This is a genomic window from Acetobacter oryzoeni (assembly GCF_004014775.2).
GTDB lineage: Bacteria > Pseudomonadota > Alphaproteobacteria > Acetobacterales > Acetobacteraceae > Acetobacter > Acetobacter oryzoeni.
This window is the reverse complement of sequence record NZ_CP042808.1, coordinates 346,029-1,266,307: the sequence shown is the minus strand read 5'-3', so window position 1 is coordinate 1,266,307 and position 920,279 is coordinate 346,029. Positions and strand designations below refer to the sequence as shown.

At 55.8% G+C, this 920,279-nt stretch carries 859 protein-coding genes, 8 tRNA genes, 3 pseudogenes and 1 riboswitch (2 of these 871 cut by a window edge); of the genes and pseudogenes, 389 read left to right on the top strand and 481 right to left on the bottom strand.

The annotated features are described in order from the left end of the window. Nucleotides 1-1,146, top strand: the 3' portion of a protein-coding gene (locus EOV40_RS06035) for a gamma-glutamyltransferase family protein (RefSeq protein ID WP_128105331.1). It extends 447 nt beyond the left edge of the window; 1,146 of the gene's 1,593 nt are visible here — the last part of the coding sequence; its start codon lies beyond the left edge, outside the window; the stop codon is at nt 1,144-1,146. Here the strand turns inward: EOV40_RS06035 and guaD are convergent. Further along, nucleotides 1,143-2,465: a guanine deaminase gene (gene guaD, locus EOV40_RS06030; RefSeq protein ID WP_128105330.1), complete on the bottom strand. Its 1,323-nt coding sequence runs from the start codon at nt 2,463-2,465 to the stop codon at nt 1,143-1,145. The two genes, EOV40_RS06035 and guaD, sit on opposite strands and share 4 nt — an antisense overlap. Before the next feature lie 4 nt (nt 2,466-2,469). After that, entirely contained in the window at nt 2,470-3,372 is a 903-nt protein-coding gene (locus EOV40_RS06025) for a LysR family transcriptional regulator (protein ID WP_006115357.1), read from the bottom strand. A gap of 156 nt (nt 3,373-3,528) precedes the next feature. On the opposite strand from EOV40_RS06025, the gene EOV40_RS06020 reads away from it, so the two are divergent. From EOV40_RS06020 to xdhC, 8 genes are read left to right on the top strand one after another with little or no spacing between them, the layout of a single operon-like run. Continuing rightward, nucleotides 3,529-4,947 (top strand): NAD(P)-binding domain-containing protein, encoded by a 1,419-nt coding sequence (locus EOV40_RS06020; RefSeq protein WP_128105329.1) that lies wholly within the window; start codon nt 3,529-3,531, stop codon nt 4,945-4,947. Nucleotides 4,948-4,974: 27 nt separating this feature from the next. Next, nucleotides 4,975-5,868, top strand: a complete 894-nt coding sequence (gene puuE, locus EOV40_RS06015; RefSeq protein WP_128105328.1) for an allantoinase PuuE — start codon at nt 4,975-4,977, stop codon at nt 5,866-5,868. After that, on the top strand, nt 5,865-6,374 hold the full coding sequence (gene uraD / locus EOV40_RS06010; RefSeq protein WP_050819806.1) for a 2-oxo-4-hydroxy-4-carboxy-5-ureidoimidazoline decarboxylase: 510 nt from the start codon (nt 5,865-5,867) through the stop codon (nt 6,372-6,374). The genes puuE and uraD overlap by 4 nt, the downstream gene beginning before the upstream one ends. Then, nucleotides 6,371-6,703 carry a hydroxyisourate hydrolase gene (uraH, locus tag EOV40_RS06005; protein ID WP_050819805.1) on the top strand — a complete coding sequence of 111 codons (333 nt, stop codon included), beginning with the start codon at nt 6,371-6,373 and terminating at the stop codon, nt 6,701-6,703. The genes uraD and uraH overlap by 4 nt, the downstream gene beginning before the upstream one ends. Nucleotides 6,704-6,706: 3 nt before the next feature. Next, nucleotides 6,707-8,167, top strand: a complete 1,461-nt coding sequence (locus EOV40_RS06000; RefSeq protein ID WP_128105327.1) for a nucleobase:cation symporter-2 family protein — start codon at nt 6,707-6,709, stop codon at nt 8,165-8,167. A 36-nt stretch (nt 8,168-8,203) separates the two neighbouring features. Further along, entirely contained in the window at nt 8,204-9,685 is a 1,482-nt protein-coding gene (xdhA, locus tag EOV40_RS05995; protein ID WP_128105326.1) for a xanthine dehydrogenase small subunit, read from the top strand. Further along, on the top strand, nt 9,678-12,023 hold the full coding sequence (xdhB, locus tag EOV40_RS05990) for a xanthine dehydrogenase molybdopterin binding subunit (protein WP_128105325.1): 2,346 nt from the start codon (nt 9,678-9,680) through the stop codon (nt 12,021-12,023). The genes xdhA and xdhB overlap by 8 nt, the downstream gene beginning before the upstream one ends. 13 nt (nt 12,024-12,036) lie before the next feature. Continuing rightward, complete coding sequence (gene xdhC, locus EOV40_RS05985) at nt 12,037-12,852, top strand: xanthine dehydrogenase accessory protein XdhC (protein ID WP_128105324.1); 816 nt, start codon at nt 12,037-12,039, stop codon at nt 12,850-12,852. Between the two features lie 4 nt (nt 12,853-12,856). Here the strand turns inward: xdhC and EOV40_RS05980 are convergent, their stop codons facing one another. From EOV40_RS05980 to EOV40_RS05960, 5 genes are read right to left on the bottom strand one after another with little or no spacing between them, the layout of a single operon-like run. Then, complete coding sequence (locus tag EOV40_RS05980) at nt 12,857-14,212, bottom strand: AtzE family amidohydrolase (protein WP_128105323.1); 1,356 nt, start codon at nt 14,210-14,212, stop codon at nt 12,857-12,859. After that, the gene (locus EOV40_RS05975) at nt 14,209-14,397 is read right to left on the bottom strand and encodes a DUF4089 domain-containing protein (RefSeq protein WP_128105322.1); all 189 of its coding nucleotides are present in this window, start codon (nt 14,395-14,397) and stop codon (nt 14,209-14,211) included. The genes EOV40_RS05980 and EOV40_RS05975 overlap by 4 nt, the downstream gene beginning before the upstream one ends. A 12-nt stretch (nt 14,398-14,409) precedes the next feature. Next, nucleotides 14,410-14,814 (bottom strand): oxalurate catabolism protein HpxZ, encoded by a 405-nt coding sequence (gene hpxZ, locus EOV40_RS05970; RefSeq protein ID WP_128105321.1) that lies wholly within the window; start codon nt 14,812-14,814, stop codon nt 14,410-14,412. A 19-nt stretch (nt 14,815-14,833) separates the two neighbouring features. After that, nucleotides 14,834-16,075: a pyridoxal-phosphate-dependent aminotransferase family protein gene (locus tag EOV40_RS05965; RefSeq protein ID WP_128105320.1), complete on the bottom strand. Its 1,242-nt coding sequence runs from the start codon at nt 16,073-16,075 to the stop codon at nt 14,834-14,836. Between the two features lie 2 nt (nt 16,076-16,077). Next, nucleotides 16,078-17,403 carry an allantoate amidohydrolase gene (locus EOV40_RS05960; protein ID WP_128105319.1) on the bottom strand — a complete coding sequence of 442 codons (1,326 nt, stop codon included), beginning with the start codon at nt 17,401-17,403 and terminating at the stop codon, nt 16,078-16,080. A gap of 329 nt (nt 17,404-17,732) precedes the next feature. On the opposite strand from EOV40_RS05960, the gene EOV40_RS05955 reads away from it, so the two are divergent. Both EOV40_RS05955 and EOV40_RS05950 read left to right on the top strand, forming a co-directional pair. Further along, nucleotides 17,733-20,072, top strand: coding sequence for a TonB-dependent receptor (locus EOV40_RS05955; RefSeq protein WP_128105318.1), 2,340 nt, complete (start codon nt 17,733-17,735; stop codon nt 20,070-20,072). Between the two features lie 62 nt (nt 20,073-20,134). Next, the gene (locus EOV40_RS05950; RefSeq protein WP_208729282.1) at nt 20,135-21,508 is read left to right on the top strand and encodes an 8-oxoguanine deaminase; all 1,374 of its coding nucleotides are present in this window, start codon (nt 20,135-20,137) and stop codon (nt 21,506-21,508) included. A 20-nt stretch (nt 21,509-21,528) separates the two neighbouring features. Here EOV40_RS05950 and EOV40_RS05945 read toward each other — a convergent pair whose 3' ends face one another. The 4 genes from EOV40_RS05945 to EOV40_RS05930 form a co-directional block, all read right to left on the bottom strand. Next, nucleotides 21,529-22,659, bottom strand: coding sequence for an isopenicillin N synthase family dioxygenase (locus tag EOV40_RS05945; protein ID WP_128105317.1), 1,131 nt, complete (start codon nt 22,657-22,659; stop codon nt 21,529-21,531). A gap of 111 nt (nt 22,660-22,770) precedes the next feature. Further along, nucleotides 22,771-23,538: an ABC transporter permease gene (locus EOV40_RS05940; protein ID WP_087652095.1), complete on the bottom strand. Its 768-nt coding sequence runs from the start codon at nt 23,536-23,538 to the stop codon at nt 22,771-22,773. A gap of 3 nt (nt 23,539-23,541) precedes the next feature. Next, nucleotides 23,542-24,333: an ABC transporter ATP-binding protein gene (locus EOV40_RS05935; protein ID WP_050819791.1), complete on the bottom strand. Its 792-nt coding sequence runs from the start codon at nt 24,331-24,333 to the stop codon at nt 23,542-23,544. 37 nt (nt 24,334-24,370) lie between these two features. Beyond that, on the bottom strand, nt 24,371-24,901 hold the full coding sequence (locus EOV40_RS05930; protein WP_128105316.1) for a DUF2165 family protein: 531 nt from the start codon (nt 24,899-24,901) through the stop codon (nt 24,371-24,373). A gap of 148 nt (nt 24,902-25,049) precedes the next feature. Here EOV40_RS05930 and EOV40_RS05925 point away from each other — a divergent pair, with 148 nt between their 5' ends. Together EOV40_RS05925 and EOV40_RS05920 are read left to right on the top strand one after the other, a co-directional pair. Then, entirely contained in the window at nt 25,050-26,063 is a 1,014-nt protein-coding gene (locus tag EOV40_RS05925; protein ID WP_128105315.1) for an ABC transporter substrate-binding protein, read from the top strand. Further along, the gene (locus EOV40_RS05920; protein ID WP_128105314.1) at nt 26,060-27,430 is read left to right on the top strand and encodes an amidohydrolase family protein; all 1,371 of its coding nucleotides are present in this window, start codon (nt 26,060-26,062) and stop codon (nt 27,428-27,430) included. Before EOV40_RS05925 ends, EOV40_RS05920 begins: the two co-directional genes overlap by 4 nt. A 31-nt stretch (nt 27,431-27,461) precedes the next feature. Here EOV40_RS05920 and EOV40_RS05915 read toward each other — a convergent pair. Beyond that, a pseudogene (locus EOV40_RS05915) lies at nt 27,462-28,338 on the bottom strand (PhzF family phenazine biosynthesis protein). A 16-nt stretch (nt 28,339-28,354) separates the two neighbouring features. Continuing rightward, a complete protein-coding gene (locus EOV40_RS05910; RefSeq protein ID WP_208729280.1) occupies nt 28,355-29,269 on the bottom strand; it encodes a ketopantoate reductase family protein in 915 nt (304 codons plus the stop codon). Between the two features lie 218 nt (nt 29,270-29,487). Between EOV40_RS05910 and EOV40_RS05905 the strand changes: the two genes are divergently transcribed. After that, complete coding sequence (locus EOV40_RS05905; RefSeq protein WP_128105312.1) at nt 29,488-30,792, top strand: aromatic amino acid transport family protein; 1,305 nt, start codon at nt 29,488-29,490, stop codon at nt 30,790-30,792. Nucleotides 30,793-30,852: 60 nt separating this feature from the next. Here the strand turns inward: EOV40_RS05905 and EOV40_RS05900 are convergent, their stop codons facing one another. Continuing rightward, complete coding sequence (locus tag EOV40_RS05900; RefSeq protein ID WP_050819785.1) at nt 30,853-31,194, bottom strand: zinc ribbon domain-containing protein YjdM; 342 nt, start codon at nt 31,192-31,194, stop codon at nt 30,853-30,855. A gap of 214 nt (nt 31,195-31,408) precedes the next feature. On the opposite strand from EOV40_RS05900, the gene EOV40_RS05895 reads away from it, so the two are divergent. Next, entirely contained in the window at nt 31,409-32,524 is a 1,116-nt protein-coding gene (locus tag EOV40_RS05895; RefSeq protein WP_128105311.1) for an S-(hydroxymethyl)glutathione dehydrogenase/class III alcohol dehydrogenase, read from the top strand. Nucleotides 32,525-32,539: 15 nt separating this feature from the next. Here the strand turns inward: EOV40_RS05895 and treF are convergent, their stop codons facing one another. The 3 genes from treF to EOV40_RS05880 all read right to left on the bottom strand — a co-directional run bounded on the left by treF (nt 32,540) and on the right by EOV40_RS05880 (nt 37,267). Next, a complete protein-coding gene (gene treF / locus EOV40_RS05890; RefSeq protein WP_128105310.1) occupies nt 32,540-34,591 on the bottom strand; it encodes an alpha,alpha-trehalase TreF in 2,052 nt (683 codons plus the stop codon). A 65-nt stretch (nt 34,592-34,656) separates the two neighbouring features. Next, a complete protein-coding gene (locus EOV40_RS05885) occupies nt 34,657-36,468 on the bottom strand; it encodes an ABC-F family ATP-binding cassette domain-containing protein (protein WP_128105309.1) in 1,812 nt (603 codons plus the stop codon). Nucleotides 36,469-36,517: 49 nt separating this feature from the next. Further along, nucleotides 36,518-37,267, bottom strand: coding sequence for a response regulator (locus tag EOV40_RS05880; RefSeq protein WP_128105308.1), 750 nt, complete (start codon nt 37,265-37,267; stop codon nt 36,518-36,520). A 187-nt stretch (nt 37,268-37,454) separates the two neighbouring features. Here EOV40_RS05880 and EOV40_RS05875 point away from each other — a divergent pair, with 187 nt between their 5' ends. The 12 genes from EOV40_RS05875 to glpK all read left to right on the top strand — a co-directional run bounded on the left by EOV40_RS05875 (nt 37,455) and on the right by glpK (nt 51,355). Continuing rightward, a complete protein-coding gene (locus EOV40_RS05875; protein ID WP_244297024.1) occupies nt 37,455-37,901 on the top strand; it encodes a sigma-70 family RNA polymerase sigma factor in 447 nt (148 codons plus the stop codon). Between the two features lie 106 nt (nt 37,902-38,007). Continuing rightward, nucleotides 38,008-38,601, top strand: a complete 594-nt coding sequence (locus tag EOV40_RS05870) for a sigma-70 family RNA polymerase sigma factor (RefSeq protein WP_050819779.1) — start codon at nt 38,008-38,010, stop codon at nt 38,599-38,601. A 74-nt stretch (nt 38,602-38,675) separates the two neighbouring features. After that, nucleotides 38,676-38,888, top strand: coding sequence for a NepR family anti-sigma factor (locus tag EOV40_RS15235; protein ID WP_050820404.1), 213 nt, complete (start codon nt 38,676-38,678; stop codon nt 38,886-38,888). 101 nt (nt 38,889-38,989) lie between these two features. After that, nucleotides 38,990-40,672, top strand: a complete 1,683-nt coding sequence (locus EOV40_RS05860; RefSeq protein ID WP_050820403.1) for a sensor histidine kinase — start codon at nt 38,990-38,992, stop codon at nt 40,670-40,672. Between the two features lie 92 nt (nt 40,673-40,764). After that, nucleotides 40,765-42,486: a thiol reductant ABC exporter subunit CydD gene (gene cydD / locus EOV40_RS05855; RefSeq protein ID WP_128105306.1), complete on the top strand. Its 1,722-nt coding sequence runs from the start codon at nt 40,765-40,767 to the stop codon at nt 42,484-42,486. A 2-nt stretch (nt 42,487-42,488) separates the two neighbouring features. Beyond that, nucleotides 42,489-44,183 carry a thiol reductant ABC exporter subunit CydC gene (gene cydC, locus EOV40_RS05850; protein ID WP_128105305.1) on the top strand — a complete coding sequence of 565 codons (1,695 nt, stop codon included), beginning with the start codon at nt 42,489-42,491 and terminating at the stop codon, nt 44,181-44,183. A gap of 78 nt (nt 44,184-44,261) precedes the next feature. Continuing rightward, entirely contained in the window at nt 44,262-44,639 is a 378-nt protein-coding gene (locus EOV40_RS05845; protein ID WP_050819776.1) for an OmpA family protein, read from the top strand. 4 nt (nt 44,640-44,643) lie between these two features. Further along, nucleotides 44,644-46,524: a DNA helicase RecQ gene (gene recQ, locus EOV40_RS05840; RefSeq protein WP_128105304.1), complete on the top strand. Its 1,881-nt coding sequence runs from the start codon at nt 44,644-44,646 to the stop codon at nt 46,522-46,524. Next, the gene (locus EOV40_RS05835) at nt 46,521-47,291 is read left to right on the top strand and encodes a DeoR/GlpR family DNA-binding transcription regulator (RefSeq protein WP_128105303.1); all 771 of its coding nucleotides are present in this window, start codon (nt 46,521-46,523) and stop codon (nt 47,289-47,291) included. Before recQ ends, EOV40_RS05835 begins: the two co-directional genes overlap by 4 nt. Before the next feature lie 140 nt (nt 47,292-47,431). Further along, nucleotides 47,432-48,952, top strand: a complete 1,521-nt coding sequence (gene glpD / locus EOV40_RS05830) for a glycerol-3-phosphate dehydrogenase (RefSeq protein ID WP_128105302.1) — start codon at nt 47,432-47,434, stop codon at nt 48,950-48,952. 45 nt (nt 48,953-48,997) lie between these two features. Beyond that, the gene (locus EOV40_RS05825) at nt 48,998-49,828 is read left to right on the top strand and encodes an MIP/aquaporin family protein (protein WP_012812917.1); all 831 of its coding nucleotides are present in this window, start codon (nt 48,998-49,000) and stop codon (nt 49,826-49,828) included. A gap of 27 nt (nt 49,829-49,855) precedes the next feature. After that, the gene (gene glpK, locus EOV40_RS05820) at nt 49,856-51,355 is read left to right on the top strand and encodes a glycerol kinase GlpK (protein WP_050819772.1); all 1,500 of its coding nucleotides are present in this window, start codon (nt 49,856-49,858) and stop codon (nt 51,353-51,355) included. Between the two features lie 63 nt (nt 51,356-51,418). On the opposite strand, the gene EOV40_RS05815 is transcribed toward glpK, so the two are convergent. Continuing rightward, nucleotides 51,419-51,937, bottom strand: coding sequence for a copper chaperone PCu(A)C (locus EOV40_RS05815; protein ID WP_128105301.1), 519 nt, complete (start codon nt 51,935-51,937; stop codon nt 51,419-51,421). Between the two features lie 138 nt (nt 51,938-52,075). Here EOV40_RS05815 and nrdR point away from each other — a divergent pair, with 138 nt between their 5' ends. The 3 genes from nrdR (at nt 52,076) to thiL (ending at nt 54,100) form a co-directional block, all read left to right on the top strand. Continuing rightward, nucleotides 52,076-52,552: a transcriptional regulator NrdR gene (gene nrdR / locus EOV40_RS05810; protein ID WP_050819770.1), complete on the top strand. Its 477-nt coding sequence runs from the start codon at nt 52,076-52,078 to the stop codon at nt 52,550-52,552. Between the two features lie 65 nt (nt 52,553-52,617). Then, nucleotides 52,618-53,142, top strand: a complete 525-nt coding sequence (gene nusB, locus EOV40_RS05805; protein WP_003624286.1) for a transcription antitermination factor NusB — start codon at nt 52,618-52,620, stop codon at nt 53,140-53,142. Then, nucleotides 53,111-54,100 (top strand): thiamine-phosphate kinase, encoded by a 990-nt coding sequence (thiL, locus tag EOV40_RS05800; RefSeq protein WP_128105300.1) that lies wholly within the window; start codon nt 53,111-53,113, stop codon nt 54,098-54,100. The genes nusB and thiL overlap by 32 nt, the downstream gene beginning before the upstream one ends. Before the next feature lie 24 nt (nt 54,101-54,124). Here thiL and EOV40_RS05795 read toward each other — a convergent pair whose 3' ends face one another. Beyond that, a complete protein-coding gene (locus EOV40_RS05795) occupies nt 54,125-55,273 on the bottom strand; it encodes a hypothetical protein (protein ID WP_087652106.1) in 1,149 nt (382 codons plus the stop codon). A 31-nt stretch (nt 55,274-55,304) separates the two neighbouring features. Between EOV40_RS05795 and EOV40_RS05790 the strand changes: the two genes are divergently transcribed. Continuing rightward, nucleotides 55,305-56,144, top strand: coding sequence for an SDR family NAD(P)-dependent oxidoreductase (locus EOV40_RS05790; RefSeq protein WP_196332639.1), 840 nt, complete (start codon nt 55,305-55,307; stop codon nt 56,142-56,144). Nucleotides 56,145-56,218: 74 nt separating this feature from the next. Here EOV40_RS05790 and EOV40_RS05785 read toward each other — a convergent pair whose 3' ends face one another. The 3 genes from EOV40_RS05785 to EOV40_RS05775 all read right to left on the bottom strand — a co-directional run bounded on the left by EOV40_RS05785 (nt 56,219) and on the right by EOV40_RS05775 (nt 57,358). Next, entirely contained in the window at nt 56,219-56,476 is a 258-nt protein-coding gene (locus tag EOV40_RS05785) for a hypothetical protein (protein ID WP_244297012.1), read from the bottom strand. Nucleotides 56,477-56,581: 105 nt separating this feature from the next. Beyond that, entirely contained in the window at nt 56,582-56,842 is a 261-nt protein-coding gene (locus tag EOV40_RS05780; protein WP_003624276.1) for a hypothetical protein, read from the bottom strand. A gap of 442 nt (nt 56,843-57,284) precedes the next feature. Continuing rightward, a tRNA-Cys gene (locus EOV40_RS05775) sits at nt 57,285-57,358 on the bottom strand. Between the two features lie 153 nt (nt 57,359-57,511). Here EOV40_RS05775 and EOV40_RS05770 point away from each other — a divergent pair. The 5 genes from EOV40_RS05770 to msrA all read left to right on the top strand — a co-directional run bounded on the left by EOV40_RS05770 (nt 57,512) and on the right by msrA (nt 63,917). After that, nucleotides 57,512-58,228: a protein-L-isoaspartate O-methyltransferase family protein gene (locus EOV40_RS05770; RefSeq protein WP_244297011.1), complete on the top strand. Its 717-nt coding sequence runs from the start codon at nt 57,512-57,514 to the stop codon at nt 58,226-58,228. A gap of 120 nt (nt 58,229-58,348) precedes the next feature. Beyond that, nucleotides 58,349-59,788, top strand: coding sequence for a TolC family outer membrane protein (locus EOV40_RS05765; protein ID WP_128105298.1), 1,440 nt, complete (start codon nt 58,349-58,351; stop codon nt 59,786-59,788). 36 nt (nt 59,789-59,824) lie between these two features. Then, a complete protein-coding gene (locus EOV40_RS05760; protein WP_128105297.1) occupies nt 59,825-60,466 on the top strand; it encodes a DUF2497 domain-containing protein in 642 nt (213 codons plus the stop codon). Nucleotides 60,467-60,607: 141 nt separating this feature from the next. Continuing rightward, the gene (locus EOV40_RS05755) at nt 60,608-63,301 is read left to right on the top strand and encodes a valine--tRNA ligase (RefSeq protein ID WP_128105296.1); all 2,694 of its coding nucleotides are present in this window, start codon (nt 60,608-60,610) and stop codon (nt 63,299-63,301) included. A 79-nt stretch (nt 63,302-63,380) separates the two neighbouring features. Further along, nucleotides 63,381-63,917, top strand: a complete 537-nt coding sequence (msrA, locus tag EOV40_RS05750; RefSeq protein ID WP_128105295.1) for a peptide-methionine (S)-S-oxide reductase MsrA — start codon at nt 63,381-63,383, stop codon at nt 63,915-63,917. A gap of 12 nt (nt 63,918-63,929) precedes the next feature. On the opposite strand, the gene EOV40_RS05745 is transcribed toward msrA, so the two are convergent. From EOV40_RS05745 to EOV40_RS05725, 5 genes are read right to left on the bottom strand one after another with little or no spacing between them, the layout of a single operon-like run. Then, a complete protein-coding gene (locus EOV40_RS05745; protein ID WP_128105294.1) occupies nt 63,930-65,285 on the bottom strand; it encodes an ABC transporter ATP-binding protein in 1,356 nt (451 codons plus the stop codon). A gap of 15 nt (nt 65,286-65,300) precedes the next feature. Next, nucleotides 65,301-67,049, bottom strand: coding sequence for an ABC transporter permease (locus EOV40_RS05740; protein WP_128105293.1), 1,749 nt, complete (start codon nt 67,047-67,049; stop codon nt 65,301-65,303). After that, a complete protein-coding gene (dut, locus tag EOV40_RS05735) occupies nt 67,046-67,525 on the bottom strand; it encodes a dUTP diphosphatase (protein WP_050819761.1) in 480 nt (159 codons plus the stop codon). The genes EOV40_RS05740 and dut overlap by 4 nt, the downstream gene beginning before the upstream one ends. 35 nt (nt 67,526-67,560) lie before the next feature. Continuing rightward, nucleotides 67,561-68,790, bottom strand: a complete 1,230-nt coding sequence (gene coaBC, locus EOV40_RS05730; protein ID WP_128105292.1) for a bifunctional phosphopantothenoylcysteine decarboxylase/phosphopantothenate--cysteine ligase CoaBC — start codon at nt 68,788-68,790, stop codon at nt 67,561-67,563. A gap of 11 nt (nt 68,791-68,801) precedes the next feature. Next, on the bottom strand, nt 68,802-69,584 hold the full coding sequence (locus EOV40_RS05725; protein WP_128105291.1) for a class I SAM-dependent methyltransferase: 783 nt from the start codon (nt 69,582-69,584) through the stop codon (nt 68,802-68,804). Between the two features lie 29 nt (nt 69,585-69,613). Here EOV40_RS05725 and mutM point away from each other — a divergent pair, with 29 nt between their 5' ends. From mutM to gyrB, 6 genes are all read left to right on the top strand, one after another. Beyond that, the gene (gene mutM, locus EOV40_RS05720) at nt 69,614-70,453 is read left to right on the top strand and encodes a bifunctional DNA-formamidopyrimidine glycosylase/DNA-(apurinic or apyrimidinic site) lyase (protein WP_128105290.1); all 840 of its coding nucleotides are present in this window, start codon (nt 69,614-69,616) and stop codon (nt 70,451-70,453) included. Nucleotides 70,454-70,590: 137 nt separating this feature from the next. Next, nucleotides 70,591-70,860 carry a 30S ribosomal protein S20 gene (rpsT, locus tag EOV40_RS05715; RefSeq protein WP_012812907.1) on the top strand — a complete coding sequence of 90 codons (270 nt, stop codon included), beginning with the start codon at nt 70,591-70,593 and terminating at the stop codon, nt 70,858-70,860. A 339-nt stretch (nt 70,861-71,199) separates the two neighbouring features. Continuing rightward, on the top strand, nt 71,200-72,633 hold the full coding sequence (dnaA, locus tag EOV40_RS05710) for a chromosomal replication initiator protein DnaA (protein ID WP_128105289.1): 1,434 nt from the start codon (nt 71,200-71,202) through the stop codon (nt 72,631-72,633). Between the two features lie 115 nt (nt 72,634-72,748). Beyond that, nucleotides 72,749-73,873, top strand: a complete 1,125-nt coding sequence (gene dnaN, locus EOV40_RS05705) for a DNA polymerase III subunit beta (protein ID WP_087651339.1) — start codon at nt 72,749-72,751, stop codon at nt 73,871-73,873. 45 nt (nt 73,874-73,918) lie between these two features. Continuing rightward, entirely contained in the window at nt 73,919-75,067 is a 1,149-nt protein-coding gene (gene recF, locus EOV40_RS05700) for a DNA replication/repair protein RecF (protein WP_128105288.1), read from the top strand. A gap of 90 nt (nt 75,068-75,157) precedes the next feature. Next, nucleotides 75,158-77,596, top strand: coding sequence for a DNA topoisomerase (ATP-hydrolyzing) subunit B (gene gyrB, locus EOV40_RS05695; protein ID WP_128105287.1), 2,439 nt, complete (start codon nt 75,158-75,160; stop codon nt 77,594-77,596). A 110-nt stretch (nt 77,597-77,706) separates the two neighbouring features. Here gyrB and kdsA read toward each other — a convergent pair whose 3' ends face one another. From kdsA to tpiA, 4 genes are all read right to left on the bottom strand, one after another. After that, a complete protein-coding gene (gene kdsA, locus EOV40_RS05690) occupies nt 77,707-78,540 on the bottom strand; it encodes a 3-deoxy-8-phosphooctulonate synthase (protein WP_128105286.1) in 834 nt (277 codons plus the stop codon). After that, nucleotides 78,537-80,171, bottom strand: a complete 1,635-nt coding sequence (locus EOV40_RS05685) for a CTP synthase (protein ID WP_128105285.1) — start codon at nt 80,169-80,171, stop codon at nt 78,537-78,539. Before EOV40_RS05685 ends, kdsA begins: the two co-directional genes overlap by 4 nt. Nucleotides 80,172-80,312: 141 nt before the next feature. Next, nucleotides 80,313-80,621, bottom strand: a complete 309-nt coding sequence (secG, locus tag EOV40_RS05680) for a preprotein translocase subunit SecG (protein ID WP_128105284.1) — start codon at nt 80,619-80,621, stop codon at nt 80,313-80,315. Between the two features lie 26 nt (nt 80,622-80,647). Then, nucleotides 80,648-81,388 carry a triose-phosphate isomerase gene (gene tpiA, locus EOV40_RS05675; protein WP_128105283.1) on the bottom strand — a complete coding sequence of 247 codons (741 nt, stop codon included), beginning with the start codon at nt 81,386-81,388 and terminating at the stop codon, nt 80,648-80,650. A 248-nt stretch (nt 81,389-81,636) separates the two neighbouring features. Here tpiA and EOV40_RS05670 point away from each other — a divergent pair, with 248 nt between their 5' ends. The 13 genes from EOV40_RS05670 to EOV40_RS05610 all read left to right on the top strand — a co-directional run bounded on the left by EOV40_RS05670 (nt 81,637) and on the right by EOV40_RS05610 (nt 95,592). Next, nucleotides 81,637-83,556, top strand: a complete 1,920-nt coding sequence (locus EOV40_RS05670; protein WP_128105282.1) for a SurA N-terminal domain-containing protein — start codon at nt 81,637-81,639, stop codon at nt 83,554-83,556. Beyond that, a complete protein-coding gene (gene trpE / locus EOV40_RS05665) occupies nt 83,553-85,094 on the top strand; it encodes an anthranilate synthase component I (RefSeq protein ID WP_128105281.1) in 1,542 nt (513 codons plus the stop codon). Before EOV40_RS05670 ends, trpE begins: the two co-directional genes overlap by 4 nt. Before the next feature lie 58 nt (nt 85,095-85,152). After that, nucleotides 85,153-85,749 (top strand): anthranilate synthase component II, encoded by a 597-nt coding sequence (locus EOV40_RS05660; protein WP_128105280.1) that lies wholly within the window; start codon nt 85,153-85,155, stop codon nt 85,747-85,749. Further along, nucleotides 85,749-86,861, top strand: a complete 1,113-nt coding sequence (trpD, locus tag EOV40_RS05655) for an anthranilate phosphoribosyltransferase (protein WP_128105279.1) — start codon at nt 85,749-85,751, stop codon at nt 86,859-86,861. Before EOV40_RS05660 ends, trpD begins: the two co-directional genes overlap by 1 nt. A gap of 17 nt (nt 86,862-86,878) precedes the next feature. Beyond that, a complete protein-coding gene (trpC, locus tag EOV40_RS05650) occupies nt 86,879-87,745 on the top strand; it encodes an indole-3-glycerol phosphate synthase TrpC (RefSeq protein ID WP_128105278.1) in 867 nt (288 codons plus the stop codon). A 52-nt stretch (nt 87,746-87,797) separates the two neighbouring features. Further along, on the top strand, nt 87,798-88,226 hold the full coding sequence (gene moaC, locus EOV40_RS05645; protein ID WP_238331198.1) for a cyclic pyranopterin monophosphate synthase MoaC: 429 nt from the start codon (nt 87,798-87,800) through the stop codon (nt 88,224-88,226). Nucleotides 88,227-88,353: 127 nt separating this feature from the next. Continuing rightward, on the top strand, nt 88,354-89,364 hold the full coding sequence (gene pdhA / locus EOV40_RS05640) for a pyruvate dehydrogenase (acetyl-transferring) E1 component subunit alpha (RefSeq protein WP_128105277.1): 1,011 nt from the start codon (nt 88,354-88,356) through the stop codon (nt 89,362-89,364). A gap of 8 nt (nt 89,365-89,372) precedes the next feature. Next, entirely contained in the window at nt 89,373-90,728 is a 1,356-nt protein-coding gene (locus EOV40_RS05635; RefSeq protein WP_128105276.1) for a pyruvate dehydrogenase complex E1 component subunit beta, read from the top strand. 11 nt (nt 90,729-90,739) lie between these two features. Beyond that, nucleotides 90,740-91,984 (top strand): pyruvate dehydrogenase complex dihydrolipoamide acetyltransferase, encoded by a 1,245-nt coding sequence (locus tag EOV40_RS05630; RefSeq protein ID WP_128105275.1) that lies wholly within the window; start codon nt 90,740-90,742, stop codon nt 91,982-91,984. Between the two features lie 30 nt (nt 91,985-92,014). Continuing rightward, nucleotides 92,015-93,427 (top strand): dihydrolipoyl dehydrogenase, encoded by a 1,413-nt coding sequence (gene lpdA / locus EOV40_RS05625; RefSeq protein ID WP_128105274.1) that lies wholly within the window; start codon nt 92,015-92,017, stop codon nt 93,425-93,427. 121 nt (nt 93,428-93,548) lie between these two features. Continuing rightward, nucleotides 93,549-94,529, top strand: a complete 981-nt coding sequence (gene lipA / locus EOV40_RS05620) for a lipoyl synthase (protein ID WP_128105273.1) — start codon at nt 93,549-93,551, stop codon at nt 94,527-94,529. Next, nucleotides 94,529-95,017, top strand: a complete 489-nt coding sequence (locus EOV40_RS05615; RefSeq protein ID WP_128105272.1) for a type II toxin-antitoxin system RatA family toxin — start codon at nt 94,529-94,531, stop codon at nt 95,015-95,017. Before lipA ends, EOV40_RS05615 begins: the two co-directional genes overlap by 1 nt. A 149-nt stretch (nt 95,018-95,166) precedes the next feature. Continuing rightward, nucleotides 95,167-95,592 (top strand): hypothetical protein, encoded by a 426-nt coding sequence (locus EOV40_RS05610; RefSeq protein WP_128105271.1) that lies wholly within the window; start codon nt 95,167-95,169, stop codon nt 95,590-95,592. 56 nt (nt 95,593-95,648) lie between these two features. On the opposite strand, the gene EOV40_RS05605 is transcribed toward EOV40_RS05610, so the two are convergent. The 4 genes from EOV40_RS05605 to EOV40_RS05590 are packed head-to-tail and all read right to left on the bottom strand — an operon-like array spanning nt 95,649 to nt 99,303. Further along, complete coding sequence (locus EOV40_RS05605) at nt 95,649-96,161, bottom strand: CinA family protein (protein ID WP_128105270.1); 513 nt, start codon at nt 96,159-96,161, stop codon at nt 95,649-95,651. A 17-nt stretch (nt 96,162-96,178) separates the two neighbouring features. Then, nucleotides 96,179-96,655 (bottom strand): phosphatidylglycerophosphatase A family protein, encoded by a 477-nt coding sequence (locus tag EOV40_RS05600; protein ID WP_128105269.1) that lies wholly within the window; start codon nt 96,653-96,655, stop codon nt 96,179-96,181. Between the two features lie 4 nt (nt 96,656-96,659). Then, the gene (locus tag EOV40_RS05595) at nt 96,660-98,633 is read right to left on the bottom strand and encodes a lytic transglycosylase domain-containing protein (RefSeq protein WP_128105268.1); all 1,974 of its coding nucleotides are present in this window, start codon (nt 98,631-98,633) and stop codon (nt 96,660-96,662) included. A 58-nt stretch (nt 98,634-98,691) separates the two neighbouring features. Next, on the bottom strand, nt 98,692-99,303 hold the full coding sequence (locus tag EOV40_RS05590; RefSeq protein ID WP_128105267.1) for a TerC family protein: 612 nt from the start codon (nt 99,301-99,303) through the stop codon (nt 98,692-98,694). Between the two features lie 171 nt (nt 99,304-99,474). Between EOV40_RS05590 and purB the strand changes: the two genes are divergently transcribed. The 9 genes from purB (at nt 99,475) to EOV40_RS05545 (ending at nt 106,296) form a co-directional block, all read left to right on the top strand. Further along, nucleotides 99,475-100,824 carry an adenylosuccinate lyase gene (purB, locus tag EOV40_RS05585; RefSeq protein ID WP_012812894.1) on the top strand — a complete coding sequence of 450 codons (1,350 nt, stop codon included), beginning with the start codon at nt 99,475-99,477 and terminating at the stop codon, nt 100,822-100,824. Between the two features lie 154 nt (nt 100,825-100,978). Beyond that, on the top strand, nt 100,979-101,746 hold the full coding sequence (gene purC / locus EOV40_RS05580; protein WP_003630621.1) for a phosphoribosylaminoimidazolesuccinocarboxamide synthase: 768 nt from the start codon (nt 100,979-100,981) through the stop codon (nt 101,744-101,746). A gap of 28 nt (nt 101,747-101,774) precedes the next feature. After that, nucleotides 101,775-102,017, top strand: coding sequence for a phosphoribosylformylglycinamidine synthase subunit PurS (gene purS, locus EOV40_RS05575; protein WP_128105266.1), 243 nt, complete (start codon nt 101,775-101,777; stop codon nt 102,015-102,017). After that, a complete protein-coding gene (locus EOV40_RS05570; RefSeq protein WP_003630617.1) occupies nt 102,014-102,385 on the top strand; it encodes a Rap1a/Tai family immunity protein in 372 nt (123 codons plus the stop codon). The genes purS and EOV40_RS05570 overlap by 4 nt, the downstream gene beginning before the upstream one ends. Continuing rightward, nucleotides 102,382-103,083, top strand: coding sequence for a phosphoribosylformylglycinamidine synthase subunit PurQ (gene purQ / locus EOV40_RS05565; protein WP_128105265.1), 702 nt, complete (start codon nt 102,382-102,384; stop codon nt 103,081-103,083). Before EOV40_RS05570 ends, purQ begins: the two co-directional genes overlap by 4 nt. Next, nucleotides 103,080-105,284: a phosphoribosylformylglycinamidine synthase subunit PurL gene (gene purL / locus EOV40_RS05560; protein ID WP_087651346.1), complete on the top strand. Its 2,205-nt coding sequence runs from the start codon at nt 103,080-103,082 to the stop codon at nt 105,282-105,284. Before purQ ends, purL begins: the two co-directional genes overlap by 4 nt. Nucleotides 105,285-105,310: 26 nt before the next feature. Next, nucleotides 105,311-105,541, top strand: a complete 231-nt coding sequence (locus EOV40_RS05555; protein WP_006115272.1) for a BolA/IbaG family iron-sulfur metabolism protein — start codon at nt 105,311-105,313, stop codon at nt 105,539-105,541. A gap of 26 nt (nt 105,542-105,567) precedes the next feature. Beyond that, entirely contained in the window at nt 105,568-105,906 is a 339-nt protein-coding gene (gene grxD / locus EOV40_RS05550; protein WP_003630611.1) for a Grx4 family monothiol glutaredoxin, read from the top strand. A 72-nt stretch (nt 105,907-105,978) separates the two neighbouring features. After that, nucleotides 105,979-106,296, top strand: coding sequence for a hypothetical protein (locus tag EOV40_RS05545; RefSeq protein WP_089178941.1), 318 nt, complete (start codon nt 105,979-105,981; stop codon nt 106,294-106,296). A gap of 60 nt (nt 106,297-106,356) precedes the next feature. Here the strand turns inward: EOV40_RS05545 and EOV40_RS05540 are convergent, their stop codons facing one another. Beyond that, nucleotides 106,357-106,806: a YraN family protein gene (locus EOV40_RS05540; RefSeq protein ID WP_208729308.1), complete on the bottom strand. Its 450-nt coding sequence runs from the start codon at nt 106,804-106,806 to the stop codon at nt 106,357-106,359. On the opposite strand from EOV40_RS05540, the gene cls reads away from it, so the two are divergent. Beyond that, nucleotides 106,805-108,232: a cardiolipin synthase gene (cls, locus tag EOV40_RS05535; RefSeq protein ID WP_128105263.1), complete on the top strand. Its 1,428-nt coding sequence runs from the start codon at nt 106,805-106,807 to the stop codon at nt 108,230-108,232. The two genes, EOV40_RS05540 and cls, sit on opposite strands and share 2 nt — an antisense overlap. 3 nt (nt 108,233-108,235) lie before the next feature. Here the strand turns inward: cls and EOV40_RS05530 are convergent, their stop codons facing one another. Both EOV40_RS05530 and EOV40_RS05525 read right to left on the bottom strand, forming a co-directional pair. Then, nucleotides 108,236-108,919, bottom strand: coding sequence for an endonuclease/exonuclease/phosphatase family protein (locus EOV40_RS05530; protein WP_003630606.1), 684 nt, complete (start codon nt 108,917-108,919; stop codon nt 108,236-108,238). Then, nucleotides 108,916-110,007 carry an AI-2E family transporter gene (locus EOV40_RS05525; protein ID WP_050819732.1) on the bottom strand — a complete coding sequence of 364 codons (1,092 nt, stop codon included), beginning with the start codon at nt 110,005-110,007 and terminating at the stop codon, nt 108,916-108,918. Before EOV40_RS05525 ends, EOV40_RS05530 begins: the two co-directional genes overlap by 4 nt. A gap of 69 nt (nt 110,008-110,076) precedes the next feature. Between EOV40_RS05525 and EOV40_RS05520 the strand changes: the two genes are divergently transcribed. Together EOV40_RS05520 and metC are read left to right on the top strand one after the other, a co-directional pair. After that, on the top strand, nt 110,077-111,018 hold the full coding sequence (locus EOV40_RS05520) for a sulfurtransferase (protein WP_128105262.1): 942 nt from the start codon (nt 110,077-110,079) through the stop codon (nt 111,016-111,018). Beyond that, a complete protein-coding gene (metC, locus tag EOV40_RS05515) occupies nt 111,015-112,223 on the top strand; it encodes a cystathionine beta-lyase (RefSeq protein ID WP_128105261.1) in 1,209 nt (402 codons plus the stop codon). Before EOV40_RS05520 ends, metC begins: the two co-directional genes overlap by 4 nt. A 21-nt stretch (nt 112,224-112,244) precedes the next feature. Here metC and EOV40_RS05510 read toward each other — a convergent pair whose 3' ends face one another. The 4 genes from EOV40_RS05510 to EOV40_RS05495 all read right to left on the bottom strand — a co-directional run bounded on the left by EOV40_RS05510 (nt 112,245) and on the right by EOV40_RS05495 (nt 116,434). Then, the gene (locus tag EOV40_RS05510; RefSeq protein ID WP_128105260.1) at nt 112,245-113,756 is read right to left on the bottom strand and encodes a YifB family Mg chelatase-like AAA ATPase; all 1,512 of its coding nucleotides are present in this window, start codon (nt 113,754-113,756) and stop codon (nt 112,245-112,247) included. Nucleotides 113,757-113,758: 2 nt separating this feature from the next. After that, nucleotides 113,759-115,018: a phosphoglycerate dehydrogenase gene (serA, locus tag EOV40_RS05505; protein ID WP_050819730.1), complete on the bottom strand. Its 1,260-nt coding sequence runs from the start codon at nt 115,016-115,018 to the stop codon at nt 113,759-113,761. A gap of 103 nt (nt 115,019-115,121) precedes the next feature. Continuing rightward, a complete protein-coding gene (locus EOV40_RS05500) occupies nt 115,122-115,919 on the bottom strand; it encodes an inositol monophosphatase family protein (RefSeq protein ID WP_208729278.1) in 798 nt (265 codons plus the stop codon). Next, nucleotides 115,916-116,434, bottom strand: a complete 519-nt coding sequence (locus EOV40_RS05495; protein WP_128105258.1) for a c-type cytochrome — start codon at nt 116,432-116,434, stop codon at nt 115,916-115,918. The genes EOV40_RS05500 and EOV40_RS05495 overlap by 4 nt, the downstream gene beginning before the upstream one ends. A 108-nt stretch (nt 116,435-116,542) precedes the next feature. On the opposite strand from EOV40_RS05495, the gene EOV40_RS05490 reads away from it, so the two are divergent. The 4 genes from EOV40_RS05490 to smpB are packed head-to-tail and all read left to right on the top strand — an operon-like array spanning nt 116,543 to nt 119,588. Beyond that, nucleotides 116,543-117,277 (top strand): 3-deoxy-manno-octulosonate cytidylyltransferase, encoded by a 735-nt coding sequence (locus tag EOV40_RS05490; protein ID WP_087651349.1) that lies wholly within the window; start codon nt 116,543-116,545, stop codon nt 117,275-117,277. A gap of 7 nt (nt 117,278-117,284) precedes the next feature. Beyond that, nucleotides 117,285-118,181 carry a prephenate dehydratase gene (locus EOV40_RS05485; RefSeq protein ID WP_128105257.1) on the top strand — a complete coding sequence of 299 codons (897 nt, stop codon included), beginning with the start codon at nt 117,285-117,287 and terminating at the stop codon, nt 118,179-118,181. 10 nt (nt 118,182-118,191) lie between these two features. After that, entirely contained in the window at nt 118,192-119,082 is an 891-nt protein-coding gene (dapA, locus tag EOV40_RS05480) for a 4-hydroxy-tetrahydrodipicolinate synthase (protein WP_128105256.1), read from the top strand. Further along, nucleotides 119,082-119,588, top strand: coding sequence for an SsrA-binding protein SmpB (gene smpB, locus EOV40_RS05475; protein WP_003628823.1), 507 nt, complete (start codon nt 119,082-119,084; stop codon nt 119,586-119,588). The genes dapA and smpB overlap by 1 nt, the downstream gene beginning before the upstream one ends. A gap of 103 nt (nt 119,589-119,691) precedes the next feature. Here smpB and EOV40_RS15450 read toward each other — a convergent pair whose 3' ends face one another. Further along, nucleotides 119,692-120,369, bottom strand: a complete 678-nt coding sequence (locus EOV40_RS15450; RefSeq protein WP_006115255.1) for a cold-shock protein — start codon at nt 120,367-120,369, stop codon at nt 119,692-119,694. A gap of 379 nt (nt 120,370-120,748) precedes the next feature. Between EOV40_RS15450 and EOV40_RS05465 the strand changes: the two genes are divergently transcribed. The 10 genes from EOV40_RS05465 (at nt 120,749) to mltG (ending at nt 129,987) form a co-directional block, all read left to right on the top strand. Then, nucleotides 120,749-121,810, top strand: a complete 1,062-nt coding sequence (locus EOV40_RS05465) for a lipid A deacylase LpxR family protein (protein WP_004449120.1) — start codon at nt 120,749-120,751, stop codon at nt 121,808-121,810. A 214-nt stretch (nt 121,811-122,024) separates the two neighbouring features. Beyond that, a complete protein-coding gene (locus tag EOV40_RS05460; protein ID WP_128105255.1) occupies nt 122,025-122,387 on the top strand; it encodes a hypothetical protein in 363 nt (120 codons plus the stop codon). A 200-nt stretch (nt 122,388-122,587) separates the two neighbouring features. Beyond that, on the top strand, nt 122,588-123,337 hold the full coding sequence (locus EOV40_RS05455; protein WP_050819723.1) for a glycine betaine ABC transporter substrate-binding protein: 750 nt from the start codon (nt 122,588-122,590) through the stop codon (nt 123,335-123,337). Between the two features lie 17 nt (nt 123,338-123,354). Next, a complete protein-coding gene (locus tag EOV40_RS05450; RefSeq protein WP_128105254.1) occupies nt 123,355-124,614 on the top strand; it encodes a class I SAM-dependent methyltransferase in 1,260 nt (419 codons plus the stop codon). Nucleotides 124,615-124,643: 29 nt separating this feature from the next. After that, the gene (locus EOV40_RS05445) at nt 124,644-125,159 is read left to right on the top strand and encodes a YdcF family protein (RefSeq protein ID WP_128105253.1); all 516 of its coding nucleotides are present in this window, start codon (nt 124,644-124,646) and stop codon (nt 125,157-125,159) included. 174 nt (nt 125,160-125,333) lie between these two features. After that, on the top strand, nt 125,334-126,278 hold the full coding sequence (fabD, locus tag EOV40_RS05440) for an ACP S-malonyltransferase (RefSeq protein ID WP_128105252.1): 945 nt from the start codon (nt 125,334-125,336) through the stop codon (nt 126,276-126,278). A 22-nt stretch (nt 126,279-126,300) separates the two neighbouring features. Next, nucleotides 126,301-127,044, top strand: coding sequence for a 3-oxoacyl-[acyl-carrier-protein] reductase (gene fabG / locus EOV40_RS05435; protein WP_050819718.1), 744 nt, complete (start codon nt 126,301-126,303; stop codon nt 127,042-127,044). Between the two features lie 304 nt (nt 127,045-127,348). Beyond that, a complete protein-coding gene (locus tag EOV40_RS05430; protein WP_003628807.1) occupies nt 127,349-127,588 on the top strand; it encodes an acyl carrier protein in 240 nt (79 codons plus the stop codon). Nucleotides 127,589-127,652: 64 nt separating this feature from the next. Next, nucleotides 127,653-128,963: a beta-ketoacyl-ACP synthase II gene (gene fabF / locus EOV40_RS05425; protein ID WP_208729276.1), complete on the top strand. Its 1,311-nt coding sequence runs from the start codon at nt 127,653-127,655 to the stop codon at nt 128,961-128,963. Then, the gene (gene mltG, locus EOV40_RS05420; RefSeq protein ID WP_128105250.1) at nt 128,953-129,987 is read left to right on the top strand and encodes an endolytic transglycosylase MltG; all 1,035 of its coding nucleotides are present in this window, start codon (nt 128,953-128,955) and stop codon (nt 129,985-129,987) included. Before fabF ends, mltG begins: the two co-directional genes overlap by 11 nt. A gap of 54 nt (nt 129,988-130,041) precedes the next feature. On the opposite strand, the gene EOV40_RS05415 is transcribed toward mltG, so the two are convergent. The 12 genes from EOV40_RS05415 to EOV40_RS05360 form a co-directional block, all read right to left on the bottom strand. Then, nucleotides 130,042-130,887 (bottom strand): lipid-binding SYLF domain-containing protein, encoded by an 846-nt coding sequence (locus EOV40_RS05415; protein WP_004449106.1) that lies wholly within the window; start codon nt 130,885-130,887, stop codon nt 130,042-130,044. Nucleotides 130,888-130,978: 91 nt separating this feature from the next. Continuing rightward, nucleotides 130,979-131,806, bottom strand: coding sequence for an inositol monophosphatase family protein (locus EOV40_RS05410; RefSeq protein WP_006115241.1), 828 nt, complete (start codon nt 131,804-131,806; stop codon nt 130,979-130,981). Between the two features lie 93 nt (nt 131,807-131,899). Beyond that, the gene (locus EOV40_RS05405) at nt 131,900-132,823 is read right to left on the bottom strand and encodes a lysophospholipid acyltransferase family protein (protein ID WP_128105249.1); all 924 of its coding nucleotides are present in this window, start codon (nt 132,821-132,823) and stop codon (nt 131,900-131,902) included. Then, complete coding sequence (gene lpxK / locus EOV40_RS05400; RefSeq protein ID WP_128105248.1) at nt 132,820-133,815, bottom strand: tetraacyldisaccharide 4'-kinase; 996 nt, start codon at nt 133,813-133,815, stop codon at nt 132,820-132,822. The genes EOV40_RS05405 and lpxK overlap by 4 nt, the downstream gene beginning before the upstream one ends. Further along, the gene (locus EOV40_RS05395) at nt 133,809-135,833 is read right to left on the bottom strand and encodes a glycosyltransferase N-terminal domain-containing protein (RefSeq protein WP_208729274.1); all 2,025 of its coding nucleotides are present in this window, start codon (nt 135,831-135,833) and stop codon (nt 133,809-133,811) included. Before EOV40_RS05395 ends, lpxK begins: the two co-directional genes overlap by 7 nt. Before the next feature lie 15 nt (nt 135,834-135,848). After that, nucleotides 135,849-136,337: a DUF934 domain-containing protein gene (locus EOV40_RS05390; RefSeq protein WP_012812882.1), complete on the bottom strand. Its 489-nt coding sequence runs from the start codon at nt 136,335-136,337 to the stop codon at nt 135,849-135,851. Further along, the gene (locus EOV40_RS05385) at nt 136,324-138,015 is read right to left on the bottom strand and encodes a nitrite/sulfite reductase (RefSeq protein ID WP_128105246.1); all 1,692 of its coding nucleotides are present in this window, start codon (nt 138,013-138,015) and stop codon (nt 136,324-136,326) included. Before EOV40_RS05385 ends, EOV40_RS05390 begins: the two co-directional genes overlap by 14 nt. Nucleotides 138,016-138,048: 33 nt before the next feature. Beyond that, complete coding sequence (locus tag EOV40_RS05380) at nt 138,049-138,390, bottom strand: DUF2849 domain-containing protein (RefSeq protein ID WP_003628795.1); 342 nt, start codon at nt 138,388-138,390, stop codon at nt 138,049-138,051. Between the two features lie 191 nt (nt 138,391-138,581). After that, on the bottom strand, nt 138,582-140,462 hold the full coding sequence (cysC, locus tag EOV40_RS05375; protein ID WP_128105245.1) for an adenylyl-sulfate kinase: 1,881 nt from the start codon (nt 140,460-140,462) through the stop codon (nt 138,582-138,584). A 28-nt stretch (nt 140,463-140,490) separates the two neighbouring features. Further along, entirely contained in the window at nt 140,491-141,285 is a 795-nt protein-coding gene (cysD, locus tag EOV40_RS05370; RefSeq protein WP_050819711.1) for a sulfate adenylyltransferase subunit CysD, read from the bottom strand. 64 nt (nt 141,286-141,349) lie between these two features. Next, nucleotides 141,350-142,114: a phosphoadenylyl-sulfate reductase gene (locus EOV40_RS05365; RefSeq protein WP_128105244.1), complete on the bottom strand. Its 765-nt coding sequence runs from the start codon at nt 142,112-142,114 to the stop codon at nt 141,350-141,352. A gap of 323 nt (nt 142,115-142,437) precedes the next feature. Then, a complete protein-coding gene (locus EOV40_RS05360) occupies nt 142,438-142,713 on the bottom strand; it encodes a putative hemolysin (protein WP_087651354.1) in 276 nt (91 codons plus the stop codon). Between the two features lie 169 nt (nt 142,714-142,882). Here EOV40_RS05360 and bioB point away from each other — a divergent pair, with 169 nt between their 5' ends. From bioB to EOV40_RS05340, 4 genes are read left to right on the top strand one after another with little or no spacing between them, the layout of a single operon-like run. Further along, nucleotides 142,883-143,893, top strand: a complete 1,011-nt coding sequence (gene bioB, locus EOV40_RS05355) for a biotin synthase BioB (RefSeq protein ID WP_050819709.1) — start codon at nt 142,883-142,885, stop codon at nt 143,891-143,893. A 3-nt stretch (nt 143,894-143,896) separates the two neighbouring features. Beyond that, the gene (gene queE, locus EOV40_RS05350; protein ID WP_128105243.1) at nt 143,897-144,547 is read left to right on the top strand and encodes a 7-carboxy-7-deazaguanine synthase; all 651 of its coding nucleotides are present in this window, start codon (nt 143,897-143,899) and stop codon (nt 144,545-144,547) included. 2 nt (nt 144,548-144,549) lie between these two features. Then, on the top strand, nt 144,550-145,290 hold the full coding sequence (gene queC / locus EOV40_RS05345; protein ID WP_128105242.1) for a 7-cyano-7-deazaguanine synthase QueC: 741 nt from the start codon (nt 144,550-144,552) through the stop codon (nt 145,288-145,290). Next, the gene (locus tag EOV40_RS05340; protein WP_128105241.1) at nt 145,283-145,831 is read left to right on the top strand and encodes a 6-pyruvoyl trahydropterin synthase family protein; all 549 of its coding nucleotides are present in this window, start codon (nt 145,283-145,285) and stop codon (nt 145,829-145,831) included. The genes queC and EOV40_RS05340 overlap by 8 nt, the downstream gene beginning before the upstream one ends. Before the next feature lie 49 nt (nt 145,832-145,880). On the opposite strand, the gene EOV40_RS05335 is transcribed toward EOV40_RS05340, so the two are convergent. Next, entirely contained in the window at nt 145,881-147,380 is a 1,500-nt protein-coding gene (locus EOV40_RS05335; RefSeq protein WP_128105240.1) for a malate:quinone oxidoreductase, read from the bottom strand. Nucleotides 147,381-147,667: 287 nt separating this feature from the next. Here EOV40_RS05335 and EOV40_RS05330 point away from each other — a divergent pair, with 287 nt between their 5' ends. After that, nucleotides 147,668-148,102 carry an OsmC family protein gene (locus EOV40_RS05330; RefSeq protein ID WP_128105239.1) on the top strand — a complete coding sequence of 145 codons (435 nt, stop codon included), beginning with the start codon at nt 147,668-147,670 and terminating at the stop codon, nt 148,100-148,102. A 20-nt stretch (nt 148,103-148,122) separates the two neighbouring features. Here the strand turns inward: EOV40_RS05330 and aroC are convergent, their stop codons facing one another. Both aroC and fabI read right to left on the bottom strand, forming a co-directional pair. Then, nucleotides 148,123-149,193 (bottom strand): chorismate synthase, encoded by a 1,071-nt coding sequence (aroC, locus tag EOV40_RS05325; protein ID WP_003623525.1) that lies wholly within the window; start codon nt 149,191-149,193, stop codon nt 148,123-148,125. Between the two features lie 9 nt (nt 149,194-149,202). Continuing rightward, entirely contained in the window at nt 149,203-150,042 is an 840-nt protein-coding gene (gene fabI, locus EOV40_RS05320) for an enoyl-ACP reductase FabI (RefSeq protein ID WP_003623523.1), read from the bottom strand. Nucleotides 150,043-150,188: 146 nt separating this feature from the next. Between fabI and pdxH the strand changes: the two genes are divergently transcribed. Continuing rightward, complete coding sequence (pdxH, locus tag EOV40_RS05315; RefSeq protein ID WP_208729272.1) at nt 150,189-150,869, top strand: pyridoxamine 5'-phosphate oxidase; 681 nt, start codon at nt 150,189-150,191, stop codon at nt 150,867-150,869. A 53-nt stretch (nt 150,870-150,922) separates the two neighbouring features. Further along, on the top strand, nt 150,923-151,801 hold the full coding sequence (locus EOV40_RS05310; protein ID WP_087651355.1) for a universal stress protein: 879 nt from the start codon (nt 150,923-150,925) through the stop codon (nt 151,799-151,801). Between the two features lie 51 nt (nt 151,802-151,852). Here the strand turns inward: EOV40_RS05310 and EOV40_RS05305 are convergent, their stop codons facing one another. The 8 genes from EOV40_RS05305 to EOV40_RS05270 are packed head-to-tail and all read right to left on the bottom strand — an operon-like array spanning nt 151,853 to nt 159,708. Further along, the gene (locus tag EOV40_RS05305) at nt 151,853-152,647 is read right to left on the bottom strand and encodes an MBL fold metallo-hydrolase (RefSeq protein WP_128105238.1); all 795 of its coding nucleotides are present in this window, start codon (nt 152,645-152,647) and stop codon (nt 151,853-151,855) included. Between the two features lie 31 nt (nt 152,648-152,678). Then, nucleotides 152,679-153,491, bottom strand: a complete 813-nt coding sequence (locus EOV40_RS05300; RefSeq protein ID WP_128105237.1) for a TatD family hydrolase — start codon at nt 153,489-153,491, stop codon at nt 152,679-152,681. Beyond that, nucleotides 153,491-155,029, bottom strand: coding sequence for a methionine--tRNA ligase (gene metG, locus EOV40_RS05295; RefSeq protein WP_128105236.1), 1,539 nt, complete (start codon nt 155,027-155,029; stop codon nt 153,491-153,493). Before metG ends, EOV40_RS05300 begins: the two co-directional genes overlap by 1 nt. Then, nucleotides 155,026-155,970, bottom strand: coding sequence for a DNA polymerase III subunit delta' (locus EOV40_RS05290; protein WP_050820392.1), 945 nt, complete (start codon nt 155,968-155,970; stop codon nt 155,026-155,028). Before EOV40_RS05290 ends, metG begins: the two co-directional genes overlap by 4 nt. Nucleotides 155,971-155,974: 4 nt before the next feature. Next, on the bottom strand, nt 155,975-156,619 hold the full coding sequence (gene tmk, locus EOV40_RS05285; protein ID WP_128105235.1) for a dTMP kinase: 645 nt from the start codon (nt 156,617-156,619) through the stop codon (nt 155,975-155,977). Nucleotides 156,620-156,622: 3 nt separating this feature from the next. Further along, nucleotides 156,623-157,843: a D-alanyl-D-alanine carboxypeptidase family protein gene (locus tag EOV40_RS05280; protein ID WP_050819699.1), complete on the bottom strand. Its 1,221-nt coding sequence runs from the start codon at nt 157,841-157,843 to the stop codon at nt 156,623-156,625. 6 nt (nt 157,844-157,849) lie between these two features. Continuing rightward, entirely contained in the window at nt 157,850-158,716 is an 867-nt protein-coding gene (locus tag EOV40_RS05275; protein WP_128105234.1) for a septal ring lytic transglycosylase RlpA family protein, read from the bottom strand. Then, nucleotides 158,713-159,708, bottom strand: a complete 996-nt coding sequence (locus tag EOV40_RS05270; RefSeq protein WP_128105233.1) for a lytic murein transglycosylase — start codon at nt 159,706-159,708, stop codon at nt 158,713-158,715. The genes EOV40_RS05275 and EOV40_RS05270 overlap by 4 nt, the downstream gene beginning before the upstream one ends. Nucleotides 159,709-159,936: 228 nt before the next feature. Between EOV40_RS05270 and EOV40_RS05265 the strand changes: the two genes are divergently transcribed. Both EOV40_RS05265 and EOV40_RS05260 read left to right on the top strand, forming a co-directional pair. Further along, nucleotides 159,937-160,503, top strand: coding sequence for a DedA family protein (locus EOV40_RS05265; protein WP_128105232.1), 567 nt, complete (start codon nt 159,937-159,939; stop codon nt 160,501-160,503). Beyond that, nucleotides 160,500-161,564 carry an ATP-grasp domain-containing protein gene (locus EOV40_RS05260; RefSeq protein WP_128105231.1) on the top strand — a complete coding sequence of 355 codons (1,065 nt, stop codon included), beginning with the start codon at nt 160,500-160,502 and terminating at the stop codon, nt 161,562-161,564. The genes EOV40_RS05265 and EOV40_RS05260 overlap by 4 nt, the downstream gene beginning before the upstream one ends. On the opposite strand, the gene EOV40_RS05255 is transcribed toward EOV40_RS05260, so the two are convergent. Further along, nucleotides 161,565-163,091, bottom strand: coding sequence for an amino acid permease (locus EOV40_RS05255; RefSeq protein WP_128105230.1), 1,527 nt, complete (start codon nt 163,089-163,091; stop codon nt 161,565-161,567). A 15-nt stretch (nt 163,092-163,106) separates the two neighbouring features. After that, nucleotides 163,107-163,955: an undecaprenyl-diphosphate phosphatase gene (locus tag EOV40_RS05250; RefSeq protein WP_050819694.1), complete on the bottom strand. Its 849-nt coding sequence runs from the start codon at nt 163,953-163,955 to the stop codon at nt 163,107-163,109. A 123-nt stretch (nt 163,956-164,078) separates the two neighbouring features. Between EOV40_RS05250 and EOV40_RS05245 the strand changes: the two genes are divergently transcribed. Continuing rightward, on the top strand, nt 164,079-164,537 hold the full coding sequence (locus EOV40_RS05245) for an MlaD family protein (RefSeq protein ID WP_128105229.1): 459 nt from the start codon (nt 164,079-164,081) through the stop codon (nt 164,535-164,537). 99 nt (nt 164,538-164,636) lie between these two features. After that, a tRNA-Met gene (locus EOV40_RS05240) sits at nt 164,637-164,711 on the top strand. A 163-nt stretch (nt 164,712-164,874) separates the two neighbouring features. On the opposite strand, the gene EOV40_RS05235 is transcribed toward EOV40_RS05240, so the two are convergent. Beyond that, the gene (locus tag EOV40_RS05235; RefSeq protein WP_050819693.1) at nt 164,875-165,306 is read right to left on the bottom strand and encodes a DUF4167 domain-containing protein; all 432 of its coding nucleotides are present in this window, start codon (nt 165,304-165,306) and stop codon (nt 164,875-164,877) included. A 258-nt stretch (nt 165,307-165,564) separates the two neighbouring features. Then, nucleotides 165,565-166,443 carry a peptide chain release factor N(5)-glutamine methyltransferase gene (gene prmC, locus EOV40_RS05225; RefSeq protein WP_128105228.1) on the bottom strand — a complete coding sequence of 293 codons (879 nt, stop codon included), beginning with the start codon at nt 166,441-166,443 and terminating at the stop codon, nt 165,565-165,567. A gap of 37 nt (nt 166,444-166,480) precedes the next feature. On the opposite strand from prmC, the gene EOV40_RS05220 reads away from it, so the two are divergent. Continuing rightward, nucleotides 166,481-166,945: a hypothetical protein gene (locus EOV40_RS05220; protein ID WP_128105227.1), complete on the top strand. Its 465-nt coding sequence runs from the start codon at nt 166,481-166,483 to the stop codon at nt 166,943-166,945. Here EOV40_RS05220 and prfA read toward each other — a convergent pair. The 6 genes from prfA to EOV40_RS05190 all read right to left on the bottom strand — a co-directional run bounded on the left by prfA (nt 166,942) and on the right by EOV40_RS05190 (nt 174,264). Next, nucleotides 166,942-168,000 (bottom strand): peptide chain release factor 1, encoded by a 1,059-nt coding sequence (prfA, locus tag EOV40_RS05215; RefSeq protein ID WP_128105226.1) that lies wholly within the window; start codon nt 167,998-168,000, stop codon nt 166,942-166,944. The genes EOV40_RS05220 and prfA overlap by 4 nt on opposite strands. After that, nucleotides 167,997-169,247 carry a histidine--tRNA ligase gene (gene hisS / locus EOV40_RS05210; RefSeq protein ID WP_167506849.1) on the bottom strand — a complete coding sequence of 417 codons (1,251 nt, stop codon included), beginning with the start codon at nt 169,245-169,247 and terminating at the stop codon, nt 167,997-167,999. Before hisS ends, prfA begins: the two co-directional genes overlap by 4 nt. 124 nt (nt 169,248-169,371) lie before the next feature. Then, entirely contained in the window at nt 169,372-170,532 is a 1,161-nt protein-coding gene (gene ispG / locus EOV40_RS05205; protein WP_050819690.1) for a flavodoxin-dependent (E)-4-hydroxy-3-methylbut-2-enyl-diphosphate synthase, read from the bottom strand. A 136-nt stretch (nt 170,533-170,668) separates the two neighbouring features. Next, nucleotides 170,669-171,943: a helix-turn-helix domain-containing protein gene (locus tag EOV40_RS05200; RefSeq protein ID WP_208729270.1), complete on the bottom strand. Its 1,275-nt coding sequence runs from the start codon at nt 171,941-171,943 to the stop codon at nt 170,669-170,671. Next, nucleotides 171,936-173,018, bottom strand: a complete 1,083-nt coding sequence (locus EOV40_RS05195; protein ID WP_208729306.1) for an NAD(P)H-dependent flavin oxidoreductase — start codon at nt 173,016-173,018, stop codon at nt 171,936-171,938. The genes EOV40_RS05200 and EOV40_RS05195 overlap by 8 nt, the downstream gene beginning before the upstream one ends. Continuing rightward, the gene (locus EOV40_RS05190; RefSeq protein WP_035362166.1) at nt 173,011-174,264 is read right to left on the bottom strand and encodes an aspartate kinase; all 1,254 of its coding nucleotides are present in this window, start codon (nt 174,262-174,264) and stop codon (nt 173,011-173,013) included. Before EOV40_RS05190 ends, EOV40_RS05195 begins: the two co-directional genes overlap by 8 nt. 172 nt (nt 174,265-174,436) lie before the next feature. Here EOV40_RS05190 and ubiG point away from each other — a divergent pair, with 172 nt between their 5' ends. Beyond that, the gene (ubiG, locus tag EOV40_RS05185) at nt 174,437-175,177 is read left to right on the top strand and encodes a bifunctional 2-polyprenyl-6-hydroxyphenol methylase/3-demethylubiquinol 3-O-methyltransferase UbiG (RefSeq protein WP_128105222.1); all 741 of its coding nucleotides are present in this window, start codon (nt 174,437-174,439) and stop codon (nt 175,175-175,177) included. Nucleotides 175,178-175,230: 53 nt separating this feature from the next. Here ubiG and EOV40_RS05180 read toward each other — a convergent pair whose 3' ends face one another. The 5 genes from EOV40_RS05180 to EOV40_RS05160 form a co-directional block, all read right to left on the bottom strand. Then, entirely contained in the window at nt 175,231-176,493 is a 1,263-nt protein-coding gene (locus EOV40_RS05180; RefSeq protein WP_128105221.1) for a lactonase family protein, read from the bottom strand. A 31-nt stretch (nt 176,494-176,524) separates the two neighbouring features. Beyond that, entirely contained in the window at nt 176,525-177,037 is a 513-nt protein-coding gene (locus EOV40_RS05175) for a DUF2147 domain-containing protein (protein WP_050819686.1), read from the bottom strand. Between the two features lie 132 nt (nt 177,038-177,169). Then, the gene (locus EOV40_RS05170) at nt 177,170-177,655 is read right to left on the bottom strand and encodes a DUF1178 family protein (RefSeq protein ID WP_128105220.1); all 486 of its coding nucleotides are present in this window, start codon (nt 177,653-177,655) and stop codon (nt 177,170-177,172) included. Nucleotides 177,656-177,674: 19 nt separating this feature from the next. Beyond that, a complete protein-coding gene (gene grxC / locus EOV40_RS05165; protein WP_050819684.1) occupies nt 177,675-177,941 on the bottom strand; it encodes a glutaredoxin 3 in 267 nt (88 codons plus the stop codon). Between the two features lie 49 nt (nt 177,942-177,990). Then, the gene (locus EOV40_RS05160; RefSeq protein ID WP_128105219.1) at nt 177,991-178,758 is read right to left on the bottom strand and encodes a ComF family protein; all 768 of its coding nucleotides are present in this window, start codon (nt 178,756-178,758) and stop codon (nt 177,991-177,993) included. Between the two features lie 72 nt (nt 178,759-178,830). Here EOV40_RS05160 and EOV40_RS05155 point away from each other — a divergent pair, with 72 nt between their 5' ends. Next, nucleotides 178,831-179,706, top strand: coding sequence for a methyltransferase domain-containing protein (locus tag EOV40_RS05155; RefSeq protein ID WP_128105218.1), 876 nt, complete (start codon nt 178,831-178,833; stop codon nt 179,704-179,706). An 11-nt stretch (nt 179,707-179,717) separates the two neighbouring features. Here EOV40_RS05155 and moaA read toward each other — a convergent pair whose 3' ends face one another. The 4 genes from moaA to EOV40_RS05135 all read right to left on the bottom strand — a co-directional run bounded on the left by moaA (nt 179,718) and on the right by EOV40_RS05135 (nt 183,595). After that, nucleotides 179,718-180,734, bottom strand: a complete 1,017-nt coding sequence (moaA, locus tag EOV40_RS05150) for a GTP 3',8-cyclase MoaA (RefSeq protein ID WP_128105217.1) — start codon at nt 180,732-180,734, stop codon at nt 179,718-179,720. A 137-nt stretch (nt 180,735-180,871) separates the two neighbouring features. Further along, nucleotides 180,872-182,281, bottom strand: a complete 1,410-nt coding sequence (pgmG, locus tag EOV40_RS05145) for a phosphoglucomutase/phosphomannomutase PgmG (protein WP_128105216.1) — start codon at nt 182,279-182,281, stop codon at nt 180,872-180,874. Beyond that, nucleotides 182,281-183,171 (bottom strand): UTP--glucose-1-phosphate uridylyltransferase GalU, encoded by an 891-nt coding sequence (gene galU / locus EOV40_RS05140; RefSeq protein WP_003623457.1) that lies wholly within the window; start codon nt 183,169-183,171, stop codon nt 182,281-182,283. Before galU ends, pgmG begins: the two co-directional genes overlap by 1 nt. Before the next feature lie 337 nt (nt 183,172-183,508). Then, nucleotides 183,509-183,595: transfer RNA gene (locus EOV40_RS05135), tRNA-Leu, on the bottom strand. A gap of 72 nt (nt 183,596-183,667) precedes the next feature. On the opposite strand from EOV40_RS05135, the gene lipB reads away from it, so the two are divergent. Further along, nucleotides 183,668-184,369, top strand: a complete 702-nt coding sequence (lipB, locus tag EOV40_RS05130) for a lipoyl(octanoyl) transferase LipB (protein WP_050819678.1) — start codon at nt 183,668-183,670, stop codon at nt 184,367-184,369. Here the strand turns inward: lipB and EOV40_RS05125 are convergent. Together EOV40_RS05125 and EOV40_RS05120 are read right to left on the bottom strand one after the other, a co-directional pair. After that, entirely contained in the window at nt 184,350-184,922 is a 573-nt protein-coding gene (locus EOV40_RS05125) for a LolA family protein (RefSeq protein ID WP_087651361.1), read from the bottom strand. The genes lipB and EOV40_RS05125 overlap by 20 nt on opposite strands. Beyond that, the gene (locus EOV40_RS05120) at nt 184,922-185,260 is read right to left on the bottom strand and encodes a BolA family protein (RefSeq protein ID WP_128105215.1); all 339 of its coding nucleotides are present in this window, start codon (nt 185,258-185,260) and stop codon (nt 184,922-184,924) included. Before EOV40_RS05120 ends, EOV40_RS05125 begins: the two co-directional genes overlap by 1 nt. A 51-nt stretch (nt 185,261-185,311) precedes the next feature. On the opposite strand from EOV40_RS05120, the gene EOV40_RS05115 reads away from it, so the two are divergent. From EOV40_RS05115 to cobT, 3 genes are all read left to right on the top strand, one after another. After that, nucleotides 185,312-185,932 carry a J domain-containing protein gene (locus EOV40_RS05115; RefSeq protein ID WP_080986783.1) on the top strand — a complete coding sequence of 207 codons (621 nt, stop codon included), beginning with the start codon at nt 185,312-185,314 and terminating at the stop codon, nt 185,930-185,932. A gap of 88 nt (nt 185,933-186,020) precedes the next feature. After that, nucleotides 186,021-187,028: a cobaltochelatase subunit CobS gene (gene cobS / locus EOV40_RS05110; protein WP_128105214.1), complete on the top strand. Its 1,008-nt coding sequence runs from the start codon at nt 186,021-186,023 to the stop codon at nt 187,026-187,028. A gap of 13 nt (nt 187,029-187,041) precedes the next feature. After that, on the top strand, nt 187,042-188,958 hold the full coding sequence (gene cobT, locus EOV40_RS05105) for a cobaltochelatase subunit CobT (protein WP_128105213.1): 1,917 nt from the start codon (nt 187,042-187,044) through the stop codon (nt 188,956-188,958). A 30-nt stretch (nt 188,959-188,988) separates the two neighbouring features. Here cobT and EOV40_RS05100 read toward each other — a convergent pair whose 3' ends face one another. Together EOV40_RS05100 and EOV40_RS05095 are read right to left on the bottom strand one after the other, a co-directional pair. Further along, a complete protein-coding gene (locus tag EOV40_RS05100; protein WP_128106194.1) occupies nt 188,989-190,434 on the bottom strand; it encodes a pyridoxal phosphate-dependent decarboxylase family protein in 1,446 nt (481 codons plus the stop codon). A gap of 24 nt (nt 190,435-190,458) precedes the next feature. Continuing rightward, the gene (locus EOV40_RS05095) at nt 190,459-191,454 is read right to left on the bottom strand and encodes a bile acid:sodium symporter family protein (RefSeq protein ID WP_012812847.1); all 996 of its coding nucleotides are present in this window, start codon (nt 191,452-191,454) and stop codon (nt 190,459-190,461) included. Between the two features lie 36 nt (nt 191,455-191,490). Here EOV40_RS05095 and EOV40_RS05090 point away from each other — a divergent pair, with 36 nt between their 5' ends. Further along, the gene (locus EOV40_RS05090) at nt 191,491-192,441 is read left to right on the top strand and encodes a DUF945 family protein (protein WP_128105212.1); all 951 of its coding nucleotides are present in this window, start codon (nt 191,491-191,493) and stop codon (nt 192,439-192,441) included. Between the two features lie 52 nt (nt 192,442-192,493). Here the strand turns inward: EOV40_RS05090 and mfd are convergent, their stop codons facing one another. Beyond that, entirely contained in the window at nt 192,494-195,970 is a 3,477-nt protein-coding gene (gene mfd / locus EOV40_RS05085) for a transcription-repair coupling factor (protein WP_128105211.1), read from the bottom strand. A gap of 78 nt (nt 195,971-196,048) precedes the next feature. Further along, entirely contained in the window at nt 196,049-196,378 is a 330-nt protein-coding gene (locus EOV40_RS05080) for an FAD assembly factor SdhE (RefSeq protein WP_003623435.1), read from the bottom strand. A gap of 69 nt (nt 196,379-196,447) precedes the next feature. On the opposite strand from EOV40_RS05080, the gene recG reads away from it, so the two are divergent. Further along, nucleotides 196,448-198,595, top strand: coding sequence for an ATP-dependent DNA helicase RecG (recG, locus tag EOV40_RS05075; protein ID WP_128105210.1), 2,148 nt, complete (start codon nt 196,448-196,450; stop codon nt 198,593-198,595). 12 nt (nt 198,596-198,607) lie between these two features. Here recG and EOV40_RS05070 read toward each other — a convergent pair whose 3' ends face one another. The 5 genes from EOV40_RS05070 to EOV40_RS05050 all read right to left on the bottom strand — a co-directional run bounded on the left by EOV40_RS05070 (nt 198,608) and on the right by EOV40_RS05050 (nt 201,751). Beyond that, nucleotides 198,608-199,213, bottom strand: coding sequence for a thiamine phosphate synthase (locus EOV40_RS05070; protein ID WP_003623431.1), 606 nt, complete (start codon nt 199,211-199,213; stop codon nt 198,608-198,610). After that, nucleotides 199,210-199,986 carry a thiazole synthase gene (locus EOV40_RS05065; RefSeq protein WP_042786617.1) on the bottom strand — a complete coding sequence of 259 codons (777 nt, stop codon included), beginning with the start codon at nt 199,984-199,986 and terminating at the stop codon, nt 199,210-199,212. Before EOV40_RS05065 ends, EOV40_RS05070 begins: the two co-directional genes overlap by 4 nt. Nucleotides 199,987-199,990: 4 nt before the next feature. Then, nucleotides 199,991-200,188 carry a sulfur carrier protein ThiS gene (thiS, locus tag EOV40_RS05060; protein ID WP_128105209.1) on the bottom strand — a complete coding sequence of 66 codons (198 nt, stop codon included), beginning with the start codon at nt 200,186-200,188 and terminating at the stop codon, nt 199,991-199,993. Between the two features lie 13 nt (nt 200,189-200,201). Further along, complete coding sequence (thiO, locus tag EOV40_RS05055) at nt 200,202-201,173, bottom strand: glycine oxidase ThiO (RefSeq protein ID WP_050820386.1); 972 nt, start codon at nt 201,171-201,173, stop codon at nt 200,202-200,204. Between the two features lie 101 nt (nt 201,174-201,274). After that, nucleotides 201,275-201,751, bottom strand: coding sequence for a DUF3429 domain-containing protein (locus EOV40_RS05050; RefSeq protein WP_128105208.1), 477 nt, complete (start codon nt 201,749-201,751; stop codon nt 201,275-201,277). 182 nt (nt 201,752-201,933) lie between these two features. Between EOV40_RS05050 and eno the strand changes: the two genes are divergently transcribed. Together eno and EOV40_RS05040 are read left to right on the top strand one after the other, a co-directional pair. Then, nucleotides 201,934-203,214: a phosphopyruvate hydratase gene (gene eno, locus EOV40_RS05045; protein WP_128105207.1), complete on the top strand. Its 1,281-nt coding sequence runs from the start codon at nt 201,934-201,936 to the stop codon at nt 203,212-203,214. Between the two features lie 170 nt (nt 203,215-203,384). Then, a complete protein-coding gene (locus tag EOV40_RS05040; protein WP_006115173.1) occupies nt 203,385-203,714 on the top strand; it encodes an FtsB family cell division protein in 330 nt (109 codons plus the stop codon). Nucleotides 203,715-203,827: 113 nt separating this feature from the next. Here EOV40_RS05040 and rpmG read toward each other — a convergent pair whose 3' ends face one another. Beyond that, on the bottom strand, nt 203,828-203,995 hold the full coding sequence (gene rpmG, locus EOV40_RS05035; protein WP_003623017.1) for a 50S ribosomal protein L33: 168 nt from the start codon (nt 203,993-203,995) through the stop codon (nt 203,828-203,830). Nucleotides 203,996-204,064: 69 nt separating this feature from the next. Here rpmG and EOV40_RS05030 point away from each other — a divergent pair, with 69 nt between their 5' ends. Together EOV40_RS05030 and lexA are read left to right on the top strand one after the other, a co-directional pair. Then, nucleotides 204,065-205,339, top strand: coding sequence for a molybdopterin molybdotransferase MoeA (locus EOV40_RS05030; RefSeq protein WP_128105206.1), 1,275 nt, complete (start codon nt 204,065-204,067; stop codon nt 205,337-205,339). An 85-nt stretch (nt 205,340-205,424) separates the two neighbouring features. Beyond that, nucleotides 205,425-206,075: a transcriptional repressor LexA gene (gene lexA / locus EOV40_RS05025; RefSeq protein ID WP_128105205.1), complete on the top strand. Its 651-nt coding sequence runs from the start codon at nt 205,425-205,427 to the stop codon at nt 206,073-206,075. A 49-nt stretch (nt 206,076-206,124) separates the two neighbouring features. On the opposite strand, the gene bioD is transcribed toward lexA, so the two are convergent. From bioD to EOV40_RS05010, 3 genes are read right to left on the bottom strand one after another with little or no spacing between them, the layout of a single operon-like run. Then, nucleotides 206,125-207,519, bottom strand: coding sequence for a dethiobiotin synthase (gene bioD, locus EOV40_RS05020; RefSeq protein WP_128105204.1), 1,395 nt, complete (start codon nt 207,517-207,519; stop codon nt 206,125-206,127). Continuing rightward, a complete protein-coding gene (locus tag EOV40_RS05015) occupies nt 207,516-208,208 on the bottom strand; it encodes an alpha/beta hydrolase (protein WP_128105203.1) in 693 nt (230 codons plus the stop codon). The genes bioD and EOV40_RS05015 overlap by 4 nt, the downstream gene beginning before the upstream one ends. Further along, nucleotides 208,208-209,389 carry an aminotransferase class I/II-fold pyridoxal phosphate-dependent enzyme gene (locus EOV40_RS05010; RefSeq protein ID WP_128105202.1) on the bottom strand — a complete coding sequence of 394 codons (1,182 nt, stop codon included), beginning with the start codon at nt 209,387-209,389 and terminating at the stop codon, nt 208,208-208,210. The genes EOV40_RS05015 and EOV40_RS05010 overlap by 1 nt, the downstream gene beginning before the upstream one ends. Before the next feature lie 56 nt (nt 209,390-209,445). On the opposite strand from EOV40_RS05010, the gene EOV40_RS05005 reads away from it, so the two are divergent. After that, nucleotides 209,446-210,729, top strand: coding sequence for an adenosylmethionine--8-amino-7-oxononanoate transaminase (locus EOV40_RS05005; RefSeq protein WP_128105201.1), 1,284 nt, complete (start codon nt 209,446-209,448; stop codon nt 210,727-210,729). 12 nt (nt 210,730-210,741) lie between these two features. On the opposite strand, the gene EOV40_RS05000 is transcribed toward EOV40_RS05005, so the two are convergent. From EOV40_RS05000 to EOV40_RS04975, 6 genes are all read right to left on the bottom strand, one after another. After that, complete coding sequence (locus tag EOV40_RS05000; RefSeq protein ID WP_128105200.1) at nt 210,742-211,212, bottom strand: molybdenum cofactor biosynthesis protein MoaE; 471 nt, start codon at nt 211,210-211,212, stop codon at nt 210,742-210,744. Nucleotides 211,213-211,217: 5 nt separating this feature from the next. After that, the gene (moaD, locus tag EOV40_RS04995; RefSeq protein WP_128105199.1) at nt 211,218-211,481 is read right to left on the bottom strand and encodes a molybdopterin converting factor subunit 1; all 264 of its coding nucleotides are present in this window, start codon (nt 211,479-211,481) and stop codon (nt 211,218-211,220) included. 63 nt (nt 211,482-211,544) lie between these two features. Next, entirely contained in the window at nt 211,545-212,072 is a 528-nt protein-coding gene (locus EOV40_RS04990) for a hypothetical protein (RefSeq protein ID WP_128105198.1), read from the bottom strand. Nucleotides 212,073-212,257: 185 nt separating this feature from the next. After that, entirely contained in the window at nt 212,258-212,827 is a 570-nt protein-coding gene (pgsA, locus tag EOV40_RS04985; RefSeq protein ID WP_050819661.1) for a CDP-diacylglycerol--glycerol-3-phosphate 3-phosphatidyltransferase, read from the bottom strand. Nucleotides 212,828-212,929: 102 nt separating this feature from the next. Beyond that, nucleotides 212,930-214,843: an excinuclease ABC subunit UvrC gene (uvrC, locus tag EOV40_RS04980; protein ID WP_128105197.1), complete on the bottom strand. Its 1,914-nt coding sequence runs from the start codon at nt 214,841-214,843 to the stop codon at nt 212,930-212,932. 257 nt (nt 214,844-215,100) lie between these two features. After that, a complete protein-coding gene (locus EOV40_RS04975; RefSeq protein WP_128105196.1) occupies nt 215,101-216,162 on the bottom strand; it encodes a dipeptidase in 1,062 nt (353 codons plus the stop codon). A gap of 105 nt (nt 216,163-216,267) precedes the next feature. Here EOV40_RS04975 and EOV40_RS04970 point away from each other — a divergent pair, with 105 nt between their 5' ends. Beyond that, a complete protein-coding gene (locus tag EOV40_RS04970) occupies nt 216,268-217,080 on the top strand; it encodes an exodeoxyribonuclease III (RefSeq protein WP_128105195.1) in 813 nt (270 codons plus the stop codon). Nucleotides 217,081-217,134: 54 nt separating this feature from the next. On the opposite strand, the gene EOV40_RS04965 is transcribed toward EOV40_RS04970, so the two are convergent. Together EOV40_RS04965 and EOV40_RS04960 are read right to left on the bottom strand one after the other, a co-directional pair. Next, complete coding sequence (locus EOV40_RS04965; RefSeq protein ID WP_128105194.1) at nt 217,135-221,364, bottom strand: translocation/assembly module TamB domain-containing protein; 4,230 nt, start codon at nt 221,362-221,364, stop codon at nt 217,135-217,137. Further along, nucleotides 221,364-223,292, bottom strand: a complete 1,929-nt coding sequence (locus EOV40_RS04960; protein ID WP_087651371.1) for an autotransporter assembly complex protein TamA — start codon at nt 223,290-223,292, stop codon at nt 221,364-221,366. The genes EOV40_RS04965 and EOV40_RS04960 overlap by 1 nt, the downstream gene beginning before the upstream one ends. 252 nt (nt 223,293-223,544) lie before the next feature. Here EOV40_RS04960 and EOV40_RS04955 point away from each other — a divergent pair, with 252 nt between their 5' ends. The 8 genes from EOV40_RS04955 to EOV40_RS04920 all read left to right on the top strand — a co-directional run bounded on the left by EOV40_RS04955 (nt 223,545) and on the right by EOV40_RS04920 (nt 234,800). Further along, entirely contained in the window at nt 223,545-224,636 is a 1,092-nt protein-coding gene (locus EOV40_RS04955; protein ID WP_050819655.1) for a lysophospholipid acyltransferase family protein, read from the top strand. 171 nt (nt 224,637-224,807) lie between these two features. Beyond that, nucleotides 224,808-226,226 carry a tRNA (N6-isopentenyl adenosine(37)-C2)-methylthiotransferase MiaB gene (gene miaB, locus EOV40_RS04950; protein WP_128105193.1) on the top strand — a complete coding sequence of 473 codons (1,419 nt, stop codon included), beginning with the start codon at nt 224,808-224,810 and terminating at the stop codon, nt 226,224-226,226. After that, the gene (locus tag EOV40_RS04945; protein ID WP_208729268.1) at nt 226,211-227,311 is read left to right on the top strand and encodes a PhoH family protein; all 1,101 of its coding nucleotides are present in this window, start codon (nt 226,211-226,213) and stop codon (nt 227,309-227,311) included. Before miaB ends, EOV40_RS04945 begins: the two co-directional genes overlap by 16 nt. Before the next feature lie 16 nt (nt 227,312-227,327). Continuing rightward, complete coding sequence (gene ybeY, locus EOV40_RS04940; protein ID WP_003622984.1) at nt 227,328-227,834, top strand: rRNA maturation RNase YbeY; 507 nt, start codon at nt 227,328-227,330, stop codon at nt 227,832-227,834. Continuing rightward, nucleotides 227,831-228,775, top strand: coding sequence for a hemolysin family protein (locus EOV40_RS04935; protein WP_050819653.1), 945 nt, complete (start codon nt 227,831-227,833; stop codon nt 228,773-228,775). Before ybeY ends, EOV40_RS04935 begins: the two co-directional genes overlap by 4 nt. 72 nt (nt 228,776-228,847) lie before the next feature. After that, on the top strand, nt 228,848-229,468 hold the full coding sequence (locus tag EOV40_RS04930; protein WP_050819652.1) for a thioredoxin domain-containing protein: 621 nt from the start codon (nt 228,848-228,850) through the stop codon (nt 229,466-229,468). Nucleotides 229,469-229,507: 39 nt separating this feature from the next. Then, nucleotides 229,508-234,055 (top strand): AAA family ATPase, encoded by a 4,548-nt coding sequence (locus tag EOV40_RS04925; protein WP_128105192.1) that lies wholly within the window; start codon nt 229,508-229,510, stop codon nt 234,053-234,055. Beyond that, on the top strand, nt 234,042-234,800 hold the full coding sequence (locus EOV40_RS04920) for a hypothetical protein (RefSeq protein WP_050819650.1): 759 nt from the start codon (nt 234,042-234,044) through the stop codon (nt 234,798-234,800). Before EOV40_RS04925 ends, EOV40_RS04920 begins: the two co-directional genes overlap by 14 nt. A 92-nt stretch (nt 234,801-234,892) precedes the next feature. Here EOV40_RS04920 and EOV40_RS04915 read toward each other — a convergent pair whose 3' ends face one another. After that, nucleotides 234,893-236,410 carry an acetyl-CoA hydrolase/transferase family protein gene (locus tag EOV40_RS04915; RefSeq protein ID WP_003628680.1) on the bottom strand — a complete coding sequence of 506 codons (1,518 nt, stop codon included), beginning with the start codon at nt 236,408-236,410 and terminating at the stop codon, nt 234,893-234,895. Between the two features lie 307 nt (nt 236,411-236,717). Here EOV40_RS04915 and EOV40_RS04910 point away from each other — a divergent pair, with 307 nt between their 5' ends. From EOV40_RS04910 to gltA, 4 genes are all read left to right on the top strand, one after another. Beyond that, nucleotides 236,718-237,449: a metallophosphoesterase gene (locus EOV40_RS04910; protein ID WP_128105191.1), complete on the top strand. Its 732-nt coding sequence runs from the start codon at nt 236,718-236,720 to the stop codon at nt 237,447-237,449. A gap of 66 nt (nt 237,450-237,515) precedes the next feature. Further along, nucleotides 237,516-237,845, top strand: a complete 330-nt coding sequence (locus EOV40_RS04905) for a chorismate mutase (RefSeq protein ID WP_128105190.1) — start codon at nt 237,516-237,518, stop codon at nt 237,843-237,845. 9 nt (nt 237,846-237,854) lie between these two features. After that, complete coding sequence (locus EOV40_RS04900; RefSeq protein WP_128105189.1) at nt 237,855-238,379, top strand: SixA phosphatase family protein; 525 nt, start codon at nt 237,855-237,857, stop codon at nt 238,377-238,379. Nucleotides 238,380-238,531: 152 nt separating this feature from the next. Next, on the top strand, nt 238,532-239,842 hold the full coding sequence (gltA, locus tag EOV40_RS04895; RefSeq protein WP_012812828.1) for a citrate synthase: 1,311 nt from the start codon (nt 238,532-238,534) through the stop codon (nt 239,840-239,842). A 161-nt stretch (nt 239,843-240,003) separates the two neighbouring features. Here gltA and EOV40_RS04890 read toward each other — a convergent pair whose 3' ends face one another. Then, nucleotides 240,004-240,243 (bottom strand): hypothetical protein, encoded by a 240-nt coding sequence (locus tag EOV40_RS04890; protein ID WP_003622965.1) that lies wholly within the window; start codon nt 240,241-240,243, stop codon nt 240,004-240,006. Between the two features lie 246 nt (nt 240,244-240,489). Between EOV40_RS04890 and EOV40_RS04885 the strand changes: the two genes are divergently transcribed. Both EOV40_RS04885 and EOV40_RS04880 read left to right on the top strand, forming a co-directional pair. Next, on the top strand, nt 240,490-241,245 hold the full coding sequence (locus EOV40_RS04885) for an orotate phosphoribosyltransferase (protein WP_012812827.1): 756 nt from the start codon (nt 240,490-240,492) through the stop codon (nt 241,243-241,245). Nucleotides 241,246-241,249: 4 nt separating this feature from the next. Continuing rightward, a complete protein-coding gene (locus EOV40_RS04880; protein ID WP_128105188.1) occupies nt 241,250-242,119 on the top strand; it encodes a glutamate racemase in 870 nt (289 codons plus the stop codon). 13 nt (nt 242,120-242,132) lie between these two features. Here the strand turns inward: EOV40_RS04880 and EOV40_RS04875 are convergent, their stop codons facing one another. Next, nucleotides 242,133-243,203 (bottom strand): polyprenyl synthetase family protein, encoded by a 1,071-nt coding sequence (locus tag EOV40_RS04875; RefSeq protein WP_050819645.1) that lies wholly within the window; start codon nt 243,201-243,203, stop codon nt 242,133-242,135. Nucleotides 243,204-243,320: 117 nt separating this feature from the next. Here EOV40_RS04875 and EOV40_RS04870 point away from each other — a divergent pair, with 117 nt between their 5' ends. Beyond that, entirely contained in the window at nt 243,321-244,076 is a 756-nt protein-coding gene (locus tag EOV40_RS04870) for a tRNA1(Val) (adenine(37)-N6)-methyltransferase (protein ID WP_128105187.1), read from the top strand. Between the two features lie 5 nt (nt 244,077-244,081). On the opposite strand, the gene EOV40_RS04865 is transcribed toward EOV40_RS04870, so the two are convergent. The 3 genes from EOV40_RS04865 to EOV40_RS04855 all read right to left on the bottom strand — a co-directional run bounded on the left by EOV40_RS04865 (nt 244,082) and on the right by EOV40_RS04855 (nt 248,285). After that, nucleotides 244,082-245,101, bottom strand: a complete 1,020-nt coding sequence (locus EOV40_RS04865; protein WP_128105186.1) for a ribonucleotide-diphosphate reductase subunit beta — start codon at nt 245,099-245,101, stop codon at nt 244,082-244,084. 72 nt (nt 245,102-245,173) lie between these two features. Continuing rightward, nucleotides 245,174-247,105 (bottom strand): ribonucleoside-diphosphate reductase subunit alpha, encoded by a 1,932-nt coding sequence (locus EOV40_RS04860; RefSeq protein ID WP_050819643.1) that lies wholly within the window; start codon nt 247,103-247,105, stop codon nt 245,174-245,176. Between the two features lie 199 nt (nt 247,106-247,304). Then, nucleotides 247,305-248,285, bottom strand: coding sequence for a Gfo/Idh/MocA family protein (locus EOV40_RS04855; protein ID WP_128105185.1), 981 nt, complete (start codon nt 248,283-248,285; stop codon nt 247,305-247,307). Between the two features lie 235 nt (nt 248,286-248,520). Between EOV40_RS04855 and secD the strand changes: the two genes are divergently transcribed. Together secD and secF are read left to right on the top strand one after the other, a co-directional pair. After that, on the top strand, nt 248,521-250,086 hold the full coding sequence (secD, locus tag EOV40_RS04850; protein ID WP_208729266.1) for a protein translocase subunit SecD: 1,566 nt from the start codon (nt 248,521-248,523) through the stop codon (nt 250,084-250,086). 12 nt (nt 250,087-250,098) lie between these two features. Then, nucleotides 250,099-251,049 carry a protein translocase subunit SecF gene (gene secF / locus EOV40_RS04845; protein WP_128105183.1) on the top strand — a complete coding sequence of 317 codons (951 nt, stop codon included), beginning with the start codon at nt 250,099-250,101 and terminating at the stop codon, nt 251,047-251,049. Nucleotides 251,050-251,122: 73 nt separating this feature from the next. Here secF and EOV40_RS04840 read toward each other — a convergent pair whose 3' ends face one another. Together EOV40_RS04840 and mscL are read right to left on the bottom strand one after the other, a co-directional pair. Next, entirely contained in the window at nt 251,123-251,527 is a 405-nt protein-coding gene (locus EOV40_RS04840) for a hypothetical protein (protein WP_244297009.1), read from the bottom strand. Nucleotides 251,528-251,613: 86 nt separating this feature from the next. Next, nucleotides 251,614-252,093 (bottom strand): large conductance mechanosensitive channel protein MscL, encoded by a 480-nt coding sequence (gene mscL, locus EOV40_RS04835; protein ID WP_012812821.1) that lies wholly within the window; start codon nt 252,091-252,093, stop codon nt 251,614-251,616. A 289-nt stretch (nt 252,094-252,382) separates the two neighbouring features. On the opposite strand from mscL, the gene rpmE reads away from it, so the two are divergent. The 3 genes from rpmE (at nt 252,383) to EOV40_RS04820 (ending at nt 254,136) form a co-directional block, all read left to right on the top strand. After that, nucleotides 252,383-252,613: a 50S ribosomal protein L31 gene (gene rpmE / locus EOV40_RS04830; protein WP_050819638.1), complete on the top strand. Its 231-nt coding sequence runs from the start codon at nt 252,383-252,385 to the stop codon at nt 252,611-252,613. Nucleotides 252,614-252,795: 182 nt separating this feature from the next. Beyond that, nucleotides 252,796-253,302, top strand: coding sequence for an Hsp20 family protein (locus tag EOV40_RS04825; protein ID WP_012812820.1), 507 nt, complete (start codon nt 252,796-252,798; stop codon nt 253,300-253,302). Nucleotides 253,303-253,545: 243 nt separating this feature from the next. Continuing rightward, nucleotides 253,546-254,136, top strand: a complete 591-nt coding sequence (locus EOV40_RS04820; RefSeq protein WP_050819637.1) for a DUF1013 domain-containing protein — start codon at nt 253,546-253,548, stop codon at nt 254,134-254,136. A 69-nt stretch (nt 254,137-254,205) separates the two neighbouring features. On the opposite strand, the gene EOV40_RS04815 is transcribed toward EOV40_RS04820, so the two are convergent. Continuing rightward, the gene (locus EOV40_RS04815) at nt 254,206-254,370 is read right to left on the bottom strand and encodes a YdcH family protein (protein ID WP_080986859.1); all 165 of its coding nucleotides are present in this window, start codon (nt 254,368-254,370) and stop codon (nt 254,206-254,208) included. A gap of 239 nt (nt 254,371-254,609) precedes the next feature. On the opposite strand from EOV40_RS04815, the gene EOV40_RS04810 reads away from it, so the two are divergent. Genes EOV40_RS04810 through EOV40_RS04800 form a run of 3 tightly spaced genes read left to right on the top strand, consistent with a single transcriptional unit; the run spans nt 254,610 to nt 256,575 of the window. Next, the gene (locus EOV40_RS04810) at nt 254,610-254,816 is read left to right on the top strand and encodes a YdcH family protein (RefSeq protein WP_003622940.1); all 207 of its coding nucleotides are present in this window, start codon (nt 254,610-254,612) and stop codon (nt 254,814-254,816) included. Between the two features lie 44 nt (nt 254,817-254,860). Next, complete coding sequence (gene purE / locus EOV40_RS04805) at nt 254,861-255,409, top strand: 5-(carboxyamino)imidazole ribonucleotide mutase (RefSeq protein WP_128105181.1); 549 nt, start codon at nt 254,861-254,863, stop codon at nt 255,407-255,409. After that, a complete protein-coding gene (locus EOV40_RS04800) occupies nt 255,406-256,575 on the top strand; it encodes a 5-(carboxyamino)imidazole ribonucleotide synthase (RefSeq protein WP_128105180.1) in 1,170 nt (389 codons plus the stop codon). The genes purE and EOV40_RS04800 overlap by 4 nt, the downstream gene beginning before the upstream one ends. 34 nt (nt 256,576-256,609) lie before the next feature. Here EOV40_RS04800 and EOV40_RS04795 read toward each other — a convergent pair whose 3' ends face one another. Both EOV40_RS04795 and EOV40_RS04790 read right to left on the bottom strand, forming a co-directional pair. Next, a complete protein-coding gene (locus tag EOV40_RS04795; protein ID WP_128105179.1) occupies nt 256,610-257,410 on the bottom strand; it encodes a JAB domain-containing protein in 801 nt (266 codons plus the stop codon). Further along, nucleotides 257,371-258,195 carry a JAB domain-containing protein gene (locus EOV40_RS04790; RefSeq protein WP_128105178.1) on the bottom strand — a complete coding sequence of 275 codons (825 nt, stop codon included), beginning with the start codon at nt 258,193-258,195 and terminating at the stop codon, nt 257,371-257,373. The genes EOV40_RS04795 and EOV40_RS04790 overlap by 40 nt, the downstream gene beginning before the upstream one ends. A 45-nt stretch (nt 258,196-258,240) precedes the next feature. Here EOV40_RS04790 and EOV40_RS04785 point away from each other — a divergent pair, with 45 nt between their 5' ends. From EOV40_RS04785 to EOV40_RS04765, 5 genes are all read left to right on the top strand, one after another. Then, nucleotides 258,241-260,472, top strand: a complete 2,232-nt coding sequence (locus EOV40_RS04785; protein WP_128105177.1) for an ATP-dependent helicase — start codon at nt 258,241-258,243, stop codon at nt 260,470-260,472. Continuing rightward, entirely contained in the window at nt 260,472-261,392 is a 921-nt protein-coding gene (locus EOV40_RS04780) for a 50S ribosomal protein L11 methyltransferase (protein WP_128105176.1), read from the top strand. Before EOV40_RS04785 ends, EOV40_RS04780 begins: the two co-directional genes overlap by 1 nt. Before the next feature lie 40 nt (nt 261,393-261,432). Then, nucleotides 261,433-263,214 carry an aminopeptidase P family protein gene (locus EOV40_RS04775; protein WP_128105175.1) on the top strand — a complete coding sequence of 594 codons (1,782 nt, stop codon included), beginning with the start codon at nt 261,433-261,435 and terminating at the stop codon, nt 263,212-263,214. 97 nt (nt 263,215-263,311) lie between these two features. Continuing rightward, a complete protein-coding gene (locus tag EOV40_RS04770; RefSeq protein WP_019090131.1) occupies nt 263,312-264,343 on the top strand; it encodes an isocitrate/isopropylmalate dehydrogenase family protein in 1,032 nt (343 codons plus the stop codon). A gap of 98 nt (nt 264,344-264,441) precedes the next feature. Further along, nucleotides 264,442-265,179 carry an NUDIX hydrolase gene (locus EOV40_RS04765; RefSeq protein ID WP_128105174.1) on the top strand — a complete coding sequence of 246 codons (738 nt, stop codon included), beginning with the start codon at nt 264,442-264,444 and terminating at the stop codon, nt 265,177-265,179. Between the two features lie 18 nt (nt 265,180-265,197). On the opposite strand, the gene EOV40_RS04760 is transcribed toward EOV40_RS04765, so the two are convergent. Then, nucleotides 265,198-266,745, bottom strand: coding sequence for a peptide chain release factor 3 (locus EOV40_RS04760; protein WP_128105173.1), 1,548 nt, complete (start codon nt 266,743-266,745; stop codon nt 265,198-265,200). Nucleotides 266,746-266,844: 99 nt separating this feature from the next. Beyond that, entirely contained in the window at nt 266,845-267,462 is a 618-nt protein-coding gene (rpsD, locus tag EOV40_RS04755; protein WP_003622919.1) for a 30S ribosomal protein S4, read from the bottom strand. Between the two features lie 272 nt (nt 267,463-267,734). Between rpsD and EOV40_RS04750 the strand changes: the two genes are divergently transcribed. Then, complete coding sequence (locus EOV40_RS04750) at nt 267,735-268,286, top strand: HdeD family acid-resistance protein (protein WP_012812810.1); 552 nt, start codon at nt 267,735-267,737, stop codon at nt 268,284-268,286. Between the two features lie 78 nt (nt 268,287-268,364). Here EOV40_RS04750 and EOV40_RS04745 read toward each other — a convergent pair whose 3' ends face one another. Further along, complete coding sequence (locus tag EOV40_RS04745) at nt 268,365-270,965, bottom strand: cation:proton antiporter (protein ID WP_050819628.1); 2,601 nt, start codon at nt 270,963-270,965, stop codon at nt 268,365-268,367. A 268-nt stretch (nt 270,966-271,233) separates the two neighbouring features. Here EOV40_RS04745 and EOV40_RS15220 point away from each other — a divergent pair, with 268 nt between their 5' ends. Further along, a complete protein-coding gene (locus EOV40_RS15220) occupies nt 271,234-271,473 on the top strand; it encodes a hypothetical protein (protein ID WP_230844495.1) in 240 nt (79 codons plus the stop codon). 122 nt (nt 271,474-271,595) lie between these two features. Next, entirely contained in the window at nt 271,596-273,299 is a 1,704-nt protein-coding gene (locus tag EOV40_RS04730) for an ABC transporter substrate-binding protein (RefSeq protein ID WP_128105171.1), read from the top strand. Nucleotides 273,300-273,396: 97 nt separating this feature from the next. Here EOV40_RS04730 and pstS read toward each other — a convergent pair whose 3' ends face one another. The 5 genes from pstS to rpmI form a co-directional block, all read right to left on the bottom strand. Further along, nucleotides 273,397-274,443, bottom strand: coding sequence for a phosphate ABC transporter substrate-binding protein PstS (gene pstS, locus EOV40_RS04725; protein ID WP_080986779.1), 1,047 nt, complete (start codon nt 274,441-274,443; stop codon nt 273,397-273,399). A gap of 20 nt (nt 274,444-274,463) precedes the next feature. Beyond that, nucleotides 274,464-276,923: a phenylalanine--tRNA ligase subunit beta gene (gene pheT, locus EOV40_RS04720; protein ID WP_128105170.1), complete on the bottom strand. Its 2,460-nt coding sequence runs from the start codon at nt 276,921-276,923 to the stop codon at nt 274,464-274,466. 3 nt (nt 276,924-276,926) lie between these two features. Continuing rightward, complete coding sequence (pheS, locus tag EOV40_RS04715) at nt 276,927-277,997, bottom strand: phenylalanine--tRNA ligase subunit alpha (protein WP_128105169.1); 1,071 nt, start codon at nt 277,995-277,997, stop codon at nt 276,927-276,929. Nucleotides 277,998-278,161: 164 nt separating this feature from the next. Continuing rightward, entirely contained in the window at nt 278,162-278,521 is a 360-nt protein-coding gene (gene rplT / locus EOV40_RS04710; protein ID WP_003622900.1) for a 50S ribosomal protein L20, read from the bottom strand. A 14-nt stretch (nt 278,522-278,535) separates the two neighbouring features. After that, complete coding sequence (rpmI, locus tag EOV40_RS04705; RefSeq protein ID WP_042786675.1) at nt 278,536-278,736, bottom strand: 50S ribosomal protein L35; 201 nt, start codon at nt 278,734-278,736, stop codon at nt 278,536-278,538. Nucleotides 278,737-278,958: 222 nt separating this feature from the next. Here rpmI and EOV40_RS04700 point away from each other — a divergent pair, with 222 nt between their 5' ends. From EOV40_RS04700 to EOV40_RS04685, 4 genes are all read left to right on the top strand, one after another. Further along, on the top strand, nt 278,959-280,431 hold the full coding sequence (locus tag EOV40_RS04700) for a mannitol dehydrogenase family protein (protein ID WP_128105168.1): 1,473 nt from the start codon (nt 278,959-278,961) through the stop codon (nt 280,429-280,431). 400 nt (nt 280,432-280,831) lie between these two features. After that, nucleotides 280,832-282,160, top strand: coding sequence for a c-type cytochrome (locus tag EOV40_RS04695; protein ID WP_128105167.1), 1,329 nt, complete (start codon nt 280,832-280,834; stop codon nt 282,158-282,160). Between the two features lie 20 nt (nt 282,161-282,180). Beyond that, nucleotides 282,181-282,657: a (2Fe-2S)-binding protein gene (locus tag EOV40_RS04690; protein WP_003622889.1), complete on the top strand. Its 477-nt coding sequence runs from the start codon at nt 282,181-282,183 to the stop codon at nt 282,655-282,657. Then, nucleotides 282,650-284,977, top strand: a complete 2,328-nt coding sequence (locus tag EOV40_RS04685; protein ID WP_128105166.1) for a xanthine dehydrogenase family protein molybdopterin-binding subunit — start codon at nt 282,650-282,652, stop codon at nt 284,975-284,977. The genes EOV40_RS04690 and EOV40_RS04685 overlap by 8 nt, the downstream gene beginning before the upstream one ends. Nucleotides 284,978-285,103: 126 nt before the next feature. On the opposite strand, the gene EOV40_RS04680 is transcribed toward EOV40_RS04685, so the two are convergent. The 5 genes from EOV40_RS04680 to EOV40_RS04660 are packed head-to-tail and all read right to left on the bottom strand — an operon-like array spanning nt 285,104 to nt 291,325. Continuing rightward, on the bottom strand, nt 285,104-285,547 hold the full coding sequence (locus EOV40_RS04680; RefSeq protein WP_019090116.1) for a SufE family protein: 444 nt from the start codon (nt 285,545-285,547) through the stop codon (nt 285,104-285,106). After that, nucleotides 285,547-286,860 (bottom strand): ATP-dependent protease ATPase subunit HslU, encoded by a 1,314-nt coding sequence (gene hslU / locus EOV40_RS04675; RefSeq protein WP_128105165.1) that lies wholly within the window; start codon nt 286,858-286,860, stop codon nt 285,547-285,549. Before hslU ends, EOV40_RS04680 begins: the two co-directional genes overlap by 1 nt. After that, entirely contained in the window at nt 286,860-287,459 is a 600-nt protein-coding gene (hslV, locus tag EOV40_RS04670) for an ATP-dependent protease subunit HslV (RefSeq protein ID WP_128105164.1), read from the bottom strand. The genes hslU and hslV overlap by 1 nt, the downstream gene beginning before the upstream one ends. A gap of 46 nt (nt 287,460-287,505) precedes the next feature. Beyond that, on the bottom strand, nt 287,506-289,506 hold the full coding sequence (locus tag EOV40_RS04665; protein ID WP_050819618.1) for a response regulator: 2,001 nt from the start codon (nt 289,504-289,506) through the stop codon (nt 287,506-287,508). Next, nucleotides 289,490-291,325, bottom strand: a complete 1,836-nt coding sequence (locus tag EOV40_RS04660) for an ATP-binding protein (RefSeq protein ID WP_128105163.1) — start codon at nt 291,323-291,325, stop codon at nt 289,490-289,492. The genes EOV40_RS04665 and EOV40_RS04660 overlap by 17 nt, the downstream gene beginning before the upstream one ends. A gap of 251 nt (nt 291,326-291,576) precedes the next feature. On the opposite strand from EOV40_RS04660, the gene EOV40_RS04655 reads away from it, so the two are divergent. Next, nucleotides 291,577-291,972: a hypothetical protein gene (locus EOV40_RS04655; protein WP_050819616.1), complete on the top strand. Its 396-nt coding sequence runs from the start codon at nt 291,577-291,579 to the stop codon at nt 291,970-291,972. Between the two features lie 52 nt (nt 291,973-292,024). Here EOV40_RS04655 and EOV40_RS04650 read toward each other — a convergent pair whose 3' ends face one another. After that, a complete protein-coding gene (locus tag EOV40_RS04650) occupies nt 292,025-293,146 on the bottom strand; it encodes a zinc-ribbon domain-containing protein (RefSeq protein ID WP_128105162.1) in 1,122 nt (373 codons plus the stop codon). Between the two features lie 121 nt (nt 293,147-293,267). On the opposite strand from EOV40_RS04650, the gene EOV40_RS04645 reads away from it, so the two are divergent. The 3 genes from EOV40_RS04645 to EOV40_RS04635 are packed head-to-tail and all read left to right on the top strand — an operon-like array spanning nt 293,268 to nt 295,623. Beyond that, nucleotides 293,268-294,050, top strand: a complete 783-nt coding sequence (locus EOV40_RS04645; RefSeq protein WP_128105161.1) for a cell division ATP-binding protein FtsE — start codon at nt 293,268-293,270, stop codon at nt 294,048-294,050. Next, the gene (locus tag EOV40_RS04640) at nt 294,047-294,994 is read left to right on the top strand and encodes a cell division protein FtsX (RefSeq protein ID WP_050819614.1); all 948 of its coding nucleotides are present in this window, start codon (nt 294,047-294,049) and stop codon (nt 294,992-294,994) included. Before EOV40_RS04645 ends, EOV40_RS04640 begins: the two co-directional genes overlap by 4 nt. 44 nt (nt 294,995-295,038) lie before the next feature. Continuing rightward, nucleotides 295,039-295,623 carry a YdcF family protein gene (locus tag EOV40_RS04635; RefSeq protein WP_128106192.1) on the top strand — a complete coding sequence of 195 codons (585 nt, stop codon included), beginning with the start codon at nt 295,039-295,041 and terminating at the stop codon, nt 295,621-295,623. A 6-nt stretch (nt 295,624-295,629) separates the two neighbouring features. On the opposite strand, the gene fghA is transcribed toward EOV40_RS04635, so the two are convergent. Continuing rightward, a complete protein-coding gene (gene fghA, locus EOV40_RS04630) occupies nt 295,630-296,496 on the bottom strand; it encodes an S-formylglutathione hydrolase (protein ID WP_128105160.1) in 867 nt (288 codons plus the stop codon). 143 nt (nt 296,497-296,639) lie between these two features. Here fghA and EOV40_RS04625 point away from each other — a divergent pair, with 143 nt between their 5' ends. From EOV40_RS04625 to EOV40_RS04615, 3 genes are all read left to right on the top strand, one after another. Next, nucleotides 296,640-297,515 carry a bestrophin family protein gene (locus EOV40_RS04625; protein ID WP_050819612.1) on the top strand — a complete coding sequence of 292 codons (876 nt, stop codon included), beginning with the start codon at nt 296,640-296,642 and terminating at the stop codon, nt 297,513-297,515. A gap of 65 nt (nt 297,516-297,580) precedes the next feature. Then, nucleotides 297,581-298,171: a CarD family transcriptional regulator gene (locus EOV40_RS04620; protein WP_003622862.1), complete on the top strand. Its 591-nt coding sequence runs from the start codon at nt 297,581-297,583 to the stop codon at nt 298,169-298,171. 138 nt (nt 298,172-298,309) lie between these two features. Then, entirely contained in the window at nt 298,310-299,914 is a 1,605-nt protein-coding gene (locus EOV40_RS04615) for a tetratricopeptide repeat protein (RefSeq protein ID WP_128105159.1), read from the top strand. An 85-nt stretch (nt 299,915-299,999) separates the two neighbouring features. Here the strand turns inward: EOV40_RS04615 and EOV40_RS04610 are convergent, their stop codons facing one another. Continuing rightward, nucleotides 300,000-301,388 (bottom strand): penicillin-binding protein activator, encoded by a 1,389-nt coding sequence (locus EOV40_RS04610; RefSeq protein WP_128106191.1) that lies wholly within the window; start codon nt 301,386-301,388, stop codon nt 300,000-300,002. Between EOV40_RS04610 and rsmI the strand changes: the two genes are divergently transcribed. Beyond that, complete coding sequence (gene rsmI, locus EOV40_RS04605; RefSeq protein ID WP_128105158.1) at nt 301,376-302,344, top strand: 16S rRNA (cytidine(1402)-2'-O)-methyltransferase; 969 nt, start codon at nt 301,376-301,378, stop codon at nt 302,342-302,344. The two genes, EOV40_RS04610 and rsmI, sit on opposite strands and share 13 nt — an antisense overlap. 3 nt (nt 302,345-302,347) lie before the next feature. Here rsmI and EOV40_RS04600 read toward each other — a convergent pair whose 3' ends face one another. Continuing rightward, the gene (locus EOV40_RS04600) at nt 302,348-303,562 is read right to left on the bottom strand and encodes a BaiN/RdsA family NAD(P)/FAD-dependent oxidoreductase (protein ID WP_128105157.1); all 1,215 of its coding nucleotides are present in this window, start codon (nt 303,560-303,562) and stop codon (nt 302,348-302,350) included. 4 nt (nt 303,563-303,566) lie between these two features. Then, entirely contained in the window at nt 303,567-304,286 is a 720-nt protein-coding gene (locus EOV40_RS04595) for a glutathione S-transferase family protein (protein WP_003622857.1), read from the bottom strand. 133 nt (nt 304,287-304,419) lie between these two features. Here EOV40_RS04595 and minC point away from each other — a divergent pair, with 133 nt between their 5' ends. The 3 genes from minC to minE all read left to right on the top strand — a co-directional run bounded on the left by minC (nt 304,420) and on the right by minE (nt 306,400). Beyond that, nucleotides 304,420-305,118, top strand: coding sequence for a septum site-determining protein MinC (minC, locus tag EOV40_RS04590; protein WP_012812794.1), 699 nt, complete (start codon nt 304,420-304,422; stop codon nt 305,116-305,118). 140 nt (nt 305,119-305,258) lie between these two features. Then, the gene (gene minD / locus EOV40_RS04585; RefSeq protein ID WP_003622855.1) at nt 305,259-306,074 is read left to right on the top strand and encodes a septum site-determining protein MinD; all 816 of its coding nucleotides are present in this window, start codon (nt 305,259-305,261) and stop codon (nt 306,072-306,074) included. After that, nucleotides 306,071-306,400 (top strand): cell division topological specificity factor MinE, encoded by a 330-nt coding sequence (gene minE, locus EOV40_RS04580; RefSeq protein WP_050819607.1) that lies wholly within the window; start codon nt 306,071-306,073, stop codon nt 306,398-306,400. The genes minD and minE overlap by 4 nt, the downstream gene beginning before the upstream one ends. A gap of 96 nt (nt 306,401-306,496) precedes the next feature. Here minE and EOV40_RS04575 read toward each other — a convergent pair whose 3' ends face one another. Continuing rightward, nucleotides 306,497-307,216, bottom strand: coding sequence for a GntR family transcriptional regulator (locus EOV40_RS04575; RefSeq protein WP_050819606.1), 720 nt, complete (start codon nt 307,214-307,216; stop codon nt 306,497-306,499). Then, on the bottom strand, nt 307,216-309,066 hold the full coding sequence (locus EOV40_RS04570; protein ID WP_128105156.1) for an ABC transporter ATP-binding protein: 1,851 nt from the start codon (nt 309,064-309,066) through the stop codon (nt 307,216-307,218). Before EOV40_RS04570 ends, EOV40_RS04575 begins: the two co-directional genes overlap by 1 nt. 587 nt (nt 309,067-309,653) lie before the next feature. Here EOV40_RS04570 and EOV40_RS04565 point away from each other — a divergent pair. The 6 genes from EOV40_RS04565 (at nt 309,654) to rsmA (ending at nt 318,373) form a co-directional block, all read left to right on the top strand. Beyond that, a complete protein-coding gene (locus EOV40_RS04565; protein WP_128105155.1) occupies nt 309,654-311,312 on the top strand; it encodes a porin in 1,659 nt (552 codons plus the stop codon). Nucleotides 311,313-311,423: 111 nt separating this feature from the next. Next, nucleotides 311,424-312,629 (top strand): LPS export ABC transporter permease LptF, encoded by a 1,206-nt coding sequence (gene lptF / locus EOV40_RS04560; protein WP_080986777.1) that lies wholly within the window; start codon nt 311,424-311,426, stop codon nt 312,627-312,629. Between the two features lie 16 nt (nt 312,630-312,645). Then, nucleotides 312,646-313,758, top strand: a complete 1,113-nt coding sequence (gene lptG, locus EOV40_RS04555) for an LPS export ABC transporter permease LptG (RefSeq protein ID WP_050819603.1) — start codon at nt 312,646-312,648, stop codon at nt 313,756-313,758. A gap of 6 nt (nt 313,759-313,764) precedes the next feature. Beyond that, on the top strand, nt 313,765-316,092 hold the full coding sequence (locus EOV40_RS04550; protein ID WP_080986858.1) for an LPS-assembly protein LptD: 2,328 nt from the start codon (nt 313,765-313,767) through the stop codon (nt 316,090-316,092). 81 nt (nt 316,093-316,173) lie between these two features. Then, nucleotides 316,174-317,538 carry a peptidylprolyl isomerase gene (locus tag EOV40_RS04545; RefSeq protein WP_003622844.1) on the top strand — a complete coding sequence of 455 codons (1,365 nt, stop codon included), beginning with the start codon at nt 316,174-316,176 and terminating at the stop codon, nt 317,536-317,538. A gap of 4 nt (nt 317,539-317,542) precedes the next feature. Then, nucleotides 317,543-318,373 carry a 16S rRNA (adenine(1518)-N(6)/adenine(1519)-N(6))-dimethyltransferase RsmA gene (gene rsmA / locus EOV40_RS04540; protein WP_128105154.1) on the top strand — a complete coding sequence of 277 codons (831 nt, stop codon included), beginning with the start codon at nt 317,543-317,545 and terminating at the stop codon, nt 318,371-318,373. A 6-nt stretch (nt 318,374-318,379) separates the two neighbouring features. Here the strand turns inward: rsmA and EOV40_RS04535 are convergent, their stop codons facing one another. The 8 genes from EOV40_RS04535 to EOV40_RS04500 form a co-directional block, all read right to left on the bottom strand. Further along, a complete protein-coding gene (locus tag EOV40_RS04535; RefSeq protein WP_128105153.1) occupies nt 318,380-319,591 on the bottom strand; it encodes an SAM-dependent methyltransferase in 1,212 nt (403 codons plus the stop codon). Between the two features lie 100 nt (nt 319,592-319,691). Beyond that, nucleotides 319,692-320,297, bottom strand: coding sequence for a 50S ribosomal protein L9 (gene rplI, locus EOV40_RS04530; RefSeq protein ID WP_128105152.1), 606 nt, complete (start codon nt 320,295-320,297; stop codon nt 319,692-319,694). Nucleotides 320,298-320,308: 11 nt separating this feature from the next. Beyond that, a complete protein-coding gene (gene rpsR / locus EOV40_RS04525; protein WP_003622836.1) occupies nt 320,309-320,584 on the bottom strand; it encodes a 30S ribosomal protein S18 in 276 nt (91 codons plus the stop codon). A gap of 6 nt (nt 320,585-320,590) precedes the next feature. After that, complete coding sequence (rpsF, locus tag EOV40_RS04520) at nt 320,591-321,052, bottom strand: 30S ribosomal protein S6 (RefSeq protein WP_050819597.1); 462 nt, start codon at nt 321,050-321,052, stop codon at nt 320,591-320,593. Nucleotides 321,053-321,218: 166 nt separating this feature from the next. Then, complete coding sequence (locus tag EOV40_RS04515; RefSeq protein ID WP_128105151.1) at nt 321,219-321,800, bottom strand: GNAT family N-acetyltransferase; 582 nt, start codon at nt 321,798-321,800, stop codon at nt 321,219-321,221. Next, complete coding sequence (rpoD, locus tag EOV40_RS04510; RefSeq protein ID WP_128105150.1) at nt 321,790-323,781, bottom strand: RNA polymerase sigma factor RpoD; 1,992 nt, start codon at nt 323,779-323,781, stop codon at nt 321,790-321,792. Before rpoD ends, EOV40_RS04515 begins: the two co-directional genes overlap by 11 nt. Before the next feature lie 145 nt (nt 323,782-323,926). Continuing rightward, the gene (gene dnaG / locus EOV40_RS04505; RefSeq protein WP_128105149.1) at nt 323,927-325,768 is read right to left on the bottom strand and encodes a DNA primase; all 1,842 of its coding nucleotides are present in this window, start codon (nt 325,766-325,768) and stop codon (nt 323,927-323,929) included. A 96-nt stretch (nt 325,769-325,864) separates the two neighbouring features. Continuing rightward, nucleotides 325,865-326,320 carry a GatB/YqeY domain-containing protein gene (locus EOV40_RS04500; protein WP_128106190.1) on the bottom strand — a complete coding sequence of 152 codons (456 nt, stop codon included), beginning with the start codon at nt 326,318-326,320 and terminating at the stop codon, nt 325,865-325,867. A 235-nt stretch (nt 326,321-326,555) separates the two neighbouring features. On the opposite strand from EOV40_RS04500, the gene carA reads away from it, so the two are divergent. From carA to EOV40_RS04455, 9 genes are all read left to right on the top strand, one after another. Next, complete coding sequence (gene carA / locus EOV40_RS04495) at nt 326,556-327,956, top strand: glutamine-hydrolyzing carbamoyl-phosphate synthase small subunit (RefSeq protein WP_128105148.1); 1,401 nt, start codon at nt 326,556-326,558, stop codon at nt 327,954-327,956. Between the two features lie 16 nt (nt 327,957-327,972). After that, a complete protein-coding gene (carB, locus tag EOV40_RS04490; RefSeq protein WP_050819592.1) occupies nt 327,973-331,227 on the top strand; it encodes a carbamoyl-phosphate synthase large subunit in 3,255 nt (1,084 codons plus the stop codon). Nucleotides 331,228-331,376: 149 nt separating this feature from the next. Continuing rightward, nucleotides 331,377-331,850, top strand: a complete 474-nt coding sequence (greA, locus tag EOV40_RS04485) for a transcription elongation factor GreA (RefSeq protein WP_080986776.1) — start codon at nt 331,377-331,379, stop codon at nt 331,848-331,850. A 1-nt stretch (nt 331,851) separates the two neighbouring features. Beyond that, complete coding sequence (locus EOV40_RS04480; RefSeq protein ID WP_087651388.1) at nt 331,852-333,048, top strand: threonine ammonia-lyase; 1,197 nt, start codon at nt 331,852-331,854, stop codon at nt 333,046-333,048. A gap of 160 nt (nt 333,049-333,208) precedes the next feature. Next, complete coding sequence (gene gpmI / locus EOV40_RS04475) at nt 333,209-334,747, top strand: 2,3-bisphosphoglycerate-independent phosphoglycerate mutase (protein WP_128105147.1); 1,539 nt, start codon at nt 333,209-333,211, stop codon at nt 334,745-334,747. Continuing rightward, a complete protein-coding gene (locus tag EOV40_RS04470; protein ID WP_128105146.1) occupies nt 334,748-336,214 on the top strand; it encodes a murein hydrolase activator EnvC family protein in 1,467 nt (488 codons plus the stop codon). A 178-nt stretch (nt 336,215-336,392) separates the two neighbouring features. Then, the gene (locus EOV40_RS04465) at nt 336,393-337,838 is read left to right on the top strand and encodes a S41 family peptidase (protein WP_128105145.1); all 1,446 of its coding nucleotides are present in this window, start codon (nt 336,393-336,395) and stop codon (nt 337,836-337,838) included. A gap of 20 nt (nt 337,839-337,858) precedes the next feature. After that, nucleotides 337,859-338,950, top strand: coding sequence for a divergent polysaccharide deacetylase family protein (locus EOV40_RS04460; protein ID WP_050819586.1), 1,092 nt, complete (start codon nt 337,859-337,861; stop codon nt 338,948-338,950). Beyond that, nucleotides 338,947-339,459, top strand: a complete 513-nt coding sequence (locus EOV40_RS04455; protein WP_050819585.1) for an RNA pyrophosphohydrolase — start codon at nt 338,947-338,949, stop codon at nt 339,457-339,459. Before EOV40_RS04460 ends, EOV40_RS04455 begins: the two co-directional genes overlap by 4 nt. A gap of 74 nt (nt 339,460-339,533) precedes the next feature. Here the strand turns inward: EOV40_RS04455 and EOV40_RS04450 are convergent, their stop codons facing one another. The 5 genes from EOV40_RS04450 to EOV40_RS04430 all read right to left on the bottom strand — a co-directional run bounded on the left by EOV40_RS04450 (nt 339,534) and on the right by EOV40_RS04430 (nt 346,133). Then, nucleotides 339,534-341,111, bottom strand: coding sequence for a DHA2 family efflux MFS transporter permease subunit (locus EOV40_RS04450; RefSeq protein ID WP_050819584.1), 1,578 nt, complete (start codon nt 341,109-341,111; stop codon nt 339,534-339,536). Further along, entirely contained in the window at nt 341,108-342,313 is a 1,206-nt protein-coding gene (locus tag EOV40_RS04445) for an HlyD family secretion protein (RefSeq protein WP_087651391.1), read from the bottom strand. The genes EOV40_RS04450 and EOV40_RS04445 overlap by 4 nt, the downstream gene beginning before the upstream one ends. 173 nt (nt 342,314-342,486) lie before the next feature. After that, the gene (locus EOV40_RS04440) at nt 342,487-344,280 is read right to left on the bottom strand and encodes an ABC transporter ATP-binding protein (protein WP_050819582.1); all 1,794 of its coding nucleotides are present in this window, start codon (nt 344,278-344,280) and stop codon (nt 342,487-342,489) included. Between the two features lie 57 nt (nt 344,281-344,337). After that, on the bottom strand, nt 344,338-345,531 hold the full coding sequence (locus EOV40_RS04435; RefSeq protein ID WP_128105144.1) for a CCA tRNA nucleotidyltransferase: 1,194 nt from the start codon (nt 345,529-345,531) through the stop codon (nt 344,338-344,340). Further along, nucleotides 345,528-346,133 (bottom strand): DUF1285 domain-containing protein, encoded by a 606-nt coding sequence (locus EOV40_RS04430; RefSeq protein ID WP_050819580.1) that lies wholly within the window; start codon nt 346,131-346,133, stop codon nt 345,528-345,530. The genes EOV40_RS04435 and EOV40_RS04430 overlap by 4 nt, the downstream gene beginning before the upstream one ends. A gap of 82 nt (nt 346,134-346,215) precedes the next feature. Between EOV40_RS04430 and EOV40_RS04425 the strand changes: the two genes are divergently transcribed. The 5 genes from EOV40_RS04425 to EOV40_RS04405 are packed head-to-tail and all read left to right on the top strand — an operon-like array spanning nt 346,216 to nt 353,867. Further along, nucleotides 346,216-347,253 (top strand): AAA family ATPase, encoded by a 1,038-nt coding sequence (locus EOV40_RS04425; RefSeq protein ID WP_128105143.1) that lies wholly within the window; start codon nt 346,216-346,218, stop codon nt 347,251-347,253. A 5-nt stretch (nt 347,254-347,258) separates the two neighbouring features. Further along, on the top strand, nt 347,259-348,242 hold the full coding sequence (locus EOV40_RS04420; protein WP_128105142.1) for a DUF58 domain-containing protein: 984 nt from the start codon (nt 347,259-347,261) through the stop codon (nt 348,240-348,242). After that, complete coding sequence (locus EOV40_RS04415; RefSeq protein WP_128105141.1) at nt 348,239-351,034, top strand: DUF4159 domain-containing protein; 2,796 nt, start codon at nt 348,239-348,241, stop codon at nt 351,032-351,034. The genes EOV40_RS04420 and EOV40_RS04415 overlap by 4 nt, the downstream gene beginning before the upstream one ends. Further along, on the top strand, nt 351,031-353,175 hold the full coding sequence (locus tag EOV40_RS04410; RefSeq protein WP_128105140.1) for a VWA domain-containing protein: 2,145 nt from the start codon (nt 351,031-351,033) through the stop codon (nt 353,173-353,175). The genes EOV40_RS04415 and EOV40_RS04410 overlap by 4 nt, the downstream gene beginning before the upstream one ends. Nucleotides 353,176-353,198: 23 nt before the next feature. Continuing rightward, complete coding sequence (locus EOV40_RS04405) at nt 353,199-353,867, top strand: ankyrin repeat domain-containing protein (protein WP_128105139.1); 669 nt, start codon at nt 353,199-353,201, stop codon at nt 353,865-353,867. 61 nt (nt 353,868-353,928) lie between these two features. Here EOV40_RS04405 and EOV40_RS04400 read toward each other — a convergent pair whose 3' ends face one another. From EOV40_RS04400 to EOV40_RS04390, 3 genes are all read right to left on the bottom strand, one after another. Then, a complete protein-coding gene (locus tag EOV40_RS04400; RefSeq protein WP_003622780.1) occupies nt 353,929-355,032 on the bottom strand; it encodes a site-specific DNA-methyltransferase in 1,104 nt (367 codons plus the stop codon). Further along, the gene (locus tag EOV40_RS04395) at nt 355,029-355,676 is read right to left on the bottom strand and encodes a ribonuclease HII (protein WP_080986775.1); all 648 of its coding nucleotides are present in this window, start codon (nt 355,674-355,676) and stop codon (nt 355,029-355,031) included. The genes EOV40_RS04400 and EOV40_RS04395 overlap by 4 nt, the downstream gene beginning before the upstream one ends. A 110-nt stretch (nt 355,677-355,786) precedes the next feature. Further along, on the bottom strand, nt 355,787-356,092 hold the full coding sequence (locus EOV40_RS04390) for a CsbD family protein (RefSeq protein ID WP_003628207.1): 306 nt from the start codon (nt 356,090-356,092) through the stop codon (nt 355,787-355,789). Nucleotides 356,093-356,204: 112 nt separating this feature from the next. Here EOV40_RS04390 and EOV40_RS04385 point away from each other — a divergent pair, with 112 nt between their 5' ends. The 5 genes from EOV40_RS04385 to EOV40_RS04365 all read left to right on the top strand — a co-directional run bounded on the left by EOV40_RS04385 (nt 356,205) and on the right by EOV40_RS04365 (nt 367,067). After that, complete coding sequence (locus EOV40_RS04385; protein ID WP_128105138.1) at nt 356,205-357,599, top strand: MFS transporter; 1,395 nt, start codon at nt 356,205-356,207, stop codon at nt 357,597-357,599. 174 nt (nt 357,600-357,773) lie between these two features. After that, nucleotides 357,774-359,009 (top strand): efflux RND transporter periplasmic adaptor subunit, encoded by a 1,236-nt coding sequence (locus tag EOV40_RS04380; RefSeq protein ID WP_050819573.1) that lies wholly within the window; start codon nt 357,774-357,776, stop codon nt 359,007-359,009. Next, nucleotides 359,006-362,197 carry an efflux RND transporter permease subunit gene (locus EOV40_RS04375; protein ID WP_128105137.1) on the top strand — a complete coding sequence of 1,064 codons (3,192 nt, stop codon included), beginning with the start codon at nt 359,006-359,008 and terminating at the stop codon, nt 362,195-362,197. Before EOV40_RS04380 ends, EOV40_RS04375 begins: the two co-directional genes overlap by 4 nt. Beyond that, nucleotides 362,194-365,502, top strand: coding sequence for an efflux RND transporter permease subunit (locus tag EOV40_RS04370; protein WP_128105136.1), 3,309 nt, complete (start codon nt 362,194-362,196; stop codon nt 365,500-365,502). The genes EOV40_RS04375 and EOV40_RS04370 overlap by 4 nt, the downstream gene beginning before the upstream one ends. Continuing rightward, nucleotides 365,502-367,067 (top strand): efflux transporter outer membrane subunit, encoded by a 1,566-nt coding sequence (locus EOV40_RS04365; RefSeq protein WP_128105135.1) that lies wholly within the window; start codon nt 365,502-365,504, stop codon nt 367,065-367,067. The genes EOV40_RS04370 and EOV40_RS04365 overlap by 1 nt, the downstream gene beginning before the upstream one ends. 85 nt (nt 367,068-367,152) lie before the next feature. Here the strand turns inward: EOV40_RS04365 and EOV40_RS04360 are convergent, their stop codons facing one another. The 47 genes from EOV40_RS04360 to EOV40_RS04130 all read right to left on the bottom strand — a co-directional run bounded on the left by EOV40_RS04360 (nt 367,153) and on the right by EOV40_RS04130 (nt 407,979). Further along, nucleotides 367,153-367,329, bottom strand: a complete 177-nt coding sequence (locus tag EOV40_RS04360; protein ID WP_003622765.1) for a DUF1328 domain-containing protein — start codon at nt 367,327-367,329, stop codon at nt 367,153-367,155. Nucleotides 367,330-367,393: 64 nt separating this feature from the next. Next, nucleotides 367,394-367,627, bottom strand: coding sequence for a hypothetical protein (locus EOV40_RS04355; RefSeq protein WP_050819569.1), 234 nt, complete (start codon nt 367,625-367,627; stop codon nt 367,394-367,396). An 83-nt stretch (nt 367,628-367,710) separates the two neighbouring features. After that, nucleotides 367,711-368,529, bottom strand: a complete 819-nt coding sequence (locus EOV40_RS04350; RefSeq protein ID WP_128105134.1) for an ABC transporter ATP-binding protein — start codon at nt 368,527-368,529, stop codon at nt 367,711-367,713. Further along, a complete protein-coding gene (locus EOV40_RS04345; RefSeq protein ID WP_050819567.1) occupies nt 368,517-369,281 on the bottom strand; it encodes an ABC transporter permease in 765 nt (254 codons plus the stop codon). The genes EOV40_RS04350 and EOV40_RS04345 overlap by 13 nt, the downstream gene beginning before the upstream one ends. Further along, entirely contained in the window at nt 369,278-370,339 is a 1,062-nt protein-coding gene (locus tag EOV40_RS04340) for an ABC transporter substrate-binding protein (RefSeq protein ID WP_050819566.1), read from the bottom strand. The genes EOV40_RS04345 and EOV40_RS04340 overlap by 4 nt, the downstream gene beginning before the upstream one ends. Nucleotides 370,340-370,514: 175 nt before the next feature. Then, nucleotides 370,515-370,940 carry a 50S ribosomal protein L17 gene (gene rplQ / locus EOV40_RS04335; protein ID WP_006116036.1) on the bottom strand — a complete coding sequence of 142 codons (426 nt, stop codon included), beginning with the start codon at nt 370,938-370,940 and terminating at the stop codon, nt 370,515-370,517. Between the two features lie 34 nt (nt 370,941-370,974). Then, nucleotides 370,975-371,994, bottom strand: coding sequence for a DNA-directed RNA polymerase subunit alpha (locus EOV40_RS04330; protein ID WP_003622752.1), 1,020 nt, complete (start codon nt 371,992-371,994; stop codon nt 370,975-370,977). 109 nt (nt 371,995-372,103) lie between these two features. Next, complete coding sequence (gene rpsK / locus EOV40_RS04325) at nt 372,104-372,496, bottom strand: 30S ribosomal protein S11 (RefSeq protein ID WP_003622750.1); 393 nt, start codon at nt 372,494-372,496, stop codon at nt 372,104-372,106. Nucleotides 372,497-372,562: 66 nt separating this feature from the next. Then, nucleotides 372,563-372,940 (bottom strand): 30S ribosomal protein S13, encoded by a 378-nt coding sequence (gene rpsM, locus EOV40_RS04320; RefSeq protein ID WP_006116037.1) that lies wholly within the window; start codon nt 372,938-372,940, stop codon nt 372,563-372,565. A 113-nt stretch (nt 372,941-373,053) separates the two neighbouring features. After that, a complete protein-coding gene (locus EOV40_RS04315) occupies nt 373,054-373,722 on the bottom strand; it encodes an adenylate kinase (protein WP_087651398.1) in 669 nt (222 codons plus the stop codon). Continuing rightward, complete coding sequence (gene secY, locus EOV40_RS04310; RefSeq protein WP_003628215.1) at nt 373,719-375,077, bottom strand: preprotein translocase subunit SecY; 1,359 nt, start codon at nt 375,075-375,077, stop codon at nt 373,719-373,721. The genes EOV40_RS04315 and secY overlap by 4 nt, the downstream gene beginning before the upstream one ends. A 135-nt stretch (nt 375,078-375,212) precedes the next feature. Continuing rightward, nucleotides 375,213-375,701: a 50S ribosomal protein L15 gene (rplO, locus tag EOV40_RS04305; RefSeq protein WP_050819563.1), complete on the bottom strand. Its 489-nt coding sequence runs from the start codon at nt 375,699-375,701 to the stop codon at nt 375,213-375,215. Between the two features lies 1 nt (nt 375,702). Continuing rightward, a complete protein-coding gene (rpmD, locus tag EOV40_RS04300) occupies nt 375,703-375,888 on the bottom strand; it encodes a 50S ribosomal protein L30 (RefSeq protein WP_003622738.1) in 186 nt (61 codons plus the stop codon). Then, nucleotides 375,881-376,456 (bottom strand): 30S ribosomal protein S5, encoded by a 576-nt coding sequence (gene rpsE / locus EOV40_RS04295; protein ID WP_006116042.1) that lies wholly within the window; start codon nt 376,454-376,456, stop codon nt 375,881-375,883. Before rpsE ends, rpmD begins: the two co-directional genes overlap by 8 nt. Before the next feature lie 15 nt (nt 376,457-376,471). Then, nucleotides 376,472-376,834: a 50S ribosomal protein L18 gene (gene rplR, locus EOV40_RS04290; protein ID WP_042786744.1), complete on the bottom strand. Its 363-nt coding sequence runs from the start codon at nt 376,832-376,834 to the stop codon at nt 376,472-376,474. Continuing rightward, the gene (gene rplF / locus EOV40_RS04285; RefSeq protein WP_003622732.1) at nt 376,834-377,367 is read right to left on the bottom strand and encodes a 50S ribosomal protein L6; all 534 of its coding nucleotides are present in this window, start codon (nt 377,365-377,367) and stop codon (nt 376,834-376,836) included. Before rplF ends, rplR begins: the two co-directional genes overlap by 1 nt. 10 nt (nt 377,368-377,377) lie before the next feature. Next, on the bottom strand, nt 377,378-377,776 hold the full coding sequence (gene rpsH, locus EOV40_RS04280; RefSeq protein WP_003622730.1) for a 30S ribosomal protein S8: 399 nt from the start codon (nt 377,774-377,776) through the stop codon (nt 377,378-377,380). Between the two features lie 9 nt (nt 377,777-377,785). Continuing rightward, the gene (rpsN, locus tag EOV40_RS04275; protein WP_003622728.1) at nt 377,786-378,091 is read right to left on the bottom strand and encodes a 30S ribosomal protein S14; all 306 of its coding nucleotides are present in this window, start codon (nt 378,089-378,091) and stop codon (nt 377,786-377,788) included. 80 nt (nt 378,092-378,171) lie between these two features. Further along, nucleotides 378,172-378,741, bottom strand: coding sequence for a 50S ribosomal protein L5 (rplE, locus tag EOV40_RS04270; protein WP_128105133.1), 570 nt, complete (start codon nt 378,739-378,741; stop codon nt 378,172-378,174). 10 nt (nt 378,742-378,751) lie between these two features. After that, nucleotides 378,752-379,072, bottom strand: a complete 321-nt coding sequence (gene rplX, locus EOV40_RS04265; RefSeq protein WP_128105132.1) for a 50S ribosomal protein L24 — start codon at nt 379,070-379,072, stop codon at nt 378,752-378,754. Then, on the bottom strand, nt 379,072-379,440 hold the full coding sequence (gene rplN, locus EOV40_RS04260) for a 50S ribosomal protein L14 (protein ID WP_012812770.1): 369 nt from the start codon (nt 379,438-379,440) through the stop codon (nt 379,072-379,074). Before rplN ends, rplX begins: the two co-directional genes overlap by 1 nt. An 18-nt stretch (nt 379,441-379,458) precedes the next feature. Then, nucleotides 379,459-379,728, bottom strand: a complete 270-nt coding sequence (rpsQ, locus tag EOV40_RS04255; protein ID WP_042786748.1) for a 30S ribosomal protein S17 — start codon at nt 379,726-379,728, stop codon at nt 379,459-379,461. A 13-nt stretch (nt 379,729-379,741) separates the two neighbouring features. Beyond that, nucleotides 379,742-379,978, bottom strand: a complete 237-nt coding sequence (gene rpmC, locus EOV40_RS04250) for a 50S ribosomal protein L29 (protein WP_003622719.1) — start codon at nt 379,976-379,978, stop codon at nt 379,742-379,744. Nucleotide 379,979: 1 nt separating this feature from the next. Continuing rightward, a complete protein-coding gene (gene rplP / locus EOV40_RS04245; protein ID WP_035351612.1) occupies nt 379,980-380,396 on the bottom strand; it encodes a 50S ribosomal protein L16 in 417 nt (138 codons plus the stop codon). 18 nt (nt 380,397-380,414) lie between these two features. Further along, nucleotides 380,415-381,092 carry a 30S ribosomal protein S3 gene (gene rpsC, locus EOV40_RS04240; protein ID WP_003622715.1) on the bottom strand — a complete coding sequence of 226 codons (678 nt, stop codon included), beginning with the start codon at nt 381,090-381,092 and terminating at the stop codon, nt 380,415-380,417. Nucleotides 381,093-381,095: 3 nt separating this feature from the next. Continuing rightward, complete coding sequence (rplV, locus tag EOV40_RS04235) at nt 381,096-381,506, bottom strand: 50S ribosomal protein L22 (protein ID WP_003622713.1); 411 nt, start codon at nt 381,504-381,506, stop codon at nt 381,096-381,098. Nucleotides 381,507-381,512: 6 nt separating this feature from the next. Further along, entirely contained in the window at nt 381,513-381,791 is a 279-nt protein-coding gene (gene rpsS / locus EOV40_RS04230; RefSeq protein WP_012812769.1) for a 30S ribosomal protein S19, read from the bottom strand. Between the two features lie 13 nt (nt 381,792-381,804). Then, the gene (rplB, locus tag EOV40_RS04225; RefSeq protein ID WP_003628218.1) at nt 381,805-382,635 is read right to left on the bottom strand and encodes a 50S ribosomal protein L2; all 831 of its coding nucleotides are present in this window, start codon (nt 382,633-382,635) and stop codon (nt 381,805-381,807) included. 16 nt (nt 382,636-382,651) lie between these two features. Further along, nucleotides 382,652-382,987, bottom strand: coding sequence for a 50S ribosomal protein L23 (locus tag EOV40_RS04220; RefSeq protein ID WP_003622708.1), 336 nt, complete (start codon nt 382,985-382,987; stop codon nt 382,652-382,654). Then, entirely contained in the window at nt 382,984-383,598 is a 615-nt protein-coding gene (rplD, locus tag EOV40_RS04215; RefSeq protein ID WP_128105131.1) for a 50S ribosomal protein L4, read from the bottom strand. Before rplD ends, EOV40_RS04220 begins: the two co-directional genes overlap by 4 nt. 4 nt (nt 383,599-383,602) lie before the next feature. Then, a complete protein-coding gene (gene rplC, locus EOV40_RS04210) occupies nt 383,603-384,286 on the bottom strand; it encodes a 50S ribosomal protein L3 (RefSeq protein WP_003622704.1) in 684 nt (227 codons plus the stop codon). Between the two features lie 10 nt (nt 384,287-384,296). Next, nucleotides 384,297-384,605, bottom strand: coding sequence for a 30S ribosomal protein S10 (gene rpsJ, locus EOV40_RS04205; RefSeq protein WP_007282720.1), 309 nt, complete (start codon nt 384,603-384,605; stop codon nt 384,297-384,299). Nucleotides 384,606-384,713: 108 nt separating this feature from the next. Next, nucleotides 384,714-385,904, bottom strand: a complete 1,191-nt coding sequence (gene tuf, locus EOV40_RS04200; protein WP_042786750.1) for an elongation factor Tu — start codon at nt 385,902-385,904, stop codon at nt 384,714-384,716. Nucleotides 385,905-385,994: 90 nt separating this feature from the next. Further along, the gene (gene rpsG, locus EOV40_RS04195) at nt 385,995-386,471 is read right to left on the bottom strand and encodes a 30S ribosomal protein S7 (protein WP_006116053.1); all 477 of its coding nucleotides are present in this window, start codon (nt 386,469-386,471) and stop codon (nt 385,995-385,997) included. A gap of 14 nt (nt 386,472-386,485) precedes the next feature. Then, a complete protein-coding gene (rpsL, locus tag EOV40_RS04190; RefSeq protein WP_003622698.1) occupies nt 386,486-386,857 on the bottom strand; it encodes a 30S ribosomal protein S12 in 372 nt (123 codons plus the stop codon). Between the two features lie 338 nt (nt 386,858-387,195). Continuing rightward, a complete protein-coding gene (gene rpoC, locus EOV40_RS04185) occupies nt 387,196-391,371 on the bottom strand; it encodes a DNA-directed RNA polymerase subunit beta' (RefSeq protein ID WP_128105130.1) in 4,176 nt (1,391 codons plus the stop codon). Nucleotides 391,372-391,464: 93 nt separating this feature from the next. Continuing rightward, a complete protein-coding gene (gene rpoB, locus EOV40_RS04180; protein ID WP_050819559.1) occupies nt 391,465-395,637 on the bottom strand; it encodes a DNA-directed RNA polymerase subunit beta in 4,173 nt (1,390 codons plus the stop codon). A 219-nt stretch (nt 395,638-395,856) separates the two neighbouring features. Next, on the bottom strand, nt 395,857-396,231 hold the full coding sequence (rplL, locus tag EOV40_RS04175; protein WP_006116056.1) for a 50S ribosomal protein L7/L12: 375 nt from the start codon (nt 396,229-396,231) through the stop codon (nt 395,857-395,859). Between the two features lie 100 nt (nt 396,232-396,331). After that, complete coding sequence (rplJ, locus tag EOV40_RS04170; RefSeq protein WP_050819558.1) at nt 396,332-396,850, bottom strand: 50S ribosomal protein L10; 519 nt, start codon at nt 396,848-396,850, stop codon at nt 396,332-396,334. Between the two features lie 279 nt (nt 396,851-397,129). Next, a complete protein-coding gene (rplA, locus tag EOV40_RS04165) occupies nt 397,130-397,822 on the bottom strand; it encodes a 50S ribosomal protein L1 (RefSeq protein WP_003622682.1) in 693 nt (230 codons plus the stop codon). Nucleotides 397,823-397,828: 6 nt separating this feature from the next. After that, a complete protein-coding gene (gene rplK / locus EOV40_RS04160) occupies nt 397,829-398,263 on the bottom strand; it encodes a 50S ribosomal protein L11 (RefSeq protein ID WP_003622680.1) in 435 nt (144 codons plus the stop codon). Between the two features lie 104 nt (nt 398,264-398,367). Further along, the gene (locus tag EOV40_RS04155) at nt 398,368-399,978 is read right to left on the bottom strand and encodes an efflux transporter outer membrane subunit (protein WP_128105129.1); all 1,611 of its coding nucleotides are present in this window, start codon (nt 399,976-399,978) and stop codon (nt 398,368-398,370) included. Continuing rightward, nucleotides 399,975-401,327: an efflux RND transporter periplasmic adaptor subunit gene (locus EOV40_RS04150; RefSeq protein WP_050819556.1), complete on the bottom strand. Its 1,353-nt coding sequence runs from the start codon at nt 401,325-401,327 to the stop codon at nt 399,975-399,977. The genes EOV40_RS04155 and EOV40_RS04150 overlap by 4 nt, the downstream gene beginning before the upstream one ends. Continuing rightward, entirely contained in the window at nt 401,324-404,497 is a 3,174-nt protein-coding gene (locus tag EOV40_RS04145; protein ID WP_128105128.1) for an efflux RND transporter permease subunit, read from the bottom strand. The genes EOV40_RS04150 and EOV40_RS04145 overlap by 4 nt, the downstream gene beginning before the upstream one ends. Nucleotides 404,498-404,594: 97 nt before the next feature. After that, on the bottom strand, nt 404,595-405,986 hold the full coding sequence (locus tag EOV40_RS04140; protein ID WP_080986773.1) for a sensor histidine kinase: 1,392 nt from the start codon (nt 405,984-405,986) through the stop codon (nt 404,595-404,597). Further along, a complete protein-coding gene (locus EOV40_RS04135; RefSeq protein WP_050819554.1) occupies nt 405,973-406,704 on the bottom strand; it encodes a response regulator transcription factor in 732 nt (243 codons plus the stop codon). Before EOV40_RS04135 ends, EOV40_RS04140 begins: the two co-directional genes overlap by 14 nt. 3 nt (nt 406,705-406,707) lie before the next feature. Beyond that, the gene (locus EOV40_RS04130) at nt 406,708-407,979 is read right to left on the bottom strand and encodes a DNA recombination protein RmuC (RefSeq protein WP_050819553.1); all 1,272 of its coding nucleotides are present in this window, start codon (nt 407,977-407,979) and stop codon (nt 406,708-406,710) included. Nucleotides 407,980-408,215: 236 nt separating this feature from the next. Between EOV40_RS04130 and EOV40_RS04125 the strand changes: the two genes are divergently transcribed. Together EOV40_RS04125 and EOV40_RS04120 are read left to right on the top strand one after the other, a co-directional pair. After that, complete coding sequence (locus tag EOV40_RS04125; RefSeq protein WP_087651402.1) at nt 408,216-409,484, top strand: MFS transporter; 1,269 nt, start codon at nt 408,216-408,218, stop codon at nt 409,482-409,484. A gap of 199 nt (nt 409,485-409,683) precedes the next feature. Continuing rightward, nucleotides 409,684-410,082 carry a hypothetical protein gene (locus tag EOV40_RS04120; protein WP_050819551.1) on the top strand — a complete coding sequence of 133 codons (399 nt, stop codon included), beginning with the start codon at nt 409,684-409,686 and terminating at the stop codon, nt 410,080-410,082. 39 nt (nt 410,083-410,121) lie between these two features. On the opposite strand, the gene bcp is transcribed toward EOV40_RS04120, so the two are convergent. Next, nucleotides 410,122-410,610, bottom strand: coding sequence for a thioredoxin-dependent thiol peroxidase (bcp, locus tag EOV40_RS04115; RefSeq protein WP_128105127.1), 489 nt, complete (start codon nt 410,608-410,610; stop codon nt 410,122-410,124). 80 nt (nt 410,611-410,690) lie between these two features. Further along, nucleotides 410,691-413,768 carry a bifunctional [glutamine synthetase] adenylyltransferase/[glutamine synthetase]-adenylyl-L-tyrosine phosphorylase gene (locus tag EOV40_RS04110; protein WP_208729264.1) on the bottom strand — a complete coding sequence of 1,026 codons (3,078 nt, stop codon included), beginning with the start codon at nt 413,766-413,768 and terminating at the stop codon, nt 410,691-410,693. Between the two features lie 116 nt (nt 413,769-413,884). On the opposite strand from EOV40_RS04110, the gene EOV40_RS04105 reads away from it, so the two are divergent. Next, a complete protein-coding gene (locus EOV40_RS04105) occupies nt 413,885-417,070 on the top strand; it encodes an AsmA-like C-terminal region-containing protein (RefSeq protein ID WP_208729299.1) in 3,186 nt (1,061 codons plus the stop codon). 29 nt (nt 417,071-417,099) lie between these two features. Here EOV40_RS04105 and EOV40_RS04100 read toward each other — a convergent pair whose 3' ends face one another. The 4 genes from EOV40_RS04100 to aat all read right to left on the bottom strand — a co-directional run bounded on the left by EOV40_RS04100 (nt 417,100) and on the right by aat (nt 419,879). Beyond that, nucleotides 417,100-417,651: a hypothetical protein gene (locus EOV40_RS04100; RefSeq protein ID WP_128105125.1), complete on the bottom strand. Its 552-nt coding sequence runs from the start codon at nt 417,649-417,651 to the stop codon at nt 417,100-417,102. Between the two features lie 46 nt (nt 417,652-417,697). Further along, nucleotides 417,698-418,327 carry a hypothetical protein gene (locus EOV40_RS04095; protein ID WP_128105124.1) on the bottom strand — a complete coding sequence of 210 codons (630 nt, stop codon included), beginning with the start codon at nt 418,325-418,327 and terminating at the stop codon, nt 417,698-417,700. 1 nt (nt 418,328) lies between these two features. Next, the gene (locus EOV40_RS04090; RefSeq protein ID WP_208729262.1) at nt 418,329-419,144 is read right to left on the bottom strand and encodes a DUF4412 domain-containing protein; all 816 of its coding nucleotides are present in this window, start codon (nt 419,142-419,144) and stop codon (nt 418,329-418,331) included. Between the two features lie 93 nt (nt 419,145-419,237). Then, nucleotides 419,238-419,879 carry a leucyl/phenylalanyl-tRNA--protein transferase gene (aat, locus tag EOV40_RS04085; RefSeq protein ID WP_128105123.1) on the bottom strand — a complete coding sequence of 214 codons (642 nt, stop codon included), beginning with the start codon at nt 419,877-419,879 and terminating at the stop codon, nt 419,238-419,240. A 177-nt stretch (nt 419,880-420,056) separates the two neighbouring features. Here aat and EOV40_RS04080 point away from each other — a divergent pair, with 177 nt between their 5' ends. Together EOV40_RS04080 and EOV40_RS14970 are read left to right on the top strand one after the other, a co-directional pair. After that, complete coding sequence (locus EOV40_RS04080; RefSeq protein WP_128105122.1) at nt 420,057-421,031, top strand: 2-hydroxyacid dehydrogenase; 975 nt, start codon at nt 420,057-420,059, stop codon at nt 421,029-421,031. Nucleotides 421,032-421,046: 15 nt separating this feature from the next. Then, complete coding sequence (locus EOV40_RS14970; protein WP_167506847.1) at nt 421,047-421,223, top strand: hypothetical protein; 177 nt, start codon at nt 421,047-421,049, stop codon at nt 421,221-421,223. A 68-nt stretch (nt 421,224-421,291) separates the two neighbouring features. Here the strand turns inward: EOV40_RS14970 and EOV40_RS04075 are convergent, their stop codons facing one another. Further along, nucleotides 421,292-422,149 carry an EcsC family protein gene (locus EOV40_RS04075; RefSeq protein WP_050819543.1) on the bottom strand — a complete coding sequence of 286 codons (858 nt, stop codon included), beginning with the start codon at nt 422,147-422,149 and terminating at the stop codon, nt 421,292-421,294. Nucleotides 422,150-422,375: 226 nt separating this feature from the next. Here EOV40_RS04075 and EOV40_RS04070 point away from each other — a divergent pair, with 226 nt between their 5' ends. Together EOV40_RS04070 and EOV40_RS04065 are read left to right on the top strand one after the other, a co-directional pair. Further along, a complete protein-coding gene (locus EOV40_RS04070; RefSeq protein WP_128105121.1) occupies nt 422,376-423,053 on the top strand; it encodes a hypothetical protein in 678 nt (225 codons plus the stop codon). Between the two features lie 115 nt (nt 423,054-423,168). Continuing rightward, nucleotides 423,169-423,504: a TIGR01244 family sulfur transferase gene (locus EOV40_RS04065; RefSeq protein WP_003622634.1), complete on the top strand. Its 336-nt coding sequence runs from the start codon at nt 423,169-423,171 to the stop codon at nt 423,502-423,504. 108 nt (nt 423,505-423,612) lie between these two features. Here EOV40_RS04065 and EOV40_RS04060 read toward each other — a convergent pair whose 3' ends face one another. Next, nucleotides 423,613-424,032, bottom strand: coding sequence for an EVE domain-containing protein (locus EOV40_RS04060; protein ID WP_050819541.1), 420 nt, complete (start codon nt 424,030-424,032; stop codon nt 423,613-423,615). 2 nt (nt 424,033-424,034) lie between these two features. Next, nucleotides 424,035-424,328 carry a YciI family protein gene (locus EOV40_RS04055; RefSeq protein WP_003622630.1) on the bottom strand — a complete coding sequence of 98 codons (294 nt, stop codon included), beginning with the start codon at nt 424,326-424,328 and terminating at the stop codon, nt 424,035-424,037. A 171-nt stretch (nt 424,329-424,499) separates the two neighbouring features. Here EOV40_RS04055 and EOV40_RS04050 point away from each other — a divergent pair, with 171 nt between their 5' ends. From EOV40_RS04050 to ccmI, 7 genes are read left to right on the top strand one after another with little or no spacing between them, the layout of a single operon-like run. Further along, nucleotides 424,500-425,273 (top strand): heme ABC transporter permease, encoded by a 774-nt coding sequence (locus EOV40_RS04050; protein ID WP_006116085.1) that lies wholly within the window; start codon nt 424,500-424,502, stop codon nt 425,271-425,273. Then, nucleotides 425,270-425,431 (top strand): hypothetical protein, encoded by a 162-nt coding sequence (locus EOV40_RS14965; protein WP_003622625.1) that lies wholly within the window; start codon nt 425,270-425,272, stop codon nt 425,429-425,431. The genes EOV40_RS04050 and EOV40_RS14965 overlap by 4 nt, the downstream gene beginning before the upstream one ends. Continuing rightward, a complete protein-coding gene (gene ccmE, locus EOV40_RS04045; protein ID WP_050819540.1) occupies nt 425,428-425,958 on the top strand; it encodes a cytochrome c maturation protein CcmE in 531 nt (176 codons plus the stop codon). Before EOV40_RS14965 ends, ccmE begins: the two co-directional genes overlap by 4 nt. 37 nt (nt 425,959-425,995) lie before the next feature. Then, nucleotides 425,996-427,981 carry a heme lyase CcmF/NrfE family subunit gene (locus tag EOV40_RS04040; RefSeq protein ID WP_050819539.1) on the top strand — a complete coding sequence of 662 codons (1,986 nt, stop codon included), beginning with the start codon at nt 425,996-425,998 and terminating at the stop codon, nt 427,979-427,981. Beyond that, nucleotides 427,978-428,559: a DsbE family thiol:disulfide interchange protein gene (locus EOV40_RS04035; protein WP_128105120.1), complete on the top strand. Its 582-nt coding sequence runs from the start codon at nt 427,978-427,980 to the stop codon at nt 428,557-428,559. Before EOV40_RS04040 ends, EOV40_RS04035 begins: the two co-directional genes overlap by 4 nt. Then, nucleotides 428,556-429,047, top strand: a complete 492-nt coding sequence (locus tag EOV40_RS04030; protein ID WP_050819537.1) for a cytochrome c-type biogenesis protein — start codon at nt 428,556-428,558, stop codon at nt 429,045-429,047. Before EOV40_RS04035 ends, EOV40_RS04030 begins: the two co-directional genes overlap by 4 nt. Next, complete coding sequence (ccmI, locus tag EOV40_RS04025) at nt 429,044-429,775, top strand: c-type cytochrome biogenesis protein CcmI (RefSeq protein WP_128105119.1); 732 nt, start codon at nt 429,044-429,046, stop codon at nt 429,773-429,775. Before EOV40_RS04030 ends, ccmI begins: the two co-directional genes overlap by 4 nt. A gap of 28 nt (nt 429,776-429,803) precedes the next feature. Here the strand turns inward: ccmI and EOV40_RS04020 are convergent, their stop codons facing one another. Further along, complete coding sequence (locus EOV40_RS04020; protein ID WP_050819536.1) at nt 429,804-430,331, bottom strand: hypothetical protein; 528 nt, start codon at nt 430,329-430,331, stop codon at nt 429,804-429,806. Nucleotides 430,332-430,404: 73 nt separating this feature from the next. After that, nucleotides 430,405-430,779: a YidB family protein gene (locus tag EOV40_RS04015; protein ID WP_050819535.1), complete on the bottom strand. Its 375-nt coding sequence runs from the start codon at nt 430,777-430,779 to the stop codon at nt 430,405-430,407. A 241-nt stretch (nt 430,780-431,020) separates the two neighbouring features. Between EOV40_RS04015 and EOV40_RS04010 the strand changes: the two genes are divergently transcribed. Continuing rightward, the gene (locus EOV40_RS04010) at nt 431,021-433,207 is read left to right on the top strand and encodes an FUSC family protein (protein ID WP_128105118.1); all 2,187 of its coding nucleotides are present in this window, start codon (nt 431,021-431,023) and stop codon (nt 433,205-433,207) included. 111 nt (nt 433,208-433,318) lie between these two features. Further along, nucleotides 433,319-435,523 (top strand): FUSC family protein, encoded by a 2,205-nt coding sequence (locus EOV40_RS04005; RefSeq protein WP_128105117.1) that lies wholly within the window; start codon nt 433,319-433,321, stop codon nt 435,521-435,523. A gap of 5 nt (nt 435,524-435,528) precedes the next feature. Here the strand turns inward: EOV40_RS04005 and EOV40_RS04000 are convergent, their stop codons facing one another. The 10 genes from EOV40_RS04000 to EOV40_RS03955 all read right to left on the bottom strand — a co-directional run bounded on the left by EOV40_RS04000 (nt 435,529) and on the right by EOV40_RS03955 (nt 448,864). Beyond that, on the bottom strand, nt 435,529-436,563 hold the full coding sequence (locus EOV40_RS04000) for an ion channel (RefSeq protein ID WP_087651409.1): 1,035 nt from the start codon (nt 436,561-436,563) through the stop codon (nt 435,529-435,531). A gap of 122 nt (nt 436,564-436,685) precedes the next feature. Next, a complete protein-coding gene (locus EOV40_RS03995; protein WP_128105116.1) occupies nt 436,686-438,062 on the bottom strand; it encodes a discoidin domain-containing protein in 1,377 nt (458 codons plus the stop codon). A 28-nt stretch (nt 438,063-438,090) separates the two neighbouring features. Further along, on the bottom strand, nt 438,091-439,029 hold the full coding sequence (locus EOV40_RS03990) for a hypothetical protein (RefSeq protein WP_128105115.1): 939 nt from the start codon (nt 439,027-439,029) through the stop codon (nt 438,091-438,093). Next, nucleotides 439,026-439,976 carry an MlaD family protein gene (locus EOV40_RS03985; protein ID WP_050819530.1) on the bottom strand — a complete coding sequence of 317 codons (951 nt, stop codon included), beginning with the start codon at nt 439,974-439,976 and terminating at the stop codon, nt 439,026-439,028. The genes EOV40_RS03990 and EOV40_RS03985 overlap by 4 nt, the downstream gene beginning before the upstream one ends. Further along, nucleotides 439,976-440,677, bottom strand: coding sequence for an ABC transporter ATP-binding protein (locus EOV40_RS03980; protein WP_003628257.1), 702 nt, complete (start codon nt 440,675-440,677; stop codon nt 439,976-439,978). Before EOV40_RS03980 ends, EOV40_RS03985 begins: the two co-directional genes overlap by 1 nt. A gap of 1 nt (nt 440,678) precedes the next feature. After that, the gene (locus tag EOV40_RS03975) at nt 440,679-441,575 is read right to left on the bottom strand and encodes an MlaE family ABC transporter permease (protein ID WP_128105114.1); all 897 of its coding nucleotides are present in this window, start codon (nt 441,573-441,575) and stop codon (nt 440,679-440,681) included. Continuing rightward, nucleotides 441,572-443,890: an adenylate/guanylate cyclase domain-containing protein gene (locus tag EOV40_RS03970; protein ID WP_128105113.1), complete on the bottom strand. Its 2,319-nt coding sequence runs from the start codon at nt 443,888-443,890 to the stop codon at nt 441,572-441,574. Before EOV40_RS03970 ends, EOV40_RS03975 begins: the two co-directional genes overlap by 4 nt. A 171-nt stretch (nt 443,891-444,061) precedes the next feature. Then, nucleotides 444,062-445,552: a Ppx/GppA family phosphatase gene (locus tag EOV40_RS03965; RefSeq protein WP_050819526.1), complete on the bottom strand. Its 1,491-nt coding sequence runs from the start codon at nt 445,550-445,552 to the stop codon at nt 444,062-444,064. Between the two features lie 97 nt (nt 445,553-445,649). Beyond that, nucleotides 445,650-447,935 (bottom strand): RNA degradosome polyphosphate kinase, encoded by a 2,286-nt coding sequence (locus EOV40_RS03960; protein ID WP_003625169.1) that lies wholly within the window; start codon nt 447,933-447,935, stop codon nt 445,650-445,652. 161 nt (nt 447,936-448,096) lie between these two features. After that, nucleotides 448,097-448,864 carry a P-loop NTPase family protein gene (locus tag EOV40_RS03955; RefSeq protein WP_003625165.1) on the bottom strand — a complete coding sequence of 256 codons (768 nt, stop codon included), beginning with the start codon at nt 448,862-448,864 and terminating at the stop codon, nt 448,097-448,099. Nucleotides 448,865-448,975: 111 nt separating this feature from the next. On the opposite strand from EOV40_RS03955, the gene purM reads away from it, so the two are divergent. The 6 genes from purM to EOV40_RS03925 all read left to right on the top strand — a co-directional run bounded on the left by purM (nt 448,976) and on the right by EOV40_RS03925 (nt 455,803). Next, nucleotides 448,976-450,058 (top strand): phosphoribosylformylglycinamidine cyclo-ligase, encoded by a 1,083-nt coding sequence (gene purM / locus EOV40_RS03950; RefSeq protein ID WP_128105112.1) that lies wholly within the window; start codon nt 448,976-448,978, stop codon nt 450,056-450,058. Beyond that, entirely contained in the window at nt 450,055-450,678 is a 624-nt protein-coding gene (purN, locus tag EOV40_RS03945) for a phosphoribosylglycinamide formyltransferase (RefSeq protein WP_003628267.1), read from the top strand. The genes purM and purN overlap by 4 nt, the downstream gene beginning before the upstream one ends. Nucleotides 450,679-450,723: 45 nt before the next feature. Continuing rightward, complete coding sequence (locus EOV40_RS03940; RefSeq protein ID WP_050819524.1) at nt 450,724-452,046, top strand: RsmB/NOP family class I SAM-dependent RNA methyltransferase; 1,323 nt, start codon at nt 450,724-450,726, stop codon at nt 452,044-452,046. 73 nt (nt 452,047-452,119) lie between these two features. Further along, nucleotides 452,120-452,797, top strand: a complete 678-nt coding sequence (rpe, locus tag EOV40_RS03935) for a ribulose-phosphate 3-epimerase (RefSeq protein WP_128105111.1) — start codon at nt 452,120-452,122, stop codon at nt 452,795-452,797. Between the two features lie 99 nt (nt 452,798-452,896). Further along, a complete protein-coding gene (locus EOV40_RS03930; RefSeq protein WP_128105110.1) occupies nt 452,897-454,684 on the top strand; it encodes a heparinase II/III family protein in 1,788 nt (595 codons plus the stop codon). Between the two features lie 9 nt (nt 454,685-454,693). Further along, a complete protein-coding gene (locus EOV40_RS03925) occupies nt 454,694-455,803 on the top strand; it encodes a glycosyltransferase family 4 protein (RefSeq protein WP_128105109.1) in 1,110 nt (369 codons plus the stop codon). A 26-nt stretch (nt 455,804-455,829) separates the two neighbouring features. Here EOV40_RS03925 and EOV40_RS03920 read toward each other — a convergent pair whose 3' ends face one another. The 6 genes from EOV40_RS03920 to EOV40_RS03895 form a co-directional block, all read right to left on the bottom strand. Next, nucleotides 455,830-456,348: a hypothetical protein gene (locus EOV40_RS03920; RefSeq protein WP_012812746.1), complete on the bottom strand. Its 519-nt coding sequence runs from the start codon at nt 456,346-456,348 to the stop codon at nt 455,830-455,832. Nucleotides 456,349-456,507: 159 nt separating this feature from the next. Then, entirely contained in the window at nt 456,508-457,182 is a 675-nt protein-coding gene (dnaQ, locus tag EOV40_RS03915) for a DNA polymerase III subunit epsilon (protein WP_128105108.1), read from the bottom strand. Then, complete coding sequence (gene coaE / locus EOV40_RS03910; protein WP_128105107.1) at nt 457,179-457,766, bottom strand: dephospho-CoA kinase; 588 nt, start codon at nt 457,764-457,766, stop codon at nt 457,179-457,181. The genes dnaQ and coaE overlap by 4 nt, the downstream gene beginning before the upstream one ends. Before the next feature lie 16 nt (nt 457,767-457,782). Further along, nucleotides 457,783-458,649, bottom strand: coding sequence for a shikimate dehydrogenase (locus EOV40_RS03905; protein ID WP_128105106.1), 867 nt, complete (start codon nt 458,647-458,649; stop codon nt 457,783-457,785). Then, the gene (locus EOV40_RS03900; protein ID WP_128105105.1) at nt 458,646-459,425 is read right to left on the bottom strand and encodes an N-formylglutamate amidohydrolase; all 780 of its coding nucleotides are present in this window, start codon (nt 459,423-459,425) and stop codon (nt 458,646-458,648) included. The genes EOV40_RS03905 and EOV40_RS03900 overlap by 4 nt, the downstream gene beginning before the upstream one ends. 102 nt (nt 459,426-459,527) lie before the next feature. Next, nucleotides 459,528-459,848 carry a hypothetical protein gene (locus EOV40_RS03895; RefSeq protein ID WP_003625146.1) on the bottom strand — a complete coding sequence of 107 codons (321 nt, stop codon included), beginning with the start codon at nt 459,846-459,848 and terminating at the stop codon, nt 459,528-459,530. Nucleotides 459,849-460,087: 239 nt separating this feature from the next. On the opposite strand from EOV40_RS03895, the gene argH reads away from it, so the two are divergent. From argH to EOV40_RS03860, 7 genes are all read left to right on the top strand, one after another. Next, nucleotides 460,088-461,536, top strand: a complete 1,449-nt coding sequence (gene argH, locus EOV40_RS03885) for an argininosuccinate lyase (protein WP_128105104.1) — start codon at nt 460,088-460,090, stop codon at nt 461,534-461,536. A 3-nt stretch (nt 461,537-461,539) separates the two neighbouring features. Further along, nucleotides 461,540-461,683: a hypothetical protein gene (locus EOV40_RS14960; protein WP_019089984.1), complete on the top strand. Its 144-nt coding sequence runs from the start codon at nt 461,540-461,542 to the stop codon at nt 461,681-461,683. 116 nt (nt 461,684-461,799) lie between these two features. Then, nucleotides 461,800-463,143: a diaminopimelate decarboxylase gene (gene lysA, locus EOV40_RS03880; protein WP_128105103.1), complete on the top strand. Its 1,344-nt coding sequence runs from the start codon at nt 461,800-461,802 to the stop codon at nt 463,141-463,143. Continuing rightward, nucleotides 463,140-465,941 carry a DUF4175 domain-containing protein gene (locus EOV40_RS03875; protein WP_128105102.1) on the top strand — a complete coding sequence of 934 codons (2,802 nt, stop codon included), beginning with the start codon at nt 463,140-463,142 and terminating at the stop codon, nt 465,939-465,941. Before lysA ends, EOV40_RS03875 begins: the two co-directional genes overlap by 4 nt. 87 nt (nt 465,942-466,028) lie before the next feature. Continuing rightward, on the top strand, nt 466,029-467,015 hold the full coding sequence (gene galE / locus EOV40_RS03870; RefSeq protein ID WP_128105101.1) for a UDP-glucose 4-epimerase GalE: 987 nt from the start codon (nt 466,029-466,031) through the stop codon (nt 467,013-467,015). A gap of 16 nt (nt 467,016-467,031) precedes the next feature. Further along, on the top strand, nt 467,032-467,766 hold the full coding sequence (locus tag EOV40_RS03865) for a trypsin-like serine peptidase (RefSeq protein ID WP_208729297.1): 735 nt from the start codon (nt 467,032-467,034) through the stop codon (nt 467,764-467,766). 112 nt (nt 467,767-467,878) lie between these two features. Further along, nucleotides 467,879-468,862 (top strand): zinc-dependent alcohol dehydrogenase family protein, encoded by a 984-nt coding sequence (locus EOV40_RS03860; protein ID WP_128105099.1) that lies wholly within the window; start codon nt 467,879-467,881, stop codon nt 468,860-468,862. Nucleotides 468,863-468,877: 15 nt separating this feature from the next. On the opposite strand, the gene EOV40_RS03855 is transcribed toward EOV40_RS03860, so the two are convergent. Next, nucleotides 468,878-469,210 carry an ArsR/SmtB family transcription factor gene (locus EOV40_RS03855; RefSeq protein ID WP_128105098.1) on the bottom strand — a complete coding sequence of 111 codons (333 nt, stop codon included), beginning with the start codon at nt 469,208-469,210 and terminating at the stop codon, nt 468,878-468,880. A gap of 96 nt (nt 469,211-469,306) precedes the next feature. Between EOV40_RS03855 and EOV40_RS03850 the strand changes: the two genes are divergently transcribed. Next, nucleotides 469,307-470,398 carry an NADH:flavin oxidoreductase/NADH oxidase gene (locus tag EOV40_RS03850; RefSeq protein WP_128105097.1) on the top strand — a complete coding sequence of 364 codons (1,092 nt, stop codon included), beginning with the start codon at nt 469,307-469,309 and terminating at the stop codon, nt 470,396-470,398. A 59-nt stretch (nt 470,399-470,457) separates the two neighbouring features. Here the strand turns inward: EOV40_RS03850 and panB are convergent, their stop codons facing one another. After that, nucleotides 470,458-471,276 (bottom strand): 3-methyl-2-oxobutanoate hydroxymethyltransferase, encoded by an 819-nt coding sequence (panB, locus tag EOV40_RS03845; protein ID WP_012812736.1) that lies wholly within the window; start codon nt 471,274-471,276, stop codon nt 470,458-470,460. Between the two features lie 185 nt (nt 471,277-471,461). On the opposite strand from panB, the gene EOV40_RS03840 reads away from it, so the two are divergent. Next, nucleotides 471,462-471,547 (top strand) — tRNA-Tyr (locus tag EOV40_RS03840). A gap of 314 nt (nt 471,548-471,861) precedes the next feature. After that, a complete protein-coding gene (locus tag EOV40_RS15215; RefSeq protein ID WP_244297001.1) occupies nt 471,862-472,113 on the top strand; it encodes a hypothetical protein in 252 nt (83 codons plus the stop codon). A 390-nt stretch (nt 472,114-472,503) separates the two neighbouring features. Here the strand turns inward: EOV40_RS15215 and EOV40_RS03830 are convergent, their stop codons facing one another. Beyond that, a complete protein-coding gene (locus EOV40_RS03830) occupies nt 472,504-473,043 on the bottom strand; it encodes a cupin domain-containing protein (RefSeq protein WP_128105096.1) in 540 nt (179 codons plus the stop codon). Between the two features lie 191 nt (nt 473,044-473,234). Then, nucleotides 473,235-473,861 (bottom strand): TetR/AcrR family transcriptional regulator, encoded by a 627-nt coding sequence (locus EOV40_RS03825; protein ID WP_128105095.1) that lies wholly within the window; start codon nt 473,859-473,861, stop codon nt 473,235-473,237. Between the two features lie 88 nt (nt 473,862-473,949). Here EOV40_RS03825 and EOV40_RS03820 point away from each other — a divergent pair, with 88 nt between their 5' ends. The 4 genes from EOV40_RS03820 (at nt 473,950) to EOV40_RS03805 (ending at nt 477,791) form a co-directional block, all read left to right on the top strand. Further along, entirely contained in the window at nt 473,950-475,368 is a 1,419-nt protein-coding gene (locus tag EOV40_RS03820) for a coniferyl aldehyde dehydrogenase (protein ID WP_208729260.1), read from the top strand. Nucleotides 475,369-475,527: 159 nt separating this feature from the next. Beyond that, the gene (locus EOV40_RS03815; protein WP_128105093.1) at nt 475,528-476,427 is read left to right on the top strand and encodes a delta(1)-pyrroline-2-carboxylate reductase family protein; all 900 of its coding nucleotides are present in this window, start codon (nt 475,528-475,530) and stop codon (nt 476,425-476,427) included. A gap of 116 nt (nt 476,428-476,543) precedes the next feature. Continuing rightward, nucleotides 476,544-477,194, top strand: coding sequence for an oxygen-insensitive NAD(P)H nitroreductase (nfsB, locus tag EOV40_RS03810; RefSeq protein ID WP_128105092.1), 651 nt, complete (start codon nt 476,544-476,546; stop codon nt 477,192-477,194). Nucleotides 477,195-477,437: 243 nt separating this feature from the next. Next, nucleotides 477,438-477,791: a hypothetical protein gene (locus EOV40_RS03805; protein ID WP_128105091.1), complete on the top strand. Its 354-nt coding sequence runs from the start codon at nt 477,438-477,440 to the stop codon at nt 477,789-477,791. 9 nt (nt 477,792-477,800) lie between these two features. On the opposite strand, the gene EOV40_RS03800 is transcribed toward EOV40_RS03805, so the two are convergent. From EOV40_RS03800 to EOV40_RS03780, 5 genes are all read right to left on the bottom strand, one after another. After that, nucleotides 477,801-478,436, bottom strand: coding sequence for a LysE family translocator (locus EOV40_RS03800; protein WP_004449023.1), 636 nt, complete (start codon nt 478,434-478,436; stop codon nt 477,801-477,803). Between the two features lie 142 nt (nt 478,437-478,578). Continuing rightward, nucleotides 478,579-479,100: a DUF4232 domain-containing protein gene (locus tag EOV40_RS03795; RefSeq protein ID WP_128105090.1), complete on the bottom strand. Its 522-nt coding sequence runs from the start codon at nt 479,098-479,100 to the stop codon at nt 478,579-478,581. Nucleotides 479,101-479,203: 103 nt separating this feature from the next. Then, on the bottom strand, nt 479,204-480,088 hold the full coding sequence (locus EOV40_RS03790) for an S-methyl-5'-thioadenosine phosphorylase (protein ID WP_003628301.1): 885 nt from the start codon (nt 480,086-480,088) through the stop codon (nt 479,204-479,206). After that, the gene (locus tag EOV40_RS03785; RefSeq protein WP_050819503.1) at nt 480,075-480,866 is read right to left on the bottom strand and encodes a cytochrome c1; all 792 of its coding nucleotides are present in this window, start codon (nt 480,864-480,866) and stop codon (nt 480,075-480,077) included. Before EOV40_RS03785 ends, EOV40_RS03790 begins: the two co-directional genes overlap by 14 nt. Beyond that, on the bottom strand, nt 480,863-482,047 hold the full coding sequence (locus EOV40_RS03780; protein ID WP_128105089.1) for a cytochrome b: 1,185 nt from the start codon (nt 482,045-482,047) through the stop codon (nt 480,863-480,865). Before EOV40_RS03780 ends, EOV40_RS03785 begins: the two co-directional genes overlap by 4 nt. Nucleotides 482,048-482,226: 179 nt before the next feature. Between EOV40_RS03780 and hemF the strand changes: the two genes are divergently transcribed. Further along, nucleotides 482,227-483,141 carry an oxygen-dependent coproporphyrinogen oxidase gene (gene hemF, locus EOV40_RS03775; protein ID WP_128105088.1) on the top strand — a complete coding sequence of 305 codons (915 nt, stop codon included), beginning with the start codon at nt 482,227-482,229 and terminating at the stop codon, nt 483,139-483,141. A 10-nt stretch (nt 483,142-483,151) separates the two neighbouring features. Next, complete coding sequence (locus tag EOV40_RS03770; protein WP_128105087.1) at nt 483,152-484,363, top strand: hypothetical protein; 1,212 nt, start codon at nt 483,152-483,154, stop codon at nt 484,361-484,363. Here EOV40_RS03770 and EOV40_RS03765 read toward each other — a convergent pair. From EOV40_RS03765 to EOV40_RS03750, 4 genes are all read right to left on the bottom strand, one after another. Continuing rightward, the gene (locus EOV40_RS03765) at nt 484,343-484,975 is read right to left on the bottom strand and encodes a Smr/MutS family protein (protein ID WP_128105086.1); all 633 of its coding nucleotides are present in this window, start codon (nt 484,973-484,975) and stop codon (nt 484,343-484,345) included. The two genes, EOV40_RS03770 and EOV40_RS03765, sit on opposite strands and share 21 nt — an antisense overlap. Nucleotides 484,976-485,110: 135 nt before the next feature. After that, nucleotides 485,111-486,538 (bottom strand): cytochrome-c peroxidase, encoded by a 1,428-nt coding sequence (locus tag EOV40_RS03760; protein ID WP_050819498.1) that lies wholly within the window; start codon nt 486,536-486,538, stop codon nt 485,111-485,113. Between the two features lie 134 nt (nt 486,539-486,672). Then, complete coding sequence (locus EOV40_RS03755) at nt 486,673-487,530, bottom strand: DNA-methyltransferase (RefSeq protein ID WP_128105085.1); 858 nt, start codon at nt 487,528-487,530, stop codon at nt 486,673-486,675. Beyond that, complete coding sequence (locus tag EOV40_RS03750; protein ID WP_050819496.1) at nt 487,527-488,207, bottom strand: Tim44/TimA family putative adaptor protein; 681 nt, start codon at nt 488,205-488,207, stop codon at nt 487,527-487,529. The genes EOV40_RS03755 and EOV40_RS03750 overlap by 4 nt, the downstream gene beginning before the upstream one ends. A 46-nt stretch (nt 488,208-488,253) precedes the next feature. Between EOV40_RS03750 and EOV40_RS03745 the strand changes: the two genes are divergently transcribed. Then, nucleotides 488,254-488,886: a histidine phosphatase family protein gene (locus tag EOV40_RS03745; protein ID WP_080986767.1), complete on the top strand. Its 633-nt coding sequence runs from the start codon at nt 488,254-488,256 to the stop codon at nt 488,884-488,886. 126 nt (nt 488,887-489,012) lie between these two features. Next, on the top strand, nt 489,013-489,510 hold the full coding sequence (gene secB, locus EOV40_RS03740; protein WP_003628317.1) for a protein-export chaperone SecB: 498 nt from the start codon (nt 489,013-489,015) through the stop codon (nt 489,508-489,510). A 61-nt stretch (nt 489,511-489,571) separates the two neighbouring features. On the opposite strand, the gene EOV40_RS03735 is transcribed toward secB, so the two are convergent. Beyond that, on the bottom strand, nt 489,572-490,300 hold the full coding sequence (locus tag EOV40_RS03735; protein WP_128105084.1) for a uroporphyrinogen-III synthase: 729 nt from the start codon (nt 490,298-490,300) through the stop codon (nt 489,572-489,574). Nucleotides 490,301-490,309: 9 nt separating this feature from the next. Further along, entirely contained in the window at nt 490,310-491,383 is a 1,074-nt protein-coding gene (gene hemC, locus EOV40_RS03730; protein WP_128105083.1) for a hydroxymethylbilane synthase, read from the bottom strand. Between the two features lie 145 nt (nt 491,384-491,528). Here hemC and tsaD point away from each other — a divergent pair, with 145 nt between their 5' ends. Next, complete coding sequence (gene tsaD, locus EOV40_RS03725; protein WP_128105082.1) at nt 491,529-492,635, top strand: tRNA (adenosine(37)-N6)-threonylcarbamoyltransferase complex transferase subunit TsaD; 1,107 nt, start codon at nt 491,529-491,531, stop codon at nt 492,633-492,635. Beyond that, nucleotides 492,632-493,453, top strand: a complete 822-nt coding sequence (locus tag EOV40_RS03720; RefSeq protein WP_128105081.1) for a 23S rRNA (adenine(2030)-N(6))-methyltransferase RlmJ — start codon at nt 492,632-492,634, stop codon at nt 493,451-493,453. The genes tsaD and EOV40_RS03720 overlap by 4 nt, the downstream gene beginning before the upstream one ends. A gap of 14 nt (nt 493,454-493,467) precedes the next feature. Here the strand turns inward: EOV40_RS03720 and EOV40_RS03715 are convergent, their stop codons facing one another. From EOV40_RS03715 to EOV40_RS03705, 3 genes are read right to left on the bottom strand one after another with little or no spacing between them, the layout of a single operon-like run. Further along, nucleotides 493,468-494,205 carry a MarC family protein gene (locus EOV40_RS03715; RefSeq protein ID WP_003628324.1) on the bottom strand — a complete coding sequence of 246 codons (738 nt, stop codon included), beginning with the start codon at nt 494,203-494,205 and terminating at the stop codon, nt 493,468-493,470. A 57-nt stretch (nt 494,206-494,262) separates the two neighbouring features. Continuing rightward, entirely contained in the window at nt 494,263-496,350 is a 2,088-nt protein-coding gene (locus EOV40_RS03710) for a lysylphosphatidylglycerol synthase domain-containing protein (protein WP_128105080.1), read from the bottom strand. Nucleotides 496,351-496,370: 20 nt separating this feature from the next. Next, complete coding sequence (locus EOV40_RS03705; protein WP_128105079.1) at nt 496,371-497,996, bottom strand: lysine--tRNA ligase; 1,626 nt, start codon at nt 497,994-497,996, stop codon at nt 496,371-496,373. A 158-nt stretch (nt 497,997-498,154) separates the two neighbouring features. Here EOV40_RS03705 and EOV40_RS03700 point away from each other — a divergent pair, with 158 nt between their 5' ends. Further along, nucleotides 498,155-498,910 (top strand): competence/damage-inducible protein A, encoded by a 756-nt coding sequence (locus EOV40_RS03700; RefSeq protein ID WP_050820370.1) that lies wholly within the window; start codon nt 498,155-498,157, stop codon nt 498,908-498,910. Between the two features lie 56 nt (nt 498,911-498,966). On the opposite strand, the gene EOV40_RS03695 is transcribed toward EOV40_RS03700, so the two are convergent. The 3 genes from EOV40_RS03695 to EOV40_RS03685 form a co-directional block, all read right to left on the bottom strand. Then, complete coding sequence (locus tag EOV40_RS03695; RefSeq protein WP_050819488.1) at nt 498,967-499,923, bottom strand: acetyl-CoA carboxylase carboxyltransferase subunit alpha; 957 nt, start codon at nt 499,921-499,923, stop codon at nt 498,967-498,969. A 74-nt stretch (nt 499,924-499,997) separates the two neighbouring features. Continuing rightward, the gene (locus EOV40_RS03690; RefSeq protein WP_128105078.1) at nt 499,998-500,918 is read right to left on the bottom strand and encodes a site-specific tyrosine recombinase XerD; all 921 of its coding nucleotides are present in this window, start codon (nt 500,916-500,918) and stop codon (nt 499,998-500,000) included. A gap of 3 nt (nt 500,919-500,921) precedes the next feature. Next, entirely contained in the window at nt 500,922-501,260 is a 339-nt protein-coding gene (locus EOV40_RS03685) for a hypothetical protein (RefSeq protein ID WP_004448996.1), read from the bottom strand. A 62-nt stretch (nt 501,261-501,322) separates the two neighbouring features. Here EOV40_RS03685 and aroB point away from each other — a divergent pair, with 62 nt between their 5' ends. From aroB to EOV40_RS03655, 6 genes are all read left to right on the top strand, one after another. After that, nucleotides 501,323-503,056 carry a 3-dehydroquinate synthase gene (aroB, locus tag EOV40_RS03680; RefSeq protein WP_128105077.1) on the top strand — a complete coding sequence of 578 codons (1,734 nt, stop codon included), beginning with the start codon at nt 501,323-501,325 and terminating at the stop codon, nt 503,054-503,056. A 344-nt stretch (nt 503,057-503,400) separates the two neighbouring features. Beyond that, a complete protein-coding gene (locus EOV40_RS03675) occupies nt 503,401-504,531 on the top strand; it encodes an OmpA family protein (protein ID WP_050819486.1) in 1,131 nt (376 codons plus the stop codon). Between the two features lie 99 nt (nt 504,532-504,630). Next, complete coding sequence (locus EOV40_RS03670) at nt 504,631-505,134, top strand: GtrA family protein (RefSeq protein ID WP_050819485.1); 504 nt, start codon at nt 504,631-504,633, stop codon at nt 505,132-505,134. A gap of 172 nt (nt 505,135-505,306) precedes the next feature. Next, entirely contained in the window at nt 505,307-507,952 is a 2,646-nt protein-coding gene (gene alaS, locus EOV40_RS03665; protein WP_128106187.1) for an alanine--tRNA ligase, read from the top strand. Nucleotides 507,953-508,034: 82 nt separating this feature from the next. Next, entirely contained in the window at nt 508,035-508,724 is a 690-nt protein-coding gene (locus tag EOV40_RS03660; RefSeq protein WP_050819483.1) for a phosphatidylserine decarboxylase, read from the top strand. A 12-nt stretch (nt 508,725-508,736) separates the two neighbouring features. Then, nucleotides 508,737-509,642 (top strand): CDP-alcohol phosphatidyltransferase family protein, encoded by a 906-nt coding sequence (locus tag EOV40_RS03655; RefSeq protein ID WP_050819482.1) that lies wholly within the window; start codon nt 508,737-508,739, stop codon nt 509,640-509,642. Here the strand turns inward: EOV40_RS03655 and EOV40_RS03650 are convergent. Genes EOV40_RS03650 through EOV40_RS03620 form a run of 7 tightly spaced genes read right to left on the bottom strand, consistent with a single transcriptional unit; the run spans nt 509,631 to nt 516,923 of the window. Beyond that, nucleotides 509,631-510,128, bottom strand: a complete 498-nt coding sequence (locus EOV40_RS03650; protein WP_012812682.1) for an NADH-quinone oxidoreductase subunit B family protein — start codon at nt 510,126-510,128, stop codon at nt 509,631-509,633. The genes EOV40_RS03655 and EOV40_RS03650 overlap by 12 nt on opposite strands. A 35-nt stretch (nt 510,129-510,163) precedes the next feature. Further along, nucleotides 510,164-511,660, bottom strand: coding sequence for a hydrogenase large subunit (locus EOV40_RS03645; RefSeq protein ID WP_128105076.1), 1,497 nt, complete (start codon nt 511,658-511,660; stop codon nt 510,164-510,166). A 1-nt stretch (nt 511,661) separates the two neighbouring features. Continuing rightward, a complete protein-coding gene (locus EOV40_RS03640; protein WP_128105075.1) occupies nt 511,662-512,795 on the bottom strand; it encodes a hypothetical protein in 1,134 nt (377 codons plus the stop codon). Further along, a complete protein-coding gene (locus tag EOV40_RS03635; RefSeq protein ID WP_128105074.1) occupies nt 512,792-513,382 on the bottom strand; it encodes a hypothetical protein in 591 nt (196 codons plus the stop codon). The genes EOV40_RS03640 and EOV40_RS03635 overlap by 4 nt, the downstream gene beginning before the upstream one ends. Beyond that, a complete protein-coding gene (locus tag EOV40_RS03630) occupies nt 513,379-514,395 on the bottom strand; it encodes a hypothetical protein (protein WP_128105073.1) in 1,017 nt (338 codons plus the stop codon). The genes EOV40_RS03635 and EOV40_RS03630 overlap by 4 nt, the downstream gene beginning before the upstream one ends. Then, on the bottom strand, nt 514,392-516,125 hold the full coding sequence (locus tag EOV40_RS03625) for a hypothetical protein (RefSeq protein ID WP_128105072.1): 1,734 nt from the start codon (nt 516,123-516,125) through the stop codon (nt 514,392-514,394). The genes EOV40_RS03630 and EOV40_RS03625 overlap by 4 nt, the downstream gene beginning before the upstream one ends. A gap of 24 nt (nt 516,126-516,149) precedes the next feature. After that, nucleotides 516,150-516,923, bottom strand: a complete 774-nt coding sequence (locus EOV40_RS03620) for a methyltransferase domain-containing protein (RefSeq protein ID WP_128105071.1) — start codon at nt 516,921-516,923, stop codon at nt 516,150-516,152. Between the two features lie 82 nt (nt 516,924-517,005). On the opposite strand from EOV40_RS03620, the gene gloB reads away from it, so the two are divergent. Then, entirely contained in the window at nt 517,006-517,731 is a 726-nt protein-coding gene (gene gloB, locus EOV40_RS03615; protein ID WP_128105070.1) for a hydroxyacylglutathione hydrolase, read from the top strand. 10 nt (nt 517,732-517,741) lie between these two features. On the opposite strand, the gene EOV40_RS03610 is transcribed toward gloB, so the two are convergent. Continuing rightward, a complete protein-coding gene (locus EOV40_RS03610; protein ID WP_128105069.1) occupies nt 517,742-518,818 on the bottom strand; it encodes a DUF2125 domain-containing protein in 1,077 nt (358 codons plus the stop codon). 342 nt (nt 518,819-519,160) lie between these two features. Continuing rightward, nucleotides 519,161-519,871, bottom strand: a complete 711-nt coding sequence (locus tag EOV40_RS03605; RefSeq protein ID WP_128105068.1) for a lysophospholipid acyltransferase family protein — start codon at nt 519,869-519,871, stop codon at nt 519,161-519,163. 181 nt (nt 519,872-520,052) lie between these two features. Here EOV40_RS03605 and ahcY point away from each other — a divergent pair, with 181 nt between their 5' ends. Further along, entirely contained in the window at nt 520,053-521,342 is a 1,290-nt protein-coding gene (gene ahcY / locus EOV40_RS03600) for an adenosylhomocysteinase (RefSeq protein ID WP_128105067.1), read from the top strand. A 174-nt stretch (nt 521,343-521,516) separates the two neighbouring features. After that, on the top strand, nt 521,517-522,002 hold the full coding sequence (locus EOV40_RS03595) for a DUF3597 domain-containing protein (protein ID WP_080986766.1): 486 nt from the start codon (nt 521,517-521,519) through the stop codon (nt 522,000-522,002). 142 nt (nt 522,003-522,144) lie between these two features. Here EOV40_RS03595 and EOV40_RS03590 read toward each other — a convergent pair whose 3' ends face one another. The 5 genes from EOV40_RS03590 to zapE form a co-directional block, all read right to left on the bottom strand. After that, entirely contained in the window at nt 522,145-523,179 is a 1,035-nt protein-coding gene (locus EOV40_RS03590) for a L,D-transpeptidase (protein WP_050819472.1), read from the bottom strand. A 65-nt stretch (nt 523,180-523,244) separates the two neighbouring features. Further along, nucleotides 523,245-524,969, bottom strand: a complete 1,725-nt coding sequence (gene lpdA / locus EOV40_RS03585) for a dihydrolipoyl dehydrogenase (protein WP_128106186.1) — start codon at nt 524,967-524,969, stop codon at nt 523,245-523,247. An 80-nt stretch (nt 524,970-525,049) separates the two neighbouring features. Then, on the bottom strand, nt 525,050-526,294 hold the full coding sequence (odhB, locus tag EOV40_RS03580) for a 2-oxoglutarate dehydrogenase complex dihydrolipoyllysine-residue succinyltransferase (protein WP_050819470.1): 1,245 nt from the start codon (nt 526,292-526,294) through the stop codon (nt 525,050-525,052). Between the two features lie 110 nt (nt 526,295-526,404). Beyond that, nucleotides 526,405-529,278, bottom strand: a complete 2,874-nt coding sequence (locus EOV40_RS03575; protein ID WP_128105066.1) for a 2-oxoglutarate dehydrogenase E1 component — start codon at nt 529,276-529,278, stop codon at nt 526,405-526,407. Nucleotides 529,279-529,487: 209 nt separating this feature from the next. Next, entirely contained in the window at nt 529,488-530,837 is a 1,350-nt protein-coding gene (gene zapE, locus EOV40_RS03570) for a cell division protein ZapE (protein ID WP_128105065.1), read from the bottom strand. A gap of 17 nt (nt 530,838-530,854) precedes the next feature. Between zapE and EOV40_RS03565 the strand changes: the two genes are divergently transcribed. Next, nucleotides 530,855-531,193, top strand: coding sequence for a carboxymuconolactone decarboxylase family protein (locus EOV40_RS03565; protein WP_050819467.1), 339 nt, complete (start codon nt 530,855-530,857; stop codon nt 531,191-531,193). Nucleotides 531,194-531,203: 10 nt separating this feature from the next. Here the strand turns inward: EOV40_RS03565 and EOV40_RS03560 are convergent, their stop codons facing one another. Beyond that, nucleotides 531,204-533,402, bottom strand: a complete 2,199-nt coding sequence (locus tag EOV40_RS03560; RefSeq protein WP_128105064.1) for a ComEC/Rec2 family competence protein — start codon at nt 533,400-533,402, stop codon at nt 531,204-531,206. 38 nt (nt 533,403-533,440) lie between these two features. On the opposite strand from EOV40_RS03560, the gene gltX reads away from it, so the two are divergent. The 10 genes from gltX to EOV40_RS03510 all read left to right on the top strand — a co-directional run bounded on the left by gltX (nt 533,441) and on the right by EOV40_RS03510 (nt 547,162). Continuing rightward, a complete protein-coding gene (gene gltX / locus EOV40_RS03555) occupies nt 533,441-534,847 on the top strand; it encodes a glutamate--tRNA ligase (protein ID WP_050820368.1) in 1,407 nt (468 codons plus the stop codon). After that, nucleotides 534,840-535,781: an aspartate carbamoyltransferase catalytic subunit gene (locus EOV40_RS03550; RefSeq protein WP_128105063.1), complete on the top strand. Its 942-nt coding sequence runs from the start codon at nt 534,840-534,842 to the stop codon at nt 535,779-535,781. The genes gltX and EOV40_RS03550 overlap by 8 nt, the downstream gene beginning before the upstream one ends. Further along, nucleotides 535,778-537,070 (top strand): dihydroorotase, encoded by a 1,293-nt coding sequence (locus EOV40_RS03545; RefSeq protein ID WP_128105062.1) that lies wholly within the window; start codon nt 535,778-535,780, stop codon nt 537,068-537,070. The genes EOV40_RS03550 and EOV40_RS03545 overlap by 4 nt, the downstream gene beginning before the upstream one ends. After that, the gene (plsY, locus tag EOV40_RS03540; protein WP_050819464.1) at nt 537,070-537,711 is read left to right on the top strand and encodes a glycerol-3-phosphate 1-O-acyltransferase PlsY; all 642 of its coding nucleotides are present in this window, start codon (nt 537,070-537,072) and stop codon (nt 537,709-537,711) included. The genes EOV40_RS03545 and plsY overlap by 1 nt, the downstream gene beginning before the upstream one ends. A 30-nt stretch (nt 537,712-537,741) precedes the next feature. Continuing rightward, entirely contained in the window at nt 537,742-538,980 is a 1,239-nt protein-coding gene (gene dprA, locus EOV40_RS03535; RefSeq protein WP_128105061.1) for a DNA-processing protein DprA, read from the top strand. A 29-nt stretch (nt 538,981-539,009) separates the two neighbouring features. Then, complete coding sequence (topA, locus tag EOV40_RS03530) at nt 539,010-541,703, top strand: type I DNA topoisomerase (RefSeq protein ID WP_128105060.1); 2,694 nt, start codon at nt 539,010-539,012, stop codon at nt 541,701-541,703. 6 nt (nt 541,704-541,709) lie between these two features. Then, nucleotides 541,710-543,740, top strand: a complete 2,031-nt coding sequence (locus EOV40_RS03525) for an RNB domain-containing ribonuclease (protein WP_128105059.1) — start codon at nt 541,710-541,712, stop codon at nt 543,738-543,740. Between the two features lie 46 nt (nt 543,741-543,786). Next, nucleotides 543,787-545,445, top strand: a complete 1,659-nt coding sequence (locus tag EOV40_RS03520; RefSeq protein ID WP_196332633.1) for a S41 family peptidase — start codon at nt 543,787-543,789, stop codon at nt 545,443-545,445. 10 nt (nt 545,446-545,455) lie between these two features. After that, nucleotides 545,456-545,797 carry a DUF1491 family protein gene (locus EOV40_RS03515; RefSeq protein ID WP_128105058.1) on the top strand — a complete coding sequence of 114 codons (342 nt, stop codon included), beginning with the start codon at nt 545,456-545,458 and terminating at the stop codon, nt 545,795-545,797. 129 nt (nt 545,798-545,926) lie between these two features. Then, a complete protein-coding gene (locus EOV40_RS03510; RefSeq protein WP_196332536.1) occupies nt 545,927-547,162 on the top strand; it encodes an OmpA family protein in 1,236 nt (411 codons plus the stop codon). 101 nt (nt 547,163-547,263) lie between these two features. On the opposite strand, the gene cysK is transcribed toward EOV40_RS03510, so the two are convergent. Next, complete coding sequence (cysK, locus tag EOV40_RS03505) at nt 547,264-548,265, bottom strand: cysteine synthase A (protein ID WP_196332535.1); 1,002 nt, start codon at nt 548,263-548,265, stop codon at nt 547,264-547,266. 138 nt (nt 548,266-548,403) lie between these two features. Here cysK and EOV40_RS03500 point away from each other — a divergent pair, with 138 nt between their 5' ends. Beyond that, on the top strand, nt 548,404-548,853 hold the full coding sequence (locus EOV40_RS03500) for an RrF2 family transcriptional regulator (protein WP_050819456.1): 450 nt from the start codon (nt 548,404-548,406) through the stop codon (nt 548,851-548,853). 123 nt (nt 548,854-548,976) lie between these two features. On the opposite strand, the gene EOV40_RS03495 is transcribed toward EOV40_RS03500, so the two are convergent. Further along, nucleotides 548,977-549,504: an Ig-like domain-containing protein gene (locus EOV40_RS03495; protein WP_128105057.1), complete on the bottom strand. Its 528-nt coding sequence runs from the start codon at nt 549,502-549,504 to the stop codon at nt 548,977-548,979. Between the two features lie 389 nt (nt 549,505-549,893). Here EOV40_RS03495 and EOV40_RS03490 point away from each other — a divergent pair, with 389 nt between their 5' ends. From EOV40_RS03490 to EOV40_RS03480, 3 genes are all read left to right on the top strand, one after another. Further along, nucleotides 549,894-550,421 carry a hypothetical protein gene (locus EOV40_RS03490; RefSeq protein ID WP_050819454.1) on the top strand — a complete coding sequence of 176 codons (528 nt, stop codon included), beginning with the start codon at nt 549,894-549,896 and terminating at the stop codon, nt 550,419-550,421. 105 nt (nt 550,422-550,526) lie between these two features. Further along, nucleotides 550,527-552,566 (top strand): DNA topoisomerase IV subunit B, encoded by a 2,040-nt coding sequence (gene parE, locus EOV40_RS03485; protein WP_128105056.1) that lies wholly within the window; start codon nt 550,527-550,529, stop codon nt 552,564-552,566. Between the two features lie 69 nt (nt 552,567-552,635). Beyond that, a complete protein-coding gene (locus tag EOV40_RS03480) occupies nt 552,636-553,562 on the top strand; it encodes an EamA family transporter (protein ID WP_128105055.1) in 927 nt (308 codons plus the stop codon). 24 nt (nt 553,563-553,586) lie between these two features. Here the strand turns inward: EOV40_RS03480 and EOV40_RS03475 are convergent, their stop codons facing one another. The 12 genes from EOV40_RS03475 to EOV40_RS03420 all read right to left on the bottom strand — a co-directional run bounded on the left by EOV40_RS03475 (nt 553,587) and on the right by EOV40_RS03420 (nt 565,718). Next, the gene (locus tag EOV40_RS03475) at nt 553,587-555,104 is read right to left on the bottom strand and encodes a complex I subunit 4 family protein (protein ID WP_128105054.1); all 1,518 of its coding nucleotides are present in this window, start codon (nt 555,102-555,104) and stop codon (nt 553,587-553,589) included. Nucleotides 555,105-555,222: 118 nt separating this feature from the next. Beyond that, nucleotides 555,223-557,157 carry a DNA mismatch repair endonuclease MutL gene (gene mutL / locus EOV40_RS03470; protein ID WP_128105053.1) on the bottom strand — a complete coding sequence of 645 codons (1,935 nt, stop codon included), beginning with the start codon at nt 557,155-557,157 and terminating at the stop codon, nt 555,223-555,225. Nucleotides 557,158-557,174: 17 nt separating this feature from the next. Continuing rightward, nucleotides 557,175-557,705 carry a DUF3035 domain-containing protein gene (locus EOV40_RS03465; RefSeq protein ID WP_050819450.1) on the bottom strand — a complete coding sequence of 177 codons (531 nt, stop codon included), beginning with the start codon at nt 557,703-557,705 and terminating at the stop codon, nt 557,175-557,177. Nucleotides 557,706-557,751: 46 nt separating this feature from the next. Beyond that, the gene (lspA, locus tag EOV40_RS03460; RefSeq protein ID WP_050819449.1) at nt 557,752-558,267 is read right to left on the bottom strand and encodes a signal peptidase II; all 516 of its coding nucleotides are present in this window, start codon (nt 558,265-558,267) and stop codon (nt 557,752-557,754) included. Then, on the bottom strand, nt 558,264-561,179 hold the full coding sequence (ileS, locus tag EOV40_RS03455) for an isoleucine--tRNA ligase (RefSeq protein WP_128105052.1): 2,916 nt from the start codon (nt 561,177-561,179) through the stop codon (nt 558,264-558,266). Before ileS ends, lspA begins: the two co-directional genes overlap by 4 nt. Nucleotides 561,180-561,351: 172 nt before the next feature. Further along, nucleotides 561,352-562,299 (bottom strand): bifunctional riboflavin kinase/FAD synthetase, encoded by a 948-nt coding sequence (locus EOV40_RS03450; RefSeq protein ID WP_196332534.1) that lies wholly within the window; start codon nt 562,297-562,299, stop codon nt 561,352-561,354. A gap of 3 nt (nt 562,300-562,302) precedes the next feature. After that, nucleotides 562,303-563,007, bottom strand: a complete 705-nt coding sequence (gene mtnC, locus EOV40_RS03445; protein ID WP_128106185.1) for an acireductone synthase — start codon at nt 563,005-563,007, stop codon at nt 562,303-562,305. A gap of 11 nt (nt 563,008-563,018) precedes the next feature. Next, a complete protein-coding gene (locus tag EOV40_RS03440; RefSeq protein ID WP_003628423.1) occupies nt 563,019-563,564 on the bottom strand; it encodes a 1,2-dihydroxy-3-keto-5-methylthiopentene dioxygenase in 546 nt (181 codons plus the stop codon). Then, nucleotides 563,561-564,184 carry a methylthioribulose 1-phosphate dehydratase gene (locus EOV40_RS03435; RefSeq protein WP_128105051.1) on the bottom strand — a complete coding sequence of 208 codons (624 nt, stop codon included), beginning with the start codon at nt 564,182-564,184 and terminating at the stop codon, nt 563,561-563,563. Before EOV40_RS03435 ends, EOV40_RS03440 begins: the two co-directional genes overlap by 4 nt. A 33-nt stretch (nt 564,185-564,217) precedes the next feature. Beyond that, nucleotides 564,218-564,475, bottom strand: coding sequence for a twin-arginine translocase TatA/TatE family subunit (locus EOV40_RS03430; RefSeq protein WP_128105050.1), 258 nt, complete (start codon nt 564,473-564,475; stop codon nt 564,218-564,220). 128 nt (nt 564,476-564,603) lie between these two features. Further along, nucleotides 564,604-565,062: a CHAP domain-containing protein gene (locus EOV40_RS03425; protein WP_128105049.1), complete on the bottom strand. Its 459-nt coding sequence runs from the start codon at nt 565,060-565,062 to the stop codon at nt 564,604-564,606. Then, complete coding sequence (locus tag EOV40_RS03420) at nt 565,059-565,718, bottom strand: RecX family transcriptional regulator (protein WP_050819443.1); 660 nt, start codon at nt 565,716-565,718, stop codon at nt 565,059-565,061. Before EOV40_RS03420 ends, EOV40_RS03425 begins: the two co-directional genes overlap by 4 nt. Nucleotides 565,719-565,917: 199 nt before the next feature. Here EOV40_RS03420 and EOV40_RS03415 point away from each other — a divergent pair, with 199 nt between their 5' ends. The 7 genes from EOV40_RS03415 to EOV40_RS03380 all read left to right on the top strand — a co-directional run bounded on the left by EOV40_RS03415 (nt 565,918) and on the right by EOV40_RS03380 (nt 574,580). Beyond that, on the top strand, nt 565,918-567,165 hold the full coding sequence (locus EOV40_RS03415) for an aspartate aminotransferase family protein (protein ID WP_208729256.1): 1,248 nt from the start codon (nt 565,918-565,920) through the stop codon (nt 567,163-567,165). Nucleotides 567,166-567,176: 11 nt separating this feature from the next. Next, a complete protein-coding gene (argF, locus tag EOV40_RS03410; protein ID WP_050820365.1) occupies nt 567,177-568,163 on the top strand; it encodes an ornithine carbamoyltransferase in 987 nt (328 codons plus the stop codon). A 4-nt stretch (nt 568,164-568,167) separates the two neighbouring features. Continuing rightward, nucleotides 568,168-568,485, top strand: coding sequence for a hypothetical protein (locus EOV40_RS03405; RefSeq protein ID WP_050819440.1), 318 nt, complete (start codon nt 568,168-568,170; stop codon nt 568,483-568,485). Between the two features lie 124 nt (nt 568,486-568,609). Next, nucleotides 568,610-569,560, top strand: a complete 951-nt coding sequence (hslO, locus tag EOV40_RS03400) for an Hsp33 family molecular chaperone HslO (RefSeq protein ID WP_128105047.1) — start codon at nt 568,610-568,612, stop codon at nt 569,558-569,560. 135 nt (nt 569,561-569,695) lie between these two features. Continuing rightward, complete coding sequence (locus EOV40_RS03395; RefSeq protein ID WP_128105046.1) at nt 569,696-570,655, top strand: hypothetical protein; 960 nt, start codon at nt 569,696-569,698, stop codon at nt 570,653-570,655. 100 nt (nt 570,656-570,755) lie between these two features. Further along, a complete protein-coding gene (hrpB, locus tag EOV40_RS03390; RefSeq protein WP_128105045.1) occupies nt 570,756-573,323 on the top strand; it encodes an ATP-dependent helicase HrpB in 2,568 nt (855 codons plus the stop codon). A 138-nt stretch (nt 573,324-573,461) separates the two neighbouring features. Beyond that, complete coding sequence (locus EOV40_RS03380; protein WP_128105044.1) at nt 573,462-574,580, top strand: S1C family serine protease; 1,119 nt, start codon at nt 573,462-573,464, stop codon at nt 574,578-574,580. Nucleotides 574,581-574,596: 16 nt separating this feature from the next. Here EOV40_RS03380 and EOV40_RS03375 read toward each other — a convergent pair whose 3' ends face one another. Continuing rightward, the gene (locus EOV40_RS03375) at nt 574,597-575,451 is read right to left on the bottom strand and encodes an aldo/keto reductase (RefSeq protein WP_050819435.1); all 855 of its coding nucleotides are present in this window, start codon (nt 575,449-575,451) and stop codon (nt 574,597-574,599) included. A 106-nt stretch (nt 575,452-575,557) separates the two neighbouring features. Here EOV40_RS03375 and EOV40_RS03370 point away from each other — a divergent pair, with 106 nt between their 5' ends. After that, on the top strand, nt 575,558-576,004 hold the full coding sequence (locus tag EOV40_RS03370; protein ID WP_050819434.1) for a DNA polymerase III subunit chi: 447 nt from the start codon (nt 575,558-575,560) through the stop codon (nt 576,002-576,004). Between the two features lie 61 nt (nt 576,005-576,065). Here EOV40_RS03370 and EOV40_RS03365 read toward each other — a convergent pair whose 3' ends face one another. Continuing rightward, entirely contained in the window at nt 576,066-577,550 is a 1,485-nt protein-coding gene (locus EOV40_RS03365; protein WP_128105043.1) for a leucyl aminopeptidase, read from the bottom strand. A gap of 143 nt (nt 577,551-577,693) precedes the next feature. Between EOV40_RS03365 and cysQ the strand changes: the two genes are divergently transcribed. The 4 genes from cysQ (at nt 577,694) to EOV40_RS03345 (ending at nt 581,600) form a co-directional block, all read left to right on the top strand. Next, on the top strand, nt 577,694-578,464 hold the full coding sequence (gene cysQ, locus EOV40_RS03360) for a 3'(2'),5'-bisphosphate nucleotidase CysQ (protein ID WP_012812650.1): 771 nt from the start codon (nt 577,694-577,696) through the stop codon (nt 578,462-578,464). Nucleotides 578,465-578,553: 89 nt separating this feature from the next. Further along, the gene (locus EOV40_RS03355; protein ID WP_128105042.1) at nt 578,554-579,555 is read left to right on the top strand and encodes an L-threonylcarbamoyladenylate synthase; all 1,002 of its coding nucleotides are present in this window, start codon (nt 578,554-578,556) and stop codon (nt 579,553-579,555) included. Continuing rightward, nucleotides 579,552-580,115, top strand: coding sequence for a hypothetical protein (locus EOV40_RS03350; protein WP_050819432.1), 564 nt, complete (start codon nt 579,552-579,554; stop codon nt 580,113-580,115). The genes EOV40_RS03355 and EOV40_RS03350 overlap by 4 nt, the downstream gene beginning before the upstream one ends. 15 nt (nt 580,116-580,130) lie before the next feature. Beyond that, nucleotides 580,131-581,600 carry an FAD-binding oxidoreductase gene (locus EOV40_RS03345; protein WP_080986762.1) on the top strand — a complete coding sequence of 490 codons (1,470 nt, stop codon included), beginning with the start codon at nt 580,131-580,133 and terminating at the stop codon, nt 581,598-581,600. A gap of 89 nt (nt 581,601-581,689) precedes the next feature. On the opposite strand, the gene EOV40_RS03340 is transcribed toward EOV40_RS03345, so the two are convergent. From EOV40_RS03340 to EOV40_RS03330, 3 genes are all read right to left on the bottom strand, one after another. After that, entirely contained in the window at nt 581,690-582,157 is a 468-nt protein-coding gene (locus tag EOV40_RS03340; protein WP_003628451.1) for a hypothetical protein, read from the bottom strand. Nucleotides 582,158-582,190: 33 nt separating this feature from the next. Further along, on the bottom strand, nt 582,191-582,847 hold the full coding sequence (locus EOV40_RS03335) for a hypothetical protein (RefSeq protein WP_128105041.1): 657 nt from the start codon (nt 582,845-582,847) through the stop codon (nt 582,191-582,193). A gap of 274 nt (nt 582,848-583,121) precedes the next feature. Beyond that, nucleotides 583,122-583,688 carry a cob(I)yrinic acid a,c-diamide adenosyltransferase gene (locus EOV40_RS03330; protein ID WP_128105040.1) on the bottom strand — a complete coding sequence of 189 codons (567 nt, stop codon included), beginning with the start codon at nt 583,686-583,688 and terminating at the stop codon, nt 583,122-583,124. A 70-nt stretch (nt 583,689-583,758) separates the two neighbouring features. On the opposite strand from EOV40_RS03330, the gene EOV40_RS03325 reads away from it, so the two are divergent. Together EOV40_RS03325 and EOV40_RS03320 are read left to right on the top strand one after the other, a co-directional pair. Then, complete coding sequence (locus EOV40_RS03325) at nt 583,759-584,217, top strand: DUF423 domain-containing protein (RefSeq protein WP_128105039.1); 459 nt, start codon at nt 583,759-583,761, stop codon at nt 584,215-584,217. Continuing rightward, complete coding sequence (locus EOV40_RS03320; RefSeq protein ID WP_128105038.1) at nt 584,214-585,188, top strand: SAM-dependent methyltransferase; 975 nt, start codon at nt 584,214-584,216, stop codon at nt 585,186-585,188. Before EOV40_RS03325 ends, EOV40_RS03320 begins: the two co-directional genes overlap by 4 nt. A gap of 64 nt (nt 585,189-585,252) precedes the next feature. Here the strand turns inward: EOV40_RS03320 and EOV40_RS03315 are convergent, their stop codons facing one another. Further along, a complete protein-coding gene (locus EOV40_RS03315; protein ID WP_128105037.1) occupies nt 585,253-585,540 on the bottom strand; it encodes a hypothetical protein in 288 nt (95 codons plus the stop codon). A gap of 10 nt (nt 585,541-585,550) precedes the next feature. Further along, a complete protein-coding gene (locus tag EOV40_RS03310; RefSeq protein ID WP_174714313.1) occupies nt 585,551-586,126 on the bottom strand; it encodes a hypothetical protein in 576 nt (191 codons plus the stop codon). A 99-nt stretch (nt 586,127-586,225) separates the two neighbouring features. Between EOV40_RS03310 and EOV40_RS03305 the strand changes: the two genes are divergently transcribed. Further along, nucleotides 586,226-586,489, top strand: coding sequence for a DUF1653 domain-containing protein (locus EOV40_RS03305; RefSeq protein ID WP_244296996.1), 264 nt, complete (start codon nt 586,226-586,228; stop codon nt 586,487-586,489). Nucleotides 586,490-586,513: 24 nt separating this feature from the next. On the opposite strand, the gene acs (EOV40_RS03300) is transcribed toward EOV40_RS03305, so the two are convergent. Beyond that, on the bottom strand, nt 586,514-588,436 hold the full coding sequence (acs, locus tag EOV40_RS03300; RefSeq protein ID WP_128105035.1) for an acetate--CoA ligase: 1,923 nt from the start codon (nt 588,434-588,436) through the stop codon (nt 586,514-586,516). A 217-nt stretch (nt 588,437-588,653) separates the two neighbouring features. Then, complete coding sequence (locus EOV40_RS03295) at nt 588,654-589,088, bottom strand: DUF4148 domain-containing protein (protein ID WP_003628464.1); 435 nt, start codon at nt 589,086-589,088, stop codon at nt 588,654-588,656. Nucleotides 589,089-589,630: 542 nt separating this feature from the next. On the opposite strand from EOV40_RS03295, the gene EOV40_RS03290 reads away from it, so the two are divergent. The 3 genes from EOV40_RS03290 to EOV40_RS03280 all read left to right on the top strand — a co-directional run bounded on the left by EOV40_RS03290 (nt 589,631) and on the right by EOV40_RS03280 (nt 595,068). Then, complete coding sequence (locus EOV40_RS03290; RefSeq protein ID WP_087651437.1) at nt 589,631-590,344, top strand: GntR family transcriptional regulator; 714 nt, start codon at nt 589,631-589,633, stop codon at nt 590,342-590,344. A gap of 109 nt (nt 590,345-590,453) precedes the next feature. Next, on the top strand, nt 590,454-594,179 hold the full coding sequence (gene putA / locus EOV40_RS03285; RefSeq protein WP_128105034.1) for a bifunctional proline dehydrogenase/L-glutamate gamma-semialdehyde dehydrogenase PutA: 3,726 nt from the start codon (nt 590,454-590,456) through the stop codon (nt 594,177-594,179). Between the two features lie 205 nt (nt 594,180-594,384). Beyond that, the gene (locus EOV40_RS03280; protein ID WP_050819423.1) at nt 594,385-595,068 is read left to right on the top strand and encodes a YoaK family protein; all 684 of its coding nucleotides are present in this window, start codon (nt 594,385-594,387) and stop codon (nt 595,066-595,068) included. A gap of 29 nt (nt 595,069-595,097) precedes the next feature. Here the strand turns inward: EOV40_RS03280 and EOV40_RS03275 are convergent, their stop codons facing one another. The 5 genes from EOV40_RS03275 to radA all read right to left on the bottom strand — a co-directional run bounded on the left by EOV40_RS03275 (nt 595,098) and on the right by radA (nt 601,005). After that, nucleotides 595,098-596,468 carry an amino acid permease gene (locus EOV40_RS03275; protein ID WP_004448887.1) on the bottom strand — a complete coding sequence of 457 codons (1,371 nt, stop codon included), beginning with the start codon at nt 596,466-596,468 and terminating at the stop codon, nt 595,098-595,100. Nucleotides 596,469-596,537: 69 nt separating this feature from the next. After that, nucleotides 596,538-598,133 carry a hypothetical protein gene (locus EOV40_RS03270; protein ID WP_003628469.1) on the bottom strand — a complete coding sequence of 532 codons (1,596 nt, stop codon included), beginning with the start codon at nt 598,131-598,133 and terminating at the stop codon, nt 596,538-596,540. 751 nt (nt 598,134-598,884) lie between these two features. Further along, nucleotides 598,885-599,157: a hypothetical protein gene (locus EOV40_RS03265; protein WP_050819422.1), complete on the bottom strand. Its 273-nt coding sequence runs from the start codon at nt 599,155-599,157 to the stop codon at nt 598,885-598,887. A gap of 328 nt (nt 599,158-599,485) precedes the next feature. Further along, a tRNA-Gly gene (locus tag EOV40_RS03260) sits at nt 599,486-599,559 on the bottom strand. Nucleotides 599,560-599,613: 54 nt separating this feature from the next. Then, nucleotides 599,614-601,005 (bottom strand): DNA repair protein RadA, encoded by a 1,392-nt coding sequence (radA, locus tag EOV40_RS03255; protein WP_128105033.1) that lies wholly within the window; start codon nt 601,003-601,005, stop codon nt 599,614-599,616. A gap of 265 nt (nt 601,006-601,270) precedes the next feature. Here radA and EOV40_RS03250 point away from each other — a divergent pair, with 265 nt between their 5' ends. The 4 genes from EOV40_RS03250 (at nt 601,271) to EOV40_RS03240 (ending at nt 605,728) form a co-directional block, all read left to right on the top strand. Further along, nucleotides 601,271-602,056, top strand: a complete 786-nt coding sequence (locus tag EOV40_RS03250; protein WP_003629138.1) for an MlaE family ABC transporter permease — start codon at nt 601,271-601,273, stop codon at nt 602,054-602,056. Then, a complete protein-coding gene (locus EOV40_RS03245; RefSeq protein WP_080986758.1) occupies nt 602,053-602,841 on the top strand; it encodes an ABC transporter ATP-binding protein in 789 nt (262 codons plus the stop codon). Before EOV40_RS03250 ends, EOV40_RS03245 begins: the two co-directional genes overlap by 4 nt. 88 nt (nt 602,842-602,929) lie before the next feature. Continuing rightward, nucleotides 602,930-603,079, top strand: a complete 150-nt coding sequence (locus tag EOV40_RS14955) for a hypothetical protein (protein WP_167506844.1) — start codon at nt 602,930-602,932, stop codon at nt 603,077-603,079. Nucleotides 603,080-603,310: 231 nt separating this feature from the next. Then, nucleotides 603,311-605,728, top strand: coding sequence for a mechanosensitive ion channel domain-containing protein (locus EOV40_RS03240; RefSeq protein WP_128105032.1), 2,418 nt, complete (start codon nt 603,311-603,313; stop codon nt 605,726-605,728). 62 nt (nt 605,729-605,790) lie between these two features. Here EOV40_RS03240 and EOV40_RS03235 read toward each other — a convergent pair whose 3' ends face one another. From EOV40_RS03235 to gmk, 5 genes are all read right to left on the bottom strand, one after another. After that, nucleotides 605,791-606,582, bottom strand: a complete 792-nt coding sequence (locus EOV40_RS03235) for a nuclease-related domain-containing protein (protein WP_128105031.1) — start codon at nt 606,580-606,582, stop codon at nt 605,791-605,793. Between the two features lie 179 nt (nt 606,583-606,761). After that, nucleotides 606,762-608,264 (bottom strand): replicative DNA helicase, encoded by a 1,503-nt coding sequence (locus EOV40_RS03230; RefSeq protein ID WP_128105030.1) that lies wholly within the window; start codon nt 608,262-608,264, stop codon nt 606,762-606,764. Nucleotides 608,265-608,336: 72 nt separating this feature from the next. After that, nucleotides 608,337-609,521: an AGE family epimerase/isomerase gene (locus EOV40_RS03225; RefSeq protein WP_128105029.1), complete on the bottom strand. Its 1,185-nt coding sequence runs from the start codon at nt 609,519-609,521 to the stop codon at nt 608,337-608,339. Further along, nucleotides 609,518-610,951: a bifunctional D-glycero-beta-D-manno-heptose-7-phosphate kinase/D-glycero-beta-D-manno-heptose 1-phosphate adenylyltransferase HldE gene (hldE, locus tag EOV40_RS03220; RefSeq protein WP_128105028.1), complete on the bottom strand. Its 1,434-nt coding sequence runs from the start codon at nt 610,949-610,951 to the stop codon at nt 609,518-609,520. Before hldE ends, EOV40_RS03225 begins: the two co-directional genes overlap by 4 nt. 5 nt (nt 610,952-610,956) lie before the next feature. Beyond that, nucleotides 610,957-611,610 carry a guanylate kinase gene (gene gmk, locus EOV40_RS03215; protein ID WP_050819413.1) on the bottom strand — a complete coding sequence of 218 codons (654 nt, stop codon included), beginning with the start codon at nt 611,608-611,610 and terminating at the stop codon, nt 610,957-610,959. Between the two features lie 99 nt (nt 611,611-611,709). Here gmk and EOV40_RS03210 point away from each other — a divergent pair, with 99 nt between their 5' ends. Then, entirely contained in the window at nt 611,710-612,528 is an 819-nt protein-coding gene (locus EOV40_RS03210; RefSeq protein ID WP_167506843.1) for an SDR family NAD(P)-dependent oxidoreductase, read from the top strand. A 55-nt stretch (nt 612,529-612,583) separates the two neighbouring features. Then, nucleotides 612,584-613,936, top strand: a complete 1,353-nt coding sequence (locus tag EOV40_RS03205) for a purine-cytosine permease family protein (RefSeq protein ID WP_128105026.1) — start codon at nt 612,584-612,586, stop codon at nt 613,934-613,936. Here the strand turns inward: EOV40_RS03205 and rlmB are convergent. Next, complete coding sequence (gene rlmB, locus EOV40_RS03200; RefSeq protein ID WP_128105025.1) at nt 613,870-614,712, bottom strand: 23S rRNA (guanosine(2251)-2'-O)-methyltransferase RlmB; 843 nt, start codon at nt 614,710-614,712, stop codon at nt 613,870-613,872. The genes EOV40_RS03205 and rlmB overlap by 67 nt on opposite strands. A gap of 204 nt (nt 614,713-614,916) precedes the next feature. Between rlmB and EOV40_RS03195 the strand changes: the two genes are divergently transcribed. The 5 genes from EOV40_RS03195 to lptB are packed head-to-tail and all read left to right on the top strand — an operon-like array spanning nt 614,917 to nt 619,271. Further along, nucleotides 614,917-615,570 carry a ribonuclease D gene (locus EOV40_RS03195; protein ID WP_128105024.1) on the top strand — a complete coding sequence of 218 codons (654 nt, stop codon included), beginning with the start codon at nt 614,917-614,919 and terminating at the stop codon, nt 615,568-615,570. Nucleotides 615,571-615,618: 48 nt separating this feature from the next. Next, nucleotides 615,619-616,632 (top strand): KpsF/GutQ family sugar-phosphate isomerase, encoded by a 1,014-nt coding sequence (locus EOV40_RS03190; protein WP_128105023.1) that lies wholly within the window; start codon nt 615,619-615,621, stop codon nt 616,630-616,632. Continuing rightward, entirely contained in the window at nt 616,629-617,366 is a 738-nt protein-coding gene (gene lptC / locus EOV40_RS03185) for an LPS export ABC transporter periplasmic protein LptC (RefSeq protein WP_128105022.1), read from the top strand. The genes EOV40_RS03190 and lptC overlap by 4 nt, the downstream gene beginning before the upstream one ends. 1 nt (nt 617,367) lies before the next feature. Next, nucleotides 617,368-618,447, top strand: coding sequence for an LptA/OstA family protein (locus EOV40_RS03180; protein ID WP_128105021.1), 1,080 nt, complete (start codon nt 617,368-617,370; stop codon nt 618,445-618,447). Between the two features lie 2 nt (nt 618,448-618,449). After that, nucleotides 618,450-619,271: an LPS export ABC transporter ATP-binding protein gene (lptB, locus tag EOV40_RS03175; RefSeq protein WP_128105020.1), complete on the top strand. Its 822-nt coding sequence runs from the start codon at nt 618,450-618,452 to the stop codon at nt 619,269-619,271. On the opposite strand, the gene EOV40_RS03170 is transcribed toward lptB, so the two are convergent. Both EOV40_RS03170 and EOV40_RS03165 read right to left on the bottom strand, forming a co-directional pair. After that, complete coding sequence (locus EOV40_RS03170) at nt 619,268-620,107, bottom strand: MOSC domain-containing protein (RefSeq protein WP_128105019.1); 840 nt, start codon at nt 620,105-620,107, stop codon at nt 619,268-619,270. The two genes, lptB and EOV40_RS03170, sit on opposite strands and share 4 nt — an antisense overlap. A gap of 32 nt (nt 620,108-620,139) precedes the next feature. Continuing rightward, on the bottom strand, nt 620,140-620,442 hold the full coding sequence (locus tag EOV40_RS03165; protein ID WP_050819407.1) for a hypothetical protein: 303 nt from the start codon (nt 620,440-620,442) through the stop codon (nt 620,140-620,142). A gap of 346 nt (nt 620,443-620,788) precedes the next feature. Here EOV40_RS03165 and hpf point away from each other — a divergent pair, with 346 nt between their 5' ends. Further along, nucleotides 620,789-621,409 (top strand): ribosome hibernation-promoting factor, HPF/YfiA family, encoded by a 621-nt coding sequence (gene hpf / locus EOV40_RS03160; protein WP_128105018.1) that lies wholly within the window; start codon nt 620,789-620,791, stop codon nt 621,407-621,409. 92 nt (nt 621,410-621,501) lie between these two features. Here the strand turns inward: hpf and EOV40_RS03155 are convergent, their stop codons facing one another. Together EOV40_RS03155 and EOV40_RS03150 are read right to left on the bottom strand one after the other, a co-directional pair. Further along, entirely contained in the window at nt 621,502-621,768 is a 267-nt protein-coding gene (locus EOV40_RS03155; protein WP_003622604.1) for a hypothetical protein, read from the bottom strand. A gap of 18 nt (nt 621,769-621,786) precedes the next feature. Continuing rightward, nucleotides 621,787-622,296: an Hsp20 family protein gene (locus EOV40_RS03150; protein WP_035362006.1), complete on the bottom strand. Its 510-nt coding sequence runs from the start codon at nt 622,294-622,296 to the stop codon at nt 621,787-621,789. Between the two features lie 238 nt (nt 622,297-622,534). Between EOV40_RS03150 and def the strand changes: the two genes are divergently transcribed. The 3 genes from def to truA are packed head-to-tail and all read left to right on the top strand — an operon-like array spanning nt 622,535 to nt 624,838. After that, entirely contained in the window at nt 622,535-623,095 is a 561-nt protein-coding gene (def, locus tag EOV40_RS03140) for a peptide deformylase (protein WP_042788625.1), read from the top strand. A gap of 19 nt (nt 623,096-623,114) precedes the next feature. Continuing rightward, nucleotides 623,115-624,053, top strand: coding sequence for a methionyl-tRNA formyltransferase (gene fmt / locus EOV40_RS03135; RefSeq protein WP_128105017.1), 939 nt, complete (start codon nt 623,115-623,117; stop codon nt 624,051-624,053). After that, nucleotides 624,050-624,838, top strand: a complete 789-nt coding sequence (gene truA / locus EOV40_RS03130; RefSeq protein WP_128105016.1) for a tRNA pseudouridine(38-40) synthase TruA — start codon at nt 624,050-624,052, stop codon at nt 624,836-624,838. The genes fmt and truA overlap by 4 nt, the downstream gene beginning before the upstream one ends. A gap of 23 nt (nt 624,839-624,861) precedes the next feature. On the opposite strand, the gene EOV40_RS03125 is transcribed toward truA, so the two are convergent. The 8 genes from EOV40_RS03125 to rpmH form a co-directional block, all read right to left on the bottom strand. Next, nucleotides 624,862-625,485, bottom strand: coding sequence for a hypothetical protein (locus tag EOV40_RS03125; RefSeq protein ID WP_128105015.1), 624 nt, complete (start codon nt 625,483-625,485; stop codon nt 624,862-624,864). Beyond that, nucleotides 625,482-626,657 carry a succinyl-diaminopimelate desuccinylase gene (gene dapE, locus EOV40_RS03120; protein WP_128105014.1) on the bottom strand — a complete coding sequence of 392 codons (1,176 nt, stop codon included), beginning with the start codon at nt 626,655-626,657 and terminating at the stop codon, nt 625,482-625,484. Before dapE ends, EOV40_RS03125 begins: the two co-directional genes overlap by 4 nt. A gap of 38 nt (nt 626,658-626,695) precedes the next feature. Next, nucleotides 626,696-627,544 (bottom strand): 2,3,4,5-tetrahydropyridine-2,6-dicarboxylate N-succinyltransferase, encoded by an 849-nt coding sequence (gene dapD / locus EOV40_RS03115; RefSeq protein WP_003622584.1) that lies wholly within the window; start codon nt 627,542-627,544, stop codon nt 626,696-626,698. A gap of 135 nt (nt 627,545-627,679) precedes the next feature. Then, complete coding sequence (argB, locus tag EOV40_RS03110; RefSeq protein WP_099541129.1) at nt 627,680-628,597, bottom strand: acetylglutamate kinase; 918 nt, start codon at nt 628,595-628,597, stop codon at nt 627,680-627,682. Between the two features lie 31 nt (nt 628,598-628,628). Continuing rightward, nucleotides 628,629-629,312 carry a ribosome biogenesis GTP-binding protein YihA/YsxC gene (yihA, locus tag EOV40_RS03105; protein WP_003622581.1) on the bottom strand — a complete coding sequence of 228 codons (684 nt, stop codon included), beginning with the start codon at nt 629,310-629,312 and terminating at the stop codon, nt 628,629-628,631. Further along, complete coding sequence (gene yidC, locus EOV40_RS03100; protein ID WP_128105013.1) at nt 629,309-631,060, bottom strand: membrane protein insertase YidC; 1,752 nt, start codon at nt 631,058-631,060, stop codon at nt 629,309-629,311. Before yidC ends, yihA begins: the two co-directional genes overlap by 4 nt. A 122-nt stretch (nt 631,061-631,182) precedes the next feature. Continuing rightward, nucleotides 631,183-631,563: a ribonuclease P protein component gene (gene rnpA / locus EOV40_RS03095; RefSeq protein ID WP_050793129.1), complete on the bottom strand. Its 381-nt coding sequence runs from the start codon at nt 631,561-631,563 to the stop codon at nt 631,183-631,185. A 23-nt stretch (nt 631,564-631,586) separates the two neighbouring features. Continuing rightward, nucleotides 631,587-631,721: a 50S ribosomal protein L34 gene (rpmH, locus tag EOV40_RS03090; protein WP_003622574.1), complete on the bottom strand. Its 135-nt coding sequence runs from the start codon at nt 631,719-631,721 to the stop codon at nt 631,587-631,589. A 121-nt stretch (nt 631,722-631,842) separates the two neighbouring features. Between rpmH and EOV40_RS03085 the strand changes: the two genes are divergently transcribed. After that, complete coding sequence (locus EOV40_RS03085) at nt 631,843-632,271, top strand: hypothetical protein (RefSeq protein WP_208729252.1); 429 nt, start codon at nt 631,843-631,845, stop codon at nt 632,269-632,271. Nucleotides 632,272-632,279: 8 nt separating this feature from the next. On the opposite strand, the gene gloA is transcribed toward EOV40_RS03085, so the two are convergent. From gloA to folK, 20 genes are all read right to left on the bottom strand, one after another. Then, nucleotides 632,280-632,672 carry a lactoylglutathione lyase gene (gene gloA, locus EOV40_RS03080; RefSeq protein WP_128105011.1) on the bottom strand — a complete coding sequence of 131 codons (393 nt, stop codon included), beginning with the start codon at nt 632,670-632,672 and terminating at the stop codon, nt 632,280-632,282. 24 nt (nt 632,673-632,696) lie between these two features. Next, a complete protein-coding gene (locus EOV40_RS03075) occupies nt 632,697-633,554 on the bottom strand; it encodes an LpxI family protein (RefSeq protein ID WP_128105010.1) in 858 nt (285 codons plus the stop codon). Then, nucleotides 633,551-634,408: an acyl-ACP--UDP-N-acetylglucosamine O-acyltransferase gene (lpxA, locus tag EOV40_RS03070; RefSeq protein WP_050820354.1), complete on the bottom strand. Its 858-nt coding sequence runs from the start codon at nt 634,406-634,408 to the stop codon at nt 633,551-633,553. Before lpxA ends, EOV40_RS03075 begins: the two co-directional genes overlap by 4 nt. Nucleotides 634,409-634,541: 133 nt before the next feature. Beyond that, nucleotides 634,542-634,952 carry a 3-hydroxyacyl-ACP dehydratase FabZ gene (fabZ, locus tag EOV40_RS03065; RefSeq protein WP_003622563.1) on the bottom strand — a complete coding sequence of 137 codons (411 nt, stop codon included), beginning with the start codon at nt 634,950-634,952 and terminating at the stop codon, nt 634,542-634,544. Nucleotides 634,953-635,065: 113 nt separating this feature from the next. Further along, nucleotides 635,066-636,151, bottom strand: coding sequence for a UDP-3-O-(3-hydroxymyristoyl)glucosamine N-acyltransferase (lpxD, locus tag EOV40_RS03060; protein ID WP_128105009.1), 1,086 nt, complete (start codon nt 636,149-636,151; stop codon nt 635,066-635,068). 2 nt (nt 636,152-636,153) lie between these two features. Continuing rightward, a complete protein-coding gene (locus tag EOV40_RS03055; RefSeq protein WP_050820353.1) occupies nt 636,154-637,026 on the bottom strand; it encodes an OmpH family outer membrane protein in 873 nt (290 codons plus the stop codon). A 4-nt stretch (nt 637,027-637,030) separates the two neighbouring features. Further along, nucleotides 637,031-639,535 carry an outer membrane protein assembly factor BamA gene (gene bamA / locus EOV40_RS03050; RefSeq protein WP_050819396.1) on the bottom strand — a complete coding sequence of 835 codons (2,505 nt, stop codon included), beginning with the start codon at nt 639,533-639,535 and terminating at the stop codon, nt 637,031-637,033. 85 nt (nt 639,536-639,620) lie between these two features. Continuing rightward, on the bottom strand, nt 639,621-640,733 hold the full coding sequence (gene rseP, locus EOV40_RS03045; protein ID WP_128105008.1) for an RIP metalloprotease RseP: 1,113 nt from the start codon (nt 640,731-640,733) through the stop codon (nt 639,621-639,623). A gap of 31 nt (nt 640,734-640,764) precedes the next feature. Beyond that, a complete protein-coding gene (dxr, locus tag EOV40_RS03040) occupies nt 640,765-641,922 on the bottom strand; it encodes a 1-deoxy-D-xylulose-5-phosphate reductoisomerase (protein ID WP_128105007.1) in 1,158 nt (385 codons plus the stop codon). Nucleotides 641,923-641,997: 75 nt separating this feature from the next. Continuing rightward, nucleotides 641,998-642,834: a phosphatidate cytidylyltransferase gene (locus EOV40_RS03035; RefSeq protein WP_128105006.1), complete on the bottom strand. Its 837-nt coding sequence runs from the start codon at nt 642,832-642,834 to the stop codon at nt 641,998-642,000. Beyond that, a complete protein-coding gene (gene uppS / locus EOV40_RS03030) occupies nt 642,831-643,571 on the bottom strand; it encodes a polyprenyl diphosphate synthase (RefSeq protein ID WP_128105005.1) in 741 nt (246 codons plus the stop codon). Before uppS ends, EOV40_RS03035 begins: the two co-directional genes overlap by 4 nt. Before the next feature lie 62 nt (nt 643,572-643,633). Then, on the bottom strand, nt 643,634-644,155 hold the full coding sequence (frr, locus tag EOV40_RS03025; protein WP_044583078.1) for a ribosome recycling factor: 522 nt from the start codon (nt 644,153-644,155) through the stop codon (nt 643,634-643,636). Nucleotides 644,156-644,301: 146 nt separating this feature from the next. After that, nucleotides 644,302-645,039 carry a UMP kinase gene (gene pyrH, locus EOV40_RS03020; RefSeq protein ID WP_050819392.1) on the bottom strand — a complete coding sequence of 246 codons (738 nt, stop codon included), beginning with the start codon at nt 645,037-645,039 and terminating at the stop codon, nt 644,302-644,304. Between the two features lie 113 nt (nt 645,040-645,152). Next, nucleotides 645,153-646,055 (bottom strand): GTPase Era, encoded by a 903-nt coding sequence (era, locus tag EOV40_RS03015; protein WP_128105004.1) that lies wholly within the window; start codon nt 646,053-646,055, stop codon nt 645,153-645,155. A gap of 6 nt (nt 646,056-646,061) precedes the next feature. Further along, nucleotides 646,062-646,778 carry a ribonuclease III gene (rnc, locus tag EOV40_RS03010; protein WP_128105003.1) on the bottom strand — a complete coding sequence of 239 codons (717 nt, stop codon included), beginning with the start codon at nt 646,776-646,778 and terminating at the stop codon, nt 646,062-646,064. A 14-nt stretch (nt 646,779-646,792) separates the two neighbouring features. Continuing rightward, entirely contained in the window at nt 646,793-647,599 is an 807-nt protein-coding gene (gene lepB / locus EOV40_RS03005; protein ID WP_128105002.1) for a signal peptidase I, read from the bottom strand. Nucleotides 647,600-647,687: 88 nt separating this feature from the next. Further along, the gene (gene acpS, locus EOV40_RS03000; RefSeq protein WP_003622537.1) at nt 647,688-648,095 is read right to left on the bottom strand and encodes a holo-ACP synthase; all 408 of its coding nucleotides are present in this window, start codon (nt 648,093-648,095) and stop codon (nt 647,688-647,690) included. Beyond that, nucleotides 648,092-650,464 (bottom strand): RelA/SpoT family protein, encoded by a 2,373-nt coding sequence (locus EOV40_RS02995; protein ID WP_208729250.1) that lies wholly within the window; start codon nt 650,462-650,464, stop codon nt 648,092-648,094. The genes acpS and EOV40_RS02995 overlap by 4 nt, the downstream gene beginning before the upstream one ends. 5 nt (nt 650,465-650,469) lie before the next feature. After that, complete coding sequence (gene rpoZ, locus EOV40_RS02990; protein WP_050819388.1) at nt 650,470-650,841, bottom strand: DNA-directed RNA polymerase subunit omega; 372 nt, start codon at nt 650,839-650,841, stop codon at nt 650,470-650,472. Between the two features lie 90 nt (nt 650,842-650,931). Beyond that, nucleotides 650,932-651,444: a 2-amino-4-hydroxy-6-hydroxymethyldihydropteridine diphosphokinase gene (gene folK / locus EOV40_RS02985; RefSeq protein WP_128105000.1), complete on the bottom strand. Its 513-nt coding sequence runs from the start codon at nt 651,442-651,444 to the stop codon at nt 650,932-650,934. Between the two features lie 156 nt (nt 651,445-651,600). Between folK and EOV40_RS02980 the strand changes: the two genes are divergently transcribed. From EOV40_RS02980 to EOV40_RS02970, 3 genes are all read left to right on the top strand, one after another. Further along, the gene (locus EOV40_RS02980) at nt 651,601-652,224 is read left to right on the top strand and encodes a LabA-like NYN domain-containing protein (protein WP_003622527.1); all 624 of its coding nucleotides are present in this window, start codon (nt 651,601-651,603) and stop codon (nt 652,222-652,224) included. Between the two features lie 158 nt (nt 652,225-652,382). Next, on the top strand, nt 652,383-653,069 hold the full coding sequence (locus EOV40_RS02975) for a carbonic anhydrase (protein WP_087651453.1): 687 nt from the start codon (nt 652,383-652,385) through the stop codon (nt 653,067-653,069). Beyond that, complete coding sequence (locus EOV40_RS02970) at nt 653,002-653,967, top strand: exonuclease/endonuclease/phosphatase family protein (RefSeq protein WP_128104999.1); 966 nt, start codon at nt 653,002-653,004, stop codon at nt 653,965-653,967. Before EOV40_RS02975 ends, EOV40_RS02970 begins: the two co-directional genes overlap by 68 nt. A 76-nt stretch (nt 653,968-654,043) precedes the next feature. On the opposite strand, the gene EOV40_RS02965 is transcribed toward EOV40_RS02970, so the two are convergent. From EOV40_RS02965 to EOV40_RS02920, 10 genes are all read right to left on the bottom strand, one after another. After that, on the bottom strand, nt 654,044-655,384 hold the full coding sequence (locus EOV40_RS02965) for a DEAD/DEAH box helicase (RefSeq protein ID WP_128104998.1): 1,341 nt from the start codon (nt 655,382-655,384) through the stop codon (nt 654,044-654,046). 456 nt (nt 655,385-655,840) lie between these two features. Continuing rightward, nucleotides 655,841-656,446, bottom strand: a complete 606-nt coding sequence (gene metW / locus EOV40_RS02960; RefSeq protein WP_019089810.1) for a methionine biosynthesis protein MetW — start codon at nt 656,444-656,446, stop codon at nt 655,841-655,843. Next, nucleotides 656,446-657,621: a homoserine O-acetyltransferase MetX gene (gene metX, locus EOV40_RS02955; protein WP_087651454.1), complete on the bottom strand. Its 1,176-nt coding sequence runs from the start codon at nt 657,619-657,621 to the stop codon at nt 656,446-656,448. The genes metW and metX overlap by 1 nt, the downstream gene beginning before the upstream one ends. Nucleotides 657,622-657,747: 126 nt before the next feature. After that, complete coding sequence (gene lepA, locus EOV40_RS02950; protein ID WP_050819382.1) at nt 657,748-659,553, bottom strand: translation elongation factor 4; 1,806 nt, start codon at nt 659,551-659,553, stop codon at nt 657,748-657,750. 125 nt (nt 659,554-659,678) lie between these two features. Continuing rightward, on the bottom strand, nt 659,679-660,323 hold the full coding sequence (locus EOV40_RS02945; RefSeq protein WP_128104997.1) for a S24/S26 family peptidase: 645 nt from the start codon (nt 660,321-660,323) through the stop codon (nt 659,679-659,681). Further along, the gene (locus EOV40_RS02940) at nt 660,320-660,574 is read right to left on the bottom strand and encodes a hypothetical protein (RefSeq protein ID WP_128104996.1); all 255 of its coding nucleotides are present in this window, start codon (nt 660,572-660,574) and stop codon (nt 660,320-660,322) included. Before EOV40_RS02940 ends, EOV40_RS02945 begins: the two co-directional genes overlap by 4 nt. 111 nt (nt 660,575-660,685) lie before the next feature. After that, nucleotides 660,686-663,100 carry a glucose/quinate/shikimate family membrane-bound PQQ-dependent dehydrogenase gene (locus EOV40_RS02935; RefSeq protein WP_128104995.1) on the bottom strand — a complete coding sequence of 805 codons (2,415 nt, stop codon included), beginning with the start codon at nt 663,098-663,100 and terminating at the stop codon, nt 660,686-660,688. A 204-nt stretch (nt 663,101-663,304) separates the two neighbouring features. Continuing rightward, on the bottom strand, nt 663,305-664,411 hold the full coding sequence (locus EOV40_RS02930; protein WP_128104994.1) for an energy transducer TonB: 1,107 nt from the start codon (nt 664,409-664,411) through the stop codon (nt 663,305-663,307). Nucleotides 664,412-664,494: 83 nt separating this feature from the next. Beyond that, complete coding sequence (glnA, locus tag EOV40_RS02925) at nt 664,495-665,940, bottom strand: type I glutamate--ammonia ligase (protein ID WP_003622499.1); 1,446 nt, start codon at nt 665,938-665,940, stop codon at nt 664,495-664,497. Between the two features lie 105 nt (nt 665,941-666,045). Beyond that, a complete protein-coding gene (locus EOV40_RS02920) occupies nt 666,046-666,384 on the bottom strand; it encodes a P-II family nitrogen regulator (RefSeq protein ID WP_003622497.1) in 339 nt (112 codons plus the stop codon). Nucleotides 666,385-666,621: 237 nt separating this feature from the next. On the opposite strand from EOV40_RS02920, the gene EOV40_RS02915 reads away from it, so the two are divergent. Further along, nucleotides 666,622-667,797: an aminotransferase gene (locus EOV40_RS02915; RefSeq protein WP_128104993.1), complete on the top strand. Its 1,176-nt coding sequence runs from the start codon at nt 666,622-666,624 to the stop codon at nt 667,795-667,797. A gap of 72 nt (nt 667,798-667,869) precedes the next feature. Further along, nucleotides 667,870-667,945: transfer RNA gene (locus tag EOV40_RS02910), tRNA-His, on the top strand. Between the two features lie 270 nt (nt 667,946-668,215). Here the strand turns inward: EOV40_RS02910 and EOV40_RS02905 are convergent. Continuing rightward, nucleotides 668,216-670,258, bottom strand: a complete 2,043-nt coding sequence (locus EOV40_RS02905) for a hypothetical protein (protein ID WP_244296993.1) — start codon at nt 670,256-670,258, stop codon at nt 668,216-668,218. Nucleotides 670,259-670,643: 385 nt separating this feature from the next. Between EOV40_RS02905 and EOV40_RS02895 the strand changes: the two genes are divergently transcribed. The 3 genes from EOV40_RS02895 (at nt 670,644) to EOV40_RS02885 (ending at nt 674,526) form a co-directional block, all read left to right on the top strand. Continuing rightward, nucleotides 670,644-671,864, top strand: a complete 1,221-nt coding sequence (locus EOV40_RS02895) for an NADP-dependent isocitrate dehydrogenase (RefSeq protein WP_128104992.1) — start codon at nt 670,644-670,646, stop codon at nt 671,862-671,864. A 163-nt stretch (nt 671,865-672,027) separates the two neighbouring features. After that, complete coding sequence (locus EOV40_RS02890; protein WP_003622489.1) at nt 672,028-673,044, top strand: NAD(P)/FAD-dependent oxidoreductase; 1,017 nt, start codon at nt 672,028-672,030, stop codon at nt 673,042-673,044. 225 nt (nt 673,045-673,269) lie between these two features. Then, the gene (locus EOV40_RS02885) at nt 673,270-674,526 is read left to right on the top strand and encodes a D-amino acid dehydrogenase (RefSeq protein ID WP_128104991.1); all 1,257 of its coding nucleotides are present in this window, start codon (nt 673,270-673,272) and stop codon (nt 674,524-674,526) included. 184 nt (nt 674,527-674,710) lie between these two features. Here the strand turns inward: EOV40_RS02885 and EOV40_RS02880 are convergent, their stop codons facing one another. Continuing rightward, nucleotides 674,711-675,022, bottom strand: coding sequence for a hypothetical protein (locus tag EOV40_RS02880; RefSeq protein WP_128104990.1), 312 nt, complete (start codon nt 675,020-675,022; stop codon nt 674,711-674,713). A 354-nt stretch (nt 675,023-675,376) separates the two neighbouring features. Continuing rightward, nucleotides 675,377-677,194, bottom strand: coding sequence for a translational GTPase TypA (gene typA / locus EOV40_RS02875; RefSeq protein ID WP_050820348.1), 1,818 nt, complete (start codon nt 677,192-677,194; stop codon nt 675,377-675,379). A gap of 141 nt (nt 677,195-677,335) precedes the next feature. Here typA and EOV40_RS02870 point away from each other — a divergent pair, with 141 nt between their 5' ends. Together EOV40_RS02870 and EOV40_RS02865 are read left to right on the top strand one after the other, a co-directional pair. Beyond that, nucleotides 677,336-677,836, top strand: coding sequence for a hypothetical protein (locus tag EOV40_RS02870; protein WP_080986854.1), 501 nt, complete (start codon nt 677,336-677,338; stop codon nt 677,834-677,836). A gap of 64 nt (nt 677,837-677,900) precedes the next feature. Then, a complete protein-coding gene (locus EOV40_RS02865) occupies nt 677,901-679,055 on the top strand; it encodes an MFS transporter (protein WP_050819372.1) in 1,155 nt (384 codons plus the stop codon). A gap of 13 nt (nt 679,056-679,068) precedes the next feature. On the opposite strand, the gene EOV40_RS02860 is transcribed toward EOV40_RS02865, so the two are convergent. The 5 genes from EOV40_RS02860 to EOV40_RS02845 all read right to left on the bottom strand — a co-directional run bounded on the left by EOV40_RS02860 (nt 679,069) and on the right by EOV40_RS02845 (nt 684,028). Beyond that, complete coding sequence (locus EOV40_RS02860) at nt 679,069-680,283, bottom strand: SMP-30/gluconolactonase/LRE family protein (protein WP_128104989.1); 1,215 nt, start codon at nt 680,281-680,283, stop codon at nt 679,069-679,071. 14 nt (nt 680,284-680,297) lie between these two features. After that, entirely contained in the window at nt 680,298-680,435 is a 138-nt protein-coding gene (locus tag EOV40_RS15125) for a hypothetical protein (protein ID WP_196332528.1), read from the bottom strand. Next, nucleotides 680,428-681,888, bottom strand: a complete 1,461-nt coding sequence (pyk, locus tag EOV40_RS02855; RefSeq protein ID WP_087651461.1) for a pyruvate kinase — start codon at nt 681,886-681,888, stop codon at nt 680,428-680,430. Before pyk ends, EOV40_RS15125 begins: the two co-directional genes overlap by 8 nt. Before the next feature lie 32 nt (nt 681,889-681,920). Next, a complete protein-coding gene (locus tag EOV40_RS02850) occupies nt 681,921-682,937 on the bottom strand; it encodes an SH3 domain-containing protein (protein ID WP_128104988.1) in 1,017 nt (338 codons plus the stop codon). 278 nt (nt 682,938-683,215) lie between these two features. Beyond that, nucleotides 683,216-684,028, bottom strand: coding sequence for a HesA/MoeB/ThiF family protein (locus EOV40_RS02845; RefSeq protein WP_128104987.1), 813 nt, complete (start codon nt 684,026-684,028; stop codon nt 683,216-683,218). A gap of 193 nt (nt 684,029-684,221) precedes the next feature. Between EOV40_RS02845 and EOV40_RS02840 the strand changes: the two genes are divergently transcribed. Continuing rightward, a complete protein-coding gene (locus EOV40_RS02840) occupies nt 684,222-684,833 on the top strand; it encodes a DUF2939 domain-containing protein (RefSeq protein WP_128104986.1) in 612 nt (203 codons plus the stop codon). A 122-nt stretch (nt 684,834-684,955) separates the two neighbouring features. Here EOV40_RS02840 and EOV40_RS02835 read toward each other — a convergent pair whose 3' ends face one another. Next, nucleotides 684,956-685,186, bottom strand: coding sequence for a DUF3126 family protein (locus EOV40_RS02835; protein ID WP_012812599.1), 231 nt, complete (start codon nt 685,184-685,186; stop codon nt 684,956-684,958). Nucleotides 685,187-685,262: 76 nt separating this feature from the next. Here EOV40_RS02835 and EOV40_RS02830 point away from each other — a divergent pair, with 76 nt between their 5' ends. The 3 genes from EOV40_RS02830 to EOV40_RS02820 all read left to right on the top strand — a co-directional run bounded on the left by EOV40_RS02830 (nt 685,263) and on the right by EOV40_RS02820 (nt 690,181). Then, a complete protein-coding gene (locus tag EOV40_RS02830; RefSeq protein ID WP_208729248.1) occupies nt 685,263-685,919 on the top strand; it encodes a hypothetical protein in 657 nt (218 codons plus the stop codon). A 247-nt stretch (nt 685,920-686,166) separates the two neighbouring features. Beyond that, a complete protein-coding gene (locus tag EOV40_RS02825) occupies nt 686,167-688,032 on the top strand; it encodes an alginate export family protein (protein WP_128104985.1) in 1,866 nt (621 codons plus the stop codon). Nucleotides 688,033-688,210: 178 nt separating this feature from the next. Further along, nucleotides 688,211-690,181, top strand: a complete 1,971-nt coding sequence (locus EOV40_RS02820; RefSeq protein ID WP_128104984.1) for an OPT family oligopeptide transporter — start codon at nt 688,211-688,213, stop codon at nt 690,179-690,181. On the opposite strand, the gene EOV40_RS02815 is transcribed toward EOV40_RS02820, so the two are convergent. Together EOV40_RS02815 and EOV40_RS02810 are read right to left on the bottom strand one after the other, a co-directional pair. Further along, on the bottom strand, nt 690,178-692,502 hold the full coding sequence (locus EOV40_RS02815) for a hypothetical protein (protein WP_128104983.1): 2,325 nt from the start codon (nt 692,500-692,502) through the stop codon (nt 690,178-690,180). The genes EOV40_RS02820 and EOV40_RS02815 overlap by 4 nt on opposite strands. 56 nt (nt 692,503-692,558) lie before the next feature. Then, on the bottom strand, nt 692,559-693,374 hold the full coding sequence (locus EOV40_RS02810) for a universal stress protein (protein WP_050819362.1): 816 nt from the start codon (nt 693,372-693,374) through the stop codon (nt 692,559-692,561). A 249-nt stretch (nt 693,375-693,623) separates the two neighbouring features. Between EOV40_RS02810 and EOV40_RS02805 the strand changes: the two genes are divergently transcribed. Then, entirely contained in the window at nt 693,624-694,421 is a 798-nt protein-coding gene (locus EOV40_RS02805) for an alpha/beta fold hydrolase (RefSeq protein ID WP_128104982.1), read from the top strand. Between the two features lie 30 nt (nt 694,422-694,451). Here EOV40_RS02805 and EOV40_RS02800 read toward each other — a convergent pair whose 3' ends face one another. Then, nucleotides 694,452-696,110, bottom strand: coding sequence for an NAD(P)/FAD-dependent oxidoreductase (locus tag EOV40_RS02800; RefSeq protein WP_128104981.1), 1,659 nt, complete (start codon nt 696,108-696,110; stop codon nt 694,452-694,454). A gap of 219 nt (nt 696,111-696,329) precedes the next feature. Here EOV40_RS02800 and EOV40_RS02795 point away from each other — a divergent pair, with 219 nt between their 5' ends. The 6 genes from EOV40_RS02795 to EOV40_RS02770 all read left to right on the top strand — a co-directional run bounded on the left by EOV40_RS02795 (nt 696,330) and on the right by EOV40_RS02770 (nt 703,605). After that, nucleotides 696,330-697,502, top strand: a complete 1,173-nt coding sequence (locus EOV40_RS02795) for a cation diffusion facilitator family transporter (protein WP_128104980.1) — start codon at nt 696,330-696,332, stop codon at nt 697,500-697,502. 57 nt (nt 697,503-697,559) lie between these two features. Beyond that, a complete protein-coding gene (locus EOV40_RS02790; RefSeq protein WP_128104979.1) occupies nt 697,560-698,525 on the top strand; it encodes a cation diffusion facilitator family transporter in 966 nt (321 codons plus the stop codon). Nucleotides 698,526-698,648: 123 nt separating this feature from the next. Then, nucleotides 698,649-700,043 (top strand): chloride channel protein, encoded by a 1,395-nt coding sequence (locus EOV40_RS02785; RefSeq protein ID WP_050820345.1) that lies wholly within the window; start codon nt 698,649-698,651, stop codon nt 700,041-700,043. 87 nt (nt 700,044-700,130) lie between these two features. Continuing rightward, entirely contained in the window at nt 700,131-701,135 is a 1,005-nt protein-coding gene (locus EOV40_RS02780; RefSeq protein WP_050819357.1) for a CobW family GTP-binding protein, read from the top strand. Next, nucleotides 701,132-702,187, top strand: a complete 1,056-nt coding sequence (locus EOV40_RS02775; RefSeq protein ID WP_128104978.1) for a WD40 repeat domain-containing protein — start codon at nt 701,132-701,134, stop codon at nt 702,185-702,187. Before EOV40_RS02780 ends, EOV40_RS02775 begins: the two co-directional genes overlap by 4 nt. Nucleotides 702,188-702,321: 134 nt before the next feature. Beyond that, a complete protein-coding gene (locus tag EOV40_RS02770) occupies nt 702,322-703,605 on the top strand; it encodes an NAD(P)/FAD-dependent oxidoreductase (protein WP_050819355.1) in 1,284 nt (427 codons plus the stop codon). Nucleotides 703,606-703,874: 269 nt separating this feature from the next. Here the strand turns inward: EOV40_RS02770 and EOV40_RS02760 are convergent, their stop codons facing one another. From EOV40_RS02760 to EOV40_RS02740, 5 genes are all read right to left on the bottom strand, one after another. Continuing rightward, nucleotides 703,875-704,066, bottom strand: a complete 192-nt coding sequence (locus tag EOV40_RS02760; RefSeq protein WP_012812590.1) for a hypothetical protein — start codon at nt 704,064-704,066, stop codon at nt 703,875-703,877. Between the two features lie 30 nt (nt 704,067-704,096). Then, entirely contained in the window at nt 704,097-704,651 is a 555-nt protein-coding gene (locus EOV40_RS02755; protein ID WP_012812589.1) for an Hsp20/alpha crystallin family protein, read from the bottom strand. 202 nt (nt 704,652-704,853) lie between these two features. Beyond that, a complete protein-coding gene (locus EOV40_RS02750; protein ID WP_128104976.1) occupies nt 704,854-706,020 on the bottom strand; it encodes an acetoin dehydrogenase dihydrolipoyllysine-residue acetyltransferase subunit in 1,167 nt (388 codons plus the stop codon). Nucleotides 706,021-706,023: 3 nt separating this feature from the next. Then, on the bottom strand, nt 706,024-707,052 hold the full coding sequence (locus EOV40_RS02745; RefSeq protein ID WP_019089856.1) for an alpha-ketoacid dehydrogenase subunit beta: 1,029 nt from the start codon (nt 707,050-707,052) through the stop codon (nt 706,024-706,026). Between the two features lie 47 nt (nt 707,053-707,099). Continuing rightward, entirely contained in the window at nt 707,100-708,095 is a 996-nt protein-coding gene (locus EOV40_RS02740) for a thiamine pyrophosphate-dependent dehydrogenase E1 component subunit alpha (protein WP_050819352.1), read from the bottom strand. A gap of 238 nt (nt 708,096-708,333) precedes the next feature. Here EOV40_RS02740 and EOV40_RS02735 point away from each other — a divergent pair, with 238 nt between their 5' ends. The 4 genes from EOV40_RS02735 (at nt 708,334) to EOV40_RS02720 (ending at nt 713,403) form a co-directional block, all read left to right on the top strand. Beyond that, nucleotides 708,334-708,558, top strand: a complete 225-nt coding sequence (locus tag EOV40_RS02735; RefSeq protein ID WP_196332525.1) for a hypothetical protein — start codon at nt 708,334-708,336, stop codon at nt 708,556-708,558. A gap of 70 nt (nt 708,559-708,628) precedes the next feature. Beyond that, complete coding sequence (locus EOV40_RS02730; RefSeq protein WP_003622408.1) at nt 708,629-710,242, top strand: inorganic phosphate transporter; 1,614 nt, start codon at nt 708,629-708,631, stop codon at nt 710,240-710,242. Between the two features lie 55 nt (nt 710,243-710,297). Further along, nucleotides 710,298-711,215, top strand: a complete 918-nt coding sequence (gene ppk2 / locus EOV40_RS02725; RefSeq protein WP_128104975.1) for a polyphosphate kinase 2 — start codon at nt 710,298-710,300, stop codon at nt 711,213-711,215. A gap of 457 nt (nt 711,216-711,672) precedes the next feature. Further along, entirely contained in the window at nt 711,673-713,403 is a 1,731-nt protein-coding gene (locus EOV40_RS02720) for a Hint domain-containing protein (RefSeq protein ID WP_128104974.1), read from the top strand. 82 nt (nt 713,404-713,485) lie between these two features. Here EOV40_RS02720 and EOV40_RS02715 read toward each other — a convergent pair whose 3' ends face one another. Together EOV40_RS02715 and EOV40_RS02710 are read right to left on the bottom strand one after the other, a co-directional pair. Beyond that, nucleotides 713,486-714,073, bottom strand: a complete 588-nt coding sequence (locus tag EOV40_RS02715; protein ID WP_128104973.1) for a hypothetical protein — start codon at nt 714,071-714,073, stop codon at nt 713,486-713,488. Nucleotides 714,074-714,217: 144 nt separating this feature from the next. Beyond that, nucleotides 714,218-716,674 (bottom strand): TonB-dependent receptor, encoded by a 2,457-nt coding sequence (locus tag EOV40_RS02710; protein WP_128104972.1) that lies wholly within the window; start codon nt 716,672-716,674, stop codon nt 714,218-714,220. A gap of 191 nt (nt 716,675-716,865) precedes the next feature. Between EOV40_RS02710 and EOV40_RS02705 the strand changes: the two genes are divergently transcribed. After that, nucleotides 716,866-719,013, top strand: coding sequence for a M13 family metallopeptidase (locus EOV40_RS02705; RefSeq protein ID WP_208729246.1), 2,148 nt, complete (start codon nt 716,866-716,868; stop codon nt 719,011-719,013). Nucleotides 719,014-719,137: 124 nt separating this feature from the next. After that, the gene (locus EOV40_RS02700; RefSeq protein ID WP_050819348.1) at nt 719,138-720,343 is read left to right on the top strand and encodes an energy transducer TonB; all 1,206 of its coding nucleotides are present in this window, start codon (nt 719,138-719,140) and stop codon (nt 720,341-720,343) included. A 109-nt stretch (nt 720,344-720,452) separates the two neighbouring features. Here the strand turns inward: EOV40_RS02700 and EOV40_RS02695 are convergent, their stop codons facing one another. Then, the gene (locus EOV40_RS02695) at nt 720,453-722,147 is read right to left on the bottom strand and encodes a Hint domain-containing protein (protein WP_128104971.1); all 1,695 of its coding nucleotides are present in this window, start codon (nt 722,145-722,147) and stop codon (nt 720,453-720,455) included. A 120-nt stretch (nt 722,148-722,267) separates the two neighbouring features. Then, nucleotides 722,268-722,468: a hypothetical protein gene (locus EOV40_RS02690; protein ID WP_128104970.1), complete on the bottom strand. Its 201-nt coding sequence runs from the start codon at nt 722,466-722,468 to the stop codon at nt 722,268-722,270. Here EOV40_RS02690 and EOV40_RS02685 point away from each other — a divergent pair. The 3 genes from EOV40_RS02685 to EOV40_RS02670 all read left to right on the top strand — a co-directional run bounded on the left by EOV40_RS02685 (nt 722,467) and on the right by EOV40_RS02670 (nt 724,417). After that, nucleotides 722,467-722,907 (top strand): acyl-CoA thioesterase, encoded by a 441-nt coding sequence (locus tag EOV40_RS02685; RefSeq protein WP_019089870.1) that lies wholly within the window; start codon nt 722,467-722,469, stop codon nt 722,905-722,907. The two genes, EOV40_RS02690 and EOV40_RS02685, sit on opposite strands and share 2 nt — an antisense overlap. A 232-nt stretch (nt 722,908-723,139) precedes the next feature. Then, nucleotides 723,140-723,964 (top strand): ferritin-like domain-containing protein, encoded by an 825-nt coding sequence (locus tag EOV40_RS02675; protein WP_050819345.1) that lies wholly within the window; start codon nt 723,140-723,142, stop codon nt 723,962-723,964. 69 nt (nt 723,965-724,033) lie between these two features. Next, nucleotides 724,034-724,417, top strand: coding sequence for a VOC family protein (locus tag EOV40_RS02670; RefSeq protein WP_003627013.1), 384 nt, complete (start codon nt 724,034-724,036; stop codon nt 724,415-724,417). 127 nt (nt 724,418-724,544) lie between these two features. On the opposite strand, the gene crcB is transcribed toward EOV40_RS02670, so the two are convergent. The 3 genes from crcB to EOV40_RS02655 all read right to left on the bottom strand — a co-directional run bounded on the left by crcB (nt 724,545) and on the right by EOV40_RS02655 (nt 726,416). Next, nucleotides 724,545-724,979, bottom strand: coding sequence for a fluoride efflux transporter CrcB (crcB, locus tag EOV40_RS02665; protein WP_003627014.1), 435 nt, complete (start codon nt 724,977-724,979; stop codon nt 724,545-724,547). 10 nt (nt 724,980-724,989) lie between these two features. After that, nucleotides 724,990-725,766 carry an SDR family NAD(P)-dependent oxidoreductase gene (locus EOV40_RS02660; RefSeq protein WP_128104969.1) on the bottom strand — a complete coding sequence of 259 codons (777 nt, stop codon included), beginning with the start codon at nt 725,764-725,766 and terminating at the stop codon, nt 724,990-724,992. A gap of 140 nt (nt 725,767-725,906) precedes the next feature. Beyond that, nucleotides 725,907-726,416 carry an RrF2 family transcriptional regulator gene (locus tag EOV40_RS02655; protein WP_128104968.1) on the bottom strand — a complete coding sequence of 170 codons (510 nt, stop codon included), beginning with the start codon at nt 726,414-726,416 and terminating at the stop codon, nt 725,907-725,909. A gap of 81 nt (nt 726,417-726,497) precedes the next feature. On the opposite strand from EOV40_RS02655, the gene EOV40_RS02650 reads away from it, so the two are divergent. After that, complete coding sequence (locus EOV40_RS02650) at nt 726,498-726,872, top strand: DUF488 domain-containing protein (protein WP_128104967.1); 375 nt, start codon at nt 726,498-726,500, stop codon at nt 726,870-726,872. 363 nt (nt 726,873-727,235) lie between these two features. Continuing rightward, complete coding sequence (gene purU, locus EOV40_RS02645) at nt 727,236-728,141, top strand: formyltetrahydrofolate deformylase (RefSeq protein WP_003627019.1); 906 nt, start codon at nt 727,236-727,238, stop codon at nt 728,139-728,141. A gap of 90 nt (nt 728,142-728,231) precedes the next feature. Here purU and EOV40_RS02640 read toward each other — a convergent pair whose 3' ends face one another. Beyond that, nucleotides 728,232-728,552 carry a hypothetical protein gene (locus EOV40_RS02640; protein ID WP_050819342.1) on the bottom strand — a complete coding sequence of 107 codons (321 nt, stop codon included), beginning with the start codon at nt 728,550-728,552 and terminating at the stop codon, nt 728,232-728,234. Between the two features lie 249 nt (nt 728,553-728,801). Between EOV40_RS02640 and EOV40_RS02635 the strand changes: the two genes are divergently transcribed. Then, nucleotides 728,802-729,344 carry an RcnB family protein gene (locus EOV40_RS02635; protein ID WP_128104966.1) on the top strand — a complete coding sequence of 181 codons (543 nt, stop codon included), beginning with the start codon at nt 728,802-728,804 and terminating at the stop codon, nt 729,342-729,344. A 125-nt stretch (nt 729,345-729,469) separates the two neighbouring features. Here the strand turns inward: EOV40_RS02635 and pnuC are convergent, their stop codons facing one another. The 13 genes from pnuC to EOV40_RS15210 form a co-directional block, all read right to left on the bottom strand. Further along, entirely contained in the window at nt 729,470-730,033 is a 564-nt protein-coding gene (gene pnuC / locus EOV40_RS02630; protein ID WP_128104965.1) for a nicotinamide riboside transporter PnuC, read from the bottom strand. Beyond that, entirely contained in the window at nt 730,033-731,283 is a 1,251-nt protein-coding gene (locus EOV40_RS02625) for a phosphotransferase enzyme family protein (protein WP_128104964.1), read from the bottom strand. Before EOV40_RS02625 ends, pnuC begins: the two co-directional genes overlap by 1 nt. A 2-nt stretch (nt 731,284-731,285) precedes the next feature. Continuing rightward, nucleotides 731,286-733,787: a TonB-dependent receptor gene (locus EOV40_RS02620; RefSeq protein ID WP_208729244.1), complete on the bottom strand. Its 2,502-nt coding sequence runs from the start codon at nt 733,785-733,787 to the stop codon at nt 731,286-731,288. Nucleotides 733,788-733,793: 6 nt separating this feature from the next. After that, nucleotides 733,794-735,056: a cation:proton antiporter gene (locus EOV40_RS02615; protein ID WP_050819337.1), complete on the bottom strand. Its 1,263-nt coding sequence runs from the start codon at nt 735,054-735,056 to the stop codon at nt 733,794-733,796. Nucleotides 735,057-735,128: 72 nt separating this feature from the next. Beyond that, the gene (locus EOV40_RS02610) at nt 735,129-735,575 is read right to left on the bottom strand and encodes a hypothetical protein (RefSeq protein ID WP_050819336.1); all 447 of its coding nucleotides are present in this window, start codon (nt 735,573-735,575) and stop codon (nt 735,129-735,131) included. 122 nt (nt 735,576-735,697) lie between these two features. After that, nucleotides 735,698-736,267 carry a phage fiber-tail adaptor protein gene (locus EOV40_RS02605; RefSeq protein ID WP_128104963.1) on the bottom strand — a complete coding sequence of 190 codons (570 nt, stop codon included), beginning with the start codon at nt 736,265-736,267 and terminating at the stop codon, nt 735,698-735,700. A gap of 6 nt (nt 736,268-736,273) precedes the next feature. Further along, nucleotides 736,274-736,963, bottom strand: coding sequence for a hypothetical protein (locus EOV40_RS02600; RefSeq protein WP_244296992.1), 690 nt, complete (start codon nt 736,961-736,963; stop codon nt 736,274-736,276). Then, nucleotides 736,887-737,159 (bottom strand): hypothetical protein, encoded by a 273-nt coding sequence (locus EOV40_RS02595; protein ID WP_244296991.1) that lies wholly within the window; start codon nt 737,157-737,159, stop codon nt 736,887-736,889. Before EOV40_RS02595 ends, EOV40_RS02600 begins: the two co-directional genes overlap by 77 nt. A gap of 35 nt (nt 737,160-737,194) precedes the next feature. Further along, nucleotides 737,195-738,172, bottom strand: a complete 978-nt coding sequence (locus EOV40_RS02590) for a hypothetical protein (RefSeq protein ID WP_244296990.1) — start codon at nt 738,170-738,172, stop codon at nt 737,195-737,197. Beyond that, on the bottom strand, nt 738,157-738,318 hold the full coding sequence (locus tag EOV40_RS14945; RefSeq protein ID WP_167506842.1) for a hypothetical protein: 162 nt from the start codon (nt 738,316-738,318) through the stop codon (nt 738,157-738,159). The genes EOV40_RS02590 and EOV40_RS14945 overlap by 16 nt, the downstream gene beginning before the upstream one ends. A 23-nt stretch (nt 738,319-738,341) precedes the next feature. Beyond that, the gene (locus EOV40_RS02585) at nt 738,342-738,797 is read right to left on the bottom strand and encodes a hypothetical protein (RefSeq protein ID WP_128104962.1); all 456 of its coding nucleotides are present in this window, start codon (nt 738,795-738,797) and stop codon (nt 738,342-738,344) included. Nucleotides 738,798-738,835: 38 nt separating this feature from the next. Next, nucleotides 738,836-739,273, bottom strand: coding sequence for a phage tail fiber protein (locus EOV40_RS02580; protein ID WP_042786888.1), 438 nt, complete (start codon nt 739,271-739,273; stop codon nt 738,836-738,838). A 2-nt stretch (nt 739,274-739,275) separates the two neighbouring features. Further along, complete coding sequence (locus tag EOV40_RS15210; protein ID WP_128104961.1) at nt 739,276-740,013, bottom strand: DUF3383 family protein; 738 nt, start codon at nt 740,011-740,013, stop codon at nt 739,276-739,278. Between the two features lie 158 nt (nt 740,014-740,171). Here EOV40_RS15210 and trhO point away from each other — a divergent pair, with 158 nt between their 5' ends. Beyond that, a complete protein-coding gene (trhO, locus tag EOV40_RS02570) occupies nt 740,172-741,224 on the top strand; it encodes an oxygen-dependent tRNA uridine(34) hydroxylase TrhO (RefSeq protein WP_128104960.1) in 1,053 nt (350 codons plus the stop codon). Here the strand turns inward: trhO and terL are convergent. The 3 genes from terL to EOV40_RS02555 are packed head-to-tail and all read right to left on the bottom strand — an operon-like array spanning nt 741,221 to nt 743,418. Then, nucleotides 741,221-742,675 (bottom strand): phage terminase large subunit, encoded by a 1,455-nt coding sequence (terL, locus tag EOV40_RS02565; RefSeq protein WP_087651479.1) that lies wholly within the window; start codon nt 742,673-742,675, stop codon nt 741,221-741,223. The genes trhO and terL overlap by 4 nt on opposite strands. A gap of 34 nt (nt 742,676-742,709) precedes the next feature. Beyond that, entirely contained in the window at nt 742,710-742,889 is a 180-nt protein-coding gene (locus EOV40_RS02560; protein ID WP_050819318.1) for a hypothetical protein, read from the bottom strand. Further along, a complete protein-coding gene (locus EOV40_RS02555) occupies nt 742,876-743,418 on the bottom strand; it encodes a hypothetical protein (RefSeq protein WP_128104959.1) in 543 nt (180 codons plus the stop codon). Before EOV40_RS02555 ends, EOV40_RS02560 begins: the two co-directional genes overlap by 14 nt. Before the next feature lie 163 nt (nt 743,419-743,581). On the opposite strand from EOV40_RS02555, the gene EOV40_RS02550 reads away from it, so the two are divergent. Further along, nucleotides 743,582-744,229: a hypothetical protein gene (locus EOV40_RS02550; protein ID WP_087651480.1), complete on the top strand. Its 648-nt coding sequence runs from the start codon at nt 743,582-743,584 to the stop codon at nt 744,227-744,229. Here EOV40_RS02550 and EOV40_RS02545 read toward each other — a convergent pair. Then, entirely contained in the window at nt 744,226-746,322 is a 2,097-nt protein-coding gene (locus tag EOV40_RS02545) for an acyltransferase family protein (RefSeq protein ID WP_128104958.1), read from the bottom strand. The two genes, EOV40_RS02550 and EOV40_RS02545, sit on opposite strands and share 4 nt — an antisense overlap. Nucleotides 746,323-746,411: 89 nt before the next feature. Here EOV40_RS02545 and EOV40_RS02540 point away from each other — a divergent pair, with 89 nt between their 5' ends. Both EOV40_RS02540 and EOV40_RS02535 read left to right on the top strand, forming a co-directional pair. Next, complete coding sequence (locus EOV40_RS02540; protein ID WP_244296989.1) at nt 746,412-748,109, top strand: B12-binding domain-containing radical SAM protein; 1,698 nt, start codon at nt 746,412-746,414, stop codon at nt 748,107-748,109. A gap of 612 nt (nt 748,110-748,721) precedes the next feature. Beyond that, nucleotides 748,722-749,822 (top strand): Hint domain-containing protein, encoded by a 1,101-nt coding sequence (locus tag EOV40_RS02535; RefSeq protein WP_230844461.1) that lies wholly within the window; start codon nt 748,722-748,724, stop codon nt 749,820-749,822. A 79-nt stretch (nt 749,823-749,901) separates the two neighbouring features. On the opposite strand, the gene EOV40_RS02530 is transcribed toward EOV40_RS02535, so the two are convergent. Further along, nucleotides 749,902-750,462: a recombinase family protein gene (locus tag EOV40_RS02530; RefSeq protein ID WP_128106180.1), complete on the bottom strand. Its 561-nt coding sequence runs from the start codon at nt 750,460-750,462 to the stop codon at nt 749,902-749,904. Between the two features lie 312 nt (nt 750,463-750,774). Between EOV40_RS02530 and EOV40_RS02525 the strand changes: the two genes are divergently transcribed. Continuing rightward, a complete protein-coding gene (locus EOV40_RS02525) occupies nt 750,775-752,538 on the top strand; it encodes a Hint domain-containing protein (protein WP_128104957.1) in 1,764 nt (587 codons plus the stop codon). Between the two features lie 87 nt (nt 752,539-752,625). Here the strand turns inward: EOV40_RS02525 and EOV40_RS02520 are convergent, their stop codons facing one another. The 4 genes from EOV40_RS02520 to EOV40_RS02505 are packed head-to-tail and all read right to left on the bottom strand — an operon-like array spanning nt 752,626 to nt 755,232. After that, nucleotides 752,626-753,165: a hypothetical protein gene (locus tag EOV40_RS02520; RefSeq protein WP_050819313.1), complete on the bottom strand. Its 540-nt coding sequence runs from the start codon at nt 753,163-753,165 to the stop codon at nt 752,626-752,628. Nucleotides 753,166-753,208: 43 nt separating this feature from the next. Then, on the bottom strand, nt 753,209-753,712 hold the full coding sequence (locus tag EOV40_RS02515; RefSeq protein ID WP_301273090.1) for a hypothetical protein: 504 nt from the start codon (nt 753,710-753,712) through the stop codon (nt 753,209-753,211). Between the two features lie 18 nt (nt 753,713-753,730). Continuing rightward, the gene (locus EOV40_RS02510) at nt 753,731-754,576 is read right to left on the bottom strand and encodes a winged helix-turn-helix domain-containing protein (protein WP_128104956.1); all 846 of its coding nucleotides are present in this window, start codon (nt 754,574-754,576) and stop codon (nt 753,731-753,733) included. Continuing rightward, on the bottom strand, nt 754,576-755,232 hold the full coding sequence (locus EOV40_RS02505; RefSeq protein ID WP_128104955.1) for a hypothetical protein: 657 nt from the start codon (nt 755,230-755,232) through the stop codon (nt 754,576-754,578). Before EOV40_RS02505 ends, EOV40_RS02510 begins: the two co-directional genes overlap by 1 nt. A 157-nt stretch (nt 755,233-755,389) precedes the next feature. Here EOV40_RS02505 and EOV40_RS02500 point away from each other — a divergent pair, with 157 nt between their 5' ends. After that, nucleotides 755,390-756,241, top strand: coding sequence for a LexA family transcriptional regulator (locus tag EOV40_RS02500; RefSeq protein WP_050819310.1), 852 nt, complete (start codon nt 755,390-755,392; stop codon nt 756,239-756,241). A gap of 167 nt (nt 756,242-756,408) precedes the next feature. After that, entirely contained in the window at nt 756,409-758,433 is a 2,025-nt protein-coding gene (locus EOV40_RS02495; protein WP_128104954.1) for a Hint domain-containing protein, read from the top strand. Between the two features lie 42 nt (nt 758,434-758,475). Here EOV40_RS02495 and EOV40_RS02490 read toward each other — a convergent pair whose 3' ends face one another. Beyond that, complete coding sequence (locus EOV40_RS02490; protein WP_050819308.1) at nt 758,476-758,694, bottom strand: hypothetical protein; 219 nt, start codon at nt 758,692-758,694, stop codon at nt 758,476-758,478. A gap of 122 nt (nt 758,695-758,816) precedes the next feature. After that, the gene (locus tag EOV40_RS02485; protein WP_128104953.1) at nt 758,817-759,473 is read right to left on the bottom strand and encodes a LysE family translocator; all 657 of its coding nucleotides are present in this window, start codon (nt 759,471-759,473) and stop codon (nt 758,817-758,819) included. Nucleotides 759,474-759,707: 234 nt separating this feature from the next. On the opposite strand from EOV40_RS02485, the gene EOV40_RS02480 reads away from it, so the two are divergent. The 3 genes from EOV40_RS02480 (at nt 759,708) to EOV40_RS02470 (ending at nt 763,454) form a co-directional block, all read left to right on the top strand. Further along, a complete protein-coding gene (locus EOV40_RS02480; RefSeq protein WP_128104952.1) occupies nt 759,708-761,159 on the top strand; it encodes a Hint domain-containing protein in 1,452 nt (483 codons plus the stop codon). A 379-nt stretch (nt 761,160-761,538) separates the two neighbouring features. Continuing rightward, the gene (locus EOV40_RS02475; RefSeq protein ID WP_128104951.1) at nt 761,539-763,038 is read left to right on the top strand and encodes a Hint domain-containing protein; all 1,500 of its coding nucleotides are present in this window, start codon (nt 761,539-761,541) and stop codon (nt 763,036-763,038) included. A 131-nt stretch (nt 763,039-763,169) separates the two neighbouring features. After that, a complete protein-coding gene (locus tag EOV40_RS02470) occupies nt 763,170-763,454 on the top strand; it encodes a hypothetical protein (RefSeq protein ID WP_128104950.1) in 285 nt (94 codons plus the stop codon). 43 nt (nt 763,455-763,497) lie between these two features. Here EOV40_RS02470 and EOV40_RS02465 read toward each other — a convergent pair whose 3' ends face one another. Next, complete coding sequence (locus EOV40_RS02465) at nt 763,498-763,932, bottom strand: lysozyme inhibitor LprI family protein (protein ID WP_128104949.1); 435 nt, start codon at nt 763,930-763,932, stop codon at nt 763,498-763,500. Nucleotides 763,933-763,957: 25 nt separating this feature from the next. Continuing rightward, on the bottom strand, nt 763,958-764,824 hold the full coding sequence (locus tag EOV40_RS02460) for an NmrA family NAD(P)-binding protein (protein ID WP_128104948.1): 867 nt from the start codon (nt 764,822-764,824) through the stop codon (nt 763,958-763,960). Between the two features lie 99 nt (nt 764,825-764,923). Between EOV40_RS02460 and EOV40_RS02455 the strand changes: the two genes are divergently transcribed. The 3 genes from EOV40_RS02455 (at nt 764,924) to EOV40_RS02445 (ending at nt 767,117) form a co-directional block, all read left to right on the top strand. Continuing rightward, a complete protein-coding gene (locus EOV40_RS02455; protein WP_128106179.1) occupies nt 764,924-765,241 on the top strand; it encodes a hypothetical protein in 318 nt (105 codons plus the stop codon). A 90-nt stretch (nt 765,242-765,331) separates the two neighbouring features. After that, entirely contained in the window at nt 765,332-766,582 is a 1,251-nt protein-coding gene (locus tag EOV40_RS02450) for an FAD-dependent oxidoreductase (RefSeq protein ID WP_128104947.1), read from the top strand. A 4-nt stretch (nt 766,583-766,586) separates the two neighbouring features. After that, entirely contained in the window at nt 766,587-767,117 is a 531-nt protein-coding gene (locus EOV40_RS02445; RefSeq protein ID WP_128104946.1) for a c-type cytochrome, read from the top strand. 84 nt (nt 767,118-767,201) lie between these two features. Here EOV40_RS02445 and EOV40_RS02440 read toward each other — a convergent pair whose 3' ends face one another. The 5 genes from EOV40_RS02440 to EOV40_RS02415 form a co-directional block, all read right to left on the bottom strand. Further along, nucleotides 767,202-769,418: a TonB-dependent siderophore receptor gene (locus tag EOV40_RS02440; protein ID WP_050819300.1), complete on the bottom strand. Its 2,217-nt coding sequence runs from the start codon at nt 769,416-769,418 to the stop codon at nt 767,202-767,204. Nucleotides 769,419-769,844: 426 nt separating this feature from the next. Next, entirely contained in the window at nt 769,845-770,534 is a 690-nt protein-coding gene (locus EOV40_RS02430) for an invasion associated locus B family protein (RefSeq protein ID WP_128104944.1), read from the bottom strand. A 63-nt stretch (nt 770,535-770,597) separates the two neighbouring features. Further along, complete coding sequence (locus EOV40_RS02425; protein WP_003626226.1) at nt 770,598-770,975, bottom strand: hypothetical protein; 378 nt, start codon at nt 770,973-770,975, stop codon at nt 770,598-770,600. Nucleotides 770,976-770,981: 6 nt separating this feature from the next. Continuing rightward, nucleotides 770,982-771,656, bottom strand: coding sequence for a GIY-YIG nuclease family protein (locus tag EOV40_RS02420; RefSeq protein ID WP_128104943.1), 675 nt, complete (start codon nt 771,654-771,656; stop codon nt 770,982-770,984). A 257-nt stretch (nt 771,657-771,913) separates the two neighbouring features. After that, nucleotides 771,914-773,317: a Hint domain-containing protein gene (locus tag EOV40_RS02415; RefSeq protein ID WP_128104942.1), complete on the bottom strand. Its 1,404-nt coding sequence runs from the start codon at nt 773,315-773,317 to the stop codon at nt 771,914-771,916. Nucleotides 773,318-773,570: 253 nt separating this feature from the next. On the opposite strand from EOV40_RS02415, the gene EOV40_RS02410 reads away from it, so the two are divergent. Beyond that, nucleotides 773,571-774,395 (top strand): META domain-containing protein, encoded by an 825-nt coding sequence (locus tag EOV40_RS02410; protein WP_050819296.1) that lies wholly within the window; start codon nt 773,571-773,573, stop codon nt 774,393-774,395. Nucleotides 774,396-774,494: 99 nt separating this feature from the next. Here the strand turns inward: EOV40_RS02410 and EOV40_RS02405 are convergent, their stop codons facing one another. Beyond that, complete coding sequence (locus EOV40_RS02405; protein ID WP_128104941.1) at nt 774,495-775,808, bottom strand: Fic family protein; 1,314 nt, start codon at nt 775,806-775,808, stop codon at nt 774,495-774,497. Nucleotides 775,809-776,180: 372 nt separating this feature from the next. Here EOV40_RS02405 and EOV40_RS02400 point away from each other — a divergent pair, with 372 nt between their 5' ends. After that, nucleotides 776,181-776,681, top strand: coding sequence for a CHRD domain-containing protein (locus tag EOV40_RS02400; protein ID WP_050819295.1), 501 nt, complete (start codon nt 776,181-776,183; stop codon nt 776,679-776,681). 114 nt (nt 776,682-776,795) lie between these two features. Here the strand turns inward: EOV40_RS02400 and EOV40_RS02395 are convergent, their stop codons facing one another. From EOV40_RS02395 to EOV40_RS02385, 3 genes are all read right to left on the bottom strand, one after another. Further along, nucleotides 776,796-777,230, bottom strand: coding sequence for a hypothetical protein (locus EOV40_RS02395; protein ID WP_050819294.1), 435 nt, complete (start codon nt 777,228-777,230; stop codon nt 776,796-776,798). Between the two features lie 110 nt (nt 777,231-777,340). After that, a complete protein-coding gene (locus EOV40_RS02390; RefSeq protein ID WP_128104940.1) occupies nt 777,341-777,733 on the bottom strand; it encodes a DUF805 domain-containing protein in 393 nt (130 codons plus the stop codon). A 93-nt stretch (nt 777,734-777,826) separates the two neighbouring features. Continuing rightward, on the bottom strand, nt 777,827-778,777 hold the full coding sequence (locus tag EOV40_RS02385; RefSeq protein ID WP_128104939.1) for a hypothetical protein: 951 nt from the start codon (nt 778,775-778,777) through the stop codon (nt 777,827-777,829). A gap of 244 nt (nt 778,778-779,021) precedes the next feature. On the opposite strand from EOV40_RS02385, the gene EOV40_RS02380 reads away from it, so the two are divergent. Next, a complete protein-coding gene (locus EOV40_RS02380) occupies nt 779,022-779,708 on the top strand; it encodes a YoaK family protein (RefSeq protein ID WP_128104938.1) in 687 nt (228 codons plus the stop codon). Nucleotides 779,709-779,740: 32 nt separating this feature from the next. Further along, the gene (locus EOV40_RS02375) at nt 779,741-780,541 is read left to right on the top strand and encodes a hypothetical protein (protein ID WP_128104937.1); all 801 of its coding nucleotides are present in this window, start codon (nt 779,741-779,743) and stop codon (nt 780,539-780,541) included. A 66-nt stretch (nt 780,542-780,607) separates the two neighbouring features. Here the strand turns inward: EOV40_RS02375 and EOV40_RS02370 are convergent, their stop codons facing one another. After that, nucleotides 780,608-780,796, bottom strand: coding sequence for a hypothetical protein (locus tag EOV40_RS02370; protein ID WP_128104936.1), 189 nt, complete (start codon nt 780,794-780,796; stop codon nt 780,608-780,610). Nucleotides 780,797-781,061: 265 nt separating this feature from the next. Here EOV40_RS02370 and EOV40_RS02365 point away from each other — a divergent pair, with 265 nt between their 5' ends. Next, nucleotides 781,062-781,241: a hypothetical protein gene (locus EOV40_RS02365; RefSeq protein WP_128104935.1), complete on the top strand. Its 180-nt coding sequence runs from the start codon at nt 781,062-781,064 to the stop codon at nt 781,239-781,241. 100 nt (nt 781,242-781,341) lie between these two features. Here EOV40_RS02365 and EOV40_RS02360 read toward each other — a convergent pair whose 3' ends face one another. Together EOV40_RS02360 and EOV40_RS02355 are read right to left on the bottom strand one after the other, a co-directional pair. Next, a complete protein-coding gene (locus EOV40_RS02360; RefSeq protein WP_208729240.1) occupies nt 781,342-781,788 on the bottom strand; it encodes a hypothetical protein in 447 nt (148 codons plus the stop codon). A gap of 5 nt (nt 781,789-781,793) precedes the next feature. Then, complete coding sequence (locus EOV40_RS02355; RefSeq protein WP_020944560.1) at nt 781,794-782,090, bottom strand: YggT family protein; 297 nt, start codon at nt 782,088-782,090, stop codon at nt 781,794-781,796. 135 nt (nt 782,091-782,225) lie between these two features. Here EOV40_RS02355 and EOV40_RS02350 point away from each other — a divergent pair. Then, nucleotides 782,226-782,301 (top strand) — tRNA-Ala (locus tag EOV40_RS02350). 430 nt (nt 782,302-782,731) lie between these two features. On the opposite strand, the gene EOV40_RS02345 is transcribed toward EOV40_RS02350, so the two are convergent. The 3 genes from EOV40_RS02345 to EOV40_RS02340 all read right to left on the bottom strand — a co-directional run bounded on the left by EOV40_RS02345 (nt 782,732) and on the right by EOV40_RS02340 (nt 784,452). Beyond that, complete coding sequence (locus EOV40_RS02345; RefSeq protein ID WP_128104933.1) at nt 782,732-783,586, bottom strand: hypothetical protein; 855 nt, start codon at nt 783,584-783,586, stop codon at nt 782,732-782,734. A 132-nt stretch (nt 783,587-783,718) separates the two neighbouring features. After that, nucleotides 783,719-783,868 carry a hypothetical protein gene (locus tag EOV40_RS14940; protein WP_167506841.1) on the bottom strand — a complete coding sequence of 50 codons (150 nt, stop codon included), beginning with the start codon at nt 783,866-783,868 and terminating at the stop codon, nt 783,719-783,721. A gap of 341 nt (nt 783,869-784,209) precedes the next feature. Beyond that, nucleotides 784,210-784,452 carry a hypothetical protein gene (locus tag EOV40_RS02340; RefSeq protein WP_050819245.1) on the bottom strand — a complete coding sequence of 81 codons (243 nt, stop codon included), beginning with the start codon at nt 784,450-784,452 and terminating at the stop codon, nt 784,210-784,212. A gap of 273 nt (nt 784,453-784,725) precedes the next feature. Between EOV40_RS02340 and EOV40_RS02335 the strand changes: the two genes are divergently transcribed. Further along, nucleotides 784,726-785,994: an MFS transporter gene (locus tag EOV40_RS02335; protein WP_128104932.1), complete on the top strand. Its 1,269-nt coding sequence runs from the start codon at nt 784,726-784,728 to the stop codon at nt 785,992-785,994. A 29-nt stretch (nt 785,995-786,023) separates the two neighbouring features. Here EOV40_RS02335 and EOV40_RS02330 read toward each other — a convergent pair whose 3' ends face one another. Next, entirely contained in the window at nt 786,024-786,779 is a 756-nt protein-coding gene (locus tag EOV40_RS02330) for an HNH endonuclease (RefSeq protein ID WP_128104931.1), read from the bottom strand. A 108-nt stretch (nt 786,780-786,887) separates the two neighbouring features. Here EOV40_RS02330 and EOV40_RS02325 point away from each other — a divergent pair, with 108 nt between their 5' ends. Further along, nucleotides 786,888-787,115, top strand: coding sequence for a hypothetical protein (locus EOV40_RS02325; RefSeq protein WP_128104930.1), 228 nt, complete (start codon nt 786,888-786,890; stop codon nt 787,113-787,115). 14 nt (nt 787,116-787,129) lie between these two features. On the opposite strand, the gene EOV40_RS02320 is transcribed toward EOV40_RS02325, so the two are convergent. Next, nucleotides 787,130-788,227 carry a class I SAM-dependent methyltransferase gene (locus EOV40_RS02320; protein ID WP_128104929.1) on the bottom strand — a complete coding sequence of 366 codons (1,098 nt, stop codon included), beginning with the start codon at nt 788,225-788,227 and terminating at the stop codon, nt 787,130-787,132. Between the two features lie 107 nt (nt 788,228-788,334). Here EOV40_RS02320 and EOV40_RS02315 point away from each other — a divergent pair, with 107 nt between their 5' ends. The 4 genes from EOV40_RS02315 to EOV40_RS02300 all read left to right on the top strand — a co-directional run bounded on the left by EOV40_RS02315 (nt 788,335) and on the right by EOV40_RS02300 (nt 793,481). Next, nucleotides 788,335-789,417, top strand: coding sequence for a glycosyltransferase family 61 protein (locus EOV40_RS02315; protein WP_128104928.1), 1,083 nt, complete (start codon nt 788,335-788,337; stop codon nt 789,415-789,417). A 104-nt stretch (nt 789,418-789,521) separates the two neighbouring features. Further along, nucleotides 789,522-789,983, top strand: coding sequence for a (2Fe-2S)-binding protein (locus EOV40_RS02310; RefSeq protein WP_050819239.1), 462 nt, complete (start codon nt 789,522-789,524; stop codon nt 789,981-789,983). Next, nucleotides 789,980-792,172, top strand: a complete 2,193-nt coding sequence (locus EOV40_RS02305; protein ID WP_128104927.1) for a xanthine dehydrogenase family protein molybdopterin-binding subunit — start codon at nt 789,980-789,982, stop codon at nt 792,170-792,172. The genes EOV40_RS02310 and EOV40_RS02305 overlap by 4 nt, the downstream gene beginning before the upstream one ends. 4 nt (nt 792,173-792,176) lie before the next feature. Then, nucleotides 792,177-793,481, top strand: a complete 1,305-nt coding sequence (locus tag EOV40_RS02300) for a c-type cytochrome (RefSeq protein ID WP_128104926.1) — start codon at nt 792,177-792,179, stop codon at nt 793,479-793,481. A 101-nt stretch (nt 793,482-793,582) separates the two neighbouring features. Here EOV40_RS02300 and aldA read toward each other — a convergent pair whose 3' ends face one another. From aldA to EOV40_RS02240, 12 genes are all read right to left on the bottom strand, one after another. Further along, nucleotides 793,583-795,031, bottom strand: a complete 1,449-nt coding sequence (aldA, locus tag EOV40_RS02295; RefSeq protein ID WP_128104925.1) for an aldehyde dehydrogenase — start codon at nt 795,029-795,031, stop codon at nt 793,583-793,585. A 105-nt stretch (nt 795,032-795,136) separates the two neighbouring features. Beyond that, on the bottom strand, nt 795,137-796,003 hold the full coding sequence (locus EOV40_RS02290) for a LysR family transcriptional regulator (RefSeq protein ID WP_128104924.1): 867 nt from the start codon (nt 796,001-796,003) through the stop codon (nt 795,137-795,139). A gap of 6 nt (nt 796,004-796,009) precedes the next feature. Then, a complete protein-coding gene (locus tag EOV40_RS02285) occupies nt 796,010-796,906 on the bottom strand; it encodes an aldo/keto reductase (RefSeq protein WP_050819234.1) in 897 nt (298 codons plus the stop codon). Between the two features lie 84 nt (nt 796,907-796,990). Further along, nucleotides 796,991-797,743: a hypothetical protein gene (locus EOV40_RS02280; RefSeq protein WP_128104923.1), complete on the bottom strand. Its 753-nt coding sequence runs from the start codon at nt 797,741-797,743 to the stop codon at nt 796,991-796,993. A gap of 128 nt (nt 797,744-797,871) precedes the next feature. Continuing rightward, the gene (locus tag EOV40_RS02275) at nt 797,872-798,462 is read right to left on the bottom strand and encodes a thioredoxin domain-containing protein (RefSeq protein ID WP_012812484.1); all 591 of its coding nucleotides are present in this window, start codon (nt 798,460-798,462) and stop codon (nt 797,872-797,874) included. 48 nt (nt 798,463-798,510) lie between these two features. Next, nucleotides 798,511-799,890: an outer membrane beta-barrel protein gene (locus EOV40_RS02270; protein ID WP_196332614.1), complete on the bottom strand. Its 1,380-nt coding sequence runs from the start codon at nt 799,888-799,890 to the stop codon at nt 798,511-798,513. A gap of 110 nt (nt 799,891-800,000) precedes the next feature. Continuing rightward, nucleotides 800,001-800,510 carry a c-type cytochrome gene (locus tag EOV40_RS02265; protein ID WP_050819231.1) on the bottom strand — a complete coding sequence of 170 codons (510 nt, stop codon included), beginning with the start codon at nt 800,508-800,510 and terminating at the stop codon, nt 800,001-800,003. A 2-nt stretch (nt 800,511-800,512) separates the two neighbouring features. Continuing rightward, the gene (gene mauA, locus EOV40_RS02260; protein WP_003625995.1) at nt 800,513-801,100 is read right to left on the bottom strand and encodes a methylamine dehydrogenase (amicyanin) small subunit; all 588 of its coding nucleotides are present in this window, start codon (nt 801,098-801,100) and stop codon (nt 800,513-800,515) included. Continuing rightward, nucleotides 801,087-801,689, bottom strand: a complete 603-nt coding sequence (locus tag EOV40_RS02255) for a redoxin family protein (protein ID WP_208729296.1) — start codon at nt 801,687-801,689, stop codon at nt 801,087-801,089. Before EOV40_RS02255 ends, mauA begins: the two co-directional genes overlap by 14 nt. Further along, nucleotides 801,689-802,231, bottom strand: a complete 543-nt coding sequence (locus EOV40_RS02250; RefSeq protein WP_006117006.1) for a MauE/DoxX family redox-associated membrane protein — start codon at nt 802,229-802,231, stop codon at nt 801,689-801,691. Before EOV40_RS02250 ends, EOV40_RS02255 begins: the two co-directional genes overlap by 1 nt. Then, a complete protein-coding gene (locus EOV40_RS02245) occupies nt 802,228-803,433 on the bottom strand; it encodes an amine dehydrogenase large subunit (protein ID WP_128104922.1) in 1,206 nt (401 codons plus the stop codon). Before EOV40_RS02245 ends, EOV40_RS02250 begins: the two co-directional genes overlap by 4 nt. 133 nt (nt 803,434-803,566) lie before the next feature. Continuing rightward, nucleotides 803,567-804,496 (bottom strand): LysR family transcriptional regulator, encoded by a 930-nt coding sequence (locus EOV40_RS02240; RefSeq protein ID WP_050819228.1) that lies wholly within the window; start codon nt 804,494-804,496, stop codon nt 803,567-803,569. Nucleotides 804,497-804,558: 62 nt separating this feature from the next. Here EOV40_RS02240 and EOV40_RS02235 point away from each other — a divergent pair, with 62 nt between their 5' ends. Then, entirely contained in the window at nt 804,559-805,095 is a 537-nt protein-coding gene (locus tag EOV40_RS02235) for a PACE efflux transporter (RefSeq protein WP_080986746.1), read from the top strand. A gap of 80 nt (nt 805,096-805,175) precedes the next feature. On the opposite strand, the gene EOV40_RS02230 is transcribed toward EOV40_RS02235, so the two are convergent. Then, nucleotides 805,176-806,627 (bottom strand): hypothetical protein, encoded by a 1,452-nt coding sequence (locus EOV40_RS02230; protein WP_128104921.1) that lies wholly within the window; start codon nt 806,625-806,627, stop codon nt 805,176-805,178. A gap of 336 nt (nt 806,628-806,963) precedes the next feature. Here EOV40_RS02230 and EOV40_RS02225 point away from each other — a divergent pair, with 336 nt between their 5' ends. The 3 genes from EOV40_RS02225 to EOV40_RS02215 all read left to right on the top strand — a co-directional run bounded on the left by EOV40_RS02225 (nt 806,964) and on the right by EOV40_RS02215 (nt 808,940). Continuing rightward, complete coding sequence (locus EOV40_RS02225; protein ID WP_087651538.1) at nt 806,964-807,197, top strand: (2Fe-2S)-binding protein; 234 nt, start codon at nt 806,964-806,966, stop codon at nt 807,195-807,197. Nucleotides 807,198-807,263: 66 nt separating this feature from the next. Continuing rightward, nucleotides 807,264-808,235, top strand: coding sequence for an NAD(P)H-dependent glycerol-3-phosphate dehydrogenase (locus tag EOV40_RS02220; RefSeq protein WP_128104920.1), 972 nt, complete (start codon nt 807,264-807,266; stop codon nt 808,233-808,235). A gap of 156 nt (nt 808,236-808,391) precedes the next feature. Further along, nucleotides 808,392-808,940 (top strand): Dps family protein, encoded by a 549-nt coding sequence (locus EOV40_RS02215; RefSeq protein WP_087651539.1) that lies wholly within the window; start codon nt 808,392-808,394, stop codon nt 808,938-808,940. Between the two features lie 130 nt (nt 808,941-809,070). Here EOV40_RS02215 and EOV40_RS02210 read toward each other — a convergent pair whose 3' ends face one another. The 4 genes from EOV40_RS02210 to msrB all read right to left on the bottom strand — a co-directional run bounded on the left by EOV40_RS02210 (nt 809,071) and on the right by msrB (nt 813,141). Next, entirely contained in the window at nt 809,071-810,687 is a 1,617-nt protein-coding gene (locus EOV40_RS02210) for a bifunctional aspartate transaminase/aspartate 4-decarboxylase (protein ID WP_050819223.1), read from the bottom strand. Nucleotides 810,688-810,800: 113 nt separating this feature from the next. Continuing rightward, nucleotides 810,801-812,009, bottom strand: coding sequence for an AI-2E family transporter (locus tag EOV40_RS02200; RefSeq protein WP_050819222.1), 1,209 nt, complete (start codon nt 812,007-812,009; stop codon nt 810,801-810,803). A gap of 194 nt (nt 812,010-812,203) precedes the next feature. Beyond that, nucleotides 812,204-812,641: a DUF4112 domain-containing protein gene (locus EOV40_RS02195; protein ID WP_128104918.1), complete on the bottom strand. Its 438-nt coding sequence runs from the start codon at nt 812,639-812,641 to the stop codon at nt 812,204-812,206. A gap of 32 nt (nt 812,642-812,673) precedes the next feature. Next, nucleotides 812,674-813,141 (bottom strand): peptide-methionine (R)-S-oxide reductase MsrB, encoded by a 468-nt coding sequence (gene msrB / locus EOV40_RS02190; protein ID WP_050819220.1) that lies wholly within the window; start codon nt 813,139-813,141, stop codon nt 812,674-812,676. Between the two features lie 168 nt (nt 813,142-813,309). Here msrB and EOV40_RS15205 point away from each other — a divergent pair, with 168 nt between their 5' ends. After that, nucleotides 813,310-814,731 (top strand): cryptochrome/photolyase family protein, encoded by a 1,422-nt coding sequence (locus EOV40_RS15205; protein ID WP_128106178.1) that lies wholly within the window; start codon nt 813,310-813,312, stop codon nt 814,729-814,731. A gap of 59 nt (nt 814,732-814,790) precedes the next feature. Here the strand turns inward: EOV40_RS15205 and EOV40_RS02180 are convergent, their stop codons facing one another. After that, on the bottom strand, nt 814,791-817,598 hold the full coding sequence (locus EOV40_RS02180) for a Hint domain-containing protein (protein ID WP_244296983.1): 2,808 nt from the start codon (nt 817,596-817,598) through the stop codon (nt 814,791-814,793). Nucleotides 817,599-817,600: 2 nt separating this feature from the next. Then, nucleotides 817,601-817,783, bottom strand: a pseudogene (locus EOV40_RS02175) (autotransporter strand-loop-strand O-heptosyltransferase); the annotation flags it as partial. Between the two features lie 617 nt (nt 817,784-818,400). Here EOV40_RS02175 and EOV40_RS02170 point away from each other — a divergent pair. Genes EOV40_RS02170 through EOV40_RS02155 form a run of 4 tightly spaced genes read left to right on the top strand, consistent with a single transcriptional unit; the run spans nt 818,401 to nt 824,047 of the window. After that, nucleotides 818,401-819,867 carry a sodium:solute symporter gene (locus tag EOV40_RS02170; RefSeq protein ID WP_128104917.1) on the top strand — a complete coding sequence of 489 codons (1,467 nt, stop codon included), beginning with the start codon at nt 818,401-818,403 and terminating at the stop codon, nt 819,865-819,867. Between the two features lie 21 nt (nt 819,868-819,888). Next, the gene (locus tag EOV40_RS02165) at nt 819,889-820,821 is read left to right on the top strand and encodes an N-acetylmuramic acid 6-phosphate etherase (protein WP_128104916.1); all 933 of its coding nucleotides are present in this window, start codon (nt 819,889-819,891) and stop codon (nt 820,819-820,821) included. Beyond that, complete coding sequence (locus EOV40_RS02160; protein ID WP_128104915.1) at nt 820,821-821,807, top strand: N-acetylglucosamine kinase; 987 nt, start codon at nt 820,821-820,823, stop codon at nt 821,805-821,807. The genes EOV40_RS02165 and EOV40_RS02160 overlap by 1 nt, the downstream gene beginning before the upstream one ends. Then, nucleotides 821,804-824,047 (top strand): beta-N-acetylhexosaminidase, encoded by a 2,244-nt coding sequence (locus tag EOV40_RS02155; protein ID WP_128104914.1) that lies wholly within the window; start codon nt 821,804-821,806, stop codon nt 824,045-824,047. The genes EOV40_RS02160 and EOV40_RS02155 overlap by 4 nt, the downstream gene beginning before the upstream one ends. Nucleotides 824,048-824,066: 19 nt before the next feature. Here EOV40_RS02155 and EOV40_RS02150 read toward each other — a convergent pair whose 3' ends face one another. The 6 genes from EOV40_RS02150 to EOV40_RS02125 form a co-directional block, all read right to left on the bottom strand. Further along, nucleotides 824,067-824,828 (bottom strand): ABC transporter ATP-binding protein, encoded by a 762-nt coding sequence (locus tag EOV40_RS02150; protein ID WP_128104913.1) that lies wholly within the window; start codon nt 824,826-824,828, stop codon nt 824,067-824,069. Beyond that, nucleotides 824,822-825,835, bottom strand: coding sequence for a FecCD family ABC transporter permease (locus EOV40_RS02145; RefSeq protein WP_128104912.1), 1,014 nt, complete (start codon nt 825,833-825,835; stop codon nt 824,822-824,824). The genes EOV40_RS02150 and EOV40_RS02145 overlap by 7 nt, the downstream gene beginning before the upstream one ends. After that, the gene (locus EOV40_RS02140) at nt 825,832-826,743 is read right to left on the bottom strand and encodes an ABC transporter substrate-binding protein (protein WP_128104911.1); all 912 of its coding nucleotides are present in this window, start codon (nt 826,741-826,743) and stop codon (nt 825,832-825,834) included. Before EOV40_RS02140 ends, EOV40_RS02145 begins: the two co-directional genes overlap by 4 nt. Then, on the bottom strand, nt 826,743-828,914 hold the full coding sequence (locus EOV40_RS02135) for a TonB-dependent receptor plug domain-containing protein (RefSeq protein WP_128104910.1): 2,172 nt from the start codon (nt 828,912-828,914) through the stop codon (nt 826,743-826,745). Before EOV40_RS02135 ends, EOV40_RS02140 begins: the two co-directional genes overlap by 1 nt. Nucleotides 828,915-829,049: 135 nt before the next feature. After that, a riboswitch (cobalamin riboswitch) is annotated at nt 829,050-829,281 on the bottom strand. A 52-nt stretch (nt 829,282-829,333) separates the two neighbouring features. Beyond that, the gene (locus tag EOV40_RS02130) at nt 829,334-831,043 is read right to left on the bottom strand and encodes a Na+/H+ antiporter (RefSeq protein WP_050819210.1); all 1,710 of its coding nucleotides are present in this window, start codon (nt 831,041-831,043) and stop codon (nt 829,334-829,336) included. A 65-nt stretch (nt 831,044-831,108) separates the two neighbouring features. Next, on the bottom strand, nt 831,109-832,032 hold the full coding sequence (locus EOV40_RS02125; RefSeq protein ID WP_128104909.1) for a LysR family transcriptional regulator: 924 nt from the start codon (nt 832,030-832,032) through the stop codon (nt 831,109-831,111). Between the two features lie 158 nt (nt 832,033-832,190). Here EOV40_RS02125 and EOV40_RS02120 point away from each other — a divergent pair, with 158 nt between their 5' ends. The 3 genes from EOV40_RS02120 to EOV40_RS02110 all read left to right on the top strand — a co-directional run bounded on the left by EOV40_RS02120 (nt 832,191) and on the right by EOV40_RS02110 (nt 836,086). Next, a complete protein-coding gene (locus tag EOV40_RS02120; RefSeq protein ID WP_128104908.1) occupies nt 832,191-832,964 on the top strand; it encodes an SDR family oxidoreductase in 774 nt (257 codons plus the stop codon). A 218-nt stretch (nt 832,965-833,182) separates the two neighbouring features. Further along, entirely contained in the window at nt 833,183-835,444 is a 2,262-nt protein-coding gene (locus EOV40_RS02115; RefSeq protein WP_042787013.1) for a TonB-dependent receptor, read from the top strand. A 129-nt stretch (nt 835,445-835,573) separates the two neighbouring features. Further along, complete coding sequence (locus tag EOV40_RS02110; RefSeq protein ID WP_003630104.1) at nt 835,574-836,086, top strand: hypothetical protein; 513 nt, start codon at nt 835,574-835,576, stop codon at nt 836,084-836,086. A 103-nt stretch (nt 836,087-836,189) separates the two neighbouring features. Here the strand turns inward: EOV40_RS02110 and EOV40_RS02105 are convergent, their stop codons facing one another. Beyond that, complete coding sequence (locus EOV40_RS02105; protein WP_003630102.1) at nt 836,190-836,726, bottom strand: DUF1269 domain-containing protein; 537 nt, start codon at nt 836,724-836,726, stop codon at nt 836,190-836,192. A 379-nt stretch (nt 836,727-837,105) separates the two neighbouring features. Here EOV40_RS02105 and EOV40_RS02100 point away from each other — a divergent pair, with 379 nt between their 5' ends. The 3 genes from EOV40_RS02100 (at nt 837,106) to EOV40_RS02090 (ending at nt 839,779) form a co-directional block, all read left to right on the top strand. Then, nucleotides 837,106-837,573 (top strand): hypothetical protein, encoded by a 468-nt coding sequence (locus EOV40_RS02100; protein ID WP_012812457.1) that lies wholly within the window; start codon nt 837,106-837,108, stop codon nt 837,571-837,573. A gap of 194 nt (nt 837,574-837,767) precedes the next feature. Further along, a complete protein-coding gene (locus tag EOV40_RS02095) occupies nt 837,768-838,187 on the top strand; it encodes a hypothetical protein (RefSeq protein ID WP_050819208.1) in 420 nt (139 codons plus the stop codon). 143 nt (nt 838,188-838,330) lie between these two features. Further along, nucleotides 838,331-839,779, top strand: coding sequence for a hypothetical protein (locus EOV40_RS02090; protein WP_128104907.1), 1,449 nt, complete (start codon nt 838,331-838,333; stop codon nt 839,777-839,779). Between the two features lie 3 nt (nt 839,780-839,782). On the opposite strand, the gene EOV40_RS02085 is transcribed toward EOV40_RS02090, so the two are convergent. Both EOV40_RS02085 and EOV40_RS02080 read right to left on the bottom strand, forming a co-directional pair. Next, a complete protein-coding gene (locus EOV40_RS02085) occupies nt 839,783-840,385 on the bottom strand; it encodes a histidine phosphatase family protein (RefSeq protein ID WP_050819206.1) in 603 nt (200 codons plus the stop codon). Nucleotides 840,386-840,396: 11 nt separating this feature from the next. Beyond that, a complete protein-coding gene (locus EOV40_RS02080) occupies nt 840,397-841,329 on the bottom strand; it encodes a ribose-phosphate pyrophosphokinase (protein WP_050819205.1) in 933 nt (310 codons plus the stop codon). 122 nt (nt 841,330-841,451) lie between these two features. On the opposite strand from EOV40_RS02080, the gene EOV40_RS02075 reads away from it, so the two are divergent. The 6 genes from EOV40_RS02075 to EOV40_RS02050 all read left to right on the top strand — a co-directional run bounded on the left by EOV40_RS02075 (nt 841,452) and on the right by EOV40_RS02050 (nt 846,872). Then, the gene (locus EOV40_RS02075) at nt 841,452-842,483 is read left to right on the top strand and encodes an ABC transporter permease (RefSeq protein WP_128106176.1); all 1,032 of its coding nucleotides are present in this window, start codon (nt 841,452-841,454) and stop codon (nt 842,481-842,483) included. 5 nt (nt 842,484-842,488) lie between these two features. Then, nucleotides 842,489-843,295 carry an ABC transporter ATP-binding protein gene (locus tag EOV40_RS02070; RefSeq protein ID WP_128104906.1) on the top strand — a complete coding sequence of 269 codons (807 nt, stop codon included), beginning with the start codon at nt 842,489-842,491 and terminating at the stop codon, nt 843,293-843,295. A 144-nt stretch (nt 843,296-843,439) separates the two neighbouring features. Then, on the top strand, nt 843,440-844,936 hold the full coding sequence (locus EOV40_RS02065) for an MATE family efflux transporter (protein ID WP_050819203.1): 1,497 nt from the start codon (nt 843,440-843,442) through the stop codon (nt 844,934-844,936). After that, the gene (locus EOV40_RS02060) at nt 844,929-845,138 is read left to right on the top strand and encodes a hypothetical protein (protein ID WP_003625103.1); all 210 of its coding nucleotides are present in this window, start codon (nt 844,929-844,931) and stop codon (nt 845,136-845,138) included. The genes EOV40_RS02065 and EOV40_RS02060 overlap by 8 nt, the downstream gene beginning before the upstream one ends. A gap of 13 nt (nt 845,139-845,151) precedes the next feature. Beyond that, on the top strand, nt 845,152-845,730 hold the full coding sequence (locus tag EOV40_RS02055) for a YqaA family protein (RefSeq protein ID WP_003625105.1): 579 nt from the start codon (nt 845,152-845,154) through the stop codon (nt 845,728-845,730). Between the two features lie 134 nt (nt 845,731-845,864). After that, nucleotides 845,865-846,872, top strand: coding sequence for an SDR family oxidoreductase (locus tag EOV40_RS02050; protein WP_128104905.1), 1,008 nt, complete (start codon nt 845,865-845,867; stop codon nt 846,870-846,872). Nucleotides 846,873-847,062: 190 nt separating this feature from the next. On the opposite strand, the gene EOV40_RS02040 is transcribed toward EOV40_RS02050, so the two are convergent. From EOV40_RS02040 to EOV40_RS02030, 3 genes are all read right to left on the bottom strand, one after another. Then, nucleotides 847,063-847,458: a hypothetical protein gene (locus EOV40_RS02040; protein WP_050820326.1), complete on the bottom strand. Its 396-nt coding sequence runs from the start codon at nt 847,456-847,458 to the stop codon at nt 847,063-847,065. A gap of 89 nt (nt 847,459-847,547) precedes the next feature. Continuing rightward, nucleotides 847,548-848,453 carry a 4-(cytidine 5'-diphospho)-2-C-methyl-D-erythritol kinase gene (locus EOV40_RS02035; protein ID WP_128104904.1) on the bottom strand — a complete coding sequence of 302 codons (906 nt, stop codon included), beginning with the start codon at nt 848,451-848,453 and terminating at the stop codon, nt 847,548-847,550. Next, on the bottom strand, nt 848,450-850,312 hold the full coding sequence (locus tag EOV40_RS02030; RefSeq protein ID WP_128104903.1) for a tetratricopeptide repeat protein: 1,863 nt from the start codon (nt 850,310-850,312) through the stop codon (nt 848,450-848,452). Before EOV40_RS02030 ends, EOV40_RS02035 begins: the two co-directional genes overlap by 4 nt. Before the next feature lie 156 nt (nt 850,313-850,468). Here EOV40_RS02030 and EOV40_RS02025 point away from each other — a divergent pair, with 156 nt between their 5' ends. Both EOV40_RS02025 and EOV40_RS02020 read left to right on the top strand, forming a co-directional pair. Beyond that, complete coding sequence (locus EOV40_RS02025; protein WP_128104902.1) at nt 850,469-851,323, top strand: uracil-DNA glycosylase; 855 nt, start codon at nt 850,469-850,471, stop codon at nt 851,321-851,323. A 224-nt stretch (nt 851,324-851,547) separates the two neighbouring features. Beyond that, a complete protein-coding gene (locus EOV40_RS02020) occupies nt 851,548-853,509 on the top strand; it encodes a transglycosylase SLT domain-containing protein (protein WP_128104901.1) in 1,962 nt (653 codons plus the stop codon). A gap of 120 nt (nt 853,510-853,629) precedes the next feature. On the opposite strand, the gene EOV40_RS02015 is transcribed toward EOV40_RS02020, so the two are convergent. Continuing rightward, on the bottom strand, nt 853,630-855,012 hold the full coding sequence (locus EOV40_RS02015; protein WP_080986744.1) for a hemolysin family protein: 1,383 nt from the start codon (nt 855,010-855,012) through the stop codon (nt 853,630-853,632). 160 nt (nt 855,013-855,172) lie between these two features. Next, nucleotides 855,173-856,384 carry an adenosyl-hopene transferase HpnH gene (gene hpnH, locus EOV40_RS02010; protein ID WP_050819197.1) on the bottom strand — a complete coding sequence of 404 codons (1,212 nt, stop codon included), beginning with the start codon at nt 856,382-856,384 and terminating at the stop codon, nt 855,173-855,175. Between the two features lie 423 nt (nt 856,385-856,807). Between hpnH and dxs the strand changes: the two genes are divergently transcribed. From dxs to murA, 9 genes are all read left to right on the top strand, one after another. Further along, nucleotides 856,808-858,835 carry a 1-deoxy-D-xylulose-5-phosphate synthase gene (gene dxs, locus EOV40_RS01995; protein ID WP_087651752.1) on the top strand — a complete coding sequence of 676 codons (2,028 nt, stop codon included), beginning with the start codon at nt 856,808-856,810 and terminating at the stop codon, nt 858,833-858,835. Nucleotides 858,836-858,838: 3 nt separating this feature from the next. Next, nucleotides 858,839-859,492 carry an ABC transporter substrate-binding protein gene (locus tag EOV40_RS01990; protein WP_128104900.1) on the top strand — a complete coding sequence of 218 codons (654 nt, stop codon included), beginning with the start codon at nt 858,839-858,841 and terminating at the stop codon, nt 859,490-859,492. Nucleotides 859,493-859,568: 76 nt separating this feature from the next. Beyond that, nucleotides 859,569-860,738, top strand: coding sequence for a bacteriohopanetetrol glucosamine biosynthesis glycosyltransferase HpnI (gene hpnI / locus EOV40_RS01985; protein ID WP_128104899.1), 1,170 nt, complete (start codon nt 859,569-859,571; stop codon nt 860,736-860,738). A 133-nt stretch (nt 860,739-860,871) separates the two neighbouring features. Then, the gene (hpnJ, locus tag EOV40_RS01980; RefSeq protein ID WP_019088455.1) at nt 860,872-862,302 is read left to right on the top strand and encodes a hopanoid biosynthesis associated radical SAM protein HpnJ; all 1,431 of its coding nucleotides are present in this window, start codon (nt 860,872-860,874) and stop codon (nt 862,300-862,302) included. Nucleotides 862,303-862,401: 99 nt separating this feature from the next. Continuing rightward, nucleotides 862,402-863,289: a hopanoid biosynthesis-associated protein HpnK gene (hpnK, locus tag EOV40_RS01975; RefSeq protein WP_003630033.1), complete on the top strand. Its 888-nt coding sequence runs from the start codon at nt 862,402-862,404 to the stop codon at nt 863,287-863,289. A 288-nt stretch (nt 863,290-863,577) separates the two neighbouring features. Then, nucleotides 863,578-865,383, top strand: a complete 1,806-nt coding sequence (locus EOV40_RS01970) for a carbohydrate porin (RefSeq protein ID WP_050819193.1) — start codon at nt 863,578-863,580, stop codon at nt 865,381-865,383. 106 nt (nt 865,384-865,489) lie between these two features. After that, the gene (locus EOV40_RS01965; RefSeq protein ID WP_003624963.1) at nt 865,490-865,720 is read left to right on the top strand and encodes a hypothetical protein; all 231 of its coding nucleotides are present in this window, start codon (nt 865,490-865,492) and stop codon (nt 865,718-865,720) included. Beyond that, nucleotides 865,711-866,265, top strand: a complete 555-nt coding sequence (dcd, locus tag EOV40_RS01960) for a dCTP deaminase (RefSeq protein WP_012812446.1) — start codon at nt 865,711-865,713, stop codon at nt 866,263-866,265. The genes EOV40_RS01965 and dcd overlap by 10 nt, the downstream gene beginning before the upstream one ends. An 8-nt stretch (nt 866,266-866,273) precedes the next feature. Next, a complete protein-coding gene (murA, locus tag EOV40_RS01955; protein WP_128104898.1) occupies nt 866,274-867,536 on the top strand; it encodes a UDP-N-acetylglucosamine 1-carboxyvinyltransferase in 1,263 nt (420 codons plus the stop codon). Between the two features lie 66 nt (nt 867,537-867,602). Here murA and EOV40_RS01950 read toward each other — a convergent pair whose 3' ends face one another. The 7 genes from EOV40_RS01950 to budA form a co-directional block, all read right to left on the bottom strand. After that, nucleotides 867,603-868,607 carry a multidrug resistance efflux transporter family protein gene (locus EOV40_RS01950; protein ID WP_128104897.1) on the bottom strand — a complete coding sequence of 335 codons (1,005 nt, stop codon included), beginning with the start codon at nt 868,605-868,607 and terminating at the stop codon, nt 867,603-867,605. Between the two features lie 191 nt (nt 868,608-868,798). Next, a complete protein-coding gene (locus tag EOV40_RS01945; RefSeq protein WP_003624971.1) occupies nt 868,799-869,389 on the bottom strand; it encodes a LutC/YkgG family protein in 591 nt (196 codons plus the stop codon). Then, nucleotides 869,386-870,789 carry a lactate utilization protein B gene (locus EOV40_RS01940; RefSeq protein WP_003624973.1) on the bottom strand — a complete coding sequence of 468 codons (1,404 nt, stop codon included), beginning with the start codon at nt 870,787-870,789 and terminating at the stop codon, nt 869,386-869,388. Before EOV40_RS01940 ends, EOV40_RS01945 begins: the two co-directional genes overlap by 4 nt. Continuing rightward, nucleotides 870,786-871,529: a (Fe-S)-binding protein gene (locus tag EOV40_RS01935; protein WP_128104896.1), complete on the bottom strand. Its 744-nt coding sequence runs from the start codon at nt 871,527-871,529 to the stop codon at nt 870,786-870,788. Before EOV40_RS01935 ends, EOV40_RS01940 begins: the two co-directional genes overlap by 4 nt. A gap of 31 nt (nt 871,530-871,560) precedes the next feature. Next, entirely contained in the window at nt 871,561-873,255 is a 1,695-nt protein-coding gene (locus tag EOV40_RS01930) for a thiamine pyrophosphate-dependent enzyme (protein ID WP_128104895.1), read from the bottom strand. A gap of 330 nt (nt 873,256-873,585) precedes the next feature. Next, entirely contained in the window at nt 873,586-875,274 is a 1,689-nt protein-coding gene (alsS, locus tag EOV40_RS01920) for an acetolactate synthase AlsS (protein WP_128104894.1), read from the bottom strand. Between the two features lie 81 nt (nt 875,275-875,355). Further along, on the bottom strand, nt 875,356-876,162 hold the full coding sequence (budA, locus tag EOV40_RS01915) for an acetolactate decarboxylase (RefSeq protein ID WP_003624984.1): 807 nt from the start codon (nt 876,160-876,162) through the stop codon (nt 875,356-875,358). A 96-nt stretch (nt 876,163-876,258) separates the two neighbouring features. Here budA and EOV40_RS01910 point away from each other — a divergent pair, with 96 nt between their 5' ends. Then, a complete protein-coding gene (locus tag EOV40_RS01910; protein WP_035365910.1) occupies nt 876,259-877,200 on the top strand; it encodes a LysR family transcriptional regulator in 942 nt (313 codons plus the stop codon). A 5-nt stretch (nt 877,201-877,205) separates the two neighbouring features. Here EOV40_RS01910 and EOV40_RS01905 read toward each other — a convergent pair whose 3' ends face one another. From EOV40_RS01905 to EOV40_RS01870, 8 genes are all read right to left on the bottom strand, one after another. Further along, nucleotides 877,206-878,084: a sulfurtransferase gene (locus EOV40_RS01905; RefSeq protein ID WP_128104893.1), complete on the bottom strand. Its 879-nt coding sequence runs from the start codon at nt 878,082-878,084 to the stop codon at nt 877,206-877,208. A gap of 111 nt (nt 878,085-878,195) precedes the next feature. Beyond that, entirely contained in the window at nt 878,196-878,651 is a 456-nt protein-coding gene (locus EOV40_RS01900) for a 23S rRNA (pseudouridine(1915)-N(3))-methyltransferase RlmH (protein ID WP_128104892.1), read from the bottom strand. A gap of 55 nt (nt 878,652-878,706) precedes the next feature. Continuing rightward, nucleotides 878,707-879,129, bottom strand: coding sequence for a ribosome silencing factor (rsfS, locus tag EOV40_RS01895; RefSeq protein ID WP_042787045.1), 423 nt, complete (start codon nt 879,127-879,129; stop codon nt 878,707-878,709). A 134-nt stretch (nt 879,130-879,263) separates the two neighbouring features. After that, nucleotides 879,264-879,956, bottom strand: coding sequence for a nicotinate-nucleotide adenylyltransferase (locus EOV40_RS01890; RefSeq protein WP_128104891.1), 693 nt, complete (start codon nt 879,954-879,956; stop codon nt 879,264-879,266). 40 nt (nt 879,957-879,996) lie between these two features. After that, a complete protein-coding gene (locus tag EOV40_RS01885; RefSeq protein WP_050819186.1) occupies nt 879,997-881,322 on the bottom strand; it encodes a glutamate-5-semialdehyde dehydrogenase in 1,326 nt (441 codons plus the stop codon). A gap of 84 nt (nt 881,323-881,406) precedes the next feature. Beyond that, on the bottom strand, nt 881,407-882,501 hold the full coding sequence (gene ychF / locus EOV40_RS01880; RefSeq protein WP_050819185.1) for a redox-regulated ATPase YchF: 1,095 nt from the start codon (nt 882,499-882,501) through the stop codon (nt 881,407-881,409). Then, nucleotides 882,501-883,082, bottom strand: a complete 582-nt coding sequence (gene pth, locus EOV40_RS01875) for an aminoacyl-tRNA hydrolase (protein WP_003625001.1) — start codon at nt 883,080-883,082, stop codon at nt 882,501-882,503. Before pth ends, ychF begins: the two co-directional genes overlap by 1 nt. Nucleotides 883,083-883,178: 96 nt before the next feature. After that, nucleotides 883,179-883,793 (bottom strand): 50S ribosomal protein L25/general stress protein Ctc, encoded by a 615-nt coding sequence (locus EOV40_RS01870; RefSeq protein ID WP_050819184.1) that lies wholly within the window; start codon nt 883,791-883,793, stop codon nt 883,179-883,181. A 160-nt stretch (nt 883,794-883,953) separates the two neighbouring features. On the opposite strand from EOV40_RS01870, the gene EOV40_RS01865 reads away from it, so the two are divergent. The 3 genes from EOV40_RS01865 (at nt 883,954) to EOV40_RS01855 (ending at nt 888,041) form a co-directional block, all read left to right on the top strand. Beyond that, complete coding sequence (locus EOV40_RS01865; protein ID WP_128104890.1) at nt 883,954-885,021, top strand: threonine aldolase family protein; 1,068 nt, start codon at nt 883,954-883,956, stop codon at nt 885,019-885,021. Nucleotides 885,022-885,143: 122 nt separating this feature from the next. Beyond that, nucleotides 885,144-886,931, top strand: a complete 1,788-nt coding sequence (gene aspS / locus EOV40_RS01860; protein ID WP_050819183.1) for an aspartate--tRNA ligase — start codon at nt 885,144-885,146, stop codon at nt 886,929-886,931. 96 nt (nt 886,932-887,027) lie between these two features. Continuing rightward, nucleotides 887,028-888,041, top strand: a complete 1,014-nt coding sequence (locus EOV40_RS01855) for a cell envelope integrity EipB family protein (RefSeq protein ID WP_128104889.1) — start codon at nt 887,028-887,030, stop codon at nt 888,039-888,041. A gap of 69 nt (nt 888,042-888,110) precedes the next feature. On the opposite strand, the gene EOV40_RS01850 is transcribed toward EOV40_RS01855, so the two are convergent. The 9 genes from EOV40_RS01850 to EOV40_RS01810 form a co-directional block, all read right to left on the bottom strand. Then, a complete protein-coding gene (locus EOV40_RS01850; protein WP_128104888.1) occupies nt 888,111-888,659 on the bottom strand; it encodes a hypothetical protein in 549 nt (182 codons plus the stop codon). Continuing rightward, nucleotides 888,656-889,948, bottom strand: a complete 1,293-nt coding sequence (locus EOV40_RS01845; RefSeq protein ID WP_128104887.1) for an aminopeptidase — start codon at nt 889,946-889,948, stop codon at nt 888,656-888,658. The genes EOV40_RS01850 and EOV40_RS01845 overlap by 4 nt, the downstream gene beginning before the upstream one ends. A 150-nt stretch (nt 889,949-890,098) precedes the next feature. Beyond that, nucleotides 890,099-890,665 (bottom strand): DUF1643 domain-containing protein, encoded by a 567-nt coding sequence (locus EOV40_RS01840; RefSeq protein ID WP_128104886.1) that lies wholly within the window; start codon nt 890,663-890,665, stop codon nt 890,099-890,101. Between the two features lie 96 nt (nt 890,666-890,761). Beyond that, complete coding sequence (locus tag EOV40_RS01835; RefSeq protein WP_128106175.1) at nt 890,762-891,880, bottom strand: thylakoid lumen protein; 1,119 nt, start codon at nt 891,878-891,880, stop codon at nt 890,762-890,764. A 70-nt stretch (nt 891,881-891,950) separates the two neighbouring features. After that, the gene (locus EOV40_RS01830; RefSeq protein ID WP_128104885.1) at nt 891,951-893,213 is read right to left on the bottom strand and encodes an MFS transporter; all 1,263 of its coding nucleotides are present in this window, start codon (nt 893,211-893,213) and stop codon (nt 891,951-891,953) included. Nucleotides 893,214-893,438: 225 nt separating this feature from the next. Then, nucleotides 893,439-895,427: an acetate--CoA ligase gene (gene acs, locus EOV40_RS01825; protein WP_128104884.1), complete on the bottom strand. Its 1,989-nt coding sequence runs from the start codon at nt 895,425-895,427 to the stop codon at nt 893,439-893,441. A gap of 55 nt (nt 895,428-895,482) precedes the next feature. Further along, complete coding sequence (prpB, locus tag EOV40_RS01820) at nt 895,483-896,415, bottom strand: methylisocitrate lyase (protein ID WP_128104883.1); 933 nt, start codon at nt 896,413-896,415, stop codon at nt 895,483-895,485. After that, nucleotides 896,412-897,578 carry a bifunctional 2-methylcitrate synthase/citrate synthase gene (prpC, locus tag EOV40_RS01815; RefSeq protein WP_050819175.1) on the bottom strand — a complete coding sequence of 389 codons (1,167 nt, stop codon included), beginning with the start codon at nt 897,576-897,578 and terminating at the stop codon, nt 896,412-896,414. The genes prpB and prpC overlap by 4 nt, the downstream gene beginning before the upstream one ends. A gap of 32 nt (nt 897,579-897,610) precedes the next feature. Beyond that, nucleotides 897,611-899,173, bottom strand: a complete 1,563-nt coding sequence (locus EOV40_RS01810; RefSeq protein ID WP_128104882.1) for an MmgE/PrpD family protein — start codon at nt 899,171-899,173, stop codon at nt 897,611-897,613. A 131-nt stretch (nt 899,174-899,304) separates the two neighbouring features. Here EOV40_RS01810 and EOV40_RS01805 point away from each other — a divergent pair, with 131 nt between their 5' ends. Then, entirely contained in the window at nt 899,305-900,720 is a 1,416-nt protein-coding gene (locus tag EOV40_RS01805) for a helix-turn-helix domain-containing protein (RefSeq protein WP_087651747.1), read from the top strand. A 288-nt stretch (nt 900,721-901,008) separates the two neighbouring features. Here the strand turns inward: EOV40_RS01805 and EOV40_RS01800 are convergent, their stop codons facing one another. Then, the gene (locus EOV40_RS01800; protein ID WP_128104881.1) at nt 901,009-901,689 is read right to left on the bottom strand and encodes a YfdX family protein; all 681 of its coding nucleotides are present in this window, start codon (nt 901,687-901,689) and stop codon (nt 901,009-901,011) included. Between the two features lie 149 nt (nt 901,690-901,838). On the opposite strand from EOV40_RS01800, the gene EOV40_RS01795 reads away from it, so the two are divergent. Next, nucleotides 901,839-902,186, top strand: coding sequence for a DUF3147 family protein (locus tag EOV40_RS01795; protein WP_050819171.1), 348 nt, complete (start codon nt 901,839-901,841; stop codon nt 902,184-902,186). A 114-nt stretch (nt 902,187-902,300) separates the two neighbouring features. Here EOV40_RS01795 and EOV40_RS01790 read toward each other — a convergent pair whose 3' ends face one another. Then, nucleotides 902,301-903,086 (bottom strand): DNA/RNA non-specific endonuclease, encoded by a 786-nt coding sequence (locus tag EOV40_RS01790; RefSeq protein ID WP_128104880.1) that lies wholly within the window; start codon nt 903,084-903,086, stop codon nt 902,301-902,303. A gap of 144 nt (nt 903,087-903,230) precedes the next feature. On the opposite strand from EOV40_RS01790, the gene EOV40_RS01785 reads away from it, so the two are divergent. Further along, nucleotides 903,231-903,623 (top strand): hypothetical protein, encoded by a 393-nt coding sequence (locus EOV40_RS01785; RefSeq protein WP_128104879.1) that lies wholly within the window; start codon nt 903,231-903,233, stop codon nt 903,621-903,623. 324 nt (nt 903,624-903,947) lie between these two features. Here EOV40_RS01785 and EOV40_RS01780 read toward each other — a convergent pair whose 3' ends face one another. Then, a complete protein-coding gene (locus EOV40_RS01780) occupies nt 903,948-904,160 on the bottom strand; it encodes a hypothetical protein (protein ID WP_128104878.1) in 213 nt (70 codons plus the stop codon). Nucleotides 904,161-904,313: 153 nt separating this feature from the next. Then, nucleotides 904,314-905,138, bottom strand: coding sequence for a glycosyltransferase family 32 protein (locus tag EOV40_RS01775; RefSeq protein ID WP_244296976.1), 825 nt, complete (start codon nt 905,136-905,138; stop codon nt 904,314-904,316). Between the two features lie 212 nt (nt 905,139-905,350). Between EOV40_RS01775 and EOV40_RS01770 the strand changes: the two genes are divergently transcribed. Continuing rightward, complete coding sequence (locus EOV40_RS01770) at nt 905,351-906,079, top strand: DUF1796 family putative cysteine peptidase (protein WP_128104876.1); 729 nt, start codon at nt 905,351-905,353, stop codon at nt 906,077-906,079. A gap of 86 nt (nt 906,080-906,165) precedes the next feature. Here the strand turns inward: EOV40_RS01770 and EOV40_RS15445 are convergent, their stop codons facing one another. The 8 genes and pseudogenes from EOV40_RS15445 to EOV40_RS14935 all read right to left on the bottom strand — a co-directional run bounded on the left by EOV40_RS15445 (nt 906,166) and on the right by EOV40_RS14935 (nt 909,129). Continuing rightward, nucleotides 906,166-906,288, bottom strand: a complete 123-nt coding sequence (locus EOV40_RS15445) for a hypothetical protein (RefSeq protein WP_280114346.1) — start codon at nt 906,286-906,288, stop codon at nt 906,166-906,168. Beyond that, complete coding sequence (locus EOV40_RS01765) at nt 906,285-906,485, bottom strand: hypothetical protein (RefSeq protein WP_128106174.1); 201 nt, start codon at nt 906,483-906,485, stop codon at nt 906,285-906,287. The genes EOV40_RS15445 and EOV40_RS01765 overlap by 4 nt, the downstream gene beginning before the upstream one ends. A 48-nt stretch (nt 906,486-906,533) precedes the next feature. Continuing rightward, a pseudogene (locus EOV40_RS01760) lies at nt 906,534-907,005 on the bottom strand (hypothetical protein); the annotation flags it as partial. After that, nucleotides 907,002-907,199, bottom strand: coding sequence for a hypothetical protein (locus tag EOV40_RS15200; protein WP_244296975.1), 198 nt, complete (start codon nt 907,197-907,199; stop codon nt 907,002-907,004). The pseudogene EOV40_RS01760 and the gene EOV40_RS15200, both read right to left, overlap by 4 nt. A gap of 80 nt (nt 907,200-907,279) precedes the next feature. Then, nucleotides 907,280-907,516: a hypothetical protein gene (locus EOV40_RS15195; RefSeq protein ID WP_244296973.1), complete on the bottom strand. Its 237-nt coding sequence runs from the start codon at nt 907,514-907,516 to the stop codon at nt 907,280-907,282. Nucleotides 907,517-907,615: 99 nt separating this feature from the next. Then, complete coding sequence (locus tag EOV40_RS01750; protein ID WP_128104875.1) at nt 907,616-908,275, bottom strand: hypothetical protein; 660 nt, start codon at nt 908,273-908,275, stop codon at nt 907,616-907,618. A 12-nt stretch (nt 908,276-908,287) separates the two neighbouring features. Beyond that, nucleotides 908,288-908,965 (bottom strand): hypothetical protein, encoded by a 678-nt coding sequence (locus tag EOV40_RS01745; RefSeq protein ID WP_128104874.1) that lies wholly within the window; start codon nt 908,963-908,965, stop codon nt 908,288-908,290. Further along, nucleotides 908,965-909,129: a hypothetical protein gene (locus tag EOV40_RS14935; RefSeq protein WP_167506840.1), complete on the bottom strand. Its 165-nt coding sequence runs from the start codon at nt 909,127-909,129 to the stop codon at nt 908,965-908,967. The genes EOV40_RS01745 and EOV40_RS14935 overlap by 1 nt, the downstream gene beginning before the upstream one ends. Before the next feature lie 118 nt (nt 909,130-909,247). On the opposite strand from EOV40_RS14935, the gene EOV40_RS01740 reads away from it, so the two are divergent. The 7 genes from EOV40_RS01740 to EOV40_RS01710 all read left to right on the top strand — a co-directional run bounded on the left by EOV40_RS01740 (nt 909,248) and on the right by EOV40_RS01710 (nt 912,709). Beyond that, the gene (locus tag EOV40_RS01740) at nt 909,248-909,514 is read left to right on the top strand and encodes a hypothetical protein (RefSeq protein WP_128104873.1); all 267 of its coding nucleotides are present in this window, start codon (nt 909,248-909,250) and stop codon (nt 909,512-909,514) included. 8 nt (nt 909,515-909,522) lie between these two features. Next, nucleotides 909,523-909,702 carry a Lar family restriction alleviation protein gene (locus EOV40_RS01735; RefSeq protein WP_167506839.1) on the top strand — a complete coding sequence of 60 codons (180 nt, stop codon included), beginning with the start codon at nt 909,523-909,525 and terminating at the stop codon, nt 909,700-909,702. Further along, on the top strand, nt 909,699-910,070 hold the full coding sequence (locus tag EOV40_RS01730) for a hypothetical protein (protein WP_128104871.1): 372 nt from the start codon (nt 909,699-909,701) through the stop codon (nt 910,068-910,070). Before EOV40_RS01735 ends, EOV40_RS01730 begins: the two co-directional genes overlap by 4 nt. Further along, nucleotides 910,067-910,630: a hypothetical protein gene (locus EOV40_RS15100; RefSeq protein ID WP_208729238.1), complete on the top strand. Its 564-nt coding sequence runs from the start codon at nt 910,067-910,069 to the stop codon at nt 910,628-910,630. The genes EOV40_RS01730 and EOV40_RS15100 overlap by 4 nt, the downstream gene beginning before the upstream one ends. Beyond that, the gene (locus EOV40_RS01720) at nt 910,627-910,995 is read left to right on the top strand and encodes a hypothetical protein (protein ID WP_128104870.1); all 369 of its coding nucleotides are present in this window, start codon (nt 910,627-910,629) and stop codon (nt 910,993-910,995) included. Before EOV40_RS15100 ends, EOV40_RS01720 begins: the two co-directional genes overlap by 4 nt. After that, nucleotides 910,992-911,423, top strand: a complete 432-nt coding sequence (locus tag EOV40_RS01715) for a DUF3310 domain-containing protein (RefSeq protein ID WP_128104869.1) — start codon at nt 910,992-910,994, stop codon at nt 911,421-911,423. The genes EOV40_RS01720 and EOV40_RS01715 overlap by 4 nt, the downstream gene beginning before the upstream one ends. Before the next feature lie 383 nt (nt 911,424-911,806). Next, complete coding sequence (locus tag EOV40_RS01710; protein WP_244296971.1) at nt 911,807-912,709, top strand: site-specific integrase; 903 nt, start codon at nt 911,807-911,809, stop codon at nt 912,707-912,709. Nucleotides 912,710-912,838: 129 nt separating this feature from the next. On the opposite strand, the gene EOV40_RS01705 is transcribed toward EOV40_RS01710, so the two are convergent. Next, nucleotides 912,839-912,913, bottom strand: a tRNA-Val gene (locus EOV40_RS01705). 68 nt (nt 912,914-912,981) lie between these two features. On the opposite strand from EOV40_RS01705, the gene EOV40_RS01700 reads away from it, so the two are divergent. From EOV40_RS01700 to EOV40_RS01690, 3 genes are all read left to right on the top strand, one after another. Further along, nucleotides 912,982-913,908, top strand: a complete 927-nt coding sequence (locus tag EOV40_RS01700; protein ID WP_128104867.1) for an N-formylglutamate amidohydrolase — start codon at nt 912,982-912,984, stop codon at nt 913,906-913,908. Between the two features lie 105 nt (nt 913,909-914,013). Then, complete coding sequence (htpG, locus tag EOV40_RS01695) at nt 914,014-915,891, top strand: molecular chaperone HtpG (RefSeq protein WP_128104866.1); 1,878 nt, start codon at nt 914,014-914,016, stop codon at nt 915,889-915,891. A gap of 257 nt (nt 915,892-916,148) precedes the next feature. After that, nucleotides 916,149-916,676: a DUF2501 domain-containing protein gene (locus EOV40_RS01690; protein ID WP_128104865.1), complete on the top strand. Its 528-nt coding sequence runs from the start codon at nt 916,149-916,151 to the stop codon at nt 916,674-916,676. A gap of 73 nt (nt 916,677-916,749) precedes the next feature. On the opposite strand, the gene mazG is transcribed toward EOV40_RS01690, so the two are convergent. Then, on the bottom strand, nt 916,750-917,727 hold the full coding sequence (gene mazG / locus EOV40_RS01685; RefSeq protein WP_128104864.1) for a nucleoside triphosphate pyrophosphohydrolase: 978 nt from the start codon (nt 917,725-917,727) through the stop codon (nt 916,750-916,752). Between the two features lie 72 nt (nt 917,728-917,799). On the opposite strand from mazG, the gene argC reads away from it, so the two are divergent. Both argC and EOV40_RS01675 read left to right on the top strand, forming a co-directional pair. Continuing rightward, complete coding sequence (argC, locus tag EOV40_RS01680) at nt 917,800-918,720, top strand: N-acetyl-gamma-glutamyl-phosphate reductase (protein ID WP_087651707.1); 921 nt, start codon at nt 917,800-917,802, stop codon at nt 918,718-918,720. Nucleotides 918,721-918,762: 42 nt separating this feature from the next. Then, complete coding sequence (locus EOV40_RS01675) at nt 918,763-919,494, top strand: SDR family NAD(P)-dependent oxidoreductase (protein ID WP_128104863.1); 732 nt, start codon at nt 918,763-918,765, stop codon at nt 919,492-919,494. Nucleotides 919,495-919,592: 98 nt separating this feature from the next. On the opposite strand, the gene EOV40_RS01670 is transcribed toward EOV40_RS01675, so the two are convergent. After that, a protein-coding gene (locus EOV40_RS01670) for a Hint domain-containing protein (protein ID WP_128104862.1) crosses the window boundary here: on the bottom strand, nt 919,593-920,279 show its final stretch. It continues 738 nt past the right edge of the window; 687 of the gene's 1,425 nt are visible here — the last part of the coding sequence; the start codon falls outside the window, past its right edge; the stop codon is at nt 919,593-919,595.

The following is a 920,279-nucleotide window of genomic DNA, read 5'->3' as shown; positions in this document are numbered from 1 at the left end:
GAAGCAGAACTTCTGGCCTCCAAGCAAAATGAGCTTTTGCAAAATGAGGATTTTGCGCAATCCTATGCGCCCGATGGCAAATTGTTTCAACATGGCATGGTGCGCAAGAACCCAGCATTAGGGCATACGCTACGTCAACTCGCTCAAGATGGACTGCAAAGTTTCTATACTGGAACGACCGCGCAAAACCTTTTGCAGGATCTACAACGAATAAGCAGCCCCTTAAGCTCTGAAGATTTTTCATTACATGAGGCCGTCTTCAGGAAACCGCTTTCCGCAAAGCTGAAACATGCCCAGCTTTACAATGCGCCACCTCCAACGCAGGGTGTGGCATCTTTGGCTATTCTACGGCTATTTGAAAAACTGGGTGTACAGGAAGGCGAGGGATTTGCCCATATACATGGGTTGGTAGAAGCAACAAAACAGGCTTTTCTGTTCCGCAATGCCCATGTGGGTGATCCACGATGGATGACAGAAGACGCTCAGGCTTTTCTGGACAATGAAGAGCTTTGCACAAAACTGGCGCATAAAATTGACATGCAGCGTGCTTCCCCGTGGCCTCAGCCTTCACAGGCTGGAGATACGACATGGATGGGCGCTATTGATTCCTCTGGCGTTGCCGTAAGCATGATACAAAGCCTGTATTTTGAGTTTGGATCTGGCGTTTTTCTGCCGCAAACGGGTGTTCTCTGGCAAAATCGCGGTGCCTCCTTCCAACTGAAGGAAGGCGCATGGAATGCCTTTGTGCCGGGACGCAAGCCTTTCCATACCCTTAACCCGGCACTCGCACATTTTGATGATGGCCGCGTGATGGTTTACGGCACAATGGGGGGCGAGGGCCAACCTCAAACACAGGCTGCGGTTTTCACCAGATATGCACACTTTGGCATGCCTTTGCAGCAGGCTGTTACGGCGCCTCGGTGGTTGTTGGGCCGCACATGGGGCAGTGAAAGCCAATCCTTGAAAGTGGAAAGCAACATGGATGCGGGCGTTGTGGCTAAGCTGGAAAAAGCAGGCCACCCCGTAGAGCGTGTTGCACCTTTTTCTAGTATGATGGGGCATGCAGGCGCTATTGTAAGGCATGCCGATGGTGTGCTGGAAGGTGCGGCTGACCCGCGTAGCGATGGATGTGTGGCGGCTTTTTAAGGCCGCTCATACACAGCTTTCCCATTCACCCATGTTGCTTTTACGCTGCGGTCATCCCCCAAGATCATCAACGGGAAAAGCATATCCTGCACCGCCTGGCAGTGGGCTGTTCTTTGCGCAAGCATGGGTGTAGCGGCTGGATCCAATATACAGAGATCAGCCTCTATTCCGGGTGCAATACGGCCGATTTTTGTATCCAGTTTAAGCGCTTCTGCGGCTCCAGCCGTTGCAAGCCAAAAAGCCTGAATGGCTTGCAACCGTTCTCCGCCAGCCATGAGTGAAACTTTATAGGCTTCGCCCATTGTGCCGAGCATGGATAACGTTGTGCCAGCACCAACATCTGTGCCCAGCCCAACATGAACGGGCCGGTCTGACCGAATGGCGTCAAACAGCTTGAATAAGCCGCTCCCTAAAAACAGATTGGAGGTTGGACAATGTGCAAGTGTACACCCGGCATGATGGCAGTGCTGAAAATCTGTTTCCTGCAAATAAATACCATGCCCAAAAATAGAACGTGCTCCAACCAAACCTGCTTGCGCATAAACATCCAGATATGAAGCGGATTCTGGAAACAAGCTGGAAACAGCTTTAATTTCATCCATATTTTCCGCCAGATGTGTTTGCATAAAGACATCGGAATGGCGCGTGAGCAGATCTCCAGCCATTTCGAGTTGTTCTGGCGTGCTGGTAATGGCAAAGCGAGGCGTTACGGCATAAAGCTGGCGGCCTTTATTGTGCCAACGTTGGATTAAAGCGGTTGAATCATCATATCCACTTTTGGCGGTATCACGCAGGTTGTCTGGAGCATTGCGGTCCATCAGCACCTTGCCCGCAATCATGCGGGTTCCACGTTTTTCTGATTGTCTGAAAAACGCATCCACCGATTGCGCATGCACAGTGCAATATACAGCCGCCGTGGTTGTGCCATTCTGCAAAAGCTCGTCCAGAAATGCACTGGCAACTACTTCTGCGTAAGTGGAATCATCAAACCTGGCTTCAGTTGGAAAAATATACTGCTCCAACCACGGCAAAAGCTGCTGCCCCCACGAGGCAATAGCGGGCATTTGTGGATAATGGACGTGCGTATCAATAAACCCGGCAGAAATAATGCTATCCGGGTAATGCGTAACCAGAACTGCCTTATCCAGCTTGGGTGCAAGGGCCGCATAAGGCCCGCAGTCCGTTATGCGGCCAGCTTCCATTACAATCAGGCCGTCTTCTTCAACGCTCAAACTTTCTTCCGGGGGCACCATAAAAGGATTGCCCTTGAAAGTGATGTAGCAACCCCGAATAGCCGTTTTTGCAGAAGAGACTGACATGATTTTATAGCTGTTCCAGAAAGAAATTTTCAATTTCACTAATAATAAACCGTGCTGCCGTAGAAAGCTGGCGAGAACGATCTACACACAAAGCCAAGGAAAGTGGCGTAAGTTTTTTATGCACGATAGGGGTGAAAGCCAGCTGATTTTTTTGCACCTCATCATAGGCATCCAGATAACTTAATATCCCAATACCTGTACCTTCCAGCACCAGAGATTTGATCATCTGAATATTATCTGCGCGTGCAACAGCGGCTATTTCTATCCCTGTTTCCGCTTCCAAAAGCCCAATGGGCCGCCAAAGTGCAAGAGGAGGAGAGGGCACAATAACCGGATATTCCGCCGCCACACTAAAGCGTGCCTCACTCAACGCTGCAACGGGGTGAGACGGCAGAGAAATAAACCCTAGCGGGATTTCCTTATGTGCCCGCACGGTCAATTCCCGCATGTGGCTTGGATTGAACATCAGGGCAAAATCTGCGTGTCCCTTTACCAAAAGCTCTCCCATATTCTGGCTTTTGCGTACATGCACACTCACCAGAATACCTGGGTGACTTTCACGCAACCGCCCCAGAAGAACCGGCAGAAAACCTTTGGTGAGCGCATCCGGGATAAGAATATCCGCCGTGCCTTGCCGCAGGCCTTTAAGGTTATCTAGCTGGATTTTAAGCGTATTTAAGTCTCGCGACCAATGGCGGCAGGATGTTAAGAGTAACTCTCCGGCGGTTGTCAGGCGCAGGCCCGTTGGCAGGCGCTCAAACAACAGCGTGCCCAGCAATTTTTCACCTTGAAGAATCTGCCTATCAATAGCGGAAGCGGCAATATGCAGTTCGTCCGAAGCCTTACGGATTGAGCCATGCTGAGCAACAGCCATGAAGTAACGAAGAAAACGGGAAAAAACTGGCATTTGCTTTTGCTCTCATTTTGCGAACGCACCATGCTGAATTATGTCATATACAAGAACGATGCGGATGTGAAACATTATGCTTGATTTTATCGTCGTTGTCAGGGGCATGAATCAGATTGTTTTCGGGCAACGCATATTTCGGACTGATATGCAGGCATGGAACAGCTTAATAAACGTGTGCGTGATGATCTCGCAAAAATTCAGTATGCAACAGGCAATTGGTGCATTCCCCGCAAGCATGATGGCGAAGATGTTCTGGATGTTGCTATTATTGGCGGCGGGCAGGGTGGTCTGGCCACCTGCTTTGGGCTGAAGCGGCGCGGCATTACAAACACCTGTATTTTTGATACAGCCCCTAAAGGGGGAGAAGGACCATGGATTACGTTTGCACGTATGCTAACACTGCGTACGCCCAAATATGTTACTGGCCCGGACCTCGGTATCCCCAGCCTGACACCTCAATCCTGGTATGAGGCCCGCTACGGTGCTGCCGCATGGCATACGCTGGATAAAATCTCCCGTCAGGATTGGCAGGCTTATCTGGATTGGGTGCGTGATGTTCTGGAACTGCCCGTAAAAAATGAGCATGAACTGGTAGATATTGAGTGGCAGGACAACCTGCTGAAACTGACATTTTCATGCGCTGGCGGTGTGCAAAAACAGGTTTGGGCGCGTAAAATTGTGCTGGCAACCGGTATTGAAGGCGGTGGCGCATGGCATGTGCCAGACTTCATTACCAAATCACTGCCCAAAACACGTTATGCCCATACGCACGAGCAGATTGATTTTGAAAAACTGCGTGGCAAACGCATTGGCGTTCTTGGGGCTGGGGCCTCGGCTTTTGATAACGCTGCAACAGCTTTGGAACATGGCGCCAAGCAGGTGGATCTGTGCCTGCGCCGCAAAAAAATTCCATCTGTAAATCCCTATCGCTGGATGGAAAATGCCGGGTTCCTCAGCTATTTTTCAGAACTGGATGATCTGGTGCGCTGGCGCTTCATGCGGCGGATTTATGATCTCAACCAGCCACCCCCGCAGGATACGTTCTGGCGCTGCCGGAGCCATAAAAACTTTGCCTTCCATACGGGCACTCCGTGGCTTTCCGTAAAGGAGGAAGGCAAGGAAGTGGTTGTGACCACACCACATGGTGAAATGCGGTTTGACTTCCTGATTATTGGCACCGGTTTTGTAATTGATCTGGCCCAGCGGCCAGAACTGGCCAAACTGGCACCACATATTGCCCTCTGGCGGGATTGTTTTGCCCCACCGGAAGACGAACAGAGCACACTTTTGGGCAGTCACCCCTATCTGGGCGAACGCTTCCAGTTTCTGCCGCGCAATGCGTCTGATCCGCTGGCTCCCATGCTTGCGGCTATCCATAACTTTACATTTTCTGCCACACCCAGCATGGGGCTTTCTGGTTCCTCCATCAGTGCCATGCGCTTTGGGGTGGAAAAACTAACCTTTGGCATCGGGCGTGATCTGTTTGTGCAGGACGGTGAAAAACACCTGCAAAGCTTGCTGGATTACAACGTAGATGAATTGGTTAGTCTGGAACCTCCTCAGTGTGTTTGATGATGTGTTCTGGAAGGTAGGGAAATAATGCAGAATTACCCGCGCGATATGGTTGGATACGGCGCTTGCCCGCCGGATCCTCACTGGCCGAATGCGGCCCGCATAGCCGTACAGTTTGTTGTGAATTACGAAGAAGGTGCCGAAAACTCTGTTCTTCACGGAGATAAAGGGTCCGAGGCCTTTCTTTCGGAAATGATCGGCACAACGTCTATCGTAGGCGAACGCTGCATACAGATGGAAAGTCTGTATGAATATGGCAGCCGCGCGGGGTTCTGGCGCTTACACCGGTTGTTTGAAAAGGCAAGCATAAAGCCCACCGTATTTGGTGTGGCAACAGCCATGGCGCGTAACCCCGCAGCCGTTGCCGCCATGCAGAAAAGCGGGTGGGAAATTGCCTCCCACGGCTTGCGCTGGATTGATTATCAGCATGTGCCCGAAGATGTTGAGCGCGAGCATATTCGGCAAGCCATAGCGCTCCATACGCAGGTTACGGGGCAGCGCCCCCTAGGCTGGTATCAGGGGCGCACAAGCCCCAACACAGCACGCCTTGTGGCTGAAGAAGGCGGCTTTGTTTACGATGCAGATTCCTACGCAGATGACCTTCCGTATTATGATAGAACACATGGCAAGCCACAGCTGATTGTGCCTTACACACTGGACGTAAACGATATGAAGTTTGCGGCCCTGAACGGCTTTACGGAAGGCGAACAGTTTTTCCGCTACCTGCGAGACTGCTTTGACATGCTGTATCAGGAAGGCGGGCGCATGATGTCCGTTGGCCTGCATTGCCGTTTGGCAGGCAAACCCGCGCGGGCATTGGCTGTTGCCAAATTCATACAGCATATCCAGCAATATGAAGATGTATGGGCACCAACCCGCCTGGAAATTGCCCGGCATTGGCAAAAGGTGCACCCGGCATGATACCCCTGCAAGATGTCAACACGCTCTCTCCTCAACAGTTTGTTGAAGCATTTGGCGGCATTTACGAGCATTCTCCGTGGGTGGCAGAAGCCGCTGCAAAGCAGCGCCCCTTTGCCTCCATGCAGCAGATGAAACACGCTTTTTCTCAAGCCGTGCAACAGGCTCCAGAAAGCCAGAAGCTGGCTTTGGTACGTGCTCACCCGGAACTTGGCCACCGTATGGGCATAGACCCGGACCTAAGCGCTGAATCAACGCAGGAGCAGGGGAGTGCCGGGTTAGATAAGCTCTCTCCCGCAGAATACAGGCAACTGCGTGATCTGAATGATGCGTACCAGAAAAAGTTTGGCATGCCGTTTGTTATTTGTGTTCGACAAGCCACCAAAGCCGTTATTCTGGAAGCCATGGAACAACGTCTAACAAGCTCTTTTACGGAAGAGCTTGCAGAGGCGCTAAAGCAGATTGATGCAATAGCAGCCCTGAGATTGCAGGATAAGGTGCAGGCATGAGCTCTCTTTCCACACATGTGCTCAACACAGTTTCTGGCCGCCCGGCCAGCGCTGTGCAGATCCGCCTTTTTGCGGGCGATACCCTTGTGTTTACGGGGCTAACAAATGCCGATGGCCGGTGTGCGGAGCTCAGAAGTCTTGAACTCAAATCCGGCACGTATCGGCTGGAATTTGAAATAGGCGCCTATTTTCAGCAACAGGGCATGAACCTGCCAGAACCACTATTTCTGGACGTCGTGCCAATTGTTTTTGGGTTGGGTGAGGCCATGCACGCCCATGTGCCGCTGCTTGCTGCGCCTTATGGTTATTCCACTTACAGGGGAAGCTGAAAGATGAAAGCTGCCAGAAACGTTCCGCAAGCGGTTCATCCTGTAGATGAATTCCTGCCTTTCTGGCAGTTGGGTGTTTATGGGTTGCAGCATGTGCTCACATTCTATGCTGCATCCGTTATTGTGCCCATTCTGCTTGCCAGTGCTCTTGGGCTTTCGCACGATGCCTTGGAACACCTTATTGAAGCCGATCTATTTACCTGCGGCATTGCCTCTCTTATTCAGGCCGTAGGTATTGGCCCGCTTGGGGTAAAATTGCCGCTTTTGCAAGGGGTTACCTTTGTTTCCGTCACCCCCATGATCGCCATAGGCACGGCTGCCGGGGGCGGGATTGAAGGGCTGCATCAGATTTTTGGCGCAGTTATTGTTGCAGGCATTTTTTCCTACTTTGTGGCGCCGTTTTTCTCACGCCTGATCCGTTTTTTCCCGCCTGTTGTCACCGGGTCTGTCATTCTGGTTATCGGGCTGGCTCTGCTGCCGGTGGCTGCCAATGATATTGTGAATGGCCAAGGCACGGGCACCATGCAAAACCCTGTCAGCCTGCGTAATGTTGCGTATGGCTTGGGCACGCTGCTGTGCATTCTGGCTGTTCAGCGTTTCTTCAAAGGTTTTATTGGCACCATTGCTGTGCTGGTCGGGCTGATTATGGGCACGCTGGTGGCATGGGTTTTAGGAGACGCGCATTTTGGAGATGTGTCATCCGCTCCATTACTAACCATTGTGCGCCCGCTGTATTTTGGCATGCCCAGCTTTCATATCGTGCCCATTCTCTCTCTGATTATCGTGATGATGATTTCCATGCTGGAAACAACGGGCGATGTGTTTGCCACCGGCGCGATTGTGGACAAAAAGATCACTCCGCGTGATATCACCCGCGCTATTCGGGCAGATGGGGCAGCCACAATGCTGGGGGGTATTTTTAACTCCTTCCCCTATACCTGCTTTGCCGAAAACGTGGGCCTTGTGCGGCTTACGGGCGTAAAAAGCCGCTGGGTTGTAGCTGCTGCAGCTCTTATCATGATGGTTATGGGCTGCCTGCCCAAACTGGCTGTGCTGATGGCCTGCGTGCCTCTGCCAGTGCTGGGCGGCGCTGCCTTGGCCATGTTTGCTGCTGTGGCTGTGGTGGGCATTCAAACCTTGGCGCAGGTTGATTTTGATAACCAGAATAACGGCATTATTGTTGGCACCAGTGTTGGCTTGGGCATGCTTGCTACGGCACAGCCCCACATTGCAGACCACTTTCCGGCATGGGCCCAGATCATCTTTGGCAGTGGCATCACACTGGGGGCCATGTCCGCCATTATCCTGCATCTGATCTTCAATCACGGCACGCATGATGCTGTTGAAGCAGACGTAGAGGCCGCCCCGCAGCCAGCTACCACTCACCCGGAAATGTGGAAGAATGTTGTTGTGATCTCGGAAGATAAACTGGGCTCTCGGCCTCCCAAATCCTGCTCCAGATAAACCCTGACCCTATACTTCTTCTACAGAGACCAAAAAATGCGACACCATATAAGGTTTTATCTGGGTCAGACTTTGCACGAAGTGTCTGATCTTTCTCCCACTCACACAGTATTGGACTGGCTACGTGACCAAAAAGGGCTAACCGGCACCAAGGAAGGCTGTAATGAAGGAGACTGCGGCGCCTGCACAGTTATGGTTGTACGCCTTGAAAATGGCCAACTGACATGGCGTAGCGTAAACGCCTGTATCCAGTTTTTATGGATGCTGGACGGTGCCCAGCTTTTTACAGTTGAGCATTTGCAAAACCCGGATGGCTCACTGCATCCAGTGCAGCAGGCTATGGTCGATCTGCACGGGTCTCAATGCGGGTTTTGTACACCGGGCTTTGTAATGTCCATGGTAGCTTATGTACAAAACGGCGGGGGAGATGATCCTAAAGCCATAAATACAGCGCTTGCTGGCAATTTGTGCCGCTGTACAGGATATGCCCCCATTATCCGCGCCATGCAGCAGGCACGCCGTATTATGGTGCAGCAGGGCAACCGTTTTGACGTGGAGAAACAGGACATAATCCTGCGCCTTTCTGCCTTACAGGATGGCAGCAGTGTAGATATTCAAAACGCCCATGGCCGCATCACTCTGCCAGCCAATTCCGATGTGCTTGCTGCCGTTTATCAGGAAAGCCCCAAGGCCACTCTTGTTGCTGGCGCTACAGATGTTGGCTTGTGGGTTACCAAGCATTTGCGCGATCTGCCGCATGTTATTGCTGTAAGATCTGCCAAGGATCTGCACAAACTCGAGCAGCGTGATGGCGGTTTGTGGATAGGCGCAGCCGTAACATACACGCAGGCTCTTCCTGCCTTGGCAACGCACCTGCCAGATGCGTTGGAAACCGTAAAACGCATTGGCTCTACGCAGGTCAGAAATGCCGCTACTGTTTGCGGCAATATAGGCAATGCCTCACCCATTGGGGACGGACCACCCTTGTTTATAGCCGCCAGTGCCGTGCTACATTTACGGCAAGGCGATACACGGCGGCAGCTTCCGTTAGAAAACTACTTTGTAGAATACGGAAAGCAGGACCGACAGCCCGCTGAATTTATAGAAAGTATTTTCATACCGGATCAATCTGCCCAAACAATTATGCGGGCCTACAAGGTTTCCAAACGGTTTGATCAGGATATTTCTGCCATTATGGCTGCCTTTGCGGTTTCCATAAATGCAGAAGGCAAGATAACAGAAGCGCGTCTGGTTTTTGGCGGAATGGCGGGCATTCCCTGCCGCGCCAAAATGGCGGAAAAAGCTTTGGTTGGCCAAAAGTGGAATACTGCAGCGTTAGAAGCCGCACGCACAGCCATACAGGATGACTTTACGCCCTTAACAGATATGCGGGGCAGTGCGTGGTATCGCTCCACTGTATCCGCCAACCTGTTAACGCGCTTTTTTGAAGAAACAGCCCATCAAGGAAGTGCTCAACCTATCTGCCTGGAAGGTTGGAGGGAGATTTCCCATGCTTAAAAAGCATATAAACGAGCCTCAAACTGTTCCCGGTGGCGCAACACAAAGCCTGAAGCATGAAAGTGGGCGCCTGCACGTTTCCGGCAAGGCAACGTATATTGATGATATTCCCACACCCGCAAATGTTGTGCATGTGGTGCCCGGGTTAAGCACCAAGGCCCATGCTCGCATTGTTTCTATGGACCTAGAGCCCGTTAAGAATTTTCCCGGCGTTTTGTGCGTGCTTACTGCCCAAGATGTGCTGGGGGAAAACCAGGTTAGCCCCGTAGGCGCGGGGGATGAACCTCTTTTGGCCACTGATGAGGTTTTTTATTACGGCCAGCCCATTTTTGCCGTTGTGGCCGAAACACGCCTGGCAGCCCGCAAAGCCGCGCGCAAAGCCAAGATTGTGTATGAAGACCTGCCAGCAGTTCTTTCCGTTGAAGAGGCCCGCCAAAAAGGCGGAGACATGGTGTGCCGTCCGCTTGAAATGGTGCGCGGCAATGCTGAAAGTGCTCTAGAAAATGCTCCCAAACGGCTTTCCGGGCGCATTACAGTTGGGGGGCAGGAACAGTTTTATCTGGAAGGACAAGCCGCACTCGCTACACCGGGCGAAGAAGGGGAGATGCGTATATGCTCCTCCACACAGCACCCCACAGAAACCCAGCACATGGTGGCGCATATTCTTAACCGCCCCAGCAATTTGGTAACTCTAGAGGTGCGCCGTATGGGCGGCGGCTTTGGTGGTAAGGAAACGCAGGCAAATGCTCCGGCCTGTCTGGCTGCCTTGGCCGCAGAAATAACCCAACGCCCCGCAAAATGCCGCCTTGATCGTGATGATGATATGATCATGACAGGCAAGCGGCATGACTTTGTGATTGATTATGACGTTGGTTTTGATGCGCAAGGGCATATTCAGGGCGCAGATATGCTGCTGGCCGCACGGTGCGGATGGTCTGCTGATTTATCTGGCCCGGTAACAGATAGAGCGCTATTTCATGCAGATAACGCCTATTACTATCCGGATGTGCGGTTGCGGTCAGAACCCTTTCGCACCAACACGCAATCCAACACAGCATTCCGGGGCTTTGGTGGCCCCCAAGGCATTGCTGCCGCCGAACGGGTTGTAGAAGAAATTGCCTTTGCCACGGGGCTGGACCCGCTGGATGTGCGTTTGCGCAACACTTACGGCACGCAAGACAAAAACATCACGCCGTATTTCATGACCGTGGAAGATTCCATTTCCCGGGAAATCATGGAACAGCTTGCTGAAGAATGTGATTACCGTAAACGCCGTGAGGAACTCCGTGCCTTTAACCGCACCAGTCAATACATTCGCCGCGGCATAGCCCTTACGCCCGTTAAATTTGGCATTTCCTTTACTGCCACGCATTTCAATCAGGCAGGCGCTCTGGTGCATGTCTATACGGATGGTTCCGTGCAGGTAAATCACGGCGGCACAGAAATGGGGCAGGGGCTGCATACCAAAATGGTGCAAATTGCCATGCGGGAATTTGGCCTGCCCGAAAACCGCGTGCGCATTACGGCCACAACCACAGGCAAGGTGCCCAACACATCTGCCACAGCAGCATCCAGCGGGGCAGACCTAAACGGCATGGCCGTGCTGGATGCCATCAGCAAAATTAAGGAACGGCTTATCAGCTTTGCCGCCACGCATTGGCAGGCGCCAGAAAGCACCGTGCATTTTGGAGCCAATGGCGTGCAGGTGGGGGAAAACTGTATTCCGTTTGTGGATGTGGTGAAGGCCGCCTATATGGCCCGTGTTTCGCTCTCTTCATCCGGTTTTTACAAAACACCCAAAATTTCGTGGGACCCGAAAACCGGCCGCGGCCGCCCATTTTACTATTTTGCCTACGGAGCCGCCTGCGCAGAAGTTGCGGTTGACCTGCTAACCGGTGAAAACCGCATGGAGCGCGTGGATATCCTGCATGATGCCGGGCAATCCCTAAACCCAATTTTGGATATTGGCCAAATTGAAGGGGGCTTCATACAAGGGGCAGGGTGGCTGACAATGGAAGAGCTGGTGTGGGATCAAACAGGCCGGCTGCGTACACATGCCCCCAGCACCTATAAGATTCCGGCCTGCTCAGACAGACCGCCGATTTTTAATGTGAAGCTGCTTGAGAACTCCCCCAACCGGGAAGAAACCATCTTCCGTTCCAAAGCTGTGGGGGAACCACCTTTTGTGCATGGGCTGGCGGTATTGCATGCCATCTCGGACGCCATAGCAAGCATTGCGGACTATCGCATCTGCCCGCAACTGGATGCACCAGCCACACCAGAGCAGATTTTACGCACAGTCGAGCGGCTTAAAAAACAAAAGGACATGCCTCACTAATACGGAGCTGATCATGCGAGAGGTTGCAAGGGTTCTTCAACACTGGCACCGCCATCCAGAACAGCTCATTCTCGTGCGTGTTACGGAAGCCAAAGGTTCCACCCCGCGTGAAACGGGTGCCTTCATGCTGGTGGGCACCTGTTTTCTGGCCGGAACTGTGGGTGGTGGCGCATTGGAGCATGAATGCGTTGCACAGGCACGCCAGATGCTGTGCCAGCACGAAAAGCTGCGTGAACATGAATTTATTCTGGGTGGACAAAATACCAACCAGTGCTGCGGAGGCTGGGCACGCGTGCGGCTGGAGCGTGTAACACCAGATATTGTGGACGAACTGGAAAACAACATTCGGCAAGAACTTGAAGCGCGCCCGGTGCTGCTGATGTTTGGAGCGGGCCATGTTGGGCGTGCCTTGGCCTATAGCTTGGCACCGCTACCCCTGAGGTTGATTTGGATAGACCCCAGAGAACACGAATTTGGCCCTGTGCCCGCAGGCGTAGAAACACGCATAACAGACCAATGGGAACCAATATTGCACACTGCACCTGCCAAAGCAGGCGTGCTGGTGCTTACACCCAGCCACACCTTGGATGCGTTAATTATAGAATCTGCTCTTTTGCGGGATGATCTCTCTTACGTGGGGCTTATTGGCTCTGCCACCAAACGCAGGCGGTTTGAACACAGCTTCCGCCAGCTTGGCATGGAAGAAGAGCGCTTACAGTCCCTCATTTGCCCCATAGGAGAGCGTGGAATCAGGGATAAACGGCCAGAAGTTATTGCCGCCCTTGTTGCGGCGGAAGTGGTGGAGCATGTGCTCCACCCATCCCCATAACTGTTTAGGCCATTTCTTTTTCTGGCAGGGACACGCACCCTGCCAAACCGCTTTTCTTCAGAGCCCGCGCAACACTAAACAGCGCGGCTTCCTGCCCCGGAGCAGCAACAAGCTGCAAGCCAAGCGGCAAAGAGCCTGTATTTTTCAAGGGCAAGCACAATACAGGCAAGCCTGGCAGGCTAAGCGGTTGCGTAAACAGGCCCAGATTAGCCCTGGCGGATACAGGTTTGCCGTCCACCATAACAGTGGGTTGGTCTAGCAAAGGCGCTTCCCCCATAACAGCAGGTGCTATGAGAACATCTGTTTTCTGGAAGAGTTCGTGGATTTTTTCACGAAACCAGTTTCTAAAACGCTGAGCCTGCAGATAGGTGGATGATGGCAACAAGGCTCCGGCAATCAGACGGTCTCGCGTGGCAGGGTCATATTCTGCTGCCTGTTTGCATAGGCGCGGCAGATGCAGGTTTCCGCCTTCTGCTGCGGTTATCAGAAAAGATGCTGCACGTGCACTTGCCACTTCTGGCAATTCAACCGTGCTGGTAGTTTGCAGGCTGGCGCAAACACGGTCCAGCGCTGCCACAAGGGCAGGCGCCAGATTGGATGCAAACCATCCCCCCAATCTGGAAATCCGCAGCGTATCAGCTGCTGGTTCTGGCGCTGGTGTGCTGCCATCCATCACGTAAAATGTTGTAATCAGATCATCCAGAGAGGATGCAAAGCTGCCTACTACATCCAAGCTGGCAGAAAACGGATAGGCACCAGCGCGGGGCAGGCGGCCAAAAGTAGGTTTTATCCCCCACACACCGCACAATGATGCCGGAATACGAATAGATCCGTTGGTATCAGACCCAAGAGCAAAAGGTAGAAAACCCGCAGCAACAGCCGCAGCAGACCCACCGGAGGACCCCCCAGCCATACGGGCCAGATCATGCGGGTTATGGGTTGTGCCGTAATGAGCATTTACGGTTGCAAAACCGTAAGCAAACTCATCCATGTTCAATGTTGCAACGGGAATGGCCCCAGCAACTTTAAGCCGCTGCACAATGGCGGCATCTTTTTGTGCAGGCGGCATATTGCGCAGTACAACAGAGCCTGCCGTGGTCACGTGGCCTGCAATATCAAACAGGTCCTTCACGCCAAATGGCACACCCGCCAATGGGGGCAAAGTTTGGCCCGCCTGCCGCATGGCATCTATTTTCTGGGCCTGTAGCAAGGCCTCATCTGCAAAAAGATGCGTGACACTCTGGATACCATGATCCTGTGTACGCAACGTATTTAATGTTTCCTGAATGATGGAAACTGCACTTTTTTTACCAGAGCGAATAGCCTCCGCAATGGCATGCGCGCTGGAAAAACGGGTCATGGAATGTACTCGTATGCTGGTTCACACGTATCGGGCAGGGTGTGCTGTTCAACCAGTTTGGCATAGTGCGCCAAAAGGGCGGAATTGCTGATAACCCCCGGCAGACATGTGGGAGAAAGATCTAGCCCTATGGCTATTGCGCGTGCGTGCACAAGATTTTCCTGATCAGAGGAAGGGGCGGTCATGGGCCTATTTCCTTATAAAGCAGGTCTTTCGGTTTCTGGCCGCGCCGCCATGAGTGATACATGGGCTGCCAGAATTTTCCATCCATTGTCAGTCCGTATCCATGTCTGCATCTGACGGCCGATACGATCCGACCCTTCACGCTGGAATTCCAGACTGACAACAGCACTTTCAGTGCCAATGGCGGTAATGGTGCGCCGCAGGTTACGGCGTGGCGGGCTTCCTCCTTTTCTGGAGCGGCGAAACGCTGCTATTTCTTCCGCTCCATACAGGTTCTCCCCCACGCCGTAGCGCACCACTTCCGGGCCATTCCAGAACAGATCATCCAGAACTTGCACATCATTTTCGGCCAGAGCGCGTTCATAAAGGTCTGAACAGGCTTCAACCTGCCGGAGTGTTTCTGGATTATTCAGTTCCATTGCACTTTACTCCGTTAGTTTACGGCCAAGCTGCCATGGCAGCATCCACCGCAGCGCCGCGCGGAGGCTTAAACCCTTCAGCAGCCAAAGCCGCTTCCAATGCACCCAATGTCAGCAACACTTTGTGTTTAACGGCATTGTAACCCATGGTGCCAATGCGCCAGATTTTGCCAGTAAGCGGGCCAAAAGCCGTGCCAATTTCAATGCCAAAATCATCCCGCATACGCATGCGAACTTTGTCTCCATCCACACTGGCTGGAATCCACACGCCTGTAACGTTAGCCATACGGTGTGCATCATCACCAAAAATGGTCAGCCCCATTGCGCGCAGGCCCGCAATAAGCGCCGTACTGGCCATTTTGTGGCGGGCAAAGCGGTTTTCCAGCCCTTCTTCCAGCACAATACAGGCAGCCTCTCTGGCGCCGTACAACATGGTGGTGGCTTCGGTATGGTGGTTCAGCCGCTTTTCAGACCAGTAATCCATCACCATGGCCAGATCGAAATAGTTGGAGGGAATACGCGGGCGCAGCCCATCCGTAAGGCTTGCACTGCGAATACCGGCCTCTACATGGCGGCGTGCCATAATGTGCTCGGCAGCCCGATCCGAAATGGTAATGGGGGCAGAACCCGGCGGCCCGCCCATACATTTTTGCAAACCGCCGGAGATCACATCAATCCCCCACTGATCGGTACAAACCGGCACGCCACCCAGTGTGGCCGTAACATCTGCATAGGAAAGAACATTGTATTTTTTACACAATGCGCCAACACCATCCAAAGGCTGCGCCATTGTGGTGGAGGTATCACCGTGAATACAGGCCAGAACCTGCGGCTTATGTTCCTGCAATGCCGCTTCTATCTGCTCTAGCGAGGCCACTTCACCCCACGGCAGATCCAACGTGCAGATTTCTGCCCCTATGCGCTCTGCAATTTCTGAAAGCAGCAAACCAAAGCGACCAGCCCGCACAATAAGAATTTTCGCGCCCGGTTCCACCAGAGAAACAAGAGCCGCTTCAATACCGGCACGGGCCGTGCCATCTACCAGAAATGTCCATTTATTCTGTGTCATGAATACCTGACGGTACAGCGCCATGGTTTCATTCATGTATTCCGTCATTTCCGGGTCAAACTGCCCCAGCATATCGGCAGACATGGCACGCAAAACACGCGGGTGAGCGTTAATGGGGCCGGGGCCCATCAAAAACCGTTGGGGCGGATCAATCTGTTTGAACATTGGTGAAATCATACGGGTTTGCTCCATGATTAAGCGGCTTTTTCTGATGGAATATTCTGGATAAAATCGCACATGACACGTAAAGCCGTTTCTACATCTTCATCCTGCACTGCTTCGGCAGGGTTGTGGCTTATGCCTTTTTCACAGCGGATAAACAGCATGCATACAGGGGTAAGGGCAGCCATGATCATGGCATCATGCCCGGCACCACTTACCAGCGCATAAGCCGGTTGCCCCGTGACTGTTTGAATGGATGATGCCAGAATATTGCTAAGTTGCGGGTTACACGGTGTGGCGGAAAGATCATGCTGAAGTGCAAGTTCCATTTCCACACCGCGTTTTTGGCTGATCTCGTGCAAGGCTTGGGTTAGTGTTTCTGCGACTTTGTTACGCACATTTTCGGTGCCCGCACGCACATCAATACTAAACTCCACCCAGCCCGGCACAATATTGGGCGCACCGGGCTTTACACTCATTTGCCCAACGGTTGCCACCAGATCATCAGGCCCTGATTGCGCAATTTTTTCTATGCAGGAAATGGCTTCAGCAGCAGCAGCCAAGGCATCCTGGCGCAAATGCATGGGCAATGTGCCCGCATGCCCGGCCATGCCTTTCATTGTCACCTTAAACCGGTATTGCGCGGCAATAGACGTCACCAGCCCAACGGCATGGTGCGTGCTTTCCAGAACAGGCCCCTGTTCTATATGCGCTTCAAAATACGCCAGAACCTGAGAGGGCTTATAGCTGGCCTCCAGATATTGCGCAGGGTCTAGCCCACTTTCCTGAAGTGCTTGCTGGATACTGGTGCCTTGAGCATCCTGTACATCTGGCAACGCATCCAAAGATCCCGCTACAGCGCGGGATGTTAGCATGGAAACAGGAAAGCGCGATCCTTCTTCATCCCCAAAACCGATCACCTCTATGGCGAAGGGGAAACGCTTTTGCTGTGCATGAAAGCTGGCAACGGCCTCTATGCCCAAAATAACGCCTAATGTGCCATCATACTTGCCTGCGTTTTTCACACTATCAAGGTGAGAACCAATCAGCAGGGCAGGGGCGTTGGGCGCAAGACCTTCATAACGGCCAATCAGATTACCTGCAGCATCTATCCGGCAATGCATGCCGGCATCTTCCATCCATTCACGCACCTGCTTCACTGTCGCCGTATAGGCGGGGGATAGGTAGGAGCGGAACAGGCCATCCGGTATATCTGAAAAAGGAGGGTGCGCTAAAAAGTCACACCGTTGCACTGCCCTTTTCCCGGACGCATCTGCAACACGTAAAACATTGGGCAGGATTTGCATACGGGCCTCTGGGGTTAGGAGGTCAATCAAAAGCGTTCGTTCTTGCGCCATATCAAGGGCGAAACAAACTATACGCAGGTTTTTTCCGTTCTCTCAAAAGCAAAAAAAGCAATGTTGCATTGCCAAATTCAGATCAGGTGGCGCTCTTAAAACAGCAACAAGAAAGTGCCTTTTTTATTTTTGTGCGTTCGCTTATAAGCCTATATATATCGATATCGTATCGTTTTATAGCCCGCTGCCCGGAGCCTTAATCTCATGTCGGAAGCTTACTCAAATATCTCTGCTGATTTTCAAATTGCGGCTCTTGCACAGGCCAATTTGAAAAAAAAGGCCTTGTGTTCCTGCATCGTTGTTAAGCTTCCCTGCTGAGGAATTTTCTCATGTCCTTTCGGATTATTGCGCCAGCCCGCCCAGTTCTGTCCCGACTGACATATCGCCAACATCTGGCAACGTTGTCCTGCCTTGTCAGTGCTGTTGGGTTTTGTGCTAGTCTTTCTACGGCGCAGGCACAAACGGCCACGGCAGCCAAAAAATCATCCCAGCTCACACGGGCATCTGCAACATCTTCCGCTGCACATGTGCGCCCGCGCTCCACAAAAGCGATTGAGGCACACGGAACTGAAGAAGTTTCGGTGGGGTCCACACGCCGCAAGCGCAATGGCGGCGGCGGCATGATGCGGCTTGAAACAGCTCCCCATGCGGTGCAGACGGTCACCAAAGAATATATTGATATGCGCAGTCCCGTTTCCACATCTCTGGATCTGGTTAAAAACCTGCCGAGTGTGAACGTGACCACCCCGGATACATCGGGCATGCAGGGCGGGCAGGTGCAGACACGCGGCCTGACAGACCGTGACATGGCCATTATGGTGGATGGCATTTCTGCCGGGCAGGCAAAATATCTTGCAGAAATCATTGATTCAGAAAACGTGGATGAAGTGAGCATCACACCCGGCAGTGCGGCGCGTGATCTGCCCGTTATGTCTGCTGCCGGCGGGGTGATGAACTCCAAATCCCATATCTCGTCCCACAAATTTGGCGGTATGACGGATTTTTCCTACGGCACCAACAACCTCTCGCGCGAGTTCATCCGCCTTGATTCCGGTGATATCGGCAACAGCGGTATCCGTGGCTACTTCTCCTTTTCCAACACGCATGCACGCAGCTGGATGGGTTCTGGCATTAACGAGCGTAAGCATATTGATTTTGGCGCCCGCAAGGATTGGGAAAACGGGTCCAACGCCAACCTGTTTATCTCATGGAACTCTGCTGACTGGACAATTGATAACTACCCCACAGAAGACCAGTTCATGCGGTACAAGCACACGGGGCAGGGTTGGGATCGCTCATCCCATCCGGGTAACGCGAACTACTGGAAGAACAACGCTGACCACTGGAACCAGATCTTCCTGAGTGCGCCTATCCACACCGTTATTACAGACAAGCTGTCCTTCGATCTGCACCCATACCTTACCTATGGGCAGGGCTGGAGCGCCAAACCCAATGGCGCAGAAGCCAACTCTGCGGGTGATATGCAGAACACGATTGGCTACTTTCAGGAACATGGTGACCGCGTAGTGGGTGCCACGGCATCACTCGGCTACGATATTGACAAGCACAACCACCTGACCTTCGGTTACTGGTATAACAACAGCCAATCAGACCGCAGCTACCCCACCAGCTTTGCCATGCCTGCAGGAGGCGCACCCAGCCCGAACTGGTCTCAATATCGCATTGATAAAGGTGATCGGCAGGTTGCGGGATATGAAATCCACTCGCTGTTCATTCAGGATACAGCCAAGTATCTGCATGACAAACTGCTGATTAACGGCGGCTTCAAGTTTGTGATGTCCAACGCGTGGAACAAGGATTACTACGGCAGACAGGGGCGTAACAGCACGGCACCATTGCCGCAGCTTTCCATCAGCTACAACATCAATGATCAGAACCAGATTTATGTGAATGCGGAAGGAGATTACCGTCAGCCAACAGAAAACGATATGGGCTGGCTGTACACGGATGTGCCGATCCTGAAAAACCAGTACTCCATCAAGGAAGAACTGGGTTACCGCTACCACAACCGCTACATGATGATGGATCTGTCATTCTTCAACTACAACGTGACCAACCGTGTGGTTGACCAGTATATGGGTATGAACAACTACCGCCCGTTCTCCATCGGCAGCCAGACCATGCGCGGGCTGGACTTCATGATCGCCGGGCGTGAGATCCACGGCTTCAGCCCTTATGCCTCTGTGGAGTATCTGCACGCCACGCAGGACAGCAACGTGTTCGATCCGTACCAGAACGTCATGCTGCATTCCAAGGGCACGCAGGCCATTATGGCGCCACGCGTTATGGCCAACTTTGGTTTGACGTATAAGTATAAAGGCTTCTTTGCCAACGGTTCCGTCCATTACACCGGCCCGCAGTCCGTCAGCGTTGCCGGAGACCAGAGAATACCAGGTTACGTGACCAACAGCCTGACAGTTGGGTATCACTTCAAGCCATTTGGCTTTGTGAAGTCCCCCACTTTCCGGTTGAACTTCACCAACCTTACGGGCTCCATTGTGCGCACAGGTGCCATGGGCGCTGTTTACAGCAAGCATGATGCCGGCACGGTTTATAGCGGTAGTTCCGCTGCTTATACAGGTTACGGCAATACCTTTATGGTGGAACCACGCTTCTCCATGACAGGCACGATCTCTACCTCTTTCTAATACCGTCCTGAACAAACTTAACGCCCCTCTCTTTGCAACAAAGGGAGGGGCTAGGTGTTTTTATGATGTCACGTAGATACTTGCTGAAAAACGCCCTGTGCCTCGTCACGATGGATGATGCCCGGCAGGAGCTGAAAAACGGGTGGATCGTGACAGAGGGGCGGCAGATTGTCGCCCTTGGTGGTATGGAAGACCCGCATCCTCCCGCGGATGACGTGCTGGATATGTCTGGCCATGTGGTTATGCCCGGCATGGTGAATACGCACCACCACATGTACCAGTCCTTAACCCGGGTTATTCCGCAGGCTCAGGACGCATCCCTGTTCCAATGGCTGCAAACGCTTTATCCCATCTGGGCGCGCCTTACGCCAGACATGGTAAAAGCCTCCACGCGCACGGCCATGGCAGAACTGCTGATGTCTGGTTGCACCACAACCAGTGATCATCTTTACCTTTTCCCCAACGGATGCCGCCTTGATGATGAAATTGAGGCTGGGCTTGAAATGGGTATGCGCTTTCATGCCTGCCGCGGCAGCATGAGTGTTGGAGAAAGTGCAGGGGGGCTGCCGCCGGATAGTCTGGTGGAAAAAGAAGCCGACATTCTGCGTGATACGCTACGCGTGATTGAAACGTACCATGACCCGGAACCGCTGGCGATGCTGACCGTAGGCGGCGCGCCATGTTCTCCTTTTTCTGTTAGCCGGGAACTCATGCGTGACATGGCAGAGCTAGCCCGCACCACAGGCACCCGGCTACACACGCATCTGGCCGAAAACCAGCATGATGTAGCTTACAGCAAGGAACGCTTTGGCCAGACACCTGCAGAATATGCAGAAGATGTTGGCTGGGTTGGTGCCGATGTATGGCATGCCCATTGCGTTAAACTGGATGCTGCAGGGATGGCCCGCTTTGGCCGAACAGGTACGGGAATAGCGCATTGCCCATGTTCCAACATGCGCTTGGCATCTGGCATTGCCCCCATTTGGTCTATGCAGAAGCAGGGCGTTCCTGTCGGGTTGGGGGTTGATGGATCTGCGTCTAATGATGGCGCGAGCATTCTGGCAGAAGCACGGCAAGCTATGCTGGTTTCCCGTCTATTATCTGCTCAGGATGAACAAGCCATGATGCTTAAAGCGCGTGATGTGTTGACTTTAGCCACACGCGGAGGGGCCAGAGTTCTGGGCCGCACTGATATTGGCCAGTTAACGGTAGGAAAAGCGGCCGACATTATTGCGTTTGATATGCGCAAGCTGGAATACACCGGCGCATTAAGTGACCCGGTAGCAGCCCTGGTGTTCTGCACCCCATCTTCCGTTGCCTTTAGTATGGTTAACGGCAAGGTGCTGATACAGGACGGCCATTTTACAAAGCTGGATGTGAATATGATTATAGAACAGCATAACCGTCTGGCACAAAAACTGTATGAGGGAAGTTAACCTTCCCCCATACGCACCCATTACTTGTGCTTTTGCACAAAGTTGGCATGTAGGCGCTGGTAGATGTAGTCTTCCGCTGTAATTGGCGGGTATTTACCTTCTGGCCCTTCAATAACAGCCTCCCGATTTGCCTGACAGAAAAAGGGAACAGACAAACGCGGGCCAAGGTATTCGCCTGGTTGCGGCATACGCACGCGGTGGAGGGTGGACTTCAGTTTATCATCACTCCAACGCATCAGCATGTCACCAATATTGCAGGTGACAGCTCCTGCCACGGGTGTCACTTCTGTCCACGCATTGGATGAAATTTCATTGCCAGGGCAAAGCTGCAAGCCGCCTTCACCTTCACGCAGGTGCAGGAGTGTCAGGCAATCAAAATCTGAATGCGCACCTGCACGCCATTGCTTGAAATCTTCCGGTTTGGCGTTTTCCATGCTCATGTAGTGGATAAGGCGTAAGGTGCACTGATACCCCGGAGAAGATCTTTTACAGCACTCTGCAAAGAAATCTTTTTCAAACCCAAGTTTTTCTGCAAAGCAGGACAGTATTTTCATGGCAAGCTGCCAGTTATCTTCCTCAAATTGCAGAAGTTTTGCCTGAAATCCGGGAAGAACCTGCTCATCCGGCCACAGATTATCCATTTCCGGCAAAGTAATCTGGTAAGATTCCTTGTTATCTGGCGTGCCGGTGGAAGGCCGTACCTGAGAGCAATATTCCCAGCCCGCATTTACGGTGGGCTTCTTTTTGAAAACTTCCTTTTCAGACATAGGAAGAGCAAAAAACCTTTTTGCCTCCGCAAAAGCGTTATCAATGTCTCCTAACGAAATTCCGTGATTGATAACCTGAAAAAAACCATCCTGAGTTGCGGCATTCCACAGATCATCCGCAATCTGGGCGCGTCTGTTCTCATAGTCTGAAAAATCTATAACAGGGATGGAGCGGACGGAGGTTGTGCCCATGCTGCCTATAGTGGCCTCACGCTTGAGCTCTTCCATAGGGTAATCCGGGGTGGTTTTGGTATTCAGGGTCATGGCGTTTCTCACACAAATTGCAAACTGGCCCATAGGGCGTAGCAGTTGGTGCAAACCAGCATGTGGGAAAGCGTGTTTTCTAGCGGCCAAAGCTTCCCCCATGCTGAATAAGACCAACATGGTGGAGCAATGCCCAGAATATTTCTATTCCGACCGCTTCTACTCACTTGTTGTAGTATAGATCTTTATGTTTCGATAAGTCAACAAAATGATATTGCCAATACTCTATTTCTAGTGCTGAACACGGTTATGCAAAACAAGCTTTCTGATACTGCTTGTGGCCATATAAAGGGCAAGGCCGGTAAGGGTAATCATGAACAACGCAGCAAACATGCGTGGAATATCCATCTGGAATCCAGCCTGCAAAATCTCGTAAGCCAAACCGGCACTGTTGCCACCCGTGCCAGCCACAAACTCGGCCACCACAGCGCCCACAAGGGCCAAGCCGCTGGAAATTTGCAAGCCCGCCATAAACATGGGCAGAGCACTGGGTATTTGCAGGCGCAAAAGTGTTTTCAGGCGTGAGGCCTTGTGCATACGGAAAAACGCTTCCAACCCCGGATCAACACTTTTAAGACCTTGCAACGTATTGGAAATAATAGGGAAAATAGCAATCAGCGTGGCGCAGATAACAAGTGCCAACAGTGTTGTTTTTACTAAAATAATAATCAATGGGGCAAGAGCCACCACAGGTGTAACCTGCATGAGCACCACATAAGGCATCAGGCTGCGTTCAATAAGCGGATGCTGCACCAGCACAAAAGCAACCAGAACACCCAGAACTACGGAAACACAGAGTGCTGCCAATGTAACGGTAAGCGTACTGTAAAGCGCGTGGCAGAGCGTATCGATATTGCTGAACAAAGAACGCGCAATATCAGATGGTGCCGGCATAAGATAAGGCGGAATATGCCAGAAATAACAAACACCCTGCCACAACAGCAAAAACAGAATGCCAACAGCAAGGGGGGCAAAAATGGATATCAGGCGGGCAGGCATAAGTTAGGCCACCTCTGCAAGAAGGGAAGAGTGAGATGCCTCAATAAGCAGTTTGCTCAGGTCCTGGCATATCGTGGCAAATGTATCGCTGAGGCGAAATTCCTCATTTCTGGGAATGCTTGGGTCAATTTCATATTCGGCAAATATCCGGCCCGGATGTGCCGCCATAACCATCACGCGGGTGGAAAGAAAAGCCGCCTCATACAAAGAATGCGTTACAAACAACAGGGTAAGGTCATCCTTGGCGCATAGCGTGGCCATGTCCTCATCCAGCCGGTTGCGCGTTAATTCATCCAAAGCGCCAAAGGGTTCATCCATTAACAGCAGGTTAGGGCGCGTGACCAATGCCCGCGCAATGGAAACACGCATCTTCATCCCGCCTGAAAGCTGGGCGGGAAAGCGCTCTGCCGCATGGGCCAAGCCTACAATTTCCAGCGCCTGCTGCACGCGTGGCGCTGATACATCAGGAGAAATCCCTTCCAGATCTAACGGCAAACGTACGTTTTTGCGCACCGTGCTCCACGGCATAAGCGTGGGTTCCTGAAACACAAAGGACAGGCGGCGATTTTCCTTACCAACTTCTGCAAACCCTTTGTTCCACCACGTCAAATGCCCGGAAGAGGGTTGGTGTAAGTTGGCAATCAGCTTCAGCAATGTGCTTTTGCCGCAACCAGAAGGGCCAATTAGGCCAATACGTTCCTTGGGGTGAATATCCAAGGTAATAGGTGCCAACCCCTGAACACCGTTTGGAAAGGTTTTTTCAGCAGATTGAATGCTGATAACGGTTTCTTGCATGATCTATCCAAACTTTGCAGAAGAATAAGGCGGTAGGTTATTCGGGCTGCTGCACGTAAATGCACACAGCCAGCATGGTTATAAAAAAGCGGAATGCAGGTTGCTGGCCGTTCCATGTCTGTGATTGCCACATAAGAAACCACTCGGCCCCCACAACAGAAAAACCAAAAAACCAGATCAGAAACCCCAAAACCGTGGCTGCTGGCACAAACTTTTTTGCGGCTTTAAAGGCATCTTCCGGGGCCCAAAGGCGCGCGCTCATCTGATAAGCTGCAATGGCAAAAAGCAGACCGGTTACGGCTTCCCCCAAAATAATCAGGCCGTAAAACAGGTGCCACAGAACAGGTTGGGATATGGCGCGCCACATCAGGCTGTTGCCGCGGAATGTTGTATCCATGCTAAGAACATGGCGCACAAACTGAAAGTTCGAGTTGTAATCAGTAACGTTATTCAGCGCGACAATCAGGCCAAACGCACCCAATGCTCCCACCATGATGGTTTTAGCCAGCCGAGAAATAGCAACTGGGGAAGAAAAAGCAGAGAGACGCGGCATATAACATTCCTGCATAGAAATGATTTATGCAGTTTAGGCCATTCAATCCTGCGAAGATCAAGGGGTAAATCGTTACAAAAAAAGCAATGAAGCGTGCTCTATTTTACAGCTTCCCAAACGCGCACGTTCTGTATGAACATACCGAATACGAAATAAACAGATCATGCCAGTGCAGGAATTCGAGATGTCTCTTACACGTCGAACATTGCTTTCAGCTGCTGCGGCATCGTCTGTTGCGGCATTTACGCCGTTTAAACGTGCACAGGCCGCAACGCCGGTCAGGCTGCTACTATCATGGTTTGCACAGGCAGAAGTAGGCGGGTTTTATCAGGCTCTAGCTAAAGGATTTTACGCGCAGGAAGGGCTGGATGTACAGATAGATATGGGCGGCCCGCAGGTAAACACCATGCAGATACTGGCGGCTGGCCGTGCAGATTTTGTAACGGGTTATGATTTTCAAACCCTGCGCGGCATACAGGGCGGCATGCCGTTACTTACTGTCATGTCCTCTTTCCAGCATGATCTGCAAGGGTTGATGACGCACGATAACATTACAGATCTGGCCCAGTTACGTAATCATCCCATTCTTATTTCCAGCCCGGCCCACGCATCCTATTGGGGGTGGTTGTGCAAGAAGTTTGGTTACAGCCCAGCACAGGCAAAACCCTATACTTTTAACCTGCAACCATTTTTTCTGGACCCGGAAATGGCGGTGCAAGCCTATGCCTCCTCGGAACCCTACGAGGCCCAGCAGCGCAATGTGCCTGTAAAGTTTTTTCCATTTGCAGATCTGGGCTATCCACCATACGGCACACCAGTGCTGACCACGCATGAATTTGCAGACAAAAATGATGCCACCACGCAAGCCTTCGTGCATGCATCTCTATTAGGGTGGCAGGATTACATGCGTGACCCAGAGCCCGGCAATACCCTGATACGCAAAGCCAACCCACGCATGACAGAAGGCCAGATTATGTTTGGCCATAGTGCCATGGCCAAAGCCAACGTGGTGGAAGGCGGAGATACAAAAACATTAGGCCTAGGCTGTATGACAGAAGCCCGCTGGCAGGCAACATATCAATTCATGGTGGATAATGATCTGCTGGATAAAACCGTAAACTGGCAATCCGCCTTTACAACCAAATTTACAGACCGCGCCAAGGTGATGCCCGCATGAATGATCTGGTTATTCGCAATGCATCCGGCATTCTTACAGGCCTGAAAGGCCCGCAGGAACGGCGTAAGGGAGATATCCGCATACGGGCAGGGCGTATTGTCAGCATTGGGCATGTTCCCGAACAAGCGGGCGATACAGTTCTGGATGCAAAAGGTGGCGTGATTACACCGGGCTTGGTTTCTACCCACCACCATCTTTTTCAGAGCATGTTGAAGGGTATCCCTACCGCCATTAACGCGCCGCTTGAAAAATGGCTGCGTTTGGTCCCCAACACATATTGGCGCTATTTGGATGAAGACACACTGCAAACGGCCGCCCAGGTTGGTATGGTGGAACTTCTTCTCTCCGGCTGCACAACGGTAGTGGATCATCACTATCTATTCGCCCGCAGCTATCAGTATGATCCTGCCGCTGTGCTGTTTGAAACAGCAGAAAAGCTGGGCATGCGGCTGGTTCTGGCCCGCGGTGGCACCACACGAACCCGTAAGTTTGATACGGATGAAATTGTTCCAGCCCCCACAGAAACGCTGGATGAAATGCTCAAACGGGTGAGTGATCTGGTCAGCCGTTACCATGATCCGGCGCCAGATAGCAGCAGACGCATTGCCATAGCGCCCAACACCCCCACATGGGGCGTAACGCCGGATGAACTGCGTGCCCTTGCTGAAGGCGCACGTAGCATGGGCATTGGCCTGCACACGCATCTTTCAGAAACAGAAAATTACGTAAAATACTGCAATGAGGTGTACGGCATGCGCCCCGTTCAGTTTGTGGGGGAGCATGGCTGGCTGGGGCCAGATGTCTGGTTTGCCCATTTGGTGCACCTTGATGCCAGCGAAATAGCACTTCTGGCCCAAACCCAAACAGGCATGGCCCATTGCCCGCAAAGCAACGGGCGGCTGGGGTCTGGCATTGCACCTGCACCAGCGTTGGAACAGGCAGGTGGGCGTGTTTCTCTGGCGGTTGATGGTGCGGCCTCAAACGAGGCCTGCGATATGGGCGCAGAAATGCACACAGCATGGCTTTTGCACCGCTTTGTGCATGGCGCGGGTGCTATTCGTTGTGAAGATGTTGTGCGTTGGAGTTCGCACGAAGGTGCGCGTATTCTAGGGCTACCAGATATAGGAACCGTAGCGGAAGGTATGGTGGCGGATCTGGTTGTGCATGATATCAACCATCCACGTCATGCCGGGTTGGCGGATCCGCTGATTGCACCCGTAGCCTCTGGTGCTGCCTGCGTTCGCCACGTGCTCAAAGCGGGTAAGCCTGTTGTGTATGATGGCATGGTGAAAGGTGTTGATGTGCCAGAGCTCATGCAGCATTCGCGCCAAGTTGTAAAACGTCTGGCGCAAGCTGTATCTGCGTAAAATAAGGAAAGCGTTTTAAAAACTGCGATTGTTAGGTTTTTAAAACGCCATCCACTGCCGTTACACATTGGCCGCCAATGGTTATTTGCCCATCATCTGCGTGAATATGCACTGCAATGCGGCCAGAGCGCCCAAGGCAATGCCCTTGTGTTGCCGTATAATCGCTACGCCCTTTGGGAAGAAGGCCAAGCGCCTGACGGAATACGGCTACACTGGCATTTCCGCTGCCACAAACAGGATCTTCCTGCACGCCTTGGGAGCAGGCAAAAGAGCGCACTTCTATTTGTGCATTATCTGTTGCATGAGGCCCAAAAACTGTAATGCCGGTGGCACCAAGGCTGTGTTCAAACGCCGCAGAGCGCCCGAAATCCGGGCGCAGAGCCAGCACTTTAGATGCGCTGGAAAGCTGCGCAACAATCCACACAACCCCCATATCCACAATCATGGGGGTAATTTTACGCTCAACTGTTGCACCCAGAATGCCCTCCAGCCTTTCAATCTGGGCAGGGTTTAAAGGGGTAAGCTTTGCTGGCGGCACGGAAAAAGAGAGCGTTCTGTTTGCGCCATCTCCCTCTACAGCCAGTTCTACAAGCCCAACGCCGCATTCCTGCACCAGCACACCATTGCGAGGCACAGCGCGCCCAGCTTCTAGCGCGGCATGCGCGCTGCCAAGGGTGGGGGTGCCCGACAAATGGGAGTTCATGCTTGGGGGTGAAAATGCGTAACCGATAATCGGCTTGCGGGTTTGTAGGAGGCAGCAGAAATGTGGTTTCAGACAGATTTGTCCAACTCGCAATAGCCTGCATGGTTTTGGTATCCAGCCCATCCGCATCCAGCACAACAGCTACCGGGTTACCCAGCAAAGGTGTTTTTGTAAAAACATCTACAACTTTGTACGCACGTTTCATGATGCTGTTATGCCTTTCAGGAATCTGCGGGGTGGATAGAAGATAACAGAGATAAAATCAGATGGTTCAGTGGAACATCAATTCCATGTTTTTCTGCCGCTTTTACAACGTAACCGGTTAAAGCTTTATACTCCAACTCTCGTCCGGCCAGCCGATCCTGCAACATGGATGTGATACTCTCTGCCGGTATGGTTTGCAGCCATAACAGAATATCCTCTACATGCTGTGCAGTCAGTTTTGCGCCTTCGGCTTGCCCAACCTTTACGGCTTCGGCCATAATCTGTCGGGCTGTCGCCTGAATGGCAGGATCTCGCATGACCCCTGTGCGGCGGCCAGTCAGCGTGGTTATAGGATTGGCCGTAATATTTGCCAGCAATTTCAACCACAACGCAGTCGTGATATCTGCTGTTATCCCAACCCGCATATTTCCTGTTTGCAGAACGTCCGCAAAATATTGTGCAGCCGCACCTTCTGGCACGCATAAATCCTGCGCACCAATACGTTTTAACGTGACCTTGCCTGGGGCTGAACGTTGCGCGTTAAAGTAAACAATAGCCGGCAGAATGTGGGCCTGTGGCGCATAGGCTGCTACGCGCTCTTCCTGCCCAAGCCCGTTTTGTGCAACAAGAATAGTAGCGCTGGCCCGATTAAATGCGCGCAAGCAAGCGGATACATCTTGGGTTTGATAAGACTTCACTGCCAGAATAGCGGCATCGCAAAGGCCAATATCTGCCGGTGTGGCTGCATGTCGGATAGGGTATGTATGCGTGTTTGCCCCTTCGGTTTCTTCAATTTGAGAAAACCGCACCCGCGCTCCATACACCACAACCTGCCATCCGGCCCGAACAAAAGCGGCCGCCAGGCAAAGCCCAACGGCTCCAGCCCCAATAAGGGCAATAGTCTTGGGGGCTGAAACAGGCTGTGTGTGCATTTTTATCAAAACAATACAATCAGAGGTGGGAGGGCAAAAACGCCCCATACCATACCTCATACCCAAACAAAGCGTATCTGCCACAAACCTCTTTAACTTGGGATACAATTAACTATTTTTATTCGTTAAATTATCGGATCACATCATTTTTGTTGTTTTATGAGTTCTCTCAATCTACTCGTTCTATAAATGAGATCACCTAGATAACGGAAACCTTTATGCAGCCTCCAGATACGCGCACATCAAACGCCGGAGCCGATGCGCTTTCCCCACAGCAATGGAAAGAAGCTACACGGTTTGATGGCACTGATATCGGCTGGATTGTCATAAGCATTGGCATGGCCATTGGTGCGGGCATTGTGTTTTTGCCCGTGCAGGTGGGGCTGATGGGCGTATGGGTTTTTCTGCTATCAGCCGTGGTTGGATACCCGGGTATGTATCTGTTTCAGCGGTTGTTTATCAACACCTTGGCTTCTGCGCGCGTAAGCCAGACCTACCCGGATATGATCTCCAGCTATCTGGGCCGGGGTTGGGGCACTTTGTTGGGTGCACTGTATTTTGTCATGCTGGTTATATGGATGTTTGTATATGCCACCGCCATTACGCGCGATAGTGCATCTTACCTGCACAGCTTTGGCATAACACAGCATCTGCTTTCCAATTATGCGTGGTACCCGCTTATTCTACTCACTGTTCTGGTAGGTTTGGCATCTCGCGGGGAAAAGCTGCTGTTCCGCATGTCTTCCTTTATGGTCATCACTAAACTGCTGATTGTGGCGGCCATGGGTGTTTTCATGATCCCGCGCTGGAACACCGCTAATCTTGGTGCATTACCGCCTGTTGGCACGCTGATAACAAAAGCGGTTATCACACTGCCTTTTACACTTACGTCTATTTTGTTTATTCAAACCCTCAGCCCTATGGTCATTTCCTACCGGGCGCGGGAAAAATCTCCTGAAGTGGCGCGTTACAAGGCCTTGCGGGCCATGAATATTGCTTTTGCAATCCTGTTTGTAACGGTCTTTTTCTACGCAATTTCCTTTACTCTGGCCATGAAGCCGAGTGATGCCATTGCTGCGTACCAGCAGAATATCTCTGCCTTGGCCATTATCGCACAGGTGTTTCCGGCAAGTTCCATTAGCCTGATTGGCGTTATCCTAAATCTTTTTGCCGTTATGACAGCATTTTTTGGGGTGTACCTTGGCTTTCGGGAAGCCAGTGTAGGTATTTTCAGTTCCATGCTTGGGCACTGGGTTAAACCCGGACATCTGCACCGCAACTGGGTTCAATACGGCGTTATGGGGTTTGCCATTCTGCTCTCATGGGGGGCGGTGGTTGCCAATTTGCCGGTATTGTCTTTTACAACCTTCAGCAGCCCAATTTTTGGTATTATTGGCTGCCTGTTACCCGTTTGGCTGGTAATAAAAACACCTGATCTGCGCAAATATCGCAAACCCAGCCTGATATTTATTACCCTGATAGGCATTCTGCTGTGCATCTCACCCTTTTTGGCGTGGATGTAAAAAACACAGCCTAACAAACCAGAGGGCACATATTTGAAAATGCGCCCTCTGTGTAAATAATCAGGATTTTTTCACAAATTCTGATTTCAGGTTCATCGCGCCAAAGCCAGCAATTTTACAGGCAATGTTGTGGCCATCGCTCGCATCCACCAGCCGAATGTTCTTCACCTTGGTGCCGCCTTTAACAGCCTGAGAAGACCCTTTAATTTTCAGGTCTTTCAAAACCGTTACCGTATCACCATCTGCAAGCTGGTTTCCGTTGGCATCCAGCACAACAGATGAATCTTCCGCTCCGGCAGTATCCGCTTGGGTTTCTTCATTCCATTCATGGGCACATTCCGGGCAAACCCACAAATTTCCATCATGATAGGGATACTCGGAACCACAAGAAGGGCACTTCATTTTCTCATCCTTTAATTTCTCCATCTGAAATCCTGATCCTGAAGGGCAGGGCAGAAGGTGTTTTTGATAAATACCATTTATGATGGAGAACGCGAAATACCACGATGTTTATGTTTGAGGGAAATTGTGATGCCTTAACCCCGAACTCTCAATATCAACAGGCAAGAGGATATGGCAGATTACTGCCAGCCTTGAGGAACAGGAGAAGGTTTTCATGAAATCACGCGCCGCAGTTGCATTCAAACCGGGCCAGCCTCTGGAAATTGTTGAAATTGACGTAGCCCCCCCACAGGCGGGGGAAGTTCTGGTTAAAATCCTGAACACTGGCGTTTGCCATACAGATGCCTTCACTCTTTCTGGCCAAGATCCGGAAGGGCTTTTTCCCGTTGTGCTGGGGCATGAAGGCGCAGGCATTGTAATGGAAGTGGGTGAAGGCGTTACCAGCGTAAAGCCGGGAGACCACGTTATTCCGCTATACACAGCAGAATGCGGTAAGTGTGAGTTCTGCACCTCTGGCAAAACCAACCTGTGCATTGCTGTGCGCGCCACACAGGGCAAGGGCGTAATGCCCGATGGCACCAGCCGTTTTTCCTACAAAGGCCAGCCGCTTTACCACTACATGGGATGTTCCACCTTTAGTGAATACACAGTGGTTGCTGAGGTTTCCCTAGCCAAGATCAACCCCAAATCCAACCCCGAACATGTTTGCCTGCTGGGCTGTGGGGTTACCACTGGCATTGGGGCCGTACACAACACGGCCAAGGTGCAGGAAGGAGATTCCGTAGCTGTTTTTGGCTTGGGCGGCATCGGGCTGGCCGTTATTCAGGGTGCCCGCCAAGCCAAGGCCGGGCGCATTTTTGCCATTGATACCAACCCGGACAAGTTTGAGCTGGCCAAGGCTTTTGGAGCCACAGATTTTATCAACCCGAAGGATTACGAAGCCCCCATTCAGCAGGTCATTATTGAAATGACAGGTTGGGGCGTGGACCACAGCTTTGAATGTATCGGCAATGTGGAAGTTATGCGCGCGGCTTTGGAATGCGCACATCGTGGCTGGGGCCAATCTGTTGTTATTGGCGTGGCCGGCGCGGGGCAGGAAATTTCCACCCGTCCGTTCCAGTTGGTAACGGGGCGTACATGGAAAGGCACAGCGTTTGGCGGTGTTAAGGGCCGTACTCAGCTGCCCGGCATGGTGGAAGATGCCATGGCAGGCAAAATTGAGCTGGCCCCGTTTGTAACCCACACCATGCCGCTGGAAGATATCAACACAGCATTTGACCTGATGCACGAGGGCAAATCTATTCGGAGTGTTATCCACTACACTCCGTAACACATTGGCCTGTGCTTACTGATTGTCTGGTTTTTCTGGCTGATCAGTATGCTGGACCGGTTTATCTGATGATGGCGCACTGTGCGGGGCTTCCTGCGCAGGCGCATCGTCATCATCACCATCATCATCCTTGTTGAATTGCTCCATATTGAGGGATGATAGCGGCACACCGCGCAAAGGAGAGCGCTCTTCCACCGGAATTTCCGGGCCTTTGGCATCCCACGCATCAATCGGGGGTAGGGGCTGCTGAGAAGGCTGATCCGCCAGCGGGTTGTTATCCAACACCTGCCGCGTATTTTGCGGGTAGCGGTTCATAAAGCCCACCAAGGTGCCGTTCGTCCAACCAAAGCCAATCTGCATGGGGTATTCCCCACCACCTTTACCGCCTGTTGGGCTGATTTCGGTGGCAGAAACATCGTATTTTTCCAGCAACACACCGCTGCGTTCAAAGGTGCCAATCACGCGGGCCATCCAGCGGCGTGCAATATCAGCCGCAAATTCATGATGCCCGTATTGTTCCAACCCTTTAACGGCCATCCATTCCAACGGCGCCCAGCCATTGGGGGCATCCCACTGTTGGCCTGTTGGGTGCTCGGTTGCTGTTAGGCCGCCCACATGCAGCAAGCGCGTTTTAAGCGTTTCGGCCACCGCATCAGCCTGGTTTACACTGGCCTGATGCAGGAACAGCGGCATGGACGTCGCAATGGAAAGAATGTCCGTCTGCCGCCCGGTGCGCCAGTTATAATCAAAATAGGCACCCTGTTTTTCGTTCCATAAAAACCGGTTGATGCCAGAGCGCAAAATTTCTGCCTGCTGCGCGTAGTAGGCCGCCTTATCTTCCTGACCATTCAGTGCGTACGCATGAGAGAGCGTCTGATCCAGATGCACCATCAGACAGTTCAGCTCAATAGTCAGCAACGATGTGGTCTGGATTGTTGTAAGCGTTTTGCCATCAGCCAGCCAGCGCGATGAAAAATCCCACCCGCTTTCTGCCGCAGCACGCAAATCACGCCAGACTTCGCCAGAAGGGCGGCTTGTTTCCTGCGCTGTGGCCATATCCTGCGGCCAGCTTTCATCACGCGGGGCGCTGCGTGTATCCCAATGACGGAACATCAGGGTGCCATCTGGCAGGCGCACTACATGGTGGCGTGCCATACCCGGCGGCAGATTGGCGGCACCTAATGTCCAGTAATCATATTCCTTCTGCAATTCTGGCAGGAAGGAGGTATAGGCAATTTGCCCATCGTGGCTGGCTAGCAAATCCAGCATGAGGGAAAAGAATGGTAGGCCAGAACGGCTGAGGTAATAGGTGCGGTTGCCGTTGGGCATATGCCCGTACGTGTTAATAAGCGATGCAATATCGCGCACCATATCACGCATGAGGTCCACATGATCATCCTCATACAGGCCGATCATGGTGAAGTAGCTGTCCCAGTAATAAATCTCTGCAAACCGTCCGCCCGGAACAATATATTTATAGGGCAGAGGCAGCAGGGTAGACCATGACATGGCCACGTCCGGGTCTCGTGTAAGCACATCCCACATGCCGGAAATATAATCACGCACGCTTTCATCGGGCTTGCGCGTATAGGCGGCAGAGCGCAGGGCTGGGATGGTAAAATGGTCTGTTACAAAGTCTTTGAGGTTAAAGCCCGGCTTATCTTTTTCCTGCTTCCAGAGTGCCACCAGATCTGTAGGTGAGCGATCGGGCACAATGTCTGAAACCACTTTGGGGTCTGTAAACATGCGTGTTTGATGGATGGCCGCAAAAAGCCCATCAAACGCAATAGATGGCGGGCGGATATCCTGTTCCACCATTGCTGGCGCTTCAGTCTTGCTTTTGGCCATAACTTCTGGCGCTTTCGGCCCCTCCGGCTTTGGGGCTTCTGGCTGCACGCTCCCCGGCGGTAAAGGCGCCAGACTGAGCAATGGTTGCGCACCTTCAGCATCTGCAGCGGCAGGCGTATCCTGCGCATACGCCATTGGCGCTGCGGTTAGGAGGGCAAGAAGCGCCACACTGCATACAGGAAGAGTGCGCTTATAAAGAGAACCAGTAAAACAGGGCATACCAAAACATAGGCACTGGCGCTGCCTACCTGCAAGTCGAAGATGGTTGAAAAATGCGCCAGCCCTTAGTCTGCCTGCAGGGCCTCGCGCTTCATTTCCAGTTCCAGCCAGCGTTCTTCAGATTCAGCCAGCTTGTCTTCCACCTTTTGCAAATCGGCCGAAATCTTTTCAAACTGCGCCGGATTTTTTCCATACAGGTCTGGGTCAGCCAGTTTTTCACGCAGGGTTGTGGCCTGCGCTTCCAGCTTTTCCATTTCCTTGGGCAGATTATCCAGCGCGAACTGGTCCTTATAACTCAGCTTTTTGGCTGGGCCGCGTGCTGGTGCTGCCTCTTTGCTGGGTTTGGCAGGTTCATTTTCCACCACGGCGGCAGTTGTAAGAGGCTTCTGGTGCCGTTGGGCCAGCATATCACTGTAACCACCGGCATATTCTATCCAGTTGCCATCTCCCTCCGTTGCCAGAACAGATGTGGCAACCCGATCCAGAAAATCACGATCATGGCTTACAAGCAGCACTGTGCCTTCATAACTGGCCAGCATATCCTGCAAGATATCCAGTGTTTCCAGGTCCAAATCGTTCGTCGGTTCGTCCAGCACCAGTAGGTTGGAGGGTTTGGCCAAGGCACAGGCCAGCATCAAACGCCCGCGCTCCCCACCAGAAAGAGCGCTTACCGGTGTACGCGCCTGTTCGGGCCGAAAGAGAAAGTCTTTCATATACCCAATAACGTGGCGCTTTTCCGTGCCAACCTGCACCATATCACCGCCACCTTCGGTAAGAGTATCAGCCAAGGTGCGTTCTGGGTTCAGGCTCCGGCGCTGCTGGTCCAGCGTAACCATATTGAGGGAAGGACCAAGAGAGATGGTGCCACTATCGGGTTGGTCCAGCCCCGTGAGCATACGCAGCAATGTGGTTTTGCCTGCACCGTTGGCACCAACAATACCCAGCCTGTCTCCGCGCAAGATGCGCAAGTCCAGATGGCGAACCACCTGTTTTTCACCCCACGCCTTGCTGATATCTTCGGCCACAGCCACCAGCTTACTGGATGTTGCAGCAGCCTGCGTGTTCAGGGTGAGGGTGCCAGGTGCCCGAATGGCCTCCTTACGGGCTGTACGCAAATCTGCCAGTTCCCGCACACGGCGGACGTTACGTTTACGGCGTGCCGTAACACCATAACGCATCCAGTCTTCTTCGCGCGCAATCTGCCGGTCCAGCTTGTGCGCATCGCGCTCTTCCTGTTCCAGAACCTCTTCACGCCAGGCTTCAAACCGTCCAAAACCTTCATCAAGCCTGCGGGTGATGCCCCGATCCAGCCACACAACAGACCGTGAAAGAGTGGAAAGCAGGCGTCTATCATGGCTGATAATAACCATGGCGCAGCCAAGGCTCAGCAGTTCGCGCTCCAGCCATTCAATGGTCGGCATGTCCAGATGGTTGGTGGGTTCATCCAGCAGCAGTACATCAGGGGCTGCTGCCAGCACCCCGGCAATGGCGCAGCGCCGGCCTTCACCACCAGAAAGGTTTTGCGTGTTTTCCTTGCCTGTCAGCCCTAACGCATCCAGCAATGGCGCGGCGCGCCATGCCATGTCCGGATCTGCAATCTGATCCACCACGTAATCTGCTGTTGTGGCATAGGCGGTTAAATCCGGCTCCTGCGGCAGATAGCGCAGAGAGGCTCCGGGCTGCACAAAAACAGAACCTGAATCCGGCTGAATAACACCAGCCGCAATTTTAAGGAGAGTGGACTTACCCGAACCGTTTCTGCCTACAAGGCACAAGCGCTCACCCCGCCCGACGGCAAAGCCCGCGCCATCCAGAAGTGGGTTCCCCCCCAGAGTAAGAGTGATGTCCTGAAGGTGGAGTAAAGGAGGATGCGCCATGCTTAGAAAAGATAATCCGAGTTATGAAAGAGCAATGAAGGCCCGTTAGTTACACGGCCTGTGTGCGTGCGCTGCTAACGGCCTGATACGTGGCTACGGCAAGGGTGAGGGGGTCAAACGGCTTGGTAATGACAAAACTGGGTTCCATGGTTTCCCCAGTCAGCAAGCGTTCAGGATACGCGGTTACATAAATAACCGGCACATTGAAGGAGGAGGTAATTTCTGCCACCGCCTGTATGCCATCTCCACCCGGCCCAAGGTTAATATCTGCCAGAATAAGCCCCGGCTTGGTTTCCTTGGCCAGTTTTACCGCATCGGCCTGTGTATGGGCTATGCCTGCAACCTGATGCCCACATTGCAGCACAAGCTGTTCGATATCCATGGCGATAATGGGTTCATCCTCAATAATCAGCACGGATGTCTGCACATTCTTGTGTAGGCGGCCCTGTGCGTCTTCCAGTTCCTGCTCCGCCTGTTTGGTGGATACGCCTGTAATCCGCGCGGCCATTTCAACCGGCACTTCTTCCAGCGTGATCAGCAGCAAAAGCTGGCGCTGTGTTACAGAAAGCCCTGCAACATCATATTCCGCAGCAAACCCTTTACGAGAAAATAGCCCTGAAATTGCCTCATAGAGCTGATAGAGGGGTGTAAAGCCTTCCTTCAGCCGTTGCGCAGAAAGGCCGCGCAGGCTTTCGGCCACCAGCAGATCACCTTCTGGTTGGCTGCCTGTCAGCGCACGCGCATAACGTCTGCCATAAGGGAGGGCCCGGATCAGGCCGTCACGCAGCGACTCTGACATGGCAAGTCTCCTTCATAATGGGTCATGACAAAAACATGCGAGAACGCGATGATGCACGCGCACCGGCTTTCCGGAAAGGGGATTTATCCTGACTCGCACTCCACATTCCACCCATGTTGCCACGCGGCGCACGTTTCGCACAGAACTTCTTGCAATTATCCCTGCATTACGTGGGTTTGCACGCTTTCTGGCGCGTGATTCCGCCATTGCCGATGATCTGGTGCAAGATACAATTGTGCGTGCTCTGGACAAGGCAGATGGCTTTACACCGGGCACAAACCTGCGGGCGTGGTGCTTTGCCATTTTGCGCAATCTTTTTTTGGAGCAGCACCGCCGCGGGCGCAGGGAGCGCATTGCGCTGGAAGATTACGGCCACCAGCCTGCATCCACCTCCGAATCGTCTCCGCATACGCAAACCGAAATGCAGGAGCTTGAAAGCCTGTTGTGGCAGATATCTCCGCTCTTGCGTGAGGCTCTGGTGCTTGTTGGCGCGCAGGAGCTGACATACGCAGAAGCCGCAGAAATATGCGAGGTGGAAGTGGGCACCATGAAGGCGCGCGTTTCACGCGCACGGGCCGCACTCAAGAAAGTCATGGCCACGCAGGACAAACAAACCGACCCGAAAAGCTCATAAATCTGAAGCTCTCGTTTTCGTGAACACTCGCTTGTTTTTGAATGTAACCTTTTCACTCCGCCGAACATTGAAGGGGTAAGAGATCCACAAGGCGGAGAACACAAAAATGACAGCCTCTTTCCATGATCAGGTTATCGCTATCCTCCCCAAACTGCGCGTGCAGGCATTGGCGCTCACCCGCAATCGTTCTGTAGCCGAAGATCTTGTGCAGGATACTGTGTGCAATGCTCTGGCAGCGCAGGAAAGCTTTGTTATGGGCACCAATTTTGCCGCATGGATGCACCGTATTCTGCGTAACCGTTTTATCTCTGATCTTCGCAAAAAGCGTGAGGTCGGGAACATTGATGATACCCCTCAGTCTCTGCTGTCTGTCAGCGGGCGGCATGAAGACAGATTGGCCCTGAAAGAACTGGATGCAGCACTTGCACGGCTGCCAGACGACCAGCGGGAAGCTTTGGTCTTGGGAGTTCTGGAAGGGATGAGCTATCAGGAACTGGCAGACATTGCCGGATGCGCTGTGGGTACAGCAAAAAGCCGGGTTTTTCGGGCACGTCGGCAGCTGGAAGTCTGGCTGATGGGAGAAGAGGACATTGGTGTTTCTGACAAAACAGGTTCAGAATCCACCACCAGAACATCTTCTGCTCGACGGAAAACCCGCACGGCCCGCAACACAACGCGTAACGCACAGCAGACGGCATAAATGCAATGGCGTACGATACTGATGTCAGGGATCCAAAGCCCGCAGAGTCGTGCAAACACAGCACCCAACAGGTCATGCCCGAATGGATGGTATGGCAGAAACCGGAGTTCAGGATGGGAAAAAGGAAAGACGATACCCAATCCCGAAAGCCGAAAAAAAAGCGGGATAAAGCTTTTGACCTCTGGCTGAAGCGTGGCCTGCACCAGATGTTTGATAACGTTGTGAATGAACCCGTGCCTGAAGAACTGCTTAAGCTGATTCAGGAAGATCGAGAAAAACAGGATTAAGCACTTTGCATATCAGTGGGCGAGGGGAAGGCCCTGCAAGCCGGGTAGCGGCCTCCCTTCTGTCTGGTTTAGGGCGTATTTTCAGCACCACAAGCGCACGGATGCGGCTGCTGATCTGCCTTTCAGCTGTTCCTGTTATTGCCATTGGCGCTGTGCTGGCTCTGCATAATTACCGCGAAGTTACTCTGGGCAGTGCGCAACGTGCTGGCAACGCCATTATGCGGCTGGACCTGCAATTCCGCCACGATACAGACAGATTACGTAGCGCCCTTGAAACCATAGGCCATATGGATCTGACACCGGATCAGATTGTGCATGCCCTCCGGCTTATGGAAACCATTAGTGGGCAGCGTTACTGCTTTCTTTCCGTGCTGGATGATGAAGGAAAACCCATTCAATCCGTTTCCCCCCAAGGGCGGGGATGTGCGGAGGTAGGGGCTCTTTCCATGCCAACAGATGTACATTCCACATTGCTTGAGGCCGTGCAGACCAGTGGCGGACCGGGGGAAGGTGGCGCTTTTTTGCGCATTACCGTGCCAGCAGGTTTTTTGGCCCTCCCTGAAGCACATGGCTATCTGATGGGCATTCTCCAGATATCCCGGCAAAGGGCGTATCTGGGCAGCGCCTCCGGCTGGCAGGTTTTTGCAGAAGATGACAACCCCATACAGGCGTGGCTGCTCATGCATAATGGGCAGTTGTTGCCTGTATGTTCGGATTGCGGGTGGCAATCTCCACCACCTTCCATCGTGCATGAACTCAAGAATGCGCTGGAAAACAGTGAGCGCAGCATTATCACGCTCCCCACCGGGTTGGGGGGGTATGCTCTCGGGGCTATTGCTGGTGGAGCAGATATTCTGGTTTCCACCCAGCGCACATCCATGGAATCTGATGCCCTGCATACCATGATCCTGCAAATTGTAGGGCTGGTATTGCTACTGGTCATCGGCCTGGTTGCCGTTACGTTAGCGGCCAATATTGTGTTGATAGGCCCTTTGCGTCGCCTCACATATTCCGTGCAGAAATGGCAGATGGAAGGGATTTTTGATGCACGCATCACCCGCTCCATGCCACTTGAACTCCAGCGCCTTGGGCAGGCTTTTACCCGTGCCACACGCCGCCTTTCTCGCCATGAAGCACGGCTCAAAAAGGCAATGGCGCATCAGCAACTGCTAATGAAGGAAGTGCACCACCGCGTTAAGAACAATCTCCAGATTGTGGCCTCCTTGCTCAACCTGCAGGCCAACCAGATTGAACACCCGGAGGTGCGGGCAGAATTTGCCCTCGCGCGTGATAGAATTCGTGCACTGGCAACACTGCATCGGACACTCTACGCAGAAGATGCCCTGAACAGCCTGAACATGTCTGTTTTTCTCAAAGAGCTTTGTGAGCAGACACTCCACATTGCCGGAGAATCAGAATCTGGGCGCATGACGCTGGACGTGGTTTCAGACAGTTTCTGGATGGACCCGGATCAGGCTGTGCCTCTCGCCCTGATTGTTACGGAGATTATCACCAACTCCATTAAATATGCTTTCCCCGATGGGCAGAAAGGCACGATTTTTGTGCGCCTGCACCGCAGCCATGGCCAACTTACCATGCAGGTTGGAGATAACGGCGTAGGGTGTGTATGGGAAGAACCGCCAATACATCAAGGTATTGGCCTTAAACTCATTCACGCATTTGCGCGCCAGCTTAAGGCAACACTTACGTATAAGGGGGAAGGCGGCGTGCAATATACGTTGGTCATGCGCCTGCCAGAAAACCCACCAGAGACCAAAAAATAAGACAAAAAATACACGCTATGCCCAGATTGCAGCAGGGGTTGGCTTTCTAAACTGTTTGCGTCTTGCGCCTGTCGGTATAAACGCCTTGTGTTATGAGCAACGAGAAAGCAGCAATCCGCAACTGGACACGGACACAATCGCGTCTGGGGCGTCAGGCAGCGCGATCAGTGGTTGGAGCCGGGCTGCTCTCCAGTCTTGTCGGTATAGGACAAGTCTGGTGTGTGGCCGTTGTGCTGGGGCATGCCCTGGTAAACTGGAAAATGGCAGAAGCCGCAGGCCCCATGCCTGTATGGCCTTTTCTGGCCTTTCCTGTTCTGGCCATTCTACGCGCTTTGGTTATGGTTCAGGCCGATACAGGTGCCGCACGTGCAGGCATTGCCGCACGCCGCCGGTTACGTGGTGAGGTTCTGGCCTCTGTTCTTACAGGTGGGCCTGCACTGTTGCGCCGCGTGCATAGCGGTGTGCTGGCTTCCACCATTGTAGACCGTGTGGAAGCGCTGGACGGCTTTTTTGGCCGCTGGATTCCTGCTTCTATTCTGTGGATTGCAGCACCTGTTGCCATTCTTATCCCCATAGCCTTTGTGCAGCCTCATGCAGCTCTGGTTCTGGGTCTGTGCGGTATCGCCGTACCTTTTGGGCAGGCACTGTTCGGTATTGGGGCGGCTGTGGCTTCCCGCAACCAGTTTCTGGCCATGACACGCCTGCAGGCGCGTTTTCTGGACCGGGTTAAAGGCATTGCCACCATTGTGCTGGCAGGCCGGGCAGAAGATGAAACCCGCAAGCTGGGTGATGCCGCTGAAGAACTGCGCCAGCGCACCATGAAAGTGCTGCGGGTTGCGTTTCTGTCTTCCGCTTCCATCGACTGCGCCATGGTTGTTGCTTTGATCGCCATTGCCATTATGGATGGCAGGCAGGCTCTGGCCTTACAGGCGGAGGGGAGTGCTCCGGCATTGGTGCATGCCGTTACAGCAGGGCTGTTTGTCCTGCTGGCTGTGCCCGAGTTTTTTGCGCCTCTACGTGGCTTGGCTCTTGCTTATCAGGACAGGGCACATGCCCAAGGGGCCGCAACGGCTGTTCTGGAACTGCCTGAAGCTCAGGATCGCCCTGCGCCTGAGGGTGCACGCACCGTCAACGCCAATGGCGTGATGGTTTCCTTTGATGATGTCAGCTTTTCGTGGGACCCGGCACGTGGTCTGGCGCTAGACCATGTCAGCTTTACCGTGCCTGCAGGTGAAACTTTGATTCTGGCAGGGGCTTCAGGCTCCGGCAAATCCACCATCATGGAATTGCTGCTGGGCTTTATTCAGCCCGATACAGGGCGCGTTCTGTTTAACGGTGCACCGCTGGATAGCATTGTGCCAGACGCACTGGCACGCATGGTTTCTTGGATTGGGCAAAAACCCGTTCTGTTTGCCGGCACCCTGCGCGAAAACATTCTGTTTGCAAAACCTGATGCCAGCGATGCCGAACTTCAGGCCGCGCTAAAATCTGCTGCGGTTGACCAGTTTTTGCCCAGCCTGCCCGAAGGGCTGGAAACTCGGATTGGGGAAGGTGGGTTTGGTCTTTCCGGTGGGCAGGCTCAGCGTATTGCCATTGCCCGCGCTTACCTGAAAAATGCCCCGGTGCTGCTGCTGGATGAACCCACAGCGCATCTGGACCCGGCAACAGAAAAAAGCGTGTTTGAAAGCCTGCAACGCTTGGCCGTAGGCCGCACCGTTATTCTGGCCACCCATTCTGCCGCCGTGCATATGTTTAAAGGCCGCCGTATAGATCTGGCCGGTGGCCGCGTTATCAGCCGACAGGGAGCAGCCTGAGCATGACCTCTCTCCCTAACCCACGCCCCACAGGGGAACTAACAGACTGGCAAGCCATCCGCACCGTTTTTGCGCTTTGGCGCAAACAGGGCGTGCGCCTTGCGGGTGGTATTGTTCTGGCTCTGCTGGCCTTGGCTTTTGGGCTGGCCCTGATGCAAACTTCTGGTCTGCGTTTGGCCGGTTGCGTTATGGGCGAAATTGTTGTTGCCACAGCCGCCTTGCGCTGGATTGGTGCAGGCCGTGTGATCCTGCGTTATGCAGAACGCCTGTTCGCGCATGATGCCATGTTCCGCGCGCTGGCTGATTTGCGCGTATGGTTTTTCCGCTCCCTCGCACAGGGCGCTGCTGCCGGGCTGGGCTTCCGCCGGGCTGGGGATATGCTTTCCCGCCTTGTTTCAGACATTGGCACGCTAGATGGGCTGTACCTGCGAATTGTCATGCCGCTTATCTGCGCCTGTGTAACATTCCCCGCTTTGGTCATTATTGCGGGCCATGCCAGTGTGCTGCTGGGCTTTATGGTGGGGCTGCTGTTTGCCTGCTCTGCTTTTGTAGTGCCGTGGATGATTGCGCGTTCCAGCCGCGCATCTGCCAGCCAGATTGTGCATCATCTGGCCCATTTGCGCATTACGGTGCTGGATCTGGTAGGGGGCCTGCGTGAAATCCGCGCCTTTGGTGCAGAAGGCCGTATGCTGGCGCGTGTGCAGGCGGCAGATGCAGCACTCCTGCAAGATCAGCTGCGTCTGGCACGGCGGGCTGCCCTTGCCAATGCCATGGCTTTTCTGGCCGGGCAGATTGCCGTGTTTGCTGTGCTGCTAAGCATTGGCGGCCTATTTGCAGAGCACATCCCTGCGCTTGAAGGTGTGGGCATTCTGTTCCTAACCGTTGCTGCTTTTGAAAGTGCCGCAGCACTCACCCGCGCTGGGTTACAGGCTGGCGCAATGGGGTCCGCAGCACGTCGCGTGGTAGAAGTGGCTGAACAGCCATCTGCCATCAGCATTCCGGCATCTGAGCAAACAGATGCACCGCTAGACACACATATTCATGTAGAAGGCGTAAAATTCCGCTGGGCTGCAAATCGCCCATGGGTGTTTGATGGCCTTACGCTGGATATTCCCGCAGGTACGCGCGTAGCTATTTTGGGGCCATCTGGCGTGGGTAAATCCAGCCTTGCGGCGCTACTCCTCAAAGCAGCTACGCCAGAAGCAGGCACCATCACGCTGGGCGGGGAGGATATTTCGCGCATTAAGGCAGACTCTCTACGCCAGCGTATCGCATGGCTTTCTCAGGCCACCCATCTGTTTGATGATACCATCCGCGCCAACCTGCTATTGGGCCGCCCGGACGCCACGGAAGAAGACCTATGGCGGGCGTTGGAAGAAGCCGCCATTGCAGATGTTGTTCGCAACCTGCCAGAAGGGCTGGACACATGGCTGGGTGAAGGTGGGGTACGGCTATCTGGCGGGCAGGGGCGGCGTATTGCGCTGGCCCGTACATTGCTTACACAAGCACCCATCATGATTCTGGATGAACCGGCAACCGGGTTGGATGCCCAGACCGAGCAAGACTTCCTGCGCACACTCAACACCGTTACAGAAGGGCGCACAGTTATCCTTATTGCCCACCGCCTGACTGGTGTGGAAAAGCTGGACCGTATCTGGCGGCTTTCTGCCGGAATTGCCAAAGCTGCCGTTGCGTAAGCAAATCTATGTTGACGTAATGGCCCCAGCAGGGCACCAGTTAGGAAATAATTACATATCTTGATTAGGACATTTTATATGCGCCGCTTGCTTCCTGTTGCTGGTCTCTGCCTTTTGGCTGCCTGTGCTGGCAATGCACCACGCAAATACGTGGTTTTCTTTTCCGCTCGGTCAACAGAGCTGGATGACAATGCTCGCAATGTCCTGTTGCAGGTGGCGGACGAATCCAGAAAGCATCCTTCCCGCATTGTAAAAGTGGAAGGTTATGCACACGCAGGACATGATCTTTCTGCCGATGCTCTTCTGGCCATTCAGCGCGCCAAGGCTGTTGCCCAGCAGCTGAGCGAAGATGGCGTGGCGGGTGATCATATCGTCCAGACCCCACGCGCACCTTCCAGCAGCGAAGGCATGCAGGTTGGCTCCCGCCGCGTGGAGATTGAACTGGCCAACCCCTGATAGAATGACAGAAACCGGCTCCATATCCACGCCCTCTCAGTTTTCACATAGCAGGCTGGAACGGGACCGGTTTGCTGGCAAACCGCCGCAGGAAGTCCTGCAGGCGGTTTTTGGCTTTCCGGGTTTTCGCAGCCTTCAGGCGCAAGCCGTTGAATGCGTTATGGAAGGCAGAGATACACTGGTGCTTATGCCAACCGGCGGCGGCAAAAGTGTCTGTTACCAAATCCCCGCCCTCTGCCGGGAAGGCATGGGGCTGGTTATTTCCCCCCTTATTGCTTTGATGGATGATCAGGTTGCGGGCCTGCGCCAGCTTGGCATTAACGCGGCGGCTCTCCACTCTGAACTGGAAGGGGATGAAGCCGCCAAAATCCGTTCAGATCTGGCAAACGGGCGGATAGACCTGCTGTATATTTCCCCAGAACGGCTGCTTTCATCCGGCACGCTGGACCGGCTGGTGCGCATACCGCTTTCGGTTATTGCTATTGATGAAGCCCATTGTATTTCAGCTTGGGGGCATGAGTTCCGGCCAGAATACCGCGCACTTACAGCATTGCCGCGGCATTTCCCGCATGTACCGCGTATTGCCCTTACTGCCACAGCAGATGAACGTACGCGCGAAGATATTCTGGCGGCGCTGGATATGCCGCATGCCGAAGTGCTGGTTTCCAGTTTTCATCGGCCTAATCTCAACATTTCCGTACAGCCCAAAGCGTCTGAAACGCGCCAGCTTATTACGGCGTTGGAGCGGCATAAGGATGCAGCCAGTATTGTGTATTGCGGCAGCCGTGCGCGTACAGAGCGCATGGCCGCTTCTCTGCGTGAACGTGGATGGCCAGCGCTGGCGTATCATGCCGGACTTTCCCCTATAGAAAAACGCGCCGCATTGCTGCGTTTTCGTTCTGGTGAACCCCTTGTTATTGTGGCCACCATTGCCTTTGGCATGGGTATAGACAGGCCCGACGTACGTGCCGTTGTGCATCTGGATATGCCAGCCTCGCCCGAAGCCTATTACCAGCAAATTGGCCGAGCAGGGCGCGATGGCCTACCATCAGACACACTCCTGCTTTACGGCGGGGAGGACATGGCCCGTGCACGTTACTGGCTGGATCAATCTGCTGCACCAGAGAGCGAAAAGCGGATTATGCGCAGCCGGTTGGAAGCCATGATTGCGCTGACTGAAACCACAAGCTGCCGCACCCGCGCCTTACTGCACTGTTTTGGTGAAGAGCTGGCCGAACCCTGTGGCCATTGCGATAACTGCCTGCACCCGGTGCTGACATTTGATGGCACCGAAGCCGCACGCAAGTTGCTTTCTGCCGTGTATCGCACAGGGCAATGCTTTGGCGCGCTACATGTTATCGGTGTATTGCGCGGCAAAACCACAGAAGCCATTACGCGGAATGGGCATGACAAGCTGACCGTGTGGGGCATTGGCAAGGATAAAAGCGAGCAATTCTGGCGCGGCGTGGTGCGCCAGCTTATAGCCCGTGGCGCCTTGCGCACAGAAGGCCAGTACGGCGGCCTGATTTTGAACCAGAATGTAGCCCGGCCCATTTTGCGCGGAGAAGAAGAAGTTCACTTACGGGCAGACCCTGTTGTGGAAACAACCAGCCGGTTATCAGACCGCGGCAGCCAAAGCACAGGCATAGCCCTTACAGAAGATAGCAAAGCGCTGTTTGATGCCTTGCGCCAATGGCGCCGGGAAGAAGCGCAAGAGCAGGAGATTCCACCTTACGTTATCTTCCATGATTCCGTGCTACGCGATATCGCCATGGAAAAACCCTCAGATCTGGATGAACTGGGCGATATCAAAGGGGTAGGGCGCTCCAAGCTGGAACGGTACGGAGAAGCCGTGCTGGAGGTTCTTGAAACAGCGCAGGCATGACACAGGCAGTGCAACAACGTCGGTTTCGTATTCTCAAGCTGGTGCAGCAACATGGCTACGCAACCAGTGAAGATCTGGCGCGTGAGCTCAATGTTACGGTGCAAACCGTGCGGCGAGACGTCAATACCATGGCGGCGCAAGGGCTTTTAGCGCGGCATCATGGCGGGGCCAGTTCCCTTTCACCTTCAGAAAACATTTCCTATTCCGATCGGCAAATCCTGAACCTGCGCGAAAAGGAAGCTATTGGGCGCAATGCCGCACAGGCTATTCCCAATGGGGCATCGCTTTTCATCAACATCGGCACCACCACAGAAGCCTTTGCCCAGTCTCTCCGCACCCATAAGGCGCTGCGGGTTATTACCAACAATATTCATGTTGCTACACTTCTGGCCCCAGCTCCTGAATGTAGCCTGATTATTACGGGTGGCCATGTGCGCCTGCGTGATGGTGGCATAGTTGGCCCCACAGCCGCCGCCATGATTGAGCAATACCGGGCAGATTTTGGTGTAATCGGCATTAGCGGCATAGATGAAGACGGCACATTGCTGGATTTTGATGCCGATGAAATTAACGCCGCGCAGGCGATCCTACGCAATGCGCGCACTGTTTTTTTATTGGCAGATCATACCAAATTCCGCCGCAGACCCATGGCACGGGTTGGGCATATTACACAGGTTAACGCGTTTTATACCGATCAACCGCCACCTGCGGGCATTCGCGCTCTGCTAAAAGAGCACGGTGTAAAGCTGCATATTGCCCAGCCGTGATCGTTCTTTTTCGTAAAGGAAAGCGGAGAAGGCTGTTAAAAACCGCCATCTGGCCATATTGACGCCATTCTTCTTGCGTTTTCTTTTCGAATACGAATAAAAGACAGAAGTTTGCGTTCTGACCGAAACCGGAAGAAACCATGACCACACCTACTGCATCTCCCGCCCGCATTTATGATCTGCTCATTGTTGGAGGAGGGGTAAACGGCGCAGGCATCGCACGAGATGCTGTTGGCCGTGGCGCCTCTGTTCTGCTGGTAGAGCAGGATGACCTTGCCAGCTATACATCATCTTCCAGCACAAAGCTGATCCACGGCGGGCTGCGTTACCTGGAATATTACGAATTCCGCTTGGTGCGCGAAGCACTGATGGAACGCGAACGCCTGCTGAAAATGGCACCGCATATCATGTGGCCGCTTCGGTTCGTGTTGCCACATTCCAAGCTGGTTCGTCCGGCATGGATGCTCAAGGCTGGCCTGTTCCTTTACGATCACCTTGCTTCCAACATGACACTGCCGAAGTCTCGCGGTATTGATTTCCGCACGCACTCATCCGGCGCGGCGCTGAAGCCCGAATACACCAAAGGCTTTGTGTATTCCGACGGCTGGGTGCAGGACAGCCGCCTTGTGGTGCTGAATGCCATGGATGCCGCCGAACGTGGGGCAGATGTGCGCACACGCACACGCCTGATTGCCGCCAGCCGCGCCAACGGCGTATGGGAAGCCACGCTGGAAGACCGCGCAACCGGCAAAACTACAACCGTACGCGCCAAGGCGCTGGTTAATGCTGCTGGCCCATGGGTTGCACGCCTGCTGGCCGATACGCTGAAGATCCCGAACTCCAAATCGGTTCGGTTGGTCAAAGGTAGCCACATTATTGTGCCGCGCGTGTATGAAGGCCCGCAGGCTTACATCTTCCAGAACCCGGATAAGCGTATTGTGTTCGCCATTCCGTATGAACAGAAGTTCACGCTGATTGGCACCACCGATATTCCGTGGAAGCAGGAACCGGGCAAAGTGGAAATTGCGCCCGATGAAGTGACCTACCTGTGTGAAAGCGTAAACCGCTACCTGAACGTGCAGGTAAAAGAAAGCGATGTGGTGTGGAGCTACGCTGGCCTGCGCCCGCTGTATGATGATGCCTCTGCCAACGCTTCTGCCGTCACGCGTGATTACGTGCTGGATCTGGATACGCAGGATGGTGCGCCGCTGCTTTCCATCTTTGGTGGTAAGATCACCACTTACCGTAAGCTTGCCGAACACGCGCTGGAAAAACTGGCACCTGTTCTACCCGCAGTGGGCGGCCAGAGCTGGACTGCACAGGAAGTTCTGCCCGGCGGTGACTTGGGTGACGGTGGGTTTGATCAGGCTTTGGCACGCCTGCGCCGCACAGCACCATGGCTGCCGGAAGGTCTTGCATGGCGCCTGATGCGCAATTATGGCAGCCGGACCTACGAAATTATTGGTGAAGCCAATAGCATGCAGGATATGGGTGAAGTGCTGGGCGGTGACCTGACATCGCGTGAAGTGGATTATCTGATTTCTCGTGAATGGGCACGCACGGCCGAAGATGTTCTGTGGCGCCGCAGCAAGCTGGGCCTGCATCTGAACGATGCAGAAAAAGCCAATGTTGAAGCATATGTCGGGAAGAAACTTGCCTGATATCTGAGAACCATAGATACGTCCTTTCCAACAACAAAAATAATAATGAGGAAGGTCATGGAAAAAACAGGAAAAGCCCTGCTAGGGGAAATGATAGCCGAATGTCTGGCTGTTATGATTATTGTGACTATTGGGGATTCAGTGGCAGCAATGTTCTCGCTGTATGATCCCAGCCCCTACAAGCAGGCTTACTGGGGTGTTGCCATTACATGGGGGCTGGCCGTTACGCTGGCCATCTATGTAACTGGCTCTGTATCTGGCACGCATGCCAACCCGGCCGTTACGCTGGCCTTGGCATGCTACCGTGGATTTTCCTGGAAAAAAGTAGTGCCTTACTGGGTGGCACAAATTGGCGGCGGCTTTTTAGGGGCCTCGCTTGTGTATGCCCTCTATGGCTCTGTCATCCAGCATTACGCGCTCGCCAATCATCTGGACTGGGTGAATGATGGCGCGGCTTCTGGCGTTTTCTTTACCCATCCCGGTGATTTTGTAACCCCACTTCATGCCATGATGAATGAGGTTATCCTGACCGCCATTTTGGTGCTGGGTATTTTTGCCATTACCTGTGAATACAATACCGTGGCCCCACAAGCCAATTCTGGCGCGCTGATTATTGGCCTGCTGGTGGCCATTCTGGGCGCATCTTCCGGCTTTCTGGAAGGGTGGGCGCTTAACCCTGCGCGTGATCTTGGGCCGCGCATTTTCTGTTTTGTTGCAGGATGGGGACGTGCCGCGTTTCCTTCCCCCGGCAATTATTGGTGGATGCCTATTGCTGGCCCCATGGTGGGCGGTTTAGTGGGTGCCACACTTTACCAGACACTTCTCCGCCCATTTATGCCCGCACGGGCCCGGGTGACCACGACGGCGGCCGACTGACCGCAACACGCAGAAGGATACTCCTTAATGAGCAAGCAAGACTGTGTCCTGGCTATTGATCAGGGAACGACATCAACACGCAGCATTGTCTTTGATCGTGATGCGCAGGAACTCGCTGCCGCCAGAGAGGAGTTTGCACAGCATTACCCCAAGGCTGGTTGGGTGGAGCACTGCCCCGAAGATATCTGGAAAGATGTTGTAAGCACCGCGCGCGCAGCACTGGAAAAATCTGGCGCAGCAGACCGGGTGGCAGGCATTGGCATTACCAACCAGCGCGAAACCATTGTGGTGTGGGAACGCGCTACCGGCAAGCCTATCCATCGCGCTATTGTCTGGCAGGATCGGCGTACGGCCAATGTGTGCCAAAAGCTGCGGGATGAAGGTGCAGAAACACTGGTGCGTGAACGCACCGGCCTTTTGATTGACCCGTATTTTTCTGCCACCAAACTGGCATGGCTGCTGGATAACGTGCCTCAGGCCCGCGAGCGTGCAGAAAAGGGTGAACTGGCGTTTGGCACCATTGATTCCTTCATTCTGTGGCGTCTGACTGGCGGCAAGGTGCACGCAACGGATGTTACCAACGCATCTCGCACCATGCTGTTTGATATCCACCGCCAACAGTGGGATGAAGACCTTCTGCGTCTTTTCCGCGTACCTGCCGCACTTCTGCCAGAAGTGAAGGATAGCAGCTGCATTTATGGTGAAACCGTGCCGGAACTGTTCGGTCGGCCTATTCCCATTGCTGGCATTGCAGGGGATCAGCAGGCCGCTGTGGTAGGGCAGGCGTGTTTTACACCCGGCATGGCCAAGGCCACTTATGGAACGGGCTGCTTTTTGCTGCTGAATACGGGGGACAAACCCGTAACATCACGCAACCGCATGCTCACCACCATTGCCTACCGCATCAATGGCAAAACCACCTATGCGCTGGAAGGCTCCATCTTTGTGGCCGGTGCAGCCATCAAGTGGCTGCGTGATGGGTTGCATTTGATTACCCATGCCTCTCAAACCGATGATATGGCCACGCGCGTGCCAGACAGCCACGGCGTTTATATGGTGCCGGGTTTTGTAGGCCTTGGCGCCCCGCATTGGGACCCGGACGCACGCGGGCTTATCTGCGGCCTTACGCTGGATTCAAGTGCCGCGCATATTGCCCGCGCAGCTCTGGAATCCGTGGCGTATCAGACGCTCGATCTGGTAACCGCCATGATGCAGGATGGCGGTGGCACCACAGATAGCATTCGCGTAGATGGCGGCATGTCTGCCAATGACTGGTATTGCCAGTTTCTTGCAGACATGCTGCAGGCCAAGGTGGAACGCCCACGCAATGTGGAAACCACTGCTCTGGGCGCAGGCTTTCTGGCAGGCATTGCAACAGGTGTGTGGGATAGTGAGCAGACCGTGGCATCTGAATGGGCACGGGGCGCTCTGTTTGAACCCAAAATGGAAAATGAACAGCGCCGCACCATGATTGCCGGGTGGCATCAGGCTGTTAAGCGCACCCTCAGCACCTATACGGGGGGCTGAAACCACAATTTCTGGCAGGAAGCTCTTTCCTGCCAGAATGGCGTTTTACTGAATTAAACGTGATCAGTCTGGCTTGTGGTCACTTTCTGCATCTGTGCCTGCATCCTGCACAGGGATAGAAACAGTTTTTGAAGACCCGCCCATAAATGTGAATGTAAACTGCACGTTCTGATTGGCATGCACGTTATTGGAAAGGCCAAAGCAGAGCAGGTGGTAACCGCCCGGCGGAAACACCAGTGTAGAATTGCCGGGTAGGGCAAGGTGGGTAAACAGCACCCGAGTGCCACCTGTGCTTTCCTGATCAGCATGATGCCCAACCAGTTTCTGACAAACAGGAGAGCTTACACCCGTAAGCAGATGTGCTGTTTCACTGGAATTGGACAAAGAGAAATACACCGTTGCTGGCTCTCCTTCCGGTGCCAGATGCAGTGATGTGTTAAATATGCTAATATCTTTTTGCGCATCCGCCTGATCGGGCAAAACGGGCAGGGGAGGCTGATTATCGGCCCAAGCCTGTGGTGCGGCATAGGGTAAACAAGAAAGAGCTGCACAGAATAGAACAGCAAAATGGCTGCGTTTCATAATTTCTCCATCCAGATGGACCGCCACATGGTATGGACGAAACGGCCCAAAAGAAATAAGTGGTGCCTTTACATACGCGCTCTTTTAACAACAGAAAACGCCAGCCAAAAATGCGCCTGAGGGAAGGTTGATACCACCATGCGTTGCCCTTTTTGCGGGAACCCAGATAGTCAGGTCAAGGACAGTCGCCCCAATGAGGAAGGACTGGCCATTCGGCGGCGGCGTGCATGCCTGTCCTGCGGGCAGCGTTTTACCACAGTAGAACGCGTGCAACTGCGCGAACTGGTTGTGGTGAAAAACGATGGCCGGCGCGCGCCCTTTGACCGGGAAAAAATTGCACGCTCCATCCGCATTGCCCTGCGCAAACGCCCTGTTTCGGAAGAACAGATTGAGCAGATTGTAACTGGCATTGTGCGCCAGCTTGAAGGGAATGGGGAAACCGAGGTGACATCCACCCGCATAGGGGAACTGGCAATGGATGCCCTTAAGGAAGTGGATGGCGTTGGATATGTGCGGTTTGCAAGCGTGTACCGCGATTTTACGGAAGCCAAGGATTTTTCGGAAATTCTGAACCTTATGGAAATAGGTGGCGCCCCAGCCCCCGGAAAAGACTAGACCTTAGAACAGAAAAACGCCATGAAACCCGGCTTTGCAACTGACTAGCCGGGCAGGAGGGATGGATGACAGAATTACAGGATGAACCCCGTTTGAAAGGGGCACAACGCCCCCGTACGGCAGCACGCGTTGCCGCTGTGCAGGCCCTGTTCCAGATTGACCAGAATGGAGACCGCCCAGAAAACGTTATTGAGCAGTTTCTGGTCCATCGGTTTGGCACAACGCTGGATGGCGCAAGCTATGAAGATGGCTGCATTCCAGAAGCCGATACGCAGCTTTTCAGCCATATTGTGCGGCTGGTCACCTCCATGCGCACGCAGGTTACGCAGGAAGTTGAAAAAACACTTCCAGAAACATGGCCCATTGCACGGCTAGACCCGGTATTGCGCGCATTGCTTCTGGCTGCTGCTGCAGAAGCCACAGAAGGTGATGCACCTGCTCCTGTGCTGATCAATGAATACATGGACGTAGCCCATGCGTTCTTCTCTGGTGACGAACCGCGCCTTGTGAACGGCGTTCTGGATACGCTCTTCAAACGTCTGGCGGCTGAACGGAACCATGATACAGAACAAACCCAGCAGCCAGACTGATCTGCCGCAGGAATTTGCGTTTATCCGGCAGCATTTTTCTGCTCTGGCTGGTGCTGCTGCCCTTGAGTTGAGGGATGATGCCGCTGTTTTCACGCCGCCAGAAGGGCGGGAATTGGTGATTGCAGCGGATGGCATGGTGGAAAATGTTCATTTTCTGCCAGATGATCCACCAGAAACCATTGGCCGCAAGCTGCTACGCTGCAATCTGTCTGATCTGGCAGCCATGGGCAGTCGCCCAGAAGGTTGGCTACTAACGTTTGCGCGGCCGCCCCATATTACCGAACAGTGGGTAGCGCAGTTCTGTAAGGGGCTGAAAGCGGATCAGGAGCAATTCGGGCTTCAGTTATTGGGGGGTGATACAACCTCTACCCGTGGCCCGCTGGTGTTATCCCTGACCATTCTTGGTTCTGTGTTGCCGGGGCAGGCTATCCGCCGACAAGGCGCACAAGCTGGCGATGGCTTGTGGGTTACCGGCACCATTGGCGATGGTGCGTTGGGCTTACGCGCCCTTCAAGGTGAAATAGCTGATCCATCCGGGTATCTGGCACAGCGTTACCGTCTGCCGCAGCCCCGTATTGGTTTGCCTTTATACGGCCTTGCCTCTGCTGCCATGGATATTTCAGACGGCCTGCTACAGGATGCAGGGCATTTGGCGCGTGAAAACACATTGCATGTGACCATCCACGCAGAGGCCGTGCCTCTATCAGACGCAGCCCGCCAAACCAGCCCAAAATGGCTGGAAACGTGCCTGACTGGCGGCGATGATTATGAGATCTTATTTGCCGTTCCTGCTCAGCACGAAGCCACGTTGTTAGAAAACGGCACGTTAGATACTGTTTGCGGCCCCGTACAAGTCACCCGTATAGGGGAATTTACGCAGGGACCTACAGGCGTAACGGTTTTGGATAGCGCAGGCAAAAACCTGCAATTCCGTTCCCACGGGTGGAGCCACCTTTAGGCGTTCCACCCGCCAGAGTGCGGTTTATTCCGTCAAAAGTTTTTCGTACATCCGGTGCCGTTTGTAAGGCGTGGGAGAAATGCGCTCAATTAGCTTGCGCAGTCCTTCATGCGTTTCCAGCACCCAACCAAGCTCAATGCTGCGGTAAGGCAGCACGTGGCCACGCTTCATCAACTCATCAATAATCAGGGCTGGCAGCATGGCACGCAGGGCGGTGCCAAGATACTTTTTGCGCACACCCAGCAACACCACACGTGCAGACCGGAAATCATGGCTGACCACGCGTGAAGCCAGCTTGAGCCAGCCAAGCGGAGAGGGTGCGCCACCCAGATCACCACTGATATCAAACATGTTGGGAATAACCAGCGCAATGGCTGCGGGTTCTCCCGCCACTTCAGCCAGCACATACTGCTCTGGCCGCAAGATGGGCTTAAGCGCCTTGAGCAGGCTTTTCACCTCATCCTGTGTAAGGGGAATGTTCCCCCATGTATCAGACCACGCATCATTATAGATCTCGCGCAGGATTTCGGCGTCTTCATTCACCTTGTCCTTACGCAGGCCGCGCATGGTAATAGCTCCCAGACGCTGCCGGATATTGGCAGGTATCTGGTTTGCACGCTCGGCAGAAGGGCTGGTTTCCATCCGGTAGGACAGCAGATCCACAGCACGTTTAAACCCGGCAGCCTCAACCGCGGGGCCAAGGGTTTTGGGGTGCCACGGTATGCCTATCATGGGGGGCTCATCCTGCCCCTCCACCATAATCCCGGATTCACCATTGCTATTCAGTGTCCACGGGCCACGTATGCGCTCAACTTTGCGCAGCTTCAGCCATTGTGTGGCGGCTTCAAGCAATGGGGCCACACATTCCGGCTCCAGCGTATCCAGCGCACCAAAAAAGCCCGTGCGCGGGCCGGGCTGCTTAAGAGCCAAGGCATCTATCTGGGCAGATATACGCCCAATGGGCTTTCCATTCCGCCACGCCAGAAAATAACAAGCAAAGCCGTGCTCAAAAAATGGTGCATGCGTGGGTGAAAAAATATCCCGCTGCTCCATATCTAAAGGAGGCACATAACTCGGCAAGCCATCGTAAAGAAGGCGTGGAAGTTTTATAAAGAGAGAAAGCTGGCGTGAACCCGAAACAGGTGTAACCGTAATCTGAGTGGGGGAAGACATTGCCACTCCGTTGTGTGAAAGCCAAAAGCCAGTGGGTGATGCCTTATTACGCAGCATTGGGAAAGGGAAAAGTGTGAAAGTTGTTGCGAACGGAAAACACACCGCACGCTCTGTTCTGCTAACTGGGGCCACCGGCGGAATTGGAATGGAACTGGCCAAACGCTACGCACGGCCGGGCCGAACCCTGATATTATGGGGTAGAAATCCCGAACGCCTGACAGAAATTGCCACAACGTGCTGCGCACGCGGCTCTGCGGTTTTTACCCGCCAGATTGATCTGTGTGACGGTGAGGCCGCTCTGGCAGCATTTGAAGCCGATTATGCGGACCATAAGCCTGATCTGGTTATTCTGGGGGCTGGGCTATCTGACATACAGCCGTTAGGCAGCATGACAGAAGACCCGCAAAAGGTATTAAAACTTGCGCAGGTGAATTATGCCACACCCGTAGCCTTGGCCACGGCTGCTGCCCAGAATATGATCCCCAATGGGGGCGGGCACATTGCCCTTATTGGCTCCGTTGCTGGGTTTTACGAGCTTCCATGCTCTCCGGCCTATAGCAGTTCCAAATGTGGGTTGGATTTCTTTGCACGCGCGGCAGGTCTGGCGTGGGAAGATAAAGGTGTGGGCCTAACGCTGATTGTGCCAGGCTTTATAGACACCCCCATGAGCCGCAGGCTGGAAGGGCCGCGCCCATTTCTGGTTTCGGCCAAAAGTGCTGCGCGCCGCATTATCCGGGCCATTACCAAACAAAAGAAAGTTTATATCTTTCCGTGGCCGTTTAGGGTACTGCGGGTTCTTGAGCGACTGCTGCCGCAATGTCTGCGTGAACGTATCTTACGCAGCCTGATTGTCGGCCAGAAAGAGCGATAATAAGTTTTTGCCTGAGAGCTTGTGCTGCTTAAAAAAAAAAAGTAAAGCACAAGCTTGATGGGGGCAAAAAAACCTTAGCTATCACCACCCGGTAATCTGCCTTTTCCAACCCATAGAATGAGAGGAGGCAGGAAAAAATAAAATGCCATGATAAAAATAAGATCTCGCACCAGATAAGCCAGATCAATATGCAGGCCGAAATGGCAGATCAGGTTGGCCAAACCCAGCATAAAACAGACACATAAAAACGCACCTGCGCTGGCATAAATTGATCGCCCAGCGTTTACCTGTTCTACTTTTTCCAGAAAAACATCGGCAAATTTTTTCTGCACAAGCCAAGCCCTTTCTTGCGAAATGTTTATACCCGGCATGGCAAACCGGAGCCCAAGATATGTGGGCAGCAGCACCTTTTACAGATTCGCTGCCCGCAGTATCTTTTATTCCGCAAAATTTGGAAGCGTGATGTTCTGATCTTTTGCCACCTTCTGAATGGCAACCTTGGTCAGGCCCAGCAGGTTGGCGGTATCAACAAACGCCGCATCAGCACTTGCGCCCGGCGTGGGGGGCAGGGTGACCGTTACAGAAAATTCAATATTCTGATCCTGCTTTGTAAAGCACAGCTTTGCCTTGGTGCTTCCGTCCTTCTGCACCTTAACGGAACGCAGAACGCCATTCTGTGCTGTTGTGTCATTACTCACGAGAGTATTCCTTTGCAAAATTATGACAGCAGGAATGTGAACGCAGCAGCCACAAGAGGCAACGCTTCTACCTGCACCCCAGACCACCCAAAATATGCAGACTACCCAAGGGGTTCTGAACGCACATTGCGCCCAATGTGCCTGCAACCGGACAGCTTTTATGAACTCAGCAAGTATTTATGGTGGGTGCGACAGAGGTTGAACCTGTGCCCTCCGCCGTATGAAGGCGATAGAGTTGCCAAATAAAAACTGTTTTTTACACGCCTGTACAGCACTTCAAGCGTCATAACCGATTTCTGCTCGGATTCACACGCAGATAGAGACTTTCCGAATCGGTCAGTTTTTCAGACTTATTTTTTGGGCTTTAGTATACGAGCAAGAACTGACAACCGCAGTTTTCTGCGGAAAATGTCAAGCATTGTCTTTTAGCTTCGTAGGGAGATGGAGGTCTGGGCGGGAATCGAACCCACATTCGCGGATTTGCAGTCCGCTGCATCACCATTCTGCCACCAGACCATCGGGTGATGGGGTGCCTTATCTCCTGTTCTGGCGGATTGGTCAAGCCGTTGTGTTGTGCGAATTTTAAATCAGTGTGTCACAAAACGTTTTGCCCTTGATCTGGCAGGAACCGCAAAGGGCATAAACCTTAACCGCAAGGGATAGGAAAACGTGACATTTCAAGCCGCAATACAGCAGAATTCCTACCCAATGCCGTATCCAAAAGATAAAGATATGGAAACCGCACGCAACCTTATGGTGGACGATCAGCTTCGTCCCTCAGAAATTACAAACCTCTCATTATTATCGGCCATGCGGGAATTGCCGCGTGAATGTTGCGTTATGCCCGATCAGCAATCTGTAGCTTATGCAGATATCACACTCCCTCTGGGCCAAGGGCGCGTGCTGCCTCAGCCGCTACTTACAGCGCGCCTCACTCAGGCCGTTCTACCGGTAGAAAAGGCGCGGGTTCTTGTTGTGGGGGCAGCCACCGGCTACACGGCAGCACTTTTTGCTGCGCTGGGCGCTCATGTTACAGCCCTTGAAGCCAACATACATCTTGCCGAACAAGGGCAACATTTTTGCCAACAAGAAGCTTTAAATGTTTCATGGGTCATTACCCCCCTCAGCGAAGGCGCGGTAGGCAATGCACCTTATGATGTCATTTATTTTGATGGCGCCATTCTGCATTTTCCCGCTTTTTGCGCCGCGCAACTTGCCGCATCCGGCACCATGGCTGGCGTAATGGCCTCTTCCAACAAATTGGCAAAAGCCTTTGTTGCCAGGAGAGAGCCAGAAAGTGCATCCAGTTTTATTGTCACTAACCTTTTTGAAACACAGCTTCCCTTACTGCCAGATCTTGCCGCGCCCATTACTTTTGAATTCTAGAAATAAACTTTTAGAAAGATATTCTGCCGCAGCTGATTACAAATTTGTAGAAATAGGTTCAGTATCGTGGCATGAGCAGTGCCTTAAGCGGCAATACGGTAACTGAATCAGGAGTATCAGATGCGGCGTATTTGCGGAGCAGGGGTAGGTATGGCTGTTTTGCTATGCAGTTCCACTGCATGGGGACAGAAATACGATGGCAGTGGTTCGCCAACCTTTGTACCACACACGCTGCAGGAAGCGCTTGCCGCGGCCTATCTGACAAACCCGACCCTTCAGGAAGCCCGCGCTACCTTACGTGCGACAGATGAACAGGTGCCAACCGCTTTGGCTGGCTGGCGCCCCACTGTCAGTGGAACAGTAGGCCTGACGTACTATAACGGTGTAAACGATTATCAGGGGGAGGCAGATCAACCCGCCACTGGCTATATTCGTAAGTATAACACCCCAGGCTACACAGCAGGCGTAACTGTCAACCAGCCCTTGTATACAGGCGGCAAAACCACCTCCTCGACACATCAGGCCGTCAACAAGGTTATGGCGGCCCGTGCGCACCTGATTTCCACTGAACAGCAAGTGTTCAAGCAAGTTGTTAATGCATATGTGTCGGTTATTGAGGATGAGCAGCTTTTACAGTTGAACATCAACAACGAACGCGTGCTTCAGCAACAGCTTCGCGCAACGAATGAACGCTTCCGGGTAGGGGAAATTACGCGTACAGACGTTGCGCAGGCTGAATCTGCTTATGCAACAGCCAAGGCTACCCGCCAGCAGTCTGAAGGCACACTCCAGACTGCGCAGGCCACATATATGCAAATTGTGGGCATGGCGCCGCCGCCTAATCTGATGCCACCGCAACCTCTGGTATTGCCAGTTAAAAATGAACAGATGGCCGCCGCCATGGCGGTTAAAAACAATCCTGATGTTATCAATGCACTGTTTACCGAATCTTCCCAAAAAGATGCGGTATCTGTTGCAATGTCGGCAATCATGCCCAAAGTTTCCGCCACTGTGGCTTATTCTAGGCAGGTTAACCAAGGCCTGAATAACCAGATTGATGAAAACAAATACGCCATGATCAACTTCAATATTCCGGTTTATCAGGGCGGTTCGGAATACGCGGCCGTAAGGCAGGCTAAGCAACAAGCGCAGGCAGCTCACCGTGAAGTTGATGTACAGCGCAGAACCGCCGCGCAGGATGCCGTTTCAAACTGGCAGAAGCTGGTTGCCTATCAAGCTGCAATCACTAGTAACCGGGCTGCCATTCAGGCAGGCACCGTGGCGTTGGATGGGGTAGAACGGCAGGCTATTGTGGGCACCAGCACCACGCTAGAAGTCTTGCAGCAACAGCAAACTCTGCTGCAGGCACAAGTCGCTCTTGTGCAAAGCCTGAGCAACATGGTGCTGACTTCTTACAACGTTGCAGCCGCCATTGGCCGCCTAACGGCGGTCGATCTCAAGCTGAATGTTCCTCTTTATGATGACAAGGCATACTATAACGCTGTAAAAGATCGTCTTTGGGGGCTGAACGATTATGCGGTCAGCCAACCAGGGCGCTAAAAGCTGAACAGCAAGGGTAAGGGCAGGGGTTATTGTATGGCATCGTCACAGGATTCATCTGAAGGTACAGGTAAATCAGTAGCAGATGTGCTGTCTTCTATCCGACAGACCCTGCATGATGAACATCTGGCAGCCATGGCTCCCCCTTCTTCGGACACAGACTCCGCTGAGGGTGATGAAGACGACGATATGCTGGTTCTTTCACCTTCCATGATGGAAGGGCTTGTGCAGGAAGCAGAGCCGGATCATCACTCCAGCCAGCCCGACAATTCGGCTCATCATTCAGTCAATATGGGAGAAGACGCGGCTCTTGTGCAGTCATCACCTATCGCTCATGATGACGGTATTCTATCCGTAACCGATCTGAGACAGATCCCGCTAACTGAAAAGGCAGAACACGATATGTCTGGTCCTCTCCCTATCCCCCTGAATGACGAAACCATGTCAGATACATCAAATTCATTCGCTGTTCTGCAGAAAACCCTGCAGGATAAGTATCTAAGAGAGCATGAGGAGAGAAAAGTGGCTATTTCACATGAAGGGTCTCTGACTGTTGAAGATATCGTGCGCCAGGAAGTGCGCGTATTCCTTAAAAAGTGGCTGGATGCACATCTTGCAGGCATCGTGCAGGCTGCTGTCCGTAAGGAAGTGGAACGTCTGACGCAGCGCGGTCTGTAATACCGGAAATCAGACACACCGTTGCTGGGTGAATGCACACATTTCAGTAACGGGTGCGCTGCATAAAACCGGATGATTGCTCTGCAAAGGCGGAGGCAGTACATGCCTGCCGCCTTTTTTACGTTGTGTGGTGGAATACATATGCTGAACAAGTCTTTTGAGCCGGCCCAAATAGAAACACGCCTGTACGAATTATGGGAAAGCAGAAAGGCATTTTCTGCACAGCCCAACAGCGGCAAAAAGCCGTTCACCATTATGATTCCACCGCCGAATGTTACCGGCACCCTGCACATGGGCCATGCCCTGACCATGACATTGCAGGATACACTTATCCGCTGGAAGCGCATGCAGGGGTTTGACACCCTGTGGCAACCCGGCACAGACCACGCAGGCATTGCCACCCAGATGGTGGTGGAACGTACCTTGGCCACCGAAGGTAAAACCCGCCAGGAAATGGGCCGCGATGCGTTTATTGAACGCGTGTGGGAATGGAAAGAGCAGTCCGGCGGCGGCATTACAAAGCAGCTGCGCCGCCTTGGGGCATCGCTCGATTGGCCGCGTGAACGTTTTACGATGGATGAAGGCCTTTCCCGCGCAGTGCGGGAAGTGTTTGTAACCCTTTACAACGAAGGGCTGATTTATCGTGACCGCCGGTTGGTGAACTGGGACCCGGTTTTCCGCTCCGCCATTTCCGATCTGGAAGTGGAAAGCAAGGATGTTGCCGGTAACCTGTGGTATATTCGCTATCCGGTTGAAGGCGCAGAGGATGCAACAATTACCGTTGCCACCACGCGGCCAGAAACCATGCTGGGCGATACTGCAGTAGCTGTTCACCCAGAAGATGAACGCTATAAAAGCCTGATTGGTAAATCCGTTCGCCTGCCGCTTACTGGCCGTCTGATCCCGATTGTGGCGGATGAACATTCGGACCCGGAAAAAGGCACGGGTGCGGTTAAAATTACCCCCGCGCACGATTTTAATGACTTCGAAGTCGGCCGTCGCCACAACCTGCCCATGATCTCTGTTCTGGATGATCAGGCCCGTGTTGTGCTGGACGAAATTGAGCAGGACCTGAGCGCGGTTGAAGGCTTGGCTGACCCGGCTTTTGTACGCAGCCTGTCTGGCCTTTCCCGCGAGGAAGCACGCAAAACCATTGTCGCTCGTCTGGAAGAAGATGGCTGGCTGGAAAAAATCGAACCCCATCGCCATCAGGTGCCACATGCCGAACGCGGTGGCGCGGTTATTGAGCCACGCCTGACCACACAGTGGTATTGCGATGCCGGAAAGCTGTCTGGCCCAGCGGTAGAAGCCATTACATCTGGTCGTGCCAGCTTTATTCCCAAACAGTGGGAAAATACCTTCTTTGCATGGATGCGTGATATCCAGCCGTGGTGCATTTCGCGCCAGCTTTGGTGGGGCCACCGTATTCCTGCATGGTACGGGCCAGATGAGCATGTTTTTGTGGCGCATGATGATGCCGATGCACAGGCGCAGGCCAATGCCCATTACGGCAAGGCAGTAGAACTGCGGCGTGATGAAGACGTGCTGGATACGTGGTTTTCTTCCGCCCTGTGGCCGTTCTCCACACTTGGCTGGCCAGATAAAACACCAGAACTTGCCCGCTATTACCCCACTGATGTGCTGGTAACAGGCTTTGACATTATCTTCTTCTGGGTTGCCCGAATGATGATGATGGGCCAGCACTTCATGCACGATGTGCCGTTCCGCAACATCTTCATTCATGGCCTTGTGCGCGATGAGCACGGGCAGAAGATGTCCAAGAGCAAAGGCAACGGCATTGATCCGCTGGAACTGATTGAGCAGTACGGCGCGGATGCCATGCGCTTTACCATTTGCGCGCTTACCGGCATTGGGCGAGACGTTAAACTGGGCCGTAAGCGGGTAGAAGACTACCGCGCGTTCATCACCAAGCTCTGGAATGCCGCACGCTTCTGCGAAATGAACGGCGTTAAACCTGTAGAAGGGTTTGATCCGGCAACCGTGAAATCTCCGCTGGGCCGCTGGATTATTGCGGAAGCTGCTGCTGCCATTACAGAAGCAACGCGGGCGCTGGATTCCTACCGTTTTGATGAATATGCGCTCAGCTGCTACCGCTTTGTCTGGAACCGCTTCTGTGACTGGTTCCTGGAGTTTGCAAAGCCCATCTTCAACTCTACGGATGAAGCCGAAGCAGCCGAAATTCGCGCTGTAGCGGCTTATGTTCTGGGCGTTATCCTGCGTCTGTTGCAGCCTGTTATTCCGTTTGTAACGGATACGCTGTGGCATTCCTTTGGGTATGGGGAAGAAGGTAGCCTCATTTCTGCTAGCTGGCCGGAGCCTGTCGTGCCTGCCGGGGCAGAAGCCGCTCAGGCAGAGTGCGATCAGATTATCCGCCTGATTACGGAAATCCGCACGGTGCGCGCAGAAATGAACGTGCCGCCAGCACAGAAAGCCCCGGTCTTTTTGAAAGACGCCTTGCCGCAAACCTTGGAACACGCACAGCGTTGGCAGGAAGCCATTGGCCGTATGGCCCGTGTTTCGGAAATTGCACCATTGCAGGGTGATATTCCGCATGGTTCCGCACAGGCTGTGGTGGATGAGGCAACCCTTATTATCCCGCTGGCCGGGCTGATTGATCTGGATGCCGAACGTGCTCGCCTGAAAAAGGAACTAGGCAAGGCGGAAGATGAAGTTGCCAAAACCGAAAAGAAACTTGGCAATGAAAACTTTGTCACCCGCGCCAAACCGGAAGTGGTGCAGGAAATGCGAGACCGACTGGAAGCCCAGCAGGGCGAATGTGTGCGCCTGAAGGCCGCTCTGTCTCGCATCGGGTAACAACCGCGCGAGCCGATATAGCCTGCTGGCTTAATTGCTGGCAGGCTATTGCCCACACAAGAAAGGGGAGGACAGAAGCATGGAAACAGCAATATTAGGCGGTGGATGCTTCTGGTGCCTAGAAGCCGTTTACCGCGGCATGAAGGGCATTCTCTCCATTGCGCCGGGTTATGCTGGCGGCACTGTGCAACACCCTACCTACCAGCAGGTGTGCACTGGGCAGACTGGCCATGCCGAGGTTATTCGGCTGGAGTTTGACCCGAGCATTATCAGTTACGCTGAAATTCTGCGCATCTTCTTTATTATGCACGACCCCACAACCCTGAACAGACAGGGGAATGACAAGGGCACGCAGTATCGCTCCGTTATTTTCTATGAAAATGACCAGCAAAAACAGATTGCAGAACGTACGAAGCAAGACATCGCGCAGGAAAAAATCTGGGGCGATCAGCCTGTGGTGACGGAAATTCAACCTCTCACCACTTTCTGGCCTGCGGAAGAAGCGCATTTTGATTATTACGCCCGCAACCCTATGGCGGGGTATTGTCAGGTGGTTATCAGCCCCAAAGTGGCTAAAGCCCGCAAGGAATTTGCGCGTTACTTTAGCCCCGCATAAAGAGCAGACTGCTTATTCGGAAGTTGCATCTTCCAGAAAGAAGCGGTCTCCTTCTTCATCATAGTCAAACAGTTCCGCAAACCGGCCCCAGCCAATAATGGTCTGGAGTGTCTGGCGTGCGTAATCGGCAGACATGCTGTCTTCCAGCTCACTACGGAAGCGCTCTGCCTTAATGCTGTGCGTAGGGCGTTCATCCAATAGGGTGCAGATCATCCGCACCAAGGGCACGTTATGCAGCAGCGCATGGCCCATAATGGCTTTGCGCTCATCCAGATCACTCAGAACAAAATGCACGCCCTCATTGGTGAGCAGGATATCACCATCTTCCAGCTCTGCCAGACGCAAGAGTTCCAGAGATTCACCTAATGGAAACAGATCATCCAGCTCAAGCTGAAGTTTTTCTGCCAATACCGGCAAATCAGCTCGCCCATTTAGAGGGGGTGCGGCCAAGGCCTCCATCATCCCAATCATCATAGTGATGGAAACCGGCACCAAAGCCCGGAAGGAGCGGGTGAGGGCAGCCCCCTGCGGCGCGCCGCGACGTGCCAGATCTGCTTCGGAAACAATAGGGGCACGTTGCGTCATCAACGCGTAAATGTGGTCCACCAATTGGCGGAACTCTGCATCTTCGCGGTTGCGTGGGTGTGCAAACGGCACGTGCAACACATGCGCAATGCGTCCGGGGTTGGAAGACGCAATCACGATGCGATCACACATCAGCACGGCTTCTTCAATATTATGCGTCACAATCAGCATGGATTGAACCGGCAGCTTTTCTTCCGACCAAAGCTCAATCAGGTCTGTCCGCAGGTTTTCCGCTGTCAGCACATCCAAGGCAGAAAAAGGTTCATCCATAAGTAGCAGATCAGGATGCACCACCAAGGCGCGCGCCAGCCCCACGCGCTGCTGCATGCCGCCAGAAAGCTCCTTGGGCCACGCGTTTTCATAACCGCCAAGCCCAATCAGATCTATGGCATCATCAACCAGCTTGTCTCGCTCTGCCGCAGGCACGCCGCGCGCATCCAAACCTAGTGCTACGTTTTCCTCCACCGTCATCCACGGGAACAGGGCGAAGGACTGAAACACCACAGCAATTTCCTGCGTGGGTTTGCGTAGCGGCTGCCCTTTCCACAACACCTCACCAGATGAGGGCGGCAACAAACCTGCCAGAATACGCAGCAGGGTGGATTTGCCAGAACCAGACCGTCCAAGCAGCCCCACTATTTCTCCGGCATGCAGGGGCAGGCTGATATTATCCAGCACCTGCACATCGGCGGCGCTGTCCTTATGGTAAAAACGGCTGACATTGCGTGCTTCTGCCAAAACAGAGCCGGATGGAAATGTTTTTTTCTCTGGGCCAGATGCCATTGCTATCTATCCGGTTCAGTTCAGTTTCAGGCGGCGTGCCACAAAGTCAGACAAGGGGCGCCATACCAAAGCGTTGGTGAACATGACAAATACACACATCACCACCGTACCCAACCCAACATTGCTAATGTTTCCAAGCTGAGTGCTTTGCGCAACATAGGCGCCCAAGCCATGGGCCGTTAAGGTTGTTTCTCCCCACTGCGCCACTTCAGATGCAATGGCTGCGTTCCATGCGCCACCTGCGGCCGCCATAACGCCTACAAGGTAATAAGGGGCAATACCCGGCAGGATGATGCGCCGCCACCAGAACCAGCCTCTCACTTCAAGATTGCGGCCAACTTCCAATAGATTGGATGGGAAGGAGGACGCCCCGGCAATAACGTTGAACAGGATGTACCACTGCGCACCCAAAATCATCAGAGGGGTGAGCCAGATATCCGGGGTTAAGTGGAAATGCACAATCACCACCACAAACACCGGAAAGAACAGGTTTGCAGGAAAAGCCGCCCCATACTGCGCCAGTATCTGTGCCCGCCGAGCGCGCGTTGGGTCCAGACCGCACCAGATACCTACAGGCACCCAGATTAACGAAGCCAGCACCAGCATGCTGACCACACGCACCAATGTTATACCGCCCAACCCAAACACATAGGCAATCTGGCCAAGCGTATAATGTGTATGGGCGTAGTCCCACACTTGCCATGAAGCCCCAAGGCAGACGAGCAGAAGAAAGCCCCACCACAGCCAGTCTGCGCCACCATTATTCTCCTCGGCATTGACCAGCACAGAATTAGGACGAGAGCCCAGAGGCAAATAGCTAATCCGCCGCCCAACAGAAAGCAGGGCATTCCCGCACATCCGCAGCAAACGCGTGCGGCGCACGAGCCGCAAAAACCATGGTTCTACAACCTGGGTTGCGTTCACACTTTCCAGCCTGAAACGTGTGGCCCATGCCGCCAAAGGCCGGAACAGCACCTGGTCGTACACCAGAATAACACCCATCATGGCCACAATGGCTGCAGCTACGGCACCAATATTCTGGTGATCTATGGCCATACCCACATAGGAGCCTATGCCCGGCAGAGTGATATCCGTGCTGCCAACGGTAATGCTTTCAGAATACACCACCATGAACCAGCCACCGGCCATGGACATCATGGCGTTCCACACCAGAGATGGAATGGTGCAAGGCACTTCCAGCCGCCAGAACTTCTGCCAGCTTGTCAGGCCAAAGCAGCGGGCGGTTTCTTCCAGTTCAGGCGGCACAGACCGCAGGCCCTGATACATGCCCAACGCCATGTTCCATGCCTGACTGGTAAAAATAGTGAAAATGGCAGCACACTCTGCACCCAGTATGCGCCCCGGGAATAACCCCAGAAAAAACGTAATGGTGAAAGACAGAAACCCAAGGATGGGGACAGATTGCAGCACATCCAGCAGCGGCACCAAAATCTGTCCTGCACGCCTGCTTTTTGCCGCCAGCGTTGCATACACAAACGTAAACACCAGTGAGCACGCCAAAGCCGCAAACATGCGTATGGTGGTGCGTAGCGCGTAACCGGGCAGGTGCCACATATCCAGATGTATGGGCATGCTGGCTGGGGCCACCAATGGGCCCAGCATGTGCCTTACCGCGGCCCCAAGCGCTATTGCCGCAGCGGCCAGACACAAAAGCAGCAGGGCATCTGCGCTGTTCAGATAACGTAAAGGCAGAGAAGACGAACCTTGTGGCCTAGGTACAAGGTTCATCCAGCTTCTGTTCATGGCACTCCGGTTCCCGTGCTGCCAAACCCACCTGCGCCGCGCTGTGTTTCATCCAGTTCATCACATTCGGCCCACACCACGCGTGTCACGGGTGCCACAACAGCCTGAGCAATGCGCATGCCGCGCTCAATGGTAAACGGAGCCTGCCCGGCATTCAGCACAATAACGCCCAGTTCTCCGCGATAATCTTCATCCACTGTTCCGGGAGAGTTGGGGAGAATGATGCCGTGCTTAAGGGCCAGACCAGAGCGCGGGCGCACCTGAAGTTCATACCCACGAGGCAGAGCAATACGCAGCCCGGTTGGCACCAGCACCCGTGCGCCGGGCAGCAATACTACGGGCTCTACTACCGCAGCTAACAGGTCCATCCCCGCAGCGCCTGCTGTGGCGTAGGAAGGTAAGGGCAAATCTTGCGCATGAGGGAGGCGTTGCACCTGCACACTAAGATCAGCCGAAGGAGAAATGGGTGCAGACATCAACAAGCCTCTATAAAAATTTCAAAAACACTCTATCAGGATTCTGTAAACCAATCTGCCATGCGGGAAGCAAGCCTTTGTGCAACTTCTTCCTTGGGCATGTGTGGCCAGCGCTCGCTCCCTTGGGCGGTTATCAGAACAACCTGATTACTATCACCCCCCATAATGCCTGTGCCAGCACTTACATCGTTTGCAACAATCCAGTCACATCCCTTGCGCTGGCGCTTGGCGGTTGCGTGTTCTTCAACCTTTTCCGTTTCAGCCGCAAACCCCACAACAAGCGCTGGCCGCTGTGGGCTGGGGGCTGAAATTTCGGCCAGAATATCTGGGTTAGGCACCAGCCGAATAGGGGCGGGCACATCATCCCGGCTGATTTTTTTGATTTTTTGCCCAGCCTGCACCTCAGGCCGCCAATCTGCTACCGCTGCGGTGCAAACTGCTGCATCAAACGGAGCGGCGGCCTTCACACATTCCAGCATCTGGCAGGCCGTTTCGCACGGAACACACGTCACACCGGCAGGAGCGCGTAGCGTAGTTGGGCCACTTACCAGCGTAACTGTTGCCCCAAGGTCTGCCAACGCTGCCGCAATGGCATAGCCCTGCTTACCGGATGACCTGTTGGCTAGATACCGTACAGGATCCAGCGGTTCATGCGTGGGGCCTGCCGTTACCAGAACAGATTTATCCACCAAAGGGCCATCCTGCTGTTGCTGATGGCGAAAAAAGGCCAACACGGCATCCAATATATCGGCAGGTTCGGGCATACGGCCTGCACCAAACTCACCGCAAGCCATGGGGCCAATAGCTGGTGGCACAATATGCACACCGCGCTGCTGCAACGTGGCCACATTATCCTGCGTGGCAGCGTGTTCCCACATTCTCACATTCATGGCGGGAACAGCCATGACAGGCGCATCTGTGGCCAATAAAAGCGTGCTGGCCAGATCATCCGCCAGACCTGCTGCCATGCGTGCCAACAAATTGGCAGACGCAGGACAAACAAGAACCAGATCTGCCCAGCGGGAAAGCGCGATATGCCCCATTTCCTGCTCAGCTGTTAACGAAAAGAGGTCTGTATAAACCGGCTCCTCAGTTAACGCTTGCAGGGTAAGTGGAGTTACAAACTGGCCTCCCCCTTCCGTTAACACGCAGCGCACCTGCATGCCCGCACCTTTAAGCAGGCGCACCAGCTCCGGCGCCTTGAAGGCGGCAATACTGCCGCCCACAATGAGCAGAATGGAACGGGGAGGCAAAGCCACATCCATACCTTTTGGCCTTACACGCGCCAGCCGGAATGAATGGCCGCAATACCGCCGGAAAGGGACTGATACCGCACATGAGAGAACCCGGCCTCACGGAACATATCCGCCAGAGTGTCCTGATCTGGGAAAGTGCGGATGCTTTCTGCCAGATACTGGTAGCTATCACGGTCCTTGGCAATCAGGTTGCCCATGGCAGGCAATACCTTGAAAGACCACGCATCATAAATAGGGGCCAGAGCTGCCACCTGAACGCGGGAAAATTCGAGACACAGAAAACGCCCACCGGGCTTGAGTACACGCCGCGCTTCACGCAGCACGGCCATTTTATCTGTGCAGTTGCGCAGGCCAAAAGCGATGGAAACCCGATCTACTGACATATCACGCAGTGGAATGGCTTCTGCATCCACAACGCAAAAAGACAGGTCAGAGACAAAACCACGATCAATGGCCCGGTCCCGCCCAACAGACAGCATGCTGCTGTTGATGTCGGTCATGATAGCGGAACCACCGCCACCCTTCAGCCAGCCAAAGGTGATATCACCCGTGCCACCGGCCAGATCCAACAAAGACATGCCGGGCTGCGGGCCAAGCTCTGTTACAAAAATACGCTTCCATACCCGATGGATGCCAAGGGACATGATGTCATTCATCACGTCATACTTGCCGGCGACGCTATCGAACACGTCACGAACAAGGTTTTTCTTTTCTTCCTTCCTTACGGAACGGAAGCCGAAATCCGTTTCTTCCACTGTTGCGTCAGAAGAAGCGGGGGAGGGCGTAAAGCTGTTGTCGGTCATGGGGTTCCCCTATACCCTGCTTTTTAGCCATGCCGGAACTCCCTGAAGTAGAAACCGTAATGCGCGGGATGCAGATTGCCCTGCAAAACGGTACCATCCAAGAAGCAATTGTGCGCCGTCACGACCTGAGATGGCGGATTCCTGCCGATTTCTCACAAACAATCAAAGGCCGCCGGATAGAAGGCTTTCGTCGCCGGGGCAAATATATTCTTATGCGCCTGTCTGGTGGAATGTCCATAATCTGGCATTTGGGCATGTCTGGGCGCGTGCTTCTCGATTCTCCAACCGAGCCGTTACGGCATGAGCACGTCGTGCTGATTCTGCAGGACGGGAAGCGCTGCGGGTATATAGATCCGCGCCGGTTTGGAATGCTGGATCTGGTGCCCACCGATCAGGAAGAGACCTACCCATTGCTGGCAGGTATGGGGCCTGAGCCACTTGAGCCTGATTTTACCCCCCAAACTTTATTGGCTGCCAGCAAGAACAGGCGGATGCCTATCAAACCTTTTCTGCTTGACCAGAAGGTTGTGGCGGGGTTGGGCAATATTTATGTGTGCGAGGCCTTGTTTCGGGCTGGCATTGCTCCAACCATGCCAGCTTGCAATCTTACCTCCCCCAAAGCCCGCAAGTTGGTGCAGGCCATACGGGATGTGCTGGAAGAGGCCATAGAAGCGGGAGGTTCCAGCCTGAAGGATTATGTGCGCCCAGAAGGCGGGCTCGGATACTTCCAGCACGCATGGCGGGTATATGGGCAAACGGGCAAACCATGCCCCAATTGCCCCGGCGCGCCCGCATGCTCTGGCGTGCAGCAGATAACACAGGCCGGACGATCCACATTTTTTTGTCCCCAAAGGCAGAAAAACGGGTAAAATCCTAGTGGTCGGCACGGAAGAAGCTTGACGGAAGGCGCTTAGGTGCATTACAGCACCGCTTACTCTTTTGGGTAGCGCGTTCCGGCGTGTCTGCCCTTTTAATCTTTCTTAAGTGCTGGACAGAATAGAAACTCATGGCGAATATCGCTTCGGCGCGTAAGCGCATCCGGCAGACCGCGAAGCGGACTGCTCGTAACACCGCCCGCAAATCCCGCATGCGTACTTTCATCAAGAAAGTAGAAACCGCAGTTGAAGCTGGTGATCATGGCGCTGCGCGCGAAGCACTGCGCCTTGCTCAGCCAGAAATCCAGCGTGCGGCCACCAAGGGCGTTATCCACCACAACACTGTGGCCCGCAAGATTTCCCGCCTGTCTGCCCGTGTGAAAGCACTGGCTCCGGCCTGAGGAAAGTGCGGGGCCACCTAATGGTGGCCATCTGACGCTTTGAGATAAAGCCGAATCATCACCTAGATGGTTCGGCTTTGTTTTTATCACCACCTTGGCTGGATAAAGTGCAAGCAGGGCTGGCAGCATGAAATATTGATTGCTCCATTTGCTCTCACTGCTTTACCTTGCTGGATGGCTTGGCGCTGTTCGGGCTATCTTTTTGCAAGATAAAAGCAAGCCTGCACCATAGGCTGCCAAGGCCGTTACAGATGTTGCACAGCACCGGCAGCACACTTGCCGCCAGTTTTGTGAATTGCGTGAACCCATTCGCGCCTTAATGACCGCTCGGGAGCAAAAATGACAATCGGAGTGGACGATGACGAAAGCGCCTTTTCCCGGCTTGAAGACGGCAAGGGGCTTGAGGAATCGTGGCTGCGTATCTGCGCCCGCCTGAAGGGCGAAGTTGGCGAAGTTGAATACCGCACCTGGCTGACCAAAATTGCGCTGGGCCCGATTGATGGCGATGAAATCACCCTGCTTTTACCCACACGCTTTTTGCGCGATTGGGTGCGAAGCCAGTATGGTGACCGCCTGAGTGAACTGTGGAACCAGGAAATACCCAATATCCGCCGGGTAGAGTTGCAGGTTGCCCGCGCTGGTGATCCTGCCCCCATACCGTTGGAAGATATTCCCGGCGCCAGTGCAGCAACACCCGCGCAGGAAGAGGCAACCCCAGCAGCACGCACCGCGCCAGAAGTGCGGAGTGATTTGGTAACCGCGCTGGATAGCCGCTTTACGTTTGATACGTTCGTGGTGGGCAAGCCAAACGAATTTGCTTATGCCTGCGCCCGCCGTGTTGCAGAAAAGCCCTCCAGCGTTGGGTTTAACCCGCTGTTTCTTTATGGCGGCGTTGGGCTGGGTAAAACGCACCTGATGCACGCCATCGGGGCCGAGCTGATCCAGAGCGGCAACGTGTCTGTGGCCTACATGTCTGCCGAAAAGTTCATGTATCGGTTTATTGCGGCCATTCGCTCTCAGTCCACCATCGAGTTCAAGGAACAACTGCGCTCCGTTGATGTGTTGATGATTGACGATCTGCAGTTCCTGATCGGCAAGGACAACACGCAGGAAGAGTTTTTCCATACCTTTAATGCGCTGGTGGATGCCGGGCGGCAGATTGTGGTTTCGGCTGATAAATCTCCATCCGATCTATCGGGACTGGAAGATCGGCTGCGCACGCGTTTGGGCTGCGGCATGGTGGCAGATATTCACGCCACTACGTTTGAATTGCGTATTTCCATTCTGGAATCAAAAGCTGCTGCGTCTGGCGTTGTGGTGCCCGGTAAGGTTCTGGAGTTTCTGGCGCACAAAATCACGTCCAACGTGCGTGAACTGGAAGGCGCGCTTAACCGCCTGATTGCTCATGCCAACCTGTTTGGGCGCCCCGTTACGCTGGAAGCTACGCAGGAAGTGCTGCACGATATCCTTAAGGCACACGACCGGCGTGTGACGATTGAGGAAATCCAGAAAAAAGTGGCAGAGCACTGGAATATCCGCCTCACAGACATGTCATCCGCCCGTAGGGCGCGCAATGTTGCGCGGCCCCGGCAGGTTGCCATGTATCTGGCCAAGCAGCTTACAAGCCGCTCGCTGCCAGAAATTGGGCGCAAGTTCGGTAATCGTGACCACACAACCGTTATGCATGCGGTAAATCGCGTTACGGAACTTATGGGGCTGGATGCAGCTTTTGCAGAAGATGTGGAACTCCTACGGCGGATGCTGGAAAGCTGAAAACGTAGAGATTCCAAAGGGATTGACTGATAACGCCCACCTGTTACTTTTCGAGGTGGAAAAAGCGGATGCCTCTTGCAAAACAGAGGCCCTGTCTTGCAGGAAAGAGGGTTAGATGAAGTTTTCGGCGGAACGCGCAACACTGCTTAAGGCGTTGGCCCATATCCAGAGTGTTGCGGAAAAGCGTAACACCATACCCATTCTAGCCAATGTTCTTATTCAGGCAGCTAACGGACAGCTCAGCCTGAAAGCCACAGATATGGAAATTGAAGTGGTTGAGGAAGTTCCCGCCAAAATCACGCGGGAAGGGGCCACAACGGCCCCCGCAGCTGTTTTGTACGAAATTGTGCGCAAGTTGCCCGATGGCGTGGATGTAGAACTGGATCAGGCCGATAGCGAAGGCCCACTTCTGCTGCGTGCCGGCCGCTATGCCACCCGCCTGAACGTGCTGAGCGTGGATGATTTTCCATCCATGGGGGCTGGGGATTTCCCGCATCGGTTCAAATTGCCTGCCACTACACTGCATTCGCTCATAGACCGCACACGGTTTGCCATCTCCACCGAAGAAACCCGCTATTACCTGAACGGTATCTTCCTGCATGGCACGGAAGTGGATGGAGAACCGAAACTGCGCGCCGTGGCGACTGACGGGCACCGTCTGGCCCGCGTAGAAGCTGACTTGCCTGCGGGTGCTGCCGGGATGCCGGGCGTTATTGTCCCGCGCAAAACAGTGGCCGAAGTGCGCAAGCTGATTGATGAAGCGCCGGAAGAAGTGGAAATTGCACTTTCTGAAACGCGCATCCAGTTCACGGCAGGGCCAGTTACACTCACATCCAAGCTGATTGACGGCACGTTCCCTGAATATGAACGCGTTATCCCACGCAACAACACACGCATTCTGCGGGTTGGTAAAAAAGACTTTGCCGATGCCGTGGCCCGTGTTGCTGCCATTAGTCAGGAACGTTCCCGTCCGGTAAAGCTAACGCTCGAGCCCGGCTTGCTTACTCTGTCTGCCAGCAGTGCCGAACAGGGGGTGGCCAAGGAAGAACTGGATGACAACCGCATTTCCTACGATGCAGAAGGGTTGGAAATCGGCTTTCAGGCCCGCTACCTCAACGACATCACAGATCAGGTAGAAAAAGAGGTGGAATTTGCGTTTGCTGATAGCGCATCCCCCACCATTGTGCGCGATGTAGATAGCCCATCCGCACTGTATGTTCTCATGCCGATGCGCGTGTGATCCGCTTTTTTGCTTTAACACTTACGGCCTGCCAGTATTGCCCAAATGCAGGCAGGCCAGCAGAAGCAGCGTGGCATGCCCCGGCTTCTTAAACTTACGCTTTCCAATTTTCGCAATTACGAACGGCTTGTATGGTCTCCCGATTCAAGCCTGTTAGTACTAACGGGTGAAAACGGCAGCGGCAAAACCAATTTGCTTGAAGCGGTTTCTCTTCTCTCTCCGGGCAGAGGCCTGCGCGCGGCACCCCTTACACAATTCGGCCGCATGGGTGCAACCAACTGGGGCATTTCTGCGCGCATTGAAACTGAAGATGAGTTTCTTGAACTGGGCACCGGTACACAAGGGGGGCAGGAGAGGCCTCGCCGCGTTTTTTTACTAAATGGGCGGCAGATCCGGGGGCAGGAGGCGTGGGAAGATACCCTCGCCACTGTGTGGATCACCCCGCAGATGGACCGGTTGTTTAGTGAGGGCGCATCCGGCAGACGGCGCTTTCTGGACCGTCTGGTTATGGCAGTTACGCCCCACCATGCGCGAGAACTGGCAGCGTATGATCGCGCCATGACACAACGTAACAAACTGCTGCAAACACGCTTTTCCGAACACTCATGGCTATCCGGGCTAGAGGCATCCATGGCGCGGCATGCTGTGGCTGTTGCCGCGGCTCGGCAAGAGACCGTGCGCCAGATTTGCCATTACGCCCAAAATGGTCTGGGGGCTTTTCCTGCTGCCATTGCAACATTGGAATGCGCTGTAGCCCAAAAACTGGAAACATCTCCAGCACTGGCCGTAGAGGACTGGCTGCGCGAAAAACTCGCCGATCTGCGCGAAGATGATGCAGCACGTGGCCGGGCCACATTTGGCACGCATCGCAGTGATTTTCTGCTGGAAGATCTTTCGTCCAGACAACCCGCTGCACTAGCAAGCACCGGGCAGCAAAAATCCTTGCTTATTGGTGTTGTGCTGGCACATGCCCGGCTTGTAACGGATTATCGTGGGCAGCCCCCCATCTTGCTCATGGATGAACCTTTGGTGCATCTGGATGCCGCGCGCCGGGCCTCATTACTGGAAATTGTGCAGGATTTTCGCACAACCGTGTTGCTTACCGGCACAGATCAGGCGCCTTTTGCCCCCCTTAAGCAGACTGCCCAGTTTGAAACCCTGAAAAACGGAGCTTTTTTGCTCTCAGGGTCATAAAACATGCTGCTCAATCTGGCCCCAGAGGTTTGATCAGGGTATAAGAATAAAAGGTTTTTTGTTCTTTCCTGTACGGAGCGTACCGTTCTTATGACCGACCTCTCTCAGCCCACGCCATCTGCCGTTTCCGAAGAGTATGATGCCGCGTCGATCTCTGTGCTGAAGGGGCTGGATGCTGTCCGTAAACGGCCCGGCATGTATATTGGTGATACGGATGATGGTTCCGGCCTGCACCACATGGCGTTTGAAATTATTGATAACGCGGTGGATGAGGCTCAGGCTGGTTTTGCATCTCGCTGCGTTGTCACTTTCAATGCAGATGGCAGTGTGAGCGTGCGTGATAACGGGCGCGGCATTCCTACGGATATGCATGCTGAAGAAGGCATTAGCGCTGCTGAAGTGGTGCTGACCCGCCTGCATGCTGGTGGCAAATTCAACCAGAACTCCTACAAGGTTTCTGGCGGTTTGCACGGCGTGGGTGCCGCTGTGGTGAATGCGCTGTCCGAATGGATGGAAGTACGCATCTGGCGCAACGGGCAGGAACATTTCATTCGCTTCCAGCACGGTGAGCGTGATGCCCCGCTGGAAGTGGTTGGCCCTTCTTCCGAACCCTCTGGCACGGAAGTCACTTTCAAACCCAGCAGTGAAACATTCCCCAAAACGGATTTTGATTTCACCATTCTGGAGCGCCGCCTGCGTGAACTGGCCTTCCTGAACTCCGGGCTAGAAATTGTGCTGCGTGATGCACGCGTTACCCCCGTGCGGGAAGAAAAATTCTTTTACGAAGGCGGGCTGGAAGCTTTTGTAAACTGGCTGGATCGGTCTCGTACCTCGCTGTTTGCCCCGCCCATTACCGGCAGCCTAGAAAACCCGGATAACGGCATTAAGGTAGAGTTTGCTCTGACATGGAACGATAGCTTCCATGAAACCATGCTGTGCTTCACCAACAACATTCCGCAACGCGATGGTGGGGCCCATCTGGCAGGTTTCCGTCAGGCGCTTACCCGTGTTGTTGGTAAATATGCAGAAAGCATTGCCAAAAAAGATGCGCTCTCCCTGCAGGGGGAAGATATGCGTGAAGGGCTGACGGCTGTTCTGTCCGTTAAAGTTCCAGACCCCAAGTTCTCATCCCAGACCAAGGACAAGCTGGTTTCTTCCGAAGTGCAGCCCGTTGTGCATGCCGCAGCAGCCGACATTATCAGCCACTGGTTTGAAACCCACCCCAAAGAAGCAAAAATTGTTATCTCCAAGGTGCTGGATGCTGCCTCTGCGCGTGAAGCCGCCCGTAAGGCGCGGGAGCTAACACGCCGCAAGGGTGTACTGGATGTTTCCTCGCTTCCCGGTAAGCTGGCAGACTGTCAGGCGCGTGACCCCGCCAAAGCTGAACTGTTTATTGTGGAGGGTGATTCCGCAGGCGGTACCGCCAAGCAGGGACGTGACAGACGCTTTCAGGCCATTCTGCCGCTTAAGGGTAAGATCCTGAACGTAGAACGTGCACGGTTTGACCGTATGCTGGGTTCTGCCGAAATTGGCACGCTTATTACCGCATTGGGCACAGGCATTGGCCGTGGTGAGCCAGAGCAGGGTGGTTTTTCTATTGAGAAGCTCCGCTACCACCGCATTGTCATCATGACTGACGCTGACGTGGACGGCTCTCATATCCGCACACTGTTGCTGACTTTCTTCTTCCGCCAGATGCCGGAACTGATCGAACGCGGTTACCTCTATATCGCCCAGCCGCCTCTTTACCGCGCCAAACGCGGGAATGAAGAAACTTATCTGAAAGACGATGCAGCACTTGAGCAGTATCTGCTCAACAAGGCCCTGAGCAACGCCAGCTTTGTTTACACGGATAAACGCGTTGTAAGTGGTGAAGAACTGGCAGCAGACCTTCCGTTCATCCGGCAGGCGGCGCAGGCCATCAACCGCCTTTCCAACCGTATTCCTTCCTGGATTATTGAGCAGGTAGCCTTGGCTGGCGCGCTGACAACGGATGTAGAGCAGCTCCAGCAGCGGATGCCCGCACTGCAGCAGCGCCTTGATGCGGCATCTGCTGAAAATGAAAAAAGCTGGAAAGCCGTTGCCAGCACCGATGGTGTGGAACTGGCCCGCAATGTGCGTGGAGTAGGGGAAGTGTACCGCATTGACCCAACCATGTTGGCCAGTAACGACGCCCGCTGGCTGACCATGCAGGCAAACCGCCTGCAAAAAGACTTTGCAGAGGGCGTGGCGTTGAAAAACGATACCACCGAGCACCAGCTGAGCGGTCCGGCTGATCTTTACGCCCGTCTTCTGGCTCAGGGCCGCCGTGGGCTGACCATCAACCGCTTTAAAGGTCTGGGCGAAATGAATGATGCCCAGCTTTGGGAAACCACGCTGGATCCGGCCATGCGCACACTGCTGCAGGTACGTGTAGGTGATGTGGAAGAAGCAGGCGATGTTTTCACCACCCTGATGGGCGATATTGTTGAACCGCGCCGTGACTTCATTGTCGGCAACGCACTCAAGGTTGCCAATCTGGACGTCTAATACCCGCACAAACAAGGGAGAGAATTTATCTCTCCCTTGCAGAAGCTACAAAAAAAGCCGCAGCCTGAATAATCAGGTTGCGGCTTTTTGCTGGAAAGCAAGCTGGCTGCTTACCCCTTAATGAGAGCATCAATCTGTTTAAACTGCTCCAGCAAGGCAGGCAGGCTTTTAAGTGGCAGCATGTTGGGGCCATCGCTCGGTGCTTGGTCCGGGTTCTCATGCGTTTCAATAAACAGAGATGCCACACCAATTGCCAAAGCTGCACGAGAGAGCACAGGGGCAAACTCTCGCTGGCCGCCAGATGCGCCACCCAAACCACCGGGCTGCTGCACAGAATGCGTGGCATCAAACACAACTGGGCAACCGGTTTGAGCCATAATGGGCAGGCCGCGCATATCGTTTACCAGCGTATTATAGCCAAAGCTGGTGCCGCGTTCGCACAGCATGATGCGATTATTACCGGTGGAGGCAATTTTGGCCGCCACGTGCTTCATATCCCACGGAGCAAGAAACTGGCCTTTTTTCACATTGACCGCAGCACCAGTTTTACCAGCAGCTAACAGCAAATCCGTCTGGCGGCACAGAAAAGCAGGAATTTGCAGCACATCTACAGCTTCAGCCACAGGGGCGCACTGTTCTGGCGCGTGCACGTCTGTCAGCACCGGAATATCCAGCGTGTTGCGCACATTTGCCAGAATATCCAGCCCTTCTGCCATGCCAATGCCACGTGCGCTAGAAATGCTAGTGCGGTTGGCTTTATCGAACGAACTTTTATAGATCAGCCCGATACCAGTCTTCTGGCAGATTTCCTTCAGCGCTGTGGCTGTTTCCATGGCATGAGCCGCAGATTCAATCTGGCACGGCCCGGCGATCAGCACAAAAGGCTGATCGTTCCCGATGTACAAAGACCCAAGCTGGAAATCTGAACCCAATGCCTGCGTCATGCTTTTTTAGCCTTTTCCAGTGCAGCTCCCACAAAACCGGCAAACAGCGGATGCGGTGCAAATGGCCGAGACTTCAGTTCCGGGTGATACTGCACAGCAATGAACCACGGATGATCTGGGTATTCCACCACTTCTGGCAAGATGCCATCTGGTGAAAGACCAGAGAACTTCATCCCGGCTTTTTCAAGCTGATCCTTGTAATGAATATTCACCTCATACCGGTGGCGATGCCGCTCACGGATGGAAGTTGCGTTATACACTTCCGCTGCGCGGGAACCTTCAATCAGCTTGGCAGGGTAGGACCCAAGGCGCATGGTGCCGCCCAGTTCTCCGCCTTCGCTCCGGCGCAGGCGTTCGTTACCGCGTGCCCATTCCGTCATCAGGCCTACCAGAGGCTCTTCCGTATAGCCAAATTCAGTGGAAGACGCATTGGGCAGGTTTGCCAGATTGCGGGCGCATTCAATAACCGCCATCTGCATGCCAAAGCATATCCCAAGAAACGGAATACCTTTTTCACGCGCAAAGCGAATGGCTTCAATCTTGCCCTGAGACCCACGCTCACCAAATCCGCCGGGCACCAGAATGGCATCTACATCGCCCAACTTGGCTTCCAGTGATGCAGGATCTTTTTCAAAAACCTCGGCATCCACCCAGTCCAGAACAACCTTGGTGCGGTGGGCAATGCCACCATGTAGCAGGGCTTCGTTCAGAGATTTGTAGCTATCCAGTAGGGCTGTGTATTTGCCAACCACGGCAATACGCACCTCGTTATCCGGGTGACGGATGGCATCTACAATCTTTTCCCACCCTGTCAGATCTGGTTCTTCTGCATGTGGCAGACCGAAGTAACGGAGCACTTCGGTATCCATACCTTCTGCGTGGTAGGAGAGGGGGCAGGAGTAAATGGTGTCCACATCCCGCGCGGCAATAACGGCTTCTGGCCGCACGTTACAGAAGTTGGCAATCTTGCGCCGTTCTGTTGGTGGAATGGGGCGATCACACCGGCACAGCAGAATTTGCGGCTGAATACCCACATTCTGCAATTCCTTAACGGAATGCTGGGTCGGCTTGGTTTTCAGCTCACCCGCAGAAGGGATCCACGGCAGCAGCGTAAGGTGCACAACCATGGTCTGATCCGGGCCCAGATCATTGCGCAGCTGACGGATCGCTTCCAGAAACGGCAGGCTTTCAATATCGCCAACTGTGCCGCCAATTTCCACCAATACGAAATCCAGATCATCCGTATTGGCCACAACAATATCTTTAATGGCATCCGTAATATGCGGGATAACCTGCACGGTTGCGCCCAGATAATCACCACGCCGTTCACGCGCGATAACGTCTGAATAAATCTTACCTGTTGTGGTGTTGTCTTCCTTGGAAGCATTCACCCCTGTGAAGCGTTCGTAGTGGCCAAGATCAAGATCTGTCTCGGCACCATCCTCAGTCACAAAGACTTCCCCGTGCTGGTAGGGGCTCATGGTGCCGGGATCAACGTTCAGGTAGGGATCAAGCTTGCGTAGGCGCACTTTGTAGCCACGCGCCTGCAACAGGGCAGCAAGGGCAGCAGATGCAATGCCTTTGCCAAGAGAGGATACCACACCACCGGTGATAAAAACAAAGCGGGTCATGAGCAGACTTCCTACACGGACATGGCCGGGCGGGTAAAGATGGACAAACGCAAACTACCGCATGCCACAGGACATGCGGAGCTGAAGGGATAAAAGGGCTCTCTCCTCACACATGGCGGAAAGGAGAGAGTAACCTGCATTTTACGGATGCGCCGGAGCAGCAGGCGCGGGCGTGGTGGCTGCCGGGGGCTGGGCCAGAATATCGTGCCCTTCACCCGTAACAGAGCCTTTGTAAAGCACGGCCAGCAACAGGGAAAGCAGCATGAACACACCAGCCAGCACAGCCGTTGTGCGCGTAAGCAGGTTGGCTGTTCCACGGCCGGACATGAAAGCCCCCATGCCCTGGCTGCTGCCAATTCCAAGGCCACCGCCTTCACTCCGCTGAATTAGCACAACGCCAATCAGGGCTATGGTCACACAGAAATGCAGGATCAGCAGGGCTGTGGTCATGTCAGATTCCAGATCAGAACAGCAAATCAGGCAGCAGATGCTGCGCTGACGATGGAAAGAAACGCGTCCGCCTTAAGGCTGGCGCCGCCAACAAGCGCACCCGCCACTTCAGGAATGGGCAAGATGTTGGCCGCATTCCCGGCGTTTACGGACCCTCCATACAGGATTTTGATGACTTTTCCAGCCTCTCCAAACTGCCGCACCAATTCTTCACGCAGGAATTTCATGGTTTCGGCTATCTGATCGGTGGTGGCAGCAAGGCCTGTACCAATTGCCCAGATGGGCTCATACGCCAGAATACCGTTGAAACCATCGGGCAGGGAACCCTTGATCTGCCAACCCAGCGCATCAAAGTGCTCACCGGTTTCGCGCTGATCTTCTGTTTCACCAATACAGACAATAGGGGTGAGCCCGGCTTTGGCAGCGGCCATGGCTTTTTCACGCACCGTTTCGTCCAGCTCACCATGTTCCTGACGGCGTTCTGAATGGCCCAGAACAACATAAGACACGCCCAGATCGGCCAGCATGGGGGCAGAAATATCACCCGTATGCGCCCCAGAAACTTCCTGATGGCAATCCTGCGCACCCAGCTTTACCGGTGTGGGCTTAAGCATATCTGTTAGCAGCCCAAGCTGGGTAAAGGGCGGGCATACCACAACATCTGCGCTGTTGGCGGGCAGGCCGCTGGTAATAGCCTTGACGAGTTCCTGCGAATCACGGCTTAGGCCATTCATTTTCCAGTTGCCGACAATAATCTGTCTGGTCATGCCCTGCTCCTTGCCTGTAGCGCGCCATGCCAACGGGCACGCGCGTTTTACAATATGGTTCTTCCATGAAGGCTAAACCATAGACGCACCCTTTGGGGCAAGAGAGCAGGCGCCTTATTCTTGCCTGTCTGGCGTGCAGGCACGGTTATGTCTGGTCAAGCACCGCAGCTACCCTTATGGTGCCGCGCCTGTGCATACCCTTTTGTGGTATGGTTTTTTTTAAAGCATAGCTGTGGATCCATCGGGTCATGATTTCCTATCTACGTCGCGTTTTTGTTGAGTCCTGGCTGGGCCGGGTGACTGCAATTGTCATTTTTCTGGCGTTTGTCGGCTGGGGAATAGGCGATGTTATGGGCTATATGGGGGAAGAAACAGATGTTGTTGCCAAAGTGGGGCAACAGCAGGTTTCTGCCGATGATCTGGCCACAGCCCTGCAATCTGAACTACCAACTATTGCGCGCCAGATGGGGGTGACGGACCCATCGCAAATTCCTCTGGCCATGCAGCGGCAGGTTGCCTACCAGATTCTGCACCGCCTGATTGGGCAGGCAGAACTGCTGAACACTGCACAGAAGCTGAAAGTGGCCGTGCCTGATTCGGCCGTGCGGGATGAAGTGTTCTCGCTCCCTTATTTCAAAGGGGCCAATGGCCAGTTTGACCGCGCCAGCTTTAATCAGAAACTGCGTGACCGCGGGCTAACCGAGCAGCGCTTTTTGGATATGGTGCGGAATGATCTGACAACCCGCACCATTCTGCAGCCTTTGGCACAGGCTGGCAGCGTTTCCGACACAATGCTTCAGCGTTTTCTCACCTACGGTGCAAAAACGCGCGTGGTGGATTTTGTAAGCATTCCGTTTGACGCACAGCCCACACCCAAAGCGCCAGACGATGCTGTGCTCCAGCGCTATTACAACAACCATCCGTGGATGTTCCGCACGCCGGAATTGCGCCATGCCAAAATTGTGGTGCTTTCCCCCCAAACAGTGGCAGACAGCATCACCTTGGATGAAGCTGACATCAAACGCATTTATGATGAGCAGAAATCCCGCTACAACGTGCCAGAAACGCGCGATATTCAGCTGATAACCCTGCAAAATCAGGCGCAGGCAACCGCCATTGCCAATGCATGGAAAGTAGGTGGCAACTGGCAGGCTATCCAGAACAGCGCAAAAGATGCCGCAGCGGTAGAAATGCCAAATGCACGCCCATCCACCATTCCTTCCGCCACCTTGCGGCAGGCGGTTTTTCAGGCACCTGAAGGACAGGTGAGTGATCCGCTTAAAACAGAAGGGGGATGGGCTGTTTTTCGCGTTACCAAAATAACGGCTCCGCATACCACGCCGTATGAGGATGCCAAAAAAGACATTCTCTCACAGTATCGGGCCGCTGTTGCGCCATCGGTTGCGGGTGAACGCAAACGCAAACTGCAAGATGCCCTTGCAGGCAAAGGGCTGGATGCCATTCCGGCTGATCTGGGTGCTGTTGCTGCCGCTGGCACACTGGATGCACAGGGCCTGACTGCAGATAAGGAACCCGCACCGCTGCCTGCATCGGGCAAGCTGCGTGAAGCCATTATCCACCAGATTTTCACGCAAAAACCCGGCGCTCGCGCAACGCTTGTTGATGGGCCAGACAACAGCAGCTTTGCTGTGGAAGTAGATACCGCAACGCCAGCAGCGCCACGCACCTTTGAGCAGGCACATGCAGATGTTCTGGCCGCATGGCAGGCAGAAGCCCGCAAACATGCCGCAAATGAGCAGGCAACAAACCTGTATCTGGCAGCCAAAAACAAGCAGGCTCTGGCAGCAACAAACGCACCGGGCACACAGATGACGCGGGATGCGGCATTCTCCTACGCCAAGCCCAACAAAAATATACCAGATGCATTGATGGACTATCTGCCGCGCATGCAGCCGGGGCAGGCAGTTATGGCGGAAGATGATGGCCACTTCCTTGTGGCGGTTGTTACAAAACTGTTCGTGCCCAATCCGCCAGCGCCTGCCGATGGCGTGCAGCGCCTGAAAGATTCTCTGGCGCAGGCCGATAGTGATGATCTGGTTGCCAGTTACGTTGAAGCATTAAGCAAACGCACGCCGCCCCACATTAATGAACGCGCCGTTATGGCCACACTATCTGCAGCCGGATTTGGAGGAGCAGCCACGCCATGAGCATTACCGCACGCATTGCGCCTTCACCCTCTCGGCAGGAATGTGAGGCCGCTTGGGCGCAAGGTCTGCCTTCTGTTGTGTTCTCTGTAGAAGCCGCAGATCTGCTTACGCCGGTTTCAGCCTATCTGCGCCTTGCACGCTTTGATAGTGGCACAGGCAAAAACACGCTGTTGCTAGAAAGTGTAGAAGGCGGTACATCCCGCGGGCGGTATTCTGTTATTGCCCTCAAACCGGATATCATCTGGACCTGCCATAACGGGCAGATCACCTTGGATGAAAACCCGGAAAACCCGGATAGCGCCCCGCGCATTCTGACAGAAAAGCCGCTGGAAAGCCTGCGTGCACTCATCCACGCCACGCGTCTGGAGCTGCCCGAGGGTGTGCCCCCTATGGTGGCGGGCCTGTTTGGGTATCTGGGCTATGACATGGTGCGCCAGATGGAGCATCTGCCAGATGCCCCACCGGATGACCTGAACCTGCCTGAATCCATTCTGATGCGTCCCGGTCTTTTTGCTGTGTTTGACACGGTGAGTGACGAACTCATTCTGGCCGCACCCGTTCGCCCGCAAAAAGATGAAACCGCAGGGCAAGCTTGGGATAAAGCGCAAGACCTGCTCCGCCGTGCGCGGGAATGTCTGGCAGGGGCGCTTCCGCCTTTACCCAAACCGCCAGAAAACCTGCCCGAACCTGCCGAGCCGCGCTCCTCATTCAGCAAGGATGAATTCTGTCAGGCTGTTGAGCGTATTCAGGATTATATTGCCGCCGGCGATGCCTTTCAGGTTGTGCCCAGCCAGCGTTTTTCCACACCGTTTCCGCTGCCATCTCTGGCGCTGTATCGTACGCTGCGGCGCATCAATCCGGCGCCATTCCTGTTCCATCTGGATTTTGGTGAGTTCTCGCTTGTCGGCTCCTCGCCCGAAATTCTGGTGCGCTTGCAGAATGGCACCATGACGGTACGCCCACTTGCGGGCACGCGCCCACGCGGCAAAACGGCCGAGGAAGATCTGCGGCTTGAAAAAGACCTTCTGGCCGATCAGAAAGAATTAGCCGAACACCTGATGCTGATAGACCTTGGCCGTAATGATGTAGGCCGTGTCAGCATTCCCGGCACGGTGAAAGTAACGGAACGATTCGTCATTGAGCGTTTCAGCCACGTCATGCACATCTCTTCCAACGTGCAGGGCACGCTCAAGCCAGAACTGGAAGCGCTGGATGCTCTTGTGGCCGCTTTTCCCGCAGGCACACTTACGGGCGCGCCTAAAATCCGCGCCATGGAAATTATTGATGAAGTTGAGCGCACCCGCCGCGCCACCTATGCCGGGTGCATTGGCTATTTTGGTGCTGGCGGCAACATGGATACCTGTATCGGGCTGCGTATGGCCGTTGTAAAAGACGGGCAAATGCATGTGCAGGCAGGCTGTGGCGTAGTAGCAGACAGTGTGCCCGAAACAGAATATGAAGAAACACGCCATAAAGCGCGCGCCGTATTCCGCGCCGCAGAAGCTGCGCTGGAACAGGCAAGGGCTGGGCGTTCCTAATGCCGCTTCTGTTTCATTCTTATTTGACCCCAACAGCACATAAGGTCATCATTCGGCCATGATCCTTCTGATCGACAATTATGACAGCTTCACCTTCAACCTCGTTCACTACTTGGGTGAACTGGGTGTGCAGTGTGACGTACGCCGCAATGATACCCTGAGTGTGGAAGATGCGCTGGCTCTTAAGCCAGAAGCCATCGTGCTTTCTCCCGGCCCATGCTCCCCCAATGAGGCGGGGATCTGCTGCGATCTGATATCTGCCGCAGCCGGCAAGGTGCCAGTTTTTGGGGTGTGCTTGGGGCATCAGGCTATTGGGCAGGTGTTTGGCGCAGAAGTAGTGCGTGCACCTACGCCCATGCACGGCAAGGTCAGCCCCGTTTTTCATAACGGGCAAGATGTTTTTGCAGGACTACCCAACCCATTCAATGCCACGCGCTACCATAGCCTCACGCTTGAACCCGCCAGCATTCCTGATGCTCTGGAAGTTACGGCGTGGACGGAAGACGGCGTGATTATGGGTGTGCGCCACCGGCAATATCCTATTTTGGGCGTGCAGTTCCATCCAGAAAGCATTGCCTCGGAATACGGTCATGATCTGATGAAAAACTTTCTTTCCATCGCTGCTGCCTGGAAAGAAAAACAGGCCGTTGCCTGATGCCTGTTCCCACTCAGGACACCACGCCTCAGCAGGCAGGTGAACAGTTTTTTTCCTCCATTCTGGCACGTGTCGCTGAAGGACAGACACTCAGCGCAGCCGAAGCAGAAGCCGCTTTTGGCGTGATTATGGATGGCCTGATTGCACCAGAGCGTATTGCGGCTTTTCTTATGGCCTTACGCGTGCGTGGGGAAACACAGGAAGAACTGCTGGGCGGTGTAACCGCCTTGCGCGCCCGTATGCACAGCGTACCCGCCATGCCAACCGATACAATAGACGTATGCGGCACGGGCGGAGACAATTACGGCACGCTGAATGTATCCACCGCCGTGGCGTTTGTAATGGGTGCGCTGGGTGTGCCTGTTGCCAAGCATGGCAACAGGGCTATTTCCTCCCGATCAGGCGCTTCCGATGTGCTGGCCGCGCTGAGTGTGCCGCTTTCTGCACAGGCTGAAGTGCTGGCGGAACAGATGCAAGCGCATAAGGCCGTCTTTTTATCTGCCCCGCACCATCACCCCGCCATGCGTTTTGCTGCCCCGGTACGTAAAGCCCTGGGTGTGCGCACGCTGTTTAACTTGATGGGCCCTTTGGTAAATCCGGCGGGTGTTAAGCGGCAACTGGTGGGCGTGTTCTCACCCACATGGCTAGAGCCGATGGTCAATGTGCTCAAAAATCTGGGCTCCCAGAAAGTCTGGGCCGTATGCGGCCTGCCATCAGACGGGCAGGGCGGCATTGATGAAATTACGCTGGCAGGCCCCACGCAGGTTATGGCGCTAGAAAATGGTGCCATCTGCCCGTTTTCCATTACGCCGGAAATGGCTGGCCTTGCCTATGCCCCCGTTAGCGCCATATTGGGGGGAGATGCCCAATATAACGCACAAGCTCTGGAAGCTTTGTTGCATGGCGCACCCGGGGCATATCGTGATACAGTGGTTTTGAACGCCGCCTGCGCACTCCACGTGGCAGGGCGGGTAACGCTCCTGCGGGACGGACGCATTGATCCGCAGGCCTTGCGGGAAAGTGTGGCTCTGGCTGCACGCCCACTGGATGATGGCACGGCTTTGGCGGTGCTGAATGGTTTGCGTGCTTCCACCCCGGATGCACGCGCCTGAGACATGACAGGATAATCATGAACGATACACCACTCGCGTCCTCGGCAGGTTCTGCTCCGGACATTCTTGCCAGCAAGATTGACGAACTGCCGGATGTTCTCTCCCGCATCTGCGCACGCACCAAGCTGGAAGTTGAACATCGCTCCACCCTGATGTCCCTTAAGGAAATCACGGCCAAAGCGCAGGAAACCAAAGAGGCCCCACGCGGGTTTGGTCGGGCCCTGAAGGAAAAAGCTGCGGACCGTGCCGTTGGCCTGATTGCAGAAATCAAGAAGGCTTCTCCTTCTGCCGGTATCCTGCGTGAAACCTATGATCCTGCAGAAATTGCCGCAGAATACGAGCAAGCTGGCGCAGCCTGTATTTCCGTGCTGACGGAAAGCTCCTGCTTTCATGGTGATAATGAAGATCTGGGCAAGGCGCGGGCGGCATGCTCCCTTCCAGTTCTGCGCAAGGATTTTATCCTTGATCCATGGCAGGTTTATGAAAGCCGCATGATCGGGGCAGATTGCATTCTGCTGATTATGTCCATCCTGTCCGATGAAATGGCGCTGGAACTGGTTGACCACGCCAAAGGGCTGGACATGGATGTGCTGGTGGAAGTGCATGATGAGGAAGAACTCAACCGCGCCCTTGCGCTGGATACCTTCCTGATCGGTATCAACAACCGCAACCTCAAAACACTTCAGACCAGTCTGGATACCACGCGGGAACTTTCTCCGCTTGTGCCGCCGGATCGGATTATTGTGTCTGAAAGCGGTATTAAAACGCATGAAGATATCGTTCAGCTTTCTGGCATCGGTGTAACGGGCTTTCTGGTAGGTGAATCCCTGCTGCGTAATCCGCACCCGGGAGATGCAGCCAAAAAACTTCTGGGGCTGGCCTAACGTGGCCTCCTCTCCAGCACTCACACATCTGGATGCGGCGGGACATGCCCATATGGTGGATGTTTCCGCCAAGGCTGCCACACGCCGCAAGGCTGTTGCCACCGGGGCTATTATTATGCAGCCCCAAACGCTGGAAATGATCCTTTCAGGCGCAGCGCCAAAAGGTGATGTTCTGGCAACAGCCCGGATTGCTGGCATTATGGCCGCAAAAAAAACAGCCGATATTATTCCGCTCTGCCATCCGCTTAGCCTGAGCAGTGTAACAGTGGATCTGGCGCCGAACGATAACAGGATCGAGATTACCGCAACTGTTACAACAACCGGCGCAACCGGGGTGGAAATGGAAGCGTTAACCGCCGTGTCTGCTGCAGCCCTTACACTTTATGATATGTGCAAAGCAGTTGACCGCGGCATGCAGATAGAAAATATAAAGCTCCTTCACAAAAGTGGAGGACGCTCAGGAGACTACAACGCTGCATAATGAATCACGCGAAACACCATGCGGTTTTACTGGGCCTTTAGGAAATACCTGAAGATCTGGAAACGGATGCCGCTGTTACGCACCATTTATTACGAACTGTTTACATATCGCAGAAGGTTCATCACGCATGGGAACGAACGCCAAACAGGTCGGTAAGGCAGGGAATAATGGTCCTTCCTTAACACGAGACCAGTTTCTTAAAGCCTACTATGACATGCTTCTGATCCGCCGCTTTGAAGAAAAAGCCGGGCAACTTTACGGCATGGGTCTGATTGGCGGTTTCTGCCACCTGTATATCGGGCAAGAAGCTGTGGTGGTTGGTATCCAGATGAGCCTGAAAGAAGGCGATAAGCTGATTACATCTTACCGAGATCACGGCCAGATGCTGGTGGCCGGTATGACCCCCCGCGGCGTGATGGCAGAACTGACGGGCCGCTCTACCGGGTATTCCCACGGTAAGGGTGGCTCTATGCACATGTTCTCCCGCGAGAAGAACTTTTACGGTGGCCACGGCATTGTTGGCGCGCAGGTTTCTCTGGGCATCGGGCTGGCATTTGCCAACAAATACCGTGATACGGATGAAGTTTCCGTAGCTTATTTTGGTGATGGCGCAGCCAATCAGGGCCAGGTTTACGAAAGTTTCAATCTGGCTGCTCTGCTCAAGCTCCCCTGTATTTTTGTTATTGAAAACAACCGTTACGGTATGGGCACCGCTGTTGAGCGGGCGTCTGCATCGCACGAACTCTACAAAAATGGCGAGCCGTGGGGCATTCCCGGCAAGCGGGTGGATGGCATGGATGTTGCCGCCGTATATGCCGCAGCAGAAGAAGCCGTAAAGCATTGCCGCGCAGGAAAGGGGCCTTACCTGCTGGAGATGATGACATACCGCTATCGTGGCCATTCCATGTCTGACCCGGCAAAATACCGCACGCGAGATGAGGTGGATGAAGTCCGCAAAACGCGTGATCCCATTGAACACGTTAAACACATCCTGCTGGATTCTGGCGTGACAGAAGCAGAACTGAAAACCATGGAAACCGAGATCAAGGGCATCGTGAACGACTCTGCGGAATTTGCGCAGACCAGCCCGGAACCAGATCCGGCCGAACTTTATACGGATGTTGTTCTGGAGGCTTGAGCATAAACATGGCGACTGAAATTTTAATGCCCGCCCTTTCTCCTACCATGACAGAGGGCAAACTGGCCCGCTGGCTGAAAAAGGAAGGGGACGCCGTAAATAGCGGTGACGTTCTGGCCGAAATTGAAACCGACAAAGCCACAATGGAAGTAGAAGCCATTGAAGAAGGTATTCTAGGCCGTATTCTCACAGCAGAAGGCACTGAAGGTGTGGCTGTGAACACACCTATCGCCATTTTGGTGGAAGAAGGTGAGGCGGTGCCAGATAATATCGACACGCCTCAAAACACTGCGCCTGCAAAAGCCGCGCCTGCAGCACAGCCAGCCGCATCTGCTCCCGTAAGCGCACCAGTATCTGCCCCGGTGGAAGAAGAAAAAGACTGGGGCGAGACGCAGGAAATTACTGTGCGTGAAGCACTGCGCGATGCACTGGCTGCCGAATTGCGGCGTGATCCAGACGTGTTCCTGATGGGTGAAGAAGTTGCTCAGTATCAGGGCGCTTACAAAATCTCCCAAGGCCTGTTGCAGGAATTTGGTGAGAAGCGCGTAATTGACATGCCTATTGCCGAACACGGCTTTACAGGCATGGCCGTGGGCGCTGCTCTTACTGGCCTCAAGCCCGTTGTAGAGTTCATGACCATGAATTTCTCCATGCAGGCTATTGACCATATCATCAATTCCGCAGCCAAAACGCTGTATATGTCTGGCGGCCAGATGGGGTGCCCCATTGTGTTCCGTGGGCCAAACGGCCCTGCATCCCGCGTGGGTGCGCAGCATTCTCAGTGTTACGGTAGCTGGTACGCCCATGTGCCGGGCCTGAAAGTGGTTGTGCCTTGGTCTTCCGCAGATGCCAAAGGCCTGTTGCGCGCCGCTATCCGTGACCCCAACCCCGTTGTGGTGCTGGAAAACGAAATTCTTTACGGGCGCAAATTCCCTTGCCCGATTGATGAAGATTTCATTGTGCCCATCGGCAAGGCCAAGATCGAACGCGCTGGCTCGGATGTCACAATTGTTGCGTTCTCCATTGCTGTTACCACGGCGCTGGATGCTGCGGCTGAGCTGGCCAAGCAAGGCATTGAGGCTGAAGTGATCAACCTGCGCAGCCTGCGCCCGCTTGATACAGATACAATTGTAGAAAGCGTAAAGAAAACCAGCCGTCTGGTTACGGTAGAAGAAGGCTGGCCGTTTGCAGGTATTGGCGCGGAAGTTGCCATGCAGGTGATCGAACACGCGTTTGATTGGCTGGATGCCCCACCGGCCCGTGTAACGGGTGTGGATGTGCCCATGCCGTTTGCCGCTAATCTGGAAAAACTGGCCCTGCCACAGCCTGAAGATGTGGTTAAAGCCGCACTTGGCCTGATGTGAGGGAATGACAGATGGCGACTGAAATTTTAATGCCCGCCCTTTCTCCTACCATGACAGAGGGCAAACTGGCCCGCTGGCTGAAAAAGGAAGGGGACGCCGTAAATAGCGGTGACGTTCTGGCCGAAATTGAAACCGACAAAGCCACAATGGAAGTAGAAGCCATTGAGGAAGGTATTCTGGGCCGTATCCTTATTCAGGAAGGTGCAGAAGGTGTTGTGGTCAACACACCTATCGCCATTCTGGTGGAAGAAGGCGAGGCGGTGCCCGATAACATCGACACACCTCAAAACGCGGCATCTGCTGAGCCAGCCCCTGTGCCGCAACCTGTCGCTTCAGCACCAGTAGCAACGCAAGCAGCACCTGCACAGCGGGCAGATAAACCTGTTGGCCGGGTTGTGGCATCTCCGCTTGCGCGGCGCATTGCACGCCAGAAGAATATTGATCTGGCAGCCATTAAAGGCACTGGCCCAAATGGCCGCATTGTCAAACGGGATGTGGAAGCGGCTCTTAACAAAGCCCCAAGTGCAGGGCAGGTAGCTTCTACCCTGCCTGCATCTGGTGGCAGCAGCGCTGTGCCGCACACCACCATGCGCAAGGTTATTGCCCGCCGCCTGAGTGAATCCAAAGCCACCATTCCGCACTTCTATGTTTCCATAGATGTAGAACTGGATGCACTTCTGGCTTTGCGTGCGCAGCTTAATGCCATGTCTCCGGCAGAAGGGGCGGATGCTTTCAAGCTGTCTGTAAACGACATGCTTATTAAGGCTTCTGCCGTTGCCCTCAAGCAGGTGCCGGAAGTGAACGCGTCTTACACCGAAGAGGCCATGATCCTGCACGAAGATGCAGATATCTCGGTTGCCGTTTCTCTCGATGATGGGCTGATCACGCCTATCGTCAAACAGGCAGACCGCAAGAGCCTGAAAGATATCAGTCAGGAAGCCAAGGATCTGATTGCCCGCGCCCGCGCTAGCAAGCTGAAGCCAGAGGAATTTCAGGGCGGTACGTTCTCCATCTCCAACATGGGGATGTACGGCGTGAAAGATTTTGCCGCCATTGTTAACCCGCCGCAGGCGGCCATTCTGGCTATTGCAGCAGGAAAAAAACAGGCTGTGGTGAAAGGGAATGAGCTGGCTATTGCTACAGTCATGACCGTTACCCTCTCGGTGGATCATCGCGTGGTAGATGGCGCTGCGGCAGCCCGTTGGCTTTCTGCTTTCCGTGCAGCGGTTGAATCTCCGCTTTCACTCGTTCTCTAACCGCACGGCTTTCTGAGGATCAGGCATATTATGAGCCAGACTGATTTTGATATCATCGTTATTGGCGGTGGGCCGGGCGGTTATGTGGCGGCACTTCGGGCAGCACAACTCAAGCTTTCCGTTGCTGTGGTGGAAGCCAACCATCTTGGGGGTATCTGCCTGAACTGGGGCTGTATTCCCACCAAGGCATTGCTGCGCGCTTCCGAGATCAACCACCTGCTGCATGATCTGGGCACATATGGCTTTAAAGCTGATGGCGTAAGCTTTGATTTTAAAGCAATTGTTGCACGCTCTCGTGCTGTTTCCAAACAGCTTGCATCTGGTGTGCAGCACCTGCTGAAAAAAGCCAAAGTTCCTGTTTTTAAAGGATTTGGTAAGCTGGACGGCGTTGCGGCCGGTGGCAAGCGCAAGGTGCTGGTGCAGCCGGAAAGTGGCGCACCACAAAGCCTTACCGCCAAGCACGTTATTCTGGCCACAGGCGCACGTGCGCGTGCATTGCCGGGGCTGGAAGCAGACGGAAAACTTGTCTGGTCTTACCGGGAAGCCTTGGTGCCAGATGAACTCCCCAAACGGCTGCTCGTTATTGGGTCTGGCGCTATCGGCACGGAATTCGCCTCTTTCTATCGCAACATGGGGTCTGAAGTTACGCTGGTAGAAGTTGCGCCGCGTATTCTGCCCGTGGAAGACGAAGAAATCAGCGCCTTGGCCCGCAAGGAATTTGAAAAACAGGGCATGCGCGTTCTTACCAGCGCCAAGGTTGGGGCGCTGAAAAAGGGCAAGAACGATGTGACTGTGCCGGTGGAAGTAGGCGGTAAAACGGAAACCATTACCGTGGACCGCGTTATTTCTGCTGTGGGCATTGTGGGTAATGTTGAAAATATCGGGCTGGAAGGCACCAAGATTAAAGTAGACCGCACACATGTGGTTACCGATGATCTGTGCCGCACAGGTGAACCCGGCGTTTACGCTATTGGTGACTTGGCAGGGGCCCCGTGGCTTGCCCATAAAGCCAGCCATGAAGCTGTGATGTGTGTTGAAGCCATTGCTGGCAAAACCGTGCATCCCATTGATGTTACAAAAATTCCGGGCTGCACATATTGCCGGCCTCAGGTGGCTTCTGTTGGGTATACAGAAGCGCGCGCCAAGGAAGCCGGTTACAAAGTGCGCGTTGGCAAATTCCCGCTTATGGCTAACGGCAAAGCGCTTGCCATGGGTGAGCCTGAGGGCATGGTGAAAACCGTATTTGATGCCCAGACAGGCGAACTGCTGGGCGCGCATATGATTGGCGCGGAAGTTACGGAAATGATTCAGGGCTTTGTTATTGCTCGCACGGCAGAGCTGACTGAAGCCGAGCTGATGGAAACCATTTTTCCTCATCCCACCATTTCTGAATCCATGCACGAAGCCGTTCTGGCCGCTTATGGCGGGGCGCTTCACTTCTAGTTTTGGTGTATCATCTCAAGGGTTTGATGTTGCCAAAGCACTATCTGGAGCGTTCCTGCCTTGACGCCACGGCAGGAGCGTTCCAGTTCTGTGGTAACCCTTGGCAAAAGCGGGCAAAGATATGTCTATTCGCGTTGTGATTGATCATCGAACAGGAGGCAGCAGCCCCAACAAGCTGCGTCATCCAGAAAAAGCACACCGGCCAGACAACCCCATAGCCCGCAAACCGGACTGGATACGCGTTAAGGCACCCAACCACCCAGTTTACCACGAAACACGCGCGTTGATGCGCAGCAACAAACTGGTAACCGTGTGTGAGGAAGCTGCGTGCCCCAACATTGGGGAATGCTGGTCTCAGCGCCATGCCACCATGATGATCATGGGGGAAATCTGCACCCGGGCCTGTGCATTCTGCAATGTGACTACCGGCCTGCCGCATGCGTTGGATGAAGATGAACCCACCCGCGTGGCAGAAGCCGTAGCACGCCTTGGGCTACGGCATGTTGTGATTACATCCGTAGATCGGGATGATCTGGAAGATGGGGGCGCGCACCATTTTGCCCGCGTTATTCATGCCATCCGTGCAGCGGCACCAGAAACAACCATTGAAATCCTGACACCAGATTTTTTACGCAAAAAGAACGCGTTAGAAGTGGTTGTTGAAGCACGGCCTGATGTTTTCAACCACAATCTGGAAACCGTGCCACGCCTGTATCCGACCATTCGGCCGGGGGCTCGTTATTACCAGTCCTTGCGGTTATTGGACCGGGTTAAACAGCTTGATGCCTCCATTTTTACCAAATCCGGGCTGATGCTTGGGTTGGGGGAAGAAAAAATGGAACTCGCTCAGGTCATGGATGATCTGCGCGTGGCAGATGTAGATTTTATTACAATGGGCCAGTATCTCCAGCCTACAGTCAAACATGCCCCAGTTGCACGTTTTGTTACCCCGGCAGAGTTTGAGGATTACGGCACAATGGCACGCGTAAAAGGCTTTTTACAGGTTAGCTCCAGCCCGCTTACGCGCTCCTCCTACCATGCCGATGCCGACTTTGCCGCACTGCGTGATGCACGCAATGCCCGTCTGAAGGAGGATCAGTAATGCCACAGCACGCAGAAAAGCGTGTTTTACCTTATCGCCCGGATCAGATTTTTGATCTTGTTGCCGATGTTGGCCAGTATCCCAAGTTTCTGCCTTGGTGTGTTGCCGCCAAAGTGCGCACTCGCACCGCCACAGAACTTGTTGCGGACTTAACCATTGGTTTTGGCCCGTTCCGGGAAAGTTTTACATCGCGCGTCACCCTAGACCGCCCATCATCCATTACCGTTCGGTATGAGCGCGGGCCTTTTAGGTATTTGCGCAATATCTGGAAATTCACTGCAACGCCTGAAGGCTGCCTTGTAGAGTTTTTTGTGGATTTTGAGTTCCGTTCGCGCATTTTGCAGGCGGCTATTGGTGTTGTATTTACAGAAGCCACAAGGCTGATGGTTTCTGCCTTTATCAAACGTGCGCGGGAAGTATACGGGCCGCCACAAACGCCAAGCACCAACACAGCAACAGCCTGTACCAGTGAACACCCCGCCACCTGAAAGCAGCGCGGATATTTTCTTTGGTTTATTCCTTTGTTTCGGTTGAAACCCTGCTTATGATACGCGCAGGCAATTTTCTGTAACCTATTGTGGAATATGGGAATTGCCTGTGAAAAGGCGATTCAACCTTATTGAAGGAATATATCCATATGAAAAAACTTTTTGCTGCAGCTCTGCTGGCATCTTCTGCAACTCTGGCTGTTATGCCAGCTATGGCTGCTGAAACCGCAACGCATCATGGTATGCATGCGCACCATCACCATGAACATTGCCTGAAAGGCAAATGTGCCGCAGGTGAAAAAGCTGCACAGAACAACGGTGATGCTGAAACAGCAGATCTGAACGCCAAAAGCCTGGCAGCAGCACAGAGCAATCAGGTTCCTGCCATTGCTGGCGCAGCACCTGCCGTAACAGCTCCAGCGGCTCCAACTCTTACCGCACCAAGCGTATCTGCTCCTGGCATTCCGGCCCCGGTCGCTGCTGGCACAGGCGTAAAAGCACCAGCTCTGCCTACAGCGCCTACTGCTACGGCGCCAACAAATGCTCCGCTGCCGGCTCCTGTTCCGGCTCAGTAATCTGAGTGGCGTGCTGCTGTCGGACCTGTTTCGGCAGCAGCATTTTATTGGTGATTTTAGCTCAAACGCTGTAAAATCAGTTCAAACGCATGTAATGCCGCTTGCGCTCTTATATCTTCCCGCCCGCCTGAAAAAATCTGCTTGTCCGAGATAACAGCACCATCTTTCTTGGCTGTGGCAAACCATACAAGCCCTACGGGTTTTTCCTCTGATCCGCCACCCGGCCCAGCAATACCAGAAATAGCGACAGAAACAGTTGCAAGTGGAGAGGCTGCTAACGCACCTTCAGCCATTTTTTCCACGGTTTGTGCACTTACGGCCCCGTGCTTTTCCAATACTTTAGCCGGAACGCCCAGCACCTTTTGCTTCATGATATTGGAATACGTGACAAACCCGCCTTCCGTAACATCGGAAGAACCGGGAAAATGCGTCAACATGGCCGCAGCCAAACCACCTGTGCAGCTTTCTGCTGTTACCACGTGTCCATCTATCTGCCGTAAACGGGCCAGCACACGCTCAGCTGCTGCCAACACAGAGAGCTCTGAAAAAGATGCATCAACCGCAGACATGGCCCAAACCTTTCCGCTTAGTGTGATGAGCGCCCCACAACCGTGCGCACGCCTTTTACACATAACGCTGCCATAGCGCCTGCAACTACATCGTCCCCCATCACACCTGTGGCATCATGCCGTTTATCCAGCACACCAACGGGGCCGGGCTTTGTAATGTCAAACAAACGGAAAAAGGCAAACGAGAGCAGAGGGTACATCCAAAACCATTTTTCACGGGCCTGTTCCTCTGTTTTGGGCAGGCACGCCAGCAGGGCTATCCACATACCGGCCACTTCATCAATCACAATCCAGCTGTGATCTTCGCCTTTGCCACTGCGTTTTGTGGCCCACCAACCCACCACGGTGACAACAGCAATACCTGCCACCAAAAGCCGTGGGCGCTTTAACAAAGGCAACCCCATCACCAGTGCAGCCAAGGAACCAACCGTACCCGGTGCGCGGGGGGAAAGCCCACACCCACCAAATGTTGCTATCAGCCGTGCCATATCCATTTTATTAGTTCCCCAATGCCACATAGATGGTCATGTTTTCCCACACACGCTGCACGTAATTCCGCGTTTCGGAATAGGGAATACTCTCAATCCAGTCGATCATCTCTTCGGCCGAAGCGCCGTTCTGGGCTGGGTTGCCAGCTGTGCTCAACCAGCGTGCCAAACGGGTAGGGCCTCCATTATACGCTGCGGCCATATACGGCACCACAGCCCCAAAGCGGGATTGAATATGCTCCAGATAAGCTGTGCCTAAACGCATGTTGTTTTCTGGATCATGCAGCCCGGCAGCCGTTGCTGCTGAGGTCGGCAGGCCCGTTACACGCAGCATATCTCCTGCAGTGGAAGGCTTAAGCTGCATAAGCCCAATAGCGTTAGAGGGGCTAACGGCATCAGGGTTAAAGTTACTTTCCTGCCGCATCAAACCGAGTGCAACGCCCGCAGGCAACGTGCTGGATGGCGGCGTATAAGGTAGCGGCCAGCCAGAACGCAGCAAAAATACGCCATCTCGGCCCGCATGGCGGGAGACTGTTACGGCGATATCCGGCAAGCCCAACTGCGCAGACAAAGAGGACAGTGCCAGACGCTGCGGCGTACTTGTAACCTGCTGTTCCAGCATGTTCATAAAGTCTCGCGCATGGGGGCGATCTCCCCATGAAACAAGAATTTGCGCTGCCTGCGCCAGTTCACTGCCAGAAACGTAAACATCTTCTGATGTGGTTGTTTCCGGGTCACGCTCAGCTTTCAGGCGCGTGCGGGTTTCCTCTGGCACATTTGCGGGGTCCAGCAGCACATTGTTGCGGCCTTCCAGTGCAGCGGCTGCCATTTGCCCATAAAATGTACCGGGCAGGGCCGCAGCCTGCTGCCAATTTGCGTGGGCCGAAGCGGAATCTCCTGCCGCAGCACGCGCCCGCCCAAGCCAATAAAAGCCGCGGCTACGCGTAATAAGGGCTGAAGACTGCGCAAGCGGGCGGAAAAAAGTTTCTGCTGTTGCCGGATCATGCTGCAGGCGCAGGGCAATCCAACCGGAAAGAAACTGTGCATCCAGCCTGTTTGTTGGTGTGGTCGCGGTATCATTTGCCACAGCAAAAGCATCTGCGGCACGACCAGCCTGAATCAATTCACGCGCCAGCGTATCTCGTTCCCGCCAGAATGAGGCACCATGTGTGCTGCGTTCGGCATCTACACCAGCGCTTTTCCATAGCGCCACGGCTTCATCATAACGCTGCTGTTTGCGCAGCCAGCGCGCATGATCAAGAATAAGGTAAGGGTCAGACCTCTGGTTGGCGGGTAGGGCGGCTAGCAGTGTTTCTGCGGCCGGATCATCGGCACGGAAAGCCAGGCGGGCCTGCGCCAGTGGCTGCTTTTGGGCCGAAAGAGTGGGCAGGGTTTGCTTGGCTGCCACAACTAACCCATTTTTTTCTTCACGATCAAACCGCAACCAAGAACGTTCTGGCGTGATGGCCGATGCAAAGTTGCTTTGCAGGGCTGCAGCGGCGGAGCTGGCATCATTCCCATTTACCCAAGCCTGTGCGGCTTCTGCATTCAAGCGTTTGCTTAAATCCGCCGAGGCCGGAACCTGCGTGGCACATTGCGCAAGGGCAGGGCCATATGTCAGATTTTGTGTGGCACACAGCCGGGCCAGCACGGCTGGATCTGTTTCCTTGGCCAATGCCAGTTGCATGCGTGATGTCAGCAACTGCCATCGGGGCCATACCGGACGTGTTTGCAGGAAATCAGCATAAGCCTGCGCACTGTTCTGCGAGGATTTCACCAACCCCAGCCAGACCGTCAACCGGCTAGCGACATCACTTGTAGGGGGGGTGCCTTGGGCGGCCTGCTGCTCCGTCGGCCAAGCCAAACGGTTTTCAGAGGCTCCCTGCTGTTCTGGCGAGGAGGACGAGCAGGCGCTCAGCCCCATGCACGCCAGAGAAACAGCCGCCACAAAGCGGTATCGGTACGAAATCGCAAAACGTCTCATACCGCAGAATCAGCGCGTTTCCCGCGCCTTGGCAAGTGCTTTCCGCACCAGCCTCCAATCAGTGGGGCAAATGCCCCCAAACTTCGCCGCCACCTTTCACAATCAGCTCAATGGCAACGGCCAGAACAATCAGCAGGCCAACCCAGGAAATCCATTTATATTTATCCAGCAGCCGCGCAATAACAGACGCCGCCAGCCCCATAAGCAGCACGGAAAGCGCCAGACCGGCTATAAGAATACCCGGATGCTCCCGCGCAGCACCGGCAACAGCCAGCACGTTGTCCAAGCTCATGGACAAATCAGCTATCAGGATACGGAAAATCGCTTTTCCCAAGCTGGCTGGTGGAGCAGGGCCTGCATCAGCATCGGCATGGCTTTCCCGCATTTCGCGGTACATGCGCCAGCATACCCAAAGCAGCAAAAAGCCGCCGGCCAGCGTAAGGCCCACAATTTCCAGTAGCCGCACCGCCACCAACGCCAGCAAAATACGGATAACAGCCGCCAGCCCTACACCGGCAAAAATGGCTTTCCGCCGCTGCGCGCCAGAAAGAGACCGCACCGCCATACCAATAACAACGGCGTTATCCCCCGCCAGTGTCACATCAATCAGCACAACCTGCAAAAAGGCGACAAATGCTGTCAGGCTGAAGGAATCCAGAAAGCCGTTCACGTGAGCTCCGATTCGAAAAACAGGGCGCAAAATGCGCCCGAAAAGGCGGCAGTTTCGGGAAGGAACACAAAAAGTCAAAGTTTTCCGCTTTGCGGGCAGACGAAAGGCACGAAATCCGCTAGAGAGACGCCACCTGTTGGCTTTATTGTTTTGGTTAAGGAATTCTGCGTTATGGTGCCGCGTTATACTCGCCCCGTCATGGCCGCCATCTGGTCTCCCACAAACCGCTATCGCATCTGGTTTGAAATTGAAGCGCTGGCGTGTGAAGCCATGGCTGAATATGGCACCGTGCCAAAGGAAGCCGCCAAGGTTGTGCGCGAAAAAGGCGATGCCGCAATGGCTGCCTTCTCTGATGCCGATCTGGCCCGCATTGATGAAATTGAAGCCGAAACCCGGCACGACGTCATTGCCTTCCTGACATGGCTGGCAGAAAAGGTTGGCCCGGAAAGCCGCTTTGTGCATTTGGGCATGACATCATCCGATGTGCTGGATACCTGTTTGGCCGTGCAGCTTGTGCAGGCAACAGACCTGCTGCTGAAAGATCTGGATGGTGTTCTGGATGCGCTGAAAACACGCGCTTTCGAACACAAACATACCCTCACCATTGGCCGCAGCCACGGTATTCATGCCGAACCCACATCTTTCGGGCTGAAGCTGGCTGGCCATTACGCAGAATTCGCCCGCAACAAAGAACGGCTTGAAACTGCGCGTGCTGAAATTGCCACCTGTGCCATTTCTGGTGCTGTGGGCACCTATGCGCATCTGGACCCGCGCGTTGAATCCTATGTGGCAGAACGTCTGGGCCTGAAGCCGGAAACCGTTTCCACGCAGGTTATCCCGCGTGATCGGCATGCCGCTTACTTCTGTGCTCTGGCTGTGATTGCCAGCGGCATTGAACGTCTAGCCATTGAAGTGCGCCATCTCCAGCGTTCTGAAGTGCGTGAAGCCGAAGAATTCTTCCATAAGGGCCAGAAAGGCTCTTCCGCCATGCCGCACAAGCGCAACCCGGTGCTGACAGAAAACCTGACAGGTCTGGCCCGCTTGGTACGTGCGGCCGTTATTCCGGCGCTGGAAGACGTAGCCCTGTGGCATGAACGCGATATCAGCCATTCTTCTGTAGAACGGAACATCTGCCCAGATGCCACCATCGGGCTGGATTTTGCCCTTGTGCGTCTGTCTGGCATGATCTCCAAAATGCTGGTGTATCCAGACCGTATGGCCGCCAACATTGAAAGCCTTGGCGGTGTTGTACATTCCGGCGAAGTGCTGCTGGCACTGGCCAAAGCTGGTCTTTCACGCGAGGATGCCTACCGGATCGTGCAGCGTAACGCCATGGAAACATGGACCAAACTGGGCACGCCGGAATGCAAGACCTTCCGTGAAAATCTGGATGCAGATCCGGAAATTTCTGGCCGTATCTCCCCCGACGTTCTGGATGCAGCAATGGATAGCCGCCAGCACCTGAAGGCGCTGGATACGCAGTACGAAAAAATCTTTGGTGAAACAGGGCCCCGCCAGTAAGCAGGCTCCCCTGTCATAGCAGGATATATCTTCCTACCCGGAAGCCTGCTATGAACCATATCCTAGCATGTAAGGGGCCATACTGGCTGGCCCCTTGAACAACAGCCAGTTCTGCCCGAACTGGCTTACCCTTTTTCGACAGGTAAGGATCATCATGGCCCGTCGGCGTCAGCTTTATGAAGGTAAAGCCAAAATCCTTTTTGAAGGCCCCGAACCTGGCACCCTTGTGCAATATTTCAAGGACGATGCCACAGCAGGGAACGGCGCAAAAAGCGGCGTAATTACCGGGAAAGGCGTTCTGAACAACCGTATCAGTGAATTTCTGATGCTGCGGTTGCAGGAAATCGGCATTCCCACGCACTTTATCCGCCGCATCAACATGCGTGAGCAGTTGGTAAAGGAAGTGGAAATTATTCCGCTAGAAGTGGTTGTGCGCAATATTGCCGCTGGCAGCATTTCCAAGCGCTTTGATATTCCCGAAGGGGAGCGTCTGCCACGCCCGATTGTGGAATTCTATTACAAGAATGACGCGCTGGGTGATCCTCTGGTTTCAGAAGACCACATCATCGCCTTCGGCTGGGCCTGCCCGCACGATATGGAAGAAATTACCGGCATGGCCATGCGGGTAAATGATTTTCTGTGCGGCCTGTTCAGCGGTATCGGCATCCAGTTGGTAGACTTCAAACTGGAGTTTGGCCGTATCTGGGAAGGCGAAGATATGCAGATTGTGCTGGCAGATGAAATCTCGCCAGATAACTGCCGCCTGTGGGATATGCACACAAACGAAAAACTGGATAAAGACCGCTTCCGCCGCGATATGGGCAACGTAAAAGAAGCCTATCAGGAAGTGGCGCGCCGCATGGGCATCCTGCCAGAAAACGGGGCAGGCGGAGATATGAAGGGGCCGGAAACGGTCCAGTAACCACGCTGGTGGCAACGGGAGCTTGAAAATGAAGGTACGTGTAACCGTCATGCTGAAGGACGGTGTTCTGGATCCGCAGGGCAAGGCCATTAGCCACGCATTGCAGACACTGGGTTTTGATGGCGTGCAGGATGTGCGCGTGGGCAAGGTGATTGAGCTGGATCTGCCCGGCGCAAAAGCCGAGGAAGCCCTGAAAAAGGCCTATGCCATGGCGCGTGATCTGCTGGCCAATCTGGTAATTGAAGATTACTCTGTAGAGGTGGCGGAATGAAGCGCACCCTCCTTGTAACTTTGGCTTTGGCATGCGCGGCACCGGGCTTTGCCCATGCCCAGCGCATTGCGCCCATGAAGGCAGGCAACTTTGCCCGCCTTTGCACGCGCGCCACCAGCGCTGGCATTTGCGATGCCTATATTGGCGGCCTGACGGATGGTGTCTCTCTTTCCAAGATCAATGATCGGAACGAGGGTGATCCATCTGCGCCTGCTGGTTTTTGTGTGCCTACCACAGAAACCATGCCCGTTATGCGTTCCAAGGTTCTCGCCTGGCTGAAAGCGCATTCTGAAACACTGGACAAGCCGGTTGGTGAAAGCGTTTTTGCCGCCCTGCATGCCTCTTATCCGTGCAGTGTGAAAAAATGAAAGCAGCAATTATCGTATTCCCCGGCACGAACCGGGAGCGCGATATGGCCATTGCCCTCAAGCGTGTTACAGGGCAGGCCCCGCGCATGATCTGGCACCATGAAACAGATCTGGGAGATACCGATCTGGTCGTGCTGCCAGGTGGTTTTAGCTATGGCGATTATCTGCGCTGTGGTGCCATGGCCGCGCATTCTCCCATTATGGGGGCTATCAAAGCCTTTGCCCAAAAGGGCGGCCATATTCTGGGTGTATGCAACGGCTTCCAGATTTTAACGGAAACAGGGCTTCTGCCCGGTGCACTGTTGCGCAACGCCAACCTGCGCTTTCTCTCTCAGGATTGTTACCTGAAGGTGGAAGCAGAAAACACGCCTTTCACGCACAAGTGGAAAAAGGGCGATGTTTTCCGCACCCCGCTGGCGCATGGTGATGGCAATTACACGGCAGATATTGCCACGCTGGAACGGCTTGAAGGTGAAAGCCTTGTGGCGTTCCGCTATGCCGATGCCAAGGGCAACGTGCAGGCGGATGATGCCGCCAGCAACCCCAATGGCAGCGTTAACAGCATTGCGGGCATTCTGAGCGAAAACAAACGCATTTGCGGCATGATGCCTCATCCAGAAGATCTGGTTGATCCTCTGATGGGTGGTGAAGATGGTCTGCCGTTGTTCCAAGGTCTGGTGGAGGCTGTAGTCCGGTGAATAAGCCTGTAACCGTTGATGAATCTCTCGCCCGTGAATTCGGGCTGACATCTGAGGAATACGGCCGCGTGCTGTCCATTATGGGCCGCACCCCCAGCCTGACAGAACTGGGCGTGTTCTCTGTGATGTGGTCGGAACACTGCTCCTATAAATCTTCCCGCAAGTGGCTGCGCACGCTGCCAACCAAGGCGCCGTGGGTTATTCATGGTCCCGGTGAAAATGCTGGTGTGGTGGATATTGGGCAGGGCTATGCCGCCATCTTCAAGATGGAAAGTCATAACCACCCATCCTTTATCGAGCCCTATCAGGGTGCGGCCACGGGTGTTGGCGGTATTCTGCGCGATGTGTTCACCATGGGCGCACGCCCCATTGCCAACCTGAACGCCCTGCGTTTTGGCAGCCCGGAAAACCCCGTAACCCGCCGCGTGATTGATGGCGTGGTGCGTGGCATTGGCGGCTATGGCAACTGCGTGGGCGTGCCCACCGTAGGCGGGGAAATCAACTTCCACCCGGCCTATGATGGCAACCCGCTGGTAAATGCCATGACGGTTGGTTTGGCCCGTAAGGACCGTATCTTCCTTTCCGCTGCGGCAGGTGTTGGCAACCCGGTTGTTTACGTGGGCTCCCGCACAGGGCGTGATGGTATCCATGGTGCCACCATGTCTTCCGCCGAGTTTGATGAAGATGCACTTTCCAAGCGCCCCACGGTGCAGGTGGGTGACCCCTTCATTGAAAAGCTGCTGATTGAAGCCTGTCTGGAACTGATGGCAACAGATGCCATTGTGGCTATTCAGGACATGGGCGCTGCAGGGCTGACATCTTCTTCCGTGGAAATGGCGGGCAAGGGCGGCGTAGGTATCGAGCTTGATCTGGATGCCGTGCCACAGCGTGAGCCGAACATGACGGCTTATGAAATGATGCTGTCTGAAAGCCAGGAACGCATGCTGATGGTGCTGCGCCCTGACCGGACAGACGTGGCCCGCAAGATCTTTGAAAAATGGGAACTGGATTTTGCCATTATCGGGCATCTGACAGATACCGGCCACATCGTCGTCAAGCACAAAGGGCAGTTGGAAGCCGATATTCCGCTGGACCCATTGGCAGAGCAGGCCCCCATTTACGATCGCCCAGCAACACCACCCAAGGCGCCGGCTCCGCTGGAAGGCGTGCATGCACCGCTTTCTTTGGATGCCACGTTGCTGAAGCTGGTTGGCTCTCCAGATCTGGCCTCCCGCGCATGGGTATGGAACCAGTATGACAGCACTGTAGGGGGGCAGACAGTCCGCCGTCCGGGTGCGGCTGATGCAGCTATTGTGAAGGTGGAAGATACAGACATCGGTCTGGCCATCACCACAGATTGCACCCCGCGCTACTGTCAGGCAGACCCAAAAACGGGTGGAGCACAGGCTGTTGCAGAAGCATGGCGTAACCTTACAGCTACTGGCGCGCGCCCGCTGGCCGTAACGGATAACCTGAACTTCGCCAACCCGGAAAAACCCGAAATCATGGGCCAGTTTGTGGCCGCGGTTGAAGGGATGGGGGAAGCCTGTACAGCGCTGGATTTCCCGGTCGTGAGCGGCAACGTGTCTCTTTATAACGAAACACGAAACCCAGATGGTTCCACCACCGCCATTCTGCCCACACCCGCCATTGGCGCTTTGGGCGTTCTGGATGATGTGAACAAGGCTGTTGGCCTTGGCATGCAGCCAGAATCTGACGTGGTGCTGATTGGTGAAACCAAGGGTGAACTCGGCCAGACCATCTGGCTGCGTGAAATCCTTGGTCAGGAAGCTGGTGCACCACCGCCGGTCGATCTGGCTGCTGAAAAACGCAATGGTGACTTTGTGCGCAGCGCCATTCTGGATGGCACCATTACCGCATGTCATGACATTGCTGATGGTGGCATTATGGTTGCCGCCGCAGAAATGGTGATGGCAAGCGGCATTGGATGTGAGCTGGAAAGCCCAGATTCCGGCATCCGGCCAGAAGCCTTCTGGTTTGGTGAAGATCAGGCCCGCTATCTGGCTTGTGTGGCAAACGGCAAAGCCCTGTGCGAACGCGCTCAGGCAGCTGGTGTGCCAGCACGCATTATTGCCCGCTCAGGCGGAAATGATTTGATTCTGCCCAGCGGCGTCACCATATCCGCAGCACGCCTAAAAACGGCCCATGAAGCGTTTTTCCCGACGCTGATGGGCAACTAACAAACAAGCGGGAAGGAAGCAGACCGATGGCAATGTCCGCCACAGAACTCGAAACCTATATCCGGCAGGCTTTTCCGGATGCCCAGATCAAGATTGATGATCTGGCAGGGGATGGTGATCATTATGCCTGTTCCGTGGTGAGCGAAGCCTTCCGGGGCCTTTCACGCGTGCGGCAGCATCAGCTTGTCTATCAGGCCCTGCAGGGCCACATGGGCGGCAAGCTGCATGCGCTGGCGCTTACAACTTCTGCTCCCTAATCACTTAGCTTTAAGGATATCAGACCATGACAGATACAGCACAGCAGCGCATCAAGCAGGACATTGAAGCCAACCCCGTCATGCTGTTCATGAAAGGGGATGCCGATTTCCCTCAGTGCGGTTTTTCTGCTCGCGTTGTGCAGATTCTCCAGCACCTTGGCGTGCCTTTCAAAACCGAAAATGTGCTGGCTGATCCGGCCATCCGTCAGGGCATTAAGGATTTCTCAAACTGGCCGACAATTCCCCAGCTTTACGTAAAAGGGGAATTCATTGGCGGGTGCGATATTGTCACCGAAATGTATCAGTCTGGTGAACTGCAAAACCTGTTCAAGGAAAAAAATATTCCTTGTAACGCCCCAGCCTGATTTTTGGGTTGTCAAGTGGGGGTGGGACTGTATAGTTCCTAAAGAAAAGAGAAACAGGTTGGGATCAGATTAATGAAACGAGTTGCGGTTGTACGTGGCGCTCTTGCTCTTACAGCACTTGGCGTAGGGTTGGTCACCACTTCTTCCTCTGCTCGGGCAGAACGCATTATTTCTGATCTGGAAGCCAGTAAGCTGACTTTCGCGGCGCTTACAGCAGCGCCGCCGCCGGTTGTGCATCATGTCCGGCATGTTGCTGCGGCCAAGTCCTCACACCGTGTTGTTCTGGCTGCAGCCCAGCACGGCAAGGCCCATAGCATGGTGCGGCTTGTAAGCTACCACCCAGCGCATGCGGTTTCTGCACATAGTGTTAAACGCCGCCATCGCACCTGATTTTTTCTCTTTTACACCCACGCATGTTTTAAAGGCGCTCCTGTTACGGAAGCGCCTTTTTTACATTTGGCGGATAACATCCTCCAACCGTTGCATTCTGCCTGCATCATCAAACACAAACAGATCAAAACGCATTTCTTCATATTGCCAATAAGGGTGCTTTTGCAGCAGACATTCGGCCGCACGGAACAAGCGCCGCTGTTGTGCTGGCTGTAAACTTACCAAGGCTTCTTCTATAGAACGCCGTTTTTTTACTTCCACAAAACACAGAACTGCTGCTTTACTGGCTACAATATCAATTTCACCGCGGTGGGTGCGGGCTCGGCGCAAAAGCACGGTCCATCCGTCTTGTTCCAGCCAGTCACAGGCTTGCTGTTCGGCTGCCACACCTTGCGTGTAGGCAACACTGCCGCGTCTTTGTTTCTGCAAAAATGCTGGCCCCTGTTTTGCAGCCACTTTGTTCGGTATCTTATAGCCCAGCCCATTTTGTGTGAGCATTTTACCTATCATGTTGCCAGACTTGTCCATTTCACCTTTTACGCTTGTGCTTACAGTTATCAGGTTTGTGCTGGTTGTTGCTGTCGGGTTGCACATTCTTCTTACAAAACGCAACACGGCATCTGCTATCGGGTGGATAGGCGCGTGTGTGTTTATGCCTATACTGGGTACAACCCTTTATCTGATGTTCGGCATCAACCGCGTAACCCGCTTGGCCAAAAAGCTGGTTGGAGATCGTTCTCCCCGCCGGTTGGAAATAGATCAACCTTCATCTTGGAACAGAGAGCTGGAAGGGCAGTTTGCGCCATTAGCCCTTATGGTGGGTAAGCTGAGCAGTCGCGCTCTGGTCGGTGGCAATTCCATCATTCCATTGCATGATGGAGATGGCGCATACCCGCATATGCTGGATGCCATAGAAAAAGCCAGCAAAAGTATCCTGCTGTGTTCCTATATTTTCAGAGATGACAAAGTAGGTGGCCTGTTTGCAGATAAACTGGTTGCTGCCCATAAACGTGGCGTGCAGGTGCGTGTGCTGGTTGATGGCATAGGTAGCGGTTATTTTCTTTCTCCCCTTTACCATCGGTTGCGGCGGGCAGGGGTGCCGTGCGCGCGCTTTATGCATTCTTTGTTGCCGTGGCGGATGCCTTTCATCAATTTGCGCGATCACCGCAAAATTCTGGTGGTAGATGGGCGTATTGGCTTTTTAGGCGGGCTGAATATTGCGGATGAAAACATGGTTTCCCGCAAACCCAAGCACCCGGTATCGGACACTCATTTTAAAGTGGAAGGTCCGGTTGTCCGCCAGTTGGCCGAAGCCGCTGCGTGGGATTGGTATTTTACCACGCAGGAGCGCCTGCATGGTGATCTGTATTTTCAGGAACACAAAAGCACAGGCGAATCACTGGCACGTATTGTCACGGCTGGGCCGGATACAGATCTGGAAAAAATAGAATACACCATGTTGCAGGCCATTACGCTGGCCCGCAAAAACGTAAGGTTGATGACACCTTATTTTCTGCCGGGGCAACGCCTGATGTCCGAGCTGGGGCTAGCGGCTCTTCGCGGTGTGCAGGTTGATCTTGTTATCCCCCACCAGAGCAATCATCTCCCGCTGGATTGGGCGTGTGCTGCCAATATTGCACCTTTGCTCAATGCCGGGGTGCGCGTCTGGCTGGCCAATCCACCCTTTAACCATTCCAAGTTAATGGTGGTAGATAGAGCTTGGTCTTGTGTGGGAAGTTCCAATCTTGATATTCGCAGCCTCAGGCTGAATTTTGAAATCAATATGGAAATCTACGATACCGTATTGGCCGAAATGCTGGATGATTTTATCACCAAACACCGCAACAAACGGCTCACACATTATGATCTGGATAACCGTAACAAGATCATCCAGATCCGAGATGCGTTTGCCAGATTGTTTATGCCCTATTTGTAAAAATTACAGCCCAATCAAAGGCCGTAAAGTGACCGCAATAGGCCGGTGATCCGAGGCAAAAACCGGCAGAACACGTGCGCTTAAACACTGCATGCCTTCCACCAGGCACCGGTCAATTCTAATAGGCAGCAAATCTACCATCCGATGCGTAGGGGCCTTAGGCCCAACATCCTTAAAACCGGGTACCAATGTTGGGCCCAACAGGTTGAAATCCCCCAAAATGGCACATGGGGGAGAAAGCAGGGTGGCCAAACGCCGCAACTGCTTACGGTTTAACATCTGCCCATGAGACAGATGCACATTGGCCAGAGAAAACTTTTCATACTCAATAATCTGGGCATGGCGCTTAAACAGCGGGCCAGAAGGAATGGTGCAGGCTCTGGGCGCGCGCGCAAACGGAATACGGCTCCAACATGCCACACCATGAATACGCCCCGGCTGCGGGTTACGCGCATAGTGGCCACCAATTACATCTGGCAGCACGTCTATTTCTACCGTGGCCTCCTGCATCAGCAGCACATCGGGCTTTTCGGCCTCAATAAGGGCGGCAATGTCATGCACGGTTGCCCCCGTGCGGCGCAGCAGGTTCCAGCTAATAACCCGCACGCCCTCCATATCGCAGGCAACAAAGGAATGGGCTGACTTGCGACGCGCAAACTCAACCAGCCGAGAGAGTGGACGCCTCATGATGTCAGAGTCCTTTTTTCATCCTGCGTAAGAGGTTGCGCGGCTTCATCTGCTGCAAATTCTGTTGTGAGCGTAAAACCAATAGCCAGCAGAATAGGCCCCAGAAAAATGCCTACACCGCCAAAAGCCAGAAGGCCGCCAATAACACCCAGCACTGTCAGCAAATAGGGAAGCTTACTGCCCCGCGCAATAAACAGCGGGCGGATAAGATGATCTGCTCCCGAGATAACCAAAACACCATAAAGCAGCAGTAAAATGCCTTTTCCCGGATGGTGCATACCAAACAGCCATAGAGCGGCAGGTATCCACACCAACGGAGCACCTATAGGAAAAACTGCCAGAAATGCCGCCAGCACACCTAAAATAACAGCTTCTCCAACCCCTAACAGCCACAGGCCCAAACCTGTGAGAATACCCTGTATGATCGCGGTGCCTAAAATGCCATACACTGTTCCGCGTACCGTGCTGCCCACAATATGTAGATGCCGCCCGGCCTGATGGCCTGCAATACGCACCATAACGGCTTGCACCGTATCCCATAACATGGGGCCGCTGAGCCAAAAAAAGAAGGCAATAAACAGCGCCATAACCAGATGCAGGGCACCATTGGCCATGCGCATCAACACTTCAAGGAGAGATTGAATGATCTCACCCGCATAGGGGCGCAGTTCATCCCCCACAGAGCTGATGTTACGGCTCCAGCGCTCCCAATGATGGCTGATATCCGGCCCAAACGCCGGCAGTGATGCAATCCAATGGGGCAGGGGTGGCAGTTCATGAATAGTGCCAACAAACGCCATAACCTGCCGCGCCCAGCGTGGGCCGGATGATACGCAGGCAGATGCCAGAAATGCCAGCGGCAACACCACACCAACGGCGCATAGCAATGTCATGGTCAAACTGGCAGCGTTTGGCCCCATGCGGCGGCGCAAATGCTGGAACAATGGCCACGTTGTATAAGCCAGCACGCCCGCCCACAGCAGAGCAGAAGAAAAGGGTGCAAGCACCAGAACGCACCCATACGTAATGCCGCCCAAAAGCAGCAGCCGCATGATGCGTTCGGTAGAAGCGGGCTGACCAGTTGCCATTCAGCCATTAAATCATGAAATCTGGATTTTGTCTGGTGTGAAAACAAAACTTCTCCATGCACACTCAACATGCCGCACCATGATGTTTTGTTTGCCAGTCAGACAGGGCTGTGTGATCTTTGCGCTAGAATATTCAGAATAACAATGGGTCAGACAGCCGATATGTCACCTCTTATTTCCACACAAAAACTGGCCGAAATGCTTGGCTCCTCCGGCGTGCATGTGCTGGATGCAACTGCCCTCTTGCCCGGAGAAACCTTTAACCCGCAGCAAAGTTTTGCCGCTGCGCATATTCCCGGTAGCCGGTATTTTGATATCGAACTGTTTTCTGATCCAGAAAGCGCCTTGCCGCATACTGCCCCTTCCGCCGCGCGGTTTAGCCACCTGTTTGGCAGGCTTGGCATAACGGCACAGGATACCGTGGTTTTTTATGATCAGGGCAATGTGGCATCGGCTTGCCGCGGGTGGTGGTTAACGCGCCTGTTTGGGCATGAACACAGTTTTATTCTGGATGGCGGATTGCCCGCATGGGTGCGTGATGGACACCCAACAGAAGCAGCAGCTCCTACTGCCGCATTGCCGGCCCCTTATCAGCCACGCACATGTTATACGCATATTGTGGGTCTGGGGGACATGCTGGATATTGTAAAACACGGCGCACGCCCCATTCTGGATGCCCGCAGCGCTGCCCGTTTTTATGGTGAAACTCCAGAACCTCGGCCCAATGTCGCTTCGGGCCACATGCCGGGTGCGCGCAATATGCCTTATAAAAACCTGCTGAATACAAAAGGGCAGTTTTTACCTCCTGAACAGTTGCATACTCTATTTGCGCAAGCAGGCATTACGGAAGCTGATACCCCCGTAACCACCTGCGGCTCCGGCATGACCGCCGCCGTGCTGACAGCAGGTTTGGCTATTGCCGGGCTTAATATGGGTGCCTTGTATGATGGATCCTGGGCAGAATGGGGCAGCTTCCCCAATGCGCCCGTAACAGTGGAACGCACAGCATGACAGACGAAAACAGAGTTTCCGCCGGCTGGCTTAAACTTGCATCTTCCCTCAGCCATGTTGCCCGCCCACAAGCAACAGAGGCAGGTACCTATGTAAACCTGCCACTGGAACGTGGCTCTACCGTTGTGTTTCCATCCTTGGATGCCATGCAGCAGACGGGCCGCAAACGGTATGAGCATGTCAGTATTTATGGGGCCATGGGCTCGCCCACTCAGCATGAGCTGGAAAAAGCCATTGCCACCATAGAAGGCGGCACGGATACGCAAGTGGTCTGTTCTGGTCTGGCAGCTTGCACCACGCCGCTTCTGGCTTTTCTCAAAGCCGGAGATCACTGTCTGCTGGCAGATAACGTATATGGCCCAACCCGGCGCTTTGCAGAAAATATGCTCAAACGCTTTGGGGTGGAAATTTCTTATTTTCCACCCTGTGCGGATGCCGCAACCATAACGGCCCTTATGCGCCCCAATACGCGTGTGGTGTTTACAGAAAGCCCCGGTAGCCACACGTTTGAGGTGCAGGATGTTGCCATGCTGGCAGAAGTTGCCCATGCGCATGGTGCCTTGTTGTTTTTAGATAATACATGGGGCTTTGGCATTTTTGCGCCATTTAAACACGGCGTGGATGTGTCTATTCAGGCGCTTACAAAATACCCGGCTGGCCATTCTGATGTGATTGCTGGTGCCATTACTGTTGCCGATACACGCCTGTGGCATACATTGCGTGATGCTGCCATTCAGATGGGGCAGGTAGCTGGGCCGGATGAGTGCTGGCTTACGTTACGCGGCCTGCGCACCATGGGCGTGCGGTTGGCTCAGCAGGCAAAATCTGCCCTGCACATTGCCAAATGGCTGCAAACGCGACCGGAAGTAGCCCGCGTGTTACACCCCGCATTACCAGAATGCCCCGGCCACACATATTGGAAGCGTGATTTTACCGGAGCAGGCAGCCTGTTTGGTGTTGTACTGAAGGCCGATTACACAGTGCAGGACATGCAGCGCATGATTGATGCCCTGAAGATGTATGGCATTGGCGCATCGTGGGGAGGATATGAAAGCCTTATTCTTCCTACCACGGGTGGCATTACCCGCAGCGGTGAATCCCCTGTACAGGCTGGCCCAGCTTTTCGCCTTCAGATTGGTCTGGAAAACCCGGATGATCTGATTGCTGATCTGGAACAGGGCTTGCAGGTTCTTAAAAGCGCCTGACCAATTTTCTACCAGCCGGGGTTAGTTAGCAGAGCCCCGGCTGCGATAGGTGGCTGCTTCTGCCACATGCTGGGGCTGAATATCCAGCTCTCCTGCAAGATCAGCAATGCTGCGTGCTACGCGTAACATGCGTGTATACCCGCGAGCGGAAAACCGAAATCTGGCCGCTATGGCTTGCGCCATGTTCTGCGCTTCTGCTGATACGCATAAATCTTCCAACGCGGCTTCTGCGTTCTTGCGCGCACCTTGTCGCTCTGCCTGCATCTGGCGCGCGCACCACACACGCTCTGCCACTGTTGCGCTGTTTTCTCCCGGTGGGCCTGCCATATAGCCCAAGGGTTCATAGGGCTGCATGGCCAGATGCATGTCTATTCTGTCCAGCAATGGGCCAGAAAGACGGTTCATGTAATCCTCACCACAGCGCGGGGCTTTTCTACATTCCCGGCTGGCATCACCCAGATACCCACAACGGCACGGGTTCATGGCCGCAATAAGCTGAAAGCGGGCAGGGTAGGTTACATGCACGGCAGCACGCGCAATGCTAATCTGGCCGGTTTCTAACGGTTGCCGTAGCGCCTCCAAGGCCGAGCGAGAAAATTCTGGCAATTCATCTAAAAACAACACACCCCGATGCGCCAGACTGATTTCACCCGGCCGCGCACGAGCACCTCCGCCCACTAAAGCGGGCAGACTGGCCGAATGGTGCGGATCACGAAAAGGGGGGCGCCTTATGGGCCGGCCACCAAGCAATAAACCCGCTGCACTATATATGCGCGAAACATCCAGACTCTCTGCCACAGAAAGATCTGGCAGCAGGCTCGGTAAACGCGCAGCCAGCATGGATTTACCCGCACCCGGCGGCCCACTGAGCAATAGGGAATGCCCGCCTGCCGCTGCAATTTCCAGCGCACGGCGGCCTGTTTCCATCCCGCGTATATCCGCCAGATCGGGTTCAGACACCGGTTCATCTTCCTGCGCAGAAAACGCTGGAGGAGACAAAACCTGCAATCCGTTAAAATGATTGATAAGTGCTAGCAAATCTGGTGCGGCCAGAATGGAAATATCCCCACCACACAAGGCTTCCTGCCCTTGTGCCGCAGGGCATACCAAACCCAAATTCATGGAAGCTGCTTCTAGGGAAGCAGAAAGCACACCCGCAACCGGGTTGAGCCGCCCATCTAGAGAAAGTTCGCCCAAAGCGGCATACCGCGCCACTTCCTCACCCGGTATCACCCCCATGGCCGTTAGCAACGCCAAGGCTATGGGAAGATCGAAATGCGATCCTTCCTTGGGAATATCCGCGGGAACAAGATTAACCAGAATACGCTTGGCAGGCAGGGCAAGCCCGATGGAAGTAAGCGCCGCACGCACACGCTCACGCGCTTCTGCTACGGCTTTATCCGGCAGGCCAACCATTAAAAAGGCAGGCAAACCGCTGGAAATCTGCACTTCCACCCAAACGGGGCGGGCTTCTATGCCGCAAAAGGCAAAGCTACGGATGCGGGAATTGAGTATTCCCGCCCCGATAGACACGCTTATTTACCTTTGTAAATCAGGCGTGCGCGGATTGTGCCTTCCAGACCGCGCAGAGCCTGAAGAAGACGATCATCCAGTTCCGTGTTGCCGCCGGTATCGGCTTCAATCACCACGTAACCGATTTCTCCATCCGTCTGCAGGAACTGCGCCGTAACGTTGCAATCTGCGTTCATGAAGATTTCGTTCAGGCGCATCATCATGCCCGGCACATTGCGGTGCGCGTGCATAAAGCGCGTGCCACGTGGGCTTTGCGGCAACTGAACGCCGGGGAAGTTCACGGAACCGAATGTGGACCCCACATCGGAATATTCCACCAGCTTGCGCGCCACTTCCACGCCAATGCGTTCCTGCGCTTCCACGGTGGAGCCACCAACATGTGGGGAGAGGATAACGTTATCCAGCCCCTGCACAGGTGTTTCCAGCTTGTCATTCGGGCCTTTGGGTTCCTTGGGGTACACGTCAATAGCTGCACCCAGCAGATGGCCGCTTTTCAGTGCTTCTGCCAGCGCATCCAGATCAACCACGTTGCCACGTGCGTTGTTGATGAGGAAAGAGCCTTTCTTCATCGCCTTGATCTGGGCTTCACCCATTAGGTTCTTGGTTGTGGGCAACTGCGGAACATGCAGGCTAACAACATCGCTCTGTGCCAGCAGATCTTCCAGCGTTTCTACTGGCAGCGCATTCCCGTGGCCCAGCTTGTCCACCACATCGTAATACACAACGCGCATGCCAAAGGCTTCTGCCAGCACGGAAAGCTGGGAACCAATAGAGCCATAGCCGACAATACCCAGCGTTTTACCGCGTACTTCCCAGCTATTATGGGCGGATTTGGACCACTTACCTTCATGGCATTCCACAGAGCGTGGGAAAATACGGCGCATGAGCATGACAATTTCGCCCATCACCAGTTCCGCCACGGAACGTGTGTTGCTGTAAGGTGCGTTAAAAACGGGGATACCGTTCATGCGCGCAGCTTCAAGATCAACCTGATTGGTGCCGATGCAGAAGCAGCCAATGGCCATAAGCCGGTCTGCGCCATCCAGCACTTCCTTGGTCAGCTGCGTGCGGGAACGGATGCCAACAATATGCACACCTTCCAGCGCCTCTTTGAGGGCATCGCCCTCCAGCGCGCCTTTATGACGCACAACGTTTTCATAACCGCTGGCTTTAAGAAGGGCGACGGCACTATCGTGGATACCCTCCAGCAGCAGAATGCGGATCTTGTCCTTGGGGAGAGACAGGTGCGTGCTTGTGCTCATGTGGAACCGACCAAATAGCTGTTGTGCCGAGCGGCAGACCTATCTCAAAAACTACAAAATTGATAGGGCCGCCGCATGAGAGATAAAGAAAAGATACCGAAATCTAGCGATCTGCCTGCAAGGTTGCCACGGCTTGCTGATGTAAAGATGCCGAACCAGCCGCCAGCACTGTACGGTCTCCATCCATCCGTAAGGGTGTGCCATCCCATGCTGTTATCACGCCACCTGCGCCTTCAATAACGGGCACAAGGGCAGCCCAATCCCACGGATTCATGTCACATTCCGCGATCAGATCAATCTGCCCCAAAGCCAGCAGGCCATAGGCGTAGCAATCTCCCCCCCATGTCATGCGCTTGGCGCAGGCTTTCAGGGTTTTCCAGCCGGTGTGCGGGGCCAGTTCCAGCATTTCGGGGGATGTGCAGGACATTTCCGCAGCTTCCAGCGCCACGTTCTGGCGTGTGGCAGGCCGACCGCCCAGCGGTGATGAAAACTGCGTAGGCTGGCCTTTCACACCCAGCCAGCGTTCATTCAGCACCGGCTGATCCAACAGCCCCAACACCGGCACACCATGATGGCAAAGGGCAATAAGTGTTCCAAACATGGGGCGACCCGTTACAAAAGCCCGCGTGCCATCTACCGGGTCCAGCAACCATTGCCACGGAGCCTCTGCGTTTTCATGGCCGAACTCTTCACCAAACACGCCATGATCGGGGAGGCGTTCAGCCAGAATGGCACGCATCACCCGTTCTGCGCTGCGGTCTGCAATGGTTACGGGGCTTGCATCCTTTTTATCATCCACAGTCACATCTCGTCGGAACCACGGGCGCACGACCGTGCGGGCGGCATCTGCCATCATGGTGGCGACATCAGTAAAAAGACCGAGTTCTTCCGAATGTGTCATGGTGTGCATCCTGCCTGCGCGGGCACAGCCTGCCCGCCGAGAGTGTGAAGAAATGCAATAACATCCGCCCGTTGGGCGGGATCTGGTATACCGGTGAGAGACATACGCGTGCCGGGCGCAAAGCGGGCAGGAGCCATAAGCCAATCTGCCAGCATCTGGTCTGTCCAGTGCTGGCCTGCATGCTGCCGCAACGCTGCAGAATAGGTGTACCCTGTGCATGAGGCCACACCACGCCCGGCAACACCGGCCAGCGGTGGCCCGGCATTTTCCGCAGCCCCTCCAGCCAAGGCGTGGCACTGCGCGCAAACCTGCCTTACGGTTGCACCACCACGCTGCGCATTGGCCTGCACCATTAACGGCGCAATAGGTACGGGCTCTAACCCCGGCAGGGAAAAAGCAGGGCGGGCAGGGGCTGTATCTGGCACGGTGCTACGTGCGGCAAACACACATGTTGCCAGCACTGCCGCACTGAGTACGGTGGAAACCGCTATTCTGTTCAGAAACCTGCCATCCATGCCCGGGAGGCACCTCGTTTTCTGCCGGTTGCGTTTACCGTGCAGCTTTCATAAACTGCGCGCCGCTTTCAACCGGCTATAGGACGAGCCGCTTTTCGGAGCAAGCTGATGGTTTCTTCTCTTGTTGTCATACCTGCCCGGCTTGCTTCCACTCGCCTGCCAGGAAAACCGCTGGCAGACATTGCTGGCCGCCCCATGGTGCTGCGTGTGTGGGATGCAGCCATGGCCGCCAATATTGGCCCGGTTGTGGTGGCCGCCGCGGATCAGGAAATTTATGATGCCGTAACCGCAGCAGGTGGCACCGCGATTCTAACAGACCCCAACTTACCTTCCGGGTCAGACAGAGTATGGCAGGCCACCCAAGCGTTTGATCCTGACGGCAAATATGACGTGCTGCTGAACCTGCAGGGAGACCTGCCAACATTTGAGCCACAGGCATTACGTGCGGTTATGGATGTTATGGCCAACCCAGCGTATGATGTTGGTACACTGGTTGCGCCCGTAACATCGGATGCTGAAAAAAACGCACCCTCTGTGGTGAAAGTGGCCTGTGATTTTTCAGAGGATACGCAAACAGCGCCCGCGCTTTATTTTTCCCGCCAGCCTATTCCGTGGGGCAATGGGCCGCTATGGCACCATATTGGTGTGTATGGATGGCGCCGGGCTGCGTTGGAGCGGTTTGTAGCTCTGCCACCATCTGGCTTGGAAAAGCGTGAAAGTCTGGAACAACTTCGGGCACTGGAAGCTGGCATGCGTATTGGCTGCACACGCCTTGCATCAGCACCATTTGGGGTGGATACACCAGAAGATCTGGAACGCGCACGCCGTGCATTTGGAGCATAATTGAGGCATGACACAAAAGGTTATCGCCTTTCAGGGCACACCGGGCGCGTATTCAGATCTGGCCTGCCGTAACGCCAAACCAGGGTGGAAAACCCTGCCATGCCGTACCTTTGCTGATGCCATTGATGCTGTGCATCAGGGCCGGGCAGATCTGGCCATGCTAGCGTGCGAAAACAGCTTGGCGGGGCGCGTGCCGGACATCCATTCCCTGTTGCCAGCTTCTGGCCTGCAAATTGTGGGAGAGCACTTTCAACGAGTGGAACACTGCCTGCTGGTTGTGCCCGGCACCCGTATGGAACAGGTGCGGCGCGTGCATACGCACCCTGTAGCCTTGGGGCAGATCAGAAACCTGATCCGTGATTACAATCTGGAACCCGTGGCCGAGTTTGATACGGCTGGTGCCGCAGAGTTGGTAGCTTTATGGAAAAAGCCGGAAGAAGCCGCTGTAGCTTCTGCTCTGGCGGCAGAACTCTATGGGCTGGAAATTCTTAAAAAGAACGTGGAAGACGCAGACCACAATACCACGCGTTTTTACATTGCTTCCCGCACAGCAGATCGTCCGCCAGTAGAAACCCCCAATGTGATGACGACGTTGATCTTCAGTGTCAAAAACCAACCCGGCGCGTTGTATAAAGTGTTGGGTGGGTTTGCCACCAACGGCGTCAACATGACCCGGCTAGAAAGCTACATGTCTGGTGAAACCTTTGCCGCCACCCGTTTTTTGCTGGATGTTGATGGTCATCCAGATGATATACGGTTGAGCAAAGCACTGGCAGAACTTGATTTTTTTGCACAGAACACCACAATTCTAGGTGTCTACCCTCAATCGCCCTTCCGCCAGCGTACCCCTGCCGAAGGGCAGGACACGCCGCGCAGTGTGCCGGCACATGCCATTTCAGGATAAGTGACTGCCCATGTCTGATACCTTTTTCTCCGGGTCTATTACCGCGCTGATTACCCCCATGAACCGGGACGGCAGTCTGGATTTTGCCTCGTTCGAAAAACTGGTGGACTGGCAGATCCGTGAGGGTACGTCTGCCTTGTGTGCTGTTGGCACAACGGGGGAAAGCCCAACCCTTTCTCATGCTGAGCACCACGCGGTAGTGGAGCGTACCATTAAGGTATCGGCCGGGCGGGTTCCTGTTATTGCAGGCGCAGGTTCAAACAGCACATCCGAAGCCATAGATCTGGCGCAGTATGCTGAAAAAGCCGGGGCAAATGCTGTGTTGGTGGTAGCGCCATATTACAACAAGCCCACGCAGGAAGGGCTTTACCGGCATTACATGGCTATTGCAGATGCCATTTCCATTCCGGTTATTCTTTACAATATTCCGGGCCGTTCCATTGTTGATATCAGCGTGGAAACAATGGCGCGTCTGGCGCGGCACCCCAATATTATTGGCGTAAAAGATGCCACAGCAAATCTTTTGCGCCCATTACAGGTGCGTCGCGCAGTAGAAAAACGCTTTAACCAGCTTTCTGGGGAAGATGGCACTGCCGTAGCTTTTCTGGCTGCAGGTGGTGATGGCTGCATTAGCGTAACCGCCAATGTGGCGCCTGCCTTGTGTGCCAATGTGCAAAAGGCGTGGCAGGAAGGCCGCACGCAGGATGCCATTGCCATTCAGGACAAGCTTCTACCGTTGCATGATACGCTGTTTTGCGAAAGCAATCCGGCCCCGGCCAAATACGCAGCCAGCCTGCTAGGGCTTGCGGGAGAAACCTGCCGTCTGCCGCTTGCTCCCCTAACCGAACCTTCTCGTGAGAAAGTACGCGCTGCCCTTGTTGATGTCGGGCTACTGAACTGATGAGCTCCAAATCTGGAAAATCTGCCAAAAGCTCCATGATCTCTCATGGCATGGTGGCGCAAAACCGTAAGGCGCGCTTCAATTACAATATTCTGGAAACCATTGAAGCCGGGCTTGTGCTGAAGGGCGCTGAGGTTAAGAGCCTACGCCTTGGCCGTGCCACCATTAACGAAGCCTTTGCTGGCGAACGGGATGGAGCACTCTGGCTGTTTAACAGCTATATTCCTGAATATCAGGGCGGTGTTCTCTCTCGCTTTGATACGCGCGCGCCACGCAAGCTGCTGATGCACCGTAAGGAAATGCGCAAGTTTATAGGTGCCATTGCCAAGCAGGGCGCAACACTTGTGCCTTTAAATGTGCATTTTAATGATAGAGGCTTGGCAAAAGTTACGCTCGGCTTGGGCGTTGGCAAGAAAAGCCATGACAAGCGGCAGAGTATTGCAGACAGAGATTGGCAGCGTGATAAAGCGCGCCTGATCCGGAATAAGGGGAAGGGAGACTACTAACCTCTCTTTCCCGTTTGCCTGTTTAAATATTCAATCAGCCAAGCATAAAAAAAACCCCGGCAAAACCGGGGTTTTTTCTTGAAACCTAATTCTAAAATCAGGATCAGGCCGGAGAAACTTCAGCAGCTTCCGGGCCTTTCTGGCCCTGAACCACCTTTACGTTTACACCCTGACCTTCGTTCAGTGCGCTCAGGCCAGACCGTTCAAGAGCAGAAGCGTGAACGAAAATGTCCTTGCCACCGCTTTCCGGTGTGATGAAGCCAAAGCCTTTGACAGAGTTGTACCATTTTACGGTACCACGTGTGTCTTCAGCCATGGACAGATCCGGGGCAGGGCGGCCAGCCGGACGGCTGCCAAAACCGGGGCGCGGTGCACGGGGGCGTTCTGGCTGAGCGGTGCTTTCGTCAACGGAAATAACTTCCGCAACCTGGCGACCTTTCGGGCCCTGGCCAATCCGTACAACCAGTGTCGCACCGGGGCTTACACCCTGATGGCCTGCCTGAGAGAGTGCATTGGCGTGCAGGAATACATCACCGGTGCCATCTGCCAGTTCAACAAAGCCGAAGCCTTTTTCACTGTTGAACCATTTAACAGTTGCACCAACTTCCGGCCCGGAAGCCACAACCTGCGGACCACCAGCGCCACGGCGCGGTGCAAATCCACCACGGTCACCGCCACCAAATGCTGGGCGCTCACCAAAGGAAGGCATGGACATGTAATCGTCATCAAATCCGCCGCGGCGAGGAAAACGAGAGCTGCGGTCGGTCCTGTTACTTTTCAACGGTCTTGATCCTGGAGTACGGAGAAGGCTGAAGCTTCTCCCGATATTGAAAAACGGGCAGTTTGCCGGAATGGGTTGACACGTTTACGTATTTTGAAGAAAACGCCACCGTTCCCGTTCCTGAAAGCTGCAAATGCGCCCACTGTTTCCGTAGCACAGCCAACAGCGTGCGACTATAGGAAAGCATGAAATTGGCGGGAGTTTCACACACTTTTCTTAATCTCACAGTTATGTGATACCTCCGCCCCCATAACCGCCTGATGCTGGCATGATAGCCACAGCAAGACAGGATAAGGGGAAACGGGCTTTCTTGTGCGGGTATTATCCATTAAGAACAGCCTAGAATCATGCCCGCACATGGCCAAATGGAAGAAAAAGCATGCCCGTAGTTTTAAAACGGCTTCGCGCACGGCGCCTTGCCCTTGCGTCTCTTATGCTGGCAGGGGCATCCGTGTGTTCTCTTTCTTCCGCCAAAGCGACTCCTGCCTCTGATAACAAAGGCACATGGACTCTTCAGGGTGAAAACGATGCCATCACCACCCTGAAAGGTACGTCGGACCAATACTATACCAGTGGCCTGCGCTTTAACTGGACATCCGGCACCAATACGCTGCCCACACCCATTGCCGCCATTAACAAGGCCATTTGGGGGGAAGGGGTGCAGCGTATCAGCATAGGCTTGCAGCAGCTTATCTTTACGCCGCGCAACACGCAGGTTTCCAGCCCGTGGGCTCCGGGGCAGGCGCAAACTGCCCGCATTAATGATAGGCCCTATTCCAGCCTGCTGCTGGGCACCGTAAACCTTATTAATGATACGGATAGAACCCGCAGCGTATTTGGCATTCAGTTTGGTATTATGGGGCCGGGCGGCTTGGGCGAGCAGCTCCAGAACGGATTCCATGGCCTGATTGGCGATACCAAAAACCAGGGCTGGTCTCATCAGCTTAAAAACCAGCCCATCTTTCAGGTGCAGGGTGGGCGTATCTGGCGTTTGCCTTTGGCGCATGTGTTTGGCGTAGAATTTGATATGCTGCCATCCGCCGCTGCAGCCATTGGTGATTACCAGATTTATGGCCGCATTGGGGATGTGTTTCGTATTGGGCAGGGGCTGGATAGTGATTTCGGCACACCTACCATTCAGGCCTCCGGCACAGATGGCACAGATGCCTATAAATCTCGGCGTCCTTTTTCATGGTACATCTTTGGTGGCGTAACGGGTGAGGCCGTTGGGTATGATGCCTCATTGCAAGGCAACACCATGCGCAGCAATTCCCTGCATGTGATTAAAAAATGGGATGTGGGTGAAATTCACGCCGGTTTGGCCTTTATGTTCTGCGGTTTGCGCATTTCCTACAGTCAGGTCTGGCAGACACAGCAGTTCACCACAGCCAAGTCTGGCCTGTTTAACTATGGCTCATTAATGGTTTCGGCAAAGTTCTGATTCTTTTTTCTGCATCGCAGAAAGGCGTTTGCACAAAAAACAGGCATAAAAATTGTGCAATTTGCGTGTATTTGTGTTTTTTTCGTCACGAGGTCTCGAACCTGCCTGCTTTTGAGGCGTTAACATTCGTTTTCTCATAGCGTAGCGCGCTGCGGCTCTTTTACACTCCAAACATCAAGACCGAACCGGGATTGTAAGGGGGATAAAAGAAACCATGCCGCGCACAACAACATCTTCTCAGCAACACACCTGCCAGATCATCCCATTCCAGATGGAGATCACATCCCGCCAGCAGGCTTACCTTACCCGTTGGGTTCAGGCTGCTCAGCCCATGGGCATTTGCGATGCGGATGTTTTTGTATCTGAACAGAAGCAGGCCGGCGTTTCCGCTGGTTATGTTGTGGTATGGGTGCGCGAAACGCCAGATCCGGCTTACCAGATTTACTGCCACGGCAACCGCTGGATTGTTATGGATGCTATCCGTGATAATAAACTGGGCAGCTTTAACACCTTTGCAGATGCCCTGAACATGATCCGCCCCGTCATGCCGCGCGAACAGGGTATTGTTGCCGCTTAAACGCCCCAGTTTAAGGTATTATTCCGGTTGGCCGCCTTCTTCCCTTACAAGGGAAGGGCGGCTTTTTTTTGCCCTTTGCCTTGCACCAAATCATTACGAAATCCTGTTATTTCCATTTCAGGGATTGCCTCATGGGTTTCTCCTGCTGCAAGGACTACGCAGACCATCACCAGTTCGAGCAGATCTGAAAGGATCCTGAGATGACAAGCCTGACCCTCGCATACCCCGAAACCACCGTGCATGAGGCTACGGCAGCAGCAATCATCCGCGTTCTGGAAGCCAATGATGTAGAGCCGGATATTGTCACTGGCCCTAAAGACGTGCTGACAGACATGCTCAAAAAGGGTGAGGTTGATTTTTACGTGTCTGCATGGCTGCCGGATGAAGATGCGGGCATGCTGGCCCCCGGTATTCTGCCTCTTGGCAATTTGTTTCGCCCAGCGGCTCATTGCTGCATTTCTGCAGAAGATACACCGCTGACATCTCTGGATGATGTGGCACAGGCTGGGCCAGAACTTTCCCGCACCATTATCACGCCTGCATCCCTGCAAAAGCACATGGAAAACGTGTTGCAGCAGTATGGGCTGGATACTGCAGGATTCAGCCTGAAAGTGCTGCCGGATGAAGAAGCTCTGGCAGAGCTGAACGCTGCCCTCAAGCGGGAAGAACTGGTGCTGATGCCGTTGTTTCAGCCTTGCTTCCTGTTCCACATTGGCGGTTTCCGTATTCTGAACGACCCCAAGAATGCACTGGGAGGCGAACAGGATGCACGCATTCTGATCCGTGCAGAAACCAAGGATGAAATGGAGCAGGACCTTCTGGACGAACTGGATGAACTGATGCTGAGCGCCAAAATTATCAGCGCCATGGATTACGCCATGCGTGTTGAAGGCATGACAGCCGATGAAGCGGCAGAAGCCTGGCAGCGCGGCAAACTGCTGCCCCGCTAAGGAAAGGCCGCGCCAGCATGACAGATCAATCCCCCGCCGATACGCGCGATTCCAGCCTTGCCGCCCAGTATGAGGCGTATCCATACCCGGAAAGAAACCCACAGGATGAGGCCAAGCGCCTTTTAATAGGCAGCCCCAGCCACCTGCGGGAAATTGACTACTGGGTTTTTGGTGCCAAACGCCCACAAAGCCAGCCTTTGCGGGCACTGGTGGCGGGGTGCGGCACGGGGGATGGTGCCATCATGCTGGCAACACACCTACAACGCGCCGGACGCCCCGGTGAGGTTGTGTGTGTGGATCGCTCCCAAAAAGCGCTCTCCATTGCACAGGCGCGGGCAGAGGCGCGAGAGCTGGCAAATATCCGCTTCATTCAGAGCTCTCTGACAGAGCTGGATGGGCTGGATCTGGGCCTTTTTGATTATATTGATTGCTGTGGTGTACTGCATCATCTGCCTGATCCTGATGCAGCATTAGCCATGCTGGAAAAGCACCTCGCTCCCGGTGGTGGAATGGGGCTAATGGTCTATGCCCCTTATGGGCGCACAGGCGTTTACATGGTGCAGGATGCACTGGAAAAAATTGCACCGCATTCTGAAACGCCACAAGCGCGGCTGGATATGGCGCGCCGCGTCATGCGCACGCTGCCGGCTACTGCATGGTTGCGGCAGAATGGCAACTTTGGAGATCATCTCTCTGGCGGCGATGCAGGATTGTATGATCTGCTGCTGAACCCGAGAGATCGTGCTTATACCGTTACCGAGTTTTTGAATTTTCTCGACAAAGCCGGTCTGGAACCATCCTGCCTGATGGAACCGGCGCGGTATGATCCAACCCTGTTTTTGCCAGACCCACGCCTGCGTGCACGCATCAGCGGCCTACCATGGCAGCAGCAGGCCGCCATAGCGGAAGATCTGGCGGGCAATATGGCCACGCACGTTGCCTATGTTGTACGCAAAGGCGCGCGCGTTACACCTCCAGACCCGCTAGATTTTGCGGCTGTGCCAATAATGCGTGAAATACCGGGGGTAGAGTTGGCCAAACAGATGCGGCCAGATCACACACTACCTTTTGCGTTTGGCACATTGATTGTGCCCATTCCCTTGCCGCCACAAATGCGCGGCATTCTGCCATTAATTGATGGTGAACGCACTGTTGGCGCCTTGGCAGAGGCCGTGGCCCCACGTGGTATTTCGGAAAGCAAGTTCCGCAAAGTGTGGGCTGAAGGCTTTACCACTCTGGAGCGGCTTAACCGCGTGCTGTTACGTCCTCCATCCTGATTGCACCCATTGCGGGGAGGAGATTTGAAGTGTCAGCACTGCCCGTAATTATTTTTGGTGCAGCCCTCAATCCAGATGGCGGCCCTTCTGTAGCGCTCCTAAACCGTGTACATTCAGCACTTGTGTTTGGCGCTGCACATGGGCCCGTTATGTATATTCCCACAGGTGGCGTGCCACAAAATGGCCAGACAGAAGCAGATGTTATGGCTTCCTGCCTGTTAAAGGCCGGCGTTGCTCCAGACACTATTTTGCCCGAACCCACGGCGGGAGATACGTTTGATTCCGCCATTGCCTGCACACGTTTGTTGCGTCAGGCAGGGTATTCTACGGCTCAGCCCATAGCTGTTGTTTCCAGCCCCTTGCATCTGCCGCGCTGCGTTTTGCTTATGCGCCTTGCAGGCTGGAAAGTGCAGGCTGTGCCTTTTTTACGTGCACAGCCGCATGTGCCCAACATGCGCAAAAAACTCCTGCGTATCGCGCATGAATGCCTTGCCCTGCCGTGGGATGCACTGCTTGTTCTGGGCTGGCGTATTGTGCGGCGCTAAACTGCGCCGTATTCTGCCGCCCGATTTCCTGCCGGTCTGCGTTTTGCGTGGCTTCCTTTTTACAGGCCGCCATTTTGCGCAAAACATAACAAAGCAGCCCGCGCAGTTCATGATCTTGCCAAAACAGGTGGCTTCCATCCGTCTGGCAAGGAAAAATTTGGAACAGTGAGTATCATGGCCGTTTACGCATTTGTTTTTCCCGGACAGGGCAGCCAGTCTGTTGGTATGGGGCAGGAACTTGCAGAAGCTTTTCCTGCGGCACGTTCTGTTTTTGAAGAAGTTGATGACGCCCTGGGCGAAAAACTCTCCAAAATCATTTTTGAAGGCCCGATGGAAAGCCTGACCAGCACAGAAAACGCCCAGCCTGCACTTATGGCGGTTTCCATGGCTGTTCTGCGCGTTCTGGAACAGGATGGCGGCTTGGATCTTGCCGGCAAAGTTACGCTGCTGGCCGGGCATTCACTGGGTGAATATTCTGCTCTGGCTGCTGGGCGCGCCTTTGGTGTGGCAGAAGCCGCACGCCTGCTACGGCTGCGCGGGCAGGCCATGCAGAAAGCTGTTCCCGCAGGGGAAGGCGGCATGGCAGCCCTGATTGGCGTTACATTGGCACAGGCAGAAGACATCTGCTCCAAAGCCTCTGCCAAAGGCGATGTGGAAATTGCCAACGATAACGGCGGCGGCCAGATTGTTATTTCCGGCAAGAGCGCAGGCATTGATGAAGCCATTGCCATCGCCAAGGAAATGAAGATCAAGCGCGCACTTAAGCTGCCGGTTTCAGCTCCGTTCCATTCTTCGCTCATGAAACCAGCAGAAGATGTGATGGCCGAAGCACTGGCCAAAGCCGAAATTGCCGCCCCAATTGTGCCCGTAATTGCCAACGTAACAGCCGAGCGTGAAACCGATGCCGATACGATTCGGCAAAACTTGGTACGTCAGGTTACTGGCCGTGTGCGTTGGCGCGAAAGTGTGGCCGCTATGGTGGGCATGGGCGTAGATACGTTTGTAGAAATTGGCGCAGGTAAAGTGCTTTCCGGCCTTGTGCGCCGCATTGATTCTGAAGTGACTGGCCTTTCTGTGGGAACGCCCGCCGATATCGAATCTTTCCTGAAAACTTTGTGAAAACAGCGGGTAAATACATATCATGTTCAAACTGGACGGAAAAACAGCACTGGTTACAGGCGCAAGCGGTGGCATTGGCAGCGCAATTGCGCGCCTGCTGCACGCACAGGGCGCAAAAGTGGTGCTGTCTGGCACGCGTGAAGCCGTGTTGCAGAAACAGGCAGAAGAACTGGGGGAAGGGCGCGCATTCTACGTGGCTGCCAACCTTTCTGACCCGGCAGAAGCCGATGGGCTGATTGCCAAGGCAGAAGAAGCTGCTGGAGCACCCATTGATATTCTGGTGAACAACGCAGGCCTAACGCGCGATATGCTGGCCCTGCGCATGAAAGACGAAGACTGGGATCAGGTTCTGAATGTTGACCTGTCTTCTCCTTTCCGGCTGTGCCGCGCAGCGCTTAAGGGCATGCTGCGCCGCCGGGCAGGGCGTATTATCAACATTTCCTCGGTAATCGGCTCTACCGGCAATGCCGGGCAGGCCAACTATGCTGCTGCAAAAGCTGGCATTGTAGGCATGAGCAAATCCTTGGCGCAGGAAGCCGGGCCGCGTGGCGTAACAGTAAACGTGGTGGCTCCGGGCTTTATTGTGACCCCCATGACAGACGTTCTGCCAGACGCACAAAAAGAAAAACTTCTGGGCGCGATTCCGCTGGGGCGTCTGGGCCAGCCAGAAGATGTGGCTTCTGCCGTGCTGTATCTGGCATCGGACGAAGCTGCATGGGTTACGGGCACCACGCTGCATGTAAACGGCGGTATGGCAATGGTTTAAGGGGTAACGCCCTTAAACTTGGCCTCTGCATTTGTCTGCGCAGAAGAGAGGGTGCAAAATCCTTTCAGATGTGGCAGACAGACTATACAAACACGCACATGGCCAAGGGGCCGGAAGAAAGTCTTTTCCGGTTTGCCTTGGCTTGTGATGGAAAAACGTGCTAAGCGCCCGCAACCCCTGTTGCTGGGGAAGAATAACGGAAGCAGTGCTGTTTTCTATTCTTCTACCAATAGGGGTTGTGGTAGAGCAGGCACCAGAACAACCTGCCCGCATGTAAAACCGGGCCTATGGGATACAAAGACAGATGAGCGAAATCGCTGATAAGGTTAAGAAAATCGTGGTCGAGCATCTCGGCGTCGAGGAAAGCAAGGTCACACCGGATGCATCGTTCATCGATGACCTGGGCGCTGACAGCCTTGATACCGTTGAGCTGGTGATGGCGTTTGAAGAAGCCTTCAATGTCGAAATCCCGGAAGATGCAGCGGAAAAAATCACCACCGTTAAAGATGCTATCGATTACATCGAAAAGCAGAAAGCTGCCTGATTTTCAGGTACTTTTGCGTTTAACGGAAACTGTAGGTCCCTCTGCTATTTGAGGGACCATATACGTGCAGAACAGGGAGCGGGCTGGTTTGTTGCAGTCGGCCGGAGTAAATTCTGGACGGAGACGGGTAGTCGTCACCGGAATGGGCATCGTCGGACCTCTGGGTCTGGGCGTTGAAAACGTATGGTCACGTCTGATTGCAGGCGAAAGCGGGATTGGTAGAATCACGCAGTTCGACCCAAGCGATCTGCCGGCCCATGTGGCTGGGGAAGTGCCGGAAGGGCCGACCGCAGAAGGAAAGCTTACACTTTCCGAGTGGATTTCCCCCAAAGACCAGCGCAAAATGGACCGCTTCATTCACATGGGGCTGGTGGCAGCAACGGAAGCGGTTGAGGATTCCGGTTGGAAACCCGAAACCGAAGAAGATAAATGCCGCACCGGTGTGATGATTGGCTCTGGCATTGGTGGTTTGCAAACCATCTATGATGCCTCCATTACCGTGCATGAAGGTCGGGCACGGCGTCTTTCGCCGTTCTTTATCCCGTCCGCTCTCATCAATCTGGTTTCTGGCCATGTTTCCATCAAATATGGTTTTCAGGGGCCAAATCATTCAGTTGTGACAGCTTGCGCCACCGGTGTGCATGCCATTGGTGATGCCGCGCGCATTATCATGTTTGGTGATGCCGATGTAATGGTGGCAGGTGGGGCAGAAGCAACCGTTTGCCCATTGGGTATTGCTGGTTTCTGTTCAGCCCGCGCGCTGTCCACCGGCTTTAATGACACACCCGGAAAAGCCTCCCGCCCATGGGATAAAGACCGTGATGGTTTTGTAATGGGTGAAGGTTCCGGCGTTGTGGTGCTGGAAGAATACGAACACGCCAAAGTTCGTGGCGCCAAAATTTATGGCGAAATTATCGGCTACGGCATGTCTGGTGATGCATACCACATTACCGCACCGGCAGAAGGCCATTACGGGGCATACCGCGCCATGCGCGCTGCACTGAAAAGTGCAGACCTTACCCCGGCAGATATCAACTACGTTAATGCTCACGGCACCTCCACAATGGCGGATGATCTTGAGCTGGAAGCCGTTGAACGTCTGTTTGGTGATGATGCCCGTAAGCTGGCCATGTCTTCCACCAAATCTGCAACAGGCCACTTGCTTGGCGCAGCTGGTGCAGTGGAAGCCATTTTCTCCATTCTGGCTATTCGGGATAACGTGGCACCGCCTACGCTGAACTTGGATAATCCATCGCGTGAAAGCGTGATTGACCGCATTGCCCACACGGCGCAGCAACGGGAAATCAACGTGGCTCTTTCCAACAGCTTTGGATTTGGCGGCACAAATGCCAGCCTGATTGTGCGTGGCGTCTAAACCGAAAAAGAAGCCTGCAAAACAGCCTGCCAAAAAAGGCCGTGCTGCCCTGAAATGGCTAGGGGGCCTGTTTCTTCTTTCTGCTTTGGCAGGGGGAGGAACAGGTTTTTTTGCATGGTATAACTATACAAAACCGGGGCCTCTGCCAGTGGCTACGGATGTTGTGGTGCCACATGGTGGCTACGCCAGCACGATAAGCGCGCTACAACAAGCACAGGTTCTGCCGTCTGGCTGGTTTGCAGATAAGCTGTTTGTAACAGCCATTTCTCTTACGCGTAAAAGTGGCCAGCTACACGCTGCAGAACTGCATTTTCCACAACATGTTTCCATGCAGAATGTGCTGTTTATTCTGCGGCACGGCAAACCTGTTTTACATAAGCTGACCATTCCTGAAGGGCTTTCTGCCCACCAGATTCAGGCCGTTATTGCCTCTGCCCCTTTTTTGGAAGGCGAGGCGCCTCTGCCAGCAGAAGGCAGCACATTACCGCAAACCTATAATTATCTGCGAAATAGCCAGCGTGTGGATATTGTAAAGCGTGCACAAAACGACATGCAAACAGCGCTGGATACTATCTGGCAAAAGCATGATCCAGCTTTGGATGGAATTATATCCTCACCGCAGGTTCTGCTTGTGCTGGCTTCCCTGATAGAAAAAGAAACAGCCTTACCTGCAGAAAGACCCATGGTTGCGCGCGTTTTTCTAAACCGCCTGCAAAAGGGCATGAAACTGCAAACAGACCCAACCGTGATTTATGCCATAACACATGGCAATCCACCGCTGGGGCGCGCACTTACACACACAGATCTCGCTACGCCAGATCCGTATAATACGTATGCTGTTACGGGGTTGCCTCCCGGGCCTATTTGCTCACCCGGCATGTCTTCATTAGAGGCAGCGGCACATCCAGCCAGTGGGGATGCTCTTTTCTTTGTGGCAAACGGCAATGGTGGGCATAATTTTTCCACCACTCTGGCCGAGCATAATCGGAATGTTTCTGCTTTTCGGCAGCATAATACGCATTAAGCGCTTTCCACCCTCACGGGTAAAAAGCGCTTAATACTTCAGCATAGAAAAAACTTATCTAGAGGGGCTCAGGCTTTCCTGCTTGATGCCACCACCGCCAGATGCCCCAACCGTATCTGCTGCCAGAGCATCTGCATCGCTCTGAGAAACCGTGTTGCTGTTAGATGCGCGTGAGGATGTAGAAGACGCGCTGACATTTTTTGCCATAGCGGCATAACGCATCAGCACACTCCGCAGGGGGTCTGCATCCGGGTTGTTCACACGCATGCTCACCACAATATCTTCCGGCCCAACGCTCTGCTTGTAGTATTCACGGTTGGCATCACTGTTAACTGTCAGCTTGCTGCCGCCCAAGGAAGCACCGGCAAACACACCCTGAGATTTCTGAGCAATCAGAATATCCGTATTGCGTGCGCCCGCATTTCCCTTAGCAACTGCCGTGCTCATGCTGGCAAAAGAGGCCCCAGCATTGGAAGAAAACTGGAACTGGCTATCAAGCAGGGCCTGCAAGCCGCGATCCGTCATGACAAAGAAAACAATCTCGGAACTCTGCACCCCAAACTGCAAACCAAAGGATGCGGTGCTAAGGGTGTAAAATGCCGGGTCAGACCATGAACCACGCGCATCGCGCGCCAGCAGCAGGCAGCCACCATGCGCGCCACCAAATGCAATAGACATGCGGAACATATCTGGGCACACCATCACGGCACGCGCCTTGGCCAGATTGGTTACCATCGGGCTTTGGCCGGTTGCGCCTACAAAAACATCCTGTACGCTCAGGGCAGCCTTATCAACCAGCGCCTGCGGCTTATCAGCCGCCTGAGCAGGTGCCGCAACGCACAGAGAAAACGCAGCAGCCAAAGCCAGAGAAGCAGAAGAGAGGTGAGTAACCAGACGCATGCCGGAATTCTCCACAATAAGCCGGTAAATATGATCTGCTAGAAAGCACGCTTTTGTGGCCGCAGAAAGGCCCAGCGTACATGTTTTTCATTTATGCTAGCGGAATGGACACAGCCTCGGAAAGAGCCTGCGCAATATGTGGGTTTGCAGCCATAATTGTAGCTGGCCCCGTAAGCCCACCTTCCTGCAAAAAGGGTGAAACACGCGCACCGGCTTCTGCCAGCAAGGGCAGGGCGGCGGCTACATCCCACAAGTTAATAACAATTTCGATATAGCCATCCAGCCGCCCGCTTGCCACATCAGCCAGCGCCAGCGCACCACAGCCGCCAGAACGGGGCATGGTGCCCATTGCCATAATGGCATCCATTTTTTCCATGAATACAGGTTTGGGCACTCTGTTGCTCCAACCCATTTCAATCATGGAACTGGCGGGGTCTTTTACCGGAGAGGCCTGAATACGCTTGCCATTTAAAAATGCGCCATATCCACGCAGGGCAGTGTAAACTTCACCCAATGCTGGGGCATCAATCACACCGGCAACGGGTTCATCCCCATCTAGCAGGCCGAGTGAAATACACCACCGGCAACGGCCACGGGCATAGTTGGACGTACCATCAATAGGATCCACCACCCAACGCAGGCTACCTGTACGGGCCACGCCACCTTCTTCGCCCTGAAAGCCATCATCAGGGAAAAGAGCTTTCATGCGGTTGGCAATAAAGGCTTCTACCGCGCCATCTGTTTCTGTCAGCCAATCCTGCGCAGATTTTTGCGAGGCCTGCGGCCCACCCGGTGGCGGACGCATGGCCATGGCCATTTGTGCGGCATCGTGCACCACAGCCCGCGCGGCTTCCAAACGTGTGGCAAGGGCTGGGCTGGGTGAAGACATATTGCTGTAACTCCTGATAAAATAAGGCATTAAAGACTGAGCGCATCATACGCCTTTACGTGTGGCAAGACGAGCGCGCAGGCCTGCATTCGGCCCATGCCTTACATGCACACACCCAAAAAACTAGGCCTTGCGCTTATAAAGTTCCTTGGGCCAACGCCGGTGTAACCACAGCCAGCTTTCTGGCTTGCGCCTTATCCATGTTTCAAGGCGATCATTGATCATCTGCGCCAATGTGTGCAGATCTTGCTTGCGGTCTCCCGTATCAGGCAGATCCAGCGGTGGCTCAACCACAATACGCAAACGGGCAGGGCCAAGGCGTTCCACATAGCCAGGAATAACCGGGCATCGATACCGCAGCGCCATGGCGGCAAGGGCAGGGGCTGTCATGGCCGGGCGACCAAAGAATGAGACCTCAATGCCGTCATTCATTTTCTGGTCAACCAGCATACCCAGCCTGCCTCCCTTGGAGACATAAGAGAGTGCCTCACGCGCACCTCTAGCCCCCTTGGCAAACAATGGCACGGGCGTGTTGCCCATGGCTTTATCACGCAAACGGCGGATCATGCCATCTATCAGCGGGTTGCCTGCGGCCCGGTAGAAAGAGGCAAAAGGCGTGCCATGCCGGGCTACTCCGGGGGGCAGCATTTCCCAGTTTCCGATATGGCCGGATACAAACAGAACAGACCCACCCTTGCGCGCCTGTTCCTCCAGATATTCAGCACCCTGAACCTCAAAACCCGGGCCAAAAGGTGTGTTTTCCTGCAAATCTGCAATATGAGGTAGCTCCCCCACCGTGCGTCCCAGATTTTCCCACACACCATGCACAATCTGGCGGCGCTGCTGAGGGCTGAGCTCTGGCATAGCGAGTTCCAGATTGCGATATGCCACATTAGAAACCGGCAGTTTAGGGCCAATAAAGCGGCAGACACTCCCCGCAACATTGGATGCGGTGGCAGGGCCAAGCCATGTCAGAAACTTCAGCAAACCGCTTGCCAAAAGAGCCTCTGCCTGCAGCAAGGCAGCGGTGAGGGCTTTGCTGCTCATTCTGCTGCCCCGTTCAAAAACTGGTCCAGCAAGACTTCTGGTGCAGCAGGGTTCTGCCATACCAATTCTACACCTACGGTTATCACTTTCTGGCGGAAGTATTCAGGCAAACGCACGGCATCCTTGGGTGTTGTCACCAAACGCGCCTGCAGAGAAACAGCCATGCCTGCCAGACGCGCCAAATCCTGTTGTTTATAAAAATAATGATCAGGAAAGGCTACGGTCTGCGCTAATGCAATATTGCAGTTTTTAAGCCCTTCAAAAAACTTTTCTGGCCGCCCCAACCCAGCAAACGCCACACAACGCTGCCCTTGCAACATTCTAACCGTATCAGACTGCCGAAGTTCTGCCCGCATAAGATGCGGTGCCATTTTGCCAAACCGTTCCTGAAAGCCTGTTTTATCCGGCCCAATCAAAACTGTAGCCTGTGCCCGCGCAAAGGCCTGCAATGACTGCTCCCTTAACGGGCCGGCTGGCAAAACATGGCCATTACCCAAGCCAACACCACCATCCACCACCAGCAAGGAGAGATTTTTGTAGAGGGATGGATTTTGAAAGCCATCATCCATCAATAGGCAATCCGCGCCAGCAGCCACAGCCATACGCGCAGAAGCTGCACGGTCTGCCCCAACCCATACAGGGCAAAGCTGTGCCAGCAATAAGGGTTCATCCCCTACATCCTGCGCGGTGTGTTGTGCAGGGTTTACCCGTGTTGTGGTGCGTAGGCGCCCACCGTATCCGCGCGTGAGGATGTGAGGGGTTTTGCCCCGCTGGAGCAGGCGAGATGCCAGATCCAGCACCACCGTAGTTTTACCTGTGCCGCCTACAGAAATATTCCCGCAACACAACACGGGCACCGGTGCTGCCCAGCCCATCTGGCGCTGTTTACGTGCGGTTATTGCCGCCACAATGGCAGAAAAAGGAGATAACAGGAGCGGCCTTATTTTGGCAGAAGGCTGGCTCCAAAACGCAGGGGCCCGTAACCTTACCATATCTGCGCTAGAATATGCTTTGCCAGACGTTCTGGCAGATTTGCATTGGCCGTAGCAATGCGCTGCACATTATCTGCAAGCTGCTGCCGTTTGCCAGGATTTGCGAACATATCTCGCACCCATGCAGCCAGTTCCTGCGCAGTGCTTACAATTGTAATGCCTGTGGCCATGTGCGCAAAGGCATCTGCAAAGTTCTGCACCAATGGGCCAGATGTAATGGCACATCCTAACCGAGCAGGCTCGTACGGATTATGTCCGCCACCACCATCCAATACACCGGGCAGACTGTTGCCAATAAACACGCACGATGCCAGACGGAAAAACAGCCCTAATTCACCTAGCGTATCGCACACCCAAAGCAGATCATCTTCTGTAGGCATTTGCCCGGCACCACGGCGCGGCACATAGCCCAGCATCACACTTAAATCTGCCCCGCGCTCTGGATGGCGCGGAATAACCAGAACCAGCACATCCGGGTAATCTCGCCGGATCAGCTTGGCAGCCTGCGCAATCTGTTGTTCTTCACCCTGATGGGTGGAAACCGCAGCAAAAATCCTGCGGCCTGCCAAACGTTCTTTCAGACGCGCCAATTCAGCCTCATCCACCGGCAAGGGTGGGGCTGCGGTTTTCAGGTCTCCCGTTTCAAGCAGCTTGGTCGCACCCAGTTGTTTCAGGCGCTGGGCATCTTCATCCGAGCGTGCAGAAACCCACGCAAAACGCTCCAGCATCCGCCGCGCCACACGCCCCATACGCTGCCACCCCTTAAAGGAAGATGCAGACATACGGCCATTGACCAGCATGACGGGAATATTACGCGTATGGCACAGCCCCAGCATGTTGGGCCATAATTCGCTTTCCGTAAAAACAGCGGCTTTTGGCTGCCAGTAATCTAAAAAGCGCTTGCCCCAACGCGGTACGTCCAGCGGCATGAACTGATGCACCACACGCGGGTGCGTAAGACGCTGCGCCAATAGCCGTGCAGCCGTAACCGTGCCAGTTGTAACCAGCACTTGAAAATCTGTTTTCTGCGCCAGACATGCGCAAACAAGTGGCAGGATAGAAACGGTTTCTCCCACACTGGCGGCGTGGAACCATATCAGATTAGCGTTACCCCGAGAGCGTGAAGGAAAACCCATTTTTTCCCGCACGCGGGATGGAATTTCCTTTCCCTTGGTTTGCCGCCATCTCAGAAAAAAGGGCAGAGCAGGGGAAAGCACAGTAGCCGCCACCTGCCACACGCGCGAAGGCATAAGGGAAAGCGGGCTAAGGGCCACCTTTTCCTGCGAGTAGCCTGCAGGAGAAGACATGCTGGAAGGCTGTTGCGCAAGATGCATCATGTTATCCAGCGCGTGTTCCAACTTTTGGGTAAATGTTTCGCCGCCGCTGCCTTCTTCCTGATTATGCCGCTGCATATCTATAGGAGGCGCACAGGCCATGGTGCCGTGCCCAAAAGGCAGCGGGAAAATCATTTTATCCCATGTTTTCAGCCGTATGCCTGTGCATGTTGCACCCACCAGCACAATCGGTTTGCCTGCCAGTTTGGCAAGGGCCAGCGTGCCCTGCTGCGCCTGCCGGCGCGGGCCACGCGGGCCATCGGGCGTAATGGCAACAAGGGTGGCATTGCGCAAGCTTGCGCGCATCCGCCTGAGAGCTGCGGCCCCACCTTTGTTTTTTCCTTTGGAATCTGATGATCCGGCAATGGACCAGATACGCCACGGGGCCACCACATCTGCAATCATGCGGCCATCACGGTTGCGGCTTATCAGCACACGTAGGCGGATATGGGGGTTTTGGGGTTCAGCCCACCACCACAAGGCTGGTGTAAGGGGCAATATTTCGTGCCAGAAAGCTACAACCGCTGTTTGCCCATTCTGGCTGGTTAACAGCGGCCATGCCTGTTCGTTTACCCGAAATGTCCATCGCGTTGTTTTAAGGGCAAACCCCAAGTACTGGCGTAAACTCCATACGCCAGCCTTGCGGGCCATATTTTTGCAATCTGTCTTCAGGGCGCGCAGCATAATCACGCAGCCTGATTAGGAGAGAAATCTCCTGAATGCAAAGCCTTCCGGCTTTTCGTTCAACACAGAAGGCTGATAGGCGATGGTGAAGCGATGATGCGCTTTTTCCCACACATCAATCTTGCTACCTTCCGGAATAACCACCTGATCAACCCCGCAACGCAGCAGGAATTCGTATTGATCAGGCAGGAAATGCCCGGTTACACGAATTTTTCCCGCATAATGCAGATGTTCACGTAAGCTGCGCGCCTGCGTGAAGGCCCGTCCATCGCGGAAAATGGGGAATGTCAGACACACAACATCAAGCCGGGGCAGGGCGGCTTTAAGGTCTTCCACCTGTTCATCCTGCTTGAGCAGAACGCCCAGACGCCCATTGCCATTACGGCCCAAACCTTCTGCCAGACGCGCCAGCGGCACCAGCACATCACCTTCCGGCAATGGCTGATCATCCTGTGCGATCAGCCATGTATCTTCAATAATCTGGCCGTTTTCAAACAGGGGCATAAGCTGCATCCTTGAAGGGGGCTGTGCCAAGACGGCGGCACGTATCAATAAACCGTTCTCCGGCCTCACGCTGGGCCAGATATGTATCTATGATCCGCGCCACGGCATCAACCGTTTCATCTTCAGAAAGTGCAGAGCCCAGAATCTGCCCGACAGAGGCATCTTCCATCGCGCTGCCACCCAGAGTGATCTGGAATGCTTCTTCACCCCGTTTATCAACACCCAGAATACCGATATGGCCCGCATGATGGTGCCCGCAGGCATTGATGCAGCCAGAGATATTCAAACGCAGGTGGCCAATTTCCTGCTGGAGTGTGGCATCTCCAAAGCGTTCGCTCAGCTTTTGTGCAATGGGGATGGAACGTGCATTGGCCAGTGCGCAATAATCCAGACCGGGGCAGGCAATAATGTCTGTCACCATCTCGATATTGGCCGTGCCCAGCCCGTTTGCCTTAAGGATCTGCCACAATTCATGCAGCGCATCCTGGCGCACATGGCCCAGAACCACATTCTGCAAATGCGTAATGCGCAGTTCACCAAAGCTGTATTTATCTGCCAGATCAGCCAGCAGATCCATCTGGGCAGATGTTACATCCCCCGGAATTCCGCCAACCGGCTTGCAGGATATGGTAACGCATGCGTAGCCGGGCTGTTTGTGAGCATGCGTGTTGGTGCGCACCCATGCATCAAATTGCGCATCGGCTTTCTGTTGGGCGGCCAAAGCATCTGCCGCGCCATTTTCTGCCTGAAACTCTGGCGTGCCAAAGCGGGCCTGAATGGCCGCAACAATTTCTGCTGGCAGGCGATAGCGTGCCCGATCCATAGCCGCAAATTCTGCGTTTACCTTGGCCAGAAAAGCCTCTGCGCCCAAGGCCTGCACCAGTATCTTGATACGGGCCTTGTACATGTTATCACGCCGCCCGTATTCGTTATAAACACGCAGCACGGCTTCCAGATACGCAATCAGGTCTTCTTCTGGCAGGTCATCACGCAGCTTTACACCCACAATAGGGGTGCGGCCCAAGCCACCGCCAACATACACTTCAAACACGGCACGGCCGTTTTCACCCTTACGGGCCAGCAGGCCGATATCATGAAAGCGTGCAGCAACGCGGTCCTGCTTGCTGCCAGAAATGGCAATCTTGAACTTACGCGGCAGGAACGTGAATTCCGGGTGCAGGGTAGACCACTGGCGCAGGATTTCAGCATGCACGCGCGGGTCCAGCACCTCATCCGCCGCAGCGCCAGCAAACTGGTCTGACGTAACATTACGGATGCAGTTACCGCTGGTTTGAATGGCGTGCATTTCTGCATCAGCCAGCACGTTCAGGATATCGGGCGTATCTTCCAGCTTGATCCAGTTGAACTGGATATTCTGCCGTGTGGTAAAGTGCCCGTAATCCCGATCATACGTTCTGGCGATATGTGCCAAGGCGCGCATCTGGGATGAGCTGAGCGTGCCATAGGGAATGGCCACACGCAGCATATAGGCATGCAACTGAAGGTACAGGCCGTTCATCAACCGCAGGGGTTTGAACTCTTCTTCGGTCAACTCCCCAGCGATACGACGCTGAACCTGATCCCGAAACTGCTCAACACGCTGCTTGAGAAACGTACGATCAACATCATCATACGCGTAACGGCCAACCGGAAGGGCAGGCTGGGTGGAATGAGACATGGCTTTAACTGTGTCCGTCTTGCTCTGCTGGTATCAGGCGCTGGCGTGTTGCGCAGCCTGCCATGCAGGTGTGAATTCGGCATGAACGCTTGGCCCAAGGGCACGAATACGCTCCCGCGTGGTTATGGGCAGCAGGCCAGACGATGTTTGCTCGACCTGTACACCATACACCCCAACCACTTCATCCGCGGCAGCTTTTGCGTTCTGGCGGGCCAGAACCTGTTCCATTTCCGCATTGGGGAAAGGATGCGCCTGCTGGATAAAAAGCTGCCACTTACCTTGCGCATCCAACCATACAATACGCCCATCAAGCAGACGGTTGGCTGTAACAACGCTCAGCCCCTGTTCATCCCGCCGATTATTTCTCCGATCCAACGCTTATCCCTTTCTGCCCCGTGTGCAGGTTCAGAATTACACAACAGATGCGAGAATATCAATATACCACGAATCAAAAACGTATCTTGAAGCACCCCCGGCACCTCAAGATACACATATGCTCTTAACAACCGCCTGCAAGGGCAAATAAGGCGGGTACTTTACACCCGCCTTATCAAACCAGAACGCAATCAGGACTGCGCGCGAGCACCCGTTTTGTTACGCACGGTGTCTTCTACAAAAGTCACCAGCGTTTTTGTGGCTGCTTCTACGCTATCCTTACCTGTTACCAGCCGCAGAGCAGGTGCGGCAGGGGCTTCATACGGGGCATCAATGCCCGTAAAGCCGCTGATTTTTCCTGCACGGGCGGCTGCATACAGGCCTTTGGGGTCACGCTGTTCGCAGGTACCAAGATCGGCATCTACAAACACTTCCTCAAACCCGTCCCCAATAATCTGGCGAGCCAGATCACGGTCAGAACGCAGTGGGGAAATCAAGGCCACAATCACAACCTGACCGGCATCACGCAGCAGGCGTGCCACTTCCGCAGCCCGGCGCACGTTTTCTGTCCGATCTGCTTCAGAAAAGCCCAGATCCTTGCACAGGCCGGCACGCAGCGTATCACCATCCAGCACGGTCACATCCACACCATCTGCAAACAGACGGGTTTCTGCCGCACGGGCCAGCGTGCTTTTACCAGAGCCAGACAGGCCTGTCAGCCAGAACACAGAGCCTTTATGGCCCTTGGCGCGTTCACGGTCCTGCACGGTAACGGTGCTGGCACTTGGGTGAATAACCTTTTCACCATCTGCAATGCTGGCTGGGCCAATAATGGGTGCGCCACCTACAATACGCTGCTGGCGGTCAACCAACACACCGCGGCCATCCGTCGTGCCGGGGGTGAACGGGTCAAACTGAATGTTTTCTGCCGCAGACAGCACGATTTCCGCAAAACCTTCGGGCGGAACTTCGGTGCCGGGATGTTCTGTCAGATCATCCAGATCTACCACTTTATCAATGGCCGTCACAGTAACGGCATGTTCTGCCGTGGCCAGACGCAGGCGGAAATGCTCACCCATACGCAGCGGTTCCTGACGCAGCCAGAACAGACGCACCCGCACGCGGGAAGCTTCCATAGGCGCAGCATCGGCATGGTGCAACAGGTCACCACGATCGGGAATAACGTCTGGTTCCAGCGTTACTGCAATGGATTGCCCGGCAGAGGCAGACACATGCGGTGCCGTATACCAGCTTTCAATCGAAGCAATGCGGGCAGGGGTTTTTTGCGTGCCGATAATAACCGTATCGCCCACACGCACACGGCCACGTTCAACACGGCCAGCCACATAGCGGGTGTTATCAAACCGATACACATCCTGCACGGGCAGGCGCAGCGCCAGTTCGGAGCGGGAAGCGGGTGAGGGCACGCTGGCCAGAGCTTCTGTGAGCGTAGGGCCTTTATACCACGGAGAGCGTTCTGAGCGGCTGGCAATGTTATCACCATCACGCGCAGAAGCCGGAACAAACAGAGCAGCTTCCAGCCCCAGCTTGTTCAGCAGTTCCGTTACGGATTTTTCGACCGCTTCCACCTTGGCCTGATCGAAATCAAGCAGATCCACCTTGTTCAGCAGCACAATAACGTGGCGAATGCCGATAAGGTGCAAAAGCATGGCGTGGCGGCGTGTTTGTTCACGCGCACCTTCCTGCGCATCCACCACCAGCACGGCGGCTTCTGCATCGGCGGCACCTGTAATCATGTTACGCAGGAACTGGCGGTGTCCCGGTGCATCCACAATCACAAATTCGCGCTGGCCCAAACGGAACGGAATACGGGTGGAATCAACCGTAACACCCTGATCGCGCTCGATCTGAAGGGAGTCCAGCAGGAAGCTCCATTCAATCTTCAGACCACGCTTTTTGGACGATTCAATAATCTGGGCAACCTTGCCATCCTGAAGGCTGTCCGTATCGTGCAGCAAACGCCCAATAAGGGTGGATTTGCCGTGGTCAACATGCCCCACAATCACGATTGGCGTGGCGGCATCCTGAGATGAATAAACTTTTTCGCTCATGATATTCTATTTCCAGTCCACGCCGTAATCAGAGATAACCCGCCACACGCAGGCGTTCAAAAGCATCTTCGGATTCATGATCCATTGCGCGGCCTGCGCGTTCAGATGTTTTGGTTGTTTCCAGTTCTTCAATCACTTCCGCCAGAGTGGAAGCGTTGCTTTCTACCGGGAAGGTGATGTCTGAATCACCCAAGGAGCGGTAACGCTTGCCGTTTTTAGCGAAATACAGATCAACCAGCGGAATGCCTTCACGCTCGATATAGCGCCAGATATCGATTTCACGCCAAGCCAGCAGCGGATGCACGCGAATGTGCATGCCTTCTTCGTGCGGCGTTGCGTACTGGTCCCAGAATTCGGGCGGCTGGTTACGGATATCCCATTTATGGCTGGCACCACGCGGGCTGAAAACACGTTCCTTGGCGCGTGTGCCCTGCTCATCACGGCGGATACCTGCGATGACACCCTGCAGCTTGTGCTTTTCGATCATGGCTGCAAGACCTGCCGTTTTACGTGCAGCAGAACGGGCAGCAGGAGGCAGGGAGGGGTCCATATCTTCTACCGGCGGGCACTCGCCCAGCAGCAGGTTAAGGTCCCACTTTTTGGCGTATTCATCGCGGAATTTGTACATTTCCGGGAACTTCTTGCCGGTATCAACATGCATGACAGGGAAGGGAACCCGGCCCAGAAACGCCTTTTTGGCCAACCAGACCATCACATTGGAATCTTTACCCAAAGACCACAGCATGGCCAGAGGTTTGAGCTTTCTGTACGCTTCTCTCAGAATGAAAACGCTCTGAGCTTCGAGTTGATCAAGATGATCCATGTTTCCGTTTCCGTAACCCTGTGTATGACACGATGCGGCTGAGGGTAAAATCAGCCAAAACCCGTTAGTGTTTGATGTGGATACCGCATTCGGTTTTGTTCAACCCGGCCCAGCGCCCGGCCCGTGCATCCTGCTCACCATTGACAGGTTGCGTGCACGGGGCGCAGCCGATGGAAAGATAGCCTTCCGCCACCAACGGGTGAGGAGGCAGCCCCCGGCGCTGCATTTCCTGCGTAATGTCTTCCGCACTCCAAAATGCAAGAGGGTTGAGCCGTAGCTGCCCATCTTCTCGTAATTCCACAATTTCCAGCGTAGATCTTGTAACGGCCTGCCCACGCTTACGCCCGGTCACCAATGCCTCATAAGGCAGAGAGGCCACTTTTAGAGGCTCCACCTTGCGCAAGGCGCAGCAGGCATCAGGATCAAACGCCCATAATTCCCCGGTAGGATCTCGATTTTCGACCTGCTGGGGCTGGGGCGCTACATCCTGAACGTTGGAAAGATGCAGAAAATCCGCCAAATTCCGCCGATATTCGAGGGTTTGCGGGAAGTGTTTTCCGGTATTCAGAAACAGCACTTTCATGGCCGGATCGGCCTCTGCCACCATTGCCAGAAGCAGCGCAGATTCCGCCCCGAAAGAGGAGAGAACAGCCAATCTGTCTCCCAAAAGCTCACTGGCCTTGCGCAGCAGCAGAACTGGGTTCTCCTGCACAGGCTCAAGCTGCTTTGCTATGGTCGCTGTATCATCAGAAAGAGCGGTCACTACACACAAACCCGTATGACAGAAAATGTAATTAACGATGTGATACAGATATAATAAGGAACCCACAACCCAAAATTCAACGCCGCAAGGGTCATATTCCCCAATTAACTATCATAATGGATAGTTATATACGCGATCCCTCATGCGCTCATGTTTTATAGTGCATTTTGTTGGCATAATATATCTTATACAATTTATGGCCGTTTCGAAAATACTCCGGTCGATCCATCATATCCACACCGCATGCTTTCACATGCTCATTCTGACGCCCTAAAATCCTGAAATCGATCCACCCTACCGCCTAAAGCGCTCAAAATGCTCGATGCAAAGCCCCCCTCACGGGTCAAAACGCTCTGCATCGGGCCAAAAATCATGTTCGATCGATCAGATTACTTTTTGGGCGCTGGATTGTCCCTGCGGAACAGTTCCCATTCTTCCATCACGCTGCCGTCTGGCAGATGGCAGTAGCTGATCTGCCCCTTGTCTGTGCTTTCGGTGCTCAGCGTGCCGCCTTTCTTGATACAATAGACTGCAGCCGGATTTGGCATCCGCAACGGCCGCACCGCACGGTTGGCATTTTCTTCATGCTGTTCATGACAGCCACCCAGAAGTCCGGTAATTGCAACAGCAAGAACCGCGCCGGAAACGCCTTTTTTTGCAGACATTTTGTTCTCCTTCATTCCAGCCGCATCATGACAAGCTGAATTATAAACATTTAGTATGGCGTATAGCCCTGAATATGTCTTTAACACGCAACGTGAAAACTGGCCTTACTGCGATAAAAAGGCTATAAATCACTTTCCTTCTCTATAAATCTGGTTCGGTTTGCACTCCATGCCTGATGGTTCTTCCCCGCTCGCTCACTCTTCTGTCACCTCCTCTTCGGAAGTCCGCCATGATTGGACGGTCGCAGAAGTTCAGGCTCTGCTTGACCTGCCGTTTCCTGAACTGATGTTCCGGGCGCAAACACTGCATCGCGCTACGTTTGATCCCACGGAAATCCAGATTTCCACGCTGCTTTCCATCAAAACGGGTGGCTGCCCGGAAGATTGCGCCTACTGCCCACAAAGCGCCAAGCATGAACAAGGCGTAAAGGCAGATAAGCTGATGGCTGTTGAAGCCGTGTTGACCGAAGCCAAAAAAGCCAAGGCCGCTGGGGCCAGCCGTTTTTGCATGGGTGCGGCCTGGCGCTCCCCCAAGGAGCGTGATCTGGATACCGTGTGCGCCATGATTGAAGGCGTAAAGCAACTGGGCATGGAAACCTGTGTCACACTAGGCATGCTGGATAATGCGCAGGCCCATAAACTGCATGATGCCGGGCTAGATTACTACAACCACAATCTGGATACTTCCCCCGAATATTATGGGGAAATCATCAGCACCCGCACCTATCAGGAACGACTGGATACGCTTTCCAACGTGCGGGATGCCGGCATCAATGTGTGCTGCGGTGGCATTGTGGGATTGGGTGAAAATGAATCGGATCGCGCTGGCCTGATTACGGCCCTCGCCACCCTGCCCGCACACCCTGAAAGCGTGCCAATCAATCTGCTGGTTAAGGTGGAAGGCACGCCACTGGCCAAAGCGGACGAAGTAGAGCCACTTGATTTTGTGCGCATGATTGCCGCTGCACGCATTACCATGCCCAAAAGCCGCGTGCGCCTTGCCGCTGGCCGTGAAAACATGAGTGATGAAACTCAGGCACTCTGCTTTTTAGCTGGCGCCAACTCCATCTTCTATGGTGAACGCCTGCTGACCACCCCCAACCCACAGGCCACGCGTGATAGAGCCCTGCTGGATAAGCTTGGTATGCACACAACAGGCATTAGCCTGCCTTCTGCATAATTCATGACATATTCGGTTAAAGAAATTTTCCTTACCCTTCAGGGTGAAGGTGGACAGGCTGGTCGCGCGGCTGTTTTCTGCCGTTTTACGGGCTGCAACCTCTGGTCTGGGCGGGAGGAAGATCGGGCTAAAGCCATCTGTCAGTTTTGCGATACCGATTTTATCGGCACAGATGGCGTAAACGGCGGCAAGTTTGAAAATGCGGCCGAACTGGCGGCAACCATTGCCAGTTTCTGGCCGCACCCCACGCAGGATGCAAAAGCAACCGGCCAAAAACTGGTTGTTTTTACAGGGGGTGAACCCCTGCTCCAGCTTGATACCACCCTGATAGACGCCATGCACGCCCAAGGCTTTAGCATTGCAGTGGAAAGCAACGGCACAGTAACCGCGCCCGCAGGCATAGACTGGCTATGCATCAGCCCCAAAGCCGGAGCTGAGCTGGTGCAAAAATCGGGAACCGAGTTGAAGCTCGTATTCCCGCAGCCGGACATTGACCCTGCTGCTCTGGAAAATCTTGATTTCCAACATTTCTGGCTTCAGCCTATGGATGGGCCGCAACAGGCAGCCAACACCCAAGCCGCTATTGAATACTGTCTGACGCACCCTTTATGGGGGCTTTCACTCCAGACCCACAAGCTTATCGGAATACCTTAATCATGCCCCTTCCTGCCCGTGATAAACAGGAATCTGCCCTTGTTCTTTTCTCTGGTGGCCAAGATTCTGCAACCTGTCTGGCATGGGCGCTGGAACGCTATGGGCGCGTAGAAACACTGGGGTTTGATTACGGCCAGCGCCATGCGGTTGAGCTAGAATGCCGTGCCAGTATTCGCCAAGGGCTTGCGCATCAGAATCCCGTCTGGGCTGAGCGTTTGGGAGAAGACCACACCCTGCCCTTGCACGCGCTGGGCGAGGTTTCTGAAACATCCTTAACGCGAGATGCTGAAATCAGCATGGCAGAAAACGGCCTGCCTAATACATTTGTGCCGGGCCGAAATCTGATTTTTCTCACTTTTGCGGCTGCTCTGGCGGCACGGCGTGGCATTAAGCACATTGTTACCGGCGTGTGCGAAACTGATTATTCGGGCTACCCGGATTGCCGGGATGACACCATCAAGGCCCTACAGGTTGCGCTCAACCTTGGCATGGAATCCCGCTACGTTCTGCACACCCCCTTGATGTGGCTGGATAAAGCCGAGACATGGGAACTGGCGGAAGAGCTTGGCGGGCAACCGCTTGTTGAGCTGATCAACAAAGAAAGCCACACCTGTTATTTGGGAGAGCGCGGCACATTGCACGCATGGGGGCATGGGTGCGGCACCTGCCCCGCCTGCCAACTGCGCAAATCTGGGTGGGATGACTACGCAGCCCACAAAAAAGGCACACAGACACATGCCTGATCTTGTTTTTACCCGCCGTTTTTCCATGGGCCATCGGCTTATTCATGGTGCGAGTGAAAGCTGCGCCCTGCCCCACGGCCATAACGAGTTTGTAACCGTACGCCTGAAACCCACAGCTTTTGCGCCGCTGGATGGCAAAGGCAACATGCCGGTTTCCTTCCAGAAAGCCAAAAGCACATGGCATCGATTTGTAGATGAAAAGCTGGATCATGCCCTACAACTTGCAGAGGATGATCCATTGCTGGCGTGGTTTCAAACCAACGAGCCAGCCCGCGCGGCCCGTATTGTCATTACGCCGGGAGACCCCACCACAGAATTGATGGTCTGCCTGCTTATGGCCAAGATCAACGCCTTTCTGGCAGCAGAAGGCGGCCTGCTATGGTGTTCTGAGCTGAGCATTCAGGAAACACCCACCAACACAGTCTCTTTTTCCGGCAATCCGGCAGAGTTTATCCCTGCCCCACGACCGCCAGAAAATTGCTGGTGGAACCGGGCGGATATGAGCATATCCGACACCAATAGCCCGGTTACCTTTATCTAATAAAACGCAATAAGAGCCTGCCGCAATAACAGGCAGGCTCTATGCAGTATCAGGCTTCTTTCAGCCCCAGAACATTGGTGGTTTTATCAAATAGCTGCGCACAGAGTGCCGGATTATCTGCCAGTTTCTGGCCATAGGATGGGATAATCTGCTTCAGCTTTTCTTCCCACTCAGGCAGCTTGCTGGCAAAGCACTTTTTCAGAACTGTCAGCATAATTGGGGCGGCAGTTGATGCACCCGGAGAAGCTCCCAGAAGTGCAGCCACAGATCCATCTGCGCTGGAAATAACTTCCGTACCAAATTGCAGAACACCGCCTTTTTTGGCGTCTTTCTTGATAATCTGCACGCGCTGGCCAGCCACAACCAGTTCCCAATCCTTGGCCTGTGCATCGGGAATAAAGTCCCGCAGCGCCTTGATCCGATCGTTGTGGGACTGCATGACCTGTTCGATCAGATACTTGGTAAGCGGCCAGTTATCACGGGCCACAGCCAGCATGGCGCTGATGTTGCTTGCCCGAATGGAACGCGGCAGATCCATTAAGGAACCGTTTTTCAGGAACCGGGTAGAAAAGCCCGCATATGGGCCAAACAGCAGCGCTGGGGTGCCGTCTATCATGCGTGTATCCAGATGCGGAACAGACATGGGCGGCGCACCAACAGAAGCCTTGCCGTAAATCTTGGCATGGTGCTGTGCAATCAGGTCCGGGTTGGTGCAACGCAGGAACTGCCCGCTAACCGGGAATCCACCCACACCGCGAGATTCCGGGATACCCGTTTTCTGCAACAGCGGCAGAGCACCACCACCACCACCGATAAAGACAAACCGCGCCTTAACCTCACGTTCCGTATTCAGGCGCGTATCCTGTACCTTGATAACCCAGCGGCCATCTGCATCACGGCGGATATCATGCACCTCGTGCTTGGTGTGCAATGTGCAGGCTGGCGTGCTGACCAGATAGGTAAACAGCAAGCGCGTAAGTGCACCAAAGTTCACATCCGTGCCGCGCAGGCTGCGCGTGACAGCCAGATTTTGGCCCGCGGGGCGGTTACGCATAATCAGCGGCGCCCACTGCGCAATCTGTGCCTGATCCTGCGTAAACTCCATGCCGGAAAACAGCGGGTGTTCGCTCAGCGCCTTATAACGCGCTTGCAGGAAGGATACGTTTTTATCCCCCCACACAAAGCTCATATGTGGCACGGGGGTCAGAAAATCTCGCGCAGAAGCCAGAATGTTCTGCTCAACCAGATACGTCCAGAACTGGCGGGAAACCTGAAACTGCTCGTTTACGTTGATAGCCTTGGAGATATCAACGCTGCCATCTGCCTGCTGTGGCGTGTAGTTTAGCTCACACAAAGCAGAATGGCCTGTGCCGGCGTTGTTCCAGGCGTTGGAACTTTCTTCCGCCACGCTATCCAGGCGTTCAAAAATGCTGATGCTCCAGTCCGGCTGAAGCTGCCGCAGCAGGGTTCCCAGCGTGGCGCTCATGACGCCCCCACCGATCAGGACGACATCAACAGAAGAAGCGGTATCGGTCGTGGTGGAACTCATCGTGGTCTCCGCATTGTCAGCCGTATCTGCCTTTTGCACCTTACATGCTGGCAGGGCTGGATCCATACCTGCACATGCCCCCAACTTCTTTTGCATGCAAGAAAGAAGTATGCGCGCGCGGCAGGCCTTTAACTGGAAAGCATTATAGGCACATCGTTGCGCTCTCGCCTGCTCATCTCTGCGAGAGCATGGCAGCTTTTCCTGAACCATTCCCCCGTAAGAGCGTTTGGGCTGCTAACCGTTAGGATGGTTTTCTAACATTCACACATAAATGAAAAGGTTTGGGTATGAGCATTATCAAATACGGTTCCGCACATTGGGAAGGTTCCATCAAGGAAGGCAAAGGCACAATTTCCACCGAAAGTGGAGCCTTAAAAGACCAACCTTACGGCTTTAACACCCGCTTTGAAGGCAAGCCCGGTTCCAACCCGGAAGAGCTTTTGGGCGCTGCCCATGCCGCCTGTTTTTCCATGGCTTTTTCGCTCATTCTGGGTGAAGCGGGGCTGACTGCTTCTGCCATTGATACACGCGCAGACGTGAACCTGAACAAAAAGGATGACGGGTTTGAAATAGATAAAGTCAACCTCACCCTTAAGGCGCGTATTCCGGGCGCAACTGCGGATCAGTTTGAAAAACTGGCTACAAAAGCCAAGGAAGGCTGCCCGGTTTCCAAACTGTTCAAAGGGGCCTCCATTACCTTGGAAGCCACTCTGCTAGACTAATAAGGTGGATGGGTGGGCTTTTAGCCCACCTGTGCCCGGTGGCGCATTAGATGGTCTGCCAACACGCAGGCCATCATGGCTTCACCCACTGGTACGGCACGAATACCCACACATGGGTCATGCCGGCCTTTGGTAATCACTTCCGTTTCCTTGCCATCGGTTGTGATGGATGGAACCGGCGTGAGCATGGAGCTGGTTGGCTTAACGGCAAAGCGAGCCACAATAGGCTGGCCGCTGGAAATACCGCCCAAAATACCACCTGCGTGGTTGGCGCCAAAAGTCAGCTTGCCATCTCGCATATACAACGGATCTGCATTTTCCTGCCCCGTGAGGGATGCAGAAGCAAAGCCATCTCCAATTTCAACGCCTTTGACGGCATTGATGCTCATAAGAGCCGCAGCCAGATCTGAATCCAGCTTACCGTAAACAGGGGCACCTAAACCGGCAGGCACACCCTCAGCCACAACCTCAATCACGGCACCAATGGAAGATCCCGCCTTGCGAATACCTGCAAGATATTCTTCCCATTCCGCCACAACACCGGCATCTGGGCAGAAAAAGGGATTGCGGTTTACCTCTTCCCAATCCCAACGCGTGCGGTCGATATCATGCGGGCCAAGCTGCACCAGCGCAGCACGAATACGCACGCCATCGCCCAAAATCTTGCGGGCCACAGCGCCAGCGGCCACACGGCAAGCCGTTTCACGCGCAGAGGAACGCCCGCCACCACGATAATCACGGATGCCGTATTTCAGATCATACGTCAGATCAGCATGGCCGGGGCGATATGTACGGGCAATATCGCCGTAATCGCGCGAGCGCTGATCTGTGTTTTCGATCATCAGAGAGATAGGCGTGCCTGTTGTCTGCCCTTCGAACACGCCAGACAGAATACGCACCTGATCCGGCTCTTTACGCTGTGTGGTAAAGGCGGATTGCCCCGGCTTGCGCTTATCCAGAAACGGCTGAATATCTGCTTCTGTAAGCGCCAGACGTGGCGGGCATCCATCCACAACACAGCCAATGGCCGGGCCGTGGCTTTCACCCCAAGTGGTCACACGGAAAAGCTGTCCGAAGGTATTGTAAGACACGGCGCGCCCTCAGTCCCCAGCTACAGAAATATCAGGAGCAGTTGGGTTTTTCATGCCCACAACATGGTAGCCGCAATCCACATGGTGCACTTCACCCGTTACGCCGGATGAAAGATCAGACACCATATACAGGCCAGCGCCACCCACTTCTTCCAACGCCACGTTGCGTTCGAGCGGTGAGTTGTACTGGTTCCACTTCAGAATGTAGCGGAAATCCCCAATGCCGTTGGCGGCAAGGGTTTTGATCGGGCCTGCGGAAATGGCGTTTACGCGGATGCCATCACGCCCCAGATCTGTTGCCATATACCGCACAGAAGCTTCCAACGCAGCCTTGGCAATGCCCATTACGTTGTAATGCGGCATCACCCGTTCTGCACCCAGATAGCTCAGGGTTAGCAAGGAGCCACCATTTTTCATCAGCTTGGAAGCGCGCTGCGCAACGGCCGTGAAGGAATAGCAGGAAATATCCAGCGCCTTCAAAAACGCTTCACGCGGGGTATCAACATAGCGCCCACGCAGGAACTGCTTGTCTGCCCAACCAATGGCGTGCACCACAAAGTCAAGCTCACCCCATTCTTTTTCAATGGTGGCAAAAGCGGCATCAATGGCGGCGTCATCTGTAACATCGCAAGGCAGAACCAGGCTGGAGCCTACGCTTTCTGCCAAAGGCTGCACGCGCTTGCCCAGAGCTTCGCCCTGATACGTAAACGCAAGCTCCCCACCCTGTGCCGCAACGGCGGAGGCAATGCCCCATGCAATGGAACGATCATTAGCGACACCCATTACCAGACCCTTCTTGCCCTTCATGAGCGTTCCCTGAGCAGGCAATGTGGCGTTGGGAGAAGACATGCGTGACCTCAACCTATTTTCTGTTGTTCAAATATCCGAATGTTCGCTGGTTGGTCGCATACACGCGCTATTGAAACAAGAGCAAAGCGACACACATGCTTCAAACCCGGTGAACGTAGGAGTATGATAACAGGCGTAAAGCTGCAATGCCGCAGCTTTACGTAAACGAACACGAATTGAGTCCGAGCATGACGGAAACCTCACCTTCTCCCGCAACCCTCCCATTAGACAGTCAGCCTCTGATTGATCTGGCAGCCAACCCGTTTACGCTGTTTGAGACATGGATGAAGGAGGCGGAAAAGACAGAGGTGAACGACCCCAACGCCATGGTGCTGGCCACCGCCACGCGGGATGGCAGACCATCGGCCCGCATTGTGTTACTTAAAGGGGCAGACCATAAAGGGTTTGTGTTTTATACCAACACGCACAGCCGCAAGGGGCGTGAGCTGGAAGAAAACCCGCACGTAGCCCTGCTGTTTCACTGGAAAAGCTTGCGCCGCCAGATTCGGATTGAAGGGGCTGTTACCCCCGTAACACCGGAAGAAGCCGATGCGTATTTTGCGAGTCGGAGCCGTGTTTCCCGCCTTGGTGCTGTAGCATCGGATCAATCCCGCCCGCTGGCAGACCGCGCCGTATTTGAAGAACGCCTGAAACAGGCGGAAGAAGCATACCCGCAAGACCCCATTCCCCGCCCGGCCAACTGGTCTGGCTACCGGGTAAACCCGGAATATTTTGAGTTCTGGCAGGAACGGCGCTTCCGCTTGCATGATCGCGCTGTATGGGCACGTAATGGAAACGATTGGGATGTTACGCGTTTATATCCGTAAGCGCACAGCCACTTGAAACGTATTATTTTAAAAGACAGCGGAGAAAAATAAGAATGAAAGATGTTCGTAAAATTCTGCTGCCGCTTCCCAGCACATCCAATGCTGAAGCCGCACTGATCCGAGGCTATAACTTTGCCCGCCGCTTTGGCGCTCATCTGGCTGTGCTGCATATTCGTCCAGATGGGCGGGAAATGGCGCCGCTGGCAGGTGAAGGCCTTTCCGGCGCCATGGTGGAAGACCTGATGCGCTCTGCCGAGCACGAAGGCGCACGCCATGCGCATGAAGTGCACGCCCTGTTTGAACGCTTTGTGGCAGCGCATCCAGATATTCAGGTGGTGCCGCCACGCGGCCCCTTCCCGATGGATACGCCAACCATCAGCTTTAACATTCTGCGCGGTGCGGAAAGTGAAATTGTGCCTGCGCAGGCACGCTTGTCTGACTTCACGCTCGTGCCGCACCCCGATTCAGGTGATGCTGTTTCATCTTCCGAAACCCTGCATGCCGTTCTGTTTGATAGCGGACGCCCGGTGGTTATTGCCCCGCGCACACCGCCCAAAGGGCTTATCAAGCGTGTTTGCATTGCATGGAACGGCACGGCAGAAGCCTCGTCCGCTCTGCGTGGCGCTCTGGCATGGGCATTAACCGCAGATGCCGTACGCGTGCTGCACTGTGGAGATTACCAGCGCCGCGGCCCCACCGCGCAAGATGTGGTGGATTATCTGGCTATTCACGGCATTACGGCGGATTGCGTGGAGTTCCCGCCCGTGGATCGAGATGTGGGCAAAGGGCTGGAAGCTGCGTGTAAAGACTTTAATGCCGACATGCTGGCCATGGGTGCTTATTCGCACTCTCGCCTACGCCAGCTCATTCTGGGGGGTGTTACCCGTTATACGCTGGAACATGCCGACATTACGGTGCTGATGAGCCGCTAAGGCCCAAAACGTGCAGAGGGTTTGCCAAAACAAACCCTCTCTCGGTTTCTTTTAAGGGTCAGCAACCTCAAACACTGCGCCATCCCATGCCGGTTCCATACCTGCGGGAAGATGGTCCTGCATCCACTGCCAATCCATATCCGGGCCCATATGGGTGAGTATTATGCGGCGTGGATTAATAGCCTGCTGCCATTCCAGCACGCGTTCCAACCAAGCATGTGCACTATGGGGCTGGCGTTGGAAGCAATCCACCATCCACGTATCTACCCCACGCAGAACTTCTACAGAGTCTTCGGGAAACTCCATCACATCAGTGCTGTAAACAAAATCTCCACACCGCACACCAGTCGAGCCAACACGGCCATGTACCTGCTCAAACAGGGTAAACTCCGTACCGCTTATGGTAACAGGCTGCCCCATTTTTACCGGGTGTGCTTCCACCACAGCACGGAAAAAGTTTGGTGGTGTCCACGGTTTGAACACATAATCAAACCGCCGCTGAATATCTTCCAGCGTTTGCGCTGCTCCATAAGCGTGTAGAGGCTTTTCAATCACGCGGTTAATGGCGCGCACCTCATCCAACCCGGCAATATGATCCGCATGGGCATGGGTGAAGATAATGGATTCAAAATCCCTAATGCCATTCGCCAAAAGCTGGGTACGCAAATCCGGCCCCGTATCCACCAATACGCCAGCACCATTTTTTAACCGCAGCAGAATGGAAGAGCGTGTGCGGGTGTTCCGGGGTTCCTTCGGGTTACATGCGCCCCAGATTCCGTGACCATCGGCACCACCAACCATGGGCACTCCAGCAGACCCACCACACCCCAGAACTGTAATTTTCATACCCGTTTCTCCCGCATTCTCTTGGCAACCATCACACTGCCTTGCGGAATAACCGGTAGAAGTTTTCTGTGGTCATGCGTGTGAAATCTGGCAGTTCCATGCCGCGTTCCTGTGCAATCCGGGCGGCCGTATGCGCCACAAAAGCCGGCTGATTGCGCTTACCGCGCTTTGGCACGGGAGCGAGGTAGGGAGAATCGGTTTCCACCACAATGCGATCTGCCGGAAGATCGCGCGCAACAGCCCGGATTTCATCGCATTTCGGAAATGTGGCGATACCTGAAAAACTGACATATCCGCCCAGATTAACCACACGCTGCGCCAGTTCCGGGCCAGAAGCAAAACAATGCAGCAAAATGGGAAAAGCCCCTTTTGCATGTTCTTCCTCTAAAATTGTGGCCACATCTTCGTCTGCCTGGCGAGCGTGGATAATAACCGGCACATCCAGTTCCCGCGCGGCACGAATATGCTGGCGAAAATACTCGTGCTGAAGTGGGCGCACATCTTCCTTGCCGTGGAAGTAATCCAGCCCGGTTTCACCAATGCCAATCACTTCAGGCACATCTGCAATGGCCACAATATCCGCCACAGTGGGCAGAGGTTCTTCCTCTACATGGTCTGGATGTGTGCCAACGGTGCACCATACGCGCATATCTGGCGTATCTAGCTTGGCCAGCGCCTTTTGTTGCGGTGCACGGGCCAAGCGGGTGCCGATGGTAACCATCCCGCTCAAGCCCGCCTCTTTGGCGGCCTCAAGCAGTTCTGGCATTTCCTCGGCTGAAAAATGATCAAGATGGCAGTGAGAATCTATTAACCCTGCCAGCTTTGTAACGTCCTCTGTCATCATTATGCCTGTTCGGGCTCAACATAGCGGGGAAAGATACCCTGCGGCACCGGAAGCTGACGCCCACCGGGCAATGGCGTTTCCAGCGCGGCAAAGCTGCGTTCTTCTGCCGTAACGGCAAGCTGATCCAGCATGCGCTCCATGCTCTGCGGCATGAAAGGCTGAAGCATGGTGGCAATACCACGCAGGGCATCCACCAACACGCGCAGAACATCCTTCATGCGTTCGGGATCTGTTTTGCGCAGCGCCCACGGGGCCTGATGATCGATATACGCGTTGCAGGCGCGGATAACCTTCCACACATCTTCCAGCGCATCTGTCAGAGCGCACCGCTCAATCTGAGATTTCAACAGATCTGGCAGCACCATCACCTGCCCCAGCAGATGGGTATCTTCCTCTGTCAGCTCACGCCGTTCTGGCAGAATGCCGCCGCAGTTACGCGCTACCAGAGAAAGCGTGCGCTGGGCCAGATTGCCCAGATCATTCGCCAGTTCCACATTGTTGCGCATAATCAGCGCCTTGCGGGAAAGATCACTATCCCCACCAAAAGGCACTTCGCGCAGCAGGAAGAAGCGAACCGCATCCAGCCCGAATTCCTTTACCAGATCACGCGGGTCCACCACATTGCCCAGAGATTTGCTCATCTTCTGGCCTTCAATGGTCCACCAGCCATTGGCAAACACCTTGCGCGGCAATTCAATACCAGCAGCCATAAGGAAGGCTGGCCAGTAAACGGCATGGAAGCGTGCAATATCCTTACCAACCAGATGCAGGTTGGCAGGCCAGAATGCCATGCGCGGTGCGTTGGTATCTGGGTAGCCCAGAGCGCTCAGATAGTTAGCGAGCGCATCAAACCACACGTACATAACGTGCTTATCATCACCCGGAACAGGAATGCCCCATTTGAAGCTGGTGCGGCTAATGGAAAGATCACGCAAGCCCTGTTTGACAAAGCTGACAATCTCGTTCCGTGCGCCATGTGGGCCCAGAAAATCCGGGTTGTTTTCATACAGCTCCAGCAGCCGATCCTGATACTCGGATAGCTTGAAGAAGTAAGAGGGTTCCTTCACCCATTCTACCGGCGCACCTGTGGGAGCAACTTTTTTGCCATCCGGGCCGGGCACCAGTTCATCTTCACCGTAAAAGCATTCATCACGCAGGGCGTACCAGCCCTCATACGCGCCCAGATAAATGGCCCCGTTATCAGCCACCTTCTTCCACAATGCCTGCGTGCTGGTAATGTGGCGTGGTTCTGTGGTGCGGATGAAATCATCATAAGAGATGTTCATGGCATCGGCCATATTGCGGAAATCGGCCGAAACCCTATCTGCAAAACTTTTGGCATCCGTGCCGTTGGCCTGCGCGGCCTGCTCTACCTTCTGGCCGTGCTCATCCGTGCCCGTCAGAAAGAAGACCTCATCCCCTGCCAGACGATGAAAGCGGGCCATCACATCCGCAGCAATAGACGTGTAAGCGTGGCCGATATGGGGCGCTCCGTTCACGTAATAGATGGGCGTAGTTACATAGAAACGACGGGTCATTCTCGGCTCGCAATCGTCATAGCTTCAAGCAGGGCTTCCTGTTTATCCAGATTAAAGCGTTCCGTCTCGGCGTGCTTGCGCATGGTGGCTTCCCACGCATTGGCCAAGGCCACACATTGCGGGTTGCCCTGCCGCGCCGCCTGACGGGCCTGTATCTGGAGTGTGTCTGATAACAGGCTGAAAAACAGACTGAAACCATAATCCCTGCGCAAAATGGTTTCTGCAACCTCATAGCTGCGTAATGGCGTAATACCCTGCACCACTTCGTGCACAAGGCTGGCAATTTCACCACCCTTATCTGCCAGCAATGCCAGAGCACGCCCGGGCGCGCCGTGGGCCTCTGCCATAACGCGCTGTATTTCTGTATCCGAAGCCTCTGGAGCCTGCGCACGCAGCACGGCAGACATATCTGCAGCATCCAGCGGGGCAAGTTCCAGCTTGCGGCATCGGCTACGGATGGTAGGCAAAAGCCGCCCCGGAGCAGAACAGGTTAACAGCAATACCGTAGCGGGTGGTGGCTCTTCCAGAATTTTCAGCACGGCGTTAGCGGCGCTGCGGTTCATGTATTCCGCACCATCCACAATCACAACGCGCCACCCACCTTCTGCCGCTGTGCGCCGCAAAAAGAAGTTAATGGGGCGCACATCATCCGCCACAATCTCGCTGCGATATTTCTGACGTTTTTCATCAAACCCACGGGCAACCACCAGCAAATCTGCATGGGTAGCGGCAGAAACGCGCCGCCCAGCGGGGCTTAGTTCATCTTCCCCACCCAGCAAAATACGTGCCAGCCGGAACGCGAATGTAGCCTTGCCAATGCCCGGTGGCCCCGTAATTAACCATGCATGAGGCAAACGCCCCCCCTGCATGGCCTGCCGAAACGCCTGCAAAGCGGCCTGATGCCCACACAGTTGCAAAGATGCCAAGCGTGGTTCCTGCACGCCCTCAGCCCCCGGCATGGGCCAGACGGGTCTGGATATCTTTCAGAATCTGGGCGTTCACCTGCTCTGCCGAATGGACGGAGGTATCCACCACCACCACCCGTTGCGGCTCGGCCTTGGCAATATGTGCAAACCCATCTGCCAAACGGGCATGAAAATCCTCGTCCGCCTGTTCATACCTGTCTGTTGGCGCACCACGTGCAGCCAGACGTTGGCGGGAGACGGCACGCGGCGCTTGCAGCAGAAAGGTTATATCTGGCTGCAAACCAAGCTGTTTTTGCAGTGCTTCAATCAGGCTTAAAATAGCCGGATCACCATTGGCGCGCCCGTAACCCTGATACGCCATGGTGGAATCGGTAAAGCGATCACACAGCACAATCTGCCCGGCCTTAAGGGCGGGCAGAATGACCTGATCAACATGATCATACCGTGCCGCAAAATGGGTGAGAATTTCTGCCCGAGCAGAGAGCGGATTTTTACCAAAAAGCAAAAGCTGGCGCAGATCTTCCGCCCCGGCAGAACCTCCCGGCTCACGCGTGGCCAGAACTTTCTGGCCTTGCGCTTCCAGATTTTCCTTCAAAAGCCGCAATTGGGTGGATTTTCCCACCCCTTCTGCGCCTTCCAACGTTACGAACATGCCACAAGCCATGGATTACAGGTGCAGCCGACGTGCAGCCCGCCCCAAAAAGCCCAGTGCCGGCACACTCTGCCCGGCTTGCACCGGAATACTGGCCTGCCGCCCACCGGGGAGCGACACTGTAAGTTGGCCCACAACCTGCCCGGCCTGCACAGGCGCAATAATCGGGCCGTTATAGTCCAGCGCCAGATGCGTGCCATTGCGCCAGCCATGTGGCAGAAGGATTTTGAAATCCTGCGCAGCCACCAGCGGCACTGTCTGGGTTACGCCCATCCATACCGGGGCCTGCTCCAACACATCGCCTTTGCTGACAATCTGTGCGGTTTCAAAATTGGCAAAAGCCCAGCCCATCAGCCGTTCAGCTTCACGCCCACGCGCTGCGGAAGATGGCAGGCCGTTAACAGCCAGCACAACACGCCGCCCTTCACGCTCGGAAGATGCACACAGGCCAAAACCACCTGCATCTGTGTGGCCGGTTTTCAGGCCATCGGCCAAACCTTTAACCACCAGAGAGTTCCGGTTTTCCTGCCGGATTTTGTTGAACAGGAACTCTTTTTCCGAGAAGAAGTGGTAATATTCCGGGAAATCATGGATCAGACGCAGGGCCAGATAGGCCACATCCCGCGCAGACATGTAATGATTTTCTGCCGGCCAGCCGGTTGCGTTCATGAAGTGTGAATTGGTCAGCCCCAGCTTGGTGGCTGTATCATTCATCAGCGCCACAAACTGCTCTTCCGAGCCGGAAATGCCTTCTGCAATCACAATACAGGCATCATTACCGGACTGGATGACCATACCCTGAATAAGATCCTGCACACTCACGCTCTGCCCCAAGGGCACAAACATGCGTGAACCCTGCATACGCCATGCGCGTTCACTTACGGGCAACATCTGATCCAGCTTCAGGCGGCCAGATTTGAGCATGCCAAATGTTACGTACGCCGTCATCATCTTGGTAAGGGATGATGGAGGCATGCGCTCATCTGCATTTTTCTCAAGCAGTGTGGCACCGCTATTGTAATCCAGAATGCAGGCCCAGCGTGCCTGTGTGTCCACCGGCCCCACGGGCGTGGTGGCGGGTGTATCCGCCCCCGGCACAGCAGGCTGGGCCGCCGCAGGTGCTGCACCTTTGGCCGCCGCGCCGTGGTGGCGAGGCCGTGCCATGGCATCAAGCGCATAGGCACCAGAGAAAAGGGCAGCGCCCCCTGCGAGTAAGAACCGTCGAGTCTGCAACATTTTTCCCTATTCGACGACGATATGAGATCCGGTTAAACCAGTAGCAAGTGCCCGCTTAAGGGCGGCATCTGCTTCGCTTATAGTCGCAAAAGGCCCGTAGCGCACAGCCCACATGGTGCTGTGCCCCAAAAACACAGGCCGAACGCTGGCACCTTGTGCCGCCGCCTGCCGCATGGCGGCCAAGCGAGATGTAAAATCCATGGTTTCCACCCACAGCATGCTGGACACAGGCGCGCCCTGCATAACAGTGGCTGGCAGATCTGCCAGCACCACCTTGCCCGGCGCAGGTGTTTCCTGCGTGGTGTTATCTGCCAGAACTGTAAGGCCCTGCCTATCCACTGGCGCGTTACCTAATGCCGTTTGTTGCACTTTTTCCAGCGGGGCCGCACTAATCTGCAACATGGGGCCGCCGGGCAGCACCTCGGCAAACTGCCTGCTGGCCATTTCATCTTCCACCACCTGCACACGTGCAGGCTCCTTACCCACGCCAAGCAAATCTGCAGCACGTGGGGAAAGGCCGATCATGCGCCCCGGATCATTCGGGCCACGATCATTCAGGCGGATCACAATCTGCCGCCCGTTATCCAGATTGGTCACGCGCACCACGGCGGGCAGCTGTAATGTCTGATGGCTGCCCGTCATGCTGGCAGCGTGCCAGACCTCACCATCCGCTGTCAGATGTCCTTCGGCCTGCGCAGGTTCCCTTACAGCCAGGCCTGTGCCTTGCCATGCAAAGTCTTCGCGCGGGTAAAACCACTTGCCGCCTGCCTGCCAGGCCGGCCCAACTGTATAATGCAGATCCTGCTGTGCCACGGGCTGCGGGCGCGAACAGGCCAGCACTGCCAGGCACCCTACAAGGGCGAGTTTTTTCACGTTATTGCATCACCAAGAAGCCCTACACCCAGCGCGTAGAAATCGGAGGGGTTGTAGCGGCGGATCACGTTAAAATTATGATAGACGATAAAGGCTTCGCCCCCCACCCCATCCGGGCGGATAATCGCACCTTCCTGCACGGCGGTTGAAAACTGCCCCACGCGTGGCCGCACACCCTGCTGCGCCCACCATGAAATGGGATGCACAGCCGTACGGCCAATTTGTGCCTGCGTTATGGTATCCGGCAGCAATACTTCCTCACCCCACGGCTGGCCGGGCAGCCAATGGCACTTGGCCAGATAATTGGCGATAGAGGCAAAAACATCGGCTTCATTATGCCAGATATCGCGCCGCCCCCCTTCCGGGTAGCTGGCCGCGTAACGCAGATAGGCGCTGGGCATGAACTGCGGCTGCCCCATAGCCCCTGCATAGCTGCCCAGCATACCTGCTGGTGTGATATCACCCTGCCCCAGAATGCTCAGCGCCTTCATGAGTTCTGAGCGGAAAAAGGCCGAACGCCGACCATCATAAGCCAGAGTCGCCAAGGCATCGATCACATGGAATGTGCCCATGCGTGTGCCATAAGCAGATTCCAACCCCCAGATCCCCGCAATGGCCCCTTTATCAACACCATATGTGGAACTGATACGGTTGAGCAGCGCTGTACGTTGGCCAACAGCCGCAAGCCCATCGGAAATTTTCTTTTCCGTAAGAACCCGATCTTTGTATTGCGCCCATGTCAGGGTGAATTCTGGCTGATGCCGGTCTGCCTTCAGCACCTTGGCGTTTGGCTGGGTGGTGAGTGCGAGGGCCTGATCCACCACTGCGGCAGAAATACCCTGCCCTATGGCTTCACGCCGCACGCCTGCCAGAAAGGTGGCATAACTGGATGAGGCTGCAGGGTGTGGGAGAGTTGCCGCCGTTGTGCGGGCCAATACAGGTGTGGCGAACAGAGCAGAAGCCCCACCAACAAGAAGTTTTCTTCGTAGCATTAAGGCTTCACGCTTCTGATCTGTGTAACATTCACTGCCATAGAATATAGTGGAATAAGGCCTTTGTCAGGCCATCTTCTTTATTCCCTTATTTTGGGCGCAAACACATGCACCAATAGACCCCACACCCTCTTGACAATACTGTCACAAAAGAGCCTGTTGGAGCCCTGCTGATACTCTTAAAACCTTCAAGACCGTGCTGTTCTGGCCGGAGAGAGATACCCTTCTTTGCTGGATCAGTTTCTGGAACTTACCGCCGCTTACCCTTTTGCGCAGGTTGTTATCGTTATTCTGGCTACATTTGTGCTGGAAGATGCGGCCACGGTTATTACGGCCATTCAGGTTAACCTCCACACACTCTCACCCATTACAGCACTTATTGCTTTGTATATTGGCATTGTAACTGGCGATGTGGGGCTTTACGGCTTGGGCTATCTGGCTGCACGCTGGAAGCCCGCCCAAAGATGGGTGAACACATCACAAATGGAAAACCAAAAAGTCTGGCTTTCCAAAAACCTGTTCTGGGTTGTATTTGTCAGCCGCTTTATTCCGGGCACCCGGTTGCCGCTTTACACGGCAAGCGGTTTTTTTAACGCGGGTTTGCCTGTATTTACCGCCGCCACATTTCTGGCCACACTTATCTGGACAACCGCATTATTTGCGCTTTCGCTCCATGTTGGTGGGTTTATTCTGGACCATCTTGGCGCATGGCGCTGGGCTGGGCTGGCCGGGTTTGTGTTGGTTATTTTCTTTATGGGCCGTTTGATTGCCCGAGCACAGAAACAGAAGACATGACACAGGCCGAAAAACAGCCTTCTCCTCTCTCCCTTTTTGAATTCTGGCCTGGTTGGGTTTTTTACACCCCCGTTGTGGCATACTGGATTCTGCTGGGCCTGCGCTATGGGGATGTTACCCTGCCCACAGCCGCCAACCCGCGTATTGAAACTGGCGGCCTGTGCGGTGAAAGCAAAAGCAGCATTCTGGATATGGCCGGTAATTATGCCAAACGCTGGATTGCTCCTTATGTCACGCTCCCAACAGACACGCATGACCTTGCGCGCGCTCACGCAGCCATGCAGGCCAAGGGGCTTACGCTACCTGTCGTGGTGAAGCCCGATATTGGGTGCAATGGCACCGGCGTAAAACTGGTGCGCACGGAAGAAGAACTGAAAGCAGCCCTCGCCGCCTTTCCGCGCAAGATCCGGCTGGTGATACAAAAGCTGATTCCGTGGAAGCACGAAGCCGGGCTGTTTTATATTCGTCACCCTGACAGCCCTATGGGGGAAATTTCATCCCTCACCTACAAGGATATTCCGGCCCTGCGCGGGAATGGGCGCGATACGGTGCTGCAATTGCTGCAAAAAGATAGCCGCACCAGCAAAGTGCTGCACATCTACACACCGCGCCTTACCCACTGCCTGCACGAAGTTTTGCCAGATGGTGATGAACTGGAGCTGGTTTTTGCGGGCAACCACTGTAAAGGGGCCATTTTCCGCAACGGCAAGGCCGACATTACGCCGGAACTCACACGCCAGATTGATGCCATTATGCAGGATATTCCCGATTTTCATTTCGGGCGTATTGATGTGAAGTTCCGTTCTGCTGAAGCACTACGTGAAGGCAAGGATTTTGAGATTATCGAAATCAACGGCGTAGGCTCAGAAGCCATCCACATTTGGGACTCTCGCACCACACTGCGTGAAGCCTATGCAGCCCAGTTCCATCATTACCGGGAAAGCTTCCGCATTGGCGCCAAAAAGAAGAAGGCTGGCTGGTCTCCCACCAATTTGTGGGAAGGCGTGCGCCTGTGGCAGCGCCAAAAGCGACTTTTGGCTTCCTACCCGTTGAACGACTGATTATTTGGCTTTTTCGCGCTGTTCCCGCCCCAAGCGGGAATGGACGTGACCATAAAACCGATAGCTGGCCCACCCTATCCCGGCATAAGTAAGCAGCAACAGCAAAGGGATAGGGTCTCCCTTATACAGGGCCAGCATCATATCCACGCAAAGCGGCGCCACCATGGTTGCGCAGAAGAAAATCCCCAAAAGCGGCACATAGCCCAACCAGATTCCGCGCACGGTAAAACCACCCCACGGCACACTGAAACGACGTGGAATTTCCGGCGCCTTGTTGCGCACCCAGATAACGGTAAAGCACACAATACCAAACGCCACGGCTGTGCCGAGGCTGACCAGATCACCAATAATATCAATCGGCAACGTAGCGGTAGCCAGCGCCACACCAAGGCCCAGCACAATGCTGCCGATCCACGGTGTTTGAAAACGCGGATGCAACTTGCTGAACATTGGCATCAGCAACCCATCTTCCGCCATGGCAAAAAAGATGCGGCTTTGGGCATATAACAGCCCCATCAGCACGGAACACAGGCCAATAACGGCCCCCAGCTTTACAAACAAAGCCAGCCATGGCTGATGCATGGCGTTAACGGCTATAGCCAGCGGGTCTGCCACATCCAGCGTCTGCCACGGCACCACGCCTATCAGCACGGCAGCCACAATCATGTACACAACCGTGCAGATGATAAGTGAAAGCACAATGCCAACTGGCACATCGCGCCGGGGGTTTCGTGCCTCCCCAGCTGCAGTGGAAACAGCCTCAAACCCTACATACGCAAAAAAGATAACCGATGCGGCACGGAAAATACCGGGGAAGCCAAACCGAAAACCGCCTTCGTATTTGGGAATAAACGGCGTCCAGTAAGAGGGATGCACCTCCCACACACCCAGCGCTACAAACAGCGCCAGAACACCCACTTTGAGAAAAACAATCAGCGCATTGATTTTGAAGGATTCACGCACCCCTAACACCAGAAGCAAAGAAACCGCCAGAATAGAAAATGCGCCTACGGCATCCATGCGCCAGCCCGCAGCAACGTGGCGGGATGCACCTTCAAACGCAACTTGCAGCGTGGTGGTGGAAAGTGCCGATGGCACATGCACGCCAAAGTCCTGCAAAAGGCTGACAGCGTACCCCGAAAACCCAGCCGCCACACCTGCGCAGGAAATGCCGTATTCCAGCAAAAGCAGCCACCCTACAGCCCATGCCCAGCGCTCCCCCATAGAGACATAGGCATACGTGTAGGCAGAGCCAGAAACCGGCATGGAGGATGCCAGCTCCCCATAGGAAAGAGCCGTAAAAAGGCAGGCAACCCCTGCCACAATAAAGGACAGAAGAATAGAAGGCCCGGCATAATTGGCAGCGGCCGTGCCGGTCATGACATAAATGCCCGCACCAATAGTGGAGCCCACACCCAACATAGTGAGCTGTAAGGGCCCCAATGTTCTGCTTAGGCGTTGGGTGCTGTTTTCCTTTTCAATACGCTGTAAGGATTTACGCCGTGACGAACCAGAAAGATCTCCCATCAGATTATTTCTGGATCAGTGCATAAAATGGAACAGAATGGTCGCAATACCGCCTACGCCCATGCAGTACCAAGCAAAGGGGGAAAGCGCCCATCTGTCGTGATCACGGAAATACCGCATCAGAAAAGCGGTGCTGAACAGTGCAGTCAGGCCAGAAACAACGGCCGCCACCAAGGCAATACGCATCTGGCCCGGTTGTAGGTCCAGATGCCGCATCTTGAAGGCTTCACGCACCGTGGCGGCCAGAATAACCGGCTGGGCCATCAAAAAGGAAAAGCGTGCTGCCGTATCATGGTGCAAGCCGCGTAGCAGGCCACCGCAAATGGTTGCGCCAGAGCGCGAAAGCCCCGGGAAAAATGCAAGGCACTGAAACAGGCCGATAATCACCGCATCGCGCGATGTCATGCTGGCAACAGAGTTCACGTTTTTGCGCACCATACTGCTGCGCAACCGTTCCACCACCAGCAAAAGCAGGCCGTTCAAAAACAGAAAGATGGCTGCGGAAGAAGCTGAGCCAAACAGATTGCGCAGGAAGTGCTCAAACAACCCGCCCACCACAACAGCCGGAATGGTGGCCACAATCAGCAGCCACAGAATATGCAGGCTTTCCATTTGCATGCGCTGCCCGCAACTGCCACTGGCCCCCTTAAAAATGGCCAACCAGTCTTTCCAGAAAAAAACCAGCAGCGCCACGGAGGTACCCAGATGCAGCATAACCAGAAACGGCAAAAAAGCCGGATCATGCGGATCGTACGACCAATGGAACAGCGCCGGCAGAATAACAGCATGTCCAAGGCTACTTACGGGAAAGAGTTCTGTTGCTCCCTGAAGAAGAGCGATAATGATAGCCTGAAGAAACGACATATGCAGTTACAACCCACGCTGGCACAACTTTGCTGCCTGTCCTTGCACCATGCGCCACCATGCTGCAAGGATTCATGCTAAGTCTTGTACCACAACATCATTATTCAGGATGAAAACACACCCATGAGCAGGCAAAACCGTGCAGGCGCGTGTCTTTTTAGCGGAGCAGTTCTGGCAGCCACTCTGGGTTTTGCCGTTTATGCGCATGGCACCCAGAAATCTCCGGGCACAGATAGCTACGCCCTCTCTGCCCGCTTTGTTTCTGCCAACGGGCTGGAGCGTGGCGCGGATGTAGATATTGCAGGCGTAAAAGTTGGCCGCGTATCTTCCATCACGCTGGACCCAGCCACCCAGATGGCCTTTGTGCACTTTACACTGGATGGTGCCCTGCATTTACCGCAGGACAGCACACTCACAATCAGCAGCGCCACGCTTTCATCTGAAAACGCGTTGATGATTGAACCTGGCACATCCTCCACCATGGTACCACCCAACGGAATGCTGACACATACGCTGGAGCCCACAAGCCTTGAGCAACAGGTGAGCAATTACATCTTTGGTGCCGGAAATCTGGGGCAGTAAGCCCGTATATTCTCTTATCTGATTATTTTTATAACAAAATACGCCAAACCGGGTTGACGACATTACGGAGAATCAGGTAGATCAGCGCCAACACAGTATGGCGGCGTAGCTCAGTGGTAGAGCAGGGGAATCATAATCCCTTGGTCGGAGGTTCAAATCCTTCCGCCGCTACCAATTCCCTTAAAAAACAATACACTCAACAAACACCAAGCCTAGGGCTTGCAGTGTTGTGTGTAGAATGTTGATGGCTTGAAACAGCCTTCAAACACATACAGCCAGACCTCGCCTACCCCGCCTCCAGATACCGGAAGCAGGGCAGCAAGGGATCTGAAGATTTTTAGCCTTCGGAAAGTTCAGGCTGAGGTTCAGATTCTTCCCGAACGTCGGGCTGAGGATCCTGTTCCTGCCGGTCTTCACCTTCCTCATTTGCCTGTGCAGCAGCACGCTGCTGGCGGGCGGCAAGGCGCTCGGCGCGTTCTTGCTGGCTTTGCTGCGCAGCTTGCGCCATGGCATTCATGATACGGAAATAATGTTCAGCATGCTGGAAGTAACCTTCCGCTGCCACGCGGTCTCCGCTGCCTGTGGAATCACGGCCAAGCTGGAGGTATTTTTCAAAAAGCTGCTGGGCTGTGCCACGTACGCGCACATCCGGGCCATGACTATCAAAAACATGATTCCTATTCATCGGAATCTGTCCATTCAGTTGTCGGGAACTCCCATTGCTCCCGTTGGAACGATGGTGTCTTGTCCGCATCCGTTTTACGTTCATGGGTTTATCACAGCGCTTTCCTGTTCAGGGCACTTTGGCATAAAGAAACAGTCCTGTATTAAAAAGGTATGCTTCCTGAGTGAAGGCCGAATTGTTTTTTCGGAATGGGCTTTATGTAAGGCAACATATAAAGTGTTGCCAAATGAAAGGCCCCCTTGCTGCTTTAATTTCTGATGCAGTGATTTTAGATTTTTACATCTGCTACAGAAGCAAGCTTGAGCAGTGTAGCAACCCAGGCACATAAAGCCAAGTTATTTTTCACGCCTGTTTTTCCAGCACCACAGCGCGGGCAATGCCTGCCAGATCGGCTTTTACATCCACCACGCGCAAGGCATTGGCGCTTGCCAAGGCGCGTAAATCGGCCTCCTGCCCTATGCCAATTTCCAGCACAGCCAACCCACCATCAGCCAACAAAAATGGCAGACGGCTGCAAATATAGCGGTATGCCGTTAACCCATCATCCCCACCATCCAGCGCGCGTACGGGTTCATGTTCACGCACTTCCGACATAAGGTCGGCCAAATCCGAAGTGGGAATATACGGTGGGTTGCTCAGCACCACATCAAAACGCATGCCTGGGGCCAAAGCAGCATCCCACTCCGCCACCATAAACAACGCGCGATCCTGCATATCGCAACGTTGGGCATTGCCATGCGCCAAAATGGCAGCCTGCGGGTTAATATCCACCCCCACCCCATGCGCCTTAGGGTATTCGGCCAAAGCTGCCAGCAGTAAACAGCCCGTGCCTGTGCCTAAATCCAGAATATTCAACGCTGATGCCTGATCCGAGCGATACTCCAGAAGGCTTGTAATAAGTGTTTCTGTATCTCCACGCGGCACAAGGCTTGCTGGCGATACGGCCAAATCCAAACTCCAGAACCCTTTGCTACCGGTAATATAGGCAAAAGGCTCATGTGTTGCGCGGCGCTTTACGTAAGAAAAGAAAGGCTCACTTGGCACGTTTTCTGTTGGGGAGCGTGCCAGAAGTTGCTCTGGCGTAAGAGAAAGCGCATGAATAAGCAGTAATCGGGCTTCCCGCCGCGGGCCTTCAATACCGGCTTGCGCCAGAAGCTGCGTACCCTCACGCAACAGTTGCGCTATGGGTTGGCAGGGAGCTTTTTTTTCTGCTGTATTCACGCACGCAACCTTGATGGATTGATCTGGTTAGACATCAATGCCCCAATTTTTCCGCTGCATCCAGCACACAACCACCTGCTTGCTCACCCTTTTGGCAATGCTGCCATTTTCCTACGCATATGCAGGTGAGTTTACGGTAACAGACGGCAAAGCTGATGCTGAAATTTCAGAAGTTTCACGCATTTATCTAGATGGCAAACTTGTCAGCGTGATCCGGCTGGATGACAAAAATCAGGAAAAAACGGTAAAAATCACCACCCCTATGGGCCGGTTAGACCACACCTATACCTTATGTGGTGAGATCACCATTCGCTCCCCCGAAGGGCGGGTGGAAACCCATGAGGTGGATAGCGATGGCACGCTCCACAACCCCGATGGCCACCATTTTTATGCCTTGGGTTCTGACAATTTTACCGAATTCTTTTTAACAGACCCCAATGCGCCAGAAGCGGCAGAGCATCATCCCGGCCGTTCTGGCGTATGTGCGGCACCTATTAGTTAAAAACCTTCAGCCGCCAGCAATGCTGCCTGTTCTTCCTGCGTGAGGGCATCCACAAACTCATCCAGTTCCCCCAACATGACACGATCAATTTTATAAAGTGTCAGGTTGATCCGATGATCTGTGACACGCCCCTGCGGGAAGTTATAGGTACGAATACGCTCTGATCTATCACCCGTACCAACCTGAGAACGCCTGTCTGCCGCCCGGTTGGCGTGCGCCTGCGCCCTTTCACGTTCATACAAACGCGCCCGCAGAATTTTCATGGCCTTGGCGCGGTTCTTATGCTGGCTTTTTTCTTCCTGCATGGAAACCACAATGCCACTGGGCATATGGGTAAGGCGTACGGCACTTTCCGTCTTATTCACGTGCTGCCCACCCGCGCCAGAGGCCCGAAACACATCTACCCGCAGGTCTGTTTCATTAATATCCACATCCACTTCTTCGGCTTCCGGCAATACGGCTACCGTAACTGTGGATGTATGAATACGGCCCTGGCTTTCGGTAGCAGGCACACGCTGCACCCGGTGCACACCGGATTCATACTTCAACCGCGCAAACACGCCTTTGCCGTTAATTTCGGCAATGCCTTCACGCAAACCGCCCAGCTCACTTTCGTCATAATCCATAACGGTAAAGCGCCAGCCATTCAGATCGGCATAACGGCGGTACATATCAAACAGCTCGGCAGCGAACAGGCCGGCTTCATCGCCCCCAGCTGCGGGGCGCAGTTCCAGAATAGCACTGCGCGCATCTGCCACATCTTTTGGCAGCAGAGACAGGCGCACATCCTTTTGCAACTGCGGAAGTTGCTCACGCAGTTCAGCCAGCTCAGCTTCTGCCAGTTCCTTCATTTCTGGATCTGCCAGAAGTTGCTCAGCTTGCTGAATGCCGTCTTCCACCCCGCGCAGGGCATTGATACGCGCCACAACGGGTTCGATTTCAGCATACTCGCGTGAGGCCTGCGTAAAGGCCTCACCATTCAGCCCACTTGCTAGCTGCGCTTCCAGTTCAAGCGCGCGGCTAACAATCTGGTCTAACCGTTCGTCAAACTTCATGCCGCAAATACGTCTTGCGCTTTAGAAAGCAGCGTATCGCGAGAGACTTCCTGCTCCGCCCCTGTTTCCATGTTTTTCACACGGAACAGACCTTTAGCCAGTTCATCTTCACCAAGGAAAAGCACGTGGCTGGCGTTCTGCTTGCCTGCACGCTCCATGCGTTTGCGCAGTGAGCCCTTATAGCCAATTTCTGTTCTCACGCCCTGCCCGCGCAAACCCTGCAAAATCTGCACAACTGCGCTTTCATCCGGCGTGCCAACGGGCACCAGCACAACCGAGCGCGGTGCTGCGGGCACTTGCTCCAGCAGCATGGACAGGCGCTCAATACCCGCAGCCCAGCCAATAGCAGGCACTTCCGGGCCGCCCATCTGTTTCACCAAGCCATCATACCGGCCACCAGCCAGCACCGTGCCCTGAGACCCCAAGCGGTTGGTCACGAACTCAAACGTGGTGTGGTTGTAGTAATCCAGCCCGCGCACAATGCTGGGGTTTACGGTGTAGGCAATACCAAACACATCCAGCTTGTTGCGCAGATCATCCCAGAACGCACGTGCTTCTGGCGTAAGGAATTCCGCCATCATGGGCGCATCCGCTACCAGAACCTTGTCGCCCGCATCCTTGCTATCCAGAATACGCAGCGGATTCTTTTCCAAGCGAGTCAAGCTGTCTTCGGACAGTTTGTCCTTATGAGCAGAAAAATACGCCACCAGAGCATCACGCCACGCATCACGGCTGGCGGCATCACCCAACGTATTCAGTTCAAGGGTAACGTAATCTGCAATACCGAGTGCCTTGAGCACTTCGTACCCCATGGCAATGGCTTCTGCATCTGCCAGAGGTTCTGCTGCGCCCAGAAGCTCTGCACCAATTTGGTGAAACTGGCGATACCGCCCTTTCTGGGGCCGTTCATGCCGGAACATGGGGCCAGCATAAAACACTTTTTGTGGGAGAGACTGCGTAAGCGCATTGGTCACCAAAGCGCGGCAAATGGCTGCCGTGCCTTCTGGCCGCAATGTCAGGCTTTCACCATCCCGATCGCTGAAGGAATACATTTCCTTGGAAACAACATCGGACGTATCCCCCAAGGAGCGGGAGAAAACCCGCGTATCTTCAAAAATCGGGGTTGCCCATTCATCAAACCCGTAAACACCTGCAATCCGGCGCGCTGTATCTACCACATGCGCGTGGCGGCGCTGGTCTTCTCCAATAAGGTCGTGCGTTCCTCTTACGGGCTGAATGCTGCTCACGAATACATATTCCCACACCACGGCACCCGTCACCTTGGCTGGCGTGGTGTTTTTTGCTGTTTAAATGGCACGTCTACCCCTGCCCGCACCTTTTGGCGCACAGCAGGGGAAGAATGTTGAATGCTTAGTTGGCGGATGCCATGTCTGGCAGTTCCTGCGCCTTGCCTTCCTGCTTTTCCTTGGCTTCTTCTGCCTGAATAGCAGCAACGCGCTCTTCTACCAGTTCTACAACATGTTCGATCATGTCAGCCGCAGGCACGGTATGATCCTGCTTGCCGCCGGCATACACCATATGGCGGCCAGAACCACCGCCGGTTACGCCCAGATCTGTCAGCAGGGCTTCACCCGGGCCGTTCACCACGCACCCGATGATGGACAGGGTAAGCGGGGTTTTAATATGTGCCAGCCGGTCTTCCAGCGTCTGCACTGTTTCCACCACGTTAAAGCCCTGACGTGCGCAGGATGGGCAGGAAATAATCTTAACGCCACGGTGGCGCAGGCCGAGGGACTTCAGAATATCCCAGCCCACCAGCACTTCTTCTTCCGGTGCAGCGGAAAGAGAAACACGCATGGTGTCACCCACACCGGCCCACAGTAGATTACCCAGACCAATAGAGGATTTTACAGTGCCGGCACGCTTGCTGCCTGCTTCTGTAATACCAATGTGCAGCGGATAATCGCAGGCTTCTGCCAACTGCTGATAAGCCGCCACAGCCATGAAGACATCCGATGCCTTCACGCTGATCTTGAATTCACGGAAGTCATGGTCTTCCAGAATTTTAGCGTGTTCCAGAGCGCTTTCCACCAGCGCATCGGGGTTGGGCTCACCGTATTTTTCAAGCAGATGCTTTTCCAGTGACCCGGCGTTTACACCAATACGGATGGAACAGCCGTAATCCTTGGCGGCCTTAACCACTTCACGCACACGCTCGGCGCTGCCGATGTTGCCGGGGTTGATACGCAGGCAGGCGGCACCTGCTTTTGCAGCTTCAATAGCGCGTTTGTAGTGGAAGTGAATATCGGCCACGATAGGCACGTTCACTTCCTTTACAATTTCTTCCAGCGCTTTGGTGCTTTCTTCATCCGGGCAGGACACGCGCACAATATCCACACCTGCCATTTCTGCACGGCGAATCTGTTCGATTGTGGCCTGCGCATCGGTGGTGAGGGTGTTGGTCATGGTCTGGACGGAAATCGGCGCATCACCACCGACGGCTACCTTGCCGACATGGATCTGCCGAGATTTCCGACGCTCGATATGCTGGTAAGGCCGGTAGCCGCTCATTTTACATCCTTTTGTCGAAAACGACAGTTGAGGGAAGCTGCCGTGTTCGGCCACACGGCGTTCTCCATTGCGTTTGGTGTTTTCCTGCCAAAATCAGGACCATTTGGCTACACATAATACGCGCGAGGGTGCCATTCTAGTGCGAACCCATGCCCTGAAGCTGGCGCGCATTCAAATCATCAGCGCTTGGTTCGGCTTGCACGGGTGCGGTCCGGCGGCGTGGCCGGGGTGCAGTTTCCTTGGGCTTAAGCGCCTGTTCCGAGGCTGCCAGATCTGTCTGCGCATCTGTTGTTGTTCCTGATACCGCATTGGGCACAGGGGCTGCAACATCTGCATGCGCAGGCGGTATGACAACATTATTTTGCGCAGCAGGTGCGGCCAATGTACCATCACGCACACCTTGTGGCGTGAGCACCATTTTGCGGCGTACGGCACCATTCCGCCCCAAAGGTGCTGTAACCAGTTCTCCCATACGCAAAACCACACCACCGGCATTGCCTACGGTAAGGCTATAAGGCCCACCCTCAACCGGCACATTCCATTCCTCATCAGGTTGCAGAATGTGGTCATACACAACCTTGCCGTTGGCATCCTTCACCTGCACCCAACTGGCGGCCAAGGCCTTCAGCACGATCTGATTATCTGCAACGGCAGCAGAAGGAACTTCTGGCGTTGCAGGAGGTGGCGTTTGCACATTGGGTTGCTGGGGTGTTTGCGCAACTGTCGCACCAACATCCTCACCCGGCTGGGGTGTGTCTGGCGCTACACCATTTTCAGGCGAAGCACTTGTCGCACCTTGTGCATTCAATGCCTGTTCGGCACTGGGCGGCTTAGGCTGCGCAGATGGCGGCAAAGGTGCCGGAACGGCACTTTTATCGGGTAAAATGGAAGCCACTTGCGGAGAAGGCGCATTATGCGTCTGCTCACCGGGCAGAAGGCTTGCCACAGGCGGCACGCGCTCAGGTGCAGGGGGCGTGTGCCCCGTAAAATAATACCAGCCCACATAGCTGGCCAGAATAACCGCAAGCCCAAGAGAGATGGACACAGCCGGCGGAATACGCCGGTCCGGCGGTGGATCTGGAAACACAAGTTCTGGCTGCCGAATGGCGTTGCGCGTTTCCAGCCTGTAACGCTCCACCATGGGGGTTGGATCAAACCCCAAAGCCTGCGCATAGGCCCGCAAAAACCCAAGCGTGTACACTTCCGCCGGAAGCACATCCGCTTTTCCGGTTTCCAGCGCATCCAGATACGCATCACGGATGCGCAGATACGCGGCAACATCCTCCAAGGACCAGCCAAGCTGTTCGCGGCGTTTGCGCAGCGCGCCCCCTACCCCGTATGTACCAATATCGGGGAGCGGAGGCAGAGCAGCCGGCTGCTCCTGTTCAGAACTTGGGGCGTTTTCAGCCATCAGCATCCATACGGCGTTGTTGACGGATCAGCGCTATCACGGCCTGATCTATCAGGTCAGCAATAATCTGGGCCACTGGCTGCACGGATTTTACCATGCCAACAGATTGCCCGGCCATAACAGAGCCTTCTTCCACATCCCCTTCAATAACCGCACGCCGCAAAGCGCCAGCCCAGAAATGTTCGATTTCCAGCTGAGCATCTTCCCGCGTGAGATCACCGGCCTGAAAGCGGCGGATAACATCTGCCTGATGCGCCACAAATTTGCGCCCGCCCTCATTGCTGATAGCCCGCACCGGAATAACCGGAAAGCGCTCATCAAGCTGCACCGAGGTTGTGGCATCTCGCGCATTGGCTCGCACAAAAGCTTTTTTAAAGTTTTCGTGGGCAATGCTTTCCTCTGCCGCGGCAAAACGTGTGCCGAACTGACCACCAGCAGCACCCTGCTCCAGATAGGAAACCAGCGCATCACCACGGCCAAGGCCGCCAGCCACAAAAACCGGCACGTTCTGAATATGCGGCAGAATTTCCTGCGCCAGCACAGTCAGGGAAACGGGGCCGATATGGCCGCCTGCTTCTGCGCCTTCAATCACCAGCGCATCCACGCCCATCTTGATCAGCCGCTTGGACAACACCAATGCAGGGGCGAAACCAATAACCTTGGCGCCACCATCCTTGGCAGCCTTAATGGCTGAGCTGGGCGGAATACCACCTGCCAGCACAATGTGGCCCACCTTGGCATCCAGACAGATCTGCACCAGCTCATCCAGCTTGGGGTGCATGGTAATCAGGTTCACACCAAAAGGCCGGTCTGTCAGCGCACGGGTGGCGGCAATTTCCTCAGCCAGACGGGCTGGTTCCATTGCGCCACAGGCAATCACGCCAAACCCGCCTGCGTTGGAAATGGCGGATACAAGATGGCGTTCACTCACCCAAGACATCGCCCCGGCCAGAATGGCATAAGGCGTGCCCAGAAAATCCGTTCCACGCTGCCACAGCTTATCCAGCCGTGAGCGGGCGCGTTGCCATTCTTCTGATGTTGGCGCGGGGTTCAGGCTGCTTGCAATATCAGACATCATCAAGACCATAGGCCGTGTGCAGCGCACGCACTGCCAGTTCGGCATATTCTGCTGCCACCAGCACGGAAACCTTGATTTCGCTGGTGGAGATAGCCTGAATGTTGATGGAGCGTTCAGACAACGTGCGGAACATGGTGCTGGCCACACCTGCGTGAGAACGCATGCCGCTGCCAACTACGCTCACCTTCACGATATCCGGGTCTGTTTGCAGTTCTTCATACTGCACAGCGCCACGCACGCTTTCCAGAATGCTGATAGCACGCGGCAGATCGGTCTTGCTGGTGGTGAAGGTCATGTTCGTGGTGCCATCGGCACCCGTGCTCTGCACAATCATGTCCACATTCACGTTGGCTTCGCTCAGCGGGCCAAAAATTGCCGCCGCAATGCCCGGACGGTCAGGAATGCGCCGAACCGACAGCTTGGCTTCATCACGGGAGTAGGCAATGCCGGTGACCAGTTTCTTTTCCACGATTTCGTCCTCATCCACCACCATAGAGCCAGGAAGGTGACCTTCCATCACTGCGGGGCCATCTTCAAAGCTGGAAAGCACCTGCACACGCACGCGCTCACGCATGGCAAGGCCTACGCTGCGTGTTTGCAGCACCTTGGCGCCAACAGATGCCAGCTCCAGCATTTCTTCATACGTAATTTTGTCCAGCTTGCGCGCCTTGGGCACGATTCTGGGATCTGTGGTGTAAATACCATCCACATCTGTGTAGATATCGCACCGATCTGCCTTAATGGCAGCAGCAAGCGCCACGGCAGATGTATCCGAGCCACCACGCCCCAGCGTGGTTACGCGGCCATCTGGCCCCACACCCTGAAAACCGGCCACAACAGGCACCATACCTTCGGCCATGCTGCCCAGTAGGCGTGCGCCATCTATCGAATCGAGGCTGGCCTTGCCGTGCAGGGAATCCGTAAGAATGGGCACCTGCCACCCGGCAAAGGAGCGAGAAGGCACGCCAAGTTTTTGCAGGGCAATGGCCAGCAAACCGCTGGTAACCTGCTCACCCGTTGCCACAACGGCATCGTATTCGCGCGCATCATACAAAGGAGAAAGAGACTGACAGAACCCAACCAGACGGTTGGTTTCCCCTGCCATGGCTGAAACAACCACCAGCACATCGCAGCCTGCGTCTTTCTGTTTTTTGACGCGTTCGGCCACGGCTCTGATACGGTCAAGATCCCCCACGGATGTCCCGCCGAATTTCATGACAATCCGGGGTGCGGAACCGGACATAGCTTTATTCTCCACCAAACAGGCCGTAAAACGCATTGCACCAGCCCTTCCCGCCACCTGCATAGCGGAAAAGACGCATGGGAACGGTTGCGCTGCTTCACAAGCCGCGTCACATACCTCTCCCGGCCCCCTTTCGTCCAGCGGGGAGACCAGCAGGAAAGGAATTTGTTGTATGCACGCCACCCGAGAGGAAGCGCCTTCCTCTGTTTCTTCCGAGGAAATTGCCCGCTTTAGTGCTCTGGCAGACAAGTGGTGGGATCCAACAGGCCCCATGCGCCCCCTACATGCCATGAACGGCCTGCGGATTGAATGGGCCAGCCGCCACCTGCCCCTGCGGGGCCGCAAATCACGCAAGCCGCATGTGCTGGATATTGGCTGCGGTGCCGGACTGGCCAGTGAGGCCCTTGCAAAAGCCGGGTATGACGTATTGGGGCTGGATGCATCGGCCAATGGCATTGCCGCCGCGCAGGCGCATCTGGAAGCCAACCCGCTTCCTGCCGGTTCTGGCACGCTGCACTATCGTCAGGGCAGCGCAGAAGAACTGGTGGCTGAACATGCCAAGTTTGATGCCGTTATGGCTTTAGAAATTATAGAGCATGTCACTGATCCTGAAGCATTTATGATCATGCTGGCTCAGCTTGTAGATGCCAATGGCACAGTTATTGTTTCTACCATGAACCGCACCCTGCGCTCTTTGGCTGTGGGCAAGATTGGGGCGGAATATCTGCTGCGCCTGTTGCCTGTGGGCACGCATGAATGGCGTAAGTTCATTCAGCCTTCCGAACTGGGCCGCTATGCCCGCACCGCTGGCCTGCGGATGGTCGCCATTTCTGGCATGGCACCCGGTATTGGTAGCTGGAAAGAAACGCGAGACTTGGGCATTAACTACATCGCAGCCTTCAAAAAAGACTGATATATAATTTACTTTATTATCAGCATGTTTCTGACACTTTCTTACGCACAAAGTTAAGCAGGAAGTGTCAGAAACTCAAAGCAGGTTGGGCTTCCAATAGGAGTAAAATCCCACGTAAAGCCAATCTTGCCTGTGGTTTTATCTACCCGGAAAGATGTGATGGAATCACTCCGCTGATTGGCTACGAACAGATAGCTACCAGATGGATCAAATTTGAGCGCACGCCCGTAATCGGCATGAGTCCAGATTTCGTCCACCAGTGTCAGGCCACCATCTTTGGCCACCTGAAACACCGCAAGGGAATCGCCCAAACGGTTGGAGACATAAAGAAAATGCTCATCGGGTGAGAACAGAATGCCCGCAGCCAACGTGCTGCCCCGGAAATGAGCCGTCAGGCTGCTTACAGCCTGTTGCGGGGCGATATCCCCTGTTTTGGCATCAAAGTTCGCTACCACCACCTTGGAATCCTGCTCGCACAGAATGTACAGGCGCAAGCCATCGGCAGAAAACTGGAAATGCCGCGGGGCTGAACCAGCTGTCATGGTAGTAAACGGCTTTTTGGCCGGGAACAGACGCCCCGTATCCAAATTGATGCCATATACATACATTCTGTCCAGACCAGCATCTGCCACCGCCACAAAGCGGCCAGAAGGATCTGTGTGGATCATATGCGGGTGAGAGCCTGAATGATCGCTTATGGCAAAATTGCCCGGCGGATTATCCGAAGCCCTATCAGGCATGCGTGGGCCAGTATTATGGACCAGGGTTGTCATTGCCCCTAAGGAACCATCTTTCTGCACACGCAGCAGCGCAAAGTTGCCCCCCGTATAGTTGGCAACCATAACGTATTTGCCAGAGGGATGGACGCTCAGATGCGCCGGATCTGCCCCACCGGAAGAAACGGTATTCAGCTTTGTTAACGCACCCGTACCATGATCTACCGAAAACGCCGTGACAGCTCCGGTATTTTTTCCTTCAAAATCATTGATTTCGTTAACGGCGTAAAGGAAACGCTTATCTGGAGAAAACGCAATGAACGACGGGCTGGCAACATCTGTAAATGTATTCAGATGGTTGAGAGAGCCTGTTTTACGGTCCATTTCAAAAACCGTAATGCCATCTCCATTGCCGCCCGGTGGGCCGTGCTGCGTATAACCGCCTACATAACATAAAATACGCTCTGGCTGCGGTGGCGTTGTGGCATCCTGCTTATCAGGCGCAGGCGTATTATCGTCTGCCCGTGCATAGGCGCTTCCTAAAAAACCACACGCCAGACTACCCAGCCCGAAAGCACGACGCGAAAACGAGCCGCTCATAATCCTGTTTTTCTCCTTGGTTCGCGTATGCTCAGGGCATCTTGCAGACTGGCCCCATAGGCGGGCCGGAATAACGTGTCCATGTCTGGGTTTCACCAAAAATGGGCAGGCCCAGATAGCCGCGCAGCTTTAGAACACCAGATTGGGGAGACCAGATGCGCGCGTCATACTTATGGCCGCTATCGGGGTCCAGAATATTCCCCTCCCACTTGTTCTTTTCATCTTTCAAGGGGCGAAAATCCGTTAGCATCAATAGGTTGCACTCGGTTTTTCCGTCATGCCCCTTGGGCACATCCGTACCATCGTAACGCAGCCCAATTAGCCGGCCACAAACGGTTTCCCCGCATTTTTCAATTTTAAAAACGCCGTCATGATCTTGGCTCAGCCAATAGCCCATCAGGCTATCTTCGCCACCCATGGCAGCAGAATCCGCCTTGGCAGGCTGAGAAAGTGCAGGAAGCAGCGCCGCAGATATGCCTAATACAGACGAAAGAAAAAAAGCCTTAATTCCAGTTTGAACGCCGCGCGTCATGAAGTTTTTCATGCTCTCTTTCTCCTTCGCCCAGCCCTGTTTCCAACATACACTTTTTTACATAACTGGCTGGCCTGCCCTGTTAATTTGGGCACCGTAAGCACTGCCTGCCACCCCTGGCACTGTTCCGACAACCCCGAAAAATCAGCTGTCGGTCTTGCGTACCCACGGAAGCGGCAGCACATCAACCCCTTCATCTTCCAGCATTTCGCGCTCTGATGCCGTCATATCCCCATAGATGCCGCGCTCTGGCGCTTCTCCATGATGAATACGCAGGGCCTCATCCGCAAAATTGGAACCTACGTTTTCGCAGTTTTCTTCCACCACGGCTCTGATCTGGCGCAAAGCGTTCATCAGATTATCTGGCGTTACAGGTTCTGGCTGTTGCGTTGCGGCAGGCGCTGCCGGTTGTTGCTGAGGCGTTGCTTCAGACTGCGAAGTTTCCACTTTTTTCGGGCGCGAGCGCCCCTTTACAATAGCGGGCGCCATAAGGGCCTGTTCCACTTTGGACGAGCCACAGATGGCGCAGCTCAGCAGATTTTCCTGCTTTAGGCGTGCAAAAGCGGCGCTATCTCGGTACCAGCCTTCAAACGTATGTCCGTTTGCGCAACAGAGCTGATAACAGATCATCCGCTTTTACCTCCCGCCTTCAGTTTTCGCCCAAGCCCAAAGCGGCATCCAGCTTGCCTTGCCGCTCTAGTGACATCAGATCATCACATCCACCCAAGCACTTATCCCCTACAAAAACCTGAGGCACTGTTGTGCTGCCACCAGAACGGCGGATGGCATCTTCGCGTTCCTGCGTACCGCGGGGTGCGTTAATTTCCTTAAACGGCACCTTTTTGCTTTCCAGCAGCGCAACTGCTCGCACGCAAAAAGGGCATCCACGTTGTGTGTAAATTTCGATTTCAGGCATAAGCGTATTCCTTGTGCATGTTTGAAAGCCCGGTTCTGACACCGAGCATCTATTCTGGCAGGTTTATATCAACTTCTGGCCGCGCAGGCACCAGCCCCGCAACCAAAAGGCTAACATGACATACCCCCGCTTGCTTTAACGCCTGTACGCAGGCCGTAGCAGTGGCACCCGTTGTGAGCATATCATCCACCAATACCACAGAACGCCCCTGCAATTTTTGCTGCCATTTGGGCCTGAATGTAATGGCGCTTTGCATTTCCTGCTGCCGTTCCTTGCGAGAAAATCCAGCTAATTTTGTTGTTGCGCGCGTACGCATAAGGGCATCTGGCGCGACCTGTAAATGCTTTATGCGCACCACTTCAGCCGCCAACAACGCCGCCTGATTATAACGGCGCCTCAGCAAGCGCCACCTATGCACTGGCACAGGAATTAACAACACATCTGGGGGCAGAATATCCTGCCCAATCTGTGCCATACGTTGCGCCAGAAACCGGGCATTTTCTGTTCTATCTGCATATTTAAGCTGTAAAATCAGGTCTCTGGCAGCTGTTGTATAAACAAAAGCTGCCCGGGCCTGTTGCCATGCGGGATGGTGTTGCTCACACGCTGCGCACAAACCCGTATGCCCCAAACTTTCCTGCGAGGGCTGAGGCGTTGCACAGGCATTGCAAAATGGACGGCTGATAGGCTGTAAGCGACCAAAGCAGGATGCGCAGGTAAGCCCATGTTGGGCCACATCTGCCCCACACAACACGCAACTTGGCGGATACAAAATATCCATCAAAGCGGTGCCCAGCTTGCGTATCTTCACCTGCATTTCTGGGGTTCACGCAAAATTTCCCGGCCTCTGTGCTTGGCAAACCACAGGGAAGCACGCACATGTTGCAAAATGGATGTGCCCGTAATTTTTGATCGCAAAGCTGTAAGACTGCACCGTGAGCGTGCTGCCAGCACCCAGCGCACTACTGCCCCTATACTGGAAGCCGCAGCGGATATTTTGTTAGATCGGCTGGATGATGTCATGCGTTCATTTTCTAGCGCGCTGGATATTGGTGGGCGGGGCATTATCTGCCAAGGGCTGAAAAATAGAAATATTCCAACCATTGCGTGTGACCTTTCTGAAGCACAGGCTCGTTGTGCCTCAACCCCAAGCATATGTGCAGATGAAGAGCGCCTGCCCTTTGCCCACGGCAGTTTTGACCTGGTGGTTGCCAGCCTTTCCCTGCATTGGGTGAATGATCTTCCGGGCCTGTTCCACCAAATTCGCTCTATCCTGCGTCCTGATGGGCTTTTTTTGGCCAGCATTCCCATTTTGCCCACGCTGCGACCATTGCGACAGGCCTTGGAAATGGCCGAACTGGCTTTAAGCGATGGTGTTTCCCCCCGCGTATCACCACTACCCACACAGCAAAGCTGCGTTTCCCTGCTTCAGCGTGCCGGGTTTGCGCTGCCTGTGGTCGATACGGAAACATTGGAGCTACGTTACCGCTCCTTACGGGCATTGATGACAGATTTACGCGCGGCGGGAGAAACGAACGCTCTCGCCTTACGCTCTCGTGCCACACCTCCTCGCCTGCTGTTTCCAGCGGCGGCGCATGAACTGGAGGATGAAAAGGCAGGAAGTTTCTGCATGCCATTACATATGGCAATACTTGCTGCGTGGTCTCCCTCTGGCAATCAGCCGCAACCGCTTACACCGGGGCAATTTACGCACTCGCTACACGATGTGCTGCAACAGCAGCCACGCCCTTTAACCAAACAATAAGCGAATGGTTTTTAACCGCCCGTAACGCTCATATGCCGCTGTGGGCCGGAGACATCGGCTTCTGATGCGCCCAGCAGAAAATCATGCCCTTTGGGTTTGCGGTCAATGGCATCCTGAATAGCTCTTTCCAATGCGGCATCATCTGCGCCAGCCCGTATCAGACTGCGTAAATCGGCCCCATCTTCCTGCCCCAAGCAGGTATAAAGCCGCCCCGTGCAAGACAACCGCACCCGGTTACACGTTGCGCAGAAATTATGGCTCATAGGGGTAATCAGCCCCAGCCTTCTGCCGGTTTCTCCTACGCGCAAATATCGGGCTGGGCCACCAGTAACATCTGGAATGGGCGTAAGTGTCCAGCGTTTGGATAAATCAGCCTTTACATCCAGCAATGGCAGATAGCGGGATGTGCGATCTTCCCCCGTATCTCCCATTGGCATGGTTTCAATCAGGCACAAATCTGCGCCTATTTCTCCGCACCATGCCAGTAGCGTATCAAATTCATCATCATTCACACCGGCCATGGCAACGGTGTTGATACGCAGTGCTAACCCGACATCCCGCGCGGCACGTATGCCTTCCAGCGTGGCAGCCAGCTTACCCCTACGCGTTATTTTGGCAAAGCGTGCCTCATCCAGCGTATCCAGGCTGACATTCACACGGCGCACACCGGCATCAAACAAGGTTTGCGCATACTGGGCCAAATGGCTGCCATTGGTTGTGAGAGTGAGTTCTTCCAGCTGGCCGCGATTATCGGAATGTTTGAGCCATGAGCCCAGTTCCTGAAAAAACGGGCCGATATCACGGCGCACCAAAGGCTCTCCGCCTGTTATACGCAGGCGGCGCACACCGTGCTGCACAAACACACGGCATAGGCGCAGCAGTTCATCATAATCCAGAACATCTGAGCGCGGCAGAAAGGTCATGCGTTCGGCCATGCAGTATGTGCACCGCATGTCGCACCGGTCTGTTACCGATACACGCAGGTAAGAAATCCGCCGCCCGGCAGGGTCCGTTAAAGAGGACAACATTGGTTCTCTATATCAGAAACCAGCCCCACATAAAACGACAGTTTGAAGGTTGGTAACGGAAAAACACATTGCTTGTGATAGCAAAGCGGACAGCCCCGAAGAGCCGTCCACTTTACCTATGAGCCCAACCTAAAAACTTAGTGGCCAGAGCTGTTACCTGAAAAATCAGGCCGCGACAGACCAGAAAGTTCAAGCTGCTTCGCCAAAGCTTCCTTCAAGCGTTCCAGACACGCTTCTGTCGGACCTTCTGCACGCGCAACCAGGACGGCCTGCGTGTTAGAAGCCCGCAGCAGCCACCAGCCATCTGGCGTATTCACACGCACACCATCAATTTCGGAAACATCAGCACCTGCCTTACGCAGACGTGCGGCAACTTCCTCAATAACCTTGAACTTGCGGCGGTCATCACACTCAAAACGTAATTCCGGGGTGGATACGGTTTTGGGCAATGCTTCACGAAAAGCAGAAAGCGGTGCATCCATCCGGGCAACAATATCCAGCACGCGCACACCGGCGTACAGGGCATCATCAAAGCCGTACCATTTATCTGCAAAGAAGATATGGCCCGACATTTCACCTGCCAAAGGTGAACCCGTTTCCGCCATTTTGGATTTGATAAGCGAATGGCCCGTACGCCACATCAATGGCTTGCCACCGGCTTTTGCTACTTCATCAAACAGCACCTGACTGGCCTTGGCATCCGCAATGATGGTGGCCCCGGAATGGGATTTTAACACATCGCGCGCCAGCAGAATAAGAAGCTGATCACCCCACAGAATGCCGCCTGTATTATCCACCACGCCAATGCGGTCTGCATCACCATCAAATGCAATACCCAAATCAGCCTGATGCTCACGCACAGAGGCGATAAGCTGTTCCAGATTTTTGGCAACCGTTGGGTCTGGATGATGCACGGGAAAAGTGCCGTCAATTTTGGCGTTCAGCACAATGTGCTCGCCCGGCAGCTTTTTTACCAACATTTCCAGAACTTCACCGGCGGAACTGTTGCCGTTGTCCCAGACAACTTTCAGCTTGCGCTGTCCGCCAACGTAATCCCTTACAAGGCGTGCTACATAGTCTTCACGAATATCCACATCGCGCACGGTGCCTTTTTCTTCTGGCACCACATCGCCCTTGGCAGATAAATCCCCCAGCTCCCGAATCTGGGCACCGAAGAAAGGCTTGCCAGCCAAGGTGATTTTAAAGCCGTTGTGATCTGGCGGGTTATGGCTGCCTGTCACCATAACGGCGCCATCAGCCTTAAGAATAACAGATCCATAATATAGCAACGGTGTGGGGCCACGCCCCACACGCATTACATTTAGCCCGCACGCTACGGCACCTTGCACCAATGCCTTCTCCAATGCAGGAGAAGACAGGCGGCCATCATAGCCCACAACCAGCGTTTTACCGCCATTGCGGCGCACAAGGCTGCCAAAGGTGCGGCCAATGGCAAACGCATCATCGGTTGAAAGGGTTTTACCAACAATGCCACGAATATCGTATTCGCGCAGGCTGGTAGATTCAAACCTATGCGCAAAAGACATCAGATTTTATCTGTGTATTTTTTCAGAAATTCCTTCACGCCATCAGCAAGATCAGGCCGTTCCAGAGCAAAGGCTACCTGTGCTTCAAGGAAGCCAAGCTTGTTGCCGCAATCATAGCGGGTGCCTTCATAACGCAGACCGTGGAAAGGCACCTGACCAATGGTTTTTGCCATGGCATCTGTAAGCTGCACTTCACCACCTGCACCTTTTTCCAGCTTGGAAAGATACGGCATAACTTCTGGTGTCAGCACATAACGGCCAATGATGGACAGGTTGGAAGGCGCATCTTCCGGCTTTGGCTTTTCAACCAGACCCTTCACTTCAACAAGGCGGCCATCATCCTTGCCTGTATCCAGAATACCGTAACGGTTTGTCTGTTCACGCGGCACTTCTGTCACCGCCACAACGCTGCCGCCTGTTTCATTATAGGCATCGGCCAGCTGCTTCAGGCAACCCTTGCCGGGTGCGGCTTGCACAATATCATCGGGCAGCAGGATAGCGAACGGATCATCCCCAATAAAGGAGCGCGCGCACCAGATGGCGTGCCCAAGGCCCAGCGGTTCCTGCTGACGCACAGCAATAAGAGAACCTGCTTCAATAGAACTGGGTTCCAGTGCTTTTAGGCAATCAATCTTATTGCGTTCTCTCAGCGTGTCTTCCAGCTCATAAGCAATATCAAAGTAATCAATAAGGGAGTCCTTACCGCGGCCTGTAATCAGGCAGAACTCTTCAATCCCGGCTTCACGCGCTTCATCAATCGCATACTGAATCAGCGGCCTGTCAACAACAGGCAGCATTTCTTTTGGCATGGCCTTGGTTGCGGGCAGAAAGCGCGTTCCCAATCCCGCAACAGGCAGGACTGCTTTACGTAAAGGCTTGGGTTTGGACACGAATACAACACCTTAAAAAACGGGTTAAACCTCAACCATCAGAACCACCTTGTCCGCAGAGAGCACCCTGCCCACAACACGGCTCATCAAGAATGCAACAAAACCCGCCCAACGCGCAAAAACGCGTGTGCGTGTTTTAGGCCACACTCTACATGGCTTTTATTTTACACATCTAAAACCATGCGCCTATTCTAAAAACCGGAAAAGAGAGGCGTGAATATGACAATTCATGCACAAAAATGCAGAATTATACTCTGGCAGAACAGATATGCGCCCAACAGGCAGAAGCTTCTGCTGCTGTTTACTGCTCTGATTTTATTTTGTTTTTGAAGAAATATGGTGCGGCCGAGAAGACTCGAACTTCCACGGGGTATTCCCCCACAAGCACCTCAAGCTTGCGCGTCTACCATTCCGCCACGGCCGCACGTGACAATCGGTACCAGAAGAGCGATACCGTTGGTGAACAGCCCTATAGCCGAAGCAGGAACGTGCGGCAATGACAAAAGAACAAATTTTATGGGAAATCAGCAAAAAACTGGTTCCATACCCTCAAGCACTCAGTCGCATGGAAAGCATGGCCCGCAGCATTCGTGCAGATGAAGCTACAGAACGGGTGTGGTTACTGGAGCATCCACCCCTTTATACTTCAGGCACATCCGCCAAGGCAGAAGATCTTTTTAACCCTGCACATTACCCCACCTATCACGCAGGCCGCGGTGGGCAGTGGACATATCATGGACCGGGACAAAGAACCGCTTACGTGATGCTAGATCTGCAACGCGCCCACGGCCCCGTACCGGGAAGAGACCTGCGGGCTTATGTGCACGCTTTAGAATCGTGGGTGATTGGTGCTTTGGCCCATTTTGGCATTCATGGTGAAGTGCGCGAAGGCCGTGTGGGAGTATGGGTAACAGACCCCAAAACCGGGAAAGAGGAAAAAATTGCCGCCATTGGGGTGCGTGTTTCCCGCTGGGTGAGCTGGCACGGTGTTGCCATCAACCTAGACCCCAACATGGCGGATTTTGAAGGCATTGTACCCTGCGGAATTAGGGAATACGGCGTTACCAGCTTTCGCAAGCTGGGGCTTTCCACCACCATGCAGGAACTGGATCAGGCACTGGCCCAATCCTGGGCCAACACATTTGGCAGCGTGCCTTCTCCTTTACAGGAAGTGGCCGTTACACAGGGTCCAGACTGATGGAGATAACGTGCCTGCGTTCATCCACAATCTGGATGGAAGAAAGCGCAAGCCTGTTTGCCACGTCATGAAAAACCAGCGTGACCAACCCCTGTGATGGATTATCCGTGCGTGTGAGCGAAAGCTGCAACACGCCGGGTTGCTTTTGCACGTTGGTAACAGTAACGGCGCCAGACAGCACAACAGGATTATCCAACAGCAAACCCAGCGGGTTATGCGCCAGACCAATACGGGTTTGGGAACCCTGCTGGGCATCTGTAAAGACGGCATGATGGCCAGAAGCCCGAAGCTCCATTTCATGCGGTGCCGTATAGTGCATGTACAATGATCCGGGCTTGTAGGTAATTAACCCACCGCCCCGGCTGCCATTAGGCCATGTTTGAAGAAACGGTGCGTTCTCCAAATCCACAGTGCGGAAATAATTTTCCACACGGGCAACATCGGCATTTTTTGCGCCGGATGTGCCCTGCATGGTCTGCCCCGCGCAAGCAGCCAACGCCAATGGTGCCAGCACGGCAAATGCACGACGGTTTAATTTCAGGCCTTTGCGCATTATGCCACCTTCTCGGCTTCCTGCGGTGTGCGCAGGGTAAGAGCCAACGCATGCAAACCACTGGAAAATTCAGGGGCCAGTGCCTCATGCACCATGCGGGAGCGGTTCACACGGTTCACACCTTCAAAAGCTGCGGAAACCATGAGCACCCGAAAATGCGTTTCCGTGGCACCGGCTTCTGGCCCACGCACCATGGCTTTATGGTGGGCGTGGCGGTGGCTTTCATCTTCAATTTCCAACACAATGGGGTTGAATGTTTTTTCAAGAACATTACGAACCCGCTGCATACGCACACCTTCTGCCTTGGAAAGAGCCGAAGAATCTGAAAGACTGGTCATATCCCTGTTTACCCCTTGCTACAGATGCTTTTGCACCGCACATAACGCTAAATGATTAAACGTAGGAACACCCGCCCCCGCGCGTTCGATCCTGATCCTGACGCGCCAGCACGTTGCTGTGACATGCCTAGCTGTCAGGAGCCGGCCGGTTACCGTGCGCCCCGCTCACGCGATGCACTGAACCAGTATTACTGGTTCTGCCTCAACCATGTTCGGGAATATAATGCGCGTTGGGATTATTACAAAGGCATGAGCCCCGGCCAGATTGAAGCGCACCTACGCGCAGATATCGGGTGGGACAGGCCTACATGGGCCTTTGGCCAAAGTGCCAAAGGTGCAAAACGCGCCACACCGAATGAAGAGGATATTCTGGACCCGCTGGATATTCTGGGCCAGAACCGCCGCTCCCGCGCAGAGCGCGCACGTGCGCAAGCTTATCAGGAACGTGTATCGGCTCCTGCCGCGTTGCGGGAACCTTTGGCCATTCTGGGGCTTTCTTGGCCTGTAAGTATGGAAGAGGCCAAAAGCCGTTACCGGGCACTGGCGCGCAAGCACCACCCGGACACCAATAACGGAGACCGGAATGCCGAAGAGCGGCTTAAAAAAATCAATGTTGCCTTCACGATTGTGAAGACCCATCTTTTAACCGAAAGCCTCGAAAAAGCGCTGTGATGATGTATGCTGCATTCAAGGCATCATATATTTCCGGTAGCTTTGCCTTTTTTCTTTCCTGTCAGACAAAGAGCGCAGACATATAGCCATGACGGATATTTCCAGCCAGTCCAACGCTTCCGAACTCCCATCCATTTCAGCCATTTCCGTACCAGATATGGAAGTCAGCGTGCGCGATGTGTTCGGCCTTGATTCTGACATGAAGGTGCCTGCCTTTTCCATCCGCACAGAACATGTGCCTGAAGTGGACAAGGCTTATCTGTTCGACCACGACACCACGCTGGCCATTCTGGCAGGCTTTGCCTTCAACCGCCGCGTGATGGTGCAGGGTTTCCATGGCACCGGCAAATCCTCCCACATTGAACAAATTGCCGCGCGCCTGAACTGGCCGTGCATCCGCATCAATCTGGATAGCCACATTTCCCGTATTGATCTGATTGGCAAGGACGCCATTGTGGTGAAGGACGGCCAGCAGATTACCGAATTTCAGGAAGGCCTGCTGCCGTGGTGCCTGCAACGCCCCTGCGCACTGGTGTTTGATGAATACGATGCAGGCCGTGCAGATGTGATGTTTGTGATCCAGCGCGTGCTGGAAGTGGAAGGCAAGCTCACCCTTCTGGACCAGAACCGTGTGATCTCCCCCAACCCGTTCTTCCGCCTGTTTGCCACGGCCAACACCGTTGGGCTGGGTGATACAACCGGGCTGTATCACGGCACGCAGCAGATCAACCAGGCCCAGATGGACCGGTGGAATATCGTAACCTCCCTGAACTATCTGCCGCATCAGCAGGAAGTGGGCATTGTGTGCGCACGCCTTGACATTGCGGAAGATGACAAGGCCGAGCGCGATAAAATTGATAACATGGTGGCGTTGGCGGCCCTTACCCGCTCCGGCTTTATGGCGGGAGATCTTTCTACCGTTATGTCACCCCGCGGGGTTATTGCCTGGGCAGAGAATGACCGTATCTTTAAGGATGTGGCCTTTGCCTTCCGCGTAACCTTCCTGAACAAGTGTGATGAAGCCGAACGCAGCATGGTGGCGGAGTATTATCAGCGCTGCTTCAACACCAGCCCGCTGCCCGGCCGCACTGCCTGAATCGGATTTTTTCATGGCTGAGCGCACCAAAGGTCCATCCTCCCCCAACACACCGCCTTTCTCTCGGGAACAGGCGGAAAAACGGGTGGACACTTTCAAGCAGGCCACATCTGCCGCTTTACGCGCCATTGGCGGGCAGAAAGAGGCAGATGTTTCCTTCCACAGCGGCAACATGCCTCTGGCTCCGATCAGCCTTGGGGAAAAAGTCCGGTTACAATCTCCTTCTCTCAATTTAAGTGAGGAGGAAATGCAGCGTATCCGTGGTGCGGCAGATGCGCAGGCCCTGCGCCTGAAGCACCATGACTTTGCCCTGCACGCCGCCCGCCAACCTGCTGAAACGCAGGCGCGCGATGTGTATGACGCACTGGAACAAGCCAGAATTGAATCTGTAGGCGCACGCCACATGAAAGGCGTGGCCGCCAACCTGCGCCACCGGCTTGAGCAAGATATCCGGGCATCCGGGCTGGACCGGATGAAAGATGCCTCTCAGCTTTCCCCCGTTGTGGGGCTGGAACTGCTGGCGCGTGAGAAACTGACAGGCCAGCCAGTGCCAGAACCGGCTCAGGCCATTCTGGAAAAATGGAAGCAGACCCTCTCCCCAGAAGCCCTGAGTGCGCTGGATGAAATGGCCAAGCACCAGACGGATCAAGCCGCATATGCGCGTGCCAGCCGTCAGCTTATGGCTGCCTGTGCCCTGACAGAAGATGATACGGCATCCGAAGATATGGATGCCGATAATGAGTCTTCCGAAGCAGCAGATTCGCAGGACGATTCAAACCCACCGCCCCCGGATCAGGAAGAAAACACATCTCCCCAGCAGGATGAGCAGGAAGAGGAAATCTCTCAACCTCAACTCATGGCTGGCAGCAGCGAATCTTCTACTGAATTTGCAGAAGAAGAACACGATGCCAGCATGGGCGAAGGCACGGGGGAAGCCTCAGGCCCGGGCAGCCGGCCGGAAAATGAATCTGGCCTGACAGCCAAAGGCTACCATCCCTATACCACCCGGTTTGATGAAGAAATTCGCGCAGAAGAACTGTGTGACCCTGAAGAACTCTCCCGCCTGCGGCATCAGCTTGATCTGCAATTGGCCACCTTGCACGGAGTTGTGTCTCGGCTTGCCAACCGGCTCCAGCGCCGTTTGATGGCGCAGCAGACACGTTCTTGGTCTTTCGATCTGGAAGAAGGTATTCTGGATGCGGGCCGCCTATCCCGCATTGTGGTCAACCCCATGCTTTCCCTTTCCTATAAGCAGGAGAAGGATACGGAATTCCGCGATACGGTTGTCACCCTGCTCATTGATAATTCTGGCTCCATGCGGGGGCGGCCCATTTCTGTTGCGGCATCCTGCGGAGATATTCTGGCCCGTACGCTGGAGCGCTGCGGCGTAAAGGTGGAAATTCTGGGCTTTACCACCCGCGCATGGAAAGGCGGCCAAAGCCGGGAACTCTGGCTGCAAAACGGCAAGCCGCCAGAACCGGGCCGCCTGAATGATTTGCGCCACATTGTTTACAAATCAGCCGATATGCCGTGGCGGCGTGCCCGCACCAATCTGGGCCTGATGCTGCGTGAAGGCCTGCTGAAAGAAAACATAGATGGTGAAGCCCTGCTATGGGCATGGAACCGTATCAGAAACCGGCAGGAAGCCCGTAAGATTCTGATGGTGATTTCAGACGGTGCCCCGGTGGATGACAGCACGCTTTCCGTCAACCCGGCCTCTTATCTGGAAGACCACCTGCGCGCTGTAATTGATATGATCGAAAACCGCAGCGCGGTGGAATTAACAGCCATTGGTATCGGGCATGACGTGACGCGCTATTACCAAAAGGCCGTTACCATTACAGATGCGGAGGAACTGGGGGGCACAATGCTCCAGTCCCTCTCCGCTCTGTTTGAAGAGAAACGCCGCCCGCGCAAACGCGCACGTTAAGGGCAAAAGTGCCGCCTGCTGACCTTGTATTTAAGCCAGCGGGCGGCCCAAGCGGGCTTGAACCATATCAGCCAAGCCAGCCAGCATAATATCTGCATCTTCCTTGGTGGTGCGGTGGTTTACGATAGCCGCACGAATAGCCAACTTGCCGTGAATGCGCGTAGTGGACGGGGCCGCAATACCACTTTCCTGAAGGTCCTTCACCAGTTCCGCATTCAGCGTATCCAGATCACCCACATCAGGCATATCCACCCGAAAACACACAATATTCAGCGTTACGGGAGCCAGTAGCGTAAGGCCAGGCGTGGCAACCACGCGAGATGCCAGATATTGCGCCACCGCACAGGATTGCGCCACCACATTACCCAACCCTTCGGTGCCAAACCCCGCCAGCGTGAACCACACCTTAAGCGCCCGAAACCCGCGCGAAAGATCTGGCCCAAAATCACAAAACCACGGAGCATCCGCAGCCAATCCACGATCCTCGCGCGAGAGATAGGCTAAGGACTGCGCAAACGTTGCCGCCTGCCGTCCCTGTTCCCGCACCAGCACGCAGCCTGCATCGTAAGGCACTTGCGCCCATTTATGAAAATCAAAGGCAAGGCTATCGGCCCGCTCCAGCCCCTTGAGCAATGGGGCGTAATCTGGTGCCAACTGCACCAACGCGCCAAAAGCCCCATCAACATGGAACCAGAGCTTTTCAGCCTTTGCGTAATCTGCCAGTTCATCCAGCGGGTCTACGCTGCCAGTATCCACGGTGCCTGCTGTGCCAACAACCAGAAAAGGCTCGTATCCATCCGCCCTGTCCTGCGCCACCATGCGGCGCAGCGCCTGCATATCCATACGGAAGGCAGCATCCACCGGCACGCGGCGCAGGGCCTTCATGCCCAGCCCGGCCATATCAAATGCACGGGCCACACAACCATGCGCCGTTTGTGCTGCGTATCCTACCAGTTTGCAGCCTGCCACGCCTTGCTCACGCAAAGCCGTGCCATCGGGCACTGCGCGGCTGGCTGTCAGAATAGCAATAAAATTGGCCATGGAAGAACCGGTAACCAGCACACCGCTTGCTGTATCTGGAAAACCGAACATTTCCGCCGCCCAGCGGATAACCATGCGCTCTACTTCAACCGGAGCATGGTTACGGCCACCCAGATTGGCGTTTAAGCCAGCGGCCAGCATTTCTGCCAGCATGCCCTGTGCCGTGCCACCACCATGTACCCACCCCATAAAGCGCGGGTGCCGATTGCCCACAGCATAAGGTGCCACTGCCTGAGAAAACTGGTCATACAACCCATCAAGCGGTTGTGCGCCTTGGGGCAAAGGAGCCAGTTTGAAGCTCTGCCGCAGCGTGTCCGGCATAGGTTGCCATACCGGACCTTTTGCCACGTTTTTTATGGACTCAAGCATGTCATCCAACATGCGGTGGCCTAGCGTGCGCAATTCTTCCCAGTTTTCTGGATCTAACCCGGCCACTTCTGTTTTCTCCAATATCCGTATTCAGGATGCGTGTCGTATCTCTGGCGTTTGCTCATGCTGTTCTGCCTGCTGTGTCATGCGGGCAAAACGGCGGGCCAGAACGGCGCATACAAAAAGCTGGATCTGGTGATACATCATAAGTGGCAGAACAATCATCCCCACCGATGCGGGCGGGAACAGCACGTTGGCCATAGGCACGCCAGATGCCAGCGTTTTTTTGGAGCCACAGAACACCACGGCAATTTCATCTTTAAGGGGCAGGCCAAAGGCGCGGCCAGCAAAAATGGTAATGCCCAGCACCACAAACAGCAACACGGCATCTACCAGTGCAATCACACCCATTTCTGCCACGGGCAGCTTGTGCCACAGCCCTTGCATCACGGCATCACTAAACGCCGCATACACCACCACCAGCACAGAGCCTCGGTCTGAAAAAGAAAGCAGCTTTTTATTACGGTGCGCCCACGGGCCAAGCCAAGGCTGCAACACCTGCCCCAAAATAAAGGGCAGCAAAAGCTGATAAACAATATCCAGCGGGTTACCAGCCGCACCACCATGCTTGCTAAGAATAAGCCCCACCAACACTGGCGTAATAAAAATGCCCAAAACGTTAGAAGCCGTGGCCGCACATACCGCCGCAGGCACATTGCCCCCACCAATGGAGGTAAACGCAATGGAAGACTGCACGGTGGAAGGCAGGCAGCACAAAAACAGCACGCCCATCCAGATTTCTGGCTGCATCAGATTAGGCAGAAGCGCGTGGCCCAATAGCCCCAGCAGCGGGAACAACACAAAGGTGCAGCACAGAATAAGCAGGTGCAACTTCCATGCCACCAAGCCATCCACCACCGCCTTGCGCGAAAGCCTTGCTCCTTGCAAAAAAAACATCAGGGCAATCAGGCCAATGGAAAGCCACCTAAAAACCGGAACAGCCGCCCCATGACAGGGAAAGAACGTTGCCAGCAGCACAGCGCTGACCAGCCCCATTAAAAAGGGGTCCAATTTCAAAAACCGCACGCGCCTGACCTTTCGTTCTTCTTTCTGGTTGCCTGCATGTTTTACTTACGGCACCCTTTAACTGAAATGAAACAGTATACTTTCCTGTCCCTCTCCGTTCTCGGTGCTGTGAGCATTTATGCCACAGTTGCTGCGGCTCCGGCTTTTGCGGCCCCTCCTTCTGGCTGCGCGGTGGTTTCCCGCGCTTCTGGGCAGGAAACGGCGCAAGGTGTTACCTACCAGAATCTGGTGTTACGCACCCCAGATGGGGGCACTACCTTTAAGGCAGGCCACGTTACCCTGCATGGTTCTGGAGAAACGCCCGAAGCCACGCATGATCTGGCAGATGCGGCCTCTCTGCTGCTGATGTCCGCCATGACGGGGCATCACAATGCCGCGTGCACGGATTGGCTGAACACACAGGGCAAGCGCGTGCTGGCGGGCCTTCAGGCAGGCAAAAGCTATGATCTGACATGGCAGAACGCCACGCTCACGCATGGTGCCGCACAGGTAACTGTCAACACTGCGCGCTATCAGATGCAGGGTGGCAGTGCCACGGCCTCGGCATCATTGGGGATGGATGGGGTAAGTTTCCATAACGTTGCTAATCAGGATCTACTGCCCACAGCGGCTCATGCCACGTTCTCCCTCCCCGCGGCAGAAGTGCCCGCCCTTATGAGCGCCATTGGGGGCCGCAGCGCCAGTGCTCCGGCTGTGCATGCTACCATTTCCAGCTTTGATGCCACACAGGGTGATGCCTCCCTACACGGCAATGGCGTGGCAACTCTTACAGGCAATGTGAACAACACATCAGCCTCTGGTCATCTGGAAATTACCAATCTGGAAACCCTGATTGATAAAGCCCGTACTGCCAAGCAGATGAAGCTGGCCGCAGGCATGGTTGTGGCCCGTTTGGTAAGCCACAAACATGGTGAGCAGAATACGTGGGACACCAAATGGGAAAGCGGTGTGCTGACCGTAAATGGCTTCCCCATCCCGCTAAAATAAACAAAATGGCCGGAGGGATTGCTGTTAAGCCCCTCCGGCCATCTGGGCCTTGTCAGGCCATTTCCATCACTTTTTCGCACATACCGGCCAGATCCTTCAGCACGCGCCGGGCCAGATCTATGCGCTGCACGTTGGTGAGTTCGCGCACAACCGCCATTTTGTGGTCTGGCCGGAGGCGCACTGTGCCATCCTTCCATTTACCCATCCACTGCACCAACCCGGCCGGGTTGCGGAAGGTATTATTGCGGAATTGTAGCACCATGCCCTTGGGGCCAGCCTCAACACGCTCTACCCCGGCCTGACGGCACAGGCGTTTAAGCTCCACAATATCCAGAAGGTTCTTGACCTCCGGCGGCAGGGCGCCAAAGCGGTCTATCAGCTCGGCTTCCATGGCTTCCAGTTCCGCATCAGATGCCAGCGCACTGATACGGCGGTATAGCCCAAGCCTTACGGGCAGATCTGTCACATACTCATCCGGGATCAACACCGGCAGGCCCATAACAATGTTGGGCGTCCAGTCCCGATCCTCTGCGGCTCGGCGGTTCTTATCGGAGCGCAGGTCGGCCACGGCATCTTCCAGCATCTGCTGGTAAAGTTCGATCCCCACTTCGCGCACATGACCGGATTGCTGATCGCCCAGCAGATTACCCGCACCACGCAAATCCAGATCGTGCGAGGCCAGCGTAAAGCCAGCGCCCAGCGTATCCAGCGTTTGCATCACTTCCAGCCTCTTTTCTGCGGAAGCTGAAAGCACATGTGTTTGTGGCCATGTCAGATAAGCGTAGCCTCGCTGCTTGCCACGTCCCACGCGCCCGCGCAGCTGATAAAGCTGCCCAAGGCCGAACATATCTGCCCTATGGATAATAAGCGTATTCACCGCAGGCATATCCAGCCCGCTTTCCACAATATTGGTGGAGAGCAGAATATCGTATTTGCCGTCTGAAAACTCGGTCATCACCCGTTCCAGCTCGGTGGCGGAAAGGCGACCATGCGCCTGTATCAGCCGGGCATCGGGCACAATAGCAGTCAGCCGTTCAGCCAGCCTATCCAGATCCTCAATACGCGGGGCCACACAGAAAATCTGCCCACCACGGAAGCGTTCACGCTGGATGGCTTCCCTTATCACCACGCTATCAAACGGCATGATGAAGGTGCGCACTGCCAGCCTGTCTGTTGGTGGGGTGGCAATCAGGCTCATTTCACGCACGCCGGAAAGCGAAAGCTGGAGCGTACGCGGCAATGGTGTGGCGGAAAGTGTGAGCACATGCACATCTTCGCGCAGGGCTTTCAGCTTTTCCTTATGAGACACGCCAAAATGCTGTTCTTCATCAATAATCAGCAATTCGAGTGAGGCAAACTGAACCGTTTTGGCCAGCAGTGCGTGCGTGCCGATAACAATGTTTACGCTACCATCTGCAATGCCCTTGCGCACTGCTGTGGCTTCCTTACCCGTTACCATACGGGAAAGCTGCGCCACCTTGATGGGAAAGCCCTCAAACCGCGCGGCGAAGGTACGGTAATGCTGCCGGGCCAGAAGCGTAGTGGGCACCACAACAGCCACCTGCCCGCCTGACATGGCCGCCACAAAGGCCGCGCGTAAGGCTACCTCGGTTTTACCAAAGCCCACATCACCACATACCAGACGATCCATTGGCCGGCCGGAGGACATATCCTCCAGCACATCGGCAATGGCACGTGCCTGATCATCCGTTTCCACAAATGGGAAGCGGGCACAGAACTCATCCCACTGCCCCTCCGGCGGAACCAGTTCTGGCGCTTCCTTTAGGGCACGCATTGCTGCGGTTCTAATAAGCTCACCCGCCATATCGCGGATGCGCTTTTTCATTTGCGATTTACGGTTCTGCCATGCCGTGCCGCCCAGCTTATCCAGCGCAACCCCTGCCTGGTCTGACCCGAAGCGGCTCAACAGTTCGATATTTTCTACCGGCAGGTAAAGTTTCTGTCCGCCATCATACAGCAGGCGCAGGCAATCATGCGGGGCCACGCCTACGCTTACGGTTTCCAGCCCATCATAACGGCCAATCCCGTAATCCTGATGCACCACCAGATCACCAGCAGAAAGTTCGCTGGCTTCGGCAATCAGTTCATCTGCACGGCGGCGGCGGCGTGGTGGGCGGCCAATACGCTCACCCAGCAGATCCTGTTCGGAAACAAATGCCAGATCATCCGCTACAAAGCCGCGTTCCAGACCAAGGGTAAGCAAACCCACCGGGCCGGGCTTGGCTTTATGGGCCTGTTCCCACGTCTCATATGTCTGGGTGGGTACGCCGTGTTCACGCAGCAATGTGGCAATGCGCTCTCGCGAACCTTTGGTCCATGCCGCCACAAAGGCGCGGCGCTTTACCTGCGCCCATTCCTTTACCTGATCCCCCAATAGCGTAAACACCTGCTCACGCTGGGCACCGGGCACAATTTTGGAGAACATCTTACCGGGGCGGCCACCTACATCCACCCCTCCGGCACCATCGGGCTGCGCATAGGGGCTAAATGCTACCACAGGCACGCGGGACAGGCAGGCATCCCACCCTTTTTCATCCAGATAGAGCAGATGCGGAGGCAGCGGACGGTAGGGTATTTCCCCTTCCCGCACAGGCTGACGGCGGGCCTGATAGTGATCTTCTATCATTTCCAACCGGGATTTCAGCACATCTTCAGCCTGATGTTCCAGCGAAACAGCAACATCTGGCAGGTAATCAAACAACGTTTCCAAATGATCATGGAACAAGGGCAGCCAGTGTTCGATACCTGGATGCCTGCGCCCATCTGAAATATGCTCATAAAGCGGATCAGACGTGGCAGCAGGGCCGAAGGCATCACGCCAGCCGGTGCGGAAGCGTGAAATGCTTTCCTTGTCCAGAGAGAATTCAGAAACGGGGCAAAGTGTCAGCCCATCGCGCTTGGCCGTAGAGCGTTGGGAACCGGGATCAAACGCGCGGATGTTTTCAACCTCATCCCCAAACAGATCAAGCCGCAGGGGTTCACCTGCACCGGCGGGGTACAGATCAAAAATACCCCCGCGGGTTGCAAATTCCCCGGCTTCCATCACCGTATCCGTACGGGTGTAACCATTGGCAATCAGCAGCTCGATCAGAAAGCCCTGATCCAGACTTTCCCCCGTGCGGATGGAAAGTGATTGCCCCTCAAACGTTTTACGCGGGGCAACACGCTGCACCACAGCGTTAACCGTAGCCAGCACAAGCCGTGGGCGGCCTTTTGCGGGTTCCAGCAGACGCGTAAGGGTGGAAACACGCTCGGCCACAATGGCAGGGTTGGGAGAAACCCTGTCATACGGCAGGCAATCCCATGCGGGAAAGCGCAGTACATCCACATCAGGCGCCACAAAGGCCAGCATATCATTCAGGCGGGCCATGGCGGCATCATTGCGCGCAATATGCAGCACCGGGCCTTTATGATCCCGCGCACGACGCGCCAGCAAAAGGGCATCATACCCTTCTGGCACGCCCCATACGGTTGCTATCCGCTTTTGTGCGCCTGTCTGTGCTGTCATCCCGGTATCCGCCTGTTCTTAAATACGCAAACCCCGCAAGCTGCCAGCATACCTGTGCCGGAGCCTGAAGGGTTTTTATTAACCGCCGCGCCTGATACGGCTATCTTCCACCATACGGCGTAACATGGGGGTGGCTTTCTCTTCCGGCAATGGCAGGCGGCCAAACAGCCAGTCTGTCAGTTCCGGATCTGGCATTTCCAAAATGTTTTCCATGTCCGTCAGTTCTTCTGCCGTCATGGTATCTGCATTGGCTTCTACAAAGCCGCCAATCAGAATATCTGTTTCAAACGTGCCCCGATGGTTGGCACGGAACTTCAGCCGCCGCCTGCGGGCAGCCAGATTATCTTCCGCCACGCCAGATGCGCTGGAGGAAGATGAGGGAGAAGAAGCTGTAAAATTGTCTTGCATGGCGCTGGTATCCTATACCGTTGCTAAACCTGTCTGTCAGCCTGCCAAACAGAGGCTTGTGTATCGCTTGTGTCCAGTCCCCTTTCCTTCACATCCTCTTCGGTTCCTGGGCAAGATGGCAATTCTGCCCTAGCCCCATTACTGGCCCCGCTTGAAAGCCTGCCTGGCGTCAGCACCGCACGCGCCAAGCTGTTGGGCCGCATTGCAGGCGGACGCAGGGTAATGGACCTGCTGTTCTGCCTGCCCGAAAGCATTACAGACCGCAGGCTGCGCCCCACACTGGCGCAACTCAGGCCCGATACAATCGCAACCGTTACAGGCGTGGTGCAAGATATTCGCAGCCCCGCACCGCGCACCCGCCAGCCGTGGCGGGTAATGATTGATGATGCCACGGGTGTGCTGGAAGTCGCCTTCTTTTCCCCCTGGCAGACCAAACAGGTTGTGAAGGGAGAAAGCATTGCCCTTTCCGGCAAGGTAGAACGCTTTGGCGATAAGCTGACCATCACATCCCCCGATTACCTGGTCCCCGCAAACCAGATAGAGCGCATTCCGCTGCTAGACCCCGTTTGGCCCCTTACGGCTGGACTGTTTACCGGGCAGGTGCGCATGGCCATGGCAGCCGCCCTCCGCCTTTTGCCGCCCAACCTGCCCGAATGGCATGACAAGGCCCTTATCAAACAAAAAAACTGGCCGGATTTTGCCACGGCCCTGAACTGGATGCACTTTCCAGACACCATTCCCGATAGCGCACAGGGGGATGCGTGGCATGGAAACCGCACACGTGCGCAGGCGCGTTTGGCATGTGATGAACTGCTGGCAGACCAACTGGCCATGCGCATTGCCCAGCAGGCATCCCGCGCCCGGCCTGGCCGTAGCCTGAATGGTGATGGCCACTTGCAAAAGCAGGCCCTCGCCAGCTTTGGGCATGAGCTAACCTACGGCCAAAAACATGTGCTGCGTGAAATTGAAGCCGATATGGCCACCCCGCACTGCATGAGCCGCCTTTTGCAAGGCGATGTAGGCGCAGGCAAAACGCTTGTGGCCCTTATGGCCATGCTGCGTGCGGTGGAATCTGGCACTCAAGCCGCCCTTATGGCCCCAACAGAAATACTGGCCCGCCAGCACGCAGCTACGTTCCGCCGGCTTGCCCCCGTGCCGGTGGCGTTTTTATCCAGCTCCGTTAAAGGCAAGGCGCGCAAACAAACTTTGCAGGATATTGCCGATGGCACCGCCAAGCTGGTGGTGGGCACCCATGCGCTTGTGCAAGACGGCGTAAAATTTGCTGATCTAGGGCTGGCCGTGATTGATGAGCAACATCGCTTTGGGGTCGATCAACGTCTGGCATTGGTGGAAAAAGGCCGTGATGCCGATATGCTGGTGATGACGGCAACCCCCATCCCCCGCACGTTGTTGCTCACCCGCTTTGGGGAAATGCAGATCAGCCGGCTGGAAGGCAAACCGGCTGGCCGTAAGCCTGTGCGTACATCCCTACACAGCCTTGGCAACTTTGAAGATGTGCTGGCAGGCATTGGCCGCGCGCTGGACAAAGGTGCACAGATTTTTTGGGTGTGCCCGCTGGTTTCTGAAAGCGAAGCCATGGATCTGGCTGCCGCCGAGGCCCGGCATGCGGCTTTGGTTGAGCGGTTTGGAGATAAAATCGGGCTGGCGCATGGGCAGCAGGATGCCAATGTGCGTGAGGACGTGCTGCAAGCCTTTGCCAAAGGTGAAACCCGCATGCTGGTGGCCACCACCGTAATTGAAGTGGGCGTGGATGTGCCCTCCGCCACAATTATGGTGATAGAACATGCAGAACGCTTTGGGCTGGCGCAGTTGCATCAACTCCGTGGCCGTGTGGGGCGTGGGGCAGATGCCTCCTTCTGCCTTATGCTGCATGATGAAGGCTTGGGCCTAACGGCACGCCGCAGGCTTTCCTGCCTGAAGGAAACGGAAGACGGCTTTTTAATTGCGGATGAAGATTTTCGCCTCCGTGGCGGAGGTGAGGCAACGGGCCGTCGCCAATCCGGCCTTCCCGATTATCGTATGGCGCCGGAAATGCTGGTGGATATGCTGTTAGACACAGCACATGATGAAGCCACGGAGATTCTCCCCGATGGCCCACCCACCAGCGCGCCAGAAAAGAACTTGCCGGTAGCAGCCCGCATTTTGCTGACGTTATTTAACAAAACCGACGCCGCGCGCATTTTCAGCGGCGGCTAAACGGTTGCAGCTTTAGCCTTCTACGGCTGCCAGCCACGCCTTAACCTGCCCTTCCGGGTCTGGCTGGCGAATAAAGGCAGATACGGCAGAAACACTATCGGCCCCGGCCTCAATGCACGCCCAGGCGCGTTCCAGCGTAATGCCGCCAATGGCAACCAGTGGCAGGTTGCCAATCAGCTTGCGCCATTCTGTCAGCTTCAGTGGGCCTTGGGGGCCAAACGCCATTTTTTTCAGCTTGGTTTCCCATATAGGGCCAAGGGCCACGTAATCCGGGTTGCAGCTTAGAGCGCGATCCAGCTCTTCATGGCAATGGGTGCTAATGCCAAGGCGGATACCGCCTTTGCGAATGGCGGCCAGATCTGCCGTATCCAGATCTTCCTGCCCCAGATGAATGTAATCTATGCCTTCATCCAGCGCGATCTGCCAATAATCGTTCAACACAAGGCATACGCCGTGCTGTTTGGCATAGGCATGGCCTTGCCGAATTTCTGCGCGCAGGGCGTCTTCTTCCATATCCTTCAGGCGGAGCTGAATAAAGCGTGCACCTGCACCGCCCAGCCTGTCCACCCATGTGGCGCTATCAACAACGGGATAAATCTTTTGGGGCAGAGCTGTCATGCCAGCATGGCCTTTCCTGCAACGGGAGTAGAAGGAACAGCCATATCGCGCTCTTCCATTGGGTCTGCAATACGGGCCAGCTCCCCGGCCTCTACCGCCAGACGAAACGCACGGGCCATATTTACGGGGTCTCCCGCCTTGGCCACGGCGGTGTTTATCAGCACCGCATCATAACCTAACTCCAGCGCCTGCGCGGCGTGGGAGGGCACACCAATACCGGCATCCACCACCAATGGCACACCGGGAAAATGCGCCCGCATGGCCCGCAGGCCGAACACGTTGTTCAAACCCTTGCCAGAACCAATAGGCGCACCCCACGGCATCAGCACCTCGCACCCCACGGCCAGAAGTTTTTCCGCCACCACCAAATCTTCCGTGGTGTAGGGGAACACCTTGAAACCATCTTCGGTAAGAATACGCGCGGCCTCTACAAGCCCGAACACATCTGGCTGGAGCGTATCCAGCTCCCCAATCACTTCCAGCTTCACCCAATCCGTACCGAACACTTCCCGCGCCATGTGCGCAGTGGTGACGGCTTCCTTAACCGTGTGGCAACCCGCCGTATTTGGCAGCACCGGCACCTTGAGTTCCTGAATGAGAGACCAGAACGCCTGCCCGGCACGCTCCCCCGCAGATTCGCGGCGGAGGGAAACAGTTACAACACCCGGCTGCGCAGCCAGCACGGCATCGCGCAAAATCTCGGGGGATGGATACTGGGCCGTACCCAGCATGAGTGGCGAGACAACATCCTGCCCGTAAAATGAAACAGCCATGCCCTCAGCCCCCTTGCATGGGGGCAACAATTTCAATTTGCGCCCCTTCTTCCAGCGGCGTTTCATTGCGCGTTGCCTTGGGCACAAACCGACCATTCAGCGCAGTAGCAATGCGTGCACTGCTATAGCCGAGCTCATCTATCAGGGCCGCCAGTGTTTTGGCAGAAACCTCGTGCGCTGTATCGTTAACCACAACTTTCATCGGGCGTTGCTCCTTAGGCCTGTGGGCCGAATATCAAGTCTGCCGCCTCCCGCGCCCGAGCGGGAGAAAGCAGAAAACCGTGCCGGTACATACCGTTGATATAAATGCGTTTTCCATCCTGCACCACGCGGGGCATGTTATCTGGGTAAGACGGACGCAAACCTGTGCCCATTTCCAGAATTTCCGCCTCGGCAAAACCGGGGTGCAGGGTCCATGCCGCGTTCAGAAGTTCCATCATGGAACGCACCGTCATGCCGCCAGCATTTTCGCTTTCAATCATTGTGGCCCCGACCATGAACACATGGTCAGCCCTTGGCACAATGTAAACCGGTATGCGCGGGTGCAGCATACGCACAGGCCGATGCAAGGTGACATCCGGGCAGCGCAGTAGCAACATTTCACCCCGCACGCCTCGCAGATTGTCCAGCTTTTCACGCGCAGCAAGGCCGGTGCACTCCACCACCCAATCAAACGTGGCTTCATCCGGGCAGGTTTCACCAAACTCGGCGTGGCCTCCCAGTTGTTCCAACCGTGCCAGAAGAGCCTTTAAGGCCTTGCGCGGGTCCACATGCCCTTCATCGGGAAAGAACAGCCCTTTATGGAAACGGCCTGCCAGATCGGGCTCAAGCTGAGTGATTTCTACTGTGCCTACCGTCTGAAAATGCGATGTGCGACGGCCAAAGCGGGCAATTTCCCCCACATCTCGCGCAGGTGCCAGCACAAGGCTACCTTCACGCGTGACATCGGGCACATGCTCGGCCCACCACTCTACCGAATCGATGGATTGGGCGGTGACTTCCTCTGGCGCAGATTCGGCCTCGCACCACGGGGCAAGCATGCCACCTGCCATCCATGAAGCCCCGGCCCCCACGCGGCCTCCGCTTTCATACAGGGTGACATCGCCACCCCGTTCAGCCAATGCTACGGCGGCTGTCATACCCGCCACACCGGCCCCTTTTACCAGAATGCGCGGTTTGCCGTTCATACTTTCTACCTTGCCTCCGTTACTGGCGCTGTGCTGCTGCATCTGGGCGTTATAACACGCCTCAAACCCTGCTTCTGCAAGGGCTTATGCCGCTTTAGTGTTTAGAATGCCCGCACAAGCAGCACCATAAGCAGGCAACATTCCGTTACCGCCGTGGCAATCCAGCGCATGCTCATATAGCCGGGCGGCAACCAGCCACGCTGCCATGCGCTACGTTCAGCCAACGCCACCAGCGGAAAAAACGCTGCCAGAATAATCACCCCGGCAAGCGGCACCCATGCATAGGCCAAGTAAGCCGCAATCCACCCGGCAAAAGCGGGCACCACACCCAAAACCAAACGCAGATTATCGGCCCTGTCTGCCCCGCTTGTCAGAATGGCGCGATCAAGCTCCAGCGCCAGCCCCCAATGCACGGCCCCGATAAAAGATAGGCTTACTGCCCCGTAAATCACCAACGCCATCAGCAGATTGGGCACAGGTACGCCGGAATCGAAAAACACAATGCCGCATGTGCAGGCAACAAAGGGCAAGAGCCCTGCTGCCATAAGCACCACAGCCAGAAATGGAAGTTTTTTCATGAACGTGCAGCAGGCCCTTACCTGATAATTTCATACCCAATATGGTTGACAGAAAAGCCCAACAGGCGGCCACTAGCAACCGTAGGCAGGTTTACCCTGCCCACCGTGTTCCGCCCGGAACCAAAAAAAATAACACCGGCTTCTGCCGCCAGAGGCCAGACAATAAAGGAACGGAAACACCAATGAGTGCCATTGTTGACATTATCGCACGTGAAATTCTGGACAGCCGCGGCAACCCAACGGTTGAAGTAGATGTGGAGCTGGCATCCGGCGCCAGAGGGCGTGCGGCTGTACCTTCTGGTGCCTCAACCGGTGCGCATGAAGCCGTAGAACTGCGCGATGGTGACCCCAAGCGGTTTGGTGGCAAGGGTGTTCTCAAAGCTGTTGAGAACATTGAAAACGAAATTCTGCCCACGCTACAGGGTGCCGAATCGGCAGATCAGATCGATATCGACAACGCCATGATTGATCTGGATGGCACACCCAACAAAAGCCGCATGGGTGCCAACGCCATTCTGGGTGTGTCCCTCGCCATTGCCAAAGCCACGGCAGCCGAACTGCATGTGCCACTCTACCGCTACATTGGTGGCGTGTTTGCCCATGTTCTGCCCGTGCCAATGATGAATATTGTCAACGGTGGTGAACATGCAGATAACCCCATTGATATTCAGGAATTCATGGTGCAGCCGGTGGGTGCGCCTACTGTGGCCGATGCCATCCGCTGGGGTTCGGAAATTTTTGCCCAGCTGAAAAAGGCCCTGAGCGCTGCTGGCTACAACACCAATGTTGGGGATGAAGGCGGCTTTGCCCCCGCCCTTAAATCTGCCGATGAAGCACTGGGCTTTATCACCCGTGCCGTGGAAGCCGCAGGCTACCGCCCGGGTGAAGACGTGACCTTTGCGCTGGACTGCGCCAGCACCGAGTTCTTCAAGGACGGCAAATACAACCTGAAGGGCGAAGGCAAGGTATTCGATTCCGCTGGCATGGTGTCTTACCTGTCTGACCTTGTAAGCCGTTACCCGATTGTTTCCATCGAAGACGGCATGGCTGAAGATGACTGGGAAGGCTGGGCCCTGCTGACGCACGAACTGGGCAAGAAAATCCAGCTGGTTGGGGATGATCTGTTTGTAACCAACCCGGAACGCCTGCGCCGCGGCATTCAGGCTGGTGTTGCCAACTCCCTGCTGGTGAAGGTCAACCAGATTGGCACGCTGACAGAAACACTTCAGGCTGTGGAAATGGCGCATCGCGCTGGCTACACCGCCGTGATGAGCCATCGCTCTGGTGAAACAGAAGATTCCACCATTGCTGATCTGGCTGTGGCCACAAACTGTGGGCAGATCAAAACCGGCTCCCTTTCCCGCTCCGATCGGACAGCCAAATACAACCAGCTCATCCGTATTGAGCAGGAACTGGCAACTGCTGCACGCTATGCAGGCCGCACCATTTTAAAAACCGCATAAACCACAGCGCTTTTGGCGCAACAGGTTGCAAAAAAGCCGCTCTCCCACCCGGAGGCGGCTTTTTTCATGCGCTCATGCCTTGGCGCTGCCACACTTCATGGTTTAGACAGAAAGACAGACCCAGAGGTGCAGGCTAAACTGCACAGAACCAGAAAAAAGGCAGCGCCAGAGTGCAGATCGGTCGTTTCATTCGTCGCACAGTGCGGGCGGTTGTGCCCCCTTTGGTTTTTCTTGGCATTGCAGGCTATTTTGGCTGGAACGCAACGCAGGGTGATCACGGTATTCAGGCTTACAAGCAGCAATTGGGGCTGCTGGAACAGGCCAAACAATCCAAACAGGATGCCATTGCCGAGCAGGCTGCATGGCACCGCCGCGTAAACGGCCTGCGTGAACAATCCCTGGATACAGATATTCTGGATGAACGCGCCCGCGCCATGCTGAACATGGCAGACCGGAATGATATTGTTGTGCCCTACGATAGGCGAGACCCGCTGTTTTAAGCGCCTCCCCTTAATATCTGTGCCGGATAACATATTCTTTCGGCACAATCAGGCATAAAAAAAACGGCGCCCGAGAGCGCCGTTTTTTTCATCCATATTCCGAAGAATGCAGATTATTTGATCTTGGCTTCGCGGAACACGACGTGCTTGCGAGCAACCGGATCGTACTTCTTCAGTTCCATTTTACCGGTGTGCGCACGAGCATTTTTCTTGGTCACGTAGAAGTAACCGGTGTCCGCCGTGGAGACGAGACGGATCTTGATAACGTTGGTCTTGGCCATGACTTCCTCAGCAGAGCATGATGTACGGAGCCGCATAAACGGCACCGACGGTGTTCAAGTGCCGGCAAAATGCGCATACAAGTGCAAAAGGTCAAGTATTCTTGCATCAAAGCGGTGCAACAGGCCAAAAAAGGAGGAATTTTTATGCTGGATGTGGCTGTTGCGCGCGCCCGAATTCTTAAAAACCTAAAAACATGCGGGCAGGAAATTGTGCTGATTTCGCAGGCATGTGGCCGCGTGCTGGCCCAGCCCGTTCATGCCCGCACGGCCAACCCACCGGTTTCTGTTTCCGCAATGGATGGATATGCCGCAAAAGCGGAAGATGCGCTGGAAGGCGCGGTTTTGCGCATTGTGGGCGAAGCCCCCGCAGGCCACCCATGCACTGTTACAGTGCAGAAGGAGGAATGTGTACGGCTATTTACCGGCGCGCAAATTCCCGCTGGCGCAGATACCGTTATCATTCAGGAAAACGTGCAGCGTGAAGGTGATCACGCCAAGCTGACGGCCCCGGCACGCCAAGGGCAGTATATTCGCCAGCAGGGGCAGGATTTTCAGAAAAACGATGAGTTGTTGCCAGCTGGGCGCAGACTCGGCCCTCGAGATATCGGGTTGGCTGCTGCAGGCGGGCATGTGTGGCTTACGGTTTCGCGCCGCCCACGCGTAGGTATTCTGGCCACAGGTGATGAAATTATCCTGCCCGGAGACCCAGCCCCGGCAGATGGCATTTTCAATTCCGCCACCTTCATGGTGGCTGCCCTCCTACAACAGCAGGGCGCAGAAACCATTATGCTCCCCATTGCGCGCGACAATATGGAAAGCCTGACAACCCAGTTCCGCCAAGCTGCCTCGTTGGATATGCTGGTGAGCATTGGTGGTGCAAGCGTGGGAGATTACGATCTGGTGCGCCCTGCTCTGGCCGAAATCGGGCTACAGCAGGATTTCTGGAAAATTGCCATGCGCCCCGGCAAACCGCTTATGTCTGGCCGGCTGGGTAATACGCCCATTATTGGCCTGCCCGGTAACCCCGTGGCCGCCATGGTGTGCTCCATTGTGTTTGTAACACCTGCCCTGCACGCTCTTATGGGGCTACCCGTTGGCGATGAACTCCAAACAGAACCCGCCATTCTGGGCTGTGATGTGAAAGAAAACGATGCCCGGCAGGATTTTTTACGCGCAACACTTGCGCCCTCCCCGCAAGGCGCTGTACCTGTGGCCACGCCTTTTTCCCGGCAGGATTCAGCACAGCTGAACATTCTCAAGCAAAGCCAGGTTTTGGTAATGCGTGCCCCCTTTGCTCCGGCACAAAAAGCAGGCACACCCTGCCAGATAATCCGCCTGCCCTGATCGCTCCCTTGACATAAAAAGAGAACTTATGTAGAACAATCGCAAGATTTTTTTTCATTACGACAGCCGCTTTTTGAGGTGCGATATGCTGACGCGCAAACAGCACAAACTCCTGCTTTTTATTGATTCGCACCTCAAACAAACAGGTTTCTCACCTTCCTTTGATGAAATGCGTGAGGCTATGGGCCTGCGCTCCAAATCTGGCATTCACCGGCTTATTTCCGGGCTGGAAGAACGCGGGTTCTTGCGCCGTCATCACCATCGGGCGCGGGCGCTGGAAGTTATTCAACTGCCAGAAATGCAGGAACTGCCACCCAACGTGGTGCGTGCCAGCTTTACACGCCCCAAAGCCGAAACCGTACGAATCCCGCTTTATGGGCGCATTGCCGCAGGCCTACCCATAGAAGCCGTGCCTGATACCACCCATGCGCTCACGGTTCCTGCCGAAATGCTGGGCAGCGGTGATTACTACGCGTTGGAAGTAGCCGGAGATTCCATGGTGGATGCTGGCATTCTGGATGGTGACAACGTCATTATCCGCCGCACAGATCAAGCCGAAAATGGGCAGATTGTGGTGGCGCTAATTGATGAGCATGAAGTTACGCTCAAACGCCTGCGCCGCAAGGGCAACATGATTGCGCTGGAACCTGCCAATTCCAGCTACGAAACCCGTATTGTTCCGGCTGAAAAGCTGCGTATTCAGGGCTGCTTGGCTGGGTTGATCCGTCAATATTAAGGCAAATACCTGCGGGGCAAAACTTACCCTGCAGGTATCTGTTTTTCTATTACTGGCAGACATCGTCCCACTGCGGGAAAAGCTTCGCCAGTTCAGACACCACATCTGGTGTAATTTCCGCACAAAACGGCACTTCTGCCAGAATACGCACCCTGCCTTTTTGCGCGATTGTCTCACGGTTTTCTGCATTCAGTGGGCCACTTAGCACCACACCAGCCACGGCAATGTGCCGGGCACGCAAGGCTTCCAAGCTCAACAAAGTATGGTTAAGCGTGCCAAGCTCACTCCGCGCCACCAGCACTACGGGCAAGCCCCAGCGTTGGGCCAGATCAATCATCATCAGGTCTGGCGTTGCAGGCACCATCAGGCCGCCTGCGCCTTCTACAACCAGCGGCTTATCTGCATCACCTTGTGGCAGCGCCAGTTGGGCGGGATCAACCTGCACACCTTCTGCACGCGCTGCAGCATCGGGAGAAAGGGGCGCAAGAAAAGCCCCTGCGGGTTTGAAGCAAGGCGGATCTCCGGCAAGGTGCTTCACTGTAGGGGTATCCCCTTCCTCATCCGCCAAACCGCTTTGCAAGGGCTTCCAATAAGCCCCCTGCCAGCACCGCACCAAGCAGGCGGAAACCAGCGTTTTGCCAATGCCAGTATCGGTGCCCGTTACAAATACGCCTTTGCGTGGTGGCTTACGGAAACAGGCATACCCAACACGCCATGTAATGGCGCATCCTGCTTGCTGAAACCGCAAAGCAACGCGGCGCAAATATGTAGAAGATAACGGCACAGCGCCATCGCGCGGAACAGATGCGCCTGTAGCCTTCAGATGCCGTACAAAATCCAGCCCATCTGCAAAAGCCTGCACAATATCCTGCTCTGCCCAACCACCAGAAAACGCAGGCGGGCACCAACTTTGCACAGCGGTTAATTCTGGGTAAACCGGAGTTGCTGCCTGTTGTCCTTCTTGCTTACAGGCCTGTTGCCATTCAGCAAATGTGCCGTCCAGCAATGTAGAAACCGCAAGCACACCACCCGGAGCCAGAAGCTTTGCAAGAGTGCGCAAAACCTTTGCGGGTTCTGGTAACCATTGCATAATCAGATTGCCACAAATCAGATCAAATGGGCCGTTCACATCTGGCGTGGTCGCGTCCATCTGATGGTAGGAAACACTTTCCCCTAACCGGCTTTTAGCCCGCGCGAGCATATTTGGCGCAAAATCCGTTGCCAGAATATCTGCATCAGGCCAGCAAGCGCGCAGATGTTCGGTTAGCAACCCAGTGCCGCAACCAATTTCCAAAATACGCAGGGGCTTTTTGGCATCCATGCTGGTGTGTATGCGCTGGAACAGTTCACGCGCTGCCACACGTTGCACCGTGGCTGCTTGATCATACTTTTCGGCGGCATCAAAACTTTGGCAAATACGCACAGCGCGGGTGGGTGTTTTCATCGTTGTTGTTCCATCCTGTTGCGCAGCGTTTCCAAAAACCAGGCACATTCGACCGGGTGCGTTTGAGGCAACAGATGCCCTCCGTTTTCCACCCATTTTATATGAGCTGGAGCAGGAAAAGAGGCTTTAGTCATACTGGGTGAGGCAATGTCATCCTGCCGCCCTGCCAACACATCTAACGAGCCACACGGCAAATCTGCCCGCACATCTTCTGTGCACAGAAGATCCAGCCCATGCACCAGTTTTTCTGGCTGGCAGCGTGCGGCAAAAACAGGCGATGCTCCACAGCGCTGGCGGAAATCATTTACCACCGCAGCAGGTTCTCGCCCCAAGCCGCGTATCATGCGTTGCACAATGCGTGGCGCCACACCTTCAGAAAAACCTTCTCGGCTGGCAAAGCAGGCAAACGTGTTGATACCTGCAAACCGGCTCCCTGCCGGCAAAACGCCCTGCCTGCGTTGCATCATCAGCCACATAAAGCCGAGGGAATGGCCAATCCCCAATATGGGCTGCTGTTTTTGGCATACATCATCCAGCGTAATCGCTTTTGTAACACCGCTCGCCTCTGGCTTTAAAAAACCGAGGTCCAACGTTACTGCATCTGCCCAGTTCAGTTGCGCAAGCGCGGGTTGCCAGAACTCCGGCCCAAATGCCCAACCGTGAACAAACACAGGTAAAAGCCGCGCCATTACGCCAAACCTTTGCTGGCACGTATGAACGTATCAGCCAGCGCTTCCATTTGCGCCCATGTATGGTTGGCATGAAAAACCACCCGCAAACGGCAGCCGCCTGGTGGCACCGTGGGGGGACGAATAGCCACGGCCAGAAAACCAGCCTCTAACATCTTCTGGGCCAGAGTGCGCGCCTGTGGCTCCTGCCCTACCAGAATGGGCACAATCTGGGTGCTGGATGGCCCTGTATCCTGCCCCGCATCGTGCATTTTCTGGCGAAAGCTGGCGGCAAGTGCGGCAACATGCGCACGCTGGGCGTCCATTTGCGGCAGCAAATCAAGTGCTGCATCAACAGCCCCCAACACCAAAGGAGAAGGCGCTGTAGAATAGATAAAGCCAGAAGCCGCGTTATCGAGCCATCTGCATAGTCCTTCGGAGGCAGCAATAAATGCCCCCATACTGCCCAAGGCCTTGCTGAAGGTGCCTATCACCACATCGGCTAGCCCATTTGCCAACCCGGCACCTTCTGGCCCCAATATACCGGTTGCGTGGGCTTCATCCACACATAGCAGAGCGTCATATTTTTGGGTGACCTCATGCAGCGCGGCAATATCCGCTACATCGCCATCCATGCTGAACACGCTTTCTGTCAGCACAATACGTAGGCCGGTGCCTTCGGTTTTCTGAAGCAGGTTTTCAAGATGCGCCACATCATTATGGCGGAACCGAATCGGGCGTATACCAGCCGCTGCACAACCATGATACAGGCTGGCATGGATAAGCTTATCCGCCAGAATAACGGCGGGTGCCCCACATACCTGCACAGAAAGCCGTGCCAAAGCTGGCACTAGGGAGGCATTGGCCTGCCAGCCGGAAGAAAACAAACGTGCCGCCTGCATGTGCTTTAGCCGCGCCACACGTTTTTCCAGCATACAAGCCTGCGAGGATGTGCCTGTTACCAACCGGGAGGCACCGCTGCCGCTGCCTTCTGCCTGTGCCCAAGAACACGCCCGCTCACGCAACAAGGGATGCATGCGCAGGCCCAGATAATCGTTGGACGAAAAATCTGTGACCACAACGCCATCTGAACGCTTGAGCAGCGCCCCCCCGGCATATTGCCATTGCTGACAGGTGCGCAAACGCCCCTGAGCAGACAGATCTGCCAGCCCCTTCTGGAAAAGATTATCAAACCGCGTCATGTAACATGTGGTGCCGCAGCCTGAAGGGCGGGTCAATCATCTACAGGGAACATTCCATGACAGAAGCTTCCGGCTCATCTCTATCTTCCATGCCGGAATGGTACACGCAGGGCCTGCCCCATATCTGGCTACCTTATAGCCAGATGAAAACAGCCCCGGCGCCACTTGCCGCCGCACGCACGCACAACACCCGCATAACCCTAACCGATGGCCGGGAACTGGTAGATGGCGTGGCCGCGTGGTGGACAGCCTGCCACGGCTATAATCACCCTCATATTCGCCAGGCTGTATGCCAGCAGATGGAAACCATGCCTCATGTGATGTTTGGCGGCATGGTGCACGAACCCGCCCTGCGGCTGGCCAGCAGATTATGCGCCATGTTGCCGGGAGATCTGGAGCGGGTGTTTTTTACGGATTCAGGCTCGGTTTCCGTAGAAGTGGCCATGAAAATGGCCATTCAGTACCGCCTGAACAAAGGGCAGACCAAACGCACCAAGATGCTGGCCTTCCGGGGTGGCTATCATGGGGACACACTGGCCACCATGTCTGTTTGTGACCCGGAAGAAGGCATGCACCATCTGTACGGTTCTGCCCTGATGGAGCACGTGATCTCCCCTCTGCCAGTCGATGAAGCCAGCACCGCTGTATTTCTAAATCTGCTGGCCAAACATGCGCACGAACTTGCCGCCATTATAACCGAGCCTTTGGTGCAGGGTGCTGGCGGCATGCTGTTTCATGCCCCGCAAACACTGCGCACTTTGCGCAAAGCTGCGGATGACCACGATGTGCTGCTGATTTTAGATGAAATCTTTACCGGCTTTGGCCGCACCGGCACCATGTTTGCCTGCGAACAGGCTGGTATTGTGCCCGATATTATCACGCTTTCCAAAGCGCTTACGGGCGGCACCATGGCCCTTGCTGCCACAGTGGCGCGGCGGCATGTGTTTGAGGCTTTCCTTTCTGATAACCCCGAACACGCGCTGATGCACGGGCCAACCTTTATGGCCAACCCACTGGCTTGCGCCTGCGCCAATGCCTCGCTTGATCTGTTTGAAACCGAGCCCCGCCTTCAGCAAGTGCAAGATATCAACACGTTTCTGACTGAGGCGCTGGAACCCTGCCGCACCCTGCCCGGCGTAAAGGATGTACGCACACTTGGGGCCATTAGTGTTGTAGAACTGGAAAAGATCAATAACCCGGATGCATTGCGGCAGCGTTTTATTGCCGAGGGCGTATGGATACGCCCCTTCCGCAATATTGTTTACCTAACACCCGCGTTTACAATTGAAAAACAGAATTTACGCAAACTAACAGATGCCATTTACAAAGTATTACCCTGAAAAACCGTAAGGTCAGGAAGATGAAGGCGTTGTATGCATCCATGCTGCCGCAGCGTGTTCATCTTCTTCCCGCGCATCCACCCATGCCGTATGGCCGTTGGCGAACTCTTCTTTTTTCCAGAACGGCGCGCCGGTTTTAAGCCGATCGATCAAGAACGATGTGGCCGAAAGTGCCGCGGCCCGATGTGCCGCAGCAGTGCCCACCAGCACAATAGGCGCACCCACTTCTAACCTGCCAACCCTGTGTATGAGCGTACATCCAAGCAGATTGAAGCGCTGCATGGCTTCCTGCGCAAGCTGGTTAAGGATTGTTTCTGTCATGCCCGGATAATGTTCCAGCGTCAGGCTCAGCAAACCATCTCCGCCACGCACCTGCCCTATAAACAGACCCATACCGCCAACTTGTTCAGAAAGGCTGGAAAGGCGCGCGGTTTCAGCCCCTGTATCAAAAGCTGCCTGCTGCACCAAAACACGAACAGACATGCGTATCAGCCGCCTGTCATGGGGGGGAAAAACGCAAGCTCATCACCAGCTTGCACACAGGTATCAAACCCACCCAACTTTTGGTTGATGGCAACACGAATGCGCGGTGTGCCGGCAAACACCTCATCCAGCTTTGCATCATGCTGGCGCAGCTCCTGCACCAACGCCGCAACAGGCATAGTAGTGGATGGCAGCGTAACCCGCTGGCTTTCACGCCCCAATTGCTCACGCAGGGCGGCAAAATAAAGAATATTTACGGAGCCTGTCATGGCCTGCCTGCCGTGGTTTGAGTTTTCAGCCGCTTCATCCGCTACGCTCAAACAGCGTAAGCGTTAATGGTGCACGGTGGAACGGTTATCCTTGATGGTGCTAACGGATCCATCTGGTTGGATCAAGGTAATGGTGCCGTCATCATTCGGAATTTCGATAGGTGCACCTACACCACGATGCGCCCCGTATTTGCTGGAAACATCCGGCTCTACATCTGGCAGTTTACCCGCTGTACCACCCCCAATAACGCCGTGGCGAATATCTTCTTTTTCGCCAATGCTCATTTCCTCACCATCAGGAAGCTGGGGGCCATTCGCCACCTCTCCACCCAGCACAGTACCTACGCGGTCTTTTTCAACATCTTCCAGCGTAGGCAGTGGCGTTGGAGGGCCGGGCCACATATTGCCACCTTCTGGCAGAATGGGAATATCTACAGCAGATTGCCCCCTGATCCGCCGCATATTAAGGTCTTCCCCCGATGGGGCATTGGGATTTTCGCCCGGAAGCGTTGCTGTATCCGATACAAACTTGTCAAAGCCTGCACATCCGCTCACGATCATACATAAACCTAGAAGAGCGGCTTTTCGCATGCCCTGACTCCGCAATCATCATCTTTCAATAGCAGGCGAATCATTCCCTGCCTGCGATTGCGGCCCTTTAGAACCGCACCTCATGCTAAATAACGGTTTATCCACCAGACACAAGGCGATGCGGCAAAATGAAGTTATTTTTCTGGAATAGATGCAGCGTATTACTAAAATAGTAACGAAGTTTTTTACATTTCAACATGGCGCAAACCGGTTGTTAAATAATCCCAGCCGGTTATCAATGTAAGCACCGCAGAAATCCAAAGTAATACAGCACCAATAAGCGCAACTGGTAGCCACGGCATACCCAGTAAAGCGCCAGTTCCATCACCCGCCAGCAAAAAGCCAATGGCTGTCATTTGGAAGCCGGTTTTCCATTTTGCCAAACGGGTTACGGGCAGGCGCGCATGCCGCTCTGCCAGATATTCCCGCATACCGGAAACCAGAATTTCACGGCACAGAATAATAATGGCTGGCCATAGCCCCTGATAAGGCAGACGCGCAAAACCAGCCAGCACCATCAGGCATGCCCCAACCAGCAGTTTATCTGCAATGGAATCAAACATGCGCCCGAAATCTGACATCTGATGGCGTGAACGCGCCAGCTTACCATCAAAATAATCGGTTATTCCCGCCAGAATGAACAGCAGACACGCCAAGGCATCTGTACGCGGGCTTCCCCATGCAGCCAGAGTGACCACTATGGGTATGGCTACAATACGCGAAATTGTCAGGACATTCGGCAGATCTGTCAGCATTGCGGAATATAGTAACCTATTTCCTGCACTGCTGGAATGGCTTATGCTATCGCAAAGGTGTCAGGCACCCAGAATTCTTGTGCAATGCTCATATGCCAATGCTCATTCTGGTGTCCAGTCTGGGTGAAAATGGCCGTAAATGGCCCGTGCAGTTTCTCGGCTGATACCGGGTGCGGCTTCCAGTTCTGCCAAACCGGCTTGTTTGATCGCACGTGCTGAACCAAATGTGTTCAACAGCAGCTTTTTACGCGCCGGCCCAATACCGGGCACATCATCCAGTTCAGATTTCACCAACGTTTTGGATCTGCCAGACCTATGGGTGGTAATGGCAAACCGGTGCGCCTCATCACGCAGCCGCTGTAAATAGTACAGTACAGGGTCGCGCAAATCGAGCTGGAACGGCTCCTTGTCCTCTGTATAGAACCATTCCTTCCCGGCATCACGGTCTGGCCCCTTGGCAATGCCCACAAGCTTTACGCCTGTTACACCCAGATCATCCAGCACACTGCGCACGGCAGAATATTGCCCGGCACCCCCATCAATCAGCAGCACATCGGGCCAGTTGGAAGTATCCCCCTCTTCCGCTTCTTTCAAAGCACGGCCAAAGCGGCGCTCCAGCACTTCGCGCATCATGCCAAAGTCATCCCCTGGTGTAACGGGACCTTTGATCTTGAACTTGCGATACGCCTTGCGGTTAAAGCCCTCCGGCCCACCCACAATCATCACCCCATAGGCGTGCGAGCCCTGAATATGGCTGTTATCATACACTTCTATGCGTTCTGGCGGCGCATCCAGCCCCAGAACATCTGCCACGCCTTGCAGCAATTTGGCCTGCCCTGCGGTTTCTGCCAGCTTGCGGCTTAACGCATCCCGCGCGTTGGTTACCGCATGATCAAGCACCTGCTTTTTCTCACCCCGCTGTGGTGTCAGAATTTCTACCTTGCGGCCACGCCGGAGAGAAAGCGCCTCCGTCAGCAGCAAAGATTCCGGCAGTTCATAATTCACCAAAATCTGGGCCGGGCATGGCTTGTCATCATAAAACTGCGCGATAAAGGCAGAAAGCACATCTGCGGGTGCGGCATCCTGCGTATGGGCCGGAAAGAACGAGCGGCTGCCATTATTGCGCCCACCGCGAATGAAAAACACCTGAATACAGGCGTGTCCGGCCTCCTGCCACAATGCCAGCACATCTGCATCCTGCAAAGATGCCGGGTTGATCACGCTGGATTCCTGCATCTGTGCCAGCGCACGAATACGATCTCGCAGCACGGCCGCACGCTCAAAATCCAGCGCTTCTGCGGCGACATTCATTTCCTGCCCCAAGGTTTCGCGCAGCGCCGTATCCTTGCCAGACAGGAAATCCCGCGCCTGTTCTACCAGTTGCCCATAGGATTGCTGATCTATCCGGTCCACACATGGGCCAGAACAGCGTTTGATTTGATAAAGCAGGCATGGGCGGGTGCGGGCGTTAAAAACCGCATCTGTGCAGGAGCGCAGCAGAAAAACGCGCTGGATCAAGTTGAGCGTCTGGTTAACAGCCCAAGCCGAAGCAAACGGCCCCCACAGGCTGGCTCCTTTAACGGCCTTGCCGCGGTGCTTGGCAATTTGCGGGAACGCATGTGCATCTGTCAGCATCAGCCACGGGTAGCTTTTGTCATCCCGCAGCAGAATGTTGAAGCGCGGCTTCATGCGCTTGATGTAGTTGGCCTCCAGCAGCAGCGCTTCCGCTTCCGTGTGGGTGGTCACAATTTCCATTGCCACCGTTTCGGAAACCATGCGCCGCAGCCGTTCGGGCAGGCGGTTGATATGGGTGTACGATGTTACCCGCTTTTTAAGTGCTAAGGCCTTACCAACGTACAGCACCTCTCCCTTAGCCCCGAGCATACGATACACGCCGGGTGAAAGCGGCATGGTTTTAAGCGCATGCCGAATGGCCTCCACCCCTTTTACGGCAGGGGCTGCCTGTTCCTGCGCCACAGGCAGGGTGTCTGAAGGGGTAGAATCAGCTGTCATCATACGCTCTTGGTCGAAAGGGAAATTTCATCCACCGTTTTTGTGGATAACTCTGTGGAACAGCTGGGGCTGACTCATCATAAACCGCAGAAAGTCGGCCCTTTCAACAGATTGCACAGTTTTTGATCATTCCTGCCAACTCACTGATTTCAAAAGATTTAATGTGTTGCGGTTTTTTGACACCCTGCGGTTTTTGAACTTTTTGTTGAAAATACGCGATGTCAAGACAGGAAGTGGACAATTTTTGCAGTTTTTTGTTCTCATGCAATCCTGCTTTGTTCTGCCACCTGTTCCGCCTTTTCCAACACGCGCAGGAAGTTTTCTCCCCAGAAGGCCGCAATTTCACTTTTGTCATAACCACGGCGCATCAACTCGGCAGTGATGTTCACGCCCTGCGTGGCGTTCTGCCAATCTTCCAGCGCGCCACCACCATCAAAATCTGAGGAAATACCTACGTATTCTGGCCCTAGCCTGCGCACAACGTAATCAATATGGTCCACCAGATCGGCTACAAAACCCTGCCGTTTGCCTTCCTCCGGCTTGGGCTTCAAAAATGCGGGCATGGCTGTAATCTGGATAACACCGCCACTTTCCTTCAGCGCATCCAACTGCTCATCATCCAGATTGCGCGGGTGATCACAAAGCGTGCGCACGCAGGAGTGACTGGCCACAACAGGGGTGGCAGAAACCTGCACAGCCTGAAGCATGGTTTGTTTGGATGAGTGAGATACATCCACCACAATGCCAAGGCGGTTCATTTCAGCAATCGCTTCACGCCCAAGGACGGAAAGGCCGTGGTGGCGCTGTGGTGTATCCCCCAGACTTGGGCGATGAATGGCCGCATCTGCCAGAGCGTTATGGCCATTATGAGTTAGGGTCACATACCGCGCACCTTTGGCCCGAAACTGCTTGAGCAATGCGGGGTCATCCCCCATGCCGTAGCCATTTTCCACTGCCGGAACAACAACCAGCACACCTTCTTCAAACGCAGCACGCATATCCGCCACAGTGGAGCATACACGTGCGCTTATGCCATGATGAGTGCCCTGCATGCGGCCTATGGCATCCAGCATGGCCCAGCACTGCTGCTGCGCCTGTGCGTGGCCTTCGCGGTCTATAGCTGCCTGAGCAATATATGCCACAAAGCACCCGGCAGACATGCCGCCCTGCTGCATTTTTGGCAGATCTACCCGCCTGTCTGCCGTATTCTCAAACGCATCATTCCGATCAGGCCACGGAATATCGATATGGCTATCCAGAGTGAACAAGGCACGGTGCAGCGCAACTGCATCCGCAGATACGGAAGAAGGTTGAGTTGTCATAATCTAAAAAATGGCCCTGTTACATGAAATTACAAGGGAACAGCCGGGTTCCATCTGCCCCACTTATGCGCCTGTTTTTGCTTGCCCTGCAAACCGCAATCCGTCATGCCACGGCACATGCGATTAGTAACATGGAACATCAATTCCCTCCGCCTGCGCCTGCCTCTGCTCGAAAAGCTGGTGCGGCATCTCGCCCCAGATGTTGTGTGCCTACAGGAAACCAAGGTGCCAGACCCTTTGTTTCCCGAAGATGGCGTAAAGGCTCTGGGTTTTGAGCACCTGCATTATCGGGGCATGAAAGGCTATAATGGTGTGGCCATTCTTTCTCGCCATCCGTTAAAGCCCGTCACGCAAACGCCAGTATGGTATGGCAAGGAAGATTGCCGCCACGTGGCCGCCACCGTATGCGCGCCAGAAGGTGAAGTGGAACTGCACGATTTTTACATTCCTGCAGGTGGGGATGAGCCAGACCCGGAAACCAACCCCAAATTTGCCCACAAACTGGCGTTTGTTGAGGAAGTGACCGAGTGGTTTCAGTCTCGCCCTCTCAACCGCACGGTGCTGGTGGGAGACTTCAACATCGCACCACTTGAGCACGATGTATGGAGCCACAAGCAGCTTCTTAAAATTGTCAGCCACACCCCACCGGAAACAGAGCGCCTAAACCGCTGGCTGCAAACCGGCTTTGTGGACGCCATGCGCCATTTTGTACCAGCAGACGAAAAACTTTATACGTGGTGGTCTTACCGCAACCGGGACTGGAAAAAATCTAACCGCGGCCGCCGTCTGGACCACGTATGGATGACGCCTGACCTTCTGCCCAACCTACACGGCATGACGGTTGTGCGTGAGGCGCGAGATTGGGAAGGCCCCTCTGACCATGTGCCGGTCGTGGTAGATTTCAGCCTTTCAGACTAACGCACGGTTTGAGGCGCCTGTTAGAAAGAGCGCCTCAAACTCTCGTCTCACTGTTTAATAACGATACTGCCACAACAGCCCAACACTACTGCCCGGATCATTTTCCGGGGTGGTAAAGCCGGTGACTGTACCGCCTGTGCCCACTGTTGTGTTCAGCTTGAGGTGCTTTGTTAGATCAACCTGCACCTGCGCCTGCGTGCCAGAACCAGATGTGGCCTGCTTGGCACCTACGTAAACGCCTTTCATCACGTATTTGCCTGCCTCAACGCTGGTGCCACCATTCCCTACGCCGGAACCGCCGCCAATGGCCAAGCGGTCCAGATGCAGGGTTTTACGGATGGTGCCCATGGGGTCAAACGGCGTAAGCCCTGTAAGTGTGGCCAGTGCTGTGCCCAGTTCCACCATCTGCGTGGAGGAAAGCGAGTGCGCATCTGTGCCAAATAGCAGCATAGCCAGAACCTGATCCTGCGGCAGGGGCGGCATGGATTCAAATGTAATCTTGGGTGCGCTGGCATAACCGCCCACCTTGAGCATGGCTGTTTGCCCCTGCACGGCACGATCGGCTTCAAAGTCCAACGTAGGGTCCATTTTATGGCCAACGCCAGAGCCATTAAAGGCCACCCGCCCTTTGGTGAAGTTGAGCGAAATACCGGCCAGGTCAAAGTTGCCGCGCTTGAGGTCAAACCCGCCGCTTACAAGCGGGGCCTGCGTTGTGCCGCCAACTTTCAGCCTACCGGCCATTTCTGCATCAAGGCCATGCCCGCGCACAAAGAACTTGCCTGGTGATGTGACATTCAGGTTCAACCCTATCACGGCAGACTTTGTGCTTTCCGCTTTGGCTGCTTCTACCTGTTTTTGCTCATCACCGGGGCGCACAACATCCAACCGCGCTACGGAAGATGGCAAGGAATTGGGAATGTTAATTTCCACACGCCGCAAATCCACCGTGCCATCAACATCCATGCGGGTTTGCACCTGCCCTTTTACGGCAATATCCGCGTTCATCACCGCTGTTAACAGGTCACTGGAAATGGGCCGGGCATCATGGGCCTGCAAGTGAATATCCAGCGGCATGCCGGGGGAGCCTATGCCCACAAACCCGGTTACGCCCAAGCTGCCATCACCTGCCTTGGCCGTCAGGTTCTGAATAACAACCCTATCGTTCTCTCCCACCACGCGGCCATTGATATTGGCCAAATGGAAGCCTTGGGCAAAATCCTGCACATCGGCATCGCGCAGATCCACCGTGCCAGTTACGCGGGGGGAGGACATAGTGCCTGCAACCAGCAGCGCCATTTGGGCTTGCCCCAACGCCTGCCGCGCCTGTGCCCCCAGAATGCCATTGGCAATACTTAAATCCAGATTGCCATTCACGCGCAGGTTCATCGGCCCGGTTTTGTTCAGCGGGGCCGTGCCAGCCACATTCATGTTCAGCTTGGGGCCTGCTCCGGCTGCCACCTGCACTTTGGCAGAACTGCCAGCCAGATTGGCAGCCGCATCTACATGCAATGGCGGGATGGAAGCCGCGGCAGAACTGCCAGCCATGCGCAAATCTCGCCCGGTCAGCTTCACCTGCCCTTGGGGGGCATTTAGCGTTCCCGCCACCTTGGCCTGAACAGAAACCGTGCCAGATGCCTTGAAATCTGGCGCAAATGGATGTGCCAGCGCGGGCGTTACATTGCGAATGTCCGCCGTAACAGCCAAAGAGGGTTTGATCTTGCCAGCAACATCAATGGTGGCAGGCTGGCTACCAGCAGTTACCAACGTGGCCCGCAGCCGATCAACCCCTATAGTATCCCCGAATGAGACCAGCGCAGGCGCCAAAAGGCGCAGTGTTTCCTGCTTGGCGGTAGCATTCAGCCGCTGCACTTTCACCTGCTTGGCAGGCAGGTTCAACAGAGCTGCAGTATCCAGCATCAATGGGCTGCCAGACCAGCTTGCTGGGCCCACCTGGGCTGTTAGCGCCATAGCATTATCCGGCCCTTTGGCACTCAAGCGCGCCTGCCCGGTTACGCCAGAAGCAGAAAGACCGCCCAGTTTAAGCGTAAGATCAGCATTGGGGTGAGCTGCCGGGTCTTTTACCGTGCCGGCCAGAGCCAGAGAGCCAATTTTTACGCTGGGCATGGCCACGTTGCCATCCAGCTTAAGGGCAACCTGAGGTTTATCTGCCACCTGCGTGGTTTTAACAGAGGCCGCCAGCGCGCCAGAAATAGCCTGCCCGATAAGCGGACGAAAATCTGCCAAGCGCCCCACCTTGAGGTCCAGCGTACCCAGCGGCACCACCTCCCCTGTGGGGAGAGACAACTGCCCCTGCCCGGCCACGCTGTTCCATGACAGTTTGCGAATATCAACCTGCCTGTCACCCTGTGCGCTTTGGGCTAATGCCACATCCAGCAACAATGGTGCGCGGTTAAGCGTGCCATGTGCCTGCACTGTGCCTTCTGGCGCTGTGGGCAGATGCTGTACATTGGCATCCAGCTCTATTGGGCCGCGCGGCATGGTGGCGGTGCCGGGGTCCCCCTTCGCATGGAGGGTAGCGGTAAAATCCTGCATCGGGCCTTTGGCCTGCAAGGCCAGCGTAAGCGCCCCACGCAGGGAAGGTAACGCCCGCGCCAGATCTGTTAGGCCCAGATCAAACGCCAGATCCATATCCCGGCCTGTATTCACCTGCCCGCCACCTTTAAGGTTCAGGGCACGGCCATCTACACTCAGGTTTTGCAGGTCAATCTGCTTGGCCGCTGGCAGTTTATCCTGCGCAGCCAAGGGCCGCATGGTGGCCGTAAGGGCAAATTTGCCATCCGGCCCAATCAACCCTGCTGCCTGGGGCTGTCCACCCGTAATGGCCAGCGTGCCATCTGCGGTAAGATGTGTATCTCCTTCCGGCTTTGCTGGAAGGTCAAACTGCGCGTTCATGCCTGCACTGCCACGCAAAGGCGTGCCCGCCATTTCACCAAACGGCAGCAAATCTGGCAGCTTTAACGCCACCGTGCCGCGCTGTGGAGCGGCAGACTGCACATTGCCAGAGAGATTTAACAAAGGGTGAGAAAGCGTAAAGGCCAGCGGTTTTCCGGGTTTTTGTGGCTCCAACTGCGCATCAAGCTGCAACGGGGCAGAAGCCAGCAGCGTTGGTGCCTTACCCGGCAGGCGCACGCCATCTGCCGTTGCCACCACATGCAGCAAATTGGCCATATCGGCACTGCCGTTCTCACCCGAGAACTGCACTTTCAGCGTGCCTACACCTGCCCCAGATGCGGCGAGCTGATCCACCTGCACCTGCGCTGTGCCCAGCGGTGCGGCCATTTTACCGTGCAGCTGCGCCCCTAAATGAATACCCCCCCATGCCAGATCGGGCGAAAGGGACATGGCTGGCGCATCCACCTCGGCATTCAGGTTACCCAGCTTTTCGGCCAGCAGGTCCAGCACGCCATCTGCATGGGCTTTTATATCCCCGGCAGAAGCGGCAAAACCCAACACCGCGGCTGATGGTGGGCCATTGATATCCAGCTTGAGTGCCAATGGCACCAATTGCGGCATTTTCAGGCGTGTGGCAGCAAAACCATCCGTGCCCTCACTGGCATCCAGATGCAGGCCCAGCTTGCCTTTGCCTGTGGTGGTTGCCAGATCAATCTGCCCGGCAGCATCCAGCCTTTTCAGGTGTAGGGCAATATCCGCCCCCGGCAGAGAAGGCAGGCTTAGCCCATTGATAACCGGATCAATATTCGAAATTCTGCCACGCCCGGCCAAAGCAAAACTGGCAGGAGAGCCCGCAAGCGCCGCCCCCACATTAATACGCCCCACCGCAAGCTTGCGAATATCCACGCCCAGATGCAGCGCAGAAGGTGAACTTTTAGAAGGTGTCGCGGGCTTGGCCGGATCAGACACTGGCAGACGCGGAATATCCAGCTCATCTGCCGTAACAGCGTAAATACGTGCCGTACGCCCGATTATAGCCAGAGGTGACCAGTTAAGCGCCACGTTATGCAGCGTAAGCCAAGCACCCTGCTTATCGCGAATTTCCAGCGTATTCAGCCGAAAGTTATCTGGAAAGCGCCCAGACATACCCGTAAGCCCGATCATCCCCCCCGTAAGGGAGGATGTCTGATGCATGAGCATCTTGCGCCCCGGGCCGGTATTGGCCCCCACCAGCAAAACAGCCACGGCAAGGCCGGTAATACCAACCAGAGAACCGCCGGTTATAAGGGCAATACGCCCCACACGCCGCCAGAGTGGGCGGGCAGGTTTATCTGGTGTGCGCGGCAGAATGGGTTCTGGCGTATCGGCCATTAGAATGTCTCCCCAAGGCCGATATACAGATCCCACTTATCCCCACGTGGGGCGCGGTTAAGGGGTACGGCAACATCCAGCCGAATGGGGCCAATGGGCGTATAATACCGCACGCCGCCACCGGTGCCCACACGCAGCTTGCCCGTAAATGGCAAACTGCTGCTGCCAACCTGACCGGCATCTATAAACCCGGCCATGCCCACATTGCCTATAATCCTTTGGCGGAACTCGGCACTTCCGGCATCCAGAGAGGTTCCACCAATAGCATAGCGTGTGTTTTTATACTGTGGCCCCACGCCCTGCCAGCGGAAGCCGCGTACCGTGGAACTCCCCCCTGCATACAGGCGCTGATCTGGCGGAATATCCCACGTGCTGGCACCCTGAATACTGCCAACCATGCCGCGGAAAGCCAGAACACTGTTGCCCGGCTTGCTAATGCCCAGATGGTGCAGGTCAAAATAGGTAGAGGCCGTGCCGTTCAGGATGGCAAAAAACGAGGTGCCACTGCCTTTGTTGCCCAAGGAAACAGATGGCGTAATGCTCATGCTGGCGCGTACGCCGTGCGTTGCAGGTTCAATAGGGTTACCCACGCCGGTATTATCAAACATGACGGAAAGCGGGGCAGAAATAATGGTGTAATCACGCGTTACATCAAACTGTTCGATCTTTTCCTGCTCGGCCATCAATCCAAAACTGCCGTTCCAGTTTTTGGCCAACGGGCGCGTAATGCCACCACGAATCAAAAACGCCGTCTGCCGGTAAGACCAGAACAACTGCCGCAGCCCTTCAATACGTGCGCTCAAATTCTGATTGCGTTGCAGAAAATCGGGTTTGAAGAAATCTGCATACACATCATACCCCAACCCTTGCTGGGCAGAACCGCCAAGGCCGGTAATCAGTGCGGTAAGGCGCAGGCGCTCTGCATTGCCCAGCAGGTTATAATGTGTCCATGATCCACCCGCACGGGCACCCAAATCTGTGGAATACCCCCCTTCCGCCGCTACGGAATGGCGCTTGGCTTCCTTAAAGCTGAAATCAAGCGGCATGGTGCCATCCACTGCGTAGGTGGAGGCATCCTGCACCGTTACGTTGGAAAATACCCCAACGGAGGCCAGATCCTGCCGCGCGTTTTCAATTTTAGAGGGCTGATAAAGCTGCCCTTCCTGCACTGTCATACGGCGGCGCACGAACTTTTCATGCACCTGCTTCAGGCCGGTTGTGTCTATCTTGCCAATATTTAGCACCGGGCCCGGCGTTACGGGGTAGGTAATGTTCAGCGTATGTGTGGTGGGCTCCAGATAGGCTTTGGGTTTTTCCACCGTGGCAAGAGCGTGCCCATCTTCACGCAGGGCGTCCATCAGGTTACTGCCACCATCCAGCACCGTTTTGGCAACCGCAGGCTGGCCCGGCGCAAGACCAAAGGCTTTTTTCTGGGCATCCGTCAAAACAGGTGGTTTGCCAGTTTTATCATCCACCAGTGTAACGGTGCCCAGATGAAACAGTGGGCCTTTATCCACCTTCACCTCGGCCTGAATTTTCTCACCCGATGGCACGGATTCGATCCATTGTGAAAGAGCGGGAGACATCCCGTCCATCTTCACGGCATCCTTGCCGCCATTCCGGCTGAGGGTGATATGCACCGTGCCTGCGTAATAGCCGCAGCTTTCCAGCGCGGTGCGCAGGCGGTCATACTCATTCCGCACACGCCCGGCCAACGCAAACGGCCCCACCGCATGCGTGGACTGGAGAGACTGGAGATCGGACGAGCTTTTGATAGCCGTATCCAGATCAGCCTCTCCCGTAGGCACCAGCTTGGTGGTGTAAGGCTGTGGGTCTGCCGCCCAGGACCAAGACAGGCAGGACGATGCACCCCACAAGGCGGCACCAGCCAGAACACGATTCGCAGTGAGAGCAAGCCTGTTCAGCATGTTGTTCTTGCGTGTCCTCACTAAAATCTGCCTGCACCTATTTGCCAAAGTTCTGCTTACAAACCCTTTTATGCACATACCATGACAAAAATGCGGTGCCGAAGCCGAAAACAGCTTCTGTTACGCTTAAATTGGCTGATGGATTGTCCAGCCGCCTAAAATCGCGGTAAGAGAGCGCATGCTTTTTCATTCCATCTGCGCCGCTGCCGGGCGCGTTTGTCCGACAGAGCTGTGTCTGGCAGAAATGAAACGATGACACCACGCCCGTCTGACCAAACCCGTCCCCCCTATGCTTCCCCCAAAAAGAAGCCCAATGGCCTTTCCCCTTTACCTGCGTGGGTGGAAGCCTATTTCCGCCGTACGGCAGATTTAAGGGCGGCCCTGCGCCTTGGTGCGTTGGTTGTCTGGGTGCCACTTTCTGTTGGTTTTGAAGCGTGCCTGCTGCTTGTGCCCGGCACACCCAAAATCCGCTGGACACGTGTGATCTGGGGCGTGCTGTGCCGTATTATCGGGTTGCAGATCCATGTTGTGGGCCAACGCGTGGGCACGGTGGGTGGCCTAAAGGCCCGCCAGCGGGGTGAACGGCCTGTTATCTATATTTGCAACCACATGTCCTGGTTGGATGTGCCGGTGCTGGGCACCATTCTGCCCTCCGTGTTTGTGGCCAAAGGCGATATTGAAAAATGGCCCATCATGGGTTTGGTCTCCCAAATCGGGCGTACCATTTTTGTCAGCCGTCAGCGCAGCACCACCGGGCGTGAGCGTGATGAAATGATCCGCCGCATGGTGGAAGGGGATAATCTTGTCCTGTTCCCGGAAGGTACATCGTCCGATGGTTCGCGCGTGTTGCCATTCATGTCCGCCTTTTTTGCTATCGCAAAACTGCCACGGCTGAAGGAAGGCATGGATAAAAGCCTTCTGCCCATCACGTTTGAACCGGGCATGACGCCTCTTATCCAGCCCGTATCCCTTGTGTATGACCGGTTGGAAGACCTGCCTATTTCCCGCCTCCGCCGCCCTGTATTTTCATGGTACGGTGATATGGACCTTGGCCCCCATGTATGGGCCTTGCTGAAGTGGAAGCGCTCCCGCGCAACCGTGTTGCTACACGAGCCGCTGGACCCAGATATGTTCCCCAGCCGCAAGGCTCTGGCACAGGCTGCATGGAAGGCCGTTTCCATAGGTGCGGCAGAACTGCGCCAGAACCGCAAGCCTACGGTTATAAAAGGCCGGTTTAACCCCGCCACCCTGCCCGCCAATTTTCTGCCGCCTTCTGTCAAGAAAGCCAAAAGGATACTTGACAGAACCGCCTCCTTTTTTGCTTCAATACGTATAAGACTTTAGGCAGCAAAACGGGTGGCTGTTGCAGGCCACCAAACCCATAAGGAACATTCGGTCTGTTAAGCGCCAGAATACTTTTTGGCCGTTCTGACATCTCCACTATTCTCGCCTTGGTGAGAAAAGAGGCTTGACCTGCACGCGCTCTGGCCCGATTTCCTCCACCTGCCGCATGGAATGGGCCAGCGGCATAGCGGAGCGCCTGCCATCATGACCGGAACCCCAGCCAACACATCCCCTGCCCGTGGCCTGCACGTTATTACGTGGGGTTGCCAGATGAATGTGTATGATAGTGCACGTATGGGGGATGTTCTGCGGCCACTCGGCTATCAGCCTGTTGCCACACCAGATGCGGCAGACATGATTATCCTGAACACCTGCCACATCCGGGACAAAGCGGCAGAAAAGGTATTTTCAGAACTCGGCCGCCTACGCAAAATCAAGGAAGCGCGCGAAACAGCCGGGCAGCAAACCATTATTGCCGTGGCCGGATGCGTGGCGCAGGCCGAGGGGCAGGAAATTCTGGCCCGCGCGCCGTATGTAGATATTGTGCTGGGGCCGCAAACCTATCACCGCCTGCCAGAAATGGTGGCCCGGGCAGCGCGTGCCGGTGGCGCCGTTATTGAAACGGATTTTCCCGCAGAACAGAAATTCGATTTTCTGCCAGAAGCGGAAGCTCCACAAACCGCAGGCAATTACACGGCTTTCCTGACCATTCAGGAAGGGTGCGATAAATTCTGCTCCTTCTGCGTAGTACCTTACACGCGCGGGGCAGAAAGCAGCCGCCCAGTGCTTTCCGTGTTGGCAGAAGCACGCCGGATGGTGGAAAGCGGTGTAAAGGACATTAGCCTGCTGGGGCAGAACGTAAATGCCTATCATGGTGAAGGGCCAGATGGCTCCACATGGGGTTTGGCCCAACTGGCCTATGAGCTTGCCAAACTGCCCGGCCTTTCGCGCATCCGTTACATGACATCCCACCCGCGGGATATGGATGATGCGCTAATAGCCGCCCACCGTGATCTGCCGCAGCTTATGCCCTTCCTGCATCTGCCGGTTCAGGCGGGGTCTGACCGTATCCTGCGTGCCATGAACCGTGGCCACACGGCAGATGAGTATCGGGATATCGTGCGCCGCCTGCGTGAAGCCCGGCCTGATCTTGCTCTTTCATCCGACTTTATTGTGGGCCACCCCGGTGAAACGGATGAGGACTTTGAAGCCACCATGCATCTTGTGCGTGATGTTGGCTTTGCGCTGGCTTATTCCTTCAAATACTCCCCTCGCCCCGGCACCCCCGCCGCAGGTGCTGGCATGCAGGTGCCAGAGGATGTGAAGGACGCCCGCCTGCAAGCCTTGCAGGCCCTGCTGCGTGAACAGCAGGATGCCTTTAATGCAACACTTGTGGGCAAAACCATTCCTGTTCTGTTTACCTCAGAAGGACGGAAACCGGGGCAGATTGCCGGACGTTCTCCGTGGTTGCAGCCTGTGCATGTTTCTGGGCCCAAGCATCTGATTGGCAAGGAACTGCCCGTGCGTATTGTTGAACGCCTGACCAACTCCCTGTCCGGCGTTTTAGAAGAGGAGTGTGTGTCCGCTTGAGTAGCACGCGTATTTCCGCCTCACCCCGCATGGCTGCAGAAATGCCCCATGCCTCTGCTACCCTGCAGTTTGAAGATAACACCCTTCTGGCGCGCCTTGTGGGAGACCACGACAAGCACCTGCGCTGCCTGGAAGAAGGTTTGGAAGTGGAGGTTGCCCGGCGCGGCAACCGCATTTCCATCCAAGGTGTGCCTGAACAAACGGCCCGCACACGTGCGGTGCTGAGCGTGCTGTACCAAAAGCTGGCAGCAGGCGAAAACGTGGATATCAGCAGCATAGAGGCCGCCATACGCATGTCCCGCCCGCCCCAGAACACCACCACCAGCATTCTTTCCAACACCCCGCAGGCTGCCCCGGAAATAGAAGGCGATCTGCCCGTTATCCGTATGCGGCATGGCAATATCGAGCCCCGCTCCCCCGGTCAGGCCGCGTATATGAAAGCGCTGGCCAAAAAGGAGCTGGTGTTTGGCATCGGCCCAGCAGGCACGGGCAAAACCTATCTGGCCGTAGCGCAGGCTGTGGCCATGATGCAGGCAGGCTCCATTGATCGGATTATTCTTTCCCGCCCTGCTGTAGAAGCCGGTGAGCGCTTGGGCTTTTTGCCCGGAGATATGAAAGACAAGATCGACCCCTACCTGCGCCCACTATATGATGCCCTTTACGACATGCTGCCGGGGGATCAGGTCGTGCGGCGCATGGCATCGGGGGATATTGAGGTTGCGCCGCTAGCCTTTATGCGCGGGCGCACGCTTTCTCATGCATTTGTTATTCTGGATGAAGCCCAGAACACCACCATCGCGCAGATGAAAATGTTTCTGACCCGCCTTGGCCCCGGCTCCCGCATGGTGGTGACGGGTGATCTCACACAGATCGATCTGCCAGCAGGCACCACCTCCGGCCTGCGTGATGCGGTAGAAACGCTTGAAAACGTCAAGGGAATTACCATTTCCCGCTTTGATTCAACAGATGTGGTGCGGCATAAGCTAGTCGCCCGCATTATTGAAGCCTATGATGCAAAGGCGACGGCTGTAAGGGAACCCTCCCGTAGCAAGGGCCGTCAGGAGAAAAATGGAACCGCCAAGTAGCCCCGCCCATATCTCTATGCAGGATATGGATGCCCCAGAAAAAAGCCTGCCTTTTCAGGCTGTTTTTTCCGATGAGCAGAACGAAGGCCCTGAAATCCTTATCCGGGATAGGCGCTGGCGCTCTTATGTGCACAACCCGGAACAGTTGGTTTGGCGCGCCTTGGCCGCCTGTTCAGAATATGGCGGCCTGCCCGATACTGTTGTGCTTGCAACAGACCGGGAGGTGCGCGAACTGAACGGCCGCCACCGTGGCAAGCACCGCCCCACCAATGTGCTGACGTTTGAACCTCCGCCCGGCATTACCGGTGGAGACATTATTCTGGCGCTGGAAACCGTGGTGCGCGAAGCCCGCAAAGCCGGCAAACCTGTTGCAGACCATCTTGCGCATCTGGTCATTCACGGCAGCCTGCATCTGGCCGGGTATGACCACCACCACCCCGGTGAAGCGCGCGAAATGGAAATGCTGGAATCCCGCCTGCTTTCGCGGCTCAGGGTTCCCAACCCTTGGAAGCCCCGATCATGAGCGAACACGATTCCTCCTCAGACAAGCAGGAAGCCAGCAGTCGCGGCCTGTTTTCCTTTTTCCACCGCAAAAAACATCAGACCGATCTGCGCAGCTCCATTGCCGCACTTGTGCAGCAGGCTGCGGATGAGCCTGAAGAATCTGCCACGGGTGAAAAACCGGAGCTAGACAGGCAGGAACGCGCGCTTATTGCCAACGTGCTGCGCCTGCGCAACATCTCGGCAGATGATGTAATGGTGCCCCGCGCCGATATTGTGGCCATGCCGGTTTCCATCAGTCTGGATGAAGCGCTGGCCATGATGCGGCGGGAAAACCATTCCCGCATGCCGGTGTATCGCGATCAGTTGGATGATATCGTTGGCATGATCCATGTGAAGGATCTGATTGCCTATGTTGGCACCAGCGAGGCCTTTAATCTGGAAGTGCTTTTGCGCCAACCGCTGATGATTGCGCCGCAAATTCCGGTGCTGGACCTGCTGTTGCAGATGCGCCAGCGCCAGACCCACATGGCGCTGGTAATTGATGAATACGGCGGCATTGATGGTTTGGTAACCATTGAAGATCTGATTGAAACCATTGTGGGTGACATTTCGGATGAGCATGATGAGCCCGCTATTGTCATGATCACCCCTCGCCCCGATGGATCTTTTGATATAGATGCGCGCTGCCCGATTGAAGAATTTGAAAAAGCCATCGGCCCCATTCTGACAGACAGTGAGAGAGAGGCCGAAATTGAAACCGTTGGCGGCCTTGTGTTCCGCATGGCTGGGCATGTGCCCACCCGTGGTGAAGTGCTAACGCATGAAAATGGCTATCTCTTCCGCGTGCTGGATGCAGATGCCCGTCATATCCGCCGTGTGCGCGTGCGCAAGCTGGCCGAGCAGTCTGCAACACCCACTCCGGCCGAAACATCTGCTGCCACGGATAAATCTGTGGGTTGACGGCAGAGCAAATCTGCCGTCATGCCTTTAACCGCTTACTGATTTGCACCCACCAAGGGAGACCGGATTTCCATGTCTTTCACCCGCCGTTCCATTCTCGCTGCCGGAAGTCTGGCCGTTGCCTCCACTGCCCTGCGCGGTATTTCTCTGGCGGCAGATGCCACGGATACACGCTTTACCCCGCGTGAACTGGGCAACCCCAACGCCAAGATTGTGGTGGAAGAATGGTTCTCCCTTACCTGCATTCATTGTGCACACTTTGCAGAAAACACCTTCCCACAGGTGCAGAAAGAACTGATTGATACCGGGAAAATCCGCTACGTTTTTCATGATTTCCCCACAGATCAGCTTGCAACGGTTGCCGCCATGGTAGCCCGCACCCTGCCGCCAGAACGGTATGAGCCTTTCTGCTCCTCCCTGCTTTCCAGCCTCGATCGCTGGGCCTACATCAAGGAAGGCAGCCCGAAGGATGAGCTGAAGAAAATGGCGGCCTTTGCCGGCATGCCGGGCGATACGTTTGAAAAAGCCATTGCTGATCAGCAGCTCATGCAGTTCATCCTGAACCAGCAGACGGAAGCGCAGGACAAATTCCATTTTGATTCCACCCCCACCTTCCGCTTCAATAACAAGGAGCAGGTGTCCAGCGCGCTGACTTATGAGGACTTCACCAAATATTTGGCTAAAGCCAGCTAAGCCTACGCATGTTGTCCTGAGCCCGCGCCCTATACCTGCATGACAGTTCGTTTCGTTCGTCTGCGCATTGTCGGATTCAAAAGTTTTGCGGATCCGGTAACGGTGGAAATCCTGCCCGGGCTGACAGGCATTGTCGGCCCCAATGGGTGTGGCAAATCCAATGTGGTGGAAGCCCTGCGCTGGGTGATGGGTGAATCGTCCGCACGTTCCCTCCGTGGGGGGGAAATGGATGATCTTATTTTTGCAGGCACCACGGGCCGCCCTGCCCGATCTTTAGCCGAAGTTACTGTTACGCTGGAAGGCACCAAGGGCTTTGGCCCCGCTGCCTTTGCAGATATGGACGAACTGCAGATTACCCGCCGGGCAGAACGCGGGTCTGGCAGTGATTACCGCATAAATGGCCGGCCCGTACGTGCGCGAGATGTGCAAACCCTGTTTGCCGATCTGGCATCTGGCGCACGCTCTTCTGCCATGGTCAGCCAAGGCCGCGTGGCCATGCTGGTTGGCGCGCGGCCAGAAGAACGCCGCACCATTTTGGAAGAAGCCGCAGGCATTACCGGCCTGCATGCCCGCAGGCATGAAGCGGAACTCAAACTGCGTGCCACAGAATCCAACCTGACACGCGCAGAAGACCGCCGCCAGCAACTTTCAGACAGGTTGGATGGACTGGCCGAACAATCCCGCGATGCCAGCCGTTACCGTGAACTTTCCGCCGCGTTGCGAGAAGCCGAAACAGAACTTCTGGCCGTGCTGCATGCCCGCGCTCGGCTGGCTGTAGAGCGCGCCATTGATAACGCCGCCCGCGCCCGCAAAGCCCTGACCGAGCATGAAGAAGCCGCAGAAAGTGCTGTGGTTGCCGAATTTGAAGCCAACAAGGTTTTACCCGGCGCCAGAGAAAAAGCCGATGCTGCCCGCACCGCGCTGGAACGGTGCCGCGTATTGGCTGAAGGCGTTGCACGGGAAGAAGAACGCGCCGCCACACAGGCCAATGATGCCGCAGAACGCCTAAAACAGCATGAGGCCGATGCAGACGCAGCCAAAACCCGTCTGGATGATGCCGCAGCAACGCTTGAACGCCTGAAGGCCGAAAAAGCAGAAACAGAAGCTGCTATTACCTCACTGCCTACGCGCACGGCAGAAGCAGAGGCAAAGCAGCAGGCATTGGCCAAAGAGCTGGTAGAAACAGAGCAGAAACTTGCCCAGCTTACCGCCGAACTTAACACAGCGCGCGCGGCACATGATCGCGCAGCCGAAAATCTGACGGCAGCACAAAACCACCATGCCCGTATTGCGGCAGCATACACAGCATTACAGGCTGAGCTTGCATCGTTAGAGCAGCAACTGCCGGATGCAGAGGCCATTCAGGCTACACAAAAAGCTGTAGAAGATGCCCAAGCCGCTTTCCAGAACGCCAAAACCACACTGGATACGGCAGAACGCACACGGTCTGAATGCAATGTCGCACTTTCCGTTGCGCGCAATAATGCACAGGCTGCGGAGCAAGCGCTAACCGAACTCCGCCGCACGCTGGAACAGGCGCGCACGCGGCTTGTTTCCCTCAAGGCTGATCTGGCCCAAGCGGAAAAACGCCATGCCGATACACTTGCCGCTTTGGTTGATGAAAGCATCCGGCTTCAACTCAAGCAGGAAACCGATGCTGCCGCCCAAGCCGTGCAGGCTGCGCGTGACGCACTGGAAAAAGCCGAAACAGAACGGCTGAACACCAACACAGCCCTAACAGATGCCAGCCGCGCCGCGCAGGAAGCCGAAGCCCAGCGCCGCAATGCAGAAAACACCCTGCGGGCCGCCGAATCCTCTCTTAAACGCGCAACGCAGGAAGCCCAGACCCTAACGCAGGCGCTGGAAAAAACACTGGCAGAAGCCCCGCCAGAAGATGCGCTGAAGCAAGCGCGGGAACAACGCACCACGCAAGAACAGGCCCTGCAAAAAGTTGTGCAGGCGCTGGAAACAACCGAACATAACCTGCAACAACACCGGCAGGAACAAACACAAACACAGCAGCAGCTTACCACCCTGCATGCCGAACTTACCCGCCTACGCGCACAAGCTGAAGGCTTGGCCGAAGCACTGGGGAATGAGAAAGAAGCCTCGGCTGAACCCATATCCGCGCAGATCACCGTTCCCGAGGAATATGAAGTTGCGCTGGCTGTAGCACTCACAGATGGGCTGGATGCCCCCGCAGCAGACAATGCCCCCCGTGGCTGGCATTTGCTAAAAGATGCAACTGCCGCACCTCTGCCCGGCAAAGCTGTTGCCCTTAAATCCGTTATTACCGCACCGCCAGAACTGAACAGGGTGCTGGCATATACTGGCGTTGTACCCGATGGCACAGATGGTGCCAGTTTGCAGGCACAACTTCTGCCGGGGCAATGTCTGGTCTCTCGCGCAGGGGATTTATGGCGGTGGGATGGCTTTTACACCCGCGCGGGTGAACCCGATTCCTCTGCCCGCAGGTTGGCCCAACGCCGTATTCTGCGTGAAACCTCGACCCGCATCGCAGAAATGGAACAGCACGTTCCGCAAGCCGAAGAAAAAGCCGTAGCCGCCCGCACCAACGTGCAAGCCGGAGAAAAACAGGCTCAGGAACAGCGCGTAGAGCGCAGCAAGCTGGAACAGAGCCTGCAAAAAGCCCGCACGCAGGAATCCGAGTTAGAACGCCAACACACGTCTTTCCGGGCAAGGTTAGATGCGCTTCGCCCCCAACAGGAGCGCGCGCTTGCTGCTAAAACCGAGGCTGAATCGGCCTTGGCTACCGCTACAGCAGCACAACAGGCCTTACCTCCGGCGCAAAACTTTCAGCAAGCTCTTACCACCGCGCGGGAACAGCATACAGCCGCGCAAAAAACGGAGCAGGACTGCCGCACAGCTCTTAAACTGGCGGAACAGACCTTCCAACGCGTCCAGCAAAAACAGACCCAAACAGAAAACCAGCACACAGCCGCCACAACGCGGCTGGAAACGCTTGCACCAGAACGCCAGCGCCTACGCCAGAATCTGGAAGCGGAAGAAGCCAATGTTCTTGAACTTGAGCAGCGCCTCACATCTGCTCAAACAGAAAATGCCACAGCCGCGGCCCTGAAAGACGCACAAGATAATCTGGAACAGGCGCAACAGGCTTTTCAAACGGCCTCATCCACCTTTACCCAAGCTGAACAGGCGGCCCAAGCCAGCACACAGCAGCAGCAAAAAATGCAGGAGCAGGCCCTTACCCTGCGCAGCCGCATTGCCGCCCTGACCCCTCGGCTAGAAGAATTGCAGCAAGAGCAGCAGGACGCACAAGACAAACTCACAACCGCCACACAAACAGAAGCCCAAACAGCAACTGCCCTGCCGCAAGATGCCGAGGAAACGCTTGCCCATCTGCACACGCAACGCGCGGCCCTTACCAGCCAGCTAGAAGCCACGCGAGAACTGCGCGCCACGCTGCAGGCTGAAGCCTCAACGCTGGAAACACGCCTGACATCTCTTGTGGCCGCAGAAGAAGAATGGAGCCAACGCGCCACCACAGCCAACGCAGAAGCTGAAAACGCAGCCCAGCGCGTGGAAGCGGCACGTAATGAACACACCAAGGTTTCAGAACTTCCGGCCGAAGCGCAACGCCAGAAGCAGCAAACCCTTTCAGCATTGGAAGAGGCTGAAGAAGCCTACGCACAGGCCGATAAAATACGCGCTGAAGCCGAATCTGCCTTAAATGCCGCCAATGAACAGCGCCGCCGCACAGAAGCCGAACTAAACACAGCACGTGAAAACCTGCTGAAAGCCGATGCCAAAAGTGAACAGGCTCAGGCTATTCTGGATCAGCTTTTGGCAGATACCCCCACCCCACCGCGCCAACCCACGGGGGATCTAACAGAAGCTGCCGAAAGCTCCCTGCGCCGTAAGATCTCTCGCCTCACGCGTGAACGCGAAGATATGGGACCGGTTAACCTGCGTGCAGAAATTGAAGCAGAAGAAGCCTCTACCCAAGCGCGCACGCTGGCAGATGAGATTGCTGACCTTGAAGCCGCCATCAGCCGCTTGCGTGGCTCCATCGGCACACTAAATAAGGAAGGGCGTGAACGGCTGATGGCTGTGTTCACGCAGGTAGATCACCACTTCCAGTCTTTGTTCACCCGCATGTTTGGCGGCGGGCGGGCGCATCTGGGGCTGGTGGGGAGTGATGATCCGCTGGAAGCCGGGCTGGAAATTTACGCCCAGCCGCCGGGCAAAAAGCTTGCTACACTTTCCCTTCTTTCGGGGGGTGAACAAGCTTTAACCGCATTGTCATTGATTTTCGCGGTTTTCCGCTGTAACCCTGCACCAGTATGCGTTCTTGATGAAGTGGACGCACCGCTGGATGATGCCAATGTGGGCCGCTTTAGTGCCCTACTTGGTGATATGGTAACCGAAGCGGGAACCCGTTTTCTGGTGGTAACCCACCATCAGTTAACTATGGCCCATATGGACCACCTGTTTGGTGTCACCATGCAGGAGCGAGGCGTAAGCCGCGTGCTTTCAGTTGATCTGGCACGGGCTGCTTCCATGGCTGGCCAGAATGATAAGGAAGAACCGAATGTCGCATCCTGAAAAGGCGGCTGACATCTCTGTGCAACAGAGCAGCAAGTCTTCTCGTGGCTGCTTTAAAAAGATCGCTCTGGCTGTTGGGCTGTGCGTGGCAGTGGGTACAACGCTGGTTGTGCAACACTCCAAGGCCTATGGCATTATGGCACGCATCCACCACGGGCTGATTGTTTGCACACCGGGCACAGGGCTTGTAACCACCCCGGTTTCCACCTCCTCCCCGCATGATGGCGTGCCTTCCATGCTGCGGCTGGAACTTGCCAATGGGCCAGATGGGCGCGTTATGGTGGAACCCGGCTCTAACGAGCTGGAAGGCGTGCTGGCCTCTGCCCACCACTCCAACACATTGCTCATGCTGGATATCAACAGTGCCAGTGCAGATAATGTGGTGAAACTGGTGCGCAAAACCCGGATGCGGGACAGGGTTATTCTGGTGCCTTCAGACCATAAGGACACAGAAACCGTTCTGCATGCCGATTCCAAAATTATGGTTGCCATTCCCGTCAATTCCGAGCGGGATGCCTATGCCGCCCATAAGCTGGCTGGCCGCCACCCTTATGCCGCGTATCTTTCACCCTCCGCCACCCCGCACCTGTTTGCGCTGACGCACCGCGATGCCGAAGCCATTATTACGGATAATCCGGGTGCTCCCAAAGGCTCCACCAGCGAGTTTCTGGCTGAACGGCCCGTAGATATCATGATTACGCAGCAGCCTACGCAACTGGCCGATACAACAGCCAACAAGAGCTGAGCATAAAAAGGCTTCTTCCCACCTCTCATGAGAAGATGCAGGAAGAAGCCTGAAAAAAAAAAGAGGCAGAAAACCTGCCCCTCTCCTTCATTTTAAGCAGGCATCATGGAGCCTGTTTCAATAAACCGCTGATGCCAGGAAAGAGCTTCCGTCAGCAGGTGTGGTGTATGCTTGCCAAAGGAGTTCTTAAGCGCGCGGTCAAAGTAATCCTGCAGCATTGGCCGGTAATCCGGGTGTGCACACTTGGAAATAATTTCACGCGCACGCTGCACGGGTGAAAGCCCACGCAAATCTGCCAGACCCTGCTCGGTTACAAAAATCTGCGCATCCTGCATGATGTGGTCCACATGCGCGGCCATAGGCACAATGGCAGAAATCTTGCCGCCTTTGGCCGTGGAGGGAGACAGGAAGATGGATAGGTAGGAACTCCGGGCAAAGTCACCCGAACCACCAATACCATTCATCATCTTGGAGCCCATCACGCGGGTGGAGTTTACGTTGCCGTAAATATCCGCCTCAATCATGCCGTTCATGGCAATACAGCCCAAACGGCGGATAATACCGGGGCTGTTGCTGACATCCTGCTGGCGCAGAATGATCTTGCTCCGGAAGAAATCCATACGGTTGTTAATTTCTTCCGCCGCTTCCGGGCTGAGTGAGAAAGACGTGGCAGAGGCAATGCGCATGCGGCCAGAATCCAGCATGGCCAACATGCCATCCTGAATAACCTCACTATACCCTACCAGATTTTCAAACGGGCCTTCCTTCAGCCCTTCCAGTACGGCGTTGGCCACGTTGCCTACGCCAGACTGAAGCGGCAGAAGTGATGGCGGCAGACGGTTCTGTTTGACTTCATGCCCAAAAAAATCAAGCAGATAGCCCGCAATGGCCTTGGCTGTATCATCCGGCGCAGCAAATGGGGCATTTCTGTCCCGATCATTCGTGCGCACAATGGCGGCAATCTTGTCCGGGTTTACACGTAAAACCGTGCCGCCCACACGCTGGTCTGCCCGCACAATCGGCACAATATCACGCGTTGGCGCACCACTTACGTTGCCATCCCAAATATCATGAATGCCTTCCAGCGCCGGGTTCTGCCATTCATTCACTTCAATAATGACCTTGTCAGCCAGATTGAGGAATGTCTGGGAGTTACCAACAGAAGATGTGGGTACAATGCCGCCATCTTCCGTAATGGCTGTCGCTTCCACCAAAGCAATGTTGAACTTGCCGTAATTGCCCTGAATGGCACGGCCAGCCACCTGCCCCAGATGGTTATCAAAATATTCTGTTTCACCCGCATTGATACGGTTGCGCATGGTGGCATCCGTATTGAACGGTGAACGGAAATAAACCCCGTTGGCCTTTGCCAGCTCACCATCCAGCTGCGGGCCGGTAGAGGCTCCCGTAATCAGGCTGATCTGGTATTTCTCACCCCGATCATGCGCAGCCTCCATCCGGCGGGCCAGCGCCTTGGGTACTTCCTTGGGGTAGCCTGCACCAGTAAAACCACTGGTGCCCACCACATCACCGTGTTTGATCAACTCGGATGCGGTTTCTGCCGGACATACTTTACTGCGCAGCGCGACGTTCCGAATGCGCTCTGTCATGAGAGGGCTTCCTGTTCTTTTTCAAACTGTTCCGAATTCCCGAAAGCACAGACCACCAAGAAGACACCGCTGCAACTGTTTGAAGCCGCTCCAACACATTCTTCTACCTGTGGCATGTTATCCTTCCGTTTCAGGCTGTTTTTTCAAAAACCCGATTGCCCGTATAACGTAAGCGCAAACAGATCGTGCTGGCGCGTCACATACTTGTGCATGATCTGGAGGTAAATGAAAAAAAACTTGCTGTTCCAGTTCCTGTTTGATCTCGAAAAGCCTACATGGAAGTAAGGAAATAACGGATTAAAACACCATGCTTGAGCTGCTTCCCCCTGACGGAAACGTGAAAGATGCAATGCGAAACGGACTCCGCATTGTGGGGGACGTGCATGGAGATCTGGACGCTTTCCGCCACGCCGTTGCCACAGACCGCTTTGTGATTCAGCTGGGTGATCTGGTAGATTACGGGCCAGACAGCGCAGGTGTTTTGCGGCTGATGTTGCAGGTGATGCATGAAAAACGTGGCCTGTTCTTAATTGGCAACCATGATCGCAAACTTGGCCGCGCCCTTATGGGCAAGCGTTTGCGCTCTACCCCTCATCTGGAAGACACGCTGGCGCAGCTTTACCGGCCAGAAAACACAGATGTGCTGCATGCCCTTTTACCTGTGCTGGAAAACGCCCCCGCGTGGCTGGTGATGGGCCAGATCGTTTTTGTACATGGCGCGTTTGACCCACGCATGTTGATGGAGCCACCTCCACCACCGTTGGGCCGCGTGACCTACCTGCTTTCCCGCGCATTGTTTGGGGAAACCACAAACCGCATGCAGCCAGATGGATACCCCGAACGCACACTTAACTGGGTAAACACTATTCCAGCCGGATACACCATCTATTGCGGGCATGATCAGCGCTCCACCAATGGCTGCCCGCTGGCCATTCCCGGCCGTTCTGGCGGGCAGGCCATTTTTGTAGATACGGGTGCGGGTAAAGGGGGACATCTGGCATGGCTAGACCTGCCCCCACCTTTTGTGGAAAAAGCCTGAACAGACTTTACCAACCACAGCGCATCTTACAGGCGCTGGTGCATATTCTGACAGAACCGGAACAGCATGACCGTGACAGACGACCAGTCCATCTCCCCCACTCAGGCCCTTCAGGACCTGCGCCGCAGCATTGATAATATCGATTCCGCCCTGGTTTCCATGCTGGCGGAACGTTTCCGCTGCACCAAGGCCGTGGGGGCGCTTAAAGCACGCTACAACATGCCGCCGGCAGACCCTGCGCGTGAGGCCCAGCAGATTGCCCGCCTGCGCAAACTGGCAGAAGATGCGCATCTGGACCCGGACTTTGCTGAAAAGTTCCTGAACTTCATTATCCATGAAGTTATCCGGCATCATGAAGCCATCGCACGGCAAACAGCCGCAGCTCCCAAAGCGTAAGGCCCACGCATGCGCCGCCTTGTTCTGCTTCGCCATGCTGAAGCGGCTTCCGCCCCTTTAGGAGATTTCAGCGCCGAAGCTGATATGAACCGCCCCCTTACACCTGTGGGACAAGAGGCGGCACGCCGCTGCGGGCAGTGGCTGGCAGCGCAGAATATTGTTCCTGACAGCATTATATGTAGCCCGGCCTTACGCACGCGGCAGACCTTGGCAGGTGCGCTGGCGGCTCTACCTGCTACGCTTCCTGCTCCAGATTACTGTGCAGATATTTACGAAGCCATGCCCGAGGCTTTGTTGGCACGTATTCAGCAGGTGCCCGATTCAGCTTTTACCGTGCTGATGGTAGGGCATAATCCGGGTATTTCCTTATTAGCCCACCACTTAGACATGCAGGCCAGCGAACTGGACCAGGGATTCGCGCCAGGGGCCGTTGCCATTTTTGAAATGTATGGAAGCGACACATTGCCAGATATGACACGCTGGCAAATGTGCGATGGCCAAAGCATGCATTTGCACACATTCGCGCGACCCTAATCCCAAAAAACTGTGGTTTTCCAAGCATACTCCGTTCCGATAACGCTTCGTTTATCGCCGGCAATCTTCCGGTTTCCTTTTGAATAGGTGACAAAGTGGAACGAGCAGGCCGCAGCAGCGACCGTGGCCCAAACATGCAAAAGGAAACACTAATGAGCGCGTCGCAGAAAGAAGGTAAGCTATCTACCGCTACCATTTCGGTTGGTGGGAAGTCCGCCGAAATGCCTGTGCTTTCAGGCACTCTGGGACCGGATGTTGTCGACATCCGCAAACTTCCTGCGCAACTGGGCGTTTTCACGTTTGACCCAGGTTACGGGGAAACAGCCGCCTGCAACAGCAAAATTACCTTTATTGATGGTGACAAGGGCGTTCTGCTGCACCGTGGTTACCCCATTGCCCAGCTGGCGGAAAATGCTTCCTATGAAGAAGTTATCTACCTGCTTCTGAATGGTGAACTGCCCAACAAGGCACAGTACGACACCTTCACCAACACCCTTACAAACCATACGCTGCTGCACGAGCAGATCCGTAACTTCTTTAACGGCTTCCGGCGTGATGCCCACCCAATGGCCATTCTGTGCGGCACGGTTGGGGCTTTGTCTGCCTTCTACCCAGATGCCAACGATATTGCCATTCCCGCCAACCGGGATCTGGCAGCCATGCGGCTGATTGCCAAAATCCCAACCATTGCGGCATGGGCTTACAAATACACGCAGGGCGAAGCCTTTATCTATCCGCGGAATGATCTGAACTACGCAGAAAACTTCCTGTCCATGATGTTCGCGCGCATGTCCGAACCTTACAAGGTCAACCCTGTTCTGGCCCGTGCCATGAACCGGATTCTGATCCTGCATGCCGATCATGAACAGAATGCTTCTACCTCCACCGTGCGCCTTGCCGGTTCTACGGGTGCCAATCCATTTGCATGTATTGCTGCGGGCATTGCCGCCCTGTGGGGACCTGCCCACGGTGGCGCCAATGAAGCCGTGCTGAAAATGCTGGCGCATATTGGCAAAAAGGAAAACATTCCCGCCTTTATTGCGCAGGTAAAAGACAAGAACAGCGGCGTGAAGCTGATGGGCTTTGGCCACCGCGTTTACAAGAACTTCGACCCGCGCGCGAAGATCATGCAGCAGACCTGCCACGAAGTGCTGACAGAACTGGGCATTAAGGATGATCCGCTGCTGGATCTTGCTGTTGAGCTGGAAAGAATTGCCCTGAGCGATGATTACTTCGTGCAGCGCAAGCTCTACCCGAATGTGGATTTCTACTCCGGCATTATTCTCAAGGCTATGGGCATCCCTACCAGCATGTTCACCGTGCTGTTTGCCGTGGCCCGCACCACCGGCTGGGTTAGCCAGTGGAAGGAAATGATTGAAGAACCGGGCCAGCGTATCAGCCGCCCTCGCCAGCTTTATATTGGCGCACCGCAGCGTGACTATGTGCCGCTTGCCAAACGCTAAAAGCGCCTAAACCCCAAAAGCCGGTTTTCCTTAAGGGAGACCGGCTTTTTGTTTGCTCTGCTTTTCAACAGCCACAAAACACACCGAAACATTCAGACATAAAAAAACGCATGCCCTTGCGGAACATGCGTCTGATTACATCGGGCTATACCCTTGGTGCGTTAGTTGCAATCACACCCTTTGGTTGGCCCGGAATCCATGCGGACAACATGATGATCAATCCATTCGGACACAAGGCGGCGCGCCTCATTCACTGATGCTTCAGGATGATGAATGCGGTACAGGGTGGTGCAGGCATTAAATGCCGTAACATCTGCTGTCCCCACTTCGCGCAGTTCCTTGTAAGCCGTTATAACGGCCCGCTCACACTTGCGCGCGATACGATTAGCTTCGGCGGCCACGGCATATTCCTTAACTGATAATCAATCTTAACTGGAGATGATTAAACGCTACATCCGCCATATAAGCAAGGTGCAAAAATCAATTCCGGGGCTTTTGAACATCACAAGTTTTTCACCCATATGCTGCCCACGTCTTTATCTGGCATGCATATGCAGGAAAACTGCCATATCAGGCATGGATTTTCCAAGCCTGCGGCGTTATTCCAAACATATATAGACAACCGCCAAATTCAAGGACATGCGCACATGACATCACCCTCAGGCGTGGCCTCTGCCCACCCCGCTGAGACCAGCGACTGGGACCGCGACGCGGCCCTGACCACCGCACGCCTGCTGCTGGAAATCAAAGCCGTAAATTTCCGCCCAGAAGACCCCTACACCCTGACTTCTGGCTGGAAATCCCCCGTCTATATTGATTGCCGCCGCATTATCTTCTTCCCCCGCGCCCGTGCCAAAATTATGGAACTTGGGGTGGAAAAAATCGGCCGCCACGTTGGGTATGAAAGTCTGGATGCCGTTGTGGGTGGTGAAACCGCAGGTATTCCGTTTGCCGCATGGATGGCAGACCGCATGATGCTGCCAATGGCTTATGTGCGCAAAAAGCCAAAAGGTTTTGGCCGCAACGCCCAGATTGAAGGCGATGTGCCCGAAAACATGCGCACCCTGCTGGTAGAAGATCTGACCACCGATGGTGGCTCCAAAGTGCAGTTTGCCAATGCGCTGCGCAATGCGGGCGCCATTATCAACCACGCATTTGTTGTGTTCTATTACGGCGTTTTCCCCGGTGCACAGAACACGCTGGCAGAAATGAACGTCTCCCTGCATGCCCTGTGCACATGGTGGGATGTGCTGGAAGCATGCTCCACACGGCCATACTTCTCTGAAGAAGCTGCATCTGAAGTACGGCGTTTTCTGGAAGATCCTTGTGCCTGGTCTGCCCGCCACGGTGGTGTTGGCACCTTGGAAGAAGCTGCTGCATTTAAAGCCAACAAGGATAAATAAAACGGTGCAGATAGATGGCCTTGCCCTGTCCGGCCCCCGGCATATTCTGGCGTTTGATTCCGGAATTGGGGGGCTGGGTATTGCCAGGGCCATTCAAGCGCTGGCGCCAGATATCTGCATAGATTATCTGGCCGACACCGCCATTTTTCCATATGGCGAACAGGATGACGATTTTCTGATTGAGCGAATCGTCTCCTTACTTTCCCAAGCTATTCGGCGGCTCCAGCCCCAAGTTGTCGTGGTGGCCTGCAACACGGCCAGCACATTGGCGCTGGAAGCCCTGCGCGCTGCGTGGCCTGATATGCCTTTTGTAGGGTGTGTTCCGCCCATACGCTGGGCAGCACGCATCACCCAAACCAAAGTGATCGGGCTGCTTGCCACGCGTGCAACTGTGCGCCGGCCTTACCTTTCTCGCCTCCATGCGCTTTACGCGCCGGAATGCACACTTATTGCCCACGCCGCACCCGGCTTGGCTGGATGTGCGGAATTGGCCTTCCGTGGGCAAGATGTGTCTGATTCTACGCTTTTGCGAGAAATTGAAGGGCTGTTTGTTCACCCGGATTCTAACCGGCTGGATGTCGTAGGTCTTGGCTGCACGCATTATACCTTCGTGCTGGACCGCTTACGTGCGCTCTCTCCACCCGGTTTAACGTGGCTAGACCCCGCCCCCGCCGTGGCGCAGCATACCTGTAACCTACTGGCGCATTTGCCACAGAAAACCCACGCACATCCCTGCGCATGGTTTACGGCTTTGCCGGATGATCAAGCCCTATTCACGCACTTAAAACCTTACAGGTTTAGTGCTGCCGTATTATGGGAAGATGTGAATGAGGTAGAAGCCAGCTATTACTCACCCGTAATAGCCAGCCCCTAATATACAGCCGCCCTTAACGTTCGCGGCTGGCAGAATAGCTGGCAGTTTCCAGCAGCAAGTTCTTCAATGTGTCATCTGGGAACATGGAAAGATTTTCACGCGCTTTGGCTGCGTAATCTTCCGCACATTTCAGGGTAATCCCAATTGCATTTGTTTTTGCAATACGGTCCAGCGCTGCTTCCAGATCTCCGGGGTGCTGGTCACATTCCTCAATCACCCGGCGCCAGAAAATGCGGTCTTCCTCATTCCCTGCTTCGTAAGCTGCCAAGACAGGTAGGGTGACTTTCCCTTCACGGAAATCATCCCCCACTTCCTTGCCCAGAGTGGCCTGATCTGCCGCATAGTCCAGCGCATCATCTACAAGCTGGAAAGCCATGCCCAAATTGGCGCCATACATGCGCAATGCTTCACGCTGTTCTGGTGTAGCTTCACCAATGACAGCGCCAGATTCGCACGCAGCCGCAAAAAGCGCAGCGGTTTTGCCGTAAATGACCTGCAGATACTGATCCACCGATGTGGAGAGATCGTTCTGCGTGGTCATCTGCATGACCTCACCTTCCGCCAGTGTGGCAGAAGCCGCAGACAGAATCGCCATCACACCCAGCGAGGCATCGGCTGTCAGAATCTGGAAAGACCGCGCAAACAGAAAATCCCCCACCAGCACGGAGGCCTTGTTGCCAAAAATGGCATTGGCACTTGCCAGCCCACGCCGAAGCTGGCTGTCATCTACCACATCATCATGCAACAGCGTGGCTGTGTGAATGAACTCCACACACGCGGCAATTTCTACATGCCGCATGCGCCCATCCTGATTGTTGTAGCCGCACATTCTGGCCGCAGCCAGAGTGAGCAACGGCCGCAGCCGCTTACCACCAGCCGCCACCAAATGGGCCGCAAGCTGCGGTATAAGTGCCACGGGGCTTTGCATACGGTCTACAATGACCTGATTGCAGGCAAGCATGTCCGACGCAAGATAATCGGCCAGCGCTTTCAGGCCTGCTTCTCCTGGTTTACTCACTGAAACTCCAGATCCATCCTGGCTTGTGGTTCTGCCTGTTTCTGACAGACTGATTGCAACACCCAAACGTTTTATCCCCCAGCCATGGGATGAGTTGACGTTCTTCTATATGCGAGGCACCTGAAAAACGGTCAAGCGCCTACGAATTCAAGCCAGCCAGACACATAGCTCCCATCGGAAACCATGCCAGCTCGTTTTGCCATCACTCCCGGAACGCTTTTGCGTGGCCGTATCTCCTATAGTCAGTTTCTGCAAGGCTACCGCACCGGGCTGGAACCCGTGCTTATGGCCGCCGCCGTACCGGCCCGCACAGGCCAGCATGTGCTGGAAATTGGCTGTGGCGCTGGGGCTGGGCTACTTTGCCTGCTCCACCGCATTCCCACCATTCATGGCACGGGTGTGGAAAAAGAAAGCGATACAGCAGCCTTGGCCCAGCAAAACATGGCCGCCAACCAGCAGCAGAATATCAGGATTCTGAACGCCACATTTCCCGATGTTTTTCTGGCAGATACGCCACAGCCCGAACAATATTTTGACCACTGCATGGCGAATCCGCCGTGGCATGCCCCTTTAGGCACGGCTTCGGCACATCCGCGGCGTGATCTGGCCCGGCGTATGGGGGCAGATACTTTACCTACATGGATTGCGGGGGCGGCCCGAATCCTACGCCATAAAGGCAGCCTTACACTCGCCCTGCCCGCAGCTTTGGCCGACCAAGCCATTTTCTGCCTAAGCAAAACTGGGTTTGGTGGCGTTACGCTGTATCCCTTCTGGCCCAAGGCCGGGCGGGAATCGCGCATTGTGTTGGTGCAGGCCCGTAAGGGCGTAAAAAGCCCTGCCCGTGTTCTGGCAGGGCTGGTGCTGCACGAAGCAGATGGAGCTTTTACCCCCACGGCCCGCACAGTGCTGGAAGAAGGTGCCCCGTTGCCGGGGCTGTAACCTGCTTATTCGAAAACCGAGTTTTCGAAGGCTTCTTCCCACGTGCCAGAGGTGGAGGCTCGGCTGTATTCCGTAGCGCGGTTTTCGAAGAAGTTGGTGTGTTCCACCGCATTCAACATATCATCCAGCCACGGCAGCGGGTTGGTTGTGGTGTTGTAAATCGGCTCCAGCCCAAGCTGGGTCAGGCGGCGGTCTGCAATAAAGTGGATGTAGGTTTTCACCTGCTCCGCATTCAGCCCTTCTACAGCACCCATTTCAAAGGCCAGATCAATAAAGGCCTCTTCATGCTCCACAATGGTGCGGCAGATATCTGTCAGTTCCGTACGCAGCTGCTCTGTCCACAGTTCAGGATTTTCCTGAATGAACACGCGGAACAGGCGGATAATGGAGAGGCAGTGCAGTGTTTCATCACGCACAGACCATGACACAATCTGCCCCATGCCCTTGAGCTTGTTGAAGCGCGGGAAGTTCAGCAGAATTGCAAAAGATGCAAAAAGCTGAAGCCCTTCCGTAAAGGCCCCAAAGGCTGCCAGCGTTTTGGCGATTTCATGCTTACTGTCCACAGTGAACGTCTGCATGTAATCGTATTTATCCTTCATTTCCTTATATTTAAGGAAGGCGGAATACTCGGTTTCGGGCATACCGAGCGTATCCAGAAGGTAGCTGTAAGCTGCAATATGGATGGTTTCGATGTTAGAGAACGCTGAAAGCATCATCAGCACTTCCGTGGGCTTAAACACACGGCTGTAGTGCTTCATGTAGCAGTTGTTCACTTCCACATCGGACTGGGTGAAGAAGCGGAAAATCTGCGTAACCAGATGCTGTTCACCTTCGTTTAAAACGCGGTGCCAGTCCTTCACGTCATCAGCCAGAGGCACTTCTTCCGGCAGCCAGTGCAGGCGCTGCTGCGTCAGCCACGCATCATACGCCCACGGATAGCGGAACGGCTTGTAAACCGGGTTAGCTGTCAGCAGGTCAAACTTCTGTTCCTGCTGCGGCTCCTGACCAGATATATGCTCGCTCATGCTGCCCCCTTTTGACGGCAACACTCAGGATGCCGTCACATTTCTTTTGTAAGGAGCTTTCATACCCAATGCTTACTGGCAGGCCAAGCATTCTTCGTAGTCATTCCCGCTTGATGCGGAACCTGACGATGCTTGAGATGAATCCACATTCATCACGTCATTCTTGGCCAGAACATTGCTGACTGTATCTGCACGCTGGATAGACAGGCTGCGGCAGTAATACAGAGATTTCAGGCCCTTTTTCCAAGCCATGTAATGGATCTGGTGCAGATCCCGCTTATGCACGTCAGCAGGCAGGAACAGGTTAACGGACTGCGCCTGGCAGATAAACGGCTGGCGGTCTGCCGCATGCTCCACCACCCAACGCTGATCCAGCTCAAACGCGGTTTTAAACACGTCCTTTTCCTGCTGGGTCAGAAAATCCAGATGCTGCACGCTGCCCTTGCTGGTGGTGATGGAAGACCACACCTCCGGCGTATCCTGCCCTTTTTCTTCCAGAAGTTTCTGTAGATGACGGTTACGCACCGTGAAGGAACCGGAAAGCGTTTTCTGCAAGAACACATTGGCCGCAATCGGCTCAATTCCGGGGCTGGCATTGCCAGCAATAATGGAAATGGACGCCGTGGGCGCAATAGCCATCTTGTTAGAAAAGCGTTCCATAATGCCGTATTCTTCAGCATCCGGGCATGGGCCGCGCAGTTCCGCCAACTTGCGGGATGCCGCATCCGCCTGCTCACGAATATGCTTGAAAATCTTACGGTTCCAGACTTTTGCTATCACGCTTTCAAACGGCACGTTGCGGCTTTGCAGGAAGCTATGGAACCCCATAACACCCAGCCCAACAGAACGTTCACGCATGGCCGCATATTTGGCGCGGTGCATGTCTTCTGGCGCGCGGTCAATGAAATCCTGCAACACGTTATCGAGGAACAGCATGACGTCCTCAATAAACTGCGGATTATCTTTCCACTGATCCCATGTTTCCAGATTGAGGGAGGAAAGACAGCACACTGCTGTACGCGCCTTACCGTGATGATCGATCCCGGTTGGCAGCGTAATTTCGGAACACAGATTAGAGGTTTTGACTTCCAACCCGGCCAGCTTGTGATGTTCCGGCCGCGCGTTGTTCACGTGGTCAGAATACACAATGTAGGGCTCGCCCTGCTCCATACGGGCCGTCAGAATACGGATCCACAATGCACGGGCAGAAATCTTGCGGATAACGCTGCCATCCTTGGGGGATATCAGCGCCCATTCATCATCGCTTTCCACCGCCCGCATAAAGGCGTCTGACACCAGCACACCATGATGCAGGTTCAGCGCCTTACGGTTGGGATCTCCCCCGGTGGGGCGACGCAGTTCGATAAATTCTTCAATTTCCGGGTGCCAGACCGGCAGATACACCGCAGCAGACCCACGGCGCAAAGACCCCTGAGAAATCGCCAGCGTGAGGCTATCCATCACGCGGATGAACGGAATAACGCCGGATGTTTTGCCGTTGCGGCCAACATTTTCACCAATGGAGCGCAGGTTGCCCCAGTAGGACCCAATGCCACCGCCCTTACTGGCCAGCCAGACATTCTCGTTCCACAGGTCAACAATGCCTTTCAGGCTATCGCTGGCTTCGTTCAGGAAGCAGGAAATCGGCAGGCCGCGTGATGTTCCGCCGTTAGACAGAACTGGCGTTGCCGGCATGAACCAGTGCTTGCTGATGTAATCATAAATACGCTGGGCGTGGGCTGCATCTGCCCCGTAATAGGAGGCCACACGGCCGAACAGATCCTGATACCCTTCATCTGGCAGCAGGTAACGGTTATCCAGCGTGGCCTTGCCAAAAGGTGTCAGCAGCGCATCACGAGAGCGATCTACCCGCACCTGATGGTGGCCGGGCAGCTGCACCATATCTTCCATCTCACCAGCGTTGAACAGATCGGGCTCCCCAGCTTCTGCGCCCCCGGACGAGGAACGACGAATGTCATTTTCCTGTACGTCAATCAGGGTCATGGCTGGGTTACTCCGCTATTTTCTGCGTCAATTTTGGGGTCGGATGGGGAGGCTTTGCCTCCGCACCATATCTCGTGCTTGTGCTCCATCTCGCCCCCTATATCTAGTGAAATTTTACACACAAAGCCAGAAAAAGGGGCTTGATATTTTGAAACTGGCGGTTTTCTCCCGCTTCTGTGGCGCGGTTTCCTGTTCGGTTTTATTCGGCCCGAATCAGTCCGGAAAGCTCCATCCGGCGGCGAGATTCGGCAATACCATCTGCCACGGCCAGAGCCGCCGCCAGAGCACGCCGACCAGCATTTGCGTCCACCACCACAGGGGCACCATCCAGGCACGCAGCAACAAAAGCTTCGTGTTCGGCCAAGAGCGAATCATGCTCTTTCCATGTGATGTGCTCGCGCCGGAATCCCCCCGTGCCCGGCAACGGCAGGCCGCGATCACGGCCAATCATCGTCAGTTCCCGCTTTACGAAATCGGCAGACAGGTAACCTTCCTCAGAAAACAGGCGCATGCGCCGTTCTGTTTTAAGTGAAATGCGGCTGGCGGTAATGGTGGCTACACAGCCGTTTTCAAACCGCACTCGCGCATTGGCAATATCTTCATGCGCCGAGCTTACAGCCGCACCCAAGGCATCCACCTGCGCAATGGGACTATCTACAATAGCCAGAACCAGATCCAGATCATGGATCATCAGATCCAGAATAACCGATACATCGGTGCCGCGCGGCTTGTAGGGAGCAATACGTGTGGCCTCTATATAAAGCGGCCGGGTGATGCGCTGGGTAATGGCATCGTGCTCGGCAGAATAACGCAGCAGGTGCCCAACCTGACAGACCAACCCACTTTCCTGCGCCAGAGTTACCAAAAAGTCGGCCTGCTCCAGCGTGGCGGCTATGGGTTTTTCCACCAGCACATGCTTGCCGGCCCGCAGGGCCTGTACCGCCAGTTCAAAATGAAATTCCGCAGGCGCAGCCACCACTACGGCATCGCACGCCGCCAGCAGGGTATCTACATCCTGCATAACGGGGCATCCGACTTCCTTCGCTACCAAGGCGGCGCGCTTGCTGTCGGGGTCAAACAGCCCCACCAGTGTTTCCCGCGCAACGTGGCGCACTTTCAAGGTATGAAAACGTCCGAAATGTCCGGCTCCAATTACGCCAACCTTAAGTGTTTCAGCCATGAAATCCGCCTTCTTTTTATGCCCTATAAGACTGCATGCAGGCGTAGCACCCCCGCAGCCGAATGCAAGACGCCCCCAACAACAGGCAGCCCTGCCGCAAACTGATGCAGTTTGGCCACGTACATCTTGGTGTGGCGACCATACAACAGGTATGAAACGCGAATAATGCAGCACAACGGTTGCATCCCGCCAGCCGGGGCGGCATGTTCCCGGCAAGAAAACTGCAAGCGATCAGGTGAGAATGTATTACAGCCGCCTCAAACTGGCCTCGGTGCTGGGCGTGTGCCTGTTGGGCCTGCTGCTGTGCCTACCCAACGGTATGCGCAAGCCTTTCCCTTCCATACCATGGCGTCAGATCCATCTGGGGTTGGATTTGCGGGGCGGGTCTTACCTGCTGATGCAGGTTGACCTTAAAAGCCTTACGCATGACAGGCTCCAGACACTGGCGGAAAACACGCGTGATACCCTGCTGAAATCTCAGCTCGGCTATCAGAACATCAACGTGGATGCCGACAAAAACACCGTCTCCTTCCAACCGCGTGATGCGGCTGAGGCAGATGCGGATGTTGCCACGCTGGACAAGCTGCCCCGCGTTGTGCCCAATGAATTCAGCGTAAAAAAGCAGGATGATGGCACAATCGCCCTCGTGCTTTCCGCTGATGCTATTAAGGCCCGCGCGCGGGAAGCAGTGACACAGTCTATTGAGATTGTGCGCCGGCGTATTGATGGCACAGGTGCGGTTGACCCCGAAATTACCCGTCAGGGTGATGATCGGATTGTGGTGGAACTGCCGGGCATCAGTGATCCGGAGCGAATCAAGGCGCTGCTGGGCACCACAGCCAAAATGACCTTCCGGCTGGTAGATTCCAACCCGCTGCACGCCACATATCCACCACCGGGTGTCAGCCTTGTGCCCATGGCCAACCCGGCTGAAGGCGGCCCCCTGCCCGTTTTTGACCACGTGGATGTGGATGGCACAGACCTGACAAACGCAGGCGCTGTGATTGACCAGCAGACGGGCGAATGGGCTGTCAGCTTCTCGTTCGATTCAGTTGGCACGCGGGCTTTCTCATCGGTTACGCAAACCAATGTTGGCAAACGCTTTGCCATTGTTCTGGATAACAAGGTGATTGAAGCCCCCGTTATCCGCACCCCCATTACAGGCGGCAACGGGCAGATTACGGGTGGGTTTGATGCCCAGAAAGCCACGGATCTGGCGCTGATGCTGCGTGCTGGCGCGCTGCCTGCACCTTTGAGTGTGGTAGAACAGCGCAGCATTGGGCCATCCCTTGGGGCCGATTCCATTCGGGCTGGCATTCTCAGCCTTGGCGTTGGCTTCCTGCTGGTTGTGGTTTTTATGGTTCTGTTTTATGGCCGCTTTGGCTGGTACGCAGATATTGCCCTGCTGGCCAACCTTGTGCTGATGGTAGCTATTCTCTCACTGTTTGAAGCCACCCTTACGCTGCCGGGTATGGCGGGTATGCTGCTGACCTTGGGCATGGCGGTGGATGCCAATATCCTGATTAACGAACGCATACGCGAAGAAGTGGCCCGTGGCCGCACGCCTCTGGCCGCCATGCAAACCGGGTTTGAACGCGCCACTTCCACCATTGTAGATAGTAATGCCACGGCCTTTTTGGCCCATGTCATGCTGTTTGTCTTTGGCACGGGGCCGGTGCGTGGCTTTGCGCTAACCATTACCATTGGTATTGCCACCACGCTGTTCACCACCCTGCTGCTTTCCCGCATGCTTATGGCCCGCTGGTATGCGCGTACGCGCCCTGCCAGCCTGCCTGTCTGAAGCGAGGCCATTATGTTCGGACGTCCTCTTCTGCGTTTTGTACGCAAAGACACGCAGATCAACTTCATGCGTGGCCGGTACATGGGGCTTATTGTCTCGGCCGTGCTTTCCATCGCCTCTATCATTCTGTTCTTCCATCCCGGCCTCACGCTGGGGCTGGATTTTAGAGGCGGCATTGTGGTGGAAGCCAAAACCAGCGGCCCGGCAGATTTTGCCAAGCTGCGTTCGGCATTGGCGGCACAGCATATCTCTCACGCATCGCTTCAGGCTTTTGGGGCCCCTGATGATGTGCTGATTCGCCTTGATGCTGGTGATGACCAGAATACCGATGCCGTGGTGGATACTGTGCGCCGTGCCGTTACGGAAGCACAGCCGGGCACCACCATTTTGCGGGCAGATGCGGTTGGCGCTTCTGTTTCTGCCGAGTTGTTCCGCAATGGCATGCTGGCTCTTGGGCTCAGCTTGGCCATGATTCTGGTTTACATCTGGTTCCGCTTTGAATGGGAATTCGCCCTTAGCGCCGTGATCACACTGGTTTTGGATCTTACCAAAACCATGGGCTTTCTGGTGATTACCGGTTTTGAGTTCGACCTTGTGATGGTGGCCGCCATTCTGACCATTCTGGGCTATTCCACCAATGATAAGGTGGTGGTGTATGACCGCGTGCGTGAAAACCTGCGCAAATATCGCACCATGCCGCTGATGGACCTGATCAACCTCTCCATCAACGAAACACTGAACCGTACCTTGGGCACATCCTCCACCGTGTTTTTGGCGGCCCTTCCGCTGGCACTATGGGGTGGCGCTACGCTTTCCGGTTTTGCTTGGACAATGCTGTTCGGCATTGTGGTGGGCACCTCCTCCTCCATCTTTATTGCAGCGCCGTTGCTGCTGTTTATGGGGGAAGGCAGATTGAAACGTGGCGCCAAGGCAGGCCCTACCCCGGCGCAGCAGAAAAGCTGATACGTCTTTCTTCTTGGTATCAAGCCAATAAAAAAACGGAGCAGGTTTTACACCTTGCTCCGTTTTTTTGTGCCTAGCGCATGAAACCGGGAGTTGATGGCGGCGGTAAAAGAATGGGGTCAGACAAAGCGGGGGAAAGAGGCTGTGTGGGCTGCTCTACCGCGCCAATAAAATCTTCCACCTTATGCCCTGCCTGCCGCAGCGTACGCCGGGTTGGTTTATCCCGAAACGCCAGAATGGCCACAAGCGCATTTCTGTCTGTTTTAATGATATTGAACACTTGGTCCGGTGGCAGATCTTCTGTCATCATCCGCCCGCGCGCCATGCCATTGGCTATCACGTAACTGTACAACAGCGTGCGCGGTGTTTCCTGCACCTTCAGCCCGCGTGAGCTTTGGCACCCTGCCAGCCCTAAAATGGCCAGCACGCCAACTGCTGAACGAAAAAAAACCGGAAAGCCGGATCGGGAGCGCTTCATATAAGAAGCATATCCCATATCCTACTTTCCGGGAACAGATCACACAGCCGCCATTTTAGACCCATGGCGGCAAGCGCAAGGCTTAATTAGCCCTGATGCGGTGCCTGATCTTTATTGTTAGCAGCCAGTTCATCACGAATCTGCTCAAGCAGAACTTCGGTTTTGGAAGGCGGCGGCGGTGCCTTGGGCTGTTCATCTTCACGTACATGCAGGCGTGTCAGGGCCTTCACCATCCAGAAAATAGCCATAGCCACAATCAGGAACTGGATAACGGCGTTCAGGAACAGGCCAACGTTCAATGTAACCGCGCCAGCTTTCTGGGCTTCTTCCAGAGTAGCCAGATGCGGGCCTTTAAGGGTGATGAACAGGTTGGAAAAATCAATCCCGCCGATAAGCAGACCAATCAAGGGGTTGAAAATATCTTTTACCAAACTGTTTACAATTGATGTAAATGCAGCACCAATAATAACACCAACTGCCAGGTCAACAACATTGCCGCGCATGATAAATGCCCGGAACTCGCCCACCCAACCTGGGGCATGGACGTGAGATTTAAGATCAGCCATACAAAAATTCCTGTGAAATACTGGGAAATCCGCTCAGAAGTAGCCGTTTTACCGCTTTTTCCTCAAGCCCTTGTATCAGAATTGACACATTTTTCTTAATATTTGAGGTATTCTGTAGCACAAAAGCTGCACAAACGCTGTTATTTGCCTATTATATGCTTCACTTCATTATCATGCCCACCAAGGCAAAATGAACGGTTGATCCAGCATACGCATTTCGTTTATATGCACGGCAATCTTGGCCCGGTCGGTATCGGGCCCTTTCTGCTGTAACGAAAGAACCAGTTTCATGAAACCCGGCATTCACCCCGATTATCACGAAATCACTGTTGTCATGACTGACGGCACGGAATTCAAAACGAACTCCTGCTATGGCAAGGCTGGCGACACGCTCCGTCTGGACGTTGACACCAAGTCTCATCCGGCTTGGACAGGCGTGCAGCGCATGCTGGATACCGGGGGCCAGGTTGCCAAGTTCAACAAGCGTTTTGCTGGTATTGGCACCCGCAAAAAAGGCTGATTTTTCAGTTCTTTGCGTATGCAGAAAAGCCCTGCCTCTTGAAAAAGAGCGCGGGGCTTTCCACGTTCAGGGGTATGGAAATGCCCGCATATGGGGTTTCCGCCAAAAAACGCTGCCGGGCAGATTGCCTTCGGGGGTCTTGGCAAAACCGGCAGAACCTTGCTGAACGAGGAGGTTCTTACATGAGTTACGATTTTACACCGCTATTCCGCACTGCAATTGGCTTTGACCGCCTTGCACAGGTGATGGATTCTGCAGCCCGCTCACCGGGCAATTCCAGTTTTCCACCGTACGATATCGCTAAAACGGGAAATGATAGCTACACGCTCACCATGGCTGTGGCTGGTTTTGGGCCGGAAGATATAGAGCTGGTGGTGCAGGATAACACGCTTGTTGTTTCTGGCCGTGTGAATGCCCCGCAAGATGAAGGCGAAATCCTGCATCGTGGAATTGCGCGGCGTGCGTTTGAGCGCCGCTTTGCCTTGGCTGACCACGTTGAAGTGACCGGCGCGGAAATGAATAACGGGCTCCTGCGCATTACAGTGCAACAGATTATTCCCGAAGCACTCAAGCCACGGCGTATTCCTGTTAAAACTGTAAGCACCACACCGGCAGAACGTGCGGTAGCAACCGAGCAGAAAAATCAGGCACCGCAACAGCCCCAGCATTCCATTGCCACAGCAGCCTGATTGCTGAAGTTTTACCAATACGTTCCATATGGGCTTAGCAAGGGGGAAACTGCGGTTTCCCCTTATTTAATTGTGTAGAATATTGATCCGTTATGTGTATTGCGGCTTGACCTGAAGCAGCCACTCCCCCCATATCGTGGCACAGATGCGCGCCGGCAGGCACGCAGGCCTGCGGAACACGTTCCGGGCCGTCAAGTTCCCGGTGCCTGCGCAAGCGCCGCCCGACGACAGGAATACAAAATCATGACGACCCTACCGTTAATGCCCAAAGCAACTGCTGTGTGGCTGATTGAAAAAACTGCTCTCAGTTTTGAACAGATTGCCGCTTTTTGCGGTATGCATCCGCTGGAAGTGCAGGCCATTGCTGATGGTGAAGTGGCACATGGTATTGTGGGTTATGACCCGGTTGCGAATCACCAGCTGAAGCAGGAAGAAATCCAGCGTTGTGAAAAAGACCCCAACGCACGGCTGAAAATTCTGCCTTCCAACAACCCTGTGCGCCGTCGCTCCAAGGGGGCGCGTTATACGCCTGTTGCCAAACGTCATGATCGTCCAGATGGCATTGCATTCCTGCTGCGCAATTATCCGCAACTGAGCGACCAGCAGGTTGTTAAGCTGCTTGGCACCACCAAGGATACCATTGCGAAAGTACGCAACAAGCAGCACTGGAACACCCCCAACATCAAACCGCGTGATCCGGTAACCGTGGGGCTGTGCAGCCAGACAGATCTGAATGCTGCCGTGCATGAAGCCAATATGCGTCTGGAACGCGAAGGGCAGGAAATTCCTGCGCCTGTAACAGATACCGAAAGCTTTAGCGCTTCCGAAAACTGATTGAATGATGCCTGAGGCAGAAGGATTGATCTTTCTGCCTCAGAAACATTTAAGCTGCCAAATACGGCATCAGGCCGAAAGGCGCTCTATTTCTTCCTTTATTCGTAGCTTTTGTAATTTCAGGCACATCAGCACGCGCTCGTCCGGTCTGGGGCGTCCGCCTTCGCTCATAATTTTCTGATCAATACGGAAATGGCGGGATTTAAGACTCTCGATCCTTGAAAGGCGTGTCATTTGGGTGCCTCCACTCGATTGATGACCCCTAAACGCTAGCGTACCGAGAATAAGAAAGTTCATGTTAATTTCATATATCGCGCCCTGCTGGCATGCAGCCTGAGCATGGAAGTTTTTTTGTAATCCTGGCTGGCGTCCGGCTCTTACATGGTAAACACTGCTTCGGGCATGCTATTCACTCTGCGGGCGGCCAGACCCGGCGCGCGATTCCGCATTAGTGGTGAAGGAGACAGGACATCATGCTGCGAGATCGCGATTTACTGCTTGCCCAACTGCATGAACTGCGTAGTGAACACAGAGATCTGGATACAGTTATCAGCCGGATGGCGCATGAAACCACCTTTATTGACCAACTGTATCTCCAGCGGCTTAAAAAGCGTAAACTCCTGTTAAAAGATCAGATCACCAAGGTTGAAAGCCTTCTGATCCCTGATGATATCGCCTAAACCATTCCGTTTCAGACTTTAGAAAACCCGGATAGATACCTACCGTGAGCGAAACTGCCCCCCTGCCCTCCGCTTCCGATGCTTTAGAAGATAAAGCAGCCTCTGCCCCAGTTGTGGGGATTATCATGGGCAGCCAGTCAGACTGGGAAACCATGCGCCATGCAGATGCATTGCTGACAGAGCTGGAAATCCCGCACGAAACTCTCATTGTTTCAGCACATCGCACGCCAGATCGGCTGGCGGATTACGCACGTACGGCAGCCGAACGCGGGCTGAATGTGATTATCGCCGGAGCCGGCGGGGCCGCCCATCTGCCGGGCATGTGCGCGGCATGGACACGCCTGCCCGTGCTGGGGGTTCCGGTAGAATCTCGCGCGCTTAAAGGCATGGACAGCCTGCTTTCCATTGTGCAGATGCCCGGCGGTGTGCCCGTAGGCACGTTGGCTATTGGTGCACCCGGGGCTAAAAACGCAGCCTTGCTGGCGGCCTCTATTCTGGCACTGCATAACCCCGCCCTTGCCGCACGCCTTGAAACATGGCGCGCACTACAGACAGCCTCTGTCCCCAACTCCCCTATTACCGAAGATAAATGACCTCCTCACATTCTCCGCTTAAGCCCAATGCAGTTATCGGCATTGTGGGTGGTGGCCAGCTTGGCCGCATGTCTGCCATTGCTGCTGCACGCCTTGGGTTTCGGACGCATATTCTGACAACCGAGGCCGATGGCCCGGCGGCTCAGGTTTCTCACGCCGTAACATGCGGCAAGTATGATGATCCGGCAGCACTGGATGCGTTTGCCAGTGCTGTTGATGTTGTCACCTTTGAGTTTGAAAACATCAGCGCTGATGCGTTAGACCTTTTGGCCAAACACTGCCCTGTGCATCCTTCCGGCCATATTTTACGCATCAGCCAGGACAGATTGGCTGAAAAAACTTTTTTTGCTTCGGCTGGCATTCCATTAGCGCCGTGGCATGCCGTTACAGACGTAAAAACGCTGCACGAAGCCGCAGAAAAAGTTGGCTTGCCGCTGATTCTCAAAACCACCCGCAATGGATATGATGGCAAAGGCCAGCGCCGCGTGCATCATATCCATGATCTGGAAGAAGCCTTTAACGCTCTCGCACCACATCCTCTGGTTGCAGAAGGTATGGTGGATTTTGCCTGCGAGATCAGCGTTATGGTGGTGCGCAGTGCAGAGGGTACGGTACGGTGCTTTGATCCAGCCCTGAACCGGCACTGGAACGGCATTCTGGACCTTACGCTGGCTCCAGCCCCTATTGATCCCAACATTGCCGCGCAGGCTGTAAAACTGGCCACCACCATTGCCGAAAAGCTGGAATTGGTAGGCATTCTGGGCGTTGAAATGTTTGTTGATCGCACCGGTAACCTGCTGGTGAATGAAATGGCCCCCCGCCCCCATAATTCGGGCCATTGGACCATGAATGCCTGCCCGCAGGATCAGTTTGACATGCATATCCGTGCGGTTGCAGGCTTACCTCTGCCTCATGCTGTGCGCCATTCTGATGCAATCATGAAAAATCTGGTTGGGCCGGAAGATATGGCTCTGTTGCCGCAGATTATGGCCACACAAGGCTTTATTCCACATTTATATGGCAAGGCAGAAGCCCGCGTTGGCCGCAAAATGGGGCACGTAAATATCCTGTTCCCCTACGGTGCGCTACCCGGCAATTTGGGTATTCAGGATGCCTTGGGGCCACTGGCCACCAAAACAGCCGCCCCGGAACCTGAAGAAGACTAAGCCGCCAGTTACAGCATTGCGTGAAGCCAAGGGCTTACAACAGCCCAGCTTCACGCATGCTCAACAGTTTTTCTCCGGCAACAATAATATGATCCCATACATGGATATTCATAATTTTTGCCGCGCCACAAATTTGTGTTGTCATCACCACATCATCGGCTGAAGGCGTTGGGTCTCCACTTGGGTGATTATGCACCAACACCAGCATAGTGGCGTTAAGCTGCAAAGCGCGTGCTACAATTTCCCGCGGGTAAACAGGTGTATGGTCTACCGTGCCCTGCCCCATAACATCATCAGCCAGTAGCTCGTACTTGTCATTCAAAAACAATACGCGCACCTGTTCGCGCTTTTCCGGCCCCATAACAGCCCGCAAATACGCATAAAGCTGTGCGCTATCGGCCAATATGCCAGAACGGCGCAATCTTGCACGCTGAATGCGTAATCCAGCCTCACGCACAAGCATAAGCAAAACACGCACGGCTTCTGGCAGCGCCTTTATGCTTTTACTTGGCTCATGCCAGCTTATAGCTGCCATAACTGCGGAAATGCTTCCGTACTCATGTAATAAATTACGTGCTTGTTCCTGTGCTTTGCCACTACGTGGCTGCGCTTGTGCTATCAACCTGCATAATAGAGCAAGGTCTGTTTCTTCTGCTGCAGCGAGTTCCGGCGCAGCACCACCATACATTTCCGCTGGAAGCGCAATGGCTTCCGCAGTTGAAACATTCAGCCGAAAATGTGTGGCATCAGCAAATTGACTTGTGGGTTTTTTTTCAGATTTTGCAGATGGGCGCTTCAAGATTTCGGCCCTGTATGGTGGTTGAAGCTGCGCCATTCGCCACATCCAATGGCAATATGGTCGTGCACCTCTACGGCCAATAATGGTGCACTGCGCTGTAATTCCCTTACAAAAGGTGCGTTTTGCGCAAGGGTTTGATCCAGCGTTTGATCTTCTGCCACCCAATCCACCGTTACCAACGCACAGGCATGCAAAGCTAACGCACGTTGCAAGACCAGCGCGACCGCTTGCCGAATACAAGCCATGGTTTCATGGCTGCTACCCTCATGCAAAAAAGCTGGCACAGCTTCATCGGCAATTAACTGGTTACGGCTATCCAGAAATAAAGCGCGCACCTGCCCTCTGGGGGCATTTGCCAAGTATACATCTGCATATTCTAAAATACTGTCCCAGTTTCCCAAAAACTGGCGTGTTTCCTCACCATTTTCTGGCAACCTGTCTGCCACACAGGCCACATCCTGCAAAACTGCCGCACTTGCGCGCGTAATGCCGCTAATCTGGCGCAGATTTTCTTCCCCCGCTTCCAGCACAGCCTGCAAAGACCCAAAGACATTGATAAGGTTTTTGGCCAGCGGCTTTGTATCTTTACGTGGAATCCCGACATAGAGCAGCATTTCCAGCAATTCATAATCCGCCAAGGAAGCCGCACCCTGTGCCAACACGCGCTGGCGCATACGTTTGCGATGCCCTGTCGGGCCGGTGCTTTCAAAAACAGGCATGGCACCTTGTTGCACGTTTAAACAACCGTGGGTTGTGTCGGTCTTTACTGCAAAGCAGCCGGGCTTTTTTTGCCTTTTCTGCTCTGCTGACTGTCTCCCCATTCCATTGCTCCGTTTGGCCTGAAGCGCACATGCTTATATAAAGGCATGGTGAATACGTCCGAACACCCCTCCGCCCCGCTTTTTTCATCTCCGTCTGCCTCGGGTGACAGTTATCTGGCTCGTCTCAACCCCGAACAGCGCGCAGCTATTGAAACAACGGATGGCCCTTTGCTGGTACTGGCTGGTGCTGGCACAGGCAAAACACGGGTTTTAACCACCCGCTTTGCGCATATCCTGCTAACAGGCCGCGCCAAGCCGTGGCAGATCCTGACAGTAACCTTTACCAATAAAGCTGCGCGAGAAATGCGTGAGCGTATCGGCCTGCTTTTGGGCAGCCCGGCAGAAGGGTTATGGTTAGGCACATTTCATGCCCTTTGCGCGCGTATGCTCCGCCGCCATGCTGAGTATGTGGGGCTGACCCAAAGCTTTACCATTCTGGATACGGATGACCAGTTGCGCCTGCTCAAGCAGGTTATGGCGCCGTGGCAGATTGATATCAAACGCTGGCCTGCTCCGGGCCTTTTGGGCGTGATCCAGCGTTGGAAAGACCGAGGGCTTACACCGGAACGCATTACCCCCACCGAGGACTCGGACTTTGCCAATGGCCATGCCCGCGCCATTTACACCGCGTATCAGGCCCGCCTGAAGCAGCTGAATGCCTGCGATTTTGGTGACCTCATGCTGCATGTGACCGAAATTTTGCGCACACGGCCTGATGTGCTGGCCCAGTATCACCGCCTGTTCCGCTACATTCTGGTGGACGAGTATCAGGATACCAACACCATTCAGTATCTCTGGCTGCGCCTGCTGGCCAAACATGCAGAAGGCCCGGCCAACATCTGCTGCGTGGGGGATGATGATCAATCTATCTACTCATGGCGCGGTGCAGAAGTTGAAAACATCCTGCGGTTTGAAAAAGATTTTCCCTCCGCCAAGGTTGTGCGGCTGGAACGCAATTATCGCTCCACCCGGCATATTCTGGGGGCAGCAGCAGGGCTTATTGCCCATAACAGCGAACGATTGGGCAAAACACTCCGCCCTGGTCGAGAAGATGCAGAAGGTAAAAAGGTTAGCGTTCTAGGGGTATGGGATTCGGATACAGAAGCCCGCATGGTGTGCGAGCAGGCCGAAAAGCTGCGCGCACAAGGCCACGCCCTAAAGGAAATTGCCATTCTGGTGCGTGCGGGCTTTCAAACCCGTGCATTTGAAGAACGGCTGATGCAAACCGGCCTGCCTTACCGCATTGTGGGCGGCCTGCGTTTTTATGAACGCGCAGAAATACGTGATGCACTGGCCTACATGCGCGTGCTGAGCCAACCTGCGGATGATCTGGCTTTTGAACGCATTATCAACGTGCCCAAACGCGGTGTTGGCCCGGCCGGGCTGCAAAAGCTACATGCAGCAGCCCGCGCCAATAACCTGCCCCTTACAGGTGGTACGGAAAAACTGCTGGAAGATAACACCCTTAAAGGAAAATCTGCCGCCCATTTACGCCAGTTGATGGAAGCCTTTGCCAGCACGCGCGATATTCTGGCGCGTGAAGGCCATGTGGTGGCCGTAGAACACCTGCTGGAAGAAAGCGGGTATCTGGACATGTGGCGGCAGGATCGCTCCCCCGATGCGCCGGGGCGGTTGGAAAACCTGAAAGAACTAACGCGCGCACTGGCCGATTTTGGAACTCTGGGCGAGTTTCTGGAGCACGTTGCCCTTGTTATGGATCATGATGAAAACGGGCAGGATGATTACCTGTCCATCATGACTCTGCACGGCGCCAAGGGGCTGGAGTTTGATACGGTATTCCTGCCCGGTTGGGAGGAAGGCGTTTTTCCCTCCCAGCGCACGCTGGATGAAGGGGGCCTGAAAGGGCTGGAGGAAGAACGCAGGCTGGCTTACGTGGGCATTACGCGCGCACGGCAGGAAGCCATTATCTTTCACGCAGGCCGCAGACGCATTTACGCCAACTGGCAGCCCTCCATGCCCAGCCGTTTTCTGGACGAGCTGCCAGATGAACACGTGGTCCGCCATGATGAGGGCGGCGGGTTCCAGCGGCAGGGCCTGAACCTTTCCGAATCCGTGTTTGATAACGGCCCCATTATTGCCCGCCGCAGAAAAGACCCCATGCTGGAGGCCGCACCGGCCCTGCAACTGGGTGACCATGTGCGCCACCCCCGCTTTGGCGAGGGCATCGTTATTTCGGCAGATCGGCACCATGTTGAAGTGTCTTTTGAATCTGTCGGTACCAAACGTCTTCTTTCATCCTTTATCGAGAAAATCTAATGGCCCCTCCTACCCGCCGTCATGCCACCAGCCTTGAAACCATTTCTGTCACTGTGCCGGAAGCGGCGGTGGAAGCTTACGAAAACGCCATTGGCAGCGTATGCGCCACGGTAGGTATTTTTGAAGCCAACCCGGAAGGCACCCAGTGGCGGGTAGAAGGCGTAAAAGACACCGGGCACCGTGAGGATGAACTGGCAGCCGCCCTTGTGCTGGCTGAACTGACAACAGGCGTAAGCGCCCCACTGGAACGCACTAGCACAGAAGCCGAAGGCTGGCTGGCCCGCACGTATGAGGCTTTTCCTGAACAGGAAGTGGGCCGCCGTTTTGTGGTGCGCGGCACGCATTTGCCCGATTCCAAAAACGCCACCCGCATTGTGCTCACGCTGGATGCTGGCGTGGCCTTTGGCTCGGGCGAGCATGGTTCCACCCGCGGCTGCCTGCGCGCGCTGGAACGTGTGGCTTACCGCCGCCCCCGCCGTATTCTGGATTTGGGTTGCGGCACCGGTATTCTGGCCATGGCCGCAGCAGCATTGCTGCACCAAAAGGTGCTGGCAGTGGATATTGAGCCGTGGTCTGTGCGTGTGGCGGCACAAAACGCCAAACGCAACCAGCTTAACCGCGCCATGACATGCCGCCTGGGCAATGGGTGGCAAACCCCCGCCATCTGGAAGGCCGCGCCGTTTGATCTAGTTTTTGCCAATATTCTGGCCCGCCCCTTGTGCCTGATGGCCAAGGACCTGGTACGGTATCTGGCCCCCGGCGGCACGGTTATTCTGGCCGGGCTGTTGCGCACACAGGTGCGTATGGTGCTGGCCGCGCATCGGCGGCAGGGGCTGGTGCTTGAGCAGGAACTGCATGAAGGCGAATGGGCTACCCTGATCCTGCGCCGCCCGGTTCTTCCTATTCGAAAAACAGCCTGATCGGCCTTTTCTTTTCCTATCTTTTCAGGACACGGTTTCCATGGCGTCTGCATCCTCTACCCGTCTTGCCGCATTGCGCACCCTTTTGCAAAACGAGGGGCTGGATGGCCTGATTGTGCCCCATAGCGATGAGTTTTTGGGGGAATACACACCAGCCTGTGCAGAACGTCTGGCATGGTTAACAGGTTTTACAGGCAGCGCAGGCACAGCCATTGTGCTGCCCCATACTGCCGCCGTATTTTCTGATGGTCGTTACATTACCCAGATGGATCAACAGGTGGATGGCACATGCTGGCAACGGCTACATATTAGCCAGACACCTCCGGCCACATGGCTGAAAGAACAAGCCAAACCAGAAACCCGCGTGGGGTATGACCCGCGTGTGATGAGTGTGGCGGAGCTGCGCCCGTTTGCAGCCCAAAGCGGGGTAACTCTGGTGCCCACATCCCGCAATCTGGTGGATGATATCTGGACCGATCGACCAGCTTTTCCCTCGGCCCCAGCCTGCATACATCCGCTTGCTTTTGCTGGCCGAAGTTCTGCTGAAAAGCGGCAGGGAATTTCTGCAATTCTGACGCAGAATGGTCAGGATGCCGCTGTTCTGAGTGATTCAGCCTCTATCGCATGGCTACTGAATATTCGTGGCTCCGATATCCCCTGCACACCTGTGGTGTTGGCCTTTGCGTTGGTGCATGCAAACAGTTCGGTAGACCTGTTTATAGAGCCAGAAAAAGTTTCGGCTAACGTTAAGGAATGGCTTGGCTCTTCCGTGCGCGTGCATGCGCCGCAGGAGATGGAGCAGGTTCTGGCAACCCTGAAAGGCAAAACCGTTGGCGTGGACCCTGCCAGCAATGCTGTCTGGTTTGGGCAAACCCTCACCCGCCATGGCGCCACGCTGCAGGAAGCACCAGACCCCTGCCTGCTGCCCAAAGCCCGTAAAAACAAGGCGGAACAGATGGGCATGCGCACAGCCCATCTGCGTGATGGCGTAGCGCTTTGCCGCTTTCTGCATTGGCTGGATACAAAAGGCCGCAACTGCACAGAACTTGAAGCCGCCACACAGCTTGATGCCTTCCGTGCCGAAGGGAAGGATTACAAAGAAGAATCCTTTCCGGCCATTTCCGGTTCCGGCCCCAATGGGGCCATTATTCATTACCGCGTCACGCCGGAAAGTGACCGGAAATTACAGGATAACGAAGTTTACCTGATTGATAGCGGTGGCCAGTACCCTGAAGGCACAACAGATGTTACCCGCACAATCTGGACAGGCCCCGATGCGCCATCTGCCAGCCTGAAAGACGTATTTACCCGTGTGCTCAAGGGGAACTTGCGCCTTGGTCGCGCGCGTTTTCCGGTGGGCACCAAAGGCCATGCGCTAGATGCACTGGCACGGTTTGACCTGTGGCAGGCCGGGCTGGATTATGACCACGGCACCGGCCACGGTGTGGGCAGCTTTCTTTCCGTGCATGAAGGGCCAGCCCGTATTTCCAAAATGCCTTCTCCCATTACGCTTGAAGAAGGCATGGTGATTTCCAACGAGCCGGGCTTTTACAAACCCGGCGCCTACGGCATCCGGCTGGAAACACTGGTGATGATCCGCCCCGGCAACATACCGCATTCGGACCGGGCTTTTCTGGAATTTGAAACCCTTACACTGGCACCTTTTGACAGACGGTTGATTGACCTCACCCTGTTAGGCCCGGAAGATACCGCCGTGCTGGACGCGTACCATGCTCAAATCTTGGATCAGGTAGGCCCTCACCTGCCATCTGATGCACAGAAATGGCTGAAAACGGCATGTGCGCCTCTCAAGAGGGCGTGAGAGGCGGAGTCTTTCCCCGCTGGTCACGAAATTGAGAATCGCATGCACCGTAAAACGGGCGCAAAACAGGCTACGAAGTTGAAGGGAGCTTCTCAGAATGACGACAGACAGCAAGACCATTCCAGCCACTCTTATTGCAGGTGATGGCATCGGCCCTGAAATTGTTGAATCAGTTACCGAAATTCTGGATACCGTTGGGGCCCCATTTGTATGGGACCGCCAGCTGGCCGGTATGGCGGGTGTGGACGCGGTAAATGACCCGCTGCCCAAGCAGACAATTGAAAGCATCCGGCGCACGGGCCTGGCCCTGAAAGGCCCGCTGACAACTCCAGTTGGTGGTGGGTTCAAATCCATCAACGTAACCCTGCGTCAGGAATTTGGCCTGTTTGCCAACCTGCGCCCAACCAAAACCATCATTCCCGGTGGTCGGTTTGATGATATCGACCTTGTTCTGTTCCGTGAAAACCTTGAAGGTTATTACGCAGCAATGGAACATTACATTCCGGTGGGGGATGACCCCAAGGGCATTGCGCTAAGCTCCGGCTTTAACTCCCGCGCAGAATGCCGCCGGATTGTAAAGTTTGCCTTTGAATATGCGGTAAAGAACAACCGTAAAACGGTAACCATTGTTCACAAGGCCAATATCCTCAAACTGCTGACAGGCCTGTTCCTTGAAGAAGGCCGCAAGGTTGCAGAAGAATACAAGGGCCGCATTGAATTCAATGAACGGATTGTAGATGCCTGCGCCATGCAGCTTGTTATCAACCCATGGCAGTTTGATGTGATTGTGACCACCAACCTGTTTGGTGACATCCTTTCCGACCTTACGGCCGGTCTGGTGGGTGGCTTGGGTATGGCACCGGGTGCAAACATTGGTGAAAAAGCCGCTGTGTTTGAAGCCGTGCACGGTTCTGCACCAGATATCGCAGGCAAAGGCATTGCCAACCCGCTGGCTCTGCTGCTGGCAGCCGTTATGATGCTGCGCCATGTAAACCGTAATGATCTGGCTGACCGTATTGATGCCGGTATCAAAAAGGTTATCACCAACGGTACAGTGCGCACGAAAGATCTGGGCGGCAATGCCTCCACAAAGGATCTGACAGCAGCTCTGAAACAGGCCGTTGCCTGATATTGAGCAGTCTGGCTGTTCAAAAAAACCGATTGCGATGGAAAGGGAGCCCCAGTGGCTCCCTTTTCTTTTGGCCACACATCGCATTAGGGTAAGGCATGATCCGTTCTTTTGGTGGCCCGTGGCCTGCCCTGCCCCTTTCTGCTTCCTGCCGTATTGATGTGGAAGCCCCACCTCCGGCGGCTCCGGCAGATATTGAGCAGGAAATCACACATCTATGGCAGCAAGCCTGTACAACAACGCCAGCCCTGTTTAATGGCTGCGTATTTTCTGCATCCTGCGTAACGCGCACAGCCATTAAAGGCTATTGGACAGAGTATCGCCGCGTATTTGCACAAATGAAGAACCCCGCACTTTTTCCATTTTTGCGCCTGCAACCATTAGCCGTGGTGGGGCTGGTGCATACGCCAGATGGATACGTGTTGGGCAGGCGCAACCCATCTTCCATTTATCAGGGAAATTTCTGGCAAAGCCCGCCCGCTGGCAGCATTGAAAAACGCACCAACACGCAAAACGTCAATTTAGCCGAGCAGATTTTAGCAGAGGCCACAGAAGAATTGGGGCTGGATGCAAAAAGCCTACAGGTTGGGCCGCCACTTATGGCAGTGCGGCACCCTCATACCCGCGTGTTGGATATTGGGCTTGTGTTGGAAACGCAGCTTGCTTTTAAAAAAGTGGAAGAAAGCTGGAAACAGCATGCCAATAAAGAATACGACATGCTGGCCTGCGTGCCTGCCCTAGATATTACAACATGGCTGGGGCAAAACACCATTTTACCAACCAGCCAGTATCTTTTGCAGCATGATGTAAAAAGCAGAATGCCGCGCACCTTATGATACGCGGCATTGCATAACTTATTTAATTTCCACACCAATCTGCTTGATATCATGGAAGCTGATATCCGGGTTCTGCTCCTCTGTACGGCGCATCATAAATGCTGAAGTAGCCAGAAATACCGGATCATCATCCAGATCATCCGCCATGGCGGAGCGATGTGCTGCGGCAAAGGCCTCAATTTTCTCACGCGGGCCGGTAATCCAGCGTGCCAGAGAATAAGGCGTGGAATCAAAGCCAATAGCCACGCCATATTCCGCCTTCAGGCGAGATTGCAGCACATCAAGCTGCAAGGTGCCCACAACGCCCACAATTGGCTGCGCGCCATCTTGCGGGCGGAACAACTGCACCACGCCTTCTTCTGCCAACTGCACCAGCGCCTGCTTGAGCTTTTTGGCCTTCATGGCATCATCCAGCCGCACGCGGCGCAGAATTTCCGGGGCAAAGTGTGGCACGCCGGTAAACTGGATGTCTTCACCTTCTGTCAGTGTATCGCCAATACGCAAGGTGCCGTGGTTGGGAATACCCACCACATCGCCTGCAAAGGCTTCTTCTGCCAGATGTCGATCCTGCGCAAAAAAGAACTGAGGCGTATGCACGGCAAAGCTTTTGCCCGTACGCGTGTGCTTAAGGCGCATGCCACGGCTGAGCTTGCCGGAACAGATACGGGCAAAGGCAATACGGTCACGGTGGTTGGGGTCCATATTCGCCTGAATTTTGAACACCAGCGCCGTCATGTTTGGCTCTGTGGCCTTTACCACGCGGGTTTCTGCCGCTTGGTCACGCGGTGGTGGGCCAAAGGCCACCAATGCGTCCAGCAGATCGGTCACCCCGATTTCCTTGATCGCACTCCCGAAGAATACGGGGGTAAGATGCCCGGCATCGAAGGATTCTTTATCAAACTCTGGCAGCGCGGCTTCTACCAGTTCCAGTTCCTCACGCATCTGCACAAGGCGGGCATCATCTTCTGGCAGATCAACCGTTGTGTGCAGCTTTTTGGTGAGAATATCGTACGTACCAACAAATGTGGCCGCACGCCCAACCGGCCATGTGGCGGGTGATGTATCCAGCGCGAGGGAGGATGCAATTTCATCCAGCAGGGCAAACGGGTCCTGCGCCTCACGGTCCATCTTGTTGATGAAGGTCACAATCGGAATATCGCGCAGGCGGCAAATCTCGAACAGTTTGCGTGTCCGATCTTCAATACCCTTGGCGGCGTCAATCACCATTACGGCGGAATCAACGGCTGTTAGGGTACGATAGGTATCTTCGGAAAAGTCTTCATGTCCGGGCGTATCAAGCAGGTTAAACACACAGCCGCCGTAATCGAACGTCATCACTGAACTGACAACGGAAATCCCGCGGTCCCGCTCAATGCCCATCCAGTCAGACCGTGTGCGGCGGCGCTCACCCTTGGCGCGCACGTTGCCCGCCATCTGAATAGCCCCACCTGCCCGCAATATCCGTTCTGTCAGCGTGGTTTTACCGGCATCCGGGTGCGAGATAATAGCAAAGGTCCGGCGGCGGGTAATGTCACTGCTAAGAGGGGGGGATGCGGTATCAGACATAAGGGCTCTGTTCCGAAACAAACATGAGTAAAAACGGCAAACGCCGGATGGAGAGAAACCCCTCCACCCGGCGCGGCATAAAACGAACCTAAACGCCGATTAACGGGAGTAGTATTCGACCACCAGATTCGGTTCCATCTGCACCGGATACGGCACATCGGAAAGCTGCGGGCCACGCAGATACGTGCCCTTCATCTGGCGATGATCTACTTCCATGTATTCCGGCACATCGCGTTCGGAAGACTGAGCGGCATCCAGAACGATAGCCAGCTGCTTGGACTTTTCACGCACTTCGATAACGTCACCATCCTTCACGAGGTAGGAAGGAATGTTCATCTTCTTGCCGTTAACCAGAATGTGGCCGTGGCTGATGAACTGACGGGAAGCGAACGGCGTGATAGCAAACTTCATCCGGTACACAACGGCATCCAGACGGCGTTCCAGCAGGTTGATCAGGTTTTCAGACGTATCACCCTTGCGGCGCACGGCTTCCTGATAATAGCGGCGGAACTGCTTTTCTGTAATGTTGCCGTAGTAACCCTTCAGCTTCTGCTTGGCCATCAGCTGAACGGAGAAGTCAGACGGCTTGCCCTTACGGCGCTGGCCATGCTGGCCCGGGCCATATTCGCGACGGTTAACCGGAGATTTGGCGCGACCCCACAGGTTTACACCAAGGCGACGGTTAATTTTATACTTGCTCTCAAGGCGCTTGCTCATAGTGCGCTCTTCTCTCTTAACAGGCGGAACATCGGGCAGATGTCCGTCGTTACACCGGTAGTCTCCGTCCACCACGGATCGGAGCGGGCGCAAACCGTATTACCAGCGCGGCATGTTGCCCTGCTGGCCGATTTGTCCACATTCCCGGCAATGGAGGCAGGAATTACGAAACCCCGGGCGCAGTGTCAACTTTTTCCGTTGCGCTTTCTGCCATTCTGCAGTGCATAGTCGTGCCATCGGTACATAAAATTGAAAAGAAAGGATTGCTCAGCATGCCATTTGCTAAAAAATGGGGGCTATTTGTGGCGTTGGGTCTCGCCCTGATTGTATTGGGCTTTATTGCCTGTATTGATGCGGTTTCCGTCACCCTTGCCAGCACCATCTTTATTGGCGCGCTACTGATTGTGGCAGGCATTATGCAGGTGGTACATGCCTTTGCCGTGCGGGATTGGGGTGGCTTTATTTTCTCCCTGCTGTGCGGGCTGCTTTACGCCGCTGGTGGTTACCTTCTTATAGAAGAACCAGCCACAGGCTCTGTTGCCATTACCATTTTTGTATCTGCCTGCTTTGTGGTTGTGGGTGTGCTGCGCTGCGTTCTGGCCCTGCAGGCACGGGGTATGCCCGGCTGGGTGATCATTCTGGGTAGCGGGCTTATCAGCCTGCTTGTAGGCCTGTGCCTGTACTTTACCCTGCCGTGGTCTGGTCTGTGGCTGATTGGCACATTTGTTGGGGCAGAACTGATTGTAAGCGGCATAAGCTGGCTGCAAATTGGCCTTGCCCTGCGCCAGAGCAATTCCCTGCCGCCGCCCATTACCCGCCTGTAAAACTTACGGCGTGTTCTACAAAAACGGCGCGGGCCTATTGGCTCCGCGCCGTTTTTTATGCCCGCATGATAAGGCCATTTATTCCTTTGTTTCGGATGAAGGCGGTAGCTGGCTTTTGGGTGCCAACAGCATCAGCGCATCCTTGCCTGCATCCTCATCCACCTTACGGTTTGCACCGGGCAAAAGCGCAATAGGCCGCTCTCCGGCTTCACGCTTGCGCAAGATGTTCTGAATATTTTCCAGCACCACGGGGTAATCTTCAATCAGGCGTTGGAAGCGGCTGGCTGTAATCACCATAAAATGCCCAAACTGCACGGCGCGAATAGTGCCGGGGCAGCGCCAGCCATGCAATGCCTCCTGCGCGCCTATCAGATCCCCTGCGCCATACAGCACATCGGCCCCGGCCACGTGGCTTTCTGCCAAACCCGCGCTGATAAAGTAGATGGCGCGCATCTTGCGCCCCTTGCGGCAAATCACCTCCTGCGGGGCCACAAAGCGTAGCGATGTGGTGGTGGCCAGATCATGCAGCTCTGCCCCTGGCAGGCCCTTGAAGATAGCAGCATGCTTCAGGCGGTCTTCTATACCGCTGCGCAGATCAAAGCTCATCCGCTTGACCAGACGGTGTCTGCGGCGTTCCAGCTCTTTCAACAATTCGCGGCTGAGTTCATCACTGATAAGGGATTCTGAAAGCAGGGTTGTGTATTCTTCGCTTTCCAGACGCAAGGCGATCTGACGGAAAATCCGGTTTTCCAGCGCCTCGGCATAGCCGTGATAATGCAGGCGCAAGGTTTCCAGTGCCTCATCCAGCAGCTTGCGCTGGCGGGAAAGCACCTCAGCCACAATTTCTCCAATACGGCTGCCCAATGTGGGCTCCAGCCGTTCGTGCATGAAACGTGTGAGCGAGATGGAAATAAAATGCGCCACCATCAGCATTTCAAACCGCTCCGCCATGCACAGCATTAGCGGCCGATCCAGACGCAAATGATTATGCACCCACTGTGCGGCCTTAAAGCGTAAGGAGGGGCTAAGCCGTTTGCGCAACGCCCGCACATAGCCCAAGCGCCCTTCCAGCCGTGCACCATCAATAGCTGCTTCGGAAGACCGCAACAGTGTTTCCATCACACGGCGGGAAAGCCCCTGCATGCGGAACAGGTCCAGCAGCATGGAACGTTCCTGACTGGCAATGGTGATCAGCGCCAGATTAACGCGCTGGATATCAGACAGTGCGCGGTCAAACTCGTTAGCGGCCTGCTCTTCCTCTGCCCGGCGCGCCAGATGATCAACAACCGAGCGCGTGGCATCGGCACTGAAACCCAGTTCATCCCCCAATTCCTTGGCGCGGGCGCACACATTGCCTAGCCCGATGCTGAGCACCTGATGGCGCATGGCCTCATCAATGGGGGAAAGCCGATCCAGCTTGAGAAACAGCACGAGTGAACGCAGCGTGGTGCCGTTAACAAGCAGCGTGATCAACACAAAGCCAGTGGCAATAATACCGATAAAATGCGCAACAGGCGTGGAAACGTGCTCGTTTTCCGTAACGGCCAGCGCCAGAGCCAGCGTAATGGCCCCGCGCAAACCACCCCATACCATTGTCACCTTGAACGGTGTGGGCACGGGTGGAGAAAGGCGTGTCCATGCCAAGAGCGGCAACATACCAAACACCACAGCCGCACGTGCAGCCAGCCCCGCCACACTAGCAATAAGGATAAGCACCCAGTCCCACCGCGTCATGCCCACCAGCAGGCGCGGCACCAGCATGGAGGCCAGCACAAACACCAAGGACCCTGCCCAGAACACCAGCTGTTGCCAAAGCTGATTGAGAAACAGCCACGTTTGAGGCCGAATGGTGGATGGTCCGTAAACAGAGAGCGTAAGCCCAGCAGCAGCCGTAGCCACCACACCGGAAACCCCCAAAATTTCATCTGAAAGGATGTACACCACATAAGGCAGCGCCACAGTTAGCGTGATTTCTGCTGCCGAACTGGCGATGGCGGACATCATGACCAGCGTGAGACGCCCGACAACCACCCCGACAATCAGCGCCCCCACAAAGGAGACCACGAAGGAGATCAGCGCATCACCCAGATGAATGGCTTTGTGCAGCGTGACGGAGGGCAGAAGGATAGAGAAGATGGAAATAGCCGCAGCATCATTCAGCAGCGCTTCACCTTCCACCAACCGCGTCAAGCGTGTTGCGGCCCCGATATCCCGGAAAATCCCGGCCACAGCGGAAGGGTCCGTCGTCGCCACAATGGATCCAAGCAGCAGGCAGACCACAAGCGGCATCTGGGCAAAGGGGTAAAGCGCAAAACCAATAGTGGCCGTGGCAATAACAACTGCCACCACAGCCAGCAGCAAAACGGTGCCTGTTTCATGCGCCAAGCGCCGTACATCAATAGCCAACGCCCCCTGAAACACCAGCGCAGGCAAAAAGATAAGCAGAAACTCTTCACTATTCAGCGGGAAATCAAGCAGCGCTTCTGCAATGCCATTGAAGGCCGAGGTGTGAGAACTGCGTAACGCAACATCAGCCAAGGAGCCGATGATAATGCCCACAATAGCCAGCAAAACCGTTTCAGACAGTTCCAGCTTGCGCGCAATGGGCTGCACGGTGCTGACCACCACCAAAAGCAATGCAATAACAAGCAGTACCGCTGCCAGACCCGTTACCGCCATGCCACGCTATTCCCTATATCCAACACCAACATCCATCCTGCTCCCGCCGTTATCATCATGATAAGGCAAGGACATGGCAGCTTCTGTGCCATATACGCGTTATCCCTAACATGGCATGCCCTGCACTAGCCATATTGCCCACGGCATTGGCCTCATTATTCACGCATTTTCTTGCCATTATGTGAACGTATCGGGCCTGTACGCCACATATGAGCATCTACCTGCTTTGTTCTTGGCGAACACACCCAAACAACGCTATGCTGGAGGTATGATGAAACAGTTTTCTTCATTGCGGCGCGCCCATAAGGCCGCCCTTATGTTACTGGCCGGGTTTGGGCTTGCCGCCTGTGCGCATGATCCACACCGGCACTATTACCACCCCGGCTCAAACCACGGGCGCGCGGCGCCTGGCTGGTACCGCCCCCCTCTTACGCCCCAGCAGGGATCCAACCCGTATAAGCACTCCACCACCAATTATGGTGGCGGCGCAATGCGCTATGACCAGTAAGTTTGTACGAATCTGCATCATTATCGCCACGATAGTTGTGGGGATCATGATGGTGTCGTCCCTTTACAAAAACCTTAGCGCGTTGATGACATCCCCATCCCCTGAAGCGGCAATGGAGCAGAATGCTGGCCAGTAAATCTGGCAAGCTGTTTCGCTCTGCCTGTTTTTGTGTGCTGCTTGCAGCTGGCACAACAAAAGCAGGCATGGCCGCAGATGTTTCAGATGCTCCATCCTCCCCCCATATGGGTGGCACTTTGCGTCTGGTTGCGGCTTCTTCCGGCGGCACGCTGGACCCCCAGATCAATTACTCCGGCAAATACATCAATCTGTTTGCCAATGTGTATGATGGATTAACCACCTTCCGCAAAGCAGATGGTCTGGCCGGGGCAGATGTGGTGCCAGATTTGGCGGAAGAACTTCCGCACCCCGAAGATGGCGGCCTAACCTATACCTTCCGCCTGCGTGAAGGCATTACCTTTTCCAACGGTCAGCCCGTTACCACGGCTGATGTTGTGGCGTCCTTCCGCCGCATCTTTCGTGTAGGTAGCCCAACGGCCGGGGCTTTTTACGGTGCCATCAAAGGTGCTGATGCCTGCCTGCGCAGCCCAACAGACTGCAAACTTGAAGGGGTTATAGAAAACCCCGCCACCCGCAGCATCACGTTTCATCTTACAACGCCTGACACAGAATTCCTGCATAAGCTGGCATTTACCCACGCCGTTATTTTACCAGCCAACGCGCCAGACCATGATACCGGCAACGTGCCTTTGCCCAGCACCGGCCCCTACCAGCTTACTGCCTATGACCCAAACCGGTTTTTGAAGCTGGAGCGCAATCCGTATTTCAAGGAATGGAACGCACAGGCGCAGCCTTTTGGTTACCCGGATCGGATAGACTATACTTTTGGCATACCAGATGAAGCTGCCGTAACCGCCGTAGAAAACGGACAGTATGACTGGATGGCAGACCCTATTCCCCTAGACCGATTGGGAGAATTGGGCAGCCGCTTTACTGGCCAGACGCATGTATTGCGCCATCCGGCCATGTATTTTCTGCCCATGAACATGCGCGAAGCCCCTTTTTCTTCCCTCAAGGCGCGGCAGGCCGTCAATTACGCGCTAAACCGCAAGGCCATGGCCATTTTATATGGTGGCCCCGGCATTGCCCGCCCGCTATGCGGCATGTTGCCTTCCACTTTGTCGGCATCCTCTACGCAATGTTTTTACACCAAGGATGCCTCTCCTGAATCTCCTGCCCCCATGTGGCGTGGCACAGATATGGAAAAAGCACGCAATCTGGTGCGTGAAAGCGGAACATACGGCCAGAAAGTGACCGTGATTGCCGCCAACACCAGTGTTGATCTGGCCATGGGCGCATGGGTGCGGGACATGCTGCAAAACCTTGGCTACCGTGCCAATCTGCGCCCACTTAGCAGCGCACTGGCTTTTTCCTACATGCAGAATTCGGATAACCATGTGCAAATTGGCGTAGCCTCCTGGTCTGCCGATTATCCATCGGCTTCCAACTTTTTGGATGCTTTATTGGGGTGTGAAAATATTCACCCCAGTTCAGACAGTTCCATCAATATTCCCGGATTTTGTAACCGGGATGTGCAAAGCCTGATGGATAAAGCCAAAACGGATGTAAGCCTGAGCGCACAGGCGCAAAATGCCTTGTGGCAGGAGGCAGACAGGCGGGTTATGGAGCAAGCCCCTGTAGCTCCTGCCATTGAAAAAGATGCTGTTATTTTAACATCCCCACGCCTGAAAAACCTGCTGTTTACAACCGTAAACCAGCTTTTGTTTTCTCAGGCATGGGTTCAGTAACTTATCCCGCGTAGCGCGTTATCCACAGAATCTGTGGATGAAACGTGGGACAACCGCAGGATGAACGCGGGAAGAACCGGATAACCAGATTATCCGCCTATTTCAGCCGCTCCAGAACGGCATCCCGCACAACTGGAGGCAATGGCACGTAGTCCAGCTCCCGGCTGGCGGCTTCTCCATCCTTTACGCCCCAACGGAAGAACGTTCTTACAGCATTTCCGTGGTTTGCCTCATTCGCCTCACGCGGTACGAGCGCATAAGTGGTGGTAACAATCGGCCAGCTTCCGGCGCCATCTGCATCACAGAGCGAGGCTGTCATGTCTGCATGGTCCCACGTGGCATTTTCCGCAGCCCGTGTAAAACTGGTAACAGACGGCACCACAAATTCCCCGGCCCGATTTTGCAGAACAACGGTGGAAAGATGGTTGCGTTCTGCATAGGCATATTCCGCATACCCCACACTGCCTTCCGTATTTTTAACGTAAGAAGCAATGCCATCATTCCCACGGGCACCTGCGCCAACTGGCCATGCAACAGATGTGCCACGCCCTACCTGTTTCTCCCACGTGGGAGAAACCCGGCCAAGATATTCTGTAAACACGTAGGTTGTGCCAGACCCATCTGCCCGATGCAGCGGAGCCACGGGCAGATCCGGCAATGTAACACCGGGGTTGAGCGCTACAATGCGCGGATCATTCCACTGCGTGATGGAACCATCATAAATCGCTGCCAGAACGGGGCCGGTAAGGCGTAAGGCGCCTTCAGGCACGCCCGGCACATTGGCAATAACAACAATGCCACCAATAGCGGTGGGAAACTGGAGCAAATGCCCCGCCTCCAACCGCGCATGAGACATAGGAGCATCGGATGCCCCAAAATCTACCGTGCCAGCCAGAACCTGATTTTGCCCAGCGCCGGAGCCAATGGTCTGATAATTCAGCTGCACACCGGTTTGCGCCGCAGAATGCGCTGACCATGACTGATACAGGGGCGCGGCAAAGCTGGAACCGGCCCCTGTAATCTGCTCGGCCTGCGCCTGTGGCAAAACAGCGCCCGCCAAGCCACACAACAAGGCAGAGAGGGCAGCAGTTTTCTTCCAACTCATAATTTTTGCCCTACCCGCCATGATGCGCTTTTCCTTCATACAGCCCTGCTCCTTCCTACTTAACGCAGGGTTGCGCCTGTTGCCTTGGTAACAGCGGCAACAATTTTTTCAGACACAGCTTCCAGTTCCGCATCTGTCAGGCTTTTATCCATGGGCTGAAGGGTCACTTCCACACCGATGGAGCGATGCCCTTCTGGCACATGCGGGCCTTCATACACATCAAACAGGCTTACATCTGCCACAAGCTGGCGCTCTGCCCCGCGCACGGCCCGCAACAGTTTTTCACCCGGTACATCACGTGCCACAACAAATGCAAAATCACGCCGCACGGGCTGGAACGCAGAAAGACGCGGTGCGGCTTTCTTTTTACGTTTGGGGTCTGGCACCACATCCGGCATCAGCTCAAACCCGACAACCGGCACATCAATACCTTCGGCCTGAAGCAGAGAGGGATGCAACTCACCAAAATAGGCCAGAACGTTTTTAGGCCCCTGCCGCAGCACGCCAGAACGGCCGGGGTGGTACCAACCCGGTGCATCTGTGGTGGTGCTGATGGCATCTGGGTTAACGCTAAGCTGCTGGAGCAGCTCCAGCGCATCTGCCTTGACCGCCCAGAGAGAAACAGCCTGCCCCGCCTGCCCCGGATAACGCGGTGTATGGCCAGAGCGCACACCAGCCACCACTGGCTGCTGGCCGTTTTCTGCAAACGCCGGGCCAACTTCAAACAGCCCCAGATCACCCCATCCGCGTGCACTGTTGTGCTTAACCGCAGCCAACAGGTTGATCATGGGTGTGGGGCGCATCTGGTCCAGATCAGACGCAATAGGGTTAAGCAGACGCAGGGATTCCGGCGCACCACCAAATCGCTCAGCTGCCTCATGCGAAACGAAGGAGAAACCGACTGTTTCTGTTAGCCCACGTGCGGCCAGAAAGCGCCGTGCCAGTGCCAGACGCGCCTGCCGAGGTGTGAGTGCTGCTTCTGGCACAACCACCACAGATGGCAGCGGCACTGCAGGCACAGCATCCAGCCCTTTCAGGCGCAGCACTTCTTCAACCAGATCACTTTCTGATTCTATGGCCACAACGCCTTCCGCAGCCTTGGCTGCCACATCAGCCGGAATACCTTCGCCCTGTGCCAGAACAGGCTTTTGGGCAATATCATTCCGCCATGATGGCACGCTCACACGCACTTGCGTATTGGTGCGTTCCTGCACCTCAAAGCCCAGCTTTTCCAGCAGATCCACGCTTTCATCAGCAGGCACATCCAGACCACCCAGATCACGCACACGGGCAAAGCGCAGCGTGGCATCACGCTGCCATGCAGGCTGTTCACCGGCAGAAACAACTTCGCTGGCCTCACCACCGCACAGATCAATAATCAGGCGTGTTGCAGCTTCCAAAGCCGAAACCGGCAGCGCCTGATCTACCCCGCGTTCAAACCGATAGCTGGAATCTGAAGAAACACCCACGCGGCGGGCGCTCAGAGCAATTTTCACAGGGTCAAACAGTGCGCATTCCACAAATACATCTGTGGTTTCTGCTGTGGCACCTGTGGCCTCACCGCCCATAATCCCGGCCAGAGACTGCACGCCAGCCTGATCTGCAATCACGCAGTCTTCCGGGCCAACTGTGTAGTCCTGCCCATCCAGCGCACGAAACTGCTCGCCTTCGCCACGGCAAATTGTCAGCTTGCCACCAGAAATTTTGGCGGCATCAAACACGTGCAGCGGGCGGCCGAGATCGAAACAGAAATAGTTGGTAATATCCACCAGTGCAGAAATCGGGCGCAGGCCAATGCTTTCCAACTTGCGCTGCAACCATTCCGGGCTGGGGCCATTTTTTACACCACGAATAGTGCGGCCCAGCACCCACGGGCAGGCTTCCGGGTAGGAAATATCCCACACCACGGGGGAATCAAACTTGCCTTCCACCGTTTCTGCCAGCCATGGGCGCAACGTGCCCAGCCCGGCAGCGGCCAGATCCCGCGCAATGCCACGCACACCCAGTGCATCACCCCGGTTAGGGGTAATAGCGATGTCGATCACCACATCATCAAGGCCAGCAAAATCAGCATAGGACTGGCCGGGAAGCGTATCTTCCGGCAGTTCTGCAATGCCGTTGCTTTCTTCACCAAGGCCCAGTTCACGCAGGGAGCACAGCATACCGCCGCTGGCTTCACCACGGATCTTGCCTTCCTTGATGGTAATATCCAGCCCCGGCACATAGGTGCCCGGCTTGGCAAAAATAACGGCTAGCCCCTTGCGTGCGTTGGGGGCACCACACACCACCTGCACGTCCTGAAAACCGGGGCCTGCATCTACCCGGCATACCTGTAGGCGGTCTGCATTGGGGTGCGGCTGGGCATCCAGAATACGGGCGGTTAAAAATGGCTCAATTGCCGCACCGCGGTTTTCTACACTTTCAACTTCAAGCCCGATCTGGTTCAGCTTCGCGCAGATTTCTTCCAGCGTGGCCTGCGTATCCAGATGGTCATACAACCAAGATAGCGTGAACTTCATTCCTCACACCCCCTCATGCAGTAGCGCGGGCGCAAGTGGGTCCGACCCATAATAGCGCAGCCAGCGGATATCACTTTCATAAAACGAACGCAGATCGGGAATACCGTTCTTCAGCATGGCCAGCCGCTCAATGCCCATACCAAAGGCAAAGCCCTGCCATTCACGCGGGTCCAGCCCACAGTTGGCCAGCACACGGGCGTGAATCATGCCTGCACCCAGCACTTCCAGCCAGTCTTCCCCACCACCGATCTCACCGGTTTTGCGAGACCAGCCAATATCCACTTCCAAAGAAGGTTCGGTAAATGGGAAGTAGGAAGAACGGAAGCGCACCGGCAGTTCCGGCTTACCAAAAAACGCCCGCAAAAATTCAATCAGGCAGCCCTTAAGGTGCCCCAATGTAATGCCCTTGCCCACAACCAGGCCTTCGCACTGGTGGAACATGGGGGAATGCGTGGCATCATGATCCGCCCGGTAAGTGCGGCCCGGCACAATTACGCGGATAGGCGGCTTTTGCGCCAGCATGGTGCGGATTTGCACGCCAGATGTCTGGGTACGCAGCACACGCGTTACGTCCAGCCCCGGCTGTGGCGGCAGATAAAACGTATCATGATCCGTGCGGGCAGGATGATGATCAGGCGTGTTGAGGGCGGAGAAGTTGTGCCAGTCGGTTTCGATATCCGGCCCTTCTGCCACCTTAAAGCCCATGGCGCCAAAAATGGCGGTCATTTCTTCAATCGTGCGGCTGATGGGGTGCAGGTAGCCACGTTCCACCGGCGGTGGTGGCAGGGTAACATCTACCCGCTCGGCAACCAGACGGGCTTCCAGCTCTGCGGCTTCCAGTTCTTTGCCGCGCGCTTCAATCGCGCGGGTTAGTTCATCACGCAGGCGGTTCAGCGCCACACCACGGGCTTTGCGTTCATCGGGCTGCATTTTCCCCAGCGCTTTGAGCAAAGCCGTCAGCCTGCCGGATTTTCCCAGTGTGCTGACACGCACGGCATCCCATGCTTTCAGGTCTGTGGCGCCAGCCAGTTCGGACAGGACTTCCTGCCGCAGAATCTCAAGATCGTTGCTCATGAAACCTCACGCGAGGAGAAAATGCTTACCGGGCGGATACAATCTCCCGCAGCGGGAGAAAAGCCCCAAGAGGGAAAACCACATCTTCCCTCACCGGCACCAAGCAAAAAGGCCGCCCACGTGGGACGGCCTTTTCTTCAACCTTATCGTATCAGACAGGCAGATCAGGCAGCCAGAGCAGCCTGAGCCTTCTTTACGATTTCAGCAAAGGTTGCGGCATCATCAAACGCAATGGCGGCCAGCACCTTACGGTCGATTTCGATACCAGCCTTGTCCAGACCGTTGATGAAACGGCTGTAGGTCAGGCCATGTTCGCGCACCGCAGCGTTGATACGCTGAATCCACAGAGCGCGGAATTCACGCTTTTTGTTGCGGCGGTCACGGTAAGCATAGCGCAGTGCCTTTTCAACACGTTCCAGCGCAATGCGATAGTTGGTGGAGGAGCGGCCGCGATAACCCTTGGCCAGTTCCAGAACCTTTTTATGACGAGCAAGGGTGGTAACACCCCGTTTTACACGTGCCATGAATCAGATGCTCCTTATAGCCCGTAGGGGGCCCACTGCTTGACGGTACGACCGTCCTGCGGGGTCATGGTCTGCGTGCCGCGTGCGGAGCGCTTCATTTTCTGAGGGCGCTTGATAAGGCCGTGGCGCTTACCGCACGGACCAGAGAGCACCTTGCCGGTTGCGGTGATTTTAAACCGCTTTTTGACCGACGACTTGGTCTTCATCTTGGGCATTTCAACACTCCTGAACAAATCTGGATAACGTCACCTTAAAATAATTAAGGCAACCAACCACGGCCGGGCATGCCCTACAAGCCCGGACGCGTGTGCGAATGCGCTCCCTTAACGGAAAGCCCCATCACTTTCAAGCCTCACATACGCAGCTTTCTTGCTTATGCTGCGTTTTGCCCCAACATTATGCCCAACAGATATTTTAAAGCGAGGTACACGGTTTTCATGATCCCTCTTTCCAACGCCACACTGCATCAGCTTCCTGCTCAGGTTACAACGCCGCGCTATGATCGGCAGAAAACCACGGCAGGCATTGCACATCTTGGCGTGGGCAATTTTCATCGCGCCCATCAGGCCATGTATATCAACAAAGTTCTGGAGCGTGCAGGCCAGCAAGGTTGGGCCATTGTTGGCGTAGGCCTGCGCAATACACCGCGTGAAGATAAGCGCGCTGCCATTATGGCAGAACAGGACAACCTGTACACACTCACCGCCTTTGCGCCCGATGGCACGCATGAAACCAATGTTATCGGCAGCATTATAGAATATGTGCACGCAGCCAAAGATCGCGCTGCCGCCATTAAGCGCCTGACAGACCCGGATATTAAAATTGTCACCCTCACCATTACAGAAGGTGGCTACTACCTGGATGCTGAAGGCAACTTCACGCTCGATCACCCTGATATTAAAGCAGATTTAGCACGTGATGTGCCCGAAACGGCTTTCGGGTTGGTATGTGAAGCCCTGCGCCAGCGGCGCGAAAGCGGCACCGGCCCCTTTACGGTGCTCAGTTGCGATAACCTGCGCCATAACGGCAAAGCTGCCCGCACGGCTTTTTGCACCTATGCCACTGCGCGTGACCCTATTTTAGGTGCGTGGATGAAAGAAAACGTCACCTTCCCATCCAGCATGGTGGACCGGATTACACCTTCTGTTGGTGAAGCAGACATTACGCGCCTGGATGCCCTGACGGGCGTTGCTGACCAGATGCCCATTTTTGCGGAAGATTTTACGCAATGGGTGATTGAAGACAATTTCTGCGATGGTCGGCCAGAACTGGAAACGGTGGGCGTACAGTTTACAGATGACGTTGGGCCTTATGAGCAGGTAAAACTGCGGATGCTCAATGCCTCCCACTCCATGCTGGCATTGCCCGGCGTGCTGATGGGGTATGACACTGTGCCACATGCCATAGAAGACACCTTGCTACTGGGCCATCTGGAACGTTTTCTGGCAGAAGACGCCTCACCCTTCATTACACCGCCCAAAGGTGTTTCTCTGGCACAATATGCTCAGCAGGTATTGCACCGCTTCCGCAACCCTGCGGTGGGCGATCAGCTTTTGCGCATTGCTTCCGATAGCGGCTCCAAACTGCCCGTGTTCCTGACAGATACTGTCAATGGCGTTCTGGGCTCCAGGCGCGATCATTGGCGGCTGGCGTTTGGCACGGCGTGTTTTCTGGAATATCTGCGTGGCACTACGGATAAAGGCACGCCCTATACCATTACAGAACCCGCCATTAACGCAGAACAACTTGCGCTGGCCCGTGCAGAAGATCTGGCCACAGGGTTGCAGATGACCGTTTTTGCAGGCTGGAACCTGAAAGATCATCCCGAGTTTGCAACTGACGTTGTGAAAATTCGCCAGAGCATTCGCGCACAGGGCACACACAAAACCCTTGCCCAGCACGCAGGCTAATCTGCCTTAGGCCTTTATGCCGCCTTCCCGTTGCGCTCTCTCTGATAAACCGAATACGGCCATAGCAGAGAGGCGCAGCGGCCTTTTCCATCGCAAAAATATGATTTCTTTCAAGAACTGAACGCATGGCATACATGCAAAATCAACGCTTAACTATATACGATAAAATATAGATAAAGACGAAACCCCTGTTTTTCTGCAATATTCTCGGCAGACAAATAAATCTTATTCAGATTTCACTGTAATACAGTGGAACCTATGCGTTTATTTACATCGCAATTCCAGATAAGAATCGTCCTGAATCAAGAAACGAACCTCAGACGCTGATCCATCGGCTCATGGCGCGTAGGCTTACGTGTTGCCCGCCAGATGGTACGTTTTTCACGGGATTGGGGGTAGAGTGATCAAACGTCTTCTAGCGGGAGTAGCCGCGGCCGGGGTCCTTGGGGGGCTCGGGTTCTTATATTATGCATGGTATCCACCAATTGCCCCGATTGAGCGGCCAAACCCAGCCAGCTTTTCTGTCGAGCAGATAGAGCGCGGGCGGATTGTGGCGGCTGAAGGGTATTGCGCAGAATGTCACACCCGCACAGATAACGGCGGCGGGCCGGAACTGGCGGGTGACTATAAAATGGATACCCCGTTTGGGGCCATCTATTCTTCCAACATCACACCAGATGTTGAAATGGGCATTGGCGCTTGGTCGGAAGAAGCCTTCCGCCGCGCTATGCACCTTGGTGTGTCCCGCAAGGGCGTGCATCTGATCCCGGCTTTCCCGTACGATCATTTCACCAAGATGACGGATCAGGATATTTCCGATCTGTATGCCTACATCATGACACGCCCGGCCGTGCATATGTCTCGCCGCCCGAACGAGCTGCCCTTCCCGCTCAGCCTGCGTATTCTTCAGGCTGGCTGGAAACTGCTGTATCTGCGCCCCGGCGTGTACAAGCCCGACCCACGGCATGATGCATTGTGGAACCGCGGTGCCTATCTGGCCGAAGGCAACGCCCACTGCGGCGCGTGCCATACCCCGCGTGACCTTATGGGAGCCGAAAAGAAAGGCTCCGCCTACGAAGGTGCCGTGGTGGATAACTGGATTGCGCCCGCCCTTAACGAGCACAACCCAACCCCCACCACATGGACGGAAGATGAGCTGTTCCAGTATCTGCGCTTTGGCGTAGCACCGCTGCACGGCCCGGCTGGTGGGCCTATGTCCCCCGTGCCGCATCGCTTCCTTTCCACCGTGCCGGAAGAAGATGTGCACGCCATTGCGCATTACTTTGCGGATGTGGACCACGCTGCCGAGCGTGAAAAGAACGACAAGGCCGCCTTGGCCCGCGCCATGGAAGCTTCCAAAACCGATCTGATCGGCCCGAATGTGGACCCGGACGCAAAGCTGTATCAGGGTGCCTGTGCGGCCTGCCATTACAATGCAGCGCCCACGCCTGTTCTTGGCCGCCCGGATCTGGCGCTGAACAACGCACTGTGGCTGGATGAACCCACAAACCTGTATCAGGTCATGCTACGTGGGCTTACGGCGGAAGAAGGGCAATCTGGCGTAGCCATGCCCAGCTTCTACAATGCGCTGTCCGACAAGGATATGGCCCGCATTGCCGCCTATCTGCGCCGCACCCGCACCACACTGCCACCGTGGACAAACCTTGAGAAAAAGGCCGCTGAAGTGCGCAAGACCGTCCAGCCAGTTCCAGTCAATTCTTCGCACTAAGACGGAACACGGAGCAAGAGATGATAAAGTTCAAACTCAATGGCCGTGACGTTTCCGTCGATGTGCCAGAAGATACCCCTCTGTTGTGGGCCCTGCGTGATGATCTGGACCAGACAGGCACAAAGTTTGGTTGTGGCGTAGGCCAGTGCGGTGCATGCACCGTGCTGGTGGGTGGCCGTGCCACCCGCTCCTGCATTACGCCCATTAGCTCCATTGAAGGCGCTGATGTAACCACCATTGAAGGCCTGCACCCAGAAGGCAAACACCCTGTGCAGGAAGCCTGGAAGGATATTCAGGTTCCGCAGTGTGGGTACTGTCAGTCCGGCCAGATCATGCAGGCTGTCAGCCTTCTGAAAGATTATCCCGACCCGACGGATGAGCAGATTGATGGCGTAATGGGCGGCAGCCTGTGCCGCTGCATGACGTATGTGCGCATCCGCAAGGCAATCAAGAAAGCGGCCGCCGCCATGCAGAAGGAGGAGGCATCTCATGGGTAAGCTGGAACGCATTGCAGCCCGGCAGGATCGGGCCGCAGGCCGTGGGCCCACGCGCCGCGGTTTTCTGCTTACGGCCATGGGCTCGGCCTTTATGTTCGGCTTTGCGCGGCAGGGTAATGCTGCGCAGGTTTACCCGCAGGCCGCAGGCAATCTGCCCGCCGGTGGTGCGTTTGAACCCACAATCTGGTGCTCCATTGCGCCGGATGGCTGGGTGAACGTGAACGTTATTCGTGCAGAAATGGGCCAGCATGTTGGTACCGCCCTTGCCCGGATTATTGCCGATGAAATGGAAGCAGACTGGAACAAGGTTAAGATCACCTACGTGGATACAGACCCCAAATGGGGCCTGATGATTACAGGTGGTTCTTGGTCTGTCTGGCTCACGTGGGATCAGTTCCGCCAAGCTGGTGCAGCAGCCCGCACCGTAATGGTGGAAGAAGGTGCACGCCTGCTGGGTGTGGCGCCTTCTGCCTGTATTGCACGTAATGGGCAGGTTATTGCGGGCAAGCGCTCTATTTCCTACGGCGAAATTGTAAGCCGTGCGCACCCCACCCGCACCTTTACGCCAGATGAAATGGCCAAGCTGCCGCTCAAACCTTCATCCGAACACCGGCTGATCGGGCGTGAAGTTAAAGCGCTGGATATTCCTTCCAAAACAGATGGCACGGCCATTTATGGCATTGATGCCAAGTTGGAAGGCATGGTGTATGCTCGCCCCAAAATGCCGCCCACGCGGTATGGCTCCAAAGTGGTTTCTGTTGATGATACGGAAGCCAAAAAGGTTAAGGGCTATATCCGCTACATTGTGCTGGATGATCCTTCCAACACAGTGCCGGGCTGGGTTGCGGTTCTGGCTTCCTCCTACCCTGCGGCCATCCGCGCAACAGATGCCCTGAAAGTAACATGGACACCGGGTAAAACCGCCAACGTGACCGAACAGGACATTATTGAGCACGGCCGCAAGCAGATTGCCGAAAAAACCGGCGGTTCGCGCATCTTTAATGATGCCGGAGTGGATGAAGCGCTGGCCAAAGCCGATAAGGTAGTGGAACGCACCTATACGTGCTCTTCTGTGCTGCATTATCAGCTGGAACCCATGAACGCTCTTGCCCGCCTGCACGAAGGCAAGTGGGAAGTGCATTGCGGTAACCAGTGGCAGACCCTGTTCCTGCCCGTTATTGCCAAGGCGCTTCAGGTTCCTGAATCCGATGTGGTGATGCGCAGCTACCTGCTGGGTGGTGGTTTCGGCCGCCGCCTGAATGGGGATTACGCAGTTCCCGCCGCGCTCATTTCCAAGGCACTGGGTGGCAAGCCTGTTAAACTGGTGTTTACCCGGTCTGATGACGTGCTGTTTGATTCCATCCGCTCACCGTCCATCCAGACAGTGCGCGCTGGTGTGAACAAGGATGGTTCCATCAACGGGTGGGAACATCATGCTTCTGCCGGCTGGCCAACAGGCGTGATGGCTGCTGCCTTTATGGAAAAAGGTGAAGACGGCAAACCATACGATCAGTTCGCCATTGCAGGCGCTGACCACTGGTACGATGTCGGCCCCATTCTGGTGCGCGCACTGGATAATGATCTGGCCGATGCCACCTTCCGCCCCGGTTGGCTGCGTTCGGTCAGCTCCGGCTGGACACCTTGGGCGCATGAAAGCTTTTTGGATGAACTGGCCCATGATTATGGGAAAGACCCGGTTGATTTCCGCCTTGGGCTTCTCACGTGCAAGGGCCGTAATGCGGGCAGTGCTCCCAACTCTGTTGGTGGGGCATCCCGTCAGGCCAATGTGCTTAAAAAGCTGGTAGAAAAGTGCGGTTACGGCAAAGTCAGCCTGCCTAAAGATACGGCCATTGGCATTGCCACCACCTTCGGGCAGGAACGCAACATGCCAACATGGACAGCAGGCGCCGCACAGGTGCATGTTGACCGCGAAACAGGCGTTGTCACCTGCCAGAAAATCTGGCTGGTGCTGGATGCTGGCACGATTATCGACCCAGACGGCGCCTTGGCCCAGACCGAAGGCGGCGCACTGTGGGGCCTGAGCATGGCGCTGTTTGAAGGCACGGAAATTGAAAATGGCAACGTGCGTGACCGCAACCTGAACACCTATACGCCCCTGCGTATTACAGATGTGCCGGATATGGATATTGAATTCCTGCCCAGCACAGAAAAACCCATGGGGCTTGGTGAACCGGGTGTAACCACCATTGCACCAGCTATTGGCAACGCCATTTTCAATGCTGTTGGTGTGCGTATGCGGCATCTGCCCGTACGCCCGGCTGACATCTTGAAAGCGCTGAAAGAAAAAGGGAACGCCTGATTTTTCAGGCACCCGCTTTTCTGTAAAGCAGGCATAAAAAAAACCGGCGGCTGGATTTTTCCAGCACGCCGGTTTTTTATTTGAAATTGCACCACCTTCATAAAGGCGGCGCAATTCACATTCAGTTCAGGCCACAGCAGAAGCTGCAACGGAACGAATAGCCCGCGCCATCGCTTCCACCCCGTTACCTCGGTTGGTAGAAAGAGCCTGCACAAGCCCCAGATCACGCAGGAACTTGGGGTCTGTTGCCTGAATTTCTTCCTTGGATCGGCCGGAATATACGCGCAATAGCAGGGCCACCAGCCCGCACACTATGGCGGCGTCAGACAGGCCTGCAAAATACAGTTTGCCGTCCTCTTCCTTTTCTTCCAGCCATACCTGGCTTTGGCAGCCAGGCACGCGGTGGGCATCATCACACCATTCTTTGGGGAATGGGGGCAGCTTGCGCCCCATTTCTATGATGTACTGATACCGCTCCATCCAATCATCAAAGATTTCCAGCTCATCACGGATGGCTTCAATAGCTTCTTCTGCCGTATCTTCCTGCGGCGTTACAAATGGTGCTTCCATTACAGAATAAACCTGCTCAGATCTCCCTTGCGCGCCAGTGGCGCGACTTTTTCCTGCACCATTGCAGCATTTACTTCCACGGTTTCGCCCTTACGGTCCGATGCCGTGAAAGAGACATCTTCCAACAATCTTTCCAGCACTGTGGCAAGACGCCGCGCCCCAATATTTTCTACGCGGTCGTTAATATCTGCTGCCAGTTCAGCCAGCGCATCTATGGCATCATCCGTAAAGTTCAGGGTTACGCCTTCTGTGCCCATCAGCGCGATGTACTGCTTGAGCAAAGAATGCTCCGGGTCTGTTAAAATACGGCGCAAGTCTTCACGGCTGAGCGGCTGCAATTCCACCCGAATAGGCAAACGCCCCTGAAGTTCTGGCAACAGGTCAGACGGCTTGGCCAAATGGAACGCGCCAGAGGCAATAAACAAAATATGGTCTGTATTCACCGGGCCATGTTTGGTGGAAACGGTTGTGCCTTCAATCAGCGGCAGAAGGTCACGCTGCACACCCTCGCGGGAGACATCACCACCCTTTGCCCCGCTTTCTGATGCACGGGCACATACCTTGTCTATCTCATCTAAAAAAACAATGCCGTTTTCCTGCGCATTGGCCACGGCTTCCCGCGTAAGGGCCTCACCATCCAGCAGACGGTCTGCTTCTTCACGCTTCAGATATTCGCGTGCCACAGAAACCTTGAGCTTTTTCTGCTTGGGGCCACGGTTCATGAAGGCTTTCATCATATCGCCTACATTAATGGCCTGCCCCGGCACGGCTCCGGGCATATCACTGCTTCCGGCAGGGGCCTGCTCGGTTACGGCAATATCAATTTCCTTATCTTCAAGCTGGCCGCTGCGCAGCATGCTGCGGAATTTGCTTTTTGTATCAGCAGAAGATCCTTCCCCCGCCAGCGCATCCACAATGCGTTCTTCCGCTGCCTGCTGGGCTTTTTCTTCAACATCTTTGCGGCGCGATGTTTTCAGCATGGTGATGGAAACTTCCACCAGATCACGCACAATGCTGTCTACATCACGGCCCACGTACCCCACTTCGGTAAACTTGGTGGCTTCCACCTTCAGGAAAGGGGCTTGCGCAAGTTTTGCCAGCCTACGGGCAATTTCCGTTTTACCGCAGCCGGTAGGCCCGATCATGAGGATGTTTTTGGGCACAACCTCCTCACGCATACCTCCAGAAAGCTGCGCACGCCGCCAGCGGTTGCGCATGACAATAGCCACGGCCCGCTTGGCATCCTGCTGACCGACAATAAACCGGTCCAGTTCGCTTACAATTTCACGCGGAGAAAAGTTAGGAGCATCCATTACCGGCTCTCCTGATCTGAGGCTGCCTTGAGTGTTTCCACCCGGACAGAATGATTGGTGTAAACGCAGATATCAGCAGCAATCTTCATAGACCGCCGCACAATTTCCTCTGCCCCAAGCCCATCAACCGTCAGCAGCGCACGGGCTGCGGAAAGAGCATAATTGCCGCCTGACCCAATAGCGATAATGCCATCTTCTGGCTCCAGCACATCACCATTACCTGTAAGGGTAAAGGAATGTTCGGCATCTGCCACGGCCATCATGGCCTCCAAACGGCGCAGGTAACGGTCTGTCCGCCAATCCTTTGCCAGTTCCACACAGGCGCGCTCAAGCTGATTGGGGTAGCGTTCCAGCTTGGCTTCCAGACGCTCAAGCAGGGTAAAGGCATCTGCTGTAGCACCCGCAAAGCCCGCCAGAATATTATCCTGCGGGCCTATGCGGCGCACCTTACGGGCATTGCCCTTAACAACCGTGCTGCCCAGCGTGACCTGACCATCGCCCGCCATGGCAACTTCGGTCCCGCGCCGCACGCAGAGAATGGTTGTCCCGTGCCAGCCGACGGGATCATGAGATGAGGAAGCTGTGTGAAAAGTATGCATGATCTTCCTCAGATAAGCCTTATTCCGCCCAGAACAAGGGGTTGGCCTATGCAGCCAGCATGGCCTTTACATCTCCTAAAAGCGCATCACGCGTGTAGGGTTTGTGCAGCACGGCCACACCTTGGGGCAAAATACCCAGATCTGCGTAGCCTGTTACAAACAGCACTGGCAGCTCTGCCCGTTCGGCATGGATACGTTGTGCGGCTTCGCCCCCGTTCATGCCGGGCATCATCACATCCATCACCACAAGGGCGATATCCGGCCTGTTGCGCACGGTTTCCACGGCCTCTGCGCCACTAGCCGATTCCAACACCTCATATCCTGCACGGCTCAGAAAACCTGCCGTTACTGCGCGCACGCCCGGTTCATCATCCACAACCAGAATAGCGCGGCCCTGCGGCGTGGCTGCCAGCGTGCGCATATTGGCGGTGGCATTGCCAGAAACACCTGCCGCGGGTGGAATGGATGCTGAAAGCTGCGCATCCATGGCCGGGAACCACAATTCCACGGAGGTGCCACCACCCGGTGTGCTTTCCACACGCACTTCGCCGCCGCAATGGCTGATAAAGCCGTAAATCATGGACAGGCCCAGCCCAGTACCCTGTCCCATATCCTTGGTAGTAAAGAACGGATCAAAAATGCGGGCGCGCATTTCTTCCGTCATGCCCACGCCTCTGTCCGAAACCTGCACAACCACCCATGCCCCGGCATGATCCTTGCCCACATGGCGGCCTAACAACCGCGCAACCTGCCGCACAGAAACACTGGTGCTGCCGCCCTCCGGCTGTGCGTCTATGGCATTAATGCACAGGCTGAACACCGCCAGTTCAAGCTGCACGGGGTCTGTCCATACAGGTGGCAGAGGTTCTTCGGGCAGTACAAACTGCACGCTGCTGAAGCGTCCGCTACCTTCTACCGAGGCGGAATCCAGTGCATCACGGATATCTTCTGGCACCTTGCCCTGCTTCATGAAGCCCTGAAGGTTTTGCATCACCTCCTGCACTTCCACCCTCTGGCACACCAAGTGGCGCGGGCGGCTGAAGTCTAGCAGTTTGCGCGTAAGAGTGCCCCCTCGGCGGGCGGCTTCCATGGCGTTTTGATATAGCCGTGCCACGCCCGGCTCTCGCGGGGGTTCCAGATCCTGCACCAGCTCCAAAGAGCCCTGAATAGCGGTGAGCAGATTGTTAAAATCATGCGCAATGCCGCCAGCCAATGTGCCAATGGCCTGCATTTTCTGGGCCTGCCGCAAACGCTGCTCCAGCCCCAGCAGGTCTGTTACGTCCCGATCAATCAGGATGGAATAATCAGACAACAAGCCCGAACGCACAGGGGCATTACGCAGGCTATCAAGCCGCACGCGGGTCAGATCATGCCAGCGGTTTTGTCCATCAGGCCCCGGAAGCTGCAAGACCTGCTGATCCCGCCCGGATGTTTCCAGCGCCTGCCGCGCTTCTTCCAGACTTTCCTGCCGTGGGCCGTTTACCAGGTCCTCTTCTTTCTGGCCCAGGCATTCGGCAACGCTGCGGCCAAACTCCCGCGCCATCTGCTGGTTCAGACGGATAAAGCAGCCATCCTGATCTTTAAACGCCAACCCAAATGGCAGGTTTTCCAATAGCCCGCGTAGCAAAAGCTGTTCGCACTCCAGTTCTTTTTCCAAAAAATAGCGCGCGGCAGCCTGCCCCACCATGGAAAGAAGTGTTTCATCATCCCACGGTTTGTACGCAAAAAAGGAAATCTGCCCCCGGTTCAGCGCGGCTTCTACGGCGGAGATATCGGCATATCCCGTTAGCAAAATGGCCCCTGCGCCGGAAATATCCCGCGCCTGCGCCAAAAAGACATCACCCGTCATGCCGGGCATACGCTGGTCCGAGATAATAACCGCTACATCCGGGTTTTCACGCAGTAACGCCAAACCCTGTTCTCCTGATGAAGCAGAAAGAACATGGTAGGCACCTTCCAGCAGGTCTGTCAGCGCAACCAGAATCTCCGGTTCGTCGTCCACCACAAGCACGATGGGACGCTGTTTCAGGTCAGGCAACGTTATCACCGCGCCTCTCCTCTCCTGCTCTGTATGGCACGCGAAGGGTGAAACAGGCGCCCCCCAACGTGCTTGCATTGGTTACAACAACATTGCCGCCGTGGGCCTGCACAACACCATATGCGGTGGCCAGCCCAAGCCCCGTACCAGACCCTACAGGTTTTGTGGTAAAAAACGGTTCAAAAACACGTTCCTGCAGCTCTTTGGGCACGCCCGGCCCGGTATCGCTTATCTGGATCACGTATTCTTCACCTTTACCGCTTTCAGCTTGCTCCAAAAACGAGGTGATAAGGATACGATCTGCGTGGGAAAGCGTGGGGTCGGCGCTTTGAATCGTCTCGCGCCGTTTATCCAAAATGGCATCTGCGGCATTGCTGACGATATTCATGACCACCTGATTAACCAGCGCTGCCTGACACACCAGTTCCGGCGGGGCCTCCAACTTGCAGGTAACTTCAATATCCTGCCCCAGCTTGGGGGCAAGCAGTGTAAGCACCATGCCTATGGCTTCGGGCACATCCAGACGGCGGAACTCACCTTCCTCCAGCCGGGAAAAACGGCGCAGACTGGCCACCAGATCCCGCATGCGTGAAAGACCGATAAGGGAGGCTGAAAGACGCTCACTCCCCTTTTGCAATGCGGTTTCCGCCGTAACCAGATCTTGCGATCTGACGGCATGCAGCGCCTTGACCATACTGCGCTTGACTGTGTTTTCATGCGCCAGAACAAACGCCAGCGGGTTATTGAACTCATGCGCGATTCCGGCGGCCAGTTCCCCCAATGATGCCATTTTGGCGGACTGCACCAGTTTGGCCTGCGCCTCTATCAATTTGCGATTAGCGGCCGCCAGATCGGCATTCACGCGCCGCAAAGCATCGGCCAGCGCCATACGTGCACGGGCACTTTCTATATGTGCTTCCTCGCGCCGGGCTTCGTCCTGCAATGTTTTACGCCGCACAAGGCTGCCAATACGGCTTACCAACAAATCTACAGGTGTATCTGCATCCAGCAGATCATCTATTCCGGCATGAAATGCGCGTGCCACCTGTTCACCAGAAAGGCCGCCGTGTTCCACCATGCCCATAATGCGCGTGCACTGGCGGCTGCGCCTGCGAAAAGCCGCTATGGTGCGCGCAAGTGCTAAGCCATCAAACGCCGGGCAAGCCAAGTCCACCACCACACAATCCGGGCAAGCGCGGCTACTGGCAATACCGGAAAGATCCAGTTTTTCCGGGTCTTCCACCAGCAGGGCATCTTCCCCATTCTGTTGCAGAAGTTCCACCAGATAAGGCTGGCCGCCTCTGATCGGTTCAAAATCTGCGGGTTTCTGCCTATCAGACCACGCCCATAATACACCGCCCGGTGCTGTCATGATCACGATGCGCGGCTGACGAAATACCACACCCTCGCGCCCGGCCAGGTCTTCATCATATTCACGCAGCAGCGCGCAGATACGGAAAACCAGCAAAAGCGGATTATCCGCCATGCTGAAGCAACAATCTGCCCCGCGTTCCAGAATTTCGGCTTCCTGCCTGCTGTTGGCCTCTGGCAACAGCACAACAACCGGGATACCACGCGTGGCCGCATTTAACCGCAAACGCTGGCAAAGCTGGGTTGCGGGCATATCTGGCAACCGTGCGGGCACAACCAGAAGATCAGGCAGATCTTCATCAAATCCGGCAAAAGCAGAACGACCATCTGCCACGCTTTTTACACGCAACCCACGCGCCTGCAGCAAGGTTTCAAGATGCACCTGCCAAGCCGCGTCCACCCCGACAAACAGGATGGAGCAGGAAAGAAAATCCATAATTTTACCGGCCACCGGCATAAAATCCGCTGACGTGCCCTTCCGAGAGGTCAGTGTAAAAAATGCACCTTAACAAAACTCTGCCCTCACACCCTCATCGCGAATGCGTTACCCATATGAAAACATGTCTTGCATCCGTCATATGGCTATCCATTGGCATGCTTTACCCTGTGCCTGTATATATAGGGCAAGAATAGTCCGCCTGCGCGCTCTGTGGGTTGGATACAACACAACCACTCGGCCCATTTACTGCCGGCAAGGAACCAATACCTATGGACCCGCGCATGCCTCTTTCTTCCCAGTCTTCTGCTGCTTACCGATCTGGCGCTTCTGGCTTTGCCCTTGTGCGCACAGCCATTTGGTCTGTCTGTTATTTTGCGTTCTATTTTGTGCAACAGATTGCCGAGTTATTTGCCCCATTGCTGCTGATTGCAGGTGTGGCATGGGCCGCGCTGCCCGCGCTGGTTGGCGCTCTTTCCAAATCCGCTGCATCAGCAGACCCGCAAGCACGTGATGCCATTGCCAATGTGGCTTCCGCTATTCCGCATCATCTTGCCATTGCCGGGCATGATCTTACAGCAAGCGGCCTGATCTGGGATGGTATTATGCTTATGGCCTTGGCAGCCGCAGGTGCCACACTGGCAACACTGGCCGGGCGCAGCATGTAAAAGCTGCACACTGCCGTGCGTACACGTTAGGTGCGTCTTTTTGTATCAGGCCTTAACCGGCCCGATGCAGACGCGCTGCCGCAGGCCATGCGTGCACAATGGCATTCCACCAATGCCAGATAGCCACAAAGCCGATAACAGCCAGCACTACGCTGAGAATCCAGGCTATTTTCCAGAATTTTTCCGTTAAAATCAGCCCGCGCACATCAAGTTTGCGCGCAGATGGCGCTTTGGGTTGGGCAACGTGCGCCGCTGCACTTTGAGCATAGGCCTGCGCCACTTCTGGCCGCACTTTGGGCAGCCCCATAGGCCGAGGCGTGTTTGCAGCCCCCACTTCTGGCACCACTTGTGGTGCAGAAGGTTCTGCCGGGGGTGAGGCCCTGCGCAAAGGCTCAGAGCGTTGGCCCATTTGCGCAGCAGTTTCTTTTGGCTGCGGCGGCTCCGGTGCAACTACGGGGCTAGATGGCGCGGCAGGTTTTGTAGCCGATGGCAGCGTTGGTTCAACATGCGGCGGCACATATGGCGGAGGTGTTTGCGTAACATGCACCTGCCGCACTGTTGTTGGCTGCGGCACTTCCGGCACGGGCTGCGGTGCAACTGGTTCTTCTGGCTCTGGCGCAGGTGTGTGTTCCGGCTCGACGACAGGTTCCGGTTCAACCACAGGCGCGCTGGGAACTTCCGGTTCTGGTTCCGGTGGTGGTTCTGGAACAGGCTGAGGTTCTGGCTGCGGCTGAACGGGAGCTTCTGGTGCTTGGGGTTCAACCGGCGCAGGTTCTTTTGGTGTTTCCTCGGCAACGTGTTCTGGAGCTGGCTCTTGCGGCGCCGGAGGTTCCGTTACAGGCGGGTGCTCCGAATCCGGTTCATCAGCAGGAGGAGCTTCCGAAGGTTCTGAAGCGGGGGCTACTTTTTCTTCCGGCGCGCTATGTGGTGCTGTTGCTTCTGGTGGAGCAGACTGCGGTTGAGCGTGTTCATGCGGCACAGGCTCCGCAACAGGTTCTGGCTGCGACTGCGGGAGCTGAACCCGCCATTTAACGCCACAGGCAGAGCATTTGAGCATTTGCCTTTTGGCAAGAAGAGCCTCTGGAACCTGATAGGCCACACCGCAGGAAGGACAGACGATCTTCATGAACACTCTCTTGATACAAGGCTGCCTTCCTCCCTGCGCCTGCTGCACGCAGATGCGAGGCTAAGGCATCGAACGGAAGAACAGATTTGGCATCTCCCTTAGCACAGGTAACACCCGTTCGCGCCAGACATCGCGCCAAAAAGATGGAACATGCCGTTTATTAGGCAGTATGTTGTGTCTTTCAATCGACACTCCCCCTGCCTCTCGGTTACACTACACATATGCAACAATTGTTCCGCTTTATGCCACTTCCGTTCCTTATGGTTCCAGCATGATCCGTCTGGAAAACGTTTCATGGCGGCGGGGCAAAAAGCAGAATACGCAGGTATTGTCCGATCTTTCCTTCTCTATTCCGCAAGGGGGATTCCGCTGGCTTCTTGGCCCATCGGGCGCAGGCAAAAGCAGCCTGTTAAGCCTGCTGCACCTTGAAACACTCCCCACAGAAGGGCGCATGCTGCTTTTGGGCAAGCCTGTTTCCAAGGCAGAAAAGCGTGCACATTTTGTGCGCCTGCGGCAGAGAATCGGCATGGTGCATCAGGATTACAAACTTATCCCCGGCCTGAGTGTTGCGGATAACGTGGCCCTGCCTTTGCGCCTGCAAAAACGCCCTGAAGATGAAATTCAGGATGAAATTCACGCCATTCTAAAATGGGTCGGTTTGGGTGAGCGCCTGAATGCCCCCGCGGCCAGCCTTTCTGGTGGGGAGCAGCAACGTACAGCCATCGCCCGCGCCATTATCCACCGCCCCGGCCTGATTTTGGCAGATGAACCCACCAACGCGCTGGAAGAAAGCCAAGCCCACCGCCTATTGGATATGTTTGCCGAACTGAGCGACATGGGCACCACCATGGTTGTGGCAACGCATAATGAGGCCCTAATCCGCAGGCTGGAACGCCCGGCCCTGTATCTGGAGCGTGGCCGGCTGGTGCAGGATGAAGGGGCAACGGTATGATGATGCCCTTTTCTGGCCGTAAGGACGGTCTTTCTGTTTCTGAAGCGCTGCCCGACCGCAGCCTGTTTACGCTTGTGGCCATGATGAGCTTTCTGGCTGCCTTAACGCTTGCCGGGGCAACAGGTGCGCGCGCACTTTCTGCCCGCTGGGCCGGAGGTGCAGCCCAGCTTGTAACTGTGCAGGTGCCAGACCCTGATCAACCCCTTACTCCTGCCAGCAAAAAAGAGCCCACAGGCCCCACCCGTGCGGAAGCTGTTTTGGCAGACCTCAACACCCTGCCTCCCGGCTCGGTGATGCACCGTTTGGATAAAGAGGAACTGGCACGGCTTTTGGAGCCATGGCTGGGTGAGGCCGATAACTCCGCCCTCCCCCTGCCAGCCATTATCCGCATTCGTTTGCCAGATAACGCGCAGGTACCCAACGATCTGGAACAAACCCTTACTGCGCATGTACCCGGCACCATTGTGGAGCATAATGCAAGCTGGGGAGAACGCCTGAAAGCACTGGCCAACAGCCTTTTGGCCTGCGCAGGTTTGGCTTTGCTGACCGTTGGCGGCATTGCCACGCTTGTAACCGGCCTTGCCACACGTGCGGGCCTTTCAACCCGGCGCGATATTATTGAAATCCTGCACGGGCTGGGGGCATCCGATGGCTATATTGCAGGCCGTTTTGCATGGCGCACGGCCATGCTGGGGCTAGGCGGCAGCTTAGCTGGCACTGTTCTGGCCATGGTGCCTTTGCTGGTGCTGTTCAGAATGGCAGCGCCTTTTGCCAATATCTCGCTCCAGTCTGACACGCTGTTGCTGCCCGATTGGCAAACCCTGCAAAACATTATTCCAACGGATATGCTGGTTGCCTTTGCCGCACTGCCATTTGTTGCTGCCTTTATTTGCTGGATTACAACACAGAGCATGGTGCGCCTATGGCTGCGGCGGCTCCCATAATCCCTCAGCGCAAGCCATCCGGGCCGCGTCCTTCTGGCCCGATCATGCTTTTCATTCGGCTTTCATTCCGGCTGATCTTATTGGCCTGCCTTGCCTTTACCGGTGGGTTTGGCTGGTTTGTAAACGATGCCCTGCGCCCGCCGGGCTATTTGCCCCATGCAGATGGCATTGTTGCCCTTACAGGTGGCGCAGGCCGCATTGACACATCGCTTAATCTGCTCGCACGCAATCAGGGTGAGAAACTGCTGATTTCGGGGGTGGATACCCAAACCACATTGGGTGAGATTTTACCGCCCACCGCCCCTCCGGCTTTGGCGGAGCGCATTACTCTGGGCTATCAGGCTCGCTCCACCATTGGCAACGCGACAGAAACAGCCGTTTGGGTTGCAGATAACCATATAACGTCGCTTATCGTTGTAACGGCCAGTTACCACATGCGCCGTGCCTTGCTGGAACTCAGCCGCACATTGCCGGATGTAACCCTGTATCCTTATCCGGTGTTGCCACCCGCCATGGAACATCCTTTGCACCGTTCCTCTTTGCGGCTTCTGGCTTTGGAGTATCTTAAATGGCTGGGCGCACTGGGGGGATTGACCTCTTCCAGCCTCAGCCGCGCCCTGCACTCCTAAAAAAGTTCAGCCTGCCTTTAGGTTCGCCGCATGGTAGCGCAAATGGTCGGCCACAAAGCTTTGCACAAACCAGTAGGAATGATCATACCCCGCGTGCTGGCGTAGGTTCAGCTTTTGCCCAGCCTGCTCCGCTGCGTGTTGCAAGTGCCATGGCTGAAGCTCGCGTTGCAAAAACTGGTCAGCCTCACCCTGATCAACCAGAATGGTGTTGGGGTGTTTGTAACCATCTTCTAACAAGCTCACCGCATCATACGCGCGCCAAGTGGCCTGATCTGGCCCCAGATACGCGGTAAATGCCTTTTGCCCCCACGGCACTACGGCCGGATGCACAATAGGCGCAAAAGCGGATATGGATTTCCAGAATGTTGGCGCACGCAAGCCATGTATCAGCGCCCCATGCCCGCCCATGGAATGGCCCATAATGCCACGCCGCGCACTATCCAACGGCAAGGCCTGTTCTACAATTTCTGGCAATTCCTGCGCGATATAACTGCCCATGCGGTAGTGTTTGCACCAAGGCTGCTGCGTGGCATCCAGATAAAACCCGGCACCTGTGCCTAAATCCCAATCCTTATCTTCTTCCGGCACACCTGCGCCGCGTGGCGATGTATCTGGCGCCACCAATGCCAGCCCCAAACGTGCCGCCTCCGCCAAGGCTGTGGATTTGATAAGGAATGTTTCTTCTGTGCAGGTAAGGCCGGCCAGCGCATACACAACAGGCACCTTTTGCCCGGCACAGGCTGTTGGCGGCAGGAACACACCAAACCGGGCTGAAAGCCCCAGAGTATGAGAAAAGTGCTCGTAAAACTGTATCTTGCCACCATGGCACAGATGCTCTTCACGCAGTTTCAAGCCGGTTGGTTGTGTTGCCATTCTCCCCTCCTGATCTTTCAAAAATCCGCAATCGTGCTGAAAAATATGAAATAAATATATGTATTGTTAAGAAACTCCCTTTTTCGTGCCATGTTGATATAGGTTCAGGCAAGAACGCTTTTCTGACACGCGGAGATTTGTGAATGATTGTTGACCAAAGGGTCGGGCTACGCATTATCGGGAAAGAAATTCTAGGTGTTATCCTGCTAATGGCAGGGTGGGATTTAATTGTAGTTGTGCTTTTTCAGGTGTTCCATCAGGAATGGATGGAACAGCCCAGCCTGCCGGTTTCTCTTATTGGGTCTGCACTGGCATTGTTTATGGGGTTCCGCAGCAACAGCGCCTATGCACGCTGGTGGGAAGCCCGCACATTGTGGGGTGCCATTACCAACAACTGCCGCTCCTTTGGCCGACAGGCCGGAACATTGCTGGGAGACCGGCATGATCTGATGTACGCCATTGCCGCCTACCCCCATGCCCTGCGCATGGCTTTGGGGAAGGAAGATGCTTCGGCCGATATTCAACGCCTGCTGCCACCTTATATGCAGGATGCCATTGTTAATTACCGGAACAAGCCCAACGCCATTTTGTATCAGATTGGGCTGGGTGTGACGGAGGAAGTGAATAAAAAGGGCATTGATGGCGCAGTACATGGGCAGATAGACCGCATTTTGTCCGATATCGCCAACGCCCAAGGCGGGCTGGAGCGTATTCGCAACACACCTTTGCCCATGCAGTTTTCGGCTTTGCCACGCACATTGGTAAACATCTTTTGTATCGTGTTGCCCCTTTCCATGGTGCAGACGCTGGAATGGATTACACCGCTGGGCTCATCTCTGGTGGGGTGCCTGTTTTTGGTGCTGGATAAAAGTGCGAACGACCTGCAGGAACCTTTTTCTGGCACACCGCACGCGCTGCCCATGGCAACAATGGCACGCAATATTGAAATTGACGTTACCCAACCAACCGGAGACCCAACAGCACCGCCCCTTAGTGCTGTAAACGGCGTACAATACTGAATAGCAGAACCGCAGTTTTCTCTTTTACAAGACAACGCTGCGGTTTTATGCTATAAGCTATCGCTATGAACACGTTCAGAGCACCTCCTAAAGGCGGCGTGACAGACGCCATGGCACGCACCGCTGCAGCTGCTACGGCAGCCCAGGCAAAAACAAAAGTAAAGGATGAAGATCCTTTTGAGGAAGGCGATGCCATTGTCTATGCCGCCCATGGCGTGGGGCGGGTAGACCGGATAGGGGTTGATGAAATTGCCGGAACGAAGCTGGAAGTCATCCAGATTTCCTTCCCCGGCAACCAGATGACACTGCGCATCCCGCTCAGCAAGGCCCGTAAGGCTGGCCTGCGCAAAATTGTCTCGCGCGAGATTGTGGATAAGGCCATGGCCATTATCAAGGGCAAGCCGCATGTCAGCAAAGGCATGTGGGCCCGCCGCGCCGTTGCGTATCAGGAAAAAATCAACTCGGGTGATCTGGTTCAGATTGCCGAAGTGCTGCGTGATCTGCGCCGCAATGTTGATAGTCTGGATGGCAGCTTTAGCGAACGCAAGCTGTTTGAAGCTGCGCAGGAACGTTTTGTGGCCGAGGTGGCCGTTTTGGAAAATAAAGACCCAACTGAAGTTCTGGAATCCCTGACTGCAGTTATGAAAGCTGCCTGAACCTTTTACATTCCGTTACTTTATTTATTCAGGTTCATCGCCCGGCATGATACACTATCGTGTCGGGTTTTTTCTTGCCTACACATTATCTCGCTCGTGTTATTCATTCTTCTGTTTTGAACGATACCTAATGCCATCATGAACACTCCTGCTGCTTCTGCCTCTCCCCTGCCCGATCAACTGACATTCCGGCGCGCGCGTGCAGAAATTGCTGCGGGCCATTTCAATGAAATGCTTGCCGTTCTGGAGCCATTGAGCGCAAGCGACAATGATCTGGCTAAAACCTTGTATGCGTATTGCCTTGCAGGCACAGATCAGCCGCAAAAAGCTGCAGAAATTCTGTGCGATATTGCCTCCCGTCATGCTGGCACAGAACACCCGCTACAGGCACTGAGTGATCTGATAGCAGAACTGGACAAACGCCCTCTGGCGGAAGCCACATGCCGCGCCGCCCTTGAATGCACGCCACAGGATGCCCGTATCTATGATATTCTGGGCAACCTACTGGTGCAGTGCGGGCAACTTGATGAAGCCATCAGCCTGTTACGCCATGCCATTGAGCTGCGGCCTAACAGCATGCATTCCCACAACCTACTGGCCATGGCACTGCTTGAAAAAGGCTGTTTTGATGAAGCCTTGGCTCATCTGCAAGATGTTCTCAAAACGCAGCCAGATCATGCCGGCACACTTTCCAACATCGGATGTATGCTGGCAGGCAAAGGGCGGTTGGATGAAGCGCTGGATTACTACCGCCGCGCCATTTCCCTCCGCCCTACAGAACCACAAATCCGGCTGAACCACTCCATTACGCTGCTTAAAGCCGGGCGTTATGCGCAGGGTTGGGCAGAACATGAATGGCGCTTACGCCTGCCCGGCCATACCAGCCTGCCGCCAAGCACTCTTATGCCTTCGCTTGGACCAAATACAGATATTCGGGGCAAGCGCATTCTGATTACGCAGGAAGAAGGGCTTGGCGATACCTTAATGTATCTGCGTTACATCAAGCCACTTTCAGATCGGGGGGCTATTCCGCATTTGTGGGTGCCTGAAACACTGGGAGAACTCTGTAAGCGGGTTGTTGGCGCACACATTGTGCAGGTTGGCGGCACCACGCCACCCTTTGATTGGCACTGCCCGTTTATCAGCCTGCCCCGCGTTTTTGCGGCTACATCGGATGCCATGGGGGCCCCTGTGCCCTATTTGCGCGCAGATACCCTAAAAGTGCGCGAACTGGCACAATTCCTGCCTGAAAATGATAATCTGAATGTCGGGTTGGTATGGGGCGGTGCACCACGGCCCAATACCATTTCCGCCCATATTGTTGATCGCAGACGCTCTTTAAACCTGCATACCCTCTCGCCTCTAGGGGATATAGAAGGCATCAATCTCATCAGCTTGCAAAAAGGCCCCTATGCCGAGCAGATGAATGATCCACCACCCAACATGGTGTTGTATGATCCCACACACCACTTCCATAATATGGATGACACCGCGGCCTTCATCATGTCTCTTGATGTTGTGGTTACGGTAGATACATCTGTGGTGCATCTGGCTGGTGGGTTGGGCAAACCGGTTTTGCTGATGGATCGGTACGATAACTGCTGGCGCTGGCTCAGTGGGCGCACAGATAGTCCGTGGTACCCGACCTTGCAGATTATCCGTCAAACCACCCCGCGAAAGTGGGATGATGTGATAGAACGCGTTGCCGAGGTTTTAACCATTCTGGCACAGCACAAAAAATAATTTCTTTTATGCACTGTAAATAAAAAGGGCTGCCTGAAAATACATCAGGCAGCCCTTTTGCGCATTTATTACAAATACAGCCAGATCAGCCAGATATTGCACTGGCCTTTGCTGGAGCGCTCTGCATTTTGGCGGGGCTACCACCCCCAATCACTTCAAACACACCCAAGGCGCGGCGCACGCGCCCATCGGGCAGCAGCGTGAACGGGCCATTTACGCCAGAAAACCCATCTGGCCGTGTAAGTGCACTTGCCGGATAGCCAGCAACACCACTCTGCGCCACGGTTTTGGCCACATTGGCAGCATCGTAAGACAAATCTGCCAAGGGCTTGGGCATATGGTGGTTAACTGCCATAAAGCGCGTTACAAAAGCTTGGCGGGATGAAGGATCTGGCGCAGCATACCATGCACCTTTAATGGCCCCCAACTTGGTGGCAAACGCGGCCCACAGGCCCGGCCCCATAATCCGTACGGATGGCAGGCTGATCTGGGTTTCATTCAGCGCCACAATCACGTTTTTCAGGTTCAGGCCAGTATCACCCAGCAGCAGCGCATCAAACGGTGGCGCCTCCAGCTTGGGCGTTTCTGCCTTGGGGGCATCTGTTGGCGCAGCGGAATTGCCATCCGTGCCCAATGCAGCCGCCAGATTAGAAGGCAGTTTGTCTGCCGTTTTAGCAGCATTTGCATCTGCCGAGGCGGCTTCTGGCGTGTAAGGAGCAGGCTCACTGCTGCTGCCTTTAGCAGCCTGCAGGCGCGTATCGTAATTGGAAATATCACGCAGGCTCTGCGAAATGCTGGCCGCCGTACCGGAGTGATACACAATGGTGGGCGCTGGCAGCCCCTGATCATGGCAAGCAGACTGCAACCCATTACCCAGTGCATGGCCCAGCGGGTTGTTAGGCAGAAGAGCTGCAAACTTGCGCCGCCCATCCTGCCGCGCCTGTTCTACCAGCCGCTGCACCTGATCTTCCGGCGTGATACCCATGATCCACACACCAGAACGGGCCTGAGAAATATCACTGGTAAAAGCCAGCACCGGAATACCGGCAGATTGCGCAGCCGGTGCGGCCACTGCGGTATCACCACTGGTGAGCGGGCCAAGCAGCAGGCCATCTCCAGCACTTACTGCGGCGGTTGCCGCACCAGATGCGCCACCGGCTGCGGCTGTGTCATGCACATCCAACTGCAGCCCTGTGGAAGCTGTCGAGGCCGTGGTGCCAACTGCAAGCTGTGCGCCTGCCAGCAATTCATGCCCCAACCCGGCGTTTGGACCGCTCAGAGGCAACAAAACCCCAATTTTATGGCTGGCAACAGGCTTGGAAACCCCACCGCCAGCAGAGGGAGATTGGTCTGCACAGCCAGCCAAAGCCATGCCTGTTATGCCCAACGCAGCCAGACCGGCCTTGCGCCATGTCTGTTTTCCCGCCAGACCTTGGCTGGCAAGTCCAGACAGGAGCGAACATGCACGCGTCATCATCAAGATCGTCCTCCACAAACAACCGGCCTGATGAACACCGCGACCGGACTTTCCCCCTGCATAGCGAAGGAAAGCCGCCAAGTCATGCGCCTTCTTCCCCCGGCCTTACGCTGGTTGCCACACCCATTGGCAATCTGGGGGACTTCAGCCCACGTGGTGCTCAAGCTCTTGCAAGTGCGGATCTGATTCTGTGCGAAGATACGCGCACCACAGCCCGGCTGCTGACAGAACGCAGTATTTCTGCCCGCACAGAAGCCCTGCATGAACATAATGAACGTCAGCGTATTCCCGGCCTGATTGCCCGCTTGCAGGATGGGGCCAATATTGCGCTGGTTTCTGATGCAGGTATGCCTCTGTTGTCCGACCCCGGCTTTCGCCTTGTGCGGGCCGCCATAGAAGCCAACGTGCCGGTTACGGTCGTGCCCGGCCCTAACGCAGCACTTACAGCGCTTGTGCTTTCTGGCCTGCCGCCGCATCCGTTCATGTTTATTGGCTTTCCGCCCCCGCGCTCATCAGCCCGCAAGGAAAGTTTTGCCAAGCTGCATGCGGCCGAACGTGCTGGCCTGAGCGCCACCCTGATCTGGCACGAAGCCCCGCACAGGCTGGCTGAAACTCTAGCCGATATGGCGGAAATTTTTGGCCCCACACGTCCCTGTGCCGTAGCGCGGGAATTGACCAAGAAGTTTGAAGAAGTACGGCGTGATACCGTAGGTGAACTGGCCGCTTTTTACGCCACCACTCCACCGCGCGGAGAAATAACCGTATTGCTTGGCCCAGCCGAGCCAGAACAGACATCTGAAGATGATCTGGACACCACCCTACGCAGCCTGCTGGAAACACATTCTGTTAAAGATGCCGCAGCATTGGCGGCAACGGCAGCGGGCTTACCAAAGCGCACTGTTTACACACGCGCTCTGGAACTGGCTGCCGAAATTAAGGCTGCAAAAAGCTAAAACCTATCCGGCGCGAAACTGCGCTGCGGCTTCCCCCGCAGCGTGGCCGCTGGCCCATGCCCAGTGGAAGTTATAGCCACCCAGCCAGCCCGTAACATCTACAGCCTCACCCACCATAAACAGGCCGGGCACAGATTCTACCTGCATGGAGCGGGAAGACAGCGCACGTGTATCTACCCCACCACGCGTCACCTCTGCTTTGGCAAAGCCTTCTGTGCCTGTGGGGAAAAGCTGCATATTCTGCGCACGCTGTGCCAAGGCCTGAATATCTTTATCTGCCCATTCCGCCATAGGCCGGTCAGATGCCTTTTGCGCTGCCAAGGTCGCCGCCAAACGCTGGGGCAACCATCGGGCCAAAGCTGCAGGAGCCTTGGCTTTGGAGCCAGCTTTTTTCAGCCCCATCAGCAATGCAGCCAAATCCTGCCCCGGCAGCATATCCATCTTTACGGCCTGCCCTGCCTGCCAATAGGAGGAAATCTGCAACAAGGCTGGGCCAGAAAGCCCCCGATGCGTAAACAGCAAGGCCTCATCAAACGCTGTTTTGCCACAGCTTACACGCACGGGCAGAGAAACACCTGCCAGTGTTTTCAACCAGCCATCCTCAGGCTGATCAAACACCAGTGGCACAAGCGCGGGTTCTGGTTTGATAACGGGCACATCAAATTGCCGGGCCACATCATACGCAAAGCTGCTGGCTCCCAATTTGGGAATGGAAAGCCCACCCGAGGCCAAAATAACGGCCTTTGGCTGAAACTCACCTGCAGAACTCTCGACCCGAAAAGCATCACCAGAGCGGCTGACATGGCGAATACGTGTGTCTGTAAGAATACGCACACCCGCTGCAGCACATTCTGCCAGCAGCATGGACACAATATCCCGCGCTGAATGATCGCAAAAAAGCTGGCCCAGCTTTTTTTCGTGCCACGCAATGGAATGTTTGGCCAAAAGCGCCAGAAAATCTTCTGGCTTATAGCGGCTGAGCGCTGATTTTACGAAATGCCGGTTGGCAGACAAAAACCGATCTGCCCGCATTTCCGTATTGGTGAAATTACAACGCCCACCGCCGGAAATAAGGATTTTGCGCCCTACCTCCGGCCCATGTTCCACCACAACAACGCTGCACCCGCGCTGGCCTGCCGTTATGGCGGCCATAAGCCCTGCGGCACCGCCGCCAATAACCAGCACATCTGGCGCGTGCCACGCCGTTTGGTGTTTCAAAAGATCAGAAATCCAGGTTAGTGTAATATTCAGGCGGCGTTATGCCAGAAACCCGATCGGCCAGAAGCGGACGGAAACAGGGGCGAGACTTCATGCGTGCGTACCAATCGCGCACGGCAGGCACCTTGCTCCAGTCGATATCGCCAATAAAATCCAGGCAGGACAGATGCCCGGCGGCCGTAAAATCTGCCAGAGACAGAAAATTACCTGCAAGCCAGTTCCGGTTTTCTGCCAGATCGTTCACGTATTTCATCAGCGGGCGCATGGCGGCATAGGCCTCACGCAGTGCGGTGCCATCGGGGTTACCACGGCCGCTCAGGCGCTTCATCACCCGTTCATCAATAAACCGGCCAGAAACTTCGCGCGCAAACAGCGTATCAAACCACGCCATCACACGACGCACTTCCACACGTTCTGCCAGCGTACGCCCCAGCAGCGGCGTATCGGAATATGCTTCTTCCAGATATTCGCAGATCACATACGAATCCGGCACAATCAGCCCGTTATCTTCCACCAGAACCGGCACATCACCTGCTGGGTTCATGGCCAGAAATTCGGGCCGGTGCTCCCATGCCCGTTCAATAATGGCCTCAAACGGCAGGCGCTTTTCCGCCAGTACAAGCCGAACAGTACGGCTGGCAGGAGAGAGGGGAAAATGAAAGAGGGTACGCATACCCGATGATTTATGCCATTGCCTGCCCCAGCGCCAGAGGGAAAACAGCATGAAAGCACATCAAATTCCCACCATCCCCTTGCCTTCATGCATCCAATGCGTAACAGACACTTCCCAACTGCACTGTAACGCCATTATCCTGTGCATCTGTTATTCCTGATCTTTATTTCGAGAGCGGCTGTTCTTGTCCGGCACACATCCCCCACTCCCCCGTATCCGTATGTCCGGGCGCTCTTTTCTGGCGCTCACCCTCACGCCAGAAGCCCCGCTGGAAGATTGGCTGGTGGCGCTGGATCATCAGATCACGCGGTCTGTTGGCTTTTTTGCTGGCAAGCCTGTCATTCTTGATCTGAGCATGATGCAGGCCGATACCCCCAACCTTGCCTTTTTGCTGCCAGCGCTCAAAGAACGCGGCATACGCGTGCTGGGCATAGAAAACGGTGATCGCTCATGGCCAGCCGTAGCTGATTGGGAATGGCCAGAAAGCCCGGTCGGTGGCCGTTCCTCCGGCCCCATTACCGCGCCGGAAGAAGAACCCGAAGGCCCGCCAGAACCCACAACCCTACTGATAGAAGACCCGGTGCGCTCTGGCCAGCACATTGTCTGGCCAGATGGTGATGTGGTTATTCTGGGCGCTGTGGCCTCTGGGGCGGAAGTTTCTGCCGGCGGGTCTATCCATGTTTATGGTGCCCTGCGCGGGCGGGCCATTGCAGGCATTGGCGGGCACGGCAATGCCCGCATTTATACCCGCAATCTGGCTGCCGAGCTTGTCGCCATAGATGGATTCTATGCCACGGCGGAGGAAATGGACCCCGCCTGCACAGAAAAACCCGCACAGGTTTTACTTTCGGGGGAAGCCCTTTTGTTCCGTCCGCTGCCCTAAAAAACGTAAAGAAAAAGAAAACTAACGCCAAACAGACATTGGCAGTTTTCTTTTTAGATGCAGCTTGTCATGTTATCGCCATACAAGGTCATCATGGCTTCAATCCAGATGATCCCGCAGAGATATAAAAAGGAATACTGATGGCAAAGGTTCTGGTCGTCACGTCAGGCAAAGGTGGTGTGGGTAAAACTACAACCTCCGCAGCCTTGGGAGCCGCACTGGCCAAAACCGGCCAGAAAGTTGTGCTGGTAGATTTTGACGTCGGGCTGCGTAATCTTGATCTGGTTATGGGGGCAGAACGCCGCGTGGTGTTTGACCTGATTAACGTTATTCAGGGTGACGCCAATCTGGCACAGGCGCTTATCAAGGATAAGCGGATTGATACCCTCTCCCTTCTCCCGGCCTCCCAGACGCGGGATAAAGATGCCCTGACAACAGAGGGCGTTGCCAAGGTTATTGAAGAACTCCGCAAAAAGTTTGACTGGGTGATCTGTGATAGCCCCGCAGGTATTGAACGCGGCGCGCAAATGGCCATGCACCATGCAGATATGGCTGTTATTGTCACCAACCCGGAAGTTTCCTCTGTGCGAGACAGTGATCGCATGATCGGCATGCTGGACAGCACAACGGAAAAAGCCAAAAGCGGCAAAAAAATTGAAAAACACCTGCTGCTGACACGTTATGACCCCCAGCGCGCCGCACGCGGTGACATGCTGGCTACGGATGACGTGCTTGAAATTCTTTCCATTCCACTGCTTGGCATTATTCCAGAAAGCCCGGATGTTCTGAAAGCATCCAACGTGGGTGCCCCTGTTACCATTGCTGAACCGGAAAGCGCCCCAGCCCGCGCCTATGCAGAAGCAGCGCGCCGCCTGTTGGGTGAAAAAGTGGAAGTTACCATTCCAACTGAACGCAAAGGCCTGTTTGACTGGCTGTTCAAACGGAGAGTCTCATGACCTTCCTCTCCAACCTCTTTAAGCGCCGCTCCTCTGCTCCCGTTGCGCGGGATCGGTTGCAGATTTTGCTGGCGCATGAACGCATCAGTGTGGGTGACGGCAAGGATGACTTGCTGGCTCAGCTGCACCGCGAGATCATGGAAGTTATCAAGCGGCACGTTGCTGTTGATCAGGACAAGGTTCAGATCAAGCTGGACCGTGGTGCGCATTGCTCCATGCTGGAAATTGATGTGGAAGTGCCGGGTCTGTCTGACAAGGCAGACAACAAGGCCAAAAATGCTGCATCAGGCAAACCTTCGGCTGGCGGCAAAACCAAACCGGCCTGATTGTCTAGCTTTCGTGTAGGGGTGTTTGCCCACACATAAATATACAAGCCTGCCTCATCTTCATGGTGTGGCAGGCTTGTATATTTTACTTCATATTCAAACTGTTACCGGCTGTTCTTCGGGCAGCAAAGGCTCCAGCCATTCTCTGGCTTGCAGAAAATCACGCTGCAATGCGTCTGTTGCAGCATCCACATCGCGCTTTTCAAACGCAGCCAGAATTTGCAGATGCGGATGGTTAGGGTCTGCCGGGCTAAGTGTGGGCAAGCTGTTAGCTGCCGCATAAATTGGCCCCATACGCGCCCATAACCCGCGGATAATCCCTACCGTAAACAACAGGCGTGAAAAGCCTGCTGCAGTACTATGGAAAATGGCATTGGCCACAGCCGTGGCGTGTGGATCTGCTTTTTCATAGGCCACAATAAAATCCCGATGCTTTTCACGCAGCACCGCAATTTGTTCGGGGGTAATATGCGCAGCCAGATCTCGGGTTATACGGCCTTCCAGATCACCCCGCACGCCATGAATTTCCAAAAACAGAGTACGCGTGGTGGTGGGTACACGGGCCGTATTGCGTTCATCCAGTTCCAGCGCCTGCTCTGAAACCAAGCGTAACAATGCCTCACGCACCGGGGTCGGGCTTAACTCCAATGAAGCTGCAAGCGGGCGTAAAACCAGGCGCTCACCACCTTGATAATGACAGTAAATCAGCCTGTCGCGTATCTGCTGGTAAGCGTAGGCTGCAAGAGCACCTCGTGCTTCACCACGCCCTTCGGGTCGCAGGTTTTTCCACGCCTGTGGTGTTTGTGTCGTTATCATTATGCGTGTGTCATCTGCCTGTTAAGAAACTGCCTGTAAGGGCCATCCTGCTGTTCAAGCTGTGCAGGAGAACCATCCTCAATAATCCTGCCTTCCTGCATCACAACGATTCTGTCAAAGTTTTGTAAGGTGGAAAGTCTGTGCGCTACAGCAATAACCGTGCGCCCAACCATCAGCCTGTCCAGCGCTTGCTGCACATGTTGCTCGCTTTCTGTATCCAGCGCGCTGGTGGCTTCATCCAAAATAAGAATGGGGGCATTGCGTAAAAAGGCACGCGCAATGGCAATACGCTGGCGCTGTCCGCCAGACAGCTTCACGCCCCTGTCCCCTACAATGGTATCAAACCCTTCAGACAGTTCCTCAATAAATGCAGCACATCCGGCAGCCGCGGCAGCAGCACGCACTTCTGCATCCGTAGCATCAGGCCTGCCGTAGCGGATGTTTTCCATTACAGAGCGATGCAGCAGAGAAACATCCTGCGGCACAATGGAAAGGCAGGCCCGCAGCGCATCTTCTGTAAGATCACGAATATCCTGCCCGTCTATCAACACACTGCCAGACTGCACAAAACGCATACGCTGCAACAGGGCCAGCACTGTGCTTTTGCCAGAACCAGAACGCCCTACCAGCCCCACGCGGGTGCCTGCCTGAATATGCAGGTTAAAATGGTCCAGCACCGCAGCGCCACCCGGATACGCAAACACCACGTCCCGAAACTGCACATCACCCAGCACAGGGCCCTTCATCGGCACGGCGTTTTCGGCATCTGGCATATCATGCGGCACCAGCAGCGAGGAAAGCACTTCTGAAAGCCGGGCATTATGCTGGATGGTTTCTACCATAGACAAAGCCAGATCTCGCGTGCCGTGCAGAATGGCAAAGCCCAGCGTGATAATCATAACCACCTGCCCCACGGTGGCCTGCTGCCATTGCCACAGCAACACAGCCCAGATAAGCAAACCCGTGGTAAGCACAGCCGTTAACAACGCATGGATCATGCGCAGCTTTTCCATATAGCGCAGAGACTTCAGGCGTTCGCCCATTTCCCGTTGCGTCAGAGCATTAAACCGTTCGCGCTCACGGTTGCGCATACCAAAGGCCCGCACCAGCGCGATGTTGCCCATCACATCCAGTGTTTCACCTTCCAGCCCGGCGGCTGCGGCTGCGTAATCTCCGTGCAGTTTGCGGCCCCTTACGGCCAGACGGAACATGAGAAAACACAGGCCAACAGCCAAAACCACAGTTACGCTGCCCATAATGGTGCTGACAGACAACATCAGCGCAACAGAAAGCAGAACGTTCAGGCTGGGGGGCAGCACGCTCCATGCCAACAGATTCTCTATGGTGAAGCTGACATTGCCAGCGGTCGCAATACGCGCGGCAAGAGATGTGGGCATGCGGTCTGCAAAATAAGCCGGAGAATGACCTGTGAGAAAACGGAACAGATCCTGCCGGATATCCCCTGTAACCGCGACAAAAGTGCGGGCCGCAAACCACCCCGCAATACGCCAGGAGATATTGTCTGCCACAATCAGGCCGATCAGCACCCCAACGGCAGACCACACAGCCATAACATCTCCCGTGGGGGATGTGCCTGTCATAAGGTCCACCAAGCGGCGGATACTGTTGGATGATAGCACAATGCAGCCAATGGCCAGCCCTACGGAGCCAAATACCAACGCATGCCCCACAGGCCGGTGCCGCATATAACGCAGCAGAAAGGCTACAGGCCGCCCGGCATAGTGTGGCAATTCTTCATCCGGCACAGTTATGACGGGTTGAGCAGAAACAACCTGCTGCTGAGCGCCTTGAGGCAAAGCCTGACTGTGTTTTTCTTTTTCCGCCGACACTGTGTTTGCTTTCGTTACTGATTTGGCAGAACAACACGCCCCGCCCGGCCAAGTTTGAATTCAGGACACCAAAATGTGCAGTGCAGCGCGAACACGGCGGCATAATGGCAAACCGTGTTGCAAGGTACTGCAATTACGGAAGAATTCCTGCGCCCTTTTGCGCCGCCACTTACAAACAGGGCCTGAAGGGCATGTAAATTATTGTTATAACAATAAAAATTCCGTGATGATGGGAACTTTTGTACGCGCACTTTTCTTCACTTTTTGTGCTGTGTGTATAGCATTTTATAGCCAAAACTGCTTACGTCATTTTTAATTCATACTGTTTTCCGCTCTGTTTCCAACGCAGAGAATCAACTTATAATTCCTTGATATTAAAAATTATTATTTATTCTATTCCGTTATGGAACCAATACGTTTTGCCGCTCGCACAGCAACGCACGGCCGGAAATTTTCTACCAATGCATTCGGTTTTGCTGCATCGTTACCCCCACAGCTCACACATCTGCTGCCTTTTTACGCCGTATTGACGGCAGGAAGTCTGATCCACAGTAAGAGAGAGCAGGTTTTTAGGGGAGCACAGTTTTATGGCATCGGGAAAAAAGGCGCTGGTTGCCACGGTTATGGCCGCATCGGTTGCTGGTTCGCCTGCCATGCTGCCAAAAGCTGCTCTGGCTGATGATTATAGCGATCTGCTGGACGTGCTGCGCGCCAAAGGCAGCCTGACCAAGCATGAATACGACACGCTGCTTGCCAAACATGTGCGCCACTCTGCCCCAGCACAAACCGAGCGTGCATCTTCAGGCGGCAGAGGTGGTTCTGGCTCTGGCCGCATGGCAGCGGCTTCGGGCACACGGCACCGCATGGTGGCTCATGCCGGACACGGTGCGGGCAGTGATGAATACGAACCCGGCATCAAGTTTGACCCCGGCGCAGAAGATTCCGGCATGCGGGCCGAAAGTGCTGCAGAACGCGCAGAAGCCAGCGCACGCTCTGCTGAAGAAGCTGCCAAATCTCTTAAAGGCAACGATGTGGTGCGCGTGGCAAAATACGTGCCCGGCAAAGGCCTTACCTTTATGGCAGGCCCCATCAACATCAACCTTTCCGGCTTTGTAAACGGGTTTTACACTTATAACAGCCCCGCTGGCGGGCAAGCTGTGGCTGGTGGTGTTTCTACCGGTTCCAGCGGGTTTGATTCTTCTGCCGTACGTAACGGCCTGCTGCCTGCCGGCTTTGTGCTCAAGCTTAGCACCGTGCAGCGCGGCATGGATATTTCTGCCGTTCTGGGCATGTATCCGGGCATTGATAACGCCAAGAACGGGGCCTTTAACGCCAACACGGGTGGTAGCCCCGTTGGGCTTGGCACTGCTGGTATCGATCTTCGTCAGGTTTACGTCACGTTTGGCAACAAGAATATCGGCACATTCAAGGTCGGGCGTGATCTGGCACTGTTTGGCTCCGATGCCATCCTGAACGATGCCACGCTGCTGAGCGTGGGGGCTTCTGGCAACAATGCTGCGCCGGGCAACACATCTCTGGGCCGTATTGGCGTGGGTTATGTGTATGCAGACTGGATCCCGCAAATTTCCTATGCCTCACCTACAATCCACGGTTTTCAGGGCACCGTTGGTATCTTCCAGCCGCTGGATGAGTTCAATTTTGCCGGGGGCAATCTGTCTGCCTCTTCCGAGCATCATTCCTCCCCCATGGTGCAGGGCAAAGTTACGTATGATTTCAAGGTTGGCGAGGTGCAAACGCGTATCTGGGCCAGCTTCCTGATCCAGCATCAGCAGGGCCTGCAAAGCACGTTGCTGAATACGGACAGCCGCAAGGGCGCCATGGCAGAAGCTGGCGATATCGGCACCAAGGTCACCTACGGGCCGCTTGAAGGTGTGGCCTACTACTACCGCGGCAGCGGGCTGGGCACGACCGGGCTGTTCTTTGATGGCGTTGGGCAAAATGGCCGTAAACGCGCATCCGAAGGGTATTACGTGCAGGGTGCCTACCACGTGACCAAAAGGCTTAAGCTGGTGGGCAGTTACGGCGTGAGTAATCTGTATCAGGCTCCGGGCGAAAACAGCCCCACCCTTGTGCGGCGCAACCAGTCTGAAGTTGGCGCTGTCTTTTACAAGCTGACAGACTGGCTGAATCTGGTGGGCGAATACACGCATACATCTTCTGCCGCCCACGGCCCTTACAAGGAAAGCGACAACACAGCTGCTGGTGGTGTGATTCTTCTATTCTAGAAATTCCGCGGAAACCGAAAAAAGAAAACGCAGATTTTTGAGAGTTTGCGCCAATAAAACTGTCAGTTTTTAAGAAAAACCGCGCCAGAGCAACATGCCTCCACCTGCTTTATGCATGATAAGGCTGTTGCCTCCCGCACAGGTGAAGTAGATAACAGACGTATGACCGTCCGTTCACTTCAGTCTTGGCTGAAATCGCGTTTCCTCACGCTGGACAGGTATGTGTTCCACCAGCTTATGGTGGCACTGCTGGCAACCACCGGGGGGTTGGCCGCGCTCATCTGGCTTATGCAGTCTTTGCGCTTTGTCTCTCTGGTCGTGGACAGAGGGCTTTCGCTGCGTGTGTTCATTGAACTCACCAGCCTGCTCATTCCCTCCTTTGTGGCAGTGGTGCTGCCGATTACCACTTTTGTGGTGAGCCTGTTTGTATATCAACGGCTGGCGGGAGACCGTGAACTTACGGTTATGCAGGCGGCTGGGCTTTCACAGTTCGCTCTGGCAAGGGCGGGGCTTGGCTGCGCGCTTATGGCCACCATTATGGGCTTTTTGCTCAACTTGTGGATTGTGCCCACATCCTACCATGCCTTCCGGCAATACGAATTTGATATCCGCAACAAGATGGCCGCCTTCATGCTGCAAGAGGGAGTGTTTACCAAGGTTTCGGATGCCATGACGGTTTATATCCGCTCCCGCAGCCACGATGGCACGCTACACGGCATTATGGTGGAAGATGATCGGCAACCGGGTAATCAGGCCACAATTCTGGCCAATCATGGGTCCATGATGATCGTGAATGATACCCCGCGCGTGATCCTGTACGATGGCTCCAGACAGGTGATCGACCATAAAACAGGCCGCCTGAACATGCTGGTTTTCAAGCAGGATTCCATGGATTTGTCTTCCGCACATCAGGAAGACGCCCGGTTTAGGGATGCTGCTGAAATGTCTTTGGGGGAACTGCTGCACCCAGACCCCCAACAGGTTTCTGAGCGCGATACAGGCAAGTTCAAGGTAGAAGGCTGGCGCCGCCTGACATCCCCCCTTACCTGCTTTTCCTTTGCCATGGTGGGGCTGGTTGCCGTGCTGCGCGGGGCTTTTTCCCGCTACGGCAATATCAAGCGGCCCCTTGCTGCGGTGCTGACAGTTGTGGGGCTATTGGCTATCAACCTGTTGCTGCAAAATCTGGCCAGCCGAAACATGGCCCTTATCCCGCTTATTCCGCTTGTGGCATTACTGCCGGGGCTGATATGCGCAGGCATACTGTTCATTCCGGAAATGCTGGCAGATCGCGCCTCTGCCCGTCTGACACAAAACTGAAGGGGCTTCCGGCCTGATGATTGTTGCCGTTACCCTCTCCCGCTATATCGCGCGGCAGTTTGTGTTTTCTGTTGTGGCAATGATTGCCTCCCTTACCGGCATTGTCTGCCTTTTTGACTTTATTGACCTGCTGCGCCGCGTGGCCACCAAGCCTGATGTTTCCACCAATGTGGTGACAGAAATTGCAGCGCTTCACGTTCCCTATTTTGCCACGGAAATTCTGCCTTTTGGCATGCTGCTGGGCGGGATTGTGTGCTTCTGGCGGCTAACCCGTTCTTCCGAACTGATTGTAGCGCGTGCGGCTGGTATTTCTGCATGGCAGTTTTTGACCGCCCCGGTTGCCTGCGCCATGCTGATTGGCGCTGTTTTTACCACTCTGGTTTCTCCGGTCTCTTCATCCATGTACCGCCGGGCGGAAGAGCTGGATCAGCAATATCTGCGTACCGGCGGTGGGCCACTTAGCCTCTCCAGCGGCTCCTTATGGTTGCGGCAATCAGATAGCCAGTATGATCCACACGGCGTGGCCATGCTGCATGCGCGTGGCGTGCAGCTTAAGGATGGCTTGCTCCGTATCCGTAATGTGAGCGTGTTCCGTCTTGATCATCAGGACAAGCTGATGATGCGAATCGAAGCCCCTGAAGGCTATCTGGGAACATTGAAATGGATTTTAAGTGATGCCTCGGTCGTGCGGCCGAATGATTTGCTGCACCCCGTTGGCCAGATTGATTTGCCCACAGATTTAACGGTCAACCGTGTGCAGGAAAGTTTTTCTTCCCCCGAAACGCTTTCCGTCTGGGCGCTGCCGGGCTTTATTTCCCTGCTTGATCGCTCTGGTTTTTCGTCTATTCGGCATCGTATTCATTTTCAATCACTGCTGGCATTGCCTATGCTGGCGGGCACAATGGCACTGGTTGCGGCGGGTTTTTCCATGCGTCCATCACGGCGCGGAGGCGTTGCCCGCATGATCGGGTCTGGCGTTGCGGCTGGTTTTCTGCTTTTCACCGTATCCAAGGTTGCAGAGCAGTTCGGTAATTCGGGGGCACTTCCCCCTATGCTGGCTGCATGGGCCCCTACGCTGGCTGGGTTGTGTCTGGCTGTTTCGTTGCTGCTTCATTTGGAGGATGGCTGATTGACCGTGGCCCGCCGGCCTTTCCGCAGCCCTTTGCTGCGCCGTCGTTCCACCCTCAGTGCGGCCACCGCATTGGGGAGCATGGCCGCGTGCCTTTTTTTCAGCCCGCCCAAACATGCGCATGCGCAGTTCCGCCCGCAGGTGATGCACCTGAATACCGGCCGCCCGACATCTCCCGATGAACCGGCAACCTTTCAGGCCGATAAGGTTGACTACAACGATGTTGAGCACACCGTTACCTGGACTGGCAACGTCCAGGTCTGGCAGGGCGACCATGTGCTGCGAGCAGACCGCATTGTGTATGACCGCGATACCGGCGTTATAGCTGCACGCGGCAATGTGGCCACCATCCAGCCAGATGGTTCCGTGCTGTACACCCATTATGCCGAACTTTCGGGCGGCATGAAGGATGGCATCATGATGCACGTGAATGCCACCATGCAGGACAACGCCAAACTGGCAGCCAACGGCCTGCGGCGCACGGCAGGCAAGATTAACGTGATGAGCCGCGCCGTTTATACGGCCTGCGAAATTTGCGAAAAAGACAAAACCCGCGCGCCCTTCTGGCAGTTCCGCGCCTATGACGCCACGCAGGATCTGGAACATCAGAAGATCGACTTCCGTGATGCCTATCTGGATATTCTGGGCATTCCAGTTATCTACCTGCCCTATTTCTCCATGACAGACCCCTCCGCCAAGCGGCACAGCGGGTTCCTCATGCCCGGCATCACACCGCATGACCGTTACTTGGGCACGTATTTCACCATCCCGTATTACTGGGTGATTGATGATCAGTCTGATCTGACTGTGCAGGGCCTGTTCTCTACCAAAACAGGGCCACAGATCAGCGCGCAGTACAGAAACTTCTTCAACTTCGGCAAGATCAACATTCAGGGCGGTCTGGCTTACGATACGCACCGCAGTAACAGCTATACCAACGGCTTTGGTGATGATGTGGGCCGTGGCGGCAACCATGGTGTGCAGGGCTATCTGTTTGCCCGCGGCCAGTTCTCTATAGACAAGCACTGGCGTGCTGGTGCCAACATCAATCTGGCCACCTCTGCTGACTATATGCGCGATTATCGTGTGCAGGGTTACGGGTCTGACACCCTGAACTCCAACGCCTATATTGAAGGCTTTGGCACGGGTTCTTACTCTCGTATTGATGGGCAGTACTATCAGGGCCTGAACAAAGGTGTCATTCACAACACCGATCTGCCGTGGGCACTCCCACGTTATACCTATAGCTTTGTTGGCCAGCCCGATGCATTGGGCGGACGTACCAGCGTAAACACCACCGATTTTTACGTGTATCGTGAAAACGGGACTGCCGATCAGCGCGGTGAATTGCAGCTAAATTGGGATAGGCTGTGGCGCTCCCGCCAAGGGCAGCAATTTCTGCTGACATTGCGGCTTGATTCCATGGTCTACCGCGCCCGCAAGCTGTACCAGCAGCCCAACTACTATAAAACTGCACGCACGATTGTAAGCGGACAGGTACTGCCAACCATTGCATTGAAAACAAACTGGCCGTTTGTCCGCAGCTTTGAACATGGCCGTGGCACGCAGTTGATCGAACCTATTGTGCAGGCCATTTACGCCCCCAATACCGGCATGGGCGCAACGGACATGATTCCGAACGAAGACAGTATGTCCTATGAATTTACGGATTCAACGCTGTTCTCGCTCAACCGCTATCAGGGCACAGACAGGCTGGATGGCGGCCTGCGCGGTAACATTGGGGTGCATGCCAACTGGACATGGGATGGCCATGAAGTGGACCTTCTGGCCGGTGAAAGCTTCCAGGAACATATCGAACATGATCGCCTGCCCTATTCTGGCCTAGACCATCATATTTCGGATATTGTGGCGCGCGCCCGTGTTTCACCCAACGAATATTTTGATTTCAACGCCCGTATGCGGCTTGACCCCTACACCGGCAAATTCAACTTTGGTGATGCTCTGTTCAGCGCCGGGGTGCCGCATTTCCGTATCCGTGGCGGGTATGTGTATGAGCCGGTAACACCCTATTACTATTTCGCCACCAACTATCGCTCCTACAACCCGAACCAGCTGTACACTGTACGCACAAACGAAATCAGTGGCGGCTTCTCTTCCGACTGGGATAACTGGCATCTTTCCGGCTTTGCGCGCCGTAGCCTCTCCCGTCGTGAATTTGTCTCTCTGGGTGGAGATATCGGATATACGAATGACTGCTTCGGGCTCGATTTCATGTATCTCAAGCAGTACACCACCATTGGTGGGCAGCAGCGTAACTCCACCTTCCTGTTCACCCTTAGCCTGAAAACGCTTGGGTCTTTCGGCCTTAAGTAAGAACTGCTTCAAAAATGCCTCGCGCTCCGGTATCAGGGAACAGAGTTCCCGATCTGGCAGAAAGCTGAAAGACTGTTCCGTATGCGCCTGCGTTCCCTTGCACTGGCCTGTTGTTCCCTTGCCGCGCTTACTGTTCCCGCCATTGCTGGCGCACCGTACGCGCAGGCAGCAACACGGCACACCTCCAGCGCGGCAACGCAGCAAACAGCAACACCGGCCCAGCCAGAACCAGATGATATGATTCTGGCGGTTATCAACAGTATTCCGCTGACCAAGCGCGATGTTGATAACCGCGGCAAACTGTTTGCCCTTTCTACCGGCCTGCCCCTTACGCCTGATCTGATGGCACGGCTGCGGCCCCAGATTATCCGCCAGCTTATTGATGAACGCCTGCGCACGCAGGAAATTCTCAGCCGCCATATCAACGTGCCGCCCGAACAGATTGCGGGCGCCATTACCAATATTGAGCGGCGCAACGGCATGCCCGAAGGCACATTGCGTGAGCATCTGGCGCAAGATGGCGTATCCCTCACCACGTTGATCGACCAGATCCGGGTGCAGATTGGCTGGATTCAGGTGCTCCGGCAGGAGTTGGGCGCGCGCTCACGCGTATCTGCGCAGGATATTGCCCAGCGTCAGGCCGCGCTCAAGCGTGAGGAAGGCCGTACGGAATACGAGCTGGCCGAAATTTTTGTAAAAGTGGAAGATCCCCGGCACGATCAGGAAGAGCTGGATTTCACCAACACCGTTATTCAGGAACTGCGTAAGGGTGCGCCCTTCCCCATTGTTGCTGCTCAGTTTTCTCAAAGTCAGACAGCGCTGGATGGTGGGTCCATGGGCTGGGTGCAGGAAGATGAGCTTGACCCCGCAGTGGTTCAGGTGGTGCGGCAGATGCCCGTGGGCGTTGGGGCTATTTCCAACCCCATCAAGGTGCCGGGCGGGTATGTTATCATCACCCTTAATGGCAAGCGTGTTATCGGGCACGAAATGGGCCACCTGATCACCATTCGGCAGGTGTTCCTTTCCTTTGATACACCGCTAGACCCGCAGCACATTACGCCGCAGCAGGAATCTACGCTGCAAAAGGCCATGCAGGTTATCCAGAACACCCATAGCTGCACGGAAATGGAAGCCCTTAACAAGGCCGAAGGCGAAAAGCGCCCCACAGATCCGGGTGAAATGCCGCTGGAACGCCTGAACCCACAAATGCAGTCTCTGCTGGCTGATCTGCCCGAAGGCAAGGTATCGCGCCCTCTGGTCTCGCGCGATGGGATCGATCTGTTGATGGTCTGCACCAAAAAGGAAAAGAACTTTTCCAACCGCTCACCCAGCGAAATTGCTGACCAGTTGATGAATGAACGTGTGGAACAGGCCGCCCGCCAGTTGGATAGTGACCTGCACCGCCGCGCCATTATTGACAAGCACATCAAGCTGAAGGGGGTATAAGGCCCTGTCTGCCCCTCTGGAAAGCCTGCGCGATGTTATCCATCGGCACGGGCTGGATGCACGCAAAGCCCTTGGCCAGCACTTTCTGCTTGATCCGGGTGTAACAGAACGCATTGCAACACTGGCAGGCAACCTGAAGGGCCGCCACGTTGTGGAAGTTGGCCCCGGCCCCGGCGGGCTAACGCGTGCCCTGCTGAACGGCCCAGCGGAATCCGTAACGGCGGTGGAGCTTGATAGCCGCGCAGTGCTGGTTATTCAGGAACTGGCAGGCTTTTACCCTAACCGCCTCAAGGTGGTGGAAGCCGATGCCCTAAAGTGCGACCTTACAGAGCTATGCCCCGCACCACGGCAGATTATTGCCAACCTGCCTTACAATGTGGCCACACCATTGCTTATTGGCTGGCTGCGCCAAGGTAATGCGTGGGAACGGCTGACACTGATGTTCCAGTTGGAAGTGGCAGAACGCATTTGCGCCGCCCCCAACAGCCAACATTACGGGCGCCTTGCGGTGCTGGCCCAATGGTGTGCAGATTGTGCGATTGTTATGAAGCTGCCGCCGGGTGCATTTTCACCCCCTCCAGCTGTATGGTCTGCCGTTGCCAGCATTACACCTCATGCCCAGCAACCTGAGCCTGCTCTTTTTAAAGCAATGGAACGGGTAACGGCAGCAGCCTTTGGGCAGCGGCGCAAAATGCTGCGCGGTGCCTTAAAAGGCCTGAACGGTGATAAGCTTTTGGCGGCCGCAGAGATAGATGGCACGCGCCGCGCAGAAACTCTGGATGTTGCAGAGTTTGCCCGCTTGGCGCGCGCGCATTTTGCCCTATCGGCTCAATAAAGCGCCTTATTCTTTTTCGGCTGCGGCAATGTAATCCCGTGTAAACGGCACGGCAGAAATAGAACGTGAAAGCTGGAGCTGGAAGTTCATGTGCCCCTGCACACGAAAAGCCAGTTCGGCGGCGTTAAGGTAAAATTCAAACATCCGCGCAAAGCGTTCATCATACAGCGCAACAGCTTCCGCACGCTTGGCCTCAAACCGCTCACGCCAGATGGCAATGGTTTTTGCGTAATGCAGGCGCAGGATTTCACAATCCGTTACCCACAGGCCAGTAGGCTCAACTGCGGCAAAAACCTCGCTCAGTGCTGGAGAATACCCACCGGGAAAGATATATTTGTTCACCCACGGGTTTGTTGTGCCCGGCCCATCACTGCGACCAATGGAATGCACAAGGGCCACGCCATCTTCCACAAGTGCGTTTTTGATAACATCAAAGAACTGCCGGTAATGCCCAACGCCCACATGCTCGAACATACCTACCGAGACAATGCGGTCAAACCGCCGGTGCAGGTTGCGGTAATCCAGCAACTCAAACCGCACGCGCCCTTCCAGTCCTTCATCCTTGGCGCGTTGGCGGGCAAAAGCCAACTGTTCTTGGGAAAGGGTAATGCCGGTAACAATCGCACCGTAATCCTTGGCCAGCGTAAGGGCCATACCGCCCCAACCACACCCAATATCCAGCACCTCCAAACCCGGCCGATCTAGCAGCAGCTTGGCCGCAATATGGTGCTTTTTGGCCTCTTGCGCCTCATCCAGCGTTTCTGTGCCATGGCGGAAATAAGCGCAGGAGTATTGCCAATCTTTATCCAAAAACAAAGAATACAGGCGGTTATCCAAATCATAATGATGCGCCACATTCTGCTGCGCACGCTTGATTGGGTTAAACTGAATCCACCCACGGCGCACATACCGCAGAGCCGATGCCAGACGTTCTGCCACATGGCCACCGGGGCGCATGGCGTTCAGCATCAGCACATCCAGCAGATTGTAGAGTGTGCAATCCAGCGGATCGAGGTGAGAGTCCATATAGGCTTCACCAAAACCCAGCCCCGGATTGATCACCATTGCCCGCACGGCAGCCTGATTATGCAGAACCACACCGGCTGAAGGGCCGGGATTACGCCCTTTATAAAGGCTTGTGGTGCCATCCGGCCAGCGCACCTGCAACTGACCATCTGCGATAAAGTGTTGCAGAATGCGATCAAGAACTTGCTTCATGCCGCGTCTCCTTCAGAAAATTGATTGCAGCATACGCGCAAAAAAAAAGCCCGGAAAAGAATTTTCCGGGCTTCTTCCGCATGAAAATGCAAACGGCAAATTAAGCGTTAGCTTCTGCCGGTGCAGCTTCTGCTTCAGCAATTTCTGCTGGGTCGGTAATGAGTTCGCCTTCAACAACGGCATCATCACCAGAAATTTCAGCTTCTTCTTCAGGAGAAGCTGCTTCGCCACGTGCCTGACGTTCTGCTTCTTCTTCAGAACGCGCCACGTTAACGATAACCGGCACAACCACTTCCGGGTGCAGCGCGATTTTCACTTCATACAGCCCCAGAGACTTAATAGGGTGAGCAAGGAAAACCTGCTGACGGGAAATGGTGAAGCCTGCTTCCGTAACAGCCTGCGCAACGTCACGCGTGCTGACGGAACCATACAGGCTGCCGCTATCACCAGCCTGACGGATCAGGATGACAGCCAGACCTTCCATCCGTTCGGACAGACGTTCAGCTTCTTCACGACGCTTGATGTTCTGTGCTTCCAGCTGAGCGCGTTCACGCTCAAAACGGGCACGGTTGGCATCGTTTGCACGAATAGCCTTGCCCTGTGGCAGCAGATAGTTACGGGCAAAACCCGGACGTACCTTCACCACATCGCCCATCTGACCCAGATGTTCGACGCGCTGAAGCAGGATTACTTCTGTAGCAGCCATTGATCGCTCCCTCAGCTTACAACGTAGGGAAGCAGAGCCAGGAAGCGGGCACGCTTGATAGCCTGTGCCAGTTCACGCTGCTTCTTTGCGGAAACCGCCGTGATGCGGCTCGGCACGATCTTGCCACGTTCGGACAGGAAGCGGCTGAGCAGACGCACGTCTTTATAATCGATCTTCGGCGCGTTGGGGCCGGAGAACGGGCAAGACTTGCGACGACGGTAGAACGGACGACGCGCACCCACGGCCGGGCGACGGGCGGCGGGGTTTACTTCCATTGTATCAGACATTCTGGATTACTCCGCTGCTGCGTTGTCAGCTGGCTGTTCAGCGTTGCTGCGGTCTTCACCACCGCTGCGACGGCCACGGCCACTTTCGAAACGACCACCGGCCTGCTTAGGACCACGGAAGCCGCCACGGTCACCACGGTCATCACCCTTGCGGGACAGAACCGGAGACGGAGTTTCGTCGATTTCTTCAACGCGCAGTGTCAGCAGACGCAGAACGTCTTCGTTCAGAGCGAGCTGGCGTTCAATTTCTTTCACCAGTTCAGAACGTGCTTCCAGACCCAGAAGAGCGTAGTGGCCCTTGCGGTTCTTTTTGATACGATAGGCAAGGCTGCGCAGGCCCCAGTACTCGCGCTTGCGCACGGCACCGCCATCGGCTTCGATCTGGGCGGCAATACCATCAAGAATGGCATCCACCTGCTGCTGGGAAATATCATTCCGCGCAATCAGCACGGTTTCATAAAGTGGCATGTTGACTCCCTTCGGATACAATCAACCCACCCGTGCCGAACCCTTCCGGCCTACGGTGCCACAGAGTTTTAAAATCTGAAGCTGCGGGTATAGCCGGGCCAATGCCATGAACCCGGCAGGGAAAGAGCAGTCTCAATCATATTTACGCAGCAAAAGCAAGAGAGATTCATACACGCAGATGCTGAGGAACGGGAATGCCCAGCCGATCTGGCACATCCCATACCTCTTGCACGCGGCGCATAATCTTGAAACCTGCCTGCTGATACAAAGCCAACGCCCGCGGATGATCTGCCGTGCAGGTGTTGACGCGCACAGATTGCGGGCCGCCCTGCCATGCCAAACGCAGCACGTTATCCAGAAAAGCGCGCCCCACCCCTTGGCCAATCGCTTCAGGAAAAAGACCAAAATAAGAAAGGTTTACAGATTGCGGGTCTGCCAGATCCAGTTCGAAAAAACCACGGATCTGCTGCTTTTGCCGCAACAGGCCAATGTTGACAGGCGCTGTTTCCAAAAAACGCGCCAAAGTGGCATCTGATGCCGCCTGCCGCATCCACCAGCAATAGTCTCGCCCAACCCGATCCTGCAAAAGCCGATACCCAGCCACATCGGGCCGAAGATGCTCCTGCACATGCCATCCTTCTGGCAACACCAGAGGCGCGTGCTGCGGCGGAGAAAACATGCGCATGAAGGTCACAACCACCTTCATGCGCGTTGTGGATTCGGGGTTAAAGTTTAGATCAGTTATCATCCAGGAAGGAACGCAGCTTACGGCTACGGCTTGGATGTTTGAGCTTACGCAGGGCCTTGGCTTCAATCTGGCGGATACGTTCACGCGTTACGTTAAACTGCTGGCCAACTTCTTCCAGCGTATGGTCGGTGTTCATACCAATACCAAAGCGCATACGCAGCACGCGTTCTTCACGCGGGGTAAGAGAAGCCAGAACACGGGTTGTGGCTTCACGCAGGTTGGTCTGAATAGCGGCATCCAGCGGGATAATAGCTGTTTTATCCTCGATGAAATCACCCAGATGGCTATCTTCCTCATCCCCGATCGGGGTTTCGAGGGAGATGGGCTCCTTGGCAATTTTCAGTACCTTGCGCACTTTTTCCAGCGGCATACCCAGCTTTTCAGCCAGTTCTTCCGGCGCAGGTTCACGCCCGATTTCATGCAGCATCTGGCGGGAAGTACGCACCAGCTTGTTGATCGTTTCGATCATATGCACCGGAATACGGATTGTACGAGCCTGATCCGCAATGGAGCGCGTAATAGCCTGCCTGATCCACCACGTTGCATAGGTGGAGAACTTGTAGCCACGGCGGTATTCAAACTTATCCACCGCCTTCATCAGGCCGATATTGCCTTCCTGAATCAGATCAAGGAACTGAAGGCCGCGGTTGGTATATTTTTTGGCAATGGAAATAACCAGCCGCAGGTTGGCTTCAATCATTTCCTTTTTAGCGCGGGCAGAATCACGCTCGCCACGGGCTACCGTTGCATATACACGGCGGAATTCACCAATCGGCAAACCCGTTTCCTGCGCCAGCTGTGCAACCTGATCACGCAGCCCCACCACCGTATTGGCGTGCTTGGCCACAAAGTTCTTCCATGAACGACCAGACAGGCCAGAAACCATGTCCATCCAGCCCGGATCAAGCTCACGGCCACGGTATTTCAGCAAGAAATCTTCACGCGAGACACGGCAGCTTTCTGCCAGACGCAGCATACGCCCTTCCAGCATGTTCAGCTTCTGGAACATCTGCTTAAGCTGGGCTACCAGATCTTCAATCCGGTTATTATGCAGGTGAACCTGCTCTACCTTGCCCACCAGTTTTTCGCGCAGGGCAACGTAGTTTTCTTCAAAATTGCCATCAACATCTTCACCAGATGTCAGGGCTTCAATCCGCTGCACCTGCAACTTGCGCAGTTCGGCATAAAGCGGCTCAATTTCATCAAAATGTGCCAGAATTTCGGGCTTGAGCTTTTCTTCCAGCGCAGAAAGGGAAAGGCCGCTACCTTCGCTTTCAATATCGCCTTCGCCCTCATTTTCGGGTTCTTCTGTTTCTTCCGCATCAGAATCAGATTCGGCTTCGCTAAACGTGCCGTCTCCGCCTTCTTCCAACGGGTTGCCACCACTTTGCATGGCTTCCAGATCCACAATGTCACGCAGCAGCATTTCATTGTTACGGATCATCTCATGCCAGGAGATGATGGCGCGGAATGTCAGCGGGCTTTCACACAAGCCGCCAATCATTTCATCCCGGCCAGCCTCAATCCGTTTGGCAATGGCAATTTCGCCCTCGCGGGAGAGCAGTTCCACCGTGCCCATTTCGCGCAGATACATACGCACGGGGTCATCCGTACGGCCTACGCTTTCGGCGTTTACGTTACCGGTTGGGCTTTCGGATTCAGCTTCGGCTTCGGTCTCAGCTTCTTCCTCTGCATCTTCGCTTTCAGCGGCGGCTTTTTTGGGTTCAGCCTCTTCATTGTCGTTATCTTCGTTTTCGACAACCTGAATACCCATTTCAGACAGCACGGCCATAATGTCTTCAATCTGTTCAGAAGACATTTTGTCCTGCGGGAGAACGGCATTGAGCTCATCAAACGTGATGCACCCGCGCTCACGCCCTTTGGCAATCAGTTTTTTGACTGCAGAAGACCGCGTATCAAGCAGGGTGGTATCACCATCCTGTTCCTGCGCTGCGTTGGTTGATGCCGTTTTTGTCGCCATGCCAGACCTGCTCCTCCCCGCCCGCATCCGAACAGAATGCAGAACGACCAGTTTACTATGTACTGCTCTCTTTTCAGGGCGGGCAGGACGTGGGATATCCTGCGCGTGAAGTCAAGGGGAACACGCCCTGAACACATTTGTTGTCTTATAGCTCGGTGTCGTCCACACCGCCGCGTTTCAGGCGCTCCATTGCCTCTAGCCGCGCCTGTAACCGTTGCCATTCAGCGGAATCTCCGCCTTTTTCAACAAAACGCGCAATCTCACGATTTACTTCCTGAATAAATTGCGGCCCGTAGAGCAAACCATAAAAATGCCACCACTGTGTTCTTGCCGCAACAGTGTGTGCCGGGTCTTCTGCATCACTTTCCGACATCGCAGAGTAGCTTTCACGCATGACAGCGCGAATGGTTTCCTCCGCCCCTTCCGCCTGTAACCATGCATATAATGCCGCAGCATTGTCTGGCAACTCACCCTCGGCAGAAAGATCCAGCAACAGGGCACGCACCTCGGCAAATTCTTCTGGCAAATCCAGCCGACACAGAGCTTCCTCCACCTCCGGCACCAATACGGGATGAAACAGCAACAACTCCAGCATCAGGCGCTGGCGCTCTCGCGCTTGATCCATGTTAACTGGCACGGCACCAGGCACCGAGGCTGGCACATTGGCTTTACGCCCCTGCGGCCCGTTCCATTTGCCGCCACCGCCACGCCGGAAGGTTGTAAAAAACCGATCCAGCAATGTGGAGCGATATTCAGACGCCAGCATTTTATCTGGAATAAGGGCGGCAACTTCCGTGAGCCTACGCCGCAGGGCTGCGCGCTCTTCCGGCCCCGGATTGTTGATGCCTGCGCTCAGCAGATCGAACAGCACTTCAGATAGAGGCTGCGCTGCAGCAAACATCTCCGCCACAGCCTGCTGCCCGCGTGTGCGCACCAGGCTATCTGGATCTTCTCCATCTGGCAGGAGGCAAATGCGCAGGGAATAATCCTGCTTGAGCAGCGGCAGCCCGGTTTCCGCCGCTTTAACTGCCGCCCTGCGCCCGGCTGCATCCCCATCAAAACACAGAATGGGTGCACGATCGACCTGCCAGAGCGCCTCTAGCTGTTCAGGCGTTAATGCTGTGCCCAGCGGGGCCACAGCCCCCGTAAAACCGGCCTGATGTAGGGCAATAACATCCATATACCCTTCCACCACCACCAGATCCGGCGCCAACACACCTTTGGGCCGCGGCGCACGCACAGCAGCGCGGGCACGATCCAGCCCGAACAACAGCCGCCGTTTGGAAAAAACAGGGGTTTCCGGCCCATTAAGGTATTTGGGCTGCCCATCACCCAGAATACGCCCACCAAAGGAAACCAACCGCCCTTTGCGATCCCGAATGGGGAAAGTGACTCGCCCCCAGAACAACTCGCCCTTGGGGTGGCCGTGCTCATCCACCCGCATCAGGCCAGCTTCAGCCATCATCTCGGGTGTAATACCTTTGGGCGCGAGGGCAGAAACCAGTTCTCCCCGCCGCTCGCTCGCCCAACCCAAGCCAAAGGTTTCCAGCGTTTCCCGCGTGAGACCGCGCCCCAGCAGGTAATCCAGCCCGGCGCGCCCTTCCGGCTTGTATAAAGCGCGGGACCAAATTTCCTGCGTAGCAGCCAGCACATCTTCCAGCGAGCGCACATGCGCCACTTCTTCCTGCGTGCGGCGCGTATCCTTTGGCACTTCCATGCCTGCGCTGGAGGCTAATTCCTCTACAGCTTCAGGGAAGTTCTTGCCTTCCATCTGCATGACAAAGGAGATGACATCTCCATGCACGCCGCAGCCAAAGCAGTGGAAATGATCATCATATACGTAAAAGGAAGGCGTTTTTTCACCGTGAAAGGGGCAACACCCTTTCCAGTTCCGCCCGGAGCGGGCCAGCTTGACCCTGCGCCCGATAACGGACGCAATGGGCGTGCGGGCCCGCAATTCATCCAGAAAAGCTGAATCAATCGCCATTGACTGTCCGTTTCATCAAGCGGCCCGACCGAGCGGCACAAAGCCACCCCAGATCGGGCCGATACTTATTTCTGCAATATGACGTTTAAAAAACGCTTAGCCCAGACGCGCTTTGACAGCAGCACTGGCTTTGCCCATATCCAGCGCCACGCCGAACTTGTTTTTCAGTTCAGCCATCACCTTGCCCATATCCTTCAGGCTTTCGGCCTTTACGGCAGAAACGGCTTCATCCACCGCAGCCTTCAGGGAAGCTTCATCCATTTCTGGCGGCAGATAACCACGGATGACATTAATTTCTGCTTCTTCCTTTTCCGCCAGTTCAGGGCGGCCGCCATCACGGTACATGCCAGCAGATTCCGTGCGGGACTTTACCATTCCGCGCAGGGCGGCAATGGCTTCGTTTTCATTCAGGCCTTCCTGCCCTTTGGCGCGGCCTGCAATTTCCACATCTTTCAGCTTGGCCGTAATCATCCGGATTGTGGCCACACGGGCGCTTTCGCCTGCTTTCATGGCTGTTTTCAGGTCTGCCATCAGGCGTTCACGTAATGTCATTTCCATATGCTCCGCTCTTTCTGTGCTGCAATCGGGCGCACCTTATCACCGGGTTTCGTAAAAAAAACATTCAGGCAGGAAATTAAAGTGCCACCCCGCCCTGCGCGGCACGTATGCAACACTGCGGGAAAAAACTTCCCACCCATTTCCACCACCCCATCTTGCGGGTGGGAAATTTCTTCCCACCTTGGAAATCGAGTGCTAAAAGACGGCTTCGGGAGGCACAAGCACGCACATGCCCTTGTCCATAGATACCATTATCGCCCGGATTGGCGGCCCAGATGCCACAGCCAAGCTGACAGGCGTTGGCACAGAAGCCATCCGCAAATGGCGGCAGGCGCAGGCTATTCCGCCCCGCCACTGGCCAGTTATTGCGCAGGCCACCGGCCTTTCCCTGGAAGACCTCCAGCCCATTCCGACAGACCGACCCTCCCCCCATGCGGGAGATAGCAAGACAGGATCATCCATGCCCGACGCCCGCCCCGAAGGCGCCACCGCCGCGCTTGTTCTCGCAGATGGAACCGTATTGTGGGGGAAAGGCTTTGGCGCTTTTACCTCCAAACCCTCCATTGGCGAAATCTGCTTTTCAACCGGCATGACCGGGTATCAGGAAACACTGACGGACCCATCTTTTGCCGGGCAGATCATTACCTTCACCTTTCCCCATATCGGGAATGTGGGCGCAAATGCCGAAGATGATGAAGCCGCAAAAGTGTTTGCCCGCGGCCTTGTGGTGAAGGAAGACCCCACAGCACCGGCCAACTGGCGCGCAACAGAAAGCCTTGATACGTGGCTGAAGGAACGCGGCGTTTCCGGCATTGCCGGTGTGGATACCCGCTCCCTCACCCTGAAAATCCGTGACAAGGGTGCGCAAACGGCCGCGCTGGTTTTCCCGCAGGATGGCAAGTTTGATCTGGATGCCGTTTTGGCAGAAGCCAAAGCATGGCCCGGCCTTGAAGGCATGGACCTTGCCAAGGAAGTGACCTGCGCCGCCCCATATGCGTGGACAGAAAGCATGTGGGAATGGCCCAAAGGCAGCAAGGAAGCCCCCACAAACCGCCGCAAGGTTGTGGCTGTAGATTACGGTGCAAAACGTAACATCCTGCGTTGCCTTGTGGCCGCTGGATGCGACGTAACCGTTGTGCCCGCCACCACTACGGGTGAAGAAATTCTGGCCCTTAAGCCAGAAGGCGTGTTCCTATCCAACGGCCCGGGAGATCCGGCAGCAACTGCCACATATGCTGTGCCCGCCATTAAAGCTGTGCTGGATGCTGGCGTGCCACTGTTTGGCATCTGCCTTGGCCATCAGCTTCTGGCCCGTGCGTTGGGTGCAAAAACATATAAGATGGAACGCGGCCACCGCGGGGCCAACCAGCCGGTGCAGGATCTGGCCACCAAACGGGTGGAAATTACCAGCCAGAACCACGGGTTCGCCGTGGATGCTGATACCCTGCCTGCCGATGCCCATGTGACGCATGTCAGCCTGTTTGATGGATCAAACGAAGGCTTGGCATCAGACAAGTATCCGGCGTTTTCCGTGCAGTATCACCCCGAAGCCAGCCCCGGCCCGTCTGACAGCTTCTATCTGTTCAAACGCTTTGTCACCCTGATCGACCTTAACAGCGCCAAGAAATAACTGGAACGAACGTATCATGCCCAAACGGACAGACATCCGCTCCATCCTCATCATCGGCGCTGGCCCCATTGTTATCGGGCAGGCGTGCGAGTTCGATTACTCTGGAGCACAGGCCTGTAAGGCCCTGCGGGAAGAAGGCTACCGGGTTATTCTGGTAAACTCCAACCCGGCCACCATTATGACAGACCCCGGCCTTGCGGACGCCACCTATGTGGAACCCATTACGCCGGAAGTGGTGGAACGCATTATTCTCAAGGAAAAGCCAGATGCCGTGCTGCCTACCATGGGTGGCCAGACAGCGCTGAACACCGCCATGGCGCTGCATGCCTCGGGCTTTTTGACCAAGCATAACGTGGAACTGATTGGCGCAGACGCCGAGGTGATTGACCGGGCGGAAGATCGCCAGAAGTTCCGCGAAACCATGGATGCCATTGGCATTGAAAGCCCGCGCAGCTTTATTGCCCACACGCTGGCAGAAGCGCACGATGCGCTTAAGCAGATTGGCTTTCCCTCCATTATCCGCCCTTCCTTCACCATGGGTGGTTCTGGCGGTGGCATTGCCTATAACCGTGAAGAGTTCGACCAGATCGTGCTTTCCGGGCTAGATGCCTCCCCCACCACGGAAGTGCTGGTGGAAGAATCCGTGCTGGGCTGGAAAGAGTATGAAATGGAAGTTGTGCGCGATAAGGCGGACAACTGCATTATCATCTGCTCCATTGAAAATATTGACCCCATGGGTGTGCATACGGGTGATTCCATCACCGTTGCCCCGGCACTCACGCTGACAGATAAAGAATATCAGCGCATGCGTGATGCCTCCATTGCCTGCCTGCGGGCCATTGGCGTGGAAACGGGTGGTTCCAACGTGCAGTTTGGGGTGAACCCCAAAGATGGCCGCATGGTGGTTATTGAAATGAACCCCCGCGTGTCCCGCTCCTCTGCGCTGGCTTCCAAGGCTACGGGCTTCCCTATTGCCAAAGTGGCAGCCAAGCTGGCCGTTGGCTACACGCTGGATGAGCTGAAAAACGACATCACGCGCACCACCCCGGCTTCCTTCGAACCCACCATTGACTACGTGGTGGTGAAGATTCCGCGCTTTACGTTTGAAAAGTTCCCCGGCGCACCGGCTCTGCTTTCCACCTCCATGAAATCGGTTGGGGAAGCCATGGCTATTGGCCGCTCCTTCCCCGAAGCCTTGCAGAAGGGCCTGCGCTCCATGGAAACCGGCCTGCACGGGCTGGACCCAGTGGAACAGCCCGGTGATGGTGGAGAAGATGCCTTCCGCGCGGCTCTTTCCCAGCCCAAGCCGGAACGCATCCTTATGGCTGCTCAGGCGCTGCGTGCTGGCCTTTCCGTGGATGACATTCACGAAGCCTGCAAGTTTGAACCCTGGTTCCTGCGTGAAATGGAAAAAATCATTCATGCAGAACGGGAAGTGGAAAACCACGGCCTGCCGAAGGATGCCCAGAGCCTGCGCCGCCTGAAGGCCCTTGGCTTCTCGGATGTGCAGCTTTCCCGCCTGTCTGGCACGCAGCCTGAAGAAGTGGCCAAACTGCGGGCAGAAGCTGACGTTACGCCGGTTTACAAGCGCATTGATACCTGTGCGGGTGAGTTCGCATCCTCCACCCCGTATATGTATTCTACTTACGAAGGGCAGTTTGCGCCGCCAACCTGTGAATCCAACCCGACAGACCGGGAAAAGATTGTTATTCTGGGTGGTGGCCCCAACCGTATCGGGCAGGGTATCGAGTTCGATTACTGCTGTGTTCATGCCGCTTACGCCCTGCGTGAAGCTGGTTATGAAACCATCATGGTCAACTGCAACCCGGAAACGGTTTCTACCGACTATGACACATCCGACCGTCTGTATTTTGAACCGCTGACGGCTGAAGACGTGATCTCCCTTATCCGCTGCGAACAGCAGAAAGGCACGGTTAAGGGCTGCATTGTGCAGTATGGCGGGCAGACACCTCTCAAGCTTTCTCGTGCTCTGGAAGCCGCAGGTATTCCGCTGCTGGGCACCCCGGCAGACGCCATTGACCGGGCAGAAGACCGTGAACGCTTCCAGACCATGCTGCACAAGCTGGGCCTGCGTCAGCCAGAAAACGGCATTGCCCGCACGCCGGAAGAAGCCGAAGCCGTGGCCGAAAAGGTTGGCTACCCGGTTGTGGTGCGCCCTTCCTACGTGCTGGGTGGCCGCGCCATGGAAATTGTGTACGACCGTAACGGCCTGCAACGCTACATGCGCGATGTGCTGACAATGGCCGGGCACGATATTTCTTCCGGCCCGATCCTGCTTGATCGGTACCTGAACGAAGCCATTGAAGCTGATGTGGACTGCATTGCAGACGGCACGGATGTGTATGTGGCTGGCGTGATGGAACACATTGAAGAAGCAGGTATCCATTCTGGCGATAGCGCTTGCGCCCTGCCGCCCTATACCCTCTCCCCCGCGATTGTAACTGAGCTGAAAGCCCAGACAGAAGCCATGGCGCGGGAACTGGGCATTGTGGGCCTGATGAACGTGCAGTACGCCATCAAGGATCAGGAAATCTTTGTTCTTGAGGTGAACCCACGCGCATCCCGCACCGTGCCGTTTGTGGCCAAGGCAACGGGTGTGCCGGTAGCCAAGATTGGTGCGCGCGTTATGGCTGGCGCCAAACTTTCCGGCTTTAATCTGGATGACCGGGCCGTGGTGCCGCATGTTGCGGTCAAGGAAGCTGTATTCCCCTTCAACCGTTTTGCGGAAGTAGACACCATTCTGGGGCCAGAAATGCGCTCCACGGGTGAAGTCATGGGGCTGGATACATCTTTCGAGCGTGCCTTTGCCAAATCCCAGCTTGGGGCTGGCGTTAAGCTGCCAACCTCCGGCACGGTGTTCCTTTCCGTGCGTGAAAGTGACAAACCTCAGTTGCCGCCGCTGGGCCGCCTGCTGGCTTCCATGGGTTTCCGTATCATGGCCACCCGCGGCACAGCCAAAAAGCTGCGCGATTCCGGTATTGAGGTGAACCTTGTGAACAAGGTGCTGGAAGGCCGCCCACATTGTGTGGATGCCATTCGCTCTGGTGAGGTGCAGATGGTTATCAACACGGCACAGGGTGCGCAGTCTGTGGCAGACAGTTTTGATATCCGCCGCTCTGCCCTTGTGCTGGGTATTCCACACTACACCACCATGGCCGGAGCGCGGGCTGCAATTCATGCAATTGCGGCAATGCGTGAAGGACCGCTTGATGTTGCGCCACTTCAGTCATACTTTAGTGGAACATTCTAAGCTAAAGGCGCGGGCATAACCCGCCCGCGCCCCCTTAGCCATGTTCGGGTGGCAGCCTGCTTTCAGGTTATGCCTTGCCCGTGTAACTGTTTAACTTTTGCGCCGGAACCCGCTGGTTCCGGCTGCTTTTTTAAGTCTGGGGATGCGTCTTGCAGAAAACTCCAATGACGGGCAAGGGCCTGCTGCAGCTAGAAGATGAGCTGCGCAAGCTGAAATCAGAAGAACGTCCGGCAGTTATCCGCGCCATTGCGGAAGCCCGTAGCCACGGCGATCTTTCTGAAAATGCGGAATATCACGCAGCTCGGGAACGACAGTCCTTTATTGAAGGCCGCATTCTGGAGCTGGAAGAACTTATTTCCACTGCAGAAGTTATTGATCCCACAACCCTTTCTGGCAAGCAGGTCAAGTTCGGGGCCACTGTGTGCCTTGTGGACGAAGATACGGACAAGGAAATTACGTACCAGATTGTTGGCCTGCATGAAGCAGACATCAAACAACACCGCATTTCCATTTCCTCCCCACTTGCCAAGGCGCTGATTGGCAAGGAAGAAGGCGATACCGTTTCTGTGCCCGCACCGGGCGGAGATCGGACTTACGAAATCCTTTCCGTCAAATTCATCTAATATGATCACGTTTGAGGATGTCACAGCCGCGGCAGATCGTATCCGTGGCAATGTGATCCGCACGCCCACCATTGCATCCCACGCGCTTTCCAAGGCAACCGGGGCCGATATTACCCTTAAGCTTGAAAATCTTCAGGCTGTTGGGTCGTTCAAGGAGCGTGGTGCCGCCAACAAACTGGCACTGCTTTCCCCCGAAGAGCGCAGCCGTGGTGTCATTGCCGTATCTGCTGGCAACCATGCACAGGGTGTGGCCCGCCATGCCAGCCTGCTGGGTATTGATGCTGTTATTGTCATGCCCAAGTTTACGCCGGCAGGCAAAGTGGTGCGCACCCGCAACTGGGGGGCACGTGTTATTCTGGAAGGCGAAAGCTTTGCAGAAGCCCTGATGTTTGCAGAAGACCTGCAAGCGCGTGAAGGCCGCACCTTTATCCATCCGTATGATGACCCCGCAGTGATGGCGGGCCAAGGCACCTGCGCGCTGGAGCTTTTTCAGGATGCCGGGCCATTGGATGCGCTGGTGGTGCCTATTGGTGGTGGTGGCCTGCTTTCTGGCTGCGCCGTGGCGGCCCGCGCCATGCGCCCGGATATCAAGCTGATTGGCGTGCAGGTGGAAAAGTATGATTCCCTTTGCGCCTTCCCCGGCCCTGCTACGCACCCCAATGGTGGCGCCACCATTGCGGAAGGTATTGCCGTTCTGCAAATTGGCCGCCAGACGGATGAAGTTATCCGCAAGCTGGTTGATCAGGTTCTGGTTGTTTCTGAATCCGCTATTGAAAACGCCATTACTCTGCTGGCTGAAGGCGCCAAGCAGGTTAGTGAAGGCGCAGGCGCTGCCGGGCTTGCTGCCCTGCTAACCTACCCGGATATGTTCCGCGGTAAAAAGGTTGCCCTGCCTGTTTCTGGCGGAAACATTGATAGCCGTATTCTGGCCAACACCCTGCTGCGCGCCATGCTGCGTGATGGCCGCATTTTGCGCCTGATTATGGAAATTCCAGACCGCCCCGGTGTTCTGGCCGATATTTCCAAAAGCATCGGGGAAGCTGGCGGCAATATTATTGAAGTTTCGCACCAGCGCCTGTTTGCTGCCCCTTCCGTGCAGGCAGCGCAGTTGGAAGTGATGATAGAAGCGCGAGACCCAGAACACGCTGCCCTTATCACGCAGGAACTGGGTAAATCCTACATTGTGCGCCGCGCCTGAAAACTTTTAGGTGTTAAGGCTTTTACAAGGGGCAGCTCCAGTATTGGGGCTGCCCTTTGTGTTTGGGCATATGGGCACCTGCTGCACTTGCCCTCTTTGTCTTCATGCAATTTGGTGGCATTATTCACGCATAAACAAAAAACATAAAAAGGCTTAACCTATGACCTCCACATCGCACCCACAGAAAAGACCAGTCATGCTTGTCATCCTTGATGGGTTTGGATGGCGAGAGGATCTGTCAGACAACGCGGTGCAGATTGCCCGCACCCCCAATTTTGACAAGCTGTGGCAGAACAGCCCGCACAGCTTTGTGCGCACCAGTGGTGAAGATGTAGGCCTGCCTGAAGGGCAAATGGGCAATTCCGAAGTTGGGCATCTGAACATTGGTGCTGGCCGTGTGGTGATGCAGGAACTGCCGCGCATTTTCACCGCCATTCGGGATGGCAGCCTTGCCCGTAACCCGGTGATGGAAAACTTTATTGCCACGCTGAAAAAAAGCGGCGGCACCTGCCATTTGATGGGCCTTGTTTCTCCCGGTGGTGTGCATTCCCATCAGGATCATGCTGTCGCGCTTGCGCGCATTGTTGCCCAAGCTGGTGTGCCAGTGGCCTTCCACCTATTTACAGATGGGCGCGATACGGCCCCACGCTCCGCACAGGAGTTTTTGGAAAAACTGCGTGCTGATCTGCCTTCTTCCGTAAAGCTCGCCACCATTTCCGGCCGTTACTACGCCATGGACCGCGACAAACGGTGGGACCGGGTAGAAAAAGCCTACAACGCCATTGTCAGCGCAGAAGGCCCAAAAGCTGCCACCCCAGAAGATGTGGTAAGCAACGCCTATCAGGCCGATATTTCGGATGAGTTCATCATCCCCACCGTGCTGGAAGGCTATACCGGCATGAAGGATGGAGATGGCATTCTCTCCTTCAACTTCCGTGCAGACCGCATCCGCCAGTTGATGGATGCCCTGCTGGAGCCTGATTTTGACGGCTTTGCACGCAGCAAGGTTGTGCAGTTTGCCGCCGCTGTGGCCATGACACATTACAGCGATACGCTTTCCAAACGCATGTCCATTCTGTTCCCCCCAGAAGAACTGACAAACCTGTTGGGGGAAGTTGTCTCCCGCGCAGGCCTCAAGCAGATCCGTATGGCGGAAACGGAAAAATACCCGCACGTCACCTACTTCATGAACGGTGGGCGCGAAATGCTGTTTGAAGGGGAAGATCGTATTCTGGTACCCTCCCCCAAAGTGGCCACCTATGATCTTCAGCCGGAAATGTCTGCCCCGGAACTGACGGACAAAGCCGTAGCGGCCATTAAAAGTGGTGAATACGACTTGCTTGTTCTCAACTTTGCCAACCCGGATATGGTCGGCCACACAGGCAAGCTGGATGCTGCCGTAAAGGCCGTGGAAGCCGTGGATACCGGTTTGGGCCGCATTGCGCAGGCCATAGCAGAACAACATGGCGCGCTGCTGGTAACGGCAGATCATGGTAACTGCGAAACCATGAAAGACCCCAAAACCGGCGGCCCGCATACATCACACACGCTTAACCTTGTGCCCTTTATTGCCTATGGCTCGGGCGCATCTGCCCTGCGCGATGGCGGCAGGCTGGCAGATATTGCCCCCACGCTGCTGGCTCTTCTCAACCTGCCAAAACCTGCGGAAATGACGGGTTCTTCCCTGCTTGAACGCTGAATGAAACGTATCCGGCCTTTTTCTTCCCCTGTCTGCCCTTCTTCCCACTGGGGAAAACTGGCCGGATATACGGCGCTTCTGGTTGCAGCCCCTGCTTTGCTGGCGGCCTACCCGGCAATGCCCTTACAGGCTGCAACCACACATCATAAAAAAGCAGCCACGGCACATCATGCCACACAAACTACGGCCAAAACCCCTGCGCGGGAAAGCAAAGCCCGCAGCACACATGCGCGCAAAAGCAAAACGGCCGCAGAACCTTCCGTTATGTCCGATCGTTCAGTGCGCGAAGCACAGGCTGCCGTAAATGCGGCCCATGCGCAGCATGAGGCCATGGAGCAGGAAAAAGCGCGCCAAGCCGCCGCAGTTACGCAATCTCGCAGCCAGAATGAGGCAGCTCAGGCCGCAGCGGCAGAAGCCAAAAACCGTGCGCTTGCACTTTCTGCTGCAACGGTAAACGCGACATCGCAACTTCAAAGCACCGAGCAGCAAATTGCTGATCTGCAAGATCAGATTTCGGATGTGAAAAAGGAGCAGGCATCTCTTCAGGCAGCCTTGGTGCAGGATGCCCATGCGCTTGCCCCTATTCTGCCTTTGGCGGAACGTCTTTCTCTTTATCCATCAGATACCTTGCTGGCTGCCCCCATGCCGCAGGGTGATGCCATTACCGGCTTTTTGGTTTTGCGCGGGCTTTCCCGGCAGATGGAGCAGGAAGCCGAAGGCATGCGCGCCCGTCAGGCTCGGCTGGCTGCATTAAATACCACGCTTACAAACAAGCTGGCTGAATTAAACCAGCTTGAGCAAACCCAAAGCCACCAGCGCGATACCGTGCGCCAACAGGCTGCCCTTGCGCGGGAAGCACAAAAACAGGCGTCTGCCACTGCCGTGAACACCACGCATCAGCTACAGGCCGCCACACAACGCGCGGCCAGTTTGCAGGATGCTGTTTCTAAACTGGATGCCCTTCAGGCACAGGCCGAATCTGCCCTGCAAAAGGAAATAGCTGCCGCAGAACGTGCGCATGAGGCCGCGCGGGCAGAAGCTGCACGCCGCAAAATGGCCGCTATGGTAAAAACACAGGGCCCGGGGCTGGCCGAGCATCCCTCTGCCGGGTCTGGCCTACGGCCCGTTGCGGGCACGCTTATTTCTACTTGGGGGTCTGCCACCGAATCTGGCCCCGCTACGGGTATGACGTATCGCACGCCCCCCGGTGCCAGCGTGCGCGCGCCCTGTGCTGGCACTGTGGATTTTGCAGCCCCGTTCCGCACCTATGGGCAAATGCTTATTTTGAATTGCGGCCGCCATTACCGCTTTATCATGGCGGGCCTAAGCGGACTGGCCGTAGATATGGGCCAGAGTTTGACAAAGGGCGCACCTATAGGACAGATGGGCAGTTCCGGAGGCTCTGGCACACTGTTCATTCAGTTGCGCCATGGGCAGAAAACCATCAATCCCGCGCCGTTTCTGTAATGGCAGAAAACACGCTGGCACTTTGCCAAGCAGGAGCACAAAGGTTACTCTGCCCAACCAACGCCAGAACATCTGGTTATGCGCGTAAAACCTTGGCCACACCCCTATTGTGCTGGCTGAAAAGACAGGAAGAACACGCAAGGGCCACATACAGCCCTGCGACAGGAGAGACGATCGCATGAAGTTCCGCACAGGTCTGATGTTCGGCGCCACTGCCTTAACCGGCCTTGCCCTGGCTTTTCATCCGGGCCACTTTTCTGGCTCTGCCCTTGTAGCTTCCTCCGCGCAGGCTGCCACTGCGCCAGATGCCACACCCACCACAAACCACGCTGAAACATACCGGCTTCTCACACTGTTTGGCACGGTTATGGACATGATCCGCCAACAGTATGTGGAACCTGTTTCAGACCGTGATCTGATTACAAATGCGCTGAATGGCATGTTGAGCGGGCTGGACCCGCACAGCTCCTACATGACGCAAAAACAGTATGATGACATGATGGTGCAGATGAAGGGCGAGTTCGGCGGCCTTGGTCTGGAACTTCAGCAGCAGGATGGGCATATCCGCGTTGTATCCCCCATTGATGGCACACCGGGTTTTCGGGCTGGCATCAAGCCGGGTGATTACATTATTGCCGTAGATGGCCACCCGATTGACGGCACCCCGCTGGACGAAGCCGTGAAGAAAATGCGCGGCAAGGCCAACACCAAAATTACCCTGACACTGGTGCGCGAAAAAACACCCAAGCCAATTGTGGTGACGCTAACGCGTGAAGTGATTCACATCGATGTAGTGAAATCCGCGCTGTATGACCGGGTGGGGTATATCCGCGTGGCACAGTTTAACGAAACCACGGAAAAAGAACTGCTGAAGGCTTATAACAGCCTTAAACAGCAGGCTGGTGGCAAGCTGGCCGGGCTGGTGCTGGATCTGCGGAATGATCCGGGCGGCCTGCTGGATCAGGCTGTGGATGTTTCTTCCAACTTCATTCGCTCGGGTGAGATTGTTTCCACCCGCTCGCGCAACCCCAAAGATAGCCAGCGTTGGGATGCCCACGGCACCGACATTACTGATGGTCTGCCGCTGGTGGTGCTGATTAACGGTGGCTCCGCTTCTGCTTCCGAAATTGTTTCCGGCGCGTTGCAGGATCATCACCGGGCTGTGCTGGTTGGCACACGTTCCTTCGGTAAGGGGTCTGTGCAGTCCATTATCCCCATTCCGGGTAACGGTGCCGTGCGGCTGACCACCGCACGTTACTATACACCTTCTGGCCGCTCCATTCAGGCGCTGGGCATCACGCCCGATATTGTGGTGAAGGAAACGCGGGAAGACCCGGCCTTCAGCCTGCGCGAAGCTGATCTGGAACATATTCTGAAAAATCAGGGTGGCAACCAGACCAAAGCACAGCCGCGCACAGATCTGCCTGCCATTGCCAAGGATATTCCAAACGAACCGCCAGCAAACTGGCCGGAGTTTGAATACGATAAGCCTGCAACAGACTTCCAGCTTCAGGAAGGCCTGCGCATTGTGCGCTTTATGGCGGGCCTGCCTTCTCCTGATCCGGCTGCATCTCTGCCACCTGCCAAGCAACCCGCCAAAACGGATAGTGCAACGCACCACTAAGGGCGCGAAAGGGAAAGGCCATGCACACTCCATCGCTCTGGCAGCAACTGCCCTCTAACGGGCGCGCCTTTATCCGCTTTTGGGGCGGGTGCGCCACAGCTGCTGTGGCGCTTGCCATAGGGTTACAGGTTATGGGGCCGCCCGGCCTTTCCATTGAGGGGCAGGATATTGATGTTTCGGCAGATTCTGCTGCCAAACAATCCTCCCCCGCGCAGCGCACCACCATTCCGGGGCCGCAGGCTGATCTGCTGGAAAGCAAGAATGGGCCGGGGGGCTTTCCCCTCCCCAAAGTGGGTGCGCATGATCGCACACCCAAAAAGGTTTATGCCGCCCCTGCAGTGGATGTGCCACCCGGCACCCCCATGGTGGCATTGCTGATTGATGGCATAGACCAGACAGATGACCTGACAACCGAAGCCATAAACTCCCTGCCCGGCCCGGTTTCTCTGGGCATTTCACCTTATGCCGCCAACCCTGAAGAATTGATGAACGCAGCACGCCAGCACAGGCATGAAACGCTGCTTTCTCTCCCCATTCAGGATAACGCCACCAAGAACACAGATGCCGGCCCCAAGGCACTTGGGTTGCTGCTTTCACCCCAGCAGAACATGGATAATCTGAACTGGGCGCTTTCTCATCTGGCGGGCTATGTGGGTGTTACCAACGCCTTTGCAGGCCAGAATGGTGGCAGTTTCCCGCAATCTGAAAGCTTTAAATCTCTGGTAAAGGCCATAGACCAACGTGGTCTGCTGTATCTGGATGCCACACCCGGCACACAAACCGAAGGGGCTAGCAGCACCGCCACCGCTGATGTGGTGGTGAACACGGATACGGATATTGTCAACATTGATATCCAGTTGCTGAAACTCCAGCAAATGGCACGGCAGAACGGCCGCGCCATTGGCATTTTGGGGCCATTGCGGCCTGTGGCCATGGCCTGCCTGCGCGCGTGGTTGCCGCACCTCAAAGACATGGGCATTGCGTTGGTGCCAGTCAGCCAGATTGTTCTGCCGCCAGATATGTCTGCTTACGGCCCAGCCGCTGCAGACGGCAGCATGCATGTGAACCTTTCCAACCCACGTGTGCAGCAGCAAGGCCAGCCGCAACAATGACAGACGCAAGCTCTCCGTCCCTTCCGTATCGCCCTAATGTGGGGGCCATGATTTTTCATGCTGATGGACGCATTTTTATTGCCCGGCGCACGGATATGCCCGGCGCTGGCGGCCCATTGAGCGAAGGCACATGGCAATGCCCCCAAGGCGGCATTGATGCCGGAGAAGACCCCCAAAAGGCCGTACTGCGCGAAGTGGCGGAAGAAATTGGCACAGATAAAGTGCGTATTCTGGCCGAACATCCAGAATGGATTACGTATGATCTGCCCCAGCACCTTATAGGCCGTGCATTGGGTGGAAAGTATCGGGGCCAGACACAAAAATGGTTTGCCTTGGCTTTTGAAGGCACAGATGCCGATATCCGGCTGGATGCCCAAACCCCAGCGGAATTTGACGCATGGCAATGGATAGAGCTTGCCACTCTGCCCCAGCAGAATGTCGGGTTTAAAAAACCGATTTATGAACGCTTGGTGCAGGATTTTGCACAATTTGCAAAACCCCGCGCATAAACATAACGCATAATAAAAAGCTCCCTGCCCAACCATAGTCAGGGAGCTTTTTTATTGGCTTTTTGCTGCGCTTTTTAGTGTGCGCCAGTCGTTTTGCCGCTGCCTGTAATGGCAGAAAACAGGAAGCAGAACGGCACGCACAGGAACGAGCCGATACCCAAGATCATAAACACTTCGTTGTAAGAAAGCATGGCCACCTGCCGGGTAAATTCCTGAAACAGGGTATGCTGGGCAATAGCCTGTGCGGCACCAGGGGCGTATCCGTGGGCTGTGGCAACACCTTTGGCCTGTGCCAGATAATCATTATACGGCTGATGGTACGGTGTCATCCACTGCACCATGTAAGACTGATGCGCCTGCCGCCGCTCTGTAAGCAGTGCCGTAGCACCAGAAATAGCCAAAGACCCCAACACGTTACGCGCCATACTGAACAGCGCCGAGGCATCTGCATTCAGCTTTTCGGGAATAGTGGAATACGCAATGGTAGAAAGCGGCACAAACAGAAAGGCCAAACAGGCCGTCTGGCTCATGCGGAACAGCATGAGGTGATGGAAATCCAGCAATGGCAGCAAATGGGCAGACCAGAACAGAGCGATGCCCATAAGCCCAAAACCCAGTGCAATCACATTGCGCACGGGCATGAGCGTCATCAACTTACCCACAATCGGGATCAGGAAGATAACGGCAATCCCGCCCGGAGAAAGCAGCAAACCAGAAATTGTGGCCGTGTAGCCCATAACCTGCTGGGCAAACTGCGGAACAATAATGGCGGATGCATAAAGCAGCGCGCCCATTGCCCCCATAAGTGCTGTGCCCACCGCAAAGTTGCGGTCCTTGAACACGCGCAAATCCACCGCCGGGTTTTTGGCATGCAGCAACCACAAAATGGCGCCACCAATGCCCAGAAACGCCAGAACGCCCATAATACGAATGAAGGTGGAACCAAACCAGTCTGCATCCTCACCACGGTCCACCATCACTTCAAGGCTGGCAAAACCAATGGTAATCAGGCTGATGCCAATGGCATCTACCGGGGCTTTCTGTTTACGCGCCCATGGTGGATCTTCCACCAGCGCCATCACACCAACGGTTGTAAGAAACCCGAATGGCACGTTGATGAAGAAAATCCAGCGCCATGAGAAGTTATCGGTAATCCACCCACCCAACGTTGGGCCAATAACCGGCCCCACAACCGCTGCAATGGCGGTAAGGCCAAACGCTGCGGCACGCTTTTCGGGCGGGAAGCTATCCAGAATAATGGATTGCTGGTTGGGCTGAAGCCCTCCGCCAAAAAAGCCCTGCATCAGACGAAAAATAACCAGTTCTGCAAGACTGGTAGCCGTACCACACAAAAACGATGATACGGTGAACATAACAATACAGATAAGAAAGTAGTTTTTGCGGCCAAAAACCTTACCGAGCCACCCAGAAATTGTCAGCACAATCCCGTTGGCTACCAGATAGGCCGTGAGTGTCCACGTCGCATCATCATACGTGCTGGATAGGCTCCCTGCGATATGCGGCAGGGAGACGTTCACGATGGTTGTATCCAGAATTTCCATGAACGCCGCCATGGTAACAACAAAGGCGACAGTCCATGGGTTATGCTTCGGCTTCCACCCGCCGGGGGCTACTTCGGCCTGTGTGCTCATTGCGCAGCCGGGGCCGGAGTTGCAGGTTCTGCCCCATCACGCGGCGGGGCATCAGAATGGCCTTCTGTATCAACATGCACAGTAGGCACTACGGACATACCAAGTGCCAGCGGCTGGTTGGGGTCCAGACCATCATCAATCAGGATTTTAACAGGCACACGCTGCACAATTTTTACGTAGTTGCCTGTTGCGTTTTCTGGCGGGAAGGCACTGAACTGCGCGCCCGTGCCCTTTTGCAATGAATCAATATGCCCATGCACCTTAAGGGATGGATAGGCATCAACCTTGATATCCACCTTCTGGCCGGGCTTCATGCGGGTAATCTGGGTTTCCTTGTAGTTGGCCACCACCCACACTTCTGGCTGTACAATGGACAGTATATTCTGCCCCTGCTGCACGTAATTGCCCTGCTCCAGATTACGCTGAGAAATCCAGCCATCATGCGGGGCACGAATTTCTGTCCATTCCAGATTCAGGTTTGCTGTTTCCAGCCGGGCCTGCGCAGTTTTAACCGCGGCCTCTTCCTGACTGATCTGGATAGCGGCGTTCTGAATATTGGGCTGCACGGGCATGGCCATCTGCACGGCACCCTGTGCGGCTATCACGCGGGCCTTGGCGGCATCCAACGCCGCGCGGGCGGAATCTATATCCTGCTGCGAGGTTGCTGCACGTTCCACCACATGCTGGCGGCGAAAATCTGTTTGCGCCTTAAATTCCTGCGCCTTGGCGGCTTCTAGCTGACCTTTTGCCTGCAACAGCTTACCGGGGAACTCCAGCATGGCCACCATGTGCATCATGTCACTGGCGTTTTTGGAGGCCTGCGCACTTTCAACCTGTGCAGCAGCCTGATCTCGCGCTGCTTTCCAGTCTCGGGGGTCTATGCGGGCCAAAAGCTGGCCTTTGCGCACAAACTGGTTATCGTTCACCAGCAGTTCCGTCACATACCCACTCACATGCGGTGCAATGGTAATGGCACGCCCTGCGGTAAAGGCGTCATCCGTTTCCACTTCATTGCGAGTCATAAACCAGTACACACCGGCACCTACAGCCAGTACGGCAATAACCCCAGTGAGAATAATCTTGCGGCGGGGATTTTCTTTTTTCTTTTCTTCTGGCTTGGCTGGTGCGCCGGTATTTGCGGAAGACTGGTCGTTGTGGTCGTCTGTCATACTGTTCCCTGCCATCTCAAACGCACGGCGCATACCCTGCTTTTTCGGTCACTCTTTCTCTGACCGAACTGGTCGGTCAGAGTTGTGGCATGTTCACAGGCGGGCATCAAGTCGCACATGGTATTCAGCACACGTGCAACCTAGGTTTTTCATGTTTTGCTGTAAAAAAGACGCAGTTTGCTACTGCCTGATCTGCAGTGCTGGCCTTAGCGTTCCAGCCCCTGCGTTCTGACCAAACGCGCATACAGGCCATTTTGCGCCATGAGCTCATCATGGTTTCCGCATTCCACGGCATGCCCTTCCTGCATCACCACCACCAGATCAGCCGAACGCACGGTAGAAAGACGATGAGCCACAACAAGCGTGGTGCGCCCTTGACGCAGGGTTGCCAAGGCATCCTGCACTGCGGCTTCGTTTTCACTATCCAGCGCGCTTGTGGCCTCATCCAGCAGCAGAAGGCGCGGGTTACGCAGCAGTGCACGTGCCAAGGCCACACGCTGCCTTTGGCCGCCAGAAAGGCGCTGCCCGCCCGGCCCCACTATGGTTTCATACCCTGCGGGCAAAGCCAGAATAAACTTTTCAGCCGCTGCGGCCTTGGCTGCGGCCTGCACTTCTTCTTCCGTAGCTGTGGGGCGGCCTATCAGAATATTGTCGCGCACAGAAAGATCAAACAACAAAGGGTCTTGGCTAACATAGGCAATGGCATCTCGCAGGCTGGCCAGCGTGAGATCACGCAAGTCCTGCCCATCCAGCAAAATGCGGCCAGATGTTACATCATGCAGGCGCGGCACCAGAGAAAGTGCGGTGGACTTACCTGCCCCAGATGGCCCCACCAAAGCGACAGTAAAACCGGGCTTGGCCTCAAAATTCAGGCCAGAAAGGCCAACCCGCCCATCTGGGTAAACAAAACCTACGTTTTCAAAAACCAGATCACCCTGCCCGGCACAAAGAGGCACAGCATTCGGGCTATCGGCCACAGCCGGTTTTTCATCAATAATTTCAAAAATGCGCACAAGGCCGGCCAAACCTTCCTGCAAGGCAGCATTCAAGGCGCCCAATGCACGCAGAGGGCGCGCTGCCAGCAACAAAGCAGCCACAAAGCCGGAAAAATCTCCCAACGTGGCGCCACCCATAGCCGCACGCCAGCCTGCAAAACCCAATACGGCTGCCACGGCTGAGCCACCCAGTGCTTCCAGCAAGGGGTCAACACGCGCACGGCCCCGCGTAATGCGCAACATGGCCTGATGCAGATGATCAAAAGAAATAGCAGCGCGCTCTTCCTCGCGCTGTTCAAGCCGATACACACGTACGGTGCGCGCCTGACTGAAGCTTTCCGTTAGAAATGCGGCTGTTTCCCCAATCCGTTCCTGCATGCCGCCAGAAGCGCGACGCACACGCTTGCCCAGTTTTTGAATAGGCACTGCGGCAATAGGGTAAAGCAGCCCGGCAATCAGGCTAAGTTCCCAATCCATGTAGAACATGGAGGCAATCAGCCCCACCACGGTCACAACATCACCCAGCGAGTTCACGGCCCGGATCATGGCTTCACGGATGGAAACGGCATCCGTGGTAAAGCGGGCTGCCAGCTTGGCCGGAGCCTCGCGCTCTACATCGGTAATATCTGCCTGCACCAGATGCGCGAACATCTCGCTTTGCAAACCGCGAATAACCTTGAGCACCAACCCTTGAGACGCCAGCGTTTGCGCGTATTGGGAAATGGATTTGGCAACCGTAATCAGCACCACCAGCAACGGCACCTGATACAGAATGCGGGAATCGTGGCTAGAAAACATATCCAGCGCGCGCTGGATAACCAGCGGATACAGCGCCGTAAGCCCGGCGGTTAACACCGTAAGCAGCACAACAGCCGTAAGGTTACCGGGATAATGGCGCACCTGCTCCCGCCATAACCTCCTCAGAAGCACGCGGGTATCATCCGGCAACAAATCGCGGGATGAACGGGACGAACGGGTAGAGGAAGCAGATGCTTGTGACGTCATGCGCTCTTCTCTAACAGCCTCCCCCCCTTCCACGTAAGAGGCTGGTGCATGGTTTTATTATGGCAACGCTTTCGCCCGTCTTAACGCATGGGCCAAACAGGCCTGTTTATCCGCCGTGCAGCCGCCCTGTTGCCACCAGTTGCGCACATCTTTCAGCACCAGCCCAACATGTGGCCCCGGCTGGCAACCTGCCTCCAGCAGATCTCGCCCTGCTAGGGGGAACACAGGTATTTCAAGCTGCGCCAAACGTTGGCGCAGTTCTGTGCCCAAAACATCAGGATGTCGCGCCTGATACAACCAACTGCGTGCAATCAAAATATCCGGCGGAGTATCTGCCAATAAGTGGCGTAATTGCGCATCAGACATATCGGGCAAAGGCACGGGTTCAGCCCGCATGGCCTTCAGACGCGCGGCTTCAGCGCGAGAGAATTTGAGGCGGCGCGCCAGATCCGCACTTTTTTCTGGCACCAAAGCCGCCAACCGCAGCAAGGCATCTGCTGGCGGATGGCACGCCATTAACTGCGCAAACAAAGGCACATTCGTACCTTCTGGCAGCAGAACAGGCAAAATACCGGCCTGCTGCATCAGATACACAACTTCCAGCACCTTCGGCCCAGCCAGAATACGCTTGAGTTCAGACCATATACGCTCAACAGACAGGCCGTTCAGCAATTCTGCCTGTGCGGTAATGGCGTGCATGGCCTGTGCATCTGCCTGCCCACGCCCGTAGCGCCCCCAGAAGCGAAGAAAACGCAAAATACGCAGGGCATCTTCCTGTATCCGCAGCGTGGCATCGCCTACAAAGCGCACAGTTCCATCTGCCAGATCATGCTGGCCGCCAAAATAATCGTGCACAGTGCCCGTGCTGTCACAGGACATGGCGTTGATTGTAAAATCACGGCGCGCGGCATCTTCTTGCCAATTGTCTGTCCAGCACACCACGGCGTGGCGTCCGTCTGTTTCCACATCTCGCCGCAGGGTTGTAATTTCATAGGGCGCGGAATCGATCACCGCCGTGACCGTGCCATGCGCCAGCCCTGTGGGCACAACTGTCATACCCTGTGCCTTCAGGCGCTGCATGACCTCCTCGGGCGGTTGAGGCACTGCCAGATCAACGTCCGCAATGGGGCGCTCCACCATCAGGTCACGCACCACACCACCGACAAGACGCGCTTCAGGCAGCACGGCCCATATCTGCTCCAGCGCATGCAGGCGCGCAGGCTCCAAGCGGTCCAATAAAGTTGGGGTCATGCGTCGCAATCTGTGCCGGATGTTTGCCTGGCCAGCGGAAAAAAGCAGCCGCAGCTCCAAACGCCCATGCAGGGAATACCCTGGCACATGCCCGGCTCTGCCAAAGCTGCCAGTTCGTACCACACCGGGCGAGATAAACGCGCCTCTAGCGGAAAGTGCCGGTTATCGCCTTCCCGCAGCCGAATGTAAGGGGGGCAGCTCTCCGGGCAGGCTTCTGGTGGCATGTTCCAATCTGTCCGAATCGGGTGCTCCGGTCCGGCCACCACCACTTCATCCATATTGGTGCGAAAACACAGGCGCTGCATTTTGCCGCAGCCCGTCCAATCCAGCTCTACCGCCAGAAAAGGCACGTCTTCCACCTCAATATACCCGGTCTCAAAAGGGGAGCGCAGCAGGTATGCCCCTTTTTCATCCCGCGTGAGCATGGAGCCAAACATGCACAGCATGGCCTTACGCTTTATGGGCGTGCCCCGATAAAGCCACACACCATCACGCCGCACCAGAAAAGGCAGATATCCCAAGTCGTGCCTTTTTCTTTCCGGGCTTTCCTGATGCCCCGAACAGGCAAGACTGTCGCCACTCACTGCGTGTTCGCCTTTCACTGGCCTATCATCCTGTAATACGTGTCCATACCGTCATCCTGATGATATAGGGATGATACCCCGCTTGATGTAAGCCCCGTATGTGCTTCACACTGGAACCATGACCGCATCAGACGCATCGCAGCCCGCGCAACAGCCCTCCTCTCCTCCCGAAGTGCGGGAGGCAGACCGTATCTGCGAACGGCTGCAAGCCGTGCAGCAGGAAACCTCTCGCATTGTTTTTGGCCAAAAACAGGTTATCCGCCAAACACTTGCCACCATTCTGGCTGGTGGGCATGCGCTTTTGGTGGGCGCACCCGGTTTGGGCAAGACATTGCTGGTCACAACTTTGGGAACAGTGCTGGGGCTTGATTCGCGCCGCGTGCAGTTTACGCCAGACCTTATGCCCTCCGACATTACGGGCAGTGAAATTCTGGATGAAGATGCATCTGGCCATCGCAGCTTCCGCTTTGTGCCCGGCCCCGTGTTTTGCCAACTGCTGATGGCGGATGAAATTAACCGCGCCAGCCCGCGCACGCAGTCTGCCCTGTTGCAGGCCATGCAGGAACACCGCGTAAGCGTGGCCGGAACGGAATACCCCTTGCCGCGCCCCTTCCATGTTCTGGCCACCCAGAACCCTATGGAGCAGGAAGGCACCTACCCGCTGCCAGAAGCGCAGCTTGACCGCTTTATGCTGCAAATCCCGCTCTCCTTCCCTGATGAAGCAGCGGAACGGCAGATGCTGCTGGCCACCACTGGTGCACAAACCGAGCAGCCTCAAACCCTGATGGACGCCGCAAGCCTGCTGGAAGCACAGGCACTGGTGCGCCGCATTCCGGTGGGTGAAAAAGTGCTGGATGCCATTCTCAATCTGGTACGCAACGCCCGACCAGAAACCACGCAGGATGCCACCTTGCGTGAACAGATTGCATGGGGCCCCGGCCCACGTGCTGCCCAAACGCTTATGCTGGCCACCCGTGCGCGTGCTTTGCTGGATGGTAGGCTTTCCCCCAGTCTGGATGATGTTGCGGCACTGGCACAGCCTGTTCTGGCCCACCGTATGGCGCTGACTTTTGCCGCCCGTGCTGAAGGTGTGCAGATTCAGGATGTAATCTCCCGCCTTCTGCAACAGCTGGGTTAAAGCCATTGCGCGGCCCATCTTTTCTTACCGCCGCATTCCGCCGCAATAAGGCTGGCACCACACAGGCACCGCATTTTGCCATGCAGGCAGATGCGTCTGTTGCCATCGGGCAACCTGCTGCCCTTACCCAACAGGCGCAGGCTTTGGCAGCACGCATGCCCGATCTGATTGTGCAGGCCAACCGCACAGCCGCCACGCTAGCAGCCGGGCAGCACCCGCAACAGCGTGCGGGATGGGGCGATACCTTCTGGCAATATCGCCCGGCCCAACCGGGGGAACCTGCCGCGCACATAGACTGGCGACAATCTGCCCGTAGCACCCACGCCTATGTGCGCGAAACAGAAGCCGAAAGCGCGCAAACCATTCTGTTATGGTGTGATCTTTCTGGTTCCATGAACTGGCAATCCCGCACCAACATTCTCACCAAGTTGGAAAGCGCCATTCTGCTTACGCTGGCAATGGCCGCCGCTCTTGCCCGCGGAGGAGAGCGCATTCGCCTGCTTTCCTCCTCTGGCATGGTGCATTTGCCTTCTGGTGGCAGCCTGCTGGAACGTCTGGCATTGGCTTTAGTATTTCAGGCATCCACACCGCAAAAAAATGCCCTACCCGCCGCAGCCGCATTACCGCGCCACGCGCATTTGCTGCTGGCCAGTGATCTGCTGTGCGAAACAGACGCCCTGCGTGGGCTGCTCCATCAATGCGCGGCCCGTGGTGTGCGTACGCATGTGCTGCATATTGCAGACCCGGCCGAACTTTCACTCCCCTATGAAGGGCGTGTTGAATTTACGGGGCTGGAAGGCGAACCGCCCATAGAGCTGCCCCATGTGCAAACATTGCGTGCAGATTACACCCATCTGGCATCAGCACGCAGCGGCCAGATTGAACAAATGGCCGTAAGCCTTGGGCATGATTATCTTTGCCATGTAACAGATACCCCAGCCACACCCACACTGTTGGCCCTGCATAATCTGATGGGCCGCCGGGTATGATATTTCTGGCTCCCCTTGCCCTGCTGGGGCTTCTTACGCTGCCACTGGTGTGGTGGCTTGTGCGTGCAACACCGCCGCGCCCACGCCAACAGGCATTTCCGCCCGTAAAACTGCTGGCCAGCCTGAAACCACGCCAGACCGAAGTCGCACGCTCTCCGCTCTGGTTGCTGCTGTTGCGCCTTTTGGCTGTTACCTTGTTGGTGTTTGGCCTTGCCCGGCCTGTGCTGCCGGGGCATAATGCCGCCCAGCAAGGCTCTGGCCCGGTGCTGCTTGTTATAGATAACGGCATGTTCAGCGCCGCAGACTGGAACGAACGGCTAGCTACTGCACAAAACCTTCTGGATGATGCCGAGCGCGCCAAACGCCCTGTGCTGTTGCTGACAACCGCACCAGAAGCAGAAACATCCGCTGCAGAAAACCTCGCCCCTCTGCCAGTTGCACAGGTACGGCAGCACTTGAACGCGCTGCGGCCCGAACCTTGGCAAGTGGATCGATCAGCTTCCGCTCATACACTGGAACATCTGACAGCACAGGCATTTGGCAGCGTTCTGTATCTGGCGGATGGCATAGCCACCCCCGGCGATAATGCCTTTACGCACGCCCTGCAAAGTTTAGGCCATGTGCGCGAAGTGCGCTTTCCACACCAAAATGCTGTGGCTTTGGTGCCAATGGCCGATAAAGGCAGTAACGTCATGGCCCGCTTGGTGGCAATGCCAACGGCGGCTCCACGCGCCTTTAACGTTGTTGCACACACGCAAGATGGTGGCACGCTGGCTGTTGTGCCCGTAACCCTGCCCGCACAATCCGCCTATGCCGATATTTCGGTAAACCTGCCAGCCGCTGTGCGTAACCGTATAGACACGCTTACACTTGCGGGCACGGCCAGCGCGGCCACCACGGTGCTGATGGATGAAAGCAGCCGCCTGCATCCGGTCGGCCTTCTGGCTTCTGGTGGCGCAGATACACCTTTGGTGGGGTCTTTGTTCTATCTGCGCCGCGCCCTTGCACCTTCTGCCGAATTGCATGAAGGCACGCCAACAGCTCTTTTAAGCCGCCCACTTTCTGTTTTAATCGCGCCCGATGGCACGTTGGCAGACCCGGAAACACGGGAAAAAGTGCGCGAATGGGTGAAAAATGGCGGCACGCTTATCCGCTTTGCTGGCCCAGCCCTTGCCGGTGCTCAGCATGATGAGGCTGCCGAAAGCGCAGAAAGCGAAAACACCCAGCCACCTACACAAGACCTGCTGCCCGTTGCCTTGCTGGATGGCGCACGCCAACTTGGCGGTTCCATGACATGGGGCACGCCACAAAAACTTGCTCAGTTTGATGCAACCTCTCCCTTTGCCGGGTTGGTGCCCCCCAATGATGTTACGGTCTCACGGCAGGTTCTGGCCCGTCCCTCCGCTACACTGACTGAACATACATGGGCCCGACTGGCAGATGGTACGCCACTGGTAACGCACGCAACGTTGGGCAAGGGAGAGATTGTACTGTTCCATGTCAGCAGCACCACGGATTGGTCTAACCTGCCGCTTTCCGGGTTGTTTGTCTCCATGCTGCAACGGCTGACAGACCACGCAAACGGCGTGAGCGTACCTGCGGATGATGCCATATTGCAGCCAGCCCTTACGCTTGATGGCGCAGGCGTTGCTGGCTCTCCGCCACCATATGCTCGTGGCCTGAAAGCCTCTGCCTTTGCCACCACGGATGTATCCCCCGCGCACCCACCCGGCCTGTATGGCCCCGGTTCTGGCCGCCGCGCCTTGAATGCAGCAGATCATATTACCGCGCTGCATTCTGAAAGTGCTGTGGGGGTTATTACAGACCCCGCAGGCCAACAGCCGGATGTGCCGCTTGGGCGCTTCTGCCTTCTGGCTGCTCTTGTTCTGTTGTTGCTTGATGGTGCTTTGGCGCTACTCATGCGTAAGGGATTTTTGGCGCCCAAACGCACCAACGTGGCCGCCATGGTTATGGGGGGCATGCTGCTTGGTATGGCTGTTCCTGCCCATGCAGCAGATACACAGCCACTTGCCCCTGCGCCGCAAGCTACGCCCCCCGTGCCCGGAGCGGCACTTGAAACACGTCTGGCCTATATTTTAACGGGGCATGCAGATGTAGATGAGGCCTCCCGCCAAGGGCTTCAGGGACTGGCAGATTTCACCAATGCCCGCACATCTGCCGTGCTGGGCCACCCTGATGGCGTGCACCCCGAAACGGATGATCTGGCGTATTACCCATTGCTATACTGGCCCATTACGCCAGATGCCCATGCCTCCCCCGCCATGATAGCCGCACTCAACCGCTTTATGGCGCATGGTGGTATTTTGCTGATTGATACCCAAGGGCAGGACACACCAGACAGCACCTCAGATGATGCCAGCTTTGCCGGCGATGCCCCGGGCACACGCGCCGCCCTGCGCCGTGCCACAACAGGGCTGACAGTGCCACCACTTGTGACCATGAATGACCATCACCTGCTGGCACATACCTTTTACCTGCTGCATGATTTTCCGGGCCGCTATGCTGGCCAGCCCATATGGGTGGCGCGTGAAGGTGATGCGGGGAATGATGAAGTCAGCCCCATCATTATCGGCTCGGCAGATTGGGCACATGCGTGGGCGGTTGATCCATCTGGCAACACGCCCTTTGCGGTTATTCCCGGTGGGGCGGAGCAGCGTGTGCAGGCCTATCGCTTTGGGCTGAATATTGTCATTTACGCGCTTACCGGCAGCTACAAGGCGGACCAGGTACACGTGCCCATGCTTCTGAAACGGCTGGAAGACCGGCCATGATGAACAGTTTGATGCAATCTATCGGTTTTGCGCCATTGCTGCCTTTATGGCTGCTGGCTGTGCTTGGCGTTGCGGGCGTGCTTCTTTGTGCGTGGAGCCTGTATAACGGCGCGCGCGGGGCCTTGTTGCGCCTGGCCGCACTTGCCTCACTTCTGTTCTGGCTGGCAGGCCCGCAGCACCTGCGTGAAAGCTGGCATAGCCTGCCCCAAACCGCCCTGATGCTGGTAGATCAATCCCCCTCCATGTCTATCGGGCAGCGGGCGGCTATTGCCCGGCAGGCTGCGGATGCATTGGCGCATATGCAGGTGGATGGGCTGAATATTCGCACCATTACAGTGCGCCAGAACGGGCATGATGGCACACGCCTGTTTGAGGCATTAGATCAGGCCGCGGCAGATATCCCGCCCGATCAGCTTGCTGGCGCCATGATGGTTACAGACGGTCAGGTAGCTGATGTTCCGGCCAACCTGCCTGATCGCCTGCGCCCGCGCACCGCTACGGGGGAACAAACCACCCTGCCCCTGCATGTGGTGCTGACTGCCAAAGGTGAGGAAACAGACCGCAAGCTCCAGATACTGGAAGCACCGCCCTACGCTATTGCCGGGCAACCTGCACATTTGCGCGTATTGGCCGAAGATTCCGGCCCCAACACGCACACCGGCACGCCAGCAGAACTGACCCTGCGTGTAAATGGGGAAGAACCTGTGGTTATTCCTGTTGTTACAGGCACGCCGCAGGATATCAGTATTCCCGTTGCCCGACCGGGGCAGATGCTCATCAGCCTTTCGGTTTCTCCTTTAGAGGGGGAAGTCTCACAACTGAATAATCAGAGCATCACCCATATTATGGGCATTCGGGATAGGCTGCGGGTTTTGCTGATTTCCGGCACACCCAACCAAGGGGAACGTGTCTGGCGTAGGCTGCTGAAAGCCGACCCTGCGGTGGATCTCATTCACTTCACCATTTTGCGCCCACCAGAAAAAGATGATGGCACGCCGCTATCTGATCTGGCTTTGATTGCTTTTCCCGTAAAGGAACTGTTTCAGGACAAGATCAACCAGTTTGACCTGATTATTCTGGATGGTTTTGAAAACCGTAGCATTCTGCCCCACAGTTATTTGGAAAACATTGCCAATTTTGTGCGCCGTGGTGGCGGGCTGTTGCTGACAGCCGGGCCGGAGTTTGTAGGCTCCGGATCACTTCAGGAAACACCTGTGGGCGATGTACTGCCCGCACATGTACCACTGGAAACTGGCATGGTGGAACACCAGTTCCGCCCCCGGTTAACGGCTCAGGGCCGCCAACACCCTGTAACGGCGGCTCTCTCTGGGGCGCCAGATGCAAATGTGCCGGATAGCACAACAACCGTTGCCGGTGCATGGGGCCCATGGTACCGCGCCCTCAAGCCAGACAGCACACATGGTGAAGTGCTGATGAGCGGGCCAGATGCCGCCCCCCTGCTGGTGTTGGACCGGGTAGATCAGGGCCGCGTGGCCCTCTTGCTTTCTGACCAGATCTGGCTTTGGTCTCGCGGGGAAGGTGGTGGCGGACCGCAGGCGGAATTGCTGCGCCGGATTTCCCATTGGCTCATGAAAGAGCCAGAGCTAGAAGAAGAACAACTGGCCGCCAGCATTACCGACAACGTGTTAACCGTAACACGCCACAGCATCAGCACCGAAGCCACACCACCTGATGTAACCCTTACGGCACCTTCGGGCACACATACAACGCTACACCTGCATGCCGCCCCGCAGGATGGCAGCCAAACGGCAACCTTGCCTGCAAACGAAACAGGCATTTGGCAGATAACGGATGGTGCACACACTGCCTACGCAGCCCCTGTACAAAGCGATATCCGTGAAATGACAGATTTACGGGCCACGGCCACCAAGCTGGCACCTATGGCGCAACAATCGGGCGGAGGAGTGTTCTGGCTGGGTGCACCCGGGCATTTGGCCATACCAACCATTCGGATGGCAGAATCTACCACTCTGCACGGCGCAGATTGGCTGGCCTTTCCGCAGCGTGGTGCACATATTGTTACGGGTAAAAGTGCAGAGCCGTTATTGCCAACATGGAGCATGCTGCTGCTATCCCTCACCTTCCTTTTTGCTGGATGGTGGCGTGAAGGCCGAAATTGATACCAGCAGGGAAAGAGCGAGGTGTGCGGTCTCTCCACTTTCGCACCATTATACGGTGTGATAGCATGACGCATACGTGTAATGATGGACAGACAATGACCCGTTTCTGCCGCCTTGCTTCTTCTGCCATGCTTATGGGCAGTTTTGCCTGCTTTGCCACCTCTCCTGTCTGGGCGCAGGCACAAGGGGGCGATGAAGCAGCCGCAGCTGAAGACGCCAAAAAGGCGGAAGACGCACAGGCTGCCAAACGGGCCGCCCCGCCCACCAATATTCCCGGTGCATCAGGTCTGGATGAAGATGACGGGGATAAATCCAACAAGGATGTGGAACCCACAGCGGCTTTGTTTGATGCCATCAACCGTGGCAGCATTTCTGCTGCAAAAGATGCCATTAACCGTGGGGCAGATCTGAACGGGCATAATATTCTGGGCCAGACACCGCTGGATATGTCTATCGACCTCAACCGAAACCCCATTACCTTCCTGCTGCTTTCCCTCCGCACACCGGCTGATAATCCGCGTTCTTACGGTGGCAGCATGGATGATGGGGGCGCGGAACCTGTTGTTTCTGGCGGCATCAACAATGCCCGTTATGAACAGGAAGAACAGAAGCGCATTCAAGAACGGCGTTACGATAGCACCGGCGGCACTGCACAGCCTTCTGTTGGCTTTTTGGGCTTTGGTGGCAGCTAAAAAAGCTGCCTTTTTATATCTGTTTTTAAAGTATTTTCTTGATTGTCAGAAAGAAGCGCAGTTAGGCCTGCGCTGTTTTCTGGAGTGTTTCCTGCCGCAGCACATCAAGCTGCAACAGTTCCCCTGCCCGTTCAAAATGCCAGAATGTCCAGCCATTGCAGGATGGGGCGTTTGTAAGCTGCGCACCCAGCTTGTGAATAGAGCCGCGCTTGGTGCCATTTACCAGCGTGCCATCGGGTGAAACGGTGGCATGCACACGGCGCTTTTTGTCACACACCACTGTGCCAGCGGCAATCACTCCCTGCTCCACCAATGAGCCAAAAGGAATACGCGGGGCTTCGCGCTTGTCCTGTGTGGTCTGCACGGCATCGGCTTCCAGCGGTGTTTCAGCAGCCACACGCGCCATGGCAGCTTCTACGTAATCCGGGTGGCGTTCAATACCAATAAAGTGCCGCCGCAAACGGCGTGCCATGGCAGCCGTGGTGCCCGTGCCGGAGAATGGGTCCAGAATAACATCATTTACTGTGGTGGAGGCCAGCAACACGCGGTGCAGCAGGCTTTCCGGCTTTTGGGTGGGATGCAGCTTCAGGCCGTGTTCATTCCGCAGGCGTTCATTACCTGTGCACAGGGGCAGATACCAATCTGAGCGCATCTGCACATCATCATTCAGGGCCTTCATGGCCTGATAGTTAAAGCGGTAGCGGCTATCCTGCCCACGCGCGGCCCAGATGAGGGTTTCATGCGCGTTGGTAAAGCGCCGACCACGGAAATTGGGCATGGGGTTGGATTTACGCCACACAATGTCATTCAGAATCCAAAAGCCCAGATCCTGCAAAATGGCGCCAATGCGGTAGATATTGTGGTAGGAGCCAATCACCCAGATTGTGCCATCCTTGTGCAGCACGCGGCGGGCTTCTGCCAACCATGCACGGGTGAAGCGGTCATATTCTTCCAGATCGGAGAATTTGTCCCAATCATCATCCACGCCGTCCACCAGCGTATCATCCGGGCGGCGCAGTTCCCCACGCAGCTGAAGGTTGTACGGCGGATCTGCAAACACGCAATCTACAGAGCCAGAAGGCAGGGAGCGCATGGTCTCCACACATTCACCACGGAGGATCTGATCAAGAGGGAGTTCCATGGATGCTGATTTTGCGCCGCTCATACCTGCTTCTCCGCCGAATAATGTTCTTCTAGCTGCCGGCGCACTGTGCCGAACGTCTTTCTGTGGTGCGGTGTAATACCCACGCTGATCAGCGCCTTGCGATGAACAGCCGTGCCGTAGCCCGCGTTTTTCTCCCAGCCGTAATCAGGCCAGCGTGCATCCAGCCGGGCCATAGCGCGATCACGCACCACCTTGGCCACAATAGATGCCGCAGCAATAGACAAGCTTACCCTGTCTCCGCCCACAATGGCCTGTGCAGCGCAGCCAAAATCCGGCAGCTTGTTGCCATCCACCAGCACATGGTCTGGCAGGCGCGGCAGGCGGCCTACCGCCCTTTGCATGGCCAGATGGGCTGCATGGTGGATGTTCAGCTTATCGATTTCCGCAGTGGAGGCCGCCCCAATGCCGATTTCAATACCCGGCACCTGTGGCAGGCGTTCCGCTATGGCTTCGCGCACAGCTGGTTTTAATTTTTTGGAATCATCAATAACGGCGGCAAGATCAGCAGGTACACCAGCGCCAAACACCACTGCGGCAGCAACCACGGGGCCTGCCAGCGGGCCACGGCCCACTTCATCCACCCCGGCCACTCGGCCGCCCAGTTGCTGTTCCCGCGTAAAGTCCGGCATTGCCCCTCTTTCCATCCATTTGATGCGACTCGGCTAAATTAACCGAGTCGCATCAACTGCGACTCCGCAGAGAAGGAGAAGCATTTTTTTACCTAGGAGCGCAAGAGTCCCGGTAAACTAATTTTTCAAGAACGCTTGCGACGGGGGAAGATCAGCCAGCCCAGAACAAGGCCAATGGCAGACACAATACCCAATGAAAGCAGGGGTTTATCACGCACAAAGGTGGCTGCCTTTTCCAGCACGCCTTCACCTTCTTCGTACAGGTCTGCAAAATCCTGCTGCATGTGGCCAGCAAACTGATCGAACTTGCCTTCAGCCTGCATGCCAATGTTACCTGTCAGACCACCCACGGCATCCTTCACATGGCCTTTGGCATCTGTTGCTGCGCCTTCAACCTTGCTTTCAACATTTTTGATTTTATCTTCAGCCATGACTTTTTCCTTAAACTTTGAGTGCAATCCTGCCCGCCTGCTTGCCGTAACAAAACAGTGCTTGCAGGATCATAGGTTGCATCAGACCGCAAAAACACGTTTCTGACTAGGCATGCCACGCCCGACCAAAGCGCAGTTCACCGCCCTGATCGTTGCCTCCATGATGTTTATGGAACAGCTTGATGGCACCATTCTGGCAACAGCTCTGCCTTCTATCGCTAACAGTTTACACGTTGATACAGTTGCAACCTCTGTTGCACTTACATCGTATATTATTGGTCTGGCCATTTTCATACCGGCTTCTGGCGCGTTGGCAGACAGGCTGGGCAGCCGCTCCGTGCTGATGGTGGCCATCTGCATTTTTGTAACCAGCTCCCTGCTTTGTGCGCAGGCAAACTCCCTGCCCTTTCTGGCCTGCATGCGCACGCTACAGGGCATTGGTGGTGCCCTTATGGTGCCCATAGGGCGGCTGGTGATTATCCGCAGCACACCGCGTGATCAGCTTGTACGCACCATGACATGGATGATGCTGCCCGCCACGCTTGGCCCCTTGCTAGGCCCGGTGGTGGGTGGATTTATCACCACATGGTTTTCATGGCGGTGGAACTTTTACCTCAACATTCCCATCGGGTTGGTTGGGCTGGGGCTGACGTGGCGCTTCATTCCACAAATTTATGAACCCACTCCCCCGCCGTTTGATTTGAAAGGTATGGTGTTGGCCGGTGGCGGGTTGGCTCTGCTTTCTGTTTTTGCAGAACTGTTCAGCCACGCTGAAGGCTCTATTACTTTGCGCTTGGCCATGCTGGGGGCTGGCTGCCTTTTGATGGCCATTTACTGCATCCACGCCTTTCGCATTCCCGCGCCATTGCTGGACTTCCGGCTGATGCGTATTCCCACGTTTCGGATTTCGGTTTTTGCGGGCGCAGCCTCACGCGTGGCTGTTGGGTCTCTGCCTTTTCTTATGCCGTCTTTCCTGCAAATCGGTATGGGGCTGAATGCCGCACAAAGCGGGTTGGTCACATTTACAGCGCCTATTGGGGCGTTACTAACGCGCCCCTTTGTGCCAGCCATTCTCAAACGCTGGGGCTTCCGCAGAGTGCTTATGTTTAATGGTGTTTCTGCGGCTGTTGTTTTTACATTGGTGGCCAGCTTTCGGCTGCCGCATGCGTTGTGGCTTTTCTCACTTATCCTGGCATGTGCGGGCGCTGCGCAAGCTATCCAGTTTTCCGCCTACAACACCATTGCCTACGCGGATGTGCCTGCAAGCAGCATGAGTGCAGCAACCAGCCTGTATTCCACCATGCAGCAGATCATGCTTTCTGCTGGCATATGTATTGCTGCGGGCACGCTTACGGTGCTGGGGCAAATATATGGCCACACCACACCCACTTTGGGTGATTTTTCCGCCGGCTTTCTGGTAACTGGGGCTGTATCTCTGCTGGCGGTGCCTTTTGCGGCAAGCCTTGCGCCTTCTGCCGGGGCCTCCATGAGCGGCAACAAGCACTAAAAAAACGTAACAAGCCCTTCCCATATCCATGTGGTACGTTTTACGGTGAAAGCAGGATTTTCTGCTTTCCGGCACATATCAATTCCTTCAGATGGATTATAAAACCTTATTCTGGCCTTTATTTTCCTGTCTGAACCAACACTCCTTATTTTCAGGTAATACGCAGCGCGCCACATGGATGAACATCAGCCAGCCTCTCCCGCTTCTCCGTCTTCACCATCTCCGCGCCCTCCCCGTAAAAAACGGATGTTACTTGCAGGCATAGCTCTGGCAGGTGCGTGCGTACTGGCCTTTGCGTTCCTGCGCCCGCACGGAGATACCAGCAGCGGAACGCATAAAAAAGGCAAACACCACACTGCGGATGCATCGCAAGCGCAGCCCGTGGCCGTGCAAACGGTGCATAGTGGTTCCATGCCCGTGGTGTTTACAGAACTGGGCACGGTGGTCCCCATTACCAACGTAACGGTGCAGACCCGCGTGGAAGGCTACCTGATGAACGTGCTGTTTACTGAAGGGCAGCACGTACACAAAGGCGATCTGCTGGCACTGATAGATACCCGCCCCTATGAGGTGCTGCTGGCCCAATATGAAGGCCAGCTTGCCGCAGACAAGGCCCAGCTTGCACAGGCCCGTGTGGATAGCGCGCGTTACCAGCGCCTGATCCGGCAAGACAGTATTGATGCCAAAACGGCCAAGGATCAGCAGTTTGTTGTGCAGCAGCTGGAAGGCACAGTAAAATCCGATCAGGCACTGGTGGATAACCAGAAGCTCCAGATCACCTACTGCCATATTATTGCGCCTGTAGATGGCCGGATTGGCATACGCGCCGTGGATAAGGGCAACTACGTTACAGCGGGCCAATCTGGCGGCTTAGCCATTCTCACGCAGATGCAGCCTATTTCCGTCATCTTCACACTGCCGCAGGACCAACTGCCGGAAGTGGCGGAAGAGTTACGTACCCAGAAGTCTCTCCCTGTAGAGGCATGGAACAGTTCCAACACGCAAAAAATTGCTGATGGCACCGTCAGCACGTTGGATAGTGAGATAGATACCTCCACCGGCACCGTGCGCCTGCGTGCCATCTTCCCCAACACGGATGAGCATCTGTTCCCCAATCAGTTTGTAAATGCGCGCCTGTTGGTCAAAACACTTAATAACGTGCTGCTGCTGCCCACCACAGCAGTGCAAACCGGCCCCACCGGCCAGTTTGTTTACGTTGTAAAGGCCGATAACACTGTTGAGGTACGGCCCGTTACCACCGGCACATCGGATGGCAACAACATTGTTGTACCTACCGGCCTAAAAGATGGTGACAGAGTGGTAACAGATGGCACAGACCATCTGCGCGCCGGCATTAAAGTCACCATTCCTGCACAAACCACTCCAGCATCGGATCACGCGGCAAAGTGAACCCATCAGCCCTTTTTATTCGCAGGCCGGTTGCCACTACTCTGCTTATGCTGGCCATTTTTATGGCTGGCCTGCTGGGCTACCATTTTCTGCCCGTTTCCGCCCTGCCTCAGGTAGATTACCCAACCATTACGGTTGAAACATTCTACCCCGGCGCCGGGCCGGATGTGATGTCCACCTCCGTTACCGCACCGCTGGAAACCCAGTTCGGCCAGATGCCGGGGCTGGACCAGATGACATCACGCTCATCTGGTGGGGCATCGGTTATTACTCTGCGCTTTGCGCTTGATACCTCCATGGATGTGGCGGAGCAGGAAGTTCAGGCCGCCATCAACCAGGCCAACTCTCTGCTGCCAACAGATCTGCCAGCCCCTCCGGTTTACGCCAAGGTAAACCCGGCAGATACACCTGTGCTTACGCTGGGCATTACATCCTCCACCATTCCGCTGCCCGAAGTGGAAGATTACGTGGATACCCGTCTGGCGCAAAAGATCAGCCAGATTTCCGGCGTGGGGCTTGTGACGCTTTCTGGTGGTAACCGCAAGGCCATTCGGGTGCGCGTGAACATACCCAAGCTGACCTCCTACGGCATGGATCTGGACACGTTGCGCACCACCATTGGCAACGTGAACGTAAATTCCCCCACCGGTACGTTTGATGGCCCGCAAAAGGCCGCCACGTTGCAGGTGGATGGGCAGATTACCAGCGCAGATGTGCTGCTTAATCAGGTAATCGCCTATCAGAACAACGGCCCCATTCGCCTGCGTGATGTGGCAACGGTGGTTGTGGGTGCAGAAAACACGCAGCTTGCGGCGTGGTCCAACCTGACACCTGCACTCATCATGAACGTGCAGCGCCAGCCCGGCGCCAACGTGATTTCTGTGGTGGACAACGTAAAGGCTACCCTGCCTGCCCTGCGGGAAACGCTGCCTCCGGGCATTGATATTACCCCGTTAACAGACCGCACAACCACCATCCGCGCCTCTGTTTCCGATGTGCAGGGTGAACTGTTTTTATCCCTCGCGCTGGTTGTGGCGGTTATTTTTGTATTCCTGCGCAATATCCCAGCCACCATTATTCCCAGCCTGTCTGTGCCGCTTTCCATTATCGGCACGCTGGCGGTGATGTATCTGCTCGATTTCTCGCTGGATAATCTGTCCCTCATGGCGCTGACCATTGCCACCGGCTTTGTGGTGGATGATGCCATTGTCATGATCGAGAACATCTCCCGCTACGTGGAAGCAGGAGAAGACCGGATGACAGCCGCCCTGAAAGGGGCCGGGGAAATTGGCTTTACCATTATCTCGCTTACAATTTCGCTGATTGCGGTGCTGATTCCGCTGCTGTTCATGGGCGATGTGGTGGGCCGCCTGTTCCATGAATTTGCGCTTACGCTGGCTGTTACCATCATTCTGTCTGCCGTGGTCTCGCTTACGCTGGTGCCGATGATGTGTGCGCGCATTCTTTCCGAACGTGTGCATGATGCCGGATCTGCCACTACGGCATTCCAGCGCTGGTCTGCCCGGATGGAAGACTATACGGAAAAGCTGATTGCCGGGTATGACCGCATGCTGGATGTGGTGCTGGCCCACCGCGTGCTCACTCTGTGCGTGGCTGTAGGTACGCTGGTGCTTACGGGCGTGCTGGCATGGGTTATTCCCAAAGGTTTTTTCCCCGCGCAGGATACGGGGGTTATTCAGGGCATCTCCGTTGCCTCACAAACCATCTCTTTCGAGAGCATGAAGCTGCATCAGCAGGAACTGGCCAAAGTGCTGCTGAAGGACCCGGATGTGGTCTCGCTCTCCTCCTTTGTCGGGGTGGATGGGCAGAACGCAACACTCAATCAGGGCCGGTTCCTCATCAACCTCAAACCGCATGATGATCGCACAAGCACTGCGGCACAGATTGCCCGCCGGCTGGCAGATGAAACCGCACAGGTAGCGGGTATCAAACTGTATATGCAGCCTGTTCAGGACCTTTCTCTGGATACAACGGTTACGGCTACGCAATACCAGTTTTTGTTGGAAAACCCGGAATACAGCGCCTTTAAAATATGGGTGCCAAAGCTGCTGGACCGCCTGAAGCAGGAACCTGCGCTTTCTGATGTAACATCGGATTTGCAGGCATCTGGGCTGGTGGCAAAGGTAACGCTGGATAGAGCCACCGGGGCGCGCTATTCCATCACGCCGCAAACCGTTGATAACGTGCTGTATGACAGCTTTGGCCAGCGGCAGATTTCCACCATCTATACGCAGTCCAACCAGTATCGCGTTATTCTGGAAGCGGACCCTCGGTTCCAGACCAACCTTACCTCACTCTCCCAGCTTTACCTGCCGGGTATTAGCGGCAATTCGGGGGAAAGTGTTTCTGGCCCCACACGTTCGCCCACCTCCGGATTGGTGCCGCTGGCTGCCGTTACCACCGTTACGCAGGAAACAGCGCCCCTGCTGCTTACGCATTTTGGGCAGTTCCCCGCCACCACCATTTCCTTCAATCTGAGCGATGGTTACGCGCTGGGGGATGCCACGGCCGCCATTCGCAAGGTGGAAAAGGAAATAGGGCTGCCCTCTGCTTTCCAGACATCGTTCCAAGGCACGGCGGCAGCGTTTGAAGGCTCGCTCAGCAACGAACTGTTCCTTGTGGCAGCGGCGCTGATAGCCGTGTACATCGTGCTGGGTATTCTTTACGAAAGCTTTGTGCACCCGGTTACCATTCTGTCCACCCTGCCCTCCGCCGCCATTGGTGCGCTGCTGACGCTGATGATTGCAGGTGTGGATCTGGATATTATGGGCATTATCGGCATTGTGCTGCTGATTGGCATTGTGAAGAAAAACGCCATCATGATGATCGACTTCGCGCTGGAAGCCGAGCGCGAGCATGGCATGGACTCCCTGCAATCCATCCGCACCGCCGCCACACTACGTTTTCGCCCTATTTTGATGACAACCCTTGCCGCCATGCTGGGCGCCGTACCTATGGTAATCTCACACGGCACGGGCTCGGAACTGCGTTACCCTCTGGGGCTGAGCATTATTGGCGGGTTGGCACTCTCCCAATTGCTTACGCTGTTCACCACGCCGGTTATCTATCTGGCGCTGGATACGCTGGCCCATAAGTTCAATAGCATGCGGCATCGGCACAACCAGCCTTCTGCCCCACCTCCGGCTGATGGACATTCCGCGCCATGAGCATAAGCCGGCTGTTTATTGACCGGCCCGTGGCCACCATTCTGCTTACGGTGGCCATGTTGCTGGGGGGCATTTTAGGCTACCGCACATTGCCGGTATCTGACCTGCCGAATGTGGATTTTCCGGTTATTATGGTGCAGGCCACGCAGGCCGGTGGCAGCCCCGAAGAAATTGCCAGCTCCGTAGCGGCCCCGCTGGAACGGCATCTGGGCCAGATTGCGGATGTGACGGAAATGACGTCACAGTCCTCACAAAACACCACGCGCATCATGCTGCAATTCTCCCTCTCGCGCGATATCAACGGCGCTGCGCGAGATGTGGAGGCCGCCCTTCAGGCCGCCCATGCGGATATGCCTTCCTCCCTGCGGCAAAACCCAACGTACCGTAAAGCCAACCCCAACGGCGCGCCCATTCTGATTTTAACCCTGACATCAGATACACATACGCGCCCGCAGCTTTATGATTACGCCACCAACGTGCTGGTGCAGCATCTTTCCTCCGTGGCGGGCGTTGGGCAGGTAGAAATCAGCGGGAGTGCACTGCCGGCTATCCGTGCAGAAATAAACCCCCTGCCGCTTTACCGTTATGGCATCAGCTTTGAAGACGTACGCGCAGCCTTGGCCTCGGCCAATGCCCATACCCCCAAAGGTATTATTGACCAAGGCGGCATGCGCTTTACGCTGGATACGAATGATCAGGTCAGCAAGGCGCAGGATTATCGGGATCTGATTATTGCATGGCGCAATAACCGGCCCGTGCGGTTGGCAGATATTGCCCAAGTGCGTGACAGCGTGGAAGACCTGCGCAACGCCGGCTATTACAACGGGCAGGACTCCGTTATTGCCGTTGTGTTCCCACAAGCTGGGGCCAACGTGATCCATACGGTGGATCAGATCAACGCCAAACTGCCCATGCTCAAGGCCGCCCTGCCCGGTGGGGTGGATTTGCATGTGGGGCTTGATCGTTCCCTTACCATCCGTGCCTCTTTGGCGGATACACAGCTTACGCTGGTTATTTCCGTGGTGCTGGTTGTGCTGATGGTGCTGCTGTTCCTGCACTCTGTCAGAATGACGCTTATTCCCGCCATTGTGGTGCCAGCCTCCATTGTAGCTACGTTTGGGGTGATGGCGCTATTTGGCTATTCGCTGGACAACATGTCCCTTATGGCGCTTACGGTTTCCACCGGCTTTGTGGTGGATGATGCCATTGTGGTGGTGGAAAACATTGCCCGCTACATAGAACAAGGCCTTCCCCCGCGTGAGGCTGCCATAAAAGGCAGTGGCGAGGTGGCGTTTACCGTTTTCTCCATTTCCATTTCGCTGATTGCGGTTTTTCTGCCCATTCTGCTGATGGGTGGCCTTGCGGGCCGGTTATTCCACGAATTCGCCATGACGGTCAGCATCACCATCATTATTTCCATGGTGCTGTCTCTCACCCTTACGCCCATGATGGCCGCTTACCTGCTGGCCCCACGTGCTCCGGCGGTTGAAACACAGGAACACCCTCCGCTTTCTGCCCGCGTGGCGGCACGCATTACGCGTGCGCTGGATAAACTGCAGGCTGGATATGCACATTCACTGGATGTGGCGCTGCGGCATAACAAGCTGGTGTTGCTGAGCCTGCCTTTTACGCTGGTGCTCATTGTGGCGCTGTTTATCCTTATGCCCAAAGGCTTCTTCCCGGTGGAAGATACGGGCCTGCTCATGGGGCATTTGCAGGGCGATCAGTCCATCTCTTTTGGCGCACTCAGCAAAAAACTGGCTGATGTGCAAAAGGCTATTCTGGCAGAGCCGGAGGTGCAGAGTGTTTCCTCCTTTATCGGCGGGCGTGGTTCATCCAACCAAGCCAATCTGTTCCTGCAGTTGCAGGATAAAAGTAAGCGTTCCGATACACCAACAGACCTTATCAACCGTATCAGCAAGCGGCTGAGCAAACTGGTGGGGGCTGATTTCTTCCTGATGGAACCGGGCGCCGTACGTGCAGGTGCCCGGCAGAGCAATGCCTCCTACCAATATACATTGGAGGGTGAAAACGCCTCCGAGCTTTATACGTGGACTGAAAAACTGCTAAGTGAGCTCCGCCATCATACGGAACTGACAGATCTTTCATCCGACGTGCAGCAAGGCGGTTCCGCCATGAGCGTGGATATAGACCGTGATACCTCCGCACGTGTCAGCATCACGCCCCAGTTGCTTTCCAACACGCTGTATGATGCCTTCGGCCAACGTGCGGCCTCTGTTATTTACAACAGGCTCAATCAGTATCGTGTAGTTATGGAAGCCGATCCGGTGCTGTGGTCCAACCCCCATAGCCTGATGCAGGTATGGGTGAGTGTGGCCGGCGGCACAGCAGGCGGTGGCACACAATCCAACACCATACGTGTGCGCAACACGACCGGGCTGGATGCAGCCGGCAACAGTTCAGCATCCTCACTGAGTTCGGAATCCTTCAAAAACCAGATTGCCAACGCACTGGCTGGGGGTGCCGGGGCTTCTAACGGGTCTGCCGTCAGCACATCCTCAGAAAGCATGGTGCCGCTTACCCTGGTTTCGCAAATTGTGCAGACACGCACGCCCCTTTCGGTCAACCATCAGGGTATGGCGGTGGCTTCCACCATTTCCTTCAATCTGGCCAAAGGGGTTTCGCTCAGCACGGCAACGCAGATTATCAATGCGGTTCAGGTTACGCTGCACATGCCTTCCACCATCCACGGCAGCTTTGCGGGGAATGCCGCACAGTTCCAGAAAGCCGTGAATGATGAGCCCCTGCTGATACTGGCAGCCCTATGCGCCGTGTATATTGTGCTGGGCATTCTGTACGAAAGCTACCTGCACCCGCTCACCATTCTTTCCACCCTGCCTTCTGCAGGTGTGGGCGCGCTGCTGGCGCTGCAACTGGCTGGTGAAGAGTTCTCGCTCATCGCTATGATCGGGGTGATCCTGCTGATTGGCATTGTGAAGAAAAACGCCATCATGCTGGTGGATTTTGCCCTTGTGGCAGAACGCGAACATGGCATGTCTTCACTTGAGGCCATTCGTACAGCCTGCCTGCTGCGCTTCCGCCCCATTATCATGACATCCGCTGCCGCAGCACTGGGGGCTGCGCCGCTTATGATCACCAATGGCTATGGGGCAGAACTGCGTCACCCGTTGGGCATTGCCATTGTGGGTGGGTTGCTCGTCAGTCAGGCCCTTACGCTTTACACTACCCCTGTTATTTATCTTACGCTTGATACGTGGCGGCTGCGTGTTCAGAAAATACGCCTGCGCTCTTTCTTTTCTCGCACCTCCCGGCAGGATAGCTGATGGTTTCGCCTTCTTTTTCCAGCATGATGCTCAAACACAAAAAACTGTCCCGCCGTGCTGCCAGCCTTATGGCGCCACTAGTGCTGATGGGTTGCATGGTTGGCCCCAATTACAAGCGGCCCGCGGCCATTATCTCTCCCAAGTTCAAGGAGTTGCGGCCTGCCCCCGGCTGGAACTACGCGCAGCCCAGTTTGGCGGCCATTCCCAAAGGTGCGTGGTGGACGCTGTATAATGATCCGTTGTTGAACCAGCTTGAATCTCAGGTTGAAATCAACAACCAGAACGTGGCGCAGTATGAGGCCAGATACCGCAATGCCCGCGCCGCCATTAACGCCATCCGGGCACAACTGTATCCGACCTTAAGCGGTGCCCTCTCCTTCAACCGGCAGAGCTCTGGCCGTGGGTCACGCTCATCGGGCACGATTATCAATTACGGAGATACAACCTCCTCCGTTGCCTCCAACACCACAGAAAACACCTATGCCATGGGTGCTTCAGCATCGTGGGATCTGGATTTGTGGGGCGCTATCCGCCGCCAGATTCAGGCTCAGGTAACCGAGGCTCAGGCTTCTGCGGCGGATCTGGCCAATGCCAAGCTCTCCTATCAGGCGCAGTTGGCCACCGCCTATTTCAACCTGCGGTATCAGGACAGCCTGCACGATCTGCTGCAAAAGAACGTAGATTTTTACGAACGCTCCTACCAGATTACCAAAAACCAGTACGACGCTGGCACGGCCGACCCCACCACCCTGATGCAGGCCAAAACGCAGCTTGAACAAACCCGCGCCCAAGCCACAGCAACAGATGCCGCGCGTGCTGGGTATGAGCACGCTATTGCCATTTTAATGGGTAAGGCCCCGGCAGATCTTTCCATTCCACATGGTGCGCTTACGCGGGATATTCCGGCCATTCCCGTCGCTGTGCCCTCCGAGCTTTTGCAACGCCGGCCTGATGTTTCTGCCGCAGAACGCAGGATGGAAGAATATAACGCCCAGATTGGCGCAGCCCTTGCCGCCTTTTACCCGGACGTAAAACTGACAGCCAGTTACTCCTACAGTGGTGACCCAGTGGGGGCACTGGTGCAGGTGGCCAACCGTATTTGGGCGCTTGGGGCTTCCGCCACGGAAACCCTGTTTGAAGGCGGTGCACGCACTGCCGCCGTGCGTGAAGCCGAAACCAATTATAATTACTACGTAGCTGCCTACCGCCAGACAGTGCTAACCGCCCTGCAACAGGTGGAAGATCAGCTTGCCAACCTGCGCGTACTGGCAGACCAGGCCGACCAGCAGGCTGTTGCGGTAGAAGCCGCCAACAAGGCTGTGCAGATTTCCTTCAACCAGTACATGGCTGGCACCCAGATTTACACCACAGTGATTACGGCGGAAGTAACGGCCCTTTCCAACGCGGAAACGGCGCTGCAAATCCAGCAAAGCCGTATTCTGGATTCCGTGACGCTCATTGAGGCGCTTGGTGGTGGGTGGGATGCATCCTCCCTGCCCAGCAAAGATTCCATGCAAACCGATAATCCGCTTCTGCCTTCGTTTATTCAGAAGGACAAAAACTAGGGTCTACGTCATTCTGCAGCACAAACAAAAACCCCCGGCCTTTCCAGACCGGGGGTTTTTTCATGCTCTGATTATTCAGGAGCGGTTATTTTGTAATGGCGCGCCCAGCCAGCAAGGCCACCACCAGGAAAACAACAAAAAGAATAATTGCAATAAAGAACAGGATTTTTGCCATTCCCGCAGCTGCAGTGGAAATGCCGCCAAAACCGAACAGCCCTGCAATAAGGGAAATAACCAGAAAAAACAGTGCCAGCTTCAGCATGTAATCATCTCCTTTATACTCTCAGGCAGAATTTTTCTGACTGAAAGACATCTATTAAAAAACCTCAGCGTCGCCGACGCAGCAGGCCGCCAACAATAAAGCTGAAAATCCCCACAACCGGCAGGACCAGGAATGGCCGGTCAATCACCACATCTTTCACTGCTTCTGTTGCAGCGCAACGCTTGCCCGGGTTCATTTCATCATAACTGGGGAGCTGGCTGAACAAGCCTTCCGCACCATCCTGAACACGGCCAATACCTTCTTCCAGCGCGTAATCCTTTGTGTTGTCATCGCTCATGCGATGTCTCCCCGTTTTGTTGCATGTGAACGCACGACACCCCGTAAAGGATGCCGTGTTGTGTTTATTTATATGCTTTTCAACTAAATTTCAGCAGAACGCCAGTACGGAGCGCCACCGGGGTCTTTTTCCCCTGCAATCATGGCCCGCAAACGGGCGGCATAGGTTCTAAAAACCGTGCTTTCGGGGTTTCGTTCATCCATCGTAATGGCAATTTCACCCGTAATGCCCGCTGGTGGGCCACCTGCCAACACCACCACACGTGTGGCAAGGCGCAAGGCTTCCTCAATATCATGCGTAACAAACAGCACGGTTTTATGTGTTTGCTGCCAGATACGCTGGAGTTCTTCTTGCAAGCTGCTGCGTGTAATAGGGTCCAGCGCGCCAAAGGGCTCATCCATCAACAGCAGATCAGGGTTGACCGTAAACGCACGTGCAACCCCCACACGCTGGCGCTGGCCGCCAGACATACGGCGGGGCCACCGGTCTGCGGCATCTTCCAGCCCCACCAGCTTGAGAGCATCCATGGCGCGTGTGCGCTTTTCTTCACGCGTTAGGCCCAAGCCTTCCAGCCCGAACTCTACATTTTTCAGCACAGAGCGCCACGGCATCAGCCGTGCATCCTGAAACACCAAGGCACGCCTGCGCCGCTTGGTGCCTGTTTCCTCTGCATCCGTTGTGCAGGCCGAACCACCTACTATGCCTTCTGTAGGCTGCATGAGCCCCATAAACACGCGCAACAGTGTGGATTTGCCCACGCCAGATGGGCCTAAAAGCGCAACAAACTCCCCCTGCTCCAATGTCAGGCTCACATTGCGCAGTACAAAATTGGCCCCACCATCATGCGAAAGGCCAACATTCTCCAAACTGGCAACACTATGTTTTTCGCTCATGGTTGCCACCTCAGCACGCGCTTTCTTACAAACCCGAACAGGAAATCAGTTACCGCATAAAGCAGCGCCATGGTGAGCATGTAAACAACCACAACATCGGTTGCCAGCAAGCTGGAAGCCTGCATCATCCGCGCGCCAATACCCGGCACACCAAACAGCTCTGCCGCCACAACAGACATCCAGCCCTGCCCCAAGCCTGTGCGTAAGCCAGACATTAGGCCGGGAGAAGCCGCAGGCAGCACCACTTTGAATAAACGGCCGAAAAAGCTGCCATGCCCAAAAGCGGCTGCCAGTTCATACAGCTCTGGGTCCACCCCGCGCACGGCGCTATGCGCTGCGTAAAAGTTGATCCAGAAAACTGAAATGGCGATAACAAAAGTGGCGCCAGATGTGTTCAGACCAAACCACAAAATGGCAAAAGGCACCCACGCCAAGCCGGGCACAGGCCGCAGAAGCCGCACTATGCCCTCCAGCAAGCCATCTACAACGGCCACCATGCCGCACAGAATGCCTAACCCAGCCCCCAGCACAGAACCAATAAGCAGGCCCAACAGATAATGATGCAGACTATCCAGAATGGCCTGCTGCCAAAAACCCCCGCGCACTTCATCCAGCCAGGCTGGCCCAAGTGAACTGGGAGCAGGCACCATACCAGAAGGCAGCAACCCTGTGCGGACTGCTGCCTCCCATCCTCCAAAAAAGACGATAAGCCCGGTAAGACCTAACGCCCATTTTGTTGAAAACGAAACTTTATCCCTCACTGCTGGCTCTGCTTCCACATCTCCAGATCAAACAGGCCATCCACTGGCTCGGCTTTGCGCAAAAGCCCCTGCTCAACCTCAAAATCCTGCAACTGGCGCACGCCTTCTACAATACGCGCAGGATCGCTCACAAAATGCTGGGCAGAGCGCGCAAGAGCTTTTTGCAACACTTCTTCCTTCAGCATACCGCCACCCAGTGCCGTGCGCACAAAAGGAGCAGCTTCATCCGGGTGCTGGGCCACCAGAGTGTTGGCTTTAACAAACAGGCCTGTCAGCGTTTTTGCCCAAGGCACTTCTGTTGGTTTGACAATAGCCAGCACGGAACCCGGCTGATCTGGCAACATATCATGCCCAGTAGCCAGAATACGTGCATCTGGAATGCGGGTTTTAACAACGGTTAAAGAAGGTTCGCGCAATACAGCGGCATCCACCGCGCCAGCCAGAAAAGCCTGCTGTGCGGCATCAATATCTACACCGGCAATGTTGATAACAGAGGCCGGCTGCGCAATATCGAGGCGTTTTTGCAGCCAATAACGCAGCATGATATCCGGCACAGAACCAGCTGGCTGTGCTGCAACTCGTGGCAGATGGCCCTGTTCCTGCTTGAACTTGGCAAAGCCATCCTTAATGACCTGAGCAGACAGACCGCCTTCCTGTCCCTCTGGCACCATTTGCGCCAATGGACCACGCGCCACCAGCTCCAGTTCCTCAACCGAACCGGAAGCTACAACCTTAACATCCACGCCATGTGCACGTGCCTGCAACAACGGCAGCACACCCGCCACGTAGGCATCAATCCGCCCGGATACCAAAGCCTGAATAGCCTGCGGGCCAGAGCCAAAGCGCACAAGCTGCAAGTCCAACCCGGCCTGCTTGGCCCAGCCTTCACCATCCAGAACAAACAGGGCGGATGAGCCCAGAACAGGAATATACCCAATACGCACCGGGGTTCCGGCCCGTGCCTGCTGTGTCAGCCCTACAAAAAGCAGGCTGATCACCAGCATAATCCGCAGAAAAACTCGCCTCATAATGCCACCGTGTTTGTTTGCGCCGTTCATTTTGCAATTACTAACGTGCTACACGGCTATATTGTCAATATAGCAAGTAGAAATGGTGTAAATTTTCCAAGCAATTCCACGATATAAAATCGCATCACTAGCGGTGCCATAAACGCATAAAAAAAGGCCAGCCCATTTCTGGGCCAGCCTTTTTTCTAAAAACCGGATGGGTGGCTTATGCAGCCAGATCCTGCTTTTCTTCTGCTTCCGGACGCGGGCCGCTGTCCTGCCCTTTGGCAGAAACATCGCGATCAACCAGTTCGATAACAGCCATGGGTGCGGCATCGCCATAACGCACGCCAGCACGCAGAACGCGCGTATAACCGCCGTTACGAGCCTTGTAGCGTTCTGCAATAGCAGCAAACAGCTTTTTCACGATCACATCATCACGCAGCATGGCAAAAGCCTGACGACGTGCATGCAGGTCGCCCCGCTTGCCCAGCGTAATCAGCTTTTCAACAACCGGACGCAGTTCCTTTGCTTTAGGCAGCGTGGTGGTGATCTGTTCGTGTTTGATCAGTGCAACAGCCATATTGCGAAACATGGCTGCGCGGTGAGAAGAAGTAACGCCGAGCTTTCTGCCGGCAATCCCGTGACGCATAGTTTAGTTCCTACGTACTGTGTGAAAAGTCAGATCAAAACGGCTCATCAAGCCGCTTTGCCAGCTCTTCAATATTTTCCGGCGGCCAAGCCGGCACATTCATACCCAAGGACAGCCCCATAGAGGTGAGAACTTCCTTGATTTCGTTCAGGGATTTCCGGCCAAAGTTCGGAGTACGGAGCATTTCCTGCTCGCTCTTCTGCACCAGATCCCCAATGTAGATGATGTTGTCGTTCTTCAGGCAGTTTGCACTACGAACAGACAGTTCAAGCTCATCCACCTTACGCAGCAGATTACGGTTGAACGGCAGATCATCTTCAGGCTCTTCAGCCTGCACAGGGCGCGGTTCATCAAAGTTGATGAACAGCTGGAGCTGATCCTGCAGAATGCGTGCGGCCAGAGCCACAGCATCTTCAGGCGTTACAGCGCCATTGGTTTCAACCGTCAGCAGCAGCTTATCATAGTCGGTCACCTGCCCAACGCGGGTAGGCTCAACTTTATAAGACACGCGCTTTACGGGGGAATAAATTGCATCCACCGGAATCAGGCCAATTGGTGCATCTTCCGGGCGGTTAGCCGCGGCAGGCACATAGCCTTTACCCATGTTAACAATAAATTCCATGCCCAGCTTAACGCCATCATCCAGCGTGCAGATAACGAGATCGGGGTTCATGATCTCGATATCATGGCCGGTCTGGATCTGACGGGCACGCACTTCGCCGGGGCCTGTGGCCGTCAGCATCATACGCTTTGGCCCTTCGCCATGCATACGCAGTGCCAGCTGCTTGATGTTCAGCACGATGTCCGTGACATCTTCCCGAACGCCTGCAACAGACGAGAACTCATGCAGCACGCCGTCAATCTGCACAGCAGTAACAGCCGCACCCTGAAGCGAGGACAGCAGAACACGCCGCAGCGCATTCCCCAGTGTCATCCCGAACCCGCGTTCCAGAGGTTCTGCAACCACGGTTGCGATGCGTGCTGGCTCCACACCGGATTCGACCTCAAGCTTTTCAGGCTTGATCAGAGATTGCCAGTTTTTCTGAAGGACCAAGGTACCGGCCTTTCAATACGAAAAACCACTGCAATCGCAGCGATTTCTCTGAAGTGGACACAACAACCGGAAGACAGCCTAATTGATAAGCTGCCTTCCTGCTCAGGACTTAGACGCGGCGACGCTTACGCGGGCGGCAGCCATTGTGCGGAACCGGCGTCATATCGCGGATGGAGGTGATGGTGAAACCAACAGCCTGCAAAGCACGCAGTGCGCTTTCACGCCCTGACCCAGGACCGGAAACTTCGATTTCCAGAGTTTCCATACCATGTTCGCGAGCCTTGCGACCAGCGTCTTCCGCCGCAACCTGCGCCGCATAAGGCGTAGATTTCCGAGACCCCTTAAAACCCTGTGCGCCAGCGGAAGACCAGGAAATGGCATTCCCCTGTGCATCAGAGATGGTGATCATGGTGTTGTTGAACGTGGAGAGCACATGCGCCACGCCAGAAATAATGTTCTTACGCTCTTTTTTGCGAATACGCGGAGTTGCGGCTTTCGCCATGTCTTTTCTACCTCAGTCCCTGCCCAGAGCCTGCCGTAGCAGGGTTAGACATCCTAACCAGTTGGATTAGCGCGTTGCTTTTTTCTTGCCTGCAATCGCCACAGCCTTGCCCTTGCGCGTGCGGGCATTGGTGTGTGTGCGCTGACCGTGCACAGGCAGACCGCGACGATGACGCAGACCGCGGTAGCAGCCCAGATCCATCAGACGCTTGATGTTCATTGCGATTTCACGACGCAGATCGCCTTCAACGCGATACTTGCTGTCGATCAGTTCACGCACCTTCAGGATTTCGTCATCGCTCAGCTCGTTAACCCGCTTTGCTTCCGGAATTTCCAGAGCCTTGCAGATTTCAGCAGCCTTAGTTGCGCCAATCCCGTAAATATACTGAAGCCCGATAACAACCCGTTTGTTGGTCGGGACATTCACGCCGGCAATACGTGCCACGCCTTATACTCCTGTTCGCCCGCCTTAACCACGAACGCTCATAGCCCTTGGGGCAGATTTCACTTGGTGGCCGCGAAATATACCGGCCACCGCCACAAGTCAACGAAAACGGATCACTTTTTCGTGATCAGCCCCTCGCTGGCAAGCGCATCTTCGATTTCGCCTGTCACTTCAGAGGCCGACAGCATGCCGTTAATTTTGTGCAGCCGTCCGGTTTTTTCATAAAACGGCAGAATCGGAGCCGTGAGTTTCCGGTACTCTTTCAGCCGTTCAACAACGGTTTCCCGCTTATCGTCCGCCCGGCGCTTGAACTCATGGCTGCCGCAAGAATCACAGACCCCTTCCACCTTCGGTGGGTTAGAGACCTCGTTGTACGTCTTGCCGCAGTTACCACAAGTAAAGCGACCGGAAATCCGATCTGCCAGAATTTCTTCATCCACATCCAGGAAAAGAACGATATCGATCTTCTTCCCATCAGAAGATAGCATGCTGTCCAGCTCTTCAGCCTGCGCCAAGGTACGCGGGAAACCATCCAGAATAAAACCATTCTGGCAGTCTGCCTGCGCAATCCGGCTTTTCAGCATTGCAATAATCAGCTCATCCGGCACCAGTTTCCCGGCATCCATCAAAGCTTTTGCCTGCTTCCCTGTTTCAGATCCCTTGGCCACTTCTGCGCGCAGCATATCGCCCGTAGAAATCTGAATCAGCCCATACCGCTCTTCAAGAAGTTTGGACTGCGTACCTTTTCCCGCGCCGGGAGGGCCCAGAAAAATAATATTCATCGTCTGATGATCCTCTGCTTCCTGCCGCCGCGTGATTTACGCATAAGCCCCTGATACTGGTGCGCCACCAGATGAGACTGAATTTGTGTGACCGTATCAATGGTTACAGACACAATAATAATCAGACTCGTTCCGCCAAAATAGAACGGTACGTTGTAATGGCTGATCAGGATCTGAGGCAACAGACAGACTGCCACCATATACGCCGCACCAATCGTGGTCAGGCGGGTGAGAATTTTATCAAAGTACGACGCCGTAGACGCACCAGGGCGCACACCAGGAATAAACCCACCCTGCTTTCTCAGATTATCGGCTGTTTCCGTCGGATTGAAGGTAACGGCCGCATAGAAATATGAGAAAAACACGATCATGGCAGCATAGAACAGCATATACAACGGCTGCCCTTGCCCAAGTTCCTGCCCCAGAAATGAAAGCCAGCCCGGCAGTGATTTGCCGTTCATAAAGCCAGCAATCGTAACCGGAATCAGCAACACTGAAGAGGCAAAAATCGGTGGGATAACACCCGCCGTATTCACTTTCAGTGGCATATGGGTTGTGTCACCCCCAAACATCCGCTGCCCCATCTGGCGCTTTGGATACTGGATAACAACCCGACGCTGTGCCTGTTCCATGAACACAATGAACATGATGGTAAGCGCTGCAAGAACCAAGAAAAGCAGCACAAAAAACGGTGAAAGTGCGCCCGTGTAACCAAGCTGAAAGAGGCTTGCCAGTGCATGCGGCAGGTTGGCCACAATACCAGCAAAGATAATGAGCGAAATGCCATTCCCCACGCCGCGCGCGGTAATCTGCTCACCCAGCCACATCAGAAACATGGTTCCGCCAACAAGCGTGGTAACGCATGAAAGCAAAAAGAACATGCCTGGATGAACAACAGCAGCGCCAGCAGCGCTGTGCACGTTCTCCAGCCCCACAGCTATCCCATACGCCTGAAACAGCGCGATAAGAACAGTGAGGTAACGTGTGTACTGATTAAGCTTTTTACGCCCCTGTTCACCTTCTTTCTTGAGAGCCTCAAGAGAAGGCACAGCAGTAGACATAAGCTGCACAATAATAGACGCAGAGATATATGGCATAATGTTCAGTGCGAACACGGTCATACGCCCAAGCGCACCCCCCGTGAACATGTTGAACATGCCCAGAATGCCACCCTGATGCTGCGCCAGAAGCTGCCCCATAACTGTGGCATCTACCCCCGGAACCGGGATGTATGTGCCCAAGCGGTAAACAATCAGCGCACCCAGTGTAAACCAAATTCGCTTTTTAAGTTCAGTCGCTTTGGCAAAAGAGCCTACATTAAAGTTGGCAGCCAGTTGTTCGGCCGCGGAAGCCATGCATCCGTCCTTTCATACAAACAGCGCCACCACGGCTGTGGAGACGCTGGCACAATCGCCTGAAAAATTCAGACAACATTCTGAGAAGGAACAAGAAAGGAGAACAGTGCAAACACTGCTCTCCTTTTTGCAACATCAGGAAGCGCTGGCTTCAGCAGCTTTTGGCTGCAGCAGCTTAACACTACCTCCGGCTTTTTCTACTGCCGCAACAGCAGAAGCTGATGCACCAGAGACTTCAAACGTAACAGCTTTTGTCAGCTCACCTTCGGCCAGAATGCGCACGCCAGCATATTTGCCAGTGCCAACCAGACCAGCTTTTTTCAAAGCTTCTTCAGTAACAGCTGCGCCTGCTGCCAGTTTGCCGTCAGCCAAGGCTTTTTCCACCGCGCCAAGATTTACGGGAGCGTAAACCTTACGGAAGATGTTTTTGAAACCACGCTTCGGCAGACGACGATAGATAGGAAGCTGACCACCTTCAAACCCGTTCAGAGAAACCCCTTCACGAGCCTTCTGGCCTTTTACACCCCTACCAGACGTCTTACCCTTACCGGAACCAATACCGCGCCCAAGACGCTTTTTCCGGTAACGGGAACCTTCGTTATCACGAAGTTCGTTCAGCTTCATTTCAATCCTCCACCTTCACCAGGTGGGCCACTTTGCGTACCATACCCCGAACAGACGGAGTATCTTCCAGAACGCGTTCACGGCCAATCTTATTCAGACCCAGACCGATCAAAGTTGCCTGCTGCCCAGGCTTACGTCCGTTACCGGACGCAATCTGCACAACCTTAAAGGTTTTTTTATCAGACATCAGCGGCCTCCGCAGCAACAGCCTGTTCACGCTTACCGAAGATTTCAGCAACCTTCTTACCGCGACGGCTAGCTACAGAACGTGGGCTTGCACAACGTGCCAGCGCATCGAAAGTTGCCTTAACCATGTTGTGCGGATTCCGGGTGCCCAGAGACTTCGCAACAACATCGTTAATGCCAAGGCTTTCGAACACGGCACGCATCGGACCACCAGCGATGATCCCTGTCCCGGCTTCAGCTGACCGCAGCACAACTTTACCAGCACCGAAGTGACCAGCAACATCATGATGCAGCGTACGGCCTTCCTTCATAGGGACACGAATCATGCCGCGCTTGGCACGTTCCGTAGCCTTACGAATTGCTTCAGGAACTTCGCGGGCCTTACCTGCACCGTAGCCAACACGCCCCTTCTGGTCACCAACGACAACCAGAGCAGCGAAAGCAAACCGACGACCACCCTTAACCACTTTCGCAACGCGATTGATGGTTACCAGCTTGTCAACCAGTTCATCCCCTTCGCGCTCACGCTCACGGCCGCCTCGACCGCCTTCTCTTGGTTCACGAGCCATTCCGTGATCCTTTCCTCAGAAGGAGAGACCGCCCTCACGGGCCGCCTCTGCCAGGGCCTTGACGCGCCCGTGATAAAGATAAGACCCCCTGTCGAACACGACCTGAGATACACCTGCAGCAACGGCGCGCTGTGCAACCAGCTTACCGACAGCGCCAGCGCTTTCCTGCGTGGAACCTTTTTTCAGATCCGTCCGCAGCTCCTTATCCAAGGAGGACGCTGAGGCCAGAGTACGGCCCTGCGCATCGTCGATCACCTGAGCATAAATGTTCTTGCCAGACCGGAAAACAGACAGACGCGGGCGCCCACCTGCCTTGCGGCGCAGCTGAAAACGGAGACGCGCCCGACGGCGGTTCCGCAATTCCTGCTGAGTGCTCATTATTTCTTCTTGCCTTCCTTACGACGAATGGTTTCCGTTTCGTACCGAACACCTTTGCCCTTGTAAGGTTCAGGCTTACGGAAGCTGCGGATATCAAGGGCAACCTGCCCAACCCGCTGCTTATCGATCCCTTCCACCACAATAGCCGTCGGACGCGGCGTAGAAATCTTGATGCCCGCAGGAATCGGATACACAACATCATGGGAGAACCCAAGGTTCATCACCAGATTGGAACCCTGCACAGCTGCACGGTAACCTGTGCCGTTAATTTCCAGAGCCTTGGAAAAACCTTCCGAAACCCCTTTAACAGCCGTTGCGATCAGGGCACGTGTTGTACCCCACATCATGCGAGCCTGAGCAGCGGTGCCCACTGGCTGCACAACAACCTTACCATCCTGCACATCAACGGAAACGTGTGAAGAAAGTGGCAGAGCCAACTCCCCCAACTTCCCTTTGGCCTTCAGAACACCATCTGCAATAGCAATGGTTACCCCTGCCGGCACTTCAACAGGATACTTGCCTACGCGTGACATTTACCCCTCCTTAGAAAACACGGCAGAGGACTTCACCGCCAACATTGGCAGCACGAGCCTCAACATCGGAAAGAACACCGCGCGGCGTGGAAAGGATGGAAACACCCAGACCTGCACAAACACGAGGAAGTTCTTTAATTTTGGAATATACGCGACGACCAGGGCGTGAAACGCGCTGAATTTCGCGAATAACCGGCTCACCGTCAGTGTATTTCAGTTCAATATGAAGCTGAGCAATACCCTTACGGACGTCTTCACGCTTATAGCCACGAATGTAGCCTTCACGCTGCAGAGCTTCCAGAACACTCACGCGCAGCTTAGAAGCCGGAGCAACACAAGCATTGTGACGCGCACGCTGAGCATTACGAATACGGGTGAGCATATCACCCAAAGGATCAGAAAGTGACATCTCGCGCCCTTACCAGCTTGCTTTAACCACGCCCGGAATCTGGCCTTCAGATGCCAGATCACGGAAAGCAATACGGCACAGTTCAAACTTGCGGTAGTTACCGCGAGAACGACCTGTCAGTTTGCAACGCAGACGAACCCGCACGCGCGAACCATTGCGCGGCAGTTCAGCCAGCTTCAAAGACGCATCAAACCGATCCTCCACGGGAAGAGAACGATCCATAACGATATTTTTGAGAGCTACCCGCTTCTCTTTATCCCGTGCCGCCATGCGCGCGCGCTTTGCGTTACGCAGAATGGCAGAAGTCTTAGCCATACAACATTACCTCCGGAACCCTTCGAAAACCTTCGACGGTTTTCCAAGATCACACATTAAAACACCCAGAAGGGTCTGTATCATCCCAGGAAGGGAAGATCAAACGCCTTAAGCAGGGCCTTGGCTTCTGCATCTGTTTTTGCGCTGGTTACGAACACCACGTCCATGCCGCGGATTTCATCTACCTTATCGTATTCGATTTCAGGAAAGATGATCTGTTCTTTCAAACCCAGAGCAAAGTTACCACGACCGTCAAAACCTTTGGTTGCTGGCAGACCGCGGAAATCGCGGATGCGTGGCATAGCAATGGTTACCAGACGATCAAGGAATTCATACATCCGTGCACGGCGCAGAGTGACCTTACAGCCAATCGGCAGACCTTCACGGATCTTGAAGCCCGCAATAGCTTTTTTCGCTACAGTTTTAACAGGCTTCTGACCAGCAATAAGAGCCATTTCTGCAACAGCAGCATCCAGCTTCTTCTGATCGCCAGCAGCTTCACCCACGCCCATGTTCAGGACGATTTTTTCAAGGTGAGGCACCTGCATTTCGTTTTTGTAACCAAACTGCTTACGCAGGTTGGCACGCAGTTCGCTTTCATACCGCTGCTGAAGGCGCGGCAGGGAACGACCTTCCTGTTTCGCACTCATTCGTAGCCCCTCAACCTTCAATAGCTTCGCCGGTCGCCTTAGCGATGCGAACTTTTTTGCCGTTTTCCAGCACTCGGAAACCAACGCGTGTTGGTTTTTTAGAGACCGGGTCAATCAGCTTCAGGTTAGAAAGGTGAATAGGTGCTTCACGGGTGATAATCCCGCTTTCTTCACCCATACGACGCGCACGTTGATGACGCTTGATCAGCGCCACACCACGCACAACTGCACGGTTTTCGGAAGGACGAACCTCCAGAACTTCCCCCTGCGTCCCCTTGGAGGAACCGCTGATGACGACAACCGTATCGCCTTTTTTAATACGGGCAGCCATTACAACACCTCCGGCGCGAGAGAGATGATCTTCATGAACTTCTTCGCACGCAATTCACGCACAACCGGTCCAAAAATACGCGTACCAATCGGTTCCTGCTGTTTGTTAATCAGCACGGCTGCGTTTTTATCGAAACGGATAGCGCTACCATCAGGCCGACGGACTGGATAGGAAGTCCGCACAATAACAGCCTGGTGAACGTCGCCCTTCTTCACTTTCCCGCGGGGGATAGCTTCTTTAACGGAAACGACGATCACGTCGCCGACCGAGGCGGACTTCCGCTTGGAGCCGCCCAGCACCTTGATGCACTGCACCTGACGCGCACCGGAATTATCGGCTACGTCAAGGTTGGTCTCGGGATGGATCATAACCTAAATATCCTTACGTTAAGCCGATGCACCGGCTTCCGCACCAACGACTTCGCCGTTGCGGGAAATCACAGTCCACGTCTTGCGGCGTGAAATAGGCGGACATTCAACAATCCGCACGGAGTCACCAACCTTGCAGATATTTTCTTCATCATGCGCCGCATATTTTTTAGAGCGACGAATGAACTTCTTATAGAGCGGATGCATGACGCGACGATCGACAAGAACCGTAACGGTCTTGTCCATCTTATCGCTGGTCACACGCCCGGTCAGGACGCGCCTTGGCATCGGCTAACTCTCCTCAGGCATTGGCAGCAGATGTTTTTGCACCTGCTGCAGTCTTTGCATTTTGCACCGCAATCGTCTTGATCCGTGCAATCTCACGACGCACCGCACGCATACGGCTCTGCGCTTCAGTCTGACCCGTGGCCTGCTGGAAACGCAGATTAAGCTGCTCACGCTTCAATTCAACCAGACGAGCTTCAAGCTCGTCTGGAGTCTTGGCGCGCAAATCGGCTGGCTTAGTTGCCTTTACCATCTCACGCATCTCCAATTCGGGTCACAAACTTTGTCTTGATCGGCAGTTTTGCTGCACCCAGAGCCAGCGCTTCACGCGCCAGTTCAGGGGGCACACCTTCGATCTCGAACAGAATGCGACCTGGCTTCACACGGGCCACCCAGTATTCGGGGGAACCCTTACCGGAGCCCATACGCACTTCTGCAGGTTTTGTCGAGACCGGAAGGTCAGGAAAAATACGAATCCAGACGCGACCTGCACGTTTCATGGCACGTGTGATAGCCCGACGAGAGGCTTCGATCTGGCGTGCCGTAATACGTTCCGGCTGAAGAGCCTTCAGTCCAAACGTACCGAAGTTCAACGTTGTGCCACTTTTTGCAAGGCCGTGGATACGGCCTTTGTGGGCTTTACGGAATTTTGTCCGCTTCGGGGAAAGCATGTTGTTTTATCCCTCTCCTCAGCGCTGAGGAGCCTGTTCGGCCGCCCGGCGATCCTGAGCCATCGGATCATGAGCAAGAATTTCGCCCTTGAAGATCCAGACTTTTACACCGCAAGTGCCATAGGTGGTCTTTGCTGTGGCTGTGCCATAATCGATATCGGCACGCAGGGTGTGCAGAGGCACACGACCTTCACGATACCATTCGATACGTGCGATTTCCGCACCGCCAAGACGACCAGAGCAGTTAATACGAATGCCCTGAGCGCCCAGACGCATTGCAGACTGCACGGCACGCTTCATGGCACGACGGAAAGCCACACGGCGTTCCAGCTGCTGAGCAATGTTTTCTGCAACCAAGGTTGCATCGATTTCCGGCTTGCGGATTTCAACAATGTTCAGCGCAACTTCCGTGCCAGCCATACGTGTCAGCTCTTTACGGAGCGCATCGATGTCCTGGCCCTTCTTACCAATCACGACACCCGGACGAGCAGCGTAAATGGTAACGCGGGGCTTTTTAGCCGGACGTTCGATAACGACACGAGACACACCAGCGCCAACCAGCTTGCGGCGCAGGAATGCACGCAGCTTCAGATCTTCATGAAGCAGCTTTGAATAGTCGGAATCGGCATACCACCGGCTATCCCACGTGCGGTTGATACCGAGCCGCAGCCCGATTGGATTGACTTTATGTCCCATACCTCAGGCCGCCTTCTGTTCGGAAGAAGCTGCTTCAGGCTCAGCAGCCCGTTCAGCTACAACAATCTTCAGGTGACTGAAAAACTTTTCAACGCGAGCAGAACGCCCACGGCCACGGGCGTGGAAACGCCGCATGACAATGGATTTTCCAACTTCAGCTGTCTTCACCACCAGCTGGTCAACGTCCAGCTGGTGATTGTTTTCAGCGTTAGCGATTGCGCTTTCCAGCGTCTTTTTCACTTCCTGAGCGATACGGCGCTTAGAGAACGTCAACGTTGCAACAGCCTGGGAAGCAGGCTTGTTGCGGATCAGGCCAGCCACAAGGTTCAGCTTGCGGGGGCTAACCCGGATGTTGCGCGTAACTGCCTGCGCTTCTGTTTCCGCGAGTGTGCGCGGATGCTTCGGCTTGCTCATCTCTGCTTAGCCCCGCTTAGACTTCTTGTCAGCGCCATGCCCGTGGAATGTACGGGTCGGGGAAAATTCGCCGAACTTATGTCCGACCATGTTTTCCGTAACCTGTACGGGCAGAAACTTCTGACCGTTATAAACACCGAACGTCAAACCGACGAACTGCGGAAGAATTGTAGAACGACGAGACCAGATCTTGATCACTTCGTTACGACCCGACGCGCGGGATACCTCAGCTTTATTCAGCAGATACCCGTCGACGAACGGGCCTTTCCAGACGGAACGTGCCATCTTCTATTGCCCCTTACTTGCCGGTCTTTCGACGACGGATAATCAGACTGTCCGTCCGCTTGTTGACCCGAGTTTTGTACCCTTTGGTTGGCTTACCCCACGGTGTAACCGGATGACGGCCACCAGAGGTACGACCTTCACCACCACCATGTGGGTGATCAACGGGGTTCATCACCACACCACGGTTGTGAGGACGACGACCCAACCAACGGGAACGCCCTGCCTTGCCCATATGCTGGTTCATATTATCCGGGTTGGACACAGCACCAACGGTAGCCATGCACTCACCACGAACAACGCGCAGCTCACCAGACTGCAGCTTAATCTGGGCGTAGCCGGAATCCTTACCAACGAGCTGGGCGTATGTGCCAGCAGAACGTGCCAGCTTACCGCCTGCACCCTGCTTCAGCTCGATGTTATGGATAATCGTTCCCACCGGGATGGAAGCCAGCGGCATAGCATTACCAGGCTTAATATCCACGCGTGCACCAGCGATGACATTGTCACCAACCTTCAGACGCTGCGGGGCCAGGATATATGCAAGCTCACCATCTTCGTACTTCACAAGCGCAATAAACGCGGTGCGGTTCGGATCATATTCCAGACGCTCAACCGTACCCAGAACATCAAACTTACGACGTTTGAAGTCTACATAACGGTAAGACTGCTTATGACCACCCCCACGGAAACGGGAAGTGATACGACCGTTATTATTACGGCCGCCTGTCTTGTTTTTACCTTCGGTCAACTGTTTGACCGGCTTACCTTTCCAAAGGTCAGCACGATCAACTAGCACCGTACCACGCAAGCTTGGCGTGACAGGATTAAAGTGCTTCAGAGCCATGAATTTCTACCTTCGGTCACGCCAGCTTGGCGGTAAGATCAATGGACTGACCTTCCGCAAGCTGAACGAACGCCTTCTTCACGTCAGAACGCTGCCCAACACGCCCTTTAAAGCGCTTGGTTTTCCCCTTCTGAACCAAGGTGTTGACACCAACAACCTTGACCCCGAACAGCGTTTCCACCGCAACCTTGATTTCAGGCTTCGTAGCGGACATTGCCACTTTGAAAACAACCTGGTTCTTTTCAGAAAGCGCCGTAGCTTTTTCCGTGATCACAGGTGTACGCACAATGTCGTACATCGCTTCACGGGAAAGACGCTCGGCTTTCTTGCGAATGGCAAGAATATTCGTCATGCCAGGCGCTCCTTCAGTCCTTCAAGGCCGGCCTGCGTAATAGCAAGCACCTCGTGGTTCAGAATGTCGTAAACATTCGCACCAATGGTCGGCAGAATGTCGATCTTGGGCAGGTTACGGGCGGCACGACCGAAGTTCTCATCCACGGCTGCATCTACGATCAGTGCAGATGTCCAACCCAGAGACTTCAGCTTCTTTGCCAGTTCGCTGGTTTTATCAACGCCAGAAGCAGACTGCAGCACAATCAACTTGCCGTCTTTTGCCTTCTGAGAAAGCGCAGAGATCAGACCAAGGCGACGCACTTTTTTCGGCAGATCGTAACCGTGGTCACGCACAACCGGGCCATGCACTGCCCCACCGGTACGATACTGCGGCGCACGCAATGAACCCTGACGGGCGCTGCCTGTGCCTTTCTGGCGATATGGCTTTTTGGTGGTGCCGGACACTTCGCCCATGCCCTTCACCTTGTGTGTGCCAGCGCGGCGCTTTGCCAGCTGCCAGTGCACAACACGAGCCATGACATCTGCACGCGGTGCTACGGCGAAAATTTCGTCCGGAAGCGTTGCAGAACCAGCGCTGCTGTTGTCTAGCGTCTTGATTTCGATTTCCATGACCTCAGCCCTCCGCCTTCACGAGGCCGGCCGGATAAGGCGCGTCACCATGGCGGGCTTTTTTAATGGCGTCACGGATCAGAACAACACCGTTCTTCGCTCCTGGCACGGAGCCACGAACCATGATCAGATTCTTTTCCGGATCGACCGCTGCGATTTCCAGATTCAAGGTGGTCACGCGTTCATCACCGAGATGACCAGCCATCTTCTTATTCTTAAAGGTCTTGCCGGGATCCTGGCGATTACCGGTCGAACCATGCGAACGGTGCGAAATAGACACACCATGCGTGGCTTCAAGACCAGCAAAATTCCAGCGCTTCATTGCGCCAGCAAATCCCTTACCTTTGCTTACACCCGTAACGTCAACCTTTTGGCCAACAACAAAGTGCGAAGCTGAAAGGGTAGCACCAACCTCAAGAGCGGCATCATCAGCTACACGAAATTCGCGAAGCGCCTGCTTGGGCTCCACCTTCGTGCGAGCAAAATGCCCACGATTCGGCTTGGTTACGTTTTTCACCTTGGCTTTACCCATACCCAGCTGAACAGCTACGTAGCCATCCCGTTCCTGGTTACGGACATCAACCACCTGCACATCATCAACATGCAGGACGGTAACAGGCACATGCGTGCCATCTTCCTTGAACAGTCGGGACATGCCCAACTTCTTTGCGATCAATCCGGTGCGCATCGTCTGGACCTTAGAGTTTGATCTCGACATCAACGCCAGCGGCGAGGTCGAGCTTCATGAGAGCGTCCACGGTCTGCGGAGTGGGCTCAACAATGTCGAGCAGACGGCGATGAGTTCGAATTTCGAACTGCTCGCGGCTCTTTTTATCAACGTGAGGAGAACGGTTAACCGTAAACCGTTCGATATGCGTAGGCAGCGGGATAGGACCCCGAACCCGCGCACCCGTACGCTTCGCCGTATTTACGATCTCTTTCGTGCTGTTATCCAGCACCCGATGATCGTACGCTTTCAGGCGAATGCGGATGTTCTGGTTGTCCATTTGTTTTTTAGTCCAACACTTTACCTATCCGGGGAATCCCGGCCGCCAAGTAAGACCCCGACCAAAATGAATCGGTCGGGGCCACTTAGGCTCAATATCCTCTATCGATTACTCGATAATGGAGGAAACAACGCCAGCACCAACCGTGCGGCCACCTTCACGAATAGCGAAACGCAGACCTTCGTCCATGGCGATCGGAGCAATCAGCTCAACTTCCATGGCGCAGTTGTCGCCCGGCATCACCATTTCGGTGCCTTCTGGCAGATGCACAACACCCGTCACGTCAGTCGTACGGAAGTAGAACTGCGGACGATAGTTGGTGAAGAATGGCGTATGACGGCCACCTTCTTCCTTCGTCAGGATGTAAGCTTCTGCCTTGAACTTCTTATGCGGCGTGATGGAGCCTGGCTTTGCCAGAACCTGACCACGTTCCACATCTTCACGCTTCGTGCCACGCAGCAGAGCGCCGATGTTGTCACCAGCTTCACCGCGATCAAGCAGCTTACGGAACATTTCAACGCCGGTTACGGTTGTCTTCGTGGTCGGCTTCAGACCAACGATTTCAATTTCGTCACCAACATTGATTACGCCGCGTTCCACACGACCCGTCACCACGGTGCCACGACCAGAGATGGAGAACACATCTTCGATTGGCATCAGGAACGGACGGTCAACCGGACGTTCCGGCTGCGGGATGTAGGAGTCAACTGCGTCCATCAGATCGCGAACGCGGTTTTCACCGATTTCCGGATCACCATCTTCCAGAGTTACCAGAGCGGAACCCTTGATGATCGGCACATCGTCGCCAGGGAACTGATAGGAAGACAGAAGTTCACGAACTTCCATTTCAACCAGTTCCAGCAGTTCCGGATCGTCAACCTGGTCAACCTTGTTCAGGAAGACAACCAGAGCCGGCACACCAACCTGACGAGCAAGCAGGATGTGTTCACGGGTCTGCGGCATCGGGCCGTCAGCAGCGGACACAACCAGGATTGCGCCGTCCATCTGCGCTGCACCCGTGATCATGTTCTTCACGTAGTCAGCATGTCCGGGGCAGTCAACGTGCGCGTAGTGACGCTTGTCGGTTTCATATTCCACGTGAGCTGTGGAAATGGTGATGCCGCGAGCGCGTTCTTCCGGAGCTGCGTCGATCTGGTCATACGCCTTAAATTCAGCGCCACCCTTCTTAGCAAGCGTCTTGGTGATCGCAGCCGTCAGAGAGGTCTTACCATGGTCAACGTGACCAATGGTGCCGATGTTGCAGTGCGGTTTATTCCGCTCAAATTTAGCCTTAGCCATTTTTTACTCCATGCCCCAAAAACCATTCGGGATGCAGTTGTTATAAGCCCTGCAAACTCACTGCAAGAGGAAATGCAGCAGCTTCTTTCATTACCAGCGATAGTGGCTGAATGCTTTGTTAGCTTCCGCCATACGATGGGTATCTTCCCGCTTCTTCACGGCTGCGCCACGGTTGTTGACAGCATCCAGAAGCTCATTGGAAAGCCGATCCTGCATGGTGTTTTCGCCACGCTTGCGCGCTGCATCAATCACCCAACGGATCGCCAACGCCTGACGGCGGTCTGCGCGAACTTCAACCGGCACCTGGTAGGTTGCCCCACCAACACGGCGAGAACGCACCTCAACAGCCGGCTTTACGTTATCCAGCGCACTGTGGAACAGCACCACTGCATCAGCACCGTTACCGCTACGACGCACCATGGCATCAAGAGCACCGTATACGATTCTTTCTGCAGCAGACTTCTTACCATCGTACATCAGCGCATTCATGAAGCGCGTGACAACGATATCTCCGAATTTCGGATCGGGAAGGATCTCGCGCTTTACTGCGCGATGACGGCGACTCATACCTGTTCTTCCTCTTATTTCGGACGCTTGGCGCCATACAGCGAACGACGCTGACGCCGCTTGGCAATACCCTGCGTATCCAGAACACCACGAAGGATGTGATAGCGCACACCCGGCAAATCCTTCACACGACCGCCGCGGATCAGCACAACACTATGTTCCTGAAGGTTATGACCTTCACCTGGAATATAGCTGACCACCTCATAGCCGTTCGTCAGACGCACCTTAGCGACTTTACGCAGTGCGGAGTTCGGCTTTTTCGGCGTCGTGGTATAAACGCGGGTGCAAACACCGCGCTTTTGGGGGCATCCTTGCAGCGCGGGCACCTTGTTGCGCTTGACCGCAGGCTTGCGCCCCTTGGCAATGAGCTGGTTGATGGTCGGCATGCGCCTTTCCCGATCCTTACACAGTTCGGCCGGCCGCCATTATTTCTGACTGCCGACTTTCATTAAAAAAGATCCCATCAGGCATTTGCCTGTATGGGGCTATGTTGGCATCCGGCCCCGCTTCCACCCCGGAAGCCAACCGCATGCTAGACTCACACAGAAAACCTAATTGCTCTTTCTATCCACAGGGATATCCAGAGCTGAGGGCTGCTACCTAACCTTCCCCCCGCCGGGAGTCAAGTTTTACCCTGCGATTCTTAAAGAATTGCGTCTGCTGTACATGAAAAAAGGACCAGAGTTTCCCCTGATCCTTTTTTCGTGCGGCATATTCGCAACGTTTATTCGGCCGCAGAACGCCCAACACGCTGGCGATCCTGCTCCGCGGCAATAGCCCGCAGACGCTTCATGACACTGCCCGTCCCTGCCGGGATCAAACGCCCGACAATCACGTTTTCCTTCAGGCCCATCAGCTTATCCACTTTCCCTGCCGTAGCAGCTTCTGTGAGCACGCGCGTGGTTTCCTGGAACGATGCAGCAGAGATGAAGGACTGCGTCTGCAGAGAGGCCTTGGTGATACCCTGCAGCACCGGCATACCCTGAGCAGGCCGTTCACCCGCCTTGAGACACTTGGCATTTTCAGCCTCGAACTCAATACGGTCAACGGTTTCACCAATCAGGTATGTCGTGTCACCCGGCTCCAGAATCTCAACTTTCTGAAGCATCTGACGCACGATAACTTCAATATGCTTATCGTTAATCTTCACACCCTGAAGACGATACACATCCTGAATTTCGTTAATCAGATAATCGGACAGAGCCTCAACACCCATCACCTTCAGGATATCGTGGGGCACCCGCGGACCATCGACCAGCGGATCACCTTTTTCCACAAAGTCACCTTCCTGAACGGAAATGTGCTTGCCTTTCGGGATCAGGTATTCCTGTTCCTCACCCGTTTCATCGTTCTTCACAATAACACGGCGTTTGGACTTGTAATCCTTCCCGAACTCAACGCGACCTTCCATTTCCGCGATAATAGCGTGGTCTTTTGGCCGGCGTGCTTCAAACAGTTCAGCAACGCGGGGCAGACCACCCGTAATATCGCGGGTTTTGGACCCTTCACGAGGCAGACGGGCCAGAACGTCACCGGCATTCACTTCCGTGCCGTTTTCAACAGACAGAAGTGTTTCGGGAGAGAGGAAGTAACGGGCATCTGCACCGTTATCCAGCTTCACCACATCGCCGTTGGCATCTTTAAGCTGCAGACGTGGGCGCAGATCCACCCCCTTACCTGCCTGCTTGTAGTCCACCACCACTTTGGATGTCAGGCCGGTCACTTCGTCCATACGCTCAACAAGCGTGATGGAATCAATCAGGTCTAGGTATTCAACCTTACCGGCTTTTTCCGTGATGATCGGAAGGGTGTACGGATCCCACTCAGCCAACTTCTGGCCACGTGCAACCTTTGCTCCTTCTTCCGTCAGCAAACGTGCACCATACGGCACACGGTAACGGGCTTTTTCCACACCGTTTTCGTCAGACAGCAGGATTTCACAGTTACGCGCCATCACGATCGGCACGTTCTGACTGTTATGCACAACGTTGCGGTTACGGATCACAACCTGACCATCGCGAGAAGCTTCGATCATGGACTGTTCTGCACCACGCTGTGCCGCACCACCAATATGGAAGGTACGCATTGTCAGCTGTGTGCCGGGCTCACCAATGGACTGAGCAGCGATAACACCCACAGCTTCACCGATATTTACCGGCGTGCCGCGTGCAAGATCACGCCCATAGCAGCGGGCACAAACACCAACGCGGCTATCACAGGTCAGCACGGAGCGGATATGAACCGTTTCCACACCAGACTTTTCAATACGTTCCGCATCGGCTTCATCAATCAGATGATTGCGCGGCACGATAACTTCACCGGTGCCCGGAACAATCACATCAGAAGCAACAGTACGACCCAGAATACGTTCGGACAGAGAAGCTACAACTTCCCCACCGTCCATAACTGCGCGAACTGTCAGACCGCGTTCACTGCCGCAATCTTCTTCAATAATGATGCTGTCCTGCGCCACGTCCACCAGACGACGGGTAAGATACCCGGAGTTAGCGGTTTTAAGCGCGGTATCAGCCAGACCTTTACGTGCACCATGGGTAGAGGTGAAGTAATCGAGAACCGACAGGCCTTCTTTAAAGTTGGCGATAATCGGCTGTTCAATAATTTCACCAGACGGCTTGGCCATCAGACCACGCATACCGGCCAGCTGCTTCATCTGAGCCGGCGACCCACGAGCCCCGGAGTGGCTCATCATCCATACGGAGTTGATCTGCTTACCAACTTCCTGACGAGAAATTTCTTTGGTCATGGCCGCCTGCACTTCGTCCGTGCAACGTGACCATGCGTCCACCACCTTGTTGTAGCGTTCGCCAGCCGTGATCAGACCATCCTGATACTGCTGTTCAAACTCTTTCACTTCGGCAGCCGTACGATCAACCAGTTCTTTCTTTTCGGGCGGGATGATCATGTCATCCTTACCGAAGGAAATACCGGCCTTAGCAGCGTGACGGAAACCCAGAGCCATCAGACGGTCACAGAAGATAACGGCTTCTTTCTGACCACAATGACGGTACACCGTATCAATAACGTCAGACACAGCCTTTTTGGTGAGCTGACGGTTGATAAGGGAGAACGGCACAGCTTCATGCTGAGGCAGGATCTGCGCAATCAGCACACGACCAGGGGTGGTCACAGCTGTTTCGTAGGTAACCTTACCATCTGCACCGACCTTCTGGAAACGTGCACGAATTTTATCATGCAGCTTCAGTGCACCGGCGCTCAGTGCATATTCCACTTCACCGATAGAAGAGAAAGACGGCGCACCTTCTTTAGTCAGAGCACCTGTTGTCTCGTCATACTCGCAACGATCCGGCGTGACCTTGAATTCAGGTGTTTCAAGGCTGAGGTAATACAGCCCCAGAACAATATCCTGAGAAGGCACGATAATCGGCTTACCATTTGCCGGGCTGAGGATGTTGTTGGTGGACATCATCAGCACACGCGCTTCAAGCTGGGCCTCAAGGCTCAGCGGCACGTGCACGGCCATCTGGTCACCGTCAAAGTCTGCGTTAAACGCGGTGCAGACCAGCGGGTGCAGCTGAATAGCCTTACCTTCAACCAGCACCGGTTCAAACGCCTGAATGCCCAGACGGTGCAGCGTAGGCGCACGGTTAAGCATAACCGGATGTTCGCGGATAACTTCTTCAAGAATATCCCAAACTTCCGGACGCTCTTTTTCCACCATCCGCTTTGCAGCCTTAATGGTGGTGGCGTGGCCGTATTTTTCCAGCTTGGCGTAAATGAACGGCTTGAACAGTTCCAGCGCCATCTTCTTGGGAAGGCCACACTGGTGCAGCTTAAGTTCTGGCCCCACCACAATAACGGAACGGCCGGAGTAATCGACGCGCTTACCCAGCAGGTTCTGACGGAAACGACCCTGCTTACCTTTAAGCATATCGGACAGGGATTTCAGCGGACGCTTGTTAGCACCCGTGATAGCCCGGCCACGACGCCCGTTATCAAACAGCGCATCCACAGCTTCCTGAAGCATACGCTTTTCGTTACGCACGATAATATCGGGCGCACGCAGCTCCATCAGGCGCTTCAGACGGTTATTACGGTTGATAACGCGACGATACAGATCGTTCAGATCAGACGTGGCAAAGCGACCACCATCCAGCGGCACCAGCGGACGCAGATCCGGCGGAATAACCGGAACCAGATCCAGAATCATCCATTCTGGGCGGGAACCGCTTTCTGCAAATGCTTCAATCAGCTTCAGACGCTTAACCAGCTTCTTGCGCTTGGCTTCTGAAGTTGTTTCCTTAAGTTCCTGGCGCAGCTCTACCTTTTCGGCATCGCAGTCAATGCGTTCCAGAACTTTTTTAATGGCTTCTGCACCAATACCGACTTCAACACCCTCATCGCCATATTCATCCATGGCATCAAGGTACTGTTCTTCCGTCAGCAAGGAGTACTGCTTCAGCGGAGACGTGCCGGGTTCCAGAACCAGGTAGCTTTCAAAGTAAAGCACCTTTTCCAGATCTTTCAGCGTCATATCAACCATCAGGCCGATACGGCTAGGAAGAGACTTCAGGAACCAGATATGGGCAACCGGGCTGGCAAGCTGAATATGGCCCATGCGTTCACGACGCACCTTGGCCAGCGTGACTTCAACACCGCACTTTTCGCAGATAATACCGCGGAATTTCATCCGCTTGTATTTACCGCACAGGCACTCATAATCCTTGATCGGACCAAAGATACGTGCACAGAACAGGCCATCCCGTTCTGGCTTGAATGTACGGTAGTTGATGGTCTCGGGCTTCTTGATTTCGCCATAAGACCAGGAACGGATTTGTTCGGGCGATGCCAGCTGAATCTTGATCTGATCAAACGTCATCGCCTGGCCGGTCTGGCCAAGAATTTTCATGAGCTCATTCATGTGCCGAAGCCCCCAGCGGGAAACGGGGAGCCGAGGTTTCTACCCCGGCCTCCCCTTTGAAATAAGAACGGATAGTGGTGGCGAAATTCACCGTCACTCGGCCCCCTGCTCCAGTTCCACGTTCAGACCCAGAGACTTCAGCTCCTTGATCAGAACGTTAAAGCTTTCCGGAATACCGGCCTCAAAATCATCCTGCTCACGCACGATGGATTCATAAACTTTGGTTCGGCCAGAAACGTCATCCGACTTCACAGTCAGCATTTCCTGCAGAGTGTAAGCTGCGCCGTATGCTTCCAGCGCCCACACTTCCATTTCCCCAAAGCGCTGACCACCAAACTGCGCCTTACCACCCAGAGGCTGCTGTGTAACCAGCGAGTATGGGCCGATAGAACGTGCATGGATCTTGTCATCAACAAGATGGTGCAGCTTGAGCATGTAGATGTAACCGACCGTTGTTTTACGCTCGAACGGCTCGCCTGTGCGTCCGTCAATCAGCTGAGACTGACCGGATTTATCAACACCAGCTTTTTCAAGCATGGCTTCAATATCCGGAATGGAAGCACCATCGAACACAGGAGTTGCAATCGGCACGCCTTTACGCAGGTTATTGGCCAGTTCAACCAGCTCATCATTGCTCATATTTGCAATGTCTTCGCTGTAAACCTTATCCCCGTACACATCCTTCAGGCGATCCAGCAGTTCCTGACGTTTTTCGCCATTACGCTGGTATTCATCCACCATATCGCCGATGCCACGGCCAATTTTGGCACAAGCCCAGCCCAGATGGGTTTCCAGAATCTGCCCCACGTTCATACGTGAAGGCACACCCAGCGGGTTCAGCACCAGATCAACAGCCGTGCCATCTTCCAGGAACGGCATGTCTTCAACTGGCACAACGCGGGAAACCACACCCTTGTTACCATGACGACCGGCCATTTTATCCCCGGGCTGCAGCTTACGCTTAACAGCCACGAAAACCTTGACCATCTTCATCACGCCAGGTGGCAGTTCATCACCACGCTGCAGCTTTTCAACCTTGCTTTCAAAACGTGCCTGAATACGGGCAATAGCCGCATCAAATTCACGCCGCAGGGTTTCAAGCTCGGCCATTACACTGTCAGAGGCGACAACGATCTGGCGCCACGTAGCACGCGGGTGCTCATCCAGAACCGCATCCGTGATTTCGGTTCCGGAGCGAATGCCCTTGAACCCAGCACCAGCAACCTGCCCCAGCAGTTTTTCACGCAGACGGCTATAGAAAGAGCGTTCCTGAATAGCGCGTTCATCGTCACGATCTTTGGCCAGACGTTCGATTTCCGCACGTTCAATAGCCATGGCGCGTTCGTCTTTATCCACACCACGGCGGGAGAACACGCGCACATCAACGATTGTACCAGACGTGCCAGGCGGCAGACGCAGGGACGTATCACGCACATCGGAGGCTTTTTCACCAAAGATGGCACGCAGAAGTTTTTCTTCCGGTGTCATCGGGCTTTCACCCTTTGGCGTCACCTTACCGATCAGAATATCACCCGGATTAACTTCGGCACCTACGTAAACAATGCCGGCTTCGTCCAAGTTCCGCAGGGCTTCTTCACCCACATTCGGAATATCACGCGTAATTTCTTCCTGACCCAGCTTGGTATCACGCGCCATGACTTCGAATTCCTCGATATGGATCGAGGTGAAAACGTCATCCTTGGCAATCCGTTCGGAAATCAGGATGGAGTCTTCGAAGTTGTAGCCGTTCCAAGGCATAAACGCGACCAGCACGTTACGGCCCAGCGCCAGTTCACCCAGCTCCGTGGAAGGACCATCGGCAATAATATCACCGGCCCGCACATTGTCACCAACATGAACTAGCGGACGCTGGTTGATGCAGGTGGACTGGTTGGAACGAGAATATTTGCGCAGACGGTAGATATCCACACCCTGCGTAGAACCTGCTGCGTTGGTTGCACGCACCACGATACGGGCACCGTCAATCTGGTCAACCACACCATCGCGCTTGGCGACAATTGTTGCACCAGAATCACGCGCCACAGCAGCTTCCATGCCTGTACCAACCAACGGCGCATCGGAACGCACCAGCGGCACAGCCTGACGCTGCATGTTGGAACCCATCAGTGCACGGTTCGCGTCATCGTTTTCCAGGAACGGAATAAGCGCCGCAGCAACAGACACCAACTGCTTGGGAGAAACGTCACACGCTGTAACTTCTGTTGGCGGAACCAGACGGAAATCACCGTTACGGCGCACAGAGATCAGATCGCTTGTCAGCGCACCCTGATCGTTCACCTTGGCATCGGCCTGCGCAACAACCAGCTTTTCCTCTTCCATAGCGGAGAGGTACTTCCAGCCATCCTGCAGCACACCGTCTTTTACCAGGCGGTAAGGCGTTTCAATAAAGCCGTATTTGTTCACTTTGGCATAGGTTGCCAAAGAGTTGATCAGACCAATGTTCGGGCCTTCCGGCGTTTCAATTGGGCAGATACGGCCGTAATGCGTTGGGTGAACGTCACGCACTTCAAAGCCTGCACGCTCACGGGTTAAACCGCCCGGGCCAAGCGCTGAGAGACGACGCTTATGCGTAACTTCAGACAGCGGGTTGGTCTGATCCATGAACTGGCTGAGCTGAGAAGAACCGAAGAACTCACGCACAGCAGCAGCAGCTGGTTTGGCGTTGATCAGGTCATGCGGCATGACCGTATCAATATCCACAGAACCCATGCGTTCACGAATGGCACGTTCCATACGCAGCAGGCCAATGCGGTACTGATTTTCCATCAGTTCACCAACCGAGCGAACACGGCGGTTACCAAGGTTATCAATATCGTCAATCTGGCCGCGACCGTCTTTCAGGTCACACAGCGTTTTAATGGTGCGCAGAATGTCTTCTTTACGCAGCACACGCACTGTGTCCGGCACATCCATGTCCAGACGCATATTCATCTTCACGCGACCAACGGCGGAAAGATCATAGCGGTCAGGATCAAAGAACAAGCCGTTCAGCATGGCTTCGGCGGTTTCCGCCGTTGGCGGCTCACCAGGGCGCATCACACGGTAGATATCAATCAGCGCTTCATCACGCGTGCTGTTTTTATCTACCGTAAGTGTATCACGGATCCACGGACCGTTAGCTGCATCAATCGCCAGCAGAGGAAGTTCCGTAATACCGGCTTCTTCCAAGGCAGCAAGACGTGCCTCGGTGATTTCTTCACCAGCCTCACCATAGATTTCGCCAGTCTGCATATTGACGATATCATGGGCAATGTAACGGCCAAGCAGATCGATTTCACCCACCAGCACTTCACGCGTTTTTTCCGCGATCTTGCGCACCATGCGGGCCGTTAGCTTGGTTTCGGCTTCTGCCACCACCTCACCGGTTTCTGCGTCCACCAGCGGTGCCAGCAGCTTGAGACCACGGAAAGAGTCCGCATCAAATGGACGGGCCCAGCCTTTAGGTGTTTTTATGAATGTGACAGCATTATAGAAATAGGCGAGGATTTCATTGGCATCCATCCCCTTGATTTCCATAGAGTCAACATCGCCACCTTCAGCTGCTTTCGCTTTGCGTGCAGCTTCAGATGCCGCGCCTTCAAGCGCATACAACAGCGTGGTAACAGGCAGCTTACGCTTACGGTCAATACGAACGTAAAGCAGATCTTTGGCGTCAAACTCAAAGTCCAGCCAAGAACCACGGTAAGGAATAACGCGCGCAGCAAACAGATATTTGCCGGAAGAATGCGTCTTACCTTTATCATGATCAAAGAACACACCGGGTGAACGGTGCATCTGGCTAACAATAACGCGCTCCGTACCGTTTACGATAAAGGTGCCGTTGTCTGTCATGAGCGGCATATCGCCCATATAAACCGGCTGTTCCTTAATATCGCGGATGGAACGAGACCCCGTATCTTCGTCCACATCCCATACGATCAGGCGCAAAATAACCTTCAACGGTGCAGCATATGTCAGGCCACGCTGAATGCACTCTTCCACATCATACTTAGGCTCTTCAAATTCGTAGCTAACGAATTCCAGACGCCCCCGCCCCGCAAAATCGTTGATGGGGAAAACGGAACGGAATACCTCCTGCAAACCTGTTGGAGTACGCGCATCAGGCGATACATTTGCCTGAAGGAATGTCTCGTAAGACGCACGCTGCACGTCAATCAGGTTCGGCATCGGGGCGATTTCGGGAATCCGCCCGAAACTTTTGCGAATCCGCTTCCGTCCTGTGAACGATTTAGTGATTGCGTTCATCGTCGCTCCTGCCCCGCCCATTTATCTCGGACCATCATGCCCGTGGTCTTCCCGCGAGCCTGATGGTCCGACCTAATTTTGGTCTCAAGCCCATACCGGTTTTACCCGGCTCCTGTTTCAGATCAACCCGAAACAGGCAAACGGGCAGAGGCACAGCGCCCCCACCCGAAAACCTTTTTTCCCATTTCTCCGATGCCATGCATCAGAAATTTGGCAAACTTACTTGACTTCGACGGTTGCCCCGGCGTCTTCAAGAGCCTTTTTGATCTTGTCAGCTTCGTCCTTGCTGACACCTTCTTTAACGGTCTTCGGCGCACCTTCAACCAGGTCCTTAGCTTCTTTCAGGCCCAGACCGGTGATGCCGCGGATTTCCTTAATCACGTTGATCTTCTTGTCGCCAGCGCTGGCCAGAACAACCGTGAATTCGGTCTTTTCTTCAGCCGGAGCAGCAGCAGCACCAGGTGCAGCAGCAGCAACTGCTACAGGAGCAGCAGCGGAAACGCCCCATTTTTCTTCGAGCAGCTTGGAAAGTTCAGCAGCTTCAAGAACGGTCAGAGCGGACAGTTCGTCAACAAGCTTAGCAAGATCAGCCATAGTTTGACTTCCTAATATAGATACTGGTTAGCAGAACGCAACCTTCAAGCACGAAGGCAGCGCAAAATTCTTGAACATTCCCTCATACAAGGGAATGAAATCAGGCAGCTTCACCCGTTTTGGCATAGGCCCCAAAAACACGTGCAAGCTGGCCTGCCGGCGCCTGAGTAACGCTGGCGATACGCGTAGCTGGCGTGGAGATAAGACCCACGAGCTGCGCGCGCAGCGCATCAAGAGACGGCAGCTCGGCCAGAGCCTTGATTCCATCGGCGTCAAGCACCTGAGAACCAAGAGAACCACCAAGCAGCACAAGCTTGTCATTTGTTTTGGCGAACTCAACGACAGCCTTAGCCACAGCCACAGGGTCTTCAGACCACGCAAGCGCGGTCGGGCCCTGCAGCATCGGTGCGATGCCGTTGAACTGGGTCCCATCCAGGGCGAGAGTTGCCAGCCGGTTTTTAGCGACCTTATAGTTCGCACCCGCTGCACGCACCTTACGCCGCAGTTCCGTCACAGCAGCCACAGTCAGCCCGTCATTACGGGTGACCACAACCATGGACGTCTGGGCGAAAACGGCGGCCAGAGAGGCGATAAAGGCCTTCTTTTCCGTACGGTTCAAATCCCGTCTCCGTCTTGTTCCATCAAGCTTACGCCCAACAGAACGGGTTGCCCTTTAGGTTCCACCATACATAGCGGAACCCGCTCGCCTGTCCTTGAAACGGAATATCTGGCGTGCCGTAAATACGACCTGTAACCAGCATTCCCGTCTTACCGTTCGCCAACCCGAAGGTTGATTAAAACCGCAGTTGCGCACGGTCTCGGACAGGAAGAAGGAGCAGCCGTAACCACCCCTTCATGCACCACGCCAACCCGAAAGCTGGCGCAGCGTCATTCTTTCTCAGCCAGCGAAGGCAGAGAGGTCCAGCTGAACGCCCGGGCCCATGGTGGAGGACAGAGCGCCCTTCTTCATGTAAGCACCTTTTGCGCCAGACGGACGAGCCTTCTGCACGGCATCAATAAATGCACGTACGTTTTCAGCCAGCTTGTCTTCGCTGAAGGAAGCCTTGCCAACGCCAGCGTGCACGATACCGCTCTTTTCAGCACGATATTCAACCTGACCAGACTTAGCCGCTTCAACAGCGCCCTTTACGTTCATGGTCACGGTGCCCAGCTTGGGGTTCGGCATCAGCCCACGTGGGCCGAGGATCTTACCCAGACGACCCACCAGGGCCATCATGTCAGGCGTAGCAATGCAGCGGTCGAAGTTGATTTCGCCAGCCTGCACTTTTTCCATCAGATCTTCTGCACCCACGATATCTGCACCAGCAGCCTGAGCCTCTTCAGCTTTCGGGCCACGTGCAAATACAGCAACGCGCAAGGTTTTGCCCGTGCCGTTCGGCAGGGAAACAAAACCACGAACCATCTGGTCTGCATGACGCGGGTCAATACCCAGGTTCAGTGCAATTTCAACGGTTTCGTCAAACTTGGCTGTTGCGTTGCTTTTTACCAGCGCAACAGCTTCATCAACACCGTAAGCTTTACCAGCTTCAACCTTGGCACGCGCAGCGGCGAGACGCTTGTTCTTTGCCATGATAGATTAGCCCTCCACCACATCGATGCCCATGGAGCGGGCAGAGCCGATCAGCATGCGCACTGCGCCATCCAGATCGTTTGCGTTCATGTCCTGCTGTTTCTGTTCAGCAATTTCACGAAGCTGGCTCATGGTCACCTTACCAACGCTGCCACCCTTACCAACTGTCTGGCTGCCTTTGGAAATCTTGGCGGCCTTGAGCAGGAAGTAGGTGTTCGGCGGGGTTTTGGTGATGAAGCTGAACGTACGGTCTGCATATGCGGTGATAACCACCGGAATCGGCATACCAGGCTCAAGACCCTGGGTCTTGGCGTTAAATGCCTTACAGAATTCCATGATGTTCAGACCGCGCTGACCCAGTGCCGGACCAACCGGCGGGGAAGGATTAGCCTTACCAGCGGGGATCTGAAGTTTGATGTAGCCAACAACTTTTTTGGCCATATCCGGGACTCCTCAAAATGAACCCGGACCGCGGTTCTTCCGATTCCGCACCACGCACAGGGCGCAGACAAGAATCTCCCGCGTTCCGATCAGAAGTGCCGCGCTTACCGGGGCGTTGGCCGTGTGTCAAGTGGTTGTGTGTTTTTCATGCCGCCCGTCAGATCATTGGAAACCGGATCTGTCTGGGTGCTAATGCCGCCCAGTGGCGCTGCATGGCGCAGATTTTCATACTGTAAGGGCTTGAAAGGCATGATGGTTTCCTCACCATGCGGCAACTGGCTGCGAGACCACCCGCCCCCAAGGGCCCGCACAAGCTGCACACGTGCATCCACCTGCCGGGTTTGGGCCTGCACCAATGAAATGCGCGCGTTCAGTGCCGCCACCTGTGCCACCACAACATCCAGATAATTGGTAAGCCCGCCGGTATATAGCGCCATTGTCATACCCTGCGTGCGCAAGGCGGCATCTACGGCGTTGCTTTCCTGCTTTACCTGCGTTTTTAAACGATTGGTGCGCGTGAGGTTATCTTCCACTTCCTGAAAGGCATCCAGCACCGTGGCACGGTAAAGATCTTCCGTTTGCCGATAGCCCGACCACGTGCGCTGCAATTCTGCACGCCGCAAGCCACCCTGGAATAACGGCAGCACAGCTTGCGCCCCAAACTGGTACATAGCGTTGTACAATGAGGCCAGATCGAACCCGTTATCCATAAAGCCTGTCATGGCGTTAAACGTAACGTGCGGATAAAACGCCGCGCGGGACACACCAATGGCCCTATTAGCCTGAGCCATACGCCGTTCTGCCGCGGCAATATCTGGCCGGCGTTCCAGCAAGGTAGAGGGCAGCGCCACGGGTGGTTCTTTATCCGCAAATGTCAGCTTGGTAACCGGCGCGATATGGAACGAGGCCGGAGCCTGATTGACCAGCACGGCAATGGCATGTTCCATCACATCGCGCTGGGTGCGAATATCTGTTTCCTGCGCCTGTGTTGTGTAAAGCTGGGCTTCTGCGCGGGAGACATCCATGCCCGGTGCAATAGCTCCGGCCAGACGCATGCGCGTAACCTGCACGGCTGTTTGGTAATACCGGATAGAATCCTTGTACACCGCATCCTGCGCATCCAACCCGCGCAGAATAACGTAATCCGATGCCAGTTCAGCCTGTAGGCTCAATCGTGCCGAGGCGTAATTTGCAGCATTTTCCTGCACGCCCTGCTTAGCCATACGAATACGGTTACGGATGGCAGACCAGAAATCCGGCTCCCACGTGGCTGTGGCTGAATACTGCTCGGACGACATATACATCGGCCCGGTTGCCCCAGCCCCACGCCAAAGCCTGTGTTGCGAGCCTTTATATTTTTCTCCGCTCGCAGCCCCATTCAACTGCGGATAGAGGTGGGATTTGGCCTCCGCCGCCATATCGCGCGATTGCATGAACGCCTCAGCCTGCGCCTGCAAATCCGGGTTCAGGCGCATGGCCTGATCTTCCAACTGGTTCAGCACCGGGTCACCCAGCATTGTCCACCAATCTGGGCGAATGGCATCATCCGATGGATGCGCGGGCTTCATCACCCCCTGCCCGCTCCAGTTATCGGGCAGCACAAATTGCGCGGGCTTGTAACGTGGGGCCATATCACACCCAGCCAAGGCTGATGTGGCCACCCCCACCAACAAAATATGCGTAACGTGACGCGGCAGAATGTTTCCCTTCCTCATGGGCGGGCCCCGGCTTCAGATGCATCCGCACTGTCATCAGGCATCGCGCGGGTATCATCCCCTTCTTCCTGTTCGGAGGATTTTGTGGGGGAAACTGGCTTTTGGGGTTCCTGCTTTTTGGCCGCAGGCGGTGTGCTGGGCATGTTATAGCCGGGAGTGCCTTTAACAATGCGCACCTCCTGCCCATCCAGCAGACCAGCAGATGGGTTGTTAATAACCCGATCCGTTTTTTTCACACCGCGCAGAATCTGCACCGTTGTGCCGAAATTGGTGCCCAGCGTGACACTGACAAGATGCACGTGGTTGGTATCGTCCACCAATGCAACCTGTGTACCTTCCGCCCTGAACACAATGGCGCCCAGCGGCAGAATCAGCTCATCCGTATCACCGGGAGCATGGAACGTGGCTGTGGCGTAGGAATTGGGCCAGAGCTCTCCTGATTTATTATCCAGTGTCAGTTCTGTGGTGACGGTACGGGTAGAGGCATTAAAGGCCGAAGCCGTGGCCAAAAAATGTGCCCGGAATGTGCGTTCAGGATATTGCGGGATACTTAAATCTGCCTCCAGCCGAGGGGAGATAATATCTGCATAATCCTGCGGCACGGCCACAAACACACGCATGGCATGCACATCTGCCACACTAAACAGCTCAGTGGCATTACCGTGGGCATCTACATCCCCTCGCCCGGCGTTGACGTAATCCCCCACATCCGCCAGGCGCGATGTGACGACACCATCAAACGGCGCAACAATCTTTTTGAACGCCTCCAACGCAGCATAACGTTCCACATCATGCTGGGCAGCTTCCACCTCGGCCTTCTGGGCTTCGGCATTGGCCGCCTGCACGTCCACTTCCTGCTGAGAAACAGCTTGCGTGCCCTGCAGGGCCTTCCAGCGTTTTGCTGTAATCTGGGCTAGCTTGTACCGCGCCAGCGCCACATTCAGGTTGGCTTTGGCAGCGGCAAACTGAGCATCCAGCCCCGGCGTATCAATTTCGGCCAGCACATCGCCCGCCTTCACCTTGGCGCCAAAGTCTTTGTACCACATTTTCACATAGCCAGAGACCTGCGCATAAATGGGCGCCTGATACCATGCAGCTATATTGGCTGGCAGGGAAAGCGTGCGTTCATCTGGCCCCGGCTGGGGAAAGATAACCTGCACAGATGGAATGGCGTTATGTGCCGTTTCGTGCGCCAGATTAACATACTGCGTGTGGCGTTGAACAATGCCCACCACTGCCAGCAGGATAGCAACCCCGCCAACAGCCACAAACCCGATCTTGCGTTTACGTGTGCTGCCAGCCGGCGTGGGAGATTGAGGCCCTGAAGCGTCTGGATGCTCTTGGGTCATGCGGCAGCTTCCTCTTGTTCGGTTTCATGCGGTTTTTTACGTGTGTGCAGCATGGCAAATACGCAGGGCACGAACAGCAACGTGGCAACAGTTGCCACCATCAGGCCGCCCATAACCGCCTTACCCAAGGGTGCGTTTTGCGAATTACTTAAAGACATGGGCAACATGCCAATAATCATGGCGGAGGCTGTCATCAGCACGGGGCGAATACGCTCAAACCCGGCTTCCAGCGCAGCCTTAATGGCATCACCGTGCTCTTCCAGCCGTTCACGCGCAAAGGCCACCACCAAAATGGCGTTGGCCGTGGCCGTGCCCATGCACATAATGGCCCCTGTAAGTGCTGGCACAGAAAGCGTGGTGTGCGTCAGAAACAGGCTCCATGAAATACCAGCCAGCGCACCGGGCAATGCGGTGATGATGATGAACGGGTCCAACCAGGACTGAAAGTTCACCACAATCAGCAGGTAAACCAGCAGCACGGACATGGCCAAGCCACCCAGCAACTGCACATAGGCACTGTTCATGGTGACAGCCTGCCCCAGCACGCTGAGGGAGGAACCATGCGGCAGATTTCCCTGAGCCTCATCTACAATACGCGCCACCTCGCGCGAGACGGTGCCAAGATCTATCCCTTCGTTTGTGGCGTAAATATCAAACACCGGCATGATGTTGTAATGCGCCACCTCCGCCGGGGTGCCGATCTGGTCGATCTTGCTGAGCCCACCCAGAATCTGCGGGTCTTGGCCAGATGGGTTGCCATCCCCTTTATCAACAGGCGTGATTTCCAGATCATTCATGGTCTGGAGGAAGGGGGCTGGCGTTTGAATATCGATCAGATGCGAGACACCTGTTTTTGTATCCAGCCAATACACCTGCCCGACCTGAGAACTGCCGGACAGAGAAACCAGCGCGTTATTGGCCACATCGGATTCTGTAATGCCGGTGCCCAACGCATAGGTGCGGCGGGTATTCACCATCAGGGTTGGCGTTGTCATGGGCTGTTGCACAAACACGTCTGTCAGGCCCGTAACATGGCGCAGGCGTTCTGCCAGACGGTTTGCAAAACGGAAGTTTTCCGACAGGTTGCGCCCAACCACCTGCACATCAATAGGAGATGGCAGACCGAAGTTCAGGATTTTGGCTGTCAGATCCCCCGGCAGGAAGGAGAACTGCGTGCCAGGGAACTTCATGTTGAGGTTATGACGCAAAAGCCGCCGATATTCCGCCACAGGGGATGCCGGATTTTTAAGCGAAACCGTAATATCGCAATCCTGCGTGCCCACGGTTGGCGTTGGAATATAAGCCTGATTCAGCGGGCTGAATGGTAGGCCGCAGTTATCAACCAGCCCTTCCACCTGCCCCGGCAGTGTGCGTTCGATCTCATCATTCACCAACTGAGAAATCTTGCCGGATTCCTCCAGCCTTGTGCCAATAGGCGCACGCATATGCAGGGCAATGGCATCGGAGTTTACTTCGGGGAAGAAATCCTGCCCCACAAAGAACAGCAGCCCCAGAGAGCCAAGCGAGCACAGCACAAACACCGGCACAAAAGTGCCACGCGTTGCCACCAGATGCGAAAGCAGTTCGTGATAGCGATACCGGAACTGCTCAAACTTGTGCTCAAACCCACGCTGAAAGCGGCCAAAAATGGTTTTGGGTTCCTGCGGGCCATGTGCATGGGCCGCCACCTGTGCCGCCAGCATGTATTTGGCCATGGTGGGCACCAGTGTTCGGGACAGAATGAAAGAGGCGATCATGGCAAAAATGATGGCTTCTGCCATTGGCATGAACAGCCAGCCTGCAACGCCCGTCAGCTGGAACAGCGGCATCCACACAATACAAATGCACATGGTGGACACAAAGGTGGGAATAACAATCTGGTTGGCGGCATCAATAATGGCCGTCTCCAGATCCTTCTCCATCTCAAGGTGTGCATCGATATTTTCGATCATCACCGTGGCATCATCCACCAAAATACCCACGGCCAGCGCCAGGCCACCCAGTGTCATGACGTTGATGGTCTGCCCAGCCCAGCCCAGCCCGATAACAGAGCACAGCATGGCCAGCGGAATGGAGGTGGCAATAATAACGGTGGAACGCCAGGAGCCCAGAAACAGCAGCACCACAAGTCCGGTCAGGCAGGCGGCGGTCAGCATTTCGCGCACCACGTCCTGCACGGATTCCTTCACGAAGGTGGAGGCATCATTCAGGATCTTGATGCTCACACCTTCAGGCAGGGTTTTTACAATGCCCGGCAGCAGCTTTTTAACCCCCGCCACAACATCCAGCGTAGAGGCATCACCGCTTTTCATAATAACGATCAGAACGCCCTGCTGCCCTTTAACCAGCACAAGGTTGGTTTGTGGCGGCCCACCTGCATGCACCCATGCCACATCCTGCAAGCGCACCACGGCATCCCCCACCTGTTTGATGGGGATCATGTTCAGCTCTTCCATGTTTTTGGGAGAGGCGTTGGTCTGAACCATCCAGTCAAACGGACCAATGCGCTGGTCACCCGCTGGCAGCACAATGTTCTGGCTGTTCAGCGCGCGTGAGACATCTACCGGAGAAAGCCGATGCGCCAGCAGCTTAACCGGGTCCAGATCCACCATGATATTGCCCGGCTGCCCCCCGTAAGGGTTGGGAATGGCAGCCCCCGCCACCGAAACAAGCGCCGGGCGGATAAGGTTGGAGGACATGTCGTAAATCTGTGAGGCCGTCATGGAGGTGGAAGACACCTGCAACGTCACAACCGGCACAGAGGACGCGTTATAAGCCAGCACCAGCGGTGGCGTAGAGCCTGTGGGCATCTGCTTGATAACTGTCTGCGATACCGAGGTAATCTGGGTTTGCGCCACAGATGTATCCGTACCGGGCTGGAAGTAGATCTTCACAATCCCACGGCCGTAATACGACTGGCTCTCGATATGCTCGATATTATTCACGGTCGCGGTCAGGGCGCGCTCGTAATAATACACCACGCGGCCAGACATATCCTCGGGCATCAGGCCCGTATACGTCCAGACCACCGCCACAACAGGAATACGAATGCTGGGGAATACGTCTGTAGGCGTGTTGAAGATCCCCCTGATTCCGAACACCAGAATCAGGATGGAAAGCACCACAAACGTATACGGCTTTTTAAGCGCGGTAACGACAATTTCGTTCATGCGCTCCAACCTTGCACGGTTAGAGACGCTGCATTGCAGACAGGCAGATTTGGCATGGTTTTATCGTTACATACATATCTGCGGCCCGCCAACATCATTACGTGCAATCTTCAACCTTTTGTAAAAAAGCGGATGGAAAGGTAATTCTGAAACAGGTGCCAACACCCTGCGCCCCTGTTTCAATGGTAAGGTGGGCTTCGTGCAGATGCGCAATGGCACACACAAGGCTAAGCCCCAGCCCGCTACCCGGCACATGGCGGCTTTTGTCCGACCGATAAAAGCGTGAAAGCACAGCTTCTCTTTCTGTCGGGGCAATACCTACACCCGTATCCATAACAAACAGGGTTGCCGCCCCGTTGATACGCTGTGAACCCAAAACAATGCGCCCACCTTCTGGTGTGAATTTGATGGCGTTATCAACCAGATTGGCCAAAAGCTCGATCAACAAGTGCCGGTCTCCCCATACAAAGCAGGGGGCTTCACCCTCCTTTGCAACCAGCACTTTATCTTCCATTTCAGCTATGGGTTCATACAAATCAAATACGTCTGCCACCAAATCGGCTAAAAGAACCTGCCCAAAGCCCGCTTTTCTGCGGCTATTCTCTATTTCTGCAATGCGCAATAATGCGGTGATAATACCCAAACACTGGTCCAGATCATCCACCGCGCGCCCTACCGCGGCCTCTAACGCCACCGGGTCTGTGCCTGCAGAAAGGGCGCGCTCCAATCTGGCACGCACGCGGGAAAGAGGGGTGCGCAAATCATGCGCGATATCGTTTCCCACCTCCCGCATATCGTCCATCAGCCGCTCCAGCCGGTCCAACATGCGGTTCACACTGCCTGCCAGGCGCTCCAGATCATCCCGCTCCTTGGCGGCGGGCAGACGTTCATGGATATCACCGGCCATAATGCGGTCTATGGCTTCGTGCATTTCCTTTACGCGGGAAAGTGCACGGTGGCTGAGCACAATTCCCAGAAACAGCGCGAACACAAAAGTGGGAATAGCCGCCACCAACATGGTGTGGCGCAGCATAAGCTTTTGTTCGGAAAGCAGATGGAAACTGCGCCCCAACACCAAAATGGTGCCATCTGGCAGTGTTTCTGCCAACACACGTAAGGGGTACGAATCCCCTTCTTCGGGGTAGATTTCTACGTTATGGGGCTTGCCATCAGCCTTCAGCCCCTTTGGCCACGTACGCAGATCCCCTGCAATAAGGGCATGGCCAGAATCAAACAGCCCGGCACTGTTAATGATAAGCCGCAGATCATCCGTGGCGCGGCGGCGAATCACATATTCCAGATGTTCGGGAGACATCTGGGCCAGCAGTTCGGCCTCACCTTTCAGCAACTCGGTGGAACGGCGAGATTCCACAGCCTCAAGCTGCGCGTAAACCAAGCCAAACTGCATGACCATCACCCCCGCCATGGCAGCCAGCGCCATAAGGGTGATACGGAAGGTAGCTGTGCGAAAAAGCTCAGTCAGGAACACGCAGCCGGAATCCCGTTCCGCGAATACTCTCGATCAACGGTTCCTCTCCCGGCCCATCAATTTTCCGCCGCAGCTTGCCGATATGCACATCCACCAGATTGGTGCGCGGAATAAACCGATACTGCCACACATCTTCCAGCAACATGGACCGTGTGAGCACCTGCCCCGGCCTGCGCATAAGGTATTCAAGCAAGCGGAATTCACGCGGCAGCAGCTCAATTTCCCGCCCATCGCGCCAGACACGGCGTTCTATCAGGTCCATATCAATTGGGCCCAGATGCAGCTTGGTGCTGCGCGTATCATCCGGCCGGCGCAACAGGGCCTCTATACGGGCCACCAGCTCTTCTATGGCAAAAGGCTTGGTAAGATAATCATCCCCACCGGCCTTAAGGCCGGTTACCCGATCATCCACCGCAGAAAGGGCAGAAAGCACCAGAACCGGCAGGCGTATGCCCTGCTGGCGCATGGTTTCTATAACGCTCAAACCATCCAGACCGGGCAAAAGACGATCCACCACCATAACATCGGCCTCTAGCCGTAAGGCGGCTTCCAGCCCGGCATCTCCTGTGGCTTCATGCAGCACCTTAAAACCGCGGGCTGTCAGTTCAGCTGCAATTTCTTCGGCTATGGTGCCATCATCTTCTACCAGAAGCACCGTTTTCCCATTGGGTGAGAAAAAATCGGTATCTTCCTTGAGCATATCTGCTGTTCCATTCATCTGTTACCCTGATGCCGTCCCATTTGAATCAACACCAGTAAATTCAATTTCAGACTCTTCCGTTCCGGCGGCATTGTCTTCCGGTTCATCCAGTTCACGCAACTTGCGGCTGACCGAACGTGTACGCCTGCGGGCTTCCTCGATAGAAAAGGACATAGCCTGTGCATTGCGCGCCAGTTTATCCAGCACGCCATCCATCTTGATCATTTCCTGCCGCGTGGCCCCCAGCAGGCGCGCTATGGTTTCTGTCCGCTCTTCCAGCGCAAGTGTAACGTACCCCAAATGGATTGTGCGCAACATGGCTGGCATAAGGGCAGGCCCCATAACCATAACCCGAAACTGCCGCCCCAGATCATCAATAAGCCCCGGCATACGTGCCACTTCTGTATATAACCCATCTGTGGGCAGATATAGTACCGCAAACTCCACCGTTTTAGGCGGGTGAATATATTTGCTGGAAATCTTGCGCGCCTCTAGCCGCATGGTGTTTTCCAGAGATTTGCGGGCCGCCTTTTCTGCTGCTGTATCGCCTTCATCTGCAGCATTTAACAACCGCTCATAGGCTTCTGTGGGAAACTTGCTATCTACTGGCAACAAGGGCGGCGTGCTGGATTTAACCGGCATGCGTATGGCAAATTCCACCACGTCATTCCCGTTACCAATCCGCACATTGCTTTCATACGTACCGGGCGGCAGCACATCATCCAGAATGGCGCGTAACTGGGCTTCCCCCCACCCGCCACGGGTTTTGACATTGCTGAACAGGCGTTTGAGGTCTCCTATCTGGCCTGTCATGGCCCTTACCTCACCCATGGCCTTCTGCATGGCAGAAAACTGCTCCAGCACACGCTGGAACGATGTTTGCATCTGCTGCTCTACAGCTTCGTGCAACTGTTCCGTAACGGCACGGCGGATAGAGGCAAGCTGCTGGGCAGATGTATCTGCCAGATTACGCAGGGCTTCGGCCTGTGCAGCGCGGGCTTCGGCCTGTTCTCGGCCCAGCCCTCCGGCCAGCGCGCCAAGCTGTTCTGCCAACTCCGTGCGCATGCGTTCAATGCGCCCACCCATGGCGCGTTCCATTTCCACCATGCTGTTGCGCTGGGCCGCAATATCAGAACGCGCAGTTGCGGCCTCCCGCTCTACCAGAACATACAACCGCGCCAGCAGGTCTGCATCCGTGCCACCACCGGATTTAGGGCGTAGCAAAATGGTAAGGCCCGCCCCAAGCAACAGGGCGCACACAGCAACACTCAAAAGAACAATTATGGAACTCATGCCTCGTTTTGTCTTATGTCCGCAGCAAGAGCAAGCACCAGAAACGCATAGATTGCCCACCAGAACAGCTTTATCGCGGCACCGTAATGACAATCGACCACAGGCAGTGGTATGACCTGCCCCTTCGCCTGCCCTGCGTGCAGAACATGCGCTGCGTGGCAGGCCATTTAAAACATATCATTCAGGTGGCGGGTTTAAATAACACCGTGCCTTTTCCAGACAGGAGAACAATAAGAGTGAACACGGCACAGCGCATTCGCGGCATTGTGGCAGGTTCCGCAGGTAACCTGCTGGAATATTTTGATTGGTATGTTTATTCCTCTTTTACCATTTACTTTGCGCATGCCTTTTTCCCGCACGGAAATCCTACCGTAGAACTGTTAAATGCAGCCGCAGTATTTGCTGTGGGTTTTTTCATGCGCCCTGTGGGCGGGTGGCTTTTGGGCATGGCGGCGGATCGATATGGCCGGCGCAGTGCGCTCACCATTTCCGTGCTCACTATGTGTTTAGGGTCCTTGGCCATTGCCGTGTGCCCGACTTATGACCAAATCGGCCTTGCCGCCCCGCTGCTACTGTTAATTGCGCGCCTGCTGCAAGGCCTGAGCCTTGGTGGCGAATACGGGGCATCTGCCACCTATCTGGCAGAAGTAGCTACACCGGAACATCGCGGATTCTGGTCTGGCTTTTTGTATGTCACGCTGGTTATGGGCCAGCTTTTAGCGCTTGTCCTGCTCCTGCTCATGCAATACGTGCTGCTGACACCACAGCAGATTGCAAGCTGGGGCTGGCGCGTGCCGTTTCTGATCGGTGCCTTGGGCGCTGTGCTGGTGTTCTGGCTGCGCCGCCAGATGACAGAAAGCGACAGCTTTAAAAGCGCACACACGGAAGAAGAAAAAGGCGGTATTCGCGTTCTTCTGCACCATTGGCGGGCGGTGCTGACAGTATGCGGCCTAACACTTGGGGGCACCGTAGCGTTTTATACCTACACCATTTACATGCAGAAATATCTAGCCAACACGCTGGGCTTTCCCAAGGAAACGGCAACCCTTATTTCTACCGCCAGTCTGGTTGTTTTTGCCGCCATGCAACCTGTTTTTGGCGCCATTTCCGATAAGATTGGCCGCAAGCCGCTGCTGTTGTTTTTTGGCTTTGGCGCCACTTTTGGCACCATTCCGCTACTGCATGTGCTCGCCACTGCTTCATCCCCATGGGTGGCTTTTGGCCTGATTGTTACGGCGCTGTTTATTGCGTCTGGCTACACATCCATTAACGCCATTGTTAAGGCAGAACTGTTTCCAACCCGTATTCGCGCTTTAGGGGTGGCTCTGCCTTATGCACTTACGGTTTCCATTTTTGGGGGCACCACGGAATATATTGCCCTGTGGTGCAAGCAGATCGGCCATGAAAGCTGGTTTGCCGGTTATGTTTCCATTTGCGCAGCGGTTACCCTGTTTACAGTTTTACGCCTGAAACTGGCAGACCGCATTACCACCCCAGCCCACTAAAACCTTGCACACGGCATACTGCTTACGTTGAATATGCAGTATGCCGATTATGAGCACTCCAAGTACGTACCTTGGGGTTTCATAAAATAAGCATACAAAATAACGCCGCGGATACGCCTTTAATTTGCCATAAGACGCGCCATTATTTGAGATGAGACAAAGAACGCAGGTGTAATCCTGTTTCAAGGAGGCTCATTTCATGCGCCAGATAACCAAACTTCTGATGGCCCTGCCCGTTATTGCCGGTCTTGGCTTGGCAAGCGTGCCCGCGGCGCAGGCGCAACCCGGCCCACATATGATGGGCGGCCCTGGTTGGGGCGGTGGCCCGCGTGGCGGGCCGGGTGGCCCCGGTTGGGGTGGCCCCAGAGGCGGCTATTATCATCATCGTGGCCCCGGTGGTGGTGCTATTGCCGGGGCTCTTATTGGCGGATTGGCCGTAGGGGCCCTGGCAGGCGCCACAATGGCTGGCGGGCCGCCGGTAGCTTACGCACCGCCGCCACCACCTCCGCCACCAGCTTACGTGGTACCCGCCGTACCTGTTATGCCCGGCCCGGGTTATGGCTATTACGGCCCCCGTGGATATTACCAGACATGGTAATCTGCCAGACGATTACAGCTGAAGCCTGAAACCAAAAAATCAGGCGCTGCCCGCCAATGCGCGGGCAGCTTCTAGCACAGCTTCAACATGGCCCGGCACTTTCACCTTGGGCCAGATATGCGCAATTTTACCATCCGCCCCAATCAGGAAAGTTGTGCGCTCAATACCCATATACTGGCGGCCATAATTGGTTTTTTCCACCCACACGCCGTAGGCCTCTGTCACGCTGCCAGATTCATCTGATGCCAAGGGAAATGTCAGGTCATATTTGGCTGCAAAGGCATCCAGCTTTTTTACCGGATCGCGCGAAACGCCAATAACGGTCAGGCCAGCCTTATCAAAATCCTTTAGGGCCTCATTAAATCCGCAGGCTTCCTTTGTGCATCCGGGTGTGTCTGCCTTGGGGTAGAAATACAGAACAAACGGCTTGCCCTTAAAATCTGCCAACGTCACCTTACGGCCACCACTTGCTTCCATATTAAATGCCGGAGCAGCGTCCCCTACCTTAAGCGTGTGTTTTTCCGTCATGCTTGGTTTCCTTCTTTTAAAAGCTCTTACGCCAGAGTGAACGTGCCAGATCAGCAAGCTGTTCCGGCTCCCAACCCGGCTTATTCCACCGGGCCAACCAGCCGGGCAAAAACTGCATGCACATCACGCGCCAGAATGTTTGCCTTTTCAATCAGATCCGGCAGGGTTTCCAGTTTCATGGCTTTCAGCAGCACGTTTAACGATGCCGAGGCCAGATCTCGCTCCAGATCAACTGGCGGCGTTGCCCCACACAGCAGCCGCAACACGGCCTGAAGCTGACGCCAGAACAACTCGGCCTGCTTTAAGAACTGGGCATCTTCAGCACCCAGCAACCCTGCCTTTTCCAGCCGCCCCAACGCCAAACGCGTGCTTACATCCCGCACAGCACCATTTGCGCCAATCAGCTGATAAATCTGGGCAATAAACTCCACATCTATCAGCCCACCCAGCCGCCGTTTTACATCCCACACAGAAGATGCGGGCAGGTCTCGCGCCAAACGTGCGCGCATGGCGCAGGCATCTTTCAGCAGTGTTGCGCGAGATGCTGGCTGGGCGCGCAAACGGCCATCCAGAATGGCCTCCAGATCTTGCCGTAAAACACGCTTCAATTCTACTGGAGCCGCTACAATACGCGCACGGGTGAGAGCCATGCACTCCCATGTCCATGCGGATTCTGTGTGGTAACGCAAAAAAGCAGGGCGTGAGACAGCAACCGGCCCCGCTGCACCGGAGGGACGCAACCGCATATCCACCGCGTATAAGGGCCCTTCTGGCCCCGGAGCTGTCAGCGCGGCAATAAAGGCATGGGCAAGCCGCGTGTAATACTGCGCCACCCCTACAGACCGTAGGGCAGAAAATAGCGGGCGCTCTGCTTTTGTATCGGCCTGCGGCACCTCGCTGGCCTGTACATCTTCGGGGTGATCAAACACCATCAGCAAATCAAGGTCCGACCGCGGCATCATCTCGCGCGAGCCGGCTTTGCCGAGTGCCACAATGGCCATGCCACCACCCGGAACATGCCCGTAGCGGCGCGTGTGCTCGACCTCCACTGCATGTTTCACAATGGTGATAATGGTATCTGCCAGCACCGTGCGCTGCTTTTCGGCCTCGTTTTCCGTCATGCGGCCTTCCAGCAAGGCAACGGAAAGGCGGAATTCCTCACCACGCAAAAGCGGGCGCAGAGCTGTTACCAACTCTTCAACATCTGCCATTTCCTCCGCCAGATGCTGAAGGCGCGCCACAACCGTGCGCCCTTCCTCTGGCTCGGATTCCAACAGCCCTTCCAGCGCAGAGGGCTTGTCTGCCAGATAATCTGCCAGAAAAACCGAGGCATCAAAGATATTGGCAATACGGTCCACCAACGCCGGATTGCGTTCAAACAGGGAAAGAAGCTGCACCCCGGCGTGTTGCCGCGCCAGCAAGGCATCAAACCGGCGTAAACAGGCCAGCGGATTGCTGCGTGCACCAAAACTGGCCAGCAATGTTGGCAACAACACACGCAACAACGCATGTGCACGCTCAGACCGCAGGGCCCGCAAGCCATTACCGCGCCAGCGGGTGAGCACCTGTGTGGCTTCCTCCACCTGTTCGGGCGGGAAGCCGTGCTTTTGCAACAGTTCTGCCGTTTGCCCATCTTCCGGGCCGGGCACCAGCACACTGCCTTCCACTTCTTCCGGCTGGGCGGAATGCAACACAAAATGGCGTTCAAAAATACGCCGTGCCTTACGCATACGGGGCAACATATCCAGCGCCAGAACTTCGGCGTCTGGATAATTCATGAAGATGGCAAAAGCCTCAAACCCTTCCCGCGTCTCTGGCAGACTGTGGGTTTGGTGGTCGGCCCGCATTTGCAAGCGGTGCTCTGCATCACGCAAAAAGCGATAGGTGCGGGCCAGAACCTCAGCTTCTTCCCGTGGCAAGCGGCCTGAACCTACAAGTTTTTTAAGTGCGCCAAAGGTGGTTTTGTCCCGCAATGCAGGCTCGCGCCCACCCCAGACAAGCTGCATGGCCTGCGCAATAAATTCAATTTCACGAATACCGCCCTGCCCCAGCTTGAGGTTATGGCCCAGCAGCCATTCTATGCTGGCGGAAGGATCTGCCAGCACGGCATCTGGCAGGGTACTTAAATCTGTGCGGCCCGCCTTACGGTAACGGTCAATCCGGGCCTTCATGTCATGCAGATCATCAATCAGCGCAAAATCCAGATGTCTGCGCCAGATGAATGGCCGAATAGCCGCCAAAAAACGCCGCCCCAGCGTAAGATCCCCCGCCACGGGGCGCGCTTTTGTCATGGCCGCGCGCTCCCACGTTTGGCCAAGGCTTTCATAATATAGGGTGGCCGCCTGCACTGTTACAGCCGGAGGGGTGGAGGATGGATCGGGCCGTAATCTTAAATCTGTGCGAAAAACGTATCCATTGGCATCTCGTGCTTCCATCAGGCTGACAAGATCGCTAGTCATACGCACGAACACACGCCGCACTGTGTCCGACTGAGGGTACGCTGTGGGATCATACAGCACCATCAGGTCTATATCGGATGAAAAATTCAGCTCCCGCGCGCCCAACTTGCCCATGGCCAGAATTACAAAGCCGCAGCCCTGCGCGGGCTGTTCCGGGTTTGGTAAAGCCAGCTGCCCAGCCTGAAAGGCACACCACAGCAAATGCCTGACAGCCAGATCCAGCGCGGTATCAGCCAGACGGCTAAGAGCATGCGTAACTTCTTCCAAAGACCAGAAGCCGCCCAGATCCGCCACAGCGCAAATAAAAGCTATGCGTTTTTTTGTATGCCGCAAAAAAGCAGCGACACACTCTCGCCCCGATGTTGTGTCAAACTCCGCGCATGTTGCAAACGCATCCTGCACACAAATGTCCGGCCCCTGTTCCAGCAGGGCTGCAAAGGCCAGAACATCTTCACGCGCCAGATCAGCCAGATACGGGCTGTTGCCCCCAAGGCAGGCCAGCAGTTCCCGCGCGCCAGGCTGTATCATGACGGATTCTGCAATGCCCGCTTCCTGCGCCAGAGCCAGCATATCCTGCGTAAACAGTTCGGCCGCACGTTTATCAGCCGGGGCGGGCCAGTCTGCATCTGGCCACATGCGGGAACCATGCCCTCTAGGTTGCCTTACGTCTCGAAAAAGGGAATGGTCTGCCTGCGTCATGATCTGGCCCGTGCTGTGAACAATAAAGGCTTGCTGCGTTGACTTCCAACGGTCAAGACACCACGCGCCCACGGCGCACAAAAACCCGGCGATTTCTGGTCTATGGTGCCTATGCCATGGTTGGGCTGCCGCTTGTGGGTACAGCCTTGCTGTTTGCGCGCATGGCGCTGGGGCCAGTAAATGTTACGCCACTGGCGCGCCCCTTTTTGCCTGTTACCGTTATTTCTGGCGGCAAAAAGCAGCCTCCTGTTGCCACATTGGGGCTTAGCCGCGCTTATCTGGAATGGAACGGTATGCGCGATGGCCTTACATCGCCGCTCATGCTTGTTCTGCAGGATATTGCGGTTAAAGGGCCGGACCGCACAGTTGTTGATACCGTGCATGAGGCCCACGTTACGCTGGATACACTAGCCTTGGTGCACGGCGGCATTGCCCTGCGCGCAGTGGAATTGGAAGGCGTAAACCTTGCCCTCCGCCGCGGCAAAAACGGGGCTGTGGGGTTTGATTTTGATACCCCGCCTTCTGCTGGGGCAAGTGATAGCGGAAGCGTAGATACCGCCGGGCTGGACCGTGCCGTTATCTCCCACGCCATTGTGCGCATGAATGACCAGTTAACTGGCACGCACTGGGTAGCTTCTCCGCTAGATGCCACGCTGCATATGGCCTCGGCCCAAGGCAAAAAGGGCCTGACAGGTGCCGTGCAATTTGCCGTAACGGGGGAAGAAAACCCTGATTGCCACATAGAGGTAAAAGCCAACAGCCTGCCAGATTCAGATGGCAAGGGCATTACATGGCATCTGGCAACCAATGCCGTTAAGCCTTCCAGCTTTTCCCATATCTCGCATGATCTGCAACACATCAGAACGCCTATAGCGGTTACGTCTGATGTCAATTTCCTGCCTGCGCCGGGTTCGGATTGGCTGATGCCGGGAGCAATGGACCTGCATGCAGATGCACAAAGCGGCAAGGTAACCGCCGCCGGGGCGCGTTACTTTTTAAACGGTGGTTCTGCCAATATTACCCTACGGCTGGACCATCTTAAGGATGGCAGCACACCTGCGCATATTATTGTCCATAACATTACCGCAAACCTGCGCAATCCAGACCTTCCGGAAGATGAATCCAGAGGGCTTAATCTGGCCGTATCCGGGCAAGTGGATGCCACGGATCTGATAAACCCCACCACCGTTTCCGGACAGGTTACTGCCGATATTCCGCAGGTGTACTTTCCTGATCTGGTTTATTACTGGCCAGACAAGGCGGCCAAGGGCGGCAAAAAGTGGGTAACCAAAAACATTACAGATGGTGTGGCCTACAACCTGCACACCGTTGTTTCCCTATCCAGCAAAACGGGCTGGAATGGTGTGGATGTTAGCAACATTGCTGGCGGGCTAGATGCCAAGGGGCTGACCATCCACTGGCTGCGGCCCATTTCTCCGCTTCGGGGTATGGACGCCCATATGGACGTGGATGGACTGGACAAGCTGAGCATCAAGTTTGACCACGGCTATCAGCTTGTTGACCGTGCTGGCAAAAATGTGGGCCAAAATGGCACGGGCCGCATTGCCGCAGGCCCCGGCAGCATGGACATTGTGGGCCTGACCAAAAAAGACCAGACCGGCATTATCAACACGCAGCTGGATGGCAAGTTGCAGGATGTTATGTCCCTTCTGGCCGAACCACGCCTGCATCTGCTTGCCCGCCACCCGCTGGATATTCGTAACCCGCGCGGGCGCGCCAAACTTCAGCTCATGCTCAGCCTACCCTTGAAAGACGATGTCAGCATTGATGACATGGAAATTAAGGGCCATGCCGATATTACACAGGCATCGCTTGATAATGTGGTGGCTGGGCGTGGTGTCAGACGTGCTGATATCAAGCTGGATGCCACGGCAGATGGCCTTTCCCTTGCCGGGCATGGTGTATTAGGTGGCCTGCCCTCCAATATCTCCTATTCAACAGATTTCCGGCAGGTGCCGCCCACCGGGCTGTTAGAACAGGCGCATCTGACATCTCGCATCACGCCGCAAACCGCAACAGCCGCTGGTTTTGCAACGGGAGACCACTTTGGTGGTTCGGCTGATGCTGTGGTGGATTATCGCCAGTATGGAGATCACCACGGGCTGGTGGATATCAACCTCAACCTCAAGAACTCCCAAATCCGTATTCCACTGTGGCACAAGGCACCGGGCCGTGCAGCGCAGGCCAATGCCACGCTGGGGCTAAAGAATGGCCAGATTGTTGCGGTAGATCGTATTCTGGCCACTGGGCCGGATCTGGATGTGCGCGGCAAGGCCCGCCTGCGCCCCAACCATGCCCCCCAACTGATTATATCTTCCTTCCGCGTAGCCAATTCCACCGGCCACGCCATGTTGGAACTGCCGCAAAAAGGTGTAACGGGCTCGGTCATTCATGTTGGCGTATATGCAGACATGCTAGACCTTTCCCCTTTGGTGACGGGTGATCCATCAGACCCCAAACCCGCACAGCCCGCCAGCACTGGCTACCATGTGCCAGAGGCTGCAACAGGCAAACTGCACGGCCCGCCGGGAACAGCTTGGGCGATTGACCTGACAGCCAACACACTGCGCTACAACCCGGAAAAGCCCTCCTTAAAAGCTGTTAAAGCCTATTTTGAGGATAACGGTCAGCGGCTGGAAAAAATGTACTTTGCCATGCACGGGCCAACCCCCGTTAGCATGACACTTACGCCCAAAGGTGCGGGGCGAGACCTGCGCGTTTCCATCCCGGACATGGGCGCATTTTTGTCTGACTTTAACATTCTGCCAGATATTGAAGGCGGCCATGCCGTTCTTAGCGGATCTTTTGATGATACAGAGGCCTCTGCCCCGTTTAATGGCCGCATAACGGTTACGCCATTTGTGCTTAAAAAAGCCCCAACGGCCTTGCGTATGGCACGAAATATTTCGTTTTACGGTTGGCTGGCAGCGCACAAGACATCGGAATTCATGGTGACACACCTTGTGCTACCCGTAACCTTCAAAGATGGCGTGCTGAATATTCACGATGGCAGAACCGGCAACAACGCGCTGGGCGCAACGCTTGAAGGCGACGTAAATCTGGATAAGAACAGCATAGATTTACGCGGCACTGTGGTGCCTATTTTTGCCATTAACAAACTACCCGGAAAGCTGCCGGGCATTGGCTGGATGTTCAGCCCGGAAAAAGATGGCGGGCTTGTTGCCGTAACGTTTGGCGTGGCTGGGCAGATGAACAATCCGTCCCTGCACGTAAACCCCTATTCCATCTTCCTGCCCGGGGCGCTGCGCCGGATTTTTTAACCCGGAGGCAGCCCCTTTAGAAGACTGCGTTATTTATCATCAATAGCGGGGTCTTCTCCATCCGCATTGGGTGGAAGATCAGCCGCCCCTTCCATCAGGGATACGGCATCTGTCAGCGGGCTGTGCACTGTAGCGGTAATGCCCCCTGCCCGCACGATATCGCGAAAAGATGTGCCTTCATCATCAAACGCGGTGTCCAGACCATTGCCGCTGACTTCCCCCACTGCATGAAACACCACGCCAGATTGCGGCTGCACGGGGGAAACCAGCCAGTGCCGCGTGTGCGAGATAACGGAGGAGGCATCTGCATCCATACATGGCTGCATATGGGTAAGGGTTACGGTTTCAGTGGTAACCAGCGCCTCATTTTCTTCCCCACCTTTGCGGCCACCGGCTTTGGTTTGTGCTGTAAACACGGTGCCGGATGCCACCACCTGCATGGCTTGTGGGGGCTGCGCAATATCTGCGCGCAAACATACGGAAACCGTGCCGGAACTTCCATCATCCGCCAGCGCAAACACAGGCAGGCTTACCCCAGCTAAAAACAGATAAAAAAGTGCAATGCTGGGGCGGATTTTCATGGCGACGTTCTCTTTTTCCGTTTTCTGCCGCCCGAAACATCAAACCTTATGGGTGTGCAGGGGCTTCCCGCTTCAGCCCGGACGGAATGGCAAACACGCTATCTGGCTGGGTGGCTCGGCTTACACTCAGCGCGCGCACCGTAACCTGCCCCTGCTGTGCAACCTGCAAAAGCAGGCCGTCTGGCGTATAGCATGCATCTGTTGGGTGCCCATCGGCATCCGTTGTGCGCCATAATGTGCACTGTTCACCCGCCACAACGGAATTCCCCAATCGTGCATAGGTGCCAGCCGCTGCGGGCTGCCCTGGGGGTGTAATCTGCTGTGGGCCGGGCACGGGCATGACACTGGCACGCTTGCGTGCGGTATCCACCACCGTAAGGGTGTGATCTGTCCATGATGTAATCATGAACACATCAGAATTCTGCGGGTCCAGCCGCTGGCGTAGGGAACTGACCTGCCAGCGCATACGCTGCTGGGTGTGGGCATCACCTTGGGCGGAGTTGAGCTCATACAACACATCTGCATCAACAGATGGCGTTACCACTGGTGCATCAGCTGGGGTTATCTGTGTTGGCTCTGGTGTCTGGGGCTGTATCTGGGCGTGGGCGACTGTGCCAGACACCGCAGTTGCCAACAGCACAAACCCCACACCTGCAAACAAACGTTTTGCAACCATCTTACGGAGTTCCTTCCGTACCATTTGTAGCTGGGGCAGATATCATCGGCCCTACGCCAGAGGGTGCTGCAGGCTGTGCTGGTGCAGCACCTGCCGAACCTTCATTGTTCTTGTTGCCACTATGCGGGTTAACTTCCTGAAAGCCTGCAGGTGGCTGAAACACGCTGTCTGGCACAGGCTCGTAAGATACCTTCATGGCGCGGATACGGCCATTCAACCCATCCACATCAATACCGGTTTGGGAAAGAATAAAACCATCATCCGTGACGCAGGCCGTGGCCTGCCCTTGGGCAGATTGTGCCGCCCAGACGGTGCAAGGTTGCCCGGCCACAACATCACTCCCCTTACGCGTAAACTGCATGGACAGATCAAGCAAAAACGGGTTGCGGATGCCTTCCTGCTGCACAAGGCGGGTGTAGATGTGCCGGTCATTCAAAATCACCAGCACCTCCTGCGAGGCACGGTTGATAATCACGGCCCCGCGGCTTTCATCCCCTTCCATGCTTGTCATGTAGTTGATGCGCATAAGCCCACCATCACCAGAAAACATGACCTGCACATGGCGCGTTGGCACGGGGGTGTCCGGCTTGGCGCCGTTTTGCAAATCCTGCGCTGTGGGCTGGGGCTGAAAGCTGTAATCAATAATGGCATCACGCGCGGGCGTTAAACGCGGATGGTCCAGCGCAACCTGTGCCTGTGCCTGCCCGGAAAACACCGTGCCCACAACAGGCACAGCCGCCCCCAGAACACCCATCAGGCAAAAAAAACGCATACGACCATACAGGCGTGTGCTCATGATATCATCCATTCCAGTCATTCAAATTACGGGCCCGCGCGTGGCTATATACCTTGAGCGCAAGCAACATGCTGCAACACTAGGGCATGCCACGGGCCGGAATATGGCAGTTACTTACATGTTTCGGATTTCTGCTGCCAGCACATCAGGCGGAATATTCTCCTGCCAGCGCGGCTGCATGCTTACAGCCTTTTCCAGCATGGCTTTATAGTCGGCTGCCGGTATTTCCTCACCCCCAAAGCGGGCAAGGTGTTCGGTGCCAAATTGTGTATCCAGCACAACAAACCCGCACAGGCGCAAGCGTGCCACCAAATGCACCAAGGCGACTTTGGAGGCATCTGTTGTGCGGCTGAACATGCTTTCCCCAAAAAAGGCACCGCCAAGGGCTACGCCATACAGGCCGCCCACAAGTTCACCGTTCTGCCAGCATTCCACACTGTGGCTAAAGCCCATGTCATGCAAGGCACAGAACAGGCGGTAGATATCACCATTTATCCATGTGGTTTCTCGCCCCGGTGCAGGGGCTGCGCAAGCACGCATAACGGCAGGAAAATCCCGATCCACACACACGTCAAACTGGCCAGACAACACGGTGCGGCGCAAACGGCGCGGGAGATGAAAGCCATCCAGCGGCAAAATACCGCGTGGGTCCGGGTCATACCACCGCAGGGTAGTATCCGCTGCACCAGATGCCATAGGGAACAGCCCCGCCGCATATGCACCCAGCATGATCTGGGGGGTAAGTTCCTGTGTCATCTGCTGCGTGCTCCCTTCCTGCAACCCATCATCCCGCACGGCAAGGCAACCTCTGGCTTTGCATGCCGTTATGGAGTGTCATAGCCCATATGTTGTCTGCCCCCGCTTGATGCCACCCCGCATTGGGCACAAACTTGCGCCAGACAACCACCGACTCACCAGCCTACGGAGTTGCCTGTGAGCACAGAAGCACCTCGCCTTATCCGCTCCATCCGCCTGTTAGATGCTGCGGAAGATCGTATTAAAGCAGAATTTACAGCCCCGCTCCCGCCAGAAAGAAGCCTGAAAACACCGGCCCTTCTGGAATTAGCCAAAGAATTTCAGCCTTTTGCTGTTGTGGTTACCAATAATGCCCCCCTTAAAGGCAAGGATGTGGAAGCGCTGCCAGACTGCGTAAAACTGGTTTCTACCGTAAGCGTTGGGCTGGACCATCTGGACCTTCCCGCCCTGCATGAACGCGGCATTGCTGTTTCCAACACTCCAAATGTGCTGACAGACTGTAACGCTGATTTAAGCATGATGCTGATTCTGGCCGCCTGCCGTAGGGCTGCCGAATATTATACGCTCATGAAAAACGGCTGGCATCATGGCCTTGGTATGGGCGGCATGTTGGGCCACCGTGTTACCGGCAAGCGCCTGGGCATTGTGGGCATGGGCCGCATTGGGCAGGCCGTGGCAAAGCGCGCGCGCGGCTTTGACATGACCATTCTCTACCACAACCGCAGCCGCCTTTCTGCCGCGGAAGAAGCCGGCGCCACCTATTTTGAAAAGCTGGAAGACATGCTGCCCCATTGCGATGTGCTGACTCTGCACATGCCGGGCTCACCTTCCGCGCCTCCTCTCATGAACAGCCAGACATTTTCCCTGCTGCCCAAGGGCAGTGTGTTTGTAAATGCGGCGCGCGGCTCCTTGGTAGATGAAGATGCGCTGATAGAGGCTTTGGAATCTGGGCATCTGTTTGGGGCTGGGCTGGATGTTTACCGGCAGGAACCAAACCCCAACCCACGGCTGACAGCGCTGCCCAATATCTTCATGACACCACACGCAGGCAGCGCCACCATAGAAACACGCACCGCCATGTGTATGCTGGCGCTAGACAATGTGGAGGCTCTGGCAAAAGGCTTGCCCATGCCTTCCCCCGTTACGCCGTAAGGAGCCGCTTTTGCCATGAACATGCGTCTGTCTTGCCTGATTGGCATTGCGGTGTGCTTTGCCGTCATCTTTTGGGCACCGCATTACCATCTGGCGGCCGAGGTTATTGGCATCACCCTGCTTGGGTTTGCCATTCTCACCACGTTTTTGGAGGGCGAACCGCCCCGCAAGGTGCAGAAAAAACCCGCCTGACCAGCAAAAAGGCCAGCCCGTAAAGGTGCTGGCCTTTTTGCAGCTCTCTAGCCTGCGCTCAAAATGGCTTAGGCCTCTGCCCCTCGTTCAGCCAGATCTTCACGCATGGACATGGCGGTATCACGCACAACCGGCCCATGTTCCCGCTCCAGCCGACGAATGGTGAAATGCGCACGGGCCAGCGCACGGTAATGGTTGAAGAACGCCGTGTTCAAAGAGGCCCCACACAGCGCACCTGCTACAGGCATAAGCTGGAGAGAAATTTTCTGCCCAAGCGCCAAACCGTAATGAGAGGCCACTTCGGCAATCAGCATCACAACCGGGCGGCCACGCAGCACGGCGCGGGCCGAGAAATAGCCCAGTTCGCTTTCTTCGCCTGTTCTGCTGTTAGGGAAGGCTTTAAGCGCAAACACTTCCAGACAGGCGCGGCGGGCATCCGGGTCTGATAGGTCTTCCCCTTCCTCCCGCGCAACGCGTGCAATTTCACGCATGATTGTCAGCGTTGTAAAACCAATATCCGGGGCCAGACCAGCCAAACCGCTAAAGCCACCCACTGCGCCAGAAACAGCTACCGCGGCCTGCAAGGCCGGGCCACGCCAGCGGGCTTCTGCCATCTGGCTATCTGCAGGGCCTTTCATGCCCACAATGGCCACATCAAACGCACGCGCAATGGCTGTTTCTGCCAGCCCGCGCATTTTTTCTTCCATATTGGGGGCCATGCCCAAACCGCGCAGGCCCAAACGTGCGGCATGCCCAACGGCACCGCCCATAAGGTCTGCCAGACGCACCAGAACGCCCCGGCCAGATTCCACATCGGCCAGAGCCTGTTCCAGTTCTGCCAGTTCGTGCCCATCCAAAAGCATGGGGGCCAGGGCATTCCCTGCTGTTTTTTGTGTGCTCATCCGTGCCTCTCCTGCCTGCTGCATGCCACGCCCGTTTGCGAACGAAGCAGCGACGCACTCTGGCGCCTTATTTTTCTCTATTCCGTTATAATCATAACAGGCACAGGGCACGAAAAACAGCACCCAGCACCTTATCCGCCCTGCATACGCGGCCCGCGCCGTTGTAAGGCTTGCATAAAGCCCTTACACACTCCAAAGCAGAAATACCGTTCTCCATCCAGGCGCACACCTTATTGCGGAGTATCCTGATATGACCGATCCTTCATCCATCCAGCGTTCTGTACGGCGCTTTCTGCGGCTGGCACCGCTGGCGGCTGTTGTTGCAACCGCAGCCTGCGCCACCCCGCAGGAACAGACATATGAAACCCGGCTGGCTGAAGCACGCACTGCACCAGATCTGTGCCAGTCTGACCGTTTCCACGTTCTGGTGGCCAAAGCATGGGAAAAGGCACATGAAGCCGGTGGTGCTGATGTTGAGGATGCCTCTCCCAACCCCAACACCCCTGCGCCAGCCATACAGGTGCAGGCTTCTTCCGCCATGCCGGACGTAAGCTTCCCGCCATATTCACAACGCTCTTGCCGCATGACAGTTCAATCCGGCACGGCAGCGCCTGAAACAGGCTTTTTCACGGTGGCTTACTTTATGCACAACGGAAAGGTGGATACCTCCGTGCCGCTGTGGGATTCTGATAAAGAAGTTTCCGATTACTATAACGAGCTGAAAGAAAAGATCCGCTCTGGCGTGGATATGAACAACCCCACGCTAAAAGCCTGTATGCAGCATTACCCAGCCCTGCACCCAAATAGCACAGACCCAGCCGTGCAGCAGGCCGCTATCAGCCTGCGCGCCCTATTGGTGCGCCACTGTCTGGCAGACCATGCTGCGCTGAAAAACCTGTATTCCGATATGTACTTCATTCACCGCTAAAACAGATACCCAGCGCCTACGCTTTTGGGTCTAGCTGCTTTGATCTTGCATTCAGGCCCAAAAGCCGCATTCTGCGGCTGTTCTTTTTAGCTTAGCTTTTAGGATATATAGTCTCATGCAGTATCATTCTGTTTCCCCCGATTTTGCAGTTTCCCCCCAGATTACGGTGGAAGATATTCCGCTTATTCGGGATGCAGGGTTCAAAACCATTATCTGCAACCGCCCGGATGGCGAAGAAGCCGGTCAGCCTTCTGCTGAAACCATTGGTGAAGCCGCACGCAAGGCTGGTCTTTCCTTTATTGCCATTCCGGTTTCTGCACCGCTCACGCCTTCTTCCGATGCCGTGATTGAAACGCAGGAAGCCATCAACACCCTGCCGGGCCCGATTTTTGCCTATTGCCGTTCTGGCAACCGCTCTGCTCAGGCATGGACACTGGCAACTCAGAGCTAATTTCTGCTCTGCTCTGTTTGCAAAAAAGGCCGCCCTTTATGGAGCGGCCTTTTTTGTTGGTTTGTATTGACCCACACACTACAAAATATCGTGAACACGGGCTGTGTTTCAGGTTGGCTCCTGCCACCCGCCCATGTCGCACAAAATCTGCCAGTGTTCTGCCGATACGGGGCAGACAGACAAGCGGGACTGCCGCACCAAAGCCAGATCTTCCAGCGTAGGTTCTGCCTTGATTTGCGCCAGCGTTACCGGCGTGGGCATGGGGGCTATGGCTTTTACATCCACACATACCCATTTATCGGTTTCTGCCGTTGGGTCCGGGTAGCCTTCACGCACCACTTCCACCACGCCAACAATGGCGCGCTGCACGTTGGAATGGTAGAAAAAAGCGCGGTCTCCCGCCTTCATGGCCGCCAGGTTCTTTTTAGCCTGATGGTTGCGCACGCCTGTCCATGGCTCCACGCCATTGGCCACCTGCTCATCCCAGCTAAAGGCATCTGGCTCACTTTTCACCAGCCAATAGGCCATGATTATTCGGCCATCTGGCCATCACGGAACACGGTCCGCAACGGGCGAATAATCACGCTTTCAAACAGGTTTACCTTTGCATACGGGTCTGCCGCCGCAAAACCTTCTGCCGTGGCGCGGTCTGGCGCTTCCAGCAAAACAAGGCTGCCGCAGGGGTTGCCGTTGGCATCTAACTGCGGGCCTGCAAACAGGATACCGTCTTTATGGGCTTCCAGAAATGCCAGATGCTGCGCACGTGTAGCCTTGCGCAGTTCCAGCGCGCCGGGGCGATCCGTACAGGTAATGGCAAACAGCATAATTTCCTCCGTTGTGTTGTGTGGGCAAGACGCCCATGAACAACTGCATCGTGTCAAGAGGCACGGAATGTTGTAAAAGGGGACACAGGTAGTCCTTTTCCCACTTCCACACGGGAGGTGAAAGAGGAAGACCACAGGATTGAACCAGATACAGATGGAACGGACTGACTTTTGAGCGCCTCTCCGACCTTTGTCGCGCGTACCGGCAATTTTTTCCATCGGTATGCCAATCCCGGCCAGTTTCTTAAGCTGGGGGCACGCCTTCAGCCGTGGCTTACGTGGCCTGCTATAATTCTTACCCTTACGGGGCTGGGCTGGGGGCTATTTTTCTCCCCCGCAGACTGGCAGCAGGGCGATTCCGTGCGCATCATGTATGTGCATGTGCCTGCCGCCATGCTGGCTTCTGCCGGATATGCCGGGTTGGCCATATGCGGCCTACTCTCCCTTGTATGGCGGCACCCGCTGGCTGATCTGGCTGCGGTGGAAATTGGGCCTGTGGGCGCTTCCATCACCGCACTTTGCCTTGCTACGGGGTCCCTTTGGGGCAAGCCCATGTGGGGCACGTGGTGGGTATGGGATGCACGGCTGACCTCCGTTCTGGTGCTGTTTTTTCTGTATCTGGGCCATATCGCGCTTATTCGGGCGTTTGATGATCCGCAGCGTGGCTATAAGGCCGCCGCCATTCTGGCCCTTGCCGGTGCGGTTGATCTGCCCATTATCAAGTTTAGTGTGCAGTGGTGGAATACCCTGCACCAGCCAGACAGCATTACCCTTACGGGCGCGCCCACCATGTCTTCTTCCATGCTGTGGCCTCTGGCTTTGTCTGCCTTGGGCATGGGGCTTGGCTTTGCTGCCATTGTTGTGGCCCGCACCCGCGCCGCCGTAATGGAAAGCCGTATTCGCGCCCTGCTGTCCTCCCCCCGCCGTAGAGGCAACGCTGCATGACCCATCTGCCTTATATTGCCGCCAGCTACGGCCTGTTTGCCATTATGGCGCTTGTGTTTTCCGTTGGCGCCGCCCTGCGCCTGAAGCGAGACCGCATCCGGCTGGCCACCCTTGAACAAAAAGCCCCCCGCAAGGCAGGAGCCGCTCCACAATCATGACCCGCAAAACCCGTCGCCTCTGGCTTGTCATTGCCTGCGTGGCGTGCCTTGGCACTGCCGCAGCTTTGATCCTGCGGGCTTTTTCTTCCGATATCGTATTTTTTGTAACACCTTCGCAGGTTATGGCCTCACCTCCGCCCAAGGATAGAACCGTCAAGCTGGGCGGCATGGTGGTGGCTGGGTCTGTCCATCGTGAGCGCAAGGGTGAAACACCTGTTGCCACGTTTAACGTGACCGATGGTCAAGCCGCAGTAACCGTGCATTACGAAGGTATTTTGCCAGACCTGTTCCGTGAAGGCCAAAGCGTTGTGGCCATTGGCACGGTGCAGCCCTCGCATGATTTTGCCGCCACCGAAGTGCTGGCCAAGCATGACGAAACCTACATGCCCAAGGAAGTGGCCGAGGCCCTGAAAAAGGCCGGAAAGTGGGACCCACGCTTTGGCCCGCCACCCAGTGCGGATAGCTGGAACAAAATGACGGTGCAGGATGCCCGCAAAAACACCGCCACCCAGCCTGCCACCAACTAATATACAGACCTGAAAAAGCGGGAGCCTACCCCCTGACATGCTGAGCCCCGAACTCGGACACTACGCCCTTGCGCTGGCCTGCGTGCTTGCTGCCATACAAGGTATTCTCCCCCTTATGGGTGCACGCCGCCGCGATGTGCGGCTAATGGCACTGGCCCCCGGCCTTGCCATTGGCCAGCTTATTGCGCTGCTAACCTCTTTCCTCTGTCTGGTTTACGCCGCTGTTACGGATGATTTTTCTGTCCAGAACATTGCGGCCAACAGCGCGGTTTCCAAACCGCTGCTGTATAAGATTACCGGCGTATGGGGGAACCACGAAGGCTCCATTCTTTTATGGGCGCTTATTCTGGGCCTGTGCGGCGCAGCTGTTGCGGCTTTTGGGCGCAACCTGCCTTCCGCTTTGCGTGCCCGCGTTATTGGCGTGCTGGGGCTGGTGGCTACCGGGTTTGAATTGTTCTGCCTGACCACGTCTGATCCGTTTGCCCGCATCTGGCCTGCCCCCATGGATGGGCAAGGCATGAACCCCCTGCTGCAAGACCCCGGCTTGGCTTTTCATCCACCTATTCTCTACACGGGTTATGTGGGTTTTGCCGTGCCATTTGCCTTTGCCATTGCTGCCCTGCTGGAAGGCCGGGTGGATGCTGCATGGGGCCGGTGGGTGCGCCCGTGGGCCGTGGCCGCTTGGTGCTTTCTTACCTGCGGGATCGCCATGGGGTCCTGGTGGTCTTATTACGTGCTGGGTTGGGGTGGTTACTGGTTTTGGGACCCGGTGGAAAATGCCTCCCTCATTCCGTGGCTGACAGGTACCGCCCTTATTCACTCCGCCATTGTGGTGGAAAAGCGCGAAGCCCTTAAAATCTGGACCGTGCTGCTGGCTATTGGCACGTTCTCGTTCTCGCTTTCCGGCACCTTCCTTGTGCGTTCGGGCATCCTGAACTCCGTGCATGCCTTTGCAAACGATCCTGCGCGTGGCGTGTTCATTCTGGGCCTGCTGGCAGTGGTCATTGGGGGTTCTCTGGCGCTGTTTGCCTACCGCGCGCCATCCCTTACTTCCGGCGGGCTGTTTGCCCCGGTCTCGCGCGAAGGGGCATTGGTGCTGAACAACATTCTGCTGTGTTCGCTCTGCGCTGTGGTGCTCACGGGTACAATGTATCCGCCATTTATGTCTCTGCTGTTTGACCGCACCATTTCTGTGGGCAAGCCGTTTTTTGATGCCACCACCATTCCGCTGGCATTGCCGCTGTTCATCTTCATGGGGTTTGGCCCCATGCTACCGTGGAAGCGCGCGCAGCTTTGGCCCATTTTGCAAAAGCTATGGGTGGCGGCTGTTATCACCGCCATTGCCTGCGCCGTTGCGGCCTTTAAGCTTTCTGGCGTTCTGCCCATTCTGTGCGCAGCGGCAGCTATCTGGATTATTGCATCCACCATTACGGATGTTGTGGAACGTGTGCGCCTGTTCCGTGCGCCGTTTGCCACAAGCGTGCAGCGTGCGCGCATGTTGCCGCGTGCCATTATTGGCACGGCCATTGCACATATTGGCGTGGGCATTACGGTGCTTGGGCTTTCTGCCATGTCTCAGGCCCAGCATAAAATTGTGGAAGTGCCCATTGGCACCACAGAACATCTAGCTGGGTATGACTGGACACTGACAAACGTAAAGCAGGAACCGGGGCCAAACTACACTGCCATGGTGGGCACGCTGGAAGTGCGGCGTAACGGGCACCTTATTACCGTTATGCACCCTTCCAAACGCAGCTTTAATACGCAAAATCAGACCACAACCGATGTTGCCATCCATACCAACCTGTTGGCAGATCTGTATGGTGTGCTGGGTGACAAACACGGGCCGGATAGCAACCCCACCTACGTGCTGCGCCTGCATTACAACCCGCTGGCCCCATGGATGTGGCTGGGTGCACTGGTTATGGCGTTTGGTGGCGCGCTTTCGCTATCTGACCGTCGTGTGCGTGTGGGTGCGCCGCAGCGTGCCAAATCTTCTGCCGAAATGAGTGCAGCATCATGAGCAATTCAGAAACACCTCCCAATGCATCCCGCCGTCGGCTACTTATGGCTTTGCCATTGGCAGGGGCTGGCGTTGTTGGCGTTGCGTTTTGGAAAATGCTTTCCGGCATGGAGCATGGTTCCTTCAACCCGCATGATATCAACGCACCGGTACTGAACCGCCCGGTGCCGGATTTTACGCTGCCAGATCAGGCCCCCATGCAGGGCTTTAATACGCAGGATTTACGTAACCTGACGCAGCCTGTGCTGGTGAACTTTTTTGCCTCATGGTGCATTCCCTGCCTTGCGGAAATGCCAACCCTGATGACGCTGAAAGACAAGCTGACCATGTGGGGCATTGCCTACAAGGACAGGTCAGAAAACGCAGAAAACTTTCTTAAACATTCCGGCAACCCGTTCTCCCGCCTTGGGAGTGACCATGAAGGACGTGTGGGAATTGAATGGGGTATTTCTGGCGTGCCGGAAACATTCCTGATTGGCCCCGGCGGCGTTATCCGCTGGCACACGGCGGCCCCTCTTACGGACGATATTCTGAGCCAGACACTCCTACCCTTGGTTGAAAAGTTGAAAACGCCATGAACATGCGCCGTTTTCTGGCAGCCTCCTGCGTTGGGTTCTCCCTTATTGCGGCACCTGCGCTGGTGCTGGCGGTGGATGACCCCATGGAAATGCTGCCCAACCCCAAGGATGAAGCACGGGCCGAGGCCATTGGCTCGCAACTGCGCTGCCTTGTCTGCCAGAATGAATCCATTGAGGACAGCAGTGCCGGCTTGGCGCGAGACCTGCGCCGCGTGGTGCGTGAACACGTTGCCAAAGGTGAAAACAACCAGCAGATCATGGATTGGATGGTAAACCGCTATGGCAACTTCATCCGTCTGAAACCAGCGTTTTCGTTCAGCACCTTGTTGTTATGGAGCATGCCCGTTCTGGCGTTGCTGTTGGGGCTTGTCTCGGCCTTTATCTTTTATCGCCGTCGTGCAGCTGCTCCGCCCTCTCCGCCTCCGCTGACAGAAGAAGAAAAAACCCGGCTGGCCCAGCTGACAAAGGATAAGGATAACGCCCCATGATCTGGCTTTCCATTGCCCTGCTCAGCCTGCTGGCTCTGGCTCCTGCCTGCGCTACTTTATGGAAACGTACCCGCACCGTGCGGGATGAACGCAGCGCCGCCCTTGCCCTGCACGAAGCCCAGTTGGCTGAGGTGGATCGTGACCTCACAATCGGGCTGATAGCCCCGGCGGAGCATGAAATTGCACGGTTGGAAATTCAGCGCCGTATTCTGGCGGCGGATAAGGCACCATCCTCCGCCGATAATTCTCGCGCCGCCACGGTGGGTTGGATTGGCCTTGGGCTTGCCCCTGTGCTGGCCGTAGGCCTGTATCTGACAAACGGCGTGCCTTCCCTGCCTGCGCAGCCACTTGGGCCTCGCCTTGCTGCCGAGCATATGCAGGACACAAAAAATGACATGCTGGTGGCTCGCCTAAAGCAGACATTGGCCACACTGCCACCCGGTGACCCCGCTTTGCGCCAAGGGTATCTGCTGCTTGGGCAGGTTGAGGCCTCCCGCGAGCATTATGCTGAAGCTGCGGATGCGTGGAACCATGCCTTAGATATGGGTTTTGATGCTGAACTGGCTGCCCGCACGGCAGAAGCCATTACGCGCACCAATCATCAGGTTACGCCGCAAGCGCTCGCCCTTTTCCGCAAGGCACTGGATACCGCCCCGCAGGATGCAACATGGCGCAGTGCCGTGCAGGCACGTATTGCACAGGGAGAGCACGATCAGGATACCCCCTGATCGGCTGTTTCCCATTACATTTTAAGCGTTAAAGACCGCTGCCTTCTGGGGCCATAACACGGCTCCAGATTTCTTCCTTCGCCCGGCGCTGGGGCGGACGGGGCTGGCAGGAAATAAAATACAGCCCCACTACAAAAACAATATTGGAAAACGCGTTAAACCACATAGCCGAACTAAACGTGACCGGCGATGTAATGGCTTGATAAATCACGTAAAATGTAAACGGAATAGAGATAATGCGCACGCTAATCAGCATGTAGCGCAAGGGGTTGGCTTTGCCCGGCTGCACCAATACACGCAAGCGGCCCAACCCAATAAAAAACGTAACGCACAACGCCCAGACCAGCACGTTGAAGATCATGTTTCCAAAATCATTCATGCCTGTCACAACAAACACGGCAATAATGGAAACGGCAGATAACAGCAAAGAGCCGAGCTGGCAGCTCATCCCCACTTCAAAAGCGGTCAGACGTTCTGGCAGCTTATCTGCCAAAGGCTGGCAGACATCATCCAGCAGCCAGCTATCCATGCGTTTAATGCGTTCGCCCAAATCCATGGCGTAATTCTACCGGATTCATACGCAGGATGCACGCCTTCAACACATGCGCATTGCAGGCGTGCAGAAAATATTACGCCTGTTTGGTTTCTGCACCAGTTTCTGGCAGCACGCCCTGTGGGGTCTGCTTATCTACGGCGGCTGGCAGAAAATGTGCCAGAGCTGTCAGCACGGTATCTGCTGGCAGGCCGGTTTTTTCAATCAGGTTATGCACCATATCGCTGCCCAGAATGGCGCGAATTTCATCTGGCGTGGCAGGCACGTTGCCACCCTGGCTTACCCATGAACGCACTTTATCACCCAGACCGGCCTGATCTGCCCGCGTAAGCAGCGCTTCCAGATTCTGCGGCTGTAGCAAAGATTGCAACTGCTGCTGCAATGCCCCCTGCACATCTACGCCCAGAGCGCTTTCTACCTTACCAAGAATGTTTTGAAGGAAATCAGACATCGCGCCTACTTTCGTTTATCTTACCTCTACTGCGAACATAGTATATTCACAGTATTTTTCTATCTGGGAACATGATAGCTTATATGCGCAAGATTTATAAATAATTTCCGATCCCACGCGCGTTCATCGCCGGAAGACTGATAGCTGATATGCGTCTGAACCCACAAGGAAAAAGCAGGGAATCAGGCTACCCTGTGCGGCGTTCCTCCCTGTTTTTCGTTGTCAGGATAAAATAGTCGCCGTGCCCAGTCTCCCTCTGTTTATCCTTGACCGGATCGGCCCCCTGCGCAATTTCCGCCCCCTGCACAGGCCGGGTGAACGCGGAAAAATGCCCTTTGCTTGGCTGATCTCCCCCACCCCTGCCGCTATCGGTTTTGCCGTGCGCACCACGGCCGCAGCCCTTCTGGCGTTGGTGATTGCCCTGTGGATGGAACTGGATGACCCACAATGGGCCGCCATGACTGTCTGGATTGTGGCCCAAGGCTCCCGCGGGGAAAGTCTTTCCAAAGCCCGATGGCGTCTGGTGGGCACGGCCATAGGGGTGGTGATGTCCATTACCCTTATTTCGGCCTTTAACCAGAATGCGTGGCTGTTCTTCCCCATTCTGTCCATCTGGGTTGGCGTATGCTGCACCATGGCCACATTGGTGCGTAACTTTCGTTCCTACGCACTGGTGCTGGCCGGTTATACCACCGCCATTATTGCCATTGGCGCCATTCCGCACCCAGAAAACGTGTTTATGACAGCCATGTCCCGCGCATCTTACATTGTGCTGGGCATTGTGTGTGAGGGCACGCTGGCAGGCCTGTTTGCCCATAATCTGGCAGAAACAGCACGCCGCAACATGCGCGATAAACTGCGCACAGCACTTTCCAACGTGTCCACCTCGGTTTCCAGCCTGCTGGCGGGGGATGAGGAAGCTCTGGTGCGTTCCCGCGCCATGTTTGGCCCGCTGATTTCGATTAATGACCAGATCGAGTTTTCCGAAGTGGAAATGGGCCCGCACGGGCATGAAGGGGACCACGCGCGTGCCGCACTGGCTGCGGTTTCCGTATTGCTTTCGCGCGGTTTGGGTATGGCTGTGCGCCTGCAATATGTGCAGACAGACCAGCCCGCTTTCCGCGAGACCGCAGCCCATGTGAGCGAGTTTCTGACAACCGTTCCCAACCGGCTGGATTCCGATGAAAGCGTGCAGGAATTGCTGCATGATCTGCAATTACTGCGCGCTGAATGCCATCAACGTGTGGTGGATGCGCTTTCGCAGGAAATTGACACGGCGTTTGATGACAACCCCGCAAACGATACAGATATTCCCGCCCTGCTGGATGGCCGCATCCTGCACAACGCACTGGATGAACTGCTGGGTGAACTGGAACAGGCTATCCGGGAATATGATGCCAGCCAGCACTTTATCCGTGGGGATCACTTCCACTTCCGTCTGCAAGCCCACGTAGATAAGCGCGAAGCCGTTTATAATGGCGTGCGTGCCATGGTGGCCATTACGGCTGCCGGGCTGGTGTGGGAGTGTACGGCGTGGCCCGCTGGTTTGGGCTTTATTACCTTTGTGGCCATTGTTTGCGGGCTGTTTGCAACCCGAGAAAACCCTGTTGTTGCCTCTTCACAATTCATGGTGGGTGGCATATGGGCGGCTATTGTTTCATTCTTTCTGGTGTTTCTTGTACTGCCCACAGAGGCAGATTACGAAATGCTGGTGGGCTCACTCGCCCTGCCCATGATTGCCGGCGGCCTTGCTGCCCGTAATGCTGGCACAGCACTGCATTCTGCGGCCTATACGCTGCTGCTGCCCAACTTTGTGCATCCGCTCAACCAAGGCCGGCAGAACGAAGTGGCGTGGTTTAACTCCACTGCGGCTGTGTTGTTGGGCGTGTTTTTTGCTGTGCTGATTTTCCGGGCCGTGCTGCCCTTTAACAATAATGCAGAACGCTGGCGCATGCGCCGCACCATGCTGCATGATCTGCGCACATTGGCATCGGCCGAGCCCATGCCCGAAACGCGAGACTGGATTGGCCGCAATATTGATAGGTTTGCCCGCCTAATCCGCCATGCTGGCCCCACGCCTTCCCCCACTATTGAAGGGTGTTTGCAGGGCACACTGGCAGCCATGACCATCGGGCTGAATATTATCCGTTTGCGTATGCTGCTGAAGCGCAACCAGATTCCGCCACCAGCCAAGCGCGCCATCGAAATTGTTATGAAACGTATGAGCCGCTTTACAGGTAAATATGGCCACACGGCACACGCTGCACGGGTTGCAACATCTGCCCTGCGCCGCATGGAAGCCATGGAACCCAATATTTCCACCCGTATCGAACTGACACGCGCAATTGCATATCTAATTGTGGTCTCGCACGAATTGGACGCCAACGCCGTGTTTTTGGATGCCTCCAAGCCCTATCGCGCTGTATAAACATCCTTCAAATCAAGCTGTTAAAGAGCCGGGCTTTTGTTCCGGCTCTTTTTTTGTCAGATGCTCAAGAAATTGTTATAACAACATCTTCAATCTGGGGCATCTGGCTGCGTGGTTTCATTTTCATTTCCATTACAGTGGTATCGCGGCCTGCATGCCAGAATACACAGCGGCTCATCCTTTCCGCTGGCATGGCTGATTGCCCCGGCCCCGGCTGATCTGGGCTTTGCCCTCCGCACCACCGTAGCGGCCTTTATTGCCTTAAGCCTGGCCCTGTGGATGGAAATGGACAGCCCCCAATGGGCCGCCATGACCACATGGATTGTGGCTCAGAACTCTCGCGGGCAAAGTCTTTCCAAAGCCAAATGGCGATTAATTGGTACCTGTATTGGCGCAGTAGCCGGCATTGCGTTTCTGGCTGCGCTTCCGCAGGAGCCGGGGCTTGTTTTTCCGTTTCTTGCCCTATGGGCAGGTGGTTGCTGTGCCATTGCAACATTCCTGCGCAACTTTCGGTCTTACGCGCTGGTTCTGGTGTCCTTCACCACCACCATTATTGTGCTAAGCGCAGCTAATCAGCCCGACAACGTGTTTATGATTGCGCTTTCCCGCACCACTTACATTACGCTGGGTATTGTGTGTGAAAGCCTGCTGGCCGCCCTGTTTGCCCCGCGCCTTGAACACGTGGCCCAACAGGAAATGCGAGAGCGCCTACTGGGCGCGCTACAAGGAGCATGTGCAGGTGTGCAAGGGCTGTTGCGCAACCAGCCCGATGGGCTGTTACGCTCCCGCGCCTTGTTGGGAAGTATTCCTTCACTGGCAGATCAGACAGAATTCAGTGAAATTGAAATGGGCCCCCACAACCATGCGGGAGACCACGCACGCGCCAGCCTGAATGCCGTTTCTGCCTTTCTGGCCCGTGGGATGACACTGCATATTCACATGCAGGCCGCCGCCCCCGTACCGCCAGACTTCCAGCAGGCTATTGATGATATTTGCGCGCTTCTCACCTCCTTACCGGCAGAGCTGGAACAAGATGCCACCATAAGCTCTGCCACACGGGCGCGCGCGCAAATCCGGCTTTACCGCACCCGCAGCCAACAACGCGGCATTGAGAGGCTCATACGGTTTCAACTCCTGCAACAGCAGGATGCGCCCGCCACCCAGCAGCAACGGCGCGACCTGCTGGAAGGGCGTATTCTGGAATCTGCCCTCGCCAAACTGCTGATGGAACTAGACCTCGTTCTGGAACACTTTATTGCCACCCAAGCCCCCAGCAGAGCCGACCACTTTCGATTTGACCGTCACCCTGAAAAAGATGTGCTGCTGGCCACCAATAATGGCATCCGCTCTGCAGCTGCCATTTGCGCAGGTGGCTTGTTATGGGAAGTAACAGCATGGCCCGATGGTTCTACCCTTGCCATGTTTGTGGCTGTAACCACCACACGCTTTTCTTCATTTGAAGACCCGGTACATGCGGCCAGCGGCTTTTTCCGTGGCGCGGTATGGGCGGCTGTTATTTCGTTCATTCTCAGCTTTGTGGTACTGCCTCAGCAATCTGGGGTGGAAACTCTGCTGGCATCACTCTTTTTTCCCATGCTGGTGGGCGGGCTGGCCTTACGTGCCCCAGGCAGCATTGCAGGCACAGCGGCGGCCTATAATAACTTCCTGCCCTTTATGGTGGGGCCAGCCAACCACACCCGCATGGATGAAATAACGTGGTTTAACACCACCCCCGCTGTTGTTCTGGGTATTGGGCTGGGGATATGGGCTTTCCGCCTTGTGTTGCCGTTTGATCCTGCAGGAGAACGGTGGAGGCTCCGCCGCAGAATGGTGCGTGATCTGCGCCTGATGGCCAAAGGCCGCATGACCTTTACATCTGCCCAGTGGATTGCCCGTTCGGGCGATAGGCTAGCCCAGATTATTCGCCATGCTGGCACCCATCCAAACGCTTTGGTGGAAGCCTATCTGACAGGCGCCATGAGCGCGATGACAACCGGCCTGCTGATTTTGCGCCTGCACAATGTGCTGTCTCACAAGCTTTTATCTGCCAATCAATGCCAGCAGATTACACATGTATTGGAAACAATCAGCCACATAAAAGGCTACACGCAGGCTCCTGCCCTTGCTTCTGCCCAAGCCATGCAGGCCCTGTTACCGGCTGCCATGGCAGAACGAAATCTCTCTCAACAAATAGATCTTGTGCGGGCCATCGGGGCGCTGGAAGTCTTGCGGCATGAGTTTACAGCCCATGCCACATTTATGGATGTAACCCGGCGCTTTCATCTTACCAACGCCCCAGACCGGCTGGCAGCCTAAAACCCTTAGTGCTGCTCTACATCATGGAAGCGTGTGTAATCCACGGCAATGCGACCATCAGGGCGGGACACCACAATATCTACAAACCGATGGTTATTGCGCACACGGTCAAACCTGTAAGCCGTTCTGGCAAATACGGTTTGGCCCAAGGCTTCATCCGTGCCGGTCACTGTTACAATAATTTCGGCTTCTTCGGCCTCCAGTTCTGCCATTGTCTTGCCGTGTAAGGGGCTGTCCGGCCCGATCACATGCGCCATAACAAAAGCAAACCGCAACACTGGCACATGAGACTGCACAAGCAAGAGCTGATCAAACTTGCGCACCAGATGCCCATTTTCCCCCATAACCAAGCGGGAAAGCGCTACTTCTACATCCACAGAAAGAATGACGCTGACACGCAAATTGGCAATGCGAATACACAGCGCGGGAATACCACTTTCACTGCTGACAACAGCGGTATTACTGAACATGATACGCGCACGCGGCCGGGCAAAACGGGCAAAGAGCAACCCCGTTGCCACGGCTGTCAGCATCATGCCGATAAACACTTCCAATGAGACAATGGCATTGGCGTAAATGCCTACGGGTGTCATGCCCCCGTAACCCACGGTGGAAAGTGTTTGCACACTGAAAAAGAACAGTGAAAGCAACGTATGCTGGCTATCACTCGTAATCTGGTCTGGTGCGACCATATACAGCAGCGCAAATATAAAATTGATAAGCAGGTAAGAAAACACAGCCACAGCCGTAAATGCAGGCCAGCTTGCTGTCAGGGCGTGATGGTACAGATCTGTCCATACGCTATCTTTCAGCCCCACACGCACAACATCGTGGTGGCCTTTTTCTTCCACCAGCGCGTGGGCTCTAAAACGCTTGGCGGCTTCACGCGTGCTTAAGGAAAAACGCCCGCCTTCCTTCTTTTTCTGCGCTGTGGAAGATCCGCCCACATCCTCCAGCGGCGTGTGGCGAATTTCCTTATCAAGCTGGCTTTTCTTTCTGTACCTTCGCAATAGTCTTTTCATAATCACCGCTCCACGCACCGGCCCGGTATGGGGATGCGCCCTATAGTGCGGTGATACACGGCACAGCTTGAGTGTGCCTCAACATTTCTGCATGGAACCCCTGCAAGTTCCCATAAAAAACATAATAAAATGCCACGCTTTTATTCAGAACGCCGCGCGTTTAGAAAACGTGTGGTTTTATAGATAAGTTTTTCAAAAAAACCGTTTTGCGCTCTCATACTGCCGCGCGCGCCTATCACTTCTACCTGATCCAGATGCAGCACCGTGTGCCCAAGCGCCTGCACACGCACAAAACGCGCCATAACAGGTTTGGGCAAAACCACACGCAAAGGCTGGGAATCCGCCCCGCCAAAATGCGTATCATCCCGTTTGGCAAAAACCGTGCGCCAATCCGTGCCATTATGAGAAACAAGAATATTCAGCTGCACACAGCATTCTTTCTGATCCAGCCGATTGTACAGCACAACTTCCTGCACGTTGCACATCTGCTCCAGATCAACCTGCCACCACGGATCATCTTCAAAATCTGTATGAAAACCATAGCCGCCGTTTATCAGCCCATCGTTGCCACCAGAGGCTTCACGCGCGGCATCATGAGACCATGACCATTGAGATACGGTGGACAACATGGCTGGCCGATGGCGAGAAAGAATATTCCCGGTATCCTTGTTTAAATGAAACAAGGCCTGTTCCAGCTTATCAAGCGCCTGCGCACTTACCTGCGGGGGTGCGCTGGGCTGAAACGCACAAACCTCCGCCCAATATTGCGGATAGTGCTGCTGCACATAGGCATAACCTTGCCGATAAAGTTCGGCAAAACAGCTATCACGATAATCCAGATACGTGCCCTGTGGGGTATATCCACTGTAAGACCACGTAGCCCCCACAACGCCCAAACCCGCTATAAAACGAAAATCATACTGGCTGATTTCCCCCAATGCGGAAGAGCGCTGCTGCCCTACCGGGCGTGTATGTTCTACCGGGGTGGCATCCATGATCCATATATCGCGCCAACCCAGCATCATGGGCCACAGCAGATCAAGCCCGAACCCTGTGCCTGCGCGTGAAAAGCGAAAAGTTGGCAGTGCCTGATGCAAAAAATCCCGCTGCATGCAAGGGGCCATGATTTCTGCAAATGTAGAGGCACGGGCCACAAAGTTTGTATTCTGCAATGTGGAAAGGTGGCTACAGAAAGAACCCGGGGTAAGCGCCGGCGCTGCCAATTTGGCGTTATACTGTTTGCAGGTTGCAAAAAAGCGGTTCCACGTTTCTGCCGTGGCGCGCAGATCATCATCCGGGAAGCAGATATAGTCGTACTGCTTCCAGCCATCCCATTCTGTTAGAAAACGATACAGGCCATCCCATTTATGGCCCGGCACCATCTGGCCGGTATGGCCCTGCATATCCACCGGTTGAAAGGGGCATAAAACCAGATCCCATTCTGGCGCGCCCCCTTTCAGCCATTCCGGGTGCAGGGAATGGGCACCACAGCGTGCAATCATCAGGTTCCGCTGCATTGCCCCAGCCACTTACGCCTTACACGTTTTACTGTGCGTCTTTATCTTCAAACGGACGGAGGGACACACCCCCGGCATCGCGCGCCCATGCAGCGGCTTCATCTTCAGGCGGTACGTAATTGCCTTTGTTGATGGAACCATGCGCCAGTGTTTGCGCATCCATCCGGTTCAAGCCGCTAGACTGCGCTGCTGCACTTTGTGCTGCACGCTCCCACAACGCACGGGCCTTTTGCTGATCACCCTGAGCAGAAGCAATGCGCGCAGCAAGTGCCAGTGCACGTGCCATATCACGGTAAGATCCATCGTTACGCCGCAGATCTGCTGCCTGCACGGCCAAGGCTTCTGCCTGCTGTGGTGCGGATTGGCGCAATACACGGGCCTGAATTTCCGCCTGATCTGCCTGCTGCGTGGCAGAAAGCGGCTTTTTAAGGCTGCCAAGATAGGCCGCAGCTTTTTGCAGATTGGCGCTATCGGATTGCGCATCTGCCGCCAGCCCCAGCACCAAAGCCGCCCTGCCTGCCAAAGCACTATCGGATGACTGCATAGCCTGCGTGGCAGATGATATGGCCGAACTGTAATGGCCCAACCTGTAATGGGCAGCAGCCTCTACCAGATCAAGCGAATAAAGCTGCGTTTGCCCACGCACACCGGCGGCCTGCCGTGTGGCCTGTGCTGTTTGCAACGCTTTATCCGGCGTGTTTGCAGCCAGTTGCGCCACGGCCAGATCATACCCGGCCTCGGTTATCGCGCTTACATCATCCCGCAGCAAAGCCAGATCTGCGGCTTTGCGATACTGCGTAACGGCTACGGTATAACGCCCGAGCTCAAAGGAATCTCGCCCGGCTGTCATGGCCTGATCCCACGCGGCATCATCCTGCGCGGTGGGTTTATCCTGTGCAGCGCCACCGCACCCGGCCAGCAGTAAAGGCAGGCACAAAACAGCCGCAGCGGAAGAAAAATACCTCATGGCCGCACCTGCTTTGGTGACAGACGGTTATGCCGTACCACTTTTTGCCCCCCCAGCAGCCACATGCCGCGCAGTTGGTCTGTTAGTTTTTCCAGCCCATAAAGTGTGGTTTGCGCCTGCGCCAGCAATGCTGGCAGATCTGCGGTGCTGGCATCCAGATTAGCCGCAATACCCGGCAGATGCGGTGTGGCCCCCTTCAGATCGCGCGAGGCCCCTTTCAGGTTTGCCACCGTGGCATCGGTTTTGTTCATGATGCCGGAAATCTGGTTTTCAATCGGTTTCAGACGGTCAATCACCCCATTGAGCGAAACAATGGTAGCTTCGGCCTGTTTGATCAGCTGATCATTCGTCATCAACTGCCCAACGGTGCCTTTGCCTGCGTGCATATCGCTAATGGTGCCATCAAGCTGCGCCATCATATGCCGCGCACTTGCCAGTGCGGGCATAATTTCTGCCTGAATACTGTTAAGCGTGGCGGTAATCTGGTCTGCCGGGTTGGGGGCTGGCGTTGCGCTTACAACAGCGTAGCTCCAATCCATAGGCTCCCCATGCCCACGGCTGAGGTCCAGATAAGCGGCGCCGGTTACAATAAGCTGTTTACGGATAATGGCCGAACTATCACGCCGGATAAATGGCTTGGCCTGCGGGTCCAGATCCACCAAGGCATACATGTTGCCCGATGGGTTGAGCTTGATGGAACGAATGGTGCCGGCATGGGCACCCATAAGCTGCACATCGCCCCCAACCGTAAGGCCACCCACGCCAGAAGCTGGCAGCACCACACGCAAGCGCGCAGGTGGGGTAAGCCAATCTCGCAGCACGCCGGCTTCAATCACCGCGCCTGCAAAAATAACAAGGCTGAGAAGAACAAGAAATCCAACCCATTCATCTGCATAACGCAGAGAAATAAGAGGTTTCACTTTCTGTCTTAAGCGGAGCTGGAACATTATGCCATCCGTACTGCTACTAGGCCATCATCAGCAAGACGCCATGTGGAGGTAATACCCTGCCGGTAACTTTGCCAAACGGCATTGCTGCGCACCAGCCAGATTACGCCTGCCCCTCTATCCCGCGCTTCTGTAATTGAAGACAGGAAAGAGGTGTACAGTTCGGGCGGGCCACCCTCCAGCGGGTCTTCCAAAAGCAGCAGATGCGGCTGCCCCATAAAAGCCCGCACGCATGAAACGCGCGTAAGATCCGTATCTGAAAGCAGGGATGGGCTGACCGTGGGCACACCCGGCAGACCAAAACTTTCTGAACGCCGCACAGCCTCTGCCACCAGATCATCCAAAGTGCGGGTGGTGTGGTGCAACTGCTGCAAAATAATACCCAGATGTGTGGGCATAAACTCCGCCCAACTGGCGCGGCGGGTAATGCGCCCGATACGCCCGCGCAGAGCGTTAAGCTCCCGATCCTGCAGGTTGGCCCAATCCAGCCCCATAAAGCTGACCTGCCCGCTTTCCAATTCCACCATGCCGCTGCACAAATCTGCAAACATGGTGGCGCGGCTTGGGTCTCGCGCTTCCACAATCATACATTCGCCGGGCATCAGCTTCATGTTGAAGGGCACTGGCGGCAAGCCGCTATCCTCAAATGAGGGCACTGCCTTATTCAGTTCCAGAAGTGGGCCTGCTGAATACGTCTCCATCTTACAGATCCAGACTGAACAGAACGCTCACCATCATCACAATCAGCATCCCGCGGGAAAAACCGCGTGGCAGCAAGGTGCGCAGTGAATCTTCGTTGGTGGCGGTCAGGCCCGTCAGGCAGCCGCCAAGCCCCACCACAAAACCAACCATGATGAACTTAAGCGGAATAACGGCATAATCCGTGACAGACATGGCCGCAGCCACATCATCCAGAAATGTCCAGATCGGGTTGGTGATCACGCCGGAAATACGGCTCATCACATACCCGGTTATCAGCGATGACATGGAGAACAGAATACCCAGCGTAAACCCGGCCACGGTAAACGCCAGCGTGCGTGGCAGCACCAGCATCAGGAACGGGTCCATCCCCACAGACTGCATGGAGCGCACCTGCCCACCAATGGTCAGCAGCCCCAGCTCTGTGGCAGACAGCATGCCATTGCGCCCCAGCAGCAGAATACCGACCAGAATGGGCGCAATTTCACGGATAACCACATTTACCAGAATGGAGCCTGTCATTTTGGCAAGGCCCGTAAGACCCAACCAGTAAATGACCTGAGAAACAGCCGCCACACCTGTAAGCATACCGGCAAACAGTGAAGCGCTAACACCACCGCCGATAATGTTGTTCATGGTGGTTACAAATTCGTACCGCACGGTGCGGCGCCATGCGTGAGAGCGGAAGCTCTCAAAAATAACGCCCCAGCCTGCCCCCAGAACAACCAGAAAAAACCGGGCCTGCCTACGCACAAGCCGGCCGATCCATGCCAGCTTCCTGCGTATCCATTCATGCAACGGAACGCGCTTGGCGGGCTTGTGCGCATCTGTTTGCAGAATCAGATCTGGTTCATCATCCGACGGCGTGTTGGGGCCGCCTGTCTGCTGGCTCCCACTCATCGCCTTGCCGCCAATGTATAGGCACGCCCCAGCCCCAGATGCGGCGCAAAGAAGGACCCACGGCTACGGAACAGGTATCTGTCACGCAGCACGCCATAAACACGCTCTGTTACCTGAATGGTGCCGGGGTCTGCCGCGCCCTGTGCCATCAGCTCGGCCAGAGAGACCGTTTGCCCCCACAGGTTAAACACCTTGGGTTCGTTCCCTACCGCACCACCAAATGCCGGGCCGTAATCAATACCCATGGTAAACACCGGCTCCAGATCTGCTGCGGCCAGTGATGCCATAAAGATTTCACGCATTTTAAGTGCAGCATCTGCAACGCGCACAATGGCCGTAACATCTGGCGTGGGCAGACAGCCTGCCATGCAGATCATACGGTGGCCGGCCACTTCCACGGCAAACAGTTTTTCTTCCTGCGCGACGGACTGCACATCTGCCGCCAGCTGATTGATAAGTGCAATCAGGGCCTCAGTTTCTTTTTCCCCTTCCACCACGGGATCAGAGAACGTGATGACCAACACAGCAACAGATGGATAAATGCTGGCAGATGTAACGGCAGCGGCTTCTGGCGCCTTCATCAGCATATTATCAGATTTGGGCGCGGGCACATCCAGCGTAGCCACCTGCTGCCCGGCATCTACAATCTTGCCAGTTTGCGTATTCAGCAATTGTGCCTGTGCCGCAAAACGCAGGGCGGCCACGCCGGCCATCAGATCAAGGAAGTACAGCAGATGCGGCTGCAGATGCGGATCTTCCAGCATGATCGCACCTTCCACCCCATGCGGGCCATGTACGGGGCAAACGGCCAATGCCTTTGTGCCCAACTCACGCATGGTCAAACGTTCAAACCGCGTGGTGCGCGGATCTACGGCTGCATTTTCAACCGAGAACGCATTGCCTTCTTCAATGGCGGAAAAGAATGGTCCCAGTTCTGTACGGGCCATTTCAAACCCGCCGGAATGTGTGTTTTGCGTTTGGTCATACGCATCTTCACACACCATTGCCGCACCATCGTGCAAAAAGCGCCAAAGCGTGGCACGCCGGGCACCTGTTACAAGCGTTAGCTGCTCTGTCAGGCTCAGGGGTTCCACAGTGGGGTCAAACAGACGCGGGGCAACGGCCACCTGCTGCACAGCAGAACTTTCGCGCTGAATCTGCTCTTTCTGCTTCACCAACAGGCGCGTGCTGGACTCTGTGCGCCGCACCTGCCGCACCAGCAACCCTGCAAGCACAAGCGAGAAAACCGTGATAATGGCCAAAAACTGCAAGCTCTGGTGGCTGCTTTGGCGTGCAAAGGACCCGAAATCACTTTCGGGAGCGGCCATCAGCAAAATCCAGCTATCAGAATAGCGCGGCAAAGCTGCGGCAATGGTGATGTAATCTGTGCCATCCCACGTAACATGCCGCGGCCCAACACCACGCACACGGTAGTGATCATACCCCAATGCAAACACCGGGTAGGCTTTGCGGTCCAGCACCATTTTATCCGGGTCCCACCCGGCGGCCTTGGCCTGCTGCGTAAGATTTTTGCCGGCAATAAACAGGCCCCGGCTATCCACAATCATAGCGGAGCCGGTCTTACCAACCTTGATCTGATCCAGATACGAGCTGAGTTCGTTGAGCGAAATATTGGTCGCAAACACCATTGTATGGCCAGCATCTGTCTTGAACCGTAAGGAACTGGTCATGACAAACTGGCTGGTGGTGGGGAACAGATGCGGCTTGGTCCATGTTACCTTATCTGTTCCGGCTGTATTCTTGTACCAATCACGCGTGCGTGGGTCATACCCCTTGGCATCTTCTTCCGTTTCGGAAATTTTCTGCCCGCTATCATCCCAGAACGCATGATGGAAATATGTGTGGCCGTTTTTTTCAATCAGACGCACATGTTCCTGCACGCCCTTTTGCGCTGCACGGGCGATGAGCATGAAATGCCCTTCATCATCCGCCAGATAAAAGGACTGAAGCTGCGGGATCTTGCGCAGCATGGTGCTGCCGTAGGAATAGAAAACCTTGTCTTCCACCTGCGCAGGGGCATGTTCGATCATGCCAGAGGCAATCAGGTTACCGGTAGCGGCTGGCAGAATGTAATCTGTAACCTGCTGCACAATATATTGCTGCACAGCACCCATAAGCTGGTGCGTAAGGGTAGAAACACCCTCCTTGGTGGTACGGTATGAATTGACACCTACCAGCGCAATGGCCAGCACGGCCATAACCGTAACAACAAAGGGTAGAACAAGATGCAGCAGAACTCTTCGGACAGAAGCATCGTGTTGGACTGTGGGATCTATGATCTCTTCAGAAGCCACGAGATAAGGTTCCGCTGCTTTACCGGTTATTCAAAACCTGATTCTGGCGGACAGTTACAGCAAAACCGGCCAACCCACCGCGCCACTGCACCATATCAGGATGTATAAACCGTAATGTGCCCCGATAGGTGGGGGTTGTCCACCCCGCACCTGTATCCTGTCTAGGGCATATCAACCAAGCAGTTCAATCTCGAAACGTGTTGCAACACCCAAGGCCTGGCCCAGACGTTCCAACCCGCGGCGCACGCTTTCCCCTTTTACCGCCACGCGGGCAGATGTCAGAATAAGCACCAGCGCATCTTCTTCCCATTCAAGGGATGTGCCTTCCAGCAACCGCCCGGCACCGCCGGAAAGAGAATACGCCAGACGCAGGGCCAACCCCAGCACCACAGCACTTTTCCAGTCCTGATCACTCAATAATGCACGAGATGTTGCCAGAAAAGGGGCCTGCTGATCTGCGGCATAACGGACAGCCAGCGCCAGCGCCAACCATGCGCGGGAAGGATGATCAAACCCACCACTTTGCACTCGCAGGATACGCCAATATGTCTGCTCGGCCCGATATTCCGGGTGATCGTGGCTGCCGATATCAGACAGATAACATGCCAGATGACGCAGATATTTTTCTTCCGCCGTTTCCTCCGGCCGCAAAAAATCTGTCCACTGCATCAAGGCATAGGGAAGCGAGTTGCTGCGCCCAAAACGGGCGCACATTTCACGCGCCACCACGTCCATCGGGTTCTGGGCCAGAATATCCGGCGCAACGTTGAGCATGTACCAGCCCTCGCGCAGGCCATCCACGCAAAAGACGATCTTGTCCGGCTGCACCTTTTTCATCAGCCGCCGCAATACCATGGCGGCAAAAGGTGTATCATCCAACCGTTTGCGGGGCGCACCGGGCAGACGTTCCAGACTGCGGCGCGAGCTGTTTTGCAGCCAGCCCGTCATCTCCCGCGCTTCCTGCACATCCATTGTATAATAGTGCACGATGTTGAGCGGATATTGCGTGCGCGCAATCTGAAGCCGCGCCAACGCACGAAAAGCCCCACCCACCAGATAAAGCGTGCTGCCTTTTACCTTGGGCAGCCATTCTACGCCGCCAATATCCTTATCTGCCAGTGTTTTGGCTTTATCCAGATCTCGGCCAGAACGGTCTGCCAGCCGGATCATCCCCAGTGGCAGGGTTGTGGCATCATGCCGCCCTTGTGGCGTCAGGTGAATAAGCTCCAAAGAGCCACCGCCCACATCGGCCACCAATCCGGATGCACCGGGAATACCGCACATAACGCCTATGGCGGAATGATCGGCTTCTTCCTTACCGGAAAGAATGCGGATAGGCACACCGGGCATGCTTTCACGCAGGGTTTGCACAAAAGCTGGGCCATTGCTGGCATCCCGCACAGCGGCGGTTGCCAGAATTTCAAACGGATCGGCCTTCATGGCGCGGGCAATGGCATGGAAGCGGCTGAGCACTTCCTTGGCCATTTCCACGCCTTCTTCATTCAGCTTCCCGGTTTCGGTCAGCCCACGCCCCAAACGCAGCACGGCTTTTTCATTGAAAATGGGAAGTGGATTGCGCGAACGCCCTTCAAAAACCACAAGCCTTACGGAATTGGAGCCAAGATCCACCACTGCGGAACGGCACGGTTGATCAGCCTCCATCAGAAGCCCCTCCCCGTTTGCAAAAACTGACTGCGCAGCTTGGAACAACGGGGATGAGATAATCCCGACGCAAGAAAAAAGCTCATGATTTCAGACATCAATCTATCAGCAAGTCCTGTGAAGAGGTCAAAGATGCCGGGGCCCGGATGGGTGTGTCATGCGCGGCGGAGCCGCGTCCGGAAAGTGAAGGATGTGTCATAAACCATTCATGCGCGGAAAAAGGTCGGTTTCCGGGGTTTACGCGCCGCCATTCTCCATTCTGTTCCAGCATCCATGATTGTAGGGTATCGCGAATGTTGGACACCATGATCTGGCCCAAAACCTGCGCGTGCACAGTCGGGTTGGTAATGGGCACCATGCTTTCCACACGCCAGTCCATGTTCCGCGTCATCCAGTCTGCCGAGGAAATAAAGACCTTGGCATAGCGCGATGGCAGGCGATGTTCGTTCCCAAACACAAAAATGCGCGAATGTTCCAAAAAGCGCCCGACAATGGATTTAATGCGGATATTTTCTGAAAGCCCCGGCACGCCGGGCCGCAGGCAGCAGATGCCGCGGATAACACCTACAATCTTCACCCCTGCGCAGGAGGCTTTGTACAGGCAATCAATCAGTTCCGGGTCCACCAGCGCATTCATCTTCAGCCAGATGCTGCCCGGTTTACCTGCCTTAACGTGATCAATTTCTTCCTGAATCAGTTCCTTCAACGTGCTGCGGATGGTGATGGGGGAAAAAGCAATTTTCTCCATCTGCGCAGGCATGGCGTAGCCTGTTACGTAATTGAACAGGCGTGCAGAATCCCGCGCCAATGCCGGATCACACGTAAAGAAGGAAAGATCTGTATAAATACGGGCGGTGATGGGGTGATAATTGCCCGTGCCAAAATGTGCGTAAGAGCGCACAAGCCCGCCTTCACGCCGCACCACAAGGCTGAGCTTGGCGTGGGTTTTCAAATCCGCAAAACCAAACACCACCTGCACGCCCGCAGCTTCCAGCGCGCGGGAAAGGCGAATATTGGCTTCCTCATCAAACCGGGCGCGCAATTCCACCATGGCGGTAACGGACTTGCCGGCTTCTGCCGCCTCAATCAGCGCTTTCACAATAGGTGAATCGCGCGAGGTGCGATACAGCGTCTGCTTAATGGCAATTACGTTGGGGTCCAGCGCAGCCTGCCGCAGGAACTGCACCACCACATCAAAGCTTTCAAACGGGTGATGCACCAGCAGATCTTTGGCGCGAATGGCGGCAAAGCAATCACCATTAAAATCCCGGATACGTTCGGGAAAGCGCGGGGTGTAGGGCGGGAACAGCAGATCCGGCCGATCATCCACAATCATCTGCTTCAGATCCACCACCCCGATCATGCCGGAATGCACGGCAATTTCATCGGGCGGCAAATCAAGGTCCGAGGCAATGGCTTCTGCCAGTTCCGTCGGCACCCGCTTTTCCATATCCAGATGGATCACCACACCACGGCGGCGGCGCTTCAATGCTGTTTCATAGGAGCGGACAAGGTCTTCTGCCTCGTCTTCAAATTCCACGTCGGTGTCACGCACCACGCGCAGCACGCCGCTTTCACCCACTTCCAGACCATCAAACAGACGGTCAATAAACAGGGTAATCAGATCTTCCAGACGGAAGAAGCGCACCTTTGGCGGGGTTGCGGCATCCGTTGCCGGAGTGGGAGATGGCAGACGAATAAAACGCTCTATCTGCGCAGGCAGCAGAATAAGGGCGTTCATGGCGAACAGGCCCGTATCTGCATAAAGCAGGCGCAAACCCAGTGCCAAACCCATATTGGGGATAAACGGCAGAGGATGTGCCGGGTCCACTGCAAGAGGTGTAAGAACCGGGAACACCCTGTCCATAAAGATTTTGGCCAGATGCTCCTTATCAGCATCCGTCAGCGCATCTGGCTCACACAGCTCTACGCCAGCTTCTGCCAGCAGGCCGCGCAGTTCTGTCCAGATTCGCTGCTGTTCACGCAGCAGGCGGGCGCAGCGTTCACGCACAGCCTCAAGCTGTTGGGCTGGAGTACGGCCATCGGGTGAGAGTTTGGTCAGCCCCTCACGCACCTGTCCGACAAGCCCGGCCACACGGACGGAATAGAACTCATCCAGATTGCTGGCGCTGATAGATAAAAAGCGCAGGCGTTCCAGCAAGGGGTTGCGGGCGTTATCGGCCTCTTCCACCACACGCTGGTTGAAATCCAGCCAAGATAGCTCGCGGTTAATAAACCGTTCCGGCATTTCCAGAGTGATCTTCCGCTCTGCCGTTTTTCTGCTCTGGCGCGGTTGGCGGGTAGACGGTTTTCTGGGCGCTGCTTTTCGGGCTGGTGAACGAGCTTTTACAGGGGCCTGCTCTTTTTTATCCTGCGCCGTCACGTTTCTTCCTTTCCTTGTGCTGCATCATGCGCCCCGTTTCCCGCCTTGGGGCAAGCAAAGCTTTACGCAAACACGGCTGGCGCGAAAAGTTCAGCTCATCATTCTGATGAATGATGTCATAAAACTGAAACATCACAACACGTCTGAAGCGAATATATTCATTATTCTTCCCGTGCCAGCAGACTTTCCAGCACATTCGCAGCCAAGGCGCGCGTAATGCGCCCGCCCGATTCTAATGCGGCCTGGTCCAGCATGGCCACACAATCGCGCACAGCACTTGCCCGGCGTGGCAGGCGGCGCAACAGCCATTCTGTAACCTGCGCCCCCACCACAATCTGGCGTTCAGCCAACAGCCGCAGCAAAAGGCGGTGCAACAGCCCCTCTTCCGCCGGGCCCAACGGTACGGACGCGGTGGCCCGCAGACGGCTTGCCAAATCTGGCAGCACAACCGGCCAGCGGGCTGGTGGCCTGCGCGCTGCCATTAACAAGGCCACACGCCGCTCCCGCGCCAGATTGATAAGGTGCAGCAGGTCTCGCTCATTGGGCACTTTATCGGCATTATCCAATGCAGCGGCACGAAACCCGCCATCCTCAAACAGCATTGCGGCTTCATGCGTGTTCAGGCGGCTGCCCTCCATAATGGGTGCGCCATAACGGCCCGCCCAAATGGAAAGAAGATGCGTTTTGCCCGTGCCACTTTCTCCCCACAGGGCCATGCGGCCTTCTGGCCAACGCGCAGCGGCTTCTGCATCCAACACCCATGCCCGTGCCGCCGCATTGGAGGGTGCTGCCACAAAGTCCGACCTTCCGAATCGGGGGCGATGCGCAAAAGGCAAGGCAATCTGTTCTGCCTCGTTGGCCTCATTTTGGCGCTTTTGCCCACCCGAAGGCGCGTTTAAGGGGCTTTTTGTTTCATCAATCCGTGTCATGCCGCTTTGCGCGCCGCTTCTCCTGCCGTAAAGACTGTCCTCGAGCGGGAATCCTAACCCACCCTGTCCCGCACATCGACCCTTATTCTCATTCGGACCAAGAGCACGCGCATGACGTCTTCACCTAGCACCCCTTCCTCCGGCCTCACTTACCGTGATTCCGGCGTGGACATTGAAGCAGGCGAAGCCCTTGTTGACGCCATTCGCCCGGCGGCCAAAGCCACAGACCGCCCCGGCACAATGGGGGGCCTTGGCGGATTTGGCGCACTGTTTGATCTGAAGGCCGCCGGCTTTAAAGACCCCGTGCTTGTTTCCTGCACAGATGGCGTAGGCACCAAGCTGACACTGGCCATTGATAATGACCTGCACGAAACCGTGGGCATTGATCTGGTAGCCATGTGTGTGAACGATCTGATCGTGCAGGGGGCTGAACCTCTGTTCTTTCTGGATTACTTCGCCACGGGCCGTCTGTCTGTTAACAGCGCTACCAAGGTTGTGCGCGGTATTGCCACCGGGTGCGAACAGTCTGGCTGCGCCCTTGTAGGCGGTGAAACAGCAGAAATGCCCGGCATGTATGCCGATGGGCACTATGATCTGGCTGGTTTTTCCGTTGGTGCGGCAGAACGCGGCGCGCTCCTGCCCGCAGGCATTGCAGAAGGTGATGCGCTTATTGCGCTGCCCTCCTCTGGCGTGCATTCCAATGGCTTCTCTTTGGTGCGGCGCATTGTGGCAGACGCCCATCTAGCATGGACAGACCCCGCAGCCTTTGCTCCGGGCAAAACCCTTGGTGAAGCATTTTTAGAACCCACACGCCTGTATGTGCGCCCGGTTCTGGCTTTGCATAAAGCAGGCCTGCTGCATGGTGCGGCTCACATTACTGGCGGTGGCCTACCCGGCAATCTGCCCCGCGTGCTGCCTGATGGTTTGGATGCCGTGATTGATCAGGAATGGCCTGTGGCACCTGTATTCAAATGGCTGGCCCGTACCGGCAATGTGGATACAGAAGAAATGCTGCGTGTGTTCAACTGCGGTATCGGCATGATCCTGATTACCCCAGAACCCGATGCCGTTCTGGCCCGCCTGCATGATATGGGTGAACCGGCCGTACGCATTGGCCATATTGCCAAAGCAGCCTCCCCCACTGCCAAGCCTGATCTGAAAATGCAGGCCACGCCGGATTTTCGCGCAGCATGAGCGTTGAAAAAACACCCATTGCCATTTTGATCAGCGGCCGGGGCAGCAATGCCACGGCCTTGATCCGCGCGTGTGAAGATCCTTCCTTTCCTGCCCGCATCTGCCTTGTTTTAAGCAACAACCCGGATGCACCGGGGCTGGAAATGGCTAAAAAAGCGGGCCTGCGCACGCTGGCCATCAACCATCGCGATTTTGGCAAAGACCGTGAAGCGCATGAGCGCGCAGTGCATGCGGCCCTGACAGAAGCTGGTGCTCAGGCTATCTGCCTTGCGGGTTATATGCGTCTGCTCACCCCGTTTTTAACCGGCGCATGGGCTGGCCGGATGCTGAACATCCACCCTAGCCTGCTGCCTGTGTTCCCTGGCCTGCATACGCATGAACGTGCGCTGCAAGCGGGCGTGCGCGTGCATGGATGCACTGTGCATCTGGTAACAGAAGGCATGGATGAAGGGCCTATTCTGGGCCAGGCCGCTGTGCCTGTTCTGCCGGGTGATACCGCAGATACACTTGGGGCCCGCGTTCTGCGGCAGGAACACCAGCTTTACCCGCAAGTGCTCCGCCACTTTCTGCTTCAACGCCCTGTTTCTGCTCCGGCAGAGTGCGCCCTGCTTGTTGGGTAAGGCGCTTTTTCTCTTTCTGTTTTCCTGAACGGTTCTGACAGTCTTATGAACACACCAGCACGCGCCCCCCGTTCCCCAAAACGTGGAAAAGGCCGCCCTGCCCCTCCGCAGCCTGATCCTACGCGCGATATCGCCTTTGATATTCTGTGCGGCGTGGTGGAACACCGGCGCATGCTGGAAAACAGCCTGTCTCGCTCTGCCGAAGCACATAAGGCCGAACCGAGAGACAGAGCCGCAGCACACCGCTTGGCCGCAGCCACGTTGCGCCACATGGGCACGCTGCGCACTGTGCTAGAACCGTTTTTACGCAAGGAACCGCCAGAACCCGTACGTGTGGCGCTGATGATTGGCTGCGCGCAGCTTCTGTTTTTAGAAACACCTCCGCATGCTGCTGTTGGCACCACTGTTTCCCTGCTGCGTCGGCGTAAGCTGGCCCCATTTGCCGGGCTGGCCAATGCCGTGCTGCGCAAGGTAGCGGCAGAAGGGCAAAACGTGCTGGAAGGGCTGGATCAGGCGCGGTTGAACATTCCCGCATGGCTATGGAGTTCATGGAGCGTGCTAGGCCGTGGCGTGCCCCGCGCCATAGCTGAGGGAATCAGCCATGAAGCCCCGCTGGATATTACCCTGCGCCCCGGCGCCACAGCGCCGGAGGGGGGAAGTGTTCTACCCAACGGGTCTGTGCGTTATCCGGCTGGCACACGCGTTGCTGATCTGGCTGGATATGAAGAAGGCGCTTTTTGGGTTCAGGATGCAGCAGCCACTCTTCCTGCGCGCCTCCTGAACGTGAAGGAAGGTGAAAAAGTCGCAGATTTGTGCGCAGCACCAGGTGGCAAAACCGCACAGCTTGCTGTCACCGGCGCGCAGGTTGCCGCTATTGAAAACAACCCCAACCGCATGGCGCGACTCAAGGAAAATATGGCGCGCCTGGGCCTTGGCAATGTTGCTACCCTGCAAGCAGATGCAGGCACGTGGCAACCTGATGCCCCGCTTGATGCCATTTTGCTGGATGCCCCTTGCTCCGCTACAGGCACGGCACGCCGCCACCCAGATGTTTTATGGGTGAAACGACCGCGTGATTTAACAACACTCACCGCCGGGCAGGATCGTTTGCTGGAAGCCGCCAAAAACATGCTGCGCCCCGGTGGCCGGCTGGTTTACGCCGTGTGCTCCTTGCAGCAGGAAGAAGGGCCAGACCGCGCCCGCGCCGCAGAAGCCATGGGGCTGGTGCCAGACCCGTTTACGCCAGAAGAACTGGCCTTTCTGCCAGAAGCCAGAACCCCCGAAGGCTGGCTGCGCACCCACCCCGGAATGTGGGCAGACAAAGGCAGCATGGATGGATTTTTTGCCGCACGCTTTATTCGCCCATAACATTTGCAAAACTGTTTGAAAAAATACCAATCCTACGGTTGCGCACAAGCGTAGGATTGCCGATAAACAGGGTATGCGCCCTGTATCTTATCCCCTTATCGCCCCAAGTGTTCTCGCTGCCGATTTTACACGGTTGGGAGAGGAAGTTTCAGCACTCAAGCAGGCTGGGGCAGACTGGGTGCATCTGGATGTGATGGATGGGCATTTTGTGCCCAACATTTCGTTCGGCCCTGCTGTGGTGAAAGCGCTGCGCCCCTGCTCTGATCTGCCATTTGATGTGCACCTGATGATTGCACCGGTGGATCCGTATCTGGAAGCTTTTGCACAAGCCGGGGCAGACCAGATTTTAATTCACATTGAAGCCGGGCCGCATACTCATCGCTCCTTACAGCGCATTCGGGATTTGGGAGCCAAGCCGGGCATTGTGCTGTGCCCCGCGACACCGCCAGAAGCCATTAGTGAAGTGCTGGATCTGGTAGATATTATTCTGGTGATGACTGTTAACCCCGGGTTTGGCGGGCAGAAGTTCCTGTCCAGCCAGCTCCCCAAAATCCGGCGTATTCGGGATATGATCACCCAAAGCGGACGCGATATCCGGCTGGCTGTTGATGGCGGTATAGATGCCGCAACCGCCCCACTGGCCATAGAAGCCGGCGCCGATGTGCTGATTGCCGGGAGCGCCGTATATGGCAAAAAAGACTATACAGCCGCCATTGCTGCCTTGCGCCCACATGTTGCCAAGCCAAAATAAAGCCACATCCGGCAAATAAGTCATTCCTTGCATGAATATTCTGCCATAACCCGATCACAACTTTTTCCACACCTGCCTTGATGGAGTTCTGAACTTCCAATGCCCCTGCGTCGCTGGACCCGCGGAGCCCGCCTTGCCTATGCCATGCGCAACCCCTTGGGAGGGTTTGCCCGCGTGCCGGCAGCCCCTGCCGTTGCTTTGCGGGATCTGTGGTCCGGAAACGCTGCTGGGGGTGAACAGCTTGTTCGCAACCAGACACTTTTTGAAGGCACCCAACGCCCTCTGATTGAAGGGGAATGGGATAACCCGCAATGGCCAGAAGCCTACCGCCGTTGGTTGCAGGGTTTTACGTGGTTGCAGGATCTGCGTGAACTGGGGGCTGAATCTGCCCGCATCAAGGCCCGTACGCTGGTGGCACAGTGGATGGAGCAAACCCCGGCAGAACGGCCTATTTCAGACCCATCCATAACGGGTGCGCGCTTGGCGGCTTGGCTGGGTTGTTACGAATTTTTTGCTGCATCGGCAGATGATTCCTTCCGCCAGCAGCTTATGGCATCGCTGATTATGGAAGCCCGCTCCATCATGGCGCTCATGCCAGAGGAAGCCAAAGGCTGGCGTGCCCTTACCGCCCTTAAGGGGCTGCTGGCTGTTGCGGTTTCCCTGCCTGATTATCCAGAATTTCTAACCCGTTATCTGCGCCTGATTGATAGCACCATCAGCCAACAGATTTTGCCCGATGGCGGCCACATTACCCGCTGCCCGGAAGACCTGTTGCAGTGCGTGCGCGAGCTGGCTGAAATGCTGTATATTCTGCAGGTTGCCCGCGTGCCGTTGCCCACCAGCGTGTTGGATGCCGCCAACCGCAGCGCCCCGGCCCTGCGCGCCATGCGGCATGGAGATGGTGGGCTGGCCCTGTTTAATGGCAGTTGTGAACAAAACCCCCAGTTTATCGAACACGTGCTGAGCCGCGCATCCCGCACCCGCGTTGTGGCGGCTGGCCTGCCAGAATCTGGCTTTGCACGCCTTAATAATGGCCGCGCCTTGCTGATTGCTGATGCTGCCTCTGCCGCCCCTGCGGGTTATGATGGCAGCGCGCATGCGGGCATGTTGTCCTTTGAATTTTCATCCGGCAGGCAACGGCTGATTGTAAATTGCGGCAGCAGTATCCAGCGCGGTTGGGCGGAAGCCTTGCGTTACCCGGCTGCACATTCTGTTCTGGAACTGGCTGACCTTACCCCCATGCGGTTTGATGCCAATGGCGGTATTTCTCAAAAACCACAGGTTACACGCCAAACATCCGTGCAGGATGGTGTGCATTGCCTGAGCATGACGCATGATGGCTACAAGCCCCAAGGCGGTGGCCTGTATTCTCGCAAGATTTATCTGGATAAAGACGGCACGGTTCTGCAAGGCATTGAAAAGCTGGAAGATGTGAGTATTCCGGTGCCGCTTTGCATCCGCTTCCATCTGCATCCTGATGTCAGCATTGAGCAGGAAGAAGATGGCTACCTGCTGCACACGCCGGAAGAAACATGGTTCTTCTGGTCTGACGCGCATATTGAAATAGAAGAAAGCGTTTATCTGGGGCAGGGAAAATGCGAGGCCACGCGGCAATTCGTGCTTACCCCTGCACAGCCCGATCAGAACGATGAAGATGTACACTCTTCTCCCGAAAGTGAACCGGAAGAAGACACCGAATTCGCCACGCCCCCCGATATGCCAGAAGAACAGATGCCCGTAGTGCCAGAAGTTGGTTCTGGCCTGTTGGCTGATCCTTCCACCCCAAAGGCGCACGGGTTGGAAAACACCTTGCTGCCCCCCCCGCCTGTGCCGCAGGCCCCAAGCAAACCGCCTATCCGCTGGTCGCTTTCCCTCAAGAACGCGTAATGGGCTGACGTGAAAATTCTGGAAATTACAAACGTCGATTTTTCACTCACCCATTTTCTACTGCCCCTCATGCGGGAGTTACGGGCTGAAGGGCACGAAGTAATCGGCGTTTGTGCAGATGGCCCTTTGCTTCAACACCCCAGAAACGAGGGGTTTCGGGTTGAAACACTGCCCTTTGCGCGTTCATTTTCCGTGCCCGCGCAGCTACGAGCCTTTTGGGCGCTTGTGCAGCTTATAAAAAAAGAAAAGCCGGATCTGGTGCACGCACATATGCCCATTAGCGGCATTCTGGCGCGTGCGGCAGCCAAATTGTGCGGCGTGCCGCGCATTGCCTATACGTGCCACGGCTTTTTGTTCAACCAGCCCGGCTCCCGCCTACGGCGCGGATTGGCATTGGTGCTAGAAGTTTTGTGTGGGCGCATAACCGATGTGTACCTGACCGTCAGCCGTGAAGAAGCGCAGGATGCCAAACGCCTGCATATTCACCCCCACCCGGTTGCTATTGGCAATGGGCGAGACCCGGCCCGCTTTCACCCAGATGCGCAAGCCAGAACCCGGATCCGCATAGAACTGGGCACACCTGCGCAAACACCCGTAATTATTGTTGTCTCTCGCCTTGTGCGCCACAAAGGGTATCCAGAACTCCTGGCCGCCATGGAGCAGGTGCCAGATGCAGAGTTATGGATTGTGGGGGAAAGGCTGGCATCGGACCACGGTGCCAATATGGCGGAATACCTCGCCAAAGCACGTGTGGCACTTGGCCCACGGCTAAAATGCCTTGGTTATCGGGCAGATATTCCGGCCTTACTGGCAGCAGCAGACATTTTTGTGCTGCCCAGCCATTTTGAGGGCCTGCCCATGTCTATTATCGAAGCCATGCTATGCGGGCTGCCTGTTGTGGCCACCAATATTCGGGGCTCGCGCGAGCAGGTTGTACCGCATGAAACAGGGCTGCTTGTACCACCCGGCACCACGGCAGAACTGGCAGAAGCCCTTACAACGCTGGTGCAGAACCCAAGCTTGCGCCAGCGCATGGGCGCTGCCGGGCTGAAACGCGCCTTGCGCCTGTTTGATGAAAAAACAATTCTACAAACCACCACGCGCCTGCTGACCCACTAAAACCAGCAAGCGCGGGAGTAATGTATTTAGTGGGCTGATTTCTGATCAACCGGTGCGGTTGCAACAGGGGTGCCGACCTTATTCAGCAAATGAATTGTCAGGCGGGAAGGCGATGCCGCAATACGCCCACCTGAACGACATTCATCCAGCCGGATGCGCACGCCATCATTATTTTCCATCAGCAGGCCGCCAACGCCACGGCCAACTGTGGCCTCACCAGAAAGTGCCCAGAAGGTACCTTCAAAATCTTCAATACGCTGAAGGTTGTACACCTTGCCCACACTGTGGCCAGAGGAATACCCAACAGCAATGGCGGAAGCCCCCTTGATTTCGAACGGATACTGGCGGCCGCCATATGTCAGCACACCCCGGCCCCATGTATATCCTACGCCCAGATCCGCCGAACGCGTATTAAATGTAACTGTTGCCGTAACTGGACCGAGCATGGTTTCTGCGCCCGCAGGCATGAACCATGCTCCGCACAGCGCCAAGGCAGCAGCAAAATGGCGGGATGCAGAACGCATCAAAGGGCTCCCCGAATTCATTGAAACAACTTACCTTTTCCGTTGCGTGAAAAGCGGTGGAAACGGCTGACAAAACATTTTTGTACATTTCGTCACGTTTTATAGAATCAAGGATGGCATACCCACCCGCCCCTGCAAAGCCCTTTTCGCAAGAATTGACGACACGGTTTGAATGTGCGGTCAGAGCTCCCAGACAGGCTCTTTCAAACCCGCAACAAATGCCGCATGCGCTGCCAGTTCTTCTGCCGTTGGCTGCACACGCACAACCTTGCGGTTCACGGGGCCTTCATACATGACAGAAGGCAGCTGCCCATCTTCCGCCATCAACCCCAGCCCATGCTGGCGGCCGCCCATAAGCTCCACATACACATCGGCCAGCAATTTGCAGTCCAGCAGCGCGTTATGGGTGGTTCGGGCTGAAAGATCTACGCCAAAGCGGCGGCACAAGGCATCCAAACTGTTGGGCATGCCGGGAAAGCGCTCACGCGCCATATCCAGCGTATCCACCATACGGTCCAGACCCAGCGTTTTCTTGCCAGCGCGTTTCAGCTCCGCATTCATAAAGCCAAAGTCAAACCGGGCATTGTGCGCAATAAGCGGATCATCCCCCACAAAGGCCAGAAAATCATCTGCAATTTCGGCAAATTTGGGTTTGCCTTCCAGATCTGCCCGCGTGAAGCCATGCACGCGGGAAGCCTCCTCCGGCACATCGCGCTCAGGGTCTATCAGCGTGTGAAAGTTCCGCCCGGTTGGCAAGTCTCCCACCAGCTCAAGGGCCGCAATTTCAATCACCCTGTCACCCGTGGCCGGGTCCAGCCCCGTGGTTTCCGTATCAAACAGAATGGATCTTTTCATGCCCTCAGGCTCCTGATGAACTGGCGTACCTGCCGTTCTGTTTCTCGCATACTGCCACCGGTGCGGATAACCTTGCCAGCCTGGCGCACGCGTTGGGCATCTGGCATTTGCCGGGCTATCAGCTTGCGGGCTTCGGCAGGTGGCATGCCGCGCCTTTTGGCCACGCGCCGCGCCTGCACCCAATGTGGGGCAGATACCACCAGCACATCATCACATTCACGCTGGGCGCCTGTTTCATACAGCAGCGGAATATCCAGCACCACACAACGCGCGCCCTGCAAGCGTTGCGTGCGTAAAAACCGTGTACGCGCAGCCCGCACCATGGGGTGGATGATGTGTTCCAGTTTTTTCAGCAACGCCGGTTGTTTTATCACAGCCTGCCGCAATACGGCTCTATCCAAATGCCCGTTTTGCACGGCATGCGGCACCAGTTGGGCGATGGCAGGCAAAGCGGCCCCATGATCTGCCTGCAGGCGGCGCACTTCGGCATCGGCATCAAACACCGGCAAGCCCGCACGCTGCAACAATGTGGCCACGGTGCTTTTGCCCATGCCCATACCGCCGGTAAGGCCCAGAATTTTCATGCCCTTGCTGTAACCCTCAGAAACTTTCCTGCACAAAAGCTTCCGTGGCGGCATCCACTTCCGGGTTCACGCCATACCATTTTTCAAAACCCAGCCGTGCCTGATGCAACAGCATACCAAGCCCGCCCAAAGTGCGCAGACCAGCAGACTGAGCCTCGGCCAACAAAGGTGTTACGCGGGGCACATATACAATATCTGCCACCACCAGTTCCTTGGCTGCATGCGCCAAGGAAGGCCGAAACGCAGCATCTGGGCCACCTTCCATCCCCAAAGACGTGGTGTTGACCAGCAGGCTAAACGCGCCAAGGCGTTCTTCCCACGCATTCCATGGCACCACGTCCAGCCCCGGCAAGGCTTTTGCCAGTTCTTCTGCCCGTCCTTGGGTGCGGTTGGTTACGGCAACACGCAGGCCACAATCCTGCAAAGCCGCGGCAACAGACCGCGCAGCACCGCCCGCACCCAGTAGCAGAGCCTGTGCCTGTTTGGGTGGGTTTAAGCCTGCGGCTTCCATGCTGGCTACAAACCCTGCGCCATCGGTGGAGTAACCATGAATTTTGCCGTCATCTTCAAACACAAGCGTGTTCACGGCCCCTGCGCGCTGGGCGGAATGGTCCAGCACATCGGCAATTTTAAAAGCGGCTTCCTTGTGCGGAATAGTTACATTCGCGCCCCGAAAGCCTGCTGCCTGTAGGCCCAGAACGGCTGCCACAAACGCATCTGGCTCAACCGGCAGCGGCACATAAGCGCCATCCACACCGTACCGCCACAACCAGTAATTGTGCAGCACGGGGGAGCGCGAATGCGCAACGGGCCAGCCCAGAACACCCGCCAGCTTGGCCTTGCCCGTAATAATCTGCGGCTTGGCTGTATCTGTGGCGGTCATGCGTTTTCTCCATACTGTTCACAAAACTGCTGCCATGCCTGTGGCAGCAAACGGGCCAGACGGTTTGCCCATTCGGTCTGCCCGGCATCATCGGCTATCAGATCCTGCCGGATTTCAATTTCAATATGTGGCAGTTCGCGCTGCTCACCATGCTGGGGAATAGTGTAGTCTGATGTATCTGTAAGGGCGTAGGGCTCGTTATCCCCCACCACCAAGCCATCCTTTTGCAAAAGAGCGATCATGATACGGGCCAGCCGGGAATCATGATTATGCAAAAGCCCGGCATGCCATGGGCGCTGTTTGCCGTGCATGAATGGCGTAAAACTGTGTAGCGCCACAACCACTGTCTGGCGGCCAGCGGCCACATGGGCATCCAGTTCCTGCCGGATACGGGCGTGATAGGGGTGCAGAATTGTCTGCTGCCGCCATTCCCGGTCCTGCGCCGAGATATTCTGGTTGCGCGGCACTGTTGTGCCATCGCTCACCTGGACGATGGAGGTTGGGTGGCCGGGGGCACGGTTACAATCTATCACCAAGCGGGAATAGACCTGCTCAATCAACACAGCGGGCAGCAGGTCAGCCAGTTTGCGGCCCACACCATCTATGCCGATATCCCAACCGATATGGCGCGCACGTTCCTGCGCACTTAGCCCCAGATCACCCAGTTCAGGCGGAATGGCACGGCCTGCATGGTCACTTACCAGCACAAAGGGGCCACCTTCATCCCGGCCATGCACCACAAAACTTTCTGCCATCAGCACCTGATCAACAGACATGCCTTTCCACCTCCTGCATCGCGCGGCATGGTGCGGAAAAAGCAGGGTAACGCCCCACCCTTTGCGCCATGCCGCAGAACACTCGTGTTCGGGTTTGAAAACTTATTTGGCGGAAGATACCACAACAGCAGCCAGATCTGCCTGTGCACGCACCTGCCCTGCGTCTTCCCCCGTCAGGCCTTCTGCATCCAGCCCGCTATCATCCAGTTCGTACACCAGATAAGCCGGATCTGCGCCATCAAGCGATTCTTCGCCGCCAACATCGTAGCTACGGGCTGCCACATATTCCGGCCCACGCATTTTACCTTCCAGGCGCTCAACAGCCACAACAGGGCTTTCTGCGCGAATAACTTCCAAAAGCACATTCGGGCCGGGATCAATCACGGCAAAGGTTGTAAGCTTATGTGGTGTTGTCATGTTCATGAACTCCCTGAATTTCACTTGCTTTTAAGCAGAGAAATGCCGCCGGGCACAGCCCTTTCCCGCACAGCAGCACACAGAACAGCCCCGCCGCAGGATCGGCCCTGCCACACCCTTTGCCAAAACCGGCATTTGCGCCCTAGGGCGCGCAACATTACTGTGGCATCTTTGCATCCGCGCCGCGGCAGTATAAGCCAACGCCTGAGCACATCTTACGCAGCAGGACGGAATTAGGGCCTAAAATGTCTCTGAACAGCCAGAACAGCACGGAAACGGAAAACCAGAAAAACGCCAATGTCCAGTGGGGCGGGCGGTTTGCCGGTGGCCCTTCTGAGATCATGCAGGCCATTAATGCCTCCATCGGCTTTGATAAGGTGATGTGGAAGCAGGATATTGCCGGCTCCCTCGCCCATGCCGCCATGCTGGCGCATGTGGGCATTATCTCCAAGGATGATGAAGCCACCATCCGCAAGGGGCTGACAGAAATCGGGCAGGAAATTGCGGCTGGCAACTTCCCCTTTTCCGAAGCGCTGGAAGATATTCACATGAATATCGAAGCCCGTCTGTCTGACCGGATTGGTGAGGCCGGAAAACGCCTGCACACCGCCCGCTCCCGCAATGATCAGGTTGCAACAGATTTCCGCCTGTGGGTGCGTGACGCCATTGATGGGCTGGACCAGCAGGTAGCCGCCCTTATGCGCTCCCTCGCCCGCCGGGCAGAGGAACACGCCGCCACCCCCATGCCGGGCTTTACCCACCTGCAAACCGCACAGCCCGTAACATTCGGCCACCACCTGATGGCGTATGTGGAAATGCTGGCGCGTGACCGGGGCCGTCTGGCAGATACACGCAAGCGCCTGAACGAATGCCCGCTGGGTTCTGCCGCGCTGGCTGGCACATCCTTCCCCATTGATCGGAAGATGACTGCCGAACTGCTGCATTTTGACCGCCCCACCGCCAATTCTCTGGATTCTGTATCCGACCGTGATTTCGCGCTGGAATATCTTTCTGCGCTGTCCATCATGGCCATGCATCTTTCCCGCATGGCGGAAGAAATTGTGATCTGGTGCTCCTCACCTTTCTCCTTCATTCGCCTTTCTGATGCGTTCACCACCGGCTCTTCCATCATGCCGCAAAAGCGCAACCCGGATGCAGCAGAACTGGTGCGCGCCAAAACCGGCCGCATAACCGGCAGCCTTGTCAGCCTGCTGACGGTGATGAAAGGCCTGCCACTGGCCTACGCCAAGGATATGCAGGAAGATAAGGAACCCGTGTTTGAAGCCACGGATGCCGCAGCCCTCTCCCTTGCCGCATGTGATGGCATGGTGCGGGATATGACAGCCAACACCGCTCAGATGCGTGCGCTGGCAGGTTCCGGCTATTCCACCGCTACCGATATTGCAGACTGGCTGGTGCGGGTGCTGAAAGTGCCTTTCCGCACTGCCCACCATGTAACAGGCCGTCTGGTAGCCAAGGCCGAGGAAAAAGGCGTGGGGCTGGCAGATCTGACATTGCAGGAAATGCAGGCAGAAGAACCCGGCATTACAGATGATATCTATTCGGTTCTCAGCGTAGATGCCTCCATTGCCTCACGCACCAGCGAAGGCGGCACCGCACCGGGCAACGTGAGCGCACAGGCGCAGCGCTGGCTGAAAGCTCTGGGTGCAGAACCCACCACAGCGGGGCAGTAAACCATGAATTACCGCCTGATTTTTGGCCTTGCGCTGGCCACTATCTTGTTTCTGCCTTTGGCAGCCTGCGGCAAAAAGGGCACGCCACATCAGCCCGGCCCGCAAAATAAAATTACCTACCCGCGGATGTACCCACCGGATGAATAAGACCACAGTGCGCATTATATTGGTTTGATACTGCACCGCACTTCGTAACCAGCCATGCCGAGTTTTTCTTGGCGTGGCCTCCTGCTCCTCTTTTACAATCAGGGCTTTTACGCCTCATGGCCGAAACACCTGTTTATACCGATGCCGACCCAACACTGGCAGAACTGTTAAAAACACACCCGCAGCTTACGGTTGACCCCACCTGTGGGCTGATGCTGGAAGGCGTGGCCCTGAACGCCATAGCTGATTCTGTTGGCACGCCCTGCTGGGTGTTGGGGGCTGGCACGCTGCGCGCACGTATGCGGCGCATGCACACCGCCATGCACAATGCCGGGCTGGATGTTTCCATCCACTATGCCGTGAAAGCCAATGATCATCTGGCTATTCTTACCCTGATCGGTCAGGAAGGTTTTGGGGCGGATATTGTAAGCGGTGGTGAACTAGCACGCGCTCTAAAGGCCGATATTCCGGCAGGCCGCATTGTGTTTTCCGGCGTTGGCAAAACAGATGCCGAACTGGAGCAAGCCATTAGCCACGGCATTGGCCAGATTAACGTGGAAAGCGCGGAAGAGCTGGAAGCTATTTCTACCATTGCCAGCAAGCTGGGCAAGCAGGCCACCATTACGCTGCGCGTAAACCCGGATGTGGATGCCAAAACCCACGCCAAAATTACAACCGGGTTGGCGGCCAACAAATTTGGCATTCCGTTTCAGGATGCCGCAGCACTGTATGCTCATGCATTCACCCTTCCCGGTGTGCAGCCTGTTGGGTTTGCTACCCATATTGGCAGCCAGATTTTAACCACGGCTCCTTATCGTGCAGCCTATGCCCGCGTGGCGGAACTGGTGCGCACCGTGCGTGCTGCCGGCAATGCCGTAAGCGTTGTGGATTGTGGCGGCGGCCTTGGCATTTGCTACCGCAATGAAACCGAAGGGCAGCCCGAAGCCCTTGCTGGTGCCATTAAGGCAGAACTGGGTGATCTGGGCGTAAAGCTGGCTATTGAGCCGGGGCGCTGGCCCATTGGCCCGGCTGGTGTGCTGCTGAGCAGCGTGATCCTGCGTAAGGCACATGGCATGGATGTGCCCTTTCTTGTGCTGGATACGGCCATGAACGAACTGCTGCGCCCCAGCATGTATGATGCGTGGCATGGTATTCTGCCGCTGGCACCGCAGGCGTTCAGCCAGCCTGTTTCTCTGGCCCATGTGGTTGGCCCCGTGTGCGAAAGTGGAGATACATTTGCGCGGGACAGGCTTTTGCCCCCGCTGGCACGCAATGCACGTATAGCCCTGCTGGATACAGGCGCGTATGGTGCGGTTATGAGCTCCACCTACAACAGCCGCCCGCTTGCTGCAGAAGTTCTGGTTGAAGATGGCCAGTGGCAGGTGATACGCCAAAGGCAGAGTGTTGAAGAACTGTGGCAGGATGAAACTGTGCCCCCCCACCTTGCCAAAGCCACATGAACCAAGGCGGTCTGCACCAATCCCTGACCGCCTCTACCGCTGAGGATGGAGCGCTGGCGGAGCGCCTTGCCACTGCACGCCGCCACGCCACCATTGTTTTGCGGATAGAACGGTTGTGGCCTGCGTTGCAGCCCACTCTTGCCCTGCTGGGTATTTATTGTGTGGCGTCTTTGCTGCGTATTCCTCAGCACCTGCCAGATGGTGTGCGGCTGCTGCTGGTGGCAAGTTGGCTGAGCTTATGTGGCTGGCGGCTGCACAAGGATATTGAAAACCTTGCGCCCCCCACCTCAAGCGAGGTTGATCGGCGGATTGAACAGGCATCCGGCCTCCTCAACCGCCCCCTTGCTACGCTAACGGACCACCCTGCGGGCACAGCCTCGCAAAGTTCCAGCACCTTATGGCAAGCACATCAACAGCGCATTCTGGCATCACTCGGCACGTTGCGGGCCGGTTGGCCGCGCCTTTGGCCACAAGGCCGAACACGGCAGATTGGTGCTTGGGTATTGGTGGCAGCCCTTGCTGGCACCGCCGGGCTTGCGGGGGCCTCCGCGCCGGGGCGTATTCTTGCCGGGTTTATTCCGGGGCGGGATGACCCTGATGTTCCCTTCCCACGCGTAGAGGCATGGATAACCCCACCCGCTTATGCGCCAGATGCCCCGGTTTTTCTGGGCAATATCAAAACGCCACCCCAAACCCCGCAAGGGGCGCACCTCACCGCTATTGTTACAGGCTTGGCCTCCCACCCCACCTTGCGGGAACAGGGCGGCATGGTGCTGCATGATGCCACACGCCATAAGCTGGATGCCCATAGCTGGAAGCTGGATGTGGTGTTGGAGCATTCTGGCACCGTACGCCTTACAGGCCGTGGCCGCACATTGGCCCAATGGCCTGTGACCGTTCTGCCTGATGCAGACCCCAGCGTGAAATGGGGGCCTAACCCCGGTTCTCCCCGCAAGGAAGAATGGCGCACACTTCTGCCGTATGAGGCCAGCCATGCCTATGGTTTGGCATCCCTTAAGGTGGAGTTACATCTGGCACATGCCAAGCATGGGCCGGAACGCGTGCTTACCATTCCCCTGCCTCTTGTTGGGCACCCCAAATCTGTAAAAGGCGCTATCAGCCCAGATCTTTCGGAAGACCCGTGGGCGGGTGAAACCGTAATCGGCCGCGTGGTGGCCACCTCTGTCAGTGGGCATGAAGGCAAAAGCGCTTCTGCCACATTCCGCATGGGCGCACGCACCTTCCATTCCCCCATTGCTCGCGCTTTGCTGGATGTACGCAAACGCTTTGCTCTGGGGCAGGAAAGCCGGCAGGATGCGGCATCAGATCTGGAAGCACTAGCCGATGCCCCCGGCCCCGTGCGTGAACATACCGGCATGTTGCTGGCACTCAGCAGCGTGGTGGCCATGCTGGATGACAGTCTGACAGATATCGCCACTGCCCGCGCAGGCGCCACAAACCTGCTGTGGGATCTGGCGCTGGATATAGAAGACCGCCGTAATGGGGATGATGCCAGTGCCCAGGCATCTATTGATGTACGTGCAGCCCAAGCCGCTGTGGCACAGCAACTCCAGCACATGCGCCAGGATGGACAGCAAGGGCAACAGGCCCAGCAGGAACTGGAAGACAGGTTAAAAACCCTGCAAAGCGCCATCAGCCGCAAAATGCAGGCACTGGCCAACCAGGCCATGAAAGATCATACGGTTATTCCCGATCTTCCGGGCTTTACCAGCGCGGGTAATCAGGCTTTTTCCCGCCTGATGCGTCAACTTCAGTCCGATGCCACCAATGGCCATGCGGATGAAGCGCTCAAGCGTTTGCAGGATATGGAAAACGCCACCGAGCGCATGCGCAACGCCACACCGCAGGATATGGCAAACTTGGCGCAGCAGATGTTGGCACAGCAGAAAATGCGTGAACAGGCAGCCGCCCTGCATGATCTGGCCAGCAAACAAACTGCCCTGTTGGACCATGCGCAATCTCGCCTTGATGAAAACCTGAAAGCGCAGGCCCAAAAGCAGAGTGATCTGGCAGACGATGGTGATGGTGAGGCCGATTACGCCAACATGCCCACATCCGAACTGTTGCGCCGTTTAGGCCTGCCCATGCCGCCGGGTTCGGAAAACGCACCGACCGCGCCACCCCCTCCGCCCGCGCAGCCCGAAACACCACCAGCCATGCCCGACCCTGCCAAAGCAGAGGCACAGGCAGCAGCCCGCCGCAATGAACGCGCCATGCAGCATGCGCTGGAACACGCGCTGGATGAGCTGAAAGACGAATTCAAGGATCTGACAGGCAAAACCCCCGCCGCTTTTGATGAAGCCCGCAAAAGCATGCAGGATGCCCGCAAGGCGCTGGCCGATGGAGATGATGCCGCCGCCGCCAATGCTGAAGAAAAAGCATTGGAAGCCCTGCGCAAAACCCGCCAGCAAATGCAGGATGCCGTTAAGGGCAATGGCAAAAACAGTATCCCCAGCTTTTTGCCTGCACTTGGCAGCCCGTCTGATGGATCTTCCGGCTCTGGTAGTGCATCCGATGGGCAGAATGGTTCTGGCACACCGTCTGATTCCTCAGAAAATCAGGAGGAAGAAGACCAACAGGGCGGCAAGCGCGATCCGCTGGGCCGCAAACTGGGTGAAGGCAAGGATCAGACCGAAGATGATTCCACCCACATTCCAGATAACGTGGCCCGCCAGCGCGCCAGAGAAATTGAGCAGGAACTCAGGCGACGAGATTCAGACCGCACACGCCCGCAGCAGGAACTGGATTATCTTGACCGTTTGCTCAAACCGTTCTGAAACAGGGACTGAGCAAAATATTCTGCCCGACTTATCAGCAAGATAGGTGGACATGACTTTTTACATTGCACGGAGCGAAAAGAGAGTATGGCACGTTTTCTGGTAACTGGTGGCGCTGGGTATGTTGGCAGCCACGTTGTTCTTGCCCTGCTGGATGATGGGCATGACGTTGTTGTGCTGGACAACCTACGCACTGGCCATCGCGCTGCCGTGCCTGATCAGGCCACTTTTGTGCAAGGTGATATTTCAGACATTGCCTGTCTGGATAAAGTTCTTTCCTCCGGCCCGTGGGATGGCATTTTGCATTTTGCAGCGCTTTCTCTAGTGGGAGAAAGCATGCAGAACCCCATGATGTACATGACAGCCAATGCAGGTTACGGCTTTGGTTTGATTGATGCCTGTGTGCGCCATGGTGTGAAACGCTTTGTGTTTTCCTCTACCGCCAACCTGTTTGGTTCCGCCGGGGAAGGCCCGATTAACGAGGATTCTCCCATTAACCCCGGCTCCCCTTATGGTGAGAGCAAATATATGGTGGAACGCGCCCTGTACTGGGCAGATAAAATTCATGGCCTGAAAAGTGCGTGCCTGCGGTATTTCAACGCTGCCGGAGCAGATCCTTCTGGCCGTGCGGGGGAAGACCACCGCCCCGAAACGCACCTGATCCCGCTGGTTATTGATGCCGCCCTGAAGCGCCGCCCAGCCCTTACCCTGTTTGGTGAGGATTACCCCACGCCAGATGGCACCTGCATCCGTGATTATGTGCATGTTACAGATCTGGCGCGTGCCCATCTGGCCGTATTGCCGTTGCTGAATGATAAAAGCGTGGTGTTTAACGTTGGCACAGGGCGCGGCAATTCCAACCGTGAAATTATTGATGCCGTGGGCCGCGTGAGCAATCTGGAAGTGCCTTGGCAGGCAGGCCCGCGCCGTGCAGGGGATCCAGCCAGCTTGGTTGCCAGCCCTGCCCGCCTGATGGAAGCTACCGGTTGGGCACCAGAGTTTACGGATATTGATCGGATTGTGGAAACAGCCTTCAACTGGCGCAAAAACCACCCGCAGGGTTATGGCGTGTAACCTTCTTTTTTCCTGCATGGTGGCATTTGCCGCTGCCATGCAGGCCACTTTTATGGGCCATGCAGCCTTGGCAGAAGGCCCTGCCTATCGCACGCATCTGGCTGGTGTAGGGCTACATGATCCGCGCCAAAGAGTGGATGCCACGCAGCCGCCTTGGTCTGCCGTGGGGCGTGTGCAAACAGAACTGGGCAGCAGATGCACTGGTTTTCTGATTGCGCCTAACGTGGTGGAAACCGCCGGGCATTGCCTGTGGCTGAGCCATGTGCGTGGGTTTGTACAGCCCCAGAGCGTGCATTTTTTACGTGCCTATACGGGTGAGCATTACATGGCCCACGCCCGTGCTGTGCAAATTATTATTCCCCCCGGTTATAGAACGGATCAGGAAAGTAATAGCGGCGGGTTAGACCATGCCACGCTTATTCTGGACCATGCCATTGCCAAGCCGGATGAGGTTTTTCATATTGATACCCCATTACAGGCCCTAACACCCGGAATGCCTGTTGTATTGGGTGGGTATGAACAAAATCAACCTGATATTATTACCGCTGATCAGAACTGCCATTTTTTAAATACAACCCAAGATGAGGGCGGCAACCCTTTACTGGTGCATGATTGTGCTGGCACGCATGGCAGCAGTGGTGCGCCCCTGCTGTTTCATAATCAGGCCGGGTGGCACGTTATTGGCGTGCAGGTGCAGGCATTTACCAATGGCGCAGGCGGCCGCGCCGTGCCTCTTTTAAGCCAGAACTAAAAAACACGCCCTTAAACTGCGACAGATCAAAGACAGCCCATGTTCCCCTGCGCAGGGTAGGCTTCGTTCTGGTAGAAATACCAAGGTTTGATACCGCAGAAAGGAAACCTCCATGTTTGCCATGCGTCTGCACCAGCCCAAAACACCCTTGCAATGGGAGGAAGTGCCAGACCCGGTGCCCGGCCCCGGTGAAATTCGGGTAAAAGTGCTGGCCTGCGGTGTGTGCCGCACAGATTTGCACGTGGTGGATGGAGACCTCACACACCCCAAGCTGCCCATTATTCCCGGCCACGAAATTGTCGGGCGGATTGATCAGATTGGCTCTGGCGTTACCTCTTTATCTGTTGGGCAGCGCGTGGGTATTCCGTGGCTTGGGCACACATGCGGGCACTGCTTTTATTGCAGCGATCATCATGAAAACCTGTGTGACCACCCCGTATTTACCGGATACACGCGAGATGGCGGTTACGCCACAATGGCCGTGGCCGATGCGCGTTTTGCCTTCCCACTAGGGGAAGAAGGATCGGCCGTAGAAGTGGCGCCCCTATTGTGCGCCGGGCTTATTGGCTGGCGTTCCTTGGTAAAAACCGGAAATGCGCAAAAAGTGGGGTTATATGGCTTTGGTGCTGCGGCCCATATTATTGCGCAGGTTCTGGTCTGGCAGAAAAAGCAGGTTTACGCCTTTACCCGCCCTGGTGATGCAAAAACCCAAGCCTTTGCGCGCGAATTAGGAGCCACATGGGCCGGAGGTTCTGACGAACTGCCGCCTGAACAACTGGATGCCACCATTATTTTTGCACCTGTAGGCGCCTTGGTGCCAGCAGCCCTTAAAACCCTGCGCAAAGGCGGGCGCGTAGTCTGTGCAGGTATCCATATGAGCGAAATACCCGCTTTTTCTTATGATATCTTGTGGGAAGAGCGCGAAATTGTATCCGTTGCCAATCTCACCCGTCAGGATGGGTTGGATTTTCTGTCCATCGCGCCCAAAATTGGCATTCACACCACCACAACCACATACGCCTTGAAAGACGCCAACAAGGCGCTGGATGATTTACGGCATGGACGGTTTGATGGTGCCGCCGTGCTGGTGCCCTAAGCCCAGATCAATATATCAGGCCGGTTGCGGATCAGGCATTTCCTCTTGCTCCGCAGCGGCCAGAATAGCTGCCAGCAGGCCGGGAAAGCGGGCTTCCATATCCTGCAAACGCAGGCTGTTCATATGCGTCACGCCCACAACTTCCGTGCGCAACAAACCAGATTTACGCAGCACCGCAAAATGGTGCGAGATAGAAGATTTGGGCCGCCCATCCTGCAATGGCGCACAGGCCTGAGGCTGATGCTGCATCAGCTTTTGCACAACAGAAAGCCGAAAAGGGTCTGCCAGCGCGTGCAGAATACCCGCCAGTTGGAACTCTTCGGGGGCAGGATGATCATACTGCTTCATGAGTTGTGCCCAAGCCCTTAACTCTTGCCTTCAGGATTAGTTCGATTATAGTCGAACTAATGGTCGTGCAGACCTGATCCGTAACGGAGACTACGCATGCCGACACTGTTTGATACCTATACCCTTAAAGATATTACCTTGCGCAACCGTATTGTGGTTGGCCCCATGTGCCAATACACGGCGCAAGAAGGCGTGCCGAATGATTGGCACAGCGTGCATTACCCCACACTGGCCCGTGGTGGTGCAGCACTTGTTGTGGTGGAAGCCACAGCCGTTTCCCCCGAAGGGCGCATTACCCCCAACTGCCTTGGCTTATGGAATGATGAGCAGGCCGCAGCTTTTGCCCCTATTACAGCAGCTATTAGCAAAGCAGGCGCTGTGCCGGGCATCCAGCTTGCCCATGCCGGCCGCAAAGCCAGCGCGCACGTGCCGTGGGAAGGTGATGACCATATTCCGGAATCAGACCCGGCAGGATGGCAACCCATTGCCCCCTCTCCCATAGCATTTGGGGCCAACCTGCCCCGCGTGCCCACGGAAATGACATTGGATGACATTGCCCGTGTAAAAGCCGATTTTGTGCGTGCCGCAGAACGTGCGCGAGATGCCGGGTTTAAATGGCTGATGCTGCATTTTGCCCACGGTTATCTGGCGCAAAGCTTTTGGTCCACCCACTCCAACAAACGTACAGATCAGTATGGTGGATCTACTGAAAACCGCGGCCGCTTTTTACTGGAAACGCTGGAAGCCGTGCGCGCTGTATGGCCCGAAAACCTACCTCTTTCTGCGCGCTTTGGCGTGATTGAATTTGATGGGCAGGATGAGCAAACTCTGGCGGAATCCATTGCCCTTGTTGAGAAAATGAAAGGTGTAGGCTTGGATTTTCTGGATGTCAGCATCGGGTTTTCCACGCCCACCGCCAACATTCCATGGGGTTCCGGGTTTATGGCTCCGTATGCTCAGCGCGTAAAACAGGAAGCTGCGCTGCCTGTCACAACCTCATGGTACATTAGCGAAGGCCGACAGGCTGATGCACTCATCCGCACAGGTGCGCTGGATTTGGTAACGCTTGGTCGTCCCTTACTTGCCAATCCGCACTGGCCGTATGAAGCCGCACGCACTTTGCATGTGAAAGATGCCGGAAAAGTTCTGCCACCTTCTTACGGGTGGTGGCTGGCGCGTTATCAGTAACGCAGAATTACGCACGTGTTCCGGGCTTTGCCTCAGATGCCCGGAACACGGCGGGAAACTTATTTTTTCTCTGGCATTCCCACACATTCAGCCGGGCCGGGAAAGCTGCGGTTGCGCACGGCCTGCGCGTATGCAGCGGCTGCCTGCTCAACTTCCTTGCCCAGATCAGCAAATTTCCTCACAAACCTGGGCGTGAAATCCGGGAACAACCCCAGCATATCTTCGGTGACCAACACCTGCCCGCCACATGCGGGAGAAGCCCCAATGCCAATGGTGGGGATATGCAAGATTTCGCTAATCTTGCGGGAAAGTGGCTCCATTGTGCTTTCAATCACCACCGCCCACGCGCCAGCGTTTTGCACGGCACGCGCATCCGCCAAAATCTGTTCGGCTTCATCACCACGGCCAACGGTGCGGAAACCACCATGCGCATGCACAGCCTGCGGTTTCAGCCCAATATGCCCCACAACCGGAATACCGCGCTGCACCAAAAACTGAATGGTCTCGGCCATTTCCTGCCCACCTTCCAGCTTTACGCATCCGGCACCGGTTTGCGCCATAATCTGCGCCGCCACCCGGAACGCCTGCTGCGGGCTTTCCTGATAACTGCCAAAAGGCATATCCACTGCCACACAGGCCCGCTGGCTGCCCCGCACAACAGCCTGACCATGCGCTATCATCATTTCCGGCGTAACGGCCAAGGTAGACTCCATGCCGTACACCACCATGCCCACAGAATCCCCCACCAGCAGCAGATCACAATGCGCATCCAGCAAGCGGGCCATGGGGGCCGTATAAGCGGTAAGAGACACGATAGGAGCATCCAGCGCCGCCAAAGATCGCGGTGTGTGCCGCTTGACTGTTTGATGTCTGCTCACGCGTATTCTCTCCTTGTTTCAGTTCAGGATCGTGGATCAAAAAGTGAGGGCAGCTTTCCTCTATCCCCTTCGGCTGTCCAGCCCTGCCATGGCCCGAAGCAGAGCAAAACCACAAAAAGAAAAAGAATGTCCTTCAAAGCATTGACAATACTTCTCCAACCCTTTAGATCACGGCTCAACAAATCGGAGGGATGCCCGAGTGGCTAAAGGGGGCGGACTGTAAATCCGCTGGCGTACGCCTACGTTGGTTCGAATCCAACTCCCTCCACCATTTTCCTTAAAAATATTCAATAAAAACAAAAAGATAGCGGTCGCTTATTGAGCGTTACCCCTCTTAAAACAATCAACATAAACACTCACAAAATCAGTATCTTATATTTTTGCATGCTCCAATCATGCAACTTGGATGCGGGTCTTCCCTGTCGAATGGATAGGGAGCCATCAACCTGCGGCAATGCTTATCCCATTCCTAGCCTTGTGCCATTAACCATTGGGAACTGGGGTTCCCAAATATAAGGCAAGGTCGCTTGGCCTGGTCCGAAGATGGCACGACGAGGCTATGCTTCTGCTGGAAGGACGATATTGATGATGCGCGCTCTCCTGAGCCTGATTTGTGCCATCTGTATCGGCGGCACCGCACACGCGGACGCCAAGCCGGTGTCTTTGGAGGAGCAGTCTTACAACGGCAATACGATGTTCAACGAGGAGCTTGATGGAAAAGCGTTTCTCAATGGGCGGCTGATCGTGCGCGTCGAGCGTGTTTCGACCTGTGTATCGGCGGTCTGGACCCGAAGCGGAGGCGGCGGATCGGCGCTGCGGCGCGACCTGCTGGAATAGGACAAGATGTTTAATGGCGATCTCTGGACCAAGGCTCAGTCTTACTATTTGACGTTCGTCTATACTGACCATCGGAGCGACGATGTCGTATCCATGCCTCTCACGGCGCATCCGGACCGTTTTGAAGATTCGGCCAGTATCACCCTCCTATCATGCCAACCAAAACGACATCATCGTAAGTGACGATCTTTGCACCGGGCGATCCGGCCGGAAACATAACGCCCGGCGGGTCTTAATGTGCGGTAACACCGATAACACCAGTAATACCGCAAAAACGATATACTGAATGGTGCTGACGATCATTCACGACACTCCGCAGCCCATTCCTCCATCAGCGGACGTCGCAAATCCAGAATGTGTTCTATACGCCCGCGTATGCGCCCTGATATTTTATTTAAAGCGGCATGCCTCATCTACTGTCGGTGCTTCTGCTAACTGAATCACCATCAGCGTTACCGGGCCAGACGTTACATTCCCGCCCAAATGTCCTTTATGACCCTGCGCATCAGGAAATGTTCTTTGATCTTCGCCTAAAGATATATCCCCCGGCCCCATTTCAACGCGCGTGCCATCCATTGCCTGAACAAACCATGTGCCCTTCAGTGGAATAATCCACTGCACCTTGGGATCAGTATGCCATGCGCCGTTCCAATGGTCGGGCTGCACTGTTGAAATAATTTGCACCTCCCCTTTGGAAAGCACGTCTGACCACTGAGGGGCCGCAGGCTTATTCATTGTCTTGAGGGTGTAATGATGGAGTGGGCATTTTGTCATATGGCTTATGCCGTTATGGTCTGCCCAGTTGTGCCAGTAATAGGTGGTGGGCGGCTTTTCTGGCTGCTTCTGGGCCGTATCCTGAGCGCACACGATATTTGCACTCAACGGCAGAAGACCAACAAGCACCAATCCGGCAATTATGCGCTGCACCATACTCTTCCTTTGCCTGTTACCGTATAAAACACCTTATCGGCCCATAAGTTTCTTTCAATACAACACGCAAGTTTCCGGGAAAGGCAAGACAACCCCACTGGCTCTTAAAGAAAACATCACGGTAAAGACTGCAACTTTTTGGAAATTTGCAGCATATAACGATGCAGCCACATAAAGACGGCGTGAAAGGTCTATGGCTTCTGTTGGGTGCTTACTCCACAACACATACCATCCAGCAACACCTCCAGCGCGGCTGAAATCGGGGCGGCCCCGACCTTTTCCTCAAGTAATTGATTGCTGATTGCCAGCATGGCCAGACCATGTACCTGTGCCCAACTTGCCGCCGCCTGCGCATTTATGGCAACCGCCCGGAAACTGCCATCCCGCTGCCCCTCTTCCAAAAGCTGTAGAAGAAGCCCGAAGGTACTCATAGCTGCATCATGCAGTTGGGAATCTACTGTTTTATCTGCATCGGAACTGAACATCAGACGATAAAGTCCGGGATTGTGGAGGGCAAACTCAATACAAGCCTGTGCTCCAGCAAGAAACTTCTCTCTTACGGAAAAAGTGCCTGATACCATGGCCTGCGTCATGCTCTGCCCAAGCTGAACAAAGCCGATGCGCGCCAGTTCACACAAAAGCGCCTCCTTATCTCGGAAATGCTTGTAAGGGGCTGCGTGGCTAACACCCGTGCGCCGTGCCACTTCCCGCAAAGTAAAAGCCCAGTTCTGGTCTGCTGCCAGCATGGCAAGTGCTGTGTCGATCAGGGCGCGACGTAAATCACCATGATGATAAGGGCGGTTTGTGGTTTCACTCATTCGTGAGGCTCATGTTTACAGAAGAAACTTTCGTTGACACCAAACTATTATGGCTCATACCCTGCCTGCATAAGTTTCTCCTGTAAACATGGAGCGCACAATGCCTGATGTTACTTCTGCCAATCTGCGCCGCATTCTTGATCATCAACGCGCCACGTTTCTACGCGCCGGACCACCGGATCTGAAACAGCGACGGGCTGATCTACGCCGCCTTAAAGCTGAAATCCTTAAGCGACGCATTGACATCGTGCGTGCTCTGAAAACCGATTTTGGCCAACGCTCAGAACGGGAAAGCGCTATTGTGGAGCTCATCCCGCTTGTGCAGTCGATCAATTATATGATCCGGCATGTCGGGCACTGGATGAAGCCGGAGTGTCGGCATATAGCGGCCTATTTCCAGTGCGGGAAAGCATGGGTGGTGCGCCAGCCTATCGGGGTTGTCGGCATTATTGCACCGTGGAACTACCCGGTTTCCCTCGCCCTTGTGCCACTGGCTACAGCCATTGCTGCGGGCAACCGCGCCATGCTGAAGCCATCGGAATTCACTCCAGCTACATCGTCAGTGATTGGCGAAATCGTGCAGGCTGTCTTTCCGCCCGATCAGGTCTCTGTTGTGACGGGAGATGGTGAAGTTGGGGCTGCGTTTTCAGCCCTGCCCTTCGATCATATCCTGTTCACCGGCAGCACGGCTGTTGGGAAGAAAGTGGCGGAAGCCGCGGCACGTAATCTCACCCCCGTCACCCTTGAGTTGGGCGGCAAATCTCCCGTCGTGATCGAGCCCGGTTTTTCCATGCAGCGGGTGGCAGACCGCGTGGCATTTGGCAAGCTCACCAATGCCGGGCAAACCTGCATTGCCCCAGATTATGCGCTGGTGCATGAAAGCCAACAGCAGGCTTTTGCCGCCGCCTATCAGGCAGCCGTAAAAAAGCTGCATCCCGGCGGTTATGTGGGGTCTCCCGATTATACAGCCATTCTTAACCAGCATCATTATACACGGCTTAGCGGCCTGATCCGTGATGCAGAGGAACAGGGCGCGCAGGTTATCCGAATGGGAAGCGATTCCGCCGCCAACCATGTGCTTGCACCGGTTCTGATACTTAACGCCAAACCTGAAATGGCGGTTATGCAGGAAGAAATTTTCGGACCCGTTTTGCCTGTGCTGACCTACAAAAATCTTGATGAAGCCATTGCTTTTATCAACGCACGCCCCAGACCTTTGGCTTTGTATTACTTTGGAGAAAAACACGCTGAACAAAACAGACTTTTGCAACGCACGGTTTCAGGAAACGTAACCATAAACGGCACATTGCTGCATTACGTGCAGGATGCCCTGCCATTTGGCGGTGTGGGAGAAAGCGGCATTGGAGCCTATCACGGAAAAGAAGGCTTTATGGCCCTTACGCATGCCCGTGGCATTTACAAACAGGGACGCTTTAATGCCGCAACGCTGCTTCAGCCTCCATTCAACAAACTGACTGATACCATCACCAATCTGCTCCTGCGATAATAACGCCGCAAACAACAAGACTGAGCATTATTCAGCAATATTCTAAAGTGTTTGTGCCACACCTGAGTGAAAATTGGCGGTTCCATCCTTGACGCTTATTGCACAGCAGAGTGCAATAAGCGTCACACTCCCTGAACTAAACTATGGAACACGCCTTACATGAAATATTACGGTGCGCCAGAAACGCAGGCACTTTTACCATTTCCTGCATTGGTAGATATGCTGGCCCGTACGGTGCGTGATTACGCACATGGGGCCATTACATGCCCGCCGCGCACTGTTGTTCCCACGCAAGATGGCAACGGCACGCTTATGTGCATGCCAACCGTGGCGGAAGATTTAATTGCCACAAAAATACTCACAATTTTTGGCAAAAATGCCGTGCAGCACCTGCCCACCATACAGGGCATGATTACATGCGCTGATGCACATAATGGGCGCTTTCTTTTCAATCTGGATGGCCCCACCGTAACAATGCGCCGCACATCAGCCATGAGCATGCTGGGTATTCGTACGTTTGCTTCTGGCCCTGTAAATCGGGTGTTAATTATTGGCACAGGCACGCAAGCCCTTGCTCATGTAGAGGCGCTCTCTGCCCTGCATCCGGGCATTGAGGTTGCAATTCGTGGCAGCACCCCAGAACGGGCGGAACATTTTTGCAAGCAGCATGCAACATCCCTTCTGACACTACGCCCGGAAGCCCCCAAAGAAACGCCGTTTAATGTTGTTATCACCACCACAGCCAGCACTACGCCCATTTATGATGGCAAAGCCGACCCGCATTGCCTTGTTATTGGCGTAGGCGCTTACCGCCCCGATATGGCAGAAATTGCGCCACAGATTGTACGCGCCAGCCAGCTTTATGTGGATGACCCGATTGGCGCCCCAACAGAAGCCGGGGATATTCTGCAAGCAGGAGTAAACTGGAACAACGTGCACGCTCTGGCAGAAGCGCTGGATACGCCACCAGATTTCACACATCCCATATTCTTTAAATCCGTAGGATGTGCTGTTTGGGATCTGGCTGCATGCCGTGTGGCGCACACCATGTTATCATGACCATTTCTGCTTCATATGTTTCGGCATAGCATCCATTAACGAAAGCGGCGTGACCTTTTGAGGCCACGAAGTTACGCTTACAAATACCCCATTGCATAAAGCTGAGGAGAACAGCCGTGACGCTTCTTGAAACTCTTACCCACCGGCACACCACCAAAGCTTACGATAAAACCCGTAAAATTCCGGCAGATATTTTTGCCCAGTTACAAGAAGCCCTGCGCTACAGCCCATCTTCCGTAAACTCTCAGCCATGGCACTTTTTTGTTGCTGACAATGATGAAGGCAAAGCCCGCATTGCCAAGGCCACAAGCGGCCCGTTTGCCTTTAATGCGCCGCGCGTTATGGATGCCTCGCATGTTATCGTGCTGAGTTCACGCACCAGCCTGCCCCCTGCATATCTGCAAGATATTACTGAACAGGAACAGAAAGACGGCCGCTTTGCAGATGAAGCCACAAAAATATCCATTACCAAAGGGCGGAATGGTTTTGTGGGGCTGCATGAGCAAATGGGCGATGTGGCAACCTGGGCACAAAAGCAGACATATATTGCACAAGGTTTTCTGCTGCTTTCAGCCGCACTTCTTGGAGTGGATGCAACACCCATGGAAGGTTTTGATGCTGCCATTCTGGATAAGGAACTGGGCTTGAAAGAAAAAGGGCTTGCTCCGGCTGTTATTGTCTCACTCGGCTATCATTCCGATGCAGATTTCAACGCCAAACTGCCCAAGTCTCGTTTGCCAGAAAAAAGCCTGTTCACGCATCTCTAAAAAACACGGCGGAAGGGTCTGCTACATGCAGGCCATCCGCCGTAATTTATTTTAGTTTTTCAGATTAATCGCACCGTAAACAGAAACTTTTTAAGTATTTTCCAGTAGATACTCAGAAAATACGCCTTTGTAACAGAAGCCCGAAACTTCCTTCCCCTCCAGAGCACGCAACTTCAAGCAGAGTTGCGGCGTTACTTATGCACAATTGCATGATCTGAAGAACATGTAAGGGGAAAACAAGAAATGTGCACAGAGGAACGAAGATACATTCTAATATGGGCATCTGGTGCATTTTTAATGGCACTTTCATTACCCATAACCTTAATGGTGATTATTAAAGATGCCATGCTGCGCGCAAATATACCGGTGCATGATCCGCACAGTGTAAGCTGGCTAAAACCGGTATGGGATGCCCTGCCCGATACCAGATCATGGGCAGTGTACAGCACTTCTGCCTTGGTTATGTTCACCCTTATAGGGTTTGTTATTGGGTGTGCGCTTATGTCTTTTGCGTTCCGGCATTTAATTGCCATGCAGCAGAAAACAAAGGAATCCCGATTTCAAAAAAACATGAAGAGATTCCGAAAGTTTTCCTAAAAAACCTCATCAGCCGCTTATAACAAGCCGAATGGCAAAGATAACAAAAACCAAAGCCGTTAACCCATCCAGAACACGAATAACAACCGGGTTTGCAAGAAAGCGGCTAAAGAAAAGTGCTGTAAAGGCCAACGTAAAATACCACGTTAGTGTTAATGTGGCCTGCACTACGGTTAACAGCAGCGCATATGTTACGGCATTTACTTCAGGGGGAATAAATTGCGGAAAGGCTGTAAGATCAAACACCCCAACAAGGGGGTTTAGAATTGTGGTGAACATCCCACGCTGAAAGCCCGACCAAAATGCCTTGGGGGCCTGATTTTCGGAATCTGTTTCCGTCTCTGGTGTAGAGCGCAGAACATTAACAGCCAACCGAAACGCCAGAGAGAGCAGATAGCCAGCGCAGGCCCATTCCAGCACCAGATACAATGTGTGAGAAGCCGCAATAAGCGCGCTTAGCCCAAATGCCGTGCCAATGCCCCACAGAGTTAAGCCCGCAGCAATGCCCAACACCGCACCAATAGCGGTTGTGCGCCCTACACTGATGCTCAGCCGGATAATAAGGGCTGTTTCTGTGCCCGGTGTTAAAACAAGAACACCCCATGCAGCAGCAAACGCCAGCACAGGAAGGAAAACATGCGGCATAACTATCCGGCTCTCCGGTTAAAGGTTTGAAAGCGTCCTAAAGGAGAAAACGGAAAAGGTGAACAGGCTGTAATAAAAAACAGTACACCTTTGATGCCACTGCAATACGCGCAGCATTTGGTTTTTTAACACGCTTGTGTTGTTAACGTGGTGCCAGCTGTAATGGCCCTTGCTCAAACGTAAGCGGAGTTTGGGCTGGCCCGCATAAAGTGCGTGCAGGAAAATTAACGCGCACATCACCCAAAGGGAACGTCAATACAGCACGATTGGGGGAAACACATTGCCCCCCATCATACACATTGCCAGAAACCCAATACATGCTGGCCCGCCACAGTGCATGGGGCTTGAGTATTTTCTGGCCCAGCTGCTGGTTGGGAGAAAGTGGCGCTAGCTTGCCTATTGCCAGAACATGATCCTGTGCATCTTCAAGCTGCACAACCGGCAATGCAGGCACAGCACAGCGCGTGGCGCTGCGGTTAGAAAGAACAACCCACGCCCCGCTATGGGACATGCCGTCAAAAGCACCCTGCCCGCTCTCAAAATGCACAGATAAATCAGCCGGTTTGCAAGATTTTATAACCTGATGCGCCTGCGCTGCATGCACACCACCCACAAGCAGGCACATGATAAGCAAAGAGGTAGGCGTGCAGGCTGGTTTTATCATGTATTGTATTTCTTTCTGTTTTTAAGGACGGTTTTACTAACCCCTTAAAAACCCAAGGTATGAAGCACTCAAAACCAATGCCCCATACCTTGTTTTTACATTTTTACAGAACGCGGCCAGCAATGCTTTTCAGCTTTGCTACCAGTTCCGGGTCACGCACAGAAGGTGCCGTCATAATAGCGTGTTCCAACGCATGGTCGCAGCCTGCGCTACAGCTATGGCGCTTGCCACCCAAAGCAGGAATAACAGCCTTAATCAGTGCTTTGGCATTGGCTGAGTTCGCCTGCATGGTTTTTACAACGCTATCTACGGTAACGTTGTCATGCTCCGTGTGCCAGCAGTCATAATCTGTCACCATAGCCACTGTGGCGTAACAGATTTCAGCTTCACGCGCCAAGCTGGCTTCCGGCATGTTGGTCATACCAATAACGGAGCAACCCCAGCTCCGGTACAGCTCGCTTTCTGCACGGGTTGAAAACTGCGGGCCTTCCATAACCAGATAGGTGCCGCCGCGCACAGCGGTAATACCCAGCTTGTCTGCCTGCGCCTTCAGCACATCGCCCACGCGGTTGCACAGCGGGTCTGCCATGGAAATATGCGCCACACAGCCTGTATCAAAAAAGCTTTTTGTGCGTGCAATGGTGCGATCAATAAATTGATCGATCACCACAAAATGCCCCGGTGGCAGTTCTTCTTTCAAAGACCCCACAGCTGAAAGCGAGACAATGTCTGTTACGCCAGAAATCTTCATGGCGGCAATATTGGCCCGATAGTTCAGGCGTGAAGGCGGAATGGGGTGCCCACGGCCATGGCGCGGCAGAAACACGCAGCGCACGCCATCCAGCCGCCCGAAAAGAAGCTGGTCAGAAGGCAGGCCCCAAGGCGTTTCTACCGTGCGCCATTCCTTTTCTTCCAACCCGTCAATATCATACAGGCCAGACCCGCCTATCAGGCCAATAACGGGTTCCACAGTTTCATTTTCTGACATGCGACCAGAGTCTCCGGTTTAAAATCACAAACAACACGGCAAGAAAGCACAGATACAAACCTGCACCTATGCCAACACGGCGGCGGGTATCCTGATGCGGTGCAGAAACCCACGCAAGAAAAGTGGTAACATCCCGCGCTTCCTGCGTAACGGTTGCGGGGGTGTTATCTGCATATTTTACAGCGCCCTCACGCAAGGGCGGCGGCATGGCGGTGTAATGGCCAATAGCAAAGGAATTGGCAAACCCTTTACCCGGCACGCGCGCTGCATCGGGCTTATAACCGGTGAGCAGTGCAAAAAGCCTGTCTGCTCCGCCGGGGTAAACCTGCACAATGCGCGAAAGGTCGGGCGGCACCACACCCCCATTGGCCGCACGCGCAGCCTCCGGCCCGGAATAGGAAGAAGAAAGTGCATCATCTGGCCGGGCATTGCGGTGCTTCAGCCGCCCTTCAGCATCCAGCCCATCTGCTACCTGCCATGTGGCGGCAACAGCTCCCACTTCTTCCAGCGTTAAGCCCATATCTGTGAGATCTGAAAAACGCACTTCCGACAAGCTGTGGCAGGAGGCACATATTCCCGCAAACACAGCATATCCACGCTGCACAGATGGCAGATCAAAATGCCCCAACGGCCCTTTGAAAGACCAGTTCTGCTCTGGCGCTTTAACAGGCTGTGCTTGTGTGGGCTGTGCAATATTTGGCCCCAGCACCATAGCGCCCAAAAGCAGCATCCCTCCAGCGTATCGCCAAAGTGTGGGGCGAGTTTTCTGCACGGTCATGCCCCCATCCCCTCAAAACGGGTGCGCAAGGGTAGAAAAACCAGAAAATACAGGTAATAAATCAAACAGGCAGCCTGCCCAGCCACAAGCCACCCACCCTGAGCATGATGCACACCTGCTGCTGCGGCAGTAACAGCAGCCCCTACGCAGGCTAGCAGCGCCCCGGCATCTGCCAGCCGTGCCCAGCCACCATTTGCTGTGCGCCTGCCTTTATCCAGCCACGGCACAGCAAACAACACAGCCACAGCACCGCCAGAAACAAGTAGCCCCCAGAATTTGGAAGGCACAACCTGCAACATTCCGTAAAAGGGCAGAAAATACCATTCGGGTTCAATATCAGCTGGTGTGTGCAACGGGTTGGCTGGGCGATAATTGGCTGGCTCTGTTATCAGCCCCGGCCAAAAGCACATTACGGCTACAAAACCCAAGGCCATAATCAATACGGCCAGAATATCCCGCGTGGTAAAATACGGGTAAAAGGGCAGATATTTGCGGCGTGTTTCGGGTTGTACAGAAGGGCTGGAACTGCCCTTTGCATGCACAACAGCAACATGCACCAACACCAGCCCGATAATCACAAACGCCAGCAAAAAATGCAGGGTGAGCATACGGTGCAGCGTGGGTGTGCCCGGGCTTTCACCACCCAGAAAAACCTGTTCCAGCCCCTGCCCCACAAATGGCACAGCCCCTACAGCCTTGGCCGCAACATCTGCGCCCCAGTAAGACATTTGCCCCCAAGGCAGCACATAGCCTGCAAAGGCTGTAACCATCACCAACACCAGCAAGCCACAACCGCTTAACCACACGCCGCGCCGTGGGGGCAGATAGGTGCGGTAATATAACCCGCGCAACAAATGCACATACAGGGCCGCCATAAAAAATGAGGCCCCTGTCATATGCATGGCACGCAGCAGCCAGCCAGAGGGCATACGCCGCTCAATAGCCTCGACTGACCCGAACGCAAGCGAGGCATCGGGGGTGTAAGCCAATGTAAGCGTTAACCCCGATAACAGCATGAGCACCAGAACAGCCACCAGCATGGCGCCAATGGTCCACCACCAGTTCAGGTCTGCGGGCAAAGGCATGCTGCCATAATGCCGTGCATACGCACCCGCCTGCTGTAGAAAGGAATGTGCTTCCTTTTCTGCCTGCTCCGTATGGCGGGCCGGTGTTGCTGCCATCTTGCCCTTTTCTCCCCTTACGCCACTTTATAGGGTGCATGCTCCTGCCCTGCGCAGAGCTGCTGTTGGTTTAACGATGTTCGGGTTCATCTTGCAATGATGCGCCTAAAAGCGCACCCCTTGAAAGCCTGTAAGCAGATGGCAGCTTCAGGCAAGGACGATGAGGAAAAGACAGTTCAATGACGCCCACCGACACCGCTGATGTTTCTGCCCACCAAGCCCTTAGGGAACCAGCCCGCCAATGGTTTGAAAGCCTGCGTGACAAAATTTGCGCTGCTTTTGAAGCCATTGAGGATGACGCTGTAAAACAGAACAGCCCTGTTCTGCCCGGCCACGAAGCCGCAGGCCGTTTTGAGCGCAAAAGCTGGAACCGCCTGAACGAAGATGGCAGCCCCGGCGGCGGCGGTGTAATGAGCGTAATGCATGGCCGTGTTTTTGAAAAAGTGGGCGTAAACGTTTCCACCGTGCAGGGTACTTTTACACCGGAATTTGCCGCCACCATTCCCGGTGCGGCAGAAGACCCGCATTTTTTTGCCACGGGTATTAGCTTGGTGGCGCATATGTGCAGCCCGCTTGTGCCTGCCGCGCATTTTAACACCCGCATGATTATTACCACTAAAGGCTGGTTTGGCGGCGGTGGGGATATTACCCCCATGTTCCCCGAAAGTGCAGAAGCGCAGGATGATGCCGCGCGCTTTCATGCCGCCTTTGTGCAGGCCTGTAATGCGCATGACCCGGAATATTATCCGCGCTTCAAGGCATGGTGTGACAAGTATTTCTACCTGCCCCATCGTAACGAACCCCGCGGCCTGGGCGGTATTTTTTATGATCGGCTGAACAGTGGCAATGTGCAGGAAGACTTTGCCTTTACCAAGGATGTCGGCCTGGCTTTTCTGAATGCATTCCCCGAAATCATCCGCGGCCGCATGATGGAACCCTGGACACCTGAACAGCGCGAAGCCCAGCTTATCCGCCGTGGCCGATATGTAGAATTCAATCTGCTACACGACAGAGGCACACTGTTTGGTCTAAAAACCGGTGGCCATACTGAAGCCATTCTGATGAGCATGCCGCCAGAAGTAAAATGGCCGTAATAAAACTGTCGTGATTCTGCCCACATATGCGATTAATATGGGGCAGAAACAGAAAGAGGATCTCCCGCGCTTGCCCCACGCTGATCAGCCCCGGCTTTTTGTGATGCCTGAACGGCAGCTTTCGCGTCGTGTGTTCCTAAGCACTCTGCTGGGTGCCGCTGCTGTTGTGGCGGGCGCACGCACGGCACGCGCTGAGGACCCTCTCCCCATCAGTGCCGATGGTGGATCTGCACTTATTATTGGTGGCACGTCTTCTTCCGAATGTGGGCGCTGGGCCAGCCTGATAGCCCCCGCGCTGGAAGAAGAACTGCACCTTAGCCCTCCTTTGCAACTCACCCCCACAACCGGGTGGGACGGCATAACCGGGGCCAATCTGTTTGATACCCAGCAACAATCAGCCCCCGGCCCTGTTGGGTTGATGATACCCGGCACAGCTATTCTTTCTGCCATGCTGGGAGGGCCGCGTATTCATTTTGATTACCGGCGCTGGACCCCTGTGTTTTTGGTGGCACAGCCCAGCGTTGCAGTTGGCCGCGTAAACCTGCATCAATCTTTTCGTGCACGTTTAACCGGGCAGCTTACACGTGTGGCCGTTTCCAAACTGACAGGGCCGGAGCTAACCACCGTTCTGGCATTGGATATGCTGGGCCTGCGCCCGCAGCCGGTGGCCGGACATGCCACGCCAGAGGCCGCAATGGCCACTTTGCAGGCAGGCCAGACCGATGTGATCCAACTGCCGTTGGATGCCAGCTACCCAAGCCGTATTGCCACATTACAGGCTGCGGGTTTTGCCCCCCTGTTTGTTAATAATGCCCGGCCGGATATGCAGATTCATCAGCCCAATCTGCCTCCCGATCTGTTGGCTGTGCTGCAACAGGAACACAAATATTCTCAACCTGCGTTTCTGCTACCGGCTTGGGGCGCCATTGCCGCCGCATGTAGCTTACGCGCCGGGCTTGTGCTGCCTGCCCTTACCCAACCCGATAGCATTGCCCGCTGGCGCCATGCGGCTGAAGTATGTGCAAACCGTCCGGCCATTCAACAGGCTGCTGCGGCAGAAAACCAAACCATTCTGGCAGGCACGGCAGGCACTCCGTTTTATGAAACGCTTATGCCCGAACCGCATGTGCTAATGGCACTGCGCCGCTGGTTTGCCCAAAGCCTGCCCCGCTGGCGGGATGCCACACCTCCGGCCCTGCTTTCAACGCCGCCTGCGCAGTAATACGCGAACAGACCCTCTGTTACCTGCATGAGGGTACGTAAGCCCCAGAATACGGCGGCGGATTTCTGGCCTTTCCAGCCAATGGGGCAATTCGCGGCGTAAAATACCGCCTTCCTGCCCCGTGCCCAGGCCGGTAATAATTTCCACACAGCGCAGGCCCCTATGGGTGGCCACGTCCATAAACTCCATCAACCGATGGAAGGCTTCCTGCGCCACCATGCCGTGCAGATCCAACCGCCGCTCTACCTTAAAGGTGCCTTGGGTAAAGCGCCGCCAACTATAATCATCCACACCGGGCTGGCGTTTGCCTATGGTTTCTACCGGGCGCGGTGCCTGCTGCACGCGCAGCCCCGCAGCAGGGGCACGCGGGGCTGTAAAGCCATAATTAGCCGCAGCCACACCGCTTTCACCACCAGATGAAGACGCCATAAGCCCACTGGCCTGAGATTTTTTGCCAGCCTTGGCCTGCGCGCGTGGAATAGCCTGTGGCTCTGGCTCATTCTGCGCAGCGGGTGGCACAAGTTCGGCCACATGCAGGGGGGCAACATCCCGCACAACCAGCGCCCATAGCGCCTTTTCCCCCTCCTGCAAATGCCGCCGACGCCTGTTCACATCACCCTCTACGTTTCATGCCCTAAAACCAGAAATGGCCCGTCAGGCTTGGTTATCACCTGCCTGCGGGCCATCTTTCAAGAAAAGAAAAAAGCAGCCCCCGTTTGGAAGGCTGCTTTTCTTACACCAGATTTACTATTTGGCAGCCGGATTGCTGTTGGTCAGCAGCTTACCATCGTAACGCCCTGTCAGCGTTTTCAGGAAGGCCACAATGTCCGCCACATCCTGATCAGAGATGTTCTGATCCGGGGTTTGGTAACGGGCCATTTTGCGCACAGCCTCATCCAGCGTTTTTACGCTGCCATCATGGAAGTATGGGCCTGTTAGCTCAATATTACGCAGGTTAGGCACCACAAAGCGGTTCATGTCACTCGGTTCATGCGTTACGGCATAACGGCCTTGATCAGCATCCGTCAGCTTGCCACCACGGTCCTTGAAGTAATCACCTTCAAGACCCATGATTTCCATGCCGCGTCCACCCACGCCAATGCCGGTATGGCAACCAGAGCAGCCAATGGCCTTAAAGCGTTCATACCCGCGTTTGGCCTGCTCACTAATGGCATCCGGCTTGCCTTTGAGGTATTCATCAAAAGCGCCATTGGGCGTGACCAGCGTTTTTTCAAACTCGCCAATAGCCGTGGTGATGGTTTTTTCATCAACCTTGGCATCTGGGCCAAATGCAGCCTGAAACAGCGGTGCGTATTCCGGGTTGGCATTCAGCTTGTTGGCCACTTCCTCCCAGTTATGAGAGCCCATTTCCACCGGGTTCATCACAGGGCCAGCGGCCTGCTCTGCCAGCGTGGTGGCGCGGGCGTTCCAGAACTGTGCCATCTTGAAGTAGGCATCATACACTGTAGGCGTGTTGATGGGGCCTTTCTGCCCACCAATACCGGTGGCTGTAACCAGATTATCCACCCCGCCGGTATCCAGCCCATGGCAGCTTGCGCAGTTGAGCGTGTTATCGCCCGACAGGCTCTTATCAAAGAACAGCTTGCGCCCCAGTGTCCATTTGGCCGGATCGGCTTCCACGCTTTCTGGCACGGGGCGAATAGGTTCTGCTGCAAACTGCTCTGCCGCACCGGTGTTGTTGTAGTTTTTGCGGCGCGTATCCTGCACCCATTTCAACACCGCTTCGCGCTCTGCATTAGACAGATGGGCGTGCCAGTGCATCATCAGATACAGGTTTGGCGGCATACGGTTTTGCGTAATCACTTCCTCAATGCGGGAAAGCTGCTCTTCCGTAGGGGCTGTGCCCTGTTCAAACGCATCCAGCACCGGCTCTACACGGAAATGACGCAGCCCGTTGGCGCGATCTTTTTCCATAAGCGCTTTGGCAACCGGCACGCGGAAGTAAAACGGCAGATCACGCTGTTCGGCATGGCAGTAATCACACCGTGCCTCACGCAGGGCATTAAAGGCTGCCAGTGCCACAGGATCTTTCAGCGTGGGGGAAGATGCTGGTAATTCTGGTGCTGTAATATGGTCAAAATGCTGCAGGTAAGCGACTGTTCCACCATAAGCCAGCAGAGCTGCACCCACTGCTGACACGATTAATCGTTTCAAAACCCGGTCTCCTGATTTCTACGCCTTGATTGAATAGCTTTTATGCGCTGTTACCTGCATTGTGTTTGATACATATCAATATGTCCAAACGATTGTTTTTATTTTAATAATTGAAATTTTCGATGATCAGGTGTTCAGGACGCCAGATCATCTTTCAAACGTGCGCGAGCAATAGCCACGTATTCGGGATCCAGCTCCATCCCCAGCCCGTAACAGCCAAGCCTTTGGGCAGCCAGCAGCGTGGTGCCCGTGCCCATAAATGGGTCAAGCACGCGTGCACCTTCACGCCCATGCAGCAGAATGCACTGTTCAGGCAGCGCTACAGGAAATGTGCCGGGGTGATCGAACTTTTCTGCACGGCCCCGCACGGTTTCATACGGAATAAACCACGTATCCCCCCGGCAGCGCCTATCCTGCCTGTGGCCACGGCGGGCGATATTGGATTTATCCTTATACGGCACCCCGGCGCGCAGCCGATCAAGCCGCACATCTCCATGCAGCGTAAAGTGGAAAACATGCTCATGCCCACGGTGCAAAAACCGCTGGCTGTTCATGGGTTTGAAGTGCCCGAAGCTGTCTTCCCCCACGGAAATGGATTTCACCCACGAAATATGATTTTGCAGCACAAACAGATCACGCAGCCGCACTGCCAGTTCAAACGGCAGCCAAGGCTGTGCGGATGAGCCGGAAATATTCAGGAAGAATGAACCATCATCCTTGAGGATGCGCTGCAACTGCTGCGCAACCTCCAGCATCCAGTCCAGATAATCCTCTTCCTCCCGCCTGTCTGGATAACTGCGGTAGGACAGGCCGATATTATAAGGGGGGGACGTAACAACCACATCCACAGATTCCGCCGGCACGCGCTTGAGCGCACGCAGGCAGTCACCCATCACAATTTCCTGCTGCCCAATTTTATAACGGCGGGCGCGAGGTGGTTTGGTGGATGTGGTGTTGGCGCGGGATGCCCCGTTACCTTTGGCAGCTTTCACGCACTACGCGCCGCCGCAAGGCGCCATGTGCTGCCGTTCACATCCAGCAGGCGCTCAAAAGTCCACAGATCAGAAAACTCGGTAACGGCATCCGTGCCTGTTACCGGCTGACCTTCCTTGTTCAGCACAAGGCTGATCTGGTCAGAAACAATGCGCACATCAATGGCTGCTGCCGTGCCAGCTTCCATAGGGGCAATGCGCACATCCTCAATGGCCAGAGACCGAATGGCTTTTACATCTGTGCGCTGTGTTTCTTCCGCATTGGTGCGGGCTGTAATACCGGCCTCAAACGCAGAAAGCACTGCGGGGGTCAGATACGTTTTTAGCACATCCACATTGCCTTGCGCATAGGCCCCCACAACCTGCGCGAATGCAATTTGTGCACCGTTCAAAAACTGCTGGGGTGTGAAGGAAGGATCTTTTTGCCGGATATCTGCCAGCAATGTGCCCACGCGCGTGCCCGGAGCAGGAATATCAAATTCCGCCGCGGTTTCAGCCTGCTCTGGCTTGCCTTCCACAACTCTGGGCGCTGCATCCGGCCGAACCTGAAGCTTGACCTGTACCGGCTGAATACCCACGCGCTTGCCCAGCACGCTACGCAACCGCAGCACCAGAAATGCTGCAACCAGAGCCAGAAGCACCAGATCGACCGGGAAATGGCCGAGAGAAAAATCCATCTGTCTTACATCCACCAAAAACCTTGCGCCTGTTCTGCCACAGCACATGAAACAGAACCGGAGAATCGCGTGTTACTTATCACATAGTCACGCGCATGGGGGGATACAATCACCTGCCCTCTTGCTAAAGGGGCATTATGCTTCCTACCTTGCGGGTATCATGATCATCCTGCGACACTGCGAAAGCGAATTCAACCGCCATTACAACCTTCATGGGGGAGACCCCGGGTTGGAAGACCCGCATCTTTCTGCTGAGGGCAAGGCCCACGCGCAGGAACTGGCCCTGAAGCTGGCGGATAGGGGAATCCGGCGCATACTGGTTTCTCCGTTCACACGTGCGTTGCAAACCGCCACACCTTTGGCGCAACGTTTGGGCATTACCCCGCAAATTATGCCGCTTGTGCGCGAACGCGGCATGTATTCATGCGATAAAGGTACACCAGCCTCTGTTCTGGCATCTGCATGGCCGCATCTGGATTTTGCCCACATAGATGAGCACTGGTGGTCTGCACTGCCAGAAAGCAGTGCAAGCCTGGAAAACCGGGCACAACAGTTCCGCCAGATCATGGCGCAGGATGCCAGAGCATCTGAAACGCTTGTGGTTTCTCACTGGTGGTTTTTGCTGAGCCTGACCGGAGAGAGTTTTGAAAATGGAGACTGGCAGCATTTTTCACCCTGAGCACGCATAAAAAGGCGTGCGCACAGCCCAGATACCCTGCCAAACGTGCCGCTTGCGGTTGGCGGATGCCTGCGGGCATGCTACCGCGAAGGGTATCCAAAGTTGAAGCTGACGAAAGCAGAACCGATGTCTGAAACAGAACAGAGTGCCCCACCCGCACTGCCGCTTGCCGTTAACCTGCAGTACACCCGCGATCTGTCGTTTGAAGTGCCGGTTGGTGCAGAAATTTTTGCCACCCTGCGCAGCCAGCCCCAGATTGGCGTGAACATTGATGTGCAGGCCAACCGCCTGCAGGATGACCAGATGGTTTACGAGGTTGTTCTGTCCATTAAGGCAGAAGCCAAGGAAGCCCCGGAAAAGGAAGGTGGCCCCGCTGGCCGCACCGTGTTCCTGACCGAGCTGGTTTACGCCGCTGTGGTAACACTGACCAACCCGCCGCAGGAACTGATCGAACCGATCCTGCTGGTTGAAGTGCCGCGTCTGATCTTCCCCTACGCACGTAACATCATCAGCGATGTCACGCGTGATGGTGGCTTCCCGCCCATCGTGCTGCAGCCGATCGACTTTGTGGCTCTGTGGCAGGCACGCCGCGCAGAATTCCCCGAAGCAGCAGGCCACGCATAATCGCGTTGCCCTTGTTGCAAGGGTTACAAAAAGCCTTCGCACTTACGGGTGCGGAGGTTTTTTATGCGGGATATGCCCCCAAAGCATCCATAACCGCTGCGGCGGATACATGGTCTGCAATGCGCACGTTTTGCCAACCGGCGGCACGCAGCACACCGGCCACACGGCCAGATATCACCACGGCTCTTGCTTGCGCGGCCAACACATTCTGTTCTGCCTTTGGCAAAGCGGCCAACCAACCAACCGCACTCTCTGCTGAAAAAAACAGAACCACCGCCACCTTGGCGGCCTGAATGGCTGTGCACGTTTGCGCGTTTATGTGCTGGATTGGTTTGGCTGCATAAACAACCCGGCGCACAACCTTAAACCCGGCCTGCCTGCACCAAGCGGCAAGCTCTACGCCTTGCCCAGCCCCAGAACATAGCAACAGGCTGCCACATTCTGGCTGTTGGTGAGTTTGTAAAAGCGCAACAAGCGCACGGGCATCACCATCCGCACTTTTAACATGCGTAAACCCGGCATCTCGCGCCCGTTGGGCTGTGCGATCCCCTACCGCGTAAACCGGTATATCCAGCGCCTTGGCCTGCTGTGCTGCTGCCACCACAGCAGAAACAGCCTGCCCACTGGTAAGGAGTATGGCTGCGGGTAATTTTTTCGGTAAGCGCAACGTATATCGCTGCACAACCAATGCAGGTGAGGCCAATGGCAGCCAGCCTGCATCTGCAACGGCTGCCATTGTTTCACTCAGTCCCGGTTCCGGGCGCGTGATAATCACGCCACGCGGATGCATGGCCTTACCTCAGTTTTCCTCAAAAATATCAGACGGGCTGTCTTTACGCAGGCTTTCACCCAGTTCCTTACCCAGTCTTGCAGCATCTTCCGGCAGGCCCGTGATACTGCGCTTTAACAGGAAGGACCCATCTTCACGCGCAACAAGGCCCGTAAGGTGCAGTTTGGGGTCTTCCCCCGCCACGATGGGAATAAGCTGCGCGTAGCCACCAATAGGCGTGCGGCACGAACCATCCAGCTCTGCCAACAGGGAGCGCTCTGCCGTGGCAACGGCACGGGCCTCGTAATCTTCAATCGCAGAGAGCAGTTCGCGCAGTTCAATATCATCTTCGCGCACGGTTACGCCCACAATGCCCTGCCCTGCGGCTGGCACCATAACTGTGGGGTCCAGCACAATGCTGGCGCGTTCTGCCATGCCAAGGCGCTTAAGCCCGGCAAGAGCCAACAGCGTGGCCTGACACTGATGGGCCGCGAGTTTATCGAGTCGGGTTTGCACGTTGCCGCGCAGCAGACCAAATTGCAGGTCTGGGCGCACATGCAGCATCTGCGCCTGCCGGCGTACGGATGCACAGCCAATAAGCGCACCTTCTGGCAGGGCGGAATACGGATCATCCGGATCGGACTGCGCAAGGCCGGGGCTGAGAATCAGGGCATCACGCGCATCTTCCCGCTTAAGCGTGCAGGCCAGCACAAGGCCGGGGGGCAGCGTGGTTTCCAGATCTTTGAGGCTGTGCACGGCAAAATCAATCCGCCCATCGGCCAGGGCTTCATGAATTTCCTTTGCAAACAGGCCTTTACCACCAATTTCGGCCAAACGCCGATTTTGCACCTGATCACCCGTGGTGTTAATCTGGTGTTCCTGAAACGCGCCCATATCCCGCAAAACGGGGCAGAAGCGTGTCAGTGTGGTAAGAAAGGCGCGCGTCTGCACCAGCGCGAGGGGCGAACCCCGCGTGCCAACACGCAAAGGCAGGGTGCGGCGCCCAGAATGGCCACTTGCCTTTTTCTGGCGGGCCGCCGCTTCCGCCGCAAGTTCCTGCAACGCAGGAGAAGGGGCGGATGAGGAAGGGTAGGCTGAATCCATAAGAGTGTCTATTACCGGGAGTAGAGAAAGGACAAGAAGTGATGATGCCCGGCTGGTCTGAAAAACTTGCGCGACCGAAAAAACATTCCGCCCCCGTCCATCTATTGCGTTGCCGTAAGGATACGCCGTTTTGCATGATGCGTCCATGAACGAAACCGCACAAAACCGCAGGCCTGATGGCCCAATACTGGCCATTGAATCTTCTTGCGATGAAACCGCATGCGCCATTTTGGCCCCCGATGGCACCGTGCTTGCGCAGCGTGTTATTTCTCAGGACGGGCATGCAGATTTTGGCGGCGTGGTGCCCGAAATTGCCGCCCGCGCCCATTTGGCCCTGTTGCCGAATCTGGTTAAGGCCACTTTGCAGGATGCCAACATCGCCCCGGCGACTCTGTCTTTCATTGCCGCCAGCACAGGGCCGGGACTTATTGGCGGGCTGATTGTGGGCAGTGGTTTTGCCAAGGGGCTGGCATTGGCGCTGGGCATTCCGTTTGTAGCGGTCAACCACGTAGAGGCCCATGCCCTCACAGCCCGTCTGCCCGGCATTGTGCCCGATGGCGCGCCCTTCCCCTACCTGCTGCTGCTGGTTTCTGGCGGCCATTGCCAGTGCATTGCCGTAGAAGGCGTAGGCCATTACCGCAAACTGGGCGGCACGATTGATGATGCTGCCGGTGAAGCCTTTGATAAGGTTGCCAAAATGCTGGGCCTTGGCTGGCCCGGTGGGCCAGAGCTGGAAAAACTGGCGCGTGAGGGCAACCCCAAGGCCATTTCCCTGCCCCGCCCACTCTGGCGGCGTGAAGGCTGCGATTTTTCATTTTCCGGCCTAAAAACCGCTATCTCTCAAAAGCTTGTACCTTTTGGCAAAGAGCCTCTGCCCCGCCAGTTTGCGGCAGATCTGGCAGCTTCCTTCCAGCAGGCTGTGGCTGATGTGGTGACCAACCGTATTGAACACGCACTGGATATGATGCCCGAAGCCAAACTTCTGGTAGCTGCCGGTGGCGTGGCCGCAAATACGGTTTTGCGCGCAGCGTTAGAAAAAACAGCAGCACAACGCGGCCTGCGCTTTGCAGCCCCGCCTTTGCGCCTATGCACAGATAACGCCGTTATGGTGGGGTGGGCAGCCTTGGAAACATGGCAGAAAGCCGCAGAGTGCAATCTGCCCCCCGTAAACGATAACGCCCTACGCCCTCGCCCGCGCTGGCCACTGGAAGATATGGCCAGCCGTTTTGAAGCAGAAACACCCTCCGCATGAACTATCGCCACGCCTACCACGCCGGCAACTTTGCCGACTGCATGAAACACGCCCTGCTGGTTACCCTGCTGCAAAGTTTTTTGCGCAAACCCGCACCTTTTATGGTGCTGGACACGCATGCCGGTATTGGCCGGTATGATCTGCACAGCCCAGAAGCCGAAAAAACGCAGGAATGGCGAGATGGCATTGGCAAGCTGTGGAATGAGGATGCCGCCAGCCCGCTGGCAGATTGGCTGGAGCAGGTAAAAAAAGCCGGCGGGCCTGAGTATTACCCCGGTTCCCCGCTTATTATTGCGCAAATGCTGCGGGCGCAGGATTCGTTAATCTGCTGCGAAAAGCACCCAGAAGATAAACGCAGCCTTTACCGGCTCTTTAGCAACACCCCCAATGTCACGGTGCATGAGCGCGATGCTTACGAGGCCCTGCGTGCCCTGTTACCCCCAAAAACCGCCAAGCGCGGGCTGATTTTGATTGATCCACCATTTGAAGAACCGGGAGAATTCGACCGGCTCGCACAAGCGGTGCAAACCATTCAGGCCCGCTTTGCCAATGCAATTATTGCTATTTGGTACCCCATCAAGCACCGCACGCCGGTTCGGATTTTTCATGAAACGCTCATGGGCACCGGTATCCGCAATATCTGCGTAGCAGAACTGCTTATGCGCCCGCCACACAACCCGGATCAGCTTAACGGCGCGGGCCTACTTGTTATCCGCCCGCCATTTGGCTTTGCAGAAAAAGCAGGCGCACAGCTTGAACGGCTGCAACACGTGCTGGGCGCGCATGAAAGCTGCATCACCCAGCTTGTAGCGGAATAACGCCCTTACTGGCGTTATGCGTGTAGTTTTATGGCAAGCAGGTGCCGCCACATATCTGTGGCAAAGCCCTGCACGCCTGCGGCCAAAATCTGCACACCAATGCACAGCAGCACCAGCGCTGCCATACGGCTGACAATACGCGTGCCGGTCACACCCAGCATGGATACCAGCTTATCCGCGCCAGAATAAGCGGCCCATACAATAGCCACAACACACACACCAGCCAGCGTGGTGCCAATGGTGTACGCCCAGAAAGGTTCATCTGCCGGGCAGCCAGAACCAAGGGCAATGGCCACGGCAATTGTGCCCGGCCCCACCGTAAACGGCATGGCAAGCGGGAAAAACGCGGCATCGGCCCAGTTAGGGGCCATAACCGTACGGCCACCTTGCAGAGCCTGCTTTTCCTTTTGTGCTTCAACCGTTTCCGGGCTTTGCAGCAGATCCCACGCACGCACAGCCACAACCAGCCCACCGGCAACGCGCAGCGCATTTACGGTGATACCGAAAAACGCCAGCACCATACTGCCCAGCCAAAGCGAGGCCATGATGAGGCAGAGGGAGTAAAAAGACACCAGCCGCGCCAGTGCCATAATTTCAGTTTGCGAGCGGCCTGCTGTTGCCTGCGCAAAAATAAGCGCAGCCCCAAACGGGTTTACAATGGAAAACAGCGCAGGAAACGCCAGCAGAAACGAGGAAATGGAAGATGTAAATGCTGTTGCTGTTAACAGCATTGCGGGAAAATGAGCTGACATAACCCCTCACCGTTCTGTCCGAGGCATCCGCCCTCTACCCGAGGAAACACCGTTTCATCACGAAAAATCTGATGGCACCAAATTGCCCGCACCACCCTTGTACGTTTTAACAAAGCGTGATGCCTGCGCAATATCGTCCGCTGGATAGCAGAAATTAAATCCACTGCCATCATTAAGTGCCCATACACTCAGCCCGATATCATCGTAAATACGCAGGAAGTCATTTCCCACCTGCCAAAACACGGGTTTTAGCCTTTCCTGCAAGGCCAGATCCCGAAATTTCCAGATAGCAGAAATACTGTCTGTTTCTTCCCCTGCCGGGTCCCCCAATGCCACCAGATAGGCATCTCGCCGGTAAAGCGGCAAAATGGCCTCTCCCGCTTCCCCTGTCACATACCCCTGAGGCTGAAATGCCTGAATATCTGGCAGGGCGTGATCCAGATTTTTATAATGGGTGTAGGCATCTTCATCCCACTCCCGCACGGCAATACGCCCCGGCCACATCAGCCGCGCCACAACAAACAGCGCCAAGCCCACAGAAAGCGCGATTGTCCAGCGTACGGAACCCCGGGCATGTGTGGCCAGCATCATCTGCCACCAACTACCAGACGTATCATGCCGGGTGGCCAGTGCGATCACACAGCCAAACAGCAGCAGCAAGGAAAGCAGGGTTCCGGTGGAAAGAGGTTCGCTCAAAAGCCGCGCGTGCCGGTAATAGCAGGAGCGGAACGGCGCAATAAACAGCGCAGAAAGCCCCAGCATAACCGGCACAAAAAACGTATTACCGCGCAAAAACGTCAGCACAGTTGCGGTAAGCAGCAGATACAGCGCGCCACGCCATGCCAGCGTAACCCGCTGGGAAAGCCCAATAGCCAAGCTGATAAGCACTACACCCATAAGGGAAAGCACATAGTTGCCGCCCACACGGGCCATTGTCAGCAGGCTTTCTGGCACCATGGCAAATTTGGGCACGGGGTCCAGCATCACCAGACAGATCAGCATAACCCCGCAAAGTGAAACCGTACCCGTTGCCACGGCCACAGAAAAAGCGGCCTCACTTTCCCGCACAACCTGGCTGGGCCTGCGCTGCGCGGGCGCCGGAGCCGCGGCGGCATCCGGGTTGTTTTGTATCTTGCGGTTTTTCTTTTCTGCCAGAGCAGCATCACCGCGCAAAAACAGCTCGTGCCCGGCAAACATGATCCCCGCCAGAAACAGCGGAATAATGTAATAGAAAAGCCGGAAAATCAGCACCATGCCCAAAATCTGCGGTGCTGGCATATAGGGGCCTAAAGCCAGCAGCATGGCCCCATCAAACACACCCAGACCGCCCGGCACACTGGCCACCAGCCCGGCTGTGTAAGACGCAATGTAAATGGCCAGAAAAGATCCAAAATCCACCCCGGCACTGGGGGGAAGCAGCACAAAAGCAATGCTGGCCGTAGCCGCAACCTCTGCCGTGGCCACCAGTGTTTGCATAATGGCCATACGGGGGGATGGCAGTTCCACCACCCATTTGCGGAAGCGGAATTCCCGCACCTTAAACGCCAGCCCGATGTAAGCGGCCACACCGCACCACATCAGCGCGCCAATAACCGCCAGCACAGATGCGGGCACACGGTGGCCAATGCCCGGCAGCACCGTGGGCTCCCAGATCAGCACCGCACCTATCAGCACCGCAGCACCCAACAGATAGGTGGCGGAGCAGAAGGCTATAATCTGGGCTATGGCAAAGGAATTAACGCCCCAATTGCGGTAAAGCCGATACCGCACCGCCGCGCCAGACACGGCAGAAAAGCCCAGATTGTGCGAAAGCACGTAGGAACAGAACGCCGCAAAAGCCGCCCGCCGAAAAGGTAGCTTACTATACCCCACCTGAATGACGGCCAGCCGATCATAAAAGGACAGGATAAAGTAAGACAGCAGCGTGCAGCCAACCGCCATCCACATCTGTCGGGCCGGAATGGCCTCCATGGCGTGGCGGATGTCTGAAATACGCAGGTGCCGCAGTTCATGCTGCACCACCACAATGGCCGCCACCATAAGCAGCAGGCCAAGAATATGCGGCAGATGCTTGAGCCACTTTTTCCATCCCCCTCCGCCCGGAAGCGAAGAAGGGGGAGCTGGTGGGGGTGGGGTCTGCGTCATGTAACTTGCGGCGCTATGTTTTAAACCTGCGTCTCACGCAGGAGGGCTGTATCTATCAGGGCCACAGTTTCTGCCACGCCATACAGCGCAACAAAGCCGCCAAAGCGCGGCCCTTCCTTCTGGCCCAGCAGAACTTCATACAAACAGGTAAACCAGCTACGCAGCGGCTCAAACGCGTGGCGCTTGCCTACCTCGAACACCAGATTCTGCAAGGTAGAGGCATCTGCGGCCTCACCTTCATACCCACGCAGGCACTCTGCCAGATCCGTTAGCGCAGCACGTTCCTGCTCGGTTGGCGCGCGGAAGGTTTTGGCCGGGCGCACGAAATCTGCGTAATACGCTACAGCATGTTTCACCAAACATGCCAGCATGGGGTGCGTTTCGGGCGAAACGGCAGCATCATACCGGCGGATAAAGCCCCACAGCACTTCTGGCGTTTCTGCATTGGCAACGCTGGCAAGGTTCAGCAGCATGCTAAACGGTACCGGGCTGCCCGCATCTTCGGGGATATGGCCTTTATGGATAAACCATGCCGGGTTGGCGCGCAGGTCATTCCCCTTGGGGTTTTCGGCCTGCAGCACCTTGGCCTTATCAACATGTGTCAGATATTCATCCGCCGTTTTGGGGATGACATCAAAATACAACCGCTTGGCACGCTGCGGCTGGTTGAACATGAACTGCCCAAGGCTTTCTGGCGGGGCGTAACGTAGCCATTCTTCAACAGAAAGCCCGTTGCCCTTGGATTTGGAAATCTTCTGGCCTTTTTCATCCAGAAATAGCTCATATGTCAGCCCTGCAGGCGGTGTGCCGCCCAGAATCTTGCAGATACGGCCAGAAAGCCGCACGCTGTCTATCAGATCCTTACCAGACATTTCGTAATCAACGCCCAGCGCATACCAGCGCATGGCCCAGTCGGCCTTCCACTGCATTTTGGCGTGGCCACCGGTTACGGGTGTTTCAAACACCTCACCGTTGGAAGGGTCTGTCCAGCGCACAGTGCCGGCTGCGGCATCTATGGCGTCCATCTTTACCTGCATAACCTCACCCGTACGGGGGTGCAGCGGCAGAACGGGGGAATAAGTGGCGCGCCGGTCTGCCCCCAAGGTGGGCAGGATAACCTTTAGAATCTCATCATGCACTTCCAGCACGCGGCGGAGTGCAGCATCAAACCGGCCAGAGGTGTAATACTGGGTGGAAGACGCAAATTCGTATTCAAAACCGAAGCTATCCAGAAACGCGCACAGACGGGCGTTGTTATGTGCGGCAAACGATTCGTGCGTGCCGAACGGATCTGGCACGCGGGAAAGTGGCTGACCGATATATTTTTCCAGCATGTCGCGCTGGGGCACGTTATCGGGCACCTTGCGCAGGGCATCCATATCATCGGAAAAAGCCAGCAGGCGCGAGGGGCGGCCTGTCAGGGCTGTATAGGCCTGCCGCACCCATGATGTGCGGGCAACCTCACCAAACGTGCCAATATGCGGCAGGCCGGAAGGGCCATAGCCCGTTTCCAGCAACGCCGGGCGTGCATCGTCCTCACCGTTGGCGGTGCTGCGCACACCAACATGATCGGCTAGTTTACGCGCCTCCTCAAAAGGCCAGGCACGTGGAAGATCGGAAACGGGAGCGGATCGGCTTTCTGACATGGCGGGAAGCTATGAACTGGACACGCTGCGGTCAATCCAAAAACGCGCAGCACAGGATGGATAGAGGCAAATTTTACCATATCATTGACGTTAACAGCCCTGCGTTTCATGCTTTATACCTAAATCAAGAAGGCTTCAGCAAAGGACAGGCCCAACCCATGCGCCGCACCTCCGCCCTTATTCTTATTGGCAACGAAATCCTTTCCGGCCGCACAAAAGATGAAAACATCCAGTTTCTGGCCCTCCGCTTAGGGGAACTGGGGATTCCTCTGCGCGAAATCCGTGTGATTCCAGATATCCGGGAAACCATCATCAACACCGTGACAGAAATGCGCGCAAAGTATGATGAGGTATTTACCACTGGTGGCATTGGCCCCACGCATGATGACATCACAGCCCCCTGTGTTGCCGAAGCTTTTGGTGTGCCGTGGGAGTTCCACCCGCCCACCTTCAAACTGCTGGAAACCTATTTTGGGCCGGAAGAATTTAACGCCGCCCGCCAGCGCATGGCCAAGCTGCCGCAGGGTGCCACACCCATTGTAAACCCGGTTTCACTGGCCCCGGGCTTTAGCATTGGCAATGTGCACGTTATGGCGGGCGTGCCCCGCATTATGCGCGGCATGTTTGATAGCCTTGCCCCCAGCCTGCAAAAAGGCGCGCCAGTCTTTTCTCGCACATGGCACACCACATCACTTTTTGAAGGCACATTGGCTGACGGGTTAGAGGATATTCAGAATCGCTTTCCGGATCTGGATATCGGATCCTACCCTTTCCATCGAGAAGATGGCCGCCGCGGTGTAGCACTTGTGGCCAAAGGACAGAACCGCGCCGAGGTGGAAGAAGCAGCCAGCGCTATCCATGATCTTATCAAAACAAAAGGCGGCACCCCCATAGAAGGAGAACCGCCTGTCTAACGCCTTAACTTCCTCCCCGCCGGTTTTGCGCCAGTGGGGAGGTAACACTGCGTGTGTTAGCTCAGGGCTTCGCGCCCCATTGCCAGAAACTTTTCACGCCGCAGTTCTTTCAGGCGTGCCGGAGCAATTGGCAGAAGCGTTTTAAGTTCTTCTGTCAGCGCGGTGCGAACAGACTCGATAGCCACTGCGGGTTCACGCTGCGCGCCGCCCACGGGTTCGGGAATAATCCGGTCAATCAGCCCCAGCTTTTGCAAATCCTGCGCCGTCAGCCGCAGTGTTTCTGCCGCCGTGCTGGCCTGCTTGGGATCACGCCACAAAATGGAGGCACAGGCTTCGGGCGAGATAACGGAGTAGATGGCGTTTTCCAACATCATCACCCGGTCACCAGCACCCAGCGCCACAGCACCACCAGAACCACCTTCACCAATTACAGTGGCAACAAGCGGTACGGGCACTTCAAAACAGGTAGCAATAGAACGGGCAATGGCTTCAGCCTGCCCGCGCTGTTCGGCATCAATACCGGGCCATGCGCCTGCGGTATCAATAAATGTTAGAATCGGCATGTTAAAGTGCCCGGCCATTCTCATCAGCCGTTGCGCCTTGCGGTAGCCTTCTGGCCGCGCCATGCCAAAATTATGCTGGAGCCGGGTTTCCAGGTCTGAGCCGCGTTCAGTCCCGATCACCATAACCGGTGTGCCGTCAAAACGGCCCATGCCGCCAATAACAGCTTTATCATCTGCAAACAGGCGGTCTCCCGCCAGCGGTGTAAAGTCTGTTATCAGCGCATTCACATAGTCCTGCGTGTGCGGACGCTGCGCATGGCGGGCCACCTGCACCTTCTGCCACGGCGTAAGCTTGGCATAGATGGCACGCAGGTGCTTTTCCGCCTTTTCAGAAAGACGGGCCGTTTCTTCTTCTATGTTGACCCCGTTGGGGTCAGTCATTTGCCGCAGTTCGTCGATCTTGTTTTCAAGTTCGGCGACGGGCTTTTCGAAATCCAGGAACTGACGCATGCAGAAGCGGATAGCACAATGACGTGTAAAACCAAGTCACTTCATGCAACCAAACATATCTGAATGTCGATTTTTCACTTGGTGTGGGCAGAATCCGCCGCCAAAGGGTGATGCGCCTGCACGGCCTTTTGCAGGCGTTCTGTCTGCACATGGGTGTAAATCTGGGTGGTGGCGATGTCTGCATGCCCCAGCAACATCTGCAAAGCGCGCAAATCTGCCCCATGCGCCAGCAAATGCGTGGCAAAGGAATGGCGCAGCACGTGGGGGGAAAGGCGCGCCGGATCTATTTCTGCCCGTATGGCCACCGTGTGCAGAATCCGGTCAAACGCCTGCCGTGTCATGGGTTTTGCAGGGTCGCGACCGGAAAACAGGAATGGACTTTCCAAATGCGCATCCACTTCCAGCAAAGCCTGTGCGGCTTCCCGCGCACTGTCTGAAAGCGGCACCAAACGTTCCCGCCCGCCTTTGCCGCGCACCATGATCATGCGCTGGTCACCGGCTATGGCTTTACGTGGTAGCGCCAATAATTCGGAAATACGCAGACCAGAGGCATACAGCAGTTCCAGCGCCGCCTTGGCCAAAATGCCGCGTCGTTTTTTGGCCAAGGATGCCCCGGCGGGCTCTGCACAGGCATTCAGCAGCGCAAGCACTTCCGATTCGGATAAAAAACGAGGCAAAGGTGTGCGGGGTTTGGGGCTATCCAGATGCGCTGCCGGGTTATCCGCGCGCATGCCTTCACGCAGCAAAAACAGATAAAACTGCCGGATGCAGGACAAGCGCCGCGCAACCGTGCGCCGCGCCTGCCCGCTGCCTACCAATGCAGCCATCCAGTTTTGCAAACCCTCGGTTGTGGCCGTTTGCAGGGTTTGCCCCTCCCGCGCCAGACTTTCAGCGCAGGAGGTCAGGTCTGCTTCATACGCAGCCAGCGTATTGGGGGCGGCTGCACGCTCGGCAGCCAGCATCTCCAGAAAAAGATCAACGCCCCCGCTTAGCATGGCTTACGGATGTGCTGGTGCTGCCGGAGCGGGAGCTGCAACCGGCGGCGGAGGTGCCACAGGTGCTGGTGGTGCAACGGCTGCTGGCGGGGCCGGCGGCGCGGCAGGCGTAATGGTGGGTTGAGCCGGAGCCGCAGGCACAACCGCAGAAACGACCGGAGCCGGAGGAGCAGCAGGCACCGCCACGCTTGGCGCAGCAGCAGAAGTAGCCGGGGCAGCCAGCGGCAGATCACGATGCACTGGCTGGGGGACGGGTGGATGTGCGCTTAGGCCCAGCGCGGCAAAACCGCCCAGAACAACCGCAAACACTGCGGCGGCAACAATCAGAACCGTGCGGTTCATGCAGCTTGGCTCCCTTAACTGATATAGGTGTGTTCTGTCTGCTGTATGTTAAGCTGTGTTCCATGTCATCACGTATCTCTTCTCCCCACTCCGAAACAACGGACCCACCACCCATTCCGCTTGATCTGGAACGGGTCAGCCGTAACCATGGTTCTGGCATTATTCCCTTTGGCCGCAGCATCGTGCTTGTAGGCCTTATGGGAGCAGGAAAAACCACCATTGGCCGCCCCCTTGCCACCCGGCTGGGGCTGCCATTTGTGGATGCCGATGTAGAAATAGAACGCGCAGCCGGCTGTTCTATTGCAGATGTTTTTCGCCTCTATGGTGAAGCCGCCTTTCGTGATGGAGAGCGGCGGGTAATTCGCAGGTTGCTGGAAGGCCCGCCCATGGTGCTGGCCACTGGCGGCGGTGCGTTTATGGATTCCACCACCCGCACCCTGGTGCGTGAGCGTGCAGTATCCATCTGGCTGCGATGCCCCCTGCCCGTGCTGGTGCGCCGCGTAAGCGGGCGCACGCACCGCCCTCTGCTGAACACGACATCCCCGCGTGAAGTGCTGGAAAATCTTATGGCCATCCGCCATCCGGTTTATGCCGAGGCAGATATTATTGTTGATTGTGGAGACAACAACGTGGAGCACACAACCACGCGCGTTATGGAAGCCCTTGCCCTTTCGCGCCGCCCGTTAAGGTTACCTGTCACCTTGGCGCATACATCTTATGATGTGGTGATCGGCACGAATCTGATTAGCCGCGCGGGTGCCTTGCTGGCCCCGGTACTGCCTCAGAAAAACGTGGTCATCATTACGGATGAAAACGTGGCCCCGCGCTATCTGCATCAGTTGGAAACCGCTTTGGCGGAAACCGGCATTACATCCCGCAGCCTGCGCGTGCCGCCGGGGGAACAGACCAAGTGTCTGGAGATGTATAAAAAGCTGACAGACAACATTCTGGAGCACGGCATAGAACGCCGCACCAGTATTATTGCGCTGGGCGGCGGCGTGGTGGGGGATCTGGCCGGATTCGTGGCTGCAACCACCCTGCGCGGGCTGCCCTTTGTGCAGATTCCCACCACATTGCTCTCTCAGGTCGATTCTTCAGTTGGTGGCAAAACGGGCATCAACACCCGCTGGGGCAAGAATCTGTTGGGGGCATTCCATCAGCCACTTTGCGTGCTGGCAGATGTATCCACCCTTGCAACCCTGCCGCGCCGCGAGTTGGTGGCCGGTTATGCCGAAATTGTGAAGTCCGGCCTCATTGGGGACGAAGCACTGTTTGCATGGTGTGAAGAAAACGGCGCCGCCGTGCTGGATCAGGACCCAGAAGCGCTGGCAATGGCTGTACAGCAAGCTTGCGCCTTCAAAGCCCGTGTTGTGGCAGCAGATGAGCGCGAGCAGCAAAAAAACAATGGCCGTGCCCTGCTCAATCTGGGCCACACATTTGGCCACGCACTGGAAGCCGAACTGGGTTACGATGGCCGCCTTTTGCATGGCGAGGCCGTTTCCATCGGCCTGAATCTGGCTTTTGCGCTTTCCGTCCGTCTGGGCCTGTGCCCGCGTGCAGACATGGAGCGTGTGAATCGCCATCTGGAAGCCTTGGGCATGCCCGCACATATCCGAGACCTGCCCCACACCTTCCGCACGCAGGATCTGATGGCCCATATGCAGCGCGACAAGAAGATGCAGGACGGGCGCCTTTCCTTTGTGCTGGCGCACGGAATCGGTCAGGCATTTACCACGCGGGATGTGCCCGCAGCAGCCGTGAGAGATGTGCTGGAAGCAGACGGAAGCGTGGCTTAAAAGCAGCGACCCTACACCGCTGTAAGTTATCGGGTTGTAAATGTGTCACCTTGCCGCAATTCCGCCTTAATCAGACGAGAATGAGAGCGAGATACATGCTTTTGCAACATGTTATGGAAAGGGCCAGAAACCGTGGAAATACTTTTGCGCCAGAAACATATTCGTCCCACGAAATGAACTGTTGCAAATACAACACGGTTATGGCTTGTAATCACTAAGAGTATGAAGCTTCGGGTTCCTATTTTGGAACTGATCGTTTTATACGGCTTTAGGCATCTAGCTGGACCTGCCCGCTGAAATGGTTGGCGGGTTAGTCGAACAGATGAAATATTGAGGACCAAAAAATGCGTCTCCGCACGGCGTTACTTGCAACGACACTGATGGCAGCGGCTCCGGCGGCCGCATCTGCCACCACGATTACAGGCCCGTATGTAAACGTGGCCGGTGGTTATAACCTGGTTCAGAATCAGCACGCTCACCTCAACGGTGCAAACGCTGCTGGCGCCCCTCCGGGTGGAACCTCCTCTCAGCTGCGCCACAACACCGGCTTCACCGGTTTTGGTGCGTTCGGTTGGGGCTTCGGCAACGGCCTGCGCGCTGAAGTTGAAGGCGTTTACAACTACTCCAACATTGACCACCGTCCGGGCACGTCCCTGCCGGGTCATACACGTGGTTCCGACCAGTCCTACGGCGGTTTCGTGAACGTGCTGTATGATATCGACCTGAAGCAGTTCGGTATCGATGCACCTGTAACCCCGTTTGTTGGTGTTGGTGCCGGTTACCTGTGGCAGCACTACAACCCGATTGACACCAACTATGCTCACGGCGCAGGTCATACCCGCATCGGTGGCACGAACGGTGGCTTCGCTTACCAGGGTATCGTCGGTGCCGCTTATGACACGGGCATCCCGGGCTTCCAGGTGACCACGGAATACCGCATGATCGGTCAGCCGGGCTCCTTCATGGACGGTGCGTTCCACTACTCCGGTTCCAAGGGCACCGGCGGTAACGTGAACTTCGATCACCGCTTCAACCACCAGTTCATTCTGGGCCTGCGTTATGCGTTCGATACGGCTCCGCCGCCGCCGCCGCCGGCTCCGGTTGTTGCTGCTCCGGCTCCGCTGCCGGCTCGCTCCTACCTGGTGTTCTTCGATTGGGATAAGTCTGTCCTGACCGCTCGCGCTCGCCAGATCGTGGCAGAAGCTGCTCAGGCTTCCACCCACGTTCAGACAACCCGCATCGAAGTTAACGGTTACACCGATAACTCCGCTGCTCACCCCGGCCCGCGCGGTGAAAAGTACAACCTGGGTCTGTCCCTGCGTCGTGCTGACAGCGTGAAGGCAGAACTGATCCGTGACGGCGTTCCGGCTTCCGCCATTGACGTGCACGGTTACGGTGAAGCTCACCCGCTGGTTCCGACCGGCCCGAACACTCGTGAACCGCAGAACCGTCGCGTGGAAATCATCCTCCACTAATCGGCCTGCTTCCGGTTTTCGGAAAAAAGAAAGGGGTGCCTTCGGGCACCTCTTTTTTTATGTCTGCTTTTTCTGCATTCCAGTTTAAAGCTTTATGCCATGAGCAATGCATCCCCCTCTCCTTCTGCCGCCACAACCAAGCTTATCCGCCTGATAAAGTTTGGCATGGTGGGCAGCCTTGGTTTTTTGTGGGATTCAGGCACCGTTTACGCATTGCGCCCGCTTATCGGGCTTACGGCTGCAACATTGGTGGCCTATTTTGTAGCCGCCACGCTTAACTGGGTTTTTAACCGAATCTGGACATTTAAAGGAGCAGGACACCATGAGCACCCTGTGCTGCAATGGCTCAGATTCCTAAGCGCCAACAGCCTTGGTTTTTTTCTCAACCGCGGCACTGTTTACCTGCTTTTCTATATTTTTCCGTTTTGTATGCAGCACCCCATTATTGCGCTGGCCGCAGGGGCTGGGGCTGGCATGCTGGCCAATTTTAGCATGAGCCAGAAAGTTGTCTTTCGGGAAAAACCGCCAGCTTCTGCGCTGGAACTGGCTGAAATGTCGGTTGAAATTTCAGCCCCAACCCCACATCAAACATCCGATACATAATTTGGCCATATCACCGGCCATTCTCTGCCCTCTTTCAGATCAGCGCAGGGTGCGCTACATCAGGAACACAGGTTAAGAGAACCTTGCCGTTTTCATCTGGCCGTGAGGCCCCTTTCCGCAAGTGTGGAAGCATCACGTGCCCAACCAGTTTCAGGATCGTCTGCCTCACGCCATGCTGACAACAAACGAAATTCGCACCGCTTTTCTGGAGTATTTTGCCAGCAACGGTCACCAGATTGTACCTTCATCGTCTCTGGTTCCCAAGAACGACCCCACCCTGCTGTTTACCAACGCGGGTATGGTGCAGTTCAAGAACGTATTTACCGGCCAGGAAACGCGCCCCTATTCTCGCGCAACCACTGCGCAGAAGGTTGTGCGCGCCGGCGGTAAGCATAACGATCTGGACAATGTGGGCTATACAGCACGGCACCACACGTTTTTTGAAATGATGGGCAATTTCTCCTTTGGGGATTACTTCAAACCCGAAGCGATTGAATTTGCGTGGAACCTGGTCACCAAGGGCTTCAACCTGCCCAAAGACAAGCTTTTGGTGACTGTATTTGCAGAAGATGAAGATGCCGCAGGCCTGTGGCGCTCCATTGCCGGGCTGGATGACAGCCGCATTATCCGCATTCCTACATCAGATAACTTCTGGCGTATGGGGGATACCGGCCCCTGCGGCCCTTGCTCCGAAATCTTTTTTGATCACGGCCCGGATGTTCCCGGTGGCCCGCCCGGCTCCCCCGATGAAGATGGGGATCGGTTTGTTGAAATCTGGAACCTCGTGTTCATGCAGTATTTCGAAGACCCACCGGGCACGCGCTCTCCGCTGCCACGTCCCTCCATTGATACAGGGCTGGGGCTGGAACGCTTTGCCGCCATCATGCAGGACAAGCGCGATAACTACGATACAGATACGTTTGTCGCCCTTATTCAGGCTTCGGCAGATCTAACGCATCAAGCAGCCGATGGCCCATTCAAGGCCAGCCACCGCGTTGTGGCCGACCATCTGCGCTCTACTGCCTTCCTGATTGCTGATGGCGTGCTGCCTTCCAAGGATGGTCGTGGTTATGTGCTGCGCCGCATCATGCGCCGCGCCATGCGCCACCTGCACATGATGGGCACCACTGAACCCACGTTCTACAAGCTCCTGCCGGCTCTTATTCAGCAGATGGGCGGTGCGTATCCTGAACTGGTGCATGGTGAAGCCCTGATCCGTGAAACTATGCGCGGTGAAGAAGAACGCTTTAAAGCCATGCTGGACCGTGGCCTGCACCTGCTGGAAGAAGAAAAATCTCATCTGGCCAGTGGCGCATCCCTGCCGGGTGATGTGGCCTTCCGCCTGTATGATACGTTCGGCTTCCCGCTTGATCTGACGCAGGATGCTCTGCGCGGCTCCGGCCACGATGTGGACGTTAAGGGCTTTGAAGAAGCCATGGCCGTGCAGCGCCAGCGTGCCCGTGCAGCATGGACAGGCTCTGGCGATACCGCCGTAGAAACCATCTGGTTTGAAGCGCGCGACAAGTTCGGGGCTTCCGAATTTTTGGGCTACAGCACGGAACAAGCTGATGGTGAAGTTCAGGCCGTTATTGCTGGCAATGAATTTCTGAAAGAAGCCCCTATTGGCTCTGAAGTGGCCGTGCTGCTGAACCAGACACCGTTCTATGGTGAAAGTGGTGGTCAGGCTGGTGATACCGGCTTCCTTACAGCCTCTGGCGTTAAAATTGCCATTACGGATACGCAGAAAAAAGCTGGGGATCTGATCGTGCATTACGGCACGGTTACGGAAGGCACACTGCGCCCCGGCATGGCTGTAACCGCCACAGTGGACCATGACCGCCGCAGCGCCATTCGCGCCCATCACTCCGCCACCCATCTGCTGCACGAAGCCCTGCGCCGCCACCTAGGTGCGCATGTGGCCCAGAAAGGCAGCCTGAACACAGCCGAACGCCTGCGCTTTGACGTAAGCCAACCCCGCCCAATTACGGATGAGGAACTGGCAGCTATTGAAGCCGAAGTGAACAACCGTATCCGCGATAACTCGCAGGTTGTCACACGCTCCATGACACCGGATGAAGCCATTGCCGAAGGGGCTACCGCCCTGTTTGGTGAAAAATACGGTGATGAAGTGCGCGTGGTTTCCATGGGCGCTGGGGCTGACAATAAAACCCCATGGTCCATGGAGCTTTGTGGCGGCACGCATGTAAACCGCACGGGGGATATCGGGCAGTTCCGCATTGTTTCAGAAAGTGGCGTTTCTGCCGGTGTGCGGCGTATTGAAGCCGTGGCTGGTAAAGCTGCGCAGGATCTGACTGTTTCTAACGAACAGCGCCTGACCCAGATGGCCGCCATGATGAAGGTTTCTGTGGCGGATGCCCCAGAACGTCTGGCCGCTGTGCTTGAAGAACGCCGCCAGATGGAAAAACAGATTGCCCATCTGCAGCGCCAACTGGCCACAGGCAACGTGGCCGCTGCGGGTGTGGACAAAATTGGCGCAGCACGTCTGGCCACCCGTAATGTGGGTGAAACGCCCCCGCGTGAACTCAAAGGGCTGGCCGAAACCATTCTCAAGCAGGGCAATGCCGATGTGGTGGTGCTGATTTCCACCGCCGATGGCAAAGGCAGCGTTGTGGCCGCCGTTGGCCCGGAAATGGTGGAAAAAGTAGATGCCGTAGCCCTTGTGCGTGCTGCCAGTGCTGCCATGGGCGGCAAAGGCGGTGGCGGGCGGCGCGATATGGCGCAGGCTGGCGGCCCGGATGCACAGGCGGCAGATGCAGCGTTTGCCGCCGTGCGTGAAGCCCTGAAGACCATGGCCTGAAACATCGGCCAAGCGGGAAGGAACTCCTTGGTGCCTTCCCGTTTTCTTCCCTTCATGTTGGCTTTCGCGTAAGGATTACTCCATGTCGCTACTTGCTTCGCTAAAACTTGTTGTTGCGCGCCCGCACCGGGAAGCGCGCCCTTTCCTTCTGGCATCTGGTGCCACGGCTGCTCTGGCCTACTGGGCCGGCCGTAAACTGCGCTGCCCGGTATTGCGCGGCGTGGGCCATGCTAGCGCAGGCTTTTTTGGCTTCTGCCTGTATTTCTTCCGTGATCCGGAACGGGTTACCCCTGCCCGTAATGATGTTGCCGTAGCCCCCGCTGATGGGCACATTGTTTCTATCGAAAAAGTTGCCCCACCAGCAGAACTGGATATGGGCACAGCACCGGTATGGCGCGTTGCCACCTTCCTTTCCGTGCTGGATGTGCATGTTAACCGCATGCCTGCCGCTGGCACAGTTACACGGGTGGCCTATCACCCCGGCCTGTTCCTGAACGCTAGCCTGGACAAGGCTTCTGAACAGAATGAACGCAACGCCCTCAGCCTTACCCTGCCCGATGGCCGTATGATGGCTGTGGTGCAGATTGCCGGGCTGGTGGCACGCCGCATTGTCTGCTCCGTAAAAGAAGGCGACAAAGTGGAAGCTGGTGAACGCTTTGGCATTATCCGCTTTGGCTCCCGCACAGATCTGTATCTGCCGCCGGGTGTGGAACCTCTGGTTTCTGTCGGGCAGACAATGGTAGGCGGTGAAACCGTCATGGCGCGGTTGTAAAACAGAGCAATCGTGACACAACCTTCCTCATCTCCTTCTGCTCCTGCACAGCAGACTTCCGAAACACCGCGCCGTCGTCGCCGTTTGCGGCGGCGGGTCCGCAGCAAAATACGAGGGCCCTCCTTTAACCGGCTCATTCCCAACATTCTCACCATGTTGGGGCTGTGCGGTGGCCTTATGGGCATGCGCTTTGCAGTGGACGGGCGTTTTCAGGCCGCTGCCGTGGCCTTGCTGATTTCCGCTTTTATTGATGGGCTAGATGGCCGTATTGCCCGGCTACTGCGCGGTTCCACCCGCTTTGGGGCCGAGTTTGATAGCCTGTCCGACTTTTTGTGCTTTGGGGTGGCACCTTCCTTCCTGCTGTATTTCTGGGCGTTGAAGGATGGCGGACGGTATGCCTTTTTGCCGTGCATTATGTTTACCGTGTGCATGGCGCTCCGGCTGGCGCGCTTTAACGCCAATCTGGATGGGGAGCATCATCAGCCTAAATATGCCAGCAACTTCTTTACCGGCGTGCCGGCCCCCGCTGGTGCCGGACTGGCGCTTTTCCCGCTCTTTTTGGGGCTGGAAGCGCAAAAGCTGGGCATAGACTGGCTTTACCGGCTAACACGCCTGCCGTGGATTCCCACGCTTACCTTGGCAAGCACGGGGCTGCTGCTGGTTTCTACCTTGCCGGTATGGTCATTCAAAAACTTCAAGGTGCCTGCCCAGTATGTTCTGCCCCTTATGCTGGGCACGGGGCTGTATGCTGTGGTGCTGGTGGCAGACCCGTGGGCCGCGTTGGCCGCTGCGGGCGTGATTTACGTTTTTCTTCTGCCCCTTAGCCGCCTGAGCTTTCTGCGGCTTAAAAAAGCGGCAGAAGACCTGCAAACCGATGAAGACGACATAGAAGAAACCCCAGCACCCTCACACAGCTGAGGTTTCAGCCTCCTTTGGGGGAACGGCCTGTTTGCCAAACAGGGAACACAGGCCGTTTAAAACATCCTGAGGCGCAGGCGGGCAGCCGGGTATTTTCAGATCTATGGAAACCCGGCGCTCCAACCCACCCAATACCGTATAATTTTCAGGAAACATGCCGCCATCCAAGGCGCAGCTTCCTACGGCAATCAGCCCTTTGGGGGTTGGCATGGCCTGCCATGCTGCTTCCAGCACCGGAGCCATGGCACGGGTAAGCGCGCCCGTTATCAGCAATACATCGGCATTGCGGGGCGATGTGACAAAGCCAAAGCCTGCGCCTTCCATATCATATGGCGCATATCGCAGGGCCTGAAGTTCCATTCCGCAGCCACCACAGCCACCTGTATCAACATGGAACAGAAGCAGCGGCCAGCGTGGGCCTACGGGCTTCATGCGCCGCATATCCTGCCTGAAGGCTGCATCAAATACCGCGCGTATCAGCCCCATGTGTTTTTGCCTTTCATTCCGCCCGCCTGCACTGCTTACTGATCCAGCGCTGCTGCGTTGATATCCAATGATCGTGCAAGCAAGGCAACATCATCTGGCTGATGGCCCGGCAATATGGCCTCAAACGTTAACAAAGCGGCAGAAGATGGGTTGCGGGCAAACACCTGTTCCACCCGTCCCTCTTTTAGGCGCACCCAGTACAGAATACCGCCCCACGGCCCTTCCACCATGCCTGTGCCTTCACTATCCTGCATGGAAAGCTGTACGCTGCCGCCTGCTGTCAGCCCGATGCGGGATGCCACTTCATCCAACATGCGCAGGCTTTCGCCCACTTCCTCCAGCAAAAGCATGGCGCGATCTTCCGCCGTGCCGTCCTGCCTGCCAGAGGTAAAACGCCATATGCCTTCATAACCCGGCATCATGCGGCGGCCATCACAATCCCACCCGGCAGCGCGTGCTGTTGGCCCATCCAGCCCCACACGCTCCAGCAAATCTGCCGTCACCTTACCTATGCCTGCCAACTGCATGGAAAGGCCCGGATATTCCTGCCACAGTGCCAGCAAGGCCGGATAGTCACGCTCTGCCACTTCACACAGGCGGCCACACATATCGCCCATTTGAGTGGCATGACGCAGGGAGAGGCCGCCGGGCACGCATACATCCATCAACAGGCGTGAATTAATAATGGGCGCGGCTTCCTGTATCAGCTTTTCACGTAACCCCATGCAGCCAGAAGCAACCAACCGCGCCCCGGCCAGACGCGCCATATCCGCCAGCAGAAAAAGATGGTGGCAAATACGTTCCAGTTCCAGCAACGCAACACGTAGCAGACGGATTTCCGGGCCTACCTGTTCCTTGCACGCATCTTCTACAGCCAAGCAAAACGCCACCTGATGCGCTACAGATTGCCCCGCCGCCACACGTGCGCTGAGTTTGCAGGCATCTTCCACACGGCTATTACGCCAGCGTAGTTCCATACCCCTATGCGCATAACCGGTTACGGTTTCTGCTGCGCGAATACGCCCTTCCCGCATGGCCAGCGCCACATGCACGGGCGGTTCCATACCGCCTGTGGCTGGGCCCCAGCCATCTGCCATATCACCCTCTTGGTGCATATGCTCAGCGGGCTGGAAATGGATAAGCCCTTTTTGCCCACCCCCAGCACCCGGATGCTCCGCCAAAGGCGTGGAGGATGACCACACATCATGGTCCAGCAAGGGCCTCACATCGGTCGCCCACATGCCCTCTGCGCCATACAGATCATAAATGCGGCGTTCATACAGGCAGGAAATATCTCTTGCGGGGGAAAGTGCTGGGTATCGGCCATCTTCCAGCGCCAACGTGGCTGCCAATGGCTGACCATCTGGCAGAAACAGTGCGTGCACATCTGTGCCATCGCACCACAACCCTACAAATGGCAGATCATCATGCTTGAGCGCATCTACCAGATCTCGCCATGCCATTTCCTGCAGCCTAAAGCGCCACGGGGTTTCTGTTTCCTCACCCGCCCAGATATGAGAAGCTGCGTTCATATCAGAAAGCTCCCAGCATCATGGCCAGTGGCACCAGCAGGCCCGTGGCTGTCAGCACGGAACAGGCCACACGCCCGGCAGCATCCTGCGGCCAGAAATGATGCGTAATATCCCGCGCAGGCACAGCCCGCGTAACCGCCGCCAAAATGCCCGCAACCGTAAGCAGCGCCAACGGCCATGACCAATCGCTCATCATGGAAAGCAGAAGCAGGCACCCCACAAACGGTGCGCCGGGTGGAAAACACGCCAAGGTGTTAACGGCCCAACCACGGCCCGCACGCCCACCGCCAGCAAGGCACCAGCCGCACAAAAACAGCAAAGCCGCCACATCGGCCTGAATACCAACCGCTATCAGCGCCAGTGCGGATGGAAAGGTGCGGAACAGCCTTTGCCTGTCTGCAAAGCGCCCGGCACAGGCGGTAAGCCACACTGAAAGCAGGCCACACAGCACAAGAGCCGTTTCAAACGCCTCCCCCCCATGTGTGCGCAGGCGCATGGCCAGCAGCAAAGCCGCCCCGGCAAAAGGCAGAAACAGGAAGGTATCGTTTTCATCCTGCCAGAACTGCCCAAACGGAGAAAGGCCGGTGAGCACCACCAAACCACAGGCCATCAGCAAGCCGGAAACAACGGTATTGGCGGGCAGCAACAGGCCGGAAAGCACCAAAAATGTGCCAACCGAGCCATTACGGATAAGCCCCCAGCCCATTCTGGCCTGCCCGGCCGGGCGGGTGAAAACAAACACACCCCATGCCAGAGCAGCTTCCAGAATACCCAAGCCCACAGCGGGGTCTGGCGCAATACAGGCAAGCCCCGCCAAGGCGGTGGAAACATGCGGCAGGCTACGCACCAGCCTGTCATGCAGAATGCCGTTTTCAAGCACCATCAGCAGCAGGCCAAAAGCCAGCATCACACGCCCGGCACGCTGCACGGGGTCATCATCCCACCCGGCGGCCACTGCACCCGATGCGGGAAATACAAAAACTGCAAGCGCCAGCACACAGCCTATGGCGGACATCCATATTGCCAGCTCACGGCTACGCGCCACAGACACCGCACATACGGCTGCCGCCCCCAAAAAGGGCCACACAAATGCCAGTGCTGCCAGAAACATGCCTGCCCCTGCTGTGCCTGTCATGCTGCATCTCCGTTCTTTTCTGGAGAGTCGGGAGAGGGTTTTTTACGAGCAGAAGGTGGGCGCAATGGCACCACACGCGGCATGATGCGGTGGATGCACATGCCCCCCAACACAGCCACAACAGCACCAGCCAAACCAGCTACACCCACCACAGAAGGCTGAGATGCCTGCACGCCGCACAGCAGCACACCCTCAACGCATGTAAGCAACCCGGCCCACTGCCACACCATGCTTTGCCGGCAGATAACAGAAACCAGACCAGCCACAACCACACATAAACTGGCAGGAAACACCGCAACACCTGCGCGCGTGCAGGCCAAAAGCAGCAACACCATTAACCCCAGTGCAAAAAAGGGTATGGCGCTTCCCGTACGTTCCCGCGCGGCATCATGCTGATAGCGCAGCAAAAACAACACCGGCCCTATGGCAAACACTACGGCCATAGCTGCCCCGGCCTGTTGCAAAGGCGTATGACCATCCACCAACATGGCGGCGGCTGCAACCAAGCCCAACAAGGGCAAAAACCCGATACCGCGCGCCACAACGCACAGCGCCAGCAAGGGCATGAGAATGGCAGCCAGTGTCATGAAGGTTCTCCTTCTGGCGCTGGCTCTGTGGAATAGCCTTGGGTATTTTCATCCTCAACGTTGTGGTTTTCCGGCTCCGCAGGTGGAGCAGCAACGTGAGAGGACGTCACCTGCCATGCCAGAACGCCCAGCAGAAAAATAGCACCCAGCCGCACCCGCGCACGGCGGCCCGCAGGCAGCAAAGCCATACGCAGCACCGCCAGCATAAAGGATGCCACAAGCAGCTTGAACATCCACAGGCCCAGGCCTTCCACACATTGGGTCAACCAGTTTTCGGCCCCACTTTCCCCTGGCATGGCCAAGCTGCCTGCCCATGCCATATCTGCCGCCAGCGTAACCCAGCACATCTGCATGCAATCTGCGGCCAAAAGCCACATGGCTCTATCCGGGCCGGAAAGTGTGGCAGAGGCTGTTTGCTCATCCCGCCTTGCCAAGGCTGTTGCCAAAAACAGCGCCACACCCGCCAGAACGTAAGGCGCACCTTCTGTAATAGGAGAAAGCGCATGCAGCCTGCCCAGAAAGGCTACCAGGTCATGCGCTCCGGTTAGCAACAGCACGGGGGTTAATACGGGCAAGAGCAACGCATCGGCCACAATGGCCGCGCACCCTTGTTGTGCGGCAGAGGCTTCCTGCACAGCCTGAGGCAGATCCAGCAAAACGCCTACGGCCACCAGAATGGTGCACACAAGCAGCATACCCGGCGCAGGAAAGCCCGGCATGGTAAGCGTAAATACAGGCACCAGCCCACAGGCCAACACCGCCAGCACCAGCGCCAAGGCACAAAAAACGCCATTCAGCCCATCTTGCCGCCCATATAAGGAAGGCCTGCGAAACTGGTGCCAGATTTCCTGCCATCTTCCCCCTGCGGGAAAACGGGGCTCACCTACCAATCGGCCGGCAAGACGATGCACCCACCCCGCAAACCAAGGCGCCACCAGCACCATAAGGGCGGTTTGAATAGCTAAAGCAGCAACGCAGCCAAACGCCCAGCCCCATGTTAAATCCTGCTTCATTTTCCTACAAACAGCCCCACCAGCAGGCCACCACCCAAAAGCAGCAGAATCAGCACAAGGCCCTGTGTTTCACACCATTCGGCCCCTCGGAACAACCAGCGCCTGCCATAGCGCAAAGCAACACGGCCACGGCGGGCCAGCCTTCTGTCCTTTCGGGTTTCTGCCGCAAGCCCAAAAAGCGCCATGCAGGCTGGCCATAAAGGGGCTGCACCTTCGTAAGAAACCGTATGGCCTTCAGCAGATTGAATGATAGGGGCACCTTGGCGCCACACTGGCACTGGCTTGATAACGCGCCCAAAAGGCAAAAAGCCCAACAACCGCACCAACAGGGCGGCAGCGGCCAAAGCCGCGCCCAACGCCAGCAATGTAAAAACAGGCGTAAAGCTGGCCCCTCCGCCTTCCAGCCAGATTGTGGCAATGCGGTTCCACTTGAGAGGCGGCACAACAGGCCCCACCACCAGATGGTCTGCCAGCGAAAGCCATACCCCCGGCAACAGCACAAGCAAAAGGGCCGCTCCGGCACATATCCAGCTTGGCCATACAAACTCTGCCGCCACAGGGGCCTGATGCGGCTGAAAAATGGTGGAAGGAAACAGCAGCGCAGCACCTGCCCGCAACAACCCTGCGCCCATAAGCACCATAATGCTGCCCAGCAGCGTAAGCAGCAGCATAATAGTTAACGCGCCAACGGGTTGCGCCACGGCAATGGCATCATACGCGCCAACAAGCAGGCTCCATAAAACGGCAAACCCGCCAAATGGCGGCATAATGGAAAACAGCATCAACAGGCCCGCAACCAGCACATGCCCAGAAAGAGAGGCAATGCGGCGCTTGGGTTCTGCCTGCTGCCATTGGGCCAGCCATAGCAAACCAATAAGGGCCAGCATGGGTGCGCCCATACCCAGAATAATGGCCATACGGAATGTTTCCATACCGCCAAAGCTGGAAACAAGAGCCAGCGCAACAGCCACCACCAATATGCCATACCATGCTGCACATAGGCCGGATGCAATACGTGCCAGCCCCTTATCCCGCATGGCCTGCAACGTGCCTGTTGCTGCCACCAAACATCCGCTTGCCACCAGCATGACCTGCGGCAGCACAGAAAGTTCACCCACTTCTGCCAACAAACGGCCCAGCAAAAACAGCCCAACCATGCCGGGCAGCACAGCCGTAGACCCTTTTTGCACAGAAACCGCCCAGCCCATCAACAGCACTGTCAGGCACAAAAGCGGCACGCAAAACGGGCTATCAGCGGGAATACAGGCAGGCAGCACGGCAAATGGCAGGCACACACTGCGCCACCCGCCAGCGGCCAGAAGCACCAATGCCGTGCCGGTAAGCAGCCCGAAAACAAGAGGCGAAAGAGCCAGAAAGCCCACCCCCACAAACACGCAGGCCAGCGCCGCAGCGCCGCTACCGGCTACACCACCGGCAAACGCCAGCAAAACAAGCATGGGCAAAGCCGGGCCATCCAGCCCGAAAACCGGAAACCAGCTGAGTTCGCCCTCCAGCTTGCACGCAGCCCCCACAATGGCCAGCACGCCAGAAAGCGCCCACAGACCACCCATAATTTCTGCCCGCCAAACCGCAGCGCCGCGCAGAAGCCTGTCTGGCAGCACTGCAAAAACGCCCAGCGCAGCAAATATTGCCAGCAAACTGCAAAGAACAAAGGAGGTGAAAATGGAACCCGGCCCCAACCTGCTATGAAATCCGGCGGATAACACCATGACAGCCGGTTAATGACAATCTATTCAGCGCCGCGAAATGCGCGAAACGTATTTTCTGTCCTGTATAGCCTTTGCTGTGCCCCTTACCGGCAAGAGGGAACGGGAGAGCCAACGCTGCCGCAGCTTTACCGGCAGGGAAAGCGCTGAATACTCATCCCGCACCGCTTCCACCAATATCAGGCTACCTGCGCCGGGGCATAGCACCTTGCCCGCAATATCCATTTTTCGCCCGTTATGGCGCATCCAGTGCATGGCCCCCGTGGGCAGAAAAAGGGCTTCATCCCACTGTTCCGGCTTGAGCATGGCCGCAGCCAGCATTTGCTTGAGACATCGGCGCGAAAAAGCTGCATCGTGCCTGAATGGCGTGCCCCGCAACCGCGCCCGGCCACCAAAACGGCTGGGCACAATTAACAGCAGCCTGCCATCAGGCTTCATCACCTGCCCGGCGGCCCGCAGAACAGACACGGATTGTTTGCGATCATCCAGCGCATGCACCATCAGCACGCGGTCAAACTGTTCGGGCTGAAACGGCAAGCCGTGCAGATCCACCACACAGCTTCGGCCTGGAATGGATGCTGCATCCCATTGCGGCGCATTGGCCGCAACCAAACAGGCTGGCGTGTTTCTGCCACTCTCCAGCTTTTCCAGATAAGCCGCGGCATGCCCCAAACCCAGCACAGCATGCTGCTGCCCCAGATCTGGCCAGAACCAGCGCAGGCGTTCACCAACCAGAGCCAGAAAACACTGGCCTCTTGCTGTTGTGTAAAAACTGCTTTCCGGCGGCATGACATCAAGCATCCTGCATGTCTATCATACGGTTTGTGACCCCGTCATGATTTGCCTTCCCTATTCCCAAACTTTCACAGCAGGAGCTTTCCTCATGCCTTTGGATGTTCAGGCCATTCCCGTTCTATCCGATAATTACGCGTGGTTTCTGCGTGATACGGAAACAGGCACCACCGCAGTGATAGACCCAGGAGAAGCTGCCCCCGTTGCCAACTTTATTGAAAAAGAAGGCGGGCGGCTGGATCTGATTTTGCTCACACACCATCATCATGACCACACCGGCGGCACAGAAGCCCTGCGCCAACGCTATCATGCCCGTGTGGCTGGGCCGGCCGCCGAACAACAGCGTATGCCGCCACTGGATATTGCACTGCATGATCAAGAAAACATTGCCGTGGGTGCGTGCATCGGCACTGTTATTGCTGTTCCGGGCCATACGCTGGGGCATATTTGCTATGACTTCCCCAACCCGCCCTCTCTCTTTTGTGGGGATACGCTGTTCAGCCTTGGATGTGGCCGACTGTTTGAGGGCACTGCCGAACAGATGTTTGAAAGCCTGCACAAGCTGGATGCGTTGCCAGATGCAACGCGCGTTTATTGTGGGCACGAATATACGCTAGGGAACAGCGCCTTTGCCCTGCACGCAGAGCCACATAATGCGGCCCTGAAGGAACGTGTGGCCGAAGTGCGCCGCCTGCGGGCAGAAAACAAACCCACCGTGCCCTCCACATTGGGGATGGAACGCGCCACCAACCCCTTTTTACGCGCGCAGGACGTGCAAACCTTTGCACAACTGCGCCGCGAAAAAGATACGTTCTAAACACTTCCGTTCAGGGGGCGTGCCCGGCTTGTGCTCCGGCTTCCTGCGCGGCATGGCGCGCTGCCTGAAAAACAGGTTGCAAGGCAGAAACAGGGAGAGTTCCCAACTGCATGGTGCCATTACGCAACATCAGCGGCATTTGCAGGTTGCCCGGCTGTTCCCGCGTAACACGCGCCAACATGGCGGCCATGCCTGTGGCCTCCTGCGCGGAAAGTGTGCCTTCACGCCGCAAGCTCTCTAAAAAGGGCTGCCAGTTTGCCACGCTCAGCCAGAAATCACCCGTGGGGCGCAAAAGTTCTCCGCCACGCACCTGCCCTGTCATGTTCAGGTTCAAACCACGCCAGTGGGCTGTAAAGCGTTGCACCAGAACATCTGGCCATGCGGCTGCACCATTAGATGGAAAAATGCTTTCGCGCACACTTGTTGTTGGCCCCGATATGGCAATGGCAGCCTGCACATGCTCCAGCACTGTCTGCCAACCCGTTATTCCCCAACGCTGGGCCTTTACAAAAAGCGAGGCCGTGCTTTGCTCCTGCGTTGCCTGCATGTTCCAAAAGGCTTTGCCCCGCACATTTTGCAGCACCATATCGCCCATATGGCTGGCACCTGCAGGAAACAGCACATGCAGGAACGGCGCCTGAAAAGCCGCATGGCCCGCCGCCTTTCTGCTTAACGGAAGGTCAAGCTCTATGGGGTCTCCCTCCATATGCAAAATAACAGGAGCGTCATCCTCTTCCTGCCCATTATGGAGTGTTTCCATCACCATCGGGCTAATCAGCCGCACATGTATGAAAAAGGGCCGCCAGAACGCGGTATCTGCCGTAACGCGCGCCGCAGCGTAAATGATCTGAAAAGCAGAAGAACGCGCAGCCAATAATGGCGTGCATACCATACGCATGTTTTGTGTATCTAGCCGCGCACGCCATGGCCACCCATTTACAGCGCGAGATGTGTAATGAGCCTGACACCCAGATGGCATATTATCTGCCTGTTTTTGCAGATACTGCGCACTTGCCCACCAATAGCCACTTAAAACCAGAAAGCAGCCACCAGCACCTGCCGCAACATTAAGAAACGCTTTTTTCATTCACACCCTTTTCCTGAACATTCATGGCGGTTTCCCACAGAGTCCCGCCTTTTATCCACAGGTAAGGGGACTGCGCCCTTATTCTGTCATATTCGCACCAAGTTGGAGGGAAAACCTGATGCTGTTTTTTGCAGGGGAAGGCACCTTCTAAAAAAAGCCCTTGATATGAAAGACAAAAACGCGACAGTTTTGTCATTCACAAAAAATTTACAAAGTATTCAATTTGCATTTTACAGATATTTACAGAAAAAGACGCCCGATTACTGATGCACCCACCCATATGGGCAAAAGAAATTCCACAAAGTTATCCACATGCTCTTGTGCAGTTTTTATCCCCTGCTCTCAGGCTATGGGCTGAAATGTTTTTTCCTGTTCACGCCATCCCGCCTCAATATCTGCCAGCAAGGCCGCGCGCTTGGCTGGGCCTACGGCTGGGCCAATGGCTATGTGCAAAACGCCAGAGCGTTTGAAAAACGCATTGCGCCCCCAGAACAGGCCAGAATTGGTAGCAACCGGAATAACCGGCAGTTTGGCGTGGTTGGCCATGGCGGCAATGCCCGGTTTAAGTGCTACGTGCTCACCCGGTGCCGTGCGTGTGCCTTCAGGGAAAATAATGATCTGCCTGTCTGCCTTCAGGGCTTTGTCTGTTTCCTGCAACAGCATGCGCATGGCCTTGGCCCCTGCTGCACGCTCAATAGGCATCATGCCGGTTAAAACCAGCATGGGGCCAAGCAGGGGAATACGCCGCAGTTCACCCTTCATCACATAACATGGCCGGGGCAGCAGCAGCATCCACACCAGCGTATCAAAAGCGGATTGATGTTGAGATGCAATAAGTGCCGGACCCTTGGCAGGCAGATGCTCCAGCCCAGTAATTTCCACCTTTACGCCGCAAATACTGCGAAACAGCGCCAAAACAAGCCGAGACCACAATTTTGCATAAGGCAGCGCCAACCCATGCGCAAACCAGCGAATGGGAAAAGCCCCAACGCCCATAAGCAGCGTAAGCAGAAAAGCCAGAACGTTAAACAGAACGGAACGGAGCACAGACATTCAAAAAACCCGGCGTAGTCTTAAAGATCATTCAGGACATGTTGCATCTGGACACCAGAAAAAAAGCCCATATGCAAGCGGCAAGCATGCAGGGGCTGCATCTGCCATGCCGGTTTCGGCTGGCATCCACCTGCCCCACGCTGTATAGAAAAGCCCGATCTGCACAGGAAGACAGGATAATATGAGCGATTACAAGGTTAAGGATCTCTCTCTCGCTGAGTGGGGCCGCAAGGAAATTTCCATTGCCGAAGGCGAAATGCCCGGCCTGATGGCCCTGCGCGAGGAATACGGCCAGAGCAAGCCGCTGAAAGGCGCACGCATTGCCGGCTGCCTGCACATGACCATCCAGACCGCCGTGCTGATTGAAACACTGGTGGCCCTTGGCGCCACGGTGCGTTGGTCATCTTGCAACATCTTCTCTACGCAGGACCACGCTGCGGCTGCCATTGCTGCTGCGGGCATTCCCGTATTTGCATGGAAAGGCCTGTCGGAAGAAGAATTCTGGTGGTGCATTGAACAGACAGTGAAGGGCCCCGATAGCTGGACCCCGAACATGATTCTGGATGACGGCGGTGATCTGACCGTGCTGATGCACGACAAATACCCCGAACTGCTGGCCAACGTGAAAGGCCTTTCTGAAGAAACCACAACAGGTGTGCACCGCCTGTGGGAAATGCAGAAAAAAGGCACGTTGAAGGTTCCGGCCATTAACGTGAACGACAGCGTTACCAAATCCAAGTTCGATAACCTGTATGGCTGCCGTGAAAGCCTGGTGGACGCCATCCGCCGTGGCACAGACGTGATGATGGCTGGCAAGGTTGCCGTTGTTGCCGGTTATGGTGATGTGGGTAAAGGTTCTGCTGCTTCCCTGCGCAATGCAGGCTGCCGCGTTCTCGTTACGGAAGTAGACCCCATCTGCGCTCTTCAGGCCGCCATGGAAGGCTACGAAGTGGTGACGATGGAAGAAGGTGCTCCCCGTGGTGACATCTTTGTAACCGCCACCGGCAACGTGGACGTGATTACGCTTGACCACATGCGCGCCATGAAAAACCGCGCCATTGTGTGCAACATCGGGCACTTTGATTCTGAAATCCAGATCAACGCGCTGCGTAACTTCACGTGGGACAACATCAAGCCGCAGGTGGATGAAGTTGTATTCCCCGATGGCAAGCGCCTGATTGTTCTGTCCGAAGGCCGTCTGGTGAACCTTGGCAACGCCACGGGCCACCCCTCCTTTGTGATGTCTGCTTCCTTCACCAACCAGACACTGGCCCAGATTGAACTGTGGACAGCACCGGAAGGTAAATACGAAGCCAAGGTGTACACCCTGCCCAAAAAGCTGGATGAAAAGGTTGCTGCCCTGCATCTGGCCAAGGTTGGCGCACATCTGAGCAAGCTGAACAAAGAGCAGGCCGAATATATTGGCGTGCACGTTAACGGCCCGTTCAAGCACCACGACTACCGCTACTGATTTTTTAAATCGGTGCACAAAAGGGGTATGGGCCACCAGTTGGCCCATACCCCTTTTTTATGTACCACCTGCTTTGCCTGTGCGGTATAGGCTGCCTTTTTCCGGCCATGTCTTGTAAAAAAACTTAATATTCAGAAAGCATTAAGCGCTCTATGCAACAAGCAATGCTGCTGTATGCTTAAGGGTATTGCATGGCTTGCCTTTAAGCATTCTGCTTCTTGTATTGTAAAAGTCATGCTGGCTCTTGCGAAAGGATTTCTGAACATGAGCATTTTTGGCTCCATTCTCTCCGCCATTTTCCATCATGCCAAGGCTGCCACGCCAGACACCACATCCCCTGCCAACGCTGGTGCACAGCCTTCTGCTGCTGCCGCTGCGGCTCCGGGCTCCATTCCGCCAGCTGGCACACCGGTAAATGTTGATGCCGTGCTGGCCGATATGGCTGCAAAAAATGGCCAGAACCTGAACTGGCAGGAATCCATTGTGGATCTGCTGAAGCTTCTGGGCCTCGACAGCTCCCTGGATGCCCGCAAGAAACTGGCTGGCGAACTGGGTTATACGGGTGACACGAACGATAGCGCCACCATGAACGTATGGCTGATTAAAGAAGTACGCCAGAAACTGGCCGAAAACGGCGGCAAAGTGCCTGCTGGCCTGTAATATCTGGTAAGAAAACCAGTTTTACCGGTTAAAACAAAAGGCGTGCTGCTTTCGGGCGGCACGCCTTTTTGTTGCGGTGCAAGGCAGGCACAGGCGGCATTTAGTTTCAGCCACCAAACATTACGCCCTGCCCGCTGTAAAATTACCCACGCGCAGCTAATTTGGATGGGCCTGCATTTTCCTTAAGGGCTGCGGTTTTATCTGAATCCGGGTGATAATCAGCCGAATCCACCACCACTACGGCGACGCCTGAAATTGCGGTGGGTTTTCTGTCTGGCCGCAACAAGGCTTTAAAGCGCATATCCACGGCAGCCCATTGCTCATATTCCGCATCTATCAGGCCGTGCTTATCAATAAACACGTTTAACGATGCCGGAATACGAATGCAGCCTTCAGATGCCGTATGGCCAAGCCTTTGCTCCAGATAAACGGGATCTGTTGCGTGCATTTCCAGCCGGATCTGGCCTTTTTCCCGGCTGGGTAGCCAACCTTTTTCAGCCCACTGCCAGCCAAAATCCCACACCCGCATGCCCTTGATACCGTTACCGCGAATGCCGTTTTCATTTTTGGTGCCAAGCGCGCGATAGCCAAGCCGATCTGCCGTGTTGGTAAACACCCCGGTGGGCGTAATATAATAATACTTGCGCCCCGTAGTGCCCGTAGAAACCTTGGTGCTGCCAATAACCTGCCAGTCCGGATCATTCGGCAGGGCCAGAATCAGGCACAGGCGCTGCACCGAAGGATTACGATCCACCACCACCAGCACCTGTGGCCGATCAATAACGTAACCGGCCTGCTCCAACTGCTGGCGGGCCAATGCAATCCATGCGGTTTTACGTGCGGTTGAAACTTTAAGGGCTACGGGCACTTCATGCCGGAAATCCCGCGTAAGGCTATCGGCTTCCTTACGGGCTTCCTCATTATCCACCACAGGCATGGGGGGAAGTTGCGCGGCTTCCTCTGGCGGTGGTGTGTACGGCACATGGCCATCCGGCGCTTCCTGCGTGGGAGCCGGAGTTTGCGCCCCATCACCTTGTATGGATGATTTTTCTGGCCGGGATTCTTCGGTTTGAGAGGCTGCATCAGGCATAGGCGTTTGGGCCGCAGCAAACCCACCTGGCGCCAAAAGCAGGCTGCCAGCCATTGCCCATACAGTTGGATGCCTTGGCACGAACATGCCACCTCTCTCCCATCTTCTGAATAGGAGAGAGTATGGCACCACTTTCAGCTAGAAGGAAACTTTCAGATGTTGATCGCGCGGTTGTCAGCGCCCAACGCGGCTTCCTTCACGGCTTCACTCAGGGTTGGATGTGCGTGGCACACGCGGCCGATATCTTCGGCAGAGGCCCCAAATTCAATGGCCATTGTGGCTTCGGCAATCAGTTCGCCAGCACAGGGGCCAATAATGTGCACACCCAGAACGCGGTCTGTCTGCTTATCTGCCAGCACCTTTACAAAGCCATCCGTCATGCCCAAAGCGCGGGCACGGCCATTGGCCATGAAGGGGAACTTGCCGATTTTATAAGCCACGCCCTTTTCTTTAAGCTGCTCTTCCGTAAAGCCAACGGAAGCAACTTCCGGCCATGTGTAAATCACACCCGGAATGGCATCGTAATTAACATGCCCAGCCTGACCAGCCAGCAGTTCTGCCAAGGCTACGCCTTCTTCTTCTGCCTTGTGGGCCAGCATGGGGCCTGCAATTACATCGCCAATAGCGTAAATGCCCGGCACGTTGGTAGCGTAATGGGCATCCACCTCAACACGGCCACGCTTATCCAGCGCAATACCGGCTTCTTCCAGCCCCATGTTCTTGCTGGCAGCCGTGCGGCCAACAGCAACCAGAACCACATCGGCCTCAAGCGTTTCGGCAGCGCCACCGGCTGAAGGTTCAACCGTCAGCACCACGCCTTTTTTGGTTTTTTCGGCCTTGGTCACCTTATGGCCCAGCTTCATCTTGAAGCCCTGCTTCACCAGCAGCTTCTGGAACTGGGAGGCCACTTCGTTATCCGTGCCCGGCACCAGACGATCAAGGAATTCAACAACGGTTACATCGGCACCCAAGCGGCCCCATACGCTGCCAAGTTCCAGACCGATCACGCCGCCACCAATCACCACAAGGCGCTTGGGCACTTCGGAAAGTTCCAGCGCACCGGTGGAGGTGACAATCACTTTCTCATCTATCTCAATGCCCGGCAGGTTGGCGCTGTTGCTGCCACTGGCAATAACAATGTGCTTGGCAGTTACCGGCTTGCCATCCACGCTCAGGCGGCCTGTGCCTTCCACCTTACCGTGGCCTTTCAGCCAGGTGATGCCGTTCTTCTTGAACAGATATTCAACGCCCTTCACGTTGGCGCCCACAATATCTGCCTTACGGGCCTGCATACGGGCCAGATCCAGCTTTACGCTATCAATCACCACACCATGCGCGGCAAAATCGTGCCCGGCTGCATGATAGTTTTCAGAAGACTGAAGCAGCGCCTTGGACGGAATACAACCCACATTCAGGCAGGTGCCACCAAGTGTTGCGCGCTGTTCCACACACGCCACTTTAAAACCAAGCTGTGCAGCGCGAATGGCGCACACATACCCACCGGGGCCAGCACCAATAACCACCACATCATAATCTGTTTCTGCCGGGGCCTGCGCTGCCGGTGCGGCGGCTGTGGCTGGTTTGGCTTCCTCTGCCTTGGCAGCAGGTGCCGCTTTTGCAGCGGGAGCAGAACCAGCGGCACCGGCTTCCAGCGTAGCCAGCACAGCGCCCACTTCTACTTCATCACCTTCTTTGACGGCATGATTTTCAAGCCGACCAGATGCAGGAGCAGGCACTTCCACGCTTACTTTATCTGTTTCCAGCTCAACAACTGGTTCATCTACTTTTACAGCTTCACCCGGCTGCTTCAGCCACTTCCCCACCGTGGCGGTCGTAACGCTTTCTCCAAGTGTGGGAACTTTAATTTCAATCGGCATGGGTCTCGTCTCGCTCACGTAGGGATATGCAGAAAAATTGGCCGAAGGGGCACGTATTCACCCCTTCGGCAACCGCGCTATCAGACTTCAATCAGAAGGCGGCGTGGGTCTTCCACGTTCTGCTTCACCCGCACAAGGAAGCTGACGGCTTCCTTGCCATCTACAATGCGGTGATCATAAGAAAGGGCAATATACATCATCGGGCGGATCACCACCTGCCCGTTCACGGCCACCGGGCGTTCCTGAATGGAGTGCATGCCCAGAATACCGGACTGCGGTGCGTTCAGGATGGGGGTGGACAGCAGAGAGCCGTAAATACCGCCATTGGTGATGGAGAAGGTGCCGCCAGAAAGCTGATCCAGCTTTAACGTGCCTTCACGCGCAGCCTTGCCAAAACCTGCAATGGTTTTTTCAATTTCGGCATAGCTCATCTTGTCGGCATCACGGATAACCGGCACCACCAGCCCGTTTGGCCCACCCACGGCAATGCCGAGGTTTACGAAATCACGGTAGATGACATCATCACCGTCAATTTCTGCGTTAATGGCCGGGAACTCTTTCAAAGCAGCCACAACAGCGCGAGAGAAGATGGACATATAGCCCAGCTTGACACCGTGCTTTTTAACAAACGAGTCCTGATACTCGGCACGCAGCGCCATGGCGCCGGACATGTCGATTTCATTAAACGTTGTCAGCATGGCCGCCGTGTTCTGTGCTTCCTTCAGGCGGCGGGCAATGGTGCGGCGCAGGCGCGTCATCTTCACGCGTTCTTCACGCGGGTCATCATTACGCGGCGGCTTGGGGGCGGCGGCTGGTGTTGCAGCCTGCGGGTTGGCCAAAAAGCCCAGCACATCACCCTTGGTAATACGGCCACCAAGGCCCGTGCCTGCACCAAGCTGCTGTGCGCTCAGGCCGTTTTCAGCCATCATCTTGCGGGCTGCGGGCAGGGCTGCGCCGGCATCTACTGCCGGAGCAGGTGCTGCGGCCTTAGGTGCTGGTGCGGCTGCTTTTGCCGGAGCGGCAGCGGCCACGGGTTCAGCCTTCTTTTCCGGAGCAGCGGCTTTGGCGGCTGGTGCAGCGCCGGCCTTGGCGGGTTCCAGCGTGGTCAGCAGTGCGCCCACTTCCACTTCCTGGTCTTCCTTGGCAGCCTGTGGGCCCAGAATACCAGCCTGCGGCGCAGAAACTTCTACGCTCACCTTATCTGTTTCCAGCTCAACAATCGGTTCATCTGCCTGCACCGCTTCGCCCGGCTGCTTCAGCCATTTGGCCACGGTTGCTGTGGTTACGCTTTCACCCAGTGTCGGCACCTTGATCTCGACAGACATCCTGTTCCCCATCTTCTTTTAAATCCCCGGTGCCACTTTAACTTTTGGCAATGGCACCGGGGGTGCGCCCGTATTTGCGGGCTATTTTCTTCAATTCAGCCTAATCCGGTTCAGCCAGACTTTTTCAGCCCCAATGCGCGTTCAACCAGATCCGCCTGCTCTGCCGCATGAATACGGGCAAGGCCGGTGGCCGGGCTGGCGGCTGCGGCGCGGCCCACATATTGCGGGCGGCCGGCCTTATGGCCCGCGGCAACAAGGGCTGCTTCAATCCGCCTGTCTGCAAAATGCCATGCACCGCCGTTTTCCGTTTCTTCCTGACACCAGACAATGTCTGCTTCAGGATAGCGCTTAAGTTCGGCGGCAAGGGCTGCTTCCGGGAAGGGGTAGAGTTGTTCCAGACGCAGGATGGCAACATCCTTAATGCCTTTTTCCCGGCGCTCGGCCAGCAGATCGTAATAGACCTTGCCAGAGCAGATCACCACGCGGCGCACCTTGTTATCGGCGCCCAGATCATCAATTTCGCCAATCACGGGTTTGAAGCGTGTGCCCGGACCAAAATCTGCCAGAGCGGAAACCGCAAGTTTGTGCCGCAGCAGAGACTTGGGCTCCATCAGGATCATCGGCTTGCGGTAATCCAGCTTGAGCTGGCGGCGCAGGGCATGGAAGTAGTTTGCTGGCGTGGTGATGTTGCAAACAAACATGTTATTTTCAGCACAAAGCTGAAGATAACGTTCCAGACGGGCAGAAGAATGCTCCGGCCCCTGCCCTTCGTAACCATGCGGCAGCAGCATGACCAAACCGGACATACGCAGCCACTTGGTTTCACCCGAGGCAATGAACTGATCGATAATCACCTGCGCACAGTTGGCAAAATCACCAAACTGAGCTTCCCACAACACCAGCGTTTGCGGGTTGCGCACGGAATATCCGTATTCAAACCCAAGCACGCCGTATTCTGAAAGAAGCGAGTTCCAGATTTCGATTTTTGCCTGCTTGTCCTGAATATGGTTCAGCGGCGTAAACGGTGTCTGGTTAACCTGATCCGTCCATACGGCATGACGCTGGCTGAACGTGCCGCGCTGGCAATCTTCACCAGAAAGACGCACGCGGTGGCCATCCAGCAGCAGGGAGCCAAAGCCCATAGCCTCACCGGTTGCCCAGTCAAACCCTTCACCCGTGCTGAACATGTTTGCCTTGGCCTTGAGCTGGCGGGCAATTTTGGAATTCAGGTTGAAGCCTTCTGGCACTTTTGTAATGGCTTCGCCAATCTTGCGCAGCGCATCCAGTGCAACACCCGTTTCGGGGAAGGCACGTTCCGGATCATGCCCGGCAGCGACCAGGCCTTTCCAGCCACCTTCCAGCCAGTCTGCCTTGTTCACCTTGTAAGACTGGGCTGCTTTGTAATCTTCATCCAGCTTGGCGTGGAAGGCATCCCACTGGGCCTTCACTTCGTCATCCGTCACAACGCCTGCTTTTACAAGGCGTTTTGCATAAAGCGTGTGCGGCGTATCATGCGCGGCAATGGCTTTGTACATGACCGGCTGAGTGAAGACTGGCTCATCCGTTTCGTTATGCCCGTGGCGACGATAGCAGACGATATCCAGCACAATGTCACTTGCAAAAGCCTGACGGTAATCTGCTGCAAGGCGAGAAACGTAAATTACCGCCTCGGCATCATCACCGTTCACATGCAGTACGGGGGCTTCAATGGATTTTGCAACATCGGTGCCGTAAACGCCCGAATGCCCACATTCCGGATTGGTGGTAAAGCCAATCTGGTTGTTCACCACCATATGGATGGTGCCACCTGTGCGGTAGCCCGGCAGTTGGGACATGGCAAAGGTTTCGTAAACAATGCCCTGCCCGGCAAATGCAGCATCACCGTGGATGATAATGCCAAGGCTGGACAGACGTTTTTCCGTATCGCCTGCATCATCCTGAATGGCGCGTACCTTGCCGCACACAACCGGATCCACCGCTTCCAGATGAGAAGGGTTGGGTTGGAGCGAGATATGCACCGCCTTGCCTGCCACATCCACATCTGTGGAGGAGCCAAGGTGGTATTTAACGTCGCCAGAACCTTCAACGTTGTCAGGCTTGAAGGAGCCACCGGCAAATTCGTTAAAGATGGCCACGTAAGGCTTGCGCACCACGTTAACCAGCGTGTTCAAACGGCCACGATGCGCCATGCCGATGGCAACGGATGTCACCCCCTGACTGGCACATGAATCAATAATGGCATGCAGGGAAGGAATGGAGATTTCGCCCCCTTCCAGACCAAAACGCTTGGCACCCACGTAGCGCTTTTGGCAGAACGCCTCAAAACCTTCGGCTTCTGTCAGGTTGGCCAAGATAACCTTCTGCTCTTCCACCGTTACGTGGGCGCGCCAGTTATCACCTTCCAACCGCTTGCGCAGCCATTCGCGCTGCTCGTGGTTACGGGCATACATGTATTCCGCGCCAATGCTTTCGCAATACACAGAACGGAGTGCCGCAATAACCTCGGAAACCTTGGCCGTGTTCTTGCCCTTGAGCAACGGATCAAGCAGAGACCCAATGAACACTTCGCGGTTCAGGTCTTTTTCACCAAAACCGTATGTGGCGGGGTCCAGTTCCTCGGTTTTATGAGGTTCCTTCAGGCCTAGCGGATCAAGCGAGGCTTCCAGATGGCCGTATTCACGATACGCACGGATCAGCCGGGCAATGGCCAGACTATCCTGCGCGGCCAACCCACCAGCCGGGCCACCTTTTCCTTTTGGAGCAGGTGCGGGTTCATCCCCCGTGATAATGGAAGGGCGTGGCGCCCAAGAGGCTCCAACGGCATCCTTCAGCACTGCGGCTTCATCATCGCCCAGTGAGCTGAACAGAATATCGAAGGACGGATCCACACTTTTGGGATCTTTGGCCCACTGGGCATACAGATCCGCAAGGTAAGCGATATTGGCACCGTTAAGAGCGGTTGCCAGTACGTCCGAAACCGCCATCTCACATTCCTCCTTGCCACGGGGCACATACGCGCCGTTGGCCAGATATTGCGTCGTTCTCCACCGTAAACCGGACCATTTTTTCTTCACTCCGCCCCATAGCGCGGAGCGTCCCCTGTGTCCTTTTTGCCGGAAAGCCATCCCGCTTCCGGCTTGTTCTGTATCAAAGAGCTAGACCGCGTATGTGGCGGGAACAAGGGCGTGGGATGTCACGCTCTAGCGAGGCTGTGGGCCTGTTGCGCAGCCTGCGCCCCATGCTCCAGCCAGCTTTCACTTCCCATCTCAGCGAGACGTGATGCCGTGCGTGCAAATGCGTCTGCGCCATCTCCATCTGTAAACAGTTGGTCGGGCTGGGCATCAGCCGAGGCAAACAGCAGATTTCCGTTGTCGTACAAGGCATCTATAAGCGTGATGAAGCGCCGGGCCAGGTTGGCATCATCCTGCCCCATGCTTGGAATGTTATCGACAATCACCACCGGAAAGCGCTTGGCCAGCGCCAGATAATCGTTCGGCCCACGCGGCTTGCCACACAAAGAGTTGAAATCAAACCGGCACACCGGGCCCGCTGCCTGATCCACCTCAAACACCCGACCGCTGAACTTCAGGTCCACCGGGCCTGCCTTTTCATCCCCTGCATAGCGGGCAAAAATTCTGTCCAGCCTGCTTTTGGCCTGAGAATCCGCAGGTACAAGCCATGTTTCACGGTCCTGCTCCCGCCCTCGGCGGTAATCACGCGGCGAATCCAGCTCAATCGTATCCAGTTCACGCTGGATAACGGCAATAAACGGTTTAAACGCATCTGCGCCGGGGCGGTTCTGGAACAACTGCGAAGGTTCTGTGTTGGAGGTGGCCACAATCACCACCCCATTGGCAAACAGGGCCTCAAACAGCCGGCCCAAAATCATGGCATCGGCAATGTCGTTCACCTGAAACTCATCAAAGCACAGAAGCTGCGCCTTGCTGGCAATGGTTTTGGCCAGCGGCGGAATGGGGTCTGCCATATTGGGGTTGGCGGCTTTAAGATCATGCAGATCACGGTGCACATCCTGCATGAAGCGCAAAAAATGGATGCGCTCCTTTTTCTGCACGGGCGCGCAGGCGTAGAACAGATCCATCACCATGGTTTTGCCGCGCCCCACACGGCCCACAATATACAGCCCACGCGGGCGCGCCGGGCGCGTGGCAGATGTATCTGCCTGCGGGCGCAACCTGCGGGCCAACCCGGCCAGCAAGCCTTTGGCCTTGCTTTCCACCCCCTGTGCGGGTTTTGGTGCAGCCAAAGCTGGCATGGTTGCCAGTTCCTGCCACAAGGTGTTCAGCCGCGTTATTACACGCAGCTGGTCTGGATCACTCTTGAGTTCCCCCGCTGCAATGCGCTGCTGGTAAACTGCCAATGGCCCCAGCCGTGTTGCGGCTGATGCCCCGTTCATGTCTGTCTGTGTCATAATCCTGCCCGATAACGGCTCCACCGCACATTCCGCAAGCGTACAAGCCTCTCCTAACCGTGTCGTGACAAAAAGCGCCACATCTGATGCAGTTGTGATCGGTTTAGACCACATAATTCAGAGAGGCGATCATGACAGACTGGACTGCTTACCGTGCAAACATGGCACAGAATGTCAAAACGCTGGCGTCCCTAACACCCAATACTCTTAAAGGGCTGCAAACGCTGGAAACACCCCTGCCAGAAAAAAAGCATCTGGATGACAAAACGCGTGAACTGATTGCGCTGGCCGTAGCCGTTACCACTCGGTGCGATGGGTGCATTGCCGTGCATTCTGCCGCCGCCAAAAAAGCCGGTGCCAGTAAGGAAGAAATTGCCGAAGCCCTTGGCGTGGCCGTGGCGCTAAATGCCGGGGCAGCACTTGTTTATTCCAGCCGCGTGATGGAAGCGTTTGAAGATACGCCAGAATAAGCCCTCTTACTTATTCAGCAGGGGCCAGTGGCAGAACAGGCATACCGTGGCCACCGGGCTTTAACACCCACGGGCGTTGCCCGCGCCATGCACGATCTGTTCTGACCACATTGCCACTTTTATGCAGAAATACCGCTTCTGCCCCGTTTTCCCACGCTGAAAACCGATCCAGCCTTATCGGCACATTCAGGCAGGAAGCGCGTAAGGGGGCAGTGCTGATAACCACATCCGCCCCCGTGCAGATACCGGCAGGCAATGGCTCTCGCCCGTCCGAGGCATCCTGCCGGCGCACCACCACATCCTGCCCGCGCAGCAGAGCCACGCAGGTATCTGGCGTATCTTCTGCCCCGCATGTTAGCGCGCCATCAGGTGTTTCTCCCTCCGGCGGAAACATCTCTACGGGTTGGGCAAAATATTGCCCCCATGCCTGCATAATGGGCCGCACCGCACGAGATTGGCCAATAACATAAACCTTGCCTGAATCCCGCACCCCCACCAGCCCACCATCTGGGCTGATAACCACATCTGGCTGCACCACAAGCCATGGGCTTGCCATGCCCAACACCAACCCGGCGCAGCCACCCCAGCGCCAGCGCTGCCGCCATAAACATATCCAGCACAAGCCCAGCATAACGGCCAGCAGCCCCCACCCCGACATGTGCGGCACAGCCACGCGCGCTGCAGGCCAGTGCGCCACCATATGCGCCAGCCATACAACGGGGCGGATACCTGCGCCCATCAGCCACAAAAACGGGGTATCCATATGCAGGGGCATCAAGCCCACGGCTAGCAGGCCAAACGGCATAATCCACACAGCCATCAGCGGCACGGCCACCATGTTGGCTACCACAAAAAACGGCTGAATAACGCCAAAATGCGCCATGGCCACCGGCAAGGTGGCACAGCCTGCCAGCACACTTGTTAATGCCAAAACAGCACCATGCCATGCCAGCCAGTGCCCAAACCCCGTTGTGCTGGCGCGCCAGCGCGTAAGTTTTGGCTGCAACACCTCATACCCGGCCACCAGCGCCATAACCGCCGCCATGGACATCTGAAACGCCACACCCATCACCACCTGCGGCATACACAGCACCAGCACACAGGCCGCCACCGCCAAACCGCGCATGGAAACAACACGCCGCCCTGCCGCAATGCCCAACACGGCCACTGCGGCCATTAACAGGCTGCGTTGGGCGGGCAGATGTGCCCCCGTAAGCAGCACATAAACCAGCCCTACACCCCAAGCGCATAAAGCGGCCAAGGCCTTACAAGGCCAGCGCAAGGCTGTGTATTCTGTTGTAGCCAAAAGCAGGCGACCTGCTGCCATAACAAGGCCCATCACAATACCCAGATGCAGCCCCGCAACAGCCAGAAGATGCGCCAAGCCAGAGGCTGCAAAATCTTCCCGCACCTGTTTTTCTACAGTTTCGGAAGCCCCAACCAGCACGGTGGCCACCACGCCACCCTCCGGGCCGGGTAAAACGGCGTGGATGCGCGCATTCATGCGTTCGCGCAGGCTTTCAAACCACAGCTGCAGCTTATGGCTCTGCCCCGTTTGCACCGTTGCAACAAGCTGCACATGCCCCAAGGCCCGGCCACTTCCCGCCTGATTGGCAAACCATGCCTCAAACTGCCTGTCTCGCGCACCGGGAAGTGCTGGAAATGGTGGTGGCTGCAAAAGAGCCTTTACGCGCAGATGATCGCCCACATGTAACGCAACAGAATCCGTGGGTTGGAGATATACAGAAAGCACGCGCCGTAAGGGCGGCATGCCATCATTTAACGCATTGTAAAAAACGGCCTGAGCCAGATCTACTCTGCGCTCAAACGGTGCATCCGTACCATCTGCTGGTGACAACAGGGCTATAGCCTGCACTGTGCCGGATATTTCTGTAGCAAAGCGGGGCAAATCGGGCATGGGCGTATGCCTGTGCGTGCCACCCCAAGCTGCGGCAAACCCAAGGGCCACAGTTATGCACCCGCCCCAGAGCAGACGCCCCCAAAGCGAATAACGCATACGCCACGCCGCAATGCTGGCCAGCACAGCCACACCGTACGGCAGCACAAAACCCTCCAGCAGGCTGGGTTCTGTACGCAACAGGCCAAAATACAGCACCGCACCCAGCGCCAAGCCCACCGGTGCCCACAGCACCAGCCGCCTTTGTTCCTGAACAAGTAAAGAATGCAGATGTAACATCAGGCGTGGCATATGGCTCCTTGCGCTTGCGCATGGTATGGAACCACCCCATGACCACCATCCGTACACGCTTCGCTCCGAGTCCTACAGGCCTGCTGCATATTGGCAACGCCCGCGCAGCCCTGTTCAATTTCCTCTTTGCCCGTCATCACGGCGGCGAGTTCCTCCTGCGTATTGAGGATACCGACCGTGAGCGTTCCACCCAACAGGCTGTAGACGTTATTTTTGACGGTCTGGCCTGGATGGGGATTGAACCGGATGAAGAACCCGTTTTCCAGTCCTCTCGCGAGGATCGGCACCGGGAAGTGGCCCTTGAGCTGCTGGAAAAGGGCCTGGCCTATAAATGCTACTGCACGCCTGAAGAGCTGCACCAAATGCGTGAGGACGCCAAGGCCAAAGGCCTGCCCCCGCGCTATAACGGCATGTGGCGGGACCGTGACCCATCCGAAGCCCCGGCTGGCGCACCTTTTGCCGTGCGTATTAAAGCCCCGCGTGAAGGGGAAGCCACAATTAATGACCTCGTGCAGGGTGAAGTGCGCGTTGCCAATGCCGAACTGGATGACATGATCATCCTGCGGTCCGATGGCACCCCCACCTATCAGCACGCCGTTGTGGTGGATGACCACGATATGGCCATTACCCACGTGATCCGTGGCGATGACCATCTGACCAACACCTTCCGCCAAGCCATGATCTACCGCGCCATGGGGTGGGATCTGCCACGCTTTGGGCATCTGCCGCTTATTCATGGCCCCGATGGCGCAAAGCTTTCCAAACGCCACGGCGCGCAATCTGTGGTGGAATTCCGTGAAATGGGCTACCTGCCCGAAGCCCTGTGCAACTACCTGCTGCGTCTGGGCTGGGGCCACGGGGATGCGGAAATCCTCTCGCGTGAAGAGCAGATCAAGCTGTTTGATATTGATGGCGTTGGCCGCTCTCCTTCCCGCATGGATTACGCCAAGCTGCTGCACATCAACGCCGTATGGCTGCGGCAGGCGGATGATGAACGCCTGACCAATGATGTAATGGAACGCTTTAAAAAGATGGACGGCGTAAGCGTGGATGAAACCACCCGCGCCCGCGTGGCCGCCCTGATGCCGGGGCTGAAGGAACGCGCACGCACGCTGGTGGAACTGGCAGAAAGTGCGGCTTTCCTTGGCCGTCAGGTGCCGCTGACGTTTAATGACAAAGCACAAAAGCTGCTGACGCCAGAAGCCCGCACCATGCTGGGTGAACTGGCGCGTGATCTGGCCGCTGTGCCGGACTTTACGCCAGAAGCCATTGATACCACCCTGCGCAACTTTGCTGAAAAGCATGAGTTGAAGCTGGGCAAGGTGGCCCAGCCTGTGCGCGCTGCCGTAACAGGCTCCAACACCTCCCCCGGCATTGATGCCACCCTGCAAGCACTGGGCAAGGATGAAACCCTCGCCCGTTTGGGAGCCGTTCTGCATGGCTAGCTTTCCCGGCCGCCACACCCGGCATCTGCTCGGGCTGGAAGGCATGACGCCCGACCAGATCGAGCCTTTGCTGGATCTGGCCGAAAGCTATGCCCTGCTCAACCGCTCCCGCAAGGTGCCGCGTGATGTGCTGCGGGGGCGCACCCTTATCAACCTGTTCTTTGAGGACAGCACGCGCACCCGCACCTCTTTTGAGCTGGCGGGCAAGCGTTTGGGGGCGGACGTTATCAATATGTCCGTTGCCCAGTCTTCAGTGAACAAGGGTGAAACCCTGCTGGACACAGCCGCAACGCTCAACGCCATGCGGACAGACCTGCTGGTGGTGCGTCATTCTCAATCCGGCGCACCGGCCCTACTGGCGCAAAAGGTGGAAGCCAGCGTGGTCAACGCTGGTGATGGCATGCATGAGCACCCCACACAGGCCCTGCTGGATGCGCTGACCATTCGCCGCCACTTAGGCACATTGGGTGGGCTGAAAGTGGCCATTTGCGGGGATGTTTCACATTCCCGCGTGGCGCGCTCCAACATCTTCCTGCTGACAGGCATGGGCAGCACGGTGCGGCTTGTTGGCCCGCCAACGCTGGTGCCCGGCGCCATGAAGCAGCGCGGGGTGGAAATCTTCCACAATATGGAAGAAGGCTTACGGGACGTGGATGTGGTGATGATGCTGCGTTTGCAGCGTGAGCGCATGTCCTCCGGCCTTATCCCCAGCGCGCGTGAATATTTCCGCTTTTTCGGGCTGGATCAGCGCCGGTTGCAGTTGGCCCGCAAAAATGCGCTGGTCATGCACCCCGGCCCCATGAACCGTGGGGTGGAAATAGACAGTCTTGTCGCTGATTCCAGCCAGAGCGTCATTCAGGAACAGGTTGAAATGGGCGTTGCCGTACGCATGGCCGTTCTGGACCGCCTTACCCGCAGCAGGCCCGCCGCATGAATACCCTTTTATTTGAAAACGTCCGCCTGATAGATCCCGCATCCGGGCTGGACCAACCCGGCCGCCTGCTGGTGCGCGATGGTGTGATTGCCGGCACGGATAAAGCCGGTGCCGAAGGTACACCGGAAGAAGCCACCGTTATTGATGGCAAAAATGCCGTGCTGTGCCCCGGCCTTGTGGACATGCGCGTAGAAATTGGTGAACCGGGATACGAATACCGTGAAACCGTTTCCTCCGCCGCGCGGGCTGCTTCTGCCGGGGGCATTACCACCCTTGCTGTGCTGCCCACCTGCAAACCGGCCATAGATAACCCGGCCCTTGTGCGCATGCTCCGCACCCGTGGGGAAGAAACCGGGGCCATTACCATTCTGCCCTATGGTGCCCTTACCAAAGGGTGCGAAGGCAAGGAACTGGCAGAAATTGGCCTGCTGCACGAAGCCGGTGCCGTAGCCTTTACAGATGGCGCACGTGCGCTAGACCCCGCACGCCTGATGCGGCTGGCCCTTTCCTACGCCAGCGGCTTTGGGGCCATGATTGTGCAGCACCCTGAAGAACCCTCGCTGGCAGGCTCAGGCTGCGCCACGGCTGGGGCTTTGGCCACACGCCTAGGCCTGCCCGGCATTCCGTCCGCAGCAGAAGCCATCATGATTGCGCGGGATATTCGTCTAGCTGAACTTACGGGCGGGCGCCTGCATTTTGCCCATGTTTCCACCGGTGAAGGCGTGGCCCTTATCCGCCAAGCCAAGGAATGCGGGCTGAACGTAACCTGCGATACCGCGCCGCCGTATTTTGATCTGAACGAAAACACGATTGGTGATTTCCGCACCTACGCCAAGTTCTCTCCCCCATTGCGGAGCGAGGATGATCGGCTGGCCATTTGCGCCGCGCTGGCTGATGGCACCATAGACGCCATTGGCTCGGACCACCTCCCGCGTGATGCGGATGACAAGCGCCTGCCCTTTGCGCAGGCCGCAACCGGTGGCACAGGCTTGGTAACGCTTCTGGGTGTTACGCTGGCACGTGTGCATGATGGCACGCTCACGCTGCCTCAGGCACTTTCCCTACTCACCCATCGCCCTGCGCAGTTGCTTGGTGCAGAATGCGGCACGCTGGCTGTAGGTGCTGCGGCTGATCTGTGCCTGTTCGACCCCGAACAGAGCTGGCTGGTGGAAGCCGGCAAACTGCCGGGCCGTGCACAAAACACACCTTTTGATGGCCGCCCGTTGGAAGGCCGTGTGCTGGGCACATGGAAAGCAGGCCGCCGGGTGTATGAGGCAGGGCAGGCATAATGGAATCCCTGCCTCCCTATGCCTTAAAGCTTGTCGCGGCCATGGCGTTCATGGGGTACACGCTGGGCAGCGTGCCTTTTGGCCTGCTCCTCACCAATCTGGCTGGTGCGGGAGATTTGCGCAAAATTGGTTCGGGCAATATCGGGGCCACCAATGTGCTGCGCACAGGCCGTAAGGATCTGGCCGCCGCAACGCTGCTGCTGGATGCAGCCAAGGGCTTTCTGGCGGTTGCCATTGCCTGGATTATGACGCCGCCTGATTTTTCAGACCGCACCGTAACCGTGGCCGCTCTGGCCGCTGTGGTGGGGCATTGCTACCCAATATTTCTGGGGTTTAAGGGCGGTAAAGGTGTTGCAACCGGGCTGGGCGCCATGCTGGCTCTTTCTCCACTTACCGGGCTGGCTGGCTGCGCCACGTGGCTGGGTGTGGCCAAGCTCACGCGCATTTCCTCTGCCGGGGCTTTGGCGGCCTTCATCATCATGCCGGTGGTGTTGCTGGCGCTTTATGGCTTTTCCTTTCAGGCTTCCCCCAAGCCTTTGGCTGCGGTGCTTATCAGCGTGTTGGTGATTGCGCGGCATCATGAAAACATTGTCCGCATTTTCAGCGGAAAAGAGCCGCGGATTGGCGAAAAAAAGCCGTGATCTGCAATTTGGCTGCCTGATTACCCAAGCATGACATCCCTGCCCGCCTGCCTTCGTCTGGCACGTACCGAACAGGTTGGCCCCCGCACATGGCGGAAACTGGTAGATAAATACGGCTCTGCCGCAGAAGCGCTGGAAGCCCTGCCTTATCTGCCTGTGCGCGGGCGTAACCAACCGGTTATACCGCCCATGGATGTGGTGATGCGCGAAATAGACGCCACCTTGCAGATGGGTGGCTGTTTCCTCACACTTTTTGATGCAGATTACCCTGCTTTTTTACGCCAGATTCCAGATGCGCCACCTGTGCTGAGTGTTCTGGGCGATGTTTCATGCCTCAGCCGTGCGGGGGTTAGCATTGTGGGCGCACGCAATGCATCGGCACAAGGTATGCGGCTGGCAGAAAGCCTTGCTACAGAACTGGTTGAATCTGGGCTAAGCGTTATTTCCGGCTTGGCGCGCGGTATTGATAAAGCTGCCCACAAAGGTGCGCTGCATCGGCAAGGCTGCACCATTGCCGCCATTGCAGGCGGCCTGGATTGCCCCTACCCGCCAGAAAATGCCAACCTTCAGGCAGAAATTGCCCAAAAAGGTGCAGTGGTAACAGAAGCCCCATTGGGCACGGTCCCTTTGGCCCGCCATTTTCCACGTCGCAACCGGCTTATTGCAGGCTTGGGCCTTGGCTGTGTGGTGGTGGAAGCTGCACCCCATTCTGGCACACTTATTACTGCGCGCATGGTGGTGGATTACGGGCGGGAATTATTTGCCGTTCCCGGATCACCTCTAGACCCGCGCTGCCGGGGCAGTAACAATCTTTTGCGTAACGGCGCTATTCTTACAGAAAGTGTGGCAGATATTTTGCCGCATCTGCCACCAGTCATCCCTCAAGCGGCTGACTTTATAGTTTCCACCTCCAGCGTTTCTGCACCACGCCAGAAAAAACCTGCATCCCCGGCTCAAACCGGTCTTCCTTTTGTTTCAGACCCTCCTGAGCCTACATTTTTTGCTTCTCCCCAAAATGTGGATGAAAAAGAGCCAATTCCCCTAAAACCGCATTTTTCAGCGGCTTCCACCGCGCAAGATGTGCGTGAAAACCTGCTTTCGCTCCTCTCCTTTACGCCCATAGCGGTTGACGATCTGATTAGGCGCTGCCAGTTCTCGGCTTCTGCCGTGCTTGTCGCGCTCACGGAACTTGAGCTTTCGGGCTGCGTCTCCACTTATTCTGGGGGCATGGTCGGTCTGGCGGATAATCAGGCAGAAACGGCAGGGTAAGTGCTGCTTGCAGGCAGGTCGGAGAGAGTATGACTGACGTTGTTGTGGTCGAATCGCCCGCAAAGGCAAAAACGATCAACAAATATCTGGGTGATGGCTACATGGTGCTGGCCTCCTTCGGGCATGTGCGCGATCTGCCACCCAAGGATGGCTCCGTGCTGCCAGATGAAGACTTTGCCATGAAGTGGCAGTCTGATGAGCGGGGCATGAAGCAGGTTGCCGCCATTGCCAAAGCACTTAAAGGGGCCCACCGACTGTATCTGGCCACTGACCCGGACCGTGAGGGTGAAGCCATTTCATGGCATGTGCGCGCCATGCTGGAAGAACGCAAAGCCCTGAAAGGGGTGGATGTTCAGCGCGTTACGTTTAACGAAATTACCAAATCCGCCATCCGCTACGCCATGGAGCACCCGCGGGATCTGGATTTCCCGCTGATTGAGGCCTATCTGGCCCGCCGGGCGCTGGATTATCTGGTGGGCTTTACGCTTTCCCCCGTATTGTGGCGCAAGCTGCCGGGGTCTCGCAGTGCGGGACGTGTGCAATCTGTGGCACTGCGCCTGATCTGTGAGCGCGAAGCCGAGATTGAGGTTTTTAAACCGCGGGAATACTGGAGCGTTATTGCATCGCTGCTCACCCCCGCAGGTGCCGCCTTTACCGCACGGCTGACACATCTGAACGGCAAAAAGCTGGATCAGTTTGATCTGCACAATGCGGAACTGGCCGAGGCCGCCAAAAAAGCGGTGGAAGCAGAAAACCTTGCTGTAAAATCTATCGAACGCCGCAAGGTTCGCCGTAACCCGCAACCGCCGTTCACGACCTCCACCTTGCAGCAGGAAGCCTCCCGCAAGTTGGGCATGAGCGCGCAAACCACCATGCGCACCGCCCAGCAGCTTTATGAAGGGATGGATCTGGGCGGTGAAACCGTAGGTTTGATCACCTATATGCGAACCGATGGCGTAACGATGGCGCAGGAAGCCATTAACGCTATCCGCCAGCATATCGGCCAGAAAATTGGCACCGAATACGTGCCTGCCAAGCCGCGTATCTATACCTCCAAGGTCAAGAACGCGCAGGAAGCGCATGAAGCCGTGCGCCCGACCGATGTATCCCGCACGCCCGAATCCGTTGCCCGGTTCCTGAACAATGACCAGCGCCGGTTGTACGAACTGGTGTGGAAGCGTGCTGTTGCCAGCCAGATGGAATCCGCATCGCTGGATCAGGTAGCGGTAGATATTGCAGGCCCCTCCGGCCAGACCGTGCTGCGTGCCAATGGCTCCATCATCACGTTTGAGGGCTTTCTCAAGCTCTACCGTGAAGGGCGCGATGATACGGAAAAAGCAGCGGATGATGATGCCCGCATGCTGCCCAGCATGCAGGAAAAAGACCCGCTCAAGCGCGAAAAGGTGGATGCCGAGCAGCACTTCACCCAGCCACCACCGCGTTATTCCGAAGCATCGCTGGTGAAAAAAATGGAAGAGCTGGGCATTGGTCGCCCGTCCACCTACGCTTCCATTCTGACCGTGTTGCAGGACCGCAGCTATGTGCGCCTAGAAAACCGCCGCTTTATTCCCGAAGCACGCGGGCGGCTGGTTACGGCCTTCCTTGTCTCGTTCTTTGAGCGGTATGTGGATACGGGCTTTACCGCCAGCCTTGAAGAACTGCTGGATGATATTTCCGGTGGCCGCGCGCAGTGGAAGCAGGTTCTGGCCGCGTTCTGGAATGATTTTTCCAAAGCCGTTTCCGGCACCAAGGAACTCACCATTACCGATGTGCTCAATGCGCTCGATAAAGACTTGGGGCCATTCTTCTTCCCCGAACGGGCGGATGGATCAGACCCACGGGTTTGCCCCTCCTGCGGCACAGGCCGTCTTGGGCTGAAGCTGGGCCGTTATGGCGCGTTTATTGGCTGCTCCAATTATCCGGAATGCCAATACACCCGCCGCTTAACGGCTGATAGCGCAGAAGAAGGTGATGATGCCGCCCTTAAGGATGGCATGCGCCTTTTGGGCCAGAACCCGGAAACAGGTGAGGATATTACCGTGCGCCAAGGCCCGTGGGGCCTGTATGTGCAGCAAGGTGAACCCAACCCGGAAGACAAAAAAGCCAAGCCCAAACGTGCCTCCCTACCCAAAAACATCAATGGGGAAAGCATTACGCTGGATCAGGCCCTTGGCCTGCTCTCCCTGCCGCGCCTTGTTGGTATTCACCCCGAAACGGGTGAGCCCATTCAGGCCGGGCTTGGGCGCTTTGGTCCGTTTGTAAAAATGGGTGCGGTGTATGGTTCGCTGGACAAGGACGATGATGTTCTGACCATCGGCCTGAACCGCGCTGTGGATGCGCTGGCTAAAAAGCTGGCTTCCATCCGCAATCTGGGCGTGCACCCCAAGGATGGCGAACCGGTTATGGTGCGCAAGGGCCGTTTTGGCCCGTATGTGCAGCATGGTCAGATAGTGGCCACCCTGCCGCGCGGCACGGATATGGATGCCGTAACGCTGGATGAGGCCGTGGCCTTGTTGGCAGATAAGGGCAAGCCCCTAAAAGCCAAGGCTGGCGCCAAAAAGAAAGCCACCACCACCAAAACGGCGGCCAAAAAGAAAACCGCAACCAAAAGCACAGCCAAGGCTGATGCAGAAGGTGCGGAAAAAGCGGCACCCAAGAAAAAGGCGCCCGCTAAAAAGAAGGCCACCACCACAACACGCAAGAAAAAAGCCGAGACCGAGTAATTCATCATGTCGGCAAGCCCGTACGCTTCTGCCCTGCCATCTGTGCAGGAGCTACGGGCTTTTCTTGAAAGCCGCGCCGGAGCTGCCACCGGGCTCACGGATATTCTGCGCAACTTCCAGCTTCCCATGCGGCAAAAGGCCGCCATACGCACCCTGCTGCACGATATGGCTGTTGCGGGGGATTTGCTTGATCTTGCACCCGGCACTCTCAAGGCTTCCATCGGCTTGCCGGATGTGGCCCGTATGCGGGTTTCCTATATTCGGGATGATGGCAACGCGGCTGGCTTTTTGGCCGATGATGCACTCTCTCGCCCCGTTATATTGCTGATAAAGCCACCGGATATGCCGTATCTCTTTCCCGGCGATATCGTGCTTGTGCGCCTGCGCCCGGCAACGGGCACCCAAAAGCGCGAGGCCCGCGGCCTGCGGCTGCTCACCCGGCTTGATAACAACCTGCCTGTTACCCCCACCAGCGCACCAGAACATCTGCTGCTGCCATGTGATGCCCGGTTAAACCTGCCGCTTACGCCAAAAGAAAACGCAAGCTCTCTTCCGCTCACGCCAGAGCAAATTGGGCTTGCAACGCCTCATGCCCTGCCCGATGGCACCTATGCTGGACGTGTGCATAACGTTTTGGGAAACGCTGATGATGCAGGCATGCCCTCACGCCTGAGCTTGCTGATCCATCATCCACCCACTGCATTTTCAGAACAGGCCGAGGCCGAAGCCCGGCAGATTGCACAGCACAATGCCGCTTTACAGGGCACACCAGCACCTTCTGGCCGCACAGATTTACGGCACCTGCCGCTTATCACCATTGATGATGCCTCAGCGCATGATTTTGATGATGCACTCTGGGCCGAACAAACGGCCGATGGCTTTCATCTTATCGTAGCCATTGCCGATGTAGCACATTGGGTAAAGCCCGGCTCCGCGCTGGATGAGGAAGCGCGAGAACGGGGCAATTCCATCTATCTGCCTGACAAAGTGGTGCCCATGCTGCCACTGGCACTTTCTGCGCAGGCGTGTTCCCTTCTACCGGGGCAAGATCGGCTTTGTGTGTTTGTAGATATGCACATCACCCCGCAAGGGCATGTGGTTTCTGCCCAAATCAGCCGCGGGATCATGCAAAGCGCGGCCCGCCTGACATATGAGGCCGTGCAGCACGTATTTGATGCACCAGCACATCCGCCCACCTTGCCGCCCGAACATCCTGCCGCCCAGTTGCCGCCTGCCCTGCTTCCTACGCTGCGCAAGGTAGGGGCTATAATTCGGCAAGCCGCCACGCAGCGCGGTGTGATGGAGCGGGAAGAAACGGGTTGGAACGTACAGTTTGATACCACCGGGCAACCCTGTGCCTTTGTGCCGCGTAACACTCAGGAAGCACATTATATGGTGGCGGCGTGCATGATTCTGGCTAATCAGATCGCGGCGGAAAAATTGCAAGCGCAGGCATTGCCAGCACTATTCCGCACCCATGCGCAGCCCAGCCCAGATAGCCCACGCCCCATGGCACGCTATAGCACCCTTGCTGCACGCCATTATGGCCTACGGCTGGAGCACTACACACATTTTACCAGCCCCATCCGCCGCTATGCCGATCTGCTGGCACACCGTGCCTTAACCGCTGCAAACGTCTCCTCTGCGCAGTCCAACACATATGGCTGCGCGCCCGATGTGGCTTTGGCATCACACCTGAACTTTACAGAACGCCGGGCAGCTACCATCATGCAGGATAGTCTGAATCGGCTGGCCGCCCTCTTTCTTGCCCCGTTTGTTGGCCAGAGAATGTCCGTCCATGTCATGACAGCAACACGGCATGGCTTGCGGGTGAGATTGACGAAAACCGGAACTCCGTCTTTCCTTGCATGGTCAGCTTTTCCGGATCGCACAGGGATGAATGACGACTCGCAGCACACCCATGCCTCGGCACATCACCCCCACGTGCAAAGTGGGGCTGTGCTTTCAGTTACCTTGGCGGGCACCTGCCCGGCACGGGGTACGCTGATGCTGACTGATGCCGTATATGAGCACTGAAAACGCCATCTGGTTTGTGCGTGGTCTGCCGCGTGCCTTGCCGGGCATGGTGCTGGCTGTGTTGCTTTTTTGCCAGCCTGCGCCACTACACGCCCAAAGCAAATCCGATACACCACCACCAGAAAGTGCTCCGGGGTCTGCCTCCACAACGCAGGCGGCTGCATCAGCATCATCTGTGGCTGAACAGCAACCTGCCTCTGCTGCTGCGGTGCCAGACAAGCCACCAGTGCCAGATATGCTGATGGTTAAATCCGTTATCAGCACCGCGCTGCAGTTTTTACAGCCGCGCACGCTAGAAGCGCATAGTTATCGGGATTTCACGCTTTGGGGGCTGGCCAGCCTTTCAGCGCTTGATCCTTCCCTGTCTTTCGATTCCCGCGGGGCCAATATCCAGCTGCTTTCAGGCCAGACCAGCCTGCTCTCCCGCCCGGCCCCCACAGATGGCTCGGCGGATGATTGGGCACAGATTGCCGTTGATTTTCTGGATACCGCCCGTGCGCATTCTCTTATTGTGCGCACAACCAGCCGCGAAGAGCTGGTGCAGGCCTTTTTTGATGAGCTGTTTAACCATCTGGACCCCTATTCCCGCTACATTGGCCCCAGTTCCGCCACATCAGACCGGGCCGCACGCGTAGGGGGAGAAGCAGATATTGGTGTCAGCCTTGGGCAAAGTGGCCGCTACCTTGTTATCTCCGCCATAAATGCCAACGGCCCGGCGTGGACAGCCGCCGTAGATACGGGGGATCGGCTGCTTTCCGTCAATAACCGTTTAACGGCAGGCAAAACGCCCGAAATGGTTATGGAATGGTTGCGGGGGGAAGAAGACACCCCCGTTGTGCTGCGCCTGCTCACACCCGGCCAGCGCCGCGCCCGCACCGTAACCCTGCGCCGTGCCAAAACACCGCCAGAAACTGTATTTGCCTTTGCCAGTGGCTCCATTGTGGTGCTGCGCGTGACGGCCTTTTCCTCCGACACTGCTGAGGAAATGAGCCAGTATCTGGATCAGGCCGTGCAGGATACGCACCTAAAAGGCCTGATTATAGATTTGCGCGGCAACCGTGGCGGTGTGCTGCAACAGGCCGTAACCGCCGCCGCCCTGCTGCTTGATAGAGGTGTGGCTGCCGTAACCAGCGGGCGAGATGCGCAGGCCAACCATATCTGGGCTGTACAGGGTGGAGATATGACAAACGGCCTGCCCATTGCCATTCTGGTGGATGGACGTACGGCAAGTGCCGCAGAAATTCTGGCCGCAGCCTTGGCGGACCATCGCCGCGCTGTGGTAATTGGCAGCGCCACATTGGGCAAAGGCTTGGTGCAAACCGTAGCCCAGTTGCCCGATGAAGGTGAGCTGTTTGTAACATGGAGCCGCGTGATAGCCCCATTGCGCTGGCCGTTGCAGGGCCTTGGCGTGATGCCACAGGTTTGCACCAGCCTTGGTGCCGCAGATGTAGAAAAAAACCTGCACGATCTGGCAGAGGGGCAAGTGGCCAATCAGGCTGCCATTACGGCATCTCGCAACGCGCGCTTTCCGATTCCCGTTTCACAGATCATGGCCATCCGCAAAACCTGCCCCGCCGCTCTGGGCACTGACCGGGATGTGAACGTGGCGCGTAACGTGCTGGAGAATCCGGAATGGTACAAAACCGCCATCAACGCCATCCCGGATGATGCCGTCACATCTCCCCAGATTTCCGCAGCCCCATAAGGCAGGATACATGACACCCCCACCCCGCCTTAAAACCGATATCATGGCCCGCGCCATACTCCGCCAAAGCGGGCAGGATGGCAGCTCCGCCATGCTGTTGCGCAAGGGAGACCCGGACGCAGGGGGAATTCTGGTCGTGTTGGCGGCGCGCAACGGTTCTGGCGTGGTTTTAAGCCAGACACGCACCCCAGAAGGAGCCCCCGCATGGCTGCGGGCCACAGGTAATACGCCCGTTGATGCGGAACAGATTCAGAAGTTTATAGAACGTCAGGTTAAGTTTGACCCCGATTTATGGGTTCTGGAAATTGAATCGGACAGCTTCAGCCCTTCGTTTGAAGCAATACTGCTCTGATACAATTTCCTTAATTGTGGCTTATCGCACACGCCTGCGGCATTTATTACACATAAATCCCGTCTGTTTGTGTCAACTGGCCGTTCTACCTGTTGCACAGCGGGCAACTTTACAGCAAAGAAGGCAAGCATGTGTGCCTTCGTACTATTAGATGCGATGCCGGACGTATCGCGCGACTACTGCCATAGCAGGGAGAAGACCATGAAGCCGCGCCAGAAATTGCTTGCGCAAACGCTGCTTTCTGCGCCGCTGGCCGCGGGGCTTCTGTTGTGTGCTGCCGTAACCGCAAAAGCCCAGCCTGTGCAGGGGCTTTATATTGCGGGTGAAGGTGGTGCTACCTTTAACCAGGATCAGCGCGTACGTACGTCCGCCCAGTTTCCTGATGGGCGAGACCGCTGGCGCACGGGCGCTGCGGGTATTGGCTCCATCGGTTGGGGTTTGGGCAACGGCTTCCGTGTGGAAGTTGAAGGCGATTACCGCAGCATGGGTTACCAGCGGTTTGTCACCAACACCTTCAACAGCCGTGCAGATGGCCGCCGCCAGACCTATGGCGTTATGGCCAACGCCCTGTTTGATCTGGATATCGGCAAGCCTTGGCTGTTCCCGTATTTTGGGGCCGGTATTGGCTATGGCTGGACAGCCATGCGCACATCCGTAACCGCACCGGGCAACCAGCTTGCAGAAAAAATGGGCGGCACGTTTGGCAACTTTGCCTATCAGGGCATTTTTGGCCTCGCCTTCCCCATTCCGTGGGTTGTAGGGCTTTCTGCCACAGCGGAATATCGGTTCTGGACCATGCTTGGCCCGCAGTCTCATGGCGCTACGTCATGGGGCACCATTGGCGGTACCATCAACAGCATCAACCAGACACACCCGTATCAGTTCTCCAGCGGGCACCACGATACCAAAACCGATTTCAACCACACCCTCATGCTGGGGCTGCGGTATGAATTCAATCCAGCCCCGCCGCCACCGCCACCAGCACCTATTGTGGCAGCACCCGCCCCGGCAGCTGCCCGCAGTTATCTGGTGTTCTTTGATTGGGATAAATCCGACCTTACAGATCGGGCGCGTTCCATTGTTGGCGTAGCCGCACAGGCAGCCGCCCATGTGGCGCTAACCCGCATTACGGTTTCTGGCTATACGGATAACTCCTCCGCCCACCCCGGCCAGAAAGCGGGTGAAGAATACAATATGCGGCTTTCCCTCCGCCGTGCAGAAGTGGTGAAAGCCGAACTGATGCGTGATGGCGTACCGGGCACCACCATTGATATTCACGGATATGGTGAAACACATCCGCTGGTCACAACGGGCCCCAACACCAAGGAAGCCCAGAACCGGCGCGTGGAAATTATTTTCCGCTAAAAATCGGCTTCAGCTTTACAGCTTCAAAAAAGCCCGTTGGCCACATGGCCGAACGGGCTTTTTTGTGGCCAACGGGCAAACCTGATGGCTGAAAACCGGCCTTACAGACCGGTAAACAGAGGGGTGGACAGGTAACGTTCAGCAAAGGAAGGCGCAATGGCTACAATGGTCTTGCCCTTGTATTCATCCTGCCCGGCCAGTTGTAATGCGGCATGCAAGGATGCGCCGGAAGAAATACCTACCGGAATACCATCCAGACGGGCGCAACGGCGCGCTGCGGCAATGGCCTCACGCTCAGAAACGGTGATGACACCATCCAGCAGCTTTGTATTCAGCGTGGCAGGGCAAAAACCGGGGCCAATACCCTGAATACCGTGGGGGCCGGGTTCATCACCATTCAGAATCGCACTTTCCGCCGGTTCCACACCAAAAACCTGTAGAGTATTGCGGCGGGGCTTTAGGGCCTCTGCAATGCCCGTGGCCGTGCCGCCTGTGCCAACACCGGCCACAACCACATCCACCTTGCCATCCGTATCTACCCAGATTTCTTCTGCCGTGGTGGCGGCATGCACTGCGGGGTTTGCCGGATTATCAAACTGATCTGGCATCCATGCATCCGGGGTTTCGTTCAGAATCTCATTCGCACGGGCAATGGCACCGGCCATGCCCAAACGTGCGGGGGTGAGTTCCACCTGCGCGTCCATCAGGCGCAGCATACGGCGCCGTTCAATAGAGGCCCCTTCTGGCATGGTCACAATCAACCGATAGCCCCGTGCAGCCGCTACAAATGCCAGAGAGATACCCGTATTGCCCGATGTAGGTTCTACCAACAGGGTGCGGCCCGGTGTAATCAGGCCCTTGCGTTCAGCATCCAGCACCATGGCGGTGCCGATCCGGTCTTTGACAGACCCAAGCGGGTTAAAAAATTCCAGCTTCAGCAGCACGCGGGCTTTCAGCTCATCTTCCTGTGTCAGCCGTGGCAACGCAACAAGCGGCGTGCCCCCCACCAGATTAAGGACAGACTCGTAAACCCGCCCTCTGGGTGCGGCAAAGCCGTAATCCGCTTTTTCCTGCGTTGATGCTGGCATTAGAAACTCTCCCATGTCTGTTTTACAATTCTAAGCACCATATAATACGAATTTATAGCGTAGATAAACCATATCTGTGCTGCTATACTGAACATAAGATCTGGAAATAAAACATGATCAACCATACCCCAACCAGGACAGGGACTGTTTTGCATGATCCTCCGTCGTGATAGAGCCATGACCGCCGTTCTTATTATGCTGGATGTTGCGTTTTACGCCGGGCGTTCCGGCACGGTAAGTGCTGCTGATATTGCAGAACGCTCCGAACTGGCGCGGCGTGGCATAGAACCACTGCTTCAGGCTCTTTCCCGTTCTGGTTTGCTGGAAAGCATTCGTGGCCCCCGTGGGGGTTATCGGCTTGGCCGCCCCCGGCGCGATATTTCCTTGGTGGATATTATTGAAGCTGTGTTGAACACAGATGCTGATGCCAATGATGGCCCACAGGGTGCGTTGTTCCAGAAAGTTCTGGCCCCGTGTTGGGATAAGTTTGATCAGAAACTGATTACGCAGATGAACAAGACCACGCTGGATGATCTGGTAAAACAGGCAGAATCCGCTGGCCTGAAACGCCCGCTGGCCGAGCCCATTACGTTTTCCATTTAAGTTCTATTCGGCCCAACGCGCTACCGGGTTTTGCCCGGAGCGTCACGGCATAAAAAAAACGGTGCTCCATTTCTGGGGCACCGTTTTTTATGTCATCACCCAAAAGTTGGGTCGCAGGGCAGATTAGCGCTTACGCGTAACAGCCTTGCGCACCACTGCTTTCTTTTTAGGAGCTTCCACAGCAGGTGCTTCTACAGCCGGGTGCGGAATAACCACGCCAGTTGCATCTACCTGAGCGGTTACTGTCAGGCGTGTGCGCTGCTGGCCGGGGCCGGGAATAAGGATAACCGTAAACGTATCCTGCCCAGCATAACCCAGTGTGGGGGTGTAGGTTACGTGCGTATCGCTATCCAGCGTGTACAGGAACGCCTTGCCGTGTTCTGGCGCAGGAGAAACCCCAAAGGATGCATACGGCTTGCCACCGGGCTGATCTACCAGCACTTCGCACAGACCATCATCAGACCGCACGGTCATGGTGGTGGAAAGGGAGCCGTCAGCCTCTTTCTTGATAGGCGTTGTGCTGCACACGGCAGACTTTTTAAGATACCCAAAGGGATTGGGGGACCCGATATGAATAGGGCCGCCCGTTGTTGCACAGCCGGCAAGCATCCCACCAGTTAGCGCCAAACCGGCAATTCCTCGTAAGCGCACTCGACAGCTCCGCTTCTGTTGTATCAATTAAAACTTGCAATCTCTTGTGCACGCTTCAGAGGTGAATGGAAAGAGGCCCAAATCGGGCATCTGCCCCCTACCCACAAAGCGTGATTCGCATTTGCCTTTAAAACATCCCGCAGCAGGAAGGAAGAGGCATACAGCACAGCTGGGCAGCTTGTCGCATATCAACTTTCACACAAATGCGCGAAAACATCTTTTAACCGCAAATATTCTGTTAAACAGAGCCGCCTATTTTCCCAACTTTTACGCCAAAATAACATGCTGGCTTACCCGCAACTGCCAAAGCAGGCAGACGGTATGAAAAAATACCGGTTTCTTTCTTGCGTGAATGCGGTATTCCCTTCCCAGCATCTGTCGGAGGTACTATGTCCTTTTCCCGTTTCCTTGCCGCGGGGGTTCTTGCCGCGGGCGTTCTGCACAGCTCGGCTTCCTTTGCCGCCAGCGAATGTGGCCACTCCCCTGCGCACGAAGCCTTTAACGTGCAGGGCCTTAAAAGCGAATTGATGGTAACTGCGCTGTCTTGCAATGCGCAGGATCGGTACAACTCATTCGTGGCCAAGTTCCGCACCACCCTTCTGCGGGAAGAAGAACGCCTGAACGGCTACTTCCGCACCACCTATGGCCGCCGTGCCCAGCAGGAGCATGATGATTACATCACGCAGCTGGCCAATGTGCAGTCTGAACGTGGCCTGCAGTCCGGCACCATTTTCTGCCAGCAGCGCCTTGCCATGTTTGATGAAGTGAACGCACTGGAAAGCGGGGAAGATCTTTCCAGCTATTCCGATGCAAAGGACGTCACGCAGCCTGCTTCTTTTGAAACCTGCGCAGCGCCTTCTGCTTCCCGCTCCACAACACATACCACTACGCGCCGCCGTACCACACGCCGCGCCTAAAAAGCCTTCTGGTAAGGGGGCTTTGGCAAGGAAGCTGTTAAAAGCTTGCCGCCCCCTCACCACTACGCTTGACGAATCAGCGCCAACGCGGGACAGATTTCCCGCATGAGCGATCTGTTTTCCAATACCCCACCAGCCCGCAAATCCTCCACCGGCAAAACCCACGATGCCAAGCCGGGCACGCCGGCAGGCGCTGCACAGGCCTATGATGCCAGCGCCATTGAGGTTCTGGAGGGTCTGGAACCCGTACGCCGCCGCCCCGGCATGTATATTGGCGGCACAGATGAAAGTGCCCTGCACCATCTGGCGGCGGAAATTCTTGATAACGCCATGGATGAAGCCGTGGCAGGCCATGCCAACACCATTGATGTGCGGCTGGATACGGAAAACCGCCTGACAATCCGTGATAACGGGCGCGGTATTCCGGTGGACCCGCACCCGCGCTTTCCCGATCGTTCTGCGCTGGAAGTTATTCTGACCACCCTGCATGCGGGCGGTAAGTTTTCTGGCAAGGCATATGCCACATCCGGCGGCTTGCACGGGGTTGGCTCTTCTGTGGTGAATGCGCTTTCCACCCGTATGGAAGTGGAAATTGCGCGTGATCGCACCGTGTGGAAACAGGTGTATGAACGCGGCAAACCCGTAACCAAGCTGGAAAAAGTGGGCGCAGCCCCCAACCGGCGCGGCACGCAGATCAGCTTTCAGCCAGACCCGGAAATTTTTGGCACGCATGTGTTTGTGCCTTCCCGCCTTTATCGGCTTTGCCGTTCCAAGGCGTTTCTGTTCCGTGGCGTCACCATCCGTTGGTCCTGCGATCCGGCGCTGATTAAAGCGGGGGATGAAACCCCGGCAGAAGCCACCCTGCACTTCCCCGGTGGGTTGGCAGACAGCCTGACGGACGAGCTTGGCCCTAAGGCTCCGCTGCTCACCCCTCTGTGGGCCGGAGAAGCCCCTCTGCCGCCCGCAGCAGACGGCACAGATAACGGCAAGGTGGAATGGGCCGTAGCGTTTTTAGAAAACGGCCCGGCCTCTCTGGTATCTTACTGTAACACCATCCCCACCCCGCAGGGCGGCACGCATGAAACCGGATTCCGCAACGCGCTGGTAAAAGGCCTGCGCGCTTGGGGAGACCAACGCTCCATCAAAAAAGCCTCCGCCATTACGGCGGAAGATGTGCTGGGCATGAGTGCCGGGCGGCTGTCCGTATTTATTCGTGATCCGCAGTTTCAGGGCCAGACCAAGGAAAAACTCACCTCATCTGGTGCCAGCAAGCTGGTGGAAACGGCTCTGCGTGACAGGTTTGACCACTGGCTGGCACAAAACCCGCCACAGGCAGATACACTGCTGGGCTTTGCCATAGAACGTGCGGAAGAACGCCTGCGCCGTAAGGAGCAGAAGGAAACACCGCGCAAAAGTGCGACACGCCGCCTGCGCCTGCCCGGCAAGCTAACGGATTGCACCAAGGAGTTTGCCCCGGATACAGAAATCTTTCTGGTGGAGGGCGACTCGGCAGGTGGTTCGGCCAAACAGGCCCGTAACCGAGAAACACAGGCCGTTTTGCCCCTGCGCGGGAAGATTCTTAACGTTGCCAGCGCCACCGCAGAAAAATTACGTAACAATCAGGAACTGCGTGATCTGATTGAAGCGCTGGGCTGCGGATCTGGCGATAGATTCGATCTTTCCAAGCTGCGCTACGGCCGCGTGATTATCATGACTGACGCAGACGTAGACGGCGCGCACATTGCCTCGCTACTCATGACATTCTTTTATCGTGAGTTGCCGGAGCTTATCCGTAACGGCCACCTGTATCTGGCCCAGCCCCCGCTGTACCGCCTGACACAAGGCGCAAAATCGGTTTACGCCATGGATGATGCAGACCGTGACCGCAAAATGAAAACCGAGTTCAAGGCGCGCGGCAAAATTGATGTCTCCCGCTTTAAAGGGCTGGGGGAAATGCCGCCGGGGGATCTGAAAGAAACAACAATGGACCCCAAGCGCCGCACCCTGCTGCGCGTGGTCACCCCGCAGGAAGACAGGCTTTCAACACGCCAGCGGGTAGAAAGCCTGATGGGCCGCAAGCCAGAGCTGCGCTTTGCCTTCATTCAGGAACATGCACGCACAGTGGATGACCTGCTGGATGTCTAACCCGCTCTCCAACGCGGCAGATGGGCAACCCATCATAGGGCTTGTGCATCTGCCACTATATGGGTGTGCATGACAGCAGCCCCCTCTTCTGCCGCTGCTGCCCTGCCCCTTCGCGCACGCCTGCTAGCGCTGTCTCAACTTCTGGTCAGCATGGTGTGCATTCAGTTTGGCTCTTCCATTGCCAAATCCATCTTTCCGGTATTTGGCACATCTGGGGTGGTTGGCCTGCGCGTTTGTCTGGCGGCATTTATGCTGGTGCCGCTTTTTAGAAGCTGGAGGTTTCTGTCAGGCCCTGTTTTGCGGCTGGTGCTGCCTTATGGCTTGGCCATGACAGGCATGAACGCCTTTTTTTATCTGGCGCTCCAGCATATACCGCTGGGTACTACGGTTACATTGGAGTTCATTGGCCCGCTTGTTGTAGCTTTTGTGGGCTCTCGCAAACTTTCTGATATTGGCTGGATTCTGCTTACCATATTGGGGCTGGCACTGGTGCTTAACCCTTCAGCCTCCACCAAAACCGATTTTGCAGGTGTGGGGTTTGCCCTGTTGGCCGCGCTCTGCTGGGCACTATATATTCTGTTTGGGCAGCGTGTGGCTGGCAAAGTACCGGGGGCACATGCCTGCGCACTGGGCATGGCGTGCGGTGCGTGCGTGGTGTTTTTGCCCTGCTTTGTGCCAGCCCTGATTATCGGCTTTTCAGCCCCCGCCATGTTGGGGCTGGGGGTATTGGTGGCGTTCTGTTCTTCCGCCCTGCCCTATTCTTTGGAAATGCTGGCCATGCAGAATCTGAACGCCCGCGATATCGGCATTCTCAGCAGTCTGGAACCCGTATGCGCCACGGTGGCTGGCGCGGTTATCCTGCACGAAACGCCATCTCCCCTTCAGCTCTGCGGTATTTTATGCGTAGTGGCGGCATCGGCCGGTATTATTCTCAGCCCCGGCACATCAAAACAAAAGGCAGCTCCAGCACGAGATGTGCCAGAACTGCCTAACTAGAAGAACCTACGCTTTTAACCCCTGTTAACGGGCCGCCACATGCAAAACGCTGTGGCCAGCAGCCGAAGCCACATTGGCCGCGCTGCCGTGAATAGCCTGCATAATCACGGGGTCAAACAACCGGGTAAAGCTGCCCGGGTGCACACCCATCCACAATGTAACAATGGCCAGCGGGGCCAGCACGGCAATTTCTGCGGCTGTCAGGTCTCGCAGCAGGCTGACCGTGCCTTTTACGCCCCCAAACAGCACCCGCCGATACAATGAGAGCATGTAAACCGCCCCCATAATCATGGTGCTGCCTGCCAGCAATGCCACCCAGAAGGATACATGCACAGCGCCCATAAGCACCAGCAACTCCCCAACAAAGGAGCCTGTGCCCGGCAGCCCCACATTGGCCATTGTGAACAGCATAGCCAACAAAGCCAACACTGGCATCTGGCGCGCAACGCCACCCAGCGCATCAATCTGCTGGGTTTCAGACCGCCACGCCACCGCTGCCACACAGAAGAACAGCGCGGCAATTACCACCCCATGCGAGAGCATCTGAAAGATTGCGCCATCAATGCCTTCCGCTGTCAGCGTAAACAGGCCCACGGCAATCATGCCCATGTGGGAAAAGGAGGAATACGCAATCACGCGTTTCATGTCTGTTTGGGCAAAGGCCACAAAGGCTGCATAAATAATGGCCACAACCCCAAGCGCCAGCACATAGGGCGCAAACAGCCGCACAGCATCGGGAAACATCAGCACCCCAAAGCGCAACAGCCCGTAAGCCCCGGTTTTGGAAAGCACGCCAGACAGCATGGCCGATGCCGGTGTTGGGGCCTCGGAATACGCATCGGGCAACCATGCGTGCAGCGGAAACAGCGGCAGTTTAACACCAAAGGCCAACAGAAAGGCCAGCAGCAACCACCCCTGCAAGGGCTGGGAGAAGCCCGCGTGCATTAAGGCCGGAATATCCGTAGTGCCCGTTTGCAGCCACATGGTGATAAGCCCCACCAACATGAACAGCGAGCCACCAAACGTAAACAGAAAGAACTGAAGCGAAGCCCAAACGCGCTTTGGCCCACCCCAAACGCCTATCATCAGGCTACCGGGAATAAGCGTTGCTTCGTAAAACACGTAAAACAGCAGCATATCCTGTGCAGAAAACAGGCCAAACAAGGCTGTTTCCAGCGCCAGCATGGCGGCTACAAACTGCCGCCCCTGTGTGCACACACTGCGCCAGCCTGCCCCCAGCGCCAACGGGGTTAAAAACGCTGTAAGCAGAATGAACACCAGGCTAATGCCATCTACCCCCGTATGGTAGGAAATACCGTAATCCCCCATCCAGCGCAGGCGTGTTTCAAATTGCAGACCGGGCTGGGCGGGATCAAACTCCAGCCACATCAGCACGCTAAGGCCAAGGGTGATCAGGCTGCTCCACAGCCCAACCCACCGGGCTGTACTATCCTGCTGTTCTGGCCTGCCAGGAGCAAAAAATGCCACCAGCGCCGCAACAAGAGGAAGATAGGTTATGAGCGAAAGCAGGATGGGCTGCACGGCATCACCACCATTCAGGTTATATGAAGATGCTGCAAACCTGCTCTTTTTTGCGGGCTGATGCCAGCAGGTGGCCGTTCACGTTCAGCCGATCACACTACGCAGAACAGCCATATCCCTAACGGCGGCCAAACAACTTTTCGAGATCGGCCTTGCTGAGCTTCAGCCACGTGGGCCGCCCGTGTGAGCACGTGCCTGCACGGGGTGTTTCTTCCATCTGGCGTAGCAGGGCGTTCATTTCTTCCACGCTCAGCCGGCGCCCGGCCCGAATACTGCCGTGGCAGGCCATGCGGGCAATAACCGCATCAAGCCGCCCATCAAGTGCTGCCATTTCATCCGGCGCACCGTTTTCATCCGCTTCCAGCTCATCGGCCAGATCACGCAGCAGGCTTACGGCATCACTGCTACGTAGCATGGCGGGCAAGGCGCGCACCAAAACGGAGTCGCCGCCAAAGGCTTCAATTTCCACACCCAGTTTTTCCAGCGTGGGTTGGCGGGCCAGCAGTAGTTCAACCTGCACGCGCGGCAGATCCACTACATCGGGCACTAGTAAACGCTGCGCCTGCACATGCCCGCTTAAAAACTGTGCGCGCAAACGCTCATGCGTCAGCCGCTCATGCGCCGCGTGCTGATCCACCAGCACCAAGCTGCCATCTGCGGCTACGGCCAGAATATAGGTGTCCAGCACCTGTGCGATAGCCGCCCCCAACGGGTGATCTGCCGCCGCTGGCTGTAAGGAGGCCCCATAAGCAGGCTCAGCCTGCCCGGTTGCCGGTGGTGCGCTTACCACCGGAGCATCCCACCCAGCACCGGGTGAAGGCATGGCAACAGGCGGCAAGGTTCTGGCTGCCGGGGCATCACCAAACTGCAAGCGGCCTTCTGCAAACCGCACACCCTCTGGCGCGGGAGCATGAAACGCAGGAGCCGGAATAGGCGGTGCGGCCCCTTTTTCTGGCGGATACCAAATACGTGCCTGCCGTGGTGCGGAGGAAAGAACAGGCCGCACACCCACACTGCCAGCCCCATGCTCTAACGCGCGCTGAATGGTGCCAATAACTAGCGAGCGCACGCTGGCTTCATCCGCAAAGCGCAGTTCCGTTTTAGCCGGGTGCACGTTTACATCCACCCTATCCGGCGGCACCGTAAGCATAAGCGCCACCACAGGGTGCCTGCCGGGCTCAATCACGCGCCTATAGGCCACGCGCACGGCGGTTTTAAGCACCGGGTCCACCACAGGGCGGCCATTCACCAGCATGAACTGCCCATTGGCCGTGGACCGATGAACTGATGGCGGGCAGATAAACCCGCTAAGGGTCATGCCATCGCGCTCACCAGAAATTTCTAAAAAACCATCCGCCTCGCTGGCGTCCAGCAGCGCGGCAGACCGGGCGGCCATATCCTGCGCGGGCAGATCAAACAGCACGCGCTCATCCAGCACAAACCGGAAAGCCGTTTGCGGCACAGCCAAGGCCAGACGGCGCACCACGTTTTCAGCGTGTCGGCCTTCCACGCGCGCACTTTTCAGAAACTTACGACGGGCGGGGGTGGCAAAAAACAGGTCTTCCACCACCACACTGGTGCCCGGCGCACCGGCTGCGGGTTCAACGGGGGAAACCTTGCCCCCTTCTACCCGAATACGCCACGCACCACTTTCCCCCCTTGGGCGAGAGGTAATGCACAGCCGCGCTGCCGCCCCGATGGAAGGCAGAGCCTCCCCCCGAAAGCCGAGCGTGCTGATATGCACCAATGTTTCATCGCGCAGTTTGGACGTGCAGTGCCGATCTACCGCCAAAGCCAGATCATCGGCGGACATGCCCACACCATCATCGGTGACGATAATGCGGTCCACACCCCCGCCAGCCAGAGAAACCTCCAGCCTGCGGGCACCTGCATCTATGGCGTTTTCAACCAGTTCCTTCACTGCTGCGGCGGGGCGTTCTATCACCTCACCCGCAGCAATGCGGTTGACAATAACCTCTGGCAGCCGCCGCACATGGGGCGGCGTTTCAGGCTGGTTTGTATCCATACCGGGTTCAGCAAACAGGCCGGACATGGGTTAGACCTTTCCGATCAGAACAGACCGGAACCTTTGGCGTGCTGTGTGGGTGTAACCCCTTTGGTGGGCGAATTACCAAGGGCCGCATTGGTTTTCAGGCGGCGGTTTTCTGCATCTGCATCCACCACAGCCCCGGCCTTACCACCTTTCCAGAACATCAGTTCCTGCACAAAGCCCGAACCGGCTTCACCCAGCTCACCCCGGTCTGGCGCATCAGATGCCTCTGTGGCCTCGTTCACCAGAATGGTCTGGCCTTCACTGGTATCACCGTTTGTGCCGCGCAGCGCCACATCGGGGGAAAGTGTTTCCAGCGCCTGCAGGCGTTCACTTTCATCCTGCCTCCGGTCATCACCCTTTGAGGGCTTTACCAGCTCATCTGATGGCGGCATGGAAAGGGGGGCACGGGTTGTAACCGTGTATTCATCCGGCAGGCTGCGTTCCAGCCCGAAAGCACGGGCGGCTTCGTTCCCTGAGCAGCCACTTAGCAAAAAGCAGCCGCCAAGAAGCAGCAGCGGAGAAATCAGTGTCGAAACACGGCGCGCCATCGTCTGCCTTCCACTCATCCTGAAAAAACACCAAGCCCTTTGGGGGTTACCCGGTTTTTACGTTGTCTTGTTGCTGCCCGCCTGCCAGAAAATTCTGCACCAGCAGCATGCATACGGCGCATACTATAGCGGAATCTGCCACGTTGAATACATACCATGACCACCCAAAAGCGTGGGCATGCAGAAAATCCACCACGGCCCCATAGCGCACACGGTCCATAACGTTGCCAATGGCCCCACCTGTAATGGCCCCAACACACGCAGCAGTAAGTTTGCTGTGGGTGCGAAAAATCCATACCAGAAGGCAGCAGGCCACGGCCAGCGCAATGGCAGAAAACACAATGCGCCCCGCCCCGCCAAGCCCGCCAAACATGCCAAAAGTAACGGCGTGGTTCCATACCATAGTGAAGTTAAGGAACGGCAGCACTTTAACAGAACCCCGTGCGGGCAGATCCAGCCCGTACAGAATCCAGTATTTACTCAGCTGATCTGCTGAAAGCGTAAGCATCAGCACCAGCAGGCCAAGGCCTGCCGGACGCAGCATAAAGGGGCGAGAACTCACGCGCCCTCCTGCCCTGTGTGCGGGCCACCCTGTTGTTCCACCACATCGGCGCAGCGCAGGCACAGGCCAGCGTAATCATCCCGCGTGCCGGTTTCTGGCAAAACCTTCCAGCAGCGCACGCATTTTTCACCGTCTGCAACCTGCACAACCGGCGCACCATGCAGCGTGCCACCTTCATCCCCTTCCACGTAAATGGAGGAAGACGTGGGGTCCACCACCACATCCACGTGGGAGACAATGGCCAGTTCGCTCCAGTTTACACCGGCAAACAATGCGGCTTCTTCTTCAGAGAACGTCAGTTCAACCTGCGCCTGAAGGGAGGAACCGATGGTGCCTTCACGCCGTGCGCCTTCAATTTCCGTGGTGATGATACGCCGCACGGAACGAATACGCGCCCAGCGTTCATCCAATGCCGGATCATTCCATTCTGCGGGCAGTTCCGGGAAGGCCTGTTCATGCACGCTCTGGTCTGGCCCAAAGCGGGATGTCCATGCTTCTTCCGCCGTAAACACCAGCACGGGGGCCAACCATGTTGTCAGGCAGCGGTGCAGAATATCCAGCACCGTGCGGGCTGCGCGGCGTGTGGGGTTGGAAGGTGCATCGCAATACAGCGCATCCTTGCGGATATCGAAGTAGAATGCAGACAGATCCGTGGTGCAGAACCCATGCAGGGCCGGATACACACCCACCCATTCATGCGTTTCCACCGCGCGGGCAATCAGCCCACCCAGTTCTGTGAGGCGATGCAGAACCCAGCGTTCCAGCTCTGGCAGCTCGGCATACGGTACGGCTTCTGCTTCCGTGTAGCCATCCAGCGCACCAAGCAACCAGCGCAGCGTGTTGCGCAGGCGGCGATACAGCTCACCCTGCTGTTTGAGAATTTCCTTGCCAATGCGCAGATCATCATTGGTATCGGAGTTCACCACCCACAGGCGCAGCACGTCTGCACCCAAGTTGTCATTCACATCCTGCGGGGCAATCACGTTGCCGAGGGATTTGGACATCTTGCGGCCCTGTTCATCCAGAACAAAACCGTTGGTCACAACCGCCTTGTAGGGTGAAACGCCGCGCGTACCCACGCTTTCCAGCAAAGAGGACTGGAACCAGCCGCGATGCTGGTCTGAACCTTCCAGATACAGATCAGCAGGGAAGTTCAGCCCCGGCTGGCCCAGCACAAAGGCGTGGGTGGAACCACTTTCAAACCACACATCCACGATATCGAACACCTGATCGTAATCATCCGGGTTCCGATCCGGGCCGAGGAAGCGTGCGGGTTCAGAGCTATACCATGCATCTGCCCCTTCTTCCTTAAAGGCATCTACCACGCGCTGCATCACATCCGCATCACGCAGCACTTCGCCGGTGCGTTTTTCAACAAACACGGCAATGGGCACGCCCCATGCACGCTGGCGGCTGATGCACCAGTCTGGGCGGGTGCGGATCATGGATGTCAGACGGTTGCGCGCCTGTGCGGGCACGAAAGTCACATCTTCCAGCGCCTTGAGGGCTTTTTCACGCAGCGAATCTTCACCATCCATGCGGATGAACCACTGCGGCGTGGCACGGTAGATAACCGGCGCGCGGGAACGCCATGAATGCGGGTAGGAATGCACAATTTCACCACGTCCCACCAAGCCAGCCGGGGCTGTGCCATTGGCGTTGGCATGTTCCATCACGGCTTCCAGCGTGGAGCACACAACATCTGCCGCCTTGAACACATGCGTGCCTGCAAAACCCTGCACCCACGGGGCGTATGTGCCATCAGCCTGCACCACTTCTGGCACTTCCACGCCGTACATGCGGCAAAGCTGGAAGTCATCCTCACCATGAGAAGGCGCCATGTGCACAAGGCCGGTGCCGGCCTCGGTCGTCACAAATTCACCCGGCAGCATGGGTACATCAAAATCATACCCGGCACCACGCAGCGGATGGGAACATACAACCCCCTTCAGCGCGCTGCCCGGCAGGGTGTAGAGGATATGATGCGCAGTAACGTGGGCTTCCTGACAAAAGGCATCCACCAGCGCTTCGGCCACCAGCACCTTTGCGCCGGGCTCAAGCAATGCGCCCTCACCCGTTTCATCCACCCGCAGCACCACGTAGGTGATTTCCGGCCCATAAGCCAAGGCACGGTTGCCGGGAATGGTCCACGGCGTGGTGGTCCAGATCACAACAGACACATCTTCCAGCGCATGGGCTGGCGTGGGGTCCCGCACAACCGGGAAGGCCACCAGAATGGTGGTGGAGGTGTGATCGTGATATTCGATTTCGGCTTCGGCCAGAGCGGTTTTTTCAACCGGGCTCCACATCACGGGCCGCAGGCCACGATACAGCCGCCCGTTGAGCAGGAACTTGCCAATTTCGTTCACAATGGCCGCTTCGGATGAGAAATCCATGGTGGCGTAGCGGTTCTGCCATTCCGCCTGCACGCCAAGCCGCTTGAATTCCTGCATCTGGATATTCAGCCACTCACCCGCATAGGCACGGCATTCGGCACGGAATTCCAGCACAGGCACGGAATCCTTGTCCTTCTTGGCCTTGCGGTATTTTTCTTCCACCTTCCATTCAATGGGAAGGCCGTGGCAATCCCACCCCGGCACGTAGCGCACGCCATAACCAGACATGCGATGGGCGCGGTTGATCACATCCTTGTTGATCTTGTTCATGGCATGGCCAATGTGCAGGTGGCCATTGGCATACGGGGGGCCATCGTGCAGCGTAAACACAGGCCGCCCTTCAGCCTGCTGTTTCAGCCGCGCATCCAGCCCGGTTTCTTCCCACTTTTTCAGCCACTGCGGTTCCTGCTTTGGCAGGCCCCCGCGCATGGGGAAAGAGGTACGGGGCAGGAACACCGTATCACGATACAGATCGGCGGGGGATTGGGTGTCCTGGTCGCTGCTGGATGTGGTCATGAGCGGGTGATGTCACTTCAGTTCGGGTTCATGGTCTGGCCCTGCATGTGCTGGTCAAACCATCTTGCATTCAGGCTCTTATCAAAAAGGACAAGCGCAGGGTCAAGCATGAACGGCCACATTGCAGCCGCAAATTATATTCTGCCCTATCTGCCCGCACTTTTACAGGGGGTTATATGCCTGCCAGTTCGGCGTTCAGAACCATGCGCGCCTGCTGCGCATCCTGCGCGATCTGGGCCTTGAGCTCATCCAGCCCGGCAAAGCGTTGCTCTGGCCGCAGCATTTTGTGCAGCGCTACAGAAAGTGTTTGGCCGTACAGATCACCATCAAAGTCAAACAGGTTTACTTCTACGCGGCTTTCCTGCCCATCGTTAATGGTGGGCCTGCGGCCAATATTAGCCACACCGGGGCGTGTATAACCACCGGGCAGGCGCACCGTTACGGCGTAAACCCCACGTGCGGGCTCCAGATGCCGCCCCAGCGGAATGTTGGCTGTCGGAAAGCCCAGCAAACGCCCGCGTTTATCACCATGCTGCACTTGGCCACGAATAAACCACGGCCGGCCCAGTTCTTCCGCTGCGCGTTCGGGATACCCTTCCTGCAACAGCCGCCGAATACGGGTGGAGGAATATGGCCCTGCGGCATCTGCCAGTGCGGGCACGGATGTAAAGCCCATGCCCAGCTCACCCGTGCGCTCGGCCAGAAACGTAACATCGCCCCCGCGCCGATAGCCGAAAGCAAAATCCGGCCCGCAGGCAACGTGGCGCAGGCACAGGGCATCGTGCAGCACGTCTTCTACAAACCGTTCTGCCGTCATGCGGGAAAACTCTTCATCAAACCCGATCTGGAACACATGCTGCACACCCAGCGCCTGCAGGGCGGCAAAGCGCTCATCCGGCAGGCTCAGGCGGAAAGGTGGGTCCTGCGGGCGAAAGAGTTCACGCGGGTGGGGTTCAAACGTCACAACCGCCAAGGGCAGATCTGGCCGCGCCGCGTGGGTGGAATGAACCAGATGGGCGTGGCCCAGATGCACACCATCAAAATTGCCAAGCGCTGCCGCACAGCCATGCGCTTCCGGCGGAATATCCCGCCAGTTTGTGTGCAACCGGGCTTTCAGCACTTTTTATGCTCCTTCCGGCAGGCCAAACATCTGCCCCGCCTGCGGCAGAGATTGCGCTACAGGGTGGGTAGTACCTGCCACCGTGCCATCTTCCGGGCGGGCAATCTGGCATACACGCAGGCCCGCTTGGGCCGCTGCATCCAGCTCTGCCACCACATCGGACAGAAACAGCACATCCTGCCCCTGCCAGCCACTTTGTTCCAGAATATGGCGATAACTTTGCGCGCTTTTCTTACCACCAACGCGCAGATCAAAAAACGCGCTGAAAAGCGAGGTCAGGTTCCCCTGCTCGGTATAGCCGTAAATCAGCTTCTGCGCGGCTTCGGAACCAGAGGAATACACGGCCAGCGTAAGGCCTGCGGCTTTCCATGCCTTTAAGGTGGGCTCAACATCCGGGTAAAGCTGGGCTTCCAGCTCCCCCTTTTCATACCCCTGCTGCCAGCATAGGCCCTGCAGGCTTTTAAGCGGAGCAACCTTGGCATCTTCCGTCATCCAGCGTTCAAGCTGCTCTAGCGGTGGCACGCCGGGAGCGGCTTGGGCAATCTGTGCCAGTGCTTCCTGCACCACCGGGTTTTCACGCTGTTCCAGCAATGCGGGCAGATGTTTGCGCGCATAGGGGAAAAGCACTTTATGCACAAAAGCCACTGGCAGGGTGGTACCTTCAATATCCAGCAGCACCACGCGCGGAGGAATCCGGGTATCGGCCATCATGCCCTCAATCAGTTTGCGTAAGAAGGAAACTGCCGGGCAATATCGGTGCCTGTATAGCGGGCTACCCAGCCTTCCTTGTGTGTGAAAATGCGCAGCGTGACCATATCTGGCTCTGGCCCGGCATCAAACCAGTGCTTTGTGCCTTCTGGCACAGAAATCAGATCAGTTTGCGTGCATTCCACATCGTAAACATAGCCTGCAATATGCAGAATGAAGTGCCCGCTACCATGTACGAAAAAGCGGATTTCATCTTCACTATGCGTATGTTCGGACAGGAACTTGTCCCGCAATGCCTCACGGTTGGGGGTAGAAGGGCTAACGCGCAGCACATCGGCAGAGCCTGCGCCCGTTTCACCCATCAGCTTGTCCAAAAACGGGCCATACACATCCAGCACGGCCTGCTCATCCGCATCCCTTGGGGGAATTTGTGGGCCTTCCCAACGTTCAAACCGCACGCCTAGTGGCGCCAGAACGCGGGCCATTTCTGCCGGGTCCTGCGTTTGCAGCACGGGGTGTTCAGGGGTGGTATCCTTGTAAACTGTCAGGGAACTCATACGTGCAGTTTCCTTCGCTCAAGCGCGCAGGCCAGCAGGAACTCCAGCCCTTCCAGCCGCGCAAGGGCGGTGGGCATATCCTTGCCCCACACATACACACCGTGGCCACGAATAATGTAGCCCGCTGGCATACCAGTGCCAAAAAAGGGCTCTACCACTTCCGCCAACCGCGCGATGTCCTGATCGTTCTCAAACAAGGGCACCTGCACGGATGTTTCGTGCGTGGTCTGCCCTTCAAACACTTTCAGAACTTCGTAGTCCGCCAGCGTCAGTGCTGCTGTTTCTTCTTCCATGGACAAAACCGTGGAGGCCACTGAATGGCCGTGCAGCACTGCGCCCACTTGCGGAAAATGGCGGTAAATCTGGCAATGCAACAGCGTTTCTGCGCTGGGCCGGTTTTCCGGGCTATGCGGTTTGCCCTGCATATCCACGGTAATAACGTCTGCTGCCTGCAAAAAGCCTTTGTGGCAGCCGGAGCGCGTAATGGCTATGCGGCCATCTGCCAGCCTGCGGCTGATATTGCCTGCTGTGGCAGGCACCCACCCGCGCTGATCCATCCGCTGCCCGGCAAACAGAATATCCTGTACGGCGCGGGCAAAATCCGTAACGGTTTGATCCATGGCGTTCTCTGCCCGTCTTGAACTGGTAGAACCTTACGGCTGAACAGATTTATCTGCTGGTGCAGCTGTGCGCTGCTCCACTGTGGAAGATGCGGGCGGCGGAGCAATATGGCCGTTACCGGGGCGTCCCGTGCCATCATCCATCGATTCATCATCCGCCATGTGCTTCTTGAAGGATTTGATGCCCTTGGCCATGTCACCCATCAACGAGCTGATCTTGCCGCCACCACCAAAAACCACAAGCACAACCACAAGCACGATCAGCCAGTGCCAGATACTTAAGCTACCCATCAAACCAGTCCCCTACACTTGCGGCACCCGGCCAAAATGATCGTGTGCTGCACATCCTTGTTTGTACATGATGGCGGAAACACTTTCTTGCAAGTTTTTCCTTGCGTGGCCTATCCGCCTATTGGGTGTTAACTGCCACCCGTGCCTATTGGTTCAATAAAGCCATAAACCGGATAAACCGTTTTGCCCATGGCATGAATGGGGCTCCACCATACGCGCACACGTGTCCAGTTATTATTGGGTGAAACATCAACCACAGGGGCGTGGCGCGTAACCTGCCCTGGCTCCCAATTTGCGTGATCTACCAGCACCAGGCGCGAATTCTGCACCTGTTTAACAACAGAAACATGGCCCGATGGCAGCCTGCCGGTAGAACGGAACACCAGCACATCCCCCGGACGCGGAGAGGACGTACGCGCATATTGCCCCTGCGCCTGCCCCCACCAACTTGCCGCAGCACCACGCAGGTTTACCGCAGAATGTTCGCGCGCATAGGGCGCACACTGCACAGATCCGTTCCAGCTTCCGCGCCCACCAGCACAGGCGGCAAGCAATAAAGGCAGAACAAGAACAAGGCTACGCTTCACGATTCGGCCCTCAAACGTTGCATCCAGTCCTCCGCTTCTGTGGGGGACATATCCAAAACCTGTTCCGCCACATCCCGCGCATATCCGGCTCGGGCCAGCACACCCAGCGCCTTGTGCCTACGGGCCAGAGCCTGCTCGGTATCGGCCTCATCATCCGCAACATAAGGTGTGGCAAATGGCCCCATCCTGCGTTTGCGGGCCAGAACCAGCGCGGCACATAACTCTCTTTGCGCAGCAGAAAACCCTTCCACCGCATCCTGCAAGGCGGCATCGCGCAGATCAGCTTCCACCCCGCGCGCGGCCAGATGCGCCTGCACCGCCCGGCCAGACCGGCCAGAGCGCACCAGCCTGCGTGCGCGGGATGTGGCAAAACTGGCATCATCCACTGCGCCAAGGCGTACCATTTCTTCTGCTATTTCAGCCACTACGGGGCGCAACGCTTGTGCGGCCTCGGCCACTTCCTCCGTATCTGCTCCGGCTTTGAGGGCCTGCTTCTCCCACCGTGCAATCCGGCGCAGCAGCACCTGTTCCAGCCCGTGGCGCGTGGTGCCAAACCGCGCCAGATGCGCCAAGGCGGCCTCTCGCAACACACGGCGATCAAGCTGCGGAAACCCCGATGATGTATGAGCAGATGAGGAAGAACCAGAATACGTCATTCCCCTTCATTACCCACTCCTTGCGTGCAGGAAAATACGCAACGGGCCATGCCGCGCATGTTGCGTATGCAGAATTTTTTCACACAGAATATTTGACTTTAATCTGCACAAAAGGCCATGATACGCCCGCAATACGGGCCGCCCGCTCACCTTATATCAAGGCAGCGGGCGTTTTTCGTTCTGCATTCCACTTCTCACCATGCAGGTTCAACAACCGCCAACACAAAGACCAGATTCCATGATTTCTGCCCTGATGCCGACATACAAGCGCGCTGATCTCGCCTTTGAGCGGGGAGAAGGCTCCTGGCTGCAAACGTCGGACGGGCGACGATTCCTGGACTTTGCTGCGGGCATTGCCACGTGCTCCATTGGCCACGCACACCCCAAAATGGTGGAAGCCGTAAGCACGCAGGCCGCCAAGGTCATGCACGTATCCAACCTGTTCCAGATTCCGCAGGCGGAAAAGCTGGCACGCAGGCTGGTTGAAAACTCCTTTGCCGATAGCGTGTTCTTCTGCAATTCCGGCGCAGAAGCCAACGAAGGCATGGTCAAGATGGCCCGCCGCGCCCAGATGATGGCAGGCCACCCCGAACGCACAGATATTATCTGCATGGATGGGGCTTTTCATGGCCGCACGCTGGCCATGCTTTCCGCCACCGGCAACCCCAAATATCTGGAAGGCTTTGGTGAGCCCGTAAAAGGCTTCCTGCACGTGCCTTTTAACGACATTGAAGCCGTAAAAGCCGCCATTACCCCCAACACGGCAGCCATTATGCTGGAGCCCATTCAGGGTGAAAGCGGCATTAAGGTAGCCAGCCCGGAATATCTGCGTGCCCTGCGCGCGCTGTGCGATGAAACCGGCGCACTGCTGGCGCTAGATGAGGTGCAGTGTGGCGTTGGCCGCACGGGCCGCCTGTTTGCGCATGAATGGGCGGACATCAAACCCGATATTGTCAGCACGGCCAAAGGTTTGGGCGGGGGCTTCCCCATTGGGGCCATCCTCACCACAGAAACCATTGCCAAGGGCATGACACCGGGCACGCACGGCACCACATTTGGCGGCAACCCGCTGGCCTGTGCGGCTGGCAATGCTGTGCTGGATGTTATTCTGGCCCCCGGCTTTTTAGATCAGGTTTGCACCCGCGCTGCCCTGCTGGATGAACTGCTAGACAGCCTTGTGGCCGATGCGCCGGATATTTTTGCCCAGCGCCGTGGCCTTGGCCTGCTGATAGGCCTGCGCTGCGTGCCCACAGTGGGTGATGTGCAGGGTGCTGCGCAAAATGAAGGCCTGTTGTGCGTAACAGCAGGTGATAACGTGCTGCGCCTTGTGCCGCCCCTTACTGTTTCCGAAGAAGAATGCCGCAAAGCTGTGGCCATGCTGGTGCAGGCTGTCAGCACACTCAGAAAAAATCATAACAACAAGACAGTTCTGGAGCCAACAGCGTGAGCGCCGCCAACATGACCACTGCCCTGCCCTCTTCTTCCTTGGCAACGCCACGCCATTTTCTGGATCTGAAAGATCTGGATGCCGCAACCCTGCGCCAGATTCTGGATGTAGCCGCCAGCATGAAGCGCATGCAGCAGAACCGTCGGTTTCCGCTGCACCCGCGCCAGCCGTTGGCCGGGCGGCAGTTGGGGCTTATCCTTTCCAAGCCTTCCACCCGCACTCGTGTTTCTTTTGAAGTGGGGATCCGCCAGCTTGGGGGGGATGCCGTGGTGCTTAGCCCGCAGGAAATGCAGATTGGCCGTGGTGAAAGCATTGCCGATACAGCCCGCGTGCTCTCCCGCTTTGTAGATGCCATTATGCTGCGCACCGGCAACACAAAAACCATGCACGAACTGGCACAGTGGAGCACGGTACCCGTTATCAACGGCCTTACCCCTCATTCTCATCCGGTGCAGATTCTGGCCGATATCATGACGTTTGAGGAACACCGCGGCCCTGTGCGTGGCCGCACCTTTGCGTGGACGGGCGATGGCAACAACGTGCTTGTCTCTCTTATTGAAGGGGCCGTGCGTTTTGGCTTTGCCCTGCGTGCCGCCACCCCCGCAGACATGAAGCCCCCGCAGGATGTGCTGGACTGGGCCCGTGCCGAAGGCGGTGATGTGGAATGGACGGTAGACCCAAAAGCCGCCGTAAAAGGTGCCGATTGCGTGGTGACGGATACATGGATCAGCATGTCTGATTCCCCCAAGGAAGCCGCCACCCGCATGAGCAAGCTGGAACCCTACCGCGTAAATGCAGATTTAATGGCCCTTGCTGCGCCAGATGCCCTGTTCATGCACTGCCTGCCTGCCCATATAGGGGAAGAAGTAACCAAGGACGTGTTTGAAGGCCCGCATTCTGTGGTGTTTGATGAGGCGGAAAACCGCCTTCATGCCCAGAAAGGCGTGCTGGCATGGACAATGGGTGGCTCAAACTGGACCTCTTTCGGCAAGGAATAAGCACATGAGCGGCACAGACAGAACGGTTTCCATGACATCTACCGAAGATACACCAGCCACCCCCGGCTGGGTGGAAAGCAGTCTGGATGCTATTCTGGCTACGTTGCCGTTCCCGGCAGATAAGCTGGCACCGTTCCGTAATGCCTATCTGGATTGTCTGGCAGGCTGTGGCCGTACGGAAGATCTGGATAGCGAGCACGATGCCTGCCGCAAGGGCCTGCTTGTTGCGCTTAAGGACGGTTTGAACATGGATTCAGAAACCGGCCGCGCCCTTGAACAGAAGCTGGAAAAGCTGGAACTGGATATTTCCGCAGGGGCGTAACTTCCCCTGCTTTCCATCTTACTTTTTTGTCCGCCTGAAAAGCATCCTCAGAGTCCGCACGCGTCAGGCGCACGTTCTTGATATTCCCGTATTCTTGATGGACTCAGGACAAACTTAAATTCCCATGGAAAAACCCGCTTTTCTTGACCGCGACCGCCCAGATGTGCCCGATTTGGTAGTACCCGGTGGTGTAACACCTTTTTATCTGGCTGGTCGGCCCGTGCGTGGCCGGTTGGTGCGTTTGGGCGTGCTGGCCGATACGCTGCTTACACGGCATGATCACCCAGCCCCTGTTACCCGCCTTGCTGGCAAGGCCTTGGCGCTGGTAGCGGCTTTGGCTTCAGCGCTGAAATTTTCAGGCTCTTTTTCACTTCAGATCAAGGGCGATGGCCCTGTTTCCATGCTGGTGGCAGATTGCACCAACACCGGCGCGCTACGCTTTTACGCCCGCACGGATGATGAGGCGCTGGAAACCCTGCTGGCTGAAACACCCAAACCCACAGACCGCGAACTGCTGGGCAACGGCTATATGGCCCTTACGGTGGACCAAGGCCCGGAGATGGACCGCCATCAGGGTATTGTGGAAATTGCAGGGGATGATCTGCCTGCAATGGCCATGCATTACTTTGCCAGCAGTGAGCAGCACGCCTGCTGGATTATGCTGGCCTGCCAGATGACAGATGCCGGCTGGCGCGCAGGTGGCCTGATACTGGAACGCATTGCGGGTGAAGGCGGCAGCCACGTGGTGGAAGATGAAGCCGCAGAAGCCAGCTGGGAAACCGCCACCATTCTGGCAGGCACACTTTCCACCAAGGAACTGCTGGACGACAACCTGCCCACATTGCAGCTTTTGCACCGGCTTTTCCATGAAGAAGACCTGCATGTCAGCCAGCCACGGGCTTTGGCCTTTGGGTGCCGTTGCTCCCGCGCGCGGTTGGCCAATGTGCTGGAAACCTTCCCCAAGGATGATCTGGACCACATGTGCCAAGATGATGGAAACATCGTGATGACGTGCGAATTCTGTAATGTTGATTTTCGCTTTGCACGCAAAAACATTGCCACACAGGCGCAGTAAAACAGTAAATATAGCCGCAAAGTTTGCCAGCAGAGTCCTAAGCGCAATATCTTAAGGCGCTGCTGGTATAAGGTATCTGCCACGGGGTAGGCATTTTTTAGAATGTCGGATAAAGTTCACAAGAGGTTTTGCGCCATGATGCTGTTTTCCCGCATGCGCCTTTCTGGCCTAACAGCCGCGCTGCTGTTTCCTGCCCTGCTGGCAGGCTGCGCGGATCAGAAGCAGCCCACGCAGTTTGCACCACTGCGGTATGATAACCTCAGCCAGATCAACCTTAACGTAAACACCCTGACACTGGTGGATAACACCGTAACCCACCCGGTTGCGGGCGATATCGGCTACAAATCCCCCACCCCGCCCGTGCAGGCCCTGCGCCAGATGGTGCAGGACAGACTGGCCGCCAAAGGGGGCATTACCAGCGCCAATTCCGCCCAGTTTGTAATTGATCGGGCCTCTATCCTGCATGAACCCGGCGGCACGCTACAGGGCCAGATAGATGTGCATCTGGATATTCTAAATCCCGATGGCAGCAAAACCGCACATACAGAAGCCCACGCCACCCAAAGCCTGCACCCAGACCCCACGGAAGATACAGAAAGCCAAGCCAATCTGTACAACGTAACCAAAGGGATGATGGACAGCATCAATACCGAGCTGGACACGCAGGTGCATCGCTCTCTTGGTAAATGGCTGGTGGATGCCGGGGGCATGCCCGTAGATGGTGCCATTCAGGCACAACCTCTCACATCTGATGGTTCACCAGTTGCCGCGACGGGTGCGACCGCCGGTGCTGGTGCCGCAGCTACGCAAGAGGCGCTTTCCCCCGTTTCGGCGGCTAAAACCGGGCAGGCCACATCCCCCGTAACGGTGCCGGAAAATGCTCCTGTTGTTGCGCCCTCTACCGATGCGGCAACGCCGTCTACCACTGGCAGCACAACGGAAGCCAAACCTGCCGCAGCCCCCAAAGCGCAGGACAGTGAACCCAACGCCATCTTCCCGGCAGGTGAGGATGATGATTCGTCCTCAAGTTCCGCCTCTACAAAAGCAACGTCTCCCAAACCGGGTTATCTCAAGCTGCCGTCTCAGCCTCAATAAAGCTGTTACGCTCAACACAGCACCTTAACTACCAAGCTCATACGGCCCCCACTGCTGCACAACATTGCACTGCGGCGGTGGGGCCGCCATAAAGCAGGGCATGAGTGCTTCTGCCCCCAGCCTGAACCCGTTTTCCATTGCGCAGGGTCTGCCTGTGCAGGATGTGCTGCCAGAACTTTGCGCGGTGCTGGCTCATCCTCCCACCACAGATCATCCGGCATCCGCCATTCTGGTGGCCCCGCCCGGTGCAGGTAAAACTACATCTGTGCCGCCCGTGCTGGCGGCTGCGGCATGGCGTGCACCATCTGATAAAATTATCATGCTGGAACCGCGCAGGTTGGCCGCACGTGCCGCAGCACAGCGCATTGCATCGCTCATGGGGGAAGATGTTGGCGGTTTTGTTGGGTTCCGCACCCGGCTGGAATCCGCTGTTTCTGACCGCACCCGTATTGAGGTGCTGACAGAAGGCCTGTTCCTGCGCCGCCTGCTGGGTGACCCCATGCTGGAAGGCGTGGCCTGCGTTATTCTGGATGAAATACACGAACGCTCATTAGATGCAGATCTGGCACTGGCTTTCTGCCTGGATCTGCAACGCACCTTGCGGCCTGATCTGCGCCTTGTGGCCATGTCCGCTACTGCGGAAACAGAACGCCTTGCCGCGCTGATGCACGCCCCTGTGCTGACAAGCGAAGGGCGGATGTTCCCGCTTACCGTCCACCATGCCAAGCACGATATTCCCAGCCTGCGCGATATTTCCACCGCCACAGCAACAGGCGTGCGGCAGGCTCTGGCGGAAACAGAAGGCGATATTCTCACCTTTCTGCCCGGCACGGGAGAAATCCGCCGTGTGATGCAGCTTCTGGAGGGCGTGCCCGCTACAGTGCTGCCCCTGCATGGTGAATTGCACCCGGCAGAACAGGCCCGCGTACTGCGCCCCGGAAATGAAGGGGAACGGCGGGTTATTTTGGCAACCTCTATAGCCGAAACATCTCTTACCGTGCCCGGCGTGCGCGTTGTGGTGGATTGCGGATTCCGCCGTGTGCCAAGGTTTGATGCCGGGGCTGGGCTTTCCCGGCTGGATACGGTGCGTATTTCCAAGGCCGCCGCACGGCAACGTGCAGGCCGCGCGGGGCGAGAGGCTCCGGGTATTGCGTATTGCCTATGGTCTGCCCATACCGAGCGCGCCTTGCCGCAACATGACAGGCCAGAAATTCTGGAAGCCGATCTGTCTGATTTTGTGCTGGCAACCGCCTTGTGGGCCGATACGGTGGGTTCAGCCGATACGCCGCTTCCGCTGCCAGATCAGCCCTCCGGCAGCGCGGTAGCCGCCGCAAAGGAATTGTTGATTCTGCTGGGCGCGCTGGATGATGCGGGCCAGATTACAAAACTGGGCCGCAGCATGGCCGATCTGGGCACGCACCCGCGCCTTGCCGCCATGATGTTGGCCGCCCGCACTGCCGAGGAAGCCGCGCTGGCCGCAGATCTTGCTGCCCTGCTGGAAGAACGAGACCCCCTGCGCCCACGCGCTGCAGGGCGTGGTGGGCCGCCGCCCATTCCGCCCGCAGATATTACCCTCAGGCTGGATCTGATTGCGGGGGAAGATAACAACCCGCAGGCAGACCGTGGCGCCTTGGCCCGCATTCGGCAGGCAGCGGCCCGTTTTCGCACACGTATGGGGTTGAAGGCGCGCCACCCGGCCGCGGGTGATGCCGCAGCCCTTCTGGCCGCAGGCTTTCCTGATCGTATTGCCCTGTGCCGGGGGGATATGGGCAGTTACCGCATGGCCAATGGCAGCAATGCCCGCCTGCGCCGCGATGATGGGCTGGCAAAACACAAGCTGCTGGCGGTGGCGGGCCTGCACCTGCGCACCGCTGCCGAAATACGCATGGCGGCCCCGTTGGATAGCAACGCCCTGCCCCCAGCCCTGCTGGAGCGCACGCGTGAACAGGTTGAAACCACGCTAGACCCCGTATCGGGCAACATCATGGCCCGCAGGCGCACCCGCATTGGCTGCCTTGTGCTGCGCGACCGCACAGAAAAAGTAAAACCGGAAGATGCAGGCCCACTTCTGCTGGCACAGGCCAAGGAGGCGCCGGAAACCACGCTCAACTGGTCAGACGCCGTGCGGCAGCTTCAAGCCCGTGTGGAACTGGCCCGCACCCTGCCCGGTGGCACCGGCATGGAAGAAGCTTGGCCAGATTTTTCCTCCACAGCCCTTGCTGGCTGTATGGATGAATGGCTGACCCCATATGTTGAAGGCTGCACATCCATCACCGCATTGCGGGAGCTGGACATCCTCAGCCTACTGCGCACTTATCTGGGTTACGCCCGCACAAGCTGGCTGGATAAGGAACTGCCGACCTCTCTGCCCTTCCCCGGCGGTGTGGCGGAGGTAGATTATACGCAGCCCGTGCCTGTGGCCTCGGCTCGTGCCCAAGCCTTTTATGGCACGGCGGAAACACCCAAACTTGCCGGAGGGCGCGTGCCGTTGCGGCTGGCGCTGCTTTCTCCCGCAGGGCGGCCTCAGGCCATTACGGCGGATCTGGCTGGGTTTTGGCAAGGTGGCTGGGCAGACATGCGGCGCGATATGCGGGGGCGTTACCCCAAGCATGAATGGCCAGAAAACCCGGCACTGGCCCCAGCACGCCCACGCGCCAAACGCAGCTGAGGCCTATGGACGTGGCGCAAACAACACCCTCGCGCCATAAAAACGTACCAGATCAAGGGCAAACCCGTATAGCCGGTTGCATAAAGCAGATAATCCGGGCCACAAGTTTGTAATGTCTGGAGCTTTATTGCCATTTCCATGAAGACGCTTCTACGGAACCTGCCCGCACTGGCCGTAGCCTGCTTTTCCCTTCAGGAAACAGGCGCGCACCATTTGGCACAGGCTGCATCTCTCCCGACATTTGAGCCCGCAGTGCCGCTGGTTTCTGGCGGGCCTATCAGCTTTGCGCCTTTGGTGCGCAAGGTTGTGCCCGCTGTGGTGAATATTTCTGTTACGCGAGATTCGGATACCAGCGCCAAACACAAGCTGCCATCCACCGTTAAAGGCACCCCGCTGGAAAAGCGCTACCGCGAACGCATGCGCCGCCATCGGGATGAGCTGCTTGGGGCGGGTTCGGGCTTTATTGTAGACCCCGAAGGCACCATTGTTACCAATGGCCACGTGGTGGAAGATGCAGACAAAATTACCGTGGCCCTTTCCAGTGGCAAGGAATTTACAGCCACACTGGCCGGTATAGATAACCTAACAGATATTGCCGTTATAAAAATCAGCTCCCCACAGCCTCTCCCCTACGTAACATGGGGGGATAGCAGGCTGGTGCAGGTGGGGGACTGGATTATGGCTGCGGGCAACCCGTTTGGCTTGGGGTCATCCGTAACCGCAGGCATTGTTTCTGCCCGTGGGCGCGATATCGGCACCAGTCCGTTTGATGATTTTCTGCAACTGGATGCCCCCATAAACCCCGGCAATTCCGGCGGCCCCACGTTTAACCTTGCCGGGCAGGTGGTGGCGCTTAACACCGCCATTGTTTCCCCCACAGGTGGCTCTGTGGGGCTTGGGTTTTCCATCCCCTCCGAAATTGTCATCCCCATTGTGGAAACCCTGCGGCAGGCCGGGCATATCGAGCGTGGCTGGCTGGGCGCCACGCTGGAAGATATCATGACCCATAACGGCACGCAGGTAACAGAGGTGGACCGCAACGGCCCCGCTGCCAAAGGCGGGCTGAAAAAGGGTGATATCATTGTGGGCATGAATAACGAGCATGTAGAAACCGCCCGCGCCATGATACGCGCCGTGGCATCCGCCAAGCCGGGGCTGGATGCGCAGTTGAACGTGCTGCGCAATAATCAGCCCATAACCCTGACCATTCGCATTGGCCGCCGCCCCAAATGGGAGGACGGCAACGGGGGCAAATAACCCCCCTGTCCGCTTTTTAGATCATATCCAGCGGTGTTTTTTTGGTAGGCGGCGGAAACGCTGCATCCAACTGGGCCAGATCCTGCTCTGTCAGTTCAAGGTCTCGCGCAGCCAGATTCTGCTTCATGTGCTCGTGCGAGGCCGCTTTGGGAATAGCCAGCACATTGTTCTGGCGCAGCACCCATGCCAGCGCAATTTGTGCCGGTGTGGCCGGGCCAAGCGCTGTGCTGTGCCTGCTGGCAATATCTGCCAGAACCGGGCTTTTGAGCAGTTCCTGCCCCTGCCCGATGGGGGAATAAGCCATGGTCACAATTTTGCGGCGATAATCCGTTTTCAACAGATCATATTCCACGCCGCGATGTTCCAGATTGTACAATACCTGGTTGGCAACACATTCCCCAATGCGGGAACATCCATCCAGTTCATACACATCGTCTGTATCAAAGTTTGAAACACCCCAATGGCGGATCAAACCTTCCTGTTGCAGCTTGCGAAAGGCATCTACCGTTTCGCCCAACGGCACACCGCCACGCCAGTGCAGAAGGTACAGGTCTATCCAATCCGTTCCCAAACGGCGCAAAGACTTCCGGCAACTTTCCGCCACACCTTGGGAAGATGCGTTTGAAGGTAAAACTTTGGTAACCAGAAAAACCTTTTTGCGGTAAGGATAAATGGCCTCTCCCACCACACTTTCGGAGCGGCCATTGCCGTACATTTCGGCTGTATCCACCACCTGCACGCCGTTTAATACGGCATAGCGCAGGCTTTCCACTTCCTCTGGCCAACGGGCGGGTTCTTCACCCATATTCCACGTACCTACCCCCAAAGCGGGCAGAACAGTGCCATCGGCCAGCGTTACTGTTTTTGCCATTGCGCCGGTTCTCCTTTGCCAAACAGGCGGCTTATCTGCCTGTTAATTTTCTAAACGCGTTCAATCAGCCTTCTGCCCGCAGGTAAGGCTGGATATACTAACACGTATGACTCAGATTGGTTTTTACCACCTTACGCGCACAAGCGTGACCGAGGCCCTGCCCAAACTGCTGGCCCGCACACTGGCCAGCGGGCAAAAAGCCGCTGTGTGGTGCGCCAGCAAACCCATGCTGGATGATCTGGACAAAGCCTTGTGGAAAGTGACCACCCCAACATGGCTGCCACATGGGCGCGAAGGCATTGCCTGCCCGGATCTGCAACCTATCTGGCTGAGCATGGGGGAAGATACCCCCAATAATGCGCGCTTTCTGTTTTTGCTGGAAAACCGCAGCTTTCCCGATCTGGCGGATTTTGAACGGGTGTTTGACCTGTTTGACGGGCATGATGAGGAAGCCGTTGCTGCCGCCCGCACGCGCTGGAGTGCCGCCAAAGCCGCAGGGCATGAACTGGCTTACTGGCGGCAGGAAGAAAAAGGCTGGAACCGCGCCCGGTAAATCTACCGCAACGCTCTTCCAGCCTTTGGTCTTATACCAACTGCTTTAAATTACAGCGGGTTCAGTCTTTGGGTTCGTATTCGTAGCCATCACGCACAAAACGGTCGAGCAGACGCACACCAAAGCCAGTTGCACCTTTGGGCTGGCCATTCTGTGCCTTGGATGCCCAAGCCACACCGGCAATATCCAGATGTGCCCAAGGTGTTTCACCCACAAAGCGCTTGAGAAACTGCGCTGCGGTAATGGAACCACCCGCACGGCCACCGCTGATGTTTTTCATATCCGCAATGTCGGATTTCAGCAGGGCATCATATTCCTTGCCCATGGGCATACGCCACAGCTTTTCACCCGCAAACGCACCGGCATCTGCAAGGCCCGCGGCAAGCTGATCGTTATTGGAGAACAGGCCCGCATATTCGTGCCCAAGGCTGATGATAATGGCACCCGTAAGCGTTGCCAGATCCACCATAATCTGCGGTGCAAAGCGTTCACGCGCATACCAGAGAATATCTGCCAGCACCAAGCGCCCTTCGGCATCGGTGTTCAGCACTTCAATGGTCTGGCCAGAGGCACTGCGCACCACATCGCCGGGGCGCTGGGCGGTGCCAGACACCATGTTTTCCACCAGCCCCACAACACCAACGGCGTTAACCTTGGCCTTACGCCCAGCCAGTGCTGTAAGCAGGCCAGTTACCGTAGCGGCACCAGCCATATCCCACTTCATGTCTTCCATGCCAGCGGCAGGCTTGATGGAGATACCACCGGAATCGAACGTCACGCCTTTGCCAATAAAGGCCAGCGGGGCTTCATCCTTATTGGCAGCACCATTCCAGCGCAGGATCACGGTGCGCGGTTCGTTCGCACTGCCCTGTGCCACGCCAAGCAGCGCGCCAAAGCCCAGCTTTTCCATGGCAGCGCGGTCCAGCACTTCCACTTCCAGCCCCAAACTCTTCAAGGTGGTGGCGCGTTCTGCAAATTCTACCGGATTCAGCACATTTGCGGGTTCGGTCACCAAATCACGCGTCAGCACCACACCACGTGCCACGGCGGAAAGGGATGGCCATGCTTCTTCTGCGGCATCCACATGGTCTGTCAGAACAGAAAGTTCAGCCAAGCGATGGTTTTTGCTGGCTTCTGGCGCACCATGATACAGGCCAAAGTGGTAAGCCCCCAGCACGGCACCCAATGCAGCATGTGCTGCCAGCACGCCGGACAGATCACCCACAGCCAAAGTTGCCTGCTCATCACGGCCCAAGCGAGATGCCGCAGCGCCACCGGCCTTTTCTGCGGCCCAGGCATCTACGGCTTCCAGCTTGCCAATGCCAATCAGCACCACGCGTTCAAACGCATCGGATGGTGCCAGCACAACGCAGGCGGTGCCTTCCTTGCCTGTAAAATCATCCGCTTTGGCTGCGCGGGTAAGCGCGCCGTTGGTGGCTTTATCGGCTTGCTGAAAAATGGCAGAGCGTTTTTCCCCTTCCGGCACCAAAATGGCCAGAGCGCCACCTGCTGGCAGCGAAGCGGAAGAAAACTTGATCTGAAGCATGGTGTTTACTGCCCTTTCTGTAAACTCATCCTTCCTGCGTACGTCTCCCCCGGCGGCTTGGCAATAGGAAGCCCGCGAGAGCATGACATGCGCTTGCAATTGTAGGCATGACGCAGCCCGCGTGCTGGCGTATGCTAGCCACCATGACAAGCCATACCGATGCCGACCTTCTGGCCCTTGCCGCCAGACTGGCCGATGAAGCTGCTGAAATTATTCGTACAATCCGTGCGCGCGGCTTTGAAACCATAACCAAAACCGATTCTTCCCCCGTAACGGAGGCAGACCACGCCGCAGAAGCGCATATTCTGCGCGGCCTGCGCGCAGCAACACCGGATATTCCCGTTATTGCGGAAGAAGAAGTGGCCGCTGGCAAACAAACCGCCGTAGCCCCCGCCTATTGGCTGGTGGACCCGCTGGACGGCACGCGTGAATTTGCCGCCGGACGTGATGACTTTACCGTAAATATCGGGCTGGTGCGCGATGGCCGCCCAGTGCTGGGGGCTATGGCGCTGCCCGCTTACCATCAGCTTTATACAGGTGGCGTAGGCTTGGGCGCGCACCGCACGGATAAAAACGGCACGCAGCCCATTCATGTACGCAAGGCACCCGCAGAAGGGCTGACTGTTCTGGCATCCCGCCACCATGCAGATGACAAACGTCTGGCAGACTATCTGAACGGTCGCCCTGTAGCCAAGCTGGGCAATATTGGCTCTGCCGTAAAATTTGCCCGCGTGGCCGAAGGGCTGGTGGACCTTTACCCACGCCTTGGCCCCACCATGGAATGGGATACCGCAGCCCCGCAGGCGATTGTGGAAGCCGCTGGCGGAAATATTACGCTGCTGGACGGTTCTCCGCTGGTTTATGGTAAAACGGGCTGGAAAAATCCGCCGTTTGTCTGTACCGGAACGCTGTAAACCCATTACGCTGCACTTTGGCCAACCTTGTGCAAAGGCTGGCCAAAGCAGCAAACAGGCTGCCCCTGTTGCCGCCATTACAGAGAAGTATGACCAACCTTCTGGATGCCTCCTCCTCTGGCCTTCAAACAGCTGCCCGCATTCTGCGCGAAGGTGGCCTGGTGGCGTTTGGAACAGAAACTGTTTACGGCCTTGGCGGAGATGCCACGCAGCCCAAAACCGTGGCCCGGATTTTTGAAGCCAAAAACCGCCCGCGCTTTAACCCGCTTATCAGCCACTTTGCAGATGCACAGGCCGCCTTCACTCAGGTTGTTGCCAACCCGCTTGCTCATAAACTGGCAGAGGCATTCTGGCCCGGCCCGCTTACGCTTATTCTGCCCCGCGCGCCCCACAGCACGGTAAGTGATCTGGCCGCCGATGGCCTGCCCACCTTGGCTGTGCGCGTGCCTAAGGGGGAAACCGTGCAGGCGTTGCTTAAGCTGGTGCAACGCCCCATTGCAGCACCTTCTGCCAACCGTTCGGGCCGCATCAGCCCCTCTGATGCCGCGCATGTGTTGGAGGAACTGGATGGCCGTATTGATGCCGTGCTGGATAGTGGCCCCTGCCAAGTTGGTGTGGAAAGCACCGTGCTGGATATTTCCAACCCTAAACGCCCCACCCTGTTGCGCCCCGGCGGCATTACGCTGGAAGCCCTGCAAGCCGTTTGCGGCACCATCTTTATGCCGGAAACTGAGGTAGATGCCGCCCCGGCATCTCCCGGCAGGCTGCTTTCACATTACGCACCGCACCTTCCCGTGCGGCTTAACGCTGTTGACGTTGCGCCAGATGAAGCCCTGTTGGCCTTTGGCAACACACAGCCCAGCGGTGCCACCATAAGCTGGAATCTGAGTGCAAGTGGCAATCTGGAAGAAGCCGCCGCCCGCCTGTTTACCGGCCTACGCACGCTGGATAAACAAGGCCAGAGCCACCATTTGCGTGGCATTGCAGTACAACCCATTCCGCAGCATGGGCTTGGACTTGCCATACAGGATAGGCTGAACCGTGCGGCAGCACCGCGCCCTGCCCTGCCCCCGGAAGACTTGCCCGCATGAGCGATATTGACCCTAAAGAACTGAAAATCCTTTCGGATATTCTGGCGCTGGTGCTGGAAGATCAGCCGGGCCAATCTGCCACTGCACTGGAAGCCTTGCGTAACCGGGCCAAACGTAATGCCACCACCGGCGGCGCGCTTAAAAACCTGTTCCAGACCATTGCAGAAGACCCCGAAAAGGCAAAATCTGCACGCCCCAGCAAAACACGGGCCAACAGCCGTGCTTCTGCCAGCAAGGCGCAGGCAGATATGTCTGAAACGTACCGCGCCCAGTTGCAGGAGCTTAGAAACAATATTGTTTCTCTGGATCGCAAACTGCGCACCGCCACTGCCCAGAATGAAACTCTTAAATCTGAGCTGTATCTTACACTGCAAGCCCGTGCCGAAATGCAGGCCCAAATGGCGCAGATACAAAACTTTGGCCTGTATCAGCGACGGATAACCATAGTTATTGCCACTATTGCCGGGCTTTTGGCTGGCATTGCAGGCACCGAACTTTTTCACGCCTTTTTTTCACCGCACATCAATACTGCGGCAGAAAACGCCCGTTACCTTTACTGATGTTTTCTTTATTTTGTGTGTTCACCCCTTTTGCAGGAACCCGCACCCATGTCTGAAAATGCCGCCCTTCCCCAACCCCTGCATGATGCCCTTTTACAGCTTTTGGGCCCTGCCGGCCTGCTGACAGCGGCTTCAGACGTAGATCCGTTCTGCATAGATTGGCGCGCGCTTTATCATGGTAAATGCGCCGCCGTTTTACGCCCGGCCAACACGGAAGAATGTGCAAAAGCCGTGGCTTTGTGTAACCAGCACAACGTGCCCATGGTGCCGCAAGGCGGCAACACCAGCATGGTGGGTGGCGCCACGCCAGATAACACCGGCAAGGCTGTGGTAATTTCCACCACCCGCATGACGCGCATTCATGACATTGACCACGCTGATCTGACCATGACGGTAGAAGCTGGCGTAACGCTTAAAGCCGCGCAGGATGCCGCCGCCAAGGAAGGACTGCTGCTGCCGCTTTCCATTTCATCCGAAGGCTCTGCGGATATCGGGGGTATTCTGGCCACCAATGCAGGTGGCAATAACACCGTGCGCTACGGCAATGCGCGTGAACTGGCATTAGGGCTGGAAGCCGTGCTGCCCGATGGCAATGTGCTGAACCTGATGCGCAAGCTGCGCAAGGATAACACCGGCTACGCCCTGCGGCAGCTTTTGGTGGGGTCTGAAGGCACGCTGGGCATTATTACGCAGGCCATTATTCAGCTTCAACCAGCCCCCCGCTCGCGCGAGACGGCTTTGTGCGCCGTGGCGGATGCCAAGGGTGCGCTGGATCTGTTTGCCGCTTTCCGCAAGCAAGATCCTTCTGCCATTCAGGCTTTTGAGTTCATGTCCGGCACAAGCATGGCGCTGGTGAACAAACTGATTGAAGGCGCGCCACTGCCACTTAGCGAACCCGCACCCGCCTATGCGCTGGTAGAGTTGGGAAGCCCACGTGGAGATGACAGCCTGCGCTCCCTTATGGAAGACGTGCTGGGCACCGCACTGGAAGATGGTTTGGTAACAGATGCCGTGCTGGCAGAAAGTGAAGCCCAACGCCAGAGCTTATGGATGATCCGTGAGGAACATGCAGAAGCCCAGAAACGTGCCGGGGCCTCTGTTAAAAACGATGTGTCCGTACCGTTGGCCGCTATTCCCACTTTTATTGATGAAGCCACCAAAGCGTGTGAAGCCCTTATTCCCGGTATTCGGGTGGCTCCGTTTGGGCATATTGGGGATGGTAACATCCACTTCAATCTGGTGCAGCCCGAAGGCGCAGACCCCAAGGCATTTTTGGCGCAGGATCATGCCATGATGGACACTGTGGCTGCTATTGTGCGCAAACTGGGCGGTTCCTTTTCTGCCGAACACGGCGTGGGGCAGCTTAAAACCTACATGATGCCCGAATGGCGTGGCGGTGCAGAGCTGGAAACCATGCGCCGGATCAAAAATGCGCTGGACCCTAAAAACCTGATGAACCCGGGCAAGATTTTTCCCGCAGCCTGAAAATAATATAACACTCTACACAATAAAAAGGGCGGCCAATTCAATGGCCGCCCTTTTTATTACTTGAACAGATATTCCAGATTACAGAATTACCGGCGGATTTTCAAAAAATCCATAGCAGGGTAACGCAACGCCAGAAGCTGCAAAACAAACGCAGGCAGCACAACAAGCCCCGGATCAACCCCAACCAGCACCATGGCGGCAAAGGTGAACACCGGCGCCAGGTTACGCTCCATACGTGCGCCATCTGGTGTGCCACACGCCATAAGAGAGCACGCGCCCCCGACCACCAGCAACGCAGCGGCAGAAGCGGCCCGGAACGGATGGGCCATCATATCTGGCACCAATCCGCCCTGCATGGTTTCCAGAGAGGACATATCGGATGACCATCCTGCCAGCCCAAACAAAAAGCTGAACGGCAGAATAAGCACGCCAAAAATATCCTTCAACAGGGCCAGAAAACCCATAACAAGAGGCGGCAGCAACACACAGGCCACCCCTACGGCAATATCCGCCACCAGCAACACCAACGCTGGCGTGACAGGAGGATTTCTCACGCAGAGTGTCTTTTTACAAACAGAAGCAGGATATTAGTCCTTCCACCACTTTACAGGCTGCGGTTCATCTTCAACCACTTCTTCTTTTACCAGTTCATACTGGCGGCGCGGGCGGCCACGCGGCTTGGCTTCTACCTGCCGTTTCAGGCTGGTAATTTCTTCATCACGCTCTGCTACCAAACGGTGCGCAGCCCGCAGCTGACGGCCAGATTCAGCCAGTTCAGCTTCCTGCTCCGCCACTTTGGCCTTCAGCTCACGCACCATCATATCGGCGTGGCCTTTTTGGGTTTGCAAAGCACGCTGGGCGGCCTGCACCTCTGCCAACTGGCGTTCCACTTCTTCCACACGCAGCTTTTCTTCCGCCACCAAACGGCGCAGACGAGAAACTTCGCTGTTTTCTTCTTCAGAAAAATGAACAGCGCGAGATGTGGTGGGGGTGCGGGGGGCGGCAACCGTGCGGGGCGTAATACGGGCGAGAGAGTGCTTTTCTACCGGCACTTCACCATCACGCACAAACCGCCGCCGCTTGTTGCCTGTGGCATCTGCCGCAGGACGAGGAGCGGACGGCGCAGCCCGCCCTTTATGAGATGCGCCAAGCCGTTCCAGCGCATTGCGCATGGAGGCTTCTTCCAGCCCTTCATCCCGTTCTCTATCGGCATCCAAGGGTGGCATAAAAGATGTTGTGTTCATAAATCTGGAAGTCACTTTAAGAAAAATGGTCTGTTGATACAGTTCTTAAACATTCCATCAGCCGTTATATTCTGGCATTTGCCCGCGCGATACCCAACACGGTTCCAGCCACTCCTTCATGATGCGTTACAGCAGGCATGAGGGCACACATTACAAACGGACAGACAGAATTATTACACACGTTTTATAATGTGTTTTGGTTCTTACTCATTACTATTATCATGTCTTCCCTGCCATGTTCAAGCACAAGACAGGGATTTCATAAGGTTTTCTCTTATTTTTCAGGAATCCATACCAGATCGGTCTGCCCATCTGCATTAAAGTGACGCGCCAGAACAAAAAAGTAATCAGATAACCTGTTCATGATCTGTAGCAGAACAGGATTGATTGTTTCTTTCTCAGCCAGCGCCACCATACGCCGTTCTGCCGCACGCGCCTGTGTACGGGCCAGATGCGCCCACGCTGCGGGAACAGAACCACCGGGCAACACAAAACTGGTTAATGGCTTTTGGGCAGCGCGCAACTGCTCCACCCATTCTTCCAGCTTTAAAACGACACTTTCCTGCATACGCTTGGCACGGGCTGCTTTTGGGCCTTCTTCTGGCTGGCATAAATCTGCCCCCATATCGAACAGCATGTTCTGCACGGCTGCCAGTTGGCCCACCACGGCGCTATCTTGCGGGGCGTGGGCACGCACAAGGCCGGTTACGGCGTTTACTTCATCCAGCGTGCCCAGTGCTTCTATCCGTGCGCTGCTTTTTGCAACACGCGCGCCATTGCCCAAAGATGTCTGCCCTCCATCCCCACCGCGCGTCACAATTCGGTCCAGCCTGATGCTCATGTTTTGGATTTTCCTGCTCTCATTTTTGCATCTGTTCCGCCACAACGCGGCGCACACTTTATAAAGGTCCATGCAGGAAATGGCCGGGCATGTTGCCTTTCCTGTTTTCCATTACGGCCGCTGCGCCTATACAGCAGAACTTATGTCCTTTTCACTTCTTCTTCCGCGCCTGTGGCGCATATGCGGGGGCCTTTTGGCCGCTACCGGCACCGTTATGGGCGCACTTACCGCCCATCTGCCAGATTCGGCCTTTGCTGCCGGTGGCCGCGTTATGGCCCATAGCGGCATGGAAATGCAGATGTGGCAAGGCATTGCCCTTGTTGCTCTGGGTCTTACAGCCAAACCTCAGGCGGGCCGTATCTTGCTGGCCGGTGGCTGTGGGCTGGTGCTGGGCACGCTGCTGTTTTGTGCGGGCGTGTATTACACAGCTTTTACCGGCCACCATGCAGCCCACGTTGCCCCAACAGGTGGCAGTTTGCTGATTCTTTCTTGGCTGTTGCTTTCCGTTGGCTGGATGTGCCGGGCATGAGCACCATTCGCACCGCATGGTTGGCCGCCGATGGGCTGACATCCGTTTTAGAAGCTGATCTGGCATGGCGCGGCGTAACTATTGACCGCTGGCATGGCCGGTTGGCTCTTTCCAGCAGCAAGCCTGTGTATTCCCCTTGGGCACTGGATATCTGGCTGGACCCGCAGGTGGTGGAAATAACCTCCATTCGCAATGCCGCAGATACACTGCGCGCCATTCAGCGGAACTGGAGCCTGTATACTATCGACCACTTTCGGCGTACCGCGCTGATCACAGACAAGCTGCCCCCGGTTAAGGCTGCCCCGCTGGTGTTTCCCACACTGCCACCAACAAGCCCCTTGGGCGCGTGGACATTGCTGGACACCAACACGCTGCTTTTTTCTGCACGCAAAACCAGCCCATTTGTAAATGGCGCGCCACAGTTTGTAGAAAACCGCACCGGCCCACCTTCCCGCGCCTATCTGAAATTGTGGGAAGCCTGCACGCGCCTTGGCCGCTGGCCCACACCTGAAGAACGTTGTTATGATCTGGGCGCCACACCCGGCGGTTGGACATGGGCCATTGCCAACCTTGGTGCACAGGTTACAGCGTTTGACCGCGCACCGCTTGACCCCAAAGTGGCGGCCATGCCGGGTGTCTCCTTCCAACAAGCCAGCGCCTTTGGTTTGGAACCCGAAAAACTTGCTGCCGTGGACTGGATGTTTTCAGACATCATTGCCTACCCACAGCGCCTTTTACGGCTGACACAAAACTGGATAGCCTCTGGCAACACAGACAACATTGTGCTGACGGTGAAGTTTCAGGGTGAAACAGACCATGAAATTGTGGCCGCGTTTGAGGCCATTCCGGGTGGCAGTTTGGCACATCTGGCCCATAACAAGCATGAGCTAACATTTTTCTGGAACAAAACAGCCGCAGCCGAAAACAGGCCCACATTGGCAGGCACAAATCTTACGCAAGAAGACGCTTAAATACACACCAAGTGTAAGAGTGATATGCTAAAAACCAGATAACACCCGCTTTTTAACAGCGGCGTTATCTGGCCCGCCTGCGCCACCATTTTTCCAGCACCTGCACCACCAGAACAGCCAGAATAAAGCAGCCCAACATCAGCCCGATGGATACGGCATTCTGGGTGCGGGCCTGCCCATCTCCTGCCAGAAGTTGCAGCAGATGCGTGCCCGCCTGCCCACCTGTTGCAGAATCAAATTTTGGCAGCAGCGCCAAGCCACCACGCAAAAGGGCAATCAGCACCACGGTGATAGCCACCGTGGCCAGTGTTTTCAGCGCCGTATAGGCCAAACCGGGTTGAGATGCAGGCACGTTAACAAAATTACCGGGAAGAAGACTTACCGTGTTTACGCATCTGGGCCTGATGCTGCTCGATGGAATCTTTCAGCCCCGGCACATCCTGCGCCACAATGGTATCTACATAGGTGTTGTTCTTCCAGACCCAGCGGTCTGTGCCATCCACCACAATATCCTTCATGCCCCCGTGGGATGTGGACATCAGTTCAATCGGCCCGCTGACGGAATCCAGGATCTTGTCCCAATCATTCCCGCGCTTCAGATACACGTCTGTTGAACATCCGGCAGAGCCGCACAGGCTGGCAGATTGCACCTGCACAAACAGCGCCATGCTGCCGCCACTGGTGCTGAGTGGGGCAGAGCCAATAAGCACCAATGGCCTTTCCTTATGCCGGGCGGCGGCGGCCATATCCTCGGCATTCAGGCGGCGGGCTTCCTTGTCCAGCGATGTACCGGGCTGGCTTGTCAGCACAACCGGGGCGCCACCAGCGGGGCTGCGGGCTGCTGCTGCGGCATGGTGCGTGCGCTTGGATGTATGCGCATGCGTTTTGGCATGGCCCGTGGTTGTGGCATGGCCGGGATTAACGCAAAACAGAAACATAAAGCCAGTTAACGCCTGACACAGCACAACACGATGGTTCAAAAGTGCGCTCCTTCCGCAACACAGGATCATAACCTACCCCAGCAGGATACCCCGATCATGATAGAACATAACCAGAATAATACAGATACCCAAGTGCCAGAAATGCCCTGCCCCGGTCTTTATCAACATTACAAGGGCGGACTTTATACTGTGATCTGCACAGGCCGCCACAGTGAAACCGAAGAATGGCTTGTAACATACCGTAGTGAAGCACGTGGAGATTACTGGGTGCGCCCCCTTGCCATGTGGCAGGAAAGTGTAAACGGTGCACCGCGCTTTGCGTTGCTAAAAGCCGCCAACGCGGCAGAAACCGGGGCATAAACGCCCCGGCCTTTTATAGGTTGATCAGCCGTTCTGCTGGGCCACCAGCTTTATCAGTTCGGCCACAATATCTGGGTCTGCCAAGGTGGACAGATCCCCCATATTATCCAGATCGTTCGCCGCAATCTTGCGCAGCAAACGCCGCACAATTTTGCCCGAACGTGTTTTGGGCAGATCCGGCACCACGTAAATTTTTTCTGGCACAGCATAGCGGCCCACGCCTGCGGCCACGGCCTTGTTTACGGCTGTGGCATCAAACGCGCCCTCCGCCTTGGGCACCACAAACACTACAAGGGCCTGCCCTTTCAGATCATGCGGCACGCCAACAGCGGCACTTTCCACCACGGCATGATCTTCGGCCACGGCATCTTCAATTTCCGCCGTGCCAATGCGGTGGCCAGATACGTTCACCACATCATCCACACGGCCGGTAATCCAGTAATAACCGGTGGCATCCCGCCGTGCACCATCACCCGAGAAATAATGGCCCGGACATGTGGTGAAATAGGTTTTGCGGAACCGTTCGTGGTCCTGCCACAGCGTCATGGCCTGTCCGGGCCAAGATTGCGCAAGGCACAACAGGCCTTCGCCCTCGCCTTCAATATCCTGCCCTTTGGCATCTGTAAGCGTAACAGCCACACCCGGCAAAGGCAGCCCAGCAGCCCCCGGCTTACCTGCAACATTCTGGGCGCAGGCGGTAATCATCACGCCGCCGGTTTCTGTCTGCCACCATGTATCCACCACCGGGCAGGCATTACGCCCTACTTCTGCATAAAACCACTTCCATGCTTCCGGGCTGATAGGCTCACCCACCGTGCCCAGCACACGCAGACTGGACAGAGAGCGGCTTTGCACCACGGAATCATCCTCACGCATGGCAGCACGAATAACCGTGGGAGACGTATAGAAAACCGAAACCTGATTCTGGTCTATCACATCCCACCAGCGGCCGGGCTGCGGCCATGATGGCAGGCCTTCATACACAAGAATGGTGCCACCATTTACCAGTGGCCCGTACACCACATAAGTGTGCCCGGTAATCCAGCTTGTATCTGCCGTACACCAGAACACATCAGTGGGTTTGGCATCAAACACCAGCTCCTGCGTGAAAGAGGCCCACACCAGATACCCGCCCGTGCTGTGCACCAGCCCTTTGGGGCGGCCCGTGCTGCCAGATGTGTAAAGCAGAAACAGCGGATCACACGCGTTCATCACTTCTGCCGGGCAATCCGGTATTTCAAGCGCCACTTCTGCTGTGTAGGACAGGTCCCGCCCTTTTTGCATGGGCACATCCGCACCTGTTACAGGCACCACCAGCACATTGCGCACGGCACTTTGTGCCCCACACAGTTTTATGGCCTCATCCATTGTGGTCTTGCTGGGGATTTTCTTGGGCCCGCGGCGCGCCACGTCTGCGGTAATCACCACCACAGCGCCGCTATCTGTCAGACGTTCGGCCAGACCCTCGGCAGAAAAACCACCAAACAGCACCACGTGCACGGCCCCAATACGGGCGCAGGCCAGCATGGAAATAACACCCTCTGCCACCATGGGCAGATGGATGGCCACGCGGTCTCCCTTTTTCACACCAAGGCGGCGCAGCACATTGGCCAAGCGGCACACACGGGCATGCAGTTCACGGTATGAGATTACCTCGCGGTGGCCATCTTCCTGCCCCTGCCAGATCAGGGCAGCATTATCGGGCTGATACAGAACGTGCCGGTCCAGACAGTTTTCAGCCGCATTCAGCCGCCCGTCTTCATACCAGGAAACGCGCACATCGCCGGTAAAATCAGAGCGGGATGCGTGCATGGGTTGCGTATGCCATGCCAGCCTTTGCGCCTGAGCCAGCCAGAATTCCTCCGGATCACGTTGCGCCCGCTGCACAAGATCCTGATACCGATCAGAAACGGGGTTATCCGTTGCGGGGAAAAACGCATCTACCACTCTGTCTGGCCCTTTCGGCTTCTGTTGTTCTTGTTACGAAACAGAACTGGTTTGACCATATTGCACGCCTGCATGAAAGACCCCGCACCGCATGAACACCAAATAAAGTGCGTTCATACAGAAAAAGGGCCAGCCACTTTGCGTGACTGACCCTTCCATCATGCCGTGTTCAGCGTGATCCGGCCTTATCAACAAAACCGGAATAACAGCCTTGTGCTTACAGAGAAGCCTTGGCCCGTTCCAGCACAGCTTTACAGGTTTTCTGACGCACTGGCAGAATGGCCATGGCAATGGTGTAGGTGCGGTTGTTGGCATGCAGCAGACCGGCAGAACCATTGGCGTAAGACATGTTGCCTTCCTGCCCTTCTGGCACGGCGTTGGTCTTTTTGTTGTATTCCTGCAGCGTGCGCCAGCCGTCGTCGTAATCAACGTATTCGTTCTGCACACAGTAGTTCAGCAGGCCAGCGTTTTCTGCCGGATCAATGGAACCAACAAAGCCAGACGGATCTACATCTGTCAGGCGGGACGTATCTCCGGCGCGTGTTACGGGCGCATCTGTGTTTTCCTGCGCATGGGCAGACACAGCAGCCCCTGCCAGCAGAGATGTGGTGAGGGCAAGCGCCGACAGGGCACGTACGGCAATCAGTTTCATTCAGAATCTCCCTAGCGGAATATGCCTCAAACTGCCCTGTATCTGCCCGAAAGATCAAGCAGCCCCATTGCGCACCCCGCACATGGCAGACCACAGATATATCAGGGTTTTTCCGCAACCCCTGATCCGGCGCTTACGTTATGTGCTCTATGCACCCGCCCATGTGTGGCACCGGCACCGCAAGTGCTGCCGGCCCGCCAACACATGGCAAAGATACGAATATTGATGAATCTGCCTCACTTTTCTCAATTCCACCACAACACAAAAAGCCGGGTTTTTGTGATCTTCGCTGTTGCGCTGATCTTGAGTGAGCGGGTAGTCCTGAGTAATCTGCATATGTTATAACAAAGCACCTGGCTGGTGCTATTTGTGCTTTCTGTCAGCCCTCACGCCAGATCACGATCTAGTGAGTGTATGGGGAAAGCCGGGCATTCCACCCAAATATACGCCCAACTTCCACCGAATATTGGACAGCCAGCCAGCCAGCAGGGTACAACGTTAACTTGTATCGAAAAAGAAACGACAAGCGGGAATATCCAGGCATGCTGCCAGCCAGCCTTTTTGCAAAAACAGAAATAACAGGCCACGGCACCGCTTCTGAAGCCATATGCGATGCCCTGCGCCGCGCCATTTTGGAAGACCAGATTCAGCCCGGCCAACCCCTGCCGCAATCTGAACTGGCCAGTGGCTTTGGCGTGAGCATTATTCCTGTGCGCGAGGCCCTGAAACATCTGGAAGCCGAAGGGCTTGTCACCTTCATGCCCAACAAAGGGGCGATGGTGATTGGCATGAATGAGGCCGATATTCTGGAATACTCCCAGATCCGCGCCATTTTAGAGGAACGCGCCGCGGCAGAAGGCGTGCGCAACATGACACGCGTTGATTTTGCCCGCGTGGAAGATGCGTATGAAGCCTTTGTAGAAGGTGTGCATGGCCCTTCTGGGCGTATCCGCTCTGGCGCGCTCAACCGGGCTTTTCATAATGCCATTTACGCCTCGGCCCGCAGCCCGCGCCTGCTTGAAATGATAGAAGACCTGCACGTGCGGCTTGACCGTTATATTCGTGGGCATCTGGTAATAGAGGGCCGCAAGGATATTACAGATCTGGAACACAAGGCGATTCTGGACGCCTGCCGCAACCGCGATGCTGATTTGTGCGCCAAACTCACGCGCACGCATATTCTGGAAGCGGCTGCCATTTCCATAGATGTGTTCCGCAGCCGCAAAGCCGCAAAAACCGCCGCAACAGGCACCTGACTTCCCCTCACGGGAATTCACAAAAACCCCAGCGCTACAGGTCGGGTTTAAAGAGCGGAACACCTCTGCATTTCTGGATAATATATTATGTTGCAAATCATATATTATCATGTCAGGAGGGAATAATCATTATGAAGCCAAAACTACCTGCACACACGGCAGGCCCGGTTCTGGCTTACCAATCCGGAATGAAAAGCCCATGTCATCCACAGACACGTTCGCTCCTGATTTTGCATCCCGCACCCCACTTCGGCAGGCCATTATTGAAGCCATGCGCCGCCCCGAAGCCCAGTGCGTGGAAACCCTGACACCAGACGCCACATTAACAGAGGCAGAAAACGGCTCTGTTGCCACCATGGCCTCCAAACTGGCCGAAGCCCTGCGCGCGCGCCGCAGCCCGGGGCTGGTGGAAACACTGGTGCAGGAATTCTCGCTTTCCTCCACCGAGGGCGTGGCCCTGATGTGTCTGGCCGAAGCGCTGCTGCGTATTCCAGACGTTGCCACGCGCGATGCGCTGATTCAGGACAAGATTGGTGAAAGCAACTGGCTTTCTCATGTTGCACGCGGCAAGCCCTTGTTTGCCAACGCCGCCGCATGGGGGCTGGCACTAACCGGCAAGCTGGTGACAGAGCATGATGAAGGCACACTTGCCAGCTCTCTGCTCAACTTTGCGGAACGCACATCCAAACCCATTATCCGCAAGGCCGTAGATGCCGCCATGCGCCTGATGGGCGAGCAGTTTGTGCTGGGCCAGACCATTGATCAGGCCCGCAAGAACAGCGCCGAGCTGGAAGCTGTGGGTTTTTCCTATTCCTACGATATGCTGGGCGAGGCCGCGTTTACCGCGCATGATGCCGAACGCTACCGGCAGGATTACATCAACGCCATCAACACCATTGGCCGCAGCGCAACCGGCAACAATGTGTATGACCGGCCCGGTATTTCCATCAAACTTTCTGCCCTGCACCCACGCTATGCCCGCGCACAGTATGACCGCGTGATGGGTGAACTGCTGCCGGTTGTGCAGGAACTTACGCTGCTGGCCCGCAAATACGATATCGGCCTGAACATTGATGCGGAAGAAACAGAACGTCTGGATGTCTCTTTAGATATTCTGGAAGCCCTGTGCGCCACACCGGGGCTGGAAGGCTGGAACGGCATTGGCTTTGTGGTGCAGGCTTACGGCAAGCGCTGCCCGTATGTGCTGGATTACATTATTGATCTGGCCCGCCGCACCAACCGCCGCATTATGGTGCGTTTGGTAAAAGGTGCTTACTGGGATAGCGAAATCAAGAAAGCACAGGTTGAGGGCATGGCGGATTTTCCCGTTTATACCCGCAAGTGCCACACAGATATCAGCTACATTGCCTGCGCCCGCAAACTGCTGAACGCGCGAGATGTAATTTTCCCGCAGTTTGCCACGCACAATGCCCGCACGCTTTCCACCATTTACACGTTGGCGGGTGAAAAGTTCGAGCTTGGCTCTTACGAGTTCCAGTGCCTGCATGGCATGGGCGAACCGCTGTACAAACAGGTTGTGGGGGCAGACAAGTTTAACCGCCCATGCCGCATTTATGCACCTGTTGGCACGCATGAAACCCTGCTGGCTTACCTTGTGCGCCGCCTTTTGGAAAACGGAGCCAATTCCTCCTTCGTCAATCAGATTGGGGATAGCGCTATTCCGCTTTCATCCCTGATTGAAAACCCCATCGATGTAGCCCGCCGTTACACACCTTACGGCGCACCGCACACAGAAATCCGCAACCCGCGTGATCTGTTTGCGCCAGAACGTATCAACTCCGCAGGGGTAGATCTGGCGGATGACAAGGTTCTATCCGCACTGGCAACCGGCATTAAAGATGCCCCCCAAACGTGGGAAGCCAGCCCCATGGTTGTGGGTGTGAAAAAGAAAGGTGCTTTCCGCCCCGTTACCAACCCGGCAGACCGGCGCGATGTGGTGGGCAAAGTTTCCTACGCCACGCCAGATGTTGTAACAAAAGCTGTGGATGCCGCACAGAAAGGCCAGCTGGACTGGGCCAACCGCAGCCCGGCAGAACGTGCAGACATTCTGCAAAAAGCCTCTGATATTCTGGAAGAACGCACAGATGATCTTCTGGCACTTCTGGGGCGTGAAGCCGGAAAATCCCTCCCCAATGCTGTGGCGGAAGTGCGTGAGGCTGTAGATTTCCTGCGCTATTACGGCGCCACCATCCGGCGGGATTTTGATAACACCACCCACAAGCCGCTGGGAATTGTCACCTGCATTAGCCCGTGGAACTTCCCGCTGGCCATCTTTATTGGCCAGATTGCCGCAGCCCTTGCAGCCGGTAACGTTGTGCTGGCCAAACCGGCAGAGGAAACACCACTTGTTGCCGCCGTGGCCGTGGGTATCTTGCAAGAAGCCGGCGTGCCACCCGCTGCCCTGCAACTGCTGACCGGTGAAGGTGACGTAGGCGCCGCCGCCGTGGCGGATGAGCGCGTCATGGGCGTGATGTTCACTGGCTCCACCACCGTGGCGCAGATTATCAACCGTCAGCTTCTGGAACGGCGCACAGCCACTGGCCAGCCCGTGCCATTTGTGGCCGAAACCGGCGGCCAGAACGCCATGATTGTGGATTCCTCCGCACTGGCAGAACAGGTTGTGGCCGATGTTCTGGCCTCCGCCTTTGATAGTGCAGGCCAGCGCTGCTCCGCCCTGCGCGTTCTGTGTGTGCAGGAAGATTGTGCAGACCACGTTCTGGCCATGCTGCGTGGCGCCATGCGTGAACTGCGCATTGGCAACCCTGCACATCTTTCCTGCGATGTAGGCCCGGTCATTACCGAAGAAGCTGCCGCAAACATTACCGCGCATGTTAACGCCTTTAAGGCCCGCAAGGCTCCGGTTATGGCGCTGCCTGTGCCAGAAGCCTGCGCCAACGGCAGCTACGTGCCGCCCACGCTGATTGAAGTGCTGAACATTCGGGAAATTGGGCCAGAAGTGTTTGGCCCCGTGCTGCATGTTCTGCGCTTTGAGCGTGACAAGCTGGAAGAACTGCTGCTGGAAATTAACGATACCGGCTACGGGCTGACATTTGGCCTGCACACCCGGTTGGATTCCACAATAAAAAGCGTGCTCTCACAGGTTGAGGCTGGCAATCTTTACGTCAACCGCAACACCATTGGCGCGGTTGTGGGCGTGCAGCCTTTTGGTGGGCGTGGCCTTTCTGGCACCGGCCCCAAGGCGGGTGGCCCGCTTATTCTGCGCCGTCTGCTGTCTGAAGCCCCAGCTGTGGCGCAGATTGTACGTGGCCGCACCACGCCAGAAATGACGCAGTGGACAGACTGGCTGCGTGAAAAGGGTGAAAGCAAAGCCGCGCAAATTGCTGGCAATCTGGCACGCCTGCCGCTGGTGGGCGGAGAAATCACTCTGCCCGGCCCTGTGGGTGAGCAAAACATCTATCGCCTGAGCGCACGCGGCAACGTGCTGTGTGTGCCCATCACGCTGGCCGGGTTGTATGATCAGATCTCTCTGGCGCTGGCTGGGGGCAACACGGCATTGGTGCTGGCAGAAGAAGAACTGACAGGATGGCTGGACAGACTGCCGGATATTCTGCGCCAAGCCATTCGCCCGGTTGCCAGCGCAACGGCCCTGCCCTGCTCTATCCTGCTGGGTGAAGATGATAATGCCATCTTCCGCAGTGCACGCAGAACACTGGCAGAAGCCAATGGTCCCATTGTTTCCGCCTTTGTAACGGGCGCAACACTACCTTCTGTTGAAGTGGTGCTGGAAGAGCAGTCTCGCAGCATCAACACCACCGCAGCGGGTGGCAATGCCAGCCTGATGACACTGAACTAATCAACCCACACTGAACACACCAAGCCCTCGGCGTTTTTATGCGCCGGGGGTTTTGTTTGTACGGCTGTGCCTCCTGCGTGGGGCATGGCTCATCTTACCAGAGATCATCTTTTCGTGATCAGAGATGATGATATAACGCGCATCCTTCTATTAAAAAACGCGCATAAAACCTCTCTTTTCATTCTTTTTCTTTAGAGGAGACATTATGACAGCCCGTACGGGACATGATGCCAAGCTGGTTATTGCCATTCTGCTGGTTACAATGGCAATGGGCATGCTGGATGCCATATCCCTACTGCATCTCAAGATTTTTGCAGGATATATGACAGCCACCATTATTCTTATGGCTGTTAACATTGCCACTTCTCAGGCCATTGTTCTTTCTGGCCTGGAGGCCATTGCCTGTTACTTTACAGGGGCCATTATTGGTGGCCGCCTGGTACGGCGGGAGCGCCATACACGCCTTGTGGTGGGGGATATTCTGCTAGGCGTTGGCTGCCTTGTGGGGCTGGCCGCGTTTGTGTGGTGTGCACAGCTTAGCGGTGGCATTTACATTACGCTGGGCATGCTCTCACTGGCCATGGGGCTGCAAACCTCTGCCACGCGCCATGCCAAACTGCCAGATATGGTGCTGCCAGCCGCCACTATGGTGCTGCACGGGCTGGCCCATAACAGCACGGTGGCTGGTGGCACAAACTCTGGTACGTGGCGCAGATTAGCCGCTATTGCCAGCCTGTTTGTGGGTGCCGTAATTGGCACACTGGTTTCTGATAAAAATGTTGGAATTGGTATTGCCGCTGCGGGTGCTACCGTTTTTGCGGCGGGTGGCCTGCTGCATTGGCGCCGCCACCCTCTTGCCCTGCATCTGGACAAAATGAGTATTCCCTAAACAACGGGAATACTCGGTAAATACAAAGCTCAGCCAGCTTTTTTGTTATTGGTGGCGAAGTAAACAGCCATAAGGTAGCACACCACAGAACTGCCCATGGTTGCCAGAGCCGTCATCCGTTCGGATGGGTTGAGCAACATGGCCACAAACACCAGCACCACACCAGCAAGTGTTACGTAATTGCACAGCGGAAAAAGCGGCAGCGTGTAATTTTCTGCCTCTGTGCCAGCCTGCCGTGCTGCACGGCGCGTAACGATGTAAGATGTTACAATCAGGCTGTAGATCAGCAGGATAACGCCACCACTGCAGCTTAGCAGGAAGGCAAAAATGGTGCCCGGCGCCAGAATGGATGAGAAAGCCACCAGCGTGCCCGCAAGGCTGCTGACGATAATAGCCTTACGCGGCACAACAGCAGCAGAACTACGTGCCAGAAAGCCCGGAGCATCACCCTGAGCAGCCAGCTCTGTAAGAATGCGCGATGTAATATACATGGCGGAGTTCAGGCAGGACAGAATGGCGCTCAGTACCACAATGCGCATCAGCAAACCGGCACCGGGCACGCCCATAACATCCATGGCCGCCACAAAAGGTGATTTACCGGCAACAATGTTTGTCCACGGCACCACAATCAGGATCATACCCACGGCGGCTACGTAAAACAGGGTAATACGGCGGCCAAGGCTGCGGGTTACGCGGGCCACGTTCTTACCCGGTTCTGGAGATTCAGCGGCTGCCACTGTGGCAATTTCCGAACCCATCATGGTGAACAAAATGGTGGGAATAATAGACAGCAGCGCCACAACACCATGCGGAAAAAGCCCGCCATGCCCCAGCAGATTTTCCTTTACGGAAACGCCCGGCCCAAACACATGCGCTGCATATAAAAGAGAAATGGCAATAAAGGCGATAATGCTGAAAACCTTAATGGCGGAAAGCCAGAATTCACATTCACCAAAAACGCGTGGGGCAGCAAAGTTGATAAGTTTAAGAACAAGAATAAGCACAACAGAAAGCAGCCAAACTGGCAGATGCACCCAATCCTGCAATAGAATGGCGCCGGCTATGGCCTCACTTCCCAACACCACCACCCAGAAGAACCAGTAAAGCCACCCTGCGGTAAAGCCCACCTTATCTCCATGTGCGGCGCGAATGTATTCTACAAAGGACCCGCGCCCGGGGTCCGCCACAACCATTTCCCCCAGCATGCGCATAACCAGGATAACCAGAAATCCTACCAGCAGAAACGCCAGCAGAACCGCAGGCCCTGTTGCCGCAATGGCAGCGCCACTGCCAACAAACAGACCAGCCCCAATAGTGCCGCCCAGAGCGATCATGGCTATGTGGCGATTACGCAGCCCGTCTGCGGGTTTTCCCGCAGGAAGGGTCGTCGGTTCGGGCATCAGGAAATCCTTTATTCTTGTTGTCCTGTAAGTTTCTACCCCAAAACGAAACGTTTTGGGAAATTCTCGTTAGAAATGCTTGTAAAAATAGGCCTCCAGCACGCCGGCATGCCGCCCGATATTGTGCATGCGATACCCCGTTGGCACCCCTGCGCGAGAAAGCGCACGCCCTGCCGGGCCACTAAAGGCTGTGCCCGCGGCAACGGCGGCTGATGTGGTTTCGTCCAGCATATATTCGGCTGTAAAATCCACTTCGTTGGAAACATGGCGGCCCACGTTCTTCAGCCCCATGCCGGAGGGATACAGCAGGGAAAGATCGTAAAAATGCACACCCAGCTTAAGCTCATCCTTTTTACGGAACAGGTGCACAGGTGGCGTGCCTGTTAGGTCAAACTGATGCACTTCCAGATCAGAAAGCGGGGCCAGATACATGCCCACAATTTCACCCGGCCAGTAGCCGCCATAGGTGTAGCGCTTACCATCATACAAAAAGAATGTATCGTAATTGCGCTTGACCGAACCTTCGGCATTTTTACCGCCACCAAACCGCGTGTACCGGTAAAACAGATGCGGCTTCCACGGCAGCATGGAAAACGTATAACCGGGCTCGAAAAACATGCCGTAGGCTTCTACAGATTTGTAGCCGTTGCCTGCGTGGCTGTTCTGTTCGGATACAAAATTGCCATAGAACGTAAAGTTCTTTGAAATCCCTAGCGCCTTGACGGGAAACAGCGTGCCGCCCCAGCTCAGGGCTGCCACGTTCATGCCGTTACGATCTGCACGCGTAGAATAATCGTAATGAGATGATCCATCTGCATCCCGCACATGAAAGTAGGTTAACGTTACATACGCAGCACGATCTGCATATGTAGACCCACCATGCCCTCCGGGTTTGTTTTTGAACCAGGAGACATCAAACCCGACAAACTTGGTTTTGGGGCGATCATATCCGCGGTCAATGTCATTGTCGGAATTGCTTTCCAACATAAAGACATCCCCACGCACGGAATCACCTTCCAGCTTGATCACGCCGGGGCCAGAAAACGCATATCGCGGTGCATACCACCATGCGCCTCTATCACCCGCGCTGTAGGTGCCTTTACCAATCAGAAAGCCATCATCCACTGCAAAGGCCTGCCTGCCGCCCTGCACCGTTAGAATCTGGTGACCGCCCGCCATTTTGAGCGGCACTTCTACGCCCAGATTGGCTTCTTCCAGATAAATGGAGCGCGGCGTGCCCGATGTTTGAGAAACTTCCTCCGCATCACCATCACCCAGCGTGGTGGCGCCAATAGCAGAAGCCTTGCCAATAACGGTAAAGCCCCAGCCTGTTTGCCAAGACCCCATAAGCATGGGCTTGCCGTAAAATTCGCCATAGGTGCTGTTTTTATGGCGCACCAGAGCACCAGAAGATTTGGTGCCGTAAGAGCCGGCGCCAAAGTTGGTATTGGGCAGGAAAAAAGCAGACCCACCAATATCCAGCGCGCCCTGAAGGGTAATGCCCTTAATGGAAACAAGCGTTTGCTCTGCCCGCACCTCCTCTGGTGCAGCAAAAGCTGCTAGCCCGAGCGCGACTAAAGAACAGCTTGCCTTAACAAACCCGCGAGACCCGCGACACACTGAAGTGGCATGAGAACGCGCATGCCGGACAAAGGAATTACTCATAATCAGCCAGCGCCTGCATGAAGTTGAAACCCAGACGCACACGCACAAAAAAAGCGGTAAAGCCGTTTCTGTACAAAAATGATATCCTGCATCAGATATGCCACGTGTAGAGGATCTCCTTGTTGCAATCTGTTACGGGACAGACATGTACTGCATATACACATCTCTTTTTATAATCATCACACAACAATATATGATATTCAAGAGATTATAATAAAAAATTCCAAATCTTTTTTACTTCTATATTTTGTATAATCAAGATGTATTGTTAAATAATAAAAAGAGTATTTTGTATTTCTTTCATGTATTCCAAAACAAAGAATGCTTACCATATCGGATGTGAAACAATAATTTCATGGAAAATTATCTTGCCACCGGCACAATGTACATACCGGCGCGCACGCATGCGCCTTTTGTCAGTTCTGATTTTATACACGGAATGTATAATTATTTTTCTTACAAGTAAAAATATATCATATATTTCTATAAATTTTTGTTTTCTGTAATTATTTTTGCGTAAATATTTCCATATATTCCAAAATTATCATCTATTTAATGAGGACGTAAAATAATACTTTGGGTATGTATACGTAGGTATATATCTCATTATTTTTAACGCTAAACCCGCAATACAGAAAATACCCTGCGCGTTTCCGGGCCGCAAACCCTGTATTTTTGGAACGGGAAAACTGTGCCCTGCCCCAATATTTTGTGAACAATCACAACAACATTGAAACAGGGCCTCACCACATTACTGCGGCGTGCTGGGGTATTTTACGGGCACGTGCTCAGATATACCGGCATCCCACACGCCGCCTTTAATGGTATCCGATGTATCCGGATCTTCCACCTTTACCTTCTTGTCTATTCCGCCATCCCATACACCGCCTTTGGTTGTATCGGGCTGATCCGGGTTTTTGACCTCAACATGTCTGGAAACGCCACCATCCCAAGTGGCGGCAGAAGCACTCTGCACAAACCCGAGGCCAAGAACAGCGACACACATATAAAGTGTCTTTTTCATTTTTCTCTCCTCGTTTAACAAAACTGTAACACAATGTATTTCTTATTTGCTTATTTTCAACACGAGTACTGTGCATTCTCTGTATGTCTGCTCTTTAAAAAGCAGTCATCCCGAACGGCCCCGCACATACGCAGACCTGCAATGGCGGCATAAAAAAGGAACCCAAATGGGTTCCTTGCGCAGAATTTATGCTGTGTAGACAATAGATTTTGCAAATTGAATGCTTTTTCATCCACCAGATATGTAACGCTCGCCCTGTAACGCAGACTGACAGCGCCAACAACAAAGGCTGATCACAACCAATTGAATTTTCTGAATTTTAAGGAAATGGAGCGGATGAAGGGAATCGAACCCTCGTATGCAGCTTGGGAAGCTGCCGTTCTACCATTGAACTACATCCGCATCTTTGTGGAGCGCACTATACCGATACATTGTGCAAATGGCAATGTGTCAGTTTCACTCAGCTTCCATTTCTGCACTTACCAAATCAGAAATATGGCCGATTTCACGCAGATGCAGCCCCTCCGGCGGGCGAGAGCGCGTGTTGCCGCGTGCAATGCGGCGGGGCAACACGGCACGGTCAAACCCCAGCTTGGCAGCTTCCTTCAAACGGGCATCGGCCTGCGCCACCTGCCGTACCTCGCCAGAAAGACCAACCTCTCCAAAATAAACCTCTCCGGGGCTGGTGGGCACGCCACTGGCGGCAGAAACAAGCGCAGCCGCCACAGCCAGATCTGCCGCAGGTTCCGCCACCTTCAGGCCACCCGCCACGTTCAGATACACATCCATGCCAGAGAGTTTGAGCCCGCAGCGCGTTTCCAGCACAGCCAGCAACATGGAAAGGCGGCCTGTATCCCACCCCACCACGGCACGGCGGGGGGCGCCATCTCCACCTTTGGGGGCCAGCAAGGCCTGCACTTCCAACAAAACAGGCCGCGTGCCCTCCAGCCCGGCAAACACGGCAGAGCCGGCAATATTGCCCCGCCGTTCGGCCAAAAACAGGGCTGATGGGTTGCTTACTTCCTCCAGACCGCGGTCTGTCATGGCAAACACGCCAATTTCATCCGTTGCGCCGTAGCGGTTTTTGGCGGCCCGCAAGATACGGAACTGGTGGCCCCTATCGCCTTCAAAATACATTACGGCATCCACCATGTGCTCCAGCACACGCGGGCCAGCCAGCGCGCCCTCCTTGGTTACATGCCCGACCAGAATAAGACTAAACCCCCGGCGCTTGGCCGCGCGTATCAGCTCAAACGCACAGGCCCGCACCTGAGAGACCGTACCCGGCGCGCTATCTATGGTTTCCAGCCACATGGTCTGGATGGAATCAATCACTACCGCCCGCACATCGGGTTCGGCTTCCAACGTGGCCACAATATCTGCCACGTTGATGGATGCCGCCAAATCCAGCTTGGCCCCGGCCACACCCAAGCGTTGCGCACGCAGGCGGATCTGGTCCACCGCTTCTTCACCAGAGATATACAGAACCCGCTCGCCCTTGCCTGCCAGCTTGCTGGCGGCCTGAAGCAGCAAAGTGGATTTACCTATACCGGGGTCTCCCCCCACCAGCACAACAGAAGCAGGTACAAGACCACCACCCAAAACTCGATCAAGCTCTGCAATGCCTGTTTGGGTGCGTGGTGGAAGTTTGATCTCCCCCTCCAGCGCCTGCAACGCCACGCGCCGTCCCTTGCCACCACGCACCGCGACAGAGGATGCGGCCAAGGGTTCCACAGCCATTTCTTCCAGCGTGTTCCATTCACCGCAGGCATCGCACTGCCCGGCCCATTTGGCATGTACAGCGCCACAATTGGTGCAAACATAGGTGCGGGAAGGTTTTTTAGCCATCAGGCAAGCTCTTTTGCTGTCTGGTTCATCCCTCCTGATGTGGAATAAAACAGGAACAAACTCAAGGGCTCGCCTGAACTGTTTTTTATGCGTAGCCCAATTAAGCGTTCAGAACGGCCCTGCCGGATTTATGCAGTAATTTGTTATTTGAAAGAGCAACACCCCCAGCCCACCACGCAACGATGCTTTGACGAACCCGCCCGCACAGGTTACGGCTGCTGGAACTGCCTTTTCACACTTCAGCAGGAACGGACAGTCCACACTCATGGACATGGTGCTTGATCTTGTGGCCCGCCTTGGCCGCGCTACACTCTCCCTTATTCGCGCGGCGGGGGCTTTGGCCCTGTTTGCGGCTTCTGGGCTTTCGCACATTGTGCGCCCTCCGTTTTATGGGCGCGTGTTTTTGTCCACCTTTTTAGAAACAGGCTTTTTCTCCTTGCCTGTGGTGGCGCTTACGGCGCTGTTTTCTGGCGGGGTTATTGCGCTGCAATCCTATACCGGGTTTGCGCAATACCATGCCCAAAGCGCCATTGCCGGTATTGTAGTGCTGGCCGTTACGCGTGAGCTGGGGCCGGTGCTGGCCGGGCTTATGGTGGCTGGCCGCGTGGGGGCTGCCATGGCCGCCCAAATTGGCACCATGCGCGTAACAGACCAGATAGATGCGCTCACCACCCTTTCCACCAACCCCATGAAGTATCTGGTGGCTCCGCGCCTGCTGGCCGGGCTGATTGCCCTGCCCCTGCTGGTGCTGGTGGCAGACATACTGGGTGTGGCAGGCGGCTTTACCGTAGCTGTGGTGAAGCTGGGCTTTTCTGCCCCCGCTTACATTACGGCCACGCTGAACTCCCTCAAGGCCATTGATGTAACCGTAGGGTTGGTAAAGGCTGCGCTGTTTGGGTTCCTTATTGCACTGATGGGCTGCTACTACGGCTATAACAGCAAGGGCGGGGCAGAAGGTGTGGGGTCTGCCACAACAGCCGCTGTAGTGGCCGCATCCATCATGCTGCTGGCCTTTGATTACCTGCTGACAGACCTGTTCTTTTCACAATGAGCCAGACCATGACAGGCACCACGCCTAAAATCCGTATTCGGGACCTGCACAAATCCTTCGGCGCCAAAAAGGTGCTGGATGGTGTTTCCATGGATGTTGCACAGGGCACATCCTTTGTTGTTATCGGCGGGTCTGGCTCGGGCAAATCCGTGCTGCTGCGCTGTATTCTGGGGCTGATTACGCCAGATTCCGGCATTATTGAAATTGATGGCGAAAACGTTCTGGAAGCCCCGGAAAAACGGCGTGAAAAACTGCGCAGTGAAATTGGCATGCTGTTCCAGAACGCCGCGCTGTTTGACAGTTTGACCGTATGGGAAAACGTCACCTTCGGGCTGCTGGCGCTGCATAAAATCACCCGCAAGAATGCCCGCAACCATGCAGGCACCATTCTGGCACAGGTGGGGCTTGATCCTTCTGTGGGGGATTTATACCCCTCCGAACTTTCTGGCGGCATGCAAAAGCGCGTGGGCTTGGCCCGCGCCATTGCCGCCCAGCCGGATATTCTGTTTTTTGATGAACCCACCACCGGGCTGGACCCTATTATGGGTGCGGTGATTGATGGGCTGATTGTAGATTGCGTGAAAAAGCTGGGCTCCACCGCCATTGCCATTACGCATGATATGGCATCTGCCCAACGCATTGGGGATGAAGCCGCCATGCTCTATAAAGGCAAGCTGATCTGGCAGGGGGCGGCATCTTCCCTCATGAACAGTGGCAACCCGTATGTAGATCAGTTCACCCACGGGCGGCGTGAAGGCCCCATTAGCATGGAATTACGGCGTTAATCACTCTTGGCTGCAATCTCCACTTGCCCGCGATGCCCTGCAATGAGATAGAAAAAGCAGACAAAACGGGTAAGGGATATTCGGTAAGATGAAACGCGCGGTTCTGCTGCTGGCCTGCACCTTGGGACTATCCGCCTGTGGCATGTTTAGCTCCAAAGAACCGAAGCATCTGACCACAGCCGCCCAGTGGGAAAAATATGGGTATCATGATCACCTCAAAACAGGTGATGACGACTAACCTCACCACGTTTCCCATACGTTAATTTTCACCCCTGCCACCGTTGATGGCAGGGCTTTTGCCTGTTTGAAAAGTGCACAGCATTGTGCGGCCTGCACTAAACAGAAACTTGCGTACATTCCCCCAACATCACCACGCCGCTTGCTTAATGGTGGCGCAACCCCCTCTTACGCCGCTACGTTACGGATATAGGGGTTATTTTTCCAGACACCTGAAACACAAGGTTTTCTGATGCGTTTGAAGCGGTTCTGTTCTCTTTTTCTAGCGTGTTTTGTGCTTACGCAGGGTGCCCTGCCTTTTGCCGCCAGTTCCCCCCTTTGGGCAGCAGATACAGACAATACCTCCGTTACGGCCCCTGCCCCAACAACCCTTATTACCAATACTTCCGATATTGTCAGTAACAGCACGCTGGAAAGTATTGGTTCAGAAATAAGTGCCATTTACCAAAGCAGCCAGCAGGAAAGAACCAACGGCCAAAGCACAACCGAGCTTGCTGCCCTGCTGCGCCGCGCCAATGCTGTGGCCACACAAACAGATACCCTGCAAGCCCGGCTAAAACCCTATCAGGGCGTTTATCAGAACTTTCTGGATATTCTGGGCAAGCCACCCGGTAAGGATGAGCCAGCAGAATCCGCCTCCATTACCGAACAGCGCACCCTTCTGCTTAAAAAACAGCAGGACATCAATTCCCGCATGACGCGGCTGAAGCTGTATCAGGTAGAAGCCCAGCAGCTTGTAAATGAACTGCGCCAGCATGGCACCGCCATACAGCAGGCTACCTTGTGGCAGCGTTTTCCCTCTCCTCTGGGGGTTAACTTCTGGTCTCAGTTTACCAGCAATTTCCATGCAGACACCACACGCCTTAGCGCTTTGGGGGGAGAAGCCCTTGGGGTGCTGGGGGTCGCTTTTTCTGGCAAGCGCATCTTTATTTCGTTGGGTGGCATCGCACTTTCTGCGTTGCTTTTGGTGGGGTGGTTTTTCTCACACGGTATTATTCGCCGTCTGGTGGCGCGTGTTTTACCTGCGGGACGTATCCGCCCCATTATTGCAACCCTTTTGTGTGGTGTGCTCAGCCTGCTGGCATGGGGTTTTGCCTTTCAGATTTTCTGGAGCGTTCTGGCCTTTGACAACTCTGCGCTGGATGAGGATTTAACCACCCTTGGCAGCATGATGGGCGCGCAGTTTCCGCTTTGCGGGCTTGTGATTGAGCTGGGGTTTTGCCTGCTTTCACGCCATCCAGAATGGCGCATCTTTCCGATGTCGGACACCATTGCGCGAAATTTGCGGCTGTTCCCGCTCTGGTTGGCCGCAGCACTTATTGTGCGTGGGTTCCTGCGTTATATTGATACGCAAAGCGGCATTTCCATGCTGTCTGTCCAGCTTATGGATGGGCTGTATGTGCTGGCCGTAAGCCCGCTGCTGTTTGCCATCCCGCGGGAGTTGCGTATTTCCGACCAAACAGACAATACCCCCAGCCAGCCCTCGCGCACGCAGTTTTTAATCAGTCTGGCTATGGGCATTTCCATTGTCTGCTGGCTGGCTGTTTTTTCAGGCTACATTCCGCTGGCTTACACCATCATCTCATGGCTGAGCATGATGGCCATTAGCATGACAGGCCTTTTGCTGCTTTCCCTTTTGGTAACGGTTACGGCCAACACGTTGTTTCCGGCCAGTGCGCCCTTGGGGCGGCATCTGGTTGAACTGGGCTTGCCCCCGCGGCTTGTAAACCAGATGTGCGTTGTGGTGCCCGGCATTGTAAATGTGCTGCTGCTGGCTGTGGCTTATGCCGTTGCCACCAGTGGCGGTGGGTTTGACCCGCAGCAGATCTGGCACCAGCTTTACTGGCTGTTTCATGGCCAGGCCAGCACCGATGGCTCCCATATCTCTCTGGATGCCATTTTGCTGTGTGCCGTATTGCCGGTGGCGGGGTATTACGCCATCAGCATTTTAAAATCATGGTTCCAGCAAAGGTTTTTCCCCACCACGCGGCTGGATATCGGGGCGCAGGCCTCTATCCTGAGCATTCTGAGCTATGCTGCATGGATTCTGGTTGGGCTAAGCATGCTGGCGGTGCTGGGTGTAACCGTTAAAAGCATGACATGGGTTGTTAGCGCGCTTTCTGTGGGCATTGGCTTTGGCCTGCAATCCATTGTGCAAAACTTTGTTTCCGGCATTATCCTTATGGCGGAACGCCCAGTTTCCATTGGGGATGTTGTCACCATTGCGGGTGTAACAGGCACGGTGGAACGCATTAGCGTGCGCTCTACCGATATCCGGCTGGATGACAAATCCACCATGATTGTCCCTAACTCGCAGTTCATTACCTCGGCTGTTAAAAACGCCACACGGGCGCAAAAGCCCGGTGTGTTCACCATAGAACTCAATCTGCCTTTTGCATCTGATCTGGATAAAGCCATGGATGTGATGGCCCGCACCCTTGCCACCTGTAAGGATGTAGATGAAAGCGTGCAGCCAACCGTCAGCATGTCTTCCGTATCTGATGGCTCTGCCTTGCTGATTGGATCAGCCAAGGCCATGTCTGGCACAGATATAAAGGTTGTGCGCAGCGCTGCACTTTTTGAAATCTGGAAGGCTTTTCAGGAAAACAAGATCCCGGTGACAGTGCGGCAAAACCTGATAACCGTTTAACCAGAACACCCTGTTCTGCGGGCTATCTGTATGGCCCGCAGGAATACAAACGCCCTTGGTTTTCAGGAAAAACGCTGGCGTAACTTATCTATATGCTCACGCCCTCGCCCCGTATTGGCAACAAAGGCCTGTTGCAGAACATACCATGCTCTTTCCAGTTCGCGCTCATCCACATAGGCAAAACCTTCTGGCCGTGTGCGTAAAACGCGCTCCAGATCTTTCAGGCGCACAACCTGATGATGCACAAATGGGCTGGTATAGGCCCGCCCGGCAAACACCACGAGAGACTGCACATTTTCCAGCCCGGTAAGGTATTTTACGGCACAGACATGCCGATAGTTCTGATGCACGGGGTCCATAAACAGCCGGTACCCTACACCGGTAGAGTTTGGAAAACTCTGTTTCCACACCCCCGGCGTAGAGGAGCCGGAAATAAAGCCATCGTAATTTTTGGTTTCAATAACCACAATGCCCCACGGGGCTTTTACAAGATGGTCTATTTCTGTCAGCCCTCTGTCATCTTCCAGCAAAACATTATGCAGGGCCGGCCAGCCCATGTGCTGGAGAATTGCGCTAACTTTTTCTTCCCCTTCCCGCCCTTTTTCATGGGCATCAAAATACGGTTTCTCAAAAACCGGTTCTGCCGGGGCTTCATCTTTAGTGGGTGGAGGAGGCGGCGGTAAATGCTTCTCTGGTTTTTCAATAAACCCAAAAACCAGAAACCCGGCCAGAGCAAGAAGCCCCACAACCAAAGCAATTTTTACAAGCAGGAACAAGAACGCAAAAACAGTTGAAATATTCAGCAGGACAAGAAGGCACACTGCCATTGCAATAATGGCACCAAGTTTATCCATTAAAAAATCTGCCCAATCTTATTTATTCTTTTGCCGCGCAGCTTACAGGCTGTTCTTGCACGTGCATGCAGTGGCACATACGTGCGCCATACAGCAAGCGGTATAATTTTTCAAATTTACGTGGATATCAGAAGGCTTTTACCAAAAAAGGCCCCAACATGTGGGGCCTTTTAACTGGTTTAGTGTTCCTGATGAATGGTATCCAAATCTGCAAAGCGTGTGTATTCGCCTTCGAAAAACAGATTGATAGTGCCCGTGGGGCCATGACGCTGCTTTTCCAGAATAAGCTCGGCCTTGTTATGCACCAGGCTCATCTTGCGCTGCCATTCATCCATTGCCACAGAGTATTTCTCCATGGATTCAAAAGCTGTTTCCTTGGGCATACGCTGTTGCAGGTAGTATTCATCACGGTACACAAACATCACCGCATCGGCGTCCTGCTCAATAGAGCCGGATTCACGCAAATCCGACAGCATGGGCCGCTTGTCTTCACGGCTTTCGACCTGACGGGAAAGCTGGGAAAGTGCAATAACCGGCACTTCCAGTTCCTTGGCAATGGCCTTGAGGCCCTGCGTGATCATGGAAATTTCCAACACGCGGCTTTCTGGGCGCGTGCCAACAGATGGCCGCATAAGCTGGAGGTAATCCACCACCACAAGGCACAGGCCCTGCGTACGCTTTAACCGGCGGCAGCGTGTGCGCATGGCGGAAAGAGAGATAGCTGGCGTATCATCAATCACCAATGGCAGGCGGGCCAGTTCGTGGCTGACACGCACAAAGCGGTCAAACTCCTTCTGCCCGATATCACCACGGCGGATGCGCTCACCCGAAACCTCGGCCTGTTCAGACAGAATACGAGTGGCCAACTGTTCTGCCGACATTTCGAGCGAGAAAATAGCCACTGCCCCTTTGGGCTTTTCTCCCGTTTCCTCAGCCTCATCCATAATGGCGCGGGCAGCGGAAAAGGCCATTTTGGTAGCCAGCGCCGTTTTACCCATGGCAGGGCGTCCCGCTAGAATCAGCAAGTCAGACGGGTGCAGCCCACCTGTTTTTTTATCCAGATCACGCAGGCCAGATGTCAGGCCCGTAACGTGCCCTTCGTTCTGAAAAGCTTGGGCTGCAACAGAAATAGCGCCGCTTAGCGCCTTGTTGAAGGAAACAAAATCCCCTTCATTGCCTTTTTCCGTGGCCAGTTTGAACAGGGCTTCTTCCCCCGCCTCAATCTGGTCCTGCCCGGAAAGACCAATGGTGGTGCCAAACGCGTTGTTCACCACGTTTTCACCAATATCAATCAGCTGGCGGCGGATCCACGCATCATGAATGGTGCGGCCGTAATCCCCGGCGTTGATAATCCCGACCATGGAGGACAGCAGCTTGGCCATATAGGCCATACCGCCAACGCTGGCCAAAATGCCGGAATGCTCCAGTTCGGCCCGCATGGTTACGGGGTCTGCCAGTTGCCCGTTTTCAATACGCCGGGCAATGGCATCATAAATCTGGCCATTCACGCGGTTGGCAAAATGCTCACCAGCCAGAAAGTCCGAAACACGGTCATAGGCGCGGTTGTTGGTCAGCAACGCGCCAAGCAGCGCCTGCTCGGCCTCCACATTGGCCGGGGGCTGCCGAAGGGTAAGGGCCAGAAGGCTTTCGTCCTTCTGGTTGGGGGTATCTGTTGTTGTCATGTTCACAACACCGCTTGTATCAGATTCGCGCTGCCACGTCCTGCTTACAGGCACATTTCCGCACAGCGTTTTTTATGCAGATGGCACGCAAGCCCGCGCAGCCTGATCCAGCGCATCATACGCCGTTACGATATGATAAAGCGAGCTAGTTGGTATTTGTGAAGCAGCAGGCGCGCCCTGTGCATCCAGTTGGTCCACCCATGTGCCGGTGGGGCAACCTGTAAAATACCGATCCAGCAGATTACTGGCCATACGCATGGCCCAACCGGCTTTATCCTGCGGATCATGGCACAATGCGCCACGCAAAGCCTCACCCTGCACCCATAGGCGGAATGTTGGCTTAAGTAATTGCCCATTCCGTGCAACGGCATCACGCACCAATGCGGTTTGGGCATCTACACCATACTCATGTGCAAAACGGTAAAGGCGCGCGGCTTGTGCTGTGGTATCCACCCCGCTTTGGCGCGCATAAGCCTGCAACAGCCACACCCATTCAAAATGATGCCCCGGCTCACACCACTGGCCTTCTGGCCCTGCGGCGGGTTGCCAGTCTGACCCAAAATATTCGCCCAGTGTGCCAGTACGTTCATCCATAAAGTGTTGGCTGAACAGCGCATATAATGCGTGAACCTGCGCCAGATCTGCGGCATCGCCCGTTGTTTCATGCAGGGCAAGCACAGCTTCCAGCAGGTGCATATGGGGGTTTTGCTGCCGCCACGCATTATTGGCGGGCCGCGTGTTCATAAAGCCGCCATTGGGCAGGGCCATTGCCTGCCCCAGCCACGCAAGCGTTTGCCGCGCCAGTTCTACCGCCTGGCCTGTGCTGTCCACACGGCCATACCATGCCAGAGCAAACAGCACGAAAGCGATATCGTACAAATCTGCACTGTCATCCAGCACAGCGCCATCACGCGCCAGCAGCTTAACCCATCCGCCATCTGGCCTATGGGCGTTGAGCAGAAACCTGAAAATACTTTCCGCCCGTTGCGTTGCGGGCTGCCAGCCTTTTAAGGCCGCCCATGAAAACACAAAAAGCTGCCGCGCCTGCACCCTTACGCGCTTGAACGGTGGCTGTGCTGGTGCGCCCTGTAGCGTCAGACACTCCTGCGCCCCCAAGGCCGCCGGGTTTGAGGCTGTGCCATCGCACCCTGTACTGGCCCAGAAAGGCAAGGCATCCTCAAACAGCCAACGCGCAAAGCGGTTGCGCACAGCCACAAGCGGCAGGTTTTCTGCGCCGGGCAGATCATGCCCCGTCATGTATTGCGAATCCGCCCGATTGTGGATGTGGTGGAATGCCCCTGCTGCAAATTGGCCAGCACCAGCCGGCCCCCTGCGGCCTGCACAATATCCGCCCCCACAACCTGTTCGGGCCGGTAATCTGCCCCTTTTACCAGCACATCTGGCATCAGGGCACGGATAAGCTCCAGCGGCGTATCTTCATCAAACGCCACCACAGCATCCACATAGCGGATGGCGGCCATAACGGCGGCGCGGGATTCCAGTGAGTTCACAGGCCGTGTGTCACCTTTCAGGCGGCGCACGCTGGCATCTGTGTTCAGCGCCACCACCAGCCTGTCACACGCGCTCCGGGCTTCTGCCAGCAAGCTGATATGGCCGGGGTGGATGATATCAAAGCACCCGTTGGTAAAGCCCACACGCAAGCCACGAGCCTGCCAGCGGGCCACCTGCGCACAAGCGGCCCCCAAAGGCAGCAAGTGCGGCACTTCATCCGGGCCAGATTGTTCTTCCAGCTCGTGCAGAACTTCCTGAATATCCGCCGTGGCCGTGCCCAGCTTGCCCACCACCACGCCTGCCGCCGCATTGGCCACACGCATGCCCTGTTCGAACGACATCCCCGCCCCAACAGCCAGCGCCATGGTGGCAATAACGGTATCTCCCGCGCCGGAAACATCAAACACTTCCCGCGCACGGGCAGGCACAGCCAGCACCTCGCCCCCACGCCGCACCAGCATCATGCCTTTTTCCGACCGGGTGGCCAGAATGGCCTGTGCATCGGCCTGAGCCATCACCTTGCTGGCGGCGGCTTCCACATGGGCTGCGGTATCCACCGGCATGCCGGAAGCGGCTGCCAGTTCCTTGGCGTTGGGGGTAATGCAGGTAGCCCCTTTGTAGCGCGCGTAATCGGTAGATTTGGGGTCTACAAAAACAGGCACGCCAGCTTGCCGCGCCACGCGGAACAAATGCGCCAGCACAGCCGGAGTGCACACGCCTTTACCGTAATCAGACACCACCACAGCCTGACAGGCCCCAATATGCGCATCAATCTGGCGGCACAGGGCTTCCTGCTCAGGCTCTGCAATAGGGGCGTGGCTTTCTTCATCCACCCGCACCACCTGCTGATGCGCGGCAATAAAGCGTGTTTTGCAAATTGTAGGCCGGGCAGCGCTCTGCACCGTAGCATCTACCAGCCGGTTTTTTTCTGCCAATGTGGTGCGCAGGCTGGCCCCGGCCTCATCCTGACCACTCAGCCCCACCAGAACGGCACGCCCCCCGAGCGAGATAACGTTGCTGGCCACATTACCGGCCCCTCCGGGCATTTCACGCCGGGAATCGAGCAACAACACAGGCACGGGTGCTTCAGGCGAGATGCGATCCATGCTGCCGTATAAAAACCGGTCCAGCATCACATCGCCCAGGCACAGCACGGTAATGGCAGAAAAATCCATGCCGTTCAGGCTCCAAAGCTGGCAACAAAATCCAACAGCCCCGTGCGCCGGCGGGTTTGCAGGCGTGCCGCCACCAGCACGGCGCGGGCTTCTGTAATGGCGCGGTCCAGATCCGTATTGATAATCACGTGGTCAAACTCCCGCCAATGCGAGATTTCATCCCGCGCGGCGGCCATGCGGCGGGCAATTTCATCGGGGTGGTCTGATGCACGGCCACGCAGGCGGCGTTCCAGTTCCTCTAATGATGGCGGCAGCACAAACAGGCTTACCACATCATCAGGCAATGCGCGGCGGATTTGCTGGTGGCCCTGCCAGTCTATGTCAAACACCATATCGTGCCCGGCAGCCAATGCGGCTTCCACCGGGGCGCGGGGCGTGCCGTACCCACGGCCAAACACGGTGGCCCACTCCAGCAACTCACCATTTGCGGCCATGCGCTCAAAATCTTCCATGGTGCGGAAGTGGTAATGCACGCCTTCCTTTTCCCCCGGCCTTGGCTGGCGGGTGGTCACGGAAACCGAGTGCTTGAGCGCTGGCTCGGAAGCACGCAGTGCATTGGCAATGGTGGACTTACCCGCCCCGGATGGCGCAGAAATAACCAGGCACACACCGCGCCGCCGTTCTGCTCCGTTATGCTTACCCTGTGCGTTGTGCGCCATGCTGCCTTCCCTGCGTGTTCTATCTATCCGTCTTGCGCCTTCATGCCAGAAGCCGCCATGCTATGCCATAACCACCATAAGCAAAGGCCGATCTGTAATATGAAGCATGATACCGTTCTGATTACTGGCGCATCCTCCGGCCTTGGGCAAACATTGGCCCAGACGCTGGCCCGGCCTGGGCGCACCCTGTATTTGGGCGGGCGCAACGTACAACGGCTGGAAGAAACGGCCAAAGCCTGCATTAGCCGGGGTGCGGCGGTGCATTTGCACCTTGGTGATGTGGCAGACCGTACCGCAATGGAGGCCTGGATACGCAGCACAAACGGGCTGGATCTGGTTTTGGCCTGTGCAGGCATAACGGGCGGCACCCGCAAGCCGCAAACGCCCGATGGCGCACCGTATGAACCTGCGGCACAGATTTATCGTATTTTTGAAACAGACATGATGGGCGTGCTCAACACCGTGCTGCCTGCGCTGGATGTTATGCAACATCAACCCCGTGGGACAGATGGCATGCGTGGGCGTATTTGCGCCATTTCTTCCGTTGCGGGCGTGGTGTCTTACCCCGGCACACCCTCTTATTCCGCGGCCAAGGCGGCGGTGGACAGATTTATAGTGGCCACCGGGGGAGATGCCAAAAAGGCTGGTATTTTATTAAGCTCCGTTGTGTGTGGGTTTTTGGATACCCCTATGGTGGCCAAAAACGCCTTCCCCATGCCGGGACTCACAGATGTTAACAGCGCCTGCCGCCGCATTTTGCGTGGGCTAAGCCGGAACGAGCGGCGCATTACCTTTCCGCTATGGTTAGTAGCGGGCTCCCGCTTTATGGACCTGCTGCCCATCCGGCTGGCAGAGTTCTATTACAACAATCAGCCCTCTGGGGCTGCTGGGTCCATGCCCGAACCTGATCTTTCATGATACTGTAGCGCCAGCCTCACCACCCCCGCCCCCACGCCGCAGGAACACGCCATCCATGATACAATCACCCCCTTCAGCCCCCCAGACCGGTGGCCTGATGGAGGATCTTTCCGCCGCATCTGTAAGAGAGCCCGTTCCGGCAGCGCTTAAAACCATGCCAACAGACCGGGTGTTCTGGAGCCATTTTTCCCCCAACCTTGGCCCCGGCGGTTGGGTAACAGGCGCATTGCTTACGGGCATGGGGCTGGATTTTCGCACAGGGGTGGCCGCCATTATTATTGGCAACATTATAGGCGCGCTGCCCGTAGCCCTTGCTGCCGCCATTGGCCCCAAAACCGGGCTGACACAAATGGAGGCCTCTCGCCGCGCATTGGGGCAAAAAGGCCTGCGCCCTCCGGCGTTTCTCAACTGGATTTATTGTGTGGGGTGGGATGCCGTAAATAACGTGCCCGCCGCCACGGCCCTTATAGCGCTGCTGCTTTTGGCCGGGCTTTCCATGCCCTTCTGGCTGGCTTTGGGCATACTGGCCAGTATTCAGATGGTGGCCTCCATTTATGGGCACCATGTGGTGCAGGCCTTGCAGAAATATCTGGGCACCGTACTGCTGGTGGTGTTCACGCTTATTGGCATTGTGTTTGCGCTAAAAGGGCAGGCCCCGCTGGCCGCGCATCATGCTGTCAGCTTTTCCACCTTTTTGCTGGCAACGGGTGTGCTGGTCAGCTTCAATCTGTCCTGGGCCTCGTATTCCTCAGATTACACGCGGTATCTGCCTGCCAATACCAGCCCCAAAAAGGTGGTGTTGCTGGCTTTGGCCGGGCTTTTGGGTTCGGCCATTCCATTCCAGATTCTGGGGCTTATTTCTGCCGGGTCTGTGGCAGAGGCCTCACCCACGGCGGTTATTGCCTCGCTCCAGCAGGCTATGGGCCCGCTTGGTGCCGTAGCCCTTGGGGCCATTGCGCTTTCATCCATTACCGGCAATTCGTTTAACGATAACACCGCCAGTTACAGCCTTATTTCTGCCGGGCTGCATGTACCCCGCATTGCGGCGGCCATTCTTACAGCCAGCCTTGGCTATGTGCTGGCTGTGGCCGGTGCGGGCCGCTACACTACGCTTTATACAGACTACCTGCTGGTAACCATGTACTGGATTGCCCCGTGGATCGGCATTGTGCTGGCAGACTGGTATTTTGGAGACCGCACAGTGCACCCCATTCCACCGGGCTGGACACGCGGCGCCACTATTTTTGCCGTAACATCCGTGCTGACCATTGCGCTGTTTTCAACCAGCAGCCTGTATACCGGCCCCGTAGCCCGTTGGCTGGGCGGGGCCGATATTGGGTATTACGTGGGCTTTTTTGCTGCGGCTTTCTGGTATGCGCTGGGCATGCCCCGGCGCACCAGTTCGTAAAGCCCCACAGCGGCGGCTACGGATACGTTCAGGCTTTCCATTTCTCCGGGCATATAAAGCCCGGCAATTTCATCACAGCTTTCACGCGTTAAGCGGCGCAGGCCCTTGCCTTCTGCCCCCAGCACAAGGGCTACGCGGCGGCCATCAAAACTGGCGCCATCCAGCGTGGTGCCGCCTGCATCCAGCCCCACTGTCCAGCACCCGCTTTTCTGCAACTGCTCAATAGCGCGGGAGAGGTTGACCTCACGCACCATCGGCACGGTTTCCAGCGCGCCAGATGCCGCCTTGGCCAGTACGGCTGTTTCTTCTGGCGCGTTGCGGTCCTGCACCACAAGGCAGGCTGCACCAAACGCCGCGGCTGAACGCAGAATAGCCCCAATGTTCCGTGGGTCTGTCACCTGATCCAGCACCAGCACCGGGCCGGGACGTTCCAGCGCTTCATCCAGCGGCATAGGGGGTAGAACACGCGCCAGAAGGGCTACACCTTGATGCACCGCATCCGGCCCCAGCAAATCATCCAGCCGCTGGCGTTGCACCAGTTCCGGCGCCACGCGCACACCCCGGCCTGAGCGTGAGGCCTCTTCCAGCGCGGGATGATTTTCTTCGGTTACCAGCAGGCGTTCATACACACGGCGCGGATTGTTAAGTGCTGCCGCCACTGCATGTGTGCCAAACAGCCAGCATGTGCCCGCCGGAGCCGAAGGCGCGCCTTCCCGCCCACCAGCAGAAGAAACACGAGGGCGCCGCGCAGGACGGCCATGACGAGGTTGACGCATAAACACACAGTTCCGGGTTATTAAGGGTGTAACAGATGAGGCCCTTCTAGCGCATTCCGCCTACCTGCGCCTATCCCGCATATAAATGTGCGCCGCCGCCATAACAGCGCCATACACAACGCGCAGGAATGGACATTCCATCACGCCGGCTGTATCGGTCTGGAACACAACAGCATACAGCAACAGAACACGCAGGAGCGGGTTATGACCTCTGCCCCATCCGAAGGTGCCATTACACTGCACCGGAACGATCTTCCAGACAACGTGACCTTTAGTGGGTCCGTGGCCGTGGATACGGAAACAATGGGCCTGAACCCGCACCGGGACAGACTATGCCTTGTGCAGCTTTCTGCCGGTGATGGCACGGCACATCTGGTGCAGATCATCCCCACCTCCCTTGGTGGCAAAGGGTATGATTGCCCCAACCTCAAGCGTGTTCTGGCCGATCCTTCCATTACCAAGATCATGCATTTTGCACGGTTTGACGTGGCCATTCTGCAGCACGCGCTGGGCATTACCGTAAGCCCGGTGGTGTGCACCAAAATTGCCGCCCGCCTTGTGCGCACCTTTACAGACCGCCACGGCCTTGCCGCCCTGTGCCGCGACATGCTGGGTGTGGAACTGAGCAAACAGCAGCAGACATCAGACTGGGGTGCGCTGGAACTCAAGCCCGAACAGTTGGCTTATGCGGCATCTGATGTGCTGTATCTGCACGCATTGTGGGATAAAATGTCCACCCTGCTGGAGCGTGAAGGCCGGCGTGAACTGGCACAGGCATGCTATGACTTCCTGCCCGCCCGCGCCCGGCTTGATCTGCTTGGGTATGAAGACCCGGATATTTTCTCTCACCGCGCGTAAGCGCGCGCCTTCGCATTACCTTTTTCTGATCAACCGGATCGGCTCGGCATGAACATGTCCACCCATATCAGCTCGCAGGCTTCCTCTTTCCCCGGCGTAGAGGCGGCTGACGTTGTGCGCACAGAACGTGCAGGGCTGGATGCGCTGGCAGAGGCGCTGGAAAACCCCGTAGGGTTGGGCGGTTCCTTTGCCGAGGCGGTAGAAATTATTCTGGCGCTGCCGGGCCGTGTGGTTGTAACCGGCATTGGCAAATCCGGCCATATTGCCCGCAAGGTGCAGGCCACACTGGCCAGCACCGGCACGCCCGCCGTATTTGTGCACCCGGCAGAAGCATCCCATGGTGATCTGGGGATGGTGCAGAAAGGTGATGCCGTTCTGGCTTTCTCCAATTCCGGGGAAACCACGGAACTGGGAGACATTGCCGCCCATGCCCGCCGCACGGGCCTGCCGCTTTTAGCTGTAACAAGCCGTGCCCATTCCACCTTGGCTTCTGCGGCCACGGTGGCGCTTACGCTGCCATCTTTGCCGGAATCCTGCCCCATGGGGCTGGCCCCCACCACCAGCACCCTCACCCAGCTTGCGTTTGGTGATGCCTTGGCCGTGGCCCTGCTGCGCCAGCGCGGTTTTACCGCCACAGATTTTGGCACCTACCACCCCGGCGGTCGCCTTGGCGCCCGCCTGCGCACCGTGCGGGAACTGATGCGCACAGATAACGCCATGCCACTGGCCACCCCCAACACCCCCATGCGGGACGTTATTGTGGAAATGACGCACAAGGCGCTAGGATGCGTGGCCATTCTGGGCGAGAATGGTACCTTGGCGGGGCTGATCACGGATGGTGACCTGCGCCGCGCGCTTGATCACGACCTGACGACCACGCTGGCGAAAGATGTCATGAACGATTCACCGCTCACCATAGGGCCGGGTATTTTTGCTTCTGAAGCCCTGCGGCTGATGAACGAGCGCAAAAGGCCCATTACATCCCTGTTTGTGTTGGATGATGAGCGCAAACCCTTAGGCGTTGTGCATGTGCATGACCTGATCCGAGCCGGGGTTGGATGACCAGCCCGGAAGACAAACGCCCGCAACGGGCCGATTTTGCCCGCTCGGAAGAAACCATCCGCCGCCAGCGTGAACGGCTTGCGCCCTCCGCCCAGTTGCGCAAACTGCCGGATGCCGCCAAGCTGGCACGCCGCCGCACCATGCTGCGCTGGGCCAAATGGGTGCTGCCCGCCACGGCCCTGCTGCTGCTGGCCACCATTGCCGTATGGCCAGAAGTAGACCGGCTGCTAAGCGCCAACCAGACCACCATTAAGGAACTGGCCAAGGTTAAGATTGAAAGCGGCAACCTGATAGGCGCCACGTATCGCGGGGTGGATGAACACAACCGCCCGTTCATGATTACGGCAGACAGTGCGCATCAGGTAAACGACAACCGGATGGATCTGATACACCCCAAGGCCGATTTGCTGACACAGGGCGGAAGCTGGCTTTTGGTTGAATCGGAAAAAGGCGTTTACATGCAGCACGCACAGATTCTCGACCTGACCGGAGAAGTCACCCTGTACCGCGATGATGGCCTGATGATGCACAGCCCCGTAGCCGATATTGATGTTAAACGCGGCATTATTGCCTCCGATTCATGGGTGCGGGCAGAAGGGCCTTTTGGCTCGCTTGATGCCAAGGGCTATCTGCTGGCCCAGCATGAGGGCATTGCCCAGTTCCGCGGCCCCGGCCAGTTGATTCTGAATGATGATCACCACAGTGATTCAGCCCCCAAAGGCAAGGCTTCCTGATATGCGCCGCCTTTTTTCCCGCTCCCGCCCTGCTTTGCGTGTTGTCTCTGCCGTTATGGCAGCGCTGCCATGTGCCATGCTGGCCCTTTCTGGCACAGCGCTGGCGCAGGCCATTGATATGTCCCACGGGGGGCAGATTACCGTTACCGCCGCCGGTGGGTTTGACTGGGACCAGAACCAGAAAAAAGTTACCGCCTACGATCAGGCAAAGGCCATCCGTGGGGATGTTACGGTTACGGCAGATAAGCTGATTGCCTATTACCGCAAAAAAGCCCCCGCACCCGGCGCGCCAGATGGTGCAAAACCGGCAAGCGTGCAGGCCCCGGCCGCCAACGGCACCACACCGGCCACACCTCCGGCCAGCACGGATCAGCCACCACCAGCCCCCGCCCCCAATGGCAGCGCAGATGCAGGCGGCCAGAGGGCCGCCGGAGGGGATGATCAGGATTCCGGCGCCAACGAAATCTTCCGGCTTGAAGCCATAGGCCACGTGCATATCTTCACCCAGACCGATCAGGCATGGGGTGATAAAGCGGTGTACGACATGGATCAGGCCGTGCTTGTCATGACCGGCAAGGCCATGAAGCTGACCACCCCGCAAGATGTGCTGACAGCGCGGGATTCGATGGAATATTACTCGCAGCAGCGTATTTCCATCGGGCGTGGCAACGCCACCGTCACCACCAATGATCAGCGCCAGATCCGGGCAGATGTGCTGGTGGGCTACAGCGCCCCGCCGGATCAGAACGCCCAGCCACAACAGCAGGCCAATAATAACAGCAGCAGTTCAGACCCGCTCAGCAGCGGTTCGGGCAAGCTGGAAAAGGTAAATGCCTTTGGCCATGTGTGGGTGCACACGCAAACAGAAATCGTCACGGGGGAACGCGGGGTGTACGTGCCTGATACCGGCATTGCCCGCATTGTTGGCAATGTCCATATCACCCGTGGGCCAAACCAGATTCAGGGCGCTGCCGCCATTATTAACATGCACACAGGCATAGCCACCATGACAGAACGCCCCGGCAGCCGGGTAAGCGGGTTGGTTGTGCCCAATAACGGCGATACGTCGGACAGGAAATAAGCATGAATCAGGAAGTCACCTGGACGTCGGAAGAAACGGTTCGTGAAGAAGTGGTGGGCCTAGGCCCGGAACCGACTGATATTCATGCCCCGCATCGCCCCGGCCACGGCCTGTACGCACGCGGCATTGGCAAAAGCTATAAAAAGCGCGAGGTGGTGAAAAACGTTTCCATCGAGGTGCATCGGGGGGAAGCCGTTGGCCTGCTGGGGCCAAACGGTGCGGGTAAAACCACCAGCTTTTATATGATTGTGGGCCTTGTGCAGCCCGATACCGGCTCCATTACGCTGGATGGTGCGGATATTACGCAGTTGCCCATGTATAGGCGCGCACGACTTGGCATTGGTTACCTGCCGCAGGAAGCCAGCATTTTCCGTGGCCTGAATGTAGAGCAGAACATTCTGGCCGCTTTGGAAGTGGTGGAACCAGACCCCGACCAACGGCAGGTGATGCTGGATGGGTTGCTGAGCGAGTTTGGCATCAGCCATTTGCGCCGCTCCCCCTCTCTTGCCCTTTCAGGGGGTGAACGCCGCCGTCTGGAAATTGCCCGCGCACTGGCCAGCCAGCCCCATTATATTCTGCTGGATGAACCTCTGGCCGGGATTGACCCCATTGCCGTGGGGGAAATTCGTGATCTGGTGTCTCACCTTAAAGATCGCGGCATCGGCGTGCTGATTACCGACCATAACGTGCGAGAAACGCTGGAAGTGATTGACCGCGCCTATATCATGCACAGCGGTCAGGTGCTGATGCAGGGCGTGCCAGAAGAAATTGTGGCCCATGAAGATGTGCGCCGCGTGTATCTGGGTGAAAGCTTCTCGCTCTAGGCTTCTGCCTGCAGGTTGGATGGCCCGCAGTCCAATACGGTTACTGGTGCGCCTACCTCTATTGTGCCGGGCTGCTCCACTCTAGCGTTTTGCGCAAACATCACCCCTTTGGGCGTGCGGTGGAAGGCTGCCAACGTGGCCAGAGGCTCCTTGGGGTTGGGTATTTCTGCTGTGGTCTGGTCAATGGTTGTCACCACACAGCGCGAACACGGGGCCAGAATACGCAAAATAGCCGCGCCAACACGTATGCGCAGCCAGCTATCCTCGGCCCACGGTGTAGCGCCCTGCACCACAATATTGGGCCGAAACCGCGCCATAGGCACAGCCTGCCCCACTGGCAAACGCGCGTTCAAATCCGCCAAAGATGCCGTAGTGGCCACCAGCAGCGGGTATCCATCTGCAAAGGAAACTGGAACATCTGCCTGATCCAAATGGCGCAGGCGCGCGTGCTGGGGCGTATCCATCCACACCAACCTGCATGGCTGTGCCAAGACCTCGGTTAACCAATTAGCCGCATCTTCTCCCGCATCCCGCGCCTGCACTGTGTCTTTCCATACAGTCACAGAACGTACGGGCGCGTTGGTATCAGGAAACCGCACGGAACACGGGGGCATATTGGCCTTGCCCAGTTCCAGCCCTTCCTGCGTGGGCACAGCATTTATCAGCGCCATATCCCGGCAGGTTCTTTGGGTTATAAATCGGCCCTGTGGGTCTGTAATCATCCACCGCCGGTCTGCTTCCAGCCCCCACGGCCATAATCTGGCTTGAGCGGGAGAAAGCCCTCGCAACCCCTTAACGGGGTAAACATGCACGCTGGCAACGCTTAGGCCTGTCATGCGGCATACTCCCGACAGATGAAGACTAATTTCTAACGGCGATGCCCCGCATGGCGCAGCACCAGTTTTGGTGGCGGGAACGAAACTGGCGCAGGCTGCACAAGCACAGGCTCAACAGGTGGCGGCGCAGGCGGAAGCACCATGGGCACCTTGATAAACCGAATAGCAACACGTGCTGCCGGGTTAGGCCGTGGGGCTATTTTTTCATGCGCCAGATGCCAGACAAATGCGCCATACAGCAGGCCAAGCCCAGCCATACAACCCAGCTTAACACGCACCATCTGCCCACGTGGCATTTTAGGCATTTCAACCGGCGGAGCAGAGCGCAGCAGCATGGAAAATATACTCTCCTGTCAGAAAAAACATCGTTTCGGCAGACAGGCTGCCCCGTACCATTCTGGCTTTAATGTTTATTGTTAGGCACGCCTGTTTGCCCACTGCAAGCCTGCTGAGCGCTTTTTACACAGCCATGCAACCGGGAGGCCCAGCCCTGCATTATATTTGAAACAAAGGCATGGACACCAACCGCCACCCATGCCCAAATATGAAGGAAGCGTTACAGACACTTCGCGTAACGTAACAAGGCTAGCCAGTTGAACCTGAAAAACCCGGTTCTGGTATGGCACCGGTGTTTATTCAGATCTGGAGATTCTGCCACTTAGCAGCAAGGAACGACGTTCTATGCATATTCAGGTTTCAGGTAAACAAATTGATCTGTCCGATGCTCTCAAGCACCGGGTCAATTCCCACCTTGGCAACCTAGCGGAACGATATTTTGACAAAGCCCTGCAAGCACAGGTGACATTTAGCAAGGCGCGTTCGTTCTTTACCTGCGATATCAATGTGCGCACAGGCAGCGGCCTTGTGTTGCGCGGTGAAGGCGAAGCCGCAGATGCCAATGGCGCATTTGATGATGCCGCCGAACATATTGCCAAACGCCTGCGCCGGTATAACCGCCGCGTTACATCCCATGCGCGTGGTGCGCAGCGGCAGACAGCCGCCCAAAGTGGGCGCACCTATGTGCTGCAACCGCTTAATGAAGACCCGCTACCATCTGAAAACAGTGCGGAAAAACCCGTGCTGGCCACCCAGCCAGAAGGCACGGATACAGAAACCTTTGCCGCCATTATTGCCGAACAGCCCACGGATATTCCCGTACTCAGCGTGGGTGAGGCCGTGATGCGGCTTGATCTGGCAGGCATTTCCTTCCTGCTGTTCCGCAACGCAGCCAATGAGCAGGTCAGCCTGGTTTACCGGCGCAATGATGGCAATATCGGGTGGATTGATACCAACCCACGCTAAGCCAATAGCGTGATACGCATAAAAAAAGGATCGGCTCTGGCCGATCCTTTTTTTCTGTCTGGCAAAGCTGAATGGCCCTTGCGCCGCTGCTGTTACTGCAAGCTGGCGGGGATCATATCATTCTGCACAATAGCGCCCCATGCGGTTTCAAGATCTTCCACTACCGCCAGCAAAGACCCGTCAGCCGCGTAAATGGCGCAACCAATTTCATCATCTTCCATCAGCGCCGGGCGCGTATAGGCAACCTCCCGCAGCCCAAGGGAGCGGAACTGGCTTTCTGAAAGCTGGCGAACATTTGCTGGGCGTTCAGCCGCATGCGGCATAACGGGGGCGCTACCGTTGTAGATGGAACTTTTCATGGCGTCCTCCTTATTGGGTCAGCTTTCATCCACGTCCATCACTGGGCGCAGCATGCGCGATGAGCGGGCTTTCAGCACGCTGCCATTACCGGCAGCAGGCGCGCGGCCATTTTTTTGCCCACCCTGCACAATTTCAATGCGTTTGACACGCACCTCCGGCTGGGGGCGGAACAGGTCTATATGCAACAGACCGTTATCCAGCCACGCCCCGCCAATTTCTATCCCTTCCGCCAGCACAAAGGCTTTCTGAAACTGGCGGGAGGCAATGCCCCGGTGCAGAAAAACGCGTTCTTCTCCGTCTTCCATCTGCCGGCCACGAATAACAAGCTGATTATCTTCCTGCGTAATCTGCAAGTCATCCATTTTAAAGCCTGCTACGGCCAAAGTGATCCGCAGGCCGTTGGGGGCAATTTGCTCAATGTTATAGGGCGGATATCCATCGCCCGATCCCTTGCTGGCGCGTTCGAGCATCTGCTCAAGATGATCAAACCCTAAAAACATGGGTGAGCCAAACAGTCTTCCAGACATCCAAGCCTCCTCCTTCCTTGAGCGAGACAGAAAAATCAGACCCGTTACGGCATCTGATCTTATCACGATATGGGATAGGCCCGCTGACACGCAACCCCGCCCCCATGCCTGTATTCGGCCATATGGGGGTATTGGACAACACACTGTGGCGCACAGGCAACAGGTTTTAAGGCCAGAGGCAGATTTTCCCTGTGTTTTTCTCTGGCATCAGGCGCGGCGGAACGCTACATCCCGCAGTATGACACACGCAGCCAATACAGACATCTCTTTTTCTGCTGCATCGGATGGCGCAGCACCCCTTCAGATCCTTACGCCGCCGCACCCCGTGCTGCGCCAGAAGGCGCGGCTGGTGAAGCCGGAGGACGTGGCAGACATTCGCAAGATTCTGCCCAACATGTTCTCGGCCATGTATCAGGCCCCCGGCATTGGGCTTGCGGCGCCGCAGGTGGGCCTGAGCCAGCGCTTTATTCTGGTTGATCTGGGAGAAAAAGACGCGCGGGACCCGATTGTCATGATCAACCCCGAAGTGATTGCCGAAACCGAAGACATGGCCGTGCGGGAAGAAGGCTGCCTCTCCCTGCCCAACCAGTATGCGGAAGTGGTGCGCCCGGAAAAGATTCGCGTGCGCTGGAACAACGTGAATGGTGATGTGGTGGAGCGCGAAGCCGAAGGCCTGCTGGCCACCTGCATCCAGCATGAAATAGACCATCTGGAAGGCGTGCTGTTTGTAGATCACCTTTCCGCCCTGCGCCGCAACATGATCCTGCGCCGGCTGGCCAAGGAACTGAAGCGTAAATAAGCCTGAGAGGCCGCCAACCATGCGTCTTGTCTTTATGGGCACGCCGGACTTTTCCGTTCCGGCGCTGCGTGCGCTCCATGCTGCGGGGCACGAAATTGTGGCTGTGTACTGTCAGCCCCCGCGCCCCGCAGGACGCGGCAAAAAGCTTCAGGCTTCCCCCGTGCAACAGGCGGCGGAAGAACTGGGGCTGCTGGTGCGCCACCCGCTCTCGCTCCGTAAAAATGAGCCCGAATGGGCAGATTTTGCAGCACTACAGGCAGATGCCGCCATTGTAGCCGCCTATGGGCTTATTCTGCCCCAACCCATGCTGGATGCCCCACGCCTTGGCTGCCTGAACATTCATGCCAGCCTGCTGCCACGCTGGCGCGGCGCCTCCCCCATCCAGAGCGCCATTCTGGCCGGAGATACGCAAAGCGGCGTGACCATCATGCAGATGGAAGCCGGGCTGGATACAGGCCCCATGCTGCTGCGTGAAGCCGTGCCCATTACCGCCAGCACAACGGCCACCAGCCTGCATGATGCCCTTAGCGCATTGGGGGCAGATATGGCGTTGCGTGTGCTGGCCGATATGCCAACTCCCACTCCGCAGCCAGAAGAAGGCGTTACCTACGCCCCGCGTCTCACGCGTGAAGATGGGCGCATAGACTGGGCCAAAACCGCCACGGAAATAGACCGCCAGATTCGCGCGCTCACCCCGTGGCCCGGCACCTTTACCACCCTGCCCGATGGCACAGTGCTGAAAATTGGCGCAGCCACCCCGCTGCCCGATACCCAACACACCGCCCAACCCGGCACAGTGCTGGATGATGCCCTCACCATTGCCTGTGGCAGCGGTGCTGTGCGGCTCAGCCGCCTGCAAAAGCCGGGCCGCGGCATGATGGATGCCGATGCCTTTTTGCGTGGCCAGCCATTGGCCGCTGGCACGCTTTTAGGGGCCAAGCAGCAAAACCCCGCATGATAGAAGAAGAACTCGCCCCCGTTCAGCGTTGGGCCGTGAAACTGGAATACGATGGCACCGGCCTTGTGGGCTGGCAGCGCCAGAAATCTGGCGTTTCCGTTCAGTCTTTGCTGGAAGAAGCTGCTGCACGGCTAGCCAACAACCGCCCCGTAAGCAGCATTACCGCCGGGCGCACGGATTCCGGCGTGCATGCGCTGGCACAGGTGGCGCATCTGGATTTTCCTGCTGATGTGCGTTTCTCCCGCCATTCTGTGCGGGAGGGACTGAGCTATCACCTCAAACCCCACAACGTGGTAGTGCTGGATGCCGCGCAGGTTGATACAGACTGGAGCGCACGTTTTTCTGCCATATGGCGCTCATACCAGTATCGTATTCTCAACCGTCGCTCACGCCCCACCTTGCTGGCTGGGCAAGTGTGGCACGTTAAAAGCACGCTGGATGTGGAAAAAATGCAGGAAGCGGCCAATATTCTGGTGGGCTCGCATGATTTCACATCTTTCCGCGCCGTGGCCTGCCAGGCCCACAGCCCTCTGCGCACGCTGGATCAGCTGGAAGTTTCCCGCCACGGGGATGAGGTGATTGTTTTTGCCAAGGCCCGTTCCTTTTTGCACCATCAGGTGCGGAACATGGTGGGCACACTTAAACTTGTGGGAATTGGGGCGTGGCTGCCAGAACGCGTTGCAGATGCGCTGGAAGCCCGCAACCGCTGCGCCGCAGGCCCTACCGCCCCGCCAGAGGGGCTTTACCTAAACGGCGTGGGGTATGATCCAGACCCGTTTGACTAAACGGGTCTGGCACAAAACTTTCTTCAGGAATTATTCATCACAATCATGGGCTGAAGCAGATCAGTCAGCACCTTGTAATGGGGCGGCAGCAGTGCAGCCAAACCATACAGCGCCAGCGTGGCCAGCAGCACAGAGGCATACAGCACAAAGGCACGCCCACCGCTAATGTTTAAGCCCACACGGGCCACAAACCATTGCAGCCAGAGTTCATATACGGCAGCCGTCATCACCAACGCGGCCATAAAGCCCGGCTGTTGTGCAATGGCGGGAAACAGCAGAGCTGCCATAAGCGTGGCCGCCAGAGAAATCAGCACCACCACCCAGTTGCACCATGTGGCGGCCGTAATATAGCGCAGCCACAGCACGCCACGCCCCCATCGCTGGGCGTAAAAATGAGAGACAACGGCAGGCAGCAAGGTGACACACAAGGAAAGCAGAACCTTGATAAGCGCCATGATCTTGTCGGTCTGGAGGAAGACCTGCATCAGCCCGACCACCAAAAACGCCAACTGCGGCGCAAGTGCTGCGCCAAAGGCATCCAGCGTGCTATCAAAACACGCCATACCATCTCGGCGCCCACTGGCCAGCAGCAACATGCCCTGCAATGTACGCCGGATTACACCGGGCTTGCTGGTATCGGGAATCATGCCTGCGCTCCTTCCAGAAAAGTCTGATAGATCCGTGTCAGCATTTCCAGATCCGCAACATCCGTGTGTTCATCAACTTTATGAATACTCGCGCCCACCAGCCCGAATTCAGAAACCGCACAATACCGGCTGATAAAGCGCGCATCCGATGTGCCGCCCCCGGTATCCAGCTTGGGCGTGCGGCCCGTAACCTGCTTGATAGCCTCTACAAGGGCCGTGGTTTCCTGCGTGGGGGACGTAAGGAAAGATTCGCCACTTATCTTGATTTCCACGCGTGAACGCGGGGCATGCTGGTGGCAAATAGTTTCTACCCATCCCTTTAGCGCGGCCCCTGTGTGCAGATCATTAAACCGAATGTTCAGCCGTGCTTCGGCCCGTGCGGGAATGACGTTTGTAGCCCCATTGCCCACATCCACACTGGTAATCTGAAGGCTGGAGGGTTCAAAATACTCGGTGCCGTTATCCAGCGGTGTGGCGCGCAAAGCCTCCAGCACCGCCAGCAGGCGATGCACCGGGTTATCTGCCCGGTGGGGATAGGCCACATGGCCCTGCGTACCTTCCACCACAATATGCGCGTTTAAGCTGCCACGGCGGCCAACCTTCACCATCTCGCCCAACACCTTGGGGTTGGTGGGTTCACCTACCAGACAGTAATCCGGGATCTGATTGTGCTGCGCCATCCATTCCAGCACCTTTACCGTGCCGTAGGTGGCGGGGCCTTCTTCATCCCCGGTGATCAGAAAACTGATGGAGCCTTTGCCCGGCCCGGCCGCCACATGCCGCGCTACGGCAGACACAAAAGCCGCAATGCCGCCCTTCATGTCACACGCGCCACGGCCATACAGCACGCCATCTACAATATCCGCCGCATATGGGGGGTGAGACCAATCGGCCTCGTTCCCCGGCGGCACCACATCGGTATGGCCCGCGTAGCAGATATGGGGCCTGCCCGTGCCCAGGCGGGCAAAGAAATTGGGCGTACGCTCCGCACCTTCACCAAAGGGAAGATGCGTCACCTCAAACCCCAAGCGCTCCAGCATGGCTGCAAGCAGATGCTGTGATGCGCCGGGATCTGGCGAGACAGAAGGCAGACGGATAAGCGCCTGCGCCACTCCAACCGGATCTGTCAGTGCCAGATTGGCCGGAATATTCACCTGCGCTGCGTCCGCCATGCTTTTCTGCCTCTTTTTTTCGCTTTTAGTCTGCCTGATCAGTCACGCAGCAGATCGTTAATGGAGGTTTTGGAACGTGTGCGTTCGTCCACACGCTTCACAATCACGGCGCAAGCCAGAGCAGGATTGGGGCGACCATCCGGGCCAACCGGTTTGGAAGACGGCATGGTGCCCGGCACAACAACGGAATAAGCCGGAACACGGCCCATGTAGATTTCACCCGTTGCACGGTCCACAATCTTGGTGGAAGCGCCAAGGAACACACCCATGGACAGCACGGAGCCGCGCTCCACAATCACGCCTTCTGCCACTTCGGAACGTGCACCAATGAAGCAGTTATCTTCAATAATCACCGGGGCAGCCTGCAGCGGTTCCAGAACGCCACCAATACCTGCGCCACCGCTGATATGGCAGTTCTTGCCAATCTGGGCACAGCTGCCAACAGTGGCCCATGTGTCCACCATAGTGCCGCTATCTACGCGGGCGCCCACGTTTACAAAGCTGGGCATCAGCACAGCACCGGGGGCAATAAAAGCGGAGCGGCGCACAACAGCGCCCGGCACCACGCGGAAGCCAGCCTTATCAAAACGGGCCTGATCCCAGCCAGCAAACTTCAGCGGCACTTTATCATAAGCCGGGGCACCAGCTGCGCCACCGGGAATGGCCACGCTATCGTTCAGACGGAAGGAAAGCAGAACAGCTTTTTTCAGCCATTCATTCACCTGCCAGCCATCTTCCTTGGGTTCGGCCACACGCAGCGCGCCAGAATCAAGAGCTTCCAGAGCCGTTTCAATGGCTTTGCGGTCTTCCCCCGTTGTAGCGGAGGAAATCTGGTCCCGCTTTTCCCACAGAGCTTCAATATGCGCGCGCAAGGTTTCGTTGGTCATAACACACCGTCAGACAGGATGGACAAACACCGGGCCTGCACCACAGCCCCGGCAGAAAAATACAGAGCGACCATGCGGACACACACGCGGCGTGTCAACGCATGGCACCCCGGAAAATGGCAGGCAACCGCGGCGTTATTCCGCCCGGATCATGGTGCCGGAGCCAGATGCCGTAAACAGTTCCAGCAAGCAGGCATGAGGCATACGGCCATCAATAATCACGGCCGCACGCGCACCGGCCTGCACGGCCTGAATGCAAGTTTCCACTTTGGGGATCATACCGCCAGTAATCACACCATCCTCAATAGCCTGCATGGCCTGCGCGGCTGTGAGTTCAGGTATCAGCTTGCCATCGGCATCTAGCACGCCGGGCACGTCTGTTAGCATCAGCAGGCGTGTGGCATGCACTGCACCAGCTACAGCACCGGCAGCCGTATCGGCATTGATGTTGTAGGTGGCGCCATCTTCCCCAAAGCCTACCGGCGCAATAACCGGAATAAGGCCGGAACCAGAGAGTGCATAAATCACGCGCGGGTCCACCTTTACGGGTTCGCCCACAAAGCCCAGATCCAGCACGCGTTCAATCTGGCTTTCCGTATCCCGCACGGTGCGTTGCAGCTTGCGGGCGGTAATCATTTTACCGTCCTTGCCGGAAATACCAACAGCCAGCGCGCCTTCACGGCTGATAAGCTCCGCCACTTCCTTGTTCACGGAACCAGCCAGAACCATCTCGATAACATCCACCATATTGGCGTCTGTTACGCGCAGGCCATCTACAAAGGTGGAGGGAATTTCCAGCCGCTTGAGCATCTGGTTAATCTGCGGGCCGCCGCCATGCACCACAACCGGGTTGATGCCCACCAGCTTAAGCAGCGCAATATCCCGCCCAAAGGTTTTGGCCAGATCTGCATTACCCATGGCGTGGCCACCATACTTGACCACAATGGTATCCCCCGCATAGCGGCGCAGATACGGCAGGGCTCCGGCCAGAATGGCGGCTTCCTGCGCCGCATCATGATGGGAATGGGAAGAAGGAACCCGTGGTTCTGTCATGCTCTGCACTTCCTGCTTGTCATCAATCAGATCATGGCGCCTTGGGCAGGGCAAATTCTGCCAGTTCCGCCCGCAAGCCCTCAATACCTTCACCTGTCTGGCTGCTTGTTAAGGACAGGTAGGGAAAAGCCGCGGGGTGGCGGCGAATTTCCGCTTCAACTTCTGCCTGCTTGCGTGCCAGCGGGCCGGGTTTAACGCTATCGCACTTGGTCAGCACCACCTGAAAGCTGACAGCTGCCTTATCCAGCAGGTCCATCACTTCCAGATCATGCGCCTTCATTTCCACCCGCGCATCAAGCAGCAGCACAACACGCTGCAAACTTGGCCGACCGCGCAGGTAATCAAACATCATATCCTGCCAGTCTTCCTTTACGGATTTGGCAGCCTTTGCGTAACCATAACCCGGCATATCCACCAGCATCAGCCGGTCTGCCAGATTGAAGAAGTTGAGCTGCTTGGTGCGCCCCGGCTCGGAAGAGGCCCGCGCCAGCGTTTTGCGGCCCGTAAGCGCGTTCACCAAGCTGGACTTGCCCACATTGGAACGCCCGGCAAACGCAATTTCCGGCAGGGTTTGCGGCGGCAGTTGCCCCAGCTTTTGCGCGCCAAACACAAATTCGCATGAACCCGCAAAAAGCCGCCGCCCCTCTTCCAGGGCGGCGGCAATACGGGCTTCATCCTTTAGTTCTCGGAAAGAGGATGCGGCATCATCTGTCATTTGGGCTTAACCAGTTGGGGTTTGGCATCTGCCGCTTTCAGACGGGAGATGATGATAACCTGCTGCACAGCCGTAAGGATGTTGCTCCAGCAGTAATAAATCACCAGCCCGACCGGCTGCCGCGCCATGAAGAACGTGAACAGCAGCGGAATGAACATCATCACCTTCTGCTGTGATGGGTCCATGTTGGCAGAGCTGGAGCTCACCTTCTGCATCAGGAACAGCGTGGCACCATACATGATCGGCCAAGCGCCCAGCGCCAGAAACGGCGTGATGTGCGTGGGATCAAACGGCACAAGGCCAAACAGATTGAACAGGTTGGTGGGGTCTGGCGCAGAAAGATCCTTCACCCAGCCCACAAACGGTGCGTGCCGCATTTCGATGGTGACATACAGATCCTTATACAAGCACCAGAACACAGGCGCCTGAATAAGCAGCGGCAGAAAGCCCCCGAACAGATTGACATTTTCCTGCCGATACAGCGCCATAATCTGCTGCTGCATGGCCATCGGGTCATCCTTCAGGCGGGAGCGGATCAGGTCCACCTGCGGCTTCAGGCGCGCTGTTTTCCATGTCATGCGCATCTGCTTGATGGTGAGCGGCAGGAAGGCCACCTTCACAATCACGGTAAACGTTAGCAGGGCCAGACCAAAGCTGCCCAGATGTTCGTTCAGCCAGTCCAGCACAAAGAACACGGGACGGGTGAGGAAGGAAAGCCAGCCAAAGTCCACTGCTTTCCAGAACATGGGCACGTGCAGGTCTTTTTCATACTGCTCAAGCAGTCGCACTTCCTTGGCACCCGCAAACACGTGGGCCTCGGTAGAGGCTGTCTGCCCCGCAGCCACCTGCACAGGTGCCGTAGCCGTAAAGCCAACCTGATACGTGCCTTGCGCCGCCTGAAAACCATAGGTGCCAATCACGTTGGCGTTCTGGTCTGGCAGCACGGCCATCAGCCAGTATTTGTCTGTAATGCCAGCCCAACCGCCGGTGCCCTGATGGCTCCATGCAATGTTGTCTGGCGGCACGCCACCGGTGCGCACCGTTTTGTAGGAACCTTCGTTCAGGCGGCCATCAATCACCGAGATCGGGCCTTCATGCACCAGCATGCCGCCGGTTTCTTCCGGCGTGTAGCCACGGTTCACACGGTAGAAAGGATACAGCGCCACAGCCTGCCCGGTGCTGTTGTGCACCTGCTGGCTGATGGTGAACATGTAGTTCTGATCCACCGACAGGCGGATATCAAAGGTCAGCCCCTGCCCGTTATCCCAAGAAAGGGTAAGCGGGTGTTCGGCATCCATCTGGTTGCCAGAGGCTTTCCACAATGTGTTGGCATCTGGCAGACGCACAGAAACATCGGACGGTGCACGCCAGCCGAAATCTACATAATCTGCATGGGTGGAAGCAGAGTTGAGAACACGCACATCCGGGCTATCTGGCTTTACGGTTTCCCGATAATGCTTGAGCACCAGATCATCCAGCCGTGCGCCACGCAGGTTGAGCGTGCCCTGTACGGCGGGGGCATTAATGGCCACACGGGCTTCCGGGCCATCCTTTATGGGGGCTGCGGCTTCTGCCTGCGTGCTTTCAGCCGGAGCAGCCGCACCAGAAGAAGCCGGTGCCGGAGGCGCTACCGCATGCACACCCGGCTGCGGCGGTGGCACGGGCTGATGCTGCGGGAAAAGATAGTCATACCCGATAAGTACCAGAGCTGACAGCGCTGTTGCCAGTATCAGACGTTTTGAATCCATAAGCTCCGGCCTTGCGGCCCCCTGCACATACAAATTGGAAAACTTAACACCCGTAAAAAACCCGGAGTCTTAAACGGCATACAGGTTCCAGCGCAGGACGCACACGAATGCAAGGCAGGATATCAGGAATCCCGCTGGCACAACGCTAATGCTTTACGGAAATCAGCCACCAGCGCCACAAATGGGCGATTTATGGTGGCGCTACGGCCTATAAGAACAAGGTCCAGACCGTTTAGCGGCGTATCGGCTTCTACAATACGCACAACTTCGCGCAACCTGCGGCGCACGCGGTTACGCACCACGGAGTTGCCGACCTTTTTGGTAACCGTAAAGCCCACACGCGCGACATCCGTATCCGGACGCCGGAAAAGCTGCAAAACAAGCCCCGGCACAGGCGCTTTACGCCCGCGAGAAGCCAGAAAGAGGAATTGCTTCCTCTTTTTAAGCCGCAGAGATCTTGCAGATTCCGCCGCTGGCTGCTCCTGCGCTGCAGGCCCGTCCATCAAGCCGGACTGCCGGGCAGTTCTTACGCGGAAAGACGCTTACGGCCTTTGGAACGACGGTTGCCAATGATCTTGCGGCCACCAACGGTTGCCATACGCGCGCGGAACCCGTGACGACGCTTGCGAACCAGCCGGGACGGTTGATAAGTGCGCTTCATGGCGGCACTCCCTTACTATTTGAATACGGTTATCCGGTGGCCTGTTAAAGACCACGCCTCTTGAAGCTGCGGCTTATAGAGTTCAGATAAGGAACCGTCAATCTATACCGTAGAGTCGTGAATGCAGCCTTGCGGCAGAATCCCCCGCAAGATGGAGAAAAACATGAACAACATGCCCTTTCCTATCCGTGCCGCAGCCGTTATTTTCTGCCTGCCTGTAGCGGGTGCTGTGCTGGCCGGAGTGCTGGGGCTGTCTTTCCCCGCAGCATTAGGGCCCATTATGTGCGCCGCAGCTTTGGGCGCATGGCTGGGCATCAAGCTTCAGCCTCATCATGCAGCGGCACCTGCTCCGGTGGCAGCACCTCAGGCGCCTGCCCCCACAGCGGATTCCAAATTGCGGCATGATATTCGGGGCATTGTTTCCCCCGCCATGCTGGCGGCAGAGCAACTTGATACATCTGCCGACCCAGCAGTGCAGAAGGCCGCCAAAACCATTAATGATTCGCTAGACCGCCTGACGGCACGCCTAAAGCAGCGCCCGCAAAGCTGAACAGCCTTTTATTCAGCGCGTTCGATCAGCTCGACCTTATAGCCATCGGGGTCTTCAACAAAGGCAATCACGGTGGTGCCAAATTTTACTGGCCCGGCTTCCCGCGTTACCTTGCCACCACCGGCCCGCACGCGCGCAACCATTTCCGCCACATTGGACACACCTACGGCAAAATGGCCAAACCCGGTGCCCAGCTCATAGCCGTCATCTTCGCCCCAGTTGTAGGTCAGCTCAATTTCAGCCTGCCCGGCGGCGTTATCTGCATAGCCAATAAACACCAGCGTATAACGCCCTTCCGGCACCTCGCGCCGGCGGAGTTCGTGCATGCCCAGCAGCTTATAAAACGCCAGACTTTTTTCCAGATTGCGAACCCGCACCATGGTGTGCAGAAAACTTGCCATCTGTTTGCTCCCTATTTTGAAGTATCAGGCAGGCTGTGTGCTTGTTCCTGCACCTTCAACAGGATCAAAAGCCAGAAGAAACAGGCCAATCCGGTCTGCTTCCTCTATACAGTGCTGCCTGTCTGTCAGCAGCGTGTGGGCGGCCTCAAACGCAATGCCGCGCAGGCCTGCCGCATGAGCATTCTGCACCGTTACAGGCCCTATTGTGGGCATGTCTGCCCGTTTTTCCTGCCCCGGCTTGAGCATTTTTACCAGAACGCCGCCTTCACCCGGCTGCCTGCATTCTCCTGCGCGGGCCAGCATGCGGTCTGTGCCTTCCATGGCTTCCACCGTCAGCACCACGCCATTTTGCACCACGCAGCCCTGCCCTATGTCCAGCCGCCCCAGCGCCTGCACCACGGTTATGCCACGCTGAATATCGGCCTGAGCCTGCGCATCTGGCTGCACACGCCCCAGCACGCCCGGTTGCGCCACAGCCTGCGTGAGAAATTCATGCGCCCCACGAATGTGAAAGCCTTCCTCACCCAAAAGACGCACAAGGGCACCCAGCAGGCCATCATCCCCTGCAAACAGGGAACGGCCCAAACGCGCCATAATGCGCGCACCCTCGGCATCTGGCCGCAAATTGCGCAAGGAAGGCCGGCGGATTGGCCCGATAAGAACCAGATCCGAACAGTTGTGTTGCTTCAAAAGGGAGAGCATGCGCCCGGCTGCACCCAGCCGAACAAATTCGTGCGGCCAAGGGCCTATCACATCGGGCTCGGCAAAACCTTCAAACCCGAGAATAAATACGGGGCGCCCTGCTGCGGCGGCCGCTTCTGCCACTCTGCCCGGCAGAGGGCCGCCGCCTGCAAGAATACCAACAGCAGAAGGAGTGCTCACGCGCCCTCGGTTTCTGCGCGCTCCAGATCCTGCCGTGCGGGGCGCACAAGGCCACGCCGGCTTGGAGCATCTATAAAGTCCAGAATTTCACGCACACGTGGGTTATCACCAAACTCTGTACGCACCCGCTCCAGACGCACAGAAAACGGATCTTCCGCACAGCCATTTTTGGGGTACAGCGTAAGGAATGCCTTGCGCATGCGGTGGATTTCATCAGACTGCACGCCATTGCGGCGCAGCCAGATCCAATGCAGGCCAATCAGCCGCGCACGGTTACCCAGCACACTGCCGTAAGGAATAACATCGGCTTCCACCCCAGCCACACCGCCTACAAGGGCAGCATGCCCGATGCGGACAAACTGATGGATGGCGGCAGAACCCATAATACGGGCATCGTCCTCAATGGTGACATGCCCACCCATCACTACGTTATTCACGATAATAACGCGGTCACCCAGCACGCAATCATGCGCCACGTGGGCGTTGGCCATGATCAGCACATTCTGGCCAACCTTGGTTAAGCCAGAGCCCGTGGCCGTGCCACGATGGATGGTAACGTGTTCACGCACCACCGTGCCAGCCCCGATCTCGCACCGGGTTGGCTCACCTTTATATTTTAGATCCTGCGGGGCCATGCCCACGGTGCAAAACGGAAAATAGCGTGAACCCGCCCCCAGACGCGTGTGGCCATCGACCACCACATGAGAGATCAGTTCAACCCCGTCTTCAATCGTGACATCTGGCCCGACAGAACACCAAGGGCCGATAACCACCCCCTGCCCAAGCCGCGCACCGGGAGCAACAAGAGCCGTTGGGTGGACAACGGTTGATCTGGCTTCCTCTGCAGCGTGCACCAATTCAGTTCCTTATTTCCGTTCACCGTTGGCCGGGCAGATCTGCCCTAACCTTACCCTTTTGCAAAAAATCTGGGCAGTTTAGGGGCAAACCTGACTTGCCTTAACAGAATGATGTGAACAGGCCGGGTTCTCAACCCATAATCATGGCGCTGAATGTGGCTTCCGCCACCACAGTGCCTTCTACGCGGGCTTCACCACGGAATTTCCACACATTGGAGCGGTGGCGTTCCTTGGCGACATGAATGCGCACCTGATCACCCGGTTCTACCGGGCGGCGGAACTTTGCGCCTTCGATGGTCATGAAATAGACCAGCTTGCCCTCAAAATCCTTGCCCAGTGTTAGCACAACCAGCGTTGCTGCGGTTTGCGCCATGGCTTCAACCAGCAATACGCCCGGCATAACAGGGCGTGCAGGAAAATGCCCCTGAAAGAATGGTTCATTGACCGAAACATTCTTGATACCTGTTGCCTCTTCTCCCAGGACGATATCTTCCATCCGGTCGATCAGAAGAAAAGGATATCTGTGCGGAATCGCCTGCATAATACGGTTGACGTCAATTTTATCGATCGTCTGAGCGTCCTGCTGCGATTCTTGTTTCGTCTCCACGTCCCCGAAACCACCCTTTGCGCCGGTTACCAAGCACCGACCTTAGTTTATCCCTTGTCCGAACCGTTCTTGGCCGATCCAGACGCTTTTTTTGCCAGCTTGCGCAATACCGCTACGTTCCGGAAAAACTCCCTGAACGGCATAGCCGGGCTGCCAATTACATCCGCGCCGCCTTCTATATCCGACATCACGCCACATTGCGCGCCAATACGCGCCTTTGCGCCAATGCGGATATGCCCGATAAGGCCAGCCTGCGCGGCAATCGTTACATAGTCTTCCAGCACGGTGGAGCCAGAGATCCCGGCCTGCGAAACCACAATACAACACCGCCCCAGACGGGCGTTGTGACCGATCTGCACCAGATTGTCGAGACGTGATCCTGCACCAATAACCGTATCATTCACCGAACCACGGTCAATTGTGCTGTTGGCACCAATCTCTACGTCGTTTTCCAGCACCACGCGGCCAAGCTGTGGCACGGTTTCAAACCCCTGCGGGCCAACAGCAAAACCAAACCCATCCTGCCCAATGCGTGAACCGGGCAGAATAATCACCCGCTCACCCAACACGGCATGAGAAAGCGTGACATGGCTGCCAATACGGCAGTCCTGCGCAAGCTGCACACCATCCCCCACCACTGCGTGGGAGCCAATAATGCAGCCCGGCCCAATTTCCGCCTTGGCCCCAACCACCACAAACGGCCCAATTTCTGCCGTGGGGTCTATGCTGGCTGTGGGGTCAATACATGCAGAAGGATGCACACCTGCACGCGCTGGCACCCGTGGATGGAACAGCCGTGCAATGCGAGACCACGCCAGATAGGGCGCTGCCGTTACCAGCGCGGCGCACCCGGCAGGCACCTTATCTGCAAAAGCGGGTGCAACAATAACCAGCCCAGCCTTGGTTTGCTCCAGCAAAGGAGCATACCGGCGGTTATCCAGAAAGCTGACATCACGCGGGCCTGCGGCCTGCAACGGCGCAATACCCACAAAGCCTTCTTCTGGCACGGCGCCAGCCTTGGGCAGCACCAATTCCGCCCCTGCGGTTTCAGCCAGCGTGGCCGCATCAAACGGCCCCGCACGGGTGAAAAAGCGCGGGTCTGCCGGCCCGGAAAATGTTGTACCCTCAGCCACGATTACTGCTGCCCGGCTGCCGGTGCCACCACTGGAGCTGGGCCTGTGCGTGGGCCCTGATCTGCATCTGCCGTTGTGGGCATCTTGCCAGATTTTGCCAGCTCTTCTGGGTCAACATTAGCTTCTGGAATGAACACGGACGGCAGAATTTTGTTCAGCTGCACGGCCACTTCGTTGGTGATATCCTGCCCATCAACATGCAGGGCCACCTGTTCGCTGTGCAGAACAAGGTTCATGCCATGCGCAGCGGCCACTTTCTGGATAACCTGCACCAGTTCACGCTCGATCTGGCCCAAAGAAACCTGCGCCGCTTCCTGAATAATGCGGTTGCGGTTACGGAAATCACGCTGGGCCTTCATCACGCGGGCCTGAAGGCTGCGTTCACGCGTCTGAATCTGCTCAGATGTCAGAGACTTGGCCTGTGCCTGCAGCTTCTGCTGCTCATCACGCCAGCCAGCCTGTTCCTTCTGGAGGTCCTGCGCCAGTTCATCACGGCGGCCACCCAGAGTGCGTTCAACCTGCATGGCTGCGGAAGACTGACGCATAACGCCACCAACGCTGATCACACCAATAACGGTTGTGGGTGGCGGTGCTTCCTTGGCAACTTCTGGCGCAGACGGAATAGGCGGCAGCGGCAGCACGGGCGGAGCCTGGTCTGCTTCCTGGCTATCAGCCGGCGGTGCAGGCAGCTGCACCGGAGCCGGGGCGCGACGGGCCGCAGCCGGATGCTGTGCCGGAGCCTGTGCAGCAGGCTGCTGGGTTTTGGGCACAAACCACCCGCCCCCATTCTGCGCCTGTGCAGATGGCACAAATGCGGATGAGAAAGACAGGACAACAGCCCCCAGCAGGGCAGTTCTGGTGGAAAAACGCATCATTACCTCAGAATTGCTGGCCGAAGCCAAAGCGAAGGAGCTGCGTGCGGTCATTATGGCTCCGCATAACGGGCACACCCAGATCGATGTTCAGCAGACCAAACGGACTTTTCCATGAAAAACCAGCACCAGCACTTACACGTGGGCGCAACGTATCACCGCTGATAGGCGTGTAATAGATACCATCATTCGCCTTGCTTGTATAAAGGCGCTTCACACGCAAACCAGCGACACTCCCGGTATCCACAAACGCACGCCCGCCAATACCCATGTCAGACAGGAACGGAATAGGGAAGTTAAGCTGGGCGGAAGCGTTATACATAAAGCGCCCACCCAACAGATCTTCGGATGAATGGTTCAGGATACCCACACTACGCGGGCCTGCACCACCATCCAAGAAGCCGCGCAGGTTGTTACCACCCAGATAGAAGTTATCAATAATATCGTGGCGGCCATTGCCCCAGTCCGCCATGTACCCGGCACCACCGCGCACCATGAACGTCCAGCTATGGCTGTTGGTAATATCATCCAACGGCACATAGTACGCACCGTTAACCTTGCCGCGGACGTATTTTTCATCGCCACCAATACCGGCAAAGTCACCACCCACAGATACATAGTACCCACTATGCGGCGCCATGCGGTTATCACGCGTATCATACATAAGGGTTGTGCCGATCTGCGAGAGCAGAGACTTACCCTTCTGATCCAGCACGTAGTAGGAGGACTGATCCCACGTATCACCCACCCAACGGCGGATCAGACTATAGTTCCAGGACTGGGACAGATAGCGGTTGTACGAATACCCCATACGCAAGGTGATACCGTAACGGCCTTCTGAATAGTTCTGATAGGTCTGGTAGTTGTTTTCAACAAAGAAGATATCCGCACCGGCAACAAGGTTGCGCCCCATGAATGCCGGGTTGGTGATGGAGATATCTGCCTGTTTCTGCCACTGCGAAACCGTGCCGGAGAACCCGGCATCAACCCCGGTGCCCAGCAGGTTGTGCTGTTTCAGCCCGACGTTACCGATCACGCCCACGTCGGTTGAATAACCGCCACCAAGCGAGAATTCGCCAGTGGGTTTTTCCACCACGTTAACGGCCACGTTGGTGCGATCAGGCGCAGAGCCTTGAGAGGTGGAGACATCCACGCTCTTGAAGAAGCCCAGATCCTGCACCGCTTCCTTGGCGTATTTCTTGTAGCTGGTTGTGTAGGGGTCACCCTCAGCAAACGGCAACTGGCGGCGTACCACGTTATCCTGCGTGATGGTGTTGCCGTTCACATCAATACGTTCAACGTAATGGCGTGGGCCTTCGCTCACATCAAACAGCAGGTTTACAATCCGCTTTTCCGGATTGCGGGCAATGGTGGGGCGTACCTGCGCAAACGGATGCCCTTCGGCCTGAAGGATTTCCTCCATATCCGTGGCATTATCCTGCACGGCCTTGCCATCGTACCACTGATGCGGGAACAGCTCGACATACTTACGCAGAGATTTAGCCGGCACATGGCGCAGGCTAGAGCGGATATCCACCTTACCCAAGCGGTAACGCACACCTTCATCCATGGTGAAGGTAACGTAGAAGGACTTCCGATCTGGCGAGAGCTCGCCTTTTACGTCCTTGATCTGAAAATCCACAAACCCGTTGCGCAGGTAAAACCGGCGCAGCAATTCCGCATCGTATTTAATGCGTTCGGGGTTGTACTCATCGGATGAGGACAGGAAGTGGTACCAAGCTGTTTCCTTGGAGGAAACAACACCCGCCAGACTGGATTCGCTGTAAGCCTTGTTGCCCACAAATGCGATCTTGCTGATGAGTGTCTGCGGCCCTTCGTTAATCTGGAAAACCACATCCACACGGTTATGGGCCAGCTTGATAATCTGGGGTGTCACCACCGCAGCAAAGCGCGCCTTCTGGGCATACACTTCCAGAATGCGCTGGCGGTCATCTGCCGTGGTTTCAGCCGAGAACACTGCACGCGGGCGCAGAGCCAGCACCTTGCGCAGGTCTTCATCCTTGGCCGCGTGGTTCCCCTCGAACACGATACGGTTGACGATGGGGTTTTCCTTCAGGCGCACCAGCAGGATATTGCCATCACGCCGCAGCGTTACGTCCTTGAACAGGCCGGTGGCGTAAAGGGTCTTGAGCGAACGGTCCAGATCATCCTGGCTGAACGGGTCCCCCACACGTGCAACCATGTAGGACAGCACGGTGTTGGTTTCGATACGGGTGTTACCCGATACCCGGATATCTTCAATATATCCGCCCGTAGGCGCAACAGATGATGTGGATTCGGAAAGGCGCGGCGTGCGCGCATGTATAGCGCGGGATGGCGCCACCACTGCCGCTGGTGCGGCAGCACTTGTACCTTCTGTTGATGCGGCGGATGCCTGTCTGCCATCCACCATCACAAAAGGTAGCACACAGACAGAAACGAACAGGGCTGAACGCTTACCCGTCAAGATCTGCTTCCTTCCATCCGGGTCGCTTTTCGTACGAAAGCCCATCTTCCGTTCTCATTCCGCCCGCAACGGGAGGTATCCGAAATCACCCCTGTCACGCAAGCACTTCCCTTCCTGTTCCCGCCGTCATTCATCCTACAAGCGAAGCAATCCACCTGAACAGGCCAAAACCTGAAAGGTCATTGAACGTGGAGAACAGGAACAGGCCTGCAAGCAATGCAAATCCAACCTGAAAACTGATCTCTTGCACCCGCTTGGAAACCGGGCGGCCTCTTATTGCCTCTATGGCATAAAAAACCAGACGTCCACCATCAAGAAGCGGCACGGGGAAGAGATTAATCAGCCCGAGGTTAACAGAAAGCAGCGCCATAAAGGACAACAGGCTGGCAAACCCATACTGCGCCACCTGCCCGGAAAGTTGCGCAATCTTGAGCGGACCGCCCAAATCTTTGGCTGTATGCTGGCCAGTAAGAATCTGCCACACGCCATCCAGCGTTTGCACGCTGGCGTTCCACGTAGCTTTTACGCCCGCCGCCATAGCCTGCGGAAATGGCAGTGGCTTGCCCACTTCCGTGGCAAAAATAATACCAAGCTGACCATGCGGTTTTTGAGGAGTCGAATCCGGGGCCTTGCCGATGGTGATAGGCAACGTCACGCTCTGTTCGCCGCGTTTGACGGTCAGCGTGGTTTGTGCGCCAGCCTGTGTGGAAATGGTGGCCTGAATATCCTCCACACCCGTGACATCGTGGCTGCCGATACGCTGAATGACATCGCCCTGTTGCACGCCTGCCACAGCCGCCGCACCATTTGGCATGACGGTTGCAATCTGATCACGCACATGCGGCTGGCCCGTTGTGGCAAACAGCAACGCAAACAGCACAAAGGCTAAAATGAAGTTAAAAATCGGCCCCGCCAGAATAACGATGGCGCGGGAGAAAACCGATTTATCATGGAAGGTGCGGCCCTTAATCCACGCGGCTTTTTGCTCTGGCGTGGCGTCTTCGGGGTCTTCAAACCCGTGGGGGCGCACGTAGCCACCCAAGGGAATGGGGCAGACACGCCATTCCGTGCCGGATTTATCGCGCCAGCGGAACAGGGCCGGACCAAACCCGAGCGAGAATACCTCCACATGCACGCCGCGCCACTTGGCCGCCAGATAGTGGCCAAGTTCGTGAAAGCTCACCAACACACCCAGCACGAAAACGAAGGAAAGCAGTGTACGCAGGTAATCGTGTATCATCATTCTTCCGATATCGGCTGGGGGCTGCGTTTTCTCAAGCCGCGTGGGCGGGAATCAGGCGTTGTGCGGCACGGCGTGCCTCGGCATCCCAATGCAGCACGGCATCCAGCGTATCTGCTGGCGGTGCGCCCAGGGCCACCATCACCTCTTCCACAATGCGGGAGATATCCAAAAAGCCGATCTGTTCATGCAGGAAGGCATCAACCGCAATTTCATTGGCAGCGGAAAGAATGGCAGATGCCGCCCCCCCCTTACGCAGGGCCTCACGCGCAAGGCGCAGCGCGGGAAAGCGCACTTCATCTGGCGCATAGAATTCCAGCTTGCCAAAAGCTGCCAGATCCAGACGCGGAGACGTAGTGGCCATACGCTTGGGCCATGTAAGCGTGTGTGCGATGGGAATACGCATATCGGCAGAACCCATCTGGGCAATCAGGCTACCATCTGTGTACTGCACCATGCCGTGCACAACAGATTGCGGATGCACCAGCACATCAATCTTATCTTCCGGCAGATTGAAGATACGGGCGGCCTCAATAACTTCCAGCCCCTTGTTGAACATGCTGGCAGAATCGATGCTGATTTTGGCCCCCATGCTCCATGTTGGGTGCTTGAGCGCCTGCGCACGGGTGGCTACGCGCATTTCTTCCAGCGTGGAGGTGCGGAACGGACCGCCGGATGCTGTGAGAATAATTTTTTCAACCTGATCAATCTGCCGATCGGCCATAGCCTGAAAAACAGCGTTGTGCTCAGAATCCACAGGCAGCAGTGTGGCACCTGCTTCCTTTACGGCACGCAGCATTACATCACCGGCACACACCAAGGCTTCCTTGTTGGCCAGCGCAATGCTTTTGCCGTTTTTTACCGCTGCCAGCGTAGGCTCCAGCCCCGCAGCACCGGTAATGGCGGCCATTGTCCAATCTGCCGGAAGGGCTGCGGCATCAATAACTGCCTGACGGCCACAGGCTACTTCCGTGCCACTGCCTGCCAGCAGGGTTTTTAGTTCCTCAAACGCGGTTTCATCCGCCAGAACGGCCAGTGCCGCCTTCAGGCTGCGGGCCTGTTCTGCCAGTTTGGCAGCATTTTTGCCCCCCACAAGCGCCCGTACCCGAAACTGGTCTCGCGCCTGCTCCAGCAGATCTACGGTTGAACAGCCAATGCTGCCTGTGCTGCCCAGAACGGTTACGGTTCTCATGCTTAACGTCTTTCCAAACCTGAAAATACAAACGGCGGCAGACCGCCCAACAGGCGGCCACACCACCTATTGGCCCTACCCCGGCAGATGGCCTGCCAGAGCCCTGAAAATGGTGCGTGCGCCCGCTGCCCAAAACGGCATGGAAGCCCCCGCACATACAGAAACCAGTGCCGCCACAGGTGCAGCCACCACCAGCCCATCAAACCGATCCAGCAGCCCACCGTGCCCCGGCAGCAGCTTGCCCGAATCCTTCACGCCCAAGGCGCGCTTCATAGCGCTTTCGGCCAGATCTCCCGCTTGGGCGGAAATGCCTAAAATGCCACCCCACACCAGTGCGGAACCCACGCCACCTAAGCCCGAAAGTGTGGCAACAATACCGCCGGTAGCCACAGCACCCACCAAGCCGCCAACAGCGCCGGAACGTGTTTTACCCGGAGAGATACGCGGCGCCAGTTTGGGGCCACCAAAAATACGCCCTGCCACATAGGCCGAGCTATCGCTGGCCACCACAACGGCAATCACAAACAAAACGGGCCAAAAGCTGCCCTGCCGCAGCCACAGCAGTGCGGTGCCGGCCAGAATAATCACGCACATAATGGCGCAAAGCGGAGCACCAAACACTAGGGAGCTGATGCAGAAAACGCCAAAATAGGCCCAATACCCGGTTGCGGCAGAAAGCCCTGCACATACGGCCCACAGCAGATACAACACGCCGCGCCAGCTTTTAACGGAAAGCCCAAACAGGGCTGCGGCCTCTACCGCCATGCCGCCCATCATGCCCAGAATAAGGGCATCATACGCCAAGCCGCCCAAGCCGATGCACGTGCCAGCCACAGCCACCAATACGGCGGCAGACATCAGCCGTGGGCGCAAATCACGCCAAGCCGAGGTATCCTGCGCGTTCGTGCTCATGCCGGGCCTTGCGGGCGCGCGCCAAAGCGCCGTTCTCGTTGGGCGTACTGGTCTAGCACCATCGCAAAATGTCGTTCGTTAAAATCGGGCCAGAACACGTTCAGAAACACCAGTTCGGCATACGCGCTCTGCCACAGCAGAAAGTTGGAAAGCCGGCATTCACCACTGGTGCGCACCACCACATCGGGGTCTGGCACGCCGCTGGTCCAGAGAAAGTTGGTGAATACGCTTTCTGTAATCTGTTCTGGCGCAATGCGGCCATTCTTGGCCTCCTGCGCCAAACGCTGCGCGGCCTGCACAATATCCAACCGCCCACCATAGGAAAGCGCCAGAATAAGCGTGAGCTTGCTGTTGCCACGGGTTAAGGATTCCGCCTGCGCAAGCTCTTCGCGCAAGCTGTCATCAAAACGGGCCAGATCACCAATAAAGCGCAGGCGCACGCCTTCCTTATGCAGTTCCCGCACCTTGTGGCGCAGGTAATACCGCAAAAGGCCGGTAAGGTCTGAAACCTCCTCCTGCCCGCGTGCCCAGTTTTCTGATGAAAACGCATACAGCGTTAGATACGCCACGCCACGCTGCATGGCCGCGCGCACGCAACGGGCCACGGCTTCCGCCCCTGCCCTGTGCCCGGCAAGGCGCGGCAGGCCGCGTTCGCGCGCCCAGCGCCCGTTTCCATCCATGATGACAGCAACATGGGTTGGAATTGCCGGTTTTTTATCAGCTAGCCGCGTGGACATAACAGGCAGGGTTCCACCCCATTAACGTGCACAAACACATCCGAAGAAGCACCAATACTGCCTCAGACCTGTTTGATTTCCTTGTCTTTATCGGCCAGCATATCATCAATTTTTTTCACATACTGGTCGGTCAGTTTCTGAATGGCGTCAGACCAGGTTTTCACATCGTCCTGGCTGATTTCACCTTTCTTTTCAAAGCCTTTAGCTTTGTCCATGCCATCACGGCGCACGCCACGCACGGCCACCTTGCCGCCTTCTGCATAACGGGCCGCAGCTTTTGCCAGCTCGTTACGGCGTTCTTCCGTCAGCTGCGGAATGGGCACACGAATGGTCTGGCCTTCACCCGCCGGGTTCAGGCCCAGACCGGAATCACGGATAGCGCGTTCTACGGCGCCAGCCAGTGCGCGGTCCCACACCTGCACGGTAATCATACGGGCTTCTGGCACAGCAATGGAGCCAACCTGTGTAAGCGGCACTTCACCGCCATAGGCTTCCACCCGCACAGGTTCCAGCAAAGCCGGGCTTGCGCGGCCAGAGCGCAGGCCGGAAAAATCACGGCGCAGGCTATCCAGCGCGCCATCCATACGGCGCTTCAGGTCATCCAGCAGAGCATTCAAGTCAGACACGGTGTTTTCTCCCGTTGCATCCTACAAGGGCATGGCCTTACACGCCCCGTTCAGTTTGTCGGCCATTCTGGCGGCATAGGCGTGCCAGAATGATGCGGCGCTTTTCAGGCGGCTTCGATAATCCGTGTGAAAGGCCCTTCATTGCGCATCACACGCGGGAAGGCCCCTTCCTCGCCAATATTGAAAACAATGATAGGCAGACGGTTTTCACGCGCAAGGCTAATGGCGGCGGCATCCATCACGTTAAGCTGGTTGGCCAGCACGTCCATGTATGTCAGCTCTTCATAGCGCTTGGCGGAGGGATCCTTTTTGGGGTCTGCGGAATAAACGCCATCTACCTGCGTGCCTTTCAGCAGCATGTCACATTCCATTTCCGCAGCGCGCAGGGCGGCGGCTGTATCCGTGGTAAAGAACGGGTTGCCTGTGCCTGCGGCAAAAATAACCACACGCCCTTTTTCCATGTGCCGCACGGCGCGGCGGCGGATATATGGCTCCGCAATGGAGGACATGTGGATGGCAGACATCACCCGCGTTGCAATCTGCTCACGCTCCAGCGCGTTTTGCAGCAGCAGCGCGTTAATAACGGTGGCCAGCATACCGGCGTAATCACCCTGCGCACGGTCCATGCCCTTGGCGGCTGCCGCCAACCCGCGAAAGATGTTGCCACCCCCCACAACAAGGCACACTTCCGTGCCGGAACGCACCACTTCGCCAATATCATGGGCAATGCGTTCTACCGTCTGCTGATCCACTCCGAAGGCGCCATTCCCCATCAGGGCTTCCCCCGACACCTTGAGCAACACGCGTTTACGGCTTGGCTTTTCGCCTACAGAAGCAGTCATTGGCCCTCGATCTTGCAGAAAGTCCCACACAGATCCCACACCGTATGCAGATACGGCGAGATCGCCCCCTCTTATCCTTCATGGCCCACGGCCACAAGCGCCCATGCCGTAGTTTATGGTACGTCGTCCAGACCAATGGCACGCAAACGCGCGCGCTCCTCATCCCATCCACCGCGTTCCTTTACGTTTAGAAACAGGTGGCAGGGGCGTTCCAGCAAGCTGGAAAGCTGCTTGCGTGCGCGCTCCCCAATCTGGCGAATTTTCTGCCCGCCATTGCCAATGAGGATAGCCTTGTGCCCCGCGCGGGAGACATAGATGGTGGCATCTATGCGCACAGATCCATCTGGCCGCTCCTTATAGCTTTCGGTTTCCACCGTGGCGCTGTAGGGCACTTCTTCATGCGTTTGCATAAAAATCTGCTCACGCACCAGTTCAGCAGCCAAAAGCCGGTCTGGCAGGTCTGTCAGATCATCTTCAGGGTACAGGTACGGGCCTTCGGGCAGGCTTGCGGCCAGCTTGTCCAGCAGGTCTTCCACACCATTGCCGGTGCGTGCGCTCACCATGAACACATGCTCAACCAGCAGCTTTTCCGTAATGGCAGCCGTAAGCGGCAGCAGGGCTGTGGCAGGCACAAGATCAGTCTTGTTCAGCACCAGCCAGACCTTGCGCTTGGTTTCTGCCAGACGCTCGATAATGGTCTGCACCGCTTCTGTCAGCCCGCTGCGGGCATCTACCAGAAGCAGCGTGATGTCTGCATCTTCAGCACCCGTCCAAGCCGCGGCCACCATGGCGCGGTCCAGCTTGCGGCGGGGGCGGAAGATTCCCGGCGTATCCACCAGCAAAATCTGGCTGTGCCCGCGCATAAGAATGCCCAGAACCCGAAAGCGCGTGGTTTGCGCCTTGGGCGAAACGATGGACAGCTTGGCCCCGGCCATGCGGTTAAGAAGTGTTGATTTGCCTGCGTTTGGCGCCCCCACAAGGGCAGCAAAACCGCAGCGCGTGGTATCATCAGCCATGCTGGGCTACCCCTCCAGTTTTTCTAGTAAATCAGCGGCGGCGGCACTTTCTGCAGCACGTTTGCTGCCTGCCCGGCCTTCACCAAACATGCCGCCTGCCGTAACGCGCACCACAAACAGCGGTGCGTGAGAGGGGCCATCTGCCCCTATTGTTTCATACACAGGCAGGCTTTGCCCGCGGCCAAGCACCCATTCCTGCAACGCGGTTTTGGGGTCCTTGGGCGGGTGTGCCTGCGCATCCAGCGCAGATTTCCACCAATCCCGTACCATCTGGCGTGCAGGCTCCAGCCCGCCATCCAGAAAAACTGCGCCAAGCACGGCCTCTAGCGCATCGGCCACCACATTGGCGGCCGTTTGCACGCCTGCGCGGGCTTCATGCGCCGCAACAGTGAGAGACTGCGGCAGATCCAGCCGATCTGCAATTTCCGCCAAGGACACGCGAGAGACCAGATGCGCCAGCCGAGACCCCAGCGCGCCTTCCTGCTCGTTGGGGAAGCGCTCCAGCAGCCATTCGGCCATCAGCAGGCCCAAAACGCGGTCCCCTATAAACTCTAGCCGCTCGTTAGAGCCTGCGCCCTTGGCTTTTTGCCGCTTGCGCCCGCCCGCCTTCTGATGTGCGGCGGAACGGTGCGTAAGCGCCTCCTGCAACAGATCAGGATTAACAAAGCGATAGCCCAAGCGCACTTCCAGTTCTTCCAGCCGGAAGCGTGCAGCATCGGACATGTTGTTTGGTTTTCTCACGATACGCCCCGCAGAATACGCGCCCAGCGGATTTCAGCCGGCCAGTACCAGACCTGCCAGAACGGGTGGGAAGACTGAACCGAGAAGAAGATACGCTGCGCACGGCCTACCAGATTTTCCATGGGCACAAAGCCCAGATCCTTGGGGCCATCACCCATAAAGCGGCTATCGGCGCTATCATCCCGGTTATCACCCATCGCAAAAAAGTAACCCGGCGGCACAACATATTCGGGCGTGTTGTTCTGCGGGCCTTCATCCGTCAGCTTAAGGATATCGTGCTTCACCACCGTGCCGTTGGCGCTGCCGGGCAGTTGTTCGGTGCAGGCTTCACCTTCCATATCCACCTGCGTTTCATCCCGCGTGGTGTAGGTATGGGGGCTCAGGCACGGCACTTCCTGCCCGTTCAGAATCAGATGGCCGTTGGTCACCTGAATGTGGTCTCCCGGCAGGCCCACAATACGTTTGATGTAATCAACCGATGTATCTTTGGTGTAGCGGAAAACAGCCACATCACCCCGATGCGGTTCTGCCCCAAAAACACGCCCTTCAAACAGGTTGGGTGAGAACGGGAAGGAATATTTGGAATATCCGTAGCTGAATTTGGACACCCAGATGTAATCCCCCACCTGTAGGGTTGGGATCATGGAGCCCGATGGGATCACGAAAGATTCAAACAGGAAGGTGCGCACCACAGTCACCACCAGCACCACCGTTACGATGGTGCGCAGGGAGTCCAGCACGGTATTTCCGCCCTTTTCGGGCTTGCTTGCCCCGGTGGTGGGAGGATGTTCCGGTGTGCTCATACGCTGTCTCGCCCGTTCCTGCGGTTCAGTAAAAAAGAAAAATCCGGCGGATCAAGCCGTGCAGGGCGCTGGATGTCAAGGCAGGTGTTCATGCCTTGCGGGCTGATACCAGCACTTGCGCCAGCGCGTATGGGGGCTCATCCGTCATGCTCAGCACAATATGGGGCACAGTGCCGGGGGGCATAAGCTGCGCCAGTTTTTGTGCAGCCGCCCCGGTAAGCACCAATGTTGGCTGGCCAGATGGCAGGTTATGCACGCCTATCTGGCTATGCGCCACCCCTTGCGCAAAGCCGGTGCCCAGTGCCTTTGCACAGGCCTCCTTCGCGGCCCAGCGCTTGGCATAGGCCCCAATACGCGCCTGGCCAGATCTGCTTTCTGCCTTTGCGCGTTCCTGCTGGGTGAACACGCGCTGCGTAAACCGATCTCCAAACCGTTCCAGAGCCTGAGCAATCCGCCGCATATCGCACAGATCCACTCCGGCGGAAATCAGTGTCATGATTTCACCCTGTCTGCCTGCGTAATGCCGGGGGCCGCGCGCAGGCTGGCAATAACCGAGGAAAGGTGACGCAGATCGCGCACTTCCACATCCACAAGAATTTCCGTGAAATCAAGCTGGCGATGCACGATTTTAAGGTTCACCATTGCCGCATCGGATTTGGAAATGGAGTTGGTGATATTGGCCAGCACGGCGGCCTCGTTTTCCGCCACAATGCTGATACGGCCAACCCGCATCTGCCCGGCGCCGCCAGAGCGGGCCATGGCATCGTAATCCCAATCCACATCCAGAAAGCGTTCTGGCGTTGCGGAAAAACTTTCCAGCGTCTGGCAGGTGCGGGTGTGAATTGTGACACCGCGGCCTGTCGCCACCACGCCCACAATTCTGTCCCCCGGCAAGGGGTGGCAGCAAGCGGCGTAATGCACGGCCACACCGGCCCCCAGCCCCACCAGCGGCACAGCAGCGTTGGAAGATCGGCGGCCAGAGCCACCACCGGCCCCACGTGCACGCGGCCCTGCTGTACCCAGCACACCCGGCAGGCCGGAGAGCATACGCGGCACACGCTGCACGCGCTTGAGTTCGGGGTACGCTGTATGCACCACGTCCCGCGCGGCCAGATTGCCCGCGCCCACGGCCACATACAGATCTGTCAGCGAGCTTTGTTTGAGCGGCTTGAGCGTGGTTTCCAGAATCTTTTCAGACCCATCCACACCTTCCTGACGGAAGGCTTTAGCCAGTGCGGCACGCCCGCCATCCAGCGAGACCTGACGCTGCTGCTGCGCCACATAACGGCGGATACGTGCGCGCGCCTTGCCGGTAACAACAAACCTTTCCCACGAAGGAGAAGGCGCGCCGCCACGGGCCGTCATGATTTCAACCTGATCGCCGTTTTCCAGCTCATGCCGCAAGGGCATCAGGCGACCATTGATCTTGGCCCCCACGCAGGTATCACCCACATGGCTGTGCACGGCGTAGGCAAAATCTACCGGAGTAGCCCCACGTGGCAGAGAAATAAGCTGCCCCTTGGGCGTGAAGCAGAAAACCTGATCCTGATACAGTTCAAGCTTGGTGTTTTCCAAAAACTCATCCGGGACGGATGAGGCTTCCAGAATTTCCAGCAGATCCTGCACCCAGCGTGGACGGCGCAGGCCGCCATAGCCGCCTTCCTCCGTGCCTGTGCCTTCCTTATAGGCCCAGTGCGCGGCCACACCGTTTTCTGCCACATCGTGCATATCCTGCGTGCGGATCTGCACTTCAATCTTCTGGTTGCGGGGGGAGCGCAGCGTCACCCCCGTATGCAGGCTCTGGTATCCGTTGGCCTTGGGGGTGGAGATGTAATCCTTAAACCGCCCGGCTATCATGGGATAGGCCGCATGCACGGCACCCAGCGCCATGTAGCAATCTTCCCGCGTATCTACGATCACACGGAAGGCCATGATGTCTGAAAGCTGCTCAAACGCCACATTACGGCGCTGCATCTTCTCCCAAATGGAATAGGGAGATTTCTCACGCCCCGAAACCTGCACGTTCTTCAGCCCGGCTTCATGGCACAGGCGCAGCAGTTCACGCCGCACTTCTTCAATCACATCCGCGCCCTGCCCGCGCAGATAGTTCAGGCGTGTGCGGATGGTGGCATCGGCTTCTGGCTCAAGCTGCGCGAAGGACAGGTTCTGCAACTCTGTCTTAACGCGGTCCATACCAATGCGCTCGGCCAGCGGCGCATAGATATCCAGCGTTTCACGCGCAATGCGCTGCCGCCTGTCCTGCCGCTCCACAAAATGCAGGGTGCGCATGTTGTGCAGACGGTCTGCCAGCTTGACCAGCAGAACGCGGATGTCCTTGGACATGGCAAGCACAAGCTTGCGGAAGTTTTCCGCCTGCTTGGTGCGGTCTGATTGCAGCTCCAGCCGGGTAAGCTTGGTAACGCCATCTACCAGATCGGCCACTGTTGGGCCGAACTGTGCCTTAAGCGTATCGTAGGTAACGCCAGTATCTTCTATGGTGTCGTGCAGCAAAGCGGTGCAGATGGACTGCACATCCAGCCGGAAGCGGGCCAGAATCATGGCCACGGCAAGCGGGTGGGTTATGTACGGGTCACCATTATCGCGCTTCTGGTTTTCGTGCGCCTTGTAGGCCACGGCAAAAGCGCGGCGAATGCTCTCTACATCCGCCTTGGGTGCGTAACTGAGCACCCGGTTGACCAGACGCTCACAGTTCAACTCACTCCGCCCGCCATTTTCTGCGGCGAGAACTGGAGCCGTGTTTTTTTCTACAGGAGCGTCCGTTTTAACAGGCTGCATGATCCCCTCCCCCGAGTCCTTAACGGAAACCGGAACCGGAGGGGAATGATCGCCGCCCGTATGCGCCACCCGAATTACCGACGTGCGCGACCGGTAAGTGCAGCTTCAATAGCCCGCACATCATCAGCGGCTTCTTCTTCTGCAGAAACCTCCTGCAGGCCAAAGATGTTCTGCTCGGTCGGAACCAGATCCTGCACTTCTTCTTCCACAGGTTCGGGCTCGGGCTCACGGGCCTGAGAACGGATCAGATCATTGCGCAGAGCGGTGAGAGAGACGGTTTCGTCTGCAATTTCACGCAGAGCGACAACGGGGTTTTTATCGTTATCCCGATCAACTGTCAGCTCTTCCCCGCGAGAGATATTGCGGGCGCGCTGTGCGGCATAGACCACCAGTTCAAAACGGTTCGGGACCTTTTCCACACAGTCTTCAACGGTGACGCGGGCCATTGCGGAGAGCCTCCAGACAAGTTTCAGCTTATAGATGCTTACAGGAACAGAAAGAGTATATTACCGCATCCGCCCCGCCTACGGAAGAGCTTATTCTTTTGCGGGCTGTATTTCCTGCCCTGCAACACCTTCAAGCAGGGCATCCAGCCCCTTGCCGGTTACGGGGTCTTTCCATTCCGGCGCAACATCGCGCAAGGGGTACAGCACAAAAGCGCGCTGGGTTGCGCGGGGATGCGGTAATATAAGTCGATCTATATTTGTCTGTATATTGTCTATCGAAATAATATCCAAATCAAGCGTGCGCGCTGCATTTGGCACGGAACGTACACGCCCCAACTGCGTTTCCACCCCTTGAAGCGCATCAAGCAAAGCCAGAGGCGCCAGCGTCGTGCGGCAACGCACAACCCCATTCACATAAGGAGGCTGCCCAGATGGTGGCACAGGTGCACTTTCATACCAGCGAGAAACAGCCTCAACCTCCAGTTCAGGTAGGTTTTTCAAGGCCTGCACGGCTTGCTCACACGTCTGCCGCGCACTTAATCGCAAATGCGGAAGATTCGCACCTATCGCTATCAGCACTGATCTGGTATTCATTTCCGGCATCGTTATAAACTCGTTCCTCGCAGAAAATTCTGCCACATTTGATGGATATCGTTATCTGATGATCTTACCATTCTTTCTATCAAAACCGAAAAGACCTCAGACCATTTCATAAGAATGCCCAAAACAGCACCCCAAAGTATTTAGAGGACACCCACTATGAACCTTCAGAAAACCGAAAAGACCTGCCTTTTCATTGATGGCTCCAGCCTTTATTCTACATCCCGCAGCCTTGGTTTTGATGTAGACTATAAAAAGCTGTTGGATTTCTTTGCGGCTAAAACGCATATTATCCGCGCTTATTACTATGCTGCCATTTTGGATACAGAAGATTACTCCCCGCTTAAGCCCCTTACGGACTGGCTTTCCTATAACGGGTATTTTCTTGTTACCAAACCTGCGCGCGAATTTACCGATTCCACCGGCAAGCGCCGCGTAAAAGGCAATATGGACATAGAAATTGCCGTGGACATGATGGAAATGGCCCCGCATATCGACCACGCCATTCTGTTTAGTGGTGATTCCGATTTCCGCCGCGTGGTGGAAGCCGTGCAGCGGCAGGGCACGCGGGTTTCTGTTGTGTCCTCCATGCGCTCCACCCCGCCGTTGATTGGGGATGATCTGCGCCGGCAGGCAGACCAGTTTCTGGAGCTTTCCGCTCTGGCAGGCAACTTTACCCGCAGGCAGACAGAAAACCCCCGCCCCGTGCGCACCAATGCCCCACCCGTGCGCCACCCGGCAGACCAGATGAGCGAACCGGATGAAGATGATCCGCTAAGCTAAAGCGCTCTATGCAAATGCCACCTTCCAGCAGAGGGTGGCATTTTTTTTCATCTGCGTGCAAAACTCTCACGTTGTCTTGCCGTTATTTAACCGTCACCATTGTTGAAGCCCTTTTGTTACAAGGGTGAACCGACATAGTAATTTGCCGGAGTTCTTATATGCCCTCATGTTCTGAAGCCAGAAGCAGCCTTCTTTCCCTGCTGCGTGGCGTTGAGCACTTCAACACCGAGGTTTTTCCTGCCAAAGAAGAACTGTTCGCCAGCCTGGCAAAAGGGCAAGCCCCAGAAGCTCTGTTTATTGCATGCGCAGATAGCCGCATTAACCCCAACCTGATTACCCAGACAGGGCCGGGTGACCTGTTTATTCTGCGCAACATTGGCAATCTTGTGCCCGCATATGGTGAAATGCTGGGCGGTGTGTCCTCCGCAGTGGAATATGCTGTTCTGGGCCTTGGGGTTTCCACCATTATTGTGTGTGGCCACTCTGATTGCGGCGCCATGAAAGCCCTGCTGGAACCAGAAAAGAACGGGCTGGATAAAATGCCAACCGTGCGTAAATGGCTGCGCAATGCAGAAGCCGCCCGCGCGGCCACGCTGCACACCTTTACGGGCGAAGATGTTGGCCCCGCCACCGTGCGCTCTGTTGCAGAACAGAACGTGCTGTTGCAGCTGGCCCATTTGCGTACGCACCCCGCCGTGGCCGCTGGTCTGGCAAAGGGCACGCTGTTCCTGCAAGGGTGGTTTTATGATATCGGCACCGGTGAAATTACGGTGCTGGATGAACAAACACGTAAAAGCCTGCCCATTAAAACCGTTATTACACAGATGGAAGAAAAAGCCGCCTAAAGGCCCTTCGTTCTTCTTTTCTGCACTTGTTCTGGCTGCGTGTTGCCTAAGTTTTACTTCGGCAACCGCAGCAGACACACTTAAACTCAGCACGTGGAATCTGGACTGGCTGCTTGATCCGGCACACCCCGGTTACGCACAGGCGCCGCCAGATATTCCCCACCGCACATCTGCCGATATTTCCAGCCTTGCCAGCTACGCCGCCCATTTGCACGGCGATATTGTGGCCTTGCAGGAAATAGAAAGCCCCGCCAGTGCCGGGCAGCTTTTTCCATTCGCGCGTTATCACCTTGCCATCAGCCAAGATCATATCGTGCAACATACGGCGCTAGCTGTGCGGGCAGATATTCCGTTTGAACAAAATCCGGATGTTACGGCGCTGGATGCCTATGCAACAGCCCCGGCCTCACATCATCACTTACGCAGCGGGCTGGATATTACCGTGCACCAGAACGGGCAGGCCCTGCGTATTCTGGTGGTGCATCTTAAAGCCGGATGCCCGGATAACCTGCCCCATGCCTCCCGCCCCGCCTGCGCAACCCTCTGGCAACAATTTGCCGCGCTGGATGATTGGGTAGCCGACCGCACCCAACACCATGAAGCCTTTGCCATTATGGGGGATTTTAACCGCCACCTTACGGTGCATGATCCGCTGTTTCTTACGCTGTTACGCATTGCACCGCTGGATCTGGTAACCGCTGGCGTGGCAAGCCCCTGCCAAGGCGGCAGCTATTTTATAGACCACATTATTCTGGGTGGGGCCGCGCGGGCATGGAAAGTTCCCAATTCCTTACGCGTAATACCTTTGGCGGAGGAAACCGGGCAAAACCTTTCCGATCACTGCCCCGTTTCCATTAGCCTGCACCTACCATCTGCCAACCAGTTGCCACAGCCATAGCGCGCCCCAAAACAAAAAAGCTGCCGCACCCAAAGGATGCAGCAGCCTTATTTTTGCAAGCTATTCGCCTGAGATATTACATGCGGCCAGCAGGTGCACCGGAACGGCCACCACTGCGGGCACCACCGCCGGAACGGCGCGGGCCACCACGCCCACCACCGGGCGCACCCCCACGAGGTGCGCCACCACGTGGAGCACCACCACCGCCACGCGGGCCACCACGGCCGCGGCCACCGCCACCCAGCACAGGCGGACGCATGGTGGAAGCTTCAGCCTCAGCCGAGTGCCACGGATGATCCCGAACCACCGGCACGGTTTTGCCAATGGTGCGTTCAATATCACGCAGCCAAGCGCGCTGTTCTGCATCGCAGAAGGAAACAGCCCAGCCATCACGCCCAGCGCGTGCTGTACGGCCAATACGGTGCACGTAGCTTTCCGGCACGTTTGGCAGATCGTAATTGAACACGTGGCTTACATCGTCCACATCAATACCGCGGGCGGCAATATCCGTTGCCACCAGCACCTTAACGGAACCGGAGCGGAAGCCCTTCATGGCCCGCTCACGCGCACCCTGAGACTTGTTGCCGTGAATGGCCTCTGCCACCACGTTGTTCTTGTTCAAAAACTCCGCAACCTTGTTGGCTTCATGCTTCATGAGCGTGAACACCACAGCGCGGGAAACCTTGGGGGATTCCACCATGTTCAGCAGCGCATCGCGCTTATCGCCCGCGCCATTGACGAACATGACAGCCTGCTGAATACGATCCACCGTGCTGGAAGGCGGCGCCACTTCAACGCGTGCCGGGTCATTCAGCAGAGATGCTGCCAGATCTTCAATGCTGCGCGGCATGGTGGCAGAGAACAGAAGTGTCTGACGCTGCTCTGGCACAAAGGTCATGATACGGCGGATATCGCGCACAAACCCCATGTCCAGCATGCGGTCGGCTTCATCCAGCACCAGAATTTCCAGACCGGACAGATCAATAAAGCCCTGACCCATCAAATCAAGCAGACGGCCCGGTGCAGCTACCAGCACATCTACGCCACGGCGCATGGCTTCAACCTGCCGGCCCTGCCCTACACCGCCAAACACAACGGCCTGCGTAAACTTCATGTGGCGGGCGTAAGCCTTAAAGCTATCGCTAATCTGGGCCACAAGCTCACGCGTGGGGGCCAGCACCAGAACACGCGGCTGCTTGGGCGTATTTGCACGTGGGTTTTTGATCAGATGTTCCAGAATAGGCAGCGCAAAAGATGCGGTTTTGCCTGTGCCTGTCTGGGCCAGACCCAGCAGATCACGCCCCTGCAACAGATAGGGGATGGAACGTTCCTGAATAGGAGTGGGTGTATCATACCCCTGCTCTGCCAATGCCTTGAGCAGTGGTGGAGCAAGTGCCAGATCGGAAAATTTGGTCATCAGGGCCAACCTTATTTGTGCAGCCTGAAAACGAGATCGAGAGACCGCACCCTTTTCAGTTATGCACTGTATGTTTTGTGGCGCACACGGAACATTCTTGCACCGGCTTGCAGCTGAGCACCCACAAAATTTTGAACACATCAAGATCCGCTAAGGAAGTTTTTGAACTGCGTTCATTCCTCACAAACCTTGTAAAGCTGTATATAAGGGGACTTTATAAACGCCGCAAGGCTTCCGTACCATATTAGTCCTAAAATGATGTTCGTGTAATGTTGAGGAATTTTTAGAAATCGGGATAAAAATCGTTATAACATTGTTGGTTTTAGACGGTTTATGCTGATATCTTAAAGATCTTTTTAAAATATTGCCATTTAGAGAATTTTGCACGCCGTTCACGCAAATGGCATAAATCTAACATAATTTTTAGGCAACTTATTTGCCGCAGGCTCTTACCCGTTAGCCATTTCGGCGCCGAAGCAGGAAAAGTGCTTGTTCCCCAAACAGGTTAGCCAGCCGGATAGAGCGCCGCCACGGCGCGCGTTCACCTTCTTCATCCACCGCCATCCATTGCTCTACAATGTAGCCATCCTGCTTACACAGCTCCAGAAAATCCCGGATGGTACAGGGGTGGATGTTCGGGGTTTCATACCACGGTGTGTGCCAGACAGATGTCATGGGCATACGGCCGCTGAGCAGCAGCTTGAGCCGGAGCTCCCAATGCCCAAAATTGGGAAACGAGACAATGGCATGCCGCCCGATACGCAGCATTTGCCGCAGCACCTCACGCGGGCGGGCCACAGCCTGCAAGGTGCGTTGCAGCACCACGTAATCAAACGCATGGTGTGGATAATGCGCCAGATCGTGGTCTGCATCACCATGCACCACAGGCAGCCCGTGCGCGACAGACTTGGTAACAAGCTCCATATTCAGCTCAATACCGCGCGCATCGCACCCACGGTAACGGAACAAATGGTCAATAAGCGCGCCATCCCCGCTGCCAATATCCAGCACGCGGGTGCCGGGGGCTATCATTTCGGCAATCAGCCGCTGGTCAAGACGCATCAGGCAAGCCCCGCATGTTCGGCCACACCACACAAAAAGCCACGCACCGTGCGGTCAAAATCCGGTTCTTCCAACAGGAAAGCATCGTGCCCTTTGTCTGTCTCGATTTCTACAAACGAGACATTGGCCGCTGCCCGGTTGAGCGCACGCACCAATGTGCGGGCCGCCGATGTGGGGAACAGCCAGTCGGACGAGAACGACACCACACAAAACCGCACCGGCGTGCCAGCAAAGGCGTGTGTCAGTTCCCCATCATGGTCTGCGGCAATATCAAACCAATCCATCGCACGGGTGATGGTGAGGTAGGAGTTGGCATCAAACCGGCGTACAAAGGTGGAGCCCTGATAACGCAGGTAGGATTCCACCTCAAAAATATCGCTGAACATGGAAACAGGGCCTTCTGGCCCCTGCCCGCTTACAGGCCCGCGCCGCATGCGGCGGCCGAACTTGCGCGTTAAGGCTTCTTCCGAAAGATAGGTGATATGGCCCATCATGCGGGCCACAGCCAAGCCACGGGCAGGCACAACATCATCCGCCCAATAGCGGCCACCGCGCCAGTCCGGGTCTGCAATAATGGCCTGCCGCCCCACCTCGTTAAACGCAATGTTCTGGGCAGAATGGAAGGGAGCCGTGGCAATGGGCATGGCTGCCAGCATCATCTGCGGGTAGGTCACTGTCCATTCCAGCACCTGCATACCGCCCATGGAGCCGCCAATCACGGCAAACAGTTTTTCTATGCCCAGTGCATGCACAAGCTTGTGCTGCGCGCGCACCATATCCCGAATGGTAATGGGCGGAAACGCCGTGCCCCAAAGCTCTGTGCCATCACCTTCTGCATCTGTGCGGATGGAGCGTGGGCCGGTGCTGCCCATACAGCCCCCCAACACGTTGGAGCAGATAACAAAAAACCTGTTGGTATCAATGGGCTTTCCCGGCCCCACCATGCGGCTCCACCAGCCGGGCTTGCCCGTAAGCGGGTGTTCCTCCGCCACGTACTGGTCCCCCGTAAAGGCGTGGCAGATCAGTATGGCGTTATCCCGCTTTTCTGAAAGCGTGCCATAGGTGCGGTAGGCAATATCAACAGGGGCAAGGGTAACGCCGCAATCCAGCCCCAGCCCTTCGGCAAACCGGACATGCTGCTGTTCACCAATGGCCAAGGGTGTTGTGCTGTTCATAAAAACGCCGAATGCTCCAAACAATCCCCTCCGGCATACGGACGTTTACAGGACAAGGCAAGTCCGGTTTCCAACGGCCCTGCCCTGTTACGCCCGATGTGCTGGAAAGTTCCGCCCGGTCCCGTTTCAGTGTTCCATTTTAAGCGCGGCCAGAAAGGCGCTTTGCGGAATTTCCACCTTACCAAACTGCCGCATGCGCTTTTTACCTTCCTTCTGCTTTTCCAGAAGTTTGCGCTTACGGGAGATATCACCACCATAACACTTGGCCGTCACATCCTTGGAGAGTGCGCCAATGGTTTCACGCGCAATCACCTTGCTGCCAATGGCGGCCTGAATGGCGATCTTGAACAACTGGCGTGGGATAAGATCCTTCAAGCGTGCGCAAATGGAACGCCCGCGAGATTCCGCCGCCGTGCGGTGCGCAATAAAGGACAGCGCATCCACGGGTTCCTGATTCACCAGAATGGAAATACGCACGAGGTCGCTCTCCTCATACCCATCCATCTGGTAATCGAAGCTGGCATACCCGCGGGTGAGAGATTTCAGGCGGTCATAGAAATCAAACACCACTTCGTTCAGCGGCAGGCGGTATACAGCCATTGCACGGCTACCCACGTAGGTCAGATCCACCTGCACGCCGCGCCGTTCTGTGCACAGGGTCAGCACCGCGCCCAGATATTCATCCGGCACCATGATGGTGGCTTTAATCCACGGCTCCTCAATGGTTTCAATCAGGGAGGAATCGGGCATGTCTGCCGGGTTATGCAGTTCCTCACGCTCACCATTGGTGCGGGTGATCTTGTACACAACGGAAGGTGCGGTTGCGATCAGATCCAGATCGAACTCGCGCGAGAGACGTTCCTGAATGATTTCCAGATGCAGCAGACCAAGGAAGCCGCAACGGAACCCGAAGCCAAGGGCTGCGGAGGTTTCGGCCTCATAGTGGAAAGAGGCATCGTTCAGGCGTAGCTTGGCAAGGCTATCGCGCAGTTTTTCAAAGTCATCGGCCACAACGGGGTACAGGCCACACCACACCACGGGAATGGAGGGTTTGAACCCGGGCAGCGGCTTTTCTGCCGGGCGGCGGTCATCCGTAATGGTATCACCCACATTACAGTCCGCCACGGTTTTGATGGCCGCGTTGATAAAGCCCATTTCACCCGGGCCAAGGCTTTCAACACTGGTCATGCGTGGGGCAAACACACCCACCTGATCGACCTGATGCACCGCGCCAGAGGACATCATGCGCACCTTCATGCCGCGCTTGAGCCGCCCTTCCTTGATACGCACCAGCACAATCACACCCAAATACGGGTCGTACCAGCTATCAATCAGCATGGCCTGCAGGGGTTTTTCCGCATCACCTTTCGGGGGTGGCAGGCGGGTTACAATGGCTTCCAGCACGCCTTCAATATTCAGGCCGGTTTTGGCGGAAATTTCCACCGCATCATCCGCCGGAATACCAATAACTTCTTCAATCTGGGCCTTTACGCGCTCGGGTTCTGCGGCTGGCAGATCCACCTTGTTAAGCACGGGCACAATTTCATGGTTGGCATCAATGGCCTGATACACGTTGGCCAATGTTTGCGCTTCCACCCCCTGAGAGGCATCCACCACCAGCAGCGAGCCCTCACACGCCGCCAGAGACCGGCTGACTTCGTAGGCGAAGTCCACGTGTCCGGGGGTGTCCATCAGGTTCAGCACATAGGTGTTGCCATCCTTGGCCGGATAGGTCAGCCGGACGGTTTGCGCCTTAATGGTAATGCCACGCTCACGCTCCAGATCCATGTTGTCCAGAACCTGATTGGTCATTTCACGCGCGGTCAGGGCACCGCACGCCTGAATCAGGCGGTCAGCCAGAGTGGATTTTCCATGATCGATATGTGCGATGATGGAAAAATTGCGGATGAGCGAAAGGGGTGTATCGGTCATGCTGCTCCTTTAAGCGAAACGGAAAGAAAAGTCAGCCGCTTCCGCACGGGCTTGGGCCATTATCAGGTAAATTTTTTCCCTATTGCGCACACTGCCGCATTTGGCACCAGCCCGCAGCCTGTTTTTTAGCCCGATATCAGCACAATACGATGCAGCCATACACCTGCCGCAGCCTGTGGCACAGGGTGCAGGGCGCTGCGCCCAAAGGGCTGAATGGCCAGCACGGGTTTTTCCTGCAAAATGCCCACCACGGGGGCTTGGCCCGGGCGTATCAGCACCACACGGTCTGCCCCGCGCGGGTGCAGCTCAGGCTGCACCACAAGTGAACAGCCAAGCCGCAGAATGGGCTCCATCTCTTCCGTATCCACCCGCAGCATGTAGGCTGAAGATGATGGCAGGCTGAAAAAAGTTTCTTCCTGCTCCCACAGCCCTCCGGCGGGCAGGCCTGCCCGATCCAGCACACTTTCCTGATCTAGCCAGGAAAGCGGCAGGCTACGCATCAAGCAGGGCGCCGGAGTTTCTGCCCTGTCTGGTTGATCATACCCCCAGATATGGGCTTCAAACTGGGCGAGGGAAACACGCAGCACATCCAGCGCACGCAGCAGGCTTGGCAGCGCAGGCCAGCGCCATACGCCATGGCCGGTATGCCGGCGCGAGGGGTTGAAGGTGGTAGCATCCAGCCCCGCTGCCCGCGCCAAGCCAGAAGGCGTAAGCCCACGCTCCTGCGCCAGTGTATCCAGCGCGTGCCATATACGCTCTGCCGGTATCATGGTTTTTTGGTGTGAAGTTCTTCTAGCTTCAGCACTTCGCTGGCGTGGCGGGCTGTGCCTTCATCAGTAATAAAAAAACGCCCCTGCCCGTTCTGCCGCGCAAGGCCCTTGCCTGCCAGACGCGTCAGGCAGGGGTCATCCTTCATGCCCGTTGGGCGGCCAACCTCACCCGCAAGGCAAAGCCTGTGCAGGGCGGCGCGGCAACATGTTTCAAGGTAGGGTTCGTTCCACATCAATGCAGGATCACGCATCCCGCGCGTGGCGGCAAGAGGATGTTTTCACACACAGCACTTCTCCCAAACGCAAAGCGGGCACACGCCTGAAACGTGTGCCCGCCAAAGCCTGCCCAAACCGGGGTGGCGTTAGTGTTTTGCCTGCGCATCTGGCAGCGCATAGGCCACCACGTAATCCCCCAACTTGGTGCCAAAGGAACCATGGCCGCCATCTACCGAGAGCACATATTGGTGGCCGTTCTGCTCATACGTCATGGGGGTGGATTGCCCCCCTGCGGGCAGGCGGTCCTGCCAGAGCTGCTGGCCTGTCGTGACATCATAGGCGCGGATATACAGATCCAGCGTGGATGTCAGGAACGCCACACCGCCAGCGGTAATGATAGGCCCACCCAGAGAAGGCACCCCCACGCGGAAGGCCAGCGGCACGGGGGAACTATCCCGCGTGGTGCCGTTGCGGTGCTTCCACAAAATTGTGTTGGTGCGCAAATCCAGCCCCGCCACATAGCCCCAGCCCGGCTGCTTGCACGGAATGCCAATGGGGGACAGAAACGGGTGCAGGTCCACTCCAAACGGTGTGCCGTATTGCGGTTGCAGCCCAGCCTCTCCGCCAGAAGGGCCAGCATTCTGCGGTGGCTCTGCCGGGTTATTTGGCCCACGCGGCACAAGGCGAGAAACAAACGGCACGGCAATGGGGTTGGTAAACGCTACCTCACGCACCGGGTCCACCGCCAGACCGCCCCATTCAAACATGCCCAGATTACCGGGGAACACCAGCGTGCCCTGTGTGGAAGGCGGCGTAAACGGCCCTTCATACCGCAGGCGTTTGAACATGATACGGCAGGCCAGTTGGTCCAACATGGTCGCGCCCCACATATCCGCATCCGTAAGGTTGTTTTTGGGGCGGAATGTGAGAGCCGAGAACGGCTGGGTGGGGGAAAGATGATCCCCCGGTGCAGGCCCCTGCGGTACGGGCATTTCTGGCGCGGGCACCAGCAAATGGCCATTGCGCCGGTCCAGCACAAAGATGTTGCCTGTTTTGGCTGGCGCATACAGCGCTGGCACTACGGAACCATCAGCCTGCTTTATATCCACAAGGCTGGGCTGGGATGGCACATCCATATCCCACAGATCATGATGCACTGTCTGGTAAAACCACACCTTGCGCCCTGTATCTGCATCCAGCGCCAGAATGCCAGAGGCATAGCGCTCCTGATCCGGCGTGCGGTGGCCGCCCCAGATATCCGGCGTGGCTACACCTGTGGGAATGTAAATCTGGTTCAGCCGTGCATCATAGGCTGAGGTGATCCATGAATTGGGAGAATTGGCTACATAATGATGTGTGGCGGAAGGCAGTTCGTTCGGGTTCGGGTTGCCCGGATCAAACGCCCATACCAGCTTGCCGCTATACAGATCATACCCGCGTGTCACGCCTGAAGGTTCGTGCGTGGAGTAGTTATCCGTCACCGCGCCAGAAATAATGGCCACCTTGGACGTGATAACCGGCGGAGATGTAGGTTCATAAAACCCCGGCGTGCGCATGGGCATGCCATCTGTAAGATCTACCGCGCCATCACGCCCAAAACCACGGCACAGGCCCCCGGTATCAGCATTCAGGGCAAACAGGCGGCCATCATTGGTGGGGAGGAAGATACGGTGTGCGCATTCATCCGCCACAGCTACATCATGGGCCTGTTCTTCCGCCACCGGCGTTTCTGCGTAGGACACGCCACGGCATGTCATGTGCTGATAGGAGGCGTTGTAGGTAATTTTGGGGTCAAAATGCCAGCGCTCGTGCCCGGTAGCGGCATCTATCGCAAACAGTATCTGATGCGGTGAGCACAGATACAGCGTATCGCGCACCTTTATGGGCGTGGCTTCATCTGTAATTTCGTCTGGATCATCCGCGCGCTTCAGATCATGGGTGCGGAACACCCATGCCACCTTCAGATCATGCACATTGTGGGCATTGATCTGCGCAAGTGGGGAGTATCTGTCCCCCGCCTGCGTGCGGCCATAAGCGGGCCAGTCTGCCGCAGGCACAACTGCATTATCCCCCGGCAATGGGGCAGATGAAGCCTGTACATTGGCGCGGGGCAACACACCGGCAATATCCTGCGGGTCCTGCGTAAGGGCGTAACCATACACACCAGCCCCTACCACAACACCGGCCAGCAAGGGCGCGCTGTTCCAGCGTGAAGACGGCAACAGGCGAGAAGAGACAAAAGGCAACACAAGCCACAGGCCCAGCGGCAGCAGCACATCACCACGCGGGGCCAGAGCCCAGAAATCAAACCCGGCCTCCCCCACAGACCATACGAGTGTGGCCGCAACCAGCACTGCGTAAAGCCACAGGGCCTCACGCCGCCGCTGCCACAGCAGCACCGCCGTGGCCAGCAGCACAACACCGCACACCACGTAAAAGCAGGAGCCGCCCAACAGGGCCAGCCAGAGGCCTCCACCTGCAAGAAAAACGCCCAATATTGCAAAAACTGCTGCGGTAATCCGCAATACAATATCTGGCTTGTGACTATTCGTTTGTATCATGTTGCCTGTTTTCTGCCCTGCACACGTTCACATCCCAATTTTTCTGCACAAGAAAAACCGTTTGAGAACAATCAATACAACAGCGGGGCATTGCAGCCCAAGAAAATACTGTAAAAGACACAAAAAACCGCCTGCATTTTCATAAAACACAGGCGGTTACAGAAGTTTTCACTTCAATACCTTGTGGCTTGATACTTGGCCGTATCAGTCCAGCTTAAAGCGCACGGTAAATACATGGCCTTTAACACCATCTGCAACATTGTTACCCGAAAGGGCAAAACGCACCTGCTGCAAATATGTTAGCGCGCTTTTTGTAAAATTTGCGCCGCCCATGGTTTTAAGCACCACACAGTTGGTGGGGGCCCCTGCCGCCGTAATATCGCACCGCGCCAGCACGCGCCCTTCCAGATTTTTGTTTTCTTCCACTGCCGGGTAAACGGGGGCTGCCGTGTTGATACGGTTAAGCCGCACGGTTTTATCTACGGCAGACATGGCGTTGATAACGGCGTATTCGTCCTTATCTTCCGTTGTGTGGCGCCAGTTGTACAGGGTTTCCAAACTTTTGGGTAAACCCTCTGTGCCGTAATGAAGCGTATAGGGGGCCTGCCCCGGCACCGTAACTTTCACACTCAGCTGAGGCGCTTTGGCAAGTTCCTGCACTGTGGCAATTGGCAAAAAGATGCCGAACATTTTTTGCGGCGTATCTTTGGCAAACACCAACGGAAAATTATAGTGGTGCCTGTCTGGCGTATCTGCCTGTAACTGCACAGAAACACCCTCGGTTGGGCGGGCTTTGGGCCACTGCACCCCCAGCAGAAACCGGCTGTATGTTTGGGAATTGAAGGACAGAGCTGTGGTATCCGCCAGATCCGCCCCTGTAAGAACGTACATGCTCATCACCACAAGGCCATTGCTTTGCCCATCCGCCGTAAACAGCGGCTGTGTGAGTGCCGGAGCCGGGCGAGAGTAAATAAAGCACGCCTGTAACGGCTTGGCGTCTTTCAGGCTTTTGGCAATATAATCCTTATCATCCTGCTGAAGCGGCAGTTGCACAGCCTGCTTGCGAATATCCTGCGCGCAGTAAACCTCCCCCCATGAAGGAGACAGGGAGGTGACATTCATCAAGGAAGACTGATCTGACGAAAGCACAGGGTTTCCCGCGCCAGAAACCGTTGCAGATGCCGGGGGCTGTGCCTGTGCAAGAGCATGCGGCGCAGTGGCAACATGCCCGCCCGGCACAGAACCAGAGGTTGCACACCCCGCCAGACACAACAGCCCAAGCGCGGAAAAAATGCGTGTTTTCAATACCATTCAGCAATCCAATACAAAAAAGCGCGGCCCCCGAAGGAGCCGCGCCTTTTATTTCCGATATCTTCCCTAAAAGGAAAAGAAAATCAGACGGAGTAGTACATTTCGAATTCAACCGGGTGCGGTGTGTGTTCGAAACGGTACACATCATCCCATTTCAGGGTGATGTAGCTTTCAATCTGGTCTTTGGTGAACACGCCACCAGCCAGCAGGAACTCATGATCCGCAGCCAGAGCTTCCAGAGCTTCACGCAGGGAGCCCGCAACTGTCGGGATCTGCTTCAGTTCTTCCGGCGGCAGGTCATACAGATCCTTGTCCATGGCATCGCCCGGGTGGATCTTGTTCTTGATGCCGTCCATACCAGCCATCAGCATGGCAGCGAATGCCAGATACGGGTTGGCTGTGGGATCCGGGAATCGTACTTCAACGCGCTTGGCCTTGGGGCTTGTTGCGTACGGAATACGGCAGGAAGCAGAGCGGTTGCGGGCGGAATATGCCAGCAGCACAGGAGCTTCAAAGCCCGGAATCAGGCGCTTGTAGGAGTTGGTGGACGGGTTGGTGAAGGCGTTTAGCGCCTTGGCGTGCTTGATAATGCCGCCAATGTAATACAGGGCCGTGTCGGACAGGTCTGCATAACCATTGCCAGCAAATGTGGGCTTGCCGTCTTTCCAGATGGACTGGTGAACGTGCATGCCGGAGCCGTTATCACCATAGATGGGCTTTGGCATGAATGTTGCGGTCTTGCCGTAGGAATTGGCAACATTGTGCACACAGTATTTATAGATCTGCATGAAGTCTGCTGCGCGTACCAGCGTTTCAAACTTGGTGCCAAGTTCGTGCTGAGACTGCGCCACTTCATGGTGGTGCTTTTCAATAGCCAGACCCATTTCGCCCATGGCTGCCAGCATTTCTGCGCGCAGATCGCTTTCGCTATCCACTGGCGGTACGGGGAAGTAACCACCCTTCACACCCGGACGATGGCCCATGTTGCCTTCAGGATATTCCTTCAGGGATGCATCGGGGCCTTCAATGCTGTCGAGCTGATACTTGCCGTAGTTCGGGCCGGTACCAAACAGCACGTTGTCGAAGATGAAGAATTCAGCTTCCGGGCCAAAGAATGCCGTATCACCCAGACCGGAGGACTTGAGGTACTGCTCAGCCAGCTTGGCGGTGGAGCGCGGGTCGCGGTTGTAAGGCTGCCCGGTGGAAGGTTCGATAATATCGCAGAACAGGATCAGCTGCGGACGAGCAGAGAAAGGATCCATCACTGCGGATGTGGGATCCGGCAGCAGAACCATGTCGCTTTCGTTAATGGCTTTCCACCCACCGATGGAAGATCCATCAAACATGAAGCCATCGGTAAAGCTATCTTCCTCGATGGTGCTGACATACTGGCATGTGTGATGCCACTTGCCCTTTGGGTCTGTAAAACGCAGATCCACCAGTTCCACAGAGTGTTCCTGAATCAGATCAAAAACCTTGGCAATTGCAGCAGCCTTGCTGTCACCCGCCGGAGCTGTTTTCTTTACCATGCTCTCTTCACCTAAGCTTTGTCAGCATGCCGCACTTTGCGGGCACGCGGTCTGCGGGAATAATGTACGCGCACGTTCGCGCCCCATACTTGCGCATGGGCCGTATCAGATTGCGTCTTCCCCTCGTTCCCCGGTACGGATTCGCACCACGTCATCCACCGGACTCACGAAAATCTTGCCATCGCCAATGCGGCCTGTGCGGGCCGCAGCGGAAATGGCTTCTACCGCCCGCTCCACCATGGAAGCAGGGCAAACAACTTCAATCTTCATCTTGGGCAGGAAATCAACAATGTATTCCGCGCCGCGATAAAGCTCCGTATGCCCCTTCTGCCGCCCGAAACCCTTGGCTTCGATCACGGTAATACCCTGCAACCCAAGCTCATGGAGGGCTTCTTTTACCTCATCCAGCTTGAAGGGCTTGATTATGGCCTCGATCTTCTTCATCGCGCGTCGTCAACACACCATTGTTGTGCCCGTATTTTGGGCCTGTCCGTTCATGATACCCCCTCCCCCTATAGGCAGAAGGCACCCCATACCGTTACACTTGCACGGCTTGCCCGTGCGGGCAATCAGGCAGATGCAAATTTGTATCGATAAAGCACCAAATCAACTGTTTACGCCAAATGTTTCGGTATCGCGTCTTATTCGCCTCTTTCCGCCAGCGGGGCAAGGAACTTTGTAATGACAAAATTGCTTAACAGGCAGATTGCCAACCAGCCTGTCACTATTTTCACGCTTATGTCCGAGCTGGCGCGCAAGCATAACGCCATCAATCTTGGGCAGGGTTTTCCTGATACGGAAGGCCCGCAGGACATGGTGCAACTGGCCGCAGATGCCCTGCTTGATGGGCGCAACCAGTATGCGCCCCTTACAGGCCTGCCAGAACTGCGCGCCGCCGTTGCAGGTGCCTCTGCCCGATTCCAGAACATTCCCGTTGATGCCGAATCGGAAGTGGTTGTGACCTCCGGCGCAACCGAGGCCCTGGCAGCCTCCTTCATGGCGCTGATAGAACCGGGCGATGAAGTGGTGCTGATAGAACCGCTTTACGATACCTATCTGCCCGTTGTGCGCCAGCTTGGGGGCATCCCGCGCCTTGTGCGGCTGGAAGCACCAGATTGGGCGCTCCCGCGTGAGGCCCTGAAGAACGCCTTTGGCCCCCGCACCAAGGCCATTGTGCTAAACACCCCCATGAACCCCACCGGCAAGGTGTTCACCGCCGAGGAACTAGCCTTCATTGCCGACCTGATGCGCCAGCATGATACCTACGCCATTTGCGATGAGGTGTATGAACACCTTGTATTTGGCGCGCCGCACCTCTCGCTCATGGCGTTGCCGGATATGCGTGAACGCTGCATCCGTATTGGCAGCGCAGGCAAAAGCTTTTCCTTTACGGGCTGGAAGGTGGGTTACGTTACCGCCCCAGCCCCACTGGCAGCCGTTGTGGCCAAGGCGCACCAGAACCTTGTATTTGCCACCGCCCCCAACCTGCAACGCGCCGTGGCCTTTGGGCTGAACAAGGATACCGCCTACTTTACCCAACTGGCGCAGGAGATGGATACAAAACGCCAGATCCTTTCTGCCGGGCTGGCCCGTGTGGGCTTTGGCGTGTTGCCCTGCCAGGGCAGTTACTTTGTGATGGCAGATATTACCCCGCTGGCAAACGGGCTGGATGACATGGCCTTCAGCCGCCTGCTGACAGAGCAGGCCGGTGTCACCACCATTCCCGCATCTGCCTTTTACGATGCACAAAGCGGCACACCCCCGCGCAACCTGATTCGCTTTGCCTTTTGCAAGCGTGAGGAGGTGCTGATTGAAGCTGTGGCCCGTCTGGAACAGTGGAAAAGCCGCCAGAGCTGATTTTTCTATATAAAAACGCCAGAAGTGATTGACGAACGACGCAGTTTTCTCTAAACGTCCGCTTGCTGTGCGGCGGACGTAGCTCAGCTGGTAGAGCGCCGGTTTGTGGTACCGGTGGTCGCGGGTTCAAGCCCCGTCGTTCGCCCCAGCATATTTCCTTAAAAAATTGAATGATATGTGTACAGCAACAGCCCTGTGCTTCGTACACGGCATTAAAACAGTGCTTGAATAAACCACTGCACGGCGCTTTGTGCTGCCCGGCCTTGAGTTTACAAAAAAGAAAGCCGGCCAGTTTGGTCTGACCGGCTTTTGCCAAAACACTCTTAAACGTTGCCTTGCATGAACTGGCATAAACCCTGTTCAAAAACGGCACCCTCAGGTTCCAGAAACGTATCTTGGCCACCTACATGGTGTGGCATTACCAGCAGGGGTGCGGCACCACCAACAGGGGGGCGCCTTCCTCTATGAAGCGTATCCGCAAATCATTCCAGCGCGGCGCAACAAAGCGCGCATAAGCCTGCGCCAGTGCGCACTGGTCAATACACCAGTTGGTTGGATTTTCCGGGCTGTATGTCCGCTGCACATAATTGTGCAGATACCGCCCGATCTGCGGCAGAAGCTCTGTTTCCCCAAAATAGGACAGGCCCGTACCAAAGCTCCACGGTTCTCCGTTTATCTGTTTGCCTTCATGGTTGTAAGCATTCAGCAGGAACCCGTAATCCGAACCGGATGTAAGCTCCTGCCACAAGACCGGGAAATCTTCCGGGAAGTAGCCATCGCAATTGGCTATCAGCACGGGGCAATGCCACTGGCTCACAATATGCGGCAGCATCAGGTAACGAATGCAGGGATACGTGGCTTCGTTCGCATGGCTCAGCTGCCCGTGCGTGAAGGACACATCCATCCCACGGTCTTTTTCCGAGAAAAAGGACACAAGATCCCGCATCAGGATCAACTGCTCATCCGTGGGCCGATCCACACCCAAACATAGGCGGAAGCGCCCGTGTTCTGGGTGTGCCTGACACGCCCGCATTAAAGACATGACAAGCTTGGGTACAAAGCGGAAATACGTATTATCACATCCAAAAACCAGACAGGCATCTGGCGTATCCGCCTCGGTCCGATCGGGCGCTACGCTGGAATGCCAGCTCCAGCCTGCAATGCCCAACTCGTCCGTTACCTGCTGGTCGTGCAGGTTATAGGCGGCAGCTTCCGGCAACCATGTATAAACGCCAGAATTGTAGCGAATAGCCTTGATGCCGGAATCTTTGGAAAGCTTGCGGGCCGCCACGTAGTGCGGGTCTGCGCTGGCGCGATCCTGATTGAGCCATGCATAATGGCCCGACACAACCTGGTTCCAGTATTGCGCTCTGTTTTGCGCCAGATCGGTCTGCACCAGTTGCAGCCGTTCTTCCTGCGTGCTGGCAGAGGCGACTTCTTCAAACAAGTAGGAATAGGCCTGCCGCACATCTTCTGCCCTCAGCATGGCGGCCGGCAAAGGCACCATTAAAACGTTAAAGGCAGGGTCAAACTCTTCTGTGTCTGGCAGATCTTTCAAGGCGGCAGGCAGCAAAAGCAGTGCGGCCTCTCCCTGCTCTGTCCGCTGCACCAACTGCGTAAGCTGTTCGGGTATGGGGGCATCGCCAAACCGGCCTTTCAGAGCCAGAGCGGCCAAATCTGCAGCCTGCTTGGTCTCACCTTCCCGCAATGCCAGAATGGCAGAAAAGAAGGAGATATCTGGCCGGAAATCCTGCAACGCCGCACACAACACCGCAGTGCGCGCCAAGCCAAGCTGCCCTGCTTTGGCGCAGTTTTTTGCCAGCTCCAGCAGACAGCCAGAATCTTCGGGGGCTACAAGCAAACGTTGGCGGGCAGCCTGTGCAGCCTTCACAAACGGGCTATCCCCCATGGCCTGTATCTGCGCAGACAGCGCCGCCATAAAGGTTTTTTGCACCGCCATGGGGCTGGGCTGGAGCACAATTTCCTGCTCACGCCCATCGGAAATCACAATGGCATCACCTTTTTCACGTAGGAAAAGGGTGCGCAGATCCCACTTACGCTCACCAAGATGCAACACACATTCATGAAACGAAACATGTTCAGCCTGCTGCTGCCCGGGAATTAGCCATTTACCCTGCGCCAGACGGGCCAGCAAAGGCACATGCTGGCTGAGCACGGGCACAAATCGTTCCCATGTCAGAACATGCGGCATCCATGCCAGTTCAGCATGCTGATTGGCACACAAAAAGTTTGCACCATCCCCCAAGGTCACCAGCCCTCTGTTATCACCCTCTTCCACAACGCCAACCGCAATATCCGCAAACCCTTGCAGACTATTGCTTGCGGGGTCCAACTGAACCACCTTCCACTGCGAAGAAACGGCCTGCGCAACCGGAATGCCCGTCAGATAGAAATCACGATGAGCCAGAATGTGCCCGTGAAATGATATAAAAGAAAACATGCCTCAGCTTACCCCGGCTGCCCGTTCCATACGCGGGATCATGATTTTGGCTGACACGTGCATACAGGCGGCCAGCCATTTTTCTTAATAATGCACAGAGTTAGCATAACATCTCTCCCACGGCACCTCTTGAGCGGGATGGAATGCTCCATCCGCCCACAGCCCTGACATGTTTGTGATAACAGGGCCTACCCCGCAAAAAACAAAGATTTTTGCCCGCGCCTAAGCACCATTGCGCCCAACAGGGCCTGTTCTGTCCTGATCGTGAACAGCGCAGTGTTGCATCCCTGCTTATAGTCTCAATTCGCGCACTGCATGATGCCTATGCGTATTCCGCATCTGCGCGCAACGAATGCAAGACACTCTTCGAATCGGATGCAGTATTATGGCTAAAATCAAGGTCAAGAACCCGGTGGTGGAAATGGACGGGGATGAAATGACCCGTATCATCTGGCACTTCATTCGTGAGCGCCTGATTCTGCCCTATCTGGATATTGACCTGAAATATTACGATCTGGGCATAGAAAACCGTGATGCCACGGATGACAAGGTGACCGTAGAAGCCGCAGAAGCCACCAAACGCTACGGCGTGGCCGTAAAATGCGCCACCATCACCCCCGATGAAGCACGGGTGAAGGAGTTTGGGCTGAAAAAAATGTGGCGTTCACCCAACGGCACTATCCGCAATATTCTGGATGGCACCATTTTTCGTGAACCCATCATCTGCTCCAACGTGCCGCGCCTTGTGCTGCACTGGACAAAGCCCATCGTGATTGGCCGCCATGCCTATGGGGATATCTACCGCGCTGCGGAAACCAAGATCCCCGGCCCCGGCAAGGTGACGCTCAACTACATTCCCGAAGATGGTGGTGAGCCCATTACGCTGGATGTGCATGACTTCAAGGGCCCCGGCGTGGCGCTGGGCATGCACAACACCCGAGCCTCCATCGAAGGCTTTGCCCGTGCTTCCCTCTCCTATGGGCGGGACCGCAAGCTGCCGGTTTATCTGTCCACCAAGAACACCATCCTGAAAGCCTATGATGGCATGTTCAAGGATGTGTTTCAGGAAGTGTACGAAAAGGAATTCAAGGCCGAGTTCGAAAAGCTGGGTCTGACCTACGAACACCGCCTGATTGATGACATGGTGGCCTGCGCCCTTAAATGGCCGGGCGGCTATGTGTGGGCCTGCAAAAACTACGATGGCGATGTGGAAAGTGACATTGTGGCACAGGGCTTTGGCAGCCTTGGGTTGATGACATCCGTGCTGCTCAGCCCCAAGGGCGATGTGGTGGAAGCCGAAGCCGCGCATGGCACCGTCACCCGCCATTACCGTGAGCACCAGAAAGGCAAGCCCACCAGCACCAACCCCATTGCCTCCATTTTTGCATGGACACGTGGGCTGGCTTATCGCGGCCGCTTTGATGATACGCCAGACGTTGTGCACTTTGCCAACACGCTGGAAAAAGTGTGCGTAGATACCGTGGAAGGCGGGCAGATGACCAAGGATCTGGCGCTACTGGTGGGCAACGGCACCAAATGGCTGGACACGCAACCCTTCCTTGATGTGCTGGATGAAAAACTCAAGCAGGCCTTGGCCAAAGGCTGAACTTTCTGCCGCACGTCTTTTTGCCATGAGCATATCTGCACACCCCGGAGCAAATTCTGCTTCGGGGTGTTGCTTATTCTAGGCCATTGCGCACCGGCCCGTGCTGGCGCAAAACAGAAACTGTATTTTAATGTAACCAGATAAGGGAGCATCACGCCACGCCATGACTGATACGCCAGCAGAAACAGACGTAGCCATAATTGGCGCTGGCCCAGCCGGGCTTTTTGCCGCTTTTCAGTGCGCCATGCTGCGGCTGAACTGTGTGCTGATTGATGTGCTGCCAGAAGTGGGCGGCCAATGTGCAGCCCTGTACCCGGAAAAGCCGATTTACGATATTCCCGCCTGCCCCGCCGTAGAAGGCGCGCAACTTATTGCCCGGCTGGAAGAACAGATTGCCCCTTTCAACATCCCGCGCCTGCTCAAGCACCGGGTGGAAAGCCTTGAAGGCCACCGGGGCAACTTTACGCTGGGCACCAACCAGGGCACCACGCTAAAGGCCAAGGCCATTATTATTGCCGCCGGTGCAGGTGCCTTTGGCCCCAACCGCCCGCCGCTGGAAGGCTTGGAAGCGTTTGAAGATACCGGAGCCGTGCAATACTATGTGCGCCGCAAAGCCGATTTTGCAGGCCGCCGTATTGTTATTGCCGGTGGCGGCGATTCCGCGCTGGATTGGGCGCTTTCCCTCAAAGACAATGCAGAAAAGCTGTACCTCGTGCATCGGCGTGACAGGTTCCGCGGTGCGCCGGAAAGCCTGCGCCAGTTGGATGAGGCCGTAGCCGCCGGGCAGATTGAAAAGGTGGTGCCCTATCAGCTCCACGCCCTGCACGGCCAGAACGGCGCGCTGGAAGGCGTGGAAGTGGCTGATCTGGATGGCGCAACCCGCATGCTGGAAGCCGATGTGCTGCTACCTTTCTTTGGGCTGGCAACAGATCTGGGGCCTGTGGCGCGGTGGGGTATGGATACCATGCGCTCCACCATTCCCGTAACGCCCTCAAGCTGTGAAACCAGCCTGCCGGGCGTGTTTGCCGTAGGCGATGTGGCCACCTACCCCGGCAAACTGAAGCTGATTTTGCAAGGGTTTAGTGAAGCCGCCATGGCCGCTCACGCCATTTACCCCATTGTGAACCCGGATCAGGCGTTGCACTTTGAATATTCCACCAGCAAAGGTGTGCCTGCCTAAACCCCACGCCATTATGGCGGCATGGCCCCAAGCGGGCACAACATGCCGCCATTTTTTATAAACGCATCTTTGTTGTGCAATGGGTTAGGCACTTTTTGCGCGTTATTCTCGCATACCTCCCTACAGCGTGCGCCATGCCAGTTTTCTTCCGGGTTCTGGCGCGGTTGGGCGCAGCAAGGTATGGTGCCTGCCTGATCCATCTGCCTTGTGAGTAAGGATAAAACCGTGCAAGTCATCATTCTCGGCGCTGGCGTTATCGGGGTGACATCGGCCTGGTATCTGGCCAGCCTTGGGCATGAAGTCACGGTGATAGACCGCCAGCCCGCCCCAGCGCTTGAAACATCGTTTGCCAATGCGGGGCAGGTTTCCCCCGGATATTCCACACCATGGGCTTCTCCCGGCCTGCCGCTTCAGGCCGCAAAGTGGATGCTGCACCCCAAAACCAGCCCACTGGTTATTCGCAAACGGTTTGATCTGGCCATGCTGCGCTGGATGGAACAACTTTTAAAAAACTGTAATGCCCATGCGTATGATATCAACAAATCCCGCATGTTGCGCATTGCCGAATACAGCCGCGATTGTCTGGACGCCCTGCGTGAAGAAACCGGCATTACGTATGATGACAGGCAGCGCGGGCTGATCCAGCTTTTCCGCACCAACAAACAGATAGACACCGCCCAGCACGATATGCGCCTGCTGGCAGAAGCCAACATTCCGCACCAGCTTTTGGCGGTGGATCAGGTTTTAGAGCACGAACCCGGCCTAGCCCATGCCAAGCATCTGCTTACGGGTGGGCTGTATTTACCCGGTGATGAATCGGGCGATGCACATATTTTCACCCAAAGGCTGGCCCGCATGGCAGAAGCCAAGGGTGTGAAGTTTGTATATGACACCACCATTCTGGGTCTGGATGCCGCAGCGGATGAGATTATGTCTGTGCGCACCAGTGCCGGGCACTTCCGGGGGGATGCCTATATTGTGGCCATGGGCAGCTACAGCCCGCTGCTGCTGCACCCGTTGCGCGTGCATCTGCCCGTTTACCCCGTAAAAGGCTATTCCCTCACCCTGCCCCTTACGGATGAAACCCACGCCCCCACATCCACCGTGAATGATACATCCTACAAACTGGCCATTACGCGGCTTGGCAACCGGATCCGGGTAGGTGGCACGGCGGAACTGACGGGTTACAGCCAGAAGCTAAGCTCCGACCGGCGTGAAACGCTGGAACTTTCTTTTTCTGAACTGTTTGGCGGCGGAGACCTGACCGCCGCAACCTACTGGACAGGCCTGCGCCCCTGCACGCCAGATGGCACACCCGTTATTGGCCCTGTGCCTGCCTTTACAAACCTGTGGCTGAACACCGGCCACGGCACGCTGGGCTGGACAATGGCCTGTGGTTCTGGCCGTTTGATTGCAGACCTTGTGCACGGCAAAAAGCCCGATATTCCGGCGCTGGATCTTTCCATCAGCCGCTATAACTAAGCTGTCACGGGCTTGCCCGCTGCGGCGCTGATCTAGCTGTTTATAAAAAACAGCCCTCTACATCGGGCACAAAAAAAGGCCGCAGTGGCAAAACCACCAGCGGCCTTTTTAATGTGCGCAGCTTTATGCCGCAGCAGGCAGGAAGCACCGCGCCTGTAACGCAGTGCCCCTTTCTGCCGGGTTATTACTGAGCAGATTCGGAAGAAGAAGCGTCAGAAGCCGGAGCTGCGGCTTTCTTCTTACCGTGGTGCTTGCCACCGTGGTGCTTACCTTTGTGGCCTTTGTGCTTGCCTTTGTGGGCAGCTGCACCTTTGCTTTCTTCGGTTTTACCAGCTTCTTCAGCAGCCGGACCAGCGCCTTCTGGGGCAGCAGCAGGAGCAGCAGCTTCCGGAGCAGCAGGTGCGGCAGGAGCAGCAGCTTCCTGAGCGAAGGAAGGAGCAGCAGCGCCCAGCAGGGCAACGGTGGACAGAGCCGCAAGCAGACGACGAGAAATCATAGAATGTCTCCAAAAACCTGTGGTCCAATCCGCCTCATGCAGGACAACCCCGCATCCAGCACATAGACCGGTTTATGCATTGCTTATTATCACGGCAAAAGCACAGCGTCTTGAGCTAAAATTTGTGCAATCTTTGCACATATCACCGCTCTGCCACTTGACAGCCGTAAACAGGCCATATTGGCACGGGCAAAACCAAAAAAACCGCCCTGTAACAGGCGGTTTTTATAGGAAAAAGCACTTCAAGCACTTCTGTATGTGACAAAATGATGTAACCGAAAAAAATATGCCTACACCATAAACGCGCCACACTTACAGGCTGCCCAAAAGCTGGGCAGCCCACAAGTTACAGAATCAGTCTACTTTCTTGGCGCGCTTCTTGCGTTCGTTAGGGTCCAGATACCGCTTACGCAGGCGGATGGCAGATGGGGTTACTTCCACCAGCTCATCATCTTCAATGTAAGCAATAGCCTGTTCCAAAGACATACGGCGCGGCGGGGTCAGCAGCAGGGCTTCGTCCTTACCGGCGGCACGCATGTTGGTCAGCTTCTTTTCACGGATCGGGTTTACTTCCAGATCATTCTCACGGGAATGCTCACCAATGATCATGCCCTGATAAACCGTTTCACCCGCATCCACGAACAGCGTGCCACGATCCTGCAGGGAGAACAGGGAGTACTGCGTGGTTGCCCCGTTTTCTGCAGAAATCAGAGAGCCGTTGCGGCGGCCTTCCACGGTGCCAGCATAAGGCCCGTAATGGGAGAACAGACGGTTCATGATACCCGTGCCGCGCGTGTCGGTCAGGAACTCACCGTGATAACCAATCAGTCCGCGAGACGGGATGACGAATGTGAGACGCACCTTGTCACCGCCGGAGGGGCGCATGTCCTGCATCTGGCCTTTGCGGAGGGACATCTTTTCCACCACAACGCCGGAATAGGGTTCGTCCACATCAATGGTAACTTCTTCGTAAGGCTCTTCGCGCTCACCGGTTTCTTCATTGGTGCGGAACAGCACGCGCGGGCGGCCGATTGTCAGCTCAAAGCCTTCACGGCGCATGGTTTCAATCAGCACACCAAGCTGAAGTTCACCACGGCCGGCCACTTCAAACGCTTCGCTTTCGGGGCTGTCCGTCACGCGAATAGCAATGTTGCTTTCGATTTCCTTGAACAGACGGTCACGAATCTGGCGAGACGTCACCTTCTTGCCTTCACGGCCACCCAGCGGGCCATCGTTCAGGCGGAAGGTCATGGACAGTGTCGGCGGATCAACCGGAATAGCTTCCAGCGGGGCTTCAACTTCCGGGGCGGCAATGGTGTCTGGAATGGTGGCTTCAGACAAACCGGCCACGGCCACAATGTCACCAGCTTCCACTTCTTCCACACCCACGCGGTCCAGACCACGGAAGGAAAGCAGCTTGGTCAGGCGGCCTGTTTCCACCACGGAGCCATCGGCCCGCAGCACCTTAACAGGCATGTTCACCTTGGCGCGGCCCTGTTCCACACGGCCTGTCAGCACGCGGCCCAGAAAGTTGTCACTTTCCAGAATGGTGGCTGTCATGGCGAAGGGCTTGTCTTTATCCAGATTCGGAGCTGGCACATGGCGCAGGATCAGCTCGAACATCGGGCTCAGGTCCTTGCGGGCGCCGTCCAGCGTTTCATCTGCCCAGCCCTGACGGCCAGAAGCAAACAGCATCGGGAAGTCAAGCTGCTCATCATTTGCGCCAAGGGCTGCAAATAGATCGAAAATTTCGTTGTGCACTTCATCGGGGCGGGCATCGCCACGGTCAATCTTGTTCACAACCACAATTGGCTTCAGGCCGCGGGCCAGTGCCTTGCCAACCACAAACTTGGTCTGCGGCAGCGCACCTTCGGCGGAGTCCACCAGCACAATGGCGCCATCCACCATGCTTAAAATACGTTCCACTTCCCCGCCAAAGTCGGCGTGTCCGGGTGTATCAATAATGTTGATACGGGTATCTTTCCAGACAACGGATGTGCACTTGGCAAGAATGGTAATGCCACGTTCGCGTTCCAGATCGTTGCTGTCCATTGCGCGTTCGGCAACGTGCTGGTTTTCGCGGAACGAACCCGACTGCTTGAGCAGTTCGTCAACCAGAGTCGTCTTGCCGTGGTCAACGTGGGCAATGATGGCGATATTGCGGATATCCATGTAAAGGCCTGATATTCCCTGCGGGCCACGCCACCGCTTTCTGCCTGAAAGGGTGGAGAATGGCTTTGCTGATGTTTGCTTGGCCAGACAAATAGCCGCCCGCGCGCAGGAATGCACGCAAAATCCTCACCAGTGCGTATCATGGCTGCCACCGGGGGTGGCTGCACACAGGCCGCACGGCTTGCATTTACCCCCTTATGGTGGTGTGCTCCGCACCGTAGAACACATTATATTGAAAGGGTTTTTAGCATGGATATTCAGGCCATAGATCAAACCTACAACCAGTTTCAGGCACAGGCCCAACAATCTGCCACCGCGCTGCAAACGCTGTGCGCCAAAATGCAAACCGCAGCCGATGGCGGAGATATGCAGGCCCGTGAATGGCTGCTGGACCTGAAGGAACTGGCCCTTTCCCTGCGTGATGAGCAATCTCAGGTTATCAACCTGCTTCAGGCCCTGCACACGGCCCTTGCCACACAGGTGCAGCAGAATGTGGCCCCGCCGCAGCCCTCCGCCCTCAGCACCGTCAAGCCGGAAGTGGAAAATGTGCTGAATGATGTGATCAACTCCGGCTTTGCCCATTCCCTTGCATCTGGCGCGGGGTTTGGCATTGGCAACACGCTTATCAACAAACTGTTCTAAATGCGCGCACGCCCAAGGGCGTGAAGGCTGGCTCCGGCGCACGCAACCGGCTACAAGCCAGCCTATGCTGCTTCACCCTCCTGCGCGTTCTGCCATAAGCGCCGCCCCCACCCTTTCCCTTACTGTTGTAGGGCTTATGTTCGGGCTGGTTATGGGGTTGGGTGCGCCCCTGTTTACGCTGGAAATGGTGGATCTGGGCTTTGGCACCGGCATGATTGCCGCCAACACCATGATGCACGCTGTGGGCTCTCTGGCCATTGCGCCGTTTATCCCGCGCATCAGCATGGCCTTGGGGCCCAAGCGGGCCGTTACACTGGCTTTGCTTACGGGCGCTGCCACGCTGGCCCTTTTTCCGCTGCTGCCGTTTATCTGGGTGTGGTTTGGCCTGCGCACCGTGCTGGGGGCTGCGTGCGAGATTATTCTGGTGCTTTCTGAAAGCTGGCTGAACCAGATTACGCCAGACCACGCCAGAGGCCGCGTGATGGGGCTTTACAGCACGCTGCTTTCCATTGGCATTGCCGCAGGCCCCGCCTTGCTAACTGTAACGGGCCGCACCAGCGCCCTGCCCTTTGCCTGTGCCAGTATTGGCCTGCTGGTTGCCACCGGGCTTGTGGCAGCGCCGTGGTTGCCGCACCCGCAGCTTACACCTCCACAACGCCCCAGCCTGCTGCGCTATCTGCCTTTGGCCCCCATAGCCATTGCCGCAACATTGCTGATTGCCATGCTGGATTCGGCCGCCACCTCTTTTCTGGCGCTGTACGCCATGCACTCCGGGTGGTCAGAACATGGCGCCACACTGTTACTGAGCATCATGCTGCTGGGTGCTACTGCGTTCCAGATTCCCATTGGCTGGATAGGAGACCGCACAAGCCGCCGCTGGCTTCTGGTTTCATTAGCCGGGGTGGCTGCGGCGGGCGCGTTGCTGTGGCCGGTGGCTATCCATCACCCCGGCATAGCCCATGCGGTGCTGTTTGCGTGGGATGGCGTGTTTGCCAGTATTTACACAGTGGCCATGTCTGTTGTGGGAGACCGCTATAAAGGCGGAGACCTGATAGCCATTTACACCCTCAGCTCCCTTGCATGGGGTGCGGGCGCGTTTGCAGGGCCTGCGCTGGCTGCCAGTTCCATGGCCGCTGCGCCAGATGGTCTGGCATGGTTTGCCGCCATCACCTGTGCGTTGTTTGGCCTGCTGCCCCTGCTCCTGAAGAAAAGCGCTTAACCGCTGCGCTTTCTCAGGCTGGGGCGGCGCCTTGGGTGTTCACCTGCAAACGGTAGAGGGAATCCCCCGCGCACATAAACAGCCAATCGCGCTTGGGGCCGCCAAATGTCAGGTTGGAAACACTCTGCGGCAGACGAATGCGGCCAATAAGGTGCCCTTCGGGGTTAAACACAAACACCCCGCACAGCCCCACCGGCCCGCTTACACCGCACCAGATGTTGCCATGCACATCGGCCTTCATGCCATCTGGCCCCATCTGCACACCTTCAAACCGCATGTTGGTGAACAGACGCGGGTTGGAAAGCGGCAGTTCCTCCTTGTGCAGATCAAACACATGCACGGCCTGATCTCCATCATGCCCATGCCCGCCCGGCTGCTTGCCGGATGAAATAACATAAAGCCGCGAAAAATCGGGCGAGAAGCACAGCCCGTTGGGGTTGGGCAACTGCGCCTGCGTGAGCACCACATCCAGATGGCCCGTGGCATCTACACGGAAGGTATGGTCTGCCTGCCGGCGCGAACCACCCAGCGTGCCAATAAGTTCTTCCCCTATTTTCCAGCGGATATGCCCATCCGGGTTGGCCTCACCGCCCGGCATGTCGGCATGGCCTTCGGCCACGTTGTCTCCATATCCCGGATCGGTAAACCAGATGCTGCCATCCGGGTGGGCTATCACATCATTGGGGGAGTTGAGGGAATGGCCCTCAAACTTGTCGGCCACCACATGGGCGGAGCCATCGTGCTCCCACCTGATCACGCGGCGCAAAAAGTGCTCGCACGTAATCTGGCGGCCCTGATAATCAAACGTGTTGCCATTGGCGTGGTAGGATTCCGGGCGAAAAATCGTTACCTCCCCCGTTTCCCACAAATAGCGATACTGCCGGCTGGCCACCACATCACTAAACAACAGATACCGCCCTTGGGATGACCACGCAGGCCCTTCCAGCCATGTGCCTTTATCCCACACACGGTGCAGCGCGGCGTTGCCGTACAGCAGATCCCGGAAGGAGCGATCAATCACCAGCACGTCCGGGTCTGGCGTATAAACGGGCGGAGCGTTTACCCCCCATTGGCGCGGCGGATTGGTGGTAACATCGGGCGGGCGCACGGTATCGGGCAGAACCTCATCCGCCCCACGGGCCAGCACCGGGGCCGCCACGGTTGCAGAAAGCGCGGTTATGCCTTTCAGCATTGCGCGTCTTGCCAGCCTGCTACGTGGGGGTGCCATTGAGCCTCCTGCGTTTACCGGGCAATTTCTGCCATATGGAGCGGGTGCATACTGCCTTGGCCCTGCACTGTCACCCCTTTGGCTGCGGCAACCCCTTTGCGCAAGGGCATGGGGCCATTGCAAACCCCCTGCCCTGCACGGTTTTCAGCCAATACGCGCCACGCGCAAAAGGTTGGTAGACCCACTTACGCCAAAGGGCACACCGGCGGCTATCACCACGGAATCCCCTTCCGCCCCTATGCCCGCCCGGTTGACCACATCCAGCGCGGCGTCCACCACATCTTCCACCGTGGTTGTGGGCTTGTGTGGCGCGCTTACAAAGGCCCGCACACCCCATACCAGCGCCATGCGCCGGGCAGATGTATGTGTGGGCGTAATGCCCAGAATGGGGCATGTGGGCCGTTCACGCGCAATACGTAGCGCCGTGGGGCCGCGGTGCGTGTAGGCCACAATGGCCGGGGCCTTGAGCGTATCTGCCACCTGCTGCACGGCACTGGCAATGGCATCGGCCACGTAATCTTCCGGGGCCAGACGGGCTGCGGCCATATGGGCCTGCCAACCGGCATCTTCCTCCACCCGCCACAAAATGCGGTTCATAATCCGCACAGCCTCACGCGGGTATTTGCCCGCTGCGGATTCGGCAGAAAGCATTACGGCATCTGCACCATCAAACACGGCTGTTGCCACATCCGATGCCTCGGCCCGTGTGGGGGTTGGGGCAGAAATCATGCTTTCCAGCATCTGGGTGGCCACCACAACGGGTTTGCCCAGCCTGCGGGCAGCGCGAATAATGCGCTTTTGCACCAGCGGTACGGTTTCGGGCGGCAGTTCAACGCCCAGATCCCCACGCGCCACCATAACTGCATCAGACAGTTCCAGAATGGCGTCCAGATTTTCAACGGCCTGCGGTTTTTCCAGCTTGGTCAGCACGGCGGCGCGCTCACCCACCAGCGCACGGGCCTGCGCTACATCCTCGGCCCTCTGCACAAAGGAAAGGGCCACGTAATCCACCCCCAGATCCAGCGCAAAGGCCAGATCCTTGCGGTCTTTTTCCGTCAGGGCGGGAATAGGCAGCGCCACATCCGGCACGTTCACGCCTTTATGGTCAGAAAGCGGGCCACCTACATCCACCCGCGTTTCTATCCAGTCTGGCCCTACCTTTTCCACCACAACGGCCAGCTTGCCATCATCCATCAGCAGGCGGCTGCCGGGGCGCACGGCACTGATAATTTCTGGGTGCGGCAGGTTTACGCGGTGCTCATCCCCCGGCACGTCAGACAGATCGAACCGAAAGGTGGCGCCCGGCTGCAAGATAATGCGGCCTGCGGCAAAGCGGCCCACGCGCAGCTTTGGCCCCTGCATATCGGCCAGAATACCAATAGGGGTGCCCAGTTCTTCTTCCAACCGCCGCACAATGGCGTGGCGGGCGGCGTGATCTTCATGCGTGCCGTGGGAGAAGTTGAAGCGGAACACATCCGCCCCGGCCAAAGCCAGATCGCGGATGGTTGCATAATCTGAAGAAGCCGGGCCGAGTGTGGCCACAATTTTAGTACGGCAGGTTTGCGCCTGTTCTGCGCCCGAACCCTGTTGTGTGGATTCAGCCATATCTGTTTCTCCTTCTAGTCCGCTGGGGTCTTTCAGGAGGGGTTAACGGCCTCATCAGCATCCACACCCCAGATCGCCTTGCGTGGCACCCAGCCATTATACTGTTTAACGGAAACCCTGCACCAGGCAGACCCCGCCGCACATTCCTTAACAGAGCCTACAGCACCCGGTTTCAGCACCGCTACAACGGGGGCGTCATCACTGGCACTTGCACGAAGCATAACGGCACCCGCAATGCTTTTGGCATCATCCAGCGTGGGCACTGTTTCTACAACGCGCGTATCCATGTGGCCGGATGCGGGAATTTTCTCACCATTCTTGTCCAGCTTGGGTGCTATGGGGGCATCATCCCCCGGGGGTTCACCCGGCACCAGAAAATCTCGCCCGCCTGCAAGGGTGGCCTGCTGCATCCAGCCCTTCTGGCCCGTGGGGTCTTCTACCAGACGCCACACATCAAATTCACGCTCGATCCGCACCGGCATACCGCGGCGATGATACACCCAGATAATGGGGAAACGCTGCCCCGGCCCGGCACGCATGTTCACTTCATCCGCCCGCAATGCCGCATAACGTGGCAGCGGCAAGCCCGTTACGGTACCCTTTGGCGGTTCTGGCGCGGCATCTGCCGGAGGAGTGGCCGGGTTTGCGGCATCTGCTGCGGCTGTGCCAGCGGCAACTGCCCCCGCTGCCGCCCCTGCGGCAGCCGTGGCGGCAGGGTGGTGCTTGGCGGCAGCGGTATGTGTGGCTGTGGCCTCATGCCCAGCAACGTGGTGCTTTTTATGATGCTTGCTCTTTTTGCTGTGCGTAGCCTTAGCCTCTGCACTGTCTGACTTTGCGGTGTCCGACTTGGCGGAAGCCTTTTTTCCCGCCTTGGCAGAAGCACCTTCATGCGTGGCCCCTGCATGATGCGCGTGGTGGCTGTGCGCCGAGGTTTTTTTCTGCTCTGCCGCATTGGCAGAAACCGTGGGAACACTGGCAAAAGCCACGGCACAGCCTGCCGCACAGGCAAGCAGGTGAAGCCGGAAAATGGAAGAGCGTGTGAACATCATGCCTGCATCCCTGCCAAGAGAGACGCGCCGGGGCAAGAGGCATCACACCTTATCCCGCGCGTGGCGGCAGATAAGGGCGGACGCCCTGCCCTGCCAAAGCCGCGGCAAATCTAAGCCAAACCTTGCATTCCCGCCAGACATGCCCCGCACATGCAGCCTATGCCCAACACACCCTGCCTGCACAGCCCTTGGGGAAAAGACCCGTATTCTCCGCCGCCTGAAGGTGCTGCATGCGTAAGTGCAACAGGAGTCGCAGCCGCATATGTGTTTGTGACTGCCTACCCGGCAGAAGGTGCGGCCTGTTGTTGGGGCGTGTGGGCATGTTCCGCCCCCATGCCGCCACATACGGGGCAGTTGGGGTCTGCCTCCAGCATAATGGTGGTAAAGCGCGTGCGCAGGGCATCCCACATCAGCAAACGCCCAGCCATGCTTTCCCCTATATTCAGCAGCTCCTTCAGGGCCTCGGTGGCCTGCAAGGTGCCCATCACGCCCGTTACGGCGCCAAACACCCCGGCCTCACCACAGCTCAGGCCAGAGGCTTCACCATCGGTTTGTGGGTAGAGGCAGTGGTAACACGGCCCACCGCGCCACGGGCGAAAGGTGGAAAGTTGCCCCTCAAACCGCTGCACAGCGGCGGAAACCAGCACTTTGCGGGTTTTTACACAGGCGGCGTTCACCACATAGCGGGTGGCAAAGTTATCGCACCCATCACACACCAGATCGTACTGGCTTATCAGCCCTTCTGCGGATATCGCATCCAGCCGCTGGGGGTGTGTTTCCACCACAATACCGGGGTTGAGGGCCTCCAGCGTGGCGCGGGCGGAGTCTATCTTCCTGCGGCCCACATCTGCCGTGGCGTGCAGGATCTGCCGCTGAAGGTTGGAAAGCTCCACCACATCATCATCCACCAGCCCGATGCGCCCTACACCGGCTGCGGCCAGATACAGTGCCGTGGGTGAACCCAAGCCCCCCGCGCCAATAATCAGCACGGAAGCCCCTTTCAGCGCCATCTGCCCAATTCCGCCAACCTCGGGCAAAAGAATGTGGCGGGAATAGCGCTGGATCTCGTCTTCAGAAAACTGCGAAATCATGGTGGGGCGTCCTGAAAAAAGTAAAAAAGGCAGTGAACCGATCGGTCAGAATGGCGTTAAACAGCCATCATGCTTCGTGTTGTGGCAGAAATCACGTTTTTGTAATAACACCCAAAACATGACATGTTAGTGTGCATCAGAGGTATGCTTCTGTTATAGTAACCTGCAAAATCAACATAAGAGGAATGCAAACATGATATCCCTTCCTCAGTTTGGGCAACCTGCCCGAGCAGCCAGTCTGACCCCGCGCCAGACCGCGCGGGGGATATGTGTTGCCTCAGCCGCAGCAGCGCTGGGTGTGTATCTGGCTTCCCCTTTTGTCACGCTGTGGAGCGTGGGTTCCGCCCTGCACGCGCACGATATGACGGCCCTTGGCCAGGTCATCAACTGGGGGGCGCTGGATGCCTCCATCAAGCACCAGACGCTGAATGGCCTGCACCTTGTGCCTACCTCGGACGATCTGCCCGAGTTTGGTGAATCCTTTGCTGCCACCGCTGTTTCCAATGCGGTGGATACCACGGTCACGCAAAACAATCTGGGCATGCTGGTCGATCAGGCCATTCCGGCGGCGGTGCCGGTCAGCCAGCCCAATATTTCCTTCGCCTCTCTGGCGGCCCATGCTTCCGTAAGGTTTGCACGGCTTGATCAGTTTGTGGCGGAAGTGCCCCTGCCGGGGCATGAGCGTGAAACGCCCCTGCGCATTGAAATGCGGATACAGGGCTGGCGCTGGAAAATTACCAATGTGGAATTCCCCACTGCGCGGGCTCCAGTGCTTCAGGCTTCTGCGGCGCCGTCCAACGCCTGAAATCTAACCCGCCTTCTCCCTAGCGCATGTGGGTGGCCCTTATAAAAAAGGCCACCCACCCGCAGGCGGCAATAGAGTGCCAGCCTACGCATGAAGTGGCCTTGCAAGCCTGTGCGCCAGATTTATTTGGCTGCGGGCAGGTCTTCTTCCAGCACCACAATGTTTACGGCGTAGGACACATCACCATCTTCATCATCACGATGGATGGTGCCAATCACTTCACCATCTGCTGCCAGTTCAACAGACATACCTGCACGGGGTGCGGGGTTGATGGTCAGCTTTTCGGAACCCAGCAGCCTGCGCAGAGCTGTCTGGAGCCGGGAGATTTCTGAAGGAGATATGGAACCGCTCATGTCATTCTTTTCCTGCTGGCATAACTTTGCGCCAAAATAAGACAGGCCGCGCAGGCATGGGCCACCCCGCCCAAAAATGGTGGAGCGACCGGGCACTGGCGCGGCCGCCTTTCCGATCTGTGGCCCCGCTATAGGACAACCACCCACGCTGCCGCAACCTTTCCGCAGCATTGCCCTGCCAGCGCCACTTTCTGCAGTGCATGTAACCCACAGGTTAGAGGAGGATCTGCCATTGCGTTTCTTGCGTGCTCTTGTGCCGGTGCTTTCTGCCTGCGTGCCGGTGGGGATGTGCCTTTTTGCCCTGCAACATGCCCCGCTGCCTGCACGGCAGCCAGAACGCACCACCCATATTCTGAACATGGTGGAACATGATGGCGCAGCCCAGACGGCACAAGCCCTCTCGCGCCAAAAAGGGTGGGCGGATGTGCAGCACGCCGTAGCCTCTGGCCAGCCCGATGCCGCGCGGCTTGTGCCCGCACTTTTGCCCGCAGCAGATTCGCGCACAACGCACACGCTTTATAAAACCATGCAGGCCGCCCTGCCCAAGCACCCGGCCATTGTACTGGCCGCCACCAAACAGGGTGGCCCCTTGCAGGCCGATGTGCAGGCCGTGTGCTCCCCCATAGGTATGAGCCACGCATGGCGCCAACAGACCCGCCAAGCTGTGGCCCATGTGCATGATGTGCATCTGTCTGACCGCGCGCAGCGGTGCCTGAACAGGCTGGATGGCTGAACACTTTTTTGTTGATTTTTTAAAACAGTTTTTATGAAACCCTGAAGCTGGCACAAAAAACCAAGAAATACTGCCAGTTTCAGCCGGTTTATACGCGCCTGTTCAGCCCAAAACGCTGCACAGGGCAGGAATGCACCACACGCAATTTAGATATGACCTGAGCGCGTGAAGTGGTAACATCCAAATATTAGATATTCATTATTAGAATATCTCTCAAAAAAAAATAACAAGAAGCGAACCCCGGCCCATGACCGCATACCCCGGATTTTCTCGTCCCGGACAGGCCATTGCCGCCGTTTACTGTCCGGCTTTTTCTCCTCCTGCCTTTTCTGCCCGTACGCCTACTTATTGGCCTGCCTTTGGCCTGCACATTCTGCTTGCAGCTTCTGCCGCCAGCGCTGCCGTGTGGCTTGCCCCATCTGCACACGCGGCAGAAACAGCACCCAATGCTGCGCATCTGCATTATCCGCACACATCTGTTCCTGTGCGCAGGGCCCCCGCAACAACCGTTGTGCCCGCCAAGGAAGCACCAGCAGAAGTGACATCCTCTGCCGCACCGGCGGCCAAACCGGGGTTTTGGGACAATGCGCGCCTGCTGCCCCCGCTCACCAGCCGGCCAGAAGCGTATGGTCAGCCACAGTCTCTGGAGCTTTCGCCCCTGCCTACTGCCCTGCTGCACCAAGGGCCGTGGGGGGTATTTAACGCCAATACCGGGGCCGCCGCAGGGTTTGGCACCGTGGGGTATTACGCTGTTTCTCGTTGGGCGGAGGATTGGTCCAGCCTGCGGGACAAGCGCAACCGCCTGGATGCCATGGATGCGCTCAAATACATTCCCTTCAATCAAGAAGGCGATATTTATCTGTCCTTCAGCGGCAACTTTCGCCAGCACAATTTTTATGATCAGCGCGCAGGCTTTGGCACCATTAAAAAAGACCCCGCCTACCGCAACAACTTCCGCTGGAATCTGGGCGCAGACCTGCACTTAGGTGAACACGTCCGCCTGTATGGTGAATTGATGAGCGGGCAGGCCGCAGGTGTAAACTACTATGGCTATGCCGGGGGCCGCTGGCGCAGCAAGCTGGATGCCCAGCAGGCATTTGTAGAAGTGCGCGGCAAGGTGCTGGGCGCCACCGTAGGCGGCATGGCCGGGCGCATGACCTTTTTGGACGCACCCCCGTATTTTACGGCAGGCAGCGTGTACCCCACGCTGCCCTATTCATGGAACGGCCTGCGCGGCTACGCCTTTTGGAAGAACTTTCGCGTAGATGGCTTTTACCTGACCCTGACAGATAACAGCCCGCCCATTGCCTTCCATGATACCGTGGGGTGGAGGTCTCGCCTGTTTGGGGCCTACACATCTTACGCGCTGCCCAAGTTCTCGTTTTTAGGCAAAAGCAGCCAGGTGTTTGTAGATAGCTTTTACTACGGCATCATTCTGGCCAGCAGCGCCCTGCCCACCGCAGCAGGTGGCAGCATTGCGGGCTCTACCCACCGCGATACGCCGGGCATGCGCGTATGGGGCAACGCCGGGCCGCTTGAATTTTCTGTTGGCGGCATGTGGCAGGGCGGAGAATTCCGCGCCGCCAAAAGCGGCCCCACACGGCCTGTTTCTGCCTATTCCGTCAACGCCACACTTTCATGGCGCTTTGCCAAATGGGCGGGGCACCCGGCTGTGGGCATTCAGGTGGATGATGTGTCTGGCGGCAACATGAACAAAAGCCAGAGCAGCAGTTGGGGCAGCTTTCTTTCACCCTACGTGCCCAGCGCCTATTACCTGGATATCAGCACCTATATCGGGCAATCCAACATTATTGATGTAGGGCCTATTGCCACGGTTTCCCCCACCCCTAACACCACCTTGCTGATGAAGGTGCCCGTGGTGTGGCGCAACAGCAAACAGGATGCCATTTATGCCAGTGGCACGGCTTTTTATAACCTGCGCCCACACGGGGCCTATACGGCCACCATGCCGCAGGCCAGCTTTACGTGGCGTGCCACGCGCCACATTACGCTAAGCATTGATGGTGAATATATTTTTGCCTCCAAAACCATGATCAACGCGGGCGCCTCCTCCGGCGCGTTCGTGCAGAGCAACTTGGAACTGACGTTCTAACACCACCCTTGCGTGCCCCATAAGGGCACTGCGGTACAGACAAACTGCCCCGTCCATCGTAATGCTTGCAGCATATACAAACCAGACGGGGCAGCCCCACGCGCCACGCATGTCCTGAACATGCACCCATCGGGCCGCCCTGCCACAGCCAGACCAAGCAGCAGCCCGAGGCCCCAGCATGACGCCATCCCCCACCCGCCAAGAACTCACCCTGCGCGGGCTTATACTGGGCGCGCTTATCACCATCGTTTTTACCGCCTCCAACGTGTATCTGGGCCTGCGTATTGGGTTAACGTTTGCCTCCTCCATTCCTGCCGCGGTTATTTCCATGGCGGTGCTGCGGATGCTGGGTGGTGGCTCCATTTTGGAAAACAACATGGTGCAAAGTCAGGCCTCGGCAGCGGGCACGCTTTCTTGCGTGTTTGCCACTTTTCCGGGGCTGGTGATGGCGGGGTATTGGCAAAACTTTCCGTTCTGGCAAACGGCTGGGCTTTCCCTCGCCGGGGGCATATTGGGCGTGCTGTTTACCATCCCGCTGCGGCGTGCGCTGGTAACAGAAAGCAGTCTGCCTTACCCGGAAGGTGTGGCTGCGGCAGAAATTCTGCGCGCCGGGGCAGAAAAAGGCCATAGCCAAGGGCTGCGCGCCCTTATTGGCGGCGGCGTTATTGCCACGCTTTTCTCATTCGCCAGTGCCGGGCTGCGGCTTTGGGCAGATACACTCACCCTTACGGCCTCGGCCGGGGCAGCGGTGTTTCAGTTTTCCGGCGGGCTTTCCCTTGCCCTTGTGGGTGCGGGGTATCTGGTAGGGTTGGCAGGCGGGCTGGCCATGCTGCTGGGCTGCATTTTGGCGTGGGGCATGGGTGTGCCGTGGCTTACGGCCCATTTGCCCAACCCGCAGCATCTGGCCCCTGCCGCCTTTGCGCATGAGGTGTGGCTGCACAAGGTGCGCTTTATTGGCGCGGGCGCCATTGCCGTGGCATCTCTCTGGACATTGGTGGAGCTTATGCCGCCTGTGCTACGTGGCCTGCGCGCCATGTTTGCTGGCCGTGGCCAAACACTGGTGCCCGATGCCGAGCGCGATATGTCTGGCCGCAGCATGGGGCTGCTGCTGCTGCTTTCTGCCGCCATGCTGGCCGGGCTGTTTGCGTATTTTCTGGCCCCTGTGGCGGTGGGGTTCTGGCCTGTTGTGGCCGCTGCCGTGCTGTTTTGCATTGTGTTCGGTTTTATTATGGCCGCTGCCTGCGGCTATATGGCGGGCATTGTGGGCTCATCCTCCTCCCCCATATCGGGCATTATCATTATTGGCGCTGTGCTTTCCGCCCTGATGATTCTGGCGTTGGAAGCCTTGGGCCTTGCCCCCACCAGCATGATGGCGGAAGGGCAAAAACTGGCCACGGCTTTTACCATTTTAGTGCTTTCGGCCATTACCGCCACAGTGGCTATTTCCAACGATAACTTGCAGGATCTTAAAACCGGGCAGCTTGTTGGGGCCTCACCGTGGAAGCAGGAAGTGGCGCTGATTGTAGGCTGCGTGGTAGGCGCTGCGGTTATTCCGCCCGTGCTGAACCTGCTTTATCAGGCCTACGGTTTTGCGGGTGCCATGCCCCGCCCGGGCATGGACCCCACTCATGCGCTCTCCGCCCCACAACCCGCGCTGATAGCCATGATTGCCAACGGCATTTTCACACACTCGCTAGACTGGAGCATGCTCTCAATTGGCATGGTGCTGGGGGCTGTTCTGGTGGGGGTAGACCAGCTTTTGCGCCGCCGCCATATGGCATTGCCACCTTTGGGTGTGGCGGTGGGGCTGTATCTGCCTGCCTCTGTCAGCATTACGTTGGCTTTTGGGGCTATTCTGGGCTGGGGGCTAAAGCACCATATCAAAACCCGCAGGGCGCAAACCGCGCAGGGTGCTTCCACCTCCACTACCGCCATTGGCACCATGTTGGCCTCCGGCTTTATTGTGGGTGAAAGCCTGACAGGCGTGGCGCTGGCCGTGCTTTCTGGCGCGCTAGGGCAGGATGATGCCCTCTCTATTGCTCAATATGTGCCCCAAAGCCTGCCACCTGTATTGGGCGTTGCGGCTTTTGGGGCCGCGTGCTGGTGGTTTGCCCGCAAAACCCTGCAAGCCGAAGCACTGGGCCGTTAACGCTGCCCGCGCCCAAAGCCCAGCCCCAGTAGGACCAGCCCAAACACCAGCCCCGCCCAGCCCCACGCCATGCCGGGTGGGGTAAAGGAAAAGCGAATTTCCGCTGGCCCGTTTGGTAAAGCTACGCGCTGGAACAGGTTTTCTTCATACCCAAGGGTGGCTTCCTGCCCGTTTATGCGCACATGCCAGCCGGGCAACATGAGTTCGTGCCGGATAAGCGTAGCAGGCGTGCGGCAATTTGTGCGCAGTGCGGTGCGTGAAAGTGGTTGGATCTCGCAGTTCTCGGGGGCCTCAAAATACGGGGTGGGATGCGGTAGGCGGTACAGATCATTCGCCGCACTGCTGTAAAGAAGTTGCAGGCGCTTTTCGGCAGGGGCCTCCTGCTGGCCCGGCAATTCCATACCATGTGGCACCACCGCCAGTGCTACACCCAAGCGTTCCAACACCTCCGGCTTTTGGCCCAGCACATCCTGCAAAAAGAAGTGCCCATTTGGGGTGTTGGGCGTAATGCCATCAAACGTTACGGGGTTGAGGTTGGTGCCAAAATCGTGCTGCAAACGGGCAATCCACGCCGCAGGCATGGGCACGCCATTGTGGTTGATGGAAGCCAGCCCAAAATACGCGCCATAATTGGGGGCCAACCCGCCGAGGGAGACAAACCTGTTCAGCCCGATCTGGGCCTTCATGGTGTTCATCAGCGTGGCATCTACCGGCAACACGCTGCGGGTGGAAAGCAGCGGCACACAAAACAGAAAAAGTGCTTCTGCCACCACAACACTTGCCAGAACCGCCACCCGCCACCGCGCCAAAATGGGCAGCAGCAACGCGGCAAGGCACAGCGCCACCAGCGCACCACCGGCCAGCACGGAACCAAACGCATAAAAGCGGGAAGAAACAGGCCCCTGCGCAAAACCCCATAAGTCCGCCCGCGCGGGAGCGTTCCAGCGCCACACGGTATAGGTGGCCAGTAGCAACACACCTCCGGCGCATAATGCGGGCCATGCTGTTGCCAGCCAATTTTTGGTGCATTGTTTTGCACTCTCCGCACGCGCCTGAATGACGGCATGGCGGCACACATCATCCAGCCCGAAGGCAGCCAGAAGAAGAAGCGCCATTTCCTCCATCGGGTAGCAAAAGCGATGAAAAAACGTGAGCGCTATGCCGGGTATCATATCCACAAGCGGGGCTATGCCGGGCAGGTTGGCCTGCTTGCCCACACACGCCACAAAATAGGCCGCCAGCAGTATACGCACGGCCCGCTCCCTTCGCCCCCACAGGCCCAGAACGGCCAGAAATGGCAGCACGGTGCCCCAGTATCCGCCCACGCTCCACCATGCCTCGTACCGAGAAGCCGGGCCGTAAAAAATGGGGCCATTGATGTAGGGAAACAGCGCCATGGCCCAACACGTTATGGGCTGGGTGATGGAAATACCCGCTGCGTGGTCTCCCACCCACGCATGGGGCAGATAGGTGGCAAATGCCACAAGCTGCGGGGCGGCCAAAAGCAGCGCCGTGCTGCCCCCAACCGCAATGGCGGCGGCAAACGGTGCACGCTCCCCCGCAGGCTGTTGCGCCAGCCGCAAAAGCGCCCAGCACAGCACCAATGTGCCTTGCAAAAACGCGGTTTCGGGAAAGCTGGAAAGCACCATGCCGCCCAAGCCAAGGGCCAGAATGCTCCAGTTACGCACACCGGCCCAGCCACGTGCTGTGCCGCGCAATACCTCCACCCCCAGCAGGGCCAGCGGCAAAAAGGCCAGCGGCTGGCTTGGCCCATCCGATGCCCATGCAAACGTACCGTTAAACGCCCACAGCACGGCCCCCGCCAACACCACGCGCGCATCCATCCCCAGTTTGCGCAACAGGGCGTACATGCAAAAACCTGCCAGAATTTGCAGCGCAATTTTAAGAAACAGCAACCCACCGGGCAGCCCTAAAAGCAGCACAAAAGGCAGAAAGAACGCGCCGGGCTGATACTCCCCCGCAAGCGGCATGCCCACGCCGCTATACGGGTTCCACCACGGCAGAATACCATGCCGCCAATCTGCCGCGGCCAAGTGCCCCAGTGCCTGCACAATCACACCCGCGCAGCCATCCACCCACCCCGGCAAGCCAGGCAGAATGCCGCCTTCCAGCCAGTTACGCCGCGTTTGCGTACCTGCCGAAAGCACGGAAATGGGGTCGGACGTTGCACCACCCCACAGGGCCGGGCCAAGCAGTTCTAGCAGATGCACCAGCACAGGCAGCAACACCAGCACAACCACGTGCCATACGGGCCAATGTGCACAAAACCGATGGCGGGCAGAAAAAGAAAAAGCGGGCATATGCCCGCCTTAGCAAAGGGGAGGCCGTATTCCTACACAATACGCCCCCTTGCGCGTTAGTGCTGCAAAAAGACCGGCACATCCGGGTGGGCCAGAATGTAATCCGTCGCACTGCCCATAAGCCGGTTATAGAGCATGTTGTGCTGATACCCGCCTATCACCAGCAGATCGGCCCGCCGGGCATCTACCTCATCCAGAATGGATTGGGCGGCCTTACTGGCATCATCACTTGGTTTTAGCTCCACCCGTTCGGGCGTAATGCCGGGCAGGATATCCATGGGCATGGGAGAATCTGGCGTTTGCAGCACATCCACCTGTTTGGCCTGCGCCAGCAGCACACGGGCAGAGGCAAACGCCTTGCGGCAGCCATCTGTATCCTTCCATGCCATCAGAATATGGTCTCCACTTGGGCGGTCCCAAAATGGCGGCACAAACAGAACGGGGCGGCCTGTCTGAAAAATGGCTGATCGGGTCGCCAGTTTTTTCTGGTCACTATCCCGGCTATCGGGAAAGCTCATGATCAGCAGATCAGCATCCTTGCCATAACCGCTGATAATTCTGTCCACCGTAATTTCGGGGTCCAGCCAGTTTACTTCCACCTTGTTCAGCCGTTCTGCGCCAGAACCATATTCCTCCGCCAGCCAGCGATGGAAAATAGCGTGCAGGCTATCTGCCCATTCACGCTGGTTTTCACGCAGCACGGCGGCACTTTCATCTGTCAGGCCCATATTGCCCAGCACCTGCGTGGGTGGCTCCCGCGCGGCCAGAACATCCATGCGGTTGCCATTTACGCGGGCCAGAAACTGTGCGGCCATGTTAAGCAGCACTTCTGCCTGATCCTGCTGGCTGAGAATAACAAGACATCTCTGCATTGCCTGCGCTCTCCCTTTCTTATCTGTGGCGTGTCACCACGCACACCTATGGTGGGCCAGCGCCAGAAAGCATCCGCACCAAACGTGCCTGCCGGCTGAAGGGTTGCCCATCCCCCCAACTGTGCCACGCCTGCCCTCTCTCTGGAAGGTGAAGAAAAAACATGCCGCCCCCTCTCGCATTTCGGGGCAAAGCGCGGCACAACCGCAAGAATTACACCAGCCCTTACGCAAGAAAAGGATACGGCCACCGTGTTGCTGAACGTGATTGAACGCGGCCCCGATGCCCCCTCTACCCTGCCGCCGGTTGTGCTGTTGCACGGGCTGTTTGGCCGCGCGCGCAATCTGGGTTTTGTGCAACGTAAGCTGGCCGCCACCCGCCAGACGCTGGCAATGGATTTACGCAACCACGGCAACAGCCCCCACGGCCCCATGAGCTACCCCGCCATGGCGGAAGATGTGCTGGAAACCATGCACCATTACGGCATGCAAAAAGCCATGGTGCTGGGCCATTCCATGGGCGGCAAAACCGCCATGATGCTCTCACTCATACACCCCCAAGCCGTGCAAAGCCTGCTGGTGGTGGATATTGCCCCCGGCCAGGGCGGCTTTGCCCGCATGGACCTGCCACCGGGGCTGGATAAGCTGGCCTTCCCCCCACATCTGGACCTGCGCAGCGCAGATGAGCTGTTGCGCCCGCTTATTGCCAATGATGCCGTGCGGCAGTTGATGATCCAGAACATCCGCATGGGGGATAACCCCGGCTGGGCCATTGGCATGCACGATATTCTGGCCGGCATGCCCGCCATGATGGGCTGGCCCACACTGCCCGCCAGCGCGCAGTATAGCGGCCCCACACTGTTTATAAGGGGGGAAACATCACCCTATATTCAGCCCACCAATTACCCGCAAATGCGCCATCTGTTTCCGCATTATCGGTTGGAAACCATTAACGGCGCAGGCCACTGGGTGCATGCAGATGCCCCGCGCCGGTTTATGGAACTGGTGGAAGAATTTGCCACCCAGACAGAAAACGCCACTCCCGCCTGAGGGCACAAAAACGCGCTATGCCGCCACTTTTTAGCGTGGCGGCAGTGTTACGGGCTTGCCTGCCATATCCAGCGCCACGGCCTCGGCAATGCGAATGCCATCCATGGAAGCAGAAAGAATGCCGCCCGCATAACCGGCCCCTTCACCCGCCGGATACAGGCCCGGCGTGTTGATGGACTGCCCGGCCTCATTCCGCGGAATACGCAGGGGTGAGGACGTACGGGTTTCAACCCCCGTCATCACCGCATCTTCCATGGCAAAACCACGGATCTTGCGGTCAAACTTTGGCAGGGCCTCACGCAGGGCTTCCACCACAAAATCCGGCAGGCATGTTGAAAGATCGGTTGGGGTAACGCCCGGTTTGTAAGAGGGCACCACATCCCCCAACGTGGTGGAAGGGCGGCCTGCCAGAAAATCTCCCACACGCTGGGCGGGGGCGCGGTAATCTCCACCACCGGCCTCAAACGCCTTGCGCTCCCACTTACGTTGGAAGGCCATGCCTGCCAGCGGGTCATCTGGGTAATCCACACCGGGGCGCAGTTCCACCACAATGCCGGAATTGGCGTTGCGCTCGGCGCGGGAATACTGGCTCATGCCGTTGGTGACCACCTGCCCTTCTTCCGATGTTGCCGCCACCACGGTGCCGCCGGGGCACATGCAAAAGGAATACACGCCCCGCCCGTTGCTGGCGTGGTGCACCAGCCGATATTCCGCAGCCCCCAGCAGCTCGTTACCCGCGCTGGGGCCAAACTGCGCCACGTCTATAACGGATTGCGGGTGCTCTATGCGCACCCCAATGGAAAACGGCTTGGCCTGCATGGCCACATCTTCGGCCTGCAACATGGCAAACGTATCACGCGCACTATGGCCCACAGCCAGAATAACGTGGTCGGAGTCTATAACCTCTCCATCAGCCGTGCGCACACCTTCTACTGCGCGGGTTTGCGGGTTGAGCACCAACCCATCCACACGGGTTTGAAAACGGTACTCCCCGCCAGCTTCCTCTACCTCGCGCCGGATGTGCTCCACCATGGAAACAAGGCGGAACGTGCCAATATGCGGATGGGCCAGATACAGAATATCCTCCGGCGCGCCAGCCTTTACAAACTCCTCCAGCACCTTGCGGCCCAAAAAGCGCGGGTCCTTCACCTGGCTGTACAGCTTGCCATCAGAAAAAGTGCCGGCCCCGCCCTCACCAAACTGCACGTTGCTTTCTGGCGTCAGTTCAGAGCGGCGCCATAGGGCAAACGTATCCACCGTGCGCTCACGCACCACCTTGCCGCGTTCCAGCAGCAGCGGGCGCAGGCCCATGCGGGCCAGCACAAGGGCGGCCATAAAGCCACACGGCCCGGCACCTATAACAATAGGGCGTTTGTATCCGGGCTTTGCTGCCAGCTCTGCCCCGTTGGTAATGGGGGGTACCCACTCCATGTTGGGGGAAGGCTGCACGTGGTTATCCTTGGGGTGGGCTGCACGATAACGCGCCAGCACGGCGGCCTCATCCTTCACGGTGCAATCCACGGCATAAACCAGCTTGATGGCCACGCGCTTGCGGGCATCGTGCCCGCGTTTGAACACGCTGTAATGCTCCAGCGCATCTGCGCTGATGTTCAGCCGCTCACAAATAGCCTGTGCCAGTGCCTGTGGCGAATGGTCGAGCGGAAGCCGTAATTCGGTCAGTCGGAGCATGCGCTGTGCCCTTACCTTTCAAGCAGCCGTGAAAAAAATCTGCTCTTTCCCTAGGCCGCTCCGCCGTGTGGCGCAATATTGGCTTGGTGGGTCACAAAAAAGATGTTGCCCTTCCATGCCTTTCTTAGCAGACATAAATAAGACAGACCGGGTTGGTCCTGTTAGCTTGCACCCACCCCGGCCATTCGTGTCCCATTCATTCAGGAATGTGCTTTATCCATGCCTTCGCCGCACGATCATACGCCACCTTCCCAGCCTGCGGGTTCCGCCTGTGGTCATGCGCACCACACGCCGGGCCAGACAGACGGGCACAGCCATGCAGAAGAATCCTGCACCGCAGGGCATGATCACGCAGCAGATGCTCACACCCATACGCATGCGTGCAGCGCGGAAGATCATGACCACGCCCATGATGCGCATGATGATGATCATGCCGGGCACGATCATGCAGCAGGCGGAGGTTGCGGGCACAGCCACGGTTTTGGGCATGCCCATGTGCATACCCCTTCCTCCTTCGGTAAGGCGTTTGCCATAGGTATTGCGGCCAACAGTCTTTATCTGGTGGCTGAGGCGCTGTGGGGCTTTTTCTCACACTCGCTGGCACTGCTGGCCGATGCGGGGCACAATCTTTCCGATGTGCTGGCGCTGGCCGCAGCATGGATGGCGCAGCATCTTTCCCAACGCTCGCCCTCCTTGCGGTTTACGTATGGGTTGCGCCGGTCTTCCATTCTGGCGGCGCTGGCCAACGCGCTGGTGCTTATGTTGGTAACCGGTGGTGTGGCGTGGGAGGCCATAACCCGGCTGTTTGACCCCGCCCCCGTGGCTGGCAAAACCATGATGATTGTGGCCGCCCTTGGCATTGTGGTGAACGGCGCCACCGCCCTGCTTTTTGCCTCCGGGCAGAAGGGAGACCTCAACATTCGCGCGGCCTTCATGCACCTTATGGCAGATGCCGTTACCTCTCTTGCCGTGGTGATAGCGGGCGGGCTGGTGTTGCTAACGGGCCTGAACTGGATAGACCCCGCCATAAGCCTTGCCATTTCCGTTGTGGTGGTGGCCAGCACGTGGTCTTTGCTGCGAGATTCGCTGGATATGGCGCTGGATGCCGTGCCCCGCACCGTAGATGCCGGGGCCGTGGAAGGCTTTTTGCGCACGCTGCCCGGTGTGGCGGATTTGCATGATCTGCACATCTGGCCCATCAGCACCACGGAAACCGCACTGACGGTGCATCTGGTACGCACCTCCGCCCCCGCAGCAGACAATGATACCGCGCTGCTGGAAAAAGCCGCCGCCGCCCTGCGTGAACGGTTTGGCATTGTGCACCCCACCTTGCAGATAGAAGCCGCAGATTACGCCCCCTCCTGCGCCTTAACAGACCCGCATACTGTCTGATACGCCTGCCCACGCCCACGCGCAGTTTACGCCGCCACGCCAGCCAGAGTTTTTTACGTGCCAGAACTTCCCCTTCCCTCCAGCAATCGCGGGATTGCTGTTGTCAGCCTTGGTGTCAGCTTTGTTGCACTGGGGCTTAAATACGCTGCCTATGCCACCAGCGGCAGCATTGCCCTGTATGCCGATGCACTAGAAACCATCATTAACGTGGTAGCCGCCGCCGGAGGGCTGTGGGCGCTGAGCGTGGCTGAACTGCCGGCAGATACCAACCACCCCTACGGCCACCACAAGGCGGAATATCTTTCTGCCGTGGCAGAGGGCGCGCTGGTGGTGGTGACAGCCTTTATCATTGGGGATGAAGCCGTGCATGGCTGGCTGCACCCCAACCCACCCAAGGCCCCGTGGCTTGGGCTGGGGCTAAACGCATTGGCCACCGTGGTGAATCTGGCATGGGGGCTTATCATGCTGCGGGTGGGGCAAAAGCGCCGCTCCCCCGCACTGGTGGCCGGCGGGCAGCATGTGCTTTCCGATGTGTGGACAGGTGTTGCCCTTGTGGTGGGTGTTACGCTTATTCCGCTCACCGGCTGGGCGCGGCTGGATGCCATTCTGGCAGGGCTTTTGTCCATAAACGTGCTGCGCGTGGGCTGGGAAGTGATGCGCGAATCTGTTGCCGGGCTGATGGATGAAGCCCCCGAACCCGAAACAATGGATGAAATTCGCGCCATTATCGCCGCCAACGGCAAAGGGGCGATTGAGGCGCACGATATCCGCACCCGCATTGTGGGGGCGGTTACGTTTTTGGAGTTCCATCTGGTTGTGCCCGGCACCATGAGCGTTAACACCGCGCATGATATCTGTGACCGCATAGAAGCCGCCCTGCGCGCCAGCATGGGCAGCACGCTGGTGCATATTCATGTTGAGCCAGACACGCACGCCAAGCGCGAGGGCATTGTGTTCTGGAAAGGCCCGGCAGAAGCCTGCCCCGCACCCGATGCCCTGCCCGATACTGGGGCCCACGCATAATAAAAGCAGCACTTGCCATAAATATTCGGCAATAAAGAACATCGCCTCTTTCATGTTGTGCATGAAATGCTACACTCGGCTGCATCCTTTTTTCCTGCCCTTATGCCTTTACGGATGCCGCCCATGCCCGCCAGCGTGTTCCCCACGACTGAATCCCTTCGTCATTTGCGAGAACATGCCAAAGCGGGCACCGTAAACTGGCGCAGAAAATTTATTTACTGGTCTGGCGCCATTATGGTGGGTGTGGTGGCCGTGGGCTTTGCCACGCTGGCCGATGCCGCCGCCCATGTGCGTGACCACATTTTGAAAATAAGCCCGCTGCTGATGCTGCTGGTAACCCCCGGCGGGCTGGCACTTTCTACGTGGCTGACGCGCACATGGTTTAGGGGTGCACAGGGCAGCGGTATTCCGCAAGCCATTGCGTGCATGCACCTCAACAACATTGCCATTGTAGATAAAGTGCTGGCCCTGCGCATTGCACTGGCCAAAATCCTGCTGACGTGCCTTGGCCTGCTTTCTGGCGCCTCCATTGGCCGCGAAGGGCCAACCGTGCAGGTGGGCGCTTCCATCATGCACACGGTGGGGCATTACATGGGTATTACAGACCTTACCCGCCAACGTGCGCTTATCAAGGCCGGTGGGGCTGCAGGTGTGGCCGCCGCCTTTAATACCCCGCTGGCTGGCATTGTGTTTGGTATTGAGGAACTGGCCCATTCCTTCGAACAACGCACCAGCGGCACCATGCTGACATGTGTGGTCATTTCCGGTGTTACGGCCATTGCCCTTGTGGGCAACTATACCTATTTCGGGCACACCTATTCCTCCGTGCCGGTGGGCACAAGCTGGCTGGCGGTGCTGGCCTGCGGCATTATGGGCGGGCTGTGCGGGGGCGGGTTTTCTGCCCTTCTGGTGCGCATGTCTCGCGGTATTTCTGGGGCTTTTGGCACATTCATTACGCGCCACCCGGTGGCGTTTGCAGCCCTGTGCGGGCTGGTGCTGGCCCTTATCGGGCTGATTTCTGGCGGCATGACATACGGCACAGGCTATGTGCAGGCGCGTGACATCATTATGGGGTCAGACCAGTATCCGGCCTCGTTTTTTGTGCTGAAACTGCTGGCCACCATTGTGTCCTACTGTTCGGGCATTCCCGGCGGGCTGTTTGCGCCCTCGCTTTCCGTTGGGGCGGGCATGGGCGGCTGGGTGGCGCAGTTTTTGCCCCATACCGCACCGGGGGCCGTGGTGCTGCTGGGCACCGTGGCCTATTTTGCCGCCGTTACGCAGTCTCCCCTCACCGCCACGGTGATTGTGATGGAAATGTGCGATAACCAGCAGATCACCCTTGCCCTGCTGGCCAGCGCCTTTTTGGCCTTTGGTGTCTCCCGCACCCTGTGTAGCCACGCTTTGTATGGCGCGCTGGCCGTGCGTTTTGTGCGCACCACCGCCCCCAAACAAAGCAGCGCATCCGTGGTAACAGCCACAGATACCGCACGCCGCGCCTCATCCTCAAAGCAGAGCTGATGCGCCTGTGGGCCTGGGTTCTGGCCTAGAGCGCTCTAGCACCCTATATGTTGTAACAGTTGTTTGTACTGGAAAGGTTCATTCCCGATGTCCGACGCATCTTCAGCGCCTGAAAACGCAGCCGCGCCCGATACCCGCGTACCGGTTACCGTGCTGACCGGCTTTTTGGGCGCGGGTAAAACCACGCTGCTCAACCACATTCTAACAGCCGAGCACGGGCGCAAATACGCCGTGGTGATTAACGAGTTTGGCGAACTGGGCGTGGATAACGATCTGGTTGTGGATGCAGATGAAGAAGTGTTCGAAATGAACAATGGCTGCATCTGCTGCACCGTGCGCGGAGACCTGATCCGTATTTTGAACGGGCTGCTCAAGCGCCGCGGCAAGTTTGATGGCATTATTGTAGAAACCACCGGTCTGGCAGACCCCGCCCCCGTGGCCCAGACCTTTTTTGCCGATGAAGATGTGCGCGCAAAAACCAAGCTGGATGCCGTGGTAACGGTGGTGGATGCCAGCAACTTCCTGAGCACATTAAAGGACAGCCCCGAAGCGCACGAACAGGTTGCCTTTGCGGATGTAATTATCCTGAACAAGACAGACCTTGTAGATGCCGCCGAGCTGAAAACGGTGGAAGATGCCATCCGCAAGATCAACGCCGTAGCGCCCATCTACCCCGCCAAAAAAGGCAACGTGAAGCTGACAGACGTGATGGACCGTGGCGGGTTTGATCTGGAACGCGTTTTGGAAAACACCCCAGATTTTCTGGAACACACGCCAGAACACCACCATGAAGGGGATATCACCAGCGTTTCCCTTACCGTCAAGCAGCCGCTGGATGCCGGTCGCTTTCAGGCATGGATTGGCGCATTGTTGCAGGAAAAAGGCGGCGATATCCTGCGCACCAAGGGCATTCTGGATTTTGCAGGCCAGCCCGACCGCTTTGCCTTTCAGGCCGTGCACATGATGGCGGATGGAGACAACATCGGCCCGTGGAAGAAAGATGAACCGCGTGAAAGCCGCCTTGTGTTCATTGGTCGCAACCTCAACCGGCCCCAGCTGCGCCGCGGGCTTGAAAGCTGCATTGCCGCATGAGCACCGAAACACAGACCCTGCGCGGCCTTATTGAAAAACGTGGTGCGCACATCAAGGTGGAAGGTGAAATTACCGCCTGCACCGCCACGCGGGATAACAGCCGCTTTGCCTTTACCACCGGTGAAGGTGATGTGGTGGTGGTGCACCGTGAAGACCAGCTTACGCCAGAGGCATGGAACACCTATGCCGTGCATGATGGCCCTGCCCTTTCCCTTTCTGCCGATACGCTGCCCGATTGCTTTTTAACGGGCGGTGATGATGGCCGCCTGTGCCGGCTTGATCCAGCGGGCGAGATTGAGGAACTGGGCAAGGGCCGCCGCTGGGTGGAGCACATTGCCACCTATGTAGATGCCAAATCTGCCGTAATTGCCGCCGCCGCTGGCAAGAATGTGGAGCTGCGTGATGCCACGGGCCGCACCGTAACCCGCACGCTAGAACACCCCACCACCGTGGGCGGCATTGCGTTTGACCCCAAAGGCAAGCGCATTGCGGTTTCGCACTACAATGGTGTTTCTGTGTGGTTCACCCAATCCAAGGATGGCAAGCCCCGCCAACTGGAATGGAAAGGCAGCCACCTTGATATTGCCATGCACCCGGCGGGTGATGCCGTAGTTACCGCCATGCAGGATAATGACCTGCACGGCTGGCGGCTGGCCGATGGCCACAACATGCGCATGAGCGGCTACCCCACCAAGGTGCGCTCGCTCTCCTTTTCCAAAAACGGCAAATGGCTGGCCACCAGTGGGGCTGACATCGTTGTGATGTGGCCGTTCTTTGGGGGTGGCCCCATGGGCAAACCGCCCATGGAACTGCCGGGCGCAGGTGGTGCGCTGTGCACCCGCGTGGCTTTTCATCCAGAGCAGGAGGTTGTGGCCGCTGGCTTTGCTGATGGTACCGTTGTAATGATGGAACCATCTACCCAGCGGGTTCTGCCCGTATCACTGGGCAAGGCGGGGGCCATTACGGCGCTGGCCTATAGCCCGGATGGCTGCACGCTGGGTTTTGGCACCGAGGAAGGTGTAATTGGTGTGGTGGATTTAGCCGCTTCCTGATTACGCCGGCTTCGGTCATCAAAACTGCGCGTACCACGGTAGAACACAATAAACGGGTGCGTGAGATCAACAAGTAGTGGATTGCACGGCACTCCTCCGCACCGCATGGTGCGGAGCAAGGGGGATATTGTGGGATGAGTGATCGGTTTCGGGTGGTTATTGTTGGCGGCGGTGTTGCAGGCATGGCCATTGCAACGCGGCTGGGCAACAGCCTTGGGCGCTCCGGCAAGTTGGATATTACGTTGGTGGACAAGGGCTTCAGCCATGTGTGGAAGCCCATGTTGCACTGCTTTGCCGCGGGCACGGCCAAAAACGAGAATGACCGCATCACCTTTATCTCCCACGCTGCGGCGCATGGGTTCCGCTTTTGCTATGGTGAAATTGCCGGGATAGACCGCGCCGCCAAGCGCCTGAAGCTGGCCCCGCTGGAAGAAGAAGACCACGAGGTGCTGCTGGATGAGCGGTATCTGGATTACGATGTGCTGATTTTTGCCATTGGCAGCCGCGCGAACGATTTTGGCACGCCGGGCGTGGTGGAAAACTGCATCTTCCTGGACAACATTGTAGAAGCCAATAACTTTAACGAGCGCTTCCGCCATGCGGTTATTCAGGCCTATGGCCGGGGCTCTCCGCTAGATATTGCCATTGTGGGCGGTGGCGCCACGGGCGTACAGCTTGCGGCGGAACTGCACAAGGCGCTGGATATTGGCTCCCTTTACAACTTCACGCCTGTTACGCCGGAAATGCGCGTCACATTACTGGAAGCCGGGCCGCGTATTCTGCCCGCCTTCCCCGAAAACGTGTCTGCCGCCGCGCAAAAGCAGCTTGAAGCGCTCAAGATCAAGGTGCTCACCAGCACAATGGTGAGCGGTGCGGATGAGCACGGCTTTATGCTCAAAGATGGCTCACGCGTGGATGCACAGTTTCGTGTTTGGGCAGCAGGCGTAAAAGCCCCGGATGTAACCCGCCAGATGGATGGTTTGGAATGTGGGCGTGGTGGCCAGTTTTTGGTGCGCCCCAATTTGCAGACCACGCTGGATGACAGCATTTTTGCTGTGGGGGATTGCGCCTTTATTAGCGATAGCCCGCTTGCCCCCACCGCACAGGTGGCCCGCCAGCAGGCACACCATCTGGCACGCTATCTGCCGGGCTTTATCTTTAACAAAAAGCCTGTGCCCGCCTTTAAGTTCAAAAACCGTGGGGCCATTGTGGCTTTGGGGGATTACAACGGCTGGGGCGCTTTTGCAGATGGCAAAACCTTTGGCGGCGGCTTTATGCACGGCCTTAGCGCACGGCTTGGCCATATGGCGCTGTACCGGCAACATCAGTTTGAACTGTACGGGCCATTCCGCGGCATGATTGCCTGCTTTACAGATTGGCTGGATGGCTTTGTGCGCCCACCCGTGCGGATGGACTAAGCCAAAACTTAACACCGCCCATAAACACGCGGTTTATAAAAAAGCATTCCCGCACCGGCCTGTTTGAAACATCAGCCAGTGCGGGAACCTGATAACACAAACCTGCCACACAGGGGCGGCCCACCCGTATAAGGGCCAGACCAAGCAGGTTCACCGCATCCTGCCTGCCCCCTGTATTTTTAAAGCGCCCGCTCTGTGTGTTGGATAAACCCCACAATGCGGGCCTTTATACACCCTGCCAACAACAACCCGTTATCCGGCTATCTGTATTAGTCCAGATACTTGGCCTTGCCTTCATTCAGCAGAGTAATGAAGGAATCACTTGTCATTTCCTCCACCTTGCCTGCGCTGTCCTTCAGCCGCACCTTGCTGTCACCATCATTGATAACACCCAGCATTTCGTATTTGGTGCTGTCAATCTGTACCGTTTTGTTTTTCGTGCTCATCAATCTATCTTTCATGGCGGGGTTAAACACCCCGCCTGTTTTTTTTCAGCCTGCCTTAATGGCAATCTGGCGTTCTGCCGGTTTGGCTTCCGCTTTTTTGGGCATGGTCACTGTCAGCACACCGTTTTTGATGGTGGCAGAAATTTTATCCACGTCCACATCTTCGGGAATGGCAAAGGAATCTTCAAAAGCGGCAAACTGGCGGCCTGCAACGTGGTGCTTTGTGCCTTCTTCCAGTTCGGGCTTTTTCTTTTCGCCACTAATGGTCAGCAGCCCGTTGGCTGTGCCCAGCTTGATGTCATTTTCAGAACAGCCCGGCACTTCCGTGGCCACCACGTAGGCACTGGCGTTTTCTGTAATATCGGTGGCGCCCAAGCGGCTTGTGGCTGCTGCGGCCCCTTCTGGTGTTTTAAAATCTTCAAACAAACGGCTCATCTGCCGCTGCAGAACAGAAAACGGATCTGCCACCCGTACAGTGCCAACAGGAACGCGCACAACGGGGGAGCGGCCTGTATTCACGTAACTGGTCATTTTATCCTCCTTGTTCTGGCACAAGGGCCCGGCACGCGGCACCCTTGTGATCACGCTTAGGAGTATCACCGCTTTCTGATCGCCCCTCCCTTGATCCAGATCAATTTTACATACCCTGATTCAGCGTGCCGGAAATGCGTGCATGTCATAACATCGCTTCCCATATCTAAAGAACAATGCAGCGTTTTTAACAAACAATATGCAGATGCCCTCTACACTTTACGTATAGAAGGCACCTGCATGATCGGGCGTGTTGGGGAGATTTGGCGGGTTAGGCTGTAGCGTCCATCCGGGCCATGCTCAGCGCGGCTTCGGGGTCTTTTACAAACACGGCAATGGCTTTGTTAACATCTGTTGCGCGTTCAAGCTGCGGCAGATGTCCTGTTTCTTCATACACCGTTACGGGAATAACATCTGGCAGGCCAGATGCGTTGGAGACGGAAAGAATTTCATCTTCCTTACCCCAGAAAATCTGGGTAGGTGTTTCCGCCCCGGCCAAGACCGGGCGCAGATCATCCGCCTGATGCCCGTTGGGGAAGCACGCCTTGGCAATAACGTGCAGGGCATCTCGCGCGCCATCCAGCCTGCGGGCGCGCAGCACGGCATCCACCATCTTCCGGCCCACAAGGGCCTTGTTATACACCAGCATTTGCAAAACAGCCTTCATATCCCGGCTGCTTTCACTATCCACAAACGCGCTGATGAAATCTGCATTCACATCCTTGCCCAACCCGGCGGGGGCCAAAAGGTTCAGGCTGGCAACCTGATCAGGATGGTCTCGCAGCAAGGTCAGCGCAATGCCGCCGCCCAGAGAATGGCCCACCACATGGGCTTTTTCTATTTCAAGGGTTTTCAGCAAGGCGCTTACCACACCGGCCAAAAACGCCAGCGTGCCTGTGCCCACGTTTTTGGAGGAAGCCCCATGCCCCGGCAGGTCAAACGCAATCACGCGCCTGTCTGCGGCCAAGGCATCCTGCGTGAGCAGCCAGTTGCTGATATCTCCGCCAAAACCGTGCACCAGCACAATGGGCGTGCCCGTATGCGTGCCCACATCACGCACATTCAGCGTGTGTTCCCCCACCGTTACCGGCTTGGGTTCCCCAGCGTTGGCATCCTGCGTGGCGGCAGCATCCTGCGGGTTTTCGGCATGAAAGTTTTTGATAAAGGCTTCAATATCCACATCTGGCGTTTCGGCATCAGCCAGCACGCCAATCAGTGCACCCACGGGCAGGGTTTCCCCCGCCTGTGCCACCTGTTTGCGCAGCACACCTGCGGCGGGGCTTTCATAACTGCTGGTAATTTTGGTGGTTTCAATATCCGCCAGTTCATCACCCTGCTGCACGCTCTGGCCAACTGGCACCGTCCATGATGCCAGCTTGCCTTCTGTCATGGCCAAACCGAACTTGGGCATGGTGAGGGCTGTAATGGTGTTGGACATGGCTTATGCAACCTTCTGTTTCTGGCTGGAAGTAATGGAGCGCACCGCAGCGGCAATTTTATTTGCATCTGGCATGTACAGCTTTTCCAGCGGGGTGGAAAACGGCACCGGCGTATGCGGCGGCACCACGCGGCGGATAGGTGCCTTGAGGCTGAAAAACGCTTTTTCCGCCACAAGGGCAGAAATATCGCACGCCATGTTACAGCGCGGGCTGGCTTCATCCACCACCACAAGGCGGCCGGTTTCGGATACGGATTCCAAAATGGTTTCCTCATCCAGCGGGGATGTGGTGCGCGGGTCTATTACCGTGCAGCCAATGCCCTGCTTTTCCAGCTCATCCGCTGCGGCGTTGGCCATGCCAACCATACGGCCGATGGCCACAATGGTTACATCTTCACCTTCACGCGTTACGTTCGCTTCACCAAACGGAATGGTGTAGGCCTCATCGGGCACATCTTCCTCATCATCATACATCACCTTGTTTTCAAGGAAGATCACGGGGTCATCATCCCGGATGGCTTCTATCAGCAGGCCCTTGGCCTCATACGGTGATGACGGGATAACAACCTTAAGCCCCGGAATATGCGTAAACAGCGGGTAAAGCGCCTGGCTGTGCTGGGCCGCCGCACTAAACCCGCCGCCATACATGGCCCGGATAACCAGCGGCGTGGTGGCCTTGCCGCCAAACATGTAGCGGAACTTGGCCGCCTGATTCATGATCTGGTCCAGACAACAGCCCACAAAATCTACAAACATCAGCTCGGCCACGGGGCGCAGGCCGGTGGCCGCCGCACCTGCTGCTGCACCAATGTAGGAGGCCTCGGAAATGGGCGTGTCCAGCACGCGGTCATCTCCAAACTCTTCCCACAGCCCTTTGGTTACACCCAGCACGCCGCCCCAGGCATCTGTAATGCCAGCGGTGCCGCCACGGCCCCCGGCAATGTCTTCCCCCATCAGGATCACCCGTGGGTCACGCCGCATTTCCTGCCGCAGGGCTTCGTTAATGGCCTGTCTGAAACTTTTCTTACCCATTGTTCTGGTTCCCGTTTGCCTGTGTGGCTGAAAAACTGGTGGAGGAGTTAGTACCGCGCGTACACATCGGCCATCAGGTCTTTGTCCTGCGGCCACGGTGCCTGCTTGGCGGTTACAACCGCGCTTTCCACCTCGTCCGCCACGGCGGCGTCTATTTCATCCATATCGCCTTCGGGCAGCAGGTTTTCCGCCACCGCGCGGGCGCGAAACTTTTTGAGGCAATCATGATCTTTCTTCTGCTCGGCCACTTCTCCGGCCTTGCGGTAGCTCATGGCATCGCCTTCAAAGTGCCCATACCAGCGGCTAAGATGCACATGCAGCATCACCGGCCCTTCGCCAGAGCGTGCGTGATCTATGGCGGCGCGGGCTGTTTCATACACCTCAAAAAAGTCATCTCCCTCGCAGGAGAAATACGGTAGGCCAAACCCGGCGGCCCTGTCCTTTTGCGTGCCAGCACAGGCATAGGCTGCGCCTGTGGCCTCGCCATATCCATTGTCTTCCACCACAAACACAGCGGGCAGATGCCATACGGAGGCAAGGTTCATGCTTTCCAGCGTAGTGCCCTCGTTAGAGGCTCCATCACCAAAAAACGCCACGGCCACACCGTTATCCTTGAGCGTTTTGTGTGAAAGTGCTGCCCCGCAAATAAGCGGTGGGCCACCGCCCACAATGCCATTGGCCCCCAGCATGCCCTTGGAAAGATCCGCAATGTGCATGGAGCCCCCCTTGCCCCGGCACACGCCGGTATGGCGGCCATAAATTTCGGCCATCATGCCGCCCACTTCCACGCCCTTGGCAATGCAGTGCCCATGGCCACGGTGGGTGCTGGCAATGGTATCGTTATCTGTAAGGTTGGCGCACACCCCAACGGCCGAGGCTTCCTCGCCGCAATAAAGGTGCACAAAGCCGGGAATTTCCCCTGTGGCAAATTCCACGTGCAGGCGTTCTTCAAAAACGCGAATGGTACGCATGCTCCGATACGCACGCAGCAGGGCTTCTCTTGAAATCTGAACCGACATGTTCTGCCTGACCTTTCCATACATCTGCACAGCGTTACACGGGTGCCAACGTAGGGAGGAAAGGCGGCGTTCCGGCCTATAGGGGCCAATCTATATTATTAACGCATATGTGATATTACTATTTCAATATAATAACGTGTTTTCAGGCAGTTAGCCTCACGCTTTTGCGAACAGTTCGCAGAGGTTGTCATGAAAGCGTCACGCACAATCGGCCAGCAAGGGGCTAAAGGACTGCTCATCCTGTTTGGAGGAGAAGCAGACAATGTGTGCTCAATCAGTTACTGCAATGCAGCCCGATGCACATAAGCCCAAGTGGCGCGAAGCCGTGCGTGAGCGCTGGCGCACCACTTTGCTATATGTATGGGAACGTAACGGCACCCCGCACCCGTATGCAGCCCTGCCGCATACCGCACGCCGCAAGGTGTGTGCAGGTGCACGCCCTGCTACAGCGGCCCATGTGGCCGGCAAGCCGGCCCACGCCGTCTGACCCCTGACAGCAGGACGGGAAAAGGTCTGCTTTTCCCCTATAGAGTGAAATTGACAGTCAGGAAAAATCCATGTCCGGCACGTTGCTGAGTCCGGCTGCCGCACCACGCCCAAACATGAAGGGAGGCACCAACCAGGCCTTCCGCATGTTCTTTATGGGTGTGGTGACGGCAGCCCTTGTTTTTGTAGGGTATAGTGTTCTGGCAGACCTGCGGTCTGCTGGTGAAAACGGCATGGCCATTGGGGCCTTTGCACTGCTGGCTCTGGCGCTTTTGATTGCGCTGGGCTTTGAATTTGTAAACGGCTTTCATGATACGGCAAACGCCGTGGCCACCGTTATTTACACCAACAGCCTGCCCCCGCTGGTGGCGGTTGTATGGTCTGGCATGTGGAACCTTGCTGGCGTTCTGGTTTCATCCGGGGCGGTGGCTTATAGTGTTGTCACGCTTCTGCCGGTAGAGCTTATCCTGCAGGTTGGCAGCGGTGCCGGCCATGCCATGATTTTTGCCCTGCTGCTTTCCGCCATTATCTGGAACCTGGCCACTTGGGCCTTTGGTATTCCCAACAGCTCCTCCCACGCTCTGGTGGGTTCCATTCTGGGTGTTGGGTTTGCCAACCAGCTGATGTCTCCTGCCGGTAGCGCCCTGTATGGGGTGGACTGGTCTCAGGTGCGCAAGGTGTTTTCCGCTCTGCTGTTCTCCCCCGTTTGCGGCTTTGTGCTGGCAGCGGGCATGTTGATCCTGATGCGTCTGGTTATCCGCAACGCGGCCCTGTATCGCGCGCCAGAGGGTGATGCCCCGCCGCCGCTGTGGATCCGTGGTTTGCTGGTGGGCACCTGCACGGGTGTTTCCTTCTTCCACGGCAGTAACGATGGGCAGAAGGGCATGGGCCTTATCATGCTTATCCTTATTGGTGCGGCCCCCACGGCGTATGCGCTTAACCGCGCCATGCCAGATGACATGATGCCCGCCTTTGTGCAGACCGCACAGCAGGCCGCCCATGTGTTTGAAGTGCACGGCTCTGCCGCGCCAAGCCTGCCAAGTGCAGAAGAAGCCCGCGCACAGGTAACCGATGCGCTGCGCACCAAAACAGTGGCCCGCCCGGAAATCTATTCCGCCCTTGGCGTGCTGTCTGATGATATTGCACAGTCTGTTGGCAGCTATCATTCCCTGCAGGCCATTCCGGCTGCTGCTGTGCCAAACGTGCGCACAGACATGTATCTGGTGGCAGAAGCCGTGCGCAACATGGGCAAGGTTTCCGGCTTTACGGGTGATGAAAGTGCCGAGCTAAGCAAGTTTATGGGCCAGCTTAACGCAGGCACACGCTTTATTCCCACATGGGTTAAAATTGCCGTGGCGCTGGCTCTGGGCCTTGGCACCATGGTGGGCTGGAAGCGCATTGTGGTCACCGTTGGTGAAAAAATTGGCAAAACCCATCTGACCTACGCACAGGGTGCTGCGGCAGAACTGGTGGCCATGGGCACCATTGGCCTGGCAGAACGCTATGGCCTGCCGGTTTCCACCACGCACATTCTTTCCAGCGGTGTGGCTGGCACCATGGTTGCCGGTGGCGGTGGCCTACAATGGGCTACCCTGCGCGCCATGGCCATGGCGTGGGTAACAACCCTGCCCGCCGCCATGCTGATCAGCGGCGTGCTCTACTTTATCTTCCGCCACATCTTCTAATAAATCAGAGCGGGGCACCCCAAAGTGCCCCGCTCTTTGCTTGAGGGCCTTGGATATGACAGATCAGGCAACAGATACTCTTCGCGCTGCAGAACATGAACGTGAGCGGATGCGCCAGGAAATTATTGATGACCTGGACGAAGAAATAGAACTGGAATTGCAGGAAGACGGGCTGGACGGCAGCATTTCTGAATCTGAAAATGCCTTCCGCCGTGAGTATTTTCGGGAACTGGTGCGCCTGCAAACCGAACTGGTGAAGTTGCAGGATTGGGTGCAGGCCACCGGCCAGCGCATTGTGGTGCTGTTTGAAGGGCGAGATGCCGCAGGCAAGGGCGGCGTGATCAAACGCATTACCCAGCGGCTGAACCCCCGCATCTGCCGCGTGGCCGCCCTGCCCGCCCCAACAGACCGTGAAAAAACGCAGTGGTATTTCCAGCGCTATGTGGCGCATCTACCTGCTGCGGGTGAGATCGTGCTGTTTGACCGCAGCTGGTATAACCGCGCCGGCGTGGAACACGTGATGGGCTTTTGCACGGATGAAGAATACGAAGAATTCTTCCGCTCTGTGCCGGAGTTTGAGCGCATGCTGGTGCGCAGCGGCATCAAGCTGGTGAAATACTGGTTCTCCATCACCGATGATGAGCAGGAAGCCCGCTTCCGCGCCCGTATGGAAGACCGGCTGAAGCAGTGGAAGCTCAGCCCCATGGACCTTGAAAGCCGCCGCCGGTGGGAAGCCTATACAAAGGCCAAGGAAACCATGCTGGAAAAATCCAGCATTGAGGAAGCCCCATGGTGGGTTGTGCAGGCCGTGGACAAAAAGCGCGCGCGCCTGAACTGCATTAACCACCTGCTCTCTCTGGTGCCGTATAAACCTGTGCCCCGCCCAGAAGTGGTGCTGCCCCCGCGCGTGTATCACTCTGATTACGAACGCCAGCCCACACCAGACGCCATGATTGTGCCCGAAATCTACTAATCTGCGCGGGTAGGAACGTGTTGTGAGTTCACGGTTTTATGCAATCGTGAACTCACATGTTCCGAGAGTTTTTCTTGTTTTTACAAAAGAAAAACTCGTTTTTTCGTGAAAAAATATGGATTTTCTTTGATGTTACAACAAAGACAAACCGACATTTGAAAATAAATAAAAACAACAACAAATAAAAATATATTCGTTTTTAATAAATACTTGTAAAATATAATTTAATTTCATTTATTAATGAAATATTCCCGTATTAACAAAAATATTTAAACCTAAAAAATATTAGTATAAACAATAGATAATTTTATATTAATCTTACTTAAAAGAAAACAATTACATAAAGCCTGTTTTACAGAAATACTCCTTATTGTTTATTTTAAAATAACTTAAAATGCTTGCAGAATCCTGCCGTAAGTCTGTATGTTGTCAATTGTTTAACTTTTCGGGGTATTTTATGGCAACCGATACATGGACTGGCGCTGCCGGTGACAATAACTGGAATACCGCAAGCAACTGGTCCGGCGGTGTTCCGACATCAGATTCTGACGTGGTGATTAATACAAACACCACCCAGAATCAGACAATCAACATTCCATCTGCCATTGAAATCTCAAGCCTCACCATTACAGGTGACACAAACGTTGCGCTGAACAATTACACCGGTGATTCTTCACAACGTGTTGGCTTTACTGTTGATAACGATATCAGCATGGATAATTACAGCGGAACACTTCAGGTAAATTCGCTCTATCTGATGGCCTATGGCAATATGACCGGCGGCACCGTTGCCATTGATAACTCCACCGTTCAGCCATCTGGCACCTTTACGTCTGTTGCGTCTTTCTGGCCAACCGCAAACAGTGATAACCCAAATTACCTTAATCTGACGGGATCACAGAAATCTGTTCCTTCCGTCATCAATTTTTCCAGCTATGACGCAATCACTTTCAACACCCGCCAATCCGATGATGGCAGCACTGCCATCAAGATCAAATGGGTTTCCTTGGGGGGTAACACCTACAAAGTTGTAAATGCGGCAAACCCGGATGATGTTCTGGTGGAGTCCCTCACCTTTGTGCAGAATGAATCCCCAGATAAAATTGGCTATGATGGTGATACCGCAACCATCAACTGCTTCCTTGCTGGCTCCCTGATTGAAACGCCAGAAGGCCTGCGCAAGATTGAAGATATGCAGGTTGGTGATGCCGTTTGCATTTATGCAGATGGTAAAAAGAAAGTCAGCCACGTAACATGGGCAGGCCATGCCCCTGTGCAGGTCAATACCGCCTTAAAGCAGGATGAAGCCGGTTACCCCATCCGCATTCTGGCCAATGCTCTAACAGACAACGTGCCCAGCACAGACCTGCTGATTACGCCCGAACACTGCCTGTTCTTTGATGGCAAGTTTGTGCCCGCGCGCATGCTGGTAAATGGTGGTTCCATTTTCTATGATACCTCCATTACATCTTACGAATACTATCACATTGAAACCGCGCAGCATTCCATCATCAAGGCAAATGGTGTGCTCACAGAAAGCTATCTGGATACAGGCAACCGTGCTGCCTTCCAGCAGTCTGGCACAGTTGTAACCATTGGCCGCCGCACCCCCGCAAAAAGCTGGGAGCACGATGCCGCAGCCCCTCTGTGCGTAGATCGCGCATTTGTGGAACCCCTTTTCCATGCGCTGAACTATCGCAAAAACAGCATTGCCGGGCGCCACGCTGCCCCCGCAGCCGTTGAAACAACCGCAAACCCGGATCTGCATCTCATTACGCAGTCTGGCGCCATTGTGCACCCCATGCGCCGCACCATGCACCAGTACAGCTTTATGCTGCCGCCCAACACGCAATCTGTGCGCATTGTTTCCCGCGCCAGCCGCCCGGCAGATGTGATTGGCCCGTTTGTGGATGACCGCCGCTACATGGGCGTTGCCATTGCAGACATTCAGCTTCTGTCTGCCGATGACAAGCACACCATCACAGCCCATCTGCAGGCTGAAAAACCCGCTGGTTGGTACGCCACAGAACCCGCAGGCTGCGTATGGACAAATGGTGATGCCGTGCTGCCGCTGGATGGGTATCTCACCCACGGCAACATGGGCATGCTTTCCATGACCGTACAGGCCGGTGGCCCATACATTGTGGAAGACCATAAAGAGGCAGAAACACTGGCACACTCTGCCTGATTTTCTACTGTATTAAGGGGTATGCAGGCCCTTGACGTAAGCTTGAGCCTGCGTGCCCTTAACGGGTACCTTCGGCCATGTGCTAGTTTAACACGTGGCCATTTGCCACTTTGGCTACAAAGTCATTACCAATCTGGGCCACGGCTTTTTCACTGGCCTGCACCATGGCGCGTTTAAGTGCGCCGCAGCTTCCGGCCACCGTGTTGCTGCCCTGCCCGGCAATGGGCACCACCTGCACGGGCTGGCCCTGTGCGTTCAACACCTGCACGGTGCCTTTAAGTGTGGTGTCCACCGTGTATTTGTTATCCCACATGCCGCCCTTAACGCTCACCTGCTCATCCGCCGTTTGCAGGGAAAGGGCCAGCGTATAACCGTGAGAAAGCGGGGTTTCCTGCTGCGCATGGGCAAAGCTGGAATGAATGGCCTGCTGCAACCGCTCCTCGGCAGAAGCGCCAAGGTCTGTGGTATAATTTACGCCAAGGCTGCACGCTATTTGCGCGTTCTGCTTGGCAAAACCCGGAGCAAAACTATAGGCCACCGGCGTTTGCACCAAATGCTGCACCGGCAGATCCTGAATGGGAAAGGAGGCCTCGTTAAGCGCAATGCGAGAACTGCACGCCCCCAAAAGCAACGCCAAAGCCATCAGGCACGCACCGTTTTTACCGGCCATAACCAGACCTCCGTTTGAAGAAAACAAGAACGGAGGCAATACAAGCAGCGTTACCAGTAAATAAGAAATAGTTTTTTAGTGACCAGTTCTGTCCTATTTCTCTCCAAAACGTGAATCACGCGCTTGTTATACTTGTATTCACCCTTAAAACCCGCAGGAAACACGGCCCCCAATAAAGCGTGGCTCACCGGGCACATAAAAATACGTGGTGGTGGCCATGCCGCCGCTTTCTGCATAGCGTTTGTCCAGAATATTGCGGGCGTAAAGCGTGGCCTCCCACTTGCCAGAAGGCGGGCGGAACGTCACATGCGCGCCCAGCAAAAAGTACGATGGCAGGCGCTGATACCCCGTGCCACCCACCACAATGGCCTGACTGCCCCGGTATTGCCAATCCGGCCCAAAATCCAGCCGATACCCCTTGCCCAAAGGCTGCCGCCACATGGCCTCACCATTCAGGGTAAGTTTGGGGGAACCATTGTCCACCCCGGCAAAGTTGCGCTCTATCGCGTTCCATGTGCCGTGCTTGGCGTAATAGGCGTTGGTGGCGGTGCGGTCCACGTTGGGGAAGTTCTGAAAATCCCCGCGCTGCCAGCCAATGTTTTGCATAATGTGCAGGCGGCTTATGGGGTTGGCCTCCAGCGTGGCCTCAAAACCCCAGCTTTCAGATTTGGGGGCGTTTGTAATCTCGCTTAACGGGCCGTAATCGGGAATCAGCACCGTGCCCACAACCTGCTGGTTATGGTAATCATTATAAAACGCCGCACCGTTAATGCGCAGGCGGTTGGGTATGGGGTCTGATTTAAAGCCCAGCTCGTATGTCAGCACCGTTTCGGGGTGGAAGGGGTCTAGCTGCGCCTGCACCTGCGTGTTGTTGGCCGTAAAGCCGCCGGGCTTAAAGCCCTTGCTCATTTTATAATACAGCATGGCATTGGGCACGAACTGCCATGAAACACCCACCTGCCCCGCAAACTGGTTGGAGGCCGTGCTTTCTGCGTGGAAGTTGTGCGTGGCCCCGCCAAATATCTGCGATGTCAGGCCCGTAATGCTGCGGTCATCCAGCTCGTGCAAAAGCCCCGCCCAGATGGTGACGTTATGCGGCAGCCGGTAGCTAACATGCCCGAATTCCGAAACGCTTTGCTGGTTCTGCCCGAAGGAGGTGGACATCATGTAGCCGCGCGCGGCGTAATCCGTGTAGTTAAAAAAGAAGCGCTGGTTCATCTGGCTGCGCTGATAATAGCCACCCACAACCCAGTTCAGCCGCCCACCAAGGGCAGAACCGTTTAACCGCGCTTCCTGCGTAAACACGTTGCCATCTATGGTGCGGTAGGTATCGGCCTCCTGCCGTGCTGTGCCGTCCTGATCTGTGTATTCGCCGCGCCGTTCGGTTTCAAACGCGCTAACAGATGTAAACGTTACCGGCCCGAAATCGTGCACAATATGCACATCCGCGCCCCAATACTGGTTGTGCTCACTGGGTTTTAACCCATCACGCCGGCCGATCAGCTTGTCGAATGTGGAATTGGAAGACCACTGCGCATCTGTGCCCATGCCGTAATCGGGCAGCGGGGTGGAACCGATAATACGGTGCACGGCCTGCGGGGTAACAACCTCGCTGTTGTCCTGCACAAAATGGCCGCCAAGCTGGATGGTGGTTTTATCATCCGGCCGCCAGCGCAGCTTGCCGCGCAGGGCCCATAAATCGGCATCGCCTAAATGATCACCATTTTCGGGGTCTCGCTGCCAGCCGCCGCCTTGGCGTGTTTGCCCCGCCAGCCGAAAATCCAGCCCCTTGGCCAATGGGCCAGAAACATAGGCCTCGCTCCGGCTGCGGGCGTAGGAGGCAATATCCTGCGATGCCCCAAAATGCCACGTATCTGTTGGGTCTGCCGTGCGCAAATGCACTTCCCCACCCGTGGTGGACTGGCCGTGCTCCGTGCCCACCGGGCCGGGGGTTACGCTGGCGCTGGCCAGATCAAACATCATGCCGTCTGTCATGGCGGCGTAGGGGTAGGCTACATCGTCCACATAGGTCAGCACGGTGGGCATGTTGTTCTGGGTGAAGTCATTAAACCCGGAACCACGCAGGTAAAAGTTGGTGGAGGCCGTGCCGTTAATGCTCTGCATGGTTAAGTTGGGGGCCACATGCTCCAGCCCGCGCAGGGTGGTAATATCACGGTTGCGCAGCAGCTCCGCCGTAAGATGCGTGGTGGCATCTGGCTCGTGCTGGGCGGGTTGAAACATGTAATCATACCGGTGGGCGTTCACCTGCACGGATGTGCTGCTGCGGGCTTCCACCGCTGCGGGTGGGCCTGCATGGTGGGCGGTATGCGCACCTGCATTATGCCGCCCATGGGCATGGGGGTGCGGGTGCTGGTGCTCTGCCACATCGGGTTGGGCGGCCTGCGCCATAATGGGCCACAGGCCCAGCGCCATAAGCCCGGCACAGCGCAAAACGCGGCGCGCCCGCTGCGCCGCAACACGCCTGCACTGGTGTGGCCCCTGCCCCATGGCAACACGCTGCCTGTTTCTTGATCGGCCAGAAATAACGCCATACCCCTTGCTTTTGTGCACCTGCGGGCCGCCGCATAACGTGCAACGCATAACATATATGTGTGTTTCAGCCCCCTAATGCGGGGGATGCCTGCAAGATGCAAGCACACATACAGGGCTGGCAGAAAAATTCATTCCCTTACGGTCAGCCCATACTTGCCTGCACCGCACGGGGTAGGCAGCCCTCCGCGGCGGAGGTAAGGTGGGGTGAAATATTCTTTTGTTTCCGAACACTCAGGTGGGTGGGCCTGCCCCGCACATCTGCCCCAAAAGAAAGAAAGCGGAGACTTCATTTGTCCAAACTCCTCTCCCGTTCCTCCCTGCGTGGCGCATTGTTGCTTTCTGTTGCCCTTGTTGGCGCCACCACCGGCGCTTCTGCCCCGGCACATGCCGCACCATCCGCCCCCACAGCGCAGCCAGCCCCTGCCAGCTTTGGCCCGTGGGGTGTGGACCTGGAAGGACGGGACCTGAGCGTAAAACCGGGGAACGACTTTTTCCGCTACGCCAACGGCACCTATCTGGACCACCTGCAAATTCCCGCAGACATGACAAGCTATGGCCCCTTCAACGCGCTGGCCGAGCTTTCCCGCACACGGGTGCAGAGTATTTTGAATGATCTTTCCGCCCATCCGGTGGAAAACCCGCGCAGCATTGAAGAAAAGCTGGGCACGTTTTACGCCTCCTATATGGATGAGGCCGCAGTAGAAAGCCTTGGCACCCGCCCGCTCAAGGAAGATCTGGACGCCATTCGCGCCATCAAAACGCCGTCTGATCTGGCAGCCCTTACGGGCTCCTGCCCCGGTAACTTCCAGTTCTCGCCGTTCTCTCTGGGTATCAACCCGGATGCCAAGGACCCCACACGCTATGCGCTTAATCTGGATCAGGCCGGGCTGGGCCTGCCAGACCGCGATTATTACCTGAAGCCGGAATTTGCCAGCAAGAAAAAGGCCTATCAGGCTTATGTGGAAAAGGCGCTCACACTGGCAGACTGGCCAGAACCCGCAAAGGCCGCCACAGCTATTGTAACGTTTGAAACACGCCTAGCCAAAGCCCACTGGGCGCGTGAAACCCTGCGAGACCCGCAAAAAACCTATAACCCGATGACAGTGGCTGATCTGGCCAAAAACGCGCCGGGGTTTGAATGGTCCATCTGGCTTTCCGCCGCCGGCCTGCCCGAACAGGGGCTGGACAAGCGCGTACTGGTTGTGGGCGAACCCTCCGCCATTACGGAAGAAGCCCGCGTGGTGGCCGATACGGATATGGATACGCTGCGCGCATGGTTGGCTGCGCATCTGGTAGAAAACGCCACATCCTACCTGCCAGACCGGTTTGAGCAGGCGCGCTTTGCGCTTACCAAATCCCTTACCGGCCAGCCTTCCCTGCCCGCACGGTGGAAGCGCGGCGTGCAGGCCACCAGCTCCGCCATGGGCATGGCGCTGGGCAAGGTGTATGTGCAGCGTTACTTCCCGCCAGAAAACCGCACCACCATGCAAAAGCTGACCACGGACTTAAAAGATGCCTTCCGTGTGCGCCTGCGCAACAATACGTGGATGAGCCCCGCCACCAAGCAGGCCGCACTGCGCAAGCTTGAAAACTTTGAAATTCAGGTAGGCTACCCCAACAAATGGCGCGATTACGCCAGCCTTGAAGTGCACAAGGGCGATGTGTACGGCAATGCCCGCAACGGCGTGGCGTATGAATGGCGCTACTGGCTGACACGGCTGGACCAACCCGTGGACCGTGATGAATGGGACATGACACCCCAGACCGTGAACGCCTATAACAACCCGCTGTTTGATCAGGTTGTGTTCCCGGCCGCCATTCTGCAACCGCCGTTCTTTAACCCCAAGGCGGATATGGCCGTAAACTACGGGGCCATTGGCGGCGTGATCGGCCATGAAATGACCCACTCTTTTGATGATGAAGGCCGCCAGTTTGATGAACACGGCCGCCTGCATGACTGGTGGACAAAGGAAGATGCCGCCCGGTTCCAGAAACTGGCAGACCGGCTTGGCGCGCAGTTTGATGCGTTTGAGGTGCTGCCCGGCGTGCACGTAAACGGCAAGCTGACAATGGGTGAAAACATTGCAGATCTGGGTGGGCTCACGCTGGCGCTGGATGCGTATCATGCCTCGCTCAAAGGCAAGCCCGCGCCAGAACTGGATGGCCTGACGGGAGACCAGCGCGTGTTTCTTGGCTGGGCACAGGTGTGGCGTGAAAAACTGCGCGAAGAAACCATCCGCCGTCTGGTGGTGACAGACCCGCACTCCCCACCGCAGGCACGTGTAAACATGCCCATGCACAACATTGATGCGTGGTACGAGGCATGGAAGGTGCAGCCCACAGATAAGCTCTACCTTGCGCCAGATCAGCGCGTAAAAATCTGGTAACGTCTCATACCTCCCCCACACCGTATGGCCCCTGCCCCGGCATGGGCCTGCGGTGTGGCAAACTTCATGCAAACTTCCTCTGGCACCACAGCAGCAGCCATGACACAATACGCACCACACTGGCATGGGGCCGGTATGCGTAAACCCTGCGGAACAGGTGGAGAATAACGGGCGGGTCATGATCGACAGGTTCAGTTCTTCCCGCCATCCTGCCAGACAGGAACCCCGGCTGCTGCCCGATAACGGCACCAGTGCTGCGGAAAACACCGCCAGCCCCCGCACATCCCAACCCGATACGGAAGATGTGCGCGCACGCCTTTTTCCCGCTGCACCTGTGCCGCGCACGCGGGGGGTGAATGTTCGGGGCACCTCCACCCCGCTTATCCGCAAGGAAATATACGCAGACCCCACATTGGGGCCCGTGCTTACGGCCTCTTTTCTAGCGCATGTGCTGTTGCTGGCCGCCCTGCTGTATCAGGCCACGCACCATAAGCCCCAAGGCTCCCCCGATGCTGCGCAGCAGGCCGCCGGGGTGGAAATGGTGTTCTCTCAACCGCAGGCCTCCAGCGGCATGGTGGGCGCGCAATCCCCCGATGCAGGGGGCGGGAACGAGGCCAAGCACGCCGCCCAAACCAGTAACGAACCCCCAACCCCGGCAGATGCCGAGCCCACGCCCACACCCCCGGCAGAGGAGGCACCCTCCGCCCCCATTCTGCCGCCATCTGATGATGGGCTGCCCAAGCCGGTGGAAAACAAGACAGAAACCAAGCCATCGCACCCGGTTACGGGCCACAAGCCCAAGGCGCCGCAGCCTGCGCGGCCCACACCGCACGCCAAACCCACGCCCCGGCCCAGCCACCACAAGCCATCTCCGCTGGACCACCCCATGGATATGTCCTTTAACGAGGCCCCGGCCCCGCGCCGCAAGCAGCGTGGCCGCCCCGGTGGCTCCAGCGCCCCGATTGACCTTTCCATTGGCCCGATGGTGGAAAATGGTGAGCTGAACGCCCACTACGCATCACGCACCACAGTGCATGGTGTGAGCAGTGATTACGCGGCGGAAATTGATGAATGGATCCAGCGCCACCTGTACTATCCGCCAGATGCGGCAGAACGGGGGGATGAAGGCCCATCATCCGTGCATGTTATTCTGGACCGCACGGGGCATGTGTTCAAAGTGTTCCTTACCAGCGGGTCTGGATCTTCCGATCTGGATTCCGCAACAATAGGTATGTTCCACGGGGCGCAACTGCCGCCCGTGCCGCCGGATATGAAAGACAAGTTCATCAACTTTGATGTAACGGTCAACTACATGCTTATCCGCAACTAACGCGGCCTACAAAAAACGGGGCACCGGCATGCACTCTGGCAGCCGATACCCCGTTTTTTTATGTGCAAGGCAGGGTTTTTTCAAACCACCCTGCTTTTACACCTTGGCTTCAGGCACTTTTGGCAAGCTGTTCTTCTGGCTCATCAGATACCAGATAAGGGCCTGCCGCCAGCACCTGCATGCTTAGCATCCGTATGCCAGATGCTGGGCGCGCGTTCAGATCCAGCGTGGCGTTGCCGTTTGTCCAGCGGGCTGTGCCGTTCTGTTCCAGCGCGTACCAGCCGGGCAGTTCCTTATTTTGCAAATGTTCTGAAAGATCAACAACATTTCGGGCATCACGCAGGGTTATATGCCCCACGGCCACACCCAGTTGGCGGCGGTCATCTACAAACGGGCCTTCTACATCACACGGGCGGCTGGTGCGGGAGACAATCTGCACGCTTTGCACATTGGCAGGCAGCATAAAGGTGTAATACCCATCCTGCATTTTTATGGCCCGGATACGCTTGCCCGTGTTGGTATGCAGGCAGATATCGGGGTTTGTCAGCAACTCACGCAGGGCCGCCTGAGCAGATGCACGCCCTGCTGCCGTGTGCCTGTTTGCAATTTTTTCAAACAGAGGCTGCACAAACTCTTTTTGCGTGCACAAAGGGGCTGCGGCATCTACAGACCAATTGCGCGCTTTGCCGCCAATGCTGGCTATTACCACGCCAGTGCTGCGGAAGCTGGCACGGTTGCCTGTATCCAGATAGCTTTCGCTCAGCATACCATCAGCCATGATAACGGCATGTTCGGGCGTTTCTACATGGTAATAAGTGTAGGATGTAAATGTGCGATCATAAAAAATGCTGCTGCCGTTTACCAACATACGCACCGGCACAAAGCGGCCATCAAAATACAGGCAGTGTTCGGGCGTTACCAGCATATCCTTGTAGGGCACGCCCTCTGCAATGGCATCCTTTACAATGCGCACGGGGTATCCGGCCTCATCATCCGGCAGGCTGGGGTTTACTTTTGCCTGTGCGTGGCCAGCCCATACAATTTCTGTGGGTTCTGCCGCACCGTTTTTATACGCCAGCACGGTATCACCCACGCGCAGGTCTTCCACCGCTACATCCCCTTTGGGGGTGCGGATCATGCTGCCAGCCAGATAGCAGATAAGAATGCCGCCTGTGCCATCCGGGTTGGAAGAGTTTGTCCATTCCTTGGGAATATACCATGTCAGCCCGAACGGGTTGCCAGAGACCTTGATGCTTGGGCCAAGCGATACGTCAATAACGTTAGCAACATTCAGATCCAACCCCACCGTGGTGGTATTGGTTATTGGATCATAATAGCCCCACACGTTTTGAGAATCGGGAAAATCCACCGTAAAGTTTTTGGGGATGGTGCTAGTTGAGTTGCCGTTTGAATCCACAAACGTTACCACATTGGAAAGCACACCAACGCCCACGCCAGCGCTATCTACTTTAATGTTGCCGCCATCTGGCCCAACGTTGATGGAGCTGAGCACGTTGGCGGAAATAATGTTCCCCCCCAATTCCAGCGTGCCACCATCTACCGTAATGTTTTTAATGGCCCCAACAGAGGCCAAGCCACCCCCAGCTATAACCGTGGCATCATTTTCCACCACAATGCGGCTAAGCGCCTGCACATCGGCCAGGTTGCTCAGGTTCACCACCACGGGGTCTCCCGCCGGGGTCTTGGCATCCCGCGTAACCAGAATGTTGCCGGTTACGTTCAGGTTAATCAGATCCTCAACCGAGTAATCTATTACCCTATCAAACAGTAGATTGATGGCCATGGCGCGTGAAACCCTTATTGGATGAATACAACCGCTGTTAACCATTTATTAAGTATTAACGGGCGGTGAGGTCATTTTTATTTTTATTTTATTTATAAATAGTAAACGTTTTGAAAAAACTTACGCCAATGTTATGGAAATGCCACACACACGCAGGCATACCGCCACCCGCGCTACGCTCAAGGCAGGTTTGATCACGAAAAACTGAAGCTGCATCCCGCCATGTTTACGGGCTATCCTACGGGCAATGCTTTCGTGCAGGGCGGCTTCTTCCCTGCAAGTCAGACCATAAGGCTCCTGCCAGAAGGAACAGTACTGCATGCCCCGTTCAGAGAATTCGCAAATCCCCACAGATATCCCCACCATCCGCGTGGTGGCCATGCCCACAGACACCAACCCGGCGGGAGACGTGTTTGGCGGGTGGATTGTTTCTCAGATGGATCTTGCAGCCGGCACCACTGCGGCTTTTCGGGCTAATGGGCGGTGCGCCACCATTGCCATTAACAGCCTTGTTTTTATGGAACCCGTGGTGGTGGGGGATGAGGTTAGCATTTACACCCGCATTATCCGCTCGGGCCGCACATCACTTACCATTCATGTTGAAACATGGCGCCGCGCCCGCCACACGCATCTGACATCCAAGGTGACGGAAGGCGAATTTATTTTTGTGGCGCTGGATGAAAACCGCCGCCCCCGCCAGTTGCCGCCCCCGCAGCCGGGTGATGAACTGCCAGAAATTGTGCCCCCCACAGCAGGCTAAACACCACGCGGCACCTTTATAAGCCCCTGCCGCGTTATGCCCCGGCAGCCAGAGCACACCTTGGGTGTTATCTGGCTTGTTTGGGTTTTTTCAGCTTTTCACGCCAAGGCCGGATGGTTTAGAAATCCGGCCATCAGGTTTTTTCATGCCTTGGCTCTGGCGCAAACCGGGCCTGCACGGCATATAAACCACGCATACGCGCAAAAAAGGCAGGAAAGGGAGGCCCGGGCTTATGAAACACTGGCAGATCGACCAACTGCCTTGGGATCAGTTTGATCCCTCTAAAGTAGATCCGCAACTGGTGCCTGCCATCAAGGCGGCCTCGGTAGTGGAACGCAACAGCGTGGATTACGCGCTGTATCTGAACAACGTGTTCCGTGATGACCCGGACTTTAGAGAAGCCGCAGACCACTGGGCCATAGAAGAAGTACAGCACGGTGATGCCCTGGGCCGCTGGGCCATGCTGGCAGACCCCACGTGGGATTACCACGCCGCCTTCCAGCGTTACCGCGATTTTTACCAGATTCCGCTGGAAGTGGAACAATCTGTCCGCGGTTCCCGCACGGGGGAGCTGATTGCCCGATGTATGGTGGAAACAGGCACCTCCTCCTTTTATTCCGCGCTGGCCGATGCCACGGAAGAGCCAGTGCTGAAGGCCCTGTGCAAGCAGATTGCGGCGGATGAGTTCCGCCACTTCAAACTGTTTTATGACCACATGAACCGCTACCTGAAGCGCGAAAACATTGGCACGCTGCAACGCGCACGCATTGCCCTTGGCCGCGTAACGGAAAGCGAGGATGATGAGCTGGCATCCGCCTACTACACCACGAACGACCCCGCAAACATACCGTATGACCACACGCGCTGCATTGCGGCGTATATGTCCCGCGCCATGAAGAACTATCAGCCCCAGCACCTGCGGCGCGTCACCAACATGGTGTTCAAGACCATTGGCGTGAACCCGCACGGCAAATGGCAGAGCGCTGTGTTCTGGATTGCGGAAAAACTGTTTTTTAGCCGCCAGCGCAAGTTTGCGCGCATTGCGGGCATAAGCTAGCGGCCCTTCTCCTTCACATTATGGCGGCGTAAGCTCTCCTCCGTCAAAACAGACGGAGATTTACATCTGATGTTTACGCATATTGTCGTGGGCAGTAACGATATTGCCCGCTCCAAAAAATTCTACGATGCCATTTTTGAAGCCATGGATATTCCCCCTTCAGAAATTCACCCCAATGGCCGTCTGGTTTATGCCAAGCAGGGCCAGCGTTTTGTGGTCACCAAGCCGCTGGATGGCAAACCCGCCACCCCGGCCAACGGTGGCACCATCGGGCTGGAAGCTGCCTCCCCCGCCATGGCCGATGCATGGCACAAGGCAGGTGTTGCCAATGGCGGACAGGCCATTGAAAACCCACCCGGCGTGCGCCAGACCGGCGTAGGCCCGCTGTATCTGGCCTATCTGCGGGACCCGGACGGCAACAAGCTGTGCATTGGCTGCAAGGTTCCGGCCTAAGCCCTAACAGGTTGCGTTTAACCTTGGCGGAACTCTCTTTTTCCGCCGGGGCTTAAATAAAAAAGCTGCGTTCCCTTTTGCGGGCCGCAGCTTTTTTTGTGCCTGATTCTGCTTGCGGCAAACAGCGCTACACTTCTTCTTCCGTGTTGGTCTGCGCCACCAGAATGGCGTGGGAGTTCATGCGCGATGCCAGCATGTGCCCCACAGCCACCGCCCCAACAGAAAGCGTAACAGACAGCACCACATTCACCAGCGCACGGCCCCAGCCCCCAACGCGAATAAGATCCAGCGTTTGCAGGCTGAAGGAGGAAAACGTGGTGTATCCGCCGCATATGCCCAGCATAACAAACAGCCGCGTGGTTTCCGATACCGGATACCGGCCAGATGCCAGCGTAAGCGTGCCAAAAAAGCCGATTACAAAGGAGCCCACCATGTTCACACCAATAATGGTGCCCCACGGAATATACCGGCTGATAGGCGCTGTAAGAACAGAAACAAAATAGCGCGCCAACGTGCCCAACGCGCCCCCGAGCATAACGATCAGGCAGGAATAGAAAGACATAAAGGAAACCTTACTCCGTCATTGTGCGATCCACCGCCAAACCGGCAGAGGCCTGGCAGGTGGGCATCATTTCCACGTGGTTGATGTTCACATGTGCAGGCAGGCTTAAAACCCATGCCACCGTCTGGGCAATATCTTCGGGCAAAAGCGGGTGCGTGCCTTTGTAAACATCCTCGGCCTTGGTAGCGTCTCCCAACCGCACCTGGCTGAACTCACTGCCGCCACACAGGCCGGGGGCAATGGTGGTGGCGCGCACCTGCTTGCCCAGCAGATCGCTGCGCAAATTGCGCATGAACTGATCAACAAACGCCTTGGAAGCCCCATACACGTTGGAACCGGGGTACGGATACGTGCCCGCCGTGCTGCCAAGGGCCACAACATGCCCCCAGTTACGCGCCACCATGCCGGGCAGCAGCGCGCGCGTAATTTCCACCATGCCGGTTACGTTGGTGGCTATCATGCGCTGCCAGTCTTGCAGGTTGGTTTCCCACGCTTTTTCCAGCCCCAGCGCCAGCCCGGCGTTGTTTACCAGCACGTCCACTTCCTGCCAGCCTGCGGGCAGGCTTTGCGGCAGGGCGGCAAGAGCGGGGGCGTCTGTCATATCCAGCTTAAACGGCAAAATCTCGCCCTTGGCTTGGGCGGCCAGTTCCTCCAGCCTTTCCTGCCTGCGGCCTGTGGCAATAACGCGGTAGCCCTGCTGGGCCAAAAGCAGCGCAATGGCATGCCCAAATCCGGCGGTGGCACCCGTTACCAAAACTGTTTGTGGTTGCTTGCGTGTCATACCCATAGCCCTTTTTTGTGCATGAAACGGGGCGAGCCCCAAAGCAGGAAAGCCGCAGCAATGGGCGTGCGCCATGCTTCCCGCAGTGTTTGCAACTGTAGGGCAAGGCGGGGCAAGTTTCAAAGCGCCATCCTGCGGGGTGGGTTTTAAGGGGGCGTGGGCGTGCTCAGCCTGGCTTCGGCATCCTGCAAGATCTGGCGTTCCGGAGCGTGCAGCATGTCTGCCAAGGTGCGGCTGTCCAGCACCGCCATAAACGCATCCAGCGCCTCACCCAACGCGCCGCGCAAATGGCACGCGCGGGAGAGCAGACAGTCCGAACTGCCCGGCACACCGGGGGAAGGCGGCATGCAGCTTACCAGCGCCATGTCATCTTCCGTATGGCGCACCACATCGCCAATACGAATATCCTGCGGCGCACGGCCCAGCATCAGCCCACCGCCCCTGCCGCGCAGCGTATCTATAAACCCACCCCGGCCCAGATGATGAATGATCTTGACCAGATGGTTTTCTGAAATGCCATACACCCGCGCAATCTCCTTAATGGAAACGCGGCGGTTGGTGTGCACGGCCAGATAAAGCAACGTGCGCAGGGCATAATCTGTGTGCAGTGTCAGACGCATGGGGCCTTTTACACCATGATGGGCTGGTATGCCCATTCATCTCTTTAAGATGCCTTAAAAACACATCTTAAATCAGACTACAAAACCACAAGCCCCGTGCCGCAACCAGAGGCCCCAATGCCCCATCAGCCCGATATCCGTATCCGCCGTGTGTATGAAGCCGCCCAGCCAGATGATGGCGCCCGCGTGCTGGTGGATAGGCTATGGCCACGCGGCATCAGCAAGGAGCGCGCTGCCCTCACCCTATGGCTGAAGGACATTGCCCCTTCCACCGCCCTGCGCCAGTGGTTTGCGCATGACCCCGCAAAGTGGGAAGGCTTTTGCCAACGCTACACGGCAGAATTAAACGCCAACCCCCAAGCCGTGCACCAACTGGCTGATCTGGCCCGCAAAGGCCGCATCACCCTGCTATTTGGCGCGCGCGATGTGGCACATAACGAGGCCGTGGTGCTGGCCGCCTACATGGCCGCCCATCTGCCCCACCGCACATAAAAAAACCCGCACACCCCCTGCCGGAGAACAAAGCGGGAAACGCGGGAAAACACTATAGGCACGCTGCCTTCCACAAAACTATCCACAGGCTTTTCCCACATTCTCTCCCCGTTTTCTGTGGATAAGATTTGTTACAGAGCAGGAGAACAAACGTTCAGAATCGGCTGTTTTCTGGGATTTTTAGAGATTCGTTTTATGACAAGAGCAGAATCAGCTTGACCTGAAAAAAACATGACGAGTCGGGCTTGCCACGATTCATCCACAGGCCATCCACACAATTTGCCCAACGCCCCACCGGTTATAAACAGGTGGCAACACAAGCTATTGCGCAGCCCCCTGTGCACTGGCACAAGATGAGGCCCATTGCGCCCCCGCGCCCTTTATACAGGCCCAGTAGAAGAACAAAGGAGCATACGCCAGCGCATGCAGTTTATTCTTACTTTTTCCTGCCCGGACCAGCCCGGCATTGTTGCGGCTGTTACATCCGTTCTGGCAGAGCGAGGTGCGGACATAACCGAAACCCACCAGTTCAGCAACCGGGAATCTGGCACTTTGTTCATGCGGCTGGCCTTTAATGCGCCCGCGCCGGGTGGTTTGGCAGAAATAAATGATGTTCTGGCCCCCGTGGCCAAACACTTTGGTATGAACATGCGCCTGCATGATGCCGCCGTGCTGCCGCGCATTATCATTATGGTGTCGCGCTTTGATCATGCGCTGCTTAACCTGCTGTATCAGGTGCGTGTGGGCTGGCTTAAGGCGGATATTGTGGCCATTGTTTCTAACCACACAGATAGTGCCGCCACGGCAGAACAGGCGGGCATTCCCTATTACTGCTGGCCCGTAAACAAGCAGAACAAGGCCGAGCAGGAAGACAAGCTGCGCGCCCTTATAAAAGAAACAAAAGCCGATTTAGTGGTGCTGGCCCGCTACATGCAGGTGCTTTCGGATTCGCTGAGTGCAGAACTAAGTGGCCGGGTGATTAACATCCACCATTCCTTCCTGCCCTCCTTCAAAGGGGCCAAGCCGTACCATCAGGCCTATGCGCGTGGGGTAAAGCTGATTGGCGCCACCGCCCATTACGTAACGGCGGACTTGGATGAAGGCCCGATTATCGAGCAGGAAACCGCGCGGGTTACGCACAACCTCTCGGTGGAAGATTACATTGCCACGGGCCGGGGTGTGGAATCGCAAGTGCTGGCGCGGGCCGTGAAGATGCACGTTGAACATCGGGTTATGATCAACGGCCATCGCACTGTGGTGTTTGCCTAAAACACCAAAGGCGACTACCCCATAAAAAAAGGCGCCCCGGATGGAGCGCCTTTTCTTGTATGCAGCCCATAAGGGCCACATGCAGCAGAATTAGTTGCTGCTGTTGTTGTCGCCACCGTTCGGGCCACCGTGTTCACCACCCGGGCCGCCATGTTCGCCACCGGGGCCACCGTGTTCGCCACCAAAGTTGCCCTGCTGGCCACGGTCACCACGTTCGCCGCGTTCACCACCCTGCTGGCCACGGTCACCGCGGTCACCACGATCGCCACGGTTTTCATCACCACGGCCGTTCTGGTTGTCACCATTTTCGTTGTGCTTGTGTTCGTGCTTGTGGTGGTGGCTGCTTTCTGCGTGAGAAGCAACCGGCATAGCAACACCCAGAGCAGCAAGCAGGAAAAGAGCTTTTTTCATCGTTAACAATACTTTCGTTCAATATGTTTGGCACCGCACTTGGCAGTGCGTGTCAGAAATGAAGCTAGGAAAGAATTGAGACAAAATAAAGGCTGACAGACATACGTTATGTTAATTTGATTTATGCTCTGCATTGCACCGCACTCATGCCGCCTGCCCTTGCCCCTTATATATGTGTTTGAAAGCAGGAACGTAATTCTGCCACAAGCGTATGGGAAAAACAGACGTATTGAAGCATAGAGGTTTGACATGAAATTCCGTTATCTTGCAGCCGCTGCCATGATGGGCGTGATGTGTGCATCCGCCCCCCTTCATGCCGAACCACAGTTTAACGGCCCCGGCGGCCGTGGTGGCCCACAGGGCGGCCCAAACGGTGGCCCCGGTGGTGGCGCCATGCACGGTGGCCAGCGTGGCGGCCCCGGCCCGGCCATGCACAACAACCGCCCCGGCCGTGGTGGCCCCGCACGCGGTGGTGACAACTTTGACATGAACCGCACCTGGCGGAAGGGAGACCGCTATGATGGCCCCCGTAATGACCGCTGGATTGTGCGCAACTGGCAGGGCCAGCGCGGCCTGTATGCCCCGCCATCTGGCTATTACTGGATGCGCTATGGCAACCAGTTTCTGCTAACATCCCTTACCACGGGCATTATTGCCGGTGTTGTAAGTGCCACCATTGGGGCCGTTGCCACCCCCGCAACACCCACCTATGCCGCCCCAACCTACACAGCACCGGGCTACGCCGCCCCCGGTTATGCAGCACCCGGATACGCGGCACCGGGCGGTTACTGAAAATAGGCTTATATAACGCAGGATATTTCCAAAACGCATTCTACAATCCGGCAATATCCTGCACATGTAAAAAGCCGCTGCCCTGTTTACCGGGGCGCGGCTTTTTTCTGTTTTAGCGTGGTTTTTTATGGGGAATGTGCCGCCACACCGCGCCACTGCCGCCAGCCCTGCACGGCAAGGCCTATAAAGGCCGCGTACAGCACGGCGGTTACAAACAGCCTGCGTTGCACAAACAGCAGCGCATACAAAACATCCACCACAATCCATAACACCCAGCAGGCACGGTAGCGCTTGGCTGTCCATATCTGGCCCAGCACGCTGTATGCACTCAGCCCGGCATCAGAAAGGGGCATGGGGTCATCCGTTATGGCTCGCAGGGTCAGCCCCAATGCCAAACCGGCCACGGCTGTTATGCCGGTATCTCGCCACAGGGTTTGAGATGTTGGGGTGGCAATACGCACCTGCCCGCTTTCCTGCACACCGCGCAGCCAGCACCACAATCCGTACAGCGCCAAAGCTGCAAACACGCCCTGCAAAGCGGCATCTGCATATAAATGGTCCTGCGCAAACACCACGCCATACAGTACGGATGCCAAAAGCATAACCGGCCAGCACCACACCGTTCTGCGCCCCGTAAGCCACACGCCCAAAGCGCTGGCAATGGCCGCCAGCCATTCCAACCCGGACACTACGCCTGCCCCGCCAGCAAGGCTGGCAAACGGGCCAGCAGTTCCCGCCCCTCCTGCGCCTGTGCAAACCACCGGGCATGGCCGAGCAGATACTCGGTATACGCCACCTCGGCCGAGGCTTCATCTTGCAGCAGTGTTCCAAAATATGCTGTTTCAGACAGCGCAAATTCCACATGCACCAATGGCAGAAACGCCACCACCTGCTCACGCTCTGCCGCACTTAAAGGCCGAATGTGCTGATACCCCGCCACAAACGCGGCAAGCTGGTCCCACACCACCAAATGCGTGGCCTGCTGCGCTGTTGCGCCACAGCTTGGCAAGGCCAGCCAATCCACCATGGCGCGCTCTATGGCCACGGCCACATCAAACGCGGCGCAGGTGCGGTCTGCCATGCCAAAATCCAGCACGGTAACAGGCGTGTTTGCATGCCAGAACAGGTTGGAAGGGTGCCAGTCTCCATGCCCCCAAGCAGGTTTTACGCTGGGCAATAACGGGCGCAGATGCTCATGAAGCGGCAAAACATCCCGCGCCACATCCTGCTGCCACGGGCGGTTGGCCAATGCCGCCACCAACCCCGGCTGCCGCGCCACCCACTGTTGCAGTGCAGTTGTAAAATCTGCTTGCCCCACCACACACATACTGGAAACCAACGGCACCACCGGGGCGATTTTATCTGCTGTATGCGCGCTGCGTTCCGGGGCTGTGTAATCCGCCGCAGCCTTGTGCAGTTGCGCCAGCGCAGCCCCCGCCGCATGGGCCTGCGCAGTGGAAAAATACGGCTTCCAGGACATCACATCCCGGTAGGTGTCTTCCCCCTTGGCGGGGAGGAAAACCTCGTACGTCCAGTTGCCAAGTTCCAGCGCGGTGTGCCCGTTATGCAGGGCCAATGCGGGGCATACGGGCAGCCCCTTGCTGGCCAGATGGCGGATAAAGGCGTGTTCCTGCTCCAGCATGGTGGCACTGCGTAGCGCACGCGCATGGCGTTTAAGCACACAGCTTGTCACCCACGCACCCTGCCCGCCTGCGTTGGCACCTCCGGCGCTGGCAGAAACCTCCCCCGCAAGCTGCACCACACAGGCGGCAGAAAACGGGCGCATGCTGTGCCATACAACATCCCGCGCAGGCGGCATGTTGGCAAAATGTGCGAGCACATCAGAAACTTCATCAAGCGTCAGGCATGGCCAGTCCCGCTTTTCCTGCACACCGTGTACACCAAACTGCGCCGTATTCTGGAGGGAAGGATCTGCCACGCCTAAAACCCGGTGGAGGCTGTAAACAAAGCCGCAAACCCGCCGCCAATGTAATAGTCCGGGGCTTGCCCGGCTATGGTGGTGCCGTAGCGGCCCTGCGTATCATGCGCGTTCATGGTGGGGTCTGCCACGCCGGAAAGGTAATGCTGGTTGGTGATGTTAATAAAGTTCATGCGGAACTCCGGCCGATGCAGCACGGAAACATCATTCATCCGATACCCCAGCGCCAGATTGCCCGTAACATGGCTGGGCATGCGCTCATCATTCATGAAAGTTGCGTATTGGTGGCCGGTGTATTTTACGGTCATCACGCCAAAAAAGTGCCCGTCATCATATGTCAGGCCCGCAGCGGCCTGTAGCGTGGGGCTGCGCACGGCGCGCTTGCCGCGTGTGGGCAGCAGGTCTCCGCCCGAATACAGGTCATTATCAATGGTGGCGTGCAGATATTCGCCCGAAAGATAGGGGCTGATGTGGTGCCACGGGCGCAAACCTATTTCCACATCCACCCCGCGAGATGTCTGCCCGCCTGCATTAATGGTGGAATCCACCGGGGCGCCATTTATCATGGCTAACGTGGCAATCTGGCGGTTTGTGAAGTTATAGTTAAATAACGTCAGGCTGCCCACAACCCGGCTGCCTGCGTAACGGTAGCCCAGTTCCTCCGCTATGGAGTATTCGTTTTTCAGGCTGGATGTGCCCTTTTGCGTCATGGCGCCGGATGTGGGGTCATACGCATCATACAAGGCGGGTTCCGCCGGGGTGCGGAAGTTGGTGGTGGCATTGAAAAACACCTGATGTTCCGGCGTAATCTGAAAACGCACCCCAAAGCGCGGCAGGGGCACGGCGGTGTTCATGTTGGCGTGGTAGGGCGCGCCCGGCACGGCGTTTGTGCCTGTGCGCGAGAACATCACTTCCTTGAAACCTGCTGTCAGCAACAGCCGATCATGCAACAGCGAAACCCGATCCCCCACAAACAGCGCATTGGTTTGCGAGATAGTGTGGTTGCTGGCCCCCAGCAGCATGTTGCCATCGGCCAGCGTAATGGGCCGCCCGCCCCATATGCTGCCCGCATTGCCGCTGCCATTTACGGCGGCAAAGGTTTCGCGCTCGGTGTCATCTCCGTAATCATACCAGTAGCCCAGCACCAGATCATTCACGCCGCGCTTCCATTCCAGCGCAGATGTAAAACCGGAGCGAAAGCTGCGCTGTGTGTAATCTGCCCGCACCGTGCTGTAGCCATCTGCCGTTACGGGCAGATCCAGCACATCGGGCACGGCCTGCGTGCCGTTATACAGGCCGGATGTAGGCAACTGTGTGCCACCTGCGGCATTGCCATACGCACCTTGCGCATAGGGTGTAACATGCAGGCTTAGCCCCTCCGCCAATGCAAACTGCAAGGGCGCGGCCAGATACAGCGTGCGTTCCGGCTGGCGAGAAAGCCGCCAGTAGTCCGAACCACCGTAATCATCATCAGCATGGAAGTGCCGGTCCAGATTATTGGGGCCGCCTATGCCATACGTGCGCCAGTCATCCTTGCTGACCTGCGGGTAGTAACTGTCTACCGCCTGGTTCCAGGATCCTAACAGCCCCGCGCTGTTGCCTTGGCCCCATGTTTTTTCCAGCTTGAAATCAACATGCTGGCGCTCATCCCGCCCGGCGCCGCGCCAGTTATCCGTGGCGCTATGAGAATAGGACACAAAGCCCCGCAGGCCGGTATTATGCCCGATCTCGCCCGTATCCAGCCGCAGGAACTCGCGGTTGGTATCGTAAGAGCCGTAGGAGGCGCTAAACTGCCCGCCAGCCTTTTCTGCCGGCGTGCGAAAACGCAGCTTCATCAGCCCGCCCGCGGCGTTCATTACCGGGCTGTCCAGATCGGGAGATCCCTGTTGCAGGGCAATGCTTTCGTAATTCTCGCTATCTGCAAACTGGCTGGGGTAGCCGGTGTAATAGGCAATATCGTTCAGCGGCATGCCTTCCAGCACGTAACCTATGGCATCTCCATTCATGCCGCGCACGCTGATATTGGTTTGCGGAGAAAACCCAAACGGGTCTGACCCACTTACATTCGCGCCCGGCAGTTGGGAAACCAGCTCAAACGCCGTAGCGGTGGGGGATTGCAGGCGGATGTATTCCTGCCCCACCACGCTTTGGGCCTGTGGTTCAGATTGTGGGTGTATCAGCCCGCCCCCGGCGCTGGCATGCAGCGGGTTGGCACGTACTATTACCACCTGCGGGCGGCCAGAAGCCTGCACCGGCGCGCCCTGTGCTTTGGGGGCTGTAGGTGCCGCATGTGCAGTTGTGGGCGCTGGCGTATGCTGGGCGGCTTTTTGCCCTGCAGGTGGTGCAGAAACAGCCTGCGCCCACGCAGCCCCAACCGGCCACGCCATGCCAGAAAGCAGCGTGCCAGAGGCCAGCGCACAGGCCATCCACCACCGTTGGCGGCAACAGCGCCGCACCGTGGGGGCCGCACACCAGCACACCTTACGTTGTATTAAGGCGGACATCCGGTTTTATCCCTCCGCCGCACCAAGGCGCACCTGCCGCACCACGCGCTCCATTGTTAACCCCTGCACTAAAATAGTGAACACAACCACCGCATAACACACTGCAAGCAGCACATCACGCATAGGCCCGTGTTCCAAGCTTAACGCAAGGGCTATGGAAATACCGCCACGCAGGCCGCCCCATGTCATAATGGCCAAAACGCGCCAGCGTTGTGAATCACGCAAATACACGGGCAGCATGGCCAGCAGCACGCTTAACGCCCGCACGGTAATGGAAAGCGGAATGGCCAGAACAGCCGCCAGCAACACCGGCACACGTATGGGCACGCTGAGCACGTAAAACCCTATCAGCACAAACAAGCAGGCGTTTAGCACCTCATCCACCATCATCCAGAAATTGCGGATTTCACGCTGCCCGTGCTGGCTGAGCGCCCCCAATGCGCGGGGCATGCCCAAGGCCAGCCCGGCCGTAACAGCCGCCACGGGGCCAGAAACTTCCAGCATTTTGGCAAGGCTGTACACCCCGCTGGCAAGAGAGATGGAAATAAGCAGTTCAAGATGTGCATCTGTTACCAGCCGGATGCACCATACCGCCAAACACCCGCACAAAAAGCCCAGCAGCAGGCCGCCGCCTACCTCCTGCACCATTTGCCACACCAAATCCCCCAACGGGCCAATGGTGCCTGCCTCTGCCAGTTGCACTGCCACGGCAAACACCACAACGCCCACGCCATCGTTAAACAGGCTTTCCCCCGCAAAAATGGCCTGCACTCTGGGCGGCAGGCCCAAACGGCGCAGCATGCCCACAACAGAAACCGGATCTGTTGGCGCCAGAATGGCCCCCAGCACCACGCACCACGGCAGGGAAACCGCAAGCCCCACCAGCGGAAACGCCATCCACATACCCATGGCAAACAGCGCCACGGCCAGCATTGTGCCCAAAAGTGCCAGCGCCAGAATGGAAAAACGGTTCTGCCACAGCTCACGCTGATCTACCGATTGTGCACCCGCAAACAGCAGGAATGATAAAGCCCCATCCAGCAAGGTGGCGGGCAGGTTTATGCTATCCAGCACCGCGCGGGCGGCATCCATGCGGGGCATGGGCACGGCTTGCTCCAGAAAAAGCAGAACCGTGGCCACCCCCAAAGCCTGTGCCGTAATGCCAATAGTGGTGGGCAGGTGCAGGTAGCGGTGGTTGATAATGGCAAAAGCTGTTGCCAGTGTGATCACAATGGCAAACAGCGCCAGCGGATTGAAAAAAGGCGGCATGAGCGGTTTCCAGTCTGATCAGACAGGCTGATGACGAATGCAAACCAGAAAACCGCAAAACCGGATGCCAGATCAGGCGTTATTTTGCGGCTGCCCGGGCTCATCCATATTCACGATCGTCTGATCCGAAATGGAAACGTCTGTCAGTTCAGGACGTTGCAAGGCTTCGTTGGCAGAACGCGCCAAACCGGCTGTCTTGTCTTTCAGGTCTGCCAGTTCTTCACGCACATCGCCCAGAATTTCCAGCAGGGCCTGATGGTCTTCCGCCGCGCGCCTGTCTGCCCCACGGCTAAGCACCGCGTTGCCCACCATCAGCGCGGGCAGCGCTACAAGCTGGATACAGTTGCTGATATACAGCAGCGTGTTCTGCCACTGGGGCACAACCGCTGGCACCAGAGAGAACAGGAAAAACACATACACGCACCAGATACTGCCGAACATGATTGTCATTTTAACAGCCACGTTCTCGTTAAATCGGTTCACCAATGAATCAGCAGGTTTCTGTTGTTTGGGTTTCATTTCTATACCTTTTGCCTCAAATACCCGCCTTGCTGGCGGGCCATCTCTTTGGGCAAAACTGTATCACAGCGCTGTGGGCTTGTCCGCCTGCGGGCAGCAGGGCTGGCTCCCACCCCCATGCTTCAGGCCAGCAGATAGGGCTGGCCCGTGGGGGTGGTTATAACCCCTTGCGGGGCTAACAATGCGTTGGGCGGTATGGGCGTGCCATCGGGCAAGGTGGGCACCTGCGGCGCCAGCGTGGCGGCACTTTCTGTGCTGATGTAAAGCTGCATGCTTACCGTAACACTACGCCCCTGCACGGTGTGCAGCACCATTTGCACCGTCTGCACCGTATCGGGCGGGCCGCTGCCCAAAAACACGCTGGCCATGCCTTGAATAATGGTCACCCACAGCACGGCCATATCCGTATCCTGCCCGGTGGCGGTGGGTACGCTGGCTGTTACACTGGCCAGTGTATCCCCCGTGCCTTCCAGCCATGCGGCGGGGGTGAGCGTATAATCCAGCGCATCTGCACTGCTGCGCGCAGGCCATGCCTGCACCACCTGCTCTGCCAGTTGGCCACGCAGGCACAGGCCCGGTGTTATCATAACCGGCAGCACACGTGCGCTGGCAGGTTGCCACCCCGGCGCCAGCACGGCCCCTTCTGGCAGCACGGAGCACGCCGTGCCTGCGGTATTGCAAGAACATGTCATGGTTTTTTACCTTGGCCCAATAGCTGTAACCCACACCGTAATGGGGGTAGAAACCGCGCCATCGTGGTCATCCACCACGTAGCGCACACCCACAGCGCCAATGCCTGTGGCAGTGGGGGCCTGTTCTGGCATGGCCAGTGTCATGCGTTGTTCATACTGCATGCACTGCAACTGCACGGATGTGGGCACCCCCGCAAAAGCCTGCGGAAAGGTAATGCCATCTCCATCCTGAATATTTACGGAAAAAGACTGAATGCGCTGCCCGTATGGCAGGTTGATAACGCGCCCATCCTGCGTGGCAAAATCGGCCTGATACGTGCCCTGCCCCACATAGCTGCCTGCGGGCTGAAACACCCCATTGGCCCAACCCTGCGTAGCCACCACCGCACCATCTGGCATATGGATGGAGCCATCCTGGCGGAACTGCCATTCATGCCACCCGCCTGCGGCATCTGTAAGCTGCACGCTGGCAAAAGCATATTGCTCAAACGCATCGCGCAGGCAGAACAGCGCCTTCATGGTGGCGTTATACCCCAGGCGGGAAATAAACTGCGGCCCCCACGGAATATCACCCGCCTGCGGTGCACCATTGCTGCCGCTGCCGCCCCATGCGCCCGTGCTATCGTAATGACCATTGCTGATCTGGCCACCTGTGAGCGGAAAAAAGCTTTGCGCTGCTTGGGCAGATGTCAGCAACCCGCTGTCCATCCTGCGTAAAAATACCCCACTGGCTGGCCGCCTGCGTAATTTGCAGATCATCCAGCAAACTCCCCACCGTAACAGAGGCCGAAGCCTGCACCCCGGCAGAAACAGATTGCCCCATAAGGGCAGGTACCCCCGCTGCCACAGGGATATTCCACACAGATGGCAGGCTAACTGGCAACATGGGCATAAAACAGAACTCTTTACTGAACAGAAAACAGGTTTTTAAATGGAACCAAGCGTAGAAAGTGCTGCCAAAGTGGTGCTATCTCCCCCACCAAGCCCTTGCATAGCTGTGCGAGATGGCACGGATGCGGGGGGTGGAGAAGGTGTTGCAAACGCTTTGGCAGGTGTTTGCGGCACATACGCAGCCGGTGCAGGCCGCGCCACGGCCACAACAGGCTGAACCGCCGCCCGCATCAGCAAAGATGACGGCAAAAATGCCCCCACCATATTGCGCGCAACAGGCTGGGCTTTGTCTGCCACAGCAACACGCTGCGAGGTGCGTAAGCCACCATGCACGGCCTGTTGCGGAACATTCAGAAACCCCCGCTCATGCACCAGAACACTCTCTAAACCACTTGTTATTTTAAGGAATTTTGCATCACGCATTCTTCCCTGCCTCTGCACCGGTGTGGGGCGGGCAGATATAGGCGTGGCAACCAGAGCACCTTTCCCTTCGGCCAGTATCCGAGGCACAGACCTTCTGCCCCTTGATGCACTTACAGGCGGCACAAAAAATGGCCTGTGCGCCAGAAGATCCGCCGTATTTTTGGGTTTGTGTTGGCGGGCTTTTCCGGGGTGCGTAAACTGTAAAGCACCTTCCGCCACCTGCGCCGTGCTGGACGCCAACACAATGCGCCGTGATACTGAAAGGTTATTTTGCAAAATACCTTTCTGCCTGTAAGGCACTGATCTAACAGCCACCGCGCCCGCCTTATGCCGCACACCATCACCCATTCTGGCTGCAAACACAGGTGGCGTACTCCCCTGTAGAGCGTGCGCAACGGGCAACACGGGTGCTCTCATACCCAAAGGCGCATGTCCCGCCCCCATGCTGTATTGGCGCAAAAGCTGCAATAATGCCAAAAGCCCTTTGTTTCTGCTCTTTTTTGTGTGTTTCTGGCTTTGCAAAAAGCGTTCCAGCAGCGGCAGCGTTGCGCGCGCCTTGCTTTGGGGCAATGTATTTACAGTTTGGGCCATATTTGCGGGCTTTCCTGCGCGGGCGTGTGCGCCATGTTCCAGTTGCGCACAGAAAGTATTTCTAAAAGCGTGTAAAAATCTTCGCTGTCGTAAACTGTTTTCAGCTCATGCAAACTTGCAAGGCCGGATGCCACAACCGCCGCCATGGCGGGTGAGATGTTTACACAGTTTACAACGGGGCCTGTGCGGCATCGTCCCCCAGCAAAGCCGCCACCAAGGGGAAAAGCTGGTGCGCGGCGGCCTGCAAAAAACCCACATGCAGCCTAAAGGCCTCTGCCCGCACCATGCCCAGGGTTTCGGGTTCTGCAAAATCGGCGGAAATAACAGCACGTGTTACTTCTGGCCGGTGTGGGTCTGGCCGTATTTTTACGCACTGCATCAGCCGCGCCAAAGCAGCGTCCAGATCGGCTTCTTCCATAAAGCCAAAAATTTCCAGCCCAAAGGCAGCAAGCCCGGCAAGGCCCGCCTCTGCCATATCGGCCCCCACACGTGCGCCACCACGTATGGCGGCCTGCAATACATGGCGCGCCCAGCTATCTGCGGCAAAGGCATCCATGCGTGTCAGCACAAACACCTTGCCCTGATCTTCCCCCGGCAGGCGGTGCGTGTAATCCACGGTTTTCATGCCTGCTATTTCCTGTTGTTTTTAAAAACACACCTGTTTTACAGGGCTGCAGGCAGCACGCGTTCCCACACAATTTCAAAACTGCGGGCCTCCAGCACGCGGCCTGCGCTGGGCATTGCAGCCACGGCCTGCAACAGCCCCCGCACCATGGTGTATTTACGCCCGATGGAGGGAAGCTGAATTTCCGCCCCAAGCCGATACAACCCACGCTGTGCATCCTGTGCGGCGGCAATAGCTTCAAACACCAGCCCACTTTCACTGCTGGCGGCAAGGGAGATTGTCTGCCGCACGGGTGTGGGTATCCAGCCTGCGTTCAGGTAGCCATCAATGCTCATGGCGGTTTCTGCCAGTTCCCGCGCGGTGGTTTCAAAAGCGCGGTCGGCAGAATAGTTTTCCAGCGTAATGGGCGTGTTGTACAGCCCCGGCACTGTAATGGTAAAAACCGAGTTGGCGGCTGTAATATCGTAATCAGACATGCTTACTGCACCTCTACCGTAGCCAGAGAGATAGACTGGACAGACTGCCCATCCATATAAAAGAACCGTGCCTGCACCGGCCCGCGCCTGGCCCGTGTGGCGGCAGATGCGGTGGAGGCCCCGGGCAGCAGGTACCACCCGCGTGTGGCCAGCGTATCTGCAATGCTGCGCCCTGCCTGTGCGTTCACCACCTGTGCTTGTGCGGCAGAAAGCGCTACGTTGGGCTGGATAGCGCCAAAAGCCACAGCTGTATCAATGGTGTTTTGCACAGAAGTGGCCAGCAGCGTATCACCCTGCACGACATAGGGAATTTGCCCCACGGCAGAAAACAGCGTGAGCAGATCAGACTGGAAGGAGGATGTCCATACCGGCTCCACCGGCACCAAGGCGCGCAAACTGCCTTGGCGGAAGGTTTCTGGCCGCAATAGCAAGGGAAACACCACCCCATCCGCCACGGCAGTGCGCAGCCAGTCCAGCACACCGGGGGCGTTTTGTGTGGCGGCACTATCCATGGCCAACGGGGCGGTGCTGTTATTGGCCCGCACCCCGCGCGGGGGCCGGTACGGGGCAAACACATCTGCCCGGACCACCGCTGCCGGGGCCACCTTGGCCACATCTGCCGCAAAGGCCCCCTGGGGCAGCACCGGCTCCTTACGCGGCAGGGCCACGGGGACACGCTGCCCGCGCAAACGCTGCCACCACCCCAGCCAAGCGCGGGAAGAAAAAGACAAACCAGACATACCCTGCCCTTAGTTAAAAATTGGAAAAAAACTTGTCTGCCCCCGCTACTGGCGGGTAAATGGGCGGCATTGAAATGCAACCTGATTGCGGTGCTGTAAGCCGTGGCGCGGAACGGATGATCTGCAATCACCCAACAGGCCCAAGGAACTTGCCGAGCATGACTGCCCAGCCCACTGCCCCCACGCCCGATACCCAAAACGCAGCCCTGCCCATTTGCGTGGCGGCCCTTTACCGCTTTACCCCATTTGCAAACCCGGCTGATCTGCGCGGGCCGTTGCAGGATGTGTGCACCGCCAACGGGGTAAAGGGCATTCTGCTTTTGGCATCCGAGGGCATTAACGGCACCATTGCAGGCACAGATGCCGGTATTGAGGCCGTGCTGGCGCATATCCGCACCCTGCCCCGCTGCGCGGATATTGAGGTCAAGTTCTCCCGCGCGCCAGAAATGCCCTTCCTGCGCATGAAGGTGCGGCTGAAAAAGGAAATTGTCACAATGGGTGTGGAGGGCACAGACCCCAACCACATTGTGGGCACCTACGTACCCCCCACAGAATGGAACGAACTGTTAAAAGACCCCGACACCATTCTGATAGACACGCGCAATGATTACGAAGTGGCCGTAGGCACGTTTGAAGGTGCGATAGACCCGCAGATTAAAACCTTTAGGGAATTTCCTGCATGGTTCCGCCAACACCGTGAGGAACTTCTGGCAAAGGGCCGCAAGCCGCGTGTGGCCATGTTCTGCACCGGTGGCATTCGGTGTGAAAAATCCACCGCCTTTGCCAAGGCCGAAGGGCTGGATGAGGTGTACCATCTGCAAGGGGGTATCCTGAAGTATCTGGAAACCGTGCCAGAGGCAGAAAGCCTGTGGCGGGGTGAATGTTTTGTGTTCGACCAGCGCGTAACAGTCGGCCACGGCCTTAAACCCGGCGAGCTGGAACTGTGCCACGCCTGCCGCACGCCCATTACGGCGGAAGACAAAGCCAGCCCCAAGTTTGAAACCGGCGTATCCTGCCCGCACTGCTACGGCCAGTGGGATGAAGCCCGCCGCGCCCGCCATGCGGAGCGTGAACGCCAAGCCCGTTTGGCCGCACAGCGTGGCGAGGCCCATTTGGGCGCCAACATGGCCGAAGAACGCGCCCGCAAACGCCAGCAGCGTGAGGAAGAAAAGCGCCGCCAGCAGGCTTTGCGCCAGCAGCACGCACACTAAATACGGGCCAGAAAATCCGGCCCAAAGCGCGGCAGAGGGTGTGCCTCTGCCAGCGCTGCAAAGGCACCGGCGGCAGCGTCCACTTGGTCATCATGCGTGGCGGCGGGAAAAGCTGCCAGTTCCTCCGTAAACGCATGCACCCACGGGGCGCGTAGCAGCAGCACGTTGCCAGCATTTACCTGCGCGGCAAATGGGGCGGCGCGGGTGGCTTTATCTCCTGTTTCACGCACGCAGCGCACCTTGTAACCGGCCAGCCTGCCGGTAAGGTACCGCGCCTGCGCCACACCGGCCTGCCCGGGGTCTTGCGGCAACACAATATCCACCCCCACACCATCACGCGCGGCGGTGGCCAGCAAGGCGGCTTCCACCTGTGCGGGGTCTCCGCGCAGGCGGGTAATGTCCGCCACCACAAAGCGCCCATCTGGCAGGTGGTGCATTTTTACGCCCACTGTCCAATCCGGGTTGTTGCTGCCGCTCTGGCGGGTGGCGGCCAAATCCCACCTCCGCACAGCGGGGCCAGATGCTGCGGGCAGTGCCTCCTGCACCCCCAGCATGTGGGTGTGGAACAGATTGCCAGAAAGCGGCACCGGGTTTTGCTGGTACAGTGCAGCCCATTCCCGCTCCCCCACGGCCTGACGTATCCGCGCAAGTTCCGCCGTATCAAACGCCTGCGGCCATAGCGCCTGCCCCGGTATGCGGCCCAGCGCATCGTGCGCGGTGGCCAGGGCGGGCAGGTCCAGCACATGCCATGCCTCACCCGTTTTGTTGTGCATATCATCCAGCAGGCGGCCTGCCAGATCATCCATGCTCCAGCGTGTCATCACCAGCACAATGGCGCCGCCGGGCATCAGGCGGGTGCGCAGCACGGCGCGGTACCAGTCCAGCACAGCGGCACGGCGGGCGGGGCTTTCGGCCTCCTGCCTGTCTTTTACGGGGTCATCTATAATGGCCAGATGCGCGCCACGGCCTGTTAGCCCGCCGCCCACACCCATGCCGGTGTACCCTCCGCCCTGTGCGGTGTGCCATACATCACGCGCGCTGCTATCCGCCGCCAACTTTGTTGCAGAAAACAACGCGCCATAGCGGGAGGACGCCACAATATTGCGCACATCGCGCCCAAAATCCTGCGCCAGCGTGGCCCCGTAAGAGGCCCCGATAATCTGCCGCTTGGGGTGACGCCCCAGATACCAAGCGGGAAAGCGGCGAGATGTCAGCTCCGATTTTCCGTGCCGGGGCGGCATAAACACCATCAGCCGCGTAATACGCCCGGCCTCCACCTGCTCCAGCGTGCGGGCCAGCAGGGCATGATGTGCGCCTGCTTTGTAATCTGGCAGTGTATAGCGGGCAAAATCCAGAACATGCTGGCGTGCGGCCTGCCTGCGTGCCAGTTCTGCCCGCGCCACCCGGCCCGCCTGCATGGCGCGTGCGGGTTGGCAGTGAGCGTTGGGCATGAAAGGGTTTTTTCCAAATAACAGCTACAAACCATTAAGGCGGCGGCACGCCGTTTTCCTGCGCAAGGGCGGCCAGTTCCTCATCCGTAAAGGCATCTGCGCTGCGGCGTGGCAGGGCATCTGTGGCAAGGCCCGAAAGCTTGGGGTGCATGTAGGGCGCGGCCACCTTGGCGGCATCAAACTGGCGGTCTGTTATGCTTTCATCCCCCTGCATGATGCGGGTGAAGATATCCAGCGGGGTTACGGGTTTTGTGCTGCGCCTTTTGCGGCGCGCCATCGGGGCCAAAGCTGATGGCCCTAATGCGCCCTGCGCGGGTGCTGCTGTCTTGCGGGGCATGGCCACGTATCCAACCCTGTTGAACAAAGGAAGATCCAGACCGCACGCCCCGGCCGTGGGCTATAAACGGGCGGTCTGTTTCGTGCTGATGGTGGTGGTGCTCCCGCGCAAGGGCGGCCACCATGCGCTGGCATGTGGGCGGGTTAAGCTGGCCCACACAGGCCAGCCCCGCCACAGTGCCGCGCCATACCGGGCGGCAGCGCAGCACGGCCTGCGCGGGGCACCCCAAAAGCAGGGCTTGCGCCCAACCTATGCAAATATCTGCCCGGTGATGGTCGCGCGGGGTGCATAGCAGCGGGCACATCACCACACCCGTAGGCACAACCTGCGCCACAACCCACCACCGGGCCCCGCCACGCAAAACCGCGCCACAGGCCAGCTTTGCCCTGCGCACTGCTGTAGGCATAGGAATGTCCTTGGTTTTTTACAATTTTTGGGATGATGAACGGGAATTAGGACTGACCACGCAGCCTGTCAAAACAAGGCAAACCAGTATGTGAACACACAGTTAAGAACTGTTCCCAATCAGGACTGGCAAATATATCGAACACTGTTATAGTGCGCCGCGCGTGACAGAAAATCTTGGCAGAATGGGTGATGGGGAGGTCATGGACAAAGCTTGTGCATGGTGTGACCGTATCTACCACACCAACACCCACGCGCCGTATTGCAGCGCCCGGTGCCAGAAAAAAGCAGAAAAAGCGCTGCGTGCTGTCTCGGTTGAGCCCATTTCACACACTTCAGATGCAACGCGCGCCATACGTTTTGGGCTGGTAAGCCTTGTGGGCATTGCGGCGGCGGGCTTTGCCATGCTGCTGTTGGCTGGCCCCGTGCCGCTGGAACCTCCGCCCGGTGGGCACATGCCGCCGGGTGTGGCCTATGCGCTTAACACCGCGCCCCCGGCACCGGGCGCGCAGCCCTACCACGTTATGCCGCCCGCCATGGCCATGCCCCCCGCCCCCGCGCAGGATATGACCGCGTATCATGAAGGGCAGAACGCCCGCCATATCTGGAACCGCTGGATTGCCGGGCTGAGCGGAGACCGCAAGCGCGGCGCATTGTTCTGGATGCAGGGCGCCACCCACCAGCGCAACGATTCGTGCGATGGCACGGCAGGTTTTGCCATGGGCTGCTTTCAGGCCCGCAGGCACCTTTCCCCCATATTGGCCAAGTGGAACGATGCCCCGGATTTCTGGCTGGGCTGGAACACGCCCTAACGGGCCAGAACATCATCCAAAAACGTGGCGTGCTGTTGCACAAAGCCAGGCCTTAAATGCTTGTCATCTGCATATTTGGGCGTGGCTGGCGGGGTAATAACCGCGCAGGCTGGGCCGGTGCCGCAGATATCGGGCCACGCATCCAGCACCTTTGCCCCGGCTTGTGTGGCAAGGGCCTGCACAAACGCCGTATCCGCCGCCATATCGTTACGGAGCTGCTGGGTGGGAATACCCTGCTCCAGCAAAGCCGTGTTGACGCCAATATGCAGCAGGCTACGGGCCACCAGTTTATCGGGGCTGAAGCGTGCATCTGCCGGGGTGGGCAGCACCAGCCACACGGGCCGCGCCCCATTGCCCGAAAGGCTGCGCATATCCTGCACAAAAGCCGCCTGTTTTTGTGCCTGTGTGCCCGGTGTGTGCAACAGCACACGCGGCCAGAACGCCCCCACCACCACGGCCTGCACACTCTGCTGTTGCATGATGCGCTGCTGCACGTTTTGCATATTGCCGCAATATGCAAAGGATTTTTCATAAACCTCACCCGCAAAGGGGCTGCAACTGGGGCCTGCTACAAATATAACCGTGTGCTTAAGCCGCCCCTGCTGCAACAGTGCCTCTACCCTCGCCCCCCACTGAAAAAGCAGGCTGTCCCCCGTAAACATTACGGGGTGGCCCGCATGGCCTATGGTGGCCACCGTTAGCCCGTTTTCGTGCGTGATGCGCATATGCGGTGTGGGGGCAAAAATGCCATCACGCACCGCCAGATTGATGGCAGAAAGATCCGTGCCCGCCGGGGTGTGCGCAAACCGTGCGGGCCAGCCGGCAGTATGCCACGTCAGCAGCCCCGCCGCGCATAAAGCCACCAGGCCGCCCACAAGGGCCGCCGTTTTGCCTTGCCGAAAATGCCCGCCGCGTAACGGGTTTTCCACACACTTGGTGGTCAGCCACGCCAGCACCAGTGCTGCGCCCATAAGCGCAAACCCCGCACTGTTGTGAATAACCCCAGCCCCACGCACAATATGAAACCAGGAAACCAGCGGCCAGTGCCACAGATACAGCGGGTAACTGATAAGCCCCACTGCCCGCATGGGCCGCACGGCCAGCACGTGCCGGTTTACCCACGCGCCAGCACCTGCCCAAATAAGCAATGCCGTGCCCCCCGCAGGCAACAGCGCACAAGGTGCGGGAAAGCCCACACCCGGCCGCAGCACCACAAACCCGGCTACCACACAGGCCAGCCCCATAATGGCCGCGCCATTGCGCCCCCGGCTTGGGCCCAGCAAAGCGGCACACCGCGCCAGCATGCGGCCCATGCCCACAGGTGCAGGCTGCGCCGGGGTGGCACACGCTGCACCCTTCGGCCCACGCTCCGCCACGCCGTGCAGGGCAAGGCCAGCCCCCAGCATGAACTCCCACCCTCGGCTAAGGGGAGAATAAAACCCGCCCCCCGGCCACCACACACTGCACGCCAGACTATATAAAAAGCACGCCGCCCCCGTGGCCCCCACAAGCATGCCTGCGCGCACCCGCGCGGCAAAGCCCAGCGCCAGCACCAGCGGCCAGACCAGATAGAACTGCTCCTCCACCCCCAATGACCATAAATGCAACAGCGGCTTAAGCACCGCTGCGCGGTCAAAATAGCCTTGGGCGTGCCACATCAGCAGGTTGGCCACAGATGCCGCACCCGCTGCGGCATCCAGCCCCACGGCGGCAAGCTCGGTGGGCAGCAGGGTAAACCATCCGGCCAGCAGGGTGGCGGCCAGCACCACCAGCAGTGCGGGGACCAGCCTGCGCACCCGGCGCGCAAAAAACGAGGCCACAGAAAACCGCCCCGCCCCAAAATGCGCCACCAGATGCCCGCTGATTAAAAAGCCGGAGATTACAAAAAACGCATCCACCCCGCCAAAACCACCGGGCAGCGCGGCGGGAAAGACGTGGTACACCACCACCCCCACCACAGCCAGCGCGCGCAGGCCATCTATATCTGCCCGCCACCCGGCGTTGTTGGGCGGGGCCGCAAGCTGGGCCGCACTGCCGGGCCAAAACCACGCCGCCACCTGCATAACAGGCCGCAAAAAGCCAAACCCGATCATCCCGCCCCTTTACGCCGCCAGCCCATACGCCAGTGCCCCTTATAAGTGCCCCTTATATATGCTGCACCCCCACCCTACACGCAGGTTTTATGCCACCCCGTGCGCCGCCCCGTGCTGGCGCCCATACGCGCCACGCCATCAGCCCGCCATACCCCCCACCTGCAGGCATGGGAGCCATGCCAAAAGCCCGGTTCCGCCGCATTGCGGGAAACGCATGGATATGCCAAATCCATGCCCTGCGTGCATCCCTGTTATTACGGCGCACGCTGCGCCTTACCGCCACCCCGCAGGCCAGCTTAGGGGCTGCGTTTGGTTACGGTGGGCACACATCCGCCATGCTTGAGCGGAGGTGGACAGCCCCCACCCCTGCTTATGTATATTCCGTAACAAAGGGGCACCATCTGCCCATTTTTTCTTTTAATCCAGCAGATCCTGATACCCACATGCCAGCAAATGACCTACGCCTTCTGATCATTCAGCCCACGCATTATAAAGCCCCTACAGACCGAACGCTGTTTAAAACCAAGCGCCGACAGATGGTGCCGCTTGCCCTGCCGTACCTTGCCGCCCTGACCCCGCCAGAGTGGAAGGTAACGCTGCTGGATGAACAGCTTGAAGATATAGATTTTGATGCGCCGGTGGATGTTGTGGCCCTTACGGCCTGGACGCTCCATTCCTACCGCGCTTACGATATTGCCAAGGAATTTCGTAAACGCGGCGTAAAAGTCATTATGGGTGGCCCCCATGTGTATTTTAACGCCGAAGAAGCCGCCGAGCACGTAGATGCCGTGGGCGTGGGTGAGGCCGAACCCATCTGGAAGGAAATGCTAGAAGATGCCGCCGCCAACCGGCTGAAAAGCATTTACCGCGCCACACCGCTTAAGGAACTGAACGGCCTGCCCGCCCCAAGGTATGACCTGCTGGACCTTAAAAAGTTTGGCCCCTTCCGCACCTTTGCCGTGCAATCCTCCCGCGGGTGCCCGTTTGTGTGCGATTTCTGCTCCGAACGGTTTTACCTTGGTGGCCGCTACCGCTGGCGCCCGGTGGACGAAATGGTCAATGAGCTCAAGCTCATCAAGAACCGTGGCAGCCACTTCTTTTTTGGTGAAAGCAACTTTGGCGGCAAGAAAAGCCGCGCCATGGAACTGATGGAAGGGCTGGTGCCGCTGGGCATTCGCTGGTCTACCCTGTGGTCTTCCAATTTGTGTCTGGATAAGGAGTTTCTGGATCTAGCGCGCAAATCCGGCGTGATGCACGTGAATATCGGTATTGAAAGTATTGATAAGGATATTCTGGACGGCATGCGCAAAGGCTGGAACAAAGCCAGCCGCTACCACGAAATGTTTGAAAACCTGCGCCAGCGCGATATCAGCTACTCGCTCAACTTCATCTTCGGTTTTGATGATGAAGACCACGATATCTACCGCGCCACCATCTCCTTTCTGGAGGAACACAAGGTGCCTGCGGCGTATTTCAACATTCTTACCCCCACCAAGGGCACGGCGCTGTTTAACCGTATGGAAAAGGCAGGCCGTATTATCAACGCGCCAGAAATTGACCGCTGGCCCGGCCAGATCTGCCAGATCTGGCCCAAAAACTGCTCCCCCAAGGAAATGGAAGCCCGCATTCAGTGGATGTATAAAAAGTTCTACTCCATGCGCTCCATCTTCAAGCGGCTGCCTTTTCCGCCGCGCACCCGGTCTGATATGTCATCGTGGATTTTGGATCTTACAGAACGCCGCATGGCTTTTTCCTCCACCGGCAATAACGATTTCGATATTTACTAAGCCCTGTTCAGCCCCATTCCCCCGCCCCAATGGTGGGGGAATGGCATGGGTGCCTCATCCATTCATGCATTCCAGATATACTTTATTTGCATAAATAACGCGGAAGTGACAGATCAGACCGAACTTCGCGTTAAGTAAACATTTACACATCCCCCTGCATTGGAAAAAAATATTCATCTTGCTGTTATAATTTCCGGTTTTTCAATTTTTAGCTTTCCCGTGTCTTTTACACCAAGGCACTTTTCATAAATATATCACAAAAAAATTGTATAATTTTTAATACATTTCAGTATTACTTTTTTGCTTTACTTGAATTATTGGTATTTTTACTTAAGTTAGATTTACATATACACAACATACTAAAATGATAAACTAAGCTTCCGGGTAATTTATTTGCTTTTATAACTTGGCAAAATTTTTATGGCTGGTACAGTATGGCGCAATCAAGGCCTGATGGATGCAGTTGCAACACACATTAGGCATGTATGCCTTATTCCTTCAGGTTTTGAAAAAAAGTTCTGGATGCGCCTTGTTCTCGCAAGATCAAGGAACATTTTACGTTGAAGCACAGATACGGAAGTTGTTTTCCGTGGTGTAAGTCAGAAGGAAGAAATGACAGCGCTTCCCCGCCATGCGGTTGTGCATGACATTCACGACAAATCCGGTCAGACCCTTCCCGAGGGCGCCTTGGCACGTCATCCAGATATTTCTGTGCCCGGCGTTCTTCATGATACCAACATCCATACCCAAAGCGGGCCGCAGCCTGTACAAAGCCTTACACCCGGCCATGTGCTTGTAACGTATGACCCGGAAATGGCAGAAACGCCTGCCCCGGTTACCAAGGTTATGGCCCAGCATATTTGCGTGCTGCCCGGCCTGCCGGAAGATGAGGCCGGATACCCCATACGCGTGCTGCAAGATGCCATAGCAGATGGCCTGCCCACGCAGGATGTGCTGCTAACGCCAGACCAGTGCCTGTTTTTTGAAAACAAGTTTGTGCCCGCAGCCCTGCTGGTAAACCGGCTTTCCATTTTTTACGATCACACGTTTGAGCGCTACACCGCCTACCCGCTAGAAACGGCTGGCCCCGCCATTATTGTGGCCGAAGGGCTGCTGGTGGCCAGCGCACTGCCCCCCTGCCCCAACAACACGCACTGGCACACCCGCACAGATGCCCCCGTGGTAACAGACCGCGAGGTTGTGGCCGCGCTGTACCACCGCCTGTTGGCGCGCGCACAAAGCCGTGGCCTAAGCCATGAGCTATATACCCCGCCCGAAATCACGCATGAGCATGACCTCAGCCTGATTACAGATACCGGCAAGCTTATCCGCAAAATGCGGGAACAAAACAATCTGGCCATGTTTATGCTGCCGCCCAACGTGCATGAGGTGCATCTTTCCTCGCGCGCAAGCAGGCCGGTAGATGTTATTGCCCCATATGTGCAAGACAAGCGCCGCCTTGGCATACGCGTTGGCAATATCACCCTTCAGGAAAACAGAAAGCCCCGCAATATTTCTTCACATATGGAGAAAGACCTTAAGGGCTGGCACGAACATGATGGTGAACCCGGGCGCTGGACAGATGGCCACGCCCACCTGCCCATGATGGCAGAGCGCAGCCAGAACAAGATGGGGCTTTTATCTATCCAGATTTTGGATACCATCCCGTATATGAAGCATGATTTTCACGGCCCTCGTAAAAACGGCAAGTAATTCACAAGGTTTTGAAAAAATAATACGTTCCGTATCATGGCCCCGTGTTTTTGCGGGGCTATGGTTCAGAACGTATCTTTCATGATTGGCGGGGTATCTTTTTCAATAACCGCGAAATCATGCTGATGCTTACATCATATTCTTCAGCAATTTCACGCAGCGTGTAGCCTTTGGCGCGTGCCTGCGCCACGGCCTCATACTGCTGTTGCGTTAATTTGCTGGGCCGCCCCATGCGGCACCCGGCAGACATGGCCTTGTGCCTGCCTGTAGACATACGCTGGCGTATAAAGCGTTTTTCAAGTTTTTCCAGCCCGCCCAGCACTTCCAGCATCAGCGCGCCGTGTTTTGCACACGTGTTCACCCATGGTTCCTTTAGGGAAACCAGCGTGCACTCCTGTTTTTGAACCTGCAAGATAATATCACGCAAATGCCGCCAACTGCTTACAATGCAGTCCATTTGCGCCACAGCAATGTGTGTGCCCATCTTCTGCCGTGCCACAAAGTGCAAAAAAGAAGATCCGTTTTTTGAAAAAGAGCCAGTAAATATAAACTGGCATCCCGATTCTTCCAGAATCCTTTTTTGCTCATCCCGGCTTACAAATGGGCAATCTGCACTCACATATCCTATACTCATAATCATCTCCATGTGCAGATAATATCTTCGTGTGAAATTTGATAAAATTTCCTTGTTTTTCAAAAAAGTTTCAAACTTTTTCGGCGGCCTTATAACACCGCTTTCATCATATAGAAACAATCCGTACCAAAAACAGCCTATTTTTAATTATGTCTTAATTTTAATTTTGTAACTGTTGTTTATATTTCAACAGTTTTTTCATAACTTTACTATTTATGAAAATAAATATCCATACCGCCTCATCAGCGTTCTCCCATACTATACATGCAAGAATCAGAAATATTCTTTATTTCCAGTACAGCATTTAGGAATATGCCGATGTCCACTATCCTTTATGGTTATGGCAACACTGTCACCACCAGCGGTAGCTATACACTCGTTCCTGCGCTTTGGGTTGTGGGCGTTGTATCTCTCGCCGGAGCGAGTGCTACCTTTAAAGGAAGCAATGTTACAACCAAGCTTGATTTTGCACCTACCATTATTGGCGCCATCAACCCCTACGATGTTACGGCAGAAGATGGCGCAAACGTTACTGTTGATGTGGGCTCTACCGTGCTGGGCCTGATTACGGGCTCCAGCTTTACAGCAGATGGCGGCACCATTTCCCTTACCGGCGCCAATATTATTACCGCCCTTACCGGCACAACATACACTATAGAAAACGGCGGCACCCTTAATATGGGTGTTGTGCAGCAATCCGAAATTTCCGCGCTCAGCGGTGCAGGTATTACATTTGGCAGCGGTGGCGGCACGCTGGTGGTCACACCCGCAAGCGGCGTAGAAATTCTAACATTCACCAATATTGATGGTTTTAGCAACGCAGGGGCCACTATCGAAGTTCCCGGCGCGGGCTACGTTACAAACGCTACGTATAATGGCTCGGACACAACCATTACCACCAACACCGGCATTACCGTTGTTGTGAATGGAGATTACACCCCCGCCACCAAAACGCTTTATCAGGCCACCAGCGGGGGCAACCTTTACCTTAGCGCCACAGCGCAAAACAGCAGCGGCACAACGGGTGTTCTGGTTTGCTTTTTGCCCGGCAGCATGATCCGCACACCCAAAGGTGATGTGGCAGTAGAAAACCTTGTTGCAGGGCAGGAAGTTCTTACATTTGCAGCAGATGGCCAGCCTGTTGCCCGCCGCATTACATGGGCAGGCAAGGCCCACGCCCGCACCAACCCGGCTGCGGCGGATGATGTTGCAGGCTACCCCGTGCGCGTGCGTGCCAACGCCATTGCAGATGGCGTGCCCGCAGCAGATTTGCTGATTACACCAGAACATTGCCTGTACATGCAAGGCAGTTTTGTGCCTGCACGCATGCTGGTAAACGGCACATCCATTGTGTACGATACAAGCTTTGCCGGGTATGATTACTACCATATAGAAACCGAAGGCCACGCCGTTATCATGGCTAACGGTATGCTGACAGAAAGCTATCTGGATACAGGCAACCGCGCCAGCTTTACGCAGGCAGGCTCCGTGGCCCGCATTGGTGGTGCCGTAAAAAGCTGGGCGCAGGATGCCGCCGCCAAGCTGGAAACCTCCCGCACGTTTGTAGAACCCCTGTTCCGCACTCTGGCAGAACGTGGCAGCACACTTTACGCAAACACCACTGCACAACAGGCTGCACAAACCTCTGCCCAGCCCAATTTGCATCTGGTTACCGCGCAGGGCCATAGCGTGCACCCGCTGCGGCATGAAAACGGCATTTACACCTTTATGCTGCCCGCACAGGGGGCACAAAATGTGTATCTGGCATCTCGCACCTTCCGCCCGTGCGATGCAGAAGGCCCGTTTGTAGATGACCGGCGCACATTGGGCGTGGCTGTGGGGCAAATCAGCATTACATCCGCTGGCACGCACCAGCCCGTAACCGCGCATCTTGAAGCCGAAGATCTGCAAGGTTGGCACGCGGCAGAAGTATCTGGCCACGCACGGTGGACAAACGGCCACGCCAAGCTGCCGCTGCCCGCCACGTTGCAGGGGCTTTGCCTGCTGCATGTGCAGGTTTTGGCAACAGGGGCTTACACCGTGCCCGCACATACGGCACAGGTGCAGGCTGCTCTGGCGTAAAAAATCGCACAGCACAGCATATGCTTTGCAAAAAAGGAGCCAGTGCGGGTGCATTGGCTCCTTTTTTCTTGCGTGCGTGCCTGCCGTTCAGCCCTGCAAAACTTCCTTTTCCGTGCGTGCATTTTTACGCCTTCCGGCCTTTTTAGCCTGCTCTGCACGGCGGAATGTGGCCTCCAGCGCGGCAAGCTGCTCCAGCACCAGGGCACATTGCGCCGCAATCTTGCGCTGGGCAGAGCTGCTGGAAATATTGGGGAACAATGCCTCCCCCATTGCGCGGAAGGAAAGATCATCCACCAGCATCATGCGCAAACGCTGGTGCGCACACAGGCCCAGCGCATCGCGCACCGCCGTAATGCGCGCCATGGCCTTTGCCCGCACCATCTGCCAGGATACGGCATCATGCCGCACGCTTTGCCCCTGCGGCGCTGGGGTGGTGTGTTCCAGATAATCAAAATACCCAAACACATAATTGCGGCACCATCGCTCTGCGGCATCGGCGGCCTCCTGCGTAATATCCCCCGCCTGTAGCAACCCCTGCACTGTGCGGCGCGGCCTGTTAAGCGTGGCCTGCGCCATAAGGCCTGCGGGGGCGGATGTTGTGGGCTGGGCTGCGGCCTGTGTTTTCATGTGTGTTCCGTGTTTTTAAGGGTGTTTGCAAAATGTGGGTGGGTTATGGCGTGCGCGTGTGCAGCCCCAGCAGGGCCTTGCAACCGTGGGCATCGCGCCAGATGGTGTTGGCAAAAGGCAGCAGCACAGCCCGCAATTCTGCCGGAGCAGGCCAGCGCGCGCCCACCGGGTAACCATTGCGTGCAGGCTGCCGCGCCCATGCCAAACGCGCCTGCGGGCACCACGCCCCGGCTGGCATATCGGCACACACTTCATAAATGGCGCGGCACTGCGCTGCGGCATCGGCCGCCCCCGGTGGGTTGGAAACCAACTGCCCCAGCTTTTTCAGCCACGCCGCCACAATGGGTTGGCTTACCGGCTGCATGGCCAGTTGCACGCGCTGCCAGCACGCCTGCACCTGTGCCTCCATATTGGGGGGCATATCTTGCGCGGTTAACGCCACACCCTCACGCCTTGCGGCAAACAGGGTCTGTATATCGGGCGGCGCGGGCGTGTAGCCTCCGCCGTGGGGTGCGTGCATTACGGCACGCGCCCCCTGCGCCTGCATGGGGTAAGGGTGCGGCACTTACACGCCCTCCACATCCGGCACGCCATCCCACGCGGCCATACGGCGAGCGTGCTGGCTGGTGGGTTCTTCTGGCGCGGGGCGCATCTGCAACTGGGTGCGCAGGGTGGCATCTATCCACGCCACGGGTTCTGCGGGGTTAAAGCGGGCGCATTCGGCCAGCACGTTCAGCACCACGGCGGCATCATCCCCCGTCAGCTTCAGCCAGCGGCCCAGAATGGCCCGGGCCGAACGATCTGGCCTGCCGGTAGCCTTTTTCAAAAACGCCAGACCAGATTTGAACAGATGCGTGCGCGCATCCGTGTCCGGCCCGAACTTGGTGAGGGGATGTTCTGCCTCTGCTTCTGTTTCTGCCTCTGCTTCTTGGAGCATAACCTTGGCTTCGGGTGGGGGTGTTATCCCCTGCCCTGCCTTGGTTGCGGGGGCATCGGGCTTAAGCTGCGGGTTGCCCCCGGTGCGGCCCCATGCGGCCCCGGCATCGGATGCTGCGCGGTCTCGCACCAGGCGGCGAGAATACGGCACGCCCTCCGCCGTGGTGGCATACACGCCGGCATCTTGCAGCTCTGCCATATAGCGGCGCACCTGCTGGGGGCCTACGCCCACCATCTGGGCAATCTGGCGCGGGTGCAGGGGTTTGCCGTTTACACATAAATGGCCATAGGGCTCGGCCTCATGCATCAGGCATAGCAGGCGCATCCACAAACCTTGTGCGGCCAAGCTGCACAACCGCAAGGCGGGGTCTCGCTCATGATCCTGCCACCAGAACTTAGACCACCTGCGCCGCGTGCTGGCGGGTGTGGCTGCGGGTGTTGCGGGAGATGAGGCTGAGGCAGCAGAACGGGGCATTAGGCGGCACCTCCGTTCCACAGCAGGGCTTGGGCAAGGGCGGCTTCATCCTGCTGCCATGTGGTGGTGGGGGTGGTGTGTGGCGCGGGTTGCCAGTGTTCCAGCCCTTTCCAGAGCCCCCGCATGGCAATGGGGTGGCCTACGGGCAGGGGTTCGGGGTCTCTTACCAGTTCGGCATAGCCTTTGGGCTGGGGCGTGTGCGCGGGGGATTGGGCCTTCAGGGCATCTTCATACCGCATGAGCACCTGCCGCACGCCCTCCATACACCGGCCCACTTCCCGCCCGATACGCCGGAAGGAATACCCCTTGCGCCGCAGCCCCACCATGTTGGCCACCACCTGCGCCGATGTGCCGGGCCGCTGCGCCTGCTGGCAGGCCAGAGCATTAACCCCTTCTGGCAAGGGCAAGGTGGATTCGGCGGTATGTTGTGATGCATCACACCGCGTTAATGGGTTGGACAGGTTTGCGCCCTGCCCCTTTTTGCCCTTAAGGGCGGGCGTGCCACCCTTGTGCCCAGCCGGTTGCAGTGCCGGGCCATTGGGGGGCATAACCCCACCCCTTTTGGGGGCACGCAACAGACGCGGAAACTGCAAAACATTATGATTTTTAATATTGTTTGCAGAAACATCAAATACAGTGGAACCGGCAACAGGCATAATGGGGTATCCGTGGTTTTTGGGTGGCTGGCCATTTGCACCACCAAAACATGGCCTGACCCGGACGCTATGGTGACCACTCCCGCAGCGTCAACCCAAAAAAGAGGGATATATCCCCTTTTACACGAAGCCCCCCGGCGTGGAATAGTGCAGACCCATGACAAGATCACCCGTAGCAGATGAACTGGAACGCCGGATGGCCCATCTTGGGCTTTCCCAAAAGGCACTGGCCCGCAAGGCTGGTGTGGGCGATACCTATGTGCGTGATATTCTCAAGGGGAAGTCTCGCAATCCGGGTGGAGAAAAACTGGAATGCATTGCCGCGGTGCTGGGCTGCACCGCGCGGGATCTGCTGTTCCCCGGTGTGGATCATGCCCAGCCGGGGCTAATGCTGCGTGAACGCCGTACCCCTTACCTGCCCCCGCCTTTTACCCCGCAGGAAAACCCGCGAGACACAGTGCGCGTGCATGGTTTTTCCAGCCGGGAAAAACCAGATAACACCCCTCAACTGGCGCTGGATATGGCGCAGATAAAACGGGCAAGAAGCACCCCACAGCCCCGCACCGCCATGCCCGCAGTGGCCGCGCCGCCGGGCTATGTTATGGTGCCGTATCTGGCGCAGCGCAGCACCACTTCTGGCCGGTATAATGAAGCGCAGATGCTGGGCAGCCCCAAATATTTTGAAGAAAGCCTGATAACCCAGCGCCTGAACACGCGCCCTGAACATTTGCGCGCCCTGAGCGTAGAGGGCCAAGCCATGGAGCCCCTGCTGCGCGATGGGGATTTGGTGCTGATGGATACACAGCGCACGGCCTTGGCAGAACCGGGGCTTTTTGTGCTGTTTGATGGCGAAAGCGTGGTGTGCCGCTGGGCAGAACGCACGTTTGATGCCCAAACCCGCCCGATGGTGCAGATAAGCTGCGAGAACAAAAGGTTTTCTGCCTACACGCTGCCCGCCAGCCGCGTGCAGATATTGGGCCGCGTTGTGTGGTATGCACATTGCGTATAAGCGCTGCGGCTTTTTTGCAACAATCGCATTAAGAGTTCATTAATATCTCACCTTTTCGTTAACAAGACCCTTGCGGTCCTGTTTCCTGTTGCGTAAATACGTTTCATCAAATGCGTTAAACGCGCCCTAACAATGCCTTAAAGTGAACAAAAACATCAAGTACTGATGTGCTTGTTGAATGGCTTTACTGTATTCGCACAGGACTATACAATTCTATGACAAACACCAGTTCAGGCTATGTATGGGTTGGCCCTGCCACAAATGGCGCGTGGGCAGATGCCAGCAACTGGCAATACAACGGCCAGCCTGCAACAAGTGCGCCCTCAGCAAACACCACCATCACCATTCCGGCTGGCGCTTCCGTAACCATCCCTGCGGATGTCACCTCGCTCAGTTCCGTAAACATAGATGTGCTGGGTACGCTCACCATTGCCAGCAGCAGCACTGCGCTTTCCTTTAACACCCTGACAGTGGAAAAAGGCGGCACAGCCTTGGTTGAACGCCCCTTGGCCCTGGACACTGGCCTGGCGGTGAACAACGGCGGCACAACCACGTTTGAGGGCGTGACACAGGATTGGACCAGCCCAAGCCTCCAATTTACCTCACAACCACAGGGCACCATCAATATTGATAAATCCAATATTGTTATGGGCTCAGTTAACGGTAGCGGTGGCCAGGGTACGCTAAACATTACGGGTGGGTCTGTTGTCAGCACAGCCGGCAATTCCACCAACATGTCTGGCCCCATCAATGTTACCGGCTCCAGCTTTACGGATAACAGTTCCCTTGCCAGCACAACCATACTCACGCTGAATGATGGTGCTACCGCCACGCTTAGCAGCTCGGCATATCCGGCAGATGGCTCCACCGTTGTGTTTGGCACTGGCAACAACACACTTGTGCTGCCCAACCTGCAATGGGGCGCCAACAAGGTGAACATAGAAAACCTGAAAGACGGTGACAGGCTGGGCGTGGATGGCACGCAAGTAACCACAGCCACGCTTTCCGCCAATAATGTTGCGCTCACCACCACAAGTGGCACGCCCATTCAGGTTAAAAGCGTTACGTATGACAGCTCCTACAAGGATGCGCCTACGCAGGGTGAAACCCAGACCATCACCATTGATAGCGGGCAAGGCGTGATCTGCTTTTTGGCAGGCAGCATGATTGCCACGCCCAACGGTGTGGTGGCGGTGGAAAACATCCGCCGGGGTGATGAGGTGTTAACGTTTGTAAACGGCGTAACCCATGTGCGCCCGGTGGTGTGGGCTGGCATGGCGCAAGCCACGGTTAACCCCGCCCTGCCCGATGATATGGCCGGTTACCCCGTGCGTATTCTGGCCGATGCCATTGCGCCGGGTGTGCCGTATCAGGATCTGCTGGTAACGGCGGAACACGGCATTTTTGCCAATGGCATGCTGGTGCCCGCCCGTATGCTGGTAAATGGCAGCAGCATCTTTTTTGATCGCTCCATAACCGCATACGCCTATTACCATGTGGAAACAGCCGAACACAGCATCATCATGGCCAATGGGATGCTAACGGAAAGCTATCTGGATACAGGCAACCGCCGCAACTTTGTATCTGATGGCAATGTTGTAACCATTGGGGCCAAGGCCAAAAACTGGGCAGAACATGCCGCCGTGCCGCTGGGCACTGCGCGCCATGTGGTGGAACCCATCTGGCGTGTGCTGGCCGCACGTGCGGCCCAAGTTGCGGGCCACAATGCCGCCCCCGCCAAGCCGGACATCACCCACAGCCACGGGCTGCACCTTGTTACGGCAGCGGGCACGGTTATTCGGCCTTTGCGGGCCATGGGGCGCAATATCTCCTTCATGCTGCCCGCCGGGGTAGAGAGCGTGCGCCTTGTTTCTCGCGCTTCTCGCCCGTGTGATGTGGAAGGCCCGTTTGTAGATAAACGCCGCATGCTGGGCGTGCTGCTGGGCCGCGTAACGGTGCTTTCTGCTGGCAAAGCCGTGGATATAACCGCCCATCTGGCAGAAGAAGATGGCGCACATGGCTGGCAGGATATGCCCCAGCCCACAACACGGTGGACAGATGGCAACGCCATTCTGCCACTGGGCGCCACCACGGCGCGCGGCCCCGCGCTGCTGACGGTGGAAGTGTTACAGGCTGGCCCTTATCTGGCCACTCCGGCGGCCTTTACGCTGCCACTTGCCGCCAACGGCTAACACCCACTTTGCCCCCCGCATGTTACCCAACGTGCGGGGGTTTTAGTTTCCGCCGCCGGGCCTGTTCTTCCATTCTATGGATTGATCGGCGATGTAATAGGTAATGGCGGAAATAAACAGCCATAGCGGCCCCGCCACGCTGTTTTCCAGCACCAACGCCACGCCCATGCTAAATGCGGCAATAGAGAGCGTAAGAATAACGCAGCAACACACCACGGCCAGAGGCCAGCTTTTGGGCCATCCCTTTTTGGGCTGAGACATGTGGCGGCGGTATCCTCATCTTGCCCGCACAACGGGGGCTGTGGTGCTGTGTTATTGCGTATCGTAATCAACTGGGCGACGTGGCACAATATACGCAGCGAATAGCTGCCCCTACCGTGGCCCTATGCGCGCCCACGCAACAGCACGGCCCCAAAGCCCACAAACACACAGCCCGTTATGCGGTTGAACACCCGGCGAATGGCAGGGCGCTGCAACTGTTGGGCCAGTGTGTAACCGCCTATGGCGTAAACGCCGTACCACAGCATTTCCAGCAGCGCGAAGGTGGTTATCAGCACCACAAACTGCGGCAGTTGCGGGGCATGGGGCGCAATAAACTGCGGAAAAAACGCCGCCGCAAACAGCAACAGCTTGGGGTTGCTCAGCCCCACCCAAAACCCCTTGCGCCAGCGCCCCCATGCGCTGCCCTGCACCGCACTTTCTGCCTGCACGGTGGTGGATACGCTGGGCGCGGCTTCAGTGGCCGGGGGCGTTTGCCCGCCTTCCATCCATGCCTGTACGCCCAGCCAGATCAGATACAGGGCGCCGCATATGCGCAGCACGCCAAACAAATGCGGTGATGCCGCAAGTGCTGCCCCCAACCCGGCGGCAGAAGCCACAAGCACCAGCACAACCGCACTTAAGCAGCCCAGCATGGTGGCTACCCCGCGCGCCATACCCACCCGCGCCACACTGGCCAGCACATGCAGCATGTTAGGGCCGGGAATCGCGCACAGAAAGAACACAATGCCGCAGAACACACCCCAGTTGTGCCAGGTCATACTACAAGCCTTACTGTATATTTATAAACATAGTGAGAAACACAGCCTGTTTTACACATACCCCCACTACAACGCCAGAAATGGCGGTACACAGCCGTGTTATAACAGTTGATGAAAGGTTCCATCACTTTTTGTTAGTTTAAACATTTTTAACTTTTGTGTTTTTAGTTTCCTTATTCATCTCCAACATATTAGCTATTTCCAAACTTAATTCGTATTTAGAAAGCATCTGTTATGGCAACGTCCACAATTACCATTCCCAGCAACCAAACTGTTACATTTGATGCCACATCCAGCACACTGAACAGCATCATTAATTTTACAGGCACAAGCGGCAATCTGGAACTCACCAACCTGTCTGCCTCCAACCCGCTCGCCCTTACAATTACCGGAAACTTTGGTGCAGATATCAGCAACGTGCTAACATTTGGCACGGCAGACAATGTTTCCGTGTCAAACAGTACAGTAACCGTTACGGCAAAGCCCAATCAAAACACCATCATTAATCTGGCAGATGCCAATAACAATGCACTGGGCACCATTACATTAGCGGGAGATCCCTGGGGGCTTATCCCTGCTTCATTCCCAAATGCTACTATCAAAGGCATGTCTTTCCGGGTTATTGCCACCCCAAGGAATGATGGCTCAGTAACAGTCTGCTTTCTGGCAGACAGCATGATTGCCACCCCAAAAGGGGCCGTGGCGGTGCAGGATCTGCACGCCGGGGATGAGGTGCTGACTTATGTGGACGGCAAGGCCTCCGTTAGCACACTCAGCTGGGCCGGTATGGCGCACTGCACCGTAAACCCCACCCTGCCGGACGATATGGCTGGCTACCCCGTACGTATTGTAAAAAATGCCATTGCCGATGGTGTGCCATATAAGGATATGCTGCTGACTGCGGAACACTGCTTGTTCTTTAACGGCATGTTTGTTCCTGCCCGTATGCTGGTAAATGGCAGCAGCATTTTTTACGATAAATCCATCACCTCTTATACTTACTACCACATTGAAACCCCAGACCACGCCGTGATTATGGCCGATGGCATGCTGACAGAAAGCTATCTGGATACAGGTAACCGCCGCAGCTTTACCCAGAAGGGCAATGTTATCCAGCTTGGTGGGGCTGCCAAAAGCTGGCAGGCAGATGCTGCCGCCCCGCTATGTGTGGATTGGGATGCCGCAAAAGCCATCTTCACCCAGATTGCGGTTCGCGCACCACAGGGCGCATACACGGCACCGCGCACCACGCACGCGCCAGAATTGCACCTTGTTACAGAACGCGGCGCCACCATCTGGCCTGCAAACTGCAAGAACGATACTTACAACTTCATTCTACCTGCCAACACGCAGGCGGTGCGCATTGTCTCCCGCGCCAGCCGCCCGGCGGATGTGATAGGCCCGTTTGTGGATGATCGGCGCACCCTTGGCGTGGCTGTGGCGGAAATAAACCTGCTGTCTGCCGCAAAACATCAGGCCATAACGGCGCATTTGCAGGCCGAAAAGCCCGAAGGCTGGCACGCAACAGACTGGACAGACTGCGCATGGACAAACGGCAACGCTGCACTCCCCTTGCCTGCGCAGGATACGCAAGGGGCCATTTGCATGCTGTCTGTTAAAATCCGCGCAGCCGGGCCCTACCTTGCGGACGATACCGCGCAGGATGTGGCCGCCAAAACGGCCTGATCTGCCAAAACTGGTTTACGCATTGGGGTGTTTTAAAAGAACACCCCCAAGGGCTGGCACCAGAAGAGTGCTGGCCCTTTTTTATGGCCAGAACAGGCGGACAACTTACTGATAAAACATCATCTTTTTGCTGTGGTGTTCCGTATGGGTGCAGGAAATTCCTAAGTATTTTTTCAAATACAACGCTGCTACGGTAGGGTATTTACAAACAAAAATGTAAGAAAAATCCATATTTACATGGGATTCCTGATTCCGCAAAAAGTTCCATCACTTTGCAAGTAATGATAATATATTTTATCACTATTTACTTTTTTATTTCTGTTTTTGTATTTTGTTATTTGCGAATCCCAAACATAACTTTTCACCGAAAGAAAAACCCATGGTCACGTCCATTGATACCAACCAGACGGTTGTGTTTGATGCGTCTGATTCCGCACGCCGTAGCACCGTAAACTTTACGGGCACAGGCGGAAATCTGGATATCCAGAACCTGTCTGCCCAAAAGCCGATTGCGCTTACAATTACCGGCAATTTTGGGCAAAACATCTCCAACGTGCTGACATTTGATGCCTCAGATCATCTGTCCATCTCAAAAAGCACTGTAAATTATAATAACTTTACAAAACAGACAGTTATCACGCTTATAGATACGCGCGGCCACTTTTTGGGCACGGTTACACTTAGTGGCAACACGTATAATCTGGGCGGCGGGCATGATCATCATGACCACGGGCCCCACCATAATGATCCGTGGCACCATGGTCCTGGCCCTGGCCACGGTCCCGGCCATAATTCCATCACCGTGCCTCTTAAAAATATCAGCCATTTCAACCATCATCATGAAATTACGGTGTGCTTTCTGGCAGACAGCATGATTGCCACCCCCAAAGGGGCCGTGGCCGTGCAGGATCTGCACGCCGGGGATGAGGTGCTGACTTATGTGGACGGCGAGGCCTCGGTTAGCACACTCAGCTGGGCCGGTATGGCGCACTGCACCGTAAACCCCGCCCTGCCGGACGATATGGCGGGCTACCCAGTGCGTATTCTGGCCAACGCCATTGCTGATGGTGTGCCTTACAAAGACATGCTGCTGACTGCGGAACACTGCCTGTTTTTTGATGGGGCGTTTATTCCCGCCCGTATGCTGGTAAATGGCAGCAGCATTTTTTATGATAAATCCATCACCTCTTACACTTACTATCACATCGAAACCCCAGATCACGCCGTGATTATGGCCGATGGCATGCTGACAGAAAGCTATCTGGATACAGGCAACCGCCGCAGCTTTACGCAGAAGGGCAATGTCATCCAGCTGGGTGGGGCTGCCAAAAGCTGGCAGACAGATGCCGCCGCACCGCTATGTGTGGAGCGCGAGCGGGTGGAAGCCGTGTTCCGCCAGATAACTGCACGCACGGGGGCCAACTGGGCCGCGCCTGCCACCGTGCAGAACCCGGAACTGCACCTTGTTACCAACACGGGTGCCACCATTTGGCCCGCAAACTGCAAGAACGGTACTTATAATTTCATGCTACCCGCCAACACGCAGGAGGTACATCTGGCCTCCCGCGCCAGCCGCCCGGCGGATGTGATTGGCCCGTTTGTGGATGATCGCCGCCAGATGGGTGTGGCTGTGGCGGAAATAAACCTGCTGTCTGCCGCAAAACATCAGGCCATTACAGCCCATTTGCAGACCGAAAAGCCCGAAGGCTGGCACGCAACAGACTGGACAGACTGCGCTTGGACAAACGGCAACGCAGCACTCCCCTTGCCTGCACAGGATACGCAAGGAGCCATTTGCATGCTGTCTGTTAAAATTCGCGCAGCCGGGCCCTACCTTGCGGACGATACCGCGCAGGATGTGGCCGCCAAAATGGCCTGATCTTCCATAACTGGTTTACATATTGGGGTGTTTAAAACAGCGCCCCAATACGCTCCGCTTTACGTGGCAGAAGTTATCACTTTTGCGTATTATGCTTTTGTGCTGCGCGGTTTTTTTGTAAAACAACCGGCATGCTTCCTCCTCATAAACCCTCTCCGCCTGCATGGTTTGCCGCCAAGCGTTTTGGCTATGGCGCGGGCCTGCCTATTGCGTGGCAGGGTTGGGTGGCCTTGGGGCTTTTTCTGGCTGTTACTTTGGGTTCCACCTTTGGCCTGTCGGTTTTGCCCCTGCGCAGGCCGCTTTTAGCCGTGGGCGTGGTGATGGTGCTTAACCTTGCCGCCACGGTGGCCTTTTTTTGGGTGTGCAAAACCCGCACCAAAGGCGGGTGGAAGTGGCGCTGGGGCACGCGAGATTAACACACACCCCGCAAGCGCCTGCATACGCAAAAATTCGGGTTTATCACTCCTCGTTTGTAAAAACGGGCTTGGGCAAGGTGGGGGGCGTGCTATCGGGGTATGTCAGCCACATCTGCCAGATATCCATGGTGCGGCTATGGGTCAGGCGGAGCATACAGGCCAGCGCCATGCTGGAACGGATTGTGCCATCAGACCACGCTGCATATGCAGCGTTGCATTCTGCCTTCTGATACTGCTTCCAATACTGCTGCGCTGCATGAAAATCCGCCAAAGCGTGCTCTGGATCAGCCGATTGACGTATGCGCCCTTCCGCCGCTGCACTGTAGCGCTCTAGCTCCTTTTGCGCTTTATCCAGCCCCTGCTTTTGGCAGGCCACAATTTCTGGCGTTGTCAGGCCCGGGCATTTATCCGCAGCGCGTGCCGGCACGGTGCACAGCACACTGGCCGCGCCAAGCAGGAAAACCGTTTGTATCTGCATCTGGCACACGCATCCTTGGGCCTGTTTATGGGGTGCAACCTGCCAGTTCTGCCCGAAGGTAGGATGCCAGATCCGTAACACCCTTTACGGGGTTTGTTGGGCGATCATACCGCTGGTTTATGAATATTGCGGTCATATTTGCGTAAGATCGGGCCGCTTTGTCTGAAAACCCATTGGCCTTGTAATACGCAAGCCATGCGGTGGGCGGTATGTCCTCCACCTGCACGGGGTGTTGCAGAATATGCGCAAAAACCTGCGCCACATCCTGCGCGGTGTACGGTGTGGGGCCTTCTATATAATACACCCCAGCTTCCTGCACCGGGTCCATAAGAAGCTGGCCTGCCAGATGCCCCACATCCTGCGGGGCCACCATGGGCACGGGCAGCGTGGCGGGCAGAAGGCTCATCACCTTGCCGGATGTTCGGGCTGCGGGCACGGCAGAAAGCCAGTTGCTCATGTAATACGCGGCACGCACGCAGCACAGCGGTATGCCGGTTTGGCGGGCGCCTTGCTCCAGATCATACAACACGCCCAGATCTGCACAATGTGCGCCCGGTTGCGCCCCGTAGGTGGATTGCACAACAATTTTTTCCAGCTTTGCACCGCGTAACGCCTGCAGGATGGACTGCACGGTAGCGCGTTCTGCGTGATCCGTATCCAGCGCGGGGTTGGCCGGTGGGTTGAGCAAAAAGGCCCGATCCGCTTTTTGGAGCACCAGCGCCAATGCATCTGTATCATGCACATCCACCAACGCCACGGTGGCCCCGCGTTGCGCCCATGCCGCAGCTTTTTGGGGGTTACGCAGCACAACGGTTACGGCCTGCCCCTGCTGCAACAGATATTGCGTAACGGCTGTGCCCACATGGCCAGAGGCCCCAAGAACGGCAAACATCTTTTTCTTTCCCTCATACGGCTGGGTGCGGTGCATCTTTTCCACCCCCATAGTCCTGCCTAAGCGTGCAAGAAACCCCACCTTGCACGAAAGCCGATGATGCCCACACCGCCAGCGCCTTCCGCCTCCCGCAAGCGCCCCTTGCCCAACACGCAGGACTGGCCGCCTTTGCCCGGCACGCGCGCCTATATGGCCCGCCAGCTTGCGCAGGATACCGCCACCGTGCGCCAGATTGTGACAGTTTTGCAAAACTGCGCCGGGCAGATTGCCCCGCTTGTGGCGCAGCTTTACTTCCGCACTGGCCCGCTGGCTGTGCTGGAGTGCACCGCCACCCTGCACGCATTGGCGGATGACATTGCGCATGATGACCCCCAAACACTGGCCGAACTGGCAGCAGAGCACACCCGCACTGGCTGATATGTGGGTTTTGGAAACATCCTTGCCCTGCTATGTTGCCCCTTCTCCACGCTGCGCAACAAAACAGAAACCGTATAGAGGACAGACCTTTTGAAACGCAGAAACCTTTTTGCCGCTTCTCTGGCTGCCGGCGCATTGGCCGCCGGGCGCAAAAGCTGGGCCAGCGTGCCAGAGGCCGCACAGGCCATGGGCCGCACCGCGCTGCCCGGCACCGTGCCAGCCCTAACGCCCGCCCGCGTACATGCAGACCAGATAATGGACATTAAGGTGTGCCTGCGCCCCTTCCGCCCCGCTGGCCCCCGGCTGGAAATAGAGCCGGTGGCAGATAAAATTGTGGTGCACAATTATGGGCACGGCGGCAGCGGGTGGTCTCTTTCATGGGGGTCTGCCGCCATGGCGGTGGAACGCGCCGCCCCGCTGATGGAAAAACGCGTGGCCGTTATTGGCTGCGGCATTATTGGCCTTACCACCGCCCTAACCGCCCAGCGCGCGGGCATGAACGTAACCATTTATGCGCGGGACATGCTGCCGCATACGCGCTCTGTTCGGGCCAATGGCAGCTGGACCCCGGATTCACGCATTGCGCTGATAACCGCCGCCACGCCAGATTTTGCCGCCACGTGGGAGCGCATGGCCCGGTATTCGTGGCAAACCTACCGGGAATATCTGGGCCTGCCCGGCAACCCGGTGGATTTTAGAGACAATTACATTCTCTCTGACACCCCGCCGGATGAGGCCGACCATACCGAACCTACGCCCGATATTAGCAAGGGTTCCTATGCCTCTACCGGCATGCCGCAAAGCGAGGCCGAGTTTGCCAAATATGCAGACAGGATAAAGGATATTATACCCGCAGCCGAGCTTCTGGCCGGGGCGGATAATCCCTTCCCCGTAGCGTATGCGCGGCGCAAACCCATTATGATCTACAATTTTGGCGCGTTCGGCCATGCCCTGCTTTCTGACTTCTATCAGGCTGGCGGGCGGATTGAGATACGCGAGTTCCATAGCCCATCAGAACTGGCAGACCTGCCCGAACGTGTGGTGTTTAACTGCACCGGCTATGCGGCGCGAGATTTGTGGGGTGATAAATCTCTTATTCCCGTGCGTGGGCAAACGGCGTGGCTGCCGCCACAACCGGCGGCCAATTATGGCGTGCGTTACAAGGGTGCGGCCATGCTTTCCAAATCCGATGGGCTGATGGTGCAGGGTGTCAACCTTTCCGGGTTGGGGGAACTGGAAGGCGTGGGCAACAGTATGGAACAGCCCAACCGCGCGGAGGCCGAACAGGCCGTGGCCGTGTTTGAAGATCTGTTCTCCCGCTTTCGGCCCCGCAGAGGATAACGGCATGGCACAGCACCCTATTTTTGCAAAACAGGCCCAAAAGGCCAAAGGGTTTTGCGCAGCACTGTTGGCCGTAACCGGGCTTGCGGCCACCACACACGCAGCCCTTGCCGCCCCGCGCCATGCCTCTGCAACGCCACCCGCCCCCACAGCACCCAGCTTTACCGCAGAGCAGGCAGACCACGGGGCGCAGCTTTACGCAGGCACCTGCGCCATGTGCCACGGTGCAGCGCTGGAAGGCGCGCATGATATGCCGCCCCTGCGCGGGCTGTTTGTGGCACGCTGGGCCAACACACCGCTGAACAAGCTGTACGCTTACATCACCCACGCCATGCCGCTGATGGCGCCGGGCACCCTGCCCCTGCAGGACAACATAGATGTAATGGCGTTTTTGCTGCGTGAAAACGGCACGGAACCGGGGCACACACCCCTACCGGCGGATGAAAACCGCTTGGCGCAAATGGTATTTCCCGCCCCCAATGCGCTGCCGCCTGTAAAAGCGGCACAACCGGGCAAGGCCCCACGCACACGGTAAAAAACAACCCCGCCCACTGGTTTACGGTGGGCGGGGTTTTTAAAATGTATCAGGCATTTTGGCCTGTTTTACAAAGCGTATGGCTTACCACTTAAAGCCAATGCTGCCCTGGGCATTTCGGCGTTCTCCATAATAGCACCATTCCTGCCCGTAAGAGGCATAGGCCATGCAGTTGCCGATATACTTTTTATCAAACAGGTTACGCACGCTGGCTGCCACGCTCCACCCACGCAGGGAGGGAGAAAGGTTGGACAGATCATACCCGATGGAGCCATCAAACACCGTGTATTGTGGCACATGCACGCTGCCGTAAGAGGCCTGCCCCCCATAGCTTGGGGCGGAATAACGCAGGCCGCCGCCAAAGCCAAAACCCTTCATCACCCCTTTGGGCATGGTGTAATAGGCAAACAAGGAAGCGTTGCCCTTGCCAGACTGCATAAGCGGCTTGCCGGTGGAATCATCCTTTACCTTCTGCACGCTTACGGCTGCGGTAATCATCAGGTTTTTATACGGCTGGGCGTGGGCTTCAAATTCAAAACCATCTGAATGCACCTTGCCACTTTGCGTATTGTAGCCCAGATTGCCCACAGCCACCAGCACGTTGGTTTGCTCGATATGGAAACCCGCAGCCGTGAGCAACACGGATGTGCCGGGGAACTGATACTTCACGCCGCCTTCAAGCTGTTTGCCCAAGGAGGGATCTGCCTGCCGGAAGCTCTGCCCCCCATTGTTGGACACAATGCCAGATTGCGGCTGGAAGGATGTGGAATAGCTGATGTAAGGCGCAAGCCCGAAATCAAAATGATACAGGCCAGATGCACGCCACGTAATCTGGCGTGGGCTCTCACTGGTGCCGGTGTGGCTGATATAGTTCATCTGGTGGGATCTATACCAGTCATTCCGCAAACTTCCTGTTACAATCAGTCCTTTCCATCGCAGTTCATCCTGCGCGTACATGCCAATCTGGTGTGAATCCGTCTGGTAGCTCATATACGGGCTGCTCATGTTGGGCATGGTCATGTGATAATCGGGGTGCAGCACGTTCAGAGAGGGCGCAGAGGCATAATAGCCCACTTCTGATGCGCTTTGCTGCATGTAATCAAACCCGAACATCATGTCATGCGTTACAGGCCCGGTGCGCACATGGCCCTTAAACTGGCTATCAAACGCCAGATTATGCGTGTGCTCGTTGGTGCCAAAGGCAGAGCGGGCCAGCATTGTGGGGTCTGTATCGTAATAGCCGCCATCATACACGCTGCGATAGATGGTTTTGATATCATCATACCGGCCGCGGGTGCTAAAGCTCCAGTCATCATTAAACTTGTGGTTCAGGATATAGGTGATGCCACCCTGCCTGCGGTTGAACTTTTCAAAAGGCACGTCACCATCATAAAAGTTACGCGGCAGGTAACCGTATGAAGCACGTTTGAGGGAGCCCACAAGCGGCACGCCGCCATAGGTGCCGTTTTCGGGGTCGTACTGATAATTGCCCAGCAGGGTGAGCGTGGTGGGGCCCTTGGCGCCAAAGGTAAAGGCAGGGCTTATGGAAAAACGGCGGCTGCCCGTGCGTGCAAGCTGGCTGTGCTGGCCATTCACCGTGCCGTACAGCCGATACTGCACAGAGCCATCCTTGGTGGCGTAACCGCCTACATCGGCATCCACACGGTACAGATCAAAACTGCCGCCCGTGGTGGTGATATCTCCGTAAAACTGTTTGTCTATCGGCAGTTTGCTGGAAAGGGCCACAAGCCCGCCGGGGCTGGATTGCCCATACAGGGCAGATGCCGGGCCTTTTAACACCTCCACCCTATCTAGGCGCGATGTATCTGTTTGCGCTGTGGCATAGCCGGTGGGGCTGCTTTGCACCTTCAGCCCATCCAGAAAGGTGGGTACGGTAAAGCCGCGCAGCATGAACTGATCATACCGCGTGCCCACGCCCCCGCCGCGCAGGTCTGACGTAATGCCCGCCGCGTAACGGATGGCCTGATTAAGGCTGAGCACACCGCGCACATCCATTTCATCCCGCGTAATTACTGTTACAGACTGCGCTGTTTCAATCAGCGGTGTGTTGGATTTGGTGGCGGAAGACGCCATGGTGGACGCCCTGTGCGCGCGCACCTCCACCCCTTCAACATGCACGGCGGATGTTGGCGCCTTGTTGGCGGCCTTACCCTGTTTTGCTGCCGTTGCCCCCACCTGCTGAGGCTGCCCGGATGTGGATGTCCGGGTTGCTGCAAGAACCTTACCGCTTATGAAAAATGTAAGGGGAAGCGCACAAAAAATAACCTTGTTGCGGTGCATACCCGTTTTTACCCCGTGGTTCCTGCTGATCTGAGGTGTGGGCAGTTACCAACATTGAGAATCATTTGCAAGACCAAATGATAGCCAGATTTCTGCGGTTTTCTGCCGTTATATAGCGGGTTTGGGGGTGGTTTTGGGGACCGTAAATGCGCAGGTCATGCCATGCAAAACAGGCGCACGCGCAGCCTGTATTTGGCCCCAAAATACGGGCGGATGTTTTATAAACTATCTTTTAATATTCAGGGGCTTTGGCAAGATATCTCACCCGCAACACAGCGCCCCACAAGGGCTGAAAAACGGCTTGGCTGGGCGAGCTTTATTGCTTGCAAACGGGCACATGCAGCCCCTCCGCCCTATGGGAAAAACACGGAAAGGCTGCTCTCTAAAATTTGCGCATGAGAACAGATTGCAGTTGCAACTGTGGCGTTAAGGAGACACCCCGCCATCCTTGCTGGCCCAACCATCTGCCGCATCCAACGCTGGGGCCAGCCCGCCAAGCGGGAAGTTTATGGTCAGCACGCCGGCATCACGCTTGGCCAGCATCAGGTGGCCAATGCTGCCCCGGCGCAGGGCGTCCATTAGCTCCTGCGTAAAGGCGGCCAGGCCCACGCAGCCTTTATTATCGCAATATTGCCATTCCAGCGGTACGGGGGGCGCGTTATCCACCCCCAGAAAAGAGTGTTTGTTTAATGAAAGGCCAAGCGGCACCCGCAGGATAATTTTGTATGGGGCCTCAGCAAGCCGGGCTGGGCTGTTGGGTGGCACGGCGCGCGTAATTTGCATGCTGCCAATAGTGCTGACAACGTGGTGCTGAACATCGTTCAGCTGAAAGTTCTGCTGCACGCCACACACAAACGGCCTGTTGGTGGTGCTGTTAAAATTGCACTGCCAGCCCCAATGCTCGATCACCCCGCTTTTACGGTCTATCTGCGGAATACCTGCCTGCGTGGGGCCAACGGGGCCTTTATCATGCAGCGTATCCAGCAGCGTTGTATCTGCATCCGGCGCTTTGGTGGCGGCCTGTGCCGGGGCATGCAGCAGGGCGGCCACAGCACAACAGGCCGCCAAAAGCCCTGCCCGCGCAAAATGCACTTTTAAAAAACGCTGCTGGGCCATGCCTGAAACTCCTGTTGTGTAACTATACGCAGCATATGCTGCAATGGGTTGCCCCCTGCACCGTTATGGCACGGGCAAGGCGGCGTTACACCGCACGTAGGATTCCTTATCCCTAAAGATAAACAGCACGTAGTAATCCAGCGCGCGGCCGCGCCTGCGGGTGGTGTGGGTGTAAAACGGAAACACATCCTGCGGGGGGCCGTATTCTGGCGGCAGGGGGTCACTCTCCAACAAAGTTTCCACCCTAAACAGCGGCACATAAATATGCACCGGGCCGGGGTTGCGCCGCACATGCCACAAATTGCGCCGGAACTTGCGCAGCCTGTCTGGCAGAATGAAGATCATGTTTTCTTCAATAAACCGCTCATCCGGCTGGGCGCGGCGCAGGTAGCGCGCATCGTCCGGCATATCGCAAAAAAAGTTGTAACCCTGTATTTTCATGCTTCTCTATTCTGCATCTTCATCTGCGTTTTCCTGTTCCATACGCAATTCCTGCAAGGTCTTTCCCTTATATTGCCAATACAGCGGCCCACGGAACGCCCGTTGTTTGGAGCCAGCCCGTGCAAACAATATGCGGGCGGCATCTGAAAGACTGACAATCTTGCCCTCAAACTCCACACTTTTGTTGTTATGCACAGTGCAGGTCATGGCGGGGTCTCGCACCCATGTCAGCACCGCGCCCGGTGGAATATGCACCATACCGAAGTTAAACTGTTCCGCCCGGCGCTGTTCCCTGTTCAGGGCAGCCACATCGTTTTCATCTTGTGCACCGGCATCTTCTGAAAGATCCAGTTCCTCACCAGGCATCACATCCAGAATGGCACGGGCACATTCTGGGTCCAGCCGAAAGAACTCACGGCTCTTATTAACTCTGTGGGGATCAAACGCCTTGTGCAGCGCGGCTTCCACCTGCCGACAACTGGCTACGTGCTTGGCATAAAAACATTCAAACGGCACTGGCACGCCAGATTGATACAAGGAACGCATACGGGCGGCCACATCCCGCGCAATACCTATTTTTATCAAATCCGGCATCACCGGGTTTGTCAGCACATAAACATAACCGGCATCTGTGCCAATTTCGGCAGTTTCTTCGGGGTCATATCCGCTGGGTTGGGGCATGGAGGCATCCTTTGGTAAGGTCTGCCCTCCTCCTCCCATACTGTGCAGGTGCATGCAACCGGGGCGCGTGCACGGCTGCACTTAGCCTGTGTGCGGCTTGCTGCTGCGGTGTGATATGAGGGTTTTCTGCCTGTTGTTAAAGCAGAGCATGCGCTTAAGGGGAAAACACCCCAGTTTTGAGCGCACGGGCAAGCAAAGGCTAAAAGAGAATACGCTATAAAAAACCCTGCCCCAGAATATGGAGCAGGGTCATACCATCAGGCCCGCAGCGCGGTTTCTTCTGGCTCTGCATTGCTCACAATATAAGGGCCGGCTTCCAGAATCTGGAGCGCGAGCAGCGCTATGGTGCCCGGTTTTCTGTGGCCCAGCGGCAGGCAGGCATTTCCCGCTGTCCAGCGCATGGGGTAAAACTCCACATTGTTCCACCCTGCCAGATCTTCATCCTGCAGATAGGAGGTGAGGGTGCGCGTTGTGTTGCCCTCGCACATGGTGGCATTGCCCACCAGAACGCCCAGAGTGCGGCGGTCATCCACAAACGGCCCTATCGCCTCATTCCGGCGGCTGGTGTTGGATTGGATATAAACCGTTTCAATACCAGCGGGGATCATAAACAGCGCGTAATTTTTTTCCGTGCGCAGTGGGCGCATTACCCGGCCATTGCCTGCTGTTAGATGCAGGTTGCTCTTATGTGTTACAACCGGTGCTTCTGTGCGCAGCGGCAGGCCCATGCCTTGTGCACGTGCGCGAAACTGCTGGAACAAGGGCTCAACAAAAGCGCGGGAGACATTCAGGGGGGCTGCGGCATCATCCCATGTCAGATTGCGGCTGCGGGGCATGGCAACCACATCACCACTCTGGCGGAAGCTGCGGCGGTTGCCGGTATCCAGATAGCTTTCCGTCAGCACACCATCTGCGGTGATGATGGCGTGATCTTCAGTTTCAACGTGGTAATAATCGTAAGATGTGAAGGACTGATCGTAAAAGATGGACTGACCGTTTACGAGCATCCGGGCCGGCACAAAGCAGCCGTTCAGATACAGGCAGTGCTCTGGCGTAATAAGCATATCCTTGAAAGGCACGCCCTCTGCCAGCGCATCCTTAAGAATACGCACCGGGTACCCTGCCATATCGAGGGGCAGAAAAGGTGCTGCAACGCTGGTTGATTTGCCAACCCATGTTACGGTTTTCTGCTCTGTTTTGCCGTTTACAAGCACGTCAATCCGGTCACCCACCGCCAGATCTTCAACCTTGCGGGTGACGCCGTTTACCGAGATTTCTGTGCCTGCAAGAAAGCACGGGTCAAAATGACGGTCCTTGAAAGTAAGGTCTGTACTTTCCCCGTTCGATCCATTTACCTGCCAATAATTCGAAGAAGAGCCGCCCATTGAATTATTTAAATATGTATACTTTGATATATCAATATCTGCATCTGTTAATAAATAATAACCGCCGCTTCCATCACCAAGTATGACCTGCTGTGAACCGCGTGCTCCCCAAGTATAATTATATGTATATATTTGGCCGTTAATAATAAAATCAGTAGAACCGTCAAAAGTTACTTTAACACTATTCTGAATGTTAGATACATTTCCAGATGCGTCTATTTGGGCAAAGTTAAGGATATTGTATCCTGAATTAGGGATCTTACTTTTAGAAGACATGAAGGGGAACTCTTGCAGCAATTATTTGTAAAACGACTTTGTTAAATATATCTTATCTCGATTTCGTGTCAAATGATTCTCAACCCCAACGGCTGCTCCAGCGCACCCCTAAAACGCCCGGCACTGGCCCGCACGTGGCATACATGCCCCTTAACAGTTCTGGCATTATGCGGCACAGATACAGGCACGCATTTTCCACCGCCCGGCGCGCCTGTGCTGCCAAGGGGCAACTGAAGTAGAAGGACACCCGGCCATGCGCTTTTCCGCCCCTTTTTTCCGCCCCGGCCTTTTTGCGCTGTGCGCTGCGGGCGCGGCGCTGGCTGGCTGTGCAGAACCCCGCACCACCACCACGCCAGAGGGTAAGGAAGCCCCGGTGGCCGCCACCGGCCCCAAAGGGGTGTATGAAGCGCGCGGGAACGAGCCCTTCTGGAACATGACACTGGCTGATGGCGCGCTTTCTGTTGAAACACCGGATGGCCCGCGCATGGCCCGCGTGATCCGCCACGCTTATTCTGAAAACGGCACCCGGTATTATGAGGCATCGGACGTCAAAGCCGCCCTCACCGCATCTGCCTGCACAGATAGCATGACCGGGCAGGTGTTTACAGATACCGTCACCCTTACCTCCGCCACCAAAACCCTGCACGGGTGCGGCGGTGTGCTGGTGCCCCCCACCAGCCTGAACGATACGCGCTGGGTGGTCACCGCCATGGATGGCCGCAGGCTGCGCGGCGGCAATTTTGTGCCCGATACGGATGACAGCGCCACGGATGAAAACCCCAACCCGGCGGCAGACATGTTTGCCCCCACGCTGGATATTAACGATACGGGCAAGATTTCTGGCTCGGATGGCTGCAACCGCTATGTGGGCGGGCTGGTGTTTGGGCCAAAGGGCAGCGTAAAGCCCATGCCCGCAGGCGGCATTAGCACGCTGATGGCCTGCCCCGGCAAACAGAACGACATTGCAAACACCTTCCGCCCGCTGCTGAACAGCGTAACCGGCTGGACAACAGATGGCACACACCTTGTGCTGCAAACCTCCGGCGGCAAAACCATCCGCCTGCGGCAGGTGTTTTGATAGATAAAGTTTCAGCAGGCACTAAAAACAGTTTAAATAGCCCCTTCTGCCAGCAAATACTCCAGAAGGGGCTTAATATTTAAGCGAGATATTCAGAAGTCACTCAGACAAAGCTTCTACACTAAACAAGCCAGGTATGAGTATTTCCGATGAAGAAACGCTAAAGTTCAAATAAAGCGGATCTTTATGGCTATTAGAAGCCACAATACCATCCTTTATAAGAGCTGCAATCAACGTACTCGCTGTTCTTGATGAAACATCGAGCAGCGATTTTACAGATGCTCTTGGAATCTCCCCAGAAATAACAATTTGTTCAAGTATTTTTGAGGACCTCACATCCAAACCTCGCATAGGAATATATTTGGTTATGATATTCCTAATAAGACTATTTTTATTCAAATGCTTTGACATGAACGTAATCTGGTCCAAAGCAATAGCCAGAAACCATTCGCAGAACTCACACAAAGCTTTTTCAGACAAGTTTCCGCGCCCATCCAAACTACCTTGCCTTGGCATATCTGCATGAGCCATCATAAATTTATATTGCTGAGTTGGTGCAGCCGCGCCACATAACCGCGCAATAAAAGGCGGAACAATGGGCGCATCAGAAGGCAACCCACGCGCCAACCCTCGGGACATACTCCAAAACCCCTTAGCTCCAAACCCGGCATCCAGCATCATGGCATGGGTTAGAAGTCGGGCTACTCGGCCATTTCCATCATCAAAAGGATGAATATAAGAAAATCTATGATGGGCCGCAGCTATAGCATATAAACGCTGGGCTTTGCGAAAATGCCCTAATTTATCCCTCTTATAATTTTCCTGATACAGATTCAGGAAGTTCAAAACAGATTGTCCGCCCAACGGCGGCCTGTGCCTACCAACCTCTACATCTTCCCCTTCTTGCCGGAATATGCCTGGCTGCATCCTACGCTTCACATCTCCAGTATCAGGGGATTTGATATCTAAAAACACACCCCCTAATTCTGCATAAAATTTTCTATGTATTGTAGATATGAATTCTATACTTGCTGGATCATCCATCATTCCGCAACAATGGAGATCGTCAATATATTTTTGGACATTGATATGGGCAATGGCTAGGCTGATTTTTTCCTCGTCTTCTCTGCCTTTGATAATCGTCCCATTATTAATGACATCTTCCACTGAAAGTGGCCTTGTACGATGGCCTTCTATCAGGTTGCTATAATAGCAATTCATAATTCGAGTGAGATTGGCGGCACTACCAAGTGTTATAGGGTGTATCGAAGCTGTTAACTCCGCCGCAGCTGCGGAAACTTCTGCAGCAAGGTCACTCATCAACGCAGAGATGCTTCCTGAGAGAATCAGTGGCGTCATTTTACTGGGGGTTTCCAGTAACGTTTTTGCTGGTACTGAACCTTCAGAAAGCATAAGGAAAACCTAATCAAAACGCAATTTTGCGGGTTAACATTGCGAGTTGACGTTGCGAGTTGCCCCTTCTGGTTCGCCCCCTCTGTTTGGTGAAAGATAATATCAATTTGAATGAAATGAAAGCCACGCACTGCGCATCATTCTTGAAGGCACTATGGCGGAAGTAGCGTTTATTTGCAAATAAACGGTATAGGCCAATACAAACTGAACAGTTCAGAAAAAGATTTGCTCTGATGAACATGGTCCATACTGCTCAACTCATATTATATACATATGCCTTGCCCGCATGGTAGCGCAGGAACCTGTGCCCAAGCGGGCCGTTATAGGCATATCGCACAGATATCTTTGTTATGTTTGAAAGGGCGCTTTCGTATGATTTCAGCCAGCAAAAAAGTGTTTTGCAAGGTGGCTTTGGGCGTCACGCTTGCCGTTACGGTGGCTCCGGCGGCTGTGAGCACGCTGGTTTCTACCGCCCATGCTGAACGCAGCGAACGCTTTGGCGGTGATTTTACAGCAGAACACAGCGCCACATCGCACCCCTCCGGCAAGGTGGATGCGGTGTTTTTTCCTTCCACGCATGAGCTGCGCTATACCATTACGTGGGATGGGCTAAGCGGCCCGGTTACGGTGGCGCATTTTCATGGCCCGGCAGATCCGGGGCAGGAAGCAGACCATATGATCACCCTGAAAGGCCCCTTCAAAAGCCCGTTTTCTGGCACCGCCATTTTAACCGCAGAGCAGGAAAAAGCCCTGCATGATGGCAAGATGTACCTCAACCTGCACACCGCCGCCTACCCCAAGGGTGAAGCCCGCGCGCAGCTGACATCCCCCTACAATGGTGAGACAGACCACGCAGACCCCAACCACACCTAAGCCCAACACCCGCGCATAAAAAAACGGCCCCGCCGCCTTGCCCCGTATCTGGGGTGTTGGCAGCGGGGCCGCTTTGCGTTTCAGGCCCCCATAGCGGGCATAAAACGCAGCGTATTACAGGTGTTGTGCGCCTTCTGGCTGGGCTTCACCACCCTGCGGGGCAGCATTAGGCTGCTGCTGGTTGGGCTGCATGGTGCCCGGTGTGGTGGAATGTTCCACATCATACGCCGTGGCTTTCTGCTGATAGGTGCCCTTTGCGCCGGGGTGTTCCTTATCATACAGCGCAGCCTTGGCGCGGGCTTCCTTACGGTATTCATGACGGCGATACATGCCCGCAGCACACCCGGCCGCAGCACCCAGCACACCATGATGGTTGGCTACATGGCCACCCACAGCACCGGCTGCGCCGTATTTCAGGCAGCCGCCCGGTTCGCTGGCGTTTGCGGCGGTGCCAATGGTGGCGGCCATAAGGGTTGCTAGGCCAAGGGTTACAATCTTACGCATTCTTTTATCCGTCTTTTCTAGCGCCTGCCGGTTTGGGGCAGGCATCTGCCAAACTTCTATAGCAAATAGATATGGCAGCAGCTTTGTTCAACACCACCACACTAACCTGCAAACAGTGGCGGAATGTGGGCCAAGGCAGAATACATAGGCGTTGGCTATACGGGCGGCCCATAGGCATTGGGGCCTGGCGTGCCCTTGGCGCATAAAAGGTAAATCCAATAACCCACGCCTATATATGGAACAAACCACAAAACAGAAAACCAGCCACTGCGCCCCAGATCATGATGCCGCCTGACCAAAGCAGATGTAATGGCAAACATGAGAAACACATATACAAGTAAAAGTGCAGCATAAAACATATGCACGCCAGTTACGGCATTTATGGAAGAGCCTGCATAATTATCAAGCACATACACTGCATATAAATGTGCAATATATGTAAGTATAAATAGAAGCAGCAGCCATGCGCTCCATATCCGATAATCGGAAACAGACAGGCGGCCTGTGTACTTAAAACTTTGTTTAAACTGCTCTATCAAAACAGACATGGCTCCCCCCTTTCTGCAAGGCCCGCAACGCAAAAGCCCGCCAGCATTGCTGCCAGCGGGCCTGCCTGTATGTTGGGCTGTGGTTGGCGCGTATTACCGCACCGCCCCTGCCTGCGCTGCGGCCTGACGGGCAAATTCGGCCTGTGCTGCGGCTTCCCGCGCTTCGGCCTTTTGGGCCACTTCATCCTGAATGGCCTGCTGCGAGGGCAACGGCGTATAGGGCACCGGCTTGGGTGCTGGCGCAGGTGTGGGGGCCATAACAGCCGGTGGCGGCGCAGAAACAACCTGCGGCGCGGGGGCAGAAGGGGCTGCCACATGCGGCGTGGCCGCCACGGCACGCGGGGCCACATAAGCCGGAGCAGATGGCGCAGATACAGCCGGGCGTGGTGCCGCCACATGCGCAACAGGGGCGGAAACCGCAGGCGCAGGGGCAGAAACCCGGTGCGTAGCAGCCACACCTGCCGGAACAGCCGCCGCAGCGGCCACAGGTGCGCGGATAGGCGGCGGGGGTTCAGACGGCCATCTGGGTTTTTCATCCGAGGCACGCTGGTTATCTATGCCCGATGCGGCATCACCATTGCGGGCGGCCTTTAGCAGGTCTGGCCCCATAAGGGCTGTGCGGGAGCACACGGCCTCGCGCTGGTCTCGGTTCAGGGTGCGGGTATCAAACATCTGGTCTGGGCCAAGGCGCAGCATGCCAATGCCACCCCATGCGTAATCGGACGAGGCCCTGACATCTGGCAGTTCAGACAGCTCGCGCCCCAGCTTTTTAACCGTGGTGTCTGTTATCAGCTTGTTGTGGTAGCAAAAATACATCAGCCCGCCCACATTGGCCGCATTTGTGCCCAATACGGTGGGTATGCCATCGTAATCCAAAATGCCGGGGGCGGCTGTGGCGGCTGTCATGGGCGGTGGGCCGGGGCGCATCTTCATAATCTGCAGCCCGTAATGAGGGTTCTTCTCCGCCGCATAAGCCGCCGGGGGCGCGGCCAACAGGGCAGTGCAGGCCCCCAACGCCAGAAAAACAGGACGGAATCCCAACATCTACTTTGTTCCTTGCTTTGGTCTGGCCGCAGAATACGGAAAAACCCCACCAGCCAGCAAGGCCCGCCGCACGGGCCATGCCGCATAAACTTGCGCATAGATGCATGATATCCACACCCACGGCCACCCCCATTTCTGTGCGGATGCGGGCTTACGCCCCTGTGAATGGCCTATACCCCCCCGCAGCAGGCACAAAGGCAGCGGGTGGATTTTACGTAAGGGCGCTGTATGCTGAAGGGTGAATATGGCTGAGCTTTCTCCTCCTTCCTCCGTGCGGGTTTCTGCGCGGCGCATTTTAGTGCTGGACCTTCTGGCCGGGTATGTAGATGCGCTGGGCTTTGTGTATCTGGGCGGGCTGTTTGCCTCCGCCATGACAGGCAACACAACCCATCTGGCCGCCGCCCTTGTTGGGGGTATCTGGCCCCATGCCTTTATGTTGCTGGGTATTTTGGGCACGTTTTTTGTGGTGGCCATGCTGGCCACTCTGGCGCGGTTGCGCTGGCAGGCGGCCATTGGCATAGCCTGTGTGGGCGTGCTGCTGGGGGCCACGCAAATTGCCATGCTTACGCCGTGGCACCGCACGCTGGCCCTTGTGCTGCTGCCCGCCCTTATGGCCGTGCAGGGAGAAACGATAGCCCGCTTTTCTGGCAGTGCTATCCAAACCATTGTGATCACCAGCAACCTGCTCAAATGTGCCTCGGCACTGGCAACATTACTGGCGGCGCGTTGGCCGGGCAGCACTGTTAAACCCCCACCACCGGGGGCGGCTTTGTTGCCGGGGCTTTCCTGGCTGGGGTTTGCGGCTGGGGCACTGTGTGGCACCCTTGCCATGGCATGGCATGTGCCGCTGCCCTTTATCTGGCCCCTGCCCTTACTGATTTTACTGTATCTGGATATAGCCCGCGCCGAAGCCCATAACACGCCGCCCTGAACACCACCCCACCCATTTGCGACAAAAAGAGTATGACCGTTCTGCCCTGCCCCTCCCTGCCTTTTTCTGCCTCTTTTCTTTCCACTCTGCGCCGTGCCCGCGGGCTTGCGGCCATAGCACTTCTGCCCACGCTGGCGGGGTGTGGGTATATAGATAGCCGCACCGCCCATAAGGGCCAGTTGGCCGTAATTGGCATGACAAATGAGGATTTACAGGCCTGCGCGGGCATTCCCGACAAAACGCAGAAGATAGATGACCACACCACAATTTATCAGTACGTGCGCTCGGTCAACATGCCTTCCACCAACGATTCCTCGCTGTTTCCGCTCCAGACATTTGTGAACATGACACAAACCACCTTTGGCGGTGCGGGCAAAACCTGTGTGGCCACCATACGCATGGTGGATGGCCATGTGTATGACCTGCATTACAGTGGTGATAATGACCGCATGATTGGCACGGATGGCGCGTGCTCTACCGTTGTAAAAGGCTGCATCCGCTCCCCCGTGGCATCCACCAACCGGTTCCATGACAGGCTGATCGGGTTTGGCCCGGTTTCGGCCTTTCATCAGCCCAGTGTAGAGGCGCAAAGGCGTGCGCTGCATTCGGTTTATGAGCCGCCAGAACCGCAGCGCATTCTCAACCCGCAGCCGGATTCTGCCGGCACGCCATCTTCCGCCGCAACGCCTGCGGTGCAGGCCACACCGGCTGCACAGGCTGTTCCGGTTTCTCAAACACTTACAGGCCCGCAGGCCGTGGCAGCCGCTTGGGCGGCCAAGGCGCAAGCGGCAACACCCGCTGCGGCGGCCCCAAACAGCAACGCCCAGCACTAAGGCCGGGCGTTTAAAACCATAGGGGCTGCGGGGATATGCCCGCGCCCGATATGCTTTATGGGGGCTTCAGGCCTTGCCGCGTGCGCCTTCCTGCAACTGGGCTTCCAGCTTGCGCAGGCGCTCACCCAAAGCTTTTGCGTGTTCTGGCCGATCCTTCAGCGCAATATCGTATTCCCGCTTCACCTGCTCTATTTCACGGCTGATATCCGTGGCGGATGGCAGGTGGTGGGTATGGTTTTCTGTTTTTTCAGACATAAAAATTTCTTTCCCTATTTGCGTAAAGCCTACCTTAAACATTGGGGCCGCCACAGCCACCCACAACCCGCACAAAAGCAGACCAGCATTACCCGCCACAACGCCATGCCCAGATAGCGGTTGACCACGCGGGGCAAAAGAGTAAGTGTGACGCTGTTTTGATTTGGCATGATTCCGGTGGAATCTGCGGGGCTTGAGATGCATGGATACGGCACCGGCCCGGCAACCCTTTTACCGCCGGAACACTATATAAGGGGTTTTTGGGATGGGCATGTTTCTGTGCATTGCGCTGCTGGGCCTGGATCTGATGTTGTACTTCCTGGGCATGAATGTTGCAGCTATGGGTTCTGCTGTTATCGCTTTTCTTGTTCCGGTTATCGTGATGTGCAGCTACAGCCTGACCCACATTGAAAAAGACCCGAACGCGTCTTCTTCTCACCACTAATGTGGGCTGGCGGGTTTTGACCTGCCATGCTGTAAAAAAGCCGCCGCAGCCTTATTGGCCCGGCGGTTTTTTTGTGCCCACATGCGTATAAAGCGCGGCCTTACTGCGCTGTGCGGGCCAGTTGCGCGTGGGTAAAGGCGCAGGCCCCGTTATGATAGGGCCCGCAGTTCTGTTCCTCGCTGCTCACCACCCCATGTGGCCCCATGCGGAAGGTGATGCGACAGGATTGGCCGTTGTATTCGGGGTCTGTTACCATCACCCATGTGTTGCCGTGGCGGGTGGCTGCGCCCTCGGCCGAGCCTGCACAGGTATCGCCCACAACAGCAACCTCGGCAAAGGTTTCATCCCCCGTTTGCACCAGTTTAAGGGTGCCTTGGCCACCGGCCATGCTGCCGGTGTATATTTGGGCGGAAGTAGCGGGTGGCGTATCCTGCGCCAAAGCGGGTGTGGCGGCTATGGTGGCGCAAAACAGGCCCAATGTGCGGAAAAGATGCGGCATGGCGGTTGCTCCGTTTCTAACAAACCGGGCCAACGCCAGCCGCCGCACGTTATTTAATGATACATCAGCGCACGAAACAGGCTGACCAGCCCCGGCTGTAGCACATACTGGATAATCAGCAGCACCACCATTGGGCTAAAGTCCATGCCGCCCGGCATTGGCAGCATACGCCGCACAGGGGCCAGAACGGGTTCTGTTATACGTTCCAGAAACACGCCTATTTTCCAGACAATCTGGTTGCGGCTATCCAGAATGCCAAAGGCATACAGGTTTACAAAAATACAGGCTGCCAGAAGCACCCAGCTATACAGTTCCAGAAGCCGCATCAGCAGCATGAAAACGAAAAACACGAACGCCAAATCCTGCTTTGCTGAAAAACCGGGCACACCCTTATGGCATGCCCGCATATCTGCCATTGGGCGCCTACAATACAGCTTGACAGCAAATTGGTAAGCCCTATACACCCAAAAATCTATGGAACAGGCGGGGCTGTAGCTCAGATGGGAGAGCGCCTCGTTCGCAATGAGGAGGTCAGGGGTTCGATTCCCCTCAGCTCCACCACCCTCCTGTTCAACCCATTGTTTTTATTGGGTTTTTTGGTGGAAAGTGTAAACTTTCTTCACAAAGTTTTCACACCCCCTCTTTTTTCATGCCTTTTTTAGACCGTTCTGGGCTCATGCTTCCCAGCTTTTTCCATGCAGATTCAGCCAGCAGTTTTTGATTAGTTTCCCTGCCGTAACTCAAAACAACGCGCAATCAATTGCACCCTAGAAACCTCTATCGAAGGTAGAGCGCATCATACGGACGGATGTACACATAGTTAGGCTCCATTTTTCTGGCGCTAGAAAGCCAATGGGGCCGTCTAACAACCAGTTTGATATAGGGAACTCAAATAAAGCACGATGGTTGATGACAAGAAACTTTCACTCGTCACCAACATCTCTATCACTTGTTGATATTTAACAATTCCCAAAATCGAAATTGTAAACATTCACTTTTTATTTTTATCACCCTCATTAGCATCTTTTGATAGATCTTTTTCATCTTTTTTCCCGACAAAAGAAGCTATAGTTGCAAGATTTTTATTCAATTCATCAAAGTTAATATTATCATTCCAGCTTGCTTTCACTTCCCCATTCCAACTCGCCAATGCCTCCTTCACCTCTTTCCATTCAGCTGAGGCTCCGTATGTTACAATATAAAGCTGGCCAAATTTAATTCCATGTATTCTATCATCAACTCGGAGAGCTTCTCTCATATAATTTCCTGATTGTATGAAATTATACCGTGCAAAAAAGCCAACAATTGTGAGAATTGTAACTCCTCTTAAAGTATAAAATATCAATGAAGGCCAATTAATTGAAGAATCAATTTTTCCAGAGTTCTGCATTGATATATAAACCACCCACATTAATCCAAATGTCAAAATAAACGCACCTGCAATAGACCAAATAATAGACAATAGAGACAAATTACGCTCTCTATTACTTAATGTTGTAACTGTATCATCCAAAAATAAGTTTGCATTTTCTCTAATTCTGCTTTGATACTCTTCCGTAAATCTTTGCTTTTCTAGTGTTAGAGCATTTAATTTCTCTTGGTATTCTTGGTCAAGGTTTCTAATTTTATCTCTAACTTGCAAACTTTGAAATTCACTATCCCTCTTCATCTCCTCAATGGAAAGGGAATGTTCTTTCCTTTCCTGTTTCAATCTGGCGAATAAATCATTGATTTGCTCTTTTAATCGTATATTTTCTGCCGCATTTTTATCGGATTTTGCTTGTAAGTTTCCTATAACAGAAGCTACTTCAGGTGTTATATTGCTCTGACTAAAATCGTTCGACATTTAAATTCCCTAAGTTTATTTTATGATATTTCCGATACTTAATACATTTTCTAAATGTTCATTCCTAGACTTAAAAAATCAAATCATTTTCCATAAAGTTTTCACATACACTTATTTTTCAGCCTTTTGAGACTATCCTAACTTCATGCTTCCCAACTTTTTCCATGCAGATTCAGCCAGCAATTTTTGATTGGCTCCTCTGGTGTAACGCTCCACTTCTGAGAGCGTGTTATGGCCGGTAATGGCCTGAGTTTCTGATGGCGTGTATCCAGCTTCAGTCAAGCGCCGGGCTGCTGTCTATGCGGTCCTAGCTTTGCCTGTACGCCTGCCTTGATGGCGCATTTCTTGAACCAATTATAAAACGCATTGCCCGATGCAAAGGACTGGCCTGTCTGAGTAATAAGAAACGCCTTGTCTGGGTGTTCATGAGCACCCTCACCATCCGTGCGGCTGGCCCTTACCTTATCAACACACAGCCAACAGCAGAAAAGCTGGCACGCTCTGCTTAATCTCTTAAACAGCTAAACGGTTTGAACAGGCCCTCTCCGCAAAGAGAGGCCCTGTTTTTATATATCTACAGTGTATAAAACGATTTTATAGAAACCATATAACATTCAGGCACCTTACTGTACATGCGGTGCTTCGGCTGAATGTTCTTTTACTATTTCTAGCGCTTCGGCCATTCCCGGAATTTCCACACTGCCTGCGCATACTTCTTCAAGTGCATCACGCAGGTTTTTCAAACTTTGCGGGGGCAGGCCACTTACGGCAAGCTTTAAAACATCTTTCAGCCCTTCAACCTGCATGTAAAGTTTTTGCGGGTCTAGTTCTGTGCCAACCAGCATACGGGCTTCATCTTCTGTCATCTTGAACTTATCCTGTTGTGTCTTTTTTCTGCTGTATCATGAACGCAGCTGGCCGCCGTATCAATGCCGGGCCTCTTCCACCCTAAAAGACATACATCAATTTCAGCCCAGACATGTCTATGTTAGGTGTAAGTTGTCTCTGAAAATTGTGTTGCCTCTTTCTGGCAGAACACGCCAGACCAGATAAGTGTTGTCAGTGTATAGGAATGAAAATTTATATATAGATTTTCGGAATATTTCTTATTGATAACGTAAAAAGTGTGGAAGATAAAGATGCCTGCCAATATTAACACCCCGCCGCCGCCAACACATAAACCCACAACTTCAATCCAGACACCCTATATTATTGCATGGTTTTTGTGCCTGGTTTTTTATCTTCTGCAATACTCAACCCGCTCTGCCCCCAGCGTGATGGTGAGCGAGCTTGTTTCCGCCTTTGGGCTAACTACGGTGGGTTTGGGGTCCTTACTCGGGCTGTATTATTACACCTATTCTTTCTGCTCCATTATTTCTGGCGCTGCGGTGGACCGGTGGGGGGCCAAATATACCATCTCGTTTGGGGCGCTGGTGCTGGCCATTGGCACCTGCCTGTTTGGATGGGGGGAAGAATGGATGGCAAGCCTTGGCCGCCTTATGCAGGGTGCGGGCTCGGCTTTTGCGTTTGTGGGCGCGGTTTACCTGGCGGCGCGGGGTTTTCCCAAAAAGTATTTGGCCACGGCTGTGGGGGCCACGCAGTGCGCGGGCATGCTGGGTGGCGCCATGGGGCAATCTACCGTGGCATGGCTGATACATGGTGTCATCAACTGGCATTTTTACTGGATTGATACCGGGCTGCTTATTGCCCTGATAGCCGTTTTTCTGTTTGTCATGACTCCGCAGGAAAAAAAGGCAGACACCGCACATGTGGCCCCGGCTTCTGGTTCCATGTTTGCGCCGTATAAAAGCGTGCTCACCAACCCGCAGTCTTATCTGTGCGGCCTGTGTGCGGGGCTGCTGTTTTTACCCACCACCGTGGGCAGCATGACATGGGGCATTACGTTTTTAACCCAAAGCTGGCACGTTGGGTACCATGAGGCCGTGATGCGCGCCGCCATGGTGCCAGTGGGCTGGATGTTTGGCTGCCCTGCCCTTGGTTATTTAACAGACAAGATCGGGCGCAGAAAACCCGTGTTGCTGGGCGGCATTATTGTTATGGCGCTTACGGTTGCAGCCATTATCTACCTGCCGGGCAACACCTTTCCGCCTTATGTGCTGGCTTTGCTGCTGGGCTTTTCTTCCGGTGCGGCCATGATCCCTTACACCATCATCAAGGAAGTGAATGCCGATGATGTAAAGGGCAGCGCCACAGGGGCCATTAACTTTTTGGTGTTTGTTATGAGCGCCATTGTCTCTCCGCTGTTTGCCGCATTCCTGCAACATCTGGGGCATGGGCGGCCACTTAACGGGGCAGACTTTACAGAGGGCTTCAGCTTTGGGCTGGCCGGTATTGTGCTGGCAGGCGTGCTGACCTTTCTGCTGCATGAAACCGGGCAGAAACGCTAAAGCCCTCCACCCCGGTTAGGAAAATATTTTTAATGCGGCTGAGATGCCTTTTTTATCATATCCCTAAGGTCTGGAATGCTTAACCACGGACGCTTTGCATGAATCATACGGTGGCAGTTCGCACACAAAAGCGCGAGATCACTTAGCCGCGTTGTGCGTTCTTCTGGCAAATCAGAAAGAGGCTTGGTGTGGTGGCATTCTATAAAACCCGCGCCTCTTTCACCGTAGCGTTTTTGAAAATCAAAGCCACAAGCTTCGCATACCAATTGCCCTAAATTTTCTAAAACGGCTTTCTTTTTCTGTGCAATAAGTTTTTTAGAACGCTCACGCCGCACATGCAGGTGGGTAAGTAACTGCCCTTCTACGGCTTCTGCTTCTATTTCTTGTTCTGGGGCAAGGGCTTCCTCTGCTTCCTGAGGGTTTTGAATAATATCACAAATCGCTTGGGCTGTTTTTTTCAGATCATCCGGTTGGTTTGCAAATTCTTCCCACACCTCTTTTTCTAACTTATTGCCTGCTTTCAATCCTTTTAATTCAGCATATTTTGGATCATGAACACGAAAGTTCATTAACTTCATTGCCACGCCATTTGTATTACGTAGTGTGGCGCCAGAATATCCTTGCAACCTCCAAAACTTATTAAGAAGATCGCTTAACTCTTGCACACGGGCATCCCCCTTAGCTGGAAAAGCGCCGTTACATTCAAGGTAAAGGTTTAAAGCCAGAATAAGCTCATCACGTGTCCATGCAGGATTACGAGAAGGGGTTTTTGGCTGGTGTTTCATATTTTTCTCGTATCAAATCTTCATATTCTTTAATCAATATCCCAATACACCCAAAACATACGCTACATCTTTCCCTCGGCCTCTTCCTCATCCCCACAAGGATCACACATGATAAATGCTCCCTCCCCCACGCCTGAAGAGAACTGGACAGAGGAAGACCCCATAGACGCAGAAATTGATGCCCGTGTGGCGCAAGTTAACCAAAATGCCGGGTTGCCACCAGAACGGCCCACGCGTTTTGGGCCTATGGTAACCGTTGCACTGCCTATGGTTATTGCGGGCATCTTGCTGGTTATGGGTATGTGGATATTTGTTTACCCGCTGTTTTTTGGTTAATACGGCAACGGCCCTTATTTACGCCGCAGACCAACAACCTTACGCAATGGGGCTGTGAGTTTCCATGATGAGGAAGCCCGCATGATCTCCACATCCCGCCGGGCCTGCTGCACTTCCTGCGCCAGATGTTCTTCCCGCAAGCTGCCATAAAACTGCGGGCCCTGCTTTTTAACACCCTCCAGCGTAGAACCGGCGCAAATCACCTTTTTGGCTTCCGGGCTTAGTTCCGTGCAAAAGGGTTGCTGCATCATGTCCGGGATGGCGGAAGATAAAAAGTCATCCACCCGCATATTGCCAAACTGGGCTTTGGCATCATCTGGCAGGCCGTTTTTCCAGTCCTCCATCATCCAGCGCAGGGCATGAATGGGGTGGAAGTGGTCTTCTACAATGCAGTACTGGATATCACACCATTTTTCAAAAAGGCTGATATTTCCTTCAGGCGTGGCGTTAAAGTAGTGTGAGGGATAGCCGTGCACAGGCTGCAAGAACGGATAATCTATGCGCACAATGCCGCCGGGTTTCAGCACACGGCAGATTTCGGCCGCAACCTCCCACGGGCGCTTGGTGTGTTCTAACGTTGCGGCACACAGCACAAAATCAAACTGGGCATCGGCAAAAGGCAGGTTTTCGCCCACACATACCACATCGGTGCTCAGGGCGGGAAACACATCCACATTCACCATCTGCTCGGTTACGGTATCACGCAGCCCGGCCCCCACATCCAGAAACATCCAATCCGGGTGTTCTTTTTGCAGGCCCGCAATATAGCCGCCGTAATTATGGGCCGAAATGGGCGGAAAAGGCGGAATATGGAACTCCTGCCTTATGGCGTCTGTCATGTAATTGGCGGGCTGGCCATAGGTGCGTGGTGTTACGGGGTTCTGGCGGAAGGCAATGCGCTCCAGCTTGCGTTCACGCATGGCGGCCACCAGATCCTGATTGGCAGCCTGCATACGCCCTTCATGCTGGCCATACTGGGCATAATGCTGGGGGGCAGAAAGCCCACACGCGGCCACATCCGGGTTGGCCTGCCAGTAGGCCATATCATCCGCTGGGGTTTTAAAAACCGGTGTTCTGATAAGTGGCACTTCGTTATAGGAACCGTCTTGCATCCGCTCTACCTTGCATACTGTGCGCGCCAAAGTTCCGCCCTATTGCCTGAACCCAAGCCCCACCCCTATACTTGGCACACCCTTGCCAAACGCTAAAGCCCCCCGCCATGTCTGTGCCTCTTTCTGCTTTTCCTTGTATCTTTCAGGCTGCTGGAGGCCGGGGGTTAATTGAAACCTCATCCCGCATTGGGGGCACCTTCGCCTTTGGGGGCACCCTGCCCGATGGCACCCACAGCCTGCTGACAGACTGGCACACAGATACCCCACCCATATACCGCTACAGCTTTGGCCCCGCAGTGTTTGACCCCGCGCTGGCCCTGTTTGCGTGGAAAGGCCACCCTTTGCATGATACGGTTTATACCCAAGGGCCAGATGCGCTCAAACGCTGGCACGCAGCCCCCGCCAGCACACCGGTGGAGCAACACCATTGCACCGCATGGGCCGGGTTTGACCACTGGAACACCAATTACTATCACTGGGTGGCACACACGGTTCCGGCACTTTACTATTTTCTAAAACATGCCGGGCAGAACGATGTGTTTTTGCTGCCGCCCCTTACCGCGTGGCAGGAGCAGTTTGTAACCCTTGCCGGGCTGGCGCCTGAGCGGCGGCTGATCACACAGCCCGGCACGCGCTACGCCTTCCCCCGCGTGGTGTATACAGATTTTGTGCGCGGCAAAACGGATTTTACGGCATCTGCAACATCACTTGCAGCCTATGCCGCGTTACGTCAGGCCGCCAGCACCACGCCCAAACGCGGGCGCTACCTGTTTTTGGAACGCGGTGAGGCCACAAACCGCCGCATGCCTAACGAGGCCGAGTTGGCAGAGGCCTTAACCACACTGGGCTTTGCCCGCGTGCGCCCAGAACGCCTGCCCGTGGCCCAACAGATAGACCTGTTTGCACAGGCCGATATGGTGGTGGGCTTTTTGGGCGCGGGCCTTGCCAATGTGGCATGGTGCCAGCCCGGCACGCTGGTGTACGAACTGGTGCCCAGCCACCACCTCAACCCGTGTTTTCTGGCCATGTGTATTCAGGGCGGTTTGCAGTATTGGGCAGACAAGGTGGAAACCGGCGTTGCGCATGAAGACCACTACACACCCGCCAGCCTGCCCCTGCCGGTAGATCAAATTGTTGGCCACGCGCACACGTTGCTGCAATGGCGCAAAGGGCAGATGGGCTTAAGATAGCTGTCTATATTTTTGCATATATAATCAAGAAGATTCCGTTTCTGTTCCGAAAGTGTTAGGGTGGTTTTTCATACGTAACAAACCACCAGCAGGAGCTCCCCCTTATGCCAACCCTTGTGATAAACGGCCAGCCGCACAGCGTGGACGTTGATGCCGACACGCCGTTGCTCTGGGTGTTGCGCGATATTCTGGGCTTGAATGCCGCCAAATTTGGCTGTGGCATTGCCCAATGTGGGGCCTGCACCGTGTATGTAGATGGCAAGGCCGTGCGTGCGTGCAACCTGCCCGTTGGGCTGGTGGGAGAGCGCGCCATTACCACGCCAGAAGGGCTGGATATGGCAGACCCGGTTGTGCGGGCTATCAAATCTGCGTGGGTGGCGCTGGATGTGGTGCAGTGCGGATACTGCCAGCCGGGGCAGATTATGGCCGCCGTGGCCCTGCTGCGTACCACCCCCAACCCCACGGATGAACAGATAGACAGCGCCATGTCTGGCAATATGTGCCGCTGTGGCACGTATATGCGTATTCGCGCAGCCATTCACCACGCGGCGGGAGAACTGGCATGAGCACACATTCCCCCTCATCCACCGCGCGGCTAAAAACCGGCCGCAGACGCGTGCTGCAAGCGGGCGGCGCATTATTGCTGGCAACGCTGTGGCCCACACCGCGTGGGCGGGCAGCGCAGGCCACACAGGCAGGCACCGGCGTGCTGGTAGAAGGTGTTGCCACCCCTTTTGCACCCAATGCGTTTATTCGTATTGCCGCAGATAATACCATCACCCTCATTTTACCAAATATCGAGATGGGGCAAGGTATTTACACATCATCCGTGATGCTGATGGCGGAAGAACTGGGGATAGACCCGTTTGCCGTGCAGATAGAAGCTGCACCCCCCGGTGGCGGGGCGGAAATTACCGGTGGTTCTACCTCTGTCATGACAGAATGGTTGCCATTGCGCCAGGCTGGTGCGGCAGCGCGCACCATGCTGGTGCAGGCTGCGGCCTCACGCTGGGGCGTTGCGCCAGAAAGCTGCACAACCGCCAACGGGGCCGTAGTGCATGCGCCCTCTGGCCGCACCGTGCCGTTTGGCGATGTAGCAGAAGCTGCCGCCAAGCTGCCCGTGCCCAAAAAGCCAAAATTAAAAGATGCTGCCAATTACACGCTAGTTGGCCGCAAGCACCATCGGCTGGATAGCCAGATCAAGGTAGATGGCACCGCCCGCTTTGGCATGGATGTGCAGGTACCGGGCATGAAAGTTGGCACCGTGACCGCCTGCCCCGTTCAGGGTGGCACTGTGCGCAGCATGAACCGCAACGCCGCCTTGGCCGTAAATGGCGTACACGCTGTGCTGGTAACGGATAATAAAGATACCGTATGCGTGGTGGCAGAGCATTACTGGGCCGCACGCAAGGGCCTGAAAGCCCTGCATATTCAATGGGATTTTGGAAAAAACGCCGCCATTACCACCCAGACCATTTATGATGATCTGCACGCAGGGCTAAACGGCCCGGCCATTGTGGCCAACGCCAAGGCAGATGCGCCGGGTGTGATTGGCAAAGCTGGTGCAACCTACACAGCCACCTATCAACAACCCCTGCTGGCCCATTCCCCCATGGAGCCCATAAACTGCACCGCCCATGTGCGGCCAGATGGGTGTGATGTATGGGTGGGCACACAGGTGGCCGAACGCGCGCGAGATACCGCAGCCGAAATAACCGGCCTGCCCGCCAGCAAAATTACGGTGCACAGCCAGTATATTGGCGGCGGTTTTGGCCGCAGGCTGGAGCATGAATACGTCACCCAGTGCGTGCAGTTTGCAAAACAGGTGCCCTACCCGCTGAAAATTGTCTGGAGCCGGGAAGAAGATATCACGAAGGACAGATATCGCCCGGCCTATGTTGATAAGCTCACAGCCGCGCTGGATGACAAAGGGTATATCACCGCGCTGCAACATCGCATTGTCGGCCCGGCCGTGGTGGCACGGTGGGACCCGCCAGAACTGACAAAGGATGGGTATGATGAAGACCTCTCCCTTGCCACGGTGGTCACACCCTACACCTACCCCGCGTATCGGCTGGAGTTTGCGCGGCGCGAGGCCCCCGGCATCACCACCGCATGGTGGCGTGGCGTGGGTGGCACACGCGGCCTGTTTGTGGTGGAAGGGTTTATAGATGAACTGGCCGCCCGCGCGGGGGCAGACCCGGTGGCTTATCGGCGCGCCATGGTGCAAAACAACCCGCGCGCGCTGGCGGTGCTGGAACGCGCGGCAGCAGATGCAGGCTGGGGCACACCCGTGCCCAAAGGCCGCGCGCGCGGTGTGGCCTTGCAGTTTGCATTTGGATCCTACATGGCCAGCATTGCAGAAATTGAAATGCCCAGCCCGGATGAAGTGATTATCCACCGCGTAACCGCAGCCGTGGATTGCGGGCAGGTTATCAACCCGGACCAAGTGATTGCGCAAATAGAGGGCGGGCTGATTTTTGGTTTTTCTGCCGCCATGTATAACGAGATCACGCTGGAAAACGGGCGTGTGCAGCAGCAAAACTTCAATACATGGCGCGTAATGCGCATGAACGAGGCCCCACGCCGCATTGATGTGGTGGTGATGCCCAGCAAGGAAGACCCCGGTGGTATTGGTGAGGTTGGTACCGCCGCCGCAGCTCCGCTGCTGGCCAACGCCATGGCGGCGGCACAGGGGCGGCGTTACCGCAGCCTGCCCCTGCTTTCTGCCCGCAACACGGAAGGGAAAGAATAAGAACATGACACACGCTTTTTCTTTCTCACCCGCAAAACGTGTTTCCTTTTCTGGCAAAGTCATCTTAGCGGCCCTGTTGCTGGCAACCTTATACGTGCCCACACACGCAGCCCATGCCAATGCGGCGGAAGATGGCACACCCGGCAACACACCGGTGGAACGCGGCCAGTACCTCACCCGTGCATCGGATTGCGAGGTCTGCCACACCGCACCCGGCGGCATGCCCTATGCAGGCGGGCGGGCGTTTAAGTTGCCGGGCATGGGTGTGGTGTATTCCACCAACATTACGGCGGATAAGCAGCACGGCGTTGGCGCATGGAGCGATGAGGAGTTTGTTGCCGCCGTAAAGCAGGGTGTTTCCCCCGGTGGCAAGCACCTTTACCCTGCCATGCCCTACCCTGCGTATTCCCGCCTGAGTGATCAGGATGTGCGCGATATTCGGGCCTATTTGGCCACATTGCCCACATCTGCCAGCGCAGCGCCAGAAAACAAGCTGCGTTTTCCTTTTTCCATACGCAGTTTGATGATTTTCTGGAACATCGTAAACGGCCCGGCTTCTGCCTACCCGGATGATACCACCAAATCCGACCAATGGAACCGTGGCCGCTGGCTTGTAGAAGGCCCCGGCCATTGCGCAGATTGCCACAGCCCGCGCACGCTCACCTTTGGGCTTTCAACCAGCAAGGCGTTTGGCGGCAATATGCTGAACGGCTGGCGCATCTATAACATTTCGTCCGATACCAAAACCGGTATTGGCGGCTGGACAAATGCCGAACTGGCGCAATACCTTTCCACCGGCCATGCAGATGGCCACGGCACGGCATCTGGCGATATGGCGGATGTTATTGGCCACAGCCTGCGCCACCTGACGCCGGCGGATATTCAGGCTATGGTAACGTATCTGCGCAGCACAAAACCTGTGAGCACACCGCAGGATTCCGTAACCTTCCGCAACACGGCCAGCGGAGATGTCAGCCTGCCACAAAACAGCCGTGGCGCGCGGCTTTATGCATCAGCCTGTGCGGGCTGCCATTTGCCAGATGGCACAGGCCGGCAAAGCAGCTTTGCCAGCATTGCAGGTGGGCGCTCATTAGGTGCGGATAATGGCCGTAATCTGATACAGGTTTTGGTAAATGGCACGGGCCTGCAAACCGCAACGGGCGTGCAGATTATGCCGCACTTTACAGGTGGTGGCCTCAGCAACCGTGATCTGGCCGATATTGCCGCGTTTGTAATGACACACTTTACCACAGCCCAACCGCATGATCTGGAAAAACAGGTTGAGCAGATTAAAAAAGATCAGGACTGATCTTTTCTAAAAACACAAAAACCGTGCCGGGTGCGTTCTGCTCCGGCACGGTTTTTTGTATCTGCCACGCTTAAAGTATGTTGCATGGCAGAGTTTGGATATTAGGCGTTCAGATAAATGGTTTTGGTGCGCACATAGGCTTCCAGCCCGTGCTGGCCATCCTCACCCCCCAATCCGCTTTCACGGTATCCGTGGTGGAAGCCCTGCGGTTCTTCACCCGATCCACGGTTGACGTAAATTTCCCCAAAGTCCAGTTCCCGGCCCATACGCAGGATGCGGGAAAGATCGTTAGTGAACAGATAGGCAGAAAGCCCATAGCGGCTATCATTGGCGCGGGTTAGGGCCTCATCAAAGTCTTTCACCTTGATAAGGGAGAGCACGGGGCCAAATACCTCGTCCTGCACAATGTCCATATCCGGGGTAATGTCTGTTAGCAATGTGGGGGCATAGAAGGTGCCTTTATCAAAGGCGCCACCCGTTAGGCGTTTACCACCCAGTTCCAGCTTTGCACCCTGTGATATGGCTTTTTGCACAATGCCATCCACTTTTTCCAGCTCGGTTTCGTTTACCTTGGGGCCCATATCTGTGGCATCATCCATCGGGTCACCCACCTTCAGGCTGGCAATGCGATCTTTCAGCGCCGTGGTAAAGCGGTCATACACATCTTCATGCACGTAGGTGCGCTCATTGGCTGTGCACACCTGCCCGCCGTTGAAGAAGCGTGCCGTAACGGCGGCTTCCACCGCTGCGGGAATATCTGCATCTTCCATGACAATAAAAGGTGCTTTACCGCCCAGCTCCAGCCGCACTTCCTTAAGGTGTTCGGCTGCGGCAGCCATGATTTTCTTACCCGCGGGGGTAGAGCCTGTCATGGTAATCAGCGGGGTGTCCTTATGCGCCACCAGTGGCACGCCCACACCCTGGCCGCTGCCCGTAACCACATTCACCACACCGGCGGGAATACCGGCTTCCTGCACCAGTTCGGCCAGTGCCAGGCCAGAAAGCGGTGTGCCATCAGCAGGTTTGAGAACAATGGTGTTGCCCGCAGCCAGTGCTGGTGCAATTTTACGCGCACACAAAGCCAGCGGGAAGTTCCAAGCAGCAATGGCCCCCACCACACCGTGCGGCACGCGGTCGATCAGGATTTTTTCACCTTCACGCTCACCGGGAATGATTTCCCCCTGAAGCCTGCGGGCATTTTCTGCAGCAAAGCGCAGCAGGCCAGCGGCAAAATCTACCTCGGCGCGGGCTTCCTTAATGGGTTTGCCCATTTCTGATGTAATAATGGTGGCCAGACGTTCCTTGTCCCGCTCTACAAGGTTTTTAAGCGCGTAAAGATAATCGGCCCGCTGGCTGGCGGGTTTGCTGCTCCAGCCCTTAAAGGCAGCTTTTGCGGCAGCCACGGCTTTATCTACATCCTGCGGGTTGCCTTCTGCGGATTGGCCAACTTCTTCCCCCGTAGCGGGGCTTTTAATGGGTGTGTAATTGCCAGATGTGGGTTTTACCCATTCATTATTGATGAACAGATCCTGCTGTTTAACATCAGCCATGAGATGTTCTCCTTTTTTCTGAAATTCTGTTTGAAGTATGACACGCATATGCGTTCATTAAAAGTAATGATATATCAGTAAACCATTTACAAAAAGTGAATGGTTTTAGTCTGCCTCTGCTGGGCAAATGGTGTTTATGAACCTGCGTAGCAAAGGTTTTGCACCATTGCGCCGCCATACACAGTACACAGGGGCGGGCCGTAGCCCCTGCACGTTGAGAACACGCACATCATCCGGCGCTTTATGCGCAAAAATGCTTTTGGGAAAACAGGAAATACCAATACCATCGCGCACGCAGGCCCGAATAACATCGTAAGATTCCACTGTTTGAATAGCACGGGGGACAAATCCCTGCTCTGCCATCCAGCGTTCAAACGCGCTGCGGTAAAAGCAATCTGTATGGAACAAAAGCACCGTGGTGCTGGGCCAATAAATATCCTGCAAACTGCGGATATTCTGCGGGGCCACCAGCACCAGTTCTTCTGTAAAAACAAAGCGGCTTTCAAGAAGTGGATGCACAATGGGGCCATCTGTTATGGCCAGATCCAGTTCCTGATCATCCAGCATATGTTCCAGCGTATAGCTGGCGCGGCGCAGCAGGCATATTTCTACATCTGGGTGAGCGGCCATAAAGGCGGGCATATATTGGGGCAAAAAATGCGCCAAAGCTACATCCAGCGCCCCTATACGCAAAATGCCACGCGGCACATCGGGCTGAAAAAAGCTTGCTAGGCCATGGGCTTTTTCTACAACCTCTTTTGCCTCATGGTAAAAAAGGCGGCCTTCTGGCGTGGCAATAAGACGCCCTTTTTCACGCGCAAACAGATCTTGCCCCAAAAGCTGTTCCAGCTCTTTTAGGCGCGCCGTAATGTTGGATGCCACGCAGTGCATGCGGCGCGAGGCCGCAACCACCGATCCCTCCTCCATCACGGCGCAGAAAATCTGCAACTGCGCCAGACGGAGTGCTTCCATGATAAATCAGAACTCTTCGTATGTTGCGGGGTCCTGCCCGTGGCTGCGGCCATCTGGGCGGGCAAGGGTTGCCATGTCCTTCATGTCCTGCTCTGTCAGGGAGAAATCAAAGATATCCATATTGGAAATCTGATGCTCCTTGCTGGCAGCTTTAGGAATAGGCACGCAGCCAAGCTGATGGTGCCAGCGCAGGATAACCTGCACGGTGGATTTGTTAAGCCGCTGGGCAATTTTTTGAATCAGCGGGTCCTGCAGCAGCTTGTTGGCGCGGCCAAGGGGGCTCCATGACTGCGTAAGGATGTGCAGCTTTTTGTGTAGCGCCCGCATCTCATCCTGCGGGAAGTAGGGAGAAAGCTCAATCTGGTTGATAGATGGCAGAACACCTGTTTCTTTTTGCAATTTTTCCAGATGTTCGGGCAGGAAGTTACATACGGCAATAGAGCGCACATAGCCACGTTTCTTGGCTTCAATAAGCGCCTGCCATGCCTCTACGTACTTGCCAACCTTGGGGTTGGGCCAGTGGATGTAATACAGATCGTAATAATCCAACTGCGCGCGGTAGAGGGATTCCTCAATGGTTGTCAGCGCCTCGTTATAATCATGGTGGCGGCCCGGCAGTTTGGAGGCAATGCGCAGGTCCTCCCGCTTTTTGCCGCTTTTGCGCACGGCATGGCCTACAGCACCTTCGTTTTCATAATTAAAGGCGCTATCCAGTGCGTGGTACCCTACATCCAATGCGCTGACCATTGCTTCCATGCCAGCTATACCGTTGAGCTTGTAGGTGCCAAAGGTGATAACGGGAAAAGTAAGACCATCGTGCAGTGTGATATCGGGAATACCCAAAACGTGCTCTCCTGAATCTGGCGTTAAACGGTAACATGCTGGTTTTGCGTGTAAAACCATGCCACATGCTATCCCCAACGCCTACCCGGCGCAGAGGTTGCACTGGGCTGCATTCATGCCAGCTTTGCGCAGAGCGAACACGCTTTAGGGCACAGGCGGCAAACCCAAAAGATTTTCCCTTAGAGCACGAAAGATTTTTTCATAAACCGTGAGATCTTCGGTTTCCGGCAATGTCAGATTCAACGTGATAGCAGGCATATCCGGGCGTATTGTATTCTGCCCTGCAAGTGGCACCCCTATAAGGGCGGCCTGTGGCGTGGTGTCCTTGGTATCCGGCGCGGAATCTTCTGCCTGCAGGCCGAAAATTTGCCCATGATCTTGGGCGGCAGGCTCTGGCTGATCTGGGCTTTTGGCGGGTGCGGCTGCAAGCTTGTCTTTGTCCTGCACAAGTAATCCGCTTTCCAGCAGAATATCTATCAGGCACCGCGCACCTGTTTGTGTATGCGCATGTTTTTTATGCACAGAAACATCAAGAATATGTGCAGATAAATCCTTTTCGCTCATGCCGCGTTGCAGATGTTCCGTGGCCATAAGCGCCATAAGGGCGGCATTGCTGGCAACAGCCTCTCGCCAATATGCCTGTGCATCGGCCCCCATGGCGTATTCCAGCGCATGCCCCAGCTTTTGGCCCAAGGGGGTAACTGTTTTGTCTGCCGCACCTGCAATAATACCAATATCCATCAGAAACTTATTGTTTCTGCTAATGGCGGCAGAGCCCATTTTGGTAAGGCGCGCAAGTATATCCAAGGTAGGGTTATCGGGCACATGGCTGTACGCGATAATAATCTTCTCCAAGCCTTCAAGAGAGATTTTGGGGAGATGAAAGGAGTCGGTCATGGTGGCACTCCTGCTCTTTTCCAGAACTTAATTTAAATCTGGCAAGTTATGAGCAGAAGAGTCAATAAAAACTATTTGCGATTATTTATAATACGGTTGCCAAATATTTTACAAATACACACCCAACATCACGCGCGGTTGCGGCGCGTGTGCTGCATGTAGGTTTGCACGGTGCTGAACCCGCTTTCCCACGCGTTCAGCAGGCTTTCCAGATGCTCGCGGTTGTTCACCAACCCACGGGCAATAAGCGTGCCTTGCTGATCGAACAAAAACGCGGCAGGCAGTTTATCTACCTGCAAGGCACGGCCCAGCGCCGGATCATTAATAAACGCGGCAGCAGGTGTGTTGGTTTGCTGGGCAAAGTGCTGCTGAATGGTTGGGGCATCATCCCCCGCCAGCACCAGTTCCAGATTTTCACGCCCGCAGAAGTTGCGCGCAATGGGGATAACCTTGCGAGAGATCGGGCATGTTGCAGAAACAAACAGCACCAGCCGTGGCTTGGCACCCCCTGCCAGCGCCAGCACGCCCCCCGCCAGTGTGTGAAAAGGCTGTGGCGGGCAGGCATCTCCCGGTTGCGGGCCACGAGAGCTGGTAAGCGCACCCACCGGTGCAATTTCCTGAAACAGGCGGCGGATACGGCGCAGCATCAGGCCCATAACAATGCAGGCCGCAAGCAGCACAACAGTAAGGGCAGCATTGGCGTATATCAGGTTCTGCACGGGCTGGTCCTTTATGTTGTGCCGGTGGTGGAGTGGCGTAACGGTGTTTTAAAATGCCCAGATGGCATCACAGCTGAACCAGAACATGTTGTTCATGCCGTTATTGGCATAGTTCACGTTTGGATCATCCGTGGGGGAAACACGGTTAAAGGGTTTTGTGCCGTTAAGGGATTTATCAAGCCGCACTTCCGGGCGGATGGAAAAAGACCCCTTGGGCAGTTTAAGAAAACCGGGGCGATACGTAACACCCACCGTAAGTTCCCCATAGGTGGTGCCGGGTGCGTAATCATACGGATAGTTCTGGCCACGCAGTTCGTTCACGTAAGACATGGGGGACGTGTTGTTGCCCACAACGCCGCCATTGTTATCGCGGAAGATTTCACCACGCGCGTTAAACGTCAGCTCATCGCTGAAATCATGCGCGAAATAGGCGGTTACACCGTACACATCATCACGCAGGTAATCATCATGGAAGTAGGTGGCGTTCAGGGTGACGGTGGTTTTATCGTTAATTTTGTAGGAGGCCAGAAGGTCTCCGATATATTCCATATCGTGGTTGGCTTCACGCCCAATGGCGTACACGCTCTGCTGCGGGCCAAAATAGCCAATGGCGGCAACATCCAGCTTGCCACCGGCAAGTTCTGTAAACTGGAAGCCAAAATACCCTTTGGGGCGGCTGTTGTTTTTGGCGTGGCCAAAGGTGGTGGAGTTACCGGCGTTTACACCCATTACAAGGGCTGCGTGGTCTGTCATGTGCCATGTGGCCAGAACACCCACGGTTTCAAACGGCACAATGTAATCGGATGAATAGTTGTAGGAATAAAAAGGCCGTTCCAGCGCATCTGTACCTTCAAAACCCTGAATACCGTATTGCTGGCCAATTTGCAGGTCTATCCCGCCTTTGGTCAGCCACGGCAGGTGGGCATCAATATGCGCCTGAGTGGGCGTCCACTGGTACATGCCTGTCAGGTTGCCATCACCCATACCAATGGTGGGGTTAAAGCGGGCATCGGAGCCGTACAGAACCTCAAACACAAAACCCAGGCCATAGCCATCGCCCAGCTCTGTTACCGGGTGGGAGAGCGTGCCGGTAATCTGGTTTAGTGTGGCGGTGTTGGCCCTATCTACGTAAGACTGCGCCCAGTTGCGGCCTGTTTTGGTCCATGGGTTACCGTTTACACCGGCTTCCACCACAATATGCCCTTCAACATCATCAAACCATGAGTGGCTGGAAGGGCTTTTTAAGTTCACCTCATCCTGCTTGGCCTGCTTTTTTTCTGCTGCTGTTTCTTCCACTGCCAAAGGGCGCTCGGCATCATCGGGGGTGGTTTTTTCCTGCGCAAATGCAGGCAGCGCTGCCAGTTGCAGGGCAAAACACATACCGGCGGACAAACGGTGGCGCAAACGCATGCTCCCTGATACTCCCATTATCCACAAACAACCGCGGCAGGGGGCGGGTTTGCTTCTGTTTTACAATTAGTGTGGCACCAAAGCCGTGATCTAGCCGAGAGCAGCCCTGCAGAACAGGGCTTGCCGTGTTACTTTACTGTTGCAGCCGCGCCATTGTTGCTGCGATGACACGCTGCTAAAGAACGCTCCAGCACATGGGCGCGGTTGGCCATAAAATCTGGCATGGAAAGCGGATGCTTCCGCCATTCATGCACTTCTGCCGCTGTATAGGGCTTAAAGCCCGGCGGCGTGCTTTTGCCGCCCAGATCAATCAGCACAAAGTTCATGACATCGGCTAACTGCTGATCATCCCGAATGAGGGACATGGAAACACCCGGCACCTGCACCAGATATTTCCGCCCTTCATCCGTGCAGGCAAAGCTGCCTACGCTATCACGCAGCATAGGCACAAAGGTTGGGCCAGATACGCCTGCAATACCGTGGCACCCCCCGCAGTGTGAAAGATAGGCAACCTGCGTGGGGTTTAAACTTGTGGCCCCCGGCACGGCATCTGCCGCGCGTGCCACCCCGCCTGCCAGAACCAGTGTTGCACACGCTGCAACAGCAGGCACGGCAAGGCGGAAAACAGCACGCAACATAATCAGGAAGCTTTCCCGATCACCGCAGCTGTGGAGCAGTTGTACATTTCAGACGTGCCCGTGCCAAAGCACCAGATGATGTCATTATTGGCCATGGGGCGGTAGGAAGGCTGATCTCCATCCGTGTTCAGGCAGGTCACTTCGTTACAGGAATCCTGACCACAGCAATCACGATACGCAATCATGTAGGAGTTGCCATCCTGCGGGTTGTAGCAGCTGCCAATCCAGGATGTGGGAGAAGGCGCCGTGCCCGGCGGGCAGCTATGTACGCCACCACCACAGGTGGAGCACAAGTTGCCATCAATGGCGCAATAGCGCCAGTAATCGCACGCGTTGGCATCTTTGGCCTGCGCCTTGGAGCCAAACGGCGTTGTGGCCTTGGCCACAGCCTTGGCTGCGGAGGAAGAAGCCGCATTGGCGCGGCTTACCGGCAGCAGCGGAAACAGCGGCACGGCAGCGGCCACGCCGCCCAGCTTTGCCACCACGCCACGGCGGGAGGTTTTGCCCGCAAAACGGCGGAGCAGAGATTCGGTCAGCCGGTCAAACAGGGTGCCCTGTTCTGCGGAGTTCTTGTTTTCAGACGGCAGCATGAGACATTGCTCCTGTATCGGTCAGACCCTGCGGGGGTGTGGCGGTCATGTTGCCAAGCAGCCCTTCGATCTGACGCCGGGTATTCACGAGGTCTTTGGCCAGAATGGTGCCGCGTTCATCAAGCAGTACCATGGCTGGCATACGGTTAATTTGCAGCACAAGGGCCAGCTCCACACCGGTTATGAGGGGAACACCCTGCATTTCCGGGCGGGCAGCCACCATGCTTTTCAGTTCAGGTTCGGGGCCATCGCCCACAAAAATAAGGTCCAGCCCACGTTCGGCAGCTACCTGCCGTGCAATGGGGATAACGCGCTTACACACCGGGCATTCCGCCGCCACAAACAGCAAAAGCTGCTTGGCGCCTGCGGGCAGGGTATCCCCCACCACAAAAGGCTGGCCCTGTAGCGTATGCAAAACCAGACGCGGCACAATCTGCCCCACATCCAGCCCCGGCTTGGCTTCCTGATTCCCCAGCGGTGCAAGGCGTTCGTGCAGCACACCAATCTGGCGGGCCAAGGCTACCAGCATAACGGCAAGCCCAAGGGCCAGAACCGTAAGCAGCCCCTGCCAGATGTATAGAAACAGCATCATGCTTCCTGCCCTCCGCCAGATCCGGGTACGCGTTCTGGCGGCAGTGCCACCAGCGCCAGCCACACCAGATACAGCGCCACACCCGCCATAACGCCCTGCCCCCATACAAAGGCAGAAACGCCAGATGCAAAGCATGGGGCCAGCGCCAGCGGCACGCACAGCACGGTGCGGGCGACCAGCTTCCATGACAGGGTTTCAGACACCAAACCGGGTGTGCACCCGCAAGACAGGCTGGTGCGCCCACGGGCCACGTTTATGCCCATGGCCAGCGCAAACACCACCAGCATGGCCGCAGCAGCCAAACCGCCAAGCCCGGCGGCAAAGCCGGAAAACAGCGCCAGACCAGCCAGAACCTCTGCCCCGGCCAAGCCCCACGCCACACCTTCGTATGACCATGAGGGCAAAAGCCGGTAAGAGGCCAGCGTGCCTAAAAACGCATCATGCCCACGCAGTTTGGAAACACCAGCCACCAAAAACATGGTGCCAATGCCCCCTGCGCACAGGGCGGCCAGCGGGGCTGTTTCAGCCAGCAGGCTCATCCTTCACCCGGCGCAACCGTAAAGATAAGGGAGGAACCAAGGGCCTTCATGGTGCGCAGAGGCTTGCCCGTAAGCGCATCAGACACAAAGAAATCACCGTTATCTTCATTGGCGGTGAACATCAGCGGATGTTCATCCTGCGTGACACCCACAAGGTTGCTGGCCACTTTAAGCGGATAGCGGCGGATGCGCTTGTGGGTTTGCGTATCATACACCCACACTTCCGTGCCGTTATCTTTATGTGTCCAGAACGTGCCTTTGTGCATCAGCACGTACATCTGGTGAGATGCCTTGTGCAGGGCAGCAATCTGCCAGCCACCGGGGCGCCATGTTACTTCAAACGGTTTGGAGGAATCAGGCGCTGCCTTCAGCCCCGCACCTTCCTGCAAGGACCACGGTTTTTCTACCGTGCTGTTTTCCCCCATTTTTGTGGGGTACACCATGCCGCTATAGCTGATGAAGTAAGCCGTGCCATCTGCCGCAACAGTGGGGCTTTGTTCAAAAATGCCATCCTTGTCGGGTTCAAAGAACGGGGCTGTGTGCGTCATGCCCACTTTGCCGTCTGCCCCAAGGCTAACATTGGCCAGCGTGCCATCTGCACACAGGGAGGAGAAGCCGGAATTGCCCCACGGATACACCAGCGCGCAACCGGGAATTTCTACCGTCTGCGTCACTTTGTGGGCGGTGTTGTCCACCACTTCCACCGCGTTGCTGGGGCTCATCTGATACACGTAGGCGCGTGAGCCATCGGCATTCAGCGCGAAGTCGTTCTTTTTAGGCGTGACCAGCGCGCGGGCGGGCAGTTTTTCATCGGATGTGATCTTGAGCGTACTGGCATCATATTCGGCCAGCAGATCGTTCCGTGCGCCACGGTTACCGCGTTCCCACGTGGTTTCTGCCACGTAAATGCGCTTGGCATCGGGCGTAAGCGCCATGTTGGCGTTATAGGCGGCCTGCACCATGCCCAGCAGTTTGCCGGAATCGGCATCCACTACATAAACGCGGCCATCCTTGTTGTGGGTGTAAACCGCATCTTCCACCAAAATGGTGTGGGGGGAATAAGGAGGCAGGGTAATAACGTCACTCTGCTCGGTCTGTAATACGGGTTCCGCTGCCTTGGCGGCGGTTCCTCCCATGGTCAGAATGGCTGCACTGCCCAGAAGGGCACACAGCAGGGAGGGGCGGACTTTTTGAAGAGACATGCGAACTGTTTCTCTCGATACCGGAATGTTTCGGTATCATAGCGTTTCTCATTTCGTCCGCAAGACAAAACATGCGCCCTGATATGCATTTTTATGCTGTTATGACATCTATATTTTCTTGAATATCAAATTGTTACATCTGATCGCGCGTTTGTGAACTTTTGTTTGACCTTTTATATAAAACAGACTCCGAGCCACATAGGCGTTGCCGTAACCAGCGCGCAGCCGCCCCTTGCGGGCGTTTGTGATGCCACACCACAGCAAGGGGTACGGGCCTGTCTCCGGCATCAAACGCCAGGGGCGGTGTTACAATATCTGGCGCTGCGGGAGAGGCCTCCAGAATGTGGTCTGAGATAAAAGACCAGCCGATATTGTGCTTCACCAACTCCAGAATCACCCAGTGGCTTTCCACCCACCAAACCTCACCCGCCACGCGCAGGTGTTGGCGCTCGCGCTCCTGCCCGCGGGCGGCCACCATAATCTGCCGATACCGTTTAAGATCTTCCCACGCTACGGGGCCGCATTGGGCCAAGGGGTGGCTGCGCCCACATACCAATTTAAGCGGCACCCGCCCGATGGTGCGGAACGCCAGATCTGGCGGCATACGTGTTTGCTGCCACATCACCCCCAGATGCGCGGCCCCTTCCTGCACAAGCTGGCCTACATCCTCCATCAGCGGAAAAAGGATTTCCATTTCCACGTAGGGGAAGTGTTCTGCAAACTCGGCAAAAACCGGGCCAAGGGCGTGTTCGGGGTATAGTTCATCTATGGCCACAACCAGCCGGTTTTCAACCTGATCTTCCAAAGATCGGGCCACGCCTATCAGATGTTCGCGCCGGTCCAGCACCACGCGGGCCTCACGCAGCAGGCGTTCACCTTCTGGTGTCAATACAGGTGTGCGCCCGGTGCGCAGGAACAGCTCCAGCCCCAAATCTACTTCCAGATTGGCCACATGCGTGCTGATGGCAGACTGCGCACGCCCCAAACGGCGGGCTGCTGCGGAAAATGATCCTGCATCCGCTGTGGCAACAAAGGCTTCAAGCTGTTCGAGCGAGACATTCATCCATCTGTTTTCCTGATGGTTCTTATCTTTCCTTTGGCGAGGGTGGCGATAGATTGCGCCGCATGTCAACGCAAACATTCAGTTCCGTTCAGGCCGCTTCGGCCCCTTCTGCCATGGCAGATCATCAGACCGCACAAAATGCCCCGGCTGTGGGCACGCGCGGCACGGCAGACCGTGTGCGCCACGTGCTGCTGTTTGAGCTTATCGCGCTGGCCATTGTTATACCCGGTGGCAGCACGCTGTTCGGGCTGCACGAATCCTCCATGGGGGTTATTGGCATTGGCAGTGCCATAACCGCTACAATATGGAACTACATTTATAATGTGGTGTTCGACCGCATAATGGCGCGGCTTTATGCCACCACGCACAAAACAGTGGGCATACGCATTGTGCACACAGTGCTGTTTGAAGCCGGATTGCAGATTGTGCTGCTGCCCGCCATTGCATGGTACCTGCATGAAAGTGTGCTGACGGCGTTTTCGCTCAGCATGTCCATTGCCGTGTTTTATCTGGCTTATGCGTTTGTGTTTAACATGGCGTATGACCGGATATTCCCTATTCCGGCGGACCACCCCGCAACGGGCAAGGCCAACGGGTAAGCCAAGCCAGCCCAAAAAATACCCCCTAACCTGCATGGCAGAGATAGGGGGCAAAACTTATGCAAAAGAACTAAGTGTTTTTACGGCTGCTGCGCTGCCAGCCGATCTTTTCTGACATAAATGAACTGATCATCCGGCATCTGCGTGTAGTCTTTTTCCAGCACCTGTAAAAAACAGGGCATAAACTTTTCTGCCGGATACGCACCCCAGACAACCCAGTGATCATAATAGATAACCGGGGGTTCATCCTTTGGCAGATCCACACAAATATCGCGCGTATATCCATGCCACGGATGGGCCGCATAATCGGCCTCCCACGGCAGGTAGGCGTGATATTTCTTCATGGAAAGGCGATTGGCGTAAATATAAACATCGGGATTATACGGCAAAACAAGAATGCGCTCGTCCGGTGCAGCATATTTACGAATAAGGGTTGCAAAGCCCACGGTGGGGTTTTCCCTAAAGCGGTGCCAGCCTACCGCATGCCTTTGCGCCGCAGTTTGCCCAAATGGAGATGAAACCGCATGGCGCGCGCCAACAACCGTTAATGCCACACAGGCAACGGCCACAAAAACCAGCACCTTAGGTTTGGATGCCAACACACCGGCCAGAAGCAAAGCCCCAAGGCCCAGAGCCGCCATAAGGAATGAGCCATTCTGGAACCCGACACTGCCACGCGCCTGCAGGCTCAGTATGCCAAGCAGGATAAACAGCGCCGCCACCCTATGCCGCCCGTATAACAGCAGCAACGCGCCCCCCACAGCCAACATGCACACAGCTATTGTTTGAACAAGACGATCTGGAGCCAAAGAAAAACGCAAACTTTGCCAGAACTGGTTTACGTCCATTGGAATATAATGCGCATACCACTGCTGATTGGCGATAAAATGAAACGCAACCATGCCGCCAATATCACCATATACCAGCAGCCAGAGCAGCATGATGCCAACGGCAGCCACACCGCCTAGCATCATCCCCACAAAGGGCACCTGATATTGCCGAGGGGCAGAAAAAAACACGCACAAGACAGCCAGCCCCAGCCCAGCAGAAAACAGGCTGAACGGATAAGCGGCAAAAGGTAGCAACCCCAAGGCAGCCCCGCCCATAAAAGCCTGCATGCGTGAAACAGGAGCAGCACATACAAGCGGCACCGCCAGCATGGCCAACGCAATAACAGCCAGCGCCCCGCCTATTGTCCAGTAATCATCCAGATTAAGGCCCTGCACCACCCATACGCTGCCCACCATACCCAACCACAGGGCGGTGGCCAGATAACGCTGCCATGCCAACCGAAACAGCGGAGAAAAAAAGACCGTAGCCCCAGCCGCCGCCGCACATGCGGTGGAAACCAGACGCATTAACCAGACCTGAGACCACCCCACAACATGGCCAACCAGCCACGAAAGCGTAAAAACCAGTGGGCCGTGGGCATCTATGTATTCACGGTAAAGTCTATCTCCACGATGCAGAGCAATGGCCCCTAAAAAATGGCCAGATTCATCACCAAATGGAAGATAACCAAGACCTTCCATGTTTCTGTAAATAAAAAAGAACGTGCACAGCAGGAAGAGAACATACGACGTTCTTGTTATATTTTTATCCACGCATCCTCGCTTTTTAAATAAAGGCTTTTTTAAGATGCGCTCCTTATATTTTTAATATGAATGAAATTTATTATTTTTTTATGCATATGCATAAAATTGATACGAACATTGCAAAAATCACACACCAAATACGTGCACCCCATCCCCATATGCACAGGCAGAACACAAGCAAATGAGAACTTTTTGCAAAAAATAATTGCGATTCATTCTTATTTGTGGTCAGGTCTTACTCAGAATCGATCACCCACCACAAAGGTGCTGCGTATGGTTGTCTGCTCTTGCAATCGTCTCACCCACAAGGACGTTGAAGCCGCAGTGGCGGATGGGGCTACCCGCCCGCGTGAAATTTATGCTGCACGCAACTGCAAGGCCCAGTGCGGGAACTGCGTAAAAGGCGTTGTGTGCCTGCTGCGTGAAGCCCGGCTGAAACACATGAAAAAGGCCGAAGTTCCGGCCCACATGGTGCCGGCTCATGCTGGCGTGGCGCTGTCTGCCTAAGGCGCTTAAAGCTACTGCTTTATATGGTGCTTGCGCCCCGCTTGGGGTTCTGGCACCGCTTAGAGCATGAAACACCGTATTCTGGTTATGGGCGCTGGCGCATGGGGTACTGCGCTGGCCCTGCACGCCGCCCGCACCGGGGCACAGGTTTATTTGTGGGCACGTAACCCTGCCCGCCTGCCCTCTGGCGCCATGCCGCGCCTGCCAGATTTTCCGCTACCAGATTCCATAACCGTTTCCTCTGCGCCGCCACTGGCAGATGTGGCGTGCGCGCTTATGGTTATTCCCACCCAACATATGGCCTCTGTTCTGCCGCTGGTGCCTGCAGGCGTGCCTGCCGTGCTGTGCTGCAAGGGCATAGAACGCAGCACGCTGGCTTTTCCGCTGGATGTGCTGCACCGGCTGCGGCCAGATGTGCCGGGGGCTGTACTTTCTGGCCCCAACTTTGCGCGTGAGGTTGCGGCAGACCTTCCGGCGGCATCTGTTGTGGCCTCTGCCAATGTGGATCTGGCACACAAGCTGGTAGATCTGCTATCCACCCCGCGCCTGCGCCTTTATGCCAGTGCAGATATTACCGGCGTGCAGCTTGGGGGGGCGGCCAAAAACGTTATTGCCGTGGCGGCGGGCATTACCATTGGCGCCGGGTTGGGAGAAAACGCCCGCGCGGCCCTTATTACCCGTGGGCTGGCAGAAATAACCCGCCTTGGCGTGGCCTTGGGCGCACACCCCGCCACACTGGCTGGCCTTGCCGGGTTGGGAGACCTGCTGCTGACCTGCACGGGTGAGGCCTCGCGCAATTATCAGATGGGGTTGGCCCTTGGCCGGGGCAGCGCCACCCAAACTGCACTGGCCACTTTGCCCGGCGTGGCAGAAGGTGTGACCACAGCAGATGCCCTTCTGGCACTGGCCCGCCAACATAAGGTGGATGTGCCCATTACCGCCTGCATTGCCGCTTTTCTGGAAGGCAGGATTACGCTGCCACAAGCGCAGGAGCAGCTTTTAACCCGCCCCCTGCGCACGGAACTTGATACCCCCTGAACGCGTTGCACCCTGACATTCACATGGATGTGAGGATTGTGATCTTTCCATGTCAGGCCTTGCACGATGCCTTTATCTTACCACGTGTAAAGGCAGCACTTGGCAGCAACCAATGTGGTGTTGCCAAAAAGTGAAAACAGGAGGTTCGTTCAGACCATGAGCACAACCACAGCAAAAGCCGCCACAGCTAAAGAAGCCCATATCAAGGAATATCTTGGCACGCCCACAGACCTGAAGGCCGATAAGGTAAAGGCCGTAGCGGGTGGCCTGTCTGAAGTTCTGGCCGATGTATTTGCCCTGTATATTAAAACCAAGAACTTTCACTGGCATATGAGCGGCCGCCATTTTCGGGATTACCACCTGCTTTTGGATGAACAGAGCCAGCAGATTTTTGCCATGACAGACCCCATGGCCGAGCGTGCCCGCAAGATTGGTGGCACCACCCTGCACTCGGTTGGGGAAATTGCCCGCAAAACCAAAATTTCTGATAACGATGCCCTGTACGTGACCCCAGAGGACATGCTCTCAGAACTGCGGGAAGATAACCTTACCCTCACCAAGCGCCTGCGCGCCGTGCATGCCATTGCATCCGATGCCGGAGATGTGGCCACAACCAGCCTGCTTGAAACCTGGATTGATGAAACAGAACGCCGCACGTGGTTCCTGTTTGAAAGCACGCGCCCGGTTTTTGGACATAACGAGTAAAACAGTTTTTCCTGCCAGCGTCTTTTAAAAACGCATGTGCATAAAAAGGGCCCGGACTTTTCAATCCGGGCCCTTTTTTATGAAAGACTGCTGGCCAACATGCAGCAGGGATTTTTCTGCCCTAAACAGATTATTCCCCTTTGCTGTTCAGCCCTTTTTCCTGCCGGTAGCGGTCATAATACTCACCGGCCATGCGGCGCAGGGCAGCGCCTATGGCTGCGTATTGATATTCGTTCAGATTGGCCAATGAGGCACGGGCCGAGGGGCGTTTTACAGCAAAACCATCACCCGGCAGCAGCACAACGCCTGTTTCCTCTGCAATACGGAACAGGATTGTCTGATAATCCATATGCGTCATCAGCCAGCGGGCAAAGCGGGTGCCGTAAAGCTGCGTAACCACATTTACCAGATCAATCAGCGTATAATAATGCGTGCTGCCAGCATCATCCGGGGCTTTTACGCCCAAATCTCGATACAGGGCGAGTTCGCGCCGGTGCAGCAGGCGTTTAAGCGCATTTTTATACGCATCACGCCCATCTATCAGCGCAAACAGGGCAAACAGCACCATCTGCACCTGCTGCGGGGTAGAAAGCCCTGCCGTGTGGTTAAGGGCCACGGTGCGGCTATCTGCCACCAACCTGTCCAGAAACTTCAGGCCGCGCACATCTGGCGTAAGCGAGGCATAGCGTTTGTCCAACTCAACCTTTTCGGCTTCTGGCAATGCGGCCAAGGCCTCGTCCAGCACGTTCTGCTCGTGCATGGCAATCACGCCCAAACGCCAGCCTGTAGAACCAAAATACTTGGAGAAGGAATATACCAGAATAGTGTTGTGCGGACAGATGGCGTAAATGGAGCGGAAATCATCTGCAAACGTGCCGTACACATCATCTGTTACGATAATGAGGTCTGGCCGCTTTTTAACAATCTCGGCAATGCGGGCCAGCCCTTCATCACTTATGCGCACAGATGGCGGATTGCTGGGGTTGACCACCAGAAAGATCTTAACGGATGGATCAAGCAGCTTATCCAGCTCTTCATCCGGGTATTGCCACCCCTGTTCCGGGCTGGCGTTAATGGCCACTTCCTGCAGTTGGTAATCACGCAGTTCGGGAATTTCCACATACGGGGTAAACACCGGCATACCAATGGCCGCTTTATCCCCCGGCTTGATCAGCCCGTTTTCTCGCAATGATGCAAAAATGTAGCTAATGGCCGCCGTGCCACCTTCCAGCGCAAACAGGTTTGTTGTGCTTTCTGGCATGGTGCCACCTGCCATTTCGTGCAGCAGGTAATGGCGTACCACTTTTTCCGTATAACGCAGCATGCGCGGCGGTGTGGGGTAATCACACCCCAAGATACCGGATGTAATTTCCAGCAAAAACTCATCTGCCGGCAGGCCAAGCTGGTCTCGCACATAGGATACGGCACGGCGCAAAAAGGAAATACCCGGCACGTTCTGGTTATCTGCCAAAAAGGCTTCAAACCGTGCCTCTATGCCCTCACGCCGGGGCACGCCGCCCACGCCTTCGGCCATATAGGAAAAGGTAAGTGCTGAATCTGCCGCAGCAAACATACCAAGCTGAAAAAACCCTTGTCGGGGCAGTGTTGCCAGAAAATTGGGGTTGCCTCGCCCGGCATCCAGCATGGCGCGCTGGGCACGGCCAGAGGCCAGTTTTATAAGCTCATCTTTCAATTCAAACGGGCTGAGATGACGAAATTTTTGATACGCATCCGGCGTGCTAGACATGCGGGGTTTCCTTCCTGCGGAACTTCTTGCCACCATCAGCTTGCATGTCCTGTTCTATTATGACCAGTGGGAAAGTGTAAAAAAACAGTGGTTTTGCCTACGTATGGGCAAGGTTACACTTCTTCATTCGGCGGGAGTGGTGCGGAAAGGCGGCTGGCCACAGCCAGAAGCACCGCTGTAATGGGAGAGGCAAAAATAAAGCCCCACATGCCCAAAAACGCACCAAAAATTGTTTGCGAAAGAATGGTAAGCGCAGGCGGCATCCGCACCGCACGTTTTTGAATGAAGGGGGACATCACATACCCTTCAAACGTCTGGATAGCGGCATACAGGCCCGCCACCATCATGGCCTCACGCGGGCCAACGGAAAGCGCGATCAGCAGCGCGGGCACAGCCCCGATGAACGTGCCCAGATACGGCACAAAATTGGCCAGCCCCGCCACCAGCCCCAAAGGCAGTGCCAGCGGCATACCCAGCAGGGAAAGGCCGCTCCATGTCAAACACCCCACAACCGTCATATCCAGCATCTGCCCTGCCACCCAAGCGGTAAGGGCGTGGCCGGTTGTAAGCAGCACAGTGCGCATGGTGCTGCGGTAAGCCACAGGCGTTATGCGCAAAATGCCGTTGGCATACAGGTGGGGGGAAAGCGCAAAATACACCCCGGCAATAATAATCACCACCATGGTGCCCACCGAACCAAAGGTGGAGGTGAGCACGTTGGTCATGGAGCCTGCAAAATCCATGCCATTATCTGTGCCCGCATGGCCATCGGGCACCATGTTGCCACCCAGAAAACGCGGAAAGTGGTCGAGCACCGCATGGCCCAGCGGGTTGCTGTCCAGCATGTTGTGCAGGGCATCGCGCTCGCTGGTTAAAGCCTCATGCAAGTGTGAAAGCTGCACCATCAGTTCCGGGCCGGACACATGCACCACAAGGGAAAGTGCCCCCACAAGCACCAGCACAAACAGCATGACAGAAAGCCACTGCGGAATATGCAGCAGGCGCGAGAGAATACGCGCCGCAGCATGCAGCACCACCGCCACCAAGGCAGAGGCAAACACCACCATCACCACGGCACCGCCAGAGCTTACAAACAGCCCTGCCGCCGTAACCGTAACCACCATAACAGCCAGCCGGTAAAAACGGCGCACCGTGTTTTCCAGCTTGTGAACAGATGCCTCCAGCCCGGCAAGCTGCGGTGCCTCTGGCACATGGGGCGCAGAAGCGGCTGGCGTTGTAATGGACGGGGTTGGGGCGCTGCTATCTGGCGGCTGCACGGCGTGTTTTCTCCTGCCTGCGGGGCGGAAGAACGGAGGGCACATTGCACCCTCTGCCAACCACCGGCATTTGTGCCGTTGTGCTGCAAAATGGCGCCGCCCACACCCTTTTTTCTTGCAACGCAGGCTAAACGTGGCGGGCCACCCTGCCTGTTTTACCTGCTAACGTGCCAGATACATAAAAGGGCCACCCAATGGGCAGCCCTTATTAGAAACAATCATGTTTTATAAAATGATGCCTATTTTTTACGCGTAGCGGCAGAGGGCGGCACACCCAGCCAGTTTTCCATAACGGCCACGTTGCGCATGTTGGCCTTAAAGGCAATGTCCAGCAGATCACCCGCCACGGGCACCACATCCACTGCGGCTTCTATGGCTATATTGCCCACCATGCGCAGCAGAAGCTTGAGCGGCAGGCCCATGCGCCAGGCCTCCCACACCATATAAAAGGAAAGCAGGCCCATAACCGTGCTGCCACCGCCGGGCACCAGCCCCACAATGGCATCTGCCCCTAGCCGCACGCGGGTGCCGGGCAGCCTGATGGCGGCATCCAGCAGCCACGCAAAACGCCGCACCCTTTTAAGGCGGCGCAGTGCATCCGCAGAGGGCTGCCCGTTAGCAGACTGCCCACTGTGAAAAGAGGAAAACCCGGTATGAGCCAGAGCGTGTGTTGTCATGTCCCATTACGTAAGCAGGGGGCATAACGCTTTCAAGATGCCCAGCCGCTTGTATGATCCATAGAAGTTGCCCCACCAGCAGATGTTGCCCGCTGCGGATCTGGCCTGAAATCCAGCGCCAGACCGTTCATGCAATAACGCTGGCCTGTAGGGGGCGGACCATCGGGAAAGACATGGCCCAAATGCCCTTCACACTGTGCGCAATGGGCTTCTGTGCGCACCATGCCGTGGCTGGTATCTTTATGCGTGGCAACAGCGTTAGGTTCTGCCGCCCAGAAGGAAGGCCAGCCGCTGCCGCTTTCATACTTGGTGGCAGAGCGGAATAGCAAAGACCCACAGGCCGCGCAATGATACGCCCCCTCGCGCTTTTCATGGTTCAGCGGGCTGGAGCCGGGATACTCCGTTCCGTGGCCAAACAGAATCTGCTCCTGCTCTGGAGTAAGCGGGCCACGCGGGCCGCACCCACCGGCACCGCAGCTGCCTGATAAAGAATCTGACATGGCTAATCGCCTTTCCTGCCGTGTTTACAGTTATACATTATGGCACCAACAACGCGCATGGCCATAGTTTGGTACCTTCACACTCTAGCGACCATCAGAACCCGCACCCTTACAAAATTATGGCCCACCCCATTGCATGTGCGCAGCTATACCGGCACCACAGTATGTATGGTTCATGCACCCTCCCCCGCCCCTGTTCTGGTTCTGCTGCGAGATGATTACCGCGTGGCCGATAACCCTGCCCTACACGCGGCCTGCGCCACCGGGCAGCCCGTATTGTGCGCATATGTGCAGGATGCCGCTTTGCAAGATGCCTCTGGCACCCGCATTGCAGATTGGGCGCAGGCGGCCTGTGCACAACTGGCCACCAGTTTGCACGAACAGGGGCAGACGCTGTTTATGCTCTGCGGGCCAACGCGGCTTTCTGTTCCCGCATTGGCGCAGGCCGTAAATGCCACAGATGTGTTCTGGAACCGCCGGTATGATGCCCCGGGCATTGCGGCAGATACGGATGTACATGCCAGCCTGAAAAAACAGGGCGTGAGCGTACATTCCTGCACCGGCCGCCTATTGTTTGAACCCTGGGCCATACGCACGCAGGCGGGCCAGCCTTACCGTGTGTTTACAGCATGGTGGCGCGCTGCGCGGGATCTGCCAGAACCCCCGCCCCCACTGCCTGCACCAGATATGCGCGGCAAAGAGTATGTGCCTGCCCACACCCTTACGCTGCCTGATGGCGTGCACCTGCACCGTGTTGGCACAAAGCCACCTGCTCTGCCTCCCGGCTGGACGAGTGGAGAAAAAGCCGCCCACGCCAACCTGCACCGGTTTATAGAAAACGCACTGGCAGATTACGAAACACAGCGCGATAGAGCAGATGCGCCGCACGGCACATCTCTGCTTTCACCTTATATTCGGGTGGGGCAGATTTCTGTGCGGCAGATCTGGCACGCCATCCGCCATGCAGCCGACCAGAACCCACACCTGACCACCGATGCCGAAAAGTTTTTGGCAGAACTGGGCTGGCGTGATTTTGCATGGATGCAGATGTTCACCACGCCTGACCTCGCCACCCGCAACCTGCGCGCAGAGTTTGACCATATGCCGTGGCGCACAGATGCCGCAGATCTGGCCGCGTGGCAGCAAGGACAAACGGGGTTTCCGCTGGTAGATGCCGGCATGCGCCAACTGGCCCGCACGGGCTGGATGCACAACCGCGTGCGCATGGTTGTGGCCTCCTTTTTAACCAAACATCTGCTAACAGACTGGCGAGAAGGTGAACGCTGGTTTTACACTCAGCTTGTAGATGCAGATGCCGCCGTAAACGCCATGAACTGGCAATGGGGCGCTGGCACGGGCATTGATGCCGCACCGTGGTTTCGTATTTTCAACCCGGTAGGGCAATCTGAAAAATATGATCCAGCAGGCCAGTATATCCGCACATGGGTGCCGGAACTGGCGGCGCTGGATAACAAAACCATTCACACGCCATGGAAAAGCACGCAGCGTTTAAAGTATCCGGCCCCGATTGTAGACCTTAAACTGGGCCGCCTGCGCGCCTTGGAGTGCTGGAAAAACCTGCCCAAATAACAAAACAGGCCCTACCCCCATAAGAGATAGAGCCTGTTTTTAGAGCCAACTTTTTAAAATCAGGCAGAAAGAACCTGTGTCTGTTTGTCTGCTTCATGCTCCACATACGGGCCAGCGGCACGAATGTTCAGAGACAGAAGGCCCATGTTCCCTTTGGTGCACTCACCCAAAGGCAGCACGGCGTTGCCGTTTGTCCATGCGCAATCTGTCCAATCCGTATCATGCCAGCCTGCGGGCTTTTCAGCCTGAAGATGCGCTGTAATGGAATGCAGCTTTTTGGCGGTGATAAAATGCACATCTGCCACAGCCACACCCATCTGACGGCGATCATCCACAAACGGGCCGATCGCATCTGCCGGGCGGCTTGCGCGGGAAACAATGCGCACAGATTGCGTATTGGCAGGCAGTATAAAGCTGTAACGCTGGCCTTCATGCCGCATTGGGCGAATAATGGCCCCTGCCTGCGTAACCAGATGCAGGTTAGGATCTGCCACAACAGCCTGTTTTGCTGGCACACGGTGGCCCACCATGCTGTTCCCGCGTGCTTCCAGCCTGTGGAACAGCGGTTCAACAAAAGCGCGGTCCACACATAGGGGTGCACCTGCATCTTCTGCCCAGCTCTGCACTGCGCCGCGTAGCGTTGCAACCTTACCTTCCTGACGGAAAGCGCGGCGGTTGCCGGTATCCAGATAGCTTTCTGTCAGCATGCCATCGGCCGTGATAACGGAATGCTGGTCTGTTTCCACGTGATAGTAATCGTAAGAGGTAATGGATTTATCATAGAAAATGGAAAAACCATTTACCAGCATACGGGCCGGCACAAACTTGCCCTCAAAGCACAGGCAATGCTCTGCGGTAATCAGCATATCCTTGTAAGGCACGCCATCTGAAATAGCATTTTTAAGGATACGCACAGGGTATCCGGCCTCATCATCCGGCAAACCAGCCCGCACTTTTGCATGGGCCTTGCCAACCCATACAACCGGGCGGGTAACTTCCCTGTCATGTTCCCAATCAAACGTAACAAGCTGATCACCAATCTGGAGATCTTCAACCGCCACATCACCATCAGGCGTGCAAATCATGCTGCCAGCCAGGAAGCAGGTAATGATTGTACCACCCTGGTTATCATTAACCAGATTGAAACCCGTTGCTTCAACATTCGGTATGTTCAGCGTGACAGTATATGTATCATCTGTTGTGGCATCTGTTGTTGTGATCGCAACAGTATTTGCGTCAGAATATTCCCATTTTGCATTATTAAATGTCACATACTGCAGATCAATCTGGCTGTCCTTGGTCCAACCGTTAATCGTTGTCGTAACATTTGTATCTTTAGAGGTATTCAGGCCGGTAATTGTTAAACCACTTGTATAGCCATCTCCAAGCTGAACAGCACCCCCTGTATCGCCCGTGATAGAAGCTGTGCCACCACTTGAGAGCGTGAGTGTGTCCGTTAATGCTGCGCCGGCATTAAAATTGACCGTGCCGCCGGATGAAACAGTAACATCAGCAACAGATCCACCCGTAATGGCCCCGGAACCACCAGAAGCAATGTTGATATCGGAAACAGTTCCGCCGCTTACATTGGCATTTCCCTTATTGCCAATGGTAACAGTACCGCTGACTGCGCCTGCATTAACAGTCATGGTAGCGCCACTCTGGAACGTGCCGCCAGAGAGTGTGCCGCCGGTCATTGTAATACCACCGCCTGTTGCGGAAAGGTTATTTACAGTGCCGGTAATAAGGGTAACGTTACCGTAATCATGCGTTGTGGCATCAGTAAGCGTGCCGCCATCAACCTCAATGGTACCTTGTGTCGGAAAGTCCGTGCCGGAAGCGGAAACACCAGAAGCTGTGGCACCAGAATCAATCTGGATTTTTCCATCGTAGATGGAGCCGCCAGAAATATATCCGTCAACCTGTGTAAAGCCTGACACAACGTTTGTATCATAGGCAGAACCACCAGCAGAAATAAACAGACTACCGTCTGTCGTATCGATGCTGGAAATCACACCCCCAGCGGAAACCCTTATCTGGCCTTTGTTAGTCAGCGTTCCGCCTGAGACAAGTCCCTCAACAAAGACGCTACCGCCATCAATGGTGTTGTTATTTGCAGTCGCGTTACTGTTCACATACAGTGATGCGCTTGTACCGCTAACAGTAGTCGTATCAGCAGTGCCACCATCAAGAACTGTTAGCTTTCCATCGTTGAGGGTGGTGCCAGTCACATTTCCACAAGCCGACACATCGCCGCCAGAATTTACTGTCGTCGTAGTTGCCGTCCCACTAACGTAGAACTCACCGCCGCCATTTACAGTCGTAGTGTTTGCCTTTCCGTCAGCCCACACAGTAAAGCTACCACCATTCCCCACGGTAGCACTGTTAACCGTGCCTTGCTCTGCCACAATCTGGCCACCAGAACTGGTACTAACATTGTTGGCAATAGCATTTGTGCCTTTAGCATCAATCATACCGCCAGAGGTAGCAGTACCACCATTCACAGTACCGCTATTGATGATAAGGTAGCCTTTTCCGTCTAATTTAAAAGGATTTAATACCTGCGCGGAATTAACTATAGCACCGCCGTTTACTTCAACGTATGCGCCATTATCGGTAAAATTTGTAAGCGTAGCTGCGCTATCCACTGCCATATAGGCACCCGAAAGAGCGCTCCAGTTAGAAGCGGTGCCACCATAGACATAACCATACCCCTGTATGGTTACGTTTGTGGCCGTCCCTCCGTCGCTTACCGTAAGGCTGTCTGTTCCCATGTTAAAAACGTTATTAACGCTGGTAACAGAACTTCCATTTACTTCTCCTGGAACTTTTGCTGTTCCCTGTACTCGGGTTGGAGCATCACTCATTTTCATTTACCTTTCTGTTTCAAGATATTCTTGCACTGCTCAATCACCTGCTGCACCGTGATCCGTCGGGGGCATTCGAACTGCCTTGGCGTTCCTGCATGACGCGGACACCACAGGAAATCTTGGTGATTGAAGCGCTCTTTAGGGTCATTCCAGCACGAATTGCGGGCGCGCCAGTTCATGACCCACTCACCTTCAGTAAGATCTCAGAAGATACCTTCGGGGCCTGCCTGTATCGGGGTTGCGGCCGCGTGCGGGTCAGATAATTTTGCTGATTTTCGCTTTTTGATGCGGAAAAAGACATTCGTTTTGGATTAGACATGGAAAGCGCATTCAAATTTTTACTCATCATCAATTATGCCCGCGTCTAAAACTGTTATGTGCGCAAAACACACGAAAAATCAGGTACTTCGTTAAATTATCTTTGCACCCTAGAATCTTATTTCTTGTTAGGCAAACAAAAACCTTAATGCAACCAAAAAACAAACACATTTCATGATATTAATAACGTACCAAAATAGTCCAATATAACTTTGCTTTTCTTGACTATGAAAAATTAAAGAAAGGCCCATTCCGCACCAGAATCGCCTCTCAATATATTACCCAAAACAATGCGTATAATAGTGCCCCACATCATCTGCTTTGTTTGCATTGCAGACATGCGGCCAAACCTTATGCATTGCTATCAGACAACAACAGGCGCCCAAGCGGTTGATCTTTTGCAACGGCAAAACTACGCTCACTTTATTCTTCCAAAACAGCTTTAGCGCAGCCACAACATGCCAAAATCTTTACGCCTGATATGACATTTGCCGACCTGCTGGTCATGCTGGCGTATCTGACTGCCCTGCCCCTTCTGGCGCTGGGGCTTGCTGGCCGCCAGACCTCCGCCACCGCTTACCTTGAAGGGCATGGAGATCTGCCCTGGTGGGCGCTATGCCTTTCCCTTGTGGCAACAGAAACCTCCACCCTTACGCTTATTAGCGTGCCGGGCATTGCCTATGGCAGCGGCATGGTTTTTGTGGGGTTGGCGCTCGGGTATCTGATAGGTCGCGCCATTGTGGCATGGAAGTTTCTGCCTCTTTACCAGTCCGGCAAAATGCTGAGCGCGTATGATTGGCTGGGCCAGCGCTTTGGCTCTTCCATGCAGCGCATGGCGTCCTCCACATTCCTCATCACCCGTTTGCTGGCCGAGGCGGTGCGTCTGTTTGCAGGCATGTTGCCTTTAGCCGCCATGCTGGATGCCGCACATATGGGCCTGCCCCATGCCGTGCTGCTGGGCGGCATTATGCTTGTTACGCTGTTTTATACGCTGTGCGGTGGCCTGCGCGCTGTTGTGTGGTCAGACAGTATTCAGTTCGGGCTGTATCTGTTTGGCTCTGCGGCCTGCCTTGCCCTGCTATGGCATGCAGCCCCCGCGGGTGTGCTGCATACGCTGCAAGCCGCAGGTCGTTTTGATTTATTTGTTTATAACACGCCACCTTTCACAAGTTCTTTCACACCTCTGGCTGCTCTTTTGGGCGGTACGGTGCTTTCCGTGGCCTCCCACGGCACAGATCAGCTTATGGTACAGCGCGTGCTGGCGGCCCGCTGCCTGCGTGATGCGCGGCTGGCACTTATGGGCAGTGCTGTGGGTGTGGGCCTTTTGTTTGCGCTGCTTTCTGGCGTGGGTGTGCTGTTATGGGTGCATCATGGTGGGGCCACCCTGCATCAGGCCGGGTTTGCCACGCCGGATGCTGTTTTTCCCGCCTATATTGCGCAGGAACTGCCCTCCGGCCTGCGGGGGTTGATGCTGGCAGGTGTGCTGGCAGCCACTATGGGGTCTCTCTCCGCCACGCTATCCGCCATGACAGCCGCCACTGTGGGAGACTTTGCCGCCCCCTGCGCATGGGTCGCCCGCAGGCTTAGCCTTTCCGGCCTTGGGTTTGCACGGGTTATCACCTTGTTCTGGGCCGGGGCGTTGGTGCTTTGCGCGGGCCTGTTTGCACAGGGCAGCCAGTCTGCCGTGCTGGTGGGGCTTTCCATTGCTGCATGTGGGTATGGCCCCATGCTGGCCAGCTTTATAGCAGGCATGGCATGGCCCGGTTTAAAAGCCCGCATACTGGCCCCCGCCTTTGGCCTGAGCATGCCGCTTATGGTGCTGGCCATGATGTACCTGCACCCCTACGGCAAACCGCTGGCGTTTGTCTGGTTGATTGTGCTGGGCATGATCACACTGTTTGGGCTGGTCGGCCTACGCTATGTGATACAAAAGAGAAGTCACCGTTAGTTTTATAAAGGTTTTCCGCTTATGCTCCAGCCTGCCTCTGTTCCACTTGCCCACACAGAAACGCTGGATGCCCGCTATACGGATCTGGACATATGGCCCACAGGTACGGTGCTGGAAGCCCTGCTGGAAAGCCAGCTTGGGGCCGTGGCTGCCGTAAAATCTGCCCTGCCACAACTGGAAGCCGCCATTACAGCCGCCGTGCCGCGGTTAGAAGCCGGAGGCCGCCTGTTTTACGTGGGTGCAGGCACATCGGGCCGTATTGGGTTGCAAGATGGGGTAGAGCTTATTCCCACCTATGGCTGGCCTGCCGAACGGCTGGTGCTGATGCTGGCGGGAGGCGATGCCGCATTGTTCAACCCCGTGGAAGGAGCCGAGGATGATGAGGCCGAAGCCCGCCGCGCCATAACTGCCCACGCCCCTACTGCGCAGGATGTTGTAATAGGTGTGGCCGCCAGCGGTGGCACGCCTTACACCTGCGCTGCGCTGGAAACCGCGAAGGCAGCAGGCAGCCTGTGCATTGGCATGTCATGCAGCCCCAACACGCGTTTGCTAAATGCGGAATACCCGGTGCTGATCCAGACCGGGCCAGAAGTGGTGGCTGGCTCTACCCGCATGAAGGCCGGCACAGCGCAAAAGGTTACGCTCAATCTGCTCTCCACCACATTGATGATCCGATTGGGCCACACATGGCGCGGGCAAATGGTGGATATGCGCATTGTTAACGCCAAGTTGGTGCGGCGTGCGCACCGCATGTTGCGCCACCTTACAGGCTGCACACAGGCGCAGGCAGAAGAGGCCCTGCAACAGGCCAATGGCAGCATCAAACTGGCCGTGCTGCTGCGCAACGGGCTGGATGTTACGCAGGCTCGGCAGCTTTTGGTGTTGTGTGGCGGGCATTTGCGCAAGGCTCTGGCCCGTATTACTGCACAAACACCCGCAAAGGCCCACGCCTGATGCCCGCCCAACCTACCATTCTGGCGCTAGATGGCGGCGGCACCCATACGCGTGCGATGGTGATAGCGCCCGATGCCACCGTGCTGGCACAGGCTACCGGCCCCGGCTGCAACCCGTTTGACCGGCCAGAATGGGCCGAAAACCTGCGCCACCTTTTAGAACAGATGCCGCGCACCATGTTGCAATCCGCCGTGCTGGGTATGGCGGGGTATGATGCCGCACGCCCTTCCTCCGCCCAGCAGGAACAGGTGGCCCGCACTGCCCTTGGCCCCAATGTGCGGCTGTGGCTGGAAAACGATGTAGAAACCGCACACCGCGCAGCCTTTGCCGGGCAGGCGGGTGTGTTTGTGCTGGCGGGCACCGGGTCTGTCGCCATGGCTGTTGGCGCAAACGGGCAAACAGCACGCGCTGGCGGCTGGGGCTGGCTTTTGGGGGATGAAGGCGGCGGATACTGGATAGGCCGCAAAGCCCTAGGCTATGCCACGCGATATCTGGATGACCCTTCCGTGCCTTTTGCCGCATTTGCGCAAGAACTGCTGCACAGCCTGAACCTACCCACCACAGGCCCCACCGCGCCAGATGCCCTGCGGGAATGGCTGCGCACCCGCACACACCCTCGCTCCGCCGTGGGCGATGTAGCGGCAACCGTGCACACGCTGGCCCTAAATGAAGACACATACGCCATAGCCCTACTGCGTGCCGCTGGCAGGCACCTGGCAGAACTGGCCCATACAACGGCTAAGCAGGTAAGCAACCTGCCGCCTTCTCCCCTGCCCTTGGCATGGAGCTACGGCGGCAGCGTGATGCACAACCCCGTTGTGCTGCAAACCGTGACATCCCTGCTGGGGGCAGAACCGCACCCGGCCACGCTGCCCCCTATTGGTGGGGCGGTATTAAAAGCAGCAGAACTGGCCGGATGGCACACTGATGCCACATGGATCTGCCAACTTGCCCGCAATCTCACGCATGGAAAGGCGATTGCATGATAAAGGGGTTTTCCATCCGCACTGGTTTACGTGTTCTGGCAGCAGGGTGCGCCATAGGTGTGCTGGCGGGTTTTGGTGCTCATCTTGCCCCCGCCAAGGCAGATACCGCACCGCCCGCAACGTTTAACGCGCCACGGCCGCCGGTTATCATGCCTGCACCCAACACCCTGCAAACGGATGGATCTGCCTTTGCCCTGCCTGCCAACTGGCAGGTTATCTGGCAAACCCCGCCCACCCCGCTTTTAACCCGTGCCACACAGCGCTTTGCAAACCGCATGAGCGTAGTGGCCGGGCAGACTGTTGCACTGGAAAATGCGGGAAAGGACAAAGATACCTTTCCCCTCCACATTCAGTATGCGCGTGAGGCCACGTTTCCCGCCCCCACCATGCGGGAAGATTATACGCTGGATGTGGGGCCAGATGGCATAACCCTTACCGCGCAAGGCCCTGCCGGTGTGCTGCACGGCTTGGCCAGTATTGTGCAACTTGTGCGGCGCGAGGCCACAGGCCCCGTTATGGCGCAGGCGCATATTCAGGATAGCCCGCGTTTTGCATGGCGGGGGCTGATGCTGGATGTCAGCCGTCACTTCATGTCCATCCCCACCATTGAACGGCAGCTTGATGCCATGGAAATGGTGAAACTGAATGTGCTGCACCTGCATCTTTCAGATGGCGCGGCGTTTCGGGTAGAAAGCAGGCATTACCCACGCCTGCAAAAAATCAGCAGCCACGGGCAGTATTACACGCAGGCCGAAATCCGTAATCTGGTGCAGTATGCGGCAGACAGGGGTGTGCGCATTGTGCCGGAGTTTGATACGCCGGGGCACAGCTTTGCCATGCTGCTGGCCTACCCTCAATACGCCTCTGTTCTGCCCATGAACACGACAGACCGCGCCGAGATCAACCGCGCAGCGCTGGACCCCACAAACCCCGCCACCTACACTTTTGTGCGCGGCCTGTATGCTGAAATGTCCGCCCTGTTCCCGGACCCTGTGTTCCATATTGGTGGGGATGAGGTGGTGGCCAAGCAGTGGACACTCACCCCCCGCATTGCGCACTACATGCAGGCGCATCATTTTGCCACACCGGCTGATCTGCAAGCCAGTTTTACAAACCGCGTGGCGCAGATGCTCAAAGCCGATGGCAAAACCGTTATGGGGTGGGATGAGATATTGGCCGCCAGCGTACCACCCCACACCATTATAGAAAGCTGGCGCGGCCCGGCCAACACGGCAAAAGCGGCAGAGGCAGGTTTGCCGGTGGTGGTTTCCGGCCCTTATTATCTGGACAGGCTGCTCCCGGCCTCTGCCTATTATGAGACAGACCCGCTAGACACCCGCAAGGATGCCGCAGAGGCACAGGCCGCAGCCCAGACAACCGGCCCCGGCGGCACCATTGCCACCCCAACAGACACCAAGCCCGAAGCCCCCGTGCCCCCCTTAACCAAGCAGCAGAAAACCCTGATACTGGGGGCCGAAGGCGCGTTGTGGACAGAGGTGGTGGATGAAGACATGCTGGATGCCCGCCTATGGCCCCGTATGGCCGCTGTGGCGGAGCGTTTTTGGTCTACCCCGCAAAACTGCGTGCCCCAAACCCTGTATGGCAGGCTGGCCGTAACGCAAGACAAGCTGGACCTTCTGGGCCTGAAAAGCCAGGAAGATGCAGAAGCCCTGCTAGACCGTCTGGCAGCGGGTGAAACACAGGCCCCGCGTGTGCTGCTAAGTGCTGTTTCCCCTATTCGCAATTACGCCCATAACCACGAATTTTTACAAATTCGCCATAAGCAGACAGCCACGGAGCAAGATTTAAACACCCCGGCAGATATTGCCAGCCCGGATAGCTTTGAGGCTGAAAAGTTTAATGCAGAAGCAGTAGCTTTTGTAAACGGCAAGGTAGAGCTTAAACCGGAGCTGGAGCGGCTGCTCACAATCTGGGCGGATAATGATGCCGCGTTTCATCAGGTTGCAGCCCGCCATGCTGCCCTTACGCCCGCACTGGCGGCATCTGCCCGGCTGGCCGCTTTGGCGCGTGCCGGGCTGGCGGCACTAGGCGCAGAACGTACCCCCGGCTGGCGTGAACAGGCGCGGGAAACACTGGATGCCGCACGCAAGGACATTGCAGCATCCTCCTCCATCCATGTTGTCACCAACACGCCCCAACCTGCGGGAGATCTCATCCAGCGTATTGTGCCGGGTGTGGAGGCACTTGTAACGCGTGAGGGCGGATTAACCCTGCCCTGATCATATATTTTTGCAAATGCTAATTTGGTTGTGCCGTGCATAAATCCCACGGCACAACAGCGTTTTCTACCCGCCGGGTGGTTACACCGTAAGTTTGGCGCACCATATCATCCGTTAAACGGGCGGGCGGGATGATGTGCCGAACATGCCCCTGCTGCATCAGCACCAGCGTTTTGCAAAAACGTGTGGCCAGCAGCAGATCATGCAGCACAACCACAACACATGTGCCCTGTGCTGCCAGTTTGCAAAACACCTGCATAACGGCCAAGGCATGTGCCGGGTCCAGCGCAGCTACGGGTTCATCCGCCAGCAAGATGGGGGCCTGCACGGCCAAGGCGCGCGCCAGCATCAGCCGTGCACGCTCCCCGCCAGAAAGCTGGCTGGCCGGGCGCTCTGCCAAATCCTGCAAGCCCACTTCTGCCAAAGCCTGCGCCACTGCCGGATGATGCAAGGCCTGTGCTGAAGATTCCCCATAGGGCAGACGCCCCAGTGATGCCACCTCCCGCACCGGCATGGGCGGAAACGGCGGCACATCTTGGGGCATATACGCCATAAGCCGCGCACGCTGGGCCAATGTAAGCTGCTGCAATGGTGCGCCATTACACACCACCTGCCCCTGCGTGGCGGGCAGCAACCCCGCCATAATGCGCAACAATGTGCTTTTGCCTGCACCATTGGGGCCTATCAGGGCTGTCACACTCCCGGCCTCAAACCGCACGCTGGCGGATTGGAGAAGCTGCGCGCCTTCTATGCTGAAGCCAACATTCTGCACATTCAGCATGACAGCATATTCCGTTTTCTAAACAGGATCACACGGTGGAAGAACACAGGCGCACCCACCAAGGCCGTAACCACGCCCAACTGCAACTCTGTACGCCCGGCCATTAACCGCACAGCCAAATCTGCCGCCAGCAAAAGCGCAGCACCACCCAAAAAGGCTGGCACCATCAGCCGAGATGGCCGATGCCCCGCCAAAGGCCGCAGCAAATGCGGCACTACCAGCCCCACAAACCCGATAGCGCCAGAAACCGCAACGCAGGACCCCACAGCCAATGCGGTGCCCACAACCACGCGCATTTGCACGCCCCTTACACCCCCCAGCCGAAAGCCGAGGCTCTGGGCAACATCTTCCCCCATTGTAAGGGCATCCAGCGCGCGGGCACAGCCCATAAGCAGGGCGCAACCCGCCACCACACCGGGCAAGGCCAGCAGCACATCATTTAATGTGCGATCTGTTAAAGACCCCATAAGCCAATGCATAATTTCAAAAGTAGCATAGGGGCTGGGCACCAGGTTGAGCACCAGTGCCGTAAGGGCAGCCGTGAAGCTGCTAACGGCCGCACCGGCCAACAACAGCACCAATGCCCCGCCGCGCCCTACCAAGGCCACCAACAACATGGCTGTTACCAATGCACCGGCCAAGCCGCCCAACGGCAGCAATGCCGAGGCAATTTGAAAAAGCCCTGTATAAAACACGCACACAGCCCCAAGGGCCGCCCCGCCAGAAACACCTAAAAGGCCAGGATCTGCCAGCGGGTTGCGCAAATAACCTTGCAGCACCGCACCACTTAGCCCCAACGTGCCACCGACCATAAGGGCCAGCAACATGCGCGGCAGGCGCAACTGCCCCATAATGACCGCGCCTATGGAATGGGCACCGTTCCACCAATCTGCCAAAGCCGCAGGCACGTTAATGCTGCTTTCCCCCCACCATAGGGAGGCCACAGCCATAACAGCCACCAGCAACGCCAGCAGGGTGTTCAGCACAACAGGGCGCAGGGGCTTCATGGTTGGGTCTCCTTTACCGTGGGTTGTGCTATGGGGGGATGTGAAACATGCCTTGCAGCATCAGCCACAATACCATCCCGCGCATGGCGTAATGTGGCAACGGCATCCAGCGTTTGCGGCAACCCACAAAGCCACAGGCGGGCTGGCACATCCACAACATGCGGCGGCGCAAACATAGCCAGCATAACCGGGTTGGACAGCATGGCCTGCGCAAGGGAATGGCCGGGGCCGGAAGGGTCTCTCACCAATAAATCCGGGTGATACGCCAACAGCACCTCCAGCGGCACGCGCCCACCCAAGGGGGGTGTGCCTGCCGTGGTGGCGAAGTTGCGCAAACCGGCACGGGCCAGCACATCATCTGGCAGGCTATGGGCGTGCACCACAAAACCGTTGGCCTCATACACCACGGCTATGGGGTCTGACACCTGGCGGGTTGTGGCTATTTCTGCCAACCGGGCCTGAAACGCCGCCACAAGTTGCCGCCCGCGTTCTGGCTGCCCCACCGCATTGGCAACCTGCATGATCTGATCTGGAATATCCGCCAAGGAGGATGCAGGCGGCAACGTAAGCACCTTGGCCCCTACCTCCTTGGCGGCCCGCACAGCCAAGCGTGCCGTAAAGCGGCCTGCCAGCACCACATCGGGCTTGGCGGCCAGCACTGTTTCTGCGGTGGATTGCAACACCGGCACATCCTGCGCCTGCTGGCACAACACAGATTCCGTACAATCCCGCGCAAGGGTGGATACGCCTATAATATCCTTGTGATCTGCCAACATAAGGGCCAGTTGATCTGTGCACAGGTTGAGCGATGCCACACGCTCCGCCCATGCCGCACCGGGTGCAAACGCCGCAAGGGTAGCACCCCATGCACACACAACCACCCGGCGAAGGAAGACGGAAAGCTGCATCAGTAATTCAGCGTAAAGCCGCCATAGCCTGCGCGGCCAGGCTGAAGGTAGCCTATAGGGCTTTCATACTGGCGGTTGAGCAGGTTATCTGCCCGCGCAAATACGGTGACATAGCGGTTGATTTTATAACTGGCCGCCAGATCTATGGTGAAATATCCGTGGTCTTTGCCGCATGTGCTGCAATACTGGTACGTATCAGAAATAACCGGCGTATCGCGCGAACCGCTGACATACAGAATATTGCCCGAAAGCGAGAGCCCATCCACCGGCTGCCATGTGGTGTTGAAGTTGAACTTGTGCTGCGGGCGGCGCTGGAGGGCTTGGCCGGTAGAGGCATCTCGCGCGTGGGTCCATGTATAGTTCAGGTTGAAATCAAGCGTATCCAGCGCTTTCCAATCCAGATACGCTTCTACGCCATACATGCGGGCACGGGCCACGTTATTGTAGGAATAGGTGGAATAGTAATTTTCGTAGGAACTGACAGACTGAATAAGATTGCGCACATGGTTTTCATACCATGTGGCCCCAAAATGCAGTTTGTCATGCGCCAGCGTTTGTTCCACGCCCACATCATACCCTATCAGGCGTTCGGCCCGCAGGTTGGGGTTACCTTTTTCCGCATAGCTGGTGGAAATCTGGTTGGCAAAAAGCTGATACAATGAAGGGCCATGAAAGCCACTGCCCGCACTGGCCTTGATAACCGTGCCGCTGTGCGGAATATGAATGGCCGGAGCCACACGCCACGTCACGTAATTGCCGTAGCGGGAATTGGCATCATACCGGATATTGGCCGCGCCATATAAAATCTTGTTCCAGTTGCCCTGATACTGCCCATAGCCTGCTGTGGTATCCATGCCCGCGCTGGTGCTGAACGGTGTGGAAGATGCTGCACTGTTCCCTTGGCTGGAATTGAACGTATCATGAAAATGCTCTGCCCCCACAAGCAGAGATCCGTATTTGTCCAGATTAACAGTGCCGTGCCAATCTATTTTAATGCGGCTGGTGCGGTAATATGTGGGGTCATACTGCAAGGCATCACCTTCCAGCGTGGTGCCGGTTTCTGTCCAGCTTCTGCGGCCTGTCATATACCCCAGACCAATCACCTGATCGAACCTGCCCCCGAATGAGGATAAATGCGCCGTGCCCCGCACAATGTCCTGATTTTGCGTGGTGTGTTCACGCTCGCTCCCTACATCACCGTAATATCCTAGCCGACTGTAATATTCATCTTCCATATTATAGGCGCTGTAGGTGTGCAGGTTGCTCTGTATCAGCCGGGCCGTCAGCCCCAGATCAAAATTATGGGTGACATCATAGCCCAAGCGAATGTTGGCGGAGCGGTTATCGTTTCTGTCCCCCCGGTGGCGCTGTTCCTTGTCTGCGCCAAAATAGCGGCCGATATAGCGCGGGATTTCATGAAAACCATCCTGCCGGTAATGGGAAAGTTCAACATTGTAATGAAACTTTCCCTTACTGCCGCGCGCGCCTATAACCTGATTGAACGTGCCGTAAGATCCACCTTCCACCCGCACAAAAGGCGTAAACCTGCCCTGCCCCTGTGCTGTGGTAATATCAATAACCCCGGCCATGGCATCTGCCCCGTACAGGCCACTTTGTGGCCCGCGCAAAATTTCTATGCGGCCCATGCCATCGGTAACAAACTGCGCAGCATCAAACGCGCCGGAGGTGGAGCTGCCATCGTTAATATCCATGCCATCCAGCCGCACTTTCACCTCGTTGGCATTGTTGCCGCGCATGAAAATGGAGGTGGTGCCGCCAAAGCCACCCGAACGCACCACATTCAGCCCCGGTTGGCGGACCAGAATATCTGTAAGCGTGCGGCGCTGCTGGGTGAGGATCTGCTTTTCTGTCACAATCGTCATGGCCGTGCCAATTTCATCCGCCCGCATGGGGTGGCGTGCCGCACTTACCGTAACGTAATCCGGGTAAGCCTGCGCACTGCGGGCCTGCACAGCTTGCGCACCCTCCGCTGCATGAGAGATAGGCGCCTTTTGCGCCGGAGCGGTGGCGGCAGGTGTTACGGCCACTTTGGCAGCAACGGTGTTTTTACCCGTTGATGTAGCGGGGCTTGTGGCATCTGCCGCAATGGCGGCAGTGGTTTCTACCAGCAGCAGGGAAGAGCCGGTAAGCAAAAGGTTTTTTAGGCGCATGGGTTAAGGCAATCTCGCGGTTTAACAGCGTTGCCACGAGACTTGGCCCGGCTTTTTCCACCACAGGGCACAAACCACCCCATTGGCTGACCGCTTGCCCAGCCTGCCAGCACACCCCGGCTGACATGCCCCGTCTGCAACTGTGTGCTGATGGCAGGTCTCCTGGCTTGCGGTTTTTCGGTTGTGGCACCCCTTCCCGGAAAGGTTTGTTCCAGTGGGCCAGCGCTTTGCGCCGTGCGTGCACATCCATGCCGCTTACAGTTGCGGGGACAGCCCGGGAATATCGCAAAACCATTGCAGGCAATGGCGCGGGCACCCGGTTCCCTTTTCATTCCCCTTGGGGGAAACCATCATGCGGTGTGGTTTACAGGCTGGGGGTGGCTTGTCAACAAAAGCACGCCCCAACGCGGCGGCTGGCTTTAGGCTTCACGCGGGAGGCGTTGAGACTGGGAGCGGATAACCTGCTCCTCATAATCCAGTTCCTGCTGGAGCTTCCATTCTGTCTGGTCGTTAATCTCGCTGCGCGATGTCATATCCCGCATGGCCTGCCGTTCGGCCCGCAGCAGTTGCAGGCGCAGCGCCAGTTCCATACGCGCATGGCGCAGGGCGCGGCTGCGGTCTAGCGGTGTGATGCGCGGCGTTTCGTCCTCTTCTTCCAAACGGCTGTGATACAGCTGATACAGGCGGTCTATCACCTCCTGCCGCAGGGCTTCATCTGCATTCTGCCCCTCGGGCTTTGCCAGTGCTGTGCTGTTTGGGTTGGGCGCTGGCGGTTGCGCGCGCGCTTTTGTCAGCACCGCAAGGGCTGCGCGTATCAGCTTCTGGCGGGCCATGTTTTCTTCCTGCGCGTTCTTGTCCACCGTCTCCTGCGGCAAAAAGCGCAAACACAGCGGAATGAACACACTGGCTGCCAGCAGGGAAAGAACAATCACCCCGGTAGCGGCCACCACCACGGCATCGCGCATGGGAAAGGCATCTGTGCCATCCGTGCCTTCGGGCAGGGAAAGTACAGCCGCCAGCGTAACGGCCCCGCGCACGCCAGCAAATGTCAGCAACATGCTGCCTGCAAAACCTGTGGGTTCAAACGGCAGGCTGCCAATGCGCGCCACCACCCAACGGCCGAAAACGGATGTCCATACACCTGCAAAGCGCATGGCCAGCATAATGGCGTATATCTGCACCACAAACAGGCCAACCTGCCACAAGGCCACATCATATTTCCGGCCCAGCGCCACGCCATGTTGCAACAGTTCTGGCAACTGCATGCCCAGAAACAAAAAGATAAGCGCGTTAAAAACGTAGCTGACAATGTTCCAGACCGTTGTGGCCTGCAGGCGGGTAAAAGTGGCGGTGTCCTCTATCATGCCAGAAAGTTTGAGCACCATGCAGCCTGCCACGGCGGCCAGAATGCCCGAGCAGTCCACCGCTTCTGCCGCGGCGTACATTAAAAACGGCAAGAGCAGCACAAAGATGATCTGGGATTGCGGATCATCATACCCACGGCGCACCAGCACGCGGTTGAGCTTAACAGCCAGCCATGCCACCGCAGCGCCCACCAACAGGCCGCCCAGCGCCACCATTAGGAACGTGCCAAAAGCCTGCCTGTAAGAGAACTCACCCGTAAGGGCATCGGCCATGGCAAAGCGAAAGCACACAAGGCCGGAGGCATCATTAAACAGGGCCTCGCCCGATAAAATCTGCAACAGCCGGTTGGGCACCTTGCGCCCTTCAATAAGGCTGGAAACCGCAACCGTATCTGTGGGGGAAAGTGCAGCCGCCAGTGTAAAGCAGATGGGCAGGCCCAGCTCTGGCACAATCCAGTGGATAGCATAGCCACATACCAGCGTGCTGAGCACCACAAGCCCAAAGGCCAGAAACAGAATGGGGCCGCGCAGTTCTGCAAACTCACGCAATGGCATGCGAAATGAATCTGCAAACAGCAATGGCGGCAGAAACACAAACATGAACATATCTGGCTGCAAGCTGACATGCATGCCCGCCACCGCAGCAAACACACCCAGAATGATAAGGATAACCGGCTGCGGCACCTTCTGTTTAAACAGGGCAACAAGCAGGCTGCTGACTGCCGCCAGCAAAAGCAGCAGCAGAATGTTTTCTATGGTCAACATGGCCTGCGCTCTTTGGGCGTGTTTGGGTGTTTATGCAACGGACATTCTGCAGAAACACACCCGCTTTACGGCATGGCGGAAACAGGACGCAAAACCTGCTGGCGCACCAAATTTTCCAACCATGTGGCAAACACCTGCACCCGCATGGAAAGGTGCCGCCTGTGCGGATAAAGCAGCGCCATAGGCAGCGGTGCCGCACGCCACTGGGGCAGTATTTCCACCAACTGGCCTGTATGCAGGTAAGAGCGCACATCGTAAGCGGGTATCTGCATCACCCCCAGCCCGGCCAGTGTGCAGGCTATTAAAGCCTCTGCGCTGTTAACCGTTACGCGGCCCGGCACATCCAGCGTGTGGGTATGGCCGTGTTCCTCCCACTCCCATTGCTCTACCCGGCCATTCTGGGGGGAGGCATAACGCACAGCCTCGTGCCCTTTCAGCAAATCTGTCGGGCATTGGGGTGTGCCGCGCTGCTTAAGATATATGGGGCTGGCCACGTTTATAAGTTCAAGCTCCCCCATGCGGCGGGCAATCAGGCCGGAATCCTGCAAGGGCCCAACGCGTAGCACGCAATCCAACCCATCTTCCACCAAGTTCACGGCCCTGTCCGTTACCCCCAGTTCTACCGAAAGACCGGGATATGTTGCCAGAAAATCGGGCAAGGCCGGGGCTACAATCAGCCGCCCAATGCGGCCGGGCATATTAACACGCAGCACACCCTGCACAGCGCTTTCGCTCTGGCGGAACAGGTTTTCCGCTTCCTCCACATCCGCCACAAGGCGCAGGCAGTGTTCGTAAAAGGCTGCGCCATCTGGCGTGGGGGTAACTGTGCGTGTTGTGCGCGTAAGCAAACGTGCCCCCACGCGGCTTTCTAGCTGCTGCACGGCGGCGGATACGCTGGAACGCGGCATGCCCAAGGTTTCTGCCGCGTGGGTAAAACTGGCCGCCTCTACCACGCGGGCAAAAATACGAAAAAGATCTATCCTATCCATGCGCGTTAGCCTTTTGGGCTGCCACCTGCATTGTTCGGGAAATCTGGCAAGTGTTGTCAGAACAGGCAGCTTTATCCGCCTACTGTAGCTGATACGGTGGCAAGAGAAAACGGGAGCCACATCCATCGGCCCCCGATACATGCAAGGGAGCACCCAACATGGTAGACCACAGCATTAAAGGCAAAACCGTTCTGATAGCCGGTGGGGCCAAAAATCTGGGCGGGCTGATTGCGCGGGATCTGGCAGAGCATGGCGCAAAGGCCATTGCCATCCATTACCATAGCGCAGCCAGCAAGGCGGAAGCCGATGCCACTGTGGCCGCTGTAAAAGCGGCAGGCGCGCAGGCTAAGGCTTTTCAGGCTGATCTGACACAGCCCGGAGCAGTAGCCAAACTGTTTGCAGATGCAAAAACGGCTTTTGGCGCGCCAGACATTGCCATTAACACCGTGGGCAAAGTGCTGAAAAAGCCGATTGCAGACACCACGGATGAAGAATTTGATGCCATGTTCACCATCAACACCAAGGTGGCGTATCAATTCATTCGTGAAGCCGGAAAACATCTGGCCGATAACGGCAAGCTGCTAACACTGGTGACATCTCTGCTAGGCGCGTACACACCGTTCTATTCCACCTATGCGGGTTCCAAGGCTGCGGTGGAACACTTCACCCGTGCGGCTTCCAAGGAATATGGCGCGCGTGGCATTTCTGTTAACGCCATTGGCCCCGGCCCTATGGATACGCCGTTCTTTTACGGGCAGGAAAGTGCAGATGCCGTGGCTTACCACAAAACCGCTGCCGCACTTTCTCCCTTTAGCAAAACAGGGCTGACAGACATTGAAGATATTGCACCCTATGTGCGCTTTATTGTTTCTGAAGGCTGGTGGATGACGGGCCAGACCATTTTGGTAAACGGCGGTTACACCACAAAATAAAACCGGCTTTGTGCCCGTTGCGGCACACCGCCATGTGCAAGGGGGCCACGTGCAAAGCGTGGCCTCCTTTTTTGTGCCCTGCCCCAGATGCAAAGCTGTTGCGCGCGTGCAACAGCCCACAGAAAGCTGAGCAAACAAGGCTCATTCCTGTTGTAATGTTATAGTGTTACATAATACATGCTGCGCCTCCACCACACTCAACCAAGGCAGCGCACAGCATGATGGTTCGATCAGCCGCTCTTCTTCTCTGCTCCACTGTTTTTACTGCTCTGGGCAGCAGCATGGCCCTGGCTGAAACCACCACGACCACGACAACACCCTCCACAACAGAAACGCAGCAGAAAAAGCCCACTGAAACAAAGCCGCAAACCGTAAAAGTGATTGCGCATGACAAGAACGATGCCGAGCAGGTGATTGTCACCGCGCATCTGGACCGCATGCGTTCAGAACTTTCGCCCTCCACCGGGGCCACGGTGCACAAGTTCAGCCGGCAGGCGCTGGAAACCATTCCCGGTGGTGATAACGCACCGCTTAATCAGGTATTGCTGCAAGCCCCCGGCGTAGCGCAGGACAGCTACGGCCAGATCCATGTGCGTGGGGACCATAACGAGGTGCAGTTCCGGCTGGATGGTGTGCAGTTGCCGGAGGGGCTGAGCGTGTTTGGGCAAGCGTTGATGACACGCTTTGCAGATAACATGTCCCTCACCACTGGGGCGTTGCCCAGCCAGTTCGGGTTTTTGCAGGCGGCTGTGGTGGATATCAACACCAAGAACGGCACCACCAATTCTGGCGGCAATCTCTCACTTTACGGTGGGGCGCGGGATTACTTCTTTCCTTCCCTGCAATATGGTTTTCATAAAGGGAAGTGGGATTTCTTTGCCACGGCAGATTATGTGCATGACCGCACGGGCATTGAAAATACAACATCATCCTTCAACGCCATCCATGACCTGAGCGAGCAGTATCACTTTCTGGGCCATCTGCGGTACACGGCGGATGAAGATACGCGTATCAGCTTTATTGCCGGTGTTTCCAACGCAGAATACCAGTTGCCCAACAACCCCGGCCAGCAAACCCAGTTTGCCATGCCCGCCTATTCTGGCAGCGATCTGGCGCAGCAGTTGAATGGCAGCGTGGACAGTGCGCATCTGGATGAACACCAAAAGCAGATTACAGATTTTGCCATTCTGGCGTTGCAGAAAGAGATGGGAGACTTCAGCCTGCAAAGCTCCGTGTTCTCCCGCTACAGCAGCCTGCGCTATTCGCCCGACTGGCTGGGAGATCTGGTTTACAACGGTATTGCGCAGCAGGCCGCGCGCTCGGTGTTTTCCATGGGCACGCAGCATGACGTCACATGGCGTGCTGCAAAAGATCACACCGTGCGCTTTGGTTTTCAGCTTTTTGTAGAACGCAACACCTCCAAATCCCTCTCCCGCGTGTTTGGGCAGGAAGGTGAGGATGCAGATGGCAACGCCACCTTTGGCACCACGCCCCTGAGCATTTACGATGGCAGCGGCAAAACCGGCACGGTGTACGGCCTGTATGCGCAGGATGAATGGCGACCGCTGAACAACCTGACCATCAATTACGGCCTGCGCTTTGATGGGGTGAGCGAATACACGGCGGAAAAACAGGTGAGCCCACGCCTGAACATTGTGTGGAAGCCGTGGAAAGGCGGTGTGATTCACGCCGGGTATTCACGCTACTTTACGCCCCCGCCGTTTGAGGTTGTCAGTTCTTCCTCGCTGTACAAATTTGCAGGCACCAGTGCCGCGCCCTCCGTTTACCAGAACAACAAGGTGCGGGCCGAGCGCGACCATTACTTTGATGCCGGTATTGAACAAACCATTCTGCCGGGCTGGCGTGTCTCGTTCGATGCCTATTACAAGCTGGCACATAACCTGATTGATGAAGGCCAGTTTGGTGCGCCCATCATCCTCAGCGGCTTTAACTATCGCCGTGGGCAGGTGAACGGGTATGAGGTCAGCACCTCTTATGATCGTGGCCCGCTTTCTTTGTACGGCAACTTTGCGTGGTCTCGCGCCATTGGCAAGGATATTACCAGCGCGCAGTTTAACATGAGCCCGGATGATCTGGCTTACATTCAGCACCGCTGGATCCATCTGGACCATGACCAGCGTTGGACGGCTTCTGCCGGGGCGGCGTATTCCTTCTTCCACAAAACGCGCTTTCCGCTGCGCCTGTCTGCCACCATGGTGTATGGCAGCGGGCTGCGGGCCGATGGCCTTGTGCCCAACGGTGTGGCGCTTACGCCTTATGCTACCGTCAACTTCTCTGCCGTGGAAACCATCCACAACACATTTGGCAGTGCATGGCCGGGGGATACGCAGTTCCGCATAGATGTGATCAATCTGGGGGACCACACCTACAAGCTGCGTGATGGTTCCGGCATTGGCGTGGGGGCCCCGCAATACGGGCTACGCCGCACCATTCTGGGCGGGATTTCCCAAGGTTTCTAACCACGTTACCGGCTGTGGCGCTGCCCACGCGCTACAGCCCCCACATGGGCATGGATTGATTTTACCGGCATTTTGCCCCAGAAAACGGCTCCAATACGAGGATATCCAGCCCGTGGAGGAGCCAGACCAATGGATATGACATGGGGCAACTTTCAGGCCATTGTTCAGCTTTCCGCCGGGTTGAATGTTGCCATTTTAAGTTTTGTGGATATCAGCCTGCCCGCCATTCAGGAACGGCGGAAGGTTTTTGCCAAGGCCCGGCAGGAGCTGGAGATCCACCGCAAGAACCCCCACAAGCGCACAGAAGCCGAAAAGGCAGACCACGCTGAAAACGTGGGAGACATTGACCGCCGCCTGTTTGACCTGTGGCGAGAAACCGCCGCCTTTGAACTGGTGGAAGATTCCCTTATGCGGCTTACAGGTGTTTCCGGCTTTATTGGCGCGGTGCTGAGCCTGACTTTGCTGTGGTATTCCGCCCTGCATTATGATGAAAAAATCTATCTGACCGGCCAGTTGTTGACTGCGGCCTCGTTCCTCTCATTGGCGGCGGCGTTTATTATCAACTGGATTACCGCCACACGCGCTGCAAAATATACCCAGCGCTGCAACACCCTGCGGCAGGAAATGGGCAAACGGCTGTGAACCTTTTTCATTCTGTGCGTTAAGATACTAAAAAACCCCCGGTGTGCTTATGCCACCGGGGGTTTTCCATGCACAAAGTGCAGGCTGGTGCCTAAAGTATGGCTCAGGCCTTGGCTTGTGCCGCAGCAACCTGACCCAAAGCAGCCTTGAGCTTTTCTTCTGCTTCTGGGGAAAGAGAGGTTTGCAGGATACGGGCATGGCCCTTGAACTGGCTGAGATCGGCCAGCACTTTTTCCGGCTGAGACTTACGAACCAGAATGAACAGCGCAGAGGTGTTGGGCGGAATGGTGTCGCTTAGCTGTTTGATAAAGCCATCATCAATTCCGTAATCAGAGAACTTGCCAGACAGCGCGCCCGCACCGGCGCCCACAGCACTCCCGATCAAAAAGCCAGCCAGCGGGTTCAGGCACAAAAGGCCAACCAACGCACCCCAGAAACCGCCGGAAAGCAGGCCCCAGGAAGCCCCGGCTTTTTCAAGGTTTACGCTTTGGTGCAAATGCACCTTGCCCTGTGCATCCCGCGTAACAACCACGGCATCTTCCAGATCCAGCAGGTATTCTTTCTGCAAGGCGCGGCATTCTGTCAGCACCTTGGCGGCATCATCAACGTGGTCAAAACCCAGAACAATCAGATCAGACATTCAAATCGGCTCCCTGCTTTATATCTTTCATGCCATCTGGCCTACGGGCGGCAAACGGCATGTACATTTGTATGTAGTCCTTTCAGGATATGGGAAGCCCACCCCACACATGCCAGTGGGCCATATTACGCAGGCAGCATAAAAATACAGAAATACCATTATAGAGTATTCGTATAAGACAACTAAATAACCATACCCCGCTCGGCCAATACAGGTACAGCATCCACCCGCTCACGCCCGAGTGACAATACGGACCATTATTGTCCGATTAGATCACGAAACTTCACAAATCATGCAGGATTTTTGATAACAAACCAATATTTTCTGCATAACAGACCGGCAACCAAGGCCCTTGCCGCATATCCGGGCCGGTTCGATAGTGAGCCTCATCAAACTTGTTCACAAAGGAGGTTCACCCATGAACACACTGCGCAAAGCGGCCCTTGCTGCCGTATGTGGCCTGGCTTTGGCTGCCGGGGTTGCACCTGCCCATGCTGCCAATGTTGGCGTGGCTTCTGTGCCGGAAGCACCTGTTGGCCCCGGCCCCACGGTAGATAACGCATCTGTAGGCAACATTGCCGGGCTGATGTACTACTGCTACGCCCACAACATTGATGATGATACAACGGTGCGCTCACTCGGCCGCTCCCTTGCAAAACGCAGCGATGTGAAAAGTGATGCCGCATACCCCGCCGGTGGCGCAGGGCAGCTGATGGTTGGCCCCGGCCAGATGATTGACCTGAACACTGTGGATGACAAAGACATCCGCACCGCAACCTGTGCCCATGCTGCCCAGCGTGGCATCCAGCTGGATGATGGCACCTTTATGCTGCCGCTGCAGGACTAATACAGAAAAAGGCGGCCACGCCCGCCACGCATTGCCACACCATATGGCTTAAGGCTGATGGCTGTGGCAGATGGTCTGTTTGTAAAAACCGCCCTTGCTTTGGGGGCGGTTTTTATTTTTTGAGCACATGGAAACTCTCTGCGCCCACGCGCCGTTGGCAGTATGCACCCCTTTTATAAAGACGGGAGGTTTTCATGACATTCCTGAACTCCGTCTCCAACGCCATTTCCAGCGTGGGAGACTTTGTAACTGCCGCATGGTTTAACAAATCCGGCCTGTTAAGCGCGCTAAACGAGGTTCTTGGCCCTGTTCCTGCCCCGGATCACCCCAGTAAGCTGGAACAGCGGGCAGAAGCCATGGGCATGATTTCCACCATCCGCCGGTGGCAGACCGCCCCCCACAGTCCTCCGGCATCTGAAGCAGAAGTACGCGGCTTTTTCCTACAGGAAGAGCTGGATTGGTTTTCTGAACAGACAGGGCTTTCCGATACCGCCACCATGCACATTATCCGCAGGCTTCTGCCCCGGTGCGTGCGCCTGCGTGCCCTGCATGATCCCTCTCTGTTTCCGCAAAGAAACCGCATTTCCCCGCAGGAACACACGCCCGCCGTATAATGTGCTCAACACTGTTAAGATAAGCATGGCAGAAGCTGCCGCTTGGCTATTCTGCCATGTTTTTTAGAAAATTATTTAACTTATTTTCCCTTTACTTCCTTTTCCCTGCGTGAATATCCACACTTTCGAACAGGGGAAGGATTATGTTGGATTTACAGAGCATTTTCAAAAACAAGATATTTATTTTTATTATATCTTTATGCAGTATTTTTTATATTTTTTCTTACCTGATCCTCCCCTTCTCCACTGCCGATACAACATTTTACGCACTTATTGGCCGGGGGCTGCTGCAAGACCATATGCTGCCTTACCAGTATGTGTTCGATCATAAACCCTTTGGTATTTATGTGCTGTATGGTGTGTGGGATGCGCTTACAGCCCAGTTACCTGTTGGCAAGTTTACGGTGCTGGCCCTGCTCTCTCTTGCTGCATTTGCAGCCATGGCCCGCAGTATATGGCACACACGCTGGCTATGGGTTTTTGCGGCACTCGCGCTGCTGGGCGCGCCATTTGAGCTGCTGGCCGGAAATACAGAAACACTTCTGATCACAACAGAACTGGCCGTACTCTGGCTGGCCCGCAAAGGCATACTTGCCACCATTCAGCCCGCACCCCGCATTTTATGGCTTCTGGCTGCCGGGGTTATGTTTGGCCTTACGGTGAACATAAATTATCTGGAAGGTATTTGCCTGTTTCTGCCTGTATGTTTTTTATTACTGGCAAATACACGCCCGGCTTTAAATATAATTTTGTTTGCTATTGGCACCTGTGGCGGTTTGGCTGCGTTGTTTACGCCATATTTTATACAGGGGCATCATGCGCTGGCTGATTACTTTGCGCTGCAGCATCAGTTTTTACATGCTTACAGCGGCAAACTTTCAAAACGCATAAAGGCTGTTCTGCTGCTGGCCGCTTATCTGGCCGTTTTTTCACCTATTCTCATCAAATGGTTCGGGCAGAAATCCATACTTAAAACAGCCCCAACACCGGATACCACATTGCTTACGCTGTGGTTTATCTCCTCGGTGCCTGCGGCTTTGCTTTCTGGCCACGCATTCAGCCATTATTCGGGGCTGTGGTTTGCGCCCCTCAGCATCATGCTGGTGCTATTGGCACAACAGAAAGGTACGTTGCCAATAGGCGCACTGGCTCCTGCTTGCGCGCTCACGCTTTTTTCCGGGGGGCAGGAAATACGTGCTAATCTGGCGCTGCACCAGAACTTAGAAAAAATAGATTACGCCCAGATTGCCAATATGGCTGCCGGGCAAAAGGTGCTGAATATCCGGGCCCATCATGCCCATTTTTACATGGCAAACCTGATAAGCGCAGACCGTTACCTGTTTCGGGATCATATAGACATTATTTTCAAAAAACAGGCCGTACAGCATTATCTGGATGATCTGGCACAGCACCCTGCTTTTGTTATGCTGCCCTATGCCGGATGCCAGACGGGCGCCATAGAACAGCCAGTCTGCGCTGTTTTACAAAACCATTATCAGCAGGTGTACGCTGTGCGCACGGTACATAAAAAGACGCGCCACAAAATAGACGCATCTGATCTTTCGTTCGAACTCTATAAGCTCCAGAACTAACGCTTACGCGTCTATCAGTTCCCGCAGTTCCCAACGGTCATCTGCCTCTGGCTCCAAGCTTAGCGGAATGGCGTTGGGCAGGCGCACATTGGCAGGCAAAGACATAGCGGCGCGCAAAGCACGGAACAGCGCCCCATGTGCCACAATCAGCGGCCGACCGGGAGCCTGTGTGGCCCGGTTTACGGCATCTGTAGCGCGCTGGCGCAGGGCAGCAAATGTTTCTGCCCCCGGTGGGGTGTACTCACCGGCAATCCAGCTATTATACCAATCCCCTATCGGCTGGCCTTCCTGCTCACCAAAGCAGACTTCCTCCAGCCCCGTATCCACATCCAGCGGCAAGGCTGGCAGGCCGTGGGTGATAAGCGCATCACGCACAATGGTGGCAGTGCGCAAAGCACGCTCCAGCGGAGAGCACACAATGCGCGTTACCCCATTTTCTCCTGCGGCACGCAGGGCAACCTCAAGCAGCTTTCCCGCCGCCACAGCTTGGTCAATGCCGGTTTCATTCAAGGGCACATCGGTGCGCCCCTGAGAAAGACCAGCCCGGTTCCAGTCTGTCTGGCCATGGCGCAAATACCAGTATGGGCGGGGGAAAAGCGTGCTCATAGGGCCTCGGATCAATCGAACAGGGAGGAAACGGAGCTTTCATCCGCCACAGCATGAATGGCGCGTGCCAGCAGGCCGGAAATGGTGATCTGGCGGATATTGCGCGCAGCCATAACTTTTTCCGTGGCGCGGATGCTGTCTGTCAGTGTCAGCATTTCGATAGGCGAATCGGCAATGCGTTCCACGGCCTGCCCTGTCAGCACACCATGTGTCACGTATGCGCCCACAGATGCAGCACCCTGCTCGGCAATGGCACGGGCTGCGTTGCACAGTGAACCACCGCTATCCACAATATCATCTACCAGCAGGCAGTGGCGGCCGCGCACATCACCAATCACGTTCATCACTTCGGAAACGCCTGCGCGTTCACGCCGTTTGTCAATAATGGCCAGATCCGTGTTCAGGCGCTGGGCCAGCTGGCGGGCACGCACCACACCACCCACATCGGGGGAGACGATCATCAGATCACGGTCTCCGTAGTGGGAGCGAATGTCGCGCACAAACAGCGGTGCGGCGTACAGATTGTCCACCGGGATATCAAAGAAACCCTGAATTTGCATGGCGTGCAGATCCAGCGTGAGCACGCGGCTGGCACCGGCTTCTACCAGCAGATTCGCAACCAGCTTGGCGCTGATAGGCGTACGCGGGCCGGATTTACGATCCTGCCGGGCATAACCAAAATAGGGCATCACTGCGGTAATACGCTTGGCCGAACCACGGCGCAGCGCATCCAGCATGATCAGCAGTTCCATCAGGTTATCATTGGTGGGGGTGCAGGTGCTCTGGATAACGAACACGTCCTCACCACGTACATTTTCGTGGATTTCTACAAACACCTCCATGTCCGCAAAGCGGCGCACGGTGGCGTTGCAGAGGGGGAGGTTCAGCTCCGCGGCAACGGCTTCGGCAAGTGGGAGGTTGCTGTTACAGGCGACGATTTTCATGACAAGGACGGTTCCCGGCCTTAGGTGTGGAACGAAAAAAGGGCTCTCCGGCGGGCCGGGTGTAGCAACCACGGGGCCTGTTGTCATCTCTGTGGAGTGTTTTCCTGCCAATCGTTGCGGAAATAACGCGCTGCTTTGGGCCCAGATGGGCCTGTGTGGCGGGTTATAATGGCAGCATAAAAAGCATGCCAACCTTGCACAAACAGGCAGGGTTCTCTATCGCGTTAAACACCATGAACAGCACGCCCACCTTGCCGGATACGCAGGAAGAACGCGCCGTAAAAAAACAGCCCCCTCTTTCGGCTGCGCCGCAGCACGCCCCGCAGCCAAAGGGCCAACCTGTGCTGCATTTGGTGCCAGAACGTGGTTTTTCCTACTTTGTGCATGCCGCGCAGGATTTTGCGCGCGGCTTCCGCCATGCGCGGCTGGGGCTTACACTGGCCTGGCTGGATATTCGGCTGCGGTATCGTGGCTCCATTCTCGGGCCGTTCTGGCTTACGGCCACTACCGCCATTATGGTGGCGGCCATGGGCGTGCTGTATGCGTATCTGCTCAACACGGATGTGCACACCTATCTGCCCTTCCTTACCCTTTCTCTGGTGTTATGGGGCTTTGTAGGCGGCACCATGCAGGAAGGCTGCGGCACCTTCACGGGGGCGGCGCGGCTTATTCATGCCGCCCGCATGCCGTATTCCCTGCACGTGCTGCGTGTGGCTGTGCGCAACATTTTGGTGTTTGCGCATAACGTGCCCGTGGTGGCTGGGGTGTTTTTGTGGTTTCACGTCTCGCCCAAATGGTCATGGACTGTGCTGCCCGCCACGGGCCTGTGGCTGGTAGACTGCTTTTTTGCCGTGCTTTTGCTGGGCATTCTGGGCGCGCGCTTTAGGGATGTGCCCCCCATTGTGGCCAGCCTGACGCAGGTGATGTTCTTTGTGACGCCCATTTTGTGGTCCCCCCAGTTAATGACAACCGGGCAGGCATGGCTGTTGCTGGACCCCTTCTACCCGCTGATTGAAATTCTGCGCGCACCCTTTACGGGGGATGTGATGCAAACCACCGTATGGCCTGCGGCCCTTGGGTGGTCTGCCGTGCTGATTGTTGCAACCTTCTGCCTGTTCGCCCGTATGCGCACACGGCTGGCATACTGGGTGTAAGGCGCATGACGGATATTGCAGTTGAAAACCTGCAAATCACCTTTCCGCTGTATCATGGCAATGCCCGCAGCCTGCGCAAATCGCTCAGCAAAACGCTGGGCCGCACGCTCAACACGCGCTTCATGCACGATAACCGAGACCGCGTGGTGGTGCAGGCGCTTAAAGGGGTCAGCTTTACCCTGCAACCGGGAGACAGGCTGGGCCTTGTAGGCGGCAATGGTGCAGGCAAAACCACGCTGTTGCGCGCATTGGCCGGTATTTATGAACCCGTAGGCGGCAGTGTGACAGTGCGCGGTAGCATTGGCACGTTGCTAGACCCCGCACTGGGCATGAACATGGACCTGACCGGGCGGGAGAACATTCGCCTACGCGGCATGTTCTCTGGCCTGAGCACGGAACAGACAGCACAGGTTGAAGCTGATGTGGAAAGCTTTGCCAGCCTTGGCGCGTTTATGGACCTGCCCGTAAACACCTATAGTTCGGGCATGATGGTGCGCCTTTCCTTTGGGCTGGCCACGGCTATCATGCCCGATGTGCTGCTGATGGATGAATGGTTTATGGCGGGGGATGCCTCCTTCCGTAACCGTGCCCGCGCCCGGCTTGAAAACCTTGTCTCCCGCGCCGATATTCTGGTGCTCTCCAGCCATATGGCGGATGTGATGGCCGATTGGTGCAACCGCCTGATCTGGCTGGATCAGGGGCAGGTGCGGATGGATGGCCCTACCGAGCAAGTGCTGGAGGCATATTTAGGCCGCCCGCTGGAGCGCAAAGCAGACGAAGAAAAGCCGGAAGACGCACCCCCAGCCCCCTAACCCCGGCGCTTGGGGCACATTATTCGGGCTTGCACGCCTTTCAGGGCAGATGTTCCGTGTTCTCCCTGTTCGCAGGGGGCACAAGTCATGACATACTCAACGCACACACCGGCACGCGCGCAGCACAGCCCACACGGAGCATGAATGAACCGGCCCTCCCCGCCTGGCGGACGTCACAAGGCCTGCTTTACCACCGGCAGCATCATGCGCCACGTGCTGGTTATGGCTGGCACCGGGGCCATTGGCCTTATGGCGGTGTTTGCGGTGGATATGCTCAATATGGTGTATATCAGCCACCTGGGTAACACGGCCCTTACGGCGGCCATTGGCTTTGCCGGGGCTGTTATTGGCTTGCAGATTGCCGTTTCCATCGGGCTGACCATTGGCATAAGTGCCGCCACTGCGCGTGAAATTGGCGCAGGCCGCGCGGATGAAGCACGGGGCATTGCCTCCTCCGCCCTTACCGTCATGATCGGGCTGGCAACGGTGCTGGGTGTGGGCACCATGATATTTGCCCACCCCATTCTGGAACTGTTTGGCGCGCGCGGTGAGGCCTTGGCCAACGCCACCACCTTCCTGCGCACCGTCAGCCCCGCATTGCCGCTTATTTGCGCGGGCATGGGGTCCTCCTCCCTCATGCGTGTGGTGGGGGATGCCAAGGGCTCCATGCACATTACGTTGCTGGGTGCCGTTGTGGCTGCGGTGCTGGACCCGCTGTTTATTTTTGGGCTGCATGAAGGGCTTACCGGAGCGGCCATTAGCACTGTGCTTTCACGCACCGTTGTGGCCACAGTGGGCCTGCGGGGCGCATTGCGGCACGATATGCTGGCCATGCCGCAGCTCCACCGTATTCTGCCAGACACCAAGCGCGTGGCCTCGGTGGCTTTTCCGGCCATTCTCACCAATCTGGCCACACCTGTTGGGGGGGTGTACGTTACGCAGGCCATGGCGCGCTTTGGGCTGGCCGCTGTTGCGGGGCAAGCTTCTATCGAGCGCACGGTGCCCGTGCTGTTTGCGCTGGTTTTTGCGCTTACCGGCTCAGTTGGCCCCATTATGGGGCAAAACATCGGGGCCGGGCAGTGTGACCGTGTGCGTGAAACACTGCGCGCCGCCCTTAAACTGGTTATTCTGAGCGTAGGGGCCACATGGGTTTTCCTGTTCTGTGTGCAGAACGGGGTTGTGGCCATGTATAATGCGCAGGGTGATGCCGCAGCCCTTATCCATCTGTTCTGCACATGGACAATCGGCAGTTACCTGTTTGTGGGTATGCTGTTTGTGGCCAACGCCGCCTTTAATAACCTTGGTTTTCCGCTGTATTCCACTGCCTTTAACTGGGGGCGGGCCACGCTGGGCACCATTCCGTTTGTCATGATGGGTGCACGCTTTGGCCCGCTTGGCGTGCAGGCCGGGCAAGCGCTGGGGGCAGTGGTGTTTGGGTCCTTCGCGGTCTTGACGGCGTTCCGTGTGACACAAACATTAGAAGTCTCTCCCGCACAGCATCCTCTGGCAGCGGGAGTGCGGAGCAGCACGCCGGTTTCCGATGTTCCCACCACCAGCGCAGAAGCTGCCATGGCGGAACTGGATGAACTGGAAAGTGCCTCTGAACTATGTGAGGAAGACAGGAAGACCAACCATGTCTAAGCTGACAACTGAAGAACGCAACGCTCTGCCGGATGATGCCTTTGCCCTGCCCGGCCGCCGCTACCCCATACCCGATGCCACCCACGCGCGTGATGCGCTGGCCCGTGCCAGTGAAATGCTGCACCGGGGTAACCTCACGCAGGAAGAATATGATACCATCCACGCCAAGGCGGAGGATGTTCTGCGCCGTGAACGGATGTAGTTTTTAAACCCATATGCTAAACCGCCTTTATGCCCGCGTTTTGCGGCACGCTGCCAGCCCCTACGCACCTTTATGGCTGGCGGCGCTGGCTTTTGCAGAAGCCAGCTTTTTTCCCCTCCCGCCAGAAACGCTGCTGGTGCCCATGGTGCTGGCGCATAGGCAAAAGGCATGGGTTTATGCGGCCATCTGCACCATTGCCAGTGTGGCCGGGGGGCTTTTGGGCTGGCTGATTGGCGCGGCTTTGCTAGATACAGTGGCCCGCCCGATTGTGCATTTTTACCACGCCGAGGGCACGCTGCTGACCTTGCAGGAAAAATTCCGCCAATGGGGGGTGTGGATTATTCTGCTCAAGGGGCTTACGCCCATTCCCTACAAGTTTGTGACTATTGCCAGCGGCATGGCGCATTTTGCCATTCTGCCCTTTATGCTGGCCAGCCTTGTTACGCGCGGCGTGCGGTTTATGCTGGTGGCCGGGCTTTTGTGGCGCTTTGGGGCGCCTATTCAGGATTTTCTGGAAAAACGTCTGCCGCTAGTGGCCGGGGCTTTTGCCGTGGTGTTTTTAGGCGGCATTATTGCGCTGAAATATCTGTAAATCTGGCACCTGCATTTAGGCCCACGCGGGGCAGAACCTCTGCCCTGTGGCTTGTGCCCTGCCCGATTGCGGCGCAAAATGGCAGCCAGATTTTGAACGTCTTGCTTGACTGATAACCGGGAGAAAAAACGCGGATGCCAACCCAGATAGCTGTGATTACAGGCGCAGGCGCCGGTATTGGCCGCGCGGCGGCACGTGCGCTGGGCCGCGCCGGGTTTGATATTGCCCTGCTGGGCCGCAATGAAGACCGGCTGAAGGAAACAGCAGAAAATCTGGCCAAGCACTCTGTGCGGTCATTGGTGATTCCGCTGGATGTTTCAGATGCCAAAGCCGTGCAGGATGCGGCGGAACGTATTGAAACAGAACTTGGCCCCATTTCAGTGTGGGCCAACTGCGCCGGGGCCACGGTGGTTGGGCAGGTGGCTGCCCTTTCTGCCGATGATATCCGCCGTGCTACGGAAGTAACCTATCTGGGCAGCGTAAACGGCACATTGGCCGCACTTGGCGTTATGCGCCGGCGTGGGCAAGGGGCTATTATCAATCTGGATCTGGCCCCCAACCTGCGCGGCATGCCGCTGCAGGCTGCTGAAAACGGGGCACGCTCTGCCCTGCGTGGCTTTTGTGAAAGCCTGCGGCCAGAACTGCTGCACGATGCCGATAATATCCGCGTGGTCATGGTGGATCTGCCCGCCATCAACACCCCCCATTATGGCTGGACACGCAACCTCACAGGCAAGCGCCTCAAACCCGTTGGCCCGGTGTATGAACCCGAAGTAGCGGCAGAAGCCATTTGCCGTGCGGCCTTTAGCACCAGCCGCTCTATTTCCATTGGGGCCACCAACAGCTTTGCCGCCCTGTGGCACATGGTTGCCCCCGGCTGCCGTGAAGCCCGCATGGCAGAAAAAGGCTACAAGGCCCAGATGGAGCATGATTGGGCAGAAGGCCCGCAGCCGGATGATTTATACAAATCCGTGCCCGGTTCCTTTGGGGCGCAGGGGCCGTTTGATGAACACTCCCGCAGGCTGGACAGCCCGCTCACCTTCTTTGTGCCCAGCAGCTTGCGGGCCGGTATTTTTGGCGCATTAACAGCCATGGGGCTAACCGCCCTGATGGCGCATATCCGCAACTGCCGGAAATCCTGAAGGACACGTGCCATCCTGTTCAGCATATTTTTCATGCTGAATGGGGTGGTGTTTTCTACCTCGCCTTACGGCATCTCACGCAATGCGCTCTTGCAACCGGCATAAGGCCAGAACGTGCTGAGCGCATGGCGTAGAGTGGCAAGGCCACCACGCATCCGTGCCTGTGCCCGGATGCGCTACACCTAAAAACCTAGTTTAAACGCCCGCGCGGTTTGGCAGGCTGCTGGCGCATTTGCTGATGCATGTGCAGCCCGTGCATCAGGCGGTCTGCATCTGTTGGTGGCAGCACAAGCCCAACCGGGCCAAAGGCCGGGTGCTGAAAGGCCAGAACAGATCCATCCGTGCTGGCTTCGGGCTGGAGCGCCCATTTGGTGCGGGTAACGGGTGTAAAGGTAGCCCCTTCTATGGGCGGCAATTCCTTGCCTTCCAGCATCGTTTCCCGACACTGGCCCAAAACCTGAATCAGCCGTGTGAGGTCTTCCACCGTAAGCGCAATATCTACAGCAGGCTGGTCTTCCTGCTCTAGCACCTTAAGATGAACTTCTGTGTGGTCTGCTGAAAGAGACAGATCAAGCTTGGAAGACATAAAACCTCCTACACCCAGCCAGACCGGAACAGGCTTGCACCCTCCGGCCCGCTGAAAAAACTGATGCTGATATAAGGTGGCAAACCCCCTTAAACCAGAGCGCCGCCCCACACCCACCATGCGGCATGTGCATCTGCCAACCTGTCTGCTGCTTCCCGCGCGGCTTCAACAGTGGGGAAAACGCCAAAACATGTGGCGCCAGAACCGCTCATACGGGCCAACTGACAGTCTGGCTGCGCCGCAATATCGGCCAACACCTTTTTAACCGGCGGGCATACGCTGCATGCCGGGGCTTCCAGGCTGTTTTCCTGCGCCTTAAGGGTGGCCACCATAGCGGCACTATTGGGCCAGCTTTGTGGTAAATCCGCCCGCGGCACAAAATCGCCGGTTCTTTTGCGGAACACATCCGGGGTGGAAACAGCCTGCCCGCAATTAACCAGCACAAGGCCACACTCTGGCAAACGCGGTGCGGGGGTCAGGGTTTCCCCAATACCTTCCATCCGCACGGTTTGGCTGAGCAAGCACACGGGCACATCGGCCCCCAGTGTTTCTGCCACGCGGAACAAGGTGGGTTCATCCACCTGCGTGTTCCATGCCCGGTTTAGCAGGCGTAGGGCCGCGGCCGCATCTGCCGAACCTCCGCCAATGCCAGAAGCCACGGGCAGGTTTTTTTCCAGCACAAGGCAACCACCCTGCACATTGGCCTGTGGCCCGGTCAGATCACGCAGCACGGCGGCGGCTTTCATCACCAGATTATCGGCACCTGCGGCATCTGCACCAAGGGCGCGGCCAAAGCGCCCCTCCAGCTTAAGGTGCAGCGGTTGTGTGCCCGGCTCATAATGCAGCACATCTCCTGCACCGGCAAACACCACAAGGCTATCAAGCAGGTGGTATCCATCTGGCCGGCGGCCAGTAACGTGCAAATACAGATTGATTTTTGCTGGTGCGATTTCTGTCAGGGTTGTGGTTGCAACATCCAGAACATCAACTGTCATGGCGTGTGTGTTCCTTTATCCTGCGGCGCAGCTTTGGCGGGGGCGGCCTGATCTGCCTTTTTCACATCCGGCTCCACACCTGCACGCTTGAGCGCAGCACGTATCAATACTTCATCCGACGGAATGGGGTGCAGCCCCAAAGCCACGTTCCACTGATCTATGGCTTCGGTCTTGCGGCCCTGCCGCCAATAAACCTCGCCCAGATGATAATTCACTTCCGGGTCTTCGGGAGTTTTTTCTGCGGCTTTTTCTAAAAGCTCCAGCGCTTCGTTCAGGTCTCCGCGCTCAGCACGCACCCAGCCTAGGCTGTCTGTAATAGCGGCATCATCGGGGGAAAGCTGGTGCGCCTTGCGCAAAAGCTTTTCGGCTTCTGGCAGGTTTTCATGCCGTTCCACCATGGAGTAGCCCAGAAAGTTCAGCAGCATGGATTCGTCTGGCGCATAGGCCAGTGCGGCACGGGCATCATCCCGCGCGTGGGGCCAATCTCCCATTTCATGGTACACCATGGCGCGCAGGAAAAGCAGCGTCCAATCCACATCCTTCTGGGCGGTGGCAAGGTCTATGGCCTTGGTATAGGCGGCTATCGCACCCTTCCAGTCTTTCTGCTGCACCAGCGCATTGCCCAAGGCACGCTGAAGCAGAATCTGATCGGGCAACTGGGCCACAAGCGGACGCAACAGGCTGACAGCCTCGGTAGCCTGATCGGGCGTGGAATCCAGCACAGCCAACCGCAACCGCGCCACGGGGGACATGGGGTCAGACTGCGGCACGCGCAGCAATGTTTCTCGCGCAGCGGCCCCGTGGTCTTCATCAATCTGGATTTCGGCCAGCATCAGCCGGGCTTCGGCCAATGTGGGGTCCATGGCCAAGGCAAAGCCCAGCATCAGGCGGGCGGCCTCGTTAAACTGGTAGAGGTTGGCATCATTCCCCACCATGCCGCCGGTGGCTGCGGCCTGCTGGGCCTGCTCCCGCCCCTGCTGGCGCAGCAAAAACGCCGTAAGAATATAAGCACGCGCAATCCCGCCACGTGCCGATGTAACCGGAAAGTGCGAAATTGTGGCCTGAAGCTGCGGGCCAGCCAGCAGCAGAACCGGATCATCTCCTTCCAGCTTGCGCAGCTCGGCGCGGGCTTTTTCCTTCTGCCCGTGCTCCCACAACCATGCGGCGTAGGAACGGGTGAGCAGCAGATCACCCCCCGGCATGATCTTGCGCGTTTCATCAAAAAGCTGGCCTGCGCGGTCTGTCTGGCCGGCCACCTGTGCAATCAGAGCGGCGTGCAGCGTGTAAAACGGCACCAGCACGGATTTCTGAATATGGGTCAGGCTTTCCACGGCTTCATTGGCATGGCCCTGCGCCTGCTCACACCATGCCAGAAGCAGCGGCATGATAAGATGTGTCAGCGGGTCTGTGCGGGCCTGATGGTAATAGGTCAGCGCCTCGCCCCACTCACCGCGCACGGCGGCATCGTTCCCCAGCACAAGGGCGGAAATCACGCTCTGCGCGCCGGGCAGCTTATCCAGCTTGTGGGCCAGCAGCACGGCATCGGCATCCCCCGCCATCACGCTGCGCACAAAGGCCTGTTTCAGCAGTTCCATATTCTGCGGATCTGCGGCTGCGGCCTGGCGGAAAGAGCGCGCGGCCTGAAGGTCATCCCCCCTGCGCACGGCAATGACGGCGCTTAAAAACGCCCCCGAATCGACATGCCCGACAGGCGCATGCATAACCGCAGTATCTGCTTTGGGTTCGGCCCCTTTAAGGGCTGCGCCAGATGTATCGGGCTGGGCCGCATACAGCGGAGAAGCCAGCACAGTGGCGGAAAGCAGCATGAAAACCGTAGGCAGAAGGCGACAAAACAGCATAAGAACCCTATCTACAGGATACGGTGGCAACCGGGCAGGCCGCCCACGGATGCACCGCCCCTTCTGGCAGAGCGGAAAGGAACGACATGAACGACTGGTTTTGTCTAACGCGCCCGCGCCAAACCACCAAACCGTCCGCTTTGTGATACGGTTTATATGATGGAAGCTGCTCTGTCTCTCCTGCGCCTTTATACCGAATGGGGCGTGGATGTTGCTGTAACCGATACCCCGGCCGATCATCGGCACGCGGGGGCCGGGCTTGTGTTGCCTCCGCTACGGGGCAAAACGCCCCAGCAGACACCCCCATACATACCCCCGCAGCCCGGAACCGGCAGAACACCAGCGCCTGCCGCGATTACGCAAAACCAACTACAGCAACCGCCTGCCCCCACCAGCTTTGCTGATACAGTGGAACAGGCACAGCGCCTTGCCGCAGCCGCCAACACGCCAGAAGAGCTGTTTCAGGCCATGGATTCCTTTACGGCATGCCCGTTGCGCGGCGCTGCCATGCACACCCTTATGCCCTCTGGCCCCCGCAACGCCCCCCTGATGCTGATTGGGGAAGCCCCAGATGAGGATGAAGACAGAAGCGGGCAGGTTTTTGCGGGCCTATGCGGCACCCTGCTGGATACCATGCTGGCCCCCTTGCCGTTGGAACGCAGCCAACTGGCCCTTGCCACAGCCCTGCCTTGGCGGCCCGCAGGTGGCACCCCCCCAACAGAAATGGACCAGCGCATCTGCCGCCCCTTTTTAGAGCGCGCCATAACTTTGTTTGCACCCAAGCGGCTGCTGCTATGTGGGCGGCTTCCTGCCCGAATGCTGCTTGGCAAAACCACGGATCTGCCCCGCCGCAACTGGCAGGACATCACCCTGCCGGGCCTGCCCCCGCTGCCCGTTATGTGTATGCGCCACCCGCTCCAGCTCCGGGCCAGCCCCTCCGCACGGCGTGAAATATGGACAACACTGATGACGGTGATGGATACCCTGCGCCAAAACAGCCAAAGCATGTAATCAGCGCGCGCATGTAAGTGTAAACGGCGTGCCAGATGTTACAGAATATGTCAGCAAGAAATACAGTCCCCAAACCGTGGGAATACCTGCACAAATCATAGAAATTATTCCGCCTTGACCAGCGATTCACCGCTGGGAATGCAACAATTTTTGAAGAACCTTTCCCTTTTCTTACAGATAGGAAACTTGCCTTTTGGGCTGGAAGGGCCTAGACCCCGCCAGCCATGCGAGCGATAGGTCAAATTCCTCATCAGATCGCGGCAAAAGCCATTCTGGCTGGTGCCGCCCTTTTGGCCAGCGCTTCCGTCGTTGTGACGAGAGCCCATGCCAAGCCCCCGGAAGCCGGGCCCGAACCGTACAGCGAAGAGCTGGCTATGGTTCTGCCACGCCAGGCTTTCCCTGAAGGTGATGATGTTACACTTCCAAAACCTCTTCCTCCTGAAGTTGCCACTCAGGTGCGCGCCATCCTGCGCCTACAGCAGCAGGGTGCGTTCACAGAAGCCATCAGCAGCACCACGCATCTGACAGATGCCACCCTGCTGGGTGAGCTACAGGCAGACCGTTACCTGAACCCGAATTACCACCCCAATGCGACCGAGCTGCGGAACTGGCTGAAACAATACACCAGCTATGCCGATGCCCCGGCCATATGGGCACGCCTTGCCGCGCTGCCTGAACGGGGTGGCCCGCTGCCACCTGCCCCACCGGCAGACCATCTGGCCCCAGCCCATGCCGCCCTTGCGGCTGGCCCACTGGCGCAGGAATTCACCCGTAACCCCCTGCTGGACCGCACCTTGCGCGAACGCACCACATGGGGGCTGAAGGGCGTGCACAGTGCGTTGCACCTTATCAGCATTACACCGGGCATGACGCCCGCCTACGCGGCCCAGCTACAGGCTGAAACCGCACAGGCCATGTTGGTTTCCGGTGAAACGGATATGGCGCTGGATATTGGCCGCACGGCCGTAAACATCTCGCGCGAGCGCAATGCGCTGGCCAGCTACATTACCGGGCTGGCCCTGTGGCAAAAGCAGGCTTACGCCGAGGCTATTCCGTTTTTTGAAAAAGCCTCCCACGCCCCGCGCGCCATGCCGGAAATGCGGGCCGCCTGCGCCTTCTGGGCCGCACGTGGGCACGAAAAAACCGGCAACATCCATGCGCAGCACATCTGGCTCCAGCATGCAGCGGCTTTTCCGCGTAGCTTCTATGGGCTTCTGGCCTATCGTATGCTGCGGCCAGCTCCGGCAGACCATGCGGCCTCCAGCACCCATACACGCCCTGTTGGCTTCAAACCGTTAGAAGACAGCCCCGCTCCAGATAACGGCGCGTCCTCTGCCCCGGTGCTGACGGAAATTGATATTGAAGCCGTAGGCGCCACAGATGTGGGCCGCCGCGTGTTTGCCCTGCTACAGGTTGGTGAGCCGGAAATGGCCGAAAACGCTATCCGCCGCGCATGGCCAGACCTGCGAGACGTCACACTGGCACGGGCCTTTCAGCTTGTGGCGCAAACAGCCGGGCTGCATGATCTGGCCACAGAAATGGCCGATGCCCTGAACACCCATGCCGCAACAGCACAGAACGCAGAGGATACCCCCCTGCCCCTGCTGCGCCCCCGGCACGGCTTTACCATGGACCCCGCCCTTGTTTACGCGCTGGCCCGTGTGGAATCGAACTTTGACCCACGCGCTGTTTCCGGCGCAGGAGCCCATGGGCTGATGCAGATCCGCCCGCTTACGGCTGATTTTGTTACCAGTGAGTCCCCCACCAATATCAACCACCACTTTGTGCATTCTGCAGAAGCCCTGCATGACCCCAGCATCAATCTGGAAATCGGGCAGCGCTATGTGCAGTATCTGGCCGGGCTAACACGCCAGACCAGCCACACAGAGGCACGTGGTGGAGATATCATCCGCCTGCTGGCCAGCTACAATGCAGGGCCTTCTGCCCTTGCACATTGGGAAAGCGCCACCGGCCCGGCAGCCAATGACCCGCTGCTGTTCATGGAACTGCTGCCCAACACGGAAACGCGGGATTACGTGCACCACACCCTCGCCTATCTGTGGATGTATGCCGCCAAGATGAAGCTGCCCACACCCTCCCTTACAGCCTTGGCCCAAAGCACGTGGCCAGACTTTGAGGATGAAAAGGCACTGGCACATACGCTGAACACCCGCACCCTTCACTAAGGGTCTGCGGCGCAGGTTCAGCCGGCTTATCGCATACAAAAAGGGGCGCAGTTTTAACCGGCTGCGCCCCTTTTTTTGTGGCCTGTGGGCAGGCCAAACGCCTGCCCCGTGTAGCTTTGTTCAGTTTTCCGCCAGAGGCTGCCTGCTGGCCCGCACGCGGGAAACACGGCGGCCTTCCATTTCCAGCACCTCGAACAACCAGCCCTCGTAAGCCACCTTGTCACCCACTGCTGGCACACGGCGCAGAAGGGCCAGAATAAGCCCACCCAACGTATGATAGCTGCCTTCTTCGGGCAGGGTTTTCAGGGCCAGACGGTCCTTCACTTCATCGGCGGATTCCGTGCCATCCAGCATCAGCACGGCATCTGGGGCCGGTTCTGTATGCAGGCGCGTGAGTTTTTGAGGCTCGTGCGAGGTTTCACCCACAATGGCGTCAAACAGGTCAGACGCCGTGACAATGCCTTCAAACGCCCCGTATTCATCAAACACAAAGGCCATGCCCAGCGGGATGCTCCGCATGCGTTCCAGCATATCCAGCGCGGAAATACTGTCTGGCACCACCACCATCGGGCGCAAACCGGCCTCTATGGAAGCCGGCATGCCGTCCAGAACACGGTCCAGCATATCCTTGGCCAGAACCACGCCTACCGGGTTATCCACCCCACCTTCGCACACCACAAGGCGCGCATAAGTGGTTTGCTTGAGCGCCTGCACCAGCGCTTCGCGCCCGGCATGGCGATCTATCCACACCAGCTCGTTTCTGGGGGTCATGATGGCACGCACGGGTCTGTCCGCCAGACGCAGCAGACGTTCGATCATGGTGCGTTCTTCATGCTCCAGAACGCCCAAGCGTGCGCCTTCGGCAATGTAGGCTTTCAGCTCTTCTTCCGTCAGCGTCTGGTTTACGGCATCTGCCGCGCCCATCAGCCGCAGCACGATGTTGGAAGATTGGCGCAGCAGCCACACCACAGGGCGGGTAGCATTGGCCAGAAGTTCCAGCGGCATGGCCAGACGGGCCGCCACTCTTTCTGGCTCACGCAGGGCCAGCTGCTTGGGCACAAGCTCACCCAGCACCAGCATGATGGCCGTAATCAGCACCACCACCACAATCATGGAAAGCTGGGGCGCAATGGGTTTAATGGCCGGAATACGCTCCAGCATGGGGGTAAGGTGCGCTTCTATCTGCACCCCACCAAATGTGCCTTCCAGAATGGAAACCAGTGTCATGCCCACCTGCACCGTGGGCAGGAAGATTTGGGGGTCTTCCGCTAGGCGCATGGCCCGTTCGGCCCCGCGCACGCCTTGTTCCTGCAACATGGCCAAACGGGGAATACGCACGGAAATAAGCGCAAGTTCCCCCATGGCGAACACGGCGTTCAGCAACACCAGAAAGAAAATGACAAGAATGGAAAGTGCCATGAAAAACGATATGCCCTCTGTGTAGGGTACCCGCGTGGCGGGTTTCTGGCGGGCAGAATAGGGGATGATTTCCCCCAAAGCCACAGCTGGGCCATACGGGAACGCTGATTGCCTTATGCGGCAACCGTATGCCTGCCTTCCAGATAAAGCGGACCAATTCGGTATGTTTTGAAGGGGAAAGACAAAAAAAGAGCGGCCCCTTGCGGGAACCGCCCCTTTTTAAAACCCGATTCGGAAGGCCCGATCAGTCTGCCGCAGTGGCTTCTACTGCTGGCTTTGCTGCCGGGGCATCGTTCGCGCCTTCGGCTGTGCGAATCACCTTCACACGTGGGGCCTTTGCAGGCTTGCGTGCTGCAATGGCTTCCATCTGTTCTTCCACCTGTTTGGAGAAGACGTACTGGGCCGGGCGCTGGTTGGCCAGCGAGATTTCCGGGGCCATTGGCTTTTCTGTTTCCGGGCCAAACAGCGCCACTTTGGCAATGTGCCAAGGCCGACGCACGGCATCCATAACAGCGGTGGATTCGTAACCGGAATGCACCATGCAGTCAGCGCATTTTTCGTAGTTACCGGTGCCGTAATCATCCCACTTCGTATCGTCCATCAGCTCACGGAAGGACTTGGCATAGCCTTCACCCAGCAGATAGCACGGGCGCTGCCAGCCAAACACGTTACGCAGCGGCTTGCCCCACGGCGTGCAGTGGTACTGCTCGTTCCCCGCCAGGAAGTTCAGGAACAGCGGAGACTGCGTAAACCGCCATTTGTGGCCTTTGCCCAAACGGAAGATATCGCGGAACAGCTGCTTGGTTTTCTGGCGGTTCAGGAAGTGTTCCTGATCCGGTGCGCGTTCGTAGGCATAACCCGGTGCGGTCATGATTCCGTCCACGCCCATTGCCATCACTTCATCAAAGAAATTGGCAACGCGCTGCGGGTCTGCGCCATCAAACAGGGTGCAGTTGATGGAAACGCGGAACCCACGTTCCTTGGCCTTCTTGATGGCGGCCACGGCACGTTCATACACCCCATCCTGACAGACGGAGGAATCGTGCATGGTTTTGTCACCATCCAGATGCACATCCCAAGAGAAGAAGGGGGATGGTTCATATTCATCCATCTTCTTTTCAAGCAGCAGGGCGTTCGTGCACAGGTAAACGTATTTCTTACGCGCAATCAGACCGCGGATAATCTGCGGCATTTCCTTGTGCAGCAGCGGTTCACCGCCGGCCACAGCCACAACGGGCGCGCCTGCTTCGGCATCCGCATCCATGCATTCCTGCACGGTCATGCGCTGGTTGAGAATGGCAGCCGGGTAGTCGATCTTCCCGCAACCTGCGCATGCCAGATTGCAGCGGAAAAGCGGCTCAAGCATCAGCACAAGCGGATAACGCTTCCGCTTCTTGAGATGCTGTGTGACGACATATTTGCCGACCCTGACGGCCTGCATTATCGGTACGGCCATAAACCCCCGCTCCGGCGCATCACTTACGCCCGTATCGTGACTGGAAAGAACTTGGTCAGTTCAGTGTGTAACAAGAAACGCGGCCGTGTTACCCGCGGCAAGTATTTCCGCCCTGAACCATCAGGTGGTCAGACAGAATACTGAATACACGCGTTACGCGGCCACGCATGAAAGAAGACATTGGCCTGCATATATGTTGTGTGGTTTGTCAAGCTCAAGTGTTTTCACAGTCCTGTTGCAAAAAGGCCACATTCGCCGGCTTGTTTTGTTTCAATACTTGCGTTCTTGCGTGAAACATTAAACCACATGCCATCGGATCGCGATGTCTGTCGGCATGCAAACGCGGCGTAAGACACACTCCGGGTTGCGTCATCCGCCCAGATACCAGACAGCAGCCCGCAACAAAAAGATGGAAACGATCGCATGGACAGTTCTCAGGACAAGAGCGCGCCTTCACCGATTCCGACGTTAGGGCGTTTTCCTGCGCTGGACCGGGTTGAGTATCCGGCGGACCTGCGCAATCTCTCGGTTGAGCAGCTCAAGCAGGTTGCGGATGAACTGCGGGCCGAGACGGTGGACGCGGTTTCCACCACAGGGGGGCACCTTGGGGCTTCCTTGGGTGTTGTGGAGCTGACGGTTGCCCTGCATGCGGTGTTTGATACCCCAGATGACAAGGTGATCTGGGATGTGGGCCACCAGGCCTACCCCCACAAGATTCTGACCGGCCGGCGTGACCGCATTCGCACCCTGCGCCAACCGGGCGGCCTGTCCGGCTTTACCCGCCGCGCAGAAAGCCAATACGATCCGTTTGGCGCGGCCCATTCCTCCACCTCTATCTCCGCCGGACTCGGCATGGCCGTGGCCCACCACCTGCGGGCGGAGGAAGACCCCAGCTACCGCGAACGCAATGTGATTGCCGTGATTGGCGATGGCTCCATTTCCGCCGGCATGGCGTATGAGGCCATGAACAACGCCGCCGTGGCCGGCCCCGGTGCGGAACGGCTGATTGTCATCCTGAACGACAACGAGATGTCCATTGCCCCGCCTGTGGGGGCCATGTCGAACTACCTGTCGCGCCTGATGTCTTCCCGCAAGTTCATGGGGCTGCGCGAACTGGCCGGCAAGTTTGTGAAAAAACTGCCCGCCCCTGTAGAACGCACGGCCCGCAAGGCCGATGAATATGCCCGCGGCATGATTACCGGCGGCACGCTGTTTGAAGAGCTGGGCTTTTACTACGTTGGCCCCGTGGATGGGCATGATCTGCCGCAGCTGGTCTCTATCCTGCGCAACCTGCGCGATACGGATAACGGCCCCATCATGCTGCATGTCATCACGGAAAAAGGCCACGGCTATCAGCCAGCCGAAAAAGCCGGAGACAAGTATCACGCCGTTGCCAAGTTCAACGTGGTCACCGGTGAGCAGAAAAAAGGCCCCGCAGGCCCGCCAAGCTACACCTCCGTGTTCTCCCGCGAGCTCACACGCCGTGCGGCCACCGATAACAAGATTGCCGCCATTACCGCCGCCATGCCTTCTGGCACGGGGCTGGATGCCTTTGCCAAGGCCTACCCGGACCGGTTTTTTGATGTGGGCATTGCCGAGCAGCATGCCGTAACCTTTGCAGCCGGCATGGCCACTGAAGGGCTGCGCCCGTTCTGCGCCATCTATTCCACCTTCCTCCAGCGCGCCTATGACCAGGTGATGCACGATGTGGTGCTGCAAAAGCTGCCCGTGCGTTTTGCCATTGACCGCGCCGGACTGGTGGGCGCCGATGGCGCCACCCATGCAGGTTCCTTCGACATTGCCTATCTGGGCTGCCTGCCGGGCATGACCATCATGGCCCCATCGGATGAGCTGGAACTGCTGCACATGACGGCCACCGCCGCCCTGTTTGATGAAGGCCCGATTGCCCTGCGCTACCCGCGTGGCAGTGGCCTTGGGCTGGACCTGCCCGCAGAAGGCACACCGCTGGAAATTGGCAAAGGCCGCATCATCCGTGAAATGGGTGGGCAGTCCGGGCCGGAAAAAGGTGGCGTGGCCATTCTCTCGCTTGGCCCGCGTCTGGCCGAGTGCCTGAAAGCCGCAGACATGCTGGCCGCCCGTGGCCTGCCGCCCACCGTGGCGGATGCCCGCTTTGCCAAGCCGTTTGATACGGAACTGGTGGAAAATCTGGCCCGCAACCATGCCGTGCTGATTACCATTGAGGAAGGTTCGGAAGGTGGCTTTGGCTCCCTTGTCGGGCACCATCTGGCCCGCACCGGCCTGCTCGATAACGTGCGTTTCCGCCCCCTCACCCTGCCAGACCGCTTCATCGACCATAACACCCAGGCCGCCCAATACGCCGAGGCCGGCCTCTCCGCACCACACATCGTCGGAACCGCTCTAAGCGCGTTGGGCATCGGTGACATGCTTGAAGCGATCTTGCCAAACCGCGCAACCGGGACAAAATCTTAAGCCATGAAACGCTTTTCAATTCGTGCAGGCCTTGTGTTTGGTATGACCATGGCCCTCCTTCCGGTTGCTGGCGCTGGCATTTCCGCTCCGGCAGCTTTTGCCCAGTCTGCTCCGGCAAGTGCCGTAAGCGCGCCTATCCAGTCGCTGTACAAAGCGTTGGATCAGGTTCAGAACGCGCACAGCAGCTTTGCTGAACGCAGCCAGATGGTGGCTGGTGCGGTAGATCAGGCTTATGATCTTGAAGCCGTACTGAAAGCCTCTGTTGGCCTGCGCTATGACAGCCTGAGCCCGAGCGACAAGCAGAACCTGCTGGCAGCTTTCCGCAACTTCACCATTGCGCGCTATGTCTCCAGCTTTAAGCCCGGTTCTGGCGCACGCTTTACCATCTCTCCGTCTGTTACGGATGCGCCTGCTGGCGGTGGCAAGATTGTAGAAACCCATATCGGGTCTGATGACAGCATGCCCGGCACGGCTGTAAGCTACATCATGCACAACGAAGGTGGTGCATGGAAAATTACTGATGTGCTGCTGAGCGATTCCCGCATCAGCCAGGCAGCTGCTCAGCGGTCTGACTTCAGCTCCACGCTGAACTCTGGCGGTGTGCAGGGTTTGATCAACGTGCTGAACCGCAAGGTTCAGAGTTACTCCAAAGATTAAGAGCGAGAAGCAGCATCGTGCGCCGCAGCGGAAAGAAACCAGCGCCCCCACGGGGCCATAAAACGGTTGAGGTGTAATGTCCGCCTTTCCGTTTCTAGCTGCGGCCAGCGCGGTACTGGCTGTTACCGGCTGCGTGCAATCTGCTTTGGGGGCGGGCCTTCTGGCCCGTTTCCGCCGCAAGGAGCATAAGCCGGTTGTTCTTGAAAACAGCCCACCGGTTACCGTTTTAAAGCCACTTTATGGCTCTGAACCCCTGTTGGAAGAAGCGCTGGAAAGCTTTTGTACGCAGGATTACCCACAAGTGCAGATTCTGTTTGGCGTGCGCGATGCAGATGATCCGGCCATAGCCATTGTGCGCCGCCTGCAAGAACGCCACCCGGAACTGGATTTGGATTTGGTGGTGAACCCCGTGCTGCACGGGCTAAACCGCAAAATCAGCAACCTTATGAATATCCTGCCGCAAGCCAAGCACGATATTCTGGTTATTTCCGATTCTGATATTCATGTCAGCCCCGATTATCTTCAACATATCGTGGCTGGGCTAAACACACCCAACACCGGGCTGGTTACCACCCTGTATGCCGGTCTACCTGCCAAGCATACTGTGGTGCAGATGCTGGCAGCCTGCCAGATCAACCATAACTTTTTGCCCGGCGTCATTCTCTCGCGCTATCTGGGGCGGCAGGACTGTCTGGGCGCCACCATGGCCCTGCGGCGTGAAACGCTGGAACAGGTGGGTGGGCTGGAAGCCCTGCTGCCACATGTGGCGGATGATGCACTGTTAGGCCGCCTTGTGCGCCAGTTGGGCATGGATATTACCATTGCCGACTGCCTAACATGGACCACTATTGCCGAATCCAATTTTACAGAATTGTTAAAGCATGAGCTCAGATGGGGCCGCACAGTCTGCACGCTTGCACCTGCGGGCTATGCGGCCTCTTCAATCCAGCTTCCACTGTTCTGGGCTACATTGGTGGTCTTGTTCCAGCCCCATGCTGCGTGGACACTCCCTTTTTTCTGGGGTGTATGGGGCTTTCGCTGCCTTACCGCGTTGATGATAGACCGCACTGTGGGGTCTCGCCCGCTATGGCCGCTTCTGCTTTTACCTGCGCGGGACTGGCTTTCTGCCGCCATTATGGTGGGCAGCGCTTCCGGCACAGAAGTGCACTGGCGGGGGCAAACCATGCATGTGGCCCCACACCCGGTTGGCCCCCCTTCATCTGGTGGTCTTTCCGCCAGACAGTAAACCCGGCGCACGCAAAACTTGCCTTATGCTAACAGCCCAGAGTAAATCCCTCAGCTAAATGACCATGGAAGCCTTGCAGACCGCTTTTTTTGCCGGCTCCAACCGCTTCACGCCCTTGTCAGGATAAAAACCGATGACGATGAGAACACTTTTCCTGCAGCCCCCGACTTTTGACGGTTTTGATGGTGGCGCAGGCTCGCGCTATCAGGCACGGCGCGAAATCAAGTCCTTCTGGTATCCGACATGGCTGGCCCAGCCTGCAGCAATGGTTGAAGGCAGCCGCCTGATTGATGCCCCGCCCGCAGGCATTGGCATGGAACCGATTCTGGAAGACGTTAAAAACCGCGATCTGGTTATTCTGCACACCTCCACCCCATCCTTCGCCAAGGATGTGGAAGTGGCGCAGATGCTCAAAGACGTGAACCCCAACCTGAAAATCGGGATGGTGGGTGCAAAGGTTGCCGTTCAGCCAGAAGAAAGCCTGCTGAAAGGCGCGCCGATTGATTTTGTGGCCCGCAATGAATTTGATTACACAATCAAGGAAATTGCCGAAGGCCGTGATTTTAAGGACGTAGACGGCATTACGTGGCGCAACAAGGATGGCGAAATTATTGCCAACCGTGACCGCGCCATGATTGAAGACATGGACAGCCTGCCCTTCGTGACCGAAGTGTACAAGCGGGACCTGCGTATTGAGGACTACTTTATCGGGTACCTCATGCACCCCTACATTTCCATCTACACGGGCCGTGGCTGTAAATCTCGCTGCACGTTCTGCCTGTGGCCGCAAACGGTGGGTGGCCACCGCTACCGCACACGCAGCCCGCAGCACGTTGCGGCTGAAATCCGTCTGGCCAAGCAGTACTTCCCGCAGGTGAAAGAGTTCTTCTTTGACGATGACACCTTCACCGATGACCTGCCGCGTGCAGAAGCCATTGCGCGTGAACTGGGCAAGCTGGGTGTTACGTGGTCTTGTAACGCAAAAGCCAATGTGCCGCGCGAAACACTGAAAGTGCTGCGTGACAACGGCCTGCGCCTGCTTCTGGTTGGGTATGAAAGCGGCAACCAGCAGATCCTTCATAACATCAAGAAGGGTATGCGCGTTGAAGTAGCGCGTGAGTTCACCAAGAACTGCCACGAACTTGGCATTAAAATTCACGGCACCTTCATTCTGGGTCTGCCGGGTGAAACCAAGGAAACCATTCAGGAAACCATCCGCTTCGCGCAGGAAATCAACCCGCACACGTTGCAGGTTTCTCTGGCGGCGCCGTATCCGGGCACGGCCCTGCACAAGCAGGCCACGGAAAACGGCTGGCTGGATGAAAACAACGCAGAACTGCTGGATGATAACGGCGTGCAGATTGCACCGCTGCATTACCCGCACCTGTCCCACACAGAAATCTTCAACAGTGTGGAAGACTTCTACAAGAAGTTCTACTTCCGCGCGCCCAAGATTGCCTCCATCCTGGGTGAAATGGTGCGTTCTCCGCAGATGATGAAGCGCCGCCTGCGTGAAGGTGTGGAGTTCTTCCAGTTCCTTAAAAACCGTAAGGATGCTGCGTAACCTACGCATGCCACATGGGCGGGGGCAAAATGCCTCCGCCCATGACATTTCCCCCCTGCCGGTGCTAGATACTGCCGGAGCAAGATCAGGGGTTCTGTTATGAAACGCGCCATTATCTCTGCCGATGATTTCGGCATGTCTGTTGAAGTGAATGAGGCAATCGAACTTGCCCATCGCAATGGCCTGCTTTCAACAGCCAGCCTTATGGTTGCGGGTGAGGCTGTGGATGACGCCATAGAACGCGCCAAACGCCTGCCTACCCTTAACGTTGGCCTGCACCTTGTGGTGATAGAAGGCCCCGCTGTTCTGCCCCATACCAGCCTGCCGCTTATTACCCAGCCCGATGGATGGTTTTCATCCTCGCAATTTGGCTTGGGGGTTGATTACTTTTTCCGCCCTGAAGGACGGAGAGAACTGGAAGCCGAAATTACCGCCCAGTTTGAAGCCTTCCGCCGCACTGGCCTGCGGTTAGACCATGCCAATGCCCACAAACACATGCACCTGCACCCCACGGTGGGGCACCTGCTTGTCACCATTGGCAAACGCTATGGGCTCAATGCCGTGCGCGTGCCGCTAGAACCGCCCGAACCCCTTTACGCCGCTGGCACCTATACAGACACGCTGGGTGATGCCGCCCTCCGCCGCTGGACAAGCCTTTTGCGCCATCAGGCCCATGCTGCGGGCATGAAAACAAATGACTGGTGCTTTGGGCTGGCATGGAGCGGCCACATGACAACAGACCGCGTGGCCGCGCTGGCCGCGCATCTGCCCGAAGGTGTTTCTGAAATCTATTTCCACCCCGCCACACATAAAAATGCCCTGCTGAAAAGGCTGATGCCAACTTATGAGCAGGAAGCCGAGTTCAAAGCTTTGTGTTCTCCGGGCTTTCGGGCCGGGTTGGAACATGCCCATGCGCAGCTTTGCGGCTGGCAGGATTTAGAAATGCCACAGGACAATGTGCCACCTGTTGCAAAATTACCGTTATAACAAAAAATGCATCCCGTTATTGGCTTTTATTTCATTTTTATACAGTTTTAGGAAATATTATTACAAATACCAACTTGACCACACACAGCGCTTCTGTTTGTGATGAGGGGCCAACAACCAAAAATAACAATAATGGTTTGTCCCATGCCTTTCATCTTCAGCCCTCGTGCTTTGCGTTCATCCGCTGCCTTTGCGCTAAAAGGTGAATTGTCCACCTATCTGCGCTGGCTCACCATGCTGCCTTAAACAGACAGGCAAGCTCTGCGGAGCTTTTTCCTTATCAGCATTGTGGTCAACATTTCCGACACTCATGATTTTGCGGGAAGCGGAATGACTTTTTCAAAAACATGCCGCCATAAAGCGGAGCATGATATGCCCGGGCGTGCATTTTCTACCGCCCTTTCTGCGCTGCTTGCAGGTTGCGCGGCTGTTGTATTGCCTGTTGGCGCACACAATGCGGCACAGGCGCAAAGCACCACCACATCTCCGCTTACGGCCCAAACGGCCGTGGCACCTGTATCCGATGCAATTGTAACGCCCGGAGATAACAAGGTACACGCAGGCCCCGCGCAGGCAGGCCGCCCGCTGGATGCAGAATCCCTCGGCCCGGATCTTAACGCCATTCGGCGGCCACCCAACACGCCTATCCCGCCCAGCGGTGTGCCTGTTCTGCCGTTTCCCGGTATGGCCACCATGAGCGTGCAGCCTGTGGGCCCATCGGGCGACGCCTCGGCCTTTCATAAGGTGGAGCTGGATTCCATTCTGGCTACAGAAGGCCCTTCACGCATGTTGCCCCCCAGCCTGGATGCACTGCGAGATACGGATCTGAATGATCCGTACTACGTGCCCACGGCGGGGTCTGGCGCGCTTATTCCGCAGCTCAGCCCATTCCGAAACCGGCTGCGCGAAAAAGGCTTTACCTTTTCCTTCACCTATAAGGGCGAAGCCAACGGCCTGTTTGCCGGTGGCCGACCGGGGGAAAAAGGCACCAGTTATGTGCACGAACTCACCCTTCAGGCCATTTTCGATCTGGGCAAAATGGACCCCAGACTGGGCGGGTGGTCTGTGCATACATTGGTGATGGAACGTGCAGGCAAGGCCATTCAGGGCCCGCGCGTGGGCGAATCCTACGTTGGCTTGCAGGAAGTGTATTCTCTTTCCGGCAACGTGGTGGCCCACTTGGTGGACTTGTATGCTGAAAAGAAATTCCGCAACAACACGCTCGATGTCATTTTCGGGCGTATGTCGCTCACCCATGTGTTTGCAACATCGCCTCTGCTCTGCTCGTTCATGGTGACGTGTTCTGCGCCTGTAGCCATCAAACAGAATCCGGGCATGAGCGTGTATCCAAAAGCCACATGGGGGGCGCGCATCCGCTTCCGCCCCACATGGGATACGGCTATCCAGATTGGCGCGTATTCTGTGGGCGCATTGAACGAGAACCCCTCCGGCTGGGCGTGGGGGGCGGAACACGCCACCGGTATTTCCCTGCCCATCGAATTTACGTGGCAGCCGTTTTTAACACGCAACCGCCTGCCGGGGCATTACGTGCTGGGCTACGCGCATGATACCACGCGCTATGCCGATAAAATTGGCTCGGCCCTGCCAAGTGCCGTTGCCGCACAGGTGCCCGGCGCACGCTCTGCCCCGTCTGACATGTTCTGGCTGGAAGCAGACCAGATGGTGTACCGCCTTGGTGGCCGTAACATGATGGCCGGTGGCTACCTGATGGGCGGCTACATCCATGTGACCCCGCGCGCCGTGAATGTGTCTGACCAGTTGTACGGCGGTATCTCCCTTGTAGGGGTGATTCCCTCTCGCATGACGGACCGTCTGGGCATGATGTTCTCATGGTACAAGGTCAGCAACCGGCGGCGGCAGAGTGAGCAGCTCGCGCTGGATGGCGGATACGGCCTGCCAAGTGGTGTGTATGGCGTGCAGCATTCGTCTGACGTGATTGAGGCCTATTACGGTATTGATGCCCTGCCCGGCCTGCTGGTGCAGCCAGAGTTCCAGTACATGATTCACCCCGGTGAAACACATAAAATCCGCAATGCGGGCATGATGGGCCTTAAGGTTATTGCCAACCTCTAGCAGGTTTTGCCCATACGCATGCAGTCTGCCCTAGTCAGGGCGGACTGCCTCTGCTAGTCAGCCTGTCGAACGTTCAACCTACGCGACTGGCCTGCTGCATACCGGCATGACTGATACGCCCGAAAACACATCTTCCGGCCCCCGCCTTTCCTCTAAAGCGGAAGCTGCCCGCGCCGAGCGTATGGCCCGGCAGGCTGCGGCGCTGCGTGCCAATTTGCGCCGCCGCAAGGAACAGGCACGCACCCGGCAGGACTCAACAGATTCTGCCACCCCCACCAGTTCTGAACCCGGCGCACAAAACCGCCACCCTACCGGAGAAGACAAGACATGCCCGTGATGCCAGATACATGGATCCGCCAGATGGCTCAGGACCACGGCATGATTGAACCGTTTGTGGAAAACCAGAAGCGCGAAGGCGTTATTTCCTACGGTCTTTCCTCCTACGGGTATGATGCCCGCGTGGCGGATGATTTCCGTATTTTTACGGATGTAAACAACGCCATTGTGGACCCCAAGAACTTCAGCCCGGATGGCTTTGTTTCCCGCCGGGCCGATGTATGCATTATTCCGCCCAACAGCTTTGTGCTGGCACATACTATTGAATACTTCCGTATTCCGCGGGATGTACTGGTGGTGTGTTTGGGCAAATCCACCTATGCGCGCTGCGGCATTATCGTCAACGTCACCCCGCTGGAACCGGAATGGGAAGGACAGGTGACGATCGAGATCAGCAACACCACCCCCCTGCCCGCCCGCATTTATGCCAATGAAGGCATCTGCCAGTTCCTGTTCTTCAAGGGTGAAAGCCCGTGTGAAGTCAGCTACGCAGACCGTGCCGGCAAGTATATGGGCCAGCGTGGCGTTGCCACCCCGCGGATGTAAGAAAGACCATGGATCGTTTCATCATCCGGGGCGGACGCCCCCTGCACGGCGAAATTACTATTGGCGGCGCCAAGAACGCAGGCCTGAAACTGCTGGTGGCCGGGCTGCTGACATCTGAACGGCTGGTGCTTTCCAACGTGCCGCGCATTGCAGATATTGGCACCATGCGCGCCCTGCTGCGCCAGCATGGGTTGGAAGTGCAAGACGTAAACGGTGATGGTTCCACCATTTCCGTTGGCGGTGACATTACCAACACCGAAGCACCGTATGACATTGTTTCCAAAATGCGTGCCTCCATTCTGGTGCTTGGCCCCCTGCTGGCCCGCTGCCATGAAGCTCGCGTTTCCCTTCCCGGTGGGTGTGCCATTGGCACGCGCCCGGTGGATATGCACCTTCGGGGGCTGGAAACTCTGGGCGCAGAAATTACGCTGGAAAACGGCTATATCAACGCCAAGGCCCCCAAGGGGCTAAAGGGCGAGCGGGTTATTCTGCCGTTTGCCTCTGTTGGGGCTACGGAAAACATCATGATGGCCGCCACCCTTGCCAAAGGGCGCACGGAAATTGTGAATGCCGCGCGTGAGCCGGAAATGGTGGATCTGGCCAACTGCCTGAACGCCATGGGTGCACGTATTTCTGGCGCGGGCACCGGCACCATTACCATTGATGGCGTAGAAGCCCTGCACGGGGCCCACCACCGCATTATGCCAGACCGCATTGAATGCGGCACCTATGCCTGCGCCGCCGCCATTACGGGGGGGGACCTGCGCCTGATTGATGGGCATGTGGACCATCTGGGCGCTGTGGTGCGCGCGCTGGAAGAAACCGGCGTGGAAGTGACGCAGGAAGGCAATGCCATGCGCGTGCGCCGCACCGGTGCACTGCGTGGCATTGATATCATGACAGAACCCTACCCCGGCTTCCCTACAGATATGCAGGCCCAGTTTATGGCGCTGCTTTCTGTGGCCGAAGGGGCCTCCATGATTACGGAAACCATTTTTGAAAACCGTTTCATGCATGTGCCAGAGCTTAACCGCATGGGCGCACGCATTAACGTGCATGGGTCTTCCGCCATTATCCGCGGCGTGCACAGCCTTTCTGGCGCACCTGTTATGGCGACCGATCTGCGGGCATCTTTCTCGCTCATTCTGGCAGGGCTTGCCGCGCATGGGGAAACCATCCTCAGCCGCGTGTATCACCTAGACCGGGGATATGAGGCTGTGGAACGCAAACTGGCCGCCTGTGGCGCACAGATTGAGCGTGTGCGGGACTAAACCCCGCTCACAACATCGCGTTTTAAAAACGGGTGGTGGCAGCAATGCTTCCACCCGTTTTTGTATTCAGGCTTCAGGCGCAGTTTCCTCGCTTACGGCAAAGCCAATCAGGCCACCCATAACGGCCATAAGGCCCACGTAATCTGCCATTCCCAGTGAAACGCTGCCAAGCAGCAGGGCTTCCCCCGCCAATGTAAACCCAACCTCTCCCGCCTGTGTGGCATCCACGGCGGCAATCAGATACGGATCTGATGAAAGGTTGCGGGCATAGGTAAATAGTGGTGTGGCCAAGCAGCCTGCAAACAGCGCAATCAGGCCCGTGGATATTATCTGCCCCATATCTGGCAATGGGGGGCGCACCAGTAACAAAAGCCCCGCAAAAAATGGCAGGGCGCCAAGTGTCATTAACAAAACAGCGGCCAGTGGATCTTGCAACAGTGCAGCGTGTGGCCCCGCCTGATGCCGGAACCGATTAAGCAACTGGTTGCCAATTGGGTAACAGAACGCCGCCACCAGCAACGGCACCACGCCAGAGGCAATTTGTGCCAGTGGCACGCCAGATTGCAGCCGCCCTGCATTAAGAATAACGATGCCGGCAAAAATTAGCACCAGAAACGCCACACCGCGTAAGGGCACCTTACCACCAAAAGCCCATAGCACCACAGGTGTGGCCAGAATGGTGCTTTGCCATGTGGCCGCAACTATCCAGCCGGGCGCATGATTGGCCGCAAAGCAGCAGCACGCGTAAAAGGCACCATACCCAATGCCTCCTGCCACCAGCCAGAAGCGCAGCTTTTGCCAGAACAGGTGCCAGATTGCCCCCACCCAGCGCGCGCCTTTGGCCACAAAGCCCCACACCAACAGCAGCAAAGCGGTTTCAATATACCGCAGTGCGGCACTCCACACCCAGTGCCCGCCATGCAGGCTGATAGAACGATTAAGCACAAAGGTGACAGAAAACAACGCCGAGGCCACCAGCCCCAACCCGATAAGCCGAGGCGCCCCCGTGCCACCATGCCGTATGCCTGCGCCTGCCAGAATGGGCGCTGCTGCTGTGTTTTTCTCCACCATATCTGCGCCCCTGTTTTATCCCCACACCACACTTTTCAACCACGAACAGGCAAAGCCTGCCCTTTATTCTGTGCGATGTGTTAACGAATAATACAAGAGCGCACCGCCTGCTGCGCACATACAAAAAAGCCGGAGCAGGCTGATGCCCCGCTCCGGCTTTTGAAGAAACGCTCTTTTCAGGCTGGTAGGGTTTAGTCTTCCCACCACACGGAAAGCGTGCGCACGCCCTGTGCACCACGCACCAGAACACCCTGAATATCCGCCGTGGCGGAAGGCCCACTCATCAGCACACCGTAATTGGCGGTATGGAACTCGGGGCGGTCCATATAAGCGGTATGCATGTTTGCGGTCAGATTCTTGGGGGAAAGAATGACCACAATATGCTGCGTGAGATGCGCTGCGGAGTTCAGGTTATTCAACTGCGCTTCGCTCAGATAGATGGAGCCCATTTCGGCAATGCCGAAAGGTGAGCGCACCACCAGCACATCCACCGAGGCCGCCTGCTGTGGGGAATCCAGATCTTCAATCCGGATTGTGCCTTCAAAATCCGGCACGGCAGAGCAGATCACCTTGGAATCCGGAAAGGTGCGGGCAATAGCTGTTGCCAGCGTATCATTTTCCTGCCGTTCCAGAACCTGGCCGCCAATAATTTGCAGGCTGTTTTCAAAACGCGCCTTGCCTGCATCCATATCCCCCAGCTTGGCAACGGGGGGCAGCGGATGGGCGTTGGGGTCTGGGCGGTTATCCCGCAAACGGGCTAGAATGGCATCACGCGAGCTCATGCTTTTTCCCCTTCCTTCTGCTTGTTCAGGCGGTTTTTCTTGTACCAGCTGTTGAAGGTAGTTTTGACGGGGTGCGGCAGTTCACGGTGCTTGCCCCACGGGTTCAGCCAGTTATACAGCACAAAACGTGGCATGGTGCTCAGCGCCACTTCCGTACCGTTAATGGCTGCACGGTACAGCTTGGGCTGGCCCATAAGCTTGCCAGCCATGTGCATGATCTCACGTTTTACAAACGGCAGTTCATGATGTTCGGCCAGTACGCGCCGCCATTTATACAGCTGCTCGTGAATGTTGATCTTGACCGGGCACACATTGGTGCAGCTTCCGTTCATGGTGGAAGCAAACGGCAGCGTGCTGTATTTGCGCTCGTTAAAGGTGGGATCAATAATTGCGCCAATCGGGCCGGAATACACGGCACCGTAGGACAGACCACCGGAACGGCGATACACCGGGCAGGTGTTCATGCACGCACCGCAGCGGATACACTTCAGCGATGTCCAGAAATCCTGCATGCCAAGGCGGTGGGAGCGGCCATTATCCACCAGCACCACGTGCATTTCGCTGCCCTTTTGCGGGCCACGGAAGTGCGTGGTGTACTGCGTAATGGGAGAGCCCAGCGCACTGCGGGAAAGCAGGCGGATAAACACACCCATATCCGCCATGCGCGGCACAAGGCGTTCGATCCCGATAGTGGCAATATGCAGGCCCGGCACCGTAGCGCTTAGGTCCGCATTGCCTTCATTGGTGCAGACAACGAAGGAGCCTGTTTCGGCCACAACAAAGTTGCCGCCTGTCATGCCCGCATCGGCAGACAGAATGACCGGGCGCGCAGCCAGACGCTGCTGCCATGCCAGAGACTGCGCGCTGTTGTCGTTCGGGTCTGTGTGATAGTGCTCGGCAAAAATCTTGGCCACGTCTGGTATCAGCTTGTGTACGGCTGGCACCACAATGTGGCTGGGCATCTGGTTATCAAGCTGCTGGATACGTTCACCAAGGTCTGTCTCGGTTACCGTAACGCCGCGTGGTTCCAGATATTCGCGCATCTGGCATTCTTCGGTCACCATCGACTTACTTTTGATAAGCGATTTGGCGCCGTGTTTTTCCAGAATTTCACCAACTATGCGGTTGTGTTCCGCACCATCGGCTGCCCAGTGAACATGAATGCCGTTCTTTTTGGCGTTGGCCTCAAACTGCTCCAGATATTCGGGCAGGTTGGCCAGCGTGTGTTCCTTGATCTGGGAAGCACGGGTGCGCAGTTCCTGCCATTCCGGCAGAATGTGCATCTGCTCATCACGCTTCTGGCGCAGGTCCCACAGGCGTTCGTCATGAAAGCTTTCATGAGCAACGTCTTCAATGAACTCTTCCGCCGCCTTGGCGTGGTTGACTGGTTTAACCTTCATTCCCGTGCTCCATTCAGAATTTCAGCAATGTGAATGAAGCGGATGGGAACCCCGGCCCGTTCCGCACACCCTTGCTGGTGCATCATGCAGGACGTATCGGCAGAAACAATGTATTCCGCCCCGGCATTGTGGTGATCGGTTACCTTATCCACCCCCATTTTGGCGGAAACGGCTTCTTCCGTAACCGAGAAGGTGCCACCAAAACCGCAGCATTCATCTGGCCGTTTGGGATGGGCGAAGGAAATACCCTTCACCTTGGAAAGCAGATCCATCGGTTTGGAGAAGAAAGGCTCACCCAGTTCAGACATGCTGGCCGTACGCAGGGCGCGCAGGGTGCCGCAACTGTTATGCAGGCCCACCTTGTGCGGGAATTCCGCCCAAGGGAAATCTTGCACCTTCAGCACATCGTGCAGAAATTCCACCAGTTCAAAGGTGTTTTCACGCACATGCCGCACTTCATCCGTTTGCGGAATGGCATCAAAGTTGTCCCGCACATGGTGGGTGCAACTGCCAGACGGCATAACAATGGCATCGTATTTGGCAAAGAGTTTGACAAACAGCGCCTCAGCAGAGGCAGCATCCCGGTTACAGCCTGAATTGGCCATTGGCTGGCCGCAGCAGGTTTGTTCCATGGGGTATTCCACATCCTGGCCCAGCTTTTCCAGCAGTTCCAGCGTGGCAATCCCTGCGTTTGGATAAAACGCATCTATGTAACAGGGAATAAACAACCCGATTTTCATACGCACCCCCGGTTTTTGCAGCCAGACACTCTCAGCCCGCTGCAATCATAATTTCAACAAGCGTGGGGCCATCGGTCGCTAATGCTGCTTCCAGCGTGGGCGCAATATCTGCCGCCCGCGTTACTCTGCTGGAAGGCACCCCCATGGACCGGGCCAAAGCCTGATAGTCTATTTGTGGATCAACAATATCCATGGCGGGATATGTCCCCTCCTGCGCAGAGATATAGTTGTTTTGCTGCCGCATGAAGTTCTTGAGCACGTTGTACTCGCGATTGTTCATCACAACAAAAGTAACGGGCAGCTTTTCGTGTGCGGCTGTCCACAAAGCCTGTGGGGAATACAGGGCTGCCCCATCCCCCACCAGTGAGACAACTCTATCCCGCCCAAGGCCAAGTGAGGCCCCAACAGCCGCAGGCATGCCCCAGCCCAGTGCGCCACCCCGCAGGAAGGAATACTGGGCAGACCATGCACTTTCTAAAAATAACCGAACATCGGATGAAGTGGCAATGGCTTCATCCACAATGGCAATATCCGGGCCAATGGCACGCACCGTCTCCCACGCTGCAACGCGGGGGGAAATAACGGCATCTGCCGGATGGGCCAATACCTCTGCCACAGCCTGCGCACGCTGCGCGCGCCGGGCTTCCGCCACCTTCTGGCCCGATGCCGCATAGGCAACACGCTGCGGGGCTGCCGCCTTTTGCAACATGGGCAACAACGCCTGCAAGGATGCGCGAATATCCCCCACCACGGAAAGCGGCGTCCAGAACGTGCGCCCCAGATCCCGCACATCGGAAGACATCTGATACACCGCGCAGGATGGCGGCAGGGCCGGGCCTTCTGTGTACAGAATGGTAATGAGGGATTTGCCACCCAATGCGAAAATGGCATCGTACCCGCTCAGTTTTTCCGCAATACCGGTGGCCTGTGTGGGCAGGTTGCCGCACCACAGCGGATGCGCCGTGGCAAACGGAATGCGCGATGGCCATGATGAGCCATAAACCGGCGCACCCAAACACTCTGCCACAGCAGCCACTTCATCTGCGGCATCCGAGGCATACACCTCATCCCCCGCAATAATGGCCACCTTGCCGGGGCGCAGGGCTGTAAGAGCTTGCGCCAGTTCTGGCAGCCCACCTGCCACGGCCTGACGGTTGATATTGGAGGGCTCACCAATATCCACGCTGCTCATTTCTTCCATCACATCCATGGGGAGTGACAGAAACACCGGCCCTGTGGGGGCTGCGGTGGAATCATGAAAAGCGCGGCGCAATAAAACAGGAAGCTGATCTGCATGAGCCACTTCCTGCGCCCATTTTACGGCGGGGCGGGCAATCTGCACCAGATCACCAAACAGAAGCGGATCAGAAATGGTGTGGCGGGAATCCTGCTGCCCGGCAGTCACCACCAATGGGGTTTGCGAAACACTGGCATTGAGCAGATTGCCCATGCCGTGGCCCAAACCACCTGCCGTATGCAGGTTAAGAAAGCCCGGTTTGCGGGCGGCCTGCGCGTAACCATCTGCCATGGCCACCACGCTGGCTTCCTGAAGGCCCAACACGTAATGCACGTTGGGCACTTCCAGCAGGGCATCTATCAGCGGCAGTTCCGTAGTGCCGGGGTTGCCGAATATGTATTCAACCCCTTCGCTCCGCAGCACTTCCAGCAAAACCGCTGCACCGCGCCGGGTTTTGCCGCCTGCTGTTTCTACAGATGTTACTGCCATTACGCCTGCCCCCTATTCTGCCGTTTTGGCAAGTGTGCCACAGCCTGCGCATTGGCACACTGCGCCATTGCCCAACCGTATATACACTTTGCACGACTGAAAGGATTTGTTCATTCCCCTACCCTGATAGACTGACAGAAATATGCAGGGGAATTCACAATAAGGCAGAACGGTAACATCTGCTTTGCTGGCCCAAATTTCTGTCATGCTGTGCTGCCTTTTCTGGCAGCCTGAACTGCTACGCCGCTTGTTATAACAAAATGAAGCATTTTGCAAAACAGGCGGCGCGCACATCAGCAAAAAAATCTGGCCTGCGTTTTTTGCGCAGCTTTACGCTGCGGCACTCGTTTCACCCAGCTGAGCCAGCGGCTGCATGAGCAGATGGTTGTGGGAGTAATCAACCGGCACGGCAATAACTACCGGGCCTTCTACATCCATGGCCGTACGCAGGGCCTGACGCACTTCATCTTCCGTGGTGGCGTTAATGCCCGTTGCGCCGCAGGCTTCTGCATATTTTGCAAAATCAATGGGGCCAAAGTTCACGCCGGAACCACGGCCATATTTCTTCTGCTCCTGCATTTCCACCATGTTGTAGGCTTCATCAATCCAAACCATGTGGATCAGGTTGCACTTCAGGCGCACAGCCGTTTCCAGTTCCATGCTGGACATCATGAACCCACCATCACCAGAGATGGACAGCACTTTCTGCGCCGGGTTCAGCAGGCTTGCGGCAATACCCCACGGCAGGCCCACGCCCATTGTCTGCTGACCATTGCTGATAAGCACCTGACGCGCCCGGAAGGACAGCAGATAACGTGCCAGCCAGATATGGAAGGTACCCATATCCAGGCACAGTGTCATATCCGGGGTTACAAACTGTTCCAGCTCACGCACGATCTGGAGCGGATGCACGGCGTTGTTGCTGGTGCTGCGGGCTTCCAACAGCGCGGTGGTGCGGGCTTTTTTGTAGCCTTCCAGAACAGCTTCCAGTTCTGAAGCACGGGCCAGCTTGCCTGCATCTTTTGCCAGCACTGTCAGCGTGGGTGCAATTTCACCAATCAGTTCAATGGCCGGAACGTAGGCGTTATCCAGTTCTGCAGGAACGATATCTACGTTGATGATCTTGCGGTCATCATTCACGTTCCACAGCCACGGATCATATTCTACCGGGTTGTAGCCGATAGCCACAACAACATCGGCTTCGTGCAGAAGCTGATCACCATGCTGGTTACGGAACAGGCCAACGCGGCCACCAAAACGGTCCACCAGATCTTCAGAAACCGCACCAGCAGCCTGATAGGTGCCCACAACCGGCACGCCGGTTTCTTTTACAAAAGCGCGCACGCCTTCTGCCACATCCGGGCGGCTGGCCAGCATACCCAGCAGAACCACAGGGCGTTTGGCGTTTTTCAGCATGGTTGCGGCTTCTGCAATCACATCAGCCGGGGCACCGCCAACGCGCGGCAGCGGACGGCCAGCCAGAACCGGTGCATGAGCCGGCATGGAAAGCACATCCATAGGCGTGCTTACAAAAGCAGCACCGGGGCGGCCACCTTCTGCAAAGCGGAAAGCGTTGGCCATCACTTCAGAAATCGCAACCGGGGTTGTCAGCTCAACACTGTATTTGGTGATGGGCTTGAACAGGTTGACCGTATCCATGGTCTGGTGCGTCAGCTTCAGGCGGTCTGCCAGTTTTACGGCGCCACCAATAGCCAGCACCGGGTCGCCTTCAGAATTGGCGGTAGCAAGGCCGGTTACAAAGTTGGAAGCACCGGGGCCGGATGTGGCAATGCACACGCCTGCCTTGCCTGTAAGACGGCCAAGGCCACCTGCAATAAAGGCTGCGTTCTGTTCATGCCGCGTAACAACGGTGGTGATGGAGGAATCCACCAGCGCATCAAACAGACGGTCTACCTTAGCGCCCGGAATACCGAACACGTGCTTGACGCCGTGGGCTTCCAGATTTTTGACAATAAGCTCCGCACCGCACTGAGCGGCGTTGTCTGCCGGGTTGGTCATTTCAGTTCTGTCCTGCAAAAACTGGGCTGCCAGAAAGCTGTTTTTCAGCAGCCCCGTTAAAAATGTTCAGCGAATGGAGGCTCAGCCGCCTTCAGCAATACGGATGGCTTCGCTCAGGCTTTCAGGGTTCAGGTCAGCCTTGGCGAACTGTTCCGTACGGGGCAGCTGAATTTCCAGATCGGAAATGGAAGCCACTTCCAGCTTGCCGCGCACAAGGCGATATTCCGTAACGTGCCCGCCACGTTTGCTATCTTCAGAAAGGAAGTGCAGGTGGTAGCCCGCAACATTCACGCCCTGCATGTAAACCGGGGTGCGGAAGCCGATCATGGTGCCCATAACGTTTTCCATGGTGCAGGTGGGCTGCTTTTTCACCACTTCCAGCATGTGCGGATACGGCTTGCACTGGCAGAACACCGTGCGGGTATCAACGCGCTGGAATTCACCCGTAAAGCGCACGGCACCAAACAGGTTGGGGTTACCAAGCAGGCTGTCCACCAGCTCTTCAAACGTTTCCTTGGTTTTGGGGGAATCGATGGTAACCGTTTTTTCCGGTTCAAAATACGTTACGCAGGCAAACGGCGTTTTAAGAGAACCGGGCACTTCTGCGGCCAGACCTTCTGCACGGAACTGGCGCACCACGCCGTCTGTCACAATCATTTCGCCATCAAGGGCGTTGAATGTGCCAAGGCCGAAGTTACCGTGCTGGAGCAGTTCATCCAGCGTGGTTTCACCATCGTACACCGCATCCAGCAGGGCCGCCATGGTGGAGGTCTGGTACAAACGGTTTGCAACAGGCTTTTTCAGCACGCCGTTGCCAAGGGCAGAAGAGCGGACATCCATGTCCATCACCGACTGTTTTTTCATGCTGCAATACTCCCACAAACGCATGGTGGTTTAAGTTCGTTTCGCCCGCACGTTATAACAGTGGAAGCCAGTCTTCCAATATATATTGAACACGTTATCCATATGTATTACATATACCATATGGATATCAGGCACCTGCGCTACTTCGTAACCGTTGCCGAGCATGGCAGCATTACCCATGCCGCAGAGGCACTGGGTATTGAGCAACCCCCACTCAGCCAGCAAATCCGCCAGCTTGAGCGCAATTTAGGCGTAACGCTGTTTGAACGGCAGACTCGGGGCATGAAGCTGACAGAAATTGGCGAAGTGCTTTTGCCCCGCGCCCGCACCATTCTGGATTTGCAGGCGCAATTCCTTTCCACGGCAGAAGGTCTGGCGCGGGGGGAAAGAGGGCATATTCGCGTAGGGCTGGCCGGGGCTGTGCCGCTGTTGCCGGTTATTCCGCTTACCATCCGCCGGTTTCGGGAAATGGCGCCCGATGTCACGCTCTCTTTGGAAGAAAGCAACACCCCTGCCCTGTGTGCAGCATTGCACGAACCCAGCGTGGATATTGCCATTATCCGCCCGCCGTTTACCGATCCCTCACGCCTCTCGGTTTTTCACCTGCTGGATGAACCCACGGTTATCGCCCTGCCCCGTGGCCACAGGCTGGCCAAGGAACCGGTGATCAGTTTGGATATGGTGGCAGATGACCCGCTGATTATCTTCCCGCGTGAGTTGGGGCCGGGCTTTCATGATGCCATTCTGTCGGCCTATCAGCTTGCGGGCGTTACCCCCACAATGGGCCAGCAGGCCCCGCAAATTGCGGGCACCGTGCCTTTGGTGGCGGCGGGGCTTGGGGTTTCTGTTGTGCCGCGTTCACTCAGCCAGATTCATGCTGGCGGGGTCACGTTTCATGCCATTAGTGAACCCGCACCCCGCGCCACATTGGCTGTTGCCATCCGCACCGGGCAGAACATGCCGCTGGTTACGCGGTTTGTAACGGTGTTGCGCACCGCCTGCCGCAAGTGGGAGCAGCGCCAGCATGACACCGCCCCCTTTGCAGATTCGGAAAACCTCTAACCGCCTCAGCCCTGCTGCGGGCGATACGGCACAGAAGCCCGTGGTACGCCATCTTCTATGGGCATATCCGCATGGCGAGACCATTCGTTCCATGATCCCATATAAATGCGCAGCTTGGTAAACCCGGCAGAAGCCAGCGCCACATAGGTGTTGGCAGCACGTGCGCCCTTGAAGCAGTAGATAATGATATCATCATCCGGGTACAGGTTGCGCGTGGCGGCCAGAGCCCGAATTTCTTCCGGTGTTTTAAAGCGTGCTTCCTGATCCTGCGTATGCATGAAGCTATACCACTCAATCCACACAGCACCGGGAATACGCCCTTTGCGCGGCGCAAAATCCACCCCGTAAGGTGATGAGCTTTCACCCAGCCATTCCACCTTGTCGCGGTTATCCAGCAGCTTGATGGACGGGTTGGTAAGGGCCGCAAACACATCTTCCCGCGTGGCCATCAGCGCGTGGTTGATAGAGAGCGGAAACTGCGTGGGTGCTGGGTGCGTGACATCCTGCGTCAACGTGCCGCCAGAGGCCTGCCACGCCCGCAACCCGCCATCCAGAATACCTACCTTGGGGTACCCCAGATACTGCAAGATCCAGTATCCACGGCAGGACGCGCCATAACGTGTATGCAGGGCATCTTCATACACAAGCGCTGTTTTGCTGCCATCCAGACCGTATTGCGCAAACAGCGATGAAAACTTCTGTTGCAGGCTGGCCAGCCCGCTTTCTGATGTTTCTGCCAGATAAGTAAAAATATCCGGCATGTTCACGGCACCGGGAATATGCCCTTTGGCAAAATCTTCTTCCGAACGCACATCTATCAGAACGGCGTTGCCTGTGTGCTGCAACTGCCGCAGGGCATCCGGAGTGTAGAGAACGTCTGTCATGTATCTTCAGTCCGGTCTGTTCAGGAAAGGCCGGACGCTATCAGGTCTGCCCCCATGCAGGCAGACCCCGTGGTTCACTGCCGCCATGCCATAAAAGCAGCCAGCAGCCCCTTATGGCCGCCCGGAACGATGATACGGATGCCCCGCCGCAATAGCCTGCGCGCGGTAGATTTGTTCCACCAGCATAATCCGCACCAACATATGCGGCCATGTAAGGGTGCCAAAGGACATGGACGCATCGGCCCGCTGGATAACCGAGGCATCCAGCCCCTCCGCCCCGCCAATAACAAAGCAGGGGGTTCGGCCAGCCGTTAGCCAGCCTTGCACGGCATTGGAAAAATCCGGGCTGCTGAAATTGCGCCCGGCTTCATCCAGCACCACAACGTGGCTTTGCGCGGGGCAAGCGGCCAGAATGGCCTGTGCCTCGCGCCGTTTGATTTCATCCGGGCTGCCGCGCCCATCTGGCAGTTCTATAATCTCCAGCTTGGGGCGCAGGCGCTTGAGGTACCGTTCCACCAGCGCCCGCTCGGATTTATCCTTCATACGCCCAATGGCCACCAGCCTCATGCCGGTATGCCCATACGCACTGAAAAATCAGAGAACAACATCATGAACCAGTCGATTACAGGCGGGTCACGTTGCCTTCTGCGCCTTCATCCAGTTCCTTGCCCCACATTTTTTCCAGCCCATACAGGGTGCGTGCTTCTGGCTTGAACAGGTGCACCACAATATCGCCCGTATCCAGCAGCACCCAGTCAGACCCGTTGGCGCCTTCCACCATCACGCGCTTGATGCCGATATCACGCAGCTTGCGTTCAATATGCTGCGCCATGGCGGAAATCTGACGGTCTGCCAGACCTGTGGCAATCACCATCCGGTCTGCAAAGGAGGCACGGCCTGCAAGGTCGATCACCACAATATCTTCGGCCTTGTCATCTTCAAGGCTGGCGGTGATGAGCGCCAGAGATTGCTCCAGCATATCCGGGGCCACGGCTTCGCGCTTGGTGGTGGCCTTGGGGCCAGCCGCAGCGGCTTTTTTACGCACGGAACCAGGCGCAGCAGCGCCAGCTGTGGTGGCACGTGCAGGTGCGGCACGCCCTTTGGCGGACGTGGTGGCCGTGCGGGAACGTGCTGATGTTTCGGCGGGGGGCTTGGTAGGAATGACCGTTCTCCTGATCTTTAAAGCGTATCGGGGGTATGGGGTTGGCCTGCAGCGGCATTGAATCCACCCTGCTGACGAATAGCTGTTGCAGATATACTGTTTTGTGCCCCCGGAAGAAAAGCCCACACGGGGGGAGAAAGTTCCGCAATGGCATGTGCACGCCACGCAGGCACCCGCCAGCGGGCCAGATACCGCCCGGCAAGCCCATGCAAGGCCCGCGCATTTTGCCCCGGACGAGGGAAAACCGCCACTGGCACGCTATGCACAAGCTGCCGCCAGTTTTTCCAGCGCGGCAAGGTGGCCAGACCATCTGCGCCCATCAGCCACACAAACCGCGCACGCGGAAAGCGCGTTTGCAGCACCCGCACTGTATCCACCGTATAACGTGTGCCGATTCGGCTTTCGATATCCGTGGCAATAATGCGCCGCCTATCTGCCAGTTGGCGCGCCGTGGCCAAGCGTGCAGGCAAGGCCGCCATATCTAAGCGCCCGGCTTTAAGCGGGTTACCGGGTGAAACCATCAGCCACACCTGGTCTAACCCCAGCACCGCCAGCGCACGCCGCGCAATGGCCTGATGCCCTTTGTGGCCGGGATTGAAAGACCCACCCAAAAGCCCAATACGCAGGCATCTGTTATCCCCCCAAGTGGGAATAACAGTGCCACGTGCACAAGGCTTTGCAGCCGGATGTGGTTGGAAAGTTACCGGCACCTGCGCGCGCCCCGTGCAGTTGGCCGCATGGTCGCAAAAATCAGGGGCGCACCTGCCCGGTGCCAATCACTTCGTAACGGAAGGTTGTCAGCTGCTCCACACCCACCGGGCCACGAGCATGGAAGCGGCCAGTGGCAATGCCAATTTCCGCACCAAAGCCGAACTCACCCCCATCACAGAACTGGGTGGAGGCATTCCACATCACCACAGCGCTGGAAACACCGTTCATGAACCGTATGGCCATGTTTTCATCCGCTGTCACAATGGCTTCTGTGTGGGAAGATCCATACTGCGCAATATGGTCCAGCGCTTCATCCACACCATCCACCACGGCAATGTTCAGAACCGCATCCAGCCATTCTGTTGCAAAGTCTTTTTCCGTTGCAGCGGGCAGATCGGGCATAATGGCGCGGGCTTCGGCATCCGCCTTAAAGGTGCAGCCTTTTTCTGCCAGATCTGCCACAATCTGCGGCAACAATGCTGGCGCAATGGCTGCATCTATCAACAGGGTTTCTGTTGAACCACAAATGCCGGTACGGCGCATTTTGGCGTTGAGCACAATGCGGCGCGCCATGGCAAAATCTGCCGCGGAATGAATATAGGTGTGGCACAGCCCTTCAGCATGGGCCAGCACAGGCACGCGGGCCTCACGCTGCACTCGTTCGACCAATGAACGTCCACCACGCGGAATAATCAGGTCAATCAGGCCAGAAGCGGTGAGCATTTCCGCCACATGGGCGCGGTTGGCATCTGGGGCAATCAGCACGGCATCTTCCGGCAAACCGGCAGAGCGTAATCCGGCCTGCATGGCGGCATGAATGGCACGTGCGCTGTTCAGGCTTTCCGATCCCCCACGCAGCAGCACGGCATTGCCGGATTTAATGCACAGCCCAGAAGCATCTGCCCCCACATTGGGCCGGCTTTCATAAATCATGCCAATCACACCCACAGGGGTGGCAACGCGGCGGATGCGCAGGCCGTTGGGGCGTGTCCATTCCTCCAACACGCGGCCTACGGGGTCTGGCAGATCTGCAATTTCTTCCAGACCACGGGCCATGGCTTCCACCCGTTCGGGCGTGAGGGTGAGCCGATCACGGAACGCATCATTAGCGGTGGAAGCGGCAAGATCCTGCGCGTTGGCTTCCAGAATGGCGGGAGCAGCCTCACGCAAAGCCGCCGCAGCGGCCCACAGGGCTTTATCCCGCGTGGCGGAAGAACTTTGCGCCAGTGTGCGGGCCGCCAGCCGAGCACGATGGGCCAAGGCAGCCATTGGCCCCAGCCCTTGTGCCTGCGCTGGAACATCCTGCACGGGATTGGCCGCAGCCGTTGTAACCCCTTGCAGCTTACTCTCACCCTCCGCGTTCATAACGGCGTTCCTATCTCCATCTTTCTATCTGGCCTGCCGGTGGTGGCAGGCCATCAAGCTGTCATTTGTAGTTGTGCGTGGCTGTTAAACGTTAAAGCGGAACAGCAGCACATCGCCATCCTGCACCACGTAATCTCGCCCTTCAATACGCAGGCGTCCGGCTTCCTTTGCGCCAGCTTCCCCACCATACTGAACGTAATCATCATACGCGACAGTTTCGCATGCAATGAAGCCGCGTTCAAAATCATTGTGAATAACGGCGGCAGCCTGCGGGGCCTTGGTGCCTGCGGTAATTGTCCAGGCGCGGGCTTCCTTCGGGCCTACGGTAAAGTAGGTGCACAGGCCCAAAAGTTTGTAGCCAGCGGCAATAACCCTATCCAGCCCGCTATCCTGAAGGCCCAGCCCTTCCAGAAATTCACGCCGTTCTTCATTTTCAAGCTGGCTGACTTCGGCTTCAATCGCGGCAGACACAATAACGGCAGCAGCACCTTCCGCCGCAGCCTTGGCCTGCACCTGTTCTGAGAACTTGTTGCCAGTTGCTGCCGAGTCTTCATCCACGTTGCACACATACAGCACCGGCTTGGTGGTAAGCAGCTGCAGGCGGCGCACGGCTTCTTCTTCCCCTGCCGGAATGGCGGTGCGGGCCGGGCGGCCTTCACGCAGCGCTTCCATCAGCGGCGCCATAACGGCAAGCTGGGCTGTGGCTTCGGCATCCCGGTTGCGGGCGCGCTTTTCCAGATTGGGCAGACGTTTTTCCAGCGAATCCAGATCCGCCAGCATCAGCTCCGTTTCAATAATATCGGCATCACGCACGGGGTCCACGCCGCCTTCAACGTGGGTGATGTCATCATCTTCAAAGCAGCGCAGCACATGGATAATAGCGTCTACTTCACGGATGTTGGCCAAAAACTGGTTGCCCAGCCCTTCACCCTTGGAGGCACCGCGCACAAGGCCGGCAATATCTACAAACTCAAGGCTGGTGGGCACTTCGCGCTGTGATTTGCCAATTTCCACCAGCTTGTCCAGCCGGGGGTCTGGCACAGCCACGCGGCCTGTATTGGGCTCGATCGTGCAGAACGGATAATTGGCTGCCTGCGCCGTGGCCGTGGCCGTAAGCGCGTTGAACAGCGTGGATTTACCCACATTGGGTAGCCCGACAATACCGCAGTTAAAACCCATCAGCCCTTGCTCCCTTCCGGCAGTGCAACCTTTGTCATGAACTGGTCTGCCCGCCCATCTGCCAACAGGGGGGCGGCATCGGCCATGCGATCAAGCAGCCGTTCCAGCCATTCCTGCCGGTCTGTTTCCGTAAAATTGCCCAGCACCCAGCCGTGCACCCGTTCCTTGGCGCCGGGGTGGCCAATGCCTATGCGCACACGCCAATATTCTGGCGTGCCCAACATTTTATCTGTAGAGCGCAAACCGTTATGCCCCGCAGCCCCTCCCCCACGCTTTATGCGCAGGCGGCCCGGTGCCAGATCCAGCTCATCATGAAAAACGGTAATATTTTCGGGTGCAATTTTGTAAAAAGCGGCGGCTTCCTGCACGCTTTCACCCGATTTGTTCATGTAGGTCATGGGCAGCAGCAGCAGAACTTTCTGCCCGCCTATGCGGCCTTCTGCAACCTCGCCCTTAAAGCGGTTGCGCCATGGCGTGAACCCGTACTTACGGGCAATGGCTTCCACCGCCATAAAGCCAACATTGTGCCGGTGCCGACGCATGGAGGATTCGGGATTGCCCAACCCGACCCAGAGCAGCATTGCTGATTCCACCTAACGTTATGAACAGCACAGGGGGCACGCGCATCTGCACGCACCCCCATGCCTAATAAACAACCCGAATAAACCGGCTTCCGATCAGGAAGCGGCTTCTTCCGTAGCAGCTTCTGCGCCTTCGGTGGTGTCCACGCTCGGAGCAGCAATGGAAGCCACAACAAAGTTTTCTTCGTGGGTCAGCGGGGTTACGCCTTCGGTGCCCTGCACATCTTCCCAACGCACGTTGTCCGCAATGTCCAGCTTGGACAGGTCAACCGTGAAGAATTCAGGAATGTTGTCTGCCGGCACGTCCACTTCAATGGTGTGGCGCACAACGTTCAGCACACCGCCGCGCTTGATGCCGGGGCATGCTTCTTCGTTTTCGAAGTGAACAGACACTTCAACATGCACGCGAGAACCAGCGGCCAGACGCAGGAAGTCAACGTGAACAGGGGAATCCTTCACCGGGTGCAGCTGCACGTCACGCACCAGAGCGCGTTCTGCCTTGCCATCAACCTTGATTTCATACACGCGAGAGCGCCAGCCAGATGCCTGAATGCCCTTAATGATAATGCGTGGGTCGATAGCAATAAGGGTGGGTTCCTGCTTGCCGCCGTAGATAACGCCGGGAACAAGCCCTGCACGCCTCGTTGCCCGCGCTGCCCCCTTACCAGCCTTCGCGCGCGCCGAAGCTTCGATAGATGTAATCTTGGACACGTTGACTTCTCCATAAAAAACTTAATCACGCAGGCCTCCAGGGGTGCCCACGCAGTGGCAGCGCCTTACAGCAAAAGCTGTGCAGGAGCAAGGTATAGCTTGTGCTATAGGGCAGGCTTTGGCACCTGTTGCCCCACAGCCCTTGCCGGAGAAGCCGCTTATGCCCCTGCCGCAAACCACCACGCCCCCACAACAGTTTGGCAGTGATAATTATGCAGGCCTGTGCCCACAGGCGCTGGAAGCCATAAGCCGCGCGGCCAAGGGATCCACCCCCGCATATGGGGATGATGCCTGGACACGCCTTGCCGCCAAAGCGGTGGCGGATGTGTTTGAAGCGCCTGAAGCCGCGGTGTTTTTTGTGCTTACCGGCACGGCAGCCAATGCGCTGGCGCTGGCAACATTGTGCCCGCCCTATTGCAGCATTATTGCCTCGGAAGTGGCACATGCCGAAACCTCCGAACGCGGTGCTCCAGAGTTTTTTACCGGTGGCGCCAAACTGATAACGCCCCCCACCCCAGACGGTAAGCTGACACCTGAAGCCATAAAACTGGCCGCCCGCCGCGCCAGCGATCCGCACTCTTCCACCCCCGCAGTGGTGACCATTACGCAACCCACAGAAAACGGGCTTGTGTATTCGGTGGATGAGATTCGGGCCATTGCCAATGCCTGCCATGATCACGGCTTGCGGCTGCACATGGATGGTGCGCGTTTTGCCAATGCCGTTGCCATGCTGGGCAGCACACCTGCGGCCATGACATGGCAATCCGGCGTGGATGCCCTAAGTTTTGGTGGCACCAAAAACGGCATAGCCATGGGGGAAGCCGTAGTGTTTTTTAAACGCAATATGGCCCATGGCTTTGCCGAGCGCGCCAAGCAGAGCGGGCAAACAGCCTCTAAAATGCGCTTTCTGTCTGCCCCGTGGCTGGCCATGATCCATAGTGGCGCATGGCTGGATAACGCACGCCACGCCAATGCCAGCGCACGCCAGTTTGCACAGGCGGTAGAGGATATTCCCTCCATCAAACTGGCATGGCCCGTGCAATCCAACGCCGTATTTTTGCTGATGCCCGAACCTGTGATGAACGAATTGCGGGCCCGCGGCTGGCGCTTTTACACGTTTTTTGGGGGCATCTGCCGCTTTATGTTTGCGTGGGACGCACGGCCAGAAGCCATTGCCGCGCTGGCAGCAGATTTACGCAGCTGCGTGCGCGGGCAAGGTGCCTTATAAGACGCAAGATATACAGTGCGGCCTTGACATAAGCGCTGCTCCACTGCTTCCTCCGGGCACAACGGAATCATTGCCAAAAACCGCCCCTGCTGCAACGCCGGGCCAGATTTCAGGACAAGACCATGCATCCTTACCGTTCCCACAGCTGTTCGGCCCTTCGCGCCAGCGATGCCGGCACCACCGCGCGCCTGTCCGGCTGGGTGCATAGCAAGCGGGACCACGGCGGGCTGCTGTTTATTGACCTGCGCGATGAAACAGGCCTGACGCAGATTGTTATTCCCGCTGGTTCCCCCGTTATGGAAACGGCCGAGCACCTGCGCGTGGAAAGCGTGATAACCGTAACGGGTGACGTGGTGCTGCGTGATGAAACCACCCGCAACCCAGACCTTGCCACGGGTGATATTGAGCTGCGTGCGCGTGAGCTGATTGTACAGTCCTCCGCCGCTGTGCTGCCGCTACAGGTTGCCGGGCAGGAACATTATTCTGACGAGTTGCGCCTGCGTTACCGCTATATTGATCTGCGGCGCGAGCAGGTGCACGCCAACATCCGCCTGCGTTCCGCCATTATTGCCAGCATGCGCCGCCGCATGACGGATCTGGGCTTTACCGAGTTCCAGACCCCCATCCTGACGGCATCCTCCCCCGAAGGTGCGCGTGACTTTTTGGTGCCCTCCCGCACCCATGCCGGCAAGTTTTACGCCCTGCCGCAGGCCCCGCAGCAGTTCAAGCAGCTTGCCATGGTGGCCGGGTTTGACCGCTACTTCCAGATTGCTCCGTGCTTCCGTGATGAAGCCTCCCGCGCGGATCGCTCCCCCGGTGAGTTCTACCAGCTCGACTTTGAAATGGCCTTTGCCACACAGGACGAAATCTTTGCCGTTCTGGAAGAAGTGATGTCTGGCCTGTTTACAGAGTTCGGCAAGGGCCGCGCCGTAAGCACCGCACCGTTTGAGCGTATTCCCTACGCCCGCGCCATGAAGGTGTATGGTTCTGATAAGCCAGACCTGCGCAACCCGCTGCTGATTACCGATGTAACAGAAGATTTTGCCGGTTCCGGCTTTGGCCTGTTTGCCCGCATTGCAGCCGATGGTGGTGAAGTGCGCGCCATTCCGGCCCCCGGCGCTGGTGGCCGCCCCCGCTCCTTCTATGACAAGCTGAACGCCTGGGCGCGTGAAAACGGGGCTGGTGGTCTGGGTTACATCACCTTTGCAGAAGAGGGCGGCCAAGGCCCGATTGCCAAGAACCTTGAAGCCGACCGCGTAGAAGCCATTCGCACCAAGCTGGGGCTGAACCCCGGTGATGCCGTGTTCTTTGCTGCTGGCAAGGGGCATGATGTGGCCAAGTTCTCTGGCCTTGTGCGCACCCGCATTGCTGAAGAACTGGATCTGATTGAAAAGGATGCCTTCCGTTTCTGCTGGATCACGGACTTCCCGATGTATGAGCTGAATGAAGAAACGGGGCTGATTGACTTCTCGCACAACCCGTTCTCCATGCCGCAAGGTGGTCTGGAAGCACTGAACACCAAAGACCCGCTGGATATTCTGGCTTACCAGTATGACATTGTGTGTAACGGCATTGAGCTTTCCTCCGGCGCTATCCGTAACCACCTGCCGGATGTGATGATCCGCGCCTTTGAAATTGCTGGTTACCCGGAAAGCGAAGTAGAAGCCCGCTTTGGCGGCATGCTCAACGCCTTCCGCTACGGTGCACCGCCGCATGGTGGGTCCGCCCCGGGTGTGGACCGTATTGTGATGCTGCTGGCTGATGAGCCGAACATCCGTGAAGTCATTCTGTTCCCGCTGAACCAGCAGGGCGAAGACCTGATGATGGGTGCCCCGGCCCCTGTGCCACCCGAACGCCTGAAGGAACTCTCCCTCGCGCTGAACCTGAAGCCCGCTGTCAAGAAAGACTGATCGGGCTTTCACATATGCATGTAAAAGGGCCACACCCCGGCCCTTTTGGCATCCGGGTGGTTGCAAGACCGCGCCGGATGTTTTTTTGTACCGGGTATGAGACGTTCACGCCGCCTGCCACTTCCCCTACCCCTTGCCCAAGGTTTTTGCTTTACGCCGGGGCATAATGCCCGTGCGGTAAGCAAGGCCATTGCATCTGTGCTGTTGGGTGGCGTGGTCGCCCTGCCTTTGCCCATGGCGCATGCACAAACAGCCGGTGCTGTGGTGCCTTCGGGCACTGTTTCACAAAATGCCCCACCGGCTGAAGCACGCCCCAGTGCTACGCCCAACACTGCACATTCTTTTTCCGATTCAGATATCAACCAGATTGCCTCGCAACGCGCGGTGTATGATCTCACACTCACAGAGGCCTCTGGCGGCAAAACATTATCGGCCACGGGCACCATGCTTTACAGCGTGCGGCATGGGTGCAGCGGATGGTCCACCCAACAGCGGCTGGATATTCAAAGCGTAACCCGCCAGAACGGCGTGGAGCATCTGGTATCTGACTATTCCACGTTTGAAAGTGCAGATGGGCGCAACCTGATCTTTCGCACCATGGAAACATCTAACGGCAAATTGCTGCAAAACCTGCGGGGGGAAGCCACACTGCACCCGGATGATTCTGGCACAGCGCATTACGAAAAACCTTTAGCCAAAACACTCCCGCTTCCGGCTGGCACGTTGTTCCCCATCCAGCATACCGTTTCCATTCTGGATGCCGCCCGAAGCGGAAAAACCGAGATTTCAGCCCCTATTTTTGATGGCACATCACCAGATGGCGCGGCAGATACGTACATAACCCTTTTAGGCTGGGGCAATACAACGCCCACCACGGATTTTACTGCCCTGAACGCCTTGCAATCTGGCCGTGTGCATGTGGCCTTTTTTTCACGCACGCCACCAAACATGATGCCGGAATATGAAATTGGCATGCGGTATTTTGCCAATGGTGTTTCTGACAATTTGACGTTGGATTTTGGAGATTTCCGCATGAAGGGCACATTGCATGTTCTGGATCTGCCCAAGCCGGAAACATGCCACGCCAAGCCACATCAGAAGAAAAACTAAACCATCACACATAAAAAAATGGCAGGAAAAACCTGCCATTTTCTTACACACCAATATGTATGTGTGAAATTAGTGCGAAAGCGCACCACCAGACTGATGGGCCGAACGCAGAACCGTAACCAGATTTTGCAAATCCTGCGGGTTGGATTTGAGAATAGCCACATTAGCAGGTTCGGGCTGCGGCATCTTGGTGTTGCTGGGGTTGGCAGGCACGTTCATCAGGCTGCCCGTTAGGCCCACACAGGTAAGGCTCATAACAAAATCATGTGCTGAAAAGCCATTCTTTTGCAAAATCGGGTCCAAACCCGGCACCTGCTGCACAAGGGCAATCTGCTGGTCCAGAGACATGCCAAAGCGTGAGGGCGGCTGAATACCGGCGGCCTGAATTTCCTTCAGCGTTGTGGTCAGGCGCGGCAGCACGTTTGGGGCCAGATGATAATGCAGCGCGGTATCCATATCATGCTGCAAAGTGGCGACCTGCTCTGGCGTTAAATTGGGCGCGCCATTGCCACCGGTAGAAACCGTTTGCGCCTGTGCCGCTGCGCCAACCACAAGCGCTGTAGCCCCCATAACGCCCAGCAGAGCAGAGCGGAAGGAAAGTTTTAGAGTATGTCTCATGCTTCTATCACCCATTCACCTTTGCGCATCAATGCCACGCGTTCACCTTTGGCATCTATGCCGTCCACATCAATGTCTCCAGAACCAATCATCCAGTCTATATGGATCATGCTGCTATTGGCCCCGCGTGCGGCCAATGCGGCCTCATCCTGCCCAGCCGTATCACGCATACATTTGGTGTAAGATTGCCCCAATGCGATATGGCTGGCGGCGTTTTCATCAAACAATGTGTTCTGGAACAAAATACCGCTGCGCGAAATGGGGGAGGAATTGGGCACAAGCGCCACTTCCCCCAAACGGCGGGCGCCTTCATCCGTATCCAGCACGCGGGCCAGCACATCTTCGCCTTTGCTGGCGTGCATTTCCACAATGCGTCCGCCTTCAAACCTTACGCGAATATCCTCAATCAACGTGCCTTGATGAGAAAGCGGCTTGGTGGCTGCCACCGTGCCATCCACCTTGAGGCGATGCGGTGTTGTAAACACTTCCTCGGTTGGAATGTTGGGGTTGCACACAATGCCGTTTCCGGCTTTTTCCGCACCGGCTGCCCATTCGTGCCCATCTGCCAGCCCTACCATCAGGTCTGTGCCGGGGCCTTTAAAATGTAGCGCGCTGTAACGAGCATCATTCAAAAATGCGGCGCGGCGGTGCAAAACGGCATTATGGGCCTCCCAATCCGCTACCGGGTTTTCACCCGTAATGCGCGAGACAGAAAAAATGGCCTGCCACAGTTTTTCTACCGCCTGATCAACCGGCAGATCAGGAAATACCTGTGCCGCCCATGCCGGAGAAGCCGCAGCCACAATGCACCAGTTCACATCAAAATTGGTGATAATTTCCATGGCAGGCCGGTTCACGCGGGAATTGGCCCTGCTGGCGCGGGAAATACGTTCCGGGTTCTGCCCCGCCAGCAATGCCGGGTTAGAACCCGTAATGGCCATACGCGCGGCACCGTTACGGAAGGCTTCCGTCATCCCGCCAGCCAGCCAGCCTGCTGCGGTATCAAACGTATCTTCCGCCGCGTATTTGTAACGGGCCAGCGTGGTTTCCTCATCCGAATAAAACGTGCTGACGAGTGAGGCCCCGGCCTTGTACGCGTGCTCCGTAATGCGGCGCACCAGCGGCACGGCATGGAGGGGGGCTGTAATAATCACCTGCTGGCCGTGGGCCACGTTCAGGCCCGTACGTGCTGCCACTTCACCCAGCCTGTCCAGCATGGTGGCAAATTCGGCAGATGCCAGATAACCGCCTGCGGCACCCTGCGTGTTCTGTAAGGCCATAATATGCATGTTTCCCTTAACTTTGCTGCACAGCACGCCTTATTTTGCAATGTGGCAGGCATGATGTGCAGAACTCAAACACCTTTATGTGTATCGGATACCGAACGGGGCTTGGCGTCAATACACATGGGCAGAAAGCTGCTTTCCGTTATGTGCCTGTTAGCTTTGCACCATGTTGGTTGGCAAAGGCTCGGGCAGCAGGCTTGCTGGCAAATAGAGCGGATGGCACGGGCGGCCTGTTTTGCTTAACCGCAACGCATCCACCGTAATGCCGTGTTGCTGGAGCATATGCACCACATCCGGCCCACGGGCCAGCAGGGCCTTGTGGTGTGGCGTGCCATAGGCTGCAATCACCTTATTGGCTTCCTGCGCCATTTCCAGCAGGGCTTTATCATTTTCCGGCCCTATCGGATCTGGCGTTTCCAGCAACCGAAGCTGATCTGTGCACCGATACGCAAACGTATTGCCCACCAGAATACCACCATATCCCCATGCACGGGCATAGCGCTGGCATTTGGCCACGGTGCGGTCATCCCCATATTCGGTGGCAACAGATGGGTTCATCATCAGCCACATCACCAGTGGGCGTGATGGATCCCACACCCGTTTAAGCTTATAACGGTAGCATTTGTCCGGCCCGCCATAGGTGGCGGTGCTCACAACATCTTCTGAAAGTTTCAGAGGGCGGGCCGTGCCCACATTATGCCCTTCAAACAGATCTTCCATTACATTCCCGCTGGCAGAACATGGCAAAACAAGCCCAAGTTTTAGGCTGTGTTGTGTTCTGGCACAAATCTGCCTGCCAGCGGGGCTGTAATCTGCCTAATGTGCAGCGCGCCATGCCTTGGTGGTGGTGGCAATAACCTGCTGCTGGTTCTGCTTTATTTTCTCTACATCATAGCCAAGAGCAGCACTCTGCTGGGGTGTGATGTACCCCCACTGCACCAGAGATTGTGCCAGAGTTTGCGGAAACGGCACGGTTTTTACAAACTGCTTGGGGCAGGATGCACCATCCTTGTTCTGGGGCCATGCGGCCTTATCCAGCGCGCACCATGTTTCTGCAAAATCAGAGTGCGTATCATATCGCGCCATCATGTAGCGCCAGCCTGCGTTCAGTTCCCCGATATTTGCGCTGGTGGCCACATAGGCGGCCAGATAGCCGTTTACCTCCGTTACCCCCGTTTTGCGCCACTGTGCGGAATCCTGCGCAAGCTGGTTGCGCAAATAGGCTGCAAACCGCGGCTGCGCCGTAACATTCTGCAACTGGCCATCCTGATACTGATACAGCACCACCGGCATGGCCGACCCTGCGTGAGAGGCAAAGGCGTAATCAAACCGCTCATCCGTATATACAAGCTGGCGGGTGCCATCTCGCGCAATATCCTGCACAACGGGTTCCCCTCCACCATTTTGTGCGGGAAGAGAGAGCACACGCCACTGGCCTTGCGGGGCTGCCTCTACAATAGCGGCAGCCTGGCAACAATGCGCCCCACCTGTGTAGCCCGAAACCATAACCTGCGGCAGAGCATTCTTCTGCCCGTTTGGCGCAAGCTGGTACAGGGAAATATGCAAATCCATCAGCCCAGGACTATCTTCCGCCATCAGGCTGCCTAGGGTCTGGATAAATACGGGGTGTTCTGGTGCGTTCACTTCCAAAGTGGCCACGCGGCATGTTTGCCCGGCTGTTGGGTTTTCATCTTTCCCCAAAAGCAGGCTGTTGGCAGGGCACGGCTGTTTGTCCGCCACTTTTACAGCCGCCTGCAGGCCCAAGGCAGATAGATTTACCGGTTGTGCCTTTGCGTGCAGATCATCCCCCTGCACCTGCGCGGTAGCCAGTGGGGGCACCGGGCGCGGCTGCGCATTGCGCGTGATAATCCGCTGCTCTGCCGGTGTTGCGGCGTGTGCCTGCGCATATGGCAGCCCAGTGCTCGCCAACACCATACATGCGCCCAGATACCTTATAAAAGCCAAACCGTTTTTCCTTCCTGCGTGTTGCCACCTGCCTGCTGTTTTATATCCGTTGTGGATACAGCCGGGCATTCAGGAGTGTAAGCACCAGCACAACCACTGCACCACCCCCAACAGCCAACATAAGCGCAGGTGCCAGCCCCATACCCAATTGGGTGGCAAACCATGTTTGAAGCAAAGCGTTACTGGCGGCAATAAGGTTCCCGCACTGATAGGCAAGGCCGGGGAACGTGGCCCGCACAGAAGGTGGAGAAAGCTCGCTTAAATAAGCCGGCACCACACCCCATGCCCCCTGAATGCAGAACTGGATACACACAGCCCCCAACCCCAGCCAAAGCAGAGAATGTGGAAGTGTCCATAACGGCAGCAAAGGCAGCGTTAAGGCCGCAGCAAGAATAATGGCATATTGCCGCCCGATTTTTTGCGACAGAAACCCAAAGAACAACCCACCCGCAATGGCAGCCAGATTATACAGCACCACAACAGTTGTAATGGACGTAGGTGGCACATGCCGTTCCAGCGCCAGAAACACCTTGGGGTAGAGATCCTGAGAACCGTGGCTCATGAAATTGAAAGCCGCCATCAGCACCACAGCAAAAACACATAATGCCGCATTGCCTTTTATAATGGCCAACAAACCAAGATGTTCTTCTGCTTTTCCGTGTTGTGTATCGGCCTTCTGCCGGGCCAGCCAATCTGGGCTTTCTGGCACACGCAGCCAGATATACAGGGCAGAAAAAATAGCGCCACTGCCCAGCACAAACAGCCCACGCCACCCCAAAACCGGCAGTAGCAAAAATACCAGAGAAGCCAGCAAATACCCCGCAGGATACCCCGCCTGCAAAATGCCAGAAGCCGTGCCACGCCAGCTTTTGGGCACGCTTTCCATAATCAGGGATGTACCCACCCCCCACTCGCCCCCAAGGGCAATGCCAAACAGGGTGCGCAATGCTAAAAATATAACAAGCGTTGGCGCAAAGGCTGATGCCAATTCTATAAGAGAATAAATAATAATTGTTAAAATCAGCACGGGCTTGCGGCCATATTTATCTGCTGCGCGCCCACATAAAAAGGCACCTAGTGGCCGTGTCATCAGCGTAAGAGTGGGGGCAAGCAGCACACTTTGCAGGGAAACGTTAAAACTTTTTGCCACATCATCAAGTGTAAACAACACAATAAAAAAATCACATGCATCCAACATCCAGGCCAAAAAGGATGCCAGCACAACATGGCGAGCTGTTGCTTTATCTACCGATTGATCGGGCAAAGCAGATGGCGTTATGGATGAAAAAGAAGGCTCGGTCATTCACAGCTCCGGTTCTACAACCTGTTTTTACCGTGATGGTGCCACGCAAGCCCCTTAACCAACCAGTGAATCTCAGATCACGACCCCGCCAGTGCGCCCATTTTTGCGTGATAAGCCAGCATCAACCCGTTTGTCAGGAACAGAACACACAACAGGGCCGAGGGGTTCCCCCGGCCCTGAAGCATCTTGCCGCGCGAAGCAAACTTGTAACATCTCGTTGTCAGATCAGGCCCTTGCCTGTGTGCGAGGTGTTGCCCCCTCATCAAAAGCCATGTGGCTCCATACCCTGTCACACAGCATACGCACGATGGACGGATCATTCAGAGATGAAAGATCTCCCAAATTATCCACTTCTCCACTGGCAATTTTGCGGAGCAGGCGGCGTACAATCTTGCCAGAACGCGTGCGGGGCAGATCTGGCACCAGATAAACGGCCTCTGGCGTGGCATAACGCCCCAGCATACCGGAGATAAGGCGGCTTATGCCTTTTTCCGTTAGCTCCGTAGCCACATTCTGGCGCTGGATAACAAATACCGCCAGCGCCTGCCCCTTTACCGGGTGCGGGATGCCCACTGCAGCAGATTCCACAATACGATGATCTGCTGCCAACGCATCTTCCACTTCTGCTGTACCCAAACGGTGCCCTGCAATATTGATAACATCGTCCATGCGCCCCGTAATCCAGTAATAGCCATCGGCATCTCGCCGTGCGCCATCACCCGTGAAATAATGCCCCGGAACCATACCAAAATATGTCTGGCAGAAGCGAGCATGATCTTTCCAGATTGTGCGGGCCTGCCCCGGCCATGAACGCGCAATGCACAGGCTACCTTCCGCAGGCCCCTGCACCGGCCTACCCTGTGTATCGGCTATGACCATTTCCAACCCTGGCAACGGCGTGCTGGCAGAGCCGGGTTTAAGCGGTTGCACACCCGGCACTGGCCCCAGCACAATGCCGGCGGTTTCTGTCTGCCACCATGTATCCACCACGGGGCAACGCTTTTTGCCCACAACATCGTGATACCATAGCCATGCATCCGGGCTTATGGGTTCCCCCGCAACACCCAGCAAACGCAGAGACTCCAGATTGCGCGCATTCACCACATCATCGCCATCGGCCATCATGGCGCGCACGGCTGTGGGGGCGGTAAACAGCATGGTCACCTTATGCTCATCCACCAGATCCAGCCACCTGCCTGGCGCGGGGTATGAAGGCAGGCTATCGGAAATCATGGTGGTGCCGCCATTGGCCAGTAGGCCATATACAACGGATGTATGCCCGGTTATCCATGCCACATCTGCCGTGCACCACAGTACATCGCCGGGTTGATGATGATACACCATGCCCATGGTATAAGCCGCCCACACCATGTACCCACCGGTGGCATGCACAACCGCTTTGGGCTTGCCCGTGCTGCCAGATGTATAGAGCATAAACAGGGGTGCTTCTGCCCGCATGACAACGGGCACAAAATCTGCCTCAAACGAATCTACAAAATCATGAAAGTCGTAATCTCTCCCTGGCAGCATTGGCACGGGTGCATCAGACGTGCGCACAACCAGAACAGAACGCACGCCACTTTCTGCACCTGCCTTGCACAGGGCTTCATCCATAATCGCTTTAAACGGCACAATCTTGTTGCCGCGCATGCTTTCGCTGGCGGTAATAACCGCAACTGCACCGCTATCTATAATACGTTCTGCAATACCTTCTGCCGAAAAACCACCAAACAACACCACATGCACAGCCCCAATGCGTGCACAGGCCAACATGGCCACCACAGCTTCTGAAATCATGGGCAGGCAAATGGCAACGCGGTGCCCTTCTTCCACCCCCAAATGCACCAGCGCGTTAGACAGGCGGCAAACCCGTTCATGCAGCATGGCATATGTAATTTTTTCTGCCTCGGCCCGGTCTTCACGGTGGCTGATAAGGGCAACCTGATCGGCCTTGTCTGTCAGATGCTTATCAATACAGCACACGGATGCATTGATAAGGCCATCTTCAAACCAGCTTATGGACACATCACCCGTAAAGCTGCCCGTAAAACCATGTTTGGGTTTACGGTGCCAATGTACGCGCTTGGCCTGTTGCAGCCAAAAACCATCCGGGTCTCGCCGTGCATAACGCTGCATGGCGGCCAGTTCCGCAGGTGGCATAAGGGCCGGGTAATCTGCATACTGTGTAGGCGGGATAGTGATGTTTTCCGACATTGTTCCGTCTCCCTTACTTTTTTGTTTTTTGTTGTTCGGGAAAGAAAGAGAATGTTCAGGCGGCGTTGCGATCGGCCTGGCCGATGTGCGGCAGAACCGTGGCCACAATGCCTGCGTCCAATGATTCATAATCGTAATACCGGATTGTTTTGTACAATTCCTCTCGCGTTTGCATGCGGGGGAGCATCTCCTGCGTACCGCCTGTGCGCGCAATGGTTTTGTACAAATCCTCCTGCGCCTTATTGGCCGCCCGCAAGGAACTGACAGGCCAGATAACCATACGGTATCCCATATCTTCAAACTGGGAAGCCGTGAAATAAGGCGAACGACCAAATTCCGTCATGTTGGCAAGCAGGGGCACATCGGGCATACGGCGCACAAACTCCCTGAACATTTCTTCAGAAATCAGTGCTTCAGGGAAAATGGCGTCTGCTCCGGCCTCGTAATACAAACGGGCGCGGGCCACGGCACCATCCAGCCCTTCTGAGCTGGCAGCATCTGTGCGGGCAATAATCACCATATCACGCCGGGCCTTGGCGGCGGCGGCCACCTTTTGGGCCATCTCCTGCGGGGTGGCGAGCTTTTTGTTATTCAGGTGGCCACATTTTTTGGGCAGGATCTGGTCTTCAATATGCACGGCGGCGGCGCCGGCATCTTCAAAAGCCCTGACCATGTGCATCACGTTCAGAACTTCACCATACCCGGTATCACCATCCACCAAAAGCGGCAGACCGGAAGCACGTGCAATCTGGCGGATAAAGAAACACGCATCCTCAATAGTGATAATGCCCAGATCAGGCAGCCCCATACTGGCAGACATAGCCGCACCTGAAAGATAAAGAGCCTGAAAGCCATTATCCTTGGCCTGCAATGCCGCCTGCCCATTATGCGCACCAGGAATTTGCATAATGCCCGGTTTGTTCAGCAAAGCGCGAAACCGCTGCCCGGCTGGTGTTTGCGGCAGATCCTTGCCAACCAGATATGTCATGCTGCATGCTCCAGACCATCGCGTTCACGCAGAGGTACAAAAGGCCGATTATCCGGCCCCACATAATTGGCAGACGGACGAATGATTTTGCCATCCTGCCGCTGTTCCATAATATGGGCGCACCACCCTGTTACGCGGGCAATTACAAAAATGGGTGTAAACATGGCTGTGGGAATACCCATGGCGTTGTAGGAAACCGCGCTAAACCAATCCAAATTAGGGAACATCTTTTTCTGTTCATCCATAATCCGTTCAATCCGCTCGGCCACATGATACAAACGCATATTGCCGTTACGGCGCGAAAGGTTGCGCGCTGTTTCCTTGATAATCTCGTTGCGCGGGTCTGCTATTGTATAAACCGGATGCCCAAACCCGATGATAACTTCACGGTTTTCCAGACGCCTGAGAATATCCACCTCGGCTTCATCCGCTGTGCGGTAGCGCTGCTGAATATCCAGCGCAACTTCATTGGCGCCCCCATGCTTGGGGCCACGCAGGGCACCTATGGCGGCTGTTACGGCGGAATACATATCCGAACCCGTGCCCGCCACTACTCTAGCTGTAAATGTGGACGCATTGAATTCATGCTCCGCATACAGAATAAGGGAGGTGTGCATGGCCTGCACCCAGTCCTCTGCTGGCGCTTTGCCATGCAGAAGGTGCAAAAAGTGCCCGCCCACACTTTCATCATCCGTATTGGTATCTATCCGCCGGCCGTGGTTTGAAAAATGATACCAATACAGCAGCATGGAGCCTAACGAGGCCACAAGCCTATCTGCAATATCCCGCGCACCTGCGGTGGGGCAATCGCTCCGTTCTGGCAACGCACAGCCCAGAACGGAAACAGCCGTGCGCAAAACATCCATAGGATGTGTGGCGGCTGGCAGACGTTCCAGAGCAGCACGCACAATGGCAGGAATATCCCGCATACTGGCCAGATGCCGCCTGTAGGCTTCCAGCTCTGCACTATTGGGCAGATAACCATGGATAAGGAGATGCGCGACCTCCTCAAACGTGCTGGCACGCGCAAGATCTTTGATATCATACCCACGATAATGCAGATCATTCCCGCTCTGCCCCACAGTGCTGAGCGCCGTGTTGCCCGCAACCGTGCCTGACAGCGCAACAGATTTTTTTGGTTTTCTGTGCAGATGCGTTGTCATTTTTCCATTCCTTCCTGTGCGTTATCGCCTGTTTAGGAAGCCAGAGCTGTAGAGGTGGCAGCCGTAACCGCAGCGGGCTTGGCCTGCCCGAAATTGAAAATACCTTCCGCAGTGTTCTGGCGAATATCACGCTCGGGAATGGCAATTTCCAACATATGCAGTTCTCCGGCTTTCAGATTGGGCAGGTTTTGCACAATTTCCAAAAATCTTTCAGCTTCCTGATGCGGCACAATGCCTTCTGAAAGTGTTTGGAACTTACGGATATAATCAGCACGCTGCCACGGTGTAGCCCCCAGTGTATGGGCATTGGCAACAGCCAGCTCATCCGCAATAACCGCGCCATCTTTCATGCGGATAACAATACGGCCCCCAAAGGCTTTTTTATCCGGGTCTGTTTCATGGTAGCGTTGTGTCCACTCGGGTTTTTCTATTGTGTGGATCTTGCGCCAGAGCCGTACGGTATCTGGCCTGCGAGCGCGTTCCGGCGCGTAGGAATGCACATGGTGCCAGCTACCATCCTGCAAAGCCACGGCCACAATATACATGATGGAATGATCCAGCGTTTCCCGCGAGGCTTGCGGATCAAACTTTTGCGGATCATTCGAGCCCGTGCCAATAACGTAATGCGTGTGATGGCTGGTTTCTATCAGCACATCTTCAACATCATCCCAGTTTTTGATTTTCTGCCCCATACGAAAGGCAAGATCAATAAGCGCCTGACTTTGATATTCTGCCGAATGTTCCTTGGTGAAGGAGGACAGAATGGCACGTTTTGGCTCACCCATTTCTGGCAATGGCACACGGTAATGCGCATTTTTACCATCCAGCATCCAGCCAATAACACCATCTTCCCCTTCATAAATCGGGGTTGGAGATGTTTCGCCCATCATGGCGCGGTCAACGGCCTCTACCGCCATTTTGCTGGCATGGGCGGGGGCATAGGCTTTCCATGATGAAATCTCGCCCTTGCGGCTCTGGCGCGTGGCGGTGGTAACATGCAAGGCCTGCCCTATGGCCTGATAGATAACCGCTGGCGGCAGGCGCATAAGCGTGCCAATACCTGCGGCCACAGATGGGCCAAGATGCGCTACATGATCTATCTTGTGTTTGTGCAAACAAATGGCACGCGCAAGGTCTATCTGAATTTCATACCCCGTGGCAGCACCACGGATTAAATCTGCACCGCTGCGGCGGCACTGCTGGGCAACAGCCAGAATGCCGGGAATATTATCACCCGGATGAGAATATTCTGCTGCTAAAAATGTATCGTGAAAATCCAACTCACGCACGGCTGTGCCATTGGCCCATGCAGCCCATTCTGCATGCACGCGCACATTTGGCCCCATGCCAAACACCGTGGCCCCACCTTCCCGCCGATGCGCCAGAGCCTCGGCCCGCGCACTCATGACGGAATGACGGTTTACAGATGCCATGGCCACAGATGCGTTATCTATCAGCCGGTTGATAATCATATCCGTAACTGCGGCCTCCACCGGCACCGGATCTGCCGCCACCTGCGCAATTTTCCACGCAAGCTGTTCGGGCCGTGGCAGACGGTCGCTTTCTGGATGAACACGCACATCATGATACTGCATTGCTTTAACCTCATGATCGGAATTTGATCGTGAGGGGAGTGTTGCAGAGTGTTGTTTTGAGCGGCAGAGAGATAAGAGTAAAAAGAGGCGAAGGGAATGTTCCCGTTTGCGAAGTTTGCGAAGTTCGTACCATGCCACAAACCAGAACCAAGCTTTTTGCTGGCCCGCGCTTGCGGCAGTTGCGCCAACGCGAAACCCTAACCCAAGCCAACTTGGCAGACATGCTTGACATATCACCAAGTTATCTTAACCAGTTAGAACGTAACCACCGGCCTGTTCCGCACCATCTGTTACAAAAGCTGTGTGAACGCTTTAATCTAACCCCCGCATGGTTCAGCAACACCAAAGAAGCCCATACCGTGCAGGCCATGCGCGAAACCATGGCAGACCCCGTATTTAAAAATGCATCCTTACCTTTGGCCAAAATGGCAGATGCCGTACATGCCAACCCGGATTTATGCGCTGCATTTTTAACCCTTTACCGCGCCTATAAATTTGAGCAGGAGCGTGAAAGCGATACCCTTTCCCCCTCTCCTCCGCTAGAGCCGTATGAAACGGTGGGAGACTGGGTGCAGCAACACCGCAACTATTTTCATGAACTCGATTGTGCTGCCGAAAAGTTTTACGAAAACCTTAACCTCCAAAACGGCTTGGCCGAAGCCTTAAAAACCTATCTGCTTGATCAGCATGGCTTGCACACGCAACAAGACCCGGCGCTGGAAGAAGGCGGGTTGGTATGGCGAATAGACCGGCACCGCCGCACCATTCTTTTACCCCCAGACCAACCACCAGAAAGCACGCTGTTCTATCTGGCGCAGATTATTGGCCAACGAGACCATACCCGCCTGATAAGCAGCATTTTACGGCGTGAAGGCCCCAAAGAGAAAAATGCGCTGGAACTCGGCCGCGTTTATTTGGGTAACTACTTTGCCGGGGCCTTGCTGTTACCCTATACGCGCTTCCTGCACGCAGCACAGACCATGCGCTATGATATCGAGCGCCTACGCCGCCATTTTGGCACCAGTTTTGAACAGATAAGCCACAGATTAAGCACGTTGCAGCGCCCCGGTATGGAGGGCATTCCCTTTTATTTCCTCAAATTGGATATCGCAGGAAATATTCTTAAAAGTTTTTCTGCCAACCGTTTTTCTCAGGCACGTTTTGGTGGCCCCTGCCCGTTGTGGAACATCTTTCGGGCTTTTGCCACACCGGGGCAGGTGCAGGTGCAGCTTTCTCAAACTACGGATGATTCCATTTACCTCAACGTTGCCCGCACAGTGGGGCATGAGGGTGTTACCTATACAGACCGCCCACGGCAGATTGCCATTGTGCTGGGCTGTACCATAAGCGATGCCGCAAAAACCGTTTATGCTGATGGCTTAAACCTGAATGACCACAGATTGGTGGTGCCCATTGGCCCCGGCTGCCGCGCCTGTGTGCGGGATAATTGCAGCCACAGGTCTTTACCTGTTTCGGGCCGGATGCTGGATACGGGAAGTGATGCCAGAGGCGTTGTGCCCTACCGGGCACTACCTGAAAAACCCTGATATTTTATAAGGAAGAAGATAGTCTGGTGGGGCAAGGGGAACTTAAAAGACCTATCTGGAATGACCGGGGATGCAAAAACATTCCAGATAGGAACCGGGGATTGAACGGGATAAATCAAGACGAACCAAGAGTTGTCGCGACGATGCCCCTTGCCCCACCAGCAGAAACGCCTTCATCGCCGCGACAAGATTGATAATAAGAACCATTCTCAATAAACGCAACATAAAAAAGCAGGGGTGGAGAACTTTTTTGCTCCCCACCCCTGCCTTGCAACACAGCGTGTTGTTTTAGTTCGTTTTTTTAGCCGGTGTGGAGGGAACCACTTTTTCCACCACATCGTCAGAAACAAAAACAATGCCATCCAGCAGCTGGTTAAGTGCTTCTACAGCCTGCTGCGGCTGGCGGCCTTCTGTAAACACTTTTGCGCGGTACAGGGCACCTTCGCTCTGTTCCAGCGGGGCAAGGGCCAGAATGAAGTCTGCATCTTCACCCACAACCTGCAGGCTCTGCTGTGCCTGCTGGGTTTGCCCGGCCTGGAACTGCTTGTTGGCGTTAGCCAGTGCTGCCTGTTTTTCTGGGGCCAGTGTTTCGCTTACAATAAACTCACCACCAACTGGCACCCATGTTGTGGGGTTGGCAACCGGCATATGGGTTGCAGAAACCGGATGCTGCGGGGCTGGCTGAAGCTGGCTTTCTGCCGCAAAGAACTTCTTGTTATCTGCACTGGCAGCCTTGAAACGCTTTTGCGCATCATACAGCGGCGGAATGGCGGCATCGGTTTTGCCCTGAGCCAGCAGATCACGCGCCTGAAACACATCCATCATGGCTTTCTGGCCATCAACGGAAAGGCGATGCATGGCATGGCCAGCCTTGAACTTTTCCCACGTGGTGTGCACGGTGCCTGCCTGTGCCACAGAAAAACTGGTGAGCAATACAGCAGATGCTGCAAAAAGAGCTTTTAAACGCATAAAAACTAATCCAAACTGATTTAAATTTTCAAAAGATAACGGATGATATCCTGAAAATTAATTTAATGCGCCGGGTGGGGTGATACAATTCATCTATATTAAAAAATATATTATAGTCAGCCGTTTTTTATTTATTGTCTGATACCTGAATGTTTTTTCTTCTCAAAACTCTGCTTTCAGCTCTGATTATTGCTCTGGTTTCCACTTTGGCACGCCGTTACCCCGGATTTGGCGCGCTGGTTGCCGCCCTGCCCCTTGTTTCCGTATTTGGCATGATCTGGCTTTGGCTGGAAACGCATGATCCTGCACGGATGGAAGCCCATGTCAGCGCTACGTTCTGGTATGTGCTGCCCTCCCTGCCCATGTTTTTGTTTATGCCGTGGCTGATGCGGTGTGGCGTGCATTTCTGGCCCGCACTGGCCAGTGGGTGTGGCTTAACCGTTGTTTTATACCTGCTGATGATCTGGGCTGGCCCGTGGCTTGGCATTAGCCAATAAACCACTCGCCAATAGAGTCGCCCACAGTTTCTGCGGATGCTCCGGTGGGTAAGCCTGTGGATAACGTGTACAACCGCCGTGAAAATTGTGGCTTGTACCGCTTCCGCTCCACGCTTACCGCCGTATTTTGCGTGGTGACGGCAAGCGCCAGAAACTCTGCTTAATGGTATCCGCCACCGCCGGAAATGGATCTACCCCTGTATTGCGAATAAGGGTTGCCACAGTCACCTGATCGCAATGTGGAGAACGTTGCACGTTCTTGCAGACATACACCCCCGCAGCCTGACGACGTGTGGAATACACAGCCTTCCATGTAGAAGATGGCACAAACACATGGTCTGGCCCAATGGTTGGAATGGGATGACCATGAAACGCAGGGCCGGTGACCACATATAAGTCCCCTTCCTGCACAGCCAGCTCCCGCACCGTGTATTCAATACGTGCCCAAATACCCTGATTAAGCGCTATGGATTGCGGCACCATGTTGGAATACGCAAAAGTTTCAAATTGTGCTGTCGGCGTTGGCTGATCCGCACTGGGGGCCATGTGCCCCCTGCTGTAGCCGGATTTTTTGTAATCCTGATCTCGGCTGCCATCTGGCCACCGGGAATCTGCATAAAAAGTGCCTGCACGCATCAAGCGTTCTGCAAGGCGCACATTATTGGCCTGCAAATGCTCCGCTGCCCACAAAGGTGTGTGCGTGACAGATGAAACCAGAACAGCATAGCCCGTGTTACACAGCAGTTCTGTCTGCTTCAGCATGAAAGGCCGCGTTATTGCGGGCAATTTGTTTTCTGGCCCAAAAGCCTGACATGCTGCGTTTTCCTGCGCCCAAGCAGCCGAAACTGGCAGGCAGGCCACAACCATGCCCAAGCATATTTTTGCAACACGCACACTCATTGCACGGATACCAGCGTGAAGCCCTGTTTTGAATACACAATGCTGCCTTTGTTAAATGCCATACAATACGAAATGCCTTTATAGAAAAGATAACGCCCAAACAAAGGCACATAAAACCAAATCAGCCACAGTTATGGAGCAGAAATGGAGCAGCCCTCACCTTCCAGCACCACTACGCCAGAAACCCTGCGTGAACGCCGCACACAAATGATAACGGCAAAACTGCCGGCCAAAATGCGCCGCGCCATACAATGGCTACGCAAGCCCGAGCAAAAATGGGTGCGCCTGCCTTCTGGGCTGCTGTTAATGTTGGGTGGACTGCTTTCCTTTTTACCCGTTTTGGGTGTGTGGATGCTGCCTTTGGGTATTTTGCTACTGGCAGAGGATATTCCACTCTTTCAGAGCGTGAGCGGTAAGATGTTGGGGTGGATTGCTCGGCGCAAGCCCACATGGTTGGGCATTGCTGAAAACGAAACGGAAGAAGAAGCCTTCCTGCGCGTTCAAACCTTTCTGGAGCAGGATTTATACCATCCCTAAAGTTTTTATCCGCAGCCATCTTGACTGCCAAGCTTCATGGCCTTGTCCACAGATTCTGCGGATGCTCCGGTGGGTAAGCCTGTGGATAACGGGCACAACCCATGTGAGTCACGCTGATGATTTACCCATACCCTATATAAATCCGGGCACCTGATTAAATGCTTTTGCCCCCAGCATAGCCATTATTTTTGCCATGCTTTCCTATTTCCTGATTGACCATTTATAGAAAGAGGTCGGGCCTAAAGCTCACTTTGAAATAACCACAAAAAAACCGCCAAAAGGCGGTTTTTTCTTACCCAATTTTTAGAATATATCTCTTAGGCTTCAAACAGCTTCCGACATTTCATACGGTATGTTGGCTTTTGTCAGTTCTGCCAGAAAATCTCTATCTACTACGGCATCCTTATAGTTTTCATCTTCCACACATTCGTGCCAGGAAAGTTCGGATGCAGAGGGTTTGGCTGTTTTCCAGGTTTGATGCAAAGCGGATGCCTTGGAAACAAACTCTTTCAGAACAGAAATTGTAACAGTGGTCATAGCGTGAACTTTCTCTTCAATCTTACATACTTGCTTCTATGTGGCCTTAGCAGATAAGCGCTGCAAGGTATTCATTCACACTTTCCACAAGGTTGTACACAGGCAGAAAAACCCTACACCAAACCCTGTGGAAAGAGACACAAATATGGCGCTTTATTTCTGACGGTGAGGTGGCCTTGCCTTGCGCCAATTGCCTTCAGCCGATGCCTTATAGGCAAGCTCATCATGCCAATAGCTCGCACCAGCACGGCTATGGTGCCCAAGCAAAAAACCACTTCCATTGGCATGGGGGGCTGATTGCGGGGTGACATCAAAAAGGTACTTTATAGCCCCAATTGTTGTTGTACCCGGCCCCGTATTCACCCAGATGTTCTCAAAGCTATTGGGGTTATTTTTATAACGGGTCAGAGAATCACAAAGTGCATGAATAATGGCTTCAATAACAGGATGCTTTTTTCTGGAGATGATCAACCCGTTTTCAATGCACCATGGGCTGCCAATGGCGTACAGAAGGAAGCATTCATAAGACGCATGACCGGTGATGTGAACGAGTGGAGCATGCATGGAAATATCGACGTCAACGTAAATACCACCATGCACATACATGTCACACATACGCCACAGATCAGACCGCATGGCAGGGTGGAAACACACATCAAAAAGCGCCACCATATCTGGCCCGAAATGCGTATGCAGAAAAGCCCGCGCAGATTCATCATGCGTGAGAGCCATCTCAAAATCCGGGTTGTTGTTTTTTACTTTTTCAATGGAACACGCTACGTCATCCGGCAGTGTTTCACTATGCCAGTATTGAGAAATTCTTTTCGGTATAGTTGGTGGCAGAACGCTTTTATCTGGTGGATCAATATCTGCCTGATCAAGCGTTGGAAGCCAGCCACTTTCCACGCCTTTTTCCAAACAACGAAAAAAATCCATTTTGACATGGGGCGAATTGGGGCGCCTAGATTGCGTGCTCATATTTCTCGTCATAAATAATTATTTTTCATACCCATAAAATATTACCATGGAAAAAAGATATAAACAAAAATATCCCTCACCTATGGGCCGGACATAATACTACCACACAGACCGCCCTGAGAACGGTGTTGAAAGAAAAGTTAAAATATTCCAATATCAGAATATACATTCATCCATATAAGTATCAGTTACACCCAATTCCGAGAGCGCTTATGGACAGTCTGAAAAAAGCCAAACAGTCTGTAAAAGACCTGCTCTCTTTACTCGTATATTACCGTCATTTCAGACGTATTGTGCAGGCTGTTCAGGATATAGAAATTGTATCTGTAGGAGACCATTGCCTTACAGCCTCAGTGCTCAAAAATTTGGGACTTAAAAAGAAATCCTATCCGTTTGATTGGATATTTAGTGATATCCGTATGGTAAATCATTGTATTCAGGATAATTTTTTAACATTTCTGGATAGATCACAACATATGAAAATTTCTGAAGATGAAAAACTTTCACCAGATGCTAATTTTTGTGATCACATATATTACAAAACACACTATGGCGTTCTCTTTACATTCAATCACTATGATATATCAGATGATGAGATTTACAGATACTACGAGCGCTGTGTTGAAAGATTTATAAATCTATTACACTCGGATAAAAAGGTTATATTTTTATGTATTTCTCAAAGAATCAATCAAAACGACTTTTATGAACTTTCAAAAACCCTATCTTTTTATAACAATAAATACCTTCTTGCTCTAAACTTCATACAGCGCGAAGATCAACTTTATACATGCAGCATTTCCCTAGAAACAGAGAATGCGCTTTTATATTCCATTTCACGCAAAGAAAGTATTGATGGCACGGATTTTCAAACCACACAGGATTTCATGAGCTTTATGGCCGTTTTCTCTGCGTTTCTTGCCTCCCAGAAAGGGCAATAGAAACACAAGGCATCAAATTTTTGCCTTATATCAGTGGCATAAAACAACCAGCCAAGAGCCTGTCCGCTACCTATGGCGGCTCTTGGTCAATTTCCCCGCCAAAAATCCGACCGCACCACCAGCAACCGCCAGCCTACAGCCAAGATGATGGTGGCAAAAAACACTCCCCCACCACCAACAATCATCCCGCACTCAAAATCCGGCATCATGCAGATTGGATAGCCGCGTTATCCGCCTTACACTTGGCAAAGATGGCCTGAATATCCGTTACACTCGGCCCGGTCTTGCTCTTAGATTGTTCCAGAGCTTCCTTGACCGTTTCATAAACTTCCGGCCCGTATTTTTCGGCCAGACCGGCCACTGTGCCCACTACGCCAAGAATGGCGCTGATTTCTGCTGCGTTCATGTTACTTGCTCCCGCCAAGTGCTGCACAGGCATCTGGCGTGGTACCGGCTGGAATAGAGGTATGTTCGCGCTGGCATTGGCCTGCCCAAGAGCCGTATTGTAATACCGCTTGTGATAGGCACTGAGGGCTGCGGCATCTGTGGCCGAGGGTAATGGTTCGGGAGCGCGCAGGTATTGCGCCCTGCACATACAAACTGAATAAGCCCTGTTCTCCACAAGGATTTCCGCTTCCGGAAGGCCCGTCAAACCGCTTTCTGCCAGAATACGATTGGCAAGATCGGGTCGGTAGCGCAGGAAGTTTAGCCAGATGTCATCATGGGTTCTGGGCTCCATTTGAAACCAGCCCAGCGCAGGACCGTTGATTTGCCGGTCATGCATAAACCCACTTTTCAACAAGGCCTGTGCCCGTCACCATATTAACTGCTGCATCTCCACCAAGGTTGATAGCTTCCAATGCTGGAAGAATATTTAGGTGCTTGATGACAGAGAGATTTGCGCCCCACACAACCCCGGTTTTCATGCTGCCTCCATGTCACGCGGGGGCAGCATGAACTGTGTTGTCTGAGGCTGGGGTGCGGGCTGCGTTGGCACATCCCATGGTTCACGCCAGTGCAGCCATTTTACCCAAATAGTGCTGGCCACTTCCTGATCTGAAAGCAGGGTTGCGCCGATTGTCCCACCAATGGTGCAGATGAGCGTGACAACAGCCACCATCTTCTTCCACCAATGCAGATTATCATCTGCAATGCGGTTGCGCTCAGTTTGAGCTCCGGTAAGAGCTGAGATGTTTTTATTCAGATCTGTAACCTGAGCACCGAGCCTATCATACCGGCAGCAGTTGCCTGCTGTCGAGCGTTGCCTTCCGCGCGAACCGCAGCAACTTCATGGCTGATATTGTCGAGCTTCCGATCTGTGCCGTCCTGCCGCCTTTCCATGGCAGCAAGACGTTCTTCGTGATCATCAAGGCGAACTGAAAAATTGCTGATATCTGACTGCGCTTGCTCGTGCGGCGCAGTTGAAACGTCACCCATTACAAACCTGATTTTCTGGGTGGTTTGCCTTAGCCCGCGCAAGCAAGAAAGGCGTCAATATGGTAATATATTACCGAAACCTAGATAGATCTGCAAGGGTTACGAGGTAGTTGGAGCTACTGGAAGCGCAGTGCTTGTTGTATCGCTGCCGTTGGCAATAGACATCAGGGCCTTTAGGTATGCAACCCACGCGTCCGGCGTTGGCTCATTCAGAATGGTGTAGTTGTTATTTACATATGTTCTAGCTGAAGCCAAAGCGGTTGCGGCCCGCGTTTTCAATGGGATAACCACAACAGGTGGAACGTAATCTACTAACTGATTACTGGATTTATCCCACACCTGCTGCTTAAATCCCGTGAGCGCAGATGCCATACGCGCATCCCACGCATTAGTGACAACTGCATGCAGTGTATTACTGATTGTTGGAATGCGTGAAAATCCCCACATATCATAAAATGCCGCTGGAGTGCTTTCGTCACAATAGTAACGATCAGGATATTTTAAGGACTTGCTTGCTGTATCAACTGGAATGTTCAGATACCCAGTATTCGTTCCGTACTGAATGAGTGACATTTGAGCGGCTGTGAGTGCAATCATATCGCTAGCTACGGGTAGAGTAGAGATATCATTTATACTCTGACCGTTACTGTTAACACCATTCCAGATATCAAAGGCCGGGATAATAAGAAAACCTGATGTGCTGTCATATTTTCCATAATATTGATTTGGATACGCGGTTTTTACATCTGCATTTGTCATTTTCATAAGTCCTCAAAAATATCCACCAACCAGGATACGGATTGGGTAATCAACGTACCTCCCCTTTTCGCCTGTATCTGCCCCGTCATAAGCGGGTGGATAATCTTGGACCGAAAAAATACCAAAACTTGCTTCTGGACCATCGATATAGACAAAACGTGGGTAGTATGTGCCGGACCCCACAACAGAAGCAGTAATAAATACAGGGTCGGAAGCAAAAGCCTGTGGCCATGTTACTCTTGTCATATAACTAACAGTAGCATTGATAACCTGAAATCGCAGATTAGCATCCACGAATGGCGCATCAGTTAGTTTCATATATCGAGCATCTGCGTCACTAGCTGGCAACGCCTGTTTTTGTGTCCAGTCAGTTACTGATGGAATGAGGAGATTTTCAGAGAATGTGACTGGCCCGGAAACGGTCTGCTGAGATGTAGATGCAAGCACGAGCGCCTGCTCCATAGTTGCGGCATCTGTAGCATTTACGCCATCGGCTAATCCAGTAATGCGATTGCCGCCCATAGACAGGTTGCCTGAGATAGGTACAGATCCATCGCGCAGAGGCGCCTGATTAAGAGTGCACTGAATATCTTCCAGGGGATCGTTGTGTTGCTCTATTAAGATAGTCTGACCAACCTCAGCCAGATAAACAGGAGGTAATTTATAAGTACCGTTGGTATCGTAAGGCATTATTGCGCCCCATTAATATTTGATTGGGTGATTGCGGCAGAAACAAGCGCTTGAGCGATCTTATTGGACAGATCTCGGCGCTTCTGAATTTCTGGATTTCTGGATAGTGTGGCTGCAACCCTTGCCTGCGGGTCGGCAGATGGACGCTTGCCGCCTGTACCCATGGTGTAAATTCCTTATTTTAAGATGCTGTGTAGAAAGGGATGTACTGTGCCAGTTCTGGCCACATGCCTTCGGGTTCATTGGGGAGTTCAATTTTGTAGGGCATACGGTACCGGCTTTTTGCCAGCGCGGCTGACCCAACCGCTCCCCATAGTTGGCTACATCAACCCACTGGTGGCAGACGCCCTACGCGACCCAACCAGCGGCATCAACACAACGCAGTTACGTGCAGAGCCTAACGCTGGCGCATCTGGGGCCGTGGTTATGAAGGCCGATGCGGATGCGGTGATTGCGAAACTGCATGGGGTTATCGGAGTAGCACTCGAAAAACTTCGAGAAGGAAACGTAATGTGGGCGAAATATGCCCTTATCAAAGCCCTGAAATGAACAGACGCATGAACGAGAAACTGAAGCCGTGCCCGTTTTGTCATTATGACGATGCGCAAGTGACGGATGGTGATGAAACGGGCTTAGAGTTTGCGTGGTGCCCAAAGTGCAATGCTCAAGGGTCATCTTGTGAAACGCAAGATGAAGCCATCACCGCATGGAACACCCGCGCAGGAGAGAAGGCGTGATTAGGTCATTGTTATCAGATCTTCTGCTTTTCAATTTATTGCCACCACGCATAGGGGGCGGCCTAGAAAGCACTGATCTTATTTATTACTGGCATCAGAATGGCGGCGGGTGGACTGAATATAATTATCAGAATGCAGATGATTTTCTCGGAGATGAAGACACTAGCGGTTGGATTTACAAAGGCCCCGTCCTCACCCCCACGCAGATAAACGAAATGCTGGCGGCGGAACGGGAGCGCATCTGTCTCATTATAGAAAGAAGTCTTAATGCATCTTGTGGCTTATTACCGGCCGCAGGGAAAACACTACTGAAGGCCGCAGCCGAAGATATTACCGATGCAATCCGCAATCTAGGAGCCGCGCCATGAGGACGATAGAGGAACAGGCTATAGATATGGCTGTTTGTATTGAGGGTTTTGAAAAACCAAGCGAATTGCTGGTTAAGTTAATGAGAAAGGAACTGAACGAAGCCGAGCGGCGCGGATACGAACGCGCACGGGCAGAATGTGCGGCTGATACGCGGCGGTTGGAGTGGTTGGAGAGGCAGTCGAGAGCAACAATGACCGATAGGAAAAGTTCACGGGTATTATTCCATTCTCCTGCAATAGGCCCTTGGGGTGATCTCCGATCCGCCATTGATGCAGCTATGGAGGGGGGGGAAATGACCGAAAAACAGCCAGACCGTGAGCCAGATGGTCAGTTTGATACCTTCGAAACATGGGTAAATAAAGCAATGTCATGGATTGGCAATACAAACCCGGCTTGCTTTGATGCAAAGGGCCGCAGGTGCCGTATCGGTGGCGATTTCATGCGCGCCCGTGATGAAGGCACGTTCCCAGTTTACTACTGGTTTGGAGCTGGTGACGAAACCCCAGCACAGCAGCGCAAGAGCCAACGGCTTGCGGCAAAAAAGAAAGCATGGGCATGACTGACGCACGCATTGAGGCGGCTGCAAAGGCAATTGCCGAATATGTATATGAGCGCAACGGAAAGCCCCTGAAATGGGAAAACATGGGAGATAACCGTCAAGAAGTCGCTCGGTGCTATGCGCGAGTTGCCCTTGAAGCAGCAGACGCAGTGGCTTGGAACACCGACATAAAGAAAGCGCGCGGATTCCGCCAGACAATCGTTGTCCATTTGAAGAATGGCAATACCACGCTTGCTAACAATGAGTTTCCTCAAGGCGAGGATGGTTGGGTTGATATGATGGGCGGTAACATTGCAGAGGCCGATATTGAGGCATGGATGCTGATTCCTCGGTTTCCTGCTCCACGCAATGAGGTGAAGTCATGAACGCCATAACCCCCGACCACTACAAAACAAAAAGCGGCCTGCAAGTATGGGATGTAACCCGTTACATGTCCGGCAACATGGCGCAGGCATTCCAGTATGTTTACCGCTCCGGGCATAAGGGGGGCGAGATTGAATATCTTCGGAAGGCCGTGGCTTTCTTAGAGGATTGGTATCTCCATAAAGATTGCCCAGCTATGGCAAATGTATATCAGGACCGTTCTCAACACGAAAAATATCTACAAGCTCTCTTATGGGAGACAGAAAAATGGAAGACTTCAGTCCTTCAAGACATATGGGGCATGGATTATTTTGCGAATCATATTGATGAGGTGAACGCGCGAAAGCATGCCTATCCCCAGATGATGGAGAAGCTAAAGGCCCGCATCACAGCACTAGAAGGAGGCGGGAATGGGTCAGACGCTGCCTGATCTTATGACCATCAAAGATGTGCTGACGCGCCTTATAATGGCAGAATAGGTCGCACGCGCCTTCTGGAGCATCTTCGGAAGCACCCAGAGTATAATGGTGGTCCTACGCATAGACGATGGGGAAAGAAGTTTGTTTTCTCCCCGGATGATTACCAAAGACTTATCGAGAGTATGGAATATCCCTCAAGCTCGTCACGTTCTCCCACGCGAAAAACTTTTTTATCAGGGGGACGATCGGGGGTAAGCGAATACTGGAAAGTACGGGCACAACAAACCGCCGCCTTGCAGAAGAATACCGGACAAAAAGAGAAGCAGAGTTCTGGCAGGAAAAGCTCTATGGAACCCGCGCTGTCATAACCTTTGCCGATGCAGCCACGGCCTACATGAAGGATGCACCACGCTCCGCAGCAACGGGGCGTTATGTAGATAGGCTCGTAGAATACTTTGGCGACACCAAACTTTCCAGCATCAATAACGCCTCACTCCGAGGGGCATATGCCAAAATATTGAAGGATGCAGAGAAAGCAGCCCCATCCACAAAGAAGCGAGCGGTCAGAACCCCATTGCAGGCGATTCTAGAGTTTGGAGCAATACAAGGCTGGTGTGATCGACCAGCTTTTGCACCAATCTCCGTACCAACCACCATTAAGCGTTTTCTGTTGCCCGAGCAGGCAACGGCACTTGTCCAGCATGCCGCGCCTCACTTGCAGCCTTTATTTGTTTTTCTGCTGGGAACTGGATGCCGTCTATCAGAGGCGCTGGATCTCCAATGGAAGGATATTAACCTGCACGGCGCGCGTGCCGTTGTCTGGCAAAAGCAAGGTCGCCAGCGGCATGTTGATTTATGCCCTGCCGTAATCCGCTGGCTATCATCCATAGAGTTGCGCGACGGCTATGTCTTCAGGCCTGAGAAGAAAACCGCGCATGGCATCATCACAGGAGAACGCTACCACGATTCCGGACGCCAGTACGGAGGCCAGATTAAAAATGGATGGGCAGGCGCTTGCCACCGCGCCGGATTACCAGGACGAATTCGAGAGTGGGTTCCAAAAGGGCAAAAGAAGGCAAAGCAGGCTTTCGTGCCGGAGTTTACACCTCATGATCTACGCCACACATGGGCATCGTGGCATTACTGCGTGCACAAGGATCTTCTGTTACTGAAATCAGATGGAGACTGGAGCGGCATCAATACTGTGACAGTGTATGCCAAACTCATGCCGCCAGTGTATCGGGAGGATATTATTAAGTGGTGGAGTTCAGGCCCGCGCATTGTCCCGAAAACCTAAAAAGCAGTAACCAGCCCATAACCAACAACCATGAAATAAGGCGCGGAAAAACGGTTTACCGTGTACCGATTTGTATCGGAGACATTCGCCGCAGCTCTTAAAAATCGGCAGAAAGCTGCCGGTTAGGGATGGTGGGCGCAACAGGGATTGAACCTGTGACCCCTACCATGTCAAGGTAGTGCTCTACCGCTGAGCTATGCGCCCATCCGTAACCGTGGGCCGCCTTTTATCCTTCTTGCGTGGCAAACGCAACCCCTTAGAATACCAGCAACATGAAAAATCTTGCCCATTCCCTGCTGCCTCGCCATTTGGCACGTTTGCTGGAAAACACATCAGAGGCAGACTTGCCAGATCAGGCAAGCCGGGCCATTGCGCCTGCTCCGTTTGAGGTGCTGGGGGCTGTGGGTGCGCCTATTGTACTGGCATCTCCGCATTCTGGGCAATTTTACCCAGAAGTCTTTGTGCAAAACTCCCGCCAGCCTCTTTCCGTTTTACGCAGTGGGGAGGATAGCCATATTCACCTTTTGGCAGAGCAGGCACATGCCTTAGGGCCAGCATTGCTACATGCCACCTTCCCCCGCGTGTTTTGTGATGTAAACCGTGGTGCGTGGGATCTGGATACACGCATGTTTCAGGGCCCCATTCCTGCTTTTGTACGTCCCACAGAACGTGGCCTCGCTGGGCTGGGCTCCATTCCGCGTATTGTAGGCAACAGAAAGCCCATTTACTGGCATCGCCTACCTTTTATGGAAGCCGCCCTACGCATCCGCCATTACTGGATGCCTTACCATGCCATGCTGGCCGATATGCTGGATAAAACACGTAAGATGCACGGCTTCTGCCTGCTGCTGGACTTACACTCCATGCCCGATGTGCCAGAAGCGGCAAGCCCAGACTTTGTGCTGGGCAATGCTCACGGCACCACATGCCACCCAGATATTATCAGCACAGCCGAACAGACCTTGCAGAGCCTGGGCTTCCGCACCACGCGCAACCAGCCTTATGCTGGCGGGTATATCACCCGCCATTACGGCAGACCGCAGCACAACCTGCATGCCCTGCAAATTGAAATGCGTAGAAGCCTCTATATGGATGAAGAAACCCATATCTGCCACGCAGGCTTTGCACCGCTATCTAACGCACTGGCGACACTTACAGAAAAGCTTCTGAAACTCTTTCCCGCTTCCCACGGTTTATAGAAAAGAAACATGCGTATTATCTAAAGGGGTGGATATTGAAAACGCGGCGTCACCACCACATCTGATAATCACATAAAAGCAAACAATGCATTACAGGACGTGAACATGACAGAAACAACCCAGAACACCACACCCAATGCCGAAACGCGGGAGTTTAGTGCAGAAGTTGGGCGGATGCTGGATCTGGTTGTCCACTCTCTCTATTCTGAAAGAGAAATTTTCCTGCGCGAACTCGTGGCCAACGCGGCAGACGCCACAGACCGCAGACGCTTTGAAGCCCTGACAGATGGCGCCCGCGCCCTGCCAGAAGATGCCAAAATTCATATCAACCCGGATAAAGACGCACGCCTGCTAACCATTACCGATGATGGTTCGGGCATGACCAAGGAAGAACTTATTAACAACCTTGGCACCATTGCACGCTCTGGCACCCGCGCCTTTGGCCAGCAGCTTGAAAATGCCAAACCGGAAGATCGCCCCAGCCTGATTGGCCAGTTTGGTGTAGGCTTTTACGCGGCCTTCATGGTGGCAGATAAAGTGGATGTTGTGTCCCGCCGGGCTGGATCAAATGAAGCATGGCGCTGGACTTCCGATGGGCGTGGATCTTACACACTAGAACCTGCCACGCGTGATAAACCGGGCACGGATATTACTCTGCACATCAAGTCTGATGCTGAAGAGTTTCTGGACCCTACCCGCCTGCAAACCATTATTCGCAAATGGTCGGACAACATTGCATGGCCTGTCACGATCCTGCATGACGGCAAGGAAGAAACAGCCAATGAAGGCAAGGCACTTTGGCTAAAACCCAAAAGTGAAATTACAGAAGAACAGCTTGAAGAATTCTACCGGCATCTAACCCACAACTTCGATAAACCGTGGGATACGCTGCACTGGCGCGCAGAAGGTACCATTGAATTTGCAGCCCTGCTGTTTATCCCTTCCATGCGGCCTTTTGAATTTGCGGAACAAACACGTGAAAGCAAGCTGCGCCTGCATGTGCGCCGCATGTTTATTACCGATGAAGCCGAAATCCTGCCGCCGTGGCTGCGCTTTGTGCAGGGCGTTGTAGATACGGAAGATCTGCCGCTTAACGTCTCGCGCGAAATGTTGCAGGCTACCCCCGTGCTGGCCCGTATTCGCAAGGCTGTTACAAGCAAGGTGATGGGTGAGTTGAAAACCCGCGCCAAGGATGCCGAAAGCTACGCTGCATTTTGGGAAAACTTTGGCCCGGTGCTGAAAGAAGGCATGTGGGATGACCCCGCGCACCGCACGGAGGTTGCCGCACTCAGCCGTTTCCGCTCCAGCGCTGTAGATGGTCTGACATCTCTGGATGACTATATCAGTCGTATGAAGCCGGAACAGGATGCCATTTACTACGTAACCGGTGATAGCGCAGAAGTGCTGGCGGCATCTCCGCAGATTGAAGGCTTCAAGGCACGCGGTGTGGAAGTGCTGCTGCTGTCTGACCCGGTTGATTCCTTCTGGCCAGAGCGTCTGGGCACGTATGAGGGCAAAGCCCTGCGCAACGTGGCTCAGGGCATGACTGATCTGGAAAAATTTGGTGCACCAGAAGAAACATCTGCCGAAAAGGCAGACATGGAAGCCCTGATTCCAGCCCTGAAAGAAGCACTGGGCGAAGATGTTTCAGACGTATGCGCAACAGACCGTCTGGTTTCCAGCGCAATGGTGTTGAGTGCTCCAGAAGGTGGGCCGGATCTGCAACTGCGCAAACTGCTGCAGCGTAGCGGACAGAACATGCCAGAAGCTGCACCTATTCTGGAACTTAACCCGGCACATCCTATCGTGCATACGCTGGCACAAAAGGTAAAAGCTGGTGAAAAAGTGGATGCCTTGGCCCATATTCTGCTGGATGTTGCCAGCATCCAGAATGGCGATACACCCAAGGATGTAAATGCTTTTTCTCGCCGCCTGATGGAATATCTGGCGCAGGGCGCACAGCCGGAAGCCCCCAAGGCCTAAAGTATCGCTTCACAAAATATTTATATGTTTCAAAAAGGCCCGGTTCTGCCGGGCCTTTCCTTTTTATAAAACAAGCTTTTCAAAAACTGTTTTACAAAAACATCCCAACAAGATCTGACCGATTACAGTAGAACAGAACTTTTCCCACTCTGGCGCATTCTAGTAGGCACAACCCGCTATTGCGTTTTTATTACAAAAAATAGCGGCACTTTTTGAATAAGACCTGTTGTATGGAAAATTTTGAAAGGGCCATCTAAATGTTCTCCACCAAAAAAACAATAATGGCGGCAAGCTGTATTCTGGGGCTAAGTGCCGCAGGTATGGCACACGCTCAGAACACGCCTTCCCCCCTTCCAGCAGGCACCACATTCCCGACCGCTCCTGCAGATGCCCTTCCGGTAACAGATCCAGCCCATCCGGCTTCTGCCCCTACTAATGGCGCGCAAGTTGTGGGGAATGTTTCTGGCACCTCTACCACAGCCACCCCCGGCATTTTGGGAGAGGGCGGCCTGCCATCAATAGAAAACGCAAGCACCGGCAATGTGGCTGGGCTGCTTTCTTATTGCGTGCATAAAAATTATGCCTCTGGCACAACACCACGCAGTGTGGCTCGCAATCTTTCCAAGCGCCCCGATGTGCGGAACGATCAGGGATATTCTTTAGGGGGGCAAGGATTGTTGCAAAACAGCACATCCAAACCCTTTGATATTGCCACGCTTGAGCTTTCCAAACGCGTAAAGCTGTGCAGCGATCTTACAAAAAAAGGCCAAAGCCTGACAGACTAATTATCCTTCATACATGGGCAGGCTATAACAGCCTGCCCTATTTTATAAATAGGCCCAGATTGTGCGGCTGGCGTTACTTTTTGCTTTCTGATTTTTTGACATCCTTCCAGATACCATCAAGCATTTCCACGCTTTGGTCAGACATGGAAAGTCCCTGTTCTGCTAAAACAGCTTCTACTCCTTCAAACCTGCGGGTGAATTTGTCACACGCCTGGCGCAAGCAGGCTTCTGGGTCCAGATTCAGCCGCCGTGCCAAACTGGCAATAGAAAACAGAACATCACCCAGCTCATCCTGCATGCGCTCACGGTTACCGGCCTCCAGTTCAACAGAAAACTCTTCAATCTCTTCATGAACCTTGGCCACCACGCCAGAAATATCTGGCCAGTCAAACCCCACACGTGCGGCCCGCGACGCCAGTTTGGAAGCACGCAATAATGCAGGCAATGCTGGCGGCACACCCGCCAAGGCACCCGGTATTGCTGCCCCTTTACCAGTTTGCCCGGCATTACGTTGCCGTTCCTGCTCCTTCAACGTCTCCCATTGGCTGGCAATATCCTGCTTTGGTTGCCGCGTATCCGCTACGGCATGGTCTTCCAGCACATCGGCACCAAACACCACATGGGGGTGGCGGCGGATCATCTTTTCCGTAATCATGCGGGTTACGGTTGCAAAATCAAACCGCCCTTCTTCCTGCGCAAGCTGGGCCTGATATACAACCTGTAGCAGCAGGTCTCCCAATTCATCGGGAAACGCATTCCAATCCTTTTTCTGAATGGCATCCAGCACTTCATACGCTTCTTCAATGGCGTAGGGCGCTATGGTTTCGTGCGTTTGCTCTCTGTCCCACGGGCAGCCTTCCTTGGGGTCTCGCAAACGGGCCATAAGGGCCAGCAGACGTTGCAGTTCGTACGCTGCCTGCTGGCTGTTGCCCTGTTGTACGCTTTTTATTGGTTGGCTGGATGCGGGGGAAGTGGTCATGCTTGTTTCTGCCTTTGGTTTGCATACATACACCGCTACCCGGTGCAAAAAGATATGATGGCATTTTGCCATAAACAGCCGCGCCGTCTATGCGGCAGCACCCAGAAAGCCTAATCTGCCGCCAGAACCAGAATGAGGTAAGGCATGACACAGAAACCCGTAGTCTTTATTGATGGTGAAGCTGGCACAACAGGGCTTGAAATTCGCGAACGCCTTGCCCCTTTGCCTGTTACGCTCCATTCCGTAGATCATGCACACCGCAAGGACCCTGCTGCCCGTAAGGAAGCCATGCAGGCGGCCGATCTGGTTGTGCTGTGCCTACCTGATGATGCCTCCCGCGAAGCTGTTGAAATGGCCGCAGAGCTAGGCGATGCTGCCCCTCGCATTCTGGATGCCAGCACGGCTTTCCGCACGGCACCCGGCTGGGTTTATGGCTTTCCCGAACTGGAAGCCGGACAGGCTGAAGCCATTGCCATTGCCCCCCGCGTAGCCAACCCCGGCTGTTACCCCACAGGCGCCATTGCCCTGTTGCGCCCGCTGGTAGATGCCGGTGTGATGGATGCGCGCTACCCGGTGTGTATTAACGCCATTAGCGGATACTCAGGCGGTGGCCGCAGCATGATAGAAGCGCATGAGCGCGATGGTGGCCCTGCATTTGAACTGTATGGCCTGAAGCTTGAGCACAAGCACGTGCCCGAAATCCATCAACACGCGGGCCTTAAGCGCAGACCGGTTTTTGTGCCTTCTGTTGGGCACTTTGCGCGCGGCATGATTGTGTCCATCCCACTGCATCTGGATGATCTGAACGGAAACGTGAGCGGGGAAGACCTGCACAACATTCTGGAAAAACGCTACGCAGGGCAAGACCATGTGCGTGTGCTGGCCGCAGAGCCAAAACTTTCTGCCGAAGCCCTTGCGGGAAGCGACAGAATGGAACTGCGCGTGCATGCCAATACCCAGAACCGGCAGGCACTGCTTACGGCCCGTTTGGATAATCTGGGCAAAGGAGCATCTGGTGCTGCGTTGCAGAACATCCGGCTGATGCTGGACCTAAACGCCGCCTAAACGACGCCCTGCCCACGCAAAATAGAAGAAAGGTTAAACACTATGAGCAACCGTGTTGCGCTTGTAACCGGCGGAAGCCGAGGCATTGGTGCCGCTATTGTTGAGGCACTGGCAAAAGATGGCTACGACATTGCCCTTTCTTACGCCAACAGCGCAGATGCAGCCGAAAAGGTTGCCCAGAAAGTGCGCGCACTGGGCCGCAAGGCCGTTACAATCAAAGCCAATGGCGCTACAATAGAAGGCAACAAGGCTGTTATTGCCAAAACCATTGCAGATTTTGGCCGGATTGATGCACTGGTGTGCAATGCGGGCATGTTTCCTTATGGCCCGATTAACGAAACCAGCGTTGAAGATATTGAAAAAGTTCTCAACCTGAATGTGCGCGCTGTTATGATTGAAACAGCAGAAGCCACAAAGCACATGCAAAAAGGCGGGCGCCTTATCTTTATCGGTTCTGCTTTTGGTGCGCGTGCGCCTTTCCCCGGCATTTCCCTTTACGCCACCACCAAAGCGGCACTACGCGGCTTTGCCAAAGGCGTTGCGCGTGATCTGGGGCCTAAAGGCATTACAGCCAATGTGGTGGAACCCGGCCCGATTGATACGGACATGAACCCGGCAGAAGGTGAAGTTGCAAAACTGATCAGCAGTTTTGTAGCAACCGGTGCTTACGGCACAGTGGCAGACATTGCCTCTACTGTTGCCTTCCTTGCCAGCCCACAGGCTGAATACATTACGGGTGCGGCCATTCCGGTAGATGGTGGTCTGGAAGCTTAAAGAGCTACCTATTTTCTCACGAGATTTTATTATGAGCCCCAACATCTTTTTACAGATGTTGGGGCTTTTTCTATTCCGTAGCCCCACGGAAGCAAAAACTATGCTGACAGCGCGACATATTCCTGTTGGTCGGCCTGCGCAACATAGGGGCCAGTTGCTCGGACTTCCAGGCTGAGAATACCCATTTTGCTTGTTACGATATTATGTAGTGGCAAAAAGGCATTGCCATCTGTCCATGCACAATCTTGCCAGCCCATATCATGCCACCCTTCTGGCTTGGATGGCGCCAGATGCTCCTGAACCTGCTGTGACACCCGAATAGAGCCAAAATGGATTTTGCCAACAGCAACACCCATTTGGCGACGGTCATCCACAAATGGTCCGATAATGTCACATGGGCGGCTGGAGCGAGATACCACGCGTACACCCTTCACACCCGCGGGAAGCATGAAGCTGTAAATGTTCTTTGATTTCTTGAATGGGTAAATAGTTGCCCCACTGTTTGTAATCAACTTGAGGTCTGGGTCTTCAATAAGAGTTTTTGGTGCTGTGCGATTCTTGATTCCAAGATCTTTTGCTCTTTCTTTAATTTTTTGAAAAATTGGTTCAACAAAATCACGCTGAACACCCAACGGTGCGGCGGCATCTTTCTGCCAGTTTTTCTGTTTTCCACCAATTTTGATAACTTTGCCAACCTGCCGGAAGTTACGACGGTTTCCTGTATCCAGATAACTTTCAGTCAGCATGCCATCTGCCATAATGACTGAATGTTTTTCCGCTTCAAT

What these genes read in the sequence shown, in the direction of transcription:
- guaD (WP_128105330.1), bottom strand. Translation starts at nt 2,465, where the DNA reads ATGTCAGTCTCTTCTGCAAAAACGGCTATTCGGGGTTGCTACATCACT.
- EOV40_RS06025 (WP_006115357.1), bottom strand. Translation starts at nt 3,372, where the DNA reads ATGCCAGTTTTTTCCCGTTTTCTTCGTTACTTCATGGCTGTTGCTCAG.
- EOV40_RS06020 (WP_128105329.1), top strand. Translation starts at nt 3,529, where the DNA reads ATGGAACAGCTTAATAAACGTGTGCGTGATGATCTCGCAAAAATTCAG.
- puuE (WP_128105328.1), top strand. Translation starts at nt 4,975, where the DNA reads ATGCAGAATTACCCGCGCGATATGGTTGGATACGGCGCTTGCCCGCCG.
- uraD (WP_050819806.1), top strand. Translation starts at nt 5,865, where the DNA reads ATGATACCCCTGCAAGATGTCAACACGCTCTCTCCTCAACAGTTTGTT.
- uraH (WP_050819805.1), top strand. Translation starts at nt 6,371, where the DNA reads ATGAGCTCTCTTTCCACACATGTGCTCAACACAGTTTCTGGCCGCCCG.
- EOV40_RS06000 (WP_128105327.1), top strand. Translation starts at nt 6,707, where the DNA reads ATGAAAGCTGCCAGAAACGTTCCGCAAGCGGTTCATCCTGTAGATGAA.
- xdhA (WP_128105326.1), top strand. Translation starts at nt 8,204, where the DNA reads ATGCGACACCATATAAGGTTTTATCTGGGTCAGACTTTGCACGAAGTG.
- xdhB (WP_128105325.1), top strand. Translation starts at nt 9,678, where the DNA reads ATGCTTAAAAAGCATATAAACGAGCCTCAAACTGTTCCCGGTGGCGCA.
- xdhC (WP_128105324.1), top strand. Translation starts at nt 12,037, where the DNA reads ATGCGAGAGGTTGCAAGGGTTCTTCAACACTGGCACCGCCATCCAGAA.
- EOV40_RS05980 (WP_128105323.1), bottom strand. Translation starts at nt 14,212, where the DNA reads ATGACCCGTTTTTCCAGCGCGCATGCCATTGCGGAGGCTATTCGCTCT.
- EOV40_RS05975 (WP_128105322.1), bottom strand. Translation starts at nt 14,397, where the DNA reads ATGACCGCCCCTTCCTCTGATCAGGAAAATCTTGTGCACGCACGCGCA.
- hpxZ (WP_128105321.1), bottom strand. Translation starts at nt 14,814, where the DNA reads ATGGAACTGAATAATCCAGAAACACTCCGGCAGGTTGAAGCCTGTTCA.
- EOV40_RS05965 (WP_128105320.1), bottom strand. Translation starts at nt 16,075, where the DNA reads ATGGAGCAAACCCGTATGATTTCACCAATGTTCAAACAGATTGATCCG.
- EOV40_RS05960 (WP_128105319.1), bottom strand. Translation starts at nt 17,403, where the DNA reads ATGGCGCAAGAACGAACGCTTTTGATTGACCTCCTAACCCCAGAGGCC.
- EOV40_RS05955 (WP_128105318.1), top strand. Translation starts at nt 17,733, where the DNA reads ATGTCCTTTCGGATTATTGCGCCAGCCCGCCCAGTTCTGTCCCGACTG.
- EOV40_RS05950 (WP_208729282.1), top strand. Translation starts at nt 20,135, where the DNA reads ATGATGTCACGTAGATACTTGCTGAAAAACGCCCTGTGCCTCGTCACG.
- EOV40_RS05945 (WP_128105317.1), bottom strand. Translation starts at nt 22,659, where the DNA reads ATGTTGGTCTTATTCAGCATGGGGGAAGCTTTGGCCGCTAGAAAACAC.
- EOV40_RS05940 (WP_087652095.1), bottom strand. Translation starts at nt 23,538, where the DNA reads ATGCCTGCCCGCCTGATATCCATTTTTGCCCCCCTTGCTGTTGGCATT.
- EOV40_RS05935 (WP_050819791.1), bottom strand. Translation starts at nt 24,333, where the DNA reads ATGCAAGAAACCGTTATCAGCATTCAATCTGCTGAAAAAACCTTTCCA.
- EOV40_RS05930 (WP_128105316.1), bottom strand. Translation starts at nt 24,901, where the DNA reads ATGCAGGAATGTTATATGCCGCGTCTCTCTGCTTTTTCTTCCCCAGTT.
- EOV40_RS05925 (WP_128105315.1), top strand. Translation starts at nt 25,050, where the DNA reads ATGCCAGTGCAGGAATTCGAGATGTCTCTTACACGTCGAACATTGCTT.
- EOV40_RS05920 (WP_128105314.1), top strand. Translation starts at nt 26,060, where the DNA reads ATGAATGATCTGGTTATTCGCAATGCATCCGGCATTCTTACAGGCCTG.
- EOV40_RS05910 (WP_208729280.1), bottom strand. Translation starts at nt 29,269, where the DNA reads ATGCACACACAGCCTGTTTCAGCCCCCAAGACTATTGCCCTTATTGGG.
- EOV40_RS05905 (WP_128105312.1), top strand. Translation starts at nt 29,488, where the DNA reads ATGCAGCCTCCAGATACGCGCACATCAAACGCCGGAGCCGATGCGCTT.
- EOV40_RS05900 (WP_050819785.1), bottom strand. Translation starts at nt 31,194, where the DNA reads ATGAAGTGCCCTTCTTGTGGTTCCGAGTATCCCTATCATGATGGAAAT.
- EOV40_RS05895 (WP_128105311.1), top strand. Translation starts at nt 31,409, where the DNA reads ATGAAATCACGCGCCGCAGTTGCATTCAAACCGGGCCAGCCTCTGGAA.
- treF (WP_128105310.1), bottom strand. Translation starts at nt 34,591, where the DNA reads ATGCCCTGTTTTACTGGTTCTCTTTATAAGCGCACTCTTCCTGTATGC.
- EOV40_RS05885 (WP_128105309.1), bottom strand. Translation starts at nt 36,468, where the DNA reads ATGGCGCATCCTCCTTTACTCCACCTTCAGGACATCACTCTTACTCTG.
- EOV40_RS05880 (WP_128105308.1), bottom strand. Translation starts at nt 37,267, where the DNA reads ATGTCAGAGTCGCTGCGTGACGGCCTGATCCGGGCCCTCCCTTATGGC.
- EOV40_RS05870 (WP_050819779.1), top strand. Translation starts at nt 38,008, where the DNA reads ATGACAGCCTCTTTCCATGATCAGGTTATCGCTATCCTCCCCAAACTG.
- EOV40_RS15235 (WP_050820404.1), top strand. Translation starts at nt 38,676, where the DNA reads ATGCCCGAATGGATGGTATGGCAGAAACCGGAGTTCAGGATGGGAAAA.
- EOV40_RS05860 (WP_050820403.1), top strand. Translation starts at nt 38,990, where the DNA reads ATGCGGCTGCTGATCTGCCTTTCAGCTGTTCCTGTTATTGCCATTGGC.
- cydD (WP_128105306.1), top strand. Translation starts at nt 40,765, where the DNA reads ATGAGCAACGAGAAAGCAGCAATCCGCAACTGGACACGGACACAATCG.
- cydC (WP_128105305.1), top strand. Translation starts at nt 42,489, where the DNA reads ATGACCTCTCTCCCTAACCCACGCCCCACAGGGGAACTAACAGACTGG.
- EOV40_RS05845 (WP_050819776.1), top strand. Translation starts at nt 44,262, where the DNA reads ATGCGCCGCTTGCTTCCTGTTGCTGGTCTCTGCCTTTTGGCTGCCTGT.
- recQ (WP_128105304.1), top strand. Translation starts at nt 44,644, where the DNA reads ATGACAGAAACCGGCTCCATATCCACGCCCTCTCAGTTTTCACATAGC.
- EOV40_RS05835 (WP_128105303.1), top strand. Translation starts at nt 46,521, where the DNA reads ATGACACAGGCAGTGCAACAACGTCGGTTTCGTATTCTCAAGCTGGTG.
- glpD (WP_128105302.1), top strand. Translation starts at nt 47,432, where the DNA reads ATGACCACACCTACTGCATCTCCCGCCCGCATTTATGATCTGCTCATT.
- EOV40_RS05825 (WP_012812917.1), top strand. Translation starts at nt 48,998, where the DNA reads ATGAGGAAGGTCATGGAAAAAACAGGAAAAGCCCTGCTAGGGGAAATG.
- glpK (WP_050819772.1), top strand. Translation starts at nt 49,856, where the DNA reads ATGAGCAAGCAAGACTGTGTCCTGGCTATTGATCAGGGAACGACATCA.
- EOV40_RS05815 (WP_128105301.1), bottom strand. Translation starts at nt 51,937, where the DNA reads ATGAAACGCAGCCATTTTGCTGTTCTATTCTGTGCAGCTCTTTCTTGT.
- nrdR (WP_050819770.1), top strand. Translation starts at nt 52,076, where the DNA reads ATGCGTTGCCCTTTTTGCGGGAACCCAGATAGTCAGGTCAAGGACAGT.
- nusB (WP_003624286.1), top strand. Translation starts at nt 52,618, where the DNA reads ATGACAGAATTACAGGATGAACCCCGTTTGAAAGGGGCACAACGCCCC.
- thiL (WP_128105300.1), top strand. Translation starts at nt 53,111, where the DNA reads ATGATACAGAACAAACCCAGCAGCCAGACTGATCTGCCGCAGGAATTT.
- EOV40_RS05795 (WP_087652106.1), bottom strand. Translation starts at nt 55,273, where the DNA reads ATGTCTTCCCCCACTCAGATTACGGTTACACCTGTTTCGGGTTCACGC.
- EOV40_RS05765 (WP_128105298.1), top strand. Translation starts at nt 58,349, where the DNA reads ATGCGGCGTATTTGCGGAGCAGGGGTAGGTATGGCTGTTTTGCTATGC.
- EOV40_RS05760 (WP_128105297.1), top strand. Translation starts at nt 59,825, where the DNA reads ATGGCATCGTCACAGGATTCATCTGAAGGTACAGGTAAATCAGTAGCA.
- EOV40_RS05755 (WP_128105296.1), top strand. Translation starts at nt 60,608, where the DNA reads ATGCTGAACAAGTCTTTTGAGCCGGCCCAAATAGAAACACGCCTGTAC.
- msrA (WP_128105295.1), top strand. Translation starts at nt 63,381, where the DNA reads ATGGAAACAGCAATATTAGGCGGTGGATGCTTCTGGTGCCTAGAAGCC.
- EOV40_RS05745 (WP_128105294.1), bottom strand. Translation starts at nt 65,285, where the DNA reads ATGGCATCTGGCCCAGAGAAAAAAACATTTCCATCCGGCTCTGTTTTG.
- EOV40_RS05740 (WP_128105293.1), bottom strand. Translation starts at nt 67,049, where the DNA reads ATGAACAGAAGCTGGATGAACCTTGTACCTAGGCCACAAGGTTCGTCT.
- dut (WP_050819761.1), bottom strand. Translation starts at nt 67,525, where the DNA reads ATGTCTGCACCCATTTCTCCTTCGGCTGATCTTAGTGTGCAGGTGCAA.
- coaBC (WP_128105292.1), bottom strand. Translation starts at nt 68,790, where the DNA reads ATGGATGTGGCTTTGCCTCCCCGTTCCATTCTGCTCATTGTGGGCGGC.
- EOV40_RS05725 (WP_128105291.1), bottom strand. Translation starts at nt 69,584, where the DNA reads ATGACCGACAACAGCTTTACGCCCTCCCCCGCTTCTTCTGACGCAACA.
- mutM (WP_128105290.1), top strand. Translation starts at nt 69,614, where the DNA reads ATGCCGGAACTCCCTGAAGTAGAAACCGTAATGCGCGGGATGCAGATT.
- rpsT (WP_012812907.1), top strand. Translation starts at nt 70,591, where the DNA reads ATGGCGAATATCGCTTCGGCGCGTAAGCGCATCCGGCAGACCGCGAAG.
- dnaA (WP_128105289.1), top strand. Translation starts at nt 71,200, where the DNA reads ATGACAATCGGAGTGGACGATGACGAAAGCGCCTTTTCCCGGCTTGAA.
- dnaN (WP_087651339.1), top strand. Translation starts at nt 72,749, where the DNA reads ATGAAGTTTTCGGCGGAACGCGCAACACTGCTTAAGGCGTTGGCCCAT.
- recF (WP_128105288.1), top strand. Translation starts at nt 73,919, where the DNA reads ATGCAGGCAGGCCAGCAGAAGCAGCGTGGCATGCCCCGGCTTCTTAAA.
- gyrB (WP_128105287.1), top strand. Translation starts at nt 75,158, where the DNA reads ATGACCGACCTCTCTCAGCCCACGCCATCTGCCGTTTCCGAAGAGTAT.
- kdsA (WP_128105286.1), bottom strand. Translation starts at nt 78,540, where the DNA reads ATGACGCAGGCATTGGGTTCAGATTTCCAGCTTGGGTCTTTGTACATC.
- EOV40_RS05685 (WP_128105285.1), bottom strand. Translation starts at nt 80,171, where the DNA reads ATGACCCGCTTTGTTTTTATCACCGGTGGTGTGGTATCCTCTCTTGGC.
- secG (WP_128105284.1), bottom strand. Translation starts at nt 80,621, where the DNA reads ATGACCACAGCCCTGCTGATCCTGCATTTCTGTGTGACCATAGCCCTG.
- tpiA (WP_128105283.1), bottom strand. Translation starts at nt 81,388, where the DNA reads ATGACCAGACAGATTATTGTCGGCAACTGGAAAATGAATGGCCTAAGC.
- EOV40_RS05670 (WP_128105282.1), top strand. Translation starts at nt 81,637, where the DNA reads ATGATTTCCTATCTACGTCGCGTTTTTGTTGAGTCCTGGCTGGGCCGG.
- trpE (WP_128105281.1), top strand. Translation starts at nt 83,553, where the DNA reads ATGAGCATTACCGCACGCATTGCGCCTTCACCCTCTCGGCAGGAATGT.
- EOV40_RS05660 (WP_128105280.1), top strand. Translation starts at nt 85,153, where the DNA reads ATGATCCTTCTGATCGACAATTATGACAGCTTCACCTTCAACCTCGTT.
- trpD (WP_128105279.1), top strand. Translation starts at nt 85,749, where the DNA reads ATGCCTGTTCCCACTCAGGACACCACGCCTCAGCAGGCAGGTGAACAG.
- trpC (WP_128105278.1), top strand. Translation starts at nt 86,879, where the DNA reads ATGAACGATACACCACTCGCGTCCTCGGCAGGTTCTGCTCCGGACATT.
- moaC (WP_238331198.1), top strand. Translation starts at nt 87,798, where the DNA reads ATGGTGGATGTTTCCGCCAAGGCTGCCACACGCCGCAAGGCTGTTGCC.
- pdhA (WP_128105277.1), top strand. Translation starts at nt 88,354, where the DNA reads ATGGGAACGAACGCCAAACAGGTCGGTAAGGCAGGGAATAATGGTCCT.
- EOV40_RS05635 (WP_128105276.1), top strand. Translation starts at nt 89,373, where the DNA reads ATGGCGACTGAAATTTTAATGCCCGCCCTTTCTCCTACCATGACAGAG.
- EOV40_RS05630 (WP_128105275.1), top strand. Translation starts at nt 90,740, where the DNA reads ATGGCGACTGAAATTTTAATGCCCGCCCTTTCTCCTACCATGACAGAG.
- lpdA (WP_128105274.1), top strand. Translation starts at nt 92,015, where the DNA reads ATGAGCCAGACTGATTTTGATATCATCGTTATTGGCGGTGGGCCGGGC.
- lipA (WP_128105273.1), top strand. Translation starts at nt 93,549, where the DNA reads ATGTCTATTCGCGTTGTGATTGATCATCGAACAGGAGGCAGCAGCCCC.
- EOV40_RS05615 (WP_128105272.1), top strand. Translation starts at nt 94,529, where the DNA reads ATGCCACAGCACGCAGAAAAGCGTGTTTTACCTTATCGCCCGGATCAG.
- EOV40_RS05610 (WP_128105271.1), top strand. Translation starts at nt 95,167, where the DNA reads ATGAAAAAACTTTTTGCTGCAGCTCTGCTGGCATCTTCTGCAACTCTG.
- EOV40_RS05605 (WP_128105270.1), bottom strand. Translation starts at nt 96,161, where the DNA reads ATGTCTGCGGTTGATGCATCTTTTTCAGAGCTCTCTGTGTTGGCAGCA.
- EOV40_RS05600 (WP_128105269.1), bottom strand. Translation starts at nt 96,655, where the DNA reads ATGGATATGGCACGGCTGATAGCAACATTTGGTGGGTGTGGGCTTTCC.
- EOV40_RS05595 (WP_128105268.1), bottom strand. Translation starts at nt 98,633, where the DNA reads ATGAGACGTTTTGCGATTTCGTACCGATACCGCTTTGTGGCGGCTGTT.
- purB (WP_012812894.1), top strand. Translation starts at nt 99,475, where the DNA reads ATGGTGCCGCGTTATACTCGCCCCGTCATGGCCGCCATCTGGTCTCCC.
- purC (WP_003630621.1), top strand. Translation starts at nt 100,979, where the DNA reads ATGGCCCGTCGGCGTCAGCTTTATGAAGGTAAAGCCAAAATCCTTTTT.
- purS (WP_128105266.1), top strand. Translation starts at nt 101,775, where the DNA reads ATGAAGGTACGTGTAACCGTCATGCTGAAGGACGGTGTTCTGGATCCG.
- EOV40_RS05570 (WP_003630617.1), top strand. Translation starts at nt 102,014, where the DNA reads ATGAAGCGCACCCTCCTTGTAACTTTGGCTTTGGCATGCGCGGCACCG.
- purQ (WP_128105265.1), top strand. Translation starts at nt 102,382, where the DNA reads ATGAAAGCAGCAATTATCGTATTCCCCGGCACGAACCGGGAGCGCGAT.
- EOV40_RS05555 (WP_006115272.1), top strand. Translation starts at nt 105,311, where the DNA reads ATGGCAATGTCCGCCACAGAACTCGAAACCTATATCCGGCAGGCTTTT.
- grxD (WP_003630611.1), top strand. Translation starts at nt 105,568, where the DNA reads ATGACAGATACAGCACAGCAGCGCATCAAGCAGGACATTGAAGCCAAC.
- EOV40_RS05545 (WP_089178941.1), top strand. Translation starts at nt 105,979, where the DNA reads ATGAAACGAGTTGCGGTTGTACGTGGCGCTCTTGCTCTTACAGCACTT.
- cls (WP_128105263.1), top strand. Translation starts at nt 106,805, where the DNA reads ATGTTGCCAGACTTGTCCATTTCACCTTTTACGCTTGTGCTTACAGTT.
- EOV40_RS05540 (WP_208729308.1), bottom strand. Translation starts at nt 106,806, where the DNA reads ATGATAGGTAAAATGCTCACACAAAATGGGCTGGGCTATAAGATACCG.
- EOV40_RS05530 (WP_003630606.1), bottom strand. Translation starts at nt 108,919, where the DNA reads ATGAGGCGTCCACTCTCTCGGCTGGTTGAGTTTGCGCGTCGCAAGTCA.
- EOV40_RS05525 (WP_050819732.1), bottom strand. Translation starts at nt 110,007, where the DNA reads ATGGCAACTGGTCAGCCCGCTTCTACCGAACGCATCATGCGGCTGCTG.
- EOV40_RS05520 (WP_128105262.1), top strand. Translation starts at nt 110,077, where the DNA reads ATGCCGCACCATGATGTTTTGTTTGCCAGTCAGACAGGGCTGTGTGAT.
- metC (WP_128105261.1), top strand. Translation starts at nt 111,015, where the DNA reads ATGACAGACGAAAACAGAGTTTCCGCCGGCTGGCTTAAACTTGCATCT.
- serA (WP_050819730.1), bottom strand. Translation starts at nt 115,018, where the DNA reads ATGAGCACAAGCACGCACCTGTCTCTCCCCAAGGACAAGATCCGCATT.
- EOV40_RS05500 (WP_208729278.1), bottom strand. Translation starts at nt 115,919, where the DNA reads ATGACACATTCGGAAGAACTCGGTCTTTTTACTGATGTCGCCACCATG.
- EOV40_RS05495 (WP_128105258.1), bottom strand. Translation starts at nt 116,434, where the DNA reads ATGGATGGCAGGTTTCTGAACAGAATAGCGGTTTCCACCGTACTCAGT.
- EOV40_RS05490 (WP_087651349.1), top strand. Translation starts at nt 116,543, where the DNA reads ATGGTTTCTTCTCTTGTTGTCATACCTGCCCGGCTTGCTTCCACTCGC.
- EOV40_RS05485 (WP_128105257.1), top strand. Translation starts at nt 117,285, where the DNA reads ATGACACAAAAGGTTATCGCCTTTCAGGGCACACCGGGCGCGTATTCA.
- dapA (WP_128105256.1), top strand. Translation starts at nt 118,192, where the DNA reads ATGTCTGATACCTTTTTCTCCGGGTCTATTACCGCGCTGATTACCCCC.
- smpB (WP_003628823.1), top strand. Translation starts at nt 119,082, where the DNA reads ATGAGCTCCAAATCTGGAAAATCTGCCAAAAGCTCCATGATCTCTCAT.
- EOV40_RS05465 (WP_004449120.1), top strand. Translation starts at nt 120,749, where the DNA reads ATGCCCGTAGTTTTAAAACGGCTTCGCGCACGGCGCCTTGCCCTTGCG.
- EOV40_RS05460 (WP_128105255.1), top strand. Translation starts at nt 122,025, where the DNA reads ATGCCGCGCACAACAACATCTTCTCAGCAACACACCTGCCAGATCATC.
- EOV40_RS05455 (WP_050819723.1), top strand. Translation starts at nt 122,588, where the DNA reads ATGACAAGCCTGACCCTCGCATACCCCGAAACCACCGTGCATGAGGCT.
- EOV40_RS05450 (WP_128105254.1), top strand. Translation starts at nt 123,355, where the DNA reads ATGACAGATCAATCCCCCGCCGATACGCGCGATTCCAGCCTTGCCGCC.
- fabD (WP_128105252.1), top strand. Translation starts at nt 125,334, where the DNA reads ATGGCCGTTTACGCATTTGTTTTTCCCGGACAGGGCAGCCAGTCTGTT.
- fabG (WP_050819718.1), top strand. Translation starts at nt 126,301, where the DNA reads ATGTTCAAACTGGACGGAAAAACAGCACTGGTTACAGGCGCAAGCGGT.
- EOV40_RS05430 (WP_003628807.1), top strand. Translation starts at nt 127,349, where the DNA reads ATGAGCGAAATCGCTGATAAGGTTAAGAAAATCGTGGTCGAGCATCTC.
- EOV40_RS05415 (WP_004449106.1), bottom strand. Translation starts at nt 130,887, where the DNA reads ATGCGTCTGGTTACTCACCTCTCTTCTGCTTCTCTGGCTTTGGCTGCT.
- EOV40_RS05410 (WP_006115241.1), bottom strand. Translation starts at nt 131,806, where the DNA reads ATGCCTTATTTTATCAGGAGTTACAGCAATATGTCTTCACCCAGCCCA.
- EOV40_RS05405 (WP_128105249.1), bottom strand. Translation starts at nt 132,823, where the DNA reads ATGAGCAGCAAAGCCCTCACCGCTGCCTTGCTGCAGGCAGAGGCTCTT.
- lpxK (WP_128105248.1), bottom strand. Translation starts at nt 133,815, where the DNA reads ATGGTAAGGTTACGGGCCCCTGCGTTTTGGAGCCAGCCTTCTGCCAAA.
- EOV40_RS05395 (WP_208729274.1), bottom strand. Translation starts at nt 135,833, where the DNA reads ATGCTGCGCGCCCTGAAGACAGATTGCAAAAATATGGCCCGCAAGGCT.
- EOV40_RS05390 (WP_012812882.1), bottom strand. Translation starts at nt 136,337, where the DNA reads ATGCCCCTGTTTGAAAACGGCCAGATTATTGAAGATACATGGCTGATC.
- EOV40_RS05385 (WP_128105246.1), bottom strand. Translation starts at nt 138,015, where the DNA reads ATGTCTCATTCCACCCAGCCTGCCCTTCCGGTTGGCCGTTACGCGTAT.
- cysC (WP_128105245.1), bottom strand. Translation starts at nt 140,462, where the DNA reads ATGAGCGAAAAAGTTTATTCATCTCAGGATGCCGCCACGCCAATCGTG.
- cysD (WP_050819711.1), bottom strand. Translation starts at nt 141,285, where the DNA reads ATGGATCATCTTGATCAACTCGAAGCTCAGAGCGTTTTCATTCTGAGA.
- EOV40_RS05360 (WP_087651354.1), bottom strand. Translation starts at nt 142,713, where the DNA reads ATGTCTGCAAAAAAAGGCGTTTCCGGCGCGGTTCTTGCTGTTGCAATT.
- bioB (WP_050819709.1), top strand. Translation starts at nt 142,883, where the DNA reads ATGCCTGATGGTTCTTCCCCGCTCGCTCACTCTTCTGTCACCTCCTCT.
- queE (WP_128105243.1), top strand. Translation starts at nt 143,897, where the DNA reads ATGACATATTCGGTTAAAGAAATTTTCCTTACCCTTCAGGGTGAAGGT.
- queC (WP_128105242.1), top strand. Translation starts at nt 144,550, where the DNA reads ATGCCCCTTCCTGCCCGTGATAAACAGGAATCTGCCCTTGTTCTTTTC.
- EOV40_RS05340 (WP_128105241.1), top strand. Translation starts at nt 145,283, where the DNA reads ATGCCTGATCTTGTTTTTACCCGCCGTTTTTCCATGGGCCATCGGCTT.
- EOV40_RS05335 (WP_128105240.1), bottom strand. Translation starts at nt 147,380, where the DNA reads ATGAGTTCCACCACGACCGATACCGCTTCTTCTGTTGATGTCGTCCTG.
- EOV40_RS05330 (WP_128105239.1), top strand. Translation starts at nt 147,668, where the DNA reads ATGAGCATTATCAAATACGGTTCCGCACATTGGGAAGGTTCCATCAAG.
- fabI (WP_003623523.1), bottom strand. Translation starts at nt 150,042, where the DNA reads ATGTCTTCTCCCAACGCCACATTGCCTGCTCAGGGAACGCTCATGAAG.
- pdxH (WP_208729272.1), top strand. Translation starts at nt 150,189, where the DNA reads ATGCCGCAGCTTTACGTAAACGAACACGAATTGAGTCCGAGCATGACG.
- EOV40_RS05310 (WP_087651355.1), top strand. Translation starts at nt 150,923, where the DNA reads ATGAAAGATGTTCGTAAAATTCTGCTGCCGCTTCCCAGCACATCCAAT.
- EOV40_RS05305 (WP_128105238.1), bottom strand. Translation starts at nt 152,647, where the DNA reads ATGAAAATTACAGTTCTGGGGTGTGGTGGGTCTGCTGGAGTGCCCATG.
- EOV40_RS05300 (WP_128105237.1), bottom strand. Translation starts at nt 153,491, where the DNA reads ATGATGACAGAGGACGTTACAAAGCTGGCAGGGTTAATAGATTCTCAC.
- metG (WP_128105236.1), bottom strand. Translation starts at nt 155,029, where the DNA reads ATGACCCGTCGTTTCTATGTAACTACGCCCATCTATTACGTGAACGGA.
- tmk (WP_128105235.1), bottom strand. Translation starts at nt 156,619, where the DNA reads ATGGCTTGTGGCATGTTCGTAACGTTGGAAGGCGCAGAAGGGGTGGGA.
- EOV40_RS05280 (WP_050819699.1), bottom strand. Translation starts at nt 157,843, where the DNA reads ATGTTGCAGACTCGACGGTTCTTACTCGCAGGGGGCGCTGCCCTTTTC.
- EOV40_RS05270 (WP_128105233.1), bottom strand. Translation starts at nt 159,708, where the DNA reads ATGCTACGAAGAAAACTTCTTGTTGGTGGGGCTTCTGCTCTGTTCGCC.
- EOV40_RS05260 (WP_128105231.1), top strand. Translation starts at nt 160,500, where the DNA reads ATGACACAGGCCGAAAAACAGCCTTCTCCTCTCTCCCTTTTTGAATTC.
- EOV40_RS05255 (WP_128105230.1), bottom strand. Translation starts at nt 163,091, where the DNA reads ATGGGAGATCTTTCTGGTTCGTCACGGCGTAAATCCTTACAGCGTATT.
- EOV40_RS05250 (WP_050819694.1), bottom strand. Translation starts at nt 163,955, where the DNA reads ATGTCGTTTCTTCAGGCTATCATTATCGCTCTTCTTCAGGGAGCAACA.
- EOV40_RS05245 (WP_128105229.1), top strand. Translation starts at nt 164,079, where the DNA reads ATGAGCAGGCAAAACCGTGCAGGCGCGTGTCTTTTTAGCGGAGCAGTT.
- EOV40_RS05235 (WP_050819693.1), bottom strand. Translation starts at nt 165,306, where the DNA reads ATGAACGTAAAACGGATGCGGACAAGACACCATCGTTCCAACGGGAGC.
- EOV40_RS05220 (WP_128105227.1), top strand. Translation starts at nt 166,481, where the DNA reads ATGCCCCAATTTTTCCGCTGCATCCAGCACACAACCACCTGCTTGCTC.
- prfA (WP_128105226.1), bottom strand. Translation starts at nt 168,000, where the DNA reads ATGAAGTTTGACGAACGGTTAGACCAGATTGTTAGCCGCGCGCTTGAA.
- ispG (WP_050819690.1), bottom strand. Translation starts at nt 170,532, where the DNA reads ATGAGCGGCTACCGGCCTTACCAGCATATCGAGCGTCGGAAATCTCGG.
- EOV40_RS05200 (WP_208729270.1), bottom strand. Translation starts at nt 171,943, where the DNA reads ATGGCTGAAAACGCCCCAAGTTCTGAACAGGAGCAGCCGGCTGCTCTG.
- EOV40_RS05195 (WP_208729306.1), bottom strand. Translation starts at nt 173,018, where the DNA reads ATGTCTGATATTGCAAGCAGCCTGAACCCCGCGCCAACATCAGAAGAA.
- EOV40_RS05190 (WP_035362166.1), bottom strand. Translation starts at nt 174,264, where the DNA reads ATGTCCGGTTCCGCACCCCGGATTGTCATGAAATTCGGCGGGACATCC.
- ubiG (WP_128105222.1), top strand. Translation starts at nt 174,437, where the DNA reads ATGCACGCCACCCGAGAGGAAGCGCCTTCCTCTGTTTCTTCCGAGGAA.
- EOV40_RS05180 (WP_128105221.1), bottom strand. Translation starts at nt 176,493, where the DNA reads ATGAGCGGCTCGTTTTCGCGTCGTGCTTTCGGGCTGGGTAGTCTGGCG.
- EOV40_RS05175 (WP_050819686.1), bottom strand. Translation starts at nt 177,037, where the DNA reads ATGAAAAACTTCATGACGCGCGGCGTTCAAACTGGAATTAAGGCTTTT.
- EOV40_RS05170 (WP_128105220.1), bottom strand. Translation starts at nt 177,655, where the DNA reads ATGATCTGTTATCAGCTCTGTTGCGCAAACGGACATACGTTTGAAGGC.
- grxC (WP_050819684.1), bottom strand. Translation starts at nt 177,941, where the DNA reads ATGCCTGAAATCGAAATTTACACACAACGTGGATGCCCTTTTTGCGTG.
- EOV40_RS05160 (WP_128105219.1), bottom strand. Translation starts at nt 178,758, where the DNA reads ATGCAGGTGAAGATACGCAAGCTGGGCACCGCTTTGATGGATATTTTG.
- EOV40_RS05155 (WP_128105218.1), top strand. Translation starts at nt 178,831, where the DNA reads ATGGATGTGCCCGTAATTTTTGATCGCAAAGCTGTAAGACTGCACCGT.
- moaA (WP_128105217.1), bottom strand. Translation starts at nt 180,734, where the DNA reads ATGTTGTCCTCTTTAACGGACCCTGCCGGGCGGCGGATTTCTTACCTG.
- pgmG (WP_128105216.1), bottom strand. Translation starts at nt 182,281, where the DNA reads ATGTCTTTTGCGCATAGGTTTGAATCTACCAGCCTGCGCGAATACGAT.
- lipB (WP_050819678.1), top strand. Translation starts at nt 183,668, where the DNA reads ATGACAAAAGAACAAATTTTATGGGAAATCAGCAAAAAACTGGTTCCA.
- EOV40_RS05125 (WP_087651361.1), bottom strand. Translation starts at nt 184,922, where the DNA reads ATGCGCAAAGGCCTGAAATTAAACCGTCGTGCATTTGCCGTGCTGGCA.
- EOV40_RS05120 (WP_128105215.1), bottom strand. Translation starts at nt 185,260, where the DNA reads ATGACCAGTCTTTCAGATTCTTCGGCTCTTTCCAAGGCAGAAGGTGTG.
- EOV40_RS05115 (WP_080986783.1), top strand. Translation starts at nt 185,312, where the DNA reads ATGATTAAACGTAGGAACACCCGCCCCCGCGCGTTCGATCCTGATCCT.
- cobS (WP_128105214.1), top strand. Translation starts at nt 186,021, where the DNA reads ATGACGGATATTTCCAGCCAGTCCAACGCTTCCGAACTCCCATCCATT.
- cobT (WP_128105213.1), top strand. Translation starts at nt 187,042, where the DNA reads ATGGCTGAGCGCACCAAAGGTCCATCCTCCCCCAACACACCGCCTTTC.
- EOV40_RS05090 (WP_128105212.1), top strand. Translation starts at nt 191,491, where the DNA reads ATGTTTTACTTACGGCACCCTTTAACTGAAATGAAACAGTATACTTTC.
- mfd (WP_128105211.1), bottom strand. Translation starts at nt 195,970, where the DNA reads ATGACAGCACAGACAGGCGCACAAAAGCGGATAGCAACCGTATGGGGC.
- EOV40_RS05080 (WP_003623435.1), bottom strand. Translation starts at nt 196,378, where the DNA reads ATGCAAGACAATTTTACAGCTTCTTCTCCCTCATCTTCCTCCAGCGCA.
- EOV40_RS05070 (WP_003623431.1), bottom strand. Translation starts at nt 199,213, where the DNA reads ATGACAGCTCTGCCCCAAAAGATTTATCCCGTTGTTGATAGCGCCACA.
- EOV40_RS05065 (WP_042786617.1), bottom strand. Translation starts at nt 199,986, where the DNA reads ATGGCTGTTTCATTTTACGGGCAGGATGTTGTCTCGCCACTCATGCTG.
- thiS (WP_128105209.1), bottom strand. Translation starts at nt 200,188, where the DNA reads ATGAAAGTTGTGGTTAACGATACAGCGCACGAGGTTTCTGCCAAAACA.
- thiO (WP_050820386.1), bottom strand. Translation starts at nt 201,173, where the DNA reads ATGAACGGCAAACCGCGCATTCTGGTAAAAGGGGCCGGTGTGGCGGGT.
- EOV40_RS05050 (WP_128105208.1), bottom strand. Translation starts at nt 201,751, where the DNA reads ATGAAAAAACTTCCATTTCTGGCTGTGGTGCTTATGGCAGCAGGGCTC.
- eno (WP_128105207.1), top strand. Translation starts at nt 201,934, where the DNA reads ATGAGTGCCATTGTTGACATTATCGCACGTGAAATTCTGGACAGCCGC.
- rpmG (WP_003623017.1), bottom strand. Translation starts at nt 203,995, where the DNA reads ATGGCCAAGACCAACGTTATCAAGATCCGTCTCGTCTCCACGGCGGAC.
- EOV40_RS05030 (WP_128105206.1), top strand. Translation starts at nt 204,065, where the DNA reads ATGCGCATACAAGTGCAAAAGGTCAAGTATTCTTGCATCAAAGCGGTG.
- lexA (WP_128105205.1), top strand. Translation starts at nt 205,425, where the DNA reads ATGCTGACGCGCAAACAGCACAAACTCCTGCTTTTTATTGATTCGCAC.
- bioD (WP_128105204.1), bottom strand. Translation starts at nt 207,519, where the DNA reads ATGAAAACACCCACCCGCGCTGTGCGTATTTGCCAAAGTTTTGATGCC.
- EOV40_RS05015 (WP_128105203.1), bottom strand. Translation starts at nt 208,208, where the DNA reads ATGGCGCGGCTTTTACCTGTGTTTGTTCACGGTTGGGCATTTGGGCCG.
- EOV40_RS05010 (WP_128105202.1), bottom strand. Translation starts at nt 209,389, where the DNA reads ATGACGCGGTTTGATAATCTTTTCCAGAAGGGGCTGGCAGATCTGTCT.
- EOV40_RS05005 (WP_128105201.1), top strand. Translation starts at nt 209,446, where the DNA reads ATGACAGAAGCTTCCGGCTCATCTCTATCTTCCATGCCGGAATGGTAC.
- EOV40_RS05000 (WP_128105200.1), bottom strand. Translation starts at nt 211,212, where the DNA reads ATGTCTGTTCGTGTTTTGGTGCAGCAGGCAGCTTTTGATACAGGGGCT.
- moaD (WP_128105199.1), bottom strand. Translation starts at nt 211,481, where the DNA reads ATGACAGGCTCCGTAAATATTCTTTATTTTGCCGCCCTGCGTGAGCAA.
- EOV40_RS04990 (WP_128105198.1), bottom strand. Translation starts at nt 212,072, where the DNA reads ATGCGAAAAGCCGCTCTTCTAGGTTTATGTATGATCGTGAGCGGATGT.
- pgsA (WP_050819661.1), bottom strand. Translation starts at nt 212,827, where the DNA reads ATGCTGACAGATCTGCCGAATGTCCTGACAATTTCGCGTATTGTAGCC.
- uvrC (WP_128105197.1), bottom strand. Translation starts at nt 214,843, where the DNA reads ATGATGACAGCTGATTCTACCCCTTCAGACACCCTGCCTGTGGCGCAG.
- EOV40_RS04975 (WP_128105196.1), bottom strand. Translation starts at nt 216,162, where the DNA reads ATGACAACTCAACCTTCTTCCGTATCTGCGGATGCAGTTGCGCTGCAC.
- EOV40_RS04970 (WP_128105195.1), top strand. Translation starts at nt 216,268, where the DNA reads ATGCCACGGCACATGCGATTAGTAACATGGAACATCAATTCCCTCCGC.
- EOV40_RS04965 (WP_128105194.1), bottom strand. Translation starts at nt 221,364, where the DNA reads ATGGCCGATACGCCAGAACCCATTCTGCCGCGCACACCAGATAAACCT.
- EOV40_RS04960 (WP_087651371.1), bottom strand. Translation starts at nt 223,292, where the DNA reads ATGCTGAACAGGCTTGCTCTCACTGCGAATCGTGTTCTGGCTGGTGCC.
- EOV40_RS04955 (WP_050819655.1), top strand. Translation starts at nt 223,545, where the DNA reads ATGACACCACGCCCGTCTGACCAAACCCGTCCCCCCTATGCTTCCCCC.
- miaB (WP_128105193.1), top strand. Translation starts at nt 224,808, where the DNA reads ATGGGCCAGCGGCATAGCGGAGCGCCTGCCATCATGACCGGAACCCCA.
- ybeY (WP_003622984.1), top strand. Translation starts at nt 227,328, where the DNA reads ATGCAGGATATGGATGCCCCAGAAAAAAGCCTGCCTTTTCAGGCTGTT.
- EOV40_RS04935 (WP_050819653.1), top strand. Translation starts at nt 227,831, where the DNA reads ATGAGCGAACACGATTCCTCCTCAGACAAGCAGGAAGCCAGCAGTCGC.
- EOV40_RS04930 (WP_050819652.1), top strand. Translation starts at nt 228,848, where the DNA reads ATGTCTTTCACCCGCCGTTCCATTCTCGCTGCCGGAAGTCTGGCCGTT.
- EOV40_RS04925 (WP_128105192.1), top strand. Translation starts at nt 229,508, where the DNA reads ATGACAGTTCGTTTCGTTCGTCTGCGCATTGTCGGATTCAAAAGTTTT.
- EOV40_RS04920 (WP_050819650.1), top strand. Translation starts at nt 234,042, where the DNA reads ATGTCGCATCCTGAAAAGGCGGCTGACATCTCTGTGCAACAGAGCAGC.
- EOV40_RS04915 (WP_003628680.1), bottom strand. Translation starts at nt 236,410, where the DNA reads ATGACAGAGCGCATTCGGAACGTCGCGCTGCGCAGTAAAGTATGTCCG.
- EOV40_RS04910 (WP_128105191.1), top strand. Translation starts at nt 236,718, where the DNA reads ATGCTTGAGCTGCTTCCCCCTGACGGAAACGTGAAAGATGCAATGCGA.
- EOV40_RS04905 (WP_128105190.1), top strand. Translation starts at nt 237,516, where the DNA reads ATGACCGTGACAGACGACCAGTCCATCTCCCCCACTCAGGCCCTTCAG.
- EOV40_RS04900 (WP_128105189.1), top strand. Translation starts at nt 237,855, where the DNA reads ATGCGCCGCCTTGTTCTGCTTCGCCATGCTGAAGCGGCTTCCGCCCCT.
- gltA (WP_012812828.1), top strand. Translation starts at nt 238,532, where the DNA reads ATGAGCGCGTCGCAGAAAGAAGGTAAGCTATCTACCGCTACCATTTCG.
- EOV40_RS04885 (WP_012812827.1), top strand. Translation starts at nt 240,490, where the DNA reads ATGACATCACCCTCAGGCGTGGCCTCTGCCCACCCCGCTGAGACCAGC.
- EOV40_RS04870 (WP_128105187.1), top strand. Translation starts at nt 243,321, where the DNA reads ATGCCAGCTCGTTTTGCCATCACTCCCGGAACGCTTTTGCGTGGCCGT.
- EOV40_RS04865 (WP_128105186.1), bottom strand. Translation starts at nt 245,101, where the DNA reads ATGAGCGAGCATATATCTGGTCAGGAGCCGCAGCAGGAACAGAAGTTT.
- EOV40_RS04860 (WP_050819643.1), bottom strand. Translation starts at nt 247,105, where the DNA reads ATGACCCTGATTGACGTACAGGAAAATGACATTCGTCGTTCCTCGTCC.
- EOV40_RS04855 (WP_128105185.1), bottom strand. Translation starts at nt 248,285, where the DNA reads ATGGCTGAAACACTTAAGGTTGGCGTAATTGGAGCCGGACATTTCGGA.
- secF (WP_128105183.1), top strand. Translation starts at nt 250,099, where the DNA reads ATGTTCGGACGTCCTCTTCTGCGTTTTGTACGCAAAGACACGCAGATC.
- EOV40_RS04840 (WP_244297009.1), bottom strand. Translation starts at nt 251,527, where the DNA reads ATGAAGCGCTCCCGATCCGGCTTTCCGGTTTTTTTTCGTTCAGCAGTT.
- mscL (WP_012812821.1), bottom strand. Translation starts at nt 252,093, where the DNA reads ATGGCTGATCTTAAATCTCACGTCCATGCCCCAGGTTGGGTGGGCGAG.
- rpmE (WP_050819638.1), top strand. Translation starts at nt 252,383, where the DNA reads ATGAAACCCGGCATTCACCCCGATTATCACGAAATCACTGTTGTCATG.
- EOV40_RS04825 (WP_012812820.1), top strand. Translation starts at nt 252,796, where the DNA reads ATGAGTTACGATTTTACACCGCTATTCCGCACTGCAATTGGCTTTGAC.
- EOV40_RS04820 (WP_050819637.1), top strand. Translation starts at nt 253,546, where the DNA reads ATGACGACCCTACCGTTAATGCCCAAAGCAACTGCTGTGTGGCTGATT.
- EOV40_RS04815 (WP_080986859.1), bottom strand. Translation starts at nt 254,370, where the DNA reads ATGACACGCCTTTCAAGGATCGAGAGTCTTAAATCCCGCCATTTCCGT.
- EOV40_RS04810 (WP_003622940.1), top strand. Translation starts at nt 254,610, where the DNA reads ATGCTGCGAGATCGCGATTTACTGCTTGCCCAACTGCATGAACTGCGT.
- EOV40_RS04800 (WP_128105180.1), top strand. Translation starts at nt 255,406, where the DNA reads ATGACCTCCTCACATTCTCCGCTTAAGCCCAATGCAGTTATCGGCATT.
- EOV40_RS04795 (WP_128105179.1), bottom strand. Translation starts at nt 257,410, where the DNA reads ATGGCGCAGCTTCAACCACCATACAGGGCCGAAATCTTGAAGCGCCCA.
- EOV40_RS04790 (WP_128105178.1), bottom strand. Translation starts at nt 258,195, where the DNA reads ATGGGGAGACAGTCAGCAGAGCAGAAAAGGCAAAAAAAGCCCGGCTGC.
- EOV40_RS04785 (WP_128105177.1), top strand. Translation starts at nt 258,241, where the DNA reads ATGGTGAATACGTCCGAACACCCCTCCGCCCCGCTTTTTTCATCTCCG.
- EOV40_RS04780 (WP_128105176.1), top strand. Translation starts at nt 260,472, where the DNA reads ATGGCCCCTCCTACCCGCCGTCATGCCACCAGCCTTGAAACCATTTCT.
- EOV40_RS04775 (WP_128105175.1), top strand. Translation starts at nt 261,433, where the DNA reads ATGGCGTCTGCATCCTCTACCCGTCTTGCCGCATTGCGCACCCTTTTG.
- EOV40_RS04770 (WP_019090131.1), top strand. Translation starts at nt 263,312, where the DNA reads ATGACGACAGACAGCAAGACCATTCCAGCCACTCTTATTGCAGGTGAT.
- EOV40_RS04765 (WP_128105174.1), top strand. Translation starts at nt 264,442, where the DNA reads ATGATCCGTTCTTTTGGTGGCCCGTGGCCTGCCCTGCCCCTTTCTGCT.
- EOV40_RS04760 (WP_128105173.1), bottom strand. Translation starts at nt 266,745, where the DNA reads ATGTCTGATACCGCATCCCCCCCTCTTAGCAGTGACATTACCCGCCGC.
- rpsD (WP_003622919.1), bottom strand. Translation starts at nt 267,462, where the DNA reads ATGAGCAAGCGCCTTGAGAGCAAGTATAAAATTAACCGTCGCCTTGGT.
- EOV40_RS04750 (WP_012812810.1), top strand. Translation starts at nt 267,735, where the DNA reads ATGCCATTTGCTAAAAAATGGGGGCTATTTGTGGCGTTGGGTCTCGCC.
- EOV40_RS04745 (WP_050819628.1), bottom strand. Translation starts at nt 270,965, where the DNA reads ATGGCGGTAACGGGTCTGGCAGCGGTACTGCTTGTTATTGCATTGCTT.
- EOV40_RS15220 (WP_230844495.1), top strand. Translation starts at nt 271,234, where the DNA reads ATGATGAAACAGTTTTCTTCATTGCGGCGCGCCCATAAGGCCGCCCTT.
- EOV40_RS04730 (WP_128105171.1), top strand. Translation starts at nt 271,596, where the DNA reads ATGCTGGCCAGTAAATCTGGCAAGCTGTTTCGCTCTGCCTGTTTTTGT.
- pstS (WP_080986779.1), bottom strand. Translation starts at nt 274,443, where the DNA reads ATGAAGGAAAAGCGCATCATGGCGGGTAGGGCAAAAATTATGAGTTGG.
- pheT (WP_128105170.1), bottom strand. Translation starts at nt 276,923, where the DNA reads ATGAAGTTCACGCTATCTTGGTTGTATGACCATCTGGATACGCAGGCC.
- pheS (WP_128105169.1), bottom strand. Translation starts at nt 277,997, where the DNA reads ATGAGCAACGATCTTGAGATTCTGCGGCAGGAAGTCCTGTCCGAACTG.
- rplT (WP_003622900.1), bottom strand. Translation starts at nt 278,521, where the DNA reads ATGGCACGTGTAAAACGGGGTGTTACCACCCTTGCTCGTCATAAAAAG.
- rpmI (WP_042786675.1), bottom strand. Translation starts at nt 278,736, where the DNA reads ATGCCCAAGATGAAGACCAAGTCGTCGGTCAAAAAGCGGTTTAAAATC.
- EOV40_RS04700 (WP_128105168.1), top strand. Translation starts at nt 278,959, where the DNA reads ATGATCCCTCTTTCCAACGCCACACTGCATCAGCTTCCTGCTCAGGTT.
- EOV40_RS04690 (WP_003622889.1), top strand. Translation starts at nt 282,181, where the DNA reads ATGATAAAGTTCAAACTCAATGGCCGTGACGTTTCCGTCGATGTGCCA.
- EOV40_RS04685 (WP_128105166.1), top strand. Translation starts at nt 282,650, where the DNA reads ATGGGTAAGCTGGAACGCATTGCAGCCCGGCAGGATCGGGCCGCAGGC.
- EOV40_RS04680 (WP_019090116.1), bottom strand. Translation starts at nt 285,547, where the DNA reads ATGGAAGCACCATTTGTAACGCCGCAGGAAGATACGGCAGAAGAAGCT.
- hslU (WP_128105165.1), bottom strand. Translation starts at nt 286,860, where the DNA reads ATGGATGCTCCTAACTTTTCTCCGCGTGAAATTGTAAGCGAACTGGAC.
- hslV (WP_128105164.1), bottom strand. Translation starts at nt 287,459, where the DNA reads ATGCATACTTTTCACACAGCTTCCTCATCTCATGATCCCGTCGGCTGG.
- EOV40_RS04660 (WP_128105163.1), bottom strand. Translation starts at nt 291,325, where the DNA reads ATGCCGGTGGCCGGTAAAATTATGGATTTTCTTTCCTGCTCCATCCTG.
- EOV40_RS04655 (WP_050819616.1), top strand. Translation starts at nt 291,577, where the DNA reads ATGGACCCGCGCATGCCTCTTTCTTCCCAGTCTTCTGCTGCTTACCGA.
- EOV40_RS04645 (WP_128105161.1), top strand. Translation starts at nt 293,268, where the DNA reads ATGTTGTGTCTTTCAATCGACACTCCCCCTGCCTCTCGGTTACACTAC.
- EOV40_RS04640 (WP_050819614.1), top strand. Translation starts at nt 294,047, where the DNA reads ATGATGATGCCCTTTTCTGGCCGTAAGGACGGTCTTTCTGTTTCTGAA.
- EOV40_RS04635 (WP_128106192.1), top strand. Translation starts at nt 295,039, where the DNA reads ATGCTTTTCATTCGGCTTTCATTCCGGCTGATCTTATTGGCCTGCCTT.
- fghA (WP_128105160.1), bottom strand. Translation starts at nt 296,496, where the DNA reads ATGGCAACACAACCAACCGGCTTGAAACTGCGTGAAGAGCATCTGTGC.
- EOV40_RS04625 (WP_050819612.1), top strand. Translation starts at nt 296,640, where the DNA reads ATGATTGTTGACCAAAGGGTCGGGCTACGCATTATCGGGAAAGAAATT.
- EOV40_RS04620 (WP_003622862.1), top strand. Translation starts at nt 297,581, where the DNA reads ATGAACACGTTCAGAGCACCTCCTAAAGGCGGCGTGACAGACGCCATG.
- EOV40_RS04615 (WP_128105159.1), top strand. Translation starts at nt 298,310, where the DNA reads ATGAACACTCCTGCTGCTTCTGCCTCTCCCCTGCCCGATCAACTGACA.
- rsmI (WP_128105158.1), top strand. Translation starts at nt 301,376, where the DNA reads ATGCACGCGTCATCATCAAGATCGTCCTCCACAAACAACCGGCCTGAT.
- EOV40_RS04610 (WP_128106191.1), bottom strand. Translation starts at nt 301,388, where the DNA reads ATGACGCGTGCATGTTCGCTCCTGTCTGGACTTGCCAGCCAAGGTCTG.
- EOV40_RS04595 (WP_003622857.1), bottom strand. Translation starts at nt 304,286, where the DNA reads ATGCTGTTTTCCCTCTGGCGCTGGGGCAGGCAATGGCATAAATCATCG.
- minD (WP_003622855.1), top strand. Translation starts at nt 305,259, where the DNA reads ATGGCAAAGGTTCTGGTCGTCACGTCAGGCAAAGGTGGTGTGGGTAAA.
- minE (WP_050819607.1), top strand. Translation starts at nt 306,071, where the DNA reads ATGACCTTCCTCTCCAACCTCTTTAAGCGCCGCTCCTCTGCTCCCGTT.
- EOV40_RS04575 (WP_050819606.1), bottom strand. Translation starts at nt 307,216, where the DNA reads ATGATAACGACACAAACACCACAGGCGTGGAAAAACCTGCGACCCGAA.
- EOV40_RS04565 (WP_128105155.1), top strand. Translation starts at nt 309,654, where the DNA reads ATGGCATCGGGAAAAAAGGCGCTGGTTGCCACGGTTATGGCCGCATCG.
- lptF (WP_080986777.1), top strand. Translation starts at nt 311,424, where the DNA reads ATGCATGATAAGGCTGTTGCCTCCCGCACAGGTGAAGTAGATAACAGA.
- lptG (WP_050819603.1), top strand. Translation starts at nt 312,646, where the DNA reads ATGATTGTTGCCGTTACCCTCTCCCGCTATATCGCGCGGCAGTTTGTG.
- EOV40_RS04545 (WP_003622844.1), top strand. Translation starts at nt 316,174, where the DNA reads ATGCGCCTGCGTTCCCTTGCACTGGCCTGTTGTTCCCTTGCCGCGCTT.
- EOV40_RS04535 (WP_128105153.1), bottom strand. Translation starts at nt 319,591, where the DNA reads ATGAAGCAAGTTCTTGATCGCATTCTGCAACACTTTATCGCAGATGGT.
- rplI (WP_128105152.1), bottom strand. Translation starts at nt 320,297, where the DNA reads ATGGCTGCTACAGAAGTAATCCTGCTTCAGCGCGTCGAACATCTGGGT.
- rpsR (WP_003622836.1), bottom strand. Translation starts at nt 320,584, where the DNA reads ATGTCTGATACAATGGAAGTAAACCCCGCCGCCCGTCGCCCGGCCGTG.
- rpsF (WP_050819597.1), bottom strand. Translation starts at nt 321,052, where the DNA reads ATGCCACTTTATGAAACCGTGCTGATTGCGCGGAATGATATTTCCCAG.
- EOV40_RS04515 (WP_128105151.1), bottom strand. Translation starts at nt 321,800, where the DNA reads ATGATAACTGATCTAAACTTTAACCCCGAATCCACAACGCGCATGAAG.
- rpoD (WP_128105150.1), bottom strand. Translation starts at nt 323,781, where the DNA reads ATGGCGACAAAAACGGCATCAACCAACGCAGCGCAGGAACAGGATGGT.
- dnaG (WP_128105149.1), bottom strand. Translation starts at nt 325,768, where the DNA reads ATGGCGATTGATTCAGCTTTTCTGGATGAATTGCGGGCCCGCACGCCC.
- EOV40_RS04500 (WP_128106190.1), bottom strand. Translation starts at nt 326,320, where the DNA reads ATGACATTACGTGAACGCCTGATGGCAGACCTGAAAACAGCCATGAAA.
- carA (WP_128105148.1), top strand. Translation starts at nt 326,556, where the DNA reads ATGCCCTTGTCCATAGATACCATTATCGCCCGGATTGGCGGCCCAGAT.
- carB (WP_050819592.1), top strand. Translation starts at nt 327,973, where the DNA reads ATGCCCAAACGGACAGACATCCGCTCCATCCTCATCATCGGCGCTGGC.
- EOV40_RS04480 (WP_087651388.1), top strand. Translation starts at nt 331,852, where the DNA reads ATGATCACGTTTGAGGATGTCACAGCCGCGGCAGATCGTATCCGTGGC.
- gpmI (WP_128105147.1), top strand. Translation starts at nt 333,209, where the DNA reads ATGACCTCCACATCGCACCCACAGAAAAGACCAGTCATGCTTGTCATC.
- EOV40_RS04470 (WP_128105146.1), top strand. Translation starts at nt 334,748, where the DNA reads ATGAAACGTATCCGGCCTTTTTCTTCCCCTGTCTGCCCTTCTTCCCAC.
- EOV40_RS04465 (WP_128105145.1), top strand. Translation starts at nt 336,393, where the DNA reads ATGAAGTTCCGCACAGGTCTGATGTTCGGCGCCACTGCCTTAACCGGC.
- EOV40_RS04460 (WP_050819586.1), top strand. Translation starts at nt 337,859, where the DNA reads ATGCACACTCCATCGCTCTGGCAGCAACTGCCCTCTAACGGGCGCGCC.
- EOV40_RS04455 (WP_050819585.1), top strand. Translation starts at nt 338,947, where the DNA reads ATGACAGACGCAAGCTCTCCGTCCCTTCCGTATCGCCCTAATGTGGGG.
- EOV40_RS04450 (WP_050819584.1), bottom strand. Translation starts at nt 341,111, where the DNA reads ATGAGCACACAGGCCGAAGTAGCCCCCGGCGGGTGGAAGCCGAAGCAT.
- EOV40_RS04445 (WP_087651391.1), bottom strand. Translation starts at nt 342,313, where the DNA reads ATGCGCCGTGCGTTTGAGATGGCAGGGAACAGTATGACAGACGACCAC.
- EOV40_RS04440 (WP_050819582.1), bottom strand. Translation starts at nt 344,280, where the DNA reads ATGACGTCACAAGCATCTGCTTCCTCTACCCGTTCGTCCCGTTCATCC.
- EOV40_RS04435 (WP_128105144.1), bottom strand. Translation starts at nt 345,531, where the DNA reads ATGACCCCAACTTTATTGGACCGCTTGGAGCCTGCGCGCCTGCATGCG.
- EOV40_RS04415 (WP_128105141.1), top strand. Translation starts at nt 348,239, where the DNA reads ATGATATTTCTGGCTCCCCTTGCCCTGCTGGGGCTTCTTACGCTGCCA.
- EOV40_RS04410 (WP_128105140.1), top strand. Translation starts at nt 351,031, where the DNA reads ATGATGAACAGTTTGATGCAATCTATCGGTTTTGCGCCATTGCTGCCT.
- EOV40_RS04400 (WP_003622780.1), bottom strand. Translation starts at nt 355,032, where the DNA reads ATGAGCGGCGCAAAATCAGCATCCATGGAACTCCCTCTTGATCAGATC.
- EOV40_RS04395 (WP_080986775.1), bottom strand. Translation starts at nt 355,676, where the DNA reads ATGGAAAGAGGGGCAATGCCGGACTTTACGCGGGAACAGCAACTGGGC.
- EOV40_RS04390 (WP_003628207.1), bottom strand. Translation starts at nt 356,092, where the DNA reads ATGGCTGAAGATAAAATCAAAAATGTTGAAAGCAAGGTTGAAGGCGCA.
- EOV40_RS04385 (WP_128105138.1), top strand. Translation starts at nt 356,205, where the DNA reads ATGCCACGCCCGACCAAAGCGCAGTTCACCGCCCTGATCGTTGCCTCC.
- EOV40_RS04380 (WP_050819573.1), top strand. Translation starts at nt 357,774, where the DNA reads ATGGATGAACATCAGCCAGCCTCTCCCGCTTCTCCGTCTTCACCATCT.
- EOV40_RS04370 (WP_128105136.1), top strand. Translation starts at nt 362,194, where the DNA reads ATGAGCATAAGCCGGCTGTTTATTGACCGGCCCGTGGCCACCATTCTG.
- EOV40_RS04365 (WP_128105135.1), top strand. Translation starts at nt 365,502, where the DNA reads ATGGTTTCGCCTTCTTTTTCCAGCATGATGCTCAAACACAAAAAACTG.
- EOV40_RS04360 (WP_003622765.1), bottom strand. Translation starts at nt 367,329, where the DNA reads ATGCTGAAGCTGGCACTGTTTTTTCTGGTTATTTCCCTTATTGCAGGG.
- EOV40_RS04355 (WP_050819569.1), bottom strand. Translation starts at nt 367,627, where the DNA reads ATGAGCGATGACAACACAAAGGATTACGCGCTGGAAGAAGGTATTGGC.
- EOV40_RS04340 (WP_050819566.1), bottom strand. Translation starts at nt 370,339, where the DNA reads ATGAACGGCGCAAACAAACACGGTGGCATTATGAGGCGAGTTTTTCTG.
- rplQ (WP_006116036.1), bottom strand. Translation starts at nt 370,940, where the DNA reads ATGCGTCACGGGATTGCCGGCAGAAAGCTCGGCGTTACTTCTTCTCAC.
- rpsK (WP_003622750.1), bottom strand. Translation starts at nt 372,496, where the DNA reads ATGGCGAAAGCCGCAACTCCGCGTATTCGCAAAAAAGAGCGTAAGAAC.
- EOV40_RS04315 (WP_087651398.1), bottom strand. Translation starts at nt 373,722, where the DNA reads ATGAATATTATTTTTCTGGGCCCTCCCGGCGCGGGAAAAGGTACGCAG.
- secY (WP_003628215.1), bottom strand. Translation starts at nt 375,077, where the DNA reads ATGGCTTCCGCGGCCGAACAACTGGCTGCCAACTTTAATGTAGGCTCT.
- rplO (WP_050819563.1), bottom strand. Translation starts at nt 375,701, where the DNA reads ATGAAGCTGAACGAACTTCGTGATAACGAAGGTTCCCGTTACCGGAAA.
- rpmD (WP_003622738.1), bottom strand. Translation starts at nt 375,888, where the DNA reads ATGTCTGATAAAAAAACCTTTAAGGTTGTGCAGATTGCGTCCGGTAAC.
- rpsE (WP_006116042.1), bottom strand. Translation starts at nt 376,456, where the DNA reads ATGGCTCGTGAACCAAGAGAAGGCGGTCGAGGCGGCCGTGAGCGTGAG.
- rplR (WP_042786744.1), bottom strand. Translation starts at nt 376,834, where the DNA reads ATGAGCACTCAGCAGGAATTGCGGAACCGCCGTCGGGCGCGTCTCCGT.
- rplF (WP_003622732.1), bottom strand. Translation starts at nt 377,367, where the DNA reads ATGTCACGCGTAGGCAAGTATCCTGTTGAAGTGCCGGCAGGGGTAACC.
- rpsH (WP_003622730.1), bottom strand. Translation starts at nt 377,776, where the DNA reads ATGTCACTTTCTGATCCTTTGGGTGATATGCTCACCCGTATTCGTAAT.
- rpsN (WP_003622728.1), bottom strand. Translation starts at nt 378,091, where the DNA reads ATGGCTAAGACTTCTGCCATTCTGCGTAACGCAAAGCGCGCGCGCATG.
- rplE (WP_128105133.1), bottom strand. Translation starts at nt 378,741, where the DNA reads ATGAGTGCGAAACAGGAAGGTCGTTCCCTGCCGCGCCTTCAGCAGCGG.
- rplX (WP_128105132.1), bottom strand. Translation starts at nt 379,072, where the DNA reads ATGGCTGCCCGTATTAAAAAAGGCGATACGGTTGTCGTCATCAGCGGT.
- rplN (WP_012812770.1), bottom strand. Translation starts at nt 379,440, where the DNA reads ATGATCCATCCCGAGACCAACCTTGACGTAGCCGATAATTCCGGTGCG.
- rpsQ (WP_042786748.1), bottom strand. Translation starts at nt 379,728, where the DNA reads ATGCCAAGGCGCGTCCTGACCGGGCGTGTGACCAGCGATAAGATGGAC.
- rpmC (WP_003622719.1), bottom strand. Translation starts at nt 379,978, where the DNA reads ATGGTAAAGGCAACTAAGCCAGCCGATTTGCGCGCCAAGACTCCAGAC.
- rplP (WP_035351612.1), bottom strand. Translation starts at nt 380,396, where the DNA reads ATGCTTTCCCCGAAGCGGACAAAATTCCGTAAAGCCCACAAAGGCCGT.
- rpsC (WP_003622715.1), bottom strand. Translation starts at nt 381,092, where the DNA reads ATGGGACATAAAGTCAATCCAATCGGGCTGCGGCTCGGTATCAACCGC.
- rplV (WP_003622713.1), bottom strand. Translation starts at nt 381,506, where the DNA reads ATGAGCAAGCCGAAGCATCCGCGCACACTCGCGGAAACAGAAGCGCAG.
- rpsS (WP_012812769.1), bottom strand. Translation starts at nt 381,791, where the DNA reads ATGGCACGTTCCGTCTGGAAAGGCCCGTTCGTCGACGGGTATCTGCTG.
- rplB (WP_003628218.1), bottom strand. Translation starts at nt 382,635, where the DNA reads ATGGCTCTGAAGCACTTTAATCCTGTCACGCCAAGCTTGCGTGGTACG.
- EOV40_RS04220 (WP_003622708.1), bottom strand. Translation starts at nt 382,987, where the DNA reads ATGACGAATATTCTTGCCATTCGCAAGAAAGCCGAGCGTCTTTCCCGT.
- rplD (WP_128105131.1), bottom strand. Translation starts at nt 383,598, where the DNA reads ATGGAAATCGAAATCAAGACGCTAGACAACAGCAGCGCTGGTTCTGCA.
- rplC (WP_003622704.1), bottom strand. Translation starts at nt 384,286, where the DNA reads ATGCGCACCGGATTGATCGCAAAGAAGTTGGGCATGTCCCGACTGTTC.
- rpsJ (WP_007282720.1), bottom strand. Translation starts at nt 384,605, where the DNA reads ATGGACAACCAGAACATCCGCATTCGCCTGAAAGCGTACGATCATCGG.
- tuf (WP_042786750.1), bottom strand. Translation starts at nt 385,904, where the DNA reads ATGGCTAAGGCTAAATTTGAGCGGAATAAACCGCACTGCAACATCGGC.
- rpsG (WP_006116053.1), bottom strand. Translation starts at nt 386,471, where the DNA reads ATGAGTCGCCGTCATCGCGCAGTAAAGCGCGAGATCCTTCCCGATCCG.
- rpsL (WP_003622698.1), bottom strand. Translation starts at nt 386,857, where the DNA reads ATGCCGACCATCAACCAGCTCATTGCCAAGGGGCGCAAGCCTGCGGTC.
- rpoC (WP_128105130.1), bottom strand. Translation starts at nt 391,371, where the DNA reads ATGAATGAGCTCATGAAAATTCTTGGCCAGACCGGCCAGGCGATGACG.
- rpoB (WP_050819559.1), bottom strand. Translation starts at nt 395,637, where the DNA reads ATGAACGCAATCACTAAATCGTTCACAGGACGGAAGCGGATTCGCAAA.
- rplL (WP_006116056.1), bottom strand. Translation starts at nt 396,231, where the DNA reads ATGGCTGATCTTGCTAAGCTTGTTGACGAACTGTCCGCTCTGACCGTT.
- rplA (WP_003622682.1), bottom strand. Translation starts at nt 397,822, where the DNA reads ATGGCAAAGAACAAGCGTCTCGCCGCTGCGCGTGCCAAGGTTGAAGCT.
- rplK (WP_003622680.1), bottom strand. Translation starts at nt 398,263, where the DNA reads ATGGCCAAAAAAGTTGTTGGCTACATCAAACTTCAGATCCCCGCTGGT.
- EOV40_RS04155 (WP_128105129.1), bottom strand. Translation starts at nt 399,978, where the DNA reads ATGAGGAAGGGAAACATTCTGCCGCGTCACGTTACGCATATTTTGTTG.
- EOV40_RS04150 (WP_050819556.1), bottom strand. Translation starts at nt 401,327, where the DNA reads ATGACCCAAGAGCATCCAGACGCTTCAGGGCCTCAATCTCCCACGCCG.
- EOV40_RS04145 (WP_128105128.1), bottom strand. Translation starts at nt 404,497, where the DNA reads ATGAACGAAATTGTCGTTACCGCGCTTAAAAAGCCGTATACGTTTGTG.
- EOV40_RS04135 (WP_050819554.1), bottom strand. Translation starts at nt 406,704, where the DNA reads ATGAATGGAACAGCAGATATGCTCAAGGAAGATACCGATTTTTTCTCA.
- EOV40_RS04130 (WP_050819553.1), bottom strand. Translation starts at nt 407,979, where the DNA reads ATGAGTTCCATAATTGTTCTTTTGAGTGTTGCTGTGTGCGCCCTGTTG.
- EOV40_RS04120 (WP_050819551.1), top strand. Translation starts at nt 409,684, where the DNA reads ATGCGCCAGATAACCAAACTTCTGATGGCCCTGCCCGTTATTGCCGGT.
- bcp (WP_128105127.1), bottom strand. Translation starts at nt 410,610, where the DNA reads ATGACGGAAAAACACACGCTTAAGGTAGGGGACGCTGCTCCGGCATTT.
- EOV40_RS04110 (WP_208729264.1), bottom strand. Translation starts at nt 413,768, where the DNA reads ATGACGCAGGCAGACCATTCCCTTTTTCGAGACGTAAGGCAACCTAGA.
- EOV40_RS04105 (WP_208729299.1), top strand. Translation starts at nt 413,885, where the DNA reads ATGGTTGGGCTGCCGCTTGTGGGTACAGCCTTGCTGTTTGCGCGCATG.
- EOV40_RS04100 (WP_128105125.1), bottom strand. Translation starts at nt 417,651, where the DNA reads ATGAAAATCCGCCCCAGCATTGCACTTTTTTATCTGTTTTTAGCTGGG.
- EOV40_RS04095 (WP_128105124.1), bottom strand. Translation starts at nt 418,327, where the DNA reads ATGGTTGCAAAACGTTTGTTTGCAGGTGTGGGGTTTGTGCTGTTGGCA.
- EOV40_RS04090 (WP_208729262.1), bottom strand. Translation starts at nt 419,144, where the DNA reads ATGACTGGAATGGATGATATCATGAGCACACGCCTGTATGGTCGTATG.
- aat (WP_128105123.1), bottom strand. Translation starts at nt 419,879, where the DNA reads ATGACACAGGAACTTACCCCCCAGATCATGCTGGGTGCATATGCGGCG.
- EOV40_RS14970 (WP_167506847.1), top strand. Translation starts at nt 421,047, where the DNA reads ATGAACATGCGTCTGTCTTGCCTGATTGGCATTGCGGTGTGCTTTGCC.
- EOV40_RS04075 (WP_050819543.1), bottom strand. Translation starts at nt 422,149, where the DNA reads ATGCAGCAGGCAGGAGAGGCACGGATGAGCACACAAAAAACAGCAGGG.
- EOV40_RS04070 (WP_128105121.1), top strand. Translation starts at nt 422,376, where the DNA reads ATGACCGATCCTTCATCCATCCAGCGTTCTGTACGGCGCTTTCTGCGG.
- EOV40_RS04065 (WP_003622634.1), top strand. Translation starts at nt 423,169, where the DNA reads ATGCAGTATCATTCTGTTTCCCCCGATTTTGCAGTTTCCCCCCAGATT.
- EOV40_RS04060 (WP_050819541.1), bottom strand. Translation starts at nt 424,032, where the DNA reads ATGGCCTATTGGCTGGTGAAAAGTGAGCCAGATGCCTTTAGCTGGGAT.
- EOV40_RS04055 (WP_003622630.1), bottom strand. Translation starts at nt 424,328, where the DNA reads ATGCTGTTTGCCATTACCTGTACGGATCGCCCCGGCGCGCTGGAACTG.
- EOV40_RS14965 (WP_003622625.1), top strand. Translation starts at nt 425,270, where the DNA reads ATGACCCATCTGCCTTATATTGCCGCCAGCTACGGCCTGTTTGCCATT.
- ccmE (WP_050819540.1), top strand. Translation starts at nt 425,428, where the DNA reads ATGACCCGCAAAACCCGTCGCCTCTGGCTTGTCATTGCCTGCGTGGCG.
- EOV40_RS04040 (WP_050819539.1), top strand. Translation starts at nt 425,996, where the DNA reads ATGCTGAGCCCCGAACTCGGACACTACGCCCTTGCGCTGGCCTGCGTG.
- EOV40_RS04035 (WP_128105120.1), top strand. Translation starts at nt 427,978, where the DNA reads ATGAGCAATTCAGAAACACCTCCCAATGCATCCCGCCGTCGGCTACTT.
- EOV40_RS04030 (WP_050819537.1), top strand. Translation starts at nt 428,556, where the DNA reads ATGAACATGCGCCGTTTTCTGGCAGCCTCCTGCGTTGGGTTCTCCCTT.
- ccmI (WP_128105119.1), top strand. Translation starts at nt 429,044, where the DNA reads ATGATCTGGCTTTCCATTGCCCTGCTCAGCCTGCTGGCTCTGGCTCCT.
- EOV40_RS04020 (WP_050819536.1), bottom strand. Translation starts at nt 430,331, where the DNA reads ATGGATTTGGGCGAACGCATTAAACGCATGGATAGCTGGCTGCTGGAT.
- EOV40_RS04015 (WP_050819535.1), bottom strand. Translation starts at nt 430,779, where the DNA reads ATGTCTGATTTCCTTCAAAACATTCTTGGTAAGGTAGAAAGCGCTCTG.
- EOV40_RS03995 (WP_128105116.1), bottom strand. Translation starts at nt 438,062, where the DNA reads ATGCAGCGGAACCTGATGATTGCACGCTGTGGTGCCCATTCCCTGCAC.
- EOV40_RS03990 (WP_128105115.1), bottom strand. Translation starts at nt 439,029, where the DNA reads ATGAGGTATTTTTCTTCCGCTGCGGCTGTTTTGTGCCTGCCTTTACTG.
- EOV40_RS03985 (WP_050819530.1), bottom strand. Translation starts at nt 439,976, where the DNA reads ATGTTCCAGCTCCGCTTAAGACAGAAAGTGAAACCTCTTATTTCTCTG.
- EOV40_RS03980 (WP_003628257.1), bottom strand. Translation starts at nt 440,677, where the DNA reads ATGGAGACGTATTCAGCAGGCCCACTTCTGGAACTGAATAAGGCAGTG.
- EOV40_RS03975 (WP_128105114.1), bottom strand. Translation starts at nt 441,575, where the DNA reads ATGAGTGGGAGCCAGCAGACAGGCGGCCCCAACACGCCGTCGGATGAT.
- EOV40_RS03965 (WP_050819526.1), bottom strand. Translation starts at nt 445,552, where the DNA reads ATGGAGGCTGATCAACCGTGCCGTTCCGCAGTGGTGGATCTTGGCTCC.
- EOV40_RS03955 (WP_003625165.1), bottom strand. Translation starts at nt 448,864, where the DNA reads ATGACACGGATTGATGAAACAAAAAGCCCCTTAAACGCGCCTTCGGGT.
- purM (WP_128105112.1), top strand. Translation starts at nt 448,976, where the DNA reads ATGACGTCTTCACCTAGCACCCCTTCCTCCGGCCTCACTTACCGTGAT.
- purN (WP_003628267.1), top strand. Translation starts at nt 450,055, where the DNA reads ATGAGCGTTGAAAAAACACCCATTGCCATTTTGATCAGCGGCCGGGGC.
- EOV40_RS03940 (WP_050819524.1), top strand. Translation starts at nt 450,724, where the DNA reads ATGAACACACCAGCACGCGCCCCCCGTTCCCCAAAACGTGGAAAAGGC.
- rpe (WP_128105111.1), top strand. Translation starts at nt 452,120, where the DNA reads ATGCGCCCTGTATCTTATCCCCTTATCGCCCCAAGTGTTCTCGCTGCC.
- EOV40_RS03930 (WP_128105110.1), top strand. Translation starts at nt 452,897, where the DNA reads ATGCCCCTGCGTCGCTGGACCCGCGGAGCCCGCCTTGCCTATGCCATG.
- EOV40_RS03920 (WP_012812746.1), bottom strand. Translation starts at nt 456,348, where the DNA reads ATGAATTCGGGGAGCCCTTTGATGCGTTCTGCATCCCGCCATTTTGCT.
- dnaQ (WP_128105108.1), bottom strand. Translation starts at nt 457,182, where the DNA reads ATGAAAAGATCCATTCTGTTTGATACGGAAACCACGGGGCTGGACCCG.
- coaE (WP_128105107.1), bottom strand. Translation starts at nt 457,766, where the DNA reads ATGAAAATTCTGGGCCTTACCGGCGGTATGGGCATGGGCAAAAGCACC.
- EOV40_RS03905 (WP_128105106.1), bottom strand. Translation starts at nt 458,649, where the DNA reads ATGACCGCCACAGATACAGCCAAGCCGCAGATTATTACGGGCAAGGCC.
- EOV40_RS03900 (WP_128105105.1), bottom strand. Translation starts at nt 459,425, where the DNA reads ATGTCTGTTGATCAGGTGCTGATGGCAGAAAGTTTTGTGGTGCATGGC.
- EOV40_RS03895 (WP_003625146.1), bottom strand. Translation starts at nt 459,848, where the DNA reads ATGAACATGACAACACCACATAAGCTTACAACCTTTGCCGTGATTGAT.
- argH (WP_128105104.1), top strand. Translation starts at nt 460,088, where the DNA reads ATGTCTCTGAACAGCCAGAACAGCACGGAAACGGAAAACCAGAAAAAC.
- EOV40_RS14960 (WP_019089984.1), top strand. Translation starts at nt 461,540, where the DNA reads ATGAATTACCGCCTGATTTTTGGCCTTGCGCTGGCCACTATCTTGTTT.
- lysA (WP_128105103.1), top strand. Translation starts at nt 461,800, where the DNA reads ATGGCCGAAACACCTGTTTATACCGATGCCGACCCAACACTGGCAGAA.
- EOV40_RS03875 (WP_128105102.1), top strand. Translation starts at nt 463,140, where the DNA reads ATGAACCAAGGCGGTCTGCACCAATCCCTGACCGCCTCTACCGCTGAG.
- galE (WP_128105101.1), top strand. Translation starts at nt 466,029, where the DNA reads ATGGCACGTTTTCTGGTAACTGGTGGCGCTGGGTATGTTGGCAGCCAC.
- EOV40_RS03865 (WP_208729297.1), top strand. Translation starts at nt 467,032, where the DNA reads ATGGTGGCATTTGCCGCTGCCATGCAGGCCACTTTTATGGGCCATGCA.
- EOV40_RS03860 (WP_128105099.1), top strand. Translation starts at nt 467,879, where the DNA reads ATGTTTGCCATGCGTCTGCACCAGCCCAAAACACCCTTGCAATGGGAG.
- EOV40_RS03855 (WP_128105098.1), bottom strand. Translation starts at nt 469,210, where the DNA reads ATGAAGCAGTATGATCATCCTGCCCCCGAAGAGTTCCAACTGGCGGGT.
- EOV40_RS03850 (WP_128105097.1), top strand. Translation starts at nt 469,307, where the DNA reads ATGCCGACACTGTTTGATACCTATACCCTTAAAGATATTACCTTGCGC.
- EOV40_RS15215 (WP_244297001.1), top strand. Translation starts at nt 471,862, where the DNA reads ATGATGCGCGCTCTCCTGAGCCTGATTTGTGCCATCTGTATCGGCGGC.
- EOV40_RS03830 (WP_128105096.1), bottom strand. Translation starts at nt 473,043, where the DNA reads ATGGTGCAGCGCATAATTGCCGGATTGGTGCTTGTTGGTCTTCTGCCG.
- EOV40_RS03825 (WP_128105095.1), bottom strand. Translation starts at nt 473,861, where the DNA reads ATGAGTGAAACCACAAACCGCCCTTATCATCATGGTGATTTACGTCGC.
- EOV40_RS03820 (WP_208729260.1), top strand. Translation starts at nt 473,950, where the DNA reads ATGGAGCGCACAATGCCTGATGTTACTTCTGCCAATCTGCGCCGCATT.
- EOV40_RS03815 (WP_128105093.1), top strand. Translation starts at nt 475,528, where the DNA reads ATGAAATATTACGGTGCGCCAGAAACGCAGGCACTTTTACCATTTCCT.
- EOV40_RS03805 (WP_128105091.1), top strand. Translation starts at nt 477,438, where the DNA reads ATGTGCACAGAGGAACGAAGATACATTCTAATATGGGCATCTGGTGCA.
- EOV40_RS03800 (WP_004449023.1), bottom strand. Translation starts at nt 478,436, where the DNA reads ATGCCGCATGTTTTCCTTCCTGTGCTGGCGTTTGCTGCTGCATGGGGT.
- EOV40_RS03795 (WP_128105090.1), bottom strand. Translation starts at nt 479,100, where the DNA reads ATGATAAAACCAGCCTGCACGCCTACCTCTTTGCTTATCATGTGCCTG.
- EOV40_RS03790 (WP_003628301.1), bottom strand. Translation starts at nt 480,088, where the DNA reads ATGTCAGAAAATGAAACTGTGGAACCCGTTATTGGCCTGATAGGCGGG.
- EOV40_RS03785 (WP_050819503.1), bottom strand. Translation starts at nt 480,866, where the DNA reads ATGACCGTGCAGAAAACTCGCCCCACACTTTGGCGATACGCTGGAGGG.
- EOV40_RS03780 (WP_128105089.1), bottom strand. Translation starts at nt 482,047, where the DNA reads ATGGCAGCAACACCGGCCCGCCATACGGAGCAGGCAGAAAAGGAAGCA.
- hemF (WP_128105088.1), top strand. Translation starts at nt 482,227, where the DNA reads ATGACGCCCACCGACACCGCTGATGTTTCTGCCCACCAAGCCCTTAGG.
- EOV40_RS03750 (WP_050819496.1), bottom strand. Translation starts at nt 488,207, where the DNA reads ATGGATTTTTCTCTCGGCCATTTCCCGGTCGATCTGGTGCTTCTGGCT.
- EOV40_RS03745 (WP_080986767.1), top strand. Translation starts at nt 488,254, where the DNA reads ATGAAACAGAACCGGAGAATCGCGTGTTACTTATCACATAGTCACGCG.
- secB (WP_003628317.1), top strand. Translation starts at nt 489,013, where the DNA reads ATGTCTGAAACAGAACAGAGTGCCCCACCCGCACTGCCGCTTGCCGTT.
- EOV40_RS03735 (WP_128105084.1), bottom strand. Translation starts at nt 490,300, where the DNA reads ATGCATCCGCGTGGCGTGATTATCACGCGCCCGGAACCGGGACTGAGT.
- hemC (WP_128105083.1), bottom strand. Translation starts at nt 491,383, where the DNA reads ATGGATTCAGCCTACCCTTCCTCATCCGCCCCTTCTCCTGCGTTGCAG.
- tsaD (WP_128105082.1), top strand. Translation starts at nt 491,529, where the DNA reads ATGAACGAAACCGCACAAAACCGCAGGCCTGATGGCCCAATACTGGCC.
- EOV40_RS03720 (WP_128105081.1), top strand. Translation starts at nt 492,632, where the DNA reads ATGAACTATCGCCACGCCTACCACGCCGGCAACTTTGCCGACTGCATG.
- EOV40_RS03715 (WP_003628324.1), bottom strand. Translation starts at nt 494,205, where the DNA reads ATGTCAGCTCATTTTCCCGCAATGCTGTTAACAGCAACAGCATTTACA.
- EOV40_RS03710 (WP_128105080.1), bottom strand. Translation starts at nt 496,350, where the DNA reads ATGACGCAGACCCCACCCCCACCAGCTCCCCCTTCTTCGCTTCCGGGC.
- EOV40_RS03705 (WP_128105079.1), bottom strand. Translation starts at nt 497,996, where the DNA reads ATGTCAGAAAGCCGATCCGCTCCCGTTTCCGATCTTCCACGTGCCTGG.
- EOV40_RS03700 (WP_050820370.1), top strand. Translation starts at nt 498,155, where the DNA reads ATGCGCCGCACCTCCGCCCTTATTCTTATTGGCAACGAAATCCTTTCC.
- EOV40_RS03695 (WP_050819488.1), bottom strand. Translation starts at nt 499,923, where the DNA reads ATGCGTCAGTTCCTGGATTTCGAAAAGCCCGTCGCCGAACTTGAAAAC.
- EOV40_RS03690 (WP_128105078.1), bottom strand. Translation starts at nt 500,918, where the DNA reads ATGCTAAGCGGGGGCGTTGATCTTTTTCTGGAGATGCTGGCTGCCGAG.
- EOV40_RS03685 (WP_004448996.1), bottom strand. Translation starts at nt 501,260, where the DNA reads ATGAACCGCACGGTTCTGATTGTTGCCGCCGCAGTGTTTGCGGTTGTT.
- aroB (WP_128105077.1), top strand. Translation starts at nt 501,323, where the DNA reads ATGTCATCACGTATCTCTTCTCCCCACTCCGAAACAACGGACCCACCA.
- EOV40_RS03675 (WP_050819486.1), top strand. Translation starts at nt 503,401, where the DNA reads ATGCGTCTCCGCACGGCGTTACTTGCAACGACACTGATGGCAGCGGCT.
- EOV40_RS03670 (WP_050819485.1), top strand. Translation starts at nt 504,631, where the DNA reads ATGAGCAATGCATCCCCCTCTCCTTCTGCCGCCACAACCAAGCTTATC.
- alaS (WP_128106187.1), top strand. Translation starts at nt 505,307, where the DNA reads ATGCTGACAACAAACGAAATTCGCACCGCTTTTCTGGAGTATTTTGCC.
- EOV40_RS03660 (WP_050819483.1), top strand. Translation starts at nt 508,035, where the DNA reads ATGTCGCTACTTGCTTCGCTAAAACTTGTTGTTGCGCGCCCGCACCGG.
- EOV40_RS03650 (WP_012812682.1), bottom strand. Translation starts at nt 510,128, where the DNA reads ATGGGGCTGATACGCGCGGTATTTGATGCAGCCTTCAGGCAGGATATG.
- EOV40_RS03645 (WP_128105076.1), bottom strand. Translation starts at nt 511,660, where the DNA reads ATGAACGCAGCTTCTCATATCTGGGCGGGTGAGGAAACAGAAACCCCG.
- EOV40_RS03640 (WP_128105075.1), bottom strand. Translation starts at nt 512,795, where the DNA reads ATGACAGGCACAGCAGGGGCAGGCATGTTTCTGGCAGCACTGGCATTT.
- EOV40_RS03635 (WP_128105074.1), bottom strand. Translation starts at nt 513,382, where the DNA reads ATGACACTGGCTGCCATTCTCATGCCCTTGCTGGCGCTGTGCGTTGTG.
- EOV40_RS03630 (WP_128105073.1), bottom strand. Translation starts at nt 514,395, where the DNA reads ATGAAGCAGGATTTAACATGGGGCTGGGCGTTTGGCTGCGTTGCTGCT.
- EOV40_RS03625 (WP_128105072.1), bottom strand. Translation starts at nt 516,125, where the DNA reads ATGGTGTTATCCGCCGGATTTCATAGCAGGTTGGGGCCGGGTTCCATT.
- EOV40_RS03620 (WP_128105071.1), bottom strand. Translation starts at nt 516,923, where the DNA reads ATGCTTGATGTCATGCCGCCGGAAAGCAGTTTTTACACAACAGCAAGA.
- gloB (WP_128105070.1), top strand. Translation starts at nt 517,006, where the DNA reads ATGCCTTTGGATGTTCAGGCCATTCCCGTTCTATCCGATAATTACGCG.
- EOV40_RS03610 (WP_128105069.1), bottom strand. Translation starts at nt 518,818, where the DNA reads ATGAAAAAAGCGTTTCTTAATGTTGCGGCAGGTGCTGGTGGCTGCTTT.
- EOV40_RS03605 (WP_128105068.1), bottom strand. Translation starts at nt 519,871, where the DNA reads ATGTCTGTGCTCCGTTCCGTTCTGTTTAACGTTCTGGCTTTTCTGCTT.
- ahcY (WP_128105067.1), top strand. Translation starts at nt 520,053, where the DNA reads ATGAGCGATTACAAGGTTAAGGATCTCTCTCTCGCTGAGTGGGGCCGC.
- EOV40_RS03595 (WP_080986766.1), top strand. Translation starts at nt 521,517, where the DNA reads ATGCTTAAGGGTATTGCATGGCTTGCCTTTAAGCATTCTGCTTCTTGT.
- EOV40_RS03590 (WP_050819472.1), bottom strand. Translation starts at nt 523,179, where the DNA reads ATGTTCGTGCCAAGGCATCCAACTGTATGGGCAATGGCTGGCAGCCTG.
- lpdA (WP_128106186.1), bottom strand. Translation starts at nt 524,969, where the DNA reads ATGCCGATTGAAATTAAAGTTCCCACACTTGGAGAAAGCGTTACGACC.
- odhB (WP_050819470.1), bottom strand. Translation starts at nt 526,294, where the DNA reads ATGTCTGTCGAGATCAAGGTGCCGACACTGGGTGAAAGCGTAACCACA.
- EOV40_RS03575 (WP_128105066.1), bottom strand. Translation starts at nt 529,278, where the DNA reads ATGGCGGTTTCGGACGTACTGGCAACCGCTCTTAACGGTGCCAATATC.
- zapE (WP_128105065.1), bottom strand. Translation starts at nt 530,837, where the DNA reads ATGTGGTCTAAACCGATCACAACTGCATCAGATGTGGCGCTTTTTGTC.
- EOV40_RS03565 (WP_050819467.1), top strand. Translation starts at nt 530,855, where the DNA reads ATGACAGACTGGACTGCTTACCGTGCAAACATGGCACAGAATGTCAAA.
- EOV40_RS03560 (WP_128105064.1), bottom strand. Translation starts at nt 533,402, where the DNA reads ATGCCACGCCTGATGTTACATCTGCATTCTTTACTTGTTCAGGAACAA.
- gltX (WP_050820368.1), top strand. Translation starts at nt 533,441, where the DNA reads ATGACCACCATCCGTACACGCTTCGCTCCGAGTCCTACAGGCCTGCTG.
- EOV40_RS03550 (WP_128105063.1), top strand. Translation starts at nt 534,840, where the DNA reads ATGGCTAGCTTTCCCGGCCGCCACACCCGGCATCTGCTCGGGCTGGAA.
- EOV40_RS03545 (WP_128105062.1), top strand. Translation starts at nt 535,778, where the DNA reads ATGAATACCCTTTTATTTGAAAACGTCCGCCTGATAGATCCCGCATCC.
- plsY (WP_050819464.1), top strand. Translation starts at nt 537,070, where the DNA reads ATGGAATCCCTGCCTCCCTATGCCTTAAAGCTTGTCGCGGCCATGGCG.
- dprA (WP_128105061.1), top strand. Translation starts at nt 537,742, where the DNA reads ATGACATCCCTGCCCGCCTGCCTTCGTCTGGCACGTACCGAACAGGTT.
- topA (WP_128105060.1), top strand. Translation starts at nt 539,010, where the DNA reads ATGACTGACGTTGTTGTGGTCGAATCGCCCGCAAAGGCAAAAACGATC.
- EOV40_RS03525 (WP_128105059.1), top strand. Translation starts at nt 541,710, where the DNA reads ATGTCGGCAAGCCCGTACGCTTCTGCCCTGCCATCTGTGCAGGAGCTA.
- EOV40_RS03520 (WP_196332633.1), top strand. Translation starts at nt 543,787, where the DNA reads ATGGTGCTGGCTGTGTTGCTTTTTTGCCAGCCTGCGCCACTACACGCC.
- EOV40_RS03515 (WP_128105058.1), top strand. Translation starts at nt 545,456, where the DNA reads ATGACACCCCCACCCCGCCTTAAAACCGATATCATGGCCCGCGCCATA.
- EOV40_RS03510 (WP_196332536.1), top strand. Translation starts at nt 545,927, where the DNA reads ATGTGTGCCTTCGTACTATTAGATGCGATGCCGGACGTATCGCGCGAC.
- cysK (WP_196332535.1), bottom strand. Translation starts at nt 548,265, where the DNA reads ATGGGAGAGTTTCTAATGCCAGCATCAACGCAGGAAAAAGCGGATTAC.
- EOV40_RS03500 (WP_050819456.1), top strand. Translation starts at nt 548,404, where the DNA reads ATGATCCTCCGTCGTGATAGAGCCATGACCGCCGTTCTTATTATGCTG.
- EOV40_RS03490 (WP_050819454.1), top strand. Translation starts at nt 549,894, where the DNA reads ATGTCCTTTTCCCGTTTCCTTGCCGCGGGGGTTCTTGCCGCGGGCGTT.
- parE (WP_128105056.1), top strand. Translation starts at nt 550,527, where the DNA reads ATGAGCGATCTGTTTTCCAATACCCCACCAGCCCGCAAATCCTCCACC.
- EOV40_RS03480 (WP_128105055.1), top strand. Translation starts at nt 552,636, where the DNA reads ATGACAGCAGCCCCCTCTTCTGCCGCTGCTGCCCTGCCCCTTCGCGCA.
- mutL (WP_128105053.1), bottom strand. Translation starts at nt 557,157, where the DNA reads ATGTCCGGCCTGTTTGCTGAACCCGGTATGGATACAAACCAGCCTGAA.
- EOV40_RS03465 (WP_050819450.1), bottom strand. Translation starts at nt 557,705, where the DNA reads ATGGCGCGCCGTGTTTCGACACTGATTTCTCCGCTGCTGCTTCTTGGC.
- ileS (WP_128105052.1), bottom strand. Translation starts at nt 561,179, where the DNA reads ATGACCACATCCAGCAGCGACCAGGACACCCAATCCCCCGCCGATCTG.
- mtnC (WP_128106185.1), bottom strand. Translation starts at nt 563,007, where the DNA reads ATGGCCGATACCCGGATTCCTCCGCGCGTGGTGCTGCTGGATATTGAA.
- EOV40_RS03440 (WP_003628423.1), bottom strand. Translation starts at nt 563,564, where the DNA reads ATGAGTTCCCTGACAGTTTACAAGGATACCACCCCTGAACACCCCGTG.
- EOV40_RS03435 (WP_128105051.1), bottom strand. Translation starts at nt 564,184, where the DNA reads ATGGATCAAACCGTTACGGATTTTGCCCGCGCCGTACAGGATATTCTG.
- EOV40_RS03430 (WP_128105050.1), bottom strand. Translation starts at nt 564,475, where the DNA reads ATGGGTAGCTTAAGTATCTGGCACTGGCTGATCGTGCTTGTGGTTGTG.
- EOV40_RS03420 (WP_050819443.1), bottom strand. Translation starts at nt 565,718, where the DNA reads ATGACGTATTCTGGTTCTTCCTCATCTGCTCATACATCATCGGGGTTT.
- EOV40_RS03415 (WP_208729256.1), top strand. Translation starts at nt 565,918, where the DNA reads ATGCAGGTTCAACAACCGCCAACACAAAGACCAGATTCCATGATTTCT.
- argF (WP_050820365.1), top strand. Translation starts at nt 567,177, where the DNA reads ATGACCACTGCCCTGCCCTCTTCTTCCTTGGCAACGCCACGCCATTTT.
- EOV40_RS03405 (WP_050819440.1), top strand. Translation starts at nt 568,168, where the DNA reads ATGAGCGGCACAGACAGAACGGTTTCCATGACATCTACCGAAGATACA.
- hslO (WP_128105047.1), top strand. Translation starts at nt 568,610, where the DNA reads ATGGAAAAACCCGCTTTTCTTGACCGCGACCGCCCAGATGTGCCCGAT.
- EOV40_RS03395 (WP_128105046.1), top strand. Translation starts at nt 569,696, where the DNA reads ATGATGCTGTTTTCCCGCATGCGCCTTTCTGGCCTAACAGCCGCGCTG.
- hrpB (WP_128105045.1), top strand. Translation starts at nt 570,756, where the DNA reads ATGAGTGCTTCTGCCCCCAGCCTGAACCCGTTTTCCATTGCGCAGGGT.
- EOV40_RS03380 (WP_128105044.1), top strand. Translation starts at nt 573,462, where the DNA reads ATGAAGACGCTTCTACGGAACCTGCCCGCACTGGCCGTAGCCTGCTTT.
- EOV40_RS03375 (WP_050819435.1), bottom strand. Translation starts at nt 575,451, where the DNA reads ATGGCAAAAACAGTAACGCTGGCCGATGGCACTGTTCTGCCCGCTTTG.
- EOV40_RS03370 (WP_050819434.1), top strand. Translation starts at nt 575,558, where the DNA reads ATGACTCAGATTGGTTTTTACCACCTTACGCGCACAAGCGTGACCGAG.
- EOV40_RS03365 (WP_128105043.1), bottom strand. Translation starts at nt 577,550, where the DNA reads ATGCTTCAGATCAAGTTTTCTTCCGCTTCGCTGCCAGCAGGTGGCGCT.
- cysQ (WP_012812650.1), top strand. Translation starts at nt 577,694, where the DNA reads ATGACAAGCCATACCGATGCCGACCTTCTGGCCCTTGCCGCCAGACTG.
- EOV40_RS03355 (WP_128105042.1), top strand. Translation starts at nt 578,554, where the DNA reads ATGACCAACCTTCTGGATGCCTCCTCCTCTGGCCTTCAAACAGCTGCC.
- EOV40_RS03350 (WP_050819432.1), top strand. Translation starts at nt 579,552, where the DNA reads ATGAGCGATATTGACCCTAAAGAACTGAAAATCCTTTCGGATATTCTG.
- EOV40_RS03335 (WP_128105041.1), bottom strand. Translation starts at nt 582,847, where the DNA reads ATGAACACAACATCTTTTATGCCACCCTTGGATGCCGATAGAGAACGG.
- EOV40_RS03330 (WP_128105040.1), bottom strand. Translation starts at nt 583,688, where the DNA reads ATGAGCATCAGGCTGGACCGAATTGTGACGCGCGGTGGGGATGGAGGG.
- EOV40_RS03325 (WP_128105039.1), top strand. Translation starts at nt 583,759, where the DNA reads ATGCAGGAAATGGCCGGGCATGTTGCCTTTCCTGTTTTCCATTACGGC.
- EOV40_RS03320 (WP_128105038.1), top strand. Translation starts at nt 584,214, where the DNA reads ATGAGCACCATTCGCACCGCATGGTTGGCCGCCGATGGGCTGACATCC.
- EOV40_RS03310 (WP_174714313.1), bottom strand. Translation starts at nt 586,126, where the DNA reads ATGTTTCTGTTTTGCGTTAATCCCGGCCATGCCACAACCACGGGCCAT.
- EOV40_RS03305 (WP_244296996.1), top strand. Translation starts at nt 586,226, where the DNA reads ATGATAGAACATAACCAGAATAATACAGATACCCAAGTGCCAGAAATG.
- EOV40_RS03295 (WP_003628464.1), bottom strand. Translation starts at nt 589,088, where the DNA reads ATGAAACTGATTGCCGTACGTGCCCTGTCGGCGCTTGCCCTCACCACA.
- EOV40_RS03290 (WP_087651437.1), top strand. Translation starts at nt 589,631, where the DNA reads ATGCTGCCAGCCAGCCTTTTTGCAAAAACAGAAATAACAGGCCACGGC.
- putA (WP_128105034.1), top strand. Translation starts at nt 590,454, where the DNA reads ATGTCAGGAGGGAATAATCATTATGAAGCCAAAACTACCTGCACACAC.
- EOV40_RS03280 (WP_050819423.1), top strand. Translation starts at nt 594,385, where the DNA reads ATGACAGCCCGTACGGGACATGATGCCAAGCTGGTTATTGCCATTCTG.
- EOV40_RS03275 (WP_004448887.1), bottom strand. Translation starts at nt 596,468, where the DNA reads ATGCCCGAACCGACGACCCTTCCTGCGGGAAAACCCGCAGACGGGCTG.
- EOV40_RS03270 (WP_003628469.1), bottom strand. Translation starts at nt 598,133, where the DNA reads ATGAGTAATTCCTTTGTCCGGCATGCGCGTTCTCATGCCACTTCAGTG.
- EOV40_RS03265 (WP_050819422.1), bottom strand. Translation starts at nt 599,157, where the DNA reads ATGAAAAAGACACTTTATATGTGTGTCGCTGTTCTTGGCCTCGGGTTT.
- radA (WP_128105033.1), bottom strand. Translation starts at nt 601,005, where the DNA reads ATGGCTAAAAAACCTTCCCGCACCTATGTTTGCACCAATTGTGGCGCT.
- EOV40_RS03250 (WP_003629138.1), top strand. Translation starts at nt 601,271, where the DNA reads ATGGACATGGTGCTTGATCTTGTGGCCCGCCTTGGCCGCGCTACACTC.
- EOV40_RS03245 (WP_080986758.1), top strand. Translation starts at nt 602,053, where the DNA reads ATGAGCCAGACCATGACAGGCACCACGCCTAAAATCCGTATTCGGGAC.
- EOV40_RS14955 (WP_167506844.1), top strand. Translation starts at nt 602,930, where the DNA reads ATGAAACGCGCGGTTCTGCTGCTGGCCTGCACCTTGGGACTATCCGCC.
- EOV40_RS03240 (WP_128105032.1), top strand. Translation starts at nt 603,311, where the DNA reads ATGCGTTTGAAGCGGTTCTGTTCTCTTTTTCTAGCGTGTTTTGTGCTT.
- EOV40_RS03235 (WP_128105031.1), bottom strand. Translation starts at nt 606,582, where the DNA reads ATGGATAAACTTGGTGCCATTATTGCAATGGCAGTGTGCCTTCTTGTC.
- EOV40_RS03230 (WP_128105030.1), bottom strand. Translation starts at nt 608,264, where the DNA reads ATGACAACAACAGATACCCCCAACCAGAAGGACGAAAGCCTTCTGGCC.
- EOV40_RS03225 (WP_128105029.1), bottom strand. Translation starts at nt 609,521, where the DNA reads ATGACGGGGCATGATCTGCCCGGCGCAGAAAACCTGCCGCTTGTGGCT.
- hldE (WP_128105028.1), bottom strand. Translation starts at nt 610,951, where the DNA reads ATGGATTTTTCTGCCATTACCGTGCTGTGCCTGGGCGATGTGATGCTG.
- gmk (WP_050819413.1), bottom strand. Translation starts at nt 611,610, where the DNA reads ATGGCGCACAACGCACAGGGTAAGCATAACGGAGCAGAACGGCGGCGC.
- EOV40_RS03210 (WP_167506843.1), top strand. Translation starts at nt 611,710, where the DNA reads ATGAAGCATGATACCGTTCTGATTACTGGCGCATCCTCCGGCCTTGGG.
- EOV40_RS03205 (WP_128105026.1), top strand. Translation starts at nt 612,584, where the DNA reads ATGATACAATCACCCCCTTCAGCCCCCCAGACCGGTGGCCTGATGGAG.
- rlmB (WP_128105025.1), bottom strand. Translation starts at nt 614,712, where the DNA reads ATGCGTCAACCTCGTCATGGCCGTCCTGCGCGGCGCCCTCGTGTTTCT.
- EOV40_RS03195 (WP_128105024.1), top strand. Translation starts at nt 614,917, where the DNA reads ATGACCTCTGCCCCATCCGAAGGTGCCATTACACTGCACCGGAACGAT.
- EOV40_RS03190 (WP_128105023.1), top strand. Translation starts at nt 615,619, where the DNA reads ATGAACATGTCCACCCATATCAGCTCGCAGGCTTCCTCTTTCCCCGGC.
- lptC (WP_128105022.1), top strand. Translation starts at nt 616,629, where the DNA reads ATGACCAGCCCGGAAGACAAACGCCCGCAACGGGCCGATTTTGCCCGC.
- EOV40_RS03180 (WP_128105021.1), top strand. Translation starts at nt 617,368, where the DNA reads ATGCGCCGCCTTTTTTCCCGCTCCCGCCCTGCTTTGCGTGTTGTCTCT.
- lptB (WP_128105020.1), top strand. Translation starts at nt 618,450, where the DNA reads ATGAATCAGGAAGTCACCTGGACGTCGGAAGAAACGGTTCGTGAAGAA.
- EOV40_RS03170 (WP_128105019.1), bottom strand. Translation starts at nt 620,107, where the DNA reads ATGACAGGCCTAAGCGTTGCCAGCGTGCATGTTTACCCCGTTAAGGGG.
- EOV40_RS03165 (WP_050819407.1), bottom strand. Translation starts at nt 620,442, where the DNA reads ATGCTGCTGCGCTCTGCTCCGCCGGTTGAAATGCCTAAAATGCCACGT.
- hpf (WP_128105018.1), top strand. Translation starts at nt 620,789, where the DNA reads ATGCATATTCAGGTTTCAGGTAAACAAATTGATCTGTCCGATGCTCTC.
- EOV40_RS03155 (WP_003622604.1), bottom strand. Translation starts at nt 621,768, where the DNA reads ATGAAAAGTTCCATCTACAACGGTAGCGCCCCCGTTATGCCGCATGCG.
- EOV40_RS03150 (WP_035362006.1), bottom strand. Translation starts at nt 622,296, where the DNA reads ATGTCTGGAAGACTGTTTGGCTCACCCATGTTTTTAGGGTTTGATCAT.
- def (WP_042788625.1), top strand. Translation starts at nt 622,535, where the DNA reads ATGACACACGCAGCCAATACAGACATCTCTTTTTCTGCTGCATCGGAT.
- fmt (WP_128105017.1), top strand. Translation starts at nt 623,115, where the DNA reads ATGCGTCTTGTCTTTATGGGCACGCCGGACTTTTCCGTTCCGGCGCTG.
- truA (WP_128105016.1), top strand. Translation starts at nt 624,050, where the DNA reads ATGATAGAAGAAGAACTCGCCCCCGTTCAGCGTTGGGCCGTGAAACTG.
- EOV40_RS03125 (WP_128105015.1), bottom strand. Translation starts at nt 625,485, where the DNA reads ATGATTCCCGATACCAGCAAGCCCGGTGTAATCCGGCGTACATTGCAG.
- dapE (WP_128105014.1), bottom strand. Translation starts at nt 626,657, where the DNA reads ATGGCGGACGCAGCGCAGGTGAATATTCCGGCCAATCTGGCACTGACA.
- dapD (WP_003622584.1), bottom strand. Translation starts at nt 627,544, where the DNA reads ATGACCAACGAAACCTTGCGCGCGCATATTGAAGCTCTGTGGGAAAAG.
- argB (WP_099541129.1), bottom strand. Translation starts at nt 628,597, where the DNA reads ATGACAGAACCACGGGTTCCTTCTTCCCATTCCCATCATGATGCGGCG.
- yihA (WP_003622581.1), bottom strand. Translation starts at nt 629,312, where the DNA reads ATGACAGATGATGCCGCATCCTCTTTCCGAGAACTAAAGGATGAAGCC.
- yidC (WP_128105013.1), bottom strand. Translation starts at nt 631,060, where the DNA reads ATGGATTCAAAACGTCTGATACTGGCAACAGCGCTGTCAGCTCTGGTA.
- rnpA (WP_050793129.1), bottom strand. Translation starts at nt 631,563, where the DNA reads ATGGACGGGCCTGCAGCGCAGGAGCAGCCAGCGGCGGAATCTGCAAGA.
- rpmH (WP_003622574.1), bottom strand. Translation starts at nt 631,721, where the DNA reads ATGAAGCGCACTTATCAACCGTCCCGGCTGGTTCGCAAGCGTCGTCAC.
- EOV40_RS03085 (WP_208729252.1), top strand. Translation starts at nt 631,843, where the DNA reads ATGCAGCCTTGCGGCAGAATCCCCCGCAAGATGGAGAAAAACATGAAC.
- gloA (WP_128105011.1), bottom strand. Translation starts at nt 632,672, where the DNA reads ATGGCAAGTTTTCTGCACACCATGGTGCGGGTTCGCAATCTGGAAAAA.
- fabZ (WP_003622563.1), bottom strand. Translation starts at nt 634,952, where the DNA reads ATGCAGGCGATTCCGCACAGATATCCTTTTCTTCTGATCGACCGGATG.
- EOV40_RS03055 (WP_050820353.1), bottom strand. Translation starts at nt 637,026, where the DNA reads ATGATGCGTTTTTCCACCAGAACTGCCCTGCTGGGGGCTGTTGTCCTG.
- bamA (WP_050819396.1), bottom strand. Translation starts at nt 639,535, where the DNA reads ATGGGCTTTCGTACGAAAAGCGACCCGGATGGAAGGAAGCAGATCTTG.
- rseP (WP_128105008.1), bottom strand. Translation starts at nt 640,733, where the DNA reads ATGATGATACACGATTACCTGCGTACACTGCTTTCCTTCGTTTTCGTG.
- dxr (WP_128105007.1), bottom strand. Translation starts at nt 641,922, where the DNA reads ATGAGAACCGTAACCGTTCTGGGCAGCACAGGCAGCATTGGCTGTTCA.
- EOV40_RS03035 (WP_128105006.1), bottom strand. Translation starts at nt 642,834, where the DNA reads ATGAGCACGAACGCGCAGGATACCTCGGCTTGGCGTGATTTGCGCCCA.
- uppS (WP_128105005.1), bottom strand. Translation starts at nt 643,571, where the DNA reads ATGTCCACGCGGCTAGCTGATAAAAAACCGGCAATTCCAACCCATGTT.
- frr (WP_044583078.1), bottom strand. Translation starts at nt 644,155, where the DNA reads ATGGATGGCGCGCTGGATAGCCTGCGCCGTGATTTTTCCGGCCTGCGC.
- pyrH (WP_050819392.1), bottom strand. Translation starts at nt 645,039, where the DNA reads ATGACTGCTTCTGTAGGCGAAAAGCCAAGCCGTAAACGCGTGTTGCTC.
- era (WP_128105004.1), bottom strand. Translation starts at nt 646,055, where the DNA reads ATGGCTGATGATACCACGCGCTGCGGTTTTGCTGCCCTTGTGGGGGCG.
- rnc (WP_128105003.1), bottom strand. Translation starts at nt 646,778, where the DNA reads ATGTCCGATGCTGCACGCTTCCGGCTGGAAGAACTGGAAGTGCGCTTG.
- lepB (WP_128105002.1), bottom strand. Translation starts at nt 647,599, where the DNA reads ATGAGCACACCGGAACATCCTCCCACCACCGGGGCAAGCAAGCCCGAA.
- acpS (WP_003622537.1), bottom strand. Translation starts at nt 648,095, where the DNA reads ATGACACTGATTTCCGCCGGAGTGGATCTGTGCGATATGCGGCGGATT.
- rpoZ (WP_050819388.1), bottom strand. Translation starts at nt 650,841, where the DNA reads ATGGCCCGCGTCACCGTTGAAGACTGTGTGGAAAAGGTCCCGAACCGT.
- folK (WP_128105000.1), bottom strand. Translation starts at nt 651,444, where the DNA reads ATGCCGGAAATGAATACCAGATCAGTGCTGATAGCGATAGGTGCGAAT.
- EOV40_RS02980 (WP_003622527.1), top strand. Translation starts at nt 651,601, where the DNA reads ATGAACCTTCAGAAAACCGAAAAGACCTGCCTTTTCATTGATGGCTCC.
- EOV40_RS02975 (WP_087651453.1), top strand. Translation starts at nt 652,383, where the DNA reads ATGCCCTCATGTTCTGAAGCCAGAAGCAGCCTTCTTTCCCTGCTGCGT.
- EOV40_RS02970 (WP_128104999.1), top strand. Translation starts at nt 653,002, where the DNA reads ATGAACAAACACGTAAAAGCCTGCCCATTAAAACCGTTATTACACAGA.
- EOV40_RS02965 (WP_128104998.1), bottom strand. Translation starts at nt 655,384, where the DNA reads ATGACCAAATTTTCCGATCTGGCACTTGCTCCACCACTGCTCAAGGCA.
- metW (WP_019089810.1), bottom strand. Translation starts at nt 656,446, where the DNA reads ATGCGTCTTGACCAGCGGCTGATTGCCGAAATGATAGCCCCCGGCACC.
- metX (WP_087651454.1), bottom strand. Translation starts at nt 657,621, where the DNA reads ATGAACAGCACAACACCCTTGGCCATTGGTGAACAGCAGCATGTCCGG.
- lepA (WP_050819382.1), bottom strand. Translation starts at nt 659,553, where the DNA reads ATGACCGATACACCCCTTTCGCTCATCCGCAATTTTTCCATCATCGCA.
- EOV40_RS02945 (WP_128104997.1), bottom strand. Translation starts at nt 660,323, where the DNA reads ATGATACCGGCAGAGCGTATATGGCACGCGCTGGATACACTGGCGCAG.
- EOV40_RS02940 (WP_128104996.1), bottom strand. Translation starts at nt 660,574, where the DNA reads ATGCGTGATCCTGCATTGATGTGGAACGAACCCTACCTTGAAACATGT.
- EOV40_RS02935 (WP_128104995.1), bottom strand. Translation starts at nt 663,100, where the DNA reads ATGATACAAACGAATAGTCACAAGCCAGATATTGTATTGCGGATTACC.
- EOV40_RS02930 (WP_128104994.1), bottom strand. Translation starts at nt 664,411, where the DNA reads ATGGTATTGAAAACACGCATTTTTTCCGCGCTTGGGCTGTTGTGTCTG.
- glnA (WP_003622499.1), bottom strand. Translation starts at nt 665,940, where the DNA reads ATGGTAAAGAAAACAGCTCCGGCGGGTGACAGCAAGGCTGCTGCAATT.
- EOV40_RS02920 (WP_003622497.1), bottom strand. Translation starts at nt 666,384, where the DNA reads ATGAAGAAGATCGAGGCCATAATCAAGCCCTTCAAGCTGGATGAGGTA.
- EOV40_RS02915 (WP_128104993.1), top strand. Translation starts at nt 666,622, where the DNA reads ATGACAAAATTGCTTAACAGGCAGATTGCCAACCAGCCTGTCACTATT.
- EOV40_RS02905 (WP_244296993.1), bottom strand. Translation starts at nt 670,258, where the DNA reads ATGTTTTCTTTTATATCATTTCACGGGCACATTCTGGCTCATCGTGAT.
- EOV40_RS02895 (WP_128104992.1), top strand. Translation starts at nt 670,644, where the DNA reads ATGGCTAAAATCAAGGTCAAGAACCCGGTGGTGGAAATGGACGGGGAT.
- EOV40_RS02890 (WP_003622489.1), top strand. Translation starts at nt 672,028, where the DNA reads ATGACTGATACGCCAGCAGAAACAGACGTAGCCATAATTGGCGCTGGC.
- EOV40_RS02880 (WP_128104990.1), bottom strand. Translation starts at nt 675,022, where the DNA reads ATGATTTCTCGTCGTCTGCTTGCGGCTCTGTCCACCGTTGCCCTGCTG.
- typA (WP_050820348.1), bottom strand. Translation starts at nt 677,194, where the DNA reads ATGGATATCCGCAATATCGCCATCATTGCCCACGTTGACCACGGCAAG.
- EOV40_RS02870 (WP_080986854.1), top strand. Translation starts at nt 677,336, where the DNA reads ATGGCTGCCACCGGGGGTGGCTGCACACAGGCCGCACGGCTTGCATTT.
- EOV40_RS02865 (WP_050819372.1), top strand. Translation starts at nt 677,901, where the DNA reads ATGCTGCTTCACCCTCCTGCGCGTTCTGCCATAAGCGCCGCCCCCACC.
- EOV40_RS02860 (WP_128104989.1), bottom strand. Translation starts at nt 680,283, where the DNA reads ATGGCACCCCCACGTAGCAGGCTGGCAAGACGCGCAATGCTGAAAGGC.
- pyk (WP_087651461.1), bottom strand. Translation starts at nt 681,888, where the DNA reads ATGGCTGAATCCACACAACAGGGTTCGGGCGCAGAACAGGCGCAAACC.
- EOV40_RS02850 (WP_128104988.1), bottom strand. Translation starts at nt 682,937, where the DNA reads ATGATGTTCACACGCTCTTCCATTTTCCGGCTTCACCTGCTTGCCTGT.
- EOV40_RS02845 (WP_128104987.1), bottom strand. Translation starts at nt 684,028, where the DNA reads ATGATTTCGCAGTTTTCTGAAGACGAGATCCAGCGCTATTCCCGCCAC.
- EOV40_RS02840 (WP_128104986.1), top strand. Translation starts at nt 684,222, where the DNA reads ATGATATCCCTTCCTCAGTTTGGGCAACCTGCCCGAGCAGCCAGTCTG.
- EOV40_RS02835 (WP_012812599.1), bottom strand. Translation starts at nt 685,186, where the DNA reads ATGAGCGGTTCCATATCTCCTTCAGAAATCTCCCGGCTCCAGACAGCT.
- EOV40_RS02830 (WP_208729248.1), top strand. Translation starts at nt 685,263, where the DNA reads ATGGTGGAGCGACCGGGCACTGGCGCGGCCGCCTTTCCGATCTGTGGC.
- EOV40_RS02825 (WP_128104985.1), top strand. Translation starts at nt 686,167, where the DNA reads ATGACCGCATACCCCGGATTTTCTCGTCCCGGACAGGCCATTGCCGCC.
- EOV40_RS02820 (WP_128104984.1), top strand. Translation starts at nt 688,211, where the DNA reads ATGACGCCATCCCCCACCCGCCAAGAACTCACCCTGCGCGGGCTTATA.
- EOV40_RS02815 (WP_128104983.1), bottom strand. Translation starts at nt 692,502, where the DNA reads ATGCCCGCTTTTTCTTTTTCTGCCCGCCATCGGTTTTGTGCACATTGG.
- EOV40_RS02810 (WP_050819362.1), bottom strand. Translation starts at nt 693,374, where the DNA reads ATGCAGAGATGTCTTGTTATTCTCAGCCAGCAGGATCAGGCAGAAGTG.
- EOV40_RS02800 (WP_128104981.1), bottom strand. Translation starts at nt 696,110, where the DNA reads ATGCTCCGACTGACCGAATTACGGCTTCCGCTCGACCATTCGCCACAG.
- EOV40_RS02795 (WP_128104980.1), top strand. Translation starts at nt 696,330, where the DNA reads ATGCCTTCGCCGCACGATCATACGCCACCTTCCCAGCCTGCGGGTTCC.
- EOV40_RS02785 (WP_050820345.1), top strand. Translation starts at nt 698,649, where the DNA reads ATGCCCGCCAGCGTGTTCCCCACGACTGAATCCCTTCGTCATTTGCGA.
- EOV40_RS02780 (WP_050819357.1), top strand. Translation starts at nt 700,131, where the DNA reads ATGTCCGACGCATCTTCAGCGCCTGAAAACGCAGCCGCGCCCGATACC.
- EOV40_RS02775 (WP_128104978.1), top strand. Translation starts at nt 701,132, where the DNA reads ATGAGCACCGAAACACAGACCCTGCGCGGCCTTATTGAAAAACGTGGT.
- EOV40_RS02770 (WP_050819355.1), top strand. Translation starts at nt 702,322, where the DNA reads ATGAGTGATCGGTTTCGGGTGGTTATTGTTGGCGGCGGTGTTGCAGGC.
- EOV40_RS02760 (WP_012812590.1), bottom strand. Translation starts at nt 704,066, where the DNA reads ATGAAAGATAGATTGATGAGCACGAAAAACAAAACGGTACAGATTGAC.
- EOV40_RS02750 (WP_128104976.1), bottom strand. Translation starts at nt 706,020, where the DNA reads ATGTCCAACACCATTACAGCCCTCACCATGCCCAAGTTCGGTTTGGCC.
- EOV40_RS02745 (WP_019089856.1), bottom strand. Translation starts at nt 707,052, where the DNA reads ATGGGTAAGAAAAGTTTCAGACAGGCCATTAACGAAGCCCTGCGGCAG.
- EOV40_RS02740 (WP_050819352.1), bottom strand. Translation starts at nt 708,095, where the DNA reads ATGTATGGAAAGGTCAGGCAGAACATGTCGGTTCAGATTTCAAGAGAA.
- EOV40_RS02735 (WP_196332525.1), top strand. Translation starts at nt 708,334, where the DNA reads ATGTGTGCTCAATCAGTTACTGCAATGCAGCCCGATGCACATAAGCCC.
- EOV40_RS02730 (WP_003622408.1), top strand. Translation starts at nt 708,629, where the DNA reads ATGTCCGGCACGTTGCTGAGTCCGGCTGCCGCACCACGCCCAAACATG.
- ppk2 (WP_128104975.1), top strand. Translation starts at nt 710,298, where the DNA reads ATGACAGATCAGGCAACAGATACTCTTCGCGCTGCAGAACATGAACGT.
- EOV40_RS02720 (WP_128104974.1), top strand. Translation starts at nt 711,673, where the DNA reads ATGGCAACCGATACATGGACTGGCGCTGCCGGTGACAATAACTGGAAT.
- EOV40_RS02715 (WP_128104973.1), bottom strand. Translation starts at nt 714,073, where the DNA reads ATGGCCGGTAAAAACGGTGCGTGCCTGATGGCTTTGGCGTTGCTTTTG.
- EOV40_RS02710 (WP_128104972.1), bottom strand. Translation starts at nt 716,674, where the DNA reads ATGCGTTGCACGTTATGCGGCGGCCCGCAGGTGCACAAAAGCAAGGGG.
- EOV40_RS02700 (WP_050819348.1), top strand. Translation starts at nt 719,138, where the DNA reads ATGGGGCCGGTATGCGTAAACCCTGCGGAACAGGTGGAGAATAACGGG.
- EOV40_RS02695 (WP_128104971.1), bottom strand. Translation starts at nt 722,147, where the DNA reads ATGGCCATCAATCTACTGTTTGATAGGGTAATAGATTACTCGGTTGAG.
- EOV40_RS02685 (WP_019089870.1), top strand. Translation starts at nt 722,467, where the DNA reads ATGCCCCGTTCAGAGAATTCGCAAATCCCCACAGATATCCCCACCATC.
- EOV40_RS02690 (WP_128104970.1), bottom strand. Translation starts at nt 722,468, where the DNA reads ATGCAGTACTGTTCCTTCTGGCAGGAGCCTTATGGTCTGACTTGCAGG.
- EOV40_RS02675 (WP_050819345.1), top strand. Translation starts at nt 723,140, where the DNA reads ATGAAACACTGGCAGATCGACCAACTGCCTTGGGATCAGTTTGATCCC.
- EOV40_RS02670 (WP_003627013.1), top strand. Translation starts at nt 724,034, where the DNA reads ATGTTTACGCATATTGTCGTGGGCAGTAACGATATTGCCCGCTCCAAA.
- crcB (WP_003627014.1), bottom strand. Translation starts at nt 724,979, where the DNA reads ATGTCTTTCTATTCCTGCCTGATCGTTATGCTCGGGGGCGCGTTGGGC.
- EOV40_RS02660 (WP_128104969.1), bottom strand. Translation starts at nt 725,766, where the DNA reads ATGGGTATGACACGCAAGCAACCACAAACAGTTTTGGTAACGGGTGCC.
- EOV40_RS02655 (WP_128104968.1), bottom strand. Translation starts at nt 726,416, where the DNA reads ATGGGCATACCAGCCCATCATGGTGTAAAAGGCCCCATGCGTCTGACA.
- EOV40_RS02650 (WP_128104967.1), top strand. Translation starts at nt 726,498, where the DNA reads ATGCCCCATCAGCCCGATATCCGTATCCGCCGTGTGTATGAAGCCGCC.
- EOV40_RS02640 (WP_050819342.1), bottom strand. Translation starts at nt 728,552, where the DNA reads ATGAAAAAAGCTCTTTTCCTGCTTGCTGCTCTGGGTGTTGCTATGCCG.
- EOV40_RS02635 (WP_128104966.1), top strand. Translation starts at nt 728,802, where the DNA reads ATGAAATTCCGTTATCTTGCAGCCGCTGCCATGATGGGCGTGATGTGT.
- EOV40_RS02620 (WP_208729244.1), bottom strand. Translation starts at nt 733,787, where the DNA reads ATGTCCGCCTTAATACAACGTAAGGTGTGCTGGTGTGCGGCCCCCACG.
- EOV40_RS02615 (WP_050819337.1), bottom strand. Translation starts at nt 735,056, where the DNA reads ATGCCGCCTTTTTTCAATCCGCTGGCGCTGTTTGCCATTGTGATCACA.
- EOV40_RS02610 (WP_050819336.1), bottom strand. Translation starts at nt 735,575, where the DNA reads ATGAAACCCAAACAACAGAAACCTGCTGATTCATTGGTGAACCGATTT.
- EOV40_RS02605 (WP_128104963.1), bottom strand. Translation starts at nt 736,267, where the DNA reads ATGACATGTTCTTGCAATACCGCAGGCACGGCGTGCTCCGTGCTGCCA.
- EOV40_RS02595 (WP_244296991.1), bottom strand. Translation starts at nt 737,159, where the DNA reads ATGCCCATGTTGCCAGTTAGCCTGCCATCTGTGTGGAATATCCCTGTG.
- EOV40_RS02590 (WP_244296990.1), bottom strand. Translation starts at nt 738,172, where the DNA reads ATGGCCCAAACTGTAAATACATTGCCCCAAAGCAAGGCGCGCGCAACG.
- EOV40_RS14945 (WP_167506842.1), bottom strand. Translation starts at nt 738,318, where the DNA reads ATGGCGGCGGTTGTGGCATCCGGCCTTGCAAGTTTGCATGAGCTGAAA.
- EOV40_RS02585 (WP_128104962.1), bottom strand. Translation starts at nt 738,797, where the DNA reads ATGAAAACCGTGGATTACACGCACCGCCTGCCGGGGGAAGATCAGGGC.
- EOV40_RS02580 (WP_042786888.1), bottom strand. Translation starts at nt 739,273, where the DNA reads ATGTCTGATTACGATATTACAGCCGCCAACTCGGTTTTTACCATTACA.
- EOV40_RS15210 (WP_128104961.1), bottom strand. Translation starts at nt 740,013, where the DNA reads ATGTCTGGTTTGTCTTTTTCTTCCCGCGCTTGGCTGGGGTGGTGGCAG.
- trhO (WP_128104960.1), top strand. Translation starts at nt 740,172, where the DNA reads ATGACTGCCCAGCCCACTGCCCCCACGCCCGATACCCAAAACGCAGCC.
- terL (WP_087651479.1), bottom strand. Translation starts at nt 742,675, where the DNA reads ATGCCCAACGCTCACTGCCAACCCGCACGCGCCATGCAGGCGGGCCGG.
- EOV40_RS02560 (WP_050819318.1), bottom strand. Translation starts at nt 742,889, where the DNA reads ATGCAGGGGGATGAAAGCATAACAGACCGCCAGTTTGATGCCGCCAAG.
- EOV40_RS02555 (WP_128104959.1), bottom strand. Translation starts at nt 743,418, where the DNA reads ATGCCTACAGCAGTGCGCAGGGCAAAGCTGGCCTGTGGCGCGGTTTTG.
- EOV40_RS02545 (WP_128104958.1), bottom strand. Translation starts at nt 746,322, where the DNA reads ATGATCGGGTTTGGCTTTTTGCGGCCTGTTATGCAGGTGGCGGCGTGG.
- EOV40_RS02540 (WP_244296989.1), top strand. Translation starts at nt 746,412, where the DNA reads ATGCCACCCCGTGCGCCGCCCCGTGCTGGCGCCCATACGCGCCACGCC.
- EOV40_RS02535 (WP_230844461.1), top strand. Translation starts at nt 748,722, where the DNA reads ATGACAGCGCTTCCCCGCCATGCGGTTGTGCATGACATTCACGACAAA.
- EOV40_RS02530 (WP_128106180.1), bottom strand. Translation starts at nt 750,462, where the DNA reads ATGATTATGAGTATAGGATATGTGAGTGCAGATTGCCCATTTGTAAGC.
- EOV40_RS02525 (WP_128104957.1), top strand. Translation starts at nt 750,775, where the DNA reads ATGTCCACTATCCTTTATGGTTATGGCAACACTGTCACCACCAGCGGT.
- EOV40_RS02520 (WP_050819313.1), bottom strand. Translation starts at nt 753,165, where the DNA reads ATGAAAACACAGGCCGCAGCCCAGCCCACAACATCCGCCCCCGCAGGC.
- EOV40_RS02515 (WP_301273090.1), bottom strand. Translation starts at nt 753,712, where the DNA reads ATGCAGGCGCAGGGGGCGCGTGCCGTAATGCACGCACCCCACGGCGGA.
- EOV40_RS02510 (WP_128104956.1), bottom strand. Translation starts at nt 754,576, where the DNA reads ATGCCCCGTTCTGCTGCCTCAGCCTCATCTCCCGCAACACCCGCAGCC.
- EOV40_RS02505 (WP_128104955.1), bottom strand. Translation starts at nt 755,232, where the DNA reads ATGCCTGTTGCCGGTTCCACTGTATTTGATGTTTCTGCAAACAATATT.
- EOV40_RS02500 (WP_050819310.1), top strand. Translation starts at nt 755,390, where the DNA reads ATGACAAGATCACCCGTAGCAGATGAACTGGAACGCCGGATGGCCCAT.
- EOV40_RS02490 (WP_050819308.1), bottom strand. Translation starts at nt 758,694, where the DNA reads ATGTCTCAGCCCAAAAAGGGATGGCCCAAAAGCTGGCCTCTGGCCGTG.
- EOV40_RS02485 (WP_128104953.1), bottom strand. Translation starts at nt 759,473, where the DNA reads ATGACCTGGCACAACTGGGGTGTGTTCTGCGGCATTGTGTTCTTTCTG.
- EOV40_RS02480 (WP_128104952.1), top strand. Translation starts at nt 759,708, where the DNA reads ATGGCAACGTCCACAATTACCATTCCCAGCAACCAAACTGTTACATTT.
- EOV40_RS02475 (WP_128104951.1), top strand. Translation starts at nt 761,539, where the DNA reads ATGGTCACGTCCATTGATACCAACCAGACGGTTGTGTTTGATGCGTCT.
- EOV40_RS02470 (WP_128104950.1), top strand. Translation starts at nt 763,170, where the DNA reads ATGCTTCCTCCTCATAAACCCTCTCCGCCTGCATGGTTTGCCGCCAAG.
- EOV40_RS02465 (WP_128104949.1), bottom strand. Translation starts at nt 763,932, where the DNA reads ATGCAGATACAAACGGTTTTCCTGCTTGGCGCGGCCAGTGTGCTGTGC.
- EOV40_RS02460 (WP_128104948.1), bottom strand. Translation starts at nt 764,824, where the DNA reads ATGTTTGCCGTTCTTGGGGCCTCTGGCCATGTGGGCACAGCCGTTACG.
- EOV40_RS02455 (WP_128106179.1), top strand. Translation starts at nt 764,924, where the DNA reads ATGCCCACACCGCCAGCGCCTTCCGCCTCCCGCAAGCGCCCCTTGCCC.
- EOV40_RS02445 (WP_128104946.1), top strand. Translation starts at nt 766,587, where the DNA reads ATGGCACAGCACCCTATTTTTGCAAAACAGGCCCAAAAGGCCAAAGGG.
- EOV40_RS02440 (WP_050819300.1), bottom strand. Translation starts at nt 769,418, where the DNA reads ATGCACCGCAACAAGGTTATTTTTTGTGCGCTTCCCCTTACATTTTTC.
- EOV40_RS02430 (WP_128104944.1), bottom strand. Translation starts at nt 770,534, where the DNA reads ATGGCCCAGCAGCGTTTTTTAAAAGTGCATTTTGCGCGGGCAGGGCTT.
- EOV40_RS02425 (WP_003626226.1), bottom strand. Translation starts at nt 770,975, where the DNA reads ATGAAAATACAGGGTTACAACTTTTTTTGCGATATGCCGGACGATGCG.
- EOV40_RS02420 (WP_128104943.1), bottom strand. Translation starts at nt 771,656, where the DNA reads ATGCCCCAACCCAGCGGATATGACCCCGAAGAAACTGCCGAAATTGGC.
- EOV40_RS02415 (WP_128104942.1), bottom strand. Translation starts at nt 773,317, where the DNA reads ATGTCTTCTAAAAGTAAGATCCCTAATTCAGGATACAATATCCTTAAC.
- EOV40_RS02410 (WP_050819296.1), top strand. Translation starts at nt 773,571, where the DNA reads ATGCGCTTTTCCGCCCCTTTTTTCCGCCCCGGCCTTTTTGCGCTGTGC.
- EOV40_RS02405 (WP_128104941.1), bottom strand. Translation starts at nt 775,808, where the DNA reads ATGCTTTCTGAAGGTTCAGTACCAGCAAAAACGTTACTGGAAACCCCC.
- EOV40_RS02400 (WP_050819295.1), top strand. Translation starts at nt 776,181, where the DNA reads ATGATTTCAGCCAGCAAAAAAGTGTTTTGCAAGGTGGCTTTGGGCGTC.
- EOV40_RS02395 (WP_050819294.1), bottom strand. Translation starts at nt 777,230, where the DNA reads ATGCCTGCCCCAAACCGGCAGGCGCTAGAAAAGACGGATAAAAGAATG.
- EOV40_RS02390 (WP_128104940.1), bottom strand. Translation starts at nt 777,733, where the DNA reads ATGTCTGTTTTGATAGAGCAGTTTAAACAAAGTTTTAAGTACACAGGC.
- EOV40_RS02385 (WP_128104939.1), bottom strand. Translation starts at nt 778,777, where the DNA reads ATGTTGGGATTCCGTCCTGTTTTTCTGGCGTTGGGGGCCTGCACTGCC.
- EOV40_RS02380 (WP_128104938.1), top strand. Translation starts at nt 779,022, where the DNA reads ATGGCTGAGCTTTCTCCTCCTTCCTCCGTGCGGGTTTCTGCGCGGCGC.
- EOV40_RS02375 (WP_128104937.1), top strand. Translation starts at nt 779,741, where the DNA reads ATGACCGTTCTGCCCTGCCCCTCCCTGCCTTTTTCTGCCTCTTTTCTT.
- EOV40_RS02370 (WP_128104936.1), bottom strand. Translation starts at nt 780,796, where the DNA reads ATGTCTGAAAAAACAGAAAACCATACCCACCACCTGCCATCCGCCACG.
- EOV40_RS02365 (WP_128104935.1), top strand. Translation starts at nt 781,062, where the DNA reads ATGGGCATGTTTCTGTGCATTGCGCTGCTGGGCCTGGATCTGATGTTG.
- EOV40_RS02345 (WP_128104933.1), bottom strand. Translation starts at nt 783,586, where the DNA reads ATGTCGAACGATTTTAGTCAGAGCAATATAACACCTGAAGTAGCTTCT.
- EOV40_RS02340 (WP_050819245.1), bottom strand. Translation starts at nt 784,452, where the DNA reads ATGACAGAAGATGAAGCCCGTATGCTGGTTGGCACAGAACTAGACCCG.
- EOV40_RS02335 (WP_128104932.1), top strand. Translation starts at nt 784,726, where the DNA reads ATGCCTGCCAATATTAACACCCCGCCGCCGCCAACACATAAACCCACA.
- EOV40_RS02330 (WP_128104931.1), bottom strand. Translation starts at nt 786,779, where the DNA reads ATGAAACACCAGCCAAAAACCCCTTCTCGTAATCCTGCATGGACACGT.
- EOV40_RS02325 (WP_128104930.1), top strand. Translation starts at nt 786,888, where the DNA reads ATGATAAATGCTCCCTCCCCCACGCCTGAAGAGAACTGGACAGAGGAA.
- EOV40_RS02320 (WP_128104929.1), bottom strand. Translation starts at nt 788,227, where the DNA reads ATGCAAGACGGTTCCTATAACGAAGTGCCACTTATCAGAACACCGGTT.
- EOV40_RS02315 (WP_128104928.1), top strand. Translation starts at nt 788,335, where the DNA reads ATGTCTGTGCCTCTTTCTGCTTTTCCTTGTATCTTTCAGGCTGCTGGA.
- EOV40_RS02310 (WP_050819239.1), top strand. Translation starts at nt 789,522, where the DNA reads ATGCCAACCCTTGTGATAAACGGCCAGCCGCACAGCGTGGACGTTGAT.
- EOV40_RS02305 (WP_128104927.1), top strand. Translation starts at nt 789,980, where the DNA reads ATGAGCACACATTCCCCCTCATCCACCGCGCGGCTAAAAACCGGCCGC.
- EOV40_RS02300 (WP_128104926.1), top strand. Translation starts at nt 792,177, where the DNA reads ATGACACACGCTTTTTCTTTCTCACCCGCAAAACGTGTTTCCTTTTCT.
- aldA (WP_128104925.1), bottom strand. Translation starts at nt 795,031, where the DNA reads ATGGCTGATGTTAAACAGCAGGATCTGTTCATCAATAATGAATGGGTA.
- EOV40_RS02290 (WP_128104924.1), bottom strand. Translation starts at nt 796,003, where the DNA reads ATGGAAGCACTCCGTCTGGCGCAGTTGCAGATTTTCTGCGCCGTGATG.
- EOV40_RS02285 (WP_050819234.1), bottom strand. Translation starts at nt 796,906, where the DNA reads ATGGTTTTACACGCAAAACCAGCATGTTACCGTTTAACGCCAGATTCA.
- EOV40_RS02280 (WP_128104923.1), bottom strand. Translation starts at nt 797,743, where the DNA reads ATGACCGACTCCTTTCATCTCCCCAAAATCTCTCTTGAAGGCTTGGAG.
- EOV40_RS02270 (WP_196332614.1), bottom strand. Translation starts at nt 799,890, where the DNA reads ATGGGAGTATCAGGGAGCATGCGTTTGCGCCACCGTTTGTCCGCCGGT.
- EOV40_RS02265 (WP_050819231.1), bottom strand. Translation starts at nt 800,510, where the DNA reads ATGTTGCGTGCTGTTTTCCGCCTTGCCGTGCCTGCTGTTGCAGCGTGT.
- mauA (WP_003625995.1), bottom strand. Translation starts at nt 801,100, where the DNA reads ATGCTGCCGTCTGAAAACAAGAACTCCGCAGAACAGGGCACCCTGTTT.
- EOV40_RS02255 (WP_208729296.1), bottom strand. Translation starts at nt 801,689, where the DNA reads ATGCTGTTTCTATACATCTGGCAGGGGCTGCTTACGGTTCTGGCCCTT.
- EOV40_RS02250 (WP_006117006.1), bottom strand. Translation starts at nt 802,231, where the DNA reads ATGAGCCTGCTGGCTGAAACAGCCCCGCTGGCCGCCCTGTGCGCAGGG.
- EOV40_RS02245 (WP_128104922.1), bottom strand. Translation starts at nt 803,433, where the DNA reads ATGTCTCTTCAAAAAGTCCGCCCCTCCCTGCTGTGTGCCCTTCTGGGC.
- EOV40_RS02240 (WP_050819228.1), bottom strand. Translation starts at nt 804,496, where the DNA reads ATGAATGTCTCGCTCGAACAGCTTGAAGCCTTTGTTGCCACAGCGGAT.
- EOV40_RS02235 (WP_080986746.1), top strand. Translation starts at nt 804,559, where the DNA reads ATGTCAACGCAAACATTCAGTTCCGTTCAGGCCGCTTCGGCCCCTTCT.
- EOV40_RS02230 (WP_128104921.1), bottom strand. Translation starts at nt 806,627, where the DNA reads ATGGAAGGTCTTGGTTATCTTCCATTTGGTGATGAATCTGGCCATTTT.
- EOV40_RS02225 (WP_087651538.1), top strand. Translation starts at nt 806,964, where the DNA reads ATGGTTGTCTGCTCTTGCAATCGTCTCACCCACAAGGACGTTGAAGCC.
- EOV40_RS02220 (WP_128104920.1), top strand. Translation starts at nt 807,264, where the DNA reads ATGAAACACCGTATTCTGGTTATGGGCGCTGGCGCATGGGGTACTGCG.
- EOV40_RS02215 (WP_087651539.1), top strand. Translation starts at nt 808,392, where the DNA reads ATGAGCACAACCACAGCAAAAGCCGCCACAGCTAAAGAAGCCCATATC.
- EOV40_RS02210 (WP_050819223.1), bottom strand. Translation starts at nt 810,687, where the DNA reads ATGTCTAGCACGCCGGATGCGTATCAAAAATTTCGTCATCTCAGCCCG.
- EOV40_RS02200 (WP_050819222.1), bottom strand. Translation starts at nt 812,009, where the DNA reads ATGTGCCCTCCGTTCTTCCGCCCCGCAGGCAGGAGAAAACACGCCGTG.
- EOV40_RS02195 (WP_128104918.1), bottom strand. Translation starts at nt 812,641, where the DNA reads ATGACAACACACGCTCTGGCTCATACCGGGTTTTCCTCTTTTCACAGT.
- msrB (WP_050819220.1), bottom strand. Translation starts at nt 813,141, where the DNA reads ATGTCAGATTCTTTATCAGGCAGCTGCGGTGCCGGTGGGTGCGGCCCG.
- EOV40_RS15205 (WP_128106178.1), top strand. Translation starts at nt 813,310, where the DNA reads ATGGTTCATGCACCCTCCCCCGCCCCTGTTCTGGTTCTGCTGCGAGAT.
- EOV40_RS02180 (WP_244296983.1), bottom strand. Translation starts at nt 817,598, where the DNA reads ATGAGTGATGCTCCAACCCGAGTACAGGGAACAGCAAAAGTTCCAGGA.
- EOV40_RS02170 (WP_128104917.1), top strand. Translation starts at nt 818,401, where the DNA reads ATGACATTTGCCGACCTGCTGGTCATGCTGGCGTATCTGACTGCCCTG.
- EOV40_RS02165 (WP_128104916.1), top strand. Translation starts at nt 819,889, where the DNA reads ATGCTCCAGCCTGCCTCTGTTCCACTTGCCCACACAGAAACGCTGGAT.
- EOV40_RS02160 (WP_128104915.1), top strand. Translation starts at nt 820,821, where the DNA reads ATGCCCGCCCAACCTACCATTCTGGCGCTAGATGGCGGCGGCACCCAT.
- EOV40_RS02155 (WP_128104914.1), top strand. Translation starts at nt 821,804, where the DNA reads ATGATAAAGGGGTTTTCCATCCGCACTGGTTTACGTGTTCTGGCAGCA.
- EOV40_RS02150 (WP_128104913.1), bottom strand. Translation starts at nt 824,828, where the DNA reads ATGCTGAATGTGCAGAATGTTGGCTTCAGCATAGAAGGCGCGCAGCTT.
- EOV40_RS02145 (WP_128104912.1), bottom strand. Translation starts at nt 825,835, where the DNA reads ATGAAGCCCCTGCGCCCTGTTGTGCTGAACACCCTGCTGGCGTTGCTG.
- EOV40_RS02140 (WP_128104911.1), bottom strand. Translation starts at nt 826,743, where the DNA reads ATGCAGCTTTCCGTCTTCCTTCGCCGGGTGGTTGTGTGTGCATGGGGT.
- EOV40_RS02135 (WP_128104910.1), bottom strand. Translation starts at nt 828,914, where the DNA reads ATGCGCCTAAAAAACCTTTTGCTTACCGGCTCTTCCCTGCTGCTGGTA.
- EOV40_RS02130 (WP_050819210.1), bottom strand. Translation starts at nt 831,043, where the DNA reads ATGTTGACCATAGAAAACATTCTGCTGCTGCTTTTGCTGGCGGCAGTC.
- EOV40_RS02125 (WP_128104909.1), bottom strand. Translation starts at nt 832,032, where the DNA reads ATGGATAGGATAGATCTTTTTCGTATTTTTGCCCGCGTGGTAGAGGCG.
- EOV40_RS02120 (WP_128104908.1), top strand. Translation starts at nt 832,191, where the DNA reads ATGGTAGACCACAGCATTAAAGGCAAAACCGTTCTGATAGCCGGTGGG.
- EOV40_RS02115 (WP_042787013.1), top strand. Translation starts at nt 833,183, where the DNA reads ATGATGGTTCGATCAGCCGCTCTTCTTCTCTGCTCCACTGTTTTTACT.
- EOV40_RS02110 (WP_003630104.1), top strand. Translation starts at nt 835,574, where the DNA reads ATGGATATGACATGGGGCAACTTTCAGGCCATTGTTCAGCTTTCCGCC.
- EOV40_RS02105 (WP_003630102.1), bottom strand. Translation starts at nt 836,726, where the DNA reads ATGTCTGATCTGATTGTTCTGGGTTTTGACCACGTTGATGATGCCGCC.
- EOV40_RS02095 (WP_050819208.1), top strand. Translation starts at nt 837,768, where the DNA reads ATGACATTCCTGAACTCCGTCTCCAACGCCATTTCCAGCGTGGGAGAC.
- EOV40_RS02090 (WP_128104907.1), top strand. Translation starts at nt 838,331, where the DNA reads ATGTTGGATTTACAGAGCATTTTCAAAAACAAGATATTTATTTTTATT.
- EOV40_RS02085 (WP_050819206.1), bottom strand. Translation starts at nt 840,385, where the DNA reads ATGAGCACGCTTTTCCCCCGCCCATACTGGTATTTGCGCCATGGCCAG.
- EOV40_RS02080 (WP_050819205.1), bottom strand. Translation starts at nt 841,329, where the DNA reads ATGAAAATCGTCGCCTGTAACAGCAACCTCCCACTTGCCGAAGCCGTT.
- EOV40_RS02070 (WP_128104906.1), top strand. Translation starts at nt 842,489, where the DNA reads ATGACGGATATTGCAGTTGAAAACCTGCAAATCACCTTTCCGCTGTAT.
- EOV40_RS02065 (WP_050819203.1), top strand. Translation starts at nt 843,440, where the DNA reads ATGAACCGGCCCTCCCCGCCTGGCGGACGTCACAAGGCCTGCTTTACC.
- EOV40_RS02060 (WP_003625103.1), top strand. Translation starts at nt 844,929, where the DNA reads ATGTCTAAGCTGACAACTGAAGAACGCAACGCTCTGCCGGATGATGCC.
- EOV40_RS02055 (WP_003625105.1), top strand. Translation starts at nt 845,152, where the DNA reads ATGCTAAACCGCCTTTATGCCCGCGTTTTGCGGCACGCTGCCAGCCCC.
- EOV40_RS02050 (WP_128104905.1), top strand. Translation starts at nt 845,865, where the DNA reads ATGCCAACCCAGATAGCTGTGATTACAGGCGCAGGCGCCGGTATTGGC.
- EOV40_RS02040 (WP_050820326.1), bottom strand. Translation starts at nt 847,458, where the DNA reads ATGTCTTCCAAGCTTGATCTGTCTCTTTCAGCAGACCACACAGAAGTT.
- EOV40_RS02035 (WP_128104904.1), bottom strand. Translation starts at nt 848,453, where the DNA reads ATGACAGTTGATGTTCTGGATGTTGCAACCACAACCCTGACAGAAATC.
- EOV40_RS02030 (WP_128104903.1), bottom strand. Translation starts at nt 850,312, where the DNA reads ATGCTGTTTTGTCGCCTTCTGCCTACGGTTTTCATGCTGCTTTCCGCC.
- EOV40_RS02025 (WP_128104902.1), top strand. Translation starts at nt 850,469, where the DNA reads ATGATGGAAGCTGCTCTGTCTCTCCTGCGCCTTTATACCGAATGGGGC.
- EOV40_RS02020 (WP_128104901.1), top strand. Translation starts at nt 851,548, where the DNA reads ATGCGAGCGATAGGTCAAATTCCTCATCAGATCGCGGCAAAAGCCATT.
- hpnH (WP_050819197.1), bottom strand. Translation starts at nt 856,384, where the DNA reads ATGGCCGTACCGATAATGCAGGCCGTCAGGGTCGGCAAATATGTCGTC.
- dxs (WP_087651752.1), top strand. Translation starts at nt 856,808, where the DNA reads ATGGACAGTTCTCAGGACAAGAGCGCGCCTTCACCGATTCCGACGTTA.
- EOV40_RS01990 (WP_128104900.1), top strand. Translation starts at nt 858,839, where the DNA reads ATGAAACGCTTTTCAATTCGTGCAGGCCTTGTGTTTGGTATGACCATG.
- hpnI (WP_128104899.1), top strand. Translation starts at nt 859,569, where the DNA reads ATGTCCGCCTTTCCGTTTCTAGCTGCGGCCAGCGCGGTACTGGCTGTT.
- hpnJ (WP_019088455.1), top strand. Translation starts at nt 860,872, where the DNA reads ATGACGATGAGAACACTTTTCCTGCAGCCCCCGACTTTTGACGGTTTT.
- hpnK (WP_003630033.1), top strand. Translation starts at nt 862,402, where the DNA reads ATGAAACGCGCCATTATCTCTGCCGATGATTTCGGCATGTCTGTTGAA.
- EOV40_RS01965 (WP_003624963.1), top strand. Translation starts at nt 865,490, where the DNA reads ATGACTGATACGCCCGAAAACACATCTTCCGGCCCCCGCCTTTCCTCT.
- dcd (WP_012812446.1), top strand. Translation starts at nt 865,711, where the DNA reads ATGCCCGTGATGCCAGATACATGGATCCGCCAGATGGCTCAGGACCAC.
- murA (WP_128104898.1), top strand. Translation starts at nt 866,274, where the DNA reads ATGGATCGTTTCATCATCCGGGGCGGACGCCCCCTGCACGGCGAAATT.
- EOV40_RS01950 (WP_128104897.1), bottom strand. Translation starts at nt 868,607, where the DNA reads ATGGTGGAGAAAAACACAGCAGCAGCGCCCATTCTGGCAGGCGCAGGC.
- EOV40_RS01945 (WP_003624971.1), bottom strand. Translation starts at nt 869,389, where the DNA reads ATGAGCTCGCGTGATGCCATTCTAGCCCGTTTGCGGGATAACCGCCCA.
- EOV40_RS01940 (WP_003624973.1), bottom strand. Translation starts at nt 870,789, where the DNA reads ATGAAGGTTAAACCAGTCAACCACGCCAAGGCGGCGGAAGAGTTCATT.
- EOV40_RS01935 (WP_128104896.1), bottom strand. Translation starts at nt 871,529, where the DNA reads ATGAAAATCGGGTTGTTTATTCCCTGTTACATAGATGCGTTTTATCCA.
- EOV40_RS01930 (WP_128104895.1), bottom strand. Translation starts at nt 873,255, where the DNA reads ATGGCAGTAACATCTGTAGAAACAGCAGGCGGCAAAACCCGGCGCGGT.
- alsS (WP_128104894.1), bottom strand. Translation starts at nt 875,274, where the DNA reads ATGACCAACCCGGCAGACAACGCCGCTCAGTGCGGTGCGGAGCTTATT.
- budA (WP_003624984.1), bottom strand. Translation starts at nt 876,162, where the DNA reads ATGCGTTTGTGGGAGTATTGCAGCATGAAAAAACAGTCGGTGATGGAC.
- EOV40_RS01910 (WP_035365910.1), top strand. Translation starts at nt 876,259, where the DNA reads ATGGATATCAGGCACCTGCGCTACTTCGTAACCGTTGCCGAGCATGGC.
- EOV40_RS01905 (WP_128104893.1), bottom strand. Translation starts at nt 878,084, where the DNA reads ATGACAGACGTTCTCTACACTCCGGATGCCCTGCGGCAGTTGCAGCAC.
- EOV40_RS01900 (WP_128104892.1), bottom strand. Translation starts at nt 878,651, where the DNA reads ATGAGGCTGGTGGCCATTGGGCGTATGAAGGATAAATCCGAGCGGGCG.
- EOV40_RS01885 (WP_050819186.1), bottom strand. Translation starts at nt 881,322, where the DNA reads ATGAACGCGGAGGGTGAGAGTAAGCTGCAAGGGGTTACAACGGCTGCG.
- ychF (WP_050819185.1), bottom strand. Translation starts at nt 882,501, where the DNA reads ATGGGTTTTAACTGCGGTATTGTCGGGCTACCCAATGTGGGTAAATCC.
- pth (WP_003625001.1), bottom strand. Translation starts at nt 883,082, where the DNA reads ATGCTGCTCTGGGTCGGGTTGGGCAATCCCGAATCCTCCATGCGTCGG.
- EOV40_RS01865 (WP_128104890.1), top strand. Translation starts at nt 883,954, where the DNA reads ATGCCCCTGCCGCAAACCACCACGCCCCCACAACAGTTTGGCAGTGAT.
- aspS (WP_050819183.1), top strand. Translation starts at nt 885,144, where the DNA reads ATGCATCCTTACCGTTCCCACAGCTGTTCGGCCCTTCGCGCCAGCGAT.
- EOV40_RS01855 (WP_128104889.1), top strand. Translation starts at nt 887,028, where the DNA reads ATGAGACGTTCACGCCGCCTGCCACTTCCCCTACCCCTTGCCCAAGGT.
- EOV40_RS01850 (WP_128104888.1), bottom strand. Translation starts at nt 888,659, where the DNA reads ATGAGACATACTCTAAAACTTTCCTTCCGCTCTGCTCTGCTGGGCGTT.
- EOV40_RS01845 (WP_128104887.1), bottom strand. Translation starts at nt 889,948, where the DNA reads ATGCATATTATGGCCTTACAGAACACGCAGGGTGCCGCAGGCGGTTAT.
- EOV40_RS01840 (WP_128104886.1), bottom strand. Translation starts at nt 890,665, where the DNA reads ATGGAAGATCTGTTTGAAGGGCATAATGTGGGCACGGCCCGCCCTCTG.
- EOV40_RS01835 (WP_128106175.1), bottom strand. Translation starts at nt 891,880, where the DNA reads ATGGTGTTGGCGAGCACTGGGCTGCCATATGCGCAGGCACACGCCGCA.
- EOV40_RS01830 (WP_128104885.1), bottom strand. Translation starts at nt 893,213, where the DNA reads ATGACCGAGCCTTCTTTTTCATCCATAACGCCATCTGCTTTGCCCGAT.
- acs (WP_128104884.1), bottom strand. Translation starts at nt 895,427, where the DNA reads ATGTCGGAAAACATCACTATCCCGCCTACACAGTATGCAGATTACCCG.
- prpB (WP_128104883.1), bottom strand. Translation starts at nt 896,415, where the DNA reads ATGACATATCTGGTTGGCAAGGATCTGCCGCAAACACCAGCCGGGCAG.
- prpC (WP_050819175.1), bottom strand. Translation starts at nt 897,578, where the DNA reads ATGACAACGCATCTGCACAGAAAACCAAAAAAATCTGTTGCGCTGTCA.
- EOV40_RS01810 (WP_128104882.1), bottom strand. Translation starts at nt 899,173, where the DNA reads ATGCAGTATCATGATGTGCGTGTTCATCCAGAAAGCGACCGTCTGCCA.
- EOV40_RS01805 (WP_087651747.1), top strand. Translation starts at nt 899,305, where the DNA reads ATGCCACAAACCAGAACCAAGCTTTTTGCTGGCCCGCGCTTGCGGCAG.
- EOV40_RS01800 (WP_128104881.1), bottom strand. Translation starts at nt 901,689, where the DNA reads ATGCGTTTAAAAGCTCTTTTTGCAGCATCTGCTGTATTGCTCACCAGT.
- EOV40_RS01795 (WP_050819171.1), top strand. Translation starts at nt 901,839, where the DNA reads ATGTTTTTTCTTCTCAAAACTCTGCTTTCAGCTCTGATTATTGCTCTG.
- EOV40_RS01790 (WP_128104880.1), bottom strand. Translation starts at nt 903,086, where the DNA reads ATGAGTGTGCGTGTTGCAAAAATATGCTTGGGCATGGTTGTGGCCTGC.
- EOV40_RS01785 (WP_128104879.1), top strand. Translation starts at nt 903,231, where the DNA reads ATGGAGCAGCCCTCACCTTCCAGCACCACTACGCCAGAAACCCTGCGT.
- EOV40_RS01780 (WP_128104878.1), bottom strand. Translation starts at nt 904,160, where the DNA reads ATGACCACTGTTACAATTTCTGTTCTGAAAGAGTTTGTTTCCAAGGCA.
- EOV40_RS01775 (WP_244296976.1), bottom strand. Translation starts at nt 905,138, where the DNA reads ATGAGCACGCAATCTAGGCGCCCCAATTCGCCCCATGTCAAAATGGAT.
- EOV40_RS01770 (WP_128104876.1), top strand. Translation starts at nt 905,351, where the DNA reads ATGGACAGTCTGAAAAAAGCCAAACAGTCTGTAAAAGACCTGCTCTCT.
- EOV40_RS15445 (WP_280114346.1), bottom strand. Translation starts at nt 906,288, where the DNA reads ATGATGCCGGATTTTGAGTGCGGGATGATTGTTGGTGGTGGGGGAGTG.
- EOV40_RS01765 (WP_128106174.1), bottom strand. Translation starts at nt 906,485, where the DNA reads ATGAACGCAGCAGAAATCAGCGCCATTCTTGGCGTAGTGGGCACAGTG.
- EOV40_RS15200 (WP_244296975.1), bottom strand. Translation starts at nt 907,199, where the DNA reads ATGGTGGCTGTTGTCACGCTCATCTGCACCATTGGTGGGACAATCGGC.
- EOV40_RS15195 (WP_244296973.1), bottom strand. Translation starts at nt 907,516, where the DNA reads ATGGGTGACGTTTCAACTGCGCCGCACGAGCAAGCGCAGTCAGATATC.
- EOV40_RS01750 (WP_128104875.1), bottom strand. Translation starts at nt 908,275, where the DNA reads ATGACAAATGCAGATGTAAAAACCGCGTATCCAAATCAATATTATGGA.
- EOV40_RS01745 (WP_128104874.1), bottom strand. Translation starts at nt 908,965, where the DNA reads ATGCCTTACGATACCAACGGTACTTATAAATTACCTCCTGTTTATCTG.
- EOV40_RS14935 (WP_167506840.1), bottom strand. Translation starts at nt 909,129, where the DNA reads ATGGGTACAGGCGGCAAGCGTCCATCTGCCGACCCGCAGGCAAGGGTT.
- EOV40_RS01735 (WP_167506839.1), top strand. Translation starts at nt 909,523, where the DNA reads ATGAACGAGAAACTGAAGCCGTGCCCGTTTTGTCATTATGACGATGCG.
- EOV40_RS15100 (WP_208729238.1), top strand. Translation starts at nt 910,067, where the DNA reads ATGAGGACGATAGAGGAACAGGCTATAGATATGGCTGTTTGTATTGAG.
- EOV40_RS01720 (WP_128104870.1), top strand. Translation starts at nt 910,627, where the DNA reads ATGACTGACGCACGCATTGAGGCGGCTGCAAAGGCAATTGCCGAATAT.
- EOV40_RS01715 (WP_128104869.1), top strand. Translation starts at nt 910,992, where the DNA reads ATGAACGCCATAACCCCCGACCACTACAAAACAAAAAGCGGCCTGCAA.
- EOV40_RS01710 (WP_244296971.1), top strand. Translation starts at nt 911,807, where the DNA reads ATGAAGGATGCACCACGCTCCGCAGCAACGGGGCGTTATGTAGATAGG.
- EOV40_RS01700 (WP_128104867.1), top strand. Translation starts at nt 912,982, where the DNA reads ATGAAAAATCTTGCCCATTCCCTGCTGCCTCGCCATTTGGCACGTTTG.
- htpG (WP_128104866.1), top strand. Translation starts at nt 914,014, where the DNA reads ATGACAGAAACAACCCAGAACACCACACCCAATGCCGAAACGCGGGAG.
- EOV40_RS01690 (WP_128104865.1), top strand. Translation starts at nt 916,149, where the DNA reads ATGTTCTCCACCAAAAAAACAATAATGGCGGCAAGCTGTATTCTGGGG.
- mazG (WP_128104864.1), bottom strand. Translation starts at nt 917,727, where the DNA reads ATGGCAAAATGCCATCATATCTTTTTGCACCGGGTAGCGGTGTATGTA.
- argC (WP_087651707.1), top strand. Translation starts at nt 917,800, where the DNA reads ATGACACAGAAACCCGTAGTCTTTATTGATGGTGAAGCTGGCACAACA.
- EOV40_RS01675 (WP_128104863.1), top strand. Translation starts at nt 918,763, where the DNA reads ATGAGCAACCGTGTTGCGCTTGTAACCGGCGGAAGCCGAGGCATTGGT.